806 protein-coding genes, 31 tRNA genes, 3 rRNA genes, 3 other RNA genes, 2 pseudogenes, 1 CRISPR repeat array, 1 riboswitch and 4 other annotated features (2 of these 851 cut by a window edge) are annotated in these 922,746 nt (G+C 40.9%); of the genes and pseudogenes, 330 read left to right on the top strand and 515 right to left on the bottom strand.

The window, feature by feature from the left end; translation table 11 throughout:
- The 3 genes from CJ190_RS06260 to deoC all read left to right on the top strand — a co-directional run.
- A protein-coding gene (locus CJ190_RS06260) for an ABC transporter ATP-binding protein (RefSeq protein ID WP_064292783.1) crosses the window boundary here: on the top strand, positions 1-509 show its end. The gene continues 1,228 nt to the left of window position 1, outside the view; only the last 509 of its 1,737 coding nucleotides appear in the window; its start codon lies beyond the left edge, outside the window; its stop codon occupies positions 507-509.
- A 79-nt stretch (positions 510-588) separates the two neighbouring features.
- Positions 589-1,287, top strand: coding sequence for a DUF3800 domain-containing protein (locus CJ190_RS06255; protein WP_064292782.1), 699 nt, complete (start codon positions 589-591; stop codon positions 1,285-1,287).
- Positions 1,288-1,321: 34 nt separating this feature from the next.
- Positions 1,322-1,999 carry a deoxyribose-phosphate aldolase gene (gene deoC / locus CJ190_RS06250; RefSeq protein WP_064292781.1) on the top strand — a complete coding sequence of 226 codons (678 nt, stop codon included), beginning with the start codon at positions 1,322-1,324 and terminating at the stop codon, positions 1,997-1,999.
- 87 nt (positions 2,000-2,086) lie between these two features.
- Here the strand turns inward: deoC and CJ190_RS06245 are convergent, their stop codons facing one another.
- Both CJ190_RS06245 and CJ190_RS06240 read right to left on the bottom strand, forming a co-directional pair.
- Complete coding sequence (locus CJ190_RS06245) at positions 2,087-3,130, bottom strand: anti-sigma factor domain-containing protein (protein ID WP_070597894.1); 1,044 nt, start codon at positions 3,128-3,130, stop codon at positions 2,087-2,089.
- Positions 3,131-3,134: 4 nt separating this feature from the next.
- Positions 3,135-3,764, bottom strand: a complete 630-nt coding sequence (locus CJ190_RS06240) for a sigma factor (RefSeq protein ID WP_064292779.1) — start codon at positions 3,762-3,764, stop codon at positions 3,135-3,137.
- Positions 3,765-4,111: 347 nt separating this feature from the next.
- Between CJ190_RS06240 and CJ190_RS06235 the strand changes: the two genes are divergently transcribed.
- Together CJ190_RS06235 and CJ190_RS06230 are read left to right on the top strand one after the other, a co-directional pair.
- The gene (locus tag CJ190_RS06235) at positions 4,112-5,434 is read left to right on the top strand and encodes a CAP domain-containing protein (protein WP_070597893.1); all 1,323 of its coding nucleotides are present in this window, start codon (positions 4,112-4,114) and stop codon (positions 5,432-5,434) included.
- A gap of 85 nt (positions 5,435-5,519) precedes the next feature.
- Positions 5,520-6,422 (top strand): LysM peptidoglycan-binding domain-containing protein, encoded by a 903-nt coding sequence (locus tag CJ190_RS06230; RefSeq protein ID WP_064292777.1) that lies wholly within the window; start codon positions 5,520-5,522, stop codon positions 6,420-6,422.
- A gap of 27 nt (positions 6,423-6,449) precedes the next feature.
- On the opposite strand, the gene CJ190_RS06225 is transcribed toward CJ190_RS06230, so the two are convergent.
- A complete protein-coding gene (locus tag CJ190_RS06225; RefSeq protein ID WP_064292776.1) occupies positions 6,450-6,992 on the bottom strand; it encodes a TetR/AcrR family transcriptional regulator in 543 nt (180 codons plus the stop codon).
- A 255-nt stretch (positions 6,993-7,247) separates the two neighbouring features.
- Positions 7,248-8,762 carry an FAD-dependent oxidoreductase gene (locus tag CJ190_RS06220; protein WP_082888638.1) on the bottom strand — a complete coding sequence of 505 codons (1,515 nt, stop codon included), beginning with the start codon at positions 8,760-8,762 and terminating at the stop codon, positions 7,248-7,250.
- Between the two features lie 211 nt (positions 8,763-8,973).
- On the opposite strand from CJ190_RS06220, the gene CJ190_RS06215 reads away from it, so the two are divergent.
- The 8 genes from CJ190_RS06215 (at position 8,974) to nrdE (ending at position 18,808) form a co-directional block, all read left to right on the top strand.
- Entirely contained in the window at positions 8,974-9,690 is a 717-nt protein-coding gene (locus CJ190_RS06215) for a tyrosine-protein phosphatase (RefSeq protein ID WP_064292775.1), read from the top strand.
- A gap of 203 nt (positions 9,691-9,893) precedes the next feature.
- The gene (locus tag CJ190_RS06210; RefSeq protein ID WP_064292774.1) at positions 9,894-10,742 is read left to right on the top strand and encodes a MurR/RpiR family transcriptional regulator; all 849 of its coding nucleotides are present in this window, start codon (positions 9,894-9,896) and stop codon (positions 10,740-10,742) included.
- A gap of 19 nt (positions 10,743-10,761) precedes the next feature.
- Positions 10,762-11,454 (top strand): N-acetylmannosamine-6-phosphate 2-epimerase, encoded by a 693-nt coding sequence (locus CJ190_RS06205; protein WP_064292773.1) that lies wholly within the window; start codon positions 10,762-10,764, stop codon positions 11,452-11,454.
- Between the two features lie 15 nt (positions 11,455-11,469).
- A complete protein-coding gene (locus CJ190_RS06200; RefSeq protein ID WP_064292772.1) occupies positions 11,470-13,449 on the top strand; it encodes a PTS transporter subunit IIABC in 1,980 nt (659 codons plus the stop codon).
- 70 nt (positions 13,450-13,519) lie between these two features.
- The gene (nagA, locus tag CJ190_RS06195) at positions 13,520-14,665 is read left to right on the top strand and encodes an N-acetylglucosamine-6-phosphate deacetylase (protein WP_064292786.1); all 1,146 of its coding nucleotides are present in this window, start codon (positions 13,520-13,522) and stop codon (positions 14,663-14,665) included.
- 452 nt (positions 14,666-15,117) lie between these two features.
- A complete protein-coding gene (nrdF, locus tag CJ190_RS06190; protein ID WP_064292785.1) occupies positions 15,118-16,131 on the top strand; it encodes a class 1b ribonucleoside-diphosphate reductase subunit beta in 1,014 nt (337 codons plus the stop codon).
- Positions 16,131-16,559, top strand: coding sequence for a class Ib ribonucleoside-diphosphate reductase assembly flavoprotein NrdI (gene nrdI / locus CJ190_RS06185; protein ID WP_064292771.1), 429 nt, complete (start codon positions 16,131-16,133; stop codon positions 16,557-16,559). The genes nrdF and nrdI overlap by 1 nt, the downstream gene beginning before the upstream one ends.
- Positions 16,560-16,609: 50 nt before the next feature.
- A complete protein-coding gene (gene nrdE / locus CJ190_RS06180) occupies positions 16,610-18,808 on the top strand; it encodes a class 1b ribonucleoside-diphosphate reductase subunit alpha (RefSeq protein ID WP_064292770.1) in 2,199 nt (732 codons plus the stop codon).
- A gap of 92 nt (positions 18,809-18,900) precedes the next feature.
- On the opposite strand, the gene gpmA is transcribed toward nrdE, so the two are convergent.
- Both gpmA and CJ190_RS06170 read right to left on the bottom strand, forming a co-directional pair.
- Entirely contained in the window at positions 18,901-19,581 is a 681-nt protein-coding gene (gene gpmA, locus CJ190_RS06175; protein WP_064292769.1) for a 2,3-diphosphoglycerate-dependent phosphoglycerate mutase, read from the bottom strand.
- A gap of 147 nt (positions 19,582-19,728) precedes the next feature.
- Entirely contained in the window at positions 19,729-20,397 is a 669-nt protein-coding gene (locus CJ190_RS06170) for a 2,3-bisphosphoglycerate-dependent phosphoglycerate mutase (RefSeq protein WP_064292768.1), read from the bottom strand.
- A 335-nt stretch (positions 20,398-20,732) separates the two neighbouring features.
- Here CJ190_RS06170 and CJ190_RS06165 point away from each other — a divergent pair, with 335 nt between their 5' ends.
- Positions 20,733-21,305 carry an NADPH-dependent FMN reductase gene (locus CJ190_RS06165; protein WP_064292767.1) on the top strand — a complete coding sequence of 191 codons (573 nt, stop codon included), beginning with the start codon at positions 20,733-20,735 and terminating at the stop codon, positions 21,303-21,305.
- A gap of 64 nt (positions 21,306-21,369) precedes the next feature.
- Here the strand turns inward: CJ190_RS06165 and CJ190_RS06160 are convergent, their stop codons facing one another.
- Entirely contained in the window at positions 21,370-21,927 is a 558-nt protein-coding gene (locus tag CJ190_RS06160; protein WP_064292766.1) for an ECF transporter S component, read from the bottom strand.
- 170 nt (positions 21,928-22,097) lie between these two features.
- Here CJ190_RS06160 and spxB point away from each other — a divergent pair, with 170 nt between their 5' ends.
- Positions 22,098-23,885: a pyruvate oxidase gene (spxB, locus tag CJ190_RS06155; RefSeq protein ID WP_070597892.1), complete on the top strand. Its 1,788-nt coding sequence runs from the start codon at positions 22,098-22,100 to the stop codon at positions 23,883-23,885.
- 158 nt (positions 23,886-24,043) lie between these two features.
- Here spxB and CJ190_RS06150 read toward each other — a convergent pair whose 3' ends face one another.
- Positions 24,044-24,613, bottom strand: a complete 570-nt coding sequence (locus tag CJ190_RS06150) for a nucleotidyltransferase family protein (protein ID WP_070597891.1) — start codon at positions 24,611-24,613, stop codon at positions 24,044-24,046.
- 249 nt (positions 24,614-24,862) lie between these two features.
- On the opposite strand from CJ190_RS06150, the gene gshAB reads away from it, so the two are divergent.
- From gshAB to CJ190_RS06115, 7 genes are all read left to right on the top strand, one after another.
- Complete coding sequence (gene gshAB / locus CJ190_RS06145) at positions 24,863-27,154, top strand: bifunctional glutamate--cysteine ligase GshA/glutathione synthetase GshB (protein WP_070597890.1); 2,292 nt, start codon at positions 24,863-24,865, stop codon at positions 27,152-27,154.
- A 492-nt stretch (positions 27,155-27,646) separates the two neighbouring features.
- The gene (locus tag CJ190_RS06140) at positions 27,647-28,732 is read left to right on the top strand and encodes an ABC transporter ATP-binding protein (protein WP_064292762.1); all 1,086 of its coding nucleotides are present in this window, start codon (positions 27,647-27,649) and stop codon (positions 28,730-28,732) included.
- Entirely contained in the window at positions 28,725-29,603 is an 879-nt protein-coding gene (locus CJ190_RS06135; protein ID WP_070597889.1) for a carbohydrate ABC transporter permease, read from the top strand. Before CJ190_RS06140 ends, CJ190_RS06135 begins: the two co-directional genes overlap by 8 nt.
- The gene (locus tag CJ190_RS06130) at positions 29,600-30,439 is read left to right on the top strand and encodes a carbohydrate ABC transporter permease (protein ID WP_064292760.1); all 840 of its coding nucleotides are present in this window, start codon (positions 29,600-29,602) and stop codon (positions 30,437-30,439) included. Before CJ190_RS06135 ends, CJ190_RS06130 begins: the two co-directional genes overlap by 4 nt.
- 5 nt (positions 30,440-30,444) lie before the next feature.
- Positions 30,445-31,770: an extracellular solute-binding protein gene (locus CJ190_RS06125; RefSeq protein ID WP_246818528.1), complete on the top strand. Its 1,326-nt coding sequence runs from the start codon at positions 30,445-30,447 to the stop codon at positions 31,768-31,770.
- A gap of 162 nt (positions 31,771-31,932) precedes the next feature.
- Positions 31,933-32,613, top strand: a complete 681-nt coding sequence (locus CJ190_RS06120) for an NAD(P)H-dependent oxidoreductase (protein WP_064292758.1) — start codon at positions 31,933-31,935, stop codon at positions 32,611-32,613.
- A gap of 9 nt (positions 32,614-32,622) precedes the next feature.
- Entirely contained in the window at positions 32,623-32,811 is a 189-nt protein-coding gene (locus CJ190_RS06115) for a hypothetical protein (RefSeq protein ID WP_064292757.1), read from the top strand.
- Between the two features lie 112 nt (positions 32,812-32,923).
- Here the strand turns inward: CJ190_RS06115 and CJ190_RS06110 are convergent, their stop codons facing one another.
- From CJ190_RS06110 to pdxR, 3 genes are all read right to left on the bottom strand, one after another.
- The gene (locus tag CJ190_RS06110; RefSeq protein ID WP_101602523.1) at positions 32,924-34,453 is read right to left on the bottom strand and encodes an IS1182 family transposase; all 1,530 of its coding nucleotides are present in this window, start codon (positions 34,451-34,453) and stop codon (positions 32,924-32,926) included.
- A gap of 150 nt (positions 34,454-34,603) precedes the next feature.
- A complete protein-coding gene (locus CJ190_RS06105) occupies positions 34,604-35,158 on the bottom strand; it encodes a GNAT family N-acetyltransferase (protein WP_064292756.1) in 555 nt (184 codons plus the stop codon).
- An 87-nt stretch (positions 35,159-35,245) separates the two neighbouring features.
- Positions 35,246-36,643, bottom strand: coding sequence for a MocR-like pyridoxine biosynthesis transcription factor PdxR (gene pdxR, locus CJ190_RS06100; RefSeq protein WP_064292755.1), 1,398 nt, complete (start codon positions 36,641-36,643; stop codon positions 35,246-35,248).
- Between the two features lie 118 nt (positions 36,644-36,761).
- Here pdxR and pdxS point away from each other — a divergent pair, with 118 nt between their 5' ends.
- The 3 genes from pdxS (at position 36,762) to CJ190_RS06085 (ending at position 39,905) form a co-directional block, all read left to right on the top strand.
- The gene (pdxS, locus tag CJ190_RS06095; RefSeq protein WP_064292754.1) at positions 36,762-37,637 is read left to right on the top strand and encodes a pyridoxal 5'-phosphate synthase lyase subunit PdxS; all 876 of its coding nucleotides are present in this window, start codon (positions 36,762-36,764) and stop codon (positions 37,635-37,637) included.
- 1 nt (position 37,638) lies between these two features.
- A complete protein-coding gene (pdxT, locus tag CJ190_RS06090) occupies positions 37,639-38,223 on the top strand; it encodes a pyridoxal 5'-phosphate synthase glutaminase subunit PdxT (RefSeq protein ID WP_064292753.1) in 585 nt (194 codons plus the stop codon).
- Between the two features lie 152 nt (positions 38,224-38,375).
- Positions 38,376-39,905: an IS1182 family transposase gene (locus tag CJ190_RS06085; protein WP_101602523.1), complete on the top strand. Its 1,530-nt coding sequence runs from the start codon at positions 38,376-38,378 to the stop codon at positions 39,903-39,905.
- 106 nt (positions 39,906-40,011) lie between these two features.
- Here CJ190_RS06085 and CJ190_RS06080 read toward each other — a convergent pair whose 3' ends face one another.
- The 4 genes from CJ190_RS06080 to CJ190_RS06065 all read right to left on the bottom strand — a co-directional run bounded on the left by CJ190_RS06080 (position 40,012) and on the right by CJ190_RS06065 (position 43,091).
- Positions 40,012-40,518, bottom strand: coding sequence for a threonine/serine exporter family protein (locus CJ190_RS06080; RefSeq protein ID WP_070597934.1), 507 nt, complete (start codon positions 40,516-40,518; stop codon positions 40,012-40,014).
- Between the two features lie 14 nt (positions 40,519-40,532).
- Positions 40,533-41,297, bottom strand: coding sequence for a threonine/serine exporter family protein (locus tag CJ190_RS06075; RefSeq protein WP_064292118.1), 765 nt, complete (start codon positions 41,295-41,297; stop codon positions 40,533-40,535).
- Between the two features lie 154 nt (positions 41,298-41,451).
- The gene (locus CJ190_RS06070; RefSeq protein ID WP_064292119.1) at positions 41,452-42,324 is read right to left on the bottom strand and encodes a DUF975 family protein; all 873 of its coding nucleotides are present in this window, start codon (positions 42,322-42,324) and stop codon (positions 41,452-41,454) included.
- Between the two features lie 215 nt (positions 42,325-42,539).
- Complete coding sequence (locus CJ190_RS06065; RefSeq protein ID WP_064292120.1) at positions 42,540-43,091, bottom strand: NADPH-dependent FMN reductase; 552 nt, start codon at positions 43,089-43,091, stop codon at positions 42,540-42,542.
- A gap of 225 nt (positions 43,092-43,316) precedes the next feature.
- On the opposite strand from CJ190_RS06065, the gene CJ190_RS06060 reads away from it, so the two are divergent.
- From CJ190_RS06060 to CJ190_RS05985, 16 genes are all read left to right on the top strand, one after another.
- Positions 43,317-44,606, top strand: a complete 1,290-nt coding sequence (locus CJ190_RS06060; RefSeq protein ID WP_082888578.1) for a Y-family DNA polymerase — start codon at positions 43,317-43,319, stop codon at positions 44,604-44,606.
- A 92-nt stretch (positions 44,607-44,698) separates the two neighbouring features.
- On the top strand, positions 44,699-44,941 hold the full coding sequence (locus CJ190_RS06055; RefSeq protein WP_064292121.1) for an LPXTG cell wall anchor domain-containing protein: 243 nt from the start codon (positions 44,699-44,701) through the stop codon (positions 44,939-44,941).
- 441 nt (positions 44,942-45,382) lie between these two features.
- A complete protein-coding gene (locus tag CJ190_RS06050) occupies positions 45,383-46,222 on the top strand; it encodes a MetQ/NlpA family ABC transporter substrate-binding protein (RefSeq protein WP_064292122.1) in 840 nt (279 codons plus the stop codon).
- A gap of 58 nt (positions 46,223-46,280) precedes the next feature.
- On the top strand, positions 46,281-47,495 hold the full coding sequence (locus CJ190_RS06045) for a M20 family metallopeptidase (protein WP_064292123.1): 1,215 nt from the start codon (positions 46,281-46,283) through the stop codon (positions 47,493-47,495).
- Positions 47,496-47,897: 402 nt separating this feature from the next.
- Complete coding sequence (locus CJ190_RS06040; RefSeq protein WP_070597935.1) at positions 47,898-51,689, top strand: accessory Sec-dependent serine-rich glycoprotein adhesin; 3,792 nt, start codon at positions 47,898-47,900, stop codon at positions 51,687-51,689.
- A gap of 81 nt (positions 51,690-51,770) precedes the next feature.
- On the top strand, positions 51,771-56,630 hold the full coding sequence (locus CJ190_RS06035) for a Rib/alpha-like domain-containing protein (RefSeq protein WP_101602527.1): 4,860 nt from the start codon (positions 51,771-51,773) through the stop codon (positions 56,628-56,630).
- Positions 56,631-56,767: 137 nt separating this feature from the next.
- Positions 56,768-58,282: an accessory Sec system glycosyltransferase GtfA gene (gene gtfA, locus CJ190_RS06030; protein WP_224783446.1), complete on the top strand. Its 1,515-nt coding sequence runs from the start codon at positions 56,768-56,770 to the stop codon at positions 58,280-58,282.
- Positions 58,279-59,595: an accessory Sec system glycosylation chaperone GtfB gene (gtfB, locus tag CJ190_RS06025; protein WP_064292125.1), complete on the top strand. Its 1,317-nt coding sequence runs from the start codon at positions 58,279-58,281 to the stop codon at positions 59,593-59,595. Before gtfA ends, gtfB begins: the two co-directional genes overlap by 4 nt.
- Positions 59,596-59,629: 34 nt before the next feature.
- Positions 59,630-61,084, top strand: coding sequence for a hypothetical protein (locus CJ190_RS06020; RefSeq protein ID WP_064292126.1), 1,455 nt, complete (start codon positions 59,630-59,632; stop codon positions 61,082-61,084).
- A gap of 98 nt (positions 61,085-61,182) precedes the next feature.
- Complete coding sequence (secY2, locus tag CJ190_RS06015) at positions 61,183-62,457, top strand: accessory Sec system protein translocase subunit SecY2 (RefSeq protein ID WP_064292127.1); 1,275 nt, start codon at positions 61,183-61,185, stop codon at positions 62,455-62,457.
- An 18-nt stretch (positions 62,458-62,475) separates the two neighbouring features.
- A complete protein-coding gene (gene asp1, locus CJ190_RS06010; RefSeq protein WP_064292128.1) occupies positions 62,476-64,026 on the top strand; it encodes an accessory Sec system protein Asp1 in 1,551 nt (516 codons plus the stop codon).
- Positions 64,019-65,569: an accessory Sec system protein Asp2 gene (asp2, locus tag CJ190_RS06005; RefSeq protein WP_070597978.1), complete on the top strand. Its 1,551-nt coding sequence runs from the start codon at positions 64,019-64,021 to the stop codon at positions 65,567-65,569. The genes asp1 and asp2 overlap by 8 nt, the downstream gene beginning before the upstream one ends.
- Positions 65,566-66,540, top strand: a complete 975-nt coding sequence (gene asp3 / locus CJ190_RS06000; RefSeq protein ID WP_070597979.1) for an accessory Sec system protein Asp3 — start codon at positions 65,566-65,568, stop codon at positions 66,538-66,540. The genes asp2 and asp3 overlap by 4 nt, the downstream gene beginning before the upstream one ends.
- Before the next feature lie 10 nt (positions 66,541-66,550).
- Positions 66,551-68,917 (top strand): accessory Sec system translocase SecA2, encoded by a 2,367-nt coding sequence (secA2, locus tag CJ190_RS05995; protein ID WP_064292131.1) that lies wholly within the window; start codon positions 66,551-66,553, stop codon positions 68,915-68,917.
- A gap of 27 nt (positions 68,918-68,944) precedes the next feature.
- Positions 68,945-69,136 (top strand): hypothetical protein, encoded by a 192-nt coding sequence (locus CJ190_RS05990; protein ID WP_064292132.1) that lies wholly within the window; start codon positions 68,945-68,947, stop codon positions 69,134-69,136.
- A 236-nt stretch (positions 69,137-69,372) separates the two neighbouring features.
- The gene (locus CJ190_RS05985; protein ID WP_064292133.1) at positions 69,373-70,266 is read left to right on the top strand and encodes a DMT family transporter; all 894 of its coding nucleotides are present in this window, start codon (positions 69,373-69,375) and stop codon (positions 70,264-70,266) included.
- Positions 70,267-70,360: 94 nt separating this feature from the next.
- Here CJ190_RS05985 and CJ190_RS05980 read toward each other — a convergent pair whose 3' ends face one another.
- The 7 genes and pseudogenes from CJ190_RS05980 to mvk all read right to left on the bottom strand — a co-directional run bounded on the left by CJ190_RS05980 (position 70,361) and on the right by mvk (position 77,671).
- A complete protein-coding gene (locus tag CJ190_RS05980; protein WP_064292134.1) occupies positions 70,361-71,203 on the bottom strand; it encodes a patatin-like phospholipase family protein in 843 nt (280 codons plus the stop codon).
- A gap of 187 nt (positions 71,204-71,390) precedes the next feature.
- A complete protein-coding gene (gene epsC / locus CJ190_RS05975; protein WP_064292198.1) occupies positions 71,391-71,951 on the bottom strand; it encodes a serine O-acetyltransferase EpsC in 561 nt (186 codons plus the stop codon).
- 115 nt (positions 71,952-72,066) lie between these two features.
- Positions 72,067-72,984, bottom strand: a complete 918-nt coding sequence (cysK, locus tag CJ190_RS05970; RefSeq protein ID WP_064292135.1) for a cysteine synthase A — start codon at positions 72,982-72,984, stop codon at positions 72,067-72,069.
- Positions 72,985-73,212: 228 nt separating this feature from the next.
- On the bottom strand, positions 73,213-74,262 hold the full coding sequence (fni, locus tag CJ190_RS05965) for a type 2 isopentenyl-diphosphate Delta-isomerase (RefSeq protein ID WP_064292136.1): 1,050 nt from the start codon (positions 74,260-74,262) through the stop codon (positions 73,213-73,215).
- A 64-nt stretch (positions 74,263-74,326) separates the two neighbouring features.
- Complete coding sequence (locus CJ190_RS05960; protein ID WP_064292137.1) at positions 74,327-75,448, bottom strand: phosphomevalonate kinase; 1,122 nt, start codon at positions 75,446-75,448, stop codon at positions 74,327-74,329.
- A gap of 273 nt (positions 75,449-75,721) precedes the next feature.
- Positions 75,722-76,693: pseudogene (mvaD, locus tag CJ190_RS05955) on the bottom strand (diphosphomevalonate decarboxylase); the annotation flags it as partial.
- Between the two features lie 3 nt (positions 76,694-76,696).
- Positions 76,697-77,671, bottom strand: a complete 975-nt coding sequence (gene mvk / locus CJ190_RS05950) for a mevalonate kinase (protein WP_070597980.1) — start codon at positions 77,669-77,671, stop codon at positions 76,697-76,699.
- 259 nt (positions 77,672-77,930) lie between these two features.
- Between mvk and guaA the strand changes: the two genes are divergently transcribed.
- Positions 77,931-79,481, top strand: coding sequence for a glutamine-hydrolyzing GMP synthase (guaA, locus tag CJ190_RS05945; RefSeq protein WP_064292140.1), 1,551 nt, complete (start codon positions 77,931-77,933; stop codon positions 79,479-79,481).
- 347 nt (positions 79,482-79,828) lie between these two features.
- On the opposite strand, the gene CJ190_RS05940 is transcribed toward guaA, so the two are convergent.
- From CJ190_RS05940 to CJ190_RS05915, 6 genes are all read right to left on the bottom strand, one after another.
- Positions 79,829-80,044, bottom strand: a complete 216-nt coding sequence (locus tag CJ190_RS05940) for a DUF4177 domain-containing protein (RefSeq protein WP_064292141.1) — start codon at positions 80,042-80,044, stop codon at positions 79,829-79,831.
- Positions 80,045-80,086: 42 nt separating this feature from the next.
- On the bottom strand, positions 80,087-81,244 hold the full coding sequence (locus CJ190_RS05935; RefSeq protein WP_168162769.1) for a DNA/RNA non-specific endonuclease: 1,158 nt from the start codon (positions 81,242-81,244) through the stop codon (positions 80,087-80,089).
- A 639-nt stretch (positions 81,245-81,883) separates the two neighbouring features.
- Positions 81,884-82,348, bottom strand: coding sequence for a GNAT family N-acetyltransferase (locus CJ190_RS05930; protein ID WP_082888581.1), 465 nt, complete (start codon positions 82,346-82,348; stop codon positions 81,884-81,886).
- A gap of 219 nt (positions 82,349-82,567) precedes the next feature.
- Positions 82,568-83,494 (bottom strand): YsnF/AvaK domain-containing protein, encoded by a 927-nt coding sequence (locus CJ190_RS05925; RefSeq protein ID WP_064292143.1) that lies wholly within the window; start codon positions 83,492-83,494, stop codon positions 82,568-82,570.
- A gap of 313 nt (positions 83,495-83,807) precedes the next feature.
- A complete protein-coding gene (locus tag CJ190_RS05920; RefSeq protein ID WP_064292144.1) occupies positions 83,808-84,893 on the bottom strand; it encodes a M42 family metallopeptidase in 1,086 nt (361 codons plus the stop codon).
- Positions 84,894-85,079: 186 nt separating this feature from the next.
- Positions 85,080-85,730, bottom strand: coding sequence for a hypothetical protein (locus tag CJ190_RS05915; RefSeq protein WP_064292145.1), 651 nt, complete (start codon positions 85,728-85,730; stop codon positions 85,080-85,082).
- A gap of 238 nt (positions 85,731-85,968) precedes the next feature.
- Here CJ190_RS05915 and CJ190_RS05910 point away from each other — a divergent pair, with 238 nt between their 5' ends.
- The 15 genes and pseudogenes from CJ190_RS05910 to CJ190_RS05845 all read left to right on the top strand — a co-directional run bounded on the left by CJ190_RS05910 (position 85,969) and on the right by CJ190_RS05845 (position 101,816).
- Positions 85,969-87,057: an alpha/beta fold hydrolase gene (locus tag CJ190_RS05910; protein WP_064292146.1), complete on the top strand. Its 1,089-nt coding sequence runs from the start codon at positions 85,969-85,971 to the stop codon at positions 87,055-87,057.
- A gap of 46 nt (positions 87,058-87,103) precedes the next feature.
- On the top strand, positions 87,104-87,790 hold the full coding sequence (gene tsaA / locus CJ190_RS05905) for a tRNA (N6-threonylcarbamoyladenosine(37)-N6)-methyltransferase TrmO (RefSeq protein WP_070597981.1): 687 nt from the start codon (positions 87,104-87,106) through the stop codon (positions 87,788-87,790).
- 92 nt (positions 87,791-87,882) lie between these two features.
- A complete protein-coding gene (locus CJ190_RS05900; protein WP_064292148.1) occupies positions 87,883-88,428 on the top strand; it encodes a LemA family protein in 546 nt (181 codons plus the stop codon).
- Positions 88,422-90,233 (top strand): DUF2207 family protein, encoded by a 1,812-nt coding sequence (locus CJ190_RS05895; RefSeq protein ID WP_064292149.1) that lies wholly within the window; start codon positions 88,422-88,424, stop codon positions 90,231-90,233. Before CJ190_RS05900 ends, CJ190_RS05895 begins: the two co-directional genes overlap by 7 nt.
- A 263-nt stretch (positions 90,234-90,496) precedes the next feature.
- Positions 90,497-90,625 (top strand): annotated as a pseudogene (locus CJ190_RS09275) (TetR/AcrR family transcriptional regulator); the annotation flags it as partial.
- A 33-nt stretch (positions 90,626-90,658) separates the two neighbouring features.
- Positions 90,659-91,066 (top strand): hypothetical protein, encoded by a 408-nt coding sequence (locus CJ190_RS05890; RefSeq protein ID WP_070597982.1) that lies wholly within the window; start codon positions 90,659-90,661, stop codon positions 91,064-91,066.
- Positions 91,067-91,236: 170 nt separating this feature from the next.
- Complete coding sequence (locus CJ190_RS05885; RefSeq protein WP_064292151.1) at positions 91,237-93,264, top strand: ABC transporter ATP-binding protein/permease; 2,028 nt, start codon at positions 91,237-91,239, stop codon at positions 93,262-93,264.
- A 119-nt stretch (positions 93,265-93,383) separates the two neighbouring features.
- On the top strand, positions 93,384-94,292 hold the full coding sequence (locus CJ190_RS05880) for a DUF368 domain-containing protein (RefSeq protein WP_180754102.1): 909 nt from the start codon (positions 93,384-93,386) through the stop codon (positions 94,290-94,292).
- A gap of 208 nt (positions 94,293-94,500) precedes the next feature.
- Complete coding sequence (locus tag CJ190_RS05875) at positions 94,501-95,394, top strand: DUF7916 family protein (RefSeq protein WP_064292152.1); 894 nt, start codon at positions 94,501-94,503, stop codon at positions 95,392-95,394.
- Between the two features lie 33 nt (positions 95,395-95,427).
- Positions 95,428-96,912 carry an N-acetylglucosamine-specific PTS transporter subunit IIBC gene (nagE, locus tag CJ190_RS05870; RefSeq protein ID WP_064292153.1) on the top strand — a complete coding sequence of 495 codons (1,485 nt, stop codon included), beginning with the start codon at positions 95,428-95,430 and terminating at the stop codon, positions 96,910-96,912.
- Between the two features lie 126 nt (positions 96,913-97,038).
- A complete protein-coding gene (locus tag CJ190_RS05865) occupies positions 97,039-97,617 on the top strand; it encodes a cell division protein ZapA (protein WP_064292154.1) in 579 nt (192 codons plus the stop codon).
- A gap of 15 nt (positions 97,618-97,632) precedes the next feature.
- Entirely contained in the window at positions 97,633-98,202 is a 570-nt protein-coding gene (locus CJ190_RS05860) for a CvpA family protein (protein WP_064292155.1), read from the top strand.
- A gap of 74 nt (positions 98,203-98,276) precedes the next feature.
- Positions 98,277-100,664 carry an endonuclease MutS2 gene (locus CJ190_RS05855; RefSeq protein ID WP_070597984.1) on the top strand — a complete coding sequence of 796 codons (2,388 nt, stop codon included), beginning with the start codon at positions 98,277-98,279 and terminating at the stop codon, positions 100,662-100,664.
- A 162-nt stretch (positions 100,665-100,826) separates the two neighbouring features.
- A complete protein-coding gene (trxA, locus tag CJ190_RS05850; protein ID WP_064292157.1) occupies positions 100,827-101,141 on the top strand; it encodes a thioredoxin in 315 nt (104 codons plus the stop codon).
- Positions 101,142-101,387: 246 nt separating this feature from the next.
- A complete protein-coding gene (locus tag CJ190_RS05845) occupies positions 101,388-101,816 on the top strand; it encodes a hypothetical protein (protein WP_064292158.1) in 429 nt (142 codons plus the stop codon).
- A gap of 67 nt (positions 101,817-101,883) precedes the next feature.
- Here the strand turns inward: CJ190_RS05845 and mgsA are convergent, their stop codons facing one another.
- A complete protein-coding gene (gene mgsA, locus CJ190_RS05840) occupies positions 101,884-102,351 on the bottom strand; it encodes a methylglyoxal synthase (RefSeq protein WP_064292159.1) in 468 nt (155 codons plus the stop codon).
- Between the two features lie 94 nt (positions 102,352-102,445).
- Positions 102,446-103,666, bottom strand: coding sequence for a sodium/glutamate symporter (locus CJ190_RS05835; RefSeq protein WP_082888583.1), 1,221 nt, complete (start codon positions 103,664-103,666; stop codon positions 102,446-102,448).
- A 355-nt stretch (positions 103,667-104,021) separates the two neighbouring features.
- On the opposite strand from CJ190_RS05835, the gene racE reads away from it, so the two are divergent.
- Genes racE through CJ190_RS05820 form a run of 3 tightly spaced genes read left to right on the top strand, consistent with a single transcriptional unit; the run spans position 104,022 to position 105,958 of the window.
- Complete coding sequence (gene racE, locus CJ190_RS05830) at positions 104,022-104,843, top strand: glutamate racemase (RefSeq protein ID WP_064292160.1); 822 nt, start codon at positions 104,022-104,024, stop codon at positions 104,841-104,843.
- 3 nt (positions 104,844-104,846) lie between these two features.
- On the top strand, positions 104,847-105,461 hold the full coding sequence (locus tag CJ190_RS05825; protein ID WP_064292161.1) for an XTP/dITP diphosphatase: 615 nt from the start codon (positions 104,847-104,849) through the stop codon (positions 105,459-105,461).
- Positions 105,458-105,958 carry a metallophosphoesterase gene (locus CJ190_RS05820; protein WP_064292162.1) on the top strand — a complete coding sequence of 167 codons (501 nt, stop codon included), beginning with the start codon at positions 105,458-105,460 and terminating at the stop codon, positions 105,956-105,958. The genes CJ190_RS05825 and CJ190_RS05820 overlap by 4 nt, the downstream gene beginning before the upstream one ends.
- Positions 105,959-106,241: 283 nt before the next feature.
- On the opposite strand, the gene CJ190_RS05815 is transcribed toward CJ190_RS05820, so the two are convergent.
- Positions 106,242-107,129, bottom strand: coding sequence for a mechanosensitive ion channel family protein (locus tag CJ190_RS05815; protein WP_064292163.1), 888 nt, complete (start codon positions 107,127-107,129; stop codon positions 106,242-106,244).
- Between the two features lie 167 nt (positions 107,130-107,296).
- Here CJ190_RS05815 and CJ190_RS05810 point away from each other — a divergent pair, with 167 nt between their 5' ends.
- Entirely contained in the window at positions 107,297-107,815 is a 519-nt protein-coding gene (locus CJ190_RS05810) for a DUF948 domain-containing protein (protein ID WP_013668516.1), read from the top strand.
- 43 nt (positions 107,816-107,858) lie between these two features.
- Positions 107,859-108,353 (top strand): YtxH domain-containing protein, encoded by a 495-nt coding sequence (locus CJ190_RS05805; RefSeq protein ID WP_013670128.1) that lies wholly within the window; start codon positions 107,859-107,861, stop codon positions 108,351-108,353.
- Positions 108,354-108,619: 266 nt separating this feature from the next.
- Here CJ190_RS05805 and CJ190_RS05800 read toward each other — a convergent pair whose 3' ends face one another.
- Genes CJ190_RS05800 through CJ190_RS05760 form a run of 9 tightly spaced genes read right to left on the bottom strand, consistent with a single transcriptional unit; the run spans position 108,620 to position 117,211 of the window.
- Positions 108,620-109,276, bottom strand: coding sequence for a V-type ATP synthase subunit D (locus tag CJ190_RS05800; RefSeq protein ID WP_064292164.1), 657 nt, complete (start codon positions 109,274-109,276; stop codon positions 108,620-108,622).
- On the bottom strand, positions 109,276-110,709 hold the full coding sequence (locus tag CJ190_RS05795) for a V-type ATP synthase subunit B (RefSeq protein WP_064292165.1): 1,434 nt from the start codon (positions 110,707-110,709) through the stop codon (positions 109,276-109,278). The genes CJ190_RS05800 and CJ190_RS05795 overlap by 1 nt, the downstream gene beginning before the upstream one ends.
- A 12-nt stretch (positions 110,710-110,721) precedes the next feature.
- On the bottom strand, positions 110,722-112,485 hold the full coding sequence (locus tag CJ190_RS05790; RefSeq protein ID WP_070597985.1) for a V-type ATP synthase subunit A: 1,764 nt from the start codon (positions 112,483-112,485) through the stop codon (positions 110,722-110,724).
- A 3-nt stretch (positions 112,486-112,488) separates the two neighbouring features.
- A complete protein-coding gene (locus tag CJ190_RS05785; RefSeq protein ID WP_064292167.1) occupies positions 112,489-113,067 on the bottom strand; it encodes a DNA recombination RmuC family protein in 579 nt (192 codons plus the stop codon).
- A gap of 14 nt (positions 113,068-113,081) precedes the next feature.
- Positions 113,082-113,390, bottom strand: a complete 309-nt coding sequence (locus CJ190_RS05780; protein WP_064292168.1) for a V-type ATP synthase subunit F — start codon at positions 113,388-113,390, stop codon at positions 113,082-113,084.
- On the bottom strand, positions 113,390-113,836 hold the full coding sequence (locus CJ190_RS05775) for an ATP synthase subunit C (RefSeq protein WP_082888584.1): 447 nt from the start codon (positions 113,834-113,836) through the stop codon (positions 113,390-113,392). The genes CJ190_RS05780 and CJ190_RS05775 overlap by 1 nt, the downstream gene beginning before the upstream one ends.
- Before the next feature lie 51 nt (positions 113,837-113,887).
- Positions 113,888-115,837, bottom strand: a complete 1,950-nt coding sequence (locus CJ190_RS05770) for a V-type ATP synthase subunit I (RefSeq protein ID WP_064292169.1) — start codon at positions 115,835-115,837, stop codon at positions 113,888-113,890.
- Between the two features lie 14 nt (positions 115,838-115,851).
- On the bottom strand, positions 115,852-116,889 hold the full coding sequence (locus tag CJ190_RS05765; RefSeq protein ID WP_064292170.1) for a V-type ATPase subunit: 1,038 nt from the start codon (positions 116,887-116,889) through the stop codon (positions 115,852-115,854).
- Entirely contained in the window at positions 116,882-117,211 is a 330-nt protein-coding gene (locus CJ190_RS05760) for a hypothetical protein (RefSeq protein ID WP_070597986.1), read from the bottom strand. Before CJ190_RS05760 ends, CJ190_RS05765 begins: the two co-directional genes overlap by 8 nt.
- Before the next feature lie 346 nt (positions 117,212-117,557).
- Between CJ190_RS05760 and comGA the strand changes: the two genes are divergently transcribed.
- The 20 genes from comGA (at position 117,558) to CJ190_RS05660 (ending at position 135,404) form a co-directional block, all read left to right on the top strand.
- Positions 117,558-118,562 carry a competence type IV pilus ATPase ComGA gene (gene comGA, locus CJ190_RS05755; RefSeq protein WP_070597987.1) on the top strand — a complete coding sequence of 335 codons (1,005 nt, stop codon included), beginning with the start codon at positions 117,558-117,560 and terminating at the stop codon, positions 118,560-118,562.
- Complete coding sequence (gene comGB, locus CJ190_RS05750; protein ID WP_064292173.1) at positions 118,507-119,592, top strand: competence type IV pilus assembly protein ComGB; 1,086 nt, start codon at positions 118,507-118,509, stop codon at positions 119,590-119,592. The genes comGA and comGB overlap by 56 nt, the downstream gene beginning before the upstream one ends.
- Entirely contained in the window at positions 119,589-119,912 is a 324-nt protein-coding gene (gene comGC, locus CJ190_RS05745; protein WP_224783449.1) for a competence type IV pilus major pilin ComGC, read from the top strand. Before comGB ends, comGC begins: the two co-directional genes overlap by 4 nt.
- A gap of 35 nt (positions 119,913-119,947) precedes the next feature.
- Positions 119,948-120,367, top strand: coding sequence for a hypothetical protein (locus CJ190_RS05740; protein ID WP_064292174.1), 420 nt, complete (start codon positions 119,948-119,950; stop codon positions 120,365-120,367).
- On the top strand, positions 120,342-120,644 hold the full coding sequence (locus tag CJ190_RS05735; protein ID WP_101562043.1) for a hypothetical protein: 303 nt from the start codon (positions 120,342-120,344) through the stop codon (positions 120,642-120,644). The genes CJ190_RS05740 and CJ190_RS05735 overlap by 26 nt, the downstream gene beginning before the upstream one ends.
- Positions 120,613-121,092 (top strand): competence type IV pilus minor pilin ComGF, encoded by a 480-nt coding sequence (gene comGF, locus CJ190_RS05730; RefSeq protein WP_064292176.1) that lies wholly within the window; start codon positions 120,613-120,615, stop codon positions 121,090-121,092. Before CJ190_RS05735 ends, comGF begins: the two co-directional genes overlap by 32 nt.
- 49 nt (positions 121,093-121,141) lie before the next feature.
- Entirely contained in the window at positions 121,142-122,026 is an 885-nt protein-coding gene (locus CJ190_RS05725; protein ID WP_143739142.1) for a hypothetical protein, read from the top strand.
- A 383-nt stretch (positions 122,027-122,409) separates the two neighbouring features.
- On the top strand, positions 122,410-123,489 hold the full coding sequence (locus CJ190_RS05720) for a M24 family metallopeptidase (protein WP_064292178.1): 1,080 nt from the start codon (positions 122,410-122,412) through the stop codon (positions 123,487-123,489).
- A 77-nt stretch (positions 123,490-123,566) separates the two neighbouring features.
- Entirely contained in the window at positions 123,567-124,124 is a 558-nt protein-coding gene (gene efp / locus CJ190_RS05715; protein ID WP_013668769.1) for an elongation factor P, read from the top strand.
- Positions 124,125-124,445: 321 nt separating this feature from the next.
- A complete protein-coding gene (locus tag CJ190_RS05710; protein ID WP_168162771.1) occupies positions 124,446-124,817 on the top strand; it encodes an Asp23/Gls24 family envelope stress response protein in 372 nt (123 codons plus the stop codon).
- Positions 124,818-124,830: 13 nt separating this feature from the next.
- Positions 124,831-125,415, top strand: a complete 585-nt coding sequence (gene nusB / locus CJ190_RS05705; RefSeq protein ID WP_064293577.1) for a transcription antitermination factor NusB — start codon at positions 124,831-124,833, stop codon at positions 125,413-125,415.
- Between the two features lie 212 nt (positions 125,416-125,627).
- Positions 125,628-126,479: a bifunctional 5,10-methylenetetrahydrofolate dehydrogenase/5,10-methenyltetrahydrofolate cyclohydrolase gene (locus tag CJ190_RS05700; protein WP_064293578.1), complete on the top strand. Its 852-nt coding sequence runs from the start codon at positions 125,628-125,630 to the stop codon at positions 126,477-126,479.
- Complete coding sequence (gene xseA / locus CJ190_RS05695; RefSeq protein WP_070597989.1) at positions 126,472-127,857, top strand: exodeoxyribonuclease VII large subunit; 1,386 nt, start codon at positions 126,472-126,474, stop codon at positions 127,855-127,857. The genes CJ190_RS05700 and xseA overlap by 8 nt, the downstream gene beginning before the upstream one ends.
- A complete protein-coding gene (locus CJ190_RS05690) occupies positions 127,850-128,095 on the top strand; it encodes an exodeoxyribonuclease VII small subunit (RefSeq protein WP_013669827.1) in 246 nt (81 codons plus the stop codon). Before xseA ends, CJ190_RS05690 begins: the two co-directional genes overlap by 8 nt.
- Positions 128,095-128,994 (top strand): polyprenyl synthetase family protein, encoded by a 900-nt coding sequence (locus tag CJ190_RS05685; RefSeq protein ID WP_064293580.1) that lies wholly within the window; start codon positions 128,095-128,097, stop codon positions 128,992-128,994. The genes CJ190_RS05690 and CJ190_RS05685 overlap by 1 nt, the downstream gene beginning before the upstream one ends.
- A gap of 2 nt (positions 128,995-128,996) precedes the next feature.
- Positions 128,997-129,815 carry a TlyA family RNA methyltransferase gene (locus tag CJ190_RS05680; protein ID WP_064293581.1) on the top strand — a complete coding sequence of 273 codons (819 nt, stop codon included), beginning with the start codon at positions 128,997-128,999 and terminating at the stop codon, positions 129,813-129,815.
- 15 nt (positions 129,816-129,830) lie between these two features.
- Positions 129,831-131,543, top strand: coding sequence for a DNA repair protein RecN (gene recN, locus CJ190_RS05675; protein ID WP_064293582.1), 1,713 nt, complete (start codon positions 129,831-129,833; stop codon positions 131,541-131,543).
- Positions 131,533-132,471: a tRNA (adenosine(37)-N6)-dimethylallyltransferase MiaA gene (miaA, locus tag CJ190_RS05670; protein ID WP_064293583.1), complete on the top strand. Its 939-nt coding sequence runs from the start codon at positions 131,533-131,535 to the stop codon at positions 132,469-132,471. Before recN ends, miaA begins: the two co-directional genes overlap by 11 nt.
- A 19-nt stretch (positions 132,472-132,490) precedes the next feature.
- Positions 132,491-133,723 carry a GTPase HflX gene (gene hflX / locus CJ190_RS05665; RefSeq protein WP_064293584.1) on the top strand — a complete coding sequence of 411 codons (1,233 nt, stop codon included), beginning with the start codon at positions 132,491-132,493 and terminating at the stop codon, positions 133,721-133,723.
- A 151-nt stretch (positions 133,724-133,874) separates the two neighbouring features.
- A complete protein-coding gene (locus tag CJ190_RS05660) occupies positions 133,875-135,404 on the top strand; it encodes an IS1182 family transposase (protein ID WP_064292116.1) in 1,530 nt (509 codons plus the stop codon).
- A gap of 115 nt (positions 135,405-135,519) precedes the next feature.
- Here CJ190_RS05660 and CJ190_RS05655 read toward each other — a convergent pair.
- Positions 135,520-135,593 (bottom strand) — tRNA-Arg (locus CJ190_RS05655).
- Positions 135,594-136,095: 502 nt separating this feature from the next.
- Here CJ190_RS05655 and CJ190_RS05650 point away from each other — a divergent pair.
- From CJ190_RS05650 to CJ190_RS05635, 4 genes are all read left to right on the top strand, one after another.
- Positions 136,096-136,401 carry a hypothetical protein gene (locus CJ190_RS05650; protein ID WP_064293486.1) on the top strand — a complete coding sequence of 102 codons (306 nt, stop codon included), beginning with the start codon at positions 136,096-136,098 and terminating at the stop codon, positions 136,399-136,401.
- Positions 136,398-136,790: a hypothetical protein gene (locus tag CJ190_RS05645; RefSeq protein WP_064293487.1), complete on the top strand. Its 393-nt coding sequence runs from the start codon at positions 136,398-136,400 to the stop codon at positions 136,788-136,790. Before CJ190_RS05650 ends, CJ190_RS05645 begins: the two co-directional genes overlap by 4 nt.
- Positions 136,769-136,987 carry a hypothetical protein gene (locus tag CJ190_RS05640; protein WP_070597896.1) on the top strand — a complete coding sequence of 73 codons (219 nt, stop codon included), beginning with the start codon at positions 136,769-136,771 and terminating at the stop codon, positions 136,985-136,987. Before CJ190_RS05645 ends, CJ190_RS05640 begins: the two co-directional genes overlap by 22 nt.
- A 392-nt stretch (positions 136,988-137,379) precedes the next feature.
- The gene (locus CJ190_RS05635; RefSeq protein ID WP_064293489.1) at positions 137,380-139,194 is read left to right on the top strand and encodes an FAD-binding protein; all 1,815 of its coding nucleotides are present in this window, start codon (positions 137,380-137,382) and stop codon (positions 139,192-139,194) included.
- 479 nt (positions 139,195-139,673) lie between these two features.
- On the opposite strand, the gene CJ190_RS05630 is transcribed toward CJ190_RS05635, so the two are convergent.
- The gene (locus CJ190_RS05630) at positions 139,674-140,744 is read right to left on the bottom strand and encodes an IS30 family transposase (protein WP_101562109.1); all 1,071 of its coding nucleotides are present in this window, start codon (positions 140,742-140,744) and stop codon (positions 139,674-139,676) included.
- Between the two features lie 122 nt (positions 140,745-140,866).
- Between CJ190_RS05630 and CJ190_RS05625 the strand changes: the two genes are divergently transcribed.
- The 19 genes from CJ190_RS05625 (at position 140,867) to CJ190_RS05535 (ending at position 161,548) form a co-directional block, all read left to right on the top strand.
- On the top strand, positions 140,867-141,868 hold the full coding sequence (locus CJ190_RS05625; RefSeq protein WP_224783448.1) for an LCP family glycopolymer transferase: 1,002 nt from the start codon (positions 140,867-140,869) through the stop codon (positions 141,866-141,868).
- 95 nt (positions 141,869-141,963) lie between these two features.
- A complete protein-coding gene (locus CJ190_RS05620) occupies positions 141,964-142,728 on the top strand; it encodes a YveK family protein (protein WP_064293490.1) in 765 nt (254 codons plus the stop codon).
- A gap of 11 nt (positions 142,729-142,739) precedes the next feature.
- Complete coding sequence (locus CJ190_RS05615; protein WP_064293491.1) at positions 142,740-143,447, top strand: CpsD/CapB family tyrosine-protein kinase; 708 nt, start codon at positions 142,740-142,742, stop codon at positions 143,445-143,447.
- A gap of 21 nt (positions 143,448-143,468) precedes the next feature.
- Entirely contained in the window at positions 143,469-144,236 is a 768-nt protein-coding gene (locus CJ190_RS05610; RefSeq protein WP_064293492.1) for a tyrosine-protein phosphatase, read from the top strand.
- Between the two features lie 48 nt (positions 144,237-144,284).
- Complete coding sequence (locus tag CJ190_RS05605) at positions 144,285-146,102, top strand: polysaccharide biosynthesis protein (RefSeq protein ID WP_064293493.1); 1,818 nt, start codon at positions 144,285-144,287, stop codon at positions 146,100-146,102.
- A 40-nt stretch (positions 146,103-146,142) separates the two neighbouring features.
- Positions 146,143-146,748, top strand: coding sequence for a sugar transferase (locus CJ190_RS05600; RefSeq protein ID WP_070597976.1), 606 nt, complete (start codon positions 146,143-146,145; stop codon positions 146,746-146,748).
- The gene (locus CJ190_RS05595) at positions 146,745-147,590 is read left to right on the top strand and encodes an NAD-dependent epimerase/dehydratase family protein (RefSeq protein ID WP_064293495.1); all 846 of its coding nucleotides are present in this window, start codon (positions 146,745-146,747) and stop codon (positions 147,588-147,590) included. The genes CJ190_RS05600 and CJ190_RS05595 overlap by 4 nt, the downstream gene beginning before the upstream one ends.
- 1 nt (position 147,591) lies before the next feature.
- Complete coding sequence (locus tag CJ190_RS05590; RefSeq protein ID WP_070597975.1) at positions 147,592-148,776, top strand: glycosyltransferase family 4 protein; 1,185 nt, start codon at positions 147,592-147,594, stop codon at positions 148,774-148,776.
- A 91-nt stretch (positions 148,777-148,867) separates the two neighbouring features.
- A complete protein-coding gene (locus tag CJ190_RS05585) occupies positions 148,868-149,938 on the top strand; it encodes an IS30 family transposase (RefSeq protein ID WP_101562109.1) in 1,071 nt (356 codons plus the stop codon).
- A gap of 281 nt (positions 149,939-150,219) precedes the next feature.
- Positions 150,220-151,269 (top strand): polysaccharide biosynthesis protein, encoded by a 1,050-nt coding sequence (locus CJ190_RS05580; RefSeq protein WP_064293497.1) that lies wholly within the window; start codon positions 150,220-150,222, stop codon positions 151,267-151,269.
- Between the two features lies 1 nt (position 151,270).
- Entirely contained in the window at positions 151,271-152,383 is a 1,113-nt protein-coding gene (locus CJ190_RS05575) for a polysaccharide biosynthesis C-terminal domain-containing protein (protein WP_064293498.1), read from the top strand.
- Positions 152,383-153,510 (top strand): non-hydrolyzing UDP-N-acetylglucosamine 2-epimerase, encoded by a 1,128-nt coding sequence (wecB, locus tag CJ190_RS05570; RefSeq protein WP_070598424.1) that lies wholly within the window; start codon positions 152,383-152,385, stop codon positions 153,508-153,510. The genes CJ190_RS05575 and wecB overlap by 1 nt, the downstream gene beginning before the upstream one ends.
- Positions 153,510-154,688: a glycosyltransferase gene (locus CJ190_RS05565; protein ID WP_064293499.1), complete on the top strand. Its 1,179-nt coding sequence runs from the start codon at positions 153,510-153,512 to the stop codon at positions 154,686-154,688. The genes wecB and CJ190_RS05565 overlap by 1 nt, the downstream gene beginning before the upstream one ends.
- A 29-nt stretch (positions 154,689-154,717) precedes the next feature.
- The gene (locus CJ190_RS05560; protein ID WP_083307119.1) at positions 154,718-156,010 is read left to right on the top strand and encodes an O-antigen polymerase; all 1,293 of its coding nucleotides are present in this window, start codon (positions 154,718-154,720) and stop codon (positions 156,008-156,010) included.
- A complete protein-coding gene (locus tag CJ190_RS05555; protein WP_070598426.1) occupies positions 156,007-157,185 on the top strand; it encodes a glycosyltransferase in 1,179 nt (392 codons plus the stop codon). The genes CJ190_RS05560 and CJ190_RS05555 overlap by 4 nt, the downstream gene beginning before the upstream one ends.
- Entirely contained in the window at positions 157,178-158,416 is a 1,239-nt protein-coding gene (locus CJ190_RS05550) for a lipopolysaccharide biosynthesis protein (protein ID WP_070598428.1), read from the top strand. Before CJ190_RS05555 ends, CJ190_RS05550 begins: the two co-directional genes overlap by 8 nt.
- Positions 158,417-158,512: 96 nt before the next feature.
- Positions 158,513-159,346: an RNA-directed DNA polymerase gene (locus tag CJ190_RS05545; protein WP_083307120.1), complete on the top strand. Its 834-nt coding sequence runs from the start codon at positions 158,513-158,515 to the stop codon at positions 159,344-159,346.
- 122 nt (positions 159,347-159,468) lie between these two features.
- Complete coding sequence (locus CJ190_RS05540; protein ID WP_143739149.1) at positions 159,469-160,317, top strand: hypothetical protein; 849 nt, start codon at positions 159,469-159,471, stop codon at positions 160,315-160,317.
- 64 nt (positions 160,318-160,381) lie between these two features.
- Positions 160,382-161,548 (top strand): nucleotide sugar dehydrogenase, encoded by a 1,167-nt coding sequence (locus CJ190_RS05535; protein ID WP_070598430.1) that lies wholly within the window; start codon positions 160,382-160,384, stop codon positions 161,546-161,548.
- A gap of 123 nt (positions 161,549-161,671) precedes the next feature.
- Here CJ190_RS05535 and CJ190_RS05530 read toward each other — a convergent pair whose 3' ends face one another.
- The 3 genes from CJ190_RS05530 to CJ190_RS05520 form a co-directional block, all read right to left on the bottom strand.
- Positions 161,672-162,004, bottom strand: a complete 333-nt coding sequence (locus tag CJ190_RS05530; RefSeq protein ID WP_064293476.1) for a type II toxin-antitoxin system PemK/MazF family toxin — start codon at positions 162,002-162,004, stop codon at positions 161,672-161,674.
- Positions 161,998-162,243: an AbrB/MazE/SpoVT family DNA-binding domain-containing protein gene (locus CJ190_RS05525; RefSeq protein WP_064293475.1), complete on the bottom strand. Its 246-nt coding sequence runs from the start codon at positions 162,241-162,243 to the stop codon at positions 161,998-162,000. Before CJ190_RS05525 ends, CJ190_RS05530 begins: the two co-directional genes overlap by 7 nt.
- Before the next feature lie 870 nt (positions 162,244-163,113).
- Positions 163,114-164,184: an IS30 family transposase gene (locus CJ190_RS05520; protein WP_082888722.1), complete on the bottom strand. Its 1,071-nt coding sequence runs from the start codon at positions 164,182-164,184 to the stop codon at positions 163,114-163,116.
- Positions 164,185-164,302: 118 nt separating this feature from the next.
- On the opposite strand from CJ190_RS05520, the gene CJ190_RS05515 reads away from it, so the two are divergent.
- From CJ190_RS05515 to CJ190_RS05505, 3 genes are all read left to right on the top strand, one after another.
- Positions 164,303-164,962 (top strand): hypothetical protein, encoded by a 660-nt coding sequence (locus CJ190_RS05515; RefSeq protein ID WP_101562114.1) that lies wholly within the window; start codon positions 164,303-164,305, stop codon positions 164,960-164,962.
- A gap of 222 nt (positions 164,963-165,184) precedes the next feature.
- A complete protein-coding gene (locus CJ190_RS05510) occupies positions 165,185-166,132 on the top strand; it encodes a HEPN domain-containing protein (protein WP_064293064.1) in 948 nt (315 codons plus the stop codon).
- A 425-nt stretch (positions 166,133-166,557) separates the two neighbouring features.
- Positions 166,558-166,770: a hypothetical protein gene (locus CJ190_RS05505; RefSeq protein ID WP_064293066.1), complete on the top strand. Its 213-nt coding sequence runs from the start codon at positions 166,558-166,560 to the stop codon at positions 166,768-166,770.
- Here CJ190_RS05505 and CJ190_RS05500 read toward each other — a convergent pair.
- Together CJ190_RS05500 and CJ190_RS05495 are read right to left on the bottom strand one after the other, a co-directional pair.
- Entirely contained in the window at positions 166,745-167,344 is a 600-nt protein-coding gene (locus CJ190_RS05500) for a TIR domain-containing protein (protein ID WP_064293063.1), read from the bottom strand. The two genes, CJ190_RS05505 and CJ190_RS05500, sit on opposite strands and share 26 nt — an antisense overlap.
- 4 nt (positions 167,345-167,348) lie before the next feature.
- Positions 167,349-167,777, bottom strand: coding sequence for a DUF4231 domain-containing protein (locus tag CJ190_RS05495; protein ID WP_064293062.1), 429 nt, complete (start codon positions 167,775-167,777; stop codon positions 167,349-167,351).
- Between the two features lie 299 nt (positions 167,778-168,076).
- Here CJ190_RS05495 and CJ190_RS05490 point away from each other — a divergent pair, with 299 nt between their 5' ends.
- The 12 genes from CJ190_RS05490 (at position 168,077) to CJ190_RS05435 (ending at position 181,531) form a co-directional block, all read left to right on the top strand.
- Complete coding sequence (locus CJ190_RS05490; protein ID WP_064293061.1) at positions 168,077-170,566, top strand: CRISPR-associated helicase/endonuclease Cas3; 2,490 nt, start codon at positions 168,077-168,079, stop codon at positions 170,564-170,566.
- A 36-nt stretch (positions 170,567-170,602) separates the two neighbouring features.
- A complete protein-coding gene (gene cas5c / locus CJ190_RS05485) occupies positions 170,603-171,385 on the top strand; it encodes a type I-C CRISPR-associated protein Cas5c (protein ID WP_064293060.1) in 783 nt (260 codons plus the stop codon).
- Complete coding sequence (gene cas8c / locus CJ190_RS05480; RefSeq protein WP_064293059.1) at positions 171,382-173,355, top strand: type I-C CRISPR-associated protein Cas8c/Csd1; 1,974 nt, start codon at positions 171,382-171,384, stop codon at positions 173,353-173,355. The genes cas5c and cas8c overlap by 4 nt, the downstream gene beginning before the upstream one ends.
- A 12-nt stretch (positions 173,356-173,367) precedes the next feature.
- A complete protein-coding gene (gene cas7c, locus CJ190_RS05475) occupies positions 173,368-174,231 on the top strand; it encodes a type I-C CRISPR-associated protein Cas7/Csd2 (RefSeq protein ID WP_064293058.1) in 864 nt (287 codons plus the stop codon).
- Positions 174,221-174,892, top strand: coding sequence for a CRISPR-associated protein Cas4 (cas4, locus tag CJ190_RS05470; protein ID WP_064293057.1), 672 nt, complete (start codon positions 174,221-174,223; stop codon positions 174,890-174,892). The genes cas7c and cas4 overlap by 11 nt, the downstream gene beginning before the upstream one ends.
- Positions 174,889-175,917: a type I-C CRISPR-associated endonuclease Cas1c gene (gene cas1c / locus CJ190_RS05465; RefSeq protein WP_064293056.1), complete on the top strand. Its 1,029-nt coding sequence runs from the start codon at positions 174,889-174,891 to the stop codon at positions 175,915-175,917. The genes cas4 and cas1c overlap by 4 nt, the downstream gene beginning before the upstream one ends.
- 12 nt (positions 175,918-175,929) lie before the next feature.
- Complete coding sequence (gene cas2 / locus CJ190_RS05460) at positions 175,930-176,223, top strand: CRISPR-associated endonuclease Cas2 (protein WP_064293055.1); 294 nt, start codon at positions 175,930-175,932, stop codon at positions 176,221-176,223.
- 135 nt (positions 176,224-176,358) lie between these two features.
- Positions 176,359-177,188: a CRISPR direct-repeat array (repeat unit 32 nt; unit sequence GTCGCAGGCTTCGCGCCTGCGTGGATTGAAAT).
- Between the two features lie 677 nt (positions 177,189-177,865).
- Positions 177,866-178,321 carry a PTS sugar transporter subunit IIA gene (locus CJ190_RS05455; RefSeq protein ID WP_064293054.1) on the top strand — a complete coding sequence of 152 codons (456 nt, stop codon included), beginning with the start codon at positions 177,866-177,868 and terminating at the stop codon, positions 178,319-178,321.
- Positions 178,318-178,602, top strand: coding sequence for a PTS sugar transporter subunit IIB (locus CJ190_RS05450; protein ID WP_064293053.1), 285 nt, complete (start codon positions 178,318-178,320; stop codon positions 178,600-178,602). The genes CJ190_RS05455 and CJ190_RS05450 overlap by 4 nt, the downstream gene beginning before the upstream one ends.
- Positions 178,599-179,873: a PTS ascorbate transporter subunit IIC gene (locus CJ190_RS05445; protein ID WP_064293052.1), complete on the top strand. Its 1,275-nt coding sequence runs from the start codon at positions 178,599-178,601 to the stop codon at positions 179,871-179,873. Before CJ190_RS05450 ends, CJ190_RS05445 begins: the two co-directional genes overlap by 4 nt.
- A 152-nt stretch (positions 179,874-180,025) precedes the next feature.
- Positions 180,026-180,547, top strand: coding sequence for a 3'-5' exonuclease (locus tag CJ190_RS05440; RefSeq protein WP_064293051.1), 522 nt, complete (start codon positions 180,026-180,028; stop codon positions 180,545-180,547).
- Positions 180,548-180,664: 117 nt separating this feature from the next.
- Positions 180,665-181,531, top strand: coding sequence for a PPK2 family polyphosphate kinase (locus tag CJ190_RS05435; RefSeq protein ID WP_070598434.1), 867 nt, complete (start codon positions 180,665-180,667; stop codon positions 181,529-181,531).
- A 44-nt stretch (positions 181,532-181,575) separates the two neighbouring features.
- Here the strand turns inward: CJ190_RS05435 and CJ190_RS05430 are convergent, their stop codons facing one another.
- Both CJ190_RS05430 and CJ190_RS05425 read right to left on the bottom strand, forming a co-directional pair.
- A complete protein-coding gene (locus tag CJ190_RS05430; protein ID WP_064293049.1) occupies positions 181,576-181,797 on the bottom strand; it encodes a helix-turn-helix transcriptional regulator in 222 nt (73 codons plus the stop codon).
- Positions 181,797-182,123: a DUF6442 family protein gene (locus tag CJ190_RS05425; protein ID WP_064293048.1), complete on the bottom strand. Its 327-nt coding sequence runs from the start codon at positions 182,121-182,123 to the stop codon at positions 181,797-181,799. Before CJ190_RS05425 ends, CJ190_RS05430 begins: the two co-directional genes overlap by 1 nt.
- A gap of 581 nt (positions 182,124-182,704) precedes the next feature.
- Between CJ190_RS05425 and ltrA (CJ190_RS05420) the strand changes: the two genes are divergently transcribed.
- Positions 182,705-184,039 (top strand): group II intron reverse transcriptase/maturase, encoded by a 1,335-nt coding sequence (gene ltrA, locus CJ190_RS05420; RefSeq protein WP_284614181.1) that lies wholly within the window; start codon positions 182,705-182,707, stop codon positions 184,037-184,039.
- Between the two features lie 162 nt (positions 184,040-184,201).
- Here the strand turns inward: ltrA (CJ190_RS05420) and CJ190_RS05415 are convergent, their stop codons facing one another.
- Positions 184,202-186,733: a M1 family metallopeptidase gene (locus tag CJ190_RS05415; protein ID WP_064292720.1), complete on the bottom strand. Its 2,532-nt coding sequence runs from the start codon at positions 186,731-186,733 to the stop codon at positions 184,202-184,204.
- Positions 186,734-186,935: 202 nt separating this feature from the next.
- On the opposite strand from CJ190_RS05415, the gene CJ190_RS05410 reads away from it, so the two are divergent.
- From CJ190_RS05410 to CJ190_RS05355, 12 genes are all read left to right on the top strand, one after another.
- Positions 186,936-187,007: transfer RNA gene (locus CJ190_RS05410), tRNA-Glu, on the top strand.
- Between the two features lie 253 nt (positions 187,008-187,260).
- Positions 187,261-188,037: a DeoR/GlpR family DNA-binding transcription regulator gene (locus CJ190_RS05405; protein ID WP_064292719.1), complete on the top strand. Its 777-nt coding sequence runs from the start codon at positions 187,261-187,263 to the stop codon at positions 188,035-188,037.
- The gene (locus CJ190_RS05400; protein WP_064292718.1) at positions 188,018-188,842 is read left to right on the top strand and encodes a Cof-type HAD-IIB family hydrolase; all 825 of its coding nucleotides are present in this window, start codon (positions 188,018-188,020) and stop codon (positions 188,840-188,842) included. The genes CJ190_RS05405 and CJ190_RS05400 overlap by 20 nt, the downstream gene beginning before the upstream one ends.
- A gap of 30 nt (positions 188,843-188,872) precedes the next feature.
- Positions 188,873-189,403: a VanZ family protein gene (locus tag CJ190_RS05395; protein WP_064292717.1), complete on the top strand. Its 531-nt coding sequence runs from the start codon at positions 188,873-188,875 to the stop codon at positions 189,401-189,403.
- Positions 189,404-189,563: 160 nt separating this feature from the next.
- Positions 189,564-190,466 (top strand): ribokinase, encoded by a 903-nt coding sequence (locus CJ190_RS05390; protein WP_064292716.1) that lies wholly within the window; start codon positions 189,564-189,566, stop codon positions 190,464-190,466.
- Between the two features lie 156 nt (positions 190,467-190,622).
- Positions 190,623-191,219 carry a hypothetical protein gene (locus tag CJ190_RS05385; protein ID WP_064292715.1) on the top strand — a complete coding sequence of 199 codons (597 nt, stop codon included), beginning with the start codon at positions 190,623-190,625 and terminating at the stop codon, positions 191,217-191,219.
- A gap of 371 nt (positions 191,220-191,590) precedes the next feature.
- A complete protein-coding gene (locus tag CJ190_RS05380) occupies positions 191,591-191,881 on the top strand; it encodes a hypothetical protein (RefSeq protein WP_064292714.1) in 291 nt (96 codons plus the stop codon).
- 103 nt (positions 191,882-191,984) lie between these two features.
- Positions 191,985-192,947, top strand: coding sequence for a YihY/virulence factor BrkB family protein (locus CJ190_RS05375; RefSeq protein ID WP_168162784.1), 963 nt, complete (start codon positions 191,985-191,987; stop codon positions 192,945-192,947).
- Positions 192,948-192,982: 35 nt separating this feature from the next.
- A complete protein-coding gene (locus CJ190_RS05370; RefSeq protein WP_064292712.1) occupies positions 192,983-194,269 on the top strand; it encodes an FtsW/RodA/SpoVE family cell cycle protein in 1,287 nt (428 codons plus the stop codon).
- Complete coding sequence (locus CJ190_RS05365) at positions 194,247-194,609, top strand: Spx/MgsR family RNA polymerase-binding regulatory protein (RefSeq protein WP_064292711.1); 363 nt, start codon at positions 194,247-194,249, stop codon at positions 194,607-194,609. Before CJ190_RS05370 ends, CJ190_RS05365 begins: the two co-directional genes overlap by 23 nt.
- Before the next feature lie 3 nt (positions 194,610-194,612).
- Positions 194,613-194,963, top strand: a complete 351-nt coding sequence (locus tag CJ190_RS05360) for a glycine cleavage system protein H (RefSeq protein ID WP_064292710.1) — start codon at positions 194,613-194,615, stop codon at positions 194,961-194,963.
- 47 nt (positions 194,964-195,010) lie between these two features.
- Positions 195,011-195,499 carry an LURP-one-related/scramblase family protein gene (locus CJ190_RS05355; RefSeq protein WP_064292709.1) on the top strand — a complete coding sequence of 163 codons (489 nt, stop codon included), beginning with the start codon at positions 195,011-195,013 and terminating at the stop codon, positions 195,497-195,499.
- A gap of 79 nt (positions 195,500-195,578) precedes the next feature.
- Here CJ190_RS05355 and CJ190_RS05350 read toward each other — a convergent pair whose 3' ends face one another.
- A complete protein-coding gene (locus tag CJ190_RS05350; protein WP_013669318.1) occupies positions 195,579-196,322 on the bottom strand; it encodes a gamma-glutamyl-gamma-aminobutyrate hydrolase family protein in 744 nt (247 codons plus the stop codon).
- A 99-nt stretch (positions 196,323-196,421) separates the two neighbouring features.
- Between CJ190_RS05350 and CJ190_RS05345 the strand changes: the two genes are divergently transcribed.
- From CJ190_RS05345 to CJ190_RS05305, 9 genes are all read left to right on the top strand, one after another.
- Positions 196,422-198,326: a M13 family metallopeptidase gene (locus CJ190_RS05345; RefSeq protein WP_064292708.1), complete on the top strand. Its 1,905-nt coding sequence runs from the start codon at positions 196,422-196,424 to the stop codon at positions 198,324-198,326.
- Positions 198,327-198,844: 518 nt separating this feature from the next.
- Entirely contained in the window at positions 198,845-200,491 is a 1,647-nt protein-coding gene (locus tag CJ190_RS05340; RefSeq protein WP_064293136.1) for a peptide ABC transporter substrate-binding protein, read from the top strand.
- Positions 200,492-200,560: 69 nt separating this feature from the next.
- On the top strand, positions 200,561-202,189 hold the full coding sequence (locus tag CJ190_RS05335; protein ID WP_064293137.1) for a peptide ABC transporter substrate-binding protein: 1,629 nt from the start codon (positions 200,561-200,563) through the stop codon (positions 202,187-202,189).
- 74 nt (positions 202,190-202,263) lie between these two features.
- The gene (gene pepT / locus CJ190_RS05330; RefSeq protein ID WP_064293138.1) at positions 202,264-203,514 is read left to right on the top strand and encodes a peptidase T; all 1,251 of its coding nucleotides are present in this window, start codon (positions 202,264-202,266) and stop codon (positions 203,512-203,514) included.
- A gap of 175 nt (positions 203,515-203,689) precedes the next feature.
- Positions 203,690-206,059, top strand: a complete 2,370-nt coding sequence (locus tag CJ190_RS05325; RefSeq protein WP_064293139.1) for a phosphoketolase family protein — start codon at positions 203,690-203,692, stop codon at positions 206,057-206,059.
- 171 nt (positions 206,060-206,230) lie between these two features.
- Complete coding sequence (gene argS / locus CJ190_RS05320) at positions 206,231-207,922, top strand: arginine--tRNA ligase (protein WP_064293140.1); 1,692 nt, start codon at positions 206,231-206,233, stop codon at positions 207,920-207,922.
- A gap of 422 nt (positions 207,923-208,344) precedes the next feature.
- Entirely contained in the window at positions 208,345-216,624 is an 8,280-nt protein-coding gene (locus CJ190_RS05315; protein WP_180754116.1) for a Rib/alpha-like domain-containing protein, read from the top strand.
- A 922-nt stretch (positions 216,625-217,546) separates the two neighbouring features.
- Positions 217,547-218,617, top strand: coding sequence for an IS30 family transposase (locus CJ190_RS05310; protein WP_101562109.1), 1,071 nt, complete (start codon positions 217,547-217,549; stop codon positions 218,615-218,617).
- A gap of 290 nt (positions 218,618-218,907) precedes the next feature.
- Positions 218,908-224,973 (top strand): Ig-like domain-containing protein, encoded by a 6,066-nt coding sequence (locus CJ190_RS05305; protein WP_101562038.1) that lies wholly within the window; start codon positions 218,908-218,910, stop codon positions 224,971-224,973.
- A gap of 128 nt (positions 224,974-225,101) precedes the next feature.
- On the opposite strand, the gene CJ190_RS05300 is transcribed toward CJ190_RS05305, so the two are convergent.
- A complete protein-coding gene (locus tag CJ190_RS05300; RefSeq protein ID WP_257993690.1) occupies positions 225,102-226,307 on the bottom strand; it encodes an O-antigen ligase family protein in 1,206 nt (401 codons plus the stop codon).
- A gap of 175 nt (positions 226,308-226,482) precedes the next feature.
- Here CJ190_RS05300 and CJ190_RS05295 point away from each other — a divergent pair, with 175 nt between their 5' ends.
- From CJ190_RS05295 to CJ190_RS05285, 3 genes are all read left to right on the top strand, one after another.
- Complete coding sequence (locus CJ190_RS05295) at positions 226,483-227,175, top strand: hypothetical protein (protein WP_064292789.1); 693 nt, start codon at positions 226,483-226,485, stop codon at positions 227,173-227,175.
- Positions 227,154-228,506 carry a glutathione-disulfide reductase gene (gorA, locus tag CJ190_RS05290; RefSeq protein WP_070597899.1) on the top strand — a complete coding sequence of 451 codons (1,353 nt, stop codon included), beginning with the start codon at positions 227,154-227,156 and terminating at the stop codon, positions 228,504-228,506. The genes CJ190_RS05295 and gorA overlap by 22 nt, the downstream gene beginning before the upstream one ends.
- A 274-nt stretch (positions 228,507-228,780) precedes the next feature.
- The gene (locus tag CJ190_RS05285) at positions 228,781-229,353 is read left to right on the top strand and encodes a TetR/AcrR family transcriptional regulator (RefSeq protein WP_064292791.1); all 573 of its coding nucleotides are present in this window, start codon (positions 228,781-228,783) and stop codon (positions 229,351-229,353) included.
- A 66-nt stretch (positions 229,354-229,419) separates the two neighbouring features.
- On the opposite strand, the gene CJ190_RS05280 is transcribed toward CJ190_RS05285, so the two are convergent.
- A complete protein-coding gene (locus CJ190_RS05280; protein WP_064292792.1) occupies positions 229,420-229,941 on the bottom strand; it encodes an HdeD family acid-resistance protein in 522 nt (173 codons plus the stop codon).
- 186 nt (positions 229,942-230,127) lie between these two features.
- Between CJ190_RS05280 and CJ190_RS05275 the strand changes: the two genes are divergently transcribed.
- Positions 230,128-230,988 (top strand): NAD(P)-dependent oxidoreductase, encoded by an 861-nt coding sequence (locus CJ190_RS05275; RefSeq protein ID WP_064292793.1) that lies wholly within the window; start codon positions 230,128-230,130, stop codon positions 230,986-230,988.
- A 69-nt stretch (positions 230,989-231,057) separates the two neighbouring features.
- Complete coding sequence (locus CJ190_RS05270) at positions 231,058-231,918, top strand: helix-turn-helix domain-containing protein (RefSeq protein ID WP_064292794.1); 861 nt, start codon at positions 231,058-231,060, stop codon at positions 231,916-231,918.
- Positions 231,919-231,932: 14 nt separating this feature from the next.
- Here CJ190_RS05270 and CJ190_RS05265 read toward each other — a convergent pair whose 3' ends face one another.
- The 6 genes from CJ190_RS05265 to CJ190_RS05245 all read right to left on the bottom strand — a co-directional run bounded on the left by CJ190_RS05265 (position 231,933) and on the right by CJ190_RS05245 (position 237,086).
- On the bottom strand, positions 231,933-233,153 hold the full coding sequence (locus CJ190_RS05265) for an MFS transporter (RefSeq protein ID WP_064292795.1): 1,221 nt from the start codon (positions 233,151-233,153) through the stop codon (positions 231,933-231,935).
- 173 nt (positions 233,154-233,326) lie between these two features.
- The gene (locus CJ190_RS09270) at positions 233,327-233,419 is read right to left on the bottom strand and encodes a hypothetical protein (protein ID WP_368732004.1); all 93 of its coding nucleotides are present in this window, start codon (positions 233,417-233,419) and stop codon (positions 233,327-233,329) included.
- Between the two features lie 381 nt (positions 233,420-233,800).
- On the bottom strand, positions 233,801-234,370 hold the full coding sequence (locus CJ190_RS05260; RefSeq protein ID WP_064292796.1) for an NADPH-dependent FMN reductase: 570 nt from the start codon (positions 234,368-234,370) through the stop codon (positions 233,801-233,803).
- A 44-nt stretch (positions 234,371-234,414) separates the two neighbouring features.
- Positions 234,415-235,491 (bottom strand): LLM class flavin-dependent oxidoreductase, encoded by a 1,077-nt coding sequence (locus tag CJ190_RS05255; protein WP_064292797.1) that lies wholly within the window; start codon positions 235,489-235,491, stop codon positions 234,415-234,417.
- Between the two features lie 36 nt (positions 235,492-235,527).
- Positions 235,528-236,595, bottom strand: a complete 1,068-nt coding sequence (locus CJ190_RS05250; protein ID WP_064292798.1) for an LLM class flavin-dependent oxidoreductase — start codon at positions 236,593-236,595, stop codon at positions 235,528-235,530.
- 38 nt (positions 236,596-236,633) lie between these two features.
- A complete protein-coding gene (locus CJ190_RS05245; RefSeq protein WP_064292799.1) occupies positions 236,634-237,086 on the bottom strand; it encodes a MarR family winged helix-turn-helix transcriptional regulator in 453 nt (150 codons plus the stop codon).
- Between the two features lie 386 nt (positions 237,087-237,472).
- Here CJ190_RS05245 and purE point away from each other — a divergent pair, with 386 nt between their 5' ends.
- The 12 genes from purE to purB are packed head-to-tail and all read left to right on the top strand — an operon-like array spanning position 237,473 to position 250,227.
- Positions 237,473-237,937 (top strand): 5-(carboxyamino)imidazole ribonucleotide mutase, encoded by a 465-nt coding sequence (gene purE / locus CJ190_RS05240; protein WP_064292847.1) that lies wholly within the window; start codon positions 237,473-237,475, stop codon positions 237,935-237,937.
- A complete protein-coding gene (gene purK / locus CJ190_RS05235) occupies positions 237,921-239,060 on the top strand; it encodes a 5-(carboxyamino)imidazole ribonucleotide synthase (protein WP_083307057.1) in 1,140 nt (379 codons plus the stop codon). Before purE ends, purK begins: the two co-directional genes overlap by 17 nt.
- Positions 239,060-239,779 (top strand): phosphoribosylaminoimidazolesuccinocarboxamide synthase, encoded by a 720-nt coding sequence (purC, locus tag CJ190_RS05230; protein WP_101562039.1) that lies wholly within the window; start codon positions 239,060-239,062, stop codon positions 239,777-239,779. The genes purK and purC overlap by 1 nt, the downstream gene beginning before the upstream one ends.
- Before the next feature lie 33 nt (positions 239,780-239,812).
- Complete coding sequence (gene purS, locus CJ190_RS05225) at positions 239,813-240,058, top strand: phosphoribosylformylglycinamidine synthase subunit PurS (RefSeq protein WP_064292802.1); 246 nt, start codon at positions 239,813-239,815, stop codon at positions 240,056-240,058.
- A gap of 5 nt (positions 240,059-240,063) precedes the next feature.
- Positions 240,064-240,747 (top strand): phosphoribosylformylglycinamidine synthase subunit PurQ, encoded by a 684-nt coding sequence (gene purQ / locus CJ190_RS05220; RefSeq protein WP_064292803.1) that lies wholly within the window; start codon positions 240,064-240,066, stop codon positions 240,745-240,747.
- Positions 240,744-242,978: a phosphoribosylformylglycinamidine synthase subunit PurL gene (gene purL, locus CJ190_RS05215; RefSeq protein ID WP_064292804.1), complete on the top strand. Its 2,235-nt coding sequence runs from the start codon at positions 240,744-240,746 to the stop codon at positions 242,976-242,978. Before purQ ends, purL begins: the two co-directional genes overlap by 4 nt.
- A 14-nt stretch (positions 242,979-242,992) precedes the next feature.
- On the top strand, positions 242,993-244,456 hold the full coding sequence (purF, locus tag CJ190_RS05210) for an amidophosphoribosyltransferase (RefSeq protein ID WP_082888649.1): 1,464 nt from the start codon (positions 242,993-242,995) through the stop codon (positions 244,454-244,456).
- Positions 244,449-245,501 (top strand): phosphoribosylformylglycinamidine cyclo-ligase, encoded by a 1,053-nt coding sequence (gene purM / locus CJ190_RS05205; protein ID WP_064292805.1) that lies wholly within the window; start codon positions 244,449-244,451, stop codon positions 245,499-245,501. Before purF ends, purM begins: the two co-directional genes overlap by 8 nt.
- The gene (gene purN / locus CJ190_RS05200) at positions 245,501-246,091 is read left to right on the top strand and encodes a phosphoribosylglycinamide formyltransferase (protein ID WP_064292806.1); all 591 of its coding nucleotides are present in this window, start codon (positions 245,501-245,503) and stop codon (positions 246,089-246,091) included. The genes purM and purN overlap by 1 nt, the downstream gene beginning before the upstream one ends.
- Positions 246,072-247,625 (top strand): bifunctional phosphoribosylaminoimidazolecarboxamide formyltransferase/IMP cyclohydrolase, encoded by a 1,554-nt coding sequence (gene purH, locus CJ190_RS05195; RefSeq protein WP_070597901.1) that lies wholly within the window; start codon positions 246,072-246,074, stop codon positions 247,623-247,625. Before purN ends, purH begins: the two co-directional genes overlap by 20 nt.
- 16 nt (positions 247,626-247,641) lie before the next feature.
- Complete coding sequence (purD, locus tag CJ190_RS05190) at positions 247,642-248,922, top strand: phosphoribosylamine--glycine ligase (RefSeq protein ID WP_064292808.1); 1,281 nt, start codon at positions 247,642-247,644, stop codon at positions 248,920-248,922.
- 3 nt (positions 248,923-248,925) lie between these two features.
- A complete protein-coding gene (purB, locus tag CJ190_RS05185) occupies positions 248,926-250,227 on the top strand; it encodes an adenylosuccinate lyase (RefSeq protein WP_064292809.1) in 1,302 nt (433 codons plus the stop codon).
- A 74-nt stretch (positions 250,228-250,301) separates the two neighbouring features.
- Here purB and CJ190_RS05180 read toward each other — a convergent pair whose 3' ends face one another.
- Positions 250,302-250,496, bottom strand: coding sequence for a hypothetical protein (locus CJ190_RS05180; protein ID WP_064292810.1), 195 nt, complete (start codon positions 250,494-250,496; stop codon positions 250,302-250,304).
- A gap of 153 nt (positions 250,497-250,649) precedes the next feature.
- On the opposite strand from CJ190_RS05180, the gene CJ190_RS05175 reads away from it, so the two are divergent.
- Positions 250,650-250,722 (top strand) — tRNA-Thr (locus CJ190_RS05175).
- A 435-nt stretch (positions 250,723-251,157) separates the two neighbouring features.
- The gene (gene ypfJ, locus CJ190_RS05170) at positions 251,158-252,081 is read left to right on the top strand and encodes a KPN_02809 family neutral zinc metallopeptidase (protein WP_064292811.1); all 924 of its coding nucleotides are present in this window, start codon (positions 251,158-251,160) and stop codon (positions 252,079-252,081) included.
- A gap of 161 nt (positions 252,082-252,242) precedes the next feature.
- On the opposite strand, the gene CJ190_RS05165 is transcribed toward ypfJ, so the two are convergent.
- Complete coding sequence (locus CJ190_RS05165) at positions 252,243-253,613, bottom strand: FAD-dependent oxidoreductase (protein WP_064292812.1); 1,371 nt, start codon at positions 253,611-253,613, stop codon at positions 252,243-252,245.
- Positions 253,614-253,922: 309 nt separating this feature from the next.
- Positions 253,923-256,652 (bottom strand): cation-translocating P-type ATPase, encoded by a 2,730-nt coding sequence (locus CJ190_RS05160; protein ID WP_064292813.1) that lies wholly within the window; start codon positions 256,650-256,652, stop codon positions 253,923-253,925.
- Positions 256,653-256,992: 340 nt separating this feature from the next.
- On the opposite strand from CJ190_RS05160, the gene CJ190_RS05155 reads away from it, so the two are divergent.
- A complete protein-coding gene (locus CJ190_RS05155) occupies positions 256,993-259,143 on the top strand; it encodes a Tex family protein (RefSeq protein ID WP_064292814.1) in 2,151 nt (716 codons plus the stop codon).
- An 88-nt stretch (positions 259,144-259,231) separates the two neighbouring features.
- A complete protein-coding gene (locus tag CJ190_RS05150) occupies positions 259,232-259,675 on the top strand; it encodes a SprT family protein (RefSeq protein ID WP_064292815.1) in 444 nt (147 codons plus the stop codon).
- Between the two features lie 50 nt (positions 259,676-259,725).
- On the opposite strand, the gene CJ190_RS05145 is transcribed toward CJ190_RS05150, so the two are convergent.
- The gene (locus CJ190_RS05145) at positions 259,726-260,694 is read right to left on the bottom strand and encodes an L-lactate dehydrogenase (RefSeq protein ID WP_082888642.1); all 969 of its coding nucleotides are present in this window, start codon (positions 260,692-260,694) and stop codon (positions 259,726-259,728) included.
- Between the two features lie 450 nt (positions 260,695-261,144).
- On the opposite strand from CJ190_RS05145, the gene CJ190_RS05140 reads away from it, so the two are divergent.
- The 4 genes from CJ190_RS05140 to CJ190_RS05125 all read left to right on the top strand — a co-directional run bounded on the left by CJ190_RS05140 (position 261,145) and on the right by CJ190_RS05125 (position 266,652).
- A complete protein-coding gene (locus CJ190_RS05140; RefSeq protein WP_070597902.1) occupies positions 261,145-262,335 on the top strand; it encodes an acetate/propionate family kinase in 1,191 nt (396 codons plus the stop codon).
- Between the two features lie 202 nt (positions 262,336-262,537).
- Positions 262,538-264,049 (top strand): glycerol kinase GlpK, encoded by a 1,512-nt coding sequence (gene glpK, locus CJ190_RS05135; protein ID WP_064292817.1) that lies wholly within the window; start codon positions 262,538-262,540, stop codon positions 264,047-264,049.
- 24 nt (positions 264,050-264,073) lie between these two features.
- Positions 264,074-265,912 (top strand): type 1 glycerol-3-phosphate oxidase, encoded by a 1,839-nt coding sequence (gene glpO, locus CJ190_RS05130; protein ID WP_064292818.1) that lies wholly within the window; start codon positions 264,074-264,076, stop codon positions 265,910-265,912.
- Between the two features lie 32 nt (positions 265,913-265,944).
- A complete protein-coding gene (locus tag CJ190_RS05125) occupies positions 265,945-266,652 on the top strand; it encodes an MIP/aquaporin family protein (RefSeq protein ID WP_064292819.1) in 708 nt (235 codons plus the stop codon).
- 103 nt (positions 266,653-266,755) lie between these two features.
- Here CJ190_RS05125 and CJ190_RS05120 read toward each other — a convergent pair whose 3' ends face one another.
- The 3 genes from CJ190_RS05120 to CJ190_RS05110 all read right to left on the bottom strand — a co-directional run bounded on the left by CJ190_RS05120 (position 266,756) and on the right by CJ190_RS05110 (position 268,923).
- Complete coding sequence (locus CJ190_RS05120; protein ID WP_013669804.1) at positions 266,756-267,232, bottom strand: universal stress protein; 477 nt, start codon at positions 267,230-267,232, stop codon at positions 266,756-266,758.
- A 139-nt stretch (positions 267,233-267,371) separates the two neighbouring features.
- A non-coding RNA gene (ssrS, locus tag CJ190_RS05115) (6S RNA) lies at positions 267,372-267,554 on the bottom strand.
- A 94-nt stretch (positions 267,555-267,648) separates the two neighbouring features.
- Entirely contained in the window at positions 267,649-268,923 is a 1,275-nt protein-coding gene (locus CJ190_RS05110; protein WP_082888643.1) for a replication-associated recombination protein A, read from the bottom strand.
- A gap of 140 nt (positions 268,924-269,063) precedes the next feature.
- Here CJ190_RS05110 and CJ190_RS05105 point away from each other — a divergent pair, with 140 nt between their 5' ends.
- The 27 genes from CJ190_RS05105 to CJ190_RS04975 all read left to right on the top strand — a co-directional run bounded on the left by CJ190_RS05105 (position 269,064) and on the right by CJ190_RS04975 (position 296,827).
- Positions 269,064-270,188, top strand: a complete 1,125-nt coding sequence (locus CJ190_RS05105) for a cysteine desulfurase family protein (protein ID WP_070597903.1) — start codon at positions 269,064-269,066, stop codon at positions 270,186-270,188.
- Positions 270,189-270,219: 31 nt separating this feature from the next.
- Positions 270,220-270,567, top strand: a complete 348-nt coding sequence (locus CJ190_RS05100; protein WP_064292821.1) for a hypothetical protein — start codon at positions 270,220-270,222, stop codon at positions 270,565-270,567.
- Positions 270,568-270,763: 196 nt separating this feature from the next.
- Positions 270,764-271,888, top strand: a complete 1,125-nt coding sequence (gene mnmA, locus CJ190_RS05095) for a tRNA 2-thiouridine(34) synthase MnmA (protein ID WP_082888644.1) — start codon at positions 270,764-270,766, stop codon at positions 271,886-271,888.
- A 280-nt stretch (positions 271,889-272,168) separates the two neighbouring features.
- Positions 272,169-274,634: an SF1B family DNA helicase RecD2 gene (gene recD2 / locus CJ190_RS05090; RefSeq protein WP_101562040.1), complete on the top strand. Its 2,466-nt coding sequence runs from the start codon at positions 272,169-272,171 to the stop codon at positions 274,632-274,634.
- A 239-nt stretch (positions 274,635-274,873) separates the two neighbouring features.
- Entirely contained in the window at positions 274,874-275,692 is an 819-nt protein-coding gene (locus tag CJ190_RS05085; protein ID WP_064292823.1) for a formate/nitrite transporter family protein, read from the top strand.
- Positions 275,693-276,009: 317 nt separating this feature from the next.
- Complete coding sequence (gene alaS, locus CJ190_RS05080) at positions 276,010-278,661, top strand: alanine--tRNA ligase (protein ID WP_064292824.1); 2,652 nt, start codon at positions 276,010-276,012, stop codon at positions 278,659-278,661.
- 62 nt (positions 278,662-278,723) lie between these two features.
- Complete coding sequence (locus CJ190_RS05075; protein WP_013669229.1) at positions 278,724-278,987, top strand: IreB family regulatory phosphoprotein; 264 nt, start codon at positions 278,724-278,726, stop codon at positions 278,985-278,987.
- A gap of 2 nt (positions 278,988-278,989) precedes the next feature.
- On the top strand, positions 278,990-279,412 hold the full coding sequence (gene ruvX, locus CJ190_RS05070) for a Holliday junction resolvase RuvX (protein ID WP_064292825.1): 423 nt from the start codon (positions 278,990-278,992) through the stop codon (positions 279,410-279,412).
- A gap of 1 nt (position 279,413) precedes the next feature.
- A complete protein-coding gene (locus tag CJ190_RS05065) occupies positions 279,414-279,710 on the top strand; it encodes a DUF1292 domain-containing protein (RefSeq protein ID WP_049776749.1) in 297 nt (98 codons plus the stop codon).
- 232 nt (positions 279,711-279,942) lie between these two features.
- Positions 279,943-281,085, top strand: coding sequence for an endolytic transglycosylase MltG (mltG, locus tag CJ190_RS05060; RefSeq protein ID WP_064292826.1), 1,143 nt, complete (start codon positions 279,943-279,945; stop codon positions 281,083-281,085).
- A gap of 82 nt (positions 281,086-281,167) precedes the next feature.
- Complete coding sequence (greA, locus tag CJ190_RS05055; protein WP_060778338.1) at positions 281,168-281,647, top strand: transcription elongation factor GreA; 480 nt, start codon at positions 281,168-281,170, stop codon at positions 281,645-281,647.
- Between the two features lie 813 nt (positions 281,648-282,460).
- Positions 282,461-283,786, top strand: coding sequence for a branched-chain amino acid transport system II carrier protein (locus CJ190_RS05050; protein ID WP_064292827.1), 1,326 nt, complete (start codon positions 282,461-282,463; stop codon positions 283,784-283,786).
- A gap of 205 nt (positions 283,787-283,991) precedes the next feature.
- Positions 283,992-285,044: a type III secretion system translocon subunit SctE gene (gene sctE / locus CJ190_RS05045; protein WP_064292828.1), complete on the top strand. Its 1,053-nt coding sequence runs from the start codon at positions 283,992-283,994 to the stop codon at positions 285,042-285,044.
- Between the two features lie 248 nt (positions 285,045-285,292).
- Positions 285,293-285,655, top strand: a complete 363-nt coding sequence (locus CJ190_RS05040) for a DUF2187 domain-containing protein (RefSeq protein WP_064292829.1) — start codon at positions 285,293-285,295, stop codon at positions 285,653-285,655.
- Between the two features lie 251 nt (positions 285,656-285,906).
- Positions 285,907-286,875, top strand: coding sequence for a beta-ketoacyl-ACP synthase III (locus CJ190_RS05035; RefSeq protein ID WP_064292852.1), 969 nt, complete (start codon positions 285,907-285,909; stop codon positions 286,873-286,875).
- Positions 286,876-286,929: 54 nt separating this feature from the next.
- Positions 286,930-287,157, top strand: coding sequence for an acyl carrier protein (locus CJ190_RS05030; RefSeq protein WP_013668481.1), 228 nt, complete (start codon positions 286,930-286,932; stop codon positions 287,155-287,157).
- Positions 287,158-287,219: 62 nt separating this feature from the next.
- Entirely contained in the window at positions 287,220-288,152 is a 933-nt protein-coding gene (gene fabK, locus CJ190_RS05025; protein ID WP_060778333.1) for an enoyl-[acyl-carrier-protein] reductase FabK, read from the top strand.
- A 105-nt stretch (positions 288,153-288,257) separates the two neighbouring features.
- Positions 288,258-289,202 (top strand): ACP S-malonyltransferase, encoded by a 945-nt coding sequence (gene fabD, locus CJ190_RS05020; RefSeq protein ID WP_064292830.1) that lies wholly within the window; start codon positions 288,258-288,260, stop codon positions 289,200-289,202.
- Between the two features lies 1 nt (position 289,203).
- Positions 289,204-289,935 (top strand): 3-oxoacyl-[acyl-carrier-protein] reductase, encoded by a 732-nt coding sequence (gene fabG, locus CJ190_RS05015; protein WP_064292831.1) that lies wholly within the window; start codon positions 289,204-289,206, stop codon positions 289,933-289,935.
- 33 nt (positions 289,936-289,968) lie between these two features.
- Positions 289,969-291,213 carry a beta-ketoacyl-ACP synthase II gene (gene fabF / locus CJ190_RS05010; RefSeq protein ID WP_064292832.1) on the top strand — a complete coding sequence of 415 codons (1,245 nt, stop codon included), beginning with the start codon at positions 289,969-289,971 and terminating at the stop codon, positions 291,211-291,213.
- Complete coding sequence (gene accB / locus CJ190_RS05005; protein WP_064292833.1) at positions 291,213-291,695, top strand: acetyl-CoA carboxylase biotin carboxyl carrier protein; 483 nt, start codon at positions 291,213-291,215, stop codon at positions 291,693-291,695. Before fabF ends, accB begins: the two co-directional genes overlap by 1 nt.
- 99 nt (positions 291,696-291,794) lie before the next feature.
- Positions 291,795-292,253 carry a 3-hydroxyacyl-ACP dehydratase FabZ gene (fabZ, locus tag CJ190_RS05000; protein WP_064292834.1) on the top strand — a complete coding sequence of 153 codons (459 nt, stop codon included), beginning with the start codon at positions 291,795-291,797 and terminating at the stop codon, positions 292,251-292,253.
- A gap of 12 nt (positions 292,254-292,265) precedes the next feature.
- Positions 292,266-293,669: an acetyl-CoA carboxylase biotin carboxylase subunit gene (gene accC, locus CJ190_RS04995; RefSeq protein ID WP_064292835.1), complete on the top strand. Its 1,404-nt coding sequence runs from the start codon at positions 292,266-292,268 to the stop codon at positions 293,667-293,669.
- 12 nt (positions 293,670-293,681) lie between these two features.
- A complete protein-coding gene (gene accD, locus CJ190_RS04990; protein WP_064292836.1) occupies positions 293,682-294,563 on the top strand; it encodes an acetyl-CoA carboxylase, carboxyltransferase subunit beta in 882 nt (293 codons plus the stop codon).
- Positions 294,553-295,362 carry an acetyl-CoA carboxylase carboxyltransferase subunit alpha gene (accA, locus tag CJ190_RS04985; RefSeq protein WP_064292837.1) on the top strand — a complete coding sequence of 270 codons (810 nt, stop codon included), beginning with the start codon at positions 294,553-294,555 and terminating at the stop codon, positions 295,360-295,362. The genes accD and accA overlap by 11 nt, the downstream gene beginning before the upstream one ends.
- A 129-nt stretch (positions 295,363-295,491) precedes the next feature.
- Complete coding sequence (locus CJ190_RS04980; RefSeq protein WP_064292838.1) at positions 295,492-296,439, top strand: hypothetical protein; 948 nt, start codon at positions 295,492-295,494, stop codon at positions 296,437-296,439.
- Complete coding sequence (locus CJ190_RS04975) at positions 296,420-296,827, top strand: ribonuclease HI family protein (RefSeq protein WP_064292839.1); 408 nt, start codon at positions 296,420-296,422, stop codon at positions 296,825-296,827. Before CJ190_RS04980 ends, CJ190_RS04975 begins: the two co-directional genes overlap by 20 nt.
- A 127-nt stretch (positions 296,828-296,954) precedes the next feature.
- Here CJ190_RS04975 and CJ190_RS04970 read toward each other — a convergent pair whose 3' ends face one another.
- Entirely contained in the window at positions 296,955-298,598 is a 1,644-nt protein-coding gene (locus CJ190_RS04970; protein ID WP_064292840.1) for an FMN-binding protein, read from the bottom strand.
- A 211-nt stretch (positions 298,599-298,809) separates the two neighbouring features.
- Between CJ190_RS04970 and CJ190_RS04965 the strand changes: the two genes are divergently transcribed.
- From CJ190_RS04965 to CJ190_RS04935, 7 genes are all read left to right on the top strand, one after another.
- Entirely contained in the window at positions 298,810-299,454 is a 645-nt protein-coding gene (locus tag CJ190_RS04965; protein WP_070597905.1) for a TetR/AcrR family transcriptional regulator C-terminal domain-containing protein, read from the top strand.
- 138 nt (positions 299,455-299,592) lie between these two features.
- Entirely contained in the window at positions 299,593-300,477 is an 885-nt protein-coding gene (locus CJ190_RS04960) for a mechanosensitive ion channel family protein (RefSeq protein ID WP_064292842.1), read from the top strand.
- Between the two features lie 112 nt (positions 300,478-300,589).
- Positions 300,590-302,407 (top strand): FAD-dependent oxidoreductase, encoded by a 1,818-nt coding sequence (locus CJ190_RS04955; RefSeq protein WP_064292843.1) that lies wholly within the window; start codon positions 300,590-300,592, stop codon positions 302,405-302,407.
- 189 nt (positions 302,408-302,596) lie between these two features.
- The gene (locus CJ190_RS04950) at positions 302,597-303,859 is read left to right on the top strand and encodes a YkvI family membrane protein (protein WP_082888646.1); all 1,263 of its coding nucleotides are present in this window, start codon (positions 302,597-302,599) and stop codon (positions 303,857-303,859) included.
- A 174-nt stretch (positions 303,860-304,033) separates the two neighbouring features.
- Positions 304,034-305,509, top strand: coding sequence for an alpha-amylase (locus CJ190_RS04945; protein WP_070597906.1), 1,476 nt, complete (start codon positions 304,034-304,036; stop codon positions 305,507-305,509).
- A gap of 25 nt (positions 305,510-305,534) precedes the next feature.
- Positions 305,535-306,329: an inositol monophosphatase family protein gene (locus CJ190_RS04940; RefSeq protein WP_064292845.1), complete on the top strand. Its 795-nt coding sequence runs from the start codon at positions 305,535-305,537 to the stop codon at positions 306,327-306,329.
- A 183-nt stretch (positions 306,330-306,512) separates the two neighbouring features.
- On the top strand, positions 306,513-307,037 hold the full coding sequence (locus CJ190_RS04935; RefSeq protein ID WP_060778315.1) for an AmiS/UreI family transporter: 525 nt from the start codon (positions 306,513-306,515) through the stop codon (positions 307,035-307,037).
- Positions 307,038-307,173: 136 nt separating this feature from the next.
- Here the strand turns inward: CJ190_RS04935 and CJ190_RS04930 are convergent, their stop codons facing one another.
- The 3 genes from CJ190_RS04930 to gpsB form a co-directional block, all read right to left on the bottom strand.
- Positions 307,174-308,316: a THUMP domain-containing class I SAM-dependent RNA methyltransferase gene (locus CJ190_RS04930; RefSeq protein WP_064292846.1), complete on the bottom strand. Its 1,143-nt coding sequence runs from the start codon at positions 308,314-308,316 to the stop codon at positions 307,174-307,176.
- Positions 308,317-308,419: 103 nt separating this feature from the next.
- Positions 308,420-308,775, bottom strand: an RNA gene (gene rnpB, locus CJ190_RS04925) — RNase P RNA component class B.
- A 65-nt stretch (positions 308,776-308,840) separates the two neighbouring features.
- Complete coding sequence (gpsB, locus tag CJ190_RS04920) at positions 308,841-309,206, bottom strand: cell division regulator GpsB (protein WP_070597907.1); 366 nt, start codon at positions 309,204-309,206, stop codon at positions 308,841-308,843.
- A 219-nt stretch (positions 309,207-309,425) separates the two neighbouring features.
- On the opposite strand from gpsB, the gene CJ190_RS04915 reads away from it, so the two are divergent.
- From CJ190_RS04915 to dtd, 4 genes are all read left to right on the top strand, one after another.
- Positions 309,426-309,923 (top strand): hypothetical protein, encoded by a 498-nt coding sequence (locus CJ190_RS04915; protein WP_064292504.1) that lies wholly within the window; start codon positions 309,426-309,428, stop codon positions 309,921-309,923.
- A 15-nt stretch (positions 309,924-309,938) separates the two neighbouring features.
- A complete protein-coding gene (gene prmA / locus CJ190_RS04910; protein WP_070597908.1) occupies positions 309,939-310,889 on the top strand; it encodes a 50S ribosomal protein L11 methyltransferase in 951 nt (316 codons plus the stop codon).
- Positions 310,890-310,983: 94 nt separating this feature from the next.
- Positions 310,984-313,230, top strand: a complete 2,247-nt coding sequence (locus CJ190_RS04905) for a RelA/SpoT family protein (RefSeq protein WP_070597909.1) — start codon at positions 310,984-310,986, stop codon at positions 313,228-313,230.
- Positions 313,231-313,309: 79 nt separating this feature from the next.
- Positions 313,310-313,756 (top strand): D-aminoacyl-tRNA deacylase, encoded by a 447-nt coding sequence (dtd, locus tag CJ190_RS04900; RefSeq protein ID WP_064292501.1) that lies wholly within the window; start codon positions 313,310-313,312, stop codon positions 313,754-313,756.
- A gap of 82 nt (positions 313,757-313,838) precedes the next feature.
- On the opposite strand, the gene CJ190_RS04895 is transcribed toward dtd, so the two are convergent.
- Positions 313,839-315,221, bottom strand: coding sequence for an N-acetylmuramoyl-L-alanine amidase (locus CJ190_RS04895; protein WP_224783418.1), 1,383 nt, complete (start codon positions 315,219-315,221; stop codon positions 313,839-313,841).
- Between the two features lie 441 nt (positions 315,222-315,662).
- Between CJ190_RS04895 and hisS the strand changes: the two genes are divergently transcribed.
- From hisS to CJ190_RS04875, 4 genes are all read left to right on the top strand, one after another.
- The gene (gene hisS / locus CJ190_RS04890; protein WP_064292500.1) at positions 315,663-316,961 is read left to right on the top strand and encodes a histidine--tRNA ligase; all 1,299 of its coding nucleotides are present in this window, start codon (positions 315,663-315,665) and stop codon (positions 316,959-316,961) included.
- Positions 316,961-318,730 (top strand): aspartate--tRNA ligase, encoded by a 1,770-nt coding sequence (aspS, locus tag CJ190_RS04885; protein WP_070597910.1) that lies wholly within the window; start codon positions 316,961-316,963, stop codon positions 318,728-318,730. The genes hisS and aspS overlap by 1 nt, the downstream gene beginning before the upstream one ends.
- Positions 318,731-318,805: 75 nt before the next feature.
- The gene (gene sppA / locus CJ190_RS04880; protein ID WP_064292498.1) at positions 318,806-319,831 is read left to right on the top strand and encodes a signal peptide peptidase SppA; all 1,026 of its coding nucleotides are present in this window, start codon (positions 318,806-318,808) and stop codon (positions 319,829-319,831) included.
- A 1-nt stretch (position 319,832) separates the two neighbouring features.
- Positions 319,833-320,447 (top strand): RDD family protein, encoded by a 615-nt coding sequence (locus CJ190_RS04875; protein ID WP_064292497.1) that lies wholly within the window; start codon positions 319,833-319,835, stop codon positions 320,445-320,447.
- A gap of 146 nt (positions 320,448-320,593) precedes the next feature.
- On the opposite strand, the gene CJ190_RS04870 is transcribed toward CJ190_RS04875, so the two are convergent.
- Positions 320,594-321,421, bottom strand: coding sequence for a pyruvate, water dikinase regulatory protein (locus CJ190_RS04870; RefSeq protein WP_064292496.1), 828 nt, complete (start codon positions 321,419-321,421; stop codon positions 320,594-320,596).
- A gap of 99 nt (positions 321,422-321,520) precedes the next feature.
- On the opposite strand from CJ190_RS04870, the gene CJ190_RS04865 reads away from it, so the two are divergent.
- On the top strand, positions 321,521-321,964 hold the full coding sequence (locus tag CJ190_RS04865; RefSeq protein ID WP_064292495.1) for a Fur family transcriptional regulator: 444 nt from the start codon (positions 321,521-321,523) through the stop codon (positions 321,962-321,964).
- Positions 321,965-322,083: 119 nt separating this feature from the next.
- On the opposite strand, the gene CJ190_RS04860 is transcribed toward CJ190_RS04865, so the two are convergent.
- Positions 322,084-323,031 carry a 2-keto-3-deoxygluconate permease gene (locus tag CJ190_RS04860; RefSeq protein ID WP_064292494.1) on the bottom strand — a complete coding sequence of 316 codons (948 nt, stop codon included), beginning with the start codon at positions 323,029-323,031 and terminating at the stop codon, positions 322,084-322,086.
- Positions 323,032-323,250: 219 nt separating this feature from the next.
- Between CJ190_RS04860 and CJ190_RS04855 the strand changes: the two genes are divergently transcribed.
- The 20 genes from CJ190_RS04855 to CJ190_RS04760 all read left to right on the top strand — a co-directional run bounded on the left by CJ190_RS04855 (position 323,251) and on the right by CJ190_RS04760 (position 344,141).
- On the top strand, positions 323,251-324,321 hold the full coding sequence (locus CJ190_RS04855) for an IS30 family transposase (RefSeq protein WP_101562109.1): 1,071 nt from the start codon (positions 323,251-323,253) through the stop codon (positions 324,319-324,321).
- Positions 324,322-324,697: 376 nt separating this feature from the next.
- On the top strand, positions 324,698-325,756 hold the full coding sequence (locus CJ190_RS04850; protein ID WP_064292493.1) for a BMP family lipoprotein: 1,059 nt from the start codon (positions 324,698-324,700) through the stop codon (positions 325,754-325,756).
- Positions 325,757-325,769: 13 nt separating this feature from the next.
- Positions 325,770-327,317, top strand: coding sequence for an ABC transporter ATP-binding protein (locus CJ190_RS04845; protein ID WP_064292492.1), 1,548 nt, complete (start codon positions 325,770-325,772; stop codon positions 327,315-327,317).
- Positions 327,310-328,377, top strand: coding sequence for an ABC transporter permease (locus CJ190_RS04840; protein WP_224783419.1), 1,068 nt, complete (start codon positions 327,310-327,312; stop codon positions 328,375-328,377). The genes CJ190_RS04845 and CJ190_RS04840 overlap by 8 nt, the downstream gene beginning before the upstream one ends.
- A gap of 3 nt (positions 328,378-328,380) precedes the next feature.
- Entirely contained in the window at positions 328,381-329,337 is a 957-nt protein-coding gene (locus CJ190_RS04835; protein ID WP_064292491.1) for an ABC transporter permease, read from the top strand.
- Positions 329,338-329,455: 118 nt separating this feature from the next.
- Positions 329,456-330,289 carry a nucleoside hydrolase gene (locus tag CJ190_RS04830; protein ID WP_432704933.1) on the top strand — a complete coding sequence of 278 codons (834 nt, stop codon included), beginning with the start codon at positions 329,456-329,458 and terminating at the stop codon, positions 330,287-330,289.
- A gap of 157 nt (positions 330,290-330,446) precedes the next feature.
- On the top strand, positions 330,447-330,620 hold the full coding sequence (gene rpsU, locus CJ190_RS04825) for a 30S ribosomal protein S21 (protein WP_060778297.1): 174 nt from the start codon (positions 330,447-330,449) through the stop codon (positions 330,618-330,620).
- A gap of 36 nt (positions 330,621-330,656) precedes the next feature.
- Positions 330,657-331,100, top strand: a complete 444-nt coding sequence (locus CJ190_RS04820) for a GatB/YqeY domain-containing protein (RefSeq protein ID WP_064292489.1) — start codon at positions 330,657-330,659, stop codon at positions 331,098-331,100.
- Positions 331,101-331,255: 155 nt separating this feature from the next.
- A complete protein-coding gene (locus CJ190_RS04815) occupies positions 331,256-332,245 on the top strand; it encodes a PhoH family protein (protein WP_143739139.1) in 990 nt (329 codons plus the stop codon).
- A gap of 2 nt (positions 332,246-332,247) precedes the next feature.
- The gene (gene ybeY, locus CJ190_RS04810; protein ID WP_064292488.1) at positions 332,248-332,724 is read left to right on the top strand and encodes an rRNA maturation RNase YbeY; all 477 of its coding nucleotides are present in this window, start codon (positions 332,248-332,250) and stop codon (positions 332,722-332,724) included.
- Positions 332,699-333,130: a diacylglycerol kinase family protein gene (locus tag CJ190_RS04805; RefSeq protein WP_064292487.1), complete on the top strand. Its 432-nt coding sequence runs from the start codon at positions 332,699-332,701 to the stop codon at positions 333,128-333,130. Before ybeY ends, CJ190_RS04805 begins: the two co-directional genes overlap by 26 nt.
- A gap of 12 nt (positions 333,131-333,142) precedes the next feature.
- Positions 333,143-334,054 carry a GTPase Era gene (era, locus tag CJ190_RS04800; RefSeq protein WP_064292486.1) on the top strand — a complete coding sequence of 304 codons (912 nt, stop codon included), beginning with the start codon at positions 333,143-333,145 and terminating at the stop codon, positions 334,052-334,054.
- Positions 334,055-334,087: 33 nt separating this feature from the next.
- The gene (recO, locus tag CJ190_RS04795; RefSeq protein WP_064292485.1) at positions 334,088-334,855 is read left to right on the top strand and encodes a DNA repair protein RecO; all 768 of its coding nucleotides are present in this window, start codon (positions 334,088-334,090) and stop codon (positions 334,853-334,855) included.
- Positions 334,856-335,158: 303 nt separating this feature from the next.
- Entirely contained in the window at positions 335,159-336,085 is a 927-nt protein-coding gene (gene glyQ, locus CJ190_RS04790; protein WP_064292484.1) for a glycine--tRNA ligase subunit alpha, read from the top strand.
- On the top strand, positions 336,078-338,171 hold the full coding sequence (glyS, locus tag CJ190_RS04785; RefSeq protein WP_070597911.1) for a glycine--tRNA ligase subunit beta: 2,094 nt from the start codon (positions 336,078-336,080) through the stop codon (positions 338,169-338,171). Before glyQ ends, glyS begins: the two co-directional genes overlap by 8 nt.
- 29 nt (positions 338,172-338,200) lie before the next feature.
- Positions 338,201-339,535 carry a GTPase ObgE gene (gene obgE / locus CJ190_RS04780; RefSeq protein WP_064292482.1) on the top strand — a complete coding sequence of 445 codons (1,335 nt, stop codon included), beginning with the start codon at positions 338,201-338,203 and terminating at the stop codon, positions 339,533-339,535.
- Positions 339,536-339,545: 10 nt separating this feature from the next.
- Positions 339,546-340,469: a ribonuclease Z gene (rnz, locus tag CJ190_RS04775; protein ID WP_064292481.1), complete on the top strand. Its 924-nt coding sequence runs from the start codon at positions 339,546-339,548 to the stop codon at positions 340,467-340,469.
- The gene (locus CJ190_RS04770; RefSeq protein WP_064292480.1) at positions 340,456-341,271 is read left to right on the top strand and encodes an SDR family NAD(P)-dependent oxidoreductase; all 816 of its coding nucleotides are present in this window, start codon (positions 340,456-340,458) and stop codon (positions 341,269-341,271) included. The genes rnz and CJ190_RS04770 overlap by 14 nt, the downstream gene beginning before the upstream one ends.
- A gap of 39 nt (positions 341,272-341,310) precedes the next feature.
- The gene (recJ, locus tag CJ190_RS04765) at positions 341,311-343,629 is read left to right on the top strand and encodes a single-stranded-DNA-specific exonuclease RecJ (RefSeq protein WP_064292479.1); all 2,319 of its coding nucleotides are present in this window, start codon (positions 341,311-341,313) and stop codon (positions 343,627-343,629) included.
- Complete coding sequence (locus tag CJ190_RS04760) at positions 343,626-344,141, top strand: adenine phosphoribosyltransferase (RefSeq protein ID WP_064292478.1); 516 nt, start codon at positions 343,626-343,628, stop codon at positions 344,139-344,141. The genes recJ and CJ190_RS04760 overlap by 4 nt, the downstream gene beginning before the upstream one ends.
- A gap of 84 nt (positions 344,142-344,225) precedes the next feature.
- Here CJ190_RS04760 and lexA read toward each other — a convergent pair whose 3' ends face one another.
- Together lexA and CJ190_RS04750 are read right to left on the bottom strand one after the other, a co-directional pair.
- The gene (gene lexA, locus CJ190_RS04755; protein ID WP_064292477.1) at positions 344,226-344,837 is read right to left on the bottom strand and encodes a transcriptional repressor LexA; all 612 of its coding nucleotides are present in this window, start codon (positions 344,835-344,837) and stop codon (positions 344,226-344,228) included.
- Between the two features lie 147 nt (positions 344,838-344,984).
- Complete coding sequence (locus CJ190_RS04750; protein WP_064292476.1) at positions 344,985-346,640, bottom strand: Rqc2 family fibronectin-binding protein; 1,656 nt, start codon at positions 346,638-346,640, stop codon at positions 344,985-344,987.
- A 140-nt stretch (positions 346,641-346,780) separates the two neighbouring features.
- On the opposite strand from CJ190_RS04750, the gene CJ190_RS04745 reads away from it, so the two are divergent.
- The 6 genes from CJ190_RS04745 (at position 346,781) to CJ190_RS04720 (ending at position 355,317) form a co-directional block, all read left to right on the top strand.
- Positions 346,781-347,203: a pyridoxamine 5'-phosphate oxidase family protein gene (locus CJ190_RS04745; protein ID WP_060778282.1), complete on the top strand. Its 423-nt coding sequence runs from the start codon at positions 346,781-346,783 to the stop codon at positions 347,201-347,203.
- A 634-nt stretch (positions 347,204-347,837) separates the two neighbouring features.
- Complete coding sequence (locus CJ190_RS04740; protein ID WP_101562014.1) at positions 347,838-351,689, top strand: MucBP domain-containing protein; 3,852 nt, start codon at positions 347,838-347,840, stop codon at positions 351,687-351,689.
- Positions 351,690-351,932: 243 nt separating this feature from the next.
- Positions 351,933-352,445 (top strand): ComE operon protein 2, encoded by a 513-nt coding sequence (locus CJ190_RS04735; protein WP_064292474.1) that lies wholly within the window; start codon positions 351,933-351,935, stop codon positions 352,443-352,445.
- A 119-nt stretch (positions 352,446-352,564) separates the two neighbouring features.
- Positions 352,565-353,911 (top strand): NADP-specific glutamate dehydrogenase, encoded by a 1,347-nt coding sequence (gdhA, locus tag CJ190_RS04730; protein WP_070597912.1) that lies wholly within the window; start codon positions 352,565-352,567, stop codon positions 353,909-353,911.
- Between the two features lie 97 nt (positions 353,912-354,008).
- Positions 354,009-354,866, top strand: coding sequence for an NAD(P)H-hydrate dehydratase (locus tag CJ190_RS04725; RefSeq protein ID WP_064292472.1), 858 nt, complete (start codon positions 354,009-354,011; stop codon positions 354,864-354,866).
- A complete protein-coding gene (locus CJ190_RS04720) occupies positions 354,859-355,317 on the top strand; it encodes an aminoacyl-tRNA deacylase (protein WP_210382894.1) in 459 nt (152 codons plus the stop codon). The genes CJ190_RS04725 and CJ190_RS04720 overlap by 8 nt, the downstream gene beginning before the upstream one ends.
- Here the strand turns inward: CJ190_RS04720 and CJ190_RS04715 are convergent.
- The 4 genes from CJ190_RS04715 to CJ190_RS04700 form a co-directional block, all read right to left on the bottom strand.
- Complete coding sequence (locus CJ190_RS04715) at positions 355,283-355,882, bottom strand: 5-formyltetrahydrofolate cyclo-ligase (RefSeq protein WP_064292471.1); 600 nt, start codon at positions 355,880-355,882, stop codon at positions 355,283-355,285. The genes CJ190_RS04720 and CJ190_RS04715 overlap by 35 nt on opposite strands.
- Entirely contained in the window at positions 355,875-356,522 is a 648-nt protein-coding gene (gene nth, locus CJ190_RS04710) for an endonuclease III (RefSeq protein WP_064292470.1), read from the bottom strand. Before nth ends, CJ190_RS04715 begins: the two co-directional genes overlap by 8 nt.
- An 87-nt stretch (positions 356,523-356,609) precedes the next feature.
- A complete protein-coding gene (locus CJ190_RS04705; protein ID WP_064292469.1) occupies positions 356,610-357,044 on the bottom strand; it encodes a universal stress protein in 435 nt (144 codons plus the stop codon).
- Between the two features lie 15 nt (positions 357,045-357,059).
- Positions 357,060-357,488, bottom strand: a complete 429-nt coding sequence (locus tag CJ190_RS04700; RefSeq protein WP_064292468.1) for a universal stress protein — start codon at positions 357,486-357,488, stop codon at positions 357,060-357,062.
- Positions 357,489-357,666: 178 nt separating this feature from the next.
- On the opposite strand from CJ190_RS04700, the gene pnuC reads away from it, so the two are divergent.
- From pnuC to pip, 6 genes are all read left to right on the top strand, one after another.
- Complete coding sequence (gene pnuC / locus CJ190_RS04695) at positions 357,667-358,293, top strand: nicotinamide riboside transporter PnuC (RefSeq protein WP_013669740.1); 627 nt, start codon at positions 357,667-357,669, stop codon at positions 358,291-358,293.
- Positions 358,294-358,378: 85 nt separating this feature from the next.
- Positions 358,379-359,284 carry a diacylglycerol/lipid kinase family protein gene (locus CJ190_RS04690; protein WP_064292512.1) on the top strand — a complete coding sequence of 302 codons (906 nt, stop codon included), beginning with the start codon at positions 358,379-358,381 and terminating at the stop codon, positions 359,282-359,284.
- Between the two features lie 121 nt (positions 359,285-359,405).
- Positions 359,406-361,889, top strand: a complete 2,484-nt coding sequence (gene mprF, locus CJ190_RS04685) for a bifunctional lysylphosphatidylglycerol flippase/synthetase MprF (RefSeq protein ID WP_101562015.1) — start codon at positions 359,406-359,408, stop codon at positions 361,887-361,889.
- Between the two features lie 65 nt (positions 361,890-361,954).
- Positions 361,955-362,398 carry a hypothetical protein gene (locus CJ190_RS04680; RefSeq protein ID WP_064292465.1) on the top strand — a complete coding sequence of 148 codons (444 nt, stop codon included), beginning with the start codon at positions 361,955-361,957 and terminating at the stop codon, positions 362,396-362,398.
- Positions 362,399-362,580: 182 nt separating this feature from the next.
- A complete protein-coding gene (locus CJ190_RS04675) occupies positions 362,581-364,728 on the top strand; it encodes a PTS transporter subunit IIABC (RefSeq protein WP_064292464.1) in 2,148 nt (715 codons plus the stop codon).
- Positions 364,729-364,946: 218 nt separating this feature from the next.
- Positions 364,947-365,885, top strand: a complete 939-nt coding sequence (gene pip / locus CJ190_RS04670; RefSeq protein ID WP_070597914.1) for a prolyl aminopeptidase — start codon at positions 364,947-364,949, stop codon at positions 365,883-365,885.
- A 63-nt stretch (positions 365,886-365,948) separates the two neighbouring features.
- Here pip and CJ190_RS04665 read toward each other — a convergent pair whose 3' ends face one another.
- Entirely contained in the window at positions 365,949-366,587 is a 639-nt protein-coding gene (locus tag CJ190_RS04665; protein ID WP_064292462.1) for an MBL fold metallo-hydrolase, read from the bottom strand.
- Positions 366,588-366,678: 91 nt separating this feature from the next.
- Positions 366,679-367,230, bottom strand: coding sequence for an NADPH-dependent FMN reductase (locus tag CJ190_RS04660; protein ID WP_060778268.1), 552 nt, complete (start codon positions 367,228-367,230; stop codon positions 366,679-366,681).
- A 230-nt stretch (positions 367,231-367,460) separates the two neighbouring features.
- Here CJ190_RS04660 and CJ190_RS04655 point away from each other — a divergent pair, with 230 nt between their 5' ends.
- Positions 367,461-367,823 carry a YbaN family protein gene (locus CJ190_RS04655; RefSeq protein ID WP_064292461.1) on the top strand — a complete coding sequence of 121 codons (363 nt, stop codon included), beginning with the start codon at positions 367,461-367,463 and terminating at the stop codon, positions 367,821-367,823.
- Between the two features lie 4 nt (positions 367,824-367,827).
- On the opposite strand, the gene CJ190_RS04650 is transcribed toward CJ190_RS04655, so the two are convergent.
- Positions 367,828-368,700 carry a fructosamine kinase family protein gene (locus CJ190_RS04650; RefSeq protein ID WP_064292460.1) on the bottom strand — a complete coding sequence of 291 codons (873 nt, stop codon included), beginning with the start codon at positions 368,698-368,700 and terminating at the stop codon, positions 367,828-367,830.
- 67 nt (positions 368,701-368,767) lie between these two features.
- On the bottom strand, positions 368,768-369,589 hold the full coding sequence (locus CJ190_RS04645) for an HAD family hydrolase (protein WP_064292459.1): 822 nt from the start codon (positions 369,587-369,589) through the stop codon (positions 368,768-368,770).
- Positions 369,590-369,766: 177 nt separating this feature from the next.
- On the opposite strand from CJ190_RS04645, the gene CJ190_RS04640 reads away from it, so the two are divergent.
- The 17 genes from CJ190_RS04640 to CJ190_RS04560 all read left to right on the top strand — a co-directional run bounded on the left by CJ190_RS04640 (position 369,767) and on the right by CJ190_RS04560 (position 384,961).
- Positions 369,767-370,975, top strand: coding sequence for an ATP-binding protein (locus tag CJ190_RS04640; protein WP_064292458.1), 1,209 nt, complete (start codon positions 369,767-369,769; stop codon positions 370,973-370,975).
- 40 nt (positions 370,976-371,015) lie between these two features.
- A complete protein-coding gene (locus CJ190_RS04635) occupies positions 371,016-372,569 on the top strand; it encodes a vWA domain-containing protein (RefSeq protein WP_064292511.1) in 1,554 nt (517 codons plus the stop codon).
- Between the two features lie 27 nt (positions 372,570-372,596).
- Positions 372,597-373,061 carry a hypothetical protein gene (locus CJ190_RS04630; RefSeq protein ID WP_064292457.1) on the top strand — a complete coding sequence of 155 codons (465 nt, stop codon included), beginning with the start codon at positions 372,597-372,599 and terminating at the stop codon, positions 373,059-373,061.
- A 75-nt stretch (positions 373,062-373,136) separates the two neighbouring features.
- Positions 373,137-373,607: a superoxide dismutase family protein gene (locus tag CJ190_RS04625; RefSeq protein ID WP_013669735.1), complete on the top strand. Its 471-nt coding sequence runs from the start codon at positions 373,137-373,139 to the stop codon at positions 373,605-373,607.
- A gap of 192 nt (positions 373,608-373,799) precedes the next feature.
- Positions 373,800-374,960 carry an ArgE/DapE family deacylase gene (locus CJ190_RS04620; RefSeq protein ID WP_064292456.1) on the top strand — a complete coding sequence of 387 codons (1,161 nt, stop codon included), beginning with the start codon at positions 373,800-373,802 and terminating at the stop codon, positions 374,958-374,960.
- Between the two features lie 35 nt (positions 374,961-374,995).
- On the top strand, positions 374,996-375,730 hold the full coding sequence (locus tag CJ190_RS04615) for a DUF5058 family protein (RefSeq protein WP_064292455.1): 735 nt from the start codon (positions 374,996-374,998) through the stop codon (positions 375,728-375,730).
- A gap of 12 nt (positions 375,731-375,742) precedes the next feature.
- Complete coding sequence (locus tag CJ190_RS04610; protein ID WP_064292454.1) at positions 375,743-376,429, top strand: hypothetical protein; 687 nt, start codon at positions 375,743-375,745, stop codon at positions 376,427-376,429.
- A gap of 239 nt (positions 376,430-376,668) precedes the next feature.
- Positions 376,669-376,899: a binding site (T-box leader), on the top strand.
- A 66-nt stretch (positions 376,900-376,965) separates the two neighbouring features.
- Positions 376,966-378,102 (top strand): 5-methyltetrahydropteroyltriglutamate--homocysteine S-methyltransferase, encoded by a 1,137-nt coding sequence (locus tag CJ190_RS04605; protein WP_101562016.1) that lies wholly within the window; start codon positions 376,966-376,968, stop codon positions 378,100-378,102.
- Between the two features lie 238 nt (positions 378,103-378,340).
- On the top strand, positions 378,341-379,516 hold the full coding sequence (locus CJ190_RS04600) for an ABC transporter ATP-binding protein (RefSeq protein ID WP_064292452.1): 1,176 nt from the start codon (positions 378,341-378,343) through the stop codon (positions 379,514-379,516).
- Between the two features lie 2 nt (positions 379,517-379,518).
- A complete protein-coding gene (locus CJ190_RS04595; RefSeq protein WP_064292451.1) occupies positions 379,519-380,160 on the top strand; it encodes an ABC transporter permease in 642 nt (213 codons plus the stop codon).
- A 2-nt stretch (positions 380,161-380,162) separates the two neighbouring features.
- Entirely contained in the window at positions 380,163-381,119 is a 957-nt protein-coding gene (locus CJ190_RS04590; RefSeq protein ID WP_064292450.1) for an osmoprotectant ABC transporter substrate-binding protein, read from the top strand.
- Between the two features lie 3 nt (positions 381,120-381,122).
- Positions 381,123-381,794 (top strand): ABC transporter permease, encoded by a 672-nt coding sequence (locus CJ190_RS04585; RefSeq protein ID WP_064292449.1) that lies wholly within the window; start codon positions 381,123-381,125, stop codon positions 381,792-381,794.
- A gap of 16 nt (positions 381,795-381,810) precedes the next feature.
- Positions 381,811-382,557, top strand: coding sequence for an alpha/beta fold hydrolase (locus CJ190_RS04580; RefSeq protein ID WP_064292448.1), 747 nt, complete (start codon positions 381,811-381,813; stop codon positions 382,555-382,557).
- 198 nt (positions 382,558-382,755) lie between these two features.
- Positions 382,756-383,109 (top strand): hypothetical protein, encoded by a 354-nt coding sequence (locus CJ190_RS04575; RefSeq protein WP_064292447.1) that lies wholly within the window; start codon positions 382,756-382,758, stop codon positions 383,107-383,109.
- A 2-nt stretch (positions 383,110-383,111) separates the two neighbouring features.
- Positions 383,112-383,315: a helix-turn-helix transcriptional regulator gene (locus tag CJ190_RS04570; protein WP_064292446.1), complete on the top strand. Its 204-nt coding sequence runs from the start codon at positions 383,112-383,114 to the stop codon at positions 383,313-383,315.
- On the top strand, positions 383,312-384,202 hold the full coding sequence (locus CJ190_RS04565) for an ABC transporter ATP-binding protein (RefSeq protein WP_064292445.1): 891 nt from the start codon (positions 383,312-383,314) through the stop codon (positions 384,200-384,202). The genes CJ190_RS04570 and CJ190_RS04565 overlap by 4 nt, the downstream gene beginning before the upstream one ends.
- 3 nt (positions 384,203-384,205) lie before the next feature.
- Positions 384,206-384,961: a hypothetical protein gene (locus CJ190_RS04560; RefSeq protein ID WP_064292444.1), complete on the top strand. Its 756-nt coding sequence runs from the start codon at positions 384,206-384,208 to the stop codon at positions 384,959-384,961.
- A 76-nt stretch (positions 384,962-385,037) separates the two neighbouring features.
- Here CJ190_RS04560 and CJ190_RS04555 read toward each other — a convergent pair whose 3' ends face one another.
- Complete coding sequence (locus CJ190_RS04555; RefSeq protein WP_064292443.1) at positions 385,038-385,577, bottom strand: DUF924 family protein; 540 nt, start codon at positions 385,575-385,577, stop codon at positions 385,038-385,040.
- Positions 385,578-385,903: 326 nt separating this feature from the next.
- Here CJ190_RS04555 and CJ190_RS04550 point away from each other — a divergent pair, with 326 nt between their 5' ends.
- The 3 genes from CJ190_RS04550 (at position 385,904) to CJ190_RS04540 (ending at position 389,189) form a co-directional block, all read left to right on the top strand.
- Positions 385,904-386,773: an LD-carboxypeptidase gene (locus CJ190_RS04550; RefSeq protein WP_070597916.1), complete on the top strand. Its 870-nt coding sequence runs from the start codon at positions 385,904-385,906 to the stop codon at positions 386,771-386,773.
- A 278-nt stretch (positions 386,774-387,051) separates the two neighbouring features.
- On the top strand, positions 387,052-388,641 hold the full coding sequence (locus CJ190_RS04545; RefSeq protein WP_064292441.1) for an ATP-binding cassette domain-containing protein: 1,590 nt from the start codon (positions 387,052-387,054) through the stop codon (positions 388,639-388,641).
- A 131-nt stretch (positions 388,642-388,772) separates the two neighbouring features.
- Complete coding sequence (locus CJ190_RS04540) at positions 388,773-389,189, top strand: hypothetical protein (RefSeq protein WP_064292440.1); 417 nt, start codon at positions 388,773-388,775, stop codon at positions 389,187-389,189.
- A 302-nt stretch (positions 389,190-389,491) separates the two neighbouring features.
- Here CJ190_RS04540 and folK read toward each other — a convergent pair whose 3' ends face one another.
- The 4 genes from folK to CJ190_RS04520 all read right to left on the bottom strand — a co-directional run bounded on the left by folK (position 389,492) and on the right by CJ190_RS04520 (position 394,287).
- Entirely contained in the window at positions 389,492-389,965 is a 474-nt protein-coding gene (gene folK / locus CJ190_RS04535; RefSeq protein ID WP_064292439.1) for a 2-amino-4-hydroxy-6-hydroxymethyldihydropteridine diphosphokinase, read from the bottom strand.
- Positions 389,962-390,795, bottom strand: a complete 834-nt coding sequence (gene folP, locus CJ190_RS04530) for a dihydropteroate synthase (RefSeq protein WP_064292438.1) — start codon at positions 390,793-390,795, stop codon at positions 389,962-389,964. Before folP ends, folK begins: the two co-directional genes overlap by 4 nt.
- A gap of 255 nt (positions 390,796-391,050) precedes the next feature.
- On the bottom strand, positions 391,051-392,385 hold the full coding sequence (locus CJ190_RS04525; protein WP_064292437.1) for a GntP family permease: 1,335 nt from the start codon (positions 392,383-392,385) through the stop codon (positions 391,051-391,053).
- Between the two features lie 30 nt (positions 392,386-392,415).
- Complete coding sequence (locus CJ190_RS04520; protein WP_070597917.1) at positions 392,416-394,287, bottom strand: flavocytochrome c; 1,872 nt, start codon at positions 394,285-394,287, stop codon at positions 392,416-392,418.
- Positions 394,288-394,505: 218 nt separating this feature from the next.
- Here CJ190_RS04520 and CJ190_RS04515 point away from each other — a divergent pair, with 218 nt between their 5' ends.
- Positions 394,506-395,195 carry a MurR/RpiR family transcriptional regulator gene (locus CJ190_RS04515; RefSeq protein ID WP_064292435.1) on the top strand — a complete coding sequence of 230 codons (690 nt, stop codon included), beginning with the start codon at positions 394,506-394,508 and terminating at the stop codon, positions 395,193-395,195.
- A 69-nt stretch (positions 395,196-395,264) separates the two neighbouring features.
- Here the strand turns inward: CJ190_RS04515 and CJ190_RS04510 are convergent, their stop codons facing one another.
- The 7 genes from CJ190_RS04510 to parE form a co-directional block, all read right to left on the bottom strand.
- Positions 395,265-396,074: an ABC transporter ATP-binding protein gene (locus CJ190_RS04510; protein WP_064292434.1), complete on the bottom strand. Its 810-nt coding sequence runs from the start codon at positions 396,072-396,074 to the stop codon at positions 395,265-395,267.
- 13 nt (positions 396,075-396,087) lie between these two features.
- The gene (locus tag CJ190_RS04505; protein WP_064292433.1) at positions 396,088-396,978 is read right to left on the bottom strand and encodes an ABC transporter permease; all 891 of its coding nucleotides are present in this window, start codon (positions 396,976-396,978) and stop codon (positions 396,088-396,090) included.
- A 4-nt stretch (positions 396,979-396,982) separates the two neighbouring features.
- The gene (locus CJ190_RS04500; RefSeq protein WP_168162764.1) at positions 396,983-397,123 is read right to left on the bottom strand and encodes a hypothetical protein; all 141 of its coding nucleotides are present in this window, start codon (positions 397,121-397,123) and stop codon (positions 396,983-396,985) included.
- A 9-nt stretch (positions 397,124-397,132) separates the two neighbouring features.
- A complete protein-coding gene (locus tag CJ190_RS04495) occupies positions 397,133-397,939 on the bottom strand; it encodes an ABC transporter substrate-binding protein (protein ID WP_083307059.1) in 807 nt (268 codons plus the stop codon).
- Positions 397,940-398,592: 653 nt separating this feature from the next.
- Positions 398,593-399,528: a manganese-dependent inorganic pyrophosphatase gene (locus CJ190_RS04490; protein ID WP_064292431.1), complete on the bottom strand. Its 936-nt coding sequence runs from the start codon at positions 399,526-399,528 to the stop codon at positions 398,593-398,595.
- A gap of 132 nt (positions 399,529-399,660) precedes the next feature.
- A complete protein-coding gene (parC, locus tag CJ190_RS04485; RefSeq protein ID WP_101562017.1) occupies positions 399,661-402,117 on the bottom strand; it encodes a DNA topoisomerase IV subunit A in 2,457 nt (818 codons plus the stop codon).
- A complete protein-coding gene (parE, locus tag CJ190_RS04480) occupies positions 402,107-404,182 on the bottom strand; it encodes a DNA topoisomerase IV subunit B (protein ID WP_070597919.1) in 2,076 nt (691 codons plus the stop codon). The genes parC and parE overlap by 11 nt, the downstream gene beginning before the upstream one ends.
- A gap of 159 nt (positions 404,183-404,341) precedes the next feature.
- Here parE and CJ190_RS04475 point away from each other — a divergent pair, with 159 nt between their 5' ends.
- Entirely contained in the window at positions 404,342-405,412 is a 1,071-nt protein-coding gene (locus CJ190_RS04475) for an IS30 family transposase (RefSeq protein WP_101562109.1), read from the top strand.
- 313 nt (positions 405,413-405,725) lie between these two features.
- On the top strand, positions 405,726-406,337 hold the full coding sequence (plsY, locus tag CJ190_RS04470; RefSeq protein WP_064292428.1) for a glycerol-3-phosphate 1-O-acyltransferase PlsY: 612 nt from the start codon (positions 405,726-405,728) through the stop codon (positions 406,335-406,337).
- Between the two features lie 32 nt (positions 406,338-406,369).
- Here plsY and CJ190_RS04465 read toward each other — a convergent pair whose 3' ends face one another.
- The 53 genes from CJ190_RS04465 to fabG (CJ190_RS04205) form a co-directional block, all read right to left on the bottom strand.
- Positions 406,370-407,191 carry a GTP-sensing pleiotropic transcriptional regulator CodY gene (locus CJ190_RS04465; RefSeq protein ID WP_064292427.1) on the bottom strand — a complete coding sequence of 274 codons (822 nt, stop codon included), beginning with the start codon at positions 407,189-407,191 and terminating at the stop codon, positions 406,370-406,372.
- Positions 407,188-408,117, bottom strand: coding sequence for a tyrosine recombinase XerC (locus CJ190_RS04460; protein WP_070597920.1), 930 nt, complete (start codon positions 408,115-408,117; stop codon positions 407,188-407,190). Before CJ190_RS04460 ends, CJ190_RS04465 begins: the two co-directional genes overlap by 4 nt.
- Before the next feature lie 164 nt (positions 408,118-408,281).
- Positions 408,282-410,372: a type I DNA topoisomerase gene (topA, locus tag CJ190_RS04455; protein WP_064292425.1), complete on the bottom strand. Its 2,091-nt coding sequence runs from the start codon at positions 410,370-410,372 to the stop codon at positions 408,282-408,284.
- A gap of 87 nt (positions 410,373-410,459) precedes the next feature.
- Complete coding sequence (gene dprA, locus CJ190_RS04450) at positions 410,460-411,278, bottom strand: DNA-processing protein DprA (RefSeq protein WP_168162766.1); 819 nt, start codon at positions 411,276-411,278, stop codon at positions 410,460-410,462.
- A 115-nt stretch (positions 411,279-411,393) separates the two neighbouring features.
- A complete protein-coding gene (locus CJ190_RS04445) occupies positions 411,394-412,170 on the bottom strand; it encodes a ribonuclease HII (protein WP_064292423.1) in 777 nt (258 codons plus the stop codon).
- Complete coding sequence (gene ylqF, locus CJ190_RS04440; protein ID WP_070597921.1) at positions 412,163-413,044, bottom strand: ribosome biogenesis GTPase YlqF; 882 nt, start codon at positions 413,042-413,044, stop codon at positions 412,163-412,165. Before ylqF ends, CJ190_RS04445 begins: the two co-directional genes overlap by 8 nt.
- A gap of 75 nt (positions 413,045-413,119) precedes the next feature.
- Entirely contained in the window at positions 413,120-413,647 is a 528-nt protein-coding gene (gene lepB, locus CJ190_RS04435; protein WP_064292421.1) for a signal peptidase I, read from the bottom strand.
- 17 nt (positions 413,648-413,664) lie between these two features.
- Positions 413,665-415,281, bottom strand: a complete 1,617-nt coding sequence (locus CJ190_RS04430) for a S41 family peptidase (RefSeq protein WP_224783434.1) — start codon at positions 415,279-415,281, stop codon at positions 413,665-413,667.
- 11 nt (positions 415,282-415,292) lie between these two features.
- A complete protein-coding gene (locus CJ190_RS04425; protein ID WP_064292420.1) occupies positions 415,293-415,514 on the bottom strand; it encodes a YozE family protein in 222 nt (73 codons plus the stop codon).
- 1 nt (position 415,515) lies between these two features.
- Complete coding sequence (locus CJ190_RS04420; RefSeq protein WP_064292419.1) at positions 415,516-416,148, bottom strand: YpmS family protein; 633 nt, start codon at positions 416,146-416,148, stop codon at positions 415,516-415,518.
- A gap of 18 nt (positions 416,149-416,166) precedes the next feature.
- Positions 416,167-416,667 carry a dihydrofolate reductase gene (locus CJ190_RS04415; RefSeq protein ID WP_082888615.1) on the bottom strand — a complete coding sequence of 167 codons (501 nt, stop codon included), beginning with the start codon at positions 416,665-416,667 and terminating at the stop codon, positions 416,167-416,169.
- 40 nt (positions 416,668-416,707) lie between these two features.
- Complete coding sequence (locus CJ190_RS04410; protein ID WP_101562020.1) at positions 416,708-417,649, bottom strand: thymidylate synthase; 942 nt, start codon at positions 417,647-417,649, stop codon at positions 416,708-416,710.
- A 74-nt stretch (positions 417,650-417,723) separates the two neighbouring features.
- Positions 417,724-419,640 (bottom strand): ABC-F family ATP-binding cassette domain-containing protein, encoded by a 1,917-nt coding sequence (locus CJ190_RS04405; protein WP_064292416.1) that lies wholly within the window; start codon positions 419,638-419,640, stop codon positions 417,724-417,726.
- A 72-nt stretch (positions 419,641-419,712) separates the two neighbouring features.
- Positions 419,713-421,395 carry a formate--tetrahydrofolate ligase gene (locus CJ190_RS04400; protein ID WP_064292415.1) on the bottom strand — a complete coding sequence of 561 codons (1,683 nt, stop codon included), beginning with the start codon at positions 421,393-421,395 and terminating at the stop codon, positions 419,713-419,715.
- Between the two features lie 248 nt (positions 421,396-421,643).
- Entirely contained in the window at positions 421,644-422,714 is a 1,071-nt protein-coding gene (locus CJ190_RS04395) for a baeRF3 domain-containing protein (protein ID WP_064292414.1), read from the bottom strand.
- Between the two features lie 101 nt (positions 422,715-422,815).
- Entirely contained in the window at positions 422,816-423,157 is a 342-nt protein-coding gene (locus CJ190_RS04390) for a type II toxin-antitoxin system PemK/MazF family toxin (protein ID WP_064292413.1), read from the bottom strand.
- Positions 423,157-423,378, bottom strand: coding sequence for a hypothetical protein (locus CJ190_RS04385; protein WP_064292412.1), 222 nt, complete (start codon positions 423,376-423,378; stop codon positions 423,157-423,159). Before CJ190_RS04385 ends, CJ190_RS04390 begins: the two co-directional genes overlap by 1 nt.
- A gap of 70 nt (positions 423,379-423,448) precedes the next feature.
- On the bottom strand, positions 423,449-425,275 hold the full coding sequence (lepA, locus tag CJ190_RS04380) for a translation elongation factor 4 (protein WP_064292509.1): 1,827 nt from the start codon (positions 425,273-425,275) through the stop codon (positions 423,449-423,451).
- Positions 425,276-425,488: 213 nt separating this feature from the next.
- Positions 425,489-426,649 (bottom strand): molecular chaperone DnaJ, encoded by a 1,161-nt coding sequence (gene dnaJ, locus CJ190_RS04375; RefSeq protein ID WP_064292411.1) that lies wholly within the window; start codon positions 426,647-426,649, stop codon positions 425,489-425,491.
- 71 nt (positions 426,650-426,720) lie between these two features.
- Positions 426,721-428,538 (bottom strand): molecular chaperone DnaK, encoded by a 1,818-nt coding sequence (gene dnaK, locus CJ190_RS04370; protein WP_064292410.1) that lies wholly within the window; start codon positions 428,536-428,538, stop codon positions 426,721-426,723.
- Between the two features lie 21 nt (positions 428,539-428,559).
- The gene (gene grpE, locus CJ190_RS04365; protein WP_082888614.1) at positions 428,560-429,222 is read right to left on the bottom strand and encodes a nucleotide exchange factor GrpE; all 663 of its coding nucleotides are present in this window, start codon (positions 429,220-429,222) and stop codon (positions 428,560-428,562) included.
- Positions 429,223-429,226: 4 nt separating this feature from the next.
- Entirely contained in the window at positions 429,227-430,297 is a 1,071-nt protein-coding gene (gene hrcA / locus CJ190_RS04360; protein ID WP_064292409.1) for a heat-inducible transcriptional repressor HrcA, read from the bottom strand.
- 308 nt (positions 430,298-430,605) lie between these two features.
- Positions 430,606-431,562: a riboflavin biosynthesis protein RibF gene (ribF, locus tag CJ190_RS04355; protein WP_064292408.1), complete on the bottom strand. Its 957-nt coding sequence runs from the start codon at positions 431,560-431,562 to the stop codon at positions 430,606-430,608.
- A 27-nt stretch (positions 431,563-431,589) separates the two neighbouring features.
- Positions 431,590-432,501 (bottom strand): tRNA pseudouridine(55) synthase TruB, encoded by a 912-nt coding sequence (gene truB, locus CJ190_RS04350; RefSeq protein ID WP_064292407.1) that lies wholly within the window; start codon positions 432,499-432,501, stop codon positions 431,590-431,592.
- Positions 432,502-432,515: 14 nt separating this feature from the next.
- Positions 432,516-434,306: a DNA helicase RecQ gene (recQ, locus tag CJ190_RS04345; RefSeq protein WP_064292406.1), complete on the bottom strand. Its 1,791-nt coding sequence runs from the start codon at positions 434,304-434,306 to the stop codon at positions 432,516-432,518.
- A 203-nt stretch (positions 434,307-434,509) separates the two neighbouring features.
- On the bottom strand, positions 434,510-435,991 hold the full coding sequence (locus tag CJ190_RS04340; RefSeq protein ID WP_101562021.1) for an aldehyde dehydrogenase family protein: 1,482 nt from the start codon (positions 435,989-435,991) through the stop codon (positions 434,510-434,512).
- Positions 435,992-436,079: 88 nt separating this feature from the next.
- On the bottom strand, positions 436,080-436,886 hold the full coding sequence (locus tag CJ190_RS04335) for an ABC transporter ATP-binding protein (protein ID WP_070597922.1): 807 nt from the start codon (positions 436,884-436,886) through the stop codon (positions 436,080-436,082).
- Between the two features lie 16 nt (positions 436,887-436,902).
- On the bottom strand, positions 436,903-437,787 hold the full coding sequence (locus CJ190_RS04330) for an ABC transporter permease (protein WP_064292403.1): 885 nt from the start codon (positions 437,785-437,787) through the stop codon (positions 436,903-436,905).
- 81 nt (positions 437,788-437,868) lie between these two features.
- Positions 437,869-438,837, bottom strand: coding sequence for an ABC transporter substrate-binding protein (locus CJ190_RS04325; RefSeq protein WP_180754093.1), 969 nt, complete (start codon positions 438,835-438,837; stop codon positions 437,869-437,871).
- 791 nt (positions 438,838-439,628) lie between these two features.
- Positions 439,629-439,982 (bottom strand): 30S ribosome-binding factor RbfA, encoded by a 354-nt coding sequence (rbfA, locus tag CJ190_RS04320; protein ID WP_013669767.1) that lies wholly within the window; start codon positions 439,980-439,982, stop codon positions 439,629-439,631.
- 21 nt (positions 439,983-440,003) lie between these two features.
- The gene (infB, locus tag CJ190_RS04315) at positions 440,004-442,271 is read right to left on the bottom strand and encodes a translation initiation factor IF-2 (protein ID WP_064292401.1); all 2,268 of its coding nucleotides are present in this window, start codon (positions 442,269-442,271) and stop codon (positions 440,004-440,006) included.
- Positions 442,272-442,327: 56 nt separating this feature from the next.
- Positions 442,328-442,624: a L7Ae/L30e/S12e/Gadd45 family ribosomal protein gene (locus CJ190_RS04310; protein ID WP_064292400.1), complete on the bottom strand. Its 297-nt coding sequence runs from the start codon at positions 442,622-442,624 to the stop codon at positions 442,328-442,330.
- Complete coding sequence (gene rnpM / locus CJ190_RS04305) at positions 442,617-442,913, bottom strand: RNase P modulator RnpM (RefSeq protein ID WP_064292399.1); 297 nt, start codon at positions 442,911-442,913, stop codon at positions 442,617-442,619. The genes CJ190_RS04310 and rnpM overlap by 8 nt, the downstream gene beginning before the upstream one ends.
- Before the next feature lie 11 nt (positions 442,914-442,924).
- On the bottom strand, positions 442,925-444,292 hold the full coding sequence (nusA, locus tag CJ190_RS04300) for a transcription termination factor NusA (protein WP_064292398.1): 1,368 nt from the start codon (positions 444,290-444,292) through the stop codon (positions 442,925-442,927).
- Positions 444,293-444,304: 12 nt separating this feature from the next.
- The gene (gene rimP, locus CJ190_RS04295; RefSeq protein WP_013668712.1) at positions 444,305-444,778 is read right to left on the bottom strand and encodes a ribosome maturation factor RimP; all 474 of its coding nucleotides are present in this window, start codon (positions 444,776-444,778) and stop codon (positions 444,305-444,307) included.
- Between the two features lie 107 nt (positions 444,779-444,885).
- Positions 444,886-445,545, bottom strand: a complete 660-nt coding sequence (locus CJ190_RS04290) for a P-II family nitrogen regulator (protein ID WP_246818535.1) — start codon at positions 445,543-445,545, stop codon at positions 444,886-444,888.
- Between the two features lie 32 nt (positions 445,546-445,577).
- Positions 445,578-447,038 (bottom strand): DUF1538 domain-containing protein, encoded by a 1,461-nt coding sequence (locus CJ190_RS04285; protein ID WP_064292397.1) that lies wholly within the window; start codon positions 447,036-447,038, stop codon positions 445,578-445,580.
- Between the two features lie 24 nt (positions 447,039-447,062).
- Positions 447,063-447,374, bottom strand: coding sequence for a P-II family nitrogen regulator (locus CJ190_RS04280; RefSeq protein ID WP_049776761.1), 312 nt, complete (start codon positions 447,372-447,374; stop codon positions 447,063-447,065).
- Between the two features lie 214 nt (positions 447,375-447,588).
- Positions 447,589-451,902, bottom strand: coding sequence for a PolC-type DNA polymerase III (locus CJ190_RS04275; RefSeq protein ID WP_101562023.1), 4,314 nt, complete (start codon positions 451,900-451,902; stop codon positions 447,589-447,591).
- 51 nt (positions 451,903-451,953) lie between these two features.
- A complete protein-coding gene (gene rseP, locus CJ190_RS04270; protein WP_064292395.1) occupies positions 451,954-453,216 on the bottom strand; it encodes an RIP metalloprotease RseP in 1,263 nt (420 codons plus the stop codon).
- Positions 453,217-453,228: 12 nt separating this feature from the next.
- Positions 453,229-454,020, bottom strand: a complete 792-nt coding sequence (locus CJ190_RS04265) for a phosphatidate cytidylyltransferase (RefSeq protein WP_064292394.1) — start codon at positions 454,018-454,020, stop codon at positions 453,229-453,231.
- Between the two features lie 15 nt (positions 454,021-454,035).
- Positions 454,036-454,776 carry an isoprenyl transferase gene (locus tag CJ190_RS04260; protein ID WP_064292393.1) on the bottom strand — a complete coding sequence of 247 codons (741 nt, stop codon included), beginning with the start codon at positions 454,774-454,776 and terminating at the stop codon, positions 454,036-454,038.
- Between the two features lie 253 nt (positions 454,777-455,029).
- On the bottom strand, positions 455,030-455,590 hold the full coding sequence (gene frr / locus CJ190_RS04255; RefSeq protein ID WP_013669985.1) for a ribosome recycling factor: 561 nt from the start codon (positions 455,588-455,590) through the stop codon (positions 455,030-455,032).
- Between the two features lie 4 nt (positions 455,591-455,594).
- On the bottom strand, positions 455,595-456,311 hold the full coding sequence (gene pyrH, locus CJ190_RS04250) for a UMP kinase (RefSeq protein WP_013669226.1): 717 nt from the start codon (positions 456,309-456,311) through the stop codon (positions 455,595-455,597).
- 82 nt (positions 456,312-456,393) lie between these two features.
- Positions 456,394-457,269: a translation elongation factor Ts gene (gene tsf / locus CJ190_RS04245; RefSeq protein ID WP_060778204.1), complete on the bottom strand. Its 876-nt coding sequence runs from the start codon at positions 457,267-457,269 to the stop codon at positions 456,394-456,396.
- Between the two features lie 147 nt (positions 457,270-457,416).
- On the bottom strand, positions 457,417-458,202 hold the full coding sequence (gene rpsB, locus CJ190_RS04240) for a 30S ribosomal protein S2 (protein WP_064292392.1): 786 nt from the start codon (positions 458,200-458,202) through the stop codon (positions 457,417-457,419).
- Between the two features lie 175 nt (positions 458,203-458,377).
- On the bottom strand, positions 458,378-458,956 hold the full coding sequence (locus tag CJ190_RS04235) for a sugar O-acetyltransferase (protein ID WP_064292506.1): 579 nt from the start codon (positions 458,954-458,956) through the stop codon (positions 458,378-458,380).
- Between the two features lie 13 nt (positions 458,957-458,969).
- Positions 458,970-460,184 carry a CapA family protein gene (locus CJ190_RS04230; RefSeq protein WP_064292391.1) on the bottom strand — a complete coding sequence of 405 codons (1,215 nt, stop codon included), beginning with the start codon at positions 460,182-460,184 and terminating at the stop codon, positions 458,970-458,972.
- A 28-nt stretch (positions 460,185-460,212) separates the two neighbouring features.
- On the bottom strand, positions 460,213-463,431 hold the full coding sequence (locus CJ190_RS04225) for a DEAD/DEAH box helicase (protein ID WP_101562024.1): 3,219 nt from the start codon (positions 463,429-463,431) through the stop codon (positions 460,213-460,215).
- A gap of 194 nt (positions 463,432-463,625) precedes the next feature.
- A complete protein-coding gene (locus tag CJ190_RS04220) occupies positions 463,626-464,873 on the bottom strand; it encodes a thiolase family protein (RefSeq protein ID WP_064292389.1) in 1,248 nt (415 codons plus the stop codon).
- Between the two features lie 50 nt (positions 464,874-464,923).
- Entirely contained in the window at positions 464,924-466,501 is a 1,578-nt protein-coding gene (locus CJ190_RS04215) for an acyl CoA:acetate/3-ketoacid CoA transferase (RefSeq protein WP_064292388.1), read from the bottom strand.
- A 37-nt stretch (positions 466,502-466,538) separates the two neighbouring features.
- A complete protein-coding gene (locus CJ190_RS04210) occupies positions 466,539-467,879 on the bottom strand; it encodes a GntP family permease (RefSeq protein ID WP_064292387.1) in 1,341 nt (446 codons plus the stop codon).
- Between the two features lie 78 nt (positions 467,880-467,957).
- Positions 467,958-468,695, bottom strand: a complete 738-nt coding sequence (gene fabG / locus CJ190_RS04205) for a 3-oxoacyl-ACP reductase FabG (RefSeq protein WP_070597939.1) — start codon at positions 468,693-468,695, stop codon at positions 467,958-467,960.
- Between the two features lie 220 nt (positions 468,696-468,915).
- Here fabG (CJ190_RS04205) and CJ190_RS04200 point away from each other — a divergent pair, with 220 nt between their 5' ends.
- Positions 468,916-469,863 (top strand): LysR family transcriptional regulator, encoded by a 948-nt coding sequence (locus tag CJ190_RS04200; protein WP_064292385.1) that lies wholly within the window; start codon positions 468,916-468,918, stop codon positions 469,861-469,863.
- A gap of 72 nt (positions 469,864-469,935) precedes the next feature.
- Here CJ190_RS04200 and CJ190_RS04195 read toward each other — a convergent pair whose 3' ends face one another.
- A complete protein-coding gene (locus CJ190_RS04195; protein ID WP_060778196.1) occupies positions 469,936-470,724 on the bottom strand; it encodes an enoyl-CoA hydratase/isomerase family protein in 789 nt (262 codons plus the stop codon).
- A 167-nt stretch (positions 470,725-470,891) separates the two neighbouring features.
- Here CJ190_RS04195 and CJ190_RS04190 point away from each other — a divergent pair, with 167 nt between their 5' ends.
- Positions 470,892-472,028, top strand: coding sequence for a pyridoxal-phosphate-dependent aminotransferase family protein (locus CJ190_RS04190; protein ID WP_064292384.1), 1,137 nt, complete (start codon positions 470,892-470,894; stop codon positions 472,026-472,028).
- An 83-nt stretch (positions 472,029-472,111) separates the two neighbouring features.
- Here the strand turns inward: CJ190_RS04190 and CJ190_RS04185 are convergent, their stop codons facing one another.
- The 17 genes from CJ190_RS04185 to CJ190_RS04105 all read right to left on the bottom strand — a co-directional run bounded on the left by CJ190_RS04185 (position 472,112) and on the right by CJ190_RS04105 (position 491,632).
- Positions 472,112-472,441 carry a branched-chain amino acid transporter permease gene (locus tag CJ190_RS04185; RefSeq protein ID WP_064293593.1) on the bottom strand — a complete coding sequence of 110 codons (330 nt, stop codon included), beginning with the start codon at positions 472,439-472,441 and terminating at the stop codon, positions 472,112-472,114.
- Positions 472,438-473,121, bottom strand: a complete 684-nt coding sequence (locus tag CJ190_RS04180; protein WP_064293592.1) for an AzlC family ABC transporter permease — start codon at positions 473,119-473,121, stop codon at positions 472,438-472,440. Before CJ190_RS04180 ends, CJ190_RS04185 begins: the two co-directional genes overlap by 4 nt.
- Positions 473,122-473,314: 193 nt before the next feature.
- Positions 473,315-473,851 carry a hypoxanthine phosphoribosyltransferase gene (gene hpt / locus CJ190_RS04175; RefSeq protein WP_060778192.1) on the bottom strand — a complete coding sequence of 179 codons (537 nt, stop codon included), beginning with the start codon at positions 473,849-473,851 and terminating at the stop codon, positions 473,315-473,317.
- A gap of 112 nt (positions 473,852-473,963) precedes the next feature.
- Entirely contained in the window at positions 473,964-474,503 is a 540-nt protein-coding gene (gene thiW, locus CJ190_RS04170) for an energy coupling factor transporter S component ThiW (protein ID WP_064293591.1), read from the bottom strand.
- A 261-nt stretch (positions 474,504-474,764) separates the two neighbouring features.
- Positions 474,765-475,814: a PTS transporter subunit IIC gene (locus tag CJ190_RS04165; RefSeq protein WP_064293590.1), complete on the bottom strand. Its 1,050-nt coding sequence runs from the start codon at positions 475,812-475,814 to the stop codon at positions 474,765-474,767.
- A gap of 676 nt (positions 475,815-476,490) precedes the next feature.
- Positions 476,491-477,456, bottom strand: a complete 966-nt coding sequence (locus CJ190_RS04160; RefSeq protein WP_101562025.1) for an ABC transporter substrate-binding protein — start codon at positions 477,454-477,456, stop codon at positions 476,491-476,493.
- 1,039 nt (positions 477,457-478,495) lie between these two features.
- Positions 478,496-479,152: a lysophospholipid acyltransferase family protein gene (locus tag CJ190_RS04155; protein WP_064293080.1), complete on the bottom strand. Its 657-nt coding sequence runs from the start codon at positions 479,150-479,152 to the stop codon at positions 478,496-478,498.
- Positions 479,153-479,249: 97 nt separating this feature from the next.
- Positions 479,250-479,468, bottom strand: a complete 219-nt coding sequence (locus tag CJ190_RS04150; RefSeq protein WP_013669734.1) for a YneF family protein — start codon at positions 479,466-479,468, stop codon at positions 479,250-479,252.
- A gap of 90 nt (positions 479,469-479,558) precedes the next feature.
- On the bottom strand, positions 479,559-480,506 hold the full coding sequence (locus CJ190_RS04145; RefSeq protein ID WP_064293081.1) for an RluA family pseudouridine synthase: 948 nt from the start codon (positions 480,504-480,506) through the stop codon (positions 479,559-479,561).
- 4 nt (positions 480,507-480,510) lie between these two features.
- Positions 480,511-480,960: a signal peptidase II gene (lspA, locus tag CJ190_RS04140; RefSeq protein ID WP_082888674.1), complete on the bottom strand. Its 450-nt coding sequence runs from the start codon at positions 480,958-480,960 to the stop codon at positions 480,511-480,513.
- A gap of 22 nt (positions 480,961-480,982) precedes the next feature.
- The gene (locus tag CJ190_RS04135) at positions 480,983-481,573 is read right to left on the bottom strand and encodes a ribonuclease H1 domain-containing protein (RefSeq protein ID WP_064293083.1); all 591 of its coding nucleotides are present in this window, start codon (positions 481,571-481,573) and stop codon (positions 480,983-480,985) included.
- A 75-nt stretch (positions 481,574-481,648) separates the two neighbouring features.
- Positions 481,649-481,719 (bottom strand) — tRNA-Gly (locus CJ190_RS04130).
- A gap of 74 nt (positions 481,720-481,793) precedes the next feature.
- Entirely contained in the window at positions 481,794-485,642 is a 3,849-nt protein-coding gene (gene addA / locus CJ190_RS04125) for a helicase-exonuclease AddAB subunit AddA (protein ID WP_168162767.1), read from the bottom strand.
- A 2-nt stretch (positions 485,643-485,644) separates the two neighbouring features.
- The gene (locus CJ190_RS04120; RefSeq protein ID WP_070597925.1) at positions 485,645-489,253 is read right to left on the bottom strand and encodes a PD-(D/E)XK nuclease family protein; all 3,609 of its coding nucleotides are present in this window, start codon (positions 489,251-489,253) and stop codon (positions 485,645-485,647) included.
- 24 nt (positions 489,254-489,277) lie between these two features.
- Positions 489,278-490,402 carry a Nif3-like dinuclear metal center hexameric protein gene (locus tag CJ190_RS04115; protein WP_064293086.1) on the bottom strand — a complete coding sequence of 375 codons (1,125 nt, stop codon included), beginning with the start codon at positions 490,400-490,402 and terminating at the stop codon, positions 489,278-489,280.
- Positions 490,392-491,102 (bottom strand): tRNA (adenine(22)-N(1))-methyltransferase, encoded by a 711-nt coding sequence (locus CJ190_RS04110; RefSeq protein ID WP_064293087.1) that lies wholly within the window; start codon positions 491,100-491,102, stop codon positions 490,392-490,394. The genes CJ190_RS04115 and CJ190_RS04110 overlap by 11 nt, the downstream gene beginning before the upstream one ends.
- Positions 491,099-491,632 (bottom strand): GDSL-type esterase/lipase family protein, encoded by a 534-nt coding sequence (locus CJ190_RS04105; RefSeq protein ID WP_064293088.1) that lies wholly within the window; start codon positions 491,630-491,632, stop codon positions 491,099-491,101. Before CJ190_RS04105 ends, CJ190_RS04110 begins: the two co-directional genes overlap by 4 nt.
- A 107-nt stretch (positions 491,633-491,739) precedes the next feature.
- Between CJ190_RS04105 and CJ190_RS04100 the strand changes: the two genes are divergently transcribed.
- Complete coding sequence (locus tag CJ190_RS04100; protein ID WP_064293089.1) at positions 491,740-492,051, top strand: hypothetical protein; 312 nt, start codon at positions 491,740-491,742, stop codon at positions 492,049-492,051.
- 63 nt (positions 492,052-492,114) lie between these two features.
- Here CJ190_RS04100 and glgA read toward each other — a convergent pair whose 3' ends face one another.
- From glgA to CJ190_RS04060, 8 genes are all read right to left on the bottom strand, one after another.
- Positions 492,115-493,557 (bottom strand): glycogen synthase GlgA, encoded by a 1,443-nt coding sequence (gene glgA / locus CJ190_RS04095; protein ID WP_064293090.1) that lies wholly within the window; start codon positions 493,555-493,557, stop codon positions 492,115-492,117.
- 43 nt (positions 493,558-493,600) lie between these two features.
- On the bottom strand, positions 493,601-494,755 hold the full coding sequence (gene glgD / locus CJ190_RS04090) for a glucose-1-phosphate adenylyltransferase subunit GlgD (RefSeq protein WP_070597926.1): 1,155 nt from the start codon (positions 494,753-494,755) through the stop codon (positions 493,601-493,603).
- Positions 494,742-495,881, bottom strand: a complete 1,140-nt coding sequence (locus CJ190_RS04085; protein WP_101562026.1) for a glucose-1-phosphate adenylyltransferase — start codon at positions 495,879-495,881, stop codon at positions 494,742-494,744. The genes glgD and CJ190_RS04085 overlap by 14 nt, the downstream gene beginning before the upstream one ends.
- Before the next feature lie 90 nt (positions 495,882-495,971).
- Positions 495,972-497,903 (bottom strand): 1,4-alpha-glucan branching protein GlgB, encoded by a 1,932-nt coding sequence (gene glgB, locus CJ190_RS04080; protein WP_070597927.1) that lies wholly within the window; start codon positions 497,901-497,903, stop codon positions 495,972-495,974.
- 293 nt (positions 497,904-498,196) lie between these two features.
- Positions 498,197-498,577: a lactoylglutathione lyase gene (gene gloA / locus CJ190_RS04075; protein ID WP_064293094.1), complete on the bottom strand. Its 381-nt coding sequence runs from the start codon at positions 498,575-498,577 to the stop codon at positions 498,197-498,199.
- A 431-nt stretch (positions 498,578-499,008) separates the two neighbouring features.
- Positions 499,009-499,093: transfer RNA gene (locus CJ190_RS04070), tRNA-Leu, on the bottom strand.
- A 184-nt stretch (positions 499,094-499,277) separates the two neighbouring features.
- On the bottom strand, positions 499,278-500,156 hold the full coding sequence (locus CJ190_RS04065; RefSeq protein ID WP_064293095.1) for a DegV family protein: 879 nt from the start codon (positions 500,154-500,156) through the stop codon (positions 499,278-499,280).
- Positions 500,157-500,334: 178 nt separating this feature from the next.
- Positions 500,335-501,075 carry an esterase family protein gene (locus tag CJ190_RS04060; RefSeq protein WP_064293096.1) on the bottom strand — a complete coding sequence of 247 codons (741 nt, stop codon included), beginning with the start codon at positions 501,073-501,075 and terminating at the stop codon, positions 500,335-500,337.
- Between the two features lie 341 nt (positions 501,076-501,416).
- Here CJ190_RS04060 and CJ190_RS04055 point away from each other — a divergent pair, with 341 nt between their 5' ends.
- The 4 genes from CJ190_RS04055 to CJ190_RS04040 all read left to right on the top strand — a co-directional run bounded on the left by CJ190_RS04055 (position 501,417) and on the right by CJ190_RS04040 (position 505,866).
- Positions 501,417-501,776: a YolD-like family protein gene (locus CJ190_RS04055; protein WP_064293097.1), complete on the top strand. Its 360-nt coding sequence runs from the start codon at positions 501,417-501,419 to the stop codon at positions 501,774-501,776.
- 117 nt (positions 501,777-501,893) lie between these two features.
- Positions 501,894-502,325: a MarR family winged helix-turn-helix transcriptional regulator gene (locus CJ190_RS04050; RefSeq protein ID WP_064293098.1), complete on the top strand. Its 432-nt coding sequence runs from the start codon at positions 501,894-501,896 to the stop codon at positions 502,323-502,325.
- 14 nt (positions 502,326-502,339) lie between these two features.
- Complete coding sequence (locus CJ190_RS04045) at positions 502,340-504,067, top strand: ABC transporter ATP-binding protein (protein ID WP_064293099.1); 1,728 nt, start codon at positions 502,340-502,342, stop codon at positions 504,065-504,067.
- The gene (locus CJ190_RS04040; protein WP_064293100.1) at positions 504,067-505,866 is read left to right on the top strand and encodes an ABC transporter ATP-binding protein; all 1,800 of its coding nucleotides are present in this window, start codon (positions 504,067-504,069) and stop codon (positions 505,864-505,866) included. The genes CJ190_RS04045 and CJ190_RS04040 overlap by 1 nt, the downstream gene beginning before the upstream one ends.
- A 67-nt stretch (positions 505,867-505,933) precedes the next feature.
- Here CJ190_RS04040 and CJ190_RS04035 read toward each other — a convergent pair whose 3' ends face one another.
- From CJ190_RS04035 to tig, 20 genes are all read right to left on the bottom strand, one after another.
- Positions 505,934-506,974, bottom strand: coding sequence for a class I SAM-dependent methyltransferase (locus CJ190_RS04035; RefSeq protein WP_064293101.1), 1,041 nt, complete (start codon positions 506,972-506,974; stop codon positions 505,934-505,936).
- Between the two features lie 73 nt (positions 506,975-507,047).
- Positions 507,048-507,329 carry a 50S ribosomal protein L27 gene (gene rpmA / locus CJ190_RS04030; RefSeq protein ID WP_013669098.1) on the bottom strand — a complete coding sequence of 94 codons (282 nt, stop codon included), beginning with the start codon at positions 507,327-507,329 and terminating at the stop codon, positions 507,048-507,050.
- A gap of 18 nt (positions 507,330-507,347) precedes the next feature.
- Positions 507,348-507,683: a ribosomal-processing cysteine protease Prp gene (locus tag CJ190_RS04025; RefSeq protein WP_064293102.1), complete on the bottom strand. Its 336-nt coding sequence runs from the start codon at positions 507,681-507,683 to the stop codon at positions 507,348-507,350.
- 2 nt (positions 507,684-507,685) lie between these two features.
- Positions 507,686-507,994: a 50S ribosomal protein L21 gene (gene rplU / locus CJ190_RS04020; protein ID WP_013668659.1), complete on the bottom strand. Its 309-nt coding sequence runs from the start codon at positions 507,992-507,994 to the stop codon at positions 507,686-507,688.
- 15 nt (positions 507,995-508,009) lie between these two features.
- Positions 508,010-508,089 (bottom strand) — a sequence feature (ribosomal protein L21 leader region).
- 87 nt (positions 508,090-508,176) lie between these two features.
- Positions 508,177-509,088, bottom strand: a complete 912-nt coding sequence (locus CJ190_RS04015) for a dihydroorotate dehydrogenase (protein ID WP_064293103.1) — start codon at positions 509,086-509,088, stop codon at positions 508,177-508,179.
- A complete protein-coding gene (locus tag CJ190_RS04010) occupies positions 509,081-510,379 on the bottom strand; it encodes a dihydroorotase (protein ID WP_064293104.1) in 1,299 nt (432 codons plus the stop codon). The genes CJ190_RS04015 and CJ190_RS04010 overlap by 8 nt, the downstream gene beginning before the upstream one ends.
- Positions 510,379-511,293: an aspartate carbamoyltransferase catalytic subunit gene (locus CJ190_RS04005; RefSeq protein WP_070597928.1), complete on the bottom strand. Its 915-nt coding sequence runs from the start codon at positions 511,291-511,293 to the stop codon at positions 510,379-510,381. Before CJ190_RS04005 ends, CJ190_RS04010 begins: the two co-directional genes overlap by 1 nt.
- 49 nt (positions 511,294-511,342) lie before the next feature.
- Complete coding sequence (carB, locus tag CJ190_RS04000) at positions 511,343-514,519, bottom strand: carbamoyl-phosphate synthase large subunit (protein WP_070597929.1); 3,177 nt, start codon at positions 514,517-514,519, stop codon at positions 511,343-511,345.
- A gap of 42 nt (positions 514,520-514,561) precedes the next feature.
- A complete protein-coding gene (locus tag CJ190_RS03995; RefSeq protein ID WP_064293107.1) occupies positions 514,562-515,641 on the bottom strand; it encodes a carbamoyl phosphate synthase small subunit in 1,080 nt (359 codons plus the stop codon).
- 287 nt (positions 515,642-515,928) lie between these two features.
- On the bottom strand, positions 515,929-516,600 hold the full coding sequence (locus CJ190_RS03990) for an amino acid ABC transporter ATP-binding protein (RefSeq protein WP_070597930.1): 672 nt from the start codon (positions 516,598-516,600) through the stop codon (positions 515,929-515,931).
- 27 nt (positions 516,601-516,627) lie between these two features.
- Positions 516,628-518,121: an ABC transporter permease subunit gene (locus tag CJ190_RS03985; RefSeq protein ID WP_082888675.1), complete on the bottom strand. Its 1,494-nt coding sequence runs from the start codon at positions 518,119-518,121 to the stop codon at positions 516,628-516,630.
- A 55-nt stretch (positions 518,122-518,176) separates the two neighbouring features.
- Positions 518,177-518,389: a binding site (T-box leader), on the bottom strand.
- Positions 518,390-518,461: 72 nt separating this feature from the next.
- The gene (gene mreD / locus CJ190_RS03980) at positions 518,462-518,983 is read right to left on the bottom strand and encodes a rod shape-determining protein MreD (RefSeq protein ID WP_064293109.1); all 522 of its coding nucleotides are present in this window, start codon (positions 518,981-518,983) and stop codon (positions 518,462-518,464) included.
- A 14-nt stretch (positions 518,984-518,997) separates the two neighbouring features.
- Positions 518,998-519,936, bottom strand: coding sequence for a rod shape-determining protein MreC (gene mreC, locus CJ190_RS03975; RefSeq protein WP_064293110.1), 939 nt, complete (start codon positions 519,934-519,936; stop codon positions 518,998-519,000).
- Positions 519,937-520,205: 269 nt separating this feature from the next.
- Positions 520,206-520,940 (bottom strand): amino acid ABC transporter ATP-binding protein, encoded by a 735-nt coding sequence (locus tag CJ190_RS03970; protein WP_101562027.1) that lies wholly within the window; start codon positions 520,938-520,940, stop codon positions 520,206-520,208.
- Positions 520,941-521,169: 229 nt separating this feature from the next.
- Positions 521,170-522,534 (bottom strand): aspartate kinase, encoded by a 1,365-nt coding sequence (locus CJ190_RS03965; RefSeq protein WP_064293112.1) that lies wholly within the window; start codon positions 522,532-522,534, stop codon positions 521,170-521,172.
- 183 nt (positions 522,535-522,717) lie between these two features.
- On the bottom strand, positions 522,718-523,923 hold the full coding sequence (gene rpoD / locus CJ190_RS03960; protein ID WP_064293113.1) for an RNA polymerase sigma factor RpoD: 1,206 nt from the start codon (positions 523,921-523,923) through the stop codon (positions 522,718-522,720).
- A complete protein-coding gene (gene dnaG, locus CJ190_RS03955) occupies positions 523,924-525,789 on the bottom strand; it encodes a DNA primase (protein ID WP_064293114.1) in 1,866 nt (621 codons plus the stop codon). It lies immediately after the preceding gene.
- Positions 525,790-525,901: 112 nt separating this feature from the next.
- Positions 525,902-526,504, bottom strand: a complete 603-nt coding sequence (yihA, locus tag CJ190_RS03950; protein ID WP_064293115.1) for a ribosome biogenesis GTP-binding protein YihA/YsxC — start codon at positions 526,502-526,504, stop codon at positions 525,902-525,904.
- A 166-nt stretch (positions 526,505-526,670) separates the two neighbouring features.
- Entirely contained in the window at positions 526,671-527,927 is a 1,257-nt protein-coding gene (gene clpX, locus CJ190_RS03945) for an ATP-dependent Clp protease ATP-binding subunit ClpX (RefSeq protein ID WP_064293116.1), read from the bottom strand.
- A 112-nt stretch (positions 527,928-528,039) separates the two neighbouring features.
- Positions 528,040-529,320, bottom strand: a complete 1,281-nt coding sequence (gene tig, locus CJ190_RS03940; RefSeq protein ID WP_064293117.1) for a trigger factor — start codon at positions 529,318-529,320, stop codon at positions 528,040-528,042.
- Positions 529,321-529,612: 292 nt separating this feature from the next.
- Between tig and recU the strand changes: the two genes are divergently transcribed.
- Positions 529,613-530,221, top strand: coding sequence for a Holliday junction resolvase RecU (gene recU, locus CJ190_RS03935; RefSeq protein WP_064293118.1), 609 nt, complete (start codon positions 529,613-529,615; stop codon positions 530,219-530,221).
- Positions 530,222-530,228: 7 nt separating this feature from the next.
- The gene (locus CJ190_RS03930; RefSeq protein ID WP_064293119.1) at positions 530,229-532,697 is read left to right on the top strand and encodes a transglycosylase domain-containing protein; all 2,469 of its coding nucleotides are present in this window, start codon (positions 530,229-530,231) and stop codon (positions 532,695-532,697) included.
- Between the two features lie 205 nt (positions 532,698-532,902).
- On the opposite strand, the gene CJ190_RS03925 is transcribed toward CJ190_RS03930, so the two are convergent.
- Positions 532,903-534,063 carry an ATP-grasp domain-containing protein gene (locus tag CJ190_RS03925; RefSeq protein WP_070597931.1) on the bottom strand — a complete coding sequence of 387 codons (1,161 nt, stop codon included), beginning with the start codon at positions 534,061-534,063 and terminating at the stop codon, positions 532,903-532,905.
- A 165-nt stretch (positions 534,064-534,228) separates the two neighbouring features.
- On the opposite strand from CJ190_RS03925, the gene CJ190_RS03920 reads away from it, so the two are divergent.
- Both CJ190_RS03920 and CJ190_RS03915 read left to right on the top strand, forming a co-directional pair.
- Entirely contained in the window at positions 534,229-535,197 is a 969-nt protein-coding gene (locus tag CJ190_RS03920) for an alpha/beta hydrolase (protein ID WP_064293121.1), read from the top strand.
- Between the two features lie 5 nt (positions 535,198-535,202).
- Positions 535,203-535,637: a BlaI/MecI/CopY family transcriptional regulator gene (locus tag CJ190_RS03915; RefSeq protein ID WP_064293122.1), complete on the top strand. Its 435-nt coding sequence runs from the start codon at positions 535,203-535,205 to the stop codon at positions 535,635-535,637.
- Positions 535,638-535,642: 5 nt separating this feature from the next.
- Here CJ190_RS03915 and CJ190_RS03910 read toward each other — a convergent pair whose 3' ends face one another.
- Positions 535,643-536,317, bottom strand: coding sequence for a uracil-DNA glycosylase (locus tag CJ190_RS03910; RefSeq protein ID WP_064293123.1), 675 nt, complete (start codon positions 536,315-536,317; stop codon positions 535,643-535,645).
- 107 nt (positions 536,318-536,424) lie between these two features.
- Between CJ190_RS03910 and CJ190_RS03905 the strand changes: the two genes are divergently transcribed.
- Positions 536,425-537,333: a Cof-type HAD-IIB family hydrolase gene (locus CJ190_RS03905; protein WP_064293124.1), complete on the top strand. Its 909-nt coding sequence runs from the start codon at positions 536,425-536,427 to the stop codon at positions 537,331-537,333.
- Positions 537,323-537,892: a low molecular weight protein-tyrosine-phosphatase gene (locus CJ190_RS03900; RefSeq protein WP_082888676.1), complete on the top strand. Its 570-nt coding sequence runs from the start codon at positions 537,323-537,325 to the stop codon at positions 537,890-537,892. The genes CJ190_RS03905 and CJ190_RS03900 overlap by 11 nt, the downstream gene beginning before the upstream one ends.
- A gap of 105 nt (positions 537,893-537,997) precedes the next feature.
- Here CJ190_RS03900 and CJ190_RS03895 read toward each other — a convergent pair whose 3' ends face one another.
- Positions 537,998-538,645, bottom strand: a complete 648-nt coding sequence (locus tag CJ190_RS03895) for an HAD family hydrolase (RefSeq protein ID WP_064293125.1) — start codon at positions 538,643-538,645, stop codon at positions 537,998-538,000.
- Positions 538,646-538,836: 191 nt separating this feature from the next.
- Between CJ190_RS03895 and CJ190_RS03890 the strand changes: the two genes are divergently transcribed.
- The gene (locus tag CJ190_RS03890; protein ID WP_064293126.1) at positions 538,837-540,468 is read left to right on the top strand and encodes an ABC-F family ATP-binding cassette domain-containing protein; all 1,632 of its coding nucleotides are present in this window, start codon (positions 538,837-538,839) and stop codon (positions 540,466-540,468) included.
- A 72-nt stretch (positions 540,469-540,540) separates the two neighbouring features.
- On the opposite strand, the gene CJ190_RS03885 is transcribed toward CJ190_RS03890, so the two are convergent.
- The 6 genes from CJ190_RS03885 to CJ190_RS03860 form a co-directional block, all read right to left on the bottom strand.
- A complete protein-coding gene (locus CJ190_RS03885; RefSeq protein WP_064293127.1) occupies positions 540,541-540,756 on the bottom strand; it encodes an ATP-binding cassette domain-containing protein in 216 nt (71 codons plus the stop codon).
- A gap of 134 nt (positions 540,757-540,890) precedes the next feature.
- The gene (locus CJ190_RS03880; RefSeq protein ID WP_064293128.1) at positions 540,891-541,628 is read right to left on the bottom strand and encodes an amino acid ABC transporter ATP-binding protein; all 738 of its coding nucleotides are present in this window, start codon (positions 541,626-541,628) and stop codon (positions 540,891-540,893) included.
- A gap of 12 nt (positions 541,629-541,640) precedes the next feature.
- A complete protein-coding gene (locus tag CJ190_RS03875; RefSeq protein ID WP_064293129.1) occupies positions 541,641-542,330 on the bottom strand; it encodes an amino acid ABC transporter permease in 690 nt (229 codons plus the stop codon).
- A gap of 4 nt (positions 542,331-542,334) precedes the next feature.
- A complete protein-coding gene (locus tag CJ190_RS03870) occupies positions 542,335-543,027 on the bottom strand; it encodes an amino acid ABC transporter permease (RefSeq protein ID WP_060778140.1) in 693 nt (230 codons plus the stop codon).
- 158 nt (positions 543,028-543,185) lie between these two features.
- Positions 543,186-544,040: a transporter substrate-binding domain-containing protein gene (locus CJ190_RS03865; RefSeq protein ID WP_064293130.1), complete on the bottom strand. Its 855-nt coding sequence runs from the start codon at positions 544,038-544,040 to the stop codon at positions 543,186-543,188.
- On the bottom strand, positions 544,030-545,037 hold the full coding sequence (locus CJ190_RS03860) for a uroporphyrinogen decarboxylase family protein (RefSeq protein ID WP_064293131.1): 1,008 nt from the start codon (positions 545,035-545,037) through the stop codon (positions 544,030-544,032). The genes CJ190_RS03865 and CJ190_RS03860 overlap by 11 nt, the downstream gene beginning before the upstream one ends.
- Positions 545,038-545,420: 383 nt before the next feature.
- Here CJ190_RS03860 and CJ190_RS03855 point away from each other — a divergent pair, with 383 nt between their 5' ends.
- Both CJ190_RS03855 and CJ190_RS03850 read left to right on the top strand, forming a co-directional pair.
- Complete coding sequence (locus CJ190_RS03855; RefSeq protein ID WP_064293132.1) at positions 545,421-547,157, top strand: ABC transporter ATP-binding protein; 1,737 nt, start codon at positions 545,421-545,423, stop codon at positions 547,155-547,157.
- Positions 547,147-548,946, top strand: coding sequence for an ABC transporter ATP-binding protein (locus CJ190_RS03850; RefSeq protein ID WP_064293133.1), 1,800 nt, complete (start codon positions 547,147-547,149; stop codon positions 548,944-548,946). Before CJ190_RS03855 ends, CJ190_RS03850 begins: the two co-directional genes overlap by 11 nt.
- A gap of 149 nt (positions 548,947-549,095) precedes the next feature.
- Here the strand turns inward: CJ190_RS03850 and ltrA (CJ190_RS03845) are convergent, their stop codons facing one another.
- The 4 genes from ltrA (CJ190_RS03845) to CJ190_RS03830 all read right to left on the bottom strand — a co-directional run bounded on the left by ltrA (CJ190_RS03845) (position 549,096) and on the right by CJ190_RS03830 (position 553,829).
- Positions 549,096-550,484, bottom strand: coding sequence for a group II intron reverse transcriptase/maturase (ltrA, locus tag CJ190_RS03845; RefSeq protein ID WP_257876541.1), 1,389 nt, complete (start codon positions 550,482-550,484; stop codon positions 549,096-549,098).
- A gap of 462 nt (positions 550,485-550,946) precedes the next feature.
- On the bottom strand, positions 550,947-552,113 hold the full coding sequence (locus CJ190_RS03840; protein ID WP_064292348.1) for an AI-2E family transporter: 1,167 nt from the start codon (positions 552,111-552,113) through the stop codon (positions 550,947-550,949).
- Positions 552,114-552,125: 12 nt separating this feature from the next.
- Complete coding sequence (coaA, locus tag CJ190_RS03835) at positions 552,126-553,058, bottom strand: type I pantothenate kinase (RefSeq protein WP_060778134.1); 933 nt, start codon at positions 553,056-553,058, stop codon at positions 552,126-552,128.
- Positions 553,059-553,073: 15 nt separating this feature from the next.
- Positions 553,074-553,829, bottom strand: coding sequence for an acyl-[acyl-carrier-protein] thioesterase (locus CJ190_RS03830; protein ID WP_064292349.1), 756 nt, complete (start codon positions 553,827-553,829; stop codon positions 553,074-553,076).
- A gap of 202 nt (positions 553,830-554,031) precedes the next feature.
- Between CJ190_RS03830 and CJ190_RS03825 the strand changes: the two genes are divergently transcribed.
- The 3 genes from CJ190_RS03825 (at position 554,032) to CJ190_RS03815 (ending at position 556,419) form a co-directional block, all read left to right on the top strand.
- Positions 554,032-554,325: a HesB/YadR/YfhF family protein gene (locus CJ190_RS03825; protein ID WP_064292350.1), complete on the top strand. Its 294-nt coding sequence runs from the start codon at positions 554,032-554,034 to the stop codon at positions 554,323-554,325.
- A 19-nt stretch (positions 554,326-554,344) separates the two neighbouring features.
- The gene (locus CJ190_RS03820) at positions 554,345-554,611 is read left to right on the top strand and encodes a hypothetical protein (RefSeq protein ID WP_064292351.1); all 267 of its coding nucleotides are present in this window, start codon (positions 554,345-554,347) and stop codon (positions 554,609-554,611) included.
- 212 nt (positions 554,612-554,823) lie between these two features.
- The gene (locus tag CJ190_RS03815) at positions 554,824-556,419 is read left to right on the top strand and encodes an ABC1 kinase family protein (protein ID WP_064292352.1); all 1,596 of its coding nucleotides are present in this window, start codon (positions 554,824-554,826) and stop codon (positions 556,417-556,419) included.
- Between the two features lie 432 nt (positions 556,420-556,851).
- On the opposite strand, the gene CJ190_RS03810 is transcribed toward CJ190_RS03815, so the two are convergent.
- Positions 556,852-558,009, bottom strand: a complete 1,158-nt coding sequence (locus CJ190_RS03810; protein WP_064293166.1) for a YcjF family protein — start codon at positions 558,007-558,009, stop codon at positions 556,852-556,854.
- Between the two features lie 174 nt (positions 558,010-558,183).
- Between CJ190_RS03810 and trhA the strand changes: the two genes are divergently transcribed.
- The 3 genes from trhA (at position 558,184) to rnjA (ending at position 560,886) form a co-directional block, all read left to right on the top strand.
- Positions 558,184-558,861 (top strand): PAQR family membrane homeostasis protein TrhA, encoded by a 678-nt coding sequence (trhA, locus tag CJ190_RS03805; RefSeq protein WP_082888680.1) that lies wholly within the window; start codon positions 558,184-558,186, stop codon positions 558,859-558,861.
- Between the two features lie 133 nt (positions 558,862-558,994).
- Complete coding sequence (locus tag CJ190_RS03800) at positions 558,995-559,213, top strand: DNA-dependent RNA polymerase subunit epsilon (protein WP_064293164.1); 219 nt, start codon at positions 558,995-558,997, stop codon at positions 559,211-559,213.
- Positions 559,213-560,886, top strand: a complete 1,674-nt coding sequence (gene rnjA / locus CJ190_RS03795; RefSeq protein WP_064293163.1) for a ribonuclease J1 — start codon at positions 559,213-559,215, stop codon at positions 560,884-560,886. Before CJ190_RS03800 ends, rnjA begins: the two co-directional genes overlap by 1 nt.
- A 72-nt stretch (positions 560,887-560,958) precedes the next feature.
- Here rnjA and CJ190_RS09265 read toward each other — a convergent pair whose 3' ends face one another.
- The 11 genes from CJ190_RS09265 to CJ190_RS03745 all read right to left on the bottom strand — a co-directional run bounded on the left by CJ190_RS09265 (position 560,959) and on the right by CJ190_RS03745 (position 571,633).
- On the bottom strand, positions 560,959-561,144 hold the full coding sequence (locus CJ190_RS09265; RefSeq protein WP_064293162.1) for a DNA-directed RNA polymerase subunit beta: 186 nt from the start codon (positions 561,142-561,144) through the stop codon (positions 560,959-560,961).
- Complete coding sequence (murA, locus tag CJ190_RS03790) at positions 561,141-562,454, bottom strand: UDP-N-acetylglucosamine 1-carboxyvinyltransferase (protein ID WP_064293161.1); 1,314 nt, start codon at positions 562,452-562,454, stop codon at positions 561,141-561,143. The genes CJ190_RS09265 and murA overlap by 4 nt, the downstream gene beginning before the upstream one ends.
- Before the next feature lie 53 nt (positions 562,455-562,507).
- Positions 562,508-563,149: a uracil phosphoribosyltransferase gene (upp, locus tag CJ190_RS03785; protein WP_060778123.1), complete on the bottom strand. Its 642-nt coding sequence runs from the start codon at positions 563,147-563,149 to the stop codon at positions 562,508-562,510.
- Between the two features lie 35 nt (positions 563,150-563,184).
- Positions 563,185-564,402, bottom strand: coding sequence for a serine hydroxymethyltransferase (gene glyA / locus CJ190_RS03780; RefSeq protein WP_064293160.1), 1,218 nt, complete (start codon positions 564,400-564,402; stop codon positions 563,185-563,187).
- Between the two features lie 77 nt (positions 564,403-564,479).
- Positions 564,480-565,511, bottom strand: a complete 1,032-nt coding sequence (locus CJ190_RS03775; RefSeq protein ID WP_064293159.1) for an L-threonylcarbamoyladenylate synthase — start codon at positions 565,509-565,511, stop codon at positions 564,480-564,482.
- A gap of 1 nt (position 565,512) precedes the next feature.
- The gene (gene prmC, locus CJ190_RS03770; protein ID WP_064293158.1) at positions 565,513-566,391 is read right to left on the bottom strand and encodes a peptide chain release factor N(5)-glutamine methyltransferase; all 879 of its coding nucleotides are present in this window, start codon (positions 566,389-566,391) and stop codon (positions 565,513-565,515) included.
- Positions 566,375-567,457, bottom strand: a complete 1,083-nt coding sequence (gene prfA, locus CJ190_RS03765; protein WP_064293157.1) for a peptide chain release factor 1 — start codon at positions 567,455-567,457, stop codon at positions 566,375-566,377. Before prfA ends, prmC begins: the two co-directional genes overlap by 17 nt.
- A 15-nt stretch (positions 567,458-567,472) precedes the next feature.
- Entirely contained in the window at positions 567,473-568,093 is a 621-nt protein-coding gene (locus CJ190_RS03760; RefSeq protein WP_064293156.1) for a thymidine kinase, read from the bottom strand.
- Between the two features lie 155 nt (positions 568,094-568,248).
- On the bottom strand, positions 568,249-568,896 hold the full coding sequence (locus tag CJ190_RS03755; RefSeq protein WP_064293155.1) for a type 1 glutamine amidotransferase: 648 nt from the start codon (positions 568,894-568,896) through the stop codon (positions 568,249-568,251).
- Positions 568,893-570,248, bottom strand: coding sequence for a Mur ligase family protein (locus tag CJ190_RS03750; protein WP_064293154.1), 1,356 nt, complete (start codon positions 570,246-570,248; stop codon positions 568,893-568,895). Before CJ190_RS03750 ends, CJ190_RS03755 begins: the two co-directional genes overlap by 4 nt.
- Positions 570,249-570,388: 140 nt before the next feature.
- Positions 570,389-571,633 (bottom strand): AI-2E family transporter, encoded by a 1,245-nt coding sequence (locus tag CJ190_RS03745; protein WP_082888679.1) that lies wholly within the window; start codon positions 571,631-571,633, stop codon positions 570,389-570,391.
- Positions 571,634-571,733: 100 nt separating this feature from the next.
- On the opposite strand from CJ190_RS03745, the gene CJ190_RS03740 reads away from it, so the two are divergent.
- A complete protein-coding gene (locus CJ190_RS03740) occupies positions 571,734-572,747 on the top strand; it encodes a lactonase family protein (protein ID WP_082888678.1) in 1,014 nt (337 codons plus the stop codon).
- 104 nt (positions 572,748-572,851) lie between these two features.
- On the top strand, positions 572,852-573,679 hold the full coding sequence (locus CJ190_RS03735; protein WP_064293152.1) for an undecaprenyl-diphosphate phosphatase: 828 nt from the start codon (positions 572,852-572,854) through the stop codon (positions 573,677-573,679).
- 69 nt (positions 573,680-573,748) lie between these two features.
- Here the strand turns inward: CJ190_RS03735 and ald are convergent, their stop codons facing one another.
- The 3 genes from ald to lysA all read right to left on the bottom strand — a co-directional run bounded on the left by ald (position 573,749) and on the right by lysA (position 577,295).
- Positions 573,749-574,852, bottom strand: coding sequence for an alanine dehydrogenase (ald, locus tag CJ190_RS03730; protein WP_064293151.1), 1,104 nt, complete (start codon positions 574,850-574,852; stop codon positions 573,749-573,751).
- Between the two features lie 125 nt (positions 574,853-574,977).
- Positions 574,978-575,949, bottom strand: coding sequence for a diaminopimelate dehydrogenase (locus CJ190_RS03725; protein ID WP_064293150.1), 972 nt, complete (start codon positions 575,947-575,949; stop codon positions 574,978-574,980).
- 29 nt (positions 575,950-575,978) lie between these two features.
- Complete coding sequence (gene lysA, locus CJ190_RS03720; protein WP_064293149.1) at positions 575,979-577,295, bottom strand: diaminopimelate decarboxylase; 1,317 nt, start codon at positions 577,293-577,295, stop codon at positions 575,979-575,981.
- A 351-nt stretch (positions 577,296-577,646) separates the two neighbouring features.
- Here lysA and phoU point away from each other — a divergent pair, with 351 nt between their 5' ends.
- Positions 577,647-578,318, top strand: coding sequence for a phosphate signaling complex protein PhoU (gene phoU / locus CJ190_RS03715; protein WP_064293148.1), 672 nt, complete (start codon positions 577,647-577,649; stop codon positions 578,316-578,318).
- A gap of 214 nt (positions 578,319-578,532) precedes the next feature.
- Here phoU and CJ190_RS03710 read toward each other — a convergent pair whose 3' ends face one another.
- The 3 genes from CJ190_RS03710 to pyrF form a co-directional block, all read right to left on the bottom strand.
- A complete protein-coding gene (locus CJ190_RS03710) occupies positions 578,533-579,744 on the bottom strand; it encodes an MFS transporter (protein ID WP_064293147.1) in 1,212 nt (403 codons plus the stop codon).
- Between the two features lie 70 nt (positions 579,745-579,814).
- The gene (gene pyrE / locus CJ190_RS03705) at positions 579,815-580,450 is read right to left on the bottom strand and encodes an orotate phosphoribosyltransferase (protein WP_064293146.1); all 636 of its coding nucleotides are present in this window, start codon (positions 580,448-580,450) and stop codon (positions 579,815-579,817) included.
- A complete protein-coding gene (gene pyrF / locus CJ190_RS03700; protein WP_070598101.1) occupies positions 580,451-581,146 on the bottom strand; it encodes an orotidine-5'-phosphate decarboxylase in 696 nt (231 codons plus the stop codon).
- Between the two features lie 620 nt (positions 581,147-581,766).
- Here pyrF and CJ190_RS03695 point away from each other — a divergent pair.
- Positions 581,767-582,339, top strand: a complete 573-nt coding sequence (locus CJ190_RS03695; protein WP_064293511.1) for a DUF4352 domain-containing protein — start codon at positions 581,767-581,769, stop codon at positions 582,337-582,339.
- Between the two features lie 102 nt (positions 582,340-582,441).
- Here the strand turns inward: CJ190_RS03695 and ssrA are convergent.
- Together ssrA and CJ190_RS03685 are read right to left on the bottom strand one after the other, a co-directional pair.
- Positions 582,442-582,803: a transfer-messenger RNA gene (ssrA, locus tag CJ190_RS03690) on the bottom strand.
- 129 nt (positions 582,804-582,932) lie between these two features.
- Positions 582,933-583,652 (bottom strand): histidine phosphatase family protein, encoded by a 720-nt coding sequence (locus tag CJ190_RS03685; RefSeq protein ID WP_064293512.1) that lies wholly within the window; start codon positions 583,650-583,652, stop codon positions 582,933-582,935.
- 171 nt (positions 583,653-583,823) lie between these two features.
- On the opposite strand from CJ190_RS03685, the gene CJ190_RS03680 reads away from it, so the two are divergent.
- Positions 583,824-584,696 (top strand): helix-turn-helix transcriptional regulator, encoded by an 873-nt coding sequence (locus CJ190_RS03680; protein ID WP_070598100.1) that lies wholly within the window; start codon positions 583,824-583,826, stop codon positions 584,694-584,696.
- A 197-nt stretch (positions 584,697-584,893) separates the two neighbouring features.
- Here the strand turns inward: CJ190_RS03680 and smpB are convergent, their stop codons facing one another.
- The 15 genes from smpB to clpP all read right to left on the bottom strand — a co-directional run bounded on the left by smpB (position 584,894) and on the right by clpP (position 599,771).
- On the bottom strand, positions 584,894-585,358 hold the full coding sequence (gene smpB / locus CJ190_RS03675) for an SsrA-binding protein SmpB (RefSeq protein WP_013669518.1): 465 nt from the start codon (positions 585,356-585,358) through the stop codon (positions 584,894-584,896).
- A gap of 21 nt (positions 585,359-585,379) precedes the next feature.
- Positions 585,380-587,704, bottom strand: coding sequence for a ribonuclease R (gene rnr / locus CJ190_RS03670; protein WP_064293514.1), 2,325 nt, complete (start codon positions 587,702-587,704; stop codon positions 585,380-585,382).
- 7 nt (positions 587,705-587,711) lie between these two features.
- A complete protein-coding gene (locus tag CJ190_RS03665; protein ID WP_064293515.1) occupies positions 587,712-588,461 on the bottom strand; it encodes an alpha/beta hydrolase in 750 nt (249 codons plus the stop codon).
- Positions 588,462-588,535: 74 nt separating this feature from the next.
- Positions 588,536-588,766 (bottom strand): preprotein translocase subunit SecG, encoded by a 231-nt coding sequence (gene secG, locus CJ190_RS03660; RefSeq protein WP_060778100.1) that lies wholly within the window; start codon positions 588,764-588,766, stop codon positions 588,536-588,538.
- Positions 588,767-588,868: 102 nt separating this feature from the next.
- Positions 588,869-590,053 (bottom strand): 3-phosphoglycerate dehydrogenase family protein, encoded by a 1,185-nt coding sequence (locus CJ190_RS03655; protein ID WP_064293516.1) that lies wholly within the window; start codon positions 590,051-590,053, stop codon positions 588,869-588,871.
- Positions 590,040-591,131, bottom strand: a complete 1,092-nt coding sequence (gene serC, locus CJ190_RS03650) for a 3-phosphoserine/phosphohydroxythreonine transaminase (RefSeq protein WP_064293517.1) — start codon at positions 591,129-591,131, stop codon at positions 590,040-590,042. The genes CJ190_RS03655 and serC overlap by 14 nt, the downstream gene beginning before the upstream one ends.
- Positions 591,132-591,249: 118 nt before the next feature.
- On the bottom strand, positions 591,250-591,879 hold the full coding sequence (locus CJ190_RS03645; RefSeq protein ID WP_064293518.1) for a TIGR01906 family membrane protein: 630 nt from the start codon (positions 591,877-591,879) through the stop codon (positions 591,250-591,252).
- A complete protein-coding gene (locus CJ190_RS03640; RefSeq protein ID WP_064293519.1) occupies positions 591,852-592,676 on the bottom strand; it encodes an HAD-IIA family hydrolase in 825 nt (274 codons plus the stop codon). The genes CJ190_RS03645 and CJ190_RS03640 overlap by 28 nt, the downstream gene beginning before the upstream one ends.
- Positions 592,676-593,278: a YutD family protein gene (locus tag CJ190_RS03635; RefSeq protein ID WP_064293520.1), complete on the bottom strand. Its 603-nt coding sequence runs from the start codon at positions 593,276-593,278 to the stop codon at positions 592,676-592,678. Before CJ190_RS03635 ends, CJ190_RS03640 begins: the two co-directional genes overlap by 1 nt.
- A 167-nt stretch (positions 593,279-593,445) precedes the next feature.
- Positions 593,446-594,744 carry a phosphopyruvate hydratase gene (gene eno / locus CJ190_RS03630; protein WP_064293521.1) on the bottom strand — a complete coding sequence of 433 codons (1,299 nt, stop codon included), beginning with the start codon at positions 594,742-594,744 and terminating at the stop codon, positions 593,446-593,448.
- A 48-nt stretch (positions 594,745-594,792) separates the two neighbouring features.
- Positions 594,793-595,548, bottom strand: coding sequence for a triose-phosphate isomerase (gene tpiA, locus CJ190_RS03625; RefSeq protein ID WP_064293565.1), 756 nt, complete (start codon positions 595,546-595,548; stop codon positions 594,793-594,795).
- 15 nt (positions 595,549-595,563) lie between these two features.
- Positions 595,564-596,760: a phosphoglycerate kinase gene (locus CJ190_RS03620; RefSeq protein ID WP_064293522.1), complete on the bottom strand. Its 1,197-nt coding sequence runs from the start codon at positions 596,758-596,760 to the stop codon at positions 595,564-595,566.
- A gap of 98 nt (positions 596,761-596,858) precedes the next feature.
- Positions 596,859-597,857 (bottom strand): type I glyceraldehyde-3-phosphate dehydrogenase, encoded by a 999-nt coding sequence (gap, locus tag CJ190_RS03615; protein ID WP_064293523.1) that lies wholly within the window; start codon positions 597,855-597,857, stop codon positions 596,859-596,861.
- Positions 597,858-597,893: 36 nt separating this feature from the next.
- Positions 597,894-598,934: a sugar-binding transcriptional regulator gene (locus tag CJ190_RS03610; protein ID WP_064293524.1), complete on the bottom strand. Its 1,041-nt coding sequence runs from the start codon at positions 598,932-598,934 to the stop codon at positions 597,894-597,896.
- A gap of 234 nt (positions 598,935-599,168) precedes the next feature.
- The gene (clpP, locus tag CJ190_RS03605) at positions 599,169-599,771 is read right to left on the bottom strand and encodes an ATP-dependent Clp endopeptidase proteolytic subunit ClpP (protein WP_064293525.1); all 603 of its coding nucleotides are present in this window, start codon (positions 599,769-599,771) and stop codon (positions 599,169-599,171) included.
- 265 nt (positions 599,772-600,036) lie between these two features.
- Between clpP and CJ190_RS03600 the strand changes: the two genes are divergently transcribed.
- Positions 600,037-600,108, top strand: a tRNA-Arg gene (locus CJ190_RS03600).
- 671 nt (positions 600,109-600,779) lie between these two features.
- Here the strand turns inward: CJ190_RS03600 and CJ190_RS03595 are convergent.
- From CJ190_RS03595 to CJ190_RS03540, 12 genes are all read right to left on the bottom strand, one after another.
- On the bottom strand, positions 600,780-601,454 hold the full coding sequence (locus tag CJ190_RS03595) for a hypothetical protein (RefSeq protein WP_070598099.1): 675 nt from the start codon (positions 601,452-601,454) through the stop codon (positions 600,780-600,782).
- A gap of 10 nt (positions 601,455-601,464) precedes the next feature.
- The gene (locus tag CJ190_RS03590) at positions 601,465-601,665 is read right to left on the bottom strand and encodes a hypothetical protein (RefSeq protein WP_070598098.1); all 201 of its coding nucleotides are present in this window, start codon (positions 601,663-601,665) and stop codon (positions 601,465-601,467) included.
- 40 nt (positions 601,666-601,705) lie between these two features.
- Positions 601,706-602,167 (bottom strand): ArpU family phage packaging/lysis transcriptional regulator, encoded by a 462-nt coding sequence (locus tag CJ190_RS03585; RefSeq protein ID WP_070598097.1) that lies wholly within the window; start codon positions 602,165-602,167, stop codon positions 601,706-601,708.
- A gap of 55 nt (positions 602,168-602,222) precedes the next feature.
- Positions 602,223-602,468 carry a hypothetical protein gene (locus tag CJ190_RS03580; RefSeq protein ID WP_070598096.1) on the bottom strand — a complete coding sequence of 82 codons (246 nt, stop codon included), beginning with the start codon at positions 602,466-602,468 and terminating at the stop codon, positions 602,223-602,225.
- 292 nt (positions 602,469-602,760) lie between these two features.
- Positions 602,761-604,251, bottom strand: coding sequence for a DNA primase family protein (locus tag CJ190_RS03575; protein ID WP_070598095.1), 1,491 nt, complete (start codon positions 604,249-604,251; stop codon positions 602,761-602,763).
- Entirely contained in the window at positions 604,244-605,176 is a 933-nt protein-coding gene (locus CJ190_RS03570; protein ID WP_070598094.1) for a primase alpha helix C-terminal domain-containing protein, read from the bottom strand. The genes CJ190_RS03575 and CJ190_RS03570 overlap by 8 nt, the downstream gene beginning before the upstream one ends.
- Complete coding sequence (locus CJ190_RS03565; RefSeq protein ID WP_070598093.1) at positions 605,160-605,495, bottom strand: hypothetical protein; 336 nt, start codon at positions 605,493-605,495, stop codon at positions 605,160-605,162. The genes CJ190_RS03570 and CJ190_RS03565 overlap by 17 nt, the downstream gene beginning before the upstream one ends.
- Positions 605,470-606,036, bottom strand: coding sequence for a hypothetical protein (locus tag CJ190_RS03560; protein ID WP_070598092.1), 567 nt, complete (start codon positions 606,034-606,036; stop codon positions 605,470-605,472). Before CJ190_RS03560 ends, CJ190_RS03565 begins: the two co-directional genes overlap by 26 nt.
- Positions 606,037-606,191: 155 nt before the next feature.
- Positions 606,192-606,485, bottom strand: coding sequence for a helix-turn-helix domain-containing protein (locus tag CJ190_RS03555; protein ID WP_070598091.1), 294 nt, complete (start codon positions 606,483-606,485; stop codon positions 606,192-606,194).
- Complete coding sequence (locus CJ190_RS03550) at positions 606,478-606,810, bottom strand: hypothetical protein (protein WP_070598090.1); 333 nt, start codon at positions 606,808-606,810, stop codon at positions 606,478-606,480. Before CJ190_RS03550 ends, CJ190_RS03555 begins: the two co-directional genes overlap by 8 nt.
- Positions 606,811-606,967: 157 nt before the next feature.
- Positions 606,968-607,276, bottom strand: a complete 309-nt coding sequence (locus tag CJ190_RS03545) for a hypothetical protein (RefSeq protein ID WP_070598089.1) — start codon at positions 607,274-607,276, stop codon at positions 606,968-606,970.
- Between the two features lie 62 nt (positions 607,277-607,338).
- A complete protein-coding gene (locus CJ190_RS03540; RefSeq protein WP_070598088.1) occupies positions 607,339-607,560 on the bottom strand; it encodes a helix-turn-helix transcriptional regulator in 222 nt (73 codons plus the stop codon).
- Positions 607,561-607,678: 118 nt separating this feature from the next.
- Here CJ190_RS03540 and CJ190_RS03535 point away from each other — a divergent pair, with 118 nt between their 5' ends.
- On the top strand, positions 607,679-608,413 hold the full coding sequence (locus tag CJ190_RS03535; protein ID WP_070598087.1) for a helix-turn-helix domain-containing protein: 735 nt from the start codon (positions 607,679-607,681) through the stop codon (positions 608,411-608,413).
- A 76-nt stretch (positions 608,414-608,489) separates the two neighbouring features.
- Complete coding sequence (locus tag CJ190_RS03530; RefSeq protein WP_070598086.1) at positions 608,490-609,659, top strand: tyrosine-type recombinase/integrase; 1,170 nt, start codon at positions 608,490-608,492, stop codon at positions 609,657-609,659.
- A gap of 393 nt (positions 609,660-610,052) precedes the next feature.
- On the opposite strand, the gene CJ190_RS03525 is transcribed toward CJ190_RS03530, so the two are convergent.
- From CJ190_RS03525 to CJ190_RS03370, 32 genes are all read right to left on the bottom strand, one after another.
- Positions 610,053-610,874, bottom strand: a complete 822-nt coding sequence (locus CJ190_RS03525) for a MetQ/NlpA family ABC transporter substrate-binding protein (protein WP_013668515.1) — start codon at positions 610,872-610,874, stop codon at positions 610,053-610,055.
- Between the two features lie 444 nt (positions 610,875-611,318).
- The gene (locus tag CJ190_RS03520; protein WP_102723068.1) at positions 611,319-612,848 is read right to left on the bottom strand and encodes an IS1182 family transposase; all 1,530 of its coding nucleotides are present in this window, start codon (positions 612,846-612,848) and stop codon (positions 611,319-611,321) included.
- A 55-nt stretch (positions 612,849-612,903) separates the two neighbouring features.
- Positions 612,904-614,934, bottom strand: a complete 2,031-nt coding sequence (locus CJ190_RS03515) for a PTS fructose transporter subunit IIABC (protein WP_257876540.1) — start codon at positions 614,932-614,934, stop codon at positions 612,904-612,906.
- Between the two features lie 18 nt (positions 614,935-614,952).
- Positions 614,953-615,873: a 1-phosphofructokinase gene (gene pfkB, locus CJ190_RS03510; RefSeq protein ID WP_064293527.1), complete on the bottom strand. Its 921-nt coding sequence runs from the start codon at positions 615,871-615,873 to the stop codon at positions 614,953-614,955.
- The gene (locus tag CJ190_RS03505; RefSeq protein ID WP_064293528.1) at positions 615,870-616,610 is read right to left on the bottom strand and encodes a DeoR/GlpR family DNA-binding transcription regulator; all 741 of its coding nucleotides are present in this window, start codon (positions 616,608-616,610) and stop codon (positions 615,870-615,872) included. Before CJ190_RS03505 ends, pfkB begins: the two co-directional genes overlap by 4 nt.
- Positions 616,611-616,838: 228 nt before the next feature.
- Positions 616,839-616,910: transfer RNA gene (locus CJ190_RS03500), tRNA-Glu, on the bottom strand.
- Positions 616,911-616,926: 16 nt separating this feature from the next.
- Positions 616,927-616,999, bottom strand: a tRNA-Phe gene (locus tag CJ190_RS03495).
- A gap of 10 nt (positions 617,000-617,009) precedes the next feature.
- A tRNA-Asp gene (locus CJ190_RS03490) sits at positions 617,010-617,082 on the bottom strand.
- A 22-nt stretch (positions 617,083-617,104) separates the two neighbouring features.
- Positions 617,105-617,177: transfer RNA gene (locus CJ190_RS03485), tRNA-Met, on the bottom strand.
- 41 nt (positions 617,178-617,218) lie between these two features.
- Positions 617,219-617,290, bottom strand: a tRNA-Glu gene (locus CJ190_RS03480).
- A 9-nt stretch (positions 617,291-617,299) separates the two neighbouring features.
- Positions 617,300-617,387: transfer RNA gene (locus CJ190_RS03475), tRNA-Ser, on the bottom strand.
- A 12-nt stretch (positions 617,388-617,399) separates the two neighbouring features.
- Positions 617,400-617,473 (bottom strand) — tRNA-Ile (locus CJ190_RS03470).
- A gap of 10 nt (positions 617,474-617,483) precedes the next feature.
- A tRNA-Gly gene (locus tag CJ190_RS03465) sits at positions 617,484-617,554 on the bottom strand.
- A gap of 3 nt (positions 617,555-617,557) precedes the next feature.
- Positions 617,558-617,630 (bottom strand) — tRNA-Asp (locus CJ190_RS03460).
- 17 nt (positions 617,631-617,647) lie between these two features.
- Positions 617,648-617,720: transfer RNA gene (locus CJ190_RS03455), tRNA-Met, on the bottom strand.
- Between the two features lie 11 nt (positions 617,721-617,731).
- A tRNA-Ser gene (locus CJ190_RS03450) sits at positions 617,732-617,821 on the bottom strand.
- 20 nt (positions 617,822-617,841) lie between these two features.
- Positions 617,842-617,915, bottom strand: a tRNA-Ile gene (locus CJ190_RS03445).
- A gap of 9 nt (positions 617,916-617,924) precedes the next feature.
- A tRNA-Met gene (locus tag CJ190_RS03440) sits at positions 617,925-617,998 on the bottom strand.
- Between the two features lie 14 nt (positions 617,999-618,012).
- A tRNA-Ala gene (locus CJ190_RS03435) sits at positions 618,013-618,085 on the bottom strand.
- 5 nt (positions 618,086-618,090) lie between these two features.
- Positions 618,091-618,164: transfer RNA gene (locus CJ190_RS03430), tRNA-Pro, on the bottom strand.
- Between the two features lie 4 nt (positions 618,165-618,168).
- Positions 618,169-618,242 (bottom strand) — tRNA-Arg (locus tag CJ190_RS03425).
- Between the two features lie 18 nt (positions 618,243-618,260).
- Positions 618,261-618,346: transfer RNA gene (locus tag CJ190_RS03420), tRNA-Leu, on the bottom strand.
- Between the two features lie 32 nt (positions 618,347-618,378).
- Positions 618,379-618,450 (bottom strand) — tRNA-Gly (locus tag CJ190_RS03415).
- Positions 618,451-618,461: 11 nt separating this feature from the next.
- Positions 618,462-618,534, bottom strand: a tRNA-Thr gene (locus CJ190_RS03410).
- Between the two features lie 11 nt (positions 618,535-618,545).
- Positions 618,546-618,627: transfer RNA gene (locus CJ190_RS03405), tRNA-Leu, on the bottom strand.
- Between the two features lie 7 nt (positions 618,628-618,634).
- Positions 618,635-618,707: transfer RNA gene (locus CJ190_RS03400), tRNA-Lys, on the bottom strand.
- Positions 618,708-618,711: 4 nt separating this feature from the next.
- A tRNA-Val gene (locus CJ190_RS03395) sits at positions 618,712-618,784 on the bottom strand.
- Positions 618,785-618,794: 10 nt separating this feature from the next.
- Positions 618,795-618,910: ribosomal RNA gene (gene rrf / locus CJ190_RS03390) — 5S ribosomal RNA — on the bottom strand.
- A 76-nt stretch (positions 618,911-618,986) separates the two neighbouring features.
- Positions 618,987-621,890, bottom strand: a 23S ribosomal RNA gene (locus CJ190_RS03385).
- A gap of 166 nt (positions 621,891-622,056) precedes the next feature.
- A tRNA-Ala gene (locus CJ190_RS03380) sits at positions 622,057-622,129 on the bottom strand.
- A 34-nt stretch (positions 622,130-622,163) separates the two neighbouring features.
- Positions 622,164-622,237 (bottom strand) — tRNA-Ile (locus CJ190_RS03375).
- Positions 622,238-622,319: 82 nt separating this feature from the next.
- Positions 622,320-623,867 (bottom strand): 16S ribosomal RNA (locus CJ190_RS03370).
- Together the 16S, 23S and 5S rRNA genes with 24 tRNA genes alongside form the textbook arrangement of a ribosomal RNA operon.
- A gap of 491 nt (positions 623,868-624,358) precedes the next feature.
- Between CJ190_RS03370 and CJ190_RS03365 the strand changes: the two genes are divergently transcribed.
- Entirely contained in the window at positions 624,359-625,429 is a 1,071-nt protein-coding gene (locus CJ190_RS03365; RefSeq protein ID WP_101562109.1) for an IS30 family transposase, read from the top strand.
- A gap of 323 nt (positions 625,430-625,752) precedes the next feature.
- On the opposite strand, the gene CJ190_RS03360 is transcribed toward CJ190_RS03365, so the two are convergent.
- The 3 genes from CJ190_RS03360 to CJ190_RS03350 are packed head-to-tail and all read right to left on the bottom strand — an operon-like array spanning position 625,753 to position 628,108.
- Positions 625,753-627,102, bottom strand: a complete 1,350-nt coding sequence (locus tag CJ190_RS03360; RefSeq protein WP_064293281.1) for a glucose-6-phosphate isomerase — start codon at positions 627,100-627,102, stop codon at positions 625,753-625,755.
- A gap of 2 nt (positions 627,103-627,104) precedes the next feature.
- Positions 627,105-627,515, bottom strand: coding sequence for a CvfD/Ygs/GSP13 family RNA-binding post-transcriptional regulator (locus CJ190_RS03355; RefSeq protein ID WP_064293280.1), 411 nt, complete (start codon positions 627,513-627,515; stop codon positions 627,105-627,107).
- Positions 627,515-628,108: a peptidylprolyl isomerase gene (locus tag CJ190_RS03350; RefSeq protein ID WP_064293279.1), complete on the bottom strand. Its 594-nt coding sequence runs from the start codon at positions 628,106-628,108 to the stop codon at positions 627,515-627,517. The genes CJ190_RS03355 and CJ190_RS03350 overlap by 1 nt, the downstream gene beginning before the upstream one ends.
- A 154-nt stretch (positions 628,109-628,262) precedes the next feature.
- On the opposite strand from CJ190_RS03350, the gene CJ190_RS03345 reads away from it, so the two are divergent.
- Both CJ190_RS03345 and CJ190_RS03340 read left to right on the top strand, forming a co-directional pair.
- Positions 628,263-628,766 (top strand): divergent PAP2 family protein, encoded by a 504-nt coding sequence (locus CJ190_RS03345; RefSeq protein ID WP_070597969.1) that lies wholly within the window; start codon positions 628,263-628,265, stop codon positions 628,764-628,766.
- Complete coding sequence (locus CJ190_RS03340) at positions 628,766-629,770, top strand: NAD(P)/FAD-dependent oxidoreductase (RefSeq protein WP_064293277.1); 1,005 nt, start codon at positions 628,766-628,768, stop codon at positions 629,768-629,770. The genes CJ190_RS03345 and CJ190_RS03340 overlap by 1 nt, the downstream gene beginning before the upstream one ends.
- A gap of 66 nt (positions 629,771-629,836) precedes the next feature.
- Here CJ190_RS03340 and CJ190_RS03335 read toward each other — a convergent pair whose 3' ends face one another.
- The 14 genes from CJ190_RS03335 to CJ190_RS03270 all read right to left on the bottom strand — a co-directional run bounded on the left by CJ190_RS03335 (position 629,837) and on the right by CJ190_RS03270 (position 645,632).
- Positions 629,837-630,508 (bottom strand): DnaD domain-containing protein, encoded by a 672-nt coding sequence (locus CJ190_RS03335; protein WP_064293276.1) that lies wholly within the window; start codon positions 630,506-630,508, stop codon positions 629,837-629,839.
- Between the two features lie 14 nt (positions 630,509-630,522).
- Positions 630,523-631,710, bottom strand: coding sequence for a pyridoxal phosphate-dependent aminotransferase (locus CJ190_RS03330; RefSeq protein ID WP_064293275.1), 1,188 nt, complete (start codon positions 631,708-631,710; stop codon positions 630,523-630,525).
- A gap of 13 nt (positions 631,711-631,723) precedes the next feature.
- Entirely contained in the window at positions 631,724-632,200 is a 477-nt protein-coding gene (locus CJ190_RS03325) for a cell wall elongation regulator TseB-like domain-containing protein (protein WP_064293274.1), read from the bottom strand.
- Positions 632,201-632,211: 11 nt separating this feature from the next.
- The gene (locus tag CJ190_RS03320; protein ID WP_070597970.1) at positions 632,212-634,884 is read right to left on the bottom strand and encodes an exonuclease domain-containing protein; all 2,673 of its coding nucleotides are present in this window, start codon (positions 634,882-634,884) and stop codon (positions 632,212-632,214) included.
- Positions 634,885-634,914: 30 nt separating this feature from the next.
- A complete protein-coding gene (locus tag CJ190_RS03315; protein ID WP_070597971.1) occupies positions 634,915-636,150 on the bottom strand; it encodes a CCA tRNA nucleotidyltransferase in 1,236 nt (411 codons plus the stop codon).
- Positions 636,147-636,935 carry a 4-hydroxy-tetrahydrodipicolinate reductase gene (gene dapB / locus CJ190_RS03310; protein ID WP_197482628.1) on the bottom strand — a complete coding sequence of 263 codons (789 nt, stop codon included), beginning with the start codon at positions 636,933-636,935 and terminating at the stop codon, positions 636,147-636,149. Before dapB ends, CJ190_RS03315 begins: the two co-directional genes overlap by 4 nt.
- Positions 636,936-636,981: 46 nt before the next feature.
- Complete coding sequence (locus CJ190_RS03305) at positions 636,982-638,271, bottom strand: tetratricopeptide repeat protein (RefSeq protein WP_070597972.1); 1,290 nt, start codon at positions 638,269-638,271, stop codon at positions 636,982-636,984.
- A 116-nt stretch (positions 638,272-638,387) separates the two neighbouring features.
- Positions 638,388-638,666, bottom strand: coding sequence for an HU family DNA-binding protein (locus CJ190_RS03300; protein WP_013669777.1), 279 nt, complete (start codon positions 638,664-638,666; stop codon positions 638,388-638,390).
- Between the two features lie 124 nt (positions 638,667-638,790).
- Positions 638,791-640,101 (bottom strand): ribosome biogenesis GTPase Der, encoded by a 1,311-nt coding sequence (gene der, locus CJ190_RS03295; protein ID WP_064293269.1) that lies wholly within the window; start codon positions 640,099-640,101, stop codon positions 638,791-638,793.
- A 90-nt stretch (positions 640,102-640,191) separates the two neighbouring features.
- Positions 640,192-641,514 carry a 30S ribosomal protein S1 gene (rpsA, locus tag CJ190_RS03290; RefSeq protein ID WP_070597973.1) on the bottom strand — a complete coding sequence of 441 codons (1,323 nt, stop codon included), beginning with the start codon at positions 641,512-641,514 and terminating at the stop codon, positions 640,192-640,194.
- 131 nt (positions 641,515-641,645) lie between these two features.
- Positions 641,646-642,320, bottom strand: coding sequence for a (d)CMP kinase (gene cmk, locus CJ190_RS03285; RefSeq protein ID WP_064293267.1), 675 nt, complete (start codon positions 642,318-642,320; stop codon positions 641,646-641,648).
- Between the two features lie 31 nt (positions 642,321-642,351).
- On the bottom strand, positions 642,352-643,077 hold the full coding sequence (locus CJ190_RS03280; RefSeq protein ID WP_064293266.1) for a LysM peptidoglycan-binding domain-containing protein: 726 nt from the start codon (positions 643,075-643,077) through the stop codon (positions 642,352-642,354).
- Positions 643,078-643,155: 78 nt separating this feature from the next.
- Complete coding sequence (locus CJ190_RS03275) at positions 643,156-644,634, bottom strand: RecQ family ATP-dependent DNA helicase (RefSeq protein WP_064293265.1); 1,479 nt, start codon at positions 644,632-644,634, stop codon at positions 643,156-643,158.
- Entirely contained in the window at positions 644,628-645,632 is a 1,005-nt protein-coding gene (locus tag CJ190_RS03270; protein WP_064293264.1) for a helix-turn-helix domain-containing protein, read from the bottom strand. Before CJ190_RS03270 ends, CJ190_RS03275 begins: the two co-directional genes overlap by 7 nt.
- 434 nt (positions 645,633-646,066) lie before the next feature.
- On the opposite strand from CJ190_RS03270, the gene CJ190_RS03265 reads away from it, so the two are divergent.
- Complete coding sequence (locus CJ190_RS03265) at positions 646,067-647,167, top strand: helix-turn-helix domain-containing protein (RefSeq protein WP_101562117.1); 1,101 nt, start codon at positions 646,067-646,069, stop codon at positions 647,165-647,167.
- A 150-nt stretch (positions 647,168-647,317) separates the two neighbouring features.
- Here CJ190_RS03265 and CJ190_RS03260 read toward each other — a convergent pair whose 3' ends face one another.
- Positions 647,318-648,388, bottom strand: a complete 1,071-nt coding sequence (locus CJ190_RS03260) for an IS30 family transposase (protein ID WP_101562109.1) — start codon at positions 648,386-648,388, stop codon at positions 647,318-647,320.
- Positions 648,389-648,520: 132 nt separating this feature from the next.
- Here CJ190_RS03260 and CJ190_RS03255 point away from each other — a divergent pair, with 132 nt between their 5' ends.
- Positions 648,521-649,036 (top strand): hypothetical protein, encoded by a 516-nt coding sequence (locus CJ190_RS03255; protein ID WP_143739140.1) that lies wholly within the window; start codon positions 648,521-648,523, stop codon positions 649,034-649,036.
- 113 nt (positions 649,037-649,149) lie between these two features.
- Here CJ190_RS03255 and CJ190_RS03250 read toward each other — a convergent pair whose 3' ends face one another.
- From CJ190_RS03250 to CJ190_RS03225, 6 genes are all read right to left on the bottom strand, one after another.
- The gene (locus CJ190_RS03250) at positions 649,150-649,740 is read right to left on the bottom strand and encodes an ECF transporter S component (RefSeq protein ID WP_064293262.1); all 591 of its coding nucleotides are present in this window, start codon (positions 649,738-649,740) and stop codon (positions 649,150-649,152) included.
- Positions 649,741-649,848: 108 nt separating this feature from the next.
- Positions 649,849-649,967, bottom strand: a riboswitch (FMN riboswitch).
- 55 nt (positions 649,968-650,022) lie between these two features.
- Positions 650,023-650,745: a pseudouridine synthase gene (locus CJ190_RS03245; protein WP_064293261.1), complete on the bottom strand. Its 723-nt coding sequence runs from the start codon at positions 650,743-650,745 to the stop codon at positions 650,023-650,025.
- Entirely contained in the window at positions 650,745-651,305 is a 561-nt protein-coding gene (gene scpB / locus CJ190_RS03240) for an SMC-Scp complex subunit ScpB (protein ID WP_064293260.1), read from the bottom strand. The genes CJ190_RS03245 and scpB overlap by 1 nt, the downstream gene beginning before the upstream one ends.
- Positions 651,302-652,072, bottom strand: coding sequence for a segregation and condensation protein A (locus CJ190_RS03235; protein ID WP_064293259.1), 771 nt, complete (start codon positions 652,070-652,072; stop codon positions 651,302-651,304). The genes scpB and CJ190_RS03235 overlap by 4 nt, the downstream gene beginning before the upstream one ends.
- Positions 652,069-652,473, bottom strand: coding sequence for a hypothetical protein (locus CJ190_RS03230; RefSeq protein WP_064293258.1), 405 nt, complete (start codon positions 652,471-652,473; stop codon positions 652,069-652,071). The genes CJ190_RS03235 and CJ190_RS03230 overlap by 4 nt, the downstream gene beginning before the upstream one ends.
- Positions 652,474-652,602: 129 nt before the next feature.
- The gene (locus tag CJ190_RS03225) at positions 652,603-653,334 is read right to left on the bottom strand and encodes an NAD-dependent protein deacylase (protein WP_064293257.1); all 732 of its coding nucleotides are present in this window, start codon (positions 653,332-653,334) and stop codon (positions 652,603-652,605) included.
- A 134-nt stretch (positions 653,335-653,468) separates the two neighbouring features.
- On the opposite strand from CJ190_RS03225, the gene CJ190_RS03220 reads away from it, so the two are divergent.
- Complete coding sequence (locus CJ190_RS03220; RefSeq protein ID WP_070598019.1) at positions 653,469-654,275, top strand: FxLYD domain-containing protein; 807 nt, start codon at positions 653,469-653,471, stop codon at positions 654,273-654,275.
- Positions 654,276-654,392: 117 nt separating this feature from the next.
- On the opposite strand, the gene xerD is transcribed toward CJ190_RS03220, so the two are convergent.
- The 11 genes from xerD to mutS all read right to left on the bottom strand — a co-directional run bounded on the left by xerD (position 654,393) and on the right by mutS (position 670,350).
- Positions 654,393-655,286 carry a site-specific tyrosine recombinase XerD gene (gene xerD / locus CJ190_RS03215; RefSeq protein WP_064293282.1) on the bottom strand — a complete coding sequence of 298 codons (894 nt, stop codon included), beginning with the start codon at positions 655,284-655,286 and terminating at the stop codon, positions 654,393-654,395.
- A 10-nt stretch (positions 655,287-655,296) separates the two neighbouring features.
- Entirely contained in the window at positions 655,297-656,166 is an 870-nt protein-coding gene (locus CJ190_RS03210) for a CvfB family protein (RefSeq protein ID WP_064293255.1), read from the bottom strand.
- 134 nt (positions 656,167-656,300) lie between these two features.
- A complete protein-coding gene (gene pyk, locus CJ190_RS03205; protein ID WP_064292347.1) occupies positions 656,301-658,067 on the bottom strand; it encodes a pyruvate kinase in 1,767 nt (588 codons plus the stop codon).
- 41 nt (positions 658,068-658,108) lie between these two features.
- Positions 658,109-659,095 carry a 6-phosphofructokinase gene (gene pfkA, locus CJ190_RS03200; protein ID WP_064292345.1) on the bottom strand — a complete coding sequence of 329 codons (987 nt, stop codon included), beginning with the start codon at positions 659,093-659,095 and terminating at the stop codon, positions 658,109-658,111.
- An 89-nt stretch (positions 659,096-659,184) separates the two neighbouring features.
- A complete protein-coding gene (locus tag CJ190_RS03195) occupies positions 659,185-662,559 on the bottom strand; it encodes a DNA polymerase III subunit alpha (RefSeq protein ID WP_064292344.1) in 3,375 nt (1,124 codons plus the stop codon).
- Between the two features lie 88 nt (positions 662,560-662,647).
- Complete coding sequence (queA, locus tag CJ190_RS03190; RefSeq protein WP_064292343.1) at positions 662,648-663,706, bottom strand: tRNA preQ1(34) S-adenosylmethionine ribosyltransferase-isomerase QueA; 1,059 nt, start codon at positions 663,704-663,706, stop codon at positions 662,648-662,650.
- Complete coding sequence (ruvB, locus tag CJ190_RS03185) at positions 663,681-664,718, bottom strand: Holliday junction branch migration DNA helicase RuvB (protein WP_064292342.1); 1,038 nt, start codon at positions 664,716-664,718, stop codon at positions 663,681-663,683. Before ruvB ends, queA begins: the two co-directional genes overlap by 26 nt.
- 19 nt (positions 664,719-664,737) lie before the next feature.
- The gene (gene ruvA / locus CJ190_RS03180; protein ID WP_064292341.1) at positions 664,738-665,346 is read right to left on the bottom strand and encodes a Holliday junction branch migration protein RuvA; all 609 of its coding nucleotides are present in this window, start codon (positions 665,344-665,346) and stop codon (positions 664,738-664,740) included.
- Between the two features lie 12 nt (positions 665,347-665,358).
- Positions 665,359-665,796: a peptide-methionine (R)-S-oxide reductase MsrB gene (gene msrB, locus CJ190_RS03175; RefSeq protein WP_064292340.1), complete on the bottom strand. Its 438-nt coding sequence runs from the start codon at positions 665,794-665,796 to the stop codon at positions 665,359-665,361.
- 62 nt (positions 665,797-665,858) lie between these two features.
- The gene (gene mutL, locus CJ190_RS03170) at positions 665,859-667,760 is read right to left on the bottom strand and encodes a DNA mismatch repair endonuclease MutL (RefSeq protein ID WP_064292339.1); all 1,902 of its coding nucleotides are present in this window, start codon (positions 667,758-667,760) and stop codon (positions 665,859-665,861) included.
- Between the two features lies 1 nt (position 667,761).
- Entirely contained in the window at positions 667,762-670,350 is a 2,589-nt protein-coding gene (gene mutS, locus CJ190_RS03165) for a DNA mismatch repair protein MutS (protein WP_070598018.1), read from the bottom strand.
- A 126-nt stretch (positions 670,351-670,476) separates the two neighbouring features.
- Between mutS and CJ190_RS03160 the strand changes: the two genes are divergently transcribed.
- Together CJ190_RS03160 and CJ190_RS03155 are read left to right on the top strand one after the other, a co-directional pair.
- Entirely contained in the window at positions 670,477-671,103 is a 627-nt protein-coding gene (locus CJ190_RS03160; RefSeq protein ID WP_064292337.1) for a histidine phosphatase family protein, read from the top strand.
- Positions 671,104-671,134: 31 nt separating this feature from the next.
- Positions 671,135-671,222 (top strand) — tRNA-Ser (locus CJ190_RS03155).
- 517 nt (positions 671,223-671,739) lie between these two features.
- On the opposite strand, the gene CJ190_RS03150 is transcribed toward CJ190_RS03155, so the two are convergent.
- The 6 genes from CJ190_RS03150 to CJ190_RS03125 all read right to left on the bottom strand — a co-directional run bounded on the left by CJ190_RS03150 (position 671,740) and on the right by CJ190_RS03125 (position 681,341).
- A complete protein-coding gene (locus tag CJ190_RS03150) occupies positions 671,740-673,383 on the bottom strand; it encodes a G5 domain-containing protein (RefSeq protein WP_064292336.1) in 1,644 nt (547 codons plus the stop codon).
- Positions 673,384-673,666: 283 nt separating this feature from the next.
- Positions 673,667-675,238, bottom strand: a complete 1,572-nt coding sequence (gene rny, locus CJ190_RS03145) for a ribonuclease Y (RefSeq protein ID WP_064292335.1) — start codon at positions 675,236-675,238, stop codon at positions 673,667-673,669.
- Between the two features lie 284 nt (positions 675,239-675,522).
- Complete coding sequence (recA, locus tag CJ190_RS03140; RefSeq protein ID WP_064292334.1) at positions 675,523-676,638, bottom strand: recombinase RecA; 1,116 nt, start codon at positions 676,636-676,638, stop codon at positions 675,523-675,525.
- 81 nt (positions 676,639-676,719) lie between these two features.
- Positions 676,720-677,958 (bottom strand): competence/damage-inducible protein A, encoded by a 1,239-nt coding sequence (locus CJ190_RS03135; protein WP_070598017.1) that lies wholly within the window; start codon positions 677,956-677,958, stop codon positions 676,720-676,722.
- A gap of 51 nt (positions 677,959-678,009) precedes the next feature.
- Positions 678,010-678,588: a CDP-diacylglycerol--glycerol-3-phosphate 3-phosphatidyltransferase gene (pgsA, locus tag CJ190_RS03130; RefSeq protein WP_064292332.1), complete on the bottom strand. Its 579-nt coding sequence runs from the start codon at positions 678,586-678,588 to the stop codon at positions 678,010-678,012.
- A gap of 398 nt (positions 678,589-678,986) precedes the next feature.
- Complete coding sequence (locus tag CJ190_RS03125) at positions 678,987-681,341, bottom strand: DNA translocase FtsK (protein ID WP_064292330.1); 2,355 nt, start codon at positions 681,339-681,341, stop codon at positions 678,987-678,989.
- Between the two features lie 153 nt (positions 681,342-681,494).
- Here CJ190_RS03125 and CJ190_RS03120 point away from each other — a divergent pair, with 153 nt between their 5' ends.
- Together CJ190_RS03120 and yidC are read left to right on the top strand one after the other, a co-directional pair.
- A complete protein-coding gene (locus CJ190_RS03120) occupies positions 681,495-681,773 on the top strand; it encodes an acylphosphatase (protein ID WP_064292329.1) in 279 nt (92 codons plus the stop codon).
- A 64-nt stretch (positions 681,774-681,837) separates the two neighbouring features.
- Positions 681,838-682,764, top strand: coding sequence for a membrane protein insertase YidC (yidC, locus tag CJ190_RS03115; protein ID WP_064292328.1), 927 nt, complete (start codon positions 681,838-681,840; stop codon positions 682,762-682,764).
- 89 nt (positions 682,765-682,853) lie between these two features.
- On the opposite strand, the gene CJ190_RS03110 is transcribed toward yidC, so the two are convergent.
- Together CJ190_RS03110 and gndA are read right to left on the bottom strand one after the other, a co-directional pair.
- Positions 682,854-683,561 (bottom strand): response regulator transcription factor, encoded by a 708-nt coding sequence (locus CJ190_RS03110; protein ID WP_013668854.1) that lies wholly within the window; start codon positions 683,559-683,561, stop codon positions 682,854-682,856.
- 26 nt (positions 683,562-683,587) lie between these two features.
- Positions 683,588-685,021: an NADP-dependent phosphogluconate dehydrogenase gene (gndA, locus tag CJ190_RS03105; protein WP_064292327.1), complete on the bottom strand. Its 1,434-nt coding sequence runs from the start codon at positions 685,019-685,021 to the stop codon at positions 683,588-683,590.
- Between the two features lie 230 nt (positions 685,022-685,251).
- On the opposite strand from gndA, the gene CJ190_RS03100 reads away from it, so the two are divergent.
- The gene (locus CJ190_RS03100; RefSeq protein WP_064292326.1) at positions 685,252-685,425 is read left to right on the top strand and encodes a hypothetical protein; all 174 of its coding nucleotides are present in this window, start codon (positions 685,252-685,254) and stop codon (positions 685,423-685,425) included.
- 87 nt (positions 685,426-685,512) lie between these two features.
- Here CJ190_RS03100 and thiI read toward each other — a convergent pair whose 3' ends face one another.
- The 7 genes from thiI to CJ190_RS03065 all read right to left on the bottom strand — a co-directional run bounded on the left by thiI (position 685,513) and on the right by CJ190_RS03065 (position 692,478).
- The gene (gene thiI, locus CJ190_RS03095) at positions 685,513-686,736 is read right to left on the bottom strand and encodes a tRNA uracil 4-sulfurtransferase ThiI (RefSeq protein ID WP_064292325.1); all 1,224 of its coding nucleotides are present in this window, start codon (positions 686,734-686,736) and stop codon (positions 685,513-685,515) included.
- Between the two features lie 8 nt (positions 686,737-686,744).
- Positions 686,745-687,890 carry a cysteine desulfurase family protein gene (locus tag CJ190_RS03090; protein WP_064292346.1) on the bottom strand — a complete coding sequence of 382 codons (1,146 nt, stop codon included), beginning with the start codon at positions 687,888-687,890 and terminating at the stop codon, positions 686,745-686,747.
- A gap of 155 nt (positions 687,891-688,045) precedes the next feature.
- Complete coding sequence (locus tag CJ190_RS03085; RefSeq protein ID WP_064292324.1) at positions 688,046-689,767, bottom strand: septation ring formation regulator EzrA; 1,722 nt, start codon at positions 689,765-689,767, stop codon at positions 688,046-688,048.
- A gap of 185 nt (positions 689,768-689,952) precedes the next feature.
- Positions 689,953-690,564 (bottom strand): 30S ribosomal protein S4, encoded by a 612-nt coding sequence (gene rpsD / locus CJ190_RS03080; protein ID WP_013669168.1) that lies wholly within the window; start codon positions 690,562-690,564, stop codon positions 689,953-689,955.
- A 253-nt stretch (positions 690,565-690,817) separates the two neighbouring features.
- On the bottom strand, positions 690,818-691,513 hold the full coding sequence (locus CJ190_RS03075) for a 5'-methylthioadenosine/adenosylhomocysteine nucleosidase (protein WP_064292323.1): 696 nt from the start codon (positions 691,511-691,513) through the stop codon (positions 690,818-690,820).
- Positions 691,514-691,522: 9 nt separating this feature from the next.
- Positions 691,523-691,921, bottom strand: a complete 399-nt coding sequence (locus CJ190_RS03070) for a hypothetical protein (protein WP_064292322.1) — start codon at positions 691,919-691,921, stop codon at positions 691,523-691,525.
- 5 nt (positions 691,922-691,926) lie between these two features.
- Positions 691,927-692,478: an NUDIX hydrolase gene (locus CJ190_RS03065; protein ID WP_064292321.1), complete on the bottom strand. Its 552-nt coding sequence runs from the start codon at positions 692,476-692,478 to the stop codon at positions 691,927-691,929.
- Positions 692,479-692,641: 163 nt separating this feature from the next.
- On the opposite strand from CJ190_RS03065, the gene CJ190_RS03060 reads away from it, so the two are divergent.
- Positions 692,642-692,887: a GlsB/YeaQ/YmgE family stress response membrane protein gene (locus CJ190_RS03060; RefSeq protein ID WP_013669621.1), complete on the top strand. Its 246-nt coding sequence runs from the start codon at positions 692,642-692,644 to the stop codon at positions 692,885-692,887.
- An 85-nt stretch (positions 692,888-692,972) separates the two neighbouring features.
- On the opposite strand, the gene nox is transcribed toward CJ190_RS03060, so the two are convergent.
- From nox to CJ190_RS02885, 35 genes are all read right to left on the bottom strand, one after another.
- Complete coding sequence (nox, locus tag CJ190_RS03055; protein ID WP_064292320.1) at positions 692,973-694,316, bottom strand: H2O-forming NADH oxidase; 1,344 nt, start codon at positions 694,314-694,316, stop codon at positions 692,973-692,975.
- Between the two features lie 275 nt (positions 694,317-694,591).
- The gene (locus CJ190_RS03050) at positions 694,592-694,795 is read right to left on the bottom strand and encodes a cold-shock protein (protein WP_064292319.1); all 204 of its coding nucleotides are present in this window, start codon (positions 694,793-694,795) and stop codon (positions 694,592-694,594) included.
- Between the two features lie 2 nt (positions 694,796-694,797).
- On the bottom strand, positions 694,798-697,581 hold the full coding sequence (gene ileS, locus CJ190_RS03045) for an isoleucine--tRNA ligase (protein WP_064292318.1): 2,784 nt from the start codon (positions 697,579-697,581) through the stop codon (positions 694,798-694,800).
- A gap of 318 nt (positions 697,582-697,899) precedes the next feature.
- Positions 697,900-698,592 carry a DivIVA domain-containing protein gene (locus tag CJ190_RS03040; protein WP_064292317.1) on the bottom strand — a complete coding sequence of 231 codons (693 nt, stop codon included), beginning with the start codon at positions 698,590-698,592 and terminating at the stop codon, positions 697,900-697,902.
- 13 nt (positions 698,593-698,605) lie between these two features.
- A complete protein-coding gene (locus CJ190_RS03035; protein WP_064292316.1) occupies positions 698,606-699,391 on the bottom strand; it encodes a YlmH family RNA-binding protein in 786 nt (261 codons plus the stop codon).
- 17 nt (positions 699,392-699,408) lie between these two features.
- Entirely contained in the window at positions 699,409-699,651 is a 243-nt protein-coding gene (locus CJ190_RS03030) for a YggT family protein (RefSeq protein ID WP_082888605.1), read from the bottom strand.
- Between the two features lie 20 nt (positions 699,652-699,671).
- Entirely contained in the window at positions 699,672-700,340 is a 669-nt protein-coding gene (locus tag CJ190_RS03025) for a YggS family pyridoxal phosphate-dependent enzyme (protein WP_064292314.1), read from the bottom strand.
- Positions 700,341-700,344: 4 nt separating this feature from the next.
- Complete coding sequence (gene ftsZ / locus CJ190_RS03020; RefSeq protein WP_064292313.1) at positions 700,345-701,634, bottom strand: cell division protein FtsZ; 1,290 nt, start codon at positions 701,632-701,634, stop codon at positions 700,345-700,347.
- 32 nt (positions 701,635-701,666) lie between these two features.
- Entirely contained in the window at positions 701,667-703,049 is a 1,383-nt protein-coding gene (gene ftsA, locus CJ190_RS03015) for a cell division protein FtsA (protein WP_064292312.1), read from the bottom strand.
- A gap of 208 nt (positions 703,050-703,257) precedes the next feature.
- The gene (locus CJ190_RS03010) at positions 703,258-704,526 is read right to left on the bottom strand and encodes a cell division protein FtsQ/DivIB (RefSeq protein WP_064292311.1); all 1,269 of its coding nucleotides are present in this window, start codon (positions 704,524-704,526) and stop codon (positions 703,258-703,260) included.
- Positions 704,527-704,537: 11 nt separating this feature from the next.
- Positions 704,538-705,632 carry an undecaprenyldiphospho-muramoylpentapeptide beta-N-acetylglucosaminyltransferase gene (gene murG / locus CJ190_RS03005; protein ID WP_064292310.1) on the bottom strand — a complete coding sequence of 365 codons (1,095 nt, stop codon included), beginning with the start codon at positions 705,630-705,632 and terminating at the stop codon, positions 704,538-704,540.
- 14 nt (positions 705,633-705,646) lie between these two features.
- Complete coding sequence (murD, locus tag CJ190_RS03000; RefSeq protein ID WP_064292309.1) at positions 705,647-707,035, bottom strand: UDP-N-acetylmuramoyl-L-alanine--D-glutamate ligase; 1,389 nt, start codon at positions 707,033-707,035, stop codon at positions 705,647-705,649.
- A gap of 9 nt (positions 707,036-707,044) precedes the next feature.
- On the bottom strand, positions 707,045-707,992 hold the full coding sequence (gene mraY / locus CJ190_RS02995) for a phospho-N-acetylmuramoyl-pentapeptide-transferase (protein ID WP_064292308.1): 948 nt from the start codon (positions 707,990-707,992) through the stop codon (positions 707,045-707,047).
- A gap of 20 nt (positions 707,993-708,012) precedes the next feature.
- Complete coding sequence (locus CJ190_RS02990) at positions 708,013-710,169, bottom strand: penicillin-binding protein (protein ID WP_082888604.1); 2,157 nt, start codon at positions 710,167-710,169, stop codon at positions 708,013-708,015.
- A complete protein-coding gene (gene ftsL, locus CJ190_RS02985) occupies positions 710,153-710,563 on the bottom strand; it encodes a cell division protein FtsL (protein WP_064292306.1) in 411 nt (136 codons plus the stop codon). The genes CJ190_RS02990 and ftsL overlap by 17 nt, the downstream gene beginning before the upstream one ends.
- Before the next feature lie 19 nt (positions 710,564-710,582).
- Positions 710,583-711,539, bottom strand: coding sequence for a 16S rRNA (cytosine(1402)-N(4))-methyltransferase RsmH (gene rsmH / locus CJ190_RS02980; protein WP_064292305.1), 957 nt, complete (start codon positions 711,537-711,539; stop codon positions 710,583-710,585).
- A gap of 15 nt (positions 711,540-711,554) precedes the next feature.
- Complete coding sequence (gene mraZ / locus CJ190_RS02975) at positions 711,555-711,986, bottom strand: division/cell wall cluster transcriptional repressor MraZ (RefSeq protein ID WP_064292304.1); 432 nt, start codon at positions 711,984-711,986, stop codon at positions 711,555-711,557.
- A gap of 214 nt (positions 711,987-712,200) precedes the next feature.
- Entirely contained in the window at positions 712,201-712,572 is a 372-nt protein-coding gene (locus CJ190_RS02970) for a DUF3397 domain-containing protein (protein ID WP_064292303.1), read from the bottom strand.
- 242 nt (positions 712,573-712,814) lie between these two features.
- On the bottom strand, positions 712,815-713,003 hold the full coding sequence (rpmF, locus tag CJ190_RS02965) for a 50S ribosomal protein L32 (protein ID WP_081456691.1): 189 nt from the start codon (positions 713,001-713,003) through the stop codon (positions 712,815-712,817).
- 29 nt (positions 713,004-713,032) lie between these two features.
- The gene (locus CJ190_RS02960) at positions 713,033-713,584 is read right to left on the bottom strand and encodes a YceD family protein (protein WP_064292302.1); all 552 of its coding nucleotides are present in this window, start codon (positions 713,582-713,584) and stop codon (positions 713,033-713,035) included.
- A 108-nt stretch (positions 713,585-713,692) separates the two neighbouring features.
- Positions 713,693-714,907: a tRNA(Met) cytidine acetate ligase gene (locus CJ190_RS02955; protein WP_064292301.1), complete on the bottom strand. Its 1,215-nt coding sequence runs from the start codon at positions 714,905-714,907 to the stop codon at positions 713,693-713,695.
- Positions 714,908-714,956: 49 nt separating this feature from the next.
- Positions 714,957-715,715 carry a class I SAM-dependent DNA methyltransferase gene (locus CJ190_RS02950; RefSeq protein WP_070598015.1) on the bottom strand — a complete coding sequence of 253 codons (759 nt, stop codon included), beginning with the start codon at positions 715,713-715,715 and terminating at the stop codon, positions 714,957-714,959.
- Entirely contained in the window at positions 715,705-716,082 is a 378-nt protein-coding gene (rsfS, locus tag CJ190_RS02945; protein WP_064292299.1) for a ribosome silencing factor, read from the bottom strand. The genes CJ190_RS02950 and rsfS overlap by 11 nt, the downstream gene beginning before the upstream one ends.
- The gene (yqeK, locus tag CJ190_RS02940; protein ID WP_064292298.1) at positions 716,079-716,690 is read right to left on the bottom strand and encodes a bis(5'-nucleosyl)-tetraphosphatase (symmetrical) YqeK; all 612 of its coding nucleotides are present in this window, start codon (positions 716,688-716,690) and stop codon (positions 716,079-716,081) included. The genes rsfS and yqeK overlap by 4 nt, the downstream gene beginning before the upstream one ends.
- Entirely contained in the window at positions 716,683-717,327 is a 645-nt protein-coding gene (locus CJ190_RS02935) for a nicotinate-nucleotide adenylyltransferase (protein ID WP_064292297.1), read from the bottom strand. The genes yqeK and CJ190_RS02935 overlap by 8 nt, the downstream gene beginning before the upstream one ends.
- A gap of 3 nt (positions 717,328-717,330) precedes the next feature.
- Positions 717,331-717,654 (bottom strand): ribosome assembly RNA-binding protein YhbY, encoded by a 324-nt coding sequence (yhbY, locus tag CJ190_RS02930; RefSeq protein WP_064292296.1) that lies wholly within the window; start codon positions 717,652-717,654, stop codon positions 717,331-717,333.
- Positions 717,655-717,662: 8 nt separating this feature from the next.
- Positions 717,663-718,775 (bottom strand): ribosome biogenesis GTPase YqeH, encoded by a 1,113-nt coding sequence (gene yqeH / locus CJ190_RS02925; protein ID WP_070598014.1) that lies wholly within the window; start codon positions 718,773-718,775, stop codon positions 717,663-717,665.
- Positions 718,768-719,298 carry a YqeG family HAD IIIA-type phosphatase gene (locus tag CJ190_RS02920; RefSeq protein WP_064292294.1) on the bottom strand — a complete coding sequence of 177 codons (531 nt, stop codon included), beginning with the start codon at positions 719,296-719,298 and terminating at the stop codon, positions 718,768-718,770. Before CJ190_RS02920 ends, yqeH begins: the two co-directional genes overlap by 8 nt.
- A gap of 125 nt (positions 719,299-719,423) precedes the next feature.
- Entirely contained in the window at positions 719,424-720,323 is a 900-nt protein-coding gene (gene thrB / locus CJ190_RS02915) for a homoserine kinase (RefSeq protein WP_064292293.1), read from the bottom strand.
- 3 nt (positions 720,324-720,326) lie between these two features.
- Positions 720,327-721,607, bottom strand: a complete 1,281-nt coding sequence (locus CJ190_RS02910) for a homoserine dehydrogenase (protein WP_064292292.1) — start codon at positions 721,605-721,607, stop codon at positions 720,327-720,329.
- A gap of 17 nt (positions 721,608-721,624) precedes the next feature.
- Complete coding sequence (locus CJ190_RS02905) at positions 721,625-723,139, bottom strand: Mur ligase family protein (RefSeq protein ID WP_082888602.1); 1,515 nt, start codon at positions 723,137-723,139, stop codon at positions 721,625-721,627.
- A 123-nt stretch (positions 723,140-723,262) separates the two neighbouring features.
- On the bottom strand, positions 723,263-723,490 hold the full coding sequence (locus tag CJ190_RS02900) for a YkuJ family protein (protein ID WP_013669196.1): 228 nt from the start codon (positions 723,488-723,490) through the stop codon (positions 723,263-723,265).
- Between the two features lie 64 nt (positions 723,491-723,554).
- Positions 723,555-724,763, bottom strand: coding sequence for a glycosyltransferase (locus CJ190_RS02895; RefSeq protein WP_064292290.1), 1,209 nt, complete (start codon positions 724,761-724,763; stop codon positions 723,555-723,557).
- 165 nt (positions 724,764-724,928) lie between these two features.
- Positions 724,929-726,653, bottom strand: coding sequence for a phosphoenolpyruvate--protein phosphotransferase (gene ptsP, locus CJ190_RS02890; protein ID WP_064292289.1), 1,725 nt, complete (start codon positions 726,651-726,653; stop codon positions 724,929-724,931).
- A gap of 1 nt (position 726,654) precedes the next feature.
- Positions 726,655-726,921 carry a phosphocarrier protein HPr gene (locus tag CJ190_RS02885; protein WP_013668503.1) on the bottom strand — a complete coding sequence of 89 codons (267 nt, stop codon included), beginning with the start codon at positions 726,919-726,921 and terminating at the stop codon, positions 726,655-726,657.
- Positions 726,922-727,210: 289 nt separating this feature from the next.
- On the opposite strand from CJ190_RS02885, the gene CJ190_RS02880 reads away from it, so the two are divergent.
- Entirely contained in the window at positions 727,211-729,400 is a 2,190-nt protein-coding gene (locus CJ190_RS02880; RefSeq protein ID WP_070598013.1) for an ATP-dependent Clp protease ATP-binding subunit, read from the top strand.
- Between the two features lie 107 nt (positions 729,401-729,507).
- On the opposite strand, the gene guaB is transcribed toward CJ190_RS02880, so the two are convergent.
- The 13 genes from guaB to CJ190_RS02815 form a co-directional block, all read right to left on the bottom strand.
- Complete coding sequence (guaB, locus tag CJ190_RS02875) at positions 729,508-730,989, bottom strand: IMP dehydrogenase (protein ID WP_064292287.1); 1,482 nt, start codon at positions 730,987-730,989, stop codon at positions 729,508-729,510.
- A gap of 278 nt (positions 730,990-731,267) precedes the next feature.
- On the bottom strand, positions 731,268-732,839 hold the full coding sequence (locus CJ190_RS02870; protein ID WP_101562034.1) for a peptide chain release factor 3: 1,572 nt from the start codon (positions 732,837-732,839) through the stop codon (positions 731,268-731,270).
- Between the two features lie 448 nt (positions 732,840-733,287).
- Positions 733,288-734,031, bottom strand: coding sequence for an amino acid ABC transporter ATP-binding protein (locus CJ190_RS02865; RefSeq protein WP_064292285.1), 744 nt, complete (start codon positions 734,029-734,031; stop codon positions 733,288-733,290).
- Entirely contained in the window at positions 734,021-735,667 is a 1,647-nt protein-coding gene (locus CJ190_RS02860) for an ABC transporter permease subunit (protein WP_101562033.1), read from the bottom strand. The genes CJ190_RS02865 and CJ190_RS02860 overlap by 11 nt, the downstream gene beginning before the upstream one ends.
- A gap of 201 nt (positions 735,668-735,868) precedes the next feature.
- Entirely contained in the window at positions 735,869-736,507 is a 639-nt protein-coding gene (locus CJ190_RS02855; protein ID WP_013669305.1) for a V-type ATP synthase subunit D, read from the bottom strand.
- 20 nt (positions 736,508-736,527) lie between these two features.
- On the bottom strand, positions 736,528-737,967 hold the full coding sequence (locus CJ190_RS02850) for a V-type ATP synthase subunit B (protein ID WP_064292283.1): 1,440 nt from the start codon (positions 737,965-737,967) through the stop codon (positions 736,528-736,530).
- The gene (locus tag CJ190_RS02845; RefSeq protein WP_064292282.1) at positions 737,967-739,748 is read right to left on the bottom strand and encodes a V-type ATP synthase subunit A; all 1,782 of its coding nucleotides are present in this window, start codon (positions 739,746-739,748) and stop codon (positions 737,967-737,969) included. Before CJ190_RS02845 ends, CJ190_RS02850 begins: the two co-directional genes overlap by 1 nt.
- Positions 739,749-739,766: 18 nt before the next feature.
- Entirely contained in the window at positions 739,767-740,078 is a 312-nt protein-coding gene (locus tag CJ190_RS02840) for a V-type ATP synthase subunit F (protein ID WP_060777970.1), read from the bottom strand.
- Positions 740,068-741,090, bottom strand: coding sequence for a V-type ATPase subunit (locus tag CJ190_RS02835; protein ID WP_064292281.1), 1,023 nt, complete (start codon positions 741,088-741,090; stop codon positions 740,068-740,070). Before CJ190_RS02835 ends, CJ190_RS02840 begins: the two co-directional genes overlap by 11 nt.
- A 16-nt stretch (positions 741,091-741,106) precedes the next feature.
- Positions 741,107-741,688 (bottom strand): V-type ATP synthase subunit E, encoded by a 582-nt coding sequence (locus tag CJ190_RS02830; RefSeq protein ID WP_064292280.1) that lies wholly within the window; start codon positions 741,686-741,688, stop codon positions 741,107-741,109.
- A 21-nt stretch (positions 741,689-741,709) separates the two neighbouring features.
- Entirely contained in the window at positions 741,710-742,189 is a 480-nt protein-coding gene (locus CJ190_RS02825) for a V-type ATP synthase subunit K (RefSeq protein WP_013668531.1), read from the bottom strand.
- 15 nt (positions 742,190-742,204) lie between these two features.
- Positions 742,205-744,178: a V-type ATP synthase subunit I gene (locus tag CJ190_RS02820; RefSeq protein WP_064292279.1), complete on the bottom strand. Its 1,974-nt coding sequence runs from the start codon at positions 744,176-744,178 to the stop codon at positions 742,205-742,207.
- Positions 744,165-744,491, bottom strand: a complete 327-nt coding sequence (locus CJ190_RS02815) for a DUF3450 domain-containing protein (RefSeq protein ID WP_064292278.1) — start codon at positions 744,489-744,491, stop codon at positions 744,165-744,167. The genes CJ190_RS02820 and CJ190_RS02815 overlap by 14 nt, the downstream gene beginning before the upstream one ends.
- A 302-nt stretch (positions 744,492-744,793) precedes the next feature.
- Here CJ190_RS02815 and CJ190_RS02810 point away from each other — a divergent pair, with 302 nt between their 5' ends.
- A complete protein-coding gene (locus CJ190_RS02810) occupies positions 744,794-745,231 on the top strand; it encodes a GNAT family N-acetyltransferase (protein ID WP_064292277.1) in 438 nt (145 codons plus the stop codon).
- A 4-nt stretch (positions 745,232-745,235) separates the two neighbouring features.
- Here CJ190_RS02810 and metA read toward each other — a convergent pair whose 3' ends face one another.
- The 4 genes from metA to CJ190_RS02790 form a co-directional block, all read right to left on the bottom strand.
- Complete coding sequence (gene metA, locus CJ190_RS02805; protein WP_064292276.1) at positions 745,236-746,162, bottom strand: homoserine O-acetyltransferase MetA; 927 nt, start codon at positions 746,160-746,162, stop codon at positions 745,236-745,238.
- A gap of 54 nt (positions 746,163-746,216) precedes the next feature.
- Positions 746,217-746,444: a binding site (T-box leader), on the bottom strand.
- 53 nt (positions 746,445-746,497) lie between these two features.
- Positions 746,498-747,907: a magnesium transporter gene (mgtE, locus tag CJ190_RS02800; RefSeq protein ID WP_064292275.1), complete on the bottom strand. Its 1,410-nt coding sequence runs from the start codon at positions 747,905-747,907 to the stop codon at positions 746,498-746,500.
- Between the two features lies 1 nt (position 747,908).
- Complete coding sequence (locus CJ190_RS02795) at positions 747,909-748,811, bottom strand: RluA family pseudouridine synthase (RefSeq protein ID WP_064292274.1); 903 nt, start codon at positions 748,809-748,811, stop codon at positions 747,909-747,911.
- Between the two features lie 10 nt (positions 748,812-748,821).
- The gene (locus CJ190_RS02790; RefSeq protein WP_064292273.1) at positions 748,822-749,640 is read right to left on the bottom strand and encodes an NAD kinase; all 819 of its coding nucleotides are present in this window, start codon (positions 749,638-749,640) and stop codon (positions 748,822-748,824) included.
- A gap of 228 nt (positions 749,641-749,868) precedes the next feature.
- Between CJ190_RS02790 and CJ190_RS02785 the strand changes: the two genes are divergently transcribed.
- Positions 749,869-750,465 (top strand): CYTH domain-containing protein, encoded by a 597-nt coding sequence (locus CJ190_RS02785; RefSeq protein WP_070598012.1) that lies wholly within the window; start codon positions 749,869-749,871, stop codon positions 750,463-750,465.
- Between the two features lie 39 nt (positions 750,466-750,504).
- Complete coding sequence (locus tag CJ190_RS02780) at positions 750,505-751,242, top strand: DsbA family protein (protein WP_064292271.1); 738 nt, start codon at positions 750,505-750,507, stop codon at positions 751,240-751,242.
- 60 nt (positions 751,243-751,302) lie between these two features.
- On the opposite strand, the gene CJ190_RS02775 is transcribed toward CJ190_RS02780, so the two are convergent.
- A complete protein-coding gene (locus CJ190_RS02775) occupies positions 751,303-752,349 on the bottom strand; it encodes a competence protein CoiA (RefSeq protein ID WP_064292270.1) in 1,047 nt (348 codons plus the stop codon).
- A gap of 73 nt (positions 752,350-752,422) precedes the next feature.
- Positions 752,423-753,412 carry a tryptophan--tRNA ligase gene (trpS, locus tag CJ190_RS02770; protein ID WP_064292269.1) on the bottom strand — a complete coding sequence of 330 codons (990 nt, stop codon included), beginning with the start codon at positions 753,410-753,412 and terminating at the stop codon, positions 752,423-752,425.
- 370 nt (positions 753,413-753,782) lie between these two features.
- Here trpS and spxA point away from each other — a divergent pair, with 370 nt between their 5' ends.
- Both spxA and CJ190_RS02760 read left to right on the top strand, forming a co-directional pair.
- A complete protein-coding gene (spxA, locus tag CJ190_RS02765) occupies positions 753,783-754,178 on the top strand; it encodes a transcriptional regulator SpxA (RefSeq protein WP_013669487.1) in 396 nt (131 codons plus the stop codon).
- Positions 754,179-754,339: 161 nt separating this feature from the next.
- Positions 754,340-754,987 carry an adaptor protein MecA gene (locus tag CJ190_RS02760; protein WP_064292268.1) on the top strand — a complete coding sequence of 216 codons (648 nt, stop codon included), beginning with the start codon at positions 754,340-754,342 and terminating at the stop codon, positions 754,985-754,987.
- A gap of 14 nt (positions 754,988-755,001) precedes the next feature.
- Here CJ190_RS02760 and CJ190_RS02755 read toward each other — a convergent pair whose 3' ends face one another.
- The 4 genes from CJ190_RS02755 to CJ190_RS02740 all read right to left on the bottom strand — a co-directional run bounded on the left by CJ190_RS02755 (position 755,002) and on the right by CJ190_RS02740 (position 758,332).
- Positions 755,002-755,526, bottom strand: coding sequence for a GNAT family N-acetyltransferase (locus CJ190_RS02755; RefSeq protein WP_064292267.1), 525 nt, complete (start codon positions 755,524-755,526; stop codon positions 755,002-755,004).
- Positions 755,527-755,696: 170 nt separating this feature from the next.
- Entirely contained in the window at positions 755,697-756,572 is an 876-nt protein-coding gene (locus tag CJ190_RS02750; protein WP_070598011.1) for a MetQ/NlpA family ABC transporter substrate-binding protein, read from the bottom strand.
- 24 nt (positions 756,573-756,596) lie between these two features.
- Positions 756,597-757,274 carry a methionine ABC transporter permease gene (locus tag CJ190_RS02745; protein WP_064292265.1) on the bottom strand — a complete coding sequence of 226 codons (678 nt, stop codon included), beginning with the start codon at positions 757,272-757,274 and terminating at the stop codon, positions 756,597-756,599.
- A 2-nt stretch (positions 757,275-757,276) separates the two neighbouring features.
- Positions 757,277-758,332 (bottom strand): methionine ABC transporter ATP-binding protein, encoded by a 1,056-nt coding sequence (locus tag CJ190_RS02740; RefSeq protein ID WP_064292264.1) that lies wholly within the window; start codon positions 758,330-758,332, stop codon positions 757,277-757,279.
- Between the two features lie 210 nt (positions 758,333-758,542).
- Here CJ190_RS02740 and CJ190_RS02735 point away from each other — a divergent pair, with 210 nt between their 5' ends.
- Positions 758,543-759,013, top strand: a complete 471-nt coding sequence (locus CJ190_RS02735; protein WP_013668903.1) for a Dps family protein — start codon at positions 758,543-758,545, stop codon at positions 759,011-759,013.
- Positions 759,014-759,070: 57 nt separating this feature from the next.
- Here the strand turns inward: CJ190_RS02735 and rplT are convergent, their stop codons facing one another.
- The 15 genes from rplT to CJ190_RS02660 all read right to left on the bottom strand — a co-directional run bounded on the left by rplT (position 759,071) and on the right by CJ190_RS02660 (position 774,627).
- Positions 759,071-759,430 carry a 50S ribosomal protein L20 gene (gene rplT, locus CJ190_RS02730; protein ID WP_013669362.1) on the bottom strand — a complete coding sequence of 120 codons (360 nt, stop codon included), beginning with the start codon at positions 759,428-759,430 and terminating at the stop codon, positions 759,071-759,073.
- A gap of 56 nt (positions 759,431-759,486) precedes the next feature.
- Positions 759,487-759,687: a 50S ribosomal protein L35 gene (gene rpmI, locus CJ190_RS02725; protein ID WP_041706153.1), complete on the bottom strand. Its 201-nt coding sequence runs from the start codon at positions 759,685-759,687 to the stop codon at positions 759,487-759,489.
- 17 nt (positions 759,688-759,704) lie between these two features.
- Positions 759,705-760,229, bottom strand: coding sequence for a translation initiation factor IF-3 (infC, locus tag CJ190_RS02720; RefSeq protein WP_060777952.1), 525 nt, complete (start codon positions 760,227-760,229; stop codon positions 759,705-759,707).
- Positions 760,230-760,461: 232 nt separating this feature from the next.
- The gene (locus tag CJ190_RS02715; protein WP_070598010.1) at positions 760,462-761,670 is read right to left on the bottom strand and encodes a M20 family metallopeptidase; all 1,209 of its coding nucleotides are present in this window, start codon (positions 761,668-761,670) and stop codon (positions 760,462-760,464) included.
- Between the two features lie 28 nt (positions 761,671-761,698).
- Entirely contained in the window at positions 761,699-762,163 is a 465-nt protein-coding gene (locus CJ190_RS02710) for an O-acetyl-ADP-ribose deacetylase (RefSeq protein WP_064292262.1), read from the bottom strand.
- 4 nt (positions 762,164-762,167) lie between these two features.
- Complete coding sequence (locus tag CJ190_RS02705; protein ID WP_064292261.1) at positions 762,168-762,545, bottom strand: GtrA family protein; 378 nt, start codon at positions 762,543-762,545, stop codon at positions 762,168-762,170.
- Between the two features lie 123 nt (positions 762,546-762,668).
- Positions 762,669-764,624, bottom strand: coding sequence for a threonine--tRNA ligase (gene thrS / locus CJ190_RS02700; protein ID WP_064292260.1), 1,956 nt, complete (start codon positions 764,622-764,624; stop codon positions 762,669-762,671).
- A 303-nt stretch (positions 764,625-764,927) separates the two neighbouring features.
- Complete coding sequence (gene dnaI, locus CJ190_RS02695) at positions 764,928-765,857, bottom strand: primosomal protein DnaI (protein ID WP_064292259.1); 930 nt, start codon at positions 765,855-765,857, stop codon at positions 764,928-764,930.
- Entirely contained in the window at positions 765,854-767,251 is a 1,398-nt protein-coding gene (locus tag CJ190_RS02690; protein WP_064292258.1) for a DnaD domain protein, read from the bottom strand. Before CJ190_RS02690 ends, dnaI begins: the two co-directional genes overlap by 4 nt.
- A complete protein-coding gene (nrdR, locus tag CJ190_RS02685) occupies positions 767,248-767,769 on the bottom strand; it encodes a transcriptional regulator NrdR (protein ID WP_064292257.1) in 522 nt (173 codons plus the stop codon). Before nrdR ends, CJ190_RS02690 begins: the two co-directional genes overlap by 4 nt.
- A gap of 91 nt (positions 767,770-767,860) precedes the next feature.
- The gene (gene coaE / locus CJ190_RS02680) at positions 767,861-768,469 is read right to left on the bottom strand and encodes a dephospho-CoA kinase (protein WP_064292256.1); all 609 of its coding nucleotides are present in this window, start codon (positions 768,467-768,469) and stop codon (positions 767,861-767,863) included.
- Between the two features lie 13 nt (positions 768,470-768,482).
- Complete coding sequence (mutM, locus tag CJ190_RS02675; protein ID WP_064292255.1) at positions 768,483-769,295, bottom strand: DNA-formamidopyrimidine glycosylase; 813 nt, start codon at positions 769,293-769,295, stop codon at positions 768,483-768,485.
- A gap of 320 nt (positions 769,296-769,615) precedes the next feature.
- Complete coding sequence (gene polA / locus CJ190_RS02670; RefSeq protein WP_070598009.1) at positions 769,616-772,282, bottom strand: DNA polymerase I; 2,667 nt, start codon at positions 772,280-772,282, stop codon at positions 769,616-769,618.
- 20 nt (positions 772,283-772,302) lie between these two features.
- Complete coding sequence (locus CJ190_RS02665; protein ID WP_064292218.1) at positions 772,303-772,719, bottom strand: hotdog family protein; 417 nt, start codon at positions 772,717-772,719, stop codon at positions 772,303-772,305.
- 180 nt (positions 772,720-772,899) lie between these two features.
- Positions 772,900-774,627: a LysM peptidoglycan-binding domain-containing protein gene (locus tag CJ190_RS02660; RefSeq protein ID WP_064292217.1), complete on the bottom strand. Its 1,728-nt coding sequence runs from the start codon at positions 774,625-774,627 to the stop codon at positions 772,900-772,902.
- A gap of 170 nt (positions 774,628-774,797) precedes the next feature.
- On the opposite strand from CJ190_RS02660, the gene CJ190_RS02655 reads away from it, so the two are divergent.
- Together CJ190_RS02655 and CJ190_RS02650 are read left to right on the top strand one after the other, a co-directional pair.
- Positions 774,798-775,364, top strand: coding sequence for a tRNA (mnm(5)s(2)U34)-methyltransferase (locus CJ190_RS02655; RefSeq protein ID WP_064292216.1), 567 nt, complete (start codon positions 774,798-774,800; stop codon positions 775,362-775,364).
- 1 nt (position 775,365) lies between these two features.
- Positions 775,366-776,064, top strand: a complete 699-nt coding sequence (locus CJ190_RS02650; protein WP_064292215.1) for a hypothetical protein — start codon at positions 775,366-775,368, stop codon at positions 776,062-776,064.
- A 66-nt stretch (positions 776,065-776,130) separates the two neighbouring features.
- On the opposite strand, the gene radC is transcribed toward CJ190_RS02650, so the two are convergent.
- The 10 genes from radC to CJ190_RS02600 form a co-directional block, all read right to left on the bottom strand.
- Entirely contained in the window at positions 776,131-776,826 is a 696-nt protein-coding gene (radC, locus tag CJ190_RS02645) for a RadC family protein (RefSeq protein WP_064292214.1), read from the bottom strand.
- A 148-nt stretch (positions 776,827-776,974) separates the two neighbouring features.
- Positions 776,975-778,363 carry a group II intron reverse transcriptase/maturase gene (ltrA, locus tag CJ190_RS02640; RefSeq protein ID WP_257876541.1) on the bottom strand — a complete coding sequence of 463 codons (1,389 nt, stop codon included), beginning with the start codon at positions 778,361-778,363 and terminating at the stop codon, positions 776,975-776,977.
- 485 nt (positions 778,364-778,848) lie between these two features.
- On the bottom strand, positions 778,849-780,657 hold the full coding sequence (gene glmS, locus CJ190_RS02635; RefSeq protein ID WP_070598037.1) for a glutamine--fructose-6-phosphate transaminase (isomerizing): 1,809 nt from the start codon (positions 780,655-780,657) through the stop codon (positions 778,849-778,851).
- 547 nt (positions 780,658-781,204) lie between these two features.
- Positions 781,205-783,835 (bottom strand): valine--tRNA ligase, encoded by a 2,631-nt coding sequence (locus CJ190_RS02630; RefSeq protein WP_064292224.1) that lies wholly within the window; start codon positions 783,833-783,835, stop codon positions 781,205-781,207.
- A gap of 319 nt (positions 783,836-784,154) precedes the next feature.
- Positions 784,155-784,781: a DNA-3-methyladenine glycosylase gene (locus tag CJ190_RS02625; RefSeq protein ID WP_064292212.1), complete on the bottom strand. Its 627-nt coding sequence runs from the start codon at positions 784,779-784,781 to the stop codon at positions 784,155-784,157.
- Positions 784,781-785,203 (bottom strand): rhodanese-like domain-containing protein, encoded by a 423-nt coding sequence (locus tag CJ190_RS02620; RefSeq protein WP_064292211.1) that lies wholly within the window; start codon positions 785,201-785,203, stop codon positions 784,781-784,783. The genes CJ190_RS02625 and CJ190_RS02620 overlap by 1 nt, the downstream gene beginning before the upstream one ends.
- Before the next feature lie 3 nt (positions 785,204-785,206).
- Positions 785,207-786,172, bottom strand: coding sequence for an ROK family glucokinase (locus tag CJ190_RS02615; RefSeq protein ID WP_064292210.1), 966 nt, complete (start codon positions 786,170-786,172; stop codon positions 785,207-785,209).
- Positions 786,173-786,181: 9 nt separating this feature from the next.
- The gene (locus CJ190_RS02610) at positions 786,182-786,847 is read right to left on the bottom strand and encodes a rhomboid family intramembrane serine protease (protein ID WP_064292209.1); all 666 of its coding nucleotides are present in this window, start codon (positions 786,845-786,847) and stop codon (positions 786,182-786,184) included.
- Positions 786,848-787,010: 163 nt separating this feature from the next.
- A complete protein-coding gene (gene rpmG / locus CJ190_RS02605) occupies positions 787,011-787,166 on the bottom strand; it encodes a 50S ribosomal protein L33 (protein WP_013670055.1) in 156 nt (51 codons plus the stop codon).
- A 108-nt stretch (positions 787,167-787,274) separates the two neighbouring features.
- Positions 787,275-789,395 (bottom strand): penicillin-binding transpeptidase domain-containing protein, encoded by a 2,121-nt coding sequence (locus tag CJ190_RS02600; RefSeq protein WP_101562111.1) that lies wholly within the window; start codon positions 789,393-789,395, stop codon positions 787,275-787,277.
- Positions 789,396-789,569: 174 nt separating this feature from the next.
- Here CJ190_RS02600 and CJ190_RS02595 point away from each other — a divergent pair, with 174 nt between their 5' ends.
- The gene (locus CJ190_RS02595; RefSeq protein ID WP_082888590.1) at positions 789,570-792,263 is read left to right on the top strand and encodes a YfhO family protein; all 2,694 of its coding nucleotides are present in this window, start codon (positions 789,570-789,572) and stop codon (positions 792,261-792,263) included.
- A 61-nt stretch (positions 792,264-792,324) separates the two neighbouring features.
- Here the strand turns inward: CJ190_RS02595 and CJ190_RS02590 are convergent, their stop codons facing one another.
- Entirely contained in the window at positions 792,325-793,008 is a 684-nt protein-coding gene (locus CJ190_RS02590) for a class I SAM-dependent methyltransferase (RefSeq protein WP_286048967.1), read from the bottom strand.
- A 178-nt stretch (positions 793,009-793,186) separates the two neighbouring features.
- On the opposite strand from CJ190_RS02590, the gene CJ190_RS02585 reads away from it, so the two are divergent.
- Positions 793,187-794,083 (top strand): DUF1189 family protein, encoded by an 897-nt coding sequence (locus CJ190_RS02585; protein ID WP_064292207.1) that lies wholly within the window; start codon positions 793,187-793,189, stop codon positions 794,081-794,083.
- Positions 794,084-794,110: 27 nt separating this feature from the next.
- On the opposite strand, the gene CJ190_RS02580 is transcribed toward CJ190_RS02585, so the two are convergent.
- On the bottom strand, positions 794,111-795,460 hold the full coding sequence (locus tag CJ190_RS02580; protein ID WP_064292206.1) for a DEAD/DEAH box helicase: 1,350 nt from the start codon (positions 795,458-795,460) through the stop codon (positions 794,111-794,113).
- A gap of 183 nt (positions 795,461-795,643) precedes the next feature.
- Between CJ190_RS02580 and zwf the strand changes: the two genes are divergently transcribed.
- A complete protein-coding gene (gene zwf, locus CJ190_RS02575; protein WP_070598038.1) occupies positions 795,644-797,101 on the top strand; it encodes a glucose-6-phosphate dehydrogenase in 1,458 nt (485 codons plus the stop codon).
- 458 nt (positions 797,102-797,559) lie between these two features.
- Here zwf and CJ190_RS02570 read toward each other — a convergent pair whose 3' ends face one another.
- The 16 genes from CJ190_RS02570 to CJ190_RS02495 form a co-directional block, all read right to left on the bottom strand.
- Complete coding sequence (locus tag CJ190_RS02570) at positions 797,560-798,525, bottom strand: DHH family phosphoesterase (RefSeq protein ID WP_064292517.1); 966 nt, start codon at positions 798,523-798,525, stop codon at positions 797,560-797,562.
- Positions 798,526-798,552: 27 nt separating this feature from the next.
- Positions 798,553-799,866, bottom strand: coding sequence for a DRTGG domain-containing protein (locus tag CJ190_RS02565; RefSeq protein WP_064292518.1), 1,314 nt, complete (start codon positions 799,864-799,866; stop codon positions 798,553-798,555).
- Between the two features lie 19 nt (positions 799,867-799,885).
- Entirely contained in the window at positions 799,886-801,004 is a 1,119-nt protein-coding gene (gene dinB, locus CJ190_RS02560) for a DNA polymerase IV (RefSeq protein WP_064292519.1), read from the bottom strand.
- Positions 801,005-801,124: 120 nt separating this feature from the next.
- Positions 801,125-801,418, bottom strand: coding sequence for a post-transcriptional regulator (locus CJ190_RS02555; protein ID WP_168162778.1), 294 nt, complete (start codon positions 801,416-801,418; stop codon positions 801,125-801,127).
- Positions 801,419-801,420: 2 nt separating this feature from the next.
- Entirely contained in the window at positions 801,421-801,804 is a 384-nt protein-coding gene (gene yajC / locus CJ190_RS02550; RefSeq protein ID WP_064292520.1) for a preprotein translocase subunit YajC, read from the bottom strand.
- A gap of 37 nt (positions 801,805-801,841) precedes the next feature.
- Entirely contained in the window at positions 801,842-802,981 is a 1,140-nt protein-coding gene (gene tgt / locus CJ190_RS02545; RefSeq protein WP_064292521.1) for a tRNA guanosine(34) transglycosylase Tgt, read from the bottom strand.
- A gap of 215 nt (positions 802,982-803,196) precedes the next feature.
- Positions 803,197-804,726 (bottom strand): IS1182 family transposase, encoded by a 1,530-nt coding sequence (locus tag CJ190_RS02540; RefSeq protein WP_101602523.1) that lies wholly within the window; start codon positions 804,724-804,726, stop codon positions 803,197-803,199.
- 184 nt (positions 804,727-804,910) lie between these two features.
- On the bottom strand, positions 804,911-807,529 hold the full coding sequence (clpB, locus tag CJ190_RS02535; protein ID WP_070598082.1) for an ATP-dependent chaperone ClpB: 2,619 nt from the start codon (positions 807,527-807,529) through the stop codon (positions 804,911-804,913).
- 175 nt (positions 807,530-807,704) lie between these two features.
- Positions 807,705-810,329 carry an ATP-dependent Clp protease ATP-binding subunit gene (locus CJ190_RS02530; RefSeq protein ID WP_064292114.1) on the bottom strand — a complete coding sequence of 875 codons (2,625 nt, stop codon included), beginning with the start codon at positions 810,327-810,329 and terminating at the stop codon, positions 807,705-807,707.
- A 98-nt stretch (positions 810,330-810,427) separates the two neighbouring features.
- Positions 810,428-811,645 carry a dihydrolipoamide acetyltransferase family protein gene (locus CJ190_RS02525; protein ID WP_070598083.1) on the bottom strand — a complete coding sequence of 406 codons (1,218 nt, stop codon included), beginning with the start codon at positions 811,643-811,645 and terminating at the stop codon, positions 810,428-810,430.
- A gap of 14 nt (positions 811,646-811,659) precedes the next feature.
- Positions 811,660-812,691, bottom strand: a complete 1,032-nt coding sequence (locus CJ190_RS02520; RefSeq protein ID WP_064292112.1) for an alpha-ketoacid dehydrogenase subunit beta — start codon at positions 812,689-812,691, stop codon at positions 811,660-811,662.
- 33 nt (positions 812,692-812,724) lie between these two features.
- Positions 812,725-813,729 (bottom strand): thiamine pyrophosphate-dependent dehydrogenase E1 component subunit alpha, encoded by a 1,005-nt coding sequence (locus tag CJ190_RS02515; protein ID WP_143739151.1) that lies wholly within the window; start codon positions 813,727-813,729, stop codon positions 812,725-812,727.
- A gap of 102 nt (positions 813,730-813,831) precedes the next feature.
- Positions 813,832-815,178, bottom strand: coding sequence for a dihydrolipoyl dehydrogenase family protein (locus CJ190_RS02510; RefSeq protein ID WP_064292110.1), 1,347 nt, complete (start codon positions 815,176-815,178; stop codon positions 813,832-813,834).
- Positions 815,179-815,454: 276 nt separating this feature from the next.
- Positions 815,455-816,675 (bottom strand): MFS transporter, encoded by a 1,221-nt coding sequence (locus CJ190_RS02505; RefSeq protein WP_070598085.1) that lies wholly within the window; start codon positions 816,673-816,675, stop codon positions 815,455-815,457.
- Positions 816,676-816,778: 103 nt separating this feature from the next.
- Positions 816,779-818,167: a group II intron reverse transcriptase/maturase gene (ltrA, locus tag CJ190_RS02500; protein ID WP_284614192.1), complete on the bottom strand. Its 1,389-nt coding sequence runs from the start codon at positions 818,165-818,167 to the stop codon at positions 816,779-816,781.
- A gap of 472 nt (positions 818,168-818,639) precedes the next feature.
- Positions 818,640-819,572 carry an NAD(P)H-dependent flavin oxidoreductase gene (locus CJ190_RS02495; RefSeq protein WP_064293183.1) on the bottom strand — a complete coding sequence of 311 codons (933 nt, stop codon included), beginning with the start codon at positions 819,570-819,572 and terminating at the stop codon, positions 818,640-818,642.
- A gap of 264 nt (positions 819,573-819,836) precedes the next feature.
- On the opposite strand from CJ190_RS02495, the gene CJ190_RS02490 reads away from it, so the two are divergent.
- From CJ190_RS02490 to CJ190_RS02480, 3 genes are all read left to right on the top strand, one after another.
- Positions 819,837-820,766 carry a LysR family transcriptional regulator gene (locus CJ190_RS02490; RefSeq protein WP_064293184.1) on the top strand — a complete coding sequence of 310 codons (930 nt, stop codon included), beginning with the start codon at positions 819,837-819,839 and terminating at the stop codon, positions 820,764-820,766.
- Positions 820,767-820,932: 166 nt separating this feature from the next.
- Positions 820,933-822,144 (top strand): CaiB/BaiF CoA transferase family protein, encoded by a 1,212-nt coding sequence (locus CJ190_RS02485; protein WP_070598022.1) that lies wholly within the window; start codon positions 820,933-820,935, stop codon positions 822,142-822,144.
- 33 nt (positions 822,145-822,177) lie between these two features.
- Positions 822,178-823,143: an enoyl-CoA hydratase/isomerase family protein gene (locus CJ190_RS02480; RefSeq protein ID WP_064293186.1), complete on the top strand. Its 966-nt coding sequence runs from the start codon at positions 822,178-822,180 to the stop codon at positions 823,141-823,143.
- 226 nt (positions 823,144-823,369) lie between these two features.
- On the opposite strand, the gene buk is transcribed toward CJ190_RS02480, so the two are convergent.
- From buk to rpmB, 34 genes are all read right to left on the bottom strand, one after another.
- Positions 823,370-824,437 carry a butyrate kinase gene (gene buk, locus CJ190_RS02475; protein ID WP_064293187.1) on the bottom strand — a complete coding sequence of 356 codons (1,068 nt, stop codon included), beginning with the start codon at positions 824,435-824,437 and terminating at the stop codon, positions 823,370-823,372.
- 3 nt (positions 824,438-824,440) lie between these two features.
- Positions 824,441-825,331, bottom strand: coding sequence for a phosphate acyltransferase (locus CJ190_RS02470; protein WP_070598023.1), 891 nt, complete (start codon positions 825,329-825,331; stop codon positions 824,441-824,443).
- A gap of 12 nt (positions 825,332-825,343) precedes the next feature.
- Positions 825,344-826,687, bottom strand: coding sequence for an aldehyde dehydrogenase family protein (locus tag CJ190_RS02465; RefSeq protein WP_064293189.1), 1,344 nt, complete (start codon positions 826,685-826,687; stop codon positions 825,344-825,346).
- Between the two features lie 23 nt (positions 826,688-826,710).
- Complete coding sequence (locus CJ190_RS02460) at positions 826,711-827,457, bottom strand: SDR family oxidoreductase (RefSeq protein ID WP_064293190.1); 747 nt, start codon at positions 827,455-827,457, stop codon at positions 826,711-826,713.
- 229 nt (positions 827,458-827,686) lie between these two features.
- Complete coding sequence (locus tag CJ190_RS02455) at positions 827,687-828,565, bottom strand: LysR family transcriptional regulator (protein WP_064293191.1); 879 nt, start codon at positions 828,563-828,565, stop codon at positions 827,687-827,689.
- Between the two features lie 209 nt (positions 828,566-828,774).
- Positions 828,775-831,084, bottom strand: coding sequence for a CAMP factor family pore-forming toxin (locus CJ190_RS02450; protein ID WP_064293192.1), 2,310 nt, complete (start codon positions 831,082-831,084; stop codon positions 828,775-828,777).
- Between the two features lie 417 nt (positions 831,085-831,501).
- Positions 831,502-832,035: a hypothetical protein gene (locus CJ190_RS02445; protein ID WP_064293193.1), complete on the bottom strand. Its 534-nt coding sequence runs from the start codon at positions 832,033-832,035 to the stop codon at positions 831,502-831,504.
- A 156-nt stretch (positions 832,036-832,191) separates the two neighbouring features.
- Positions 832,192-832,647 carry a MaoC family dehydratase gene (locus tag CJ190_RS02440; protein WP_064293194.1) on the bottom strand — a complete coding sequence of 152 codons (456 nt, stop codon included), beginning with the start codon at positions 832,645-832,647 and terminating at the stop codon, positions 832,192-832,194.
- Between the two features lie 72 nt (positions 832,648-832,719).
- Positions 832,720-833,082 carry a 50S ribosomal protein L19 gene (gene rplS, locus CJ190_RS02435; RefSeq protein WP_013669011.1) on the bottom strand — a complete coding sequence of 121 codons (363 nt, stop codon included), beginning with the start codon at positions 833,080-833,082 and terminating at the stop codon, positions 832,720-832,722.
- 118 nt (positions 833,083-833,200) lie between these two features.
- A complete protein-coding gene (gene trmD / locus CJ190_RS02430) occupies positions 833,201-833,959 on the bottom strand; it encodes a tRNA (guanosine(37)-N1)-methyltransferase TrmD (RefSeq protein ID WP_064293195.1) in 759 nt (252 codons plus the stop codon).
- On the bottom strand, positions 833,949-834,488 hold the full coding sequence (rimM, locus tag CJ190_RS02425) for a ribosome maturation factor RimM (RefSeq protein ID WP_064293196.1): 540 nt from the start codon (positions 834,486-834,488) through the stop codon (positions 833,949-833,951). The genes trmD and rimM overlap by 11 nt, the downstream gene beginning before the upstream one ends.
- Before the next feature lie 90 nt (positions 834,489-834,578).
- Complete coding sequence (locus CJ190_RS02420; protein WP_064293197.1) at positions 834,579-834,833, bottom strand: KH domain-containing protein; 255 nt, start codon at positions 834,831-834,833, stop codon at positions 834,579-834,581.
- Between the two features lie 15 nt (positions 834,834-834,848).
- The gene (gene rpsP, locus CJ190_RS02415; RefSeq protein WP_013668726.1) at positions 834,849-835,121 is read right to left on the bottom strand and encodes a 30S ribosomal protein S16; all 273 of its coding nucleotides are present in this window, start codon (positions 835,119-835,121) and stop codon (positions 834,849-834,851) included.
- A gap of 165 nt (positions 835,122-835,286) precedes the next feature.
- Positions 835,287-835,859 (bottom strand): hypothetical protein, encoded by a 573-nt coding sequence (locus tag CJ190_RS02410; protein WP_064293198.1) that lies wholly within the window; start codon positions 835,857-835,859, stop codon positions 835,287-835,289.
- Positions 835,859-836,842 (bottom strand): flotillin-like protein FloA, encoded by a 984-nt coding sequence (gene floA, locus CJ190_RS02405; protein WP_064293199.1) that lies wholly within the window; start codon positions 836,840-836,842, stop codon positions 835,859-835,861. The genes CJ190_RS02410 and floA overlap by 1 nt, the downstream gene beginning before the upstream one ends.
- A gap of 58 nt (positions 836,843-836,900) precedes the next feature.
- A complete protein-coding gene (locus CJ190_RS02400) occupies positions 836,901-837,503 on the bottom strand; it encodes an NfeD family protein (protein ID WP_064293200.1) in 603 nt (200 codons plus the stop codon).
- Between the two features lie 411 nt (positions 837,504-837,914).
- Positions 837,915-839,672, bottom strand: a complete 1,758-nt coding sequence (locus CJ190_RS02395) for an ABC transporter ATP-binding protein (protein WP_064292573.1) — start codon at positions 839,670-839,672, stop codon at positions 837,915-837,917.
- A complete protein-coding gene (locus tag CJ190_RS02390) occupies positions 839,665-841,380 on the bottom strand; it encodes an ABC transporter ATP-binding protein (protein ID WP_064292574.1) in 1,716 nt (571 codons plus the stop codon). Before CJ190_RS02390 ends, CJ190_RS02395 begins: the two co-directional genes overlap by 8 nt.
- Positions 841,381-841,619: 239 nt before the next feature.
- Positions 841,620-842,870 carry a peptidoglycan bridge formation glycyltransferase FemA/FemB family protein gene (locus tag CJ190_RS02385; RefSeq protein ID WP_064292575.1) on the bottom strand — a complete coding sequence of 417 codons (1,251 nt, stop codon included), beginning with the start codon at positions 842,868-842,870 and terminating at the stop codon, positions 841,620-841,622.
- A 24-nt stretch (positions 842,871-842,894) separates the two neighbouring features.
- Positions 842,895-844,370 carry a signal recognition particle protein gene (gene ffh / locus CJ190_RS02380; RefSeq protein WP_064292576.1) on the bottom strand — a complete coding sequence of 492 codons (1,476 nt, stop codon included), beginning with the start codon at positions 844,368-844,370 and terminating at the stop codon, positions 842,895-842,897.
- Positions 844,371-844,373: 3 nt separating this feature from the next.
- On the bottom strand, positions 844,374-844,721 hold the full coding sequence (locus CJ190_RS02375) for a putative DNA-binding protein (RefSeq protein ID WP_064292577.1): 348 nt from the start codon (positions 844,719-844,721) through the stop codon (positions 844,374-844,376).
- A gap of 147 nt (positions 844,722-844,868) precedes the next feature.
- Positions 844,869-845,894: a signal recognition particle-docking protein FtsY gene (gene ftsY, locus CJ190_RS02370; protein WP_070598024.1), complete on the bottom strand. Its 1,026-nt coding sequence runs from the start codon at positions 845,892-845,894 to the stop codon at positions 844,869-844,871.
- 14 nt (positions 845,895-845,908) lie between these two features.
- Positions 845,909-846,721 carry a Cof-type HAD-IIB family hydrolase gene (locus CJ190_RS02365; RefSeq protein ID WP_064292579.1) on the bottom strand — a complete coding sequence of 271 codons (813 nt, stop codon included), beginning with the start codon at positions 846,719-846,721 and terminating at the stop codon, positions 845,909-845,911.
- Positions 846,722-847,305: 584 nt separating this feature from the next.
- Complete coding sequence (locus CJ190_RS02360) at positions 847,306-848,835, bottom strand: IS1182 family transposase (RefSeq protein WP_284614191.1); 1,530 nt, start codon at positions 848,833-848,835, stop codon at positions 847,306-847,308.
- 285 nt (positions 848,836-849,120) lie between these two features.
- Complete coding sequence (locus CJ190_RS02355; protein WP_101562096.1) at positions 849,121-850,446, bottom strand: ISL3 family transposase; 1,326 nt, start codon at positions 850,444-850,446, stop codon at positions 849,121-849,123.
- A 332-nt stretch (positions 850,447-850,778) separates the two neighbouring features.
- Complete coding sequence (smc, locus tag CJ190_RS02350; RefSeq protein ID WP_101562124.1) at positions 850,779-854,339, bottom strand: chromosome segregation protein SMC; 3,561 nt, start codon at positions 854,337-854,339, stop codon at positions 850,779-850,781.
- Positions 854,340-854,353: 14 nt separating this feature from the next.
- Positions 854,354-855,052, bottom strand: coding sequence for a ribonuclease III (rnc, locus tag CJ190_RS02345; RefSeq protein ID WP_064293563.1), 699 nt, complete (start codon positions 855,050-855,052; stop codon positions 854,354-854,356).
- Positions 855,053-855,070: 18 nt separating this feature from the next.
- The gene (gene acpP, locus CJ190_RS02340) at positions 855,071-855,316 is read right to left on the bottom strand and encodes an acyl carrier protein (RefSeq protein ID WP_060777885.1); all 246 of its coding nucleotides are present in this window, start codon (positions 855,314-855,316) and stop codon (positions 855,071-855,073) included.
- 39 nt (positions 855,317-855,355) lie between these two features.
- Positions 855,356-856,375 carry a phosphate acyltransferase PlsX gene (gene plsX / locus CJ190_RS02335; RefSeq protein ID WP_064293562.1) on the bottom strand — a complete coding sequence of 340 codons (1,020 nt, stop codon included), beginning with the start codon at positions 856,373-856,375 and terminating at the stop codon, positions 855,356-855,358.
- Positions 856,376-856,398: 23 nt separating this feature from the next.
- Positions 856,399-858,438: an ATP-dependent DNA helicase RecG gene (recG, locus tag CJ190_RS02330; RefSeq protein WP_064293561.1), complete on the bottom strand. Its 2,040-nt coding sequence runs from the start codon at positions 858,436-858,438 to the stop codon at positions 856,399-856,401.
- Positions 858,439-858,465: 27 nt separating this feature from the next.
- Positions 858,466-859,479 (bottom strand): MsnO8 family LLM class oxidoreductase, encoded by a 1,014-nt coding sequence (locus CJ190_RS02325; protein WP_083307068.1) that lies wholly within the window; start codon positions 859,477-859,479, stop codon positions 858,466-858,468.
- 55 nt (positions 859,480-859,534) lie between these two features.
- A complete protein-coding gene (locus CJ190_RS02320) occupies positions 859,535-861,202 on the bottom strand; it encodes a DAK2 domain-containing protein (protein WP_064293560.1) in 1,668 nt (555 codons plus the stop codon).
- A 21-nt stretch (positions 861,203-861,223) separates the two neighbouring features.
- Positions 861,224-861,586: an Asp23/Gls24 family envelope stress response protein gene (locus CJ190_RS02315; protein ID WP_013668911.1), complete on the bottom strand. Its 363-nt coding sequence runs from the start codon at positions 861,584-861,586 to the stop codon at positions 861,224-861,226.
- A 205-nt stretch (positions 861,587-861,791) separates the two neighbouring features.
- Positions 861,792-861,980 carry a 50S ribosomal protein L28 gene (gene rpmB / locus CJ190_RS02310; RefSeq protein WP_041706165.1) on the bottom strand — a complete coding sequence of 63 codons (189 nt, stop codon included), beginning with the start codon at positions 861,978-861,980 and terminating at the stop codon, positions 861,792-861,794.
- Between the two features lie 190 nt (positions 861,981-862,170).
- Between rpmB and CJ190_RS02305 the strand changes: the two genes are divergently transcribed.
- On the top strand, positions 862,171-863,241 hold the full coding sequence (locus CJ190_RS02305) for an IS30 family transposase (protein ID WP_101562109.1): 1,071 nt from the start codon (positions 862,171-862,173) through the stop codon (positions 863,239-863,241).
- Between the two features lie 240 nt (positions 863,242-863,481).
- On the opposite strand, the gene CJ190_RS02300 is transcribed toward CJ190_RS02305, so the two are convergent.
- The 10 genes from CJ190_RS02300 to gmk form a co-directional block, all read right to left on the bottom strand.
- Entirely contained in the window at positions 863,482-864,153 is a 672-nt protein-coding gene (locus tag CJ190_RS02300) for a thiamine diphosphokinase (RefSeq protein ID WP_082888728.1), read from the bottom strand.
- A 15-nt stretch (positions 864,154-864,168) separates the two neighbouring features.
- Positions 864,169-864,816 (bottom strand): ribulose-phosphate 3-epimerase, encoded by a 648-nt coding sequence (gene rpe / locus CJ190_RS02295; protein ID WP_064293559.1) that lies wholly within the window; start codon positions 864,814-864,816, stop codon positions 864,169-864,171.
- The gene (gene rsgA, locus CJ190_RS02290) at positions 864,813-865,745 is read right to left on the bottom strand and encodes a ribosome small subunit-dependent GTPase A (protein ID WP_064293558.1); all 933 of its coding nucleotides are present in this window, start codon (positions 865,743-865,745) and stop codon (positions 864,813-864,815) included. Before rsgA ends, rpe begins: the two co-directional genes overlap by 4 nt.
- Positions 865,738-867,789 carry a Stk1 family PASTA domain-containing Ser/Thr kinase gene (gene pknB, locus CJ190_RS02285; RefSeq protein WP_064293557.1) on the bottom strand — a complete coding sequence of 684 codons (2,052 nt, stop codon included), beginning with the start codon at positions 867,787-867,789 and terminating at the stop codon, positions 865,738-865,740. The genes rsgA and pknB overlap by 8 nt, the downstream gene beginning before the upstream one ends.
- Positions 867,786-868,529 carry a Stp1/IreP family PP2C-type Ser/Thr phosphatase gene (locus CJ190_RS02280; protein WP_064293556.1) on the bottom strand — a complete coding sequence of 248 codons (744 nt, stop codon included), beginning with the start codon at positions 868,527-868,529 and terminating at the stop codon, positions 867,786-867,788. Before CJ190_RS02280 ends, pknB begins: the two co-directional genes overlap by 4 nt.
- An 11-nt stretch (positions 868,530-868,540) precedes the next feature.
- Positions 868,541-869,935 carry a 16S rRNA (cytosine(967)-C(5))-methyltransferase RsmB gene (rsmB, locus tag CJ190_RS02275; RefSeq protein WP_168162777.1) on the bottom strand — a complete coding sequence of 465 codons (1,395 nt, stop codon included), beginning with the start codon at positions 869,933-869,935 and terminating at the stop codon, positions 868,541-868,543.
- The gene (gene fmt, locus CJ190_RS02270; RefSeq protein ID WP_064293554.1) at positions 869,910-870,866 is read right to left on the bottom strand and encodes a methionyl-tRNA formyltransferase; all 957 of its coding nucleotides are present in this window, start codon (positions 870,864-870,866) and stop codon (positions 869,910-869,912) included. The genes rsmB and fmt overlap by 26 nt, the downstream gene beginning before the upstream one ends.
- A 44-nt stretch (positions 870,867-870,910) precedes the next feature.
- Entirely contained in the window at positions 870,911-873,343 is a 2,433-nt protein-coding gene (gene priA, locus CJ190_RS02265; protein WP_064293553.1) for a primosomal protein N', read from the bottom strand.
- Positions 873,344-873,467: 124 nt separating this feature from the next.
- Positions 873,468-873,692, bottom strand: coding sequence for a DNA-directed RNA polymerase subunit omega (gene rpoZ, locus CJ190_RS02260; RefSeq protein WP_013669681.1), 225 nt, complete (start codon positions 873,690-873,692; stop codon positions 873,468-873,470).
- A 2-nt stretch (positions 873,693-873,694) separates the two neighbouring features.
- Complete coding sequence (gmk, locus tag CJ190_RS02255; protein ID WP_064293552.1) at positions 873,695-874,321, bottom strand: guanylate kinase; 627 nt, start codon at positions 874,319-874,321, stop codon at positions 873,695-873,697.
- Between the two features lie 348 nt (positions 874,322-874,669).
- Between gmk and CJ190_RS02250 the strand changes: the two genes are divergently transcribed.
- Positions 874,670-875,050, top strand: coding sequence for a hypothetical protein (locus tag CJ190_RS02250; protein ID WP_064293551.1), 381 nt, complete (start codon positions 874,670-874,672; stop codon positions 875,048-875,050).
- A 405-nt stretch (positions 875,051-875,455) separates the two neighbouring features.
- Here the strand turns inward: CJ190_RS02250 and cls are convergent, their stop codons facing one another.
- The 6 genes from cls to rpsO form a co-directional block, all read right to left on the bottom strand.
- The gene (gene cls / locus CJ190_RS02245; RefSeq protein WP_064293550.1) at positions 875,456-876,916 is read right to left on the bottom strand and encodes a cardiolipin synthase; all 1,461 of its coding nucleotides are present in this window, start codon (positions 876,914-876,916) and stop codon (positions 875,456-875,458) included.
- Positions 876,917-877,055: 139 nt separating this feature from the next.
- Positions 877,056-877,661, bottom strand: a complete 606-nt coding sequence (locus tag CJ190_RS02240; RefSeq protein WP_070598032.1) for an energy-coupled thiamine transporter ThiT — start codon at positions 877,659-877,661, stop codon at positions 877,056-877,058.
- 19 nt (positions 877,662-877,680) lie between these two features.
- A complete protein-coding gene (locus CJ190_RS02235) occupies positions 877,681-879,501 on the bottom strand; it encodes a ribonuclease J (protein ID WP_064293548.1) in 1,821 nt (606 codons plus the stop codon).
- A 96-nt stretch (positions 879,502-879,597) separates the two neighbouring features.
- Entirely contained in the window at positions 879,598-880,641 is a 1,044-nt protein-coding gene (locus CJ190_RS02230) for an aspartate-semialdehyde dehydrogenase (protein WP_064293547.1), read from the bottom strand.
- A 265-nt stretch (positions 880,642-880,906) separates the two neighbouring features.
- Positions 880,907-883,027, bottom strand: coding sequence for a polyribonucleotide nucleotidyltransferase (pnp, locus tag CJ190_RS02225; protein ID WP_064293546.1), 2,121 nt, complete (start codon positions 883,025-883,027; stop codon positions 880,907-880,909).
- Positions 883,028-883,202: 175 nt separating this feature from the next.
- Positions 883,203-883,472 carry a 30S ribosomal protein S15 gene (gene rpsO, locus CJ190_RS02220; protein ID WP_013668480.1) on the bottom strand — a complete coding sequence of 90 codons (270 nt, stop codon included), beginning with the start codon at positions 883,470-883,472 and terminating at the stop codon, positions 883,203-883,205.
- A 224-nt stretch (positions 883,473-883,696) separates the two neighbouring features.
- Between rpsO and CJ190_RS02215 the strand changes: the two genes are divergently transcribed.
- A complete protein-coding gene (locus CJ190_RS02215) occupies positions 883,697-884,587 on the top strand; it encodes a phosphatase PAP2 family protein (RefSeq protein WP_064293545.1) in 891 nt (296 codons plus the stop codon).
- Between the two features lie 334 nt (positions 884,588-884,921).
- On the opposite strand, the gene uvrB is transcribed toward CJ190_RS02215, so the two are convergent.
- Positions 884,922-886,916, bottom strand: a complete 1,995-nt coding sequence (uvrB, locus tag CJ190_RS02210) for an excinuclease ABC subunit UvrB (protein WP_064293544.1) — start codon at positions 886,914-886,916, stop codon at positions 884,922-884,924.
- 181 nt (positions 886,917-887,097) lie between these two features.
- Between uvrB and rpsT the strand changes: the two genes are divergently transcribed.
- On the top strand, positions 887,098-887,352 hold the full coding sequence (gene rpsT, locus CJ190_RS02205) for a 30S ribosomal protein S20 (RefSeq protein WP_060777862.1): 255 nt from the start codon (positions 887,098-887,100) through the stop codon (positions 887,350-887,352).
- 77 nt (positions 887,353-887,429) lie between these two features.
- Here rpsT and holA read toward each other — a convergent pair whose 3' ends face one another.
- The 12 genes from holA to CJ190_RS02145 all read right to left on the bottom strand — a co-directional run bounded on the left by holA (position 887,430) and on the right by CJ190_RS02145 (position 904,200).
- Positions 887,430-888,449, bottom strand: coding sequence for a DNA polymerase III subunit delta (gene holA, locus CJ190_RS02200; RefSeq protein WP_064293543.1), 1,020 nt, complete (start codon positions 888,447-888,449; stop codon positions 887,430-887,432).
- A 61-nt stretch (positions 888,450-888,510) separates the two neighbouring features.
- A complete protein-coding gene (locus CJ190_RS02195; RefSeq protein WP_064293542.1) occupies positions 888,511-890,835 on the bottom strand; it encodes a DNA internalization-related competence protein ComEC/Rec2 in 2,325 nt (774 codons plus the stop codon).
- 1 nt (position 890,836) lies between these two features.
- On the bottom strand, positions 890,837-891,583 hold the full coding sequence (locus CJ190_RS02190; RefSeq protein ID WP_082888727.1) for a helix-hairpin-helix domain-containing protein: 747 nt from the start codon (positions 891,581-891,583) through the stop codon (positions 890,837-890,839).
- Positions 891,584-891,676: 93 nt separating this feature from the next.
- Complete coding sequence (rsmD, locus tag CJ190_RS02185; RefSeq protein ID WP_224783431.1) at positions 891,677-892,258, bottom strand: 16S rRNA (guanine(966)-N(2))-methyltransferase RsmD; 582 nt, start codon at positions 892,256-892,258, stop codon at positions 891,677-891,679.
- A gap of 183 nt (positions 892,259-892,441) precedes the next feature.
- Positions 892,442-893,308: an LPXTG cell wall anchor domain-containing protein gene (locus tag CJ190_RS02180; protein WP_070598031.1), complete on the bottom strand. Its 867-nt coding sequence runs from the start codon at positions 893,306-893,308 to the stop codon at positions 892,442-892,444.
- Between the two features lie 507 nt (positions 893,309-893,815).
- The gene (locus CJ190_RS02175; RefSeq protein WP_064293539.1) at positions 893,816-894,943 is read right to left on the bottom strand and encodes a DUF5633 domain-containing protein; all 1,128 of its coding nucleotides are present in this window, start codon (positions 894,941-894,943) and stop codon (positions 893,816-893,818) included.
- 452 nt (positions 894,944-895,395) lie between these two features.
- Positions 895,396-895,704: a YlbG family protein gene (locus CJ190_RS02170; protein WP_060777855.1), complete on the bottom strand. Its 309-nt coding sequence runs from the start codon at positions 895,702-895,704 to the stop codon at positions 895,396-895,398.
- Positions 895,705-895,739: 35 nt separating this feature from the next.
- Positions 895,740-899,174 carry a pyruvate carboxylase gene (locus CJ190_RS02165; RefSeq protein WP_180754108.1) on the bottom strand — a complete coding sequence of 1,145 codons (3,435 nt, stop codon included), beginning with the start codon at positions 899,172-899,174 and terminating at the stop codon, positions 895,740-895,742.
- A 76-nt stretch (positions 899,175-899,250) separates the two neighbouring features.
- Positions 899,251-900,531, bottom strand: a complete 1,281-nt coding sequence (locus CJ190_RS02160) for an FtsW/RodA/SpoVE family cell cycle protein (RefSeq protein ID WP_168162776.1) — start codon at positions 900,529-900,531, stop codon at positions 899,251-899,253.
- A gap of 478 nt (positions 900,532-901,009) precedes the next feature.
- Positions 901,010-902,848, bottom strand: a complete 1,839-nt coding sequence (gene typA / locus CJ190_RS02155; protein ID WP_064293538.1) for a translational GTPase TypA — start codon at positions 902,846-902,848, stop codon at positions 901,010-901,012.
- Positions 902,849-903,050: 202 nt separating this feature from the next.
- Positions 903,051-903,845 (bottom strand): inositol monophosphatase family protein, encoded by a 795-nt coding sequence (locus CJ190_RS02150; RefSeq protein ID WP_070598030.1) that lies wholly within the window; start codon positions 903,843-903,845, stop codon positions 903,051-903,053.
- An 82-nt stretch (positions 903,846-903,927) separates the two neighbouring features.
- Positions 903,928-904,200 (bottom strand): UPF0223 family protein, encoded by a 273-nt coding sequence (locus tag CJ190_RS02145; RefSeq protein WP_064293536.1) that lies wholly within the window; start codon positions 904,198-904,200, stop codon positions 903,928-903,930.
- A 283-nt stretch (positions 904,201-904,483) separates the two neighbouring features.
- On the opposite strand from CJ190_RS02145, the gene CJ190_RS02140 reads away from it, so the two are divergent.
- Positions 904,484-905,215: a pseudouridine synthase gene (locus tag CJ190_RS02140; protein WP_064292721.1), complete on the top strand. Its 732-nt coding sequence runs from the start codon at positions 904,484-904,486 to the stop codon at positions 905,213-905,215.
- Positions 905,216-905,314: 99 nt separating this feature from the next.
- On the opposite strand, the gene CJ190_RS02135 is transcribed toward CJ190_RS02140, so the two are convergent.
- The 9 genes from CJ190_RS02135 to pdhA form a co-directional block, all read right to left on the bottom strand.
- Positions 905,315-905,962, bottom strand: a complete 648-nt coding sequence (locus CJ190_RS02135; RefSeq protein ID WP_064292722.1) for an amino acid ABC transporter permease — start codon at positions 905,960-905,962, stop codon at positions 905,315-905,317.
- A gap of 11 nt (positions 905,963-905,973) precedes the next feature.
- On the bottom strand, positions 905,974-906,615 hold the full coding sequence (locus tag CJ190_RS02130; protein ID WP_064292723.1) for an amino acid ABC transporter permease: 642 nt from the start codon (positions 906,613-906,615) through the stop codon (positions 905,974-905,976).
- Position 906,616: 1 nt separating this feature from the next.
- Entirely contained in the window at positions 906,617-907,459 is an 843-nt protein-coding gene (locus CJ190_RS02125; RefSeq protein ID WP_064292724.1) for a glutamate ABC transporter substrate-binding protein, read from the bottom strand.
- A 14-nt stretch (positions 907,460-907,473) separates the two neighbouring features.
- Complete coding sequence (locus tag CJ190_RS02120) at positions 907,474-908,208, bottom strand: amino acid ABC transporter ATP-binding protein (protein ID WP_013669549.1); 735 nt, start codon at positions 908,206-908,208, stop codon at positions 907,474-907,476.
- A gap of 277 nt (positions 908,209-908,485) precedes the next feature.
- Complete coding sequence (locus CJ190_RS02115; RefSeq protein WP_064292725.1) at positions 908,486-908,911, bottom strand: hypothetical protein; 426 nt, start codon at positions 908,909-908,911, stop codon at positions 908,486-908,488.
- A 142-nt stretch (positions 908,912-909,053) separates the two neighbouring features.
- Complete coding sequence (gene lpdA, locus CJ190_RS02110) at positions 909,054-910,463, bottom strand: dihydrolipoyl dehydrogenase (protein WP_064292726.1); 1,410 nt, start codon at positions 910,461-910,463, stop codon at positions 909,054-909,056.
- A 15-nt stretch (positions 910,464-910,478) separates the two neighbouring features.
- On the bottom strand, positions 910,479-912,104 hold the full coding sequence (locus CJ190_RS02105) for a dihydrolipoyllysine-residue acetyltransferase (RefSeq protein WP_064292727.1): 1,626 nt from the start codon (positions 912,102-912,104) through the stop codon (positions 910,479-910,481).
- A gap of 52 nt (positions 912,105-912,156) precedes the next feature.
- Positions 912,157-913,143 (bottom strand): alpha-ketoacid dehydrogenase subunit beta, encoded by a 987-nt coding sequence (locus CJ190_RS02100; protein WP_064292728.1) that lies wholly within the window; start codon positions 913,141-913,143, stop codon positions 912,157-912,159.
- A 2-nt stretch (positions 913,144-913,145) separates the two neighbouring features.
- Complete coding sequence (gene pdhA / locus CJ190_RS02095) at positions 913,146-914,249, bottom strand: pyruvate dehydrogenase (acetyl-transferring) E1 component subunit alpha (RefSeq protein WP_064292729.1); 1,104 nt, start codon at positions 914,247-914,249, stop codon at positions 913,146-913,148.
- A 441-nt stretch (positions 914,250-914,690) separates the two neighbouring features.
- On the opposite strand from pdhA, the gene def reads away from it, so the two are divergent.
- Positions 914,691-915,269: a peptide deformylase gene (gene def / locus CJ190_RS02090; RefSeq protein WP_064292730.1), complete on the top strand. Its 579-nt coding sequence runs from the start codon at positions 914,691-914,693 to the stop codon at positions 915,267-915,269.
- A gap of 69 nt (positions 915,270-915,338) precedes the next feature.
- Here the strand turns inward: def and coaBC are convergent, their stop codons facing one another.
- Both coaBC and thrC read right to left on the bottom strand, forming a co-directional pair.
- On the bottom strand, positions 915,339-916,577 hold the full coding sequence (gene coaBC / locus CJ190_RS02085; RefSeq protein ID WP_064292731.1) for a bifunctional phosphopantothenoylcysteine decarboxylase/phosphopantothenate--cysteine ligase CoaBC: 1,239 nt from the start codon (positions 916,575-916,577) through the stop codon (positions 915,339-915,341).
- Between the two features lie 9 nt (positions 916,578-916,586).
- Positions 916,587-918,062, bottom strand: a complete 1,476-nt coding sequence (gene thrC, locus CJ190_RS02080; protein ID WP_064292732.1) for a threonine synthase — start codon at positions 918,060-918,062, stop codon at positions 916,587-916,589.
- A gap of 288 nt (positions 918,063-918,350) precedes the next feature.
- On the opposite strand from thrC, the gene CJ190_RS02075 reads away from it, so the two are divergent.
- On the top strand, positions 918,351-918,980 hold the full coding sequence (locus CJ190_RS02075) for a 50S ribosomal protein L25 (protein ID WP_064292733.1): 630 nt from the start codon (positions 918,351-918,353) through the stop codon (positions 918,978-918,980).
- A 61-nt stretch (positions 918,981-919,041) separates the two neighbouring features.
- Here CJ190_RS02075 and CJ190_RS02070 read toward each other — a convergent pair whose 3' ends face one another.
- The 4 genes from CJ190_RS02070 to CJ190_RS02055 form a co-directional block, all read right to left on the bottom strand.
- Positions 919,042-920,031, bottom strand: a complete 990-nt coding sequence (locus CJ190_RS02070; protein ID WP_013668763.1) for a YeiH family protein — start codon at positions 920,029-920,031, stop codon at positions 919,042-919,044.
- A gap of 138 nt (positions 920,032-920,169) precedes the next feature.
- The gene (locus CJ190_RS02065; protein ID WP_064292734.1) at positions 920,170-922,059 is read right to left on the bottom strand and encodes an aryl-sulfate sulfotransferase; all 1,890 of its coding nucleotides are present in this window, start codon (positions 922,057-922,059) and stop codon (positions 920,170-920,172) included.
- A gap of 2 nt (positions 922,060-922,061) precedes the next feature.
- The gene (locus CJ190_RS02060) at positions 922,062-922,370 is read right to left on the bottom strand and encodes a thioredoxin family protein (RefSeq protein WP_064292735.1); all 309 of its coding nucleotides are present in this window, start codon (positions 922,368-922,370) and stop codon (positions 922,062-922,064) included.
- Positions 922,371-922,483: 113 nt separating this feature from the next.
- Positions 922,484-922,746, bottom strand: the 3' end of a protein-coding gene (locus CJ190_RS02055; RefSeq protein ID WP_070598029.1) for a Crp/Fnr family transcriptional regulator. Its footprint extends 391 nt past the window's final position; only the last 263 of its 654 coding nucleotides appear in the window; its start codon lies off the right edge, out of view; its stop codon occupies positions 922,484-922,486.

Raw genomic sequence — 922,746 nt, 5'->3', positions numbered from 1 at the left:
TCCGTCAATTATTTGGGATGGTTCTTCAAGATGCCTGGATATTCCAAGGGACGGTGGCTGAAAATATTGCTTATGGTAAGGCAGAGGCTAGCCAAGAAGAAATTATCCATGCAGCCCAGGCGGCGAGTTTGCACCGCTTAATTGAACAGATGCCCGAGGGCTATGACACCATGCTTGAAGAAGGCGGGGCCAATATTTCTACCGGGCAAAAGCAGTTGATTTGTATTGCCCGGATCCTCCTGACTGATCCTGATATGTTGATTCTCGATGAAGCGACCAGTTCGATCGATACCGTAACGGAACAAGCCGTTCAAGCGGCCTTTGATAAACTGATGCAAGGACGGACTAGTTTTGTCGTCGCCCACCGGCTCTCAACCATTCAAGAAGCCGATACCATCTTAGTCCTTGACCAAGGCCAGGTGGTGGAACAAGGACGACACGAAGAATTACTGGCAAAACACGGCTTTTATTACAACTTGTATAATAGCCAATTTGATCGTCAGGCCTAGACTGGTCTGGCTTTGGCTTATTGACTAACCGTGTTACACTGGACCTAGATATTGGGGTTTAAGTGAAGGAGGAGAGACTGTGCAACTTTTTGTGGACGAATCCGGGATGATTACCACCGACCATAAGAAAAATTCGCGTTACTTTGTCATGGCCTTTGCGGAGACAGCGGACCAGAAACAGGTCCGTAGCGTTTTTCGCCAGGCTAAGAAGGAATACCTGGACCAGCATCCAGACAGCAATTTAGATATCCATCAGGAAATTAAAGGTTCAATGATGCCTAATGGTATGAAGGCGGCAGTATTTGATGCCTTGACTAAAGAAACTGATCTGACCTTCCATTATTTAGTCATTGATAATTTTCAACTTTATGATAATTTGCTGCGGATCCCCGCTTTAACTTTTAACTATTTTATTGGTTTAGCCGTAGGGGCCATTGTTCATTCCCACCAAGACCGCCAAGAAAAACTTTATCTGATGATTGATAACCGCAACCAAGCCATCCAATCATTGAATTCCTTAGAAGAATACTTGCAGATTAAATTCACCATTGAAAAGAGACGGTTAGCGGATGTTCAGGTGGAATACCAGGACTCTAAAGACCGGGATATGATCCAAGTGGCGGACATTTTTGCCAATACGGTCTTTCGCATTGCCCGTAATGAGGCTAATGGGGAAGTCGACCAAGTGAGTCTAGAGCTCTTGGATCATTGTCGAATTGGAGGGCGGCGCTTCTTTCCCTTGGGTAAAAATAACCTCAACTTTATGAGTGAAGACTAAGCTGTCAAGAATTATTCTTGAAAGGAAGGAAAGTATGAAGACCTTAGATGATTACGCACAAATGATTGACCATACCAATTTGCATGCTGATGCCTCTAGCCAGGCTATCCAGGAACTCTGCCAGGAGGCTATCGACTATCATTTTCGCATGGTAGCTATTAATCCCCTCCAGGTGGAGACCTGCCGTAAGTATTTAAAAGATAGGGATGTTCATATCGGCGCGGCCATTGCTTTTCCTTTAGGTCAACTAACAGTTGAAACCAAGCGCTTGGAAGCCCAAATCGCTATTGAAGCGGGGGCTGATGAGATTGACTATGTGGTGAATTTGACGGCAGTCAAGGATCAAGATTGGGAACTGGTTAAGTCAGAAATGATGACCATGGCAAACCTCTGTCGTGACCATGAAGTGATTTCCAAGGTTATTTTTGAAAATTGTTATTTGACTGCTGATGAGATTAGGCATTTGGCTCAAATTGCTAGAGAAGTAAAGATTGATTTTATTAAGACCTCAACCGGATTTGGCCCCTCAGGAGCCAAGCTGGCTGAAGTCCGTTTGATGAAAGAAATTGTTGGTGACCAAGTCAAGGTCAAAGCAGCCGGCGGGATCCGGACGGCTGAAGACTTCTTAGCCATGGTTGAGGCAGGCGCTGACCGCATTGGGACCAGTGCTGGAGTCGAAATTATTCAAGCCTTAAACGAAAAGATGAATTAGCAAATTAATAAAGCCCTTACGGCTAGGAAAATCTTCCTAACGGTAAGGGCTTTGTTTTGCTTTATGGTTAATATCAGTTAGACCGGCTTAATCATCATCCCAATCATCGTCATCATCACTTGGATAATAGCGAACTGGTGGACTTTGGGGTTGACTTGGCTGCGGAGCGGGTTGAGCTGGTACAGGTTGACTTGGCTGGGGTGCAGGACGGCTGGGCGCTTGACTAGGTGTGGAGTTTTCTGGCGCGGTTTGGGGTTGGCTTCCGGCTGGCGCACTTCGATCTTGCTGATTGTTTTGCTGATTTTGTGCTTTTGAGTCATTGGAAGATTCCTGATTTTTCTCTTTCTTTTCCTCCTCATCTTCCTTCTCGTCCTGTTCTTGATTTTCTATCGAACGGAAACTGCCGTGGCCACTCAGACGGCTAGCTTTTTCCTGGTCAGATAAGTCATCATTTTGGTCCTTCTTCCAAATGTCAAGCTGGTATTGGTCTACTAAGTAAGAGGTATAGGACCTGCCGGCTTCCTTAGCAGCGCTAAATTCACTCGCTTCACCTCTTAAGAAAATTAGGTCGCCGGAATAGCCACTATCTTGGAAGTATTTGCTAATGGCTGCTTCAATTTTGCGCATACTTTCTTCGTCTGTTTTAGTCATGGCGATTAAGATATTTTCATTTTCAGGATACTTGATACTTTCTAGTAGGTCATCGAGGACTTCCCCCAGCTCTTTGCCCTTGAGCTCACTGTCTGAATGAGGCTGGGCATTGGCGTCATAGACTCCGGTGACTTGTTGGTCACGATTAGTAGTGACTTGGACACTTGGATTTTGACCGATAGCTAGGGCATTTTCTCGTTGCAACCATTGGCTAGCCCAAGTTCCTGTCCCAATTAGGAGAAGGGCCATTGCCGCTAAAGCCAAAGCCTTCCACCAGGGCTTTGGCGACACTTTTCTTTTTGAACGCATGGGGACGACCTTATCTGTAGCTGCTGACTGGAAGAGGTCTTCCTGGGTCACATAAATGGTTGCTCCTACATGCATGACGCCCTTATTTTTGATACGGATGACCTGACCAGTCCGGGTCATGGCTAGACTATAATCATCCTTCACTTCGATAATAACGACTTCTTGGTACATATCTTCACCCCCTAATCCAGGCAATTAGCTGCTGGTATTCTTTAAAGAAAATAATAATGACCGAAATAATAAAGGTCTTACTTCCCTTAATTATTTTTTCAGTTACCGAGAACAAGCGGCTCATTTTACGAATGGGGAGTCGCTTCTTAGTAAAGAGGTGGTCAGTAATGGCCCTTTTCTTACTAGAGGCTTCAGAAATATTAATGGCCCGTTCTCTGGTGTCTTGATGTTTAGGGGCTTCGTCGGCTAATTTCTCCAGAGTGATGGAAAAGTCTGCCAAATCTTCCTTCCAAGATTCGATTTCTGCCTTCATATCAAAATTACTTTGCGCTCGATCATCCTTAGGGTCAAAGCCTTGTTCATGAAGATCATTTAGTGACTCATCTGCTTCTTGCTGGTTTTCTTGCTTTAAATGGGTTAACACCCGACTTTTTATCACTAATTTGCAAAAGGCGAGGAAGTGACCGCGGTCTTCATCATAGCGGTCAATGGCCTCATCAAAGGCTAAGAGGGCTACGGAGAAGGCATCGTCATTACCCACTTCCACGTAGCGTCCGGTCACTTCCGAAACAGTATTAATAATAAAACCGAAATGCTCCTTGATTAGGGCATCCCGCTGGTCTTTATCCACCATAATTTTTCTCTCCTTATTAGCCACTCATCTAAGGAGGGCTGCTCTACTAGATAATACAAAGCGATTATGGATTTTAGGGCCTATTTTATTAAAAATTGACTATATAACCTAAAAATTCCTTTATGAAAAAATAAATTCATTTTAACTATAGCAAAAACGCTGGGAAAAGTATGCTTTAACCCCTAGGGGAGGCGACTTTTCAAAATAAAAGGCCTTTTTTAAAAAATAAATCAAAAAAGGGCCCTAAAGATTTCTCCAGCCTTGTATTAAGTAGTGATAGCTGCAAAGGAATGAAAATCAGCTAATCACTATTTCAAAAATACGGAAGTGAGAAAGGAAGTATTAGAATGGAATTTAACAAGAAATTATTATTAGGATTAAGTGCGGTAGGTCTAGGGGTTTTTGGCCTGAGTGACCCAGTTAAGGCCGATGAATATGATGACTATGATGATATTTATGAAGACTATGATTATGACGATTATGATGATTACGATGACTTTGATGACTATGACGATGATGACTTCGACTACGATGATTATGATGATGACTGGGACGATGACTATGATGATATTTACTATCTTTCGCCAAGTCAGAATGCAACTCCAACTCCCGCTGCTTATCAGGAAAGTAATGCGGTAAGTCCCCAATACCAAGTAGAAGTTGATGATGATGACTATGAAGAAGTTAACCAGGAAAATTACCAAGCCCGAGCGACCGATGGATCTGCTGCTCTGGAAGCTTCCCTAGCTCATAGCGGTTTAGCAGAGGATCAAATTCAAGACTTAGAAATTGAAGTGGATGAAGAAAATGAGCGCTTAGTCTATGAAGTTGAATTTGAACATGGCGCTATTGAGTATGAATACTTGATCGACGGCTTAAATGCAGCGGTTTTAGACTATGAACATGACTATGATGATGATTACGACAACGACGATGATGATCATTTTGATGATGACCATGATGACAATGACGATCTAGATGATGATGGACAAGGTCATGATGACGACCTAGATGACCACTTTGATGAAGACTGGGATGACGATAACCATAAGGGCCAGGATAAAAAAGACCAGAATCACCCACAACCACAAGCTAATCAGCGACCCGAGAACCCTCAAAAAGACGCAAAGACTGACCAAAAGCAAGGCCCATCTAGTCAAAGTCAAACCGACCAGTTTACTTCTGAAAAGCCTAGCGACAATCAACCAGTCGCTGACCAGACTTCGACAAGTCAGCCAGAAGTTAACCAAGGAGTAAGCGTAGAAGAGGAAGTAGTAGCTCATTTTCATGATTTAGTTAATGCTGAACGGCAAAGTTTGGGCTTAACTAGTCTCTCTTATGGTAATGCTTATCAAGCGGCTTCCGATATCCGGACTAAGGAAATTATTGATGTCTTTTCCCATACCCGTCCCAATGGCCAAGCCTTTAATACTGCTAGCGGATTTGAGGGTGCTGGAAACTATGTTGGCGAAAATATTCAACAAAGTTATGCCAAGCCTGGAACGAGTCCCCAAGCCATTGCCCAGGATTTATTCGATAATTGGAAGGCTAGTCCAGGTCACTATGAAAATATGATTGATCCTGGATTCAATTCACAAGCTATTGGTCTAGAATTTGTGAAGGATGGCGACTATATCCTGGTTTATTCAGCCCAAATTCTGGGTCAATAGTAGCTGATAAGGCTTTTTCCAGTGAAAAAAGTAAATTTCTTATATAATAAGGTCGACATCAGCTAATCAAGGAGGCCTTATTATTATGACCCCAGCAGATAAGAAAAAGACTAGTAAAGGCAATAAAAAAGTTGGCAATAAGAAAAGCCATACAGAAAAGGTAGCCAAGGTTCAAGACCGAGCCATGGAAGCCATGTTAAAAGAGCCTTTTAAAGAAAAGACGGTGGCTGACATTCAAAAAGAAATGAAGCGCCAACAGCGTTACGGACTTAAGGTTTATGTCAGCCAGTGGGGCGACACCCTGTCCCAATTGGCTCAGGCGGCTAAGAAAGATGTCATGCAATTAATTGATGAGAATGATTTAGAATATGAGGACCGTCTAAATACGGGAACGATCTTGAAGAACTTATGGCCGGGCAAGGGCAGAACTGACCAAGAAAAAGTTGAAGATTCAAAAAGTAATGATGAAAAGGCTAGTTCAGACCAAGAGCCGGCTCCCGAGCCCCAGGTGCGTTTACTCGACCAAGGAGTCCAAGCCCGGCAGAATAGGCAGCAAGGTAGTCAGCCGGACGATGGGGAAAAACCAACAAGATCAGCTAAGCAGCCTAAGGAAAGCGAGAGTGTCATGAGCGATAAAGTGTTTTTAGACTTAGTCAACAGGGAACGTGATCACTACGGTCTCGCCAATTTAAAGGCCCTAGACCACAAGCATAGCTTTTTAATCCGGGCCTTGAGTGACCAATCCTTGATTTATAGCTACCAAGAGCCAGATGGACGAGTAGTAACTGAACTAGCGCTCCGTTTGAATGACCTGGCCCAGCCACTTGATGAAGCAGAAGTCTACCAGTTAATCTCGAGACATCCGCTTTTTTACCAGCAAATTCTTCAAGGACTTTACCGCTACCAGGCCTTTGACCTGATTTATGATGAGGGCAACCAGGCCTGCCAAGTTTATTATGCTTTGTTAACGGAGATTCAGACTAATTAAAAAGGCACAAGCAGCGATTTTTTACTATTAATCGCTGCTTGTTTTTTCGCTTGCTTTGAGAAAATCTGGCATGGAGAATTCAAACAAGTCAGCCATTTCTTTGGCTTCCAGGCGCTTTTGTGTATTTAAGCGGTATTGCCAGACGCTGGCTCCGCCCCGAGACCAAATGGCTAAAGCAAAGCGTTCTTTTACAGTACTGGAACGTTGAACATTTTTTTGATAGCGGTCCAGCCAGTAGTCATAAAAGATATCAGAGACGAAATCAAAGAAAGAGTTTTGTCCGCGTTCATTTAACATGACCTGCATAAAGGTAGCATCTTCTTGGCCCATGAATAGGGATAGGCCATAGAAAATGTACCAGGGGGAATCTTGACTAGTATCTTGGAAGACCTCTTCAGCCTTTTGCCGGTAGTACCAATTGGCCAGATCAAATTTGTCCTCAAAGTGACGGTAGAAGGTGGCTCGGGAAATATGAGCTGCTTGGGCAATTTCAATGACAGTGATTTTCTCAAATGGCTTGCTCTTTAATAACTTTTCTAAAGCTAAAAAGATAATAATTTTTGTATTCATCTAATTTATCCCCTTGCGACAAGAAAGGTGAAATATCTCATAATGAGACATTGGCAACTTTGTGATTATTTTATTATAGTCTATTTTAGCATATGAATAGGCTGTAAATAAAAGAAGCGCTTACATCACAAACAATAAAAGACCTCCGTCTAGTCTAGGCGGAGGTCTTTTGAATAGAAAAGTTTATCGAATTTTTAAATGCTGAAAATCAAGAATTCAGCAAATGCTGTAAAAATATTGCTTTAACAAAACAGCTTAGTCTTGTTGAGCGGCGTGTTTTCCAGCAAGTCTCCCAAAGGTTTGAGCTCGACTGGCAGCTAGTCCTGGTAATCTTTCACTATAGGATCCGCAGAAGAATCCACCAGAGTCATTACCAGCTGCATAGAGGCCAGGGATTGGATTGTAATTTTTATCAATAACCTGCATATTGGTGTCAATCCTTAAACCATCCAAGGTGCAAAGATTTCTACCAGCTAAATAAACGCCATAGTATGGTCCTTGTTTTACAGGGTGAAGTCTCATTTTTTCCTTGCCAAAATCTTCATCGACGCCTTTTTCGCAACATTCATTATAACGTTCAACGGTTTGGATCAGCCTATCTTTTGGCATTTGTAGTTTTTCAGCAAGTTCTTCTAAGCTATCTGCAACTTGAATAAATCCTTTATCGATATACTTTTCAGTGTTTTCGATTAAGGCTTCTTTGCTCTGCATATATCCTGGGAATCCAATACGTGCACAGCCCACCATATGATTTTCTAAAGCGTCATCTCCATAATTAGCGTCAAAGATCATTGCATAGGCATAGTCCGGTTCGTAGGCTGCAGCATTCAAGATATACTCATAAGGAGAGGATTCGTTAGCAAATCTTTCCCCATTTTTGTTTACCTTTAAGAAGGGTTGACTGCCCAGCCAGAGCCAATCTCCGAATTCTTCTGACTCTTTATAGATCTCAGTTGCATCTTCTCCAGGCTTATACATGCCTCTATCAAAGACCAGTTGAGCGGGTTCTTCATCCTTCCATCCACCAACTTTTATGGCTTCGACAATACCATCACCATTGGCCCTAGGGGAATCATTGGTAACATTTTTCTTGAGAGAGAGGGGATTCCATTTTTCCAAGAGTTCAGTATTAGCAGAATATCCTCCCGTACACAGGATGGTTCCTTTTTTAGCATTGATTTTGAGGTAAATCTCATTTTCAAGGTCGTAAGCGATGATTCCAGTAACTTTTCCATCTTCTTTATTGATAGATTTCATAGCTAACTTGAAATGAATATCAACACCGAGGTCTTTTAATTTTTCGATGAAAAATGGAGTATAGGGAGATAGTTTTCCCTTGTTATTATCAAGCTCTGGATCATTTTGAGTTGGCCAAGCTTGGTAGCGTAAATTTCTATTAAAAGCATCGGGTTCCGACCGCCAGCTCAGTCCATTGGGCTTTAAGACTTGTTCTTCTGTCCAGTCTACAGTTTCAGCAGAGTGGTTGGCCCAGGTATAAATGAGTTTTTGATCCACTCGACCTTGAGCAAAAGCAGTCATGTAATTGACTAAATCATGTTTGTCAATATAATTACCAGCTCTTTTTTGCGATTTGGAACCAACAGCCGCAACAGATAAGCGTAACATATTCTCATTTTCTTCTTTTTCAATCAGAATTGTTTTGCTACCAGATTCAGCTGCTGCAGCTGCTGCTTGCATACCTGCATTACCAGCTCCTACAACCAACACGTCACAATCTAACTCTTTAGCGATTTTCAAGTTAGTATCCATGTTAAATCCTCCCAATCTATTCGTATTTTTCATTATATTGTCTACAAAACTTATGATAATATAAAGTAAAATAAGGAAAAGATTCATAATTCTGAAAATGTCTAATCTTGAGACAAAAGCTGAATAATGTCTCATAGGGACTGTGTACTACTTCAGCCAGCATTTTTGTGCTATTTTAAAGGTAGAGAAATGATCTAATCGAGAGGAAAGGGTGGATATTTTGCGTTATCCCTTCAATGAAATTTGTAATTTTCGTGATATTGGTGGCTATTATAAAGAATCGGGCCAATGGCTTCCCCGGGGTAAGTTTTTCCGGTCTTCTATGCTCTTTGGTGTTGATGAGGCTGACTTCAATCGGCTAAAAGACTTAAATGTTCAAGCTATTATTGACTTACGGGCCCCCAAGGAAACCGAAAAACAGCCTAATCCCTATCGAAATCTTCTCAAGGCTTATCAAAATATTAACTTGAGTGGAAGCCAGGATGTCGGACGCTCAGCCCAACTGGCCAAAGAAAGTGATGATCCTTATTTTATGGCCATTCGCTATTTGGAATATTGTGATAGCTACTCGGCCATTAAAGCTGTTTTTGACCAGTTATTGAGCAATAAGGCCAAGAATTGGGGGACGGTCATCCATTGCAGTGCTGGGAAGGACCGGACTGGGGTGATTACTTATTTGATTTATAAGGCGGCTGGACTCCCTTTGGTAGATATTGTTGCCGATTACCAAGTCTCCTATGCCTATATCAAGCATGACCCTAGGATTATTAAGGAAGGTCACATACAAAATATTAACCAATCTTATCCAGAAATCATGGAAAATTTTGACCGTGATTTTATGGCTAAGTATACTTCAATTGAGAATTATTTCCGTCACCTAGGCTACCAAAACCAGGAAATTGAAGCCTTAAAGAATTTGCTGGATTGATTAAAAAATAAACCGGTCTGACTCTCATTTAGCCCTTGCTTTTTGGCGAGGGCTTTTTTACTAACTAATTTTACTTTCAAGTGGTCTAAAAGATTATACAAATACTTGAAAGAAGAACCACTTTTTAAATTGAATATTGAAAATGCATTCATAAAAGTCTATGATTATAGGTGAAAGCGATTACAGCTGGAAAGGAGGGCAAAATGAAAAAGTTTACTGATAGCATTATTCCTTTAATTGAAGCATCTTATGAATCCTTATCCCCTGGAGAGAAAATCATTGGCGATTATTTTATCCAGGCTAATCCAGGCGAGGGGGATTTAGCGGTAGACCAACTGGGGAAGAAACTCCATGTTTCGGATTCCACCTTTACCCGCTTTGCAAAGAAATTAGGTTTCAAGGGCTATCGGGAATTTTTGTTTGAATACCAGCAAATGCCTAGTCACCGGGGGATAGAGGCTTCCAACAAACATACCATGCGGGTGCTCTCGGACTACAATGCCATCATCAATAAAAGCTATAACCTGCTTGATGAAAATGATATCCATGACCTGGTTACAGCCTTAATTAGTCAAGACCAGATCTATATCTATGGTATCGGCAGTTCTGGATTGGCTGCCCGTGAGTTTAGTCAACGATTGATGCGACTAGGTTTTCCCTGCCAGGCCATTACTGACTACGACTTAATCCGCGTCCATAATGTGGTGGTTAACGCCAAATCTTGTGTGCTAGGTTTTTCAGTATCGGGTCATACAGAGGTCATAAACCAAGCTCTCTATGCAGCTAAGCAAAATCAGGCCTATACTGTTTTATTTACAGCCCATAGTAATGCCAATAAGAATCAGGAATTAGATAACCTGATTAAAATTGCCAGTGTAAAAAACCTTAATTTTGGTAATCGTATTTCTCCGCAATTGCCCCTTATTGTCATGTGTGACGTGATTTATGACTATTTAATGGAAGAAGACCGCTTCAAACGCCAAGAAAAATTCCAACAAAGTTTAAAATCCTTAAATGTAAATCCTGATCGCGATAATTTATATATTAAATAAAAAAGGAGATTGATAGCAAATGAATAAAGCAGAATTTATCGACCAAGTCTCTGGCGGCTTAATTGTTTCTTGTCAAGCCCTTCCAGGCGAACCGCTCTATACGGAAGAGGGAGGTATTATGCCCCTAATGGCCAAAGCTGCTCAGGAGGCTGGAGCAGTTGGCTTACGGGCTAATTCAGTCAGAGATATTAAGCAAATCCAGGAAGTTGTCGACCTTCCCATCATTGGGATTATTAAGAAAGATTACCCACCTGAAGAACCCTTCATCACCGCTACTATGGATGAAATTGACCAACTGGTTGAAACCGGTTGTGAAGTGATCGCCTTGGATTTGACTGACCGCAAACGCCATGACGGGCTAACGGTCAATGAATTTATCCACCAAATTAAGGAGAAATACCCTGACCAATTATTTATGGCCGATATTTCAACCTTTGAAGAGGGGCTCAATGCCCACCAAGAGGGGATTGACTTTGTCGGAACCACTTTAGCTGGCTATACCGACTATAGTGAAAATATTGATGGGCCCAATTATGACTTGATTAGCCAGCTGGTTGAAGCTGGGTGTGATGTGATTGCTGAAGGCAAGATTCACTATCCCAGTCAAGCTAAGAAGATCCAAGACCTGGGCGCTAAAGGCATTGTTGTCGGTGGGGCGATTACCCGGCCTAAGGAAATTGCCCAACGCTTTATCCAGGCTTTGGATGAATAATAAGGAGGAACAGCCATGTTTGAAAAATTCTCTAAGTTAGGTCAGGCTTTTATGCTGCCGATTGCTATCTTGCCGGTAGCGGGGCTCTTATTGGGCCTAGGGAGTGCTTTATCTAACGATGCCGCTCTGGCTCAATTTCCCTTTTTAGCCAATGATTTTATCCAAGCGGTCTTTACCGTGATGACCATGGCGGGGAATGCCGTCTTTGCTAACTTACCCCTTATCTTCTCCATTGGGATCGCGGTGGGGCTGTCAGAAGCTGACCACGGGACGGCTGGTTTATCCGCTGGGGTGGCCTTCCTCGTCTATACAGCTACCATCAGTGCCTGGTTGCAACTCTTCTCCGAACCTGATGCGACGATTGATACCGGGGTGCTGGGCGCCTTGTTAATTGGTTTAACCGTGACCTACTTACATAACCGTTATCGTAAGATTGAACTTCCGCAATTCTTAGGTTTCTTTGGGGGTAACCGTTTTATTCCCATTGTTTCAGCAATAGCAGCCATTTTTCTAGGGTCGATCATTTATGTGATCTGGCCACCGATTCAAGAAGCCATGGTGGGCTTAGGTGAACAGATCGCAGCCATGGGAAGTATTGGTTCCTTCTTCTATGGTTTCTTCCTCCGTCTAACCGGTGCGGTGGGTCTCCACCATACCATTTACCCACTTTTCTGGTATACCTCACTGGGTGGGGTAGAGACGGTGGCTGGTCAAACCATTGAAGGGGCCCAAAATATTTACTTTGCCCAATTAGCTGATCCTAACTTTACTGGTCTCTATACTTATGGAACCCGCTTCTTTGCAGGGCGTTTCGCGACCATGATGTTTGGTTTACCAGCAGCAACTCTAGCCATGTATCATTCTATCCCTAAGGAAAATCGTCCAGCCAATGCAGGTTTTTATTTCTCGAGTGGGCTGACTTCTTTCTTAACCGGGATTACTGAACCGATTGAGTTTTCTTTCCTCTTTGCGGCTCCCTGGTTATATGTGATTCACGCCTTCCTTGATGGGGTGTCCTTCTATATTGCCGATATCCTCCAAATTCGAATTGGTAATACTTTCTCAGGAGGACTGATTGACTTCCTGCTCTTTGGTCCCTTCCAAGGCAACAGCCAAACCAACTGGATCCGGGTTATTCCAATAGGGATCATCTGGGCAATTCTCTACTATATTGTCTTTAGATTCTGTATTAAGAAGTTCCATGTGACGATTCCTGGTATGGAAATGACCGCTGACCAGGCTAACAGTGGAAAGACTCGCTCGGGTCAATCTTCAGGCACTCTCCACGACAAGGCCTTGACCATTATTGAAGGCTTGGGTGGACCAGAAAATATTGACCATGTGACCGCATGTGCCACCCGCTTACGGGTATCGGTTAAAGAGAATGGAAAGGTCAATAAAGACACCCTCAAAAGTTTAGGGGCTACCGGGGTGCTTGATGTCAAGAACGGTATTCAAGCCATTTATGGGGGAAAATCGAATATTTATAGCGCTGAGATTAATGAAATTTTAGCTGATTCTGATTTTTCTCAAGCAACTGAAGCCATGAGTCTCTTTACACCTGTAGCGGGCTCCCTTTATAATTTAAGTGAAGTGAATGACCCAGTCTTTAGCCAAGGAACGATGGGACAAGGATTAGCCATTCGCCCTGAAAGTGACCAGGTGATTTCTCCTGTCAATGGGGTAGTGACCAGCCTATTTGAAACAGGCCATGCGATCGGTTTAACCAGTGAAGAGGGCATGGAAGTCCTCATTCATATTGGTTTAGATACCGTGGAATTAAAGGGCCAAGGCTTTACTCCAAGAGTTAAACAAGGCGACAAGGTAAGTATTGGTGACCTCCTGATTACTTTTGACCGCCAAGCCATTGAATCTGCCGCCTATGATGCCTCGGTAGTTCTTGTGGTAACCAATACCAGTGACTATGACCAAATCGAAACAGTAGCTAGTGGTGAAGTTGGTCCTGGAGACGAAATTATCCGCTTGCATAAGTAGTTAACTTCTTGGCATTAGTGTGAAGGATTAGGTTTCCATTTCAAAGGAAAAGCATATTGAAAGGGTGTTAGTGATGAAATATATCAAGGCAAAGGCCATCTTATTAGCTGACCACAAGGAAGAGGAGGCCTATTTAATCGTTAATGATGATGGGACTTTTGGTCAGGTGGTCAAGGCAGTTCCCGACCAGGCAGAAGTGATTGATTATAGTGATGGAATCCTGGCTCCCGGTTTAGTGGATACCCATATCCATGGTTTTCATGGTTACGATGTCATGGACAAAGACCCAGAAGGTATTGAGGCCATTTCTAAAGGGCTCTTGTCCTGTGGGGTGACCTCTTGGCTACCAACCACCTTAACCGATACCAGTGAGAACTTAACTACGGCTTGCCAAGTAGTGGCCCAAAGTAAGGACAAAGTATCAGGCGCTAAAATTCGGGGAATATTCTTTGAAGGGCCCTTCTTCACAGAAGAACATAAGGGCGCCCAAAATGAGAACTATATGTCTGACCCTGATATCGAAAAGGTCAAAACCTGGTTAGAGGCTTCAGAGGGACTCCTCAATAAAATAGCCTTAGCCCCAGAGAGGAAAGGTGTCGTTGATTTCATCCCTCAAGCTGAAGCCTTGGGAGTTCATATTTCTCTTGGACACTCCAATGCGACTTACGATCAAGCCAAAGCAGCTGTTGAAGCCGGTGCCCACTTAATTAACCATACCTATAATGGGATGAGTGGTCTCCACCACCGCGAACCTGGCTTGGTAGGAGCGGCTTTGACCTTGGATAATTTATACACTGAGTTAATCTGTGACGGTTTCCACGTTAAACCTGGTGCCATTAATGTGGTCTTAAAGGCTCGCAAGAAAGGCGAAGTGGTTTTGATCACAGACTGTATGCGGGCAGGCGGTATGCCAGAAGGCCCCTCAATGTTGGGTGAACTTGCGGTTATCGTTAAAGACGGGGCCGCTCGTTTAGTTAACGGTGGTAACTTAGCAGGATCTATTCTTACCCTGGCTAAGGCCGTAGAAAATTTGGTGGCCTGGAACTTGGTTTCCTTAGAAGAAGCCGTTCAAATGGCTTCCTATAATCCTGCCAAGTCAGTGGGGATTGAGGATCAATGTGGCCAAATTAAAGCCGGACTGGACGCGGATTTCATCGTTCTCAATGAACAAGGACAATTACAAGCCACTTATCTCAATGGGAAAAAAGTTTATTAATCATAGTGAATTAAAGAGGCTAAGGCGAAAGCTTTTAGCCTCTTTTTAATCGAATAAAATTTAGTGATGTGGATGATCCTTACATTCTTTTTCAAGCTAGACTTATCGTTTTTATAGATCTAGCCTTTTTTGAATCTAGCATTTAAAAGTTAAATGCACAAATAAGCAGGTCTTTGATTGCTTTTTACTAATTTCTATACAAAAATTGTATTGGAAATCGCCTTTTTCATGAAAATAATTTACCCCCTTGACAAAATTATCTCCCGTAAAAAAGCTTATCGAAATAGGCTTGGATTCTAGTGAAGTTTTTCGCTTATATCTTTGCATTTTTACATACACAATATAATGTGGATATTGACTTGTTAACCACTATATCTTGTGTTAATTTATTCTATGCCAGATCGCATGCATGTAGTCCTGGGAAAATTTAAGTGAAAAGTGGGATAGAAATCATGACAAAAAATTATTATGATCGGTCCGTGTCGCCGGTAGAATATGCCTATTTTGACCAAAGCCAAAATATGAGAGCTATCAATTGGAACAAAATCGTCGATGAAAAAGATTTAGAAGTTTGGAACCGGGTCACCCAAAACTTTTGGTTGCCTGAAAATATACCCGTTTCTAATGACCTCCCATCCTGGAATGAGCTCGATGACGATTGGCAACAATTAATTACCCGCACCTTTACAGGCCTAACCCTATTAGATACTGTTCAAGCCTCGATCGGGGATGTAGCTCAGATTAAGAATTCCCTTACTGAACAAGAACAAGTGATTTATGCTAATTTTGCCTTCATGGTTGGGGTTCACGCCCGTTCTTATGGAACCATTTTCTCTACCTTATGTACCAGTGAGCAAATTGAAGAAGCCCACGAATGGGTGGTAGATAATGAAGCGCTCCAAGCCCGTCCCAAGGCTCTGATTCCTTTCTACACCGCTGATGATCCCCTAAAATCTAAAATCGCTGCTGCCTTAATGCCAGGTTTCTTACTTTATGGGGGCTTTTACTTACCATTTTATCTGTCAGCCCGTGGCAAATTGCCGAACACCTCAGATATCATCCGTCTCATTTTACGGGATAAAGTGATTCATAATTTCTATAGTGGTTATAAATATCAATTAAAGGTTGTTAAATTAAGCCCAGAGAAACAAGCCGAAATGAAACAATTCGTTTTCGACCTTTTATATAAGATGATTGATTTAGAAAAAACTTATTTACGCCAACTCTATGACGGCTTTGGTTTAGCTGATGAAGCCATTCGCTTCTCCTTATATAATGCGGGTAAATTCTTACAAAACTTAGGCTATGAGTCACCATTTACCAAGGAAGAAACGCGGATTGCTCCAGAGGTCTTTGCACAATTATCTGCTCGTGCCGACGAAAACCATGACTTCTTCTCAGGAAGTGGGTCATCTTATATTATTGGAACAAGTGAAGAAACACTAGATGAGGACTGGGATTTCTAATGAAAGAATTAATTGTATATTTTTCTACGCAATCAAATAATACCCACCGTTTCGTTCAAAAATTGGATGCCGAATCCATCCGTATTCCCATTGATGAGGAAGAACGCATTAAGGTGGACGAAGACTATGTTTTAATCGTACCTACTTATTCAGGCGGCAAAGTCACAGATGCCGGTCAGGTTGATGCCCATGGCGCTGTGCCTAAGCAGGTTATTCATTTCTTGAATGATCCAGATAATCGCAAACACTGCCTCGGGGTGATTTCCTCTGGCAATACCAATTTTGGTGATTCCTTTGCCATTGCCGGGCCAGTGATTTCTTATAAATTGAAGGTCCCGCTCTTATATCAATTTGAATTGATTGGGACTAAAGAGGATGTCGAAGAAGTTAACCGCATAATTAGCGAAACCTTTAACGCTGACCAATAAGCAAGTGCAAGCCAAGCCCGAGTGGCGATTATTGAAAGGAGTATGTCTTAATGACATTCAAGCAAGAGGAAAACTACCTGTCACTGAATGCTTTAACCCGTTTTAAAGACCAAGCAGGCCACTATAATTTTCAAGCAGATAAAGAAGCCGTAGCTGTCTATATGAGAGACTATATCCAAGCCAAGACCAAGACTTTTGCTAACTTGGATAGTAAGTTGGACTATCTTTTTGAGAATAATTACTATGAAAAGGAAGTCTTTGACCAATATTCCAAAGATTTTATCCATGAAATCTACCAATGGGCGGATGACCAAGATTTTGCCTTTCCCAATTTAATTGGGGCCATGAAATTCTATTCCGCCTACGCCCTAAAGACGGATGATAAGGCTTATTATCTAGAAACTTATGAAGACCGGGTGATTGCTAATGCGCTCTTTTTAGCCAATGGCGACCAAGACTTGGCCAAGGCGCTGGCAGCTGATATTTTGGCTAATCGCTTTCAACCAGCTACGCCGACCTTCCTCAATGCGGCTAAGAAAAGACGGGGTGAATATATTTCCTGCTATCTCTTAAGGGTAGAGGATAATATGGAATCCATCGCGAGAAGTATTGCAACCAGTCTGCAATTGTCCAAACGAGGCGGAGGTGTGGCGCTCTGCTTGACCAATTTAAGAGAGACTACGGCTCCTATTAAAGGCATGGCCAACCAGGCATCTGGGGTGGTGCCGGTGATGAAGCTCTTGGAAGACTCATTTTCCTATGCTAACCAACTGGGCCAACGCCAAGGCGCAGGGGCGGTCTACCTCCATGCCCACCATCCCGATATCCTTAAATTCCTGGACACCAAACGTGAAAATGCTGATGAAAAGATTCGGATTAAATCCCTGTCCTTAGGTGTTGTGGTTCCAGATATCACCTTCCAACTCGCTAAGGAAAATAAGGACATGGCCCTCTTTTCACCTTACGACATTAAAAAAGTATACGGCAAGGCCATGTCGGATATTTCCATTACCGAAAAATATGACGAGTTATTGGCTAATCCAGCCATCCATAAGGACTTTATTTCGGCAAGAAAACTTTTCCAAGTCATTGCGGAACTGCATTTTGAATCAGGTTACCCTTATTTAATGTTTGAAGATACGGTAAACCGCCGCAATCCCCATAAGAAAAAAGGACGGATTGTGATGTCCAACTTATGTTCAGAAATTACCCAAGTATCTACTCCTTCCAGCTATAATGAAGACCTTTCTTTCCGCACTATCGGGGAAGACATTTGTTGTAACCTAGGTTCGCTCAATATCGCTAAAGCTATGGATCAAGCCCCAGACTTCGGCCACTTAGTCAACCATGCCATCCAAGCTCTGGACCGTATTTCGAGAAAGTCTGACCTAGAGTCTGCACCATCGATTAAGAAGGGCAACCAAGCCAACCATGCTGTTGGACTAGGGGCTATGAACTTACATGGTTTCTTAGCCACCAACCATATTTATTATGACTCAGAAGAGGCCGTAGACTTTACCGACATGTTCTTCTATGCACTGGCCTACCATGCCTTTAAAGCCTCACACGACTTAGTGAAACAACATGGGCCTTTTGCCGGCTTTGCTGAATCGGAATATGCGGATGGTTCTTACTTCAAGAAATATACTGAATCAAGGGTACAGCCTAAGACAGAAAGAGTCCGTCAATTACTCCAAGATTACGGTTTACAATTACCAAGTCAAGAGGACTGGCAAGCCCTCGCTAAGGCCATTCAAGAAGACGGTATCGCTAACGCCCACTTGCTAGCAGTTGCTCCAACGGGGTCGATTTCCTACCTGTCTTCATGTACACCGAGCTTGCAACCAGTAGTTTCACCAGTAGAAACCCGTAAAGAAGGCAAATTAGGTCGGGTTTATGTTCCTGCTTATCAAATTGATAATGACAACTATGCTTATTATCAACGGGGAGCCTATGAAGTCGGTCCTCAAGCCATCATCGATATTGTGGCCGCTGCCCAAAAGCATGTGGACCAAGCTATCTCCTTAACCCTCTTCATGTCTTCGGAAGCGACCACCCGCGATTTGAACCGGGCCTATATCTATGCCTATAGCAAGGGCTGTTCCACCATTTACTATGTTCGCGTCCGTCAAGATGTTTTAGAAGGTAGTGAACATTTAGAAAGTGATGAACTGCTCTCTCCAGGTCCAACGTCTCCCGACCGTCCCTCCTGCAATGGCGACTCGGAATGTGAATCCTGTATGATCTAGGCGAAAACCCCTAGTGAATGAACAATTATAAGCATGCAAAAAAGCAGCTCCTGTCTCGAAAAGGGAAAGGAGCTGCTTTGATTTATTTGAAATTATTTTTTGTGTAAGACAGTTTTGTTAACGACATTGAGGTTTTCGTCGATGTCATAAACGATTGGTTCGCCAGTAGCGATTTCAACGCCCATGATGTCATCGTCAGAAATGTTTTCAATGTGTTTGGTTAGGGAACGTAAGCTGTTACCATGAGCCACAACTAAAACGTTTTTACCGTCTTTAAGTTCTGGAGCAATGTGGTCTTCCCAGTAAGGAAGGGTACGGTCAAGGGTATCCTTTAGACATTCACCAGCAAGCATGTGGCGGGTGTCTAAGTGGTCATAACGATGGTCAAAGGCTTGTTCACCGCTAGCTTGTGGAGGACGTACATCGTAGGAACGACGCCAGATATGAACTTGTTCATCACCATATTTTTCAGCGGTTTCAGCTTTATTTAAACCTTGTAAACCACCGTAGTGACGTTCATTTAAACGCCAATTTTTTTCTACTGGTAAGTAGAGGCGGTCCATTTCTTCTAAAACAATGTTACAGGTTTGGATAGCACGGGTTAGTACGGAAGTATGTACAGAATCAAATTCAATACCTGTTTCTTTTAAATCTTGACCCGCTTTAGCCGCTTCTTTACGACCGTTTTCACTTAATTTTGGATCTAACCAACCGGTAAAGACATTGGCTAAGTTTAATTCACTTTCACCGTGACGAATGAATACTAATTTCATTTTTTTCCTCCTAAATAATTCTTGCAAAACACTGTGGCCTAAGCCATAATATCTCACTTTATTCTTATTTTACTTGAGAATAGCGCAGAGGGCAATAGCTTTTAAAAGAAAGTGATTATATTCACCAAGTGAAAACTTAGATTGTGATTAAGATAAGATCTCCTTACTTTGCAGATGGAGATCCTGGTTGAAATGGTAGACAATGGGGAGGGCATTGGCGATTTCAATCTGGCTGGCTTGGTTGGGTTCCAGGTCTTCGATCACCATTGTTAAGGCCCTAAGGAGGTTACCATGGGAGACGATGAGGACATTCTTCCCTTGCTTCAGTTGGGGGATGATCTGATCTTCTAAGTAGGGCAGTAAGCGGACTTGGGTATCCTTTAAACTTTCACTTTGCGGTAGGCTAGAGCTATCTAAGAAGGGATAGCGGTCGCTAAGTTGGTTATTTTTAGCGCGTGGCGGACGAACATCATAGGACCGACGCCAGGTGTGGACTTGGTCTTTACCAAACTTTTCCCGGGCTAAGTCTTTATTCATACCCTCCAAAGCCCCATAATTGCGGCCATTTAACCGCCAAGATTTATGTAAGGGCAGGTAAAGTTGATCCATAGCCTCCAGGACGACATTACTGGTTTGAATGGCCCGGCTTAAAAGCGAGGTGTGGATAGCATCAACTTGGTATCCGGCGGCTTTCAGACGGAGCCCCGCAGCATAGGCTTGGTCCTTTCCCTTTTGGGTCAGTTTGGCATCATACCAGCCAGTAAATAAGTTATTTAAATTGGAGCTACTTTGTCCATGACGCAGTAATATAAGCATGAGCTTACTCCTTCCATAGATTTTTTCTTCTCTATTTTAAATAAAAGCCGGCCTAAAGTAAATTCTTGCCTGAATCCTTATAGCTGAGAAATTTTGCTGCTGGATCAACGAACAATACCAAGAAGGAGTACCAAAAATTGTATTGATTTTTTGATCGAATTGAGGCCTCTACCAAGAGATTTCCCGTCTTTAACCCTTTACTATGAGGCTGCAAAAATTGGCTAAAAAGCTTATAAAAAAGATAGGCATCTTGCTTGCTTTTATAATTTAATGTTAATAAAGTTAATATAGTTTAATTTTAATAAACATTATTTTAATGGAGAAAGGAAATTATTATGGCAAAAAAAGTTGTAGTTTTAGTAGGTAGTTTACGTGAGGGATCCTATGCACGCAAGATTGCTCAAAATGCGATCGACATGTTTAGTGACGATTATGATGCTGAAATTGTCGAAATTCGTGACCTACCCCTATATGATGCTGACTACGATGACGCTGAAATGACTAATAAACCCTTACCAGAAAGCTATGTGAGCTTCCGTCAAGCAATTAGTGATGCCGCTGGGGTCTTATTTGTCACCCCTGAAAATAACCGGACTATCCCTGCCTGCTTAAAGAATGCAGTCGATGTGGCTTCAAAACCTAAGGGAGCAGTGGCTTGGACTAATACTCCTGCAGCAATTATCTCGCATTCGGTCGGTGCTATGGGGGGTTACAGTGCTAACAAGAACTTACGTCTAGCTTTGTCTTACTTCGTGATGCCAACTATCCAACAACCGGAAGTCTTTTTAGGTCATTCGGCTGATCTTTTAGATGAAAACGGCAAGTTCAAACAAGAATCAACCATCAATTTTGTTCAATCTTACATTGACCAATTCGAAGACCTAATGGCTAAAAATCCTAAAGCCTAAGACTTATAAGTAAAGGGACTGTGAATTCACTCACAGTCCCTTTTTATCATGGTTGTAGTAATTTTTAAGCAGCTAAGGCTGGGTAGCGGTCAATGACTTTCTTCATGGGATAATAGAGCAAGGTAACTAGGACAGCGGTTACGGCTGCTGTGAATAAACTAGCCGGCATACCAGTTGCGGCGATGGCCATGGCTGCTGCAAGAGAATTGCCTAGTAAGACTTGGCGGAAGGTATACTTGATGAAAATGACAATGACCTTGGTCACCCCAGCTACAACTCCAATGGTGGCTAAGCGTCCGATGGTCAATTGTGAATGGAAGACCTTGCGGAAGAGTAGACTTACGACGGCAATGACGACCAGGTTTTCTAAGACTGTGAAAATTGCCACCGAAGCATAACCATTGAGAACATCATAGAGAAATAGACCCGCTACAGCAGCTAAAGTGCCTCGCTTTTCTCCCATTAAGAGGACTCCGAGAACCACTAGAGCGTTGCCCGGGTGAACAAAGCTCTTGGAAATGGCGGAAGGCATGGGAATGTGAATAAAAGTAATGGATAAAATAATGAGAGCTGCATACATCCCCATGGCTACCCATTCAAAGAGAGAATTATTTTTATGCATAAGCTATCGCTCCTTTTAAATAAATTTGCTTTAAATTATAACCCATATTTTAACTGGTAAAAGAAAAAATTGAGCATATTATTCATATTTTTGCCTTGCTTTTGATAAAGTGAGGGTGGAAACGGTAAATTATTTAATTGAAAAGAAAAAGAAAGGAAAGGGACATTAGAATGGCGACTATCGATGCATGGGTGGCAGGACTGCGTGTATTGGAAGACTGGGGAATTAAGAATGTTTATGGCCTTCCAGCAGGTTCGCTCAACTCCTTAATGGATGCTTTTGAAAAGGAACAAGGTAAGATTAACTTTATTCAAGTGCGTCACGAAGAAACTGGAGCCTTAGCAGCTTCCATGAGTGCAAAATTCACAGGTAAGATTGCGGCTTGTATCGGGTCAGCAGGACCAGGGGCAACCCACCTCTACAATGGTCTCTATGATGCTAAGGAGGATAATGTACCGGTTTTAGCCATTATTGGCCAACGCCCAGAAGTGCAATCTAACTATGACATGTTCCAAGAGTTCAACCAAAACCCTTATTTTGCTGATGTGGCTGTTTATAACCGTCGGGTGGCTTATGCTGAGCAGCTCCCCAAGGTCTTAGACGAAGCCATCCGTACCGCCATTGCCAGAAAAGGCGTAGCTGCAGTTGAAGTACCAGTCAGCTTTGGTTGGGAACCGCTTGAAGAAGATTCCTGGTATTCCTCAGCTAAGAGTTACCGCGACTATCCGCTTATGACACCAGGGGCTGAGGATATTGACCAAGCGGTTAAAGTCTTAGCAGCTAGTGAACGGCCGCTTATCTATGCTGGTATTGGGACCCAAGGCAGTGGCCAAGATGTAGTCGAACTGTCTAAGAAAATCAAAGCCCCAGTGGTTGTCACCGGGATTAATTTTGATAATTTTGATTATGAATTTGATGCCCTATTAGGGTCTGCCTACCGGGTGGCTTGGAAGCCAGCTAATGAAGCCTTAGAAGAAGCGGACACCATTCTTTTTGCTGGTTCCAACTTTCCTTTTGCTGAAGTCGAAGGGACTTTTGACCATGTCAAACACTTTATCCAAATCGATATCGACCAACAAAAACTGGGTAAGCGTCATGACGCTGATGTCAGCATCTTAGGAGATGCCGGAGAAGCCATCCGCCAAATCACAGAAAAAATTGAAGAAAAAACCGATAATGGCTGGTACAAGGCCAATATTGACAATGCTAAAAACTGGAAAGATTATCTCCAAAGTCTAGAGCAAAGAGAGAGTGGAGATTTACAACTTTTCCAAGTCTACCATGCCATTAACCAAGTGGCTGATGAAGATGCTGTCTATTCGATTGATGTGGGTAATACCACCCAAACCTCTATCCGCCACCTTCATATGACGCCTAAGAATACCTGGCGGACCTCAAATATCTTCGCTACTATGGGGAATGGTCTTCCAGGTGCCATTGCAGCAAAACTAGAAATGCCAGGCCGTCAAGTATGGAACTTAGCCGGCGACGGAGGCTTCTCCATGGCTATGCAAGACATCGTCACGGCAGTCAAATACAAGCTCCCTATGATTAACGTGGTCTTCACCAATGAACGTTTCGGATTTATCCGTGACGAACAAGAAGATACCAACGATAACTTCTATGGAATTGACATCGCAGATGTTGACTTCGCCATGATTGGTAAGGCCCAAGGTGCTGTTGCTTACACCGTGACTGAAATTAGCCAATTGAAGGATGTCTTCACTCAAGCGGTCGCTGATGAAAAGGACGGTAAAGTGGTCGTGATTGACTGTAAGATTAGTCTTGACCGCCCAATTCCAGTGGAACATTTAGAGCTGGATCCTAAACTCCATTCAAAAGAAGCCATCGCTAAGTTTAAAGAACGTTATTACGCTGAAGAGCTTAAACCTTTAACGGATTATCTTCAAGCTGAGGATGTCGAAATTCGCCAATACCAATGGAAGGAAACCCTGTAAGCTAATAAGTTTAGTTTTGGAATCTGCTGAATAACCATGTTAGAAAAATAATAAACATAAAATTCCTATAATACTTGTGTGCCGTATACTTAATAAAGCAGCCAGTGCTTGAAAGCTCCTGTCTCTGTGACTAGGATTGCTCAATCGCTGGCTGCTTTTTAGTTTTGCTCTATGTTTTCAATAGAAAGTTGTGGCCAGTTTTTTTGCCAATTTTTCTTCTTAATACGTTCTTGGTAAACGTTTAGTCGGTCGCTATTCGCTAGGAAGTGAGGGGTGGGGGAGACTCTAAAGTGGATAATATCCTCATAACCATAAGGGGCATAACATTCGACCTGACCCTTTTCATCTAAGCGCGCCGCAATGGCCGTACACTTTTCCGGAAACTTGCTGACCGCATCTTTCGATGAAGTATATCTTTTACTATGGGGACTATGTTTGTGCATATAATATTGATTTCTGACCTCCCAATTATAGCGGGGGTATCTTTCTTTGATGCTTTTTTCGATATTTAGGGTTTCTTGGTAGGAGATGTTTTCGTCATAGAAGATGACATCAATATCTGAAAAATAAATACTCTCGCTAAGATCCTTTTGACTTAAATAGTTCCAAATATAATTACGTAAGCTGTCTGCGCAGAGCCAAGAATCCGGTAGATGAAATGATTGAATAATTTTAAGTAGCTCCATGAGTTCTGGGCTTGATTCAATGATATTTTTGATATCAATCATTTTAGAAGCGTCCTTTCTCCTTACTAATCAGTACAATCATTTTTCTTTACCTATAGATAATAATGTAATCAGTCCGGCAGTGCTAGTAAATAATAGCCAGATCAAGGTTAGGGTTCAAGCTTGATATCAAATTAGTAAGGAAAATTTAATAACAAAAAGTAAGCTAAACACTTTTTCCCATTATCTAATCGTGGTAAAGTTAAGGAAATAGTCTAAGTACCACAAGTACTATTAGGGAGAAAACAAGTTATGAATCAATTACAAGCCTATATCAAAAATGAAAACACCGCTGCCTTATTCGAAAATACCTCCATTGGTATTGAAAAAGAAGGCCACCGGGTAACGCCAGAAGGACAGATTGCCCAAACGCCCCATCCTCAAAGAGTGGATGGCTCGAGTGAAAACCAGTATATCCAGCGCGACTTTGCTGAATCACAAACAGAATTGGTCTCACCCCCTGTGATTGGCCGTGAAGAGGGTGTGCTCCAGTGGATGCACGCGATCTATGATGTCACCATTAGGCATCTAGATAATGAAGAGGCTATCTGGCCTTACAGTATGCCGCCACAATTACCTAGTGATGACCAAATTAAGGTAGCCCAATTGGATGACCCTGCCGCAGTGGATTACCGGGAATACCTAGTAGGAGCCTATGGGAAGAAATTGCAAATGATTTCTGGCCTCCACTATAACTTTGGTCTGGATCCTGACTTTATTAAGGGGTTTTACCAGGCTGGATATAGTGACTATGACAACCTATTTGATACCCAAAACGCCCTCTACTTAAAATTGGCCCGTAATTTTCTACGCTACCAATGGGTCATTGTCTACTTCTTGGGTGCTAGTCCCTATGCCCACGATTCTTTCTTTGAACCGGGAGTAGAACCTGTTGGCCATCCAGTGCGTAGTATCCGCAATTCTGAGCACGGCTATGTTAACCATGAAGATGTCCATGTTTCCTACCACGATTTGGAAACCTATATCACAACCCTAGAAAATAATGTCAAAACTGGTCATCTCATTGCTGAAAAGGAATTTTATTCCAATGTACGTTTACGGGGTGGGGCTAAGGTTCGAGACCTCCTCCATACTGGGATCAAGTACTTGGAAGTCCGCAATACTGATATCCAAGGCGATGCCCCTTATGGGATTCAATTAAGGGAGCTTGTCTTTATTAAATACTTCTTACTCTACCTGCTCTGGATCGATGAAATGGCGGATGACCCTGAAATTGAAGAGGGCGTTAAGATTAAAACTCAAGTGGCTAATGAAGATCCTTTCAGTCAAACGGTCTATTATGAAGAAGGCCAACGGATCGTAAAAGGCTTGCGTGAAATGCTAACAGACTTAGCAGTGAGCCAAGATAAAGTAGATTTAATCGAAGAAATTCTCCACCGCCTGGAGGCTCCAGAAGAAACCCCAGCAGCCCGAATTGTCACAGCCTATCCGACTGTGGAGGACTGGTTAGCGTCTGGCTTGGCAATTGCTAAAAAGAACCGTAAAAATGCTCTGAAGGCCCCTTATCAATTAGGTGGCTTTACCGATATGGAACTATCTACCCAGATCTTTATAGCTGATGCGATTCGATCAGGGATCCAAGTGGAAATATTAGACCGAACAGATAACTTACTCCGCCTTTCTGTTGGCGATCATATTGAATATGTTAAGAATGGTAATATCACCAGCAAGGATACTTATATTTCCCACTACCTCTTAGCTAATAAAGAGGTCACCAAACAAATTATTCAAGAGGCGGGTTTCCAAGCCCCTCAATCACGGACCTATTACAGTCTCAGTGAAGTTGAGGCGGCAGCTGGTTTCTATCTCGACCGTCCCTTAGTAGTCAAACCCAAATCGACTAATATGGGGATCGGCATTTCCATCTTTAAGCAAGGACCCAGTCGTGAAGAGCTCCTAGAGGCCTGTCGAATTGCCTTTGAAGCTGACGATAGTGTGCTCTTAGAAGACTATGTGCCAGGGGTAGAGTACCGCTTCTTTGTCCTGGATGGCAAGACCATTGCTGTTTTACTCAGAGTGCCTGCTAATGTGGTTGGCAATGGGAAGGCGACTATCGCTCAATTAGTCGCTGAGAAGAATAAAGACCCTAAACGAGGCTTAGACCACCGCACCCCATTGGAAAAAATTCAATTGGGAGATATTGAAGCTTTAAATCTTAAACAACAGGACTTAACCTTCGACAGTGTCTTAGAAGAAGGGCAAAAGGCCTACTTAAGAGAAAACTCCAATATTTCCACTGGAGGCGACTCGATCGATGTCACAGACCAAGTCCATCCGTCCTATCTTGACATCGCCAGTCAGATGGCTCAAGCCTTAGGCGTTAATATCACTGGGATTGATTTAATGATCCAAGACATTACCAAAGCTGCCCAAGTCAGCGAAAAAGGGGCCAATTATGGATTCATTGAGGCCAACTTCAACCCCATGATGATGATGCACGTCTATCCGGCTCAAGGCCAAGGGGTCCGGGTGACTGAAGCCTTACTCCATTATCTCTTCCCTGAAAAAGGCTTCTTGAAATAGAGTGCGACAAGCCCGTCAAAGAGCAAGACCGCTGGAACGGGTTTGAATAGAGTGTGACAAAATTAAAGTAAGGAAAAAAGGCTCAGTTTAGAAACTGGGCCTTTTCACATGATCAATTGTATCTACAAGCTAGTCACAAAACAGGGATTTTGTGCTTTGTAGCCATGCTTTCATAAGTAATGGATTATGAAAGCAATGAAAAAATTATTAGGAGTCTAGTTTACTGATTTTTAGCTTGCTTGTCAACGGTTTTATCGATCACTGTTGCATGCAAAATGCAATATTCCCCCTGTCAATTGCTAGCTAGTCAGGGCTAAATGAGTTTAGCATTCCTTTATTGGAGGAGTGTATTTAATGAAAATTTAAAAAATATATGTTAAAGTAGGATTGACGTACGTTTGTTCGATTGTAATTGAGAGATTAATCAGTAGCTTGGGTATTGCTTATTCCTTACTGATTAGTCCCTGTTTCTTTAAGATAGGGGGATAATTAATGTCAACAATTGAATTGAAAAATGTGAGTAAACGTTATCCGGGCAATAAAAATTACTCCGTCAGAAACTTTAATTTAGATGTTGGTGACGGTGAATTTATTGTCTTTGTCGGTCCATCGGGTTGTGGTAAATCAACTACCTTGCGGATGATTGCCGGCTTGGAAGAGATTAGCCAAGGTGACTTATTAATTGATGGTGAAGTGGTGAACAATAAAGATGCCAAGGACCGCAATATTGCCATGGTCTTTCAAAATTATGCACTCTTTCCACACTTATCGGTTGCCGACAATATTGGCTTTGGCTTAAAAATTAGAAAGGTCGACAAGACTACCCGTCAAAAAGCGGTCAAAGAGGCTGCTGAATTGGTGGGCTTAAGTGACTATTTAGATAAAAAACCAGGTGCCTTATCAGGCGGTCAGATGCAACGGGTTGCCCTTGCCAGAGCCATTGTTAAGTCAGCTGGTATTTTATTGATGGATGAACCTTTGAGTAACTTGGATGCTAAGCTTCGGGTGCAGATGCGGAGTGAGATTGTTAATTTACAAAAGCACCTCCATGCGACCACTGTTTACGTGACCCACGACCAAGCCGAAGCCATGACTATGGCTGACCGGATTGTGGTTATGAACCAGGGAGAAATCCAACAAATTGGGGCACCTTGGGAAGTCTACAACAATCCTAAGAACCTCTTTGTGGCAACCTTCTTAGGCACACCGCCAATGAACACCATCCAAGCCCACGTCAAAGAGGGCAAGATTTTATCCAAAACCGACCGGGTCTTAGTCGACCACTTACCAGGTGATTTTTCTGAAGGCCAAGATATTGTGGTCGGCTTTAGGCCAGAAAAAGCCCAAGTGACGGATAATTCTGACCAGGCCCACTTTACTGGGACTATCCAGATGGTAGAACTCCTAGGTGCTGACTACGATCTCCATATCAAGTTAGAAGTCTCCCAAGTGATCATTAAAGAATCGACCGATAAGCGCTATGAACCTGGTCAAGAAATTGCCTTTAATCTGGATAGTAAGGACCTCTACTACTTCGACAAGGAAAGTGGAGAAAGATTGGTGACTGAAAATGATTAAAGACATGACTAAAAAACAGTGGCTCATTTATATTCTAGTCCCACTCCTGCCTTTATTGATTTTCTGGTTCTTACCAATGTTTATTTCCCTTTTCATTTCTTTTACTAACTGGGACTATATTTCACCAACTTATGACGTTGTCGGGATTGAAAACTACACCGACCTCATCACTTCTGAAGAATTTGCCTCATCCTTATGGAATACGGTGGTATTTTCACTAGGGACAGTGATACCGACTTTAGTGATCGGCTTTTTATTAGCACTCTTATTAATTCGGCAAAAATTCATGCATAATTTCATCCAGGCCTGTCTCTTTGCCCCTTGGGTAACGCCTATGGTCGCGGTTTCCATTGTTTGGTCCTGGATGTACCAACCAGAAGGACTTATCAATAATCTCTTAGCCCATATCGGGGTCTCGGGACCGGATTGGTTGTCTTCGTCCACCTTTGCCATGGTTGCCGTGATCATTGTGACGGTTTGGAAGAATGCGGGCTGGGCCATGTTATTTTATTCCACGGCCATGTCCAGTATTTCACCAGCTTATGATGAAGTCTGTGACATTGCTGGGGCCAGTTACTGGCAAAGAATTCGGACGATTTACTTCCCCATGACCCTACCAACGACCCTCTTTTTATCGGTGATTACCTTAATTTCTTCTATCCAAGCATACGACCAAATTAACGTCTTAACCCAAGGTGGGCCAGCTGGGGCGACACGAACCTTGCTGTATATGTTCTATCAACTCGCCTTTGAAGAGTTTAACATGGGTAAGGCAACGGCCTTGTCAGTGATTATGTTAGTTATTACTGGTTTCTTAGCCTTTGCGATCTTTAGTTTACAAGGTCACTACCGTAAGGAGGGTATGGCATGAGAAATAAAAAATGGGATAGTAAGGGAATTATTCGTTCCATCTTACTCTTATTCTTCAGCTTTTTAATGGTTTATCCTTTATTATGGATGGCGTCAAATGCCTTTAAAGAGGCGGCCACCATCCTATCTAATCCGGCGTCCTTAGCCCCTGACTTTCTTTCCTTTAAGAACTTTGCGGGCGTCTTTGAATTAGGGCCCTTTGATCTTTATATCTTTAACAGTATTTTTACTGCCTTAGTCATTGTTATTGTGCAGCTAATCCTCAGTGCTTTAATGGCTTATGGTTTGGTATTCTTCCACTTTAAAGGCAAGAAATTCCTCTATACTTCGATCTTATTAACCTATATGTTACCGGTGGCTACTACCTATGTACCATCCTTTGTGATTCTAGCGCAGATGGGTCTCTTAGATACCTTAACCGGTCTGATTGTATCCAATATCGCTAGTGTCTTCTCAATTTTTTATCTGGTGCAGACCTTCCGTTCCGTGCCGATTGAATTAGTTGAAGCTGGCCAAGTAGAGGGGGCTAATTCTTGGCAAATCTTATGGCGGATTATCGTTCCCTATTCACGCTCAGCGATCTTAACCACCGCCTTGATTAACTTCGTAACCCACTACAATAACTACATGTGGCCATCCCTAATCATTTCTAGTGAGGCTAAGATGCTGGTATCCAATGGTTTGAACCAGCTCTTTACCACTCAAGGGAACTTTATCGATAACCTCCCACGGCTGATGGCAGCCAATACCTTGGTTGTGGTTCCCTTACTGATCCTCTTTATCCTCCTACAAAAATGGTTCGTACAAGGGATTTCTGGCTCAGGGACGAAAGGATGATCAAGATGAAGAAATTTGTAAAGATTTTACTGACCCTGTTTACCGTCTTGCTGTGTCTGGGAGGGTGTTCCCAGCAAGCTCAGGAAGCCTTAGCTGAATATGACCGCAAGCATAGTGACCAAACCAGTGGTGACCGGGTGGAAATAGAATTTTGGTATGGGCTGGGTTCCATTGCCGGGCAAACCATGGAGGAAATTATTGAGGACTTCAATAATAGTCAAGACCAAGTCCGCGTGATCGGTGTGGCTCAGGCCAATTATGATGAAACCTATCAGAAACTCCAAGCAGCTATTGCAGCTGATATTGCTCCGGCTGTGGTTTTATCGGATGACATCGTGGAACAATCGGACTCGCAAATTCTCAAACCTCTCAACGACTTCATGGGTTCTACCATGGATCCTGATGATTTCCTGCCGGTTTTTATGGACTTAGCCATTTCTGACGGTCAAGTTTACGGATTCCCAGCTTTTGGGACTACCCAGGTTATGTATTATCGTAAGGATATCTTAGAAGAGGCGGGAATTGATCCTGATGACATGTATGCTTCTTGGAAAAACGTGATGGCCTATTCTAAGCAACTCCAAGAAGATGGCTATGTCGAAAATGGTCACCAGTTAATGTGGGGGACCGATAATTTGATTGATATCGCCTATAGTTCTGGCGGGCAAATTATTTCTGATGATGGCACCCAGGTCCTCATTGACCAGGCCCCCTGGGTTGATTCCTGGAACTTTATCCGGGAAAATATCCATGACGGCACCAGTCCCATTGAATCTGGCGGTCAAGGTTGGGAATACTGGTATCGAACCATTGACAATGTGATGACTGGTAAATCCATCGGCTATACCGGGTCTTCTGGGGATAAGGCGGACCTTGACTTTGATATTATTGGGTCAGCAGAACAACCGGGCTATAATGGTCATGAGCCACGTCCCATGTCGGAAGGTTTATACTTAGCCGTCCCTGACCAAGCTTCTGACCAAGAAGCTCAGGCGGCTTTTGAATGGATCAAATATTTTACCAGTCCCCAAGTCCAAGCTGACTGGACCAAGGCGGTGGGTTATGTCCCGGTCCGTGTTGACGAAACCATGAATAAGGTGCCTGGCTTTAGTGAATTCTTAGCTGAAAACCCGGCCTATAAGACACCGATGGACCAATCCACCCATGCTTCTTATAGCTTCGCAGATCCAACCGGTGGTAAAATTTATCAAGCCCTTTCTGACGCTCGGGATAAGGTCGAACTGCAAAATATCCCAGCAGAAGAAGCCTTAGCTGAAGCCCAAGAAACCGCCCAAAAAGCCCTCGACCAAGTTAATGCTAGGGAAGATTAATAAAAAATTACAGGAAAAGCCAAGTTAGGAAAAACTGACTTGGCTTTTTTAATGATTAACTTTAACATGGCTTATAAAACTGTTTTCTGAGCTAGTTGGACTGCTAAGCTTTGAGTGATTTGTTACAATAGAAAGCGAACCAGGAAAAAGGAGATGGATAGAGTGACAGTAAGCATTTTTTGTGGACATCCTGACTTGGAAAATTCCAGCAGCCATCAATTTCTGAGGGCGGCCTGTCCCGAAGAAATTCATTTTATTCCTATCCCAACCGACTATGATGAGCACTTTATCCAAGAATCCCAAGAAATCTTGTTGAAGAGTGAACGGATTTATTTACAGTTCCCCCTCTATTGGTACCAAGCACCTGGGCACTTGGTGCAATGGTTACAGGACCTGCTAAGTGATGACTTTCTGGACCAGAACGGTAAGCGGCTCGTTGGGAAATCATTGGGCTTGATAGTGACTGTGGGGAGCCCCTTATCTTATTACCAGGCTGGCGGGAAGAACAATGTCAGCTTATCAACCCTCTTTAGCCCCTATCAAACCCTGTGTCAGACCTTAAAGTGGGAGTTTCTACCTGCCTTTATCCTCAGCCAGTACCACTATCTCAGTGAGGCTGACCAATTCAAACACTATGTCGCCTTTCAATACTATCTCTTGAATCCCAAGCGGGGCGGTTTTAGTCAAAGGAGCCGTTGGTTAATCGATCGTTTAAGAAGTCGCCAGGAAGACTTTTCTCCTGAACTTAGCAGCAAAGTCGACTTATTGATCGATGCCTGGGAAGGGCGATTGGATGAATTAGAAATGTTGGACGCTGAATTGCCAAAAACCACCCGACATTAGGAGGTTATTATGATTGAAAATGATCCGTTAGGCCCTTGGGCCAAAGAAGTTCTCGAGAAGTCCCAAAAGGAAAGTCAGGACTACGGCCAACGTGCCTATCTTGCAGCCTGCCAAGCGGCTATTGAAGCCCTGGACTTACGTTACCAGCAAGCAAGCGGGCAATTAGATGGCCTGTCTTGGGACAAGGAAAATTGGTAAAAATTTCTCCTTGAAAATCAATATAAGCATTGAAAAGAGTCTGGGACAAAAGTCTACGGACTATAAAAAAAAGAGAATCTACAAATTACTTAAGCGTGATTTGTAGATTCTCTTATTTTCTTGCTTTTATTTTGCTATATTTTTTCAAATTATTGGCCATGAAGGCCAATCCAACATCAGTTTTAACCTTTGTTTTCCCTCTGAGGTTAAATCGAGTGAACCCTAAAATAGCCTTTATCTGGCCAAAAACTGGTTCAACGTCAATTTTCCGTTTGGAAAAGAGCCTAGATCCTTCTTCAGATAAAAGCTTCTGTGTTTCTATATTCTTTAATTCCTGATAGTTTTTATTATAGTAAAGCGCCTTTTGCGGCGCATTTTCTGGATCCAAAGGCTTATAAACCTGAATTTCAGAAATATAACCACTCATTTTATTTTTTCGTTTTTGGAGATGACTAAAGAAATAAACCGTGCCATCAGGATGTGTGAAAGTATTACTTTGCTTATCGTAACTCCAATTATCCATATTTTTAGCTGATTTTTTATGTTTCTTTTTCTGCTCTTTATCAAACCGATTGTATTTAATCAAATGGTTAATTTTATGGTTATCTAAATAAGTAAGGTTTTCTTCGCTACCATAACCAGCATCAGCTACAATGCATTTCGGGGAATTAGGAAAACTTTCAACAAAGGGTTGTAAAGTCCGCGTATCCGTCGGATTGTGGAAAATATCATAATGAAGGACAAATTGGTTTTCAGTCGCTACTTGGATATTATATCCCGCTTTCAATTGCCCATTCATCATATGGTCATCTTTCATTCGCATGAACGTAGCATCAGGATCTGTTTTTGAATAGCTATTTCTTCCGTTAAATGTTTCAAACTGTTTGGCATACTTTTGTTTGCGAGGTAGAAAATCTTGACTCACTTTACGGTAATGTTTTTTCAAACGACGACGTTCTTGTTTACGTTGATCCGGCCCTTTTACAGGAGTTTCCTCAATATCTTCAGTGAGTTTATCGATTTCTTCCTTAAGCACTTTAGATATCTCTTGAAGCATCGTTTCTTCTAGATCTAAATTTTCATCATATTGGATGCCGGCATCAACCATCGGTTGAATTTCATTAAAGTAATATTCACGTGAGGTCACTTTTAATCGTTCTGCATATTTTTCAGTTGCCTTTTTCCAAACAAAAGAATATTTATTGGCATTCGCTTCAATTTTAGTTCCATCGATAAAGCAATTTTCTAAATGAATTAATTTCTCTAACTTTAACTGAGTGGTAAACTCAACGAATAGATTTTCTAATAAAGATCTGCAATTTTCTGAAGAACGGAAGCGATTAATCGTTCGATAGCTAATAACTTGTTGAGCGACTAGCCACTGCATGGGTAAATTTTCAACCATCAGTTCCTCTATTTTTCTTCCGCTAAATACGCCTTTACTATAAGCATATAGAAGTGCCATGATTAAAGGCTTTGGATGATAGGCAGGGCGGCCGTCCTGCGTACTGAAGCTTTCAAAGTATTTTTCATCCAGAGACTCAATAAAATTATAGATTGAAAATACAATATGATCTGGATCGATACATGCAGATAATTCTAGTGGAAGTGTTGTTTGATTCATGTTATATTGTATGTACATAAGAAGCACCCCTTAATCTTTAGTGTGGTTACTAATATTATAACAGGGTGCTTTTTTAATACCTAATTTTAAGTAAAAGGGTTAAGAAATTAGTGAAAACTAACTTCTTAACCCTTTTTGTTTTGAGACTTTTGTCCCAGCCTCTTTGTTTTACCGATAGTAATCTTCCCTCAAAAGACCGTAGTAAGCGGCATCGCAGAGGCCTTGGTTGTTACGGTCAGCTTGGCGGAGGGTCCCTTCATAAACTAAGCCGCAATGCTCCATGACCTTGCCAGATGCTGGATTCTTGGGGTCGTGCATGGATTCAATCCGGTTGACCCCAACTTCATCAAAGAAGAAAGGAATAATCCGCTCAAGGGCTTCGGTGGTTATCCCTAAACCCCACCATTTTCGGCCGATAGCATAGCCGATATGGACGGCAGAAATTTTTTCTTTGACATCAACGGCAGAAATGCTACCGATCACTTCATTGCTCGCCTTTAAAACAATGGCCCACTGGTAAAAGTTCGGCTGACTATAGTTAGCTACCCATTGAGAAATAACTTCTTTAGTGACATCTGGAGACTGGTGACTGGGCCAGGTTAAGTACTTGGTGACTTCCGGGTCACTGGTCCAGTGCTGGTAGGCCTGGTCGACATCAGTCATTGCAAAGGGGCGTAAGATGAGGCGTTGGCTTTCTAGTTGTTGGCTACCTAAATGATTCATAATAATTAACCTCCCCAAAAGTTAATTCATTATATATCATTCCCCTTCAAAAAACTAGCCAACTCGGCGTTGCTGGCTAGAAAGAGACTAGGAAAATAATTCTGTCTTAACGATGGCAAGGGCTTCCTGGAGTTTACTGAGGTCAACGGCAGCATCATTTAAGAGAAAGAGCTGGCGACTTTTCGCCACTGGCTCCATATCATAGTCGGAGACACTCTTAATCCCAATGCCCTGCTTAAGCAAACGGTCTTTTACTTCTCCATCAGACAAGGAAGTCTGCAATTTTAAGACCAGGTGGAGACCGGTTTCGCCTTCGATGATTTGGCATTGGTCAGTAGAAAAGTGTTCTTTGATCAATTGGGTGACTTTTTCTCTTTTCTTACTATAGTGGCGGCGCATGCGGTTAATGTGCTTTTCGAAGTAGCCTTCTTGGATAAACTGGGCGAGACTGTACTGCTCAAAGGTTGACACGGTGCAGGAGTAGAAAGAGAGGTCCCGATAGAATTGGTTAGCCAGTTGGGCAGGGAGCACCATATAGGAAATGCGAATGGTCGGAGCCAGGGACTTGGAGAAGGTGTTGAGATAGATTACTTTGGCGCTGGCATCAATGCTTTGCAGGGTGGGAAGGGGCTTACCGTGAAAGCGAAATTCACTATCATAGTCATCCTCAATAAGGTAACGGTCACTGGCTTCACTGGTCCAGGCTAGCAATTGGTAGCGGCGACTGACCGGCATGGTGGTCCCAGTAGGAAAGTGATGGGTGGGATTAAGGTGGGCAATTTGGGCCTGCTGCTTCTCGAGTGCTTCAACCCGTAATCCCTGGTCATCGATCCCGGCTAAGCGACAGTCTACCCCTTGCTTGGTGTAGATTTGCCGGAGCTTGGGGTAGCCGGGATTTTCAATGCAGTAGATCTTATCCCGTCCTAAGAGCTGGATCAGTAAGCCGTAGAGGTATTCCGTTCCCGCTCCGACAATAATCTGCTTGGGGTCGACAGCCATCCCGCGAAAAGAAGCCAAGTGACTAGCAATCGCCTCCCTTAAGGCAGCCACGCCACCACCCAGGGGCGGTTTGAGTAGGTCAGCTTGGTAGTTGGCGATAGTGTCATGCATCATCCGATTCATAATCGAAAAGGGAAAACTATCCAACTGACTTTGCTTTTCGGAAAAGTTGAAAGTAAAGTGCTCTTCTTCAGGTAGGCGGATATGGTGGTCAACTTTTTCGCGTTCTTTGAGACTGGGGAGGCCTTGCCAATCATTGACATAATAGCCGCGTTTTTCCTGGCTATAGACCAGGCCTTCGATAATCAACTGGTCATAAGCATTTTCAACTGTAATGGTACTAACGCCTAAATTTCTCGCCAAGCTGCGCTTAGAAGGTAATTTTTCTTTATTGACCAGCTTACCGGCAATGATATCGCTTTTAATGGCTTGGTATAGTTGCTGATAGAGGGGGTTAGGGCCTTTTTTTAGATGGTAGGTTAACATCTTCATTTACTCCTTACTGGCTTCTTTTTTATTGTGACTTTGACTATTTGTCTAAGACCACTTTTGAATTATGATATAGCTTAACAAGCGACAAGCAACAAATCAAGGAGGTCATTAGATGACAAAGACACAATATGAATTAAACCAAGCCCTGGCCCAGATGCTAAAGGGTGGGGTAATTATGGATGTTACCACACCAGAACAAGCCCGCATTGCCGAAGCCGCTGGCGCTGCAGCAGTCATGGCCTTAGAGCGGATCCCCGCTGATATTCGGGCGGCCGGTGGGGTTTCTAGGATGAGTGATCCCAAGATGATCAAAGGCATCCAAGAGGCGGTATCGATTCCAGTTATGGCCAAGGTGCGGATTGGTCACTTTGTTGAAGCCCAAATCCTAGAAGCCATTGAGATTGACTATATTGATGAATCAGAAGTTCTTTCGCCGGCTGATGATGTTTACCATATTGATAAGACCGCCTTCAAGGTGCCTTTTGTTTGTGGGGCTCGTGACCTAGGCGAAGCCTTACGCCGGATTGAAGAAGGAGCCTCCATGATTCGAACCAAGGGGGAACCAGGAACAGGCGACGTGGTCCAAGCGGTCCGTCACTTACGAAAGATCAATGCCCAAATCCGTCAAGTAGCTTCCTTATCGCCAGATGAACTCTATGAAGCCGCCAAACAACTGAAAGTCCCTTATCACTTAGTCCAATATGTTCACGAACATGGCAAACTGCCTGTGGTTAACTTCTCTGCCGGTGGGGTAGCAACACCAGCCGATGCTGCCTTGATGATGCAATTAGGGGCGGAAGGGGTCTTTGTCGGGTCAGGAATCTTCAAGTCAGGAGACCCAGCCAAGCGGGCTGCTGCCATCGTCCAAGCCGTGACCAACTATCAAGATGCCCAATTAATTGCCCACTTATCCGAGGACTTGGGAGAAGCCATGGTGGGGATCAACCCAAGTGAAATTCAAATCATTATGGAAGAGCGAGGTCAGTAAGATGACCATCGCTGTACTCGCCCTCCAAGGGGCCTTCATTGAGCATGAGAATATCCTCCGCCAGCTGGGAGCCCAAGTCAAAGAAATTCGTCAACTAAAAGATTTGGATGATATTGATGGCCTCGTCCTACCGGGAGGAGAAAGTACGGTTCAGGGGCAATTGCTGGAAAAGTTAGGTCTATTAGAACCCGTGCGCCAATTGATCCAAGCTGGCCTACCAACCCTAGCCACCTGTGCTGGTTTAATTCTCTTGGCCGACCACATAGCTAATGACCCTAATCGCTACCTAGGAACCCTCCCCGTGACGGTGAAGCGGAATGCCTATGGCCGTCAACTGGGCAGTTTTGCCACTCAAAGTCAAGTGGGTCCCCTTAGCGATTACCCGGCAGTCTTTATTCGGGCTCCTTATGTTGCTGACTATGGCCCAGAAGTTGAAGTCCTCTCACAAGTGGATGGTAAGGTAGTAGGAGTTGAATATGAAAATCAAATTGGCCTAGCCTTCCATCCCGAATTAACTCAGGATTACCGGATTCATCAGTACTTTCTTCAAAAAGTGGAAGCCTTTAAGCAGGCAGCCATAAAATAAGTAAAAAAGAGGCTGGGACAAAAGTCTCAAAACAAAAAGGGTTAAGAAGTTAGTTTTCACTAATTTCTTAACCCTTTTACTTAAAATTAGGTATTAAAAAAGCACCCTGTTATAATATTAGTAACCACACTAAAGATTAAGGGGTGCTTCTTATGTACATACAATATAACATGAATCAAACAACACTTCCACTAGAATTATCTGCATGTATCGATCCAGATCATATTGTATTTTCAATCTATAATTTTATTGAGTCTCTGGATGAAAAATACTTTGAAAGCTTCAGTACGCAGGACGGCCGCCCTGCCTATCATCCAAAGCCTTTAATCATGGCACTTCTATATGCTTATAGTAAAGGCGTATTTAGCGGAAGAAAAATAGAGGAACTGATGGTTGAAAATTTACCCATGCAGTGGCTAGTCGCTCAACAAGTTATTAGCTATCGAACGATTAATCGCTTCCGTTCTTCAGAAAATTGCAGATCTTTATTAGAAAATCTATTCGTTGAGTTTACCACTCAGTTAAAGTTAGAGAAATTAATTCATTTAGAAAATTGCTTTATCGATGGAACTAAAATTGAAGCGAATGCCAATAAATATTCTTTTGTTTGGAAAAAGGCAACTGAAAAATATGCAGAACGATTAAAAGTGACCTCACGTGAATATTACTTTAATGAAATTCAACCGATGGTTGATGCCGGCATCCAATATGATGAAAATTTAGATCTAGAAGAAACGATGCTTCAAGAGATATCTAAAGTGCTTAAGGAAGAAATCGATAAACTCACTGAAGATATTGAGGAAACTCCTGTAAAAGGGCCGGATCAACGTAAACAAGAACGTCGTCGTTTGAAAAAACATTACCGTAAAGTGAGTCAAGATTTTCTACCTCGCAAACAAAAGTATGCCAAACAGTTTGAAACATTTAACGGAAGAAATAGCTATTCAAAAACAGATCCTGATGCTACGTTCATGCGAATGAAAGATGACCATATGATGAATGGGCAATTGAAAGCGGGATATAATATCCAAGTAGCGACTGAAAACCAATTTGTCCTTCATTATGATATTTTCCACAATCCGACGGATACGCGGACTTTACAACCCTTTGTTGAAAGTTTTCCTAATTCCCCGAAATGCATTGTAGCTGATGCTGGTTATGGTAGCGAAGAAAACCTTACTTATTTAGATAACCATAAAATTAACCATTTGATTAAATACAATCGGTTTGATAAAGAGCAGAAAAAGAAACATAAAAAATCAGCTAAAAATATGGATAATTGGAGTTACGATAAGCAAAGTAATACTTTCACACATCCTGATGGCACGGTTTATTTCTTTAGTCATCTCCAAAAACGAAAAAATAAAATGAGTGGTTATATTTCTGAAATTCAGGTTTATAAGCCTTTGGATCCAGAAAATGCGCCGCAAAAGGCGCTTTACTATAATAAAAACTATCAGGAATTAAAGAATATAGAAACACAGAAGCTTTTATCTGAAGAAGGATCTAGGCTCTTTTCCAAACGGAAAATTGACGTTGAACCAGTTTTTGGCCAGATAAAGGCTATTTTAGGGTTCACTCGATTTAACCTCAGAGGGAAAACAAAGGTTAAAACTGATGTTGGATTGGCCTTCATGGCCAATAATTTGAAAAAATATAGCAAAATAAAAGCAAGAAAATAAGAGAATCTACAAATCACGCTTAAGTAATTTGTAGATTCTCTTTTTTTTATAGTCCGTAGACTTTTGTCCCAGACTCTTTTTGTTGATTAGCGGTTTAATCGAAGAACTAAGACTTAGCCATTTTCATTTTTTCGGCCTTTTCTTTGGCCGCTTTTTTCTTTAAACGCCGGCGAGCTCGTTCTTGGCGTTGGCGACGGATTTGTTGTTCAGCTAGGTTAACAAACATAAAACCAAAAACGATGGCTCCAGATACCTTGAAAACGTCCATCAGGTAGGAGACACTTAACTGATAATTGCCTTGCACCGCATAACGAATAAATAGATAGGCTGCATTACCAGGAACCAAGGGCAGAATAGCGGGAGTATTCAAAATAATCACCGGTAAGCGCAGTTTGCGCGAGAGGTAAATATAGATAATCCCGATAACGATAGCGGCCATGAAGTTAGCGACGATTAAGTCCCCAAACCAGGACATGAAAAAGTAGTAGGTCATCCAACCACTGGCTCCCGTTAAGCCACAATAAATCAAAGCTCGCTTAGGCACATTGATAATGGTGGAAAAGGCGACCGTCCCAAAAAAGGACAGGGCGAACTGTTCAATAATGGTAAACATGGCTGAACTCCTTTCTAACCTAACCATTGCAAGGTGAGGGCAATACCGACACCGAGCACGATGGCAATTAAGATGGCGTTAACCGCTTGAACCATACCTGAAATTAACTGCCGAGCAAAAAGATCACGTAGGGCGCCAGTGATGGCCAGTCCAGGGAGGAGGGGCATGATACAGCCCGTGATCAAGGAGTCCAGGTTATTGACCAGACCTAGGCGGTTTAGGGACAAGGCTAAAAAGCCGATGACGGTAGTCGCAAAAAAGTCACTGAGGAAGGTAATTTCAAATTCTACCTTGCAGTACTCGGAAATAGCAAAACCAATGATGGCAATAGCGAAGGCAAAACCAATATCCCAGTAGTTGGTTGAGTCAATCATTAGCATAAAGGCGGCACTGGCGGCTCCCGCAGCTAACAATTGCACACTAAAGGGGAAGGTTTTTTCTTGCTTATCAACAGCCTGGAGCGCCTGATAGAGTTCTTCCAGGTTGAGTTTTCCTTCGGCGTAAGAGCGGGAAAGTTGGTTGGTGTCATCAATTTTGGCTAAGTCGGTGGAGGTCTTTTTGACTAGGACCATTTGCATGTCGGAGTGCTTATTTAAGCTCATAAAGACGGCCGTGTTGGTGACATAGGAGGCGGTGTCAAAACGGTGGCTGTTTTGGGCGATCCGCTGCATAGTATCTTCGACCCGGTAGGATTCGGAACCTGATTCCATCATGATCTTCCCGGCTAGTAAACAGGTAGATAAGAGTAAGTGGTTTTGTTCTTCGCTGATGGCTGCCATAGTAATCTCCTTCCTGGATAATTTGTGCCAGTCATTCACTCTCATTCTAGCATAGAAAGACTTTTGCTGGCCCTATTTAAACAATAGCACCTATAAAAAAGTGACCCACTGATTAGTGAGTCACTCTTAATCATTTATTTTGAAGCTTTTAATCTTAGTTAAATTGGCCTTCGATAATACCGCGTTCTTGTTCGAGACGGGCTTGGTAGAAGACTGCAGCGGCTACTTTTGAACGCAGGCCATAGTAAACGGAAACGAACACGATGAAGAGGGAGACAGCAAAGAAGAGAACTACCCCTAAGAAATTGAGTCCTGAACCATAGCTGGTGTCGACAGAGACGATAACCCCAAAACTCACAACGAGGGAGATGAAAATGAGCAGGTAGGCGATCCACTTATAGCTAAGCATCAAGCAGAAATATCTCCAGCGGTTGCCTCTCATTAAGCCCCAACTGGTCTTGATGACTTGGAAAGCACCCATCTCAGGTTCTTCTTTCAACAAGATAGGGGTCATGGCTAAGCTAATATTGACCCAATAAGCAATTAAGCCAATCAAAAGTCCCCCACCCACTAGGACAACAATGAGCCAGGCATCGTCAGAGCCAAAGACTAGAGAGGCAAAAACGAGGAGGGCAAAGGCTGTTAGAAGAGACATTAGCCAAATCACAATAATATTGACGATTTGCGATAATAGGCTAGTCCAAGCATTATGCCAGAAATTCTTCTTAAAGGGTCGGAACACACTCAAAGCTTGGTAGGGCGCACGGTTTTTAGCGGCGTCGACCAAGCCCCAGGTCATGCCATAGCTCAGCAGGGCGAAAATCAGGGTAGAAATCAAGGTGTTGACCAAGTCAATGGAATTCTCAGAGAACTGAAAACGGGCAAAGGTAAAGTCAGTAATTGACGCAATGGCAGAACTAAGAATCACAATAATAGCAAAGTCAGCCAGTAAAAACTTGAGACTTTTTGGGGTAATTTCCTTTTCTTCTTGACGGATCGCCCGATTAGGAAGCGCTAATTTATCCATAATAAACTCCTTTCTTGAGTTTAAGTGACTAATAATTTTCTTAAGTCTAGGATAACACAGCAGACTTTATTTAAAAATGAAAAAAATGAAGTTCCTCAAGTCATTAAATAGAGAATCGCTTGACTATTTTATACAAAGTGAACCATTAAAAAGGGCCGTGATTTCACGAGAGTCACGGCCCGATGTCAGTATTTTATCTTGTTAAAATCTTAGGCTTAAACGAATTTTGCGGCAAATTCAGCGAAAGCTTTACCAGCGTTAGCTAAGAATTCTTGGGTATCTTCGGCAGTGATTTCGCCGTTTTCACCGATGAAGTTTGCGGAGTTACCAATGTAGAGTTCAGGTTGTTGCATCACTGGCATATCTAAGAAGACTAAGGATTGACGGAGAGTATGGTTAGCAATTGCCCCACCAATACCTGCTGGTGATTGAGAAGCAACAAGTGCTGGTTTACCTTCCCAAACGCTGGAACCATATGGACGAGAACCTAAGTCAATGGCGTTCTTCAAGCTAGCAGGAACGCTACGGTTGTGTTCTGGGGTGACGAAGATGATAGCGTCTTGGGCTTTCACTTCTTCACGGAAACGAGTATATTCTTTAGGTTGTTCTGGCGCTTCGTCATAGTCTTGGCTATAGAGGGGAAGGTCAGCAGTTTCAATGAAGGTAACTTCTGCATCTTCAGGTAAGCCTTTTACGATCCCTTTAGCAATCGCTTCTGAAAATGAGTTCTTACGGATTGAACCTAAAACAACACCATATTTAGTCATTATAATATCTCCTACTTTCATTTTTTATTTTTTTAATTTCTAACTACATTACCTAGTCTAACCACAATGAAGGCCAATGACAAATTTTATGCTCACAAAAAGTAAGTACTTTTAATAAGTCCTTAAAATCCAGCTTCAGGGAGTAACTTGACAAAAAGAACGTATGTTCGTAAAATAAAGAAAAGTTGTTCAAGCAATCACTGAATCAGTTAGAGGATAATGGTCATGAAACGCTACTATTATGATTTTGATTATAGTAAAGAACCCAAACACGATGTTCTATGCATCGATATGAAGTCTTTTTTCGCTAGTGTGGAATGCGTGGCCCGGCAACTGGACCCCTTGACAGCAGAATTGGTCGTCATGTCACGGGGAGAAGCCAATGGCGGCCTGGTCCTCGCTGCTACGCCAAGAGTCAAAGCCAAGTATGGCTTGAAAACTGGATCGCGGCTCTTCGAGTTTCCCGGCTACCACAATATTCAAATTGTCCCTCCCAATATGAGCCAATACATTGAGATTAATCTCGATATTAATGAGATTTTTTTGAACTATGTTGCCCCAGAAGACCTCCATATTTATAGTATTGATGAGAGTTTCTTGGATGTGTCTTACAGTCACAAGTTATTTGGCAGTAATGAAACCATTGCCCAAAAAATCCAAGCCGATGTCTACCAGGCCTTTGGGATTACTGCCACGGTAGGGATTGGTGATAACCCGCTCTTGGCTAAACTGTGTCTGGACAACTCGGCCAAGAAGACCCCGCCCTATATTGATTATTGGTCCTATGAATCGATCCCCGAGACGGTTTGGAAGATTGACCCGTTAAGGGATTTCTGGGGGATTGCCAAGGGCTTAGAGCGGCGGCTCAACCAATTAGGCATCTATACCGTGGAAGATTTAGCCCATGCCGATGTCTATCTCCTCCAAAAGCGGCTAGGAATTATTGGTGTGGAACTTTTTGAACATGCTAACGGGATTGATCACAGTATTATCCGTGACAAATATGTACCTTCCTCACGGTCTTTTGGTAAGAGTCAAATTCTCCAGCGTGATTATACTGACCCGGGCCAAGTGGCGATTATTATTCGCGAGATGGGCAATGATATCGCAGCCCGTTTACGCCAGCACCATTTACTCGCTGGTCAAGTCTCTCTGTCAGTCGGTTATTCCCATGAGGTGGTTGACCGCGGCTTCCGCCATCAAATCCCTATTGATCCTACCGACCGTCCTGAAGCCCTCAATGCCGCCTGGGTGGAACTCTTCCGTTTGTATTATGAGGATGGGCAGCCCATCCGCCAAATCGCCCTCAGTGCTAGTAAATTTCAAGAGAAGGTCGGTATCCAACTTAGTCTCTTTGAAGACCCGGACCGCACCTTGCAGAAAGAACGTCTCTATGACACCATGCAAAAAATTCATGACCACTATGGCCCTAGCTCGCTTTTTTACGCCAACAGTTTGGTGGAAGGAGCGACTGGTTTGGAGCGCAATAAGTTGATTGGCGGCCACCAGGCTTAAGTCGTGATAAAAAGTCAGCAGGATAGCTATGAATTTGGTGTAAGTCTCATTTTTGCTATAATGGGTTTAGAAAATGAGAGAGGAAGATTCTGATGAAAGATACAAAGGTCCTGTCAAAAATAAGTAACAATTTGCCGGCATACTTCTTAAGTCTTTTCAGTGCCTTAGTGGTATTCTTACTAGGTGATGGGACTAGTGTGGCTGCCGGAACCTATTACAGCCAAAGCCTGCCACAAACTGGGGCCCAAGTGACTCGAACAGCCCTAATTGTCGGTGTCGTCTTATTGATCGTGGGCGGATTTTTCTTCTTCCGTAACCGTAAAAATAAGAAATAGAGTCTTATTTAAGCGAGGTATCGGTAAAAACGAACACAAGTGATGATAAACCGGTATCAGGCGAACGCTTGCTAAGGACCGATGCCCGGTGATAGACTAAGTGCATAGTTAATTATCCATAAAATCATCCCTTGATAAGGAGAGTAAGTGTTAGCCACTTTGAAGAGAGGTTCCGTTTGGTGAGAGGAACTAGGTGAAAGGCGCTGAAGATGGCCTTTGAGGATATCTTGTCAATAAGTAGACAAGGTCGGCTGGGCTCGGTCGATAGCAGGAGCGCTAGTCTAGACATCTAAGGTCTCGGCTAGGTCGAGGGAGTTGCTACAATGATATTCATTAACAGTAGGACTCTGAACAAAAGGTGGTAACACGATACGTCGTCCTTTGCTATTCAAGTGAATAGTAAAGGACTTTTTTTATGGAAAATATTAGGAGGTCTTTATAATGAAGAAATGGCAAAAAGTATTAGTAACAAGTGCATTAAGTATTCTTGCTTTGGCAGGTTGTGGGTCTAATAGTGGTAGTGGCAGTGAAGGCAAGCAGGAAACCACAGTCAAACTCGGTGTAGTTGGAGATGATACTCGCGACTGGGATACTGTCCAAGAACGTCTCAAAGGTGAGGGAATTAACTTGGAATACGTCAAATTCTCTGACTACAACCAACCTAATAAGGCCTTGGAAGAGGGAGAAGTTGACCTCAATGCCTTCCAACACCAAGTCTTCTTAGATAAATTCAATGAACAATTCGGCACGGACTTAGTCTCCATTGGAAATACCGTAGTGGCACCATTAGGGATTTACTCCCATAAGATTAAGGACCTGTCAGAATTACAAGACGGGGCCACCGTGTCGATTCCTAACGACGTGACCAATGGTGGTCGGGCCATTATCCTCTTAGAGTCTGCTGGCCTCATTGAAGTGGATGACGCCGCTGGAATTACCCCAACAGTGGACGACATTACTTCAAATCCTAAAAAGCTAAAGATTGAAGAAATGGATGCTGCCCAAACCCCACGGACCTTAAATGATGTGGATATTGCTCTCATTAACAGTGGTTATGCTGTGGATGCCGGCTTAGCACCGCAAGACGCTATTTTCAAAGAACCGGTCGATGAACGGTCTAAACCTTATGTGAATATTGTGGTCGCTCGTCAAGAAGATAAGGATAACCCAACCTATAAGAAGGTAGTTGAAACCTACCAAACTGACGAAACCGAACAAGTCATTAAAGATAAATCCAACGGGGCCAATGTTGCTGCTTGGAAACTATTTGGCCGCAACTAGACTTTAACCACACGCTAGCAAAAAAACGAAACCATCACATGGAGAGGAAGTATGTCAAATGACCACTACCGATAAAAAAGCCCTACAAGAAACTATTAAGAACTATGTCAAAGACAATTTAGCCACTTACCAAGACAACGCCCTAAAAATCCACGCCAACCCGGAAACCAGTAACCATGAATACTATGCTCAAGAAGTCTTGACCGACCAGCTGGAAAAGGAAGGTTTTACGGTGAAAAAGGACGTCGCTGACCATCCTACGGGTTTTGATGCCCGTTATAGGAGTGAAAAGGAAGGGCCGACTCTGGTTTACTTGGCTGAATTCGATGCCTTACCTGATATTGGCCATGGCTGTGGCCATAATCTATTTGGTAATTATTCCAGCCTGGCCGCTGCGGCCTTGAAGCAAGTCGTTGACCAGGTCGGTGGCGAGATTCGAGTCTACGGGACTCCTGGTGAAGAAGGTGGGGAGAACGGTTCAGCCAAGGAAAGCTTTGTCCGCGAAGGTTTCTTGGATGATGTCGATGCGGCTCTCTGTGTGCATCCCGGTGGAGACACCAGTCCTAGTGGCCACTTATACGCTAATGATCCTGTCGATATTGAATTCTTTGGCAAGTCAGCTCACGCTACCGCTAACCCAGAGGACGGGATCTCAGCCTTGGAACCATTGATCCTTACCTTTAATGGGATCGATGCCTTACGCCTCCACCTCCACGATGATGTCAGCATCCACGGCGTGATCCTTGACGGCGGCAAGGCGGCTAATGTGATTCCGGATTACTGCCGGGGACGTTTCTATATTCGCGCTTATAACCGTCATACCCTGGACCAGGTCAGAGAGAGAGTCCAAAAAATTGCTGAAGGCGCCGCCCATGCGACCGGTGCCCAATTGAAGTTTGGCCTCTTCCAAAATAAGGTCGATGACATGATCATAACGCCTTCCTTTGATGAAATTTTCTTCAGTCATGCTGACGAAGTGGGCTTGGACTTGGATACGGTTAAGGAACCCGATAGCCAAGCCCATGGGTCATCCGATGTAGGCAATATTTCTTATGTAGTACCGACCATCCAACCCTTCCTAGCCATTTCTGAAGAGCCCGTACCGGGTCACTCAACAGAATTAGTGGCTGCAGCGAAGTCGGCCAAGGGGCTCGATTCCATCCGCATTGCTGCTACTTTACTGGCCTTAACTGGTTTAGATTTAATTCTTGACCCCGATAAATTAGCTCAAATAAAAGAAGACCACCAAGCAGCCCTAGCCAAGGGCAACTAGGCCGGTCAGACATTATAAATAGATTCAGTTAACACTAAATACAACAACCTCCTAAGCTCTTATCTTAGTTAATTGCTAAGCTAGGAGCTTTTTTCTTGGAAAAAGGTAAAAATTTTTGATTTAAAGTCGTAGTTAAACTCAGTTCTAAAAACCATTAATGACCATTTCAACCTGACCACAATTGGATAAATATAGAAATAAATACAATTTTCTAAAATAATGTTCTTTTTGCAGGAAAACAATATACTAAAGCGTATAAAATCTTAAATTTGCTTTATTTTTACAAAAAATATGAGATAATCCTAACTAAATAATGTACCTTGAGCCCTTATTGTCTCGGGTATTTTCTTATATTTTTAGTCTGAACTATGTCTTTCAATCGTTATTAAGAAGGAGTTGCATATGAGGAAATTTAGGCATGGGGATTATCTAGAAACTGAACGTAAAACACGAGTGAAGATGTATAAAGCCGGGAAGTCCTGGGTGAAATCATGTCTTTCACAATTTGGTTTACTGCGTTTCTTCGGAAAATCACCCGTAATTGAGCATATTGAGTCCTCCCAAGTTGAAGAAAATACTTCAACAGATAAAAAGGAGTACCTATTTAAAGGACTGACTGCCTTAGGTGCCTTAGCTGGTGGTGTAGCCTTAACCACACCCCAAGTGAATGCGGATGAACTACCTAAGGAAAAAGTTCTTGAAAAAGAAACCTTAGTTAATACCGATTCCGCCGCATTGAAAGCAGCGGAATCAACGACCGAAACGGTTCAAGCAAGTGAAGTCGCTGATGAAGCTTCAGAAAATACTGAAGCAAGCGAATCGGCTTCCATTAGCGCTAGTGAATCGGAATCACTCTCCATTAGTGAGTCTGAGTCGATCAGCGAATCCGAGTCATTATCAGTTTCTGAATCAGCCGCTGTGTCCAGTTCTGAATCCGCTACGATTAGCGCATCAGAATCGTCTGCCACTAGTGAAAGTGATAGTGAATCTGAATCCAATTCTAGTGCCAGTTCAGAAAGCTTAGCTGATGAGGAAGCTAGTGTCAGTGAGGAAGAATTTGCTTCACGTAGTCAAGAGGCTCCAGTAGCGGCTAATGAAAGAGAAGCTGCTGTTGAAGAACGCTCAGCAGTTCAAAAGGGTGCTGGCTTAAGAAGCGCTTCTACTCAAGAAAACTATTATGGGGTTAGCGGGGTAGAACTCCCTGATGTGCCAGTCAATCATTTTGTGGCACGAACAACTAGTGATGCTACGGACCTGGCTGGAGTAGCGAGCTTAAATAATGGTAAAACTAAAGCTGAAGCAGAGCGTCAAGCCAGTGATTTACAAACAGGTTTAGAGCGTTCAACCGCTCAGGAAGATGATCGCGGCCAAGCAGGTTACTATGCGGCGGTCAGCGATCTAGCAGGTAATAAGGCCCAAGTCAAGGAAGACTTAGAAAAAGCCTTAGCCGGTAATGCAGGAGCAAGCAGCAACTTAGCAGCTTATAAGGCACAAATCGATGCGGCCAATACCATTGAAGAAATTGGCGCGGTGATTAAAGAAGCCCAAGCCAAGTATCCTGCCGCTAATGTCGAGCCAGGAGAGGCAAGTCCTGAAGAAAAAGTGCAGCAAGAAGCGGAACTTAACCGCATTAAAGAGTCCGCTAAAGCGAGCGCCAAGACCATCCTCGACGCCCGGACCCAAGCCACAAATTCGCAAGCGACCAGCGCTGACCCAGCTCATGTGGCAGCCGTTCAAGCTAAGATCGACGCCGCTCAATCCACTGCAGAGGTCGATAAGATCATCTCTGACCTCAATGATTCAACCACAGCAGATACCATCTTGACACCTAAGACCGACCAAGATGGCCGCAAATACTTTGAAGATGTGGATACAGGTAAGAAGTATTATCTGGAACCTAACTGGGATGAGCAGTCTATTAAAGGACAAAACTCCACCCGTTGGGAATTGGAACCTGGTCAAGGCTTACGGACGATTAATAACCCATCCGAGCCTCTGAGCGTTCAGCAATTGAAATACAAGGGTTTTCACGAGACAGCTGATGGCGACCAAGTTATCGATATGATGTATACCCATACTCCGCGTTCGGCCTATGTTTGGCAACGTCTTAACTTAAGGATTTCGGATGACCTGCAGAAACGGATTGACTGGACTAAGTCTTACTATGAAGACCGAAATGGTGAAATTTATCGTTTCACCAATGGTAGCAAGGCTAACGATAAAATTATAGTTCTATCAAACCTTGAAACAGGAACGGAGACCAAACGCTCACCTATCCGTCTCTACTTGCGGGATAATGTGACCCGAGAAGAGTTAGATAATATCGATACGACTATCCAGGCTCGGCTTCTCGATGCCAATGGGAATGTCTACACTAAGTTTATGGGTGGTACAGATGATTCCAATATGAATTTAACCGGTTATGGATCCTACACCCAGTCCGTGACCATTCCTAAGACGACTTCAACTAACTTGAAGACAGGGCTCAACCCTTATCTCCAAGTCATGTCCTCAGTTGACCAAGCCCCAGATTTTGTTTCTAGCCAAAATACGGTTTCTTACAATCCTGCTGAAAACAAGCTCTATGTGGCTAGTCAATTCCACAAGAAGGATACTAATAACCGAAATGAAAACCTCAACGGCCAATCCATTGCTTATCGCTTAGCTTTCGACAAGGAACTCTTAGATGTCCTTAAGGAAGATGACTATGGTTATATCGGTTATGTTGAGCCTTCGATTACCTCAGGAATGAAGGGTGCCGTTAATCCAAATAGCGTCCGGACAGGCTTTACCCGACGCCAGGTTAATGTGGTCGGGGATATGGCCTATGTGATTTACGCACCTGAAGAATTTGAAACCAACGATGAAATCGGTCAGATTGTTTACACTAACAAGGGAACCCAAGGCTTTATCGATAATGTTTCGACTGAAATGTCAGGCCAACAATTTACCTTGACAACTTTGAATATCGACTCAGACAATCTGAAGAAACTTTATCCAACCATCAATAACCAACAGCCTGAAATGACTGCGATTTCAGTTCATACAGGCATGATCATTGAAAATGACCATGGCATTGACCGGGTCAAGATGACAACAGATCGGGACGTTTCGGCTAGACAAGGGGATAAAATTGAAATCCGCTTTGCTAGACCAACTAACCAGGGTGTCAAACGGTCAGACTTGGTCAATGGTGAGATCCTGTATTGGGCAGATTCTGCTTCTAAGTTAGCCATGAAAGCTGGCGAAGCGCCAATCATCGGTCACTTAGGGGTTTACCCAGCTTCCCGCGGTGCCAGAGGGTCCGATGCCCGCTATGACTTTGACGTTAATGCCAATAATACGGTTTATACTTATACCTTGCCTTATGATTTCAAGCTAGCTTCGGGTTCCGATATTAGACTTTATACCGGGGCCAACGGTAAGTTAGTTGATAACAGCGGTGAAGTTTATATCAATGGTGTAAAAGTTGCTGAATTTGGTCAAGGTCAGGCTGAAACATCCTACGCTCCACGCTTAATCATCGGGACAGAAGTGAACTCTTCAGCTTTACTCGATAGAACCCAATACATGCCTGTCGTTAAGGATATGTATGACTTCGATAAGGTGATTACAGGCTATACCTATGTGCCTAACCAATTAGTAGAAATCTCCTATATTGATGCTAATTCAGGTCAGACCCGCTATGTCCGGACCATGTCAGGAAACGCGGCAGAACCTGGTGCGACCTATACAGTTGAAGGCGACAAGACCTATCCAGAACCAGGTAAAGGACTGTACAAGTTCGAATACGCTATTCCAGATACTGATCGCGTTGTCAAGGATTCGCCAATTGTGGCAAGATCTTTCAATTACCATACCGCCAAGCAAGCTGAAGAAAGAGCGCTTTCTGAAGATGAGGAAGCTATCCAAACGTCTGTAGGTTCAGATGCGGTTATCGCTCGGGTCCTTATCCAAGTGACCTATGACCTCAACCATCCAAACGGGACCTCGGCTCGGCGTGTGATGACTTACGCTGCTCCTGCAGAAACGAATGATGCTGCAGGAAATACGACAGCTATTGAGAACTCCGATGTGCCTCGAAACGAAGACTTCTCCAACGAAGTGGGCTACACCAATAACGGTCTAGCAAGCAATATGGCCAATGACCCAACCTTGGAAGGTTATCGTTTCTTAGGGTGGAATACCGCCTAAGACGGTTCAGGGAACTACATTACGCCTGAAACTGCTTTCCAAAACTCAACCACTGTCTACGCCCAATGGCAAAAAGTTTCCATGGCCGAAGAATTCGAGCCAGGCTATGACAATGTTTCCGTTGAAGAAGGCCAAGCTGACACAGTTGCTGCACCAACCTTTATCAAGAACGGTCAAGTGGCGAACCCAGAAGTTCTTCAATTTACAACAAATCTAGAAGGCGTAACCGTCAATAATGATGGCTCAATCGTTGTTCCAGCAAGCATGACTGAAGGCAAGGCTGGCCAGACCATCCAAATCCCAGTCACGATCACTTATGGAGACAACACAACAGATACCGTTGATGTCTATGTTGAAGTCACCCGTAAGCCTGAGAATGAAGTCTATGAGCCAAGTGTGACTCCGATCGAGAAGGACTACGGTCAAGCACCAACTGAAGATGAAATCAATAATGCGGTAACGGTACCGGACTTTGAAGGAAATCCTGCATATCCAGGTCAAACGCCAACAGTGAAGGTTGACAATCCAAGTGCTTTACCAGACGGTAATACACCAGGTGAACACAAGGTACCTGTGACTGTGACTTATCCAGATGGAACTGAAGATAAGACTGAAGTTACGGTAACAGTTAAAGAACAACCAGAAAAAGATAAGTACCAACCTGAAGTACAACCAGTTGAGAAAGACTACGGACAAGCACCGACCGAAGAAGAAATCAAGAATGCGGTAACGGTACCGGGCTTTGAAGAAAATCCTGCATATCCAGGCCAAACCCCAACCGTAACGGTTGATGATCCAAGTGCTTTACCAGACGGCAATACGCCAGGCGAACACAAGGTCCCTGTGACTGTGACATATCCAGATGGAACTGAAGATAAGACCGAAGTTACGGTAACGGTTAAACCACAACCAGAAAAAGATAAGTACCAACCTGAAGTACAACCAGTTGAGAAAGACTACGGACAATCACCGACTGAAGATGAAATCAAGAATGCGGTAACGGTTCCAGGTTACGAGGAAAATCCAGCATATCCAGGTCAAAAGCCAACGGTCACAGTCGATGATCCAAATGCTTTACCAGATGGAAATACTCCAGGTGAACACAAGGTTCCAGTGACTGTAACTTATCCAGATGGAACAGAGGATAAGACCGAAGTTACGGTAACAGTTAAGGAACAACCAGAAAAAGATAAGTACCAACCTGAAGTAGCTCCAGTTGAGAAAGACTATGGTCAAACAACGACTGAAGATGAAATCAAGAAAGCCGTAACGGTTCCCGGTTATGAAGAAAACCCAGCCTATCCAGGCCAAACGCCAACGGTCACAGTGGATAATCCAAATGCGTTACCAGACGGAAATACACCAGGCGAACATAAGGTTCCAGTGACTGTAACTTATCCAGATGGAACAGAGGATAAGACCGAAGTTACGGTAACAGTTAAGGAACAACCAGAAAAAGATAAGTACCAACCTGAAGTAGCTCCAGTTGAGAAAGACTATGGTCAAACAACGACTGAAGATGAAATCAAGAAAGCCGTAACGGTTCCCGGTTATGAAGAAAACCCAGCTTATCCAGGTGAAACACCAACCGTAACGATTGATGATCCAGCGACCTTACCAGACGGCAATACGCCAGGAGAACATAAGGTACCTGTGACAGTGACTTACCCAGACGGGACGACAGATCCAGCGACTGTTACAGTAACAGTTAAGGAACAACCAGAAAAAGATAAGTACCAACCTGAAGTAAGACCAGTTGAGAAAGACTACGGTCAAGCGCCAACTGAAGATGAGATCGAGAATGCGGTAACGGTACCTGGTTACCAAGAAAATCCAGCTTATCCAGGCCAAAAGCCAACGGTAACAGTGGATGGTCCAAGTACTTTACCAGATGGAAATACGCCAGGCGAACACAAGGTCCCTGTGACTGTGACATATCCAGATGGAACTGAAGATAAGACCGAAGTTACGGTAACGGTTAAACCACAACCAGAAAAAGATAAGTACCAACCTGAAGTACAACCAGTTGAGAAAGACTACGGACAATCACCGACTGAAGAAGAAATCAAGGGTGCGGTAACTGTACCTGGTTACCAAGAAAATCCAGCATATCCAGGTCAAAAGCCAACGGTCACAGTCGATGATCCAAATGCTTTACCAGATGGAAATACTCCAGGTGAACACAAGGTTCCAGTGACTGTAACTTATCCAGATGGAACTGAAGATAAGACTGAAGTTACGGTAACAGTTAAGCCACAACCAGAAAAAGATAAGTATCAGCCTCAGGTAAATCCAATCGAGAAGGATTATGGCCAACCAACCACTGAAGAAGAAATCAAGAATTCAGTAACGGTACCAGGTTACGAAGAAAATCCTGCTTATCCAGGCGAAACGCCAACGGTAACGGTTGATGATCCAGAGACCTTACCAGATGGCAACACGCCAGGTAGTTATGAAGTTCCTGTAACTGTAACTTATCCAGATGGGACGACAGATCCAGAGACTGTTACGGTAACAGTTAAGCCACAACCTGAAAAAGATAAGTATCAACCTGAAGTAACACCAGTTGAGAAAGACTACGGTCAAGCACCAACTGAAGAAGAAATCAAGAATGCCGTAACAGTTCCAGGTTATGAAGAAAATCCAGCTTATCCAGGTGAAACACCAACCGTAACGGTTGATGATCCAGCGACCTTACCAGACGGCAATACGCCAGGAGAACATAAGGTACCTGTGACAGTGACTTACCCAGACGGAACTGAGGATAAGACTGAAGTTACTGCAACGGTGAAAGAACAACCGGAAAATGAGAAGTATGAACCAACTACAAAAACAATAAATAAAGATTACGGCCAGCCGACATCGGAGGATGAAGTTAAGGGTGCTGTAACGGTACCAGACTATGAGAAGAATTCTGATTATCCTGGTAAATCTCCAATTGTGACAGTTAATGATCCAAGCAAATTACCTGATGGCAAAACGTCAGGTGTACATAAAGTTCCAGTCATAGTGGAGTATCCAGATGGAACAAAAGATACAGCGATAGTTACTGTAACAGTAAAATCTCAGCCGGAAAATGAAATATATGAACCAAACACAAAAACGATAAATAAAGCTTACGGAGAATCAACAACTGAAGAAGAAATTAAGGAAGCAGTAACGATTCCAGGTTTTGAGGAAAATTCTGATTATCCGGGTAAAACTCCAACATTAATGCTATTTAATCCTAATGAAATTCCCAATGGAACCAATCCTGGAGTTTATGAAGTATTGGTAATGGTTACTTATCCAGATAATTCAGTAGAACCAACAACTGTAAAGGTGATTGTAGATAACCCTAATGATCAGACCTATGAACCTACATATCCTGTTGGTCAAACTGAATCCGGTGAAAATCCAACACCGACGACTGTAAATCCAAGCTTTAGTGGTGAAATTCCAAATGATCCAAACAATCCAACTGGTCCGAAGACCCATCAAGATAATGTGACACCACCTACTGGTACTAACTTTACTTTTGGTGATGGGACAACCAACTGGACAAATCCTAATACGGGAGATACAGCAACAATTGATCCGAATACTGGTCAAGTAACCTTTACTCCAGGTAAAGGACGGCCTGAAGATGGTACTGTAACGATTCCTGTTGTGGTCAATTATCCAGATGGTACTAAGGATAATACTAACGTTACTGTTAATGTGACGAAAGATAACAATAGTATTTCGGAAAGTGAATCGACTGTTCGATCTGAATCACAGAGTGCTTCAACCTCAGCGGTAGAAGAATCGCAATCTGTAAGTGCTTCTCAGTTTGAGTCTAGCTCAGTAAGTGCCTCACAAAGCGCTTCAACTTCAGCGGTAGAAGAATCGCAATCTGTAAGTGCTTCTCAGTCTGAATCTAGTTCAGTAAGCGCGTCACAGAGTGCTTCGACCTCAGCCGCGGAAGAATCACAGTCTGTAAGTGCGTCACAATCAGAATCAAGCTCAGTAAGTGCCTCACAAAGCGCTTCAACTTCAGCGGTAGAAGAATCACAATCCGTGAGCGCAAGCCAATCTGAGTCTAGTTCAGTAAGCGCGTCACAGAGTGCTTCAACCTCCGCGGTGGAAGCGTCACAATCTGTAAGTGCTTCACAATCTGAGTCTAGCTCAGTAAGTGCCTCACAAAGCGCTTCAACTTCAGCAGTAGAAGGATCGCAATCCGTGAGCGCAAGCCAATCTGAGTCTAGTTCAGTAAGCGCGTCACAGAGTGCTTCAACCTCAGCCGCGGAAGAATCACAGTCTGTAAGTGCGTCACAATCAGAATCAAGCTCAGCAAGTGCCTCACAAAGCGTTTCAACTTCAGCAGTAGAAGAGTCACAATCCGTGAGCGCAAGCCAATCTGAGTCTAGTTCAGTAAGCGCGTCACAGAGTGCTTCAACTTCAGCAGTAGAAGAGTCACAATCCGTGAGCGCAAGCCAATCTGAGTCTAGTTCAGTAAGCGCGTCACAGAGTGCTTCAACCTCCGCGGTGGAAGCGTCACAGTCTGTAAGTGCTTCACAATCTGAGTCTAGCTCAGTAAGCACGTCACAAAGTGTCTCAGCCTCTGAATCTGCAAGATCGAGCGCATCAGTCTCTGAGTCTACAAGTTCAAGTATCTCTGCATCAGAGTCAGCAAGTGCAGCGGCTCCAGCAGAAACTAGTCAATCTGATTTTGTAAGATCTGAATCTCTGAGTGAAAGTGATTCAACTTCAGAATCTCTTGATTCTACTGAATCATTATCAATATTAAGTTCTGAAAGTGCTTCAAATACTGTTCAAGAGTCTCAAGTTGAAATTAAGCAATCAGGATTCTTGCCTCAAACAGGAGCAGAAAATAACTCTATTCTTGGAGCAGGATTAGCTGCAATTCTTGCAGGTCTAAGTGCTTTAGGTTTCAAGAGAAAGAAAGATGAAGATGCGTAAAATTGCTGATTGATCTTAAACAAAGCAAAAGAGGGTAAGAAGTTATAATCTTACCCTCTAGCTTTGTTTTTAGGATGCTAGAGAATGGTTCTTTAGCATCCTAAAGATAAAGCTTTGACATAATACAAAGTAAGGAAGTGGTTACTCTGACTATCTATAACATTAACAAAGGAATAGGCTGGGCATCGAGTGGCGTAGAGTATGCACAGATTTATCGTTATCGTATTTTTAAAGAATTATCTTTAGATTGTAAATTTATCTTTACTGATTTGATTTTGAATGAAAATATTGCTCATTTTACTGAAAATATAGGCTTTTCGAATGAAGATGTTATTTGGATGTATTTATATTTTACCGATATTCCACTTAGCCAAACGACAGTCACACTTGACCAAATTAAGGAAAAAATATCTGATAGTCTTGAGGAAGAAAGGCTAGATAATCGCCGGGTAAAATTGACCTATGATCAAGGCAAGCAGTTTGCTATGTGTTATCTATCAAGAGAAGGAGAAGATCTTGTCAATCGAGTAGAATATACTGCTAACAACAAATTAATTCGGAAAGATTTCTTTAATCGTTTTAAGTTTTTAACCGAATACTATGCACCGAATAATAATAAAGCACTCCTCTATATGCGACGTTACTTTAATCAAGATGGCACCACCGCTTATGAAGAATTTATTAACCAAGACGATTCGACTTACCGATTAAAAGACCGTATTATCTATTCCAAGGAAGAATTAGTCGCTTACTTTATTGAAAAATTAGCTCTAACTGACAAAGACATTGTTTTACTAGATCGTTCAGATGGCATTGGTCAGGGGCTCTTAGACCATTTAAATGGAGCCAAGCTAGGGTCTGTGGTGCATGCTGAACATTATAATCAAACATTGACTAATGACCAGAATATCCTGTGGAATAACCACTATGAGTATCCTTTTACACATTACGGGCAATTTGATTTCTATATTACTTCAACTCAGGCTCAGACCCAGCGACTTTTGGAACAATTCAATCATTATTATGGTATTCAGCCGGTGGTTTATACAATTCCAGTGGGAAGTGTTGATCACTTAATGCAAGCTGACTCTAATATTAATCCTTATGCAATGATGACTGCTTCTCGTTTAGCTGGAGAAAAGAATATTGATTGGTTGATTGAAGCAGTAGTCCAGGTACACGATCAGTTGCCACAAGTCCAATTTGATATTTATGGGGAAGGTGGAAAAAGAAAGAGTCTTCAGGAGCAAATTAATCGACTCAATGCAGGAGATTATATTGAACTCAAGGGACACCATCACCTAGATGAAATTTATCCCAAATATCCTCTTTATCTCACTGCTTCTACCAGTGAAGGTTTTGGACTAACATTAGTTGAAGCTCTGAGTGCAGGTCAGGCGATGATTGGTTTAGATGTTCCTTATGGAAACCCCACCTTTATTGAAAATAAAAAAAATGGTTATCTCTTACCTTTTAACCGAGAGATGAAGCGAGAAGAGATTATCAATTCTTTTGCTCAAGCAATTCTTACTTATTTCCAAACTGCTGATCGCCAAGCTATGCGTGAACGGTCATACTCTATTGCTAAGCAATATTTACACAAGCATGTAGAAAATGCATGGAAGCAATTAGTGGAGGAGGTTCAAGCATGATTCAATTATTTGATAATTATGATGAAGCCACGCGGGATTTTCACCAATCGATGCTCCGTGCTGGATTTAATTTCCCAACCGTGATTTTAAATGAGGATGGATTTTTACCCCATGGTACGACATCTCCCTATCGCTTTTTTATGGGCGAAGAGCAAGGTAGCCCCTTGTATTTTAATGAAGTGCCAGTTCCTTTAAATTGGGAGATAAAAGCGACAAATACGTCAGCTAGTGTCTGGGATTATCACCATAAGCGTGCAGATATCCATTACTTTACCAATAGTGGACAGCGTTTAGTTCAGGCAGTAGATTGGTTGAATGATAAAGAGCAGATCATGTGGACTGATTGTTATAACCAGTTTGGGCGTCGCTATGCTCAAATCATTCGTCAAGGTCAAGATGCTCATATGAAAATCTATTTTGATACTTTAGGTCATGATGTTATTGTCGATAACTATGTGACTGGTAACGTCATTTTGGATTGGCAAGGAAAGAAGCGATTTTTTCATAATCAAAGGGATTTTTATCAGTTTTATCTATTAAGATCCGGTTTATCTATAGAACGAATGATTATTAACTCTTTGGCAACTCCTTTCTTAATTTCGCACTCTCTTCCACGGGAAGGAGAGGATATCTTAGTTTGGCATGAAGCTTTGACAGATGAGATTCCAAGTAATATGCAACTGATCCTTAAAGGGCAGACACCACGGTGTAATCAGGTCATTATTCCTGACCAGGCCACTTACCAACGTGCACTGGAATTGTGTGAATTAAATCAATTACCAAGTGAAGCGATTACACCCTTAGGCTATATTTATCCTATACTGCAGGACAAAGAGTTTGCTAAAGAAATTTTAATATTAACCAATTCTGATCAGATTGAACAATTAGATCTTTTGTTAGACAATTTGCCTGATTTTCAATTTAGAATTGGCGCCGTAACGGAAATGTCAGAGAAATTGATGGATTATGGGCAATATCCTAATGTCCAACTCTATCCGAATATATCTATGGATTTGATTCAAAAACTACTCAAACAGGCTTCTTTTTACTTGGATATCAATCATGGTAATGAGATCGTTGATGCGGTTCGTGCTGCCTTTGAGTTTCATTGTCTAAACATGGCATTTCAAGAAACTATGCATAAGAAGGCCTATATCGCCGATGAGTTTATATTCTCAAAAGAAGAAGCTGCTTCTTTGTCGAATACAATCAAGATTTTAGGAAATAATCAAAAGCAATGGCAGCAAGCAATTAATTCCCAAATTATCCATTCCAATCATGTTGGTAGAGAAGTGTACCAAGCTACATTTTAAAAATAAAGAAGTTGCTAGGAAGGCAGGATAATCGATGAGAAAGCATATTACCAATTTGCATGGTCACTCTGCTGTAAGTACAGCATTAATTTCTCAACAGATGACAACAACGATTGCTCAAAAATTGGATTTTAATGAATTAGCTATCTATGCATATGAAACTTCTTATGATTCTGATCAAGAATTAAGTAAGCGCTTAGATGGAATTCTAGCTGGCCTAAGTCAAGGAGATTTGGTGGTTGTTCAATTACCAACATGGAATGATAGACGTTTCGAAAGGGCTCTAATTGATAAAATTAAGTATACTTTTAAAGCACATTTAATAGTGTTTATTCATGATATACCACCAATCATGTTCCCTCAAAATTATTATTTGATGAGTTCTCTCATTGAAATTTACAATGAAGCTGAATTGGTAATTGTTCCTTCCCAAGAAATGTATCAACGTCTTTATTTAGAAGGTTTAAGGGTCGATAAGGTTTTAATCCAAGCTATGTGGGACCACCCGACGGAATTTCAACCTGGAAAAATTTCATTTCAAAAGAAGATTCACTTTGCAGGAGATATTAATAAGTTTGATTTTATAAAGCAATGGCCAATTTCATGTGCTGTTGATGTTTACTCAAACCATGGTCAAAATTTAGATTTGCCTAAGGAAGTGACAATTAAAGGGTGGTTACCTGATTATGAACTCTTAACCAATTTATCTAAGGGCGGTTTTGGGCTGGTCTGGACTGATCAAGATTATATTCAAGACTATTTCCAAATGTGTATTACCCATAAATTGAGTACATATTTAGCTGCAGGTATCCCGGTCTTTGTCCCTGAAAGCTTATCTAATAGAAAAATTATTGAAGACAATGGCCTAGGTTATGTCGTCAAGTCATTAGAAGAAGCAAATGAGATTATAGAAAATATGTCAGAAAGTACTTATCAGGAACTAATAGATAATGTTGCTAACTTTCGTCAGCTTATTATCCAAGGCTATTTTACCCAACGTCTCTTAACGGCAACAGTTTTTAAAATATTTAGTCAAGGACTTTCAGATTTTGAAGGGGACCTTAGCCATTGCCCGTTAATGCGGAAAGACCATAATATTTTTATCTTGACGGCACAAGATTATTTGCTGCATATTGATGAAATTATTCAAGGTTTACCCAATTATCAATTCCATATTGCAGCCCAAACTCAAATGTCAGATCGATTATTGGATTTAGAAAAATATCCTAATGTGTCTCTCTATCCAGCAGCAGGAAAAGACCAGATTAACAGTCTTTTATTAAAGGCTAATATTTACCTAGATATCAATTACGGGGTAGAAGTGGAAGATATAGTGACTAAAGCTAGCAATCTTGGTTTAACGGTATATTCATTTGAAGATTATTGTCATCAATTAGGTATATTAGATCCTAATAACATATTTGCACAAGATAACTATCAAGATCTAATTGATCAGATAAAAATGCAAGAGGATCGAGTTAAAAAATAGAATTAATACAAGTTATTCTTATGTCACAATAGAGGCAAAGGCAATCATTTCCTTGCCTCTAATTTACTATTTAAATGGTATGAAAGGTTGTTTAATCAGTGGCTATCCAAAATAAAGGAAACAGATTTCGTCTACCACTTCTTTATAAAAAGTTATTGTTCACTGCCATGATTCTAATTATTTATATTATGGGACGTTCCATTCCTTTACCCTTAGTTGATTGGCAGGCTATCCAACAGAGTCAGAGTTCATCAGGCAATGACTTCCTCTCATTAGCCCTTAGTGCAACTGGTGGTAGCTTTGACCAAGCTTCTTTATTAAGTTTAGGGCTAGGGCCATATATGTCGACAATGATCATTTGGCGTTTTGTCTCTATGTCTAAATGGTACAAAGCACTGAAAGTCCCTCCAAGACAGGATAATTATTATCGTAATCTGTTAACTTTAATTCTTGCCTTAGTTCAAGCAATTACTTTAGCAGTCACTTATCCGCTGATTTCCATACAAGATACCATATTGTCTAATCATTTTATGGCTTATGGAACGATTGTTTTAGCTTTGGTGGCTGGCACATTTTTTACTATTTGGCTAGGAGGCCGTAATCAAGAAGCTGGAATTGGTGGACAGACGATTATTATTTTAGCGAATATGCTACTAAGACTGCCCAATAATTTTAATGCACTACGGATATTTTTGATTTATCGAGCGTCATTTATTGAGCAAGTACTATTAATTAGTGTGTCGGTTTTTGCTTTAATGACAGCATTTACTACAATCGTAATGGATCGTGCTGAGTTACGGATCCCAATCAACCGGGTAATGATAAATAATAATTTTACTGAAAAATCCTACTTGCCGATTAAATTGAATCCTAGTGGGGGTATGGCTATCATGTACGCCATGACATTGGCACTCTTGCCGCGATATATTATTGACTTAATACTTATTTTCTTTCCCAATCTTCAATTTTTAAAAAATTTACAATTTCAGTTGAGTATGACCCAACTCTTAGGGGCCTTCTTGTATGTTTTATTAATTATTGTTCTAAGTCTTGGTTTTGCCTTTGTTAATGTGGATCCAGAAGATCTCAGTGAAAACTTGCAAAAAACTGGCGACTATATTGATGGCATCAATCCCGGTAAGCCTACTGAAAAATTTTTGAGAGAAAAAATATTAAATATGGCGATTATAGGAGCTGAATATATGACGGCTGTCGTTGGTTTTCCTATGTCTTTAGGGGTTTTATTTCCTGAGTACTCTCAATGGCTAAACTTGCCAGGGAGTATAGTTATTCTGGTTGCTCTATTTTTGAATATTATTGATGAAATACGGGCTCTAAGAATAAGAAATAAATATACGTCATTATTTGATTAGCTATTAGAAAGGAAAATTATGTATTATTTTATTCCCTCATGGTATGCAAATAATCAATGGGATTTTGTTGAGCCTTCCTATATGGACTTGTATTTTGATGATACGGTTAATCAATTGCGTTTATTTCAGCGTGCGGGTGAAGCTAATCAACTATTAATGCTCGATTATGCTCCGATGTTACGGTTGAACTTACATGATCAAAATATAGAAGAATATAATTATTGGTCGGTTTTTGACTTTATTCAAGGCATTAATTTACATAAAGTCAGACCAATTACTTTAGAAGACTTATCTTTTCCTAAGCAAGCAGAATTTGTTCCTACTCCGTTTCTAATGATGGTATTTGTGCATAATGAACATTATGCTGATATCCAATTTAAGTCTAATGGCTATATCGCCTTTATTGACTACTATCAAGATAAACAATTAACAAAACAGTACATTTTTGATGATCGGGCCTTTATTTCTAGCGTTATCTTTTATAATAATGGTCAGGCTAGCCACCAAGACTATTTAAATTTAGCCGGTCAGTGGGTAGTTCGTGAATTTTATGCTAAGGGAAGTATAGAGATCAACCAGGATCTCTTAGAAAAAGAGCGCTTTGATCATACTACTTACCAATCAAAGGAAACACTCATTGAAGAGATGACAAGCAAGTATCTAATTAAACATATGGGACAAGATGATAAGGTCGTTGTTGCTTATAGTGATAGACATAATCATTTATTTAATCAGTTAAGTCAGAAAAATAAGATTGATTTAATCTATTCTCTTTATAGTCAGCGCTCCTTTGAGAGCAATACAAAAGACTTTAAAACCTCTCTGAAAAGGGCGAAGTTACTGATTACTGATACTGATCAATTGAAAGACCAGCTAATTAACTATACGAAGAAGAGTTCACTTGATACATCCATTTATCGATTATCCCCTTTCGATACCAGACTCCAGCTAGGTATGAGTCAGCGGATTAAGAATTTAATTATTTATCTTGAAGTAAGTCAACTTAGCCTAGAAGAAATTAAAGAAGTCATGGATGTTATAAAAACTAAAATGGAAAAGGATGAACGTATTCGCTTGGTTTTAGGAGCCTTTCAAATTGATCAAGCTAAAATCGACCATTTAGAAAGTTTATCTGATCATTTAAATAAGTATTTTGATTCCCAATATGGCGAAGTTGTTGATTTTGCGGATAAAATGCCTGAAAAAGAAAAAAAACCAGTTTGTCAGGTGCAAATTAATCATAGTGAGCGCGACTTTATCCAAAGCTTGAAGTATGTGCGTTTGATGATTGATTGGACTTCTCATCCCTGGGTTTATGGCCAGATTGCTGGAATTAGTGCAGGAATTTCTCAGATTAACCGAGTGGAATCTGCCTATGTTGAGCATTTGAAAAATGGGCTAATTGCTAAGAATTTGGATCAATTAGCTCAAGGGATCGATTATTACTTCAAAGGGCTTAAACATTGGAATGAAGCCTTAGTATACTCTGTAGAAAAGATTAATAAGTACCATAGTGGGGAATTAGTGAGTCAATGGAAAGCATTGTTAGGAGAGAACGGCAATGACTAGAGTTTTACAAATCGGCTATAGCGATTGGTCACAGGGCGTAAAATTTAAGAATGAAGTTGATTGGACCTTTATACTAAATACTGAGCTTGCTGATTATTACCAAGAAGCTTTGGAAGAAAATACTCTGCCTCCAAGACCTTTTTCTCTGGTTATACTGACTGCTCCTATTGATAGATTACTAATAGATAAGCTGCTCCCCTTAATGGAAGCTTATACTGTATTAATTGATCAACAATTTGAATCTTATTACACGACTCCTGAGTTTGAACGTTTATTTTCCATGAAAAAGGCTCAATTCATTGAAGTGAAAAATATTGAAGAGACGGTTATTGAATTAGCAAAAGTATTCTTTGACGGCAATTATGGAGAGAGACGTGGCGTTCAGGATATTTCTGTTCAAGCTAATTTTTCTGGTAACTATCAATACCTTGGAAATAATTATATTCTGTTTCAAATTGAACAGACAGACCAAATGACTCCTTTGTTATATTGGCGACATCTTATTATATCTAATATAGATCGATATATAGATATATGGTTAGAATTTATAAAGGATGAGACCATTGATCTCAATATGACTATTACCTTTATTCGCATGGGAAGCTCTAATCAGGTGGTTGAGCGCATTTCCTATAATAATGAAGCAATAAAAAAGAGAATCTTATTAGATCCGCCTGAGAATTGTTATGCGAGCTTTTCCCTTTGTGTCAAAGGCTCTGGTCAACTAAGGATTGGCCCTTTACATGTTAGACATTCCCGAAGAAAGTGGGGAGACTATTTAGCTGGTGGACAAATTATAGCTGATAATCATCGTGAAGAGTTTGCTTTTTACTATAATCCTGGCAACTTAAAACCTCCTTTAAATGTTTATTTTTCTGGTTATAGGACAGCAGAAGGTTTTGAAGGCTTTCCTATGATGAAGAACTTAAAGCATCCCTTTATATTGATTAATGATTTACGTTTAGAAGGCGGTGCCTTCTATCGAGGGAGTGCCCAATTCGAGGCAGCGATTGTTGCTAAGATAGTGGAAGTATTAGATGAGTTAAATTTCACTAAGGATCAGTTAATCCTTTCAGGTATGTCTATGGGAACCTTTGGTGCTTTGTACTATGGAAGTTTTTTAGATCCTTATGCCATAATTATGGCGCGACCACTTGTTTATTTAGGAAATATTACTAGAAACCAGCGCTTAAGACGTCCTAATGATTCCTTTAAAACGGCAATGGATTTAACCTTGAAATTTGGTAACAATGATGATTTAGCAACTGATTTGGATATTTTAGACAGTATGTTAATGCCTAAATTAAAACAGACCCATTATAGTCAATCTACCTATGCGATGACTTACATGCTTAATGAAGATTACGATAATGAGGCGTATTATGGATTATTGAAAAATCTGAGTGATAAGCCAATTAAAATTATTAGTAAATCCGTGATGGGACGACATAATGATAATACACCTACGGTCGCAAGTTGGTTTATAAACCAATATAAGAGAATCCTATGGGAAGATTTTGAAAGTAAGGAGGGAACAGAGTGAAAGATTATTACATTGTCCGATGGGGATTGATGAACGATGAGATATTCAGCCATGGCTCTCAGATAGAGTGGCAGTCTCCGGATAGGGTATCTTTTAAAAACTCTATGGTCCATTCTGGTATAGTTATTAACCAATGGTCTTCTGAAAAATCTTATGGACTTTATTTTTCATCACCTAAACTCCCGCTATTAACAAGTCATAAGACCTACTTTCTTAAATTTATTGGTCAGGTCGAACCAAATAACTCCATAATGTTTACGGTGGAATTTTTTGATTATTACGGTGAATCCTTGCAGAAAGATTTTATCCGCAGCTGTGATGACTCATTTACTGTACCTGATAATTATGGAAATTACACCATATCTTTAGTTCACGCAGGCTGCCGTTCTATCACTTTTAAGCGCTTGATAATATCTGAAATACTTTTAGATAATGTTATGAGTAAAGATACACTACTAATTGAAAATAATCATGATTTCAATCACTTGCTTTTTGTTGAACCAGGAATAGGAAGTATCCAAGAAGAAGTGAATAAGTTACAGCAAATAGTCTTAGTTAAGTCTCATGCTAATTTGCTGGCCAGTGAATTATTAAACGCCCAGCTATATTTATCAAAGGAAGCTATGTCTGGTGTAGATAGCTTTGTTCAGTCTAGTCATAGTAAACCCTTTTATTTTATTGGCTATGGGCCGATTTCCAATTTAGCTGCTAAGTACTATGCTCAACGATATCCTAATTCCCAAGCCTTAGTCACTGACGATCATTTAGAGCTTTTTCAATATCAAAAAATTGCCCAGCAATCGAGTTTAGATGAAGGTATTATTCAATGGTTGCAAACAAGTGTTGGCGTCAGTCGACCTAATATAAAATGCTATTATAAAAATAAACAGTCTGATGATCGTTTTATCGGAGCTAAGTTATTAGATTATCACCGTAATCTTTTGAAGTTAGAAGGACAAGTAATTAGTTGAGGGGGTCACCATGTTTAAAGTCGATTTAGATAAAGGTCGGTTAAAGCGGCTGAACCGCATACTTCACCAAGTCAATGCCTATGCAGGTACTATGGCTCAATTATCGGATGGGGACCTCAAACAGAAAACTAATGAATTTAAAGAGCGTTATCAAGCAGGTGAAAGTTTAAATGATCTTCTTCCTGAAGCTTATGCAGCAGTTAGAGAGGCTGCTAAACGGGTGTTAGGGATGTACCCTTACGATGTCCAAGTAATTGGGGCCATTGTATTACATGAGGGAAATATTGCTGAAATGAAAACTGGTGAAGGTAAAACTCTAACAGCAACTATGCCTTTGTATCTCAATGCACTGACAGGAAAAGGGGTAATTTTAGTTACAGTTAACGATTATTTATCCCGCCGTGATGCTGAGGAAATGGGGCCCTTATATCGTTTTATGGGCTTAACGATTGCAATGGGAGCCCCCGAGGGTTCAGAAGATCTTACTGCTGATGATAAAAGACAGATTTATGCAGCTGACATCGTATACACTACCCATTCAGCCCTAGGTTTCGACTATTTAGGTGAAAATTTAGCTGCTGATAAAGAGGATCAATTTTTACGGAACTTTTACTATGTCATTATTGATGAAGTGGATGCAGTCTTGCTTGATGGCGCGACCAGTCCTCTGGTCATTTCAGGCTCTCCAAGAGTCCAGTCTAATTTTTACCAACTAGCTAATGATTTTGTTGAGAGTCTTGAAACAGGAATTGATTATGAAGTCACTGAGGAAAAAGATGCTGTTTGGTTGACTCAGGAGGGTATAGCAAATGCAGAAAAGTATTTTCGCTTAGATAAATTTTATGCGCGGTCAAATCGAGAACTCGTTCGTCATGTTAGCTTAGCCTTAAAAGCCCATGAATTATTCACTAATGAAAAAGATTATGTGGTTCGTGATGGAAAGGTCGAATTATTAGATAGTCGTGATGGTCGAGTCTTAAAAGGCACTCGTTTACAGGCAGGCCAACACCAAGCGATCGAAGCTAAAGAACATGTGGATTTAACGGATGAAAACCGATCGATGGCCTCCATAACATATCAAAATCTGTTCTTACTTTTTGAACGTATGGCTGGTATGACAGGGACAGGGAAACCAGCCGAAGATGAATTCATTGACACTTATAATATGGAAGTTATCTCGATCCCTACCAATCGTCCAGTCATTCGCAAAGATTATCCTGATGAAATATACCGCAGTTTTCCTGAAAAACTTGCTGCTTCGATTCAATTCATTGAAGAAAAGCATGCGACCGGGCAACCCTTATTAATTGCAACAGGCTCTGTTCAATTATCCATGCTATATTCTACGATTTTGCTTAATGATGGTATTCCCCATAACGTTTTAAATGCCTATAATGAAGCCAAAGAGGCAGAAATGATTAAAGAAGCAGGACAATATGGTGCAGTCACGGTCGCCACTGCGATGGCTGGTCGGGGGACAGACATTAAGTTAGGGCAAGGAGTTGCTGACTTAGGCGGTTTAGCTGTTATAGGAACTGAGCGTATGGTTAGCGAACGCGTTGATTTACAATTACGTGGTCGGGCGGGACGACAGGGCGATCCGGGAATGAGTAAGTTTTTTGTGTCTTTAGAAGACGAACTCATTCAAAAATGGGCTCCAGAGCACATTCGCTATCAATCTGATCCCAGTGAAGAAATAGATAAAATTAAACAATTATCTAATTTTCGCTATGAGAAATACTTTAACCAAGCTCAAGAGGCCAGTGATGCTAGTGGAGAAAGTGCTAGAAAGCAAATCATTCAAATGGATGAGGATATGAGTATTCAAAGAAAGCTTATTTATCAAACCCGTGATGAACTTCTAGAAGGCCAAGGGTTAGAAGAAATCGATCTAGACCAAGTTGCACAGCGCGTGATGGGATTGGCTGTAGATAACCTTGATCCTAATAGAAGTCGCAAAGTACAAATTGATCGTTGGATATTTGATAACCTAACCTATAATTATGAACCTAAAAGTATTGATCATTTATCCGATCAGTCTCTAATCGATTATTTATTGGAAATCTTTTTTACCATTTTAGAATCTAAGAAAGAACGTTTGAGCCTAGGAAACTATTTTGAAGACTTTGAACGTAAGTGTATTTTAAAAGCTATTGATGAAGTTTGGGTGGAACAAGTGGACTATCTAACCCAATTTAAACAGGTAGTTGTAAGCAGGGGAGCAGCTCAGCATAATCCAATTTATGAATACCAAAAGGAAGCACTTTGGTCTTATAATGAAATGAAAGATCGTATTTATCAAAGGATCGTTTATTATTTATCTTTAAGTCAAATTGTTACAGATAAAAGTGGTCAGCTAACTATTCAATTCGCATAAAGAATATAGCCATGTTGAGGTGAAATCATGAAAAATAATAAAGGAAATTACGTTGATCAAGAAATAAAAAAGATGGTCAAAGATCAAAGAACTGAAAAAGAACCCAAAAAAGAAAATGATGATAAGACGACGATGAGTAAGCTGCCTTATTTAATTGGTATATTTATGGTTATTTCTATTTTAGTATCTTTGTTATTGAGGTTGATCAGCATTTTTTAATCTGCCATTAATAAACTATTAAGCCTAATATTACTATTTAATCATTTTATCTTTTTTAGTCAAGCTTGATCGAAAATAGAAAACTGTTTTTAGAAAAACTGCCAAGTTCTCATTGAATTTACTTATAAGATAATTTATATTCTTAAGGGAGTAAAAAAATTAATATTAGTTAGGTATATTGATTATAGTTTTTATTACTATAAAATAACTTAATTAATAAAGATGAGAGGTTATTTATGCATATTAAAAGCGGGATTAGAAAACGAGCCATTATTACCACAATTTTAGCCTGTAGTTCCTGGGGTCTAGGGGGCGTTTTGAGTCAGCACCTGATGCAGACCTATAATATGATGCCTTTGCAGCTGACCATGTATCGGATGCTGACAGCAGGAATCTCGATTTTCCTATTCCTGGCATATAAGAAGAAGTTACCCATAGCAAAGTTAAAAGCAGATAAACGGTCGCTCTTACAAATGGCAATATTTGGGATATGTGGGATAGTCTTTAATCAATTTTCTTACTTAATGACGATTCATTATAGTAATTCCGGTATGGCGACTATCCTACAATTTATAGGGCCAATTTTTTTACTGGTTTATTATTGCTTAGTTGGTCGGCGTTGGCCCATTCGAAGAGAGATTGTTGCCCTCTTATTTACTATTATTGGGGTCTTTCTTTTAGTCACTCATGGTCAGTTAGGCCACTTTATTTTATCTAAAGAGGCCTTTTTCTGGGGATTGATGTCTGCATTAGGCCTAGCACTCCTCAATGTCCTTCCTTTAAAGGTTATTGACCACTATGGATCTTTACCGGTTACGGGAATTGGCATGCTATTTGGTGGAATTTTCTTGATATTTTTCAATTTTGAACACCTAGTCCCACCAGAACTTTCTCTTCACTTTTTAGCTTGGTTTACCTTAACCATTATTGTAGGGACCATTGTTCCTTATATTTTCTATCTTTCCAGCGTCACCTTTATCGGGCCCTTAGCGGCTTCTTTGATTGGGTCAGTAGAGCCCTTAACCGCAACCATTTTATCGGTTATACTTCTAGGCGAAAGTTTTGCCCTGATCGATTACTTAGGCATGGCCTTTATCTTGCTGACGGTCTTTCTAACCGCTCATGAATAAGGCAATCAATTTAGAAGAAAAATAACAAATAAAAAAGCATGGTCAAGCTTCATCTCAGCAATGACTGAGAAAGAATGCTAACCATGCTTTTTATTTAAGCTAAGTAATCTTTTAGAGCGGTTACTTGTTTTTTGGCGACTTCAACCCCGTGGTCGTAGGTGGCTTGTAAGCGGTCGGGATCACGTTCCAGACGTTTGACCTCTAGGGGGTGGGCAGGTTGTAGGACAAAGGCTTGATCGTTTTTAGCTAATGCCTCCACATCAGCGACCTGTTGATTGTACATGGAGGGTCTATCTTCAATGGCTTTGACTAAATGAGGGTATTCTTTGCCATAGACTTTTTTAGCAAGAAAAGTATTCTTGTCTTCCTTGCGGTAGCCATAAGGTTGGGTCAGAACAATGATCAGGCGGTCCACTCCTAGGGACTGCATGAAGCGATAGGGGATGGAATCAGCTAGGCCACCATCTAAATATTTATTGCCATTAATTTGAACGATTTTGGAAACGAAGGGCATCGACCCACTGGCCCGCAAGACATCAATTTGCTCTTTGGCATTGTCAATCAAGGGATACTCAGCCTGACCCGTTTCGACATTGGTAACCACCGCATAAAAATCGCTGGGACTGGCTTCATAGGTCTCCTCATCAAAGGGATCGAGTTCAAATGGCACTTGGTGGTAGGCAAAATCGGTCGACACCATATTGCCAGTCTTCACCCAGTTGTTTAGGCTGATATAGCGCTTATCTTTGATATATTTCTTGTTATAACGCAGGGCCCGACCATTTTGCTGGGAGGGATAGTTGACCCCATAGAGGGCGCCTGCGGACACCCCAACAATCTTGTCAACCTGGATCCCTTCCGCTAGAAAAACATCCAATACTCCAGCCGAAAACAAGGCCCGCATGCCGCCACCTTCAAGAACAAGTCCAACAGTCAAAATGCCCACATTCCTTTCCACAAATGATGTTAATTGTATCTATTTTAACATAAGAATTTTTCAACAGAGCTGATGAGCTCTCGCTTTTAAGTAAAAAATGAATAAAGAAAAACAGCTTATCAGCCATGAAATGATGTCTTAGTTAGGGGAGTGATTCATGACTAGATAAGCTGTTTGAATACTTTAATTAGATGACATAGTCACCAATTCGGTTCCAATTTTTATCATGGAGGATAATCCGAGCCGGCATGCCAACTGCCGTCGCATAGGGTGGCACGTCTTCTAGGACAACCGCATTAGCCCCAATTTTACTGTGGTGGCCAATGGTAATATTGCCTAATAGTTTGGCACCTGCCCCAATTTCAACATGGTCTTGGATAGTAGGGTGGCGTTTGCAGCCTTTTTCCCTACCGACACCGCCTAGGGTGACGCCGTGGAAGAGCTTGACGTTATCACTAATCACAGCGGTTTCACCAATGACCACGCCCATGCCATGGTCAATAAAGACCGTATCACTGAGTTGAGCTCCTGGATGAATTTCAATCCCGGTTTCCCGCCGAGATTCTTCAGCCAGTTGCCGGGCCAGATAGTAGTCCCCATTATTGTAATAATAGTGGGCTTGTTCATGGGCCCGGAGCGCCTTAATACTAGGGTAGAGGTCATAAACTTCTTGCCAGGAGTGGGCCGCTGGATCATTATCATAGATGATCTTGGCTAGGCGGATCCACTTGTCTTCGTTATCTTCCATCGATTCTAGGGTATCTCTTGTGAGTGAGGAGAGAGACATACCAGGAACAGTTCGTGACTGAATTTTGATGGTTTTTTTCTCCATGTCAGAGGGAAGCTGGTCTTGATCGCTTGCCTTATTCTCCGTCATTTGAGAATGCTCCGGTAGAGAGGTAACGTTCTCCTGTATCTGGAAGGACAGTTACGACATGTTTGCCAGGGCCAAGTTCTTTAGCGAGACGTTTAGCAGAAACATAGTTACCACCAGAAGAGAAACCAGCTAGGATACCATATTCATGGGCCAAATGAACTGCCCCTTGGATAGCATCTTCGTTGGAGATGATGTCAACTTTGTCGAGAACATTTTGGTCTAAGATCTTAGGAATGAAGTTTGCGCCAATCCCTTGAATCTTATGTGAGCCAGCTTTACCTTCATTTAATAGTGGGGAGCCTTCTGGTTCAACACCCCAAACTACGGTGTTTTTGTCATGGGCTTTTAAGGTTTTACCGACACCTGTTACGGTACCACCAGTACCAATACCAGCTACGAAGCCATCCACTTGGTCTAAGTCGGCTAAAATTTCTTTAGCGGTAGTTTCTTCGTGAGCTTGAACGTTTTCATGGCGAACAAATTGACCAAAGATTGGCGCGTTCTTTTCTTTAGCGATTTCTGCTGCCTTTTCGCCGGCACCTTTCATTCCTTCAGAGCCTGGGGTTAAGACCAGTTCAGCCCCATAAGCTTGGATCAAGTTACGACGTTCAACTGACATGGTTTCTGGCATCACGATAATCACATGAAGACCGAAAGCAGCACCTAACATGGAAAGGGCAACCCCGGTATTTCCTGAGGTAGATTCAACAATTGTTCCGCCTTTTTCTAATTCGCCACTGTCGAGTAAGCTTTTAAGAATATATTTAACGGGACGGTCTTTAACTGAGCCACCTGGGTTACGGGATTCTAACTTGACATAAATATCAGCAGAATCCTTGTCTTCGTGAGCTAATTTAATAATTGGTGTATTACCAATTGCTTCAGAAATATTGTTATAAACCATTTTAAAATTCCTCCTTAAGCTGTGGATAGAAAGCTAATTGTCACTTACTTTTTGTTAGCAAGTAGCTAATACTATTATAACGCATAATGCCTCTTCTGCAAAGATAACACCTTCAAAAGCTTCAAATAAATTACCAATCATTACTGATCGCTAGACTGGCTATTGAAAGCAAATAAGATAAAAAAAGCCCTAACCATTGGCTAGGGAAGCGAGTAGTTGATGAAAATACTAGTGTGAACGGTGGCTAAAGTCTTGGTAGGGGATCTGACGGGCTAGGCACCAATCTCTGACTGATCCGGAAATAATCAAATCGGTCTTTTCTAAGTCACTAAGGGTTTGACTATTAGTTAGGACCATGAGCATACGAACCTGGTCTTTGAATTCTTCTACCCAGTCAATCGTTTCTTGAACGCCGTGATTGAGAACTAAGTGGAGGAATTGCCCACTCATTCCCACTGCCTTAGCCCTTAAGGCTAAGGACAGGACCACATGGAGTGGCGTTTTGACGCCACCAGAAGCGATGACATCGACTTGTCCTTTTAGGCTTTGGGCTTCAAGTAAGGAGATTGCAGTACTTTGCCCCCATTGGGTCAGGTAGTCCATATCCTTAAGACTGCGGCGCTCGTTCTCGATAGCGATGAAGTTGGTTCCTCCTTGCCCACTGACGTCCACCGTCTTGACACCAATTGAGAGGAGTTCTTCAATGGTTTCACGACTCATCCCAAAGCCAACCTCCTTGACCATGACAGGGCGGTCAACCCCCTCAACAATGGCTTGGATATTATCCTTAACGGCTTTAAAATGACGGTCGCCTTCTGGCATGGCCAGCTCTTGAGGTGTATTTAAATGAATAGCGAGGGCGTTAGCCTCCGTAATTTCTAGAGCCTGTTTAGCTCCTGCTAGGCCGTGATTCATGCCAATGTTAGCGATAATGAAGCCCTTGGGATTGCTTTGGCGGACAATTTGGAAACTGTCGGCTGTGTCGGGGTCTTTTATGGCTTGGGAGACTGATCCCGTTGCCATCATCAGGCCAGTTTCACGGGCCACGGTGGCGAACTTTTCGTTAATGGCCTTGGTCCATTCACTGCCCCCAGTCATGGCGTTAATAAAGAAAGGAAAAGGGAATTCTTGGCCGAAGAGCTGGGTATTAAGTTGGACTTGGTCAGCATCAATATGGGGCAGGGAATGGTGGACAAAGCGGATGGCATCGAAATCGGTAGCGCTTTGAGCATACTGCCAATCGGCAAGCTTAATGTGGTCATCTTTACGATTCTTCATGGAATTCTCCTTTTAACTTAAGATTAAATGGGGCAATGGCACCTGTTTGTGAGAAGTGGTTGAATTATTGGATGAAACTAGGGCACAGTCCCAAGTCGAGTGAGTGGATACCGGCTTCATGCCAAGCTTGATCAATCTGTTCTCCAATAGCTGTTTCATCGCTAAAGGCAATGGCACAGTCCCCGCCACCTGCTCCGGAAACCTTACTTGTTCCTCCGGCAGCTCGGGCCAAATCAATAGCTGCCCTTAAATCGGTGGTTAAGTAAGGTTTTTGCCGGTGTTTGGTATAGTTATACAATAAATGACTGTTATAAGTTAAGGCTTTAGTAAAAACAAAGTAATCTTGGTCGATAATGGCTTGGCGGATTAGAATCACGCATTGTTGACTGGCGTAGCGGAAATGGCGTTCGCTAAGTGAAAACTCATGCTTGTCTGTTTTTCTTGTTGACTTTCCCACTAGCATGGCTTCGGTAGAACTCGGCTTTTCAGTCCAAGCCACATGGAGTTTCCAATCGGGAGATAGAGTCAGCGGTTCGATCATGAGACCATCCCAGTGCATCTGGATGAGGTCTAGGACTTTCATTGCTTCATGCTTGACTCTTTCCTTCAACCAAGTATGGTCAAAATTTTGATAGTAGATGCAGCCTCCAAAAGCTGAAGCAGCCAAGTCGCCAAAGGAGCCTTTAAGGTCGATTTTGATTTGGGCGATAGCCCCTAGTTGGTAGAGAAGATAGGCAAAGGACTTCTTGGAGTGGTCTTGGTCAACCTGGTAGAATTTAAGAATCGCTTCCAGGATAGCTATGCTGACTGCGGCACTAGATCCTAGGCCATATTTCTTCCCGTCAGGACTATCCAGGTCACTGGAGATTTTTAGGTCAATACTCTTAAAGGGATCCTCCACGCGACCGTTTTCCTTTAAATATTGGTAGGCTGTTTGGATCAAGGTCTTGACTAATAAGAATTGCTTAGGGATCCCACTGATCTCACCGTCATCACTAACCGTCCAGAAAAAAGTTTCTTGGGCCTGGTTAGTCGATAAGCGCGACTGAGTTTGATCAAGGGGGCGCAATTCGACGGTGACATAGGCGTCAACCGCTACTAATAAAGCCCCTTGAAAGGAATGGACAATGGCGTATTCACCAGCCAGATATAACTTTCCTGGGCGTTTACTAATAATGGTTTCCATTTACAATTCCTCCTGTGAATCATTGGGATCATGGGGGAGTGGATTCGATGGTCTAAAAAAGTTGTGAGGGGCCGAGTGGTTAAAAATTTCTTCTAACTCTTCTTGCAGGGTGAGCTTTTGCTTGGCTAAACGTTTCATAAATTCTTCTTGGCTGTCTAAGCCGTCTTCACCCAACTCTTCATTGAGCAGCTCTAGCTTGTCGTCTTCAGTGCTTTCCTCTTGGTTCAAGCTTTGTGAAGTTTTGTTGCTAGTTTTCTGTTCAGAAAAAGCTTCTAAATATTGAATACCTGGTCCCGGGCGGCTGGCAATTAGCCGGTCAGCACCAAATTCAGGCGCCAAGGCATCGATAATAGCTTGGGACTGGGAATAAGGACAGAGAATCTTCACGTTAGGACCGGCATCCATGGTGAAGTAGGCCTTATAGCCTTGTTGGCGGAGACCTTTGACCGCTTCAATAGCCTTGAGTGATTCTGCTTCTAAATAGGTAAAGGCGGGGTCGGCCGATAGGGTAGTGGCGTGCATTAACATGGCGTGGCTTTCAGCAGTTTCTCCCATCCAATCCAGGTCTCGAGCCTTAATAGCGGCTTTCATTTCTAGGAGTTTTTTCTCGCTAACCTGGGGCCATAATTGATAGAAGGGGGAGGTTGCAACCGTGTGCTTCATTCCTCGTCGGGAACTGATGGCCTTCTTTTTGGTATTTAAGGCCAGGACAACCATGCCCACATCCCAATTGGCATCATCGAAGGGGACAGCTTGGGAATCATGGTCGCCACTTCCCTTTTGCCATTCGACAAAGCCACCGAAAATGCTCCGAGTGGCTGAGCCTGATCCGCGTCGGGCTAAGCGGGACAGGGCAAGAGGGTCCAGGTCTAAGCGGAGGGCTTGATTGCAAGCACCGGCTAAGGCCGCAAAGGCAGAAGCTGATGAGGCCAAGCCTGCCGCAGTGGGCACATGGTTGTAGGAAATGACTTCACAAGCCAAGTCTACCTGGGCCAATTGACGGAAGAGGTCAACAAAACGGCTAATCTTCTCTACTTCACTATTGTCTTGCCACTCCCCATCAAGTTGGAAGCAGTCTTCCACGATATCCTTAGAGAAGCGGATTTGGGTTTCTGAATAAAAACGGTCCAAGGTTAAAGAAAGATTACTATTCATGGGTAGGATGAGTTCATCATCACGTTTTCCCCAATATTTAATTAGGGCGATATTGGTATGGGCTCGACAAATACCACGATATTTTTCCATAGTTTACTCCTTTTCACTTGCATTTGATTCACTTGAAAAAGGCATTAACCAGCTTTGACAGGCACTAGGACTATCCGCTAGGGCTTGAATGAGTTTTTCACCAGTTTGACGGTCAGGGACCAGAGCATAGTAACAGCCACCGCCTCCGCCACCGGTCAATTTGGCTGCCACGGCTCCGTGTTGGCGCATGTAATCAATCCCCCAGCTCAATTCTGGGCTGGAGACTTGGAGGGCAGCCAGGTCATGTTGGGCTGCATTAATTAAAGCAGCCAGTTTCTCTAAGGAAGGTTGTGGTGCTTTTAAGGCCTGGGTCAGATCGGTGGTTAAGACTCCCAGGTGTTTAATGGTTTTTTGAGTAGCGATTTGCCGGCTAGCAAAGGGGCTTTCATAGGCATCACGGACATTTTTCACGGTTTGCTTAGTATTTCCTGAAATCCCAGTATCAGCAATCACTAGCCAATAGGGGGTATGGAAATGGAAGGGTTGGGCTGTTTCCCCCTTTTTGAAGTAGAGGGGTTGGTTATAGGCCGTAACCCGAGCATCAAGGCCACTAGGGGTCCCGTGACTAATGGTTTCGGCAAAGTCAGCATAATCGAGTAAGACTTCATTGGGTAAATCTTTACCTAAGTAATTAAAAAAGGCACGGATAAAGGCTACTGATAAGGCCGCTGAGCTCCCTAAGCCACGTTCAACCGGAATATTACTATTCACCTTAATCAGGAAATGGTCATGACTGCTTAAGAAATCATGGCGGAGACGGTTAAAGAGACCCACCAAGGCGTCAAGTTTCTTGGGGGCTTCTTCAACGGGGCCCTCATAGATATCACTGAATAAGTAGGAATAATTGCCAGCCGGTTCCAGATTGACTTGAATGGTTACTGCTCGAAAGGGCAGGGCAATCGATGGCTGTCCATAGACCACACTGTGCTCCCCCATTAAAATTAATTTTCCATGTGATTTGCCGCAAATTTCGCGCATGATTTTCCCTCTTTTCCGCCATTTCTAATAGCTTTATCATACAATAAAAGCCCTAATTATAACAACTTTGAATTATCTCCCACAGTGTTTTAATAAATCCTTTATAAAAAGACAAACTCATTAAAGGTCTCCTTTTTGCATCGGTTAAATCGATAGAAATAGGAATAAATCCGAATTAAAGGAAAGGAATACTAGAATTATGTGCGCGTTTTTGATAAAATGAGAAAGAAATTATAAGGGAAGTGAGTGATAACTTAGGATGAAAGCCTTAAAGGACCTAGAAAAGATCATCGTTCTTGACTACGGCAGCCAGTACAACCAACTGATTACCCGCCGTATTCGTGAACTGGGGGTCTATTCTGAATTACAATCTCACCGGCAAACTGCTCAAGAAATTAAAGATCAGGGGCAGGTGAAGGGAATCATTCTTTCGGGAGGACCTAACTCAGTCTATGAAGAAGGCTCCTTCGATATTGACGAGGAAATTTTTAATTTAGGGATACCAGTTTTAGGAATTTGTTATGGGATGCAATTAATCACTAAGAAATTTGGTGGTGTGGTTGAAGCCTCTGACAAACGTGAATATGGTCAACAAGAAATGACCATTCAAAAGACCGATTCTAAAATCTTTAAAGATTTAGCTGAAAAAGAAACTGTCTTAATGAGTCACGGTGACCGTATTGCTGAAATTCCTGAAGGTTTTGAAATCACAGGTGTGGCTCCTCACAGCCCAGCTGCTGCTTTTGAAAACGAAGACGCCCAAGTTTATGGTTTCCAATACCATCCTGAAGTACGCTCATCCATCAATGGCCAACAAATGTTGAAAAACTTTGTCTATGAAATTTGTGGTTGCCAGGGAGACTGGACCATGGCTGACTTCATTGACATGCAAATTAAGAGCATTCGTGACCGCGTTGGCGATAAGAAAGTTCTACTCGGCCTTTCCGGTGGGGTAGACTCTTCCGTGGTTGGTGTCCTCTTACAAAAAGCTATCGGTGACCAATTGACCTGTATCTTTGTTGATCATGGTTTACTCCGTAAAGGCGAAGCTGACCAAGTCATGGAAACTCTAGGTGGCAAGTTTGGTTTAAACATTATTAAAGCCGATGCCCAAGAACGTTTCTTAGGTAAATTAGCTGGCGTATCTGATCCTGAAACCAAACGGAAGATTATTGGCCATGAATTTGTGGCTGTTTTCGATGACGAAGCCACCAAGTTAGATGGGATGGATTTCTTAGCCCAAGGAACCTTATATACAGACGTGATTGAATCAGGAACCGAAACCGCAGAAACCATCAAGTCTCACCACAATGTTGGGGGACTGCCTGAAGACATGCAATTCGAACTCATCGAGCCCCTTAACACCTTATTTAAGGATGAAGTACGCGCCGTAGGGACGGAATTAGGCATGCCAGATAACATTGTTTGGCGCCAACCTTTCCCAGGTCCTGGTTTAGCCATTCGTGTGATTGGTGAAGTCACCAAGGAAAAACTTCATATTGTCCGTGAATCAGACGCCATTCTCCGTGAAGAAATCGCCAATGCAGGCCTAGACCGCGACATTTGGCAATACTTCACCGTTCTCCCTGGCTTCAAGTCAGTTGGGGTTATGGGCGACAAACGGACCTATGAATACACCATTGCTATCCGTGCCATTACCTCAGTGGATGGGATGACTGCGGATTGGGCGCGGATTCCTTATGATGTCCTTGACCACATCAGCCGTCGCATTGTTAATGAAGTGGATGGCATTAACCGCGTGGTCTTAGATGTTACCTCTAAGCCGCCAGCCACCGTGGAATGGGAATAATACTAAAATCAAGATAAAAAGCCGCTACTAGCATTTCTAGTAGCGGCTTTGTTGGTATATAGCGGTTTTTAAAAGTAGTGTTTATGAATCTAAAATTAGAAATAGAAATTTTGGGCTTAAATTGGGCTTATTAGAAATTTTCAGTAGTTAATTCTCTATATTTTAGTATATTTAATTGCTGTTCTAGTGTTTTAAATTCTTTATTAATAAAAAGCACCTCCATTCAATATGAACAGAGGTGCTAGTCGTACTGGATACCAGCGCTTTCTCTATCTATATGGTATCAGATTCAAAGGAATATTAAAGTAAAATCTATTTGATTAAGTATTATAGGAATAGATTTCTTCTTAAATTATCTCTTCAAAAACCAAAGTAGCTTGGATACGATCTCCACCAAGTAATCCAGTACTATTGGCACTACTGGTGGCGATAGTGTGCAAACGATAACCTTTTTTGGCTTGCTGGTTGATCACAGCTTCTAATTTATCTAGATTTTTTGAACCTGTACCGATAAGCTTTTCTTTTAAGGAAACCTGTAAAACAACGTATTTAGGAATCTTCATTTGCTTTACCTCTGTAATTAATTTTTACTGATGACAATTTTTTTATTCTCCCACCATACCATCACCATCGCGATCGATCATGTAAGGGTATAACCAGTGATCGCTTCGAATAGGCATGGAAAATCCAGCAGCTCTAGCTTCTTTGATGGTGACAATACCATTGCCATCCGTATCGATACCGGCTAGGGAGTTTTGTGGAGCTTGGGCTTGTACGGGTGCTGGAGCAGGTGCAGGAGCGGGCGGTTGTACTGGTTCTGGGGCCGGAGCTGGATTAGGCGCTGACTCTTGAGCAGATGCTTGATCAGCGGGCTTGCTTTCTGCTTCTGGTTTACCGGTATCTTCAGCAGCAGGAGTCGGCTCTTTAGACTCAGCCTTGTTTTCAGTTTTAGCCTTGTTTTCTGACTGAGGCAGTTTTTCTAATTGGGTATCCTTAGAATATTCTTGTGGGCCAGCTGGGCCTTTACTACTTCCATCGGCATAGTTAATTTCAACATCTTTTTGCCGGTTAGGAATGTAAATATTAAAACAAAGTCCCTTTCCTTCATCTTCGAGGGAATAGCCTTCCATATAAATACCGCTAGCTAACAAATTCTTTCCTTCAAAAACTGGAGTCACCCGATATCTCACATGGTTGTTGGTCTTTTCTATGTAATGAGCAACAAAGTTTTCAAAAGGGAGCATGCCCTCATTATTAAACCAATGGGTACCGGTCATTAAATTTTTGGCATTGGCGTTCTCGCCAGTTAATTGATAGCCAATCAGGTGGCAACGATTATATAGCCAACCGCCAGGAATATTCACATAGCGGGCTTGCTTCCAGCCACTAGGTTTAACTTCAGAGATACTTTCTCTGACCTTATCAGGCATTAATTCTGTTCCTAATACGGCATTGGCTGCGGTAACCCGGCCGAGTTTATCTAGATCACCGTATTTTTCATAAGCTTCAGTGCTCTTTAAATCGTCATCAGTAAAGAAGGGTTTATTACCATTGACCTCAACATAGGCCTTATCCTGAGGGACCTCTCTGGTTTTGGATAATTCCTTTTCAGCATCGGATTGCGACTTTTTACTTTCCGACTCGCTCTTAGCTTTTTCTTTTTTGGATTCTGAAGTCTTTGAAGCACTTTGACTGACAGCAGCCTGGTTAGAAGTGTTTTCTTTGTGATTAAATAGGGTGGGGGTTACAAATAATGTTCCCAAAAGGCCGACTACTGCACAAAGTATGGCAATATTTCTATTTCTCTGATTGACTTTTCTCTTGGTAAAATAGAAGATAAAAAAGAGCGATAGGGCAAGTATAAATGGTGCCAGATAAGCAAAAAGCATAAAAATAAAGCCTATGAATAAGATGGAAAGTATTATTCCTAGGCAGCCAGGATATCCCAGTATGGATTTCTTCATAAAATCTCCCCTTTAAGTGATTTAATTAATGGATTAAAGGAAGATAATTGAAAGGGGACACTAGTAAGATCCAGCCTTAAATTGGATAGAAACATTTCATTTTCAGAACGAATATTCAAAAGCAGCCAGGCCAAGTCTTTTAAGCCTAGCCTGTATTTGATGACTAGTGTGGCCTTTCAAGTCTTTCTCTAATACAGAATATATATATATTGGGTTATTATACAAGAAAAGTAATCTGTGTAAATATAAAATAAAGTTTCAATTGTTAAATAAACTTTACAAGTGAGCAGATTTTTGCGATAAAAAAAGCCACTCCTAAACAATCTAGCAGTGGCTAATTTTGTAAAGAAAGGCGGGCTTAAGTTTTTTTATAACCATGATGCCAACTAAGGGGAGCCATTATGGTGTCTAGTGATAATCTTTAATAAAAATTACTAGCTATTTATCGATTGATAATTTTTTATCTAAAACGCGCACAGATCTTCCCATGTCATCAACTCCTTGGCAAAAGAAATGATAGTTCATCTTTTCATAGAGGCCGACATGTTGGGTAATCGTATATATCTTTGTATAGCCAATATTTTTCGCAAATAACTCGATTTCATTTACCAATTGGTAAGAAAAACCTTGCTTGCGGTAAGAGGGGTTAACGTAAACCGTGCTTAAAAATGGACCAAAATCAGCATTGGAAATAATATCTTCTAAAAGTAGAGCGGCAAAGCCGATTAATTGACCAGTGTGGTCCCTACAAAAATAAATCATTTCAGTATTTCTTAAGTGCTCATTTTTTAATTTATTGGCTAGGTAGTTAGCGGCTTTCCAGTCGACATCAGCTAATAAATGGAGTCCTTGCTGAATTTCACGGGCATTTGATTGATTAGTGATTTTTAAATCGGTATTCATTATAATTTCTTCCTCCTAATTTGCTGATTCAAGCTCAAGCGGATAAGATTGAGTCGTGTGGACAAAATTGACTATAGATTATTGGAAAAATTTTATTTTTTCCCGCTTATTCCTTTTTTCAATTCCCTATATAATAAATGGTAGACAAAAAAAGAAAATCCGCCATTAAAAGCTTCTAATGGCGGATCGTTTTGTAATGAAAGGCTGGCTTATAGGAAACTATTTCTTCGCATCGTCATCGATGACCTTACCCGTATCATCTTGAACATCCAGTTCTTCACGACGGGTGGTTTCAGAAACGGTTTCGGTATCTTGGTGAGTTTGTTTTTCAATTTCAACTTCACCAGTTACTACGGTATTCTTATTCACAGAAACTTCTTCTTCAGAGATTGGAACCACAAATTCTTCTTCTTCAAAGGCATTATCATCCACTTCGCCCTCACTAGGGGTTACTTTCTTAATATGAATTTCTTCCCGTTGAACGGGCACTTCTACTGTCTTGGTGTCTTCAACGACATTCTTAGACACTTGAACTTCACCGAGATCTTTTTTGTGTTTTTGAACGTCAACTTGTTCTTCGTGGAGACGGATTCTTTCGGCATCCTTATCAGCTGTTTTAGCAGCGCTTGGAGGAGTTTCTTGACGGGAGCTTGCCTCACTAACTGGTCTTTGGGTATCAGTATGGACAGCTTCTTTTTCGTATTCAGGTTCAACTGCACCAGCACTTGCGCCTGCCACTCCAGCGGCAGCATAGCCAGTAGCTTCTTCACTTGCTTCAGGGCCGGTGGTGTAAGGGGAACGTTCGAGGTTGCTTACTGCGCCTTCATATTCTTGGTCGATGAGGACTAAGATATCGCCACGGTTCAAGGAAGCTTCATAACCCTTGTAGTCGATATCGTCATTTCTTGTGTCTTCTTCGTCATCAGAGAAGAAACCTAAGACATTGTCCCACCAACTTCTTTCTTCTCCTTCAATTAATTCATCAGAAGTGACCACGTCAACCTCTGAACCATATTCTTGGTCAATTGGGGCATTGGATACTAAAACGACAGCAGAACGGGGAACACCCTTGCTGATCAAGTCGCTAATCGCAGCACGGGCTTGATCATTAGTAGAAAATACATCATAGACAAAACGCTTAGTCATTATGATACACCCTTTCTTAAGACATCCAATTACAGTGATATAATTCGCACAATTCATACTTTACTTATGCTTAATTATATTTTAAATAAAAATAAAAGCGTTTTCCAACTTAAAGACTTCTAAATGGCTAATTATTTCATTTTTAAAATATAAATAATACAATAATAAATATAATTTGTACATACAATTCAAGTGTAGGCAGGCTTAACGAAGGGCTTTTTGATTAGATAAAGGGTATCTTCCAAAATCACTACAAAAGGGCCTACGTTATTCAATACATAGGCCCTTTTCAAGAAAATTCGTTATTTGTTTTTTAATAGGTCTTCAGGTCAAATTGTTGGATGTCTTCGAGCGTAAGACGGCGGAGGAAAGTTTTAACCAGGTGGATCGTATTCAAAAAATCATCATAGGAACAGAAGCAGGCATTGGTATGGGCGTAACGACTGGGAATACCGATTGTAGCGCAAGGTGTTCCTAGATTACCCAGGTGAATAGGACCAGCATTGGTACCGCCACCTTCGCGGACAGCGTGTTGACTAGGGATATTCTCAGCTCTTGCAGCTTGCTTAAAGAGGTCGATTAATTGGGTGTTGGCTACATAGGAATTGTCACGGTGACGGATTTGTGGCCCTTGGCCGAGTTGCCCTTGTAAGAGCTCTTTTGCATTGGTAAAGTCATCGGCGGGAGTTCCTTCCAGAATAATCGCGATATGAGGTTGGACCCGTTTAACCGTTAGCGAAGCGCCTCGAGTGCCCACTTCTTCTTGGGCGGCAGGGGCGGCGACGAGGTTAAAAGGAAAATCGCCCACTTCATCCGCTAAATCGCGCATAATGGCGACAGCACAGGCGGTTCCAATCCGGTTATCGAAGGCCTTGGCCAAGATGGTTCGGGTGACTTCATTATAAGAGAACTTAGTGGCTGGTACGATCGGTTGACCAATTTCGATCCCTAAGTCATTGACGACTTGTTCTCTAGAAGTAGCGCCCATGTCGATCTTAATATCGCTAATGGCGATTTTTTTCTCCCGCTCTTCAGGGGTCATAAAGTGAATGGGCTTGGTGGCTGAAATCCCTTTGTAATATTTCCCATCACGATTACGGACATAAAAGACTTGGGCGGTTAAGTTAGAGGGAACCCAGCCGCCAATGGTTTGAATGAGGATGAGGCCATCCTTGTCAATGGCTTTCACCATGAGGCCGACTTCATCGAGGTGGGAATCTAGCATAACGGTAGGTTTAGCTGGATCGACCTGGTCCAAGTTGAGGTAGCAGTTCTTTAAATTATCCACTTGCAAGCTATAATTGCCCTTGTGTTTATTAATAACCTCGATGACCTCATCTTCAAAGCCGGACATCCCTTTAGCATTAGTTAAATCTTCAATTAATTGTAAATAATCCATCATCAAACGTCCTTTCTAAAGCAGAACTTTATCTATAATTAATCATAGCTTAGCACGTTTCAAGAGAGAAGACATAGGCTTTATGATAAAAGCTCGCATACATGACAAAAAGTGCACCAGACGACGCTGTTAAGGCTGTCTGATGCACTTTTGCTACTATTTAATCGTGAGTTGAACACTTAGCCATCAATCGTGGCTGACCTTGGCATGGATACGAGCGATGGGCTCTTGGGCATTAAGGCTGTGGAGGTCCATGGTAATTTGGTCAAAAGCTTGACTGGGGTCGTACTTGACAAAGAATTGCGAGCGAGCAATTTGGCCTTGGTCTACCGATTTATCTCCATCTACTCGGTCGATGGCTTCTAATTGATTACCATTTTGGTCCGTGATCGTGAAGTTTTCTGGTCCAATGGCCATGGCATCCTGAGAAGCGATATTCTTATATTCAATTTCAATTGTGGCTAGGGTCTTGTGGTCGTAGTTAGGATCTTCAACCATGTCTTGGGGCAGGGCGTTGACAGTATTTGACACTTGCGTTACTTTCAATTCGGCAATTAATTTTTCTGGATCGTCAGGGCAGAAGATTGGAATCGTTTGATTGACCTGGTAGTTGGCATCTTTGTCAATATTTTCTTGCTTGGTACTATCAGCGGGATTTTCCAGATTGTGCTGACTAGCTTCTTTATCGGCATCTTCTTTAATCGTATGGGCTTGAGACTGACTTTCGTTTTGAGCTTGAGCACTGGCTGCCTCGTTGGCTTGATTTTGACAAGAGCTGAGGAGGAGACCAGTAGTTAATAGAGATAGGCTTATCAGTGAGAACTTTTGTAATTTCATCAGAGGACTCCTTTCATAGCGCTTTTACGAATTGCATTAAGTATAGCAAATCCCAAAGACAAATAAAAAACTTTGGCTAATATTTAATCAAATAATAAGTTATCTGTAACCTCGCTGAAAAATAAATTTTCCCCTTAGAGCGCGCGTTATTTATCCAGTCAAAATCCATGCTGACGGGCAGGTTGGCCAATAAATCGTGTTATAATTGAACAAATAACAGAAGAGGAAACGAGCGACCATGAAACAGAATTTTAAAAGCTTCCTCAAGGCCAGTATTGGGCTTTTGGGACTGAGTAGTTTTGCTATTTTCTTGCAGAGGAAGAAGCATGCCCGTCAAAGCCGAATAAGATCTCCCTATGGAATCCAAGAAAATGTCATCATTCAAGCGGGTGGCATCCAACAGGCCTTGCAATTAAGAGGTAATCAAAGGACTAATCCAGTGGTTTTATGGATCCACGGAGGTCCAGGGATGGCTAATCCCTTCTTGACCTATGCCTATCAACCTGCCCTTGAAGCGGATTATACCTTTGCTTATTGGAGTCAGCGGGGAGCGGGACGGACTTATTACTTAAACCAAGGGCAAGTCTCAGGGATGACCCTGGCCCAAGTCATCGATGATATGGATGAGGTCGTGGATTATTTAAGGGCGCGTTTTAAGCAAGAAAAAATCTTTATTATCGGCCACTCTTGGGGAAGTCAAGTCAGTAGCCTCTATATTAAGACTTATCCCCATAAGGTTAGGGCCTATCTGGGAGTGAGTCAGATTATTGATATCATTGCTTCTCAGAGAAGCCTGCTCGACCAGGCGGAAAGTGCTGCTCAAACAGCAGGGGATAAGGATGGTCTACTGGAAATTCGCTCTTTAAAACGGGCCAGTGATGACCAGCTCAACCACCGTCTGATTCCCGCTCAAGACTACTTAACCATTGAACAGGTAGCGGGAAAATATTTACCAGGTAACCCTCTGACAGACGCCTTAAAAGGGACATGGCTTGCCTTGACTGCTCCTGATTTTTCTTGGCTGGATTTAAGGTGGTATGGTCTCTTTCTCTTTCAATTGTCGCATTATATTGCCATCCAAGCTCCCTTGATGATTGTTTCCAATCAATTTAAATTGGCCCAGGGGGATTCCTACCAAGTACCGGTTTATTTTATCTCTGGGGGAAGAGACTGGACCGCTCCTTTTAGTCAGGTCTTTAACTATTACCAGTCCCTAACCGCTCCGGATAAGGACTTTTACTTGCTGAAAGATTGCGGTCATAGCCCTTATCTTGATGATCCTGACCGCTTTGCTGAACGAGTCAGGGCCTGTTTTAATAAGTATTAAGAGAAATGTTAGTAAATAATAGGATAAGAAGGAGGCAAATCATCCGATGGAAATTCATCCCATAGCCCATATCCATACTCCCTTTAAGGAAAAGTTTGGCATTCCACGCCAAGGGGTTAAGGCCGAACATTCCTATGGGGAAATTATCTTTGAAAAAGAATATCGCCAGTTGGAAGCCTTTAAAGGGATTGAAGATTTTACCTATCTCTGGTTAATCTGGGGATTTTCTCAAGTCAAGGAGAGTGCTACTTTTAAAGCGACCGTCCGCCCGCCACGTTTAGGAGGCAATCAGCGAGTGGGGGTTTTTGCCTCACGCTCGCCATTTCGTCCTAATCGTATAGCTTTGTCGGCCGTGAAATTGGAAGGCTTAGAAAGTGATAGTCCTGAGGGCCCCAAGTTAATTGTGTCGGGGATCGACATGGTGGACGGGACACCAATTTATGATATTAAACCCTATTCTAGTGAATCAGATGCGCTAAATGACGGGCAATCTGGTTTTATTGACCAGGTGGCCTTTAATACCCTACAAGTCCACTGGCCTGAAGACTTGGCGGACCAAGTTTCTCAAGCGGAAAGAGAGGGGATTACTGAGGTTTTAGCTGCTGATCCCCGGCCTGCTTACCAAAGGCAGGAAGACCGCGAATATGGGATGCTTTATGGGGGCTATAATATCCGCTTTCAAGTGAAAGACCAGATTTGCTATCTTTTGTCTCTTGATCCAATTAGGAACTAGGATCTAGCTAGGATTCCTAGACCACTTAGGGTAAAATAAGGGCAGAATTAATTACTTTTTAGGCATATAGCTATTCAAAGGGAGGAAATCTAATGATTATCGCAATTGTATTTGTTGTTATTCTCGTTCTAATCGTCGTTTGGGGGATCGGTGCTTATAACCGCATGATCCAATCCAAGGAAATGATTGATAATTCCATGGGGCAAATTGCTGCTCAAGTTGAATCACGTTGGGACGCTTTGACGAATTTGATCCAAGCTACCAAGAACTACCAAAGCCATGAAGCGGATACCTTGATTAATGTGGTGAAAAACCGGCAAAAAATTAATCCCGATGCCACGGTTGAAGAAGTGGAACATGACCAAGACCTCTTCCAAAAGGCCATGCGGTCAATTGACGTCGTGGTCGAACAATATCCTGAATTGAAGGCTGCTTCTGTTTACCAAACCACTATGGATAGTGTGAATAACTATGAAAACAATGTCCGCCAAGCCCGGATGATTTTTAATGACACGGTCACTAAGTATAACCGCATCATTAAAACCTTCCCCAATTCCCTAGTTGCGGGGATGACCGGCTTCTATCCTGAAGAATACTTCCGTGGCAGTGAGGAAAAACAGGAGATGCCTCAATGGTAGTCAAACGCCTATTTTCTCCATTGCTAAAGCTTGTCCTCTTGCTGACTCTTATCTTTTCTTTTGATCTGATTCGTTCAGACCAGGAGCCTGTCTTAGCGGTCGACCAGGATATTCATTCCATCACGGTGGATACTGTCCTCCAGGAAGACGGGTCAGCCAAAATTACGGAACACTGGGACATTACTACCCACGAAGGAACTGAAATTTATAAGCCCTTGGTTTTGACAGATGCCCAAGAATTAACTGACTATCAGGTCAGCATGGATGGTCAGCCCTTTAGCCCTAAAAAGAATTGGGATGTGGATGCTTCTTTTGCTGCCAAGGCCTATCAATTTGGTCGCAATGAAAATAGTGAGCTCAACTGGGGGATTTCTGACTATGGCCGTCACACTTACCAGGTTTCCTACCGGATCTCTAACTTTGTGATGCAGACGGCTACTAATCAAATGATCTATTGGCGTTTTATTTCGGATAATTTGGCAGATAGCCCGGAAAATATTCGGATGACCATTGCTTCTGAAAAGGAAGATTTTAACCTGGAAAATAACCGGGTTTGGGGTTTTGGTTTTCGCGGTCAAGTCCATATTGAGGATGGTCAGGTTGTCGCTGAATCCAAGGAAAGCCTGCCTAGCTCAGGGAGTGGAATTCTCTTAGTCCGTATTCCTCAAGGAGCCTATCCGACCCAGTGGACTTCGGATAAGGCCTTTGATGATTATGTCAAGGAAGCCTTTGAAGGGTCCGACTATAATTGGAAAGACTATGATAGTAATGCTTCAGTTGAAGACATTACCTCCATGCCGGGTGAGCGGATGCCTAAGGCGGTCAAATGGGGCCTGGCAGGACTTGGCGGCCTTGGCCTAGTCGGTATTCTAGCCGGCGTGCGTCAGGCTATCAAGAGGAACCGAGCCCTGAAGAAATGGTATCCCTCTCTTGAACGGAGAAGTCAAGAATTGGACGGTCAGTATTACCGGGACCTGCCGGCTGACGATATTTATTCGGATTACTTCATTTTGGACCAACTGGCCATTGATGACCTCGATAGTAACTATTTAACTGGAACCATCCTTTACTTAGTTAAAGAGGGCGGTCTCAAGTTAGCGGGCGAAGCGGGTCTGTTGAAGGATAAGCATTACTTTATGGTAAATTCTTCTTATCAAGCCCCAGATCTGGATCCGATTAAGGACTGGTGGCGGATCTTTAATGAAGTTGCCGATGACAAGGGACAGTTTTCAGAAAAAGACTTCAAAAAATATTGTCAAAGCCGCACGGATAGACTAAAAGGCGTCTCCATATCTTACCGCTCTTATAGTAAAAACTACTTGCTGGCGGGGGACTTCATTCAAAATAAGACCTATGCCAAGGCTAAGGAAGACCAAGACCAGCGCTACTTAGCGGATAGCCAGGTGACTTATCCCTTTACCGATAAAGGTCATCAATTAAGAGATAATTGGGTCAAATTCTACAACTATCTTAAGGATTTCTCCTTATTAAATGAACGGGGTGCCCAAGAAGTGGCACTTTGGGACCGCTTATTAATTTATGCAGCGGTTTTAGGAATTGCTGAAGAAGTTGCCAAAGAATTTGCTAGCCTCTATCCTGATTTTGAAAGGCAATCGGTTTATAGCGGTGCTAATGATATTAATTTCTGGCAGTATTACTATATTGCTAATGCCATGAACCGTTCTTATAACCAATCCATATCTCCAGAAATGACCTCAGCCATGTCCAGTGGTGGCGGTGGCTTTTCGAGTTTTGGTGGTGGGGGCGGAGCCTTCGGTGGAGGCGGAGGTGGCGGAGCCCGCTAATATAAACAATACTCTAGAAGAGGTGGGACCAAGGTCTTGCCTCTTTTTTGTAGACTTGTTTAGTGATAAGGATAGAGGTTTTAATGTTGTTTATATTTAATTTAAAAACATTTTAATTTGTCAATTAAATAGTGAAGGTTTTGATATAATAAAAGCATTACTATAATTTTAAAAGATTGAGGACTTGTTGATGGATGCATATATAAAAAAACTTTGTAGGAAAATTTTCGCGTCAGGAAGCCTTAACGCCGCGCCAGCATGCTATCCTCCAAGCAAGTATTGATTTATTTGCCGATTATGGCTACAGCAATACTTCGACGAAAGAAATCGCTGGACGGGCTGGCGTAGGAGAAGGAACGCTTTTCAAACATTTTGGGAGCAAACAAAACTTACTCTTTGCTTGTATCTTACCCATCATTGCTGAAATGTCTAAGGAAAAATATGCTCAAGAATTTGACTTACAACGGATTAAAGGTGACCAGTGGACCTTCCAAGATTTTGTCCACCATATTCTAGCCAATTGTTTCCAAGAGAATTCTGACCACTACAAGGTAATGAAAATATTTGCTCAAGAGATGCTTTACCGGGAAAATTTCTTAAAGCACTTGGCTGAATTAATTCCCTTCCATTTGAAGGCGGGCTTTTTTAATATTCTAGAGTATTTTAAGGACAAGGGAGAACTGAATAACTGGCCCAATGCCCTGATTGTTCGGCTTATGATTTCACCGATTTTATCCTTCCAATGGGTTCAATTCGAGAGTGCGAGTCAGAAAGATTTTGCTCAAGCCTTGTCTTATATTGAAGCTTTTATTGTCAGGGGCTTGTGTTGCTAAAATCAATTATTACTATTAAGACCTGATTATTATCATATTGTTTGCTCTCTAGAGGACTTAGTGTTACTGTACTTGGGTTAAAAGTGAGTCCTCACTCAACCTAGTGGCTGGCTAAGTGACTGTCTTAACCAAGCCTTTTTTAAAAGCAAGTGAAAGTAAGGAGTAAGCATATGGCAATATTAAGCTTAAATGCCGTGAATAAATACTATTCCCTGGCTAATGGTGACCAATTCCATGCCTTAAAGGACATTAACTTGGATTTTGAAGCTGGAGAATTAGTCGCCATTGTTGGTGAATCAGGCAGCGGTAAATCCACCCTCATGAACTTAATTGGTGGTTTAGATACTGATTTTACTGGAGAAATCCTGATTGAAGGGGAGAACATCGCTGACTTCAAGGAGCGCGATTTAGTCAATTACCATAAGGATAAGATTGGCTTTGTTTTTCAAAATTTTAACTTAATTTCGCATCTTTCGGTCTTAGAAAATGTGGCCCTTGCGATGAATTTATCCAATATTCCTAAAAGCAAACGGGAAAAACAAGCCAAGACTGTTCTTGAGCAACTAGGCCTCGGTCAACAAATCCACAAGCGGCCCAACCAGTTATCGGGTGGGCAAAAGCAAAGGGTGGCTATTGCCCGGGCCCTAGTCAATAACCCTGAAATTATTATCGCTGATGAGCCGACTGGGGCCTTAGATTCACAGACAGCTGACGCCGTCTTAGATATCTTTAAGGCCATCGCTACTTCGGGAAAATTAGTTCTCATCGTCACCCATTCCCAAGCAGTGGCTGGGATTGCTAGCCGCTTGGTCAGAATTGGCGACGGCGAAATCATTGCCGATGAAAGGATTAGTGAAAACCAAGCGGCACTGGTCAACTACCAAGGCATGCGCCAGCTGCCCCAAGTGGAGAAAGCCCATTCCAATGCCTTTTCTTTCTGGTCAGCTATCCAACTGGCCTTAAAAAATATGCGGGCTAAGTGGTCGCGTAATCTCTTGATTGCCTTTGGTTTTTCAGTAGGAATTATGAGTATTATTTTGATGCTGGCTTTAGGGTCGGGGGTCAATAATTATTTGACGGATACCATGGAAAGCCAGGTCAATCCCCAGGTGACTGAAGTCCGCATGCCTATGAATAATCCAGAAATGCAAAGCATGGAAGAGCGCAGCGGGTCAAACGAGGGACAAAATCTTCCCCAAACCACTATCAGTCCCGATTTTCAAGATCCGGCCTTTGAGCAGGAAAATATTGAAGAGCTTGGTGCGATATCGGGAGTAGAAAACCTTGAAGTGGGATATACCAATTTCTCTTTAGGAACCGATTACCTCAAAAAAGAGGATCAGACCTACCCCTTCATGAACTTACAGACGATTTCGTCATTAATCACTCCCGCTAACCTGCCTGAAGGCCATTTACCCGAACAGGGAGAAATCTTAGTTAGTCGAGGGATTGCCGATAAGCTGGCTGAAGATACTGGTCAGTCAGCGATCGGTCAAAAGCTGACCCTCAAGTTGACTTTGAAACAAAAAGATCTCAAAGCAGATTTTACTATTTCTGGCGTTTACCAGGCTGACGAGACTATGGGATCAGCGGCAATCTTTGACACCGTCTACTTAAATTATGATGACTTGGAAACTTTAGCAGCTGACCAAGACATTGACCTTAAGCCCAATGTGGTGTATTTACTGGCTGAAGATGAGAGTCTGACCCCACAAATCAAGGAAACTATCGCGGATATGGGCTATCGGGGCTCGGCCACCGAAAGTTTGGTCAAAACCTTTACGGAAATGATTGATATCTTCACCTTTGTCCTTATCGGTGTGGCTGGTATTTCTTTATTAGTCTCTGCGATTATGATTTTAACCGTCCTTTATATTAGTGTCGTGGAACGGACCCAAGAAATTGGGGTCATTAAGGCCATTGGAGGACGGCGTAAGGATATTCGCCGTATCTTCATTTCTGAATCCTTTTTGATCGGTCTTTTCTCCGGACTTTTAGGGGGAGGTTTGGCCATTGCCTTCGCTGCTTTGGCCAACCAGGTCTTAAACCAGCTATTCCAAGTCTCCATGTTAGATATTACTTGGCAATTCCTACTTATCGGCTTGGCTATTGCCGTGGTGATTGCTACTATCTCTGGCCTCCTACCCGCCAACCGGGCTTCTAAACTTGACCCGGTCGAAGCCTTACGGGCAGAGTAAATCTTAGTTGGGCGAATCGGCCTACTCTTTAAAGAAAGTTTAATTTTACTCAAAAATAGCCTATACGGCTGAATTTCGGTTATAATAGTGAAATTAATGATTAATTTGGAGGCATTTTAATGACTGATTCACATAAGAATGATATTGAAAATGAAGACAAAGTCTTTTCAAAGGACTGGTGGTTACGCTTGGTCAAAGGGGCTTTTGTTGGTATTGGTGGGATACTACCGGGCTTATCCGGCGGGGTTTTGGCCGTAATTTTTGGTATTTATGATAAATTACTGAATTTCTTAGGAAATATTACCCATAAATTTTGGCAAAATGTTCGCTATTTTATCCCGGTAGGTATCGGTTTTGTCATCGGGATTATTCTCTTTTCCTTCTTCGTCATGAAGGCCTTTGGTTCTTATGAGGCCCTCTTTACCTGCCTCTTTATCGGTTTTGTGGTAGGAACCTTTCCTTCTCTCTTTAAACAGGCCGGTCAAGAAGGGCGAAGCACAGCCGATTACCTGGTCATGGGTCTGACTGCCTTGGCCTTATTTGCCTTAATGGTCTTTGGAGGCCAACATTTTTCTCACTTAACACCTAGTTTTGGGGTTTGGTTATTTTCTGGGGCCTTGATCGGTTTAGGCGTTATTGTTCCAGGCATGAGTCCAAGTAATTTCTTGATTTACTTTGGCTTATACGAAAAGATGTCAGCGGGAATTTCTCACTTAAACATGGGCGTCATTATTCCTCTAGGCCTCGGTGCTATTCTCTGTGTCCTGGCCTTAGCCAAAGTGGCCAACTGGCTCTTTGACCACTACTATGCCAAGATGTACCACTTTATTTTAGGAACTGTGATCGGTTCTTCTTTAGCCATCTTTCCAACCGTGGTCTTTCCAGCCTTTACCCCAGAAGGCTTAATGGAAACAGGCTTGAGTTTTATGACTACCTTAATTTTGGCCATAGTAATGTTTGTGGCGGGGGTTATCTTCTCTTATTGGTTTAGTGGTATTGAAGAGAAGTATTCACCCGATAATCGTTAAAATTTTTGAAAGGATGGATGAAACTTCCATTCTTTTTTATTTACACTCTAATCCAAATCTGTTCCGGTCATAGGAGACAAGGCCATAGTTGTGACTGTCACACGCTTTTTATTATTAACTAAAAAGATATTGAGATGCTTACTTTTTTCAATTATTATAAATGCTGCAGGTAATTCAGATTTTTCTTAGATAGGTGGGAAGTCGATTTATGAAACGTTTGATAAGTGCTTTTCCCAGTGAAGTTAAAAACTTCACTAAGGATGAGCTCAAAAAAAGTATTCAAGCCAGTGAAGGCCGGATTATTATGGCTGAAACGGTGGTAACCGCTGCTCCTTTAATTGAGGGGTTAACCAACGCCGAAGTGATGACGGCTTTTGGTGCCGACCTCATCTGTTTGAATGAATTGGATGTCTTTCACCCCCAAATCAAGGGATTTGAAAGCAAGAAACCTGTGATTGAAGTCATTAAAGAACTTACCGGGCGTCCCATTGGTATCAACTTGGAACCCGTATCTGCTGACAGTCAAGTCCTCGATGAAAAGGTTGAAATTAGCCCCGGAAGACGGGCGAGCTCAAAAGCTTTTGCCACGGCAGAAAAATTAGGCGTGGACTTTGTCATGGTAACCGCTAATCCCTCGACGGGTGTGACTAATGCCGATATCTTAGCTGCCCTAGCAGCGGGCCGGCAAGCCTATTCTGGTTTAATCTTAGCGGGGAAAATGCATGGTGCCGGTAAACGAGAAACTTTGATTGATGCTAGCTTATTTACTCAATTTATTGAAGCAGGTGCGGACGGGGTCTTGATGCCTAGTGTCGGTACAGTGCCTGGAGTATTACTAGAAGAAGCTCATCAAGCTTGCCAAGCAGTCCAAGACAAAGATGGCTTAGTGATGGCAACCATTGGCACCAGCCAAGAAAGTGCTAGCCCAGATACCATTCGCTCCTTTGCCTTAAATAATAAGCAGGTTGGGGCGGATATTCATCATATTGGTGATGGGAGCTATGGACGAATGCCAGACCCCGAAAATATTATGGCCTTAAGCATTGCTGTCCGTGGTAAGCGCCACACCTATTTCAAAATGGCTCAGTCCTTGAGACGTTAAATTATTGAATACTAGAGAGAAAAGAGATTTAATATGTTAGATTACTTACAAAAAATCGGTCGGTCCTTGATGCTGCCTGTTTCCGTATTGGTAGTGGCATCTTTATTTATGGGGACTGGCTATGCCATCGATGCTAATGCCTTACAAGGAAGTTCCAATGTTTTAGCGACTTTCCTAGTTCAAGCAGGTTTAGTCGTGATTAATAACTTGCCGCTACTTTTTGCTTTGGGAATCTCCATGGGGATTGCTGAAGATAATAACGGGGCAGCTGCCTTGAGTGGGGCAGTTTCTTTCTTAATGATCACGACCTTATTAAGTCCGGAAATTTTAAGTGGAATTACCGGCCAAGCGGTCGACCAAGTTAACCCAGCCTTTAAAGCCATTAATAATGTCTTCATCGGGATTATTTCCGGTGTTCTTGCTGGAGAAATGTATAACCGTTTCCACAATGTTAAGTTACCCCAATGGTTAGGTTTCTTCAGTGGGAAGCGGGCCGTTCCTATCGTAACGGCTGCCTTGTCAGCAATTTTAGCGGTTATCTTACTCTTCCTTTGGCCCACTGTCTATGGTGGTTTAGTCGCTTTTGGGACAGCGATCGCTAACTTAGGAGATATCGGAGCGGGTATTTACGGCATCACTAACAAACTGATGATTCCTTTTGGACTCCACCATGCCGTTAATAATGTCTTTTGGTTTGATACCATTGGGATTAATGACATTGGTAATTTCTGGTCTAGTCAGGGAGAACCTGGGGTGACAGGGCGCTACCTAGCCGGTTTCTTTCCCATTATGATGTTTGGTTTACCTGGAGCAGCCTTAGCCATGTATAAGAATGCCCGTCCAGAAAATCGGTCATCGGTTGCTTCCTTACTGATTGCTGGTTCAGTGGCAGCCTTTGTGACTGGGATTACCGAGCCACTGGAATTTTCCTTTATGTTTGCCGCACCAGCACTTTACGCAGTTCATGCTTGTTTAACAGGTTTGTCCTTATTTATTTGCTCAGCCTTACATGCAACCCTAGGATTTTCCTTCTCAGCAGGTTTGATAGATATGGTCTTGTCCTGGCGGATGCCCATGGCTAATAACCAATGGATGATCCTAGTTCTAGGCCTAGCCATGTTTGTTATTTATTTCTTCCTCTTTGACTTCTTAATCCGTCGCTTTGATTTTAAAACGCCTGGACGGGAAGTGGTTAGTGAAGAAGACCAAGCAGCAAGCAAGGCAACCGAGGCCTCTAGCCAAAGTGGAGATAAATACCAAGTCATGGCTCAAAGTATTTACCAAGGCCTTGGGGGCAAAGATAATCTTGAATTAGTAAGCAATTGTGCTACCCGACTACGTCTCCAATTGAAGGATACGGATGCTATTGATGAAGGCAAAATCAAGGCTACCGGTGTTCCTGGCTTAAGAAAAGTGAATGAACATAATTTACAAATCGTGGTCGGTACCAATGTTCAGTTTGTTGCTGATGAATTAAAAGAGATTTTACAAGCCGATAAAGGCCAAGATAAAGAATAATTTTATAAAAATGATTAAGGGGCTGGGATAACTTTCTCAGCTCTTTTTATTATTAGGGCAATGACTAGTCAAGCCCTCGTGTCAATGGTAGAATAAGGAGTAAATGTTCAGGAAAGGAGACTGTTCATGACTGAGTCGCAGCAAGAATATACCGCTCATTTTGGAAAACAAACTGTAAAAATTGTCGGCAATAAATCTGAAGAACATATTGAAGAAGTGGTTCGCCGGGTGAATATCGCCTTAAATGAAATTAAAAGCAAACCTTCAATTCTCTCTAATCAGAAAATGGCCCTCTTAGTCGCTGTCAATGCGACCTCCCATTGGCTGGAAAATGAAGCAGAAATCGCTAGCCAAAGAGAGCAAATAGAACGTTTGAGCCGGCAAAAAGCTCGCTTAGAGACTGAATTACAAACCCTAAAGCAAACGATTCAACAACCTAATTTAACCGCTTTCTCTGAAGGGGGCAAGCTGATCCAAGCTAAAAGTCAACCTTCCTATAGCCAAGCTAGTCAAAGCTTACTCAGTGAAAGTCAGAGACAGGTCAAGGCAGCTAAGGCGAGTGAAAATAAAGGACAAAGTAGTAAAAAGACTTCCCAGCAGGCTAAAGCTAGCCAAGACAAGCAAAAAGCGGACCCTTCTGTGGTTTACTATGATCCCTTTGCAGCTAAGAAAGCCCAAGGCCTCTCCAAGACGCCCCGTGATTAGAAAGGAGGGCTTGGCTTGTCTAATACCACCATTACCTTAATCTTAGTCCTGATATTTTTTGCCTTAACCATTATGGATTATAGTCGCCGGACTTTTGGTGTGCAGCTCCTGCAGGTCCTATCCTTAGGAGTCAGCTTCTTTGTGGCTAAGGAGTACTTTTTACCTTTAGCGGAGAAGTTAGAATTGATTATCCCTTTTCCTGGCTATTCCATGACCAGTGACTTCTCATACTATCCAGATGCTGTCCTAACCAATATGGATGTGATTTACTATCGGGCCATGGCCTTTGCCCTTATATTAGTGGGGGTCCAAGCAGTTAAGAGCTTTATTCTCTACCTCTTTTCACCGTCTAAGTATCGAAAAGGCCAAGGAAAGGTCCTGAGCCTGGGTGGCTTTATTACTGGTTTTATCACTGCCTGGTTCACCTTGTTTTTTGTCTTTGCCATCCTGTCTTTACTGGGACTGGAAGGTGTCCAAGGCTTCTTAAGTCATAATAGTGTGGCCGAGTTCTTTATCCGTCGCACCCCCTTCCTTACCCATGAAGTCTTTAACTTATGGTTTGCCGGTATAGCAATCGCCATATAGCCAGGGGCTCTGACCTAGGTCACAGCCTCTTTTTTTATTAGATGGTCAGTTGATCGTGAAAAAGGAGCATCTCTGTGAATAAAAAAATAGAAAAAATCTTAGAATTCGATAAAATTACCGGGGCCCTAGCCAAAGAAACGGTAACCGCCCTAGGAAAGAACCAAGCCTTACAGCTTAAACCCATGACCGAACCCGAAAAGATTGAGTCCGCTTTGACTGATATTGATGAAATGCAAAGCATTGATGAAGCTCAACGCAGTTTGCCACTGGGTCAATTAGTTGACGTGGGACCTTTGATGAAGCGCTTAGATATTGGCGGCATCTTGAATGGCCAAGAACTGGCCCATGTGGGTCGGGTCTTGAAAAGTGTCAGTGAAGTCAGTCATTTCTTTAAAGAGATTGAGGATTTAGACCTTGACGTAGAGCAAATGCAAGGCTATGTGAGTGACTTTGCTAACCATAAGGACCTGGCTAAAAAGATTAACCAGGCCATTGCTAGTGATGGCTCGGTCTATGATGAAGCCAGCAGTCACTTACACAGTATTCGCCAAAGTATCAAGGCAGAAGAAGCCCATATTCGGATGAGTTTGGATAATATAATTAAATCCAGCCAAGCCGATTATCTGAGTGACCAAATTGTGACCATTCGTAATGACCGCTATGTCTTACCGGTCAAGCAAGAATACCGTCGCAAGTTCGGCGGCGTGGTCCACGACCAAAGTGCCTCAGGGCAGACCCTCTATATTGAACCCCAAGTCGTGATGGAGTCCAATAACAAGGTGCATAGCCTGCGGATTGAAGAGCAGGCAGAAATTGAGCGGATTTTTGCGGAGTTATCAGCCGACCTAGCTCCCCATAGTCAAGAAATTAATCAAAATAATCAAATCTTGGGGCAACTTGATTTCATCCAAGCCAAGTGGCGCTATGCGAAAAAGCAGGACGCCCACCGGCCTCTCATTGCCCAAGATCACCAGTCTTTGAACCTAGAAGAAGCCGTCCACCCCTTATTAAATCCTAAGACAGCTGTTGCAAATACCATTAGCTTTGACGGTGACTACCGCATGTTAATTATTACCGGGCCCAATACCGGCGGGAAGACCATTACTTTAAAGACAACTGGCTTACTGCAGTTAATGGGGCAATCGGGTCTCTATATTACTGCCAAGGCTGATAGCCGCATTGGGGTTTTTGACCGTATCTTTGCTGATATTGGGGATGAACAATCGATTGAAGCTAACCTATCGACTTTTTCTGGTCATATGACTAATATTATCTCAATCCTAGAGGCGATTGATGACCAGTCCTTAGTCTTGATCGATGAATTAGGTTCGGGAACTGACCCTAAGGAAGGGGCAGCTTTAGCAATGGCGATTTTAAACCGGCTTGCTCAAGTGGGGTGTACGGTTCTAGCAACCACCCACTATCCCGAGCTCAAGGCCTATGCCTTTGAAGAGCCCAGTGCGATTAATGCCAGTGTTGAATTCGATGAGAAAACCCTGACACCAACTTACCGCCTATTAATCGGGCAACCGGGGCGGTCTAACGCTTTTGATATTTCTCAACGTTTGGGACTGGACCAAAGCATTGTGGATGAGGCCCGCTATTATGTCGGTGAAGAAAGTCAATCCTTAAATGAAATGATCGATGACTTGGATGAGAAGCGCCAAGCCTATGAAAGGGACAACCAAGCCCTAAGCCAAGATTTACAAGACGCTGACAAGTTACTCGCTGATTTGAAGAAGGACTACCGAGCCCTGGAAAATGACAAGATTACCTATTTAAACCGGGCTAAAAAAGAAGCTAATGACCTGGTGGCTAAGACCCAGGAAAAGGCTGATAAGCTCTTGGGTGATATTAGAGAATGGCAGAAGAATAACCCTCATGGTCAAAATGTTAAAGAACATGAAATGATTGACAAACAAAAGCAAATCGCTAACTTGACCCAAGAAGAGCAACAGTTGAAAAAGAACAAGGTCCTCAAACGTCAAAAACGCAAAAAAAATAAGGACTTGGAAGTTGGCGACGAAGTCAAGGTTATCCCATATAGTCAAATGGGGACCTTGGTGGAAAAACGTGAAGATAAACACTGGTTGGTTCAAATGGGCATGTTGAAGATGGAAATCTCTGAAAAAGACTTAGAGCTTCAGGAAAAGAGCCAGCCCAAGTCTAAGGGAAAAAAAGGTTCTAGCACCGTGAGAGCTAGTCAAAGTAAGAATATTAAGTCTGAACTTGACCTCCGGGGCATGCGCTATGAAGAGGCTATGACCGCCCTTGACCGCTATATCGACCAGGCTCTGCTGGCCAATTACCCCCAAGTCACCATTATCCATGGCTTTGGTACTGGAGTGATCCGGGACGGGGTACAGAAATATTTAAGAAATAATAAACGGGTTAAGTCCTTCTCCTACGCTCCCCATAATCTGGGTGGCCAAGGGGCAACTATTGTTAAATTTGGCGACTAGCGACCATTACTAAATAAAAGTAAGCAAAAATTTTTTGCTAAAGTAAAGAACATGCTATAATAAAGCCTGCAAGTGAGGGGGAAGGTCAGTAGCGAGACTCCCTGCCACTTTAAAGCATTGCTCATAGAGTGACTAATTGAAATAATTTAAGGAGGAAGTTAAATGGTACAAACATTAACCGATCAAAATTTTGTAGAAGAAACGAGTGAAGGCGTCGTTTTAATCGACTTCTGGGCAACTTGGTGTGGTCCTTGCCGGATGCAATCTCCAATTGTTGACCAACTCGATGAAGAAATGGGCGACCAAGTGAAATTTGCTAAGATGGATGTGGATGAAAATCCTGATACCCCACGTGAATTTGGCATTATGTCTATCCCAACCTTAATCGTTAAAAAAGACGGCCAAGTGGTTGAACAACTGGTTGGTTACACACCAAAAGAAAAATTGGAAAGTATTCTTGAAAATCATTTAGACTAAGCAAGAGTTAAAGGAGTGCTGCATTTAAGTGCGGCACTTTTTATTTTTCTGAGGATTTATTATTTAATTTTTAGGGTTAATCGCACTAGAGACTAGCGGATTTGTTCGCAAATTTAAACTTTTATCTTATAACTCACTGTGAGACTTATGATTTTACATCAATGGATTTTTATTTATACTAAAAATAGATGGGAAAGAAAACCTTCGTAAAGCTTTGAACAGCCTACCAATAAGGAGATGATCCAGATGGTTAAGTTACTTCGTTTTTTAAACACCATTCCCCTTATCTATATCCTGGTCTTTTTTGCCTTGTCAGGGCTGGCCTGGGTAATGTCTAGCCTTGAAATTTTAGAAGCCCTAGGAGGATTATTGCTGACCTTGGCAGTGATTTCCTACCCAGCTATCGGTCTATTTTCTATCCTCCTGCTGAGTTTAGGTCTTCTGGTTTACTTTAAGGAGAGCAACTGGCAAGCCAAGCATGCTATGAAGCGCCATGCTCTCTTCCTTATCCTAATGAATGCGATTTATTACTCAGTCTTTCCCATTGACGACTTTTTGATGGCAAGAACCCAGTTAAATACTGATTTTGTCGTTTATGCTTTATACCTTTCAGTGTTTGTCTTGTCAGCCCTATTATGGTGGAATAACCATAACTGGCGGCAAGTTAAGCACTAGAGAAAAAGAAAAGGTCAACTCGGATTTTCTCTTAATCGAGAAGTCTGAGTTGACCTTATTATTTTGCTTAATTTTCTTTAAGTGGACGGTTGACACTTCCATGACTGAGATTTTCGCGGATATCGCGGTTAACCTGCCCATCGGCATAGTCCTCTCGCCAATTGATTAAACCCGCGTCCAAGCCGCGGACTAGGACTTCTGCACTGCCAATATTGGTCGCCAAGGGAACATTGTAAACATCACAGAGACGAATCAGAGCATTCACATCTGGTTCATGGGGCATGGCTGTTAGGGGGTCTCTTAAGAAGATGACGCAATCGATCTGATTTTGTGAGACTTCAGCACCAATTTGCTGGTCACCGCCTAAGGGGCCAGATTGGTAGCAATGGACTTTAAGACCAGTCGCTTGATTAATGCGCTTGCCAGTGGTTCCGGTCGCCACTAAGTCATGCTGACTGAGAATATCCTGGTAGGCAGTGGTCAATTGGATCATTAATTCTTTCTTACTATCGTGGGCAATGAGTGCTATCCGCATGGAGGTCTTCCTTTCCTTTGTAATAGGGATTGTTCATTTCTATCATAAACAAATTCCTAGGGAAAAGAAAGTTAAGCGACTACTATTAGTTGTCCTAAGCAATCAGATGGATGAAGCCGTAGATAGCAAAGATATTAATAAAGTCAATAAAAAGTGCTCCCACGATAGAAACGGCTAGAAAGGCTAATGGGCTAGCTCCATATTCATGGGTGATTTGCCGCATGCAGGCCATGGCGTTGGAGGAAGACCCCATCCCGAAGCCAATAAATCCTGCGGTCATTACGGCCGAGTCGTAGTTTTTCCCCATAGTATAAAAGACAATATAACGAGCAAAAGCCAGAGTCACTACTGTTTCGGCCACAATAATTAAAAGCATGGGTAGGGCCATATCAATAATGGTCCATAATTCTAGCCCTACCATGGTCAAGGCCAGGAAGAGATTAAGAGAGATATCTGAAGTCACATCCAGAGCAGCATCATCAAGGATAGACCGTTCCTTGGCATCAGAGATATTACGAGCGGTGGCTGCCACAATCATCGGGCCAATATAAACGGGGAAGGTAATTCCTCCCACTAATTTACCCACGACGGTGTTAATAATTTCGGTGACAAAAGTCCCCACAAAAATCACTAGTAAGGTGCCATACAACATATAGCCTATCCGTTCAGCGGTTAAGCGTTGGTGTTGGGGATGGCGGTGGTAGCGGTTGCTGGTGTTTGCTGATGCATTGTCATCTTTAGCGGAAAGGGAGTATTTTTTTGCGATACCTGACGCAACTGGACCACCAGAAAGTGAGCCCATCACAATTCCTAGGGTAGCTGCAATAATTCCCACTGAGGTAGCGTTGTCGTACCCCAAGTTGACAATGGTTGGGGAGACAGCTGCCGCCGTTCCTGGACCGCCGACTAAGGCTGGAGAACCAAGCAAGAGGGCCAAGGGGCCGGGGATATCTAAGAATTTACCCAGAACCAGGGCCAGGATATTTTGGATAAAGATGGCTAAAATAGCAATAAAGAGGAATTTCATCACCACACCCTTAGCCCGTGATAAGGCTTGGATACTGGCAGAAAAACCAATGGTGGTAAAGTATACAACCATAAATAGGGTAGACAGCGAGGTGTCCAAGTTAAACGTGACCAGGTTAGTCAACCGTAAAAACATGTTGACTAAGGCAAAGGCTAAGCCACCTACTATAGCAGGGGGCAGGGAATATTCTTCGAGCACCGGAAAGACATTGGTCATCCACTTACCAAAAAATAAGGCAAGCACAGCGAGGCCGAGTGTCTGAACGATATCAAAATTAACTGTAATCATATAATCGCTCCTCAATATGATTGAACATTGTATTTAAATAAGTACTTATAATTATAATACCATGTCTTATAAATTAATGTCATTAATTATGTCATTTAATATATCATATTGACCCGCTGACTAAGAAAATCATTGCTAATTAAAAGCAAAGGAAAACCTATCAAATTAGGTCTTTATGGAAGATTTCAACTTTTAAGGTCTCAATAAATTGTAATAAAAAATAACATTAAAAATGACTTCTTTCTGTTAAAGCGCTTAGCCTCTATATTTTGAGCTAAGGGATTACTATAATTAGAAAAGCTCTTTTGCTATAATAGAAGTATTGATTTGACTTTTTATTGTTAGGAGTGTCACCATGAAGCGTCCCATTGGTTTTCTCGATTCAGGAGTGGGTGGCTTAACCGTTGTCAAAGAAGCCATGCGCCAGTTGCCCAATGAGTCGATAATTTATATCGGGGATAATGCCCGCTGTCCTTATGGGCCCCGGCCAGAGGCGGAGATTAACGAATTCACTCAAGAATTAGTTGATTTTCTCCTGGAGCAAAATATTAAAATGCTTGTGATTGCTTGCAATACCGCAACAGCAGTGTCACTGGAGCGGATCCGTGAACGGGTGAATATTCCGGTCATTGGTGTTATCCACCCCGGTGCTCGAGCAGCTAACCGTTATAGTGAAAACGGCCATATCGGGATTTTGGCTACAGAAGCCACTATCAACAGTCATTTCTACCAAAATGTTCTACTAGACCATAACAAGCATTTAACCCTCTATCCCTTGGTTTGTTCCAAATTCGTGCCCTTAGTAGAAAGTGGCCAATATTCCTCACCGATTGCTAAGAAAATTGTGGCTGAAAGCCTTTATGATTTGAAACAGACAGCTATTGATACCTTGATTCTGGGCTGCACCCATTATCCCTTATTAGCTCCCCTAATCCAAAAATTCATGGGGCCGGGGGTACGCCTGGTCAATTCTGGCGCTGAAACCGTGAGTGATGTTTCGGCAATCCTCGATCTCTATAATCTAGCGGAATCTTCATGGAACCCAGAAGCCGCGACTTATCAGTTTTATACTACCGGAGGGGTGGCCCTGTTCAAGGATATTGCCAAGACCTGGCTGCAAAAAGACATACCGGTCAATCGGATCCCCCTCAGTCAATTAGAAGCAAAAAAGGAGTAGACCATGGCTAATAATAATCTCTTAATCGCCACCAAAAATCCTGGTAAGGCCAGGGAATTCCAACAATTATTTGCCCCTCTAGGTTTTACCGTTAAAACTCTCTTAGACTATCCAGACATAGATGATATTCCAGAAACGGGATCCAGTTTTTTGGAAAATGCTAGTCAAAAGGCTAGCACAGCAGCAAAACTCCTACAGGTTCCTACTATCGCTGATGACTCTGGTTTGGAAATTGAAGCCCTCAACGGGGAACCCGGGATCTATTCGGCTCGTTATGCTGGTCTAGACAAGAATGACCAAGCTAACCGGCAAAAAGTCTTACTGACTATGGAAGATGTTCCAGATGGCAAGCGTCAGGCCCAATTTACCTGTGCCCTAGTCTTAAGCCATTCGGATGGCCAAGTCTATAAACACTATATTGGTCACTTGGCCGGAGAAATCCTAAGGGAAGAGCGGGGGAGTAACGGATTCGGTTATGATTCAATCTTTTACCTTCCAGACTACCAAAAAACGACAGCAGAAATTGATCCTGACTTAAAAAATAAGATCAGTCACCGCGGCCAAGCCATGGCCCAACTCAAAGCCGATATTGAAGCAGGAAAGGTGGAATTACAATGAAAATATTACTAATTTCAGATAGCCATGGGGATAGCCAAATCTTATCAGACTTGGTTGCACGCTACCAAGACCAAGTTGATCTCATGCTCCATTGCGGTGATTCTGAATTAGATCCTAGCGACAGTATTTGGAATGTGATCGAACCGGTAAAGGGCAATTGCGACTTTGGCCCTTACCAGCCTGAGCGGATTATAGATACACCAGAAGGCCGGTTGATCTATACCCATGGTCACCTCTATGGGGTCAAGGCGGGAGTAGAGAAATACGCTGAATATGCCAAGAAACAAGGCTGTCAAATTGCTGTCTATGGTCACACGCATATCATGGATGATCAGGTCCTTGATGGGGTGCATTTAATTAACCCAGGATCCGTACGTTTCCCCCGTGGTAACTATCTCATCCCCACCTATGCCATCTTAGACTGGCAAGCTGACCAAGAAAAAGTCACCTTCTACCAAAGAAACGGCGAAAAAGTCCCCGAAAAATTCCTGCCATAAAAGGCGAGAGTGTGACAAGCGCGCCAAAGAGCACGATCGCTGGAAGAAAAGGTCGTAAAAATTCTCAAGGAGAATTTGTCGCCATTTTCTGAAGCGGATGCTTGCTCTGCGCTTGGAACAGGTTTGGTTAGAGTGCGACAGTCACACCAAAAGGCAATATTACAGAAAAACCATTCAATTAAAACGTAATACATGAAAAAGGCTGGGAATTTCATCCCAGCCTTTAAGATCTTGTCTAACAAATATCTTACTGTAGAAAGCCAGAGATCCTTATCATGGCTTTTTATTTGTTTTCGTTTTTATTTTCGGCGTGTTTATAATCGACGCTGATATGAGAGACTGCTCTTTGGGAGTCAGGTTGTTCGATACCGGCTTCTCTTAAGGCATTGGTGAGTTCTTCATAGTACTTGCTTTGAACATCTTCCTGGCTGCCGTTGACACAGAAGAAGCGGATTCGATAAACAAGTTGGTGGTCAACATTTCGAGTTACGCCCAGTAATACCGGTGGCTTAGATAGGTTCTCGTCGGGGGCCAAATCGTCAAGACGTTTCTTAATGACAGCGACGAATTCATTAATATCGGTATCAGCAAAGTAAGATAAATCAACTTCACTACGGATAGGATTTCGTGAATTATTGACCACTACTTCAATTTGGCGGTTAGGAATAAAATTCATGGTCCCATCGAAACCGCGAATAACGGTAGTTTTAATCCCAATCTTTTCTACGATACCGCTGACTTGATCGATTACTACGGAATCACCAACGTCTAGCTGGTGTTCTAGCAGAATAAACATGCCGTTGACCATGTCGGTAACCAAGCCCTGGGCGCCAATACCTACTGCAATACTGGCTATCCCAGCACCAGCTAAGAGCGTGGCAACAGGGACGCCAAGAATGGCTAGGGTAGAGTAACCAAGCAGGAAGTAATACACGTACTGGGTAATATTGGTCAGCAGGGCTTTCATGGTTTTTGACCGGTAGTTATTATTGGAAAAACGGGCAGTTTTATCAAAGTAAGTATTAATCAAACGCACCGTAATCCGGCGAATAATGTATAGCAAGACCACCGTGAGGACTAATTGTAAGAGGGTGGTCAGTAACTGGGATAAGATATTTTCTAGATCGATATTACCCAGATAATTGGTGAACCATTGACTGATGAATTGCATTGAGACTTTCCTTTCTTGTTCATAGATATAGTTTATACGTTATTTCAATAAAGGTAAAGCCAAGCCACTGGAAGCGATTATATTTTGTATTATAGGTAAAAAATGGTATCATATAGGTATATTAAAAATAAGAAAGTCACTTAAAGATGTGAGGAGTGATGTATAGCATGACATGGAGTGAGATAGCGGCAATTATTGCTGCAGTATCCTTCGCTGTTTTAGTGGTTTTTCTTGTTTTATTTATCCGTCAATTGACACAAACGGTTAAAGAAGTTGTGAATACAGTTGATGAGGCCAATAAAACAATTGCCGTTCTCCGACGCGATGTCGACGGTATCTCAGTAGAAGCTCAAGGCCTACTTAATAAGACCAACCAATTATTGGAAGACGTTAACGGTAAGGTAGCTAAGGTTGATCCTTTATTCCAAGCAGTGGGAGATGTTGGAGTTTCCATTTCCGATGTGAATGATTCTACCCGCGATTTGGTATTGAATATCACCAATAAAGCGGATGAAAAAGTTGATCAAGCCAAAGCTGGTTACAAGAAAGTACGTCAAGCCAGTGAAAATAGCCAGGTTGATCCCAAGGTTTCTGGCTTTGAAAAGATTGGAAAATCAGCTAAATTACTTAAGAAAAAACGCGACATGCGTAAGGCTCAAGAACAATCTGAAACCAAGGCATTTTAGCCTAATATAGTGAATGTGTTAAAAAGGAAAGGAAGTATATCTTATGTCAAATAAAACAGGTGCATTTTTACTCGGAGCAATTATTGGTGGATCAGCAGCAGCTGTAACAGCTTTATTATTCGCACCAAAATCTGGTAAAGAATTACGTCAAGACATCAATGACCAAGCGAACAACTTAAAAGACACAGCGATGGACTATGCTGATCTTGCTATCGAAAAAGGAAACACTATCTACGAAGCCACTTCAGATGCAGCTAACGACATCCGCGTTAACCTACAAGAAAGTGCTGACACCCTTAAAGACTCCTTACAAGAAACTGGCCGTGTAGCCAACGAACAATACCACAAGGCTAAAGACGACGTTAAGGAAGCTTACGACTACACCAAGGAATATGTCGATGAAGCAGCTCAAGACGCTAAAGACGAAGCCAAAAAAGCTGGTAAAGAAGTCGAAGAAAAATCAAAAGATGTCGCAGACACCGCTAAAAAAGAAGCCAAAGACGGCAAGGAAGAAGCTAAAAGCCAAGCTAAAAAATAAGGCTTAAGATAAATGAAAAGGAAGCTGAATTAAATCAGCTTCCTTTTTTTATACCCTTTTTTAAATAAGACATTACTGAATAAGCTATTATGTATAAAAAAGAAGCCCAGGCAAATCCTAGACTTCTTTTTAGTTATTGTCACACTCTATGCAAACCTGCTCCGGGCGCAGATCGCTCTCCACTTCACTAAAGTGCAAGAAATCCTTTTCAAGAATTTTTGCTCTTTAGCTCCAGTGTTATCGATCTTTGATGCACCCGTCGCACTCTATGCTTCAGAGCGCATGCGTTCTTTTTGGGCTTCATCCTTGGCGGTTAAGATGCGTTTAACCACTTTAAGACGGGTGAATTCTTCTCTTTCCTTTTCTTCAAGGGCCGAGGAGATGTCTCTTTGGGCGTCTTGTAATTGCGGAATAGTGATATTCTTCAAGGCGTTAACCCGTTTTTGAGTTTTTTGGATATTTGAGGCAAGCCGGTAAGCGGCATTTTCCACTTGGGCCAGTTGCATCTCTAAGTCCTTGACTGTTTCAAAGGCAATCCGGGCTTCGTCCATTTTTGTGGTAGTTTGAGAGAAGGAATAGGCCGGTTGCATGGCTTCAGCTTGGTAGTCGACCTCAGGCACCTCACTGCCCATCACGCTGCGGACTTTGAGACTAAGGCTATCGGATTGGGGCACATCTTGGGCCCAGTCCGCAATGGTATGTAAACCAATCTCTCTTTGGGCTTCAAAGAGGCACTCATAGGCCTTTTTATAAGCTTCCTTTAATTGCTCTTGGACTTTCTTAGCCTTTTGCACCAAGGACATGATTTCATTCATTAAAATCATCCGTTTACGGTCCATTAATTCATGGCCGTTCTTGGATAAGCGCAAGGTTTTTTCAACCTGCATGAGATTCCCCTTGGTGGGGGTGTGGTTGACTTCCATTAGTCCTCACCGTCCTGCTTACTATCCTTATCTAGGGCATCTTTTTTGTAAGAATAAGTGGTGTCTTCATAATATTTGTCGAGTAATTGACTATCCATCCGGTTTAACTCGGTCCGTGGGAAGCTACGGAGTAGGTCCCAACCCAAGTTCAAGGTATCGGTAATAGTCCGGTTCTCATCTTGCTTTTGCCCAATAAATTCTTGTTCAAAGGCTTCTCCGAAGGCTAAGTATTTCTTATCCAAGTCAGAAAGTTCTTCTTCCCCGATAACCGATGCTAAGGAACGGGCATCAATAGCTTGGGAGTAAGCGGCGAAGAGTTGGTTAGATACCGCGTCATGGTCCTCACGGGTGTAGCCATCCCCAATCCCGTCCTTCATTAAACGGGACAAGGAAGGCAGGGGATTAATTGGTGGATAGATATTCTTCCCTTCAATACTCCGGTCCAAGACCACCTGACCTTCAGTAATATAACCGGTAAGGTCAGGAATCGGGTGGGTGATGTCATCGTTAGGCATGGTTAGAATTGGAATTTGGGTCACTGAACCTTGCCGTCCTTTAACAATACCTGCCCGTTCGTAGATAGTAGCTAACTCGGAATAGAGGTAGCCAGGATAACCTTTACGGGAAGGGATTTCTTGTTTAGCGTTAGAAACTTCACGCAAGGCTTCACAGAAGGAAGTCATATCGGTCAAAATAACCAGGACATGCTTGCCTAAGTCATAGGCCAGGTATTCGGCGGTAGTGAGGGCCATCCGTGGGGTAATCAAACGTTCCATCACGGGGTCGTCAGCAGTATTGACGAACATGGTCACGTGTTCCATAGCGCCACTTTCTTCAAAGGATCGCTTAAAGAAGTCGGCCACATCGTGTTTAACCCCCATGGCAGCAAAGACGACCGCAAATTCGCCGTCAACGCCGTCACCGAGTTTGGCTTGCTTAGCAATTTGAGCAGCCAGTTGGTTATGAGGCATCCCATCACCGGAGAAGATTGGTAACTTTTGCCCGCGAATCAGGGTCGTTAAGCCGTCAATAGCGGAAAAACCAGTTTCGATATAGTCACGGGGATAGATCCGTGAGACCGGGTTGAGGGGCGCTCCATTGACATCACGGCTGACCTCAGCGTGGATAGCGCCTAAGCCATCGATCGGTTGACCGATCCCGTTAAAGGTCCGTCCTAAGATATCAGGACCTAGGCCTAATTCCATCCCCTTACCGGTAAAGTGAGTATGGGTATTATCTAGGGACATCCCAGTAGTCGAGTCAAAAACCTGTATCAGGGCATGTTCGCCTTCAATTGTGATAATTTGACCCACTTTTTGGTCAGAACGGTTAGTTCGGAAGCGGACAATGTCACCATAGGCCGCCCCTCTAACACCGTCGACCACGACAAGAGGGCCTTCAATCGAACTTAATCCTAAATATTCAATTGCCATTTATTTTCCCCCTTATCCATTTTCTTGCATTGCTTTTTCATAGAAGCGATCGATATCTTCATAATAATGATCAAAGGCTTCTAAGTCATCATTTGGCACATCAAACTTCATGGTAATTAATTGGTTAAAGATATCAGCCTTAGCGATATAAGACATTGGCATCCCCCATTGGACCAATTGTTGGCAGCGGGAATGGAGATAGAGAATCACATCTAACATCTTGGCTTGCTTAGCAATCGGCACTGCTTGGTCGATTTCGTGGAAGGTGTTTTGTTGTAAGAAACCTAAACGAATAATTCGTGCGGTTTGAAGGGTTAATTTTTGCGAATCAGGTAAGATATCTGAACCAATTAACTTAACAATTTCATTTAATTCATCTTCTTCGTGGAGTAGGGCCATCATTTGTGAGCGGTTCTCCACGAATTCTTCGGAAACCTGTTTATTATACCAAGCCGTTAGGTCATCCACGTATTGAGAATAGGAATTCATCCAGTTAATGGCTGGGTAGTGACGGGCATGGGCCAGGTTGGCATCCAGTCCCCAGAAACAACGAACAAAACGCTTGGTGTTTTGGGTCACGGGTTCAGAGAAGTCCCCTCCTTGAGGGGAGACCGCCCCGATAATTGACACTGAACCATTGTCGTGGTTGAGGGTTTCCATATCGCCGGCTCTTTCATAGAAGGTTGCGATCCGGCTAGCCAGGTAGGCAGGATAACCTTCTTCAGCTGGCATTTCTTCCAAACGGCCCGATAATTCACGTAAGGCTTCCGCCCAACGGGAAGTGGAATCGGCCATAATGGCCACATCATAACCCATATCCCGATAATATTCAGCAATGGTTAAGCCAGTATAAATGGAAGCTTCCCGAGCGGCCACTGGCATATTGGAAGTGTTAGCGATTAAGACGGTCCGTTCCATTAATGGGGCGTTAGAACGCGGGTCAATCAGTTTAGAGAAATCTTCCAAGACTTCCGTCATTTCATTGCCACGTTCCCCGCAACCAATGTAGACAATGACATCGGCATCGGCAAATTTAGCGATTTGGTGTTGCATGGTGGTTTTCCCAGTACCGAAACCACCTGGAATGGCCGCTGTCCCGCCCTTAGCAATCGGGAAGACGGTATCAATAATCCGTTGTCCAGTAAGCAGTGGGGTAGTACTTTCTAACCGCTTAGCCACAGGTCGTGGGGTACGGATCGGCCATTTTTGATAGGCCTTGACTTGGTATTCCTCACCATTAAATTGGCGGATAGTAGCTAGGGTTTCTTCAATGGTATAAGAACCAGGAGCCACTACATTAACTACTTCACCGACCACAGAATTAGGGACCATGATTTTATGTTTAATGGCTTGGGTTTCTTGGACTTCAGCGATGACGTCCCCAGCTGATACTTGGTCACCGACTTGAACGGTTGGGGTAATTTGCCAAGCTTTTTGGCGGTCGAGCGAGTCGACATTGACGCCTCTTTTAATATAGAAGCCACTCGATTCAGCGATATCTTCTAGGGGCCGTTCAATCCCATCGTAGATATTATTCAAGAGGCCAGGACCCAGCTCAACCGTCATGGCTGAGCCACTCCCGTAAATGGGTTCGCCTGGTTTTAAGCCGGCGGTCTCTTCATAGACTTGGATGGTGGTTTTGGCTTGGTCGATACGAATCACTTCGCCAACTAAGCGACTCTTACCGACATGGACCAATTCTTGCATGGAAAAATCGGTATTGCCCTTGACGGTAACAATGGGGCCATTAATGGCATAAATTGTATTTTCTCCCATCGATTAATCAGCCTCCTTAATGACAAAGTTTTCTTTGAGACGGTCAAGAAAGGTTAAGAAGGAGTAGTCTACTAAGATTTGACGCTCTCTTAATACCGCCCGGATGCCGCCCATGAAGGGACGGTCAGAGATAATGATAGGGTGGGAAGCATAACTTTCTAATTGACTTCTTAAATGACTATCATTTTCATCGATGTAGAGGTCGTATTTTTCACGACCTGCGTAGGCTTGAATATTCTTCAGCATTTTTTTCAATTGTTCAATATAAGCTTCACTTTCTTGATAGCTTTCGATTTGCTTGGTGAAGGTTTGGAAGAGAGTCAGTTTCATGTTCTCTTCGGTTAAGAACAATTCCCGTTGTTGGTTGATTTGAATTTGAGAAATAGCCTTATTATTTTCCTTGCGTAAGGCTTCTTTTTCGTTAACTAAACGATGAGCAAAAGTTTCATCGGTTTGCTCTTGAAATTTTTGGTAATCGTCTTCTAGTGTTTGCCGATATTGGTTAATTTGTTGGTCAATTTCAGCTTGGCTTTGTTGGGTCACTTGATCCTTAAAATAAGCCATTTTTTCTTCAAGTTTCATACTAGGCTCCTCTCCTAAATGGATATCCCAATGGCACGCTGGATGGTGTCAGCGATTGAGGATTGTTCGGATGCATATTCATTGGGGCCTAACATCTCTACAATCAGAGGTGTTGAGCGGTTGAATCGCACCTCATCGACTAGGTCCTGGTGGTCAGCAATCAGCTGGGGCGAAATCATCAAGACACCAATATCATTTCTTTCCAAGACTGCTTGAAAAGCCTCTTCAAATGAATCTTGGTCCTTGATCAAGACGCCATCAACGCCCACCAGTTTCATCCCGGTTAAGGAATGCACATTATCGCTAATGAGATATTGTTTCATTAAAGTTGACCTAGGATAGAGAAGGAAACAATTAAACCGAAGAGGGAGATACCTTCAGCCAAACCAACAAAGATCAATGAACGACCAAAGATAGATGAGTCTTCACTAATGGCACCAAGAGCTGCAGAAGCAGAGTTAGATACGGCAATACCAGCACCCACACAGGATAGACCAGTGGAAAGGGCAGCACCGATAAAACCTAAGCCACGGGCTAAGCCGTCACTAGCAGCGCCACCTTCTTGACCAGCCGCAAAGGCTACTTCTGGATGGTAGGCAATAATTAAGGCAATAGCAATTCCTGAAACCAAGGCAAAGACATTCCAAGCCAAGGTTTTCTTATAACGTTCCCGACCGGCATGGCCTAAGAAGTAGTAAGCGCCTGGAAGGACAAAAGCAAGGATAAAGGTTAAGGCAATCGTTAATTTAAGCATAGTAGCAATAGACATTTTCATTCTCCTTTTTTTAAATTAAATTGAATTAAATCGACAACTTATGAATTATGACTTGGTTGATGACCAAACACTCTTGAACTCAATCCCGTCGCCCTTATAGAAGTGACTGAAGAGTTCATAGAATTCTAGCCGTAAGACTTGGATAAAGACAACCAAACCTTCGAATCCAGTGACGAAGAGGTTACCTAGGATAAAGACCAACCAGTTAGGGTTATTGCCTTCCAGATTGGCAAACATTAAAACAATCCCCATCATCACGCCGTGGCTGATGGCAAAGGCACCCACCCGGACAAAGGAAATGGTATTGGAAATAAAGGATAATAAGGTTTCAAAAGCTTCAAAGAAAACGGTGATTAATTGAATCACGATCCCGTCTTCATTGTCGGCTTTTTTCTTTTCAATAAAGTTAATGATTTGTTCCTTAAAGCCAATGCAGAGTAGGGAAATAACCATGATGGCAATAATAATGCCTAGGGCAGGTAAGGAATGACCAGTCATGTAGAGGACCAGGGTCAACACCATTAAGCCGTAGAAAATCAAGCCCATGAGGCCATTGCGGTCGAAAATGGCTTCTAATTTTTCGCCTTCTTTAAGCCGTAAGACAAAATTCATCAGCATGGTTAAGAGAATTAAGAACATCCCAAAGCAAACTGACACCACAAAGACCGTATTCAAAGTCCCAAAGAAGGGTACATTGGTCATAGCCTTACTTGGACTCAACCAGATGGGTTCAATAATCTTGTCTTCAATCCCAAACACGGAACCGTATAAGAAACCGAAAAGCATGGATGAAATACCCACTGGCAAGAACATCTTGGCCATGGCGACTTTAGGTAGATGGTAGGACACTAAGCCTAATAAAAAGAGTAAGAGCCCGTGGCCCACGTCCCCAAACATAGCCCCAAACATTAAGGAATAGGTTACTGCCACTAAGGGTGTAGGGTCCATCTCTTCATAATTGGGGGTCCCATACATCTTAGTGATCATGCGAAAGGGTTTGGTAAAGAAATTATTCTTCAATTTCGTGGGAGGTTCAATATTATCTTCATCACTATCGTCTTCAATATAGATGGTTACGTTAGGATCATCTTTGACGTCGTTGACTAAGGATTTGGCATCATCTTCATCCATCCAGCCGATTAAGAGATAGCGGGTCTCTTTCTTAGCAAATTCATTTCGGGTAATGGCTGCATAACGGCGGACCCCAAAGGCCTTGGATAACTTATGGAGGCGTTGTTTAGCTTCCAATAAATTGTCTCTAACAGGTAGGAGGAAGGCTTTTAGCTTGGTTTCTAAATCAGCTTGCATTTTCTTGAGTTTTTGAATTTCGCCTTGGTAGCGGCTAAGAATTTCTTTAAAAGTCCCGCTTTCTTCAGGCAGGTAAATTCTTTGCCATGCTAAGGAGAAATACAAAGCGTCTACCCGTTGCCGGGCTTCGGCAGGCACAAAGTAAAGGCCATAAACATAGCCGTCCTCGGTTTTAGAAGGAATGAAGATGGAAGGAATCATATTATCGATATATTTTTTAAACTTGCGATAGTTGGCTTCAGTAAAGCGACCAAAGCGAAACTTAATCTTTTCCATGGAAAGAATATCGGCTAAGTTATAATCGATTTCGGAAAAAGGCAGGTAGGTGTTGTAGTCAGCCTCTAACTTCTCCAGTGATTCATTGACTTCATTTAATTGCCCTTGGACATCGGAGCAATCTTTTTCGACCTCAGTCACCAGACGCTTGATATAGTCAAAGTCTAAGTCGCGACAATCGCCTTCTAATTCTTCTTCTTCATCACTCGTGATTTGTAATAAGTTATCAATCCGATCAGCCCAGGGTTGGTAGGGATCAGGACTGGTATAGGGTTTTAAAGTCTGAATTTCTGATAATTCCTTTAGAGTATTTTCTAAATGAATATCATAATGACTTAAGTATTGGTCAGCCATCCGGTCGATGTCATCACGGGGACCAGATATGTTGACCATACTCATCTTTGTAATCATCCAAGGAACTCCTTTCAATTATGGAATGGCATAGTAACAGGGGATTGGTAGGCAATCGCCTCTACCTTTTCTTTGAGTAGGTCAGCTTCTAATTCTTTGAGACTGAGATAGTCAAAGAGGGGCAAAACCGACTGCGGTAAACTCTTAGCAAAACGGTGCTCAATGGTCTTTAGCCAAGCCTTTTGTTGCTTCAAGCTCACCACTTTATTTTCTCCACTCTTGAATAAATCTTGGTAGCCCAAGTTGGTCAAGAGGTTGAAGAAAGTGTTCTTGTCTTGACTAGCCAGGAGGGCACTGATGTTAGCTTCATTGAGATAGCGACCTGGGCTAAAGAGTTGGGAGCGGATAAAGTTCTCATCCACCTTATAGTAGAATTTCAAACGAAAAATGGTCCGGATATTGGCTAAGTCCATCTCACTACCAAATAACTTCTTAAAGCGGGTCAAGGCCTTATCATTAAGTCCCCGACTGGCCTTCTTCCAAACCAAGACCGCACAGTATTGTTCAAAGACGGTACTGATAATGTAATGGTTGTAGTCGTGGTCATGGAAATAATCATGATAGTCTTCAAAGAATTGACCGTAATCGGTATCTCTAAAGGTATCAATGGCATCAAGGACCGATGTCTTGGTAATCAGTTCACCGATGTGAAAGTGGCGGTGCTTTTCCAAGTAGTCAGTAAATGGGTTGACGACAAAAGGGACCGATTCTTGGCGCTCCAAGCCTCTGAGCACCTTGGTGATAAATTCGCGTTCAAAACGAATCCCATAGACCGACAAGGCCGCCCGTTGTTCGAAACCAGAAAAGCGGTAGAGCTTGAGAAAGTCATAGCGCAAGCCCCGATCAATCAGTTCGATCAAATTTACCGCAGTGAGATCAAGCTTATTTTGTTCGCTGGGCATCACTTGATGGTAGGAGGGCAATTGGTCGAGGACCTGATAGAGGTCTGATAAGGTATAACCTGCTAAGCGGTCATCGATTTCTTCTGGAGTCAAGACCAGCTGACCTTTCATGGCCCGGACCTTGGTGTTGATTGCGGTATAGTTAGTCATCGCCTGTCACTCCGAGTGCCTGTAATTGATTGAAGAAATCCTTGAGGTAGCTGTCTTGATCATGATCAACGAGCTGTTTGATTTGCTCCATTTGTCGGTTGTAGCTTGTTTGCAAGTCTTGGGTTCGCTTCTCGCGTAAGTCTTGGTTACGAGCTTGGACCCTGGCTAACTCTTCGTCATATTTAGCTTGAGCTTGTTTCTTATAATCAGCTTTTTTTTGGTCATAGTCTTGACGCAAGGCTAATTTTTCTTCTTGAACACTCTCAAGATGACGATTGGCATCAACTTCCATATGGTGCAATTGCTCTATGATTTTATCCATCTATTCCACCATCCTTCTTTTTTATTTTATAAGCACAAAGCCAGTTTGAGCTCTGCAATTCATTATAGGACAGAAGGCAATTAAAGTCATTTTTACCCGGGATTAAATCTTGCAAAAACAGTAAAAAGTAGGCGCTCACTGACGATTTTTGCATAGATAAAAATGATAGCGTTTTAGCTGTTTGACATTTTTGACTTCAGACGGATGAGAGTTATTCGAACTGATTTTTTTAGCTTAAAAAGCTGAGAAAATTAAAAATAAAAAGTGAAGGATTTTGCGGACCAATAAGTAGGCGGTTAACGCCTAAGTCATTCATAGTATTTAATGAAGGAAAAGGAGGGATAACTTGCAGAAAGTCACTCAAGAAATACTCAGGGAAGCCTACCAAGCCCGGGTGGACGATATCCATCTTTTACCAGAAAGGGGGCTTTACCAAGTCTATTTCCGCCAAGAGGGCATCCTAAAGCCGGTGCGCCAGTTTGACTTAGACTTTGGTAGCCGCTGGATTCGCTATTTGAAGTATATTAGTCATTTAGATGTGGGCGAGCAACGTTTACCCCAAGAAGGGGCCTTGATCTATCAATTAGACCAGGGAGAAATTGAACTTAGGCTGTCCACCTTAGCCAACTATCTCATGCAGGAATCCTTGGTGATCCGTCTGCTCTATGACCAAAGTCAGTGGCAGTACAGCGACCGAGAAGCTGAAGACTTAGAGGAGATGAAGAAATATCTTTATCGAAAAAGTGGGCTCATGCTTTTCTCTGGCCCGGTGGCCTCGGGAAAGACGTCAACCATCTACCATCTCTTAAGAGAGGTCTACCAGGAGCGCGCCTGTCAGGTGATTACTATGGAGGATCCGGTGGAAATTAAGGAAGCTAATTTCTTACAGATCTCAGTCAACCGCAAGGCAGGCTTAACTTATGAACGCCTGATCAAGGCCAGCCTCCGCCACCATCCTGATATTCTCTTGATCGGTGAAATTCGTGATGAAGAAACCGCTCAAATGGTGATGCGGGCGGCCCTAACCGGGCACTTGGTGATTGCTACCATCCATGCCAAGAACTGTATCGGCGTCATTGGCCGATTGAAAGAGTTGGGCCTGAGCCAAGAACAATTGCTTCAAACGCTCTTGTTTGTCGCTTCTCAGCGCCTTATTCCCGTCACAGGAGAAGCGGACTCGCGGCAACTTTTTTGTGAATGGATGAATGCCCGGATGTTGGCCCAATACCTCACTAAGGGAGAAGTGGCCAGTGACTTTAAGTCCTTAAATAGTAAATTGCAGGAGGCCTATACCCATGGAAAAATCCAAGCCGAGCTTCTGGCAGCCTATCAATTGGAAGAAAATTGCTAATTATGAAATTACTTCCTCTTGGAATAAAGCCCTCCAAGCCGAAGTGCTTGCCTATATTGCTGACATGTTAATGGAAGGCTTTCAAATGATTGACATCTTTTCCTTCTTAGCGGCCCTCTATCCCAAGCAGGAAGAGACTTTTAAAGCCATGGAGGCCTTGTTAATTGAAGGGCATTTCTTCTATGAAACCACTGGAGAAATGAAACTGGCCAAGGATATTCAATTTCAAATCCAAGTTGCTGAACGCTGGGGTGACTTTGCCCCAGGGTTAAAGACGATCAGTGCCTATCTCAAGGAGAGAGCCCACCAGCAAGCCCTTATCAGGCAAAGCTTACGCTATCCAGTTTTTCTAGTGCTTTTACTCTTACTTATGCTACTGGGCATGCGGGGCTTTGTCTTACCACAATTTGACCGCCTACAAGCCAGTCCTGATTCAGGAGTCTTAGGCTTACTCTTTTGGTGCTTGGAAAATCTCCCCTTACTTTTAGGAATCTTTGTCACGGCGTTAGTGGTTTTCTATTTGCTTTTTCGACTTTGGAAGCAAAAAGTGGGTCCCTTAGTCCAAGCTCAGGCCTTGGTCAAAATTCCAATTTTAGGGAGACTCTTGCGGCTTTATTACACCTATTACTTCGCCTATGAATTTAGCCAGCTCTTCCAGGTGGGCTATTCCATTAAGCAAATTATTGATACTTTTAGCCAGCAAGAGGAGGTTCCTTTCCTCTATGATTTTGGCCACTATTTAGCCCATTCTTATGAAGAAGGCCAGGCTATTGTCAGCCAGTTACGGGAGGTCAATATTTTTACCCGGGAATTTCCCGCCATTGTCCACCAGGGGGAGCTACTGAGTCAATTGGCACTCAAGATGCGTCTTTACAGTCAGCGTTGTTTGAAGAATTACCAAGACCAGGTCAAGCTGCTCATGCGTTGGATTCAGAATGGCTTATTTATCGTGATTGCTCTATTTATCGTAACGATTTATCTGATGTTGATGCTACCCATGTTTAATATGATAGGAGAGATACCAGGATGATGAATGTCGTAAACCATAAAGCAAATCGAATGATGAAAAAATTAGGTGTCCATAAACAGGAGGGCTTCACTCTTTTAGAAATGATCGTTGTCCTCTTTATTTTAGGATTACTGATCTTACTCTTCTTACCTAATATCATGAACCAAAGAGACAGTGCCCAAGAAACTGGGGATGAAGCCTTAAGGCAAACCGTAGAAACCCAGCAGATCCTCTACAAAAATGACCATGATGGCCAAGAGGGGACGATTGATCAATTGGTGGCGGAAGAATATTTAAGCCAAGAACAGGCAGACCGCTTCAATGCCTTACCGGCTGAATAAGAATGAAGCTTAAAAATATTCAGGGGAGGGCAGGGATGACCCTTCTGTCCATGGTCTTAAGCTTATTTATTGTGGGGGTGATCTTTACGGTGACCATGATTCAAAGTCAAAAAGCCAGTCAAAATTTAGCTGTTGAAACCTGCCTCCAGGAAATCTTGCAGAGCTATGAAGCCTGTCAGAAGGAGGCTATTATCAAGGGTGAATACTACTATCTCTATTTTCTCTCTGACCAGGTGCGGATTATGCAGGCTAAGGAGGGGCAGGATCCTTATATTAAAGACATTATCCTCTTACCCAAAGGTACCCGAATCCAGTCCTACCAGAAGGTCAGCATCCAACCAGGGACCGGCTATATTCAGCCCCGAACGGTTACCCTACGCTATCCTCAAGGGCGTTACATGGTGAAATTTCAGTTAGGAGTGGGCAAGTATGTGGTGGAAAAACGTAAGGAATAAGGCAGGCTTTATGCTGGTCGAAGCCTTGGTTTCTTTATTTTTGATTGCTTCTTTTGTATCATTGTTTGTTACCATGATTCCCTTACAGTTAGGGCATTTCAACCGCCAGCAAGCTGCCCTTAACCAACAAGAAGCCTTGTACGCTGAAATTCTAGCTAGCGTAGGCCAAGAGAAAACTAGCCAAGTAGACTTTATCCAGGGAACCGCCTATGTTCCCGGTCAAGAAGAAGTGGAGGCAGTCAGCATTGAATTGGAAAGTGTGGAAGACTTGGAATAAGTCGGCCTTTACCTTAATTGAAGCAGTCCTGGCCTTAGCCTTATTCTTTATGATCCAATCACTCTTTATCCTGGTGGTCGAAGTGGAGATTAACCACTACCAAGCTGTCAAGGATATCCAGCAAGATGATTGGGGCGTTTTTCTGATGCAGCTGCAAAGAGAAGCCCGCCATAGCCGGCTCAATTGGGCGACAGGCACTCGCTTGAACTACCAACTGGCTAGTGGTCAACGGATTCAGATGGAGTATTACAGTAACCAGGAGTCTTCAATGATCCGCCGCCTGGTCTCTGGTCGCGGCCACCAACCTTATTTGATGGGGGTGGAGTTGGTAAAGTTCACCATGGTCAATTCCCACCAGGTGAAGGTAAATTGCCGCTTAGCCGATCAAAAGGAGTACCAGGCACTGATTTCCTTTAGAGAGGAGGCTAGGGAAACTGAAAGCGATTAAGGATAAGTCGGGCTCCATCCTCTTTTATTCCCTTTCTTTGCTCTTTATCTTGAGTTTGTTGTCGCTAGCCAGCCTCAAGCTCTACCAAGTTAATATCACCAATATGCGGACAGTAGCGGAAGGTTACCTGGCCCATAGCCTGGCAGAAATGGCCTACCAACATGAATACTTGAAAATTGAAGACCAGGTAGAAAGTGAAATGGAAGCCAAGTATGAAGACCGTCTCGCCAATGAAGAGAAAAGGATCGAAAAAGCAATCCAAGATAAGGAGGAAGCGGCCCAGCTAAAAGAGCGCGAAGAACAAGAAGCAAGTCGAAAGCGAGATAAGGAAAAACAGAATCAAGAACGAGACGCTTATGAACCAATTCCTTCATTAAATAAGGAGTATTTTGCAGCCATAATCGATCAAGGGCAATTGGATACATCTGATCCCGACCAAGTCTATCTTATCCAAGTCAATACCGATTCAGACTCAGAGGAGATCTTAGTGAATGGACCTGGTTTAGAGGAAATGCTGGAGCATGAGGATGAGGAGACAGAAATCATACTCGTTAATGTCTATCCAAACTATGATCAGGCTCAAGAAGACCTGTCCGCTAGAAAAGCAGCGGAAGATACTTCCAGGGAGGAAGCGGATTTAGAGGAAGAAAAGGCTGAGGAGCTTTCTGATGAAGAGGAAAAGGCTCAAGAAGAGACTAGACAAAAAAGAATGAATGAGGCTAAAGAAAAAGAACTCAAGCAAGTCAAAGCCAAACTGAAAGACAAACAGGAAAAGGAGACCAGTCAAAAGGTCAAAGACCAGCGGGCTAATTTAAAGCTCAATAAACGCTTTTACTTTAACCTCGGCCAAGTTGACTACTATACCCAAAATGACCAGCAACTATGTCGGGTAACCATCTATGCCAGTGATACTGTTTATGACTTAAAATTTTAAGAGAAGAGTGTGACAGTCACAAAAAAAGGACGAAATCATTGGAGAAAACTGCCATAAGCTCAGCTATTCTGAGCGTTGGAAGTTTTTGAAATGGACGTTCGTCCTGTGACTGGAGCAGGTTTGGGATAGGGTGTGACAGTCACATCAAAGGGCGAAATCGCTGGAGAGAATGTTAATTAGACTGTTTCTATTTTAATGAAGGTTGTGGTTCAAGCCACAGCCTTTTTTCTATTGAGATCATCAGACATAAACATTTCTGCCCAAATTATCAATCAATCTAAGAAAGAGGCATCAAATAAAGTTTATAAAATATTTTCCCCAACTTGTGGTAGAATGGAGTGTACGATTTACATTACTTACTCAGTAAATAAGGAGGAACTATTGTGAAAGAACGTATCAAAAAGCTCCAAGCGAGTTTGCAAGAAGAAAGTTTGGGCGCTTATTTAGTGACCGATTCCTATAATTTGCGCTACATGACTGGCTTTACTGGGACAAGTGGACTAGCCTTAGTAACAACCAAGAACGCTTACTTTATTACCGATTTTCGTTACACCGAGCAAGCGAAACTCCAGTGCCAAGGTTATGAGGTCATTGAAGCAGGTGGTTCTGCCTCACATTCTTCCCCCTTGCGTCTGATCCAAGAACTACTCCAAGAAAATGGGGTTAGCCAACTAGGTTATGAAGAACAACATGTGACAGTCGCGCAATTTGACGACTTTGAAAATGTTTTAGAAGTCCAATTGGTGCCTGCTTCCGGGATGATTGAAGTCCTCCGTCAAGTCAAAGACGCTGATGAAATTAACAAGATCAAAAAAGCCTGTGAAATTACTGATAAAGCCTTCGAGTATATCCTGGGCTACATTAAACCGGGGATCAGTGAAATTGATATTGCCAATACCCTGGACTTTAAGATGCGTGAATTCGGTGCTAGCGGGATTTCCTTCGACACCATCGTGGCTTCCGGTAAACGATCAGCCATGCCTCATGGAGTTGCTACGGACAAATTAATCGCCAACCATGAGTTAATTACCATTGACTTTGGTTGCTACTACCAAGGCTATTGTTCCGACATGACCCGGACTGTGGCAGTGGGACAAGTGGATTCCACTTTAGAGAAGATCTACCAAATTGTCTTTGATGCTAACCGCATGGTCCAAGAAGCCCTCAAACCTGGCATGACAGGTCAAGAATTGGACGCCATTGCCAGAGACTATATCGAAGGCCAAGGCTATGGTAAAAACTTTGGCCACTCACTAGGCCACAGTATTGGTCTAGAAGTTCACGAAGCCCCTATGGCTGGACCAAACAGTAAAAATGTCCTCAAGGCCGACCAATTTATTACTGATGAACCGGGAATCTACCTGGAAAACCTAGGTGGTGTCCGGATTGAAGATGACTTACTCATCCATGAAGACGGCAACGAATACATCACCAAATCCCCACGTGAATTGATTGTTTTGTAAAATATCAAGCAAGTTAGGGAAAAATTAGCGCGTCTATGCTAAAATAGAAATGATTTCAAGAAAAAAGGAGATAAAGAATGATAACAACAAATGACTTTAAAAATGGCTTAACCATCCAAGACGGCGGCAACTTATATCGGATTATTGAATTCCAACACGTTAAACCAGGTAAGGGCAGCGCCTTTGTTCGTTCTAAATTAAGAAACCTACGTTCAGGTGCTGTTACTGATAAGACCTGGCGCGCGGGCGAAAAAGTGGAAACTGCCCATATCGATTCCCAAGAAATGCAATACTTATATGCTGCGGGTGACTCCCATGTCTTCATGGATACCACTACCTTCGAACAAATCGAAATCCCAACTGAAAAAATTGAAAACGAATTAAAATACTTATTAGAAAACATGATCGTTTCAGTGGTTTCATTTGAAGGGGAAGTCATTGGTCTAGAAGTTCCTAACACCGTAGAACTTGAAGTAGCCGAAACCGAACCATCAATCAAAGGAAACACCGCATCAGGCGGTAGCAAACCAGCTACTATGGAAACCGGTTTAGTCGTTAACGTGCCATTCTTTGTTAACAAGGGTGATAAATTAGTCATCAACACCAACGACGGCGAATACATTTCCCGGGCTTAGTTCTAAATTAACAAGTTTCTTTAATTTATCCTGTTAATATAATATTACTTTTAAAAAATATTTCCAAGCAGCAGTGGCGCTTTGAAGTTGGTCATTAGCCATGACTAAGCAAGCGATGTGAATTATCGGATAGTAGGCGATTAGCCGTACTAGCCGTTTGAAGCTCGCTAGGTGAGGAACATTGGTCCGAACCGATGCCATGGCTTTTCAATGACCAAATTCAAAAGCAGAACGGATGCTTATAAACACTATTTATTAAAGAAAGTAGTAAATCCTTTTGTCTATCTCATAAAGAATGATGTCATGAAGAGAGGCGATAATATGACAACACCAACAGCAAACGATGTCCTGTCCCATGAAGTGGATGCTAAGGGAAGTATCAACATAGCTCCAGAAGTGATTGAAACCATAGCCCGCATTGCTTGTGAGCATATCGAAGGTGCGCTACCGATCAATGAATACCAAGGCTCATTTCAAGCTTTCTTTTCAAAAGCCAACAGTGTCAGACTCTATAATGATGAGTCTGGACAAGTAGTGGTTGAAATGGCAGTCGTCAGTGAGTATGGCCGCGACATTCCTAAAACCATGTTGGCTTTACAAAAACATGTCAAAGAAACGATCTATGAAATGACAGATATTCTGGTAGACCGGGTCAATGTTGTGGTTTGCGATCTCGCCATTTGGGAACAATAGTTAGGTGGCAATAATGAATTTAGGATTATCACAAATACGTGAACTAGCGGTACTCACCCTCTACCAAGAGGCTATGGTGCCAGAAAGCACTAAGGAAGAGAGCTTTGCTTACTTATTAGCTAATCTCAGCGATCTGGAAGATCAATTGAGCTATGAAGAAATTGACCAAGAGCAATTGGATCAGTTGAAGAAACAGGGGCTTCCTTTGGAGAAGAGCCAGGGACAAATGGAGACCAATAAGCGCTTCAAGCAAGCATCTGTCTCAGAAGACGAAGAGATCAGCTTACCGCCTTATTATCAAGAACTCTTAGACGGGGTCGCTTCTCGCCAAGAAAGTATTGACCAAGCCATTGAAGACCACATCCAAGGCAAGTGGTCGCTCAAACGCTTGGAGGCAATGAACCTGGCTATTTTAAGGGTCGGCGCCTATGAGATTCTTTATGGTGACCATGACCGGGTACCGGGAGTGGTGGCGGTTGACGAGGCTATTCACTTAGCCCGCCGCTATTCCGACGAAGCTTCCCGGCGCTTTATCAATGGGGTCCTTTCCAGTATTTTAGCGACAGCTGAAGACAAGCAGGCAGAAGAGAATCTCTGATGCTTGTAACAGACTTCCTTTTAAATAAATAAGTGCTTTAATAGTCAGCCCTGACCGCCACTTGGCGAACAGAAGCAGGTAGTTTTCACTATCAGTCCTTGTTCGCTTGAGTGGTTCAGGGCTTTTTTGACCTGTTTTCCTGACTTTTGTTTTAGGGAAAATTCTTATATACTTAGTGGTAAGAGAATTTGTAAAGTGAATGGAGCGATATCATGCAAGCATTGCAAGCGAAGACGATTATAGAGCCCCTGAAGGCTGAGTTAATCCAGCGGGTGGCTACCTTAAAAGACCAGGGCATTCAGCCACGGATGGTGACTTTCCTAGTGGAAAGTGATGATGCCAGCGCTGCCTATGCCAAGGTCAAAGGCCGTCTAGCGGAAAAACTAGGGGTGACCTATGATTTTATCTCCTTAGAAGCATCCACTTCGACTGCGGAATTGGTCCAAGTCATTAAGGACAAAAATGCTGATCCTAATATTCATGGCGTTATGGTGGAAATGCCCCTGCCCAAGCATATCGATGAACAAGCAGTGATTGAAGCTGTCGCACCAGAAAAAGACTTGGATGGGCTCCATCCCCTCAACCTGGGCTATTTATTAAAAGGAACCCCTAAGATGATTCCAAATACTGCGCTTTCTGCCTTGCGTCTAATCGAAGCTTCCGGAATTGAAATTGCGGGTAAGCAAGCCGTAGTTATCGGCCGCAGTAATATTGTTGGTAAGCCTTTGTCCCAATTACTCCTCTCTCGCCACGCTACTGTTACCGTCTGCCACTCCCACACCAAAGATTTAACAGCCATTACTCAAGCAGCCGATATCCTCTGTGTGGCTATCGGTAAGCCTCACTTTATTCAAGCGGATATGGTTAAGGAAGGCGCGGTAGTCATTGACATTGGAACCAACTATGATGAAAAGGGGAAAGTCAGCGGGGACGTTGATTTTGAGGCCTTAGAAAGTAAAGAAGGTTTCTTAACCCCGGTTCCAGGTGGGGTAGGCCCCTTAACCACGACCTTGATCTTTGACCAATTAATCCACGCCATAGAAACGAGGGTTAAGAATGAATGATGCCCAAGACCAGTATCTCTCGGTCTCGCAATTAACCAAATACATTAAGGCCAAATTTGACCGCGACCCTTACATGCAAAGCGTTCATTTGGTGGGCGAGGTATCAGGCTTCCGTAACCGGGGTAAGAATAAGCACCAGTATTTCGGTCTTAAGGATGATGACGCTTATATTTCCGCTATCATCTTTCGGGGGACTTTTTCTAAGCTCAATTTCGACTTGGAAGATGGGATGAAGGTTCAAGTCATCGGCAGACTGAGTCTCTATGAAAAAACCGGCCGCTATTCCATCATTATTGACCATATCCAGCCGGATGGGATCGGTCAATTTTATGTCCGCTTTGAACAATTAAAGAAAAAGTTAGGCGAAGAAGGCCTCTTTACTTTTGAAGCCAAGCCCATCCCCAAGTACCCTAAGCGGATTGCGGTTGTGACCTCACCATCGGGGGCAGTCATCCGGGATATTATTACTACTGCAAGACGTCGCTATCCCATTGTTCAGATTGTCCTCTATCCTACCGTGGTCCAAGGCCAACAAGCCGCCAAAAGTATTGTTAAGAACCTGCAAAGAGCTGACCAAAGTGGCGAATACGATACCATTATCATTGGCCGGGGTGGGGGTTCCATTGAAGACTTGTGGTGCTTTAATGAAGAGGAAGTTGTCCGGGCCATTGCGGCCTGTCAGACTCCAGTCATCTCTTCTATTGGTCACGAAACCGATACGACCTTGTCGGACTATGTCAGTGACCAGCGGGCGGCTACCCCAACAGCGGCGGCTGAACTGGCTACTCCAGTCCTCAATGACCTAATCTTTACCATTAACGACTATAAACAGCGCCTGGTCCAAATCCAACTCAACCGCTTGAACTATTTCAAACACCGCTTAGAGCAGGTCAAGTCATCCTATCTATTCAAGCAACCGGAAAAAATGTATGATGGCTACAGGCTCAAGTTGGCCGACTTAGATAACCGTTTGAATGACCTGGTGTCGAACAAGTTTTACCAAGAGGAACGGCGTCTGAGACAGGTCCAAGCGGAATTACAAGGCCTGAGTCCTAAGCTCTTAGTCCTAGAAAACAAGCATAAGCTAGCTAGTCTGGGCGAGTCATTACGCCAAGTTCAAAGGCAACTCTGGGAACGTAAGCAATACCAATTACAGCAAGTTGCTGGTAAGTTAGACCTCTTGTCTCCCCTCAAGCGTTTATCGGGCGGCTATGTCTACCTCAGTAAGGACCAAGTGCCGGTGGAGTCCGTCGACCAAGTGGCTATTGGCGATAATGTCCAGCTCAGACTAGCTGATGGTTACCTAAACAGTCAGGTTATTGGCTCCAAGAAAGAAGCCCTAAAGCCATTAGACAATAAGGAGAATGATAATGAATAGTAAGATAGAGGAATTAAGCTTTGAAGAAGCTTTAAAGGAATTAGAAGGCATTGTCGCCCAACTACAAAATGGCGACATCCCTCTGAAAGAATCCATGGATGCCTTCCAAAGGGGGGTCAAGCTCTCTAATTACTGTAGCCAAAGCTTAGAAAAAGCCGAAAAAACCATGGCTAAACTCATGAATGACCAGGATGAATTGGAAGAATTTGAAGTTGCCAAGGGAAATGAGGACCAATAATGGATTTAAAAAGCTTCCGCCAAAGCATTAACAGCGACTTAGAGGCGGCTTTAGTGAAGAATTTAGGTCAGGATAGCCAGGATAGTCTGCTGGCTTCCATGCGCTATTCCTTAGAAAATGGGGGCAAACGCCTCCGCCCTAGCCTCTTATTAGCCATGCTAGCGAGCTTTGGCTATGATTATCACTTAGGTCTGGCGCCAGCCTGTGCCCTGGAATATATCCATACCTATTCCTTGATCCATGACGATTTACCGGCCATGGATAATGATGACTATCGTCGCGGTCAACTCACCAACCATAAGAAGTTTGACGAAGCCACGGCTATCTTAGCAGGGGATGCCTTACTAACCCTAGCTTTTGAAGTCTTAAGCCAAGGTCAGGAAGACATTGATCCTAAGCTCAGCCTGCAACTGGTTCAGCTTTTAGCCCAAGCGGCTGGCAAGTCAGGCATGGTAGACGGGCAGATTATGGATATGGCCAGTGAAGAAAAACACTTAAAAATCGAAGAACTTAAGAACTTACATGCTAAGAAGACCGGAGCCCTGATTTACTTTGCTATTATGGCTCCTGCTTTAATCATGGGCCTTGACACGGCCGCTAAGGATTCGCTAGCCAGATATGCCAAACACTTCGGCATTGCCTATCAAATCCAAAACGACCTCCAAGAAGTCATGTGGACAGATGAAGAGCGGGGCAAGAAGTCGCATGGGGACTTAGACAGTGATAAGAACACCTATCCTAGCCTCCTCGGTACAGAAGGGGCGCTAGAGGCCTTGGATAAAGAACGGCAAGCCTGCCAAGCTGCCCTGGATGATTTAAGCCATCAATCAGCAAACTTCGATCCGCAATTATTAAGCGACTTCCTCAATTACCTCAGCATGGATTATGGAAAGGGATAGCCATGACAAAAGAACGTGCAGATATTATGGTGGTCCGCCAAGGGCTAGCTGATTCCAGAGAAAAGGCCAAGCGTTTAATTATGGCGGGCAAGATCTATAATGAAAAACAAGAACGGATTGACAAAGCCGGAGAAAAAATCCCCGTCGAATCAGTCTTAGAAAGAAAGGGCCATGAACTGCCCTATGTGTCTCGGGGTGGCTTTAAATTGGAAAAGGCCATCAAGAAATTTGGCTTAGATTTTACTGGTTTAAATGTCTTAGATATTGGTTCTTCTACTGGAGGTTTTACCGATGTGGCTCTGCAAAACGGAGCGGTCCATTCTTATGCCTTGGATGTGGGGACCAACCAACTGGATTGGAAGATCCGTAATGATGACCGGGTAACCGTGATGGAGCAGACTAATTTCCGTTACAGCCAACCGGAAGACTTTACTGAAGGCGTGCCTGATATTGCCGTGATTGATGTTTCCTTTATCTCCTTAAAACTCATCCTACCGCCACTTAAAGCCATCCTTAAAGACCAAGGCAAGGTGGTGGCCTTGATTAAGCCCCAATTTGAAGCGGGCAAGGATAAGGTAGGGAAGAAAGGCTTAGTCAGGGACGGAAAAATCCATGAAGAAGTCATTGATATGATCTTTCAAGCCGCGACTGAAATGGGCTATGATGTCTTAGACCTGACCTATTCCCCAATTACTGGCGGAACGGGAAATATCGAATTTCTAACCCTGCTCCAAAACCACCAAGAAGATCATCAGGGCGAAATTGCCGACCAAGTCAATAGCCAGGAAGTTGTCCAAGCTGCCCACCAACAATTTCATTAGAAAGGAAAAGGGGTCATGTTACAAAATATCGTCATTGAAAATTTTGCCATTATCGACCAAGTGACCATTGACTTTGATGAAGGCATGACGGTCCTTACCGGAGAAACGGGGGCAGGGAAGTCTATCATTATCGATGCTCTCGGGCTCTTAGCTGGTGGCCGGGGTTCAGTCGACTTTATCCGCTATGGGACAAAATCCTTAAAATTACGGGGGATTTTTTACTTACCTGATTTTTCCCAAGCAGGGCGGGATTTTCTCAAGGACCAAGAGATTCCCTTTGAAGATGATCAATTATTAATTACCCGGACCTTAGACCAAAAGGGGCGCAATACCATCAAGGTGAATGGCGTGCCCTTAACGGTCTCTCTGCTCAAGGAATTGGGCGATTATTTACTGGAAATCCATGGGCAAAACGAACACCAAAGCCTACTTGACCCTAAAAACCACCTGGACCTCTTAGACCAATATGCCGGTAAGCGGATTGTCCAAGAAAAGGAAGACTATGAAAAAGACTATCAAAACTACCGCCAGGCTAAAAAAGCTATCAAAGACTTTGCCTTAAATGAGCAAGAGGTGGCCCAACGTCTGGATTTATTGAAGTTTCAACTCAATGAAATTGAACTGGCCCAATTGGTCGAGGGTGAGGACGAAGAATTAACCGAAGAGCGGCAAAAGCTGCAAAGCTATCAAAATATTGTTGCTTCCCTAGGTCAAGCGCTCAATGCTTTGTCAGAAGGGGAAGGCAATGCGGTGGACTTACTGAGTGAGTCCAGCCAGGCTTTAGGACAAATTGAAGACTTGGATAGTGATTATAAGGCCTATTATGAACAAGCCCAATCCGCCTACTACAGTGTCCAGGAACTGGCTTACAGTATTCGCGATAACTTGGACGCTTTATCTTATGACCCTAGACGCTTGGACCAGATTGAAGAACGGTTAGCCACGATTGACCAATTGAAGCATAAGTATGGCAAGTCGATTGCTGAAATCTTAGCTTATTATCAAGAGGCCCAAAAGGACTATCAAGACTTACAAGACCGGGAAAACCACCAAGAAGAATTAGAGGCTGACTTTAAGCAGGCAAAGCAAGCCATTGCCAAGTCTGCCAAGGCCCTCCATCAAAAGCGCCTGACAGTGGCAGAAGAATTGGAAGCAGCCATTGAAGAACAGCTGGCCGACTTATATATGAAAAACACCCGCTTTGCGGTTGACTTTAAACAAAGAAAAAGCTTTGCCGCTTCTGGAGCGGATGAAGTGACCTTCTATATTCAAACCAACCCCGGCGAACCCTTACGCCCCCTACATAAAATTGCCAGTGGCGGAGAGCTTTCGCGGATTATCTTAGCTATTAAGGCCATTTTGCAGGCTAGTCGACCCACTTCCACGGTGGTCTTTGACGAAGTGGACACTGGGGTGAGTGGACGGGTGGCCCAAGCCATTGCTAACAAGATGTTTGAGATTGCCTTATCAGCCCAAGTCCTGTGTATTTCCCATCTTTCCCAAGTGGCTGCCATGGCTGACCAGCAATTACATATCGCTAAAGTCAGTGATAAAGACCAGACCCAAACTCAAGTGAGCCGCTTGAATGAAGAGGAACGAATTGGTGAGATTGGCCACATGACGACTGGTGAAATTATGACTGAAGCCAGTCGCCGAGCTGCCCAAGACCAGTTGAAACAGGCCCAAGACTATCGTCAACAAAGAAGGCAAGATATTCATGAAGACTAAGCTAATTTGTATTGGTGGTCCTACCGCCGTAGGTAAAACCGCCCTAAGTATTGAATTGGCCAAGCATTTCCAGGGTCAGGTCATTAATGGTGACGCCATGCAAGTTTACCAGGGCTTAGATATCGGTACCGCCAAGGCGACCCTAGATGAGCGACAAGGGATTCCCCATCATTTGCTCGATATCAGGTCAGTTGATCAGCCTTATACGGTGGCTGACTTTAAGCGGGATGCTGAATCGGCGGTTGGAGAAATCGAAGCTGACCAAGATTTGCCCATTTTAGTCGGGGGAACGGGGCTCTATCTGGAGTCCTTTCTCTTTGACCTTTCTTTAGGAGGCCAGGTTGAACCTCGGCCAGACTTTAGACAGCAAATGGAAAACTTTGCAGCCAGTCACGGTAACCAAGCCCTCCACCAAAAACTAGAGGATTTAGATCCCCAAGCCGCGGAAAAGATCCATCCTAATAATGTGAAGCGGGTGATCCGCGCCCTAGAGGTAGGGACCTTTTCTGATCAGCTCTTCTCCCAAGCCAAGGAAACTCATGATGACCATCACAGTCCCTATGACTATTACTTCATCGGCCTCCACTGTGACCGCCAGCGTTTGTATGAGCGCATTAACCACAGGGTAGATGTGATGGTCGACCAAGGTTTGCTCCAAGAAGCCCAGTGGCTCTTAGACCAAGACCTAGATCCTAAAAGCCAAAGCTTACAATCCATCGGCTACAAGGAAGTCTTTCCCTATTTAAGGGGGGAAGAGGACTTAGATACTAGCCTCAACCGTCTAAAACGAAATTCGAGACGCTATGCTAAACGGCAGTTAACCTGGCTGAAGAACCGCATGGACCTAGTTCACTGGTATAATCTAGTTGAAGAAGAGGATAGCTTAGCTACTGTGATTAGTGATGTGGCAGCTTTCCTAGAAGAATAGAGTCTGAAAGGAGGTTTCTATGCAAGAAAATGTATTAATAATCGGTTTACAACTCCCTCAAACCACAGACCTGCGTTTCACTATGCAAATGGATGAATTAGCAGCTTTAGTAGAAACAGCGGGTGGCCAAGTGGTCAGCCGGCAAAGTCAGAAACGCGACCAAGAAGATGCCCGTTACTTGATCGGGAGCGGTAAAGTTCGAGAAATTCATGATCTAAGCCAAGAGCTAGACATTGACTTGGTGATTTTTTACCAACAATTGTCCCCTTCACAAAACCGCAACCTACAAGAGGCTATTGATTGTCCCGTCATTGACCGGGTCCAATTAATCTTAGACATTTTTGCCAGCCGGGCAACGTCTAAGGAAGGAAAGTTGCAGGTAGCCTTGGCCCAGAATGAATACCTCTTACCCCGACTAGCTGGGATGGGGACGGTCTTATCTCGGCTGGGTGGTGGAATCGGTACCCGGGGACCAGGGGAGACCAAGTTGGAACAAGACCGCCGTGTTCTTCGTAATGAAATTCAAAAAATCCGCCATGAGTTAAAAGAAGTGGAGAAACAAAGAGAGTTAACCCGGGAACGTCGGCAGAAGTCAGGTCTATTTAAAATCGGCCTCTTAGGCTATACCAATGCCGGGAAGTCGACCTTGATCAATGCCTTAACTGACGCCCAAACCTACCAGGCTGACCAACTTTTCGCTACCTTAACCCCTTTAACGCGAAAATTTAGTCTGACCAACCATTTTGAAATTACCCTGACAGATACGGTTGGTTTTATCCAAGATCTGCCACCCATGATTATCGATGCCTTCCATTCAACCCTGGAAGAGAGTCGCAATGTGGACTTATTGATGATTGTTGTAGATGCCTCTTCAGCCTTTGCCTTAGAACAGGAAGCTGTGGTCAACCAATTATTGGAAGACTTGGATATGCAAGACCTGCCCAAGCTCTATATCTATAATAAGCGTGACCAGGTGGAGTCGGACCAAGAAGTTCTTACCCCGTCCAGCCCTCATCTCTTGATGTCGGCTCAGGATAGCCAAGATATTGAAGCCTTACGTCAGGCCATTATTGACCAGGTGAAGACGATCTATCAACCCTTTGCGGTTCAAGTCGCTCCTCAAGCAGCTAATGAATGGCTGGGTTATCAAAACCGTTTCTATATTGAAAAATTTGAATTCGATAAGGAAAGCGAATCTTATCAGATTATGGGTTATAAGCCTGACTACCTTCCGCTTCCTAAAACAGAGTAAAAGAAAAGAGTCTGGGACAAAAGCCTCAAAACAAAAAGGGTTAAGAAGTTAGTTTTCACTAATTTCTTAACCCTTTTACTTAAAATTAGGTATTAAAAAAGCACCCTGTTATAATATTAGTAACCACACTAAAGATTAAGGGGTGCTTCTTATGTACATACAATATAACATGAATCAAACAACACTTCCACTAGAATTATCTGCATGTATCGATCCAGATCATATTGTATTTTCAATCTATAATTTTATTGAATCTCTGGATGAAAAATACTTTGAAAGCTTCAGTACGCAGGACGGCCGTCCTGCCTATCATCCAAAGCCTTTAATCATGGCACTTCTATATGCTTATAGTAAAGGCGTATTTAGCGGAAGAAAAATAGAGGAACTGATGGTTGAAAATTTACCCATGCAGTGGCTAGTCGCTCAACAAGTTATTAGCTATCGAACGATTAATCGCTTCCGTTCTTCAGAAAATTGCAGATCTTTATTAGAAAATCTATTCGTTGAGTTTACCACTCAGTTAAAGTTAGAGAAATTAATTCATTTAGAAAATTGCTTTATCGATGGAACTAAAATTGAAGCGAATGCCAATAAATATTCTTTTGTTTGGAAAAAGGCAACTGAAAAATATGCAGAACGATTAAAAGTGACCTCACGTGAATATTACTTTAATGAAATTCAACCGATGGTTGATGCTGGCATCCAATATGATGAAAATTTAGATCTAGAAGAAACGATGCTTCAAGAGATATCTAAAGTGCTTAAGGAAGAAATCGATAAACTCACTGAAGATATTGAGGAAACTCCTGTAAAAGGGCCAGATCAACGTAAACAACAACGCCGTCGTTTGAAAAAACATTACCGTAAAGTGAGTCAAGATTTTCTACCTCGCAAACAAAAGTATGCCAAACAGTTTGAAACATTTAACGGAAGAAATAGCTATTCAAAAACAGATCCTGATGCTACGTTCATGCGAATGAAAGATGACCATATGATGAATGGGCAATTGAAAGCGGGATATAATATCCAAGTAGCGACTGAAAACCAATTTGTCCTTCATTATGATATTTTCCACAATCCGACGGATACGCGGACTTTACAACCCTTTGTTGAAAGTTTTCCTAATTCCCCGAAATGCATTGTAGCTGATGCTGGTTATGGTAGCGAAGAAAACCTTACTTATTTAGATAACCATAAAATTAACCATTTGATTAAATACAATCGGTTTGATAAAGAGCAGAAAAAGAAACATAAAAAATCAGCTAAAAATATGGATAATTGGAGTTACGATAAGCAAAGTAATACTTTCACACATCCTGATGGCACGGTTTATTTCTTTAGTCATCTCCAAAAACGAAAAAATAAAATGAGTGGTTATATTTCTGAAATTCAGGTTTATAAGCCTTTGGATCCAGAAAATGCGCCGCAAAAGGCGCTTTACTATAATAAAAACTATCAGGAATTAAAGAATATAGAAACACAGAAGCTTTTATCTGAAGAAGGATCTAGGCTCTTTTCCAAACGGAAAATTGACGTTGAACCAGTTTTTGGCCAGATAAAGGCTATTTTAGGGTTCACTCGATTTAACCTCAGAGGGAAAACAAAGGTTAAAACTGATGTTGGATTGGCCTTCATGGCCAATAATTTGAAAAAATATAGCAAAATAAAAGCAAGAAAATAAGAGAATCTACAAATCACGCTTAAGTAATTTGTAGATTCTCTTTTTTTATAGTCCGTAGACTTTTGTCCCAGACTCTTTTAACTTGCTTGAGTGTTCTATTATATGCACTCACTTATCTCGAGAGCGAGATTCGAACTCGCGACCCACGGTTTAGAAGACCGTTGCTCTATCCAGCTGAGCTACCCCGAGAAGTAACAACTCTTATATTCTACTCAATTCAAGCGGATTTTGTCAAGCTTTTATGCTAATATAGGTGTTTAAATGCTAAAACCGATCTAATTAAAGAGAAAAATTAATTTCATTGATATACTTATCCAAAATAATTATTAAATGATAAAAGGAATATTATATTATTAATTTATATTAGGAATTTAAGATTAATATATGAAATTTACTTCATAAATCTTGTATATTAACAATATCTTTGTCATACTAAATATATTTATGTTTAAAGGGAGACTTATATGAGAAAGGTAGAAGCTATTTATCCTATTGTTAAAACGTTTTTTAATGATGTAACTTTTAATGATAATGGATATATTTTTACTGTTGCCTACCCTAAATTACTAAAAAATAATAAATATTTTGAAGAAACTTTTTTCAAATTTATCGTAATGTTATGCTTCTCTTTATTAATGAGGGGTATCTTTTTATTAACAAGAATGATCCATTAGATAGAGATTGGAAAATTATGTTGCCAGATGCTGTTAGTGGGGAGTATAGGAAAGCAAAAATTATAAAGAAAATGATAAGTGTAAGACATGTGTATGAAATAAGAATGGATACGGCTTATCAACATTTAAGAGTTTTATTTTTCCCTTGTGATAATCAATCTTTAGAGAAAGATCCTAATTTAATATTTTGCTATTCCTATATCAAAGAAAAAGGGAGAAGTGATCCGACTCAGCCGTTAACTGAATATACTCAAAGGCTACGTGACCACGTGTATGATATTAATAATAATGAAATTATTATAGGAGAGGAGTTTACGATATGATAAATAATGGTATTTCAACTATTAAGAATAGTGAACAATATCCGCTATCGGAAAAAATACTAGATTTGAGATATTCCTATGGTTTAAGTTTAGATGAAATGAATCAAATTCTAGGTATGACTGATTCTGAATATGCTCAATTTGAATTTTGTAATACTTCTATTCCTGTATCGCGTTATGAAGAGGTAATTGACACTATTCAAGATTATATAGATAATCACTTAACTGAACAAAATAATATTGCCAATGATGAAATAGATATGAATTTTGTAATTAGTAATGAATCTTTTACTAATAATGTACAATATAACTTTACATTGAAAGGCAAGAATAATATAAACATTGATAAACTTCTTGGAGGAAAAGAATGTCTCAGTTTAGCCGTTTAAGAATTATAAACAATAGAGTGACTGAATTCACAATTAATAATTATTTTATAGAACCTAATACAGAGATTAATGTAGAAATGACTACAAAATTTTTGGGAAATGATGACCAATCCGATATCGTTACTTTAGAAATGGTTATCGTATTATCAGAAAAAGAATCCGATAATGAAAATGACTTATATCTTCATTTGCGTTAAGAAACGGATTTTGATTGTTCTTCATTAGAAGGCGATAAGGACCAAATTATTAATGAATATGGTATTAATAAGATTAGTATTGCCTTTCCTTATATTAGGTCTTATATAACATCTGTAACAGCTTTGGGTGGAGCAAATCCAGTAACCATTCCAATTATGAATATAATGAGTATTTTCAGTAATGAAGAATAAATTAAATAATACTTTTTACGAACGCTTGTTTAAAGCGTTTTTTATTTTGTTTGAAATTTTATTGATTAAAACATTCTTTTGAAAATAAATTACCAGCGAAATTCTGTTATTTTCTTCACAAGAATAGTATACTTAGGATGTAAATGTAAGCGTATTCTTACGCTGACCTATAAATAAGCGATAAAGGAAGGAGATAGAAAATGTTAGTGAATGAACAAACGACCTATGCAGCGGAATATGATGTGGTTGTCCTCGGCTTTGGTGGAGCAGGAGCAACAGCGGCGCGTTTTGCTAGTGATGCGGGAGCTAAGGTGCTCTTAGTCGATTCCGCTCCTAATGGCCATGAAGGGGGCAACACTCGCTATTGTGCCCAATTGATTGGTTCAGCTGATAATAGGGAAGCTATGCACAAATATTATGATGAACTGATGGCGGGTATGGATTTAGACGAAGAAGTTAAATCAACCTATATTGATGGCTTGGTTAATATGGAAGACTATGTCCGTGACTATTTAGAAGTCGAACCTTATAGTATTAAAGATCATTTTGATAAGTTCCCGCTTGAATCAGCGGTTTATGAATATCCCGAATTTGATGGCGTGGAAACCTATAACTTCCTTACAGTTCATGAGGGAATCTTTGACGCTGCCTTGTGGAAGGTTTTGCGGCAAAAGGTTGTGGATCGGGCGGATTCTATTGATGTTTGGTTCGAATCTCCCGCCAAACACCTCCTCCAAGATCCTGATACTCGGGCGATTCTTGGGGTACAAGTCGAACGCCAAGGCCAAACCGTTAATATTGCAGCTAAGAGCGGGGTTGTTTTAGCCCTTGGTGGTTTTGAAAATAATCCGCAAATGATTAAAGACTACCTCAACGAAAGTCGTCTGGCTCCCTTAGGTGGACTATATAACCAAGGTCATGGGGTAACTATGGCACTTGAAGTCGGAGCTGACCTCTGGCATATGGCTAACTATGAATCCTTGGGCATGTATCACGGGACTGCCTTTGATGTACCAGCTGGAGAAAGAGCTACTCTACACGCCTTTGGCACCCAACCCTTAACTCACGGCAGTATCCTAGTCATTGGGGACGATGGATCTCGTTACTTCAAAGAAGATGAGTCTAACCGCCACGGCCATATCTATAACCACGGGATTTGGCGGGTGCCTCAAGGACAAGAGAGACCTTATATTATTTTCGACCATAAGAAATATGAAGAACTCACCCGGGAAGATGGCCGTTTTGTCGACTATGCCAAAGCAGCAGGTAAGGCTGACAGCCTGGCTGAATTAGCTCAAGAGTTAGACCTTGATAGCCAAGTCTTAGAAGCTACAGTTGAAGACTTCAATCATTTTGCTGAGGTAGGGAAGGACTATGCCTATGGTCGAACAGCGGATGCTATGACCGCTTTTGATGAGGAAGGGCCATATTATGCTATCCCGATTGTCCAAACCATGTTAAATACTCAGGGGGGACCGCGCCGGAATGCCAAGGCGGAAATTTTAGATAGCCATGGTCAAGTCATTCCAAAACTTTATGGAGCCGGCGAACTCGGTGGGATTACTCCGGGCATGTACCAAGGCGGGATGAACATCGCTGAATGTCTGATCTTTGGTAAGATTGCAGGTGAAAACGCCGCTCAAGCAAAAGATGAAGCAAAAACTGAGTTAAAAGGAGCAGGAGAAACGCAGAGTGCTAACCTCCAAAGTGACTTAGAAAAGACACCTGCCACTAAAGACCTCCAATTAAAAGATAACCAATACCTGGGATCTAGCCATTCAGGGATGGGAGATGAACTAAATGTGCTGGTGTCCCTTGATGGGGATAAGTTAAGAGAGATTACTGTCCTAAATCACAATGAAAGTGAACAACAAGGCCACGAGGTCTTTTCAGAACTGCCTCAAGCCATGATTGCTGCTAATTCGACTGATGTCGATGGTATTTCTGGAGCTACCTTAAGTTCCAATGCCCTTAAAGAAGCGGTAGCAGATGCCATTGCTAAGAGTAAAGCATAAATCATTTAAGAATATTAATAATTAAATTTATATTGACAAAATAAAGGCCTGGTCTGACGCTGGGCCTTTATTTAATTTATTTGTCCAATAAGACTCTTTTATTTGGCTAAATGATAACGTTTTTATAATAATTTTATATGTTATTGCAAAAAAGTTGTGTTATTATGAAAATTGATAAATAGGCCTATTTTTCAGGCCTTATTTGGAATGTTCATATATCGTAATCAGTTAATAAAAAACTTTAAAAACAACTTTTAAGGAAAGAGGTAAATTGCAATATCAAGTGCATATTTATTTTAAAAAATCCCAGTGTCATGCCAAATAACTAAAAAGCTGATAAAGTCAATAATTCTTGGCCCGTTTTTCTCTAGCTTAAAGTGCTTGATTATCATTTAGAGATTCAGGGTGGGGCTGTCAAGGTGGAGAGCGAAGCGGACCTTGACTGGCCCACACTGAATCTCTATGCTTTGTTAAGCACTTTAGCCTGCTTCTTTAAGCGTTTCCTGAAGTTTCGCAACTTCTAGGTTATAACAGTCGTTAGGGGTTTGATAATCTAAGACCTTTCTAAAGCGATTATTTATTGTATTCGTATAGTGTGCGAGTTCCTGGTATGTCAGCTTTTTAAAGCTTGTCCCTTTGGGCAAGAATTCTCTTAACATGCGATTATGTCTCTCATTACTGCCTTTTTCCCAAGCTGAATAGGCATGGGCGAAAAAGACTTCCAAATCCTTCAGAGCATACTCAAGCTGAGATAGTTTAGAAAATTCACTGCCGTTATCGGTCGTTAAGGTTTTAAAACACGCTTGACCCTCTTTAAGAATCACCTTTTTAACCGATTTTACAATGGAATCTGCATCCCACTTCCAAGTCTTCTTGGTGAGGAATTTTCGCGTTTTCCGTTCAACTAGAGTAATAAGACATGGCTCTCCTTTAGTCTTCTTTCCTATCACGAGGTCAAGCTCCCAGTGACCAAATTCTTCTCTTGAAAGGACGTCTGGGCATCGCTGATCAATGCTTTTTCCAAATACCTTTTTATTCGTCCCACGCGGTTCACTAGGTTGTTTTCTTGGACGAATCCTTGTTTTCATAGGAAGATCAATATTCCTCACATTTAATAAACCAAGATTGATATATTTATACATGGTTTTGGTGCAAGGAACTCTTTCTAAAGGGTGTTTTCTGCGGTAATCATGAATAAACGTATCAACACTGAAAATACGGTCTTCTTTAGGTGTCAGTAAGGCTTCCTCAAAGGCTTTAATGAAGTTAGATTTTCCATACAAAGCGCCTCTGGCTTTAGAATTTGACCGATTATCTTTATAAACACGCGAGCCAGTTTCTGCAAGATAGACATCAACGTAGGTATGATCATAGTTCATTTGACGTGTTTTTCCACGTTTTAGTTCACGAGATATGGTGCATTGATTGACGCCAACGGCGTCAGCAATCTCTTTCTGTTTATGTCCTTCTTGGTGCATTGCTTGGATAATTCCGCGTTTTTCTGCAGAAAGGTGTGTATATGATCTAGGTTTCGTGTTAGAATGTTTCATAGCCAGTGAGTGCTCCTTTACTTGGGTTTAGACGCTTTTAAGTATAGAGCATCACTGGTTTTTTGTCGTCCTTTTCTCTATGCACTTCATTTTACAATTTACCTTTTAAGGAAAGAAAGTATATGACAGATAATTTTGATAATAATAGAAGATCTCATCGTGACCAACCGTCTACTCGTGAAGACTATCGGGCACAAGCTGACAGACCGAAGAGAAGACGGATTTGGCCCTGGGTTTTAGGTGTCCTAGTAATTCTTCTCTGCATCGGTGGCTGGATAGCTTTTAAAGCTTACAGTGATGTCAGAGAGACCTCGGAACAAATGTACCAAGCGGCCGATTATAAGTCCAAACGGAATGGCCAAGTCGACTTAAGCCAAGGCAATCAGGCCTTTTCGGTACTGTTAATGGGGATTGATACGGGTTCTCTGGGACGAACCGAACAAGGTCGGTCCGATACCATGATGGTGATGACGGTTAATCCCAAGACGGAACAGACCAGCTTGCTTTCCATTCCTCGGGATACCTATACCACCATCCTTCCTAATGGCAATAAAGACAAGATCAACCATGCCTATGCTTATGGAGGTCCAGCAGGGGCAGTGGAAACCGTGCAAAACCTGCTGGATATTCCGATTGACTATTATGTCTCTGTCAACATGCAGGGTTTGGAAGATATGATTAATGTCCTAGGCGGGGTGACGGTAACACCACCGATCAGTTTTAATGAAGACGGTCACCAATTTGTCCAAGGACAGGCGACCACTTTAAATGGTGAAGCCGCTCTAGCCTATGTCCGCAACCGCTATGATGATCCAGAAGGGGACTATGGTCGTCAAGCCCGCCAACGTCAAGTCATCCTGGCCTGTCTCAAGGAAGCAGCTTCTCTGTCCTCGCTGCCTAACTACCAAGAAATCTTAAACACTATTGGTAGTAGCGTTCAAACTAATATGGCCTTTTCTGATATGAAGGACCTCTTCACCAATTACCGGGGAGCAGCCAATACTATTAATCAGGCCCAATTGAAGGGCTCAGGACAAATGATTGATGGCGTCTACTATGAAATGATTCCGGAAGGAAATATCAATCAGGCTTCCCAAGCCTTAAAACAGGAACTCAATCTCTAACACTCTCATATGAAGTAACTAACAAAATAGCGCTCTAATCAAGCGCTATTTCCATGCATAAAGCAATAAATTAGGAAAGGTCGTGTTGATTAGCGATGGAAGAAGAAATTAGTTTATTAGATCTCTGGCAGATTATCAAAGAACACTTCTATGTAATTTTTATTAGTAGTTTGGTAGGACTGCTCCTAGCAGCGGCTTATGCCTTCATCTTAGCGACGCCTATCTATCAATCTTCTACCGAGATCTTAGTTAACCAAAGTGATAATAAGAGTCAAACCAATACCCTCAACCAGGACATTAACGCTTCCCTGCAATTAATTAATACTTATTCTGATGTTATTCGAAATGAAGTCGTTTTAAGTCCAGTGATTGACCAACTCAATCTACAAGAAAATCCCGACCAACTTCGGGAAAAAATTTCAGTGGAAAGTAAGAATAATTCCCAGGTCTTCTCCATTATTGTAAAGGATCCTAATCCCGAACAAGCGGCTACCATCGCTAACACCACGGCAGACATCTTCCAAAAGGCTATCCGTAAAATGATGAATATCGATAATGTCTCAATCATCTCTAAGGCTCAAGCCAGTCAGGCACCGGTTTCGCCACGTAAGGCTTTAGCTCTCTTAATTGGTCTAGTTCTAGGAATGGGCGTGGGTCTCGTGATTGCCTTCATTCATGAACTCACCGATAACACCGTCAAGGACGTGGACTTCTTGACTAAGGAAATTGGCTGGAACATGTTAGGCCGGGTCAGTGAATTGTCTGAAAATGACTTGAAAGTTACCCACCAGGCTAACGAATTACAACAAATTTACCACCCTGACCAAGACCGTGGTCAGCGGCAACGTGAACGTGTTTAAGGAGGTTAACCATGTTTGGTAGAAAGAAAAAAACAGAAATCAAGAAGCCAGCCGACCGTCCCGGTTTGGTGGTGGTTGATAATCCCACTTCAGCCATGGCCGAACAATTCCGGACTATCCGGACCAATATCCAGTTCTCCATGCTAGATAAGGAATTAAAGACCTTCAATATCACTTCACCAGGTCCCTCATCAGGGAAATCCTTCTTAGCTGCTAATATTGCGGCTGCCTTTGCTAGTGATGATAAACGGGTTCTCTTATTGGACGCTGATATGCGTAAACCGACTGTCCATAAGACCTTTGGCGTTCCTAACGATAGAGGGCTAACCAATCTCTTGACCGATAACCGCCTAGAGATCCACCAAGTGATTAAGAAGTCTTACGTGCCTAACTTGTTCTACTTAACTTGTGGAGCGATTCCGCCTAATCCGTCCGAACTCCTAGCTTCGAAACGGATGCAAGGCTTAATGGAACAATTGCGTAATATCTTTGAAATCATTGTCTTGGACTGCCCACCAGTTCTGGCAGCCACTGATGCACAAGTGGTATCAGCTCGGGTAGACGGCACGGTAGTGGTGGTGCCTTATGGTCAATGTACTAAGGATGAAGTTAAAGAAAGCCAAGCCCTCTTAGACAAGGTCAACACCAATGTCCTAGGTGTGATCATGAACCGAACTGAAAGAACCGAAGATTACTATTACTACTACGAGGAAGAATAAAGCAAGAAGGAGTCAAGCCCTGTGATTGATTTACACTGCCATATTCTAATGGGCATGGATGATGGCCCCAAGCGGATTGAAGATTCGCTGGCCTTGGCACGGCAAGCTGAAGACCAGGGGGTAACGCACATCGTCTGCACTCCCCATCACATGAATAGGTCCTGGATCAATCCCAGACTCCAGGTAGTTCAAGCAGTTGATAATTTTCAAAGTTGCTTAGACCAAGAGGGGATCAATATCACCCTCTTTCCTGGTCAAGAACTCCGCCTACATGGGGAAATCCTAGAAAACATTAAAAAGGGTGAGATTTGCTTCTACGATGAATTTGGCAAGTATCTTTTGATTGAGTTTCCTACTGGTGGGGTGCCTCAGTACACCGACCAGGTCTTCTATGAACTGGGAATTTATGGCATCCGGCCGGTAATCGCCCATCCGGAACGCAATAAGGCCATTCAAAAAAATCCCGAGATCCTAAAAGATTTGGTGGAAAAAGGAGCCTTAGGTCAAGTCACGGCAGCTTCTTTGAATGGCAAACTAGGCCGGCAAGTCAAGCGGCTATCTTTAGATTTAATTGAAGCTAATTTAATTCATGTGGTGGCATCAGATGCTCACCACCCTAAACGCCGTCCCTTTGACTTAGCCCAGGCATATGGTCAAGTGGAGAAGCACTTCGGTAAGGGAGTCAGCCAGCGCTTTGACCAGACTGCCCGTGACTTAGTTAATGGCGATCCTATTGATATTGGCGGGGTGAGTTCGGTGCGAAAGAAGAAGTTTTTGGGTTTGTTTTAAGTAAATGTCAGAATTTAAAGGATTGATAAAGATGGAAGGTTTTAGTGAATGAAATTAACCCGAAGAAGGAAGCAGGCAACGATCATCTTAAGTGATGCCCTTAGTGTTTTGCTAAGTGCGAGCTTGTCGGTCTATTTGATCCAGTTCTACGTCCATAATAATTTATTCCAATACGCGACCATAGCCAGCATCTACCTACTGGTCTATTTATTAGTCTCTTTCAAGCAGCATAGTTTCTCAGGAATTATCCGTTTCTTTAACTTCTCGGATGCTAGGCAGCTAGTTTTAGCTAATGTTATCGCCGGGGCGGTAGCTTTTATTACTGGCACCATGGTATTCAGCCGGGTAAGTAACCGTTACAGTTTCCTCTTATTATTCTTTGCGACTGCCTTTATGTTATTGGCACGGATGTTGTGGCGGACCTATGTCGACGAAAAGAACCACGTCAGAGCCAAAACCCAAAGTGATGCGCCACGTTTATTATTAGTTGGTGCTGGCGACGCTGGTAACTTATTCATTGAAAGTTTCGCCAAGGCCGGTGACCGCTTCTCCATTGTCGGGTTAGTCGATGATGACCCTAACAAGCAGGATGTTTACTTACGGGGTTATCCCGTCTTAGGGCAAATCGACCAAATTCCAGAGATAATCAAGGCTAAACGAGTGGATCAAATTACCATTACCGCGCCATCTCTTCCTTCTGAAAAGGTGGAAGAAGTAATCCGCTTGGCCAATGAGAAAGACGTTTCAGTCAAGCAAATGCCGGAAGTGGAAAAAGTCATGGCGGGTGACCTCCAAGTCGCTATGCGTGATATTGAAATCAACGACCTCTTAGGAAGAGAAGAAATTGAACTCGATGACCAAGCGGCCATTGATACCATCGGTGGGAAAACCATATTGGTGACTGGAGCAGGGGGCTCGATTGGTTCAGAAATCTGCCGGCAACTGCTTAAATTTGGCCCAGCTAAGTTACTCTTACTGGGACATGGCGAAAATTCGATCTACCTCATTGACCGAGAACTCAACCAATTGAACCAAAGTGGGGTTCAGATTGTCCCCATTATTGCCGATATCCAAGACCGCGAACATATTAATGACTTAATCAAATTTTACCAACCCAATATTATCTACCACGCCGCGGCTCATAAGCATGTGCCCTTGATGGAATATAATCCTACTGAAGCGGTGAAGAATAATATCTATGGAACCTATAATGTAGCTCGAGCAGCGGAAGATAATGGCGTGGAACGCTTTGTTATGATTTCCACCGACAAGGCCAATAATCCACCTAATGTCATGGGAGCGACCAAGCGGATTGCCGAAATGATCGTCACTGGTCTCAATGAAAACAGCCAATGTACCTTTTCTGCTGTGCGCTTTGGCAATGTCTTAGGTAGCCGGGGCTCTGTTATCCCGCTCTTCAAGAAGCAAATTGCCGCTGGTGGTCCCGTTACGGTGACCCATCCAGACATGCGACGTTACTTCATGACCATCCCAGAGGCTAGCCGTTTGGTTATTCAAGCCAGCGCTCTGGCTGAAGGTGGGGAATTATTTATCCTTAACATGGGGAAGGAAGTCTATATCAAAGACCTGGCTCGTAAGATGATTACCCTTAGTGGCTACAGTGAGGATGAAATTGAAATCCAATATGTCGGCATGCGTCCGGGTGAAAAACTCTATGAAACCCTGCTCTTGGATGATGAAACCACTGACCGTAAAGTCGATGACAAGATCTTTGTGGGCAAAGTCCATAACAAGAGCTTGAAGGAAATCAGAGACTTTGTGGAAGGTTTAGACCTTAGTGGTCATGATGACAAGTTAAGTGAAAAATTGACCACCTTTGTGCACCGTGATGTTGAAGAAGAGTAAACGATAAGGAGAAAGTAATTATTTAAAAGTAAAAAGAGTCATCGATTTTATATTAGCTCTCATCAGCCTAATCATACTTTCTCCTCTATTTTTATTAATAGCACTCTGGATAAAACTGGACTCAAAAGGCCCAGTTTTCTTTAAACAAAAGCGCATTGGTAAAAATAGAGATTTTTTTTATATTTACAAGTTTCGCTCTATGCTCTCGGAAACCCCAGCAGATATGCCAACTCACTTATTAAATAATCCAGTTGCCTTTATTACTAAGTCAGGAGCCTTCTTAAGAAAGACTAGTCTGGATGAACTGCCTCAGTTAATTAATATCCTAAAAGGAGAGATGGCCATTATTGGTCCTCGTCCCGCCCTCTGGAACCAAGATGATTTAGCAGATGAACGGGATAAATATGGGGCTAATGATGTTTTGCCCGGCTTAAGCGGTTGGGCGCAAATTAATGGTCGTGATGAACTCCCGATTGACGTCAAGGCCCGTCTCGATGGCCAATATGTTGAAAATATGGGACCAATGATGGATATAAAATGCTTCTTTGGGACTATTGTTAGTGTGATTCGTCATGAGGGAGTGGTTGAAGGTGGCACCGGAGCTATTGACAAAGCCAAGCAAGAGTTGGAGGAAGAAGATAAATGAAGAAAATCCTAGTGACGGGAAAACATTCTTATATCGGAAACCAATTTGAGCGATGGTTAAAACAATGGTCGGAAGACTATGAAGTCGTCAAAGGAAGTCTTCGAAATGGATCTTGGCGGCAAAGTGATTGGTCAATTTATGATGCGATCTTGCATGTGGCAGGAATTGCTCATAACTCCTCCGATCCAAAATTGGAAGACCTATACTATGAAGTCAATCGAGATCTCACCATTGAAGCAGCAAAGAAAGCAAAAGCAGAAGGCGTCGGTCAATTTATCTTTATGAGTTCCATTATAGTTTTTGGTTCTAAGGTAAGTAAGATTACAAAAGATACGCCAACCAATCCTGATAATTTCTATGGGGATAGTAAATTACAAGCAGAAGCAGGTTTGCGAGAATTAGGAGAGGATCAGTTTAAAGTAGCCATTGTTCGTCCACCCATGGTTTATGGACCCGGATCAAAGGGGAACTTTCCAAAACTTGTCAAGCTAGCTAAAATCACTCCTATTTTCCCTGATTATGATAATAAAAGAAGTATGATTTATGTTGATAACTTAATGGCAGAATTACAGGCTATTGTAGATAAGAAATTATCAGGTTATTTTCATCCGCAGAATAGGGAGTATACTTGCACTAGTCAAATGGTTTATCGAATCAGTAAACTGACAAATCATCGAATATTGAAACCACAATTTATGAATCCTTTAATTACTAAAATGATCAAACAAGAAACTTTAAATAAAGTATTTGGGGATCTTTATTATGATGAGATGATGAATAATCGCACTCAAAATGTAAGCTTGGAGATATCGATCAAATTGTCATTACGGGACAAGGAGTAATATGGTAAAAAAGATACTAATAATTAGTCAGTACTTTTATCCTGAAGATTTTAGAATTAATGATATTGCTATAGAGCTCGCTAACAGGGGATATGAAGTGAAGGTATTAACAGGGATTCCTAACTATCCCGAGGGGAGATTTTATGAAGGGTATAATTATCGATCGAAACGAATAGAGCATTACCGGGGGGTCGAAATCATAAGAATACCTTTAATTTCCCGTGGAAAATCCTCTGTAAGGCTAGCATTAAATTATATGTCCTTCATAGCATCAGGATATCACTTTGTTCGCACAACGAATCTTAAACCTGACGTAATTTTTACATACGAGGTCAGTCCTATGACTCAAGCACTTATCGGACCTTGGTTAGCTAAGCGATTACAGGTTAAATCTTTCTTATACGTATTAGACTTATGGCCTGAAAATTTAGAAGTGGCAGCAGGAATACGAAACCCTTCAATTATTAATGCTGTTAAAAAAATGGTGACTTATATTTATAGGAATACTGATGTAATCATGGCTTCATCAAAAAGCTTTGTAAAGTCTATTCAGAATGATTATGATATTGATTCAAATAAGGTTAGATATTGGCCTCAATACGCTGAAGAAATTTACTATGCCTTGGATAAACCTAAAGATAAGTATGAATGGGTTAAAAATAACAATAAATTTACCATAGGATTTGCAGGAAATATTGGCTATGCACAGGGACTTCAAATTCTACCAAAAGTAGCTAGTGAATTAAAAAAAGAAGAAGAACAAGTTCTTTTTGTCATAGTGGGAGATGGACGAGCTAAAGAAGATTTATTGAATAGTATTTCCAAGTTAGGTGTTGAAGAATATTTTCAATTTATAGATCGTCAACCTTCCAATATGATATCTGATATTTTAGCTGAGGTAGATATTGCCTTTCTAAGTTTCGATCAACATCCTATTTATAGCAAAACCATTCCAGCAAAACTGCAAACTTATATGGCTTGTGGTAAACCTCTATTAGTAAGTGCTAGTGGAGAGGTTGAAGAGATAGTTCAGGAAAGTCAGTCAGGGTTAACCTGTCAGGCAGGAGAGTATAAGAAACTCACCCTATTAATAAAAGAATTTATTAATATGGATAAAAAAGAATTAAAAGAGATGTCAATAAATTCACGCAAGTATTTTGAAAAATATTTTTCTGGTAAATTGTAAAATGAAGTGCATAGAGAAAAGGACGACAAAAAACCAGTGATGCTCTATACTTAAAAGCGTCTAAACCCAAGTAAAGGAGCACTCACTGGCTATGAAACATTCTAACACGAAACCTAGATCATATACACACCTTTCTGCAGAAAAACGCGGAATTATCCAAGCAATGCACCAAGAAGGACATAAACAGAAAGAGATTGCTGACGCCGTTGGCGTCAATCAATGCACCATATCTCGTGAACTAAAACGTGGAAAAACACGTCAAATGAACTATGATCATACCTACGTTGATGTCTATCTTGCAGAAACTGGCTCGCGTGTTTATAAAGATAATCGGTCAAATTCTAAAGCCAGAGGCGCTTTGTATGGAAAATCTAACTTCATTAAAGCCTTTGAGGAAGCCTTACTGACACCTAAAGAAGACCGTATTTTCAGTGTTGATACGTTTATTCATGATTACCGCAGAAAACACCCTTTAGAAAGAGTTCCTTGCACCAAAACCATGTATAAATATATCAATCTTGGTTTATTAAATGTGAGGAATATTGATCTTCCTATGAAAACAAGGATTCGTCCAAGAAAACAACCTAGTGAACCGCGTGGGACGAATAAAAAGGTATTTGGAAAAAGCATTGATCAGCGATGCCCAGACGTCCTTTCAAGAGAAGAATTTGGTCACTGGGAGCTTGACCTCGTGATAGGAAAGAAGACTAAAGGAGAGCCATGTCTTATTACTCTAGTTGAACGGAAAACGCGAAAATTCCTCACCAAGAAGACTTGGAAGTGGGATGCAGATTCCATTGTAAAATCGGTTAAAAAGGTGATTCTTAAAGAGGGTCAAGCGTGTTTTAAAACCTTAACGACCGATAACGGCAGTGAATTTTCTAAACTATCTCAGCTTGAGTATGCTCTGAAGGATTTGGAAGTCTTTTTCGCCCATGCCTATTCAGCTTGGGAAAAAGGCAGTAATGAGAGACATAATCGCATGTTAAGAGAATTCTTGCCCAAAGGGACAAGCTTTAAAAAGCTGACATACCAGGAACTCGCACACTATACGAATACAATAAATAATCGCTTTAGAAAGGTCTTAGATTATCAAACCCCTAACGACTGTTATAACCTAGAAGTTGCGAAACTTCAGGAAACGCTTAAAGAAGCAGGCTAAAGTGCTTAACAAAGCATAGAGATTCAGTGTGGGCCAGTCAAGGTCCGCTTCGCTCTCCACCTTGACAGCCCCACCCTGAATCTCTAAATGATAATCAAGCACTTTAAGCTAGAGAAAAACGGGCCAAGAATTATTGACTTTATCAGCTTTTTAGTTATTTGGCATGACACTGGGATTTTTTAAAATAAATATGCACTTGATATTGCAATTTACCAAAATATTTTTCTAAAGAATTGCTCATGGATCAATTCGAAAAATTAATTAATGAAAGGTAGAATAATATGTCAATATTTAAAGATAAAACCTTATTAATTACAGGTGGCACTGGCTCATTTGGTAATGCTGTTCTAGATCAATTTCTAAAGAGTGATTTAAAAGAAATCCGCATATTTTCCCGTGATGAGTTAAAGCAAGATAATATGCGCCACAAGTACCAACAAATTGCTCCTGAATTTAGTGATAAATTAAAATTTTATATTGGTGATGTGCGTGATATAAACAGTATTAGACCTGCCGTTAGAGATGTAGACTATATTTTCCATGCTGCGGCTCTAAAACAAGTTCCTTCATGTGAATTTTTCCCTATTGAAGCTGTTAAAACCAATATCTTAGGTACTGAAAATCTTTTAACGGCAGCGATTGATGCTGGGGTTAAGAAGGTTATTTGTTTATCAACTGATAAGGCTGCTTATCCTATTAATGCAATGGGAATGTCTAAATCATTGATGGAAAAGGTAATTGTCGCAAAATCTAAAACAGTAGATCCAGAAGACACTATGATTTGTTGTACACGCTATGGAAATGTCGTAGCTTCTCGTGGTTCTGTTGTTCCACTCTTTATTGACCAAATGAAAAAAGGAAAGACTTTAACTGTCACTGATCCACTAATGACACGTTTTATTATGACTTTAGAAGAAGCGGTAGAACTTGTTCTTTACGCTTTTGAAAACGCTGAATCTGGTGACATTATGGTTCAAAAGGCACCAGCATCAACGATCGGTGATTTAATGGAAGCGACTAGACAACTCTTTAATCCTGATGCTCCTAGCCAAATTATTGGTATTCGTCACGGTGAAAAAATGTATGAAACCCTCTTAACTAATGAAGAGTGCGCTCATGCTGTTGATATGGGGAATTTCTATCGGGTACCAGCCGATAAACGTGATTTAAACTATGATAAATACTTCAAAGAGGGCGATGAAGATCGTAACCTTTTAGAGGAGTTTAATTCAAATAACACTACTTTAATGACTGTCGATGAAGTGAAAGAAAAGCTACTAACCGTTCCACTTATCCAAGAGGAATTACGCAAATGGAAGGAAGAAAGATAGAATGAAAGTGTTAGTAACTGGTGCTAAGGGATTTATTGGGCGAAACTTAGTTGCTCGGCTCAACTATATGGACAATATAGAAATCCTAGAGTACGGTTCTGAGTCTTCTCTAAAAGATTTAGATTTTTATACTAAAGAAGCTGACTTTATTTTTCATTTAGCAGGCGTTAATCGCACAACAAATGAAGAAAATTTTAAAAGGGGAAATGCCGATCTGACTCAGACTTTACTAGACTTACTGGTTAAAAATGAGAATACAGTGCCTGTTTTAGTGACAAGCTCTATCCAGGCTGATAGAGATAATGCTTATGGACTTAGTAAGAAGCAAGCGGAGGACTATGTGTTTTCCTATGAAAAAAATACTAATACTAACGTTTTTGTTTACCGTCTTTCTAATGTTTTTGGAAAATGGTCACGCCCTAACTACAATACAGTGATTGCTACCTTTTGCCATAATATTGCTAGAGATTTGCCCATTCAAGTCAATGACCCAAATACGGTCCTTGATCTTATTTATATCGATGATCTTGTCGATGAGTTTATACGTGCTATGCATGGTAAGGGACATTCCGATGGAAAGTATTATAAAGTGCCGATTACTTATCCAAGAACTTTGGGCGAAATAGTAAAATTACTGGAAAATTTTAAAGACTACCGTGATAATCGCGTACTACCAAACTTAGCTGATGACTTTACTGATAAACTTTATGCTACGTATCTCAATTTCTTACCTGAAAGTGATTTTTCCTATCCATTGATTATGCATGAGGATCCCCGTGGCTCTTTTACGGAGTTTTTAAAGTCACCTTATGCGGGTCAAGTTTCTATCAATGTCTCTAAGCCAGGGATCACTAGAGGAGATCATTGGCACAATACTAAAAACGAAAAATTTCTAGTGGTCTCGGGAAAAGGTGTAGTAAAGTTTAGAAAATTAAATGATAGTGAAGTCATTGAATACCCTGTTTCTGGAGATAAATTAGAAGTCGTTGATATTCCTACAGGATATGCTCATTCTATTGTTAATACTGGAGAGACTGATCTGGTAACAGTTATGTGGGTAAATGAGATGTATGATCCATATAATCCAGATACTTATCCATTGGAGGTTGAATAATGCAAAAATTAAAAGTGATGACAGTAGTTGGAACACGTCCAGAAATTATTCGTTTATCTGCTGTAATTCAACAATTAGAAAACTCAGATGCAATCGAGCATGTTCTTGTCCATACAGGTCAAAATTATGATTATGAATTAAATGAAGTTTTCTTTGAAGACTTTGGCCTTAGAAAACCTGACTATTTCCTCAATGCAGCAGGTAGTTCACCAATGGCCACTGTGGGACAAATTCTAGCTAATATTGAGCCTATCCTGAATGATGAAGCACCTGATGCTTTCTTAGTTCTAGGGGATACTAACTCTTGTTTGTGTGCTATTGCAGCAAAACGCCACCATGTTCCTATTTTCCATATGGAAGCGGGTAACCGTTGCTTTGACCAACGTGTGCCAGAAGAAACTAATCGAAAAATTGTTGACCACATATCAGATATTAATCTAACCTATTCAGATATTGCTAGGGAATATCTCTTAGCAGAAGGTTTACATGCTGATCAAGTTATTAAGACAGGAAGCCCAATGTTTGAGGTGCTTCATAATAAGTTGGATGAGATTCAAAAATCCGAAAGTTACCAAAAATTGAACTTAGAAAAAGGAAAATATTTTGTGGTATCAGCCCATCGTGATGAAAATATTTCTTCAGAAAGAAACTTCTTAAATTTAGTTGATTCTCTCAACGCAGTGGCTGAGCACTATCAATTACCAGTTATTGTTTCAACTCACCCAAGAACACGAAAAATGATTGAAGAAAAAGGTGTTAAGTTTAACGACCTTATTCGTCTCATGAAGCCAATGGGATTTATTGATTATAATAATCTTCAATTAAATGCTAAAGCAGTTCTTAGCGACAGCGGAACAATCTCTGAAGAGTCTTCCATCTTAGGTTTCAGAGCTCTCAATCTACGTGAAGCTCACGAGAGACCAGAAGCAATGGAAGAAGCCGCAGTGATGATGGTTGGATTAAATAAGGAACGTATTCTACAAGGGCTAGCTATCTTAGAAACACAGGAGCAAGGCACCCTAAGACAGGTTGCTGATTATTCAATGCCAAATGTCTCAGATAAGGTATTGAGAATTATTGTTTCTTATACAGATTATGTAAATCGTGTGGTGTGGAGTAATTATTAATGCGAATTCTTCAAATAAATTCAGTATATAAATTTGGTTCTACTGGCAGAATTGTACATAATATTCATAAATATTTACTCGAAAAAGGTCACGAAAGTTATGTTATTTATGGTAGAGGAAAAAAATATAAAGACAAGAATGTTTTTAAAATAGGTTCAATAGCCTCTCAGTTTATCGACTTTCTTTTTACTAGAACAATGAATAAGCATGGAGAATTTAATATATTTTTTACAAAGCTAATTATTAAAAAAATTATTGAAATCAATCCTGATATTATTCATTTACATAATATACATGGATATTATGTAAATTATAAGATGCTTTTTACATTTTTAAAAAATAGTAAGATTCAAGTCGTATGGCTTTTTCATGATAAATGGGCTTTATCAGGGAGTTCTGCTATTTATGATGAGAAAAAAATAAATTGGGAACATCCTGATAAAAAACTATTAAAATTAATTAGTCATAACTATCCTAAATATATATATATTAATTCACATAGTGCGTTAGGAAATTATAAAAAGAAAAAGTATATATTTGATATACCAAATCTTACGATAGTTGTTCCTTCTAAGTGGCTATTAAATATCGTAAAAAATTCATTTTTATCAAATAAGAATATATTTTTAATTTACAATGGATTAGATCTCAGCCAATTCTATCCACGTAGTTACACTTTCTCCAAAAAATTTAAAATTATTGCGGTTTCAAATTATTGGAATGAAAGTAAGGGGCTGTTTTTTATAAATAAATTAGCAGATATTTTGGATAATATGTATTCGATTAAATTAATTGGAGATGCTGATAAAAATAAAATAAACCCTAATATAAAGTATTATGGAAGGGTGGAGAATGTGGATGAATTAGCAAAATTATATTCAGAAGCAGACATTTTAATAAACCCAACACTAGAAGATAATTTCCCTTCTGTAAATATAGAAGCTCAAGCGTGTGGAACACCAGTAATTACCTTCAATACTGGTGGAGCAGGCGAATCGATTATTAAAGGGACTGGCAAAGTAATTAAAAAAGGTAATTTTAATGAATTAATAAGAGCTATTTCTAGATGCCCTAAAAAAAATAAAAATATTATTTCTAAATGTAGAAATAATGCTTTAAATTATAGTGTAAAGCATATGGTAGAGACATATTTGGAGTTATATAACTCACTTACATAAAAATAGATTAGTTAGATTGGAGTATAAATATGTTTTTTAAACTAAGAAAACATTTTTCGTTATTACTGTATGCTATATTTATTTTGTATATGCTGATCTCTCCTTTAAACCCTTCATTTAATATAATTAATGCTTTTTTATCATTTTTTTTAAGTATATTATTTATTTTAAAATTTAAATCGGATAAATTATTATTTATAATGGGCATTTTCATTTCGTATTGCATTTATAGTATTTTCGTAGGAGAATTTCTATTTCCAGAATTATTAACTGTTCCAATGAATCAAGTAAAAACGGTTGAAATTTATGGTGCTACAATAAATACTCTTTTAATTTTTATTACAACTATTCTTATTTTTGTAAATAAAAATAAGAAGAAAGCCATTAATAATAAAAAAAATGAAACTGTCTATAATAGCCCTATAATACAGCTAATTTTTTTCATAGCACTAATGTTAATTGGAATATTTGGAGTGAACAGGACACGAGCTGATTTTTATAATGTTCAAATTTCGTCATTATATGAATATTCATATTTATTTTTTATAATTTTATATTTTTTTACAAACTCTAGGGTCATTCGTTATTTGATAAATTTTCTTTTGATTTTGTTTATATTGCAAGATTATTATTATGGGGGAAGAATTACTTCTTTACAACTTTTTATAGTTTTTTTCTATTTTAATATGATTCAAAAGATAAAAACTAAAAATATTTTTTCTTTTGCTATTTTAGGTATTTTTATAAATAGCTTGGTTGGTGCCTATAGAATTAATTATTCTTTGACCAGTGAGAGTATTATAAAAATATTTAAAAAGATGATAAATAATATGTTTGTGTTTGACACTTCTACTTATTCTTTTTATGCTTCTGCAACGCATGTAGCCGCGGTTAATTATGGAAATATAAATTTAGAATATCGTATAGATTCCTTATTTAAATTTATAAAATCTATATTTTTCGGAGGTTCAAACGATATAGGAAATGTAACAAGATTTGTATCTGACCATTATTTTCAGAATATTGGAGGGGGAATTTTTCCTAGCCATTTTTATTTTTGGCTAGGTATATTAGGAGTTGTTCTAGGTAGTTTTGTTGTTGTTTTAATGATGAATAAATTTAGAAGAAAAGATAATATATATTTTAACTTAGCTTATTTAGTACTAATTGTAAGTTCTCCAAGATGGTTTCTCTATAATCCATTAATCTTATTTAGAAGTCAATTTTTATTTTTTATCTTATTCTCATTTTCACTATTAATCAGAGGTTTATTTGTTAAAAGAATAAATAAAAAGCGATCAGGAAAGGAGGAGTTTAGTTGAAAATCGTTCATTTATGTTTGTGCGGTCCTATGACAGATGGTTTGACTTATCAAGAAAATTTACTAACAAAATTCCATAAAGAATTAGGACACGAAGTAAGTATAGTTGCTTCTCGATATATGTATGAGAAGGGGAAAGTTAGTATAGATAATAGGAATAGATACTACAATAGCGATGGTGTTAAAGTTATCAGATTGGATAATAAATTTAACACAAATATAAATTCGAAACTAAAAATATACAAAGGCTTATATAACTCTGTTGACCAAGAAAATCCAGATTTAATATTTGTTCATGGTGTCCAATTTTTAGATATTCTAACTATAAAAAGATATATAAAAAATAATCCTAGAGTAAAACTTATAATAGATAATCATGCTGATTTCTCGAATAGTGCTACAAATTTTATATCGAAGTTTATTTTGCATAAAATATTGTGGAAGTTTATGGCTAAATTAATTAGTCCTTATACAGTAAAATTTTTAGGAGTACTACCTGCTCGAGTAGAGTTTTTACAAAAATTATATTCTATTCCTGAAAATAAAACTGAATTACTTTTGATGGGAGCAGATGATAATTTAGTCATTAAATATAGTTCTTCGAAAGTAAGAGATAATATAAGAAAGAAATTAGGAATATCTCTAAACGACTTTGTAATTATCACTGGGGGGAAAATTGATAAAGCAAAACAACAAGTATTGACTTTAATGAAAGCAGTAAATGATCTTAATAATAAAGATGTAAAATTAATCATATTTGGATCAATTGATAGCGATATTGAAGATAAGTTTTTCAAATTGGCCAATAATGTATCAATTATAAACGTAGGTTGGGTTAATGAAGAAGATAGTTATCAATTATTCTCTATTTCAGATTTAGCTGTATTTCCAGGAAGACATTCTGTGTATTGGGAGCAGGTAGCTGGTATAGGAAAACCAATGATTGTTAAGTATTGGAAAGGAACAACGCACATTGATTTAGGTAGAAATGTACTTTACCTTAAAGATGATAGCCTTGTTGAGATGAAGAAGGTTTTAGCTAAGGTAATAAATAATGATGAAATCTACAGTGATATGTTAACTAGTGCAACGTCTAATGAGTCAAAAAAATTTTTGTATTCTAATATTGCTGTTCAGAGTTTAAAGTATTGTAAATCTGAGGTTAATAATGAATAATTTAATAAAAATAATTTATTATCGGTTAATGATATTATTTTCACAGTCAAAATTTTTTTTGGTTGATTCTAGTTTAAATATTCTTGCATCTCTACTCTTAACTGCAAGTACTCAATTATTTATTTACCCCTTACTTAGTAGATATTATGACGCGTATGAATATGGAACTATATTGACTTCAATGGGGCTAATAAACGCTATAGGTGTCACATTAGGTAGTACTATAAATAATACGCGTTTGTTGGCCCAAAAAAAATATGAAAAAAAACAACTGTTAGGTGATTTTAATAATATTTTTTATGCATCGTCATTATTAATTTTTCTTTTCTCATTTATTCTATATGTTTTTAATAAGAATTCAATATGGATAGGTATTTTAATATTTTTTACATCCTTTAGGTCTTACTTTACAGTTGAATATAGAATAATTATTAACTATAAAAAAACTTTAATAAACAATTTTGTGACTTGCATTGGATATTTGTTGGGAATAATTTGGCTTATATATTTGAAAAATTGGTATTTAATTTTTCTAACAGGAGAGATATTTTCTGCTGTTTATTTACTTTGTTCCACAAGCATTATACGAGATCCTTTAAGAAAAACTATTTATTTTAAAGATACAATTAAATCTTATTTATTTTATTTAACTGCAAATTCTTTAGCAAATTTCATGCTATATATGGATAGATTTTTAATTTTTCCAATCCTCGGTTCTCAAATAGTTTCTGTATATACGGCTGCCTCTTTCTTAGGAAAGACTGCTGGAATAGTAATGGGACCTATCAGTGGTGTATTGCTCTCATATTATTCCAAAGAAGATTATATTGATAAACGGGCTTTCTGGAAACGCCTAGTTATTTTTTCAATTATAGCCTTTGCTTTTTTTATAATGATTGTCACAATTGGTTATCCTGTAACATATATGTTGTATCCAACTCTTTTTGGTAAGGCTAAGCAATATTTTGTAATTGCGAATTTGGGCGTGATTATTCTTATTTTGGGTAATACTGTACAGCCAACTTTATTGAGGTTTTGTCATCCCCGGTGGTCTTTAGTAATTCAAGTTATATATTTAATTTTTTATTTGTTATTTGCTACATTACTATCGCAAAAGCATGGCCTTTTTGGATTTTGCTTGGGGGTCTTATTAGCAAATATACTTCGTTTGATTATTATGGTTCTTATAATAAATCATTCTATAAGTCAAACCAGAAGGGAAAACTACTAAATATATAGGTTAGTGTTTCTGAGCATTAAAATATCTTGTGCTTTTTTATAAAATTTTCTAATTGCTACTGTAATTAACATAGTTAGGTGATTCTTTATGTTGAATTATTCATACGAAAGAATATTAGATTTAGATTTCTTAGTTCGATATGGATATTATGACTTTGAAATAAAAAAAGAGACTGATGTAGATGATATTTTAGAATATGCGTATTCTCCTACTGTATATGAAAAAATATTTAATATGAATGATTTAGCTGAAATAATTAAAGAAGATAAAGAAGTAATAAAAAAGTTCTTAAAAATTAGTAATGTTCCTGTAACTGAACCAATTTATTTTTCAATTCCCAAAAATGAATCTAGTAGACGTTTGTATAAATTACCTAATATATATAACTATCTCATATTGGCTAATTACATAAATGATAATAAAAAAGTATTAATATTTACTTTCGAAAATAATCAATACTCTACTTCAAAATATTTTAATCAGTTTGATATTAAGTATAAAATTACTCAAAAAATCAAGAAAAATTTGCTCATGAATGGGAAAAAACGTTTTTATTTAGATTTAGCAAATTTTTATCATACTTTATATACTCACAGTATTCCTTGGGTAGTGAACGGTAAGGAAATAGCAAAACAAAATAAAAAGGGCGGATTTGCAAATAATATTGACTACCTTATTCAGCAAAGTCAATATGGAGATTCATATGGAATTCCAGTTGGAAATTTATTGAGTAGAATCATTACTGAATATTATATGTGCCATATTGATTCAATTTTGGAATCCAAGTATGTTTATGCCCGTTACGTTGATGATATTGTTTTTCCTTTTAACTATGAAGAAGAACGTTTAAAATTTTTTAGGGATTTTAGGGACTTATGTGATAAATTTAATTTACATATCAATGATAAAAAACTAAAATAAAAGAATTTCCATTTAGTAATGAAATGGACAAGCAAGCAATCTTTTCATATTTTGATTCGATATCAAAGCATAGTTATAATTCTACTTGGGTTGATAGAATTTCAAATTTTATAGATTTTTGTATGGATGAAGAATCAAAAGGAAATAAGGGAGCAATTAAGTGTATATATAGTACAGTAACTATTCAACTAAAAAAATTAAATGATAAAAAGATTACATTAATTCTAACTGAAAGAGATGAATTCTCAGAATTTTGTATATTTGAGGAGCTTTTAGACTTATCTTTTAATGATTCAAAATTAGTTAATAAATTTATTGAATTTACAGAAAACATCATATGCTTGGGAGTGTCTAAAATAAGGTTGGACGAAATAGTACACGGATACTTTCAAAAATATCATAAAAAAATTTATGAGCATATTAAGCATTATCATGAGCATCAGGAAAATCAAGAACTCTACCAATATTTATTGTATTGTGTTTTCTTTAATGAAGAATCTCTTTTTTCTTCAGAAATATTATTAAATTTAATAGATTGTAAGACTGATGATTTAACTTTGGTTTTAGTTTTTATTTTAATATATCGTCAGAATAATACTGACATACTTATTGATGCACTGAATTCAATAGATCAATTATTAAATAAAACTCATAATATTTATTTTGAAAGTAAAAATAAATATAAAAACCCAGATGAAGATAAAGAAGAAACAGTAAGATTTAATGAAAAATTTTGGTTTTTAAGATATTTTATCTATTCATTAATCGACTATGAAATCATTGATATTAATGACTATTATATTAAAAAAGATATAAAAAAAGATCATAAAAAGAGATATCAATCAGAATTAAACTGGATTTATATAAAGTCTAAAACTGCTAATGATAGAACAACAAGATTTTATGATTATTTACTTTCTAATGGGGTGAAATTTGTATCTTTTGGAGATGACCTCAAATTTAAATTCTAATCTAAAATATTTGTATAAGTCGGCTTTTAAAAAATAAATAGATATGTTTATAGAAAGGATCACTATGAAAGTTACAGTCACTGGTACAGGATACGTGGGATTGTCCAATGCAATTTTATTGGCACAGCATCATCAAGTTTCAGCTATTGATATTGTTCAAGATAAGGTGGACCTCATTAATGCAGGGAAGTCACCGATTGATGACAAGGAAATTATTGATTATTTAGCTAATGCCGACTTAAATTTAAGAGCGACAACTGAATATCAAGAAGCTTATCGTAAAGCGGACTTTTCCATTATTTCAACGCCAACTAATTACGACGATGCGACCAATCATTTTGATACCTCTGCGGTTGAATCAGTGATTGAGGATATTTTAGCCAGTGGTTCTGAGGCGACAATTGTTATTAAATCTACCATTCCAGTGGGTTACACTGAAGCCATTCGTAAGAAGTATCAAACTGATCGGATCATTTTTTCTCCGGAATTTTTACGAGAAGGACGAGCACTTTATGATAACTTACATCCCAGTCGGATTGTGGTTGGTTCTCATGGTGAAGCGGGGCAGAAATTTGCGGATTTATTAGTGGAAGGGGCATTGGATGAAGATATTCCGGTTTTATTAACCCATTCCACAGAAGCCGAAGCGATCAAATTGTTTGCGAACTCCTACTTAGCTATGCGGGTATCTTTCTTCAATGAGTTAGATTCCTATGCTGAGATCAAGGGATTGAATGCGGCAGAAATTATTGATGGGATCGGTTTGGATCCACGGATTGGCTCTCACTACAACAATCCTTCCTTTGGATATGGGGGCTATTGCCTACCTAAGGACACCAAGCAGTTGTTGGCCAACTATGAAGATGTGCCGCAAAATATCATTAGCGCAATTGTTCAAGCTAACCGGACGCGTAAGGATCATATTGCTAAGCAGGTCCTCAAGCGCCAACCGCAAGTGGTGGGGATTTACCGTTTGACCATGAAGGAAGCCTCGGATAACTTCCGTCAATCTGCCATTCAAGGCGTCATGAAGCGCATCATGGCAGAAGGCGTTCCTGTGATTATCTATGAACCTGTCGCAAAGGAAGATACTTTCTACAACTGTGAAATTTACCGTGATCTCGACCAATTTAAAGCTGATGCGGATGTTATTATCGCCAACCGCTGGGATAAGGACTTAGAAGATGTGAATGATAAGGTCTATACCCGGGATATATATCATGAGAATTAGGTGGGGTGTTTGGCTACATATCCTAATTGTGCGAAAGCGTTTTACATAACTTCTATTTACTAATCTTTATACAAAGAAAACAGTAAGAGCACGATGAACTCTTACTGTTTTAGTCTGGTTAATTTATTCTTTTTCAAATAGAACTTTTACCCTAGCTAATAAATCAATGAGTATATCATCTGGAACTTGTTCGATATACTTATAGTCTCTGGCATTAAAATCGATGGTAACTAATTGATCTAATAGCACTTTTCCAGTCGTTTTTGTTTGTTCTAACTCAACATAAAATGGATATTTTCTTTTTGTATGACTAATGGGTGCAAAAATTGCAATATTTGAGTACTTAGTAACAATACCATGGCTCAAACAAATGTAGGGCCGATAGCCTTTTTGTTCATGTCCCTGTTTCGGGTCTAAATTTATCTTGATAATCGATCCCTGCTTCACTTTTACCATTTTTCATTTCCTTTTTGTTCAAATAATTGCGGCTTTTCATTAACAGGATCTCCATCATAATTTTCAAACAAGTCTTTAACCGTAAGTTCAGGAACTTCGGTTATTTTTTTTATAATCAGCTGGCCATCTTTTACCTGATAATCTAGTTTGTCGCCTTGGGATAGATTGAGTTCTTCAAGTAATTGTTTTGGAAGTCGAATAGCAGAACTATTCCCCCATTTATTAATTGTTAAAGGCATAAGAATCTCCTTTCTTAGCTACAGTAAATATACCCCGTACGGTGTATAATTATGTATATACATTGTACGGGGGATATTATAATTATTCAAATATTTTAATTAATTCTATTTTCTGAGAAGCGATAGTAATGTTGATTGACTTAGGTAGTAAATATAGTTAAAAGCATATATTTAGAGACAATTTAAAGGTTAAATTAGGAGGACGATAAAGCAAATTAACGGTGGTGACGTGGTCTAGGGACAAGGAACGGTTCGCACTATTTTATTGCCCTTATCTGATGTTTTCATAGAAGATTGCTATGTTATAATAAAGAACATAAGTTCTCACTTATAGAAAATAGCTGGAGGAGTGTGTTTTATATCGATCAACGTGAACAAGTAAATTTAATATCTAAAATTTTAATTAGTTTTGATGGGCAAACCCTTTTGAGGCTGTTATTAACTACAAATGATGGAGTCTTTAATTTATTTATACATCTTATCTGGCTTTATATATACGTTCTTCAAGTGAATTTTTAGAATTAGAGATGAATAATGATGACTTCGTTAAAAAAGTAAAGGATATTAGGAACGGGCTGAAGTTTTTCTCGGATGGCCATTCTAAAACTCGTAGAAAAGTCAAGGAAGTAGATGAAACTCAAGATAATTTTTTTGTAATGTAAATTGCAATATCAAATGCATATTTAAATTCAAAAATCCCAGTTTCATGCAAAATAGCTAAAAAGCTGATAAAGTCAATAATTCTTGGCCCATTTTCTTAGGCTTAAAGTGCTTGATTATTATTTAGAGGTTCAGGCTGGGGCTGTCAAGGTAGAGAGCGTAGCGGACCTTGACTGGCCCAGCCTGAATCTCTATGCTTTATTAAGCATTTTAGCCTGCTTCTCTAAGGGTTTCCTGAAGTTTCGCAACTTCCATGTTATAACAATCATTGGGAGTTTGATAATCTAAGATCTTTCTAAAGCGATTGTTTATGGTATTCGTGTAGTGTGCTAATTCCTGGTACGTCAGCTTTTTAAAACTTGTCCCTTTGGGCAAGTATTCTCTTAACATGCGATTATGTCTCTCATTACTGCCTTTTTCCCAAGCAGAATAGGCATGAGCGAAAAAGACTTCCAAATTCTTCAGAGCATATTCAAGATGAGATAGTTTAGAAAATTCACTACCGTTATCGGTCGTTAAGGTTTTAAAACAGGCTTGCCCCTCTTTGAGAATCATCCTTTTAATCGATTTCACAATAGAGCCTGCATCCCACCTCCAGGTCTTCTTGGTGAGAAGTTTTCTCGTTTTCCTTTCAACTAGAGTAATAATACACGGCTCTCCCTTAGTCTTCTTTCCTATCACGAGGTCAAGCTCCCAATGGCCAAATTCCTCTCTAAAAAGAACGTCTGGACATCGTTGATCAATACTCTTTCCGAATAACTTTTTATTTATCCCACGTGGCTCACTTGATTGCTTTCTCGGGCGAATCCGTGTTTTCATAGGAAGATCAATATTTTTCACTCTTAATAAACCAAGGTTGATATATTTATACATGGTTTTGGTGCAAGGAACGATTTCTAAAGGATGCTCTCTACGATACTTATGAATGAACGTATCAACACTGAAAACACGATCTTTTTTAGGCGTAAGCAAGGCTTCTTCAAAGGCTTTTATAAAAGTAGACTTTCCGAACAAAGCGCCTCTGGCCTTTGAATTTAACCGATTTTCTTTATAAACACGCGAGCCAGTCTCTGCTAAATAGACATCAATATATTGATGATCGTAGATCATTTGACGCGTTTTTCCACGTTTTAATTCACGAGATATGGTGCTTTGATTAACGCCGATGGCGTTAGCAATCTCTTTCTGTTTATGTCCTTCATGGTGCATTGCTTGAATGATTCCGCGCTTTTCTGCAGAAAGGTGTGCATATGATCTTGATTTCGTGTTAGAATGTTTCATAGCCAGTGAGTGCTCCTTTACTTGGGTTTAGACGCTTTTAAGTATAGAGCCTCACTGGTTTTTTGTCGTCCTTTTTTATGCACTTCATTTTACAACTTACCATTTTTTTGTAAGTCTAATGCGTTTTCCCATACTCAAGCGATTTAAATGGCATTATAATATAGGGTTATTTTTCGATGAAAAAGGTAATTTTATAGGAGATACACAATACGCTTCATTGTGCTTAAATATAAAATATGATCCTAAAACTTTTCAGAAAGTCTGCATTGAAATAGGATCTGGACTGAGCTCTCAAATAGCATATATAGTAGAAAATAATAGATATTTTATAGACTTTTCAGAAGCGTCTTTATTTAATAATAAAAGACCTATTTTATTTTATAAAGATTATCATACCGATAAAATGGATAATATATTCCGAACAGATTTAAGTAAAGAGCAAAATTTATTGTTACTTCATTTAGCTAGTATACTAGGGTTCACAAATAATTATCTATTGAGATATCTTAATGTCGATAATAACTGGGTATTTCGTATTCTATATGTAAATGTTCATAATGTTTTTATCGCGTTAAATAGATTTGAAGGATATTTACAGCAAAACGATAAGGATAGAATAGACCTTTCTCAATTAAATTCATTGCTAAATTATGGAAAAAAGGAAATCATCTCAACCAAATTTAGAAATTGTATGATGCACTATGGATTAATTGATAAAAATTTCAATGTAGTGACATCAAAAAATAATTTTAGTCCAGAAAAATGTGGTTTGGACTGATTGAAGAGTGTTTTAATGGCAAAAGGTATGAGGAGTATCGTCATGATTTGATTCAATACTCAAAAGGACTTGAACGATGGCTAAATTCGTTCTTTAGTTTTGGCAAGGTATGGCTAAGAAGGCTTTGAAAATTTAGTTTCGCATTTAGCTGAATAAGAGTGATGTTTAGCAGATAAAAATTAATCAATCTTGCTTTTATTTTTTAACAATAGAAGGTGTCATATGGAAAGAATTATAAAAATGAAATTACTAGTCTCTGGCTTATATCCTATTGAAGGAATTGAAATTGCTGGTTTTAAATCACATTTCGAAGATGTAGATGCGAAAAAATTACCAAAAGATTTACAAAATAATTATCTTTACTCACCGGTAGCTGTAATAAAATTAGCTTTTCAAAAAAATGGACAAGCTAGTAAAATTTTGACCTTTAATAAGCAAATTAAGATAGATGAAGAAGAAATTCCTGAAAATCTTGCAGATTTTTTAGTCATAGAATCAGAAAAACTTGAAAAGACATTAAAACTTATGACCAATATTAATATATCATTCCCGGCTGCAACGATAAAAATTTTCGACAATAATAATGGTTTTATCGATTCTAGTGCTCAATCTAAAGATCTTTTTGTTCAAAATAATTTTAATGAATTTAGTAACAGTGATATTCAACAGTTGATTAGTCGATTAAATATGGTAATTAATATTGACTATATTGAGAATTTTGGAGAGAAGAATAATAGATTTAAAAGGGCAATAAATTTTTATTTTGATTCTTATAATTTAACGCAAATTGATAATAAATTTGTATTATTGTTTTCTTCACTTGAGTCTTTGTTTAATTTAGATAAATATAAAATAAAAGAAACAATATCTAGAAGAGCTTCAAATTTGATAACCTTTTTTAACGGCTCAAAATCTGAAAAAGAGAGTATTTATGCAAATATAAAGAATCTATATAATAAAAGATCACAATATATTCATGGTAGTGAGCCTGAAATAATTACTAAAAAAGATGAAAAACATTTAAGAGAAATAGTAAGAAAAGTTTTGCTTTATTACCAAAGAATTGCTTCAGAATACCAAATTACAAGCCCCCAAAAAATATGTAAATTAATTGATGAAAATGATATAGAAATATCGGATGAATCAAAATTATTTTTAAGTTTACTCTAAAATTGCGGCATTTTTAAATTATATAAAATAGTTAAATATTAATATTTAGTTCTTTAACAGATATCCAAATTATTAGTATAAATATTCAGGAAATACTTAAAAATGACTTTTTATCTTATACGTATTTTGTCAGTTTATAAAAATTAATAAATCTAAAATATACAAATATTACAAATTGCTATTGTGATTCGAAAATCATATTTTGTTATTTTTTTGAATAGTATAAAAGAAAAATATTTAGAAATTATGATAGTATTAAGAGAAATGAAACAAAGTTAATTTTTCGAATATTAAAAGAATTAACTATGCTAGTAGTTGCCGAAAAGGGCAAGAAGTATTCTAGGGTAATATTTAATATACATGATTTATATAAGTTAAATAATAAAGAGTTGGTTGACAAAATTAAAAGAAGCAGGAGGGCTAGAATGAAAGAACGAAAAGTTTACGCTGTAAAAAAGCCAGTAAAAGTAACCGCATATCAGACTACTCAAGATAAAGTAATTAATACATTAGAGGGTAAGTTGCTTGCAAAAAAGGGAGACTGGATAGTTACTGGTGTTAACGGAGAGCAATATCCAGTTAAATCAGAGATATTTGAAAAGACATACGAAATTATTTCTTTTTTGGACGAACTTTAGTTTTCTTTGCAATAGGTTCATCGCGCTTATCAAATGCTAAATCGATATAGAAATTTGGTTTCTCTATAAAATTATCCCATTTCACTAGAACACAGTATCTATCATCAAATGACCAATGGCATTTATTGTTTGGGATAAAGTAGTTATAACTAAATTCTGTAATAGTGGTATCATCGTTCAAATTTAACATACTAATTTTTTTCCCGCATTCAGAACAAGTACGTTCCCTTATGTAAATATCATCATACATTTCAGGTAAAACAATTCCTAAAATACCATTTTTACTAGAGAGGTCAGTATCAGATAATGATGCTTGAAGTTCTTTTTTTATATAATATTGATTTTCGAATATAGAATTTTCAGCACTATATTTACCAATTAAATGCAAGGTTACAGTAGAATCTTTTAGGTAGTCCCGTCTAATTATTCTCATGACATAATCGGGATCATCTGAATTGATAGGTTCGTCTAATGATTTATCAATCATATCGATTTTAATAGTGTCATCATTCTGAAGGCGTTCTTTATATTCTAAATCTTTATATTTGAATGAAATAAAGCATTTGTGTCTCATAGGTTTAATTCTCCTTTACTTTACGATCGGTTTCCATATTTGCCCAATTGATATTTTCACTAGAAATTATACTTTCTACACGTTCAACTAAGAGTTTAAATGGTATCTTTTCATTAGAATACACCCCGGTATTCGTAAGAAACATATATTTTTCATGCTGAAGCATTTCTGAAATTTTACGATATTCCACCCAGTTATCATGGTGGCTATATAAAGCTATAATGCCTTCTGAAAATAATATTAGACCTGAAAATATAACACTAACAACTTCAAAAAATGGGCATTTTAAGGTAGTGATTATAGGAATGCCAAAACCAGACACTAGTTCTACTATTTTAAAACATTTATACCATTTTTGATGATGCTGACTTTTAGAATCATACCAATTAATTTGATCATTTAATCTTTCTTGAAAGTAGTCTTTCTCGTTAATGTAATCATCTTCTTTCTACAATAGATCTACATAAAAAATTCTAAACGCATTAATTTTGTAACGATTATATGTGCATTATAAATTCATAGGCTGATAGTAAGAGGTCTTTACTTTAAATATTATTCATAAAATAGCTAGGTAGTGTCTAAAATGACCTTACCTAGCTAATTTTCACTAAAGTGAAAATAATACAATTTCAATCCGCAGTAAATCATCGGTTGATTTACTGACATAATTACTATAACATGGAATCAGTAAAAAGAAAACTTCTGTATAATTTTGAGGGAGGAGATGATAAATTGCTAATCGCTCATAAAAATGAAGACGGAGCAGTCCAAGAGCTAACAGATCACTTGGTCAATGTGGCCGACTATTGCTATGAAGCCGGAGTCAGACTGAATTTAGGCTGGACAGCTTTTCTAGCGGGAGTTCTTCATGACGTGGGAAAGGCCGATCAAAATTTTCAAGATTATATCCAAAAAGGCAAAAAGATAAGAGTCAACCACTCCTCTGCTGGGGGCAGGATAGTCGACTATTTAAATAAAAAAGTGATGCCCAAAAATCAAACTGGCTATATTTATAGCCAAGTCCTCCAATACGTGATTTATGCCCACCATGGTCTATTTGACGCTATAGATCTCGAGAATCCGTCTACCATTAACATGGAAAAACGTTTTAACTATGATGAAGATGGAAACTATCATTTTGACAGCCAGGTCATGCCTTATTGTGAAGAATTAAGCGAAGTGACTCGAGAAAAATATGGTTATTCCCTGGAAGAGATCTATCAAAAGGGTGTAGCTGAGTTTCAAGTGCTTTGGAATCGTTTCAGGAAAATGGCTCTATCGATGATTAAAGAAGACAGTGATCAAAACTATGCGGTGAATGCTTTGCATTTCTATCTCCATTGCTTAGTCCGACTTATCTTATCCATCCTTAAAGAAGGCGATATCTATGATTCAGCCAATTGGGATCAAATAGAACTTTCTGAATATCGCTGGGATAGGCAGGAAAGGGCGGGTATTTTTAACCAAGCAGCTGATTGTGTGGAAGACCAAGCTAACTATTATGGACAATTTGCTGGGGATTCAGCTATCAATTATTGGCGGACGAACTTTTCTAATCAGCTTAAGGATCGTGCTGGTGATCCAACTGATTCAGCCTTGCAATTATCTTTACCAACTGGATCGGGTAAGACCCAAGCAGTCCTTCGTTATGCGGTTAACCGAGCCAAGACTATGGAAAAAGACCATGTTTATTACGTGACTTCCTTTTTATCTGTTCTTGAGCAAAATGCAAAAGAAATTGAAAGCGTTTTAAGTAGGTTAGAGGATGCTATTCTTGAACACCATTCTAATATCGTGGAAGAGGACGGGCAGGAAGATCAGCAGAGTCAGAGATACCGTCAACAACAATACCTTATTGATTCTTGGCAGGCGCCTTTTGTTTTAACCACTATGGTTCAGTTCTTTCAGACCATGTTTAAGGGCAAGGCTAGTCAAATTAGACGCTTTCACCAGTTAGCCCAATCAGTCATTATTTTAGACGAAGTTCAAAGCTTACCTATTAAGGTCCTTTATCCTTTTAATTTAATGATGAATTTTCTAACTGAGGTAATGGGAACAACGGTGATCTTATGCACTGCGACCCAGCCGCTCCTGGCGGACAAGTCTTTAGATTATCCTTTACAGTTTCAAGATTCGTCTCCTAATCTGGTTCCCTTGCATCCTGAAGCGGAGGAATCATTTCAACGGATTGAAGCTCTTAATTATATTGATCAGACTAGTAAGCAGAGGCTTTCAACTGATCAATTAGTAGCCTTTATAAAAGAAGATGCTGAGGAATTCCAAAGTATTCTTCTTGTTTTAAATACCAAATCCGCGGTTAATACTTTGGTCCAAGCCCTAGAAGAGTATTTTGAGGCTGATTCACTTTATTATTTAACCACTAATATGTGTGCTAAGCACCGTTTAAATCAAATCGAAAAGATTAAAAAGCAGATGCAAACATCTCACGATCAACCCATCATTGTGGTCAGCACCCAACTGATCGAAGCAGGGGTAGACTTGGATTTCAATGTTGTTTATCGTTCCCTGGCAGGTATCGATTCCCTGGTCCAAGCGGCCGGGCGTTGCAATCGCAATGGTCATTTGGATAAGGGACTGTTTAAACTAATTGATTATGCCGAAGAAGATTTAACTTACTTAAAGGAAATAAAAGCCAGTCAGGAAGCTGCTGGAAAGGTTCTACGCCAAGAGGGGATTAACCAACTTGGGCAGAGTTTTTCCTTAGAGTCCTTGGTAGCATCTTATTATCGGAACTTATATAAAAATCCACCTGAAGATATGAATTATACTCTCGAGATGAAGTGGCCGCTTAAAGATCAAAACGTCATCGACTTATTAGCTTGGAACAACTATGTGCGCAAGAAAAGTAAAAAATCGGATAAATATATGATTGCCCAGGCTTTCAATACGGTCGCTAAAAAATTTAATCTTATTGAGCAAGAGACGATTTCAGTGATTGTTCCTTATCATAACCGCGACTTGCTGGATCAAATGCGGCAAGCCATTGACGATTATGACTTCAAGCATCTAAAGCGGCTACTAAAATGCCTCCAACCCTATACTATCCAAGTTCACTATTCAGGAAAGCTTCAAGGCAAGGTTGAGGAATATTTGGACGGCAAAATCCTAGTCCTATTAGAAGAATATTATGCTTCTGATGAGAGTGGTGATGCCTTAGAAATTGGTTTGAAGGATGAGGGAATGGAGAGTTTTATCTTATAAACTAATTAAGTATTTTATGTTTAGAAAGGAGCCCTTATGGGAGAGACTAATCATTTTCAGTCTAAACCCTTTTATTATCGCCTATATGGAGACTATGCGCTGTTTACAGATCCAGTCACTAAAGGCGGTGGGGAGAAGTTTACCTACCAAATTCCCACCTACCAAGCTATAAAAGGGATTACTGAACAAATTTATTGGAAACCCACGATTTATATTGTTATTGATGAATTAGTAGTCATGAACCGGATAGTGACCGAGACGATGGGTGCTCGCCCAATTATAACTACCGGAAAAAAGCCGGGTAATGATCTCAGCAATTATACCTATCTTAGCGATGTTGACTACTTAATTAAATTTCATTTTGAATGGAACCTTAATCGTCCTGATTTAGCTAAGGACCGCAATGAATTCAAGCACCAAGCGATTATTTTACGGTCCTTAGAGCGCGGAGGGCGACGCAGTATTTTCTTGGGAACGAGCGAATGTATGGGCTTTGTCGAGCGTTTATCCGAAAAAGACTACTATGAAACTGCTAGAGAATCTTATTATAGGGAGTCGAATGTCAGCTATGGGATTATGTTCCATAGCTTCACCTACCCAGATGAGCAGCTTGGCAACGAAGCAGAAGAAGACTTAAAACTATATAGTAATTACACTCCGATCCAAATGAAGAAAGGTAAGATAAGTTTCTGTCGGCCTGAGGATTGTCAAATGCAGCAAGTAGTCAATGATTATCATTTTAAGACCTTTAATGAAGGAAATATGACTCTAGTCGATGAGGAATATCAAGCCATGGGATTGGAGGGAACAGAACAATGAATGTCTTAACCAGTCTCTATCAGTCATACTTACAATGTGAAGAAAATGGTCTGGTGGATCAAACTGAAAATCTCAGCAAAGGGGATCCGGTTCTATTACCGATCTTTCATTCTAATCGCTCAGCAGGTAAAAAAGATACTATTGAAGTGGTTTTAGATGAGCAGGGGAAATTTCATAGTGCTGATTATTTAGAGGAAGGGGAGGCCCTTATTTTCCCGATTACCCATGAATCCATCGTGCGCTCGGGAAGTAAGACTGCTCCTCATGCATTAGCCGACCAATTATCCTATCTCTGTCCCGATTTTGATCAAGATAAGTTTGAAGCTTATTTGGACCAATTAAAAGATTGGTTTTCATACAGTCAAGGGAGTTCTGTTGAAGGGCACTTAAAGACTATTTTTGATTATTTGAAAAGTCAAAGTCTGACAGAAGACATTATCCATTCTTTATCTCCAGACGCTAAAAATGTGGTATTAAAAGATAAAAAGATCGAATTTGACTATCAAGACAAGAAAAATACTATCAATTCGACTATTTTTATTACTTTCCGTATCTTACAAATTGACGCTAAAGACTTTTCTGTTTCAAATAGTCAGGCTTTACACCAAAATTATATTGCCTTTGTCCAATCGCAATTGGATCAATTACCTCATCAAATTTGCCAAATTTCTGGTCAGGAGATGTTTTGTGCCAAAAATCACCGGGGTATTATCGGAAATGCCAAATTGATTTCGGTAAGTAACCATATTGAAACCTATAAAGGTAGAATTTCTGATAAGGATAAGGTAACTAGTATTGGTTATGAGACCTCTCAGAAAATTCATAATATGTTGAAGTACTTGATGGATAATCGGGAAACTGCCACCTATATGAAGGATGGTTGCGTATTGTTGACTTGGTCTAGTAAACATATTAAGGATAATCAGATTCCCTTGGTTGAAGGGCAAACCTTCTTTAGCGAGAATGAAGATGATAATAATACCTTTTCGGCTTCAGATGCATCGCTATTAGATATGGGGACTATGGAAACATTTGACTATAAACCTGATGAGCTGGATGCTAATGCCTTTCGACAAGCCTTCATTGGCAAAATGGAGGAAAAAGATCGCGATATCACCTTGGAAGATTTCTTTGTTTTACTTATTCAAAAGATTAGTAATGGCCGAGTCGCCATTAAATATTTCAGAGAGATAGCTTTAGACCAATATGTAGACCAACTCGCTGTCTGGTATGAATCGACCTATTGGACCTTCGGAGCTCCTGGTTATCGTCATGTGCAATCTCCTTCATTTTATAATATTGCTCGTTTTACTTATGGGATTAGTGAAGAAAAGCGCATTTTACCAGCTAAAGACAAGGTTCAAAACCTCGTCTATCAGAAGCTATTGCCATGTTTAGTGGATGGTCGGAAGTTTCCTTTGGATATTATTCAAAAAATGGCTCTCAATGTGTCACAAAGAAATCGCTATCGAAAAACCTGGCTGACTTTAGTGAATTATGCCTGCGCGATTATGAAAAAATACTATTGGGATTATGAAAAGAAAGAAGTGAGTGAAGCTGTGGATAGAGAGAACCAAAGTTTAAGTTATTTATACGGCCGTTTAGCTGCGGTTTACGAAGTCATGGAACTTACTGCTTCTCCGGTCAATGATTCAGAAGATAGTAAGAAGAAAATTAAAGTAACCAATGTTGAAAAGTACTGGAGTCAATTGATGAATTACCCCATGGATGCCTTCCAAGTGGTCAATGAACGAATTATGCCTTACCGAATTCGTTTGAAAAAGGATGGTAAATATTACCGTCGTTATGAACGCTTTGAGCGGGAAATCCTTAACCAAATTGATGACTTGGAGGTTGATGCAAAGCAGGGTAATCGCAAGGTAGGCTTTGACTTCATCTTAGGTTATCAAGCACAAAAACGTGAAATTTATAAGAAAAGCAGTAAAAATAATCCAGTAGAAGCGAAATAGGAGGAATTGATAATGAGTTTAGACCATAAGATTGATTTTATCGCAACGATTGAAGTAAAAAATGCTAATCCTAATGGGGATCCGCTAGCGGGAAATTATCCCCGCACTGATATTGGCGGTTATGGAATTATTACTGATGTTTGTTTGAAGCGTAAATTAAGAAACCGGATGCAGGACCAAGGCCACGAAATCTTTGTGAAGGCCAATGACCGGATCGATGATGGCTATCTCTCTCTGCAAAGTCGTTATGAAGCCGCTTTTGGAGAACCAAAAGACAGAAAAAAGATGCCAAATGAAGAAATGGCTAAAGTTTTCTGTGAAAATTGGGTGGATGTACGGTCATTTGGGCAAGTGGTGACTTATGATAGTAAATCAATTGGAATCCGTGGTCCGGTTTCAATTGCTATGGCCAAGAGCTTATCTCCCGTTGAGGTCGTTTCCATGCAGATTACACGGAGCACTAACGCTGCCGAAAAAGGTAATGATAGAGCCTCAGATACCATGGGTTCTAAGCAATATGTCGATTATGGTGTCTATGTCATTAAGGGCAGCATTAATCCTTATTTTGCTGAAAAGACTCAATTTTCTGAAGAAGATGCTGACTTAGTCAAGGAATGTCTGCGCACTTTATTTGTTAATGACGCTTCTGCAGCAAGACCTGAGGGCAGCATGGAAGTGGTTGATATTTATTGGTTCGACCATCCAAGTAAAATCGGAGTGGTATCAAGTGGTAAAGTCTTTAACCTCCTAAAATATGAGGAAGTGCCTACTTTAGATATTCATTCTTATGACGATTATGGCATTCATCTCGATGAGGATAAGTTGAAAAAATACCAAGAAGCAGGTCTGAAAGTAGAGCATTTCCATGGCCTATGATGAAGACGATTATTTGATGCTTTCAGGGATTCAGCACTTCTACTATTCTAAGCGCCAGTGGTGTTTGATTCATTTAGAACAGCAATGGGCTGATAATCAGTATACGATTGAAGGGCAATTGTTGCATGAAAAAGCAGATAATCCTTATCTAAAAGAAAAAAGAAAGAATCGCTTTATTTCACGAGCTCTTCCAGTTTCTTCCAATCAATTAGGCTTAACAGGTATTTTAGATGTGGTCGAATTCACAAAAGATGAAGAGCATGGGGTAGAATTAGCCAACCGCAAGGGAAAATGGCTTCCTCGGATAATTGAATTCAAACGGGGAAAACCGAAGCAGGATTTGCGCGATATTGTTCAATTAGTTGCTGAGGTGATCTGCTTAGAAGAGAACTTGAATACTACTATTGACGAATCTTATCTTTTTTATGGCAAAACCCAGCATCGAATGAAAGTAGAAATAAGTAAAGAATACCGCCAGCTAGTCCAAGAGCTCGCGGATGAAATGCATAAGACTTTCGCTAAGCAAGAAAATGTTGGTTTAAAAGAATCCCCCGATGATAAGGGTGATTCCTTGCGGGATATAAGTTTATCTTATGCTTTGCGTCCAGATTTCGACTATGAGGCCTATATGATTAAGACGATGGATGATGATCTAACATGAGAAAATTATTAAATACTTTATATATCACTAATGAAGATTATTATTTAGGCTGTCAAGGAGAAAACATTATTATCAAATTGGATGGGAAAATCATCAGACGATTTCCCATTCATATTTTAGAAGATATTGTTACTTTTAATTATGTGGGTGTTAGCCCGGCCTTAATTAAATTATGTAATGAGCATAAGATCTCCTTAACTTTTTTGACCCCAAGTGGTAATTTTTGTGGGAAGTTCATCGGTAAAACCAATGGTAATGTCCTATTGCGCAGAGAACAGTACCGGATAGCTGATGATGAACGAGCACTCCAATGCGCCAAGTGGATGATCGAAGCCAAGTTAATTAATAGTCGTAAAAACTATTTGCGGTTAATGAACGATCACAAGAAGCGTTTAGACTCATTAGAAGAAATTCAAATAGCTTGTGATAAAATAAAAGAAAATGTATTAAGTATTCCAGCAGTCACAACAAGTGATGAGTTGCGTGGGATTGAAGGTGATGGAGCTCGGACTTACTTTCAGTTATTTGATTCGCTTATCCTTCACCAGAAAGAGGATTTTAAATTTGTCTTTCGTTCGAGACGCCCCCCACTCAACCGAGTCAACGCAGCTCTGTCATTTTTGTATAGTTTGCTTACTCACGAAGTCCAATCGGCATTGGAAACAGTCGGATTAGATAGTTATGTTGGTTTCTTTCATACCGATCGACCAGGTCGGGCAGGCTTAGCCTTGGATATGATGGAAGAATTACGGGCCTATCTAGTGGATCGTCTGGTCGTTTCTTTGATTAATCGCAAGCAAATTAAAGCGGCTGACTTTGAAGTGAAGGAAAATTCTGCTGTTTTGTTAAATGATGATGGCAGAACTAAAGTGATCAATGCTTGGCAGAAAAGAAAGCAACAGGAAATTAAGCATCCTTATCTGAAAGAAAAGATTAGTATAGGCCTAATTCCCTATGTGCAAGCGCAGCTATTGGCAAGGTATATCCGTGGAGACATTGACTACTATCCGGCATTTATTAGTTAAAGGTGATTTAAGATGATGGTGTTAATTACTTATGATGTGAATACCGAAAGTAAGGCTGGCCAGAAACGCTTACGTAAGGTGGCTAAGGTCTGTGTTGATTATGGTCAACGCGTTCAAAATTCCGTTTTTGAATGTAGCTTAGATCCTGGGCAATTGGCACTCGTTAAATCGAAATTAGATGGTATCATAGATAGTGAAGTCGACTCGATTCGTTTCTATAATCTGGGTAAGAATTGGGATCATCGAGTACAAACCTTAGGACGGGACGATACCTATCACCCTGAAAAGGATGTCTTACTCTTATAACGAACCCCAAGCACACAGAATTGTATCGGTAGCTTCGTTTGTATTTTGGACTCAAAAATACAATATAAGTGATTATTTTGCTCTTTTTATAACACTTATATTATGAAAATATAGTGAAAACTTGTAAAAAGAGCTGTCGCAGGCTTCGCGCCTGCGTGGATTGAAATCTTTTGGTACCTCTGCGATCGCCTCATCATGGACGTCGCAGGCTTCGCGCCTGCGTGGATTGAAATAACGCTGATCCGTAGGTTAACCCCTCGTCTCTACGTCGCAGGCTTCGCGCCTGCGTGGATTGAAATAATAACAACTGGTTTCTTTCTGTATTTCATTAACGTCGCAGGCTTCGCGCCTGCGTGGATTGAAATATAATATGGGCTTAGATTTTAAAGAAGGTAGTGTGAGTGTCGCAGGCTTCGCGCCTGCGTGGATTGAAATCATTTTTCTGATCATGTCGTAGATCTCTTGTTTGCGTCGCAGGCTTCGCGCCTGCGTGGATTGAAATCGCAATATGCGAATGGTATTGGGTTTTCTACCGGGTCGCAGGCTACGCGCCTGCGTGGATTGAAATAAGTGGACTAACCGCCATCTTTCTTTAGGGCCGTGTCGCAGGCTACGCGCCTGCGTGGATTGAAATAGCTCCAATTTGTCGCCATGGACTAAATTGGCCGGGTCGCAGGCTACGCGCCTGCGTGGATTGAAATAGCTCCAATTTGTCGCCATGGACTAAATTGGCCGGGTCGCAGGCTACGCGCCTGCGTGGATTGAAATAGCTCCAATTTGTCGCCATGGACTAAATTGGCCGGTCGCAGGCTACGCGCCTGCGTGGATTGAAATCCTCCTACTTAAACTTCTGATCATCCATATATCGTCGCAGGCTACGCGCCTGCGTGGATTGAAATTAAGAATTGTTGAAACCATGAGTGAAATTCGCTTGTCGCAGACTTCACGCATGCACGGATTGAAATTGTAATTGCTGATAGTATCAACATTAGTAACGAGGGTTCAGACTTTTTGTCTGTATGGATTGAATTATCAGTTAACGAAAAAGCGATACGTTTTTCTTGTCGCAATTTATACACTTATGTAGGTAGAAATTAATATGCGGCTAAGTATTACAAATATGGTCCAAAGTTGTAGGCTTTCTTTCAGCAAAGATTGACTATTTATACCAAGCAATCAGCCCTTGCCAGCTCCTCCATCAGCGAGCTCAACAAGGGCTTTTTCTATTACATCGACTCATAAAAGCACTAAAAAAATTAACCCAATCCCAAAAATAAATCACAGCCCCACTAAAACCGATCATTCTTGATCCTTTTTCCTAAGTTGACAGTAGTCCTTGGACAGGCTAAACTATCAGTAAATCAAAACATTATTAAGGAGATTACATCATGACTTTAGTATTCATTTCTTGGCAAGGCTGGCGTAGAGTAAAGTGAGATAACTAAGAACGGTTAGACTCGCTTTATTTTGGTTACCCAATTGAAGAGGAGTCTATGCCGGATGTAATCGAAGAGAATGAAGCCGCATAGATGGCGGTTATGTTGAACTGTGAGTTTTTACACAAGTTCGCATAACCTTTCTATGCGGCTTTTTTCTGTTCTCATCCGGAAGTTTTCAGATCATTAGTAGAGGAGATTAGCACATGACAGACCTTATCCACCCCAATCGAATCACCTTGCAAGTCGAGCTCAATAGTCCAGAGGCAGCGATTCAGTTTGGCGGAAATTTGCTGGAAGCAGATGGCTTAATTAATCACTCTTATATCCAAGCCATGCTTGACCGTTACCGCGACCAAGGGCCTTACTTTGTGATTGCCCCGGGAATTGCCTTCCCCCACGCGCGACCGGAAGAGGGTGCTTTGAAAACGGGCTTTAGCCTGGTGACTTTTAAAAAGCCGATTGTCTTTTCTCATCCAAGTAATGATCCCGTTCAGTTAATGTTGTGCTTGAGTGCTACTGATAGTCAAAAACATTTGGCCGCTTTGATGCAACTGGCTCAGCTTTTGCAGTCAGAAACAACTAAAGAGAAGTGGCTTCAAGCTCGTAATAAAGAAGCCATTTTAGCAGATTTAAGACATTTAGGAGGAACTGACTTATGAAATTTGTAACAGTTTGTGGCGCTGGTGTAGGTTCCAGCGTGATGTTGAAAGTGTTTGCGCAAAATATTTTATCCGATGAAGGCATCGACGGTAGTGTGGAAGCTGCTGATATTTCCTCACTCAACCCTTATGACTATGATGTGATTATCACTTCCTCAGCCTTTGCTGAACGTTTAGAAGGACAGGTAAAACACTTAATTATCATGGACAACATGTTGGACCAAGAATATTTAAGAAGCCAAATCCTTAACCTAGTTAGCGAAGAGGAGGCTGTTCGATGAATCTTTTACTTTATTTTATTCAAACGATTTTTTCCCAGGCGGTCTTTATAATCGGTTTGGTCTGCTTAATTGGATTGCTGATTCAAAAGAAGTCCTTCGATAAGGTGATTTCTTCTGTGATTAAGGCCATGATTGGTTTCCTTCTCATTAATGAGGGTGGGAAATTCCTAGGGATGGCCTTGTTACCACTCCAACCCATGTTTATTAAGATCTTCAATCTCAACGTTAATGTTCCTAGTCTTGACCAAGCCATGGGTGGTCTCGAAGGTGTCGGCTTTGAAATGGCCTTGATCTTCGCCTTAGGTTTTGTGCTTAATATTTTAATTGCTCGTTTCACACCTTTAAAGTTCGTCCACCTCAGTGCCCATGTATCCTTCTTCTATGCAGGTTTAATTGCAGCGCTTTTAAAATTTAATACCAGTTTATCTACCGCAGCCATTGTTATTATTGGTGCTATTATTCTTGGCGTTTACTTAACGGTAACCTGTGCCTATGTTTATCCTTTTATGAAGAATATCAAAGGCGGTCAAGGCTTTACCCTAGCGCACTCTTCTTCAGTCGGGCTATTGATTGGCGCTTTGCTAGGTAAATTAGTGGGTAAGGGCAGTCATGACATTGAAGAAATCCAATTTCCTAAAGCCCTCGGTTTCTTACGGGAAATGACTATTGCCTTATCCTTAGTGATGATGGCCTTGTTCTTGGGACTTTCCCTCCTAGCTGGGCCAAGCTTTGTGGTTGACCAAGTATCTAAGGGGCAAGATATTTTCTCCTTTAGCTTAATTAATGGCCTTACTTTTGGGATGTGGATTACGGTGATTATTACTGGGGTCCGGATGCTTTTAGCGGAAATTGTTCCGGCCTTCCACGGTATTTCAGCCAAGTTAATTCCAAATGCTATCCCTGGGCTGGACGTACCTCTGCTATTTCCTAACCATCCCACCAGCGTGATTGTTGGATTCTTAATGAGTTTATTGGCAGGATTCTTGGGTGTCTTTGTTTTAGGGCTAATTGGCTACCCCATTCCAGTCTTTCCCGCTTTAATTCCGACCTTCTTTACCGGTGCCATCACGGCCATTTTCGGTAATAGTACTGGTGGACGACGTGGCGCGATTGCGGCTTCCTTCACCAATGGCTTAATCCTAATTTTTGGTCAAGCTCTCCTCTTACCTATGGTAGGGGACTACGCACAAATCATGCGGGTCTTAGCAGAAACCGACTATGCCTTCTACGGTCCCTTGTTAGGTTACCTCCTCAGACTGATAGGCATTTAATATGGACCACCTTTCTCTTGTTAAGGAGAAGGGTGGTTTTTCCTTTTCAAGGATAGAAAATTTTCATATGATAGACTTGCGATAAATGGCGGCTAAGTTTCAATCGATTAGTGGAGATTGATTTAGCCAAGAGAAAAGGAGACTTTTGATACATGACTTATAATATTTTTAGCCAAGTCCCTAGTGAATATGTTGCCTTTGACTTAGAGACGACAGGGCTAGGCTTTTCCAGTAAGATCATTCAGATTTCAGCCGTCTACTTTAAAGATGGTACAGAGATCGGCGCTTTTGACCAATTGATTAATCCTGAGCGTCCCATCCCAGCCAAGATTACCCAGTTGACGGGAATTTCTGATGCAGATGTTCTTTTTGCGCCCACCATGGACCAGGTGATTACTAATTTTATTCAATTTATCCAGGATCTGCCAATAGCTGGATATAATAGTAAGAAATTTGATATTCCTATGTTGAGAGCCAATACCGGCATTGACCTGAGTCCTTTACCGCACATAGATGTCTTAGAGATGGCGCGATTGAGTCCCATCCGCACGCCTAACTATAAATTAACTACGGTGAAAGCTTATTATGGGATTCAAAATCGCGCCCATGATAGTCTTAACGACTCAAGGGCCACAGCTTTAATTTTAGAAGAGTTTCGTAAGGGAAATTTTTAAAGGGTAACAGAACATTTTAAGGCTTGACTGAAGTCTTTTCTTTTTCTATAAAAACGTTTTCATGTTAAATTAAAATTAATTAATTTTCACGTTTTTGAAGAAAGGATTAGATCTGCTATGGAATTTAAAGATTTTAAAGTAACCGATGGCAATTTCAGCCTGGCTGATTTTCAAACAGCTTATTTAAGTGAGGCTGAAGACGAAAAATTGAAAGAAGAGATCTATGAAAGCTTGGTCCCTCAATTAGTGGATTGGCATGATCGTTTGACTGCGGAAGGAACCCACGGACTCTTAGTGGCTCTGCAAGCCTTGGATGCGGCGGGGAAGGACGAGTTGATCCGCTATATCTTCTCTACCTTACAGCCCCAGGCCCTCAAGGTGACTTCCTACCAGCAGCCTTCAGACGATGAAATTGCCCATGATTATCTCTGGCGCATGCATGAAGGGATGCCGGAAAGAGGGACGATTGCGATCTTAAACCGGTCTTACTATGAAGATATTATTGCACCCCAAGTTCACGATTCCCTGGATTCCGATGACCAACCCAGTGAAATTCGTGATGATCCCCAAGTAGTTGAAAAACGTTACCAGCAAATTCTGCAATTTGAAAAGTATCTGTGTGAGAATGGTTTTCCTGTGGTCAAATTCTTCTTCCATATGTCCAAAGATAAGCAACGGGAGCGACTCCTAGAGCGGATTGAAGAACGGGAGAAGAACCATGAATTTTCCTTCTCAGATATTGAGGACCGCAAGAAGTGGGACCTCTACCAAGAAGTCTTTGAGAAGATGCTGCAAAACACCGCTTGTGACTATGCGCCTTGGTATATCTTGCCCGCTGACAACCCTTGGCTAGCCCGGAAAATTGCCACCCAAGCTTTGATTGAAGTCATTGAAAAAATCGATCCTCATTATCCAACTTTCTCAGACGAAGAACAAGAAAAAGCCAGTCAAATTGTTGAGCAATTACGTAATAATGAGATTTAAGTTTAAGTAGAAAAACGTCTAGCCCTAAAACTAGACGTCTTTCTTTAAGACAGCTCATCTTTAAAATAAAACATGTCCTCAAATTGACAATCTAAAGCGATACAAAGAATGAGGGCTAATTTAGCGGTGGGGTTGAATTGCCCAGTTTCAATCGATGAAATCGAGTTCCGTGAGACGCCGATCATGTCGGCTAAGGCCTGCTGACTTAAGCCTCTTTCTTTACGGATTGCTTTGAGGTGGTTGTGTAAGATTAATTCTTTATCCATTAGGCTGCCCCAAAGCTAGAATTTATAAAGCGAATGAAAAAGGCAATATTCAATACCGAGGTAAAGATAAAAAGGATTAAGGCAGATTTTTCTTGACTGATTTTATAGCGTTTATAGAAATTCACGGATATAAAGGTAAATAACAGGACTTCAATATCAGCAATGCTCTGTCCATTTATGGCTTTGATGGCCATTAAAATAATGGCTACCACGCACATAGCGGCGAAACCATAGTCGTCGGCTTTCTTAATCAGGTGTTGCTGATATTCATCCTGATTGTTTGAGCGATATTTAGCTAGAATGCGTTCTTTTTCTTCTTCCTTCATATTTATTCCACCTTTCTTGCCAAGTATACTTGGCACACTCTTAGGATAACATGCCAAGTAAACTTGTCAAATTATTTGGTTAATATGCTATTTTTTGCCCCCTTTGAAAATTTTAATCAAGAAAAAAGCAGAAGCATTGAAAGGTGCTTCTGCTTTTTATTCGTGCGCCTGGCATGGGCGACAACTAGGTGGTGAAAGTCCACTACAGACCTTTGCAGTAGGAACTGTTAGCTAAAGACAAGGGTGTCCACCGTGAGGTGGAATCTGAAGGAAATTGGAGGCAAATACTTGCACTGACGTACAGAAACTTCATAAAGAAAGGCTGTCAAAAGATGGATGAGCTTGCGAAACAAAGTGAAGTCCAATACTGCACGAATCTGAGACAGTAGATGAAGCAGTGACATGAGTAGAAAGTTGTCGTTCTTACCCAGGGAGATCTCACAGACGGCGCAGGAGTCCCCTTATAAGAAGCCGGTCGAAAAAGGTTTACTGTGAGAAATCAGCCGAAGTCATAGTAGTTTTCTAAGGAAACGAAGGACTGAACAATATCAATGTTTGATTAGATGGGAGGTAGCTCAATTATGAGAAAAGCAGAAAAGTTGCGAAAGCAACGCAGCCTACAAAGGCATAAGGTGGAACCTGAAAAGTATGTAGGTGCGCTTAGTAATTCAGCTATTGAATATATGAAAAGACATGATGGGTCTCTAATGAGTCTCGTCGTCAGAGAAGAAAACCTCATGCGAGCGGCTCAAGCGGTTCGAAAGAACAAAGGAGCAGCTGGTATTGATGGGGTTTCCGCGAAATCTGCGGAAGCCGAAGTAAGGAAGTACCTCAAACCCTTACAACAGAAACTAATAAACGCGACATATAAACCTCAACCGGTGAAACGGGTAGAAATTCCCAAAGCCAATGGGGGAGTTCGTCAATTAGGCATTCCTGTTGTCAGGGATCGGATTGTTCAACAAGCCATTCGACAAATTATTGAACCAATCATTGATCCTCAACTATCATCAAATAGCCATGGCTTTCGTAAAGGTAAGAGTGCACATAGTGCACTGAAACAGTGTGTCGAATATTACGAAGCCGGCTATAAAATTGTCGTTGATTGTGATCTCAAGAACTGTTTTGATAATTTTAATCAAGATAAGATGATTAACTACTTAGAAGGAATGGTTAAAGATCCGGCAATATCACGTATCCTCAGACGTTTTATGAGTGCAGGCGTTATCGATATGTCTGGTCAATTCATTGATAGTTATACGGGCACCCCCCAAGGGGGTGTCATCTCACCGCTTCTATGTAATGTTTATTTGAATGAACTGGATAGAGAATTAGAACGCCGTGGGCATCGTTTTGTGCGCTATGCAGATGATTTTGCGATTTTCGTTAAATCAAAACGTGCAGGCGAACGGGTATTAAAGAGTATTACTACTTACATCGAGAAAGATCTTCGATTAACAGTTAACCATGAGAAGAGTCAAGTGGGTTCGCCAACCCGTTTAAAATTCTTGGGTTGCCTTATCATGCCTACCCGAAAGGGGTGTCGTTTTCGTCCGACGTATGAAGCAAAGAAGAAATTCAGAGCGAAGTTAAAACGTCTGACAAGTCGAAAGCGACCAGGCACCTTTAAAACCATTGTAAAAGAGATCAACCAAGTGACACAAGGTTGGATCAACTATTTTGGAATAGGTTATATTAAAACTTATATTGAAGAAATAGAACAATGGTTAAACCATCGCCTAAGGCAACTCATTTTGAAGCGATGGAAAAGCTGTCAAACGAAGATTGTACGCCTCATGCGGTTAGGATTAGATAGTGATAGTGCGAAACGTATTGCTTTCTCACGTAAGAAATATTGGCGTCTATCTAAAACACCGGAGGTGCACAACGCTCTGACAACAAAAAGACTCCGCTAGTGGGGATTAAAATCATTAACCCTCCTGGCGGAGTCTGCCTATTTAAGATATTGAACCGCCGTATACGGAACCGTACGTACGGTGGTGTGAGAGGTCCTCTGTCCGATTAACGGACAGAGTCCTACTCGATCTCAGTTTATGCTGGCTGGCATATTTCATTTTTTATTTATTGTTAGCGGTTTTGATAGAGCTTAGGACAGCATTCTTTTCTTTTTCGATAAAGTCGACCCGGCCTTCGATAACCTTGATGTCCATGCGGATTTCACGGCCTAGTCCAGGGACATCGACTTTTTCTTCAAAGAAGTCCTTAAATTCTTCAAGGCGTTCTTGGGTATTAAAGATAGCTGCAGTGACTGTGATATAAGTCGCAAATTCCATATCACCGCCGACTTTGGCTTCTAGCCAGTCCCAATTATTTCGTAGCCAGTTCCAAGCTTTTTCTTCCCCAACTGGGTTAGCGAGAACTCCACGGTACCAAGCCCGTAAGTCTTGAGGCTTGATCACATTAGCTTCTTGGAAGTGACCCACAATTTGGTCTAAGAAGGCTTCATCCTTAGAAGCGGTTAGGGCTTGACGGAGGTCAGCCTTGAGACTTGGGTTAGCTGATTTTTGGTAGGCAGTGAGGTAGTCTTGGTAAAGGTCATCACTACCATAGTTAACCACTTCATTCTTCAAGAGCAGGGCACGGCGGTCAGCGGGTAGGTTTTCCTTGTTTTCTCTACCACCAGAGTTTAAGTAAAGTTCATGGAGGCCCTCAATAACCATCTTGTCTTCAGCATAGAGAGAGGCAGACAAAATCGTTGGACGACTGAGTTCGGCTTCCAGACTTTCGCCTACCCAAGCTTCTACGCCTAGCTTTTCAACTTGGTCATGGTAGAGTGAGCGGATATATTCCTTAATAGCTGCTTCTTCGTCACTATTTGGACGGGCAAAGTCTTTCAATACCGATAAGATTGCGGCAATTTTTTCATGGACAATGGCTGATTCAGCTTTAGCTAATTTGTCCAGTAAAGGAATAAGCTTAGCGTAGGATAAACGACCACCTTTGGCTAATAGGTTCAAGTCTTGTAAGACTTGGAGTTGGTCGATAGCGGTTAATTGGTCCAATTCATCAATGATGTCATTTAAGAGTTCTTCATCGTAATCAACGATAAAGTGAGAGTTATTTCCGACATTGAGTCTTAAGGCTTGGTCGCCTTTTTGGAAGTTTGAAATCGTCACTTCTGACTCGGTCATGATTTCTGGCACTTGGTCGTTATTCGCTTGGAGTGGAATTTGCCAGAGGCGTCCTTGGTCTTCGCCTTGACCGATAAAGAATTGTTCTTGGCTTAAGACTAAATCGCCATCCACTAACTTAGCTGATACCACTGGATAGCCAGGTTGTTCTAACCAAGAATCCATGATGGCCCCAATATCTAAGCCGGAAGCTTGAGAAAGGGCGTCCCAGAGGTCTTGACCTTCAGCGTTGCCGTATTGGTGTTTTTCAAAGTAAGCTTTTAGCCCTTTACGGAGGTCGTCGTCACCTAATAAGGAACGCACCATCACTAAGAGACGGGCTCCTTTAGCGTAGACAATGGCAGAGTCGAAGATGGAGTCGATTTCTGCTGGGTCATTCACCATAACGTGGACTGATTGGACGCCATCCGTTGCATCACGTTCCAAAGCGGCTGGGACATCAGAGGTTTGGAAGAGTTCCCAGACCTTCCACTCTGGTTCAAGGGCATCGATAGCCACATATTCCATCATGTTGGCAAAGGATTCATTCAACCATAAGTCGTCCCACCAGTTCATGGTGACTAAGTTACCGAACCATTGGTGGGCGAGTTCGTGGGCGATCACGGTAGCCACCAATTGTTTGGTTGGTAGGGAGGCGTTATCTGGGTCGATCAATAGATAAGCTTCCCGGTAGGTTACTAGCCCCCAGTTTTCCATGGCTCCGGCAGAAAAGTCAGGAAGACCCACTTGGTAGGAATGTTCCAGCGGGTAGGGGGTGTCGTAGAATTCTTCGAAGAATTCGATCGAGCGTTTACTGATATCTAAGGCAAAGTCAAGTTCCTTAGCCGCGTGAGCCCTAGTCGCAAAGACGCCGATTTCAACCCCAGACTTGGTATGGGTGATCTTCTTTTGCAGGTCGCCGAAGACAAAGGCAATCAGGTAGCTAGACATGCGCACGGTTTCTTCGAAGTAGTGAACGCCGTCTTCGCATTTGACCTCAGGTTGGTTGGCGATAATGCTTTCGCCTTCTTGTTCGTCAAATTTAATAGCTAAGGTGAAAGTGGCCTTAGCAGCAGGTTCATCCACACAAGGAAAGGCTTGGCGGGCAAACGTAGTCTCAAACTGCGTGCCGACCAACTGCTTTTCTTCACCATCCACTTCATAATAAGAAGGGTAAATCCCCATCATGGAGTCGGTCAAGTTTGCATGGTAAGTCACTGCGACTTCCACTTGACCTTCCTTATCATTAGCAATGGTTAAGGTTTCCGCTTGGTCATCTTGTGAGAAAGAAGCTAATTCGCCATCCACAGTGACTTTTTCCGTGGTTAAATATTTTTGGTTTAAAACAATGTCTTGACCCAGAGCTTGGCCCTTGACGGTGGTAGTCCCAATAAAACGCTTATCTTGGCGACTAATGTCCAAGAAGATGTCATAATGGTCAGGCACAAACTGGTCGAGTAGACGTTGATTTTCTGTCATAGAAAAACCTCCCCTAAATTGGTTTCGTTAATTATACGGATTATTCATCCCTTATAGTAGTAATTATATGGGATTTAGGCAAATTTTTCAGCTTTCTTTTCATTATTGATTATATAAAACCACATTCATTAAAATTAAGTCTTTACAAATGAAAAGATCAGGCGTATTCTAGTTATTGTCGTCAGGAAATGACGCAAGACACTGCCCGGTGGTCAAGGGGTTAAGACGCCGCGTTCTCAGCGCGGAATCACGGGTTCGAATCCCGCCCGGGTGATAATGATTTCAATAGAGGACTCAAGAATGTTGAATTTAAAGCATTCTTGGGGCCTCTTTTTTATGCTCACTAAAAAAGTTAATAGAAATGTTAGTAGAAACGACTAGATTTCTAAATAGAACGAATGCTCATTAAGTTATCGGTACTTAAAAGCATCGATAAAAGCATACAATTACTTAAAATAACTTACAAATGCATAAAAACATGCTAAAATAAAATCAGCAAGTAAAAATATAGTAGAAAGGAGGCCACCATGTACCAAGAGGAACGTTTAAGACTAATCATGAAGGAATTAAAAGACAAGGGGCGTTTAACGGCTAAGGAAATGACGGCAGCTTTGGGTGTTTCAAGAGATACGGTCCGCCGGGATTTTAATTTACTGGAAGATCAAGGACTCGCCCACCGTACCCATGGGGGCTTAATATTGCCCAAGCAAGTGCCAGTCATTGCTCCTTACCAGAGTCGTTCTAAGCAATCGACCCAAGCTAAACGGGCCATTGCTCAAGTCGCACAAAAATTTCTCCAAAGGGGGGGCTTTTACTTTTTCGATGTCTCGACCGTGGTTAGCCAACTGGCCCAAATAAGTGAAGGACCTATAACGGTATATTCTCATTCTTTAGATAATGCCTTGATTTTTACTGAGAAGGAAAGGGTAGACTTTAACCTCTTAGGAGGAAAGTACTATCCAAAGAACCGTTTCTTTGCTAACTTAGATACCCTCAAGCAGCTTGACCAGCTTTATTTTGATGTAGCCTTTATCGGCGCTGCGGGTTTAAAGGATGGGAAAATCTCCTATGACGACCAGGCCGACAGCCAGCTTAAGGAAGTGGTAATCAAAAATTCGCAAACCATAGTTCTTTTAGCCGAAGCGGAGAAGTTCCAACAAAGCGGCCACTACCAAGCGGGGAGCCTGGAAGAAATTGATTATCTCATCACTAGCCAAGCCCCTGAAGTGATTAAAAAGATTGATGGATTGGAAGTTATTGAAACCGACAGAAAGGAAGAAGATCATGACACAAGCTCAGATTAAACTGGTAATCAGTGACATTGATGGAACCATTCTCGATTCTAACCACCAGGTCGATGACCAATTGAAGGACCAGATAAAAGCTCTCAAAAAACAGGGGATTACCTTTGTCCTAGCTTCTGCCCGCTCACCCCGGGGCATGTATGGCTTAGCCAGGGAATTAGAACTTGATCAGAACCCGATTGCTACCTATAATGGGGCCTTGATTGTACCTAGCGATCCGGAAAAACTTGACCAAGCCCTGGTTAACCATGTGATCGATCCCAATGAAGCCGGAAAACTGATTGACATCCTCCAAAACCAATTTCCTACGGTTTCTATCAACCCTTATGCCGGAGCAGACTGGTACGCTAATGCTAAGAGCCCTTGGACGGATGAAGAAGTCGCCATTACCCAGGATAGCCCGATTATTAAAGACCCTCAGGCTTTACTTGAAGAGGGGATTGGAATTAATAAATTTCTCCTCATTGATCAACCCAACCAAATCAGTCGCTTAGAAACTTATCTTAAATCACTGAACTTTCAGTATTGTGACTTCTACCTCTCTAAGGACAATTACTTAGAAGTGACCGCTAAGGGTGTTTCCAAGGAAAATGCCTTAGGCGAAATCGCTGAACTCTATCAAGTGCCCATGGAAAACTGTCTAGCTATAGGAGATAATTTTAATGATATCCCTATGCTTAAGTTAGCAGGGCTGGGAATAGCTATGGCTAACGCGCCTGAGGAAGTTCAAGCGGCGGCCGATGAAATCACTAGTTCAAACGATGACCATGGAGTGAGCCAAGCCCTCAGTCAATGGGTACTATAGATATATATATTAACTTCAAAGGAGCTTATTGTGACCTTAAAACAAATTCGAAACCTTGCCTTTATTGCTTTAATTCTCTTACTCGTCTTGACCTTTCCCAGTTCATCTACCTCTTACCAAGACCAGAGTCTGATCCCGCTTTTGAATTCGGTCCTAGCCAATCACCCAGCTGAAAGCTTATTCCGGGGGCTTTCTTTTACCTATGCCGGAGAGGAAATTTCTATCCAAGCCCGGGGCTATTTCGCTTTCATTGAGTTCTTTATCCGCAAGGGGGCTCATTTTGTCCTCTTTGGTAGTTTGGCTAGTCTCGCCTACCTCTCTTTATTAATTGATGTTAAAAGCTTGCCAGTCCGCGCTACTTTAGCGACCTTATTAACTTTTGGCTATGCGGCTTTTGACGAATTACGGCAGATATTTACCCCCAATCGTACCGGACTCCTGGCTGATGTTTACTTGGATACTTGTGGAGCGCTTTGTTTTATTTTGCTGACCATCTTGGTCTTTGGGTGGCTGAGAAAAAGGGGTTGGATAAAAGGAAATCCATTTCCTAAGTCGACCTGATCAATGTCTTTCTAGGCCTTGATAGCTAGCTTGTTAGCGGCTAGAAAAGATGATAAACTTAAGGTGATCTTACTGAAAGCGATTGCGCTATAGTTAAGAAAAGACTGTATCGTTTTTCATTAATAAAGTCGCGTGAAGAATAGAAAGATAGGGAGCAAAAATGAGTAAAGTAATTGTTGTTGGTAGCATTAATATCGATATGACCATGGTCACTGATCGCTTGCCTCGGATTGGTGAAACCATTCTTGGTGATACCGTGAATTATTTCATGGGCGGCAAGGGAGCTAATCAAGCGGTTGCGGCTGCTCGTTTAAATAGTGATGTGCGGATGGTGGGTAGCGTTGGTGACGACTCTTTTGGAGACAAAGCCCTCAAACACCTCAAAAAGGAAGGAGTAGTCACTGACCATATTAAAGTAGAGAAAAATATTTTTACTGGGATGGCGGCTATTTTTTCAGTTCAAGCCGACAATTCCATTGTGGTTTTGCCAGGAGCGAATGGCTTAGTTGAAGTTGGCGAAGACTTTGCTGATTTGGTTGAGGAAGGCGACATTGTCCTGGCCCAATTAGAAGTTCCCCTAGCTACGGTAAAGCAAGCCTTCTCAATGGCACGAGAAAAAGGGGCAAAGACTATCTTAAACCCAGCACCTTTTGACCCAGGGATTAATGAGTTTATTGACCTGGCTGATATTGTCACTCCAAACGAAACTGAATTTGCCGGAATGTTGGGCCGTGACATTGAAGACTCGGAAATCGAGGCAGCTATGTTAGAGTGGAGCCAAGCCCACGATGCCTTGTTGATTGTTACTCGGGGTTCGCAAGGAATTTCCTATGTCCATGAGGGCCAAGTGCTTTCGATCCCAACGATTGAAGCGGATGTCAAAGATACGACTGGGGCAGGGGACACCATGAATGGCGCCTTCGCTGCTTTAATGGCTCAAGGTACTTCTCTGGAAGAGGCCCTGCGTCTGTCTTCGATTGCTGCAACCCTATCTACCACCAAGGTTGGTGCTCAAACCGCCATGCCTTATCCAAAAGACCTAGAGAACTACCGTAAGCCCTAAGTTTTCTTTTCCAGGGCCAAAAATTAGGAAAACGTAAAGATTATGGGCTGATCATTTTTGGATTAAAAGCTGTGGTAAAATAATAAGTGAAGAAAAGTCGATGTGAATACACTCGATTAGAAAATGATTTATTTAAAAATAAATGAGGGATTTATTATGAATAAAAATTTAAAAGGCTTTATCGCGGTTACACTTAGCGCCGTCCTGCTAGCGGCTTGTTCCGAACAGGGCGTGTCTTTTGGCGATAAGAAGCAGTCATCAGATGTCAAGACCGAGCAAACTTCCAGCAGTCAAGCTAAGGAAAGCAGCCAAAAAGTGGACACTGACAAGAAGCAAGATACTGACCAAGAAAAAGCTAGTCAGTCAGATAAGGCAAGTAGCCAAGTCAAGGGTAAAAGTGTTAAAGCAAATAATGAAAGCGGTCAAGCGGGACCAGGTCAATCAGCAAGCAAGAGCCAAGCAGAAGCTGCTGAGAAACCTGCCAGCTCAGTGACACCGTCCAATAATTCTAATGACATTATTGCTAAAGTGGTGCCTATGATCCATCAAGTCACTGATAATATCTACCGGAGCGAAGATTATAGTTTCATGCCTTCTAAGGTAGATGATAATCTTGTTCAAGTGGAAATCCGTCGCCAATCACCTAATAACCAAATTCATACTAATCTCGTCGCCATCTACCGTTATAATAACCAAACCGGTGAATTAACCAGCATGGACCTGGTGTCCGGTCAATGGCAAAAGGTCAACTAATTCCTTAAATCCTCATTTATCACGTAATTAACCAGGGCCAGGTGCTCTGGTTTTTTGCTCCTCAATTTATCTCATCAATGACTTGTTATCGAATATTTTGGTAGATAGCTTTGAGCAGTAGTGGAGCTTTGAATTTAGTCGTTAGCCATGAACGAGCAAGCGATGTGAAATACGGATAGTAGGCTTTAGCCATACTAGCCGTTTGAAGCTCGCTAGGTGAGAGACTAGGGCTCGAACCGATGCCATGGCTTTTTAACGACCAAATTCAAAAGCGAAACGAATGCTCACCAGTTTATCTTTTGAAAATCGTTTTTCTTATTTTCACTTGCAAGCAGAACACATGTTCGATAAAATAAAATTAGGTGATTATTATGCAAGTGATCTATAAAGAAAACCATTGTCGCAAAAATATTCGTTCCTGGTTAGAAGGCAAAGGCTACCGTTACCAGCGCGACTTTAACAAAGGGGCAATTATTCAAACCAATAAGGGCTACTACCAATTGTGGGACCTGCATATTAAGGATGTCGACCAGGGAACCTACCGCAATTACTTTTTTGCCGAAGGGATATCGGGAGACTTTGACCTTTATGTTTTTACAGTGAGAGAGACGCTTTTCTCGAGTCAGACTGCCAAGGCTTTTATTAATTCTCTTTCGATTTAAATCGGTAAATTTAAAAAGCTAGCGTCGCCCCAGCTTGTTTGACACACTTAGGCGGATCTATTGTATAATGGGTAAGACATCTATCAAGATAGGAGCGAGCCCCGTGAAGAAAATCAAAGAAGTCTTAGTGCCGATCGCCAGTCAGAGCGTCCATGATGCCAGTATTGGTAGTTCAGCAGCCGAACTGGCTTATTATGCCTTGTTGGCAATTTTTCCTATGCTACTCTTAGTGGCCAATATTATTCCTTTACTCCCCTTTGATTCAGCCCAGGCAGTAGAGTGGATTACTGCCATTCTCCCTAATGAAATTGAGCCTCTGTTGATTCCTACTTTGGAATCGTATTTAGATTCCACTAGTGCCGGGAGTCTTTCAATTAATACCATCTTAGTAATTTGGTCATCCTCGGCTGGTTTCTCCGCCTTACAGCGGGTCTTAAACCGGGTCTACGGCAATCCGGACCACAAGAATGCGGTAATTACTCGGATCGCTTCTTTCTTGATTGCCTTTCTCTTAGTCCTTAGTGTAGGCGTATTCTCGCTCTTTTTTGTCTTTGGTGAGACCCTTCTGCGGGTGATTAATAATTTTGTTCCTTTGCCTCTAGGTTTCGTGGAGTTATTACTGGGCTTAAAATGGCCTGTCCTTTTGATTTCGGTCTTTATCTTAATGTTATTTATCTATATCGTCGTTCCTAACCAACCGATGACCTTGAAATATGCCTTACCCGGTTCGGTGACCGCTGCTGTAATGGTTCTCTTAATTTCCAGCTTGTTTGGCGTCTATGTCCAGTTTGCCGGAGGTTCCTCGGTTCAAAATGGGACCATTGGCGTTTTCATTGCCTTAATGCTTTATTTATATTTAAATGGGATGGCCCTCATTGTGGGAGCCTTGGTCAATACCATTTATTATCGCTATAAACATGCGGATACCTATCTTGATCAACGCATTAAGTATGAGGTCAACCTATCTCCAGATTTCCCCCATTTAAATGATAAAGAAATCGCCTATAGTCCCTTAAAACGGGCCTCCAAGGCAATCCAAGCGGAAGCTTTACAGAAGAATGACTAAGCGTATTGTTAGCTGTTAAACTAAGGAGTGTAAGTATGGCACGTTCAAGAAGCCAACGTTTAAAAAAAGTTAGCCAAGCAAAATCCATTAATCCCACCATTATCGCGCTTTTATTAGCACTGATGGCCATGAGTGTCGCGGTGATTTTCGCTACCACTTATTTACAATTTGGGGGCGGCTCATTAAAGCCCACTCTGATGCAAATCTTTTGGTATGTGGTCAGTTTTATTGCCATTGTCTTTGTCATGCAGATTGACAAGAAGACCTTTTATCGATTTGTTCCTGTCCTGTATGGTTTTGGGATCTTTCTCTTGATTTTGGTCCTGTTTTTCTATGACCGCCAACAATATACCTTGTTTGGGGCTAAATCCTGGTTCACCATCGGGACCTTGTCCTTCCAACCGTCGGAAATTATGAAGTTCTTTTATATCTTAATGATGTCCCGTTTGGTCAGTGAATATAATCAAAGAACCGAAGCTTTGAATTATGACGCTCTGCCGGTGTCTAAACAGTTGAAATGGGACTTTAAATTTATTGGCCGCATGATTTTATGGACTGCGGTGCCGGTGGTATTGATTCTCTTACAGAATGACTTTGGAACGACCCTGGTATTTATGATGATCTTTTCGGGTATGATTTTTGCTTCGGGGGTTAACTGGCGAATTATTCTGACCATTGCTTTAATTATTGGTGCCATCTTTGCTGGCTTACTCTTTTTGGTGATTTACAACCGTGACTTACTTTATCACTTAGGTTTTCAAGATTATCAATTTGCCCGGATTGATTCCTGGTTGGCTCCCTTTGAAAATACGCGGCGGGAGTCCTACCAACTGAGTCAAAGTATCAAGGCCATTGGTTCCGGTCAATGGCTGGGTAAGGGCTTTGGTAATTTCGAAGTATATGTCCCTGTCAGAGAGTCGGACATGATTTTTTCTACGATAGGTGAAAATTTTGGCTTTATTGGCAGCAGTCTTTTGATCCTGCTTTATTTCTTATTGATCTTAACCATGATTGCCATTGCCTATGAATCCTACGATTCCTTCTATATCGCAGGTACTGCCGGGATTGTTTCTATGATCCTCTTCCATATTGTAGAAAACATTGGCATGTCCATTGGTCTCTTACCTTTGACAGGGATTCCCTTACCCTTTATTTCGCAGGGGGGATCGGCCTTATTAACTAATATGCTCTGTATGGGCTTTGTCTTGTCCATCCAGTACAATCAAAACCGTAGTGAAGCAGAAATTCAACAACATTGGCTCAATCGCCTATTGCGCAAATTAAGTGGAGGTGACCGTCTTGATCAGTTTATATGGCCTTAAGCAGTGTTCTACCTCACGGCGAGTGGAAAAAGCCTTTAACGAGGCTGGGGTTGACTATCAGTTTTACGATATCCGCGAACAAGTGCCTAGTAAGGAAGATATAAAACGGGCCCTAGAGAGCAGTGATCGACCCAAGCAAGTCTTTAACACGTCGGGCTCGGCTTACCGAGAAAAGAACTTAAAGGATAAAATTGATGATTTATCCCAAGAAGAAATTGTTGATCTATTAGCTAGTGATGGGATGTTAATTAAACGTCCCTTAGTGACAGACAAGGAAGTAGCCACTACAGGGGCTAAAGAAGATACTGTGGCTTACTGGATAGAAAAAGAAGGGAAGTAAACAATGGAAAAAGTATTTACTGATAACGGTTTATGGTTAACTCAAACAGCAGATAAGCAAGTCATCATTGGCCTTTCTAAGGCTGGCCAAGAAGAATTTGGTGATATTTCCTTTATTAATTATTTAGTCGACCAAGACTTGGTGGCTGGGGAAGCCTTTGTCTCTATTGAAGCGGAAAAGGCGGTAACCGATATCTTAGCGCCTTTGTCTGGTAAAGTCGTCGGAAAAAATGAAAAAGCTGAAGGGACTCCTACTGATTTAAATTCAGATAAAGATAATTTAAACTGGTTAATGGCTGTAGAACCTAGTTCAACCTTTGATCCGACTGCCTTTAAGTCAGAAGAGACCAAGTAATTTTTTCGATAACTGCTGGGACTAAGGAAAGGGGTTTGTGTCAGACGATGCGCCGTTTATATATTAAACAGAGGATTTTTAAAATTACGGACCACTATAATATCAAAGACGATCAGGGCCAGGTCTGCTACCGGGTGGACGAAGACTTTAAGTTCTTTGGTCATAAAGTCAAAGTGTCTGATCCACAAGGCCAGCCGCTTTTTGAGATTAACCGGAAACTTTTCAAAATCTTTTCAGAATACCAGATTAAATTTGTTGATGGCAGTCAAGTGACCATTAAAGACCGGCTAAGTTTCTTTAGAAGAAAGGTAAAAATTTCTAGTCCTGACTATAATTTGGACTTGAAGGGGAATTTCCTAGATAACAATTTTGCGCTTACCCTTGATGGTGAGAAGATTGGTTCAATTAACCATAAGATTTTTGCTATTCGGGATACCTTTGTTCTTGATGTCTATGATGAAGATTATGAAGCGGTGATGGTGGGACTAGCTATTGCCCTTGACAATATGATGGATAACGAAGAAGCTGCTGATTAAAAAAGAAAACGAGACTTCACCGAGTGCTAGAGGTAGACGTTTGTCGCCTAGTCTTACTCGATTGAGTCTCGTTTTTTCTTTAGAAGTATGAGAACCATTCAAAGATGGGCATCATTTCTTCGTTATTTTGGATCATTATTTCTGGATGCCATTGAACACCTAAGAGAGGGTGCTTTTCATTGTCATCACCAAATTGATAAGATTCAATGACCCCATCGGCGGCCCAGGCAGTCGCTTCAAGTTTAGGGGCGAGGTCACGGATGGCCTGGTGGTGGTAGGAATTCACTTGGGCTTTGTCTTTGTTACCTAGGAGCCGGTACATTTCACTGCCTTCCTTAATGGTGACTGAATGGTGGGGGTAAATCATCCGGCTATGTTTTTGCACGTGCTGGATGGCTGGGCGGTCTTTAACAGGATAGTAGGAGAGGTCTTGGTAAACGGTTCCCCCTAGTAAAATGTTAATCAGTTGGAAGCCCCGACAAACGGCAAGGATAGGGACTTGGTACTTAAGGGCAGCTTCAAAAAGGGCTCTTTCCCAGTAGTCTCTTTTCGGGTAGATATCATTTAAGCGGGGAGCGGGGTCTTCACCATACATCAAGGGGTGAACATCCTGACCTCCGGTAAATATCAAGCCGTCAATTCGCTGGATATAGTCTTCAGCGCGTCTTAGGTCGCTATGGATAGGAATGATGATGGGAAGGTTTCCTGACCGACTGACCCCGTCGACGTAACCGTGGGGGGTATAGTCCCGGGAAAATTCATCCCATTCCCGGTCATTGAGGGTGTCATTCCCTGTGATTCCGATCACTTTATCAATGCGCATGGCTAAACTCCTTCCTTGTCTTTTATGCAGTCAATGCATGTAATCCGTTCTATGATATAATAACACTAAGTTTTTTTCAATTTTGAAAGGAGTTCATTTATGACAGTAGATATGTCCCAAGCAAAAGAAGACCTTTATATGGCCGTGAACGGGGAGTGGATTGAACAAGCCGAGATCCCGGAAGACAAGTCCTCAACAGGTGGTTTCATGGCCTTACGAGATGGGATTGAAGAATTATCCATGGCAGACATTGAGAAAATGGCTGATGGAGAAATCAAGCTAGATAATCCCGAAATGGAAGAAATGATCGCCCTCTATCAATTAGCTATGGACTTTGATCGTTTGGACCAAGAGGGAGCAAATCCCATCCAAGCTGACCTGGAAAATGTGGGCGAATTGACTGACTTTGACCAAATTCAAGCTTTTTCTAAGCAATGGTTACTGGCTGGCCATGATTTCGTCTTCAACCTGGGTAACGAAGCCGACATGAAAAATACGGTGAACTATGCCCTCTATCTCAGCCGCCCTAACACCATTTTGCCTGACAAGGGCTACTATGAAGAGGATAACGGAACGGGTAAGCAATTATTAGAAATTTGGCGTCGGTCGACCGTTGATCTTTTAAAGGCTATGGGCTTTAGTGATGAACTGAGTCAACGCCATACCGACCAAGCTATCGCCTTTGATGCGCTATTTGTTCCTTATGTGAAGTCCCAGGAAGAATTAGCGGATTATACCAAGTCCTATAATCCTAAGGACATTAATGAAGTGGAAAGTTACTCATCTCACTATTCGCTTAAGGCGATTATCAAGGAATTAATCGGACAAGAGCCAGAAACCGTCATTGTAACGGAACCGCGGTATTTTGAAGCCTTAAATGAATTCTTCAGCCCTGATCACTTTGAAGAATTGAAGTCTTGGATGATTGTTAATGTGGCTCGTGATGGGGCTCAGGCCTTGTCAGAAGACTTGCGTCAAATTGCTAGCCAGTATAGCCTGGCTCTATCCGGTAACCCCAAGACTATGAGCCGGGAAAAACACGCCTTCTATCTGACCGTCAATACTTTTGACCAAGTCTTTGGTTGTTATTATGGTAAGAAGTACTTTGGCCCAGAAGCCCGGGCCGACGTGACTGCCATGATCGAAGAAATGATTGCGGTTTATAAGGACCGGCTCAAACATAATACCTGGTTATCCCAACAAACTATTAAGAAGGCCATCGTTAAACTCGATGCTATCACGATTATGGCGGGCTATCCTGATAGCTACCCAGAAATTTATCAGCGCTTCAAGGTGGATAGTAACTTACCGCTCTACCAAAATCTCAAAGCCTTTACCGCTGAACGGGTTAAGGACAATCTCGCTAAGTGGGGGAAAGAAGTTGACCATAGTCGCTGGCATATGTCTGCCGAAACAGTTAACGCCTACTACGATCCTTCAGCCAATAATATTTGCTTCCCAGCAGGTATCTTGCAAGCACCTTTCTATGACTTGAAGCAAAGCCGCAGTGAAAACTACGGTGGGATTGGCGGGGTAATTGCCCACGAAATTTCCCATGCCTTTGATAACAATGGGGCTCAATTTGATGAGAAAGGGAATTTAAATAACTGGTGGCTGGATGAGGACTATGAAGTCTTTACCCACAAGGCCCAAGCCATGATTGACCAGTTCGATGGTTTACCCTTAGGAGACGGCGAGGTTAATGGGACCTTAACGGTGTCAGAAAATATTGCTGACGCTGGCGGCTTGCAAGCGGCTTACCAAGCCATGACCCATGAGGAGGACTACGACCCCATTGCCTTCTTCAATAATTGGGCTCGAATCTGGTGTATGAAGGCCCGCCCTCAATACCAAAACCTATTATTATCCATTGACGTCCATGCTCCTAACTATTGGCGGGCTAACCAACAAGTCAAGAACTTGGATGCCTTCCATGTGGCCTACCAAACCTCTTCAGAAAATAAAATGTACCTAGACCCAGAAGACCGCGTCGTTATCTGGTAAGAATCAGAGTGCGACGGATGCACCAAAGATCGATAGAGCTACGCATACTATATCTGTAACTCGCTCTTCGCTTCGAACAGCTATAGCAACTGGAGCTAAAGAGCAAAAATTCTTGAAAAGAATTTCTTGCACTTTAGTGAAGTGGAGATCGATCTGCACCAGGAGCAGGTTTAGAGAGTGTGACAGTCACAACAAAGACTATGCCATTGTTCCACTAGATACTGTAAAAAAGCCTATCGGGAGACTGATTCCCTTTAGGCTTTTTTACTGCCTCATTTTGCCTCTAATGAGGAAACCCCGATAATTTTTCTGCTATCGAAAATTCAGATCAATCATGCTGGGAAAATACTAACTAAATGTAAGTCGTTTAAGTTTACTTTCCACCCTGGATTGGAGTAATATAAGATCATGATGATTTACTTATTAAAAGTAAGTATGCTATGGGAAGCTTTTAAAAAGAGTATCTCTTTGCAGATTTACCGATAAGTAAAAATAAATGAGAAAAAGAGGTGGAAGAAATGAAGCGTTGGTATAAGCTAATCAGCTTGCTATTCATTGGAGTCTTGGTGATGGCAGGCTGTAGTAGCAGCGGAGGCGGGACCAATAGCCAGGCCGGCCAGGAAATCGCCGTCACTTCAGAAGGTGAACTGGCATCGCTAGATACGATTAAGTCTTCCGATTCACCGAGCTTGAACGTGGCTTCAAACACCATTGAAGGTCTATACCGTCCTGCTCCTCAAGATAGTGATAAACTTAAGGAACTAGGGATGGCTGCTGAAGAACCTGAAATCAGTGAAGACGGCAAGACCTATACCTATAAAATCCGTGAAGATGCTAAGTGGTCAACCGGTGAACCTGTGACCGCCCATGACTTTGTCTATACCTACCGTAAGGCGGTGACTCCACCGGAACTCTCCCAAAACGTTAACCGTTTCTTCCCGATTAACAAGGCCAAAGAAATTTCAGAAGGGAAGGAAAGCCCAGAAAATTTAGGAGTTAAAGCGCTGGATGATAAGACCCTAGAATTTACCCTAACTTCGCCTACGGCTTACTTTGAAGACTTGTTGGGAACCCCAGCCTTTCTTCCTCAAAGTCAAAAGCTGGCTGAAGAAGTCGGTGATGACTACGGGTCATCTGCAAAAAAGACAGCCTTTAACGGGCCTTTCTTGGTTGAAGGCTGGACCGGGACGGAAAACAGCTTTGACTTAGTCAAGAATCCGGATTACTGGGATGCTGAAAATGTACAATTGAACCGCATTAACTGGGAAGTATCTAAAGAATTACAAACCAACTATAATCTCTTCAATTCAGGTGATGTCCAATATACGCAAACCGGTAACCCTTATGTGGAACAATTAGCCGGAGAACCCATTCTTCAAACCAGCCTGAATGGTAAGGTTGGTTACTTACAATTTAACTTCGACAAACCTATCCTGAAAAACAAGCACGTCCGTCAAGCCTTACGTTCTGGTTTTGACAAGGAGGCCTTTACCCAAGCTGTCCTTAAAGATGGCTCTCAAAGCCTTGATGGCTGGGTACCAGCTGACCATGTCTCTGATCCAGCTAGCGGTCAAGACTTCCGGGCCATGAATGGACATTTAGGGGCCTATGACTTGGACTTTGCTCAATCCGAATGGAAACTCGCCAAGCAAGAACTCGGTCTTGACCATATTGAATTAGAATTATTGACCTCAGATACGGATACTTCTAAAGCCACGTCGGAATTCTTACAAGGTGAATGGCAAAATAATCTGCCTGGTTTGACTGTAACAATCCGCAATGTGCCTTTGAAGAGTCGCCAACAAATTACTAACACTGGTGAATATGACATGGTTTATGGGACCTACCATCCAAGTTATGTGGATCCCACTGCTTACCTGGATTACTTCCATAGCCAAAGTGCCTTAAACAATGCTAATTTTGATTCAGAAAACTATGACTCACTCTTAGCGACAGCGCAAAATGAGTTGGGTGACCAACCCGAGGCCCGCTTCCAAAAGCTTTTAGAAGCAGAACGTTATTTGATGGAAGATGAAGCTGCGCTGGGGACCATCTACCAAGGGGCCTATGCCTTCTTAGTGGATCCAAAACTCACTGGCGTTATTAACCAAACTAATGGTGTCACCAATTACTTTAGGGCGGCAACTTATCAAACAGAAAACTAATTTAGGAACAATGAGGCTGTGAGTTTCGTCACAGTCTCTTCATAAAATAAAACAGAAAGAAGCGATCTTATGAAGTTAGGTGTTAAAGGCTTAGGCTTATTATTTAGTGTTCTAGTGGCTTTAGCAGGATGTTCAGGAGGGAGTGGGAGTGAGTCTTCCCGGCAGACAGAAATTACCGCGACTGCCGATGGGGAGCTAGCTTCCTTGAACAGTATTGCCTCTTCCGATATTCCTACCCAAAATGTCTTAGCCAATGTCACTGAAGGCCTTTACCGTCCTTCTATTGATGGCGGCAATGAGCTAGGGATAGCGGCTGAAGAACCTGAGGTATCTGAGGATGGCTTAACTTACACCTTCAAGATTCGAGACAATGCTAATTGGTCAACTGGAGAGCCAGTGACCGCCCAAGACTTTGTCTTTTCCTATCGTAAAGCGGTCGACCCTAATGCGATCTCAGAAAATGTCAACAAGTTCTTTGTGATTAAGAATGCTCGGCCCATTTCAGATGGTGAGCTGCCAACCGACCAATTAGGGGTTAAGGCCATCGATGATAAGACCCTAGAGTTTACCTTAGAAGCGCCTACGCCTTATTTCAAAGGCTTACTAGGGACTCCAGCTTACTTGCCTCAAAGTGAGAAGCTGGCCAAGGAGGTTGGCGATAACTATGGCTCCTCCCAAGATAACACAGCCTTCAATGGCCCCTTTGTGGTTGATGGCTGGACAGGTAATGAACAAAGCTTCCAATTAAAGAAAAATGACCAATATTGGGATAAGGACAATGTCCACCTGGATACCATTAATTGGCAAGTATCTAAAGAAATGTCGACTAACTTTAATCTCTTTGAAAATGGGAAGGTTCAATATACCAAAGTTGGAAATCCTTATGTGGAACAAGAACAAAATAACGAAGCCTTAACTGTCGACCCCTCTGGTCTAGTGGGCTATCTGCAATTTAACTTTACCCGTGAACCGACAAATAATGTTCACTTACGCAAGGCCTTAGCTTCATCATTCGATAAAGAAGCCTTTGTCCAAAACGTGCTCAAAGACGGGTCAACCCCAATTGATGGCTGGATACCTAAAAAACATGACCAAGACCCAGAAACCGGTGAAGACTTCCGGGCCCAAAACGGTTCGCTATCCTCCTATGATGTCGATAAGGCCAAAGAGGAATTTGAAAAGGCTAAGGCGGACTTAGGACGAGATAAGATTAGTATTGAGCTCTTAACCTCAGATACAGATGTCTCCAAATCAACCTCCGAATTCCTACAAGGGGAATGGCAAAAGAACCTACCTGGCATTGAAGTCACTATCCGTAACGTGCCCCTCAAGAGCCGTCAAAGTATTGCCGCAAGCAAGGATTACGATATTATGTTAGGAACCTTTATTCCTTCCTATGTCGATCCAATCGCTTACTTAGAATACTTTGAATCTCATTCGACCTTGAATACTGGTTTCTATAATTCTGAAGTCTTCGATGGGCAATTAAACCAAGCCCGGACAACTTTAGCTAACCAACCCAAAGAACGTTGGGATACTTTGTTAGCTGCTGAGCGGACACTGGTTCAAGATGACCAAGCTTTGGCACCAATTTACCAAGGTGCTTTCGCTAATATGATTGATCCTAAGCTCAAAGGGGTTATTAACCAAACCAATGGGGCCCAATCCTATTTCCGTGCCGCAAGATACGAAGAATAAAAGTTCATAAAATATTACCGATAATGGGATCAGAGCATTTCTTTGATCCCATTTTTACTAGAAAGAGGAAAATCATGAATACACAACAACAGCAAATTCTGGACCGCTTTATCAAATACGCTAAAGTCAACACTCGCAGTGATGAAAGTTCGCTTACTATTCCTTCGACGCCCAGCCAGGAAGAATTTACCCTTAAATTAAAGGATGAAATCGAGGCCTTGGGCTTTGAAGACTGCTTCTATAATCCCAAGGATGCCTACCTGACGGCCACGATTCCCAGCACTCTTCCTGATGAAAATATCCCTACTGTGGGTTTCATTGTCCATGTGGACACCGCCGATTACAACGCCGAAAACATTCAACCCCAAGTGATTGAAAATTATGATGGGGGAGACATTGTCCTTAATGAGGAAGAGAATATGGTGCTTTCTCCCAAGGACTTTCCCCGCTTAAAACATGTGGTTGGTCATACCCTAGTAACCACTGACGGGCGAACCTTACTGGGAGCTGATGACAAGGCAGGGATTACTTCTATTGTTACTTTTGGAGAATATTTAATTAACCATCCCGAAATTCCCCATGGCAAGATTCGGGTCGCTTTTGGACCAGACGAAGAAATTGGCACCCGAGGAGCGAAATACTTTGATATCGACCAGTTTGGGGCGGACTTTGCCTATACCATCGATGGTGGCCGGTACGGCACCCTGACTTACGAGAATTTCTATGCTAAGCAAGCCAACGTCACTATTTCCGGACGGAGTGTCCATCCCGGGGCGGCTAAGGATTCCATGATTAATGCCCTCTTATGGGGTGCCCGTTTAGCTACCAGTCTCCCCGCTGACCAAGTGCCCGAAAAGACCAGTGGTCGGGAAGGCTTCTATTTCTTGATCCGTCAAGAAGGAACGATTGACCATCTCAACCAGTTTTATTACTTAAGGGACCATGATAAGAAAAAAATGCAAGAGAAATTGGCTTACTTTGAAGAACAAGTCGCGCGTTTAAACCAAGAAATCGGTGAAGAGCGAATTACTTATCGGATTGTTGACCAATATGACAATATGTACGAAGTGCTAAAAGATTACCCCTGGGTAATTGATCTAGCTAGGGATGCTTATTTGAAAAATAAGGTGGAAGCTTTTGAAGCACCTATGCGCGGCGGAACGGACGGAGCTATTCTCTCACATAAGGGCCTGCCAACCCCAAATCTCTTCTCAGGAGCTGAAAATACCCATGGCCCTTACGAATTTGTGACAATTGAAACAATTGAACAATCGATCGCAGTCCTGATCGACATTGCCAAGAACGTCCGTCATTATAGCGCTTAACTAGTGATCATATTAACGTTTCTTCCTTTGATTGTATTTTAAGAAAATAAACAAAAAATCTTGCTCTTAAGCTATTCTCAAAAGATTGTGACTATGTTATCATGTGGTCATGGGTAAGCGATAAGTTATTATTAATAGAAATAAGAGCGACTCGCTCAAAGGAGGAAATCAAAAAATGACTGATTTTGATTCAAAAGCGTATTTAGATAAAGTGGATGCCTGGTGGCGTGCCGCTAACTATTTATCTGTCGGACAAATGTACTTACGGGATAATCCTTTATTAGACCGTGAAGTAACGGCAGATGACGTTAAGATCACCCCAATCGGACACTGGGGAACCATTGCCGGGCAAAACTTTGTTTACGCTCATTTGAACCGTGTCATCAATAAATATGACCTAAACATGTTCTATATCGAAGGACCAGGACATGGTGGCCAAGTGATGCAAGCCAATGCTTATTTAGATGGGACCTGGAGTGAACATTATCCAGAATACCCACAAAACAAGGAAGGAATGCAAAAATTCTTCAAATACTTCTCCTTCCCAGGAGGAACCGGCTCACACGCGACCGCTGAAATTCCTGGATCTATCCATGAAGGTGGGGAACTTGGTTATTCCTTATCCCACGCTACCGGGGCCATCCTTGATAATCCTGACGTGATTGCAGCTACTGTGATTGGTGACGGGGAATCTGAAACTGGTCCTTTAGCAGCCAGCTGGTTATCTAATAGCTTTATTAACCCAGTGACTGATGGTGCCGTCTTACCAATCCTTTACTTAAACGGGGGTAAAATTGCTAACCCAACTATTTTAGAACGTAAATCTAATGAAGACTTAATTAAGTACTTCCAAGGCTTAGGTTGGGATCCAATGGTGGTTGAAGGCAACGATCCTGAAAAGGTTCACCCACTCATGGCTAAAACCTTAGACCAAGCTATTGAAAAGATTAAATCCATACAAGGCGAAGCGCGTAAAGGTTCAGCTGAAGAAGCTACTATGGGTAACTGGCCAATGATTCTTTACCGGACACCTAAGGGCTGGACTGGTCCTAAGGCATGGGAAGGTAACGACATTGAAGGTTCCTTCAGAGCCCACCAAGTGCCAATTCCAGTGAACGCTGAGAATATGGAACATGTAGATGCTTTAGTTGATTGGTTGAAATCCTACCGTCCAGAAGAACTCTTTACTGAAGATGGTCAATTACGTCCAGAAATTGCTGAAATTGCGCCTAAGGGTGACCAACGGATGGCTTCCAACCCAATTACTGACGGAGGCATCGATCCTAAACCTTTAGACTTACCAGACTGGCGTGACTATGCCCTTGACTTCGATACACCTGGTGAACGCGACGCCCAAGATATGATTGAAATGGGTGGCTATGCTGCTGGCGTTATCGAAAAGAACCCAGACAACTTCCGTATCTTTGGGCCAGACGAAACTAAGTCTAACCGCTTGAACAAGGTCTTTGATGTTACCAAACGTCAATGGCTAGAACCAATTAAGGATAACTACGATGAATGGATGTCACCATCTGGTCGTGTGATTGACTCACAATTATCCGAACACCAAATGGAAGGTTTCTTAGAAGCTTATACCTTAACCGGTCGTCATGGTTTCTTTGCTAGTTATGAAGCCTTCTTACGGACAGTTGACTCCATGATCACCCAACATTTCAAATGGATGCGTGAAGCTAGCGAGTACAAATGGCATAAACCTTATCAATCATTGAACTTGATTTCCTCTTCTACCGCTTTCCAACAAGACCATAACGGTTATACTCACCAAGACCCAGGTTTATTAACCCACTTGGCAGAGAAGAAGGGTGAATTTGTCCGGGCTTACCTCCCTGCAGATACCAACTCCCTCTTAGCCGTAATGGATAAGGCTTTAAGTTCTGAAAACGTGATTAACTACATCGTGACTTCTAAACACCCACGTCCACAATTCTTCTCAGTTGAAGAAGCTGAAGAATTTGTTGACAAGGGCTACAAGGTCATTGACTGGGCTTCTACCGTTGAAGAAGGGGAAGAACCTGACGTAGTGATCGCTGCCTCTGGTACTGAACCAACTGTAGAAACCATTGCAACCATTTCATACCTACACGAAGCCTTCCCAGAATTGAAGATTCGTTACGTGAATGTGGTTGACCTCTACCGACTCCGTCATCCAAATATTGACCCACGTGGTTTATCTGACGAAGAATTTGATGCTGTCTTTACTAAAGACAAACCAGTCTTCTTTGGCTTCCACAGCTTCGAAGGCTTACTCAAAGATATCTTCTTCGACCGTCACAACCATAACCTCTACCCACATGGTTACCGTGAAGAAGGGGCTATTACCACACCATTCGACATGCGTGTCTTAAACGAACTCGACCGCTTCCATTTTGCCGCTCATGTTGCTGAAGTGGTATACGGCGACAAAGCCCAAGACTTCATTGACCAAATGAATGCTAAGGTGGAAGAACACCGTGCCTACATTGTAGAATACGGTACTGACATGCCAGAAGTTAAAGAATGGAAATGGCAACCACTTGAAAAATAATTAAATTAATAGAAGAAAACGGCAGGCTAAGTCCTGTCGTTTTTTATTTGGTTTCTGTCTGCTTTGGCTTTTTTTCCTTTCAATCTTTAAAATGAACAAATTTATGCTAAAATAGACAGGACGCACCTTGCTAAGCCAAGGTGGAAGACTCATTAACAAAGGAGTTAAAGCATGAACATTAAACAACATATTGCAAAAATTATTCAAGCAGAAGTTAGTGATTATTTAAGTCTAGACCAAGTGGAAGATGTCTTAGAAGTGCCAAAACATGAAGGCCAAGGCGACCTGGCTTTTCCAGCTTTTATCCTAGCTAAATCACTTCGCCAAGCCCCTCAAAAGATTGCCAGTGAATTAGCCGGCAAACTCAGTGATGACTTAGTTGACCATGTTGAAGCAGTGGGACCATATATTAACTTCTTCTTAAAGGCCGATAAGATCTCTGCCGCTGTCTTAGCTAATATCTTAGATAAGGAATCGGCTTATGGCCAATTAGCTATTGGTGACGGGGAAAATATTTGTATTGATATGTCGAGCCCAAATATTGCTAAACCTATGTCAATGGGCCACCTCCGTTCCACCGTTATTGGGAACGCTATCGGTAATATTGTTGAAAAGGTAGGCTTCCAACCGGTCCGCATTAACCATTTAGGGGACTGGGGAACGCAATTTGGTAAACTGATCGTTGCTTACCGTAAATGGGGTGACGAAGCAACCGTTCGACAAAATCCGATTAAGGAATTAAACCGCTTGTATGTCTACTTCCACCAAATGGCTGATGAAGATGATTCTTTAAATGATGAAGCGCGCCAAGCCTTTAAAGAATTAGAAGGTGGCAACCCAGAAGAATTGGAATTATGGCAATGGATGCGGGAGAAATCCCTAGAAGAATTTCAAAGTATCTATGATTTACTAGGTATCGATTTTGATTCCATGAATGGGGAAGCCTTCTATAATGACAAGATGGATGCAGTGATTGACGAGTTAGAAGAAAAAAAACTGCTCAAAGTGGACCAAGGAGCTACCCTAGTTGATTTGGAAGCCTATGACTTGATTCCAGCCTTAGTGAAGAAGTCTGATGGGGCGACCCTTTATATGACTCGTGACCTGGCAGCTGTCTTCTACCGTAAGCGGACCTATGACTTTGACCAATGTCTCTATGTGGTTGGAAATGAACAGTCTGTCCACTTCAAACAATTAAAGGCTGTCATTAAAGAAATGGGTTATGACTGGTATGAAGATATTCACCATATTCCCTTCGGTTTAATTACTCAAGGGGGCAAGAAACTCTCTACCCGGAAAGGAAAAGTGGTTCTCTTAGAATCGGTCCTTAAAGAAGCCATTCGTTTAGCTCAAGAACAAATCAACAGTAAAAATCCTGACCTCTCTGATAAAGACCAAGTGGCCGAAGCTGTTGGGGTAGGTGCAGTGGTATTCCATGACCTCAAGAATGACCGCTTGAACAACTTTGACTTCCAATTAGAAGAAGTGGTCCAATTTGAAGGAGAAACCGGTCCCTATGTCCAATACGCCAATGCCCGGGCCCAATCGATCTTGCGTAAGGCCAATGCCGGTAAACCTAGTCTAGACGATCTACAACTGGCTGATGATGAGTCTTATGCGGTAGTCAAACAATTAAACCGTTTCCCAGAAATTATTGCTAAGGCCTATGAAAGTTATGAACCTAGCGTAATTGCTAAGTATACCCTTCAATTAGCCCAACGCTTTAATAAATATTATGCCCACACTCGGGTCCTTGAAGAAGATGACCAATTAAATGCACGCTTAGCCTTGGTTTATGCGGTGTCAGTGGTCTTGACTGAAGGCTTGAGACTCTTAGGTGTTCAAGCACCTAAAGAAATGTAAGCGATCTGTCACTAATTATTTAAGCCAATCAATCCTCTTAAAGCACTTTCAAGTTTAGAAAGTGGCTTTAAGGGGATTTTTTTCTTGGGCATTATTATTTAATGAAGTTTTCGATCCAAAAAACGAGCAGTCTTTGACCTCGGTATATTTAGCAATAAAAAACAAAAAATGTATAAAAGTATGAATTATTTTTAATAAATATAAACTCATTCATCTTGTTTTTAACTATGAAAACAGTCAGAAAGCCTTGATTAGCAATGTGTGTATATTTTAATAAAATAAATAAAGTTAATGATAAAATAAAATTAATGTTAACAAAACTTTATAATCGTTGAATTTGTACTTAACTTTGGAGTACCATAACCCTATCAAGTCCTTGTTTTGTAATGAAACGTATTTGTATAAGTATGAGGAGGAAGAATATGGTTGGTAAGAATAACCTTAAGGTGAAAAAGGAAAAGCAAAGCAACAAATTCTACCGCTACTCGATTAGACGCCTAAGTGTTGGCGTTGCATCAGTTGCAATAGCGGCAGGTTTGCTCTTTGCTTCCGATTCTGCTGTTGCTCAAGCGGCCACCAACGAAGTCAAAGCTTCAGCAGTGGAAGCGCCAAGTGCACCAGCTCCTGTAGCGGACCCTAAGCCGAGTGAGGCAGTGAATGCTTCAGTGGCAAGTCCAGCTGAGGATAAAGCAGTTCCTACACCTGTAGTAGAAGAAACCAAGATTACTGAAGAAAAAGCAGAAGCTAAACCGGCTCAACCTGAAGCAGATAAGAAGTCTGAAGAAAAAACTCTAGCCGAAAAAGTTAAAGCTGATGGGGAAGCTGAAAAGGCTGAAGCTAAGAAAGCCGAAGAACAAGCTAAGGTTGAAAAAGCAGCTAAGGTTGAAGAACAACCTAAAGCCGAAACCGTTAAAGCTGAAGAAAAGCCAAAAGCTAACAAAGAAGTTAAGCCTGAAGAAAAAGTTAAAGCAAAAAAAGCTACAAGTCGTGCAGCCTACTATGCAGCAGATAAAAAGGAATCTGAGGATAAAGTTAAGTCTGATGAGCTAAAGAGCGAAGTCAAGAATGAAGGCCTGTCATTCTATGCTAATGTAGATACAACAAACTCTGATAAGACCTTGGTTGGCGAATCTGAATTACTTAAAAAATTACAAGATTCCGCTATTGATGCGACTGGTAAACAAGGTGATAAGCGGTCTTATTCAGGGACTGTTTTCGTATACAGACATGGCAATAGTAACGAAGTGACTAAGGAAACTTTAGCTGGCGTCCCTGTTTATTTGCAATGGGCCTACAAAGATGGCTATGTTTCGCCAGTATATAAAACCGTTTCAAGGGCGGATGGAAAATTCACTTTTACCTTTGACAAACCAGTTATCGATAAATTTGGTAATGTTCATAAATGGAAATTATCTGATGGTGACCAAGAAGCCTTTGCGGTTAGAACCTGGGCAGAAAATCCTGATCCAGCTCACTTAGCTTTGATCAAGGGTGGGGATCAAATCACTGGCTTCCACAAACGGTTAACCCGTACCAATGAATCTTGGGACTTCACAGTAGGTATTGACCGCATTGTGAATGGTCAAGTGGTTTTCCAAGAAAAATTATTGAATAATGATTGGCTAGTTGGCCCTAAGGATACCTGGCGAGTATCACCAGATCCTTCCGGTGAGTGGAAACCAGCTGGAGACTACGGTAAAGTTTCTGGTAAGGTTTGGTTTGATGGGGGAGACCCTGCCGGATCAGACGCCCGTATGTGGAAGAAAGATTCATGGGACCTTCCAGCAGCTAAAACAAAAGTAGTTGCCTCTTATGTAAATGATGAGGTTGCTCGTCTATTCGATAAATGGAAGAAAGATAATAATTATACTGGTTCTGCTGGACAAGATAACCCAAGAATTTTAGAGTTTAGAGATGCCCAAGCCCAAATCATTGCCGACTATGAAGCTAAAAACGGTAAAGGGTCTCATATTGCCGAAACTGTTGTAGGTACCGTTGATTCTGAAGGCAATTACTATATTCCATTTAGAGGACTTTATGGTGTGTCAAGAAATGAAGCGAATAGCGGATTATCCATTTCCCATACCATTAAACCTGAACAATATGGTAAATTAGTTGAAGTCCAAGATGAAGACCATAAAAACTTAATGGCTTGGAATGGAACAATCGGACAAAAACACCGTCACATCAACCAAGATTATATGTATGCGGCTTCTTTGATCGATAATTACAATATTTGGTCAAATACATCACAAAACAACATGTTTGCTCTTCTTGATGGGGCTGCTAAACCAGTTGGTCCATCAAACTTGGCTTCAGGGAATATCTCAGACGTAAACTTTGCTGCCATCGTAGCCAAACCAGCCCACGCGATTAAAACATACGATGCACAATCAAACTTTGCTCCAGCCGGCGCAAAAGTAGAAAATGCGTCTGAAGGTCTATTACCAAGTACGACTTATGTCCAAAGATGGTTCAAAGATGGTAAGCCATATGGAGAAGCTACTGAATTTGTAACGACTCCAGATGGTAAAGCACCAGCATCTATTCCGGTAAATGTCGATAAGCAACTGGGCGCACCAGCTAAATTTACTTCTGCTATCTTCTTAAACGACGGAAGCAAGCATGATGACCTGACCAACGCTCTTGCTGCAGATGCCTTTATCGCAGCGCCTAAGGTTGAATATGATCCAATTGAAAAGAAAGCGGGTCAAGAAGCTAAAACAGCCACTCCAAAATATAAGAATACCGCTGGAGAAGAATATACTCCAAATCCAAATGATGGCAAGCCAACCTTCTCCTATGAAGAAAGAAAAGAAACCGTTGATAAAAACGGCGAAACTAAGATTTCTTACGAGCCACTTAAGACCGTCAACGTTGCTGGCAAGGACATCCCTGTAAGCGTAGATCCTAAGACTGGTGAAGTCACCATCAAAGCTGCTGATACAGCGAAAATTCCAGGTGAAACAGTAACTGTTCCTGTAACTCTTACCTATCCAAATGGGATGAAGATCCAAAGTAACGCTGTCATTAAAGTACTACCTAAAGAAGAAGAAAAAGACTTAGTTGATCCTAAATACACCCCAGTCTATAGTAATGTCGGTGAAGAAGTCACCTCAACGCCTACATTCATTGACCAAGCTGACAAGGATACTGTCAAACCAGAAGGCGCTAAGTTCGCTTTAGGCGAAAACGCTCCAGAGGGTGCTAAAGTTGATCCTAACACAGGTGTTGTCACCTACACAGCTAAGGCTGCTGATGCTGGGACCATGGTTAGCGTGCCAGTGGTTGTGACCTACAAGGATGGTTCACAAGATACCACCAATGCACCCGTTATTGTGGCTGAACAAGACAAGATTAAAGATGTTACCGATCCAAACGCTCCTGTACCTGAAGGCTATGTGCGCCTGAAATTCAATGCGGATACTAAGGACGGTTCAGTAACTGGTAAATTTGCGGACAATTCTAAGGTGAAAGCCTTCGACGTTCTTAAAGGAACTAAGTTTAACGACCCAGAAATTCAAACTAAATTTGATCAAGTTGTACCTACAAACCCAGTAGCGGACAACCCAGCTAAGAAATGGTCATCATGGGAACCAATCTTTGACAATGAATTAGCCAAGGATACCCCAATCGAAGAAGGGCTTAAGGGCGACACTCGCGAATACTACTCTGTTTACGAAGATAAAGGCTTCAACGAAGACAATGTCGGTATCGCTAAGGTTGAAATCGTTCAAGACCCAACCAAGAAAGAATATACCGAAGGCAAGGAAGGCGACAACAAACTTGACCCAGCCGGCACTAAGGTGAAATTAACCGATGCCAATGGCGTGGAAAAAGTGGTTGAACCGAAAGACTTTGACAAGTATGGCATTAAAGTGGGCCTCAAAGACGTGCCTAACTACACCCCTGAAACACCTCTAACCAAGAAAGACCATGACGGTAAGAAGGTTGAAGTCACTGTTCCAGGTAAGACCGGTGAACTCAAGGCTGAATCCAAAGCCCCAATCAAGGTTAAACAACAAGATAAGGATGCCTTGGAACCCAGCTATGAACCAACTGAGGCCAAGGTTGGACAACCAGCAAAATCGAAAGCCCCAAGCTTCAAAGATAGCGCTAATAAGCCAGCGAACACACCAGCCGGCGCAACTTTTGCTCTAGGTGAAGGTGCTCCTAAGGGCGCTACCATCGATCCTAAGACAGGGGAAGTTAGCTACACACCTGGAGCTGCTGACGAAGGTAAGGATGTCAAAGTTCCAGTCGTGGTAACTTACGGGGACAAGACTACCGACACAGCTGAAGCTACCTTCAATGTGGCTATACGGCCTGACGTTTATAAACCAACTGATCCAAATGCTCCAGTTCCAGAAGGCTACCATAAGGTAACGCTCAAAGCTGGTGAAGGTACTCAAGTTTCAGAAAAAGTTCTTCACGTAAGAGATGGTAAAGGTATTTCAGCTGATTCGTATCCAGAGGCAACTATTGATCCAGCTAAAGCTAAGGACTACAAAGAACCAATCACTTGGTCAATAGCTCCTGAAACACCAGTGACTAAAGACGAAGTCATTGTAGCTAACGCAACTAAGAAGACAGATGCTGAAAAGAACGATCCACAAGCTAAGGACCAAACTGTTAAGGTTGGAGAAACACCTAAGGCTGAAGATTCTATCGCAAACTTAACTGACTTACCTAAGGGCACTAAAGTTGCTTACAAGGAACCAGTTGATACCAAGACCCCAGGTGAAAAACAAGCAACAGTTGTAGTAACCTACCCAGATGGTTCAAGCGAAGAAGTTCCTGCCAAAGTCCAAGTCAAAGACTTAACCGACGCAGAAAAGAATGAACCGAAAGCTAAGGACCAAACCGTCAAAGTCGGTGACACTCCTAAGGCTGAAGATTCAATCGCAAACTTAACTGACTTACCTAAGGACACTAAAGTTGCCTACAAGGAACCAGTTGATACGAAGACCCCAGGTGACAAACCAGCGACAGTCGTTGTAACTTACCCAGACGGTTCAACGGATGAAGTTCCTGTAACTGTTAAGGTCAATGACTTAACCGACGCAGAAAAGAACGATCCACAAGGTCAAGACATCAACACTAAAGTTGGTCAAACACCAAATGCTAAAGATGGTATCAAGGATACCGACAAGTTACCTCAAGGCACGAAGTTTGAATTTGAAACACCTGTTGATACTAAGACTCCTGGTGACAAACCAGCTAAGGTTGTCGTGACTTACCTAGATGGTACTAAGGATGAAGTGCCAGTAACTGTTAAGGTAACTGAAAACCCAACCCAAGCTGAAACAACTAACCCAACCGTTCCAGCTAAGACCGAAGTCGAAGACAAGACCAATTTAACCCCTGAAGAAAAATCTGAAGTTAAGAAGAAAGTCGAAGACGCTAACAAGGACAAGTTCCCTACTCCTACAGAAGGTCAAAAGCCAACAGCTGTAACAGTTGATGACAAGGGTAACGCAACTATTACATACCCAGACGGTTCTAAGGACACCATTCCAGGTACTGACTTAGTCGTTGAACGGCCTAAGACTACGGTTGAAGGCACGCCTCAAACTGTTAAGCCAACCAACGACCCTCAAGACACTGGCCTTGTTGTGAAGAACCAAGACGACAAGACCCCAACCAAGGTAACCGCTAAGGATGAAGATGGTAAAGACGTTCCGGTAACTGTTGACCCAGAAACTGGCAAAGTTTCCGTAACGCCAGGTACCAATGTTGATGGTCCAATCACCGTGACTGTTGAAGACAAAGACTTACCAGACGGTAAACAAAGCTTCGAAGTGCCAGTTGAAGGCCACGAAAAGGGTCGCGATGACAACCATTCAGGTAAGACTCAAGCTGATCTAACAGATCCAACTGTCCCAGCTAAGACTGAAGTTGAAGACAAGACCAACTTAACTCCTGAAGAAAAAGCTGAAGTTAAGAAGAAAGTCGAAGACACTAATAAGGGTAAATTCCTTGAAGCTAAACCAGGTCAAAATCCAACAACTGTTGAAGTTGGCCCAGACGGTACTGCAACCATTACCTACCCAGATGGCTCAAAAGACACCATCCCAGGTAAAGATCTGGTTGTTGAAAGACCTAAGACCACGGTTGAAGGTACGCCTAAGACAGTTAAACCAACTAACGATCCTCAAGACACCGGACTTGTTGTGAAGAATAAAGATGACAAGACCCCAACTAAGGTAACCGCTAAAGATGAAGACGGCCAAGATGTTCCGGTAACTGTTGACCCAGAAACTGGAAAAGTTTCTGTAACGCCTGGTACCAAGGTAGACGGTCCAATCACCGTCACTGTTGAAGATAAAGACTTACCAGACGGTAAACAAACATTCGAAGTGCCAGTTGAAGGTCACGAAAAGGGTCGCGATGACAATCATTCAGGTAAGACTCAAGCTGATCTAACAGATCCAACTGTTCCAGCTGAGAAGACTCCAGTCGCTGACAAGAACCACTTAACAGAAGATGAAAAGAATACTGTTAAGAAGGCTATCGAAGATGCTAACAAGGACAAATTCCCAGCGCCTAAGGAAGGTCAAAAACCAACAACCGTAACCGTTGATGATAAGGGTAACGCAACCATCACTTACCCAGATGGGTCTAAAGACACCATTCCTGGTGACCAATTAGTCCGTGAAAAGACTAATGTTGATGATACTGCAGTTAAACCTGTTAACCCAACCGATGAAAAACAAGGTACTGGCGTTAAAGTCAACAACCCTGACAAAGACACCAAGGTAACCGCCAAGGATGAAGATGGCAAGGACATTCCTGTAGTCATCAATCCAGAAACCGGTGAAGTGGAAGTCACCCCGGGTAAGAACGTTGACGGCCCGATTACCGTTACTGTAACTGATTCAGATCTACCAGGCGGTAAGAAAGAAGTCACTGTTCCTGTTAATGGTCATAAAGCTGGTCGTGATGACAACGGTTCAGATAAGACTCAAGCAGACTTAACTGACCCAACCGTTCCAGCGAAGACTGAAGTCGAAGACAAGACCAAGTTAGCTGATGACGAAAAAGCAAAAGTTAAGAAAGCCATTGAAGATGCCAACAAGGACAAGTTCCCAGCGCCTAAGGAAGGGCAAAACCCAACTAAGGTTGAAATCGGCAATGACGGTACTGCAACCATTACTTACCCAGATGGATCAAAAGACACCATCCCAGGGACTGACTTAGTCGTCGAAAGACCTAAGACAAGTGTTGAAGGAACTCCTAAGACAGTTAAACCAACCAATGATCCTCAAGACACCGGACTTGTTGTGAAGAATAAAGACGACAAGACCCCAACCAAGGTGACTGCTAAGGATGAAGATGGTCAAGACGTTCCGGTGACCGTTGACCCAGAAACTGGTAAGGTTTCCGTAACTCCTGGCACCAAGGTAGACGGCCCAATCACTGTCACCGTTGAAGATAAAGACTTACCAAATGGTAAACAAACATTTGAAGTCCCAGTCGAAGGTCACGAAAAAGGCCGTGATGATAATGGTTCAGACAAGACCCAAGCCGACTTAACGGATCCAGTCGTTCCAGCTGAGAAGACTCCAGTGGCTGACAAAAACCACTTAACTGACGATGAAAAATCCCAAGTTAAGAAGGCCATCGAAGACGCCAACAAGGACAAATTCCCAGCAGCTAAAGAAGGCCAAGACCCAACTAAGGTTGAAGTTGGTGACGATGGCACCGCTACAATCACCTACCCAGATGGCTCGAAAGACACCATCCCAGGTAGAGGCTTAGTTCGTGAAAAGACTAATGTTGATGACTCTGCGGTTAAACCTGTTAACCCAACCGACGAAAAACAAGGTACTGGCGTTAAAGTCAACAACCCTGATAGAGACACCAAGGTAACCGCTAAAGATGAAGACGGTAAGGATGTTCCTGTAGTCATCAATCCGGAAACCGGTGAAGTGGAAGTGACGCCAGGTGCCAACGTAGACGGCCCAATCACTGTGACCGTTGAAGATCCAGACCTGCCAGGTGGCAAGCAAGAAGTTACCGTTCCAGTTAAGGGCCACGAAGCAGGACGCGATGATAACGGTTCTGATGAGCCTAATACACCAAGTGAAACAGTTGAAAAGACCACAGTAGATGATTCACAAGTCAAAGAAGTCAATCCAACTGATGACCAACAAGGGACTGGCATCAAGGTGAATAACCCTGATAAAGATACTAAGGTAACCGCTAAGGATGAAGACGGCAAGAACATTACTGTAGTCATCAACCCAACAACCGGTGAAGTGGAAGTGACACCAGGCACCGATGTAGACGGCCCAATCACTGTAACTATCACCGACCCAGATTTACCAGGTGGTAAGAAGGTAGTCGTGGTTCCAGTCAAAGGCCATAAAGCTGGTCGCGATAACAATGGTTCTGACACAGTCCTAGCACCTAGTGACACTGTCCAACCTAGTCAACCAGCAGCTCCTCAAGCAAATACGGTAAAACCAGGACACTCAGGTGATGGCAATCAAGTTGCTCAATCAGTTCATACAAACACTGCAGTTCATGCAGCAACGACAAAAGCAAATCAACCATCAGCTAATAAATCAAGCTCTACTAAAGTACAAAGTCAACTCCCTCAAACAGGAGCAGTTGCTGGTTTAGCAAGCTCATTAGCCCTAGCTCTTATCGGAGCCGGTAGTATTCTTGCTCTTGGTAAAAGAAGAAAAAAAGACTAAATTATTGGTTTGACTTCATAGTCTAAAAAGCTCTCATACATAAGTATGGGAGTTTTTTTGTAGGGATTGATTCTATTTTTTGGATTAAAGTAATCTTATAGCGAAAGTAAAGCAGGCTATGCCGATAATAACAAGGATAAATGGCAAATTTTATAGATAAAGAAATTTAAAACAGTAGCAATTCGCGAATAAATTTTAACTAGTGATGAATGGAAGAATAGGGAAGCGAAATACATTAATATAAGGGTCAAATGTTTATCTATTTAATATAAATCTTAGTTATCACATTAAATATTTTTTACAAAGTGTTCTATTGAGAAACAAAAATTCCAAAGTATATTTTAAAATATAATGTACAAACTCTCATACATAATTGTGTGGGAGTTTTTATCTTACTAATATACTGAACGAATTAGGTAAGCATGTAGCTTTTTAAAAATGTAAAATAAGAACTATATAATATACAATATTGGTCTTATTGAGAACAATATTATGTTCTTTTGTTTAAATAACTTAATAAATTTAAATGGCCAGAAATACCTTCGTGACACGACTTAGAAGCTTATTTATAGATTATATATTTAATTAAAAGACAAAGTAAGATTTGTTATTTTAAATTTAATTATTATACTGTAAATATAAGGGGGATAACTCAAATAGTGTTTTAAATAATTAATAAATGCATTAATGTGTTTAAAATATAAATAAGACCTATAAAGAGTATCTATAAAGATAGGTTATGGATATATAAATAGATAAAATAATAAATTATCTCTTTAAAAAATTTATATACATTGTATTTTTTTTTTTTTTTAGGTAGGTAAATTGTAAAATGAAGTGCATAGAGAAAAGGACGACAAAAAACCAGTGATGCTCTATACTTAAAAGCGTCTAAACCCAAGTAAAGGAGCACTCACTGGCTATGAAACATTCTAACACGAAACCTAGATCATATACACACCTTTCTGCAGAAAAACGCGGAATTATCCAAGCAATGCACCAAGAAGGACATAAACAGAAAGAGATTGCTGACGCCGTTGGCGTCAATCAATGCACCATATCTCGTGAACTAAAACGTGGAAAAACACGTCAAATGAACTATGATCATACCTACGTTGATGTCTATCTTGCAGAAACTGGCTCGCGTGTTTATAAAGATAATCGGTCAAATTCTAAAGCCAGAGGCGCTTTGTATGGAAAATCTAACTTCATTAAAGCCTTTGAGGAAGCCTTACTGACACCTAAAGAAGACCGTATTTTCAGTGTTGATACGTTTATTCATGATTACCGCAGAAAACACCCTTTAGAAAGAGTTCCTTGCACCAAAACCATGTATAAATATATCAATCTTGGTTTATTAAATGTGAGGAATATTGATCTTCCTATGAAAACAAGGATTCGTCCAAGAAAACAACCTAGTGAACCGCGTGGGACGAATAAAAAGGTATTTGGAAAAAGCATTGATCAGCGATGCCCAGACGTCCTTTCAAGAGAAGAATTTGGTCACTGGGAGCTTGACCTCGTGATAGGAAAGAAGACTAAAGGAGAGCCATGTCTTATTACTCTAGTTGAACGGAAAACGCGAAAATTCCTCACCAAGAAGACTTGGAAGTGGGATGCAGATTCCATTGTAAAATCGGTTAAAAAGGTGATTCTTAAAGAGGGTCAAGCGTGTTTTAAAACCTTAACGACCGATAACGGCAGTGAATTTTCTAAACTATCTCAGCTTGAGTATGCTCTGAAGGATTTGGAAGTCTTTTTCGCCCATGCCTATTCAGCTTGGGAAAAAGGCAGTAATGAGAGACATAATCGCATGTTAAGAGAATTCTTGCCCAAAGGGACAAGCTTTAAAAAGCTGACATACCAGGAACTCGCACACTATACGAATACAATAAATAATCGCTTTAGAAAGGTCTTAGATTATCAAACCCCTAACGACTGTTATAACCTAGAAGTTGCGAAACTTCAGGAAACGCTTAAAGAAGCAGGCTAAAGTGCTTAACAAAGCATAGAGATTCAGTGTGGGCCAGTCAAGGTCCGCTTCGCTCTCCACCTTGACAGCCCCACCCTGAATCTCTAAATGATAATCAAGCACTTTAAGCTAGAGAAAAACGGGCCAAGAATTATTGACTTTATCAGCTTTTTAGTTATTTGGCATGACACTGGGATTTTTTAAAATAAATATGCACTTGATATTGCAATTTACCTTTTTTTTAGGTACTATATCTTTACGAAGTTCTTATTTATAAAAAACAAATATGTACGAGTATAAGGAGGACACATATGGTTGGAAAAAATAACTACCAAGTGAAAAAGAAGAAGCAGGGCAATAAGTTCTATCGCTACTCCATTAAACGTTTAAGTGTAGGCGCGGCCTCCGTTGCTGTGGCAGCAGGCCTCTTGTTCGCGGGTGATGCAGCAGTTGTTCAAGCAGCAACTGAAGAAGTAAATACAAGTGAAGAAGTATCAACACCAGTGGAAGAGGGGAAAGGTTCTGAAGGGGAAGCAGCTCCCGTAACAGAAGGTGCGCCTGCCGTTGAAGAGCCAGCTTCCACAGAAGCGACAGCTGCAGCAGAGGAAGCTCCGGCTGAAACACCAGCAGAATCAGAAGAAGCCCCTGTAGTTTCAGAAGAAACACCTGCAGAAAATGCACCTGCAGAAGAAACTGTCGATCAACCGGCTGATGCTGATAAGGAAGAAGAAAAAGTTTCTCCTGTAACTTATGCTGCTGAGGGAAGCGATACAGAAGCACCAGCTGAAAACCAGCCGGGCGAAGATCGTGCTAATAATCAAAAGAAAGTCGATGCCATTGATGCGGACGCTATCGCTAACGGTTACATCAAATCCGCGACCGATATGTCTAATGCTGCCAATACCCTATCAGGGCGTGCTTGGATTGCCGACAAAGGGGTGCCATCGACCATGGCCAATGGGTTGACCGAAGTCGCTGAAGGTACAGATGTCTACATGCAGTGGATCGATACCGATGGTGCGGTTTCCCCACTTTATCGGGCACAAACGACTAATCAATTATCACAAGTTGATGGGAGTCAGGCAGGGCCAGGGGCTTATGCTTTTGACTTAAGAGAGGGTTGGATTGACGCCAATGGAGTGGAACATAAGTATTCCGCTAAGGGTGACCAATACTACCGCCTATGGATTCCAGATTACTTTGATCCAGATACCGGCAACCGGGTGACCATGTTCCGTCAAGCAGGGGGCTTCTTCCCCGGATCATTTGTGGGTTCAGCGACTAATAAAAACTTAGGGCAATTCCCACTACTCGGCACCAACATGCAACGGACTGGGATCTTTATGATCGAACAAGGTGGGGCTTACATGCACCGACCTGAGAGTGAATGGGTAGAAGATCCAGAAGGCCCAATCAATAACCCAGCTGTTCTCCGTCGCAGCGACAATAGTGTGTCTGGTCGGGTTTGGCTAGAAACGGGTGCGGGCGACTATGCCAATAGTGCGACCGGCCCGAATAACAATAGCCGGGATGTTGAAGCAGCTGGTTACAAGGTGGTCGCTTCCTACTTGTCTAAGGAAGGCTCTGCCGCTTATGAATCTGCTGTTAACTCCTTACCTCAAAGCCAACGCGCTAAAGCAGCCAAAGACTTCTTGTTAAATAATCCTGATGCCATTCAAGAAACCAAGTATTCTTATACCAATGAAGAGGGCCGTTATTCCATCCGTTTTGACAATAAAAACATGGATGAAAATAATACCGAATACATGTATATGCAGATCTTTGACCGGGATGGCAACTTAGTGAATGCCTATAATGGGTTCACAACGCCAGTCTTCAGAAGTCCAGCTGGGAACCAAAGCTTTGTCCCTCAAGCTGTTCCAGGTTCTGAAACAGCAGGTTATGTCCGTGGCCCATATGGTTGGTACAATGTCAACCATGCAGTGGTACCCAATGTCGTGATCGACCTCGAAATCACCAACTTCAACGATACCGATAAACCAGCCGGCTTGAATGATACCGCTCAGGCTGACTTGCGTGGGGCCCAATTACCACCAGCTGGCTTCAACAACAAGATTGTTTGGTATAACGAAGAAGGGGACGTCCTCAAAGAAACACCTGTCACCCAATTAGTGGCTGGCACCGACGATACCTACGACTTGCCTAAGACCATCGAAGAAGCTCAACAGCTGAAATTACGAGATGGGGAAATCATCCGGGCAGTTTTCGAGTCAGGTGGCAACCAATTAGCTGCGGATTCCTTTATTGTGAAATACAAGGACGCCAACTTGCACCAACCAAGCTATAAAGAAACACCAGTTGAGTTTGGCCACGAAGCTAAGGTTGATGCACCAAACTTTGTGAAATTGGCTGATGATGGTACTGAAGCGCCAGTGGAAACTAGCGAGGTTCCTCTATCCAAAGACCCAGCTAATCCTGCCTTTACCATCACTACACCAACACGTGGTGCATCCATCGATCCAAATACCGGTGCCATCACTATCCCAGCTTCTGAAACTTCTAAGACACCAGGGGAAACCATTGAAGTCCCTGTCACCGTGACTTATGAAGATGGCTCACAAGACCAAGTCACAGCTCCTGTTAAGGTGTCAGCACCAGATGTGATCGACCGGACAGGTAAGGAAGATGAGGCAACCCCTGATGGCTACCACCGGGTGACTTTAACCCCAGCTGAGGGTGTGGTTGACTTTGGCAAGAAAGCTTACGATGTCAAAGACCAAGCCAAGCTTTCGCCAGACCATATTCCAAGCCTAAGCGCAGAGGAAAATTATGAAAACCCTCAATGGAATGAAGACCCAAGCCAAGTCATTACTGGTCCTAAGGATTTTGTCGCCAGTGCAACACCAGTCACGCCAGCCGACACTACCGCTCCAACCATCACCGTTTCCGCTAAGGATATCCAAGCGACGGAAGGGCAGCCAATCGACCCAGTCACTGTGACAACCGATGATCCGGAAGCAACTGTGACGGTTGACGGCCTACCTGAGGGCTTGACTTACAATCCTGAGACCAAGCAGATCGAAGGGACGGTTCCAGCGGGTACGGTGCAATGGGCGGATGACCAAGATGAGTCCCGCGACTTCCCAGCGACCGTTAAGGCGGTGGACCCTGCCGGCAATGAAGCGACTGAACCAATCAATGTGACAGTACTTCGTGACACAGACGGCGATGGTCAAGCCGACCAAAACGATGAAGATGATGATAACGACGGCATTCCAGATAAGGACGATGACGCGTCTAAGGTATGGGACGGCCTCGATGCGCAAACGACAGATGTGACGGCAACTAACGGTCAAGAAGTGCCTGCCAATACTAAGGTGGTAACACCAAATAAACCTGGCGCTAAGGTGACCACACCAGCACCAGTCGACGGCCTCACTGTTGATGAAGATGGTAATTTAGTTGGTACACCAAACGTAGACTTCCAACCAGGTGAAACCGAAAAAGTCGTTGAAATTCCTGTTGAAATCACCTCAACTGGCACCGGCCAAAAGGATAGCCAAGGTCAACCAACCGACGAAGCCATTCAACGGACCGTTAAAGTGACTGTAACGAATCCAAATCCGGCTGAAAGGCCAGCGGAATCCAGCGTTGAAGTGACCCCTAAATCACAAAACGCTCTGGAAGGTAAGGATATTACCCCAGTTACCCCACAAGCGGACAATGTGCCAGAAGGCGGCAGCGTCAAAGTGACCATCGATGGCCGAGACACTTATCCAGGTCTGACTGTGGATCCAGAAACTGGCCAAGTGACCGGCCAACCGGAAATTACCGACTGGGCTCCTGAAGAAGAAACCCGGACCATTACTGTAACCGCTGAAGTTCAAGACAAGGATGGCCAAGCAGTTCGTGGTGGAGATGGTAACCCAGTGACCGCAGAATCAACTATCACTATTTACCGCGATACCGACAAGGACGGCCAACCTGACAAGGATTCCGGCATGCCAGAGGATCTAAATAATCCAAATGTCCCAGGCATCGACCAAGGTGACAAGGACGATGACAACGACGGTTGGACCGACCAAGATGAAAAAGATCGCGGCACCGATCCGAAAGACCAAAACGACTTCCCACAAGTGACCGAACCCGGCGCTGAAAACGAACCAGGTAAGGACACGACAACAGTTACCGGCAAGACCACGCCAAACACCGATGTGGAAGTTAAGGACAAGGATGGAAACACCATCGGTACCGGCACTTCCGATGAAAACGGTAAGGTGACTATCGATGTGCCTAAGCAAAATCCTGGCAACAAGGTAAGCATCATCCCAGGTAAGAAGGACGGCCAAGGCAACTTTACACCAATTAAAGATGACCAAGGTAAGCCTCGCGGTGGCGCTGAAACCGTGGTTAAGGAGACCCCACAAATCACTAATCCAGGGGCCAAGAACGAGCCCGGTTCAGACCAAACTAAGGTGACCGGTAAGACAACCGTTCCAAATTCAACCGCTGAAGTGAAGGACAAAGATGGCAATACTATCGGCACCGGTACTTCTGACGAAAATGGCGACTTCACTATCGAAGTGCCTCGTCAAAACCCAGGCGACAAGGTTTCTGTCATCCCATCTAAGGACTACACCAACCCAGACGGCTCAACAGAAACCCGGACCGGCGATCCTGTGGAAACGACGGTTACTGAAGACGCTCCAGCTGTAGTCAGTGTCAAAGTCACACCAAAATCACAAAACGCTCTGGAAGGTAAAGACATTACCCCAGTTACCCCACAAGCGGACAATGTTCCAGAAGGTGGAAGCGTCAAAGTGACCATCAATGGCCAAGACACTTATCCAGGTCTGACTGTGGATCCAGAAACTGGCCAAGTGACCGGCCAACCGGAAATTACCGACTGGGCTCCTGAAGAAGAAACCCGGACCATTACTGTTGAAGTTTCTGTCCTAGACAAAGACGGCAAGCCTGTCAACGATGCAGACGGTAACCCAGTGACCGCTGAATCGACCATCACTGTTTACCGCAATACCGATAAGGACGGCCAACCTGACAAGGATTCCGGCATGCCTGAAGATCCAAACAATCCAAATGTTCCAGGTATCGACCAAGGCGACAAGGACGATGACAACGACGGCTGGACTGACCAAGAGGAAAAAGATCGCGGCACCGATCCGAAGAATGAAGACAGCTTCCCACGTGTTACCGAACCAGGTGCTGAAAACCAACCTGGCCAAGACACCACTACAGTGACTGGCAAGACAACACCAAACACTGATGTGGAAGTCAAGGATAAGGATGGTAACACCATCGGCACCGGGACTTCTGACGACCAAGGTAATCTTAAGATCGATGTACCAAAACAAAATCCTGGTGACAAGATTAGTATTGTCCCTGGTAAGAAGGATGATCAAGGCAACTTCAAGCCTGTCACTGACGACCAAGGCAATCCTCAAGGTGGGGCTGAAACCGTGGTTAAGGAAACCCCACAAATTACCAATCCAGGGGCCAAGAACGAACCCGGTTCAGACAAAACCACTGTCACCGGTAAGACCACCGTTCCAAATACGACCATTGAAGTCAAAGACAAGGACGGTAAGACCATTGGCACCGGCACTTCTGACGATAATGGCGACTTCACCATCGAAGTTCCTCGTCAAGGAAGTGGTGACACGCTCACAATCATCCCATCTAAGGACTATACCAATCCAGATGGCTCTGTCGAAACTCGGACCGGCGACCCTGTGAAGACCACAGTGACGACGACCGGTCGTCCAAGTGTCAAACAAGACAAGGATATCTACGAGCCTGAATATAAACCAGGTTCCGGTCAACCCGGCGACAAGGTTGAAATCGGTGAACCTATCTTTAGAGACGAAGATGGCAAAGTGGTCAACCCACCAGCTGGCACCAGCTTCAAACCCGGCGCTGGCGAAACTGGCATCACGGTTGACCCAGAAACTGGCGCAGTCGTTGTCGAAGTTCCAGCGGACGCCAAACCAGGCGACAAGATTGAAAAATCTGTCACCGTCACCTATCCTGATGGTTCAAGTGAAACGGTAACAGTTACGGTTACGGTAGAGAAAAAAGACGGAAGTGGTGTGACACCAGTTCCAACACCTCAACCTGAACCACAGCCCGAAGAAAAACCTGAAGTTGAAGATGAAGTAAGACCTGATCCAGAGCCAGAAAGCAATGACGATCCTGTTAAAACAGACGATAAGACAGTTTCCGTCAAGACTCAAACTCCTGCTACAAAAGATAAGAGCAAGCCTCAAGCAGCGCCTACTCAAGTCCATACCCAACTGCCTCAAACCGGCGCAGTTGAAGGTATAGCTAGCTCATTAGCTTTAGCTCTGATCGGAACTGGTTCCATCCTTGCTTTAGGTAAAAAGAAAAAAGAAGACTAATCATCACTGATTAGCTTCTCTTCCAGCACCTCGCTTAGCGGGGTGCTTTTTTATTAATAAAAGGCAATAAAAAAGGAGCTCAATCTACTGTCAGTAAATTGAGCTCCTTATATTGTTGAAGTGATTTTCTATTCTTCTAAGTGATTTGTTTTTTCCTTGGCTGTCTTAAGGAGGTTAGGACCGACTAATACAATGGCCATCAGTAAGCCAGCGGTTTGGATCCAAAAGATCGTCACATCCGTTAGCCCATGGATTAATACCACACTGAGCAAACTACAGATTAAGGCGAGTTCGGGACGGATACTTGAATATCGCCGCATCTCATTGAGCATCTTTCCTAGTCGGTATAGGGGATAGACCAGGAGGCTCGACCCGATGATACCATAGGATAAGAGCGTATCTAGGAAGATATTATGGGCATGCTGGGTATACTTGGTGGTGTATTCACTGTAAACATGCATATAGGTCAAGGGACCTTGGCCAAACCATACGTTATCCTTAAAGGCCTGCCAGCCAGTTTGCCAGATGTCGAAGCGGTCGGAAAAGGCATAGGCCAAGTCGTCAAAGCGGGGCATAAGGCCCATCCCCCAAGCAATCAGTCCTAAGATACTCAGGCCCAGTAGGGAATAAATAGCGGTTTTCTTATAGCCAATCACATAAAAGAAGACATAAGAGGCGCCAATAATCACGATGGCACTGGTCCGGCAGCCTGTATAAACAATGGCCAGTAAATTACAAGCAATTAAAAAGAGACAGGTTAATTTTTTAGCCAGATGCTTGGTAGTTTTCATTCGATACATAGCGATAACGATGAAGAATTCCAGCATCATAGCGAAATAATTCGGGTTAAAAAATGTGGCCTCTACCCGGTCAGGATGCACCTTATTCATAGCCGGAGAAATAAAGGTATAATCCCATTCCGAGATAATATTAAAGTGCTCTAAGAGGGTAAAGATAAAAATGATAATACTTGCAATTAAAGTAATGTTTACGATTTCGGACAGATATTCAGGTCGAACCTGCTTCGTATAATAAATCGAATAAATAAGGGCAATTAATAAACCAACTGAGATCAGTCCACCCACCCAATTTTCATGCACAATGGAGATTAAAAAGGCATAAAAAGGGAAGGAAAATAAACTTGTGATTAAAGGGTCATCTGGCCAGTGTTTGGCCGATAGCATTCCTGTTGCCAACAACAAGATAAAAACAACCCCAAAAACAACAATGGTTATATAAAATGGAAAGAACAGGCTGACCAATAAGATGGTCATCAGTATGGATTGAATTGCTCCTGGTAAGAAGGCTTTGCCATCTTCTAGCAAGTAAGTCACCTACTTTCAGAAAGAGTATCAATCCTTTAAACTTTAGCCTAAATCAGCTTAAATTACAATCATTTTAAGCATCTTTAGCTAATTTTTTAAAATTATTTATAAGTGATTGAGCGCTTTCGTTTTAGATCGACAATAAACATGCTAGAATAAACTTATATAGAAAGAGGCGAGTAGAATGACAGATTGGAAAGGCTTGGATCCCAAGGCGTTTAACCGCTATCGCTCCTGGAAGAACTCTAGCAATCCAGGAATTTGTGGGTCCTACTGCTGTAGTGTCCTGGTACATTATCATACCCTCAAAGACACCGGGGTTGACTTAGATAAGGACACTTTAGTAGCAGGTTTTAAAGAAATTGTTGATGATAAGCGACCTTATCGCGGAAGTTTTATTTGGGATATCGCCTTAGCTTTATCCATGTTCTGTGAAAATATGCCTTATCAAGTCAAGGCGGGCTTACTGACTGAGATTAATTTGCCAGATTTGATCGACCAGGGTTATGGGCCATTTATTGTGGGTCTTCAAAAACCGCTAAAAAGTAGCTATGGCAACCATTGGATTGTGGTATATGCCTACAAATATAACCCAGCTGGCCAACTCATCTACCTAGCCTATGATAACCAAGGGCGTAGTCAGGTTGAAGTGCCTGCCAGTCAAAGCTTGACCTACTGTTATTTAACAGCTAAGGAGGAAGTGACGGCTGATGTCTATATTAGTGATGCAGAAAAAATAAATCAGCTGCAAAGAAAACAAGGCATTGATTTTATTCCAAGTCGGGCCTATCAAGCCCATGAAGCCGTTAAAGAAGCTCAAGAGAAACGTCGTTTTCTAGGAAAGGATTTTAACGAATGGAAAGATTTGATTATATAGTTATTGGTGGAGGTAGTGCCGGGATTGCTTCTGCTAACCGGGCAGCCGAATATGGAGCTAAGACGCTCATCATTGAAAAAGATGAAGTGGGCGGTACCTGTGTCAACCGAGGCTGTGTCCCTAAAAAAGGCATGTGGTACGGGGCTCATATTCTGGAATTACTAAGAGACTATGCTCCTGATTACGGCATTGATGCGCCCTTGAAGAACTTTGATTTTCAAACTTTGAAAAAACACCGGGATGAATATATTGACCGGGTCCACAATTCTTACTTCAAAGGCTTTGAAAGTCGGGGCACCCACTACAAAAAGGGTTATGCTAAATTTGTTGAAGATCATATTGTCGAAGTCGATGGCGAACAAATTTACGGCGAACATATTAGTGTCCTCACTGGTGGCCGTCCTGCCTTACCTGAAGGTATTCCTGGCATTGACTTAGTGGATGTGAGTGATGATGTCTTTAACTGGGATGACTTACCAGAATCCTTACTGATTGTAGGCGCAGGTTATATTGCTGTAGAAATGGCCGGTATGTTGCAAGAATTTGGGGTTGATGTGACGCTAGCCGTTCGTCATGAAACGCCTCTCCGTCAATATGAGCCTAAAATCACAGAATCCCTAATGGAAAATATGAAAAAACAGGGCATTACCGTGCTCAGCAACCATAATGTGACCAAAATTGAGAAAACCGCAGACGGTGCCTTTAAAACTACTTTTAAAGAAGATGATGAAGTCCTTAGTGACCGAGTACTTTATGCCATTGGTCGTCAACCGAACACGGAAAATCTTGGCTTAGAAAACACCTCTATCGAGTTAACCGATAAGGGTTACATCAAGGTCGATGACTACCATAATACGACCGCGGACAAGGTCTATGCCTTTGGTGATGTGATTGGCAAGGTGGAATTAACTCCTGTAGCTATTAAGGTAGGACGGACACTATCAGATCATCTATTTAATGGTCAAGAAGCCTTCTATTTAGACTATAATATGGTTCCTTCCATTGTTTTTGCTCACCCACCAATTATTACCATGGGCTACACCGAGGAATCGGCTAAGCAAGCCTTTGAAGGACAAAAGATTACCACTTATGACACCAACTTTACCTCAATGATCTCAGGAATGACCTCTAACCGGGAAAATATCTATATGAAGTTGGTCTGTCTAGGGGATGAGGAAAAAATTATTGGTCTTCATGGAATTGGTTTTGGTGCTGATGAAATGTTACAAGGCTTTGCAGTGGCTATCTCAATGGGGGCGACGAAGAAGCAATTCGATCAAACCATTGCCCTCCATCCAACTGGAGCGGAAGAATTTGTTACTATGCGTTAAGTTTGCTTAATGTTTTAAATCTAGCTGGGAAAAAATCCCAGTTTTTTTTATGTATATTACGTTTCTAATTATATATTGGGGTTGCGTGTTCCAGTCACAGGACGAACGTCCATTTCAAAAACTGTCAAGGCTCAGACAAGCTGTGCTTATGAAAGTTTTCTCCAATGGTTTCGTCCTTTGATGTGACAATCACACTATTTTTGTTTTTGAGTCAGGTGAATTTAGATGGTAAAATAAAGAAGTTATGAGAAGTGGTTTGGGAAGGGGGCATTCTGTGGTTAATCGCAAAGTCAGTTCAAGTCAAGAAATTTTAAAAGTTGCCTTACAATTGGTCCAAGAAGAGGGGATCCAAGCAGTCAATATGCGCCGTTTAGCCAAGCGCTGTCAAATATCCTTAGGGGTCTTATATAACTACTTTGAAGATAAGAATGACTTATTGTTGCAAACTGTGGCAGCAGTCTGGCGGGATATTTTAATTCCTGATCAAGCTGGTCACCTCAATCGGTCCAGCCAGCCCCTATCCCAAGCCTTTATGACCCTTTACCAGTTATTGGCTGAGGGTGCTAAGAAGTATCCCCATTTCTTCTCCCAACATACCTTGGTCTTTTCTCAATCGCAAAAAAGCCAAGCCAATGAGCAAATGGATCGCTACATTAACCATTTAAAAGGCTATCTCCTCCAGTGCTTAGAAGACGATCCGGACATTCGCAACCAGGCCTTTGAAAAACACTCAGCTGACCAAGTCGTTGATTTCCTTTTTGCCATCTTTATTAATCAAGTGATGCAGGGAAAGCTGGATATCGGGCTATTCATTGACTTTATTGATCGTTATCTTTATGACCATTAAAAAGCGAACTCTACGTTTGAAATCGTAAAGTTCGCTTTTATTCTCATCAAATTTTGTGATCAAATATTATAGGGCCCGGATAATGTGGGCAATACCGGAGAATAAGAAGTAAGCCCCAATCAAGAAGACTACTGTAAAGTAGGCAGATAGGGGATTAAAGAAGATCGAAATAGCAACGATAATCCCAACAATACCTAGGAAAATGGAGAGGCCTCGACCAACTGGACTCACAAAACCAACTAGGGAGCTGGAAGTTAGAAGTCCGATTCCTTCAGAAATAAACCAAATGGCTACTAGGAAAGGAATAGTTAGGAAACCGATTTCCACATTGAAAAATAAAATTACCCCGATAATTAAATTCAAAATGCCCACAATTAACATGACCGTATAATTTTGATCACTAACTTGGCGTAATTGATGGCGGGTATAGAGGTTCACGATCCCAGAAACAATCGCTCCGGCTGCATAAAAGTAAATTAAGCTTACTAAACTCACTGTCGGATTTCTAAAACTGATAATGGCAAGGATAATAAAAATAATTCCTACAATGAGTTCGCCCCATTTTACGCCTTGTTGATTTTCATTCATTCTATCGTCTCCTTTGTCGAAATATTTTGTCAATTTATTTTTGAATATATTAACCTTATCAAAAATAAACAATAAGATCAAAAGATTGGCTCATTGCTTATAATTAGGGACGGTAAGAGCTAAAATATCAAGTCAATGGTAAAATATTAATAGAAAGATCTTTGATTGGAGAAAGGGTGTTGTTAGATGAAAATCGGTTTTATCGGCTTAGGTGTTATGGGAAAATCCATGGCCAGGCATTTAATTCAGGCAGGGTATGATCTTAATGTTTATAACCGAACCAAGAAAAAAGCCCAGCCCTTAATTGAGCTGGGAGCGCAATGGCTTGATTCTCCCAGTCAGATCGCTGAACAATCTGATATAGTGTTCACTATTTTAGGCTATCCCCACGATGTCGAGGAAGTTTACCTAGGAAAGGCAGGGCTCTTTTCAGCTTGCCGGTCCGGGCAAATCTTTGTCGAAATGACTACTTCTAGTCCAAGTCTAGCGGTTAAACTTTACCGAGAAGGTCAAGCACTTGGCGTGAGCGTTTTAGATGCGCCGGTAACGGGAGGAGACATTGGTGCCAAAGAAGGGCACTTAACGACTTTAGTTGGCGGAGATGAAGAAATTTTAGCTCAAATCAAACCCGTTTTAGCAACTTTTTGCCAACAGATAGAGTACTTTGGACCTGCCGGTAAGGGACAAGATGCTAAGATGGCTAATCAAATCATGATTGCTGGCACCATGACCGGGATGTGTGAGGCACTTGCCTATGCGAAGAATAATGACTTAAACTTAAACCAAGTGATTCAAACCTTGAACAGTGGAGCAGCTGCGAATTTCTCCCTGGCCCAATATGGCCCCCGTATTCTTAAAAATGACTATAGTCCAGGCTTCTTCGTTAAACACTTTATCAAGGACCTAAGAATTGCCCTTGAAGTCGCTGAAAAAGAAGAGCTCAAACTTCCCGGAACCCAACTGGCCTATGACCTCTATCAAAAATTGACCCATCAATTTAGTGAAGATGATGGGATCCAAGCCTTGATTAAATTGTGGTGGGGCTAGTACAAATACAGTTATTTTAAAACTTTATTAATTATATTGATAGGGTGAGTTAGAAAGGAGAACGCTTATTTGACAAAATTAGATTCACATCATTTGGGGGAACTGTTTAGAGAATTACGATTAGCTAGAGGACTAAAAATGAGAGATGTGACAAGTAGTCAGCTATCACAAGCACAGTTATCCAAGTTTGAAAACGGCCAAACTATGTTGTCAGCTGATAAGTTAATATCTGCAATTTCTGCTATTCATATGAGTTTAGCAGAATTTGAGCACGCTTATTATCAATACGAGCCGAGTGCCTTTTTTCAGCAAGCTAAGCTAATCTCTCATTACCATTCAAGTAAAGATATTGAAGGACTTGAAAGGATGCTCATTAATTTTGAAAAAAATTCTGAAAATAATGAAAACTATAATCGACTAAATAGACTTGTTATTGAATGTGCTATTCATGATTTAAAAGTAGAGTATAAGATAAAGAAAGATGATAAAGAATTTATAGCAAGCTATTTATATAGCATCGAAGAATGGACAGAATATGAATTATATATTTTTGGTAATACACTGCATGTATTGTCAAACAGTGATCTCATATTTCTTGGAAAGGGTTTTTGCAAAAGGAATTCTCTATATATGAAAATTCCAGAAAATAAGCATCGAACTCATCTAATAATTTTAAATATTATTTTTGAATTATTGGAAAGAGGAAAATATGATGATTCTTTTTATTTTATGAATCACTTAGATAATATTTTAGGTTACCAAGACATGTTTTCACTAACTGTTCTAAATTGCTTAAAAATGATTTTGGATTATCAAGAAAATAGAAACAATGATTTACAACTTGTTAAAAAGTATATTAGTGATGTTAACAATATGGGTTATGAAGAAGTTGCTAATTTTTTACGTGATAATATTATTGGTTTATTGTAGTGTAAATCATCTAACTATTTCGCCATTTTATTTATTAAAACACTAATTATTATTAAAATTAAAGCATAAGCAATGAAACAAATATAAGCGAGTTTCAAGTTAATAGTCGATATCATAGGAAAAATAACGCTAGTTAACGGTGGTATTATTACTAAAAAGGCATTAATAACTGTGATAACCCCACCGAGTCTATCGACAGGATATTGATTGATTACATTAGCAGAAAATCTAGGAGAAACAATTCCAAGTAAAAATGCTAGACAAGAATTTCCGACCAGGATACCCCATATATTATTATATAAATAGGTCATAGCTATGATGACTATAAAGCAGTCTGATAAGATATTTATATGAAAAATGGATTGTTTCTTTAAAATATAAGTAGTTAAACTACTCCCAAGTATCATTGATAAGGTTATGATACCTGATAGGAGCGCAATTTTAAATGGATTAGAGAGAATGTTTAATTGGTTGTTTTCTTCTATAAAGAGTGCAAATAAAGGTGTTTGGCCACCAAAAAAGCCATTGAGCATAGCTAATTGAATAAGATTAATTAACAAGCTATGATTTGATATAAAGGATGTTAAGTTTTCTTTTACAATTGAAAGCGTCTTTGTATTCGTAAAACTTTTTATTTTAAAACCTTGGGCTTTTAAAGATGGCTTTAGCAAATAATATAAAAAAGCTATTAATAGAAATATTGATGCATTTATTATAGCTAGCATACTCTTGCTATAGATAGTCAGTAATAAAGACCCAATAAAGGTTGCGAATACGGCGACTAATTGTGTTCCTACGCTAACAAAACCTTGTGCCGTTTCCATGTCTTGAGGGGCAATCATTGCTTTAGTAAAAGGTGAAAATAATGCAGTTGCGTAATTTCCGCTAATATCTGATAAAAGGTTCATAAATGATGCTAACAGAAGCAAAAGTAAACTTTGAGGATATCTAAAAATTATACCTATGCATATATACATAAGCGACCTAAAAAGTGAACTCCCTATTAATTGATTTATTTTTCCTTTTTGTTTATCAGCTATTACACCAAAAAATATGCTGATTAAAATTGGGAGGCTTTCAGAAATAGATACAATTAGAACAGCTAATTTACTATTGGGTAATAAAATCGCTGCTGATAACATCGCAGTGTAGAACAAATTATCACCAATTTTTGATAAGAAGTTTATCCCAGTCATCCGGACAAAAAGTTTATTATTTTTAATGAAATTAATCATTTTTGCTCTCTTTCTAATGAATGATTTACTAAAAAAGCAGAAATGAATAAAGTTACTTTATCCAGTTCTGCTGTTTGCTTATCGGGTAGCTATCCAATTGAACTCTCCATGCTATAGATAAAATCATATTTTTCTATAGGCTTAAAATATTGAACATCAGCTAAATAAATTTTTCATAACTCTGTACTTTTGTTAGCAATAACGACAGCATCAGGATTAATATCAACACCGTCAATGAGATAACCCTTACGATTTAATTTTCTGATATGACGTCCAGTGCCACAGCATAAATCTAAGGTAATTTTTTTAGGTGACTGATTTAAATAATTTTTTCTAAGAATTCGGATTGCAAATCGAGTTCAATATTTAATAATTTTGAATATATTTTATAATAAGAATAATCAAAAAAATTATTTATAGGATCTGTATTGTTTTTTTTAACTTCCCTTATTTGTTCCAATTTCATTTTTTCACCTCAAGTTCTTAGTGAATACATTAACATCAAAAATGTCTCAATAATTAATTATTCATATGTGAATATTTATTATTAGTAATGGGAAAAGTTAAAAAAATGATTAGCTAAAAAACACCTCTTCAAATGGCTTGCCTTTCCATTTTGAAGAGGTGTTTTGCTATATATTATGGATTTAAAACCCTAACTTTTCATCTTCAATGCGTTGAATTTCTTGGTAGGTTTTTGCTAGGGTGAGGGTTTCATCGACTAATTGTTCTAAACGTAAGAGCACATCATCGGAAGTAATTTCATTAAGGGTAAAGTCTCTGGCGCTCAGGTAGACATAGCGCGGTGTAACATTAGCCTTCATATAGTTCAGGATGGGTTTTAATTGCAATTCAGGAATCAAGTAATGACGGTTAGACCCTGATGAGGCAAAGATACCCACGGTTTTATATTCCAGGGCTTTCTCTGGTAAGAGGTCAAAGACATTTTTCAAAGAGGCTGGAATAGAGGCTTGGAAGATAGGGGTTCCTATAAAGAGGACATCAGCATCCATGACGGCTTGAGCGACTTCCAAGGTATCGCCCTTATAATCGAGGAAGTTTCTTCCATCGGCAAAATCCATTTCCTTATCTAAGAGGTTAATAAATTGGACTTGGTGGTCACTGTATTGGTCTTTGGCTAAGATATCCAGGATAGCTTTGGCAGCCACTTCGGTTTTATGGCCCACATTGGAGCCGGATAAGACGAGTATTTTCATGATCATTTTCCTTTCTCTATGAATTAGTGAATGTTTGCTGAAACTTATTGGTCTGACTTGGTATATTTTTTCACTGCGGGAATGATGGTCTCACCTAGGATGTCAATCATGTGGAGAATATCCTTAAATGGAATACCTCCAAAGTCAATCTGAGCGGTGTAGCGTTGGTTATTGTAGAGTTCGTGTTGGTAAAGAATCTTATCAATGATTAATTGAGGATCGCCAACTGTCAGAGCGTCACGGTAGTCTTTTCCTTGGGAAAAGAGACGCTTGTTAAAGCCAGTCCCATTGACCCGCCTCATTCCTGTGTCTAAGTGGGGATAGAATTCTTTAAAGGCGGTATCCTGATCTTCATTGACATAGAGGAAACCCGAAGTAGTGACTGGCATGGACTCCACATCGTAGCCTTTTTCGCTAAGAATGGACCGGTAGATGTCAATGGATTGTTTAAAGTATTCTGCTGAACCGCCTAGGGTAGTGATATACATAGGAACGCCCTTGAGCGCAGCTTTGATAGCGGAGTCCGGTGGTCCGCCGACAGCCCGCCAAATGGGGAGTCCATTTTTAGCCCGTGGGATTACCTCAGCGTCGTGGAGGGGAGCACGAAATTCGCCTTCCCAGTTGACTACTTCATTTTCGTTAATTTGAAGAAGGAGGTCAAATTTTTCTTCATAGAGGGCTTCATAGTCCTTCACATCGTAGCCTAAGAGTTCAAAAATACCTAAACGGGACGCCCGTCCGGCAACAACTTCCATGCGTCCATCAGAAATCAAGTCAATGGTGGCAGCATTTTCATAGACTCTCACTGGGTCCGAGGTGGAGATGATGGTGGCCGAACTTCCTATTTTAATTTTTGATGTAGCTTGGGCAATGGCGGATAGTATCACCATATGGGCTTGGGAAACAAAATATTTTTGGTGGGATTCCCCCAGGTGGAAGATATCCACTCCGGCTTGTTCAGCGAGTTGGGCCATCTTGATAAATTGCTGGATCCGCTCTTGGGCTGAAATTTCTTCACCGGTTTGAGGATTTGGCATATGGTCACCTAAACTATAAAGACCAAATTCAATCCCTTGGCTAGTGTCAATTTGGGGAATAATATGTGGGTTTTCAATTGTCATAGATAGTCTCCTTTTCTTTAAAAGTCATGCTTTGCATTATGCTTGGGTATATTTCTTCACTGTGGGAATGACCTTTTCTGCGAAGAGGTCGAGAGTCCGTCGAATCTCGTCAAAGGGCTGGCCGCCAAAATCAATTTCACCATTAAAGCGTTGGTGACCAAATAATTCATACTGCATCAGTAGTTTATCAATGATTAATTGGGGGTCACCAACCATGGTGGCTGATTTAACATTTTGCCCTTGGGCGAAGGCGCGCTTAGGGAAGGGTTGACCGTTGACTAAAGGAAAGCCTGCTTCCACGTAGGGCCAAAATTCTTGATAGGCCTGCTGGGTATTTTCTCTGACATAGAGGAAGCTACCAGTTTGGACAGGAATGTCATTAGGATCATAGCCAGCTTCTTGGGCAGCCTCACGAAAGACCTTAATGCGATGGGCAAAGGTTTGATTGGCTCCTGAGAGATGAGCTTGGTAGATGGGCATGCCCAATAAACCGGCCCGTCGCGCGGAATCGTTGGAATTACCGATTCCCCGCCAAATGGGGAGCTTGCCAGAAGGACGTTCACTACGCGGTTGAACCTTGACTCCATCCAGGTCAGGGCGAAATTGCCCTTGCCAGTTGACGGTTTCATTGTCATTGATTTCTTTTAGGAGGGCAATTTTCTCTTCGAAGAGTTCTTCGTAGTCCTTATAGTCATAACCAAATAATTCAAAGGCCCCTAGGCGGGAAGCCCGTCCAGCGACAATTTCCATCCGCCCCTGAGATAGGAGATCGATGGTGACCGCATCTTCATAGACCCGGACAGGATCTAACACAGACAGGGTAGTGACGGCTGAACCGAGTTTAATGGTTTTGGTTTCCCGGGCAATGGCTGAAAGAATGATCAAGTTGGACTGGGAGATAAAATAGTCCTGGTGGGATTCTCCCACTTGAAAGGCATCAAAGCCAGCTTCTTCAGCTAATTTCCCTAGTTGGATAATTTCTTCAATTCGTTCTGAGGCAGATAGCTGTTTGCCAGTATGGGGGTTAGGAAGGTTATCACCTAAACTGTACAAACCAAACTCTAGCCCCTTAGCCTGCTTTTGTGCTGGATTTGCTTTGGTCATTTGTTTCTTCCTTTCTTTTGTATGCATTGTCCTATCGATTACTTATTCAGATGGTCCTGGCAGACCTTAGCCAAAAGTTGGTCAAGTGTGGCTAATTCCTCATTGTCAAGAGCATTAAAAAAGCTTCGCTGGAAGTTACTTAAGTCATAGGCGATTTCTTGGTAAAGTTCTTCGCCCTTACTGGTGGGAAAGAGCAGGTGGCTTCTACCTTGGACTTCTTTTTTGATGTAGCCATTTTCCTCTAGTTTGTGGAGTAATTGGCTAACATTCCCCTTAGTTACGCAGAGTTGGATAGCGATCTTTTGTTGGTTGGTTGCCGGATGCTCACAGATATAGGAGAGTAAGTCAAATTGGGGCACATTAATCTGACAAGAGAAATTTGCTAGGGCTTGACTGGTATCTTGTAGGTTTCTCCGGTAAAGCCTTACCAGGGATTGATAAATATTGAGGGCGTGGTTAAAATTCTCACAGCCCGATTCACGTGATGTCATCGTTCTCACCTCGTTATAAGCACATGGTTTAGTTATAAACAGTTTACCACTAAACATATACTAACAGGACTTATGCCAGGCGGCAAATCATCTGCTTAGGCTATAAATATATTTTTTAGACTGGCTTCATTCGAAGGCAGTCTTTTTGAAGATTGTTCGACAATAGGGACTAATTTAGTGGGAAATTGGACTTAAAAATAATATCAGGGCAATAATGCGTATTATGAAAACGATTTTATTAAATAATATACGTAATTAAATTGAAATTTTAAAATTATATGGTATATTTTTACATGTAAACAAGTAAATCACGAATATTAAATATTTATTCTATACAAATGTTTGTTATTTAAGGAGGCCGTCAAGTGATAAAAGTAGGGGTAGTGATGGGATCTCAATCGGATTGGCAAACCATGAGTCAAGCCTGTCAGATTTTAGACCAATTTGAAGTGCCATATGAAAAACGTGTGATTTCTGCACACCGGATGCCAGATGAGATGTTTGCTTATGCCAAAAGCGCTCGTGAGCGTGGCCTAGCGGTAATTATTGCCGGAGCAGGAGGGGCAGCCCACTTGCCAGGCATGTTAGCTGCTAAAACCACCTTACCGGTCATTGGGGTTCCGGTTCAATCACACGCCCTAAGTGGCTTGGATTCACTCCTATCTATCGTTCAGATGCCAGCCGGTGTTCCCGTCGCTACGACAGCGATCGGACATTCAGGAGCAAAAAACGCTGCCTTGCTGGCGATTCAGATTCTAAGTATTCAGGATGCAAGGCTTAGCCAAGCCTTAGAAGATTATCGAAAAAATATGCGTCAAGCAGCCATAGAAAGTAGTGATCAACTTGAATAAGACTATTTTACCTGGGGCAACCATCGGTATTATCGGTGGAGGGCAATTAGGACAAATGTTGGCCCAATCTGCTAAAGAAATGGGCTATCGGGTAGGGATATTAGATCCCGGACGTAATTGTTCAGCCGCTCAAGTCGCCGATTTTCATTTTGAGAAGGCCTATGATGACCGCCAAGCTCTAGCAGACTTTGCTTCTCAATGCGATGTATTAACTTTTGAATTTGAAAATATCGATACTGAAGCCTTACAAGTTCTCGGTGATCGTGCCTATCTCACTCAGGGGGTAGATCTCCTTCATTCTAGCCAAGACCGCCTCCACGAAAAACAGTTCCTAGAAGCTGCAGGTGCCCATGTCGCTCCTTATCGATCGGTCAAGACCATGGAAGAGTTAGAGCAAGCAGTCAGAGAGTTAGGCTATCCGGCTGTTTTAAAGACGCGGCGTTTTGGTTATGACGGCAAGGGCCAACGGGTTCTTCATAGCCAAAATGATCTGCCTGAATGCGTTGACTTACTCAATGAACAAGCTTGTGTGCTGGAGCAATGGCTGCCTTTTGCTAAAGAAATTTCAGTCATGGCTATCGGCGAACAAAATGGTCATGTGGTGACTTTCCCAGTATCGGAAAACATCCACGTCCATAACATCCTCCATGAATCCATTGTTCCCGCTAGAATTTCCGCTGAAGCCAGTCAAGCCGCCCAAGACCTGGCCAATAAGATCGCTAAGGCAGGCAACTTAGTCGGTGCCCTAGGAATTGAAATGTTCCTAATGGAGGATGGAAAAATATTAATTAATGAACTGGCCCCTCGGCCCCATAATAGTGGGCATTACACCATTGAAGCCTGTGATTTCTCACAATTTGACCTACATATTCGCGCTGTCTGTGGCTTGCCGCTGGCTGAACCCCAATTATTAAGTCCGGCCCTCATGGTGAACGTCTTAGGACAACATTTAGATAAGGTCTTAGAAGCTGCTCCCAAGCATAGCGATTGGCACTTGCATATTTACGGCAAAGACCAAGCCAAAGTCAACCGTAAAATGGGGCATGTTACCTTGTTGCCAGAAGATATGGAAGCTAGTCTTGAAAAGATTGATGACAGTGAAATTTGGAAAAGGAGTAAATAATGACAGAAGAAAAGTTAATTTATAGCGGTAAGGCTAAAGATTTATACCAAACCGATGATGATAAGTATTTAAGAGTTTTTTATAAGGACCAAGCCACTGCTGGCAATGGGGCTAAAAAGGAAAATTTACCCGGCAAGGGACGGATTAACCAAGCCATTACCCAGCTGATCTTCACTTATCTAGCTGACCATGGTATCGCTACCCATTTGGTCAAAGTGCTTAATGAACGAGAAGAAATTATTGAAAAGGCGGAAATGTTTCCCTTAGAAGTGGTTTACCGCAATTATGCTGCTGGCTCCTTTGTCAAACGCTTAGGGATTGAACGGGGCTTAGCTATTGAAGGCGGTATCCTGGAATTTTTCTATAAGGATGACGACTTGAATGACCCACTATTGAATGATGACCACGTTCTCTTTCTCAAAGCGGCTAATCCTGAAGAAATTGCAGCGATTAAAGCGTTGACTAAGGAAATTAATGATTTATTAGTGAAGCTTTTTGACCAAGCAGGACTCATCCTGGTCGATTTCAAATTAGAGTTCGGTAAGAATGCTGACGGAGAAATTATTCTGGCTGATGAAATTTCACCAGATAATGCCAGACTCTGGGATAAGGAAAGCGGAGAATCCTTTGATAAGGACATCTTCCGCAATGATCAAGGCGATATGATCCCTTACTATCAAGCTGTCTATCAACGTTTACAAGAAGTTATTAAAGATTAAGGACTATCAATTAGAAAAAACAGGGAGGTCACTATGTATACAGTTGAAGTATTTGTCACCTATAAGGAATCCATTCTCGACCCTCAAGGTCAAGCCATTATGCAAGGCGTCCATCAAATGGGCTATGAGGCAGTTAAAAATATTCGTCAAGGAAAGTATTTTCAAATGGAAATTGCCAAAGAGGTTGGCGATGTTGACAAAGCGGTTGCTGATATTTGTGACCGCCTCCTAGCTAATGTCAATATGGAAACTTACCGCTATACCATTAAGGAGGTTTAGCCGTCATGAAATTTGCTGTGATTCAATTCCCTGGATCCAATTGTGATATGGATATGTTGACTGCTATCCGTGATGTCTTGGGCCAAGAAGCTGACTATGTTCCTGCTAGTGCAACTTCCTTAGCAGGTTATGATGCCATCATGTTGCCTGGCGGCTTCTCCTTTGGGGATTATTTACGGACCGGTGCTATTGCCCGTTTTACCCCGATTATGGAAGAAGTGAAGCGTTTAGCTCAAAGCGGCAAGTTGGTCTTAGGTACCTGCAATGGCTTTCAAATTCTTTGCGAAAGTGGTCTTTTACCAGGGTCTTTTCTCCCAAACCGTGATTTAGCCTTCATCTGTAAAAAACAAGATCTCGTGGTTGAAAACAACCAAAGTCCCTTTTCCAGTCTCTACCAAGAAAAAGAGAGAATTACTTTACCCATTGCTCATGGCGAAGGTAATTATTACTGCGATGAGGCAACCCTAGCTGACTTAAAGGCTAACGGCCAAATTATCTTCACCTATGCCGGGGAAAATCCCAATGGTTCAACAGGAAATATCGCCGGAATCACCAATAAGGCAGGGAATGTGATTGGTTTAATGCCCCATCCCGAACGGGCGGTTGAAGAAATTATTGCCGGTCAAGATGGGCTTAAAGTCTTCCAGTCCATGGTCAAGTATTTTGAAACAGAGGGAAAGAGAGCGTGAATAGAGTGACCCAAGAACTAAGTCCTCAAGCAATTAAAGAAACTAAAATTTACCGGGAATGGAGCATGACGGATAAGGAATATGACATGGTGGTCGATATCCTAGGACGCTTACCCAATTACACCGAAACTGGTCTTTTCGCTGTTATGTGGAGCGAACACTGTTCCTATAAGAATACTAAGCCTGTTCTTAGAAAGTTTCCTTCCCAAGGGCCTCAAGTCTTACAGGGACCAGGAGAAGGAGCTGGAATCATCGATATTGGTGATGGCCAGGCAGTGGTTTTTAAGGCAGAAAGCCATAACCACCCCTCAGCTGTGGAACCCTATGAAGGGGCTGCTACTGGTGTAGGTGGGATTATCCGGGACATCTTCTCCATGGGGGCTCGTCCTATTGCCTTACTGGATTCTTTACGCTTCGGCCCACTTAGCCATCAACGGACCAAATATCTCTTCCATGAAATTATCAAGGGGATCGCTGGTTATGGAAACTGTATTGGCATTCCTACTGTTGGTGGGGAAATTGCTTTTGATGATTGCTACCAAGGCAATCCTCTGGTTAACGTAATGTGTGTCGGTCTCATGGATCAAAAGGATATCCAAAAAGGCCAAGCAGCCGGGGTTGGCAATACCATTATCTATGTGGGCGCTAAGACCGGTCGGGATGGCATTCATGGGGCGACCTTTGCCTCAGCTGAATTTAATGATGAAGAAGAAAGCCAACGGTCTGCTGTCCAAGTGGGTGACCCCTTTATGGAGAAACTCTTATTGGAAGCCTGCTTAGAGGTTATCCAAAACTGCCCAGATGAATTGGTGGGGATTCAAGACATGGGAGCTGCTGGTTTAGTCTCTTCATCCTCGGAAATGGCCTCCAAAGCCGGGACCGGATTAGTGCTAGACCTCGACCAAGTGCCTCAAAGAGAAACAGATATGACCCCTTATGAAATGATGCTATCAGAATCACAAGAACGCATGCTTCTCTGTGTTAAAGCCGGCCAAGAGGAAAAAATTAAGACGATTTTTGACAAATATCAACTTGAAGCGGTAGTGATTGGCCGCGTGACTGATGATGGACGTTACCGGCTCTTCCATAAGGGCGAGCTGGTGGCGGATGTCCCCGTTAATGCCTTGGCTGAAGATGCCCCTGAATATGAACATGCCGTGGTTGAACCCGCTTATTACCAAGTCCAAGAACAAGACCAATACCATTCACAAGAACAGGATGCTAGTCGGATCCTACTAGGTTTACTCCAACAAGCGACCATTGCTTCAAAGGCTAAAGTCTATCAAACTTATGATTCCATGGTGAGAACCTCAACCGTGCTTGGACCCGGTTCAGATGCAGCGGTTGTCCGCATTCGTGGGACGCAAAAAGCTTTGGCCATGACTACTGACTGTAATGCCCGTTATTTGCGCTTAAATCCTGAACGTGGTGGTCAACTGGCTGTAGCTGAAGCGGCGCGAAACATTGTTGCCAGTGGGGGACAACCCTTAGCCATTACCGACTGCTTAAACTTTGGTAATCCTGATGACCCTGATATTTTCTATGAAATTGCCACCGCGGCTCAAGGTATTTCTGAAGCCTGCCGCCTCTTGAATACCCCAGTTATCTCAGGTAATGTCTCCTTAAATAATGAAAGTAATGGCCAGGCGATTTATCCGACACCTGTTATTGGCATGGTAGGACTGATCAAGGATTTAAATCATGTCACCAGCCAAGACTTTAAGCATGCTGGCGACCTTGTTTATCTTCTAGGAGAGATTCGCCCTGATTTTAATGGGTCTGAATTACAAGTGATGGAAACTGGCCAAGTTTCTGGTGCCTTACTGGATTTTGATCTGGACCAAGAAAAGGCTAACCAAGCAGCGGTTCTCGAAGCCATTCAAGCAGGATATATCGCTTCAGCACATGATATTAGTGAAGGTGGTTTGGGCGTGGCCCTCGCTGAATCCTGCTTCGGAAAAAATCTGGGAATCAAGGCTAAGTGGGATAGAGCAGCTGTTGATTTATTTGCTGAAAGTCCTTCCTGCTTTGTCCTATCCGTCAAGGCGGAAAAGCAAGCTGACTTTGAAGCTTTTTGCCAGGCTAAGCTGACCTTATTGGGGCAGGTGACGGCTGAAGATCAATTTTATTTTGAAGCCAAGGACCAAAGCATTGATCTAAGTGTGAGTGAATTGAAGGAGTTATGGGAAGGAGCCTTAGCGTGTCAGTTAGAAGAACAAGCCCATTCATAAAAGACTCAGACTATGTGACTACCTATATTGACCAGGAAAGCTATGACCTTCCCCATGAAGAATGTGGTCTGATTGGTATCTGGAACCATCCTGATGCTGCTCGGCTTAGTTTTTATGGCTTGATGGCCCTTCAACACCGGGGTCAAGAAGGCGCTGGAATTACTAGTCTCAAAGACACAGGTCGGATGCAAGAATATCGAGGTTTAGGTCTAGTCAGCGAGGTCTTTTCTAATCCAAACCAGTTTCACGACCTAGATGGGCGGGCTGCCTTAGGTCATGTCCGTTATGCGACGGCTGGCGACCACTCCCTGAATAATATTCAACCCTTCCTATTCCACTTTTCGGATCGTGATCTGGCGCTAGCTCATAACGGTAACCTGGTCAACGGTCAGTCTTTGAAGGAAGAACTAGAAGCACAGGGCGCTATTTTTCGTTCTACCTCAGACAGCGAGGTCCTTATGCACCTAATTCGCCGCAGCAAGGCTGATAATTTTAAAGACCAACTTAAAGAGGCCTTAGGTCAGATAAAGGGTGGCTTTACCTATATCTTGTTAACCAATAAGGGACTGGTAGGAGCTTGCGATCCCAATGGTTTTCGACCTTTAGTCGTTGGCCAGTTAGACAATGGGGCCTATGTGATGGCTTCAGAATCATGCGCCTTGGACCAAATCGGAGCCAAGACCCTCTTTGACGTCGAAGCCGGACAAGTGGTTTATATCACCAATGAGGGCATTGAGCGCGAATTCTACACCGAAAACCGCCACCAAGCCATTTGTTCCATGGAATATATTTACTTCGCCCGTCCTGATTCCAATATTCAACATGTTAATGTCCATACCGCCCGTAAACGCTGTGGGGAAATCTTAGCCCAGGAAAGTCCTGCTGAAGGAGCCGATATGGTGGTTGGAGTCCCTAATTCTTCTCTGTCAGCAGCAATGGGTTATGCCGAGGCTGCTGGCTTAGCCAATGAAATGGGTCTGGTAAAGAACCAGTATGTTGGTCGTACCTTTATCCAACCCAGTCAGGCGGAAAGAGAGCAGGGCGTTCGAATGAAGTTGTCGGCTGTCCGTAAGGTTGTGTCTGGCAAGAGTGTGGTTATGATTGATGATTCCATTGTCCGGGGAACGACTTCTAAGCGGATTGTGGCCCTCTTACGTGAAGCAGGTGCCCGGGAGGTCCATGTCCGCATTGCCTGTCCACCTTTGAAGTATCCGTGCTTTTACGGTATTGATATTTCTAATACTAGAGAATTAATTGCTGCACAAAATTCGGTTGAAGAAATTTGCCAATTGATTGGGGCGGATTCTCTGGCCTTTCTCAGTCAAGAAGGTCTGATTAAAGGCATCGATTTACAAGGGCCTGGCAAGTATCAAGGTCTATGTATGGCTTATTTCAATGGCGATTATCCCACTGAATTGTACGATTATGAAAAAGAATACCTAGAATCTTTGCAGGAAGAGGAGGTTAACCATGACTAATGCCTACCAAAATGCTGGAGTGGATGTGGAAGCCGGTTACCAAGCAGTAGAAAGAATTAAAAAGCAAGTCGCAAAAACTTGGCGCCCCGAAGTAATGGGAGCGATTGGCAGTTTTGCTGGCGCCTTTTCTTTAGCCGGATTTGATTATGAAGAGCCTTGCTTATTAGCTGGCACGGATGGTGTCGGCACTAAATTAATGCTAGCTATCCAGTCTCAGCGCTATGACAGTATCGGTATCGACTGTGTAGCTATGTGTGTCAACGATATTCTTGCTCAAGGTGCCCAACCTTTGTTTTTCTTAGACTACATCGCGGTGGGCAAGAACCAGCCCGCTGTTATTGAGCGTATCGTCAAAGGGGTAGCTGAAGGCTGTAAACAGGCTGGCGCTGCCTTGATTGGTGGAGAAACGGCTGAAATGCCCGGTATGTATGCCACACAGGATTTTGACCTAGCTGGTTTTGCGGTCGGTATTGCTGAAAAGAAACGGCTCATTACCCCCAAGAAGGTTAAAGAAGGGGATATTCTCCTGGGCCTAGCCTCATCCGGCTTACATTCTAATGGCTATTCTTTAGTGCGCAAGGTCTTTTTTAAGGATAATGATTTTGCCTTAGATAGCCACTTAGAAGAACTGGGCTTCGACCGTAGTCTAATTGATGAATTACTTATTCCTACCCGGATCTATGTGAAGACTTTGCAAAGCTTAATTGAGCGGTCATTGATCCATGGCATGGCCCATATCACTGGTGGGGGATTTATTGAAAATATTCCTCGCATTCTACCAGAAGGCTATAAAGCGCAAATTCAATTAGGATCTTGGCCAGTCTTGCCAATTTTTAAAGCTTTAGAAAAATATGGTCAGCTCGATTCGATGGAAATGCTGAATATTTTTAATATGGGGATTGGCATGGTCTTAGCCATCGATTCTTCTCATATTGATGAAGTTGAAGCTATTTTACATGACCAAGGGGAGTCAACTTACCGGATTGGCCAGGTTAAAAAAGCTAGTGATGTAAAAGAAAAAATTATATTTGAGGGGACATTATGATGCGATGTGCAATATTTGCTTCAGGTCAGGGCAGTAATTTTCAAGCTTTAGTTGAAGCTTTTCAGGGCCTAAAATCTGAAATTGAGATTGCCTTTCTCTTTTGTGACCAAGCTGGAGCTTACGTCTTAAAACGCGCTCAAAATTTACAAATTCCCGCCTTTCAATTTAGTCCCACTGATTTTCCCAGTCGCCAAGACTATGAAGAAGCTCTTGTGAAGCTCTGTCAGAGACATCATTTGGATTACATTTTATTGGCAGGTTATATGCGGCTGATCCACCAGCCATTACTTCAGTCCTATCCTAACCGAATTATTAATATTCATCCCTCCCTCTTGCCTAAGTTTCCAGGCCGTCATGGGATTAGGGATGCTTATCAGTCGGGAGTATCTGAAACTGGAGTAACGGTCCATATCATCGATGAAAATATCGACCAAGGGAAAATTCTCGCCCAAGAAACTGTAACTATTGATCCAGCATGGCAGTTGGAGGACCTGGAGACAGCTATTCATTCGATTGAACATCAATTATATCCTCAAGTAATTATAGATTTAGTCAGAAAGGAATTGAATCATGGCAAGAGCATTAATTAGTGTATCTAATAAGGAAGGTTTAGTAGAACTCGCCCAAGCCTTTAAGGAGGCTGGGATAGAAATCATTTCTACCGGGGGGAGTAAAAAACACATGGAAGCAGCTGGTATTGAGGTCATTTCTGTCGAAGAAGTGACTGGTTTTAAGGAAATGTTAGATGGGCGAGTAAAAACCTTGCATCCTAATATCCATGCTGGAATCCTCTACCAAAGAGACCACGCTGACCATGTAAAAACCATGGCTGACAACCACTTACAAGCCATTGATTATGTGGTGGTGAACTTCTATCCTTTTAAAGAAACCATTAGTCACAGCCATGTTCCTCTAGCTGAAGCGGTGGAAAATATTGATATTGGTGGTCCTTCCATGGTGCGTGCGGGGGCTAAAAATTATCGTGATGTCACCGTGCTTACTGATCCTAAGGACTATGCTAGAGTCATCGATTCCCTTAAAGAAAAACAGGCAACGACTCTTGAAGAGCGCCAACGTTTAGCAGCCAAGGCCTTCCGTTTGACGGCTGCCTATGATGCTTTAATTGCTCAGTATCTCACCGATCGTTTTGAAACAGAAAAACCTGAACGCTTAACCTTAACCTATGAATTAAAAGAAGCTTTACGTTACGGGGAAAACAGCCAACAAGAAGCTGAATTCTATCAAGCTCCTTTGGCGGATGACTATAGCATTAGTCAAGCTAAACAATTAAATACTAAGGCCTTATCCTATAACAATATCAAAGACGCTAATGCGGCTCTAGCGCTAATTGCTGAATTTGACCAACCCTGTGCCGTAGCCCTCAAACATATGAATCCTTGCGGGGTAGGAATTGGAGAAAGTATTGAAGAGGCCTTTGAACGCTGCTATCAAGCCGATTCCATGTCCATTTATGGGGGCATTGTAGCGGTTAATCAAGAAGTCTCTAAGGACTTAGCCGAAAGACTTCATAAGATTTTTCTAGAAATCGTGATTGCACCAGCCTTTAGTGAAGATGCCTTAGCAGTGCTCAAAACGAAAAAGAACTTACGCCTGTTAGAAGTAAAGGGCTTTGATCACAAGCTCTCTGCTGCTAAGGAATATGTTTCCGTAATGGGCGGTCTCTTAGTTCAAGACCAAGATATCCCTGCTTATGAGAATCAAGAACAGTGGCAAAAAATGGGTCAATATGATGTCGATCCCCAAGATCTCCCGGCTTTAGAATTAGCCTGGAAGGTCGTTAAACACGTTAAATCCAATGCCATAGTGGTTGCTAACAGCCATCAAACGCTAGGAATTGGAGCAGGGCAAATGAACCGAGTTGGCTCAGCCCAATTAGCCATTGATGAAGCCTTGGCTAATACCTTTGATGTCGACCGTGACCGTTTAGTTTTAGCTAGTGATGCCTACCTACCAATGGCTGATACCGCAGAATTAGCTGCAAAACATGGCATTAAAGCTATTGTTCAACCGGGTGGCTCTATCCATGACGATGATTCCATTGCCGTGGCTGACCAAGCCCAAATTCCTATGTTAAAAACTGGCATGCGGCATTTTAGACATTAAATTCAGGAGGAAAACTATGAAAATATTGGTCATTGGTTCTGGTGGACGGGAACATGCCCTAGCGCTTAAATTTAAGCAAGATGCAAAGGTCTCTGAAGTTTACTGTGCTCCAGGAAATCCGCTAATGGCTAAGGATGGCATCCACTGTCTTGACATTAGTATGGATGATTTTTCAACTTTAATTGACTTTGCTAAAGAAAATGCTATTTCTTGGACCTTTGTAGGCCCTGAAATTCCATTATTTAATGGGATTGTTGATGCCTTTCAAGCGGCTGGATTACAAATCTTTGGCCCCAGTCAATCAGCTAGTCGGCTGGAGTCATCCAAGCACTTTGCTAAAGAAGTGATGGAGGCTCAAGGTGTACCAACTGCTGCTTATGCAGCCTACAATAATTTGGACCAAGCCCGGGCGGCAGTAAAAGCAGCGGACTTTCCTCTGGTGATTAAGGCAGATGGCCCTGCTGCAGGCAAGGGGGTTAAAATTGTCCAAGACTTGGCTAGTGGTCTAGAATTCTTGGAAGAAATATTTAGTGATAATCGTTATGGCAGTCAAAGTGAGGTAGTTATTGAAGAATATCTGGAGGGAGTAGAATTTTCCTGTTTCTCCTTAGTTGGAAAAGGGCAAGTCCTCCACTTACCTCTGGCTCAAGACCATAAACGGGCCTATGACCATGACCTAGGCCCTAACACGGGAGGTATGGGGGCTTACAGTCCCGTTCCCTTTGTCAGTCAATCCGTCTTTAATGAAGTTGTTAACCAGATTGTTGAGCCGGTCTTAAAGGAGATGGCTGCCAGAAATTGCCCTTATTATGGAGTCTTGTATACGGGCTTAATTTTAACCCAAGCGGGTCCCAAGGTGATTGAGTTTAATACCCGCTTTGGGGACCCAGAAACTCAAGTGGTCTTGCCACTTTTAGGGGATAATTTTGCTGAGGTCATTGACGACTTGTTACATGGTAGACCGAGTCAGCTCACTTGGGAAGGAGACCAAGTGAGTCTGGGAGTGGTTCTTGCAGCTGAAGGTTACCCAGGCACTTATCAAAAAGGCATGGTGCTGGATGAATTGATTACTAAGCTCCTTGATGAACTACAAGTCTATGGAGCTGGCGTTGAACTTAGAGAAGGGCGCTATGAAGCTATGGGTGGTAGAATTCTAATGCTGGTAGCTAAAGGGCCGTCATATGAAATTTGCCGTGAGCAAGTTTATCAATATTTAGGGCAACACCCGATTGCAGGTACTTTTTACCGCAAAGATATTGGTCATTGGGTATTAGATAAGAGAGAGGGAGTCGGATAATTCATGTTAGAACGTTATACCTTGCCAGAAATGGGTGCCATTTGGTCCCTTGAAAATCATTACCAAGCTTGGTTAGAAGTAGAAATTTTAGCTGTTGAAGCCTGGAGTGAATTAGGTGTGATTCCTAAGGCAGATGCCCAAGCCATTCGTCAAAGTGCCCGATTCGATGTGGACCGCATCAGCGAAATTGAAGCACAAACCCGCCATGATGTGGTTGCTTTTACCCGCTGTGTTTCTGAATCCCTTGGAGCGGAGAAAAAATGGGTGCATTATGGATTAACCTCGACTGATGTGGTAGATACTGCCCAAGCCTATCAATTAAAACAAGCTAACCGGCTGATTGAAAAGGACTTAGACCAGCTTTTAGATATTTTAAAAGAAAAAGCCTTACTTTATAAGGACACCGTATGTATGGGGAGAACCCATGGAGTCCACGCCGAACCGACGACATTTGGTTTGAAAATGGCGCGTTTCTACGCAGAAATTAAGCGGAATATTGAACGCTTTAATCATGCAGCTCGGGGTGTAGAAGCGGGGAAAATTTCTGGGGCAGTGGGAACCTATGCCAATGTCCCTACTGACATTGAAGCCTATGTTTGTGACCATTTAGGGATCCGTCAGCAGTATATCTCTACCCAAGTCCTCCCCCGAGACCTACACGCAGAATACATTGCCAGCTTAGCTTTGATTGCAACCAGTGTTGAAAACATGGCAACTGAAATTCGGCACCTGCAAAAATCAGAAGTGCATGAAGTAGAAGAGTCCTTTGCTCAAGGGCAAAAGGGGTCGAGTGCTATGCCTCATAAGCGTAATCCTATTTCTAGTGAAAATGTTACTGGTCTAGCTCGGGTTTGCCGCGGCCATGTGGTGACTGCTTATGAAAATGTCTCCCTCTGGCATGAACGTGATATTTCTCATTCTAGTGCAGAGCGCATTATCCTAGCTGATACCACGATTCTAGTTGACTATATTTTAAACCGCTTCAGCAAGGTCTTGAAAAATCTAAAAGTCTTTCCAGACAAAATGCTGGCTAATATGCAAGCGACTCATGGCCTAATCTATAGCCAACGCTTATTATTAAAATTGGTTGATGCCGGTCTGTCACGGGAAGCAGCTTATGATCTGGTTCAACCATTAACGGCTAAGTCCTGGGACCAAGGCAAAGATTTTAGAAGATTAGTTGAATCTTGTCCAGAAATTACTGATCGTCTAAATCCAGAAGCGATTGCTGATGCCTTTGATTACCACTACCATTTGCGCCGAGTCGATGAAATCTATAAGAGACTGGGTTTAATATCCGCTTAGTAGAGGCGGACTAATTAAAACGGTTAAAATAAGAAAATATATACATAAGAAAAAGGAGCCCTTATACTCCTTTTTTATTTCATTATTTGCTTTGCATAGTTATATAATTTAAAAGCTATACCTAAACGCATGTTTTCTAATTTACTGTCATATTTGCGATAATTATCCGGCGATTGTGTGGCAATACCAGTGGTCTTTGATATTTGATAGCTAGTAATATCGCTTTTTAGCAGTTCTTCTATTTTGTTAATGTCTATAATCCTAATCATCTCTTCCTTCTATATAAATGTAAACAAGACAAGCAAACAACATAATATAAATAAAATAAATTTATTCTCTCCTACTTACTCTGTTTTTTAAAACAGACTTGCTTTTTAGACCAGGCTAATGCTATACTAATGGAGTTGACTCCTAAGTCACAAGCCGAAATAGCTCAGTCGGTAGAGCAGTGCATTCGTAATGCAAAGGTCGTAGGTTCGATTCCTATTTTCGGCATTTTGAGAAAATCAGAGAATATTAAAGAAAATCTAAACGCTGATATATCAGCGTTTTTAATTTTGGAAATATTAAGAAAACAATAGAATCTGAAATAATTTTGCACTCTGGAGGGGTCCAAAAGTGAGAGTGCAAATTTAAGTTTAACATTTTTATAAATATAACAGCTAGATTATTTTGTATAATGAGGAAATTAAAGCACCACATCAGGTGCTTTTTTATTATTTAGTTTGGACCATTTGTTGAATTTACACAGATTTTTACAGCTTAATGAATATAGAAGATAACCCTCTACTTTTTTATCCGTATCTTATTATAGAAAGAAATTATTGTATTTATCATTCGTTAAAGGAAGGGCTTACATGGTATAATGGATTTAGCAATAAGTTATAAGACACTTCAAACGGTAAATAAAAGAAAAAGCAGGTGTATAGTATGAAATGGGAGGATTTACGTCGCAGTCGAAATGTCGAAGATCGCAGGGGACAGTCGACCGGTCCCAGACGGTCGAGTGGCGGCTTAGGAAACTTACTGAGTCTCTTATTCTTAACCCGAGGTGCCCCGCGTTGGCTAATTATCTTGATTTTGGCCTTTACTATTTTTGGCGGTGGCTCCCTCTTAGGTGGGGGCTTAGGTAATAGTGGCAGTTCCACCGGTTCAGCCCCCCAAACAGAAGAGGTTAGTCAGGATGGAAGTCAGCAGGCTAGTGACCAGGAAAAGGACTTTATGTCTGCGGTTTTAGGCAGTACCGAGGATTTTTGGAATCAGAAATTTGCTGACTATGGCAAAGACTATGAGCCAGCGCGTTTGGTACTCTATACTGACCAGGTCCAAACAGGGGGCTGTGGCTTTGGTAGTGCCCAGGCTGGACCCTTTTATTGTTCAGGAGATAAAACCGTTTATATCGATTTGTCCTTCTACCGGGAATTAAAGAATCGCTACCATGCTCCAGGTGACTTTGCCATGGCTTACGTCTTAGCCCATGAAGTTGGCCACCACATCCAAACCGAACTAGGGACCATGGCAAAATATCAATCTGCCATCCGCCGAGCCAGTGAAGAAGAGAAGAATGCTTTATCGGTCCGTTTAGAACTTCAAGCAGATTATTATGCTGGCGTTTGGGCTCATTATGCTGAAGACCAAGGCTTACTTGAAGCGGGAGATATCGATGAGGCCATGCAAGCGGCCAATGCGGTAGGGGATGATACCCTACAAAAAGAAGCTTACGGTCGAGTAGTTCCAGATAGTTTCACCCACGGATCAGCTGCTCAACGGCAAGCTTGGTTCCAAAGAGGTTATCAATACGGAGACTTAGAACACGGCGATACATTTAATACACGATTAGATATCGAGAAATAATAAAGAGTGACAAGCACCTAAAAGAGCAAAACCGCTGGAAGAAAAAAGGCGTCTAAATTCTTGAATAGAATTTAGCGCCTTTTTTTGGAGCGAACGCTTGGAACACATAAGAAGGCAGGGCCTTGAAACCCTGCCTTTCAATTTAATTAGAACTACTTAAATTACATAAATAACATTTTATCGGATCCGTAGGTACGTCCTAAAGCTTGCATAGCTAAGACGTTAATTGGATGCCATGGGCCATCAAATTCTGGTTGGAAGAAGAAGTCTTGTGCTTGAAGATCTTCTAAAGTCATCTTGTGGTCAATGGCAACTGACATAATGTTACCTAATTCGCCCACACTGCCTTTTGACATGAATTGGGCACCAAGCACAACATGAGAGTCTTTGTCAAAGTTGATTTGCATGTAGACGGTGTTATTGTCGTCATTTAATTCGGTAAAGAAGGTTGGGCGTAAGCGGGCGGTGACATACTTACTGTCCACTTCACCATCATACCAGTCAGCATTAGAATCTTTGATTCCTGAAGTAGAGAATTCATAGTCAAATAAGTGAAGACCAGAAGTCCCTGATACTGGACGAATCGTTGCTTCTTCACCTAAGGCATTTTTAGCTGCGACAATGCCTTGGCGACGAGCGGTAGAAGCTAAAGCGTAAGATACCTTTTTGCCTGTTGGGCTAAATGGTACTAGGGTAGCATCTCCTGCAGCGTAAACATCTTTTACTGAAGTTTCATGTTTTTCATTAACTTCGATAAAGCCTTTTTGGTCCATATCAACTAGACCTTCTAACCATTTGGTGTTTGGTTTGATACCGATAGAAACAATCACGGTGTCTGCTTCATAAGTATTCTTATCAGTAACGACAGCGCTGACTTTGCCATCTTTAGTTTCGAAGGATTGAACTCCTTCACCACCATGGAAAGTTAAACCGTGAGATTCTGCATTCTTAGTTAAGATATCGGTAAATTCTTCATCTAAGTAGGTGGGTAAGATACGGTCTTGGAAGTCAATGACTGTGGTGTCAATTCCTGCTAGGGCATAAGCTTCAGCCGCTTCAATCCCAATGTAACCACCACCGACAACGACGACTTTCTTAGCGTCTTTCATACGGTCATGAACTTTTTGTGCCCAGTCACGACCACGGAGATAGAAGACATTTTCAGCGTCAACGCCGTCAACAGGTAGAGGTGTTGGAATGGCACCAGGAGAGAGGATTAACTTGTCATAGTCATCTGTCCGTTCACCTTCTGGGGTTTTAACGGTAACCGTCTTAGCGTCGCCGTCAAAGGAAACGACTTCGGTATTAACCATAATATTTATGCCTTGTTCCTTGTATGAAGCTTCATTAGCGTAATGTAAGTCATCTAATGATTCAGATTCACCTTCTAAGTAGGATTGAATCCCACAAGATAGGAAGGAAGCGGTTGAACCTGCTTCATATAAATTAATTTCTGCATCTGGTTGCGCTTCAAGAATCGTTTGAGCGGCTTCATAACCAGCATGCGATGTACCAACAATAGCGTATTTCATTGATATACCTCCATTTTTTATCAGCGATTAACAGCTGATTAACTTTTTAAGTAAAACAAACTTACACTGACGTAAAAATTTTACCTACAAGTTCAGTCTATACCTAATTATTCCATGGGCTAAATGAAATGCTCATGATTCTGTTAAAAACCCAAAGTCAGCTATCATAGAGGCTGAAATAATACAAAAAATGTATTTAATCGATAAATTATAGTTCGAAACATTTGCTTATTATTAAGAGTTAAAGAAAAAACGAGGCTTGCGATTGTTTAAAATCATAGCCTCGTTTTTATTAGTCACTTGTAATAGTTAGTTTATTGTTTTTTTATTCTCTTCCCAATTCTCTGCTAGTCCAGTGGAACGTAGAATGAATTTCACAATTTCTACGTAAACAATAATGGAAAGTGAAGCGAGAATGACTACTGTCCACATCATTGGCGCATTAGGGTCACCAACCAAATGCACGGTTCCGAAGGCGTCATTTAAGCCAGGAACAAAGACAGTAATCAGTAGGAGGGCAGCCGATGCAATCGTCGCAATGTTTAACCACTTATTAGCAAAAGGATTGCTTTGGAATAGTGATTTGTGAACGGAACGACTGTTATAGGCATGGGCTAATTGGATGAATGATAGGGTTAAGAATGCCATAGCTTCTGCGTCGGCTAATTCAAAGCCCAGACGATAGTTAGCTAGCCAGAAGACAAAGAGGGTAATCCCACCTTCGTAAATCCCTTGGTAGATAATAGCCGGTAAGACACCACCAGATAAGAGGTTAGTCTTACGTCCTCTTGGCTTATGTTCCATGACGTCAGCTTCTGGTCCTTCAAGACCTAGGGCAATGGCTGGGAAGGTATCAGTCACTAGGTTAATCCATAAGATGTGGATTGGTTCTAGAATTTGCCAGCCTAGGATAGTAGCGATGAAGAGAGTCATCACTTCTCCTAAGTTGGCTGATAAGAGGAATTGAACCGCTTTTTGAATATTAGCAAAGACCTTACGTCCTTCTTCAACAGCGGTAACAATGGTAGCAAAGTTATCATCAGCAAGGACCATGTCCGAAGCCCCTTTAGACACTTCAGTCCCTGTAATCCCCATACCAATACCGATATCGGCTTGTTTTAAGGATGGCGCATCGTTAACCCCGTCACCGGTCATGGCAACGACTTTATTATGGGTTTTTGATTGCCAGGCTTTAACAATACGTACCTTATGTTCAGGAGCTACCCGGGCGTAAACAGAGAATTGTTCGACCTTATCGGCTAACTCTTCATCAGAGATGGTATCTAAGTAAGCTCCGGTAGTTACAGCACTCTCATCATTGCTGTCGTCAATAATTCCTAAACGTTCGGCAATGGCTGCAGCTGTAATTTGGTGGTCACCGGTAATCATTACGGTCCGGATACCTGCATCCTTAGCAGTAGCGATTGAAGCTTTGGCTTCTGGACGTTCAGGGTCAATTTCTCCGACCATACCAGCATAAATCAAGCCACGTTCATGCTCTTCGCTAGTATATTTATCAGCTTCTTGGTCTAAGAACTTAAAGGCCATGGCTAAAACCCGTAGTGCTTGACGAGCCATACCGTCATTAGCGTCTAAGAGTTTTTGACGGTAGTCTTCCGTCATTTCTTTAATTTCGCCATTGTCATAGTAATAATCACAGTTAGCAATCAAGACATCAGGAGCTCCTTTTGTCATCACTGTAAATTGACCTCTATCTTGGTGGTCAGGTGCAGTTGGATGTACGGTAGTTGACATTTTCCGTTCTGAATCGAATGGAATTTCACCAACCCGGGGTTGTTCATTTAGTAATGCTTTGACATCAAAATCTTTATCGAGGGCAAATTGAATCATAGCGGTTTCGGTTGGGTCACCAGAAAGATCGCCATTGTTGGTTAGGGTGGAGTCATTATCCATGACCATCACCTTAAAGACTGGTTCCTTGAAATCAATTTGGTCAGAAGCATCATGGAGTTCACCATTATAGTATACTTTTTCGATGGTCATCTTGTTTTGGGTTAAGGTACCGGTTTTATCGGAACAGATAACTTCGGTTCCCCCTAAGGTTTCCACTGCTGGAAGTTTTCTTACTAGGGCATTGCGGTCAGCCATTTTTTGGGTACCTAAGGCTAAAATAATGGTTGATATTGCTGGCAAGCCTTCAGGTAGGGCAGCAACAGCAATGGAGATTGAAACCAGTAGCATTTCAACCCAGTCATAAGTTTCCATGAAGAGGCCAATCACGAAAATTAAGACAGCGATAATAACAATGGCCCAAGTTAAGAACTTGGTCAGGTCATTCATATCTTCTTTAAGTGGAGTTAATTTTTCGTCAGATTCTTCAATCATGGTTGCGATATGGCCCACTTCGGTATCCATAGCAGTCGCCACCACAATCCCTTGACCACGACCATAGGTTACATTCGTTGATGAGAAAGCCATGTTCAACCGGTCACCTAAAGCAGCATCTTCCGGAACGGTTTCTAGGGATTTAGTTACCGGTACTGATTCACCAGTTAGGGCAGCTTCTTCAATTTGTAAGGAATTGACTTCAGTTAAGCGCAGGTCTGCAGGAACGACATCGCCAGCTTCTAAGACGACAATATCACCTACAACGATTTCGCGTGAGTCAATCTTGATCGAGTCGCCATCACGAATAACATGGGCTTGGGGGGATGACATATCCTTTAAGGAAGCAATTGCATCTTCCGCCTTATTTTCTTGGATAACTCCCAAGACGGCGTTGATCAATACCACTGCTAAAATAATAACAGCGTCCACCATGCCTTCAACACCTTCAAGCACAACAGATAGGGCTGCTGCAATTAAAAGGATAATAATCATGGCATCTTTGAATTGATCAAAGAATTTTTGTAGGGTGGTCCGGTTTTCCCCTTCCTGAATCTCATTAGGACCATTTTTTTCTAAGCGGGATTTTGCTTCTGATGAGCTCAGCCCACTTTGCCGTGAGGTTTGTAGAGTATTTTCTACTTGGTCAACTTCTTGAACAAAGAAATTACTCTTATCACGAGTTTCTACCATTAAATTCACTCCTCCAATATAATATTTATCATAGTAGTAAAAAAGACTTATACTACATTTCTGTAGCATAAGTCTCACCATTTAAGATAGCACCAGCAGGGCCTCTGCTTGATTACTGTTGTTGATACTATCGCAGCGAACTGCTGGTTACTCCCTTATGTGCTTTTACACTAAGCTATGCAATTATTATAAGCTAAAGGAGCCTTTATTTCAATTGCCAGCTCTAGGGAAAGTTTTGAATGATTGGACCTGATCGCTCAGTGATCGTTAGAGCTGATAAAAGCCATGGACAAGAAGGGCAAGTCAAGTTATAGTAAATAGGTTGAAAAGGGGGAGCATAATGACTAATCAATTAATCGAAAACTTGCAGCAAGAACTGCCTGATTATAAAAGCTATCAAATTGAAAATGTAATTACGATGCTTAATGAGGGAAATACGGTACCCTTTATTGCCCGTTACCGTAAAGAAAGAACTGGCTCCTTAGATGAAGTAGCCATTCAATCGATTCAGGAGGCCTATGAATACCAAGAACATTTAGAGGAACGTAAAGAGACTATTATTAAAGCCATCGATGACCAGGGCAAATTAACTGATGCTTTAAGGAAAGAGATTCTTGAAGCCGACCAATTGCAGGCCTTGGAAGACTTATATGCCCCTTATAAGAAGAAACGGCGGACTAAGGCGACTAAGGCAAAAGAGCAGGGTTTAGAGCCCCTAGCGGACTGGTTGAGGACAAACCCACTTTCTGGATCAATTGAAGAAGAAGCTGAAAAATATATCAATGATCAGGTAGAATCTGGTCAAGCAGCCCTAGCCGGAGCCCACGAAATCTTGTGTGAATGGATTAGTGAAGTGGCTAAGTATCGTTCCCATAGCCGGCAATATGTCTGGGAAAAAGGCTATTTAGCTAGTAAAAAGCGGTCCCAAGCTGAAGATGAAAAAGAAACCTACGCGATTTATTATGACTTTGCTGCCCCGCTAAGTGAGCTCAAATCCTACCAGGTCCTAGCCATTAACCGGGCCGAAAAAGAAAAGGTGGTCAGCGTTTCTTTAGATATTAAGACCGAGCCTTTGATACAAGCATTCAGTGCTGATTTAATTGTTAAAGATTCGATCGCTGCCCCGCTGCTAGAAAAGGCTATCGAAGATAGTTTGGATCGTTTTCTTTTGCCACAAGCCTTTCGGGCCATTCGGACTCAAGTCACAGAAGCAGCGGAAGACCATGCCATTGATAATTTTAGTGAAAACTTGAAAAACCTATTGATGCAACAGCCTTTAAAGGGGCAAGTAGTCCTGGGATGGGACCCAGCCTATCGTACGGGCTGCAAGCTAGCCGTCTTAGATGAAACTGGTCAGGTTTTAGACAAAACCGTGGTTTATCCTACTCCGCCTCATAATAAAAAAGAGGCTGCTGCAAAGACGGTCACAGACTTGATTGAAAAATATCAAATTGGTATTATTGCGATTGGTAATGGGACAGCCAGCCGGGAATCGGAAGAATTTGTCGCCCAAATGATCCAAGATAAGCAGTTAAGTTGTCGCTATACCATAGTTAGCGAAAGTGGTGCCTCAGTCTACTCAGCTAGTGAAATTGCCCGTAAAGAATTTCCTGATTATCAAGTAGAAGAACGCTCAGCAGTAAGTATTGGTCGTCGTTTGCAGGATCCTCTGGCAGAATTGGTAAAAATTGACCCTAAAGCAATCGGTGTGGGTCAGTACCAACATGACGTGAACCAGACAAAATTAAATGACCAATTAGATTTTACCGTTGAATTAGTGGTAAACCGGGTTGGTGTGGAGCTAAATACCGCTTCAGCCTCACTCTTAAGTCATGTGGCTGGTCTCACCAAGACAGTTGCTAAGAATATCGTGACTTTTCGGAATGAAAATGGGAAATTTGAATCCCGTAAGGACCTACATGATGTTCCGCGTTTGGGACCAAAAGCCTTTGAACAAGCGGCGGGCTTTTTACGTATTGCAGACGGAAAGAATATCCTCGATAATACCGGGATCCACCCTGAGTCTTACCCCGTAACTGAAGCCATCTTAGCTGCTGATAACATTGATCCGAATACTATTAGAGATGATGACATCCACTTAAAAATTAAAAATTGGAATATTAACCGTCTCTGTCAACAATATGACATTGGCCGAGAAACCCTAAAAGACATCCAAAAAGCGCTCTTAGTCCCAGGGCGTGACCCCCGTAGTCAAGTGGCGGGCCCAGTGCTGCGCCAGGATGTCGTCCAACTGGAAGATCTCAAGCCAGGCATGGCCTTACAAGGGACGGTTCGCAATGTCGTCGATTTTGGTGCCTTTGTTGATATAGGGGTTAAGCAAGATGGCTTGGTCCATATTTCAAAAATGAGTCATCATTTTGTCAAAGACCCTCAGTCAGTCGTTTCGGTTGGAGATATCGTTGACGTCTGGGTGGATTCTGTAGACGTTCAAAAAGGGCGCATTGGCTTAACAATGTTAGCTCCTCAATAAGGTGTTGAGGGTTTGAGATATTTCTTTCTAGAATGAGAGGCATCAAGAAATTTCTTTTAAGTCGAGGGCCTTTAGAAAGGAAAGTAAAATGAAAGAGCAAGACTTAGAACACTTAGTTAGAGAAATTGCGGCCCAAAATTTTGCTTTTTCCTTTCAGGGACAGGTGACTTGGAATCCGCGCTTGCGCACGACAGGAGGACGGTTCATTCCCCGTCAAGATCGTTTAGAATTCAATCCCAAAGTCTTAGAAATTTTAGGAAAAGATACTTTAATAGGAATCATTAAGCATGAGCTTTGTCATTACTATTTATTTCATAGGGGACAGCCTTACCAGCATAAAGATAAGGCCTTTAAAGACTTACTTAAATCAGTTGATGGCTTACGCTTTACGCCAGCTTTAGGGGATAGTATTCCCAGATATATTTATGGTTGTAAGCGCTGCGGTCAAAAATATTATCGTCAGCGAAGGATGAATATAAAAAAATACGCTTGTGGGAAATGTCGAGGGCCCATAAGTCTCATCGATCGCTAAAAAAGAGCGTTGGGAAAACCCAGCGCTCTTTTTAACTGCTTTGTGAGTCACTACTTATCTTCTAATTTTGCAAAGGAATCTTCGATAATCTTACGCATCGCGTTGGCTGAATTATCCATAAAACCTTGTTCACGTTCGGTTAATTCTAATTCAATCACTTGTTCAATCCCTTGACTACCTATAATCGCAGGCGTACCAATATAGATGTCGTCTTGTTGGTAGTTATCTTCAAGCAGGGCTGAAACGGGTAGGGTAGCTCGTTCATTATTCAAAATAGCCCGACAGATACGGTTGATACAACTACCAATCCCATAATAGGTAGCTCCTTTACCGTTAATAATGTCATAGGCCTTATTTCTTACATAGTCGGTGATTTCATCTTGTCGGGCTTGTTGGTCAAGGCGGTTATCGCTGGTAGCAAATTTCTCAATGGGTTGGCCACCAACAAGAACGTGAGACCAAGCACCAAATTCTGTATCCCCATGCTCACCGAGGATATAAGCAGTCACATCACGAGGATCGACATCTAGGGCCTTGGCAATTTCAACTCTAAAGCGGGCACTATCGAGTGAGGTGCCAGTCCCGATTACTTTTTCACTTGGGAAACCAGAGAATTTCCAAGTGGCATAAGTTAAGATATCAACTGGATTGGAAGCAACTACAAAAATGCCATCAAAACCAGAGTCAACCACTTGACCGACCATGTCTTTAAAGATAGGTAAGTTCTTGTCAACTAAGTCAAGACGGGTTTCTCCACCAGGTTTTTGAGGAATACCAGCAGTAAAGACAACAATATCGGCGTCCTTACAGTCTTCGTAAGTCGCTTGGAAGATGTGTTTACGCGGAGAGAAAGGTGTAGCGTCTTCCAAATCAAGAACATCACCATAGACCTTGTCCTGATTGATATCGATGATACCTAGTTCACGGCCAACACCAGTAATGACATTGTGGTAAGCAAAAGCTGAGCCGACAGAACCATCACCGATTAGAATAATTTTAGCATCATGAATTTCTGACATACAATTCCTCCTATCATGAATTTGTGAATAATATAGCTATATATTATCTAAAATGGTTAACCTACACTTATAATGTAACCGTTTGCAGAAGTTTTTACAAGTTTATTTAAATTTTTTATTATTATTTTCTCAGAATAATGACAAAATACTTTAGCAAGAGCTTGCTCACTTAAGCTATAGAGGCTGCCTGCTTGCTAGAGATTGAGCGATTACCATCTAGGCAAAATTTCCTTTATTTTCAGGCGGACTTATTTGCCAATTTCAGGCCTAATCGTTATAGTAAACGTGTAGGAAAGCTATTTTTCCTATAATTTAGGCTAATCTGCTATAAGTGATTAGCTATTGTTCTAGGAGATATTTACTAGGGCAATTCCTGTATTTATAGCAATGTAAGCGCCTATTTTATGATAAAATAAGCTTGTGTAAAATATCTAAAAAAGGAGTTCATATATGTCTAAAGTATTTGCTTTAAATGCTGGATCATCCAGTTTAAAATTCTCAATTTATGAAATACCTAGTGAAGAAGTTGTTGCTTCTGGTGTGATTGACCGTATTGGTCTAGGTGATTCTAACATTACCATTAAATATAATGGTGAAAAACATCAAGACGTTAAAGACGTGATGGATCATGACCAAGCAACTAAAACTTTATTAGATAAGTTAGAAAGCTTGAATATCATTGAAGATTACGATGAGATTGCTGGTACCGGTCACCGTGTTGTAGCCGGTGGTGAAAGATTCAAGGAATCAGCACTGATTGATGAAGAAGGCCTTAAAACGATCGAAGACCTTAGTGAATATGCCCCCTTGCATAATCCCGCTGAAGCGCAAGTCATTCGTGCCTTCCAAGAATTACTTCCTGGCAAACCGGCTGTGGCTGCCTTTGATACTTCATTCCATACAACTATGCCTGAAAAAGCATATCTTTATGGAACTCCTTATGAATACTATGAAAAATATGGCGCTCGCCGTTACGGGGCTCACGGAACCTCACATAAATACGTTTCCCAACGTGCTGCAGAATTAATGAACAAATCCGTTGAAGAAGTTAACATCATTACCTGCCACATTGGTAATGGAGCTTCAATTACCGCTGTTCAAGGCGGCAAGTCTATAGACACCTCCATGGGCTTCACTCCAGTAGCAGGGGTTGTTATGGGAACCCGTTCAGGTGATGTAGACCCTTCTTTACTGGAATTTGTTATGCGTAAAGAAAATTTAAGCATGGAAGAAATGCTTGCCGTTCTTAATAATAAATCTGGTTTATTAGGCATATCAGGGGTATCTTCTGACATGCGCGACGTTGAAGCAGCTGCTGACCAAGGTAATGAACGGGCAAAAATTGCCTTAGAGGTTTATGTCAATGCAGTTAAACGTTACATCGGTTCCTACTTATTCGAATTAAATGGAGCGGATGCCATTGTCTTTACAGCTGGTGTGGGGGAAAATTCTCCAGAATTCCGTCAAGCAGTCCTAGAAAATACTGATAGACTAGGTATTGAATTAGACAAGGAACGTAACGAATCGGTTGAAGAAGGCTTAATTTCAACCGATGATTCTAAAGTAAAAGTCTTTGTCATTCCAACAGATGAAGAATTAATGATCGTTCGTGATACGGTGCGTTTAGGAAATATTAAATAAGCAAAATGACTTCAAGCAAGTGGCTAGGGCTGCTTGCTTTTTTAATGTCTCCTGAACAAAAAACATTATTGTTTTTAAAATTTGCCTTTATTGAGCTTTCATAAGAAAAATTCCAGTGATAAAAACAATTTACTGTACAAAATGTAATCGCTTTCACTATAATGACCTTAGTTGGTGTTTTCAGCTAAAAGGAGGCTGTGAAATGGAAGAATACATTTTAGCAATAGACCAGGGAACAACAAGTACTCGAGCCGTGATTTATAATCACCAAGGGGAAAGTGTTGGGTCCTATCAAAAGGAATTTGACCAAATCTTTCCTAAGCCTGGTTGGGTAGAACACAATGCCAATCAAATTTGGAACTCTGTCCAGTCAGTCATTGCCGGTGCCTTTATTGAGACGGGAATTAAGCCGCGTCAAATCAAAGGGATTGGGATAACCAATCAACGGGAAACGACGGTGATTTGGGACAAGGAAACTGGGCGTCCTATTTACAACGCCATTGTCTGGCAATCGCGTCAAACCAGTAGTATAGCTGACCAACTCATAGCTGATGGCCATAAAGACATGATTCAAGAGAAAACAGGTTTGGTGGTTGACCCATATTTTTCAGCGACTAAAATTCGTTGGATCTTAGACCAAGTCGATGGCGCTCAAGAGCGAGCAGAAAATGGAGAATTACTCTTTGGAACCATTGACACTTGGATTGTTTGGAAGTTAACTGATGGTGCCGTCCATGTGACAGACTATTCTAATGCCAGTCGGACCATGTTATTTAACGTGAAGGATTTAGAATGGGACCAGGAAATCTTAGACTTATTAAATATTCCGATTGAACTCCTGCCTGAAGTCAAATCCAATTCAGAAGTTTACGGCAAAACCATCCCTTTTCACTTTTATGGTGCGGAGGTTCCGATTTCTGGAATGGCAGGGGACCAACAGGCTGCCTTGTTTGGCCAACTTGCCTTAGAGCCAGGTATGGTGAAAAACACCTACGGCACTGGCGCCTTTATCATCATGAATATGGGGACTGATTTTCAAGTCTCAGAGAACAATCTTTTGACTACTATTGCCTACGGGTTGAATGGAGAAGTCACTTATGCCCTAGAAGGGTCGATTTTTGTGGCCGGGTCAGCGATCCAATGGCTCAGAGACCAGATGGGTTTGATTGAGGACTCTCCTCAGTCAGAAGATCTGGCTAAACAATCTAAAGATGATGATGAGGTTTATGTGGTTCCTGCCTTTACAGGACTCGGAGCCCCTCACTGGGATTCCAGGGCACGGGGAGCTGTATTTGGCCTTACCCGGGGAACGAACCGCAATGACTTTGTTAAGGCGACTTTGCAGTCTTTAGCCTATCAGACTCGGGATATTATCGATACCATGGAACTAGATACAGGCATTGATATTAACCTATTAAAGGTCGATGGCGGAGCTGCTATGAACGATTATCTCATGCAATTCCAAGCGGATATTCTAGGTATTGAAATTGCTCGGGCCAAAAACCTAGAAACTACTGCCTTAGGTGCTGCATATTTAGCTGGCTTAGCAGTAGACTTTTGGAAAGATACTGATGAATTGAAGAGTTTACAAAGTACTGGACAAAACTTTACCCCTTCAATGAATAATGCCCATAAAGAACAACTTTATCGTGGTTGGAAACAGGCAGTGAAAGCCACCCGCGTCTTTACAGCAGATGAAGAAGAAAGAGAATAAAGCTTATGATGGAGGTATTATCAGATGACATTTTCTGTTAAAAATAGACAACAAGCTCTGACCAAATTACAAGAACGTACCCTAGACTTATTGGTCATTGGCGGCGGAATTACTGGAGCAGGGGTAGCCTTGCAAGCAGCAGCGAGTGGTTTAGAAACCGGTTTAATCGAAATGCAAGATTTTGCGGAAGGCACCAGTAGTCGGTCCACCAAGCTAGTCCACGGTGGTATCCGCTATTTAAAAAACTTTGATGTGGAAGTGGTTGCCGATACGGTTAGTGAACGGGCAGTCGTTCAACAAATTGCCCCTCACATTCCTAAACCTGACCCGATGGTTATTCCCATCTATGATGAAGAGGGCGCTACTTTTACGATGTTTCGCTTGAAAGTAGCTATGGACCTATATGATTCCTTAGCTGGGGTGAGCGATTCTAGCTATGCCAATACCGTTCTATCCAAAGAAGAAGTTCTCCAACATGTGCCAGGTTTAAAAGAAGAAGGCTTACAAGGTGGAGGCCAATATCTAGACTTTAACAATAGCGATATCCGTTTAGTGATTGAAAATATCAAAAGAGCCCACCAAGATGGTGCCCTGGTTGCTAGTCGAGTAGAAGCGATCGGCTATCTCTATGATCAAGAGGGCAAGATCAATGGCGTAAAGGCACTGGATCACTTAAGTAATGAAAGCTTTGATATCCACGCCCGCTATGTCATCAATACGACCGGACCATGGAGTGATGAAACCCGCAATCTCGATGAAGAAGATAACCGTATCGAAATGATGCGTCCTACTAAAGGGATTCACCTGGTTATTGATGCCAGCCGTCTAAAGGTCAGTCAGCCAGTTTATTTTGATTCGGGTTATGATGACGGACGGATGATCTTTGTCATCCCACGGGAAGATAAGACCTATTTTGGGACCACTGATACTGACTACACAGGCGATTACAAACATCCTCAAGTAGAAGAAGAAGATGTTAACTATCTCATTGGTGCTGTCAACAACCGCTTTCCTGAGGCTAAGATAAGTATCGATGATATTGAGTCATCCTGGGCCGGTTTAAGACCCCTAATCGCTGGAAACAGTGCTTCTGACTATAATGGTGGAGACTCAGGTAAAATTAATGACCAAAGCTTTGAGGATTTAATTGCTGTGGTTAAGGGGTACTTAAATGAAGAAAAAACCCGAGGCCAAGTGGAACGTACTGTAGCTAACCTGGAAGGTTCCTTATCGGAAGAAACTCTAGACCCTTCTCAAGTCTCACGGGGATCAAGTCTAGAACGTGATGATAACGGACTGATTACCTTGGCCGGTGGAAAAATTACCGATTACCGGAAGATGGCTGCCGGGGCTATGGAAAAAATTATTAAGCTCCTCAAAGAAGAATATGATAAATCCTTCCGTTTAATCAATTCAAAAACCTACCCGGTTTCTGGTGGAGAAATTAATCCGGCTAATATCGAAGGCGAGTTCTCCTCCTATGCTCAAATGGGGGTAAAAAGAGGTTTATCTAAGGAAGAAGCTTATTATCTAGCTGCTTTTTACGGATCTAATGTGCCTAAGGTATATGCCTTAATTGATCAAGTACCAGAGATTGAAGGCTTGTCTTTAGCGGAAACCATCATGCTCTACTATGCCCTAGAAGAGGAAATGGTTCTTACCCCCGTTGATTACTTTTTACGTCGGACCAACTACATGCTTTTCATGCGTGACCGCTTAGACCACTTACTTGAACCAGTCGTTCAAGCCATGAGTGATTACTTTGACTGGGATGATCAAAGTCGTCAAGCTTATCAAAAGGAATTAGAAGAAGTGCTAGCCAAAAATGATCTCGTTGACTTAAAAAAGAAGGCTAATGGTTAATAAGATAACTATTTGATAGAGGAGGAAGTAGGATGGCGACAGAAGTAATCGGTGAGTTCTTAGGGACACTCATTCTGGTCCTTTTAGGGGATGGGGTTTGTGCTAATGTCAATTTAGCACGGACCAAGGGTCATAATGCTGGCTGGTTAACCATAACAATTGGCTGGGGCTTGGCGGTTATGGTGGCTGCCTATGCTTCAGGTTATTTAAGCCCAGCCCATCTGAATCCAGCAGTGACTATTGCCTTTGCGATTGAAGGTTCAACACCATGGTCCTCAGTGCCTGCCTATATTATTGGGCAAATGCTAGGTGCTTTTTTAGGTGCAGTTATTTTATGGCTTCATTACCGGGATCATTTCAATGTTACTGAAGATCCTGACATGATATTAGGAAGTTTTGCCACTGCTCCAGAGATTCATGCACCAGCTAACAATTTAATCAGTGAGGCGATTGGGACCTTTATTTTAACTTTTGGAATCATGTCCTTTGCTCAAAATGACTTAGCTCCTGGTTTGTCTACTGCCTTAGTGGGAGGATTGATTGTCAGTATCGGGGCTTCCTTAGGAGGACCAACGGGTTATGCGATTAATCCAGCCCGTGATTTAGGACCTCGAATTGCCCATGCGATTTTACCAATCCCCCACAAGGGAGATTCGGATTGGGCATATGCTTGGATACCCGTTGTGGGACCCATCATTGGTGGTGTGCTAGCTGCCATTGTCTTTCAATGGATACCTTAATGATTAGTAATAAGTAGTAATATTTATAAGAAAAGATTTTATAGACAATTAAAAAAGCCTCACTTTAAGGAGTGAGGCCTTTTATATACTGCTAGTCTTAGTTTTATGCTTTTTTGCCTTTTTCATGTTTAACATTGTCTAAGTCGGTTCTTACCACTAAGACATCACAATTAGCATTACGGATGACGTATTCTGAAACAGAACCGATGAAGAGACGTTCCACGGCGTTAAGTCCAGTAGCACCAATCATTATTAAATCAGCATGGTATTCTTTAGAAAGTTCTTTAGCAATTTGAACCTTTGGTGAACCATAATCAATGACGGTTTGGATTTCTTTTACGCCTTTTTCCGATGCATACTTCTTGTAGTCATTAAGTAACTCTTTAGCTTGTTTGACTAATTCATCGGATAGGGTGCCCTCGTAACCAGTAGTTGTTTGAATCGAGCGTGTATCAACGATATGAGTAATGATTAATTCTGCGTCATTACGTAAGGCAACTTCTACCGCTTTTTTGAAGGCTAATTCAGCTTCATCAGAACCGTCCACAGGTGTCAATATATGTTCGTAATTCTTATACATAAGGATCCCTCACTTTCTTTTTCTCTCTATAGATATTATAGCATGAAAGCGGATAAAAAAATTAACTTTAAATAATATTCCTATTGAAAAAACCTAGGCTTTCACACCTAGGCTAAAAAATAATTCGATTATTTTTATGTAAGCCTCCAATGATACCGTGGAAATTCTATCTGTCTGAACCCGCGATATAGCAGGTGGGTTCCGGTATCCAACTTCAGTTGTCCACGTAATAGAGGCGTAACATCCATTGGAGCTCGCAGATCCCTAGATAGTAGTTGTTCGGTCAGCACATTTAAAAGATGCACGCATATCTTAGAGAACTTACATTACTATTAATTTAGCATGTCTAGGCCTTTTTGGCAAGCAGGAAAGCTTAAAGTGACAACATCTTATATTAGATTTATCGCTTATAAAAATCATTTTTGTCTTTCTCGCATTTGCCGCATTTGCTCTAATGCTTGTTCGTATTTGCCTGTTTGGCAGGCTTGGTAGTATTGCCTATCCGACAAGGTTTCTGGTAAGTAATCTTGAGCGACCCAGTGGTTGGGGTAATCATGGGGGAACTTGTAAGCAGTCCCTCTCCCCAATTCCTTGGCACCACTGTAGTGAGCATCGCGGAGGTGTTTGGGGATGAGGCCAGCTTTTCCTGAACGAATATCCGCTAGGGCTTGGTCAATGGCTTGAATAGCTGAATTGGATTTAGGGGATAGGGACAGGTCAATAATGGCGTGAGCTAAAGGAATCTTGGCTTCCGGCAGTCCAATTTTCTGGGCGGCTTGGCAGGCAGTGACCGCCCGCTGACAGGCCTCTGGGTTAGCCAAGCCAATATCTTCATAGGCGCATACCATTAAGCGCCGGCAGAGGCTGTTCAAATCACCAGCCTCAATTAAACGGGCGGCGTAATGAAGGGCAGCGTTGACATCACTGCCACGAATGCTTTTTTGAAAGGCAGACACCACATCATAGTGCATGTCCCCATCTTCATCATGGTCAAAGGCCTTCTTTTGTAAACATTCCTCGGCAACGCTTAGGTCGATAAGAATTTGCCCATCAGCATTTTTCTCTGTTGATAAAGCCGCTAGTTCTAATGCATTGAGAGCTGACCGTAAATCGCCATTGGAGTAATTGGCTAAGTAGTCCCTGGCCTCATTACTTAATTGAATAGGGTACTTGCCAAGGCCCCGCTCTTCATTTTCGAGGGCATGGTCAATAGCTACTTTGATTTGATCAGCTTCTAAAGGGTGAAGCTCAAAAATCTGTGTTCGCGATCGGATAGCAGGATTGATATTGATATAAGGATTTTCGGTGGTTGCCCCGATTAGAATCAGTAGGCCGCTTTCTAAATGAGGCAGGAGAAAATCTTGTTTTGTTTTATCCAGGCGGTGAATTTCATCTAACATTAAAATAAGACCGCCAGAAAACTTTGCTTCGGCCACGACTTCTTGTAGGGCCTTTTTATTATCTGTCGCCGCATTCAATTGCCGAAAACTTAACTTAGTGGAACCGGCGATGGCACTAGCGATTGAGGTTTTACCGATACCGGGAGGTCCATATAAAATCATCGACCTTAACTGTTTCGCTTTAACCATTCGCCAGATTATCTTACCAGAGCCAACCAGGTGTTCTTGACCAACAACTTCTTCTAGGGTCTTCGGCCGCATTCTGTAGGCTAGGGGGGCTTGTTTATTCACACTGGAACTCCTTTCTAAGTGCTTATTAACGTCAATCAGTATAACACATCCGTTTTTAAAAAGAGCGCTTTTGGCTTTTCCCCTGTTGTCTAGGACCAGATAGTGATACAATAGTGAAAAACAAGGGGGTAAGCGAACAAATGATCTATCTTGATTATGCAGCAACCACACCGATGACCCAAGCAGTTATTGAGGCCATGAACCAGGCCATGCGTGAAAACTATGGCAATGCATCAAGTACCTACCGGATTGGTCGCCAATCACATGAACAATTGACTCGAGTAAGAGAGAATATAGCGGAGACGATTAATGCTCAGGCCGATGATATTATTTTTACCAGCGGAGCAACAGAATCTACTAATAGTGCCCTGATACAAACCGCAAAACGTTTAGCAAAACAAGGCCGTCATATTATTACCACCGAAGCTGAACACCCTTCAAGTTATAAGACGGCAAAATATCTGGAAAAACAGGGCTTTGAAGTGACTTTCTTGCCTTTTGATGAATATGGTCATATCTCAATTGAAGCCTTAAAGGATGCCATTAAAGATGATACCATTATGGTTTCAATTATTGCAGGGAATAACGAAGTCGGCTCCGTCGAAGATATCCAAGCCATTGGAGAGATTTGCCATGATCACCACTTATTTTTCTATACGGATGTGGTTCAAGCCTATCTCAACATTCCTATTGATGTTGAAGCTATGCATATCGATGGCCTATGCGTATCTGCCCATAAATTCCATGGACCCAAGGGAGTCGGCTTTCTTTATTATCGTAATGCAGTGAGTGATTTTACCCCTTACCTAAGAGGTGGAGGCCAAGAACATGGTCACCGAGCAGGTACTGAAAATGTGCCTGGAATTGTGGCCATGGGTAAGGCCATTGAAATCGCCTATCAGTCTAGGGATGACCATCATCAAAAGCTGCTGGATTTAAGGAATTATTTTCTTAAAGAAGCTAGAGAACGCGGTCTAGATTTCGAAATTAATGGTCCTAAGGAAGCTGAACTAGCCCATATTTTAAATGTCTACTGGCCTAATCATCCTAGTGATCAAGTTCTGATTAAATTAGATTTAAAAGACGTTTATGTATCGGCTGGGTCAGCCTGCTCAGCTGGGTCGCTAGAACCGAGTCGGATTTTAGTGTCGATGTTTGGTGAAGAAAGCCCCCGGATCAGTCAAAGTATTCGTATATCATTCGGTCAGTTAACCACAATTGAAGAAATCGATGAATTTTTAGACATTTTATTAAGCATTGCTTAGTTGTCGTGTAAACAGATTAAGGAGGAATGAAATGGCTTTTAAAGAAAAAGAACATTTAAAAGGAAGTCAACAGACCTATCAAGTCCATCCTAACTGCAAGGCATATACTTTGCGGGACTATGGATTTACTTCCACTAAGGCAGGTAATTATCAAATTGAAATTCCTATTCGTCCAGAATTTCAAGCGACTAACTATCTCCTATTAAAAGTTCAAATTGATAAATCGGTAGATAAATTGCAAATGAACGTTACTAATAAAACGGGGCTGAAGGCGGTTAATGTTTACCAAAATTCCGATATGGCAGATTTAGCCAAACGCTTAGAGGAAATTTTAGCTGACTTAGTTGACAAGCAAGTCTTAGCAATCAGTGATAAATAACATAAGACATATAATTAGTTAGAAAACTCAAGGACATTTGAAGATTTAATAAAAATTCAATCAAATGACTTGAGTTTTTTAGGTAAATTGTTATGATTACTACCTGGATAAGGCGATTGAGGCCTATCTAAGATTATCAACACAACAAAACGTGCGACCTTCAATCGTAAATTTTGTTAAGAAAGATGGTGATGTTGTGAGTGATAAGAAAAATAAAAAAGTTGTTTTAGGCATGAGTGGGGGAGTTGATTCCAGTGTTTCCGCGCTCTTGCTGAAAGAACAGGGATATGACGTCATTGGTATTTTCATGAAGAATTGGGATGACACTGATGAAAATGGCGTTTGTACAGCAACCGAAGATTACCGGGATGTCCAAGCAGTAGCTAGTCAGATAGGTATTCCTTATTATTCAGTCAACTTTGAAAAAGAATATTGGGATCGCGTCTTCGAATACTTTCTCGATGAATATCGTCATGATCGTACCCCTAATCCTGACGTCATGTGTAATAAAGAAATCAAATTCAAGGCTTTCCTAGACTATGCTTTAGACTTAGGGGCAGACTATGTGGCTATGGGCCACTATGCTCGGGTGAGAACAAATGACCAAGGCGAAGTAGACTTGCTCCGTGGGGTTGATAGTAATAAGGATCAAACCTACTTCTTAAACCAACTGTCACAAGAGCAATTACAACACGCGCTCTTTCCGATTGGCGAATTAGAGAAGTCGGAAGTGCGAAAAATTGCCGAAGATCATAATCTAAAGACGGCCCATAAAAAGGACTCCACCGGGGTCTGTTTTATTGGTGAGCGTGACTTTAATGCCTTCCTTTCCAATTACTTACCAGCTAAACCTGGTCTAATGAAAACCTTAGACGGCCAAGTGATGGCTGAGCACCATGGACTGATGTATTATACCATCGGTCAACGGAAAGGGTTGGGAATTGGAGGAACCAAGGTTGGTAATAATGAACCTTGGTTTGTTATCGGAAAAAACCAGGCTAAAAATGAACTCTATGTCGGCCAAGGTTACCATCATCCCTTGCTTTATGCTGACTACTTATTAGCCAGTGAAGTTTCCTTTACCAGTGACCATTTCCCACGTGAAGACTTTACCTGCACCGCTAAGTTCCGTTACCGGCAAAAAGATATCCCAGTGAAAGTCAGCTTCTTGTCTGATGATCAGTTAAGGGTAGATTTTGAAGAGCCAGTTCGGGCTATTACGCCAGGACAGTCGGTAGTCTTCTACCAAGATGAAGTCTGTTTAGGGGGAGCAACCATTGACGCTGCCTATAAAGACGGGAAAAAGTTACAATACCAATAATTAATATAGCAATCATCTCTAAGTGTACGCTATAATTCAGGATGATTTTCAATAGCCGCTGTAACTAGTTTCTGGCTTGTCTAAGGAGGATATTATCTAACTTGGAAGCTAGAGCTAAGTTACAGCTTTTTTCTTTACTAAGATCATGAGAGGGCGAAAATACTATTGTGAGACATTTTATATAGTAGAAAAGCGATCTCAGTATAGACTGGGTGGAAGATAACCCCACTGCTATTCTGTGATATAATAGCCAAAGATTATGACTAGGAGGGATAAGGGTATGGCAGCAACGGAAGATTATTTCATCGGCGAGGTTGAAGCTACCTTTTTTTCTAATCCAGATAATTATTATCGGGTGATGCGGATTACGGTTGATGATACCAACACCCTTTACTCCGAGAAAAATATTGTGGTGACAGGAAATTTTGGGACTATCCAGGACGGAACCACTTACCAATTCTTCGGTAACTTGGTTGACCATCCTAAGTACGGGGTACAATTCAAGGTTTCCCATTATGAAGGGATAAAAATTACCAGTAAAGATGGTCTAATTAAATATTTATCCAGCGATGAATTTCCTGGAATTGGGAAAATACTGGCTGAACGTGTGGTCAATACCTTAGGTGAGAAGACCATTGACTTAATTGTAAATCAACCCGAACGTTTGAAAGAAGTTAAGGGCCTGACGAAAAATAAACAGCAAATGCTACATGAGAAAGTAAAGGCTAATCGTGGCAATGAGGATACCTTTATTCAATTATCAGAGATGGGCTTTTCCAACCACTTGGCAGGCAAGATCTATGCTAAATACCAAGATGAAGCGGTTGAATTGATTAAAGAAAATCCCTATTTCTTGGTTAAAAATATTCAAGGTTTTGGTTTTCAAAAGGCTGATTTACTGGCTCAACGGTTAGACTTTGCCTATGACTCGCCTTTACGCATCCAAGGGGCGATTACTTTTTCTTTGGAAACGATTTGTTATAGCAATGGGGACACTTATGTTAAGAAGGAAGAACTATTTCAGCAGGTTCTCAATCTATTAAATAAAAGCCAAGTGAATCTGCAAATGGTTGACATGAAGCAAGTGGCTGATAGCTTGAGCGACTTGGTAGATACCAATGAAGTGATTGCGACTGAAGAGGGTTATTTCCTTCCTAGCCTCTATTATGCAGAGAAGGGGATTGTTAAACGTTTAAAACGTATCAAGAATGAACGAACTCAGCCTAAATATGAGAATGATAATTTGGCTAATGAAATAGAGAAAACCGAAGCAAAATTAGGCATTCAATATGGACCCGCTCAAAGGAAGGCAATTATCGAAGCCCTAGAAGAGAAATTATTTATTCTAACTGGGGGACCGGGTACGGGAAAAACTACGGTTCTAGAAGGAATCATCGATATTTATTGCCGGTTAAATAATATCCGCCTAGGGGATTATGACCCGAGTGATTTCCCTATTCGTTTGGCAGCTCCAACTGGACGTGCTGCCAAGCGGATGAGTGAAACTACTGGCCTAGTGGCAACTACTATTCACCGTTTAATTGGTCTCACCGGTGAAGAAGATGAAAATAGTATCATAACTTCTGATAAGGAAACGATTGAAGGGGACTTACTGATTATTGATGAAATGTCCATGGTAGATACCTGGTTATTCTTTCAGTTATTAGAAGCGGTTCCTGATGATATGCAAATTATCTTGGTAGGGGATAAAGATCAACTGCCCTCAGTCGGTCCAGGACAAGTGCTTTCTGACCTCTTGAGAAGTCAGACAATCACCTGGCGTGAGCTCGACGAAATATTTCGTCAAGATGCCAATTCAACTATCACTTTATTGGCTCATGATATAAAAAATGGGGAAATGCCTGTCGATCTTACCCAAAATAAGGCTGACCGGTCATTTTTCCGGGTAGATTATTTCCACTTAGCTGATTTTATCGCAGCGGTGGCTAAACGAGCTCTCGATAAAGACTACGATGTTAAAGATATTCAAGTTTTGGCCCCCATGTATAAGGGTCAGGCCGGAATCGATCAGATTAACCAGAAATTGCAGGAAAGTTTAAATCCGAATAGTGATGGGAATAAGCGCCAACTTAGCCACTTTAACCGTCTCTTTCGCTTAGGGGATAAGGTCTTGCAGTTGCAAAATCATGCTGAAATGAATGTTTTTAACGGGGATATGGGAGAAATCGTGGCGATATTCTATGCCAAGGAAACGACCAGCCAAAGTGATGAAATTGTGGTTGACTTCGACGGCAATGAGGTCACATATAACCGGTCAGATTTTAACCAGTTAACCTTGGCGTATTGCGTCTCAATTCATAAATCGCAGGGAAGCGAATTTCCTATCGTTATCCTCCCCTTAATCAGCCAATATCAACGCATGCTGCAACGCAATTTGCTCTATACAGCGATCACCAGGGCTAAGCAATCCTTAATTCTCTGTGGTGAAGTCCAAGCCTTCCAATCTGCCATTCAAACCCAGGCCAGCCAACGCCATACTAACCTTTACCGCTCCCTACTTGAAGAAGACGAATTACTTCCTAAACTGAACTCGCAGCCAAGTGAAGCAAGTCCTAGTCAGGATCAAAGTACCAGGTCTCAAGGAGATGAGTCAGGGAACCAGCAAGAGGGTACTGGAAACTCAGGAATGGATGTGAAAGTCGATTGGTTAACCCCTGCCTTACTTGAAAGTGGTCAGATTGATCCTTTAATTGGTATGGATGGCATCAGCCCCTATGATTTTTAAGCAATGAAATCAGTCGTTTACTTTTTCTCCTTTACTGCTCACGCGAGAAAAGTACACAGAAAAAGCTTAGTTAAAGCAGATAGAGGCTAAATTTGCTGATCCTGAGTTTATAAAAATTAATAAATTCATTCAAATATTGCAAAAATCTTGTTTATTTCTTAAAATATCGATAAAATGTGAGTATTGGATTTATTTAATTAGGCTAGAAATTTAGCTCATTTTAGAAAGGACTGACGGCAATGGCTTATATTAATGGCAAGCACCCTGAGAAAGGAATTCTAGGCCCTTTAACTTTTGATAATGTGGAGAAGAAGACAGAACTTTTTGATAAAAGTTTTTGGCGATACGCGCTAAGGAGTATTTACGCCACTTTATTCTTAACTTTTGGGACAGCAATCGCTATGATGACCGCCCAACAAGCCAACCTAGTAGCTCCAGGCTTAGGTAAATTTACTTTTGCCTTCTTTTTTGCATGGTCATTGGTACTTATTATATATATGAATGGTGAATTAGCGACTGCTAATATGAACTTTTTGGTAGTTGGAGCACGAAAAAAATACATTAGCTGGCAAAAGGCTTTTACGATTTTAATGGTTTGTGTTTTATTCAACTTTATTGGTGGCCTTGTTTGTGCCTATATTTTCTCAAGAACCACGATTTTCCAAGATTTACCTGCTGATCATTATTTATTTACAGCAGTTTCAGGAAAATTTGTTAAATCAGCGCTTACAATTTTTATTGAGGGGATTTTAGCTAATATTATCGTTAATAGTGCCGTGGTTGCTAGCAATCGGATGGTCAACGCTGATGGCCGGGTTTATGCGATTATCTTTATTATTTTTATTTTTGCCTTCTTAGGTTACGAACACGTGATTGCTAACTTTGTTTCCTTCCCATTAGCTTTCTTCTCCAATGGAGGCCCTGTTGACGGGATGACCTTGGCTAATGTACTTAAAAACTTTGTCTTTACTTTCTTAGGTAACCTTGTTGGTGGTGGCTTTGTCATTGGCTATGTTTATTCCTGGTTAGGAGATAAAGAAACTTCCTATGTCGACTAGTTTTCTTATTCGCTAGGAATCATTAATAGTTGACAAATGAAAATTAAAAAGCGTATAATAAGTCCGCTTAAATGATTGAAAAGGCCATGTTTCTATTTAGTTGATAGAGAGAGTGCAGCTGTGGTGAAAGCACTCAGTAATAGAAATGCTCCCTTTTGACAATGCAAATGAAAATTTGCCGCTACTCGCGTTATCCAGTATTTAATGAAGACATAATATCGCACGTTGATGTTATAAATGAGGTGGTACCGTGCTACGGCGCCCTCATCTAATAACATCAAGGTGCTTTTTTATTTTATAGGAGGTTTTAACACATTATGAAGAAATTAACGGGTGAAGAAGTACGTCAAATGTGGATGGATTTTTGGAAGGGTAAGGGACACGATATCTACCCTAGTGCTTCCCTAGTTCCAGACAATGATCCCACTTTACTTTGGATGAACTCTGGGGTTGCTGCCCTAAAACATTACTTAGATGGGTCAGAAGTGCCGGAAAATCCAAGAATTGCTAATGCGCAAAAATGTATTCGGACAAACGATATTGAAAATGTTGGAGTGACCGCTCGCCACCAAACCTTCTTTGAAATGCTTGGTAACTGGTCAGTAGGGGATTACTTTAAGGAAGAAGTTATTCCTTGGGCTTGGGAATTCTTAACTGATGAAAAATGGCTAGGACTGGATCCTGAGCTGCTTTATATGACTTACTATCCTGATGACGATGTCTCTCATGGATTGTGGCAAAAGGTGACAGGTTTATCAGAAGATCACTTTGTTTCTTTAGAAGATAACTTTTGGGATTTAGGTGCCGGTCCTTGTGGTCCTGACACGGAAATTTTCTTTGACCGGGGGAAAGCTTATCAAGATCTTGACGATGATGATCCAGAAATGTTTCCTGGGGGAGAAAATGAACGTTATCTAGAAATTTGGAACATTGTTTTCTCTGAATTTAATCACATGCCTGATGGTAGCTATGAAAAATTAAAACAACATAACGTGGATACTGGGATGGGACTGGAACGAATTGCCTCTGTCCTACAAGAAACCCCAACAAACTTCGAAACCGACCTCTTATTCCCACTGATTAAAGAAGTTGAAAAATTATCTGATGGTAAAAAATATGGGGAAAGCAAGGAAACTGATACCGCAATGAAGGTTATTGCTGACCATATCCGCGCCGTTAGTTTTGCAGTGGGTGACAATGCCTTACCATCAAATGAAGGCCGGGGCTACATTTTACGTCGTTTGATCCGTCGTAGCGTGATGTACGGACGTCGTTTAGGCATCCAAGGGAGTTTCTTAGCTAAATTGGTTCCAATTGTGGCTGACAAGATGGAAAAACATTATCCAGAATTAAAAGAAAAGGAAGCCATTATTCAAGAAGTTGTTGATCGTGAGGAAAAACGCTTCCAAGAAACTATCGCTGACGGTGAAAATATTATTAAAAACAAAATCGCTGAATTGGAAGAATCTGGTGAAAATTCACTCGACGGCCAATCCGCCTTCAAATTATACGATACTTATGGTTTCCCATTAGAACTGACTGAGGAATACCTGGCTGAAAAAGGTTTTTCTGTTGATATTGATGGCTTTAATCAGGCCATGGAAGAACAAAAAGAACGGGCACGTGCGGCTAGAAAAGACCAAGGTGGACTTGCGGTTCAATCAACAGTACTCGGTGAAATTGATGTACCTTCTCACTTTACCGGTTATGAAGAAGATGTTACAGAAACTAAGATCAATGCCATTGTTTACCAAGATGAAATCAGTCAAGAGGCACCAGCGAATAGCAAGGCCTATTTCATTGCTGAAAAAACCCCATTCTACGGTGAACGTGGTGGACAAGTTGGTGACTCAGGTAAGCTTTACAATTTGGATGGCGAATTATTAGGTTATATCCGTGATACTAAACACGCTCCTAATGACCAAAACTTACATTATATTGACACCGTTCAACCGATTAGTGTGGGTCAAGAAGTTCGCTTAGAAGTGGACAGCGCTCGTCGTCGCTTAATCCGTAATAATCACACCGCTACTCACTTATTACACCGGGTCTTAAAAGATGTTTTAGGTGAACAAGTTAACCAAGCGGGCTCCTTACTTGATGACCATTATCTCCGTTTTGACTTCACTTATTTTGGACAAGTAAGTCCAGAACAACTTGAAGAAGTTGAAAGACGAGTTAATGAAAAAATTTGGGAACAAATCCCGGTTGAAACTATCTTTACCACGGTTAAAGCGGCTAAGGAACATGGGGCTATCGCGCTCTTCGGCGAAAAATACCTTAAATTACATGATGAAATCCGCGTGATCAATATTGACGACTGGTCTATGGAACTTTGTGGTGGGACTCACGTTAAGAATACCGGGTTCATTGGTCTCTTTAAGATTATTTCCGAATCAGGGATTGGTTCTGGAGTACGTCGGATTGAAGCCTTGACTTCAAAAGCTGCTTATGAATACTATGAAGCTAAGTTAGGTCTCTTAAACCAAGTTCGCGATGATTTGAAGGTTAAAAAAGCGGAAGATGTACCACACCGTCTCCAACAATTGGAAGGTGAACGTAAGAGCCTAGAATCTGAAGTAGAATCACTCCATGCCAAGGCTAACCAAATGGCTGCTAGTCAAATCTTTGATGCCGTTAAAGAAAGTAATGGGGTTCGTTACATTGCTGAGGAACTCGAACATAAAACCATGGATGACTTGCGGGCAATTAGTGATGAATGGAAACAAAATAACTATTCAGATGTCCTCGTTCTTGCTACAGCTAATGGAGATAAAGCCAATATGTTAGTTGCTGTTTCGGCTGATAAGGTTAAAGAAGGGCTTAAAGCTGGTGACATTATTAAGGGACTCGCTCCTTATATTAATGGTGGCGGGGGTGGCCGTCCTGAACTTGCTCAAGCAGGTGGTAAGAACCCAGCCGGTATTCCTGATGCACTTAAGGCTTTAGAGGAAGTCTTGAATAAATAAAGTGCTTGTTAGTCGCTAGATTTTTCGTTACAATAGATTCAAAATGATGTGGAGGTGTCTAAATGAGTGGAAAAGATGAAACAGTACTCTTTCGCTTCGATGAAAGTAAAGAAAAAGATGTAAAAGAGACACTTGAAATAGTTTATGACGCCCTAGTAAGCAAGGGCTACAATCCAATCAATCAAATTGTAGGATATCTATTATCTGGCGATCCTGCGTATATCCCACGTCACAATCAAGCTAGAAATCTTATTCGTTACCATGAACGCGATGAGTTATTAGAAGAACTTGTTAAAAGCTATATGAAGCAAAGTGGTCGAGAATAAGTATGCGCATTATGGGGTTGGATGTGGGTTCTAAAACGGTTGGCGTAGCCATAAGTGACCCTTTTGGCTGGACTGCCCAAGGAATCGAAACCATTAAAATTGACGAAGAGGCAGGGGAGTTCGGGTTTTCACGCTTAAGGCAATTAATTGAAGATTATCAAGTGGAAAAGCTCGTTATTGGATTGCCTAAAAATATGAATAACACTGAAGGCCCTAGAGCTGAGGCATCGCGTCATTATGGCGATATGGCTATTGAATTATTCGACTTACCAGTTTTTTATCAGGATGAACGGTTAACCACCCAGCAATCGGAACGCTTTCTGATTGAGGCGGCAGATGTGAGCCGGAAGAAACGTAAAAAGGTAATCGATAAGTTAGCTGCTGTTCTCATTTTACAGAACTATTTAGATAGTCATTCACATTAGTATGAAGGAGCATTGTATGGCTGAAGATTTAGATAATTTAATTACTTTATATGATGAAGAAGGTAATGAGCGTTTATATAAAATTCTCTTTAGTTTCGACTCGAAAGATTTGAATAAATCTTACGTCTTAGTGTACCCAGCCGAAGAGGAGGGCGAAGAATTAAATATTGAAGCCTATGCCTATGAAGAGGGCGAAGACGGAGAAGGTAGCTTATTGCCAATTGAAAGTGAAGAAGAATGGGATATGGTAGAGGAAGTGTTTAACACTTTCGTTCAAGACCCAAACTTAAATCAATAAGCCAAGTAAAGAGAATATGATATGAGGTCATATTCTCTTTTATTTTTAATGGCGGTTGACCTATGGGGCTGTGACTTTGGTCACCGCCTCTTTTTATGTGATGATAAGATAAATGTTTCATTCTGGTTAAATTTTTGGCTCTAAGTTTACAAATAGCATCTTTATCAGTAAAATGCATAATAGCTTATTTTGTTCAAAGCAGAGTCTTTTTATTATGAAATGAGGAAGCACGATGTTTAATGATGAAGAAAAGAAAAAAAGAGTAAAGCGAGACCAGGCTGGGGTCAATGCTTTAGAAAAACAAGAAAATGTTCAGGCTAATCGGATTATCCGCTGGATTATTATTACCTTGCTCCTTATCTGTATTGTCTTTGCGCTATTAATGGGAACTTTAGTAGCTACTGGTGGCTTTGGAGAGGAAAAAGAAACCCAGGTGACCATTCCTCAGGGAGCAAGTACTAGTCAAATTGCCCATATTCTTAGCGAAAATGATGTCATTTTTAATGAAAGTCTCTTCAAGATCTACCTCCGCCTATCCAATCATGATCCAATTCAGGCAGGAAGCTATCAATTGAAAACTTCGTCTGGCTTTGGCGAAGTCATGAATCAACTTTCACATGCCCAAGGTCCGGCTACTCAAGCGGTCTTAGTCAAAGAGGGTATGAATGTCGAAGAAATTGCTCAAGTGATGGCAGATTATTTTGGAATTACTCAGGAAGAAGCCTTGAAGCGGATTAATTCAGAGGACTTATTGGCAGAAGAAGCGGCCAAGTATCCAGAATTACTCAAAGCTGTGGTGAATAATGACCAATTACGCTATCCCTTGGAAGGTTACCTTTTCCCGGCTACCTATGAATTAACTCAATCTGATACCGTAGAAAGTTTTGTTGATAAAATGCTGGCAGCTAGTGAGACTATTAGACAAAAGTATAGTGATGCCTTAAAACAACAGAGTCTTTCCTGGCATGAAATCTTAACCCTAGCTTCAATTATTGAGAAAGAAGCTTCTACTGACGAAGATCGTAAGATGGTATCAGGGGTCTTCTATAACCGTTTAGCCGAGAATATGCCCCTACAATCGGATATTACCTTGAATTACGCCCATAATGAGCATTCTACCTATGTGACTATCGAAGATACCATGATTGATTCGCCATATAATCTCTACCAAAATACTGGTTTAGGACCTGGTCCCTTTAATAATCCAAGTGAGAGTGCTATCCAAGCGGCCTTAAACCCAACCCCTAATGATTATATGTATTTTGTAGCTGATTTAAGTACTGGGAAGGTTTATTTCTCAAAAACTTACGAAGAACATGATCAATTAGTTCAAGAATACGTTAGTCCAGAGGATGCCAAGCTGCAAGAACAATAAAAAACCATATTTACATTGCTAAAAAGTTAGTAATATGGTATTATTTTGTATATTTTAATCGTATGTGTTAGGAGAATGTTAGATGTCAGAACAAACTTTCCCAATGACCGTAGAAGGTAAGGAACGTTTAGAAGCGGAATTAGAAGATTTAAAATTAAATAAGCGCCCTGAAGTGATTAGCCGAATCAAGGTTGCTCGTTCATTTGGGGACTTATCAGAAAATTCAGAATATGAATCCGCTAAAAATGAACAATCCATTTTGGAAAGTCAAATTGCTAAAATCGAAAATATGATCCGTTATGCTGAAATTGTTGACCCTGATGCCTTGGGTAAGGATACGGTAAGCATTGGTAAACGGGTTAAATTTCAAGAACTTCCTGATGGTGAAGAGGAAGAATACGAAATTGTCGGTAAAGCTGAAGCAGATCCCCTTGGTGGTAAAATTTCAAATGAGTCACCAATTGCTAATGCCTTAATTGGTAAAAAGGTTGGCGATGAAGTTGAAATTGAAACTCCTGGCGGGGCTTTCAGTGTTAGAATCCTCGCAGTAGAAACTGCTTAATAAAGTTAATTGAAGGAGGCTGGACAAGAGGTCTAGCCTCTTTTTATTGGTTGCATTCAAAGTAAAGCCTGTTAATGAATTGCTCTGAAATATTCTTAAACGGTTGTTTTTTTACTATAGCTGTTCAAATCGTTCATCAGATAGGAAATAGCCGGCCTTGTCATTCAAGTCGTTAGCGGCGTCCTCACATCCTTATAGTTGAGTTGGAAGGGGGAAGGGATGTCCTTTCAGAAAAGTTGAACGATCAGCAAGCCGATCTTTACATCTTTTTTCAAGGAATTGCGCTCCCTGATCCTTCCTCACCTCCTTGTTTTATTGTATATAAAATAATTAAATAAAAATATTTTGCTACTTAGCAAAAATGGTATAATAATAGAATAAGTTGTTGAAGGCGACTTCTTTATAAGAAGAAGTCGCTTTTCCTATTGGTAAATTGGAGATTTAGCCTAATTAATTTATGTGAAAACAACTTTTAAATGTAAATATTTAATTGGTGAATAACGATTTTATGGGCGCTGAGATGTGGACTTCATGATAGATAATATCTGCGTATAAAAAGCGCAAAGCTTTATTACTTCACACTAAATAGCGTATTATCAATTTCACATGAAATAAAAATACTAATAGATATAGGGAACTTTTAAAGCGACCTAGGGCAAATTGATATGTTAAATCCTGTCCTTAAATCAGCCTTTAGTAGGTGAATAATGCTTTTAATCGTTCTTCTTTTAACAGCTTTATATGAGTTGACGATCAGCCCTATACTTATACTGAAAGGTTCAGCCCTATACTTATACTGAAAGGTTTGGTTTTATGAAAAATAGGCGCTTTATTGTAGATACGATCGTGGTAGGTTTTACCTTGTTTGCTACTTTTTTTGGAGCAGGTAATTTGGTTTTTCCTCCTTATATGGGAATTATTGTAGGAGAAAATTGGTCTGCCAGTGTTATTGGTTTGGCTTTAACCGCGATATTAGTGCCGGTCTTATCGATGGTAGCTATTGTTAAAGGTGGGGGATCGGTAAAAGCAGTTTCTGAACCAATTGCTCCCTGGTTTTATAAGGTCTTTAACTGCATTACCATGTATTTAATTGCCTTATTTATTTTAATCCCACGTACTGGTGCAACGACTTATGAGGTAGGTTTTCGTTCCTTGTTCCCTTGGTTACCTAACTATGTCGTTTTAATTGTTTTCTTTACTGTTGTTTACTTCCTCACTGTTGATCAATTGGGCGTAGTTGATAAGATTGGACGCTATCTTACGCCTGCTTTGATTGCAATGGTCATTGGAATTATTATTTTTGGTATGATTAACCCAGTCAGCCCCAATATGGGGGCTGCCCAAGTCGATAATAGCTTCGGTTGGGCTTTTACCGAAGGTTATCAAATGGGGGATTTAATCACTGGCTTACTCTTTTCTAGTGTCATGATTATGACAATTAGACATAAAAAATATAACCGCCAAGCAGGGATGCGGATGACTATCTGGGCATCTGTTATAGCTAGCGCCTTATTATTGTTCATTTATGGTAGCTTGTTATGGCTAGGGGCTACAGCTTCAACGATTTATAGCCCTGATATTGAAAGAACCCAGTTATTAATTGCCATCGTTGAGCAAACTATTGGTGGCGCTGGAAAAATTATTCTTTCCTTCGCTATAACCTTAGCTTGCTTAACAACTGCTACGGGATTGTTAGCTTCAGTGGCAAACTTTACCCAAGAGCTTACTCGTCAGAAATATCCCTATACTTTTATCGTTTTTGTCTTTTGTATTTTTTGTGTGGTACAAGGGACTGTCGGGGTAGAAAAAATTGTTGGATTGAGTGAGCCCTTGTTTGCAGTTGCTTACCCATTGGGAATCATTGTTACTTTAATCGGTTTATTTAGAAAATATATTCCTAATGACGGAACGACTAAGGGAGCAGTCTTATTAACCACTATCTATACGGTGATTGAAGCGCTTGTTCAATTAGATTTTGCTCCTAAAATCTTCGAGAATATTGTTCGAGTAGTTCCCTTTGGCCCCCAAGGTTTTGGTTGGGTGACCATGGCTCTTTTGGGAGCAGGTATAGGTACTATAGTGTGGAAAATTCAGCATGGTAGTTACCGAGGGAAGATCATTAAGGGTTATGCAGAATAAGCGAGAAGGCTGGATTTTTATCTGGCCTTTTTTCTTTGTAGGTAATTATTAAAATTATTCGCTTACTAGTTTTTAAACTGTTTATAGATATTTAGAAATAATAATACAATATTTTTAACTGATTGTATGAATATTAGTTATTTCAAGGGCTTTCGCTTGCTTTGTTTAATACAATATTATATATTATTTTAAAAGGAGTGATTTTATGAGAAATCGTTTTAGAACCTATCTAGGTGCTAACGATGCAGAAGCCGGGTATAACTTATCCTGGGGAGCTGTATTTGCTGGCCTAGTAACTTTTATTGCTTTATTAATTACTTTTTCCTTAATTGGAAATGCCATTGGATTTGGTATGATCCAACCAAGTGCACAAAATCCACTTGATGGTGTCGGTACCGGTGTCATGGTCTGGTCAGTTATTTCATTAGCACTATCATTTTTAGGATCAGGCTTTGTTGCTGGGGTAACTGCACGTCGAGTAGGCGCGGTCCATGGCTTTTTATCATGGGCAATTTCCCTAGTGGTAACTGTTGTATTACTAGGACAAATTGTTGCTTCTGTTCTAGGTTTTGCTGGTAATGTTATTGGTCAAACTGCTAGTGTTGCTGGTGACGCTGTCACAAGTGTTGCTTCAAATGCTGGAGATGCTGTAAGTGAAGGCGTAAATGCTTTAGCAAACAATATTGATGTGAATGATCAAGATATTCAAAATCTTAACCAAGACGTTCAAGAAGTCTTAAGAGATACTGATATTCGCGAATTACAACCAGAATATTTATCCGACCAATTAAACGGCGCGGTAAATGATATTGCTAACGCAGCTCGTGAAGTTGTCGTAAATCCACAAAATTCTGAACAAGTATTTAACGACTTGGCTGATTCATTAACTAGCCGTGTTGACAATATTTCAGAAAATGTAGACCAAGAGGCTGTTTCTAACGCCATTGCTTCTAACACTGATTTAACTCAACAAGAAGCTGAAGAAACTACTCAAAATATTATTGATGGTTATAACCAAGCTGCTAATGAAGCACGTAACCAAATTGAAAATGCTAATAATGCCATTCAAAGCACCCAACAACAACTTGACAGTAATATTCAACAATTACGTCAAGATGCTGATGATGTTTCAGATGGTATCTCACAAGGCTCAATCTGGGCATTTGTTGGTGTCTTATTAGGCTGTGTCCTATCATGCCTTGGTGGTTTATTAGGTACTAAATCAGTTACTGGTAAGGTTGATGAAACTAATATGTAGTTTGATCTAAAGATATCATGTCCTTAGAATAAAATTATATTAACAACTAACAGATCACTACTCCTTATTATTAGAGGAATGGTGATCTGTTTTAAATAGTAAGCATTTAAGCTGGTTTTGTAATAAATATGGCTTATGCTTAATGAATTAACAGCTATAAATTGTGCCGCAATCGATAGTATGTTAATATTATTCATATATTTAATTTCATAGCCAGCCAGCTTGTATTAGATGGGAGAGACGAGCGTATGGGTCGTAAACCAAAAATAACGGCGGAAATGCAGTCACTAGTGGAAACTGAACTTCGGCGAGGAACCAGTAATTCACGGATAGCTAATTTATTAGATATGCCTTATGAACAGGCAAATGAAATCATTGATACTATTAAGGAATCTATTCGGCCTAATATAGGTGATGTTGTCAAGTTTCAATTCAGAACCTATACAATTATTGGAGAAATCGAAAAGCTTCTTACTAACTCTGCCATTTTAAAAATTGATTGGAGTCAGTCAAGTCGTCCAGCTAGAGATATCCTTGAAGAAAGAACTGTAGTCAATTTTAAAGATATTGAAGAATATGTGTCGATAGCTTCTAGTGACGATGACAAATAACAGATAACAAATAACAATAAAAGCTATTTTTTTGAGAAATCAACTTGATTTCTCTTTTTTTATTTTTACAGAAAATTATTTTAAAATAAGGTTTATTACATACAAAAATAAATGATAAACACTAACAAAATAAATAGTATTGCTGATAAAATAGCGAAAAAGGTTTGACAATTAAATTTGTATAGCTTATTATCAATACATGTTGATCTTTGATTAACTTAAATTTAAAAATTAAGAATGATGTGATTGCTATGAAAATAGTTGAAACGGCATCCGCCTTACCGCGGAAAGTTATCTCGAACGAGGACTTGGAGCAGTTCGTAGATACTAGTGACGAGTGGATAAGCAAAAGGACGGGGATTAAGCAACGTTATGTTGCCCTTGAGGAATCTTGCATTTCTTTGGCCCAAGCAGCTGCCCAAAATTTAGTCAATAAAGCTAATATTTCTCCTAATGAAATTGGCTTAATCATTGTTGCTAGTATGTCACAAGAGCATTCTTCACCAAGTGTAGCTAGTCAAGTTCAAGCTAAAATAGGAGCTACTAAGGCGGTCTGTTTTGACATTTCAGCTGCCTGTAGTGGATTTGTCCAAGCATTCTCCTTAGCTGATAAATTAGAGGCTTATTACCAAAATGGTTATGCCATTGTTATTGGCGCGGAGAAAATGACCAATCTCATGAATTGGAAAGATCGCTCAACTTGTGTTTTGTTTGGCGATGCTGCCGGAGCTATTTTGGTTCAAGCTAATGGCCATTCAGCTATTATCCAAGAATCACTCGCTTGTGATGGCAGTCAAGGAGCGGCGATTATTGCTGGAGGCACTAGCCTAGCCCAATTTGTCAGTCCTGATTCTTATTATCAAGACCCTAGTTTAAAGATGAAGGGCAGGCAAGTTTATGACTTTGCTACCCGGCAAGTGCCAAAGCAAATAGAAGCGGTTTTGAAATCTGCCAATCTGACTATTAATGATATTGACTATTTTGTCTTACATCAGGCAAATGCAAGAATATTAAAAGTTTGCCAGCGCAAGCTTAAAATACCAGAGGAGCGCATGGTCCAAAACATTCAAAATTATGGGAATACTTCCGCTGCATCGGTAGCCCTTGTTTTGAATGATTTACGGAAATCAGGAGCGCTTAAATTGGATGGCAGTCAGAAGGTCCTATTATCAGCTTTTGGCGGGGGCCTGACTTGGGGGACTTGTATTGTCAATTGTTGAGCGACAATGTTAGTATTGAGAAAGACACTATAAAAATAAATGGAGGAAATTATAATGAGTACATTTGAAAAAATTCAAGAATTAATTTGTGACCAGCTTGATTTAGATAAGGAAGAAGTTACTCCTGAAACTAAATTTCAATCGGATTTAGATGCTGATAGCTTAGATTTATTCCAAATTATCAATGATATTGAGGACGAATTTGATGTCACTATCGATGAAGATGAATTGAATATGGAAACAGTCCAAGACCTAGTTGACTTTGTTGACAACAATAAATAATCCTTACTAATGTATAGGGATAATGAAGGAAGTGAATAGCTTTGAACAATCTATGGAAGCAAATGGGAGTTAAATATCCTATTATTCAAGGAGCCATGGCTTGGGTAGCAGATCCAGATCTGGCATCTGCCGTTTCAAATGCTGGTGGTTTAGGAGTTGTAGGGACGGGGAATGATCCTGTTGAAGTGGTGCGAGAAAAAGTTGAAACCATGAAAGCAAAAACAGATAAACCTTTTGCAATTAATGTGATGTTACTCAATCCACATGTTGAAGAAGTTGTTGACTACCTATGTCAATCGGGTATTTCAACAGTCACTACTGGAGCAGGATCACCTGGGCGCTTTATGAAGCAATTTCGTGAAGCAAATATTAAGGTTATCCCAGTTGTTGCTTCCGTAGCACTTGCTCGACGTATGGAAAAAGAAGGCGTTGATGCAGTGGTTGTCGAAGGGACGGAATCTGGTGGACATGTGGGTAAAACCACGACCATGGCCTTACTTCCCCAAGTAGTCGATGCGGTTAATATTCCCGTAATCGCTGCTGGAGGAATCGGTGATGGCCGGGGGATGGCAGCAGCATTGATGCTTGGAGCCTGTGGGATTCAAGTGGGTACACGCTTTGTTTGTGCCAAGGAATCCAATGCCCACCCTAACTTTAAGGAAAAGATTATTAAAGCTAAGGATATTGATACCGTCACAACAGGAGAAGCTACAGGTCATCCAGTTCGAGTTTTGCGCAATCGTTTGACCAAAGAGTATTTACGAGTTGAGCGAATTGAAGCGGGTAAAGAAAACCCTGACTGGGAGCGCTTAGAAGCTTTGGGAAGAGGGGCTTTACGGCGAGCAGTTGTAGAAGGGGATACCCAAAATAGTTCCCTGATGGCTGGTCAGATTGCTGGCTTAATTAATAAAGAAGAGAGCTGTCAGGAAATACTCCAATCCTATATGGATGTATGCCAGGCAACAATTCGAGAAAAAGCTAGCGAATGGCTATAATTAAATAAGATGCAGTGAAGAAAAATATTTTTTCACTGCTTTTTTTTACCTCAATTACTTTATTTAATGATAAAAATTAAAACCTTATTAAGGAAAGGGCAAAGAATGAAAAAAATTGCTTATCTTTTTTCTGGCCAAGGGGCACAATACCCTGGTATGGGCAAAGATTTATTCGAACATCATGCTGAAGTCATGGAACCATATTTTGAAACGGCTGAGAAAGTTCTTGGCTACGATTTAAAGGCCATGTGCTTTGAAGAAAATGACCTGCTTAATCAAACAGAATATACACAAGCTGCCATTTATACAGTTTCTTTAGCTATTTTAGCTGTCTGGAAAAAATTATTTTCTAAGACCCCTGCCTACTTAGCTGGATTAAGCTTAGGTGAATACACTGCCTTAGCTTATAGTGGTGTCTTTTCCTTTGTTGACGGATTAAAACTACTAAGAAAACGTGGCTTATATATGAGCCAGGCAGTTGCTCCAGGTGAGGGAAAGATGCTAGCAGTAATGAAAACCGACCGCAAGTTGATTGAGAGGGTCTGTGAAAATATTATGGACCATCATCCTGGCTATGTCTATCCGACGAATTATAACTCTCCCAAGCAAATTGTTATTGGCGGAGATAGTGACTTAGTCGACCTAGCTGCAGATGAATTGAAGGAAGCGGGCGTTAAACGCTTAATTCCTCTAAAGGTTTCCGGGCCCTTTCACACCCAGCTGATGCATCCTGCCTCTCTACAATTAGCCCAAGTCCTTAAAGATGTTGAGTTTTCCCCTCAGAAAATTCCAGTTATTGCTAATACTAGTGGACAAGTTCATGAAGATGGAGAGATTAAGCAAGATTTACTTCAACAAATCAAATCCCCAGTCAAATGGGCGGATTCGATTGAATATCTCATTCAAGCGGGCGTGGATACCTTAATAGAGATTGGCCCTGGGAAAACACTGACTAGCTTCACCCGGCAGATCGATAAGTCAGTCACCGCCATGAATATTGAAGATGAAGCGACTTTAAATAAAGCATTGACTATTTTACAAGGAGATTAAGATGACAGAAAAACCTACTGCTATCATTACCGGTGGTAACCGTGGAATCGGTGCTGCTATTGCTAGAGAATTTGCTGATAAGGGTTACAATTTGGCCCTGGTAAGCCGCTCAGGTTCCAGCCAAGACCACATTAATGACCTAAGTGAAAGAGGCGCCACAGTGCTTGACTTAAAAGCGGAAGTTCAAGATTTTGACCAAGCTCAAGCAATCATCGAGCGTTGTAAGGAAGAGTATTCTCACATTGATGTATTAGTTAATAATGCTGGAATCACCCGTGATACACTTCTCATGCGGATGAAAGAAGCTGATTTTGATGCCGTGATTGATGTTAATTTAAAAGGTTGCTTTAACCTCATCCGTCATGTGTCAAAAGTGATGCTAAAACAAAAACGCGGCAATATTATTAACATTGCTTCCTTATCTGGACAAATAGGTAATGCTGGTCAAATTAACTATGCTGCTGCTAAGGCAGGTGTGATAGCTATGACTAAGACGGCTGCACGCGAATTAGCTAGTCGTGGAATTCGGGTCAATGCTGTTGCCCCTGGTTTTATCGCCAGTGATATGACAGATAAATTATCAGATAAGGTAAAAGAGCAGATGATTGCGCAAATTCCTTTAGGGGACTTTGGGCGAGTAGAAGATATTGCTGATGCCGTTTACTTCTTAGTCAAAAACCCATACATCACTGGAACCACTTTAAATGTTAATGGTGGTTTATATATGGAATAAATGAAAGATAGAGAAGGGTGAAGGAGGAACTTAATGAATACTAGAAGGGTAGTTGTTACGGGCTTAGGAGCAGTAACACCAATTGGAAATAATGTCAGTGATTTTTGGGGAAATTTAAAGGCAGGCAAACATGGCTTTGCTCCAATCACACAATTTGATGCCAGCGCTACAGGAGTGACCTTGGCGGCTGAGGTTAAAAACTTCGATCCCAAAGATTACCTTGATCGTAAATCGGTTAAAAGAATGGATCCCTATGCTCATTATGGGGTGGTCGCTTCTATGGAAGCAGTAAAGGATGCTGGTTTAGATACTCATAACATGGACACAAACCGCTTTGGGGTATATTTTGGTACCGGTATTGGTGGAGTCCAAGAAATTGAAAGAGGGGTAAAAAAATCAGTTGAAAGTGGTCCTAAACGGGTTAATCCTTTATTTGTTCCTATGGCTATTTCCAATATGGGGGCAGCAAACATTTCCATGCAATTAGGGCTTCACGGGCCAGCCTTGACCATGGTTACTGCTTGTGCATCAGCAAACAATGCTATCGGAGAGGCCTTCCGCTATATAAAACATGGTTATGCTGACTATATGCTTGCTGGTGGGGGTGAATCCGCTATTTGTGAGATCGCCATCGCTGGATTTGCTAATTTAACGGCCTTATCCCTTTCGACAGATCCTGACCGTGCCTCCATTCCTTTTGACAAGGAACGCAATGGTTTTGTTATGGGAGAAGGCGCTGGCATGTTAGTGTTAGAAAGTTTAGAAAGTGCTCAAAAACGGGGAGCAAAAATTTATGCTGAGATTGTCGGCTATGGTCAAAGTTCTGATGCCTATCATCTCACTGCGCCTACCCCAGAAGGACTAGGAGCTAAAGCTGCTATTGAACAAGCCTTAGCTGAAGCAGCTTTATCTGTGAACGATGTGGACTATATTAATGCCCATGGGACTTCAACCCCAGCTAATGATCGAGCTGAGACTATGGCAATTAAGTTAGCCTTTGGGGAAGAATTGGCCCATAAGATTCCGGTATCCTCAACGAAATCAGCAGTAGGACACTTATTAGGTGCAGCTGGAGCAGTTGAAGCCATTGCCTGCTTGAAGGGCATGGAAGACGCCTATATTCCTGCAACCTTAAATTATCAAGTCAGTGATCCTGATTGTGATCTGGATTATGTAGCTAATGAAGGACGTTCACAAGCAATCAATGTAGCGATTAGCAACACGCTCGGCTTTGGTGGCCACAACACAGTTTTATGTATGAAAAAGGTGAGTGACTAATGACCCCTGAAGAAATTAAAGAACTTATCCATTTAATTGACCAATCAAGCCTAAGAGAATTTGAATTTGTTGATGACGACTTCAAGCTTCACCTGTCTAAAAATGAGCAAGCACCACAAGTGTTTACTAATGAAGCTCAGCCCGCTATCACAAAAGCAGAAAAACCTGCTCCTACTGATCAAGCTCAAGAATCTACCGAAGCTTCTGACCAAGCTAATAAGCAAGTCAGCCAAACTGATGAAGTTCAGGGGGAAATCGTAGAAAGTCCTCTGGTCGGGGTTGCTTATTTAGCACCAGCTCCAGATAAAGACAACTTTGTTAAAATTGGCGACCATGTCGAAAAAGGCCAAAGTTTATGCATCATTGAAGCTATGAAAATAATGAATGAAATTCACGCCACCACTTCAGGAGAAATTACTAATATTTTTGTCAATGATGGTGATGTGGTTGAATACGGCCAAAAGCTTTTTGAAATTAGCTAAAGGCTGTCCCTGTCTTAGAATATAGGCGTGATAAAGGATTTAAGGAGAGATTCGTTTCTTCCTAGCTGATGACAACTACTAGTGTAAAAGGAGAAAAAAATGGAAAATCAAGAACCAATTTTAAGCGCCCAAGAGGTTATGGATATTATTCCTAACCGCTACCCCATGTTTTTAGTGGATGCGGTTTACGAACTTGAGGTCGGCAAGCGAATCGTTGCTCGTAAAAATGTGACAATTAACGAACCTTTCTTTGTAGGGCATTTTCCAGGAGAACCGGTAATGCCAGGAGTCCTTCAAGTTGAATTAATGGCCCAGGTCGGTTCGATTGCCTTACTTAAGGGCTTAAATACTGAGGACAAGAAAATGACCGGTTATCTAGCGGCTGTAGACAAGGTAAAGTTCCGTCAAAAAGTCGTCCCAGGTGACGTTTTGACTGTTGAAGTCAATATTTTAAAGATGAAAAAATCGATAGGGACAGCAAAAGCTGAAATCCGTCGCGAAGATGGTAAGGTGGTTTCTTCCTGTTTAATGACTTTTGCTGTTGGAGAAGCGAAATAAAGCTGGTGACTTATGTTTTCAAAAATTTTAATTGCTAACCGGGGTGAGATAGCGGTTAGGGTGATTAGAACCTGTAAAGAAATGGGCATTGATACCGTGGCAGTTTATTCAACCGCTGATAAAGATGCCTTACATGTGCAATTAGCAGATGAATCAGTTTGCATAGGAGGGCCTCAATCCAAGGATTCCTACCTAGATATGCAAGCCATTTTATCTGCAGCTTATGTGACTAATGCTGAAGCCATTCATCCAGGTTTTGGTTTTCTCTCAGAAAATAGTAAATTTGCTAGACTCTGTCAAGAAATGAATATCACTTTTATCGGACCTAGTGCTGAAGTCATTGACAAAATGGGTGACAAACAACACGCCAGACAAACGATGATGGCAGCTAATGTCCCGGTTATTCCTGGCTCAAAGGATTTCATCCACAGTGCTAGTGAAGGTTTGGCTGAAGCTGAGCGAGTAGGATATCCAGTTTTACTGAAAGCCACTTCAGGTGGTGGTGGTAAGGGGATGCGCCAGGTTGATTGCCCCGAAGACTTACAAAAACAATTTGATGAAGCTAGTCGTGAGGCCCAACAAGGTTTTAACGATGCCAGGTTGTACTTAGAAAAAGTGATCCATCCAGCCCACCATATTGAGGTCCAGATCCTGGCCGATCAAAATGGCCATGTTATCCATTTGGGAGAACGTGAATGTTCCTTGCAAAGAAACCACCAAAAAGTTCTCGAAGAAACCCCAAGTCCCTTTATCAGTGATAAAACCCGCCAAGACATTTGTCAAGCAGCTGTCCGTGCTGGAGAAAATGTTCAATATACAGGAGCGGGAACCATTGAATTTTTAGTCGATGACGATGAAAATTTTTATTTTATGGAAATGAATACTAGGATTCAAGTGGAACATCCTATTACTGAATTAGTTACCGGTATTGATATCGTAGCTGAGCAAATTCGAGTGGCTTATGGTTACGACTTGTCTTATCAGCAAAGCGATGTTCATTTTTCGGGTCACGCCATTGAGTGTCGTATTAATGCCGAACAACCTGAAAAGAACTTCCTCCCTTCGATGGGGAGATTTGATTTTATCCATTGGCCGCTCGGGGGGTTAGGTTTAAGGGTCGACTCAGCCATCCTATCTGGCAGCGCTTTGCCGGCCTTTTACGATAGTATGATTGCTAAGGTTATTGCCTATGGTGATGACCGTGAATCAGCCTTATTAAGAATGAAGCGGGCTTTAGAAGAGTTATGCATCGAGGGTGTCAATACTAACCAGCAATTTCTCTATGATTTGCTAGCTGCTCCAGCCTTTCAGCTAGGGAATTATAATAATGAGTACCTGGAAAGTCAATTTCTTCCTCAATGGTTGGCCGAAGTTCAAGCGGAGGCTAGTGAAGAAAATAGGCAAGGAAAAGTCTAGGAGGTGAGCCTTGTGCGGCTGTTAAGACGAAGAAAATATTTAAGTGTACCTGAAAAAGAAAGCAAAAATGAAAATGATCAGAGTCATAAACCCCATATTCCTGATGGGATGTGGCAAAAATGTCCTGATTGCAAGCAGACCGTTTTAAGTGCTGATTTGGCTGAGACTAAGATTTGCCCACAATGCTCTTACCATTTTCGGATTTCTCCTAAGCAACGCATTCAATTAATTTGTGACCACGGTAAGCTAGAAGAAGAACTTTTTTACCAAGATGAAATGACTAATCCAATTGATTTTCCTGACTATGAAGCTAAAAAGCGCTCCAATCAAGAACGAACGGGTTATGACGAAGCGGTCACTTGTGGACTTGCAAAAATTAAAGGTCAACCACTTGCTTTAGGAATTATGAATCCTTTCTTTATGATGGGGTCAATGGGAAGTATAGTTGGGGAAAAAATTACGCGTTTGTTTGAGTATGCCAAAGACCACGCTTTACCCGTCTTGCTTTTTACGGCCAGTGGTGGAGCCCGGATGCAGGAGGGGATTATTTCTCTGATGCAAATGACTAAAATATCCATTGCCGTCGAAGAGCATAGTCAGGCGGGTTTATTCTACTTAACCGTATTAACCGATCCGACCACAGGTGGTGTTACGGCTAGTTTTGCCATGCAAGGCGATATCATTTTAGCAGAACCTGGAGCGACTATAGGATTTGCGGGCAAACGTGTTATTGAGCAGACTATCCATCAAAAGATTGAAGAAGGCTTTCAAACGGCAGAGCATCAGTTGGAACATGGTTTTGTCGACCGAATTGTCCCCCGTCAGCAATTACGTGATGAAATAGCTGATCTACTCTTACTTCATAGCCGGGAGGGTGATATTCATGACTATTAGTATTAAAAGAAATTTCTTAGCTAAAGAAATTTTAACTGAAGCACGTTCATCCGACCGTCCCACGGCTAGGGAAATGTTTACTGCCTTGGCCGATGATCATAAATTTTATGAACTTCATGGTGACCGCAAATATGGAGACGATGGGGCGATATGTGGTGGCATTGGTCAGATTAATGGTCAAGCAGTTAGCTTTGTCGGCACCCAAAAGGGGCATGATGTTGAGGAAAATATTACGGCTAATTTTGGTTCTCCTCATGCTGAAGGTTATCGTAAGGCTGTGCGTTTGTTTAAACAGGCTGAAAAGTTCAACCGACCTATCATTACTCTTATTAATACTGCAGGAGCCTTCTGCGATATTGAAGCTGAAGACCGGGGTATTGGTGAATCCATTGCCAAATCCATTCAAACTTTGGCAAGCCTTAAAGTCCCAAGTATCGCTATCTTAATGGGAGAGGGCGGTTCTGGTGGGGCTCTTGCTTTAGCTTCAACCAACCAGGTCTGGATGTTAGAAGATGCCATGTATTCAATCCTAAGTCCGGAAGGCTTTGCCTCGATACTCTGGCGTGATGCTAGCCGTCGTGATGAGGCCTGCGAGGTAATGAAGATGACTGCTTACGACTTATTGGAATATGAAGTAATCGATAAGATGATTCCTGTCATTCAAGGAGAGGAACACCTATCTTGGCAGGACATTATTCAAAACATCCGCCTAGAATTAGAAAAACAATTAAGCGCATGGCAAGGTATTGATAGACAAGTACTGATCCAAGAACGTTATGACCGCTTTAGAAAATTTTAAATATAAACATTTAAACTAAGAAAACAGGCGAATTTTCGTCTGTTTTTTACTTTTAGAATTTGTTACAATGATGAATGAGCTTTAGGACTGTATATAGTCTATTTTTTAGTCTCGGAAAGAGGTAATCGTATGGGGGAATCCCTATCATTTCCTAAACAAGAACAACGGTATTTACGCTTAGCTGTAGATGCTTATCTCGACGACCGCAATAACGATGCGGTCGATCTATTTTACCAAGCGCGACAAATTGCTAATACATTGATTGACCTGCAAGAATCAGCTTTAGAAGTTTTTTGTGAAAAAGCCTGTTACCAGGAAGCTATCGATCTTTTTGATGAGATAATTATTAAGCAAGATTGTATCAATGCAACCAATAATTGGATTCAATATTTTGAGGACCTGGCAGATAGCTATAGTGGGTTAGAAGAGGCTTATAACAATGAAAAGTCTAGTAAAATTCCTTATGAATTTTTAGATCTTTTGACATCCGCTGATTTTTCTCCTCTAGCTGATGACTTACCTATTTCCCCTGAGGAATTTGCTGAGAAAATAATGAGTACTGACTTATTAAACGCTAAAGAACAGACTTTGATCCATCAAAACTTACAGAGCCTACCTTTTGATGAAGCCAAAGAGTTGATTTATATTCTCCTCCAATCCAAACGAATTCATCTTATTTTTCAAACGGACTTAATTCATCTTCTGGTAGAAAACCAAGAGAAGGGGTCTTATTATTTAAGAGACTGGCAAGGAGAGAAACGGCTAGTTGATTTTGCTGATTTGAAATTAGCTACTGATGAGCCGGCTTTTAAGGCAGGGGTTGGTTATATTGATAGCGTTTATCAAGATGATCCTTTTTTGATGGAAATTATGCACCAAGAGTGGCTACTCTTTTATTGTGCGGTTTATCCCTTTTTTGATACTCTAAACATGGAAGTAAAGGAAGTTATCAAGGGATTAACCGAGATCATGGGTCATGTTAAAGCAGTAAATGATATGAAATATCAAAAAATTCGAACTATTCGAAACTTAATTTATGATGGCATTGGAGGTCAAAATGATCCGCTTAACCATTGATGCATCTGTTGATGTGGAAACGGGACATGCAGGTATAGGTTGTGTATGGCTCGAAAATGGTGAGCAATACCAATTAAAACATAGCTTGACGGAGAGAATGGATAATCATTTGGCTGAGTTTTACGCCTTACACTATGCCCTTAATGCTCTTCTCGAAAAGGGGAGAGAGGCAGAGTGGATTCTTTGTCAAAGTGATAGCCGTATTGTGGTAGATTCGGTGAATAAACAATATCACAAGCGTGATCCCTACAAGACTTTGTTAAAAGTTTGCTTAAAGCAAATAGATAAATTTGCGAATTTTAATTTAGTCTGGGTGCCTGAAAGCCAAACCAAGGGAGCCGATCGCTTGGCCCGACAAGCTATGCGCCAGTCTAGAGATCATAAATAGCAAATTAATTACCTTGCAGTAAAATAATAACACTTGACACAATCTCTAAAACTTAAACAAATAAAAAGGCGGCCAGGAATAGATTTCCCGGTCACCTTTTCATATATTCTACTCGCGTAGAATGATTTTAATAAAGGGTTGATGGCGAGGAATTAGCATCTGTCTGCTTATCGCCGTTTTCCTTATTTTTGCTTTGACTTTCTTCAATTTCAGCTTTTCCCACTTGGACTTGGTCTGCTTTTAAGGAGGCACTAGATATAGTGTCTTCATTAGGACTGGCCTTAGCTTCCTCATCCTTGCCACTTTTCTTGACGGTTGGGCTTGACATGCTATCAAGATTTTCGCCGTCCATAGCCGCCACCCGATCTAAGCGTTTTAATTCTCTTACCGTATAGTCGCGGCCAGGGTCATTTTCTACCTTAGTTGCATAGTATTCTTCTAATTCTTCTTCGGTTTCATTTAATAATTTGTTTGGAATATTTGGATCGCCAAAGGAACCACGACGAATAGGTTCATCGATCGTATCAAGAATACCTTGTCCGTTATAGGTCCAACCTAATAAGCCAATGTATTTTCCTTGGCTATCAAACAAGGCCTGGTAGGTAATAAATAGTTTATCGCCATTGCCGTCGATATACCAGAAGGAATAGCTTTTTCTTTGTCTGGTTGCTAATTCATAGGCTAATTTTCTGGAAACACCACGAGCTTGCGGTGGGTGGCAGTCAGTATAAAGTTCGCCTAGGTGAGAAGTTGAATAGGTATATGTCTTGGCGTCTTCATTAAAATATTGGAAACGTAAGTCTGGTCCAACAAAGATCAATTCTTCTCCAATGGCATTAAGGATAGCGTTGATTTGTTCGAGGGTCAAACTACCATTTTTAAAGTTAACCCGCATTTCATCTTTGATAGGGGATTCCGATAGCCGGTCTTCATAAGTGATATCAGAAGCATCGGTTAAGATATGCATGGTATTTTGACGCATTTGTTGGCTAGATTGACTAGCTCCTGAAATCGAGTCAAATTCAAACTGTTGTAGATCGAGAATTTGTTGGCGCATTTTATCAATAGCAGGTTTTTGGTCCACCAATTTATCGCTAGTTAAGTCATACTGTAGGTCCTCAATGGCGTTTTTCGAGAAAGTCATGGTCACTCGCATGTCATCACTTTCAGAGGAGTACTTGCCAGCCTTGTATTTAGCTAAGGGTTCACGTTGGCCGCTAGCGACTTCTAAGGCAAAGTTAACAGCGTTTTTAATCCCGTTTGAGGAGAGGGAAGCCCCAGAAACACCATCAACTTCGGTTGAATTCGCAGCAAGAATCCGTTTAATGACTATTGGCATAGCTCTCCCACCAATTTCAGCCGTGTCATATTGTTGGGTAACTTCAATATCTTCAATTTTATCTTTTGAAACAGTGACATTGACTTGAATGTGGGCTGAGAACCCCTTGGCTTCACCGGCATAGGTTCCTGGGGTATAGGTGATTTCTTTTTCTTCAATGCCTTGCGCCCGGTTTAGGGCCTTACCCACCGCCTTCTTAAAGGCCTTAGTTGTTCCTGAAGCCCCGGAAACCCCATCAATATCTACAGAATTTTTTTCTAGGGCCCGCTCGATAAGAATAGGAAGTGCTTTGCCGCCGACATTAGGGGTTTCTTTTTGAATAATGACATCAATTTTTTCAATAGCCTCTTCACTAACTGTAACATTAACCTTTAGTGGCCCAGCAAAGCCCTGGGCATCGCCAGAATAAACTCCTGCTTTATATTTAGCCATAATCGATTCTCCTTTTCTTAAATTATGATCTTAGTCATGAAAATCACTACTTATCTATTTTTTCACAATATCTATGATTCTTTGCCCCCTAATTCTTTAGTTTACTTATAATTTATCATAAAGCTATGACTTCTTAGCGATACAAAATATTTCCTTTGTTTTTATGAGAGCTTACTTATAAAATGAAGTCTAGTGAGGGGAGAGTCCGTCAATGAAAATTAAGAATCGAATTACCAATGCTTTTCGTTATTTAATGGTTGAAAAGGGGTTTGATCATATTGTTGTGGAAGATATATTAAAGGAAGCCGGCGTTGCCCGGTCGACTTTTTACCGCCGTTTTCATGATAAGTATGATGTGATGAATTATTATTTTGTCAGAGAATTGGCTGAGAATAGTTCACCCTATGAGAAGAGTTTAGAGTTCTATGCTAGGTCAGTAGCGGAATATTATTATATTGTTGCTAAGGATCCTCTTTATTACCAGGAAGCCTTCAAAACAGTAGGGCAAAATTCCTTTTCACATTTCATTTTTGATAACTTTTATCAATGGCTAATTAAAATGAAACAAGCAGCCAGTGGCAGTGACTATGTGTCCACTGAAGACCTCTATGCTTTTTCTTTTGCTTCAGCGGGATGTTTGGAGATGATCAGTCGTTGGGTAAAGGAAAAGATGCGGATTCCAATGATTGAGATTACCCAGTGGGAACTCAGGAATGCGCCTGGGGCAGTTTTGGAAATGTTTCAAGATTCTGATATGGCCAGTCGTCAATATATCACTAAAGAAAAAATTCAAAAGATTTTAAACGATGTTCAGCTAGAAGTCTCTGAACGACCGAACTACCTCAAAAACAAGTAAATATTATAGTCCGGTCTTTTCTTCGCTTGGAAAACAGATAAAATAGGCCTGCTAGATTGGACGATACAAATCTATAAATACATGCTAAACTAAGCATAAGTAGTGTGACTAATTTTCTGTTGTTTAAAGGGTGAGGGCATGCATCAATTCTTAGATTATTTAAACAGTGACCAATCTGATTCCGATTTATTTGTCAAAAATGTCTTGATTTCTTTAGGACTTATTTTAATCGGGTTTTTATTTATGAAAGCCTTGGGTTGGTTTTTACCCCGCTTATTTAAACGCGACAGTACAGCTCAGACCTTTATCCGGGTCACCCGTTTAATTTTGATTCTCTTAATTAGCTTTTTTATTTTAAGTATTTGGTTTACCCGAGTGGAATTATTCGGTGTCATGATCATTATTGTGGTTGGTTTTGCGGCTTTAGCGTCTAAGGACATTATCGTTGACTTGGTTGCTTATATTTATATCTATGTTCGCTCGCCCCTGAGAATAGGTAGTGCAATTGATATTAATGGGGTTTCCGGTGAAGTGGTTGATTTTGATTTTTTACAAATTAACTTGGCTGAGATCGGCAAGTTAACTGAAAAACGCTCCTATACCGGACGCTATGTTTCGGTACCAAACCGTTGGATATTTGACCACGCCGTATATAATTACAATCATGATAGTCCCTTTGTTGTGGTTGATGTCATGGTACCAGTTGATTTCAGAGAAGATACCGAAGAAGTCATGAAGATTACCGCACGGGTAGCTTATGAACAATACAGTAAGTTTATGGATAAATGCGACGATGAATCCTTAGAAATCTTTGAACGGAAAATGGAAAGTTTAGGGGCCGATAAAAAGCCTAAGATTCGTATCGAGGTAGGAAATAGCGCCTATAAGGTTTTTGTTGAATTCTTTACCAGTTATGATGCTATTGGGCAAAATAAGATGTTGATGCAGAACGCTCTTTATCAAACCTTTATGAATAAAGGCATTGAGGTGCCAATTATTCCAGTAGTTAAGGTCGAAAATTAGACTTGGACTAGTTTTTTCTTATGCCGTTCTTAGTTTGTTTTAGTAGGAAAGTGCTTTCATGTTACACTAGCAATAAGAAGATCTTCCTATAAAAAGAAAGGGTTATGTGATTATGAGTAATAAGTTTAAAGCAGTGGTGGAGGGCTTCCATGGCCCAATTCAAGTAGAAGTAGGCATTGATCCAAATCTTGGAAAAATCGATTCACTTGATGTGGATTATAGTGATCAGGCCCTGGTGGGTGGCTTAGGAATTGAACAAATGAAGAAAAATATCCTAGCCAAGGGATCGAGTAGTGTTGACGCTATAACGGGTGCCAGTTTTTCAACTCGGGCTTTACGTTCGGCTGTCGAAAAAGCGGTTGCTCTCGGTCAAGGAAAAATATCTAATGCCGATGCCTTGGACCCTAGTATTTTTGCAAAGGTTGAGGATGGAGTAGATGCGACTGCTTCGGCTAGCCAAAAATCAACATCCGGGCCTAAGAATACTTCGCCAGTGGAGGCTGCTATTCCATACCGTGATGACCTTGATTCAGCTGAAACTTATGATGTCATTGTGGTTGGTGCTGGAGGAGCTGGGCTAGCGGCGGCTGCTGAAGCCAGTCAAGCGGGTCTCAAGGTTTTAATTTGTGAAAAAGCAGGCATAGCCGGCGGAACTACTAATTATTCAGGCGGTGTAGTACAGGCTGCTGGTACTGACCAACAAAAAGAATTTACCGAATTTACTGATGACGGCCCAGAAAAACATTATCAGTTATGGTTAAAGGCTGGAGAAGAGAGTGTTGACCCTGAACTGATTAAAGATTTAGCCCAAGGCGCTCCAGACAATATCAAGTGGTTAGAGAGTTTAGGCATTCACTGGACTTCTGTCTATGGGCATAACCATATTCCCTATATTGAAGAAGACCTCCATGCGGATCGGATTCATGTCTATGAAGGGGGCGGCGCCGGAGGACAAGGAGTAGTCTTAACTCAACATCTCCTCCAAGCGGCCTTAGCAGCGGGAGCTGAGATTAAGTATAATACCACGGCAGTTTCCCTCGTTCATCAAGGGAAAAAGGTGGTCGGACTGCTTGTTAAATCGGCAGGAGAAAGACAGTTTTACCTGGCTAATAAGGGGATTATCTTAGCAACGGCTTCCATTGACCATAATCCAGCCTTAGCCCGTGACTTAAGCCCTCAACACTATCATGATTTAAAATATAATACCTGTCTTTCAACAGCAACCAATACGGGGGATGGAATTCTCTTAGGCCAGTCTGTAGGGGCGGCTATTGGTGGATTTGGAGGATGTATTGATTTTTGTGGAAAAACTGGTAACGCTACTGATAACCGGGTGCCCACTATGCCAATGATCATTGTGAATGGACAAGGCGACCGTTTCGTTTGTGAAGATGCAACTTATGCTTATCACTACCGGGCAATTTTCCAAGAAGAGAAAAAATTATTCAAGCCAACCTATATGATTTTTGACCAAGGTGCCTTAGGCGCTCCAGGAAGTCCTTGGACTGAAGAAAATATCCAGGCAGATATTGAATCGGGTCTGGTGATTAGTGGAGATAGCCTAGAAGACTTGGCCCAAAAGCTTGAGATTCCTTATGAGAACTTACTTACTACGATTGAAGAGTGGAACCGTTCTGCTCAGGACGGCTTAGACCCCTTATATGGAAGAAGAACTGGCGTTCAAGCCCTTGATCAAGCGCCTTATTATGCTTATCAAAATTCAGCAAGTAACCTGGGCGCGCTTGGGGGACTTAGGATTAATACCGATGGCCAAGTACTGGATATTTTCGGTCAAGTGATTCCCGGTTTATATGCAGCGGGGCTTAATGCCGGTGAATGGATTGGTCCTTATTATCCTGGCTCTGGTACGGCAATTTCAGGGATTATTCACCAAGGGCGTAAAGCAGCACAGGCTATGGCTAAGGCTTAATGAGGTCAATTGATAGATTTTATGGGCAGAAGTGATGGTTACTTTCTGATAGCCATTAAGACTAAGGAAAGGAACGATTACTTCTGCCCTTTATTTTCTAAAATTAGAAGGGATTGGTTAACAAAATAGCGACCAAGAAATCATCAAGTAAATGAAAGAAAGCAAGCAAAAAGAAGAAAGGATTAAGCAATGCAAAATCAGAAAATTAAAAATATGGTCCATATTGGGCTTGCTTATTTAGGAGTAATTATCGGTGCCGGTTTTGCTTCTGGAAAGGAAATGTTACAGTATTTTGTTTCTTTTGGTAAGTGGGGAATTGTTGGTCTCTGCCTTTCAGCACTTTTATTTATTGTGGGTGGCGTGATTCTCCTTCAATTTGGGTCCTATTATAAAGCTCAAGAACACAGTGAAGTCTTCAATCATATTTCTTCTCCCTTTGTTTCTAAAGTAATTGACTTTATTATTAACTTTAATCTCTTTTGTACTGGATTTGTGATGATTGCTGGGGCAGGGACTAACCTCAACCAACAGTTTGATTGGCCAATTTGGATCGGAGCCCTAGTCTTATCTATTTTGGTAATCGCAACAGCTTATTTGGATGTCGATAAGGTGACCACCTTGATTGGTGCCATAACGCCCTTTGTCATTATTTTTCTAATCGCACTACTCATTTATACCCTTGTTCAACAACCACTTGGCTTTGATGAAGCGATGACTATCTCTGCAGCCCAAGAAACAACCTTACCCAATTGGTTTATTTCTACTATTAATTATTCCTGTTTAGCCCTCATGCTAGCCATGTCTATGGCTATGGTGATTGGAGGTGAGCAATATAGTCCTAAACAAGCTGGGGTTGGCGGATTCTTTGGGGGAGCCTTGGTTACCTTATTACTCTTTGCTTCCTTCTTTTCTATCAGTTTAAATATTAATAGCGTCGCAAGCAGTTCTATGCCTTTATTGGAACTATATAACAAGGTTCATCCAATTTTGGGAATGATTATGGCCTTGATCATTTTCGGTATGATTTATAACACAGCTATAGGGACCTATTATGCTCTTGCTAAAAGGGTGGTCCGTACTAAGCCACAATATTTTTCAAAAGCAATGATTATCTTAGTAGTCCTTGGCTTTGCTCTTTCATTTATCGGCTTTGAAACCTTGGTGGCCTATCTCTTCCCCTTAATTGGTTATTTAGGTATTTTTGTGATGGCGCTATTAATTATTCAATGGCTATTACGTTACCGTAAAATTCATCGCGAAAATAAAATTAGAGATCGATTGATAAAACATGAAATTGATCGTATTGATGAGGAATATGACTTTGATACTCGTGATAAGAAACATATGGAGCGCTTGTATGATGAATCTAATGTTGAAAACAAGCAATTGAAGGCAGAAGTTCAAGAACTGGGTAAAACTATCTACGAAGAAGAAAATAATACTGAAGAATAAGTCATAAAAATTACAAAACGCTGACTTTGTTTTTAAGCGTTTGCTTGAAAAGCTAGGGCGAAGAACCTGGCTTTTCGTTTTTACAGGGGTTTTTATCCTAAGATTTTAAAAAGATTAAGTATAATTGAGGTGAATATATTGTAATTAAGCTTATTAAGGAAATGAGGATAGAACATGAATGGAACCATGATGCAGTATTTTGAATGGGAGCTTCCCGATGATGGTAAACATTGGCAGCGCCTAGCCAGTGATGCTAGTCATTTGGCTAAAAAAGGCTTTAGCCATGTGTGGATGCCACCGGCTTGTAAGGGGACTGGGACCAGTGATGTGGGCTATGGCATCTATGACTTATATGATTTGGGGGAGTTCGATCAAAAGGGGAGCTTGCGGACAAAATACGGCAGTAAAGGCGATTATTTAGCCGCCATTCAAGCCTTGAAAGACCAACAAATTAATCCTTTAGCTGATGTAGTTTTAAATCATAAAGCTGGCGCTGATCAGACAGAAAGCTTCCAAGCCTATGAAGTAGATCCTAATAATCGACAAAGAAAAATCAGTCAGGCTCATGAAATTGAAGGCTGGACTAAGTTTACATTTCTGGGTCGAAAGGGAAGATACAGTGATTTTACGTGGAATTGGACCCACTTTTCCGGGGTAGACTATGACCAAGCTAAGGATCAAAAGGGAATGTTTATGATTAAGGGTCTAAACAAAGGCTGGTCTGATAATAAAGACGTCGATAACGAAAATGGTAATTATGACTACTTAATGTATGCGGATATTGATTATGATAATCCTGAAGTGAGAGCAGAAGTTCTGGACTGGGCCTTGTGGTTTATCAAGAAAACTGGAGTTAGTGGCTTTCGTTTGGATGCCTTAAAGCATATTGATGATGATTTTATTGATAATCTATGTGACAAAATACTTAGTGAGTTTCCTGATTTTTACTTTATTGGTGAATATTGGAAGGGCGACTATCAAAGTTTAGAAAATTATTTAAAAGAAACGGAACTCAATATCGATCTCTTCGATGTTAAGCTCCATCAGAACTTTTATGCAGCATCAACTTCTTGGGATCGCTTTGATATGTCGACTATTTTGGAAGATACTTTATTAGAAAATAATCCCACCCTGGCGATCTCTTTTGTCGATAACCATGATTCTCAACCGGGACAGTCCCTTGAATCCTGGGTGGAAGATTGGTTTAAGCCCATAGCCTACGCCCTCATTCTCTTACATGAGAATGGCTTACCTTGTGTTTTCTACGGCGATTATTATGGCATTCAAGGGGACCAGCCAATTCCTAATAAGCAAGCCATGTTAGACACCTTGTTAGACTTACGTCGGGATAAAGCCTATGGGAAACAAAGTGACTATTTTGACCATCCTAATTGTGTTGGCTTTACCAGACAGGGAGACCAAGACCACCCTAGTGGTTTAGCTGTATTAATGTCTAACGGAGACGCTGGTTATAAGGAGATGTATGTAGGGGAAGAGCACGCCCAGGAACAGTGGAGACTAGTCTTTTCATCAAAAGATATGGATCAGTCGTTAGTTACCATTTCTGAAAAAGGCCTGGCTTGCTTTTCCTGTCCCGCTGGAGGAGTAGCTGTTTGGAGCAAATATGAAGAAGACGAAGCTAGCGAATGATCATCAAAATGAAGGAGTTATTACTATGAATATTGACCAATTAGATCAAGAAGTAAAGTCTTGGTTTCCTGAAATCAAAGACCTCATTCAAGAAAATACCAACTACAAAACCAAAGAAAAACGTGATTTTCGTGATTTAGCCACTGAAATCGACATCGCTGTTCAAGAATTGATTGAGGACCATATTAAACAACTTCCCGGTAAGCAGGTCATTATTGGTGAAGAGACATATGGTCAGACAGAGGTTGATCCTGAGGCTAGCCATCTATGGATCGTTGACCCGATTGATGGCACAGCAAACTTTGTTAAGCAAAAAGAAAATTACGCCACCATGATTACATATTTTTCTCATGGGCAGGCAAAATTAGCTTATATTTATGATGTTTTTCGAGATGAATTATACTCTGCCAGCTTAGGGGGCGGGGTGTATTGTAATGGCATGCGCCTAGATCCTATCCCTGACCTCAACCTAAGGGAATCCTTAATTGGAATTTCTCCCCAACATAATATCAAACGCGACTATTTCTATTATATTGCTGAAAATGCCTTCGATATCCGCAATTATGGCTGCTCTTCACTAGATGGGATTAGTGTTATCAAGGGACAATATGGTGCCTTTGTCAACCCTGGAGGGGGACCCTGGGATTATGCGCCTTTCATTTTGATGGCCCAGGAGATGGGACTCCATTTTTCCAATTTTTCTAATCAAATGCCCGATTACACTAAGCCCTCTAATTTTATCATCGCTAGTCCAGCTTGTTTTAGTGAACTTGAATCTCACATCAAATCTTATACAGATACGGGAAACTACAGTATTTAAAATCATCCCTAACAGGATCTGCTCCAATAATTAATTAATAAGTAAATAAAATATACTATAAATAAAGATTAAATAGATACAATATCATCAGAGTGTTCGTCCCTGGCAAATTATCAATTGAAAGTTATCGGCAAATTGCTATAGTTAAGTTAAATACATTAACAAGCAAAGGAGAATGTCCAAATGTCAGGGATAACATTAATGTTTTCTGGAATTGTTCTGATTTCTAATGGGTTAAACTATCTTGATAAGGTTGAAGATAATTCCAACGCACTGATTAATATTTTTACAGGTCTCTTGTATATCTTTCTAAATGTCATGATTTGTGTTCATGGGATTTTTGCTGAAAAAGACTCGACCTATTATTATACAGCGATTTCAGGTCTTTTATTTGGTTACACCTACTTATCCTACGGTGTTAATCGGATAAAACAGTGGGACAACAAAAATCTGGGCTACTTTTCCATATTTGTTACCTTTAACTCGATTTTCTTTGCTGTATGGATCCTAATGGGAAATGGTGGCAATTATTGGGATGTCTTTAACTGGATCATGTGGGGGTACCTATGGGCAACCAACTACTTTAGTCACAACCTAGGGCGTAAATACGGCGATTGGCTATATTATTTAACCATTTTTGCCGGGGTAGTGACCTGCTGGATTCCAGCCTTACTTATTCTTACCGGAAACTGGCCAAGTACTTTATAGTTTTAGGATAAAGAGTCATGGCCTGACTTTAAAAGAAAAAATCAAGAGCATATAAAAAGACTGTCATTTGCAATCTTATTCACCAAGTCAATCTTACTAAGTGAAAGAGAAAGCGGTAATGACAGTCTTTTTCTTTTTAGGCTTTATTGCGAGGACGCTTTTCGCCCCAATATTGATAATAGTCTACCTTAAGAGCCCCATTATAGAGCTTACGCTTTTTAGTAGCCTTTTGACCATAATAACTTTCAAAATTTTCATCACTGGTTAAAATATACTTACTCCAGGTTTTGAGAGGGCGGTAAATTTCTCCCATCTTTTCATAAAGTGCATGGACATATTCCTCATCATTAAGACGTTCACCGTAGGGTGGGTTGGAGATAATAATGCCATAGCTTTTTTGGGTGGTAAAATCAGCTAATTGCATTTGTTTAAAGTGAATCTGGTGACTAACACCTGCTGCTTCAGCATTTTTTTGAGCAATTTCAATCATGCGATGGTCAATATCACAAGCGAGAATATCTAATTGAATGTCATGGTCTATAGCAGCACGGGCCTGGTCCCTGACCTGGTCAAAGATTTCTTGAGGAAAAATATCCCAGTCCTCACACACAAAATCCCGCTTAAGCCCAGGTGCAATATTCATCCCTTTCATAGCCGCTTCAATGGCGATGGTTCCAGAGCCAGTAGTCGGATCATAAAGAGGGCGGTCCGGAAACCAAGTGGTTAAATCAACCAGGGCTGCAGCTAAAGTCTCTTTTAAGGGAGCGCCACCCTTTTCTTGTCGGTAACCGCGCTTAAAGAGACTAGTCCCTGAAGTATCCAAGGTCAAGAGGGCCTTATCTTTGTGAATACTGATCTCAATGGGGTAGCGAGCTCCGGTCTCTGGTAAATGACCACGACGATGGTAGACCTCACTCAAGCGGTCAACGATAGCCTTTTTAACCATACTTTGGCAAGTCGGTACATGGTGGAGTTTGGATTTTACTGATTTTCCTGAAACAGGAAATTCAGCGTCGAGAGGGAGGATATCCTCCCAGGCAATGGCTTTGGTTTGTTCGTAAAGTTGGTCAAAAGTAGTCGCTTTAAATTCTCCCATAACTATTTTTATCCGGTCAGCAGTTCTTAACCAAATATTAGTCTTAGCAATATCACTAAGGTCACCTTGAAAGCGAACTCTACCATTTTCATTTTCCCTTGAGTAACCCAGATCTTTTAATTCTTTGGATACTAAGGCCTCAATCCCGCTAGCGCAGGTGGCAATTAAGGAATATTGTTTCATAATGGTCTCCTTTATTAGTTAGTCTGTTACATCTTACCATGAAAATCGCTATGATAAAAAGGCTGGAACATTGTTCCAGCCTCTTATGTTGCCTGATGTAAATTTCTATAAGCCATGTTCTGTTCACAAGTAGGTCAGGAAGCTACTTGATTGGTAATCATCTATCTGCATTACTGCCCCGACGAATTCGTTCGTTTCCGATTCGTCAAGTGCCCCTACCAATGTTTGGGTTGCTCGCTCGAGGGGTTTACCGCGTTCCACTTGAAGGGTTTCCCATTCAACTTCGTCACTGTGGCACTTTTCAGGATGACTCAAGCCTAGACTAAGTCCTTAGCTTTTTTGTCCGCCGTCTGAGCCTTAGCTTATGGTTTCGCTAAGCACGATCACTACAAGCCTCTCAGCTTGTGCGAGCATGGACTTTCCTCAGATACCTCTGGGTACCCGCGATTACCCGAAATTTACAATGTTCAACTCTAAAATTCTACCGTAAATACGATTAAATTGCTAGTGTTTTCTGTTGACTTTTATTCGCTACGGTAAATACGTGTTTCTTCAACAGGATCTTCTTGATAGTTCTCATTTTGTTTGCGAATGCTTTGTCCGTAGACCGTTTTTTCCAGTTTAGAAAGGCGCTTGAGTATATCGTAGTTAGTCGTTGCCACTTGACTAGAACTTCTACTAGTGTTGTTCGTCTGTTTGCTTTCACTTTCGATATTTTGTTTTAAGCGATTATTTTCTTGGCGTAAAAAGGCTAGTTCCTTTTCATAGGATTCATAGTCACGAATAATTAAATCTAAAAACGCGTCAACTTCTTCGGTATTAAAGCCACGCAAGGCAGGTTTAAATTCTTTTTGTAGTATATCTTTGGTTGTTAAGTTACGAGCAGACATTCCAGACACCTCAAATTAGTAATAATTGTAATAAAACCATTATAGCATAAAAGAAGATCTATTAAGACTGGGTCTCTTGGGTTTAAGAAAATTATTAAGAAATTTTTTTGATTGACCAATAACTGTTATAATAAATTTAATTATAAAAATTCGCTTTCCTAATCAATAGGCATTTTATTTTAAATAGGAGAGCAAGGGATAGTTAAAAAGGAGATTGACATGCCAAATACACGTTTTTATTCCTTAGCAAAGTACCTTCAAGAACAACTAGAAAAAGAACCCAGCGCTTTTCCTTGGCGCCTAATTGAAGATGGCCAGCGAGGAGAACTACTATTACAATTTTTTATTGCTAACCCAGCTGGTGAATACCGTACTGCTCCAGTGACTTTTGAGGATCACTTTGGCCAATACTATAATGACCTTGATTATTATGCCTTGAACTTTTCATTTTCCAAACATGCTAGAAGAAATGATAGTCAAAGTAACCACATTGTCATTCCCGCTAATCAAGCGCCTAATGCTTTTGAAAAGTCATATATTGACGCTTGCTTACAACTTATTCATCAACTTGTTAACGAAACTGCTCACCAACTACGGGGCCTAGAAGCTAATGTACGCCAGCAAATGACAATTCATTGGTCCAATAAAGCCTTAGTAACCATTATTGATAACTTGAAGGTAGCCAATCGTTATGATGCTTCCTTACTTTGTTTCTAGATGGGAAGTGAGAGTATGGACTGGTTAGAAATAATTATACATTGTCAAAATATTCCCTCTGATTTGGTGTCGGATTGTTTAATGGCGCTCGGTTCTAATGGGGTTGCTATCCAAGATATTGAAGATTATTTAAAGCTTCCCTCTGCATTTGGTGTCTTTAAAAGCGATGATGTCTTAGAAAAATATGGGGACTCCCCTATTGTAAAAGGCTATTTTTCAGCAGAAACGAACCAAGCTGCCCTAAAAGAATCGGTTGTCGAAAAATTACAGGCACTTGATCCTGCTTGGTCCTCACAAGGACTAAGCATTAACCGCCTGGAAGACCAATCTTGGGCGTCGAACTGGCAAGACTATTATCAACCGATTCAAGTTAATCATTGGTTATCAATTATTCCGGTTTGGGAAAAAGACAGTCAAGAGGCTGATTCCAATGCTATTTATTTGGATCCGGGCATGGCTTTCGGCACCGGAGACCATCCCACGACCCAGCTAGCCATTCATCTAATGGGTCTGGTCTTACAAAAGGGCGACCGGGTGATTGATGTGGGGACCGGATCAGGTATTTTAGCGATTACGGCAAAACGCTTAGGGGCTCAAAGTGTCGCTGCCTATGACTATGATGAAAGCATTATCGAAACTGCTAAGGCTAATATCAACCTCAATGCAGGCATGGATCAGGTGACTGTTCAGTCTAACGATAAGCTCAACGGTATCCATGACCAGGTAGATGTAATCACTGCCAATATTTTAGCGGATATCCTCCTGCCGCTCGTCCCTCAAGCCTATGACAACTTAAAAGACAATGGATCCTTTATCTTATCCGGCATCTACTATACTGAAGTTGACAAGCTAAAGGATGCATTAATCGCTAATGATTTTTATTTACCTTGGATTATGCGAGCTGGGGATTGGTTTGGAATCTTAGCCAAGAAGGGTAGAGAGCATCGAGATAAAAATAGTTTGTAGGTAAGTAATTGCCTGCACTCATTCAGACGCGTTATAATAGCTTTAATATACTTAGATGTTTGTCTAAAAGATCTTGTAGAATGGAGGGCTTCTTATGTCAGAAATTAAAAACAAAAGTAAAGAAGAAGTCATCGCTTCCTGTGAACAATATATGCCTGAAGATAAAGTAGCTATGATAAAAAAAGCCTGTGCTTTTGCGGAGAGGGCGCATGAAGGACAAAAACGTAAATCGGGCGAACCCTTTTTTATTCATCCCACCCAAGTGGCCAGTATTCTAGCTGATTTACAAATGGACCCGGATACTGTAGCCACTGGTTTCTTGCACGATGTTGTTGAAGATACTGGCATTACTTTAGATGATATAGAATACTTTTTCTCTAAAACCATTGCCACTTTGGTTGATGGGGTGACGAAGTTAGGGAAGGTGAAGTATCGTTCGAAAGAGGAACAGCTAGCTGAAAACCACCAAAAGCTTCTCTTAGCCATGGCCAATGATTTGCGGGTAATTGTGGTCAAACTGGCTGACCGTTTACATAACATGCGTACCTTAAAATGGCACCGTCCTGAAAAGCAAGTCAGCATTTCCGAAGAAACCCTTGATATCTATGCGCCCTTAGCCGACCGCCTAGGGATGAGTCAAATCAAATGGGAACTAGAGGACACCTGTTTGCGCTATATTAATCCGGAGGCTTATTACCAGATCGTTCACCTGATGAACTCGAAAAGAGAAGAACGAGAAGCTTATATTGATGCGACGATTGATGTTTTAAATAAGTATGTCAAGCCCATCATTGATGGCGAATACGATATCTATGGTCGTCCTAAGCATATCTATTCCATCTATAAAAAGATGCACCAGCAAAAGAAAACCTTTGACGAAATTTATGACCTCCTAGCTATCCGTGTCTTGGTTCCTAGCGTAAAGGATTGCTATGCAGTCTTAGGTATTGTCCATACCAGCTGGAAGCCTCTACCTGGACGTTTCAAGGACTATATCGCTATGCCTAAGGCCAATGGCTACCAATCTCTTCATACCACGGTCTTAGGTGAACATGGCCAACCTGTTGAAATTCAAATTAGAACCTTTGATATGCATGAGGTGGCTGAGTATGGGGTAGCAGCTCACTGGGCTTACAAAAAAGGGGTTACCGACAAGGTAGAAACTGACGATTTAGATAAACAATTAGAGTGGTTCCATCAAATTGAGGATTTACAAGACGATTCGGATGATGCCACTCAGTTTGTGGAAAGCGTTAAAGAGGATATCTTTAAGGACAAGGTCTATGTCTTTACCCCTAAAGGTGATGTGAGCGAATTACCCTCAGGCGCCAGCCCACTGGATTTTGCTTATCAAATCCATACCGAAGTCGGGCATAGTACAGTAGGGGCCAAAGTAAACGGAAAGATTGTTCCTTTGAACTATGGCTTACATACCGGTGATATTGTTGAAATCCTAACCTCTAAGAATTCTGCTGGTCCTAGTCGGGACTGGGTGAACTTCGTGGTGACTAATCGGGCTAAAAATAAGATTAAACGGCATTTTAAATTATTAGATCGTGATGAAAATATTGAACGTGGCCGGGAAGCCGTGATTAAAACCGTTAAAGAGATGGACTTTTCCTTTAATGAATTATTCAACAAGGATATGCAGGCTAAATGTTTGGAACGCTTTAATTTTTCAAGTATCGACGACTTATTTGCAGCAGTGGGCTTTGGTGAACTATCTGCTTCCGCTGTCGCCAATAAGATCACTGAAAATGAACGGAAACGTCGTGATAAAGAAGAGCACCAGTCGAAACTGGAAGATTTCCTCCAAGAAGAAGAGGAGCGTAAAAATAACGGTCAATCCAACCGGGGGGGCAAGTCCGAGCGGATGGCCGTTCGCCACAATGATGGAATTGTGGTGGAAGGTGAAGATAATGTTCTCTTTCGCCTAGCGCATTGCTGTAACCCCATACCAGGTGATGACATTATTGGCTTTATCACTATGGGGCGGGGAGTAACCATTCACCGCCAAGACTGTCAAAATATCCAAAATATGAATGAGGTTCAATCTCAACGATTGATTGAAGTCTATTGGGAAGATGCGGCTACTCACAATAATTCCTATGCCGTAGAAATTATGATCGATGGATTTGACCGTAACGGTTTTCTTAATGATATCTTGCAGGTTATTACGCCTTTGGTAACCAATATTTCTAACGTTAACGGAAATGTTGATCATAAGACCAATAACTTGAAGGTACGCATTAGAATTGTTATTCAAAGTTTAGACCAGCTAGAAAAGATTATTGACCGCATTAAAAATGTTCCCGATGTTTATGATGTTGAACGGGTTTAGTGAATGTCTTTAAAATGTCAGTGATCGATGAGAGAATAGTTGAGTGAATAAAAATTTATTGAATAGAAAGGGAGATTTTTTGCGAATTGTTATCCAACGGGCTAAAGAGGCTAGTGTAAGTATTGATGGCGAAACAGTCGGTCACATTGACCATGGCTTTGTGCTCCTCGTGGGTGTCCATGATAGTGATACTGAAGAGACCGTTAAATATATGGCTAAAAAGATTGCCAAAATGCGAATTTTTGCTGATGAAAACGATAAATTGAACTTGGATATTAAGCAAGTTGGCGGGAAGATCTTATCGATTTCTCAATTTACCCTCTATGCGAGAACCAAGAAGGGCAACCGACCAAGCTTTATTGATGCGGCTAAAGCAGACCATGGAGATGCCATCTATCAAAAGCTGAATGAAGAACTTCGCAAGAGCTATGGTTTAGAAGTTGAAACTGGCAAGTTTGGAGCAGATATGCAGGTTCAATTAACTAATGACGGTCCGATAACGATTATCTTAGATTCAGATGAATAACTTGCACGATTTTATTCGATAAAATGAAAACTCACTCAAGAATTTTAAATCCTGAGTGAGTTTTTTTCTGTCATTATTTACTCTATTCTTGGTAATTAATAATTAAGGCATTGAGAATGCTTTGGGCAACTTTTTGGTAATATTCATCTTGGCTAAAGGCCTTGACATCATTTGGATTACTCATGTAGCCCAATTCAATCAGAATAGCAGGGGGTCTTGAATCACGAATGACTTGGAAATTACCGAAACGAGTGCCATTACTTGCCAGGGGCATTTTTTCCATTAATTGAGCTTGAACATTTTCACTTAAAGGAATTGAAGCGTCATCATAGTAGTAGACGGTGGTTCCCGATACTGTCGTTTCTTCAGCAGCGTCATAGTGAAGACTAATAAAGGCATCCGCTTGGGCTTGATTATAGATATCTGCACGCGGCGCTAGGTCAACAAAAGTATCATCTTCCCGAGTCATTAAGACATTAACTCCATAATCTTCGAGCAGCCCTTTAACAACTTGGGCGGTTTTTAGGGTGACATTTTTTTCTTGTTTATCACCGCGTATGGCTCCTGGATCACTCCCCCCGTGACCAGGGTCTAAGACAATGGTTTTTCCTTTAATGGTTGAGGTATTGGCTAAGGATTTTGCCTTGTCTTCCATAGCGGTTGAATCCGATTCTGCCAACCAATTGGCTAGGTAACCTTCCGTACCGTCTTGGGCTTTGACATGGTAATAGGCACCTTCTTGGCCAAGATAGGCAAATTTTTCATGGATTTGACCCTTATAGATAATTTCTGAGTCATTACTTGCCTGGCTGCGGATATGGACACCGGCAGCGGTAGCGGTCACTGAGGCGTCATAATTAGCTAAGAAAGCGTCTGTTGCTGCTTTTTCTTCTTTAGTCTGTTGGCGTCCTGGGGCTTGGGTAATGACTCCCGGAGTGATTTCAATTTGATTTTGGGGAATCCAGCCAATGTCGTCCTTGTATTGGATATTGATCATATCACCCGACTGGTAGAGGATATTATATTTTTCATTATCCTGAGCTTGACCAATTACTTGAGAATTGGTGGAATCATCTTGATAAACATTAACCTGGTCAGATAAGACCGTGGCAATAAATCCTGTTCCCGCCTTCGCTTCTTCTTCATTATTAGCTAAGCTGTCATTAGCTAACCAATTGGGAATCCAGCCGCTTTGGCCATTATCAAGAATGATATGCTTCCAGTCGTGCTTTTCCTCAACCACCTGGTATTGACTTCCTTGATCGATTTGCTGGGAGATATCATAAGTGATTCCAGGACCATTTCGCATATTAATGACACCAGTGGTCACTTCTTTAGTCGACTTAACTTTAACGTGATAAATCAGGGCAAAAGCAATAATAAATAAGGTCAGAATAATAATAGAGAAAACTAAATAAGTATTTTTTTTCTTGTTTTTTGCTTGTGAAGAAGAATTTTTGGACAAGAGTTGACCCCCTTAGAACTTTCTTTTAAGTCTAGCCTTTTTAATGAGATGATAGATTTAGGAATCCTATAATAATTATTTGGAAGAATACATATGACTCATTATAATAAAAAATCCTAATAAAAACAGCAGAAACTTGTGAAATTAGTTGACATTTTAAAGACAATTAGGTAATCTAACTAAGGAATACCTGTGACGGGGATGCATTGAGAGCATAAGATAAGTGTGGTTTAGAGAAAGTGATATTTGCTGGAAGTCACTTCGTACACTTTTAGACAACCCCTGAGGTGGATAGTGCAAAGCTATTCCGTTATCGCGCGTTAGTCGACAAGGGTAGTAAGACTACTAAACTAAGGTGGTACCACGATTGTCATCGTCCTTATTTCTTAACAGAAATAGGGGCGTTTTTTATTACCACTAATTATTAAAAGGAGGCAGGAAATGATTCAAAAACCTAAAGGTACTGTGGATATTTTACCGGGTCAAGTTGAAATTTGGCAGGCGATTGAAAAAACGGCCCGAGATATTATGGCCAAATATCGCTTTAATGAAATTCGCACGCCCATGTTTGAATCTTATGATCTTTTTGCTCGTGGTGTAGGAGAAACAACTGACGTTGTCACTAAAGAAATGTATGATTTCTATGATAAGGGTGACCGTCATATTGCTTTGAAGCCTGAAGGAACGGCACCGATTGTGCGGGCTTTTATTGAAAATAAACTATATGGACCAGAACACATAAAGCCCTATAAGGTCTATTACATTAGTCCCATGTTTCGTTATGAACGTCCCCAAGGTGGCCGACAACGTCAATTTCATCAGCTAGGGGTTGAGGTTTTTGATGGAAAAACTGCCCTCAGTGATGTGGAAACAATTGCTTTAGCTTGGGAAATCCTTGAAACTCTCGGGGTTAAAGACTTGAAATTAGTCATTAATTCCTTAGGCGATAATGAAGCCCGCTTGAACTACCGTGAAGCCTTAATTAATTATTTAAAACCTTTTGAAGAGGAACTGAGCGAAGATTCTAGGACTCGTCTTTATCAAAATCCTTTGCGTGTACTTGATAGTAAGGACCCCAAGGATAAGGAAATTGTTAAAGATGCGCCCAACATTCTTGATTATTTATCAGAAGCCTCTAAAGAGCGTTTTGAACAAGTTCAAAGCTTATTAGCAGCCCTAAATATTCCTTATCAAATTGACTCTAATATGGTTCGCGGTCTCGACTACTACCAAGATACTATTTTTGAAATTATGACTAATAATGAAGTCTTTGGTGCGGAAACCACCATTTGTGGTGGAGGTTCATATTCTGGACTAGTGAAAGAACTTTCCGAAGGTCGCGAAGATGTGCCGGGCTTTGGTTTTGCGATTGGGATGGAACGTTTGATTTTATTACTTGAAGCACAAAAATCAGATTTAGCGGTTGAAAATCCTCTCGATATCTATTTGGTAACCATTGGGCAAAGTGTGTTGAGTGAAGCTTTACAAATTGTTCAGGCCTTAAGACGGCAAGGATTAAATGTTGAATTTGACCTCAACCAACGGAAGCCTAAGAAGCAATTCCGTGATGCAGACCGCCACGGTGCCGCCTATACCTTAACTTTAGGTGAAAGTGAGCTAGTAGATAAAAATATTAATGTGAAGAATATGACTTCTGGCCAAGAGCGCCATTTTGCTATTGATGATGTGATTGAACACTTTGACCAAGTAAAAGAAGCAATGAAAGAAGGAAATGATTAATGAAAAGAACAAGTTATTGTGGCCTCGTTTCTAATGAAATGATCGGCCAAGAAGTGACCTTAAAAGGTTGGGTACAACGTCGCCGTGACTTAGGTGGGGTTATCTTTGTTGATATGCGTGACCGCGAAGGCTTTGTTCAAGTGGTATTTAATGAAGCTAACCTAGGTGACCATTTTAACCGGGCAGAAAAACTACGTTCTGAATACGTTATTGAAGTTCAAGGACAAGTTGTCGCTCGTGCAGAAGGGGAAATTAACCCTAAAATTAAAAATGGGGATATCGAAGTGATGGCCAGTGATTTGATTATTCTCAATCGCGCTAAAACACCACCATTCCCTGTAGAAGATACTATCGATATTAATGAAGATAAACGGATGAAATTTCGTTATATCGACCTACGCCGTCAAAGAATGCAAGATAATATCCGCTTGCGGTCTCAAGTGACCCACGCCATTCGTTCATTCTTAGACCAAGATGGCTTTTTAGATATTGAAACTCCTTACTTATCAAAATCAACTCCAGAAGGGGCGCGTGACTATTTAGTTCCTTCCCGGGTTCATCCAGGTGAATTCTATGCCTTACCTCAATCACCACAATTATTAAAACAACTTTTAATGGCCAGTGGCTTTGACCGCTATTATCAAATTGTGCGTTGCTTTAGAGATGAGGACCTGCGTGGGGACCGTCAACCTGAATTTACCCAAGTTGACTTGGAAACCAGCTTCCTCAGTCAAGAAGAAATTCGTGATATCGTCGAAAACATGTTAAAAGCAGTCATGAAAAAAGTTAAAGGACTCGACATGACAGAAGCTTTCCCAGTGATTTCTTATGATGAAGCCATGAGCCGCTATGGTTCTGATAAACCTGATACCCGCTTTGGCTTAGAATTGGTTGATTTATCAGATATCGTTGACCAATATGATTTTAAGGTCTTCAATATGGCCATTGAAAATGGGGAAATTGTTAAAGGGATTAACATTAAAGGAGCTGCTGATCAATACTCAAGAAAAGATCTTGATAGCTTGACTCCTTACACTAAACCATTTGGCTCTAAAGGGATCGCTTGGATTAAAGTGACAGAAGATGGGCTAACTGGACCAATTGGTAAATTCTTTAAAGAAAACCCACAACCATTAATGGAACGGATGAAGGCTGAAGCAGGTGACATTTTAGTCTTCTCTGCTGACCAAGCTTCGGTAGTTAACGCTTCATTAGGGGAAGTCCGGTTAAAATTTGGTCGTGAATTAGACTTGATGGACAAAAATCAATTTAACTTCTTATGGGTAGTTGACTGGCCTTTGTTAGAATACAATGCTGATGAAAAGCGCTATACAGCCATGCACCACCCCTTCACTATGCCGAACGAAGAAGACCTTGATCGTTTAGAAAGTGAACCTGAATCCGTCTACTCCCAAGCTTATGATATTGTCCTGAATGGTTATGAAATTGGTGGGGGGTCTATCCGTATTCACCAAAAAGAGGTTCAATTATCCATGCTAAAAGCTTTAGGATTCTCTGAAAAAAAGGCCTACCAACAATTTGGTTTCTTATTAGATGCTTTGGATTACGGTTTCCCTCCTCATGGTGGTTTAGCGATTGGATTAGACCGCTTAGTGATGCTCTTAGCTGGAGAAGACAATATTCGTGAAGTGATGGCCTTTCCTAAGAATGGTCGTGCGGTGGATGTGCTCACCGATGCTCCAAGCCCTGTTTCCGACAAGCAATTAGATGAACTTAATTTAGAAGTAACTAAAATTGACCTTGACTAATCCCTGCTTGACTTCAAAATCCTGATTAAGTAAGAAATAAATGTAACTTTTAGTCAGAGAGAAAAGGTGAGGAAAATGAATAAAAAAAGCTGGATCGTTGTCATTGTGGCTGCACTAATCCTATTCTTTGGTGTTCAAAGTGCAGCTGTGCGTGAAAAAGAAGCCGATTTGGATGATGCGATCTCAAATAAGTTCTTTGCTAGTGATAAAACCATCGAAGAGGGCGACAGCAATTCTCAAATTGCTGTCCTCCAGGTCAATGGAACGATCGCTGATACGGGAGAGCAGAACTCCTTATTTTCAGCTAATCAAAGCTATGATCACCAAGGGACCTTGTCTGCCATTAAAAAAATAAAAGAGGATAATAAAGTTAAAGCTTTGCTTCTAGAAGTTGATTCCCCAGGTGGAGCTGTTTACGAGAGTGTTGAGCTCTACCGAGCTTTAAAGGACTTGAAGGAAAGTCGCCAAATTCCTATTTACGTCAGCATGAAGTCCATGGCAGCTAGCGGGGGCTATATGATTTCAATGGCTGCTGACAAGATCTTTGCTGATACTGAAACGACTACTGGGTCAATTGGTGTCATTCTTTCCACTTTTAATATCAGTAAGTTATTAGAGGAACATGGCATTAAACCAGAAGTCTTTAAATCGGGTGATCATAAGGACCTGCTATCGATGTATAGAGATCCTAGCGATGAAGATCGAGAAATTATCAATAGTATTTTAAAAGAATCCTATGATCGTTTTGTGAAAATTGTGGCAGAAGGTCGCGGAATGAATGAAGATGAAGTCCGTAAATTAGCTGATGGGCGTATTTATTCAGGACAACAAGCCTTAGATAAACATTTGATTGATGCAATTGGTTACCGTCAAGATGCACTGAACGCCCTAAAGGCTGACCACGATTTAGAAGGTGGCCGGGTTTACTTAGTAAGTACTGATGAAGACAAACAACAATTTAGCAGTTTAATTCGTCGCTTTAGCCAAGCTATTCCTTTGAGTAAGTTATGGAAAGCAGATACACCAGCTAATGAAATTGAAGCGGTTAAGGAATTAACAGACCAAGCTCCACGCCCATATTATCTCTACGGAGGTGAATAATATGTTTGGTAAAAAGAAAAAAACAGATGATAATCAAAATATTGATATTTCTGCTTTAAATGATGAACTTTACCAAGGTAGCTTAGAAAATAAATCAGCTCCAGGAGAGGGCTATAAGACTACTTGTTTTCCTAGTTATTCTGAAATAGTTGACCAATTGCCCCGTCAGGTTTATGGAGGTTTTTGGCAACGTTTATTGGCCTATTGCTTAGATTATCTTTTTATTAAAGCCTTAGTAAGTATCCTTTTAGCACTCGCCAGTCTATTTTTAAGTAGAGACTTACTTGAACAAGGCGATTTAGTGAATTTTCTAGCGGTTAATTTTATCTGGGTTTTATACTTTACCTTGTCGACTTATCTCCTTAATGGACAAAGTTTGGGCAAATTTTTCTGTCGCTTAAGAGTTGTTAAGGCTGATGAAAGTCGCTTATCATTAGGAACCTGCCTGATACGTGAAGGTTTAGGGAAAATCATCCTGCGCCAGTTTCCAATTTTAGCCCTAGTTATTGTTTTCACACCTAAACGCGAAAACTTTATCGACTTTTTTACCGACACACGGGTGCTTTCTCTCAGCCAAATGGACTTAATTAATTATCCTAGTCCATCCAAAAGTTAAGTTATAGGAAGTATGCCAATCGGAGTGATTAGAGAGTGTGTCACAATTTAACTCCTTTTGCGGTAATATAAAAGAGGTTGCGATTTATCAGTCGCAACCTCTTTTCAATCTTTATCAAAGTATATTTGCCTAGAAACTTTGTCACTTTACTTTTGTTGGGGTTTGAAGTTCATGAACATAAGAATGAGGGTAGCCGTTTCTTCAATGCTACGGTCAGCGACATTGATAATGGGACATTGCAGACGCTCATAAACTTCATTGGCATAGGCTAATTCTTTTTCAATGCGGTCATCGGCACTATAAAGCCCTGATTCATCCACCCCATAGCTACGCATACGTTCACGACGAAATTTATTTAGTACATTAATATCATTGGTGAGGCCGATGATTTTATTGGATTCAATTTTAAAAATCTCTTCAGGTAATTGTGCTTCTGGGACTAAAGGTAAATTAGCCACTTTATAACCTTGGAAGGCCAGATAGATACTGAGGGGAGTCTTACTGGTACGCGAAATGCCTAATAGAACGATATCCGCTTCCTCAAAGCGGTTAGGGTAACGCCCATCATCATTTTGAACAGCAAATTCAAGGGCTTGAATACGTTTATAGTATTGGTCGTTTAATTTGTGCCGCTGTCCGGGCTTTTGGGTAGAAGGAGTGCCAGATTCTTCACCAATCAGTTCAATAATGGGATGAAGGACGTTATAATAAAAAAGTCCATGATCTTGACAAAAGCGGGCAGCGGTTTGGTGAAGGTCTTCCTTAACAAAGCTCACTACGACATGGGCTTGATTGTCTCTAGCCGCTTCCAGAACAGGGATTAGCGAGTCCTCATGAAGAATGAATGGAAAACTCTTTATATTGATTTCAACATCAGGAAACTGTACCATTACACTATCTAGGAGATCTGTTGTTAATTGGCCGACTGCATCAGATAGTAAATAAAAATCTTTAATTTGTTTTTCTTCAGTCATTATTACACATCCTATTTCATCCATTATGTTTTAAAACAAATTATAACATGGCCATAAAGCAAATGCATGCTATAATAAATTAAATTGGGAGGGGTCTCTATGTCTGAATTTGTAAAAAATGCTATGAATCAATTAAATGATTTAGGTTATAAGTATACGCAAAGACGGGCGGATATGTTAGCGGTTTTTGACCAAGATATTAATCATTTTAAATCAGCCAAGGATGTCCAACAAGCCATGAAAAAAGACCATCCTAATATAAGTTTTGATACGATTTACCGGAATTTGCGCTTATTTACTGATTATGATTTATTAGAAGAAAATGAAATTGATGGGGAGATGGTATTCCGTCAACATTGTGATCCCATCTTAGGCCACCACCATCACTTCGTATGTAACCAATGCGGGAAAACCGTTCCTGTTCGTTTAGGTGATTTATCCTATTATAGCCAACAGCTTCCCGGCTATGAAATTAACGGTCATAGTTTTCAACTTTTTGGGCTCTGCCCAAACTGCCTAGCTGAAAGCGAAAAGCAATCTTAATAAAGCATAAGAAAAACTCAGTCTCCTTATCAAACTCTCTGCCAGTCAAGGCAGAAAGGATTAGACAGGAGACTGAGTTTTTTAGTTAATTCTAGTAGTGATATTTTTCTTAGGAGACTTTAGATTAAGGTTGTTTGATCTGTTTCTTTAGGACGATAAAGTTTGCGGGCAATAACTGGAGTAATAATCGAGCTGATAACTACCCCAAAAGCAATTTGAGCAGTAGCCGGAGCGACAAATTCTTGATAGCTAGGAATCACTGCACCAATAATAGCAGGAACTGAAACAGACATCCCAGCAATTGAAGACATTGCTAAGGAGGTAACCCCATCTTCTTTTAAGAGGTAACGTTCAACTAAGACCATGATAAGAACCATAGGGATATAAAAGAGAATGGTTAAGAGCACGCCTTGTGGTCCCGCTTTGATGGCGTCGATTAAATTAATGTTAGCCCCAAAAGCAAAGCCCATGAAGGGGAGGGTAATTGCTGCTCCAGGTGCTAGATAATCCCGCATCTTAGGGTCTAAATTGCCTAGTATTGCTCCAACGATGACAGGGATAATGGTTGAGATAATTGGTGTCCAATTAATGGCAGTGGTTTGAGAAATACTAAAAACTAACATAGGGTAAGCTGGGGTGCATAACAAGCCAACTAAACCAAAGGCACTGATGTCATCCTTAGTTCCATAGTCACTTTCCAAGGCTAAGAATAAAGAGGGATTGGTGGAGGCGATCGCAGCGATATAAGCAATGGCTGATATTCCCCAAATCCCATCCATGTCAAAGAATTGAATAAACAAAAGGCCTAAAACAATATTAATAATGACCTTCACTAGGATAAGGACGCCTTCTTTTCTTAAGACCACACTTAAATGGGAGAGATCTATAGAAGCTCCCGAACAAAGGCAAGCAAATCCGATAATGTAATTCAAACCATCGGCAGTAAAGATAGCTTGCGTAGCCCCACCGATTTCAAAAACACCGGGGGCAAAGGTGCAAAATAATGCTGATATAAGCATAGGGACCAGTAAGAGTCCACCGGGAACTTTCTTCATAAAATCGTACATTGAATAACTCCTTATAGTTAGTAATAAATAGGTTTAATTGCGCATTAAAGTCAATTATAGGCCTATTTTTTTTAATTACAAGATAATAAAAATGAAATTTACAATTAAATAATATAGGTAAATTGTAAAATGAAGTGCATAGAGAAAAGGACGACAAAAAACCAGTGATGCTCTATACTTAAAAGCGTCTAAACCCAAGTAAAGGAGCACTCACTGGCTATGAAACATTCTAACACGAAACCTAGATCATATACACACCTTTCTGCAGAAAAACGCGGAATTATCCAAGCAATGCACCAAGAAGGACATAAACAGAAAGAGATTGCTGACGCCGTTGGCGTCAATCAATGCACCATATCTCGTGAACTAAAACGTGGAAAAACACGTCAAATGAACTATGATCATACCTACGTTGATGTCTATCTTGCAGAAACTGGCTCGCGTGTTTATAAAGATAATCGGTCAAATTCTAAAGCCAGAGGCGCTTTGTATGGAAAATCTAACTTCATTAAAGCCTTTGAGGAAGCCTTACTGACACCTAAAGAAGACCGTATTTTCAGTGTTGATACGTTTATTCATGATTACCGCAGAAAACACCCTTTAGAAAGAGTTCCTTGCACCAAAACCATGTATAAATATATCAATCTTGGTTTATTAAATGTGAGGAATATTGATCTTCCTATGAAAACAAGGATTCGTCCAAGAAAACAACCTAGTGAACCGCGTGGGACGAATAAAAAGGTATTTGGAAAAAGCATTGATCAGCGATGCCCAGACGTCCTTTCAAGAGAAGAATTTGGTCACTGGGAGCTTGACCTCGTGATAGGAAAGAAGACTAAAGGAGAGCCATGTCTTATTACTCTAGTTGAACGGAAAACGCGAAAATTCCTCACCAAGAAGACTTGGAAGTGGGATGCAGATTCCATTGTAAAATCGGTTAAAAAGGTGATTCTTAAAGAGGGTCAAGCGTGTTTTAAAACCTTAACGACCGATAACGGCAGTGAATTTTCTAAACTATCTCAGCTTGAGTATGCTCTGAAGGATTTGGAAGTCTTTTTCGCCCATGCCTATTCAGCTTGGGAAAAAGGCAGTAATGAGAGACATAATCGCATGTTAAGAGAATTCTTGCCCAAAGGGACAAGCTTTAAAAAGCTGACATACCAGGAACTCGCACACTATACGAATACAATAAATAATCGCTTTAGAAAGGTCTTAGATTATCAAACCCCTAACGACTGTTATAACCTAGAAGTTGCGAAACTTCAGGAAACGCTTAAAGAAGCAGGCTAAAGTGCTTAACAAAGCATAGAGATTCAGTGTGGGCCAGTCAAGGTCCGCTTCGCTCTCCACCTTGACAGCCCCACCCTGAATCTCTAAATGATAATCAAGCACTTTAAGCTAGAGAAAAACGGGCCAAGAATTATTGACTTTATCAGCTTTTTAGTTATTTGGCATGACACTGGGATTTTTTAAAATAAATATGCACTTGATATTGCAATTTACCATTAAATAATATAAAAGAGCGTATTAATATTTATATTATGTAAAAAGCGAACTATATTAAACGTTTTTATAAATTCGTCCGTAAAAATATTGTTTTATGCTATAATCTGAGTTATACTTGTCTTGTAGTTAAAACGAACTTTTTATATTAGAGAGGTGCAAAATGTTCGGAAAGAATCTTAAAACTTTAGTTATTAGTGCTTTAGCAGGGTTAGCGCTTGCTGGTTGTCAAGGTCAAAATGCCGGTACTAGCGGAGCTTCTACTAGCGGCCAATCAACTAGTGATGAATACCGTATTGCCATGGTTACTGATGGGAATGGGATAGATGACCGTTCCTTCAACCAGTCAGCTTGGGAAGGAATGGAAAAATGGGCCAAGGACCACGGCTTTTCTGAAAATGCGCGTTCATTTTATCAATCACATTCAGAAGCAGATTTCATTCCTAACTTATCGACTGCAACAGCTGATAATTACAATATCGTATTTGGTATTGGATCTTTTATGGTTGAGCCTATTCAAAAAATTGCAGAAAACAATCCTGACCAACATTACGGTTTAGTCGATGGACAAGTTGATCTGCCTAATGTGGTTTCCCTATCCTTTAAAGATAACGAATCGGCTTATTTAGCTGGTGTAGCTGCTGCAAAATCGACTAAGAAAGATAAAGTTGGATTTATTGGCGGTATGAAAATTCCAGGTATTGAACGTTTTGAAGCTGGTTTTAAACAAGGGGTAAAGGATACTAAGCCTGAAGTTGAGGTAGATGTTCAATATGCGGATTCTTTTGGTGATGCTGCCCGTGGTCAACAAATTTCATCTTCAATGTATCAAAACGGGATTGATATTATCTTTACAGCCGCAGGGCAAACTGGGAATGGTGCCTTTACTGAAACCCGCAACCGCTTGGAAAATGGGGAAAAGGGCCTTTGGATTATTGGTTGTGACCGTGACCAATCCAGTGAAGGAGAATGGTCTCAAGGTAACTTTACCCTTGCTTCTACCTTAAAACTAATCGGCACGACAATCGCAAAAGTTACTGATCAATCCATGTCAGGAGATTTCCCTGGTGGACAAAGTCAATATAATGGTGTTAAAGAAGGTGCAGTTGATTTAGTGGATACTAACTTAGATGATGATGCTAAGGCAGCCGTTAATGAAGCGCGTGAAGGCATCAAGAACGATAAAATTACCGTACCTGAAAAACTTGCTGATTTAAAATAGAAGGATGAATATCGTGTCAAAACAGAATTTAGCATTAGAAATTAAAGATATCAGTAAAAAATTTGGTGATTTTACTGCAAATGATCATATTTCCTTTAATGTTAAGCAAGGTGAAATTCATGCTTTATTGGGCGAAAATGGGGCAGGAAAATCAACCTTGATGAATATTTTGACAGGTTTATTAACCCCAACTAGTGGTGAGATTTTTATCAACCAGAAAAAGGTAGATATTAGCTCACCAGCTGTTGCCTATGAAAAAGGTATTGGTATGGTTCACCAACACTTCATGCTTATTGATGATTTTACTGTGACTGAAAATATTATGCTGGGTGCTGAAATCACCCAGCATGGCTTTTTAAAGAAAGATGATAGTGAAAAAGTTGTCAGTGAGCTCAGTGAGAAGTTTGATTTAAAAGTTGACCCAAAAGCGAAAATTAAAGACATCTCTGTAGGCATGCAACAAAGAGTTGAAATATTAAAATTACTCTATCGGGATGTTGATATTCTGATATTAGATGAACCAACTGGTGTCTTAACCCCGCAAGAAATCACTGAATTGATAAAAACTTTACGGCATTTAGCGGCTAAAGGAAAAGCAATTATTCTTATTTCTCATAAGTTAAGTGAAATCAAGGCTGCAGCAGACCGTTGTACCATTATTCGTCGTGGTAAAAAAATTGCCACCGTTGATGTGGACGAGGTCAGTGAACAAGAACTCGCTGATATGATGGTAGGTCGTAAGGTGAAAATTCACGTAAATAAAGAAGCACCCCAACTAGGTGATGAAGTTTTAAGGATAAAGGATCTTGTTCTGGAAAAGCATCACCAACCAATCCTAAGAGGGATTAATTTAAACTTGTATGCGGGGGAAATACTGGGAATCGCTGGTATTGATGGTAATGGTCAAAGCGAATTGATCGATGTTTTAACCGGGTTAAGTGAAGCGACTTTGGGACATATTTATTTAGATGAAAAAGAAATTACCCATGATAATACTCGCCAGATCGCTGAAAAGGGGATGGGACATATTCCTGAAGACCGCCATAAACGCGGCTTAATCTTAGCAATGCCTATTTCTGATAACTTTATTTTACGTAATTACTATCAAAAACCCTTTAGTAAAAATTTGTTAATGCACTCTGATGTGATTGAAAATAACGCTAAAGACTTAGTCAATAAGTACCATATTGCTATCCCTAACATTTCAGCAAAGGCTAGTCAGTTATCTGGAGGAAACCAACAAAAAATTGTTATTGCCCGTGAACTGGAGAACCACCCCAAAGTCTTGATTGCTGCTCAGCCTACTCGAGGATTAGATATTGGCGCAGTTGAAGAGGTTCATGAAAGGTTATTGGAAGAGAGACGTAAAGGGAAGGCTATTCTCTTAGTCAGCCAAGAATTGGATGAGTTGATGTCTTTGTCTGATCGTATCGCTGTTATTCACCAAGGACAAATTACTGGTATTGTGGACAGCCAAGAGACTAATGAAACCGAATTAGGATTATTGATGGCTGGAGAATCAATTGGCAAATTAGAAAAAGTAGGTGATACGGGTGAATAATAGTAAAAAAATGTCCTATGCCTTAATTATTTCCTTGTTATCAATCGTCCTAGGATTTTTTGTTGGGGCCTTAATTATGCTGTTCTTCGGTTACAATCCAATCCTTGCCTACCAAGCCATGATTGGAAAAGTAATCACTGGTCCCTATTTTTTAGGCGAAGCCTTTCGTGAAGCGACCGTTTTAACCTTTACTGGTTTATCATTTGCTCTGGCTGCTAAGGCTAATTTTTTTAATATTGGTATTCCAGGTCAATACTTATTAGGTTGGATTACTTCCGTTTGGTTTGCCTTAGCCAATCCCGATTTACCGCGAATGGTCTTAGTCCCACTATGCTTTCTAGTAGGCGCTTTAGCTGGAGGCTTTTGGGGATGTCTAGTAGGTATTTTCAAAGCTTGGCGTGGCAGTAATGAAGTGATTACTACCATTATGCTGAATTATATTGCTCTTTATCTTACCAACTGGATTATCAGAGGGCCTTTAGGAAGCCAATTAAAAACTCCAGAAATGACTGAAAATGCGAGCTTATCTTTAAAATGGCTCAGTGAATTAAGTAACGGTTCACGGTTAAATTTGGGAATATTTATTGCCTTCATTTTCATGGCTTTATATCATTTATATATAAATAAAACTATCAAAGGGTTTGAAACCCGTTCGATTGGTTTGAATCCGGAAGCCAGCCGTTACGCTGGAATGTCGATTAAAGAAAATATTATCTTAACCATGACCTTGTCTGGCTTATGTGCAGGTGTTGGTGGCGTGATTACTGGCTTAGGAACCTTTCAAGGAATAACAATTCAAGGAACACTACCTAGCGAAGGCTTTAACGGTATTGCCGTTGCTCTGTTAGGAATGAATCATCCACTAGGCATTTTCCTTTCAGCTTTACTCTTTGGTGTTTTAAATGTGGGATCGCGTTTTATGCCGAATAGTGCAGGGGTTCCTGATGAAATGGCCCAAGTGGTCATCGCTTGTATAATCTTTTTTGTCGGGACAGCCTACATTGTTGATTGGGCAAAAAATAAGTTGCAAGTTCTTAAACAGACCAAGGGAAAGGAGTAGAAAATGTCATTAATCGATATGCTACAATTACTGGTTTCTAATGCTTTATTATATGCTGCCCCTTTAATCTTGACGGCCATTGGTGGAACTTTTTCTGAGAGATCCGGTGTAGTAAACATTGGTTTAGAGGGGATTATGGTCATTGGTGCTTTTTCAGGGGCCTTATCGAATTTCTTCCTAGCTCCTCAATTTGGCTCTTGGTCCCCATGGATTTCCTTAATCATTGCCGGATTATTTGGCTTGATTTATTCTGCTCTCCATGCAGTAGCGACTATTCATTTGCGCGCTGACCATACCATATCAGGAACGGTATTAAATTTAGCTGCTCCAGCCTTAACGGTCTTTTTATGCCGGGCGCTTACTGGGTCAGCACAAACCGGACCTTTGGCTGTTCCATTTATTAATCGTACTCTTACATTACTCAGTAAAATCCCCTTAATCGGACCTATTCTTTTTGTTAATACTCCACCAGTTGCCTGGTTTAGTTTTTTTCTCGCGCTTATCGCATGGCTACTCTTGTTTAAGACTCGCTTCGGCTTACGTTTACGTTCAGTAGGGGAGTCTCCTCTAACCGCTGAGAGCTTAGGGATAAATGTTTACGCTATGAAGTATGCTGGAGTATTGATTTCAGGCTTTCTGGGAGGCATCGGTGGTGCCATCCAGTCTCAGGCAATTGCTAATGAGTTTGCTGTGACGACGATTTCTGGTCAAGGTTATATGGCTTTAGCAGCCATGATTTTTGGACATTGGCATCCAATTGGTGCGACTCTCTCAGCGGTATTTTTTGGACTTGCCCAAGCTCTAGGCTATGCAAGTAACTATATTCCGGGACTATCAGGAATCCCAGACCTTTGGTTACAAATATTACCTTATTTAATTACCCTAGTGACGGTTGTTTTCTTTATCGGCAAATCAGTTGGTCCTAAAGCCAATGGAGTAACCTATGTAAAGAGTAAATAAATGAAAAGGAGGATATTAATGCGACAAATATATTTTAATCACGACGGTGCAGTTGATGATTTAGTAGCATTATTTTTTATTAAGTCAGGCTAAAGATATTGAAATCCTTGGCGTGGGTGTGGTTCCAGGTGATTGTTATTTAGAACCTGCTTTATCTGCTTCTGAAAAGATCCTGAACCGTTTTGCGCCAGGTAAAGCAATCAAAATCGCTCCCTCAGTGGCTCGACCTAAGAATCCTTTTCCTAAGGAATGGCGCGAACATGCCTTTACTGTGGATGCCTTACCCGTTTTAAATGAATATGAAATCAGTCAAAAATTAATAGTTGATCAAGCAGCCCACCTGCAACTGGTTGATATTCTTAAATCAGCTGACCAAGCCATTGATCTTGTCTTTACAGGTCCTTTGTCTGACTTAGCTCTAGCACTAGATACTGATTCAACTATCGCAAGAAAAATTAATAAATTATATTGGATGGGCGGCGCCTTTCAAGCAAAAGGTAATGTCCTCGAACCTGAACATGATGGTTCAGCAGAATGGAATTCTTTTTGGGATCTAGAAGCAGTCGACCGGGTATTTCAAGAAGAATTTCCTATTGATATCGTTGCCTTAGAAAGTACTGAAAAGGTGCCTTTAACGATATCGATACGTCAGGCTTGGGCTAAAGAGCGGAAAAATTTAGGGATTGATTTTCTGGGTAACTGCTATGCCTTAGTGCCGCCATTAGTTCACCAAGTCTCAAATTCGACTTATTACCTTTGGGATGTGCTGACAGCCATTTCCTATATTGATCCTTCATTGACGAAGAAGCATGCTTTAAAGGCCAAGGTTGCTACCAAGGGGATTAATCAAGGGCAGACCTATGAGGACGAAAATGGTCGTTTAGTCGATGTGGTTTATGATGTCAAACATGCAGAATTTTTCCAAACAATTTTTAATTTAGCTTGGCAATAATTAAAAAAAATTATTCTTTATGCCAATAACTTAGCTTTTAACCCTTACTTTAATTAAAGTTAAGATTGACTGACTTTCGATTATTCGTTATAATCAACTTTGTACATTTCCTAAAGTGGAGGAAATGGTAAGGATGAAACGAGGGGAGGTATATACCATGTCAAAGACTGTAGTTCGTAAAAACGAATCTATTGATGACGCTCTTCGTCGCTTTAAACGCTCGGTTTCAAAATCCGGCACCTTACGTGAAGCACGCAAACGTGAATATTATGAAAAACCATCAGTTCGCCGTAAGAAAAAATCGGAAGCTGCTCGTAAACGTAAATTCTAATCGTGCATAACCTAAAGGACAGATTGGAGGCGCCTCATGGCAAAAATTGATCAATTAAATCAAGATATGAAAGAAGCCATGAAAGCTAAAGATAAATTCCGTTTATCCGTTATTCGCATGTTAAAAGGCGCTTTACAAAAAGCCGAAATTGACAAAGAAGAAGCGTTAACGGATGATGAAGAACTAAGCATCTTATCTAGGGAATTGAAACAAAGAAAAGATTCTGTGAATGAATTTCATGAAGCTGGAAGAGATGACTTAGCTGACCAAACCGCAAAAGAAATAGAAATCGTTGAAAACTACCTACCAAAACAACTTTCTGAAGAAGAAATTACCCAAGCGGTTAAGGAAGTTATTGATCAAGTAGGTGCCAGTTCGATGAAAGACTTCGGAAAAGTTATGGGAACAGCAGTAGCTAAACTGAAGGGTCAAGCGGATGGTAATCAAATTCAAAAAGTAGCAAAATCCTTGCTATCATAGAAATATAGGGGAGTTGGAGCATTGATCCAACTCCTTTTTATATGGTCAAAGTGCTTTTTATTCTTCTACTAAATGAAAGGCGAAAGTTTTGTTTCATTATTCGATTTTTTAAACGCCTTTTGCTATACTAATCTTATCAATTAAAAGGGGGCAGATTGCTTTTGACACAGTCACTGACTACTAAGACTATTCAATTAAAGGATCCAGCCATAGCTCTAACTTTATATGGAATTCATGACCGGCATTTGCGTTTGATCGAAGAATCCTATACTTTACAAATCAATGCTCGTGGTGATAAATTAGAACTCATTGGCGCTAGCGATACGGTTGAAACAGTAGCAGAAATTATTCAATCTCTTGAAGTATTGATAAATAAGGGCAAAACGATTGGAGAACGTGATATTATTACAGCCATTAAAATGGCTAATAATGATCAACTCGATACTTTTATAGACTTATATGACCAGGCAATCGGAAAAAGCTATGATGGCAAGATTATCCAACCTAAAACTTTTGGGCAAAAACAATATATTGATGCCATTAAGGCTAACCCACTGACATTTGGTATCGGACCTGCCGGAACGGGGAAAACCTTTTTAGCAGTAGTTATGGCCGTTTCAGCCTTAAAAAAGGGTCAGGTCAAACGAATTATACTCACCCGTCCTGCGGTTGAAGCTGGCGAGAGTTTGGGTTTTCTACCAGGGGATTTAAAAGAAAAAGTTGATCCTTACCTTAGACCTATCTATGATGCCCTATATACTATCTATGGCGCCGACCATACTGAACGATTGTTGGAGCGAGGGGTCATTGAAATTGCTCCTTTAGCCTACATGCGCGGTAGGACCTTGGATGATGCTTTTGTGATTTTAGACGAAGCCCAAAATACGACTAAGGCGCAAATGAAAATGTTTTTGACCCGCTTAGGTTTCGGGTCAAAAATGATTGTCAACGGCGATAAAACTCAAATCGATCTCCCTAGGGGAATAAAGTCAGGACTGACTGATGCTGAAAACATTATCAAGGGTGTTGATAACATCCGCTTTGTTTATTTTGATACCGATGATGTCGTTAGACACCCAGTGGTATCAGCAATTATTAAAGCCTATGACAAAGAAGCTGAGCAAAGGAAACATGGAGGTGAATAGGCATGTTATCTGTCTTATTCAAGGATAAAACAGGAGAACTAAGCGAAAATCAAGTCAATATTATATTAGGGGTCTTAGATGCAGCAGCAAAACGACTTGAGCTGAATCGAGAAACGGAAATGTCCGCGACCATTGTCCACGATGATGAAATCCACGCTATTAACCGGGATTACCGGGGTAAAGACCGGCCAACGGACGTGATTAGTTTTGCCATCAATGATGAGAGTGAAGGCGATAGTCCTATTGCTGAGTGGCCTGAAGATTTGCCTTATGAATTAGGAGATTTGATTATTTCTTTAGACACGGCTAAACGTCAGGCTGAGGAATATAACCATTCATTAGAACGGGAGCTAGGTTTTCTAGCTTGTCATGGTTTTTTGCACTTAAACGGTTATGACCATATTGAGCCCGAAGATGAAAAAGTAATGTTTGGCCTACAAAGAGAGATTTTGGATGCCTATGGACTTAAAAGAGAATAAAGACCTCAAGGAAGACTACAAGAATAAGCGCTTCAAAAACCGGTCTTTTATTCGGTCACTCGGTTTTGCTAGTGAAGGAATTTTATTCACTTTTAAACATGAACGTAATTTTCGTTTTCAAACCGCCTCATTGTTTTTAGTGGTTTGTTTAGCACTCTTGCTCAAAATTAAGCGCTTAGAATTTATCATTTTGCTTTTTTGTTGTCTTATGGTTATGGCTTGTGAAATGATTAATACATGTTTTGAATGGATGGTTGATTTAACGACCAACTACCAATATCATCCGATTGCAAAGCATATTAAGGATGTGGCAGCTGGCTTAGTCTTGCTCACATCTATTTTTTCGGTAGTAATTGGTATAATTATTTTCACGCCTTATCTATTAGCACTTCTCTTTAAAATTTAGAAAGGACTACTTGTGTTCAATCAAAATAATTATCATTCCGGCTTTGTAGCCATTGTAGGACGTCCCAATGTGGGTAAATCGACCCTACTTAACCATATTATTGGCCAAAAAGTGGCCATTATGAGTGACAAGGCCCAGACTACCCGCAACAAAATCCATGCCATTTATACCACCGATGAGGTTCAAATTATCTTTATCGATACCCCAGGAATTCACAAACCTAAGCATGAATTAGGGCAGTACATGGTTAAAAGTGCCTATTCAGCATTGGATGAAGTTGAAGTCATTTTAATGCTGGTTAATTCCACTGAAAAAATTGGCCCAGGTGACCGTTTTATTATGGAAAAAATTGCTGCTTATGATACACCAAAGATCTTAGCAGTGAATAAAACCGACCAATTAGACAAGGAAGACATGGCGGCTTATTTAGAAAGTATCCCAAATAAGGAAATCTTTGATCAAATTATTCCCTTATCGGCTTTAACTGGGGATAATGTCGATCAATTGCTCAAGGAGTTAACCAAGGAAATGCCACTTGGTCCACAATATTACCCTGAAGATCAAATCACTGACCACCCTGAATATTTTGTTGTCAGTGAAATGATTCGGGAACAAATTTTACAATTAACCCGTGAAGAAATCCCCCACTCGGTGGCTGTAACCGTAGACAAGATGCAAAAAGATGAGTATGACAAGGTCCATGTCTATGCCAATATTATTGTTGAGCGCAAGAGCCAAAAGGGCATCATTATCGGAAAAAAAGGTTCAATGATTAAGAAAATTGGCTCCAATGCCCGTCGTGAGATAGAAACCTTGCTCGGTTCTAAGGCCTTTCTGGAATTATGGGTTAAGGTCCAACCCCATTGGCGGGATAAGCGTAATTTACTCAATGACTTTGGCTACCGGGCAAAGACCGATTACTAACACACTTTATGAGTAGCTAGAAAGAGTGAGAATATGACCATAAATCAAGCGACTTTTCCAGGGATTGTTCTCTATCAAAGGCCCTATAAGGAAAAAGATTTGCTGGTTAAGATTTTTACTCAACCCTATGGCAAGCGGATGTTTTTTGTGCGTAATATTCATAAACCTAACAATGTCTTAAAACAACCGAGCTTTGCCTTTGTCAGGGCAGAATATATTGGCACAATTAATGACCAAGGCTTTTCTTTTCTTAAAGAAGTCAAGTCGATGATTTTCCCTAAGCATACCATGAGTGATTTAGAAGCGATGGCTTATGCCAGTTATCTCTGCCATTTAGTGGATGCCTCTATGCCGGATAGAGAAGTCGACAAGGGACTTTTTACTCAACTTGAACAGGCCTTAGATAAGATTGAAACAGGCTTTAATCCCGCCATTATTTCTAATATATTAGAAGTTCAGCTCCTGGCAAAATTTGGGGTCATGCCCCAACTGCATGCTTGTCAAATTTGCCAAGAGGATCAGGGAATATTTGATTTTTCCGTTGCTTTTGATGGGCTATTGTGCCAAAAACATTTCGATAGGGATCCTAGAAGACTCCATTGGCCGGCTAGGGCGGCACATTTTGTCAAGCTGTTCAGCCAGGTCAACTTTGCTAACCTACAAAGTATTCAGTTAAATAGTCAAAGCCAAGCCATGATTCGAAGAGCAATCGATGATTTATATGATGAATATGTGGGTTTGCACTTGAAAAGCAAAAGCTTTATCGATAAGTTGGCGAATTTTTCTAATCCGCTTGACTAGCTTAGAAGTCGTGAAGTATTATAAGTATGATAATATACTAATGTGATAACTAGTAAGGAGTACAAGTCTTCTATCTGCAAAGTGAGCCTTGATAGTGAGAAAAGGCCAGATAAAACTTGGAAGGGCGTACTAGAGCATTATTAAAAAGAGCTAGCCTGAGCTAGAAGTAGGGTGGAACCGCGAAACCATCGTCCCTATGTATACCTTTTTGTATACATAGGGTTTTTCTTTGCTAGCAAAGATCCAGCGCTTAGTCTATTGTCAATTTCAGATTTGAAATAAAAATGAGAGTGAGGAAGTCAGATGACAACTACTGCCAAAACCGTTCAGGAAATGATTCTTGCCTTGCATCAATTCTGGTCTAATCAAGGGTGTTTAGTGTTAAATGCCTATGATACTGAAAAGGGTGCAGGGACCATGAGTCCATATACCTTCTTAAGAGCTATTGGACCGGAACCTTGGAATGCCTGTTATGTAGAACCTTCACGTCGCCCCGACGACGGACGTTACGGCCAAAACCCTAACCGCCTTTACCAACACCACCAATATCAAGTGGTTATGAAACCAAATCCGGACAATATTCAAGAACTCTATATCGAAAGTCTCAAGAGCTTAGGGATCGATCCTTTGCAGCATGATATTCGTTTTGTTGAAGATAACTGGGAAAACCCATCGATGGGATGTGCCGGTTTAGGTTGGGAAGTTTGGTTAGATGGGATGGAAATCACTCAATTTACCTATTTCCAACAAGTGGGTGGTTTAGATTGCTATCCGACTACTTCTGAGCTTACTTATGGGATTGAAAGGCTTGCCTCCTACCTTCAAGGAGTAGATTCTGTCTATGATTTGGAATGGTCTCGGGGAGTAAAATACGGAGAAATTTTTAAACAACCTGAATTTGAACATTCGACTTATTCCTTTGAAAAAGCGGATACACAGATGTTATTTAATAACTTTGACGCCTATGAAAAAGAAGCCAACCAACAAATCGATAACGGTCTAGTTCATCCAGCCTATGACTATATTCTCAAATGTTCACACACCTTTAATTTACTGGATGCCCGTGGCGTTGTCTCAGTAACTGACCGTGCGGCCTACTTGGCCCGGGTTCGCCACATGGCAAGACGGGTAGCACGTCTAATGGTTGAAAAACGTAAAGAACTAGGTTTCCCCTTATTATCACGCGAAGAGGCGCAAAGCTATTTGAAGGAGGACGGTAAGCATGAATAATCACAGCTATTTAATTGAAATTGGCTTAGAAGAAATGCCAGCCCAATATGTTCGTAGCATCAGTGATCAATTCCAAGAACGGGTTGAAAACTTTCTTGATGAAAATCGCTTAACTTATGGATCGATTGAAACTTTTGCTACACCAAGACGTTTTGCGGTTTTAGTAAAAGAATTGGCCGACCGCCAAAGCACCTTTGAAGAAGAAGCTAAGGGTCCAGCCAAAAGAATCGCCCAAGATGAAGCTGGGAACTGGACCAAGGCGGCCATGGGTTTTGCTCGTGGCAAGGGGCTTACTGTTGACGATATCTATTTTAAAGAATTGAAAGGCGAGGACTATGCCTACCTTACCGTACGTTCTGAAGGGCTCAATGTCGAAGAGGTATTGCCAGAAATAAAAACTTGTGTCAGTGAGATGAATTTCCCTGTTTCTATGCATTGGGATTCTCATGAATTTCGCTATATCCGTCCGGTTCACTGGATTGTCTCCCTATTAGATAAAGAAATTATTCCTTTCAATGTCTTAGCGGTTGAAGCTGGCAATCTTTCTCGCGGTCATCGTTTTCTCCATAATGAAAACGTTGCAATCAGCCATGCGAGTCTTTATGAAGAAAGCCTAGAAGAGGCAGCTGTTATTGTTAATCAAGATAAGAGAAAACAAATGATTAAGGAACAAATTGAAGGCCTGGCTAAAGAGAATAATTATCAGGTGCCGCTTGACCAAGACCTCCTTGAAGAAGTGACTCAAATTGTTGAGTATCCAACTGCTTTTGTAGGGGATTTTGATGAAAAATACTTATCACTACCAGCCCCTGTCTTGATTACAAGTATGCGGGAACACCAACGCTATTTTGCGGTAGAAGACTCAGAAGGTAAGTTGTTGCCCCATTTCATTGCCTTAAGAAACGGTAACCGTGACCATATCAAAACCGTTAAAAAAGGCAACGAAAAGGTTTTGGTGGCTCGTTTAGAAGATGCCATGTTCTTTGTAGAAGAAGACCAAAAGCATGCTATCGATGATTTTGCTCAAAAATTAACTGATGTGACTTTCCACGCTGAAATTGGTTCTATGAAACAAAAAATGGAAAGAACTGGAAAAATCGCTCATTATCTCTATGAAAACTGGGCCATGCACGAAGTTTTTGCTGGGCAATTAGCTACTGATTTCACCCAAGAAATTGATCGTACCGCAGCAATCTATAAATTTGACCTGGTGACTCAAATCGTGGATGAATTTAGCGAATTGCAAGGAATTATCGGAGAAATTTATGCTAAAAAAGCCGGCGAAGACCCACAAGTAGCCACAGCTATCCGTGAACACTATTTACCAAGCGGCAATGCGAGTGATCTTCCTCAAAGCCCTCTAGGTCTGCTCTTTGCTATTAGTGATAAATTAGAATCAATTATTTCTTTCTTTGCTATCGGAAAAATTCCTTCTGGGTCAAACGACCCCTTTGCCTTAAGACGGCAAATGATAGGTATTTTAGCTATTTTAGAAGCTGAACATTTACCTTTAGAGTGGCATCAAGCCTTGCAGGATATCTTTGCCAAAGTTTATGACTTTGACCAAGATAAGCAAAACGAATTGAGTCAGGCGATTATTCAATTCTTATCCGACCGGCTTAAAAATAACCTGGCAGATAAGGAGATTCGCTATGATATTTCCCAAGCCGCTAGAGAAGCCAAATATATTGATGTATTAACCATCATCCAAGCCGCTGAATTATTAAACGCTCACAAAGAGGATGAAAACTATAAAGATAATGTCGAAGCTTGGCAACGGATTAATAATATTATCCTTAAAGTTAACCAAGAAGAGATTGAATTGCCTTTAGTCAATGAAGATTTATTTGAAAATGATTCGGAATGGGATCTCTACCAAGCAGTTTCGAATTTAAGATTGGATGAAGGGGTAGAAGAAGCTTATGAGGAAATCACTGCTTTAACGCCGCTAATTACTCAATTCTTCGAAGATAACATGGTCTTTACGGATAACCAAGATGTCCGCAACAACCGCTTAGCACTGCTAACTCTAATTGACCAAGCGATCACTAAGCACTATAATGTTCAAGCCTTACAAGCTAAATAATAATTTAAATAATCGAAAGGAGGGGGACCATGTCAACATTTTATGATTATGCCAAAATATGGGTTCAAGCCGGCAAGGGAGGCGATGGTTTAGTTGCCTTTCTCCGTGAAAAATACCGTCCTGATGGAGGCCCCGCTGGTGGTGATGGTGGTCGTGGCGGTGATGTGATTTTCAAGGTGGATGAGGGCTTAAGAACCCTGATTGATTTCCGCTACAATCGTCACTTTAAGGCCAAGCCAGGAGAAAATGGAATGACCAAGGGCCGATATGGACGTGGAGCCGATGACTTAGTCGTCCCAGTGCCTCCTGGAACAACGGTGCGAGACTTTGATACGGGGGACTTGATTGGAGACTTAGTCGATGAGGGTCAGGAGCTCATAGTCGCTAAGGGTGGCCGCGGTGGACGTGGCAATATCAAATTTGCCACTCATAATAATCCTGCCCCAGAAATCGCTGAAAATGGAGAGCCTGGCCAAGAGAGAACCTTGCAGCTGGAATTAAAACTTCTAGCCGATGCGGGTTTAGTAGGTTTTCCTTCAGTTGGAAAGTCGACACTGCTGTCTGTTGTCAGCGCAGCAAAACCCAAGGTAGGAGACTACCACTTCACTACCATTAATCCTAATTTAGGTGTGGTAACGACAAGAAACCATGAGGAATTTGTTTTAGCTGACCTCCCCGGCCTAATTGAAGGTGCCTCGGAAGGAATTGGCCTAGGTATGCGATTTTTGCGTCATATTGAACGAACAAAAGTGATCTTACACGTGGTTGATATGGGCGCTTATGAAAACCGAGATCCTTTTGAAGATTATGTCAAAATTAATAAGGAACTCAGCAACTACGATGAGGACTTGATCGCTAGACCGACGATTATTGTTGCTAATAAGATGGACATTCCAGAAGCAGTCTTATACTTAGAAGAATTTAAAGAGAAGTTAAGCACTTACTTTGCAGACAATTATCCTGACTTAAGTGTCCCTGAAATTTATCCAATTTCTGCTTTCACCCATGCCGGGATTAACGATTTAATGGACCATACCGCCCATTTGATCGATGAAGAAACCGAACGAAGAGAAGCCCTTGAAGCAGAAAAGGCAGCAGAAGATCAAGCGGAAGCTGTCAATTACCAAATTGAAGAAGAGGAACCTTATTTCTATCTTAATCGGGATAGTGATGGCACCTTTATCCTCTCTGGAAGACGCATAGAAAAAGATTTCAAGATGGCCAATTTAGAATATGATGAAAGTGCCATGCGTTTTGCTCGTCGCTTGAAAAAACAAGGTGTCGATGAAGCTTTACGGGAAAAGGGAGCCAAATCTGGCGATATTGTGCGCTTGTTAGACTATGAATTTGAATTTTTAGATTAGGTGAATATTTATGGAGTTAACTTTTTTAGGTACTGGTGCAGGGGTACCCAGCAAGGCCCGTAATGTGTCTTGTACCCTGTTAAAATTATTAGATGAATGTAATGAAATGTGGATGTTTGATTGTGGGGAAGGCAGTCAACAACAGTTCCTTAAAACAACTTTGAAACCCAGAAAAGTAACTAAAATATTTATCTCCCATGTCCACGGTGACCACATGTATGGTTTACCAGGATTCTTAAGTAGTCGCAGCTTCCAAGGTGGAGAAAATGTTCCCTTAACCATTTATGGCCCTAAAGGTGTGAAAAAATATGTTCAAACCAGTCTAGGAATATCCAAAACTCGCCTAACCTATCCAATTTATTACAAAGAATTAGACCAATCTGGCATTGCCTTTAAAGACCAGCAATTTACGGTTAAATATGCAACTTTAGACCATATTGTTCCTAGTTATGGTTTTAGGGTGGAAGAAGCCGATTCACCAGGTGAATTATTAATCGATAAGGCTCGGGAAGCAGGAGTACCAAATGGCCCGCTCCTAGGTCAATTAAAGGCAGGATTGACCATTCATTTGGAAGATGGCAGGGAACTTCAAGGAAAAGACTTTCTTGGGCCAGATAAGCGCGGGAAAATTGTCAGTATCTATGGCGACACCCGCTACTGCCAGGCTGGGATTGATTTAGCTAAGAATGCTGATGTCTTGGTCCATGAAGCGACATTTGAGGCTGGTGAAGAAAAAATGGCCCATGATTACTACCATTCCACTGCAAGCCAAGCCGCCATGGTAGCTAAAAAAGCTGGGGCTAAGCAGCTCTACCTGACCCATATTTCGGCACGCTATGTTGGGGCAATGGCTAAAGAATTGCAACAAGGTGCCGAAAAAATATTTCCTGCCAGCCAAGTGGTGAAGGATTTCGATAGCTATGCCATTAAGTGATAGGTTTAGACAAGAGCAATGGGCCTTGGTTACCGGAGCATCTAGTGGTATTGGCCGGGCTACCGCGATTGCTCTCGCCAAAGCAGGCTACTCACTCTTACTAACCGCTAGGCACCAGGAACGCTTGGAAGAAAGTAAGCAGCTATGCTTAGAGGCTGGTGCTAAAGCTGTAGATATTTTTCCAGCTGACTTAACTGATATAGAGGCGATAGACAGTCTTGTTCGCTATGCTTTTGAGCGTTATTCCATAAGGATTGTCGTCCATAGTGCTGGTTTAGGCTATTTTGAACGGGTTATTCAGCAAAGTGATGCCCACGCTCTGGAACAGATCAATACCAATTTGATAAGTGCCATCTATCTTTGCCAACGCGTTGCCATTGCCATGCTAGACCAAGGCTTAAGTAAAACCTATTTGGTGATTTTGGCATCAATTGCTGGTCGCATTCAAACCGCTGGCAATGCTTGCTATGCAGCAAGTAAGGCTGGTTTGTTAGCCTTTGCTAATGGATTAAGACAAGAGCTATGGTCAACGCCTATCCAGGTGATGACTGTATTACCCGGGCCAGTAAAGACCGCCTTTTTTGACCAGGCAGATCCGAGTGGACAATTTATTCAGGCAGTTGATAGCTTCACGGTTGAAGCAGAAGAAGTAGCCCAAGCGATTTGCCAGGGGATAGAAAGAAACAAGATGGAAGTCGTTGTCCCTAATTACTATGCCTACTTAAACAAGGTCTTGTCGCTTTCGATTCCTTTAGGCTACCGTTTGATCCATTGGACCATGGCTCGGATAAAATCGCGTTAAGGGCAAGAGACATCAAGATGCTAAAGAAAGGGGTTAGCTATGCTAAAGGCAAATTATGATTGGCAATTAAGGCCAACTTCTGATCAATCTGACCTAGAAAAAGAGCAAGTGATTAAGGAAACTCAATTATCGCCTCTCCTTGTCGATTTACTTTTTCAGAGAGGAAAACAAAACACTCAAGAAATTAATGAGTTTTTGAGTGAAAAACCTCATTTTCACGATCCCTTTCTACTCCATGATATGCAAAAAGCCATTGATCGTTTAGAAGAAGCGGTTAGAAATAATGAGCTCATATTAATCTATGGCGACTATGATGCCGATGGAATTACAGCAACCACGATTCTCTATGAACTTTTAGAATCCATAGGGGCTAACGTAACGTATTACTTACCAGACCGGTTTGTAGATGGTTATGGCCCTAATAAGGAGGTTTATGCTTACTACATTAAGCAAGGGGTCCAATTAATTCTAACCTGTGATAATGGTGTCGCCGGTCATGAAGCAGTGAAGTATGCCGAAGATGCTGGGGTCAATGTTATTATTACTGACCACCACGAAATTGGAAATACTTTACCAGAAGCCTATGCTATTGTTCATCCCAGACATCCTGAGGGAAATTATCCTTTTGATGATTTATGTGGGGCAGGGGTTGCCTTTAAGTTAGCCCAAGCCATGACTGGTAGTTTACCAATGGAATATTTGGATGTCTGTGCGATTGGGACGATCGCTGATTTGGTCCGCTTAGAGGATGAAAATCGCAGCATTGTTCAGCAAGGCTTAAAGATTATGGCACATAGTGAAAGAATCGGTTTAATAACTTTAATGAAGAGTCAAAATATTGATTTAAACCAAATCGATGAAGAGACTATCGCCTTTAACATTGCTCCACGACTCAATGCCTTAGGTCGCTTAGGCTCAGCAAAACCAGGAGTTGAATTACTAACGAGTTTCGATCTGGATTATTGCCAAGAATTAGTCAATACTATTGAAGCGACTAATCAAAAGCGCCGGGCAATTGTTGACCAGGTTAGTCAGCAAGCTATTCAAGCAGTCGAAGAGTGGGAAGAATTACCAGAAATTATTATTCTAGCTCATTCCAATTGGCATGAGGGAGTCCTAGGTATTGTGGCCAGTCGACTGGTGGAGCACTATCAGCGGCCTAGTATCATTTTAAATTATAATGCTGAGAAGTCAGAATATAAGGGGTCAGGTCGTTCGGTTGAAGGAATCAACCTCTTCAAGCTCCTCCAAGCTGCAAAAGAATATGCTCCTAAGAGTGGGGGACATGCCATGGCGGCTGGGATGACCATTGCTGAAGACCAATTTGAAGCTTGGAAAGCAGCAATCTATCAGGCGATTGAGCCTTTCAAGGAACAATTACAAGGGAAGATCCCCTTAACAATTGACGCCAAGATTACTGCCGATCAATTGACCTTAGAAAATATTCAGGAGCTGAATCGCTTAAAACCATTTGGTTCGGCTAATCCCAAACCTATATTTTTAATTGAAAATGAATCGATCTCTGCGCCTAAGCAATTAGGAAAAGATAAGAACACCTTAAAATTTTCTTTGACTAAGGAAAATCAACAGCTAGAAGTTATCGGTTTTCATAAGGGGATTTTGGCAAATTATTTACAGGCAGGCCAAAATGTTGACCTGGTTGTCGAAGCATCAATTAATACCTGGCAGGGAAAGAGTCGGCCACAAGCCATTTTACTCGATATGGCTAGCGATCAAAAAATAATCGTTGACTGGCGGAGAGAAAAAAATCCTGACCTTATTTTTTCTCTTTCCCAAAGTTACTATTATTTTGAAAGCAAGCACTTAATCGCTCAATATAAAGAGCAGATTCCTAGCCACTCTTGTTTAATAAGGGAAGAAGACTTGGAACAGAGCAGGGAACATTATAGACAATTAGTTATTTTTGAACTACCGAAAAATTTGCAAAAGCTAAGAGACTTCGTTCATAATGAGAATATAGAAACGATCTATCTATTTTCATTTAGTCCGATATCGGCAAGAAAAATTGGTATGCCCAATCGCGATCAATTTGTTTTGCTTTATCGTTACTTCATTTTCTATAAAGAACTTGATCTGACCGAAAAAAAGGCAGACTTGGCTCAGTATTTAAAGATACCGCTCCCTCTCCTTAACTTATTGCTAAAAGTTTTAGTTGAAGCAGGGCTTTTAGACCAAAGCGGCCAGATTTATCGTATTCGTCCAGGCCAGAATAAGATTGATTTAAAGGAGTCGACTAGTCTTAAAAATTGGGCAAAGCAAATTGAAAAAGAAAACTTTCTTTTAACAGAAACCATTGATAATTTAACACGGTATTTTTTCCAGGAGGATAATTTATGAACTTAAAAGACTACATTAAGGATATACCTAATTTCCCTGAGGAAGGCATTATATTTAGAGATATTACGCCCTTACTCCAGGACCCTCAGGCTTTTCAATATGCAGTTGATAAAATTGCAGATTTTGGCCGTGAAAAATCAGTAGATGTGATCATTGGTCCAGAGGCTAGAGGTTTTATCGTTGGCTGTCCAGTAGCTTATGCTTTAAACAAGGGCTTCGTTCCTGCCCGCAAAAAGAATAAATTACCTCGTGAAAAAGTCAGCATTGAATATGATTTAGAATATGGAAGCAATACTATTGAAATTCATAAAGATGCTATTCAACCTGGGCAAAAAGTCCTCATTGTTGATGATCTCTTGGCCACTGGTGGGACGATTCGTGGCACTAAAAAATTAGTTGAAGAACTTGGCGGGGAGGTCGTTGGTGCTGCCTTTATTATTGAATTAGAAAGTCTAAAAGGCCGTCAACTAATCAATGACTTAGATATTCTGTCACTGATTAATTATGAATAATGGCATCATGATACTATCAAGCTTATAATCTAAATAAAAACCGCTCTCAAAGCCAGTGTGAATGGCTTAAAGAGCGGTTTTTCTTTAAAAAGTATGTTCTCGGTAGAGGCTAACAACCTTACCTAATATGGTGACGTCATCTAGAATTATAGGATCTAAGCTAGCATTCTCAGGTTGGAGGCGGAAGTGACCGTTTTCTTTGAAGAAACGTTTACAGGTTGCTTCATCATCATCTGTCATAGCAATCACAATATCGCCGTTAGATGCTGAACTTTGTTGGCGAACAATGACATAGTCACCATCAAGAATACCGGTTTCGATCATACTTTCTCCGCGAATTTGCAACATGAAATATTCACCATCTTGACTATTAAGACTTGGTGGGGTGGGGAAATAGCCATCGACATCTTCATAGGCATCGATAGGCTGTCCTGCGGTAACTGTACCGATAATAGGAATACCGGGTTGGTCCACGCCTAACATCTTTAAACCTTTATGGGTAATTTCCAAGGCCCTGGGTTTAGTAGAATCTTTGAATAAATAACCGCCTGCTTCCAAACGATTAAGATGGCCGTGAACGGTTGAGGTCGATGCTAGTCCTACCTGGTCACATATTTCTCTAACCGTAGGGGGATAGCCTTGATTTTTTACACTATCATAAATGCATTGTAAGACTTGTAAGGGTCTTTCTTTCATATTGTTTCACCGAAACTTTCCATATATATTATCCGAGTCATTTCATTTTTATCTACTATAAAAATGGTTCAAGCGATTCTAATTGGTGCTTTTATTGTAGCATAGCTCGAAATTTTGTGCAAACGTGCGTTCGTTTCTCATGCTTGATTAAGCTTGTAAATGGGCATCGGGACTTACGAAGACTGTTTTTTGCTCAAAATAATTAACAAAGCCTGGTTTAGCTCCATTAGGTTTTTTAACATGTTTGACCTGTGTATAGTCCACGGGGACATTGTTGGCCTGACGGTATTTAGAAAAATAGGCGGCATAAGTTGCTGCTTCAACGATTTCCTCATCACTAGGCTGGTCAGTTTCTAATATCACATGGCTGCCTGGAATATCTTTAACGTGAAACCAGTAGTGGTTTTTATTAGCCCGTCTCGTGGTGAGTTCATCATTTTGCGTATTATTACGACCAACAAGGATAGTGTTTCCTAAACTTGTTTGATACTGTCTCGGTTTTAAAGGTTTCTTGCGCTTATGGTGATTATGTTTTTGTTGTTTAATATAGCCTTCACGGATAAGTTCTTGACGAATATCTTCTAACTCATTGGGTTCAGCAATTTCAATTTGATCTTGAACGCTTTCTAAATAATCTAATTCTGCTTGGGCGATTTGACTTTGTTTTTTTATATGTTGTTTTGCCGTATTTAATTTGCGATAGCGTTGGAAGTATTTTTGAGCATTTTGCGAAGGCTCTAGTAGGGGGTCGAGGGCGATATCGATGAGATTATTATTAGCATAATAATTAGGTAATTGAACACTAGTCATTCCCTTTTCTACTTGAAAGAGGTAGGTGGTCAAAAGCTCACCTTTCAGTTGAAATTCTTCAGCCTGTTTACTTTTTTCCATATCTTGCTTGAGATTTGCTAATTTACGTTGATTATGCTTAATCCGTTGAGCAACAACCTGACTAATTTGTTCACTGACCTGGTTGACCCGAGAAAAGAGGGCTTTCTTTTCATAGTAATCATCGAGGAGTTGGGTAAAAGTTTCGTAACTGGTTTGCATTCCGCCTAAAGTTTGATAGGGGAAAGCCGTCGCAGTGACCTGACCGTCATTTTGGCTCAGGGTTGGTTGGGATTGGTTAAAAGCATTGAGAAAGGCAGTAAAGGTCGCACTTTTATCTTGGGATTCAGTCAGTCTCTGGGCTAATTCTACCGCGCTATCTTTGCCAAATCCCATAAAGGTTTTCTGTATCTCTTTAGCGTCAGCTATTAGGTCATATTCATCGGGGTTGATACTGAAAGGATTGACCTTATCCCCTTGCGGAGGCAGGTGGTAAATAGCTCCTGGTAGGAGGGTACGGAAACGGTTTTGGCTAATATCTATTTTTGTGATGAGGTCGGCAATTTTACCATCTTGATTAAGAACTAGGATATTACTGCGTCTACCCATGACTTCAATAATGAGTTTATAGGGTTCACTAATCCCCAATTCATTTTTGCTTTCAATACTGATAATAATTATGCGGTCGTTTTCGTATTGACTGAAATTGATGATTTTTCCCCCATCAATATGCTTACGTAAAAACATACAAAAATTGGGTGGGGTATCTGGCACACTATATTGGTGATTAGTAAGCTGAACGCGGGGGGCTTGTGGCGTCGCTGCAAGTAGTAATTTATAATTTTTGCGATTTGACCGAACGGTAAGAAGAATTTCTTGATCGTAGGGTTGTTGCACCTTGGAAATTCTTCCCCCGGCCAAGCAAGCGTTTAATTCTTGTATAAGTCCATGAATAAATAGTCCATCATAAGACATGGAATCACCTACTTTCCTAGCTTATTATTATAACAAAGAAGCCCAGGAATTACTATGAACCTTGATTGTAAGCCTTATCTTTTTGTTTATAACTTAATTATGCTATAATGATGATAAAGTAATGAGAAAGGAATGATTATATGGAATTAAAAGATTATATGAATGTTCTTGAAAATATTGGGGCTTGTGTTTTCTCAACAGTTAATGAAGACGGAGAAGCAGATGCACGTTACGCTAATGTTGGTGTAGCGAATGAACACGGGGTATTCTTCATGACTGCTCCTACCACTAACTTCTATAAACAATTAACCAATAATCCTAAAATTGCGATTACTGGTATGTTAAAAGAAGACGGCATTGAAGTGATTCGTTTACAAGGTACTGTTCGTGAAATTGGTAAAGAACATCTTGAAGCAATCTTGAAAGATAACCCATTTGTACAAGATGTTTATCCTGATGAAGAAGAACGTGCAACCGTTCAAGCCTTCCAATTATATGAAGGAGAAGGTTCATACCAACACCTTCAAAACCACGTTAAAGAAGAATTTTCTTTTGGTGAATAATTAAGAACGTTCGAAAAGGCTGTGACCTATCACAGTCTTTTTTATTGGCTATTATTTTGATAAAAAGAACGTGAAAAATTTATACTAAATTAGATATATAATATAAATTATATTTTACGCTATAAGCTTTCACTAGGCTCTAGCGTTTTCTTTTTTATCACAGTGAATAGATACTAAAAAAATTGATAGATAATATCTTCCAGTTTATCTTTATAAGCCACCGCTGCTTTCATAATTGAGTCTTTAGTGACCCTTTATAGTAAAAATGATGCCAAGCAGGGCTTTGGTATCAGCTTGCCAAGCTTTCAGCTGAAATAAGAATACTTCTTCTTCATTTATTCCTTTCCGTGTACGAAAGGATTTTTTAATTCTATTACTATTGTAAGAATTAGGACTACTCCCTGTATTTATACCAGGTGAAAAGTCACAATTTATAAACTTGGGAATAGTATTAGCTGAATTAGAATGTAAGTGCTTATAAATTGTACGAAATCACATAGAAGGGATACGCTCCTTACGGTGTATTATTTTTTTAATTTTAACATCAAAGTCTTATAAAACCGCTTTTAAAAACACCCTAATTGTGTATAATATAATCATAATTTATAAATATGATAAGGAGAATAAAACATATATGAAGAATTATGAAAAAAGACAGCGATTTTCTATCAGAAAATTATCTGTGGGTGTTGGTTCTGTACTAATTGCTACTCTTTTGTTTGCTCAAGGAGGGCCTGTTTATGCGGACGAAATTTCTAATACTGACAATACACTTAGCCACGCTAGAGAGGAAGAAGCTCCGTCTTTAACTGGTGAAAAAAATGAGAACTTACCTGATAAAGTGAGTTTTTATAATGCTGGTGGGGCGCCAGAAAGTAGAGACACTAATAAAAATTCTCTAAACAAAGCTGAAAAATCTCAAGAAGTTAAAACAGTAGCGCCTACAAACGCTAAAGATCCTATGCCAACCGCAAGTGATTCCAATTTAAAAGTCACTCACTTTGTAAGGGATCCTGAAGTAGAAGGCACAGAACTTAAGTATGATGACGATCCTATAAAATATAACAAAGTAAGCCCCGCAAAATTACCTGAAAGGGTCGGTTTTGTAAAATCAGATGATGCAGATAAACGTGTCACTAACGTTTTCGCCCTGTCAGATCAATCGGGAAATAATGATGCTTATTTCATTGCTGTGAACACTAATTTAAAGACAAATGCATATGAAGGAAGTGTTTATGACAAGAATAAGAAGCTGATTAATACTTATAAATTAGATAAGAATGGTGAGATACCTCTTCCTCTCTTTGGTCAGGATGTAAACTTCTCTAAGGCCAACCTACCTAAAGTAAAATTCAAAGTAGATGAAAACGGAGAATATTTAGTATTTGACCGTGCCAAAGATTGGAAGCGAACAAATAAATATTCTGCGAAGAGTTTGTATGCAGCGGCAGTTAAGACTGTTATTCCTGATAAATATGAATACCATAATGGAGCCCATGACGAATACAACCAATCATTGCCACATAAGACAAAGGTTCTGGTCAATTATTTAGAAGTTGGAACAAAAAAACAATTAGCTCCTTCCCAAGAATTCCCTGCTTTCGTAGGAGATAGCTATATTACCAATAGTTCCAAAGATCGTTTTTATAAAGAGTTTAATAAAGACGATTATCGTTTGGTCAAAGCATCGAACTATCCTGAAGGTAAAATCAATGGTACTTATTGGGCTGGTAAGGGCTTTTCAATAGTCAATACGATTGTTAATAACGCAGCTAGCGTTTCTAGAACCTTTGTTGTTCGTCGTACAGTGGTTAATGATAATGGTGATATTGTCATTGAAATGTGGGATAAGGCTACAGGGGTTAAACTTCCAGTCAGAAACTATAAGACTGTTGTTGGAAAAGTCGTTGAACTAGTAAACAAAGAAAAAGTTAAAGAAGAAGATTATCAAGTATATGTTTCAGAACCAATCGCTTCATCAGTGGCAGGTGTGAAGTCAGATGCTAAGTACATCGGTGTCAATTTCTTATGGAAAGATGACAAAGGAATTTTATCATTTTCTAATGATGGAAAAACTCGTTATAAATTTAATGATATGCCAAAAGGGCAAAGATTATCTTACTGGACCAGCGGATGGCAACCTGCGGGGAAAGAGATCACTTATTGGTATGAACCAATCAATAAACCCAAAGGCTCTTTCCAAGAACACCATATCTACAGAACCGTTGATAAGAACGGAAATGTGATCTCTGAAGATTCAAAAGAAGACAGTAAGACCACTGAAGGAAAATCTTCTGATCAATACACCACTTCTAAGAAAGACAAAGCTGGTTATAAACTCGTTAAGGTAGAAGCTAAAAATGGTGGTCAGTTCGATAAAAATGGTGCTGAAACCAAAGCTAACTACGTTGACAATACCAAGCAAGAAGTCACCTACATTTATGAAAAAGTTCAAGAAGAAAAAGGCTCTTTCCAAGAACACCATATCTACAGAACCGTTGATAAGAACGGAAATATCCTTTCAACCGATGAAGTCACCGATGGTGAAACTTCTGAAGGAAAATCGAACGAAACTTACACCACCGCTAAGAAAGATAAGCCTGGATACAAATTGGTTAAGATTGAAGGTAAAAATGGTGGGAAGTTCGCTAAGGACGGCACCCAAACCAAGGCTAACTATGTTGACAATACCAAGCAAGAAGTCACCTACATTTATGAAAAAGTTCAAGAAGAAAAAGGTTCCTTCCAAGAACACCATATCTATAGAACCGTTGATAAGAACGGAAACATCCTATCAACTGATGAAGTCAGCGATGGTGAAACTTCTGAAGGAAAATCTTCTGATCAATACACTACCTCTAAGAAGGACAAGCCTGGCTACAAACTCGTTAAGGTAGAAGCTAAGAATGGCGGTCAATTCGATAAGAACGGTGCTGAAACCAAAGCTAACTATGTTGACAACACCAAGCAAGAAGTCACCTACATCTACGAAAAAGTTCAAGAAGAAGCACCAGTTGAGAAGAAAGGTTCCTTCCAAGAACACCACATTTACCGCACTGTAGATGAAGAAGGTAATGTGATTTCGACTGAGGAAAGAAAAGATAATGAAGTGACAACTGGTAAATCTGACCAAAGCTATACTACCTCAAAACAAGAAAAGGACGGCTATAAGTTAGTGTCAGTTACTCCAAGCACTGAAGAATCCAAGAAATCTGGGGTAAAGTTCTCCAAAGATGGTCAAGAAACTAAAGGTAACTATATTTCCGACAAGAAATTAGAAGTCACCTATGTTTATGAACGGGTTCAAAAAACCAAAGGTAGCTTCCAAGAACACCATATCTATCGTACAGTGGATGAAGACGGCAACGTCCTCTCAACCGATGAAACCAAGGATAATGAGGTAAGCAGCGGTAAAACAGATCAAAAATACACCACCTCTAAACAAGACAAGGGTGGTTACAAACTAGTTTCCGTTACTCCAAGTAACGAAGACTCTAAGAAGTTCGGTGTGAAGTTCTCTAAAGAAGGCCAAGAAACTAAAGGTAACTTTGTTTCCAACAAGAAATTAGAAGTCACCTATATTTATGAACGGGTACAAAAGACCAAGGGGAGTTTCCAAGAACACCACATTTACAGAACCGTTGATAAGAACGGGAATGTTCTTTCAACCGATGAAGTCACCGATGGAGTAATCAGTGAAGGAAAATCTTCGGACCAATATACTACCTCTAAGAAAGATAAGTCTGACTACACACTGGTTAAGATCGAAACGAAAAATGGTGGCCAATTCGACAAGAATGGTGCTGAAACCAGAGCCAACTATGTTGAAAATACTAAACAAGAAGTGACCTATATCTATGAAAAAGTCCAAGAAGAGCCACCAGTAGAAGAACAAGGCACATTCCAAGAACACCATATCTATCAAACAGTTGATGAAGAAGGAAAAGTTGTTTCAGTTGATGAGCTAGTAAATATTCCTGAAACTAGTGGAAAATCGACTGACCAATACATCACTTCTAAAAAAGATAGGCCAGGTTACCGCTTAGTGAAAGTGGAAGCTAAGAACGGGGCGCACTTTGATAAGGCAGGCAAGAGTACGCAAGGCCAATACATCGAAAATATCAAGCAAGAAGTCACCTATATCTATGTGAAGTTACAGGATATTAAAAAATCTGTTCAAGAACATAATAGCCGCCAAACGAATGATAAGGTTAAGAAAGTAGATTCAGTTGACAAGGTAGTAGAAGTGCTGCCAGAAACCAGCAAGAAAATTTCTACTCAGTACACTCCAGCTAAGGGGAGTGAAAAAGATGGAGACGCTTCTTTTGATAATCCAAGTGAATATACTAAACTAGCTACTACACCAACGAATGCTTCCTCTAGTCTACCTAAGACTGGGTCTATCGGCTCATCTTCACTGACATCAGTTTTTGGGCTAGCTCTTACTCTAGTAGGTGTTAGAGTCTTTAAGAAAAGAAAGATTTAATTTTTACAGGAACTTCACTTTATGACTACTTATAGTGAGTAATTCGTTTTAAACTAAGTGTTAAATAAAAATATGGTTATGTAAAGCAACCCCTCCAAACTATACTTCGAGTAGCTAGGAGGGGTTTTGTTGACTTATTATAGTAATTTTACAAGTAGGATAATTTCATATTTAACCTTTACATTTCTTTTCAAGGCTCTAAGCTTTGGTATAATGAGAGTATCAAGAAATAGGGGGATAGTCATGAAGCGTATACCTTGGGATCAGTATTTTTTATCACAAGCCTTGGTTTTGTCGATGCGGAGCACTTGTGACCGTTTGATGGTGGGTGCTGTGATCGTTAGAGATAATCGTGTTATCGCTGGAGGCTATAATGGTTCTGTCAGTGGAGAAACCCATTGCAGTGAAGGGGGATGTTACTTGGAAGATGGGCATTGTGTGCGTACGATTCATGCTGAAATGAATGCGATTATTCAGTGCGCTAAATTTGGTGTTTCTACTGAGGGCGCTGAAATTTATGTGACGCATTTCCCTTGCTTGCCTTGTACTAAACAAATTATTCAAGCGGGAATAAAAAAAGTTTCTTATCTCTATGATTACCACAATCATCCTTACGCCCTGGAACTCTACCAAAAAACCGGGGTAACGGTCTGGAAGAGACAGTTAGAAGATGACTTCTTCCATCAACTTCACCAACAAAATTTACGCAATTGTGAGAAGGAAAAACAGAGCAAAGAAAAGAATTCGCTTTCATAATCAGAATTGTCTGACATCTAATTCATTATCTGCTATAATCTTCATATGATTTAATCGTTCTCCATAGGAAAAGGTTTTATCAGTTTATATCTATACTCAATAGAAAGTGTGAATGTAATATGAACGCAAAAGAATATCTTCAAGAAACACGTCAATTGTGGGATAAGAAGTATGAACAGGAACCAGAATTTTTACAAGTTCTTCATGAATTTGTAGATAGTGTTGAACCTGTTTTTGAAGAACATCCCGAATATATTGAGGCTAACCTATTACAAATTTTAGCTATTCCAGAACGTATCATTGAGTTTAGAGTGCCTTGGATGGATGATCAAGGCAAGGCTCGAGTTAACACCGCTTTTCGGGTTCAATTTAATTCAGCAATTGGTCCCTACAAAGGTGGCCTACGTTTCCATCCAACCGTTAATAAGAGTATTTTAAAATTCTTAGGTTTTGAACAAATCTTTAAAAACAGCCTAACCGGCTTACCTATTGGCGGAGGTAAGGGTGGTTCTGACTTTGATCCTAAGGGGAAATCTGACCAAGAGATTATGCGCTTTTGTCAAAGCTTTATGACCGAATTACAAAAATATATCGGTCCTGATATGGACGTTCCAGCAGGGGACATTGGTGTGGGTGCCCGTGAAGTTGGCTACTTATACGGCCAATATAAACGCCTAAATGGTTTCCAAAATGGTGTGATTACTGGAAAACCTTTAACTTATGGAGGTTCACTCGCTCGTACCCAAGCCACTGGCTATGGGGCAGTTTATTTCTTGAATAATATGTTAGCTGCCAAGGGAGAAGCCATTGAAGGCAAACGGATTATGATCTCTGGGGCTGGTAATGTGGCTATTTATGCTGCTGAAAAGGCTCAAGAACTTGGCGCTACTGTCCTTACAGTCTCTGACTCCAATGGTTACGTCGTTGATGAAGAAGGCATCGATATTGATTTACTAAAAGACGTCAAGGAAAATAGACGTGAACGGATCAAAGTGTATGCTGAAGAACGACCAAGTGCTAGTTATTATGAAGGTGTTGTTTGGAAACACGCTATTGATGTTGATGTGGCTATGCCTTGCGCTACTCAAAATGAAGTGAAAAAACCGGGTGCTGAACAAGCCGTAAAGAATGGGGTTAAATATGTTTCTGAAGGTGCCAATATGCCTTTAGATAAAGCTGCAACAGATACCCTTCTTGAAGCCGGTGTATTTGTTGGCCCAGCTAAAGCAGCTAATGCAGGTGGGGTGGCCGTATCAGCCCTAGAAATGTCTCAAAATAGTCAAAGATTATCTTGGACCTTTGAAGAAGTCGACCAAAAATTAAAAGATATCATGGACAATATCTATCAACAAGCGACTTCAGCCGCTGAAAAATACACCAATGATCCTTATAACTTAATTGCAGGAGCAAACATTGCTGGTTTTAGTAAAGTTGCTCAAGCGATGTTATCTCAAGGACTTGTTTAATCCTTTTAAAAAGAGTATATTGTTGAAAAAGAGCGATGATTAAAATCGCTCTTTTTCGTAATCAAATTATACTGGGCAAAGAGAAAGGGATGAGCAAATGGAGAAAGTTGAAATTGAGAAATCTGAAATTATTCAACATTTTCCCAAGCGCCAAGCCAATTCATATAAGGGCGACTACGGCAATATTGTTTTGATCGGAGGCAATCAGTCCATGGGTGGTGCAATTCAGATGGCTGCCATGGCTTGTGTCAATAGTGGGGCAGGACTGACGACTGTCTTTACCGATCCAGTGAACCGGCCTGCCATCCATAGCGTTTTACCTGAAGTGATGGTTAGTGATTGGCGTCGGCAAGATAGCTTGAAAAAGGCCATTGAAAAGGCTGATGTGATTGGCATCGGGCCAGGCTTTGGTCGCGACCATTCACGCTTTAACCAGATTATGTTGCTCATTAAACAAGTTATTACTGATAAAATATTGGTTATTGATGCCGATGCGATTTCTATTCTCAGTCAAAAAGATCAAGGCTTAGACCAATTATCCCAGGCAAAATATCTCGTTTTGACTCCACATTATGGGGAGTGGGAACGCTTATCGCATGGTGAAATTTCCTATCACGATAATGAAAGAATTCAATCATTCGTTAACCAATATCAGCTGAATTTGGTCCTTAAAGGAGCACCTAGCCGTTTATATTTTGCTGACCATTCTAAATTTTATCAATTAGCTATCGGCAATCCTGGTATGGCAACTGGTGGAATGGGTGATACTTTGACTGGGATGGTTTGTGGCTTTATGGGCCAATATACAGATCATGAAGCCGCTTTGAAAGCAGCGACTTTTCTCCATAGTTATATTGCAGACCGCATTTACCAAGATCAATATATTGTTCGCCCTAGTCAAATCGCTGATCTCTTACCCAGAGTTATGAAAGAGATGGAGGCAGAACGTGAGTAAAAAACATAAAAAGACCAATGCTATGCGCCTCTTAGACCAGGCAAAGATCTCTTATGAAGAAGCCATCATTCCATATAGAGATGGTAGTTTTCAACCGCAAGAAGGGAAATCGTCCTACAAGACCTTGGTGGCCAGGACCCATGACCATGAAATCGTTGTATTTGTGATACCGCTTGACCAAGAGTTTGACCTTAAGCAATGTGCCCGCGTTATTAATAGTAAGCGAGTTGAATTAGTCCATGTTAAGGAACTATTGGACCTCACCGGCTATGTGAGAGGCGGTTGTTCGCCTTTAGGTATGAAGAAAAAATATCGTACTTGGTACAATGACTCTTGTCTTAAGGAAGAGGAAATATTTGTCAGTGCTGGTGAACGGGGCAAACAAATCGGTCTGGATCCTAAGGCTCTAATAGAAGTTACTCAAGGAAAGGTCGGTCACTTGATTCGTTAGTCGAAAAGATACCACTTTCACTTATAATGTAATCTGCTTTTATGTCATAGTCATTACAAGGAATATCTGAGGTCATTAGTTTATCGAAGTAAGGAATTATGGTTATTCCTTTAAAATCAACCAAGAGGCGGTCATAATAGCCTCCACCGTAACCTAAACGTTGTCCATGGCGGTTACAACTTAAGCAGGGTAAAATAATGAGATCTAGCATACTAATGCCAGCTTGGGGACTATTAGCCTGAGGCTCTAAAATGTCATATTTACTTTTTTGATAAGTGCTTGATTCATTCACGTAGTGCAAACCAAGTGATTTTCCCTCAACTCGGGGCAGAAGAACTTGAATTTCTTGCTTAAAACAAAAATTAATCAGTTCTTGGGTATTAAATTCATAGGGCAGACTGGAAAAAAGTAATATACGCTTAGCTTGGTTAAAAATCGAAAAGTTGACTAATTTATGGCTAATGATTTCATTTGCCCACTGATAATACGATTGAGGGAGGGTTTGACGCTTGCTTTTTATTTTTTGACGTAGACTAGCTTTTGCTTTATCGATTTCATCAGTCATTTCGCTTTATCTCCTTATCTTGGTGGGGATTTAATTGCGGGTAACGATAACATTGAGGGCTACGGGCAGTACAAATCGTCCTGCCAAAGGCAATTAAAGCATGGTGGGCATCCTTCCACTCACTAGCAGGCAGGACCCTAGTAATTCGTTTCTCCACTTCTCTTACCGTAGCATTTGGATCAACAAAGCGATGATTTTTTGCTATGCGAGTGATGTGGGTATCGACAGCAAAGGCTGGCTGGTCAAAGCCTAGGCTGAGAACGACACTGGCTGTTTTCCTCCCCACACCACTAAGACTTTCTAAATCCCTGCGTTGATTGGGAACTTGTCCACCATACTTGTCGATTAATTGTTGACCCATTGCATGCAGATAACGTGCCTTGCTATGATAGAGGCCTAGCTGGTTGATATAGGGCTCAATGACCTGAGGGCTAGCCTCTGCTAAGTGTTTGGGTGTGGGAAAAGCTTTAAAAAGGTCAGGGGTCACTTCATTGACCTTTTTATCAGTGGATTGAGCACTGAGCATCACAGCGATGAGTAATTGGTAAACAGAATTAAAGTTTAAGCTAGGGCCAGCGTCGGGAAAGAGGGCCATAATTTCTTTCAGAACGGATAAAGTTTCTGAATCAGTTAAAAGCAATAAAAACACCTTTTCTATTAAATATAAGTAAATTTTACAAAAAAAGAAGTTGGCAGGGTGGCCAGCTTCTTTTTTATTAAGCAGGAACTATTTAGCAATGAAAACATCACAGGCCGCATGGATCATAATATACTCAGAAACAGACCCAATGAGTAAGCGATCAAGTACGCCTTTACCGGTTGAACCCATCATAATTAAATCAATTTCATGTTCTTCGGCAAAGTCAAGAATTTCTTTCCTAGGATCACCGGGGCGAGCTTCAATGGCTATATCCTTAATTCCGGATTCTTGAGCTTCTTTTTGATAATTCTTTAATAATTCTTGGTAGGCGCATAATTCATGGTCATGGGCTTTTAAATTAAAATCATCAAAATCATAGCGTAAGAAATCTGCAGCTACACTAAAAATATAGAGTTTAGCTTGATAAATATGAGCATATTCAAGGGCTTGTTTAAAGGCAGCCTTGGCTGGCTCTGAACCATCAATAGGTACCATTATTTTTTGAATACTTTTTTCTGGCATAATTAACCTTCCTTACTAGCGTACAATGAGCACCGAAACAGGAGAGTGACGGACAACGAATTGAGAAACGGAGCCCATAAAGAGACGTTCTCTAGCGTTTTTCCCAGTTGCTCCAACAACAATCAATTCAAAGGCAGGATCTTCCTTTAAAAGGTGAATGATTTGTCGCTTAGGCTCGCCCACAAAGACCTCAACATTAACTTGGTCAAAGCCAAATTGATCCTTAGCAAGTTGGCGGTAATTATTAAGTAATTCTTGCCGTTGGCCGACGAGGCTGTGAGAATAATCACTCTCTTCACGGTTAGATAAGATATCTTCATCGATAACAGATACCAGGTACAAGTTGGCTTCTTTAGCCTTAGCGACAGTGACCGCTTCAACAAAAGCATCACGAGCTTGGTCGGAGTCATCAACAGCAACTAAAATTTTTCTTTTTATTGACATAAATATTCCTCCCTTATATAAACGTTTTCTTTATTATTATTTTAGCAATCTAAACACTTATAATCAATAATAGCCTGAGGCTCTAACTTTGACTAGTAGGAGTAAATTTTCCATGGTAAGATATTTAACAGGTTTATCTATCATTCAATAAAAATACATATATAGGAGGATCAATTGAGTGAAAAAAGAATATCGTCAAAGTCTTAATTTAATCACTGATATTTTACTAGTTGCCATCACAGCCTGGGGGTCTTTTCAAAATGGTTGGTTTAATTTACCCAACTTGGTTTCCTGGATGGGGCTAATTGGAGTTATTGGTTTGGCTAAGAAGTGGCAAGGTAATTTCATTTTTAACGCGATTCAAAATATCTCTGCTGCTATAGTAGCTGGCCGTAATCGGATCTTTGGTGACATGTTTACCAGCATTTATTATTTATTTACCCAAATTTTTGGTTTTCAACAATGGCAACACCATAAAGATGAATCTGGGGAGCTTATTGTAGACGAAAAAACGAATTGGCGTTTAGTAGGTTTCGCTGTTTTAGTGGGGTTCTTTGGATTGGGGACCGTTTCTTATTTTCTCGGTGGCGTATTTATCTTCTGGGATGCATTTAATAATGCGACAGCTATCATTGCTCAATACATGCAATTGGTGCAAAGAAAGCGGGCCAGCTGGATTTTATGGTTAATCACTAATCTTATCTCCCTTTATATTTTCCTCATGCAGGGGGTACCACAAATGGCCATCATGTATTTCGTTTTTTCACTCAATGCCTGCCGCGGTTTTATTAACTGGAAAAATTAGGCCAGCATAACAGGTGATTAGACTGTTAAATAGGCAAAATAATCTGTACAATTAGATTACAATAGTTAAAAAGAGGGGGATAATGATGACTAAGGTTATGATAATTGTCAATCCAGGATCTGGAGATAATCAAGGCGAGGAATACGGAAAACGGCTAGCTGATTTTCTTAATGGTAAGTTTGACCAAGTCGATATAAAAAAGACTGAAGGGGACAATGACGCATTGAAGTTTGCACAGGAAGCCTGTCAAGACCATTATGATTCTTTATTTACTGTTGGTGGCGATGGAACTATTAATGAAGCGGTCAATGGACTCGCTGGCCAAGATTTCCGACCCACTTTAGGTTTCTTTCCAGCGGGAACCAACAATACTTTTGCCCAATTATTTAATATTTCTGAAGATATTGATCAGTATATCGAGGACTTAGATTTAGAAGAAAGCCATAGCTTAGATATTGGTCGCTGTAATGATCAATATTTCAATTACTATGTGTGTTTCGGTAAGTTAATTGAAGCCACCACCGGAACCAGTTCCGAGGAGAAATCTCAATTTGGTTCCTTTGCTTACCTAAAGAATATTTTATCGGCCCTACCTAAGGATGATACCCATCCTATTAAAATAGAATCCGATACTGAAAGTTTTGAAGGTCAAGCCAGTCATGTATTTGTCCTATTAACTAACCAGGTGGGAAACCTGGTCTTCTCAAATGAACAAAGTAATTTGCAAGATGGACAATTTCAAGTCTATATCCTGACCGATGAATCGACTGGATCAAAATTATCTGCCCTTAAGGATATTCTTTTTGGTCAATTAGAAGATAATGACTCGATCAAAAGTTTTGCCTGTTCCAAGTTAACCATCACTAATTCTGATGATAATGAAACCCAGGTCGATATTGATGGTAACGATGGGCCTTATCTCCCATGCGAAATTGAATTATTGCCTAAGCACATTAATTTCTATGTCCCTAAGACCCAGGCAGTTCAATAAAGTCTAATTTAAATAAATTTAAGACAATTTAATAAGGCTTTAGTGTATACTAAGGAAAAGTAATAGGAGTCTAGTATGACTCCTATTTTAATTATAAAAAAATAAAGGAACATCCTATATTATGAAAGATATTTATAATCGCTATCATAAAATGTTTAAAATAGTATTTTATATTTTACTGATCTTATTTTTCGGCTATCTCATTCAAAATGAATTACGGTCGATTAATTGGTCCTTGTTTTTTGATTCCTTAGCTGATCTACCTGCCTTTACACGCCTGGCCTTAGTAATCTTTGGATTATTAGGCTTTAGCTTTAACGGTTGGTATGACTATGTCGCTACCCGTAACTACACGGTGACTGCCCATAGCTATAAAATTTTACAAATGGGCTGGATAAGCCAAGCATTTAATGAATTCATCGGCTTAAGTGGCTTTACAGGTGCTGCTCTCAGAAATAATTTTTATCAAAAGCATGGTTTGAAACCTAAGCAAGCCATACAAATTTCCTTAGAAACCTGGTTTGCCAGTTTTCTGGGCTTAGGCGTCTTATTATTAATCGTCTTGCTATCAGGAAAAATTGACGGTTATTCACTCTTACTTCCGTTGATTTATTTACTCTACCTGCCTTTGTATTTTTTCTATGATAAGTTGCCCATAGCTAGAAAATTGGGTGAAAAATTTGGTCTAGAAGCTATCACTTGGAAGAAGAAATTTGCTTACCTATCCGCTTCGCTGTGTGACTGGGTAGCTTCTTTTACCTATTTTTACATTGTGATGTTAATTTTTATGCCGCATTTATCACCTATATTCGCCATGATGGTCTATAGTTTCGCTAACGTCGTAGGGATTTTAAGTTTTATTCCAGGAGGTTTGGGGACCTTTGACCTGACAGTATTATTAATGATGCAAAATGCCGGTTATAATCCCGATCAAGTTTTGGCAGCGATTGTTATCCTCCGGGTATGTTACTACGTTATTCCCTGGTTATTAGCTTGTTTCTACGTTTTCCATAACTGGTTTACCAGTAAACTATTCGAAGAGGATATGAAGATAAAGGCTTGGGGAAAGTGGATTGTGCGTTTTGTTTCCTTCCTCCTCTTAGTTAATGGTTTGGTTTTAATTTCTTCAGTGATTTCACCAGCCGTTCCTGAACGGATTCATTTGCTTAAATACTTAATTCCCAGATCTTTACAGAGTGTCTCCATTCTTTTGGTTCTTTTAATTGGGTGTACTGCCTTTATTTTATCCTTTGGCTTATTTAAGCGGATCAGAAGGGCATTATGGCTAACACTTATTCTCTTACCCCTAGGAGCCGTTGCTTGTATGATCAAGGGCTTAGACTATGAAGAAGCGATCTTCTTACTCATATCGACTTATTTACTCTACCAGTCCCGATTTCTCTTTACTCGCAATCATTTGGCATTAAACCGTAAGAATATTTTACTCAGCTTTTTCGCCTGTGCGGGCCTCTTATTAATCATCTTTTTAATCACCGGGCACTTTAGACATATGCCTTTTACCCGCCATGTCTATTTATTAAACCCTTTACACATTTTTTTCTACCTGGTAATTGCCAGTTTGTTGACTATTTTAGTGTTATTTAGCCGCAGTGAACGTCTGGATTTCCTGCCACCATCATTGGATGAAATTAAGCTTTACGAACAACTTATTGCTGAATATGGGGGAAGCGAATATAGCCACTTGGTCTATTTGAAAGATAAGATGATCTTTTTTAATAGCCAACAAACTGTTGCAATCTTATACCGCCCCTCATCGGATAATTTAATCGCCCTGGGCGACCCTATCGGTAACAGTCAGGATTTCCCTAGTGCCTTAGAAGAATTCTTGGAATATGCTGAACACATGGATATGGCGGTCGGCTTTTATGAAGTCACTCCTCATTACCTGGATGCCTTTTGTAGTTTAGGCTACGCAACCTTGAAAATAGGGGAGTCGGCGATAATTGATTTAGATGAATTTACTTTTGAAGGTAAGAAAAATAAAAACCGGCGTTCCGTTCGCAATGACATGACCCGGGCCGGGCTTTATTTTGAAGTTTACCAACCACCTTATGATGATGAATTTATCCATGACTTGCGGCAAATTTCTGATCAATGGCTTAATAAGCGGGAAGAGATGAGCTTTTCCATGGGGGCTTTCTATGAAGATTACCTAGACAGAGAGCGAATTGCGGTCTTAAGAGATGAGGAAGCGATCTATGCCTTTGCAAGTATTATGCCGATATCGGAAGACATGATTTCAATAGATTTAATGCGTTATATCAGTCATGATGCGGGCGATGTCATGCAAATGCTGATCTTGCAGTTATTGCAATGGGCCAAAGATCTAGGCTACCACCGCTTTGTTTTAGGGATGGCTCCCTTGGCTAATGTAGGGACAAAATCTTATGCTAGCCCTCGGGATAAGACATTACATCTGGTATATGATTTTGGTAATCGTTTTTACGGTTTTAAAGGATTACGTGCCTACAAATCTAAATTCCGTCCTGAGTGGGAAAACCGCTATATTATTTATCCAAATCAAACCACTTTAATCAAGATTTTAATTAGTTTATTAGATATTACCCACAAGACAAGGGATTAATGTTTATTTTTTAAGGAATTTCGATTACACTAAATAGAAACGACGATAGGAAAGGAAGCGATATCATGTCACAAACCGTTTATACCGTATACTGGGAAAATAAACGTGATGGTGTCCGCAAAGAGCACGGGACCTTTGCGAGTGAAGAAGAGGCTTTAGCAGGGATCAAAGCTTGGTGGGAGTTACAAAAGGACAAATATGACAATGTCCAAACTGTTCGCACTAATACCGGAGCCTTAGAAATCCAATACGAAGATGATAATTATGTCTATCGGATTGAGGAGGAACAATTAGATGGCCAGCTGCCAAAAAAATCCTATACTTTAAGGAAATCTGGTCAAATTGAGGCGGAAAGAAACAAATATGATGTCGATGACGATTATTATCTTTTCGATGAATTAGCCGAACCTTATCGTGACCGTCTGATTGTAGCTATGAATGACAGCCAAAAGGCCCGCCAATATATCTATAACGAACGCGGCCAACTCATCAAAAAATTAGGCCAATAAAATTTCAGTTAAAAGCACAAGAGAGTCAATTTTCCTTTAAAAGGAACTTGGCTCTCTTTTTTTGACCAGATAAGGGTATTGGAAACGCTTTATAACAAAAGGGGTATTGAAAAAGCTTAATTTTATGATTAAACTAGTTAGGGTGTTCTTAATTGTCAATTGATAGAAGGAGGAAAAAAACAATGAAAGAGAAACTTTTTGAAAGTTTGCAACGTTTAGGGAAAACCTTTATGTTACCAATTTCAATTCTACCCTTAGCTGGTTTATTTCTAGGGATATCAGCTTCTTTTACAGGTGAAACATTTGTGAAAATGTATCACTTAGAAAATATTCTTTCACCAGGAATGCCGCTCCATAGTATTTTAAGTGTTTTAGGAGACTGCGGTGCCGTTGTCTTTGATAACCTAGGTTTATTGTTTGCTATATCCATTGCCTTAGGTTTGGCTAGAAGCGAGAAAGGGGTGGCAGCCTTATCAGCTGTGGTGGGCTACTTTATGATGTACGCTTCACTATCTAGTTCCATCATCCACCTCCGTGGATTAGAAGAATTGGAAAAAATACCAGGATTGATTATTTCATTACTGGGCTTTGAGCATACTATGAACCTCGGTGTTTTCGGTGGGATTATTATTGGCTGTCTAGTGGCTTGGCTACATAATCGTTATTATAAGATCGAACTCCCTGATGCCTTGTCATTTTTTGCCGGAACTCATTTTGTACCAATAGTTTCAGCAGTTGCAGGGGTTCTTAGTGGACTTATTTTATCTTTTATCTGGCCGTATTTCGCTGCTGGGATTGCTAATCTCGGTCAGCTTATCGCCAATACTGGCCACTTAGGGACCTTCCTTTACGGTTATATTTATCGTGCCTTAATCCCATTTGGATTGCATCATATTTTTTATTTACCATTTTGGCAAACTGCTGTAGGTGGAACTGCTGTCGTTGATGGAACCACTGTTGTGGGCGCTCAAAATATTATTTTTGCCCAATTAAAGGCTGGTGAAGCTATTTCACCCGATGCAGCTAGATTCTTTGCCTTCCAATTTCCAGAGATGATTTTTGCCTTACCAGCTGCGGCCTACGCCATGTACTGGGCCGCTAGATCAGATAAGAAGACCATGGTCAAGGGGCTATTATTTTCTGCATCCCTAACCTCAATTGTAACTGGGATTACGGAGCCGATTGAATTTACTATTTTATTTGCGTCTCCCTTACTTTATTTTGGGGTGCATTGTGTGCTCTTTGCCTTATCTACTGTCTTAGTCCATATTGCCGGAGTAGGGGTTGGACTAACTTTCTCAGGAGGCTTAATTGACTTTATTCTTTACGGCGTCTTGCCAGGCAATGCAAGAACGCATTGGGTTCCAGTAGTTATTATCGGTATTATTTACGCTATTGTCTATTTCTTCCTCTTCCATTGGATTATTAAGAAATTTGACTTGGATACTCCAGGAAGAAAGGCAGATACTTCATTACATACTAAAGAAGAATTTCGAAACAAAAATGCGCTTAATGGCTTGAGTGAGAATGACCAAAGAGCTTATCAAATTGTTAGCGGATTAGGTGGTACCGATAACCTCGTTGATGTTGATAATTGTGCCACTCGTCTACGGGTAACGGTCAAAACTGGTGATGAGGTTAATAAGGAAGCCCTACAAGCCACTGGAGCAGCCGGCGTTGTGGTACGTGGTAATAGTGTTCAAGTCATCTATGGGACCACGGTATCAACCATAAAGACCCAAGTCACTGAATTCATCGAGAGTGGTCAAGCCCCCAAAACAGCGGCAACAGTCGTGAATGAAAAGCAAGAAGAAGATCTCAAGGAATCAGCTCAAGTCGTTAATGATCAAGCAATTTTAACTGGTATCCCAGTAGAACTTTATGCGGTTGCAGATGGTAAAGTCATTAGCATTGATAAGGTGGAAGATGAGGTCTTCTCTCAAAAGATGATGGGAGACGGCTATGCTATCCAACCTAGTCATGGCCAAGTGGTCGCGCCAGTAAGTGGGAAAATCTTAAACATCTTTCCAACTAAGCATGCCCTTGGTATCCAAAGTGATGAAGGACTTGAAATCCTCGTTCACATGGGTTTAGACACCGTTGAACTCAAGGGAGAAGGCTTTGCTATTCAGGTTGAAGAAGGACAAAGTGTTCAAGCTGGGGATCCGCTAGCTCAAATGGACCTAGCAAGTATCGAAGCCAGAGGTAAAGCTTGTGACATTATGGTTGTCTTAACCAATAGTGATAAGGTTAATAGACTCGATGTTCTTGATCAAAAACAAGTCACAGCTGGCGAAAAGGTCGGCGAAGCCTTATTAAATAAGGAATAGAGTGTTAATTAGTATTACTTAACTACAGGTCCTAGTGGTGGAACAAATCGTCTACTGCTAGGCCTTTTTATATAGTAATAGTTCGGCAGAATTTCGCTTAAAAGTTCTAAATCATTACTTACTTTATGAATTTACTTAATTATTTTAATAGACGAAACAAGCTTTAGGGTATACTATAAAGAGAAAGTTAGTGCAGTTATTAAGAAAGGGGTTAGACAATGGAAGCAGGTTATCAAAATACAGAAGTTAATCAAAGCTTTTACTTACAAGTGGACGATCAGCATAAATTGTATGTCGAAGACTGTGGAAACACAAAAGGGCAGCCAGTTATTTTTCTACATGGAGGTCCTGGGAGCGAGATTACTCCAAGTTGTCGCTTATTTTTCGACCCTGAAAAATATCATATTATTTTATTTGACCAACGAGGGACAGGGAAGAGTAAGCCTTTTTTGAGTACCAAGAATAATACTCCTTTTGATAGCGTTCGCGATATGGAACTGATCCGTGAATACTATGGCTATGACAACTGGTTTGTTTTTGGGGGCTCCTACGGGTCGACCTTGGCTTTAGTCTACGCCATTTTGCATCCTGAGCGGGTGGAACAATTGATATTAAGAGGGATCTTTCTTGGGCGTCAAGAAGAGATTGAATGGTTGTATGAAGGTGGGGCAGCTAAATTTTATCCCGAAGCTTACGAAAAATACCTATCGCTCTTGAGTGATGAGGAGCAAAAAAATTGCGTCCATGCTTATTATCAAAAAATCCATCAGGGAGATAAAGAAGCCCATCAAGCAGCATGTAGGTATTGGACCAAGTGGGAATCTTCCTTACTGACCTTACTGCCTCATTTTCCCGAAGAAGACCAACTGAGTCCAAGTGAAGAAGCGACAGCCGTTTTAGAATCGCATTACTTTGAAAATCATATGTTTTTTGAAGAAGATAATTATATTTTAAATAATGTTCACCGCTTTAATGATATCCCGATGGAAATTGTCCAAGGACGGTATGATGTCATTTGCCCACCAAATTCAGCCTACCAACTCCACCAAGCTTGTCCAAAATCAAATTTACATCTGGTAGAAGCCAGTGGTCATAGCCCTTACGATCCTGAAATGTTAAAAATAATAGTAGCTATTATGGACCAATTAACCGAATAAAAGAAAAAGCACGCCTCAAGATGACTTAGAATGATAAGTGATCGTTGAAGCGTGCTTTTCTATTTAATTAAAAAAGGGGTTAGATATCTTTTCCTCAGCAATCGTAGAAGACCCATAATGACCTGGATAAACCAGGGTGTTCTCGGGTAGACTAAACAATTTTTGTGAAATACTTTGCATAATCGCTTGACTATCTCCACCCGGGAAGTCGGTTCGACCAATAGTGCCTTTAAAGAGGGTATCCCCAGTCATCATAAAGGGCTGGCCGCTATTATTAAAGAATAAACAAGTACTTCCCTGAGTATGGCCTGGTGTATGGATAGGGGTAAAGTCAATACTTCCTATACTTTGGTCTTGGTCATCTTGGTAGTAATCATCGGCCGCTTGAAAAGTCAAGTGACCTAAACCAATAAAGGGACTCATGTTATACATAGGATCACTTAACCAGGGCGCCTCAGCTTGATTAATATAGACCGGAATTTGGTAATATTGACGGATATCATCTAAGGCACCGATATGGTCACAATGGCCATGAGTAATTAAGACTGCTAGGGGTTTTAGCTGTAAATTTTGAATTTCAGAACGAATTTTGTCCGCTGAAGAACCGGGATCAATAATTAAGGCTTCTTTATTTTGCTCGTTATAGACGAGATAGGTATTCGCCTCTAACACCTCAGTAACGACTCGGGATACTTTGAGCATAAGTTGACCTCCTAAATATAAACTAAAGATAAAAATAAAGCCATAGTTGCTGGGAGTCCAACAGCTATGGCATACAGAAGTGAATAATTAATTAGTCTTCTTGTTGTTCTTTAACGAAATCAAGGAATTGATGGAAGAGCATATCTAAGAATTTATCTGTCCCTTCATCAGTCATGCGACCGGTTTCGTCAAATTTGTTAGCAGCTTGTCCCATTAAAAATTCTGCGCCTGGGAAAACTCTTGCATATAGACCTGGAGAAGTGAAAATGTTACGTAAATTATCTTGGGCACGAACAGAGCCTAGGGTCCCTAATGAAGCTCCCACAATCATCACTGGTTTGTTTTGGAAGGGCTTACGAACACTTGATAACCATTCGATAACACTTTTTAGGGCTGCGGTAATAGCGTGGTCATATTCAGCTGTTGAAATGACAACGCCGTCAGCAGCTTCAATTTTGTCTGCTAATTCATTGACCACGTCAGGTACATCTTGCCCCATGTAGTCTGCGTTAAATAGAGGGATTTCATTAATTTCAGCAACTTCAAATTCAACTTCGTCACCGAATTTATTGGCCATGTGTTCAATTAAAAGACGGTTATGAGACTTAGAAGCATTGTTACCTATAATACCGACAATTTTCAATTAAAAAACTCCTTTCGCTAAGCCAGGGATTTCCTGTTTAACAATTTGATTATTTGATATTTAGCGTGATTAAAAATTAAACGCTTTCTTAATTATTGTAAAATGAATTTGATAAAATGTCTACACTATTGAGAAAATAAATAGAATATAATAGTTATGGATTATTTCTTATCTTCAGTCATTTTTACTGTTATTATATATATAACCTCTATTTTAAAGGAGCTATTTAAATGCGTTATTTTTATCTCATATTAGGATGGGTTGCCTTTGTGCTCGGAGCACTAGGAACCTTCATCCCTGTCCTACCAACAACTCCCTTTATGTTATTAGCCGCTTGGGCCTTTGCGCGTAGTTCTGAGCGCTTTAATGAGTGGCTGAAAAGTACAAAAATCTACCAGTATTATGGGGCAGATTTCGAGAATGGTGGTGGGATTCCTTTAAAAAAGAAAGTACAGATTATACTCATTACCTATACCGTGATGGCTATATCCATTTATTTTGTCCCACTTAAGCCGGTAAGATTACTAATTGTTGTCATTGGTATAATATTTGGGTTATGGTTATTTCTTAAAATGCCCACAAAGAAAGAGTAAAGGCCTATTTAGCCTTTACTCTTATTCTTTTCATGATGGCTTCAACACTGTCATAATACACTCTGCCAAACTTAGCCAGGTGAAGCATGAGTAAATATAACTGATAAAAATCTAAGCGAAATTCATAGCCTGCTTCCATGGGGTAGAGGGCTTGATAGGATTGATAAAAATTCTGGTTAAAGCCGCCAAAAACTATGGAGACCCCGATATCAAACTCTCGATCACCGTAAAAAGGGGCAGGATCAAAGATAGCCGGTCGACCATCGCTTAAAAACATAAAATTACCTGACCATAAGTCGCCATGAAGGAGGGAAGGTTGACTCTTATGCTGGCTCAAGCTATCTATAATAATGGCGCGAATTTCTTGGTAGGCATCACTTTCGGCCTTTTGCCATAGTTGGTGGTCAATCAAATAGTCATGGAGGGGGTCTAGCCTTTGTTTAATGAAAAAGTCAGACCAAGAGGCATTCCAAGCATTTGAGAAGGTTAAGCTGGCCCCTTGATAATCCAGGTCAAAGCCAAATTGACCATTGTCGTTGTGGACATGGTGTAACTTACTGATTAGTTCTCCCAATCGCTTTTGGTCTCCTAAAAAGCCTTCGTCGAGATAAGTCAAGAGGAGATAGGCATCACCATTAATTTCTCCTTGGTTAATCACTTTTGGTGCAGTAATATCTGCTTTTTCAAAGGCTTTAAGTCCAGCAACCTCACTGTCATAAAAGGAAGCCTGTGTATTTTTTTGGACCAGAAGGAAGTAAGGGCCATCCTTACTATCTAAACGATAGGCATCGTTAACGTCTCCACCTGAAACTGGATGAATTTTTTGAATATTCTTAATTGGTAATTGACTAATCCATTGGCGGTTGATTTTCGTCATTAATGGGACTCCTTTCGCTTTACTTTATTCATAAATTAATTGATACTCTATAAAATATTTAGGGGTACTACTTGCTTTCTTTCTTAGCAGCTAGTAACTTTTTATAGACTTCAAGAACACCTTCATCATTGTTGCTTTGGCAGGTTGTATAGTTAGCGTAAGATTTGACCTGGTCACTTGCGTTCTTCATGGCAAAGGAATTAGAGGTTAAAGAGAGCATTTCGGTATCGTTCCCACTATCACCAATAACGACTAATTCACGCGGAGAATAATTAAGTTTTTTCAGTAATTTTTCCAAGCCATGACCCTTTGATTGGCCTTCCATAGTGATATCAATCCACTTTGCGCCACTAGGCATCACGGTGTAAGAACCGGAAATTTGCTCTTGATACTCTTGGAGGTAGTCTTTATTGTCATAGTCAGGGAAATAGGCAGTTACTTTATTCACTTCAGCTTCTACTTGACCTAAGTCATCAACAAATTCAATCTTTACATAGTCGCTAAAGTCATTGTAGTAGGGTTTTGCTTGGCTATCAAAATAAGCCTTATCATTAGCTATTAGAGCAGGAATTCCTTTGGAAGCCCCTTTAATTAAGCAAACGAGGTCGCTATAGTCTGACTGGCTAATGGTTGAATTATAAACGGTCTCTTCCTGATAGCTAACGAAGGTCCCTCCAGAGCATACTAAGGCCATTTCTTTTATTCGGTTTTTAAAGACTGCTTCTAAAGCATAATAGGGTTTCCCCGAAGCAATTCCAAAAATAACTCCTTGGGCCTGTAAGTCGTCTATATAGGAGCCAAGTTGCTTAGGTAATTCACCTTGGTCATTTAAGAGGGTTCCATCCATATCACTAGCAATTAATTTGATTTTTTTAAAGTTTTCAGTCATAGTTTTTCCTTTCTTTTACTGTAACTTAGATTCTTATTTATCTTAACTCTAGCACACAATGTCCCTAAAAAATATGTTTAGTCACTTTAAGTTAACTTCGCTAAACACATCAATAGGAATACGCTGGTCTTTTAGCTATAATATCCCTTAGAGATTAATGAAGAAAGAGGTTTTGAAATGGCCGATCGTACACCAGGACTAACTTATCAAGCCGTTTATAAAGGAATGAAATTACTATTAAAAGCTGAATCAGATATTGTAGTAGATATTGTTGGACACGGCGGGATCGGTAAGACGCAACTGGTACAAAATTTAGCCCGAGACTTGGGCTATGGGTTCTATGAAATGACCTGTTCCTTACTGCAACCTGGGGACTTAACCATGCCCATCCCCAAAGAGGACCGCATTGAATATTATCTCAACCCCCAAATTCAAGGGGCAGTGGATGAAGCCAAAGCAAACCCTGACCATAAGGTGATCCTATTTTTAGATGAATTTAACCGTCCCATCGCCATGGTTCAAAGCGAACTCATGAATTTGGTATTACAACGTCATCTAATGGGAATTCACTTACCCGATAATGTCATTATTATTACCGCAGAGAACCCATCCAGTGATACAGAGGGCTTTGAAGGGAACGCTTATGCCACCAGTGCGCGTGATTTAGCGATTAATGACCGAACCATGCGCATTCGGATGGGAGCTAATTTAGACCATTGGATTGAGAGCTTTGCTGACCAGGAGAATGAGTCGGGTCAGACTAACATTCATCCGCTAGTCAAGGACTATCTTCAAGCAGAAGGGCGCCAATATTTCATTGTTATTGATGAAACCCGTGATAAAAACCCAACTCCTCGTGCTTATGAACGTTTATCCCACTTGCTCTATGATTATGAAGCCATGGGGATTGATCCGACACAAATCAAAGACGATGACTTACTGGCTTTCTTAGTTGAAGGGATCGACGGTTGTATTGGTGAAGAGGCCGGACAGGTCTTCTTGTCTTATCTAGAAAATCACCAAGGGGACTACATTAGTCCTAAAGAAATTATTGATTTAGATCGTGAGGACTTACCTGAATCAATCAAAGAACGATTTTTAAAGATGCCTGCGATTAGGAAGAAAAGAATTATTCAAGATTTAACGCAATCACTCTTGGACCATAAGGAGATTATCAAGGATCAGGATCTGCTTAGCCGCTATGTTGATTTATTTTTACTCGCTGACCCTGACTTAATCTATTCCTTAGTTACTCGCCTCATGCAAGCTGAAGCAGGGAGTGCTTTAGAAGAATTAAGAGCAGGACTAAGTGAAGATGACCGCTTTATTGATAAGGCCTATGCTATTACCATGGCTAGTGGATCAGACTTAGAAGACGATGACTAATCTTTCTGACGCGAAGGCAAGAATGAAAGAGGTGGAAGCAGTGAATAAAACGCAAAACGAAGCTACTCAGGAAGAAAAGGAAAATAAAATCCATAAGTCAGATCTTCTTTATGATGATGTTAATCAGCTCTTCCGCGAACTGAATTATGCCTTCATCACCTATATGAATTTTGGTTGGTCGGAGGACTATGATAAATTTTCTCAATTAATGGATGAATTTATTGGCCTCCTATGCGCTAAACTCATGGCAAATCGTTCTTACCAAGGAGCTGGAGACGTTCTTTTTGCTGGGGTTTTATACCAGATGGACCGCAGGATGTCTGAAGACCTGGCAAAGCCTCTGAATGTCAGTGTTGAGGGAACTAGCTTAACCCTATCAGTCAACCCGGTCTTGTTTTTCATGTACTATCGGGGCCCAAAGCAAATGTTAGCTGGCATCCGTCAAATTTGTTACCATATAATTTTTAACCATTTGACTGACTATGACTGGGCCTTTCTCAATGAAGAGGATGGCAAAATGATGAGCGTGGCCATGGATACTGAGGTCAATCAATACATCGATAACCTCCCAGACCACGCCGCCAGCCTTGACAGTATGAAGCAATTGTTGTCTAAAAATTTCCTTAACGAGAAACAGGGTTCATTATATTATTATCAAGAGCTAAAATCTGCTGACGATGACCCCAAGCACCATAGCCATAACCGAGTATGGTCAACCTTTGAGAAGATGAAGGGCAGTGGGGATATGAATGATACCTATAGTCAACTCAGTAAAAATTTTGACCCTGAAAAGGCTCGGGAATTGCGGATAGAATCGGCTGAACAATTAAATGATGAAATGAAGAAAAATCATTCCATGCAGCCTGTAATTCCTCAAAGTAAGAATAATGACTTACACCGAAAAATTATCAACGGTATTGTTCGTAAGGCTTATGAAAATATGGATGAAGAAATGCGTCAACACCTCAGTGGTAATATTAAAGAAAAAGTCCAAGTTCTCTTTAAGCAACGTTCTCTGAATTGGAAGGACATTATTATGCGCGGCTTGGGTCAAGCGCCAATTCCCTATCGCTATTCCAAGAACCGGGTTAATCGCCGCCAGCCTTATCGAATCGACCTACCAGGAAGGACTCTAGACACTGCCGCCCAATTAGTGGCCTTTATTGATACCAGTGCCTCGCAAAATGCTGAGGCCTTAGCATACAGCTTAGCAGAGCTTGCTAATATTAATAAAACTTTAGGGACTGATATTTGGGTGGTTCAAGTAGATACCCAGGTGGTCGGTGTTAATAAACTGGATCAAAGTAATGTCGACCAGTTTCAATTTGAGGGGCGGGGAGGAACCAGTTTTGCACCAGCCTTTGAATGGTTACACGACAATGGTTTTAATGATAGAAATTCAGTGTCTGTCTATTTTACTGATGGTTACGGCGATGATGGCTTTGAGCGTTACGGTTATCAAAACATGTACTGGGTGCTGACAACAGCTGACCCTAAGGAGCCTTCGCCACTATCTACCGATAGCGGAGGAAAATTATTATACTTACGCCAAGATGAAAAATATAATCACCGGATAATTAAGCAAAGGCATTAACGCTAGGCATAAAGGAGAGAGGGAACTTTGACATTAGGGTCAAGTAAAAAAAAGCAAGTCATCTTAAAAAGTCAATTCGGTCAATATCTGGAACTTGTAAAAACTATTAATTATGATGAGCTAGCGCAGGCGGGGATTAGTATCGCTTTCAATTTTAAAGGGATTAATGATGAAATTGCCTTCTATATGGTCATTCATGGCTATTTAACTGCATTTGATAGTGACCGACAAAAGGAAACCTTGATACGTCAAGCCAACAATTATCGCCTAAATAATGATGTTACTGTAGAAGACCTGGACCAATTCCTCGAAGTGGTGTGGGATGACTACCAAGTTCGTATGGAAGCAAGTAGGAATAGTGAAAATAAATCAGATAACAATATCATTGCCCGGCACGGTAACAACCAAAAACTTTGGAATCACTTTATGGCAGAAAATATCCCTGAACTGGAAAATAAACGCCAACGCTATCTTTCCAGTCAAGAGTGGTAATGAAGCATATTATTTGTTCTTTATCAAATAAAAATGATATGATGGGAGTAGTTAAAGAGGAAAGGAGTTTTGCATATGTCAGATGAAAAAGTTGTTGTTAACATGCTTAATCAAAAAGGTGAAGATTCAGGTACCGCTACCTTTGAAGAAGGCGACGGTAAGGTAAAAGTCACTGTAGATTTTCACGGTTTACCAGAAGGTGAATTTGCAATGCACATTCACGAATATGGTGCTGCATCTCCAGAAGAAGAATTTGCTGATGCAAAAAGTCACTTCAACCCAACAGGTGTTGACCATGGTAAAAAATCAGAAAATGGTCCTCACTTAGGTGACTTACCAAACATTGAAGTTCCAGCTAGTGGTGACTTTAAAGGGGTCTACGAAATTGAAGGTCTTTCTCTAAAGGAAGACGCTAAATATTCCCTTCATAATGAAGGCAACGGGACAGCCCTCATTGTTCACACTGGTGCAGATGACTATATTTCCCAACCTACAGGGGATGCTGGTGGTCGTCAATTAGGTGGCGTAATCTTCCCAGCTAAATAAGCGATTAAGTAGGTTATAGACACTGTGAGCTCATGGTTAGACCATGGGCTCTTTTTTATTTTTAACTAGCTTTTATTCATTTTAAACTATTTTTATGTAAGAATATCTAACCAATTTTTTCTTTTTATGGTATTATTAAAAAAATAAACGATTTTGAATAAGAATTTGTAACATAATAAAGGAGGCATTCTTATGCTGTTTACGGATGAGGAAAAATTACAAATTTTACGCGACGTATTAGCAATTGAAAGTGAGAATGATCAGGAGGCAGAAGTCGCTGAATATTTTAGCCGCTTACTGGCTAAGTATGGTATTGAGAGCGAAATTATTGAATACCAAGCTGGGCGTTCTTCACTTATTGCCAATATCTATGGTAGTGAAGGTAGAGAAGGAAAGGTCTTGGTCTATTCAGGGCATTTTGATGTCGTATCTGCAGGCGACCATAGTGACTGGACCTATCCGCCTTTTGCTGGAGAGATTCATGATGGAAAAATCTATGGCCGGGGGACTTCAGATATGAAGTCTGGTTTGGTGGACTTGGTTTTAGCTGCCATTGAATTAAAGGAAGCTGGCGCCAATTTTAAAGGTTGCCTACGCTTAGCCCTAACGGTTGGTGAAGAAATTGGCATGTATGGGTCGAAACAATTAGTCGAAGCAGGTTATTTAGATGATGCAGATGGCTTTTTAATTGCAGAACCATCAGGGAGTGAATCAGTGATATATGCCCATAAGGGATCTATCCAATATGAAATTATTGCCCATGGTAAAACTGTTCACTCTTCCATGCCAGAAGTGGGCATTGATGCCTTGCAGTTAATGGTAGATTACATTAACTTAAGTAATCAACGTTTTGACGAAAGCTTTAATACAGAATCCGCTTATAATGCTGACCTAGGGAAGACCCTAAATGTCAATACAGTGATCGAGGGCGGAACTCAGATCAATAGTGTGGCTGGTTTAGTAAAAATGAAAGCCAATACCCGGACAGTTCCTGAAGCGGGCAATGATTTAGTTTTATCGATAATTAATGACTGTATCGAAGAGTTAAATGCTAAAAGTGAGGGATATTTAGAATTAAATCTTCTTCAAAACAATCCACCAGCAACCTCAACAGAAGATAATGATTTAATAAAAGCCATTCAATCCTGTGTCAGTCATGAATTAGAGCTGACCGTTACCGGAGGAGCAACAGATGCTTCTAACTTTGGTAAAATTGGCGAAGACTATGATTTAGCGGTTTATGGGCCCGGAGAACCCTCAGTCGCTCACCAAGAAAATGAATATGTCTCCTTAGATAAATTTTTAGCTTTCGTTGATATCTATAAAGAAATAGCTCTAAACTACTTTAAATAAAATACCTATCCTAGCGAAATGAAAGAGGACTGCCTATGAATGAAGAAGTTCACTACTTAGAAATTGCTAACAGCCCGATCGTTTTCATCCTGTGCGCCATAGTCATTTTAATTGTTAGCGTTCAAGCAATCTTGTTTATCAAGAAAGCCTATAATCGAGGTCTGGAATTAGGAATGACCAAGAAAACTTTAAAAAGAGCGATGACCAATAGTGCCATGCTATCTGTAGTTCCTTCCCTGCCTATTATCGTGATGATGCTAGCCTTATCTGTGCCTTTAGGAAAATACTTTCCTTGGCTTCGTCTATCGATTGTTGGTTCAGCCGGCTATGAGGGGATGGCGGCTAATATTGCTGCCCAAAGTCAAGGACTTACCGACATTTCAGACCCTAACTTAACAGCAGAAGTCTTCATCATTATCATGTTTGTGATGACTATTGGGATCATATGGGGGATACTATTTAACATCCTCTTTATGGGTAAGCTAGACCAAGTCTCCCAAAAAGCTAAGGAAGAAAGCCATAATACGAATATAGTCGCTTTAGTATCGGGCGCTTTATTTACGGCAATGTTGATTACTTTATCGACACCTTATGTATTTAATACGGAAAATATCTCATCCCTTGTGGCTTTTTTGGCCGCCGGACTGACGACTTTAATCATCGATTTCTTAGCAAAGCGCTTTGGCTGGACTAGCCTAAAAGATTATTCCCTACCCGTTGCTTTAATAGTAGGGATGGGAGCTGTCATCCTACAAGCACAAATATTTTAAGGAGTTTAGCCTATGAATGATAAAAAAACACGCACTTCAAAAGAATTTTCTCAAGAAATCAATCGACTTGGTAAAATCACTAGTATAATCGCCTTAATGGCCATGTTTATGGTACCGATAGGAACAGCTTATTGGTATGGAGTCGGTTTATCCTTTACTAAGGCTTTAGCAGCCGGGAGTAGTTTAATCGCTATTTTTCTACCCATGGCTGTGGTAGAGAACTTGTCCTTTTATCCCATTTTTGGTTCTGGAGCTATGTATTTGAGTTCAATTACCGGAAACATTACTAACATGAAGATGCCAGTTACGGTAGCCGGGCAAAAAATTGCCGGGGTCAGTCCAGGGAGCGAGAAGGGGGATGTGATTGCCATCATTTGTGTGGGGATCTCCTCACTGGTGACTATCGTAGTTTTAGCCGCAGGGGTGTTTTTAATTGGATCCTGGCTAGTGCCTATCTTAAACCATCCTGTCCTAAAACCGGGTTTTGACCATATTACGCCAGCTCTTTTTGGTGCTATAACCGTCCCTCAGTTACTGAATAATAAGAAGATTGCCATTGCCCCTTTAATTTTTACGGCCACTTTATTCTTATTTTTAGGTCCTGCAGCCTATAGTCAATACCAATCTTATATCTTAATTTCTGCGATGGTAATTTCATTCGTGGTTGCTTACTTTTTAGATAAGAATAAGCAATCATAAGCTAATTTATATTTTAAAGAGGATATATTTTAAGGCTAGCTGTAGTATTAAGATATCAAATACTTATCTGTTAAGATAGAGAAAGACGATCAATAAATGATTTTTTAAGCTATGAAGTGCTGAATAATCAAGCTTTTAGCCAATCAAGGATGATCTGTTAAGCAATTGCTTATCCTAAAGGAGTGACAAGGCCGTTTGCCTTTAGAACAAAGACTTGCTATGCTATAAAACAAGTAAATAAATTAACTGTGATGAGAAGAGTAACTTATTTCAAAAGTTTACAGAAAATTAGTAGTGATGAGAGCTAATAACGATTGAATAAGTGAAGATGAACTCGGAGGTTTTAGAAGGTGTTGGCTTTCTAAACGGTAGCAACCGTTACTTTGCAGCAATTGATAAAGATTGTATAAGTGACTCCTCTAGTAATAAAGGAGTAATCAGGGTGGTACCACGGTTATCCCGTCCCTTGGAAACGTTACTGTTCCAGGGATGGGATTTTTTTATGACATCAATTAAAAATATAAGGAGTGCTAATTATGACAGAATTTACTCAATTAAAACAATCACCATTTCGTTATGACCATGTGGGATCTTTTCTGCGTCCCCAAGAGCTGATTGAAGCCAGAGCGAAATTTGAAAACGGAGAAATTGAATATTCAGAACTTAAAACTTTAGAAGACCAAGCGATTATTGACCTGATCAAAAAGGAAGAAGCCGCTGGTTTAAAGACCATCACGGATGGTGAATTCCGCCGCAAAAGTTGGCATTTTGACTTCTTCTGGGGACTCAATGGCGTTGATCGTGTTAAAGTAGAAGCCGGTACTCAATTCTCAGGAGAGCAAGTTTTTGCTGTAACCAGTCGTATTGTCGACAAAATTACTGGTGATAACCATCCCTTTGTTGAGCATTTCAAATTTACCCAATCTCATGCTTCTGACCATGTGGATGTAAAACAAACTATTCCCGCACCAGCTCAATTTTTGCAAGAAGTTTTACGTGACTTTAATAAGGAATATACCCAGGCTATCTATAGCCAATTAGACGATTTATTAGCAGATATTGCCCATGCCTATAGCCAAGTCATTGATGATCTCTATCAAGCAGGCTGTCGGACGGTTCAATTTGATGATTGTACTTGGGGACGCTTAGCTGGGGGCAAGGATTATGATGGAAGTGAATACAGCCCAGAAAAAATCGAAGAACTAAAAGCCCTTTATGTCCGCGTCAATAATGCGGTAATCGCAAATAAACCTTCCGATTTACGAATCAATACCCATGTCTGTCGGGGGAATTTCCGTTCTACCTGGTTTGCTTCAGGGGGTTATGATACCGTACAAAGTCCCTTGTTTGACCAAGAAAATGTCCATGCCTACTTCCTAGAGTATGACTCTGACCGGGCGGGGACTTTTGAGCCTCTTAAGAGTGTATCTGATGACAAGCATGTAGTTTTAGGTTTGGTGACAACAAAGACAGCTGAGTTAGAAAGCAAAGACGACTTAATTGCTCGGATTAAAGAAGCCAGTCATTATGTTCCCTTAGATCGTTTAAGTATTAGCCCTCAATGCGGATTTTCTTCCAATGAAATTGGCAATAAGATCAGTGAAGAAGACCAATGGAAGAAAATAAAATTATTAATCCAAGTGGCTCAAGAAGTATGGGGCGAAGAGGCCTAAGGAGCTGCTTACAAAAAAATTACTAAGCCTTAGCAATTACAATGATGCCTAATAAGCTGAAGTTGATTGAAAAGTTGAAGGGGTAAATGACTTACCACAGAAGAACTTTTTAGTCAATTTCAGCTTTTTGGATTATATGGGTAATTATCCGATAGAATTGTATTCTTTTTATTTTATTGATATATTAAAACTATGAAAAATATTCACAGGAATAATAATTCAAAAAGAAGGAGATTCTATGATTGAATTTGATCAGGTTGAGAAAATTTATCCTGGCAATGTCCAGGCCTTAAAGAAATCGTCCCTAACGATTAATGATGGTGAGTTTGTTTGTTTTATCGGACGATCGGGTAGTGGGAAAACTACCGCACTCCGTATGATTAATCGGATGCATGACCCCAGTTCTGGGGCCATATTAATTAATGGACAAAAGACCACCGACCTTAATCCCGTTGATTTAAGGCGTAAAATTGGTTATGTCATCCAACAAATTGGACTCATGCCCCACATGACCATTTACGATAACATTGTTACCGTACCACGCTTGCTCAAAGTTGACGAAGAAGAATGCAAAAGAATTGCCCATCGCTTATTAAAGCGGGTGGAATTACCGGAAGATTACCTTGACCGCTATCCTTCAGAACTATCAGGAGGTCAGCAACAGCGGGTTGGGGTTATCCGTGCTTTAGCCGCTAATCCAGAAATTGTTTTAATGGATGAACCCTTTGGAGCTTTGGACCCCATCACCAGGGATTCCTTACAAGAACTCGTCAAAGATCTACAAAGAGAATATGGGTCAACCTTCGTTTTTGTGACTCATGATATGGATGAGGCACTCGCATTGGCTGACCGAATTGCTATTTGGCGGGATGGCGATCTGGTTCAATACGATACTCCAGATAATATTATTCAAAATCCTGCAGACGACTATGTCCGCGATTTCTTAGGAGAAGACCGCCTCATGCAGGCTCGGGCCAATATCATCACTGTTAAGGAAATTATGAACACCAATCCCTTAACGATTAGTTTGGGCAAATCGATTAGCGATGCTATTCGAGTTATGCGCAATAACCGTGTTGATTCTCTATTTGTGATTGATGATTATCGTCATCTAATGGGAAGAATTAGCCTGGAAACCATTACTCATGAACAATCCCGTGATGCTTCTGTCAGTGCGGTAATGGACCAAAGGACCTATCCAGTCCAAGAGGATGACTTGGTCCAAGATACCATGCAACGGATCCTAAAAGGGGCTTTGCCTAATATTCCAGTCGTCAATAGTGACCGGCAATTAACCGGCATTGTCACCCGCAGTGCCTTAGTTAACTTCGTTTACGATAGTGTCTGGGGCGATGATAGTGAAGAAGATAATTCAGAAGAAGCAGTCACCAGTCAAGAAGAGGGGACTGAATAAGTATGATAGAGTTTTTACAACAAGAAGGCGATGAAATTTTAAGACTTTTAGGCCAGCACATTAGTATTTCCCTCATTTCCTTAGGATTAGGAATCATCGTTGCTATTCCTTTGGGAATCTTTCTATCTCAACATCAAAAATATGCTGGTGGTATTATTAGTTTAGTCAGTATCTTACAAACTATTCCCACTATGGCACTTTTAGCCTTAATGATTCCTTTCTTTGGTGTGGGAAGGACACCATCGATTATTGCCTTATTTCTCTATTCCTTACTGCCCATTCTTAGAAATACTTATTTAGGAATGACTTCGGTAAGTGCTGATCTCTTAGATGCAGGTAAGGGAATGGGTTTGACCCCTTGGCAATTAATTTGGAAGGTGCAACTTCCCTTAGCGACGCCCGTGATTATGGCTGGGGTGCGTTTATCAGCGGTCTATGTGATTGCATGGACCACTTTAGCTGCCTATATCGGCGGAGGCGGCTTAGGAGAAATGATCTTTAATGGTCTCAACCTCTTTAGAGCAGATCTAATCTTTGGAGGAACCATCCCAGTAACCATACTCGCCTTAGTGGTTGATTACATCATGGGCAAGATTGAACAATGGTCCTCACCACAAATGTCATCAAAAGAGGAGGCGGCTTAAGCATGAAACGTATCATTAAAAGTATACTCGCTCTCTTTAGTGTCGTCTTATTGTCTAGTTGTTCCTTACCTGGTCTATCTAATGCTGCTGATGCCGATACCATAACTATTGCCAGTTTAGGAAGTACAGAAGCTGAAATTATGGGCTTCATCGTAGAAGGTATGGTAGAACACTATATCCCTATAGATGCCAATCGGATTACTAACCTCGGTTCCTCATCGATGAACCACGCCGCCCTTGAAACCGGAGATGCGAACGTGGCCTCAGTCCGTTATACAGGAACCAGCTTGACAGGTGAATTAGGTCAGGAACCGATCACCGATCCCCAACTGGCCCTTGAGAAAGTTGTTAAAGGCTTTGAAGAGGAATTTGCCCAAACCTGGTATCCTACTTATGGTTTCGCCAACACCTATGCCTTTATGGTAAGGCGAGAGGATGCGGAAGAATTGGGACTTGAAAAGGTCAGCGATTTAGAGCAATATGCGGATAGCTTTAAGGTAGGAGTTGATAACTCCTGGCTCGAACGCGAAGGGGATGGCTATGATGGCTTTATCCAAACTTACGGTTTTGACTTTGATAATCTTTACCCCATGGCCATCGGTTTGGTTTACACAGCCATAGCTAATGGAGAAATTGATGTTGCCTTAGGCTATTCAACCGATGGAAGAATCATCTCTGAAGATCTTAAAGTCTTAGAAGATGACAGACACCTATTTCCTCCATATGACGCTAGTCCTGTCGCTACTAATGAGATTCGTGCAAGATATCCAGATCTTGATAAGGTCATGGCCAAACTCGCTGGAACGATAAGTAATGAAGAGATGCAACGACTAAACTTTACCGCTGATAATTACTTATTAGAACCAAGTACAGTCGCTAAGGAATGGTTACTACGTAATAATTATTTTGAAGACAAAGAACCTTACTTAGAACCAGTCAGAAAAAAGGAGGTTGAATAGGATATGGCTGATATTACGGATTTAAGCGTATGGCAACAATTACTCTATTATTATTCAGAAAACAGTTCTTATGTCATAAGCCAATTCTTTCAACAGATGCTAATGGCCTTATACGGCACTATATTTGCCTGCTTATTAGCTATCCCACTAGGTTTTTATATTGCTAGACGGGAAAAACTGGCCAATGTCGTGATTAGTATCGCTAATATTATTCAAACCGTTCCTGCCCTGGCTCTATTGTCTGTATTGATGCTTTACTTAGGACTAGGGTCGAATCTGGTGGTTTTAACCGTCTTCCTCTATTCCTTATTGCCTATTTTGCGCAATACCTATACAGGAGTTAGAAATATCGATGCCGGCATCATTGATGTTGGTAAGGGCATGGGGATGACAAAGATGCAAGTGGTTCTGAAAGTTGAATTTCCCTTAGCCTTTCCAGTCATTTTAGGGGGCATTCGCAATGCCTTCATTACTGCCATTGGGATTGCTACCATTGGTACCTTTGTAGGGGCAGGGGGCTTAGGTTCCATTTTAACCCGAGGTGTTAATGCTTCAGAAGGAACCAGTATTATCTTAGCTGGAGTAATCCCGATTGCCTTAATGTCTATCGTGGCTGATTATCTGATGGAATTGCTTGAAAGACGGCTCAGTCCTAATGCAAGTAAGAATAAATAAGTGAAAGGAGAATTGCATGACGGCTACAAATTATACTGTCCGTTATAATGTCTTTTCTGATATTCCTGTCTTAGAGGTATTTATGGAAGGGCAGGGTAATAAATTAAAGGACTTTATTATCGGCTATCACGGCTGGACTAATGTCAAAGAATCGATACTAACCCAAGCCATCGCTTTTGCTAAGGCAGGCTTTCATGTGGTTATTCCTGATGCCTACCTCCATGGACAACGACGACCCAATAATTACCAATACCAAATGGCAAATGACCTGGCATCTGTTTTAAAGCATAATGTAGATGAATTTCCACGCTTAGTTCAGGCAATAAGAGAGGCTTATAGTGTGAACCACCTGGCTATTTTTGGGACTTCAATGGGAGGATTGACAACAGGTTTAATCATTGCTAAGTATGGTCAAAAATTAGATGGGGCAGTCCAATACATTGCTGCCATTGATGCAGTTGAGCAATTAGGTCAGCTATATAGCCAAGATCAAGACAGTCACGGTGTAAATGAAGACTTAGCCTTTATCCGTAGCTGGAACCTAGCCGACCATCTCGATCAGCTAGAGGGTCTGCCTTTCTTTGTTTACAATGGGGGCAAGGATAACTGGATAAATACAGATATTAATCGCCAGCTTATCCCAAAAATACAAGCGAATAATGAGAAAGTTAATATCGCTTATCAGATTTATGAGGAAGAAGACCACTGGGTTCCTTATGATATTATTGAAAAATCGGTCGATTTTATCCAAAATAATATATAGTAAGATCGAATAGAATACGAAAAAAGACTTCATTTCAACGGGGTGAAGTCTTTTTTCTTGTCTGTTTTTGCTTATCGACTATTTATTATAAGTTTTATCAAATAATCTCTAAAGTTAATGTCAAGAGTATTTGACATTTTTAAAATTATTCGTTAGGATAATGTCAAGGGCTCTTGACATTAAATTAGGAGGTAAAAAATGAAAAATATTGTATTAACGATAATTATTAATTTGGTTCTTTTAGTCATTTTTACGGTTTATATCATATATGTGATGAAATTAGCAGGAAAGAACCATAAAGATGAAATGTTTAAGCACTTCAGACAACAAATCTTCAAGAATATCGGCATTGCTGTGACAATATTTTCCGGAATTTCTCTGTTTTTAAATGTCTTTCTATTGCTAACTTACTCGGGAAATATTAGTATCGATGAACTTCAAATCAGAATTAGCAATGACTTAAAATATTTTATTTTGGCTAGTGTTGTATATATTATTAATCTCATCCGTCTTCGTTTCCTTATTCACCGTCAAGAAGGAAATGAAGAATAGTCATGAAAAATAAATTAAAAAGTATAAGAAAAGAACATAAGATGACCCAACAAGACTTGGCTGATTTAGTAGGGGTTTCCCGTCAAACCATCAATATGGTTGAAAATAATAAATATGATCCCTCCCTTCACTTAGCCATGACAATAGCCAGGTACTTGAATCTACATGTTGAAGATATCTTTCTTTTAGAAGAGGACGATTCATGATGGAAAATATACTAACTATTCAGGATATTGAAAAGAGATTCGGTCAGGAAAAAATTTTAAAGAATATATCACTAGAAATATATGAAGCTGAAATAGTAGGACTAATTGGTAAAAATGGTTCAGGTAAAACAACTTTATTTAATATTATCCTAGATTACCTCAAAGCCAGTGCCGGAAGTTATCGTTGGGGGAATCAGCTTAAGCCATCTGAGCTTTCTAATATGATTAGTCGACCAAAGTTTTTTGACTATTTAAGCGCATATGAAAACTTATATTATTTTTCTAGGATAAGAGCGATTGATCCCAATCGTATTAGTGAAGTGCTGGAGTTGGTTAAACTCGATGGAGATGAGAATAAACAGTTTCGTGCTTTTTCTTTAGGTATGAAGCAGCGTCTTGGAATTGCACTATGCTTACTTAACCAGCCCAAAGTTCTGGTTCTCGACGAACCTTTTAATGGTATTGATCCAGAAGGTATTTATGATCTTTCTAATTTACTATTAGAACTTAACCAAAGAAAAAATCTCTCAATATTTATAAGTAGCCATGTTTTAGAAGACTTATATAATATGTGTAGCCGCTTTATATTTATTGATGAGGGTAGGGTCATTAAGGATATCAGCAAGGCTGATTTGGACCACGCCTTAACTAGAAAAATTTTCATACGTTTTGATAAAGTCGACCAAAGCCTTAGAAATGCATTTCTTGATAAATTTGGAAAACAGCGGATTGACTTTAACGGTAATGTAATTATTATTCATAGCAATGACATTAACGAGTATGAAATACATATGTGGCTTAATAAGAATGATATTAATTACAAGGAAATTAATAAAAATAAACAGACCATGAATGAATTTTTTATTAAAACAATTAGAGGAGGATAGATAATGACATTCATAAAAGCTGAATGGTTTAGACATAGTAAAATAAGGGCTTATCCTTTCTTTATGCTTGCTTTAATTATGATTAGCTTAGCAATAAATCTCTATTTAAGACTAATAACCCCTTACCATGATTTTGACATTAATTTATTAAATGGCACAAAAATAATCATTAGTTTATTTTTAATGGGATTAACAATAGCCTTTCCTATCATTACTTCCGCCTTTTCCAACAAAAGTCGTTTCATCAAAGAACAATTAGTCACTTCCCAGATCAATTTTAAGCAAGCTTATCTGTGTGATTTAATCATAGCCAGCATCTATAGCATGGTTGCCTTTGTTCTTTTCATCGGTTTCTCCTTTATTTTTGGGCGTACACTTTTGGGCCCATCACTTAGCCCTTTAACCTTTGGCCCTGAAAATATAAGTGTATGGCAAGTATATCTTGCTATCTTAGTCGCTATAGTTACTCTGCTTGTCCAAGCGATAAGCATTCATAAAATCATTAAGAATTCTATTCTATCAACTGGTTTATTCATAGGTATTTCTTATGTCTTAGCGATTATATTGTTACAGACCCGATTTTTTAGTCAAACGGCTGCCTACCTCTCTTTGCTTTTCCCAATGTGCAACATGAACTATTGGGTAGGAGGACATATTAGTTTTCTATCTTTCATTAGTCTTAACTTTGTGCTCATACTTGCCCATGTTGGTATCGTTCTTACTTATAATAAATTCAAAACTGGATTAACTAGTCATTAACTTAAGTCCTATAAAAAGAAGCCCTGATTTTTGTCAGGGCTTTTGATTATATCTTGAATTTATTCAGCTCATGGCTTTAAAAGCCATCATTATGTTTTAAGTATTCCTCTTCCTCAGGAGTATTTTCACGACCTAAATATTCATTGCGATAGGGATAACGGCCATATTCTTTAATGATATCATAATGCATTTTTTCGTATTTTAAGCGATGGCTTAGACCGGGCTCAGAAGCAAAAAGTTCGAGAGCTTGTTCATGAATTTTAAGCGATTCCGAATGCATAAAGGGCATATAGAAGAAACCACGTTCTTCAACTGTTAGCCCACTTAAATCAGCATGCCTTATTCCTTCTTGAGCTAAAGCAAGGGCCATATTGTCGTAAGCGTAGGCTTGGCCACTATTCCGGTAAATATTACGGGAGAACTGGTCTAAGACAATAATTTCAGCCAGTCTACCTTCAACCTCTTGACGCCAATCTGCGTGTTCACCAGCAGCAACTTGTCCATGTAGCTTAGAAAAATTATCTATAATTAATTGATCAACTTGGTCGCCACCGTTAAACCATTGTTTGGGATCAAGTTCCTTAAACCAAAAATCGAGTACATCATTATAATCCATTTTTTCACCTCTCAGATAACTAATCTTTTATTAAACTTATCATAGAAAGCTTTATTAAGCGAATAAATCGACAAATATTGGTAAGTTGGCGAAAAAATATAATCCTAGGTATAATTAAATTAGTATTTCATGGCTGTAAGTACTTAATGTTATTAGAAAGGATGAAAAAGATTGAAAGATTTTTTATAGCTCTAATTTTGATATTATAGGGAATGTTAATATCACGAGTGCCAAATAATCGTTTTATGGTCTTATATTTAATCCTTTCAATAATCATTTGTTTAAGCTATACATATCATCATAAGAAAAAGAAATAGGTGAGTATTATGCAAGAAATTGCCTTAGTTGCCTTATCCAATGGGCTGAGTATCAAACAGAAAGAATCGTTAGAAAACTTAATCAAACTGTTAGAAAATCTTTCTCTCAAGGTTCACTACCAAGAGGATGCCTTATTCAGTGACTCTAAAGTTGGAGCAGTTAATGCTAAACAACGCGCTGAAATTGTTAACCAATATTTTAAAAATCCCGCAATTGATTATATCTTTGACTTATCTGGCGGGGATATTGCTAATGAAACAATTTGCTATTTGGATTATAAAGCAATTAAAAATTCGTCATGCAAATTATTTGGCTATTCCGATTTAACTACCGTCATTAACGCCATTTATAGTCAAACAGGTAAAAGTTCTGTACTTTTTCAGGTACGCCATTTAGTTGACAAAAGTAGTAATAAGCAATTTGAGGCTTTTACCAGCCTTTTAAAGAATACTAAGACAAATAAGCTAGTAAACAAATATATCCAAAAAAATTCTGAATTTATTCAGGGAAGTTCCATGAAGGGGCTAGTATTAGGTGGTAATATACGCTGTTTCTTAAAGTTAGCCGGTACTCCATATTGGCCAGATTTAAAGGGGAATATTTTATTTTTAGAAAGTTTTTCTGGCTTGGAAGGTCGTATAAGAACTTATTTAGCTCAATTGCAACAATTAGCTGTTTTTGAAGAAATTAGCGGCTTAATATTAGGGTCCTTTACCGAATTCGATAGTAAAATAGGTAGAGATTATCTATTAGATATTGTTAAAGAGTATGTCAATCCCGAACTTCCATTAGTATCGACGGAATCTATTGGCCATCAAAAAGATTCTTTGCCCCTAATTATTGGTCAAGAGCTATCCTTAAAGACCCAATTGGATTAATTACTGGTTAAATCGTCTGTATTTTGCAATGGCATAAAAACAAAACAGCAGGGACACTAGCACAGTAGATACATTCTATTGTGCTTTTTTACTTTAATATATGACCATAAATAATTATAAAAAGGGCAAGATGTGACTTAAAACCGGGCTAAGTTAAGCATTTTTCTAGTTATATAATTTACTTTCCTTGATAATTAATTTGATTAAAAAGTTATATTTTTATTGACAAGGCGATTTTACAGCGCCAAAATAAATCAATCAAATTAAAGGAGAGCTTAATGAAATCTATTTACGGAAAATTAAGAAAAGATATTTTTATCTATGCCTTTCTCACATGTTTATTATCTGTAGCCATGGTCAGTGAAGCTTATTTGATGCAATTTATTATTGATGCTATAAACTTAGGTGAAAGTAGATATATTATCGTATCTCTTTTGACCATTGCTTTTATATTAGTTCAAACACTGATCTATTATTTCCAGCAATTATTAACGGCCATATTAAGTAAAAAGTCAGCCTATGTTTTTCGCAAACAGATTTTTGCAAACATTCAAAAAGTACCGCTTGATTTACTAACTGGAGAAAAGAATGATAAACTTTTAGCTTCTTTAACCACACAAATTGATCAAGTCGAAGCCAATTATTTTTACTCGATTTATTGGGGCGGCTATCTCATTTGCCAGCTACTTGTAGCGATTATTGTTTCTTTTTACTTTAATCCTATACTGTCTATCTTATCGATTTTTCTAAGTCTTCCTAATTTATTGGTGGCCTTTTTATTTAAAAATAGCTTAGAAGAAAAGCAAGAGGAACTTATAGAAGAAACTAACTCATCAGTAGCTACTATTCAAGATTTAATTGAAGGAACTACTGACTGGCGTGTAGCTAATAAAGAATTAAATATTTTTAAGCTTTTCGAAAGCAAAACCTTAAAGCTTTTAAAGAAACAGGTGCAAGTTGAACAATCACAATATACGGTTATCAGCTTGAATCAATTGTTTTCAAATCTTCTCTATTTTGGATCTTGGATCATCGGTGGTCTATTGATTATCCATGGAGAACTCACACTAGGGGGAATGATAGCATTCTCTCAATTGCTAGCGAGAATTGCCTTTCCTATATATACTTCCTCTGATTTACTAGCAAAATATATTAGTGGTAAAAAGGTTTTAGAGACACTTTCCCAAGAATTTATCGAAGTCGATCAAGCAAGTCATACAGTGAAAGACTTTAATGTCATTTCCCTTGATCAATTTTCCTTAAAAAATAGAAAGGGCAGTAAGGCGCTTAATGTTTCCTTTGAGAAAAATAAAAAGTATTTACTAAAAGGGAAGAGCGGTATTGGCAAGACAACAATCCTGAGGGCTATTTTAAGAGAGCGAAATGACTATAAGGGCAGCGTTAAAATAGACGGCCTTGATGTTAGAACTATTAGGGAAAGTAATATTTTTGAACATATCGGCTATGTCCCACAACAGCCCCATGTATTTAGTGCTAGTTTGAAGGATAATCTGACCCTATTTTCAAATAATTATACTAATGACGAGTTATATGAAGTTTTAAATTTTGTTGAATTAAAGCAATGGTCTAATGAAGAAAGTTTAAACATGTTGCTTTCTAGTGAAGCTGTAAAACTTTCTGGTGGAGAGGCTAAAAGAGTCTGCCTGGCCCGCGCCTTACTGATGAAGAAGGAAATTCTATTATTAGATGAATTCTCTGCTGGTATCGATTATGAAACCTTATTAAAAATAGAAAACAAACTAATCCATTTAGATAAAACCCTTATTTATGTAACCCATGTCGATATTTATCGATCGGGTAAACAATTTGATGAAGTGATTGATTTAAATCAGTATTTTGCTAGCTGATAATTAAGGGAGTAAATCTTTGGATGATTCGATATACTTTGCTTATATTGTGTTTATTTATGTAATAAAATAGGTTAGGGTGGAGGAAGCTATTCTAAAACTATAGTGCATTTAAGGTGGTAATTAGCATAATGAAATATCTTAGTGGTCAGTTTGCTTTAAATATTCCCTGCAAACTAGAGACATATGGTGACTGGCATATTTTGGCCTTAGATTGGTCTAAACCTGACTTTAAAGAATCAGATAATAGTGTTTTTGGGGATTACGGCATTGAAGATAATAAAAAATTACCTTATCATACAGGCACTTATTTTGTAGCAAACCATTTAAGAGCTATATTAGATTTGTTAGATGATGGCTACGTAAAATATTTAGTAGGTATGAAGAATGACTTTATTGGTACAGACCAATATAATGACGAATTTTTTGGTCAAGTGTATTTACTTAAAAACAATAAGCACTGGCAAGAGATTTATACCTTATTGCTGAGAGAATTTGGTCTAGAATGGTATGCCTATGTTTATGTGAAGGAAAGTTTAAATAATTAAGTTAATTTATACGATGACACAGTCTAGATGCTTTTTTAAGTACATAGAATTATACATAAGAAAATTCACTAAATATCATTATTTTCTGCATAAGATTGAATAAACTTATCCTTTTTTACTTTTTATCTTTTCTAGTTAACATAATATATATTATCGTGAGTAACAAGTCTAAATAAATCAGGTCCCTCTTTTGTTCAAATCTTCTAATAATAAACGCTAAGTTTTTTCGTAATTCAAGCGCAATAAATAGCGTCTATTAACTTGCTTTACAATTCTAGCTAATAAACGCTACTTATAATATATTATTGATTACGATCAATTAAGTCTTGGTACAATTCGCTTACCGTCTTTTTGTAGATAGGATGCTTTTTATTAGGAGCGATTTCTTTTAAAGGTCCTAAGACAAAGTCACGATTGACCATGTCGATATGTGGAATCGTCAATTCTTGGCTATCCAAGACTATATCTCCGTAAAAGATAATATCGATATCTATCAGACGTGGACCCCATCGATAGGTCTCTGTACGCCCCATTTCTTTTTCAATCTTCTTTATAGCTTTTAATAAATCCAAGGGAGCTAAATTCGTTATGATTTCGATAACTCCATTGAGAAAATCATCCTGATCAGTAACCCCGTAAGCGGCATTAGATAAATTGGCTGATCTTTTAGTGACTTTTGTGCCTTCCAAGGCATCAACGGCTTGCACAGCTTGATCTAGATTCTTGCTGAGCTCTCCTAAATTAGAACCAATAGCTAAATATACTGTTGTTTTCATTTAAATAACTCCATCACCCGAATCGCACGTAAATTTTCTTTAACATCGTGAACCCGCACCATTTCTATTCCTTTCATGGCTGCAAAACAGGAAACAGCAATTGTCCCTTCTAGACGCTCACTAGGCTCTAAGCCTCCCAAACGTTGACCGATAAAGGTTTTCCTGGATACTGCCAAAAGAATAGGAAGCTGATATTTTTTCATAAAGTCAATATTCTTAATTAAACTAACATTGTGCTCATAGTTTTTACCAAAGCCAATACCAGGGTCTAGGATAATCTTATCTCTTTGAATGCCGTGATCAAGGGCTAATTGAATTTGCTGGTCGAAAAATTCTTCTACTTCAGTAATTAAGTCATCGTAATGCGGATCATTTTGCATGTCTTTAGGTTTGCCTTTTATATGCATAATAATTATGGGCACTTGATATTTAGCAACTACATCAGCCATTCTTTCATCAAAAGTGAGTCCAGAGATATCATTAATAATATCCGCACCAGCTAATATAGCTGCTTCCGCCGTTGTGGCCCGATAAGTGTCAATAGACAATAAGATGTTAGGGTATTTTTCTCTAATCATACTTACAGCTCTTTGGATATTTTGGATTTCAGTCTGCTCATCAACTGGATCAATGCCGGGACGTGTTGATTCTGCTCCAATATCTAAAATAAAGGCACCTTCTTGAATAAACTGATCTACCCTCTGCATTAAATTTTCTTCTGAAACACGAGATTCTTTGTAAAATGAATTTTTAGTAATATTAATAATTCCCATAATTTCAGTTTGCTGAAAATCAATTTTTCTACCATCTCTTAAAACAAAACTATGCATAATTTTCCTCTCTTAACTAGCATATTCACCATTAACCCAGTATTTCTTTTTGAATAACTACTGACTTCTAGGTATTATAAAATAATAGCATATAAAGCATATCGTTTGGAATACTTTTATAGTGTGATCGAAAAGCTAGAATTTCATTTCCGAGTTTTTCCCACTGCCAGGGACATCAAAGAAAAAGAAAAAGAAAAAGAACAGGACCTTCTAATCCTGTTCTTTAATTGGGGGCTATTTAAAGCTTGTTAAATCTTACAAGTAGAAGATTTGTGCCACAATGACAGTAACGATTAAGGATAATAAGAAGCCACCGTTACTTACAATAAATGCTTCTTTAAAACCATGTTTGAAGTCTAAACCACTAATATTGTTAAAGGTTAAGACAACTCCTGATTGAGGAACAACTGTAATTACTCCACCACCAATAACAACGATACGGTGGATAATTTCAGCTGGAATCCCCATTGATAAGTAAGTTGGTGCTAATTGGGTAATAACTGTCCCAATGGCACCTGAAGCAGCCATTACCCCTGAAAGAATAGCAGTTGCAACCGCTAAACTAACTAATGGTGGTCCAGGAATATTAAGGATGGCTTGTTTAATCGCGTCAAAGGTTGGTGCACTGGTTAATACCGCCCCAAAGGCCACAGCACTTGCTGCCCCAAAGGAAGAGCCAACTGAGCCGGTTGCCCCAGCATTTAAGACTTCTGTTTGCTTAGGTAAATAGGACTTGAATAAGAATGCTGATAGCACAATGCTCATGGTTAAGGCAATTAAGATAATATTATCAACATTTGAAAATATCATAATAGTTGCAATTAGAATTACCAAAGGAATAATACTGGTCACAAAGGATGGTAAGTCATTATCAGAATGTTCAACGACATCCTCTTCGATATGACTTGTATCTCCTTCAAGATATGAATAGAAACCTTCCCCTTTTGCTTGACTCTTGTCGAGTTCGTATTTCATATACCATAGACCAAAGCCCAGCATGACAACAGTAGAAATAATCCCAAGCACTGGAGCAGCCGTTAAGCTCGTGCCAAGTGTCGTTGTAGGAATAGCATTTTGTACGGATGGAGTCCCCGGAATCATGGACATGGTAAAGGTCCCGGCTCCTAAATATAACGGAATAGATAATAATTTCCAGTTAATGTCTAATTTCTTAAAAATCGGTCTGGCAAGAGGAATTAAAGTAAAGAAAACCACAAAAATACTAATACCACCAAAGGTTAATAAGGCCCCGATAAAGGTTAAGGCTACCAGCACTTTATAGGCACTTTCAGTTCCGACTTTATCTAAGATAAAGTTAGCGATAGAAACAGTTGCTCCACTTTTATCCATGTATTGGCCTAAAATAGCACCCAGGATGAAAATCCCGAAGTTCTTAATTAAAAAGCCAGCCAATCCGGCCATATAGGAATTTTCTGGACCAATTAATGACCCAAAGATATCCATTTGGTTACATAAGATAATAATTAAAGCAGATAGTGGCGCTGCCACTACCATGCTTAAACCTTTAAATGAAAGGTAAATGACGCTAATTATGGCTACAATTAGCCCAATGATACCAATAACTTCCATAAGTTAATACACCTTTCCTCGTTCTAAAGACTATCGATTGCTTGCAGCGTTTTCGCCAGCAATTCTTCCGTAAGTAAAGATGTCAATTAAGGCGTTTCCACCGAGACGGTTCCCTGCGTGAATACCACCTGCAACTTCACCTGCTGCAAATAAGCCATCAATAGCTTCGCCATCTTCATTGATCACTTGGGCATTCACATTGATTTTCAAACCACCCATGGTATGATGGGTTGCAGGACTTCTTGGAGTCGCGTAGAATGGAGGAACCTCTACTTTATAGTTGAATGAACCCTTATTAAATTCAGGATCGTGTCCATCCTCAACATATTGGTTATATTTCTCAATGGTATCAACCAGTACTTCAGGATCAATATTGATTTGTTCAGCAAGTTCTTCCAAGGTATCTGCTCTAAAGCAAGCATCATTTTTAATATCATTTTCAAGTTGTTCATCAGTAGAATTGAAACGAGTTGCCGCAATATTTTTGTCAGAAATATTGTAAATCAAGCCGCCTTGGTCAAAGATTGCTTGGCAAAGTTGGTCACGAGTCCCATATTCATTAACAAAACGTTTACCTTCTAAGTTAACAAAGACGAAATCAGAAGGTGGACAGTCAATCCCACTGAAGATATTACCTGTAATAGGGTCGGCACTAGGCATCAATTGAGCAAAGCCCATATCTACTAGAGCTGCATTAACTGATAGCCCCATTGCAATACCATCACCGGTTAAGGCTGGTGAATTGGTTGTTGGAATCGTTTCAGGAAGATTACCCCAGTAATTATCATATTTTTTGACCATTTCATAATTAGCTGAATAGCCACCAGTAGCCATAACTACCCCACTCTTAGCGTGAACAGTTAAGTCATTACCGTTACTGTATTGAGCTTTGACACCAACAATTTTACCGTCTTCTACCAGTAATTCTTTAGCTTGGCAGTCGGTAATAATTTCTCCGCCTTGTTGGGTAAAGTATTTTTGCAAGGGGTCAATAAAGCCGTAGCCCCCAGTAGGAATTGGTTCACGGGCACGACGCCAGGAAGCTCCCACAGGTTCAGTAACATGCTCTTCATCAAATTCAACACCCTTGGTTTTCATCCATTCAATGGTTTGACGACCTTTGTGGGTTAAATTAGATACTAAGTCATAATTACCATAGGTAACATGACCATCTAAGTCTTTCCGGGTTCCTCCTAATAAGGTTTGGATACAGAAGAGGTTTTCTGAATCGAAGAGGTAATTTTCCCCGTTTTCCATATCAGCAAAGTATTTTTCTAGCTCGTCTTTTAACTCACGGAATTGTGGGCGATAGGCTTCTGGGAAGTCCGCTTCGTCCATTTGATAAATCCCTTTTAAGTTATTAACTTCTCCTGGGAAAGCATCAAAGCCTTTTTGCCATTCAGGGTCAGCAGAGTTAATTTGTCCCCCAGTCCGAGTAGTATTTCCGCCGAGTGAAGGGAATTTTTCAAGAAGAATGACCTTAGCTCCCTTATCAACGGCACCGATAGCTGCTGATAAACCGGCTCCACCTGAACCTAATACAACCACATCAGCAGTTTTTTCACCAGGACTTTCAGCTTGGTCAGCTTGGTATTTAGGGCGATTACGGAATTCTTCAGGATTCCCACCCGCTGCTTCAATAGCGTCAGCAACACCTGCCAAAATCCCCTTACTAGTTACTGTCGCTCCACTGACGGTATCAACATTGAGGGTTTGGCCTTCAATAATTGCTTTAGGAATTCTTTCAAAGACTGGTGAAGTGATTCCCTTACTTTCACCACTGGTATCAATCTCAATACTCTTAATGCGATCGTCAGTCAGAGTAACTTCCATAGGTAAAGACCCATTGTGTCCTGCTGCTCTAACAGAATAACTACCTGGTTCAAAAAGACCTTTTGTCATCTTTATACCTCCTAAAAATAAATAGATAACCTGTGTTCATGATAAGGATAACATATTAAGAATAGCTGTTACTATACTTTAGGAGTTAATATAAACATGTTCAATTTCAAACTAAACAAAATAGGAAATAACCCATTAGTGATTAAAGTAATCGCTATCATGGATTCTTGTAAAAATGTTATAATGTAATTTATTAATAAATATAATGAGGTAATTAAATGAAATTAGACCGTATTATCAGTAAATATCATTTAACGGACACTGAAGTTGATATTTTAAAACATTTAATCCAATCTGATGCCAAGTTAACAATCCGCGAGCTAGCAGAAAAAGCCTATGTTTCCCCGGCAACCATTATTCATTTAGCCAAAAAAATGAACTTCTCCGGTTATAGTGAATTATTATTTCAATTTAACCAAGAACGTGAAAAAGAAATGCACGTCAGCCAACAATCAATTATCGATTGCTATGGTGATGATTTTTATCAAATGATTGAAAAATACCAGGATAAATTATTTATTTTTATGGGGCTAGGCTTTTCCTTACACTTAGCTAATTATATGTCTGACCTCCTAAATACTTTTGGCTTTCGCTCCATAAGTAATACTTATGAGGAATTCATCAATAAAGAATTTGCTAATGAAGCTGTCATTATTTTTATTAGTCACTCCGGTGAGACTGAATATCTTCTGCGTTTAGCTCAGCTTGCCCATAAAAACGGGGTGGAATATATGGTTTTTACCGGTAACCCGAGTGGTCAACTGCAAGAAAATGCGCAATTAACTATTGACACCAAGTCTTTTTCTATTTTTCGTTATAAGGAATACAAGCCCCAGGTCTTTTTTGGTCTGACACTCATTTATTTTGAGGAATTAATCGCTGATTCCCTGAAAAGATTAGACAGATAGCATATATTAATCACTTAAAAACCCAGTGGATTATTAGACAATTCACTGGGCTGATTGTATGGTTTCATTTTACTTAACATTGAGTAATAATTCATCACTGACTAGTTGATTACCGACACTCTTTTTAAAGAGTTCCATAAGATCTTCAACTGACAATTTGCTTTTATCATATCCACTCACATCAACCACAATTCGCCCTTCATGGAGCATAATTAAACGGTTCCCATAGCTTAAAGCGTCGTTCATATCATGGGTAATCATTAAGCTAGTTAATTGATGCTCCGAAATTAATTGGTCTGTTAAGTCCATAACCATAGCACTGGTCCGGGGATCAAGAGCTGCAATATGTTCATCCAGGAGTAAAAGTTCTGGCTTCTCCAAAATAGCCATCAAGAGCGTTAACACCTGGCGTTGCCCGCCTGATAAATTTGCAGCTGGTGTGGTTAAACGTTGATCCAGTCCCAAATTCAGTCGGCTTAATTCCCTATGAAAAACTTGCCGCATGTCTTCAGTGACCGCCAGATTAAAAGACCGCTTTTTTCCTCTTTTATAAGCAATAGCCAGGTTTTCTTCAATGGTTAAGTTACGTGCAGTTCCCATTTGTGGGTCTTGAAAAACCCGACTAACCTGTCCAGCACGTTTAAAGGCAGGATCTTGAGTAATTTCTTTTCCCTTTAAAAAGATCTGCCCAGAAGTCACAGGATGGGTTCCAGCAATTAAGTTTAAAAGGGTTGATTTTCCCGCGCCATTGGATCCAATCACACAAACAAACTCCCCTTCGTGAATGGTCAAATTAAAGTCTTTGATCACATAATTTTCATTAGCACTATTCCTATTGAAGACTTTGTTAACCTGCTTTAATTTCAATAATTCTGACATAGTGACCACCTTTCTACTGCTTTTGTTTTCTCTTGTGTTCGATTTGACTCTTGGCATAAGGAGCAAAGAGGATAATCGCTAGGGCAAGGGAAGATAAAATTTTTATATCACTTGGTAAGACCGGAATGACTTGCTGTTGCATGATAAGGTCAATAATTAAGCGATAAATTACTGCCCCTAAAGCGATCGTTACTAGGCGTTTACCAAAGCTCAAATTTCGACAAATAACCTCACCTATAATAACTGCTGCTAAGCCAATAACAATGGTTCCTGTCCCCATGGCAATATCGGCATAACCATTATTTTGACAGATAATCGCACCGGACAAAGCGATCAAACCATTTGAAATCATCAGGCCAACTAATTTCATTTGATCAGTTCGAATACCATTGGCCTCCGCCATGAGGGGATTATCCCCGGTCGCTCTCAGACTCAAACCATACTCTGTATTCATAAATAGGACCAAAACAAAGATCACTAAAATGACGAAAATCAGGCTAACAATCAGAGAAGCAGCAGTTAAATTAAAGCCCAGATTGTAGAGGCTATCCATTAGGCTAGCTTCACCTAATAAGGGAATATTGGCTTGCCCCATGATGCGAATATTTACCGAATAGAGTCCGGTCATGGTTAGAATCCCTGATAATAGGGCTGGAATATGCATCTTATTAATCATAAAACCGTTAACTGCTCCTGCCAGCATACCAGCAAGGAAAGCAATCAATGTAGCTAATAAGGGGTGCCAACCTGAAACAATTAGCTTGGCACATACCGCTGCCCCGAGAGGAAAACTTCCTTCAGCAGACATATCAGCAATATCTAAAATGCGAAAGCTTAAATAAACCCCAAAGGCTAAAATTGCCCACATCAGGCCCTGAGAAATACTAGAAATAATGATGGCCATTGCTCTATTCTCCCTTCTTCAACTTTTCGGTATCGATTCCAAGTGCGCTTGCCATTTCTTCATTCACTTGTAATTCGAATTCATTAGCTTTTTCTACTGGCATTTCACTAATGTCAGTACCCTCTTTTAAAATTTTAAGGGCCATTTCAGCAGTTTAACGGCCTAGGAGTTTGAAATTAACTCCGTAGGTTGCTAGACAACCCTCAATATGAGCACTTTCTGCGCCAATTGTCGGAACTTTTTCTTCTTTTACTACCTTGCCGATAGTAGGAATGGTTTGGGCAATGGTATTATCAGTCGGTAAGCAAATACCATCTACCTTTTTAGCTAAAGCAGTGATTGCAGATTGCACTTCATTAGTTGTGGTTACCGTTTGAGCTTCGACCTTTAGGCCTTTACTTTCAGCGTATTCTTTAAAGGCAGTAAATTGAATTTCTGAATTGACCTCGCTTGAATTGTATGGCATGCCAACTGTCTTAATTTCTGGGTTGATCTTTAAGAGCAAGTCGACCGCTTTTTCAACGGGAGCTCTGTCACTAGTCCCACTAGCATTGGTCCCTGGATGATCGTTTGATTTAACCAAATTGGCCGCTTCAGGATCGGTGACTGCGGTAAATAAAGTTGGCGTTTCCTTATCAGCATTGAGTGCTGCTTGAGCAGCGGGCGTAGCTATTGTAAAGACGAGATCTTTTTGCCCTTTCATCCCCTGAGCTATGCTATTGAGATTGGATTGGTCCGCTTGGGCATTTTGGTAGTCGATTTTAACCTTTTCACCATCTCTTAAGCCGCCTTCAGCTAATCCTTCTAGAAAACCTTCACGGGAATCATTAAGTGCTTGATGTTCTGCGTATTGAATGATGCCAATCGCTTTTTGATCGTTCTCTTTCCCTTGGCCACAGCCTATTAGACCAAGAGCTAAGGCTCCTAAGCTCATTATTTTAATCACTTGTTTTTTCATCATAATCTCCTCTTTCTAATATCTAAAACCACTATTTTATTTATTTTTAACAACAAAGTCTTAATAAAAAATAAAAAAGGTTCAATTAGTTTTGATAAAAACTAATTGAACCTTTTGCGAGTGTATTCCAAAAGAATTCGCCTCAAGCCATTAGAATTTATCATTCCAGATGGCTTGAACACATAAAAACTGTAGCCATCATAGATACAAAAACTTGCGTTTGTTTGTACCTATGATAGTGTCACAGCTACAAACATTATCTAAAATAGCTATAGTAATATGTATTAGTGGTGATATCTAAAGATAAAACCATATGCGAATTGAATTGGATTTTTAACATTTCTCTTACGTCCTTTTTATTAAGATATATCCATCTTAAGCAGGAATTTGATAAATGTCAACGCTTTTCTTGTTTTAATATTCAAACAATTTGAAATTTATTGAGACAAAACCGGCTTCGTGTCAGAAAAATGATCTCCACACGAAGTCAAGAAGGCCTCAAATCATCGGCTTAAGCATTAATAAAAGTTTTAAATTTTAAAGGGATAAATTTTTCAAAAAGTGAGTCCTAAAAATAGTTAATCAAAAAAGCTGGACCCTAAGTCCAGCTTCGATCTACTTCTATTAAGTTGACTCTTTAAATTAAAAATAAGCAATTAGCCTTCAAAGGAATCTGTTAATGGAGGGACAATTTGTTTCTTACGCGAAACAATGCCCTTTAAAGCTAATTGATGGTCTGTAACATCTACATCAAAGGCTTTTTCAAAGTTTTTCGTTAAGGAATCATCGCCAACTAATAGACCTTCTGAGTCATTGGTTAAGATGTTGGTTATCACCAATAAGAAAGCATCGTAATTATTATTAATTAGTAGTTCTTTCATGGCTTTAAGGATTTCATCCTTACGTTTGATGACATCATTAGCATCAACCACATTCACTTGGCCAATGCGGACTTCTTTGCCACCCATATTAAAGGATTTCGCGTCTCCATCAGCGATTTCTACAGCTGATTTATCATCAACATTAGCACCAGCCTTAAGCATTTCGGTTCCGTAGCTTTCATCGTCCACTCCAGCAATTTCAGCTAGTTTTTTAGCGATTTCCTTGTCTTTTTCGGTACAGGTTGGAGAAGAATAGAGTAAGGTGTCAGAGATAATCCCTGATAACATTAAGCCGGCAATTTGTTGAGGGATTTCAACGCCCTTTTCTTGGTAAAGGTCATAAATCACACTTTGGGTACATCCTAAAGGTTTAGCAATGTAATAAAGTGGTGCAGAGGTTTCGAAGTTTCCTACCCGGTGGTGGTCGACCACGGCAAAGACATTAAGGTCTTTTATATCTGCAACAGATTGTTGGAACTCGTTATGGTCCACTAAAGCTACGGTATCAGTTTCATCACCGGCTTTTTCAATCACACGAAGGCCTTCATGATTAAAATGGTCTAGGGCATATTTAGTTTCGTCATTAGCCTCTCCTAAGGCAACGGGTTCGGTATCATAACCTAGGGTATTTAATAAATAGCTAAAGGAAATAGCACTGGTAATCGCATCCATATCAGGATTTTGGTGGCCAAAAATTAAAATTTTACTCATAATAACTCCTATCTTTTACTCTGAATAGTATAAATAAAGTATTCAAAAGAATTATTTCAAATTTATATTTAGTGTAACAAAAGCAGGCCCAATTGTTAATAGAATAAATCGTAAATCCAGTTATTAGGTCACTTATTTTTCTGGATCTTTTCTGTAGAGGGGAATGACATTAAGCAATTCACCAAAACGGCCTTCATCAACAATTTGTGAGCCATTACTATAGCGTTCATGTAGAGGAACATCGACAGCCTTGATCTGGCTTAGTTCCCCATTACTGGTATATAATTCATAGACTTCTTGGGTTGATTCAACCTCTAGAGCTTGAACTAAGCGGTGGGGTTTTGATTTAACCTCACGCAGTACCATCAGCCCTCGCTTAGCCCGCGTCATGGTTTGAATATCCCGCCAACGTATCCGTTTCATATAACCTCGCTGTGTGGCAAGGAGGATTTGCTGGTCCTCATCCACCTGGTCTTGGTAGACAAAATTAACCACTTGGTCTTGGTCTTTAAGGTTGATGGAAATAACCCCCTTAGCCCGTAAACCCACTGTATTAATTTCACTGATTTGGTAACGCAGGCTAAAACCTAAGGCGGTAAATAAGATCACTTCGCCACTTTGCTTATCGTTTTGCTTATTGACTAAATAGCAATTAACCACCTCATCAAGAGGATTAGCTAAAGGCATAATTTGAGACGCTTTATTCTTATGCCCCCGGATTTTCTTTAATTCACTGAGCTTACTTTGTTTAATCATCCCTTCTCGAGTAGCAAGGACAATCGTATCCTGACTGTCCTTATCGTAAGGATAGACTTGGATAATCTTCTCATCGGAAGCAATAGGGATGCGTTGGGAAAGGTGTTCACCAAGGTCCTTCCAACGAAGTTCTTGCATCTCATAAACCGGTTGAAAAATATAATTGCCCTTATTAGTAATAAAAACTAAATTATCTAAAGTTGAATGCGAAGCTAAGTATAAGACATGATCACCATCTCTTAGGCCTAAGTCAGAGAAATTAGAGGATTGGTAGCTTCTTAAGCTAGATCGCTTAATATAGCCACCCCGGGTTACTACAGTAACAACCTCTTCATCAGGAATTAAAAATTCCTTTTTAATTTTTATCTCTTCTACCTCAGCTTCAATCTTAGTCAAGCGGTCAGTAGCATAAGCCTTTTTGATGGCCTTTAATTCTGATTGAATTAACTTCATTAAGATCGCTTCATCACTTAAAATGGCTTGGTACTGGTTAATGGCTTCATTTAGAGATAGCTTTTCTTCTTGTAAAGCCGTAATATCCGTATTGGTTAAGCGATAAAGTTGTAAGGTGACGATAGCTTCTGCCTGTGCCTGGGAAAATTGATATTCACTGATCAGGTTATTTTTGGCATCCTTTTTATCAGAACTGTTGCGAATAATAGCAATCACTTGGTCAAGAATGGATATGGCCTTAATCAAACCATCGACAATATGGCGCCGGCTTTGGGCCTTGTTCAAGTCATATTGGGTTCTGCGGCTCACCACATCTTTGCGGTGGTCGATATAGGCTTGAATAATCGCAATTAAACCGACCTGTTCCGGACGTTGCTTATTGATGGCCACCATATTGAAATTATAGTTAATTTGCAAATTAGTATGTTTAAAGTAATACTGTAAAATCTGATCGGCATCAGCATCTTTCTTCAGTTCAACAATAATACGTAAGCCAGATCGGTCAGATTCATCACGGACTTCCAGTACCCCATCAATACTTCGGTTGAGACGTAATTCGTCCATTTTACGGACCAAATCAGCCTTATTGACCTCAAAGGGGAGCTCAGTAATCACGATCTGTTTTCGGCCTGCCTTAAGCGACTCCACTTCCGTTTGTGCCCGAACTACTACCTTGCCTCGTCCCGTTTTATAAGCTTTAATCAGCTGGTCTTTTCCTTGAATAATGCCCCCAGTGGGAAAATCAGGCCCAGGAAGATACTTCATCAAGGTCTCTACCTTAGCCTTGGGGTGATCAATATAGTAATTGACTGCATCAATGACTTCCCCTAGATTGTGGGTGGGAATTTCAGTAGCATAACCTGCTGATATTCCTTGTGAGCCATTGACTAATAAATTGGGAAAGCCAGCAGGTAAAACAACAGGTTCTTCCTCAGTATCATCAAAGTTCAAGATGGTATCGACAGTATCTTTATTTAAGTCCTTGAGCAGTTCATCGGCCAGCTTAGATAAGCGCGCTTCAGTATAACGCATGGCTGCCGCAGGGTCGCCGTCCATGGACCCATTGTTCCCATGCATGTCAATTAGGGGCATGCGGTTCTTCCAGTCTTGACTCATTCTCACCATGGCTTTATAAACCGAGCTATCTCCATGGGGGTGGTAATTACCAATCACATTCCCGACAGTTTTAGCAGACTTCCTAAAAGCATGGTCTGAAGTATTCCCATCATGGTACATGGCATATAAAATACGCCGTTGGACGGGTTTGAGTCCATCCCTGATATCAGGCAAAGCGCGATCTTGAATAATATATTTGGAATAACGACCAAAACGATCGCCCATCACTTCATCAAGGCTTAATTCTTGAATGTCAATCGCCATTCACTTCAGCTCCTTCATCAAATAAATCCATTTGCCCTTCCTGATCACTCATACTTGTGACTTGGTCCGATTGAGCGATTAATTCACTAGCTTCGATCGTATCGTTCTCTTCATGATTGGCATGTTCCAATAACTTATCCTCTTCATCCATGGTAAATTGAACATTATCTTCGATCCAATCTCGCCGTGGCTCGACTTTATTTCCCATCAGGACGGATACCCTTTTTTCAGCTTGCGATAAGTCATCGAGGGTGACACGGATTAGGGTCCGACTTTCAGGATTCATGGTGGTATCCCATAATTGGTCAGCATTCATTTCTCCCAAACCTTTATAACGCTGGAGGGTATAGCCCTTACCAATTTTTTTAGTCTCTTGAGCAAGTTCTTCATCCGTCCAGGCATAAGCAATCTTTTCATTCTTGCCCTTGCCTCGGGAAAGTTTATACAAAGGCGGCATAGCAATATAAACCTTGCCCGCTTCAATTAAGGGGCGCATATAGCGGTAAAAGAAAGTTAATAGTAAGACTTGGATATGGGCCCCATCAGTATCCGCATCGGTCATGATGATCACTTTATCATAGTTAGAGTCATGGATATCAAACTCTGGCCCCACGCCTGCACCTACCGTATGGATAATCGTGTTTAGTTCTTCATTTTTTAAGATATCAGTTAGGCTCGCCTTTTCCGTATTCAAAACCTTCCCTCTTAAGGGAAGGATAGCTTGGAATTTACGGTCTCGCCCTAGCTTGGCGGAACCTCCCGCAGAATCTCCTTCGACCAAGAAGAGCTCATTTTTCTTGGTATTTTTACTCTGAGCGGGAGTGAGCTTACCGGAAAGTAAGGTTTCTTTGCTCTTACCTTTTTTGCCATGGCGACTTTCCTCCCTAGCCTTACGAGCTGCTTCTCGGGCCTGGCGCGCTTTTAGGGCCTTACGAACTAGCATTTGGGCAATTTCGCCGTTCTCTAATAAATAGATCGATAAATGGGTGTTGACCATATTTTCTACGGCTAAGCGCGCTTGCGGAGTTCCTAATTTTCCCTTGGTTTGTCCTTCAAACTGTAAAATTTCTTCAGGAATCCTAACAGAGATGACCGCTGTAAAGCCCTCACGAACATCTGACCCTTCTAGATTTTTCTCCTTTGGCTTTATCAGATTAACCTTTCTGGCATACTCATTGAAGGCCTTAGTCATCCCGGTTTTTAAAGCCGTTTCATGGGTCCCGCCATCTGGCGTACGAACATTGTTAACAAAGGATAAGATGGTCTCAGAATAGCCATCATTGTATTGAAAGGCTAATTCCATTTCGATATTAGAACTTTTATCCTTGTCTTCTATATAAGTGACCTCTTGGAGTACTTCTTTATTTTCATTTAAATAATGAATAAATTCGACCAGACCATCTTCATAGTGAAAGCTTTCCTGGCTAGCATTTTTTTCATCAGTAAAATGAATCGCTAAGCTTTTAGTTAAAAAGGCCTTTTCCCTTAATTGTTCTTTAATGGTGTCACTATTAAATTCCGTTGCACCAAAGATCTTAGGATCGGGGTGAAAGTGAATACTGGTTCCAGTCTGCTTACTTTTGTGACTGGTTAACTTAGGTTTATGCGGCTTACCGCCCTGACTAAAGCTTTGATAATACTTTTTATTATCCCGGTAAACCGTAACCTCTAAGGAATCAGATAAGGCATTAACTACACTAGATCCTACTCCGTGGAGCCCTCCAGAGGTCTTATAAGCACTTTCGCTAAATTTTCCCCCCGCGTGAAGGACGGTCAGGATCACTTCAACAGTTGGTTTGCCACTACTATGTTTGCCAATCGGCATTCCCCGTCCATTATCAGTTACCGTAACGCTATTATCTTCATGAATGGTCACAGAAATTTCATCACAGTAGCCGGCTAAAGCTTCATCAATGGAATTGTCTACAATTTCATAGACCAAGTGATGTAAGCCGCGATTATCGGTTGACCCGATATACATTCCTGGTCGCTTACGAACCGCTTCTAAGCCTTCTAATATTTGAATGGATGACTCATCATAAGTTGCCTTAGAATTTTTTGCCATGCAGTGCATCTCCTCTAACCTATTTATATGCATATTTACCATAATACTTTAATTTCGGTAAATTGTAAAATGAAGTGCATAGAGAAAAGGACGACAAAAAACCAGTGATGCTCTATACTTAAAAGCGTCTAAACCCAAGTAAAGGAGCACTCACTGGCTATGAAACATTCTAACACGAAACCTAGATCATATACACACCTTTCTGCAGAAAAACGCGGAATTATCCAAGCAATGCACCAAGAAGGACATAAACAGAAAGAGATTGCTGACGCCGTTGGCGTCAATCAATGCACCATATCTCGTGAACTAAAACGTGGAAAAACACGTCAAATGAACTATGATCATACCTACGTTGATGTCTATCTTGCAGAAACTGGCTCGCGTGTTTATAAAGATAATCGGTCAAATTCTAAAGCCAGAGGCGCTTTGTATGGAAAATCTAACTTCATTAAAGCCTTTGAGGAAGCCTTACTGACACCTAAAGAAGACCGTATTTTCAGTGTTGATACGTTTATTCATGATTACCGCAGAAAACACCCTTTAGAAAGAGTTCCTTGCACCAAAACCATGTATAAATATATCAATCTTGGTTTATTAAATGTGAGGAATATTGATCTTCCTATGAAAACAAGGATTCGTCCAAGAAAACAACCTAGTGAACCGCGTGGGACGAATAAAAAGGTATTTGGAAAAAGCATTGATCAGCGATGCCCAGACGTCCTTTCAAGAGAAGAATTTGGTCACTGGGAGCTTGACCTCGTGATAGGAAAGAAGACTAAAGGAGAGCCATGTCTTATTACTCTAGTTGAACGGAAAACGCGAAAATTCCTCACCAAGAAGACTTGGAAGTGGGATGCAGATTCCATTGTAAAATCGGTTAAAAAGGTGATTCTTAAAGAGGGTCAAGCGTGTTTTAAAACCTTAACGACCGATAACGGCAGTGAATTTTCTAAACTATCTCAGCTTGAGTATGCTCTGAAGGATTTGGAAGTCTTTTTCGCCCATGCCTATTCAGCTTGGGAAAAAGGCAGTAATGAGAGACATAATCGCATGTTAAGAGAATTCTTGCCCAAAGGGACAAGCTTTAAAAAGCTGACATACCAGGAACTCGCACACTATACGAATACAATAAATAATCGCTTTAGAAAGGTCTTAGATTATCAAACCCCTAACGACTGTTATAACCTAGAAGTTGCGAAACTTCAGGAAACGCTTAAAGAAGCAGGCTAAAGTGCTTAACAAAGCATAGAGATTCAGTGTGGGCCAGTCAAGGTCCGCTTCGCTCTCCACCTTGACAGCCCCACCCTGAATCTCTAAATGATAATCAAGCACTTTAAGCTAGAGAAAAACGGGCCAAGAATTATTGACTTTATCAGCTTTTTAGTTATTTGGCATGACACTGGGATTTTTTAAAATAAATATGCACTTGATATTGCAATTTACCATACTTTAATTTCATTAAATTGCAAAATTTTTTTCTAGTTCAAACGCTCCCTTTGACTTATGCTATAATACCAATAACTGAATAGAAAGGAATCAGCTAATGATAATTAATCTTATCTTCCTATTTATTTCATATCTACTAGGCTCAATTCCATTCGGTGTAGTGATCGGTAAGTATCTTTACCACAAAGACATTCGGGGTGTGGGCTCAGGAAATATAGGTACGACCAACGCCTTTCGTGCCTTTGGTCCCAAGGGAGGCTTATTGGTATTCCTGTGTGATATGGTAAAGGGAATGCTACCGGTTCTTATTGCTAATTACAGTTCTCACTTTACTGATATTGATAGCGTGCTTTTTGGTTTAGCGGCTATCTTAGGCCATACCTTTTCACTTTTTCTCCACTTCAAAGGTGGAAAAGCCGTAGCAACCAGTTTTGGCGTAGGCTTAGCTCTGGCCCCCCTGGCTTCCTTAGGAGGGATTGCTGTATTTTTCATTGTTCTCTATCTTTTTAGAATGGTTAGTTTAGCTAGCATCATAGCCATGGTGGCAGCTTCTATTATTTCTTTTCATTATGCTATTCCGATTAGGGTTTTGATCTTATTCATTACCCTTCTAATCATTTTCCGCCACAAAGATAATATTAGACGCATTCTAGCTGGTAAAGAAGCTAAAGTGCCATTTGGCCTGGGATACAAGAAAAATAAACAATAAAAAATCGCGTCATCTGGCGCGATTTTTTTGCATTAAACTTCTTCCGCTAAACGCTTTTTCAAATACTCGAGGTTTTCTTTGCTCTGAGTATCAATATGGGTCCCTTTCATCCCTAAAGAGCGGGAAGTGAATACCCCAGCAGATTCCATTTTTCGTAGGGCATTCACAATCACAGAGCGGGTAATATTCTCTTCTTTAGCAATTTTAGAGGCTGTAATGCGGGTACGTGGCTCTTCTAGGTCTTTAAAAATAACATATAAGGCATTTAATTCCGAATAAGAAAGCGAGCGAATTGCTGAATCCACCACTTGTTTTTTCTGTTCTTTTTCTTCTTGACGACGGCGTTTAATAAACACCATCTCCATAGCTAGAACCGTCCCCACATATTCACCAAGAATCAGGTCATAGCAGTTAAAGTCTTCGTAGGGACGAGCTAGGATTAAATAACCTAATTTGGTGGTATTACCATAGATAGGGATAATGGTGGTCATGCCTTTGTTGAATTTATCACGAAATTCCAAGGCCAAGATCGTCCGGTCATCTGAAGTTGGAATGTTTGACTTGGTTTCTTGGATCGGTGAGATAATCTCTAAATAATTGGGATCTAACTGGTGGGCTTCCATCATCGCTTCGGTCCGCTCACTATTGATTTCCTCATAAATGGCAAAATACCCCAATAATTCTCCTTCAACAGAAACTAAATAAGCGTTGGCCTTTAAATTTTCCGCTAAATAACGGACTAACTTTTGAAAGGGAAAATCTGCCATCTCATCATCATAAATATTCCCTTCACGGATAACCTTATTAATGTCTCTAATTTTTTCTAAAACGCCCTCTACCGATTCAGCTATCATTCTTTGTCCTCCTTATGTACATCACTATGCTTAGCTCTTGGAAAGTATTTTAAATAATTATTTCTTAAAGATTCTTTTGACATATGGGTATAAATTTGCGTACTAGATAAACTTGAGTGCCCTAATAATTCTTGTACTGTCCTTATATCAGCTCCATGATTAAGGAGATGGGTAGCAAAAGAATGGCGTAATTTATGGGGATGAATATCCAGGTTACTGGCGCTTTTTTTGACTAAATCATTCAAAATATAAGTCACACCTGATGGAGTCAAGGCTTCTCCCCGATTATTAACGAAGACATAGTCATGATTATAGCCCTTTAAGAGATCAGGTCGGCCAGCTTCCAAGTATTCCTCCAGCGCCTTTTTACAATAGGAACCAAAAGGAACATAGCGATCTTTGCTCCCCTTGCCATGCAGTAAGACAATGGAATTTTTTAGATCCACTTGCTTTATGGTCAAATTCGTACATTCACTCACCCGAGCACCAGTCGCATATAAGAATTCTAACAGCGCTATATTTCGCTTATCCAGGGCTCGCGGCCCCTTAGCCGCCTCAAACAAGGGATCTAACTCAGCTTCATAAAAAAAATCGGGTAATTTTAGTCCCGTTTTAGCCGCTTGAACATAGGTAAAAGGATTGTCATCAACCAGGCCTTGGTCAAGAAAACGATTAAAAGCAGTTCTCAAGCTACTTAAATGCCGAGCTAAACTTTTACGACTCAGGCCCTTTCTTTGCAGATGACTTAAATAGAGGCGAATATCTCGGTAACTTAACTGCTTGAAATCGCTTATTAATAGTTCATCACTAATAAAAGAGATAAACTCATCAAAATCACTTAAATAGGCCTTTAAGGTCTGATCACTGTAATGTTTCTCATCTTTTATATATTCTTTTAACCTTTTTCGATAACTTTCAAAAGTCATAAAATCCCTCTTAGCTCATATAATCTACCATATTAAGGCGCCCTTTTCAAGTAATTGTCGGAATTTTCAAAACATTTATAAAGTTAATTTACCTTTTACTTGATGAAAATAAAAAACCTGTAATCCTCTTCGATTATCAGGTTTCTGTTCTGTCAGCAAAAGCTCTAATCATCGCCTTTTTGGACATCTTCTTTATAGTCACAATTACTACAAATCACTTGTTTAGAGCCGCGTTTTTTCTTTTCAACCAAGTAATGGTCACATTTAGGACAGGAACGGCCCACAGGTTTATCCCAGGAGACAAAATCACAATCAGGATAGCGGGAACAACCGTAAAAGATCCGTTTTTTCTTCGATTTCCGTTCGACAACTTGTCCTTCCTTACAGGTTGGGCAATTCACGCCAATTTCTTTAACAATGGCTTTAGTATTACGGCAATCAGGGAAATTACTACATGCATAAAACTTCCCATAACGTCCTAATTTGATAACCATTGGATGACCACAGACGTCACAATCAAACCCTGCTGGTTCGTCTTTAATTTCGATTTTTTCCATTTCTTGGTCAGCTTTTTCAATATCCTTGCTAAAAGGTTGATAGAAAGCATCAACGACGTCTATCCAATTCTTATTACCATCTTCCACATGGTCTAATTCATCTTCCAAGTTAGCGGTAAATTGAGGATCAACGATATCAGGGAAAAATTCAGAAATTAAACTATTAACAATCTCACCTAATTCAGTGGGTTCGAAGCGTCTAGCTTCTAATTTAACATAGTAGCGCTTAATCAGGGTTTCTAAAGTTGGTGAGTAAGTAGAAGGACGGCCAACCCCTAATTCTTCTAAAGTCTTAATTAAGCTCGCTTCAGTATAGCGAGCTGGTGGTTGGGTGAAATGTTGGTTAGGAGTTAATTCTTTACTCTTTACCTTTTCACCGTTTTCTAGTTCTGGCAAGAGATTATCCTTTTCATTATTATCGGGATAAACTCTGAGGTAACCAGTAAATTTAATTTTTGATCCGTTCGCCCGAAAGCTCACATCATTTTGAACCAGATCACAGGCTACTGTATCATAGACGGCTGGCGCCATTTCACTAGCCATAAAACGAGACCAAATAAGGCTATACAGCTTGAACTGATCTTTACTGAGATAAGCTTCAACGCTATCGGGATGACGAAAGGCAGATGTCGGTCTAATCGCCTCATGGGCATCTTGGGCACCTTGTCCACTAGCACCACTGGTCCCCTTACCGATATATTCCTTACCGTATTTGTCTTGGATAAATTGGCCGGCTTCTTGTTTAGCACCATCAGAGATCCGGGTGGAGTCTGTACGCATGTAGGTAATTAAACCCACTGTCCCTTCACTGCCTAATTTAATCCCTTCATATAACTGTTGGGCAACCATCATCGTCTTTCGTGTTCTAAAGCGTAAACGTTTGGAAGCTTCTTGTTGGAGGGAAGAAGTCGTAAAAGGTTTTTGGGGATTACGTTTTCTTTGTTTTTTGGTCAAGTTTTGAACTTCAAATTGATCACTGCTGATATTAGCCATTAAGGCTTTAACATCATCTTCATTTTTTAAATCAATTTTTTTACCCTTAAATTTGGAAGCATTTGCCTTGAAAGTTTCTTTTCCTTTTTGAAATACCCCTTCAATGCTCCAATATTCTTCAGGCACAAAGTTACGGATTTCCTCTTCGCGGTCAACGACCATTTTCAAGGCAACAGATTGTACCCGCCCAGCGGATAAACCCTTCTTGACCTTAGCCCATAGAATGGGGGACAAATTATAGCCCACCAAGCGGTCTAAGATCCGTCTAGCCTGCTGAGCGTCCACCAAGTCCTTATCGATGGCTCGTGGATTGTTGATTGCTTCTTTAACCGTATCCTTGGTGATTTCATTATAAGTGACCCGGATATCTTCTTCGGGATCTAATTTTAAAATATGGGCTAAGTGCCAAGCAATCGCTTCTCCTTCCCGGTCCGGGTCAGAAGCTAAGTAGATATTATTTGCTTTTTTAGCCTCTTTTTTTAGATCTTTGATCGTATCTCCCTTACCACGAATCGTAATATAATGGGGATCATAATTATTTTCAATATCGATGCCCATTTTACTTTTAGGAAGATCACGTAAGTGGCCCTTACTTGCCACCACTTTATATTTACGTCCTAAGTATTTCTCAATCGTTTTTGCTTTAGTTGGTGATTCGACAATCACTAAATCTTTTTTAGGTGTTTTCTTTCTTTTTGTAGCCAATAATATGCTCCTCTCTTCTTGGGAGATTTAAACGCTTCATATCATAGGCGAATTTTTTAACCTTGTCAAATATAAGATTTTTAGCTGTTAAATAAAAGAAGGATAACGATAAGTCTCTAAAATATCATCCGCTTCGCTAATCAGCTTGGCCCCTGCCTGAATTAAAGCATTAGTGCCTTGGGAACGAACACTAAATATATTACCTGGAATAGCTAAAACCTCGCGATTGGCCTGCAAGGCATAGTTAGCAGTAATTAAACTGCCTGATTTTTCCCTAGCCTCAACAACAAGGGTTGCCCTAGAAAGCCCCGCAATGACTTCATTACGATAAGGGAAATGCCATTTCTTTACCCCGGCAAAGCTAGGCAGTGGCGAGATTAGCAAGTGATTTTTAGCAATAAAATCTTGTAAAGCACGGTGTTCTTTAGGGTAAACATTTGCTAGACCGGTCCCTATCACAGCGATCGTTCTTCCTGAATTTTGAATACTGGTGCGGTGGGCAAGACTGTCAACGCCACGGGCCAAACCGCTCACAATAACTAAAGAGTTAACAAGATTTGACATCAGTTTATCAATAACCTTTTTGGCATAGTTACTACAATCTCTAGCCCCAACTATAGACAAACAGTCATCTTTTAACCAGGCAATATTGCCCTGACAAAATAAAACCAAAGGCGGCTTATAACTTTCTTTTAAAAGGTCTGGGTATTGAGGATCAAAGTAAGTGATGGGGAAAATTTTCTCTTTCTCATAATAGTTTTGATAAAAAGACCAAGGGCTATGGCTCAAAAAGCGAAGAAGTTTGGGAAAATATTTTCTTCCTTTTAAATAATGGCTCAGCACACCTTGGTAATCTGGGCTCTCTAATAGGCCTTTAAACACCTGTAGCCGATCTTCATAGCCCACTAAAGCTGACTCTGTTAAATGAACGAGCGCTTGCTTGGCGCCTTGATAATTTCTTTCATCATACATATAACCACCCTTTCATAGTCTATTCAGCCGTAAAAGGGTGACAATTTCATTAGAAATAATTCTTAATTGGTGCAAAGCTTCTCCGGTGGATGGGACAGGGACCATAAGTCTCTATTGCTTTAAGATGTTCCTTGGTTCCATAACCAACATTACTGTCGAAAGCATAAGCTGGATATTGCTTAGCATAATCACGCATGATTCGGTCACGATATTCTTTAGCGATAATGCTAGCAGCAGCGATTGCGCTTACCCGGTCATCCCCCTTAATGAGACTACTATGAGGGATATCTAAAGAAAGATCGACAGCATCAATTAAAACATATTCTGCTTGGGGGCTTAATTTTTTTATACTATTCATCATTGAACGTTTAGTGGCATTTAAAATATTATAACGATCAATAGCCTCATTATCTTGGACATCAATAGCTATAGCGACACTGTTCTCTTTAATCAGAGGAATTAAATTTTGCCGCTGGACTTGACTAAGTTGTTTAGAATCACGCAAATCAAACAGGGGCCTCTCGGGCTTTAAAATAACTGCCGCTGTGACCACTGGCCCTGCTAAGGGACCACGCCCGACCTCATCTATACCGGCAATATATTGAAAGCCCTTAGCATGTAGGTCAGCTTCAATTTGGTTCATATAACGTATATGTTCTCGACGCTCTAACTCCTTAGTCAAACGACGATCATACTGGTTTAAAGCCTTTATAACGCCCTGTCGCTGGTCTAATCGCCAGCTAGCCACTAAGTCGGTATCGATGGCTGATATGTCCTGTTTCAGGTAGTCTTTTATCGCTTGTACGGTTAGCTTATCTTTAGTCATCAGCTGATCCTTCCCCAACTTGATCCAGTCGATAATCTTCATAACGATCAAGGGTCATTGGCGCAATTTTCCCACTACGAAATTCACGAATTAGCCAGTCGCTAAAGCGCTCGTAGTCATCTTTCATTCCCATTTTATTTGTCAATGTCATCATTAATTCAGGATAAGGGGGTTGGGCTTCTTCTTCTGATAAATTAAAGAACTGACAAAAGTCTTCCATATAATAATCCATCATAAATTGCATGGCATAAAGGGCAATATCATCGCTATAGTAATGGGTGTCTTTAATAGCTCCTGTCAGAGCGAGATTCATCCCCACAATTGGGTCTTCAAATTTAGGCCAGAGGATGCCAGGAGTGTCCAATAAAGAAAAGTCTTTATCAATTTGTACCCACTGCTGTCCTTTGGTAACACCAGGTCGATTCCCTACTTTAGCTGATTTCTTATGGGTCAGTTGATTGATCAGGGTCGACTTACCCACGTTAGGAATTCCTAGTACCATTAAGCGTATCGTTTTTTGTTTCATGCCTTTGTCTAGCCATTTTTGACGCTCGCTATCAGTTACTTCCAAGAGGTAGTGACGTAACTTCTTAATTTCTTTATTATTTTTACTGTCGATAGCAATGGCATCGGTATCTTTGTTTCTTAAGTGATCTAGCCACAGTTTATTTTGAATAGGGTCAGCTAAATCAGCTTTATTTAAGACAATTAAACGCTTTTTTTGTTGAATAATTTGATCAATTAAAGGGTTTTTACTAGCAATGGGAATACGGGCATCACGAATTTCAACTACCCAATCCACACTCTTTAATTGTTCTTGAACTTGTCTTTTAGCCTTGGCCATGTGACCAGGAAACCACTGTATTGTGCTCATGTTATCCACCTTTCTTCTCATAAGAAAAGGCAGCTATCTCTTCGAAACTGCCTTCTCATCCATTCAATTATTCTATTACTCAATTCGACCGGCTTCATCAAAAGGCCAAATTCGCCAATTAACTTCTCCGTAAATGAGATCACCGTCTACTGGCCCGAATGCACGGCTGTCTTTTGAAACGGGTCGATTATCTCCCATAACAAAATAGGAATTCTCAGGAACTTTTTCAATGGTAAAATTCTCAGTCACTAATTTGCCGGGATTTTCGGCTTTTAATTCATTGAGATAAGGCTCATCATAGGCTTGGTCATTAATATATAATTGATTATCACGGTATTCCACCTTATCTCCTGGCATACCTATAACTCTTTTGATATATTTATCCCCGCTATTATCTGGAGCATCTAATACAACGATATCAAAACGATCCACATCGCCTAGGCGGCTAACAATAAGATGTTGGCCATCCTCTGTTGTAGGATTCATTGAGGCCCCTCTAACGGTAAATTGAAAACCGATAAAATGGCGAATCCCTAGATAAAGTAGGAGGGCAACCGCTACAATTATAATGATTTCTCCAATACCACTAAGAAATTTTTTCATTAATCTAAAACCTTCTTCTATTGTGCATGGTCAAGTAAATAGTCAACAGCTTTATCTTTTTGGGTATCGTGAGCTAAAATATAGTCTCTTAACGCACGAGTTAAGGCTTGCGCAGTTTCATCATTCACTTGACCAGTTTTTTCAAGCTCATGATCTGCTTGGAAAGCCCCCAGGGCTGTCTGAGTCTGTTCATCAAATTTCCCTTGTACTTGATCAGATTCCAGATAGCCTAATAAGGCAAGTTGCGCTTGGATATTTTTTATTTTATCAGATTCTTCCCCTAATTGGTAATTTTGACTGCCATCCACTAAAGAAAGTTCTGAGTAATCAGGGAGTTGGGCTTCGATATCTGGACTAATGCCTTGCTTATGGATCCAAGACCCATCAGGAGTTAACCAATGGGCATAAGTTATTTTTAATTGGTCCTTATCATCCAATTTGACTACGGTTTGTACGGTACCTTTACCAAAGCTTTGACTTCCAATGACTGGTATATGAGCAGATTGCTGTAGGGCACCTGCTAGAATCTCAGAGGCACTCGCGCTTCCCTTATCAATCAAAATGACACTAGGTTCATCAATCTTAAAGTCCCCCATCTTGCTTTTATCGGCTTGAATCTTCTTGCGGTTGCCCTGGCTATCTTCAATTTGGACAATGGTATCTCCATCGGCTAAGAAATAATTTGAAATTTGAATCGCTGAACTGAGTAAGCCCCCAGGATTGCCACGGACATCGAAGATAAAGGATTTAACTCCCTTGTCACGCATACTCTTGACCGTTTCCTGGACATCCTTAGCGGTAGGCTCTGAGAAGGAAGAAATTTGAATGAGACCAATTTCTGGGTGGCCTTCAATCTGATGACTATAGACCGTCTGCAGAGGAATCTCTGCTCGAGTTAAGCTTAGCTCTTGTTGGTCATCTCCGCGTTCAATCACTAGTTGAACTTGGCTACCCGCTTCTCCTCGGATCATATTAGCCGCTTCTTGGGCATTTTTTCCTTCCAAAGATTCACCATTAACACTTTTAATGATGTCGTCGGTTTGTATGCCCGCCTTTTCAGCTGGGCTCCCCTTAATGGGGCTTATGACCACAATTTGATTATCCCTTACTGTAATTTGCGCGCCAATGCCTTCAAAATTAGCCTCGATGGTTTGATCTAATTGCGAAGACTCATCGCCATGTAAGTAAGTGGTATAAGGGTCATCAACGGCTTCCGTCATTCCTTTTAAGGCACCATCGATTAATTTTTCCCGGTCCACATCACCAATATAGCCATCCGTAATTAATGAAAATGTTTTTTGTAGCTTACTAATTTCCTGAGTAGACATGGCATTTTGGGCGTGAATTTGCCAGGGAAAGCGTCCTGTAGTTAGATAATTAGTGGCAAAAAAGGTCAGTAAGGCTGTTAGAGCAATAACTAATAAGCTTGGTAAGAATCGCTTCCAAGATGGTTTAGTGCTAAATTGACCCTTGGCCTTTGCCCCATCAGTGTTTTCTTCCTGCTCTAGCAAAATTTCCTCTTTTATTTCAGGGTCTTCTTGAGTTTTTGAAGCATGGTAGGCTTGACCATCTTCTGCTTTATTTATTTCATTATTGTCTTGATTATCTGCTGGTATTTTATTTTCATCCGTCATATTTTCACTTCCTAGTCATTGTTGAGATAAGCTTGCCACAATTCATCAAATTGAGAAACCCACTGTGAGTAACGACTATTTAACTCAATATAATCACTAATACTAGCAAAATCTGTAGCAGTTTTAGGGAAATCGCCATCAAGATAGATTAATTCAGCCAATTGGCTCTTGGGATCTTGACTGGCCCTGCTGCTATTACGATGTTTTTGAATATATTGATAAAATGGCTTCACTTTAATTTCTCTCTCCCAACTGGTCTAAGATTTGGCTAATTTTCTGTTCAGAAACACCTAATTGTAAAACAATTTGATCATTAGTCAAATCGATTGCTTCAACCTCAAAAGCAATGCCTTCCTTAGCTAGTAATTCTTTTATTGAAATAATGATCGATTCTGATTCAGTATCAATCGCTAAAGGCAGGTCACTAGGAATAATCTGAGAAAGAATGGGTAAAAAGATATTTAAAGGAAGATCTAAGGATAGTATTGAGAAATTAACTACTTTCAAACTAAGATTGCCACTGGCGTGAACCTCAGGGCGAGTAGTTAAGGTGTAAGCAAGCGATTGGTTTAAAAGCTGAATTTTTCCTTTAATAACGATCGCATCCTGGTTATTTTCCAAAAGAAAAGGTAAGTCTTCTTGGTTAAGAAGATGAACCAAGTGGTCAACAGTCATCGCTATTTTTACTGGAACCATTGCCTGGTCAGAAGTCTTGGGCTGATTCACCTGGACCTGATCCTGGTAAGTGTTTGCTTGAGTATTTTGATGAATATAAAAATAAGCAGAAGCAAATAAGATCGCCAAAAAGCTGACTAAGCTTAGAAATGCAATTTTCCATGGATTTCTTTGCTTCTTTTTATTCTCCACCGTAGAACCTCCCTAGTTTCATTTTTTTCTTTCCCAGAATTCGAACTGGTAATGATAATTCGATTCGCTATTAAGATCTTGGTCAACAACCGCATAGCGCCTAAATTGACTCAGATCGGGATTAAAGCTAGTATCCCCTTCAACATTTTCAGCGATATTAGTAATCCGAAGCTCGTCCAAATAAGGCCAGAACAAGCGGTAAATTTCTGCACCTCCGATAACCATAACATCTTCTGCTTTAGCTAGCTCGATAATCTCATCCATCTGGTTAATGATTTGAACCTGATTCTCATTATCAGGGGTAACCCCCGGCAAACTTTTCTTACGGGTCAGAATGTAATTTTTGCGTTCTTTTAATGGGCGGTTTCCCATCGACTCGAAGGTTTTTCGGCCCATGACTACAGTCTTATGTAAGGTTTCTTGCTTAAAAAATTTCATATCTTCGCTAATATGCCAAGGAAGTTGATTATTTTTTCCTATAATACCGTTAGCCGCATGAGCCCATATAGCTATTAACATGATAGCCTCCTTTTATCCATTCATTTCAATCAGATTAAATCTATACGGCCACTGGAGCCTTTATCGGTGGCTGAGGATGATAATTATTCAATACGATATCATCCTTTTCAAGATCAAACATGGATTTGTCACTTTTCATTTCAAGCTGAGGTAATTGACCAGGTTGACGACTTAATTGTTCTTTTACCTGGTCGAAATGATTATTATAGATATGAACATCACCAAAAGTATGAACAAAGTCTCCGACTTCCAGGCCAACTTCACGGGCAATTAAATGGGTCAATAAAGCATAGGAAGCAATATTAAAAGGAACCCCTAAAAAGACATCACCACTTCTTTGGTAGAGTTGGCAAGATAGCTTGCCGTCATTAACGTAAAATTGACTTAAGGTATGACAGGGAGGCAAGGCCATATTAGGGACATCTTCTGGATTCCAGGCGGATAAGATGATCCGGCGAGAATCAGGGTTATTTCTAAGCTGCTCTAGAATATTCGCAATTTGATCGATAGATCCCCCATCACGAGTTTCCCAATCCCGCCACTGTTTACCATAGACATTACCTAATTCACCGTATTTTTTTGCAAAGTCTTCATCATTAAGGATCTTTTGACAAAAGTCTGATTTAACTTTTAAATATTCGGCTTTAAATTCTGGGTCCTTTTCTGCCCGCAAACCAAAATCAGTCATATCAGGCCCCTGATAGTCCTCACTGTTCACCCAGTTTTCAAAGGCCCACTCATCCCAAATATGGTTATTATTTTCTAATAAATAACGAATATTAGTGTCTCCTCTTAAAAACCATAGAAGTTCACTCTTTATCAGTCCAAAGGCCACCTTCTTAGTCGTCAAAATCGGAAAACCTTCTCTTAGATCAAAACGCATCTGATAACCAAAAATTGAACGCGTCCCAACACCAGTACGGTCGGACTTGTCATGGCCCTTTTCTAAAATGGTCTGTAACAAGTCTAAATATTGCTTCACTACTTTTCCCTCCAATAGTCATACTAAGGCTTCATAGTACCATAGAGTCTCCCTCAAAACTCTCCTATCTTAGCTTAAGGTTTCAATTCACTCAGATAATCCCAATATTCCATTTTTTCTAGCAAGTCATTTTCTTTGCTTTCTTTTTCTTTTTGCAATTCAGATAGCTTTCCGTAGTCAGATCCGTTTGCTAGCATATCATTCTCTATTCTTTGAATATCATTCTCTAACTGGTCAATTTGACTCTCAATAACTTGCCAATCTTGCTTTTCTTTATAGGTCATTCTTTTCTTACTATTTTGACTAGTGTCAGAGGCATTACTTTTATGTGGATCATCACTTTTTTGGCCTTGACTTTGTTTTGGAGAATGGCCACTTTTGGCTTTTTCTTTATACTCCCTTTCATAGTCAGTGAAATTTCCAAAAAATAGTTGGCAAGATTTGTCCTTATGAACAATTAATAATTTATCAACCGTTTTATCCAAAAAGTAGCGGTCATGGCTAACCGTCAACATCGCTCCCGGAAATTGAGCCAAGTAATCCTCTAAGACTGTTAAAGTGTCAATATCTAAGTCATTGGTAGGTTCGTCTAGGAATAAGACATTAGGCCGTTCCATTAATAATCGCAAGAGATACAAACGTTTCTTTTCCCCACCGGATAATTTAGCAATTAATTGACCGTGGCTTTCCCGGTTAAATAAAAAGGTTTCTAACATTTGCGATGCTGACAGTTTACGTCCATCATCATAGACAATTTCATCAGCAACTTCACTAATATAGTTAATTAGGCGCTTATCCTCTGGTAAATCAGTGGGCACTTGTTGAAAATAAGCAATCTTAACAGTAGGTCCAATGTCAATCTGCCCGCTTAAAGGAGGGATTATTCCCGCAATGGTATTTAGTAAGCTGGTCTTACCGACACCATTTTCTCCAATAATACCGATGCGGTCGCGATTCTGGATTAGTAAATTAATATCTTCAAGTAAAGGCTGGCGACTATCATAACCCACACTAACGTCTTCTAGAGAAATAACTTTTTTCCCTAGTCGTTCTTGATCAAAGTCTAGTTGAACAGAACCTTGAAGAGACCGGTGCTGATTTAAGCCCTCTTTAAGATCATTAAAACGATTTATACGGGCCTGTTGTTTGGTAGACCTGGCCTTAGCCCCCTGACGCATCCAGGCCAGTTCCTGCTTATACAATTTCTTTTGCTTGGCTTGATTAGCGGCTTCGACATCTAACTCAACGGCACGTTTGTTCAAGTAATCCTGATAATTCCCCTGGTATTCAGTTAGTTTTCCTCTATCTAAGGCAAAAACCCGTTGGGCTACCGTATCCAGGAAATAACGGTCATGAGTCACAATAACCACTGATTTTTTATAATTATTAATATAATTTTCCAGCCACTTGACCATTTCAAAATCCATGTGGTTAGTCGGTTCATCCAACAATAAAAGATCAGGTTCATCGATTAATACTTTAGCCAATCCCAACCTGCGTTTTTGGCCCCCGCTTAAATGCCCTACCTTTTGGTAGAGATCATTAAGTTCCAACTTAGTAAGGATGGTTTGAATATTAGTATCTAACTGCCAAGCATCTAAACGATTCATTTCGCTTTCCCAATATGAAAATTCCTTTTGTTTCTTTTCAACATTAGGATCTTGAGACAGAGCCTGTGTCGCTTGTTCATAAGCTTTAACAGTTTTGACCAAGGGGCTATCTCCAGAATATACTGCTTCAAAGAGGCTTTGCTTATCATCTAAATCTGGGTTTTGACTAACTAAACCGATGGAATAATCGTTACTATGTTCAATCGTTCCACTATCCAGATGATCCTTACCTGCTAAAATTTTTAATAAGGTTGACTTTCCTGATCCATTAGGACCGATCAAGGCAATATGATCGCCTTCACGAATTAAAAAAGATACATCATCAAGTAATTGCTTGATGCCATATGTTTTACTCCAATTTTTAGCTAAGTAATCTTGCAAAATAATCGCTCCTCTTTTAACTTCTGTTTCATTCTAGCACAACTCATTGACTTGGGCATAGTCAGCGAATTGCTAGAAGAGTCCACTAATCTTTCCTTGATTATCAATAGACATCTTGAGAGCGGCTGGTTGCTTAGGTAAACCTGGCATGGTTAAAACATTACCCGTCAAAGCAACAACGAAGCCTGCTCCTAGTTTAGGAACTAACTCGCGAATATGTAGGGTGAAATTCTCTGGAGCACCTAGCAATTTAGGATCATCACTCAGGGAATATTGGGTTTTTGCCATACATATCGGTAAGTGATCCCAGCCGTTTTTCTTAATAGCCACTAATTGTTTCTTAGCCTCAGTTGAATATTCAACACTTCTACCGCCATATATTTTTTGATTAATCACTTGAATTTTCTCTTCAATATTCATTTGGTCGGCTTGATAAAGCGTTTGGAAAGTAGTGTTTTCTTCGCCATCAACACTGTCGATCACGGCTTGACCAAGGTCAAGCGCCCCTTGGCCTCCTTTTTCCCAGACATCTGCTAAGTAAGACGGCGTCTCCTCTTTGTGGCAGAGCTCTTTTATCAGTTCAATCTCTTCATCTCTGTCGTCCTTAAAGTGATTAATAGCTACTAAAACAGGGACTTGATAGGATTTCATAATTTGAATATGTCGACCTAAGTTAGCAAAGCCTTTTCTAACTGCCTCGAGTCTTTCCTCTAAAGCTGCATTTTTATCCAAGTCAGGATTGCCGTGATGTTTTAGGGCCCTTACAGTAGCCACGATAACTACGGCATCAGGAGATTTTTCTAAGATAGGAACCTTGATATCCATAAATTTTTCGGCCCCTAAGTCAGCTCCAAAGCCAGCTTCAGTTATCACATAATCTGCTAAACGAAGAGCTGTATCGGTTGCAATCACTGAATTACAGCCATGGGCAATATTAGCAAAAGGTCCTCCATGGATCAATGCTGGCGTATGTTCTAGGGTTTGCACTAAATTAGGTAAAATAGCATCCTTCATTAATAAGGCCATGGCACCAGAACAGCCTAAATCTTTTACTGTAATCGCTTCTTGGTCTCGAGTATAGCCAATCACAATTTTATCGAAGCGTTGACGTAATTCATCAAGGTTTCTAGAAAGGCAAAGGATTGCCATAATCTCTGAGGCAACGGTAATATCAAAACCGTCTTCGCGTACATAGCCATTACCAGGACTCCCCAGGCCGACCACAATATGGCGTAATACGCGGTCATTCATGTCCATCACCCGCTTCCAAGTAATGCGTCGGCTATCAATGCCTAATTGGTTGCCTTGTTGAATGTGGTTATCAATAATCGCCGATAAGAGGTTATTAGCTTGGGTTATGGCATGAAGGTCACCGGTAAAATGTAAGTTTATATCCTCCATTGGCACAACTTGAGCGTAGCCTCCCCCAGCTGCTCCGCCCTTTAGTCCCATTGTCGGTCCCAATGAGGGTTCTCTTAGGGCGATCATAGTTTTTTTATCTAAGCGTCTTAGGGCATCACCTAAGCCAATGGTCAAGGTAGATTTTCCTTCGCCTGCAGGGGTAGGATTAATCGATGTTACTAAAATTAGCCTACCTTTTTTATTATTTTTTAATTTTTCAAGGGCTTGATGGTTAATTTTAGCCTTATCATGGCCATAAGGAATCAAATCCTCTTCGCTTAAATTGACTTCTTTAGCAATCTCTTTAATAGGTAAAGACTTATTAGCTTGTGCAATTTCGATATCCGTTAACATGTTATAACCTCATTTCACTGCTTAGTAGTTAAATTATACTATAGGAATTTAACTTGAGCCTTAAGAAAATAATTTTCTATTTTAAAATTAAAAATTTAAGCTTTGACTATTTCTATCAGGGAATGGACTACCTATTTTAGCTAGCGTATTAACCAAGAAAAATGGTGTCGACGAGGAGCTTAAGTCCTCAATCAACACCAGAATTTCATATTCAGTTAAACTTAGCCCATATTTATATACTCATTCTCCTAATAACGTAATAAGGCATAAATAGACATTTCTGAAACAGAGCCAGCAGGAATAACTGAAATCTCTCCACCATTTATAATAATTTGATGAATTAATTCATCAATCAAACTAGCATAAGTCGACGACTCTGCATAGAAAATTACTAACTCAGCAATCCGCCCTTCTTTAGCGGCTAGCTGAATATCCTCAACTTCTTCCATAAGAAGAGAAGCTCCCCTGGCTTCTTCGATATTACCTTCTATGGCTTTAAGATTTTCTCTAGCTAGTGGTGATAGTGTCTCAGCCAAAAGCTCTTTAATTCTTTGGTGGTTTTCCCCGCTAATTGGCTGCTCAATTGCCGTATCCAAGTAAACGTTGGATGAGGATTGCTTTTTAAAGGCAGCAATATTCTCCTTGGTACCAGCTAATAATATTTTTCTTTCCACTTCCTTAGCCAGTTTGTCGAATTCTTGATCGAGGTAGCTGAAATATTTATCACGATCTCTTTCAACTTGGGCGGATTTGCTTTGATTGGAATGGATAGACCCTTGGCCTCTAGAGGTCGTTTGCTTGTTTTCAGAATCATTATCATCATAGATATCATAAAATGAACTTTTGATTTCATCAATTTCAGTAGGTTCAAAGGAATACTGGTCAGCTAAATATAATTGGACTTGGTCTTTAGCAATATCAGCCAAAATCACATTAAAAGATTCCTCATAATAAGCTAATAAGGGAACCAAATGGAAATAATCTCCTACATAAGCGATTTCCTCTTGCTCTTGACGTAATCTAAAGATCTCAATCAACTGATCACTAGCTAATATCACCAAACCCTCTTTATTTTTTTGCCAAAAATCGACTTTTTCATCAATTAATTTAGACAAGTGATCAAAAGGCTTTTGCCAATCACTATCGGGATAATTAGTCTCTAATTGAGTCTTGACTTCATTGAGTAAATTTTCATAGCGGATAGGGTCTTGCTGATTTTCCGGAGCAGCTCGATGAGTTGGCATATAGATGGAAATTTTTGGGCTAGTTCTTTCTTCATTTGCTTTTACTAGACGAGATAAGCGTTTGTCAACAGTCATAGTAATCTCCTTTCCCTTAAGCGCTTCAGCTTCTATATCTACTATAAAATAAATATTGGCTTTTTACTAACGGAAAGGTTTACTCTAAACTAACCAAGTGGTTAAAAACCAAAATTATATTGAATCAGTTGTTTAATAAGGTGGAAATCTTTTTTAGACAATCTTTCAATATATTGAATTTCTCTTCCACCAGCTTCAGTCACATCTAAAGAATACATTTGCTGGGTCATCACTTGACCTGTAGTTTGGTAGCCCTTAAGTCTTAAATGGGTTTTAAGTTTCCTTTTTGTATTGGTTATCGGGCAGACAATGACAAAATGAGTGGCATGGTTGTAGTCATCGGAGGAAACGATTAAAGCTGGCCGGCGTTTTTGAATTTCGTGACCCTTAGAAGGATTAAAATTAATCCAGACAATGTCTTTTTGCCGTGGTTGGTAGGCCATCACTCCACCTCCTTATGATCATAATCATCCCAAGCTTCTCCTAAGTAAAATTCACCCTCACAGGCGTGGCGATAAGGGTTATCTACCCGGGGGAGTAGAATAAAGCTATCCTCTTGGTCGTCACTATCTTTTAAAATCCATTGGTCATATTCTTCAAATATTTTTTTGTCGGGCAGCAGTAGAGCCGGCCCCTCTTCAGTATAAATAATTTTTAAATCCAAGACTTAGCCTCCTCAAGTTTGATTCTTCATGTGAAAAAAGACCGCCTAAGCAGTCTTTTTTTCTTTAACACTATTTATCATCATCCATATCCAAGATGGCCAGGAAGGCTTCCTGAGGCACTTCAACAGATCCTACTGCCTTCATGCGCTTCTTGCCTTCTTTTTGTTTCTTCAACAGCTTCTGTCTTCTGGTGACGTCACCACCGTATAACTTGGCGGTAACATCTTTTCGATAAGCCTTGATCGTGGTGCGGGCAATAATTTTATTACCAATGGCTGCTTGAACAGGCACTTCAAACATTTGCCGAGGAATCACTTCTTTTAATTTTTCGGCTAGTTTACGTCCGCGATCATAGGCAAAATCACGGTGAACAATAGTACTCAAGGCATCGACAGGTTCTCCGCTTAGTAAGATATCGAGTTTGACTAAATTGCTCTTTTGATAACCAATCAATTGATAGTCAAGCGAAGCGTAGCCCTTGGTGCCGGATTTTAGACGGTCAAAGAAGTCAAAAATCACTTCATTCAGGGGCATTTCATAAATAATATTCACCCGAATATCATCCAGATATTCCATATTGACAAAATTTCCCCGCTTTTGTTGGGCGAGCTCCATGACATTTCCAACAAAATCCTTAGGCACCATAATTTCAGCACGGACATAGGGCTCTTCGATCCAATCAATTTGGGTATTATCTGGCATTTCAGAAGGGTTGGATACCTCTACCATTTCCCCATCGGTTTTATAAACATGGTAAATAACCGATGGTGCGGTCATGATTAAATCAAGGTTGAAATCACGCTCTAATCGTTCTTGAGTAACATCCATATGGAGCATACCTAAGAAGCCACACCGATAGCCAAAACCTAAAGCTTGAGAAGATTCCGGCTCAAAGGTTAGAGAGGCGTCGTTTAATTGCAGCTTTTCTAAGGCTTCTCTAAGGGCAACGTAGTCAGCTGAATCCACTGGATACAAACCACTATATACCATAGGCATCATAGGACGATAGCCAGGTAGGGCTTCTGCTGCCGGACGATCTGCTAAAGTCACAGTATCGCCCACTTTAGTATCTTGAATAGTCTTAATACTTGCAGTAATATAGCCTACATCGCCAGCCATTAAATAATCCCGACTAATAGGGTGAGGCGACATAATTCCTAGATCAGTGACATCAAACTGTTTACCATTACTCATTAATTCGATAGTATCGCCAGGTTTTACGATGCCGTTTTCAATCCGCACACTCAAAACGACTCCCCGATAAGAGTCATAGACGGAGTCAAAAATTAAAGCTTGGAGAGGGGCTTCGATGTCTCCCTGGGGTGCAGGTATTTTAGTCACAATTTGTTCCAGGATTTCCTCAATACCAATCCCCGTCTTAGCACTACACAAGACCGCCTCGCTGGCATCAATACCGATAATATCCTCAATTTCAGTTCTAACATATTCAGGATTAGCTGCAGGTAGATCAATCTTATTGATGACTGGCACTAACTCAAGATCATTATCCACTGCTAAATAAGCATTTGCCAAAGTTTGTGCTTCAATTCCCTGAGCTGCATCTACCACCAAAAGCGCCCCCTCACAGGCTTGCAGACTCCGTGATACTTCATAGGCAAAGTCGACGTGTCCAGGAGTATCGATCAAATGGAAGATATATTCTTGGCCATCTTCTGCTTGGTACTCTAATTCGACGGCATTTAATTTAATGGTGATGCCACGTTCTTGCTCTAAATCCATGGAATCAAGTAGTTGATCATGCATTTCCCGGTCAGAAACCGTCCCAGTCTTTTGCAAAATACGGTCAGCTAAAGTTGACTTACCATGGTCAATATGGGCCACAATAGAAAAATTTCTTATGCGTTTTTGTCTTTCTTTTAATTCATTAATATCAATTGCTTTTGTCACTCGTTTGCTCACTTCCTTATCTAATCTATAAAGAGTTCACCCTTCATTATAACATATAGCAATCCAGAGATCAGATGATATCTAAAACAAAGCATTAAAAAAGTTCTGATAAAGCTAAAGTAAAAACCGTAACCTTCCTAGGCAGAAGATCACGGTTTTTAGATGGTTAGAATCAGTTAAAAAAATTCAACCTTATTTTGCTTATGAAAAGGCATCCTTAATTTTATCAAAGAAATTCTTCTCTTCTTCAGTGACATTATTTCCTGACGCCTTTGCATAGTCTCGAAGAGCGGCCTTTTGTTTGTCATTGAGATGTTTAGGTGTAATGATCTTAATATTGACCAATTGGTCCCCGTTGCGGTCACGGTTTAATACTGGGGCGCCTTTGCCACGTAAACGAATAGTATCACCACTTTGTGTACCAGCAGGAATTTTGAGGTTTACTTTACCGTGAACGGTTGGAACCTCAACTTCATCTCCCAGAGCGGCTTGGGCAAAGTTTAGAGGCAAGTCAATACTGATTTGCGACCCTTTCCGTTGGAAAATATTGCTTTTAGCTACCCGAAAGACCACATAGAGGTCACCGGCAGGGCCTTTGTTATAGCCAGCTGAACCTTGGCCGGAAAGACGAATTGATTGACCATCTTCGACACCGGCTGGAACTTTCACTTTAACCGTATGGGTCTTATCTTCTCGACCACTTCCTTGGCAATTAGTACATGGGTCTTCGATAATCTTACCTTCACCTTGACATTGGCTACAGGTAGTTTGGCTAGCCATTTGTCCAAATGGCGTATTTCTTACTTGTTGAACTACCCCTTGGCCATTACAGGTTGGACAAGTTTTCTTCGATGTTCCCGGTTTAGCGCCAGAGCCTTCACAAACCTGGCAGGCTTCTTCGCGTTTATAGGAAATCGTTTCTTCTTTACCAAAGATAGCTTCTTCAAAGCTTAAATCCATGGTGTATTGTAAGTCATCCCCACGGCGAGGTGCAGTCCTAGACCGTTGACTAGTAGACGAACCAAAGCCACCGAAGCCGCCTTGACCACCAAAGAATTGATCGAAGATATCTTCAAAGCCAGAGAAACCTTGACCTGAATAGGATTGATAGCTTCCATTGCCAAAGCCACCAAAACCGCCATTCGCACCAGCATGACCAAACTGATCGTATTGTTTCCGTTTGTTTTCATCACTTAAAACTTCATAAGCTTCCGTCACTTCTTTATATTTTTCTTCAGCACCGGGATCATGGTTTAAGTCAGGATGGTATTTTTTTGCTAGTTTACGGTAAGCACGCTTGATATCTTTCTGGCTGGCGTCTTTACTGACACCTAAAATGTCATAGTAATCTCCTTTAGCCATATTTTACCCCCTTATCCTCGATACAATAGTTTGTCCCTGCCTTAAGACAGGGACAAGACTACTATAGTCGATTATTTATCATCATTTACTTCTTCGAAGTCACCTTCAACGGTACCATCATCATTATTATCTTGATTTTCACTTTGGCCTTCTGCTTGGTTAGCTTCGTAAAGTTTCACTGTTAATTGTTGCAGGACTTCCATTAATTCGTCCTTCTTAGCCTTCATTTCATCAGTATTTCCAGCTTCTTGAGCAGCCTTTAGTTCATCTTTTAATTGGTTGGCTTTATCAATATCTGCTTGATCGGCTTTACCTTCAACATCCTTAGTAGTTTTTTCGGTTTGATGGATGATTTGTTCAACTTCATTCTTCAATTCTGCTTCTTCTTTACGCTTGTTATCTTCTTCAGCGTTAGCTTCAGCATCTTTCATCATGCGGTCAATTTCTTCATCGGTTAAACCAGAATTTGATTGAATGGTAATTGCTTGTTCTTTACCGGTGCCTTTGTCTGTCGCTGAAACATTAACGATCCCGTTTTTATCAATATCAAATTTCACTTCGATTTGAGGAACACCACGAGGAGCTGGATTAATATCGGTTAATTGGAAACGACCTAAAGTCTTGTTGTCAGCAGCCATTGGACGTTCACCTTGTAAGACATGGATATCTACAGCGGGTTGGTTATCTGCAGCTGTTGAAAAGACTTGGGATTTAGAGGTTGGGATAGTCGTGTTCCGATCAATTAATTTGGTGAAGACCCCTCCCATGGTTTCAATACCTAAGGATAATGGCGTAACATCGAGTAAGACAACGTCTTTAACGTCACCAGTAATCACACCACCTTGAATAGCAGCACCCATAGCAACCACTTCATCCGGGTTAACACCACGGTGTGGGTCTTGGCCAGTTAATTCTTTAACATGGTCAACCACTGCCGGAATACGGGTAGAACCACCAACTAAAATCACTTGGTCAATATCTGACTTGGATAAATCAGCGTCAGCTAAGGCTTGTTGAACGGGTTTAGTGGTCCGGTCAACTAAGTCATCAGTAAGTTCATTGAATTTTGCCCGAGTTAAGGTTAATTCTAAGTGTAATGGGCCACTTTCACCAGCAGAAATGAATGGTAAGCTGATTTGTGTAGAGGTAACTCCGGATAAATCCTTTTTCGCTTTTTCGGCAGCATCTTTTAGACGTTGCATAGCCATTTTATCATTGGAAAGATCGATCCCATTATCCTTCTTAAATTCTTCAACTAAGTAATCCACAATGCGTTGGTCAAAGTCATCCCCACCTAATTTATTATCACCGGCAGTAGATAAAACTTCAAAGACACCGTCACCGAGTTCTAAGACAGAAACGTCAAAGGTCCCCCCACCTAGGTCAAAGACTAGGATTTGTTCGTCTTTATCATCTTTGTCTAAACCATAAGCTAAAGCAGCTGCAGTAGGTTCGTTAACAATCCGTTCAACTTCTAAGCCGGCAATTTTACCAGCATCTTTGGTTGCTTGACGTTGGGCGTCGTTAAAGTAAGCTGGCACAGTAATAACAGCCTTACTTACACTTTCTCCTAAGTAATCTTCAGCGTAGCCTTTTAGGTATTGTAAGATCATAGCAGAAATTTCTTCTGGTGTGTAATCCTTGTCATTAACATGAACCTTGTAACCGGATTCTCCCATATGACGTTTAATAGAAGCAACTGTATTTGGATTTGTCACCATTTGACGTTTAGCGACTTCCCCTACTTGAATTTCGCCATCTTTAAAAGCTACTACAGAAGGTGAAGTACGGTTACCTTCTGGGTTAGTAATAATTACTGGTTCTCCACCTTCTAATACTGAAACGGCAGAGTTTGTAGTTCCTAAGTCAATTCCTATAATTTTACTCATTATTTATTATCTCCTTTTTTATTATTGTGCAACGACTACCATAGCTGGTCTTAAGACACGGTCCTTGATGACATAGCCTTTTTGATAAACTTCAACTATAGTATCTGATTCTTGACCGTCATTAGCAGGAACAGATGAAACGGATTGGTGGAAGTTAGGATCAAATTTTTCGCCTTTAGGATCAATCGTTTTAATTTCTTCATCATTAAAGGCACTTTGAATACTTTCCAATACCATTTCAATGCCGCGTTTCATACTGCGACTTGCTTCATCATCTGCTTCAATAGTCAAGGCCCGTTCTAAGTTATCAACTGCACCTAAGAGTTTTTCAGCTAAATGTTGGGAACGGTACTTAGCAGCATCTTGTCTTTCCTTATTATTTCTTCTTTGAATATTCTTAATTTCCGCAGATAAACGAAGAATTTGATCATTTTTTTCTTCAAGTTCTTTCTTTATACTTTGAAGTTCACTATCTTTTTCATTCTCATGGACTTCTTTATCTTCTTCTGCGGTTTTATTTTTCTCATCATCAGCCAGGTTTTCTAACTCATTATCCTTATCAGCTTTATTATTTTGATTTTGTTCCAAATCTTGAGCCTTGTCTTTATCCTGGACTGACTTTTCATCTTCGTGTATATTTTCTGGGTCAACATCCTGATTGTTCTTATCATGAACTTTGCTCATCTGTTTACCCCTCCTCTTTATCATTTTTATAATATGAATCGATATAGTGATTGAGTTGTAGTCTCACACCTTGAAATAGTTGAGCCATGCGCAGGTAAGACATATTTTCTGGGCCGAGAATAGCCACAGAAATCGTTTGTTGATCATTATTACCGCCAACAAAATTGGTAGCCATAATAGATAAATGATTGAGGCCATCAGCCTGCATGTCCTTACCTACCTTCACTTGAATCCCTTGATCACCCGGATCAATGAGTGTATCTAATAAGTTAGGATTAGCAAATAGGCGATTTAAATTCTCTACCTGTTGATAAGCATCACTTTGATAGAGATGGTTATAAAGATTTGCCTTACCTTTAACAAAGACGCGTGAAGCATCCATTTTTTTTAGTAAATCTTCTATCATACTTCCTTCATAAAGTAAGCGTCGAATTGATTCATCGAAATAGGACATATAGTTACTTTTAAGGCGTACAAGGACGCTAGGAAGACTTAAACCTATTAAATCACGGTTAATAATATTTGCCATATCCTCTAAAGCTTCCATAGATACACTGTCTGGCAAACGATAGATTTGCGTTTCCACTGTTCCTTCTTCTGTCACTAAGACAAGCATCACTTGCCGACTAGTTACCGGTACAAAGCGAAATCCTGCTAAGTGATAATGGTAAGCGTCAGGTCCTAAGGAAATCGCCACATAGTTAGTTAGCTCAGCTAAAAGTTCAGTTGAGCGATTGACAATTTCATCTAAAGCCAAGTAAGGTGATTGAAATATTTCACTCACCTTTTCATTTTCCGCTTCACTTAATCCACTATCGATAATTCCACCGTTCTTGGGAAGAATATAATTAATGTAGAAACGATAGCCGGCTTCAGTGGGCACTCTTCCGGAAGAAGAGTGCATCTTTTTAATCAAATCAAGTTTTTCAAGTTTTGCCATATCATTTCTAATAGTTGCAGAACTTGCCTCAAGGCCAGTCAGTTTTAGAATCGATTTAGAGCCAATCGGTTCTTCACTTTGACTATAGGCGTCAATAATCGCTTTTAAAACAATAATTTGTCTTTTACTTAACATCTTATCACCTCTTTTAGCACTTGACAGCTCCTTCTGCTAACATATCTATATACTAACATGGTTCAGTGCATATGTCAATAAAAGTCAAACTATTTTTCAAAGAAATTCCTAGTCATTCCAATTCCTATTTTGACCTTTAGCAAAACGATTTCGTAGATATAGTTAAGAGATAACCCTTAGCTAGTAATAACAGCTGGCAGTAATGACTTACTAGCGACTCAAAGTTTAGCTTGGATCGTTCCCTAGTCTCATACAAAAAAATGGCAAAATAAAAAAGTTGGCAAATCGACACCAACTTTTTAGAGAATTTAATTTTGATAATTTTCATATTTTTGAAGGCGACTTAAACAGTCACTTTTATCTTGATTCAACTGTTCCACCATAGCCTCTACACTAGAGAATTTCTTTTCCCCCCGTAAATATTCGTACCAAAATACCAGCATTTCTTCACCATAAATTTCTGACTCAAAATCAAACAAGTTAATTTCAATGGTTTTGTCATTATCATCGCCAAAAGTGACATTATATCCAATGGAAGCCATTCCCCAGAATAGCTGATGGTTGATCTGACATTGAACCAAATAAACACCAACTTTGGGAATTAAAGTGCTGGCCTGGGTATAGATATTAGCCGTTGGAAAGCCTAGGGTACGACCACGTTTAAAGCCATTAATAACTAAACCACGGAAGAAATAAGGGTAGCCCAGAGCCTGGTTAGCTTCTTCCAGCGATCCCTCGGTCAGTTCCTTGCGAATCTGTTTGGAAGCAATTTTATTATTATTTTCATTCAATACTGGAACTTCAATAATTTTGAAGCGATCTTCGGCATAGTCTGGCAAGTTTTTCATATTGGCTATGGCTTTAGCCCCATAGGTATAGTCAAAGCCCGCAACAACTACCTTAGCATTTAAACCAACCAGATAATTATCAACGAAAGCTTTGGGACTTTGATTAGAAAAGGCACTGGTATAATCAACTAAGTAAACCCGATCTACCCCAAATGACTCAAGTAAAAGCATCTTTTCTTGATTTTGCGTCAGGTATTTCATTTGATTAGGGTGAAGGTCTTGATTAACAATTAAAGGTGAAATATTAAATGTCATTACCGCTAATGGAAGCTTGCGTTTGAAAGCTTCCTTCCTTGCAGCTTTAATCACTGCTTGATGGCCACGATGGACACCATCAAAAAAACCCAAAGCTAAAACGATACCCTCATTATTTTTAAGATTCTGGTCTATGGGATGATGAATGGTTATTACTTGCATAAGACACCTCATTGTTAAAGTCATCAGTTATATCAGCATTTTTAACGGTTTCATTTGTTCTTCATCACTGGGATGTTGTCCATAAATAGCCATAAGTCCTTGCTGGCCATAAAAAGCTACCGGCAATTGGTCTCGATATTCTTCGGCCAAATTATTTTTATTTAAAACCGCCCCGTTGCTGACGAGTTTTTCTAATTTGCCACTAATCTCAATATGAGCTAAGTCTTGGATCAAAAAATCGATAGGAAAAATAAAATCTTTTTTTCCTTGACTAATTTGTTCTTCAATTTCAGATAAAGTAAAGCATTGTGATTGGGTAAAGGGGCTTGAGGCTATCCGACTAAGGTCGGTCATAGTCGCAGCATAGCCTAGTGCCTCTCCTAAGTCCGAAGCAAGGGTCCTCACATAGGTTCCCTTGCCACAACGAACACGGAAATTAAAACTTTGCACTTGCTGGTCTTGATCGTATCGGCAGGGCTTTAGAAGGTCAAATTCATAGACATTAACCTGCCTTTTCGGGCGGTCCACCTTCTCACCATGGCGGGCATAGTCATATAACTTTCGGCCGTTAACCTTAACAGCAGAATACATGGGTGGAACCTGAGTAATTGTACCTATCATGCTATTCATAGCTTTTTGAATAAGCTGACCATCGACAGCTTCTTTCACAGGCGTTTGGCGAACAATTTTTCCGTCCAAATCTTCTGTTTCTGTTTGAAAGCCTAGGGTAATTTCTCCTTGATAGACCTTTTGCTTATCAGTGATCCAATTAGCCATTTTTGTCGCCTTATTCACACAAATTGGCAATACGCCACTCACATTGGGATCCAAGGTACCGGTGTGGCCCACCCGTCTTGTTTTTAACAATTTACGTAAGGCATTGACACAATCGTGACTAGTCATCCCTCTTTCCTTCCATAAAGGAATTATGCCATCCATGGCTTCACCTCCTATTATTTAATACTTACAAAATCTTCGATTAACTGACAGAAGTCATCTGCATATTTATCTGCCTTTACTGGACCTACTCCGCTAACATCAAGAAATTCATGATAATTCTTAGGTTTTATTTCCACCATATCAAGGAGACTCTGGTTATTAAAAATAATATAGGCAGGAACATTTTCTTCACTAGCTAAACTATAGCGTAATTCACGAAGTGCTTCAAATAATTCTTCATCTTCTGGCGATAAATGATCAGTCAGTGATTGAGCTTCCTGACTAGTCTTCGTTTTGTTTTCTGATCGAATATAGGCAGATTCTTTAATATAAAGGGACTTATTTCCTTTAAGAATTGGGAGCGCCTTTTCTGTAAGGCTAAGTCCCTTATATTCATTAACCGCCAAGGCCCCTTCAGAAATTAATTGAGAAATAATATTCTTAATCGTTTGCTCATTCATATCTTTTAACAAAGCATAGGTTGATAATTGGTCAAAATGTTTCTCTTTAATTTTTTGGAGTTTTTTACCTTTTAAGACATCTGTGACGAGGGTCATGCCATAAGGATAGGCCATTCTAACAATACAAGAGAGGATCATTTGTCCTTCTCGGCTGACATCAACCTTTTTGACTTGCTGTAAACAATTGGAGCAATTTTGACAATGGTCAGGAGCTTCCTGGCCGAAGTAGGCTAAAATGTGTTGTCTCAAGCAGGAAGAGGTCGTTGCATAATTAATCATATCATTTAAGCGACCTTCACTAGTGGGATCATTGCTTTGACTAATTAAAAATTTTGCGGTCAAGATATCCTTGGGGCTGTAGAGAAGAATGGCTCTAGCCGGTAAGCCGTCTCTGCCTGCCCGACCTGCTTCTTGGTAGTAACTCTCTAAATTAGTGGGCAAGTTATAATGGATCACCCGCCGAACATCAGGTTTATCAATTCCCATCCCAAAAGCATTGGTTGCTACAATGATATTAGTACGCTCATAGATAAAGTCATTTTGCGAAGCCATACGGTCTGCTGAGCTCATTCCCGCATGATAAGCGCTAACCGGCAGGCCTTGGCCACTTAACCATTCACTCAAGCGATCGACAGTTTTTCGGGAAGAAGCATAAATGATAGCTGCTTCCTCTTTATCTATTAAGTCAATTAAAGCCTTCTTCTTTGATTCTGGTTCCATTACTTCAAAACTAAGATTAGGTCGGTCAAAGGAATTAATGAGGACATAGGGGTTTTCAAGAGACAATTGATGAATAATATCCTCTTGAACCCGATTGGTAGCTGTCGCTGTAAAGGCAGAAACGACCGGCCGCTCACTTAATTGATCAATAAAGTGAGCAATCTCTCGGTAAGAGGCTCTAAAGTCGTGTCCCCATTGGGAAACACAGTGGGCTTCATCAATGGCTATTTGATCTAAGGGTAAGTCATTCACTAATTGTAGAAAAGACTCGCTCTTTAACCTTTCTGGTGATACATAAATCAGCTTGACTTGTCCAGAATTAATCCTATCCAAGACAGCAAAATAATCTTCACTGGATAGACTGGAGTTGAGATAGGCACTATGAATTCCATGTTCATTAAGACTATCTACTTGGTCCTTCATTAATGAGATTAAAGGTGAGATTACTAAAGTTATACCAGGTAAAATTAAAGCAGGTAATTGATAGCAAATTGATTTGCCTCCGCCGGTGGGTAAAATTCCCAAACAATCGCGACCAGCTAGAATACTCTCAATGAGTTCCTTTTGTCCGGGGCGAAACGTTTTATAGCCAAAATATTTTTCCAAAGCATGCTCAATTAGCATAGAAACCTCCCTCTCCATCACGTCTTTTTATTATATCAAATTTTCTAGAGGCTTAGGGACATTTCACCTTTAAGATGCAAAGAAAAAAGACTAGAAATGCTAGGCCTTGTCTCTTTAAGCAAGTGAAGTAGCATTTTCTAGTCTTTATTGGTTTACTCTTTAATTAGCTTTACTAGCTCTACATAGGTCTACTGAGCCAATGATTAATACATTCCCGATCTGCCATCAGTTAAATTAATATAGATATTTTTCGCTTGGGTATAGGCATTGAGAATCATTTTATGGGTTTCTCGGCCTATCCCTGAATCTTTATAGCCGCCAAATGGTGCCCCAGCTTCAAAGCTATTGTAGGTATTAATCCAAATTCGTCCTGTTCTTACTCCGCGAGCTACCTTAAAGGCTGTATCTAAGTTTTTAGTGAAAACACCGCCTGCTAAGCCATAGTCACTATCATTAGCAATACGGATAGCATCTTCGACATCTTTAAACTTAATCACAGTAGCAACGGGCCCAAAAATTTCTTCTTGAGCCACCCGCATACTATTGTCTGCTAGAAGTAAGGTCGGTTCAAAGTAATAGCCCTTTTCAAGGTCTCCTTCTGAAGCTGAATGACCACCAGTTATAATTTCAGCTCCTTCATCTAAAGCCACTTGGATATATTCGCTCACCTTTTGATGTTGAGCTTGACTAGCTTGGGCACCAAGTTGGGTGTCTTTTTCCCAAGGCAAACCAACTTTCACCTTTTTAAATTCTTCTTTTAGGCGACCGATAAATTCATCATAGATCGATTCTTGTACTAGAATACGCGACCCCGCTGAGCATACTTCCCCTTGATTGAATAAGATACCCAAATGAGCTCCTTCTAAGGCTTGTTCCATATCCATATCTTCAAAGAAAATATTGGCTGATTTTCCACCTAATTCCAGGGTAGCTGGGATGAGATTTTCAGCTGCTGAAATCCCTACTTGGCGACCAACAGAGGTTGACCCAGTGAAGGCAATTTTATCAATATCTGGATGGTGTTGGAGGTATTCCCCACTCTTTGAACCACTCCCAGTAACAATATTTAAAACACCCTTGGGTAAGAAATCATTGATTAATTTAGCTAACTCTAAAACACTAAGAGAAGTGGAAGAGGAGGGTTTTAATACAATAGTATCTCCTGCTGCTAAGGCGGGCGCTATTTTCCAGGCCGCCATTAAAAAGGGAAAGTTCCAAGGAATAATCTGGCCGACAACACCAATCGGTTCCCGTAAAACCATGGATAAGGTATTGTCGTCAAGCATTTTAAAACTATCTTCCTCGCTACGGATAACACTAGCAAAGTAACGAAAATGATCAGCTGCTAAAGGAATATCAGCTCCTTGGGTTTCTCGAATCGGCTTACCATTATCCATGGTTTCAATCAAAGCCAAACGCTCTTGGTTATCTTCGATAAGATCAGCAATTTGATTAAGAATTTTGGCTCTTTCTTTGACAGCCGTTCTTCCCCATTTAGGAAAGGCTTGGCGGGCAGCTGCAACAGCTTGATTAACATCATCCTCAGTGGCATCAGTAATTTCAGCTAATTTTTCACCATTTGCCGGGCTATAATCTTCAATCGTCTCTTGACCACTGCCATTAGTCCACTCACCATTGATTAACAATTGATAATGCTTTTCAAGTTTAAGGTCTTTAATATCCATTGTTATCTCCCTTTCATCTTAGAATACAGTTAAAAACGTAACCTAAGTATACCTAAAAAGCGCTTTCATTAAAAGAATTTGCTTTTACTTAGTTAGCTAATAATAACTCATCATTATTAAGGCTTTCACCTACATTATGATGGAAAAGTTGTAGTAAGTCGTCAATGCTACAGTTTTCTTTCTCTTCTCCAGAGATATCAACGACTACTTGGCCGTCATGAAGCATGATTAAACGATTGCCATAAGATAGCGCATCATTCATATCATGAGTGATCATTAGTGTAGTCAGTTGATATTGGCTGACCAAGTCTTGGGTTAAAGACATTACCATTGCACTCGTGCGAGGATCTAAGGCAGCCGTATGTTCGTCAAGTAGTAATAGTTTTGGAGTTTGTAAGACAGCCATAAGTAAAGTTAAGACTTGACGTTGGCCCCCTGATAAGGAGCTAACCCGCTCTTGCATGCGGTTTTCTAAGCCCATGCCTAAGGTGCTTAAACGAGAACGGAATTCTTCACGCATATCTTTTGTAATAGATGTTTGAAAGCTGCGCTTGTGTCCTCGCTTATAAGCAATGGCTAAGTTTTCTTCCACGCTTAAGGACTTGGCTGTGCCCATTTGTGGGTCTTGGAAGACCCGGCTAATCATTTTTGCCCGTTTATAAGCTGGTAAGCTCGAAATTTCACGGTCATCTAAATAAATCTGCCCCGAGCTTAAGGGAATCGTTCCGGCAATAAGATTCATCATGGTTGATTTTCCTGCGCCGTTGCTGCCAATAACACTGATAAAATCATTATCCTTAATCGAAAGATTTAAATCTTTAATGACTTGATGAGCTTTACTCGATTGTGTTTGAAATACCTTATTTAAATTCTTTAATTGAACTAATTCATTCATAATCATTTTCCTTTCTTTAATCATTTAAGCGAGCGCTTTTCTTAGTCTTCCACTCTACTTGTGGGCCCCATAGGATAATTGCTAAGACTATGGCGGATAGTATCTTGATATCACTTGGTAAAATCGGAATATATTTCATGATTAAGTCGATAATTACTCGGTAGATAATCGCTCCCAAAATAATTGACAATAAACGACTCGGTAATTTTACTTGGCTTAATAAGACTTCGCCAATCACAATGGCAGCTAGACCAATGACGATGGTTCCGGTTCCCATTGATAAGTCAGCATAGCCGTTATACTGAGCGATTAAAGCCCCTGATAGAGCAATTAAGGCATTAGAAATCATGTAGCCTACTAATTGCACGTGGTCCGTCCGAATCCCGTTAGCTTCTGCCATTAAGGCATTATCACCAGTTGCAATTAAACCCAATCCGTACTCAGTTCCCATAAAAATCACAAGTCCTAAAACAATAACCATGACGGTTAATAAGCCTAGTAAAAATGGTGACCATGTTGTCGATAAGCCTAAGTTCTCTATTGAAGTTAACAAGGTTTTTTCTCCTAGTAGAGGGGTATTGGCTTGCCCCATAACTCTTAAGTTAACAGAATAAAGACCGGTCATGGTTAAGATACCTGCTAAGAGGGCCGGTATTTTCATTTTTGTGGTCATGAAGCCGGTTAGAAAGCCAGCCAGAGCGCCTGCTAGAAGGGCTGCTAGAACCGCTAATAAGGGGGGGACCTGATTGACTAATAATTTAGCACAGACAGCCGCACCCAAGGGAAAACTTCCCTCTGCCGATAAGTCGGCTAAGCCTAAGATTCTAAAAGTAATATATACCCCTATGGCCAAAATTGACCACATCATTCCTTGCGAAACACTAGATATCAATAAATCCATTCTTCTTGCACCTCTTCTAATATGCCAGCTCTGGCTATTTATCTTTTATTTTTTATTTAACTTAATGAATAACTTTTTCAACTATTCTTTTAATCGCGCCTTTAATTCTTCACTATCCATTCCCAGGGCAGCAGCCATTTCATCATTTACCTTAACGACTAGGTCCTTAGACATTTCTACTGGGGTTTCTTCAGGCTTTTTATCGCCCTTGAGAATATCTACTGCTATATTCCCGGTTTGTTGTCCCAATTTATAGTAGTCTACCCCATAGGCACATAGGGAACCTTCGATAGCAGCATCGAAAGCGGCTACTGATGGTGTCTTAGTTTCCATTAAGACTTTACCGATCGTTTGAATGGTATTAGCAATCGTGTTATCTGTTGGAAGGTAAATTCCATCTACTTTTTCTGCTAAGATTTTAGTCGCTTGTTGCACATCATTAGTTGATGTCACCGTCATACTTTCAACCTTTAAGCCCTTGGATTCAATATATTCCTTGGCTTGTTCATATTGAACTTCTGAATTTACTTCACTTGAATTATATAAAATCCCGATGGTTTTGATGGATGGATCAGCCTTTAATAATAAATCAACAACATCACCGACAGGAGCCATATCACTAGTACCGGTCATATTTTTACCCGGTTTTTCCATACTTTCAACTAATTTAGCGCCGACCGGATCAGTCACTGCCGTAAATAATTGCGGGGTCTCCTTGTCAGTGTTCAGCATGGCTTGTGCAGCTGGAGTAGCAATACTTAAAATCAGGTCCTTTTTCCCTTTTAATTGTTGGGTAATGCTTTGCAAGTTAGACTGGTCACCTTGGGAGTTATGGAATTCAATTTCTAAATTCTTGCCTTCTTCATAACCAGCCTCTTTCAAGCTATCTTGGAAACCTTCTTTTGCTCTTTGTAAGGAATCGTGCTCCATGTATTGGATAATCCCCACATCAACCTTTTCAGAGCTGCTTTCATTGCCTTGATTAGAACAGGCGGCTAATGTACAGGTTAATAAACCTGCTGCTAGATAACGTAAATATTTTTTCATCATTTTTCCTCCATCATTCGATATAAAACGGTTAACTATCTATTTTTTCTGACTGCTAAACGGACCTTCCATACTATCACTCCCCCAAAAGGTATAAAAAAAGCCCACCTAGTTTGGAAAAAACTAAATGGGCTGAATAATAGCATATATTAATAGTGGTATAGCCCATTTAGAATTTATCCATTCTATGAGGGCTAGACACGCTTAAGATCCTTAGCCATCATAGATACAAACTTGAGTTTGACGTTTGTATCTATGATGTTTCATAGTACAAACGCTATCTAAAATAGCTAAAGTAAAATCGTACATTTTGATAAGTAGAGCATGCGCTCTGGTTGATAAGGTATTTAACTAACATGATCACATGCTCCTTTCTTAAGCTGTTGAAGTAATGTTAAACAATTTTTTAGGCAAAGTCAACTCTTAATTTTAAACATAAGTTTATATTTTCTAAATTTAAAATTTGATTTTATAAATAATAGAGAGAAAAGACTTATTTCAGGGGATTCTTGGAGAATATTTTTTAAAATCGATCTATTATTTTGATCGATCTTGATCATTATTTCAAAATAAGCTCTATTTCTTAATCCACTCGGCTAGTCTTTTATTAAAATTTCATTTCTAAATTTCAGTTTAAAAGAAAAAAAGAGGCCGTACAAATACACAGCCTCTTTTCAAAATGTGTTTCAAGCTCTGGGCAAGCGTCCACTTCAGAAAATGGTGGTAAAATTTTGACACATTTTCTTCCAGCGATCTTACTCTTTAACGAGCTTGTCACACTCGCTTCTGAAATATTAATCTTCTTTATTTAACTGAGCCAATAACTGGTCAATACGTTGACCATATTCAATCGATTCATCACGCTTAAAGACAACTTCTGGTGTCTTATAAATACGTAAGCGTTGACCTAACAACGAACGTACTAAGCCACTGACCTTATCAAGTCCCTTTTGCACTTTTTCATGTTCACTTTGTGAATCGGATAAGGTGGAATAATAGATGGTAGCGTTTTGTAAATCACCAGTTAAATCAACATCAGTAATGGTAATATTTTTGACACGAGGATCTTTAACTTCTTTACGCAGAATCGAGTTAACTTCGCGTAAGATTTCTTGACTAACTCGTTCTACGCGACGATTCGTAGACATAAAACCTCTCCTTGTTAAATATTAACGCTTCACTTCTACCATATGGTAGGCTTCGATTTGATCGTCCACTTTTATATCGTTATAGTCTTCAATCATCAGCCCACATTCATAACCTTTGTTCACTTGTTTAACATCGTCTTGAAAACGACGTAAGGAAGATAATTGGCCTTCGTAGATAACAATATTATCGCGAATTAAACGGATCTTACTGTTTCTTTCGATATAACCATCCGTGACATAACCTCCACCGATAGTTCCTAACTTAGAAACATGGTAGGTTTCCCGAATTGTTACATAACCCGTAATTTCTTCTTTATATTCTGGATCTAACTGACCTTTCATTGCATCTTCAACTTCTTGAAGCGCGTTGTAGATCACGTTATGAAGACGAATTTCGACTTCTTCTTCTTGGGCTTGGGTTTTAGCTGTCGGCGTTGGTCTGACATTGAAACCAATAATAACTGCATTGGAAGCTGCCGCTAAGGATACATCACTCTCGTTAATGGCACCGACAGCACCATGAATAATATCAACCTTAACGCCCTCAACATCAATTTTTTTCATACTGGAGGCAATCGCTTCTACTGACCCTTGGACATCGGCCTTAATAATAATATTAACCGTCTTCATTTCGCCTTCTTTAATCGTATCAAACAGATTATCGAGGGTCACCTTATGAGTTTGATGGCGGCGTAATTCTTGAGCTTGTTGGGCACGACGTTCACCAATATTTCTAGCAGTCTTTTCATCATCGAAGACCACAAAACGGTCGCCTGCTTGAGGAGCTTCTTGTAGACCAGTAATTTCAATTGGCGTTGAAGGCCCAGCTGACTTAATCCGACGACCTTGATCGTTAGTCATGGTACGAACCCGTCCATAAGTGTCTCCTACAACAATAGCATCTCCTTGGTGTAAAGTCCCTTCTTGAACCAAAATAGTCGCTACGGCACCGCGATGGGCATCTAATTCCGCTTCAATCACAGAACCAAGGGCGTTGCGGTTAGGGTTGGCTTTAAGTTCTTCCACTTCAGCCACTAAGAGAATCATTTCAAGTAATTCATCAATATTTTCACCAAACTTGGCTGAAATATTAACAAATATGGTATCGCCACCCCATTCTTCTGGAATCAACTCATATTCGGTTAATTCTTGTTTAACGCGGTCAGGGTTAGCCTGTGGTTTATCAATTTTATTGACTGCCACAATAATAGGTACTTCAGCGGCCTTGGCGTGGTTAATGGCTTCAACAGTTTGTGGCATAACACCATCATCAGCTGCTACAACAATGACAACAATATCGGTAACGTCAGCTCCACGTGAACGCATGGTAGTGAAGGCCGCGTGCCCCGGTGTATCTAAGAAGGTAATTTCTTTGTCATTAGCATGGACTTGGTAGGCACCAATATGTTGGGTAATGCCACCAGCTTCCCCCTCAACCACGTTGGCGTGTCTTAAGTAATCTAGTAAGGTAGTCTTCCCATGGTCAACGTGACCCATAATGGTTACAACGGCTGGACGTTCTTCTAAATTATCCGCTTTTTCTTCTTTAGCTTCTTCGAAATAGTGGTCGAAGTCAGTAGGATCAATAATAACCTTTTCTTCAGCTTCAATCCCATATTCAGCTAAAATTAATTGAATAGTATCTGAATCCAAAGCTTGGTTTTGGTTGGCCATGACACCTAGCATCATCAAACTCTTAATAATATCTGCTGGAGACCGTTTGATTTTTTTGGCTAACTCAGCGACGGTCATGCCGTCAGTAAATTCAATTTTTTCTGGACTTTCTTTTTTCTTGCGGCTGGGAGCTGAAGAATTATTATGTTGCACTTTTTTACGTTGATTATGTTTTAAATGCTTGTCCTCATATTTTGATTGCTTGTTATTTTTACGGCGATTCTTTTTATTGTTTTTCTTATTGACCTTTTTATTAGCATTTGTTTGGCTATTCTTGCCGGATTGACCGTCTTTCTTTTTATGGTCTTGGCCTTTTTCTGCTTGCTTATTAGCAGGTTTTTTCTCGCCTTGGTTATGATTACTATGCTTTTCTTGTTTTTTACCAGCTTTTTCAGACTGAGATTGCTTATTGCCTTGTTTTTCTTGGCTAGGTTCTTTTTGCTTAGGCTGACTTTTTTCCTTTGCAAAATACTTTTCCATGGTTTGGATATCTTCATCAGTCATCGAAGACATATGGCTAGTGTAGGATAATCCAGCCTTTTTAGCACTAGCTAATAACTCCTTACTAGAAATATTTTTTTCTTTTGCATATTCATAGACACGTTTTTTTGACATGTCATCACCTTCCTTAATCTTATCGCTTCATGATTTGTTCTCTCCTATAAGAAATATCACTTGAAACACAATCTATTAAATTTTTTAGCAAAGCCTTGGTTGGTAAAAGCGCAAATTGACCGCTTCTTACCGAGGGCTTGACTTATCTCTGTTTGGGTAAATTCTAAACTCAAGGGAACTTGGTAAAAATCACATTTGTTTTTAATGGTTTTTAATGAACGCTCACTTAAATCTGTCGCTGCGATGACGTAAAGTGCCTTACCGTTTTGAACGGCTTCAATAACACTGCTTTCTCCACTGATCAAGCCGCCTGCAACCTGGGCAAGTCCTAAAAGATTTAAGCGCTTATTCATTGCCATATAGCTCTTTTCTAGCTTTCATATGGTCGGCGTAATCCTTTAATTCACTATAAAAAGCGTCATCAATGCTAACTTCCAAGTGCTTGTCTAAAATGTGCTTATCCCATGCCTTTTGAACTAAGTCAGGGTCAGTAGCTACATAGGCACCTCGTCCATTCATTTTCCCACTCGGGTCAATAGCGACTTCGCCCTCTGGTGTACGGACAACCCGAATTAACTCTTTTTTTGGAAATTGCTGATTAGACACAACACACCGACGCATCGGTATTTTGCGCTTTTTCATAAATATCCCCTCTATTCTTTTTCGAGATCTTGACTTTCATCCAACAATTCATCGTAAGTCACTTCATCGGATTCTTCAACATCTGAAACAATTTCTTCCATATCATCAGGATGGATATTTTCTTCATCATAATTTTCGAAACCAGCTTGGTCATCTGCAGAGACTTCTGATAATAAAGGATCAGTTTCCTCGCTAACAAGAGATTCAGTAGCTAGAGCAGCCGGATCACTCATAACTTCTTCCTCTGCATTGACATCATTTAAGAGGCTTTCGACTTCTTCATTCTCAGTTTCAAGATTTTGATCTTGTAAAAATTTTTCTTGGTATTCTTCAGAATTTTGATAGTCTTCATATTCTGTTTCAGACTTAATATCAATCTTATAACCCGTTAACTTCGCTGCTAGTCGTGCGTTTTGCCCTCGCTTACCGATGGCTAAAGACAAATGATTATCTGGAACAACGACTACACAAGCCTGTTCATTAGGCACAAAGTGAACAGCGAGAACATCAGCTGGATTTAAAGCATTGGCAATAAGAACCGCAGGATCCTCATTCCATTCGATAATATCCATATTTTCACCCTTTAGTTCATTAACCACTGTTTGCACCCGGCTACCTCTAGGCCCCACACAGGTCCCCACTGAATCCACATTAGGGTCATTGGAATAGACAGCTAACTTGGACCGATCGCCAGCTTCTCTAGCTATTGCGCGAATTTCAACGGTCCCATCATAGATTTCAGGAACTTCCTGTTCAAATAAGCGTTTTAGCATATTAGGATGGGTACGACTCACGTAAATTTGAGGACCTTTTGTGGTGTTTTCAACTCTTTCCACATAAACTTGGATACGGTCATGAGGTTGGAAATATTCTCCAGGGATTTGTCCCTCAGGGGTTAAAACTGCCTCAATTTTACCTAAATTCACATAGATATAGCGTCGATCTTGTCTTTCCACTGTTCCAGTTAACAAGTCATCTTCATAATCGATAAATTCTTCATAAATGATTGCACGTTCTGCTTCACGTAAACGTTGGGTGATGACCTGCTTAGCAGTTTGTGCTGCGATACGCCCAAAGTCTTCTGGTGTGACTTCAAAGCGAATTTTATCGCCAATTTCGTAACCACGATTGATTTCCAAAGCATCCTCTAGGGATACTTCTAAATTAGAGTCCATCACGGTTTCCACCACTTCTTTTACAGAATAAACGTGGAAACTCCCTTTTTTATCATCAAAAACAACTTCGACATTTTGTGCCTGGTCAAAATTTCGCTTGTAGGCAAAGACCAATGCTGATTGCACAGCATCTATAATGGTATCCTTTGATATACCTTTTTCTTGTTCTAACATTTCAAAGGCTTGAATTAGTTGTTTACTCATTTCTATCCCTCTTTAAAATTCTATTGCCAAACGAATTAAAGACACGCTTTTACGCGGAAAGTCTTGAACTAAACGTCGGGTCTTATCTTTTACTTCTAAAGTAAAGTATTGTTCACTAGCTTCTAAAAGGCGTCCTTCAACAAATTTGCTACCATCAATTTCATGATAGAAATTTAAATGAACCCATTTACCAATTGCTTGTTGGATGGCATTATCATTATTTAAAGGACGTTCCGCTCCAGGAGAAGACACTTCTAGGTAGTAAGCTTGGGGAATAGGGTCATCTTCGACATTGTCTAAGATTTCAGAAATCTTTTCACTTGCTTTTACACAATCAGCGATCGTTATACCGTCATTATTATCTATATAGATGCGTAAATACCAATCCTTACCCTCTTTGGAAAAAGTAATATCAAATAATTGATATCCCATTTCATTAATATCAGCTTCAATTAATGCTTTCACTTGGTCAGTAACTTTAGCCATACTTCCCTCACTTTCTACTCATGAAAAAGAGTGAGCGCTAGCGCTCACTCCTTCCTTTCCTATAACAACAACATTATATTAGCATATTTTTCATTAACTAGCAATAGCTAGGCTTTTTTACCCTGACCTATCAAGCCGCTGACACTTGAGATCGGCAAGGAAAAAATTAGACCATGGCCCGGCTCCGTAATTTTCATTGTCTTTGAAATGTTATCTGTCACCTGTTTCATTTTATTGGCGGGAAGAACCATCCAAACAATTTCTTTTTCGGGTTCAATTTGAATGGAAAAAATGGTGGATTTTTCATGGGCGCCACTTCCACGACCATGTAAAATCGTCGCTCCCTTAGCCCCTTCGTCACGGGCAGCATCAACCACTTGATCAGCTAAATCTCTTTGTACTATGGTTACCAGGAGCTGGTCTTTGTTTTTTTGGTCTGCCTCATTAAAGAGGTAGCTATGATTTTGATTGCCTAAATACGAAGACACATCAAAAGAAAATAGGACCCCTGTCCCTTTTTTCTTTAATTTTAAGACATCTTCTAAATGGGCATGAATATCCGCTCCTTTTTCTTTTGGAACAATGGTTAAAAAGATTTCACGTTCAGTTCCTTGTAAACCCAAGGACCGCAATAAGTTGCTTTGAACAGTCCCATAGGCTCTAATAATCGTTCCACCTGATGCACCAGCTTGTTTGGCACGCTTCAATAAACGGCTAGCCATACCTTCTTTAACAATAGCTAAAAATAAAACCGGTTCTTTATTCACTTTTATTCCCCTTTCTCCATCAGCGCTTATACTTAATCACTTGTCTTTGTTTGAATCTTAAATATTAATCCGAGTAATTCTACCATGATCACTGGAATCATAGCAACAAAAGCAATCACACCAAAAGCATCTAAGGCATTTGCATTGGGGAGATAGTCAGCTGCTCCTTGGGCAAAGGCTAAAATAAAAGTAGCTGTCATCGGACCAGAGGCTACCCCACCAGCATCAAAGGCAATCCCAGTAAATAGATTAGGGACTTGGTAAGACAAGAGAATTGCCAAGGCAAAACCAGGTAAGAGGAAATGCCAGACCATTAACTGGTCACTGGAAATCCGTAACATGGACAAACCAACTGCTAGAGCCACCCCTATAGATAGTGCAATCATAAGGATTTTATTAGGAATATATCCACCCGTAACATCCTCGACTTGGTCTCCCAAGACATGGACAGCTGGCTCAGCGAGAACGACAACTAAGCCGAGAATAAATCCAGTAATAATTAACCAAAGATTTCCTCTTTCAGCCATGGCTTGGCCAAGAAATTTCCCCATATCCATGAAACCTTCATGGACACCAACTAGGAAAATAGTTAAACCAATCACCGTATAAATAATTCCTTTAAAAATATCCATCAACTCTTCTTTATCAAGTTGGAAATGTTTCCAGTTCATATAGATAAACAAGAGAACAATCGGGATAAGGGCAACAATCGATTCAACTAGAGTCGGTAGAAAACTAGATACAATGGCATAAAACACATTTTGTGTCGGTTCAACCACCGATTCAGCCGGCTGAATATTACTTTGCGATAATAGAATCAGTAAAAGTGTCGCTAAGATCGGTCCAGTACTCATGGCTCCGACTAGACCAAAGGCATTATCTTCGGCATCTTTCCCACCCATTCTTTGGGCAAGGGAACCTGACAAGGCTAAAATAAAGGGAGTGGTTAATGCTCCTGTTGTTGCCCCAGAAGCATCAAATCCCATGGCAATGTTAGAGTCTTCAGAAAAAATAGCTAATATTAGTATAACCCCGTAAACAAGTGCAAAGAAATGCTTTAAAGCAATTCGTTTCAAGAGTCGAAATACTCCAAATGCAATCATGATCCCCACACCGATAGAGACTGATAAGACGACTAATTGCTGGCTCAAGGCTCCTGAGGTCGCCTCTTGAATTTGTAGCCCCAGTATCAATAAGTCTGGTTCAGCAATAGTCACTGCAAAACCAATAATAAAACTAATCACTGCAATAACCTTCACCGAACCATTCCCGGCAACATAGTGACCTAAGTGATTGCCAATTGGGGTCATCCCCACATCAATACCAGTTAAAAAAATCGTCAGCCCTAACATGAGTAAAATCGCCCCGATAATAAAAGCGAGCAACATATTAGCTGGCACATCAACCACAAAAAATGATAGCACTAATACTATAGCCACCACAGGTAATACCGAGTAAGCTGTTTCTTTAAAACTATCAATTAAAACATCCATAGACGCTCTCCTTTCTTTCAGATTTTATTCAATTTCACGCAGTAAACCGGTCGTATTATTGACAGGTAGGGAAAAGGTAATTCCCGAATTTGGTGATCTCAGGTTCATTTTTTCAACAATAGCCTGAGAAATGGCACTTACCTTTTCACTATCTACTACCATTAAGACAATATCTTTCTCTTCTTCGATAGTGACATCAAAAGCGGCTTCATAATCTTTGTAACCCGCTCCACGTCCTTTAACGACAGTAGCGCCAACAGCTCCCGCTTCTCGAGCAGTTTTGATCACATCGCGACCATATTTATGGTCAACAATGGTAATAATCATTTCTTGCATCATAACAGCTCCTCTCTTCAAAAAATTCAGTCACTTTAAAACTGAATATGCACAAATAAAAATAAGTTTACTTTGATCGTAACATAGCAATCTAGCGATTAGCTAGTAAAAGGCTCCCTACTAGAAAAGATAGAATATAGGCCATAATAGTAAAACAAGGCTGTCGAAAATAACAGCCTTGTTAAATATTGGGAATTTCAGTTGCTTGTCTCTTTTAAAAATCAAACAGTGATAATTGATTTTCTTCCGGTAAGCCGTTCAATGCATTGCACTCATCTAAATGATCGATAACTGATTGGCTGACCTTACCACGGATCTTCAGATCTTCTTTTGATAAGAATGGAGACTCTTCTCTAGCTTTAACGACTTGCTGAGCCACGCTAACACCTAGTCCCGAAACGGCACGGAATGGCGCAATTAAGGTATCATCTCCTTCGATAACGAAGTCTTTGGCATCCGATTTCTCTAAATCAACCATCTTAAATTTCAAACCACGCTCCCACATTTCATTGACTAATTCTAGCACAATTTGTAGGGCCTTTTCTTTGGCACTGGCATCATTACCCTTAGCCTTTATCTCTTTAAGACGGTCCTTGTTCGATTCTAACCCTCCTGCCATGGCTTTCAAATCAAAATCTTCAGCTCTGACACTGAGATAGGCACAATAGTACCAGATAGGATGGTGTACTTTGAACCAAGCTACTCGCAAGGCGTTAATCACATAAGCAGCCGCATGGGCTTTAGGGAACATATACTTAATTTTTTGGCAGGAATCCATGTACCACTCTGGCACTTCATGCTCTTTCATGATCGCTTGATGTTCAGGAGATAGACCTTTCCCTTTTCTTACCTTTTCCATAATTTGGAAGGAATCGCTCTTAGGAACCCCCATATGAATCAAATCCATCATAATGTCGTCCCGACAACCAATAACATCCTTTAATTCCATGCCCTTCTCACTAACCAAGGTTTCTGCATTACCCAACCAAACATCAGTACCATGAGATAGACCTGAAATTTGTAGTAATTCGGCAAAAGTGCTGGGGTGAGTTGCTTCTAGCATCTGTCTAACGAAAGGCGTTCCAAATTCAGGAATACCCAGGGTCCCGGTTTTGGAAAAGATTTGATCTGGAGATACCCCAAGGGAGTCAGTTCCATTAAATAGTTTATAGACTTCGGGATCGTCCATTGGTATATCTGTCGGCTCAATCCCCGAGAGATCTTGTAATTTACGAATAACCGTAGGATCATCATGACCCAGACAGTCTAATTTCAAAACATTGTCATGGATGGAATGAAAATCAAAGTGGGTGGTCCGCCAATCAGCAGTTTGCTCATCAGCAGGATATTGGATCGGGGTAAAATCATAAACATCCATGTTTTCTGGAATAACGATAATCCCCCCGGGGTGTTGCCCAGTTGTCCGTTTTACCCCGGTAGCCCCTTTGGCGAGAAAATCCTTTTCCGTTTGCCTTAAGTTTAAATTATGGTCTCGGTCATAACCTAAAACATAACCAAAAGCGGTCTTATCCGCAACAGTAGAGATGGTTCCCGCTTTATAAACGTGGTCCTCCCCAAAAAGAACCTTAGTATAGTTGTGGGCTTGAGCTTGATATTCTCCGGAGAAGTTAAGGTCGATATCAGGTACCTTGTCTCCATTAAAACCTAAGAAAGTTTCAAAAGGAATATCATGCCCATCCTTAGATAAGGGCTGGCCACATTCGGGACAATCCTTATCTTCTAAGTCAAAACCAGATCCAATTTCGCCATGGGTATAGAAATGGCTGTAATGGCAGTTCAGACATACATAGTGTGGTGGGAGGGGATTAACTTCAGTGATACCTAACATGGTAGCTGCAAAAGAAGAGCCCACTGAGCCCCGAGACCCAACAATATAGCCATCCTCATTCGACTTCCACACTAATTTTTGGGCAATGTAATAGATCACCGCAAAGCCATTACCAATAATACTGTCCAATTCCCGTTCTAATCTTTCTTCAATCAGTTCAGGCAAGTTATCCCCATAAATTTCATGAGCCTTAGTAAAAGCATCATTACGAATGGACTCTTCAGCACCATCGATATGGGGAGTATACAACTTATCGTGAATAGGTTCTACAAATTCAATGGAATCAGCTATGGCATTAGAATTAGTGACTACTAATTCTAAGGCTTTCTCTTCACCCAAAAAGGCAAAATCATCCAGCATTTCTTTGGTCGTCCTAAAATGGGCTCTAGGAAAATATTTAGAGCGGTTAGATTTTATCGAATTGATCAAAATTTCCCGGTAAATCTTATCTTCGGGGTTAAGATAATGCGCATCTCCTGTCGCTACCACTGGAATACCAAGTTCATCACCAATATCCACTAAATCGTTAATGATAATTTCTAAAGCCTCATTATTGATAATATCTTGATTACGTAAGAGAGGTTCATAAGAAGCTTTGGGTTGAATTTCGAGGTAATCGTAAAACTCAGCAAATTTCTTAGCGGTTTCCTTACCTTTTTGCATGGCAGCGGTAAAGACTTCTCCTTCTGAACAAGCGGAACCAATCAATAGATGCTCACGGTGTTCCTTTAAGAGCGAGCGAGGAATTCGCGGCACCCGATGAAAATACTCAACATTGGATGCACTCACTAATTTAAATAAGTCCTTAAGTCCCTTTTGATTTTTGGCTAAGATGGTCGCATGGAAAGGACGTCCCTTTTTATAGGCGTCTCCTTGACCTATATCACGGTTCAACTGATCATGGTAAACCATATCATGAGATTCTTTGGCTTCTTTAACAAAAATCCACGCCAAAGCACCCGTTGAAGTCGCGTCGTAAATCGCTCGGTGGTGGTGCTCTAGAGAGACGTTAAAATGCTTGGACAAGGTGTTTAAACGAAAGGATTTCAAATGTGGATAAAGGTAGCGAGCTAATTCCAAGGTATCAATCACTGGGTTTTCTATGGTAGGTAAGCCGTTTCTTTGATAGGCTGCATCAATAAAGCCAACGTCAAAGCTGGCATTATGAGCGACTAAAATCGTTCCTTGACAGAAATCCAAGAAATCCTGCATCACTTCGGGTTCAGGACGAGCATTAGCTACCATACTGTCGGTAATGCCTGTCAATTCGGTGGTAAAACTAGATAAGTGATGGCCTGGATTTAAGAACTCAGAAAATTCTCCGACCACATTTCCTTTATGCATTTTTACCGCACCAATTTCAATGATCGTGTTATAAACTGCCGATAAACCGGTGGTCTCCACGTCAAAAATCACATAAGTCGCATTTTCTAAGTCAACGTGACCTGGATTATAGGCAATGGGAACTCCATCATCAACGACATAGGCTTCCATACCATAAATCAGCTTGAGCCCGGTGTCTTTAGCTGCTTGACTAGCTTCAGGGAAAGCCTGAACATTACCGTGATCAGTAACAGCGATGGCTTTATGCCCCCATGCGGCCGCCTGTTTGACAAAGTCAGTCACAGAATTCGTGGCATCCAAGGCACTCATATTCGTGTGTAGATGAAGCTCTACCCGTTTTTGATCTTCCGGCATGGTATCTTGACGTGGTTCTTTTTCAATGGCTTCCAGGTCACGTGCGTTAACGACAAGGTCTCTAGCAAAGCGGTCATCCATTTGGATATCCCCACGAACACGTAGCCACATACCTGTTTTGATACTGTTAAAGATGGCAATATCAGCGTCACTGTTAGAGAATTTTTGTACAATAAAGGCCGAGGTATAATCTGACATTTTTAAGACAAGGATGCAGCGCCCGGTTCTTAACTCCCGTATCTCAACATCAAAAACGACTCCCTCCATTACCGCACGACGCTGCTCTTCAGTATAGCTTTTCATCATTTGAACTTGGTCACTAGGAATAGACCGACCGATTCGAATTTGATCTGGAGATTTAACTTGCTTAATATTAGAAGGGACTTGCTCACTACGCTCCTGGACAAGCTTGGCTTTTTCTTGTTCTTCCTTCTCTAGCACTTGACGTCTAGACTGGTATTGCTCTTGCCGCTCATTCGCCTTGTCTTGGTCAACAATAACCTTAAGACTTAACTTATCAAAACCGTGGCGCTGATAGCAGTCCAGGATCGCCTGAACGTAGTTAGTTTCAACATATTCGCGAATGGGGTCATTTTCTACATAAAGGAACATCTTCCCCTGGTTAATTTTAGGAGGATTAGCATATAAAACTTGTTGAGCCATGCCATCTGACAAATTCAAGCATTCCAAAATCACTGGCCAATAAGCACTCACTTCTTGGTCACTAGCTGTACTTACTTGACTAATAATAACTTTCAATTTTACTTTAGCTATGGCTTGAAAAGTATTGGTCAGTTGGGCATAAAAAAGTTGATAAGTAGAAAAAGGTAAGCGTTCTGGGAAACGAATATTGAATTGATAACAGCGAGAGACTTGGTGGACAATCACCTCTTCAATAGACCCCTGCTTAATATTTTCATCATCACTCTGCCAATGCATTTGCCTAAGTAAAGTTTGAAACATCTCTTCGTTAGAAAGCATTTCATTCTCCCTTCAAAATAAAGAAACCCTCAAAAGGGCTTCTCTTCTTATTTAAAATAATCGTAAGATATCATTCCAGGTCACGGCTATCATTAAGACCATTAATAAGACAAAACCAATTAAATTAATAATCCCCTCTGTCCGAACACTTAAAGCTTTCCCACGTATGGCTTCAATAATATTGAGGAAGGCCTTCCCCCCATCAAGGGCTGGGAAAGGCAGGAGGTTGACTATGCCTAAATTCACAGTCAGATAAGCCATTAATTGTAGAACAGCAATAAAACCGACTTCTACAGTTTGAGAGGTCGCTTGGTACATATAAACCGGACCGCCAAAGTTATTAATATCGAAACCATTAACGACCATGGAAGCTATAGCACTAATAATCCCAACAACAATAGCCCAAGTGGCTTTAAATCCATGAGCGATCTTAGCCCCAAAGGACTTATTTTGAGGTGCACGTACTCCGATTTGCCCGATTTTTTGACCTTTATCCGTTTCGACTGCTCCCACTTGAACAGCGATGGATTTTTGCTCTTGGTCACGTTCAACGGTAAAATTGACTTCTTGATCAGGGTGTTGACTGACAATTTTTTGCATATCGGTAAAGCTATCAATCTTCTCATCATTAATATTGATGACCCGGTCTCCACTTTCTAATCCCGCTTCTTGAGCAGCTGAGTCCTCAACCATTTCCCCTAAGACTGGAGCATTGGTATAAACACCACCTTGAAGAAAGGCGATAAGGATAAAGGCTAAGATACCTAAAATAAAATTATTGATTGGCCCCATGATATTAGTTAACAGACGGTTAATTAAAGGGGCTGATTGGAACTGTTTGTCGAGCGGAGCGATTTTCACTAGGCTACCATTTTCTTCCAAAATATAGGCTTCTGGGCTAACAGAATATCTTTTGGATTCAGTTTCACCAAATGGGACCCCATGAATATACATAGCCTCAGACAAGTCACTATCCATCACTTCCAATGGGAGAGCCTCAATATCTTCCTCGTTACTGTCTAAGCAAATTAAATCAATCACTTGATCATCATTAAAGCCAACTTTAATTTGTCGTCCAGGTTCAATGACTTCATCCATATCTTCAAGACCAGCCATCCGCACATAGCCACCAATTGGTAAAAGACGTAGGGTATAAGTGGTTTCTTCTCCTTCATAATGAAAAATACGAGGTCCCATACCAATAGCAAACTCACGAACCATAATCCCTGACCGTTTAGCCATGATAAAGTGGCCAAATTCATGGAATATCACGATAACGCTGAAAATAATAATAAAAACGATAATTGCTTTCATAGAAACTCCTTACTACAAAAATGCCACTAAATAATGAAACATCGGTAGGACAATCAAGAGACTATCAAAGCGGTCCAATAAACCGCCGTGGCCGGGAAGAATTTTCCCACTATCTTTCACTTTAAAGTAGCGTTTAATGGCTGATTCAATAAGGTCGCCAAATTGCCCCAAGAGGCAAAGACAAGTCGCCAAGATAATCACTGAAAGGAGCGGTAAGTTTAAACTACCGTCAAAAAAATTGAGGCACAGGCTATAGATGATCCCTGCCATTATCCCACCTATTGAACCCTCAATAGTTTTATTAGGTGATATCTTAGGCGCTAACTTATGGCGGCCAAAATGAACGCCCGCTAGATAAGCAAAACTGTCATTAAACCATATAATACCAAAAGCAAAAATGACAGCAAATAGTCCTAAGCGTCGTGTCATAATCATATAATGATAACCGATTCCTACATAAACGGCTGAAACAGCTAAAGCACATAGGCGCTTAAAATCCATCTGTTCAGGAAAATAAACCATGGCTATAAACAGAAAAATAATTCCAGCATAGAAGAGATCCATTACAGTTAGAGAATGGGGAATAAAAGATATGACCCGATCAGGGAGTAAGACGACCAACATCATCAACTGGGTAACCAGCCCCTCAAAAGAAAAAAGCGGGACATTCATCATTTTTAGTAATTCACTCAAACTAACGATTCCTAACAAAACAACTAAAGCTTCAAAATACCCTCCCCCTATAAGTAAGAAAGGGATGAAAATTACTAAAGCAATAATTGCAGTAATCGTACGCGTCTTCATAGTCATACATCCATTCTATTTTAGGCCCCCATAGCGTCTTTGACGGCTTTGGTATTCGCCAATACAAGATAAAAAGATTGTTTGGTTGAAATCAGGCCACTTAGTATCAATAAAGTACATTTCACTATAGGCCAATTGCCAAAGTAGATAATTACTTAACCGGACTTCCCCACTCGATCGAATTAAAAAATCAGGGTCATTGTAGGGAGCGAGTTGTTGAGTCATGAGATGACGGCTGATCGTTTCTTCATCTATCGAGTCAAGATCTAAATCCCCAGATTTAACTTCCCCGGCGATTTCCTTTACCGCTTCAACTATCTCAGTTCTACTTCCATAATTAAAGGCAATATTGAGGATTAAACCAGTGTTATCCTTAGTCTTATCTATGGCATTTTCAATTGATTGAATAGTATATTTAGGCACTGAGTCTTTATTCCCCATAATTTTAACCTGAACATTATTCTCAATCAATTCAGGCAAGAGTTCTTTTTCCATTAAATTAGGCAACTTCATGAGATAAGACACTTCACTACGGGGGCGTTTCCAATTTTCGGTAGAAAAGGCATATACAGTTAATATCTTAACACCAATTTGACTGGCCGCTACAGCGACGCGACGAATGGCTTTTAAGCCCTCATGGTGTCCATCAGTACGCTTTAAGCCACGTTCCTTCGCCCAACGACCGTTACCATCCATGATAATTGCAACATGCTGGGGAATTTCTAAATTAGGGTCAAAAGGATGTCTTTCGTTCATTATGTTTCCACCTCAAATATAAATACTAGTTATATTGTACCGATCAGTCAGGAATTTTGTAAATCTCATTTCTCAAATTAATACCTATTTTAACATGTAAGAAGAAAAAAGCGGGGAAGAATTACTTAAGACTGTCTAGCTGGATTCTAATCGCTAACAATAGGACTTAATAAAAGAAAAAGTGACTTAATATTCGCCTCTTTAAAATATAAAGAAGGAATAAAAAGTCACTAATTCAAGCAATAAAGAAGGATTAACTATTTAAAATTTCATCTTCCTTATCGCTAGCAATTTTTTCCAAACGTTCAGTTACTTCGTCAGTAATTTTTTGGACTTCTTTTTCATTACGACGAGCATCGTCTTCAGTGATTTCTCCGTCTTTTTCTGCTTTCTTAATAGTATCATTAGCATCACGACGAATGTTTCGAATTGCAATTTTGGCGTCTTCTAAATCACGACCAACTAACTTAGACAATTCTTGACGACGTTCCTGAGTTAGAGCAGGAATGACTAAACGAATTTTTTCCCCATCATTAGTAGGAGCTATACCAATATCTGACATTTGAATGGCACGATCAATATTGTCTAAGGCACTCCGGTCATATGGTGTCACCATTAACATTCTTGGCTCTGGAATAGTAATTGATGCGATTTGATTTAAGGGTGTATCAACCCCATAATATTCGACGTAGATACCATTCAATAAACTGGCATTGGCTACACCAGCACGAATTTTACCGAGTTCATTCTGCAATGATTGCTCACTCTTCTTCATACGGTTTTTTGTTTCCGTAAACAAGTTATTAATATCCATTATCCTAACCCCTTACCGTTGTTCCGATTTCTTCACCTTCAACAACACGGCGAATATTTCCGCGTTCGTTAAGGTTAAAGACGACAATCGGAATATCATTATCCATACTCAAAGAACTTGCTGTTGCATCCATGACCTGTAAGCCCTTGGTAATTACTTCCGTGTGAGAAAGTTCTGAAAATTTCTCTGCATTTTGATCGACTTTTGGATCAGCCGTATACACACCGTCTACTCCATTTTTAGCCATTAAAATAACGTCCGCTTCAATTTCTGCAGCACGTAAGGCAGCAGCTGTGTCTGTAGAAAAATATGGGTTCCCTGTTCCACCAGCAAAGATGACTACCCGATCTTTTTCTAAATGGCGCACGGCTTTGCGACGAATATAAGGTTCAGCAATTTGGCGCATCTCGATCGAAGTTTGAACCCGGGTAGGCACTTCTAGGTTTTCCAAGGCATCTTGCAAGCCTAGGGCATTCATTATCGTAGCTAGCATCCCCATATAATCTGCTTGGGCCCGTTCCATACCAATTTCTTCGCCCGTTTTTCCACGCCAAATATTTCCGCCACCACAGACAATAGCTATTTCAACCCCTAATTGGTAGACATCCTTGAGTTCTTGGGCAATTTTTTTCATTGTTTTAGGATCAATCCCAAAATTGTTATCGCCTGCTAGGGCTTCCCCACTCAATTTTAAAACGATACGTTTATATTTTGTAGACATGATTCGCTCCTTAACCTTCTAATAAAAAGGCTGGGCTTAACCCAACCTATTAGTATTTTCCAACAAAATATTTGCTGGATGATTAACGCATTTGACTTTGAACTTCAGCTGCGAAATCTTCTTCTTTTCTTTCAATTCCTTCACCTACAGCGTAGCGACGGAAATCTTCTACAGAAGCATCTTCTTTGTCTAATAATTCTTTAACAGTCATGCTGTCATCGAGTAAGTAGTCTTGGTCATTTAAGCAAACTTCAGCATAGAATTTATGCATACGACCTTCAACCATTTTTTCAATAATCTTTTCAGGCTTACCTTCATTTTTAGCTTGTTCAGTCAAGACTTCACGTTCATGATCACGTTCTTCTTGGGGAATTTGCTCTTCACTAACATATTTAGGTGCAATCCCACTAACATGTAAGGCAAGATTTAAAGCTAATTGGTCATCAGAACTATTTACTAAAACAAGTGTAGCAATTTTCCCACCCATGTGGACATATTGTCCGAACACTTGGTCATCAGTTTTTTCAAAAACAGTGAAACGACGGAAGTTAATTCGTTCACCAATAATCGCAGTCTTTTGAGTGAGGTAGTCTTCTAAGGATTCGCCGTTAATTTCAACTTTTTCCTTAGCTTCTTCCATATCTTGTGGCTTATATTGTACTAAGGCATGTCCAATTTCATCGATAATTTCAGTGAACTTATCATTTTTTGCAGCAAAATCAGTTTCAGTATTTACTTCTAAAATAGCTGCGGTATTGCCTTCAATATAAATCTTTGCTAAACCTTCAGCAGCAACACGATCCGCCTTCTTAGCAGCTTTCATTTGACCAGATTCACGTAAGTAGTCGACAGCCTTATCGATGTCCCCATCAGTTTCTTGAAGAGCCTTCTTAGCGTCCATCATACCCACGCCAGTTTGATCACGTAATTGTTTAACTAACTTTGCACTAATTGCCATATTTTATTTTCCTCCTAGAGTGAATTCATTTCAAAAAAATAGCTATCTCATAAGTAAAAGCTACTTGAAGCTTGAGTTACCTAAGAAGATAGCTATCTACTCTTTTATATCTTACTATTTTTAGCGTTTTACTGCAACCGATTTAGATTATTCTTGGTCTTCTGCTTCTTCGTTTTCACTAGCAAATTGAGCAGCAACTTTTTCTAAATCTTCATCTGTTGCTAATTCTTCGCTTGCGTCTTCGTCATCTTCACCTTGGTTACCTTCAAGGACAGCATCTGCTAAAGTACTTGCAATTAAGCGAATAGCACGAATTGCATCATCGTTTGAAGGAATGACATAGTCAATATCATCTGGGTCACAGTTAGTGTCGACCATAGCAATGATTGGAATGTTTAATTTCTTAGCTTCGTTAACTGCAATTTCTTCCTTACGTGGGTCTACCACGAAAATTGCATCTGGTAAGCTAGGCATATCAGCCATCCCACCAAGGTTGTTTTCTAATTTTTCACGTTCTTTATTTAATTCGGAAACTTCTTTTTTAGGGAGAACATCAAAAGTACCGTCTTCTTCCATACGATCAATATCACGCATGCGTTGGATACTCTTTTGGATAGTGTCCCAGTTAGTTAGCAAACCACCTAACCAACGATGGTTAACGTAGTATTGACCACAACGTAAAGCTTCTTCTTCAATAGCTTGTTGGGCTTGTTTCTTAGTCCCAACAAATAAGATGTTACCACCGTTAGCAGCAATATCACGAACCACGTTGTAAGCCTTGTCTAATAATTTGACAGTTTGTTGTAAGTCAATAATATAAATGCCATTACGTTCGGTAAAAATGTAACGGTCCATTTTAGGATTCCAACGACGGGTTTGGTGACCGAAGTGAACCCCTGCTTCTAATAATTGTTTCATAGTCACTTGTGACATATCTATTACCTCCATTTGGTTATTTTTTCCGCCTACGCTTCCAAGAAACGCTACTCATGCTCGAGCACCTGGCATTTCAATCCACGCAGTGTGAAATAAGTATATGTTAAACACATACTGGCCTATTATATATCATTATCAAATAGAATACAAGACCTATAAAGCTATTTTCTATTTAATCGGCTAAATCCTCATCTTGATCAATATAGCGAACAACCTTTGCTGGCACCCCGACTGCCAAGGCGTTGTTCGGAATATCCTTGGTTACCACACTACCAGCACCAATCACTGCACCAGAACCAATACTTACGCCGGGCATCACCGAAACATTGGCTCCGAGCCAACAGTTTGCCCCAACTGTAATTGGTAGAGCCCGCTCTAGGCCCTGGTTACGCTTTTTAATTTGTAGGTGGTGCTGTGCCGTATAGAAGCCACAAAAAGGGCCAATAAAACAGTGGTCTCCTATGCTAATAGGTGCCCCGTCCATAAAGTAGGCAGAATAATTGATAAAACAATCATCACCGATACTGACATTAAAACCATAGTCAACATAAAAAGGTGCCAGTAATTGAGAATTATTCCCAAAGTAACCAAATATTTGGCGTAAGAAAGCTTCCTTTTGCTGAGGATCTTCTAATAGACAATCATTATATTCCTTAGCTAAGCCTTGGGCCTTTTGTCGCATGGCTAGTAATTCCTCATCGTAATTAGCATCATACCATTGACCAGTTTCCATTTTTTCGCGTTCAGACATTTTATCTTCCTTTTCATTCTTTAGGCCATTGTAAATTGACATGGTCAAGCGTTTCTTGGTAAGCGCGATCAACTCTGGCTTGAGTCGCATGATCTAATTGACCATAATACTTCCCGCCTTGAACCCAATCTTCTAAGACATAAACCGTGTAATCATATAGATCGAAGCCGTGGCCTCTTTTACCATTGGGAGTTCGATTAACCCAGGTAGGATGAGCTTGGATGGTGTCGATCTTGGTGGTGTCTCCATGCTTAGTCAGGCTAACATCCATCAGTACACCTCTTTCAGTCCAAGGGTTGTCAACGGTTTCGATCCGTTGATTAGATAAGAAATTCCCCATGGAATAAATAATAAACTTATTTTCACCATTGTGGTTAACAACTTCGCTCGGTTGAATGACATGGGGATGACCACCAAAGACCAGGTCTGCTCCCCAATCAATCATCTTATGATAGAGAGCTTTTTGTTCTTCATTAGGCTGTAATTGATACTCAATACCCATATGTGGCATAACAATGGTTATATCCGCATTTTCCTCAGCAAAGTTAATCTCTTCCTTCATTTTTTCTTCATCAAGGTCACTCATGGAAGCCTCATATTCTTTTTGGGACAGATTTTGTTCCATACCGTTGTAGCCATAAGCATAATTCAGTATGGCCACTTTAATGCCATTGACCTCTTTAATTAAGAGTTGCTCAGTAGAACGTGGCGCTTTGGTATAAACTCCGATAGTATCGATACCTAAATCATTAAAAGCTTTTTGCGTAGAAGCAACGCCTTCTAATCCCATATCCAAGATATGGTTGTTAGCTAAGGCCATCACATCATAACCAGCATTCTTTATAGCTGAAGCAACTTCCACAGGGGCGTTAAACATGGGATAACCAGTTAGCTCACGCCCTGGTGTGATCGTTCCTTCATAATCACCGATCACCAAGTCGCCCTGGTTCAACCAATCTTTAACATAGCGGAAGTTATTGTTGAAATCATAGCTCCCATCTCCCTGCTCAGCCGACCAATACACAATATCATGGTAGAGTAAGTCACCATTACAAAAAATTCGAGCAGTACTGGTTTTGGAGAAATTATCCTTAGGGTTTAAGCTGAACTCCCAACTTTGGCCATCCTTAGAGTGCTTTAATTCTTGATAGAGAAATGCTCCTGAAATAACAATTAACAGGGCAAAGAAAACACCTAAAAGCGCTTTTAACAATCCTTTGATATTCATCGTCTACCTCCTTTATGCTTACTCACTTTTAACTAGCTGGCATATCTAAAATAAAGCGTAAGTCATCCATAGTTAAGTGAGAACTTTCTCCCATTTCTTCATCTTGGAAGAGTTCATCAAAAAGATGACGTTTTTCTTCTTGTAATTCAGCAATGCGCTCTTCGATAGTTCCTTCGGTAATAAAACGGTAAACCTCAACATCTTTGGTTTGTCCGATTCGATGCGCCCTGCCGATTGCTTGTTCTTCAACAGAAGGATTCCACCACAAGTCATAAAGAAAGACAGTATCAGCGCCAGTCAGATTAATTCCGACCCCACCAGCTCTTAGAGAGATTAAAAAGACGGATCCTTCCCCTTGGTTGAAGCGATTGACTTGATCTTGGCGTTTTTCTTTATTGGTTTTACCTTCAATAATAAAATATTTAATTTTCTCTTGGTCCAAGTAATCCTGCATGATGGCTAACATCGATGTAAATTGTGAAAAGACCAATATTCGTCGGTTATTGCTTAGAGCTCGTTCTAACATTCGTTTGAAATATTCAAATTTTCCACTCGTTCCTTGGTAGTCAGAATTAACTAGGGCTGGATGGCAGCAAATTTGTCTTAAACGGGTAATTGCAGCAAGCATTTCCATGTGTTTGTGGGAACCATTGACATCATTATCTTTTAGGCGATCGCGGATATCTTCTAAATAAGCAAGATAAACAGCCTTTTGATTAGATTCTAGACTAGCATAGCGATTATGGACGGACTTATCAGGTAATTCCAATTGAACTTCTTGTTTGGTACGCCGTAGGACGAAGGGGCTAACCAATTTACGAATGCTTTCAATGGACATGGCTTGAAATTCTTTCTTCTGTGGCAATAGGCCTGGTAAGATCATTTGCATCAAAGCCCAAAATTCATTTAAATTATTCTCTAAAGGAGTCCCCGATAAGCCGATCCGCATACCACTATCTTGGTTAACGACTGATTGGTATAAGACTGTGCGTTCATTCTTGAGTGCTTGGGCTTCATCTAGAATCAAGATATCAAAATATTCTTGGTGGTAGGCTTCCTGGTCATTACGATAGGAATGATAGGAGCAAATCCATATAGCCTTGGGATTTTCCTGACGGAGTTTTTCCCTTTCTTCTGCACTACCATCTAAAACCACAACCTTCACCTCTGGAGCAAAGCGTTGGATTTCATATTTCCAATTATAGATAACAGAAGCTGGCGCTAAAATGAGCACATTGGCTTGAGGCAGTTTATCAAAGTAATCCAACAGAAAAGCTACTGTTTGAACCGTTTTTCCTAGTCCCATTTCATCAGCTAATAGTCCACCTAGGTTATATTTAGCCAATTGACTTAGCCACTGGACAGCATATTTTTGATAAGGAGCTAATTCAGTTTTTAAGCCTGGGTTGCTTTGGTAATCCGAACGAGCTGGGTGGATGATATCTTGGTAGAATTGTTCAAAATCCACTGCCTGGCCTAAGGCATCTGCATATTTTAGACTTTGGTAGGCAGGAACTTGCCCTCCATTTTCCCAATGCGTATTGCCAGAACGCAGCTGTTTTAACATCTTATTCTGTTGAGGAGTAATGATTTTCTTCAAATCAATAATTTTTCCACTATCTAACTGCAGGTATTGGTCGTTTTGCTCGATAGCCTTTAAAATTTCATTGACTTCATCGTCATCAACATCATCCAGGGTGAAATTAATCGTTAAGAAGCGATTCTCTTCATTTTTACCAGTTTCTACTTTTAATTGCTTATCGTTATTTTGCCATTCCTCTAATTGTTGGCTATAAGTCACCGTCCATTCATCAGGGAAGAATTTCTGACAATCGTTTAATGCTTCCATGGTTTGGTTAAAGTTATCAAATTGATTGATAAATTGATTATCTGATTTTTCAAAGGCTAATCTAATAAGTTGTTGCTCGGATTGGATTTCGCCCTTAATATCTCGTAAGATAATCCCCTTTTCTGGCAAACGATTTTCTCCTGGAGTATCAGATAACTGGTACTGGCCATAATGATAGATTAAATCAGCTTTTAAGAGACGATCACTAACATCTAGGGCAATTTCCACTTTCAATGGCCCCATTCCTGAGGCAAAACTTAATAATACAATATTATTGATCAGCCCATGGGCAAGAATTTGGTAACCGAAACAAGAAATAAACTCTTCAACCTCATCCTCACTAAGCTGCCACTGGTAGGAATGATCAGCAAATGTCCCTTGCAACAATTCTAAATCATCAAAATAACTTTGGTCAGCTTCGATTTTATAGAGATTGTAGCCATCGAAGATCATTTGGTAGAACTTATATAAGCGCATCCTAGGATTCATGATCACTAGGTAATTTTCATCCTTGTGCTGGAGTTCAAGTAAGACTGGCCGTTTGTCTTGATAAAAGTTAAGCTCAACTAATTCATCATCGAGATAAAATTGGATGTTGTCGCCATCTTGATTTGATTCACTGTGCTCTTGATAAAAATCTATCAACATGGACAATTGTTTCTGAGACAAGAAATCTCGTTGAGGGCTTTGGTGAGATGTAGAAATATTTAATCCTGCTTCTAGGCGGTGATTGTTATTTTCCTTAATCAAGGCTAATTGATAAAGCAAGTCATAAGTATCAGCATTAAAGGCTTCTTTCATGAGCCAGACTGCCTTATCGTGGCGGTTGGAGAGCCGATATGAGCCCGCATTTAAAAGTTGTCGATAAAAATCCGTAAAATCTTGAACATAGTAAAGTTGATCATAGCCGACTTTTAGCCTTAAATAAAAGAGTCTTTCACTCGATAATTGATATTGGAGTCCAGTCATATCGTAAATTTCAAATTGAACCTTTAAACGATAGGTCTTGACTTGATCCTTGTCACTGAGCTGGTAATCCATTCTTTCACGGTAGGAAGTGAGTAATTTATCGATTGATGGATGCTGGTCCATCACATTTTCTGGATAATGAAATAGAGGTCGCTTGGAATATGCCATGGCACGCACCACCTCATGGTCACGTAAAAACAATTCCACTGCAACGGTGTGTGGGCAGTAAGATTTTTGTTGCCAGGTGATACAACGACAAATATCTTCTTCTTTACCAGTTCCATCTAAAATAACGATGTATTTTTCATCATCAAGAACTTCTGCGCGCCAAATAGCCTCATTTTCATTAGGAATCACTTTTAGCACACGGTCCTGGTTAACTAGCTGCCTACCTTCCTCAATCATTTTTGTTGGTATACTCCAACGCATAAATTCACCCACTTTTTATAAATAATTAACTCTTTGAATTAATTTATTATAACATACCCATGTAAAAGTGAATAGAATATCCAGCTTTAACGCTTATGTAGAAGTCTGTCATTACTAGTATTTAAATTTTACAAAAAAACAAAAAACCCCTAGGAGAAGTACCTAGGAGTTATATTTTAAGCTAATGATTTAAATTAACCTTGGTAGTACCCATTTTCAAGTAAGAGAGCAATACCTTGTCCACCACCGATACATGCTGAAGCAATCGCGTAACGGTATTCTGGATGGTTCTTGAATTCATACAATAGGGATGTAATGATACGTGCGCCAGACATGCCTAATGGGTGACCTAAAGCAACTGCACCACCATGTGGGTTGAAATGATTCTTGTAGAAATCAGTATCTTCTTCAATACCAAGTTCAATCAAGCAACCAATAGTTTGAGCTGCAAAGGCTTCGTTAATTTCTAAGATATCAATGTCTTCTTTAAGGTCCATTTCTTGACGCGCAAGAATGTCTTTAATGGCTTGAACCGGTCCTAAGCCCATGTAAGCAGGGTCACAACCAGCAATTTGGTAGTCAACGACGCGAGCCATAATTTCTAAGCCACGTTCTTCAGCAACTGATTTGGTGGTCATAATTTCAAAAGCACCACCATCATTTAATCCAGAAGCATTACCTGCAGTAACAATACCATCTTTTTCAAAAGCTGGGCGTAATTTAGCTAATGATTCCATCGATGTTCCTGGACGCGGATGGCCGTCTTTTTCTACGACGTTAACTTTCCCCTTACGTCCTTTAACTTCTACCGGAATGATTTCTTGAGCAAAACGTCCGTTTTCCATAGCTTCTGCAGCTTTACGTTGGGATTCTACCGCAAATTGGTCAGCGCGTTCACGAGTAATTCCGTATTTACGAGCAACATTTTCTGCAGTATTCCCCATATGGTTAACACCAGAATCTTTACCAGAAGCAGAGCTATGACCAGCTAAGTTAGCATCAATTAAAGGTTTGTTGCCTCCCTTTAACCCCTCATAACGAGCGGATTCTGGTAGATAGAAAGGTGCACGAGATAAAGATTCTACCCCACCAGCGGCAATGATACTTTTGTTGGAAAATAGTAATTCCTGTGCGGCTGATACAGCGGATTGAATACCTGATCCACAGATACGGTTAATGGTCATACCTGTTGCAGTATTTTTTACTCCTGCATCAATTCCGATAATGTTACCTAAATTATTGGTTGTTTGTGAGCCAGTGACATGACCCACAATAACTTCTTCAATGTCTTCAACGGCAACACCAGCACGTTTAGCAGCTTCTGTAAGAGAAATCACCCCTAATTCGTCAACTGGTACAGTCTTTAAGTCGCCTAGGTAAGCACCAACAGGAGTCCGTGCGGCACCGACAAAAACAACTTCTTCATTTTTAGCTTTTAACATTCACTAAATCCTCCTTTAATTTCAAGGCCTTTATTATACAACATATCTAATTATTTTTTAGATTTTGCATCAATAATTTCTTTAAGGCCGCCCCATTCTTCTTTAAAGATATCAGGATTCATTTCTTTCAAGTCTTCGACAATTTCAGGTTCAAATTCCATTTGATCAAGAACATCTTTTTGGAGGTCAATTCCTGGTGCAATTTCAATTAAACGAACTTTACCTTCATGTAAGTCAAAGACAGCACGTTCAGTGACGTATAAGATATTTTGGTCGTTTTCTTGAGCATATTTACCAGAGAAACTTACTTGTTCTACTTCTTTTAAGAATTTAGGTCCACGACCTTGTTCATCAATGACTAATTTGCCGTCTTCGATGTGTGATTTACCACCAACAGTTAAAGTACCTACAAAGACAAGGTTCTTAGTGTTTTGAGAAATATTGATGAATCCACCTGGGCCAGGAACTTTAGGACCAAATTTTGTAACATTATTGTTACCATATTGGTCAATTTGTCCAATCCCTAATACAGAAAGGTCTAAACCGTTACCATCGTAGAAGTCAAATTGGTTAGCCATAGCAATAGATGCGTCAGCATTACGTGAAGCACCAAAGTCTAAGCCACCAGCAGCACTACCACCCCAGATACCCATCTCTAGAGTTGTCACGTATTCGTCAGCAACGCCTTCTTCTTGGGCAACAGAGGCCACCATGTCAGGCGTACCAATACCTAAGTTAATCACAGAATCAGGTTGTAATTCCATAGCTGCACGACGACCAATGACCTTACGTGAGGAAAGTGGTGCAGGTTTAACGCTGTCTACTGGAACATTGATTTTTCCAGCTAGCTCTGGGCTGTAGTAGGTACCCATGGTTTGGTAGTGATATTCTGGGTCAGCTACCACAATATAGTCAATTAAACCACCTGGTACCACAATGCTCTTAGGATCTAGAGAGTTGTTTTCAACAATTTGTTTTACTTGAGCAATAACGGTACCGCCTTTTTTCTTGGTTGCCATTGCTAATTCAAGTTGTTCAAGAATACAGGTCTCATCTTCAACATTCATGTTCCCTTTTTCATCAGCAAATGATCCACGGATGAAGGCAACATCAATATCAAAATCTGGATATTTTAACCATTCTTCGCCACCAAATTCCGCTAATTCAATCAGTTCTTCAGTGGTTTTTTCAGTCGCTTTAGCCCCTTCTAAACGAGGGTCAACATAAGTTTGTAAACCAACTTTGGTTAAGAAAGGTTTGTTACCAGCAATTGCACGATAAAGTTGAGTAAATACACCTTGTGGTAATAAGTAGGCTTCAACTTCGTTATTAACAACCTTGTCAACCATACCAGGTGAAGAACCAACGTGACCAGCAATGATACGTTTTACCAAACCATCTGCTAATAAGTGGTCAGCGCCACGGCCAGGTTTGTTGTTACCAATACCACAAGACCACATGAAAGTGATATCTTTAGGATGTTGTTCTTCTTCGTAACGTTCTTTAACCCCTACTAGTAAGTCTTCAGGCAAGCCCCCTAAACCAAAAGTACAAGTAGCTAATAGATCGTTATCTTTAATTAAATCAGCTGCTTCACGACTTGAAATAACTGGTTTCTTTTTACCCATTTATCTCTCTCCTTTTCTATAAATACATTTCTTTATCTTAATATAAAATTGTTGAAGCAATTAACATAGCGATTAAGGCAAGCAAGTGACCACCGTTAACCATTATAAATTGATGCATGAAAGCATTTTTTAAACTTAAGCCAGTCAAGTTGTTAAAGGTGATTGTCACTCCCGAATGAGGAACCACTGTAATCACAGCTGATGCAACAACTGCAATACGGTGAATCAATTCAGGTGCAATTCCCATCTCTAAATAAGTTGGTGCAAAGTTTTGCATGACGATACCCAGAGCCCCTGAACTAGAACCTGTAATCCCGCCAAGTAAAGCAGTTGCTACAGATAGTCCAATTAATGGGTTACCCGGGATAGACATAATCGCATCTTGAACCACACTGAATCCAGGAGCACTGGTTAATACTGATCCAAAAGCTACTGAGCTTGAGGTAGCAAAGGCTGATGGTACAGCACTATTAGCTCCATCATTCAATAATGAAGTTTGTTTTGGTAAATATTTCCGATATAAGAAGGCACTTAATAAGATACCCACAGTTAAAGCAATCAAAATAATATTTGGCACATCACTGAAGATTAAAATAATCGCAACTAAAGTAACCAAAGGTAAAATGGCTAATAAAATTGGAGGAATATTTTCTTCATCTGTTTCAGCGTCAAGATCAGCTTCTTCTCCAACTGATTCACCTTCACCAAGATAAGAATAGAAAGTTTCTCCTTTAGCTAGACTACGATTTAATTGAAACTTTAAGTAGGTCAGTCCAAAAGCAACCACAGTAATAACACCAATCATACTCAACACAGGAGCTGCTGTTAAAGTAGTCCCTAAGTAAGTCGTTGGTACCGCATTTTGAACTGAAGGTGTCCCTGGCAACATAGACATGGTTACGGTTGCCATTCCCAAGAATAAGGGAATAGGTAATAAGGACCAATTCACATTTAATTTTTTAAAGATCGGTCGAGCTAATGGAACTAAGGCAAACATAACCACAAATAAACTAATCCCACCGTAAGTTAATATTGCTGCAATACCAGCGAAAGCTACTAGCACAATAAAGGGATTATCTAAACCAACTTTGGCCAAAACCCAGTTAGCGATAGAAACAGTTGCATTACTTTTTTCCATATACTGAGCCAGAACTGCACCTAATAGGAAAATCGCAAAGTTTTTAATTAAGAAACCTGCAAGACCGGTCATATAAGAAGGTGCATCACCAATTAATGACCCAAAGATGTCCATTTGGTTAGTTAGAATAACAATTAATGTGGCTAGAGGAGCAGCTATAACAATGTTTAATCCTCTAACTGATAAATAAATAATTGCGATAATCGCAAGAAATATACCGATTACGCCAATAATTTCCATATATTTTCTCCTTGCTGTAAAAAAACATTATTAAAGGAACGGTTAACCGTTCCTTTAATTTTTATGCAGCGAGCGACATTACATGTTCATACCACCGTTAACTTGTAGTAATTGACCAGTGATATAACCTGAATCTGGTGAAGCTAAGAATTTCATTGCATTGGCAATGTCTTTTGGATAACCAATACGTTTTACCGGAATACCATCAATCATATTTTGTTTGATCTCTTCTGGAATAGCATCGGTCATTGGAGTTTCAATGAAACCAGGTGCAACGGCATTAACGGTAACACCTTTTGCAGCACCTTCACGGGCGATTGTCTTAGTCATACCGATAATACCTGCTTTTGAAGCGGAGTAGTTGGTTTGACCGAAGTTACCTTCAACCCCTGCTAAGGAAGAAGCGTTAACAATACGACCATACCCTGCGGCAGTCATGCGAATAAATGCTGCTTTAGAATAGTTAAATACACCTGTTAGGTTAGTTGCAATAACTTGATCCCATTGTTCTTTAGTCATTTTCTTCAATGAAGCATCACGGGTAATACCAGCATTGTTGATTAAAACATCAACTTTTCCGTATTTTTCAACAACATCGGCAATGATTTCCTCAGCACGGTCGAAATCAGATACATCTGCTTGATAAGCAACTGCTTTACCATTGCTTTCATTAATGGCTTCTGCTGTCTTTTGTGCAGTTTCTTCATTGAAATCAACAATGACTACTTGAGCACCATCTTGAGCGAATTCTTTAGCGATTTCAGCACCAATACCTTGGCCTGCGCCAGTAACTACAACAACTTGATCGTTAAACATTCGATCTTCCTCCTTTGAAATACCTAATGTATCAATTTATAGTTATAACGAGCTAAGTAACTACAAACCATTTCTTTTACATGCTTATTATATCGGAAAAGAAAGGAAAATAGAAATAATATATGAAAGCGCTATCAATAACTATATTGTTATAGCTAGCAAATTATGCTATACTATACACACCGTTAAGCATGCACTGACTATTTGGAGGTTTCTAAAAATGTCTAACATAACACCCTTAGTACTCATGGAAACAATTGTAGCCGAAGGTAATATTACTGCTGCTGCAGAAAAGCTCTATGTCTCTCAACCCTATTTAAGTAAAATGTTAAGCCGTTTAGAAGGTGAATATGGATTAGAATTTTTCACCCGTTTACCGCGTTCGGTTCAAATCACTTATGCCGGTGAACGTTATTTAGACCATTTGCGCAGAAAGCATGAAATCGACCTCGATATGCTAAGTGAATTTGATATGATCTCAAAAAACAAAAAAGGGAAAATTAAACTAGGAATTAATCCGGCCCTAGGTAGTAGTATCTTGCCTTTAATTATTCCACCCTTTCTTGATAAAAATCCCGAAATTAAATTTGAATTTTATGAAGAGGATGCCGATACCATTGATTCTTTAATCGAAAATCACATGATTGATATCGCTTTTGAAATGGCTCCTATGGAAAACAATGCTTTTCAACATCACTATGTCTATAGCGACCAGATGTATTTGATTGTCCCTAAAAATAACCCACTCTACCAAGAAAAATATGGAAGCGAGATCACCCATTTCCCCTACGATATTGAAAAATTAGATAATCTCCCCCTCGTCTTACTTCCCCATAATTTTGGCTTAAGACGCTTAGTGGATTTATTTTATAATCGTAAAAGGCTAAAACAAAATGTCATTTTGGAAACTTCCACTGTCTATTCGGCAGTCGGTTTAACAAGAAAAGGAGTAGGGGCTACCTTTGTACCAGTTACAGGGATGTCTTGGCCAACTTTTAATGACTGTAACGTCTTTGTTTTTGATAGTGATATTTTTAAGTGTGACTATGTATTCTCTCATCGTCAAGATCGTTCCCTAGCACCAACCATCGTTGAATTTATTCGATCATCAACGGATATTCTTCGCGAACTCAGTCCAAAATTTACCTTCTCCACCAATAAAGATTAATAAAAAGCTCCCCGACTTATACAAAGTTTGGGGAGCTTTTCGCTTGTAAGCTACGCCTTAATTTCTAAATGACTAACGATTTTTGTAGTTAGGTTCCCGTTTTTCTTTGAAAGCTTTAATCCCTTCAGCAGCATCTTCAGTTTTGAAGTTATCAATAAAGACTTCGGTTTCAAAGGCTAAAGCTTCATCGATAGGTAGGTGAGCCCCATCATTAATGGCACGTTTAGCTGCTTGTAAACCTTGTGGGGAGTTCTTAGCCATTTTTTCAGCAATCTTAGTTGCTTCTTCTTGCAGGCTGTCAGATGGAAAGACATTTTGAACTAAGCCAACTTCTTTAGCTTCTTCAGCTTTCAATGGTCTACCGGTATAAATTAATGATTTCGCATTAGCAACACCAATTAAACGTTGAAGTGTTTGGGTACCGCCCCCACCAGGGATAATACCGATGCCAATTTCTGGTAAGGCAATATTTAATTTTTCACCAGCAATCCGATAGTCAGCAAAGAGTGACATTTCACAACCACCACCGCGAACAATGCCATCATAAACATAGATTACGGGTTTTTTAGCATAGTAGAAGCAGGAGTAGTTACGTTTAGACACCTTACAGTAATTTTCAATTCCGTTTTCTTCCTCTTGAGTTGCTAGCATTTCATCGAGATCCATCCCAGCAGAGAAGATTTTTCCTTCTTTTTGCATAACCATTGTGAAGTAAATAACACTTACTTCATCGTTGTTATCCATTTCATGAACAGCGTCTTCAATCAATTGTAAGTGTTCCATTTCCAAGATGTTTAACGGGTCATTTCTTAGAATAATTTTCCCCACTTTATTCTCAACTTTAGTCTCAACAACTGACATTTGAGTCACTCCTTCTAAAAATATTGTGTTTGTTTTCACAACTACATTATCTCACGCAGAAAGCCCTTTCACAAATTCCTTTTCTTTAGTATAGCGATAACTATTTCTTTATGTCAAATGTTTGCTATACTTGAGATAATGATTACTCACTAGAAAGGTATGATCGTATGTTAAACTTGTGTCCCGGACCCACTCATATCTCCCAAGCCGTTCTTAAAGCCTATGGTCAAGCAAAAACTAATCCTGATATTGACCACAAGTACACCCAATATCAACGTCAGGTTGAAAACCAGATATCACAGTTATTACATACCAAAGCTGTCTCTTTTTTTATGGTGGGTGAAGCCCTATTGGCTCTAGAAGCTGCTGTCAATTCTATCATCCAACCAGGAGACCGGGTTTTGGTGATTAGTAACGGGGTTTATGGCCAAGGTTTTCAAGACTTCGTCAACTTTGTTAAGGCAGAGGTAGTGCTCTATGAAAGTGACTGGCGCCGTGGGATTAATTTGAATGACTTAAAAGCCTTTCTAGAAAACGACCACGATTTTCAGGTGGCAACTTTCGTCCATTGTGAAACCCCCACCGGCATCACTAATGATATTCATGGCATCGGTCAAATCTTAAATAGCTATAATATTCTTTCTATAGTCGATTCAGTTTCCGCAATTGGCGGAGAATATATTAACTTTGACCAAGCTAAAGTGGATGTCTTACTAGGTGGTAGTCAAAAATGCTTTTCCGCTCCTGTAGGCCTGGCTAGTGTCACCCTTTCCAAACGTGCCATAGAGCATATGGAAAATCGTCATTCCCCTATCCCTAGCTTTTACGCCAATTTCCAATCTTATCTCAGCTTTGACGATCCGCATTTCGACTTTCCTTATACAATGAATGACCAGGCCATTTATGCCATGGATGTAGCTATTAAACAAGCAATTGACAGTGATTTTGCCAACAAGCATCAAAAATGGGCTGAAGCTACCCGACAATTATTTAAAGAAGCCGGTTTTGAACTATATGCTAAAGACCATGCCTCAAATACATTAACCAGTGTTTTACTCCCTGAATCAGTTTCAAGCCTGGATGTGATGAAATTAGTAAAGGACGAAGGTATTTTAATTACTAAAGGCGATGGTCCCCAAGGCGAAAGGCTGCTGCGAATTGCCCATATGGGAAGTAATATGGAAGTCAAATATTTTCAAAAAATGTACCACGCCCTAGACAAATCCTTTCATCATTTAGGTATAAAATACCAAGGCGAGCTAGAAGAAAAGTTTATGTTAAGTGACATTGCTAAAAACTATTAAAAAAACGGAGATTCATAAAAAGTGAATCTCCATTTTTTATTACATTATGTTATTAACTCTTCCCTAGCTTAATTTTTAAAGAATTACGGGAAAACCACTTGAACTAAGAACATATAAGATAGGGTTCCGCCAGCAATACTCAGTAAAGAGCGGTGGGTCTTAGCCTGAAGCAAAATTGTCACTAGGATAGCAATCAGTTCAGGTAAGGCATAGGGATAAGCCAAGGGGGTACTTGATTGTAGGGAATAAACCACTAAGAGGCTAATGGCAGCGGCAGGAAGAACCTTACCTAAATAAGTGACAAAACGAGGAGGTACTTGATTTTTCGAAAAAACCACAAAGACAATAAAACGGGTTAAGGCTGTTCCCAAGGCCAAGAGAATGACCGTTATTAACTGTTGGTTAAAGCTCATCTTTCTTCCTCCTCACGTATAAAAACAAAAAAGAATATGGCAATAATAATTAACATTGCTGGAATCAAGAAGCTATTGGGGCCAAAAATAAATAAACAAATTAATCCAGTGGCTAAAGCAATGATTTGTGGCCTATGATTAGCGCTTCCTTGCCATTGGTCGACAAAAATACTTACAAACAAGGCTGTTAAAATAAATTCAATTCCTCTTAGGCTAAAGCTGATAAAATTTCCTAAGAAAATCCCTAGAACTGTTCCAATAATCCAGTAAAGCTGGTCTAATAAACTGATCAAAAAGTAGACCCAAGACTTATCAATATGGTCGGGAACTTTAACCGAAGCTGTCAGCGAAAAGGTTTCATCAGACAAAGCAAAAATGCTATAGTATTTTTTCCAACCTAGGGACTGATAACTTTCTAACATGGTAATGCCGTAAAACATGTGTCTCGCATTCACCATAACAGCCAGCATAAAAGCGGCAAAGGGATCATAGGCTCCCAATAATACATTGATGCCGGCAAATTGAATCGAGCCCCCATAAACAATTAGGCTCATTAAAATAGTTAACAGGGGGTGAATCCCTGAACTTGTTGCTAATAAACCAAAGGATAATGACAAAAATAAATAACCCATCATAATCGGGATGGTTTTGGGAAAGGCAAATTTAAGCGCTTCTTTCATTTTCAAACCTCTTTTCTACGTTAAATGGTTCTATCATACAGGATAATATAGTTATAAAGGAAAATAAATCACAGAAAGATCATCCAGTTATGATCTTTTCCAATCAGTCCTGATAGTCTTAGCTAACTTAGCCAATAATAAGAAAAAAAACTGGGACATATGCCCAGTTTCTTTTATAAGTAAGAATTTGTGGTTAAGAATAGACTTCTTCTTTTAAAACAGCAATATTAGGATAGTTTCTCAATTGGCCCTTATAATCTAGCCCGTAACCGACTACAAACTTATCAGGAATTTCAAAGCCGATCCAGTCCGCTTGAAAATCTTTTTTGCGTCGACTGGGTTTATCCAACAAAGAAACGGTTTTTATGGAAGCTGCTTGGCGGGATTTTAAAACCTTATACAGATAGCTTAAAGTTCTCCCAGTATCAACAATATCTTCAACAAACAGGATATGACGCCCTTTTGCAGGGACCGATAAATCTTTTATTATTTTCACTTCGCCACTAGATTCAAAGGCATCACCGTAACTAGAAACATCCATAAAGTCAATTTCAAGAAGGATATCCATTTGTTTCATTAAATCAGCCATAAAGGGCATGCCCCCCTTTAAGACACAGACAAGTAAAGGATTCTTATCCTGATACTCTTGGGCAATATCTTTAGCTAATTCTTCAATACGTTTCAATAATTCCGCTTGGGGAATAAGTATTTCTTCCATTAAATTATCCATTAAAAAAGCTCCTAATTCTCTAATCTCTTATTCACTCTTGTGATCCTATAATAACAGATAAAAGATAAAGGCGCAGAAAAAGTTGAGAACTTTAGCTTTAACTGTGACTAATTTAAGCCTTTTTCTTAGAAGAATCATAAACATTGATCCCTAGGCGTTTTTGCATTTTATAAAGCAAACCGGTTTGCCGTAAGGTGACTAAGAAGAAATAGGCTAAGACACCACCAATAATTGTTGCAATTAAAAAACTTGGCACATAAAACAACCAGGTAATCCCTGTTTTTCCTAATAAAAGCGCCATTACTGGATAAGAAGCAATGGCCCCGATAATCCCTGTGCCGATAACTTCACCAATCACACAGGCAAGGATAGAGCCATCAAAGAGACGATATAGTATTCCCGAAAGCACAGCACCAAAAACTTGGCCAGTAAGCGCTAATGGAGGCACCGAAAAAAGACTCATCCGGATAATTGCAGTCAGAATTGCATTTAACAAACTATACCAAGGTCCCAATAAGACCGAACAAACCACATTAACAAAGTGGGCAGTTGGGGCAAAACCCTCCACGCGAAAAATCGGTGAAATAACTAACCCAATGGCCACAAACATCGCTACCGTTACTAGAATCAATGGACTTGATTTTTTACTCATAAAATCCCTCCTAAAAGATAAAGGAGAGCACAAAAAAAAGACTACCTACGCAAGCATTACCTTGATCAGGTTACAGGGTCGATATACATCCTCTCAGCCGTGGCTCCCCTAATTAATAGTATTTTACCTACTCATCATATGTCATAAATAAAAATTAAACAAGCCTTTTTACCTATCTTTTAAAGACCTAACTAAACAAAAAGCCCTTAGCTTTTATGCTAAGGGTCATCCCAAAAAGTGTTAACTTCTTTCTATTCGTTCTTAGTGTTCTGGCGCATGGTAAACATAAATGTTCTCATCATAAATCCCCATACGGGTAAAAGTCTGATGGGTAATAATAGAAATCGCCAAAGGCACTACCACATAGGTTAGGCAGAGGACCAAAATATTAACCAAGGTATTACCATCCATAAAGTAATAGGCGTTGATTGGTCCAGATAAACCCGTGATACCAAAACCAGCTGATTCTGTAGTCCCTTGAATATTAAATAAATAACCAAAGAGCCCTACTACCCCTGCATTAATCACAATAGGTAGAGTCATTTTTAGGTTTTGTAAGTAATTGGCCATAAATAATTTTGGCCCAGCAAATAATAAAGAAAAAGTAATCCCATTACTGTTAACCCGTGAAGAAGCATAGAGAAAAGTAAATACAACCGCTACAATCCCTAAGTTAGCTGCCCCAGCCGCTAGACCACTAATGGACACCCCGTAAGCAATCGCAACACTGGATAGAGGCGTAACGATGATAATGGCAAAGGCAATAGCGATTAAAATAGCCATAATTAATGGTTGGATCTCTGTGAGATGAGCAATCCCCTGCCCTAAAAGTAAAGTCAGTTGACTAACCAAGGGTAGGATTAAACGACCAATAAAACCTGGTAAAATTCCGCCCAGTAAAGGAAGAACCACAATATTGAGACTCTGCCAGCGATTATTATAAAGTTTAATAAAAATAGCAGCAATAAAGACGGTGATAATGGTATTAATTAAGTCTCCCGTTCCCTTAAGTGCCCAAGCCCCATCGACTAAACGAGCTGCTCCACTCCCTAGAAAAGCAGCTCCTGCTAATGCAGCCGTTTCCATACCTTTCATGTTTAACTGTAGGGCCGCAAAAAGACCAACTAAAAAGGGTACGGCAAATTGAAAGGCTTGAATAGAGCCAGCAAAGTCAGCCAAAACCCCCGGCGTACCGAGCCAAGACCGAGTCAAAGCACCTAATATGGCACTAGGAATCAAACCGATAACAATACCTGTCGATGCCCCATTTAAAACTTGGTTAAAGATATCCTTAATTTTTAATTTCTGCATAAATTAACCTTCCTTCTTTAAAGTATTTTTAATATCTTATCATGAAAACATGATAAAATCTTAAAGTTTTCACCAAAGCATGAAATAAATAAAAAGATTATTTACTTTTATATTATATATTAATACTAAAAAAGGGCAGCATTTGGCTGCCCTAATTTACATGATCCAATGATTATAGATATACGCCAATACTTCTTGCATAACAAAGCAATATACCTTGTCCCCTGAATGATCTCTTTTGTAATAGTTTTTAAGATACATGGTCGTTTACCCAGGTCAGACATTTTCACTTCACTTTGAATTTCTTCTTTGCTTCATTTGTTGAATGAAACTAGAACACTTTTAGCTAGGGGTCATAAGGAAAGACCAGAATTTTAAACGAGTTTGTTAAACCACTTGATCTCTCTTAATTAACTGTTAATTGAAACTCTTTTTTAAATGAAAATGAATTTAATTAGCTAATAATATAAGAGAGACAGCCACCCTAGTGAGAAGTTTTCTCTGCCAATAAGACGGCTTAACCTATGATTTTAAAAGTAATCTATCCCCCAATTGCTAAGGTAGATTACATACTATTTGCAAAACTCTAGATATCATTAAGCCCATTCTTCTTGACCTCTTCAAAATACATCTTGTCTGGCTATTTATCTTTCATTTTCCTGAATAATTTTATTCCCTATCCATTTAAACGAACCTTCAAATCCTCACTGTCCATTCCCAGGGCAGCAGCCATTTCATCATTTACCTTAATGACCATGTCCTTAGAAGATTCCACTGGAATGTCTTCTGGTTTTTTATTCCCTTTCAGAATATCTACTGCCATATTTCCAGTTTGTTGGCCTAATTTATAGTAGTCTACCCCATAGGCACATAGGGAACCTTCGATAGCGGCATCGAAAGCAGCAACTGATGGTGTCTTGGTTTCCATTAGGACCTTACCAATGGTTTGAATGGTATTAGCAATAGTATTATCGGTTGGTAGATAGATGCCATCTACTTTTTCCGCCAAGATTTTAGTCGCTTGTTGCACATCATTGGTTGACGTTACCGTCATACTTTCGACCTTTAGGCCCTTGGATTCGATATATTCCTTGGCTTGTTCATATTGAACTTGCGCGTTCATTTCACTTGAGTTATACAAGATACCAATCGTTTTTATGCTTGGATCAGCCTTTAATAATAAATTAACAACATCGGCAACAGGGGTCATGTTACTAGTGCCGGTCATATTTTTACCGGGTTTTTCCTTACTTTCAACTAATTTAGCACCGACCGGATCAGTCACTGCGGTAAATAATTGCGGGGTTTTCTTGTCAGTGTTCAGCATGGCTTGTGCAGCTGGAGTAGCAATACTTAAAATCAGGTCCTTTTTCCCCTTTAATTGTTGGGTAATGCTTTGCAAGTTAGACTGGTCACCTTGGGAGTTATGGAATTCAATTTCTAAATTCTTGCCTTCTTCATAACCAGCCTCTTTCAAGCTATCTTGGAAACCTTCCTTAGCTTTTTGTAGGGAATCGTGTTCCATGTATTGAATGATACCCACATCGACTTTATCTTTACTACCTTCCTTGCCTTGGTTTGAACAAGCGGCTAATGTACAGGTTAATAGACCTGCTGCTAGATAACATAAATATTTTTTCATGATTTTTCCTCCATTATTCGATATAAAACGGTTAACTTTCTATTTTTTCTGATTGTTAAACAGACCTTCCATACTATCACTCCCCTAAAAGGTATAAAAAAAGCCCACCTAGTTTGGAAAAAACTAAATGGGCTGAATAATAGCATATATTAATAGTGGTATAGCCCATTTAGAATTTATCCATTCTATGAGGGCTAGACACGCTTAAGATCCTTAGCCATCATAGATACAAACTTGAGTTTGACGTTTGTATCTATGATGTTTCATAGTACAAACGCTATCTAAAATAGCTAAAGTAAAATCGTACATTTTGATAAGAAGAGCATGCGCTCTGGTTGATAAGGTATTTAACTAACATGATTACATGCTCCTTTCTTAAGCTGTTGAAGTAATATTAAACAATTTTTAAGATAAAGTCAACTTATAATTTAAAATATAAGATTTTATTTGCTAAAAGTAAGCTGTAATATGAGGTGCATAAAGATGGGTAAGTCAAATAAACAGTGATTCTCTATACTTAAAAGTATCAAAAATCAAGAAATGGTAAGCAATAGAGTAACTATTACCACTGTCGTTTTGAAATCTGCTTTAAATTTATGAGGCTTAGGGCATTACAATTTCCCCTCCTTAAATTATTTATAAAATAACCAAACTCCATTGCTATCCCAATAGACTGGTTTAATGCTATCATTTGGAGCTCTACAAAATAAAATATGAAAACTGACCGGATTAATTTTTAACGCTTTTAAACAATAGTTTTTGTGAATCAATTCTTTTCTTCAAACCATTTTTTACCTAGGTGATATAAAATATGTTTAAAAATAATCGATATTAATAATCTTAATAAAAAAAGCCATAACTATTTTGTGCTATGACTTTAACTATAAAAATTTTCATCAATACTATTTGACAAAGAAAGTTATTCTCTCGCTTTAAATTGCAGACTAAGCAATACAAGATTTTTTTAGTACGTAAACTTATCATTCTCGCTTTTAAATTTTACCTAGGCACAACTCTAACCTAGCCACAATAGGATTTTTTATTTACGGTCTCGCTCTCGAATAGCTTTTTCAAGGTCATAATGATAATTAGGATCAATTTCCCGATCGATTTCTTGAAAAGCTTGCCCAATTTGCTGGTCAATTTCCTTGAGTTCTTCTTTTGATAACTTTTTACCAGCAGGCAAATAGATAGGTTTTCCCACTCTGAACTTTACCCGATTTTTTGCCTTTCTTGAAAAGAGTCCAGAAATATGAATCGGGCCTTGATAGGCAACAGGTAAGATATTAACCTTGCCCATCTTTGCTAAGACAGCTGCTCCATCCTTAATTTCTGTCGAATAACGGGATCCAGTAGGGAAAAGTCCAACGTTGTCCTCACCCTTTTTAAGTTCGGTTACCGCCGATTTTAAGGAAACCATGCTAGGATTTTCCCGATCGACTGGCATAACGCCTAAGTGGTCTAAGCACCAATTCACCAAGGAAGATGAAAATAGTTCCTGTTTGGCTAAGAAATGAACCGGTTTAGGTAAGGTATGGATACCGATAATTACCGGATCAAGTACACTACGATGGGGAGCAACAATTAAATATTGTTGGTCAGGATCATAGTCTTCATGATAGGAAAGCTCCGGTTTCCCATTAACAATTCGAATTAAGCCTTTAACCAAGTAAGCCATAAAGTTATAAAACCACATGATTGTCACCTCGCTAGGATTTTCAAGCATCAACTAAGCTAGCCATTTAAAATAGATAAAAGAAATAGAGGCTGGAATTCCTCCAACCTCCTAGAGATTATTTTTTCGTTTTTTTCATGGAATTAATAATTTGTTGGACACGTTTTTCGGAAGGTTTTTGCCCCATTTGTGCCATCATCGTCCGAATCATATCAGCTGAAATTGGTGGGTTATCTTGGAAATAGTTCATCATATAACGACGAGCAATAAAGAAACCTAAGATCATACCGATAATCAAAGTAATAATGATAATAATAATCCAAGCAAAATTTGACATGAATGATTTCCCCCTCTATATAAACATCTTTTTAATTGTACTAAAAATTATCTAACTTGCCAAGTTTAAGAAAATTATAGCCCCCAGGCTTTACTCCTCCAACTGTAAAACATAGTTGGGTAAGACCTTATTTAATATAGTCATAAAGCTCTTAGGCGGCTTAACCTGAAAGCGAAGTTTTTCTTTGGTGATTGGGTGATTGAATGATAATTCATAGGCATGGAGACACTGTCCCTGCTGACTAAAAAATCGCTGCTGATAAGCTTTGGCATAGAGTGGGTCATCGACAACAGGATGGTCCAAGTAAGCTAAGTGGGCCCTGATCTGGTGGGTACGGCCAGTTTCCAAGCTTAAGCGCAACAAGGCATAATCTTCTGTTCGAGCGATTTGCTTGAAATGGGTCACTGCTTCTTTACCTAATGGGTCGCCTACATAGCGCATCCGGTCTTTGGGATGACGACGCAAGGGGATATCAATCGCCCCCTGCTTATCCGGCAAATAACCATAAATCAGGGCGAGGTATTTTCTATCCACTTGGTGATTAGCCAAGTCTTCCAGCAAAGCTTGATAAGCTTGGTCTGATTTAGCGACTACCATTAGACCACTGGTATCTTTATCCAGCCGATGAACAATTCCTGGTCGATAATAATCGCCTAAGTCACTCAGGGTAAAATGATTTTTTTGGGCATAGGCTAATAAGGCATTGACCAAGGTTCCGCTTAAATGGCCCTTGGAGGGATGAACGACCATTCCTTTGGCTTTATTAATCACTAGCAGGTCTTTATCTTCATAAACGATGTCTAGGTCAAGCGACTCTCCCACTATCGGAAGCTTTTGTTCTTCCTCAATCGCTAAGGAGATCTTATCCATAGGGTTTAAACGGTAACTGGGCTTAACTACTTGCTTATTCACTTTTACTTGACCCGTTTTAATCCATTGGGCGATCTCACTACGGCTATAACTATCTAAACGCTGACTCAAATAACGATCCAAACGAAGACTCTTATCATCATGATATTCATAACTTTTCTCAAGCATGAAATCACTCCTCTTTTGATTCAAAGAATAATAAATAAATGATAAAGAAAATAACTCCCAAACTCAAACAAGTATCCGCAAAATTAAATACAGGAAAATCCATAAAGTCTAGTTTAAACATATCCACGACATAGCCCAAGCGAACGCGGTCAATAAAATTCCCAATAGCCCCTGCAAGCAAAAAAGATAAACTTGTCACATATAAAGGATGACGGACATTGTCATGGTGATAATAATAAATGATTAGGCCACTAACAAGTAAAGTAATGGGAATAAATAACCACATATGACCAGCAAGCATTCCCCAGGCTGCCCCACGGTTTTGTAAATAATGTAAGGATAAAAGATTGGGAATAAAAGGAATCGTTTCATTTAAGGCGATATGATTCACCGTCCACGCTTTTATCATTTGATCAATAATGACTAAGATAACGCTTAAGAGATAAAAAAACATGATTGAACTCCTTTAACTTATTTTAGTTAAGTGCACCCTTCTTAGCAAGCTGGTCAGCTATATCGTTATAATGATCGTTTGAGTGAGCCTTGACCTTAACAAAATGAATCTTAATTTCTTTTTCTTTATCTAACATGAATTGGCGGTATGACTGAGTAAATTCATTTTTAGCCTGCCATTCGCCAGTGACCCATTTTTCAATTCCTTGATAATCAAAATGAATAAGGACTTCTTTAGCTTCTAATTTAATTGACGCTTTCACAGCCCGCATACTGGCCATCATTTCCCCAGCGACATTACGCATTTTAACTAATTCTGGATCATCGCCACCGCCAAAGAAGGTATATTCTTCGCCTTGGTAAAGGAGAATCCCACCAAAACCATAACGATTATTGGCAGTCATGAAACTACCATCAACATAAGCTAGAACTTGGTCATTAGAATCGACCTTGACAGGTTGACTACCTTGATCACTTAAAAAGTTTTCCGCTTCTGCTTGACTGCTAAAGGATTTATAGACGGCATTGGGGTACTTATCAATGGCTTTTTTACATGTTGGCCAATCAGTGAAAATTCCAGTTTTCCGCCCTTTTTTTACCGCATAGTATTTCACATTATCTCTCCTTTTAACCTTTTAAATACAAATAAAAAGTGAGACAAGCTAGTCTCACTTTAGTAGTCAATATAAAGCGGGTGACGAGAATCGAACTCGCGACGACAGCTTGGGAAGCTGCAGTTTTACCACTAAACTACACCCGCAGAACAAACATGCTCTTTTCAACAAAAGTTATTATAGCATGTTTATCCCCTTTAAAGCAAGATTTATTTAATTTTTATTCCACCGGGAAAGTTTCTAAAGAATCAAGGGCTATCAAGACCGCATAATCCACCGGTCTTTCTAAAATTGAAGTTAAAGCTTTTTTATAAAGCGACATTTGAACTCGGTAGCGTTTCAACAGAACTTGCCTTTGTTCTTTAGCGGGTAAGTAGCCGATATGATCAGTTTTATAGTCAAACAGCCATACCTGGTTATTTTCATCAATAAGGAAGCCATCGATAATTCCGTGAATAAGGACCTTATCATTAGGGGCTAGTCCTGTAGAGGACTTGAGTTGGCGATAAGGTAGTAAATAGGAAAAAGGTTGTTCACGGTAAACTTGGCTCTTAGGATGAATGATCCTTTTACCCATAGTGGTTTCAAAGAAAGCCAGCAACTGCTGTAAATCAGCATCGCTTAAACTACTTTCTTCGAGCAGACCCTTATCAACTAAGCCCTTATAGCTTGCAACTAGTGAATCGAAGCTTGGCATGACCTTTAAGTCAATCGCTTGTAAGAGTAAATGTATGGCTGAGCCATGCTCACTAGGACTATGCTCCGCTTGACTCTGAATAAATTCTGGAGCGGGATAGTGACTAGGAGTAAATCGCAAACCTTGGACTGCTTCACTTTGACTCTTTGAATAGCTCCACTGCACTTGACGCTCGTCTTCTGGTTCTTCAAAGAGTCGCTTTAATTCCGATACAGATTGATAACTACTGGTCTGACTAGCCTCCCGATAAGGATAGTCATAATCTAAAGGCGATGAAATGATCTCGGTTTGAGGATCCTCTTCCTTAACGCTTACTTTTTCGGGCGCAAGTTGAATATTTTGAAAGGCTGTCTGGGTCAAGAGTTCTTCCTCATTCACCACATGGATATGAAAATCCGTAGTCACGCTTTGATAGCTGGATTGGGCCGCCTGGTCATAATGACTTTTATTTCTAAAATCAGGATGGCGGACAATTGTTGTACCAATCCACTTTTGGATATTATCACTTTGACTAGAAATAGCGCACAGACTCTCATCGATGACCTGATTTTTTTGACTCAAGTCGGCCCATTTAATCCATTGATCAAAAGTTTTATCTTGGTCTTCTGTCGCACCTACTAAATAAAGTTTTTGTTCAGCCCGGGTTAAGGCCACATATAATTTACGCTGTTCTTCTGCACTAAGTTCAAGACGCTCATAGTGTTCAGCTAATAAACGAATCGGGTTGCTATAGCTGATGCCATTGAAACGGTCTTTGACTTTAACCCCAATACCGATTTGGTCATTAATCAAAAGTTCATTCTTCAAATCGTCGACGTTGAATCCCTTAGCCATATTGAAATAAAATACCACAGGGAATTCTAGTCCTTTACTAGCATGAACGGTCATTAACTGGACTGCATTTTGATTGAGATCAATGGTTTGCGGACTTTCTAAGTCCTTCTCACGTTCCTGCATCTTTTCAATGAAACGTATAAATTGAAAAAGACCTTTAAATTGGTTTTCCTCAAAATCATAGGCTCTTTTATATAAGCCATGTAAATTACTTTCTCGTTGTAAACCATTGGTCATCCCACTCACATAGTCTAAATAGCCTGTGTCTTGGTAGATTTGCCAAATTAATTGGGCTATCGAGTGTTCTTTAGTGAAACTACGCCAAAACTGGAGCCAATCGAGCAGTTGTTGGAGTTTATTAAATAGGTCATTGTCCTTTTCATTTTGATGAGATTCAATATAAGATTGGACCGCTTCAAAATAAGTCCCCTCCCGCTCAGCCATGCGTATCTGGGCCATTTCTGGTTCAGTCAAGCCGATAATGGGTGACCGTAATACAGCTGCCAAGGGAATATCTTGGTAAGGATTATCAATTAATTTCAACAGCTCTACCATGGTCATAATTTCAGTCCGTTGGAAATAATTTTGCTTTTTGTCTTGCATAATCGGTATATCGTATTGAGAGAAAATATTTTCTAAACCCTGATAGAAAGTACGATTACTTCCTAAAATAACAATATCACTATAGCGTAGCGGGCGCATCTTATCTTCACTAATTGCATCCTTATCATAGATCTTAAAGCCCTTTTGCATGAGTGAAGTTATTTTTTGGGCAATCACTTCTGCTTGGAGTTCGGTTCGAGACAGTTCTTGATTACTATCTAAGCTTTGACGGTAATCTTCATTTTCTTCTACTAACAAGACTTCCGTTTCATAGCCTTCGAGGTCTGGGTACCAAGTGGCTCCCACACTTAACTGCCCTTCCGAAAGATAATCGACTCCACCGATTTTTTCATCCATTAATTGAGAAAACACAAAGTTGACAAAGCTTAAAATCTCAGGGCGACTACGGAAATTTTCCGCTAGATTGATTCGATAAGAAGGCTCCTCAAAAGGCGGCGTTTGATCATCAAAGTTAGCATAACGCTGGTATTTATCCATAAATAATTTAGGATCAGCATATCGGAAGCGGTAGATGCTTTGCTTCACATCCCCTACCATAAAACGATTATGGGAACGATCTTCTTGACTAACCGCTTGAATAATCGCCTCTTGCAGGCCATTGACATCCTGATACTCATCAACCATAACCTCTTTAAAGCGAGACTGATAATAAAGCAGGGCTTCATTCTTGTCAGGATCAGTCGGACTTAAAATTTGATAGGTATATAATTCAATAGCTTGAAAGTCTAGTTGCTTTTCTTCAAGCATTTTTGCTTGCATGCGATCAATGAATAATTGACAAAGATGAACAATGGCTGAAGCTAAGTCATAGCTCTTTTCCAGCATTTTATTTGTGGTCTCTTCATCAAAGGCCAAGAACTTATAGAGGTCAGTCTGGTTGATTTTAGCATTTAATTGTAAGTCCTTTAGCAGTTGACTATAAGCAGATCTTAGAGCCTTTTTTTGATCCATAGCTGGAGACTTGGCCTTAACCTTGTAGTTAATGAAAGCGAATTTGGGCCGGTTGTTAAAATGCTTATAGGCTGCTTGATAGTCCTTGTTTTCTAGGAGGTCTTTTAAATGGATAAAAAACTGCTTTTGTTCTTGAATACCGGCTATCAATTTCTGAATGCCTTCGCCTCTTTCATCTCCTTCTAGGCCTTGATTGGGAATACTTTCTTCATAGGCAGTAAAGGCTTTGATATAGCGATTTTCTAGTAGCTGGGATAAATAAGGGACCAGCTCCTGGCGGTAAAAATTGCTTTGGGAGTAAGTTTTGTCAGCTTGATAATACTTTAAGGAGTCTTGTAGCCATCCTATGGGGTTGGCGTGAGAACGTGCCTTATTATACAAATCAAAAATTAACTGGCTAAGCTTATCATCACTCGCTTGCCGGCCATCTGAATAATTATTGCTGAGAATAATAAAATCATCATGGTATTGGCTATATATATCACTTTCACTATCTAAAAGGTCTTCTTTTAACTTTTTCCAAACTTTCTCATAAAAGAGTAACCATTCCGTCTCATCGGTCACTAGGCGAAATTTGGGATCCAGATCAATTAGATAATAGTAGCGATTGATCACTTGCCGACAAAAGGCATCAATGGTCGATATATTGGCTTGAGGCAGGGCTTGAACTTCCCTTTGGAGATGGAGTCTTTTTTGGGTATCTAGCTCACGGTTAATTTCATCTTTTAAGCTTTTCTCAATCCGCTCTTTCATTTCCTTAGCCGCTAATTCGGTAAAAGTAACTACTAAGAGTTCGGATAGCTTACGCCCACTTTTCACCTGATTAATAATTCTCTCAACCAAGACCCGGGTTTTTCCTGAGCCCGCTGAGGCCGAAAGTAATAAATTATGCTGGTTTAAATGAATAGCAGACCATTGTTGGTCCGTATAAGTTGCATTTTGCGGTTTAATTGGTATTGTCACCCTTATTCTTCCTCCTCACTGGTCTCATTTAATTCATTTGCGGACATTTGGAAAAAGGTCTCTTTAGAAAGCTTTAATCTGTCACGATAGTGTTTGCCTGGCTCGGTTAAATCAAATTGAGCAATACTTTTATAGGCTGTCGTCGAGGGAAGGTATTTTTCATCTTCCAGGGGGCGTAATTGAATATCACCACTCATAATATTTTCTGAACTGTTATAAATAATTTCTTTTATATAGTCTAATAAGGCTTGGAATTCTTTTAAGGTCAGTATTTTCCGCGACCTATTCTTATCAAAATCTCCGTCCTTTTTCAGTCCATAAGCATACAGCTCTTCCCCATCGTAGCCCGCTTTCATAATGTCTTCGAGTAGTTGTTGGCTAGCTAGGAAATATTCATTACTTTTTAATTCTTGGCTTAAATCAACCGTACCGCTAGCATTTTTCGCCATCATCTCAGCATATTCGCTTTGGTTTTCGACCTTTTTCAAAGGGGCACTCACTTTTTGGTAAAAGGCTCCAAAGGGAATGATCCTTTTATCGGGATACTGGGCTTGAAATTTTTCCAAACAGACCAATAAATAAGTATAGAGCTGGATATTAGTCCCTTGGAATATATCGCCAAGATTGATTGCCCTTGCCCCTGATTTATAATCAGTGACCTGGCTAACGAGATAATCTTGCCCCTTAAACTGCCAATTAAAGGTATCGATGCGGTCAATAATTCCTCGCAAGTGAACCCTAGTCTGATCAGACAATGTAAAGGAATAGGAGTGGTCCGCCTTCATCCCAAAACTTGCTTCATTAGCATGGTTATGCCACTTAGTCTTATTCATCTTTATATCAAATTGTTTGATAAAACGATTAAGGTTAAAGTTTAATTGTTTTAATTGGTAATTATAGAACTGGTTGGCCGAAAAAATATCATAGGCCGGATCCTTTAATGCAGTATTAAGCGATTGAGTAAATAATTCATCAAATGAATCATCCGACTGTTTCTTTAGGTCATAATATTCTTGCAGCACTCGGTGGAAATAACTTCCTGTCAGGCGCTCATCAATTTTAAAGATAGGCCGCTCTCTTAACTTTAAGCCATACTGTAAAAAGTAAGAAAAAGGATCCTTATTATACAACTCTAAGCTTGACACAGATACCGCCAATTGTGATCCGTATAAGGCCTTAGCTTCCTCTGAACTTAAATTGACCACTTTATTTTGGTGGTTTAGTCCCTGAAGTGCTCTTAGGCTATATTCTCGACTCTTTGTCTCCTGGCTAAGGACTTCTTTGAGCGCCTTCCATCGATCTGAAATCGCCAAGTGCTTACTTTTATTGCCTTGATAAACTTGGATCAAATAATGCAATTGGCTACGCCAATTTCCAAAGACTAGAGAGTCTTTCTCAGACACTGGCAAGGCTAGTGATTTTTTATCCCAAACTTCGAGGTCAAAACGATCAATTAAGTAAGTTAAATAAGGAGAGATATCTGTCGTCTTATCTCCTAGTTGATTATAGGGAAAGGATAAATATAAGCGTTCACTAGCAGATAAAAAGAGTTTATAGGCAATAAATTTTTCGTTATTCGTCTTGACTTGGCTACTTAGATTCAAGCCTTCATTGACGTTAAAATAGTGATTTAAAACCTCCCGATCTTCATCCGTCAGTAAGGTGTGATTTTGATAAGCCTTAGGTAAATTAGACTTGGTCAAAGCCATAACAAAAGTTACCTTTTTATGTTCTGAACGTTGACTGTCAATTCCCCGAATCGTTACCGGATCCAAGGTTGGGGGGACCATATTATATTTTGTCTGGTTAAAGGCACTGGCCAAAACTTCTTGAAAATCTTGAATTTTAAAGCTTTGGTTCTTAAATAAGCGGTCATATTGGTCAAGCACTTTGATAAAGGCTTGCCAAGCTTGTTCGTGGTGGCGTCCCTCATCCAAGCGGTTATTGAGGGCATTGTTTTGAGCCCAAAGCATTAATTGTTCAGGAATCTGATAGTGGACTAAAAATTGATAGAGGGCCAGCAAAGCGTCATGGTTATTACTTGCTTGATCAAAAGCTGTAAAAAGGCCATCCAAGGCTTCAGCAAGAAAGGCTTTGACTTGATTAGCGATTTCCTGAGTTTTTTGATCTGATTCACTGGCAACCACTTGTCCGTAATCATCCACCCTTAAATAAGACCAAGTAACCCCTTTCTGCCACCATGATTTGCCCTCATAGCCATTTTGTAGCACAACGTTTTCTGTGAGATCGACCTCGCGTCGGAAGCTTTCAACTTCAGACCAAGGATCCTCAGAATCATGCAAGGGCAATAACAGTTCAGTCCGTAAAAGATTAAAGATGTCCTCATAACGCCAATCGTAACGATAAATGCGAATAAGCGCATCAATGAACAAGAACAAGGGATGGTCTGCCATGGATTCACTGTCGTCAAGGAAATAGGGAATATTATTCATCTTTAAATAAGGCAAAAGCTGTTCTCTTACCTGGTCAAAGTCTCTAGTCAAAATTTGGATATCCTGATAACGATAAGCTTGACAACTGACTAAATGATAAATTTGGTTAGCAACTTGCTCTGCTTCAATATATGGGGTTTGACAGGACCACACTTGGATCAAATTTTTAACTTGATCTTGCTCTTCTTTGGAAATAGCAGCGTAAGCCGCCTTTTCATTCGACCAATCCTTGACTAGGGTCTGGTCGAGTAAGTAAAAGCCAGGAGCAAAATGAGCATTGCTTTTCCCCACTCGGTCAAGCATCAAAGGACAATCGATAGCTTTGGTTAATTGAACTAACTTATTATAGCTTTGCCGGCTCAAACTAAATAAATCTTGCCCTTGAAACTCACTCTTCAGCGTCTTCTGACTATCCAGGGTTAATATCACTTCTACCTGGTCACAAGCCGCCAATAAATCGCCAAGAATATCAAATTCATTAGCAGTAAAACGATAGAAACCATCAACCACCACCCTAACCTGTGATAAATCGGTCGTCGCCAGGTAGTGCTTTAATTGTTGGTAGAGAGCCTGTTCAGTGAGAATTTGATCAGATAACTTGCTTTCAAAGCTTTGATAGATAAGTATAAGTTCTCTTAATTTGTTTAATTGGTTATCTAATAGGGGATCTTGACCGTCCGCTTCTACTTCTACGGTATGGTAGATTTCAATTAACCGTTGACTACTGATATTTCCCTGGTCAAATTCCTTAAATAATTGGGTTAATTGTTCTTGAAAACCAATATAGCCACTTTCGCGGCGAAAGATAAGCAAGTCTTCCTGCAAGTCATTTAATATTTGCTTGATCAACATCATTAGGCCAATATCATCTAATCCTGATTGAATGGGCTCTTGATTTTGTTCTAAAAAATACCAGGCAAGCCGTTTAAAGGAAAAAACCTGTAAGCGCATCATGGCAACCCCGTCACCACTATCAGGCTTACTTTTATACGCTTGAATATTATCAAGAATAATTTTTTCCATATCAAACTTCATATGCTCGGGGACTAGATAAAAGACTCGGTGACTTGAATCAGCTGCTAAGAAGCTTGCCATGTCTCTCAATGTGTCCTCACGATTATCCTTAGTTTCTAAAATACGTGTGATTTGTAAACGCATGCTAACCTTCCTTTAAAAAGACTCCTATAAGAAATGAAAAGGATCAGTATTGACCTCTGAAGGGAAGACAGCCAGCTCCAAATGATTAGCTTGGCTCCACTGGGTCAACTCTTCTAGGACATAGGGAATACAAATGGCTTCCATATGGTGACCGGGATCAATTAGACAAAGGCCACTTTCATAGATATCATGGGCAGTATGGTAATCCGCGTCAGCCGTAATAAAAACATCAGCCCCGGCTGCCTTGGCTGCTTGATAATAGGATGAACCTGCCCCACCTAATACGGCTACCCGGTGAACAATAGCCTTGTTATCCCTAGTCACAAAGCGAATGCCTTCTAGCTTAGAAAGATCCTTAATCTTTTCTACATAATCTTTAAAGGGGATTTTCTCTTTTAATTCCCCGATTCTACCCATACCAATACTTTGATAATCATTTTCCTTCTCATAGACTTCAATAACCGGTTCTTCATAGGGATGGTATTTTTTAACTAGATCACAGACTTGCTCTTTTTCCCTTTCCTTGACAGTAAAGGACAAGGCAACTTCCTCAAGCTCAGTGACTTGGTTGACCTCACCAATTCTTGGTTGGGCCCCTTCTACAGGAATAAAATTCCCTTGACCAGTCCATTGAAAGAAACAATGTTGGTAATTTCCAATAACAGAAAGAGGATAGTCACTAAGCGCTTCTTTGAAATCAGGCAAGTTCTCTTGGGGTAAAAAAGTGACCAGGCGATAATTTTTTTCATGGTAATGAGCTGCAAAAACCTCGGCATTTTCTATCCCATAACGTTTAGCCAACCAATCATTCATTCCTGGTTGACTACTATCAAGATTAGTATGAGCACTGTAAACGGCAATTTGATGCCTAATCAGCTTGGCATACATGGCTCGTTGGGGATCATCTTCGCTGAGGCGCTTTGCCGGTCTAAATATTACCGGATGGTGGGAAAAAATAAAGTCAACTTGTTTCTCTATGGCCTCCTCAACCACTTCCGGACGGACATCTAAAGTCACCAAAACCCGCTTGACTTCTTGACCTAAGGATCCAAAATGTAAGCCAATCGGGTCGCCTTCTAGCGCATAGGTAGTGGGAAAACGTTTTTCAAAATACTGGACAAGGTCGCTAACGGTTACTTTATTGGTCATCACTATCACCCTCCAAAGCTTGTTTGATCATTGCTAACTGTTTACTAAATTGCTGACGTCGTTGGCTAAGTGCCTCCCCTTTCATTTGTTGAAGAATACTCTCTATCTTATGCTGACGCCGGCTCCATTTTTTCCTAAAAATAGCTGGATTACTATCCTTAGTATAAACACCGAGGTAAATCTGGCTATCACTGAGACCAAGAGACTTTCCGACATATTCGGCAGCAATAATTTCATATATTTTTCCTGCGTCTTCTAAAATTTCTTCTCCTAGAATTTGGTATCCCTTATCCAACAGCCATTGACGCAAAAGGTATTCATCAATATTTGCCTGTAAAATTAACTTGGGATAGTTTAATTGCGACAAAATATCCTCACCAGCGAGCAAAATTTCATGAATGAGCTTGCCCCCCATCCCTGCGATAATAAGCGTATCGACTGGGTCTTCTTTTTTTAAGGTAGCTAAACCATTGCCCAAGCGGCAAGATACTAGGTCCTCATAGTGATTATCAAGTACAGCTTGACACATCCGCTCATAAGGTCCCTGAGCCACTTCACTACAAATAGCCCCCTTAATCAGTCCTTGGTCTAGTAAATAAATCGGAATATGGGCGTGGTCTGAACCAATATCTGCTACAAAACTTCCCTTTTCAACATAATTTGCGATTCCCTTAAGACGTTTGGAGAGTGTTTTGGTCATTGCTTAGCTCCTCTTCTAATGATTTTATCGATGCCTTCTGCCATCAATTGATAGCCAGCTTGAGTCAGGTGGACCCCCTCGATGGTTAGCTCAGGTCGGCAATAATTATTAGCGTCGTAAAATCCTTGCCATTCCCAATAGGTTAATGAATATTTCGAGTCAAGTTGTCTTAAATTATTGTTTAAACGATCAATGAGCACATTGGAGACCGAGGGATCTTCACTAAGATTTCGCATCACTAGGGATAAGATCAGCTGAGACTTAGGATAATGCTGGCTAAAAAATTCGACATTCTTTTCAATCCAGTAGGTCGGATTATCGATACCTAAGCCCTGCCATAATTCATTAATCCCGTACATTAATAAAATGGTATCATAATCCTCACTTAAATCATTATTTTTAATGAGCTTATCGTAGCCTTCTTGAGCAATGCTGCCGCTAACCGCCCGATTATCAATTTTTATATCTCCAAGCTGGGCGAAGGGAAATTTTGCTAGAACTGAGTGGCCATAAAATAAGAGTCTAGTCATCTGCTTTGTCAACCTTTCATCATAATTTCTCTATTTATCTTAGCAAACTTTGCGTATAATGATAATGATCTAAAAATTACTTTATTCTTAAGGAGGTAAGGAATACAATGGGATTTCGCTTTAAAAAAGAGGAAATGGAAAGTATTGACGACTTATTTGACCGTTTAATCCAACCAGCTAACCCGCGTCAGGAGGACCAAACCGAAGACCAAGCTGAGGAGAAAGCAAGTATTTATTTAAGCCAAGATTTTATTAGAAAGTATACCTCTTTTGATAGCTTTGAAGAGTTTTCATTGCAGGCGCCACTTCCTCTACAAGCAGCTGATCAATTAAACGAGGGAGATTCTTATTTAATGAACCAATTCGTCCGCCTACATAGTGATTTTGAAAGCTGGCAAGAACTCCTTAATCATAGATAAGAAAAAGGCCAATTCGAGTGAACATCTTGAATTTGGCCTTTTTGTTTTGTATTGCTTTTCTCGTTATTCATTAAGGAGTTGCTGATAAATCCTTAAATAGTCCTTAGCTGGTTTTTCCCAGCGGAAATCGCGAGTCATCGCATGTTGAATCAGATAATACCAAGCTTCTTTTTGGTTGTAGTAAACCCCAAGCGCATAGTGGACCATGTTGGAAAAATCTCCCGTATCAAAGCGCTTAAAACTAAAACCATTGCCTTCCCCAGTAAACTGATTATAAGGAATAACCGTATCCTTTAAGCCACCAGTTTCATGAACCAGGGGTAAAGTGCCATAACGCATTGAAATCATTTGCGAAAGCCCACAAGGTTCAAAGGCACTTGGCATCAGGAAGAGATCGCTACCGGCGTAAATTTGCTGAGCTAATTGGGTATCAAAGTCAATATAGGCACAAAATCGTCCCTTATATTGGTCTTCAAAGTAACGGAAAGAATGCTCGAAACGCTGGTCACCTGTCCCTAAAATGAGGAATTGGGCTGAGGTGGTGTGCAATAATTCTTCAGCTTTAGCTTCTAGTAACTGCATACCCTTTTGATCGGTTAAGCGACTCACCACGGCAAGAAGCGGTCGGTCAGGATCAACTTCTAAGCCTACCCGTTCCTGTAAGGAGGCCTTATTGGTTGCCTTCCCATCACGCACTGTATCCATGCTATAGTTTGTAACTAAGGCAGGGTCTGTTTGCGGATTATTCAAATCGTAATCAATGCCATTGATTATCCCGCGAATTTTAAAGGCGTTAGCCCTAAGCGTACCATCTAAAGCTTCTCCAAATTCTGGCGTTTGGATCTCCCGAGCATAGCTAGGGCTCACAGTGGTGACAATATCACTAAAGTTGATCCCCCCCTTTAGATAATTGACCCGGTTATTTTGTTTCACACCATTATCATGGAAGAGGCTATTAGTGGTATTGAAAAAATTTTTTAAATTTTCTTGGTCCGTCCAGCCTTGAAAACGCAAGTTATGAATAGTCAAGACCTTACGAATGTTCTTATAGGCCTCTACCCAATGGTAGCGGTCAACTAAGAGGGCTGGAATCATGGCGCTCTGCCAGTCATTGACATGAATGACGTTTGGAACGAAATCAATTTTTTCCATCATTTCAATAACTGCTAGGGAGAAAAAGGCAAAACGTTCCTCATCATCCCCATAACCATAAAGAGAATCACGATCAAAATAGTCTAAATTATCGACAAAATAATAGCTTAGCCCTTCTAATTGTAAATATTTAATTCCAACATAAGCTCTCTTCTTCCCCATATCGAGGGTGAAACACAACAAATCTTTGACGTCTTTCTTATATTTCTCAGGCATAAGTGTGTAGTAAGGGAGGACGACACGAATATCTACCCCCTGGCGCTGTAATTCCTTAGGTAGGGCATAGGAAACATCTCCTAGCCCTCCTGATTTAAAAAAAGGAGCCGCTTCTGCAGAAACAAATAAAACTTTCATCATGTCCTCATTTCTAAATCTTCAAACTAGTTGGCTAAAAAGCTTAGAAGTCAGATTTCTTGATGACTTCATGCTTACCAATAACAATTAAGTCGTCAGGTTTTCCTTCAATAACCGCTCCTGGTTCCACGGTCACATTCTTATCCAAAATGGCATAGGAAACCTTAGCCCCTTTACCAATTTTACAACCTTGCAGGATGATGGAGTGACTGACTTCAGCTTCAGCCTCCACAACGACTTTCCGGAATAGTTGAGAATGGAATACCTTCCCAAAAATTTCACATCCTGTGGCTAATTGGGAATGCTTAACGTCAGCTCCCTTAGCATAAAATGTTGGAACGCCATTGTGTCCCTTGGTATAGATACTTTGTTTATTTTGGAAGAGCTCGGTATATGCTTCTGGCTCTAGCATATCCATACTTGCTTGGTAGTAAGCATTAATCGAATCAATATTAGCGATATAGCCATGGTGTTCAACCCCCACCGTCTTATAATCTGTAAGGAATTGAATCAAAATGTCATCAAGGTTTTGGTTGATGTCTTGGCTTTCAGCCTTTTCAATAATTTCTAACATGATTTTAGTTGGTACGATGGACATGTTCATATCATATAGAACGGTATCGCTTTCAATTGGGGTAATTCCCTCAACTAATAATTCATTAATATAGCCCGCTTCATCCAAGCTAACTATCCGCTCATTGGGGTGATATTCTATCATTTGACGAGGAACACGGGTGTATAGACGGGCAATATCAGCGTCAGAATCATCTAGGGCTTCAATTAAATCACTAATAACCACATTAGCTAAAACACGAGATCCGGCAACATAAACATAATCCGCATGGGAGCGATTAATAAAAGTCTCATGGTCATCATAAAAATCACCACGGCGACTAGCTGCTTCATAAAGCGCTTGTTTATGCTCCATTTGTGAGAAAGTAAATATGCCACCCCGATAAGTGTCTAAGTCCCAAGGCTTACCGCTACGGATATGGTCATAGACAGAGCGACCTGACCGACCGATAAAGAGGGCTGCCGAACGCATATTAGCATAAGTGATACTAGACAAAGCAAAGTCTAATAAGCGGTAACGGCAAGCAAAAGGTAACATGGCAATAGGACGTTGCTTAGTCAATGGGTAAAGATCGTTATCATTTTCAGTTAAGTTTAATATTGCACAAACTTTATTTTGAACCATGCTCACTACCCCCTATTATTTCTTCATATCCAGCCACCTGAATATCATGTACTTCACCAACAAAGCGTGTATTATCCATCACTTCAGCATTTTCACCCAGAATCGCATACTTAATTTCTACATTTTGGCCAATTTTTGCTCCTGACATAATCACACTATTTTCAATCAGACTTCCCTTGCCAATTGTGACATTTTGCGAAATGACTGAATTTTTAATGCTTCCACGATTAAGCGTTCCATCACAAATCATTGAATCTTCGACATGACTTTCTTCTGACATGAATTGTGGAGGGGCAACTGCAACTTTCGAAAAGATTGGCCAGGTATCTTCACGAATATTCAGCGGATGGTTAGGCTCTAAGAATTCCATATTAGCTTCCCAAAGACTATCGATGGTTCCAACATCCTTCCAGTAACCATGGAAAGAATAGGCGTAGAGTCTTTCTTGGTTTTCAAGATAAGCAGGAATAACATCATGACCAAAGTCTTCCATTTTCTCAGGGTCATTGACCAAATATTGGCGTAATAATTCCCAATTAAAAATATAAATCCCCATGGAAGCTAAATTGCTCTTAGGCTCAGCCGGTTTCTCTTCAAATTCAACAATGCGCCCTGCCTCATCCGTATTCATAATGCCAAAACGGGAAGCTTCTTCCATTGGAACGGGGATAACTCCTACCGTACAATCAGCTTCATTCTTTATGTGCTCTTGAAGCATGGCTTCATAATTCATTTTATAAATATGGTCACCAGACAGGATGCGGACATATTTAGGTTGGTGAGAATCAACGAAGGCTATATTTTGATAAATCGCATTAGCTGTCCCCTTAAACCATTTTTCCCCTTCACTACTTGAGTAAGGTTGTAAAACAGCTGCCCCGCCATCGCTAACGTCCAGCCCCCAAGGTGCCCCATTGCCAATATGGTCATTTAAAACGAGCGGTTCATACTGAGTCATGACCTCTACTGTCGTAATACCTGAATTTGCACAATTACTTAAGGGAAAATCAATGATGCGGTATTTTCCCCCAAAAGGGACAGCGGGTTTAGCGATATCTTGGGTGAGTTTTCCTAAACGAGTTCCTTTACCACCAGCTAAAATCATAGCTAACATTTCACTTTTCATAGATTACGAGATTACTCTCGTCCCCCCTCTCTGAAATAAAAATTATTCTCCATACTCCTGTACACAGGCAGGCTTAGAAATTGAATTGACTTATTTGATTGTTCGATGCTTATGCTTACTGCTCTTAGCAACTTTCACTTGCGATTTGGCCAAGCTTTCTTCATCAATAGTGTCAGGTACTAGTAATAAAAGCGATAGACTTGGCAGAACAAGTTCAATTGAGTAGTCTTGTTTTTGGTGTGCTTTGTCTTCGGTCTGGAAAATCTCTTTCTGATAGAGCCAGTTACCGCCAAATTTCTTCATTTCACTATTTAATAGAACCCGATAACTACCTGGCAAAGGCACACCCAGTCGATAATTGTGGCGCTCAACTGGGGTAAAATTAAATATACAGATGACACAATCACTTAATTCTTCCCCCTTGCGGATGAAAGCCACAATGGTTTCATCAGGATTATCTGCCTCAAGAAAAATGGTTCCTTTAGCTGATAAATCATAGTGATGAAGCGCTTTCTTACTTAAGTATAACTGATTTAATGTGGAAATGTAATCTTGAAATTCTGAATTATATTCCCTGGACAAGGTCTCCCATTCTAGGCCCTCATAGAAACGCCACTCTAAAAATTGGCCAATTTCATTGCCCATAAAGGCTAACTTTTTGCCGGGATACACCATCCGATAGCCTTCCATTAACCGCAAATTAGCAAACTGACGGTAACGGTTATCCCCTGGCATCTTTCCTAGTAAGGATTCTTTTCCATGGACGACCTCATCATGGGAAAAAGGCAGAATAAAGTTTTCATCAAACATATACATGAAGGTAAAGGTAATTAAACGGTAATTATAGGAGCGCGAGAGTGGGTCAAGCTTAAAGAATTTTAGAGTATCATTCATCCAGCCCATATTCCACTTAAAATTAAAGCCAAGGCCGCCTTGATCAATAGACTGGGTGACTCCTGGCCAAGCAGTACTTTCCTCAGCAATCATTAAATAAGAGGGGTCACGCAGAAAAATTTCTTTATTCAAGCGACGTATAAAATCGACCCCTTCTAAATTGACATTATTACCATAAATATTAGGTGTCCAGTCCCCTTCATCGTAGTCAAGATAAAGCATGTTAAAAACCGCGTCCACCCGCAAGCCATCAAAATGAAACTCTTCTAGCCAATAAACAGCATTGGATATGAGAAAACTTTGGACTTGATTTTTTCCTAAGTCAAAATTCAGGGTTCCCCAACGAATGTTCTTAGCTCGCCTGGGATCACTATATTCAAAAGTCGGCCCACCATCAAAGTTAGCCATGGCATCATCATTAATCACAAAATGACCAGGCACCCAATCCATGATGACTCCAATTCCTGCTTGATGAGCTGCATCCACAAAACGTTTTAGTGGATCAAAGTCATGCCCATAACGGCCAGCAATGGAGTAATAACCACTAACTTGGTAACCCCATGAGGCTTCAAGTGGATGTTCGGTCAGAGGCATAAATTCAATATGGGTATAGCCCATTTTCTTAACGTAAGGAATTAACTCCTCGCGTAAATCATCAAAACTATAGGCCCTACCATCCGAGTGGCGGCGCCAAGAAGACTGATGGACTTCATAGATATTAATCGGGCTTTGGTAAATATTTTTTTGCCGCCTAGTCTGGAGCCATTTTTCATCATTCCAACTATAATTAGTGGGATCCTGGATGACTGAGGCAGTTTTAGGTGGGACTTCACTAGCAAAGGCAAAAGGGTCTTGTTTTTCTTTAATTAAACCATTTTTTCCTTCAATAACAAATTTGTATAAATCCCATTCAGAAGCTTCCTTAATAACTGTTGTCCATGCCCCAGTTTCTCCGACTCGTTCTAGCGGTTGCGGCTGCCAATGGTTAAAATCGCCTTCAATCGCCACCGATTTGGCCTGGGGAGCCCAAGTGGTAAAGCGATAGCCATCTTGAGGAGATGAAGCCATTTTATGGGCTCCTAAGAAGCGATAAGCATGATAATGTTTTCCTTTATTAAAGAAATACATATTGTCTTCAATATTTTTTTAAACTTAATCCTTGATTAGACATCTATCTCACCCCTATCTTTCTATACAAAAAAGGCGAGGAGAAATCTCCTCGCCTTCCCTAGACTAAGGGTTAATCAGTGTTCACATCACTCATTAACCAAGTACCTACTTCCTGTAGTGGTTTAAACAATAAACCGTGTACTCTCTATAACACTACATGGACTTATCTTATGCCATGTTGATGTCGATTCATCGCATGAAATAAGTCTATCATAGAGTATCCTATTAAACAAGGAATTTATTTAAATCGTCTATAAGACTCCATCCTGAATCACTTCAATTTTATACCCATCAGGATCAGTCACAAAATAGTAGAAAGGATCCATTCCAGGTAAGCCAGAAATATCAGTCAATTCGTAACCTTTTTCTTCATGTTGGTCATGAATAGCTTTGACATCTTCAACTAATAAGCCAATATGTCCATAGCCGTTTCCAAGATCATAGCCATCACTGTCATAGTTATAGGTTAATTCTAAACGCCAGCTGGAGCCTGGTAAGGCCATATAACATAAGGTAAATTCATTATCCGGAAAATCCTTTTTATCAACCACTTCAAATCCGAAAGCTTCTTGATAAAAAGCAATTGAGGCTTCTAAATCCTTCACCCGCACACAAGTATGATCAACTTTCATTGCTTACATCCCTTCTATATTTGCTAGATCTATATATGCTTTAATCTTACCCTATTTCACTAAGATTTTCAAAGTAAAGCTGCTATTCAAACACTTTTACTAGGTTAAACTTAGTTTCATTGACTCACTTATTATATTCTCTTTCCAAGTATTTAAAAAGCGCATAATCTAACATAAAAGCTACTAGTAGGTGTGTTCGGAAGCTAAATACGTTAAATAGGTTTTAAAGCGGAATAGAAAGCAATAAAAAAAGCGGTTCTAATGACCGCTCATTCATTCTTTTCTATAAACCCCTTGGCGAGGGAGTAAAACTTGTACGTTATTTGTACGATTTATTTTTAATTTAACTGTTTTTAAGCAGTTTCAAATTGATTGAGAATGCTATTGTATCAACACTTTTTAATCTGTTTGACATGTTTTTAAATATTCTATGCGGCCAAGAGGACTTGAACCTCCACGGGAATTACTCCCACTACCCCCTCAAGGTAGCGCGTCTGCCGATTCCGCCATGACCGCTAAATTTGACTACCCATATATCATAACTTAATTGACACTCTTCTGTCAAGAACTTTTTCTCCTTTTCTGTAAAAGGAGAAAGCCTATTAACATGGACTATTACATAGTCTTAATAAATGTAAATATTTATTGGTCTCATTATATAAAAAAAGAGCCCAGATTATAAACTCAGGCTCTCTATTCCTTATTCTCCTTGTGGGCGACGACACGCTAGCGTTCCCATGCCGATGCATCCTTGGCCTCCATGAGTCCCTAAAACGGGGGTCAAATAAGTCGTCATATAATCTAATTCAGGAAATTCAGCTAAAATTGCTTGTTCAAATTTTTTGACTTCCTCAGGGGCATTACCATGAGCAAAGGCTAATTTTATCCCTGCAGGGTAGCGATCTTTTGCCTCTTGAACGAGTTCAATATAGCGCTTGATCACCTTGCGTTTGGTTCTAACCTTATCAAATAAAACCACTTCACCTGCTTCATTGAAATATAGAATAACAAATACTCGCAGCATGGTAGACAAGGCTGCTTGGAAAGAAGTCGCTCGTCCGCCTTTAACAATATTTTTCAAGTCTTTTAACATGACATAGACACGGGAGTTATCAGCAATCCATTGCATTTCTTCCGCTATGGCTTCAGGCTGCCGCCCTTCTTCTATCATTGCCATTCCCTCTTCTAAGATGTGAAGCATTTGGATAGAAGTTCCCTTAGAATCAATAATATAAGCGTTAAAGTGTTCAGCATACTCCTCTAAAATCATATGGGCAGTCTGTAAGGTCCCACTTATTTTAGACGAGAGGAAAATACCAAAAACAGTATCATAGCCTTCTTCCACTAACTGGTCACACACCTGGTAAAATTCTACAGGTTGAGGTTGTGATGAAGTTGGGAGTTCCTCACTGGTTTCCAATTTATCGTAAAAGCGCTTGCTTTCCGCAGTATCTGTCGTGTCACCAAAGATCTCCCCATCAGGAAAACGTACTGATAATTCCACTTCCATGACATTGGCCAAATTCTTCATATTATCGGGAAGTGATGCCGTACTATCAATGATAAAAGCAGCCTTCATAATTTACTCAATTTCCTCCTTATATAAAATGGGTATTTAATTATCTTATACTAGCACAAAAAAACAATTTCGATAAGTAAAGACCATTGTCTATAAGAGACTAGTAAGCCAATTATTATTGATAGCTTTTAACGTCCGTTCTAAATGCCGTTTGTTTCTCCACAATTAAGTGCCTTTATCATAGAGGATACAAAACTTGTAGAAAATATGGCATTTGTTTGCGCCACCATGGCCAATCATGGGCCACATCTTCTCCCCAAGTATCAAACCAAGCAGGGATTTGTTTAAATTCAAAGGCCTCTTTTAAGCTATAAAAGCTTGGTAGACCATCTTCCTCCCAGGGGCCGAGTCCTGTACATACAATAACATCGCCCTGGCGATAATGGTCAATAAACCAAGGATCATTTTGTCCCCAAAGAAAATCGACCGGGGAGTTATGATAAATTTCAAAATCGTCCTGGTAGCCTTTCATAAAATAACGAACATCATATACTCCACTTAGAGCAATCACAGTATCAATAACATCTGGGTGGTTTAGAAAAGTATTAATGGCATGGTAAGCTCCCATACTGCAACCGGTTGCGCCCATGGGGTCCATCCAATTCGAAACATGTTTAATTAAAGGCAGGGCTTCTTCAATAAAATAACGATCATAAGCCTGTTGGGCTAAGGCCATATCATGACCAGATTTATTGGATAACCAGCTCTGGTCATCATAGGAGGACAAGGTAAAGAATTGCACCTTACCATTGTCAATCCAGGTTTGGCAGGCCTCAATCATACCAAAATCAGCATATTCATTATGAGAACCACCTGAAGAGGGAAAAACTAAAAAAGGCTTTCCAGCGTGTCCATAACGATTAATTGACATATTCCGTCCAATATTGTGCCCATAGTGGGTATAGCTTTCAAAATTCATAACTGTCTCCTTAATATTCACCTAAGTATCAAATTAGTAGAGCGAAAATCAAGTGATTTTGACTTGCCTTTAATCATCGCTTCACTCATTAACAAAATTGCCAGCATTGCTAGGGGTAGACTTATCTGCTAAGCTAGAAGATCAGTCATTTTTTATCAGCTGGATATTTTTCTTCATAGTATAGCACATTTTAAATCGAGATTATTAGGATTAGACAATATTTGGCAAGCAATCAATCAGTCCCTGCTCATTGGTTGAAACAGTTGACAAGCAGAACGTATGTTCCTATATTAAGAGATAGTACCCCTGATTACTACTATTTGTTATAAGGAAATGATTCTATGCCCGAGCAAACAAAGCACAAAAAATTCCCCCATGCCTATCGATCAATGATCAAATGGCAGAGCATGTTCTTATCTGAACACCGAGAAGCCTTAAGATCAAGGAAAAAAAATTACGGCAGAGTCCATCCCCAGGCCTTGACTAGCCAGCAAATGACTTTGACCGAACTCCGCCAGAAACTTTTTCTGGCCTTGAATAGTCAACTCCCCTGCACCATTGTTTTGAATGAAGTCGACTCAGACGGCCACTATCGATTACTGCATGGTTATATACACAGCCTGGATCACGAGTATTTTCTGATGAGCCAAGAAACGATTCCTTTATCTCTCCTTAAATCTTGCCAGATCATTCTAGATTAACCGGCTTATTTTATCGAATTCTAAAAGCCTAAGCGCTTTACTTGTAAATACAAGTAAAAATGATTATCATGGATAAATGGACATTTTCAAAAATAAAATGCTTAGAAAGGAGTTACTATGGAGTTTGCCAAAGGCCAGCTAAGTACACTACTCTTTCAGGTAGCGACTTTAGAAAAAAGCTATATCGACAAACAGGTTAAAAAAGCTAATCTAAATATCATTCAAGCCAAGAGTCTTTACTATATCCATCTCCATCCCCAGCTCATCCAAAAAGAGCTCGCAGAATATTTGGATAAACCCCATGCTACGACCAGTAATATTGTGACTAGTCTGGAAAGTAAGGGTTATCTTTATCGCAAACAAATTTCCGGGAATGAACAAAAGAAATACCTGTTCTTAACGCCGCAGGGAGAAAAACTGGCTAAAGAAATCAAATTCATTTTTGATCAACTTGAAGAAATTGTGACTAACAATTTGTCCTTAAATGATAAAAAAGGAATCCAAGAGTTACTCAAACGTATTCACAATAATTTACAAGAACAAAAATAAGAAAGGAGTCGCCTATGTTAAAAATATTAAAACGCATCCCCATACACTTAATCTTACTTAGTATCTTCTTTGCATTTGCCCAAGGGCTTGCTGAATTAATCCTACCAACTTTCACCGCTGGTTTAGTTAACCAAGGGATTGTCCCTGGGGATTTTTCAGCCATTACCCAAATCGCTATCCAAATGCTAGGTGTCACCCTAATTATTGTTGGTTCTGCCCTAGCAAATATCTGGTTTGCTTCACAAGCCTCACAAGGACTGGGAAAAGATTTACGAGATACCATCTACGCTAAGGTACAACGCTTATCGAAAGACACTTACGATCATTTTGGTGGTGCCTCTCTGATAACTCGGAGCTCAAGTGACATTATGCAAATTGAATTGACCACAATGATGGTCTTACGAATGTTTCTATTGGCCCCGGCTATGCTTATTGCTAGCTTAGTGATGGCCTACCGAGCAAGTGCCTTACTTAGTCAGACCTATTTGGTCACTATTCCCTTAGTTATTATCTCTTTAGCTTTAGTCCTTTATTTTGCCTCCCCCTTATTCCGTGCCATGCAGGCCAAGGTGGATAATATGAACCTTATCTTTAGAGAGGGACTAACTGGTATTCGCGTCATTCGCGCCTTCAATAAGAGTGACTATGAATCCAAACGCTTTGCCAAGGCCAATGAAGACTATCGGCAAACGGCTGTCGGCGCGCAAATTCGCTTAGCTTTCCTACTCCCTGCCCTACTCTTAATTTTGAACCTAACCACGATTTATATTAACTGGTTCGGGGGACATTTAGTCGCCAACCAACAACTCAGTATTGGGGTTATTCTTTCCTTTGTTTCCTATACATCCATTATGGGAATATCCTTTGCCTTTATCGGCATGATGTTTGTTCTCATTCCAAGAGCCCAAGTTTCAGCTGAACGGATTAATCAAGTCCTCGATGCTCCTGAAAAAATTCATTCACCTGCTGATGGTGGCAAGGCTTTTGACCCTAAACGACAAGCCAGACTAGATTTTGACCATGTCAATTACAGCTATCAAGGCGCAGAATCTAATGTTTTAACCGATATCAATTTCTCTATCAAAGCCGGGGAAACCTTAGGAATCATTGGCGGTACAGGGTCAGGAAAATCAACCATCGCTAACCTCATCCTGCGCTTCTATGAACGTTCAAGTGGCGACATCAAGATTAATGGTGAAAAAATTGAAAGCTATAACCTTGGTGCCCTACGTGACTATATCGCCTACGTTCCTCAAAAGGCCAACCTTTTCAAAGGAAATATTCGCTCTAACTTAGAATTTGGTAAGGAACAGGCTAGTGATGAAGAAATTTGGCAAAATTTAAAGATTGCTCAAGCTGCTGACTTTGTATCAAACTTATCCGATGGCATTGACCACCGGGTCGAACAACGCGGTTCAAATTTCTCAGGAGGGCAAAAACAACGTCTCTGCATCGCCAGAGCCCTAATGAAGGATGCTGCTATTTTAATCTTTGATGACTCTTTTTCTGCCTTAGATGCTAAAACAGACGTCAACCTAAGACAGGCACTGAGTCAATATGCCAAGGATAAAATTACCCTCATTATTTCGCAAAAGGTCTCTACAATTAGGGATTCTGATAAAATTTTAGTCTTAGAAGACAATGGGAGTGTGGCTGGCTTAGGTAACCATGATACTTTAATGGAAACTTCGCCATTATATGCTTCTATTGTGTCATCACAACTCAAGGAGGTGAGTGAATAATGGGAAGACGTACACCAAAATCAACTAGCAAAGCCCTTAAACGTCTGTTTAAATTTTTCGGTCACTATCAAAAATCATTTATTGCGGTTGTGATCCTTTCGGTAGCAGCAACGATAGCCGAAACCGTTGCACCTAAAATTTTAGGACAAGCAACGACCTTGATTGCTGAAGGGGTCAGCCAAGGCCTACAAGAAATTAATGGACAAATGGGCTATAAGATTGACTTTACTGGAATTTTCCGTGTGCTTCTAATGGTCGCTGCCTTATATATTGCTACTAGTATTGGCCGTTACTTCCAGAATTATTTACTGTCACATGCCGTACAGGGAACAATTGCTAATCTCCGCCAAGCCATGAGAGATAAACTGAACAAGCTTCCAATTAGTACCATTGATCATTTATCGACCGGTGAAATTTTGAGCCGGGCTATCAATGATATTGAAAATATTGCCCGTACCCTGCAACAAAATATTGCTCAAACCATTATGAGCATCACCCAGTTAATTGGTGTGGTAACGATGATCCTCATGATCAGTCCCAAAATTGGGGGGCTAATGATATTAACTGTTCTATTTGCTGTTTTCCTTGTTAGCCGCATCACACCAATAACTCAAAGACTCTTTGCTGACCGGCAAAGAATTCAAGGAAGCATTAACGACCATATCGAGGAAGACTATAATGGTCAAATTGAAATTCGTGCATTCAACCAACAAGGTCATAAACGCGATTTATTTGAAGAAGAAACCGATGCTTATTATAAAACCTCACAACGGGCAGAGTTCTTTTCTGGCTTCCTCTATCCCATGGTTAACTTTATCCGTAACCTAGATTACGTCCTCATTGCTTTTGTCGGAGGTATAGACATTTTACAAGGCCGTCTACCCCTTGGGGACGTCCAAGCCCTCTTGCAATACAACCCACAACTTTACCAGCCCATTTCCAACCTTGCCACTATTGTTAACCAAATTCAAAGTACCCTAGCTTCTGCAGAACGGGTATTTGAATTCCTCGATCTGGAAGAAATGGAAGTGACCCATAGCGACTACCCCGTTATTGACACTGACAAAAAAGTAATCTTTGAGGATGTCTATTTTGGTTACGATGATGACCATTACACCTTAAAAGATTATAATTTAGATGTTAATGAGGGTGAAACTGTTGCTATCGTTGGCCCTACTGGTGCTGGTAAAACGACTCTAATTAACTTATTAGAACGCTTCTATGATGTCGATAAAGGTAGTATTAAAATTGATGGTAAAGATATTCGTGATTATTCCCGCGGGGATGTTCGCAAACAAATGGGAATGGTCCTACAAGATACCTGGCTATTTAATGGAAGTATTTATGATAATATCGCATATGGTGATCATAACCAGTCTGTTTCCGAAGACGAAGTTTATGCAGCAGCTAAAACAGCCCATGTCGATGACTTTGTTCGAAAATTGCCTGATGGCTATGACACCATCATTAATGAAGATGCTTCAAATATTTCTCAGGGTCAAAGACAGCTCATTACTATTGCCCGTGCCCTAGTGGCCACACCAGATATCTTAATCTTAGATGAGGCGACCTCAAGTATCGACACGCGCACTGAAGAATTAATTCAGAAAGCAACCGAAAAATTACTCAAGGGACGAACTAGTTTCGTCATTGCTCACCGTTTAAGTACGATTCAGGATGCTGACCAAATTATTGTTATGGACCAAGGAAGAATTATTGAAAAAGGAAACCATGAAAGCCTAATGGAAAAACGGGGCTTCTATTACGGCTTGTATAGTGCCCAATTCCAAGAAGATTAACATTAGCAAAAAGCTCAGTCTCTTTTACTACGACATAGTAAAAGGTTGACTGAGCTTTTTCTATATATTACTCTCCATCAACGATATGTTTATCTAACCAATCATTAAATTGTGCGGTAAATTTTTTCATGTCATCGACGGCTTTAAAATCAGGAATGTTACCAATAAGGACCTGGTCACTTTGCTTGGCCCGGTCTCCTTGTTTTTGGACAATCAGGATACTTTTTTGCGAAAACTCATTTTGAAAAAGGCTTTGGGGTAAATTAATAAAGGCTTGTAAATAAGCTGTTTCACTTATCCCTTGCATCAATTGCGGGAGAGTTGGGTCAGTTAAAGTAGCTTTTGGCACTAAGAATAGCCCCCAAGCATTGTCCTCTAGATAATGAATTCCCTGTTCAATTAACAAATAATGGGCATAGGCATGAGAGCCTTCTTTAACAAATTGTTCCCCACTCTTAAAGGTCTGAGCCACTTGGTCTTGTGGATAATAGCCTATCGGTAAATCAGCAACAATGACCTGGCAAGGATCAACCAACAAGTCTCCCAAAGCATCAGCAAGGGTGAGTTTAGGACTTAAGCCAAGTAAGGCCATGGCCTTTTCACCAATGGACAACATCAAATCATCATTATCAACTCCAGCCCCAAGGACTTGATAGTCTTGGTCCGTAAAGGTCTTAGCCACCAGTGACCATAAATTCCCTGTGCCAAAGCAGGGGTCAAAAAGATTGATGGACTTTTCTGAAGAATTTTGATTCGATTCAACTAAACGAAGGGCCAAATACCCGATAATTAAGGCAATGGCATCGGGGGTGGCTTGATAGTTAGCTTGTATTTCTTGTTTCTTTATCCCTTCAATCAATAGCCATTGGATGATACTATGCTTGGCTTCCTGGTTCAAATCCTGCCACTGACTTTTTTGATAGAGAGTATTTAATGCCTTAATCACTTGATCGTCAGGTGCTCCGTTGATTTGCTGGGCTGATCCTAGTAATAGATTCTGTAAAGTTTCATGAATAGCCTCAACATAGGTCATCTCTAAAGCCTGAGCACTTTTTTCAGTCGCTTCATGCAAATATGTAAAGGCTGATTTAATTCCTTCGGTATCCATAAGCTACTCCTTTTAATTGTCTATATAATAAAAAAGGGCTGTGACAACTGTCTCAGCCTCTTAAGTCGTCTGCTTAAGCTTCTTGGTATACAGAAACTTGTTTGCTGTTACGACCTTTACGTTCAAATTTAACCACACCATCACATAGTGCGAATAAAGTATCGTCTCCACCGCGTCCAACGTTTACTCCTGGATGGATATGGGTACCACGTTGACGATAAAGAATTGATCCACCTGTTACAAATTGGCCATCTGCCCGTTTAGCCCCTAAACGTTTAGCTTGTGAATCACGGCCATTAGCTGTGGAACCGCCCCCCTTTTTGTGGGCGAAAAATTGTAAATCTAATTTTAACATGTTAGGTTCCTCCTTTGTTTACTTATTTAAAGATACCTGAAGATAGTCAGGTTGACTGGCACTAACATCATCTTTTAAGGCATAATAGCAACTTTTAAATAAGATTTCGGCAAATTGGGCTTGCTTATCATCCAAGTCAGCGGGAATTTCACAATGAAGATAACCCCCTTCTGGATCTAAGTCAACAATTGGAGCAACTTGTGTCAAACGCTCCAAATTATTCACCAGGGAAAAAGTTAAAGTTGACACCGCAGCACACACTAAATCATGGCCATATTCCCCTGATAAAGCGTGTCCTTGCACTGTCATACTTACAAAGCTTCCATCTTTACATTTAAACTTTGCTTGAATCATACTTAAGCCTTAATTGAATCAATTGTTACTTTAGTATAAGGTTGACGATGGCCTTGTTTAGAACGAGAGTCTTTTTTAGGACGGTATTTGAAGGTAGTCACTTTCTTTTCGCGACCTTGTTTTTCAACAGTTCCTTCAACTGAGGCACCTTCTACTAATGGTGTACCAATTTTAGTACTTTCACCACCAACAAAGACTACTTCGTCAAAGGTTACCTTGTCTCCTGCTTCAGCATCTAACTTTTCAACAAAGATTACTGAACCTTCCTCAACTTTAATTTGCTTTCCACCTGTTTTAATAACAGCGTACATGCAATGCACCTCCTTGTAATTACTTAGACTCGCCAAGATAAGTGATCAAATAATACTTGATACTTCAACTTATCGATGCGCGGTTGCAGTTCTGGTGCTTACAGAAATACAACAAGAGTAGTTTAGCAAAATTAAGTCCTAAGGTCAAGGATAAATCCTTAGCTTTTGCGAGTATTTTTGCTTTAAATTACTTGGATATCTGTTAAACTCGAAATACCTAACTCTGCTAAACGTGCGGGTAATGCTTTAGCTAAATCAATACAAATTCCTGGATTTTTAAAGTGTTGGTAACCTACTTGGACTGCATTGGCTCCTGCCATAAACATTTCAACCACATCATCTACCGTGCATACTCCGCCAACCCCAATAATGGGCAGTTGGGTTTGTTGACGGACTTGGTGAATCATCCTTAAGGCTAGTGGTTTTAGGAGGGGCCCTGAGATTCCACCATAACCATTACCTAAAACAGGCCTTTTTTCTTTAATATCAATACCCATTCCTAGCAAAGTATTGATCATGGTAAGACCATCTGCACCTGCTTCTTCCAAGGCTTGGGCCATAGCCACCACGTCATCGACATTGGGAGACAATTTAACGTATACTGGTAGTTCAACTAAGGACTTAATTTTTTCAGTTAATTGTTTAGCAAATTGAGGATCCTTACCAAAAGCTAGGCCGCCCTTTTTAACATTAGGACAGGAGATATTAATTTCAAGAGCATTAACTAGGCCGGATTGATCAAATAATTGTGCAACTTGGCAATAATCCTCAACCGTATTTCCTCCAACACTAGCAATGATGGGCAAGCTGGGATATTTTTCTTTGAGCTGAGGAAGTTTTTCCTTGATAACCACCTCAATCCCTGGATTTTTTAAGCCTACTGCATTAAGACTGTATTCATCATTCCACCACATCTTAGGATCAGGATTGCCTTCGCGAGCTTCCAATGTGGTGGTTTTTATCACTAAGGCGCCTAATTGACTTAAATCAAGGTCTTGGCAATTAGAGAAGTCACCATAACCAAAACTCCCACTAGCGGGCATTAAAGGGTTAGATAAGGATAAACCAGGTAATTCCACTTGAATATTATTCATTGCTATTTCCTCCCTCAGCTTGATAAACAATTTCTCCATTAACTAAACAATATTCGGTTTGTCCGTATAGACTGGTGTTATTTAGGGGGCTATTACTACTCTTTGAGGCATAGTCACTAGCCTTGACTTGATAAGGACGGTCGAGATTAAAAATACTAATATCAGCAGCTTGCCCTGGCCAGATTGTTCCTGCTGTCTCTAAATGGAATAATTGACGCGGTTGGTCGCTCATTAGGGCAATAAGCCTTTCTAAACTGAGTTTTCCTCGCTTAACCAATAAGGTATATAAACTCATAAAGGCTGTTTCACTACCAACAATTCCAAAGGGGGACTTCAAGAAACCTTGACTCTTTTCTTCTTCGGTATGGGGAGCATGGTCTGTAGCGATCAAATCAATGGTCCCATCATTTAAAGCTTGGACTAAGGCTTCTTGGTCTGATGAATTTCTCAATGGGGGATTCATTTTATAATTTGCATCATCTTTTAAGATATTGCCGTCATGGAAGAGAAGGTGGTGGGGAGCAACCTCACAAGTAATATTCACCCCATCCAATTTGGCTTGACGAATCAAGTTTAAACTGGCCGCCGTAGACACATGGCAGACATGGTAGTGAACCCCTGTGGCCCGCGCTAATTCAATATCTCTAGCCAATTGACTGCTTTCAGCCACTGCTAAGATTCCAGGAAGTTCCAATCGCTCTGCAGCCTTACCTGCATTGATCACACCATTATTAAATAAGGAACGGTCTTCTAGGTGGGCACAAATGGCTAGGCCTTGCTCTTTGGCTGCAATCATCGCTTGATACATGGTTGCAGCAGATTGGACGCCCTGCCCATCGTTACTCAAGGCAAAGGCACCCGCCTCCTTCATCGCAGGAATATCGACAACTTGATCACTGGTTAAATCTTTAGTAATAGGAGCGTATTGATGGATCTTCACTTTACCATCACTTTGATTCTTTTGAATTAACTGACTGAGTTTTTCAGGGGTATCAGGAACAGGATTGGTGTTAGCCATGGTACATACGCTAGTAAAACCGCCGCGAGCTGCTGCCCGGCTACCACTAGCAATCGTTTCTTTGTCTTCAAAACCTGGTTCCCGGTAATGCACATGGATATCAACAAGGCCTGGAGTCACCAAACGACCTGAAGCATCAATCACTTGATCAATTTCATCTTGGTCGACCAAGTGTTGACCCAATGCTTGGATCTTCCCTCCCTCAATAAGTATATCCATAGTCGTCAAAGAGTCCTGACTATAAACCTTACCTGCTTGAATTAGGACTTTCATTATTTCTCACCCTCAATCACACTCTTTAAGATAGCCATTCTCATATATACACCATTTTCCATTTGTTGCACAAAACGACTCTTTTCTGATTCTACTAGCTCACTAGCCAGTTCAACGTCACGATTAATAGGACCTGGATGCATTAATATGGCATGGTCTTGTAGCTTTTGATAACGGTCTAAATTAATTCCATATTTCTCATGATAAAGCTTAGGGTCAAAGCTCTTTTCCAATGGGTCATCAGAATGTCTTTCGTGTTGGACCCGTAAAAGCATCACCACATCCATTTGGTCAATTAATTGGTCAATGTCTTGGTAGCTGCCATATTGGTCCATTTGAGGATCATACCAGGCTTTTGGACCGGAAAAGAAAACTTGGCTACCTAATTGGTTGAGTAATTGGGCATTGCTACGAGCTACCCGTGAATTTTTAATGTCACCAATAATAGCCACCTTCAAACCATCAAAGTGCTTAAACTCCTCATAGATAGTCATCATATCTAGCAAACATTGGCTCGGATGTTGGCCACTACCATCACCACCATTAATAAGGTGGATTTTGTGGTGGTGTTTATTAAGCTCTTTTAATAGATCAAGATAGTACTCATTTTGGGAATGGCGAATAACTAATGCATTAGCTCCAATGGCTTCTAAAGTAATGACAGTATCATAGAGACTTTCGCCTTTATTGACCGAACTCTGACTCACTTCAAAGGGTAAAACTTGATAACCCAGCCGCCGTTCTGCCTGCTCAAAACTCATATGTGTTCTAGTTGAATTTTCATAAAACAAATTAGCCATAGTAATGGATTGGGCATGAACCGCTACTGGACTATTTTTAAAAGCTTCCCCTTGTCTAATAAGCTCCATTACTTCTTCATTGCTTAAATCTTGTACACTGGTTAAATGTTCCATTCTTATCCCCCTAAAATTTTTTCTAAAGTTTAACGATTTCTTGTCTATCTTATAATGCTTGAGTTGAAATACTGCGACTTTGAAGTACCTTCAGCATGGCTAAAGCGGTATCTAAGGTGGTAAACAGTGGAATATTATGTTCAATAGCTAATTGACGGATAATTTGGCCATCCTCACCAGCTTCTTTTTGTCCACCGACAGTATTAATAATGGCTTGAATCTTGCCCTTTTCAATTAAATTAGGAATACTATTTGCCTCATCACTGTTAATTTTGGCCACAGCTTTTACTTTTAGACCGTTATTGCTAAAGTATTGACCAGTACCAGTAGTCGTTAAAATTTCATACCCTAAGCACTTAAAGCCATTAGCCAGAGTCAGGGCTTCTTCTTTCGAAAGATCATCAATGGTGAAGAGAATGTTTCCAAACTGTGGCAGGTGTAAGCCACTAGCCTCAAAGGCCTTGTAGAGAGCTTCTTCTAAACTACGCCCACATCCAATGACTTCACCCGTCGATTTCATCTCAGGTCCTAGTAAACTATCCACTTTAGCCAATTTATTAAAGGAGAAGACCGGTGCCTTGATATAAACGCCATCTGCTTCTTTTGGCGAACTAAGATCGATCAAATCGCCAAGTTTTTTACCAAGAATTAATTGGGTAGCGACTTGAGCCATGGAAATATTGGTTACCTTAGAGAGGAATGGCACCGTCCGACTGGCTCTTGGATTGACTTCGATCACATAGACTTTCTCGCCTTGGACGATAAATTGAATGTTCATTAAGCCCACACAGTGCAAGGATTTTGCTAATTCCTGACTGTATTGAATGATGGTTTCTTGCACCGATGCACTTAGGTTTTGAGGTGGATAGGCAGCGATGGAGTCTCCCGAGTGCACTCCGGCGCGTTCAATATGTTCCATAATTCCTGGAACATAAGCATCCTCACCATCCGAAATCACATCAACTTCACACTCTATACCGAGGAGGTAATCGTCAATTAAGACAGGATGATCTTCACTAACTTCAACAGCGCTTTGGATATATTTATGTAATTCAGCTTCACTATAGACAATTTCCATAGCCCGACCGCCAATGACATAGGAAGGACGTACTAAAACAGGATAACCAATTTCTTTGGCTGCCTTGACCGCTTCACTTTCATTCATTACTGTTTTCCCATTAGGCTGAGGAATATTTAAAGAATGAATCAATTGTTCAAAAAGATCACGATCTTCTGCACGATCGATATCTTCTACTTGGGTTCCCAATAATTTCACTCCAGCTCTAGCCAGTGGCCAAGCCAGATTAATCGCTGTTTGTCCACCAAACTGAACGATAACCCCTTTAGGTTGCTCTAAGTCAATAACATTCATCACATCTTCAAAACTTAAAGGTTCAAAATATAATTTGTCCGATATCGAAAAGTCAGTGGAGACCGTTTCTGGATTACTATTAATAACTATAGCCTCATAGCCTGCTTGTTTTAACGCTTCAACACAGTGGACCGTGGCATAGTCAAATTCGACCCCTTGGCCAATACGAATAGGACCCGACCCTAAGACAATGACTTTTTCACGGTCAGAAACTTGTGATTCGTTGGCTTCAGCATAGGTGGAATAGAAGTATGGGGTTTGCGATTCAAACTCCCCTGCACAGGTATCTACCATTTTATAACTTGGCAGAATGCCAGCCTCAAGGCGGTATTTTCTTACTTCTTCTGGAGTCCAATCCCATAGTTCAGCAATTTTCACATCGGAAAATCCTTTTACCTTGGCCTTGCGCAAGCTGTACTGATCCCCTACATTTTGGCTTAATTCTTCTTCCAATTCCGCAATAACTAAGAGCTTATCAAGGAAGAAAGGATTGATTCCAGTCCATTGATTTAACAAATCAATATCTATCCCACGGCGGACCGCTTCAGATAAATAAAAGAAACGATCATCTTGGGGATGCTTGATTTTTTCTTCTAAAGTATCCATATCTAGATCAGCAAAGTCACTAATTTCATTATGGATCACGCCTATTTCTAATGACCGGCAAGCCTTGAGCAGGCTTTCTTCGATATTTCTACCGATCGCCATCACTTCCCCAGTTGCCTTCATTTGGGTGCCCAGATGACGATCAGCATGTTCAAACTTGTCAAAAGGAAAGCGCGGCATCTTACATACCACATAGTCTAAAGCAGGTTCAAACATGGAATAGGAAGAACCAGTGACTGGATTGATCATTTCATCGAGGGTTAAACCAACAGCTATCTTAGCGGCTAGTTTAGCAATAGGATAACCAGTAGCCTTAGAAGCCAAGGCTGAAGACCGTGACACCCGAGGGTTAACTTCAATCACATAATAATTAGCTGAGTGCGGATCTAAGGCTAATTGAACATTACAGCCACCTTCAATCCCCAGGGCACGAATAATTTTTAAGCTCACATCTCTGAGCATTTGGCTATCCTCGTCGGAAAGGGTTTGCGAAGGTGCAAAAACAATGGAATCTCCAGTATGGATGCCCACCGGGTCAAAATTTTCCATATTACATACTACCAAGGCATTGTCTTGGCTGTCCCGCATAACTTCGTATTCAATTTCTTTGTAGCCGGTAATCGAACGTTCAATCAAACATTGGTGAACTGGAGATAAGGATAAGCCATGTTCAGCAATTTCCGCTAATTCTTCCTCATTGTCACAGAGCCCCCCACCAGTTCCTCCTAGGGTAAAAGCGGGACGAACAATTATCGGATAGCCAATTTCATTAGCAAAGGCGATAGCTTCATCAACATGGTGGACGATTTTGGATTCAGGAATCGGTTCACCTAAGCTTTCCATCAATTCTTTAAATTGTTCCCGGTCTTCAGCTTGGTTGATGGCTTTTAAGTCCGTTCCTAAGAGTTCGATTTCTAAGTCTTCTAAAACACCGGCTTGGGAAAGTTCAATGGCCATATTCAAGGCTGTTTGTCCCCCTAAGGTAGGTAGGAGGGCATCAGGATGTTCTTGGTGCAGAATTTGAGTTAAAAATTCCAATGTCAAAGGTTCCATATAAACCTTATCAGCTACTTCTCGGTCAGTCATAATAGTCGCTGGATTAGAGTTTACTAAAACCACTTCATAGCCTTCTTCGCGTAAGGCTAAACAAGCTTGAGTCCCTGCATAATCAAACTCTGCTGCCTGACCAATCACAATAGGGCCAGAACCAATAACCATTATTTTTTTAATATCATTACGTTTTGTCATATTTCCTCCTATTTTCTAACTCACTGATTAGATTTAAATAGATTATTTTGTTTGTTTACTTTCTTCGATTAACTTTAAGAAGCTGTCAAATAGATAGTCAGCATCATGAGGTCCAGGGCAAGCATCGGGATGGTATTGCACCGAAAAGGCGGGGTACTTTTTGTGACGAAGCCCTTCGACAGTATGGTCATTAATCTCTTCATGGGTGATTTCTAGGTCTGCTGGCAAATCTTCTCGACTGACAGCATAACCATGGTTTTGACTAGTAAAATGAATTTGACCAGTCGCAAGTTCCCTAACGGCATGGTTAAAACCACGGTGACCAAATTTCATCTTATAAGTTTTGGCTCCATTAGCCTTTGAAAACAGTTGATGGCCCATGCAAATTCCAAATAAGGGATAACGCTTCTCTAATTCGCGGATAGTATCTAATGCTTCAGGAAGATCATCAGGGTCACCAGGTCCATTAGATAAGACAATCCCATCTGGAGCTAAGGCGGTAATTTCCTCTAAGTTGGTATCATATGGAACCACTGTCACCTGACAATTGCGCTTGGATAATTCAGCTAAGATCGAGTGTTTTAAGCCAAAGTCCATCACGATTACCCGGTACCCTTGACCAGGAATAGGATAAGCTGCTTGGGTAGAGACTTTTTGAATCAATTTTTGATCAAGCTCTGTATTTCTTAGGACTGCTAATAAATCACTTAAGGGTTCATCTCTACTGGTTAAGTAAGCCTTCATCACCCCATGCTTGCGAATTTTCTTGGTCAATAAACGAGTATCTATCCCAGCTAGTCCAGGAATTTTTTTCTGTTTTAAGAAAGTATCAAGGTTCATTTGAGACTTCCAATGACTGGGGCGTCTAGCCCACTCATGAACAATGACACCAACACATGAAGGATTTAAGGATTCATAGTTATCATAATTAATCCCATAATTACCGATTAGGGGATAAGTAAAGGTCAATAATTGACCAGCGTAAGATTGGTCAGTGATGGATTCTTGATAGCCGGACATCCCCGTATTAAAGACTAGCTCACCAATCACCTCTTTATCGTAACCAAAGCCTTCCCCTTCAAAGACACTACCATCTTCTAAAATTAATCTCTTTTTTGTCATTTCTTATCCTTTCGTTAGCCCTCACAGGAGCCTTTTAACGCCTATTTTTAGTCGCTAGGAACTGAATAAGCCCTTTTTATCCACTTTTTTCCATTAAAAAAGCCTCCTATGCAAGGAGGCTCGACGAAAAGACTAGTCATGTATAGACTAATCCCTTTTTTATATAAGTCTCCTTGCCTGCCTCACGGGACAGGTTTAAAGGCAAATTCAATTTTTTATACTATAGCACAATCTTTGATTACTTGGCAATCCTTTTCCAAAAAATAACAATAAGTAATTAAGATTGCTTATTTAAATTCTTCAGAAGAAACAATCCGGGTACCAAAATCTTCACCAAATTGAGTATCGTGAGTAACCACTAAAATGCCCTTCCCTTGTTTAGCGATAGCTTGAACTAGCTTTCCTACCTGATTAGCGGACTCGCGGTCAAGGGCTGAAGTCGGTTCGTCGAAGCAAATGATCTCCGGTGATAACATCATGGCTCTAGCAATAGCAACCCTTTGCTTTTGCCCTCCTGACAAGGTCGACGGATAGGCATCGGCCTTATCTTTTAGGCCTACGCTATCTAGTAAAAACATGGCCTGATCGAGCAGTTCTGACTTGGGCGCTAACTTTTGAGCGATAGGTGCTTCTAAGACATTGTCTAAGACGGTAAAATTAGGGAACAATTGGTAATTTTGAAAGACCATGCCAATCGCATTTTGATAGCGGTGTTGACTGGTCTTATCACTGTATTGAACTCCTTGGGAAGTCTCCTGGCAGAGAACCCGGTCCCCAATAGCAATATTACCCTGGTCACATTTTTCTAAGTTATTGATCAAGCGCATAAAGGTCGTTTTCCCGGTTCCAGATGGGCCCAGTAAAATAACAATTTCTCCTGGATCAATCCGGCAGTTAAATTGATCAATCACCATATTACCGTTGTAAGCTTTTTTTAAATTAGAAACTATTAAGGCCATTAAAATCCCTCCTCTTTCATCACTGGACTACCAGCTCACCCGATACTCAATCTTACGCAAGGCAAGGGTCACAAAGGCGGTGAAGATTAAATAGAACACCCCACAGACCAGATAAGGAATAATGGTTGCATAGGTGTTAGCAGCAATCGAGCCAGCCCGCAACAATTCACCAAGGCCAATCACATAGACTAATGAAGTATCCTTGACTAAGGCAATCACTTCATTGCCGACAGATGGTAGGGTTATTTTCATCACTTGGGGTAAAATGATGCGACGAAAGCCCCTTTGCCAACCAATTCCTAAGACTTTGATACTTTCGTATTGGCCTTTGGGTACTGAAGTAATCCCACCCCGGAAAATTTCCGCAAAATAAGCGGCGTAATTAATCACAAAAGCAATAAGGGCAGCGGTAAAGCGATCTAAATTAATTCCTAAATAAGGTAAGCCGAAGAAGACCATCATCAGTTGTAACATGAGCGGGCTACCTCGCATAATGAAAACATAACCTTCAATTAACCATTGAATCAGTTTAGGGCTAAAGACGCGCATAATGGCGATAAGAAAACCTAATGGGAGACTAAGTGCCAGCACCAAGACAAACAAGACAAGAGTTAATTTAAAACCACTCCATAGAGAGGGAAGTATTTTTTGAATAATATTCTCCTGACTAGCCACTTGACGGTTTTCTCCAAACCATTTGGCGACAATTTCATCATATTTCCCGTTAGCCTTTACTTGGTCAAGCCCTTGGTCGATCATTGTCTTAAGACCGTTAGCAGATTTTCGCATCGCGACTGCCATTTGCTCAGGCTCCTTACTGGGGTCCACAAAGGAATCATATTTTTCTTCCCCACGAACCTCCATAATATAGTGACCATAAGTATAATCAGTGACCACAGCATCAACACGACCGGAATCTAAATCAGCAAAAACCTCGTTATAAGAGGAATAGAGAACCGGTTTTTGCGCCAGTTTTTGGTAGAGTTGATTGGGCCAATCCTTAATGTCTTCAGCTGTCGTCGAGCCCGACTGGGTCGATATCGTTTTTCCAGCTAAATCGGAAAGTCCCTCGATTGGGCTTTCCTTTTTAGTAATCACGATATTAGGACTTTCCAAATAAGGCTGTGAAAAGAGCATCTGTTCTTCTCTTTCAGGGGTAATTCCGACACCATTCCAAAGTAAGTCAATATTACCACTATTCAATTCGGTTTCTTTCATTGCCCAGTCAATCGGCTGAAAGTCGAGCTCCCAGCCGTAAATCTCAGCAATAGCTTGGGCTAAGTCAATGTCAAAACCAACAATTTCATTTTGCCCATTACGGAATCCCATAGGTGCAAAGGTATCATCTAGGCCAATGACGACCTTATCGCCTCTTTTTGGCCCCTCTTCAACAGCTTCCATCCGTTCTTGAGGAGCTGTCTCTTCAGCTTCAACATGGTGGTTTGCCACCAACCCCAAAATAGTAACTAAAGCAATAACCATAACCATCCAAGACTTTTTCAAGTCGAATCCTGCTATCATGACAAACTCCTCCTTTTCTTTTAATAAAAAATAAAACGCCCTCTTCGTTCAAAACGAAAAGGACGCTTTCGTGGTTCCACCTTTTTTCGCAACTATCTCACAATAATTGCCTCATGATGTTAGTAACATCGCGATGTAACGCTCGCTAGGCGAATAGCCTTTTAAACTATTAACTCCTGGGTGTGTAGCTAAAGTTTCTTTGTCTGTTTCCACCAGCCAGACTCTCTTTAAAAGAAAGGTTTTAGCCTCTTCCATTCACTGTCATTATGATATTAATTTTCATTATACTGATATTATTTGTATTTAGCAAGATTTATTTATTTTTAAAACCCAATAAGGATCAGCCCTTGACCCAATTTACTAAGCGAAAAATAATCAGGTTAAGCAGGAAAATCACTAAACTATTAAATAATAGGGAGGGACCTAAAAAGCTAGCTAAGAACTTAAGATAAGTGTCCCCATGAATACGTAAGATTCGATAGAGCCAATAAATCACATTATGATATAAAAGATACATGATCACAGCCCATACCCAGATGCTATAAAAATTCAAGGGAAAGCGATTTTTTACCTGGTAGGATAAGTAAACGACTGCTGGGAACAGAAATAAATTAATCCCTAGAATTCCGTTATAGTATGAATCATATAGAAAACCAATAATAAAAGCCATCAAGTAAATCGTTCTTGGCTGGTTATAATATAAGGGAATCAGGGTTAAGCTAATCAGTAAAAGACTGGGAATAATTTGATAAGCATAGGTATCCACACTGGCTAGTAAGACATTGACTAAAGCGCCATCCAGTAAGAAAACAAAAATTAAGAAAATGGGAAGGGTTAAATGATAGCGTATATAATCAAACATATCACTCTCTCCTCCTAATTTGCATGATTACTTGCCCCAGCTTGGCTGGCTTGAGCTTGGTGGTTGGCCCCTGGAATTTCTTCAGACGCATTAGGGTTTTCTGTATCTGGTTCACTTCTTTGAGACATAATCACAAAGACATGACGGATATCATTGAAATTAGCTGCTGGCTCGACATAAACACGTTTAGCTAAGGCGAATTCATCATCTTCCATTTTAGCCACTTTTCCAATGATCAAACCTTCTGGAGAAACGCCTCCCAGACCACTTGTGGTTACCAGATTTCCCTCTTTTATTTTAGCTTCCTTAGGAATTTGATTGACAATTAAGCGGTTATGACTTGAATCGTATTGGTCAATCACCCCATAAAATATCCCATCATCCGATTGGACACCAGCAGCAATTTCCACCGCATCTTCTTGGTCTGAAGTGACTAAGCTCACTTTTGCACTTGTGGGACCAACTTCGGAAACCCGGCCAATGAGGCCGGAGTCAGTCATGACCGACATATTCTCCTTCACCCCGTTGTTAGAACCTACATCAATAGTCAACTTATCTAACCAATTCTCAGGAGCTCTAGATATGACTGAAGCTGCAATTACTGTCTTCCCAACCAGGGTCGGTTTCAATTTTAAAAGATTGGTCATTTGCTTATTTTCTTCTTTTAAAATCGTATTTTGAGCTTCTAAGCTCTGTAAAGTGGACAGTTGTTTTTTTAATTGCTGATTTTCCTGATAGGTGTTCTGTAAATTTGTCACAGAATCGCCAAATTGCATGATGGAATTTGTTGGGGTCGATATCAGGCGAGCTACCATTGCAGTAAAGTCATTCACCCAGGTCATGGGTTGGGGTAAACTTTCCTGTCCAAAGGTGGAAAAAGCAATCAGGCTAAGCGAGCTAATAACACTCAATAGCACAACCACAAGTTTTTTATTTTCAAAAAATTGGCGCAATTTGCTCCATCCTTTCCAAGTCGTAAATCAATAGTAGTAATATTGTACCATTCATTAATCAGAATTATAATCTTTTCCTGTTTAATTATAATTTTTTTACCATCTCTTGAAAAGCAGGAATTACTAGCCTCATCCGTAAAATAAAAGAGAGGCCGGAGTAATGACTCAGCCTCTCTTCTGAATAAAAATCTTCTTGTCTAAGTGACTCCAATAGTTCATGCTAACCTCAGGGTCAGTTGTTTTTTGACTTCTATCCTATATTTTAATAATTAAAGTACTTTCTGTAAGAAATCTTGGGTCCGTTGATGTTTGGGATGATTGAATAGGTCTTCTGGTTTACCTGACTCGACAATGTAACCGCCATCCATAAACAAGGTACGGTCAGAAACTTCTTTAGCAAAGCCCATTTCATGGGTCACAATCACCATGGTCATCCCTTGTCTAGCAAGATCTTTCATAACTTCTAGCACATCGCCAACCATTTCTGGGTCCAAGGCTGATGTCGGTTCGTCAAATAACATTAAGTCAGGGCCCATAGCCAAAGCCCGAGCAATGGCTACCCGTTGTTTTTGACCACCAGATAAGGAATTAGGATAGGCGTCTGCCTTTTCTTTGAGGCCGACACTATCTAATAATTCAAGGGCTTTTTTGTCAGCTTCTTCTTGACTTAATTTATTTAATTGGAGGGGCGCTAAAGTAATATTTTCTTTAACAGTCATATGTGGAAATAGGTTAAATTGTTGGAAAACCATTCCGATATTTTCACGCGCCTTGTCGATATCGATACTTTCATCAGACATATCAATACCATCGACTACCACACTACCCCCATCAATCGTCTCTAGACGATTAATGCATCGCAATAAAGTAGATTTCCCTGAACCCGAAGGACCGATGATGCAGACCACTTCACCTTCGCTGATTTCTAAGTTGATATCTTTGAGAACTTCATTATCATCAAAACTCTTCTTTAAGTTTTGAATCACTACTTTTGCTTGAGCCATGTGAGTAACCCCTTTCATAAGTTAGGCCAATAAAAAAGACTAAAGAATTTCTAATCTTTTTTATCAAAGTATTAGTAACATTTATTGTTACTTACTTTAGCCTATTCCTTCTAAGATAGCAAGCTTTTTTTAAAATAAGTGATAAATCAATCCATAAAATTATTTTTAGTCAAAAGAAATTCGACTTCTTTAGTGGCTTCTCTGTTTATTTTTAAACCTAACAAGTGGATTAATCTTTTGCATCAAAAAACTCATCATAAATTGCCCGTACAGCTTCTGCTTCTTTATTTTCCTTGATACCAAACATCACACTATTTTCGCTAGACCCCTGGTTAATCATTTCTAAATTAATGTTGGCTTGACTGAGAGCCTTAGTCGCCCGGGCGGTAATCCCAATACTTGATTGCATTGCCTCACCAACGATCATCAACAGGCAAAGATTTTCTCTTTTTTCGACCTTGTCAGCGGCTGTGCGTGTTTGAATCGCTAAAAGCAGTTCATCTAATTCTTTTGCGGAAAGTTGATCTTCTTTAAAGATAACATCAATATCATCGATCCCTGATACCACATGCTCTACACTACATTCGTATTCTTCAAAGACGCTCAACACGCGACGCATGAATCCTACTTCTCGATTCATCATATATTTTGTAATATAAACAGAAGCAAATCCACCATGGCTAGCGATACCAGCAATTGGCCATTTATTTTCAGTCATCTTCTTCTCCGTAATCATTGTCCCAGGGGCTTCAGGATTATTGGTATTTTTGACTACGACGGGAATGTTTTCTGCAAAAGCAGGATACAAAGCCTCGTCATGGACCACAGTAAAGCCTGCGTAGGAAAGTTCACGCATTTCTCGATAGGTTAAATTACTGATTCCAACAGGATTGTGAACATGGGCGGGACTAGCCACAAAGATGCTATCAACATCGGTAAAATTCTCATACATAGATGCCCCTACCCCATTGGCAACGATAGCTCCGGTAATGTCGCTACCACCACGTGAAAAAGTGACTAACTTGCCATCTTTGGTATAACCAAAAAAGCCAGGAAAAACTAAGATTTCATCACGTTCTTTTAATTTTGCTAAATTGAGATAGGATTCAGCTAATACCTTAGCATTGCCGGGTTCATCACTAAGAATCAAACCTGCTTCACCAGGATTAATGTAACTCGCCTTCAAGCCACAAGTTCTGAAATAGGCCGCAATTAATTTAGCGTTATTATCTTCTCCACTTGCTTTGAGGGCATCGATAAAGTAATCCGGTTGTCTTTTATCCATATTGAGGATGTCATTTAAAGATTTTTTGATTTCATCAATGACTGGTTCTTGTATTTCTAAGGCTTCTGCCATATCGCGATACCTTTCAACGATCTCCTTATAGGTTTGGGAGGTATCCACGCTGCCATTTAGTGTCTGTGAGGCTAACTCAATTAATAAATCGGTAACTTTTATATCCCCATCAAAACGCTTTCCAGGTGCAGAAACAATAATGATTTTACGGTCCTTATCACTGGCAATGATATTCTTCACTTTTTTTATTTGCGTATCATTAGCTAGGGAGCTACCACCAAATTTTACTACTTTCACTAAGACATCTCTTCCTTCTAGAATGAACTAATTGATCTAAAGATAGCATGATTAATAATGGGATTCAACAGTGATCATTTTTCTTTCAATAGTGATCTATAAAAACGAAGGGTAAAATAAAGGCATTCAAGCATTGGCGATCGATCCAACGTTTGAATGCCGTTACTGTTATCTGAGATGAGTTTAGTCTTCTAGAAAATCTTTTAATTGCTTGAGACGGCTGGGGTGGCGTAGTTTACGTAGAGCCTTGGCTTCAATTTGCCGTATTCTTTCACGAGTCACCCCAAATTGTTGTCCAACTTGCTCTAAAGTTTTGGTTTGACCATCTTCTAAACCGAAACGGAGACGTAAAACATTTTCTTCCCGATCAGTTAAAGTATCCAAGACTTCATTGAGCTGTTCTTTTAACAATTCTTGATTGGTATATTCATCTGGCTGCATGGCATCATTGTCTTCAATAAAATCGCCAAGATGGGAATCATCTTCTTCACCAATAGGGGTTTCCAAGGAAACTGGTTCTTGTGAGATTTTCATAATATTTCTCACTTTTTCAGTAGGTAGGTCCATTTCCGCACCAATTTCTTCTGGCGTGGGTTCGCGACCAAGCTCTTGGAGTAATTGCCGTTGGATGCGGACTAATTTATTAATAGTCTCCACCATATGTACCGGTATACGAATGGTACGGGCTTGGTCAGCGATCGAACGGGTAATCGCTTGACGAATCCACCAAGTGGCATAAGTAGAAAATTTGAAGCCCTTGGTATAATCAAATTTTTCCACTGCTTTCATTAAGCCCATATTTCCTTCTTGGATCAGGTCTAAAAATGACATTCCTCTACCGACATAGCGTTTAGCAATCGACACGACTAAACGGAGATTGGCTTCGGCCAGCTCTTGCTTGGCTACTGGATCTCCGGCCTCAATTCTTTTGGCAAGGGCAACCTCTTCATCAGCTGTCAGTAAGTCTACTCGTCCAATTTCTTTAAGATACATACGTACAGGATCGTTAGTTTTTACCTTTGAACTCGTTGAAGAAGTCGACTTATTAGTGTCTTTTTTGTCTTTTTTATCTTTCTTCTTATTTTTTTCTTCTTCATCTAAGATTTGATCAATATCTTTTTCAGATTCTTCATCGTCTTCTTGCATCTTAAGCGCTTCATTTTGTAGCTGACGATTGGTTGGGCCTCCATCTTCATCAACAACGGCTACGCCACCGTCTTCAAATTTTTCAATGAGCTGATCCATTTGTTCATCATTCAAAGAATAGGGTTGAGCAATTTTATCACTTAACTCAGTATATAAAATAGAGCCCAATATTTTCTTCTCATTAAGTAATTCTTGACTGGCTTGTTTTAAAGTTTTTTCCTGCTTGTCGGTCGTTTTGCTCAATTAAATCTCTCCTGACTTCTTTTTTGACAGTTTCATTTGTCGCAATATGTGTATTCTTTGTTGGTTTAAATCACTGATTTTAGCATAATCATTAATTTGCTTGGCATCCGCTATATCCTGGTTGATCTGCCTAATTTGATCCTGATAGTGACTCTTATCTTTTATTTGATAAATTAAATCGCTAATTTCCTGGCCAGTACACTCAGGAGGAAGATTCATTGCCTGAGCGTCAATAACGATCCGCCTATCAGCATCAGAGCGAAGGGACTGATAAAAATTTCCAATATCAATGCTTTCTCCTTCTCTTTGCCGGTAGGCCCATAGTAAAAGATAGACACTTTCAAAACTACTACTTTCAAAATGAAAATTTTCATCAATATTTTTGATTAAATACCAAGCATTCTCAGAAGTTAGTAGGCGGTTAAGTAATTGTAACTCAAAGCGCTGTAAACTGGAATATTTTTTTAAAGGGAATTTATCCAGTTGGACTTCTGCTTTCTCGCGGCTAACTTCAGAAAACTGCTCCTCTTGTTGACCTGTTTCCTGCTCAAAGTGAAGTTGGGCTTGAAGCGAACGTTTATCTACCCCAGTGTCTTCACTCAATTCCTGTAAGTAGACATCTTGCTCAATAGTGGAAGATAAGCGGCTAATAACAGCTAGCATGGCCTTGATGTATTGGATCTTACCCTGGTCCGTAGCTAAAGAAAATTCTTGCTGATAATAATGCCGATAGAAGGCAATCGGTGTCATTCTTTGCTCTTGGATAAATTGCTGGTAGCGCTGTTCACCATAGCGACCAATAAATTCATCAGGATCCATCCCACTTGGAAACATAAGCAAGTTAACTCGCATACTAGGACTTTGCTGGGCTAAGTGTTCAAGTGCCCGCTTGCTAGCCTTTAAACCAGGTTTGTCACCATCATAGGCAAGCAAAAGTTGTCGTGAGCTGCGGTAGAGGACTTGAATCTGACGATCAGTTAAACTGGTTCCTAAAGAAGCGACGCCATGTTTGACCCCGGCCTGGTAGGAATGAATGACATCCATAAAGCCTTCAAAAAGAATAATTTCCTTTTCCTTGCGAATGCTGTCTTGGGCTAAATCAAGGTTAAATAGAAAATTATTTTTTTGAAAAATCGCTGTTTCTGGACTGTTTAGGTATTTAGCCTGCGAATTTGCACTATCGGCTTCAAGAATTCTTCCTGAGAAGCCCAAAACATGACCGAATTTATCACGTAAGGGAAATACAATACGTCCTTTAAAGCGATCGATTTTTTCCGGACCCTCACCCACAAAAATGCCACTAGCTACAATTGCTTCACTGTCATAGCCCTTGTTTTTTACATGGTTGAAAGTTAACTGGCCATCGTAGGGAGACCAACCAATGTGATATTGGACTAGAGTTTCCGATTTTAAGCCTCGGTCTTCTAAATAGGCCAAAGCTTGGTGCCCAGCTTTGGTATTCATTAATAAATAATGGTATAAATTTGCCAGCTCTTCGTGGATATCGATAAGCGTTTGCTCTTCTTCATTATACTGACGGACACTGTTTCCTTGGTCTAGCTGGTCAAAATTAAAGTCCAACTTAAGATTAGCTAATTGAGCCACTTCTTTTACAGCTTGAGGAAAGCTATACCCTTCTAAATCCATTAGAAAATTAAAGACATTGCCACCTTTACCACAGGAGAAACACTTATAAAATTGCTTATTAGCTTCTACTGTAAATGAGGGCGTGTTTTCATCGTGAAAGGGGCACTTGCCAAAGTAATTTTTTCCTCGCTTTTGAAGATCAACAAACTGACCAATAATATCTAAAATGTCAACATTTTGGCGGACCTGATCAATAACTTCCTCCGGTATATAGGCCATTATATCCCCCCACTTTCTCCACTGGCTATATCAGAGTAAATTATAGTGAAGATAATTTTTGAATGCAAGATAAGAGCGGAAATATTGTTAGATATTTCATTTCAAAGGATAGCTATTCGTCATAGTCTCCAGCCAATAAGGCATTGATGACTTCCCATGCCTCATCACGACCCTCACGGTTGGCAGATGAATAAGGTAAAATTTGATCTTCAGTTACCAAGTCTAAATCTTCTTTTATAGAACGTAGGTGGTTTTGCCATTGGTTTTTCTTCACTTTATCCGCCTTAGTCGCAATAATAAAATACGGTACCTGACACTGGTCAAGAAAATCTTTCATATTGATATCATCTTTACTGGGGCGGTGTCTAAAATCTACCAAAAGAAAGACAGCTTCTAAATTTTCTCGTTGGATAAAATAATCTGCCAGTTGCTTTTGCCAGCGGCTTCGCTCCGTTTTACTTACTTTTGCGTATCCATAGCCAGGAACATCAACTAAGTAAAGACTATTATCAAGATTATAATAATTTAACTGTTGGGTCTTCCCAGGCTTACTGGAAATACGAGCAATCTTTTTATGGTTAGTCATGGTATTAATGAAACTGCTCTTTCCCACATTGGACCGGCCAGCTAAAGCAATTTCTGGGCGGTCAGGGACTGGGTATTGTTTAGGACTGGCGGCGCTTAGCATAAATTCAATATTCTGTGCTTGTATCATGAGGTGCTCCTTACGTAATAAAACAGACTTAGGTGAGCTTAATATTTTTAAAAGTAAATTTTCCTAAATATATTACAAATTTAGGTGTCTTATGACTTGCTTAAATAAGGGACTGCATTGAGAAAGAGGCTGTGACTCTTGTCACAGCCCCTCTTCAATTAATTCATTAGGCAATTAACTGACCATCTTGGTCATAGAGTTCGGGACTTGCATGATCTTTAACGACATCTTCAGTAATGATAACCTTTGAAACATCTTCACGACTAGGAATATCATACATCACTTCTAACATCGATTCTTCAATAATGGACCTTAATCCCCGCGCCCCAGTTTTACGGTCAATAGCTTTTTGAGCAATCGCCCGTAAGGAATCATCAGTAAAGTCTAACTGAACATTATCCATGGCTAATAACTGCTTATATTGCTTAATCAAAGCATTCTTAGGTTCTGTCAGGATACGTTCCAAGTCTTCCTCATTCAACTCATCTAAACTAGCAATAATAGGTAAGCGCCCAATAAATTCCGGAATCAAGCCATATTTTTGTAAGTCTTCAGGAATCACCTGTGTCATGAGGTCATGCTTTTCAGCTTTTGTCGTCTTAGTTGCTTGAAAACCAATTACTTTATGGCCAGTACGTTCCTTAATGATATTCTCAATGCCATCGAAAGCCCCACCTACAATAAATAGGATATTAGTAGTATCGATTTGAATGAACTCTTGATGAGGATGTTTACGTCCACCTTGAGGAGGAACATTAGCAACCGTTCCTTCTAAAATTTTCAGGAGGGCCTGTTGAACCCCTTCACCACTCACATCGCGGGTAATAGAAACATTTTCCGCTTTAGTTGCTATCTTATCAATTTCATCAATATAAATAATACCTTGTTGAGCTTTATCCACATCAAAATCAGCTGCTTGTAGCAGTTTTAAGAGAATATTCTCAACGTCCTCTCCAACATAACCTGCTTCAGTTAAACTCGTGGCATCCGCGATAGCAAAGGGTACTTTCAATATGCGGGCTAGAGTTTGAGCTAAATAAGTTTTCCCTGAACCAGTTGGACCAACTAATAAGATATTACTTTTTTGTAATTCTACATTATCTTCGTCTTGATTCTTAATTTGGTTGCTGTTAATACGTTTATAGTGATTATAAACGGCCACAGATAAAGCCTTTTTGGCATCTGTTTGTCCAATCACGTAATCATCCAAAATCTGACGGATTTCAGTTGGCTTAGGAGGGTTCACGATAAACTCTTGGTTATCTGATTGAACGTTTAAGTCATCTTCAATAATTTCTTGACAGAGTTTCACACATTCATCACAGATATAAACATCCGGTCCTGCAATTAACTTGGTCACTTGGTCTTGTGACTTTCCACAAAAGGAACAATGGATATTGCTATCGTTATCGTCATTAAACATTCTACGCATTCCTCCTTCTCTATCTAATGTATTGTGACAAAAAACGAGTGTGAAGTCAATTAATGCGACCTCCCACTCGATTTCTGACCTATTTTTTAAATAGCTGTTCAGATTATTTTTCTTTAGCTGTCGAAGTAATTAAGTTCATGGCTTGTTTTAATTCAATGTCATGTTTGAGCATATCTTCAGTGACCACGTTCTTAACGGCTTCAACTTCCATATTATAGGTTTCTGCTAGGTTTTCAATTTCCTTAGCAATATCCTCTTCACTCACTTCAATGTTTTCTTCAGCAATGATTTGTTCTAATAATAAATTGGTTTTCACCCGAGTATCGGCATCTTCAGCAAATTGTTGACGTAAGTCTTCTTCAGAAGTACCAGTTAATTGATAGAACATTTCAGGGCTAATCCCTTGACGTTGCATTTCATTCAAGTAGTGGTCTAGTTGACGGTTAACTTCTTCATCGATCATTGCTTGAGGAACAGAAGAAAATTCAGCGTTGTCGACAGCTTGACGAATTGCTTGGTCTTCCACTTGTTCATCAGCTTGTTGGTCTTTAGCTGCTTGAAGTTGTTCACGATACTTAGCCTTCAATTCGTCTAGGCTTTCAACCTCGTCATCCACATCTTTAGCAAACTCATCATCGAGTTCTGGAACTGATTTTTCTTTTACTTCATGAACTTTCACTTTAAAAATAGCGTCTTGACCAGCTAGATCTTCAGCGTGGTATTCTTCTGGGAAAGTGACTTTTACTTCTACTTCATCTCCAGATTTTGAACCCACTAATTGGTCTTCAAAGCCAGGAATAAAGGAATTTGATCCTAATTCCAGGGAGTGATTTTCTGCGCTACCCCCGGCAAAGTTTTCCCCATCGACAGAACCTTCATAGTCAATCACTACGGTGTCGCCTTCTTGAGCTTCTCCTTCTTTAATGGAAAGTTCTGCTAAGTTTTCTTGGGCTTGTTTCAAGCGGTTATCTACATCTTCATCAGTAACTTCACGGTCTTGTTTATCAACAGTTAAGTCCTTGTAATCGCCTAAAGAAACTGATGGCTTGGTTGCTACTTCAGCTTTTAATTCCCAAGAACCACCCTTGTGCATTTTTTCTACATCAAATTTAGGTTGGCCTACAACATCCAAATCAGCTTCTTTTACGGCATTAGCGTAAGCTTGTGGTAAGGCATAGTTTAAAGCATCTTCATATAATGCTTCTTCACCAATCATTTTAACAAAAACTGGGTAAGACACTTTCCCCTTACGGAAACCAGGAATATTAACTTTTCCTTTAACCCGGTTATATGCTTGTTTTAAAGCTTTTTGAGCATCTTCTTTAGAAACGGTAAAGTGTAAAACACCTTCATTTGTCGCTGTTTCTTCAAATTTTACTGACATGCGGTCATTCCCCTAACTATAAATAAATTTCTAAATCAAGAATTAATCCTTAAGATTAATCTACACGTTCAGATATATTACACTAATTCCGGGGCTTTGTCCAATTTATCGCAAAATAATTCTTATCCATTGCAATTTTACAAGCTAGTCTTTAATATCTTTAGATGCATATCAATACTGTGCTTTGATAAAAAGATTGCCTATATTATAATTATATTAAATAGAGGATGTATTTCTCTTAATAATGCCAATTTTTGCTATAATAAATTAATGGTTTGAGAGGAGGTAGGTCATGTATTATCCCAATGGGAAGAAATACCATAAAGCTCTCTCGCTGAATAAGCATTCAAGACGTCAGTCAAAGACAATTTATGCTAAAAGGGGCATGTTGCTGGAGGACATGTTAAATGACTCCAATGCCTGGTATTTATCTCATGACTTGGCAGTTATTCATAAAAAGCCAACGCCTATTCAAGTGGTCCATGTCGATTACCCTAATCGCCAACATGCTAAAATTACGGAGGCCTACTACCGCCAAGCCTCAACCACTGATTATAATGGGGTCTACCAAGGCAGGTATATTGATTTTGAAGCCAAGCAAACGAAAACAAAAACCCGTTTTCCCCTCAATAACTTCCATGACCATCAGATTAAACACATGGAAAAATGTAGTCAGCAAGGAGGTATAAGTTTTGTTATCTTACATTTCACCACCTTGTCACAAAGCTATCTATACCCGCTTAGTGCTTTATTAGAGGACTGGCAAGCCTTTAAAGAGGGGCAAAAAGCTTCAATTAGTCTTAAACGCATCGAAAGCCATGGTTATTTGATTAAAATCGGCTACCAGCCTCCCCTCGATTATTTAGCTGCTCTGGATAAGTATTTACAAAATAACAAATAAAAAGGAAGTGACTCTTTTGTCTACTCATTATCCCCATAATAGAAGGCGCACCTCTGGCTTAAATAAAGAGGAAAAGACACGACAAAGAAAAAATAATAATTTTAACAATAGGCCCTTGTGGCAGAAAATATTACTGGTTGGCCTTGGCGCTGTGGGCAGTCTCTTTATTATTTTAGCTATTATTGCCCTGGTCTGGATTGCCCAAGCACCAAAAATTAGTGAAGGCGATTTACAAGGCTCTGTGGCCTCTGTAGTATACGATAACCAAGGAAACGAAGTTTTTGAAACCAGTCAAAATGAGCGGATTATCGTAGAAGGCGATGAAATCTCTCAAGAAACCTTTGACGCAGTGACTTCAATAGAAGATCGCCGCTTTCTTAAACACCGCGGTGTCGACCCTATCCGTATTATGGGTTCTTTATTCGCAAACCTAAGAGCAGGTGGGATTGCCCAAGGGGGTTCTACCCTTACCCAACAATTAGTGAAACTATCGGTTTTCTCTACAAATGAATCGGATCGAACCTATAAGAGAAAGGTTCAAGAGTTATGGTTAGCTTTACAATTAGAATCACAATTTTCTAAACAGGAAATTTTTGAATACTACATTAATAAGGTTTATATGGCAAATGGTGTCTACGGTATTGGTACCGCTGCAAATATCTATTATGGCAAACCTTTAACTGAGCTAACCCTAGATCAAACCGCGCTTTTAGCCGGGATGCCGCAAGCGCCAAATGAATACGATCCTTACCATAATCCCGATAAGGCCAAAGAACGTCGCGATACCGTGCTCTACACCATGTTAGATAATGACACCATTACTCAAGAAGAGTACCAAGAGGCGATTAGCCAGCCGATCGATCACGGTTTACTCCCCCTTAACGAACAGATTGATACCAATAATCAACAGAAATTGATGCTCGACTCCTACATTCAACAAGTCGCTGCCGACGTTAAGGCGGCAGGTTACGACCTTTACTCCGATGGTTTAAAAGTCTATACTCACCTAGATATGCAAGCACAAACTTTCCTACATCAAACTGCTGAAGATACAAATGGTTTACTTTTCGATAATGATAATATTCAAACAGCCGTATCCGTTCTAGATACCAGCAATAGTCATATCATTGCCCTATTTGGTGGTCGCCATTTAGAAAATCAATTGGGCCTTAACCGGGCTACTCAGTTAAATCGTAGTGTCGGTTCATCCATAAAACCCTTATCTGCCTATGGGCCTGCCTTTGAATATTTAAATTATTCACCAGGTCAAACTGAAAAAGATGAACCTTATCAGTACTCAAGTGGAACCAAGGTTTATAACTGGGACCGCCAATATCAAGGAACTATGACCTTAAGAACAGCCCTGAAGAACTCAAGAAATATCCCTGCTATTAAAGTCTTCCAAGATGTTGGTCCAGAACGTGCCGACGAATTTCTAAAGAAATTAGGAATTACTTTGAATGATGGCAAAGGTCTGGTTGAATCCAATGCTATCGGTGGGGAAATGACTCCCTTACAACTAAGCGTTGCCTATGCTGCAATGGGGAATAATGGTCAATATAATGAAGCTAAAGCCGTTGATTACTTCATTACTACAGACGGAGAAAAAGTTGATGTTCAAGGTGAATCGCATGAAGCGATGAAAGATTCCACGGCCTACATGCTAACCTCTGTCTTAAAAGATACCTTTAAATCAGGTTTATCTTCCTGGATTCATAATCCTAATATTCATGAGGCTGGTAAAACCGGGACGACCAATTACACGGATGACCAAGTTCGCCAATTGAATATTCCAGCCGGAGCTGTCCCCGATCACTGGGCCAGCGGTTATACCAAAAACCATACAGTGACAGTATGGACTGGGCATGATGAGCCTTACCAGGAAAATGGTTACTTAACAAGAGCTCAACAACAAATTGCGGATCGCCTATACCGGCAAGTAATGGACCACTTAGAAAGTAGAAATCCAAGTAGCGATTGGACCCAACCTGACTCCGTCCACACAGTTGATTTAATATTTGGATCAAAACCACTCCGCTTAGCTAATCCAGGCGCTGGTCATAGTGTACGAGACTTAGTCAATAATGAATTGTATCAAGAACTTAAGCAAAATTATGGCAGACAAACCACCATCGATATTGACTCCAATTCCTACTCTGAAAGTAGCGAAGAAGTCGAAACTTATATTTCAAGAGAGAGTGAAAGTCAAGTCGAAGAAAGTAGTCATTCTAGAGTGGAAGAAAGTCACTCAGATAGTGAATTATCTGAGATTGAAGATTCGACCTCACCCTATCCAAAAGAGGATGCACCTAACACAGATCGAGGCAATGAATCTGGTTTACAAAACCCAGCTAGAGAAACACCTAGCTCTCAAAGAGAACCTAGTGTAAGTCCAGGAAATAGCCAAGGAGAAGGTTATAGTCGACGGACCATTTACAGGTCGGGAGGCGATAGTGGACTGCCTAATGCCAGTTAAGGTCTAGAAACTCTAATAACGATAAAAGCCCCCAAGCTTACTTTGGGGGTTTTTCTGACTTTTAATAGTAAAGAGAATTCATTAAAAAAGAGCTGGTGTTCTACGGTGGCTCCATTAAGTCGGACTAAGTATCTAACTTTTGAAGGCATTGCATTTGAAACCAGCTCTTATATTTTCTTTTCTAGTTAGGAAGAATAAGCTGAGGCTAGGCGCGAATGTAATCCGTAATTGCTTGACGCTCATTCTCATTGTCACATAGAATAGCAAATAACTGACTACCTAACAAATCATGGTAAACCTTGGGTAGGTCTTTAACTGCTTTAACATCATTAGCATAGCGTTCCTTAATGTCAGCAACTGAATGTTGGTAATTTTTACCTGCCTGTCTAAATGTCACCACACAATAGCGCGAATTATTGGGGTTAGCAGGAATTTCTTTGCCTAAAACAACCTTGGCATACATATCATATAAGTCGATACTATGGGCGTAGTCATAGGCATCATGACCAAAGCCACCAACAGCACGGTTATTATATTCAATACCCAGATAAGAATTATCCGGCATCCGGAAGAATTCGATATGGAAGAAACGCTCCTTAATTCCAAAGGCTTTAACGACATTTTCGCCAATTCCTTTGAGTTTTGGATCTACTTCTTTTTCAATCCAGTAGACCCCATCGCGGTCACCATTGACCCAATCCAAGGTTGGTTCTTCATAGGTTAGACTTCCATACCAAACAATATTTCCTTCTTGGTCCAATAATCCATCAAAAGTACACAACTGCCCACCTTCAATAAACTCTTCCATAAAATAAGGCGTCGTATGGTCCCATTGGGCTTCAAATTTTTCCAGGTCATTATCATTATCAATCCGGTAAGTATTACCAGCACCTACCCCAACATCTGGTTTTAAGACAACTGGATAACCTAAGGCCTTAGCTGCCCGCTTCAGGCTAACTTTGGTTCTGACTAACCGCCCTTTGGCTACTGGGCACTTAGCCTTCTTAAAGTATTTTTTCATTTCTGATTTGTGTTTTATTTTTTTCAGTTCCTTAGGTTTCATCCCAACAATATTGAATTGCTCACGTAATTGTGCATCTAGTTCTAACCAATATTCTTCTTGGGATTCTATCCGGTCAATTGGACCATATTTATGGAAGAAAAAGGCCACTGCTTTCTTAACAGCTAAAGTATCTTCTAAATTGTCCACCCGGTAATATTCCGTCAGAGCTTCTTTAAGGGAGGCCGGTAGAATGTCATAGGCCTCACTCCCAATGCCTAATACTGTTGCACCATTTTGATGAAGTTTAACTGCGAATTCTTGGAAATTTTGAGGAAAATATGGGGAAATATATATAAAATTCATAATTATCAAACTCCTTTTAAAATGAAGATTACTACAAGTTGGCTTATTAATAGTTAAATTTACCACGAACGCCAATAATAGGCAAGGTAATTGTCTGACTAGCCTAACTTTTATTTTCTAAAAATTTTCCTATATAATAGTACCCACAAGAGAAAGGATTCGACCATGTATCAAGAACATCACAATTTAAAGTCTTGCCATCCCGATAAACACCCCTTAGATTACTACAGCTGGGCAGCAGACCATCCCGAGGCCATCGTCCACTATGTACACGGTATGTCTGAAAGTGCCCTCCGCTATCAGCCCATGGGAGAATGGTTTCAGTCGCAAGGAATCACATTCATTGCCCATGATCAAGTTGGCCATGGTCCTTATGCCCAAACCCATGACTCCCTGGGCTATTTTGGGCCCTATAATATGAAGTTAATTCTGGTAGAAGACCTCTACCGCGTGATTTGCGATGTCAAAGCAGTGAATCCCAATGTTCCTTATTTTCTGATTGGACATTCCATGGGGTCTTTTATCAGTCGGCTTTTCCTACAAAAATACAGTTACATGGTCTCCGGAGCCATTCTCTCCGGTAGCGCCGATCATTCTTGTGTAATCGATTTGGGAAAATTATTGAGCCCAGTATTGACCAAGCTTAACCGTCCCCAAGCGACCAATTTCTTTTTGCACCGTTTCTTATTTGGTGGTCTTTTTACCCAATTTAAACGCCAGCCTAATGAGCGAGATTTGCGGATCTTGAAATACTGGTACCCCCACCAAGAAAAAGTAGACTATCCCCTGGATGGTTTTCCTTTTACTAATGATGGCTTTTGGCATTTAATTAGGTTAGTTGACACCGCTACCAAAAAAGGTTGGGCCAAGACAATTGATCCCCATCTCCCCCTGTATTTTATGAATGGGGCCAATGATTTTTTGCTTGGCCCCCAAAAAAAGCTTTCTGGCGCCTACCAGGAATTGAAGCAAGCTCATTTTCAAGATGTCATTTTTCAAATTTATGAAAAACGCGGTCACGAGCTTTTTCTTTATGACAATGAAGAAGTCGTTTACCGTGATATTCTGACTTGGATAAGTCAACATAGTCAACCCAAACAAGCAAACTCAAGTAATTATTCTCTAAGGAAGTGAAACATATGACTAAGAAAAACTCCATAACCGACAGTGAGCACCAAGTTCTCCGAGTGATTTGGGCTCAAGGAGCAACCACCAGTCGTTTTGTAATCGATAGCCTCAGCGAAAAGACGGGTTGGAAACCCACAACCATCAAAACCCTCTTACATCGTTTAGTCAATAAAGGCTATCTAGCAACTGAAAAAAAAGGAGGACAGTATCTCTACCATCCTCTAATTTCTGAAGCAAGTAGCCAAGTAGCTGATATTAATAATTTACTCAAGCAACATTGTCGCACCCACGCCGATCAATTAATCATTGACATGATCCAACAAAGTGACCTGGACCAAAGCATGCAAGACAATATTTCCCAAGCCCTAAAGGATAAAGAACTTGTCACAACTGTCACTTGCCATTGCATCCCTGGCCAATGCGAGTGTCACAAAGATATTGAGTAATTTTTTTATTCAGTAAGTTGCCAATTAATTGGACTTTGCCCACTCTCAATTAAGAGTTGGTTAGCCTTCGAAAAGGGTCGGGACCCAAAGAACCCTCGGTAAGCTGATAAGGGACTAGGATGGACAGAAGTTAGAACGGCATGCTTATTTTCATCGATAAATCGTCTCTTCGACTTAGCTGCATTTCCCCATAAGATAAAGACAACCCGTTGATTACGCTTATTTAATTGTTGGATAGCAAAGTCGGTGACTCCTTCCCAACCCCGTCCGCGATGTGAATGGGCCTTGCCTTGGCGTACTGTTAAAACAGAGTTTAATAATAAGACCCCTTGCTCGGCCCACTCAGTCAAATTGCCATGGTGAACAGGTTGAAAACCAACATCAGTGCTTAGCTCTTGGTAGATATTATTTAAAGAAGGCGGAATCGCCACACCTTTCTGTACCGAAAAGCTTAGTCCATGGGCTTGATGGGGTTCATGGTAAGGGTCTTGTCCCAAAATAACGACTTTTACCTGGTCAAAAGGGGTTAACTTAAAGGCCTCATAGATATGCCACATATCTGGATAGATCACCTGATTACGATATTCATCTTTTAGAAACTCTCTTAATTTTTGGTAAGCAGGACTTTCAAAAACTGGATCTAAGGCCTCTTGCCATTGGTTGTTAATAATTGTATGCACGCTTGATTTCCCCTTTCCTTTATCGCTTAACTTATACCTAGTCTACCATTTTTTAAAATGTTACAATAGCCATAGTTATAACGGATTTTATAAAAAAGGAGATTTTTATGCTGGAATTAATTGTTTCTGACATGGACGGAACATTATTGGACGGGACCATGCACATCCACCCACGCAATCGTGAGGCCATCATGCATACCTACCAATTAGGTATCCCATTTATCGTTGCTACCGGAAGAAACTTCCACGAAGCCAAGGTACTATTAGACGAAGCCGGTATTCGTTGCCCGATTATCGGTTTAAATGGTGCCATTCTTTTTGACCGAGAAGGTGAGGTAGAGTATGAAATTGACTTAGATGACCAAGTCGCTAAAGAGATTATTCACTATGGACTCGAACATGGCTATTACATGGAAGCCATGACCTCAAAGAACGTCTACTCCAATTCAAAGCACCAACGCCTTCATTATATTGCAGATATGATTCAAAGAATGTCCCCTGAATTGAGCTTTGAAGAAACCCTTAGTCGGGCCAGCCAATCGAATGAGGTTAACTCGATTGAATATATTGATGATTTAACTGCCCTCATTGAAGAAGAAGGCCAGCACATCCTCAAATTAGTCTTTATTCATGAAAAGGGACCTCAAGTTCTCCACCCGATTCAGCAGGAATTAAGTCAGCGTTATGATAACATTTATATCACCTCTTCCTTTAAGTCAAACTTGGAAATTTCTGCTAAGACAGCCAATAAAGGTGGGGCTGTCGCCAAGTACTGCCAAGCCCATGGTTATAATCCTAAAAATATCATGGCTATTGGGGATAATTTGAATGATCTAAAAATGCTGGAAATGGCTGGCTATAGCTTCGCCATGGCTAATGCTGATCCCGCCGTTAAAGAAATCGCTGACTATGTCACCGGTTCTCATAACGAAGGCGGGGTCGCTGATGCTATCTATAAAAGCCTGGATTTGAGTCAGACTAATACGCAATGGGAAAAAGCACCCTATGGCGACTAAGTCCCCTAACTGGCAGAAGCTTAAAGAGCGGCTAAAGTCTAGCTGGCAAAAAATAATTGCCCCAAAAGGCAAAAGCATACTTTTTGTATGTCTGGCTAATATTTGTCGTTCCCCATTAGCAGAAGCCCTGCTACGTGAAAAAATTAAGCAAGCTCACTTCTCTCAATCCATAAAAGTTGACTCAGCTTCCATTGAAAATTGGCGCAATGGTGATAAGGCGGATTCTCGTGTAATACAGCTGCTCAAGGAACATCAAATACCCTATCAAGGACTAAAGAGTCGCCTACTCAAGCCCATGGATGCTAAGCGTTTCGACTTGATTATCTGTATGGACACTACCATCTATGATGCCACTAGAGAGCGTCTGGGAGAAAGTTATTTTTCTAAAATCGTGCCCTTCTCTAATTTCCTTGAAGACCAGGCTGACGTTGATGATCCGATGTTAACCAAAGACTTTCAAACCACTTACCAACAAATTGACCAAGGAACTGATAAAATTATTCACTACCTCCAAAATAATACAATGAATCAATCAGCCAGTGATAGTAAAATTCAATAAACACAAAAGCGACAGGAATTAGAACCCTGTCGCTTTTGCATAAAATAGACTAAAATTATTCAATTTACTGATATTTCACACTGCTAGCAAAGTGCTTTGATCAGCTTATTTAACATAGGTAAGGATATCATCTAAGCGGTCAACAATGGCAAGCGCCTGAGCCTTATTCTTCTCACTAGCTGCGACTAAGTCAGGAACCATGATGGTATCAATCCCTGATCGATAGCCAGCCTCAACCCCCGCTACAGAGTCTTCAATAATTAAAGCGTCGTCCTTACTTTGACCTGTCTTTTCTAAGGCCTTTAAAAAGATTTCAGGATGAGGCTTAGAATGTGTAACTTCATCACCAGAAGTAAAACCATCGATGTAGGAACTAATTCCAGCTCCTTTTAACCTGGAAATCACTTCTGAATGATTACTGGAAGAAGCCACATGGATGGTAACTTCCATGTCTTTAAGAGCCTCGAGAGTCTCTAGTAAACCGGCTTTATTGTCGATACCAGATTCAGCCTCAATTTCAACAAATCTTTGCTCAGCTTCATCGAAAAGCGTTTTGGCTAAATCTTGGCTGCCCGTTTTTTCCACTAGGGCCTGTAGGCAGGCTGCTGCTGTTCGACCGGCATGCTGGTCGATATATTCCTGATCGGTAAATTCTATTCCTCGCGCTTGAAAAACCTCTTGATAGGCCTTAAGGTAAACAGATTCTGTATCAATTAGGGTTCCATCCATATCAAAGATAACAACTGATTTCACTGGGTCACTTCCTTCATTTCATATATTTATATAAATCGCTTACATTTTTTATCATATCACACTGCCCTTATGAGAACAAATTAGAGCTTCATCTTCTCATTTACTGTTTGCAATCAAAGTTTTAATTCGTTATGATTAGTCAGTATGAGTGACTGAAGCTACTCGATCATCAAAAAAAGTGAGGAATCATCATGTTACAAGTTTCAAATGTTAGCCTACATTTTTCTGACCGCAAACTTTATGACAATGTCAATTTAAAATTTAATCCCGGAAATTGCTATGGCATTATCGGTGCCAATGGAGCAGGGAAATCTACCTTCCTTAAAATCTTGTCTGGGGAAATTGCCCCTTCTACTGGTGAAGTCAGTAAAGAAGCCAACGAACGCATTTCGGTTTTAAACCAAGACCACTTTGCCTTTGAAGAATACACCCCAATTGATACAGTTATTATGGGGAATAAAGAACTTTACCAAATTAGAGAAGAAAAAGATGCCATTTATGCAAAAAGTGACTTCAGCGAAGAGGATGGTATTCGTGCCGGTGAACTTGAAGCCCAATTTGCGGAAATGAACGGTTGGGAGGCTGAATCTGAAGCTTCTCAATTACTCCAAGGTTTAGGAATTGCAGAAGACAAACACTATCAACTGATGAGTGAACTCGAAGAACGCGATAAAGTTAAGGTACTCTTAGCTCAAGCCCTCTTTGGAAATCCTGATATTCTCTTACTCGATGAACCAACCAATGGTTTAGATGCGGATTCTATCGAATGGCTAGCTGAATATATTATTAACTTTCCTAATGCAGTTATCGTGGTTTCCCATGACCGCTATTTCTTAAACCAAGTATGTACCCATATCTGTGATGTTGACTTTGGTAAAATTAAACTTTACGTGGGGAACTACGACTTTTGGAAACAATCCAGTGAGTTAGCAGCAAAATTACAAGCTGATGCCAATGCCAAAAAAGAAGAAAAAGTTAAAGAATTAAAGGCCTTTATCGCCCGTTTCTCAGCCAATGCTTCCAAATCCAAGCAAGCAACTTCTCGTAAGAAAATGTTGGATAAGATCGAGCTCGATGATATTCAACCATCTAGCCGTAAGTATCCCTATGTTGGCTTTGAACCAGAACGCGAAATTGGTAATGATGTCTTGACCGTGGAAGGCCTCTCTAAAACAATTGATGGCGTCAAAGTACTAGATAATATTACCTTCCACCTGAAAAATGATGATAAGGTAGCCTTTGTCAGTCGCAATGATGTCGCTGTCACTACCCTTTTCCAAATTTTAATGGGTGAAATGGAGCCGGATTCTGGTAGCTTCAAGTGGGGGGTTACCACCAGTCAAAGTTACCTGCCGCGTGACACCTCAAAAGAGTTTGAAAATAGTGACCAATCAATATTACAATGGCTCTTCCAATACGCTAAGACGCCTGAGGAACAAGACAATACCTTCTTGAGAAGTTTCTTAGGACGGATGCTCTTCTCCGGTGATGACGTGAATAAACACGTTAATGTGCTATCTGGGGGCGAAAAAGTCCGCTGTATGCTCTCTAAAATGATGCTGTCTAAGGCTAACGTCCTAGTAATGGATAATCCGACTAACCACCTTGACCTGGAATCGATTTCCAGCTTGAATGATGGCTTAATCCGCTTTAAAGGCGTCCTATTATTCTCATCCCACGATAGAGAATTTCTTTCAACCATTGCTAACCGGGTGATTCATGTCAGTCCTAACGGCTTAGTTGACCGGATTGACACCGGCTATGAAGAATATCTCAATAACGAAGATACCCAAGCCAGAGTTAATGCCTTATACCAAGATTAACAAGTGAATAATGACATTCAAAAAGCCCAAAAGGACCTTACAAGCTTTTGGGCTTTTTGAGTGTCTTCTCATTTAATAGCTAGCTATTGCCTCAAGAAAATGTTGGGTTCTTTCTCTTTGGGGTTGCCGGAAGAAAGTTAGGGGATCATTTTCTTCGATAATTTTTCCTTGGGCCATGAAGACAATATGGTCAGCAACATGACGAGCAAAGGACATCTCGTGCGTAACTACTACCATAGTCGTGCCTTTGTCAGCCAGTTTGGTAATCCAGTTTAAAACATCATCCACATAGTCGTATAGTCACCACATTAATCAAAGAGATCTATGACAAAATAGACGTTTTATAAACAGAATAGTTTTATCTAAAAAGCCGCAATAGCTAATCTCGTAAGCTATTGCGGTCTTCTGATAAACTCATTATCTTAAAAGCGATCTAAGACATTGAGAAACTTATGAACTCTCTGATTTTTCTGAGCATTAAAGAAAGTATAAGGATCGCCCTCTTCAATCACTTCTCCCTGCTCCATAAATATAATATGATCAGCAACATTCTTAGCAAAGGACATTTCATGGGTCACAACGACCATGGTAGTTCCCTTTTTAGCAAGTTCAGTCATGATATTTAAAACCCCATCGACTAATTCCGGGTCTAAAGCTGAAGTCGGTTCATCGAACAGAATGAGATCAGGACTAGGTGCAATTGCTCTAGCGATCCCCACTCTTTGTTGTTGACCACCAGAGAGTTGATTAGGATAGCGATCCTTGAGTTTAGCCATCCCTACCCAGTCAAGGATTTCTTCACTTCGAGCCACTGCTTCATCCTTTGCCCAGCCTCGCGCTGTGACCAGGGGTTCTAGCAGGTTTTCTAAAACCGTTTTATTATTAAACAAATTATAATTTTGAAAAACAAAACCAATATGTTGTCTGATTTTCAAAATTTCTTTTCGAGTAATTTTGCTTAAGTCATAATGCTCTCCTAAGAGGCCAAATTCACCATGATCTGCCTTTTCTAAGAAGTTTAAACACCGTAAAAGGGTGGTCTTTCCTGACCCACTAGGGCCCAAAATAGCAATCACATCTCCGGAATCAACCGTTAAATCGATTCCTTTCAATATTTTTTGACCAAGAAAGGATTTGTGGATATTTTTAACATTCAACATCATTAATCACTCCTAGGCATGAGATAGATAATACTTATTAATGACCTGTCCAAGGTATTGAATTAAGCCACAAAGTATTAAATAAATAACAAAGATAACAATATAAGCGCTGGTAAAATTATAGGAATAGGCTGCTGCAGTCTTGGCAATAGCTGTGATATCTTGCACCGTCATCACAAAAACTAAAGAAGTTCCCTTAACCAGTTCAATAATTAAATTAATAAATGAAGGTAAAGCAACCTTAAGCAATTGGGGAAAAATAATTCTTTCAAAACTTTTCCAGGGGCTTAAACCGGCACTTAGGGCTGCTTCCCACTGACCATAATCAACGGCCATTAAGGCAGACCGGAAGATCTCGGTTAAGGAAGCGAGCGCAATTAAGGAGAAGATAATATAGGCATAGATAATCGGATTAAAATTAAAGACATCCACCTTAACATGAATTAAATTGGTGAACTGATTTAAAAGGCTAGGCAGTAAACTGTAAAAGAAAAGAATAAGAACAATTAAGGGAGTAGCACGTATGATCGCTAAGTAAACTTGAATAAACTTACTGATAACAGGCAGCTCCTTCTGTAATGCTAAGGCAAACAATAAAGCAGGAGCGATAGAAAATATTACCGCTACAAGCATAATACTAAGGGTCACAGGAATTCCTTTTAAGGAAGCAAAAAAAGTATCAATAATAAAATCCCAATTCATCGCCCTAGACCTCCCCTTTAGAAATTTCTTTTTCTAATAGATGAATAGAAACCATAATTAATCCAGCAATAATCCAATAAATAATGGCTACTGCCAAATCTGTTTCTAAGGAAAAATTACCCATATTTCGATTAATAAATAATTGCCCTGCCCCCATGACATCAATTAATCCAATGGTATAAGCTAGGGCAGTGTTTTTTAATAAAGAAACCGTCGAGTTACCAATATTTGGTAGGGCAATCCTTAAGGCTTGAGGCAGTATGATTCTAAAGAAAGTCCTAGCTTCTGACAGGCCCAAGGCTAGGCCAGCTTCTCTTTGTCCCTTATTGACCGCATCATAACTTGCTTTGAACACAACAGAAATATTGGCTCCATATAACAAAGTTAAGGCAATAATGACAAAGACTGCTTGAGAGAAATCATGAATGTTAATCTTAAGCCACCACTTCAATAGCTGGGGTAAACCATAAAACACTAAAAATATCATCACTATCGGTGGCGTACAGCGCATAATAAATATATAAGTCTTCGTTATTTGCTGATACCATCTTTGCTTTGCCTCTAAGCCATAAGCTAGAATAACTCCTAGTAAATTGCCAAGGGTAAAGGAAATAATTAATATAAATAATGATACTGGTATAAATGGTATCAATTCCTTAAATAAAGGGAATATGGATTTCACATCAAAATTAACCATATTATCTCCTTTCTACACTAGTCAGTGAATGGCAATAGCCCTGCTAACTTAGATTGAACTGACTGCTTACTCTGAAAATTATTATTCAGAAGACTTCATTTCATCTAGACTTAATCAGGGCTAAGTAACACATCCTCGTCTTACATCAGATTGCCATTTTAATCTTTAATATAATCAAATACATTTTTATTTAAGTATTGTTGGGATAATTTTTCTAATGTACCATCTTCACGGAGTTCTTTAATTGCTTGATCATAATCTTTGACTAATTGTTCGTTTTCATCAGTCCGTTCAAATAAAGGATAGATTGGAATCCCTTTATAAGTGACATAAGTTAATTGATCAGCTTTATCATGGTAAGGACCATCTTCATCTTCTACAGACTTCTTATAGGATAGATCAATAGAGAAGTAAGCATCATAACGTCCTTCAAGCACCCAACCATAGGCATCAGATAAGTCAAACTGATCAGCAGGCACCAAATCAATAGGATGATCAGGATTCTTTTTATTATAATCTTGAATCACATCATATTGACCGTTTTGTGGCGAAATAGGAACTAATCTCCCCTTAGCCTTAGCGAAATCATCGATGTTTTTATATTTATCCTTATCTTCGGAACGAATGGTCAAGCCAATCACACTCGCCCCATGATAGTTTTTAGGGATAATAAATTTCTTAGCCCGCTCATCGGTATACCAGCATCCCTTAATCCCTGCGTCATACTTACCTGACTCTAATCCAATGAGTAAGTCTTCATTAGAGGTGGGGACAAAGTCAAAGTGGTACTGAGGCAACTTCTTTTCAACTTCTCTAAAAACGGCAACCTCATATCCATCAGCCTCACCCTTATCATTCACGAAATTATAGGGATAATAATTCTGCCAAAAAGCTACCTTCACATTACGTGCATTTTCTTTACTTGGTTCATTACTCCGGTTTCTGATTAAGAAGCTAGCTAATACAACGACTACTGCCACTAAAATACCGATGAATAATTTTTTATTTTTCATTTTCAGCTGCCTCCTCTATACTTGCTTGGCGAACCCATTCAAAATGTTCTTTTGGTGTATCTGCTGGAATGGTACAATCTGCTCCGATCACGTAAGGCGTATCTCCAGCTTCTTTAATGAGCTCCTTGGTATAAGCTTTTATTTCTGACTCTGTTCCCTTGTAAATGAGGTCGTCTGCAGTATTTTGGAAACCACCCACAACCACCTTGTCTTTAAAAATCTTCTTGCCGTCTTCTATTGATAATTTTTCCGGCCCAGTTGCCCAATTAACCGCACTGGCTGGGTAGTCAGCAAATTTTTCTAATCGGTTATGGGCGCCTAAGTAACCACAAACATGGAGGATATGGTGAGGTTTAAGTTCTTTAGCACGATTTAATAAAGCAGTATCCAATGGCTTAACCAGTTCAATGAAGTCTTGGTCAGTGAAATCACTGGTTTGTAAATCTTGGGTAGAGTAATAGATTCCGTCAACGGTAGTCTCTGATAAGATTCCTTCAATGACCTTTTGAATATCTCCCGCAATGACTTTTAAAATTTTTGCGAAAAGTTCAGGATCTTCCTGATAGAACCGGCTGACACGTTCATCTTGGTCATCATATAAAATTTTGAAGGTTGTTAATGGGCCAAAAATATTATAAAAACTATACAATTGGTTATTATGTAGGGCTTCGACCTCCTTGGCAAACTGAATTTGTTCTTGAATCCAAGGATCATCATTTGCTAGCGGTTCAATTTCTCCAACTTCCGATAAATGATCAGCTTTTTGTAACTTTTCATTAGGATATTGAAAATAACCATCAGTCATTATTTTTATATAGTCAGGCTCAATGTCCTTAAGAAATTGTTGGTGGCCAGCCAAATTAGCTGGTTTGATTTGATCATCTTTCAACGCATTAGCATGGTAAACATCTTCTACGAAGTGGTGCCAGAAACCAACCGGTGTTCGCTCAGCTTGATGGCCATCAAAGACTGTTTTTACTAATTCCTTCTTACTCATTTTGTTTTCCTCCTTACTAGTAAAACTCCAATTCTTCAAATAGATAAAACTGAAGTTTAACTAATTTTTTGTAAGTTATATTTTTTATTGACTTAATATTAGTTAGGGGCGACCTAAAAATCAATAGTTTTAAGTTAAAAATGATAATCTATCTTTCGATCAAATCTGATACACTCCCGCTCGATCAAATATGTTCGCCGGCTCCTTGAGTTGATTACAATAAAAAAGGCCTCCAAGTTAGGCATAATCCTAGACTGGGAAGCAGATAAATGGGGCTATCAATGTTTCTTTTTTTATTATATATTTAGTGTGAAAACAATTATTGTCTAATTTTTCTACCGTCTTTTAGATGGTAAATGGTTTATCTATTGAGGGGAGTTTTTATGAAATATATTTGGTCTTATATCAAACCCTTTAAGAAAGAGTTAGTATTTATCTTCCTGGGTATGTTGATGTTTTCAGTGGTTAACCTGGGTTTACCGACCATGTTAGCAATGATTATTGATAACGCATTAATACCAGGTGATTTATCCAACCTATACTTTTTCCTAGCAATTATGCTCTTTATTTCTTGTTTAGGGATTGCTGGACAGATTTTTGGCTCTTATTTTATTAGTAAGTTGTCAACGATGATGACAATGAATTTGCGTAATGATTTATTTAAAAAGATGCTTAAGCTTTCTCATCACGAGTTTCAAGATTACGGGGTGCCCTCTTTAACCAACCGGATGACTTCCGATGCCTTTATCCTCATGCAATTTACTCAAATGACTCTTAGGACCTTGGCAACTGCACCAGTGATGATCATTATCAGTATTTATATGATTACACGGACTTCACCCGAATTAGGTTTGTATGTTTTTCCTGTGGCACCTATGATAGTGGCCATGATTATTATTATTGCCTGGCTAACCTTACCGATTTCCCGTGCCCAACAAAAAACTTTAGATAGTATTAACCGAATTCTAAGAGAAAATATTACTGGTACTCGAGTCGTACGTGCCTTTAACCGGGAACAATTTTTCGAAGAACGTTTTGAAGAAGTCAACCATACTTACCGGCAATATTCTAGCCGTCTGTTTAAAACCATGGCCATTACGCCCTCTCTCTTTTCTTTAATCATGAATATTACCATCATATTAATCGTCTGGTTTGGTGCCGGTTTTGCCGCTAGGGGGAGTGTTCAGGTAGGGACCTTAGTCGCCTTTATTGAGTACGTATGGCTAGCCCTCTTCTCCTTAACCATTTTTGCTAATATTTTTATGATGTATCCACGAGCAGTTGTTTCGGCTGGGCGCCTCAATGAAGTCATGCATACACCAATAACCGTCCCTCACCCTAAAAATCCGATTATGGAGACTGATGGTAGTGGACGCTTAGAATTTAACCATGTCGATTTTGCCTATCCTGATGCAGACGAACCAGTTCTAAGAGATATTAGTTTCTCTTCAAAAGCAGGTGAAACCATCGCGTTTATCGGTTCTACGGGTTCAGGAAAATCAACCATTGTGAAGTTAATCCCCCGTTTCTACGATGTCTCCAGTGGTGAAATTAAGCTCGATGGTATCGACATCCGCGACTTAGACTTGCAAGTTTTACGTTCTAAAATTGGTTATACACCTCAAAAGGCCAATCTCTTCTCTGGTCAAATTGCCACCAACCTCCGCTATGGGAAGTTTGATGCTGACGAGAAGGACATGGACCATGCGACTTCGATCGCACAAGCTAGTGAATTTATCAATCGGCTGGCAACTCGTTATCATACCGAACTGACCGAAGGCGGCACTAATTTATCAGGTGGCCAGCGCCAACGCCTATCCATTGCCCGTTCAATTATTGGGGACCGGGAAATATATATATTTGATGATAGTTTTTCCGCTTTGGATTATAAAACCGACGCTGCTGTACGCCAAGCGCTTAAGGAAGAAACTAAGGACGCTACTACGATTATTATTGCTCAACGAGTCGGCACCATCATTAATGCTGATCAAATAATCGTTTTAGACCATGGTCAAATAGCCGCGAAAGGCACCCACAAAGACCTATTAAAGTCTTCTCCGCTGTATTACGAAATTGCTTCATCACAACTTACTAAGGAGGAATTAGAATATGGAGAATAATCGTCAATTAATGAAGAGTCTCTGGCACTTTATTTCTCCCTACCGCTTTAAGTTCAGTTTAAGTGTTATTTTTACAATCGTTCTATGTCTATCAAATGTCCTTGAACCGATTGTTCTAGGTTTAGCTATTACTGAAATCTCTAAAAATATATTAGCTATCATGAACAATGTGCCAGGAGCTGGGATTAACTATGACTACTTATTAAAGATCATGGCCCTTTACTTTCTACGGGGAATCTTCTACCATGGTTCTTTTTACCTCAGTCAATACTGGTTAACTGATGTCGTGCAGCATTCGATTTATGATTTGCGTAATGCCATTAGTCATAAAGCAAATCGTCTACCAGTTTCCTATTTCGATAAAAATCAAACGGGCGATATTCTTAGCCGAATGACTAACGATGTGGATACCTTATCCAACGCCCTCCAGCAATCAGTTCTTCCCCTATTAACCGGCGTTTTACAAATTAGCTTTGCCTTAATCAGTATGTTTATTTTGCATTGGAAGCTGGCCTTGGTTAGTGTCGTCTCTATGCCTATTACATACTTGAGTGCAAAATCTATTTTGAATTACTCTCAGCCAATCTTTAAAAAACAAGCAGATGCATTGGGACACCTCTTTGGCTATACTCAAGAACAATTATCCGGCTACACCGAAATAAAGGTCTATAACAAAGAAACCGAGTCGGTTGATGAATTTGAAAAGCGTAATCAAAATCTGCAAGAAGTTGGCTTTAAAGCCGCATTCCTAGCTGAAATCCTCCAACCCATCTTAAGCTTTATTTCTAATTTAGCTTATATTGTAATCACTGGCCTCGGTGCTTACTTTGTCTTTATCCAACAATTAACCATTGGTAACTTACAAGCCTTTGTCCAATATGTATGGCAAATTAACCAACCCATCCAAACCATCACCCAACTCATCGGAGTGATTCAAAGTGCCGTAGCGGCCAGTCAGCGGATCTTCACCTTCCTTGATGAAGAAGAGGTTTACCAAAAGCCAGTCACTGAACATCTTCCTCTAACAATTAAAGGACAAGTTAGCTTTGACCATGTGAAATTTGCCTATGATGAGGATAATATCTTAATGCACGATGTATCCTTTACCGTAGAACCCGGTCAAACAGTTGCCATTGTTGGCCCAACTGGAGCAGGTAAGACCACCCTGATTAACCTGCTCATGCGCTTCTACGATGTCCTGGACGGGTCAATTAATATTGATGGCATTAATATCAAAGACATCAGCCGACATGATTTGAGAAGCCATATTGGGATGGTCTTACAAGATGCTTGGCTTTATACAGATACTATCCGTGAAAATATTCGCCTTGGTGATCTAGAAGCTAGTGATTATGAAGTGATTGATGCTGCTAAGATAGCCAATGTCGATCACTTTATTCGGACCTTACCTGGGGGCTATGATATGGAAATTAACGAAGAAGGAAGTAATGTTTCCCTAGGTCAAAAGCAACTCATGACCATCGCCCGGGCGATCGTATCTGATCCTGATATTCTTATTCTCGATGAGGCAACTTCCTCGGTTGATACTCGCTTGGAACAATTAATTCAATCTGCAATGGACCGCATCATGGAAAACCGGACCAGCTTCGTCATTGCCCACCGTCTATCAACCATCCGTAATGCTGATATCATACTAGTTATGAAAAATGGTGATATTATCGAACACGGTAACCATGATAGTCTCATGGCCAAAGACGGTTTCTATGCTGATCTTTACAATAGTCAGTTTAACCAAGAAAGTGCCGCAGAAATTCACATGGGCTATTAGTGAAATCATTTTTTAATAACGATGACTATAAGTTTTTCTGCTGCAAGCTTCACTAAAAAACATTAAAATATTGATCGAGTAGGACTCTGTCCGTTAATCGGACAGAGGACCTCTCACACCACCGTACGTACGGTTCCGTATACGGCGGTTCAATATCTTAAATAGGCAGACTCCGCCAGGAGGGTTAATGATTTTAATCCCCACTGGCGGAGTCTTTTTGTTGTCAGAGCGTTGTGCACCTCCGGTGTTTTAGATAGACGCCAATATTTCTTACGTGAGAAAGCAATACGTTTCGCACTATTACTATCTAATCCTAACCGCATGAGGCGTACAATCTTCGTTTGACAGCTTTTCCATCGCTTCAAAATGAGTTGCCTTAGGCGATGGTTTAACCATTGTTCTATTTCTTCAATATAAGTTTTAATATAACCTATTCCAAAATAGTTGATCCAACCTTGTGTCACTTGGTTGATCTCTTTTACAATGGTTTTAAAGGTGCCTGGTCGCTTTCGACTTGTCAGACGTTTTAACTTTGCTCTGAATTTCTTCTTTGCTTCATACGTCGGACGAAAACGACAACCCTTTCGGGTAGGCATGATAAGGCAACCCAAGAATTTTAAACGGGTTGGCGAACCCACTTGACTCTTCTCATGGTTAACTGTTAATCGAAGATCTTTCTCGATGTAAGTAGTAATACTCTTTAATACCCGTTCGCCTGCACGTTTTGATTTAACGAAAATCGCAAAATCATCTGCATAGCGCACAAAACGATGCCCACGACGTTCTAATTCTCTATCCAGTTCATTCAAATAAACATTACATAGAAGCGGTGAGATGACACCCCCTTGGGGGGTGCCCGTATGACTATCAATGAATTGACCAGACATATCAATAACACCTGCACTCATAAAACGTCTGAGAATACGTGATATTGCCGGATCTTTAACCATTCCTTCTAAGTAGTTAATCATCTTATCTTGATTAAAATTATCAAAACAGTTCTTGAGATCACAATCAACGACAATTTTATAGCCGGCTTCGTAATATTCGACACACTGTTTCAGTGCACTATGTGCACTCTTACCTTTACGAAAGCCATGGCTATTTGATGATAGTTGAGGATCAATGATTGGTTCAATAATTTGTCGAATGGCTTGTTGAACAATCCGATCCCTGACAACAGGAATGCCTAATTGACGAACTCCCCCATTGGCTTTGGGAATTTCTACCCGTTTCACCGGTTGAGGTTTATATGTCGCGTTTATTAGTTTCTGTTGTAAGGGTTTGAGGTACTTCCTTACTTCGGCTTCCGCAGATTTCGCGGAAACCCCATCAATACCAGCTGCTCCTTTGTTCTTTCGAACCGCTTGAGCCGCTCGCATGAGGTTTTCTTCTCTGACGACGAGACTCATTAGAGACCCATCATGTCTTTTCATATATTCAATAGCTGAATTACTAAGCGCACCTACATACTTTTCAGGTTCCACCTTATGCCTTTGTAGGCTGCGTTGCTTTCGCAACTTTTCTGCTTTTCCCATAATTGAGCTACCTCCCATCTAATCAAACATTGATATTGTTCAGTCCTTCGTTTCCTTAGGAAACTACTATGACTTCGGCTGACTTCTCACAGTAAACCTTTTTCGACCGGCTTCTTATAAGGGGACTCCTGCGCCGTCTGTGAGATCTCCCTGGGTAAGAACGACAACTTTCTACTCATGTCACTGCTTCATCTACTGTCTCAGATTCGTGCAGTATTGGACTTCACTTTGTTTGGCAAGCTCATCCATCTTTTGACAGCCTTTCTTTATGAAGTTTCTGTACGTCAGTGCAAGTATTTGCCTCCAACTTCCTTCAGATTCCACCTCACGGTGGACACCCTTGTCTTTAGCTAACAGTTCCTACTGCAAAGGTCTGTAGTGGACTTTCACCACCTAGTTGTCGCCCATGCCAGGCGCACCACCATAAGAAAAAGGCTGGAATTTTGTTCCAGCCTTTTTCTCTTATTTAGGATCGATTTCTGCGCTCCAAGTTTCGATATCTAATTCTTTCAGATCCAGTCGATGGTTAATGGTGGCTGCTGTTAGTTGGTATATTACCGATACCGTAGGGACACTGAGTAACATTCCTGGTAAACCAAAGAAAGCACCGCCCACAGTCACAGCGACCAGGGTCCATAAGCCAGGTAAGCCAACGCTCCCCCCAACAACACGAGGATAAATAATATTTCCTTCCAGTTGTTGCACAACTGTAATAAAGATGATAAATAAAATCGCTTTGGTTGGACTAGTCACAACGATTAGCAAGGCCCCAGCAACTGCTCCGAAGATCGCTCCAAAAATCGGAATCAAACCCGAAGCTCCCATTATCACTGAAATAGTTAAAGCATAAGGAAAATTACAAATTAACATGCCAATATAAACCATAATTCCGAGTATAAAAGCTTCAAGTACCTGGCCACTAACAAAATTAGTGAAAACATCATTGGCTAACTTGCCCACATTGACTAAGTAATTTGCCCAAGGTAAATTACAAATAGCATAAATAACTTTCTTTACTTGCCTAGTTAAAGTTTCCTTGGCCGAAACCACAGTAATTCCAAAAACCAAAGAAATAAATAAGTTAAACAGGCTATTCACCAGGCCAATACCGATAGTAAAGGTTTGTGAAAGTAAATTGGTAGCTAAGGATTGCACGAAGGCGATAGCTCTTTGGGCTAAATTATTTAAATTGATATCCAATTGTTGGATATAAGTCACTAATTCAGGATGACGGTCAATAAAACGCATGACCTTAGAGATGACTTGACTGATAGTTGTAGGCACGATAGAAATGAATGAAGTAATCGTATCCTCAAAATCAGGTAGGACTAAGAAAATTAAAAAGTATATCAATAAGACGATAAGAATTAAGGAAAGGACAATGGCTAAGCCGCGTAAAGTTTTTCGGTGTGTCTTAAAATAATTGATTTTTTTTAAGTATTTTTCAATATAATTTACCGGAATCGATAGAATAAAGGCAATTGCTGCCCCAACTAAAAATGGACTAATTACATTTTGAATCTGGCCCATAAAATTACTGATAATATTTAGATTATTCATTATCCAAAGGACCGCCAAGAGAATGGCTATTCCACTAAAAACTTTTATCCAATTCTTTTCAAAATTCATTTTTCATTTCTCCTAATAGCGTCGCATTCTAATTGAATCAATATAGTGATTTTCAATTTTATGAATAACTATGTCTGCCCGATCTCGAGTGGGTAAAATATAGTCTTCCAAGTTAACTAAATTAATGTTTTCCCAAGTCCGTTTAGCTGAACGTAAAGCGTCGTCTAATGACATCTTACTATAACGTTGGTTGTAGTGAGCGGGATCTCTCTGGGCATTTTCACGAAGTAAAATAAAACGCTCCATATACCATTTTTCAATTAATTCAGTATCAGCATCCACATAAATGGACAGATCAGCATATTCACCAATGAAAAACTGATCTGATCCGACAAATTGTAAGACATTGATTCCTTCAACAATTAAAATATGGGGGGACTTAATTTCCCGGTAGGCATTAATCCGGTCATAACTCTCATGAGAGTACAAAGGCACTTTGAGCCGCTGCTTGTTACTCTTGACAGCCATGAAAAACTTCTTTAATTCATGCATATCATAGCTTTCCGGGAAGCCCTTACGGTGCATTAAATCCCAATGCTCTAATTGCTCATTAGGATATAAAAAACCATCGGTAGTAATTAATTCAACATCTAAATAGGGAAAAAATTGCGATAAAAAGAGTTGCAATAGACGCGCTGTAGTACTTTTACCAACGGCAACACTTCCCGATATGCCAATAATAAAAGGTGGTATTTTATCATTGATTCCTAAAAATTGATTGCGTTCACTAATCAACCTTTGATAGTTTTTAAAGTATATACTAATTAATTGTGTGAGAGGCTGATAAATATCATTAGCATCTTCTAAAGTCAGATGATCATTAAAAGCAAGCAAGGCCTCTAATTGCTTTTCGGTTAATTTCACATTAATATCAGATGTAATTTCGTCACGATAAGCATGCCAATCGTCACGATCAATAATATGATACATATTATTGAAAGCCATTTCCTAAACCCCTTACTAGTCTTTTCTATTCCAACATATTTCAACACTTGCATGAATATTGTCATCAAAGGATACTATTTTATGCTTGGTCAATAGCTGCTTATCGCCTGCTTGATTGATTTCTGATTTTAACCAGCCGCGATCCCCCTCATAGAGCTCGTGCTTATAGATGATGGTCAAATCCTTCACCTGCCAGCTCTCTATAAATTCTTGACCTACTTGCCTAAATATCCAATCCAGATAGACTAAATTGTTAACATGCTTGTTCTGGTCAATCGCCTGGTGATCAACCAAGAATTCACTTAGCAAATCGGCATCCCCTGTTGGTGAAAATTTAATTTTATTCAAACGGATGCGCTTGCTAACATCAATCCCTAACTTGGCATCTAAGGAGTCCGTATCAACCCGTTCAATTTGACGACTGACAAAATCAATCAAAGTATATACCATGGTACACTTGGCTAAAAGGTCTTTTTCTTGATCAACTAAGCTAAAGCTTCTTTTTACAAAGAAAGCGTTAGCCCCTGCCAACTCTGTGGTCACAGTGACTGATTGGTTACATTCTGCTAGACGGTTAATGCTTAACTGATTTTCAACAATTACCCAGATATAACGCGAGTCCAGCGACCAAAGTCCGGCCTGCTTTAGGTCTTGATCGTGGTCAGCAGAGAGGGCTAAAAAGAGAGCAATGAGGCTCTTAATCTGAATACGACCTTCTTGATCACATTGATCCTGACTGATAATAATATCTTTTTGATAAGACGCTAGCATTGAACCCCTTCTTCACAAAATTGTACTTGAACATTTAGAATATATCGACTTTCATTATAGCATTTAACTGTCCTATAAATAAATAAGAAAATAGGAAAAGCTCTAATAAACTCAGGCATTTTGAAGTCCAAGCCTATGACTAGTCAAGTATTCTCTTTTCATCTATAATGGAGCTAGTTTAAAGATACAGGGGAGTGAAAATATGCAAATTCGAATTAGTGATCAGGCATTAAATTTTTTCAAAGAAGATATGGATTTAGGTTCCGGGGATGCTGTCCGCTTCACCAGTAAAGTCTATGGGAAAACCAACATTCATGAAGGTGTATCGGTTATGGTTCAAGTCAGTCAACCGCAAAAAATCCTGGTAAGTGAAACAATCGATGGCATCACCTTCTTTGCTGAAGAAGATGATGCTTGGTTCTACAATGATCACTCTCTAGAAGTTGACTACGATGAAGAAGAAGAAAAATTATTATTTACTTTTGTTGATGACTAATTAAAAGGGGCAATCAATTATGGATAATCTAAAGAAATTATTTTTAGCTGCTGTCGGTGGAACCAGCCTAACCTTGGAGAAGGCTCAAGAAATGATCAAACAGGCCATTGATAAGGGGCAGATAACCGTCCAAGAAGGTAAAGAACTGACTGAAGACTTAAAACGTAGCTTTACCGACCGAGCTCATAAACAATCCCTCTCAGAACAAATCGAATCCTTGCAAGTACAAGTGGATAATTTATCTGACCAAGTGAACCAGTTATCAGAAAAATTAAATGAGATCTAAAATAACGTTTTCTGAACGCTTATCTACTAGGTAAGCGTTTTTTCATAAGGCTGGCTCGCCACAGAAAATAACTGATTAATCAGAATTCAAGGATAAATATTTGGCTTAGGCGTCACTCAAGAGTAAATAACTCATTGAGGATTTTTTTCTTTTACTAGAACAAGACTGGGCCGAGTAATTATTGATACCCATCTTTTTTAGGAAGTGATCGCATGGCAAGTAGAACACATCGCTTAAGTGAAATCATTCAAGTTTTAGCTAACTTTGGTTTTGGGGAAGTTTACCAGCGTAGTTTTAAAAAACTGGATGTCCAGGAAAGTGCTAAAAATTTAAGACAGGCTTTTGAAGCCTTGGGGCCTTCCTTTATTAAAATCGGCCAAATACTCTCCACTCGAAATGACCTCCTCTCTGAGCCCTACATCTTGGAATTGCAAAAGCTCCAGCACTCTGCCCCTCCCTTTCCTTATCAAGAGGCCGAGCAAATTATTAGAGAAGAATTGGGAGAAGATCCTGAACAATGCTTCGCTGCTTTTGATAAAAAAGCCCTGGCTACTGGATCTATTGCCCAAATCCACCGTGCCCAATTACAATGTGGACAAGAAGTCGTGGTTAAAATCCAACGCCCCCAGATTAAAGAGCAATTAATCTCTGATATTGATCTATTTATTCATGTCATCAATAAAATTCCTACCATTTTCACCAATATTATCTCTGACCCCGTAGCTATTCTCCAGGAAATTCGTCAGCAAAGTCTCTTAGAAATGGATTTCTTAAATGAAGCGAATAACATGCGCCGTTTTCAAAGCAATCATGAAAAGCGTTCCCTAATCTGCGTGCCTACTTATTATGAGGAGTTAACCACTCATAAAGTATTAGTAATGGATTATATTGAGGGTGATTCTATTGGCAATGTCGCAAAACTAAAACAATTGGGCTATGACTTGAATAATATCGCCGAAAAGCTGGTTTATTCTTTCCTTTACCAAGTATTTGAGGATGGTTTTTACCATGCTGACCCCCATCCTGGAAACATCCTCATTAGCCAAGAAAAAATATATTTTATTGATCTAGGCATGATGGGATCACTCTCCTCTTCTGATCAAAAATTATTAATTAATTTATTAGAGGCCCTGGCTTTTAAGGATATTGATGAATTAGTCCGCCTCCTCCAAATCATTTGTAAAGGGCCGCGGATTACTGACCAATATAGCCTGTATAAGGATGTTCAGTGGTTATTTGATCGCTACCTTACCACCGGTTTGGAGGCTATCGATATCGGCGAAATCTTCCAAGAAGTCATGAAAACAGCTTTGAAATATAAGCTAACCTTTCCCACCAAATTCGTCCAGTTAAGTAAAACCGTGATTATCCTTGAAGGCATCTGCGAATCTTTGAATCCTGAATTTGACTTTATGTCCATTTTTATGGATTTTACCTTCCACCACTCCTTATTAGAACAGAGTCGTTTACTAAACAAGGATCACTTGCTCCGCGAATCCACTCGTTTATTGCGGTCGGGTATTTCTCTCCCCCAGCAAGCTAACCAGGCCCTCTCTGAATTCATTAAAGGCCGTACGACAATAAATATTTCAATGCGAGAAATTAAAGAGTTAACTAAAGAACTTAATCAGATCATTAATCGGATTGTTACAGCCCTCATTCTGTCAGCGATAATCATCTCATCTGGCTTTATCGTTTCCCAAAACAATAGCCGCTATGCCGGCAATATTGCCCTACTATTCTTCGTCATGGGAGTAGTCCTGGGGCTCTATCTACTCTATTCCTTTGTACGTTCACGAAAAAAATAATAGTTAATATTAAGAGAGTGTGACAAAAGTCAAAAGAGCCCTGAAAAGCTACGCATACTATATCTGTAACTCGCTTGCGCTTCGAACAGCTATAGCAACTGGAACAAACTATGGAAAATAGGCGAAGCTTATTGCACATAGTTCGTAGTTGGGATCGACTTGGCAGACTTGGAGTGATTTCACAAGTCAGAAACAAGCGAATGCTTCGCTTTTATTCTGACTTGCTCCAATCATCCAAGTCTAAATGCCAAGTCTCACACCCTGTATGAAGTGGACGTCAGGGCTGACTTTTGGAACACGTTTTTAGTTAGATAGTTCGTATTTTAAAAAGAGGCCAGGGATTTTGGCTCAGCCTCCTGGTTTTCCCCTCTTAACCATTTAACATGCCTAGTCAATCGATAAAAAGCTAATCTCACGCTCTTCACATGACGATTAATCTTTCATATCTTCGACATCTTGAAAGTCTTTATCCTTCTTTCCGCGTCTTAGGCGTTTTCTAAAGTGTGTTTTCATTAATTTATTAAGACTTTCAAGTGAAATTTCTTCGCCCTTAGCCTCCGATTCAGCAATAATAGTTAATACTTCAATATAGGACATAGCTAAGGCAGTTGTTACCATAGCAGCAGTCGAGCCCGAGATAAGCCCTCCTAAGGCAGATCCTAAACCTGGAATAAACTTCACCAAGTTTGAGGCAATGGTTCGACCAATATAAGTCGCTCCACCAGTCCCTATCACTGCCCCTAAGATACTTATAACTTGCTTACTTTGCATAGAGATGCCGAAAATAGCCGTTATCCTAGCTAGCATAGTAATTTGGATTGGCACGAGCAAAGTGGCATCAGAGAAAGGAATCGGGGAAAAACCGACTCCAAAAGTCATGGCTACTGACTTTTTTGCCCAACGGCGAGCAGCCTTGGCCTTCCGTTTAATATCAATCCGTTGAGCATTGGTAAAAGCGGGATGAACATTTTCTGGAATGACTAGGAAAGTTAAATTAAGTAAGTCTTCCAAGCCAAAAGCTTCAATAGTAACTTGATCATTAATTCTGTAATCGGCTGCCATGACTGGGATGACGCCCTGAATGGGTAAATGAAGACTTTCAATATAAGCCTTCATGGTATCACCCGCTTCACCAATTGACTGGGTCAAAACGACAATAACTGGCATATGGTCAGCGAGCTGCTCAATCAAGTCAATTTCCATTTCTTCGATCCGTTGAGAATTCGCATTGATACAGTAATAAGCTGCGTGCAAATGGCTGCCCTCTTTAGTGAGATCAGCTTGTAAAGCATTAATTTCTTCTTTAATTTGCTTTTGCACTTCTTTTGAAAGCTCTAGGCCCCGACTATCATATAAATTGATGGGCATGTCTTCTTTACTAAGCTTTTGAATATGTTGGGTGATGGGTTTTCCTACGCCCGTTTTAGCTAGTTCTTCTCGAAAGATATTATTAATTAACGTACTTTTACCTACACCAGTTTTTCCAACGACGAGAATTTCAATTTTTTCCATTTCATTAATAGTATCACCGGCCTGGTTAAGTAAATCATCAGCGAGTGAAAAATCAAAGTTTTTAGGATTAAAAGCCATTCTGCTACCTCCTCAGTTCCCTACAATTATAGCAGAAGACGCCATTAAAGATAAATTAGGACGACTTTAACTACAGCTTGTAACAAAAACGCCACCCTTGCTTCATCCGACACCGATTAAGGACTTGTGTTATTATATAATTATAAAGTGAGCTTAATGGAAAGTAGGATGATCATGGAAAAGCAACCAAACCTCTTGTTTTCAAATCCCCAGATATTGAATTCGCGATCCTATCAAGTAACAAGTCAAATTTTTAGTGCGATTAGCCATGGCATCGGCTTACTGTTAGCCTTAATTGGTACGGGACTTTTAATTAACAAAGCTTTCCAATTTCAAGAACTTAACCGGCTAATAGCCTACACCATTTACGGCTTGTCGATGATTAACTTATATTTCTTCTCAACCATGTACCATGCCCTATATTTCACCAAGGTAGCCCCAGTCTTCCGCTTTTTTGATCATTGTAGTATTTATTTTCTTATTGCTGGCTCTTATAGCCCTTTCTGTTTAATTGCTTTGAACAACTCCCTGGGATGGCTAATTTTCTTCATCGAGTGGTTGATTGTGGCTTTAGGTCTTTATTGTGAAATCTACAAACGGCAATGGTTGAAAAAATACTCAACCTACATTTACTTAAGTATGGGATGGCTTGCTGTCTTTATTGTTTACCCAATCATCCAGTCTGTATCTATTGCTGGCCTTCTATGGCTTTTAGCCGGAGGACTTTTTTATTCGCTAGGAACTTCCTTCTATCGTTTCGATCATAAATATGTCTATTTCCATACAATTTGGCACCTATTTGTTCTATTAGGGACAGCCTGTCAATTTATCTCGATTTATTTTTATGTTTAAGACGCCTAATGAAGCAGGAGCTTACTGGAACAACTTTATTTAGGCAAAACTCTGTCATTATGCTAAAATAGAACAAGCGATATTGATTCAATTCCAATAAACAAGCTAATTTATACTAGAAAAGGAGAATTTTATGATATTTAAGGTGACTTATCAAGAAAAAGCTAACGAAGCACCTATTCGTGAAAAAACTCAAGCACTCTATATCGAGTCCGATAGCATTATCGATGTACGCCAACAATTACGAGAAAATACCCCTTATCTCGTTGAACACATCCAAGCATTAGATGAAGCCCATCTGGCCTATGAACAAAAAAGCCCAGATTTCCATCTTACGGAGTTTGATAAATAATGAGTTTTGAAGTAAAAGATAATGAAGTTTATGTCTTTGCCATAGGTGGTCTTGGCGAAATTGGAAAGAACATGTACGTGGTCCAATACCAAGACGAAATCATTATTATGGATAATGGGGTTAAATTTCCTGATGATGAATTACTTGGCATTGATTATGTTATTTCAGATTATAGCTATCTGATTGAGAATAAAGATAAGGTAAAAGGAATCTTTGTTTCTCATGGTCACGAAGACCATATTGGTGGGATTCCTTGGTTATTAAAACAAGTGAATTTTCCTATTTATGCCGATCAATTAGCTCTGGCTTTAATTCGCGGCAAATTAGAAGAACACGGTTTATTAGGTGATGCGATTTTACATGAAATCGATGATGAATCTGTGATTAATTTTGATAAAACTTCCGTTTCATTCTTCACAGTAAACCACTCAATTCCTGGTGCCAAGGGAATTTTAGTAAAGACTCCCGTTGGATCAGTTGCTTTCACAGGAGACTATAAATTCGACTTTACTCCAATTGGTAAGCATGCAGACTTGCACAAAATGGCTCGTATCGGTGATGAAGGGCTCTTACTCTTATTAGCTGATTCAACCAACTCCGAAGTTCCTGGTTGGACCATGTCTGAACACTATGTGTCCAATTCATTGAAAGATATTATGACACCAATCGAAGGCAGAATCATTTTTGCTTCCTTCGCTTCTAATATCTCCAGGTTAAGTGAAGCTATAGAAATAGCGGTCAACACTGGCAGAAAAATCGCTGTTTTTGGACGCTCAATGGAGAACGCCTTCCGCAATGCCCAAGAAATTGGCTATTTTAATATTCCAGAAGGCACCTTCATTGAATCAAAAGAAATTAATGACTATCCGGATAACGAAATTATGATTATGTGTACAGGGTCTCAGGGGGAACCACTAGCTGCCCTAAGTCGGATTGCTAATGGAACCCACCGGCAAGTGACCTTGCACCCAACGGATACCGTCGTATTTTCTTCTTCCCCAATACCTGGTAACTTATCCAGTGTCAATAACCTGATTAATAAGTTACTAGAATCTGGAGCTGAGGTTGTTCACGGTAAAATTAATAACGTCCACACCTCTGGACACGCTAGTCAAGAACAACAAAAGTTATTACTTCGCTTGATGAAGCCGAAATTCTTTATGCCTGTTCATGGAGAGTACCGCATGTTATGCGTCCATGGCGAAACCGCCCAAGCTGTTGGGGTTCCTGAAGAAAACGTTATTATCCATGATAATGGCCAAGTTGCTGCCCTAACCCAAGACTCCTGGCGAGAGGCTGGTAAGGTGCCTGCTGATGCTGTCTATGTTGATGGTAAGGGAATCGGTGATATCGGTAATATTGTTCTGCGCGACCGTCATAATCTTTCCGAGGATGGTATTGTCATCGTCGTGGTTACGGTTAACTTTGAAAACAACGAATTAGTCGCTGGACCTGATATTGTCTCACGTGGATTTATTTATATGCGTGAATCTGGTGACTTGATTAAAGATGCTCAAAAAGTTGTTCAAACCACGGTTATCGGTCATCTCAACTCCGGAAAGGAAGTCAATGAGAAGATACTCCGTGATAGTATTCAAAACGCTCTCTATCCTTTCCTACACAAGCGTACCAAACGTAATCCAATGATTTTACCAGTTATCATGCCGGTTTAAGCCAATGAGCAAGTAAAAAGGAGCGACTCCAGTGAATAATCTTTCACTGAAGTCGCTCCTTTTCTTTTGCTTTTATTGAAAGAAAGCGTATAAATGGTTCCAAACATCTTGGTTAAAGACATTAAATAGATGATGGTCACTACTAATACCATAGCCCAGTAATAATCCGATTAAAAATAAAAGGGTCATTCCTAAAAGGCAAATAAACACCCACTTAAAAAGGTTTTTAAATCGACTAACTAAAAGCTCCTTATTCATGATCCAACCTCTTCTAAGCGGCTTTCAATTTCTTCCTGACTATATTTATCAACATCAAGGCGAATAACCTTTGCCCCCAAAGCTTGCAATTTTTTGTCAAAATTGGCGTAGCCACGGTCGAGATATTCTAATTTACTTACTTTAGTAATGCCTTCAGCCACTAGACCAGCAATAATAAGAGCTGCTGCTGCACGTAAATCAGTTGCCACAACTGCCGCCCCCTGTAAGTGGTTAGGCCCATCAATCGTCGCGGTATCGCTGGTAATATTAAAAGAAACATTCATCCGTCTTAATTCTTCTAAATGCATAAAACGATTTTCAAAAACGGTCTCTTCTAATTTTGAGCTTCCATGGGCAATGGCTTGGGCAATGCTAAATTGAGCCTGCATATCTGTAGGAAAACCGGGATAAGGCATGGTTTTTATATTTGTGGCCTTTAATTCTTTCGGGCCGATAACCCGGATCCCTTCCATTTCTTCTTCAATTTGAACCCCCATTTCCTTTAATTTAGAGATTAAAGGAAGATTATGTTCTGCTACCGCGTCTTTAACCAGGACATTGCCTCCAGTGACTGCTGCAGCCACCATAAACGTCCCCGCTTCGATGCGGTCGTGGATAACGGCATGCTGGGTACCATGTAGGGACTCAACACCACGAATTCGGATAATATCGGTTCCTGCCCCAGAGATCCTTGCCCCCATACGGTTAAGGAAATTAGCCAAGTCAACTATTTCAGGTTCCTTAGCGACATTTTCTAAAATGGTGTCCCCTTTAGCTAAAGTTGCCGCCATCATAATATTTTCGGTTGCTCCTACACTAGGGAAGTCCAGATAAATATCGGTCCCGACTAATTCATCACAACGCGCTTCAATATAACCGTTTTCGGTCGTCACTTTAGCTCCCAGGGCCTCAAAGCCCTTAATGTGTAAGTCGATGGGCCGTGAGCCAATAGCACAACCACCTGGCATGGCCACTTTAACACAGCCTAAGCGAGCTAATAAAGGGCCCATAACGACGACACTAGCGCGCATCTTACTGACAAATTCAAAGGGTGCTTCACTTTGGATAGCGCCACTAGCATCCACTGTTATCACTCCGGCTGCTTCATCAAAGTCCACTTGCGCATCAAGGTAATCTAAAACCTTATTCATCAAATAAACATCTGAAAATAAAGGGCAATTTTCAATGACACTTTTCCCTTCTTCGGCTAATAATGTTGCAGCCAAAATAGGAAGCACCGTATTTTTGGCTCCATCGACTTGTACAGTTCCTTCTAAGCGCTGACCGCCTTTAACGACCATCGTTTCCATTTATTTAGACACCATCCAATTTCTATGCTTCTAGCCAAACTCCATTCCTTCAATTAAAGGGTACCAAACAAGCGGTCGCCAGCATCCCCTAAACCAGGAACAATATATCCATCTTCATTAAGCTTTTCGTCAAGAGCTGCTGTATAAATTTCCACTTCAGGATGAGCTGCTTGTAAAGCTTCTACCCCTTCAGGAGCAGCAACCATACATAAGAACTTAATATCGGCAGGAGAAACATTGCGTTTCATCAAGGCCTCAATGGCTAGAATAGCTGATCCACCCGTTGCTAACATGGGGTCTACAACAAGTACTTGACGTTCTTCAATGTCACTAGGCATTTTAAAGAAATACTCGTGTGGTTCTAGAGTTTCCTCATCACGATACATGCCAATATGGCCTACTTTAGCAGCTGGTGACAAAGATAGGATTCCGTCAACCATACCTAATCCAGCCCGTAAAATAGGAACAATGGCCATCTTTTTACCAGTAATCATTTTTTGAGTCGTTTTTGTAATTGGGGTTTCGACTTCAACTTCTTTTAATGGCAAATCACGTGTCGCTTCATAACCAACAAAAACCGTGATTTCATCAACCAGTTCACGAAAGTCTTTACTACCTAAGTCTTTATCGCGTAAAATCGCTAATTTATGTTGTACTAAGGGGTGGTTAACAATATGTAATCCTTCTTTGTTCATAAGAAACTCCTTCTTTTTAAATCTATTTCCCTACTTTATTCACTGAGTGGATATTTTTGGGTCAATTGCTTAACTTGTTCCTTAACCTTGGTAATGACTTGATCATCATCAAAATGTTTGACAACTTGAACAATCAATTGTGCTAGCAAGCGACAATCATCTGCTGTAAAGCCACGTGTCGTTATCGCTGGTGTCCCGATGCGGATGCCACTGCATTGGGTTGGCGGCAAAGTTTCACCTGGAATGGTGTTTTTATTAACCGTGATATGAACTTGACCAAGCTTCTCTTCAACTGCTTTACCAGTTAAGTCAAAGTCACTGACCCTAAAAGCGATTAAGTGGTTATCCGTCCCACCAGAGACCACATGAATACCAGCTTTACTAAATTCGCTAGCCATGGCCTGGGCATTGATCACTACATTTTTCATATAATCTTTAAAGTCACTATTTAAAGCCTCTTGGAAGGCGACCGCCTTAGCTGCAATGACATGGAGTAAGGGACCACCTTGGTTACCAGGAAAGATTCGGCTATTAATTTTTTTAGCGTAGTCAGGATTATTGGTTAAAATAATCGCTCCCCGAGGACCTCTAAGGGTCTTATGAGTAGTTGAAGTCACTACATCAGCATAGTTAACTGGATTTTTATGGATTCCAGCTGCTACCAAACCAGCAAAGTGAGCCATATCGACCATTAAAAGGGCTCCGACTTCATCAGCTATTTGACGAAAGGCTTTAAAATCTAACTTTCTAGAGTAAGCGGAATATCCTGCCACAATCATTTTCGGCTTTGCTTCCAAGGCAGCTTGACGAATAGCTGAATAATCTAGTTGTTCGCTTTCAGGATCGACACCGTAGGAAACAAAATGATAGCGACGTCCAGAGAAATTAACTGGAGAACCATGGGTCAAATGTCCTCCATCGGTTAGATTCATTCCTAAAACAGTATCCCCTGCTTGTAGGAGAGCATCATAAACGGCCATATTAGCTCCCGAACCGGAATAGGGCTGGACATTCACAAAGTCTGCGCTAAATAATTCCTTAGCGCGGTCAATGGCTAATTGTTCAATCTTATCAACAACTTCACATCCGCCATAGTATCTTTTTCCTGGATAACCTTCCGCATATTTATTGGTTAAAATACTACCTTGTGCGGCTAAAACATCCTTTGATACCCAGTTTTCACTAGCAATTAACTCGATACCATTTTCTTGGCGCTGTCTTTCTTGATCAATTAAGGTAAAAACTTCATCCATTATCTCACTTCTTTTCTTTCAATACAGATCGTATCTGTTGATACTAAGTCGATTTTACCATAGATCGTGATAGATGTTTACGATTCTATCTTTTTACTTGCAGCTTTTAGTAAGCGATTACGGTAGGCGGTATTAACCTCTGTATCAGCCAATAATTCAACGTAGAGTCTTTTAATTTGATCATTATCATCAAAGGCCCGTAAACCCGCGAATAAAAGATGGGTGGCTGTTGCTTCATTAGCCCCTAAACTAAAAGTAAGCTGGTCATCATCTAAGTGACTTAAAATTTCATCACTGGCGATTACTGCACTCTCAGGAGATAATCCCTGCTTAGAATCAATAAGTTCAAGGAGCTTGGTATGGCTGATGGCAATAACCTCTTGATGGGGACTATAGTGACGATATTTCATTCCAGGTGCCTTGGGATGTTCCTTAGAATCTTCATCAATTTGCTGGGTAGCATCGATAATTTTTTGGCCCGGTAAGGCATTTCGTAAGTCTTTTAAGGTAATCGCACCTGGTCTTAAAATAGCCAATTCTTCAGGATTACTAATGTCTAGCACCGTCGATTCCACGCCAATATGGGTCGGTTGACTGTCTAATACCCCCGCGATTTTACCATCAAAATCATGTAAAACATGGTCAACCGTCGTTGGACTCGGTTTGCCTGATAAATTAGCAGATGGCCCCACAATCGGAAAACCTGTTTCTCTAATGACTGCTAAGGTAAAGTCGTGGTCGGGCATCCGAATGCCCACTGTATTTAATCCCCCAGTAACGGTTGGGCCAAAAACTCCAGCCTTAGTCGGAACAATCAAGGTCAAGGGTCCTGGCCAGAAGTGATCAGTCAGTTTTTTAGCAATTGCAGCTTGCGCTTCATTGGCTATATTAGAATAACGAAATAAGTCTTCCTTACGGCATACATGAACAATAAGGGGATTATCACTAGGACGCCCCTTAGCCTGATAAACAGAAGCAACTGCCCTTTCATTATTCGCAATCGCCCCTAAACCAAAGACTGTTTCCGTAGGGAAGGCAACCAATTGGCCCTGTTTTAAATATTCTGCTGCCTGAGCAGTCTGCCCAAATGTAAAGCGCTTGGTAATCATTTTATTTATCCTTCTTCCATTGCACATAGATTATTCGATCAATACCATTATAGTCTTTAATAGATTTCACTTCAGCTTTAGGATTTGACTTTTTAAAGAGACTAATAATCTTAGCTGCTTGGTGACTTCCACATTCCATTAATAGGATACCTTCAGCCTTTATAAAGGACTGGATGTTTCGGGCGAATTGCTTATAGTAATAATAACCATCGTCTTTTGCAAAGAGAGCTAGCTTAGGCTCATACTTTAAGACGTCCTCCCCCATTTCATCAATTTCATTTTCACTGATATAGGGCGGATTAGAAATAATCAGATCAAATTTCCGCTGGGGGACCGCCTTCAACATATCCCCCTTGATCCACTCAATAGTGACTTGGTGAAAATAGGCATTTTTCTTAGCGATCGCTAGGGCATCTGAAGAGATATCAACAGCTGTTAAATTCAAGTCGGGCAATTCTTTAGCTAAAGTCACTGCAATTGCCCCTGATCCTGTTCCTAAATCTAAGACATCAGCCCCTTTGACCAGCTGGGCATTTTTTCTTAAGGAATGAACACAATCAATCAACCGTTCCGTATCAAAACGTGGAATCAAAGTAGCCTCATTCACACGAAAGCGATAACCATAAAACCATGCCTCCCCTAGTAAATATTGGTAAGGCATATCCTCATCGACTATTTTTCCCAGCATCTCCTGGTAGCCTTTCAAAGTCTCTGGATCCATTTGATCTTGTTGTTTACGGTACCAAGTCGTTACATCCCAGTCCATCATGCCTAATAAAAGATGGTAGGCGATGGCTGGGTCCTTATCGTTTAATTCCAAAAAAGAAGAAGCCCATTGCTGAGCTTCTATAAATCGTAGCTGATTAGATGGTACTTTCATTGAGTTCCTCTAATTTTTGCGCTTGATCAGCAAGAATTAGGGCGTCAATAATTTCATCCAATTCTCCGCCCATAATGCGATCTAATTTTTGTAAAGTTAAGTTAATCCGATGGTCGGTTACCCGGTTTTGCGGATAATTATAGGTCCGAATTCTCTCAGACCGGTCCCCAGTTCCCACTAAATTCTTTCTTTTTTCGTCATATTCATCTTGCTCTTGTGATTGATAGTAGTCATAAACCCGTGACCGCAAGATAAGCATAGCTTTTTCTCGGTTTTGTTGTTGGGAACGTTGGTCCTGCATAGCTACTTGAATCCCAGTAGGAATATGAGTCATCCGTACCGCTGAACTGGTCTTGTTAACGTGTTGTCCACCAGCACCGGAAGCCCGGTAGATATCCGTTCTGATATCCTTCTCATCAATTTCAAAGTCTAAGTCTTCCAATTCAGGCATGACACCAACCGTAGCGGTTGAGGTATGGACCCGACCTTGGGATTCCGTTTTAGGCACCCGTTGTACCCGGTGAGCGCCACTTTCATATTTTAATTTTGAATAGACTTTGTCCCCTGAAATTTGAAGAATGATTTCTTTAAAGCCCCCTAAATCATTGGATGAGGCGTCAGCGACTTCAACATGCCAGCCTTGGGATTCTGCATAGCGCGAATACATTTCAAAGAGGTCAGCTGCGAATAATTGGGCCTCATCCCCACCAGCAGCCCCACGAATTTCCATAATAATGTTCTTGTCATCATTAGGATCACTAGGCAACATTAAAACCTTAATTTCTTCTTCTAAATCATCACGCTCAGCTTTTAATTGATCGAGTTCACTCTTAGCCAGTTCTAGCATGTCCTCTTCAGAAGTTTCTTTAATCAATTCTTCAGTGTCTTCGATGCCTGAAACCACTTCCTTATAGTGCTTAAAGGTATCTACCTTAGGGCGTAGATCAGCTTCTTCTTTAGCTAAATCTCGAAAGCGTTTATGGTCATTAATCACATCTGGATCACTTAAAAGCTCAGCAAGCTCTTGATAACGAGCGATAAAAGTATCTAATTGCTCTTCTAACATTTAATCAACCTTCCCTTATTGGCATAGTGATGCACGGTGAACTGCGATTTTCCCATCTTTTAGTGGGGGGTGGCTATAATGTTTACGACATACTGGATAATAAGATTCATTACCACCAATTTGAATTTGTTCACCAGTATATACCGGTTTATCATTGTGAATCCGTAAGTTCATCGTGGCTTTTTTAGCGCAGAACCAACAAATTGTTTTTACTTCTTCTATTTTATCAGCCAAAATTAACAGATAATGGGAGCCTTCAAAAAGTTCATTTTGAAAATCATTTTTTAGGCCAAATGCCATCACCGGTATGTTTAACTGGTCGACCACTTTAGCCAAATCAAAAATATTCTGCTTACTTAGAAATTGTGCTTCGTCAACTAAGACACAGTAGATTTTTTCCTTTTCATTTTCAGATTCAATATAGGAAAAAATATCGGTATCAGGATCGATACTATAGGCCTCACGGTCTTCTCCTATCCGACTGGAAATAACGCCGATGGTTCCTGAGCGGTCATCAATCGCGCTAGTCATCACTTTAACAGGCTTACCTTGTTCTTCATAATTATGGGCAACTTTTAAAATTTCAAAAGATTTTCCACTATTCATTGCTCCGTATCGATAAAATAACTGTGCCATGGATTTTATACCTCACTATTCTCAATTATTTATAATAACTTTTGTCAAGTCAATAGTCAATAAACAGCTAAAGTTTAAAAGCTAAAACTAGTGGCCACTAAAGCTATTTTTACTCATAAAAAAACTGGCAGATTCATTCATCCACCAGTATCCACCTAATGCGCTTTTTGATCAATGGCCAGATCAATCAATCTTTCAGCCAAATGGGGGTTATTAACTAATAGAGGCCCATGAAAATAAGAGCCAAAGGTATTCTTATAAATAACGCCTTCCACTTGGTCTTCATCATTATTCCCATAGCCTTCAATCATCCGCCCCAAAGGCTCTAGTCCAGAAGCGAGATAGGTTCGGCCGGCATGGTTTTCATAACCTACGTAGTCCTCATCAAAACGGTCACAATGCATTTTTGTGGTTCCAATCAGACGTTCTGGATAGCTCTTAGTATAGAAATCAATGGCTCCAATACCAGGGTACTCTTCTCCATTAATAGTCTTATAATAATTTCCCAAGAGTTGGTAACCCCCACAAATTCCTAACAGCACCTTATTGGCTTCGATGTAATCCAGCAAGGCTGCTTTCTTATTTTGCAAATCACGGCTCACTACCGACTGCTCATAGTCTTGTCCGCCGCCAAAGAAGATAAAATCATAGCGATCACTATCCAAGGAGTCATCAATAGAAATAATCTCTTTTTCTACCTGGAGTCCCTTTTCCTTGGCAAGGTACTGGAGCATAAGCAGGTTACCATTATCTCCATAGGTATTCATTAAATTGCCATAGAGATGGCCAATTCTAAAGATCATGATTTCATCCGCTCCTTCACAATATGTTGGTCAGCTAATTCTCGTCTAAAATCGAGCATAGCAGTATAGGTGGCTAAGACATAAACTTTTTGGCTGGGGACAGATGCAATCCATTGAAGGGCTTCCTGTGAATTAGAAAGTTCTTCCAAGTGATCTTCATCAAAACCAGCCACTTGCATCCGAACTTTAAGATCTTTTACCCGTATGCCCCCTACCGCCGTAGCTTTTATATTAGATAATTGGGCGATATTTTCAAACATGGCGTCCCAAATCCAGGAAATATCCTGACCATCGGCAGGATTATCATTGAGGAGAACCACTAAAGAAAAGTCTTCTTGGTCTAATTCCAGTAAAGAAACAATTTGATTAAAACCAACCGGGTTCTTAATGAGATTAATACGTGTGTCCTTGCCATAAATGTTTAAGGCCTCTTGACGACCAAACATCCGCTTAGCCCCCTGCAAGCCCTCATGAATAGCTGTTTGACTTAGTCCTAAATAACGGGCAATTGAATAAGCGGCTAAAGCATTATAAATATTATAAATACCAGCGACTGGTATGGTAAAGGATTGGCCCTCAATAGTAAATGTTGAAGCTTCTGGAGTTAACTTATCTATCTGATCCACTGAATAAGTTAATCCTGGCCGGTGGAACTGACAATTAGGGCAGAAATAATCCCCTAAATTACTATAAGTAATCATATGATAATGCAAGATGTGCTCACAACGGGGGCATAGGACCCCATCGGTATTATAGTGGGCCATCTTATCAGCCGTTTTATCCGAATTACTAAAACCAAAATAAGCCACATCATGATGAAAGTCCCGTGATGCAAAAATTGGCGCGTCACCATTCATCAAAAGCAAGCTTTTGGGACTCTTATTAGCCCCCTCTAAAATGTAATCGAAGGTCGTATAAATCTCCCCAAAGCGGTCCAACTGATCTCTAAATAGATTAGTTACTAAGATCACTTCCGGTTTAATGTATTCGGTAATGTGGCGAACGCTAGCCTCATCAACCTCAAGAACAGCTATTTTATCCCCCTGCCCTTTGGAATTAGCATTCAAGAAGGTGGATATAATTCCTTGTTCCAGGTTTGAGCCAGTATCATTGGTTAAGACTTCATCAAATTTTTGCCGCAAAATATTAACGGTAAGAGCCGTGGTAACCGATTTACCATTGGTTCCAGTAATGATAACTACCCGGTAATTTTTGCCCAGTTCAGCTAAAATAGCCGGATCCAATTTTTTAGCAATTTTTCCTGGCAGACTGGATCCGCCTTTGGTTAATTTTTTAAGTAAAATTTGTACCAAGCGGGCGCTATGCTTGGCAAGTTGTGAACGCAATGTCATTAAAAGCTACTCTCCTCTTTTTACTTACTTACATCTTCAAATTCAATTTCCTGTAGCTATCGAGTTAGATCGCTTAGTTAGAAAATTTACTTAACTTTTCCTCCGTCAATGAAGGATCTTGACCAGGACCATTAAGTTTTTTATTTATGCTCTTGGTCGACTAGGGGCTCCTTTAATTCCCGTTCTTGGATCAAATCTTCTTCATATAGGCCGGAAACTTCCCGATACCATTCAAAGATATAGGTGAAAATCACCTTTAAAACGGCATACACCGGAATAATAATGATAATTCCCACCACTCCAAAGAGGTCCCCACCAGCAATCAGTAGCAGCATAATTGTAATAGGATGAATATTCAAATTACTGCCTAAAATGAGTGGGGAAATAATCCGGCTTTCAATGGTTTGTTCAATAGCAAACACGATCAATACCTTGATAACCATAAAGGGATCTTGAACTAAACCAACGATCAAAGACGGAAGAATACCAAAGAAAGACCCTACATAGGGGATAACATTCAAAGCCCCTGCAACAACCGCTAAGATGGTCCCGTAATTTAAACCGATAATGGCATAACCAATTGCAAACATCACTGCTACCGCGATCGCTACAAAGATTTGCCCTCTGACATAGGCTGAAATTTGCTGGTTCATATCCGCCAATAGCCGCATGGTCTTATTACGAATTTTTACCGGAATAAAGGAAGCAAAATTATCCCTGAATTTTTCACCATCAGCAATCAAATAAAACAAGATAATAGGTGCTGTCACTAAGGCAATAATCACCCGGGTAATCACACCGAAAACAGAACCAATACTGGACAAGGTTGTATTCATAAGTTCGCGCCAATTAAAGTTAAATTGATTTAGATTAAAATTATTTAAGTATTCTGCTAAGGTCTCCTGACTTCTCTCGAACCAGCGACCAAAGATAATGTTTTCAATTTCCGACTGGTACTGGGTCCAAATATTTGACCAATTGCCAATTAAGTGTTTGGCTTCATCTATTAAATTGGGAATAAAGGAAATTAACCATAGGATGATTAAAACCAATACTAAGAGCACAATCCCAGCTATCCAATAAGAATTCAAGCCCCTTTTTCTTAGAAAATTAATTAGGGGTGAAGACAAGTAGTAAAAGACCCCAGCAAAGATAATGGGCAAGATTATTGTTTGAATAAATTCAATAATTGGGGTAAAAACAAAAGCGATTTGGGTTAATAATAAGATAAATAAAGCGAACAAGATTAAAATGACTAATAGCGATACATAGCGATTGTCTAATACACGACTAACGATATCGGGCATTTTTAGCCAGGAGAAGCCTTGCTTATTTTGCTTCTTATCCTTATTTTTTATTTCTGTATTCTGCTTGTTTTGAGACATATAAACACCTACTTTTCCAAATGATTTTACCATACTTGTTCGCTAAATAAATTAACATAGTGTAAAATTTAATATATCAGAGATTGTAAAGGAGATTATTATGGAAAAGATATTTTTAGCTGGCTATACACGTCAAGACAACCAAGGCATCCATCTATTGGAATGGGATAGCCACAATGAAGAAATTAAGGGGCAGCAATTAATAATTTCTGAATCAAATCCAACTTACCTGGTTCTTTCTTCTAATGGCAAGGAACTCTATACGCTCACTGACCATCCTAGCCCTGGAGTCAGCCATTATCGAAAAGAAGGCCAAGATTTCGTTTTTGTTGATCACTGTGCCTTCTTGGAACATAACGGCTGTTACCTAGCTCTAGATGAAGAACGCCAATTATTACTCAATGCCAATTACCATGAAGGGACATTGGCGCTTATAAAAATACACAGTGATGGTCAATTACAGCTCCAACAAATAATCAGCCGGACTGGCCAAGGGCCTCACCCTAACCAAGAAAGCTCTCACTGCCATTATTTTAACACCAGTCCAGATAGCAAATACTACCTAGCCTGTGACTTAGGAACAGATAGTGTGATTAGCTATCAATTTGACCAAGAGGGCCAATTACAGGAAAAAGCCTCCTATCAATGTCAAGCAGGGACTGGCCCCCGGCATTTAGTTTTCCACCCTAAAGAAGACATTCTTTATGTGATTGGTGAGCTTTCACACACCATCGATATTTTGACATATGATGACGGTCACTTTTCCTTTGTCGACCGGGTGAATTGTTTACCAGAGACCTATAGTGGTGAAAATAGTAGTGCTGCTATTCGTATCTCAACAGATGGAAACTTCTTATATGTCTCCAATCGAGGTTACAACAGCCTAGAAGTATTTGAAGTTTCTAAAGATGGGTCTCAATTAAGTCATATTCAGTCCATTCCTTCTGGGGGAGACTTTCCACGTGATTTTAACTTTGACGCTAACCAAAGTCATGTCATTGTGGGCCATCAAAAAGAGAAGAAAGTGACCTTCTTTAAACGTGACCAAAATACCGGACAGTTAAGCCCACTCAATATCAGTTGTCCCCTCAATGAAATTGTTTGCGTCCAATAGGCTTAAGCAAATTAAAAAAAGCTAAAAATTACGCCTAGGCCTAGTCAAGACCTCGTATTTTAGCTATACTACAAAAATGCTAGTGAAAGGATGCGTTTATTTTAATGTTAGATATTATCAAAGTTTTCATCATGGGGATTGTCGAAGGAATTACTGAATGGTTGCCAATTAGTAGTACTGGTCACTTAATTTTGGTAGAAGAATTTATTTCCATGGACTTTAGACCGGAATTTTGGAATATTTTCGTATACGTTATCCAATTAGGGGCGATCTTAGCCGTTGTTTGGATCTATTTTGACCGCTTAAATCCTTTTTCAAGTCAAAAAAGTGCTGAAGAGAAAAAACAGACTTGGGAGACTTGGTTTAAGGTGGTAGTTGGCTGTATTCCCGCAGGTGTTATTGGTCTTTTATTTAACGACTTCGCTGAAGAACACTTCCAAAACTGGGTGGTAGTATCTGCTGCACTGATTATTTACGGGGTTGCCTTTATCGTAGTCGAAAACAGAAATAAAAACCGCCAAGTAACCGTCCATTCCACCCAAGATTTATCTTACAAAAAAGCCTTTCAAATTGGACTCTTCCAGGCCCTATCAGTCATTCCTGGGACCTCAAGATCCGGTTCATCCATTCTAGGGGCAACGATTTTAGGGACCTCTCGTCCCACTGCAGCTGACTTCTCATTTTTTATGAGTATTCCAATTATGTTTGGAATGACTTTCTTAAAACTGACTAAGGGCTTCCTCGATGGTTTTCGTTTTTCAACCGAGGAAGGCTTCCTACTAATCTTAGGAATGGTTGTGGCCTATATTGTTTCGATTTTAACGATTCGCTTCTTACTACACTATGTCCAAAAGAATGATTTTAAAGCCTTTGGTTGGTATCGGATTGCTTTAGGAATTATAGTAATTATCTTCTTTGCTATTTTTCAATAATCACTAAAATGGCTAAACGAAAAGAGAGACTGTTTTCACAGCCTCTCTTTTTACTTTACCTAAAGACTATTAGAATTTTAACTCTTTGTAGTCATGCTTACTGGTTTCAGCTACATCAGCACTAGTTAATTCACCCTTGTAGGTGTTTACCCCAGTAAATACTGTATGGTTAGCTTTAGCAGCTTCTTCAATACCTAAATTAGCAATTTGTTGAACATAAGTCATGGTAGCGTTGGTTAATGCTTCTGTGGCTGTCTTTGGTACAGCTCCTGGAATATTTGCAACGGTATAATGAACAATACCATGTTTAGTATATACAGGATCATCATGGTTCGTTGCATGGTCAGAAGTTTCAAAGTTACCACCTTGGTCAATAGCCACGTCAATTAAAACAGAACCTTCTTCCATGGTCTTCACCATATCTTCTGTTACTAAAATTGGTGCCTTACGTCCAGGAATAAGAACGGAACCAATGACTACATCAGCATCCTTAACTTCATTAGCAATGTTATAAGCATTGGACATTAATGTATTAACCCGACCTTGGAAGAGGTCATCTAATTCACCTAAACGTGCTGGATTCAAGTCAAGGATAGTTACATTAGCGCCTAAGCCAACAGCCATCCGAGCGGCATTATAACCAACATTACCGCCGCCGATAATAACCACTTTTCCAGCTTGAGTTCCTGGCACACCACCTAAGAGCTTCCCTTTACCACCATTAGTTTTTTCAAGATAGTGAGCACCGACTTGAATAGCAGTCCGTCCAGCCACTTCACTCATTGGGTTAAGTAAAGGCAATTTCCCATTTAACTCCATGGTTTCATAGGCTACACCTGTGGTTTTATTTTCAATTAAAGCATCCACCAAAGGCTCATTATCCGCTAAGTGCAGATAGGTCATCACAATTAAGTCTTCGCGGAGATATTGGTATTCAGATTCAAGGGGTTCTTTAACCTTAACCACCATATCAACGTCCCACGCTTCTTTAGCAGAGCTTACGATCTTAGCCCCTACTTCTTCATATTCACTATCTTCATATGAAGAACCTACACCAGCTGAGCTTTCGATAAATACTTCATGTCCAGCTTGGACAAGGTTAAAGGCGTTGGCCGGTGTCATTGCCACCCGATCTTCATGATTCTTGATTTCTTTAGGTACACCAATTCTCATTATACAAAGCCTCCATTCACATATTTGACTTATAACAGTTAGAGGATCAGAGTTGATCCTCCCAATTTCCAACTGACTTCAGTATATCAAATATGTCATGTAAATGCTTTCTTTATGCTCAAGACCTAGAGCAAGTCATGGCGGAGTTGTGCACCAGATTTTGCAGATAGATAAGCGGGAGCGATATCAAAGACGGTTTTAGCTCCAAATTGTTCTTCCTTAGCTAAGCGGTATGCAGCCCGCGCATAGCAAGTATTCACTGCACCGGTAAACTCAGGGTTGCTACCTAATTGCAAGGCAAAATTGTAAACTGCATGGTGGTCAGCGCTGGTTTGTCCTTGGCGCACCACTTCACCCCCATGAGGGATCCCTTGATGGTTTTGATCTAATTCTTCTTGAGAAATAAAATGCACATCGACTTGGTCATAAGGGGCAAAATAATCAGGCATGGTCTTGATCGCTTCGGCAACTTGATCTGGATCAGCGCCCTCTTCTAGGACTGCATAGACTTCACGACTATGGGCAGTCGCTTGTTGGTAATCAATAGGGTCGCCAGCCTTTGCTGCCTCTAGCATGGCTTGATTAGGCACGGTATATTGAATAGCTGCCTTGACGCCATCTACCCGGCGTACTGCATCAGAATGCCCTTGGCTAACCCCTCTGCCCCAGAAAGTATAGGTTTGTCCTTGCGGTAAGATGGTTTCAGCTAATAAGCGGTTAAGTGAGAACAGACCTGGATCCCAACCCGTAGCAATCACAGAGACATGGCTATTTTCTTTAGCAAGTTGATCCATTTGATCGAAGTATTCTGGAATCTTATCGTGGTTATCGTAGGCATCCACTGTATTAAAGTTTTCCGCTAAACGAGGAGCTTGAACAGGAATATCCGATTGAGAACCACCACATAAAATTAAGACATCAATTTTGTCTTTAAAGTCAAGAATATCATCGATTTGATAGGCTGGGCTCTTTGTATCTAATTGATCAGGCTGCCGTCTAGTAAAAATTCCTAGCAATTCCATATCTTCCGCTGCATTAACTGCAATTTCCACACCTTTACCTAAATTACCATAGCCAACAATACCAACTTTTATCATTTTTGTTTCCTCCTTTAAATTCTAAAAAACTAGTCTTCTTTATTCTTATACTTACAATCGTTTCTGAGCATATCTTGGTAACTTTCTCGTTTGACGGCCAAATAGGATTGTCCATTCTCGACAAAAACCAGGGCTGGGCGGCCTAGACGATTATAATTCGAACTCATGGTATAAGTATAAGCTCCTACTCGAGGAATCACCAAGAGATCCCCGATCCGAGCTTCTGGCAAGGGAGCATCTTGGACCAACTGGTCACCGGTTTCACACAATTTTCCTGCCACGCGGTACTCCCCTTCGACTTCATCATTCATTCGATTAGCTAAGGCCGCTTCATATTGGGCTTGATAAAGGGCTGGACGAATATTATCTGACATCCCACCATCGACAAAGACAAAGGGTTTACCAGCCAGGGTATGTTTAACCCCCCCGACACTATAAAGAGCTGTTCCAAAATCATTAATTAAAGCCCGTCCCGGCTCAATGCTTACGGTATCGATATGCTCTAAGCCATATTGATCAATTGCTGCTTCAATAACCTTGATGTAGCCTTGTAAAAATTTCTCATAATCAAAGGGGTGATCTGCTTGGCTATAGTACACACCAAAACCGCCACCCAGGTTAATCTCTCTTACCTGGCAACCGGCCTCTTCTTCCATTTGCCGGCAAAAAGCTAACATTAAGTCAGCTTCTTCAAAGAAGAATCTTTCTTCTAATATTTGTGAACCGATGTGGCAATGGAAACCGGCAAAGTCAAGCCAATCGCTCTTAACCATCTCTTTAACCAAAGCCACCGTATCCTCATCATGGCTACTCATACCAAATTTAGAATCATCGAGGCTGGTTTGGATATATTTATGGGTGCTTGCTTCAATCCCTGGATTAATTCTTAAGAGGACTTTTGCCTCTTTATTGAGAGACTTAGCGATTTTTTCTACTTTATAAAAATCAGCCTGGCTATCAATAACAAAGTTTCCAATCGCATTTTCAAGCGCTAGAGTGATCTCTGACTCGGTTTTATTATTGCCATGGAAATATATTTTTTCTCCTGGAACACCAGCTGCCAAAAGTGTATATATTTCACCCCCACTGACAGCATCAAGATAACAGCCCTGTTCATTGATTAGTTGAGCGATATAAAGGTTTAAAAAGGCCTTGGAGGCATAGATAATATGAGTAGTAAACTTTTTAGAATGGAAGCCATTGATAAAAGTTTTCGCTTGATCTTTAATTCCTTTTTGATCATAAATATAAAGCGGAGTTCCATACTCTTCCTTTAAACGAGAAACAGGAATATCGGCAATGTTTAATTCATTATTAACCACTTGCATGTGTTGCGTCAGTTTCATATTTTGCCTCCTAGATATTTTTCATGATACTAACTATTTTACCCTAAAAACTGCTTTTAGTGATCAAATTGTCAGTCTACTCATTAAATTTATTGAAAGATTAGCAATATATAAGATAAAAGTCAACAAATAATATATTACAGCAATAAAGCTAATATCAAAAACAATTTTTAACTTTTATTAAAAAGCTATCACTTTTAAAGGATAATTATTCAGAACATTCATGTTAAAATAGAGATACGAAAATTAGTATTCCAGTATTCAATAGTATTGTAAGGGCTTCCTTTTACTTTATGAGTGGATTATGGTAAAATACTATTTCTATATAAGATATCGGGGAGTGAGTTTTTAATGAAAAAGACGCAACTAAGAAAGGCCTTTGTCGAAGAATTAAAGACCTTAGATGGTCAATTTACACGTATGGGAATCGATACTACTAAAGCCATTGAAGAAGCCGTTGATGCGCTTCTCAACCATGATAATGAAGCCGCAGAAAAAGTGATTAAAAATGATGAAAAGATTAATGCTTATGAAGTGGCCATTGATAAGGAATGTTTCCGGTTAATTTCCCTACAAAGCCCTATCGGTGATGAATTACGCTTTATTATTTCCATCATTAAGGCCAGTGCTGACCTTGAAAGAATGGGCGACCATGCCGTCTCTATTGCAAAAGGAGCTCTACGGATCGCAGATGAACCCCGTTTAGAAAACATTGAATCTGACCTAGAAATAATGACTGATACAGTCATTGAAATGGCCGAGCTGGCTGTTAACGCCTTTGTTACCCGTAATGACCAACAAGCTAAGGCAGCAGCGGAAATGGACGCCAAAGTTGACCACTACTTTGATAAACTAATCCCACAAGTCGTGTCAGATATGAAGAAGAATAACAGCTTAGTGGTAACTGGTGCTTCATATATTTCCATGATTTCTAACCTAGAACGCATGGGTGACTACGTGACCAACCTCTGCGAACGTATTATCTATTTAGATGAAGGTAAGGTTGTCGATCTTAACGGCTAATTAAGAAAATATAATTTTCACTTTATTAGGTGCTGATGAACATTATGATTTATCAGCACCTTTTATATATTTTTTACTGTTGACGCGCATAAGAATTAGTGAAAAAACAAAAAAAGCTGTGAAAATCACAGCCTTTGTCTTAGCCACACCGATTTCGATACGGTTTGATTATTTATCATTGACTTGGTAAGCCTCTAATAGCCTATACTCCTAATTATTGGGCAAAAACCTTTTTAAAAGATTTTTGCTTGATCCCAGGAATGGTTAACATGACCACAAAAGAGAAGATATAAAGACATGATAGGAAGAGCATAACCATGGTCACATTACCATGTTCCATAATGATCCCAATAATCATTGAAGAGAATCCACCTACTGCTCGTCCAACGTTTAAGATTAAGTTATTGGCCATACTTTGAACGGACTTAGGATATAGGTAAGAAACCGTTGCTCCGTAGCCGGGGAACATTCCATTAACAAAGAATCCCATCATGGCTCCGCCAAATAGCATTCCAATGGGTGAGGTAATTTGGCTAAATAAGTAGACACCAAGAGCAGATGCAAGTAAGAATGCAGCAAACATTAGCCGAGGGCCAAATTGGTCAAATAGTCGACCAAAGACAACCATCCCTAAGGACATCCCTACAATAGTACTAATCATCCATAATGATGAACCTTGGACACTGAGACCTGCTTGTTCTTGCATAATGGTTGGCAACCAATTCATCATACCAAAGTATCCAGCAATTTGAACCGTGCACATTAACATCAGAGCAGTGGTTTGGTAACTGGTCCGCAAGTCTTTAAATAAAACAGCAAAATTAATTTTTTCGCTTTTATCGAGAGCTGAATCATTTTTTACCGGATAAAATTCTTTTTCATCTTTAATAGCTACTTGCATGTATAAAACGAGGAGCAAAGGAGCGAGACCAAATAAGAACAATCCGCGCCAGCCTAGGTGACTCAAGAATAAACCTGCTAGAGCAGCGGAAGTAATCGAGCCAACTTGCCCAGCTACCCCATTCAAAGCAGAAATCCGTCCCATTTTATGAACAGGGACAATTTGCGCCATAATTCCTAAAGCAATTCCATACTCACCACCGACACCAATACCGGCAATGAAGCGTAAGATATAAAGAATAGTAATCGAAGGTGCAAAAGCAATTGCCCCAGAGGCTAGAGAAAAGATAAGCAAGGTTATCTTTAAGATGTTTAGCTTATGGTAACGGTCACCAAGATATCCAAAAATTAATCCGCCTAATAACATCCCTAAGTTAGTTACCGTAGCGATAGCACCCGCTTGGGCACCTGATAGTGAAAACTCACTGATAATGCTTGCCATTGAAAAGGATAGAAACATCACGTTGAGGTCATCAGTACCTGAAGCGATGATACTTGAAATAACAGCTTTCTTCTTATTTTCCATTTTTACACTCCTTAAACAAATACTCACAGGTATTTATTATTTAACTCTTTTGACTGTCTAGCAGTCATTTTTAATTATTGGAAGACTGGTTCAGTTGACGGTGCCAATCCAAGATATTTTCCATGTCTGCTTGGCTAAAGTCATGTTTTTCTTTGGCGACTTCTAATAAACTATGAAAATCACTCAGTACGGCTAGAGGAATATCAGCAGCTTGGAAGTTTTTCTTGGCGCGATCTAATTCATAAGTGAAAATCGCAGCGACGCCAATCACTGAACACTCTTTGGCAACCGGTTGACAAGCTTCCAAGACGCTACCACCTGTTGAAATGAGGTCATCAATCAATACCACTTGGTCATCAGCTTCTAGGTGACCTTCAATTTGCGATTGTCTACCGTGGTCTTTGGCTTTAGAGCGAACATATACCATAGGCAGGCCTAAAATTTCACTCACCCAAGCAGCATGTGGGATTCCGGCTGTCGCTGTCCCAGCAATACAGGTAACATTTGGGTATTTTTCTTTGATCATATCTGCTAAGGCATGTGCGACTAACTTACGAGCTTTTGGATAACTCATTAATTGACGGTTATCACAGTAAATTGGGCTCTTGATCCCACTGGCCCAGGTAAACCAGTCTTCGTTACGGATAATCACGGCTTCATGATCTAATAATGCTTCGGCAACTTCACGTTTAATATTTTGGCTCATCTATTTACCCTCCCAATGTTCTTTCATTTCTTCATAGGCTCTCACGGGATCGTCAGCTTGAATAATCGGACGTCCCACTACAATGTAATCAGCACCGTTGGCACGGGCTTCTTCGGGACTAGCAATTCTTTCTTGGTCATCGTGAGTATTCTTATTCAAACGAATCCCTGGTGTTAAACTAAGTAATTGCCCCTTGGAAACTTCCTTAATCATCTTACTTTCTTGTACAGAAGAAACTAGGCCATCCACACCACTGTCTAAGGCTAAGCGGGTCAAATGTTCCACCGATTCAGCGACTGTACCAGGAATTTGTAATTGATTATTTAACATTTCCTGATTAGTTGAGGTCAGCTGGGTGATTGCAAGAACTTTTGGTTGATGTTTGCCTTCTTGAACCCCTTTAACCGCAGCTCGCATCATTTCTTTACCACCCATGGCATGAATGGTCACGAGTTCAATCGGTAATTGACTAAGCTGTAACATCGCTAGGTAGACTGTATTAGGAATATCATGGCACTTCAAATCAAGAAAGACTTCATGTCCCATATCACATAAGCGTTCAATGATACTTGGTCCTGACATGTAAAATTGCGACATACCTACTTTGACCCCAATTTGGCGGCCTTCAAATAATTTTAGAAAATCAAAAGTTTCTGCTTCTGTTTTAAAATCCAACGCCACATATAATGTTTCCATTTTTTTCACCTCTTTAACGAAAAAAGACCTAGACAATTCTGTCTAGGCCTTTAAGTCATCATAATTAGCTATAAGTATGCACACTTATAGGTATTCTTATCATCACTTTTCATGCCTCTCTGGACAGAATTAAAGTATAGAGTCTCGCTCTAAATCACAAGTATTGTAGCAAGGACACTCGCTGATGTCAACTCAAAAAGTAAAAATATTTCATATGAAAGCAAAAAGTTAAAATGGCATGATTTCATGCAAACTTGAATAGAAAAGAAAGAAATCTCAATCCATACTCCTAATTTATTTACCTATATACCTATTGCCTAACTAATAAATCTAACAAGGAAATACTATATTAAATAATCTAGAAAAAAACTATTTAAAACTACTAGTGAATAGCAGAAAAAACTATGTTGTTAAAACTTTATTCATTTATTATAATCATCTTATAGGTTAATATATTAATAATGTTTATTTAATAAATATATAATTTACTATTATTAAAAATAATATCAAATCTATATTCTGATTTTTTGGTATTGAAATTGAGAAAAAGTAAATAAAAAGCGCTTCTCTAGGAGAGCGCTCAATTAGACAAAAACATTATACCATAGGAGGAGAAAAATATGGCCAAGAAATTATATGACGAAAATGGGAACGAAGTGAAACGTGGTGGATGCTTGAAGTGGATTGGAATTGGAATAATTGCCCTCATCGCTCTATTCATTATTGGGTCACTTTTTAGTGGTGATAAAAAATCTGTAAACACTGAATCTAGTAAAAGCCAAACCAGCGAGAGTCAATCTTCAAGTAAGAAAGAAAATAAGAAATTAGCAGTCGGTGATGCTGCTGAAATTGATGGCATAAAATTTAAAGTAAATAATGTTGAATTTACTGATGAAAGAAATCAATTCGCAGAATCAAATCCTGAACGCGTCATTAAGATTAGCTATACTTTAGAGAACGGTCAAGATAAAGACTACGCTTTCGGTGCCGATACTCAGCTTTATGTAGATGGTAAGAAAGCTAAGACCTATCCTTTAAGCGGTTCTGATGGTGATATTGGTTTTGGTTCAGTATCAGCAGGTAGAACTGTTGATAGTACCGTTTATTACGGTGTAGACGGAAAAGATATTGAGCTAGAATGGCAACCACTATTTAGTGTTGGTGAAAAAGCAATCTGGAAACTAAGTAAATAATCTATTATTGGTGTTGATAAGGAATAAATTTTCTTTATCAACACCTTTTTAACTCATATAAAAACAAAAAAGCGGCCACTAACGACCGCTTACGCTTACTATTTATGGAGGTGAGGGGAGTCGAACCCCTGTCCAGACACCCCGCTAATACAGCTTTTACACTCATAGTTTATTGTTGATTAAGCGCACTAGAGGTCAATAAACAAACCTGCTAGCTTGCGTACCTGATTATTCTCTTTCTATTGCTCCAGGCGGAAGCGCAAGACGTATCCCACTTCAATGAGACCTGTAACTAATACATGGGTGATACTAGGCAGATCTTAGCATGCTGCTAGGCAGCGAATGCTAAAGATTGACTTTCGTTTTTGTCAATTAAATTTAAGTTAACGTTTGTGACGGAGACGTAACCTCCGAAATGTAGCTGTACCCCGGTCTGATGCCTGTCGAATCCAAAAAACACCCCCAAAGGGATACCTTTTTAATATAACAAACATCCTACCGAAAAGTCAAGATTTACACATCATTCAAGACTTTAACTCAATTGTTTTTATGGCTAACTCGATCTCCAGAATTTATAAAAGACTTGCTGAGACTTATTGTTTTCTTTCCTGGTTCTTATTCACATCATCAACTTTTTCCTCTAAAGCAAAATGATCGGTTTGATTATAGGCTTCCAAATGGTAAAAACCATCTTGATACCTAACAATAGATACACTAGCATTATCTAAGGGTTCACCTAAAGAAAATTCTGGAATTAATTCATGGATCATATTGCGAATCGTCATGCCATGACTCACAATCAGAATATTTTGATCAGTTTCACGATGGGCGGTAATCACATCGATCAAGCCTAATTCAACCCGTAGCCAGAATGTCATAAAATCTTCGGCATCATGGGTGGGATCTAATTCATGGAAAGTATCCATTTCTACCTTCACACGGTCATTTGTAGTTAGCAAGTCTTGCTTTTCATTCTCAATATAGTCAGAGACTTTTCCCCAGATCCGTTCAACTTCAAGCCCTTCAAAGCTCCCAAAGAACTGTTCCCGAAAGGCTTTACGTTTATTAATTGGAAGGTTGGAACCAGCATGGTAATTATATTTTAAAATAATCTCCGCTGTGGCTACAGTCCGTTGCAAATCACTGGTATAGACAGCCGAGAAATTAACATCACGTAAACCACTGGCGCTCCTTTGGGCATCGCGTTTACCCTTCTCTGTTAAAGGCGCATCCGCCCACCCCTGGATCCGATGATAGTGGTTGAGGTAGGTTTGGCCATGACGCATAAAATAAATTGTTACACCTTTACTCATTTCTTTCAACCTCGCATTCATACTGATAAACCTGAAACTATCATAACAAAAATTGCCCATTTTAGCGAAACATATCAAATTATAAAACGTTTACTAAAGCTTTTCTGATATAATTTATTTAGATATTAAAAGATATTTCTATTCTTAAGTCTAGAAAGAGGAAGATTTCCTATGGAACGTGAGCAACTCGTTAGAAACCGTCTTCTTCAACTTGAACTTCATTTTAAAAGTATACGCTACTTTGACCGCAGGAAGGTTAAGCAATTAGAAGCGTCCCTCCTCTTTAGTGATCAAAGACCTAATGAATTAATCATTATTTACTGCAAAGAAGGCTTTCTAACTATAAATTCTGATGATAAAAATTATATTATGAATAATAACAGCTATTGTATTATTAACAACAGGGCCCATTTAAAAGCCCAAGATATCGATGCGGAAGCTTTAGAAAAATGGTATGAATTATCAATTATCAGTTTAGTCGGTCGTAATCAAAGTTTTAAACTATCGCATGAAAACATTGCTTGTTGTCAAGACACTCATAAAGAAATTGAAAATTATTTACAATTAATTGACTATGAAGATAAAAAAGGTGAGCTTGCAGAGGACGAAAAAGAAACCATCTTACAAATGCTGATCCAAATGTTATTTACTCGGATATATTTCCAGCAAAAAAATTTATTCGCCTTAAAAAGTGAATTTACCAATGAGGAAAAAATTCACTGGCTGAAAAAGTATATTGATAATTATTATACCAAGGATATTAGTTTGGACCATCTCAGTAATTTAATCAGTATGAATAAATACTATATGATTCGTCTATTTTCAGAGGCCTTTTCCGCGTCTCCGATCGATTATTTAATCAAAGTAAGGATAGATAAAACCAAACAACTATTGAAGGCTACCAATTTTAGTATTAGTCATGTCGGTAAATTAGTAGGCTTTGGCTCAGCTTCATACTTCTCAAAAATGTTTAAAAGACTCAATGGCATGTCACCCAGTCAATATTGGAAAGAACATAGCCAAGAGAATAAAGAAAACAATTAATCACTCACAGCAGCGAAAAAACTGATTTTCTATATCTTGTTTCGACCGACCTAACACGGATTTTAAATGATTAAAAGGACTACGACCTGTTGTCCCCCTCAAAAGTTGGACATTATTCCAACTCTTTTGGGGGCACTCTTACTTGTCATAGTCCTTTTTATGAATCCATGTTCTTTTATTACACAGCCAATAAGCTTTTAATATTTTTCTTTCATTGCCCGTTTAATGTCACGCTTCATATCTTTTTCTTTTAAGGCTTGGCGCTTATCGTATTTTTTCTTCCCTTTACCAATGCCGATAAGTAATTTGGCAAAGCCTCTTTTGATATACATCCGTAGTGGGATAATCGCATAACCTTCTTGGCTAACATGCTTAGCTAAGCGATTGATTTCACGTTTTTTTAATAATAATTTTCTTGGCCGCATAGGATCCGGGTTAAAACGGTTGCCTTGCTCAAAAGGACTCACATGCATCCCATAGACCCATACCTGGCCATTTTCTACCCGGGCAAAGGAATCCTTTAAGTTGACCTTCCCCTTACGAATCGATTTAATTTCTGTTCCAGTTAAGACAAGACCAGCTTCAATAGTATCTTCGATGATATAATCATGATTCGCTTTACGATTTGTCGCTACCACATTGTCTTGCTTCTTCTTTGTCACACAGTTTCTCCCCTTTTGTTATCATTTAGCCTTTCGAATAACAAAATTCTTCTTATTTTTCTGCTTCTTATGCTTTTTCTTATGTTTATTCTTTTTAGCTTTTTTAGAATGCTTCTTGTGTCCTTGAGTATTTTTTCCTTTAAGGTCTGTTTTCTTAGGCTTGGAATTATTTTTCTTAGTTTTTTTCTCTGGATTAATGATCTCAAAATCAATCTGTCTAGAGTCTGTATCAGCTTTAACCAATTTCACCCGAACTTGGTCTCCTATGCGATAAATATTTCCAGTATGTTCCCCGACTAGGATCATATGTTTATCCACATAGTTATAATAATCATCATCCAAATTAGAGATATGGACCAATCCTTCAACCGTATTAGCGAGTTGAACGAAGATACCGAACTTGGTCACGGATGAAATAATACCATCAAATTCTTCGCCTACCTTATCAAGCATAAATTCAGTTTTCTTAAGGCTCTCGGTTTCTCTTTCGGCATCCACACTACGCCGCTCTGTTTTTGAAGCTTGGTCGGCAGTTTTTTCAATGCTCTGACTGAGCTCATCCTTCTTGGCAGGATTGGGCTTGTGGGTGAGATAATAGCGAATAAGACGATGAGCTAAGAGGTCAGGATATCGACGAATTGGTGAAGTAAAATGGGTATAGTCCTTGGCTGCTAAACCATAGTGACCAATTGGCTGAAGGTCGTACTTAGCCTGTTGCATACTCCGTAAAGCCATCACTTGGACCACGGGAGCATAGCTTTCACCAGCTGCTTCTTCCAGGGTGTTTTGCAAATCTTTAGGACTTACTTTACCGTCTGTTTTCTTCACGTGAACCCCTAATGTTTGAGCAAATTCAATAAAGGTTTTCATCCGTTCATCATCAGGCGATTCATGGATCCGGTAAATAAAAGGCAGGTGGCGCTTAGTAAATTCATGAGCCACGGTTTCATTAGCAGCTAGCATAAATGATTCAATCATCCGCTCAGCAGTTCCACGTTCCCTAACCACAATATCAATAGGATGGCCTTCTTTATCAACGATAATTTCAGCTTCAGGCGTATCGAAATCAATCGCCCCTCTGTGATGACGTTTATCCCTTAAAGACTGGTGGAGTGCAGCCATATCATTAAGCATGGGGATAAGTTCAGCGTATTTTTCAGCTAATTGTTTATCTTTACCCTCTAATAGTTTATTAACATCATCATAAACCATCCGATAGTCCGATTGGATAATGCTGGGGCCGATATGATATTTTACCACCTTGGCTGATTGAGGATCAATTTCCATCAAACATGACATAGTCAAACGGTCCTGGTTAGCCTGTAAGGAACAAATTCCATTGGATAGGCGTTGGGGTAACATAGGAACCACACGATCAGTTAAGTAGACACTGGTCCCACGTTTCCAGGCTTCCTTATCAATTGCGCTTCCTGCGGTGACATAATAGGAAACATCGGCAATATGAACGCCTAACTCAAGATGACCATTGCCAAGTTTTCTTAAGGAAATAGCATCATCCAAGTCTTTTGCATCAGCCCCATCGATGGTAATCGTAAGTAAGGAACGATAGTCGTCACGTTTCTTTGTCTCTTCTGGGTCAATTTGCTCAGGAACTTCCTCTGCTTCATCAAGAACTTCCTCAGGAAACTCATGAGGAATATCGAACATATTTAGAATAGCAAGAATGTCGACTCCAGGAGCATCCTTATGACCAATGGTTTGAATGACGCGGCCAGTCATCTGTAAAGGCTGATCGAGGGAAGGATATTCTGCGATTTCTGCGATAACAATTTCCCCCTCCACTGGGTGAAGTCCATCACTCAAGACAAAGCAAGTCATCATTTCTTCGCCTTTATTTTGAATTCTTATCCCACCAATATAACCGGATTCGGCTTTTAACTTGTCATTATAAGGAACAAATTCACCGGTCACTCGACTCAAAGCTCTTTCTAGTACCTCTGTAATCGTTCCTTCATCTTTTTGTTCTCCCCGGTTACGTTTAGTCAATTGAACCGCCACTTGGTCGCCATTCATTGCGCCACCAGTTTCACCACGGGGGATAAAAATATCATCATCAAAACCTTCAATGGAAACAAAACCAAAACCTTTTTGGTTTAAAGAGAAGCTTCCTTGATAACGTTTGTCTGATTTTTTAGAAACTAAGCCCCCGTTATCAAGAATTTCGATGTCGCCATTCCTTTGTAACTGGGCAACTAATTTTATAAATTCAGGATAGTCATCACTGCTATCGCAATTAAACCTCTGACTCCATTCTTGTATCGTTAAGGGGGTCGCTTCTTTTTTCACTGCAGCGACCAATTGCTGACTGACTTGGTCTATATTCATATATTTTTTACACCACCTGGTTGAGAAATTCGATTAGTGCTTGTTCAAATGCTTGATGGGCCTTGCCAACAGTAATCACATGGCCACTATCTTCAAAATGAGCTAGGGTCACCTGAGCATTAGGCATAGCTTCTTTCAATAGACGACCGCTGCTATCGCCAACGAGTTCATCTTGACCGGCTTCGGCGATGAAGTAAGGTTTAGTGATTGTCCCTAGTTGGCTATGCATAGAATTGTTAAAACGATTGATCTTCTCTAGGGAAAGAGATAAGTCCGATTCAATGCCCCTCAATTCCGCTTTCAGAGATTCTCCACTAAAACCTTCCTTTACTTTGACATTTCTAGCCATGGCCATAAACGCCTTTCCTACATTGGTTTCTTCAATGTTTGTGGTCATAATCGGCGTACAGAAAGAGCCGGCTGCTATAAATTGACTCTCTTCTTCAATAAATAACTTGGTGGCAATAGAACCACCCAAAGACAAACCAAAGACCGCTAGCTTCTCATAGCCTTGGCTTTTGATAAAGGCTAAAGCTTGGCGGGCATCCGCGATCCAATCACTTGGTTCTGCTGCTAAAATATCTTCTACGCGCCCAGTGCCATGACCGGTTAAATTATGACAATAGACAGTATAGCCTTCACGATTCAATGCACGACCCGTCATTCTTACATCAGCTGTGGTTCCTGTATAAGCATGAAATAAGAGGACAGCTACTTCATTATCGCCGGTAAAATAAAATGATTCTTGCTTTTGCATAGAGGTCCCTGATCTTTCTAAGATTGACATTTTTCTATAAAAAAAGCTGGGATAAGCCCAGCACTTTCCTAAAATTAGGAAGATAATTTTGCTAAAACGACAGCAATTATCATAAAGGCAAATCCTAGGATGCTAATGATGCGATCCATTGCCGCGTCAAAACCGCGGGCCTTTTTACCATTCATTCCTTGGTCCATCGCCCCTGTAATATTGGCACTGGAACTTGTTTTGGCTGGGGAAATAATCACTGCTAATATCAATAAAATACTAATTACGATTATTGAAATAAGTAAAATATTTTTCAAAAGTTTCCCTCGTCTCTTCTACTAGGTTTCTTAGCAATAGTAACATAATAATCATAGGGACTCAAGGAAAAAACTATTTCGCCTCAGCAGGACAGCTAGTCATTATTTAGTATAAGGATTTTGAATCATACGAATCTTTTTAATCCCTTTAACGCTCATCACATCTTCCATAAAGGTATTGACCTTGCTTAAGAGATCATCCCCACTCACATCGACTAAGGTATAAGCATAATTCCCTCGACTCTTATTGATAATTTTTTCGATATTAATATCTTCATCTGCTAGGTAACGAGATATCCCAGCCACCATATTAGGAATGTTTTCATTAATAATAGACAGACGTAATGGCGCATTAAAGGTCATTTCCACATTGGGGAAGTTGACAGAATTCTTGATTTCGCCACTTTCCAGGTAATTATTTACTTCTTGGGCAACCATCAGGGCACATTTCTCTTCAGATTGTTCGGTACTTGCCCCTAAGTGAGGAGTCATAATAAAGTCGTCCCGACCGGCTAATTCTTCAAAATAGAAATCACTAGCAAAGTATTTCACCATGCCATTTTCTAAGAAGGTAAGCATGGCCTCAGGGTCAACCGTTTCTTGGCGTGAATAGTTAAGGATAATCGCCCCTGTTTTTACTAGAGAAAGATTTTCAAAGCCAATTAAATGGTGGGTTTCTTCGGTATAGGGGGTGTGGATGGTGATGTAGTCGGATTGTTGGAAAATATCTTTCACATCATCACAATAAGACACTTTTTGGTTAATTTGCCAAGCATTTTTCACTGAAATATAGTTATCGTAGCCAATGACATCCATACCTAGTTCAATACCCGCATTAGCAACCCGGGCACCGACATTACCTAGGCCAATAACTCCTAAGGTCTTGCCCATTAGCTCTTGGCCACGGAACATCTTCTTTCCGGCTTCAACTTGCTTGTGGACATCTTCCCCATCTAAACGGTTGATCCAGTGTTCTGCTTGAAAGACATTGCGAGAGAGATTAATCATCATAGCAATAACCAGTTCCTTAACCGAATTGGCGTTGGCCCCCGGTGCATTAAAAACCACAATCCCCTTCTCACTACAATCATCAACAGGAATATTATTTACCCCCACGCCTGAGCGCCCGATCGCTTTTAGTTGAGAAGAAAAGTCGTAGTTATGAATATCACTACTGCGTAAGATAAGAGCGTCCGGCTCTTGGTCATTATTAATTAAGTAGCCTTGTTTACGTAAATAATTAAGCCCTGTTTCAGCGATATTGTCTAAAGTATTAATTTTTTTCATGTTTAACCTCACTTTCAAAATCCTTCATGAATTTCACTAAGGCATCCACCCCCGCTTCAGGGAAAGCATTATAGATGCTGGCCCGCATCCCACCTACAGAGCGGTGCCCCTTCAAATTAATAAAACCTTTCTCCTTGGCTGCTTGGATAAATTCTTGGTCGATGTCAGCATCTTGGCTGGTAAAAGGAATATTCATGAGTGAGCGATCAGTTGGAAGGACCTGGTTAACAAAGATTTCTGATTGATCAATGGCTTGGTAGAGTTTTGCGGCTTTTCTTTGATTAATTTGGTCAATAGCGGCTAATCCTCCCTGGTTTTTAATCCATTCCAGAACTAAACGCATTACATAAATAGAGAAAGTTGGTGGAGTATTGTATAAAGAATGCTTGCTGGCATGGGTTTTATAGTCTAAATAAGTTGGAATTACCTTCCCAGTATCCTCTAACAAATCATCACGGATAATCACTACACTGACACCAGCTGGTCCCACATTCTTTTGCGCTCCCGCATAAATCAAAGCAAATTGAGAAACATCCACAGGGTGGCTAAGAAAGTCCGATGACATATCAGCAACTAAGTTTGAACTTTTAGCATCAGGATAGTTGCGGTATTGGGTCCCTTCAATGGTATTGTTACTGGTGATATGAATATAATCATAGTCATTTGAGTTAAAATCAGTTAAGACCGGTAATTTTTGATAATGATCTTCCTTTGAAGAAGCTAGAACGGTGGCCTTTCCGGTTAATTTTTCAGCCTCTTTATAGGCTTTTTCACCCCAGCTGCCGCCAATAAGGTAGCCAGCTTTACCGCTTTTTAATAAGTTTAACGAAAGTGCTGAAAATTGTAAGGTCGCGCCACCTTGCATGAATAATACTTGATAATTGGAGGGAACATCTAAAAGCTCTCGTATTAAGTCTTCCGCCCCTTCAATAATCTCTTGAAAAGAGTCTGATCGGTGACTCATTTCTAAAACGGATAAACCTTGACCATGATAATCAACTAAATTCTCCTGAACATTTTCCAATACTTCTAAGGGTAAAGTTGCCGGTCCGGCAGAGAAATTCCACACACGAGTCATTTTCAACACGCCTTCCTATATAAACTCTATGATTGTTTCAAGATTTTTCTTACCAATAAGTATAGCAAAGACCAGAAAAAAAGCCTATTTAATATTTAAAGTAAAAATAAAAACCAGCCTACTTTTCGAGACTAGTTTTTCCGAGGCGATAAAAATAATAAAAAGCTCCTTCAACCAGAACCACCACCAAAATAAAGCACGCCAAAAAGAAAGTCTCTGGTAAGATTTCAATCACTGGGTCGAGCTTGGGATCAAAGAGCCAAGCATCATTATTGAATAAGAGCTGATGAAATAGAACAAAAACCTGGTCAAAAAATAAGAGAAAGAGCGGTATTAATAGAAAAGGTAAGACCATTAACCCCTTCATGGGCCGATATAAATAGAAGTAAGCCTGGTTATTTTTTAATTTTTTTAGGAAGCGAGCGGATAACAGACCACTGGTTAGTAATAAGATATATAGGATTTGAAATAGCCGCTTCACTTCATAGAAATGAAAGATCCCTTTTGGACTCATGGGGAAATGCTGTAAGGACAAATGTTCAATCCAAGGAAAATTGAGATAAGCAATAATACGATGGTAGTCCTGGAAAATCTGTTGCCATGTTAAGTCAACGACTTGATTGACCTGTTCAAGATATGCACTCAGATAATAGAGTGGGGTAAACCAAATCGTGAAGGTAATCGCTCCACACAATATAAAAAGCACCAGACTGCTAAGTCCTAAGTAAAATCGGATATTTCTTGCCATAATTTTCCTAATTCCTCATAATCTTTAACGATATAGTCAGGTTGACCCGAAAAATGTTCCAAATCTTCTTTATGATGGACACCGGTCTCAATTAATATCGCCGGCATATCCATACGATTTGCCGCTAAGATATCAGTGGTTAAGTTATCACCCAGCATGGCCACTTCATCGGCTTGAAGACCTAGCTTGGCTAAGGCACCGGACATAATCAATTTTTCCGGTTTACCACAAACAACCGGACGCGTCCGACTCACCTCACTGATCATGCGCCCTAATGAGCCAGCACCGGGCACAAATCCTCGTTCATCAGGAAATTGAATATCCGGGTTAGTTAAGTAAAAGTCCGCCCCTCTTTGGACTGCAATAGCTGCTTGAGCGAGCTGGTCATAATAAACACTTTGATTCAAGCCTACGACTACTAGGTCAATCTGCCGGTTAATACTTGTCAAAATCTCAAAGCCTAAGTCATTGACGCTCTTTTTAAGAATTTCACTACCAATAATATAAGCGGCCTGTTGGTGATCGACCTGGTGGTAAGCATCTTTCAGGGCATAAACTAAGGCGTCCACACTACTATAAACCCTTTCTGGATCAACCAAGATTTGATGTTCCTTTTCTAGGAAAGCTTGGACTTCTTGGTGGGACCTCATGGAATTATTAGTTAAAAATAGAAAGGGCGTTTGACTAGTAATGAGTTTTTCAATAAATGCTTTAGCTCCCTTAATGGGACTTTTCCCGCGATAAACCGTTCCATCCAAATCAATCAATAAGCCTTTTATCTTCTTAGCTTTTGTCATCACTTTTTCCTTATTTTAAATGTTTTTTTATCAGTTACTTTAACAGCATTGGCTTTACGACTGGAATTTTTCTTTTTCACAGAGAAGCGCTTACCCACTGTCTTCGTTTGTTTTTTAGAAGCTTTTTTATGATTATTTCCTTGATTATTATGACGACTATTCCTTCTCTTCTTACGCTTAGAATTTTGATTATTCCTTTTACTCTTCAATTGGCGGTTACGTTCATTGATTTCTTCTTCACTACGCAGGTGCTTTAAAACAAAATAATCGCAACCAAAACTACAATATTCATATAAATAATCATCGAGAAAAGAAATTTGCTGGTCAATGCTGGTGTGGGGTAATTTATCTTCATAAAAGCCCTTCAAACGCAATTGTTGGAAACTCCAATCGCCCACCACATAGTCATAGCTATCCAAAATATCCATATAGCGGTTAGCTAATTCCTGCTTATCGATGCCCGCTTCAGCATCCTTAACCACTTGAAAAGCTTGGCCATTGATTAAATAGCGATCATCAGCCTGTTGGATGACGTCAGCAAAAATATAATTGTCGCTCTTACGTTGTTCTATCCAAGCTTGGCGGTCTTCTGTTTGAGACATTTAATCCCTCCTTATCCCTTGGAATCATTAATTTCTATCTTAGCACACTTTATTTAACACGAAAAGTCTCTTAGTTTTCAAGAAGTCTTTCCCCATTAGAGTAAAAATAAAAAGGTGGGAGCGACCCACCTTATTAATTAAAAACGTTTTTAAATTTACTTATTGGATTATTTGCTTAAGTTGTAGAATGCATGGATTCCTTGGTATTCAGCAGTTTCACCAAGTTGGTCTTCAATACGTAGTAATTGGTTATATTTAGCCATCCGGTCTGTACGTGATAAGGAACCAGTCTTAATTTGACCAGCGTTGGTTGCTACAGCAATATCAGCGATGGTAGCATCTTCAGTTTCACCAGAGCGGTGGGAAACAACAGCAGTATAGTTAGCACGTTTAGCCATTTCGATAGCGTTGAAGGTTTCTGTTAAGGTACCAATTTGGTTAACCTTAATTAAGATTGAGTTTGCAATACCTTCTTCAATACCACGTTTCAAGTAGTCGGTATTGGTTACATAAAGGTCATCACCAACTAATTGTACTTTATCACCAATACGTTCGGTTAATAATTTGAAACCTTCCCAGTCATTTTCATCCATACCATCTTCAACAGAGATGATTGGGTATTTGTTAACTAATTCTTCGATGTATTCAACTTGTTCAGCAGCAGAGCGAACAGCAGCGCCTTCACCTTCGAATTTAGTGTAGTCATATTTTCCATCAATGTAGAATTCAGAAGAAGCACAGTCTAAAGCGATAAAGATGTCTTCACCAGCTTTACGTCCAGCAGCTTCGATCGCATCAATGATAGTTTGTAAAGCGTCTTCAGTACCTTCAAAGCGAGGAGCAAAACCACCTTCGTCACCAACGGAAGTTTCTAAACCGCGGCCTTTAAGAATACCTTTCAAAGCGTGGAAAGTTTCAGCACCCCAACGTAAAGCTTCTCTAAATGAAGGAGCCCCTGCAGGAACAATCATAAATTCTTGGAAAGCAATTGGTGCGTCAGAGTGAGAACCACCGTTAACAATATTCATCATTGGAGTAGGTAAAACATGGGCATTGAATCCACCTAAGTAGTTATACAATGGCACGTCTAATTCATCAGCAGCAGCATGAGCAGCAGCAAGAGAAACCCCTAAGATGGCATTAGCCCCTAATTTACCTTTGTTCTTGGTACCGTCTAAAGCGATCATTGCTTCATCAATACCTACTTGGTCAGTAACTTCCATACCAACAATGGCTTCAGCAATCACTGTATTAACATTTTCAACAGCTTTTAGGACACCCTTACCTTCATAACGGTCTTTGTCGCCATCACGAAGTTCAACCGCTTCATGTTCACCAGTAGAAGCACCAGAAGGTACTAAACCACGGCCAAATGCGCCTAATTCAGTATATAATTCCACTTCAACGGTTGGGTTACCACGGGAGTCCAAAATTTCACGGGCATGGATGTTAGTAATTAATGACATAGATTTTATCTCCTTTTATCTAATTAATTTTATAATCTATTTGATGAATTATTCTGCAGCATTAACTAAAGCAAGAAAATCGTCGACTTGAAGACTAGCTCCCCCGACTAGGGCGCCATCAATATTTTCTTGGGCTAAAATATCTTTTACATTAGCTGGTTTCACTGAGCCACCGTAAAGGATACGGACAGCATCGCTAGCTTCTTGGCCAGCAACTTCAAAAACAACGTCACGAATGTGACCACAAATTTCTTCAGCGTCTTCTGGAGAGGCTGTTTTACCGGTACCAATTGCCCAGATAGGTTCATAAGCAATGACACTTTTAGCAATTTCTTCTTGGCTAAGTTCTTTTAAAGCTGCCTTGATTTGTCCAGTGATCCATTCTTTAGCAATGCCTTCTTCACGTTGGTCTAAGGTTTCACCACAGCAAATAATTGGGGTCATGCCATTATCGAAGATTGCTTTGGCTTTCTTAGCAACATCTTCATCGCTTTCATTAAATAATTCACGACGTTCAGAGTGGCCGATAACCACATAGCTTGCTCCTAGATCAGCTAAGGCTAAAGGTGAAATTTCTCCAGTGAAAGCCCCACTATTTTCATAGTAGCAGTTTTGAGCACCGACTTTAATGTTAGTGCCTTGACTTTCAGAGAGTAAGCTTTGCACGTATAAAGCTGGTGGGCAAACCAAAACTTCAGCTTTTTCACTACCACTTAATTTAGCTTTCAGGTCTTCAATAAAAGCTTTTGCTTCACTAGCGGTTTTATTTAATTTCCAGTTCCCGGCAATTAAAACTTGTCTCACTTTGTTCATCCTTCCTTATTTTTCACTTAACGCTTCAACACCTGGTAGAGGATTACCTTCTAAGAATTGTAAAGAAGCTCCCCCACCGGTAGAAATGTGTGAGAATTTTTCAGCAAATCCTGAATTCTTAGCAGCTGATGCAGAATCCCCACCACCAACAATAGTAATGGCATCGTCAAGGTCAGCAACCGCTTTACATACGGCATTGGTACCAATAGCAAATTTTTCCATTTCAAAGACACCCATTGGGCCATTCCATACAACCGTTTTGGCATCTTCTAATTGTTTAGCAAATAATTCATTGGTCTTAGGACCGGAATCCAAGCCTTCCCAACCTTCAGGAATGGCATCAGCAGCTACTACTTGCGTATTAGCGTCATTTGAGAAGTCATCAGCAACGACAACATCCACTGGAAGGTAAAGTTTGTCGCCAGCTTTTTCCATGATTTCTTTGGCTAATGAAACGCGGTCTTCTTCTAACAAGGAGTTACCCACTTCATAACCCTTTGCTTTTAAGAATGTATAAGCCATACCCCCACCAATAAGCACTTTGTCGGCCTTATTAAGTAAGGATTCGATCACGGCAATTTTATCGGAAACTTTAGCCCCACCTAAGATAGCAACAAAAGGTCGCTTAGGATTATTGACTGCATCCCCTAAGAAGTTTAATTCCTTTTCCATCAAGAAGCCAGCTACGGCATGGTCAACATTGGCAGAAATACCAACATTCGATGCATGGGCACGGTGGGCAGTCCCAAAGGCGTCGTTAACAAAAATACCGTCGCCTAATGAAGCCCAATATTTACCTAATTCAGGATCGTTACCTGATTCTTTCTTGCCATCAACATCTTCAAAGCGGGTGTTTTCAAAAAGTAAAACTTCCCCATCATTTAATTGGTCAATGGCTTCTTCTAACTCTTGTCCACGAGTAGCAGGAACAAAGACCACTTTTTGCCCTAAGAGTTCTTCTAAGTGTTTAGCCACTGGAGCAAGGGACTTGTCTTTTTTATCTTCTTCACTTTTCACTTTGCCTAAGTGAGAAAATAAGATCAATTTTCCGCCTTGTTCAATCACATACTTAATTGTTGGTAGGGCTTGAACCATCCGATTATCATCGGTAATTTCTCCATCCTTCATAGGAACATTGAAGTCAACCCGCATTAAAATCTTTTTGCCTTGGACATTAACATCTTTTACAGTTTCTTTTGCCATATTCATTTCTCCTTTTTCTATCACTTAGAAAAAAGGCAGGGAGCGTCTGACTCCCCGCCTTTACATGGATAGACGCTTTTATTAAACGTTAGCGTTTATTATAACTTAGCGAAGTATTCTAAGGTACGTACTAATTGTGAAGTATATGACATTTCGTTGTCATACCATGCAGCAGTCTTCACTAATTGCTTACCGTCAACGTCCATAACTTTAGTTAAGGTTGCGTCGAATAAGGAACCATAAGTCATACCTACAATATCTGAAGAAACGATTTCGTCTTCGTTGTAACCGAAGGATTCATTTGAAGCAGCCTTCATAGCAGCGTTAACTTCTTCAACGGTAACATTCTTTTCAAGAACGGTGAAGAATTCAGTAATAGAACCAGATTTAACAGGTACACGTTGTGCGGAACCATCTAATTTACCATTTAATTCTGGTAAAACTTGTCCAACAGCTTTTGCAGCACCGGTAGTGTTAGGAATAATGTTTTCTGCAGCGGCACGTGCACGACGGAAGTCTCCCTTACGGTGTGGAGCATCCAAGGTGTTTTGGTCCCCTGTATAAGCATGGATAGTAGACATTAAACCTTCAACAATACCAAAGCTCTTGTTTAAAGCATCTGCTAAAGGTGCTAAACAGTTAGTGGTACATGAAGCACCAGAAATAACAGTTTCATCCCCTGTTAAGATTTCATGGTTGGTGTTGTAAACGATAGTTGGAATATCTGCTCCACCTGGTGCAGTAATAACAACTTTCTTAGCTCCACCTTTTAAGTGTAGTTCAGCTTTTTCTTTTGATGCAAAGAAACCAGTAGCTTCAAGAACAACTTCTACACCTAAGTCACCCCAAGGAATTTCAGCTGGGTCTGGATGAGACATAACTTTAACTTCTTTACCGTTTACTTTGAAGGCGTCATCTAAAACTTCAATTTCACCATTGAAACGACCATGAGTGGTGTCATATTTCAATAAGTGAGCTAACATTTTTGAGTCAGTTAAGTCATTGATTGCAACTACTTCTAAACCTTCAACATCTTGGATACGACGGAAAGCTAAACGTCCGATACGTCCAAAACCATTAATACCTACTTTTACCATATTAATAATTTTCCTCCTTCGGAAATAAAAATATTTTTAATGAGTTTCCTCATTTAAAACCTGATTACTTACCCCTAAATCTGTCACTAGGACAAAGTTAAAGGGTGCGAGTTTTGCAAAAGCTTGAATGGCTTTTGCTTTAGCACGACCGCCAGCAATTAGAATGGGATATTGAATATCCTTTATTTGATCTAATTGTAAACCAATACGGGGCATTTGATAAACTATTTCCCCCTCCTTGGTGTAAAAACACCCGAATGCTTCACCAATGGCTCCCTTAGCAAGGATTTTATCAATTAATTCTGATGAAAACCCCCGTCTTTGGGCCATGATTCTAGCATCGCCAACACTAAATAATAAAGCATCGGTCCGCTTTAAAATATTTAATGTTGCTTGAATGGAGGGCTCTTTCACTAATAAGTCTCTGGTTTCTTCAGTCAGAACATCAGGAACGTAGAGAGAATTAGTAGTCCCATTTAAGCGGTGTGCGAGTTGGTCACTAATTGTATTTGCCTGAATCGCCACCGAATCGCCCATGCCACCACGGACAGGAACAATCGTAAAATGCCGATTCTTAGTTAGAACTTTACGGTTTAAGCTCTTAGCAACCTCGAGTATTGTCGAGCCGCCTGAAACAGCCACCGTAATGTATCCTTCTGGCAAAGTATTGGCTAAATAGTTAGATAAGAATACTCCTATTTGTGCCAAGGTACTATTTTCTTCATCAAGATTACTCTCAATAATATGTACCTCATCGATACCTAGTTGCTTTTCTAAGCGTTGTTCCTTAGCAAATAAACTAGAATCTTCATGGAGCATTTCGCGAGCAAAAGCTAAAGCTTCCTCACCCTTAGCGGTGATAACCATTCCATTTCTAGTGGAATCTAATAACCCTTCTTTTTTAAGGATATTCGTTTCACGACGGAGTGGTCGCTCAGTCATGTCTAACTTCTTTGCCAAAATTTGGCGACCAATAGGTTGAAAGCGTAAGACCATTTGTAAAATTTGCATCCTTTTTTTAAAGAGGTCTTCCAATTCAGGAACCACTTTAAGGATTCTACTGTAAACGGCTTTCATGACATTCAACTTTCTATTGCATGGACTTTTATTGTCCGTCATGCCTTTTTTTGACCAACATAGTGCAAAAAAATTTGAGCAGTTCTATCTGCTATTCATTTTTCTACACTAGTAGTATAACAAGAATATCATGCAGTCGCAAGCATTTTGCAGTGGAAATCTAAATTTTATAAAAACCGAGTGTACTTACTTAAGCTACACTCGGTAATTATTTTGTATTTGTCTTTTATGATACTATTCTTGACCTTTAAGGCCTTGGTTAGAAGCCATGATTTCATCAATGATGCCATATTCCTTAGCTTCTTTGGCAGTCATCCAGTAGTCACGGTCCATATCTTTTTCCACTTTGTCGATATCTTGACCAGAACGTTCAGCAATAATTTCTTTTAAGGTTTGCTTAGTTTGTAAGATATGACGAGCTGATATTTCAATTTCAGTAGCCTGACCTTGAACGCCACCTAGAGGTTGGTGAATAAGCACTTCAGAATGAGGCAAAGCATAACGTTTTCCTTTTGTACCACCAATCAATAAGATAGAGCCCATAGAAGCTGCTAAACCAGTGACTATGGTCACAACATCAGCATTAACAAATTGCATGGTGTCGTAAATGGCCATCCCTGCAGTTACTGATCCTCCTGGACTGTTAATGTATATATAAATATCTTTATCGTTATCTTGAGCATCTAAGAAAAGTAATTGGGCAATAACGCTGTTTGCCATATCATCATTAACTTCTCCACTGAGCATGATAATACGGTCCTTCAGTAAGCGCGAATAAATATCATAAGCACGTTCACCACGAGGTGATTGTTCAATCACTGTCGGTACTAAATTCATTTAATTTCCTCCTTTTTCGACTTCCTAATCATTATAACCTTAATAGTCAATATAGGTCAATAGATAAACTTATGGCACTTTTACGGGGAAATATTTATGCCAACTTGCCATTAATGCCCTTCAAAGCAGAAGTAAGCTAGCTTCTTTATTTGTTGATTTTGCGGGTGAAGCTATTATAGTAAGAAATCATCGATAACAACAATACTTTTTTCAAAAAAGTTCTTAACAAAAGTATGCTATTTGTGCTATAATGTATTTATTGCTTGCACCCATAGTGTAATGGATATCACGTAAGATTCCGGTTCTTGAGATGGGGGTTCGATTCCCTCTGGGTGCGTATTTAAATTTTAAGGCTTTCAAATATGCCTTAGAAATGTTGATTTAACAGCATTTACAACTTAATTGTTAATAATAGTTAAGCTCTAATTTTGCACCTCATGGGGCAAGATATGGGGCAAGATCTTTCTACCCCCATCGCTGAGTTAGTAAATTTAAATTTAGTATTATTTAGTAATGTAGTAAATTGTAGTAATTGCCCCGTGCGGGCTTTTTTTATTGGCAATTTACTTAACAGGTTTTAACAGGTTATTTAATATCGCTACCTATGGAAAATCTTAGGAGTCTTATGGGTAATAAATATGTTAAGTTTTGTCAGGTTTTAAAAAATGCAAGGTTTTGCAAGGTTTCCCTTTTTTAGGCCTCAGCTATCTCAGGTTTTTAATGACGGAATATAAATTTAACGGGGTAATTTGGGAGTAGTTTTTTTAGTTAGCTAATAACCTTATGAAATCTTAGTAATTATCATCACTAGCACCAAGCCCATAAAGCGCCCTATTTGCCCTGTGTGGCGTTGTTTGATTTCGTGATGAATCCCATCACTAATACATTTAAACTGTGATAAGGCTGGTTATTTTCGCTCTACCTTGTCAAAACCTTGCCATCGTCTTTCAGGGCAATGAAAAAGGTGAACCATCACTGATTCACCTAATTAACGCTGTTATTCTCTTTTTAGTTTAGTCTGGCAGTGCTGTCTGGTATTACCGTTTCACGTTCATTAACTTGTGACCCATCAAGCTTGGCCATGCGGTTTAGTAACATTCCATTCCGTATATTCGCTTCCCTAGCGCCCTCAGGCGTTTCGCTGGTATTACCATACAAATCATCGTCAAAATTGGTGGAAAGGTTCTCTAAATCACTATAGAACGGATTCTTTACCTCGTATTTACCATTGGCATTAATAACGTCCATCACGGCTGAATTATAGTCATATTTTTCAGCAAGATAATTCAGTGTCTTTTCGCTCTTGTCCATCATTAACACAGTTTGCAAGTAACTAAAATCAATTGGCGTGAGATCATAAAGGCCTCTTTCTTCAAAGCCGATTTCTTTGAACTTTTGTTTACCCTTATTGAATAACTCAATGTTTTCACGTCTTAAGCTAAGGTAGATTCTGCGTTGCTCCTTAAGAAATTTCTCAGTCGCTTCACGTTCTTCTTCATAAGCTTCTTTTTTACCGTCCTGTGAATACTTCGAGTTAGTTCGTATCTCATCAACTTTTTGATTAAACTGATTCAAAGCTTCTAGCCCTTTAGTGTTTAACTCGTCCATTTTATTAATGTTACGCTCGTAAGTAAATTCTTCACTAGGTTGAAGACTTATAATAATTTCTTTAAGTAAATCCATAATATCCCCCTTAATCCCAATTTGATTTTATTTTACGAAAACGTTCATCGCGTTCATTTTGGATTCTGGCAAACTCATTAATACTGTTGTTGAGGTGCGTTTCAGTAAAGTGTTTTTGATACTCTTTTTCCGCCTTGTCTTTGTCGTATTCTTTCACATAGTCTACTTCTTCTTGGTTTTCTGCTTGATTATTAAATTCTTCTTTATTCATTTCAATTTTCCTTTCTTACTGTGTCTAACCTTTTATAACCCTAAACAAAGCATAAAAGCTCCCCTGCTTTGTAAGCCTCAGTAAATTGAAGCTTTGCCTTGCGTAACTTCTGATAATACCCACTACTAGATATACTGAGTGATGAATAAATATCAAAATCTAGTCGCTTACTAAAATACTTGGCTTTTAATATTTGCCGATACTCTGGTTCAACTAATTCAATAGCATTATCTATTTCATTTATAATCTCCCTCCCTCGCTCCCTGCGCTCAATTACCTTGCCCACTCCCCCATCACTAGTGGATTGGGTTTTCTTCTCGAGAGAATACCGGTAATTTGCTGTTAAATGGCCGTCATACAGGCTCATACGCTTCAAGCGGTCATAGTTGCCTAACAGATCGTTCACCTTAGCAATCGTCTTATTCTCATCAACTTCCGGAAATATGTTTACCCCCTCCTCGTGTGCTATAATAAAGCTAGCTAATTCAGTGGGGGTTAACACTCACGGGCATGACTTCGGTCGTGTCCTTTTTTATTGCCCAAATAGAGGGCTTGCTTCACAAAATGCCAAGCTCTTCCATAAGGTCAAAGGCGTCTTGTGGCATACCTGCCATATATGTGACTTCCTCAAGCTCTTCAATGGCAAATTCATCATTCAAATACCCGATTACCGCTAATACTAGCGTCAGCATGGTTATTTCTTGCCCTGCCATCACTTTAGCAATAGACGGCTTAGGGTAAAGCTGAATGATTTTATTGGTACGTTCTTCAATGTACTGACTAACTAGGTCTGTATCTATCATGTTTTATCGCTCCTTATATATTTATAATTTTAAATAGATACTTGTCCCCTTTGTTGTCCCATTTGTTTTTTAGAAAAAAAGTGCTGAAAGCCCTTGATATAAAGGGCTTTATAGCTATTTCAAAAAATGTCCCACTTCTCTATGCAAACCTTTATATATTTTTTACTATTATATATTTTTACTTTTTATTACTAAATAAGTGGGACAAGCGGGACAAATATAGATAAAAGCTGGTATATCAGCGTTTTAACTGTCCCACTTCATACGGGACAAAGTGGGACAAAGCGGGACATTAGCTAATTTTCTGAATAATTCTTATCGGGTTACTCCCTTTAGCGTATGGCTGGATTTCTTCTGGCATGCTTTCCGATTCGCTAACGTTAATCCGTTGTTTTGCCTGCCTGTATTTATTTTCTGTGAGGCGTTCTAAAATATCTATGAATTTAGTCATAAATCCATAAGGTAATGCGCTTCTATTTCCTAAATCATATTTATATTCTTTAATACCATGTTTTATAAAGTTACTTGGCGCTTTTTCCAACTCATGGTAGCCATTGGCAATATATTCATCGTTAATGTATCCCTCTATGTAGTCATTGGCTCTGCGATACTTAGCGATTTCTTTCTTAACTACTTCCGGCTCAATAAATTGAGTGAAATCCATCTCGATAGCTTTTTTTAAGACGTATTCTAGAATCCTTTTATCTTTCAAATAAATCTCTTTAATTTTTGGGTCATTCTTCTGACCGTTAAAGTCAGCATTAAAAGGAATCAGTAATAGACGCCTATACCAGCCTAAGGATTTATTCCGCACGTTGGGCATATCATTGCCACTAAACAAGCAGAATAGCTTAAGGGTGGCGCTGTAAATCGGCTGATATTTCTCTTCAACCGTTATAGGGTCACCGGTAGCAATGCTCATAAGGTCGCTTATTTCATCGATATAAGCGTTAGAAATATCGTCCCCTATATTGCATACCTTGCCAATTAAATTGGCCTTGTCATACTGATTACTAAATTGTGGTGGTTTCAGCGTGCTGACGTTTTGCTTTCCTATAAGATTTATTAGAAGTTGCTGAAACGTCCCTTTACCGCTGTTCCCACTACCGATAAGGAACCCTATTTTATTCCGTGTATGGTTAGGGTTCAAAGCTTCATTGATAACCTGCCATAGTAAAGTAACAATTTCATCATCACCACAAGCAATAGACTTCAACCACTCGTCAAAGTTAAATCCATCAATAATTGGGTTAGTGGCATTGGCGTTATAGTTTGTCGCTATTTTGCTAGTGATGGCATAGTCAGGGCTAAAAGGTAATAACTTATGCTCCTTGACTGAATAAATGCCATTGTTAACGGGGATCAGGTCAGCGCTTGAAAAAGGCGCTTTGAGTGGCACTCTTACCCTTAATTGCTGAATGACTTCTTTCCATTGCCTAGACCGGTAACGGCTATCAATACCGCTCATTAATCGCATAAAATTAGTTTCTCCTGTGATATAAATCCCCTGATCAGGATCATAGAAAGCTAGCATGGCAGTTTCTCTATTGTCGCCAATTAGATAGCAATGCACGGTCGTTCTAAGAATGGTTGAAGCGATCCCCTCATGCATTTTAGGAAATTTTTTGGTTTTGGGATCTTTATGCTTTATTTTCCAATCCTGCCCTTTTTGAGATAAAGCGTTTCTAATTTCTCGCATAGTCTGGGGTTTTTCATTTGACTGAACTTCTGTTTCTTTTAATTGATTTGCTCGGTTTAATATTTCTTTAAATTCATCACTCATTCATTACTACGCCTCGCTTCCTCTCTTCTCGTGTTAAAACGCTATCCATCACGCTGGCCAATTCTTTATCAGATAACGGCAGTTGTGTGAAACGTTCGTTCCAATCCTGACAAATCATTATGCAATACTCGGGATCAACCTTAGCGGTTAACAATGTTCCAAAGGCCTTAGTGAAGAAATTGTTACGTTTACCTTGGCCAATTCCGGAATAAACTTCCTGTAATAGCCTTGGCACTTTACCAATATAGCCACTTCCACCTAATTGGCTATAATCAACCGTGAATGTCGTTTTCTCTTGTTGCTGAGGACGAATTACAGGCACTTTCGCACCATCACGGTTAACAATGACCTTATAGTTGTCGTGTAGGCCGTTATCTACCGGCATGCCCATCAGCCGGCTAAAGTTCCCACTACTTGGGTCAATGGGAATATATTTAAAGTGGTCAATAAGTCTCTGAGTAATGGTAGTGGTTTCCTCTTTAGTCATACTGTGTTCAGGCTCTAAAATTACCCGTATTCTGGCATGATTAGGCTGGCTATTAATTGTTGGATAGATAATATATTTAAACCCCTTTAGCTCCTGTTTTAGCTGTTTGATTGTCTCCTCAAAGTTAAGATAATCGTAAACAATGGGGCTGTCTTGGCTGATAATTGCTCGGGGTTCAATATCCAAAGTGATGAGTGACTTGTTAATTGTTTCGCTGTCAGACCGCTTATTTCCCTTGATTTTGCCACTAAAGAAATAGATACAATCGTTTAGCTTGATCTCATCAGGAACGGGCTTATCCCCGTTATTTTGTGCCTGAACGCCCTCTAAATGCTGAATGTTATTCTTGCAAAGATAGGCCAGCGTCTCAAAGTCACTTCCGTTAGAGTGGCACTCAGTAAGCTGGTTATTTTTAACCCCTTTAGTCGTGTAAATCATCACTATCACCCCAATTCTTAAAATAGCCAATATTATATTTCTTCATCAGTTTGACCGCCTCGCTATCAAGGTCTAGGTTATAGCAAAAGAGGGTTAAACGTCCCCGGCCGGTCTTTCCGTCTAAAAATTGATTAACTTCATCAGCTAACCTCATAAGCCCCAATTCATAGTAGGCAATAGAATGTTCGAAAAAATCTGATTTACTGATCGCATAATCTTTATAGGTTTCTTCAAAATTCTTGATCTGCTTCATACGCTCTTTTAAATAAGCTTTTTCATTTTCCGTATTATCTTTATTTATCTGAATTATTTTTGTCATCGCTGTCCGCCTCGACTTTCTTAACAAAGAGTTTTCTTAGTGATTCCAATTGGTCAGTATTAATACATACATCATCATCGCCTAAGCTAAACCCTGTTACTCTATAAATAATAGAATCGAGGCTTAACAAGCGTTTTATATAACTGTAAACGTCATTCTCATTAGCTTCTTTACCTGTTCTTTTTTCAATGAGTTCAATGAGATAATTCACAAGATCGCCACCGGCAAACATTTCCTTGTCGGGGTATCTATCTTTTGATAGATTGTAATAGCTGAATGAATCTATATCGATCTTAATAGCCAATTTCCTAAATTGACGCTTTTCGTATTCGTGTTGTTCACTTAAGGCGTTTTCATAGGTTTGTCTTAGGTCTTCAAAAGCGGCTGATTGATCGTTGAAATCCCATTGAATATCATGAATATAGTCTTTGATTGCTTTGTCGTGGGTCATACCGTCAACGGCTGATAAGATAAAATTCAGCCGTTCAACTAAATCATCATTTCTTCTTACTAATGTTTCTAAGCTTTTTTGGTAGGTCATGGGTCAATATCCTTTCTAAAATTGCCCATCACTAAAATAATTGATATAATAGACGTATAGAAAAGGCTGTTCCAGCAACCTTTTCAAGCCTTATTTAGTGATGGGGCTTACTACTGTACATAAAGACTTATGACATTTTTGTTGTAAGTCTTTTTTTATTGGTAAGGGTGCGATCTGATAAAGTCATTCAGTACTTTCCGTTCTACATAAATCTTGTTACCTAGCTTATTAAGCGGTAACCCTAGTTCTTTATGCCAATTTTCCGTGATGGTGTTCCGGCTAGTTTTATACATTTTGCATACCTCTTCCACCGTCAGCATTTCCCTAGTGATGGCGCAATCCCGTCTAGCTTCTTCCATGGCTTCACGGTATAAATAAACTAATGATTCTTTAAACTGATCCTGAAAATCCTCGGGGATCTCTAATTGAAAGACGTTGTTGTTACTCATTTTCTTCTTGCTCCTCTACTTCATAATCAAGATATGGCTCTTCTGATTCGCTATATAATGATTCTTCAAGGCTGTTTAATAAAAAGTTCACTTCAATAATTAAATCTTTTAAAATTTCTGCAAAATACTTTAAACGTTTTATTTCCTCAGAACATTCGAAAGCATATTCAATCAAGTCGTTTTTATCCCAAGTCACCATTTCATCGGGGTCTTTTTCTTGTGAAAAGAGTCTACTTTCTAAAACTCCCATGAGAATCTTAGCTTCATCGTTTTTTAAACTCGCTGTTGAAAGAATCGCTTTGTTTTCTATTTCTTTTGAATACATAATTAAACCTCACTTTTTTTAATTATTTTTGTCCATTATCGTTAATTAATCGCTTCAATCGCTGGTTTTCTTCCACAACCTTTTCATGTTCCATTCCTACATGAATCAGTCCTGCCATTAAAATGATCAATAGTATAAACATATCCTCACCGCCTTTCTATAAACTCGCCTGCTTCATGATCCTTAATGTGATTAATTCTTGTTTAACCTGCGCTTCATAGCTTGCTAAGAAGTGCTGTTTCTCCTCTTCATCACTAACTAGGTAATACCCTTTAGGATCGGTTCGACTTGCACCAATGAGTAACCCCTTTTTGCGTAAAGATTCAACTAAACCATAGAAAACTCGCAATGAAAGCCGACTACTAAACAGCTTAGTTAATTCTCTGGCGGTACGTGCATTGTCTTTCCCTCTAGGTAATATGTCTAAAAGCTCTTGCTCTAGTGATGTTAATTCTTCTTGCTTCATGTCCTCACCACCTTTCTATTACTTCAAGATAACCACTTACTAATTCAGCCGTGGGGACAGCTTTAAACTTTTGACACTTTCTGATTAAAAAAAATATCATCGATTGTTGCGCTTGGAAATGATTTATTAAATATCTTTTTAAGGATAACTTTTTCATCATCGGTAAAAGGAGTAATTCCCTTTTCCTTTTTCCAATAAGATTGAAGTGAAATATCTAAAACATTCGCTAAATCGCTCTGAGTCATTCCCATATAAGAACGCATTTGTTTTACTCTGGTCATCATCTCACCCACTTTCTACTTTTGACACTTAAAGACTAACACGCTAGTTAAATAATTGCAAGCATGATATTCAACTTTTGAAACTTTTGTGATAGTATAGCTTTAACTAGGAGGTGAAATAATGGAAATAGATAAAAAACAATTAGGAAATAGAATCAAAGAAATAAGAGTAAACTTGAAACTTACTCTCGCTCAATTTGCTGATGAGATAAGAAATAAAACTGACGGAATATCTAAAACAGGAAAAAGTAATGTGTCTAAATGGGAACGTGGGGAAAATGTCCCAAATGGCATTACCCTTAAGGCCATAGCAGAGTTAGGCGGTATGTCGGTAGATGAGTTGCTACATGGCGCTTCTGGCTATGTTGAATACAACAATAATAAAATCACGTTATTCAATATCATCACTAATCAAATAAGCGTTATGAACAGTATGATTAAAAAAATAGATTCAAATACTAATTTAGCTTTAGAGCTGAAAGATCTGGTCAAAAATTACGAATATTATATATATTTAATAAAAAATCCTGAATATAAATTTTATATTTATAGGGATAGAGTTTATTTAATGGCGGAAATTACTGAATTAGTTGCTAGTGATTATTCCCTTGATATCAAAACTTATGACCAAATTCATGTAAGCAAACTAAATGCTAAAAATCTTAAAATGGAAAATCTCCTTAACGAGAAAATTCGTTCAAAAACTCAAATTATTGGAATTATAAAAAAATACTTTGATAATAACACTGAAATTTATTTTTCTTATTCTGATAAAAATAATTTTGAAAGTGAAAAAAGCACTCAAATTCTTGTAAATAACAACATTGAACATGAAAATGATTTTCGTACCTTATAATTTCTTATTTTCCCAAACTAACATAACCACTTACTAATTCAGCCGTGGGGGTAGGATTAGGGAGGAACATGTTAGAATGGCAACATACAATAAATATAGCAATTCTCAAGGTGAGTTCTGGCAAGTTCGGGGCTACCTTGGGGTTAATGAAGAAACCGGCGAAAAAGTTGAATGTCGCAAAAGAGGATTTCAGACTAAAAAAAAAGCGACCGCCTACTATAAAGAAGAACAAAAGAAGTTCCTTGTAGGTGATCGCTTCAAACAAAACAAACGATATACTTTTAAAGAATTATATCATGAATGGGCAAGTATTTATAAAAATGACGTTGAAATAAGCACCTTTGAAAGAAACAAAGATTATTTTAATCTTCATATTCTTCCGGCTTTTGGTAATATCTATATCGATAAATTAAGCCCAAAAAGAATACAAGCTCAAGTTAATGATTGGTATCCTCAATTTGCTCAATACAGAAGACTATTTAATAATACAAAACGGGTACTTAAATATGCTGTTGATCAAGGCTATATTAGAGAGAATCCTTGTGACAAAGTACATATTCCGAAAAAGAAATTATCATACGATACTATTGACGAGAACAAGAAAAAATTTTATTCTCGTGATGAATTAGAAGACGTTTTAAAATCTCTAAGCCAAATGAAAACAAAACGCTGGTACGCTTTCTACCGTCTATTAGCCTTTTCAGGTATGAGAAGTGAAGAAATTCGTGCGTTGACTTGGCATGATATCGATTATAAAGCGAAAACAATAAATATCGACAAAGCCATAGCCCGTGGCAAGAAGGTTAATAAAAAACGTACGCAATACCTCAAAGGTACAAAAAATGACCAAAGCACTCGAGTGATTAGTATTGACGATAAAACACTAAATATTCTAAAGTCTTGGAAAAGTGAACAATCTAAGACATTAACTAAATTAGGCTTTAATATTTTCAATAAAAATCAACTTGTATTTTCTCAATACAAAGACAATAGTTATATGAACCATAGTGAGCCTAGGAACGCTTTATCAAAAGTATGTAAAAAGTACGGCCTACCAATGTTAAATATGCACGGTTTTAGACATACTCATGCCACTTTGCTGGCTGACGCTGGCATTCCGCTTAAAAACGCTATGGAACGATTAGGTCATAAGGATTTAGAAATGACTCTGAACGTCTATACTCACGTCTCAAAAGATAGCCGTGATAAGTCTGCTCAAATCTTTGCAAACTATGCCAATTTTTAAGAAAACCTAGGGTATGGGGCAAGATATGGGGCAAAATTTCATAAATACCTGTTTTAAACGGCTAGAAACGTTGATATGACGGCGTTTTATAAGCTAAGGGGTTCGATTCCCTCTGGGTGCGTAATAAGGGGTTCCCCCCTTATAAAGCTTAATTTATAATAGTAATTAAAAGAGCAAGGCAAGCAAGGGTCTTGCTCTTTTAATTTGTAAGACACCTACTAAGATGCAAGATATATGAAGGACTAATTTTTCACTTAGAAGCAGTTTAATTGATTTCCCCTAAATATCTCCCCAGCAATGAATTTGCCTAGCAACTTGATCATTTAAGCAATAGTAAAAAAAGACCTATCATCCATCTGAGCAGATTCTCAGATAGTGATAGGTCTTTTTTAATTATTTTTGGCTTTCCCAAATTGGAATACTTGAGCCATTACTTTTTTCATCGATAATTTTAGCAACTTCAGGGGTTTGATAGTACTTCACAATCTTCTTGTAAGTCTCATTATCCTTATTCTTTTCATCAACGGCAATGACATTCCAATAAGGTTTAGAACTATCGGTCGCCTTTTCTAAATAAATGGAATCTTTAGTTGGCACAAAGCCTGCGTCAGCAGCCATGTCGTTATTGATGCAAGAAATCGTCACGTCGTTTAAGGCACTGGCTGTTTGGTTAGAATCCAAGGTAATGAATTCCAAATTCTTTGGATTTTCAGTGATATCTTCAACCGTTGGCATGAGCCCTTTATCTGGGTTTAATTTGATTAACCCTGCTTCTTGAAGCAGTAAGAGTGCCCGACTTTCATTTGAGACATCATTAGGTACTGCTACCTTGTCCCCCTCTTTTACCTGATCGATTTTTTCAATCTTATTGGAGAAGACCCCCATTGGGTTAAGAGTGGTATAACCGATCGTGGTGTTGTGATAGCCAGATTCTTCATTCATATTATCCATATAAATTTCAGTTAAGGCACTATGCATATCGATTTCATGGTGCTCCAAGGCTTCAATTGGCATCCGGTAATCAGTAAATTTGACCAATTCAATGTCAATGCCTTCCTTTTCCTTCAATTCATCCTTTAAATAATCCCATTCGTCATTTTTTTCACCAACTACCCCTACTTTTACCGTTTTATCACTATCAGTATTGCCTGATTGACAAGCCACTAGGGTAAAAGCAGCTAATAGGGCCATTAGGCGTAAAATCCATTTCTTCATTGCAATTCCTCCTACTATTTTACTCGTAATGAGCTGACCCTTATATTCTACTAATTAAAGCTTGATATGACAATGTTCCTGCCCTTAGTAAAAAGTATTCATCACTGATCTATAATGACTATCATAAAGCAATAAAAAAGCTGCACATTCCGTGCAGCGACTTAAAGATTCTTAAATATAACTGAGTTGAGTTGTGTAAAAAAGTTATTAAGAAGGTAAGAATCTTCAATAGATAAAAGTATATCATAGATGAAAACTAGCGCCAACCAGTCTTTTAGTAAATTAATCATTTCATAAAAAAGTCCCTGTGCAAAACACAAGGACTTATTTACATTATTCAGCTTTTTGCGCTTGTTCGCTAGTTTTGGCGAGTCTGGGACAAAAGTCTACGGACTATAAAAAAAGAGAATCTACAAATTACTTAAGCGTGATTTGTAGATTCTCTTATTTTCTTGCTTTTATTTTGCTATATTTTTTCAAATTATTGGCCATGAAGGCCAATCCAACATCAGTTTTAACCTTTGTTTTCCCTCTGAGGTTAAATCGAGTGAACCCTAAAATAGCCTTTATCTGGCCAAAAACTGGTTCAACGTCAATTTTCCGTTTGAAAAAGAGCCTAGATCCTTCTTCAGATAAAAGCTTCTGTGTTTCTATATTCTTTAATTCCTGATAGTTTTTATTATAGTAAAGCGCCTTTTGCGGCGCATTTTCTGGATCCAAAGGCTTATAAACCTGAATTTCAGAAATATAACCACTCATTTTATTTTTTCGTTTTTGGAGATGACTAAAGAAATAAACCGTGCCATCAGGATGTGTAAAAGTATTACTTTGCTTATCGTAACTCCAATTATCCATATTTTTAGCTGATTTTTTATGTTTCTTTTTCTGCTCTTTATCAAACCGATTATATTTAATCAAGTGGTTAATTTTATGGTTATCTAAATAAGTAAGGTTTTCTTCGCTACCATAACCAGCATCAGCTACAATGCATTTCGGGGAATTAGGAAAACTTTCAACAAAGGGTTGTAAAGTCCGCGTATCCGTCGGATTGTGGAAAATATCATAATGAAGGACAAATTGGTTTTCAGTCGCTACTTGGATATTATATCCCGCTTTCAATTGCCCATTCATCATATGGTCATCTTTCATTCGCATGAACGTAGCATCAGGATCTGTTTTTGAATAGCTATTTCTTCCGTTAAATGTTTCAAACTGTTTGGCATACTTTTGTTTGCGAGGTAGAAAATCTTGACTCACTTTACGGTAATGTTTTTTCAAACGACGACGTTCTTGTTTACGTTGATCTGGCCCTTTTACAGGAGTTTCCTCAATATCTTCAGTGAGTTTATCGATTTCTTCCTTAAGCACTTTAGATATCTCTTGAAGCATCGTTTCTTCTAGATCTAAATTTTCATCATATTGGATGCCAGCATCAACCATCGGTTGAATTTCATTAAAGTAATATTCACGTGAGGTCACTTTTAATCGCTCTGCATATTTTTCAGTTGCCTTTTTCCAAACAAAAGAATATTTATTGGCATTCGCTTCAATTTTAGTTCCATCTATAAAGCAATTTTCTAAATGAATTAATTTCTCTAACTTTAACTGAGTGGTAAACTCAACGAATAGATTTTCTAATAAAGATCTGCAATTTTCTGAAGAACGGAAGCGATTAATCGTTCGATAGCTAATAACTTGTTGAGCGACTAGCCACTGCATGGGTAAATTTTCAACCATCAGTTCCTCTATTTTTCTTCCGCTAAATACGCCTTTACTATAAGCGTATAGAAGTGCCATGATTAAAGGTTTTGGATGATAGGCAGGACGACCGTCCTGCGTACTGAAGCTTTCAAAGTATTTTTCATCCAGAGATTCAATAAAATTATAGATTGAAAATACAATATGATCTGGATCGATACATGCAGATAATTCTAGTGGAAGTGTTGTTTGATTCATGTTATATTGTATGTACATAAGAAGCACCCCTTAATCTTTAGTGTGGTTACTAATATTATAACAGGGTGCTTTTTTAATACCTAATTTTAAGTAAAAGGGTTAAGAAATTAGTGAAAACTAACTTCTTAACCCTTTTTGTTTTGAGGCTTTTGTCCCAGACTCTTAGTAGGATTCCGGCAATTGCCCCACCGATTAACCATGAGAGCAAGAACATTAGGCCATTGGTTACCCCACCGGCTAAAACTGCAAATACACCGCCGTGAGGAACATAAGAAACACAGCCAAAGAACATGCTTAAGGCTCCGGCAATTCCTGAACCAAGGGCTAGTGGTGGAATCACGTGTAGTGGGTCTTTAGCAGCGAAAGGAATGGCTCCTTCAGTAATGAAAGCAGCCCCCATCACATAGTTGACATAGGCACTATTACGTTCATCTTCAGACCATAAACTCTTTTGAAGGGTAGCAGAGATACCGATGGCTAATGGTGGAACCATACCCCCACACATAACCGCTGCCATCACGTTTGATCCTGCTCCAGCGGATGCGGTGACTAAGGCAGTACCAGTAACATAGGCGGCTTTGTTAATCGGACCACCCATATCGATAGACATCATCGCTCCAACCACAAAACCTAAAATAATGGTCATAGAAGGTGGGATACTATTGATAAGGCTCATTAAGCCGTTCATCACTGCACCCATCGGTCCATTGATCACAAAGAGCATCAAGAAGCCCATAATCAGTACCCCAAGCACTGGGTATAGGAAGATCGATTTCATCCCGTTTAAGGATTTAGGTAGCCAGGCAAATAATTTTTCTAATAGCCAAACAATACCGCCGGCTAAGAAACCAGCAACCAAGGCGCCAAGGAAACCAGAAGAAACTGAATTTTCAAAAATTCCAACCCCAGTAAAGGCAGCAAATTTACTTGGTTCCGCACAGATACCACCGATAACCCCGATAACTAAACCGATACGGTCTGCCATGGAATGGCCGATAAAACCAGCCAACATAGGTAGCATCATGGCAAAGGATAAGTTACCTACTGTATTTAAGGCTTGCGCAATTTGGTTATAGTCATCAGCAGCTGGATCAGCAGAAGTAATGCCCCAGAAGAAGGACAAGGCAATTAAGATACCACCAGCAACAACGAATGGTAACATATGAGAAACACCATTCATTAAGTGCTTATAAGCTAAACGGCCTAATGTTTCGCCATCTGAACTCTCTTCTTCTTCAGTATTTTGACCTTTCTTAGCATGATAGATTGGTAGCTTGTCATTGGCTGCCCGTTCCACTAACTGGTCAGCCTTATTAACACCATCACCAACCGGTACAATAATGATTGGTTTGCCATCGAAACGAGCCATTTCAACTTGTTTGTCAGCAGCAACAATAACCGCTGTCGCTTCTTCGATATCTTTTTTGGTTAAGCGGTTTTCTACCCCACTTTGACCATTGGTTTCAACCTTAATCCGGTAACCAGCGGCTTGTCCAGCTTTTTTCAAACGTTCTTCTGCCATATAGGTGTGGGCAATTCCGGTTGGACAAGCGGTCACGGCAACGATATATACATCATTATCAGTATCAGCCTCATCCGCTTCAACTGGTGCAGCTTTGGCTTCACTATTTTCTTCCGTTGCTTCTTCGCTTTCATCATGAGCCTTGATAATTTCTAGGACTTCATCAGGACTTTGAGCTTTTAATAAAGCATCTTTGACTCCGTCTTTTAATAAGACTTTAGACAATTGCGCTAAGGCCTTCAGGTGTTCCCCACCGCCCCCTTCTGGAGCAGCAATCATAAAGATTAATTTAGCCGGTTGACCATCAAATGATTCCCATTCAATTCCTTCAGCGCTCCGAGCAAAAATAATAGCAGCTTCTTTGACTGATTCATGTTGGGCATGGGGAATGGCAATTTCATCACCAACGCCAGTAGTGGATTGAGCTTCTCTAGCTTCTAATTTTTCCACGTAAGCCTCAGCATCACTGACGCCTCCACAATCTGAGAAACGCTTAGCTAGATGGACTAAGGTATCTTTTTTACTTTCAGTTTGTAAGTTGAGATCCATAGCCTCTTTGACAAATAAATCAGATAATTTCATTGCTTTGAATCCTCCTTTTTAATTTTCTTTCTTAACGACAATTTGATCAACTAATTCTTCAACTAAGTCCTTCGTCGTAATGCCAACGGAAAAGGCTGTTCCTGACCCAGTAGCTGCAGCGATTTTTAATGATTCGGCATAGTCCTTACTTTCAACATAAGCACTAATAAAACCAGACAACATGGAATCGCCAGCTCCTACAGAATTAATCACTTTTCCTGTAGGCACATTGGCCCGGTAGATATCCCCTCTTTCAGTAAGCAATAAACTTCCGTCGCCACCCAGAGATACCAAAACATTTAAAGCCCCAGCTTCTTGTAAAGCCTTAGCATATTTTATTAAATCAGCGTCTGATTCAATCTGGGTTTCGAATAATTCACCAAGTTCTTCACGGTTAGGTTTAATAATAAAAGGTTTATATTCTAAACATGCTTTTAATAATTGCTTATTAGAATCTAAAACAAAGTTAGCGTTTTTCTCGAGGCATAATTTTGCAATACTGATATAAGCTTTCTCATCCAATCCAGGTGCGGCATTTCCTGCTAGAAAGACAGTATCAGTATCTGTTAGTTCTTCATTCAAGTAAGTCATTAATTCCTGGAATTTATCAGCATCGACTCTTGGCCCTTGGGCATTAATTTCGGTTTCTTGTGGGCCTTTGAGCTTCACATTAATCCGAGTAGGCTGGTCGAGTTCAATAAAATGGGTATTAACCCCTTCGGCTTCTAATTCATCAATAATAAATTGACCAGAAAATCCACCGATAAAACCCGTGGCAATATTTTTCTTACCTAAACGCTGGAAGACGACTGATGCATTAATCCCTTTACCACCTGCCACATAGTGGTCTTCATGGGAGCGGTTTAGGTCACCTAATTTTATATCATCAACTTGCATTAATAAATCCACAGCAGGATTAAAGGTAATGGTATAAATCATTGAGATACCTCCATAATTTTCATATAGTTTTCATATTTTGAATTGCTCTCATTAGTCAATAAAATAGCTTGATCTAAGTCACAGACGTGGCAGAAAGTACTTTGGTCAAATTTACTTGCATCAGCCAAGATATAACGGTAACGACTATGGTCAATTGCCGCCTTCTTAATTTGTGCTTCCTCTATGTCTGGTGTGGTATATCCTGTATCAAGATCAATACCATTCATTCCTATAAAAGCTTTATCAAAGTTAAAAGATTGAACTTGAGATAAGGCTATGCCACCGATTAAGGTTCCCGTACTTTCTTTAATTTCACCGCCCACAACAATGGTGTGGATCTGTGATTGATAGAGAGCTTGGGCAACTTCCAGGCCATTAGTCACAACAATAATTTCCTTATTAATAATCCAGGGAATCATTTCAATCGTCGTGGTACCAGAATCAAGGTAAATCGTATCATGGTCAGCAACCATTTCTCCGGCTAATTTTCCAATGAGTTGTTTTTCTAAAACATTCACTTGGCTTTTCTCGGATAAGGAAGCTTCCACATTACGCTGTTGAACTCTTTTGGCTCCACCATGAATGCGTTCTAATTTCCCCGCCTTTTCCAAACTATCAAAATCTCTTCTAATGGTTGATTCAGAAACAGACAACTGCTTGGAGACATCTTGAAGATTTAAGATAGGTACTTTGGTTAAGGCTTCCATAATATACTTTTGCCTTTCTTCGGTTAGCATAATCTACCTCCTTTCATGAATTGAAATCGTTTTCTCTTTTAACATAAGATATTATAAAGGAAATATAAAGGTTAATCAATCATTTTCTTTCATTTTCTATCAAAAAGGGCCAATTTTTGATAGATTTTGCAGAGTAAAGTGTATCTAACTTTTTAATCAAGCAATAGCAGTCAATATACGCTATATTTGGGCATAAAAAAAGCAACCCTTTATAGAGTTGCTTAAATATGACCCGTACGGGAATCGAACCCGTGTTACCGCCGTGAAAGGGCGGTGTCTTAACCGCTTGACCAACGGGCCAAAATATATCTTTTTATGGTCCGAGACAGAATCGAACTGCCGACACCTTGAGCTTCAATCAAGTGCTCTACCAACTGAGCTATCGGACCTTGAAAAAAACGGTCCGGACGGGATTTGAACCCGCGATCTCCTCCGTGACAGGGAGGCATGTTAACCCCTACACCACCGGACCTGATAATTTAGGTAAAATAAAATTGCGGAGACAGGATTCGAACCTGTGACCTCCGGGTTATGAGCCCGACGAGCTGCCAGCTGCTCTACTCCGCGATGTCAATATCTCCAGTATAAATTAGGATAATACCTAAATATGACCCGTACGGGAATCGAACCCGTGTTACCGCCGTGAAAGGGCGGTGTCTTAACCGCTTGACCAACGGGCCATTGGATAACGGAGGATAAGGGATTCGAACCCTTGCGTCAGTTTCCCGACCTAACGATTTAGCAAACCGTCCTCTTCGGCCTCTTGAGTAATCCTCCACAAAATATTAATGGGCCTGAATGGACTCGAACCATCGACCTCACCCTTATCAGGGGTGCGCTCTAACCAGCTGAGCTACAGGCCCATATTATATAAGCGGGTGACGAGAATCGAACTCGCGACAACAGCTTGGAAGGCTGTGGTTTTACCACTAAACTACACCCGCATACGGTCCGGACGGGATTTGAACCCGCGATCTCCTCCGTGACAGGGAGGCATGTTAACCCCTACACCACCGGACCTATTCAATTTTGAATAATTGCGGAGGCAGGATTCGAACCTGCGACCTCCGGGTTATGAGCCCGACGAGCTGCCAGCTGCTCTACTCCGCGATAATAAGTAAAGGAGGATAAGGGATTCGAACCCTTGCGCGGTTTGACCCGCCTGACGGTTTTCAAGACCGTTCCCTTCAGCCAGACTTGGGTAATCCTCCATAATATATAATTAACAAGATGGACCTTGTAGGACTCGAACCTACGGCCGGACGGTTATGAGCCGTCTGCTCTAACCAACTGAGCTAAAGGTCCGAACATTAATAGCGGCGGAGGGGATCGAACCCCCGACCTCCCGGGTATGAACCGGACGCTCTAGCCAGCTGAGCTACACCGCCAAATTATAATGTAATGGAGGATAGCGGGATCGAACCGCTGACCTCCTGCTTGCAAAGCAGGCGCTCTCCCAGCTGAGCTAATCCCCCCAAAGTCGGGAAAACAGGATTCGAACCTGCGACCCCTTGGTCCCAAACCAAGTGCTCTACCAAGCTGAGCTATTTCCCGATAATGCACCCAGCAGGATTCGAACCTGCAACCGCCTGATTCGTAGTCAGGTACTCTATCCAGTTGAGCCATGGGTGCGTATTTATAAAAAGTTTATGCCGAGGACCGGAATCGAACCGGTACGGTGTTTAACCACCGCGGGATTTTAAGTCCCGTGCGTCTGCCTGTTCCGCCACCCCGGCATAATAATATTTAATTTTAAGCCATTTGGCTAAGCGGAAGACGGGATTCGAACCCGCGACCCCCACCTTGGCAAGGTGATGTTCTACCACTGAACTACTTCCGCATGAGATATAATGCCGGCTAAAGGACTTGAACCCTCGACCCCCTGATTACAAATCAGATGCTCTACCAACTGAGCTAAGCCGGCTTTTATATTAGTGCGGGTGAAGGGACTTGAACCCCCACGCCTCTCGGCGCCAGATCCTAAATCTGGTGCGTCTGCCAATTCCGCCACACCCGCATGTAAATGATCCGTGGGAGGCTCGAACTCCCGACCCTCTGATTAAAAGTCAGATGCTCTACCAACTGAGCTAACGAATCATAATGGAGAATGAGGGGCTCGAACCCCCGACATTCTGCTTGTAAGGCAGACGCTCTCCCAGCTGAGCTAATTCTCCATAAAATATTGCACGGCAACGTCCTAGTCTCACAGGGGGCAACCCCCAACTACATTCGGCGCTAAGAAGCTTAACTGCTGTGTTCGGGATGGATACAGGTGGGTCCTTCTTGCCATCGTCACCGTACAATTTATTTTTTTGAGCTTGTTCGCTCAAAACTGAATCTATCATGTCTTCCTTAAACCTCATACAACCTTATCCTTTGGATAAGTCCTCGACCGATTAGTATTTGTCCGCTCCACTTATTGCTAAGCTTCCACTCCAAACCTATCAACCTGATCGTCTTTCAGGGGTCTTACTACTTTCAAAGTATGGGAAATCTCATCTTGAGGGGGGCTTCACGCTTAGATGCTTTCAGCGCTTATCCCGTCCACACATAGCTACCCAGCCATGCTCCTGGTGGAACAACTGGTACACCAGCGGTGTGTCCATCCCGGTCCTCTCGTACTAAGGACAGCTCCTCTCAAATTTCCAACGCCCGCGACGGATAGGGACCGAACTGTCTCACGACGTTCTGAACCCAGCTCGCGTACCGCTTTAATGGGCGAACAGCCCAACCCTTGGGACCGACTTCAGCCCCAGGATGCGATGAGCCGACATCGAGGTGCCAAACCTCCCCGTCGATGTGAACTCTTGGGGGAGATAAGCCTGTTATCCCCAGGGTAGCTTTTATCCGTTGAGCGATGGCCCTTCCATGCGGAACCACCGGATCACTAAGCCCGACTTTCGTCCCTGCTCGACTTGTAGGTCTCGCAGTCAAGCTCCCTTCTGCCTTTACACTCTGCGAATGATTTCCAACCATTCTGAGGGAACCTTTGGGCGCCTCCGTTACACTTTAGGAGGCGACCGCCCCAGTCAAACTGCCTGACTGACACTGTCTCCCGACCAGCTAATGGTCGCGGGTTAGAATGGTCATCCCACAAGGGTAGTATCCCACCAGTGCCTCCATCGAGACTAGCGTCCCGACTTCGATGGCTCCTACCTATCCTGTACATGTGGCACAAACATTCAATATCAACCTACAGTAAAGCTCCATGGGGTCTTTCCGTCCTGTCGCGGGTAACCAGCATCTTCACTGGTACTACAATTTCACCGAGCCTCTCGTTGAGACAGTGCCCAAATCGTTACGCCTTTCGTGCGGGTCAGAACTTACCTGACAAGGAATTTCGCTACCTTAGGACCGTTATAGTTACGGCCGCCGTTTACTGGGGCTTCAATTCAGAGCTTCGCATACGCTAACCCTTCCTCTTAACCTTCCAGCACCGGGCAGGCGTCAGCCTCTATACATCATCTTTCGATTTGGCAGAGACCTATGTTTTTGATAAACAGTCGCTTGGGCCTATTCACTGCGGCTGACCTTGCGGTCAGCACCCCTTCTCCCGAAGTTACGGGGTCATTTTGCCGAGTTCCTTAACGAGAGTTCGCTCGCTCACCTTAGTGTTCTCCACTCGACTACCTGTGTCGGTTTGCGGTACGGGTTGTTTGATTCTCACTAGAAACTTTTCTTGACAGCGTGACGTCGGCGGCTTCGGTACTAAACTTCCCTCCCCGTCACAACTCATGAAGTCTGAGGCAAGCCTTTCACTCACCTTCTCACTCATTGCTTGGACGCGTTTTTCCATCTCCGCGCTCCGCTTAGCCTTCTGTGTCCTTCCATCGCTCAAACAAATCAAACAAGTACAGGAATCTCAACCTGTTGTCCATCGCCTATCCCTTTCGGTCTCGGCTTAGGTCCCGACTAACCCTGGGAGGACGAGCCTTCCCCAGGAAACCTTAGTCATTCGGTGGACGGGATTCTCACCCGTCTTTCGCTACTCATACCGGCATTCTCACTTCTATACGCTCCACATGTCCTCACGATCATGCTTCTCTGCCTATAGAACGCTCTCCTACCATCCTACGGATCCACAGCTTCGGTGTTCAGTTTAGCCCCGGTACATTTTCGGCGCAGGGTCACTCGACTAGTGAGCTATTACGCACTCTTTCAATGATGGCTGCTTCTAAGCCAACATCCTAGTTGTCTAAGCAACCCCACATCCTTTTCCACTTAACTGAAACTTTGGGACCTTAGCTGGTGGTCTGGGCTCTTTCCCTTTCGACTACGGATCTTATCACTCGCAGTCTGACTCCCGGACTAAACTATTTGGCATTCGGAGTTTATCAGATGTCGGTAATCCAGGATGGACCCCTCGATCAAACAGTGCTCTACCTCCAATAGTCATCATCCGAGGCTAGCCCTAAAGCTATTTCGGAGAGAACCAGCTATCTCCAAGTTCGATTGGAATTTCACCGCTACCCACACCTCATCCCCGCCTTTTTCAACAGACGTGGGTTCGGCCCTCCAGTGTGTTTTACCACACCTTCAGCCTGGACATGAGTAGATCACTTGGTTTCGGGTCGACGACAACAAACTCAACGCCCTCTTCAGACTCGCTTTCGCTGTGGCTCCGCTTCTTCAGCTTAACCTTGCTTGCTATCGTCACTCGCCGGTCCGTTCTACAAAAAGTACGCCATCACCCCTTAACGGGCTCTGACTGCTTGTAGGCATACGGTTTCAGGTACTCTTTCACTCCCCTTCCGGGGTGCTTTTCACCTTTCCCTCACGGTACTGGTTCACTATCGGTCACTAGGGAGTATTTAGGCTTGCCAGATGGTCCTGGCGGATTCCGACGGAATTTCACGTGTACCGCCGTACTCAGGATACTGAATGAGGTGGCTGAGCTTTCGCCTACGGGATTGTCACCCTCTCTGATCGCCCTTTCCATGGCGTTCGACTAGCTCATTCACTCCCGACCATCAGTCCTACAACCCCAGCATGCAAGCACGCTGGTTTGGCCTCTTTCCGTTTCGCTCGCCGCTACTCGGGAAATCGATTTTTCTTTCTCTTCCTGTGGCTACTGAGATGTTTCAGTTCACCACGTCTACCTTCCACTCAGCTATGTGTTCACTGAGTGGACCATTGTCGATAAAAACAATGAGGTTCCCCCATTCGGAAATCTCCGGATCAAAGCTTACTTACAGCTCCCCGAAGCATATCGGTGTTCGTCCCGTCCTTCATCGGCTCCTAGTGCCAAGGCATTCACCGTACGCCCTTATTCACTTAACCACCGGTTAAGTTGTATGATGCGAAAAGTTTTAAAACTCTTTCTTTTTCGGTTTTTACGCTTGGTAAAATTGGTTTATTGACATTTCTATCTCGCAAAAAATAGAAATGCGGAATGTTATGATAGTATTCAGTTTTCAAAGAACAATCTGCAACGTTTCCGTTGCAATGGAGGATAGCGGGATCGAACCGCTGACCTCCTGCTTGCAAAGCAGGCGCTCTCCCAGCTGAGCTAATCCCCCGGGTATGAGTTATGGTCATATAATAAACATGTAATGGGCCTGAATGGACTCGAACCATCGACCTCACCCTTATCAGGGGTGCGCTCTAACCAGCTGAGCTACAGGCCCGGTTAAATCCATCAACCATGTGGATAGACCTCTCAAAACTAAACAAAGAAGACTCAAATATGCATTCCGAATATATCCTTAGAAAGGAGGTGATCCAGCCGCAGGTTCACCTACGGCTACCTTGTTACGACTTCACCCCAATCATCTGTCCCACCTTAGGCGGCTGGCTCCAAAGGTTACCTCACCGACTTCAGGTGTTACAAACTCTCGTGGTGTGACGGGCGGTGTGTACAAGACCCGGGAACGTATTCACCGCGGCGTGCTGATCCGCGATTACTAGCGATTCCGGCTTCATGTAGTCGAGTTGCAGACTACAATCCGAACTGAGAATGGCTTTAAGAGATTCGCTTGCTTTCACAAGGTCGCTGCTCGTTGTACCATCCATTGTAGCACGTGTGTAGCCCAAGTCATAAGGGGCATGATGATTTGACGTCATCCCCGCCTTCCTCCGGTTTGTCACCGGCAGTCTCGCTAGAGTGCCCAACTGAATGCTGGCAACTAACAATAAGGGTTGCGCTCGTTGCGGGACTTAACCCAACATCTCACGACACGAGCTGACGACAACCATGCACCACCTGTCACTTTGTCCCCGAAGGGAAAGCTCTATCTCTAGAGTGGTCAAAGGATGTCAAGACTTGGTAAGGTTCTTCGCGTTGCTTCGAATTAAACCACATGCTCCACCGCTTGTGCGGGTCCCCGTCAATTCCTTTGAGTTTCAGCCTTGCGGCCGTACTCCCCAGGCGGAGTGCTTAATGCGTTAACTCCGGCACTGAAGGGTGGAAACCCTCCAACACCTAGCACTCATCGTTTACGGCGTGGACTACCAGGGTATCTAATCCTGTTTGCTACCCACGCTTTCGGGCCTCAGCGTCAGTGACAGACCAGAAAGTCGCCTTCGCCACTGGTGTTCTTCCATATATCTACGCATTCCACCGCTACACATGGAGTTCCACTTTCCTCTTCTGTACTCAAGTTCCCCAGTTTCCAATGCACTTCCACGGTTAAGCCGTGGGCTTTCACATCAGACTTAAGAAACCGCCTGCGCCCCCTTTACGCCCAATAAATCCGGACAACGCTTGCCACCTACGTATTACCGCGGCTGCTGGCACGTAGTTAGCCGTGGCTTTCTGGTAAGATACCGTCAAGACTGGAGCAGTTACTCTCCAATTTGTTCTTCTCTTACAACAGAGCTTTACGATCCGAAAACCTTCTTCACTCACGCGGCGTTGCTCCGTCAGGCTTGCGCCCATTGCGGAAGATTCCCTACTGCTGCCTCCCGTAGGAGTTTGGGCCGTGTCTCAGTCCCAATGTGGCCGATTACCCTCTCAGGTCGGCTATGCATCATTGCCTTGGTAGGCCGTTACCCCACCAACGAGCTAATGCACCGCAAGGCCATCGATAAGTGACAGCAAAGCCGTCTTTCCAAAGGCCACCATGTGGTGACCTTTCCTATGCGGTATTAGCACCCGTTTCCGGATGTTGTCCCCCGCTTATCGGTAGGTTCCTTACGTGTTACTCACCCGTCCGCCGCTAACGTCAGAAGTGCAAGCACTTCGTCGGTTCGCTCGACTTGCATGTATTAGGCACGCCGCCAGCGTTCGTCCTGAGCCAGGATCAAACTCTCATGAAAGAATCATGAGCGTTGATAGCTCATTTGTTTGCTGACTAGTTATAGTCTGGTCTAGACTTATTGTTTGAATTGTTGGTTCATCAACAAAATGTTGATGCCCTACACATTTGGTTCGTCTTCTTTGTTCAGTTTTCAAAGGTCTATATCGCTTGTTGCGACTTTATTATTATACCGCAACCACTATCTCTTTGTCAAGAACTTTTTTAAATTTATTTTTTATTGTTGAATTTCTATCAATATAAAGAAATAAACTTCATAAGTTCTCTGAGATCGAGCAAGGATTTAATAGTTTTGTTTTCCTCCGCTCATCAGCGACAAGAAATATAATATAATGTTTTGCTATCAAAGTCAATAGATTTTTCCAAAAAAGTTTGAAATAAATAAAAAAGGTAAATTGTAAAATGAAGTGCATAGAGAAAAGGACGACAAAAAACCAGTGATGCTCTATACTTAAAAGCGTCTAAACCCAAGTAAAGGAGCACTCACTGGCTATGAAACATTCTAACACGAAACCTAGATCATATACACACCTTTCTGCAGAAAAACGCGGAATTATCCAAGCAATGCACCAAGAAGGACATAAACAGAAAGAGATTGCTGACGCCGTTGGCGTCAATCAATGCACCATATCTCGTGAACTAAAACGTGGAAAAACACGTCAAATGAACTATGATCATACCTACGTTGATGTCTATCTTGCAGAAACTGGCTCGCGTGTTTATAAAGATAATCGGTCAAATTCTAAAGCCAGAGGCGCTTTGTATGGAAAATCTAACTTCATTAAAGCCTTTGAGGAAGCCTTACTGACACCTAAAGAAGACCGTATTTTCAGTGTTGATACGTTTATTCATGATTACCGCAGAAAACACCCTTTAGAAAGAGTTCCTTGCACCAAAACCATGTATAAATATATCAATCTTGGTTTATTAAATGTGAGGAATATTGATCTTCCTATGAAAACAAGGATTCGTCCAAGAAAACAACCTAGTGAACCGCGTGGGACGAATAAAAAGGTATTTGGAAAAAGCATTGATCAGCGATGCCCAGACGTCCTTTCAAGAGAAGAATTTGGTCACTGGGAGCTTGACCTCGTGATAGGAAAGAAGACTAAAGGAGAGCCATGTCTTATTACTCTAGTTGAACGGAAAACGCGAAAATTCCTCACCAAGAAGACTTGGAAGTGGGATGCAGATTCCATTGTAAAATCGGTTAAAAAGGTGATTCTTAAAGAGGGTCAAGCGTGTTTTAAAACCTTAACGACCGATAACGGCAGTGAATTTTCTAAACTATCTCAGCTTGAGTATGCTCTGAAGGATTTGGAAGTCTTTTTCGCCCATGCCTATTCAGCTTGGGAAAAAGGCAGTAATGAGAGACATAATCGCATGTTAAGAGAATTCTTGCCCAAAGGGACAAGCTTTAAAAAGCTGACATACCAGGAACTCGCACACTATACGAATACAATAAATAATCGCTTTAGAAAGGTCTTAGATTATCAAACCCCTAACGACTGTTATAACCTAGAAGTTGCGAAACTTCAGGAAACGCTTAAAGAAGCAGGCTAAAGTGCTTAACAAAGCATAGAGATTCAGTGTGGGCCAGTCAAGGTCCGCTTCGCTCTCCACCTTGACAGCCCCACCCTGAATCTCTAAATGATAATCAAGCACTTTAAGCTAGAGAAAAACGGGCCAAGAATTATTGACTTTATCAGCTTTTTAGTTATTTGGCATGACACTGGGATTTTTTAAAATAAATATGCACTTGATATTGCAATTTACCAATAAATAAAAAAGAGAAGCTTCTTGGTGAAACTTCTCTTCTAAAAGCCTGATTTTTCAGCTTTTATAGCCTATTAGTTTAATTAATAAAAGTGATTATTAATTTTAAATTAATCTAAGCGTTGGTTAAGTTCATCCGCTAAATCTTCGAATCCTGGTTTTCCGAGTAAAGCAAACATATTTTTCTTATATGCTTCTACGCCAGGTTGGTTAAATGGATTAACGCCGTTGAGATAACCACTCATCCCTACTGCCAATTCAAAGAAGTAAATCATATAACCTAAATGATAAGCATCCATTTTTTCAAGGTGAATCACAAAGTTAGGAACGCGACCGTCCGTATGAGCTAACAAGGTTCCTTGAAATGCCTTGGTATTTACATAGTCCAAGTCCTTGCCTTCTAAGTAAGAAAGGCCATCTAAGTCACTTTCTAATCGTGGAATGTCAATATTTCTTTCAGGTGTATCGACTTTGATAACTGTTTCCATTAAGTTCCGTTTTCCGTCTTGGATAGATTGGCCAATCGAATGCAAATCAGTAGAGAAGTTAGCAGAAGATGGATAAATTCCTTTTTGATCTTTTCCTTCAGATTCACCGAATAATTGTTTCCACCATTCTGCAAAGTATTGCATCTTTGGTTCATAGTTAACTAAGATTTCTGTGTCATAGCCTTTACGGTGAAGGATATTTCTTAGGCCTGCATATTGGTAGGCACTATTTTTCTTTAAATCTGCGTCTGATAGATCTTCCATGGCTTGTTTAGCCCCTTCTAGGAGAGCATCTGTGTCAGCACCGCTCACCGCAATGGGCAAAAGTCCCACTGGTGTTAAAACGGTAAAACGTCCCCCGACCCCATCAGGTATAATAAAGGTCTCATAACCTTCTTTATCTGCTTCTTCTCGCAAAGCGCCTTTAGCTTTATCAGTCGTTGCATAAATCCGTTGTTTAGCTGCTTCTTTGCCATATTTATCTTCTAGTAATTGTTTGAAGATTCTAAAAGCAATGGCGGTTTCAGTGGTAGTCCCTGATTTACTAATGACGTTAACTGAAAAATCACGGTCACCAATCACTTCAATCAATTCACTGAGATAAGTGGAGCTTAAACTGTTCCCGGCAAATAAAATTTGGGGATAGTCTCTTTTATCAGCTGGGAAATAGTTAATGAATTGATGACTTAAAAAGTCAATGGCTGCTTTGGCTCCCAAATAGGACCCCCCAATACCAAGAACCACTAAAACATCAGAGTCAGCTTGAATGCGTTTAGCAGCTGCTTTTAGGCGGGCGTATTCTTCTTTGTCATAGTCGGCTGGAAGAGTTACCCAATCCGTAAAATCAGCACCCTGTCCTGTCTTTTCACGTAGCATCTTGTCTGCTGCGTTCACAAAGGGTTGTAAATAATCTAATTCATGATCTTGAATAAAGTGTTCTGTTTTTGAATAATCAAAAGTTAATGTAGACAATGTTATTCCTCCAATCGATAATCTTTAATCTTTCCTGAATGGATATCTGCTAATGAGTTTTCAATCCACTCAGGCATTTTTTTATTGATTGTTTTAAAACCTATTTGTGGTGTATGACGCCGCTTGGGTTTCTTTATCCGCGCTGGAAAATTTGGGGTGTTGGTTGCTTTAAGAGCCCGAATCGATAGACTGATTTTCTTGGTGTATTCATCAATATCGATGATTTTTACTTTGACCTTATCACCAATCGAAAAGCGTTCTTCGAGATTTGTGACATATCCATGGTCGACTTCAGAAATATGGACCAGACCATGACAATGGGAGTCCAATTTGATGAATAAACCATAGGATTGAATGCCAGTCACTGTGCCATTAAGAACATCGCCAATTCGATAGTTTTCTGAACGCTCCATTACTGATCAAGGCCTTCAATGTCAATCGTAACAATTGAGACATCTTCTAAGGGTTTATCATGGCTATCTCGATCGACTGCTTCTATCTGATAGACAACATCCATCCCATCGACTACTTGACCAAATACCGTATGTTTATGATCGAGCCAAGGGATCCCTCCCTTTTGAGCATAATGCTCAATCACTTCTTCGGGCCAGGATAGTGCCTTCATCTGGTCTAACATAGCTTGGGGAACTTCTTGAGCAGAGACGATAAAGAATTGCGAACCATTGGTATTTGGCCCAGCATTAGCCATGGAAAGAGCACCGTTAAAGTTGAAAACTTGATTAGAAAATTCATCTTCAAATGCACTCCCATAGATACTTTCTCCCCCTCTACCCGTTCCGGTGGGGTCGCCACCCTGAATCATAAAGTTTGGAATGACCCGGTGGAAAATAACACCATCATAATATCCAGATTGGCTCAGCTCAATAAAATTTTTGACTGTCTTAGGCGCTACTTCAGGATATAAAGTGAGGACAATATCCCCTAAAGTAGTTTTAATTGTTGCGGTAGGATTCTGATCATTGCTTTCCAGTTGTAGATAGTTCATTATTTACCTCCTTAGCTTAATTGTACCAAGATCGCAAATTTTTGTATAGAAGACTTTCAATAGCAGCAAACTTTCTCAGGGTCCTAAAAAACTTTTCTAGCCTCCTAATTCATGATAAGATTACACTAGTTAATATTAGAGAGGAAACATTCCAGTGAAAAATTTCCCCTTAACTGCCACGATTGTAGCAATTATTTTCACCCAAATAATTAAATATCCGATTGCCTATCTCTTTATGGGAAAAAAGGAAACCAAACTTTCTATAATCCATACGACTGGTGGCATGCCAAGTTCACATACTGCCGCGGTAACCGCCTTAATTACTTCCCTTATTCTCCAGGAAGGCTTTTTATCTCCTTATGTTGCCATAGCGACTGCCTATGGGCTAATCGTTATGTTCGACGCCATGGGGGTAAGAAGACAAAGTGGTGAACAAGGCATTCTGATTAGAGAGTTATTGGCCATCTTACGTGAACACCATGATAGTGAAGAGGATGGTCAAATTAATGAGAAGTTAGATCAGATTGATGACCAAAATATGGTTATCGATGATTACCTTGGGCATAAACCTTCGGAAGTCTTTGGGGGCTTTGTCGCTGGTGTTGGTGTTGCCTTCTTTATTCGCTTTATCTTTTTTTATTTTGATTGGATGATTTAATGACAGAAAAAAAAATCAAAGATTTAACTATTATCGGCGCTGGACCTAGTGGTTTATTCGCCGCCTTTTATGCAGGAATGCGCCAGCTTTCTGTACAAATTATTGACAGTCTTGCTCAAGTTGGCGGACAACCCCACGCCTTGTATCCTGACAAGGCGATTTTTGATATTGGAGCCCTTCCGCAAATTACCGGTAAGGAATTAAGTCAGGCCCTTATGGAACAAGTAAAGCCCTTTGCTTCGACCACTAGCTTTCACTTTAACCATGACATCACTGAAATCAATGATGCAGGTAATTATTTTTCCTTAAGAAGTCAAAAGGCTCATTTTTATAGCCGAGCTGTCTTGATTGCTGCCGGGGGTGGCGCTTTTAGACCACGTTCTGCCAATATCAAAAATGAAGCGGAATTTGAAGGGGATAAGTTATTTTATACTGTCAATCAGGCTCAAGACTTTCAGGATAAAGAGGTCGCTATTTTAGGGGGAGGCGACACAGCTTTAGATAACGCCCTATTAGTCAGTCAGTACGCCAAGAAGCTTTATCTGGTTCACAGACGTGACAAATTCCGCGGCCATGAGTTTAGCCAAGCCCAATTGAAAGCTAAAAGCAATGTCGAAATCATCACCCCCTATCAAGCAAAGGCCATTCGTCCCCTCCAAGGGTCCCAGCAGGTAGAACTCTTATTGGCCAAAAGCCGCAGTCAAGAAAGCAGGGCCCTCCAGCTAGACAGTATTATTTCTTCTTATGGTTTTCAGGCAAATATCAATGCCTTTAAGTCATGGCCTATCGAGTCTATCGGCCAACGTATTCCTGTTAATGAACACATGCAAACGAGTCTGGCAGGGGTCTACGCCATCGGTGATATTTGTACTTATACAGGTAAAACCCAGTTAATCGCTAGTGGCTTCGGTGAGGCTCCAACAGCTATCAACGCCATCACTCACTACCTTTATCCCGAGGAAAAACTAGCCCCGCTTCACAGCACCACTTACTTTAAAAAATAAGTTAAATAATCAAAAACCGCAGGTAGTCATTGCCTGCGGTTTTCTTATGCTAGAATTTTTATTTTCTCACTCATCATCAGGTGTATTGATAACCTTAGTCATAGGGACAGGAGGAAGGTCATTATTTTGCTGACGAATTTTGGCATTACGGTAATTTGGGCTAGTCTGAACGTTACCTTTTTTATTTTGCTTTTGCCAATTGATTAGAATACGGTCAATGTAGCGCAAATTTAATACGCCATTCAAAACTGCTTCTTTAATGGCTGCCTTCACCGTTACCACATCATAGTGGTCTTCGCTAAACCAAGCCGCAACTTGCTGGTATTCGATCGGTGATAAGGGACGACCAAATTCTTGTTCAATTATTTGAAAGATCGACCCTTCAGCCTTCTCTTCCGCTTGTTTTTCTTTTTTGGCATGGTTTTCTTCAAATAAACGCTCTAATTTTTGATAAAGCAAGTCTAAGCTATAGTATTCAATCTGCTGGCCCTGGTTACTTTCTTCGCTCTCAATCGATAAGAATTTTTTATCAATCAAATTCTGAATCATATCATAAGTTTCACCCTGGCTATAGCCCATACGCTTTTGTAAGGCTTGAATCGGTGGAAAATCGTCTTGCATTTGCTGAAAGCTGACAATATGAATGAGAAACATCACTTCCTCATTGCTCAAAGAGAGCGCTTGATAGTTTTCTAATAAGCTGGTCTGTAAAACCGTATATTGTTTTCTTTCAACCACTAAAGTCCACCCTCTTAATTCATTTTTTCTTGCATAAAGCTACTAATCCGCTCAATCGCTTCTAAGAATAAGTTCTCATCAGTAGCATAAGATAAACGTACATGTTCTGGCATGCCAAAGGCAGATCCCGCTACCAAGGCAACGTGGGCTTCTTCCAGGATTGCCATGACAAAATCATCAACACTATCATAGCCACACTTTAAAGCAGCTTGCTGGCATTTTGGAAACAGGTAAAATGCCCCTTGGGGTTTATTAGCCAGTTCAAAGCCTGGTAAATTGATTACGGCCTCATAGCCCTTATTAAGACGCTCTTCATAGGTTGAACGCATGGATTCAACCAATTCCGGACCGCTCTTGAAGGCCCCTAAAGCCGCGTATTGGCTAACACCAGCCGCATTACCACTAATTTGCCCCGCCAGCTTGTTAAGCATTTTTATAATTTTTTGATCAGCCAAACAATAACCTAAGCGCCAACCAGTCATTGCATAACTCTTTGACATACCATTAACTACAATGGTATTGGCGCGAACCTCTGGGTTTAAAGCGGCCATGGAATAAAATTGGTTGCCATTATAGACTAATTGGCTATAAATTTCATCAACAATCATCAATAGATTATTTTTCAAACAGTAATCAGCAATGGCCACTAACTCTTCCTTACTTAAAACGGTTCCGGTCGGATTAGCCGGTGAATTAATCAGTAAGATCTTGGTTTTGGAAGTGAGATATTGGTCAATAATTTTTGGCGTTAAGCGGAAATCATTATCAGGATCAGTTTGAGCTAAAACTGCCTTGGCCCCGGTTAAGCGTATTTGTTCTTCATAACTCACCCAATAAGGACTTGGTACAATCACTTCATCGCCTGGGTTTAATAGAATTTGAAACAAATCATAAAGTACTAACTTGCTGCCGTTAGCAATAAAGACTTGATCAGCTGTATAAGGCACCCCATCTTTCTCTTGATGGAATTTAGCAATAGCTTCTCTAACTTCTAAAAGGCCTCCAGCTGGCGTATAATGGTGGCCTTTTCCTTGGTCTAATGCTGCTTTAGCATAATCAACAATTGGACTAGGCGTAGAAAAATCTGGTTCTCCTAAGGTTAAACTAATAATATCCTTGCCTTGAGCTTTTAATTGTTTGGCTCGATCACTGGCTTTAAGGGTACTTGATTCTTTTAATTCTAAAGCGCGTTGCGAAAACATGCTAGCTTTCCTCCTATAATTTATCTATGGTTTCATACCAATGACCACTAGCTGCATTAATATAATGATAGCCTAAGTGTCCATCTTGGTTAATAAAGGAAACTTCCCATACCAATTGGTCATCTTCAATTCCAATCCGGGCTTCTTTGACCTCTTGGGTATTCACATTATTTAAGGTCAATGACTTAGCTTCTTGTTCATTGACTAATTCGTTCACCTTGCCGGTTATTTTTTTATTGGTTTCCGGTTGATAGGCATAATAAATGAGCTCACCTTGGTCATTCTCTCCCTGGATAGTATAAGTCGTATGATCCTTATTTAAAACATAAAATTTCCCCATATTTTTTAAACCAATATCATCCCGGGCCATAGTCATTAACTGTTTTTCCTCTTGAATAATTGGTTTTTGTGAATTGAAGAAAATCGTAAATAAGCCAAAATTAATAATAATTAAACACACAAGAAATGCATTTGCTAATCTTCTTGTCATAGGTCTCTCCTTTAGTCAGACTTGAGAATAGCGTCTAAACTGACTTCTTCTACTCTTAGTTCATCCCCAATTACCTTATCAATCGCATCCTTATAAGAGCTGTAAAAGAGCCGCTTATCTAAAACAATAAAGGCGGCCGGCGCTTGATCACTCAGCATACGTCCTAAACTCTGCTTGAAACGTAAGAGCATTTGGGGTAAGGATTCTTGGTAGAAATAACTCTGATTACGCTCCTTCCAGTAGTCACGACGAGCTTGCTCCCTCACTTCATCTGGCGAGCGAAAAGGTAATCTCGCTAGTAGGTAATAGTCACTATGAGAAGGTAAATGTAGGCCCTCAGTCAAGGCTTGCAATCCGATCAGGAGGCCATGGTGACTATCATTATAGCGACTTATGGCATCCTGGTGACCATATTTTTCCCCCTGAATAAAAGTGACAGCGATGAGTTCATCCGGCCAAAATTCTTGAATATAATGATTTAAGGCAGTCAGTAGCTGTTTGGAATTGAGCATGAGATAAATTTTCTTATTCTCATTAATCAATAGCACCTGTAAAATTTCTGCTAAATAGTGGATCGATTCCGTCTCCGATAAATCATGGAGGGAGGGATAATCGCTAAGAATATACAGCCTTTTATTGGCATAAAGCGCCTTGTTGATTGGATAAGTATAGAGATGATATTTTTTTACCCCATACATGCTTTCCAGGCTCTCTCGATTATCCGGCAGGTTAGCTGTAGCTGATAGAAAAAGCACCTGACTCGGGCACTTTTCCCACATTTCACTCATAAAGTCTGCTACCGCCTTAGGATAAGCGCTAAGTCGGGGATAATTCTCTGGATAGCTAATTATATAATAACAATTATTCTTATTGGCAAACAGTTTCTGAATATTTTCGATAATTTTATGACCTAGTCCCAAGCCTTGCAACCATTTTTGCATTTGATTTTGCTTTAATAATTTTTCTTTTTGCGCCATCGCTAAACTAGAGCCATAGACTCTTTGAACCCCTTTGAGATCTTCCCATAATTGGGCAAAAAGTAAATAAGTATTATATAAACGGGGATCAGTCCCAGAAAAATAAACGGCTTCATGACTATCATGATTCAATAATGCATCCAAGACATGGTCAAAAGTTTTAAGCGCATTTTTCAGCTGGTCTTGCCATGTGTATAGGACTTGTTCAATTGCTCGATTACTGGTATCAAGATAATACTTGTCCATTAACTGACCAAAAAAATGCTCTTGTTGGTTTAAGTAATCATTGATGTCTGCCAAATTCTGATGAACAGCGAGATCTTTTTCGATAATTTTTGGGAGATGATGGCACTCATCAATAATCAGGTCGCTTGCCTTAGTCCATAATCCCTTAGCGACTAGGTCCTCTTTATGGCGAACTAAGTAGGCGTGGTTAGTCCAAATAATATCAGCCTTTTTAGCTAAATGTAATTGGTGTTGGTAAAAATTCCACTGCATAGTCACTTGGTCACTGTGATAACGATTCTGATAAAGCGCCAGATTATCCCACTGTTCCCATAGGGGAGATTGTCGCAAGCCATGGTTTAATTCCGCTAAATCTCCTGTTTGCGTCTCACTCACCCAAAGCAATAAGGACAAGGTAAACATACTTTCATTTTTAGAAACATGATTTTCCTTAGCCTTCAGGTAATTAATATAAGCTTGGAAGGTGTTTAAATCTAGATAATGATCCCTACTTTTTAAGACCGCCACTTGTATCTTTCCCCCCAATTGATTCACCAATTCTTGCAGGTGGTTATCTTGCCACTGTCTGATCATGACATTATTAGGAAAAGATACGATTAAATGTTTTCCAGTCTTAGAAGCAACTTGCAATTGACCTAAGATACTATTAAAGGTTTTTCCTTGGCCTGAATTGGCTTTCAAGAAAGCAAATTGATCACTATCTTGTTCAAAGAAATTCATTACATCCTCTTGGATACTCAGATGACCACTATCTTGGTCTTCTTCTGTACCAGCTAACGGCCGGTATAGGCCCTCATTAATTTCGGGATTAAGGGTAAAAGATCCACGGATCAATCCCTTATTTCTTTGGCAATGACCATGATTATACCAATAACTAAAATATTTTCCGGTTTGGCGTATGAAAAATTTTAACCAGGGCTGCATTGCTTTATATAAAGATTCCGGAAGGCTGGCCACTTTATCCATGACTTGGACTAGTAATTGAGCAGTGGCTCGGGCATCTTCAATGGCTGTGTGGGCATTCACTAAGTTAATGCCATGGTCAATAGAAAATTCTCCTAGCTTATAGCTGGCTGCCTGGGGATACAAGACGCGGATTAATTCCACGGTATCAATTCCCTCTAAATCAAGTGCAGATAAGCCCGCACCTTCAAAGGAAGCACTAAGGAATTTATAATCAAAATTAATATTATGGGCCACAAAGACACAATCTTGTAGTTGTTGAAAGAGTTCTGGAGCAATTTCTTCAAATAAAGGGGCATCACGCAGATCTTCAGTCTGGATGCCAGTTAAATCGCTGATATTTTTAGGGACAGGGATGAGTGGCTGGATATTGCTTTTAAATTCACCAATCTTTTTCTGTCCTTCTAAAAAAACAACCCCAATTTGAATAATGCGGTCGCCACGGTTATATTTGGTACCGGTAGTTTCTAAATCAACCACGGCATATTTGACAGGCATCTACCGTACACTCCTTCTATTTTGAGTTCATTACTTGGCTTTCAAATAGGCTAGTAAGTCCGCCTTGCTATTAGGACATTGTCCATTAACCACAGCTGCTTCAGCCTGATTGAGATACTGGCCAATAAGGCGTTTATCATCAGGGGCTAAAGCGGCTATAATATCGCGGCCATTAAGGGCTAAGTCTTTGCGGCTATGGATAGGCAGCGCTTGCCAAATGGCTTCAACTTCCCCGGCTTCACTCTTAGGGAAATGGCGAGCAAATTCACTCATAGCCTGGCCTTCTCCTTGAATAAAAGCTTCCACTGTTTGAGCTGTCTTTAAGCCGAAACGATAGAGTAATTGCGCTGTCCAAGCGGACTGACTATCTTGACGGGCAGTTAATGCTAGGAAATATTCTTTAATTAAGCGGTTCTGCTTATTCGACATTTTCCAAGCCCGGCTAAAGTCATCAATAAATTGCAAGTCACACTTAGCCAGAAAAAAATAAACTGCCCAAGCGAAAGCATCACTAGAAAAAGCCTGCTGAGGACTCAAGATATCCAACATCTTTTGGAAACTGGACTTGCCTTTTTCGGTTAATGGGCAGTAACGATAGAGCTCTAAATCAATAAAATAGCTGAGTCCGGCTTGCCAGTGTTGGCCTTGCCATAATTTAGCCATCTCTGTCTCAATCCGTTCCACAGCAATTTTTTCAAGTAGGGGCGCTGATTCCTTGATGGCTTGGGCAGTATCAGTCTCAAGCTCAAAGCCTAATTGACTGGCGAAGCGCACTGCCCGCATCATCCTAAGAGCATCCTCTTGAAAGCGGTCATGGGCCTTACCAACCGCTCGTAACCGTCCTGCTTTTAAATCTTCTTGACCCTGAAAATAATCAATTAACTGCCCTTCAGTATCCATGGCCATTGCGTTGATAGTAAAATCACGGCGAAGAAGGTCTTCCTCTAGGGAGCGAACGAAAGTTACCTCTTTAGGTCGGCGGTAATCTTCATATTCTGACTCCGTTCTAAAGGTAGTGATTTCATAGGTGTCCCCATTGAAATAAGCCATAACCGTTCCATGTTCTAAACCTACATCAAAATGTTTGGGAAAGATTGCCTGAATTTCTTCGGGGAAAGCACTGGTGGCGATGTCAACATCATGACTAGTCAATCCCAATAAAGCATCACGGATACAACCTCCCACGAAATAGGCTTGATAACCGAAACTCTCTATTTTCTTTAAAACCGGTAAGGCCTTTTGGAATTCTTTATTGTCAATAATCATAAAATGTGTTCCAATCCGTAGACAAATTCCTCTAATTGGTCACTAGCCTTTAGGGCAAGGGCAACACCATGCATATAGGACTCACGGTTATAAGAGTCTTGGCGGATGGTCAAACCTTCTCCTGGCGCACCAAATTGGACAATTTGATGAGAATTTAAGCCAGGCAAGCGGACACTATGGATAGGAATTCCTTTATAATCAGCCCCACGAGCCCCAGCTATCGATTCATTACGGTTAACGACAATGTCTTCTTTTTGTTTTTGACTTTCATGGATTAGATCCGCTGTCTTAATGGCGGTACCGCTAGGCGCATCCGCTTTTTGCGCATGATGCATTTCAATAATTTCGACATGGTCCAAATATTTGGCTGCTTCTTGACTAAATAGTTGCATGAGAACGGATGAAATCGCAAAGTTAGGTGCGATCACTCCACCTAGTTTCTTTTCACTAGCTAAGGCTTGTAAGTGGCTAATTTCATCACTTTCTAAACCTGAAGTTCCAATGATAGGATGAATATTATGTTCAATATAAATCTTACAATGATCAAAAACCACACTTGGCTGGGTAAAATCAACTACAGCGTCGACTTCAACCTCCCCTAAGGCTTCTTCCACACTAGAATAAATTGGCGCCAAGCCTTTAAAAGTTTCCAAGTCGTCTTGATGTTGGTCTAAATGATGGTTAACTAGGGCTGCTAGCGTAAAGTCGTCACTTTCATTAATCATATTGACAGTCGTCTGTCCCATTTTCCCTAAAAAACCAGTAACCATTACCTTCATCTTGATCGCTTCCTTTCACTATCTATCTTCATATGCCCCATTATAGCATGACTTAAAGCTCCTGTTCCCAGTCTTTTACTTGGTCGATAACTGAGCTAAGTGCTGGGGAATGCTTGAGTTCTGGTCGCATGGCTAAAAGATTGATTATTTTACTAAATTGGCCTTCTTCCCTTAAGAAATAGATATAATCCACTAAGAAGTCATCGTCATCTTTTAAATCACGGCTAGCTAAATTATAATATTTTCGGGCTTGATCATAATTTTCCGTTTGATTATAGAACTGGGCCATTAACCAGTGACTATTTCCATCACTGATCCCCTTAGCCTTCATTGACTCAATGAGTTCTTGAGCCCTATCCTCATTATCAGAGTCTAATGCCAAACGTAATAATTGTTGATAAGCTCTAATATTATCCTCATCAGCTTCTAGGACCTTCTCATAGTCTGCTTGGGCCCGCTTAAATTTCTTAAGATAAAAATAGAAATTTGCTCTTTCCATGTATAAGACACTGGCATAAGGGTCCTTACTAATGGCTTCATTAATGACCCTTAGAGCCTGATCGCTTTCGTGAAGTTCCCATTTACACTTGGCTAAAAGCAGGTAATAGGAAGGATCCAGCAAATTGTTTTCATAGAGAGGGCTTAGTAATTGGTCACAATAGCTATAATCCTCATCCTGGTAAGCGAGAAAGGCTAATTGTTCCTTCTCAGCCTGGCTGAGTGCGCTGTTTTCTTTATTAGAAAGTAACTGAGCCGCCTCATCATATTGACCGGTAGCCACTAGGGCATACTGATAATTATCCGTCACTTCTTCTTTAATTTCAGGGCTCAGGTCCTCCTTTTGGCTTAAATCATGGTAAAGTTTAAGGGCTTCTTTGAAATCGCCCATAGTAAAGACTAATTGAGCCATACCAAATTCAATCGCCTCTTGACCAGGGGCCAGTTGATTGGCTTCCTTCAATTTTGTCAGACTGACTTCAGGTAGACTGAGCATTTGATAAGCATCAGCTTCCAATAGCAAGGCTTCAAGATATAAATCATCTTTAGGGTCGATGCTAAGTAGGTAGTCCAAGCCCTCTTCATAGCGGCCATCGTCCATAGCTAATTCGCCCAATAACAAAGACCAGGTGGCTTCATCGGGATAGCACTTAGCGGCTTCCTGATAAATCGCTTTGGCATAGGGAATAAAGCCAAGTTGTTGAAAATTATAGCCCAGCTGAGCAAAATCTTCCCTACTTCCCCTTTTAATCAGTTGGTTAAGCAAGTCCGCTAATTTTTCTTGGGCTTGATCATATTTTTCTTGAACAATCAGTTCGGTGATTTCTTCATATAATTCCTTCATGCTAACCTCCATATTTATTTATTTTAGCATAGATATAAAGCTTAGCCCTACCGATAAGTAATAAATAAAAACTGCCAAGTCCTTCTAAGAACTTGGCAGTTTCAAGTTAAGGAAGATTAGCCCTTAACAACGTCTTTTAAACCTTTACCTGCTTTAAATGCAGGTACTTTACTTGCTGGAATTTGAATTTCTTCACCTGTTTGTGGGTTACGTCCCTTACGAGCGGCACGTTCACGTACTTCAAAATTACCAAAACCGATAATTTGAACATTTTCTCCATCAGCTAAAAAGTTTTCAATTGAAGAAAATACTGCATCAACGACTGGTTGAACATTTTTCTTAGATTCACCAGTTGATTCAGCTACTTTTTGTACTAAGTCAGCTTTATTAGCCATTTTTACACCTCCAAAAATATTTCCATTCTTCTCGTGAATGGAGAATTATCATCAATGACAATTCTCTATAAATATACCACAGAAAGCACGTCATAACAACATTTATACCTTATATTTCAATGTTTTACCGCCGATTTCTGCTAATAATATGCAGGGGCGTTCCGCTAAAATCAAAGGCTTGCCGAATTTGATTAGCCAGGAAACGCTCATAGGAAAAATGCATAAGATCTGTGTCGTTGACCATCACGACAAAGGTCGGTGGCCCTACGCTCACCTGAGTCATATAGTAAACCCGTAACTTTTTCCCTTTATCTGAAGGCGCTGGATTAATTCGGATAGCATCCGCCAAAACTTGATTAAGTAGGGAGGATTGAATCCGACGGTTAAAGTTTTCATGAACCTGGATAATAAGATCTGGAATCTTATCTAAACGCTGCTTACTTTTCGCAGAGACAAAAAGGATAGGTGCATAGGATAGGAACTGGAATTGAGCGCGGATATTATCTTCAAATTCCTTCATGGTGTGGCTGTCTTTTTTTAGGGCATCCCATTTGTTAACTAGGATAATAATTCCCTTCCCTGCCTCATGAGCGTAGCCAGCTACGGTCTTATCTTGATCACGGATCCCTTCTTCGGCATTGAGGACGAGCAAGACAACAGAGGCCTGTTCAATCGCAGACATCGACCGCATGACGCTATATTTCTCAGTTGATTCAGACACTCGCCCCTTTCGGCGAATCCCTGCAGTGTCAATAATTTTAAAACTGCGCTCATTATAAGAAAAGTAAGTATCCACTGCATCCCGGGTGGTGCCAGCAATATCAGAAACAATCACACGGTTCTCACCCAAAATCGCATTAACCAAGGAGGATTTCCCCACGTTCGGCCGTCCGATTAAGGCAAAAGAAATCGTTTCCTCATCTTCGCTATCCTCATCTTCTAAAGGAAAAAGACGGTAGATTTCTGCCAAGAGATCTCCGATTCCTAGGCCGTGTGCACCTGAAATAGGATAGGGATCATTAAGACCTAGTCGGTAAAAATCGTAAATTTCTGCTTGTAATTCAGGGTTATCCACCTTATTTACCGCTAAGAGGACAGGTTTATCCGACTTTTGTAGTAGACGGGCGATCATTTCATCGGTTTCTGTAACCCCATCAACTACACTAGTCATCATAATAATTAGATCGGCCTCTTCCACTGCAATTTCTGCTTGCAGACGGATTTGTTCGACAAAGGGTTCATCGTTAAATTCAATCCCCCCAGTGTCAATTAAACGTAGCTTCCGGCCCAGCCATTCTCCTTGGGCATAGACACGGTCACGGGTTACTCCAGGAACATCTTCAACGATGCTGATTCTTTGCCCGGCGATCCGGTTAAAAATTGTCGATTTACCCACATTGGGGCGTCCGACAATGGCAATATTTAAGGTTTTCATCCATGCTCCCCTCCTTCTAGACGAATAAATATTCCAATCGGATTAAACAAAAATAGGGCCGGGATAGTTCCCAGCCCTTATTAATCTTTACTAATCTTCTGAAGAATCGTCAAGATTTAAGTCTTTTAGTTGGTCACCTAAAAGATCAGCGAATGAGAAGCCTGTGTCTTCGTCATTGCTACTTTGAGATGCTTGTGAACGTTTTGCTTGTGCCGGTTTGTTACGACGATTATTTGATTGGCTCTTACGTTCGCGACGTGGAGCTCTTTGTTCGTCTTTGTCAGCTTCAGAACGTTCTGGAGCTTCTTCAAGCGCTTTGATTGATAAAGATAGACGGTGTTCTTCTGGATTAACATCAAGAACTTTGACTTTAATATCTTGGCCTTCTTCAAGTTTATCAGAAGGATGGTTGACATGTTCATGAGAAATTTGTGAAATGTGAACTAAACCTTCAACACCAGGGAAGACTTCAACGAAAGCACCAAAGTCTACGATACGGCGTACTACACCATCAAGTTCAGCGCCTTTAGGAGCTTTTTCTTCAATATCTTCCCAAGGACTTGGGGTAGCTGCCTTAGTAGATAAGGAGATACGATCACGGTCTTCATCGATTGATAAGATCTTCACCTTAACAGTTTGGCCAACTTCTAATTCATCAGAAGGATGGTTAACATGGTGGTGAGCAATTTGTGAGATGTGAACTAAACCATCGATACCACCTAAGTCAACAAAAGCACCAAAGTTAGCTAAGCGAGCAACAGTTCCTTCAACAACTTCGCCTTCTTCAAATTGTGCTAATTTTTCGGCACGTTCAGCTTCAGCTTGTTCACGAGCAATTTCTTTATGAGAAAGAATCAAACGGTTTTCTTGAGGATTAATTTCCACAATTTTCACTTCTAATTCTTTGCCTTTATATGGTGTGAAGTCACGTACAAAGTGGTCTTCAACCATAGAAGCTGGGATGAAACCACGAACGCCAGCATCAACCACTAAACCGCCCTTAACAACTTTTGTTACTGGAACAGTAATGGTTTCTTCATTTTCAGCTTTTTCTTCTAATTCTTTCCAAACTTTCTTTTGTTCCAAACGGCGACGAGAAAGTAAGAAAGTTCCGTTTTCTTTATCTTTAATATGTTTTACAACCACTAATTCGAGAGTATCTCCAACATTAGCGATTTCAGTGACATCGTCAACATGGGAAGATGACAATTCACGGAAAGGTACGACCCCTTCAACACCAGCGCCTTCAATACCAACAATTAATTGATTGTTTTCATCAATGGTTAATACTTCTCCTGTTACCGTATCACCAATTTTCACTTCTTTTGTTTCTGCAAGCATATCCTCCATAGAAGGCATTTCTTCATTTGCCTCTACTTCGTTATTTGCTTGTTGTTCAAACTCATTTGTCATAAACTTATATCCTCTCCTGTAAATAAAAGTACTAACCATCGACACTTGGTCAATGAATACCCTTCGATTATAACATGTTAATTTAAATAAGACAAATTTCTTAAAGCTTTTTTTAGATTTATCTTATTTATTTATTCTTTTTCCTCAATTAGACTCACTATCTTTTCTTCAACCTGGTCTAAATTCAAATCAGAACTATCAATAACAATGGCATCCCCAGCTGCTTTTAAGGGGCTATTTTCACGATGGGCATCGTAGTAATCACGAGCTTCGATTGCCTTAGTTAATTCTTCAATTGTTTGTTCAGATAGTCCTTTAGCCTGATTTTCTAAGAATCGTCTCTTCGCTCTAACAGCTGCTGAAGCGGTGAGAAAAATCTTAAGATCGGCATCAGGCAATACCACGGTTCCAATATCACGACCATCCATCACTAAGCCGGTATGGTTTCTAGCCCAACTTTGTTGTCGTTCAACCATAGCCTGACGAACTCGGTCGATCGCAGAATAGGCAGAAACCGCTTGGGTAACATGGTCTTGACGGATAGCCTTAGTCACATCCCGGCCATTAAGGAGGATTTTTTGACCTTCAGAGTCCGTCTCAAATTGAATATCGATGCTTGCTAATAGCTCATTAAGTGCTGGTGAATTTTCAGCTTCAACCTGACCTTTTAAAGCCAGGAGAGTTACACAGCGGTACATGGCACCCGTATCCAAGTAAACATAATTTAAACGTTCAGCCAATCGTTTAGCGATGGTACTCTTTCCCGAAGAAGCGGGACCGTCAATAGCAATGTTAATTTTTTTCATTTTCTACTCCTCAATTACTCAACCCTCGCGCCTATTGGTAGACCCGAAGCACCGTCCCCGGTGCGATCGGTGAATTAGCATGTAAGCCATTTAATTCCAGTAATTGATTTAGAGTCATTCCATGATTAACCGCTATCCGATAAAGGTTATCCCCAGCAGAAACTTGATAGCTTCCTACATTTTGATTTTGATTGGTATTTTGTTGATTTTGATTTCGACTCGCTTGTTGACGAGATTGCTCTTGGGCAGCTACTTGTTGTTGGGATTGTTGAACAGCTTGGGATTGTTCAGCTGCTTGACGGGCTTCCTGGGCAGCTTGTTGAGAAGCTTGAGCCGCTTGTTGACTTTCTTCTTGTTTTTTACTTTCTTCTGCTTGTTTAGATTCCTCCGCCTTCTTGCTTTCCTCTTCAGCTTGTTTTTGGGAATCATTTTCAGACTTAGACACCATCACTTGGTCCACATTCATGCTTTCAGGTTGTTTTTGTTGGTTGCCGTAAATAATGTAGGCTGCATAAGGGATCAAAATAAACAAGAGCCCTAGAGCAATCAAGACCTTGACCGTTGGGGATACCCCCTTTTCCTTTTTATTTCTGGAAGATCGTGAATATTGACGGTTTTTCAGGTTTTCGTACTCATCAGCCGAGCTAGCTTCTGCTTTTTCCTCAAATTCTTCTACATCAGAATTTTCTTCCTTAACCGCTGGATCTTCTTTTTTCCATTTATTTTTAAACTGATTCCAATTGTCCTTGAATGCCATGATTATTCCTCCTTTATTACTAGAAAATTGTAGCATTTATTAGGCAAAATGTCAGTATTTTCCTCAGCCAATCCATACTTAACTAGGAAATAGTACTTTAAGTCGCGCCCGCCAATCCTTCAACACTTTTTCTTTAGGATTCACTAAGCGATTAGGGGCCAAGGTCAGATATTCCTTAAAAGTTGCCGTATCTTCAAAGTCAGCCTGACAATGCGAGCAACAAAAGTGATTAGTATTTATCCTTTCCTTGGAAAAATGGCTTAGTAAGTAACGGCGATAACAGCTATTTAAGTTGAGGTATTGTATCATCTGTTCGATTTCATTTTTCTTTATCCTTTGATAGCTTTGAAAGTCCCTCTGAATCTGTTCCTTATCCTTGGGCGAATAATTATAGTAAAAATAAGTGATTAAATTTTGGATTTGCTCCTCAAGTGCTAAGAAAGACTGACTTTGCAAAAAATCCCCCCGCTGATAAGCCTGATTTAACCCTTGATAAAAAGGCATAGCTTGAGCGTCAATTTGCTCTTTAAAATAATTTAAACGGCTAATTTCTTGGGGATTAGAATAAAGTAATACCAAAGCTTTTTGACCGTCACGACCACAACGTCCACTCTCTTGCAGATAGTCAGCTAATGATTGCGGGGCATGATAGTGAATAACAAAGCGTACATTGGCCTGGTTAATCCCCATGCCAAAAGCAGATGTAGCTAAAATCGCGTCAAGATGTCCCTTTTGAAATTGCTCTTGGACTTGCAAGCGCTCCTCACTAGTCTTATCAGCGTGGTAGCTAGCGAGCTTTAACTGACTGCTCGCTTTTAAATCTTGGTAAAGTTCTTCCAATTCCATTTTATTGTGGACATAAATGATTCCCGGCTTCGGTAAGGTCTCAAGCAAGGAATTAAGGTGGTGAAATTTGTCCTTTTCTTTAAGCTTCAATTGCCCATAAAACAAATTAGGCCGGTCTAAGGGGCATTGGACTTGCTGATAGCCTTCACAATCATCAAACAAATGCTGGGCAATCTCTGCTAGTGTATTTTGACTAGCACTTCCGCTCAAGGCTAGGGTTAAAGGATGATTTAAGGCTTGGCGAAATTGTTTGAGGGCACTGTACTCCGGGCGAAAATCATAGCCCCATTGCGAAATACAGTGTGCTTCATCAATGACCATCAGTTTAATAGCAATTTGCCTTAAGCGACGTAAGACAGCGGGTTGAGAGAGCATTTCCGGTGACATAATAATAAATTGAAAGTCATGGAGATGATTAAGTAACCAGTTTTTTTCTTGTTTACTTAATTGACTAGTTATTGCCACACTTGCTTTAAAACCAAGTGCCTGCAGCTGACTGACTTGGTCTTCCATCAATGCCAACAAAGGGGAAATAAGCAAAATTGGTCCGGGATTTAAATACTGGTAGATCTGATAAATCAATGACTTGCCGCCAGCAGTAGGTAAAATACCAATCGTATTTTCTCGCTTCTGTAAGTGGAGTAAAATTTCTTTTTGCCCAGGGCGAAAAGACTGGTAACCAAAGTGAGTCGCTAAGAGATCTTCTAACATCTTGCTTGCTCCTTTCCGGCCTCTTTCACTTGTATCACTTGATAATAACGGTAAAGCCAATAAGGCGCCTTAGGAAAAGCTTTCTGAAAACTTTCAAAGTGATCATAAGCAAGCGACCAATCAATCTTCTTTAAATCTGCGCCGAACAAGTCACTAGCTTCCTGGGCTAAAACTTCTGGACGAGAAAGCATAATGTCCACATAATGATCAGCTATGGTAGAGACTTTTAAATGGCGATTCTTAGCAATTTCTTCTAATGAATAGCCCTGTTTAATATAGTGATAGCTCACATTAGCAGAATCTGACCAAGGAGGATAGGGAGCAATAAAGCTTTCAAAAAAGCTCTTTAAGAGGGGGGAAGTATCCGCTGATAGAACTGTGACCATGAGGCGATCAATTAAACTACTATAGTACAAATGGCATTGGTCTAAAGTAAAATGATAACGACTTGCTAATTCTTCATAAGTCAGCGCTGGCAGGTCAACATAACCGATCCGTGCCAATAACATATCGGCTTGCTCCAGTGGCCAAGTGGCTAAAATTGCTTCTAATTCTTGTCCTAGTATAGTCGCTAACTCCTTTTTACGATACTTTTTTTGCGTCCAAGCAAAGAAGCGCTTGACCTGGTATTGAATTTGAGCACTTTGTGTAAGAGGTTGGTAGCTTTTTTCCCCATGACTAGCATTAGCTAGAGCTTGAAAGAATAAGAGTAGACTAGTCTGTATAGCCTGGTGGTTAGCCTTTGGAAATAGTCCCTGCCGGTATTTTAGACCAGCCAGTAAAGTTTGCATATCAGTCTCTGGCTCATGATCAACTTGGCCTAACTTTTTCCAGCTTAACTTGGATAATTGAGGACATAAGTTAAATAAGAATAAGAGCTGGTGACTATAGGCGTAGAACAAGCTAGAGGGTGTGCGTTTACCAATCAGAATCTGATAAAGTGTATTTTGATTCAAGTCTGCTGTGCCTTTCTTGACTTCAGCTAAGAGTTCTAACATCTTTTCCCCCCTCATTATCTAATCTCACTTTCATTATAGCGAAGACCTTCGGAAAAGGAAAAAGAAGAAGCAGACAACATGCTAAATGAAATAAAGCCTATTAATTTTTATCTATTTAACTCACCTTTACTGATCAATAATACTTTATAATTTTTACTAAGTCCGGTCTCAATAATTTAGCCTTTATTTAATTTTTGGCATAGTTATCCCAAGGATTGTATATTAAAATTCAAATTCTTATGTTTTAATGTAATAAGACTATTTGTTTTTACGCATCAAGACTGCATGTGTATCATAACTGTTTTTCTAAAAAGCAAGCCCACTATTTAAAAAGACATTTACTATCAACATGATTGAGATTAAAAACAAAAAGGACGACTGGATAAATTCCAAGTCGTCTTTAATTTTTCTTACAGAAGGGAGTAATATTTAACATGGATACATCAACAGGTCAAACAATGGCCAAGCTACTGGGTAAATTAGACCAGCGGCGCTTAAATATTATTAAATATCTCATTACCAGTGACCAAGAAATGGTGGCCATCAAAGAATTAAAAACACATTTTAATTGTTCATCACAGACAATAATTTCTGACTTAAAGCAGCTCATTCTAATTTTTCCTGACAAACTACAGTTTGAAATGAAATATAAATACATCAAATTAGTAGCTTCTACCCCGCCTCAGATCAATGAGTTTTATCCTTACTTTTTTAGCAATAGTATTTATTTCATTTTAATACGGACCATTTTCAGTCAAAAAATCTACTATATTTCTTATATGTGCGAAAAGTTATTTGTTAGTCGGTCCACTCTTTATCGTATCATTGATTCCATTAATCAGTTTTTTACCAGTTATTATCCAAGTCTTAGTCTCACCATGAACCCCTTTAATATTGAAGGCCCCGAACGTGAAGTAAGGAAATTTTATTATGATTTTTTTGAATTTGGCTACCAATTAACCCAATGGCCTTTTAATGAGGTGAGTCATCAGGACATCAACAAAATTTCCCTCTACTTAAGACACTCCATTCCTAGCCTAGGACTTTATAGTAGTCACCCCATGTTTCCCATTATTCTTGCCATCAATTTAATTCGTTATAAGCATAAAAACTTGGTCCAAGACAGTTACTTACCTAGGGACCTATCGAGCTTACAAGAATCCTTAACCGCCACAAAAGCTCAATTTACTATCTTTGATATCGAATATCGTCTAAAAGTGTCCATCAACTCTGAAGCCGTCCGCCAACTCTTAGTCGGACTAGCACCACACACCACCTACTTATCTATCCAAGCCTTACAAGAAGAAATCCGTTCTTCAAATGATCATTCTCAAGCCGTTTCTAACTTCTTTGAAGAATTGGATCAACTAACGACCAGCCAGCGATTAAGTCCTTTAGACCAAGATAAGAAGGATTTATTGCTTTTATTACTCTATAATTGCTGTCAGAATAATCTCGATTTAAATGAAAAGGTAAATTGCAATATCAAGTGCATATTTATTTTAAAAAATCCCAGTGTCATGCCAAATAACTAAAAAGCTGATAAAGTCAATAATTCTTGGCCCGTTTTTCTCTAGCTTAAAGTGCTTGATTATCATTTAGAGATTCAGGGTGGGGCTGTCAAGGTGGAGAGCGAAGCGGACCTTGACTGGCCCACACTGAATCTCTATGCTTTGTTAAGCACTTTAGCCTGCTTCTTTAAGCGTTTCCTGAAGTTTCGCAACTTCTAGGTTATAACAGTCGTTAGGGGTTTGATAATCTAAGACCTTTCTAAAGCGATTATTTATTGTATTCGTATAGTGTGCGAGTTCCTGGTATGTCAGCTTTTTAAAGCTTGTCCCTTTGGGCAAGAATTCTCTTAACATGCGATTATGTCTCTCATTACTGCCTTTTTCCCAAGCTGAATAGGCATGGGCGAAAAAGACTTCCAAATCCTTCAGAGCATACTCAAGCTGAGATAGTTTAGAAAATTCACTGCCGTTATCGGTCGTTAAGGTTTTAAAACACGCTTGACCCTCTTTAAGAATCACCTTTTTAACCGATTTTACAATGGAATCTGCATCCCACTTCCAAGTCTTCTTGGTGAGGAATTTTCGCGTTTTCCGTTCAACTAGAGTAATAAGACATGGCTCTCCTTTAGTCTTCTTTCCTATCACGAGGTCAAGCTCCCAGTGACCAAATTCTTCTCTTGAAAGGACGTCTGGGCATCGCTGATCAATGCTTTTTCCAAATACCTTTTTATTCGTCCCACGCGGTTCACTAGGTTGTTTTCTTGGACGAATCCTTGTTTTCATAGGAAGATCAATATTCCTCACATTTAATAAACCAAGATTGATATATTTATACATGGTTTTGGTGCAAGGAACTCTTTCTAAAGGGTGTTTTCTGCGGTAATCATGAATAAACGTATCAACACTGAAAATACGGTCTTCTTTAGGTGTCAGTAAGGCTTCCTCAAAGGCTTTAATGAAGTTAGATTTTCCATACAAAGCGCCTCTGGCTTTAGAATTTGACCGATTATCTTTATAAACACGCGAGCCAGTTTCTGCAAGATAGACATCAACGTAGGTATGATCATAGTTCATTTGACGTGTTTTTCCACGTTTTAGTTCACGAGATATGGTGCATTGATTGACGCCAACGGCGTCAGCAATCTCTTTCTGTTTATGTCCTTCTTGGTGCATTGCTTGGATAATTCCGCGTTTTTCTGCAGAAAGGTGTGTATATGATCTAGGTTTCGTGTTAGAATGTTTCATAGCCAGTGAGTGCTCCTTTACTTGGGTTTAGACGCTTTTAAGTATAGAGCATCACTGGTTTTTTGTCGTCCTTTTCTCTATGCACTTCATTTTACAATTTACCATTTAAATGAAAATGAAAATTACTCTAAGATGCAATTGACTGCTTTAGAAATCGATAATCTAAAAGAAAAATGGGAACTCTTTCTTCCTGGCTTTAACGCCCGTTTACAGCCAATTCTAGAAAGTTTTCAATCCTATTTCAGTAAAGAGCTAATTGCCAAACGTACGGCTATTATGTTTTCTTATGTCTATTCATTTTATCCCTTAACTATCAATCATTTTTACAAGGACTATAAACGCCTAAATATCGCGGTTTATACCAGTCGTTCTTACAGTACTAAGGAAATCTGTGGCAAACTCCATCTGTTTTTTGGCTCATTAATTGAGGTCACCCCCATTATAGATACTTACTTTATGGAAGACCTAGATAGTTCAAGGATTGATATTTTATTAACCACCTACCCCTTGTTCAATCTTAAAGGCATAACTATCCATACAATCAAAGATGATCTAACTACTGAAGATTTAGGTTGGATTTACCAAATGATTAACCAACTCAAATTTTCTCAAGACCAGGAAGAAGAATGCCCTCTCCACAAAAAATAAGCAAATAAAAACACCAGCTTAAGGAGCCAAGTAAGTATTAGCTTCTCATTAAGCTGGTGTCTTTTTTATTTCAATGGCAAGGGATTTATCTAGCTAATAATAAGAGCCCTGGACTAAACTAAACGTCGCTTAGCTACAGGTAAGGCAGCCGATAGAACAATAAAGTTAGCTACCGAAATAATCAGACCCTTGAGTAAATTAAAGGGTACTATGCCATAAAGAATATATTCTTGCATATTAGGAATTTCAAAATTCATCACGGCCATATAGAAAGGAGTAATGACATAGTAGTTAGCCAAGGAAAGGACAAACGTCATTAATACGCTACCAATTGCAAAAGCAAAGCAGACTTTGACATAGTACTTAGCCGTTTCAACTTCTTTGCTCAAACGAAGATCATAATTACGTAAAATATAGTAAATTGGCAAGCAATAAGAAAGAGTGGCTATGAAAGAAGCCATATCTCCGATTGGGTAACCCGCATTGCCACCTGTTTGAATATAGTGCAAAAAGTTCCGTACAAAAGCAGCCCCTGCACCACTCCATGGACCAAACAAAAAGGTGGTGAATAGGATCGGTACATCAGAAAAATCGACCTTTAAGAAAGGTATAGCAGGCAATATCGGAAAAGAAAACATCATAAGGATAAAGGCAATAGCCCCCATCACTGCGGTAACAATTAACTGACGTGTACTTGTTTTCATAACAATTTCCCCTTTCTTCTTCTCAGTCAGGGTTAATTGTTATTTCTTTAAAATAAAAAATTCCTTTCACCGCAAGTCTTCAATGAAAAGAATTAATTAGTAAGTATTTACTATCTTCTCCCATTCTGACTTTACAGTCGGTACTAGAATTTCACTAGTTCTATCAGCTCACTGATTCGCGGACTATCACCGCCGATCGGGAATCTAACCCTGCCCCGAAGATTTCATTTATTTAATTTTACAAATAAAATATAACCCCATTATAGGAGAAATGCAAGCGTTTTATTTTTGTAAGGCATATTGTTTTAAACGCTCAACTTCAGCTTTTAATAATGGCCGATATTCACCCACTCCTAGACCTTCAGTCGTTAAAAAGCCATAGCGTTCGCGGTTCAAACGTTTTACGGGATGACCAATTGCTTCAAGCATCTTACGGACTTGACGATTACGTCCTTCATGAATTGTCAACTCAACGGTTGCATTTTCCTTAGCAGCCTTATTTTTCCGAATTCTTGCCCTAGCCTTAGCGGTTTTCTGCCCGTCTATCACTAGACCTTCTTCTAAGCGCTTAAGAGCATCGGGACTAGGATAACCCTTTACCTTAGCCACGTAGACCTTATCAATTTCGTAACGAGGATGCATTAATAAATTAGCAAACTCCCCATCATTGGTTAAAAGTAAGACTCCAGTCGTATGATAATCTAAACGCCCGATAGGATAAATACGTTGGGGAATCTCTTTAAAATAATCAACGACTACTTTTCTCCCTTTGTCATCAGCAACAGAAGAAATGACCCCATCCGGCTTATTGAATAAGTAGTAAACAGGTTCTTCTTTATATATAGGCACCTGGTCAACTTCAACGAGGTCTTTCTTTGTCACCTTCGTGCCGAGTTCAGTAACCACCTGGCCATTGACCTGCACCCGACCTGCAAGGATTAATTTTTCAGCATCACGTCTAGAAGCCACACCAGCATGGGCAATAACCTTTTGTAATCTTTCCATTATTTATCTCCTTCTTCATCAAATAAGCCCTTATCTTCCTCTTCTTCAGGTAAAAGGGATGATATGTCAGGGAGGTCGGCTATTGAATTCAATCCAAAATATTGATAAAAATAATTAGTTACTTGGTAAAGAATCGGACGTCCAGGTCCCTCTTTTCGCCCTGCTTCTTCAATCAAATCATGCAATAAGAGCCGTTTGATCATGGCTTGCGATTGAACCCCCCTGATTTCATCAATTTCTAATCGGGTAATTGGGCCTTGGTAGGCAATCACTGCCAAGGTTTCCAAGGCTTGTTGGGACAGCTTCAAAGCAAAAGGACTGACGGCATATTTTTGGATCAAGTCAGCATAGGTCTTTTGGGTCAGTAATTGATAGCGACCTCCTAGGCATACTAATTCAAGCCCCCGCTGGCTATCAGTTTTTAATTTCTTGTCTAAGTTCCACAAACGATACTGGACCTTTTCTTTAGAAAGATCTAAAAGATTAGCTAGTTCCTCTAGGCTAAGGCCTTCCTCACCAGCAACAAATAACAAACTTTCGCAAGCTCCCTCAATGGTCAATCCCCATCATCCTTCTTTTGTATGCTTATATCTGCAGCAATCTGATCTTGCTGGATAAGTAATTTTCCTTGTTTAACTAATTGTAACAAAGCCAGAAAATAAGTCACAACTTTTTCTTTATTGGGTTGATTCGAACTCAGCAAAGAAAAAAAGGACAAGTGGTCTGGCTCTTGGTCCAAGGCTTCTTCGATACTCGTAATCGCCTCATCAATAGTAAAAGTTTCCCCTTTTACAGTTCTTTCAAGTGGTTGTTCTTGCTTCAAGCGTAAAAACATTTTTTTTAAGGCCGATAAGAGGTCTTCACTGCTTACTTCGTTTTCAGGCAAAGGCACAACGGCTTGTAAATCAGAGAGGTCACTGGCCTCTTTAGAGTAACTCAAAGACCGGTCAGCTTGTTTTTCTTCTAAGATAGCTGAGACAGCCTTATATTGCTTATAAGTTAGTAATTGTTGGACTAAATCGGCACGTGGATCGTCTTCCTCTTCTTTTTCCATGGCTTTTTTGGGTAAGAGTAATTTAGTCTTAATTTCAATTAAACTGGCCGCCATAATCAAATAGTCACTAGCTAGTTCCAAGTCCCTTTTTTGGTGGCGGTGAATCGTTTCTAGATATTGGTTGGTGATATCAACAATGGGAATATCAAAAATATCAACTTCCATCTGCTTAATTAAGTGCAAAAGCAAATCTAGCGGCCCCTCAAAAGCCGCTAGATCGATGTGTAATTCATCATTAGAAGTTTCAGTGTTTTCTTGCTTAGTTTTATTCATAAACCTTCCCCATCGTGATGAATGATATGTGGCATGGTACGTTGCTCATGTAAGGCCCATCCTTTTAAGATATCAGACATAGCTAGTGAGCCGCTAATGGTATACATAGGAAATTCCTGGGTTAAAGCAGTCAGCATGGCATAGGTAATCTCATTTTGGTCGAAAGAAGGATTAACTGAGCTATATCGTACTAATAGTAATTCTTTTTCCTCATCTTGGTCAAAACCAATAATACCGACAATATTATCGGTTTCTTCATCACGCCATAAGTAAAGTTGACGCTTACCTGTTTTTATACGCTTCATTTCTGCCATCAAGTCATCCATAGACTTATAGGCATCTAGATAAGATAACAAACCCATAACTACTTTCTCATAATTTGAAATGTATGGAATTAGCATAACTCACCTAACCTCTCTTAAAGATTCTATGGTTCATAGACTATCATAAACGCCCCAAAAAGAAAATACTCACTTTTCTAAGCAAATATCCAATACCATAAAAATAGAAACCTTTTTGAAATAACATTCTTAAATATCTAAAGCCTTAAAGACATTAGTTAAGGAATCCTCAAAGACCAGCGTATCTTTTCTATCCACTTGAATCTTTGTTTTATTAATGACTGCTAAATAAGAGCCATTAAAATAATCAATTAAACCAGCGGCAGGATAGACTCTTAAAGAAGTCCCAGCAACGATCATCAAGTCCGCTTGCTCAATGGCTCTAACCGCCCCTAATATCTCTTTTTGATCGAGTGCCTCTTCGTAAAGAACGACATTAGGGCGTACGATGGCCTGGTCAAAGCTGCATCGTGGGATCCCTTGCTCATCTTTTTCTAAGTCTTCTGTCCGATAGTGTCGTTTACATTTTAGACAGTAATTATCCCAGACATTGCCATGTAATTCATAGACTTTTTGACTTCCCGCCTCTTGATGAAGACCATCGATATTTTGAGTGACAATGGCAACTTCTTTCCCCTTAGCTTCTAAATCAGCTAAATAGCGGTGACAGGCATTGGGTTTAGCATCTGGATAAACTAAATGATCAAAGTAATAGTCAAAGAATATTTGGGGATATTTCTCAAAGAAAGAATGTGAAATAATTTCTTCTGCACTGACCTGATATCCAGAATCTTGCATAAATAAACCATCCGCAGAACGAAAATCAGGAATGCCACTTGCTGTGGATACTCCTGCTCCTCCAAAGAAGACGATCCGATCACTTTCATAAATCATATTTTTTAAAGTTTCGATCTTATTCATTACCAGCCCTCCTATAGTTCTATTGTATCAAAGTTTAGCATGATCTTCGAATGGCTTTTCCTTTCAATTCTTTTCTATGCCTATTAAAGTAATGATATAATAATATCAACTTAAATGTAGAAAGGACCTATTTAATGAAGCCATTCAAGAAAATCATTGCCTTGGCCTGCCTCTGTGCGACCTTATTCTTTCTAAGTGCTTGCTCTTCGCAAAACAAAACCGATGACCTATTTTTTAGTGATCTCTTTACCACCTGGCAAAAGAAACAGGAAGCAGCTAGCCAAGTCGATAAAAATAGTGACAATGCAGGTAGTCAAGCCCTCATTAATTCCTTCAATACTGAGTGGGAGGAAATGAAAAAGTATCAAGACCAAAGCTTTAAAGATAAAGATTTAGAAAATAAGGTGAAGGACTACTTAAATGAATTAAAAGCTTGTGTGGATGCTTTGAACCAAGAGCCGGCTACCTTCGATAGTCAGACTGCCTTTAATGATCATTACCGGAAGCGAATTGATATCCTGAAAGACTTATCCCAAGATTCACGCTTTATCATTCAAGCAGAAGCTTTGGAAGAAATTGACGCAGATAAAAATTCCAAAGCCCTTGAAGAGGCTAAAGAAAATCTTGACTTCCGTAAAGCAGCCTATTCTCAACTTGAAGAGGATTTAAATAATTTACAATTCACTGTTGACCAAGCGGCAAGTACTGACCAAAGCATTGTCATGACGGGGACATTAACTAACCACTCCAAAGCTGATTTGGTGAATTTGGGAATAACCTTTAAATTTGTCGATGCTGACCAAAAAGAGTTGGCTTCTGATACTTGGAAGACTGACCGACTCAAACAAGGTGAAAGCCAAACTGTAACCATTAAGAATACTGCTCCTCAAGCAGCTCACATTCAAATCGAATTGAATGATGACCTATCGATTGAAAAGTAATTTCAATCTAAGAGGATAAGTGAATGTTTATAGGGTCTGTTTCGGATACTTAGCGTAGACATCTTACAAGAGTCGTCAATAGAGAAAGAGGTTGGGAAAAATTTCCAACCTCTTTTTCTATGCCCTTGGAAATGTCTTTTTATAAATTTCGCGCATATGTTGCGAATGGATGTGGGTATAAATTTGCGTGGTAGAAATATCAGCATGGCCCAAAAGTTCTTGAACCACTCTTAAGTCTGCCCCATTTTCCAATAAATGCGTGGCAAATGAGTGACGCAAGGTATGGGGGCTGACTTCTTTTGTTATCCCAGCAGCTTGGATATATTGCTTGAGCTTCTTCCAAACGCCTTGCCGACTAAGGGGGCGTCCATGATGGTTCAAATAAATCATTCCTTGAGATTGATCATTTTCCTTCAAGAGTTTGGGACGACTTTCTTTGAGATAAATCTGTAGCCAATCTTTGGCCACTTCTCCTAGAGGAATAATGCGCTCCTTGTTACCCTTACCAATCGTTTGGAGAAAGCCTAGGTCTTCGTGAAAGTCACTCATTTTTAAGTGAACCAATTCACTCACCCGCAGTCCACTTGCATAAAGTAACTCTAATAAGCTCCGGTCTCGCAAGCCAAGGGTCGTATTGACATCCGGAATTTCTAACAAACGATCAACTTCTTCAATACTTAGCACTTGAGGGAGCTGCTGTTTCTTCTTAGGCAAGGAGATATTTTCTACCGGATTTTCTTCAATCACTGAGTCTAAAATCAAATATTTAAAGAAATGGCGTAGGGTCGATAAATATTGACTCATGGTTGAGACTGCTCGACCCTTTTGGTTTAACTTTTCCAGCTGTTGGATAACATCTTGGCGTTTAACGGCTTGAATATCCTCAATTCCCACTTCAGACAAAGCCAATTGAAATTGATTTAAGACATTGTGGTAGGTTTTAATGGTATTTTCCGAAAGCCCTTGCTCTACCCGTAAAGCAATTAAAAAATCCTCAATCAAATCACTGATAGTCAAAAAATCACTTATCCTTTAAAGTTATCCCATTTTCATTTTGTTCAATGCGCTGATTTTTCATCAGGTGTCCTAGTGCACGTTTAAACTGAGCCTTGGAAATATTAAAGGCTGACCTGATATCATTAGGATCACTCTTATCGTTATAAGGCAAAAAGCCCTCAGGGGTACGTTTTAAGACTTGATAAATCATTTCGGCATCATCATTGATCACTTCGAAAGCACGCGGCTTGAGGGATAAGTTAAGATTAGCATTTTGACCGATACCAATAACCCGAGCTTCTACTTCTTCTCCTAAGCGAGGTTCTACTTCCCATTCACTAGGGTGGATAAAAGCCAAGTAATAATCCTCTGTGATCAAGTGGCTCCCATTTAATTTACACTGGTAGACCCGGGCTTTTTTGACTTGATTGACCCAACGCTTTTCATTTCCCTTAACTTTACTAGTTAAGGACTGGACAACCACAGAATCGGCTAGGTTAGCCCATTGCCGGTCCTTGCGATCTACGGATAATTTCACATAAAGCTTATCGCCTTTTTTAGGCCAAAGCCCTGTTTCACTAGGTAACTCATCCATAGACAAGACCATATCCTTATCTGGAAGGCCAATGTCTAAAAAGACACCTAGATCATGGCGGACTTGGGTAACCTCAGCCCAACCATAGGTATTTTGTCGACTCTTGGGAAAATCTAGAGTCGCTTTGGCTTGATTTTTTTGATTAGTATAGATAAACACTGGGATTTCTTGTCCAATATTCAGTGATTTTATCTTATCGCTGGGATTTAGTTCAAAGGTCTTCCCCTCGAACTGGACATAATAATTCTTTGCATTATAGTCACTCACTCTAGCAGAGACTACACTAGCTAGTTCTTTCATTTACTGGTCTCCTTCATATCGATTTCTTTAAGTATAGCATAGACATGGCCTTCCCAAAATGAATTGCCAGAATGCTGATAAGGAAAAATAAAAAAGCCAGTACCTAATAGGCACTGACTTCGTCTCGTTCAAGCTTAGATAGTGGTTGTGGCACCATCATAAACCATACCGCGACGTGCATCCAAGGTAATCAATTGGCCTTCTTCAAGAATGTTCGTCGCATCTTTAGCATTAACGATAACTGGTGTTCCAGTATTGACACTCATTACAGCAGCATGGCTAGTTAGGGTTGCATTTTCTACAATAACAGCCCCTGCCTTCTTAATGGCTTCATTATAACGTTCATCAGTTGTGGATACCACTAAGATGTTGTCATGGTTAGCTTTTTCAATGGCTTCTTCTGGGCTTTGAGCTTTAACCACGTGTCCAATGACTGATTGATTTCCTAGCCCTTGAGCTTCAATTAAACGTTCACCGATCATTTGAATCTTCATTAAGTTGGTAGTCCCTGTTTCACCAACCGGTACCCCAGCTGTAATAAGGATAAGGTCGCCATCTTTAGCGTAGTCTTCTTCTTTGGCAATTTGGGTGGCAAGTAAGGTCATTTCATCGGTAGATGCTGGTTTTTCAATGACCATTGGTACCACGCCACGGCTAAGTAATAACTTATGCGCACGACTTTCAGAGAAGGTAAGCGCTAAGATCATGGCATTAGGACGGTACTTAGAAATTAAACGGGCAGTATGACCTGAATTTGTTGCAGCAACGATGGTTTGAATATTCAAATTGCGAGCTGTATGGGCAACAGATTGGGCAATGGCTTCAGAAACATCACTGTTTTGATATTCTTTAAGGGCTTGTTGAGCTTGACCGCGTAATTCACTTTCACGTTCAGTAGTCATAGCGATACGAGTCATGGTCTTAACGGCTTCAAGTGGATAGTCACCAGCAGCTGTTTCACCGGATAACATAATCGCATCGGTACCGTCTAGAATGGCATTAGCAACGTCAGAAGCTTCAGCCCGAGTTGGCCGTGGGTTGCGTTGCATAGAATCTAACATTTGGGTAGCAGTAATAACTGGTTTACCAGCCGCATTACACTTGCGGATTAATTCTTTTTGAACAACTGGCACCATTTCAGTTGGAATTTCTACCCCTAAGTCACCACGAGCAACCATTAAACCATCAGAAACTTGCAAAATCCCGTCAATATTGTCTACCCCTTCTTGGGTTTCAATTTTAGGGATAATTTGAACGGTTTCATTACCCGTTTCTTCTAAAATTTCGCGAATTTCTAAAACATCTTCTGGCTTACGAACAAAGGAAGCAGCGATAATGTCAATTCCATTTTCTAGACCAAAACGAATGTCGGCTTCATCTTTTTCAGTGATACCAGGTAGGGATACGGAAACGCCAGGGATATTAACCCCCTTCTTGTCTTTGATTAAACCACTATTTTCCACAACAGTGGTAACAATTCCCTTATCAAAGTCAATGTCAGTAACACGTAAATCAACTAAACCATCATCAATGAGAATATGAGAATCAACATGAACATCATTAATTAATTGAGGATAAGTGACTGAAATCATGTCTTGGGTTCCTTCAACTTCAGTCATAGAAATTTTAACGGTTTTACCCTTTTCTAAGAAAACCGGAGCATGGTCCTTCATGTTATGGGTACGAATTTCAGGGCCCTTGGTATCTAGCATAACCGCAATCCGTTTTCCAGCTTCACGTTCCACTTGACGAATCGCTTTGATGCGGGCTAAGTGTTCATCGTGGTCACCGTGAGAAAAGTTCATCCGGGCAACGTCCATACCTGCTTTAGCCAGTTCGACTAGGGTTTCTGGATCTTCTGAAGCAGGTCCAATCGTACATACAACTTTGGTTTTCTTCAATAATTTCATATCAAATGGCATTTCATTTTCTCCTTTTATTTTTAAGACCAAACTGAGGTTTCTTGGTTAAGATCATAGAGATATTTATTGAGCGTATTACGTTTTTGACGGTCGTCTTTTTTCTCTAGGGCATTCTCAATATCGGTATAGACAATTTTGTTATCTACAATGCCCATACATACTCCAGATTGCCCCTTGCTTAAAGCTTCAACCGCTGCATGTCCTAAAGAAGTTGCTAACATACGGTCTTTAGCACTTGGTGATCCTCCACGTTGAACGTGACCTAATACTGTGGTCCGAATGTGGTAATTTCCATATTCATCCAGTAAATCAGCAAATTTATAGCCTGGCATAACGCCTTCAGCTAAAACAATGAGGGTATGCTTCTTACCCTTTTCACGTCCTTGATTAATTTGGTCAACGACCTCTTGGATATCAAAATTAATTTCTGGAATAATCACTTGGTCAGCACCACATCCAATTCCAGACCATAAAGCAATATCTCCGGCATGCCGCCCCATGACTTCAACCACAAAAGTCCGCATGTGGCTTTTGGCGGTATCTCTTAACTTATCCAAAGCTTCTAGGGCAGTGTTACATGCCGTATCAAAACCGATGGTAAAGTCAGTACCAGGAATATCATTATCGATTGTTCCAGGAATACCAACCGTTGGGAAGCCACGTCGTGACAGGGCTAAAGCCCCTTGGTAGGATCCGTCTCCGCCAATGACAACCAATCCGTCAATTTCATGACGTTTTAATTGTTCTAAGGCTTTGAGTTGCCCTTCTTCCTCTGCAAATTCAGGGTAGCGGGCTGTAAACAGAATCGTTCCGCCACGCGAAGATAGGGTGGAAACATCAGCAGCAGTCATTTGGAAAATATCTCCATCTGCTAAGCCACGGAATCCATAACGTACCCCATAAGCTTCGTTACCATCAAAAATGATCTTACGTACGATTGCGCGGATCGCAGCATTCATGCCGGGAGCATCGCCACCGCTTGTTAAGACCGCAATTTTTTTTGCCATATAAATCTTATCCTTTCTTTTCCCTTCACGTCATATAATATCATGTTTCTAAGCTGATTACTAAGGGTTTTCCTATTAAAACGATTTCATTAATAAAGAACATTCTCAGAGCCGTAAATTTTTCTTAATTCCTGAATGACTTCGGGGCGGGCTTGAACAGCAAAGCGCTCACCCAATTGATATTTTTTCTGTTCTTTGGTCATGGCGAAAGTTAATTTAACTCTGCCATGATACTGGTTGATAAGAGCAAGGAGGTCTGCTTTTTTCTCACTAGCCAGCTGACTACTTGCCACGCGAATAGTTATTGATTGAATCGAGTTCAGCCGTTTCCTTTCCAATTCAGTGAGCAATTGATTATTTAAGGGTTGACACTGGTCTAAAACCACTTGCAAGCCCTGTTTCCTAGTCTGAGTCTTGCCTTGGACAAGGACTTGCTGACCTTCCCTTATGTAGGCAGCAAAATCAATATAAGCTTTAGGAAAAGCAATCACCTCGACTTCACTATGCTCATCACGCAAAGTTAAGAAAGCCATGGGCTGGTTCTTCTTAGTTTGAATTCTTTTCACCTTGACAATTTCTCCAATAATCGTCACCTGACTTTTATCGCTTAGCTTATTGATGGGGTGAATCTGACCACTTTGGTAGTAAGGACGATAGTCACTGTATAATTCAACGCTAATGGACTGACCTAGGGTTTCTTGCTCCCCTTCCAAAAGAAGGCGTTCATCATATTCATTCAATTGCTTAATTTCAGGAGCATAAAGCTCGCGATTCTCCTGATTGAACAAGGAAAGTTGCTGGTTATTGCTTCCGCCAAATAAGTTCACCGCTTCTTGTAACTTTGGCAGAGCCTCTTCTACTAAGGTGCGGCGGTTATAGCCAAAACTGTCCAAGGCTCCCGCAAACGCCAATTTTTCCAGATTTTCTACCTTTAAATAGTTTTTTGGAAGGCGTTGGATAAAGTCTCCCAATGAGCGATACTGCCCCCCATTGAGGCGTTCCTGGACAATGGCTGTGGTAAAGTTCCGCATCAAGCCACGAATATCAGTTAGGCCGAGTAAAATATGCTGGTCATCAACTACCTGCATGGTTGTAAAGGATCGGTTTACATCGGGGAGTTGGAGCTTAACCTGACAAAGACCAGCCTCATAAGTTAATTGCTGACCCTTAGTCTCATAAATCTTATGTTGCAAGAGATTTCCATAGTAAAAAGCCGCCGGATAATGAACCTTTAGCCAGGCCATCTCATAAGCTAAATAGGAATAAGCATAAGCATGTGACTTGTTAAATCCATAATCAGCAAAAGCTTCAATGTAGGAGTAAATCTTTTGGGCAACGCTTTGGCTGTAGCCCTTAGCGACTGCTTGGCGGATAAATTTCGCCTGTAAGCGGTCCATGGTTGCCTTATCTTTCTTACTGATCGTCCGCCGTAAGATATCAGCTTCTCCCAAAGAAAATCCAGCAATTTTTTGGGCAACTTGCATGACTTGTTCCTGGTAGACAATGATGCCATAAGTTTCCTTCAAGATACCTTCTAAGTCTGGATGGGGGTAAGTAATCGGCTCCTTACCATGTTTACGATTGACAAAGTGATTAATTTGTTGCATGGGCCCTGGCCGGTAGAGTGCATTTACTGCTGCTAGGTCCGCCATTGAACTGGGTTTAACCCGCCTCAAGACACGACGAATACCATTAGACTCAAATTGAAAGACTCCTAGCGTATTGGCTTGACTAAAGACACGATAGACCGATTGATCATTACGAGGAAAGTCTATAGGGCGTAGGCGTCTTTTGCTGATTTTTTCCGCTGCTCTGACACTATTGGCTAAAATCGTTAAGTTACTTAAACTCAAAAAGTCAATTTTTAATAAACCAATCCGTTCAATTTCATGCATGGTGTATTGGGACTGGTGAATGGAATGATTAAGGGCAGCCTGTAAGGGGATAAAATCGGTCAAGTCTTGGTCACTGAGAATAACCCCTGCCGCATGGGTAGAGACGTGGCGAGGCAAGCCTTCAATCTTTTTAGCGGTCTGAAACCAGAGCTGGCCATCCTCCTCTTCTGCTATATAGTGTTGGAGTTGGCTGGAACTTTGATAAGCTTCTTCAAGAGTCTGATTTTGCGAGCTGATGGTATTGGCCCAACGACTCATAGTCGCTTGACTCTTATTAAAAGCATTACCGACGTCCCTGATGGCCTTGCGGGCAGCAAAGGTACCAAAGGTAGAAATTTGAGCTACGTGGTCACTACCATATTTGTTATAGACATAATTCAAAATATCCTGGCGCTTATCATCAGGAAAGTCCAAATCAATATCCGGCATCGACTGGCGTTCAGGATTAAGAAAACGCTCAAAAAGTAAATGATTCCTTATAGGATCAACATCGGTAATAAAAAGACAATAAGCCACCAAGGAACCCGCAGCAGATCCCCGGCCTGGTCCGGTCATAATATGTTTCTTATGGGCATAATCCATCACATCCCAAACAATGAGAAAGTAATCATTGAAGCCCATTTGATCAATAATGGAAAGTTCGTAATCTAAGCGCTCCCGGTAGCTTTGCTCATTACCCACCCGCTTAGACAGGCCCTGATAGGCGATATCTTTGAGAAATTCCTTACTACTTTTTCCCGATTCAATAGGATACTTGGGCAAAAGCGCTTGGTCAAACTGAATGTCTAAATGAACCCCATCAAAAGCCTCTGAAACTTGGGCAAAAGCCTTAGCTAGTCCCTTGTTTTGGTAGGATTCTTGGTAAGAAGCTAGACTCCTTAAATAAAACTGTCCTTCTGCCCCAGCTTTTTCACGGTAATTATCTAGGGGTTGATTGGCTTCAATAGCAGCTAATACTTCCTGGGTAAAGACATCATTTGTTGACAAATAAGCCAACTTTGACTGGGCAATCAAGGGGATCTGACTTTTCTTAGCAAGATCTTCTAAAGCTTCTTGATGGTAGAGATAAGATTCATCAATACCCATATATAAGTCAGAATCCCTGAAGATTTCCCGTAATTTATCTAAGGAGGCGGCTGCCTCTTCTTGGCGCTGTTGCTTGAGAAAATGCATATGCAGGCCATTATTAGCTTCTAAAATAGTAATCCAATCTTGGTGGTTGTTAAAAATAAAGTCTCTAACCGCCTGATAATCAACTAGCTCTTGGCTTTTAATTAAAGAACTTAAGCGCATAAGAGAGCGGTAACCTTGATCATTTTTCGCATAAATCAGCCACTCTTCTTGGTCATGCTGGTCAGGATGTTGAATTGAAACGGTCATTCCAATTAAGGGATTGATGTCATAATGCCTACAATAATTATAAAAATCAATTACCCCATACATCACATTGATATCACTAATCGCTAAGTTTTGATAACCTAAGGCTTTGGCCGCTTCGACGTAATCCTTTACCGACATGGGACTCTTTAAAAGCGTATAGGATGTATTCACATTTAAGGGCGTAAACACGATAGACCAACTCCTTTTAACAAGATAAAAACCATCAGTTTGGCCAGATTATTTACATATAGTCACCGCTTACTGATGGTAAAGACACTTATTTTTCTATGTATTGGGGGCCACGGACGAACATAGCATCACCAAAAGAAAAGAATTGATACTTCTCCTCGACCGCATGGTGATAGGCTTTAAGCACATGGTCTCTTCCGGCAAAAGCAGCCACCAACATCACTAGGGTTGACTTAGGTAAATGGAAGTTGGTAATGAAATGGTCCACCACAGTAAATTTAAAACCTGGATAAATGAAAATATCAGTCCAGCCAGAATCTGCTTTTACTTGGCCATCAAATTTTTGACCAATCGTTTCTAAGGTACGAATACAGGTTGTTCCGCAGGCAATGACATGGTGACCATTAGCTTGGGCTTGACTAATTATTTCTGCATTTTCTGGATCTAAGCGATAAAACTCTGAATGCATTTGGTGGTCACTAAGATCTTCTTCATTCACTGGTCGAAAAGTTCCCAAACCGACATGGAGGGTCAGATAAGCAATCTTAACCCCTTTTTCCTGTAATCTCTTTAGATAGTCCTCAGTAAAGTGTAAACCCGCTGTCGGGGCTGCTGCCGAACCATTCACCTTGGCATAGACCGTTTGATAGCGGTCCGGATCAGTTAATTTGTTCTTAATGTAAGGTGGCAGGGGCATCTCTCCTAGACTCTCTAAAATTTCTAAGAAAATCCCGTCATAATAAAATTCCAGCAGGCGACCACCACCATAGTCAAGCGTTTCTTTGATTTCAGCCTTGAGACGCCCATCTCCAAAACTAATCATAGTCCCTGCTTTCAAGCGTCGTCCTGGTTTTACCAGGGTCTCCCAAAGGTCACCTTCCACATTGTTTAAGAGTAATACTTCAACGTGGCCACCGGTCGCTTCTTTTTCGCCGTAGAGACGGGCTGGTAAGACCCGAGTATTATTTAACACTAAGACATCCCCTGCTTCAAACTCCTCTTCAATAGCTGAAAACATCTTGTCCTGGTAGCGACCATCCCTGGCATTCAAACATAAAAGTCGACAGTTTAAGCGATCCTTAGTGGGACTTTGGGCAATGAGTTCTTCTGGTAAATCATAATCAAAATCTGTCGTTTTTAAGGTCATCCTTGTTCTCCTCTTTATCAATTCCTAAATGTTGATAAGCCTTAGCCGTGGCCATACGCCCTCTGGGGGTGCGTTGTAAAAAGCCCATTTGGATTAAATAAGGTTCATACATATCTTCAATGGTTTCTTTTTCTTCTGATAAATTAGCCGCAATAGTGGATAAGCCTACCGGGCCACCTTGATAGTAGAAAATAATAGTCTCTAAGATGCGCCGGTCAAGATCATCTAATCCAGCCTTATCAATTTTTAAAATGCTTAAGGCTCTTTCGGTAATTGCTAAATCAATGATTGCATTAGTATTGTATATTTGAGCAAAGTCTCTGACTCGCTTTAATAAGCGGTTGGCAATCCGAGGCGTCCCACGCGACCGTAGAGCAATTTCATAACTTGCTTCATCTTCAATGGTTACCTCAAAGATTTGACTACTCCGCTTGACGATTTCTTGTAATTCATCCACCTTATAGTAGCGCATATGCTGAATGATACCGAAGCGGTCCCTTAAAGGGGCAGACAAGCTCCCAGCTCTGGTCGTAGCTCCTACCAAGGTAAATGGAGGCAGATCAAATTGAACCGCGTGGGCTGAACTCTCTTGGCCAACAATAATATCAACACGAAAGTCCTCCATGGCGCTGTAGAGCATTTCTTCGACATTACGGGGCAGGCGGTGGATTTCATCGATAAATAAGACATCTCCAGGGGCCAGTTCGTTGAGTAAGATTAAAAGATCACCGGTTTTTTCAATGGCTGGACCGCTACTGGTCTGCATATTGACCTGCATTTCATTACTAATGACATTGGCCAGAGTAGTTTTTCCTAATCCCGGTGGCCCGTATAATAAGACATGGTCTAAGGATTCTGTCCTCTGTCTAGCAGCATGGATATAAACCGATAGTTCGTGCTTGGTTTCTTCCTGACCAATGTAGTCTTTGAGAAGTTGCGGCCTTAAGCTAGCTTCCATGTCTTCTTCTTCAAAAAATTCTTCACCACTTTGAAGCCTTTTTTCACTAGACATACTTATAACTCCTCACTACTTATTTTAAGGTTATGTATCTTAAGGCGACCCGGATAGCATCGGCAGTATTATCGACCTCTGAAAAATCGCCTTTTTTGATCACTTGATCAATCTCCCGCTTAGCGTAACCTAGACTGTTTAGGGCTGCTTCTAATTCAATCATCATCTGACTTGACTCTGATTGATCAGAAATGACTTCTTGTTCCGCTGGAAGGGCTTCGGATTTAAGGCGACTGAGCTTACTTTGTAAGTCTAAGATAATCTGTTGGGCAGTTTTTTTACCAACGCCAGGAAACTTGGTTAAGAATTTGACATTTTCCGATTCAATCGCCGCAATAAAGCCGGCTTGGTCCCCATAAGCTAAAATTGATAAAGCACTCTTAGGACCGATTCCCGAAACACTTATTAATTGTAAAAAGAGTTGTTTCTCGGCCTGATCAAAAAAGCCATACAGGCGTATGGCATCCTGGCTAACCGCTTGATAGAGCCAGACCTGCACCTGCTGGCCTTTTTGATCACTTAAGCGATAGGGGTTAGGAAAATAAATATAATAAGCAATCCCAGCCGCTTCCACAACTACCGCTTCACTGGTTAAATCAACAAGTAATCCCTTGATATATTGGTACATCACTCAACCTCATTACTCCACATATTTTTTGTAGTCACTATAGCCAGCTTGGTCCATTTCTTCATAGGGAATAAATTTTAAAGCAGCAGAATTAATACAATATCTTAACCCGCCTGCTTCACTTGGCCCATCAGTAAAGACATGTCCCAAATGAGAGTCTGCTGCTTGACTTCGCACTTCAGTACGTACCATGCCATGTGAAGTATCTTGGTGCTCGTTAACGACATCCTCTTCGATAGGTTGGGTAAAAGCCGGCCAACCACAACCAGAATTGTATTTTTTACTAGAAGAGAATAAAGGCTTTCCATCCACAATATCGACGTAAATTCCCTTTTCAAAAAATTCATCATAGTCACCTGAAAAAGGACGTTCAGTGGCTTGATTTTGAGTCACTTCATAAGCTAAGTCACTAAGTTCTTTTAAACGAGCGTTTTTTTCTTCTTGATTCATAGCAGTCTCTCCTCTTTCTTTAATTTGTTTTATTTTATCATAACTAGCGAATAATCCCTATATTATTGATTCTTAGGACTTTCATGGGCGTCTTGAATCCGTTTAAAGCTGCGTTCAATTTCATAATTGGAATAATGGATTAAAACTGGACGCCCGTGGGGGCAATTATAAGGATTCTCACAGTAAGTCAGGTCATCTAACAATTGCCGGGCCTGACGATCATCTAAATAATGATTAGCCTTTATCGAAAGCCGACACGACATCATAATAGCGGTTTTTTCTCGGTAGGTATTGACCGAAAAATCTTTATTTTCAATGGCTAGTTGGATCATAGAATCAATGTGCTCATTGACCTGATCACTTCCCATCCAAGCGGGATGGTAGTTGACTAAAAATTGATTGGGGCCAAATTCTTCAATGCCAATCCCCATGGCCCGTATCCGGTCTAAGACCTGTCTGACATCATGACTTTCTGATGAAGGATAGTCTAAGACTAAGGGTACCAATAATTCCTGGCTGGCTGTATCCATATCGCCGATGGCTTCGCGGAAGTATTCATATTTAATCCGTTCTTGGGCAGCATGCTGGTCAACTAAATACATTCCGGTTTCATCGGAACAGACCAAATAAGAAGCCTGTAATTGGCCCACATAGTCCAGTTGTGGAAAACTTGAGTTTCTCTGCTTTTCCCCTTTATCCGCCTGCTGCTTAGGACTAGATGCTGGCTTAAAATCACCCGGATGACTTTCTTTCTTTAAGGGACTCTCATTGGGAGCATACGCCTCCTGGTCAGCATGCTTTCTTTCATCTTGCCATTGATTACCATAGTCAGCTTCCTTAACGAGGAAAGACTCTTTACCGGCAGGGTCTTTTGGACTCTTGAAGTCAAAATGCAGTTGCTGGCTATCCTCTTGACTTTTTAAGTCAATGGTGGCTTGATAATTAGCTGTCTCAGTAATATTTTTTTTGCCTACATCAGGGATCCTTCTTAGGGGAGATAGTCTTTCCTGAACACTGCTTTGGATGAGGTCGTAAAGTTCTTCTTCTTTACTGATGCGAATCTCTTGTTTGGTTGGATGGACATTAACATCAAGTAATTGGGCATCAGTAGAAATATTAAGGACAGCTATGGGGTAACGACCAATCATTAACTTAGAAGCATAGCCCTTGATAATCGCCTGACTGAGGACATAATTTTTGATATAGCGACCGTTAACAAATAGGGACATGTAATTGCGCGAGGCCCGGGTAAGTTCTGGTTTAGAGATATAACCGCTGATTTGAAAATCATGGTCCTCATTCTCAATCACTAACATGTCTTGGGCCTGTTTAAATCCATAAACAGCAGCGATAACTTCTTGGAGCCGACCCTTGCCATTGGTTCGTAATAGCTCTCTGCCATCGTGAGTATAAGTAAACCGTATATCAGGATGGGCCATGGCTAAACGGTTCACGACATCCGTAATATGAGAAAGTTCTGTGCTTAATTGTTTAATATGCTTTAAGCGAGCTGGCGTATTGTAGAATAAATTTTCCACTTGGATAGTCGTTCCTTGCCGTAAATGCGAAGGGCGGTATTCTACTTCATCGCCCCCTATTAAACTGATAGAGGAGCCCTCTTTCCCATCACTGGTTTCCAGCGAGACTTCAGCGACTGAGGCGATCGAAGGCAGAGCTTCACCACGAAAGCCCAAGGTTTTGATCCGAAAGAGGTCTCGTGAATGATAGATTTTACTAGTAGCATGGCGTTTAAAGGCCAGCTTCACATCGTCGCCACTCATCCCTAAACCGTTATCAATCACTTGAATGGCCTTTAAACCAGCCTCTTCTATCTTGATATCAATACTGGTCGCCTGGGCATCAATCGCATTTTCTAAGAGCTCTTTTACCACAGAAGCCGGCCGTTCAACCACTTCACCAGCGGCAATCTGATTAGCAACTTGTTCAGGAAGTTCGTGGATCATTCTAGTCCTCCTCACTTAGTTTCTTTTGTAATTGGTTCAATAATTCTAAAGCTTCAATGGGTGATAAATGATTAATATCAACAGCATCTAGCTGGTCTAAGACATAATCTTCACTCGCTGTTTTTTGATTGAGATTTTCTTGGTCAGCAAAGAGATTAAGCTGCTTAGGCTCGGCCCCTTTAGACGCTGCACTCTCCAAGTCAGATAAAATCTCAGCTGCATTGCTTAACAAGCTCTTAGGTAAGCCAGCCAGTTTAGCAACATGAATTCCATAGCTCTTATCTGCCGGGCCATCATAAACCTTATGAAGGAAGACCACTTCGCCATCTTTTTCAATGGCGCCAACATGAATATTCTTAAGGGCTGGCAGGTGATTATCCAGGTCAGTCAGTTCATGGTAATGGGTTGAAAAGAGCACTTTCGCCTTAAGATGGTCGTGTAAATACTCCAAAATAGCCTGGGCTAAGGCAATTCCATCATAAGTCGAAGTCCCCCGCCCAATTTCATCAAAGAGTAACAAGGACCGGTCAGTCGCATGTTGAATGGCCTGATTAGCTTCCATCATTTCGACCATAAAGGTGCTCTGTCCCGCTTGCAAGTCATCGGTTGCCCCAATCCGGGTAAAGATCTGGTCAAAAATCGGCAAGGTCGCTTGGCTAGCGGGTACAAAACTTCCCATTTGCGCCATAATCACGGTAAGCCCTAGTTGACGCATGTAAGTGGATTTTCCTGACATATTAGGTCCGGTAATTAATAGAATGGAAGTGTCCTTATCCATGATGATATCATTAGGGACAAAATCATCTCGGCCTAAGGTTTCTTCAACCACTGGGTGACGGGAATCTTTAATCAGTAAGGCCCGGTCTTCTCCACTAAAATGAGGACGCACATACTGATTTTGTTCGCTAATTTCCGCAAGGGACTGGATCACGTCCACCTGGGCAGTAGCCTGGGCGATAGCTTGCAAGTCTTTTTGGTAGACTTTAACCTTTTCCCTAACCTCAAGGAAAAGCTCGTACTCCAGGTCTACGGATTTTTCCTGAGCTTCCAGGATCCGGTATTCCATTTCTTTTAGTTCTGGGGTAATAAAACGCTCAGCATTGGTTAGGGTTTGCTTTCTCTCATAACGCCCTTCTGGTAAAAGATGAAGGTTGGCCTTGGTTACCTCGATATAATAACCAAAAACCTTATTATAGCCAATTTTTAAAGATTTAATCCCGGTCACTTGGCGTTCCTTGGCTTGCAGGTTAGCAATCCATTCTGATCCGTGGCGAATCGCCTGACGGTAGTCATCCAGCTGGTCACTAAAGCCATCCCTAATAATGCCACCTTCAGTAATTGATATATTAGCTTCCGGATCAATGGCGCTTTCGATAGTTTCAACCACTTCTGGTAGGGCTGCCAGGCTGTTAAGGAGCTTGGTCCAGACGTCGGTTCCTTGTCTATCACTTTGATTATCTTGGATGACTTGCAAATTTCCAGAGACTTGAGGAACCTTTTTCAAGGAATTCATCAATTGCAGGAGCTCGCGGGCATTGACCTGCCCCATAGAGATCTTAGCAACTAAACGCTCTAAGTCGTAAACTCCAGAGAGATTTTCCTGGATATTCCGCCGTTCAAAGAAGGCATCGATCAAGGATTCCACTTGGTCTAAGCGCTCTTCAATCGTTGCTTGGATAATAAGAGGACGGTCCAGCCATTGTCTTAACAAACGCCCTCCCATGGCGGTTTTAGTCTCATCGAGAAAATGCAGCAAACTTCCCGAACGTTTCTGCGTCCGAATCGATTCGGTTAATTCTAAATTGCGTTTAGCAAAATAGTCCATATGTAGGTAATAGTCTAACTCATAGGATTCCGCTTGCCGCCAATGGTTAACCATTCGAAACTGGGTGCTATAAACATAAGCCATCAATACACGCAGAGCCTTAAGCTCAATACCATGCTTAATATTTTGAGTAATTTTTTCAAAGGCGGTTTCTGGTAACTGATCGAGGGTTTTCTGATTAATAGAGGAACTGGTAAAAGGAAAAAGCTGTTCGAGTTGGGCCAAGTCTTCTTCACGCAGTTCATGATAAAAGACGACTTCCTTGGCTTGAATTTGTGAGAATTCTGTTAACAGCATTTCAAAAGCAGTCATATGGGTCACTTTCAGCTCGCCTGTTGAAATATCAGTGTAAGCTAAGGCGTAGGTTTCCCCTTGATGTATAATCGCACAAATAAAGACATTTTCCTTATCACTCGAATTGTAATAAGTTCCCGGAGTAATCACCTTGATCACCTGGCGGTCCACCATGCCCTTGGCTTGTTTAGGGTCTTCCATTTGTTCAGCGATAGCGACCTTATAACCTTGGTTGACTAGGGTTTTCACATATTCGTCCGCTGAATGATAGGGAACACCACACATGGGAATGGGATCATCCGCATTCCGATTTCGGCTCGTTAAGGTAATTTCTAAAATCTGCGCCGCTTTTTTGGCGTCATCATCAAACATTTCATAAAAATCACCCAGCCTAAAAAATAGAAAGGCATCGGGATATTGATCTTTGATCTGATAGTATTGCTCCATCATTGGTGTTTTTTTCTTCGCCATTGTTTACATCCTTTAATCTTAACTTTTTACAATCTTATCTATTTTAACACAGAAAAGCGAAGGGTGAAATTCACAGCCTTAATAATTCGTGATAGAATAAAAACTAAACTAGGAAAGGATTTAATCATGTTAAAGCACTTATATCTCATGCGCCACGGCGAAACAGAATTCAATTTGGAAAACCGGGTACAGGGCTGGTGTGATTCCCCTTTAACTGAAAAAGGTATTCGACAAGCCGAGCTGGCTAGGAATATGCTAAAGGAACGGGAAATCACTTTTACCCATGGCTACTGCTCACCACTTGACCGGGCCAGAGAAACTCTAAAATATAGCAGTCCCAATCCCATGCCCACAGAAACAGTCACTGGGTTAAAAGAATGGGGCTTTGGTTCACTAGAGGGGAAATCCCGCGATCTCATGCCTAAGCCCCTGTCAGCCCCCAAAACGGATGATTACTATTGCCAATATGGTGGTGAAAGAGCCAGCGAAGTTTGTCAACGGATTAATCAGAGTCTTCAAACCATTATGACTAAAGAGGATAGCCAGCAAGTCTTAGCCGTCGCCCACGGAGCAGTCATCTACCAATTTATAAAAGACTACCTCCCTGACCCAGTTGCAGGCATCGGAAACTGCGAAATTTTTCACTTTGTTTACGATTTCAACACCTTCACCTTTATAGAAAATATGAAACCTTATCGGGAGATGTCAGTGTCTGGTGAAAATTTATTTGCAAAATCGGACAAAACGTTATAAGATATACTTTGTTGCTAACTTAGTTTAGCCGGGAGAAGTAGCGAAGAGGCCGTAACGCGCTTGACTCGAAATCAAGTTGTCGGGAAACCGGCACGTGGGTTCGAATCCCACCTTCTCCGTAGTCAAATTTCCAACAATACCCAATAACCCCTAATCGTTGTTAAATCAGCGTTTCTAAGATTTTCGATTTCCTAACAATTTCCAATAATCGCCAACTTTTACCCAAAAATATATAACTTTTCTATAACTTTTTTATTTCACAAATTCGCACCACATCAGCATTTTAGCACCTTAAGAGGTGCTTTTTTCTATAACTTTTTTGCCCTTCTTGTCCTATATTGAAAAACACTTTTAAAATAAGTAGTGACTACTTAAAAACAGTTAATTCCAAAATAAATCGTACAAATCTCGTACAAGTTTTTTCTCCCCCCACTATCGGGTTTATAGAAGAGAATGAAAGAGCGGTCATTAAAACCGCTTTTTTTATTGCGCTTATTTAAGACTCTGGTCTGCTCTCCTTCATATAGAGGCTCAAAATCTTAGTTTTTACATTAGAATATTCTAAGTTAGTATGCATAATAAAAAGCCCAAGCTCTACTTGAACTTGGACTGTAGCTCTGTAGCAATGCATGCTATTTATTTGCGACGCTTCAAAACAGTTGCTCCAGCTGCAACTAAGGCAAGGCCAAAGCCTGTAAAAGATGCAGCAACTACACCAGTTTTAGGTAAAACAGAATGAGTAGCCGGTGCAGAGGTCGCTTTAGCAGTCGAAAATTTTTCTTCCTTAGGAGCTAAGGCTAGGACTTTATTTGTCTTGATATCTTTATTTTGATTTTCAGTCACTGGATCATTTGTACCAGAAGCAGTCACTGAAGTTGGATCTTGTGAACCTTCTTCTGCAGTCACTGACTTATCACTATCGCTAGTTGGAGCAACAGCTGTAGGAGTTGCTAGTGTAGGTTCTACAGCAGTGCTAGCTTGGCTAGTTGGACTAACAAGCGGAGTACTTGGTACGGTTAGAGTTGGTTTTGTCGGTTGAGCAATAGGTTTTGGTGTTGGGACTGGGTCCGGCGTCAGTTCTGGTTCAGTAATGTTGGTTGGTTGAACTGGCTTAGGATCCTGTACTGGAACTGGATCTAGTTCTGGTTTTGTTGGATTTGGATTCGCTGGTTCTGGTTGCGGTTTTGGGGTTGGCTTTTCTTCCGGTTTTGGTTGAACCGGTTCTGGTTCTGGTTGTGGGTCCGGTGTAACTGGTGTCGTTGGTTTTTCATCCAATGTTGGATCTGGGTTTGGCTTGGTTGGTTCCGGATTTGTAGACTCTGTTTTTTCAGCTTCCTTTGTACCGACTAAAATAATTTTATTTTTTGGTTGACGAATAACAACACCCTTCGAATCTCTTAAACCATCCTCACCTTCTTGTTTAACAATGGTTTTACCCTTTTCAAGTGTTGAATCTTCAATTCTTTCCACTTCAAAAGGAATAGGTTCATTTTTTTGATCTTCTGGTGTTGGTATCGTTTCAGTAATCTTTCCAGCTGGATAATCAGTATCTCCAACTTGACGAGATATGGTCAAGTTGCCAATAGGATCTATGGCGTTTTTAAACTTAGAAGAATCTACGCCAGGGGCAAATTTTGAAAATCTTCCGTAACCAAAGGAAATATTATTAGGATTTAAAATCTGATAAAGGTGACCGTTATTAGCAGTAAATTTTCCATTGGCTTCTTTCAAGGCAGGTAATTCATCACTCGTCCATGCCTTCATATCAGCTTCGACATTGGGGCGACCCCAGCTCAAGTTTTCCAGTGTAGCATTACTATTTTTATATTGTGGTTTACTTACCCCATCGGGTCCCTTATGGTCAATTTTTCCATGGATAGCTGTTTCTTCCGCCCGGATGTAGGCATCCTTTTCATTCATGCGATCATAGCGGACATCATTGACATACTGCTCCTTGGTCAAACCTTTTTGGGTCACATAGTTTTTAAGTGGGATCCCTTCAAAAGGCACGGTTTCATCATCATAATAAGTATTACGGGTATTGCGGATTATTTCCAAAGCTTTTTCAGCTTGCTGTGGGTCTTGGATTTCATAACTATCATTTGCAAGTTCATTGGTTGGAGTGGCTGAAGCATATGTTGTAATCAAAGATACATTAGTAGTTCCATTTTCTTGGGCATGGACCTCTTGAGGATTGGCTGCTAAGAAAGCGGCGACAGCAACAGAGGCAAGGCCAAGGTTTAATTTACGAAATGAAAGTGTCTTTTCTTTATTCTGCATGGATTCTCCTCCTTATTCATCTCATGTCCTAAGTATACTATATTTTTACAAAATATTTATAAAAATAAAATAATTTCTTGAAATATTATTAACTTTACTAAGATGAACATATGCAAAAAAGAAATAGGATCATTAAAAACTGACATTCCACAGCAAATCACAAAAAATAAGCGAACCGACCTTTCCAATAGGAAATTATCGATTCGCTTATTATTTCATTCTGGAATCTACTACTCCAGATTTCTTTATTTTTAATCAAAGCTTATTGTATAGCTTAGGTAATTTATCTTGCATAATCCACAGAACGGGATTCACGTATTACCGTCACCTTAATTTGGCCTGGGTAATCCAGTTCGTCTTCAATACGTTTAGAAATATCATGTGACATCTTAACGACACTTAAGTCATCCACCTTTTCGGGGTTAACAATCACACGAATTTCGCGACCTGCTTGAATAGCGTATGTCTTCTTCACACCACTAAATTCATTGGCTAGGGCTTCTAAACTTCTTAAACGTTGAATATAATTCTCTAATGATTCACTGCGAGCACCGGGACGAGCAGCTGACAAGGCATCAGCGACTTGAACAATAATGGCAATGGCAGAAGCAGATTCGATATCTCCATGGTGGGCCGCAATGGCATTAATAACGATATCATTTTCATTATATTTACGAGCGAGTTCAGTACCAATTTCAACATGGGTACCTTCCACCTCGTGGTCCACAGCTTTGCCAATATCATGTAATAATCCACTTCGTTTAGCCAGTTGTTCATCTTCGCCGAGTTCACTAGCAATAATTCCAGCGAGTTTTGCTACTTCGACGCTATGGTTCAAGACATTTTGTCCATAGCTGGTGCGGTAGTTTAAACGTCCGACTAACTTGACTAAGTCTGGATGCATGTCATGAATACCTAGGTCAAAGGTTGTCTCTTCCCCAGTATCACGAATTTTTGTATCCATTGATTTTCTAGCACGTTCAACCGCTTCTTCAATTTTTGCTGGATGAATACGTCCATCCTTAATTAGATTTTCTAAAGCAATACGAGCAATTTCCCGACGAATCGGGTCAAAACCACTAAGTACCACCGTTTCTGGGGTGTCGTCGATAATTAAATCGATCCCAGTCAAGGCTTCAATGGTTTTGATATTCCGCCCATCTTTACCAATGATACGACCTTTCATATCATCGTTTGGTAAATCGATACGGGTTACCGATGTATCGGCGACTGTATCCGCAGCAGATGTTTCGATTGCTTGTAAGATAATTGAAGTAGCGAGCTTATGTGCTTGCTCTTTATAGTTTTCTTCTGCATTTCGAATTCGTAAAGCAATTTCATTAGATAAGTTTGCTTCTGTCTCTTTCAAAATCAAAGCCTTGGCATCTTCAGTAGTCATCATAGAAATCCGCTCGATTTCATCTTGGCGTTCCTGAACCATTGCTTGGGCTTCTTCTTCTTTTTGAGAAACATTTTTTAAGCGATCTTGAATCGATTGCTCTTTAGAAAGCTGATCATTTTCCTTATTGGTAAGAACATTTTCACGCCGATCAAGATTTTCTTCTCTTTGGAAGAGTCTTTGCTCTTTTTGAGTAATTTCTTGACGACGGTCACTTAATTCGCTTTCTACTTGATTGCGATAATCCTGAGCTTTCTCTTTTGCATCTAAAAGAATTTCTTTTCTTTTAGCTTCAGCATCTTTATTAGCTTGAGCTAAAATTCCTTTTGCAGTATTTTGCGCCTCATTACGTTCTTCTTCTTCAACATTTTGACGTCTTTTGTAACCAATTACTAATCCGACTAAAAGGCCAACAATTAAAGTAACGATAACGAAGGCAATAGTTAAACCATCCATAGTTTCACCTCCGTGTCTATTTAATTGTTTGCTTTTTTAAATAAAAAAATCATAAAATTTCAAATGCAAAGCATTTATTTAAATTTTATATTTTTTTCACATTATTGTCAATTATTCTAGAAGCGCTACCAAAAAAATCTCCTTCAACTCAAAAAGCAAATATAAAGAAGTATTGATAGGATGAGCCTTTTATAGGCAATAGATACAGGTCATAAGCTCACTATTTATAAGACTTTTCTAAAGAAAAAACTTGGCTATCAACACCAAGTTTTTGGAAAAATATTTTATTCTTCATCATCATTAAATAAATCTAGGGTTTCATTTTCTTCATCACTTGCTGAATCATTTTTGGTCTCTTCATCGGCGGCTTCATCTTCTAAATCATCATCTTCAACAGCTGGTCCAAAGCCATACTCTGCCCGAACCTTACTATCAATTTCCTTAAATATGTCAGGATTTTCGGTGAGATATAGTTTGGCATTCTCGCGTCCTTGGCCAATCCGGTCATCCCCGTAAGAATACCAAGAACCACTCTTCTTAATGATATCCATGTCAGCAGCTAAATCGACTAATTCACCTGCTTGAGAAATTCCTTGGCCATACATAATGTCCACTTCAGCAACCTTAAATGGCGGAGCTACCTTATTTTTTACCACTTTAATCTTGGTGCGGTTACCAATAATATCCTGACCGGATTTGATCCGTTCACCGCGTCTCACTTCTAGACGGATAGTGGAATAAAATTTTAGGGCCCGTCCCCCTGGGGTGGTTTCTGGGTTACCAAACATGACACCGACTTTTTCACGGATCTGGTTAATAAACATGGCAATGGTTTTCGTCTTATTAATGGAGCCCGATAACTTCCGTAGGGCTTGAGACATCAAACGGGCTTGAAGGCCCACGTGGGAGTCCCCCATCTCACCTTCAATTTCAGCCCGTGGAACTAAGGCAGCAACAGAATCGACAACGACAATATCAATCGCACCAGAAGACACTAAGGCATCTGCAATTTCTAGCCCTTGTTCACCAGTATCCGGTTGGGAGAGTAATAGCTCATCAATGTCAACCCCCAAAGCTCTAGCGTATTCAGGGTCTAAGGCGTTCTCAGCATCAATAAAGGCAGCGATACCACCTTGTTTTTGAACCTCGGCAACAGCATGTAAAGCAACAGTAGTTTTCCCGGAAGATTCTGGGCCGTAGACTTCAATAATTCGTCCACGCGGATAACCTCCGACTCCTAGAGCGATATCTAAGGATAAGGAGCCTGACGGAACAGTCGACACCTGTGTATCCGTTGATTCTCCCATCTTCATTATAGCTCCCTTGCCGAAGTTTTTTTCAATTTGTTTAAGGGCCTGATCTAAAGCCTTTTGGCGGTTTGCATCATGTGATGTACTCATTCAATATCCTCCTCGTTTATCTTTCACTCTTAGTCTAACGGCATTAAGTCAAAAAATCAAGCAAAAACAGAACAAATGTTCTTAGGACTTTTCTTGGATAAAATCTAATACTGCTTGGTAGATAACCTTTAAACGAATGGCTGAACGGTTGCCATTAATGTGATAACGTTTGACCTGGGTAGACTGCCCTTGGCTAGCAAAACCACAATAGACGGTTCCAACTTCTTGACCTTCCATCTTATCAGGGCCAGCAACTCCGGTGAAGCTAATGGCATAATCAGCCCCATAGTCCGAGCAGGTTAATTCAGCCATTTGCCGGGCACAAGACTCGCTAACCATGCCCTCTTGGTCGAGAGTTGCTTGACTTACGCCAATGACATGAGCCTTGGCATATTCACTATAGGAAACTGTTGAGCCTTTAAAAATTTTTGAAGAGCCTTCATGGTTGACCAATAAATGCGCCGCTAGACCACCCGTTAGGCTTTCAGCAAAGGCAATCGTTTTTCCTCCTTGGTTCAAATAATCGAACAAGGCATCCATAGGGAGGTAATTATAACCACTTCCGTAATAATATTCGCCAACAAGGTCAAGGATTTCTTCCTGGGCTTGGTCAAGTAGTTTATCTGTAACTGCGTGATTCTCCCCTTGGGCCGTGAGTCTTAAGGTGACTACTGATTTAGATGCATAAGGAGCGATCGTTGGATTACTTTGTTTAGAGATCAGGTTTTCTAGACGACTAGTTAAGGCCGCTTCTCCAATACCAAAGAAATTTAAAAAGCGAGAAGCCAATACCTGTTTATTGGACAAATGTTCAAAGAGATAAGGCTTGACCTCATTAATAAACATAGGTTCCAATTCATCTGGAAAACCAGGCAGGAAAACATAGAGACAGCCCTTTTTATAAATTAGACTACCACAGGCTTGACCCGTTTCATTCTTTAGCGATTGTCCATTTTTATAAGTCAGAGCCATCTGTAGGTTGTTGGAGGACATGCTTTGATGGCGGTCCTGGTAGTACTGTTTTATCTGCTCTAAACACTCTTGGTCGTAAATAAGCTCTTCATTTAAGTACTCGGCAATGGCTTGCTTGGTCAAATCATCCTGGGTCGGCCCAATTCCCCCAGAGTAAATGATCATATCGCTACGTGACTCGGCAATCTGAGTTAATTCAACTAAGCGCTCAGGATTGTCACCCACCACCGTCTCATAGTAGTGTTCAATCCCTAGTTCATTCAGTTGTCTAGCGATAAATGGAGCATTGGTATTGACAATTTGTCCCATAAGCATTTCTGTTCCTACCGCGATTATTTCTGCCTTCATGATTTCCTCCACTCTATTATTCCGTACTTTCAACAATTTTTATTGTCTTCTTTAAAAACTATCACTAAAAACTTGCCAATTCTTTTTAAAATAATCATAACCTGAATAGATGGTTGCTAGTAAAGCCAGGTAGAGGCAAAACTGTCCGAGTGAAAATGGCAAGACTTGGAAAGGAAAATCGTTCATTAATAATAAAATGATCGCCAACATCTGGGTACAGGTCTTGATTTTTCCTGGCCACTTAGCTGCCAAAACTTCCCCTTCAGTCACGATCAAAAGCCTTAAGCCCGTAACGGCCAACTCACGCATGACAATAATGGCAACAATCCAAGCTGGCGCCTTGCCTAGAGCAATGAGCTCGATTAAGGCGGTAATGACCAACATTTTATCCGCTAGGGGGTCGGCAAACTTACCAAAGTTGGTCACCAGGTTATCACGACGAGCAATATAGCCATCCAGCCAATCGGTTAAACTCGCTATGGCAAAAATAAGAGCTGCTACAGCGAATTGTATACTCACGCTTTGACTGCCAATGGCCCATGTTCCCCAATTAAAAGGAATTTCTATTAATAAAATAAATAAAGGAATCATCAAAATCCTTAGCATAGTCAGTCGATTAGGTAAATTCATTATGACAATGTCCTCCTTTAGGAAAATATCTCTTACATTATATCACGTTTTAAATGATCAAAAAGCAATCCAGCCCAGTAAAAAAGTCAAAGAGCGAGCCACTACTAAAGTTTCCCTTCTCTTTGACTTATTTATAATGAGAGTGCGACAGTCACACCAAAGGACGAAACCACTGAAAAAAACTGTCATAAGCTCAACTAAAAGGATGTGAGGACACCGCTAAAGACTTGAATTGCTGGAGGGATATACCATAAGCACAGCAGGGCTGTGTGTTGGTATTTTCTGAAGCAACTTCAAGGCTGGCGTCCGAGCTCAACTAAAAGGATGCGAGGAAGGATCAGGGAGGGAGATTCCTTGGAAGAAAAGCTGAAAAAAGATGGAGCTTTTATCCAGGCCTCTTAGTCTTCCTGATCTTCTTGTTTTTCAGAAATATTAACCGTGCGAGGCTTGCTTCCGTTTTGTTCTGAGACAATGCCGCGTGCCTCCATGTCATCAACTAAACGGGCAGCACGGTTGTAACCAATGCGAAATTGGCGTTGCAACATGGAAATCGAAACCGTTTCGCGACCCTTGACAAAATCAATAACCTCATCCCACATTTCATCAAGGTCGTCAGCCGCGCTATTCTCATTCACTTCGCTAGGCATCATGGCCTCACTATAATTGGCCTCTTGCTGGTCTTTAACAAAGTCAACTACGCTTTCAACCTCTTCATCAGTAATGAAAGCCCCTTGTACTCTTAAAGGTTTACCCTCTCCCATGGGCATAAAGAGCATATCACCGCGACCGAGGAGTTTTTCCGCGCCATTTTGATCGATAATTGTCCGTGAATCAGTCCCACTAGAAACGGCAAAGGCAATCCGGGAAGGCACGTTAGCTTTAATGATCCCCGTAATAACATCAACTGACGGCCGTTGGGTAGCTAAAATCATGTGAATACCAGCTGCCCGCGCCATTTGAGCTAAACGGGTGATGGCAGCCTCAACTTCTTTGGAAGCCACCATCATCAAGTCAGCTAATTCATCGACAATAACCACAATATAAGGCAGCAAGGCCTGTTTATCATCACTGTTCTCATTATATTCACTCACATGATGGTTATAGCCATCGATATTTCGCTGACCCGTTGCGGCAAATAATTCATAACGCCGCTCCATTTCTTCAACTACCTTATTCAAGGCTTGGGCTGCTTTGCGTGGATTAGTTACCACAGGAGTAAGCAGGTGTGGAATCCCATTATAGACGTTTAGCTCAACCTTTTTGGGGTCAATCATCATTAATTTCACTTCATTAGGCTTAGCCTTTAATAAAATGGAGACAATCATGCCATTGATGCAGACGGATTTACCAGAACCAGTAGATCCCGCAATTAAGAGATGGGGCATTTTCGTTAAGTCTGCCACCCGGGTGTCCCCATAAATTGACCGTCCCAAGGGAACTTCTAATAACTTCGTATTGGCTGGCTGGTTTTCAAAACTGTCTCTAAAGGAAACCACAGACACCTTTTGGTTAGGAACCTCAATACCAATCACTGATTTTCCTGGAATTGGTGCTTCGATCCGGATATCCTTAGCTGCTAGGGCCAAGGCGATGTCGTCAGCTAAGTTGGTAATTTTAGATACCTTGGTACCGACTGCCGGTTCAATTTCATACTTGGTAACTGCCGGACCTAAATTCGCCTTAGTCACCTTGGCATCCACATTAAAGCTGGCTAAGGTCTTTTCCAAAGTTTTGATGTTTTCTTTAATAATGTGGTACTCACTACTTTGATCCGTGTGGTGAATCGGATTTAAGAGGCTGACTGGAGGGAGTTTATAATCGGGATTTTCTTCCTCGGCCTCGATAGTTAAATCAGATAAATCTTCTCCATCATCCTCTTCGTCGATATCCAGGCTTAATTGGCTGGCTTGGTCTTGGCTGTGACTTGTCTTTCCCTGGTCAAGAGTTGATTCTTCTTTTGATCCCACTAAGTTTTGGTAGTTGGGGCCCACAATTTCCACAGCGGATTCTTGGTTTTTGTCGTCGTCAAACCTGACTTCACCAGCTTCATCTTCTCCTTCAGCCAGCTTAGAGGAATAATCTTTCACTGGGATTTCTGGCTGATTTTTCTTAACCTTATTCGCCTTGGTTTCTTTACGCTTAGCAGATTTCTCCTTAGTAGCATTTATAAAGCCTTGTAGCCACTGCACCACCATTTGAAAAAGATTTTGGACACTGGAAATCATTTCTTGACCGGATATATTTAGGCAGTAAGCCAACCAAGCTAAAGCAGCTAGCAAAATAAGTAGGTAGGTTCCCCATTGGCTGAGGATAAAGTAACTCACTTGATAAAGGCCAGCACCCATGATACCGCCACCGACTTCTGGCTGAAAATTCCCTTTAAAACCTGCCAAAAAGTGATTTAAACTGACGGCAAATAGAGATTCCCCCTTGGCCATGACTTCTTTAAACTGGATCGCATGGCAGAGTAAAGCCAAAATGGGGACGGCTAATAACAGAGAACTGTACGGGCGTTTGCGCCAATTTGGCCCCTGATTGGTTAACAAATAGGCAAGGGCGGTAATGGCCACCAGGAAAAATCCCAATAGATAGAGCTCACCCACCATAAAGCGCATGCTGGCTTTGACAATTCGACCTAAAAAGCCCAGTTGAAAGCTTCCTAGCCCGGTTAAAATTAAAATAAAAAAAGCGATAATCGCTTGTTGGTAAGTATTATTTGTTTTTTTCTTTGAACGTGTTTTTCTTTTTGCCATAGTTCCTCCCGACTCATCTCTTATTAAGTCAATCAGTCTTCATTATATAATATCCCTCCCATTTTTTAAAGCTGGGCCTTGTTAAGGGCACCCATAGAATCAATCAATTTATTAGAGGGATTATGTTAAAATAAAGCAATAGGAGATGATCATATGCTAACCAGTAAAATCCAAGTTCAAGGACGGGTACAAGGCGTCGGCTTTCGTTTTCACGTTACCCGCCTAGCCAACAAACTGCAACTGACCGGTACGGTAAAAAATGAGTCCGATGGTAGTGTGACTATCCAATTACAGGCAGATGAAGGCCAAAGAGAACATTTTATCACAGAGCTCCAGGATCCTAAAAATATCCCTTACGCTAGAATCGACCAGCTTAGTGTCACGGAAGAAAAAGGTCTTCCAGCTATGCATGATTTTCACCCCATATATTGAAAAAAACAATATTTTTCGCTAAAATTAGGGGCGTTCGACAAATCTATAATTAAGGAGTGCTATTTTGAAAACAAGTCTCAAATCAAAACACCTACAGCTGCTCAGTCTATTGGCTGCCTCTTCCTTATTCTTAGGAGGCTGTGTGAGCCGTAACCAAGACAGCTGGACTTTTCGTTTAATTGCCAGTCCAATTAACCAATTAATTGAATGGTTGGCCCAATTTTTCAATGGTAACTACGGCTTTGCTATTATTGGCCTAGTGATCATTATCCGCCTACTACTTATTCCGCTCACCTACAAGCAACAAACCAGTTCCATTCTGGGGACAGAGAAACGCCGTTATTACCAACCTTACTTGATGAAATTCCAAGAGTTAATTCAAGGCGCCGAAACTCCAGAAGAACAAATGGAATATACCCGTCAACAGCAAGCCTTTATGAAGGATAATAATATTTCCTTATTTGGGAATATGGGCTGTTTACCCCTATTAATTCAGTTACCTATCCTTTCCGGTATGTATGTGGCGATCTATAATAACCAAAATATTGCCAACTACAATTTCTTCGGTTTCTCTTTAGGAGAACCCAACCTAGTTTTAACAATTATTTTTATTCTTTTATCTTTCTTACAAACCCGGATCAGCATGCAAACCATGCCTGCAGAAGTCCGCGAGCAACAAGGTAAATCCATGTTATTTATGCCTCTCATGCTCGGTTTTGTTGTCTTCAACGTCCCTGCTGCCATTGGTTTATACTTAGTAACAACCACCATTTGGGGGATGCTCCAACAATTGGCTATTAATACCTTTGTTCATCCTCGTATTAAAGCCAAAGTGGAAGATGAAATGAAGGGTAATCCCATCCGCTTTGACCAACATTATAAACCCAATAATTCAGTAAAAGACGTCACCCATACAGCAAATTCCTCAACTTCAGCAACTAAGCCCCATAAATCTAACCGGAATGCGGGAAAACAAAACAGAAAGAAATAAAGTTTTAAGTAAGTATTCAAACTAAAATACCCCCTAGCTGCTAGCTCATTAAGCGAACAGTTAGGGGGTATTTTGATGTCTTTATTATGCTAAGAGTTATCTTCATCGCGCATGACATAACCAGCACCGCGGATGGTTTGGATATACTTTTGATTTCTATTGGGATCAATTTTATTGCGTAGGTAACGTATATAAACGTCCACGACATTGGTTTCAACCACACTTTGAAAGCCCCAGACATCTTTAAGTAATTTTTCCCGGCTCAACACCTTATTGATATTCTCCATAAAAATTACTAATAGGTCATACTCGCGTTTGGTCAAGTCTAAGACCTCTTCGCCACGATAGGCAAGATGATTTTCTTTTTCAACTAGTAAATCGCGAAATACCAAGCGGGTCTGTCTAATGTGGTTTTCATTGGCTTCAATGGTCATACGCCTTAAAATTGAGCGTATGTGTGCTAAAAAAACTTCAATTGGAAGCGGCTTAATTAAATAACCATCAGCTCCTTGGTCCAAGGCGGACACTTGGTCAATGACCGATGAACGCTGGGTCATCACTAGAATTGGGACCGTCATCTCTTGCCGCAAGCGGCGCATGACCTCTAGGCCATTTAACAAAGGCAAATCTAAATCAAGTAAAATCAAATCCCATTGGTGTTGATGAGCCAGTTCTAAGCCCATTGGGCCATCATGAGCGATTGTGGCAAAATAATTTTCACTATTTAACTCATCACCAAGGTAATGCACCCATTCTTCTTCAGCATCGATTAAAAGAATTTGCTTTTTTGCTTCCAAACCCTAACACAACTCCTTAATGCGGATTACTGCTTAACTTCCTTTTCTTCATCCCATAAGAAATGATAAGTTCCTTCTTGGTCCACTCTTTGGTAGGTATGGGCCCCAAAATAATCTCTTTGTGCTTGGATCATATTAGCAGGTAGTGTGGCTGAACGATAGCTGTCATAATATGAAATCGCACTAGTAAATCCAGATACCGGAATACCCGCTTGAACTGCTGCACTCACCACATCTCGGGTAGCTTGTTGGTATTTAGCGGCTATTTCCTTAAAGTAATCATCTAAAAGAATATTTTCTAATTCTGGATTATTCTCATAAGCAGCCATAATTGTTTCAAGGAATTGTGCCCGAATAATACATCCCCCTCTAAAAATACTTGCAATGGCCTTATAATCTAAGTCCCAATTGTAAGTCTTACTTGCTTCACGGTATTCCACAAAACCTTGGGCGTAGCTCATTAGTTTAGAGAAATAGAGGGCTTGACGGATTTTTTCAATAAAGGCTTCCTTATCCTCAACACCTTTCACTTGGCTTGGTCCTTCTAAGACTTGGCTAGCACGGACACGTTCATCCTTTAAAGCAGAAATATAACGCGCATATACTGAATCCGTAATAGTTGGTAGCGGCACTCCTAAGTCTAAGGCCTCTTGAGATGTCCATTTTCCGGTTCCCTTATTACCCGCAGCATCAAGAATAACGTCAATCATTGGCGCTTGGGTTTGGGGGTCCTTCTTGGTCAAGATATCAGCGGTAATTTCAATCAAATAGCTGTCTAATTCGCCTTGGTTCCATTGCTTGAAGTATTGAGCACATTCTTCCACGCTTAAATCTAAATAATGACGCAATAAATCATAGGATTCACTAATTAATTCCATGTCCCCATATTCGATACCGTTGTGGACCATTTTAACAAAGTGACCAGCCCCATTTTCGCCAATATAGGTCACGCAGGGTTTCCCATCACTTGGTGCCTTAGCCGCCATGGCTTCAAGAATATCTTTCATTTCTAGATAAGCTTCTTTTTGACCACCTGGCATTAATGCAGGCCCCTTCAGGGCACCCTCTTCACCACCAGAAACTCCCATGCCGATAAAGTGGATCCCGGATTGAGCTAATTTTTCTGAACGCCGCATGGTATCTTTGAAGTAGGTATTTCCGCCGTCAATGAGGATATCGCCTTCTTCTAAAAGGGGTAAAATTTGATCAATGAAATGATCAGTAGCTGCCCCAGCTTTTACCATAAGTAAAATACGACGGGGACGTTCAAGATGTTCAACAAATTCTTCTAGCGAACGGGTAGGGACTAAGTTCTTGTCCTTGTTTTCTTCATAAACGGCTTCCATCCGTGAGGTAGTCCGATTATAAATAGCGACCGTATAGCCACGGCTTTCAATATTTAGGGCTAAGTTTTTCCCCATTACCGCCATTCCGATTACACCAATTTGTGCTTGAGTCATAGTAGTTCCTCCTACATTCTAATAACATTCGATGAGATTGCGTCATTAGGCTTCTCATTTCAATGATAATATTATCAAAGTCTTTAGCAAAAATAAAGACGTAGCCAGGCACTTGTTTTCATCCTTTGCTTAAGTGAAGGCTTAAAGAAATCTTTCTAAGTCCACGTTAAATGTCTTTAGCCTTTATGCTATAATAGCAAGGAGATTATTGTAAGGAGCGTTATAAGGATATGTCAAATTCAACGAATTGGAAAGACCAACGAGAAAAAGCCTATGAAAAATCAGCACGAAAAAAAAGACGTAAGAAAAGATGGGGCAAATTATTCACCTGGGCTATGTTACTTGCCCTCGTTTCAGGTGTAGTGATTAGTCTAGGTGTTGCCGTTTACGGTTATTTTTTCTAAATAAGCACTAAAAAGCTTGCCAATCGAGAGAGGCAAGCTTTTTTTCTATTATTCTTTTTTATGATCTTGATCGTGTCATTGATATTTTTAAAGTAAGTCATCCATGGCTTCTTCTTGGGCAGTGCTTTCCTCCAAGGAATGATGGTCAATTCGCTCAAAGTTAAGCTTAGCTAGGCAATTGTCCACTAGGCTGTCAATATCAAGACGGGATTCATAATATTCACAGCGGTCCACTTTCGGCTTAGTACTTGGTGAAGCCGGTGCAAAAACAGTACAGCAGTCTTCAAAAGGTTGAATAGACAAATCAAAAGTGTCAATCGCCTGGGCAATATCAATAATTTCTAATTTATCCATGGTAACAACAGGACGAATAATCGGTGTTGTAGTCACGGCATTAATGGCATACATGGATTCAGCAGTCTGTGAAGCCACTTGTCCCAGGGACTCTCCATTAATAATGGATAAGGCATGGTACTGTTCACGAATGCGGTCAGCCACTCTTAGCATCATCCGTCGGGTAATAGTCATTAAATATTCACTGGGAATATGCTCCTTAATCGCTTCTTGAATTTCTGTAAAAGGCACTTCAATAAAATCGATCCAAGAGCCAAATTTAGTCAACTTTCCCGCTAATTGTTTCGCCTTTTCTAAGGCTTGGGGACTGGTATAGGGTGGTGAAGCAAAGTGGATGGCAATAGGTCTCACTCCACGTTTCATGGCTAAATATCCCGCTACCGGAGAATCAATTCCCCCAGATAACATGAGGATCCCACGAGAACTGGTTCCCACCGGTAAACCGCCGATCCCTTTAATCCAGTCAGAAGACACAACAAAGTCCTTAAAGCGCACCTTGACCCGGACGGTGAGGTCGGGCTTTTTCATTTTAACTTCTAAATTGGGGAATTCTTCCATCAGATAAGCCCCTAATTCTCGGTTAATAGCATTGGTATCCATATGATAATTGTGGTCGGATCGGGAAGTAGCAACCTTGAAGCTATGAATTTCCCTTTCATCTAACTTTTCTTTCACCACTTGTTTGGCCACTTCTTTTAACAGGCCAAAGTCACGGTCAATTTCGTAGACAGGACTATAACTTTGGATACCGAAAATATATTGCAAGCGATCAATGACGATTTCCTTATCGACGCCATTAAGCTCAATAAACATGAAATCGAACTGTTCACTCACCTTAACCTGTGGATAGTCAGAAAAGATTTGGCGGATATTTTCAGCTAAACGGTTAATAAAACGGCGTTTATTTTTTCCTTTAACTGATAATTCGCCATAACGGATCATGATTTTAGTTTCCATAAGACCTCCTATTGGATAACAGTAAATTTTTGACGTAATTCTTCAAAAGTGTCAATAAAATGTTGGGCTTCTTCTTCTGTATTTTCAAAGCCAAAGCTTAGACGAATAGCCGAATGAGCCCAAGACCCATCGACTCCCATGGCTAGTAAGGTCGATGAAGAATGACCGGTTTGACGGCTAGAACAGGCGCTAGTAGTGGACACATAGATACCCTTTTCTTCCAAAGCGTGGACCATCACTTCTCCACGGACAGCCTTTAAGGCAAAGCAGAGTACATGGGGAGAAGCGCCTGATTCAGGAGAAAAAATCCGGATAGTATCTGGGTATTGTTTGAGGTAATCTCTGATTAAAGCTTGGATGGCTTCTTGGCGCTGATTTTCTTCTTGAGCCCGCTCTAAACTTAAGCGGAAGGCCTTAGCTGTTGCCACAATTCCGGGTAAGTTCTCGGTACCACTCCGTAGATTTGCTTCTTGGCCGCCACCTTCTACTAAATTCTTCAAAGTCCGGTTTTTCTTTTTGTAGAGAATTCCCACTCCCCGAGGCCCATTGAATTTATGCGATGAAAAGGAATAAAGGTCGACACGAGAATGGATGAGCGGATCCTTAAAACGACCCAAGCTTTGGACGCCATCAACATGGAAGTGGATGGTGGGAAAATCGGTTAAAATTTCAGCAATCTCCTTGATCGGTTGGATGGTCCCAATTTCATTATTTACAGCCATGATTGAAACCAGAATCGTATCCGGTCGTATTGCGGCCTGAAGATCCTTGGGGTTTACCCGTCCTTCCTTATCAACGGGTAAGTAAGTCACTTCAAAGCCTTCTTGTTCTAGCTCTTTTAAAGTATGACTGACTGAGGGATGTTCAACACTAGAAGTAATAATATGTTTACCCCGGCCCGCCTTTTCATAGGCCGTTCCTTTGAGAGCCCAGTTATTGGATTCAGTTCCCCCACTAGTAAAAAAGATTTCCTCTGCCTGACAACCACAGAGTTCTGCAATTTGCTGGCGGGCCTTATTGAGCAAGGCTTTGGCTTGGTTACCTAAGTCATGCAAGCTGGAAGGGTTACCGTAATAATTCTCCATGGTCATCACCAGGGACTTTAAAGCGGCAGGGTCAATTTTAGTCGTTGCACTATTATCAAAATAAATGATTTCTGACATAATTACTCCTTTATTAACGATCAAATTAATGACTGCTAGTCATTCAATCAATGGATAAAAAGCAAAAGTGCATCAAATCAATAGCTATCCAATTGATTGAAGCACTTTTCTTGTTTAGAAACTGGTTAATGAGTCTCTATTAATATTTAATACAAACGCTCTTCTTTCTCTTGTCGATATTGGTTCTCCACTTTATTGGATGCCCCTGACTCTAATTGGTCAACAGCCTGACTAATGGTCTGATGGGCCTTTTTATAATCGAAAGTTTGATTAAAGTAGTAAGAAGATTTTTCGATGGCTTGATTTAGTTCGGGATGGTTGGCCCGGTAGCGGTTAGCATATTGAACGGTTTGTTCAGTCAATAAGGCCTGGTCAATCATGTTTTCAGTTTCTAAATCCAGACGCTCAATCGCCTCGGAAACTTCATTGACGAGCTGGTCAATTTCATCCATATCCAGTTTGACCCGATTCATTTTGCGCTCGAGTTCTTCAACTTTATCTTCAGTAGCAAAATAACGATCTAGATAAGCATCAGGAAGTCCCGGTAAATGATACTGATTAACCCGGCGTTTCATGTTACGCATATCTAAGTCGAAAGTGTAAAGCATGTCACGGGCATCGCGTTCTTTTTGCCGGAGATTAGCTAAGGACCCCACAATATGAGATTGGGCCTTATCAATTTCATTAAGCTGTTCATATTTATCTTTATAAACGCTCTGCATGTCGGTATAGGCAATGACGTGGGCTCCGAGTCGTTGGTTAACGGTATCCACATCTTCGTGGATGCGGTCAATTTGATCAGCGTAGTCTTGTAACTTGCCCAGTTCATTATCATGGAGCAGATAATTTTGGGACACCCGGTCAATTTCTAGTGATCCATAGCGATTACTTTGGCGGACTTGGTTAATTCTTTGTTCAAGGTTACCTTGGTTTTTCTCAATATATTCCTTAGCCCGTAATTCAACTTCCATTAATTCATAGCTGCGGTCAATTTGAGCTTCAGTTGCGCTCATTAAGGAAGATGTTTCACTTAAATCGCATTCAGCTAAGGCTGCATAGCACTGCTCGATGCCCTTTTCTACCTGTTGAATTTCTTCATCAACCCGTACACCAGAAGGAAATTGGAAGTCCATATCTAGCATTTGTGAATAGCCTGATTTAAGGTCTTCAAGTTGTTCTTCATATTCATTATCAATCTTATCCAATAGCTTAGGAATTTCTTCCATCATCGCTTCTAAGGCTTCGATATCTTCCTTAGTTTGGTCTAAAACATCATGAGCTGCTAGGTAGTCGGCATCACTCATTAAGGTATTGTATTTGGTAAAGTCCAATTCAATATAAGAAAGATGTTTTTCCAAAGTTTCTTGTGAATCCCCATAGGCATAACCATGAGCAAGGAGTTGTTTTCTTATTTTGGCATAGCGGTCATTAACCTCTTGAAAATAAGCTTCATTTTTTGACTCGCTAGCTAAGAGTTCTTCTAAGGATTGATTGATATTTTGAACATCTTGTAAAGTATCATAAATCAACTTTTCAGTTTCTTCGGCCGTTTTTCGAGACTTAATGAGTGAAAATTTATCAGCATCTGCCTGGGCCTGCACCAGTGCAGCTTCAATTTCAGGTAACTTATACTGTTTAATGGTTTGCCACTTGGCTTGTTCAGCCTCAAATAGCCGGCGTGTATTACCACTCACATTTTTATTACGGATAGTGTAGAGTTTATCTGCAACAGGAATGGCCATGATCTCCTGTTTCTTCTCATCAAGTTCTAGGTTGGTTTTGCTTTGCTTGCGACCTAAGTAGTAGAGTAGGCCATAGCCAATCAAAATAATCACAATGATGATGATTAGAGCAATTATAAATCCCACTGTCTTCCCCCCTCTATTGCTAAAAAGACGCTTTTATACCTAATAATAAACATTATACGCTAAAGTTAGGACTTAGTCCACACTAGCCTCAGGGCAATAGCCAAACTATTCATCAAAAAAGCTCCACTACCAATAAACAATAAAAGTCTGTTACAAAAACTGTAACAGACTTTTCTAAGAACGGATTAAACTTGGTTGTAGTATTCAACAACGAGTGATTCGTCAATTTCTTGGTTCATTTCATCGCGTTCTGGTAAGCGTGATAATGAGCCTTCTAGTTTATCAGCATCAAATTCAACATAAGGAACGTGACCGTATAAACCTTCAACAGAATCTTTAATCACTTGTAGGTTTTTAGATTTTTCACGGACGCCGATAACTTGTCCTACTTCAACAATGTAAGAAGGAATATCAACACGTTTACCATCAACAGTGATATGTCCATGGGAAACTAATTGACGTGCTTGGCGACGGGTAGAAGCTAAACCTAAACGGTAAACCATATTATCTAAACGTTGTTCTAAAAGGGTCATAAAGTTGGTACCCACAGTACCTTCTTTAATCTTTTCAGCACGGTTATATAGATTATGGAATTGTTTTTCAGTTAAACCATAGATAAAACGTAATTTTTGTTTTTCTTGTAATTGAAGACCGTATTCAGATAAGCTCTTACGACGTTGGTTAGGTCCATGTTGACCAGGAGCGTAAGGGCGACGAGCTAATTCTTTACCAGTTCCGGATAATGAAATCCCATAACGACGTGATTTCTTCCAGCTTGGTCCTGTATAACGTGACATAAATTGTTTCCTCCATTTTTTAAAATAATTAGTATTGGAGTAAAATAATTATGGAATTGATCGCATTCGTGTAGTTCATCCAAGGCTTTCCCCTATGCAGCCGCAGGTACTCACTACACCATTCGTGGGCGAACTATTGACGAGCTTGCTTCAACTCTGCTGCATTATTTTACACAACCAATAGTGTACTAAATATCTACCTTGCTGTCAATTTATTTACCGATATTTTTCTGATACTTCGTCCTTAGCATACTTATTGAAGTTTTGCGATAAAGTCCAGGGTAGCTTGGGCACTTTGCCGCCCCACTTTTTCAATAAACTCTTCAAAAGTTACATTGGCATCATGGTTAGCGGTATCTGAGATGGCCCGGATAATGACAAAAGGAATCTTAAAACGATAAGCCACTTGGCCAATCGCCGTGCCTTCCATCTCAGTACACATGGCTCCGGGGAAGTGCTCTTGAATCCAAGCCACCTTGTCTTGGCTAGCAATAAAGGAATCTCCAGAAACAATCGGGCCAATTTTAATGTTAGCTTGGCTAGCATGTTCCGAGTAATACTGGTAAAAAGCTGAACGCCATTGAGGGTCGGTTGGATAGTTAACCGGCATCCCGTCCACTTGGCCTAAGACATTATCAAATGCAGTCGCATCGACATCGTTATAGATGGCATATTCCGCCAAGACAATGTCTCCAATCTTTAAACTAGGATCAATAGCTCCAGCTGAACCGGTATTAATAATCACATCTGGATCTTCCAGAGCAACGACAGTCGTCGCCAAGGCCGCATTGACTTTGCCGACCCCAGATTGGGCGATCACCAAGTCCTTGCCTTGGTAGCTACCTAGCCAATAGGCCATATCGGCGATTGTCTTTTCTTCTAAATGGTCAATAGTTTCAATATAATAATTCACTTCCCGACTCAAGGCCGCGATAATAGCAATTTTCATTCTTCTCTCCTATACAAAAAATGCGATAGCGGTAACGATAATGATGGCTAAAATTAAAATAACGATACCCCAATTAAGGAAGCGATCAATCGAAGGCCGCTGATTAGCTTTTCTTACGCCTTCACTTTGATCCATTTCATCAAGGTCTGCTGATTGGCTCGCTGCTTTAGTCGCTTCCAGGTCTGCGTCGTTCTCTTGGCTGGCTGCAGAAACTTCCTCATTCTCATGATCACTGGCTGCTTCAGATTGATTGGCTGAGGAAGTTGGGCGAGATTCATTATCCACATCATCCTGATCATCAAACTCGTCCTCTTGTTTGAAGAGGCGCCGCCAGATATTCTTGCGGTTGTTCTTTTCCCGGGCCTTCCGATAAGAGCGTCGGGTAATTAAAGGATCCTTTTGCTTCATAATGATTACTTCGTTTCACCTCGTAATTTGATAATCTCCCATTGTTTGACAGCATAAATGGTCTTCATGTCACAGATATCTCCTTTTTCAATAGCCGCTTGTACTTCTTCGAAACTCAATTGAAAAACTTCAATGTGTTCATCCGCGTCTTGGGCTTTAGGATGAGCGACCTTAGCCAAGCTAGAGGCTTGATAAATTTGAAGATATTCATCTAAGTAACCCGGTGAGACATAAAATTTATCTAAGGCTTGCCAATTTTCAGCTTGAAAGGCGGTCTCCTCTTCGAGTTCACGCTTGGCAGCAGTTAAAAGGTCTTCTCCGGGATCGACTAAGCCAGCTGGAATTTCTAAAATAGCCTTTTCGATAGCTTTACGGTATTGCTTGACCAGTAATAATTTATCATTGTTGAGGGCTAAAATTGCCACTGCGGGGGCATGGTGGATGATTTCGCGATTGGCTTTTTCTTTATTTTGTAGTTCCACCACATGCTTTTCAACTTCAATCAAACTTCCTTGGTAAATGGTTTCTTTATTGAGTGTTTTTTCACCGAATTCCATGAGGCTACCCCTTTTCTTTGAAATTAAATTCTTTTTTATTGTAACAAAAATCTCTTAGAATAGGTCAAGCTCTCTTATTCTTAAGCAGAACTTACATATTATTTGTTAAAAGCGTCTTTTTCAACTAGAATATAAACAGACAAAAATAAAGGAGGTAATCACTATGGGTTGGATTTGGTCCCTCATCGTTGGTGGTGTACTTGGTGCAATCGCTGGTGCCATCATTGGTAGAGACGTACCCGGTGGTGTAATTGGAAATGTAATCGCAGGTATTCTCGGTTCCTGGCTAGGTGGAAAATTAATGTCTGGCTTCGGTCCAGAAATCGGTGGTTTTTACATTATCCCTACCCTACTAGGTGCTATTATTATTTTGCTCATCTATTACTGGCTGGCTAAGAAGCTAGGCTAATTAATTATCAATTAAAAAAGGCCCTGACTCACTTGATTTGGAAGAATCAGCGAGTCAGGGCCTTTCTCTATTTTCTTAATGGCTACTATTTATCAGCGCTTAAAGCCGCCATAGTGACATAGTTATAAGGTTGGTTATAGTGAGGTAAGAAGAAGATATCCAGGAGTTGTAATTTATCCATGGTTAATTCTTCTTGGATGGCTAAGGAGAACATGTGGATTAATTGGTGCATATCGTAATGAGAAGCTAATTGGGCACCTACGATCCGGTTGCCTTCTTCAGTATAGACAATCCGAATTTTTACCTTTTCATTCTTTTCTTCTGGCATAAAGCCTGGTAATTGTAAGTCTTCATAGTCAACATATTTCACTGGAATATCGGCTTTTTTTGCAGCCTTAACGCTTAAACCGGTGGAAACTAATTTCAAGTCAAAGATTTCAATACCGTTAGAGCCTTGAACACCAGCGCCGTCAATGGCAGTCCCTGCGGCATTGTGGGCACCAACGATCCCGGCACGAACCGCATTACTTGCTAAAGCAATATAGGTGGTATCTTGCAAAGCATTGGAATAGTTAGTGGCACAGTCGCCCACAGCATAAACATCAGGATCCGAGGTTTGGAAACCACGGTTAACTAAATAAGCGCCATTGCCGAAACGTTCCAAGTGGTCTTCACCAAGGTTTGAATTAGGTCTAAAGCCGATACAGTTAATCACAGCATCCACTTCATATTGGCCTTTGTCGGTTTTTAGTCCAGTGACCCGTCCATTTTCACCTAAATACTCTTGGGCGAATTCACCGTAATGGGTCTCAATCCCGTTTTCTTTTAGGTTCTCATCCATTAATTGGGAGAACTCTTTGTCATAGTAGGAAGCCAAACAGGTATCTTCAGCATCGAATAATAATACATTCTTTCCACGACGTCTTGCTGCTTCGGCAATTTCTACCCCAATATAACCGGCACCAATAACGGCTACGGTATCTACGCCGTCCTTGCTGAGTTCTTGGTCAACCGCTTGTCCTTCTTGGAAGAGTTTTAAGAAGTGGATCCCGTCTAAGTCTTTACCTGGCAAGTTAGGAGCAATTGGCGCAGAGCCTTCCGCAAGAATTAACTTGTCATAAGATTCTTCAATTTCTTGCCCGTCTTTTGTTTTGGCATAAACGACTTTCTTATCAAAATCAACCTTTTCCACATTGGTTTCCAAAGAAATTTTAGCACCTTTGGCTTCAAAATCTTCTGGTTTAGTATAGAACAGTCCTTCATAGCCATCGATTTGACGACCTACCCATAGAGCAGTCCCACAACCTAAGTAACTTAAGTTTGAGTTACGGTCAAGCATGACTAATTCATTGCCTTCTCCATAATTGTCTAAGATCGTATTTGCCGCTGCAATCCCAGCATGGTTTGTACCAACAATTACAAATTTCATTTCGCTACCTCCTAAATTTTGTACTATTTTTTACATGTTTATTATATCACGAAGTCATGTAAGCGCTATTTATATTGGTGAATTAGCGTAAAATCAGGGCAAAAAGACACAATTTGTATTTATTTTCACTAACTAGATACAATTATTGTTTATTTTATAACTAAATTAGCTTTTCACTTTCCTTTTTTGTTTTTATTTAGCCTTGTTTTATAAATTAGCCAAACAAAAAAGCTACCCCAATCAGGATAGTAATCTGATTGAAATAGCTTATTCGTTTATTGAACATTCACGGCTTGAGGGCCTCTTTGTCCCCAAGCAATTTCAAAAGCTAGAAGATCATTGACCAGCACTTTGTCATAGTCAGCTGCCTGTAAGGCGGTTCGATGAATAAAAACATCTTTTTCAAAATAAGGATGGAGGACTTGGATAAAACCATAGCCACGTTTTTCATCGTATGATTTTAGAATTCCTTGGTACATGACTAATCTTCCTCTTTGACTAGTGCTTCAGGGAAGTAATTAAGAACGATATCAGCACAACGTTGGCAAAGATTCTCTGCACCTTCAACACTACCTACTGAAGGATAGACGCCCCGGCAACGGTCACATACCTTACCCTCAGCCGGAACAATGGCAATGGCATAGTCCTCGTAATCCGCGGCTTGGTCATCTGCTTCTTGATAGTCTTTAATTTCTAACTGGGAAACAATCAGATAAGTTTTTAGGTCATCCCCAATGCTTTCCAAGAATTGGCGACTATCTTCCTTAGCATAAACAATGACCTTGGCTTCTAAAGACTTACCGATCACTTTTTCGTTACGGGCGCTTTCTAGGCTATGGTTAACATCATCTCTAAAGTTAAAGAATTTTTCCCATTTTGCCTTTAAATCTTCAGCATTACTATAGTCTTCCACTTGAGGGAAGTCTGCTAATTGGACATAGTCCTCAGCTTCATCCATGTAGGACCAAATTTCTTCCGTGGTGTGAGGAATAATTGGTGTCAGTAAAATAGTCATTTTCTTCAATACTTCGTACATTACCGTTTGCATGTTGCGACGTTTAGGATCATCGGCCAAGAGAATATAAGTAACATCCTTGGAATAATCCAAATAGAAACTAGACATGACTTGAGTAAGGAAATTAATGATTTCTTGATAAATACTGTTGAAATCATAGTGATTGTAGTAGTCAATGACATGGTCGACTAATTCATTAAGTAGGACCAAGATATATTGGTCAATACTATCAAGATCGTCGAAAGCGACATAATTTTCTTTGGCATCGAAATCAAAGAGATTGCCTAGGGTAAAGCGCAAGGTATTCCGAATCTTCCGGTAGGACTCAGCCACTTGACCCAGAATATCATCAGAAATGCGGACATCATAGCGGGAATCTACTGAAGCCACCCAGAGGCGCAAAATATCTGCCCCACGTTGGTCACAGACATCATTAGGCGACACGGTGTTTCCTAATGACTTACTCATTTTTCGTCCTTCCCCATCGTTAACAAAACCTTGGGAAACAACTTCCTTATAAGGGGCATGATCATTAACGGCAACAGAGGTTAAGAGACTAGAGTTAAACCAACCACGGTATTGGTCAGACCCTTCCAGATACATGTCTGCTGGATAGGAAAGTTCATCTCGAGTTTGTAAAACCCCAGCCCATGATGAGCCTGAGTCAAACCAAACGTCCATAATGTCATTTTCCTTGGTGAATTCCCCATTTGGTGAGTGTTCATTTTGGTAGCCTTCAGGAAGTAAGTCTTTTGCTTCTTTTTCAAACCAAATATTTGACCCATGTTCTTCGAAGAGTTTGGCCACATGGTCAATGGTTTCTTCGCTAATGATTGGTGTGCCGTCTTCTGCATAGAAAATGGGTAGCGGAACGCCCCAGACTCTTTGTCTAGAAATGACCCAGTCACCCCGGTCGCGAATCATGTTATAGATCCGGTGTTGACCAGAAGGATGCCACCAAGTCACTTCATTATTGATAACATCTAAGGTTTTTTCGCGGATTTTGTCTACTGAACAGAACCATTGAGGGAGGGCTCTAAAAATAACTGGTTTCTTGGTCCGCCAGTCATGGGGATAACTATGGACAAAGTATTCTACCTTTAATAAAGTGCCATTCTTAGTCATTTTATCAATGACTAAGTCATTCCCTTCTTCGTAGAAGATCCCCTCTAAGCCTTCTGCTTCTTCAGTAAAGCAGCCTTGGTCATCCACAGGGGATAAGACATCTAAGCCATATTTAACCCCGACATAGTAGTCATCCTCCCCATGTCCAGGTGCCGTATGAACTAAACCAGTACCTGATTCAGTGGTCACATGGTCTCCCAGGATGAGTAGTAATTCACGGTCATAGAAGGGATGGTTGGCCTTCATCAATTCCAGGTCTTGGCCTAAGACTCTATCTTCCACTTGATAATCGGTCCATTCGAATTTTTCTGCTAAACTTTCTAGTAGTTCGCTAGCAACGACATAGTGATGACCGTTGACCGCCACTAAACTGTATTCGATTTGTGGGTGAACTGCAATAGCTTCACTAGCAGGCAGGGTCCATGGTGTGGTGGTCCAGATAATAAATTCAGTATCCTCTGGTAATTTGCCCTTAGTATCCTTGGCCTTGAAGGCAGCATAGATACTTGGGGTTTCCACGTCCTTATATTCAATTTCTGCCTCAGCTAAGGTCGATTCACTTGAAGGTGACCAATAGACCGGTTTATTTCCCCGATAAATTAAGCCCTTCTTAGCCATTTCACCAAAAACACGAATTTCTTGGGCTTCAAACTTTTTAGTATAGGTAATATATGGATCTTCCCAATCACCTTGTCCCCCTAGTCGTTTAAAGTCTTGGCGTTGACTATCGATTTGTTGGCTCGCGTAATCTTGACAGATCTGACGAAATTCAGCTGTCGACAATGACTTACGGTCTACCCCTGAATTAGTCACTGCTTGTTCAATCGGTAGACCATGGGTATCCCAACCCGGCACATAGGGGCTGTAGTAGCCCTGCATGCTTTTAGAACGGATAATGATGTCCTTGGTAATCTTATTTAAAGCATGACCAATATGAATATTCCCATTAGCATAGGGAGGGCCATCATGGAGAACAAAGGGTTGATTGTTCTTATTTTGAGTCAAACGTCTTTCATAAACCTGATTTTCTTCCCATTCTTTCTGACGTTCTGGTTCTTTTTTGGGTAAATTTCCTCGCATAGGGAATTTAGTTTTCCCTAAGTTTAAAGTATCTTTCATTTTCATATATCAATTGCTTCCTCTCATTAAAATAAAAAACACACCGTCCAAAGGGACGATGTGTGCTCGTGGTACCACCCAATTTTACAGATAAAGTTCTGCCTTAAAGTCTTAACGCAACTAACGGCCCAGCTTACTTTACATGTTCAGCTAAACAGGTCAACAGATGATAATCTAAGGCTTTAATCATCTATCTCACACCCCACATAGACTCGCTCACACTAAAGTACCTTAAACCGTGTTCTGTTGTAAATCTTATTGCAATCAATTATACGCAAGAAAAGCTAAATTTTCAACTTCAAAATAACGCCCATTTGCTCAGTTCTAATTATCGCTATCCAGCTTCTCTGCTTCTTCATCAAATAGTTTTTGTGCCTCCTCAGGCATTTGGGCAGGTTGGTCTCCAGAAGCTTGGTCAAAAAATTCTTTTTGCGCTTGTTTATGCTTAGCCTCATCCAAAGCTTCTTGGTAGAGTTGGTCAGCTTCCTGGTTGCGTACCTGGAAGTTCTCCCCAGCTAGGACTTCATCCAATACCGGTGTCTCAACTTTTTCTTCTTCTTGATCTGCAAAGAGTTCCTGCCATTGCGGATCATCTAAAACTTCTTTTGCATTATTAATCAAGCCTTGCATTTGGAAGATGTAGTAGCGCGACATTTCCCTGAGCCGTGATTTCTCTTTAACAATGGTATTGGCTTTATCCGCTGCCGTTTGTAGGAGTTTTTGGGCTTCCGATTCAGCTTTTTGAATAATAAGATCAGCCTCATTCAAACTATCCGCGCGCACCCGATCAGCGGCTTGTTGGGCAACTACTATAGACCGATTCACTGAGGCTTCTCGTTCACGATATTCATCGAGTTGGTTATTGACATCGTATAATTCTTGTTGCAAATATTGGTTATTGGTCTCCAGATTATCCATGACCATGGAAAGCTCTTTGAGATAAGCGTCGACCTCTTTTTTATCATAACCCCGCATTTTGCTATTAAATGTTTTTTCTTTAACTTGTTTAGCTTGCATCGAAAGTAACCTCCTAGCGATTTTCTAAACGACTTAATTGTACTCGATACTTGCCCTTTTTGCTGACCTTAAGCACCTTGTCTAGGCGCAGCCGCCCATGATGCCTAAGCGATAAAACATCTCCTTCAGACACTGTTTGAGCACTATTGGTTAAGGGCATCCAATTGTATTTCACTAAGCCTGCTTCAATGGCTGATTTTACCTTTGATCGCGATAAGTTAAAGCTCTCGCTTAAAACCAAGTCCATGCGAAAGGAGGCTAGTGATCTTTCCAAAGGCTGCCAAGGGTCTTCCACTTGGATCCGATCAGCAAAATCGATGGCTTCTAATTTAACACTGACTTTTCCAACACGTTGAATCTGACTGTTTACAAAGTCAGTGAGAGAAGCGTCAATAAAAAATTGCCAGTCCAGGTCAGAGTGAATGATATCGCCAATTCGATTTCTTTGTAAACCTTCTCCCAGCAAAGTTCCTAAGACTTGGCGATGTTCAATATGGTTGAACTTGGCGGCATAATTAATCTGAATCAAGCTAATGTTAAAATCACTGTCATTGACCTCCTCATAGCGAGGGGCAATGATCATCCGACGCATTTCAGCTTGAGGATAACCGCCAAAATCTTTAACCTGTAGGTCTTCATCCTTACCAATGATGGAATAGACAATGGCCTGCTCTCTAGGATCTAAAAAGTGGCTTAAAAAAGGTTGAAAAGATACAGACACCCGGTTTTTCCAATTAATCACCTGGTCAACAAAATCCGCCTCACTCGGCAAGAAATGCATCAAAGTTGAATCGGTCATCTCAAATAACAGTCCTTCTAGCGTAAAACATTTAAACCACTAATGGCTAGTTCTAAGACTAAGATGGCTACAATAGGGCTAAAACTAATGCCGCCGATCGGTGGGATTATCCGTTCGAACCAGTCAATATAGGGTCTGACGATCCGATCCAATAATTGGCCCAAACGACTCTGTCTAGCACCGGGCAACCAGGATAAAAGTGCCCAAACGATGATAACAGAAATATAAATTTGTAATATATTTTGAATAAAACTAATCATTAACATTCCTACCTTTTTGGCTAGTCTTTGAAGAAATCTGACCCTACTCGAATAAAGCTGGCCCCTTCTTTAATGGCAAGTGGATAGTCTTGACTCATTCCCATGCTAAGCTCGGTGCAAGGAGCGTGAATCCATTGTTGGTCAGCAACTTGGTCACGCAAGCTTGCCAATTGTCTAAAAATTTCTTGAACTTCTGAGTCACTGGCAGCACTCGGAGCCATGGTCATCAGACCCACTACCCTGATTTTCTTAAATTCAGCTAATTGTTCGATGAAGGGAAGAGTTTCTTCCTTGGTTAGACCATGTTTGGAAGTCTCTCCGGAGATATTCACTTCAACAAAACATTTAATCTCTTTAGTCGCCCGCTTATCAATCTCTTTAGCTATCTTTATACGGTCTAAGGCATGGTAATAGTCGATTTCATTAATAACCTCTTTGACCTTCCGTGACTGCAAGGGACCGATTAAATGCCAAATCACATCATCTGGCATAGCTGCTTTTTTAGCTAATAAGCCTTGGACATAATTTTCTGCAAAGTGGCGGATGCCACAGTGGTATACTGCCATGGCCTCTTCAGAACTATGATATTTAGAAACGCAAATCAGCGTGACCTTGTTTGAAGAACACGCTGATTGCTTAGTATCCTCTATGATACCTTCAATTTGTTTAACATTCGCTTGAATCGTCATGATCTTAACGACGACGCTTTCTAAAGAATGGTGGTGTATCTAACTCATCATCTTCACTAACGTTATCAGTAAAGCGGTTGTCTTGTTGGTAGCGTGGGTCTTGGCCACCATAATTACGTCCTGAATCATTCCAAGGCTCTTGGCTTACTTGCCCTTGGCGGTTTTGGAAGGCTTGATTATTTGGAACTTGTTTTTCTTCAAAGTATTCGGGACGATTACCTAAATTTCTGGCTTGTCCTTGATTTTGAAAGGCTTGGTCTTGATAGTTTGGTGTTGCTTGGCTAACGGGACGTTGCTTTTTTGCCTTACGTTGTTTTTCTTGGCGACGTTCAGGATCAATCCCGGTAGCAATAACGGTTACCACCACTTCGTCATCTAAACGATCATTGATAGTGGTACCAAAAATGATGTTCACTTCGCTAGAAGAAGCCGCACCAACGATTTCAGCAGCGTCTTGGGCTTCAAATAAGGTTAGGTCTTCCCCACCGGAAATATTCAAGAGAATTTGTTCAGCCCCATCAATGGATACTTCCAATAATGGTGAAGAAATGGCCTTCTTGGTTGCTTCAGCCGTACGGTTTTCCCCGCTTGCTGTACCAATACCCATTAAGGCTGTTCCTTGGTCTTGCATCACGGTACGCACGTCAGCAAAGTCCAAGTTCACATAGCCGGGTGAGGTAATCAAGTCAGAAATTCCTTGAACCCCTTGGCGTAAGACATTGTCCGCTTCACCAAAGGCTTCCCGCATTGGGGTTTTCTTATCAACAATTTCTAATAAACGGTTGTTAGAAATGGTCACTAAGGTATCCACATATTCCTTCATGTTGGCAATACCTTCTGCTGCTGCACGACCACGTTTAGGGCCTTCAAAAGTGAATGGGCGGGTAACTACCCCAACGGTTAAGGCACCTAAGTCTTCCTTAGCAATACGAGCAACAATTGGAGCAGCACCGGTACCAGTACCACCACCCATACCAGCGGTAATAAAGATTAAATCAGCGCCTTCTAGTGCTTCGCGAATTTGGTCTTCACTTTCTTCAGCGGCTTTTTGCCCTACTTCTGGTTGGGCCCCAGCACCAAGACCACGGGTCACTTTAGGACCTAAGTGAATCTTTGCATCTGCTTTAGAGTTAGCCAAGGCTTGGGTATCAGTATTAGCAACAATAAATTCAACACCCTTAACACCTTCATCGATCATGCGGTTAACAGCATTGTTACCCCCACCACCAACACCAATGACCTTGATGTTAGCATTATTGTTGTATTCTGCAGTATTATCAAATTCTAAATCCATAGTTAATCCTCCTATTTATAAGCAATTCCCTCTTAACTAAACATATCATCAAAAACTTGACGTATTTTTTGTAAGAACCCTTCATCTTCTTGGTTGTCATCTTGATACTCTTGACCAGCATCTTCAGCTGTTGCATAAACATCACGCTCATCATTCGTTACAGAATCCTTATAAGTTGGTTCATCCACAACTGCCTCTTGATGAAGGGCTTGATTGGAAGCTTGATAACTTGGTTTACTTTGATTACTGTTTACAGAATGGGTCTTTCCTTGAGCAACATGATAAATATCTGGTAGCTTAGCTGCGTAAGCCACAACGCCATATGCTGTTGTAAAGCTTGGATTTCTTAGGCCAACTTGTTCAGGAATATAGAACCTAACATCCGTCCCAAACATTTCCTCAGCCAAATCAACTAAACCTGGTAAGGAAGCGGCTCCTCCGGTAATCACAACTCCTCCAGGAAGTTCAAAGGCTTCCACTTGGTCTAGGGCTTTCTTTAGCGTTTCAAATATTTGTTGTAAACGTGCTTCAATAATTTCTGCAAGATACTGTTCATCAATACGAACAGGGTCTTTTTTCCCGATCGTTTCAACTGGGAAATATTCATCAGGACTGGTAACGTCTGATTTTGCGTAGCCATATTCTAATTTAATACGTTCAGCATTTTCTAAAGTCGTATTGAGTATGGTGGAAATATCTTTTGAAACATATTCTCCACCTTCTTGATCAACATAAGAGAATTTTAATTGACCTTCATGAATCACACTGGCTGTAGATTGCCCGCCACCCATGTCGATGATAATGGTTCCAAAATCGCGTTCATCTTCAGATAAAGCCACTTGACCATTGGCCAAGGGTTGAACAACTAGGTCATCAACAATAAGACCAGCTTTATCGACACAACGTTTAATATTGTGAATGATGGTTTTGGGACCGGTAATCATGCTGGCGTATAATTCTAAACGTACGCCAATCATACCACGTGGGTCGCGAATGCCATCAAAACCATCAACGATAAATTCTTCTGGCACAACTGAAATAATTTCTCTCTCTGGGGGTACAGCTCTTACTTTAGCTGCTGATAAGACATTGTAGACGTCCTTGTCGGTGATTTCTCGATTTTCTCCTGAAACGGCAATCATTCCGTAACAAGGTTCAATATTAATTTGATTACTTGGAACGCCGACAACCACTCGATCAATTTGTATGTTAGCTTTCTGTTCGGCTTGGTTTACTGCACTTCTAATCGCTTCGACGGTTTTATCAATATCAACAATCACTCCTCGGCTTAGGCCTTCAGAGCGTTGACTACCAACACCGATAATATTTAAACGTTGATTAACATTTTCGGCAACAACGACTTTGACGGAAGTGGTTCCAATGTCTAATCCTACATATGTTTTGGGTTGAACCATATGATTGAAACCTCCTATTTAATTCTATAAGTATTAGATATGACTATATCGCAATTAATTTTAACATAAATCCTATTAAGACGAAACGAATTTGTTAGTAATCGCCTTTTTACTTCTACCACTTGGACAATAAATAGGACTATTAATTGTTTTTAATCATTGTATAAGAGACAAGTCCTTTTTTTCAATCCAATTTAATAGATAAATTCTAAGAATTGCTTGCCCTAGCCTGAGTCACTGTTGATGACTGCTGGCTCGAATTAGTGCCGGGTCCAGGGTTGGAGTGACTACTCGTTTGCCTTTGTGAAGAAGTCCCTTCCTGACTTGCTCCGCTTTGCTCTCCTCTTGACTTAGGTTTATCTCCTGGCTTAGACTCGCTGCTATACTTATCAGCCTTTGCCTTCTTTTCTTTAGACTTTTCCTTTGCCTGGTCCACTTTTTCTTGGTAGGAAGCCTTTTCCTCCGGACTCACAAAAGGATCGTTCAGAGGATTTTTTTCTTGGAAATAGCTCCCTACTTCCATGTTAATTACCCCGGTTTTTCCTTCTAATTCACTAACGATTTGGTCATAGTACTGCATCCGGTCAGCAATACTATCGATAAAACCTACCACTATATTGCCATCTTCCATTTTTAAAGCGATGTGGTTAGGGTAATTATCATCGCTAATATTCACAACCTCATTAATCTTAGCCAGTAAGTCATCAGACAATTTGGAAAGTTGGTTGGCCAAGTGAAGAAGTTCTTGGTCTTCAAAACCAGTAAAGAGGGGAATATCCTGATCAAGATAAGGAATAGCCCCATCAAGAATAATATGATTTTCCAAAACGGGATAATAAAAATCTTGTTTTTTCACATAGCCAATGGCACGGAATTCTTGGACATTAACTTCGACCGTTCGATTTCCCTTAGCATTCAGCTGAACACTGCGGACACTGGGAAATAAATGTTTTAAGCGGTTATCAACAATCCCAGTCTTAGATTCAATTCCTAGATAGGTCATATTTTCCCGCAAGCCCGATCCATAGAGAATTTGCTCTTGGGGGACAATATTATTTCCACTTACTTCAATTGCAGCGATACGGTTAAGTGGTGAAAGCCAAAAAATACTAAAACTAATCATAAAAAGGAAAGCAGCAGCTAAAATCAATCGTGACCATGAGACTGATTTTAACTGCACTTTTTTGTTCTTTGACCGGGATAAATAGGTCCAATTGATATACTTTCTATGATTAAAAATCTTTTTCTGCTTTTGCTCTTGATCCTTAGCGGAATCATCGCTCTTTGGCTCTTCTTCATTTGTCAGGCCTTGTTGCTTATCTTTTTGTCTTAAGCTTTCTTGTGGATGCGCTTGACTTAGTCCAGGGTCATCACTGGATTCATCGGCTTGCCCTTCACTTAAAGCAAATTCTTCCTGCTTCTCGGCCTCTTGACGCCTTTGACGAAAGCGTCGGGCTTCCTTATCCCAATCAACCATAATAACCTCCTTTAAAGCAGATCTTTAATGACTTGAATAATCCGATCACTAGCATCCGGTACGCCTAAGTTTTTCGCTTGGTGACTCATTTGGATGCGCTTTCCTGGATTGGTCATTAGTTCATCAATGGTTTGCAGTAAACGTTTAGGGCTGAGGTCTTTTTCTAGGATCATTTTGGCAGCTTGATTGTTGACCAAGCTTTCAGCGTTATGCTGTTGGTGGTTATTGGTTACATTAGGACTAGGGATCAAGATACTTGGTGTACCGACTGCCGTCAATTCGGTGAGCGTCGTTGCTCCACTCCGACAAACAACTAAGTCTACCTTACGCATAAGTTCAGGCATATTATTGATATACGGCAGGATTCTAACATTGGAAAAGTTCTCCATATTAGGAAAACGAGCCTGCCAATCCTCATAATAAATATCTCCTGTAGCAATGATACTTTGATAGGAACGGTGCTGTAGTTCACCCACCATGTCCAAAACAACTTCATTGATCCGTTGTGCTCCTCGGCTTCCTCCAAAGATTAGTACTGTAGGCAGGTCATTATCTAATTGAAAGCTTCCTAAATCAACTTGCGAACTATCTCCAGCTAATTCTTGGGCCCTAGGGTTTCCCGTAAAGACTACCTTATTTTTGTGATGTTTAAAATCTTGCTTGACCTCAGAATAGCAAATACAAATTTTATCAACATAGCGACTGAGAAACTTATTGGTAACCCCAGCCACACTATTTTGTTCATGAATAATCGTTGGAATTTTCATTTTAGCGGCTTGGTAAAGGACTGGAGCACAAACATAGCCCCCGGTTCCAATCACCACATCTGGTTGGAAAGCTTTTAAATATTTTTTACATTGATGAATACTTTTGACCATGTATGCTAGGGTGCGCACATTGTCAAAGGAAAGTGAGCGTTTTAGCCCTTGGATTCTAATCGTCTGAAATTCAATGCCCAAATCAGGAACAATTCTCCCCTCAAGACCCTTTTCCGTTCCAATATAGAGGAATTCTGCTTGGGGATATTGCTTTAGAATTTCTTTCCTCAGTGCTAGGGCTGGATAAATATGTCCGCCTGTACCACCACCAGATAAAACGATTCGCATAGTAAAACTCCTTTTTAGCTTTCCTGTTTCTTTAATTCTGCTACTGCATCGATAAAGCGTTGACCACGCACTTCAAAATTAGGGTATTGGTCCCAAGAAGCACAGGCAGGAGATAAAAGAATCACGTCTCCTGGCTGACTTAAACGATAAGCGGCTTGGGTCGCTTCTTCAATATTTCTAGCGACACTCATTTGAGAAATTCCTGCCTTATTAGCGAGATCGATAAATTTTTCCTGGGTTTCTCCCATAGCTACTAGGGCATGCACCTGACCCAGTTCTTTTAATAGCTCGTCTACACCATTTCCCCTATCCAAGCCACCTGCTATCCATACTAAGGGCTCTTTAAAACTGCGTAAGGCTGTGATGCTAGCTTCATTGTTGGTCGCCTTGGAATCATTATAAAAGCGCCGTCCATTGATTTGATCAACAAATTGAATCCGGTGCTTGACCCCATGGAATTGTGAACAAGCTGCTTGGATACTTCCATTGCTTACGCCTAATAATTTAGCGATGGCCAGAGCGACTAAGGCATTCTGAACGTTATGTTTACCAGGTAAGAAAAGATCTTCTCGTTTTAAGACCATCTCATTCCCCCACATAAGGGTGCCTTCTTTTTCATTATACCATGCCCCTTTTTCCAACTCACTTTCTATAGAAATCGGAATCACTTGGGCAGCACTTTCCTTAGCCTTTTGCCAAAGGATTTCTTGGTCATAGTTTAATAGTAAGTAATCGTCTGGCCCTTGGTTCTTAGTAATCCGCCATTTGGCAGCGAGGTAATTCTCAATGCTTCCATGATAGTCTAAGTGGGTGGGGTAAAGGTCAATAATGGCTGCAATATGGGGACGAAATGTTTCAATTCCCATTAATTGGAAACTGGACAATTCCAACACTAAACGATCTTGACTGCTTAAAGCTTGGCTGGCGGTTAGGGCCGGAATTCCTATATTACCGGCGACTTCGGTTTTTCCGGTTAATTCCTTAGCGCCTTGTAAGATCTCTCCCAATAAAGAGGTGGTGGTTGTTTTACCATTTGACCCGGTAATGCCAATGACCTCAGCTTGGTTAAACCAGGCTAGAAGTTCGATATCGGTATAAATCGGTAAATTTAAATCCTGAGCTCTTTGAACCATGGGATTGCTATAAGGAATGCCAGGATTTTTGACCATAAAAGCAAAGTCCTCGTCTAGCAGTTCAATCGGATGATAGCCAGAAATAATACGAACATTGTGCTCAATAAGATCTTGGGCGGCTTTATTTTCATCTAGGGGCTGCTTATCATTGACAGTCACAATAGCGCCCTCGGCAGCGAGTTTCTTAACCACGCTTAGACCTGTTTTGGCCAAACCAAGGACCAAAACCTTTTTATTCTTTACTGTTTGCTTACTAGATGTTTGCTCCATAATATACTCCTAAAAAATAAAAATTCCGATAACACTTAAAGCCGCAGCTATCCCCCATAAAACAAAGTCAATTTTCCATTCGCTCCAGCCTTCCATTTCAAAATGATGGTGGATGGGGGTCATTTTGAAAATGCGCTTACCAGTCTTTTTGAAATAAGTGACTTGAATCATGACACTAGCCGTTTCTACAACGTAAATAAAGCCGAAGACCAATAAGCTCCAAGGATTTCCAGTCATTAAGCTAATCACGGCAAGGCTAGCGCCAATTGCCAATGAGCCAGCGTCGCCCATAAAGACTTTAGCGGTTTTCATGTTAAAGATTAGAAAGCCAAACAAAGAAGCAATCAAGGCAACATTAAAAAGTGCTAGATCCATCTGTCCTTGTTTTAAAAATATAATGAGATAGGCAGTTAAGCTAATAATCCCATTACCACTAGCTAAACCATCGATCCCATCAGTGAGATTAAAGGCATTAGAAAAGCCAGTAATCCAAAAAACTGCAAAAATAAAGACCACTAAAAAAGATGATGTACTAAAGCCAAAAGGAAGCGGTAAGGAAAAGTTTAACCCCGAAAAATACATGGCCAGAATCAGAACGGCCGATGCCATAAGCTGGGATAGAAATTTTTGCTTCGATGTGAGACCTTCATTTTGTTTTTTGAAAATTTTCAAAAAATCATCCACAAAACCGATTCCCGCAAAGAGTATCAAGGAAAGCATTAGAATAACTAAGGGAAGAGAAAAATAAGAATTCCAAAGTTTGTGGATCGTCAAGGCCAGTAAACTAGCAAAGAGAAAAACTAAGCCTCCCATAGTGGGGGTGCCACTTTTTTGCTTGTGCCAGCTGGGACCAATAGCTAAAATTTCCTGACCAAATTGTTTAGCATGCATCCATTGGATAAAGATCGGCATTAAGATAACCGTTATTAAAAAACTCAATATAAAGGTAAATAGCATAAATGATTCTCCCGTTCTCATTATTGTAATTCTACAGTAAGCCCCTGGCCATCAGAAATTGGCCGGCCAGGCTCAATATTTTGACTGATCACTTTACCTTCACCATTCACTTTGAGATTAATTCCTAACAAACGTGCTAAGGTAATAGCTTCCGTCTTTTCTAAGCCAAGGAAGTTTGGGCATTCCACTTGCCCATTAGTTAAGAGATAAACACGATTATCTAAAGACCGTCTGGTACCCGCTTGTGGAAATTGTTCAATCACCTTATCCCCGTCACCAATGACCTCAACGTTGACAAAGCCATTTCCCTGCATGGTTTGCTGGCCACTTTGGATACTGCTGTTCACCACATTAGGTACTGCTGTTAAATGGGCTTGGTCAGATTGGTCCAACTTCCCATATTCCAGCGCCCGTTTCATAAAAGGAACAAAGATTTCTGAAAGTTGTACCTGAGCCAACTTTCCTGCTGAAGGAGATGGTTTCTTTAGGGTTAAGTATAAAATATATTGGGGATGATCGGAAGGTGCAAAACCAACAACAGAATGTAAATAATTTGATTCACCGGATAAGTAACGGCCTGCTTTTTCATCAAAAATTTCTGCTGTACCAGTCTTAACCGCCAGACGGGTACCTTCAACATCATAGATTTTACCAGTACCAGTTGGGGCATAGACGATAGACTCCAAGGCCTTTAGGGTTTTTTGAGCGGTTTCTTCAGAAATCGGTGAGGAAATCACTTCTGGTTTGACAACTTCAATACTGCCATCTTCTTTTTCAAGGCGGTCAATCACATGTAATTTCATCATCTTGCCACCGTTACCTACTGCGGTATAGGCTTGCATTAAGGCCCAAGGCGTCACTTGAATCCCTTGTCCAAAAGCGGTATTGGCCTTTTGGAGTTCTTCATCATAATTCATCGATCCCGCTATTTCATCAGAAAAACCTGAATTTGGTTTCTGAGTTAAGCCAAATTCTACCATATACTTATGCCAAGTATCATAACCCATGGCTTGAACCAATTTTACCACAAGCACGTTGGATGATTGGGATAATCCTTCTAACTGGGTAATAGTTCCCCAACCGACCTTATTCCAGTCACTAATTCTAATCCCATCAACAATAATACTCCCTGATTGGTAGGTAGCATCAGGATCAAAAACGCCTTCTTCGATAGCAGCAGCAATGGTCAAGACCTTAATAACTGACCCAGGTTCAAAAGCTTCACCAACCAAAAGATTGGTCCACATGTCTTCAATGCCTTTGCGGGTTTGCATGTTAAAAGTAGGTCGTTGGCTAGCTGCCAGAACATTCCCAGTGGAGGGCTCAACCAACATGGCTGTCATCGATTCGGGATGGTAATTGTCATAGATGTTAGACATCAAACCCTCTAGGTAGGTTTGCAAACGGGTATCGATTGTCGTATAGACATCTAAGCCATCTTTAGCTTCACCGTTAGCCGTTTCATTATCATCACTATTGGCATCATTGACAGCAACTTGGTCATGGCCAGCCTGGTAGTCTTTGATAGCATTCTTTCCTGCCAGATGGGAGTCTAAGCTCTTCTCTAAGCCTAATTGCCCCACGAGGCGACTATCTAGAGGATTTTCTGCTTCTTGAAATTGAGCATAACCAATCACATGAGAGGCAAAGATCCCCGAGGGATATAGGCGGGAAGGTTGGGGATCAAAGTGGATTCCTTGCAGGTTTTCATTTTGAATTTCTTGCATTTTTGCATAGGAAAGATTTTTCCCAGCTTGGCCAAATTCAATTTGAGTGGCATTTTCTGTGTTTAATTGTTTAAGGATATCTTCTTTTGACATATCGATATGTTTACTTAAAACTTCTGCAGTGTGCTCTTTTTGATCATCAGGAACATGAATGGGTTCGGCGCCTTCATCGGCCCAAGCAGAAGTTAAAACAGCGTATAAATTATAAGAAGTAGCATCCGTAGCTATCGCGTTACCACCAACATCATAGATGGTTCCACGTTTAGCCAATTGAATACTACTTCTTCCATATTGTTGCTGTGCACTTGCTCTTAAGTCCACCCCATCAACTTCTCCACCCAGCATGATATAAGCCAGTCTCCCCACAAAGAGGACAAAAATGAAACTAACCAAGAGCATCATGATATGCAGAAATTGTAAACGGTTTTGCTTGCTATTTTGATGTTTCATTGGTGACATTCCTTATATTTTCTTCTTCTAGCTTCAAGCCGTTGTCCTTAGCATACTGCATAACTCTTTCATAACTAGATAGTTCATTAACTTCTTGTTGGAGATTACCTTTTTCCGTTTTTAAGGCCTGGGTTTCTCTTTGCACATTTTGTAATTCTTGTCTTTTAGCATCCACTGATGAACGTGCATTAATCAGCCAAAAAATCGCCACCATTAAAAAGAGAATCATTCCTGCTGAAAGCAAAAAATCTTTTCCCGTAAAAAAAGTAGAGGTCTCCACATGGTAGCGACCATTTAAAGATTTTGCTGAATGACTATACCTGTGATCAATTTCCTCTTTAGGCAGGGCATATTGAAGTTTAGCTTTCTCTCTTTCAAGTGCTGGTGATGACACATTAACGACTCCTCTCAAATTACTCCGATACCCGTTCAATGGCACGTAACTTGGCGCTTTGTGCTCGTGAATTCTTATCTAATTCTTCCTGGCTGGGATAAATCGGTTTTTTATTTACTAGACGAAACTTAGCTTGGGGTAATTGGCTTTCCAATAAGGGTAACTGGCTAGGAAGATTATCCACAGTGCTGGCCTCTTTAAACATGACCTTAACAATTCGGTCTTCCAAGGACTGAAAGCTAATGGCAGCAATCCGCCCTTCAACCTTTATCAATTGCAAAGCCTGACTTAAGGAACTTTCAATGGCTCCCAATTCGTCATTGACTGCAATACGGATGGCTTGAAAACTGCGTTTAGCTGGGTGACCGCCCTTGCGGCGGGCTGGAGCGGGAATGGCTTCTTTGATAATTTCCACTAATTCAGCTGTCCGAGTAATAAGTGCTTTTTGGCGGTGGTTTTCAATGTTACGCGCAATGGCCTTGGCAAACTTTTCCTCACCATAGCGTTTGAGGATGCGAACTAAATCGGCGTAAGACCATTCATTAACCACTTCTTTAGCAGTCAGCGATTGACTTTGATCCATCCGCATATCTAAAGGAGCGTCCTGCTTATAGGAAAAGCCCCGCTCTCTATCATCTAATTGCGGGGAAGACACGCCTAAGTCATAAAGAATACCGTCAACTTGCTTAACCCCTCTTTGGGCAAGCTGTTCTTCTAACTGAGCAAAATTAGCATGGATCAAAGTCAGTTGCCCAGCATCAATCGCATCAGCGAAGCGGTCCTTAGCATGGTTGATGGCCTGGATATCTTGGTCAAAAGCATAAAGGCGACCCTTGGCTGATAGTTTACTTAAGAGATAGCTGGTATGACCGCCGCCTCCCAGGGTGCAATCGACATAAGAACCATCTTCTTTAACATTTAAGGCATCAACCGTTTCTTTTAAAAGAACCGTAATATGATGAAATGTTTCTGACATAGGGGCCTCCTTCTCCTAAAGACCAAAATCAAACAGGTTTTCTGCAATATCTTCAAAATTATCTGAAAGCGACTCAGCTTCTGCTATCCAGCGACCTTCATCCCAGATTTCTATCCGTTCACTGACACCAATCACGCGACAGGCCTTTTCTAAATGGGCAAAATCGATCAAGGTTTGGGGAATATTAATCCGCCCTTGCTTATCCAGTTCTACCTCTTGGGCAGCCGAGTAAAAAAAACGGGTAAAGGCCCGGGCATCCTTCTTAGCTAAGGGAAGTTGTTTTAACTTTTCCTGGACCAGGTCCCAGGTAGCTTTCGGATAACCAAAAATACAGCCATCCAAGCCCCGAGTAATTACAAAACGCTCCCCTAAATCATCGCGCAATTTAGCGGGCATAATCAGGCGACCCTTACTGTCGATATTATGTTTATATTCTCCCATTAACATAATTTTTCGCCTTTCTGTGTCCCTGGTCCGCCTAGCTTACTAAGATAATATTAGTTTACCACAATCCTCCACAATCCTCCATTATTCCCCAAATATTTTTGATTTTTTACCACATCCCCCACTTTTCTAAAAAAAGGCAGCAAAAAAGCTCAAGCAAGAAAGCAGAATTTACTTTCTAACTTGAGCTATTCACTCTAGTATTTACAAAAAAGACCTACTTGATGATAACTTGGATAAAACGGACAATTAGCATAAGCAAGTAAGAAATAGAAGTCAAAACAAAGAGACGTTTGGAAAGTTTCCTAAAGAAGCGAGCCCAGCGAAAAGTTTCCTCCTGCTTTTCCTCTTGGTACAGGCCCCAAAGACCCAGGATGCCTAAAATAATAAAATAAAGAGGAAGTAAGGAAAAATAAAAAATGGTCTCGGTTAAATAATGGAAACACAACCATAAAATAGGATGCATGACATCGATGGGCAACAAGTGAATATGACGACCATCATTTAAATACTGACGAAAATAAAGAGCTAAAAATAAAGTTAAAAATGGCATAAGATAAATAATAATTTCTGTCCATGAAAACGACATTGGCTGACCTCCTTAATGAGTAAAGTTAATAATAGTATCTCAAGCGGATTGATTGAATAAGCTGACTGGTGTCATCTCTCTCAAAATGACATCTATATACTAACCTAAAGTCAAAAAAAGCAAAAGCCCTTTCATTAAGCAGACATAATAATTAAGCTACTTGGGACTTAGCTAAGAGAAAAATAAAGTGAAAATAAAAAAAGAGATCAGAACTTATGTCCCAACCTCTCACAACAGAATCATTATTCTGCATCTTCATTATTAGACATCACGTCTTGGCCATCGTAGTATCCACAACTTGGGCAGACATGATGTGACTTACGGTATTCACCACAATTTGGACAAGTAACCATTCCTGGAACTTCCAACTTGTAATGAGTACGGCGTTTGCGTTTTCTTTGTTTTGATGTTTTACGTTTTGGTACTGCCATCTCCATTACACCTCCTAATTAGTTTAAGTTTATGATTCAGAAGTATCATCGCTCAATAGATCCTTCAACTTGGCAAAGCGAGGATCGATTTGATCCGATTCTTTTTCATTATTTTGAAATGAAGCTTCTGTCATTAAATTCCAATCGTCGCCAGATGGTAAATCTGTTGCTTCCAACTCATCAGGCGTCAATCGTTTAAGAGGGATATGTGTGATGATATTATCAACAATGGCCCTCCCCAAATCCACTGTATTATCCTCAAGTTCAATCACTAAGTTGTCCTCGTCCTGGACAAGTTCACTTTGCCAACCTGATTCAATATAGCGTTCTCGAATTGGAAACTGCATTGCCACATCTACCGGTTCAAGAGACCGTGAAGATGGGAGCGTTATAGTTAAAGCTATTTCTAATTGAGCCAATACTGTATGATCGTCGTATATCAAATACCCTTGAACCTTTACTGGTGATAAGTCGAGGACTTCTTGATTTTTATTCATTAAATCAGATTTAAGGTCCAACGTTTGATCAACCTTTAAGGGATCTTGGGCTTTTATACGGAGTTCTTGAAAAGACCATTTCATCATTGACCACCATTAAGCAACAAGAAAAATTATACCGATTTTCAATCGCTTTGTCAATGTTATTTCCTTGACAATCTTTTTCTCTACTTGCTCCCTTTCCACTATTTTTTATAACATGATCGGAGGATGAGCGAAAAGCTGACTTTCTTTACTTTTCATAACTACTTGCTGATAGATTTCATCCACACGAATCCATAAAGGCCAGGCCTTACTTTCATCCTTGCCTACACGGTTTATCATAGCATAAGAAGATGGATCTGTAATTTCTAAGCCTTTTAAATATTTTCTTCCCCTAGCATTGGCCCCTAAAAGATAGAGAGGTTGACGTTTTTTTAAATGATCCTGCATTTCCTGGTCAGAAACACCTAAGAAAATCATCAAAAGCGCCCGTTGGATCCGGTATTTAGACCATTTTTTATTGCTAACCCGATTGAGAAAATCGGCATAGTTAGTCTCCTGCCGGGCTGCCGCAATAAAGTTTTTTTCAATACCTTCGTAAACTTGATAGTAGTCGGCTAGCTTTTGGCGAGATTCAGATAAAATTTTGTAACGCAATAAGGGGTACAAAGTTGACCAGGAACTGTCATAATTGACTAGCTCAAGCTTTTCCACCATTGCCTTAGGCATCAGCCGGTCGAGCTGACGGGAATCTATCTGATCCCCCAGTATAGCCTTCCTAATACTGCTACTGGAAGCAAAATTAGCCCCTGGATTCAAATCTTGGTCTCGGTGCTGACTTCCTTGTCGCTTAATTGCAGTTAGGGACATGGGTGCTTGATACTTAGCGTTGGCCTTGGCGTAAGAATAGGCTAATAAGACATTACTGTTATCAGTAAAATCAATCTTCAAATGCCTCAATTCAGGAACTTCCGCCACTAAATCAGCTAAGAGACTAATCGAGCTCTTCCCATAATTATTGGCATGAAAGGCTCCATTTTGCTGTTTCAAAGCCACAATCTCTTCATGGTCACTCACCCATTGGGCTAATTCTTGGTAAGGTGTAAAATCCTCTAACTCACTACCAAAAGCTAATTGTTGGCAGCCTAGAGCATGTAGGCAGCCCACCGCCCCTTTTGCAAAAAGGTCAGCCGGTTGGACAGCATACCAAAAGGGAAGTTCAACCACCAAGTCGCAGCCATTTTTCAAAGCGACTTCTGCTCGTTGCCACTTAGAAAGCAAAGCTGCTTGGCCCCTTTGCACATAATTGCCACTCATTATGGCAATGATAACTGTATTAGGTTGACGGCCCTTAAGCTGTTGAATCAGATAGGCATGACCATTATGAAAAGGATTCCATTCTACAACCATTCCACAGACAGACATGTTAGGTTAACCTCCTTAACTCATTCAGTCTTCCCCTGGAAATATCTACTTACTTTTTACAGGAAAAGAAGAGCCGACGACTCTTTTCGCTAGGTTTATCTTGGCTAAAGTCTGCAGTGATTTGAATATCAGTAAAACCTGAGCTGAGTAAGGCATCTTGGTAGTTTCTTAGGGGCCAAATTTGTTCCTGATGCACTTCTTCAAAACGCTGGTAAAGTTGACTAGCCTCATCCTTAACAAAGATATTTAACAAATGATCGATGGTATTAGGCCCCCTCAACTGGTCACTTTGCCAGGTGAAAACAGCATCATCCCAGCTATCTACCCATTGAAAGTCAGGGTAAATGCAATTCATCTGGTAGGAACTATGGATATCAAAGAGCAGGAGGCCTCCCTTTTCTAAGGCCTCATAGCAGGCCTTAAAGGTAGCCTCTAAGTCAGCTAGACTGTCTAAGTAACAGATGCTGTCACAAAAGATGGAAATCAGGTCATAGCTTGTCTCAGTTTTGAAGCTACGCATATCTGCTTGAAAGTAAGGAATATAGATTCCTGCCTCCTGCATCTCTGCTTGAGCAATCGCTAACATCTCTTCAGAAAGATCCATCCCGGTCACATCATAGCCCGCCTTGGCCAGTTCCAAGGTTAGTCGACCATCTCCACAAGCCATATCCAAAATTTTTAGTCCCTCTTGATGAGTCAAGCGCGTCTCAACCTGATCTTCTAAATAATTCTGCCAGGCCTGGTAGAGGGATTGGTCAAAAATTTGGTGGTAGACTTCACTAAACAAGGCATATTGGTTAGTCTTCATCTTCAGTTTCCAATAAAGCCGTTAAATTGACCAATGGCGCATCATTCCACAATTTTTCAATATTATAATGACTACGCACCTCTTTATTAAAGACGTGGACAATGACATCCACACAGTCAATTAATACCCAAGCATGGCCGTCTTTCCCTTCAATGCCTTTAACCTTATAGTCTGCTGCTTCAACAGCTTCCGCAATACTATCCACAATGGCATTGACTTGTCGGTCATTTTTAGCGCTAACAATAACGAAATAGTCAGCCAGTGGGGTTAATTGGTTAACTTCTAGAGCGACAATATCTTGCCCTAAGCGATCGTCAGCTGCCTTTACAATAAGCTCCATTAACGGACGATTTAATTGATTAGTCATTCACTCTTTCCTTTCTTATTAATCCAAGCGTTATACACCGCTAAACTTTCAGGATAAATACTTTGTCCCTTGTCAATCAGATGTTTTAGATTTTGCTTAATTTTATAATCCACTGCCAAATCAAGGGATTGCTCAGTTAAGGCCCGAGCTTGATCCACACCAGGGAAGTCACGACCCGGCTCCATATAGTCTGCTAAAAAGACTAACTTAGCTGTATTGGTCCAGTCAATACTTCCAGTGGTGTGCTTATAAATGGCATAATAAATTTCTAGATCGTGGAGGCCAAATTCATCCACAGCCTTCATGGCTGCTAGGGGGCCATGCCAGATCGCATTACCATAGTTCACCCACTCTTCATCGAAACCGGGGAAATGGGCATAGGTCTTTAAAGTTTCCAGACTATCTTCTTTAGCATAGTCATGGAGCAAGCCAGCTATCCCCGCCCGCTCCCAGTTCAACTGATATTTTTGGGCGAGCTCGATAGCGGTAGACTCCACCCGTAAACAGTGCTCGAAGCGATCCTTTGATAAATTATTTTTTAATGCCTTAATTAAGTCTTCACGACTAGCCACAATGTATTTGTGGGAATAACTTATTTCTTTAGTCACGATATAACCCTTCCTTATCAATATAGTCTCTGACCGCTTCAGGCAATAAGTAGCGGATGCTGGATCCCTTATTGACGCTTTGCCGTATATAGCTTGAAGAAATATCAATTTGAGGACTATCGACATAGATAATATTATAGTCACTCGGCATATCATAGCCAGGTCTTTGGACCCCGACAAAATGACAAAGCTGCATTAATTCTTCAACCCGGTACCACTTAGGGAGGTTTTCCACCATGTCACCGCCAATAATAAAATAATACTCATTATCAGGGTGGAGGGTAGTCAAGATATCCATAGTATCGTATGTATAGGATTTACCGGGACGATCCAGCTCAATTTTTTCTATTGCAAAGTGATCATTTGCTTGAATGGCAAGGTTTAGCATGGCCAAACGTTTGTCGGCAGCAATGGTCTCCTTATGCTCGACATGAGGCGGAAGATTGCTAGGCATAAAGTCCACCCGGTCCAGGCATAACTTTTCATAGACCTGTTCAGCCACCATCAAATGCCCCTGGTGAATGGGATTGAAGGTTCCCCCTAAAAGGCCAATTCTTTTTTTAGGCGAACTGCTTTCCTGGGCTTCTTCAAGGACTTGGCAGCTGTAATTTCCTTGTCTTTGCCTGTTTTCAGCCATTCATTACACTCCTTTATTTTTTAAGGCGCGAATTTCTTTCGATAGCTTTTGGTTCTTTTCCTCTGAGGAAGTCCGGTAAAGGATGATGGTGTGTCCGATACTATAAGCGAATTGAGGCGCTAGGGCCTGGTCAATTGCTTCAAGAGCTTGGTCAGTTTCAATCCCGGCATTTTGTAGGACTGAGACTTTAACTAACTCTCTCTTCTCTAGGGCTTGGTCAATTTGTTCTATTAACTCATCCTTTAAGCCATTTTTACCAATTTGCAAAATAGCTTTCTCATGATGAGCTGCTTTTTTGATTGCCTTTTTTTGTTTATTAATTAGCATATTTCCTCCTAAATAAGTGGTTTTCTTTGAAAAATATCGACTGCTTTAGGTGCATAAATAGCTACTTTTCCTGGCTTTTTGATACTTAACCAGCCTAAGCCAGCAATAACCAGGTCACATGGCTCCTTGATGGTATAGGCCTGACTAACAAGATCGGGAAATTGCTCGACTTCACTGGCACTTGGTGGGGCGAGTAAGTCTCCTTGGTGTTTGGCTAAGAATTCATCAGATCCTTCAGTTTTTCGGCGATGGATGTCCACTTGATTACTTAAGTGAACCGTTACCCCTTGTTTGTCCCCTGCTAGATAGTCGAACCGAGCCATTCCGCCGAAGAATAAACTCTGTCCTGGATTCAATTGGAAAGTTCTCGGCTTTATCCGCTTTTGCGGTAGGATCTGCTCAATACTTTTATAATCCAACAAACTGGTCATTTGACTGTCCTTAAGAATACCTGGTGTATCAATTAAGTCACTCGCTTCATCAAAAGGAATTTTTATCAAATTTAAAGTGGTTCCTGGAAATTGACTAGTAGTAATGACACTATCGCTAAAACCTTGGGCCCTAAGCATACTGTTAATTAGAGTCGATTTCCCCACATTACTTACGCCGACAATGTAAACATTGCGGCCCTTGCGGTGTTGGTCAATAAAGGCAAAGAGTTCATCAATGGCCTTATTTTTGACAGCAGAGGTAAGAAAAACATTTCTGGCTTTAAAGCCTTGGTCTTTTAAATATTTCTTCAGCCAGGCTTCAATTTTACTACTTTTGACATCACTAGGAAGTAGGTCAACTTTATTCGCTACAAATACAATATCATTATTTCCCACTAAACGTTCTAGGGACGGAATAATGGTGGACTGTACGTCAAAAATATCAATGACATTGACGACTAAAGCATCGTCCTCACTGATCTCATGTAAAATATGCCTAAATTCTGCTGGGGTCATTTGGACTTTTTCTAATTGGTTATAGTGGCGCAATTTAAAACAGCGCTGGCAATAGAGCTCGCCACTTTCTACCCCCTTGTCATAGGCGCTTTTGGGGGTGTAACCTCGCTCCTTGGGCTGGTCTGTTTGCAAACCCGCTCCACAACCAATACAATAAAGGACTTCCTCAGTCAATCCGATCCCTCCACTTTAATTCTGAATAGCGTCTCTTTAGTCCATTAAAGACAAAGCTTTCGATACGACGGTTTATCCGCGTGACTACACTATCACTGTTGGTCACCGGTCGGACCAAGACACTGCGCAAGCCTTGCCGGTTGGCCACAAAAATATCAGTCAATAACTGGTCGCCAATAATAATAACTTCTTCTTCTTTTAAGCCGGAAATTTTTAATAAATGTCTTATTCCCTTGCGAAAAGGTTTAAAAGCTGCTGAATAGTATGGAACTTGCAATTGATCTGCGACATGTTTTACCCGCTGTTCATTGTTATTCGATAAAATCATGACCTCAATGCCATTATCTTGCATCTCTTTGACCCATTCAATCAATTCCTGGGTAGCATCTGGAAAATCCCAGGCAATTAAGGTGTTGTCTAAATCAGTTATTATCCCTTTCACACTCAAGCTCTTGAGGGCTTGGGGAGAAATGGAATAAATTGTATCTACCAACCAGGTCGGTAGGAAGTAGTCTGTGAGCATATCCCTCTCCTCTCTACATTTCTTACATTATAGCATAATCATGGGCATTGATAATTGATAGGGTCTTTTAAATAGAGGAAAACACGACTCCTAAAACTAGTGGCTAGAAGTCGTGTTTAAACATATTATTCAAACTCATCCAGGGTTTTCACTTCTTCAAAGCGACTCCCCTTATCATCAATAGCAAGGTCATAGAGACTGACCTCTTCAAGGCTAGCCTCCAGCAGGTCCTTAATTTCTTGACTATGGGAAGCCTGGACCATGGTCATTACAGTAGGTCCAGCTCCACTAAGATAAGTGCCATAGACTCCAGGAACACCTTTTAAAAGTTGACGCACTTGTTCTAATTCAGGCACTAAGCTCTTACGATAAGGCTCATGGAAATAATCCTGTTCCATTAACCGCCCCGCATCATCCAGATTGCCTTCCATTAACTTGGAAACTAAAACATTCCCCATCCCATTGGCCCGGACAGCATCAGCATATGAGAGCTGATCAGGAAGAACTTCGCGAGCTTTTTTAGTCGATAATTGATAATGAGGCACGGTAGCGATTAAGCGGGTATTAGGAAAGACCTCCTTAGACCAAATCACTTCTTCAGACCCGATGGCCACTCCAATCACTAGTCCGCCTGCTAAACAAGGAGCAATGTTATCAGGATGTCCTTCGATTTTATTGGCTAAATTGATTTTGTGGCTAAGTGACCATTGGAATTGATTGAGATAATCAACAATTTCAATAGCAGCAACAATGGCACTGGAACTGCTCCCTAGGCCACGTGTGACGGGAATCTGACTGTGCATATATAATTGTTGGGGCGGCGTTTGGGGAGCAAGATCGAGAATAGTTTTTATCAATAGGTTATTCTCATCAGTCGGGACATCATTCCCCAGGTTATGTCTAATCTCCCATTCTTGACTCGGGCCGATAATATCTACTCTTAAATACAGGTCGACAGCCACCCCGACCGAGTCAAAACCTGGGCCTAAATTGGCTGAAGTGGCGGGAACTATAACACGCTGCATGCTTTAGTCCTCCTTCTCTTCTTTAAAAATAGGATAGGAAGCCAATAACTCCACTCCTTGAGCGCTTTCAAGCTGCTTGGCAATGGCTTGATGGGAAGAATAGCTACCTGGACTGGTTAAGATATACAGCATTCCCTCTTGGTAATTACCCAAGTGGTTAATAGAGATCCCTTCTTGGTTGAGGAGATCGAGCAGGGTCTTTAGACCTTGACTCTGGTCCTGGATGGCTAAACGATAATAATACGGATAGTTGGCTTGGACAGACAAGTGAACCTTCTCATCTAAACGATAATTGGCAAAGACTTGGTAGTCATCATTTTCCTGGTTCTTAGCGACTTGGATGATATCACTCACAACAGCAACCCCTGTTGGCAACTCGCCGGCTCCGGGACCGTAAAACATCATTTCTCCGCCAGCCTTGCTCTTGGTATAAACAGCATTCATCTCTTGCTTAACCATGGCTAATGGATGTGACTTTTCAAGTAAAAAGCTTTGCACTTCACAGGCAAAATTTTCTCCTTGACGGTCAAGGACTGCCAAGGATTTAATCACGTAACCTAAATTCTTAGCAATCTCAATATCTACCGCATTCAAGTCACTAATCCCTTTAATCATCACGTCATCTAAATTAAGACTAATACCAAAGCCCATCTTGGCGAGGATAACCGCCTTACGACCAGCGTCAAGGCCATCAACATCGGCACTAGGATCAGCTTCGGCGAAACCGAGTTTCTGAGCTTTAGCTAAGGCTTCTTGGTAGCTAGAACCATTTTCGGTCATTTCGCTAATAATAAAGTTAGATGTCCCGTTTAGAATCCCTAATATTTCAGTGACTTCATCGCCGGCGAAACTATTTCGTAGGGTGTTTAAGATAGGAATACCACCAGCGACCGCCGCCTCGAAGCGTAAGTCAAGTCCTTTATCTTCAGCGAGTTGACTTAAGGCAGCTCCATGTTCACAAATAAGGTCCTTATTGGCAGTAACCACCGCTTTGCCGGCTTGAAGAGCGCCTTCAATACATTGCTTGGCAAAATCTATGCCTCCCATGACTTCAACCACAATATCAATGTCAGGATCAGCAATAATTTCTTGATAATCAGTAACAATTTCAGCCTGATTAGAAAATTCTTCGGTAACTTTTTCGGGACTTCTGACAAAGATCTTTTTTACTTCAAGGGCATGGTGGAGTTGGCTGGTAATTTTGCCCTGATGATCGCGCAAAACGCGGAATACGCCCTGACCAACTGTTCCTAAACCTAAAATAGCTATCTTCTTACTTACCATACTTGCCTCCTTCTTATCTATTGCTTGGATATTTCTTCTAAAGCCTGCTTCACATAATAGCGATCAGTTGGGTAAGCTTGGTCGACACCATTAATTTTCATGGTATCTTCATCCCCCTTACCAGCAATCAAGACCACGACCTCCCCATCATAGGCAGAAGCCTGTTGAAAAGCATAGGCAATAGCTTGGGGACGATTAGGGATAATTTCTGCCTGACGCTTAGCCGCTTGAATGGGGCGGTTGATTTCTTGGCATATTTTTCCCACTGATTCAGTCCCAGGGTCATCCATGGTGAGGATAATTTCATCCGCATATTGGGCGGCCACTTCTCCTAAATCCTTTCGCCTCGAAATGGCCTTATCCCCTGCAGAGCCAAAGACGACAATACTATGGGCCTTGGGGTACATTTGCTGACTCGCTTCAAAAAGTTTTTCTAGGCTCAATTTATTGTGGGCAAAGTCAACGATAGCATGGATACGTTTATCCGTAGAATGATAGACTTCCATCCGCCCTTCAGTTTGTGCTTCTTGTAAGGCTTTTTTTATGATGTCATAGGGGACCTGATAATAGCGGGCAATCGCAATGGCGACTAGGGCATTTTCTACATTGAAGCGCCCCAGCATCTTCATCCGGATTTCCCCTTCAAAGTCAGGAGCATGTAAGACAAAGTGTTGTTGATCAGCCCCAGACACAATATTTTTAGCTAGATAATCGGCCTTTTCATCCTTAGTCGAAACCGTCACAATTTCCTTGACCGTTTTCGAATTGCTTGCTCTTTGATAAATTCGATCGATATGGTCAGCGTCTAAGTTAATCACCGCCAAGCGACTTTGGTCAAAGAGCTTTAACTTACTCATGAAATAATCTTCGAAATTGGGATGCTCGCTTGGCGAAATATGGTCCGTGGAAATATTTAGAAAAGCTCCGACTTCAAAGGGAACTTCTGCTACACGGTGATACTTGAGAGCCTGACTGGAAACCTCCATGGTCATAAAGTCGATTGCTGACTGGCGGACATGGTTAAAGCGATAGAAAAGTTCAAGGGATTCGGGCGTGGTTAAGTGGGATTCCCCTTGGTCAACACCATCATAGTAGTGCGAGGAAGACAGATAAGCTGTTGGGCCCTTTCCTAAGCTTTCCTGGTACAAATCAAGAATCTTAGTTAAATAAAAAGTGGTTGTCGTTTTTCCTTTAGTCCCCGTAATCCCAGTTAGGTGAAAGGCTTGGTAAGGAGCTTGGTAAAAGAAATCCGCAATAATAGGCATGGCTAAGCGAATATCTTCCACTTGAATGAGGGGTAAATCCAGCTCATAGTCCTGCTCACTCACATAAGCAACTGCTCCTAAAGCTTGGGCTTGTTCTAAATAAGCCGGTTTAAAATGGGCGCCCTTACAAAAGAATAATGTTCCTTCAGAAACCGTCTTGGAATTGTAACTTAAGTTTTGGACCGGCGCCTGACTCCTTAGTAGTGGACTCTTTAATTGCCCCCGTTCATCAAGTAGGCGACATATCTCCCTTAATGTCTTGTTCATAATTGCCTCACTTTCTCTTCTGAATTCCCATTATACACTAAGTCAACTTTGATTAACAAGATCAGCCCAATTGTCTATTTACAGAAAAAGCCTGGACAATTTCCAGGCTGTTGGTTGGTAAAATTATTGAATGAGGTCGTAAATCTCCATAGCGGCGAGATCGATGTCATCAAACTGAAAGGTTTGATCTACCCCATGCTCAATTAATAGAAAGCTTTCACTTTCACGATCATAGCGCACCATGCATCGTTCCTCGCCTTCTTTTTCAAATCGTCTCACTTCAATATCTGATCCCTCTTCAAGCATGGCCTCAAGTCGAGAAATAATCGCTTTTAGTTGTGAAGCTTGCATTTTTTGTCCCCTTTCATTACTCTTGTTTCATTTTAACAAAAAGTCATGAAATGAAAAGTAAAAATTATTGAAAGGGCCAGATATTTTCAGAAATTTTCTCGAAAAAGCTAGTATCGGCATCTTCCATCTGACTTTCTTGCTTCCTTATTAAAGAAGTATACAAGGCATAGACCCGTTCATAGAAAGTCTGGGCGGAAATTTCCTGTTCTAAGTGCTTAAAAGCTTGACAATTTTCTGATCTTGACTCTGCTAAGGTAAGCACTGCCTGACTGAACTGGTCAACCTGGTCAAGTAATTTACCAATCGGTGCTGTCCGATTTAAGTTAAGTAAATAGTCATTCTTCATTGCCACGATAGGCAGATGGTTACCAATGGCCTCGATAAAGGTAATTCCCTGGGTCTCAGTCACGGATAAATTCACATAAATATCTGCGATTTGATAATAACCATTAATTTCTTCATGGGGAACCATCCCAGTAAAAATAACTGCATGATTTATCTTGAGTTCTTGGCAAAGGGCCATTAAGTGGTCTTTTTCCGGCCCATCACCAACTATCAGGAGCCTAGCCTGGGGGATAAGTTCCAGAAGTTGAGCCATCTGCCGAATTAAGCTATCTAAATTCTTCTCTTGGGCAATCCGGTTAACCGTAATAAGAACCAGCTGATCGTCCTCAAACCCCAGTTCACGCTTTAATTTTTGGAGATCTGCCTCTGCTAGCTGCTGTGAAAAATGAACCCCGGTCGGTATTACTTCAATCGGACGTTCAACACCGTAGTCTAGTAGAACTTGGCGGATCATTTGACTAGGGGCAATGACCGTATTAGCTAATTGACAAAAATAACGAGTATAGGACTTAACCGCCGCCTTAGGAACTAAGTGACCATTTAAGATATAATGCAGGTAATTTTCATACCAGGTGTGATAAGTATGGACAATCGGTAGGCGCAAACGGTGGGCCACCATGACACCAAAAATTCCCATGGTAAATTCGGTATGGGTATGGATGATATCTAAGTCTAGTTCTTTGGCCTTTTTATAAATCGGTCGTAAAGTCGTCACTGCCACCCGACGTTCTTTAAAAAAGAGAAAGGGGATGGATTCGTACCTAAATATTCCTTCTTCTGCTTGATCCTCTTTCACCTTAGGATCTGTCGTGGTAAAAATATAAACTTGGTGGCCGGCCTTGGTCAATTCTTCTTTTAAGGTCTGAATTGAGCTAGCCACCCCACTAGTTTGTGGAAAATAAGTATCCGTAAAAAAGCCGATCTTCATTTTCCTCTCCCCTCATGATTATCTACTATTAAACTGTACAAAGTACTTTTATTTTAGCACAGGTCAGAGTGAATACCAATCCAAGAAAAAAGTGCTGGTATGATTGAATCACTCTCCTTCACTGAAGGCAGTATTCATTACCAGCACTTGATCAGTTTATTCTTTTTAGTCTAACTTAGACACATAGTCATGAACCATTTCGGCCACTTCTTCTGAACTGGTCTTTTCATTCATGGCTTTGTGAGCTAATTCTTCACATTCCTTAGAATCTAAGCGAGCCATTAAGGAACGCGATTTAAGAATTGAAGTTGCACTCATAGAGAATTCGTCTAAGCCCATACCAACAAGTAGTGGGATAGCGGTTTGGTCACCAGCTACTTCTCCACACATACCAGTCCATTTACCTTCTTTGTGACTAGCTTGAATCACATAGTTAATCAGACGTAGAACGGCTGGGTTATAAGGTTGGTAGAGGTAAGAGATATTATTATTCATTCGGTCAGCAGCCATGGTGTATTGGATCAAGTCGTTGGTTCCAATACTGAAGAAGTCAACTTCCTTGGCAAATTGATCAGCTAAAACAGCTGCTGCTGGGATTTCAATCATAATCCCCACTTGAATATTGTCAGCAACTTCAACGCCTTCGTCAATTAATTTTTGTCGTTCTTCCTCGTATAAAGCTTTAGCTTGACGCCATTCCTCTAAAGTAGCTACCATTGGGAACATAATACTTAATTTCCCATAAGCGGAGGCACGTAAGAGAGCCCGTAATTGGGTACGGAACATATCCGTTTCTCTTAAGCAAATCCGAATCGCACGGTAACCCAAGAAAGGATTCAACTCTTCTGGTAAGGCTAAATAAGGGAGTTTCTTATCCCCACCAATATCCATGGTCCGGATAACCACATTTTTACCGTTGAGAGATTCTAAAACTTCTTTATAAGCTTCAAATTGCTCTTCTTCAGTTGGGAAGTGGTCTGAATCCATATAGAGGAACTCTGTCCGATAAAGCCCTACACCTTCGGCCCCGTTTTCATGAACACCGGGTAAGTCCTTAGGTGAACCAATATTAGCAACAATTTCAAATTGTTTGCCATCTTTAGTTAGGGAATCGGCATCTTTAAGGCTTTCCCATTCAAGTTTTTGTTTTTGATAGGCCTTAGCTTTGTCCTTATAGCTATCAACAGTGGCTTGGTCTGGGTTAATTAAAACTTCCCCTTCAAAACCGTCGACAATGACTAAGTCCCCATCACTAACCGCTTCAGAAGCAGAAGTTGTTCCAACAACAGCAGCAACTTCTAAGCTACGAGCCATAATTGCTGAGTGGGATGTCCGTCCCCCAATATCAGTAACAAAACCTTTAACATATTTGTTTAACTGTGCTGTATCACTCGGAGTTAAATCAGGAGCAATAACAATTGCATCCTCATCAATTAAACTCAAGTTAGGGATTTTTGCGCCGATTAAATGCGCGATGAGGCGGTCGGTAACATCTTTAATATCCGCTGCACGTTCTTGCATATAAGGATTATCTTCCATGGCTTTAAAGATAGCAATGAAGCCATCAGCAGTTTGGCGCACAGCAGTTTGAGCGTCAAGATTTTCATCTTTGATTTTTTGTTGGTATGTCGCGATCATCTCTGGGTCATCTAGCATTTGTAAATGAGCATCAAAAACGCCTGCTTCTTCTTCAGATAGACGTTCTTGAGCAATCACTTTAATCTTAGCGATCTCAATGCGACTATCATCAATAGCCTTGGTTAAGCGGTCAATTTCCGCATCAGCATCTTCTACTTTTCCTTCTTCAAAGGATAAGTCAGGTTGTTCCAAAAGAAAGGCCTTAGCAATGGCGTAACCATCACTAGCCCCAATTCCTTTCAACTTTTCCATGTTATTCTGACAACCCTTCACTTTTCATGGTTTCTTGAATAGCTGCCATTGCTTCTTCTTCATCTTCACCTTCAACAGAGATGGTTACATCTGCACCTTGGCCTACTCCTAAGGACATTACACCCATGATAGATTTCAAGTTAACAGATTTACCTTTATATTCTAAGTTAATATCAGATTTAAATTTGCTTGCAGTTTGCACAAGTAAGGTTGCTGGACGAGCATGGATACCAGTTTCTGCAGTAATATTAAAGTCTTGAGTTTTCATTATTATAATCTCCTTTTTTTAAATCTACATAATTTGACGACTTTCCCAACTATCGCTTAAAGAAAAGAAAACCGTTACATTAATAATGTACCATTTTTTAAGCATGGTGACAACTACTTAATTAAATTCTCCTTGGCTTTAGCATGGGAAAACAAGCTTTATGACTTGAATGTCAAACATGGTCAATGTATAATGACTATTGAAGGTCAATGTTTATCAAAAAGGTATTTTTACAATATATGTATATTAAAAATATTGGCCAATTTCTTAAGAAAGGAGCGTGGCACTATTGAAATGCCAACGTTGTAACCAACGCGAAGCTGCCATTCACATGTATGCGAATATTAATGGTCAAAGACAGGCAATTAACCTTTGCCAGCCTTGTTATGCAGAGATAATTCGCAACCAATCTCAAGCTGGAAAAAGCAATAATGATAATACTTCATGGGGAAACCTCTATGAGCTACTCAGACAAATGCAAGATAAAGGGACCCATAATTCTAACGGCCAAGAGCCTCCACACCATCCTAATGATGGCCAAGGAAATAGCCTATTGGCTAATTATGGGACCAACATGACCGAATTGGCTCGACAAGGCAAGTACGACCCGGTCATTGGCCGTGACCAAGAAATAAATCGGGTGATCGAAATTCTCAACCGTCGAACCAAAAACAATCCTGTCCTCATTGGTGAAGCCGGTGTTGGTAAGACGGCAGTTGTGGAAGGTTTAGCTCAAAAAATAGTGGCTAAAGAAGTTCCTGAAAAGCTACAAAACAAAGAAGTTATTAGTTTAGATGTGGCTTCTTTAGTCCAAGGCACTGGGGTTCGGGGCCAATTTGAAGAAAAAATGCAAGCCCTAATCAAAGAAGTCAGCTCAAATCAATCAATCATTCTATTCATTGATGAAATCCATGAAATCGTGGGAGCAGGAACAGCCGATAATTCATCAATGGATGCTGGCAACATCTTAAAACCTGCTCTGGCTCGGGGTGAAATGCAATTAGTCGGAGCAACAACCTTAAATGAATTCCGTCGTATCGAAAAAGATGGCGCTCTGGCTCGCCGCTTACAACCTGTTCAAGTGGATGAACCCTCGGTGGAAGAAGCCATCACTATTATCAAGGGCCTAGCCGACCAATACCAAAAATTCCACCATGTTCACTTTACTGACCAGGCCTTAGAAGCAACGGTTATCCTGTCTAATCGTTATATCCAAGACCGGCAATTACCTGATAAGGCCATCGACCTTCTCGACGAAGCGGGATCCAAGAAAAATTTAACCATTCCCTTCTTGGATAAAGAGGCCTTAGAAAATCAGATTAAAGAATTAGAAAAATTAAAGGAAATGGCTACCGATGCTGAAGATTATGAGAAGGCAGCCTATTACCGCGACCAATTAAAGAAATATAAGGATATGGCCGCTAATAATGAAGCTGTTGTTGAACAAGTCCCAACGATCACCGTCGAAGACATCGAAGAATTAGTGGAAGCCAAAACTGGTATCCCCGTCGGCCAGTTACAAGACCAAGAACAAAGCAATTTATTGCAACTTGAGGATGAACTCAAGGAGACAATTATCGGCCAAGATCCCGCTGTCGAAAAAGTATCAGCAGCAATCCGCCGTAACCGTGTGGGCTTCCACCCAGGCAATAAACCCATTGCTTCCTTCCTATTTGTGGGACCAACAGGTGTTGGTAAGACCGAATTAGCCCGTCAGCTGGCTAAGCAACTCTTTGGTAGTGAAGAAGCAATGATCCGCTTTGACATGTCTGAATACATGGAAAAACACAGTGTCTCTAAGATGATCGGTTCACCACCCGGTTATGTCGGCTATGACGAAGCCGGCCAATTAACCGAGCAAGTCAGACGGCAACCTTATTCCCTCATTCTCTTAGATGAAGTGGAAAAAGCTCACCCTGATGTACTCAACCTCTTCCTACAAATCATGGAAGACGGCCGACTAACTGATGCACAAGGTCGGACGGTTTCCTTTAAAGATACCCTTATCATCATGACCTCCAATGCCGGGACGGGCAATGTTGAAGCTAGCGTTGGTTTTGCCGCTAGTCAACAAGGAAAAAACCAATCCGTCTTGGACCAATTGGATAATTACTTTAAGCCTGAATTCATGAACCGCTTTGACGGTATCATTGAATTCCAACCACTGACTAAGGAAGAATTAATTCAAATTGTGTACCACATGCTCACCAGCATGAACAAATTACTCAAGGGCCAAAAAATCAGCATTGCCATTGACGACCGAGTGAAAGAAGCTATTGTTGAACTGGGCTATGACCCCAAACTGGGTGCCCGCCCATTAAGACGGGTTATCCAAGAACAGATCGAAAACCAAGTCGCGGACCTATACTTAAAGGACCCAAGTATTTCCTATGTCCACTTTACCGTGGATGATTCTGGCGACATTGTTATTAATGAGAGTGAAAATAGTCAGGCCATTGAAGAAAGCGAAGCCGATTAATCAAATAAGTCGTTTGAAAAGGAGTTGGGATTTGTCCCAACTCCTTTTTGTCTGCCTAATTAATAGAATATTTACTAAAACGCAAATCAATCAAAGCTTTAGCCGATTTAACCCCGTGAATAATTTGGAGCTTCTTTAGTGATTTGAACATCATGAGGATGCGATTCCACCAAGCCGGCCGAACTGATGCGGACAAATTGACCATTTTGGCGTAAGTCTTCTACATTGTGGGCACCGCAATAGCCCATTCCTGACCGTAAGCCTCCCACCATTTGATAGACAATGGCGCTAACTGGCCCCTTATAGGAAACCCGGCCCTCGATACCTTCGGGCACCAATTTATTGGCTTCATTCACTTCACCTTGGAAGTAACGGTCGGCCGACCCTTTTTTCATGGCAGCCATACTCCCCATTCCGCGGTATGTCTTGAAGCGTCTGCCTTGATAAATTTCCATTTCACCTGGAGCTTCATCAGTACCCGCTAGCATGGAACCTAGCATCACTGCGTGACCACCAGCTGCCAGGGCTTTCACGATGTCCCCAGAATACTTGATACCTCCATCGGCGATAATGGTTTTACCAAATTCATTAGCTACTTGGGCCGCATCATAAATGGCGGTTAGTTGAGGCATTCCTACCCCAGCGACCACCCGGGTAGTACAAATGGAACCAGGTCCAATCCCTACTTTAACCACGTCCACACCTGCTTCAAAAAGCGCTCTCGTCCCCTCAGCAGTCGCCACATTACCAGCAATAATAGTGAGATGAGGATAGGATTGACGGACTTCTTTAATCTTATTCAAGACACCTTGAGAGTGACCATGAGCCGTATCAATCACAATAGCATCAACCTCTGCTTCAGCTAAAGCTTGAACCCGACGGAAGGTATCAGAAGTCACTCCCACAGCCGCAGCACACAGTAAACGGCCACTGTCATCCTTAGCCGCATCGGGGTAATTTCTTACATTAGCTAAATCCTTAAAAGTAATTAAACCAGACAGATTTCCCGCTTCATCGACTAGGGGTAGCTTTTCAATCCGGTGACTTTGTAAAATTTCTTCAGCTGCTTCTAAACTGGTACCGACAGGAGCAGTCACTAAATTATCCTTAGTCATATAGTCAGAAATTTTTCTCGAGCTATCCGTAACAAAACGTTTATCGCGGTTAGTAATAATTCCCACTAGCTTATGAGAGCTTTGGCTTTCCACAATGGGAACACCAGAAATGTGGTAAAGGCTCATTAATTCTTCCGCTTCTCTAACGGTACTATCAGGATAAAGATAAAAGGGATTAGTAATCACACCACTTTCTGAGCGTTTAACCTTTCTAACCTCACCCGCCTGGTCATCAATGGTCATATTTTTATGGATGACTCCCATACCGCCTGAACGTGCCAAGGCGATGGCCATTTCTGACTCAGTCACAGTATCCATACTTGCCGAGAGTATAGGAACGTTTAAGCGAATATTATCAGCTAATTGAACACTGACATTGACCTGGTCAGGAACAATATCACTCGCTTGGGGTATCAATAATACGTCATCAAATGTTAGTCCTTCTTTAACAAATTTATTTTCCCATTGATTCATGAAGCCAAAACTCCTTTTTTGATATTTTATATTGATCCCTAATATAGCACAAGTAAATGCAAAAATACATACATTTTTAGTAAATTACGATTAAAATATACGCTTTATAAGCAATTTAGCAGATAATAAACCCCCTTTCTACCAAAATACAGTGTTTTTGGTGAAAAGGGGGTCATTAGCGAACTAACTAGCTATAAATGTTCAGCTGATCAAAAACTGACAGGACTTATCGGTAGCCTATTAGGGCTACATTTGCTTTTTGCACACTTATTCGATTCCTATAACAAGGATTCTAATTGTACATCAGGATATTTTTGTTGGAACCAATTTTCAGCAAATTGATTTTCAAAGAGAAAGACAGGTTGGTCGAAGCGGTCTTTGCAGAGCAAGTTACGGCTCGATGACATGGAAGGATCCAATTGATCTTTGGAAATCCAACGAGCGATTTTATTCCCCAGGGGTGTCATTTCCACTTCCGAATTGTATTCATTTAACAAACGGTACTGGAAGACTTCGAACTGGAGTTGCCCTACTGCCCCTAAGATATACTCTTCGGTGTGCCAAGTTTTATAAAGTTGGATAGCCCCTTCTTCAACAAGTTGTTTAATCCCCTTATGGAAGGATTTTTGCTTCATGACATTCTTAGGACTCACCTTCATAAATAATTCTGGAGTAAATTGTGGGAGAGGTTTAAAGTTTACCTTGTGCTTACCTGAATAAATGGAGTCTCCAATTTGAAAGTTTCCGGTATCATACAGACCAATAATATCTCCCGCCACTGCTAAACTAGCATGTTCACGAGTATCGGCCATAAAACGCGTAGTATTATTCAACTTTAACTTCTTATCCGTTCTTGCTACAGTGACATCCATGCCTTCATGAAACTCGCCCGAGCAAATCCGCACAAAGGCAATCCGGTCACGGTGTCGGGGATCCATGTTAGCTTGAATCTTAAAGATAAAGCCGGTTAATTGCTCATCAAGAGGGTCGACTAAGTCCCCTTCCACTGTTTCGACCGCTTGGGGAGCGGGAGCAAAATCGACAAAGGCATCTAAGAAAGTTTGAACGCCAAAACCAGTTAAGGCAGAACCAAAGAAGACTGGCGTTAACTTGCCTGCTTGGATGGCCTCAGAGTCGAAAGGATTTCCAGCCTCATTTAAGAGCTGAGCATTCTCCACGGCTTCCTCATACCAAGGAGAATTTTTCACTTCATAATCCCCTTCAAGTTCACCAGCTTCATTTAAAGGTAAGAAATCATTACCGTCATTAGCTTCTGGGTGAGTCAATTCTAAGCGATTGTTAAAGAGATCGTAGTTGCCTTGGTAGGTCTTTCCCATGCCCATGGGCCAGTTCATGGCATAAGCATCGATGCCTAGGACTTCCTCTAGTTCACTAATCAGTTCCATGGGTTCACGGCCATCACGGTCTAATTTATTCATAAAGGTGAAAATCGGAATGCCCCGATGACTAGCCACTTCAAACAATCTCTTGGTTTGGGCCTCAATCCCCTTACCAGAGTCTACCACCATAACTGCAGCATCCACGGCCATAAGAGTTCGATAGGTATCCTCGGAAAAGTCCTCGTGGCCCGGGGTATCCACAATATTAATTTGATAACCGTCGTAGTCCACTTGCATGACCGAACTAGTCACTGAAATCCCACGCTGTTGTTCAATCTTCATCCAGTCGGACTTGGCAAAGTGACCACTTTTCTTGCCTTTAACCGTCCCCGCCTGGCGAATAGCTCCTGAATATAGGAGTAATTGTTCAGTAATGGTGGTTTTTCCGGCATCAGGGTGGGAAATAATGGCAAAGGTCCTTCTTTTTTTTACTTCTTCTGCTCTATTCATGCATGACATCCTTTTTATAACTTCTTTTTTCTATGGTTCAGTAAAAAACTTGCTTATTTATCATATCATAACCCCATAAAACTAAGAAAGTTTTCTTTTAAAAAAGAGTGCGAGCTGACAACAAAAAAGTGAAAGTCTGGAAGAAGGAGAAGTCAGAAACGAGCGAATACTTGACTCTTATTCTGACTCACTCCAATCATCCAAAAGTCTAAAGGCCTCGTCTCACATCCTCTATGAAGTGGACGTCAGGGCTGACTTTTGGAACACGTTTTATGAGAGTGTGACAGTCACACAAAGGACGAAATCGCTGGAGAAAATTGAGATAAGCTCAGTGAAACTGAGCGTTATCAGTTTTTGAAGCGGACGTTCGTCCTGTGACTGGAACACATTTTGATTAGATAGTTCGTATTAAAAAAGCTGGGAATTTTATCCCAGCTCTTGATAAATCTTATTTTTCTGCTAAATAGCGTGACAAGAAGGACTTGGTCCGTTCATGTTGAGGATGGTTAATCACTTGGTCAGGTTCGCCGTCTTCAACAATGACCCCTTGGTCCATAAAGCAAATCCGCGAAGAAACATCGCGAGCAAAGGCCATTTCATGAGTTACGACAATCATAGTTAGGCCTTCTTTAGCTAATTCAGTCATAGTTCCTAGAACCTCACCGACCATCTCCGGATCTAGAGCTGATGTCGGTTCATCAAAGAGTAAGATTTCCGGGTCCATAGATAGAGCCCGAGCGATAGCTACCCGTTGTTGTTGCCCACCTGATAGTTGATCAGGACGGGCATCACGGTAAGGAGCCATACCTACTTTTTCTAGGTTTTTCAAAGCGGTTTTTTCAGCTTCATTTTTATTTCTTTTCAGAATTTTTTCTTGGCCGATAACACAATTTTCCAGCACATTCATATTCTTAAATAAGTTGAACTGTTGGAAAACCATACCTACCTTGGCTCGATATTTATTCTTATCAAAATTTTTAGCTAGGATAGACTGGTCATGATAGATAATATCACCAGAAGTGGGCTGTTCCAGCAAATTCATACAGCGTAATAAGGTTGACTTCCCTGATCCTGATGAACCAATAATAGAGATAACATCGCCAGGGCTAACCGCAAAGTCAATATCCTTTAAAACCAAATTATCGCCAAATTTCTTCTCTAAGTGAGAAATTGTTAAAATCTCATTTTTCATGAATATTCACCTCACTAGTCGATGATTGATAGACAGTATAAGTATCGCTTCCCGACATCTTCTTTTCCACCAAACGCAATAAGCGGGTCGTGGTAAAGGTCAGTACGAAGTAAATAATCGCTGTGATAAAGAAAGTTTGGAAGGTGAGATAGGTAGTCCCTGCTGCCGATTTAGAAACAAAGAATAGTTCAGTAACAGCAATAACGTTTAAGACTGAGGTGTCCTTGATATTAATCACAAACTCATTACCCAAAGCAGGTAATATACTACGGATAGCTTGGGGTAATACCACGTAGGTCATGGTTTGGAAGTGATTCATACCAATTGCTTTAGCCGCTTCTGATTGGCCATCATCGACACCGATAATCCCACCCCGGATAACTTCAGCGAGGTAAGCACCGGTATTCACTGAAACAATAAGCAAGGCGGCAAACATGGAACTCATATCAATCCCTAGGAATAATTTTGATCCATAGAAAATCATCATGGCTTGGACCATCATTGGGGTTCCCCGGAAGACTTCAATATAAGCCGTAATCAAGAATTCAACAACCTTGTATAAAATAGATACAATACCGCTACTTTCACCAATTGGCATCGACCGATAAATGGCAATCAATAAACCAATTAAAAAGCCGACAATGGTAGATATTAGGGCAATATACATGGTGGTCGCAGCACCTTTAAGCAATTGGCCCTTGTATGTGGACCAGATGCTGGCCACTTCACCCCAAAAGCCAATATCTTCGCCGCGATTATTTAAATCAACCATTTCTTGCATCAGGTTTTCCCGATCTTTATCTGGAATGGTCGCTAAGGCTTGGTTAATCGGTTCCATTAAGGGCGAATCCTTGCGGAGCCCAACGGATGACCAGTTAGCAATATCCCCCGTATCAAAGCCTTTCCCTTCTTCAAAGGAAACAATCTTTAAATCTGGATTAGCAGCGACAGCAGAGAGGGCACCAGGCCGGTCTGAAATATAGGCATCAATCTTATTACTTAGCAAGGAAGAGATCATAGTTGGGAAAGAATCCATTGGGGTCTGTTTGTCAATTCCTTGCATTTGATCGAGTAAATCAACGTGGAAGGTATTTAATTGTGCGGTTACCTTGGCCCCATCAAAGTCATTAATGGATTGGGCATTGGCATAAGGGCCATCCTTTAGGGTCACTACAACCATGTCTGAGCCGTAATATTCATCGGTAAAATCGATTTGTTTTTCCCGTTCAGGTGTTGGTGACATCCCCGCTACAATAGCATCAATTTTTGCTGATTGTAAGGCAGGTGGCAAACCGTCCCATTCCATCTTTACGATTTCTAGCTTTAGCCCTAGAGCATCAGCAATTTGCTTGGCTATTTGCACATCGTAACCATTAGCATATTCTCCGCTAGCGTTACTAATTTCGATGGCGCCATTAGCGTCTGTCGTCTGACTCCAATTATAGGGAGCATAATTTGCTTCCATCCCTACTCTTAATACACCAGGTGTCTCTAATCCCTGATTAAGAGCTTCTTGATCAACCTCAATTCTTGGCTGATTTTCAGCAGCATCTACCCTTAGTGGACTAGCTAAACCAGCCAAAAGGGATAAGGTTAACAAGAGAAAAGAAAGCGCTGCTCCAAATCTCTTTGACATATATCTTCGCTCCAATCTTCTATTTGAGTGGTTCTAAAATAAGAAATAAAAGTTATATTCACAAAGTTCTCTACTCCCTTATTGATAGAACATTTCTCTATTATAGACCAAAGGAAGTCCATAGTTCAAGAATAGCAAAAAATATCCAAATAAAAAGCCCTGCTAGGTCTAACTAGACCAAAAGCAGGGACTTCATCACTATTACCCGTTCATGTCTTTAATTTTGATCATCCGGGTCTTAGTCGACCGCTCATTCTCCTCTAATTTACTTTGAATATAAGCGATCGTTTCCTTGGTATCAGGAATAACCCGATATTCCAAGGCATTCACCCGTCGTCTGGTTGATTCAATATCATCAGCCATTAACTGACAGGTCTTTTCAATTTCACTGAGTTCTAATAACTTAGGCATGACTTGATTTAAGGTTGCAATCGCGTCATCTAACTCACTAGCAGTATTTAAGAAACTATAAGTGTTACGGTCCTTACCTTCTTGGTATTCATCTGAATAGTGAAAATTCATCTTAGGAACATCGACACTCATAATATTTTCATGACGAATTTCAAGTTCCACACTCTGACTAGGTATGGCCACTAATTCATCAATGTAAGCCTCGTTAACCAGGGCAGATGCAAGCACAAAATTTTCCAGAGCTAATGATAGGTCCGCCTCGACCTCTTGACGAAGCTCATTATTTTTTCGAATGAGGTCAATAAACTGACGCATTAGCTCATCTTGCTTATCTTTTAACAATTTATGGCCGCGAGTTGCTATGGAAAGATTGCCTTGGAGTTTTTGCAATTCCATCCGAGTAGGCTTAACATTTAAAGCATTTGCCATAAAATATCACCCCTTCTTCACTAGGCCTCTTCATGACTTTCTTGATCAGCTTGCTTATTGTCTGATTCTTGGTCTTCCGCTCCCTGATCAGATTTCGGATAGTATTTTTCAATATACTTATCATTAATCCGGGTTAGTTCTGATTTCGGTAGGATGGTTAATAATTGCCAAGCCAGGTCTAAGGTTTCATAGATCGTTCGGTTGGTATCGAAACCTTGGTTGACATATTCTTTTTCAAAACGCTCAGCAAATTTTAAGTAAAGTTTATCCGTATCAGAAAGAGCTGATTCACCTAAGACAACCGCTAATTCACGCGCTTCTTTCCCCTTGGCATAGGCTGCAAAGAGTTGGTTCATGGTATCGGCATGGTCTTCGCGGGTCTTCCCTTCACCGGTCCCATCATCTTTTAGCCGTGACAAGGAAGGTAAAACATCAATCGGAGGAGTAATCCCTTGGTGGTTCAATTCCTTATCCAAAATAATTTGTCCTTCAGTAATATAACCGGTTAAGTCAGGAATTGGGTGGGTAATATCATCTTCAGGCATGGTTAAAATTGGGATTTGAGTCACTGAACCCTTAGCGTCCTTAATCCGACCGGCACGTTCATAGATTCCGGCCAAGTCGGTATAGAGGTAACCAGGATAGCCGCGCCGCCCCGGCACTTCCCGCCGAGCAGCAGACACTTCCCGCAAGGCTTCACAATAGTTAGTCATGTCCGTCATGATCACTAAGACGTGCATGTCCTTCTCATATGCCAGGTATTCAGCTGCCGTCAAGGCCACCTTAGGGGTAGCTAAACGTTCAATGGAAGGGTCATCGGCCAAGTTGATAAACATCACTGACCGATCAATGGCCCCAGTTTCTTTAAAACTATCAATGAAGAATTGGGCATCCTCGAAGGTAACCCCCATAGCTGCAAAAACAACCGCAAAGTTTTCATCATCGTTTAAAACAGTCGCTTGGCGGGCAATTTGGGCAGCCAATTCCTTATGGGGTAGACCTGATCCAGAGAAAATAGGTAATTTTTGTCCCCGAACTAAGGAGTTCATATGGTCAATAGTTGAAATCCCGGTTTGGATAAATTCATCCGGGTATTCTCGGGCCATGGGGTTGATCACCTGACCATTAACATCACGGGATTGCTCTGGAATCGGTGTTGGGCCACCATCAACCACATTTCCTAAGCCATCAAAGGTTCGACCAATAATGTCCTCTGACACTCCGAATTCCAAAGGATGGCCTTGGAAACGCACCCGGGAGTCACGGATATTAATCCCTGAGCCACCACCATAAATTTGGACAATGGCCTTGTCTTCTTGAACTTCAAGAACTTCACCAATACGAGACTCGCCGTTTTGCATCTTAATTTCAACAAGTTCGTTATAGCCAACACCTGATACATCATCGACAACCATTAACGGGCCCGAAATATCAACAATGGATTTATATTCTCTTTGCACTATTTCACGCCTCCTTTTTGAACAACTTCCTGCATAGTCGGTTTGATTGAATTGTTTAAGTCATCCAACTTGGAAATTTCAGCTTCTGGAACATATTTCATCCGGGCGATTTGCTCACGAATGGTTGAAGTTCCTTCCACAATCTCATCATAATAAGCCCCTAATTCCATGGCTTTACGCGCTTCACTGTTGAAAGCTAGAATATTCCTTAACATTTTAAACTGTTTTTCTGAGGAAGTCTTGGTGTCCACTTCATCATAAGAGTTTTGTTGTAAATAATCTTCTCTCAACATACGAGCGATAACCAGAGTCAGGCGGTCTTCTTGAGACAGGGCATCCACACCAACTAAGCGGACAATTTCTTGGAGGCTATCCTCTTCTTGTAGAATCGACATAGACTTAGTGACCATACCCGTCCAATCAACATCGAGTTCTTTTGAAATTCCCTCAGTCACTTCTTTTTGGTAGAGAGAATAAGAATCCAGCCAGTTAACCGCTGGGAAGTGTCTTTGTTGGGAGAGATTGGCATCCAAGCCCCAATAAACCTTAATCACCCGCATGGTATTTTGAGTAACTGGTTCTGAGGTATCTCCCCCTGGAGGTGAAACCGCACCCACTGCGGTAACCGCCCCACGGCGTTCATCAGAGCCCAGAGTCTCAACCATTCCGGCACGTTCATAGTATTCAGCCAAACGACTACCCAAATAAGCTGGATAACCTTCGTCCCCTGGCATTTCTTCCAAACGACCTGACATTTCCCGCAAGGCTTCAGCCCAACGAGAAGTCGAGTCAGCCATGATAGCGACAGAATATCCCATGTCACGGAAATATTCAGCAATGGTTATCCCTGTATAGATAGAGGCTTCCCGGGCTGCCACTGGCATGTTAGAGGTATTCGCAATCAAGACGGTCCGTTCCATGATCGATTCCCCTGTTTTAGGGTCAATCAATTTAGGAAATTCGTCAATAACCTCGGTCATCTCGTTACCACGTTCACCACAACCAACGTAAACCACAATATCAGCGTCAGCGTACTTGGCAATTTGGTGTTGCAAGACGGTTTTTCCAGCTCCGAAAGGCCCAGGGATGGCTGCTGCCCCGCCCTTAGTGATTGGGAAGAAGGTATCAATTACCCGTTGCCCTGTCGTCATAATTTCATGCGGTAAGAATTTTTGCTTAAAGGGTCTTCCGACACGTACAGGCCAACGTTGAGACATTCCGAAGGATTTTACTTGGTCACTGTCTTTTAAGCGAATCGAATAGACATCGTCATCGAGGGTGTAGTCGCCCGATTCAATACTTTCAATGGTCCCACTCACCCCGTTGGGAACGAGGATGCGGTGTTCAATCACCGATCCTTCTTGAACGGTACCTACAACATCACCACTAACAACCTCATCACCTACTGATTTAGTGGCTTGGAAAGTCCACACCGCTTGGTGGTCTAGGGAGTCGACTTCTGATCCTCTAACCAGGTAATTCGACTCAGTGACTTGCATAAATTCATCTAAGGGACGTTGGATCCCATCAAACATTTTGGTTAACAATCCAGGCCCCAACTCTACGGAGAGTGGAGATCCCGTTGGGTGAACGGGTTCACCTGGTTTAATTCCTGAGGTTTCTTCATAAACCTGAATATAAGCCACGTCTTGGTGCATTTCAATAATTTCACCGATTAAGTTTAAATTTCCTACCCGGCAAACTTCTTGAACAGCTGCATCGTCCATATCTTTGGCTTTTACTAAAGGACCAGAAACTTCAATAATTTTTCCTGATTTCAACTAGTTTCCTCCTTCATCCTATAAAATATTTTGTCCAACAGCTTTTTCGACATTATCATTCACACGTTTCTTACCAATTCCCAAGCTGCCATTATTTGTTGGAATAAGAATAATTGCTGGAGTGACTTGGGAATCGTAAAAAGAAATGGTTTCTGGGATTTCTTTGGCAAGGGTTTCTGTCAAATAAATAATCCCATAATTGTTTTCAGCTAAATGATGAATGGTGCGGCGAGCTTCATCGCCACTAACCACAGGATAAGCGTCAAAACCAATGAGTTGAAAAGCAGTGACAACTTGTTTTTCACCAACTACTCCTATTTTACTCGTCATATATCGGCCGCATCCTTTCTTTTAGCTTATTTTCATCAATTTGGTTACTCTTACCAACGAGTATCAAGCGCAAATTGGTCACTTCGTTATTTAAAAAGTAGAGATACGCCAAGACTGGTAGGGGACCAAAGGCTTGTAAACGCGCCTCACGCAAGTGGTCACTAATGACGCCTTCAATAGCCGCATCTAAACCATCTAGGGAAATTCTATCTTGATTGGATAGTTCACTTTCCGTTTCCGATAAGACTTGGCTAAAATGTTCCCCATAATCCTTCACTTCATAGGCCTTAAAAATACTGGAATAATCCTTATTCTCAGCCCATTCTAAGAGAGAAGAGAGCGGAATAGAGCCGTGTTCATTGAGTAATGAACGAATGAAGGAACTCGACCGCTTCTGTTGCATGGCACGTAGTAAAAGAGATAAATTCTCTAAATCAATCCGTAAAGCCACCCATTCAGTCACTTGATCATCATCAATGGCTAAAGCCAAATAGTGAATGTGGGACAAATAGGCGTCATCGAGCATTACCGAAATGTCATTAATTTGTTCGGTGTCCTCAACATAGTCCCTCACCGTATTAATGGTTTCAAGCATGCGCTGATCAATGACCGATGACTTGCCAGTTTTTATCGCCTGCCGCAGACTATCGATCTGATAGGGACCAGCTGGCAAATACATATGATGAAAGTCTTGGTCACTAAATAACTCTTTAAAAATAACCTTGGCGTTATGATAGCTATACCGCAGACCTAAAAGATCGACTACCTTTTGGTCAGGAATGTTTTGATAAACTTCCTGCATAGCCTGCATGAGCCGGTCGATTAAGAAACCATCAAAATCACGACTTGATAGAATGTCATCAGGAATCCGATAAGCACTATGCTGTAATTGAGCGATAGCGTCTTCCAAGTTTTTGGCGCTTAGTAAGGCTTGATAGTCGCTCTTATCCAAGAATTCTTCTTCATGGATACGTACAGTGACATTTAAACTCGCATAACTTGTTTTAGTCACAGCTATCTTCTCCCTTCTAATCATTCAATTGTTTAGCAACGTAGACAGATAGATGATCTTCTTGTTCACGAATCAATTGGTCAAAAGTCAGATCATAGTTCATGGTTTCTTGTTCGATAACTACCCCACCATGTCCTTTAAGCAAGTCTTGGCTAAAGCCAATGTGGGGATATTTTTCTTGCAGGCTTAGCTTAGCTTCTTGGTCTAATTGATTTTGACTCAGTTCTCCAATAACAATTTGGGTATTTTCCGCTTGTGGAATTGCTGAAAGCGCCTGGTCCAGCATGCTGACAAAGTCCGCTTGACTGAGTTGGCTTAAGGCCAGCTGAGCTTCTTTAAAAGCCTGCTGAATTAATTCTTGCTTCTTAGCTAAGAGGTCTTGATTTAATTGATTACTATAACTTTGCTTTTGTCTTTCTAGATTATCATGATAGTCACGTTCAGCTTTTTCTTTTTGCTTTTGCCATTTGGCCTGGCTTTTCTCCTTGGCATCACTTATGTCTTTTTCTAATGTTGCTTTGGCATGATCCAGCTTGGCTTCATTTTCTGAACGGACTTCTTTATACACTTCTTCAGTTAGTTGCTTAATTGTAGCCATATCCGTCCTCCTTTATCATGCTTAGCTAATTGAAAAGACCATCATTACTGAAATAACCAAGGCTAAAATAGCATAGGTTTCAACCATGATCGCTAGGATGATCCCGTTAACATTGTTTTCAGGGCGTTTTGCCAGAATTTGTAGGGAAGAAGTTGCCACTTGACCTTGATATTTAGCAGACACTAAACCGACAAAGGCTACTGGTAGGCTAGCTAAGAAATATTGGAAGCCTTGACTTAAACTCATTCCTGCGCTGGCTTGAATGAAGATCAAAATCCCCACCACGAAGCCATATAAACCTTGGGTACCTGGCAGTAATTGTAAGATTAAGGCTTGCACAAATTTTTCGGGTTGGTCTTTAATTAAAGCTGCAGCTGCTTCCCCTGTTTCACCAACACCACGGGCAGAACCCATACCTGCTAAAATAACCGCTAAGGCTGCACCTAAATAGGTAAATAAAATTCCGCCGTTTTCAGTTAAAAATCCTAACCAATTTTCCATTAATGTATACCTCCATTATTTATTTTCTACATTTTCATTAACGTCCGATAAATGAATATACTTTTGTAAGGTGTCAATCGGCTTAAAGCGACGTCCCCCACCTTCAACAAACTTACCAAAGAATTCCACGAAAGTAAGTCTTAGTCCGTGCACATAAGCACTTAAGAGTGAAAGGAACATGTTAAAGCCGTGCAGGGCAATAATCAATACGATCCCCACTGTAAAACGAAGTGGAACGGGTAACAAGCCTACAATCATATTGAAGGCCATGGCGATACTCCCCCCAGATAGCCCTAAGGCCATCAGTCTTGAGTAGGAAACAAAGTCACCTAAATAAGAACTCACGCCATATAAGTTATATAACCCACTGGCAAAACCAACAATTTTCTTATCAGCATAAACCATGGGAACAATAATCATACCGATAGCTGCTATAATCGCAATCACACCCGCTACCGTCATCAACATGGGGTAATTGAAAACATAACCAGCAATGACTAAAGCTAAACTCAAGAACATCAGTAGCCAGCCACCGCTTTCGCTATACATTTCCTGGAAGTCGCCACGGCGCCATTCCGTCACTGCCTTAATAATTAAAGCGACCATCATGTGAACAAAACCAAAAGCAATCGAAATAATCAATAATTGCATGGCTTGGTTCAAGGGGTCAATTAATTTAAAAGGTAGTGAAGCCCCAAAGAATGATCCGTAAGCAAGCCCCACCAACATAGTCGTATAACTTAGTAAATGGCCCATTTTCATGGTACTACGCATGGAGTCTTTCATATCCACAAACCTTAGAGCCAGGAAGGTAACAATCCACATCACTAAGCCATAACCTAAATCTCCCATCATCATACCGAAAAACAGCATATAGAATGGGGTGAGATAGGGCGTCGGGTCCGTCTCACGATAATTAGGTGTAGCATACATTAAAGTGATGGCTTCAAAAGGTTCCACTAAGGCATTATTCTCTAACTTAATCGGAACTTGGTCATCGTCAATTTCTTTTTGACTAATTTCCTCTTTAATCAGCGCATATTGATTGTCATCCAAATCAAGAGCAAGTTGCTGCTCCAATTTTTCCAAGTCATGAACACTCACCCAACCCTTAATATAGGTGAGATAGTTGGTATCATGCGCTAAATCTTCAACCAAAGCCCGCTGACTACGATTATAGAAGGTCTCCGAAGCAAGCTGTAAATTAAAGATCTGCGCTTCCAAGCTCCTAAAGTTTTCCACTAACTCTTGTTCAGTGCTATTAAGCCATAAGCGGTGGTCTTCTAAGGCATCATACACTTTGTCGGGGGCTTCATGGTAAGGGTAGTCCCACAGCTCAAAGTGACTATTATTTAGAAGTTCACTATAGGAATTGTCGTCCCTTTCATCTTGAAGCAGGACCACTCCAATATGTTCTTGGGTAGAAAAAACTTCCTCAATCGCTAAGCCATCAGCTGCTTTAATCTTATTAAAATAGGACCGATCCTCATCATTAGGCAAGTAACCTAAAGAAGCTTTAAAGTGTTTGCTTGCCAATAAGTCGCTAGGATTTATTGACAAAGACCGCCAGTTACTAATGGTATTTTGAGCTTGTTCAACTTTTTTCCTTTGATCAATGAGCTCTTGGCGGTCCTTAGATAATTGTTCAACCTCTCGAATAAGGGATTGAGCTTGATCAACGTCAACTGCTTTAATTAATTCACTCATGGTATATGTGGGACGCTTGGTCGTCAATCGACTTAAAAGGGGTTGAATGGTTAGGTAGCGTGACAAGGTCGTTAAAGCTTGCTCAGAACGCCGATACCAACTTTGATAATAGTCATATTGGCGGTTGTTTTTCTTGGCAAGTTCTTGACTTGAGAGCTCCTGGTCTTCACTACTTAAGTCACTAATTTCCACATTTTGTACACCTTGCAGGGATTGAATTAATTGTTCTTTATCTGTAGGCTTGGTGATCAATGAAATTTTTTGCATTTTAGCAATTGACATATACCTTTTTCACCTCCTCTACAATATAGTCAACAATACTTGCTTCTTGGGCTTGATAATCCTCAACCAGCTTAGCGATTTTTTTCTGATTCTTCTCATCACCTTGGCGCTTATAGCTTTCCAGCGCTTCTTGATTAGAACTAGCTAAAGATTCGACATATTGGCGATATTCCGCTTTTGCTTCTTGCTCAAATTGCTCAATTTGGCTGTCTTTTTCGTCTTTTAGCTCTTGAATTTTTGCTTGGGTTGCTTCACTTAATTGATTGGCTTCCTCATCAACAGCTAAGACTTGCGCCAATGTCTGATTTTCCATACTTTCACCCCCCTCACATACCTAGCCTATCTAGCAAAATCTTTGAAAAAAGGGAAGTTCGACGTGACCAAACTTCCCACAACTATTTTTTATATATTTTTGACCAAGACAGACTTTGGCGTATATAACTAATGGACTACAATAAAAAGATACCACATTTGTTAACAAAGGGTCAATCGATACCCTTTATGTATACATTATAAGCTCCTTTTTATGGAACAGCAATAAAAAGATAAGGATTCTTTTCAGACTGAACGATTTTACCTATAATAAAATCATTACAAATAAAGGAGCCCTTCACCATGACCACTATTCATATGAGTCAAGCACTCAATTCTAAGCTATACCATGACGCTCTTACCATTAGAAAGCAAGTCTTTATTGAGGAGCAAGGTGTCGACCCCAAAATTGAAATTGATGACTTTGAATCACTTTGCTTCCATTTCTGCCTCTATCAAAATAACCAAGCGCTTGCGACTTGTCGACTCTATCCTTTGAACCAGGAAGAAATAAAAATACAACGGGTTGCTGTCACTAAAAACGCCCGCCATTTAGGCTACGGGCAAGCTTTAATGGAAGCCTGCCTAAAATTTGCTAAAGACCGTCATTACTCAAACTGCATCCTTGATGCCCAAGAAATAGCCATTCCCTTCTATTTAAAACTCGGTTTTAAAATTGAAAGCGACATCTTTTTAGAAGCAGGGATTAAGCACCGTAAAATGGCTTATACCTTAAGATAAAAAATTATTTTTCTTTATCAATACGTTCAATAACAAAGGGCGTTTCTTGGTAAACATAATAGTTTAACCAATTGGTAAATAACATATTTGAGGTTGACCGCCATCTCAATAAAGGTTTTTTATTGGGATTATCCTCGGGATAATAATTCAATGGCACCTTGATTTCTATCCCTTCATTGATATCTCGCTTATATTCCCGGTCTAGCGTATCAGCGTCATATTCCACATGGCCAAAGATAAAGACAAAACGTTGGTCCTTGCTATGGACAGCGGTTATTCCCGTTTCTGGTGAGGAAATAAGCACTTCCAGATCGGGATTGGCCTCGATATCCTCCCTACGAACTTCAGTATAGCGGGAATGAGGAATATAGAAGACATCATCTAAGCCCCGTAGTAAGGAAATTTCCGGATGGTCCATGTATTGGGGATAAACGCCAAAAAGCTTATGGTCCAAGGAATATTTCTTGATGCCAAAGTGATGGTATAGACCGGCCTGGGCTCCCCAACAAATATGGAGGGTAGAGAAGACATGGTTAGAGCTCCACTCCATAATTTCAACCAATTCATCCCAATAATTAACTTCTTCAAAATCCAATTGCTCTACTGGCGCACCGGTGATAATCATGCCGTCAAAGTAACGATCTTTAATATCGGCAAAGGTCCGATAAAAAGTATCCAGGTGTTTAGCTGAGGTATTTTTTGCCTTATGGGACTGCATGTGAATGAAGGTGACATTAACCTGTAGGGCAGAATTACTTAACAGCCGCAACAATTGCTCTTCAGTGGCCTCTTTGGTCGGCATTAAATTGACAATAATGACTTCCAGCGAACGAAAGTCTTGCATGGCTGCGCGACGCTCATCCATGACAAAGATATTCTCACTAGCCAATTTCTTTAAAGCAGGTAAATTTTCTTGTACTTTTATGGGCATGATCCCCATTCCTCCATTCCATAAAAAAAGTCCCTACAGCATGAATACTCATACTATAAGGACGCTTCACCGTGTTACCACCCTACTTCGTAATCGATTGATTACCTCTCCATCTACACTATCATGTAGTGGTAAGTTATCGATTACCAAGCGCTAAGTGCTCACTATTGCTCACAATTAGTTGCTCATAGACCATCTTCAGTCAGCGCCTCATACTCTCTTTCACCAAACAGAGTTCGCTTAAATGATTAACTGACTTACTTATCTATTCAAAGCTTACTTTTTATATTATTGATCTCATTTTATCGGTTGTAACTATCTTTGTCAAGATAGGACTAAGATAAATAAAGCAGAAACTGAGAAGCAATTGAAAAATAGATTAATACACTGGTCAAGTCACTTAAGGTCGTAATAAAGGGACCAGAAGCCACTGCCGGGTCAAAGCCAAGTCGGTCCATAAGGAGGGGAATGATACTTCCCGCTAAATTAGCCACTGTAATCGCGCATAGCATAGCTACCCCTACGACCAAACCCAAGACCATATTCTTTTGCCAGAGGGTGATAATTAGGAAAATTGTTCCTCCGGTGATCAGTCCACAAATTAAACCAGTAAACAATTCGCGAAAAATCAATTGAAGAAAGGTAGACTCTTCATTATCTGGATTAGCAATTTTTCTCACAGCAACCGCTAAGGACTGGGTCCCTGCATTACCTGAGGTTCCGGTAATTAAGGTAATAAATAAAGATAAAGTAGCCACTTCAGAAATCATATCCTCGAAATGACCAATCAAGGTAGAAGTTCCCATTCCCAAAAACAAAAGAGTAATTAACCAGGGCAAACGTGACTGGGCCGATTTAACGGGTGTTTGGTAAGGTTCATCAACCGACACCCCAGCCAAACCGGAGTAGTCGGCCACAGCTTCTTCATCCATAACATCCAAGATATCATCAACCGTAATAATCCCAAGTAACTCTCCGGTCGCTTCAATGACAGGAATGGCTAGGAAGTCATAGTCTTGAATGGTTCTGGCAACGTCTTGTTGGTTATCATCAACCGAAACCGTTACGACCCGTGGCGACATGGCCTCAGAAACTAGCCGGTTAGCGTCAGAAGTGATTAAATCTCTCAGAGTGAGAACCCCGACTAAACGGGAATCATCATCCACGACATAGAGGTAATAAATGGTTTCAGCATTCTCAGCCTTGGCCCTCACTAGAGTCATAGCCGATTTGATGGTTTGATTGGCCTTAATCTGAACGAATTCAGTCGTCATAATCGCCCCAGCAGTTTCATCTTCATAATCCATTAAGGTCTTAATCTTTTCCGCTTGTTCGATGGGGATTAATCGCATATAATGGACAATTTTATTAGGAGAAAACTTTTTCAGGATATCAGCTGCATTATCCCGGTACATTTCTCCGAGCATATTGGCCGCATATTGGTCATCCATGGCCTCTAGATAATCAATAATATCTTCTTGCTCATCCTCATCCAAAACGTCATAAACATCGGCTAATTCCTTAGCTGAGATATATTGATAAAGCAGACGACGTTCTTCATCACTTAGTTTGATATAAATTTTGGCTTGATCATAAGGATGATTTTTAAAGAATTCATAACGCAAAGCCGATTGATCATGTTTAGCTAAGGCTTCTTTAACCCGGTCAACAATTTCTTCAGGAGTCAATTCCTCTTCTTGTTCTGGCTTAGAACTGCTAGGTCTGTTTTGTTTTTGATCCTTCATTTTAGGCGTCCCCCTTTTGATAACTAGCTAGCCAAGTTTTAAAGTCTTGGGATAAAGGTGCTTCAATCACTAAGTCTTCCTGGGTTAAAGGCTGCTTGAAGGCCAGACGCTGACAGTGTAGAGCCTGACCAGCCAGCCCTGCTTCCTGACTACCACCGTAGAGATCATCCCCACAAAGAGGGGCGCCCAGATAGGCAAAGTGGACTCTAATTTGATGGGTACGTCCGGTATGGAGTTGAACTCGATAGCGGTAGAGTCCAGCCTGGCTATCCTCCAACCAGTACTCTGTTTTAGCGTATTGGCCATCCGCTCTGACACAGCGTTCGATAATTGAGCCCTCCTTGCGACCAATCGGCGCTTCAATTAGGCCATGCGAGTCTGATCCGATAGAAGAATGGGTGAAGGCTAAATACTGCTTACTGATACCGCCAGATTGCATTAATTGGTCGATTTGTGAATGGGCATACTTGTGTTTAGCAAAGATCATTGCTCCACTGGTAAAGCGGTCGAGCCGGGTCACGACATGAATGACTTGGTTTTCATATTTTTTTCTAACAAAGTAGCCTTTAACAAAATTAGCCATGGAGTATTCATCCTTAAATTGCGAAGGAATAGAGGTGTAGCCGGCCGGTTTATTAACAATTAAATAATCGCGGTCTTCATAAAGAATATCCAAGGGAAAATCAACCGCCCTAATTTGATCTTGGCTGCCCTCAGCGGGGTAGATGATGGTCACTTGGTCTCCCAAAGAAAGGAAGTATTTACTCCCAACTCGCTTATTATTAACTAAAATAGTCCCCCCATGGTATTTGATTTTAGCCAGTTGACGGCGAGAAACACCTTTTTGCCTAAGAAAAGTCTTCACATATACTTCCTGGTCACAAGTCCACGAGAAAAATAACATAAGTCGTCAATTATCCTTTCTTATCGCGGTCGCCTAGGCCAATAAAGGCATTTTCCACTCGGTCCCAGAAATGCATATGGCGGTACCTGGCAAAGTGAACCCGTGATTTAGCAATACGGAACTCAATATTTTTCACTCCTTTAAGGGAAAAAGATAAATGATCCAGGGTCATAAAGACGCCAGCTAAAAATTCATCATCCAATTTTACCCGGATCCACTCATCTCCAGCAATCAAGATAGGACTAGAGATGGTGCGGTAGACCCGGTTATTTAAAGAAGCAATCTCTGTGACTTGCAGGGTATCCAAGCGGGGATGAACCACCGCACCTCCTAGAGACTTGTTCAAACCTGTTGACCCAGTCGGTGTCGATACACATAAGCCGTCCCCTTTAAAGAGTTCAAATTTTTCTTCTTTTATAAAGACTTCCCCAGTCATCGTCCCTTCAAAACGGCGCAAGGTCGCTTCATTAAGAGCAATCAGGTGATTTTTTTCGCCATCCACCTTTTCTAAAGCCACTTCTAAGAGCGGGTAAGAGACGCTCTCACCCGAATCATTGAGGAGAAAATCAATAAACTGGTCCAATTCATCAACTGTCCAGTCGGTATAAAAACCTAAATGCCCAGTATGAACGCCGACAAAGCGGGCGTGGTCGAGCTGTTTTTCATAGTGGTGGAAGGCTTCCAATAAGGTGCCGTCTCCACCAATGGATACCACAATATCTGGATGGTCTTGGTCAATGCTGAAATCAGCCTGTTTACACGCAGAAAGCAGCCTCGCTTGGACATCCTTAGATGATTCATTATCGTTACTTACTATTGCGATACGCATTGGTTGATTCTCCTTTTACATCCATATTATGATAAAATTTTAACTTGAAAAAATAATTCTTTTGGCCTATTTTATTAAGTAATTATATTAACTTAACTATAATCCTTACCCTACTATTAAAACATATTTTTCTTGCTTTAGGCAGCGATTACTGACTTTAAAGGCAAGTTTTTTGGCAAGGCTTTGAATGCTTGTTATAATACTTGGAGAAAAGAGGAGAGTGAATTTATGCACAAGGACATAGAAACAGAATATAAAAATATTCTCAGTCCAGAAGAATATCGAAAGCTCTTATCTTTATTTGATCTTCATTTAAATGAGGCCAAGCACCAACACAATATGTACTTTGATACCGAATCTCTTCGCTTGAAAGCAAACCACAGTGCCTTAAGGATTCGGCTAAGCGATACTTATGCCCATCTCACCTATAAGCAGTCACTGACTAACGCCAAATCATTGGAAGTCACAGATAAGGTCAGCCAAGCAAGTGCACAAGCCATGATGGAAACAGGTCAATTTCAGCCTGGGGCTAACTTAAGCGCCTTATTTCAAGAAATTGGTTTAGACGCTAGCGAATTAAGAACTATTGGTCAATTTAAAACCACTCGCTTGGAAAAAAATTGGAAAAAGCAAAAGCTTGTATTAGACGCTTGCTCTTTTTACACTTACAATGATTATGAATTAGAATTAGAAGTTGAGCCTGGAGAGGACGATCCCAAGCGTTATTTTAATGAATTTTTATCTAGCTATCATATTACTCGTCGGCCTTCCAAGCCCAAAATTGCCCGGATGCAATTAGATAAACCATTATATCCATTCGAATAATTTATACAGTTTGATCATCATTAATTGGGGGAGAATACAATGAAATCGGACTATAATTGTCATAGCATGGCAAAAAAACATCATAATAATCATATCTTTGAAATTTTTTTATTTGTTAATCCCATTGACCCGCTTTGTTTAGAATTAGAGGAAGAGTTATTGCGTTTTGTTGCCAACAGTGATAAAAAAATCTACTTCCGCCTCGTTTCCTGTGTGGACCACCACTTCTTTTGGAACTATTTCAAGACTCTAGCCAAAAACAAGCAAAGCTTAGAAGAAAGAAATGAACTTTACCAATGCATGTATAAGGTATCTTTAGGATATAAGGCCGCTCTCTGCCAAGGCAAGAAGCGAGGACGCACTTTCCTAATGACCATGCAAGAAGTCTTTGGCTGTCAAAAGAAATCCTACAGCTTAAAGCGTATGGAGAAATATGCTAAAAAGATTGGCCTTGACTTTGATATGTGGATGGAAGATCTCTATTCTAAACAAACCCGCGAAGATGTTCTAGAAGATTTACAACTAGCCCATCAAATGGAAATTGTGAACTACCCTTCCTTAGTTATCTTTGATAACTTAAACTACCAATACGGTCTTCGAATCGAAGATGCCTTTACAGCCCAAGATCTGGAAGAATTAACCACTCAAATGTTACCCCAAGCAGAAAAAAAAATTAGCGAGTCTACTCATTTAGAGAGAGAAAACAAGAAGCAGTCAAAGAAAAAATCACAATACCGCTCCTTAGATAAGGAAAATCTCAAATTAATCCGCCATTGAAGTCAGTTTTTAACCATCTTTGCCCATATAAAAAGCGATCCGCAGAAACGGATCGCTTTTTTATAGCACTTTTTCAATGGCTTGACTAACCTCTTGCAACCAAGCTTCATAAGCAAAGCTCAATTGTGGCCTAAATGGGCGTGGACTGAGATAGTTCAGTAAAAAGGTATAGATCTCTGAATCAAGTAAATTTTCTTCTTTAAGTAGAAAAACATAGGCCGCTAATAACCAAAGTTTTTCTTTTATATAGATAGACTCTCCCCTAAAGAAAAAACAAGTATCCGGTAAGTCGTCTAAGGACAATTTCCGAAAATAGAGCTGCTCTAGGAGCCTTTTCTCAGCCTTAAGCGGACGTTGACGAATTTTGCGCCTAAAAGACCGGGTATCCCTTGCTTTCAGCAACTGACTAATCCCTGGTCCGCTAGCCCCCTTTTGATTGGGTAAATCAATTGGCTTAGGGTAAGAAAATAAATAGAGATAGTCGTCAATGCTTAAGTGATAACGACATAAGAGATGACCGTAGTCGTTAAAACTTTGAATTTCAACTAAGCGAGTCTCCTCCACCCAATAAGGCAAATAAATGCCAAAGCAGGGCAAATACTGAAAAAACGGGGCTAGACGATTTAAATTGTTAGGCGTTAAACGTAAGTCCCTTTGTTTGGGATTGAGTAGCCATAAAACCTGTACTTTTGCTCGATGATAATCTTGCTCGCGACTAATCACGGCTTCTTTGGTCAGTAGGCTGGCCTGTAGTTCAATACTTACCACCACATCTCCAGCTTGAAAGAGGATATCTGAGCGGTGGTCAGGTGTGTAGCTAGCAACCTCAACCTGGGCCTGATAGCCCTTAGCTACTAAGATTTGCCTGATCTGCTCTTTATTATTCAAGTGCCACTGGGATTCCCGGCGCCAATATTTGAGACTTAACTGATTATTTTGATGGGCAAAATGTGGCTTCTTCCTTGAATGACAACGATAAACTAATTCTTGCCCACAATTTGGGCAGTAAAAGCTCTGCTGGTTAAGGGCCAATATTTTTCTTTGAATACGGTCATCGACCTCATAAGAACTAATCAACTGACCATTAGCTAATTTTGCATAATACATGATTATTCCCCCTCATAGGAATATATCCGTAATCAGGGTTAAAATTAGCTAATTAATGCAGAATCAATTCTTTTTATCTAAAGCCGATCGCTTTTTCAATGCGTGCTAGGGTTTGGTTAGCGACTTCATTGGCTTGTTTAGCCCCGGCTGCTAAGACATCATCAAGTTCACTGCTTGCTAAGAGACGTTGATAGTCTTTTTGCATGGGTTCTAAAACGGCAATTAGCGCTTGGCTGAGGTCCGTTTTCAGTTGGCCATAACCCGAATTGGCATAGGTCTTTTCTAGCTGACTAATGCTTTGGTCAGAAAAGGCTGAGAAAATATCTAATAGGTTAGAAACGCCTGGTTTATTTTCAGGATCATAGGAAATTTCTCCGCTCGAATCTGTTACCGCACTTTTAATTTTCTTTTCAATCGTTTTCGGATCATCCAGTAAGGAAATAAAGCCTTTTTTATTGTCGTCTGATTTACTCATTTTCTTGCTTGGATCTTGTAAACTCATAATCCGCCCACCTGCCTTCGGTGTATAGATATCTGGTTTAATCAATAGCTTCTCTTCCTTAGTGCCGAAGCGGTTATTGAAGCGGTCGACAAAATTACGGGTCAATTCCATATGTTGCTTTTGGTCTTCACCCACTGGTACCAAGTCAGCATCATAAAGCACAATGTCAGCCACCATCAAAGCGGGATAGCCTAACAGGCCGGCAAAAATATTGTCTTGCTTTTGCGCCTTGTCCTTAAACTGAGTCATTCTTTCCAATTCCCCTAGTGGAGTCAGACATTGGACAATCCAAGCCGCTTGAGCGTGGGCTGGAACCTGACTTTGGATAAAAATAGCGGATTTGTTAGGATCAACCCCTAAGGCTAGGTATAAGGCCGCCAAAGACCTGGTATTCTTTCTTAAAGTCTCTGGATCTTGGGGGACGGTAATGGCATGTTCATTGACCACACAATAATAAGTGTCAAATTGATCCTGTAAATCAACAAATTGCTTTAAGGCACCTACGTAATTACCAATGGTTGGCGTGCCGCTTGGTTGTACCCCGGAAAAAATTCGTTTCATGAAAAGAAAACCTCCTCTAATTTTCCCTATTATATCACGAACCTGATCGGATAGACGGTATAAGTAATAAATTCACGAAGTCTTTTTTTAATCCAGCTGATGAATTTTTCGCTTATAAATAGTAAAAATAGCTTTCTCAAACACTGGTCTACACTGTATTATATTTTATAAGTTAAAAAATCAGAAATTGATCAAACAAAGGTCAAATAGCGACTATATTGAAATATCTAGTTCCATATTGCTTATTTTATCACAAGCTTTGCTGAGCTTTGCTCATTTATTTTTAAAAAAGAACTAGTATACGGTTCACTTTTATGATATACTGTGTATGTATACGGAACACAAGTCAAACCTTAAAGGAGAAATTGACATGGTTAAATTATATACTTCCCCTAGTTGTACTTCTTGCCGCAAAGCTCGGGCTTGGCTAGAAGAACACAACATTGCCTATGTGGAACGTAATATATTCCAAGAACCTCTAAGCCGCGATGAGATTAAAGAAATCTTAAGAATGACAGAAGATGGTACTGAAGAGATTATTTCTACGCGTTCAAAAGCCTTTCAAGAATTACATATTGATTTAAATGAAATCAGTTTAAATGAATTATTCGATCTTATCCAAGAAAACCCAGGACTATTGCGTCGACCAATCATCATGGACGAAAAACGTCTGCAAGTAGGCTATAATGAAGATGAAATTCGTCGTTTCTTACCAAGAGAAGTAAGAACAATCGAACTTCACGAAGCTTTAAGAAAAATGGGATAAGATCCCTTACTTTTTAAATCGATGGCATGTTCATCCTCTCGCTTTTTGAATGGAGGTGAAGATGCCTTTTTTCATTTTAGCTGATTTATGGTAAAATAATCGTTGAAACAAAAATATGCTTAAAGAAATGATAATCACTAAATATTCGGAGGTGATTTGTGATGGAAATGGAGTATCTTAATGATAATACCATGCGCGTATTCATTGCCAAGGATGATCTCGAATCGCGCGGAATTACCCTCTTAGACCTCATGAAAGATCAAAGCCAAGTTGAAAACTTCTTTATGAGTATCTTAGAAGAAGCAGATGTTTCAAAACGCTTTCAAGATTCAGAAGCTTTAACTTTCCAAGTCCTTCCTAAAAACGGCGGTATCGACCTCTATATTAGTAAAGCCACAGCAGATGGCCAATATATGGACAAGGATGGCCTGGAAAATTTACTTGAAAATATTACCCAAAATATGAGTACCGAGGAGGAAAAGGCCTCTACAAGCGCTAGTGAAACGGACGTAAAGGAGCGTCGTCCTGAACTTGCTTTAGCCTTTAAGTCCTGGGATCAAGTCCTGACTTTTCTGAAATCCTACCAAGTGGATGAGGCCAGCCTAGAAGTCTATGTCTACCAAGACCTTTTTCAAGTGATTATACGATTTGAAAAAGAAAACTTAACCCAAGCTAGACAAGCAGATCTGACTAGCTATGCCTTAGAGTTTGGTCAGCTGAGTCCCTTTGCTCCTGCCCTGCTTCGCGAGCATGGTCAATTATTAATTCATCCAGAATCAATTAACCAGGTTGCTCAATTATTCCAATAAAAAAATCCAGCACATCAGCTGGATTTTTTTGTTGGAATAATTTTTTCGTAAGCATAGCGTCGGCCACTTCCCGCTAATTCAATCTCTCCTAAGTACTGATAACCGGCTTTTAAGATGATATTCTGCATGCCATGATTATCGGGATGGGTATCAATCCTTAAGTCATTAACATTTAAATGATAGGCTAGGTCTTCAAAGGCTTGAAATAAGGACCGACTAAGTCCCTGACCGCGGTACTTAGTCGCCAAGGCTACCCGGTGAAAAGCTAGATAGTCTCCCTGCCCCTGCCAAATTGAATAGTTTTCATAATCTCTGTCCATAGGCCGGGCAATAAAAAAGCCCGCCACATCCTCTTCGATTAAGCCTAAATACGCGTTTTTTCCTTCAATATCTTTTAATAGGCTGTCCGCTTGGTAGACTGTTGGATCCTGCCATTGATCAATTTTTTGTTGGCGTAAGTAAGCCGCCCCCGCCTTAATGATCGCCTGGATCGCTGGCAAATCTTCGGGCTTTGCTAGGCGAATTTGCATTTTTTCCATCCTAATTCCTCCCGGTAAAAAGTTCATTACCACTTTACCATAAAGTCCATTAGCATGAGTAATGAAAATTCTTAAGGACAAAATAAAAAACTTCCATCCACAGAAATTTCTAAAATCTCATGTGGATAGAAGCTTTTAATGCTTAGCAGCTAATCGTTTAGAAATTAGGACTATTTTTGCCCTTCTTCTTGAAGTTTATGGAAATCTTCTTCTGGTTGATCATTGTCGGTCCAGGCTTTTTGGTCAGCGTTACCAGAGATTTCTTTAATTTTCTTCTCAACATCTTCACTTTGGTAAGCTTTCACAATCTTCTTATAAACTTCATTGTCTTTATTTTCAGATTTCACTGCAATAATATTCTTATATTGGGTTCCTAAATTATCAAGGTCATCGGTATCAGAGAAAATACCATCATTAGGATCAAAACCTGCAGAAACTGCGTAGTTGGTGTTAGCAACAATAGCATCAGAGTCTTTCAAGGCACGTGGCACTTGGGCAGCATCCATTTCAACCAGCTCAATGTTTTTAGGATTTGAGGTAATGTCATCAACGGTAGGGGTAATCCCTGCATTATCGTCGATTTCTAAGACACCAGCTTGTTCTAATAAGAGTAAGGCCCGCCCCCCATTGGTAGCATCATTAGGGATGGCTACTTTAGCATTTTGAGGAAGGTCTTTAAGGTCTTTAACTGTATCAGAGTAGACCACCATAGCTGAAATATAAGTATAACCAATCGGCACTAAATCAGCATTATTGTTCTTATTATAGTCCAATAAATAAGCCACATGTTGCATAGCATTCATGTCAATTTCGCCTTCTTGAACGGCCCGATTAGGTTGCACATAGTCTGAGAATAGTTGAACCTTTAAGTTAATATTTTCATCTTTTAATTTGTCAGAGACTTCTGTCCAAATTTTTTCTTCATTTTCACCAGCAACCCCAACAGTGACAGTACCGCCCTCTTCTGGCGCTTTGGCTTCTTTTGAACAGCCTCCCAATAATAATAAGGATAAGGCTGAGGCTAAAACAACATTCCATTTCTTCATAAGATTTCTCCCCTTTTAATTTATTTAATGTTCGAAATGTTTAACTAAACGGTCAGCAACAGCTTGGCTGATGAAGACCATGATTAAAATCAATAAGGTAGCAACTAGGATCACATCATTTTGGTAACGTTGATAACCCCGGTTAATGGCTAAGTCACCAAGACCACCACCACCAACAACACCTGCCATAGCGGTTAAACCAATCACGTTAATGACGGTGAGAGCAGATACCCGAATCAAACCTGGGATAGCTTCTTTCAAGTAAACCCGGCTAACAATTTCAGTTGTGGTAGAGCCCATGGCTAGGGCTGCTTCGATAACACCCGGATCAATTTCCAATAAGGCGTTTTGGACTTGGCGGGCATAGAAAGGAATCGTCCCCACAATTAAGGGAACCAAGGCTCCTGCGGTCCCAATGGCTGTCCCCATAATTAGACGGGTAAAGCCCCCTAAAAGCGCTATTAAAATAACAAAGGGAATCGACCGGCCAATGTTAACGACCTTATCTAGGACATTATAAACGGCCTTATTTTCCTTAAGCCCTCCTGGCATATAGAGAACTAGGAAGACGCCGACCACCAAACCAATCGCAAAGGCAAAGAGGCAGGTAATGATCGTCATAAATAAGGTTTCCCAGGTGGCTTCAAGGAATTGATCGGAAATGGCCACCACATTTGGCATGATTTTTTCTAAGAATTCCATGCTTATTTATCCCCCTTCTCTATATGATCGAATGTATACTCCTTAGTATGGACTCCACTGCTGTGAACGAAGTCAATGGCTTCTTGCACCCGACTAGACTCTCCATTTAAGGAAATAAGGAGAGTGCCTACGGGCGTTCCTTGAAGAATTTCGATATTGGCGTAAAGGATATTAGCTAATAAATCATACTTCTTCGTTAAGGAAGCCAGCAGGGGTTCCCCAGTAGAAGCTCCGGTAAAATCGATCCTTAGCAAGCGGTCACCCGGCTCAATATTTAATAGATCAGGATTGGCCAAGATGGTTTCAATGCCTTTTTCTGTCGGACTAGCTGAACTAATGAAGTCTTGGGTTAATTCCTCATGCGGATTTGAGAAGATATTTAAAATGCTATCCTGTTCAACCACTGAGCCAGCTTCCATAACCGCCACCCGGTCACAAATTTGTTTGATAACGGCCATTTCATGAGTAATAATAACTATAGTAATTCCCAATTCACGGTTAACTTGCTTGAGCAAGTCTAGGATTTGACTAGTAGTTTTAGGGTCTAAAGCACTGGTTGCTTCGTCGCAGAGGAGGACATGGGGATCATTAGCCAAAGCCCGCGCGATAGCGACCCTTTGCTTTTGACCACCGGATAATTGACTAGGATAAGAATCGCCCCGGTTACCCAAGCCTACCAGGTCCAGTAAGTGTTGGACTTTCTTTTGGCTTTCTTCTTTAGATAAACCGGACCCCTTTAAGGGATAGGCAACATTTTCGGCAACAGTACGGGATTTCATTAAGTTAAAATGTTGGAAAATCATTCCAATTTTTTTACGGGCTAGACGTAGATCTTTTTCAGATAGAGCTGTAATTTCTTGATCATTAACAAAAACCTGTCCACTACTTGGTCTTTGCAGGCAATTAATGGTTCTGACTAAGGTACTTTTCCCAGCTCCAGAGTAGCCAATCACACCAAAGATTTCTCCTGATTGGATGGATAAGGACACATCTTTAACGGCATGAACGGCTTTATCATCACTCTCAAAAGTAACGGATACATTTTTCAATTCAATCAAAACGACCGCCTACCTTTCTATCACTTTCATAAACACTATTCTAACATTTTTTTGTCTTTTCAGCATGGCTACTATTATATTACACTTGATCGCTTTTATCGATAGCAAAGTTGAATTGCCTCCTCGGGTCTCTTGCTTTACTTTTAAAAACATTAATTTTATAATTATTCTAAAGTAGAAAGTAATGCTAGAGAAAGGATATGATACATAATGGCATACACAGAAACAAAAAAAGCACTTAATCAATTAGTTGCTGACCTAGTTCAAGCCCACACCGTTATCCATCAAATTCACTGGTATATGCGGGGGGAAGGTTTCCTTTTCTATCATCCAAAACTCGACAGCTTTATGGATGATATTCTTGAACAGCTCGATGTTGTTTCTGAACGTATAATTACTATCGATGGTTCTCCCTTCTCAACCCTTAAAGAATTTTCTGACCATACCCGTATACCCGACCATAAGGGCGAGTGGAATACCAGTATCCAAGAAGATATGCATCGGGTGGCTGATGTTATCCGCATCTTAGCAGATGATTATCAATTAGGGGTCGACGCAGCAAGTAAAGAAGGCGACGTCGCTAGTGAGGACATCTGTACTGGCTACCTCCGTGACGCTCAAAAAACCCTATGGATGGTTGAAGCGGAACTGGGGCAAGCGCCTAATATTGACAAAGACTAAGGCCAATAAACATATTCATAAACATAAAAAGGACCGCTATGGGTCCTTTTTTAATGCTTATTTTTCAAGTGCAGCCTTAGCTTGGTCACAGATTGCAGTGAAAGCTTCAGCATCGTTAACAGCGATATCTGCTAACATTTTACGGTTGATATCCACGTTAGCTTGGTGTAAACCGTTCATTAAACGACTATAGCTTAGGCCATTTAAACGTGCAGCGGCGTTAATCCGGGTAATCCATAAACGACGGAAGTCACGTTTTCTTTGACGACGGTCACGGTAAGCGTATGAATAGGATTTCATAACCGCTTGTTTAGCTACTTTATAGTTGGTTGATTTGCTACCAAAGTAACCTTTTGCTAATTTTAAATATTTTTTACGACGACGGCGTGTAACCGTTCCACCTTTAACACGTGCCATGTTATTCCTCCTTGATTATACTTAGTTCTCTATCTATGCGTCTTGCTTAACTTATCTTACTTGTAAGTGTCAAGCATTTGTTTAATACGTCTTTGGTCGGAAACATGCACCATTGCTGGTTGTTTGTGTTGACGACGTTGTTTCTTGGTTTTACCGTGAAAACGGTGTGAACGTTCTGAATGGCTACGTTTTAATTTCCCTGAAGCAGTACGTTTAAAACGTTTAGCTGACGCACGATGTGTTTTTTGTTTTGGCATAATATATCCTCCTGAAATTAATCTTCTTTTGGTGCTAATTGTAGTTGCATAGAGCGTCCTTCCATTTTAGGCTTTTGCTCTACAGTAGCTACATCAGCAAGTTCGCTGGCAAAGCGTTCCAAAACCTCGCGACCTAAATCTTTATGGGTAATGGCGCGACCTCTAAAGCGAATAGACACCTTCACCTTGTCCCCTTTATCAATGAATTTCTTTCCTTGACGTACTTTAGTTTGAAAGTCGTTTTCATCAATCGTTGGGCTTAGACGGATCTCTTTCACTTGAATCGTCTTTTGATTTTTACGTTGTTCACGCGCTTTACGTTGCTGTTGATAACGATATTTACCATAATCCATGATCCGAGCAACAGGTGGTTTAGCATTTGGTGAAACCAGTACTAAATCAAGTCCTGCTTCCTCTGCCCGGTCTAAGGCATCTCTTTTTGAAATAACCCCTAGCTGTTCTCCTTCTGGATCGATAACGCGTAATTCTTTTGCACGAATATCTTCATTAGTAAATAATTCGTTAAATTTATTCTTAGCGATATACCTTCACCTCCGAATGTTAAAGTGACAACAATAAATGAGATTTCGGCATAGAAAAACGGCGAATATAAAACACTATACCCGCCGTACTTGCACAATAGTCCCTAGGGACCATGTGTCACTGTATCTATCGGCCCGAGGACGTCCTTGTCAACTCAGGCGAGAAACGGGTGTTTCTGCTTCTTTTCTCAACTTTTATAGATTACTATAAAGCTTTCACCTTGTCAAGACATTATTCTTTAATTTGTGCTTTAAAGGCTTCTTTCACTTCTAAGAGCAAGTCAGGATCTTGATCAAGTTCAATAGCTAAAGCGACAAAGGCTTCCACAGCCCGCTTAAGCTGCTGGTGGGCTTCCGGACTATCAGCAACTTGGAGGAAGCCTTCTTCATGGACGAAAACCTTGCCCTGACCAACGCCCACATTGCCATAAAAAGTTGGGCAAGCATAGCTCACATTGCCAATATCAGTAGAGCCAGGTTTTTCCTCTTCATCGCTAATATCGTCAAATCCACTCAGGCGCATGTGGTCTTCCATGCGGTCGGCCAGTACCGGATTAACTAAGAGGTCATAGAATTCATTTTCTGGATAGGAGATTTCCAATTGACATCCTGTCATCAAGGCGGCACCGCGGGCACAATTAATGACCCGATCCAAAGCATGACGATAAGTAGCTAATTTAGGTGCCCGCACATAGAAGAAAGCCGTAGCCGATTCAGGAATAACATTGGCAGCCTGGCCCCCTTCTTTAATAATGCCATGGATGCGGACGTCACTAGGTAGTTGCTGTCTGAGGTAGGAGACCCCGGTAAAGGTCAAGTTGACGGCATCCAAGGCGTTGATTCCCAGTTCAGGACTCATGGCTGCATGAGCAGCCCGACCGATAAAGTGAAAGTTGACGGCATTCATGGCTAGGGCACTGGCCTTGAGGTTGGTACTTTCATAGAGGTGCATCTGCATACAGGTATCAATATCATCAAAGGCTCCAGCCCGGGCTAAATCGACCTTACGGCCAAAATTTTCTTCCGCTGGCGTCCCAATCACGACCACCGTTCCTTGGAAGAACTCCTTCATCTGACTTAAGACAATCCCTGCGCCTACAGTCGAAGCTGAAATCCAATTGTGGCCACAAGCGTGACCTGGTTTTTTATCAGGTCCGAAACCCGGTAAGGCATCGTATTCAGCTAAAAAGGCAATCTTAGGTCCATCTCCCAAGCGATATTCTGCCCGAAAGGCGGTTTCAATCCCCTGATAAGCTCTTTCCACCTGAAAACCAGCATCTTGGAGGAGATTGGCCAGGTAGTCCGAAGAGACGTATTCCTGGTCACCTAATTCTGGATGTTGGAAAATGAACTGGCTGATATCAAGAATTTGCGGAAAATTCGCTTTAACTTTTTGCCGCACATGATCATGCAGGGCGGTGATTTTTTGCTCATCTTTCATTAATGCTTTACCTTCTCTCTGTTAGTTATTAGGGATAGAGGACCAGAAAGACATCGAGGTCTTTGGGATAAGTGGCTAAAAAGCCTTGAATGGTATTTTTTGCCACTGACAAGGCTTGGTCCTTGGGATAGCCATATACTCCAGCAGATATTAGTGGAAAGGCCAGCGACTTTACCGGGATACTAGCAGCTAGCTGGAGAGACTCTAGGTAGCAAGAAGTTAATAGCGCTTCTTCTTCCTGGTCGCCTCCCTGCCAAACTGGCCCTACCGTGTGAATAACATAGTCAGCGGGTAATTGGTAGCCGCGGGTTAATTTTGCCTGACCAGTTGGACATCCGCCTAATTGCTTGCATTCGGCCAATAGTTCAGGGCCCGCCGCCCGGTGAATGGCCCCATCGACACCTCCACCTCCTAGCAGGGAGGAGTTGGCTGCATTGACAATGGCTTCTACTTCCACTTGGGTGATATCCCCATGAATGATTTGAAATGTCATATCACTACTCGCTTTCTAATAATCCTTTTCGACTAAGAAAGTTATAAACCATGACCACAAGAATACCCGCTAACTTAGCCAGGTGGGGGTCTAGGCTCAGCTGCTCTATCAGTAGGTATAAGATCAGTTCTTGAATCAGCAAGCCTGAAAGAGCTAAGACTGAAAACAGGAGAAATTCCTGCCAGCGCTCCTCCTTAGAAAAGCTAGACCTAAAAACAAAGTGCATACTGGCCCAATAGTTAAAGGCTAGAGAAAGTATAAAGGCACACAAATTAGCCCCTAAGTAATGGACTCTCCAGCTGATTAATAAGCTAAAGACAATAAAATCAAGAAGTGTGCTTAGCCCACCTACCAGGATAAAGCGCATAATTTGCCTGATCATCTTTTCCCACCCACTTTTCTTTTTTTGAAGTCACTTACTTTTAGCTGATAAAAAACGTGCCAGCTTTTAGCTAATTGGTCACTAGATCATTAGCTTAAAAGCCTAAGCACGTTGTCAAGTTAACTAGTCTTTTACCCCATAACTTTCAATTTCTGCATGGATCATCTTGATGAATTCATCTAAATCCACAGTTTCTGTTTTCTTAGATCCATAACGACGAACAGTTACCGTGCCATTTTCAATTTCATTGTCACCAAAGACTAATTGATAAGGCACTTTGCGGGTTTGGGCTTCACGAATCTTGTAACCCATTTTTTCATTACGGTCATCGACTTCAATCCGAAGTCCTTCACTGCGCATGCGGTTAGCCACTTGGTAGACATAATCCGCATGTTGGTTTTCATTCACTGGGATTAAAATAGCTTGTTGTGGAGCTAACCAAGTTGGGAAAGCACCCTTATACTCTTCAATTAAGTAAGCTACAAAACGTTCCATAGTGGAAACAATTCCCCGGTGGATCATCACAGGACGGTGGGTGTTTTGACCATCTTCACCGACATAGGTCACATCGAATTTTTCCGGTAGGAGGAAGTCTAATTGGATGGTTGAAAGGGTTTCTTCATTGCCAAGGGCGGTTTTCACTTGGACGTCTAACTTAGGCCCGTAGAAAGCGGCTTCCCCTTCGGCTTCAAAGTAGTCCAAGCCTAATTCATCCATAGCTTCCTTTAACATGGATTGGGCTTTTTCCCACATTTCATCATCATCAAAGTATTTCTTGGTATCTTTAGGGTCGCGGTAACTTAAACGATAACGGTAGTCAGTAATATTGAAGTCATGGTAGGCATCTTGCATGAAACGTAAAATGCTCTTGAATTCGTCCTTAATTTGGTCTAAACGCACAAAGATATGGGAGTCATTCAGGGTCATTTCTCTTACCCGTTGTAAACCGGATAGGGCCCCTGATTTTTCATAACGGTGCATCATGCCTAGTTCCGCAATACGGATAGGTAATTCCCGGTAAGAATGTACCTTATTTTGGTAAACCCGAATGTGGTGTGGGCAGTTCATTGGGCGTAAGACAAAGCTTTCGCCATCTTCAAAATCCATGGTTGGAAACATGTCATCACTATAGTGATCCCAGTGACCAGACGTCTTGTATAAGTCTACATCAGCCATGATTGGGGTATAGACGTGTTGGTAACCGGCTTGAACTTCCTTGTCGACAATATAGCGTTCAACTTGACGGCGAATGGTTGCTCCGTTTGGTAACCAGAATGGCAGACCTTGTCCAGTTTTAGGATCAATCATAAAGAGATCTAATTCTTTACCAATTTTACGGTGGTCACGTTCCTTAGCTTCTTCGCGACGTTTAAGATCCTCTTTAAGGTCTTTTTCATTGAAGTAACTCGTCCCATAAACTCTTTGCATCATGGCGTTGTCAGAGTTTCCTCGCCAGTAAGCCCCTGCTAAGGAGAGTAATTTAAAGTGTTTAATATAGCCTGTTGAAGGAACATGTCCACCCCGGCAGAGGTCAGTAAATTCTCCTTGGCTATAGGTGGTGAGGGTGGCACCTTCAGGTAAATCAGCAATAATCTCTAGCTTATAAGGATCGTTTTTAAAGATTTCCTTGGCTTCTTCACGGCTAACTTCCTTACCTACCACTGGGTAGTCTTCTTTAACAATCTTTTCCATCTCAGCTTCAACCCGTGGCAAGTCTTCCTCACTCACTTGTTGGCCTTGACCATTATCGGTGTCATAGTAGAAACCATTTTCGATGGCTGGTCCTACCCCAAATTTAATGTCAGGATAGAGACGGCGTAAGGCTTGAGCCAATAAGTGGGCGCTGGAATGGCGGAGAATATCTAAGGCTTCTTGTTCAGTTTCTTTATTCTTAGGGTCGATTAAACGAATGCTGCCATCACTTTCAATGGCTTCATCTAAGCCTTTTAATTCATCATTTAAGGTGTAAGCAACTACCCGTTTGGCTAAAGAATTGCTAATAGATTTAGCCACATCGCGGCCACTCACACCGGCTTCAAATTCCTTTACACTTTGATCAGGAAAAGTTAACTGTATCATTTTATCAAATTCCTCCTATAAAAAAATCCCTTCTGAGCATGCTCAGAAGGGACGATTACTAATTCATATCGTGGTTCCACCCTAGTTTACACCTATTGTGTCTCTAGTACGCTGATAACGTTGCGCTAACGTCATAATAGAAAGTCTAAGAAGTGGTATCCTATAAAACCTGTCAGGCATTTGCACCATCTAGCCTGTCTCTTATACAAGTTGATTATATTCAGTCTTCTATCACTGACTTGCTTTAATTAAAGCACTTTTTATGAAACAATTCAAGCTTTTATTTAGGAAAGTGAACGGACTCTATTCCGAATAGCGACGGTTGCGCCCGGACATGGTTACTTCTTCGCTCAAATAGCGTACCCTTTCCATAATCCGCTGCGCCTTGACCGTTTCCGAATCCCCTTGATTGGTATGGGCCAAATGATTTTCTAATTCCTTCATGGAAAAATTAGAAGTGAAAAATGTAGCCTGGCCTTGACTCATACGATTCTGCAAGAGAACCCCTAGGACTTCATCACGGACCCAGGCCGAATTACTTTCAGCACCAATATCATCAATCATCAATACTTGGGCTTCTTGGAGGCTCTTGAGTCGCTGGTTAACACGATTATCTTTAATAGCACTCTTGATTTCACTAATAAAAGTAGGATAGTGGAACAAGGTGGTCGTGAAACCATGGTCAGCCAAGTGGTTAGCCACAGCTGCCGCTAAGTAGGACTTACCCACACCAAAGGGACCATGTAAGTAAAGTCCTTGGTGAAATTGCTTGGGCTTAGACCGCATGGCTTCGACGAAATCAATGGCTTTCTCCAAGGCAGCTTGCCGCTTGGGATCGGTAAGATCAAAGTTTTCAAAGGAAGCTTGCTTTAAATCTTTAGGCATTTCTAGTAAGGTGACCCTTTGTTTCTTCTCCCGTTCCTTTTGGGCGGCGAGAAATTCATCAGTCGCCTGATATTCAATATCTATATAATTAAAATTCATAATGAGCTTGGGATAGAAATTAGGAAATTTGGGTTTCTTTCCTGCCCTGATCCGTTCTTTTTCTTGAACAAATTCATAGAGTTTAGATATCGAACGGTCAATCGTTTCTTGGTCTAGGTCTTCTTTATGCTTATCAATAAATTGTCTAACATCCGAATCAGTCAAGACTTGGGCCTTGGTTTGGTCTAAGCGTTGGCGAAAGTTGCCTTTATTGAGCTCATGGCTGATATCTTCCCCAATATTTCTCATTCGTCTCCCTCCTCACTATTCAATGCCCTAATCCGATCGGCTAAGGCTTGGACACTTTCATGGTCCATTTTTTCCTCTTTATCTGCCGTCTCTTGTTTTTGATTAAACCAAGCGGGCTGTAATTCTTGATAGGTCTTATGTTTTTTATTTTGCCGCTTATTTTTGCTTTGTCTTTGTTTTTGAATCCGTTTAGTCCGTTTGTTGAGATAGGTGAGTGCCTGTTCGGGGCTTTGAATATTTTTTTGGCTCCAATCATCCACTGTCCGCTCAAAGGTCGACCGGACGATACTTGAACTTTCTTGGCTGATCAAATAATAGTGAATCATAATATTCAAGGTTGGTCCATCGATAAGGCCCTTATTCATGACCATCTCTAAGGTTTTTATCTCGTTAGTGGTTAGATAGCCGTTTTTTTGTTCTTTGATAGTCTTAGCAAAGGTCAGTGGCGGATAAGCCTTAGCTGCCTTGATCAAGGCTAGGCTAGCTTCATCCTGATTTTCTTTGGGTAAATCCTGACTCTCGGTCTGCTGCTTGGCTTGGTCCATTTGATAATCAGGTCGTTTTTTTACCGGTTGGTCCGCCATGGCCTTGATCACTAGGCCTTGGTAATAATTAATGTCCACTTGGTTGGTTCTCACATTACTTGCCTTAATGGCAAACTGGGACAAGGCTACTTCATCCAAGCCATAGAGGGCATGAAGAGTCTGGGTCATCTCCTTCACATCTTGACTAACTGCCCTCTCACTAAGAAAAGACCTTTGAACCAACTCGGTAAAATAAGCCATATCAAAATCACTGACCAGACTAGTTTTTAAAGAGGTTTTACTTGGCTTCTTTAACAAGCTTTGCTTTTCGCTTTCACTCAACTGGCGACTGCTTTGTGAGAGGTGAAAAACATCCTGAAAAGTCGCTGTGACCTCCTGCCAGTCATTTTCCTGACTATCAGCAATCTTTTCAAAGCTAAAGCGGTCTAATAAACGATTAAAACGCTCTTCCCCCACATGGTCTAAAAGTAAGCTAGTCATTAAGCTATCCTTAAAAAACTGCTCAGAAGAAACCGGTGCTAACAACTGATAGAGGGCCTGGACTGGGGCTTGACCACTTTGCTGGGTGTAGCTACGTAAGAGGCCAATAGCCTCTAAACGGCGCCTACTTCTGACATAGCGCTCCTTTGAAAAAACCAATTGGTCCATAATTTCCCCATGATTAATTACTTCTGACTGATAAGTCGAACGGTCGATATAGGCATAGAGGGTCATATAGAGAGCAAAGGCTTCGGCCCCAATAATTGGTTGGTAGAGATAGGTTAAGACTTCCAGATCGGCATTAGAAACAATTTGGGTGAGGATAATTTTTAGAGGTTCACGTGGATTTAACTTTTCCCAGGGATTCAAGACCGATCTTCCTCCGTGTCATTGGCTTCTAAGTCTAAATTCGTTTGCCCCTCCGCGTTAGTTTTTTGCATTTGCTTCAACTGCTCAATTTCTTGCAAAAAGACGGTGGGGTCTTCGAAGTGACGGTAAACACTAGCATAGCGAATATAGGCGACTTCATCAATCTTGGGTAAAATATCCATGACCATTTCCCCTATTAGGGTCGAAGGAACCTCGTTTTGCCCCTTTTGGCGAATATCCGATTCGATTTTCTTAACCACATCTTCTAAGGTTTCTAGGGCGATTGGCCGTTTTTCACAGGATCTTACTAAGCCCCGTAAGAGTTTTTCCTTGGAAAATTCTTCCCGGGTACCGTCTCGTTTGATAACTAGTAAAGGCATCTTCTCTACCCGTTCAAAGGTCGTGAAGCGAAAATCACATTGCGTACATAGGCGTCGCCTTCTTATCGATGTATTTTCCTCCACAGGCCGACTATCGATTACTTTCGTATTATTATCTTGACATCTGGGGCAGCGCACAATATTCACCTTCCTTGGACATTTTCTAAAATATTTCTTTTATTAATTATAGCACAGTTTAAAGCTGGAAGGATAAGGGGCAAAAACCAGCTTATTTTTTGGCTTGAAAGCCTTGGATACTCAACCAGGCCTCGACTTGCTGTTCAGTTTGCTGGATGCTGCCCTGGTTATCAATCACAATATCTGCCCAGCGAAGTTTCTGTTCAATATTATATTGAGACAGCATGCGGTCAAAAGCCTCGTCTTCACTTAAATTATCTCGGTCCATCAGTCGTTGCAATTGAATGCTTTCAGGAACATAAACCAACATCACCGCATCACAAGCGTCCTGGTACTTGGTCTCGTAGAGTAAAGGAATATCCAAAACAATCAATTGATGGCCCTGGTCTTGGTAAGATTGGGCTTGATCGTTGACCCAGTCATAGATATAAGGCAAGAGCAGTTGATTAAGCGCTTTGAGTTGGTCCTTATCTGTAAAGACCACATTCCCTAATTTCTTCCGGTTAAGGGTGCCATTAGGGAAGAGAAAATCCTCACCAAAATGCTCTTTTATAGCTTGTAAGCCCTGTGTTCCCGGCTCAACCACAGCTCGGGCCCCAAGATCTGCATCCACTACCGGGAAACCAGCTTTTTTAAAATAATTAGAAACGGTTGATTTTCCCGTAGCAATTGACCCTGTTAATCCTAAGCGAAAACTCATTCATACACTCCCTTTATTTCTGACAGTTAGGACAAAAATGGGTCCCCCGCTGTCCTAATTTAATCTTTTCAATGGTCGTTCCACAGTTTAAACAGGCTTGGCCTTGGCGCTGGTAAACCTTGAGATAATTTTGATATTGGCCGTCCTCCCCTAAGGTGTTCTGATAGGTCCGCACACTAGAGCCGCCTAAGTCCACCGCTCGACTGAGGATATCTCGCATGGCTTCTAATAGGAGTAGGGTCTCTTGGTCAGTCAACGAATTGGCTGGCCGACCTGGATAAATTCCCGCTTGAAATAAGGACTCATCAGCATAAATATTGCCAATTCCAGCAATTTTTTGCTGGTCCAGTATTAATGATTTAATAGGCCGCTTGGAAGCCGCTAATATTTTTTGAAATTGTTTTAAACTGATATCCCAGGGTTCTGGGCCGAGCTTTAAATTTTCAATAGCCTGGGGCATATCTTGGCGAGAAAATAAGGATATCCGACCAAATTTACGCACATCATAATAGCGTAAGTCCCTGCCATCACCCAAATGACAGATGAGGTGACTATGCTTTAGAACCGGCGTCTGCCTATCACAGACAAAGTACTTGCCTTCCATCCGCAGATGGCTAATCCAGGCGTAATCGCTCCAATAAAAAAACAGGTATTTCCCATAACGGTCGACCCGTTCAAAGGTCTCCCCTACCATGGCCTCACGAAAGACTTGAGGGGGACAATTAATAATCTTTGCCCACTTCACTTCCACATCCTCTATTTGGGCATGAGGAAGAACTTTATTAAGCCCCCGTCTCACATTTTCTACTTCTGGTAACTCTGGCATTAACTAGCCTCCTTCATCCCGCTAAAACACTGTTAGCAGTCTAACCTATTCTAATCAAACAATAACCATAAATAAAGTAAAGAGTGCAACGGTCATAACAAAGGACGAAACCGCTACGCATACTATATCTGTAACTCGCTTCGATTCGAACGGCTATAGCAATAAAAAACGAAGGGAGAACCCTATTCAATAGTCTCCCTTCGTTTACGAAATAGCCAGCAAGGCTAAGCTTTAGATTAGATCTTACTTCACTTTATATGATAGGCTTAGAACCCTTGTCCCAACCTATCTTATCATAAGAAAACTTTTCTTAGTTTTTCCTACTTGGCATCATACCAAGTGGCCCCATAGTTACTATCAACAATTAAGGGGACGTCTAAAGAAACGGCATTTTCCATGACGTCTTTAACTAGGGCAGCTAAGTCTTCTAAGTCCTCCTTGGCGACTTCAAAAATTAACTCATCGTGGACTTGGAGGAGGAGATTTGCCTGAAGTTGATGTTCCTCTAGGGCTTGATCCATCTCAACCATGGCTACCTTAATAATATCGGCTGCCGTTCCTTGAATTGGCGAATTCATTGCGGTTCTTTCGGCAAAGGATCTAACATTATAATTTTTAGCCTTTAAGTCAGGGAGGTAGCGACGGCGGTTAAAGAGAGTCTTAGCGTAACCAGCCTCACGCGCAATTTCCACACTCTTATCCATATATTCAGCCACTTTAGGATAAATTTCAAAATATTTATCAATAAAGGCCTTGGCCTCTTGACGAGAAATCGAAAGATTTTGACTGAGGCCATAGTCACTTATCCCGTAAACAATCCCAAAATTGACTGCCTTGGCTTGACGTCTCTCATCCTTACTAATGTCCTTTTCATCTTTATGGAAAACTTTAGCCGCAGTAGCAGTGTGGATATCCTTATTTTCTTTAAAGGCTTCTTGAAGATGAGGGTCACCAGAAACATGGGCAAGGACACGTAATTCAATTTGCGAATAGTCCGACGAGAAAATGACCCAGTCCGGATGAGAAGGAACAAAAGCTTGGCGAATTTTTCGTCCCTCTTCGGTACGGATAGGAATATTTTGTAAGTTAGGATCAGCTGAACTTAAGCGCCCGGTAGTGGTTAAGGTTTGAATGAAACGACTGTGAACCTTGCCATCTTGGTGGATGAAATCGAGTATTCCTTGAACATATGTGGATTGGAGCTTAGCTAATTGCCGATAGGCTAGGATCAGATCAATGATAGGAACCCCTTGTAATTTTTCCAATTCCGATTGGGCCGTTGAATAGTTACCGGACTTGGTTTTCTTGCCACCCTTTAAGCCCATATCTTCAAAGAGGATCTTGCTCAACTGTTGGGTGGAATTAATATTAAATTCGACCCCGGCTTCCCGATAGATTTCTTCTTGCAGTTGGTCAAGTTGCTCTTCATAGGACTGAGACAAGTCTTCCAGTCTGCTGCGGTCAACGGAAATTCCCATAATTTCCATTTTAGCTAGGACCTGAGCTAGGGGAAGTTCGATTTGGCGATATAAGTCGACCATTTCATCCGCTTCTAAGCGGTCTTTAATAATAGGTAGTAGGTCATTAATAACAGATACCTTAGCTACCAGATGGTCATAAAGACGGGTTTTATCTTCAGGAACCGCCACTTTCTTGCCTTTCCCATAAACTTCATTATCATAGGCTAGATAATCCAAATTGAATTCTCGGGCCACATTGGCCACATCGCCACTTAAATCACGGGCATGGATAAGATAGGAAGCGATAAGAACGTCATCACTGACCCCCTCTAAGTCCATCCCCAAACGTTTTAAGATCACTTGGCTGCGCTTGGCATCATAGAGGACCTTTTTAGCATGGGGATTTTCTATCCAATTTTTAAAAGCTTGGCTTTCCTTCACCAGATCTGGAGAGGCCAGGTAGATATGATCCTTATTTCCCCAAACAACATAGATTAACTCCCCTTCATGGTAATTATTTTCAAACATTTCTAGGTAGAGGGCTGTTTGGTCTTGGGTGAAGTGCTTAGCTTCAAGTTGATCAAGGACTTGATAATCAGGGACTTCCCAGCTGGAATCCTCTAATTCAAAGTCAGCGTCAGCCCCAGAGTTAGCTAAGAATTTTTCCATGAATTGCTTGAAGTTCATCTCACGATAAAAGTTAACCAAGTCTTGAGCTTGAATGCCTTGGCATTTTAAGTCTGCCAGGGATTTTTCAACTGGAGCATCAAGAATAATTCGGGCTAATTTCTTTGATAGGAAGGCCTGGTCCTTATCCTTGACTAAGTTTTCCTTACGTTTTTTCCCGGAGACTTGATCGATATTAGCATAGACCTCTTCCATGGAACCAAATTCCTGAATTAATTTCAAGGCAGTCTTCTCTCCAATTCCAGTCACACCAGGATAATTATCGGAATTATCGCCCATCAACCCCTTAACATCAATGAGTTGTTCAGGGCTAATCCCTTGGTCTGCTTGAATGGATTGGGGAGTATAGGAATCAATATTGGTCACTCCCTTACGGTTAATATCTACCCTAACCTGGTCCCTGGCCAATTGAATCAGGTCCTTATCGCCAGAGATAATCACCACATCCATACCAGCTTGAGCCCCTTTTTGGGACAGGGTACCAATGATATCATCCGCTTCATAATTTGCTAATTCATAGTGGGCAATACCAAAAGCATCCAGCAATTTATTAAAATAAGGCATCTGTTCCACAAATTCTTGCGGCGTTTTATCCCGGCCACCCTTATATTCAGGATAATATGCCGTCCGAAAGGTGGTCTTACCAGCATCCCAAGCCACCAGGGCATGGCTAGGCTTTTCTTTTTCTAAGACGTGGGTCAACATCAAGTGAAAGGCATACAGGGCATTGGTATGTAGGCCCTTATTATTTTTAAAACGATTTAAATCATGCATGGCAAAGAAAGCCCGAAAGGCTAATGATGAGCCATCGAATAGCAATAATTTTTCTTGCTTGGACAAGTTGATTCTCCTTTACAATCTTAATGGTCCATATATTGGGGAAGAACGGTTAACATGGCATCCATCACATTTTTTTCTCCCGTGGTTTCATTATTAGTAATGACATGAATAGTGAGGTAACCCTTTAATTCATCCACTCTTAAAATTTCAAAATGAAAGGTCAGGGTCACATGATGATAGATGGGGTTATTAATCGTAAAATTCAATTCCACCAGGTCTGAATGGGGGCCAGGGAATTGACCTGAAACTGTTCGTGTTACGGCTCCAATTAGAGCAATGGGCGGAATCTGGGCGCCCTCCTTACCAGGTAGATAAAGGGGATTATGATCATCTGTTACTCCCATGTAGAGCATAATATCGCGTTCACGAAAAGATTCCGTTGTGGAAAAAGTATCGCCCACTTGAAACCTTCTTTTCTGATTTTGCTTTTCTTCCATTAGCCACCACTCTTCTCCCTTATATTTTAAGTATTTCTTTTATTTTAGCAAAAGCAAGCCCAGTTGACAAAAAGCCTAGCCAGGCAAAATAAAAGCCAATGATAAAAAAAGCCTGACCAGACTGGCTAGGTCAGCGATGACTTAGAGACAGTGGTCAGACTTTTCAAGTGTCTTTATATTTTATTGTGGAATAACCAATTGTTGGCCAGGTAAAATCAATGAGTTGGCCTTTAATTGATTGGCTGCCAGTAATTGGTTTAAGGAAACCCCATGGTTAAGTGCAATCCGATATAAGTTATCGCCAGCCTTAATTTGATAAGTATTGGCCGCTTGAACTTGACTGACTGGCTTAGGACTTGTCTGCTTTTGACTAGGGGTTGGTGCAGTATTTTCTTGACTAGCACTTACTCCTGTCTTAGCTGCGGGTTGATAAGCCGCTTTAGCCGCTAAATTGAGTCTTTGCCCCACGTAAATCGCATTAGAAGTTAAACCGTTAATTTGTTTTAACTGGCTCACTGTCATGCCTTGGTTACGGGCAATGCGGTAGAGGGTATCCCCAGCTTGGACTTGATAGACCCCAGCCTGACTAGTATTTTGACTTGGTGCTGGAGTGTTGGCAGCTGGCTTAGTGTTGGATGGCTTATAGCTACTTTGGCTAGTTTGGTTAGTAAAGACTTGGCCTGGATAAATAAAATTAGAAGTTAAGCCATACTTAGCCTTTAAAGTATCAACTGTCATGCCCAAGTGCCGTGCCACTGTCCACAAGCCGTCCCCAGCTTGGACCGTGTAAGACTTGTAACCTGCATGGCTTTGACCTTGGGACTGCTGATTGCTTGTTGTGCTTGTGCCTGCTGGGCTGGATGCGCTTTGTGTTTGGCCAGGGGCATAGAGAACCTGACCAGGGTAGATAAAGTTAGAAGTCAAGCCATTAGCAGCTTTAACTGCTTCAATGGTCGTTCCCAAGTTCTTAGCAACCGTCCATAAACCATCTCCAGCTTGGACCCTATAGGACTGTTTGACAGACTGAGCGGGCTTTGCAGCAGGGCTAGAAGGTCTTACTGGTGAGCTCGTGTTTGTTTTGGCTGGACTGGATGAGCTTGCCCCGGCGTAAAGGACTTGCCCAGGGTAAATCAGGTTGGAACTAAGGCCGTTAGCTTGTTTGACTGCCTCAACACTGGTTCCCAATTGGCGAGCCACTGTCCATAGGCCGTCACCAGGTTTCACCACATAGGACCGTCCGCCTGGTTGAGCTGTAGGCGTGCTTACTTGGTTGGAATTTTTTAGATTGTTACTAATTGTTTTTCCTGGCGTATCGTATTGGCTTAAATTATTCTTAGCGATAATGCTATTTAATTTACTGCCATAGGAAGTATCAGTTGCATAGCGACCGGTTAACCAAGCTGTGGCATCCTTATAGGAATTGGTGTTGCTCTTCCAGGCCCCACTATAGAAATTAGGGTTCCAAGAAGTCCCATTTTTTAGGACGCCAACATAATCGATGAGGGATTCCCGGTAAGATGGATACATCCGAAAGCCATCATTAATTTGATAATAATTTCCACGGCCATCATCCTCTAGGGTGTTAAAATTAGCCGTTTTCCCTTTATAATTCCCCTTGATACCAAAGAGATTATTATAGGGTGCTTGCGATAATCGGCTAGATCCCCAGCCTGATTCTAAGGCTGCTTGGGCCATCATCACAGAAGCATAAAGGTCATTTTGATTGGCTAAGTCATAGGCGTAAGGTAAAATTTTATTAAGAAAATTATTGCTAGTAGGTGCTAAGGTCGTTGCTTGAACTGGTGTATAGTTAGCCAATGCATCTGCCCCAGCAATGGCAACTACGGAGCTCAATAAAACCGCACTGGTCTTAATAAGTTTCTTGGACTTTTCTTGATGACCTGTCATAATATTAGAAATCCCCTCTCATTATCTAGAATTACTCATTAATAATTATAGTATAAATCGTGAGGAAAAAAATGCCTTTTAACAAAAGAGGGGATTCTTAATATTCGTAATAATTTTGTAACATTGCTAGCGTATAATAGAAGCAATTCGATAGAATGCGAGGAAAATTTATGTTAAAAAATGTGATCGAAGTCAGCCATCACATTATCAAAGAACATTTACAAACCGGCATGACCGCCTTAGATGCCACTATCGGCAATGGCCATGACACCTTACTCTTAGCTCAAAGGGTCGGTCAGTCAGGCCAGGTTTATGGCTTTGACCTCCAAGAACAAGCCATTAACGCCACTCAAACCCTATTAGAAAAACACCACTGTCAAGAGCAAGTAAGACTTTTCCATGACTCTCACGCTAAGATTACTAAGTATCTTAAGGCTGATGAGAGCATAGATTTGGTCATTTTTAATTTGGGCTACCTACCTAAGGGAGATAAAAGCATTATTACCAAGCCTGAGTCGACACTCCCAGCTATCGAAGCTAGTCTTTCTCGGTTAAAGCCCGAGGGAATACTCTTAGTAGCGGCCTACTTGGGCCATCCTGGAGGAAGAGAAGAAGCTCAGGCCATTCAGGACTACCTCAGTCAAATCAACCAGGATAAGTATAGCGCTAGTCACTTTGAATTTCTTAACCAAAAGCACCTCCCCCCAAAACTATTTCTTGTCGAGAGGAGATCCTAGTATGAATAAAGTGAAATCCCTGTTAAAAAGCTTGCAGCAGTCCTTTTCTTGGCCGAATTTTTGTTTTCAATTTGCTTTGCTTTTATTAGCCTTCCTTCCTGGATTAAAAGCCATTTGGTCAACTGGCATCATTAATTTTTACGGCCTAGGTCTGGCTTTTATCTTCCAATGGCTTAACCAGGAACTCTTTTTACTCTTTAGCTTTGGGGAAAAGCATTCCCTGATCGGCCAAACTAAAGCCTTACTTCTCATCGAATGTCTTTGCTTTATAGTTATTTTTTTATTGGCCTTTTCTTTCGGCTGGCTGGCTTTAGCCCTAGGCATTCTTATCTGGCTTTTAACTCATAGCCATATGATCAGCCAGCAATGGAGCCCTTACCTAGCCATCATTATCTATTCCGGGCAATTATTGCTGATGAATAACCTGTTAGAATATTTAAATTTTTCGACTTTCCTAACTGCTTTCAGCCTGAGCTATTGGCTGATTTACTTAGGGTTTCTGGCTTGTTTGACCCAATTAATCACAAAAGCTAAGAAAAGCTTGGTCCTTTGGGGAGGCTTGCTCCTTATTGCGGCGTTCCCAGCCGCCATTTTCTTCAGACAAGATCAAATTTCACTAGTGGTCGGACTGATTCTCTTAAGTATTGTCTGTCTCATCAGTAAACACTACCAAGAAAAAAATAACCCCCATGAAAACTAACCCTCTTTGCTCCCGGCAAGAGGGTTTTTAGCATCTTAAGATTTCTCCCCCTGAAAGCTGCCTGTTTTACAGCAAACCTTGTTCTCTTAAGCTGATAAAAGAGCTATGCCCCACCACTAAATGGTCCAACAATTCAATCCCGATAATTTTTCCTGCTTCTTTTAAGCGTTTGGTGAATTCAATATCTTCTGGGGAGGGTTCCGGATTCCCTGAAGGATGGTTGTGACCCACCATGATTCGGGCAGCCGATACCCTAACCGCTTCTTTATAGATTTCCCGGGGATGGGCTACCGACATATTTAAACCACCGATAAAGATAATCTGTTTTTTGATCACTTCATTTTTAGTGTTTAAGTAAAAGACCAAGACCTTCTCCTGATGACTATCCGCTAATTCACTGAGATAATAATCCCCCGCTTCCTGACTGGAATGAATAGTCCCCAGTTTCATTAACCGGGCTTGGTGTAAACGCTTGGAGAACTCAAAAATAGCCTGGAGTTCCACTGCCTTAGCCTGACCAATGCCTTCAATGGCCAATAATTCTTCCGTGGCAGCCATTTTCAATTGATATAAGTCTTCAAAATGATTCAAGAGTTTATGGGCTAACTGGATGGCTGACCCATATTTACCCCCTGATCGTAAAATAATAGCCAGCAATTCATAGGTGGGCAAACTATTGGCCCCATATTCTATTAAACGCTCCCGTGGTCTCGCCGATTCGGGCAAGGTTTTAATAGGAATACATGCTTTTTTACTATCCATATCTAAGCCACCTCCACCCTATATAGCCGCGAAGCCCCCTTGAATTCGTCAAATAGCGAAGAGTTAAAAACAATCGAGTAGGACTCTGTCCGTTAATCGGACAGAGGACCTCTCACACCACCGTACGTACGGTTCCGTATACGGCGGTTCAATATCTTAAATAGGCAGACTCCGCCAGGAGGGTTAATGATTTTAATCCCCACTGGCGGAGTCTTTTTGTTGTCAGAGCGTTGTGCACCTCCGGTGTTTTAGATAGACGCCAATATTTCTTACGTGAGAAAGCAATACGTTTCGCACTATTACTATCTAATCCTAACCGCATGAGGCGTACAATCTTCGTTTGACAGCTTTTCCATCGCTTCAAAATGAGTTGCCTTAGGCGATGGTTTAACCATTGTTCTATTTCTTCAATATAAGTTTTAATATAACCTATTCCAAAATAGTTGATCCAACCTTGTGTCACTTGGTTGATCTCTTTTACAATGGTTTTAAAGGTGCCTGGTCGCTTTCGACTTGTCAGACGTTTTAACTTTGCTCTGAATTTCTTCTTTGCTTCATACGTCGGACGAAAACGACAACCCTTTCGGGTAGGCATGATAAGGCAACCCAAGAATTTTAAACGGGTTGGCGAACCCACTTGACTCTTCTCATGGTTAACTGTTAATCGAAGATCTTTCTCGATGTAAGTAGTAATACTCTTTAATACCCGTTCGCCTGCACGTTTTGATTTAACGAAAATCGCAAAATCATCTGCATAGCGCACAAAACGATGCCCACGACGTTCTAATTCTCTATCCAGTTCATTCAAATAAACATTACATAGAAGCGGTGAGATGACACCCCCTTGGGGGGTGCCCGTATGACTATCAATGAATTGACCAGACATATCAATAACACCTGCACTCATAAAACGTCTGAGAATACGTGATATTGCCGGATCTTTAACCATTCCTTCTAAGTAGTTAATCATCTTATCTTGATTAAAATTATCAAAACAGTTCTTGAGATCACAATCAACGACAATTTTATAGCCGGCTTCGTAATATTCGACACACTGTTTCAGTGCACTATGTGCACTCTTACCTTTACGAAAGCCATGGCTATTTGATGATAGTTGAGGATCAATGATTGGTTCAATAATTTGTCGAATGGCTTGTTGAACAATCCGATCCCTGACAACAGGAATGCCTAATTGACGAACTCCCCCATTGGCTTTGGGAATTTCTACCCGTTTCACCGGTTGAGGTTTATATGTCGCGTTTATTAGTTTCTGTTGTAAGGGTTTGAGGTACTTCCTTACTTCGGCTTCCGCAGATTTCGCGGAAACCCCATCAATACCAGCTGCTCCTTTGTTCTTTCGAACCGCTTGAGCCGCTCGCATGAGGTTTTCTTCTCTGACGACGAGACTCATTAGAGACCCATCATGTCTTTTCATATATTCAATAGCTGAATTACTAAGCGCACCTACATACTTTTCAGGTTCCACCTTATGCCTTTGTAGGCTGCGTTGCTTTCGCAACTTTTCTGCTTTTCCCATAATTGAGCTACCTCCCATCTAATCAAACATTGATATTGTTCAGTCCTTCGTTTCCTTAGGAAACTACTATGACTTCGGCTGACTTCTCACAGTAAACCTTTTTCGACCGGCTTCTTATAAGGGGACTCCTGCGCCGTCTGTGAGATCTCCCTGGGTAAGAACGACAACTTTCTACTCATGTCACTGCTTCATCTACTGTCTCAGATTCGTGCAGTATTGGACTTCACTTTGTTTGGCAAGCTCATCCATCTTTTGACAGCCTTTCTTTATGAAGTTTCTGTACGTCAGTGCAAGTATTTGCCTCCAACTTCCTTCAGATTCCACCTCACGGTGGACACCCTTGTCTTTAGCTAACAGTTCCTACTGCAAAGGTCTGTAGTGGACTTTCACCACCTAGTTGTCGCCCATGCCAGGCGCACCAAAAAAAGATCAGAATCCTTAAAATCCTGATCTTCTTTTTATAACTACTTATAAGAAAGGTGTGTCTATTCTACTGTTACCGATTTAGCCAGATTTCTGGGTTTATCGACATCTAAGCCGCGGTCAATGGTCGCATAGTAGGCGAGGAGTTGAGCGGGGATCACTGTAATCAATGGTGTTAATAAATCATGCACATGGGGGAGGACAATTTGGTCCCCTTCTTGGTCTAGTCCCTCCATAGCAATAATTAAATTATGGGCGCCACGTGAGCGAGTTTCTTCCACATTACCACGAGTTAACAAGGCGGTGTTGGCTTGGCTAATGATCGCCACAACAGGGACGCCATCTTCGATCAATGAAATGGTACCATGTTTTAATTCTCCGGAGGCAAAACCTTCTGTTTGAATATAAGAGACTTCTTTTAATTTCAATGCTGCTTCAACAGAAACTGCATAATCTAGGCCACGACCAATATAAAAGGCTGATCTTTGGTCTTTAAAGTAGTCAGTGGCTAGTTGATGGAAATAATCCGCTTGGCCAACCACTTCATCCATGGCTTGGGCAACGATGGATAATTCATGTTTTAAGTCAAAGGGAAGCTTCAAGCCCTTCTTACGGGCAATTTGATCAGCAATAATTGCTAAAACTGTTATTTGTCCAGTATAGGCCTTGGTAGAAGCCACCGCAATTTCAGGGCCAACATGTAAGAGTAAAGTATAGTCAGCCTCCCGAGATAAGGTAGACCCTGGCACATTGGTAATGGTTAAGGAAGGATAGCCTTGGGCATTGGTTTGGACGAGGACTTGGCGACTATCAGCTGTTTCCCCTGATTGGGTTAAGTAAATAAAGAAAGGCTTCTCAGGTAAAAGTGGCGAATTATAAGAGAATTCCGAAGCCACATGGACCTCTGTAGGAACTTTAGCAATTCTTTCCAGGAGCACTTTCCCAACCAAACCAGCATGCATACTGGTCCCAGCGGCTACAATAAAGATACGGTCACTATCAGCAATAGCTTCAACCAGGTCATGGTCGATATTTAATTGACCCTTGTCATCTTCATAGGCTTGAATAATTTTACGGATGGCTGCTGGTTGTTCTACGATTTCTTTTTCCATGTAGTAATCATAGGTACCTTTTTCTAAATCGTCAGCGTCCAAACTAGCGGTATAAGGCTCTCTGCTTACGACTTCACCCGCTAAATTCTCAATTTCAACTTGGTCTTTACTTAGGGTGACTAATTCACCATCATGGATTTCAATATATTGGTCAGTATAGGCGATCGAAGCCATAGCGTCAGAAGCGATGGTATTAAAACCTTGTCCTTTGCCGATTAAGAGCGGGCTCTTATTCTTGGCTGCATAAAGGTGGTCAGGATCTTCAGTATCAATCAAACCTAAAGCATAGGACCCTTCCAAGAGACCTACTGTTTTTCTTAGAGCGCTTAACGCATCGAGATTTTCTTCGCGACTAAATTTAGCAAGCAATTCCACCACAACTTCGGTATCGGTATCCGAATAAAAATCAACATCGGCTAAATAGTCATTTTTTAGGGCTTGGTAGTTTTCAATTACTCCATTATGAACCAAGGCAAAGCGGCCGTCATGGGATAAATGAGGATGGGCGTTAGGAACTGATGGTACCCCATGGGTAGCCCAACGTGTATGACCAATCCCTAAATGAGCAGGGATAGACAGGTCGACTTCTTCGCGTAATTGAGCAATCCGCCCTTTGACTTTAAAGAGGTGTCCTTGGTCTTCTTCATCGACCACATAAATTCCCGCTGAGTCATAGCCCCGGTATTCTAGGCGTTCTAGCCCCTTTAAAAGCACCTCTTGAGCCGCATTTTCGCCAATAAATCCTACAATTCCACACATAAATAGTTTCCTCCTAAAAATACCCATCACTTAATGGGCACACTGATATTAACTACTTAAGCACGAGAAAAGGATTTTGTTTCATTTGCTAAAAATGATTTTTGTGCTTTTCTATGGATTGTGCAACCCCTAGGCCACCCGCCGAATCTTCGATAAACCTAGTCCTCGTCACTGAAAAAATTTTTTTAATCAGTCAGGCGCTATCTGTCTATGACAGATTTTATTAATAACATTTAAGTAGTAATTACATCCTAGGCTATTGTTAAAAGCTTGTCAATATAGGCAGAGGCACAGTTAACAAAATTAAGTAAAATTTATAAAAAAGATGAAAAAAGAATAGTGTGTGGCTGGTGCGTTAAAAGGCAAGATCACTGGAGCTAAAGGACAAGCGAATTTTCAAAGAGAATTCGCTTGTCCTTTAGTGAAGTGGATGCTTGCCTTGCACCAGGAACACGTTTGAACAGAGTGTGAGCTGACGACAAAAATAAAAAAAGACTAGGACTTTAATCCTAGCCTCTTTTAATCAATTAGAAAAGTTTGTCAACCACTAATTTGTAGCTTTTAAATCAGCTAAGCGTTCTTTAGTGGCTTGATATTTTTGTTGGTAATCTTGGCCCTTTTGACGCTCTTTCTCTACCAGGTCAGCGGGAGCATTATTAACAAAGCCATGGTTGGCTAATTTCTTATCTACCCGTTCAACTTCACTGGCCCATTTAGCAAGTTCCGATTCTAAGCGTTGAATTTCTTCATCGATGTCAATAAAGCCTGCTAAAGGTAGGTAAATTTCACCATCACTAAAGAATAGGGTCATGGCTTGGTCAGGAATTTCTGTATCTAAGGCCATTTTTAATTCACTTGGGTTAGCAAAGCGGTTGATGTATTCTTTGTTTTCCTCCAGCATGGTCAAAATTTCTTGGGAATTGGCTTTGACATGAATAGCAATCGGCTTAGAAGGTGCTACATTGTTTTCATTCCGCGCTGTACGGATCGAGCGAATAAAGGAAATCAAAGCCTCCATATGGCGGGCAGCTTCTTGGTGTATCTGACTTTCATCGACTTCAGGATACTTAGCCGTCACAATAGAAGTGCCTTGGTGGGGAATATGTTGCCAGATTTCTTCGGTAACAAAAGGCATAATTGGGTGGAGTAAGGCTAACATTTGTTCCAAGACATAGCTGAGGACGCTTCTCGTCGTATGTTTAGCATCTTCATCATCGCCTTGTAAAACTTCTTTACTCATTTCAATATACCAGTCACAAAAGTCATTCCAAATAAAGTGATAGAGGGCCCGGCCAGCTTCACCAAATTCAAAGGCATCAAAGCGGTCAGTCACCTTGGCAATGGTTTCATTCAAGCGGGTCAAAATCCATTGGTCAACAATAGAAGTCACCCCACTGAGGTCAATTTCATCATAGGTCATACCATCCAAGTTCATCAAGGCATAGCGGGAAGCATTCCAAATTTTATTGATAAAGTTCCATGCCGCTTCCAATTTTTCTGGATAGTAACGGATATCTTGGCCTGGTGTTGAACCGGTGGCTAAGAACCAGCGTAGGGCGTCAGCCCCATATTGGTCAACAACATCCATAGGGTCTACCCCATTCCCTAGCGATTTAGACATTTTTCGCCCTTGAGAGTCGCGAATCAAACCGTGGATGAGGACGTTTTTAAAAGGACGTTCTCCGGTAAATTCTAATGATTGGAAGATCATCCGACTGACCCAGAAGAAAATAATGTCATAGCCAGTGACTAAGGTATCTGTTGGGAAGTAACGCTTATAGTCGCTAGCCTCTTCATCTGGCCAGCCCATGGTAGAGAATGGCCAGAGAGCACTTGAAAACCAGGTATCTAAGACATCAGGATCTTGCACCCAATTTTCTTCATCCTCAGGAGCTTCCATCCCGACATAGACTTCCCCGCTCTCCTTATGGTACCAAGCAGGAATTTGGTGCCCCCACCAGAGTTGGCGGGAAATAACCCAGTCATGAACATTTTCCATCCAGGAAACAAAGGTTTGTTCGAAACGTGGTGGGTAGAAGTCAACACGGTTTTCAGTTTTTTGATTGTCGAGGGCTTGCTTAGCCAAAGGTGCCATCTTAACAAACCATTGGGTCGATAGCCGGGGTTCCACTACAGCATCAGAGCGTTCGGAGTGACCCACACTGTGGACAATCTCTTCAATGTCTACCAGGCTACCCTCAGCTTTTAAGTCTTCCACAATGGCTTGGCGGCATTCATCCCGGGTCATGCCTTGGTACTTGCCGGCATTTTCGTTCATTGTACCGTCATCATTCATGACGTTAATCCGCTCTAAATTGTGGCGGTTGCCTACCGCAAAGTCGTTAGGATCATGGGCTGGGGTGATTTTAACCACACCGGTACCAAAGTCGCGATCGACGTAGTCATCACTAATCACAGGGATTTCTCTGCCCACAATCGGTAAGATAACGGTCTTGCCGATGTAGTCTTGGTAGCGTTCATCATCAGGGTGGACCGCAACGGCGGTGTCCCCTAACAGGGTTTCTGGACGGGTGGTGGCTAGACGCAAGGAACCTGATCCATCAGCTAGAGGATATTCCAAATGATAGAAAGCGCCCTTATCATCTTTATAGACCACTTCAATATCTGATAAGGCGGTTTGGAAGACGGGGTCCCAATTAATAATGTATTCGCCCCGGTAAATAAGCCCCTTTTCATACAAGGTCACAAAGACTTTACGTACTGCTTCTGATAAGCCCTCATCCAGGGTAAAACGTTCCCGGTTATAGTCCACAGAAATCCCCATTTTTGCCCATTGGTTACGAATAGTTTGGGCATATTCTTCTTTCCATTCCCAGGTTTTGTCAATAAATTTCTCCCGGCCTAAGTCATAACGGGAGAGATTCTCCTCTTTACGCAATTTTTCTTCGACTTTGGCCTGGGTAGCAATCCCCGCATGGTCCATCCCAGGTAACCACAAGGTATCGTAGCCTTGCATGCGTTTTTGGCGGACGATCATGTCTTGAAGGGTCACATCCCAGGCATGGCCGAGGTGGAGTTTACCAGTAACATTGGGAGGAGGAATCACCACGGAATAGGCTTCAACTGAAGCATCCCCATTGGGTTCAAAGACTTTTTCATCAAGCCATTGGTCATAACGGCCTGCTTCTACCTCATTAGGGTTATATTTTTTTGGCATATCAATTTCTTGCACTAAAAAGCACCTCTCTTTATGGAATGATTTCTTGAGTTGATTTGAAATAAGTAAAAAAGCCCTAGCTTCCTGTTTAAGGAAGATAGGGCGCTAAGTGCACGGTGCCACCTATATTTATGACTGGATGATAACGGCATCGACCGGACAGTTCAGTTTGTAAGCAACCATGCTTTTTTCTCTTGGTGGCCTCTCACCAAACGCCACTCGCTTCACCGATTCAAAAGCAACCTCTTACGCATTACCTTTACTTATTTTCCATCTAGTTTAACAAGAAAGCTAGGAAAAAGCAATTTAATTTCAAGGTCTAGGCTAACCAACCATGGTCGGCCTGAGTCCTCCCCTTGGGCGAGGAAACATAGGGATTGCCTTTAACATAAAAGCGTAGCGGTTTATGGGTCCACTCGCCCTTATTAGGAATACCGATACGGGGACCTTGAGCAATCTCTGCTACGGGTTTAGGCTCACGGAAGTCAATGGTCAAGGGGTCCTGTAAAACCGAACTTCCATAGTCGACTTCCTTATCAACCCCAAAAGCTTGGGATAATTTGCCCGGCCCATTCGTTAAGAGCCTGCGCTGGTCTTGTTTGCGCCGACTTTTCATTAGGTCAATACCTTCCACAGGTTCCAGGGCTCGGATCAATACCCCTTGGGGCTCGTCTTTACTTTGGGTAATCATATTCACACACCAATGGCCGTGAATATTATAGATATAAAAAATCCCCGCTTCCTGGTAAAAGGCTTCTAAACTGGCTGTCCGCTTACCACCATACACATGGGCCGCTTGGTCACTTTCCCCCAGATAGGCTTCCGTTTCAACAATAATCCCAGTGGTTACTCCCTCTGAGGATTCCCGTCTCAAGCGGCAACCTAATAATTTTTGGGCAATTTCTGGAGTAGATAAATCAGGATCTTTAAAGAAAAGTTCAGCCATTAGTCAGCCGTTCCTTTAGTTTTACCTTCCCATTCATTGAAACCACCCTTTAAGATATAAATATCTTCATAGCCTTCCTGCTTTAGGACTGCAGCCATCCGCGTGGCAATATTCACCCCATTGTCATAGAGGTAAATCTTTTGGGACCGATTGAGACCAGGGGCTTTTTTCAATTGACGGACCTCACTATAAGGAATATTACGGGCACCAAGGATATGCGAGGAACGAAATTCTTGGGCTTCCCGAACATCAATAATTTGAGCTTGATGCATGGTGGCTTGAAAATCTGCTTGGTCAATCATACTTGCTGATTGCTTTCTTTTGATCCAAAAATAAGCTTGATAAATCAAGAAAGCTAATAAAGCCACGACTAATAATAGATAAATTAAAGTAAAACCACCAATTGTTTGTGCTAATAACATAAATTACTCCTTACTTTTCTGTCTAACTAAATTGGCCGCCCCAATCACTCCCGCATCATTACCCAATTGGGCTAAAGAAATTTTGACTTGCCGGAGATTAGGGCGGTAAGTATATTCCTTAAGAATAGGTGTCATTTTGTCAATCAGATACTGGCCGGCATTAGCTACTCCCCCACCCAAAACAATTTGTTCGGGGTTAAAGATGCAGGTTAACTGGCTCAAACAAAGCGCCAAGGCTTTCAAGGACCGTTCCATCACCTTTTCAGCTAATAAATCGCCCGCCTTAGCCGCATCAACAATGCTTTTGACGTCCACCTCTTGGCCTCCACGAAGCTGCTTGGCTAAGGGAGTATCAAAACGAGAGTCTTGGGCATAGTCCTTGCTGAGGCGGAGAATGCCTGTCGCTGAAGCCAGGGTTTCCACACAGCCTCTGGATCCGCAAGTGCATAAGTAGCCATCGACTTCGCTAGTCATATGGCCAATTTCCCCTGCAGAACCTTGACCTAGCAAGAGCTCGCCCTGGCAGATAATGCCGCCGCCCACGCCCGTTCCCAGGGTAACCAAGATCATATTTTGACTCTTACTTCCTGCCCCTTTGGCGAGTTCACCCAGAGCAGCCACGTTGGCATCATTTTCAATATAAACGGGAAGCTGGCCTAAGCGGCTTTGAAACTGGTCGACGACAGTAATCTCATTCTCCCAACCCAGGTTATAGGCCCCAGTAACCGTGCCCCGCTCGCGGTTTATAGCGCCAGGAGACCCCATACCGATCCCCATACAGTCCTTTAGTTCTAAGTGGGCTGCCTCAACATGGTCTTGGATAGTTTTGGCCAGGTTAGAAATAATATTTGCCCCATGGTCAGAAGTATCCGTGGGGATTTGCCACTGATCGATTTTTTCAAGATCTGGAGTAAACAAAGCCAGCTTGGCAGTTGTTCCTCCTAAATCAATACCAACTATAAATGCCATACTTGCCTCCTAATGTATAAATAGGGTATTAAAAGCCCCATGATTTGCAATAATTATACCAGCAATCACTGAATAAACAAGAATTGATAAGAGGATACTGGATAGACGGTGTTTAGGATTATTGGTGATAATGAGGGTGGCTAAGAAACCACCGACAATGCCCCCAATATGCCCTGACATATCCACATTGGCCATGAACAAATTCATAACAATATTCAAGATAATTAGGGTCTGGTATTGGTAGCCCATGGCCTGAAAATAGCGGTCATGAGGGTTGAGATAGCGCATGGCTAAGAAGAAAGCAAACAAGCCAAACAGCGCCGTACTAGCTCCTGCTGAAACGCTCGTTGAGAATTGGTAACTAAATAAGTTCCCCATAATGCCGGAATAAAGATAGATAAACAAAAAGCGCCAGGAACCAATAATTCCCTCCACTTCACTCCCTAGATACCAGAGGGTAATGGAATTGAATAAGAGATGAGAAAAGCCGATATGAACAAAAATTGGCGTAATTAAGCGCCAGTATTGCCCATAGATAGCAATTAAAGCATTCTCCTTAGCACCAAAATGCAGGAGGGTTGAGATACTGAGACTCGATCCCGTGACTTCCATCAAGAGATAAATAATAATTTGAATAGCTAATAAAGCATAGGTGACATAGGGTTTTCCTCTCATTTGTACCACCTTCTAAGTCTACTTAAGTGAACACATACCATAACTTTACCATATTTTGACCTTTAAGAAAAAAGCAAGTTATCTTGTTCTTTATAGATAAGGGTTTTAAAAAAAGAGGCAGCGATCACAATCACTACCTCCTTTAACAGCCTTAAGTGGCTTATTATTTTTTAACTTCTCTAAATAAGCATACCTTACGTAATTTTGGACTATATTTTTTTAATTCAATACGGTCAGGGTTGTTACGACGATTTTTTTCTGTTAAGTAAATGCGTTCGCCCTTAAGTTCCGTATTTTCTAAAAGAATGTTAATACGCATTATTTTCCCTCCATCAGATCAATAATTTATCATAGATTTTTAAACATACCTTATAAGTCTACCATAGTTCTCAGTGCTTTTCAAACTTTTTATAAAAATGTCCTTTAATTATTTTTTGTGGTAATAAGCATCCAAGACCTTGTGTCCAACAACTTCTGCTGTCTTATCATAAGCCGAGGCACTGATTTCAGGAATGACTACCGATAAGGCAATCTTAGGTTGTTCGTAAGGTGCGTAAGAAACAAAGGTCGAGTTAATTATCCCTTCGGTCCCTGTTTCTGCCGTACCAGTTTTAGCAGCAATAGTCACCGGGAAGCCTCTAAATTCATTATATGAGAGGCCTTGCGGATGGTTAGCTGCTGACCAGAAACCTTGTTGAATTCGTCCCAGTTCTTCTGGACTTAATTGTACGGCATTCAACAATTTAGGTTGGTTTTGATAAACCACTTGAGGGGTGTCAGACTCATGCTCACCATTTTCTCTAAGCACTTGTTTAAGCACATGGCTGGCATAGCGTTTACCACCGTTAGCAATAGTTGCGACATATTGGTTCAATTGCATGGGCGTATAAGTATCATATTGACCAAAAGCCAAGTCAATATAATTACCAGGGTTACCCCCTTCACCTTCTAGACCAGTCACTTCATTTTGTAAGTCAATGCCGGTCGAGCTTCCTAAACCAAATTGATGATAAAAATTACGCAACTTGTTACCCGTTTCTGGATCTAAACCAGCCAAGGACATCCCTGCTTCATAGTTGGGTAAGTCCCCGATCGCCATGGCAGTCCGGATCATATACACATTCGATGACCTTGCCAAAGCCATGACATCATTAATTGGCACCGGGCTAGTATTATGGGCTGCCCACCAGGAAGCCTTCCTTGGTGTCCCAGTAAAGTAAAGCGGTTGGTCAATAAAGATATTTTCTTGACCCGGTTTTAAGACGCCATAATGGTAACCGGCCCCAACTGTGGCCCCTTTGACTGTAGATCCCATGGTAAAGGATGAATTAATGGTTCCCAGGGCATCGTCAATGATTTCGCCATGTTCATTGCGGTATTTACCAGCCATGGCCAGGATCTCCCCATTATTAGGGTCACTGGCTACCACATAGATGGAATTATTTTTACCGGTACTCGACCCGTGCAGGTAGCCTTCCAAAATTTCTTCAATTTTCTTTTGGAAATCTGTATCAATAGTTAATTGAACAGTGTTTCCCATGGAGCCAGGATAAGCCTTGTCGGTTCTAACGACCTCGCCTCTTTGGTTAATTTCAGTTTCGTACTTGGTCTTGGCGCCGTGCAAGGTATCTTCATGCATGGCTTCCAGGTAAGACTTACCGACCCGGTCATTGCGGGCATAACCTTGGGCCAGGTAGTATTCAGCCTTATCACTCGGCAGTCCTTCTTCTTCAGAAGTCACGCTACCGATTACTGAACGGAGTAAATCTTTTTGTGGGTATTCTCTGCGCCAATCCATGGTGGTATTGACCCCAGGCATTTCATTACTATGCTCACTGACCAGGGCAATTTCTTCATTGCTGACATCCTTGTTTTTTATCAAGGTTGGTGTGAGGGCGTAGGCCCCATTCATACGCTTATAAATCAGAACCGCTTCAAGATCATCCCCAGAAAAATTGATATCCTCTTCAGAGACGTAGGATAATTGCTTCTCATAAAGTTCACTATCCCTTAACCGCAAGTCTTCTTCTGACATCCGCTCATTTAAGCGATCTTGATTGCTGGCAATCCAATAATCCTTACGGTCTCGTTCTGTGACTTCCCCAGTATCCAAATGAATAAAACTGGCTAATTTCCGGGCAGTCTTGGCCATGTCTTCCCCCGTGACATTGGGGCCTCGGGTATAATTAATGGCTTGGAGTCCCTCGTTATCCACCAACATCTTATGGTTACGGTCCACAATATAACCTCTAGGAACACTTTCTTCAGACATATTCTTTTCAGTCATATGGACCAGTTCTTGGAAGGCTTGACCATTAACAACCTGTAAGTAGCCTAAGCGGAAGATAAGCAGAGCAAATAAAATAAATACAATATAAAGTAAAATGTTTAGCCGATTCAGGTAATTGTGCCAATGGGGCGATTTCCGCCGTAAAGTCTTGGAATTAACCTGGGCTTGTCTTTCTCTCCCCTTGCGCTTAGCTGACTTATCAAAGTCATGCGACATGCCTTCACCTACTTTCTTTTTCTTATCATCATTAAGTGCCAACACTCACTTTCTAAAAAGCAAGTCACCTATCATTATAATCGATTTCTATGATTTTGTCTGACTGAAAGTAGACTTTTATAAATTCTTTGAAAGATCTCTTGGCCTTGCCGTGTTCTGATAAATTAATTTGTGCTAAGCTAGGGTGAAATAAAGCATCTTTAAGGAGTTAGCACGTTGTCTTTGATAAAGTATTTTTCTCAAATGAATGCAGTTAAGCGATCGCTCTTATTAGCGGCCGGCCTCCCAGTTTTAATCCTGGTTTTTATTTACCTGTTTCAAGGCCTTTTTCCCTTTGGCAATCAGACGATTTTAACTGTGGACTTAGGCCAGCAATATATTGATTTCTTTCAATACTATCGGGAAACCCTGCTAGGCAATTGGCAGCAAATCTTCTACTCTTTCCAAAAGGGAATGGGAGGAGAGATGGTAGGAACCTGGACCTATTATTTAATGAGTCCCTTTAACCTCCTGCTCCTCCTCTTCCCCCAAAAGGCCCTTCCCTTAGCCTGTGCCTGCCTAGTCCTAGCCAAGAGCGCTGCTGCTAGTGCCAGTTTTCTCTGGCTACTTTACAAAAATTATGGCGATCACGGCCCTTTGACCATCAGCTTTGCCTGTCTCTATAGTTTAATGGGCTATTTTTCCGCTAACCAACTTAATATCATGTGGTTAGATGGTCTGATCTTTTTGCCATTAATTATCCTAGGCATCCAAGACCTCATTCACCACAAAAGGAGCACTTATTATATCATTAGCCTGGCTCTCTTATTGATAGCCAATTATTATATAGGCTATATGGTTTGTCTTTTTGCTGTGCTCTTCTTTCTTTATGAACTCTTTGGCGCCCAATTTACCAAGAAAGCTAAACAAGCAGGATTCTCATTCAAGCAATATTTTACTAGAGGCCTGCGCTTTATTTTGTCTTCTTTGGCAGCAGCTGGACTAGCGGCTTTCACCCTTATTCCGACCTACTTTGCCCTGATCCAAAGTAAAGGCAGCTATCAAGACCTTCATTTTGACTGGTCCTTTGCCTATCCACTCTGGCAAGTCATCAGCAAATTAGTCGTCGGTCCCTTTAACTTTGACCAAATGCCGGAGGGTTTACCTAATATCTTTGTCCCGTCCCTAGCCATTTTAGCGGGCCTGGTGTTTTTCCTGCAAAAGCGATTCAGCTGGCAGGAAAAACTGATGAGCTTTTTCGTTTTAACTTTTCTCCTGCTATCCATGAATGTTAAAGCCTTAAATTTAATCTGGCATGGTTTTCAATATCCTATCTGGTACCCCTACCGTTTTTCCTTTGTCTTTTCCTTTTTTCTCCTTTACCTAGCTTATCGGACTTTAAGGCAAGTAGAGCCTCTAGGCAATAAGCCAGCTATTGTGACCCTGTGCCTGGTTGGATTATCCACCCTGACCTTAGCCTTACACTACCAGGATTTTTCTTATATTAGTCCTAATACCCTACTTTTCTCCACAATAGCTTTTGTGTTTAGTTTTTTTGGCCTCTACTATCTCAGTCACTCCAGTAAGAAAACTGCTCCCTTGCTACTTTTGTCTGCCTTGGCTTTGATTGAAAACATGACCAATACTGCTTTAACCTTAAACTCTATTTCTTACCTTAACTATGATAGCTATGCCCAGTATTTAACCGTCAGCCAGCCGCTTTTAGGCCACTTTCAGGATGATTCCGGCGAGGACTTCTACCGCATTGCCAAGACCTTTCAACGGACTAAAAATGATCCTATGCAATTGTCCTACTATGGATTAGACCATTTTAATTCAACCATTGAACGATCGACCACCGAGCTTTTTAAAGCTTTGGGCCAACCGACAACTACTGGTTCAGTCAATTACTCTAATGGCAGCCTGGTAACGGATAGCCTCTTTAATGTCAGATATCTGATTAATAGTCAAGTCCAAAGTCAAAAAGAGGTCGAAGATAAGGCCTATGAGCGCCGCCTAGTTAGCTACCGTCCCGATTTTAACCATTATCCTTTAGTTGACCAGGTCCAAGGTTTTTCTGTTTTTAAGAACCCCCATGCCCTGTCGCTCGGCTTTCTAGTCAATGAAGCCATCGGTCAGATGGACTTGAGTCCTGACCAACCCATCTCTAATCAAGATCAACTCTTAGCCTATCTCAATAATCAAACCGCTGAGTCAACCAAGGATAGCTACCTGGATTTCTTCCAGGTCAGAGACTTTAAGCGAATGGACTTAACTAACCTAGAAAGTGATGACCCCAGTCGGATTAATACCAACTACCATAAGACGGACCTAGAAAGTAAAAGTTTTATCGATTTTACCCTAAAGATTGATAGTAACCAAGCCTACTACTTGACTGTACCAGGGGATTTATCGGAGGACGAGGTGACATATTACTTGGATGGCAAAAAGCTAAACTATGATAAAAGTTACAATTCCACCCAAGTTTTTAATATCGCCAACCAATCCACTCCAGGAGAAAGAATTTTTACCATTGAGGTAAAGGCGGATAGTATCAACCTTTCCCAGCTCAACCTCTATTCCTTAGCTAACAAAACTTTCGATCAAGTGATGAATAACGTGGCGGGTCAAAAACTACATATTGACCGCTTCGCCGATAACCACATTAAAGGAAGCTTTGAAGGCAAAGCGAATGACCAAGCCCTCCTCCTCACCATCCCTTATAATGAAGGCTGGCGGGCCCAGATCAATGGAAAAAAAGTCAATTTGGAACCGGTGTTAGACCGGAGTATGATGGTCATTAAAGAAATCCCTCAAGGAGAAAATCAACTAGAACTCCGTTTTCATCCCCAGGGGCTAACCCTAGGTATAGTTATTTCCTTAGCCCATGTCCTTGTTCTGTGCTTGCTTTACCGAATCAAACGGAAATAGAACAATTAGAAAATGCATCCAATCCTCGTTTTGAAGGGATGCATTTTTTGATTGATGAGTATTATTTTTCTCCAGCTTTTTGCCAGAGCACACAGGTGAAACTTGGGCTAGCGGATTTTGCATACTTGGCTTCCTGACTAGCTAAATCAAGGTCAAGATCAGGGTGAATAGGGAGATATAGCCCTTCGCGGTAGCCAAGAACCTGCTTAGGGTAATGTTTTATAAAGTCTTGGCTATCTCGGAAATGGGCATAATTATAAATGGAGTCTTTTTTCCCTTGATAGTATTGACCCCAGTCTCCCGACTCAGTAATGGATCCGATTAAGAGATAACCGCCCGGCTTTAATAAGTCAAAGCATGAAGCAATAAAGGCTTCTAAATCCGCAATAAATTCAATAGCGGTCATAGAAAAAACCAGGTCAAAGGTCTCCCTGGGGAAATCTAAATGATTCATATCCATTTTTTGAAAGGCAATGGGCAGGTCCAGTGCCTCCGCTTTCCTTTTTGCTTCTTTTAACATTTGGCTGGAGATATCGATCGCTTGCACTTGGGCACCCGCTTTGGCCAGGCGGACGCTATAATTGCCTGTGCCGCAACCGGCATCTAAGACCGACATGCCTGCCTGAACATCAACTAAGGAAAAAGCCAGGTCCGCTTCGATCTGATCGACAAAAGTACCGATTTCTCCCTGGTACCAGCTATCATAATCTCCTGCTAGATCATCAAATAAAGCCATTGACTTCACCTCCTTTACTCAATATAGTTTATTTTATCCTATTTATTGATAAAATGGTGCTTGTAAGAACTTTTTAACCAGGCTAGAGTCTTTAAATATTAGTAAAAGAAGGGATTTTCTAAGCGGACTCGCTTAATTTTTTGCTATACTGAACTGAATACAAAGACTGTTATTGAGGAGGAAAATTTTGAAAACCTTACGTTTATTCTTTGATAGTATCTTTCGCTTTAAAGATACGCTTGTGGCTTTTTATATGACTTTGAAGCATAAATTAGTCTACATTTTCTTATTGAGCCTAGTGATGACCCTACCGGCTATACAACCCAGCTACCAGCTACTTCATACGGTGAGAGGCAATGGAGCTAGCATCATTCAATCCATCCCCGATTTTACGATTGAAAATAACCAACTAGTCAGTGAAAAGGACCAGGCCTTTATCAATAAGACTGATTTCTTAAACTATGTCTATAATCCCAAAGACCAGATCAGTCAAGAAGACCTTAAAAAAATCGATTCATCAGCCCTAACCATTTATACAAATCCGCAAAATATCACATTCTCCTTTATGGGTCAGCAACAAAGCTTCCCTTATGCTGATTTTAGCACGGACTTGGATAGCCAAGGGCAAAAGCAAATCATCCAAAGCCTGACACAATTCCAACCTTGGGTCTATCTCTTAATCTTTTTAGGGATTTTCCTATTTAATAGCTTACAGGTAAGTCTATTGGCACTAGTGATTGCCTTGTTTATGGCACCCATGGCCATTACCCGTAAATTGCAATTAACCTTAGGCAAGCGCTATAATTTTGCCTTAACGGCTATGACCTTCCCGCTAGTTCTTATCCAATTGGTTCATCTCTTTGGCTACCAGGTAAGCTTTTCCTTTTACATCATCCTCTTTACTGCTTTAATCCGTATCTGGGCCTTTACCAAACAAATTAAAGTGGTAAAGATTGACCCTAAGCAATGGGAAGCCAACAAAGATCAAGTGAAAAACGATAAGAACTTGGTAAACTTAGATAAACAAGATGAAGAGACTAACCGAGAAGATGACCCTGACCATTCCAATAAAAATGATGACTAAAAAATGCGCTCCAGTGAGCGCATTTTTTTAACGGTTGTTTTCTTTATTTTGCTTGCGTTTTTGCCGAGCAGCTTGTCTTTGTTTTTTATTATATTTGTCTCGTTTATATGCTTTAATTTGCCGGTCGAGTTTTTTCTTATAACCGGGTTTAACCTTTCTTTTCTTATTACGGTTAATCATACCCTTAACAACGTGGTCCGTTTCCTCTTGGTGGCGGTCTTTTCTTAACTGCCGTTCCTTATGATCTTTAACCTCGACCCATTGACCATTTTTAATGTCTTTAACCTCAAAGTGGATTCCACGATCTTCTAACCAGCGAATCGCCTTTTCTTGGTCAGGATGGTAGAAGGTTAAGGCAACGCCCTTCATTCCTTGCCGCCCTGTACGACCTACCCGATGGATAAAGAATTCTAACTCTTTAGGAATATCATAGTTGACCACATGGGAGACCCCTTCAATATCAATCCCGCGAGCAGCTAGATCGGTAGCCACCACATATTGATAATCAAGGTGTTGGATTTGGCGCATGACCCGCCGCCGTTCACGACTGTCGAGATCACCGTGCAACTTAGCTACCGATAGCCCCCATTGCTTGAGTTTTAAATAAAGTTGATCCACTTCCTCAATAGTATTTGCAAAAATAAGGACCAAATAGGGTTCGCCCATGGTTAAGGCTTGCTTGAGCAGGTCATCTTTGGACCGCCCTCTTAAGGGGAGTAAGATATTGGTAATGGTTGGGGAGATCAGCTTTTCGTTGACTACCTGGATCCATTCTGGATGTTCCAAATATTTTCTAAGGAAGGGACGTAATTTCTCTGGGATCGTGGCGGAAAAGACGTAAATCTTCAAATCATCAGGCATTCGACTGGCAATTTGGTCAACCGTATGCAAAAAGCCCATATCCAAGGTCATATCCGCTTCATCCACCACAAAGTGTTCTACTTTATGGACATTGATCGACCCTTCAGTCACTAAGTCCAATAAGCGACCCGGAGTCCCAATCACCACTTGTGGGTCCTGATTTTCTAGGCGTTCTTTTTGCCGCTTGGTATCAGTCCCTCCATAGGCTCTTTCAATATGAAAATCAAAGTCGCTAGCCCCCACAAGCTGTTGGGCGGTTTGGTATAACTGGTCGGCTAATTCCCGGCTCGGTGCCGTGATAACTAATTGGGTATAATTAGCCGGTTTTAATTGGTCGATTAAGGGAAGCAAGAAGGCATGGGACTTGCCTGATCCAGTTTGACTTTGAGCAACTAAGCTTTTTCCGGCTTGAATAACGGGAATAACTTTCTTTTGAATCGGGGTAGGTTCTTTAAAGGCTAATTTCTCTAAGGCCGCCTCAATAAAAGGCTGGAACTGGTATTCTTTAAATGACATAAAATTCTCCTTTAGCTTTTAAGACTTAAGCGATGATTGTTAGATTAAAATACAGCTTGCCAAGCCAGCGACTAGTGGTTATAATTTAGGGTTTATAAAGACCTGCTAGCCAGATTGCATTCAGCTGATAGACATTCTATAATAAAACCACTCTGTAAATGAAAAATGAAAGGACTTATCACAATGGACCAACAAGTTTCGGGAATCATTGTCCTCTTCGGGGCATCCGGTGACCTCGCCCAACGGAAATTATATCCCTCTTTATTTCACCTCTACCAACAAGGCTGGCTAAGCCAGCGTTTTGCCTTGATCGGCACTTCTCGTCGCCCTTGGACAGATGCACATTATCATGAGATCATCGTTGAATCAATTATTAACTACACCAAGGACGATAGTTTGAGAGCAGTGGCTAGTGAATTTGCCAAGCATTTTTATTATATCTCAAATGATGCTTCACAAACAGAGGATTATATCCTACTCAAGGACAAAATGCTAGACCTGCAAAAGCAATATCAAACTGATAAGAACTTTCTCTATTACTTATCCATTGCCCCTAGTCTCTTTGAGATCACTTCACACCACTTAAAGAAAACCGGAATTATCGATATTCCTGGTAACCATCGGGTGATTTTAGAAAAGCCCTTTGGCGTTGACCTGGTTTCTGCCCAGTCACTCAATCAGGCCCTTAATATCTCCTTTGCAGAAAGTGATATTTACCGGATTGACCACTATGTTGGCAAGGAAAGTGTCCTAAATATTTGGGCAACCCGCCAATATAATCCCTTTTTCGAAGCCATCTGGAACCACAACTACATTGACCACTTCCAAGTCACCCTGTCAGAAGATTTACCAGTTGGTAGTCGGGGGGGGTATTATGACCAAACTGGAGCCCTCTTAGATATGTTCCAAAACCATATCCTACAAGTGATCTCCTTTGTAGGCATGGACTTACCCAGCTCTCAAGACGACCTCCATCCTAAGAAAGAAGCCTTTTTAAGAGAAATTCCTTCTTTTGACCTCGAAAGCGTCCAAACTAATATTGTCCGGGGACAATATGGCCAAGCAGAAGATGGCAGTGAACTGGCCTATCGCGACCTGGAAGGCGTTAGTGAAGACAGTAGTACCGAAACCTTTGTCGCTGGTAAGTTCCGTATCAACAATGACCGCTGGCAGGGAACCCCCTTTTATTTCCGAACGGGTAAGGCACTCAGCAGTGGGAAATATACCACAGTTGAAGCGGTCCTCAAGGATAACTTGTCAACCTGCGATTCGCCTAACCGGATGACCTTTGTGATTACCCCTGAATACGGCTTAGAGGTCTCCATGAATCAAAAAGCCTTTAAAGGCGGCTTTAAACCGCAAACTATGCGCATGCTCCCCGATAAGGAAATCCTCGAATCTCGGGTAGCCAGTGAATCCTACGAAATTCTTATCTACTACGCCTTCCTTGGTAATCAAATGCTATTTACGACCTGGGAGGAGCTCAAAGAACAATGGCGGATCGCCGACTCCATTAAGGATGCCTGGTCACAACTTGATCCCCCAGCCTTCCCTAACTACCCAGCCATGACCAAAGGCCCCGAAGCTGCCAAAGACCTCATCGAAAGCGACGGCCGCCGCTGGATCAACCCACAATACTAAGAAAGTGCGACAGTCACAATAAAGGACGAAAACGCTACGCATACTATATCTGTAACTCGCTTTGCTTCGAACAGCTATAGCAACTGGAGAAAACTGGGATAAGCTCAGTGAAGCTGAGCGTTTCCAGTTTTTGAAGTGGACGTTCGTCCTGTGACTGGAGCACGTTTAAAGAGTGTGCCAAGCGCGTCAAAAAGGCAAGACCACTGGAGCGAAAAGTCGAAAGAATTCACGCAAAGAATTCGTCGACATTTCGTGAAGTGGACGCTTGCCTTGCGCTTGGAACAAGTTTGGCGTCCGAACTCAACTAAAGAGTGCGACAGTCACAACAAAGGACGAAAACACTTCACATACATGTCTAAAAAGAGGCTGCAAACTAATCTTGCAGCCTCTTTTAAAATATTTATCTTTAGAAAGATTAGTCTCAAGGAATAGAAACCCTTCCTTAACCGAGTCTAAAACTATTCCTCATTGCCCTTCTCTTTTAAATAATTTCTTGCAGCTTCATTCAATTCTGCCACAATTGCTTGGCACTCTTCCTTGGAATAGGCATTGGCACCTGATGCCTTGGCATGGCCGCCCCCTTCATGGGCTTGGGCAATCTGATTGATAGCTGGGCCCTTACTACGAATGCGGCAACGCATGGATCCATCAGCTTTTTCAACAAAGATTACCCAGGCCAGCACCCCTTGGACCGATCCCGGTGTTTGCACAATATTATGGGATTCTGCCTCGGTCACGCCCAAGTCTTTTAGGACTTTTTGGCTGATGAAGACCGCATTGACCAAACCATCTTCGCTAAGTTTAAAGTTTTCCAAGACATAGCCTTTCAAACGCGCTTGGCCCATAGTTTCAGTTAAGGACGCCTGCATCCGTTCGCTAGCTGGGAAATCGTATTTACGTAATTCGGTAGCAATGGCCATGGTTTTTACTGAGGTGTTGTCGTATAAGAAACGCCCAGTATCACCTACGATGCCCAAGAATAAATATTCCGCTCCCTGGTCAGTCATAGTAAAAGTCTCCGGATGACTCAAAAGAATATCCGCCCAAATTTCACTGGCCGCACTAGCCTCTGGCAGGACATAGTTGATGTCCCCATAACTATCATGGTTAGGATGGTGGTCCACTTTAATCACCATTTTTGCTCCTTGATAGCGTTGGTCATCAATACGTTCGGTGTTGGCCGTATCATTGATAATGACTAAGGCCTCTGAGTAAAGTTCATCTGGGATATCATCCATTTGGCCAAAGTTGGCTAGAGAAGGTTCATTTTCTCCAGCTACATAGATCTTTTTCTCAGGAAAAGTCGCCTCTAAGACGGATTTCAATCCCATCTGCGACCCCAAGGCATCTGGGTCTGGATTAACATGGCGGTGGATAATTATCGTTTCATAGTCTTTAATGGCTTGAATGATATCACTAATCATAAGTTTTCACTCTTTCTATATGGCTTCTTACTGTCTAAATAGGTTGACGGATATAATAGCTTGGGCAATATTTAATTGTTGGTAGTAGACTTTAATACTTATCTTACAATTTTGTCTACTATGATAAAGCATTTCAGGATAGATTTGAATGGATTTGTCGCAGTCAACAGCGGCAAAGTAATAGTAATTCATCGATTCAATAATGGCTAACTCCCCGATAGCGTCTTTCACATAGCGACAAGTGGCCACATTGATCAGGGTGGCTAGAAGACTCTCCGATAGGGTCCCCAGGTGGTTAGCAAAAGACCCATCACTTTGGAAGGTATAAAATAATTCCGACCGGTCACTAGCCGCACGTTTGAGCTTATCGTTTAATAGAATCTCTAAGCGGTAATCTTTGTAGGCAGCGTTTTCGTTAAACTGCATGGTATAAAGGACATCTTGCCGGGACATAATTCCCACTAACTTACCCTGGTCATCTACCACGGGAGCCATTTCTAAATTATCCCACAGCATAAGCTGGGTGATACTGGCCACACTCATTTTTAATTTAGCTACCAAGGGCGAAGGGGTCATGACTTCAACAATGGGCGTATCCGCATTGGCATCGAGAATATCCTTAGCTGCAATGACCCCCACCACCTCATAGTTATGGTTGAGGACAGGAAAACGGGTATGGTTAGACTCTTCATTCAACTGCCGGTAGCGGCTCACCTTGTCGTCTTGGAAGAGGAACTTGACCCGGTCTAAGGGGACATAAATATCTTCGACCAGGACAATATTTTGTTGAATCGCCCGCTCCACCAGGACCTTGTTAATTATCTTAACCGTCGAATAGGAGTCGAAGCTCACGCCAAGCAGAGGGATCTGACGTTGGTTAGCCAAGTCGACCATCCTTTGACTCGGGCTGAAGCCCCCAGAAATAATGACAGGGACATCATGGGATAAGGCCAGTTCTTGGACATTATCCCGGTTTCCCGTAATCATCAAGAGGTTCGGTTTCAAATAGCTAGCAATCGATGAGACCTTCATAGCCCCAATAATAAAGTCTCGGATCATATAGTCCAAACCTTCTGCCCCACCAAAGACCTTAGCATTGGTCAAGGAAACCACTTCTTTTACTGACATAGCTTGGTATTTAGGACTTTCCGCCTCTTCAACCCGGACTGTCCCTACCCGGTCTATGGTTTGAACTAGGCCGCGGTTTTCCGCCTCCTTAATTCCCCGGTAGGCTGTTCCTTGGGACACGTCCAGGTTGCGTGCCAGGCTCCTGACCGAAATACTGTGGTCGATGGGGAGGTCTTTAATATATTGAATTACTTGTTCATGCTTGGTTGTCATTTTTCTTCCTCTTCGTTCACTAATACAAGGGTAGCCGGATATTTTCAAAATCCACGGTTAATAAATCACTCAAGGTTATACCTAGTAATCGAACCCCTTGGCTAACATCACCATATTGTTCCCACAAGTCTTGGGCATGAAAATAAATATCATCATAAGAATTAATCGGATCCTTCAAGGCCCGCTGGCGGGTGGTGGTTTCAAAATTGCCATAGCGGAATTTCAAAGTCACTGTTTGCCCTTGGATATTTTTGTCTTGCAGGCTATTAGCTACCTTCTGGGCAAGATGTCTTAAGACTTCATTAACTTGGTCATCATGGTAAAGAAAGGGATATAGGGTCGTTTCCGTGCCATTGGACTTACGATTGGTCCGTGCTTTAACGGGACGGTCATCCACTCCCCTAACCCGCTCGTATAGGACAATGCCCGCCTTACCGAAATATTTAATACAATCCTCTTGGGACAATTGCTTGAGATCTTTTCCCTTATAAATATTTAACTCATGCATTTTTTCACTGGTGCGCTTACCAATACCGTAAAACTTTTCAATGGGAAGTTCTTCTAAAAAAGCAAGCGCCCGTTTTGGCGTAATGATGGTCATGCCATGCGGTTTATGAAAATCAGAGGCTAATTTTGCGATAAATTTATTATAGGATACCCCAATACTACAGGTGATGCCCAGTTTATGATAGATATCCTTTTGAATCCGCTCTGCCACATCCATGGCATAGAGGAGTTGGTAATGGTTATTAGTCACATCCAGAAAAGCTTCATCGATAGAAAGAGGTTCAATAATATCAGTATATTCTCGAAAAATATCACGGACATCTTCACCGACTTTGCGGTAATAATCTTTATTGCCCTTCACAAAGTAAGCTTGGGGACATAGGCGGTAGGCTTCACTAGCACTCATAGCAGAATGCACGCCAAATTTTCGCGCTTCATAGCTCGCCGTGGCCACTACACCCTTGCCACTGTTTTCTTTAGGATGCTGGGCTATGATGACCGGTTTACCCCGAAGATGGGGATGATCACGTTGTTCAATTGAAGCATAGAAGGCATCCATATCCACGTGAAGAATTTTTCTTGACGGATCGATTTTAGGCTCCCTAAATTCTAAAACACCAATACGACGCATAAGTCACCTCCTCGTCTCCTTAATAAAATTATCATAGCATAAATTTAGCCCCTGCTTTCATGATGGCACTTTTGCAAACCAAAATAAAAAGGCTGAGCTCTCACCCAACCTAATTAAGCATTACAATAGACTTTGGATATCGATGTGGTCTAATGAAGGGACATCATAGACCGTTGCCTCCAATTGCAAGTAATCAAAATATTGATTAATCGTCAGTTGCTTAATGGCTTGCTTACGTTCCTGGTAAGAAGCCGGCAATTGGTGTTTCCAAGCAAAGTCAGTAAAATATTTTTCGACATCTTGACGGCTGATTTTCGGATAACCCGCTCGTTTAAACTCGCGCGCCTTCTTTTGACAAAGCGGCTGAATTAATAAACTTTGCCATTTGGACAAGCTATTGTTCGTCTTCTTCACAATTATTGCTCATCCTCATCCTTGATTAGGATCGTATCTTCATCAGTAGTCACCACATCAACCGTTTCATCGTCATTACTGTCCGCTTGAACATCTTCTTCTTGGGTCGGAGTTTGGCCAGTACCCGCTTGATGGTTTTTAATTTGAGCCACACTAGCGCGTTCAAAAACTAAGAAAACGCCCTCAACGTCTAGAGTTACTGTATTATTAGCTTCATCAATTTCAGAGACTACCCCGTGCAAACCTGAAATCATCACCACTTCATCACCAACAGTTAAACTATCCATCATTTGTTTCTTTTGTTCTTGTTGCTTCTTGGCAGGACGAATCATTAAGAAATACATCATCGCACCAATAATCACAATATATAATAAAATACTTACCATAAGTTATAACCTCCATCTATTTATTAACTCAATTATACTAAAAATTCTTAGGGTTTTTCTTGTTTAAGCCATAGCGTTCAAAGAAATCTGCCTTGAAATCAAGCAAGTTATCATCACGAATGGCTTGACGGACATTGGCCATGAGATCGGTCAAGAAGTGCAAGTTATGAATACTGGTCAACCGCGCTCCTAAGATCTCATTAGTGTGGATCAAGTGTCTGATATAGGCCCGACTATAATTTTGACAGGTATAGCAGGAACAAGCTTCATCCAAAGGTCTGAAATCACGTTTGAAGGTGGCATTCTTAACCACTAAGCGTCCCCGACTGGTCATGCAGGTCCCATTGCGAGCGATCCGGGTCGCAAGGACACAGTCAAACATATCTATCCCGCGAATGGCTCCCTCAATCAATGCATCTGGACTGCCCACTCCCATCAGGTAACGGGGTTTATGACTAGGCATAACTGGTGTCAGGTAGTCAAGGACTTCGTACATTTCCTCCTTAGACTCACCTACTGATAGTCCCCCAATTGAATAACCCGGAAAATCGAGATTAATTAAATCCTGGGCATGCTGTAGTCTTAAGTCCTTATAGCCGCCCCCCTGGATAATTCCAAACAGGGCTTGGTCTTCCGGACGCTGGTGGGCCGCTAAGCCCCGCTCAGCCCAACGGGTCGTACGATTAATACTATTCTTCATATAATCATAAGAAGCATCAAATGGCGGACATTCGTCCAGACTCATAATGATGTCTGCGCCTAAGTTATTTTCAATAGAAATCGCTTTTTCTGGGCTTAAGAAAAGCCGGTGCCCGTTCAGGTGGCTTCTAAAATAGACCCCTTCCTCTTCCAAGCGGCGGATCTTAGTTAGTGAGAAGACCTGAAAGCCGCCAGAATCAGTTAAGATAGGCCGGTTCCAATTCATAAATTGGTGTAGACCGCCAGCTTCTTTTACGATATCATCTCCCGGACGCAACCACAAATGGTAGGTGTTAGAAAGAATGATTTCTGCTCCTAGGTCTTTCAGCTCTTCAGGAGACAGCCCCTTGACTGTGGCTAGGGTTCCGACTGGCATGAAAATAGGTGTTTCAAATGACCCATGCGGCGTGGTCACCCGCCCTAAGCGAGCACCGGTGTGTTTTTCCGTTTTGATTAATTCATAAGTAAGTGCTGGCATTTCCTACACCTTTCTAACTAAGAAAAAATAATGAACAAGACTATTTTAGCAAAGATTTCAGCATTTAACTAGGACTAGGCCATTGAAAAAGGAAATTGTCTTTACTAGTTTTTCCTCAAAGCTAGTAATTAATAAAAAAGAGTCTGGGACAAAAGTCTACGGACTATAAAAAAAAGAGAATCTACAAATTACTTAAGCGTGATTTGTAGATTCTCTTATTTTCTTGCTTTTATTTTGCTATATTTTTTCAAATTATTGGCCATGAAGGCCAATCCAACATCAGTTTTAACCTTTGTTTTCCCTCTGAGGTTAAATCGAGTGAACCCTAAAATAGCCTTTATCTGGCCAAAAACTGGTTCAACGTCAATTTTCCGTTTGGAAAAGAGCCTAGATCCTTCTTCAGATAAAAGCTTCTGTGTTTCTATATTCTTTAATTCCTGATAGTTTTTATTATAGTAAAGCGCCTTTTGCGGCGCATTTTCTGGATCCAAAGGCTTATAAACCTGAATTTCAGAAATATAACCACTCATTTTATTTTTTCGTTTTTGGAGATGACTAAAGAAATAAACCGTGCCATCAGGATGTGTGAAAGTATTACTTTGCTTATCGTAACTCCAATTATCCATATTTTTAGCTGATTTTTTATGTTTCTTTTTCTGCTCTTTATCAAACCGATTGTATTTAATCAAATGGTTAATTTTATGGTTATCTAAATAAGTAAGGTTTTCTTCGCTACCATAACCAGCATCAGCTACAATGCATTTCGGGGAATTAGGAAAACTTTCAACAAAGGGTTGTAAAGTCCGCGTATCCGTCGGATTGTGGAAAATATCATAATGAAGGACAAATTGGTTTTCAGTCGCTACTTGGATATTATATCCCGCTTTCAATTGCCCATTCATCATATGGTCATCTTTCATTCGCATGAACGTAGCATCAGGATCTGTTTTTGAATAGCTATTTCTTCCGTTAAATGTTTCAAACTGTTTGGCATACTTTTGTTTGCGAGGTAGAAAATCTTGACTCACTTTACGGTAATGTTTTTTCAAACGACGACGTTCTTGTTTACGTTGATCCGGCCCTTTTACAGGAGTTTCCTCAATATCTTCAGTGAGTTTATCGATTTCTTCCTTAAGCACTTTAGATATCTCTTGAAGCATCGTTTCTTCTAGATCTAAATTTTCATCATATTGGATGCCGGCATCAACCATCGGTTGAATTTCATTAAAGTAATATTCACGTGAGGTCACTTTTAATCGTTCTGCATATTTTTCAGTTGCCTTTTTCCAAACAAAAGAATATTTATTGGCATTCGCTTCAATTTTAGTTCCATCGATAAAGCAATTTTCTAAATGAATTAATTTCTCTAACTTTAACTGAGTGGTAAACTCAACGAATAGATTTTCTAATAAAGATCTGCAATTTTCTGAAGAACGGAAGCGATTAATCGTTCGATAGCTAATAACTTGTTGAGCGACTAGCCACTGCATGGGTAAATTTTCAACCATCAGTTCCTCTATTTTTCTTCCGCTAAATACGCCTTTACTATAAGCATATAGAAGTGCCATGATTAAAGGCTTTGGATGATAGGCAGGGCGGCCGTCCTGCGTACTGAAGCTTTCAAAGTATTTTTCATCCAGAGACTCAATAAAATTATAGATTGAAAATACAATATGATCTGGATCGATACATGCAGATAATTCTAGTGGAAGTGTTGTTTGATTCATGTTATATTGTATGTACATAAGAAGCACCCCTTAATCTTTAGTGTGGTTACTAATATTATAACAGGGTGCTTTTTTAATACCTAATTTTAAGTAAAAGGGTTAAGAAATTAGTGAAAACTAACTTCTTAACCCTTTTTGTTTTGAGACTTTTGTCCCAGCCTCCTTTCATCATTATTTCTTCTATTAATCGCTATTCATTCGCTTAGGCATCTTTGATTTTTTCAAAGCTGGCCCGGTCTTGGTCCTTGTCATAGTGGACTTCAACCTCTTGGCCAGCGGCGACATCTCCGGCGATTATAGCGCGAGCCAACGGCGTTTCCACTTCATTGGTGATAAAGCGACGGAGTGGACGGGCACCAAATTCAGGTTCATAGGCGGTCTCAGCAATCCAATCAATTAAATCATCACTAAATTGCAATTGAATGTGTTGATCTTTGAGACGTTTATTGAGCCCTGCCAGCATCTTGGCAACAATACCATGCATATTGTCTTGTGACAATGGCGTAAAGAGGATAATATCATCAATCCGGTTAAGAAATTCAGGTTTGAAATAGCTATAAAGGCGTTCTTTGACTTTGTCTCGAGCCTCGGTAGATATTTCTGAAGTATTTCCATCTTTAGCGTCTTCTAAGAGTAAGTCAGATCCGATATTACTGGTCATGATAATAATGGTGTTCTTAAAGTCCACTGTCCGGCCTTGACCATCTGTCAAACGACCATCATCAAGGATTTGGAGGAGGATGTTATAAACATCACTATGGGCTTTTTCAATTTCATCCAAGAGGACAACAGAATAAGGATGACGGCGGACTGCTTCAGTTAATTGTCCCCCTTCTTCATAACCGATGTAGCCAGGTGAAGCCCCGACTAAACGAGACACATTGGCTTTCTCCATGTATTCACTCATATCGATACGGATCATGTTATCTTCAGAGTCAAAGACTTGCTCAGCCAAAGCCTTAGCCAGTTCCGTCTTACCTACCCCGGTTGGTCCTAAGAAGAGGAAGGAACCTAAAGGCCGGTTAGGGTCTTGAATACCTGCCCGAGAACGGAGCACCGTATCAGTCACACTATTAACGGCTTGGTCTTGGCCGATTACCCGTACATGTAAACGGTCAGCCAGGTCAAGTAATTTTTCCCGTTCATTTTGGGCTAACTTAGTCACTGGGATACCGGTTTGACGAGAAACCACTTCTTCAATTTGGTCCTCGGTTACCGATTCTTGGACCAGGCTGGGTTTACCGCTGGCTTCAGCTTCGTATTTTTCTTCCATGTCTTCTAATTCTTTAGCCAATTTAGGTAGGGTCCCATGTTGTAATTGAGCGGCTTTTTCTAAGTCATAATTATTTTGAGCAATTTCTAATTGCCGTTTAGCATCGTCAATTTCTTGGCGTTTGTCTTGGATATGACTGAGAGAAGCCTTTTCATCTTCCCATTCCAAGGTCAGTTGGTTAGTCTTTTCACGGACTTCAGCTAGTTCTTTTTGCAATTCTTCTAAACGTTCCTTAGAAGCAGGATCATCTTCCTCTTTTAAGGCCTCTTCTTCAATTTCTAATTGCAATTGACGGCGCCGTTGTTGGTCAAGTTCTGTCGGCATAGAATTCATTTCTACACGAATTTCAGCACTGGCTTCATCGACTAGGTCAATAGCCTTATCAGGAAGGTAGCGGTCAGTAATGTAACGATCAGATAATTCAGCCGCCGTTACCAAGGCTTGGTCATGAATTTTAACATGGTGGTGGTTTTCAAAACTTTCTCTCAAACCACGTAAGATGGAGATGGTATCTTCGACAGTCGGCTCATTGACGAGGACCTTTTGGAAACGACGCTCTAAGGCCTTATCGGTTTCCATGTATTCCCGGTATTCATCTAGGGTAGTGGCCCCAATACAGTGCAACTCACCCCGGGCTAACATCGGTTTTAAGAGGTTACCAGCATCCATAGCCCCTTCTGCCTTACCCGCACCCACAATGGTGTGGATTTCGTCAATAAAGAGGATAATTTCTCCATCTGACTTCTTAATTTCATTCAGAACTGCTTTCAAGCGTTCTTCAAATTCACCCCGATACTTGGCTCCGGCTAATAAGGAACCCATGTCTAGGGAAAAGATGGTCTTATCACGTAAGTTACTTGGCACGTCACCTTTGACGATTCTTTGAGCCAAGCCTTCTACAACCGCGGTCTTACCAACACCCGGTTCCCCAATCAGGACAGGGTTATTCTTGGTTTTTCTAGAGAGAATCCGGATAACGTCACGAATTTCATCGTCACGGCCGATAATAGGATCCATTTTCCCTTCTCTAGCAATCGCGGTTAAGTCGCTCCCATATTTTTCCAGGGAATCATAATTTTCTTCAGCGTTTTGTGAGGTCACGCGATCACCCTTTCTCAAGTCTTTGATCTTATCCTTCACTTGGTCATAACTTATATAAGTAGACAACCATTTAGTCAGGTCGAGATAGTTCAATTTAAAAAGACTTAGTAATAGAATTTCAGTAGACAAGTATTCATCTTGGAATCCTTGGGCCTCTTCTTGGGCGGTTTGCAATAATTCTGCTAGGGAACGCGAAATACTTTGTCCGTATTGCACATTGCTGCCATTCACTACAGCAATACTATCCAATTCACGGTCAAGTTCCTTATCGAGTTCGTCCATTGGAATATTCATTTGATGATAAAAATTATAAGCAAATTGTCCAGATTGTACTAATGCTTTGAAGAGATGCGGAATCGAGATTTCTTGATGATGTCTTGTCATCGCAATTTGTTGCGCATTTGCAAGAGCTTCTTGTAAACTCCTTGTCATTTCCATATTATTCATTCTCTTCGCTCCTTTGATTCATTCATTTTAAAGGTATCTTTTAACCTTTACACTAACTATTATAACATATTGGTCAGTATTGATCAACTTATTTAGTCAAACTTAGTCAAATATTTTATTTATCTTCCTAGAAGACAAAAAGGAGCTGTGCTATCTGCGTCACAGCTCCTTGCTTTTATTTTTCTTTGACTTTAAAAGTCACTTGTTCAGAGTCCTTATCATAAGAAAGATTGACTTGGTCTTGTGCTTTTATTTGCCCACTAATGATGCGTTCGGCTAGAGGTGTTTCCAAGTGTTTGCGAATGAAACGCTTTAAGGGCCGGGCCCCAAATTCAGGTTCATAAGCAGAGTCAGCTAAGCAATCCTTTAAGCCCTCTTGATAAGTCAGGATGATATCTTGCTGACTTAAGCGGACTTTCAACTGGTCTAGGAGTTTTTCAACAATTGCCTCCATATTCTCTTTAGATAAGGCAGAGAAAAGAATCGTATCATCAATCCGGTTTAAAAATTCAGGTCGGAAATGTTCTTGAAGTTTCTTACTTACTGCTTGACGAGCTTCAAGCGATATCTCACTGTTTTTATGTTGAAGCATATCTGCAAGCAGAATATCCGAACCTAAATTACTGGTCATAATCAAAATAGTATTTTTGAAATCAATCACTTGGCCTTGGTTATCTGTTAGCCGGCCATCATCTAGAATTTGTAATAAAAGGTTAAAGACATCACGGTGGGCCTTTTCAATTTCATCTAAAAGAATAACCGCATAGGGCTGTCTACGAACTGCTTCTGTCAATTGTCCCCCTTCTTCATAACCAACATAGCCAGGAGGCGCCCCAACTAAGCGGGCAACACTGTGCTTTTCCATATATTCACTCATGTCTAAACGGATGATTTTTTCTTCATCATTAAATAACTGATCGGCTAAGGCCTTAGCTAATTCCGTCTTACCTACCCCAGTAGGCCCAAGGAACAAGAAAGAACCAATAGGTCGGTTAGGGTCTTGGACATCGGCACGAGACCGTATAACTGCCTGACTAACGGCTTGAACAGCTGGATCTTGACCAACAATACGCTGGTGTAAGCGGCTAGCTAAATGCATTAATTTTTCCCGTTCATGTTCGGCCACTTGGGCCACTGGGATGCCGGTTTGTCTGGCAATCACCTTGGCCACATCATTCTTCCTTACCCAAGGATCTAATAAGGGGCCATCACTTCCATCTAAAATGGTCTGATAGTCTGCCTGAACTCGCTTTATTTTATCTTCTAACTGAGGAATCTTTTCCTCTTGTAAAACTTTGACTGCCTGGCTATCAAAGTCTTTTTGGGCTTGCCTCAAGTCTAAGCGCGTCTGCAATAAATTTTGCCGGTAGTCTTGCCAGTCTTTAAGCAAAGCTTTTTCTGCTTGCCATTGCTCTTCTAGACTAGCTTCCTCATTTTGAGCGCTAGACAGAGCCTGTTGAAGTTTATCCGTTTCATCAGCTTGACTGTCTGAAGCGGTTTGCGTCTTGGCTAAGGTTAACTCCAAATGATAGCGCCGTTCTTTGGCTGCTAGTAAGCTAACAGGCGCTTCTTTAAGAGTCATACTTACTTCCGCACAAGCAATATCTAAGACATCGATGGCCTTATCTGGTAAGTAGCGATCAGTCATGTAGCGATTACTTAAAGTCACACTAGCTTCGATGGCTTGGTCTTCTATAAAAACCTGGTGGTAGCTTTCATGTTGGGCCTGTAAACCTTTAAGAATTGCCTGACTCTCCACTAGAGTCGGTTGGTCAACAAGTATTCGTTGAAAACGACGATCCAGGGCACGGTCCTTTTCAAAATATTGGTGGTACTCCTGGTGGGTAGTCGCCCCTATACAATGAATTTCACCCCGAGCTAACATAGGCTTGAGTAAGTTACCGGCATCCATGGCACCTTCTGTCTTTCCGGCTCCCACAATCGTATGGATTTCATCAATAAAGAGAATAATTTTCCCTTGGGAACTTCTCACTTCATCAAGCACGGCTTTTAGGCGTTCTTCAAAATCACCACGATACTTTGCTCCTGCTATCAAAGCTCCAATATCTAAAGCCATAACAATAGTGCCCTTTAAGCTGGAAGGCAGCTTATCTTCCTCAATACGCTGGACTAAGCCTTCAACTAAGGCAGTTTTACCGACGCCAGCTTCTCCAATGAGGAGAGGGTTGTTTTTTGACCGCCGCGATAGGATGAGTACCATATCAGCCAGTTCTTTTTCTCGACCAATAATGGGATCCATTTCACCCGCACGGTAACTGGCATTTAAATTTCGGGCATACTTGGATAAGGCCGGAAAGGATAAGCTCACATCATCTCTGTCAACCGTCCGTCTCTCCTGATAATCAGCTAATTTTTTATGAGCACTGGCTCGGTTAACATAATTATTTAACCAATGGGTCAGTTCATTGTTTTTCAGATCAAATAGGGCCATTAAGAGGTCTTGACTAGCGATTTCGTTAGCTTGTCGCTTTTCTTGGTAGTCTTCTGCTCCTTGAAGCAGGTCGCCGAGATGTTTAGAAAATTGCTGACCGTAGTTAAGATTTTTGCCATAGTCACTACCTATACGTGCCAACTCGCGATTAATTTCCGCCTGCATGGCCTTCATTGGCACATTTAAAGACTTTAAGAAACGATAGATAAAACCATTTTGATCTTCGATTAAATAGTTAAAGAGATGGGCAATAGCAATATTTTTATGTTTTTTATCAATGGCCAACTTTTCTGCTTGTTTTAAAGCCGCTTCTATATTTTCGGCCAAGCGTTTTTGACTATTAACCATTTTTTCCCTCCTTTACCTGCCTATAAATAACAAGAAGGCTGCGACTTTTGTCCCAGCCCTCTCCTGCTATCACTGTTCAACTTATAATCATTAAGCTTTTATAGCAATAAGCTATAAGGATTTTCTAGATAAGAAACAATTAGGTCTAAGAAAGCACCAGCTGGATCACCATCCAATAATTGGTGGTCAAAGGTTAAACTTAATGGGAATTTACTTAACTCAACCACTTGGCCATTATCATCAAAGGCTAATTCCTTTTGAATTGCTCCCAGACCCAGAATACCAGCTTCTGGTGGGTTGATTACCGGAGTGAAGTATTCAATTCCTCGTCCTCCCATATTAGTAATAGAGAAGGTAGAACCGGAATAGAGATCTGCTGGTAGTTGGCCAGCCTTAGCTTGGCTAGTTACTTCGTTAATCTTTTCGCCTAATTTGCTTAGACTGAGGCCTTGAGCATCTCTAATGACAGGGACCACTAAACCATCAGCAACTGCCGTTGCCATGCCAATGTGAACCGCTTCATGTTGTTCCCAGTGTCCATCCTGATACCAGCTATTCATTTCTGGCGTTTCTTCTAAAGCCTTCACAGCTGCTCGGGTGATTAAGGTGGTCCAACCTAATGCTGCACCATCATTGGCTTTCGATTTAATTTCTTGACGCAGTTTGCTTAATTGAGTCACATCTGCCTTGCGATGTAAGGACAGCTGGGCTGTGGTTTGTAAGCTTTGAACCATTCGTTTAGCAATAGTCTTACGCATACCAGGTAAACCTTCACCAGCTTGACTAGTTACTACTTGGCTAGGCTTAGCTTCAGGTTGATAGCGTTCAACATCACGGCGGGTAATCCGGCCATTACCACCTGTTCCCGGAATATCCTCTATATTATAACCTTTTTCTTCAGCTAATTTACGGGCTACAGGAGTGATAAAGATACGCCCACCCTTAACGGCTCCTTGACGTGCTTTGATATCTGTTTTATCCTTGTTGATTTCTTTTGAACTTTCTTTTTCACTGGAACTGGATTCTGCTTCAGTTTCACTAGCTATCTCTCCATTAGATTCAACTTCCACTTCTTCACCGGCTTCTCCAATATAAGCCATAGCGGCCTTACATTTTAGGGTGTCGCCTTCATCAGCTACAATTTTAATCACAATTCCTGCTTCTGGTGCTTCAACATCTCCAGACAATTTTTCTGAACTAATCGTTGCTAGAACGTCACCTGAAGAAACTTCATCGCCTTCTTTAACATACCATTGTTCGATGGTCCCTTCTGTCATGGTGAGTCCTAATGTTGGCATTACTACTTCTGTCGCCATAGATTTCCGCCTCCTTATGCTCTTAAGTCGTCAATAAGTTCAGCAGCTTCTTCGATTACCTTATCTGCATCTGGTAAATATAATTGTTCCAGGTTCACCGCAAACGGTACCGGTACATTAGGTGCACAGATACACTTAATGGGACCATCAAGGTAATCGAAGGCCTTGTCACTCACCACTGAGGCAATATCGGTTGCTGTATTATTGTGAGGATTGGATTCATCAATAACAATCAAACGCCCGGTTTTCTTGACCGATTCGATCACGGTTTCTTGGTCCCAAGGGGCAACCGTTCTTAAATCAATGACTTCTACAGAAATACCGTCCTTGGCCAAACGTTCGGCCACTTCTTCAGCAACAAAGAGCATTTTACCGATAGTCACAATGGTTAAGTCATCCCCTTGGCGATATACATTCGCCTTACCAATTGGAATAGTATAGTACTCTTCTGGAACTTCGCCCTTTTGACCGTAGATGGTCTTGTCTTCAGAAAAGACAACAATATTATTATCTTCAATCGAAGCCAGGAGTAAACCCTTAGCATCATAAGGAGTCGCAGGAACAACCACTTTAATCCCTGGAATCGAGCCAAAAATTCCGTAATAAGAACCCGAGTGTTGGGCTGCCGCACTCGCTCCAGCTCCATGCATGGTCCTAACAACCATAGGAATCTGAGCCTTACCACCAAACATATAACGCATTTTTGAGCCTTGGCCCAGTAAGGAGTCTAAACAGAAACCAATAAAGTCGTTAAACATTAATTCAGGAACCGGACGTAAACCAGTGACAGCCATCCCCACTGCTGCAGCCATATATCCCATTTCTGATAAGGGGGTGTCAATGACACGATCTAGACCGTACTTAGGACCCAAACCCTTGGTAACCCCCATAACGCCACCCCAGGCGTCTTCGTTTTCTTCAGCTAAATGGTCAACTTCACGACCACCCGCAATATCCTCTCCTAAGAGGACAACGCGGTCATCTTTTTCCATGGCTTGGTCTAAAGCTTCATTAATTGCGGTCATAAAGGCAATTTCTCTACTCATATTAAAGTCTCCTCTCTCAGCTAAATCCTCAGATTAGTCAGCGAAAACATCGGTTAATAGGTTTTCAGCAGCAGGAATTGGACTCTCTTTAGCATATTCCACTGCATCTTCTACATCTTGTTTGGCTTGGGCTTCGATTTCTTCTAATTCTTCTTGACTGGCTAAACCGTGTTCAATGGCATAGTCTTTAAAGACTTGAATAGCGTCACGGTCTGCCCATTCTTTTTCTGGACCTGAGAGAGCTTTATATTTTTGTTCATCTCCCTCGAAGTGACCATAGTTACGGTAGGCCACACATTCAATTAACGTTGGTCCTCCGCCCTGACGAGCCCGGTCAATTGCCTCACCAGCTGCTTCATAAACAGCCATCAAATCCTTCCCATCGACACGGACACCTGGCATATTGTAGGCTGCCGCCCGTTCAGCGATAGTTTCCGAACCAGATGAATACCATTGTGGGGTCGATTCCGCAAAGAAATTGTTTTCATTAACGAAAATAACGGGCAACTGCCAAATGCTTGCCATATTTAAGCATTCATGGAACAGCCCTTCATTGGAAGCTCCGTCTCCGAAGAAACAAACAGCTACTGAGTCAGTTTTGAGGTATTTATTACGCATGGCAGCGCCAACAGCTAATCCGAAACCGCCACCAACCATACCGTTAGCCCCTAGGATTCCCTTATCGAGGTCAGCAATATGCATGGAGCCGCCCTTACCTTTACCGAGGCCGGTTTCTTTACCAAAGATCTCAGCCATCATGCCTTTAAGGTCGCCCCCCTTTGCCACACAGTGCCCATGCCCCCGGTGAGTAGAGGTAATATAATCATCATCAGTTAAGTGGGCGCAGACACCACTCGCAATGGCTTCTGCACCCGCATATAAGTGAACAAAACCAGGAATTTCTCCTTGGGCAAAGAAGCGGTGTACGGTATCCTCAAAGTCCCTAATTTCGTTCATTGTCTTATAGATCGCTTTTGCCTTATCCGGACTCATGGCTTTGACTTCAACATCAGAAGCTGTTTTAATATCGGTTGCCATCCGTTCTTTAAACTGAGCTTGTCCGGAGCCTTTTCTTTGCTCTTGTTGTTGTTCTTGTGTTTTCACCATAATGAATTCCTCCTATTGACTCTGTTTAACTCATTAATATTTTCTTACCAATGCTTTAGCGACATCTCCAATAGTTTCCGATAAGGTAGGGTGAGCAAAGACCATTTGGGCGAGTTCATCAATAGTGCCTTCACATTGGTAGACAGCTAAGAGAATATGCATGATTTCACTGGCACCATGGCCAACTACCAGACCACCTAAGATCTGCCCATATTGTCTTTCACTAATGATATTGACAAATCCTTCACTCTCCTCCAAGGCAGCCGCTGCCCCATTCATCATGAAAGGAATCTGATGACTCATCACATCATAGCCGGCCTCTTTAGCTTGATCTTCATGCAAGCCAAAGCTTTCCACATCAACGTCGACCGCCATCTTACGGGGCACGGCATTAAAGTCAAGTGGGTATTCAGCTTGACCTAAGATCGCCTTTACTGCCTTAATGCCTTCATGACTAGCAGCATGGGCAAAGGGCCAGCCACCGATCAAATCACCAACACCATAAATTCCAGGAGAACTGCTTTGATAGTTTTCATCAACTGCTAAATAAGTGCCTTTTTTATCCAATTCAAGTCCCATAGTCTTTACCATGGTCAAATCTGGACGCCGGCTAAGCATTAAGAGAAGCTGGTCAAAGCCAATCTCTTGACCATCACTCAGATGGACCTGGTCAGAACTAAGATGGTCAATGGCAACGCCTTCAATCACTTCTACAGAAAGTTTTTTGAATAGCTGTTTGACATAGTCTTGGACCTCTTTGACTTGGTTTGGAATAATGGTTGCCTTTTCCTCGATCAGACTTACCTTCACACCCAAAGCAGCCATAGCAAAGGCAAATTCCACCCCATGCTCACTGGCTCCAACAATCACTAAGTGCTCAGGTAAATCTTCCATGTGGAAAAAACTCTCATGGGTCAAATAATCTACCTCTTCAATTCCCGGAATTGTTGGTTCTAAAACCCGGCTACCGGTTGCCAATAAAATATTTTTGGCACTAAGAGTCTGATCATTGACCTTAAAGGTCTTGTCTTTAACAAAGACAGCTTCACCTTCAATAAAATCAATCCCATTGCTTTTAAAAATTTGCAAGATCCCTTGCTGGTTTTGTTGGACGACTTGATCTTTCCGCGCTTTTAGCGCTTTAAAATCAATGTCATCACTAGCTTGGGCCAATCCATATTTAGCCAATTGCTTACTTTGCAAGGCCCAACGACCATTTTGAACATAGCTTTGAATGGGGATACAACCTGAATTTAAACAGGTTCCTCCTACCGGACCTTTGTCAACGACAGCCGTTTTCAAACCTGACTTTGCTGCTTCTTCCGCAGCAATATAGCCTCCCGGGCCTGAACCAATGACTAATAAATCATAATCTGCCAAGAAAATCACTCCTTCCAACCATAAATGTAATCGCTTTCATTAATAATAACACATTCTTTTTTTATTGCCAGAAAATTCATACAACATTTTGGGTTTTATTGTAAAATTTATCCAATATATATTATTATTAGAAAAATTTCATACAGATCATTATTAGCTCTTACACCGATCACGTAAAAAGAGCTGGCTCCTCGGCCAGCTCACGTGTAAAAGTTTTAATTTCTAATAAAGTCTTGGTCTTTACTCTAGCTGTCAATAATTAGCATAACCTTTACTTTATGCCTTGATTCGGCCAGACTTCATGCGGTCAGCCAGAAAGAGACAGAGGAAGGAAACGACAGCCAAAATGATTGATAAGATAATCGCTAAGCGGTAAGAGCCGCTGAAATCATAGAGATAACCATACATAGAAACAGCCACGGCCGCTCCCGCATTGGCAATAAAGTTCACGGAAGGATAAACCCTATCAAATAACTTTAATGAGAAAATATGCTTGGTCACCAAGGCCAAGCCTACTGCTGAAATGGAATAGACAGCCCCATAAAGGAAGCTCCCCAATAATGATATTTCTGCCACTCTAAAGGTCATAATGACGATAAGGCCGAGAACCATGGTTGCTAGCATAGTATAGACAGACACCATCGCTCCCTTGGCATCGGAAATAAAACCAATAATAATTTTAAAAATAATATTCCCTAACATCCCTGCAGATACCATTAATGCTGCCATGGTTGGCAAGTAGCCGTACTCTTCACCAATAGCAGGGAAGTGTTGGGCTAAACCAGTTAAAGCCGTGATTAATAAGCTAGCTACAATCAACAAGAGAAAAGTTGGTTGGGTATAGGAGAAGACCTCTTCCCCACTATCGACTGCTGCTTCATCCGCATCAGCGTCCTCTTCCTGGTAACCATAAGGTAATTTATTTTCATCACGAGGATCAAAAGCAAAGGGATAGATAATCGCTGGCAGGGCTAAGAGAACAAATAAAAGTGCTTGAACCAGATAGGTTTGTCGCCAGCCAATACTTTGGATCAATTGGGTTAACATGGGGGCAAAAATCGCTCCAGCTACACCTGAAAAAGCAAAAACCACACTCGAAACCGTCCCATGCTTAGCCTTATACCAATTATTAATCAATAATTGTAAGGGAACAATCCCGTAAACGGCAGCAAAAACACCACGGGTAAAGGCTAGAATATAGAATTGCCACATGGCATTAGAAAAGCCCATAGCCATGGTGGACAAGGCTGTCACTAAAGTAGACACAATCAAGACTTTCTTAAAGGAAAAGCGCTTCAAAACTCCAGGCACTGCAAAGGCTGCAAAGGCTGTTCCAAAACTAATCAGGGTGGCGTGAATAGCAAAGGTTCCCGTCATGACATTTAAATCTTTGGAAACCGGTCCTAAAAAGACACCCACCGAATTGATATTTAAGCCAACCGATCCAGCAACTGTAAAGGCCATAATAATTGTTAAAATAAGATATTTACCTTTCATACCATCTCCTCTTTCTATCATTAAATAATCGAGTAGGACTCTGTCCGTTAATCGGACAGAGGACCTCTCACACCACCGTACGTACGGTTCCGTATACGGCGGTTCAATATCTTAAATAGGCAGACTCCGCTAGGAGGGTTAATGATTTTAATCCCCACTGGCGGAGTCTTTTTGTTGTCAGAGCGTTGTGCACCTCCGGTGTTTTAGATAGACGCCAATATTTCTTACGTGAGAAGGCAATACGTTTCGCACTATTACTATCTAATCCTAACCGCATGAGGCGTACAATCTTCGTTTGACAGCTTTTCCATCGCTTCAAAATGAGTTGCCTTAGGCGATGGTTTAACCATTGTTCTATTTCTTCAATATAAGTTTTAATATAACCTATTCCAAAATAGTTGATCCAACCTTGTGTCACTTGGTTGATTTCTTTTACAATGGTTTTAAAGGTGCCTGGTCGCTTTCGACTTGTCAGACGTTTTAACTTTGCTCTGAATTTCTTCTTTGCTTCATACGTCGGACGAAAACGACAACCCTTTCGGGTAGGCATGATAAGGCAACCCAAGAATTTTAAACGGGTTGGCGAACCCACTTGACTCTTCTCATGGTTAACTGTTAATCGAAGATCTTTCTCGATGTAAGTAGTAATACTCTTTAATACCCGTTCGCCTGCACGTTTTGATTTAACGAAAATCGCAAAATCATCTGCATAGCGCACAAAACGATGCCCACGACGTTCTAATTCTCTATCCAGTTCATTCAAATAAACATTACATAGAAGCGGTGAGATGACACCCCCTTGGGGGGTGCCCGTATGACTATCAATGAATTGACCAGACATATCAATAACACCTGCACTCATAAAACGTCTGAGAATACGTGATATTGCCGGATCTTTAACCATTCCTTCTAAGTAGTTAATCATCTTATCTTGATTAAAATTATCAAAACAGTTCTTGAGATCACAATCAACGACAATTTTATAGCCGGCTTCGTAATATTCGACACACTGTTTCAGTGCACTATGTGCACTCTTACCTTTACGAAAGCCATGGCTATTTGATGATAGTTGAGGATCAATGATTGGTTCAATAATTTGTCGAATGGCTTGTTGAACAATCCGATCCCTGACAACAGGAATGCCTAATTGACGAACTCCCCCATTGGCTTTGGGAATTTCTACCCGTTTCACCGGTTGAGGTTTATATGTCGCGTTTATTAGTTTCTGTTGTAAGGGTTTGAGGTACTTCCTTACTTCGGCTTCCGCAGATTTCGCGGAAACCCCATCAATACCAGCTGCTCCTTTGTTCTTTCGAACCGCTTGAGCCGCTCGCATGAGGTTTTCTTCTCTGACGACGAGACTCATTAGAGACCCATCATGTCTTTTCATATATTCAATAGCTGAATTACTAAGCGCACCTACATACTTTTCAGATTCCACCTTATGCCTTTGTAGGCTGCGTTGCTTTCGCAACTTTTCTGCTTTTCCCATAATTGAGCTACCTCCCATCTAATCAAACATTGAAATTGTTCAGTCCTTCGTTTCCTTAGGAAACTACTATGACTTCGGCTGACTTCTCACAGTAAACCTTTTTCGACCGGCTTCTTATAAGGGGACTCCTGCGCCGTCTGTGAGATCTCCCTGGGTAAGAACGACAACTTTCTACTCATGTCACTGCTTCATCTACTGTCTCAGATTCGTGCAGTATTGGACTTCACTTTGTTTGGCAAGCTCATCCATCTTTTGACAGCCTTTCTTTATGAAGTTTCTGTACGTCAGTGCAAGTATTTGCCTCCGACTTCCTTCAGATTCCACCTCACGGTGGACACCCTTGTCTTTAGCTAACAGTTCCTACTGCAAAGGTCTGTAGTGGACTTTCACCACCTAGTTGTCGCCCATGCCAGGCGCACGAAAGAAAAGCTGGAGCAATTCGATACTCCAGCTTTAATCACTTCATAAGCTATTAAAGAATGCTTAGTGATGAAATTACTTGGTCAGCTTCTTCAACCATGCTGTCAAGAATTTCTTTTACTGGGCGAACTTCTTCAACGACACCAGCAATCTGTCCAATGGTTACCGTACCATTTTCGGTGTCCCCTTTGGCCCCTTTCACTAAAAGCTCTAAGCTGACTGGTTCAAAGTCTTCGCGCCCGCCACCATTATCAATAATTTCTTGTAAGTGGTCAGAGCCTTTGGTTTGTAGTAAACGAATTGGAGACCCAATTTCACGAGCCATTTCAAAGGTGGAATTTTCTTTGGCAGACACAGTAGCTTCCTTATAGCTGTCAGCAATCGGAGCTTCTTCACTAGCTACTAGAACCGTACCTAATTGCGCTCCAGAGGCCCCTAAGGCAAAGGCAGCCGCTAAGCCGTGACCATCAGCCACACCACCAGCAGTCACCACAGGGATCTTAACTGCTTTAGAGACAGCGCGGGTTAAAGTCATGGTTGCCACTGTCCCGATATGTCCACCGGCTTCGTTTCCTTCACAGACCACGGCATCGACACCAGCTGCTTCCATTTTAGCCGCTTGTCTGGCTGTCGCCACTACTGGAATTACCTTACAGCCTGCTTGGTGTAAGGGTTCAATCACTGGCTTAGGATTTCCTGCACCCGTTGTTACTACCGGAACTTTTTCTTCGGCAATAACTTCGATCATATCAGCAATATTTGGTGACATTAACATCAAGTTAACCCCGAATGGTTTATCAGTCAGTTCCCGAGTTTTTCGAATTTCTTCATGGAGGGTTTCTTTATCCATACCCGCTGAAGCAATAATCCCTAAACCACCTGCTTCTGAAACAGCGGCTACCAATTGGTGATAAGCCACGCCCCCCATAGCACCTTGGAGGATAGGATATTTGGTTCCGATAACTTCTAATAATGGATTTGACATAGTAAAGATCTCCTTTGCATAATAATTTTTTGTTAAAATGAAAGCAATAACAAGTCTTAACAGAATTCTAACCATATGGGCAATGGTCTATAATAGAAAAGTTAGCGGCAGCTTGTCTTATTGGGCTTTTTTCGTAAAATATAAGAAAGCGCTTTAACTTTTGCTACACCTTCATCCTACTGTATTGCTCACTTTTTCACCAGTCGATAAAATGCAAAACAGTCTTGCAAAAAATACAAAGCCAATCCAAAGGAGTATAGAATCATGAAAATGTCATCCATCAACCTTCAGCACCTCTACTATTTTATCGTTGCTGCTAGACATCAAAATTATAGTTTAGCCGCCGAAAAACTCTTTATCACCACCTCGACACTCAGTCGAGCTATCCAAGGTCTAGAAGAAACGACCGGTGTCCCTTTATTTATTAACAATAAAGGCCGGGTCCGTTTAACTGACTACGGGACGGTTTTTTATCGCTACGCCTACCAAAGCATTCGTACCATTGAAGAAGGAATTTTCGATCTCCAATCCATGGCCGATATTCGCCACGACACCATCCATATTTCTTGTGACAGTCTCTTTTCCATTGCTAATAACATGATTCCTTCCCTATTAGCCTACTGCCAAAAGGCGGATAGCAATCTCAAGATTAACTTTGAACAACTCCCTACTAGTCAAATGATCAAAGACCTACTCGATGAAAAATTAGATGTTGTTTTTGCTAGTGACTTTGGTTTTGACAACTACAACACGCAAATTGAGACGGAACTTCTCTTTGAAGAACGGCTAGCCTTAGCTGTACCGGATGCTCATCCCTTAGCTAAGAAGGACCAAGTCACCCTACAAGAAACGGTCGACCTCACCTTTATTCGTACCAGTGATAACGAAAATTTCAAAAAATTAATCACAAACTTACAATTAGCTTCAATTTCTAAGAAGACCTATCCCATCCATACCATCCACCGAGTGGTCGATGACAATACACTAATGGCTATGGTGAGAAATAATATTGGAGTTGCCCTGGTCTCAGAAAACACCATTGCTGGGACAGTCGGTGTTAAAATTCTCCCCATTGTCGACTTACCTATTAAACGGCCTATCTATATGATAAAAAAGAAAGAAAACCTCCCTTCCTATAGTGTGGACGTCTTCACCCAATATGTGCGTCAATTTATCGCTGAGGAATATAAATAATTTAGTCTTTTACTGCTTCAATAGGCCTCTTGCATTGCCTGCAAGGGGTCTTTGTATTTTTTGAAATACAATTTCGTGATTTTCTTCACTATAATAGAAATTGAAAGCAAAACAAGTCTTTTCACTTCCACTAATGGGCAAAACGGAAGAGAAAGGATACTGTCTAATGAACATTCAATTACTTGATGGCGTAAAAGTTATTGATTTTTCTACCATGGTAGCCGCTCCTACCACAGCTCGAGTAATGGCTGACTGGGGAGCAGATGTTCTCAAGGTGGAAGCCCCCTCTGGAGACCAATTAAGAGGGACCGGTGCCACCATGAACGTTACCGCTACTGAGGATGAAAACCCCATTTTTGAAACCGATAACCTCAATAAAAAAGGGATTACCCTTAACCTAAAAAGCGAAGAAGGTTATCAAATTATGATGCAATTACTTGAAGAAGCCGATGTTTTTATTTCTAATATTCGCATTCATTCCTTAGAAAAATTAGGCTTAGGCTATGAAACCCTGAAGGCCAAATTCCCTCATTTAATTTGGGGCCATTTTTCAGGTTACGGCACCAAGGGCGAAGAAGCTCACCGTCCAGGTTATGATGTCGTCGGTTACTGGGCCCGCGGTGGCTTTATGGCTAGTTTAGCCCCAGTGAACCATCCCCCAATTTCTGCTCCTTCAGGGGTGGGTGATAGTGTGGCTGGTCTTTCCCTCTTAAGTGGGATATTAGCCGCTTTACTCAAGCAAAGAGAAACCGGTCAAGGTGAAGAAGTCCGTGTATCACTTTTAGGTTCTGCCATTTTCTGTAATAAGATGATGATCGTTTCTTCCCAATACGAAGACCATTACCCTAAAGACCGTATGCATCCCAATAACCCCTTCCTACAATCCTATCAAACCAAGGACGGCGAATGGATCGTGCTCTGTCTAGTGCGTTATGAAAGTGAATTCCCTCGCTTCATGAAGATTATCGGTCTAGAGGAATATATTGATGATGAAAGCGTCAATACCTTGGATGCCTTCCAAAAGAATCCAAAGCAATCAGAATTTGTCAAACAAGTTGAAGCAGCCATTGGCAATATGGAAAGCCAAGACTTAATTGATAAAATGCTGGCTGAAGACTTTACCTTTGAACGGGCGCAAACCTTTGATGAAATTCCAAATGATAAACAAGCCTGGGCCAATAACTACCTGGAAAATATGGAATTTGGTAAGGAGGGCAAACGTGTGGCCATGCCTGCTTCGCCAGTCCAATTCTCAGATGATAAAAAAATTCCATTTAACCATGCGCCCCGCTTAGGAGAACACAATCAGGAAATTCTAGCCGGCCTGGGTTACAGTGAAGAAGACATCCAGTCGCTAAAAGAAAAAGGCGTTATTTAGTTCAAAGCATATAAAATAGAAAGGGTAATGATTATGTCTGACTATGTAGTAACTTCAATTAAAGATGGTATTATGACAATTTTGGTCAATCGTCCCGAAGTCCTCAATGCGATTGATACCCAAGTGGTGAAGATGATCGGGGACGCCATCACAAGTGGTGAAGAAAATGATGAAGTAGAAGGCATGCTCCTAAGAGGTGCCGGTGATAAGGCCTTTATCGCTGGAGGAGACATCGCTTGGTTCTTAGACAATATTCGTGCGAAAAACTGGTCCGCCTTTGAAGAAAATATGAAAGGCCACAAAGTAATCCGTGGCAAAATGGAACAATGTAAGAAACCATTAATCGCAGTAGTTGACGGCTGGGCCCTGGGCGGCGGTTGTGAACTGGCCTTAGCTAGTCGGGCCATGATTGTCACTGACAAAGCTAAATTTGGCCTTCCTGAAGCTACTTTAGGAATTATCCCAGGCTACGGTGGCATGCTGCGCTTAAACCACCAATTAGGTAAGGAAATGGCTAAATTCTTCGCTATGACTGGGACCATCTTCGGACCTGATGACACCGAAAAATTAGGTTTATCTCATGCCCGAGCTAATACAGAAGAAGAAATTAATGCGGCAGCTAAAGAATTAATTAATAATATGCCTGACAAATACCGGGAACGTGAAATTCCTGAAGACTATCATGACCAATTAGTGGCCTTCAGTGATGAAAACATTATGAAGACCATTTACGGGGAACCAGTAGAAGGTATCGATAACTCTAAGTTCGTTGAAAAGATCCACGAACGCTCGCCTTCATCCATTTTCACTGCCAACCGGGTTGTCGATGAACAAAGCGGTAAAAGCATTGATGAAGGGATTCAAATTGAAATTGATGCCATCTTGAAACTCTTCCAATCCGAACAAGCTGAATATGGTATAGCAGCCTTCGTTAATAAAGAAAAAACCGACTACTATAACGATTATTGGAAGGAAATCCTTGAAAAAGGACGCCAATAAAAAGATTAGTATATAAACTAGCCTTCATAAAATAGATATACCTAGTTAAAAAGCTTTCTACCACAGGGTAGAGAGCTTTTTCTTTGCCTACTTTTAAGTTCTACATCTTTAGTAAGGAAGGCAGGTGAGCTTAGAAACGGTATAATCCCTCTATGCATTCTTAGCCTCACTAAGCAATAAAATAAGGCCGGGGTTTCTTCCCCCAGCCTAGCGAGTAGATATAAAACTAATTAAGAGTAAACTCTTGCAAGTCTTCTTGCCCCAAGAGTACCCGTTCTGCCCCTTGTGATAGGGCTAACATCTCATGTTCTCCCGCTTCAACAATGACCGGCGCGATAAAGGCTACCCGGTCGCTAATAGCCTGGGTAATCTTTTGAGAATGAGCGACTCCACCAGTAAGAATGATCCGATCGACCTCGCCCTTGAGTACTGTGGCTAGCGAGCCAATGGCTTTAGCAATTTGATAGACAAAGGCATCAATGACCAGCTGATAATGATCATTCCCCTTATCAGCTTCGGCTTGCACTTGACGCATATCAGTCAAGCCTGTGTAAGATTTAATACCGCCCTCTTGCTTGTTCAATCGAACCATTTCTTCATAGGAATAGCCCTCAATCACCTTAAACAGGGCTAATAAAGGGAGTTCACCGGTGCGATCCATCCCCATGGGCCCCTCATCATCAGAAATATTATCAACCATCCTGCCCTTCAAGTGAGCGCTGGTTGAAATACCACCACCCATATGGCAAACAATCAAATTGCTTGCTTGGTAGCTAGTCCCCAGGTCTTGACAGACCTTCATGGCCACAGCTCGGGTATTGAGGGCATGGCTGCCACTCACCCGGTCTGCCCCCTTTAAACCCGACAGTCGAGCAACTGGGGTAAACTGGTCAACCGCTACTGAATCATAAATCATAATGGGTAAGTTCGTCTGATCATACTCTATCTTTAATTCATAGGCGATAATAGCCGCCAGACTGGAAGCATGTGGATTTCTGGTCTTATGAGTGAGATAGTCAACCATCTGTTCATTGATCCGATAAGCCCCCGCATTAACAGCAGGCAAAGTCCCTCCCCGGGCTGAAATGGCATCAAGATCATCCAAGGTCAAATCCTGTTTTTCTATAAACTTGACCACACATCGTTTCCGTAAGTCCTTTTGTTTAATGACAGACCCTAAATGGGCTAAATCCTTGGGACTATGCTGGTAATTTTCTACGGCTTGGATCTTACCATCACTATAGAGTGACACTTTAGTCGAAGTAGATCCTGGATTAATGGCTAAAATTTTCATAGGCTACCTCCAGGAAAAAAGTGCTAACAGTAAGGCGAAAACTTTTTCATCACTGCTTGACCCCCGGGAATTCATCACAATAGGAACCTGGGCCCCTTTAACAATGGTGGCTAAACGTCCCTTACCCAGTATGGTCAAGGCCTTGCTTAAAATATTTCCCGTGGTCATATCAGGAGAGACTAAAATATCTGCCTGTCCCGCCACCTCTGAGTGATACTCCTTAAGCTGGCTAGCCGCTTGACTGAGGGCCAGGTCTAAGGAGATCGGGCCGGCAATACTGCCTTTAAAATCAGGATCCTGACTAAAGTCCTTCATTAAGTCATATGCATCCTTAGACGATTGAATCTTATCATTGACTTCCTCAGTAGCTCCCAATACAGCAATTTTAGGGGCTTGTATGCCAATATCATTCATGACTTCAACAGCATGTCGAATGATTATCTTTTTCTGCTCAAAATTGGGATTTAAATTCATTCCCCCATCAGTATTTACCAACAACTTAGGATATTGGGGGATATCCAGTAAGGTTACTGTTGAAAGTAAGTCGCTACAAACAATGCCACTTTCCTTATTGACGATAGGACGGAGAAAATGACTTGAAGGGAGTTTGCCCTTACAGAGCAGCTGGATTTCTCCTTGGTGGACCTTTTCCACGGCTAACTTAGCGGCAGAAAGATCATCTTTGGCATCAAGCACTTGATAATGACTCAGCGGGTAATCCTTAACTAAGGACTCAATCTTAGCCTTATCCCCTAGAAAAACGGGTTCAATATAATCTTTTATCCGGGGGTCACTGGCGGTTTCAATACTGGAATGGTCCAGGGCATTGACAAAGCCCACTTTGACTTTGCCTTGGGGTTGAAAGATAGTTAAAAGTTCTTCAAATGATTTCATGGCAGAGCTCCTTTACCAGCCATGGTCAATTTCTCCCAGATCAATTGGGTCAGAAATACGGGAAACATTGAGCAGGTGACGGTAGGTCAAGTTTTCTGAAATAACGTTATTCCCCCAGGTTCCACAACCTAAAGACACGGAAGTATTCAAACCGTTAGTGGCACCACCCATGGCATTTACAACTTGGTTAACCATTAAGCGTGAAATCGGTAAATGGAGGCCAACATATTCTTCCCGTTGGCGGCTATTGGTAAAGACGACAGAAGAATGCCCTGCCCCTCCCTGGATGACCAGGTTTCTCTTGGCTAAGTCAACGGCTGCTTCGAAGTCATCATAGGCAGCCATAGTCATTAAAGGAAATAATTTTTCTTTGGTGAGAGGTTCCTCTTGGTCGTTTTTGCTGATTTTAGCCACAACAATCTCAGCCTCTTCTGGAATAGCTACTCCTGCTACCTGGCCAATAAAGTGAGGACTCTTACCAATCAGATCAGCTTTAAATTTCCCTGATTCATCAATTAAATTCTCCCTGAGCTGGTCAACCGTTGCTGAATCGGTGATCACGTAGGCCTGATATTTTTCCAAGGCTTGAACTAAGTCGGCTTCTTTATGTCTAGGATAGAATAAAATCTGCTGGCTAGTACATGGGAGCCCATTATCAAAAGCCCGAGCTGCCACGCTTAGTTCGGCGGCTTTATCAACATCAAAGTCGTCATCCAAAATCCCCTGGGAGTTTCCTGCACCAACTCCATAAGCTGGTGTCCCGCTAGAATAGGCGGCATGGACCAATCCTGGTCCCCCGGTGGCTACAATCAAATCAGTATTGGCCATTAAGTCCTGGGTGGCCTCATTGGATGGTGATTCGTAGTAAACCAATAGGTCCTTAGGCGCCCCTACTTCTTCTAAAGCATCCCGCATCACTTCAATGGTCTTAGCGGTACTTTTAATAGCACTTGGATGGGGTGAGAAAACCAGAGCATTCCGGCCTTTGAGTGCCATCATCCCATTGCCTAAAGGGGTAATCGTCGGTTGGGTAACTGGTGTAACCGAACCGATCACCCCAGCCGGATGGGCAAGCTCAGTGATGCCTGTTTCTTTGTCATAATGAATTACTCCGACTGACTTTTCATCCTTGATATCTTCCCAGACATTTTTAGCAATATTCTGCACCTTTTCAGTACCAGAATCTAATCTTCCCATACCAGTTTCCTCAATGGCAAAGGCTGCTAACTCTCCGGCTTTTTGGTAAACTCGTTTGGCTACATTTTCTACCATAGCATCCACTTCGGCTTGACTATAGTCCTGGATAGCTTCCATGGCTTTTCTAGCGCGTTCAATTAAGTCCTTAACTTCTGACATCGTTCTTCCTCCTTATAAATTCTCTAGATAACTTGCTTGGTTGGAAATATAGTGATCTCACTGACATTAGCATCGGCTGGTGCTCCAATGGCAAAAGCAATGGCTTGAGCAACTCGGTCGGCTGGAATAGCCACTTCTTCATAGACCTTCTCTAAGCCGGCCTTAATGGCTGCATCCGTAGTATGGGCAGTGAGGTTAGTGTCAATATCCCCGGGATAAAGGGTAGTTGTCCTGATATTAGTCCCTTCGTCAGCTGATTCACGACGGATCACTTCCATAAAGACTCTCACACCCCATTTACTTGCACAATAAGCCCCCGTATCAATAAAAGGATGGAGACCGGCAATGGAGGAAACCGTAAGAAGATGTCCCGCCTTTTGCTCTTTAAAGACAGGCATGGCTGCAGCGATCCCATACATAACTCCCTTTAAATTAATATCGATCTGCCGATCCCATTCATCGACCTTAATATCTGATAGACGCGACAGTTGCATAATTCCGGCACAAAGGAAACTAGCATCTAAACGGCCATATTTTTCAATACTGAAATCAACTAATTTTTGATTAGCTTCATAGGAAGTTACATCGATTTGAAAATATTGACTATCTCCCCCTTTGGCATTAATAGCTTGAGAGACTTCCTGAGCGCGGTTGTCATCTAAATCTGCCACAATAACCTTTGCTCCTTTTTCTGCCAGCAAATAGGCAGTGGCTTGCCCAATTCCGCTAGCCGCACCCGTAACAATAACTACCTTGCCTTGAATATCCATAGTATTCTCCTATCTTATATTGTTAGCGCTTTCATTTCCTTAGCTAAAGGACTCGTCATAAAGATATCTTTACTGCAGTTTACCAAGAAAGATCGATAAATAATAATACCTATTTTGCATTTATCGATAACTTTAATTTATATAAAGAGGAGATTAATTTAAATCAGTAAAAAATCCCCCAAGTCTATAAGTATGACTTGGAGGACATATTCGAGTGCTCTATATTCTATTAGGCAAAGTCACGAAGGTAGTCTTTAGAAAAATCGAAAAAGGCTTTAGCCGCTTGGGAGAAATAATGGTCTTTCTTATAGACCAGACTGATCGTCCGCTGGATGGAATAATCGGCGATCCTTAGAGGGATAATCTTTTCTTGACTAGATAAGAGGGAAATTTTTGGGGTAAAGGAAATTCCATAACCAGCTTCAACTAATTTATGGATAGCGGCAGCATCCTCTAACTCGATCTGATAATCAGGCGTAAAGCCGGCCTGTTGACAGAAGCCATCCGTTAACTCCCGAAAACTATAGCCCTGGCTAGAACCGACAAACTTTTCCCCCTTTAAATCACTTAAGGCAACCTGCTTAGCCTGGGCCAAGGGGTGTTGACGGCTCACTGTGACAAAGATTTCTTCACTAATTATCGGCAGAGTCTCGACTTGGTCATGGTTAATCTCATGGGTAGCTATCCAAAAGTCCAGTTGATCTCTTAATAATTTCTCTAGCATCAAGCCACTTGCTGCTTCATACTGTTTGATCCGAACATGTGGATAATCCCGGAGAAAGTTACTCAATAAGTTAGGGAAGACATGAGGAAGGGTCACGCCAATGGTAATTTCACCATTTTCTAAACCGGAAATCTCCCTAACCACCCGCTTGCCTTCACTTAAGGCACTAAAAGAATAGTCCAAGTAAGTTAAAAAAGTCTCCCCATAGTGATTTAAATGAATACTACGGCCTTGACGAACAAATAAATCGACCCCTAAGTCTTCTTCTAACTGCTTAATGGCACGGCTAATAGCTGGTTGGGACACCTTTAATTCTTCCGCAGCGCTGGTCATATTACCTATCTCAGCCACCGCTTTAAAATATTTCAAAGCATAGTAGTTCATTTTTCCACCTCTTCATTGATTGTCCTTATTATTTCAATTCCGCATCCAATTTTCAAGGGCTAGTCAGCAAGCTTTCTTGATTAAACTATCCGTACAAAAAAATGCCATACCATTTTGCGGTATGACATTGTTAATTAAAATTCACAACAATACAATTAAGCCTAAAAGCAAATCGCTTGGCACAAAATCCCTCACCATAAGCTTAGAAACTAAACCAATTCAGCTCGGGCTGCAGCGAGGGCTTGACGTAGAGTGTTAGCCGCTTCATCAACTTCTGCATTGCTTGCTTTCAAGTTGAGGCGGGTTCCTACAGCCTTGGTGATCACTTGATTTAAATGATTGTAGGCATCGAAAGAAACCTTGCCCAGCAATTCGCTATCGCGGATGCTTCGAACTTCACCGATCAGGTCACGAAGTTCAAGTTTTCTTTCTTTAGAAGCACGGGCATTCAAGATTGCTTGTGCAGTTTCACGAGCTTCACCTAATTGAGCCTTAATTTCTTCCATTGCGGCTTTTACATCGACTGTTTTAGCGTGAAGGTCTAATTGTAGGCCAACAGCCTTAGTTAATGTGGCATTGAGTGCCGTGTAAACTTCAGTTGGCACATTACCTAAGATTGACCCATCACGTTCAAAGCGGGTGTTCCAAATAAGGTCTTTCAATTCACGTTTGAGGGCATTTGGAGCGATTTGTTGGTCAGCTGGAATGCTTTCTAAGTAAGCAAGAGCATCCCCGTAAGCTGCCTCGAGTTCAGCAACCGCATCGTCAATTTGGTAAACGCGAGTTTCTGAGTATAATTGAACGCCAACCGCACGGGTAATGGCCTTGTTTAGCTTGTGGTAAACGTCAAAAGGAACTTTAGAAAGAATGTATTCATCGCGTTTGAAACGGGTGTCCCAGATAGCCTTGTCCAATTTTTCCTTAATATAAGTTGTGGCAATGTCTTTAGGAGTGATATTCCGGTAAGCATTACCGAAGACTTCTAAGGCTTCTAATTCATTCAACCGTTTAGTCAAACGTTCTGCCGTTGAGAAAGGATCGACAACAGACATAAAGGCGTGGGTAATTTCTAGACCAGCTTTAGAGTGAACAATTTGTGGTTTCATCCGCCATTCACTGGTTGCTGTTTTAATTAATTCGGCACCCTTGCGTAAGACTTGAGCACGTAAACGGAGGGTATTTGGGTTGTAGAAGCTGCCTGGGTGGTAGCTAACAACCATACCATCTGCAACGCTACGTCCGATATCCATAGCCATTTGCCCTAATTTGTCTAAAACATAGTTCACAGGTGTCCCATTGAAGGTCACTTCAGAAGGAATTAATTCAGCAATGGCACCGACGACTTCTGTTGAGAGATAGACATCTTGACGAACCGCTTCGGCTTTAAGTTCGGCGATACGTTGGATTAATTCACCAATCTTAGTGAAGTTTAAGTTAACGGGGAGAATCGAATCCATGATCGCTCCGATACCAGCAGCAGGCCGTTCCCCTTTTTGTAAGTTTTCTAATAGGCTAAGGACGCTATCCGTTGTTCCTGTTACTTTAGCCACTAATTTTTCAAAGTCTTCAAAGCTAACAGCAGGTTTGTCTTCACCAGCTGCATAGAAGGAGAAGCCAGATGCCCGGCTAACACTTGGTTGGCCTTCAACGATGTGGTGAGTTTCGCTTTCATCTGGTCCTAATTCGCCGTAACGGATCACAAATTTAGACAGTTCGACTAATAATTCATGGTTTAATTCGTTATCAACAAGAACTTCCCCTAAGGTCTTTAAAACCTCTTCGCTAGTCGCACGGTCCTCGTCTTGAACCGATACTGCAATAGCAACCGAGAGAACTTTATTGAAGCCTGCGGGATTTTCCTTAGCAAAGTTTTCTAAAGCAGCAAAGTCAATCGCTTCTTCTTCACTAGCACGGCCTTTTTCTTGATTGACTTGTTTATAATCATCGTCAACTTTTTCGACCTTTACTGCTTGCTTGTCTTTTCCAGTAGCCTCTCCATCGACTGCTTCGGTTTCTTCTTTTTCATCTTTTTCTGCTTTCTCAGATGTTTTATCAAGATCTTTTTCGCTATCTTCTACTGGAGAAGTCTCTTCCTTATTAGTATTAGTTGACCTTTCTGGACTAAGCTCTTTTGGCTCACTAACTTCTTCATGCTGACCAAGTTCTTCACTTTCCACAGGAGAAGCTTCTTGTTGGTATTCTTGAGGAGCTTCAGCTGCTTTTTCAGCAAGTTCTTCCTCAAGATCTTTAATCTCTGCTTCTGGCAGAGCCGTTTCAGTTTCTGCTTCACTCTCAATGGTTTGCGATTCTTCTAATACAGCATCATGGTCTTGGCCTTGCTGATCAGGGATAACTAATGACTGTTCAGCTGCTTGATTGCTTTCAACTTGATCAATTTCAGCTGCCAGTACAGCTTCTTGAGAAGCAAAAAGCATAGTCATCCCAAAAGCTAAAGAAAGTGCGCCTTTGCTAACTTTGCGACTTAATAAAATGTGTAATTGAGTGGTCGATTGACTCATCTTCATTCCTCCTGTATTCACATGAAAACCAGTGATAACATCAGCAACATCTTAAGCGCTTACAAAGATGGCAAAAAGAAACAATTTATTGTTCCGTTTCACATTCCTACTTTAAAACTTTGACCCTAATTTGTCACCCTTATCAAGGAAATTAATTAAAAGAAGTTTAAAAAAGACTGTTAAATCAAGGATGAATTTTTCAACAAAAAACAAAATAGTATTTTATGGTGAACTGATAGAGGACTGTCCTTTAATTGAACAAAAGATTGCTTCATGGTGCTCCCTTGTCATCGTAGACATTAACCGAAGTGGTGTCCCCCTGCTACCTGGCACACGACAAAAAAGAACTGGGAAGCTTATCCCAGTTCTTACTTGGATTTCATATTTTAGGAGAAGGAAATCTTTAGCTTGTTAACTTTATTTGTCTTGCTTTTCTTCTTGATCTTCACCATCGGCTTGATAGTCCTTATCATCCTTGCCGGATTTCTTCCCATCTTCTAGGAAGGGGGTATCGAAATCAAGGAAATGACCTGGTCTAAAGTCGGTAAAGAAACGACTGAATTCATCATTGAGGCGTTGGTGCATTTGGTTAAAGTGATCCATTAATTGGTCATATTGGGCTTGATTTTCATCAGTGACATCCACCCAGCCGGTGTCTTGACCATTAATGTTCATCCGCATTTTGCGGCTAACTTGAGGTTTTGAACTTTTAGCTTGAGCTGGATGGCTAGCGCTTGCTGATTCTTCAACCTTATAAGAAACCACATCATCATCTTCCAATTCATTGACATCGACTTGGAATTGAGCGCCCTTATCCTTTAAGAAGGCTAATTTATCTTGGTCTGAAAGGTTAGCATATTTGATGAAATCTTGTTCATTAAGTTCTGCAACTAGGGTACCTTTACCATATTTATCACTGTTAACTTCTGCAGTTACTGTATACATTTTCATAAATGATCACCTTTCTTAGTTATTTTGATTATCTTACTATTAGGATCTCTTTCATCCTACATCCATAGTATAAGCCTTTAATCAAACTTAGTCAAGTTATATATCTGACTTTTCTTGACATTAAACAATAAAAAAAGAGAGTGAACTCCACTCTCACTATTTAGTAAAATCTTTATCCTTAGAAAAAACAACCACCTTCGATTCATTTTCTAAGACAACATCATCTTCTTGGTTGATGACTTTTACAGATACATAGGCAATGCCACGATCTGGCTTACTCTTAGAAGGCTTGAAATCAGTAATTTCCCCTTCAATATGCAGGTCGTCTCCGGGATAAACAGGTTTAGTCCAATTGAGGGTCACTCCGGCACCAATATCCCCATGTTTAAAAGGAATACTTTCAACCATTAATTTCATCATAATGGCAGTCACCAACCATCCGCTAGCACAAAGTTGCTTAAAGAAGCTGTCTTCAGCAGCCTGCTTATCTAAGTGGAAGGGTTGAGGATCATATTTTTCTGCAAAACTGATAGCTTCTTCTTCAGACAGATGATAGCTACGGCTTTTGAATGTTAGACCTACCTGACAGTTTTCTAAATAGATAGCTTCCACGGTCTATTCCTCCTTTTTCCTAATTATCAGACAATTAAAAAAACTGTGCCAAAGACACAGTTTTTAAATCGCTTATTTTTTGCGACGACGTTCAGCAATACGCGCTGCTTTTCCGTGACGGTCACGTAAGTAGTAAAGTTTCGCACGACGTACTTTACCTTGACGGATCACTTCAATTTTAGCTACTCGAGGAGTATGTACTGGCCAGATACGTTCAACGCCAACACCGTTTGATACTTTACGAACGGTGAAGGTTTCGCTGATACCTTGACCTTTACGTGCTAAAACAACGCCTTCAAAAATTTGGATACGTTCACGTTCACCTTCAACAACACGTGCGTGTACACGAACGGTGTCTCCGGGACGGAAATCTGGAATATCGCTGCGTAATTGTTCGGAAACAATTTCATCGATTAACTTTGGGTTATGACTCATGATAATTCTCCTTTTCCAACAGATATTCATGTTCCATAGCGACAGCGGAATATTGTTTAAATTTGTGAAATAACCTCACTCGTAAAATGATACCAAAATTCAAGTCTTGTGTAAAGGCTTATTTTGGATTTTCTGCCTGGATTTCTAGCAGCCACTGCTTTTCTTGGTCAGATAGCTCAGCTCGGTCTAAGAGATCAGGCCGTCTGAGATAGGTACGACGGATGGCTTCCTTACCCTTCCAATCGGCTATTTTTTGGTGGTCGCCACTGACAAGAACGTCCGGAACATTCATGCCCATAAAGGACCGCGGCCGGGTATATTGGGGGTATTCCAATAGGCCAGTCGAAAAAGATTCCACTTCCACTGACTCATTATTACCTACCGCCTCATCCAAAAGGCGCACCGTGGCATCAATCACTGTCATGGCACCGAGCTCGCCACCGGTTAGGACAAAGTCACCTATGGAAATTTCATCGGTCACATAGTTTCTAATCCGCTCATCATAGCCTTCATAATGACCACAAATGAAGATTAACTGGTCTTCCTGGGCCAGTTCTTCCGCCTTGGCTTGGGTGAATCGTTGGCCAGCAGGATCCATTAAAATTACCCGGCTAGCTGGACGCTTGGATAAATCTTCGCTCACTAGAAGCGGATCAATGGCCTCCAGGGCCCGATAGATTGGCCCCACTTGCAGCAGCATGCCCGCTCCCCCGCCAAAGGGATAGTCATCGACATGGCCATGCTTATTATTGGCAAATTGGCGAAAGTCAGTGACTTCAATATCAATCAGACCCTTCTCCTGGGCCTTACCAATAATGGACTGGTTCATAGGTCCAGTAAACATATCTGGAAATAGACTTAAAATATTAACCTTCATCGTCAATCAATCCTTCAAGTACATCGATTACTATTTTCTTCTCATCTAAATCGATCGCTTTGACCACGTCATCGATATAGGGAATCAGAACATCCTTCTTGCCCGGCTGACTGCGTTGGATAGTCCAGACATCATTAGGCCCTAATTGAGTGATGGCCTTGACCTTGCCTAGCAGCTTACCCGCTAGGTCATAGACCGCTAAGCCGATGATTTGATCATAGAAGAACTCGCCTTCAGCTAAATCATCACTTTGCCGGTTTTCAGCTGCAACCATCACTTCCATTCCCTTAAAGCCTTCTACATCATTAATTGATGGCATGCCTTTAAAACTAAGAATATGAAAATTTTTATGCTGGCGGTGACTATTAACTTCGACTTCAGCTTCTTTATTCTTATGGTCAAAGATGACTAGTTGGCTTCCTGGTTGAAAACGTTTGTCGGGAAAATCAGTGGTGGCAATCACCCGGACCTCTCCCTTTAGGCCTTGGGTATTGACAATCTTTCCCACACGGTAAAATTCTTGACTCATCGTATCTCCTTATCAAGTCTGCTTAATGCCTAAGAAAAAAACTAGGATATAATCCTAGTTTAACTGATAATCTTACTAATACCAATCATCTTATTGGTCTTCATCGATACGGTCGATCGTTAATCGAACCCGACGATGACCCTTTACGCGTACACTATATAAAATGGTGCGAATAGCATTCGCTACGCGTCCGCGCTTACCAATGACACGTCCAACGTCATCGGGATGTACCATTAAATGGTATTCTAAGAATTCATCCCCATCACTCACTTCGAGTTGAATGTCTTCAGGATAACTCACTAAAGGTTGAATAATAGTCATTAGTAAATTTTCAATGTCCGGCATGCAATTCACCTATCTTTATTTATTATGCTTAGCTTCGTGATGTTTTTGCATAATTCCTTGACGAGAAAGAATGTTACGAACAGTATCAGTAGGTTGAGCACCATTTCCTAACCATTTTAAAGCAAGTTCTTCATCTAAAACAACTTCTTCTGGTTGGGTAGTTGGGTTATAGGTACCAATCTTTTCGATGATACGTCCGTCACGTGGTGAACGCGCATCTGCTGCAACGATACGGTAAAATGGGTTACGTTTTGATCCCATACGTTTTAAGCGTAATTTAACTGCCATGAATAAAATTCCTCCTTGTGTTTTTATTTTTTCAATCTTTTATTCACATTGCTATACTATAGCAAATTCTAAGGAGTCTGTAAAGTATTTTTTCTTTACAGCTGAAATTTATTCCTAGCAGCGGCTAGTTTTGTGACTCAAGCTAGCACTAAATGGCCCAAATTCCTACCAGCCCTTGGGCCAGTCAAGAATTTCTTTATAGCGAATGGCTTGACCTAAATTCTCTTTAGAAAGGCGAGGCTTAGCCGTGTTCAGAGCAGTAGCCTGTTTATCTGCTGCTAGGGGAAGATCTTGGAAATCATCAAGATCCGCATAAGTTTCCCGTAGCTCGCGGTCTAAATAGTCCTTGAAAGCCTGTTCGTCTTTGGCAATCAGATCAAAGTCAATGGCATGGGGGTGATTGGGCTCTGCTAGCTCTTTATCCGAAGCTAAGTCCTCAGCCTCATCAGCTAGCTTGAGGATTTTATCCTTCATGTCCTGCTTGCCTCTTGCTAAGGCCGTGCTTTCACGATTAGACTTAGCCAAGTGAGTCAGACGCAAAGAATCTTGCTGGCTTTTGGGAGAGGTCTTCTCCCTCGATTCATCCTCACTTAAAAGCTCTTGGCCATTTTCATCCTGCTGAACATCTTCCTGGAGCGTTGTATCTCCTTGGTCATCAGAGTGAGTTAATTCATCTTTGATGAGCGACCAGACCAATTTCACTTCTTTAAACAGCTGCCTCCACTCTGCCTTATCCATTACTTATCACCTGACTTATCCTCATGGGCTAAAGATTGACGCATATCAGTATCCGCTTGTACATTTTGCATCCGGTAATAGTCCATAACTCCCAAATGGCCTGATTCTAAGGCACTAGCCATCGCTAGGGGAACCTTAGACTGGGCTTCAACCACCTTAGCGCGCATCTCCTGGGTCTTGGCTACATTTTCTTGTTCCTCAGCGACCGCTAAGGCCCGGCGTTCTTCTGCCTTAGCTTGGGCAATTCGTTTATCAGCCTCCGCCTGTTCAGCCTGTAATTTCGCTCCGATATTTCTTCCGACATCGACATCAGCAATATCAATTGACAAGATCTCATAAGCAGTCCCTGAGTCCAGTCCCTTGCGGAGGATGGTTTGGGAAATGGAATCTGGATTCTCCAAGACCTCTGAGTGATTTTGCGAGCTCCCCACTGTGGTGACAATACCTTCACCAACCCGGGCAATAATGGTTTCTTCTCCTGCCCCACCAACCAAGCGTTCAATGTTAGCGCGGACAGTAACCTTGGCCTTGGCCTTGACCTCAATCCCGTTACGGGCTACCCCAGCAATAATTGGGGTTTCAATGACCTTAGGGGTAACTGAGACTTGAACAGCTTCAAAAACATCACGACCTGCCAAATCGATAGCGGCCGCTTGCTTAAATTCCAAGTCAATATTGGCTCTTTGGGCCGCAATCAAAGCGTCAACCACCGAGTTCACATCGCCACCTGCTAGATAGTGCGCTTCGAGTTCATTAATATCAATAGCTAAACCAGCCTTAGTGGCTTTGATCATTGGTTTAATGATGCGGGAAGGATTCACCCGGCGCAAACGCATACCAATCAGATTTCCAATCCCTACCTTAACTCCGGAAAAATAGGCCGTGATCCATAAACCAATAGGGACAAAAACAAAAAAGAGAACAATTAATGTCAGCAGTAAAACCATCATGATTAAAAAGGTTCCAGCTTGTAGGTTAGTCATGAGCTACCATCCTTTCTGTATTACTTTTCCCAACTTAAACAAATTTTGCCTGATAGGCTTATTTTATTTCAGCAACCAGCAAGCGATCATTCTTCACCTTAACGACTGTGACTTCGCTTCCTTTCTCTATATAGTGGTACTGACTAAGGACCTCGAGAATTTTCCCATTAGAGAAGCGAGCTTTGCCCACTGGACGGCAATCAGTCACTGCGACCGCCCTTTGGTTGAGATATTTAGATGAGTCAGCTAAGGACTGGAAGCCCTCCGCTTCAGTCAGTGAAGTGTCTAAAATTATTTTCTTAGTAAAAGGCAATTGAAAACCCAAGCGGGTAAAGATTAAAACCGTGACTATGGCAATTGCTAAGCCTAGCGTACCGTCTATTAAGGCCCTTAACCAATTTCCCTGCAATAGCCATAAGGACAGGTAAATCACCCCTAGGCCCATCACGCCTAAGAGGCCCATTGTGGGTAAAATAAATTCAAAAGCCAAAAGAGAAAAACCTAAAACCAATAAAATTATAGCCAACCAAGAAGCGCTGGCAAAGAAATAAAAGTATAGAGCGAATAGAATCAGGCTTATTAAGCCCATAAAGAGGTACTCTCTAGTCATTAAAGCTACCATTAAAGCCAGGACCCCTAATAGAAAGAGCAGACTTTCCATCCTACCAACAACCCCCTTCTTTTCTCGCTTTAATAATAGCACAGCCCCCAAAAATACAGAAATAGAAAGATAAGAAAAACGTCTCAAAGGTTAGCCCTATCCTAGAGCAAAACCGACTTTTGAAAGGTATTTTTTACCAAGCTTGGTACACAAAAAAAGCTGGGCTTATTTCCCAGCAATTTTGTTATTTAGCGTGACTGTCGCACTCTGTAGTTGAGTTCGAACGCCAGCCTTGAAGTTGCTTCAGAAAATTCAAGTCTTTGACGGCGTTCTCACATCCTTCTCAAACCTGCTCCGGGTGCAAGGCAAGCGTCCACTTCACTAAAGGACGGCGAAGTCTCTTTGAGACTTCTTTCGCCCTTTAGCTCCAGAGGTCATGCCTTTTGGCGCACCCGTCGCACTCTCTATTCATTAGTCATTAAATTGGCTTTGGTAGAGTTGGGCGTATTTGCCCTTTTTAGCCAGTAATTCTTCATGACTTCCTTGTTCAACAATATCCCCCTGGTCTAAGACCAGAATTTTATCGGCTTCCACGATGGTGGATAAACGGTGGGCAATGACAAAGTTGGTCCGCCCTTGCATGAGCTTAGCCATGGCTGACTGGATAAGTTGTTCAGTACGGGTGTCCACTGACGAGGTGGCTTCATCAAGGATCATAACCTCAGGGTTAGAGATAAAGGCTCGAGCAATGGTAATTAATTGCTTTTGCCCTTGAGAAATATTATTGGCTTCTTCATTTAAGAGGGTATTGAAGCCATCGGGCAAGCTTTGAATAAAGTGATAGCAGTGGGCATCCTTGGCCGCTTGAACCACTTCTTCATTGCTAGCTCCCTCGGCCCCATAACGGATATTATCCGCAATAGTCCCCTGCTGGAGCCAGGTATCTTGAAGTACCATGCCAAAAAATTGGCGCAAGTTTTCCCGGCTGACTTGGCGGATATCAATACCGTTGACCCGAATAGCCCCGCGGTTAACGTCATAAAAACGCAGCAGCAAAGAAATCAGGGTCGATTTTCCTGCCCCGGTTGGCCCCACGATGGCTATGGTCTGACCTTTTTCAACCTGGAGATTTAAATCTTTAATCACCATTTCATCTTCATAGGCAAAGCCAACATGGTCAAAGACAATACTTTCAATTGGCGGCTCTATTTCATAAGTGCTATCCTCAACCACTTCGGGAGCATCTAATAATTCAAAGATCCGGTCGGCCGATGCCAGGGTTTCTTGGAGAAGAGTAGCCATTTCGGCAATAGTATTAATGGGTCGGGTAATTTTTTGACTATATTGGATAAAAGCCAAAACATCCCCAATTAAAATTCGCTGTCCTAGGACAAGTAAGCCCCCCACAATGGCAATAGCCACGTAGCCGATATTACTAATAAAGGTCATCACTGGCAGTAAGATTCCCGCCATAAAACTGGCATGGTAGGAAACTTCATAGAGATGGTTATTATAGCGTTGGAATTCTTGGTCAGCCCGGTCTTGATAATTATAGGCTTTAATCAGGTCGGTACCGGTGAAACTTTCCTCAATGTAGCCCACAATATCTCCCAGGCCCTTAGCCTTGGCCCGAAAATATTTCTGCGACCGTGAGGTGATGAAGCGGGTTGCAAAAAAGGATAGCGGAATGGTAATAAAGAAAATCCCCGTCATGGTGACTGAAATTCTCAGCATCATAACCAAAATACCGACTAAGAGAATGGCCCCGTAAAAGACCTGGTCAATACTTTGCTGAATATTACGTCCCAAGCTTTCAATGTCGTTGGTCATCCGACTTAATAAGTCTCCTGTCAACTGTTGGTCGAAAAAAGACAGGGGAATTTTCCTAATTTTTTCTGAGACGGCTTGACGTAATTCCTTGATAAAGGATTGGGCCAGGTAGGTCAGCAAACGCCCTTGAAAGTAGCGGAAAAGACCCAAAACCAGGTAGATGGCAATGAGATAGAGACAGAAGACCTTGATCTGGTCGAAATTAATGGCCTGACCCTGGCTGATGTCGGCCGCAATGCCATTGGTTAAATCTCCCATAATCCGAGGAGCGATAATATCACAGGCTGCAATCACAATAGTCGCTAACAAGCTAAAAATTAATAGCCAATGGTACTTGCCTAAATGATTGATTAAACGAAGCAAATTAGCTTGGCTACTTTGGTGTTTCTTCCTAGCCATGGATGTCATCCTCCTCCCCTTGACTAATAACAATTTCACGATAGAGTTCGGAATGCTTCATAAGCTCTTCGTGGCTGCCATATGCACTGACCTTGCCCTCATCTAAGACCAGGATCTTATCAGCATGGCGGATGGTGGCCACTCTTTGCGCCACTATGATTAACATAGCATCGCCCAGGTTATCTTTTAGGGCTTGGCGCAATTGATAATCCGTTTGATAGTCTAAGGCTGAAAAAGAATCATCAAATAAGTAGAGAGGGACCCGACGACTTAGGGCCCGGGCAATGGCCAAGCGCTGACGTTGCCCGCCGGAAAAATTGACCCCACCTCGAACCATGCGGTCAGCTAAGGGACGATCAGATAAAAAGTCCCTGGCCTGGGCGATGTCTAGGTTGTTCTCCATGGCAACATCGCTAACAGATTCATCCGCATAAGATAAGTTTTCCCCGACAGTCTTAGTAAAGAAGAAGTTCTGTTGGGGAATATAAGAAATGTACTGGCGAACCGATCCTGGTGCTAAACTTTCAATGGCGTGCCCATTGATTAAGAGCTCGCCCTCACTGGGTGGATAAAACTGTAAGAGGAGTTTTAGGAGGGTGGATTTCCCTGACCCGGTTCCACCAATGATCCCTAGGCTTTCCCCTTTGCTTAGGGAGAAATTAATCTTATCTAGGGCCGGTAGAGCCGCTCCCGGATAGTAAAAAGTCAAATCCTTAGCCTCTACCCGACTGATGGGTTCGCTAAGTAGCTTATCGCCAATCATTTCTGCTTGAGGATAAGCCAAGACTTCACTGATTCTTTCCGTTGAAGTCACGGTCCGAGGCAGCATGGTGAGTAGATTACAAATCATGATTAAGGCCGTTAGCACCTGGGTAATATACTGAAGATAGGCCATTAGACCACCAATCTCTAAGCTTCCCTGGCTAATTAAATGAGCCCCAAAATAGGCAATGGCAACAATTCCTAAGTTCAAAACCGTGGAAAGAATCGGCATCACCGTAATCATTAAATTGTTGACCTTTAAGGCAATTTGATAATATTCATCATTGGCCTGACTAAAGACTTCTTCTTCATAGTCATTCTTATTAAAGGCCCGAATCACCTTTAAACCGGTCAAACGCTGGCGAAAGAGCAGGTTGATCCGGTCTAACTTCCCTTGTAAACGGGGAAAATAAGGGAGGGCCTTCTTGATAATGACCCACATCCCTAAAAATAAAAAGGGAATACTCAATAAAATAATGACGGATAACTGCATATTGGTTAAGATAGCCATAATCAGGCCACCAATGAACATGAGCGGGCCACGCACCCAAGGCCTTAGTCCCATAAGAGCCATTTGTTCTACCTGGCTAACATCGTCTGTCGTTCGCGTAATTAAGGATGAAATGCCAAAATGTTCGGTATCATCAAAGGTCATATGGTTGACCTTAGTATAAATAGCATGTCTGACATCACGAGAGAAACCCATGGCGACCTTGGCAGAATGAAAGGCCGCCGACCCCCGACAAATCACTGTCAACAGCACGACCACCAACATCCAGCTCCCAATTTTTAAAATAAACTGCGTATTTCCTTGGGCCACCCCTTGGTCAACCACTTCAGCCATTAAGCGCGGTAAAAATAATTCCCCTAGGGCGTTACCAAAAGTCAAAGCGATCACCAGCAAAATCCGCCAACGATAACTCTTTAAATAGGAAAACACTTGCATAAAATTTACCAACCTCCCCCTGAAATCGATTACTGACTAACTACTAAAATACCCTATCTAAAAAAACATAGCAAATCATTTACATCTCCACTAAAAAAGCCTCGCAAGAAGCGAAGCTTGTTAATAGGTAATTTGAATAAAGTCTCCCAAACTTAATCAATCTTTAATTTAGTTATTTGGGTTATTGTCCCACTGGAATTCTTAAGAACAATTGTTTGATTAAGTCAAGGCCTAACCGCTTAATTGTAGCGGCCAAGGAGACGTTTGACCTTCTCATAGAGGGCGAGGAAGTGGGGATGTGGTGACCAGGTAAAGGTCCCAATATTTCTTTCCGCATAGCCATTAAAGGATTGCTTGAAATGAAGCAAGCCGTTATTTTCATCAAAGGGCTCACTGATGCCCAAGAAATTATAGACCGGAATATCATGGTCTATAGCTAGCTTGATGGATTGGTCTTGGATGAGATAAGGGGCATTGATGATGGAATATTCCTCATCTGAGCCCGAATAGAGATAGGTCATCTCATAAGAACTCTCAATAAAGAGAGCAACTGCTAAAACGGTTTGTTCTTCTTTGGCTTGGTCCACCCAGACCTGGGCATCGGCAATCTTTTTCACTTGGGCGTCATATTGGGATTGGTATTCCCGTCTTTGGTTGTTCTTTTTGCGGCTATTGGGATTCTTAGCCAGGTCTTCATCTAAGTCCGCTAAGATTCCTTCTAATTCCTCTTGACGTTCAACTAAACTCGCTTGGTAGTCTTTGAAATTAATTTCCGCAATGACAAAGCGGGCCGCACTGCCAATGTTTTGATAAACTTCTTCAAAGTATGGGTATTCCTTAGGCGCAATCCCCAATCGCTGACAAGTCTCCTCATAGCAGGCATAGAAGCGCGGCATTTCTTCAATTCCAGTAATCTCTCGGACCACGGTACTATATTTATGGGCTTGTTTGAGGGATTGTTGGGCGCCATGGAGGTAGGATTTTTCTACCTTATTGGGGTCAACTGTAGTCAAATCCTTCTTATAATTCCAGTCAAAGCCCGCAAATTCTGGTCTTTTGTCTTGGTAATGGTAAGTGAAGCCTGCTGCTTCAATCCAGGATACCAGGTCTTCATTAATCTTTTTGGGGTTTTGTGCCTTTTCATCAGTAACAATAATCCCAACATCTGGCTTCACGAGTAAGGAGATTCCTTTATGGGCCTTGACAAAATCCTTAACCCCGTTCAAGAAAGTAATGATTTGGTCGCGATTGCTTAAATCTCCAGGCAGCCAACCTTCTAATTCAAAGGCCCCACCCACATGGGTAGGTAAGCTGGCCAAAATGCAGGCTTCTAGAATCTGATCTTGGTCATCTGCTAAGGCTAAATAATGAATTTCTCGGCCCCGGGCAGCTTTTAAGCGCGCCATGTCGAGCGATTGTAGGTGGTTGCTGCGGCCTAATTGTTTGATCCACTTGTCAAAATCATCTGCTGCTATTTCAACGAATTTCATTTATCCCACTAGTCTCCTTCACATTTACCCTTTTTTGCCACGTTTTTTACGTTGCTTATTTAATTTTTTCTTCATGTGTTTTGCTGCTAGTTCTTGAGCCCGCTGTTTCTTGCGGCGGCCACCATCCATACCTTGCATATTGGGCATATTACCCATTCCATTAGGCATGCCACCCATTAAGGAAGATAAGGAACTCATATCCCCATTGGTCATGGCTGACATCATAGTCCGACTTTGGTTAAATTGTTTAATCAGTTGGTTGACTTGATTGACCGTAGTCGCTGATCCCTTAGCAATCCGCCGGCGCCGGCTTTGGTTAATTTCGTCTGGATGGGTGCGCTCATAATCAGTCATGGACTGGATAATGGCCTTGGTACGGACCATGTCTTTAGGGTCGATATTTAACTTATCAACAGGTAAGATTTTATTTAAGCCCGGAATCATCTTAATAATACTTTCAAAAGAACCCATCTTGTTCATTTGATCCATCTGCTTGACGAAGTCATTAAAGTCGTAGGTATTGGCTTGCATCTTAGCCGCCATCTCTTCGGCTTCTTTTTCATCAAATTCTTTTTGGGCCTTTTCAATCAGGGTCATCATGTCCCCCATACCCAAGATCCGGTTAGACATCCGGTCAGGATAGAAGGTTTCAATGTCTTCTAATTTTTCCCCGACCCCAGTAAATTTAATCGGTTTACCAGTGATAGAGGCAATCGACAAGGCCGCCCCCCCACGGGTATCCCCGTCTAACTTAGTCAGGACTACCCCGGTGAGTGCTAATTCTTCATCAAAAGTCTTAGCCACATTAGCAGCTTCTTGACCACTCATGGCATCGACGGTCAAGAGAATTTCATCGGGATGAACGGCTGCTTGGATGTTCTTTAATTCATCCATCAAAGTTTGGTCAATTTGTAAGCGCCCGGCAGTATCGATAAAGATAGTGTCGTAATTATTTTCTTTGGCATAAATAACTGCCTTTTGGGCGATCTCAACAGGGCTGACTTGGTTACCTAGTTGGAAGACAGGGAGGTCCAACTGACGACCAATGGTTTCTAGCTGGTCAATAGCAGCAGGACGGTAGACGTCAGCAGCCACTAAGAGAGGCTTGCGATGGTCTTCCTCCCGTAAGTGATTAGCTAATTTACCCACCGTAGTGGTTTTACCAGCCCCTTGTAAACCGGCCATCATGATAATTGTTGGCCCATCTTCATTATAGTTAATGCCGACTTGCTCGCCACCCAATAATTCAGTCAATTCTTCATCAACGATTTTGACAATTTGTTGGGTTGGACTCAGTGATTCTAAGACATCACTATTTAAGGCCTTATCTTGGACCTTGCGGACAAAGTTTTTTACCACTCTAAAGTTAACGTCAGCCTCTAGTAAGGCCAAACGCACTTCCCGCATCATTTCTCGCAAGTCGCCTTCCGAGATTTTTCCCTTTTTACCGACTTTTTCTACCGCTCCTTGCAGGCGGTCCGATAAACTTTCAAAAGCCATTCCTTACACCTCTTTATCATCCATTATTAGTAACTTATCTACTTTTTGTTTGAGTTTGTCATCTTGAGCATAATTCTTTGTGACATAGTCCCTGAGCTCCTTGATCGCCCCTTGCCGCTTACGGTAGTCAGAGGCTAAGTGTAAGCGGGATTCATAATTTTCCAGGGTTTTCTCCGTTCTACGAATGTTATCATAAACGGCCTGCCGACTGACATCGAAGTAGGCCGCAATTTCACCGAGGGAGTAGTCATCTTGGTAGTAAAGACTAATATAATCTTGTTGTTTTTTGGTTAATAACTGGTAATAGAAGTCCAGTAAGCGGTTAATTTCATTAGTCTTTTGAATTTCCATATCTGCCTCCATCGCTAGATTACTTCTAGCTTACAATCTTTAAGAATACCGAAGTCCTTAGGGAAAGTCAATGCAGAGGCCAGTAAAATCCCCTTAAGATTAGGCAAGAGAAAAAGGCTGGGATCCATTTCCCCAGCCTCCTGATTTTTAGACTTCAACAACGTCTTTAACTAATTGATAGATAAATTTCTCTCCGTCAAATGGTTGTAAATCATCCATGCCTTCGCCTAGTCCTATCAGCTTCACTGGTAAGTCTAGCTCATAACGAATGGCAAAGATAACTCCCCCACGAGCGGTACCATCTAATTTAGTTAAGACTAAGCCGGTAATGTCAACGGTTTTATTAAATTCCTTGGCCTGTACCAGGGAATTTTGTCCCGTGGTGGCATCTAAAACTAATAAGGTTTCATGGGGGGCATCAGGAATTTCCCGCTTAATGACCCGGTTCATCTTATCCAATTCATTCATCAAGTTCTTCTTATTTTGTAAGCGACCAGCTGTATCAATTAATAGGTAGTCATAGCCTTCACTGACCGCCTTATGAACAGCGTCATAAACCACAGCAGAAGGGTCACCATTGGCCTTGCCACTAACCACCGGCGCTCCAACCCGTTGGCCCCAGGTATTTAATTGTTCTACTGCTCCGGCCCGGAAGGTATCTCCAGCAGCTAGGAGGACTTTCTTGCCCTGGCTGATGTAGTGGTGGGCGACCTTGGCAATAGTAGTGGTTTTTCCAACCCCATTAACCCCGACAAAGAGCATCACAGTTGGCCCATCGGGATTTTCCTTTAAGGAAACTGAGCCGTCCTGCCCTTTTTCATAGATCTTGACCATTTCCTCAATAACAGTATTTTTGACATCTTCTCCCTTAGTCACATTCCGTCTTTGCACTTCTTCACGAACGGCATCCGATAGGGCTAGAGTCATGTCAAAACCAACATCACTAGTAATCAAAGCTTCTTCTAAATCATCAAAGAATTCTTCATCGACCTCACGAAAACCAGCAAAGAGGTCATTCATGCGCTCGGAAAAACTTTTCCGCGTCTTCTCGACACCCTTGTCATACTTTTCAAAGACAATCTTCTCTTCTTCTTCCTCCCGGTTCTTAGCCTGTTCAGCGACTAGTGGATCTTCACCGGTAAAGGCTTGTTTAATACGGTCAAATAAACCCAAATTGATTCACTCCCTTAAGACTTCAATACCAATTCTTCAATGGCATGGGCAACCCCATCGTCCATATTGGATTTAGTAATATAGTCAGCATATTTTTTTATTGCTTCATTGCCATTAGCCATGACAACAGCTGTTCCTGCCCATTGTAACATAGCCTTATCGTTCTCTTCGTCGCCAATGGCCATGACTTCACTAACATCAATCTTTAAATATTTAGCTAAAGCGGCCAAGCCCTGCCCCTTGTCTACGCCCTTTGGCATCACTTCTAACTGATGGCCGTGAGAGCGCATAACGGAATAGTCTTGGTAGAGCCAGTCCGGCAAGTCCGATAACTGGTCTTCAATGTGCTCCTTAGGGGTATTGGTCACGGTTTTATAAAAATGATGGTCCATCCCCACAGCATCCAAGTCAAAAGGAACAAAGGGAAGGAAAGGCATTTGTTGGTCATAGTGGCCCGGCCAGTCCTTGGGGTAGTTGAGGCGATGGACGGTATCGATATCAACCGCATCAATGGGTAAATCGAGCCCATACATCATGTCATAAATGCGAAGCACATCAGCCGTCGTCATAATGGTTTCAGAAATAATCTCACGGGAATCATTGTGTAAGACTAAGCCACCATTATAAGTGATGGAAAAGTGTTTAGCGGTGTTCATGTTAAAGCGATCCAAGGCAAATTGAATGCCTTCAATGGGACGACCGGTACAAATCACCACTTCAATCCCCGCTTCCACCGCTTTTCTTATGGTAGAAGCATTGGCTTCACTAATGGTCTTATCATCGCGTAATAAGGTTCCATCTAAGTCAATAGCAATAAGTTTAATCATGCAATCTATCCTTTATAAATCCTTAGCGCATGCCGAAGCAAACTTTACAAAATTTCTAACTCATTATATCACAGATCAAGAAAATAACCCATTTGGAAAGGATGTGAGGACGCCGTCAAAGACTTGAATCATTGGAGGAAAATACCATAAGCTCAGCAAGTCTGTGCGATGGAATTTTCTGAAATGACTTCAAGTCTGGCGTCCGAACTCAACTAGAGAGTGTGACAGTCACAACAAAGGACGAAATCGCTGGAGAAAACTGGGAAAAGCTCAACAAAGCTGAGCGTTACCAGTTTTTGAAGCGGACGTTCGTCCTGTGACTGGAACAGGTTTGGAAAGGATGTGAGGACGCCGCTAAGGACTTGAATCGGTGGAGGAAAATACCATAAACACAGCAGGTCAGTGTGTTGGTATTTTCTGAAGCGACTTCAAGTCTGGCGTCCGAGCTCAACTATAAGGATGTGAGGAAGGAGCAGGGAGGGAGATTCCTTGGAAGAAAAGATGAAAAGAGTCTGGGACAAAAGTCTACGGACTATAAAAAAAAGAGAATCTACAAATTACTTAAGCGTGATTTGTAGATTCTCTTATTTTCTTGCTTTTATTTTGCTATATTTTTTCAAATTATTGGCCATGAAGGCCAATCCAACATCAGTTTTAACCTTTGTTTTCCCTCTGAGGTTAAATCGAGTGAACCCTAAAATAGCCTTTATCTGGCCAAAAACTGGTTCAACGTCAATTTTCCGTTTGGAAAAGAGCCTAGATCCTTCTTCAGATAAAAGCTTCTGTGTTTCTATATTCTTTAATTCCTGATAGTTTTTATTATAGTAAAGCGCCTTTTGCGGCGCATTTTCTGGATCCAAAGGCTTATAAACCTGAATTTCAGAAATATAACCACTCATTTTATTTTTTCGTTTTTGGAGATGACTAAAGAAATAAACCGTGCCATCAGGATGTGTGAAAGTATTACTTTGCTTATCGTAACTCCAATTATCCATATTTTTAGCTGATTTTTTATGTTTCTTTTTCTGCTCTTTATCAAACCGATTATATTTAATCAAGTGGTTAATTTTATGGTTATCTAAATAAGTAAGGTTTTCTTCGCTACCATAACCAGCATCAGCTACAATGCATTTCGGGGAATTAGGAAAACTTTCAACAAAGGGTTGTAAAGTCCGCGTATCCGTCGGATTGTGGAAAATATCATAATGAAGGACAAATTGGTTTTCAGTCGCTACTTGGATATTATATCCCGCTTTCAATTGCCCATTCATCATATGGTCATCTTTCATTCGCATGAACGTCGCATCAGGATCTGTTTTTGAATAGCTATTTCTTCCGTTAAATGTTTCAAACTGTTTGGCATACTTTTGTTTGCGAGGTAGAAAATCTTGACTCACTTTACGGTAATGTTTTTTCAAACGACGACGTTCTTGTTTACGTTGATCTGGCCCTTTTACAGGAGTTCCCTCAATATCTTCAGTGAGTTTATCGATTTCTTCCTTAAGCACTTTAGATATCTCTTGAAGCATCGTTTCTTCTAGATCTAAATTTTCATCATATTGGATGCCAGCATCAACCATCGGTTGAATTTCATTAAAGTAATATTCACGTGAGGTCACTTTTAATCGCTCTGCATATTTTTCAGTTGCCTTTTTCCAAACAAAAGAATATTTATTGGCATTCGCTTCAATTTTAGTTCCATCTATAAAGCAATTTTCTAAATGAATTAATTTCTCTAACTTTAACTGAGTGGTAAACTCAACGAATAGATTTTCTAATAAAGATCTGCAATTTTCTGAAGAACGGAAGCGATTAATCGTTCGATAGCTAATAACTTGTTGAGCGACTAGCCACTGCATGGGTAAATTTTCAACCATCAGTTCCTCTATTTTTCTTCCGCTAAATACGCCTTTACTATAAGCATATAGAAGTGCCATGATTAAAGGTTTTGGATGATAGGCAGGACGACCGTCCTGCGTACTGAAGCTTTCAAAGTATTTTTCATCCAGAGATTCAATAAAATTATAGATTGAAAATACAATATGATCTGGATCGATACATGCAGATAATTCTAGTGGAAGTGTTGTTTGATTCATGTTATATTGTATGTACATAAGAAGCACCCCTTAATCTTTAGTGTGGTTACTAATATTATAACAGGGTGCTTTTTTAATACCTAATTTTAAGTAAAAGGGTTAAGAAAGGTTCTTTGTCAAATAGTGTTGATGAGAATATTTATAATTAATGTCATATCAGAAATGGTATGACATTTTTTTATATTTGCCGATCAAAGAAAAATGGGTATGATTAAAAGACCTCTTATTTCTTATTTTTTCGCCATAGGCGAAAATAAAGAGTAAGAAAGCAATATCATAAATAATGAATAAGTATCACAAAGACTATGCTGCTTCTGAAAAAGTGAGAGGCCGAGGTTGAAAATCATTACATACCAATCGAGAGGCCATTATTATACGTATTCTTAAATGATCAAAACGACGATACCCATATCCTGTGCGCTTAATCAGTTTCGTTTTATTGTTCATTCCTTCTATTGGACCGTTAGATAAAGTATACGTTAAAGCTGTACAAATACCTTCTTGATATCTTTCTAACGTTTGAAAAATGGTTCGTACTCTACGTGGAAATGTGTATTTCTTGACTTCAATAAGCAAGTCTCTAAAGGACTGAATATCATGGGTATAAATACTATATTTTAGGCGATTAACGTAAGTATAGGTGCGCGATAATTCGGGAGATAAATTGGTGAGGTAATCAACAATCATCTGTTCTGAAACGAGACCGTCAAAAAGTCGATGAGTATATAAGTTTTTAAAGTCAAGTTCCCATTCATTTTTTAAAGGCAACTTCCATAGCTGCTTTAATTTGCGATAATCACGTGGTGATTGATAGCGAATCTGATTCATTAGCTGAATACGTACGGAATTGATGGCCAAATTGAGATGTTGAATGACATGAAAACGGTCAAATAGAATTTTTGCATTGGGAAAACAAGCGCGGATGACTTCGATATACGGGCTATACATATCAATTGTAACGATTTTGACGGCTTGACGACTTTGGTAAGAAAAACGCATAAAGTAGTGGATTAATTCGCTCTTTTGTCGATTTTCAACAATATCAATTAACCGATGGTTCACTGGATCAATAAAAATAAAGCTCATCGCACCACTGACATTTTTCACTGATTTAAATTCATCAAAAGAAAGGTACTGGGGCAAATAATTAAATTTAGGAAGTAATGCTTTTCCTCTTTCTTCTAGAAGTCGAATCACCGTCGATACGGAAACATTGTGTTGTTTACCAATAAGAGTCATCGCTATCGTCTCACTGAGAGCAAAAGTGATTGCATTTTTTAGCGTGTTAGAAATATAACAATTAGCAGTGACTATGGGAGTTTTAGCATTAAAAGTCCTTTGGCAGTGTTTACAAAAGAAACGTTGCTTTTTAAGACGCAAAGTAACGGGTTGCCCATCATTAATGGTTGTTAGTAAGATATCGCTTGAATAAGAACCATTTTTAACGATATCAGCTTGTGATTCGTTGATATGGCCGCAATGGGAACAGTGAGAAGGTTGGTTAGTTAAGTTCCCAAAAATAACCTTATGAACGATATTGCCTTTCTTTTCCTCCACTACTTTATCTTCAATTTCAATATTTTCATCTTTTATATTAAAGAGATTTTGTATACAATGGGATTGAGTCATGGAATCCGCCTTTCTGTGTGTTTGTTTGTATTTTCAGTATAGGCTTTCCATGACTTTTTGTGTATAAAAAAATGGTGCCAATGAAGAGCCGTTGGCTCCCATCAACACCAAATATTATAGAACCTTAAGAAATTAGTGAAAACTAACTTCTTAACCCTTTTTGTTTTGAGGCTTTTGTCCCAGACTCGTTCAACTTTTCTGAAAGGACATCCCCTCACCCTTCCGAGCTCAACTAGAGTGTGATTGGAACAGATTTTGACTAGAGAAATTGTATTAAAAAAGGACTGGGGAGAAATTTCCCAGTCCCAATTACGCTTTACAGACATTATCTCCTAGTCCAACTGGTCATCAACGTCCTCTAAACGAACCGAAGCCAGTTGAGAAATTCCCTCCTGCTGCATGGTCACCCCATAAAGAATATTAGCGGCTTCCATGGTTCCCTTACGGTGGGAAATGACAATAAATTGCGTTTTTTGAGCAAATTTTTGCAAATAGCGCCCATAGCGGGCCACATTGGCATCATCTAAAGCCGCTTCAACTTCATCCAAAATGGAGAAAGGCACCGTTTTGACATCCAAAATGGCAAAGAGCAGGGCAATAGCGGTAAGGGCCCGCTCACCACCCGATAACAAGCTCAAGAGCTGGAGTTTCTTCCCTGGCGGTTGGGCCATGATTTCTACCCCAGTATTTAGTAAGTCATTGGGATCGGTGAGCTTGAGGGTCGCCTTTCCTCCACCAAAGAGAGCCGGGAAAATATTTTCAAAGGCGTCGCGGATAGCTTCAAAGGTCGTCTTAAAGCGGGTAGAGACTTCACTATCCATTTCAGCAATGGTTTGATAGAGATTTTCACGAGCATCGATAGCATCTTGGCGCTGTTTATCGATGAAGCAAAAACGCTCATACACCTCATCATATTCCTCAATGGCCTGCATATTCACTGGTCCCAGGTGGTCAATCGCCTGCTTTAATTGCTTGACCCGGTTGGAGGCTTGGTCAATCGACATGGTTAACTGACTTTCTGCCCGCGCCCGTTCATAGGTCAAACCGTATGATTCACTCAACTGTTCCAGGTGATTATCGATTGAGACCTCATAGCGACTGGCACTGGCCTCTAACTTAGCAATCCTTTGTAAGTTGCTTTGAATTTCTGAGTTCAGTTGACTAATCATTTGATTGGCAGCCTCAACCTTTTGACTAGCTACCTGGCGTTCTTCTTTGGCTGTTTTTAACTGAGACTGGATATCTTTACTTTGCTTTTGGAAGCTTTGTAATTGAGTCTCTAAATGCTTTTTCTTCTCCTCCTGGTCGCTATCATTGGTCAGAGCTTGGCTTAATAAGTTAGCAAGGTCTTGATAGGATTTTTCCTGGTCAGCGAGCTCTGCGGATAAGCTAGTTTTTCGGTCCTTAGCCTGCTTAACTTGCTCCTTGGTGACCGCAAAGTCAGTCGCAATCTCTTGAAACTCGTCTTGCAATTGGGCTTTTTGTTGGCCTTTTTCTTCATCAGAAAGTAAACGGGCATCGATCTTAGCCTTGGCTGCTTGAATTTTTTCTTGTAGGTGGGTCAGTTTTTCCTGGCTGGCTGCCAAGTCTTCCTGACTCTGCTTAACATCCTCTTGGCTGAGATTTTTCTCATAGTCTTGGCCTTGAACTTCCTTAGCCAATTTTTCCAGCTCCTGAGTCAAGCGCTCCCTTTCGGCCTGGCTAGAGCACAGGTCATAGCGGGCTTCACTGCCCTTTTCTTTCAAGTTTTCTAAAACCTGGGTCAGCTGATCTTGGCCTTCTTGCTGGGTTGCTATCCGGCTAGCCGCTTCTTGGTAAGCGGCTTCCATGGATTCAATAGCTTGGCTTAAGCTTTGGATGTCATTTTTACGACTAAGAAGGGAGGTCTGGGTCCGCTTATTAGCGCCCCCGGTTAAGGATCCTCCCGCATTAACGAGGTCTCCGGTCAGAGTGACGATCCGGTAACGAGCATTAAGAGCCTGGGATAGGCGACGAGCCCCAGTTAAGTCCTCAGCTAGAATGATATTTCCCATCACATTTTCCATGACGGACTGAAATTGGTCGTCAAAGTCTACCAGGTCAACCAACAAACCAATGTAAGCGGGCTCTGATTGGACTCGGCTGACTTGCTGGTCACTGATCCGCCGACTTTTCATGGTATCCAGGGGTAAGAAAGTGGCCCGTCCAGCTTTCTTGGCCTTCAAGTAGGCAATCACTTCTTGGGCCACTTGACCATCATGGGTGACGATATTTTGCATGCTGCCCCCTAAGGCCGTTTCTACCGCCAGGGTATAGTCCTCAGGGACATCGATCAATTCCGCAATGGCTCCAAAAATCCCTCTTTTTTGACTCTTTAACTTCAGGGCGTTTTTGACCCCGTAGTAAAAGCCTTCGTGATTATCCTCTAAATTCTTTAAGGAATCTAATTGAGCTTGCTTTCTCAAAAGCTTTTGATAAAGGGTCTGGTTAGACTTGGTCGCCGCTTGGACTTGTGTTTGGGACTGCTTCAGTGACTGGGCTTGGTCTTGATAGTCTTGAAGTAAGTCTTTTAAAGTTTGCTCTTTTTGACTAATTTCTTGGGCCAATTTTTCCCGCTGGCCTTCCAGCTTAGCCTGCTCTTTTTGACTAGCTCGGATTCTCTCAGCATATTTTTCTTGGTTCTTTTGCCCTTGTTGGATATCCTTCTCAGTTTGCTGGATCTGATTAGATAAATGGCTCTCTTCCTGTAAATAAGCGATGTATTGGTTACGCAAGTCTTCCAAATCTTCTTCGCTGTAGTCACTCAAAGCGGCTAACTGCTCCTTGAGGGATTGATAGGAATCGGCTTGGCTTTGATAAGTTTCTTGGTACTCATCGAGCTGGGCCTGGTTATTTTTTAGGTCCGCTTGTAGTTTTTCAATTTTTGCTTGTAAATTTGCCTGTTCTTTTTCTTGGTTTTGGCGGTTAGACTGGATAAAACGCTGCTCCTGCTCCATCATTTGCAGTTGGCTACGTAATTTCTCCCCAGCCTGGAGCTTAACCACGTAGCTGTCATTGAGTTCATTGACGCGGTCATCAAACTGTTCTTCCGTGGCCTTGGCTTGGGCCAGAGCTGTTTCTTCCTGGTTAAGTTGATCCTTCTTTGCATCATTAGTTGCTTGAATGTTTTCCAAATCTTTCTTAGCCAGTTGCCATTGTTCATTGAGGGTTTCAATTTGAACAGCAGTCAGGGCAATTTCAATTTGACTGAGCTCTTGCTTCTTATCCCGGTAAGAAACAGCCGCCTCTTTTTGCTCCTTGAGTGGCTCCAAGCGGCCTTCAATTTCTGACAAGATATCTTCAATTCGATTTAAATTTTCTTGAGACCGGTCCAGCTTGCGTTCAGCTTCTTGTTTCTTACTCTTATACTTCATGACCCCAGCAGCTTCTTCAAAGATAGCGCGCCGCTCTTCAGCCCGCTGGGTAAAGATCTCTTCTACCTTACCTTGGGAAATAATGGAAAAGGATTCCTTTCCCACTCCCGTATCCATCATTAACTGGGTAATATCCTTTAAGCGGCAATTTTGGCCATTAATTTTATAGATACTGTCGCCCGAACGGGTATAGCGTCTCAATACCGAGACCTCATCACTATCCATATCAAGAACCCGGTCACTATTGTCAAAGGTTAAAGCAACCTGGGCGTACTGGGATTGCCGCCGACTTTGTGAACCTGAGAAAATCACGTCATCCATTCTTTTTCCCCGCAGTGATTTCGCGGATTGTTCACCGAGCACCCATTTCACTGCTTCAGTGATATTCGATTTACCACTACCGTTTGGTCCAACTATGGCTGTAAAACCCCGGTCGAGTTCGACCCGGGTTTTCTCTGCAAAGCTCTTAAAACCGACCATTTCAATTGTTTTTAAATACACACACTTGCCGTCCTTTATTTATCTTTTTGTATATCCTCGAGGGCCTGTTTGGCTGCCGCCTGTTCAGCATGCTTCTTAGAAGTCCCCTGGCCTTGACCGATGATTTCACCATCCAAACAGACCGCCACTTCAAAGCGTTTATTATGGGAGGGGCCAGATTCCTTCAATAAACGATAGGATAGGTTAATCTGACCATCTTTTTGTAGTTCTTCTTGGAGGGCGGTTTTATTGTCTCGGTGGTCCTTAAATTCACCGCTCTCGATCTTAGGATAAATGGTTTGCTCTAAAAACTTCTCAATAGCATCTAACCCAAGATCAAGATATAAGGCTCCCACAACGGCTTCAAATAAATCACAAAGTAAGGAAGAACGTTCTCGACCACCATTGGCTTCTTCACCGTGCCCTAGACGGACGTATTGGTCAAAGCCACATTCCTTACAGCGTTTACTCAAACTTTCCTCACAGACAATCAAGGCCCGAATCCGAGATAGATCGCCTTCTGGTAATTGGGGAAAGTAATGGTAGAGAAAATTAGAGACTGTTAACTCCAAAACCGCATCCCCTAAAAATTCAATCCGTTCATTGTCCTCTAAATTTTCTTTGCGTTTTTCATTCACATAGGACGAATGCGTAAAGGCAATTTGATAATGACGTTTTTCATGAATGTCCAAATCAAATTGCTCTTTAAAAAGCTGCTTAATCGCTTGAAACATGGTTTTCCTCCTTAATAATTAACTCTTTTTCGCCAAACTAATGGCATCAACTAATTCTTCTAAGGTTTCAATATGGTCTGCAGTTGAATCGGGAATGGAAACCTTGAAATAATCTTCTAAGGTCATGACCAGCTCCACTATATCTAAGGAATCCGCCCCCAGGTCCTTAGATAAGTGGGTAGTTTTATCGATCTTCTCATCTTCCAAACCAAATCGTTCGCTGATCATTTCCCGAATGATATCAAAAATTTTTCTCTCTTCCATAGCTGGTCTTCCTTCCCAAAACATTTTCTTTTCAAAGACCTAGTCTTCTGCTTGACTTTCCTGATTAGCGATTTGTTGTGCCAGACTGTCATAGGTCCCTGACTTGACAATTTGCCGGGCCTGGCCGATGGTTGCAGCAACAGTCTTGGCACTGGCATTCCCGTGACACTTAATCACTGGGGCTTTAACTCCAAACAGGGTTGCTCCACCAACACTTTCAATATCAAATTGCCCTAGAGTTTCCTTTAATGAATTTTTTATCAGTAAGGCCCCTAGTTTTGTTTGGAGGTTCCCTGATTTGAGGCTGTGACTGACTAATGTAAGAATCTCTTTAGCCGTCCCCTCAATGGCCTTTAAAACGGCATTACCGGTAAAACCATCACTAACCACCACATCACAGACCCCAGCTAAGATGTCGCGGGATTCTACATTACCGATGAAGTGGATCTGTTCTTCTTGGCTCAGTAATTCAAAGGCTTCTTTAGTGACTTTGTTGCCCTTGCTATCCTCAGAACCATTATTCAAGAGTCCCACCCGTGGCTGGCTCTTACCTAAGACATCCTTGGCATATTGGTTACCCATCAGGGCATTCTCCCAAAGTTGCTTGGCTTTGGCATCGGCATTAGCGCCCATATCTACCAAGACAAAGGATTCCCCTGATTCTCTTAAATTAGGTAGGGTTCCCAATAAGGCCGGGCGATCAATCCCTTTAATGCGCCCGACTAACAAGGTTCCTGCTGCTAAGAGAGCCCCAGTGTTACCGGCTGAGACCAAGGCATCTGCCTGTCCTTTTCTTACCGCCTTAGCGGCAACCACCATAGAGGAATCCTTCTTGCGGCGGATGGCCCGGACAGGTTCATCATCACCAGCAATTTTTTCGGAACAATGGACAATCTCAATAGGATAATCGCCCTCAGGAAGCAGGGCTTGGATTTTGTCTTGGTCCCCATAGAGCAGGATCTGAATATCGGAATAGGCCTGGACTGCTGCCAGGGCCCCTTCCACGATAGCTTGAGGGGCGTGGTCACCACCCATAGCATCTACTGCAATTTTAATCATGAGCTTCACTCCTTTAGCCTAGATCAGGCTTGACGTTCTTCTTCCACTTGATTCAACCAGGACCCTAGTAAGGGATAGTCCTGGACATTTTCCATGAGATAAGGGGCAAATTGAATGGCGTCCTGACGGCTATATTCTAGAATCTCGCCATCTTCGACCGGATCGGCTAAGTGGAATTCAGGTAAGCCACTCTGCTTGGTGCCAAAATAGTCGCCTGCTCCCCGTAATTCTAAGTCTTGCTGGCTCAAATAAAAGCCATCATTAGACTCAGTCATGATTCGCATCCGTTCTTTACCGTTTTCCGTATGGGGGTCAGCCAACAAGAGACAGAAAGAGGCTGCCTGGCCCCGGCCAACCCGACCCCGTAATTGATGAAGTTGAGCTAGACCGAAGTGGTCGGCATCCAAAATAACCATTAAGCTGGCATTGGGGACATTGACTCCCACCTCAACCACAGTGGTGGCCACCAGAAGCTGGATGGTATTGTCACTATAGGCCTGCATGACGGCTTCTTTTTCTTCATTAGATAACTGCCCATGAAGGAGGCCGACCTGGTAGTGGTCCCCAAAACGGGCCTGGTAATCAACATAAATTTTTTCGGCGTTTTGGGCCTCGACTTTTTCTGACTCTCCTACCAGGGGACAAATAATATAAGCTTGCCGCCCCTTAGCTAGTTCCTGCTTTAAGAGATAGTCGACCTGGCTAGCCTCCTGGGGCCTTATCCAGAGGGTTTTAACCGGCTGACGACCAGCGGGGAGTTCCTTTAACTTGGAAACTTCCATATCGCCCATCAAGGTAATTTCTAGGGTCCGAGGAATGGGGGTAGCGGTCATATAGAGAACATTAGGATGGCGGTCTGCATTCTTATCGATTAGTTGCCGACGCTGCTTAACCCCAAAGCGATGCTGCTCATCGATAATGACCAGCCCCAGGTCCTTAAAGTGAACATCTTCCTGGAAGAGGGCATGGGTGCCGATCATTAGGTCAAGGTCCCCCTGAGCCAACTGGGCAAGGATTTGCTTGCGCTCTTTGCCCTTGGTAGACCCGGTTAACAAGGCACAGCGCAGCCCAGTCGCTTGGTAGATACTTTGGGCCTCTTTAAAATGCTGTTCAGCTAAAATTTCGGTAGGCACCATTAAGGCTCCTTGAAAGCCAGCCGATACAGCAGCTGCTAGGGCGATCAAAGCCACAATGGTCTTTCCGCTCCCCACGTCCCCTTGCAAGAGCCGGTTCATCGGATAGGGTTGTAGGAGGTCCCGGCAAATTTGATTAGTGACTTCTTTTTGTCCTTGGGTCAATTCAAAGGGAATTGAGCGGATAAATTCTTTTAATTGGTCATTGTCATAGTGGATTTGTACCCCCGCTTCTTGGTAGCGCTGGTTGAGCTTGCGCCATTGGATACGGAGACTATAGAGGAAGAGTTCTTGGTACTTAATCTGGCGCCGGGCTTGCTGGCTATCAGACTCAGTATTGGGAAAATGCATCAAGCGGATAGCCTGGCGATGAGAAATTAACTGATAGCGCTTTGACAATTCTTCGGGGATAAGCTCAGGAATCTGATCTTCATACTGGTCAAGAGCCGTCTTAATTAACTGCCTTAAAGCGGACTGTGAGAGCCCCTTAGTCGTATGGTAGACAGAGGCGGTCTCATTATCCTCACTAGAAAAATTGATAAGTTTAATCCCCAGTAATTGCTGGCGCTTGGCTTCATAAGTTCCATAAATCAAGATTTCCTCTTGGCTATGAATTTGCTTTTTGAGATAGGCTTGGTTGAAGAAATTAACATTGATAATTTCATGATCCACTTGCAAACGAAAATGCAGGCGGTTGCCCTTGCGTCCCCGAAAATAATTTACCACCGGTTCAGTAACCACCCGGCCCTTTAGGGTTGCTTTTTGATTATCGACCAATTCCTGAATACTTTTAACCGATAAATCTTCATAGCGAAAAGGAAATTGACAAAGTAAGTCATAAACGCTTTCAATTTTCAAACGCTTCAACAGGGCTGCTTTTTTAGGGCCTACTCCAGTTAAGACGCTGACTGGATCAGTAATACTCGTCATTAGCTTACTCCTTCCCGCTATAGGCTACTAAAGATCGGTGTCCGCTAAGATATTAATTAAGTCACGGCGATAATTATAACCAGATAATTGGTTAACCACCAGGAATTCATCACAGTCTAATTCTTTCATCAAATGGCTAAATTTAGCCTGAATCTCTTTAGGGCTAGCGATTAATTTAGCCTCTTGGTAGTGGTCAATGGTTTCCTTCTCCTCATCAGAAAAAGGATAGAATTCCGCTTCCTCCACACTCAAAAGTTGGTACAAGGCCCGCTTGTTACTCCTAAAGGTCAGTATCCAAGCATCAACCGCCTTCTCTAAGCCTTCTAAGACATTCTCATCATAGGCCGAAATGACATAGAGCGACACCATGACATGGGGGGTATTACTAATCCCATTAGGTTTAAAATACTTGCGATAAATGCGGATAGCTTCTTTACATTCTTCATAAGAAGGATTAAGGAAGAGCCCAAAAAGCATGCCCCAGCCTTGTTCAGCAATATAACGAACATGGCGGGTGGAGGTTACCATGACATAATAAGGAATCTCATGGTCAAATAAGACTGGCATGGCCCGGGCTTTACCCTCTTGGTGGACTGACCGTTGATCATGCATATAGTCATAAAGGGCGACTAATTCATCCTTATAGGGTTTGGGATTCTTAAAGTCAAAGCCCCCCATTTCCTTTTGGTCAGCCTGTTCCTTAGGATTAGAATAACCTACCCCCGCTTCAATTCGGTGGGGGGCTAAGCATTCCAAAACTTTAAAGTTTTCAGCCAGTTGGTAGGCGCTTAAATTATCCAGCATCACCCCACCTGTGCCCAGGCGGATATGCTCGGTAATCGCCGCTGCATAGCCTAATGTGACTTGGGGGCTTGACCCTAAGAGTGCCGGAGTGCTGTGGTGTTCAGCAAACCAGTAACGAGCCAGGCCCTTTTCATCTGCCAATTGTAATAAATTCATGGCACTTTTAAAGGATTCGATCGCAGTCATTTCACGATCGCGAGGGATAAAATCCAAAATACCTATTTTCATATGACTCATTTTCTTTCACCCTTCTAAATATAGAAAACAGACTGCAAGACAGCCTGTTTCTTAACTATTCAACAGAAATTAAATAACTATAGACAGGCTGGTCCCCTTTATAGACTTCAACTTCTAATTGATCATTATCTTCAGTGATAAGGTCTGCTAACTGGCTGGCCTCTTCTTCACTGATATCTTCACCATAGATTAAAGTCACTAATTCACTTTCTTCATCGGTTAAGGCCTGGACCGTTTTACGGGCAGCCTGAGTCTTATCAGTATCACAAACTTGAATATCGCCTTCAACCAGGCCCATATAGTCACCCTTGTGGATGGTCAACCCAGAGATCGAGGTGTCCCGAATCGCATGGGTCACTTGCCCACTCTTGACTTCATGGAAGGCTTCCTTCATGGAGCTTTCGTTATTTGCTAAGTCATCATTGAGGTTAAAGCCGAGTAAGGCCGCTAGCCCTTGGGTAATCGACTCGGTTTCCAGGACCACGGTAGGCACTTCGCTGACATCAGCCGCTTGTTTAGCCGCCATGAAGATATTCTTATTGTTAGGCAAGAGGATGATATTTTCAGCATTAACTGCTTCAATAGCCTTAACAAAGTCTTCTGTTGACGGATTCATGGTCTGACCACCGGAAATGATGTAGCTAGCCCCCGCCTCTTTAAAGAGTTCACTCACGCCTTCACCGGCACAAACAGCAATAATACTGTAGGCTTGCTTTTCCTTAGGGGCTGCCTTGGCCTTATTGGTCAAGATATCCTCATGTTGCTGGCGCATATTGTCCACTTTCACCTTGATTAAGGTCCCAAATTTTTGCCCATAATTGAGGACATCACCAGGACGTTCGGTGTGGACATGAACTTTGACCACTTCATCATCATTAACCACTAATAAGGAATCCCCGCGTTCACTCAGGTAATTTCGGAAAGTCTCGTAGTCAAAGTCTTCACAGTCTTCTGATCCTTGCCCTAAGGCCACCATAATTTCGGTACAGAAACCGAATTTGATATCTTCCGAAGACACGGAATGGGAAGTATTATAGTAATTTTCTTCATGAGCTAATTCAGTGAGGTCAGTGTTTTCAACATTAGTATGGAAACTAGCAACCGCTTCACCTGTCAAGGCCTCTAAAAAGCCAGCATAGATCAAGCACAGTCCTTGACCGCCAGAGTCAACCACGCCAACCTCTTTTAATACAGGAAGCAGGTTAGGGGTATTCTCTAAAGCTAAGTTAGCGCCTTCAGAAACAGCGCGCATGACCTCAATGACATCATCACTCTTTTCAGCTTGGACGAGACCGGCTTCCGCTCCCTCACGGACTACGGTCAAGATCGTCCCTTCCACTGGCTTCATGACTGCCTTATAGGCCGACTTAACCGCCTGGTCAAAGCTATTGGCTAGGGCCTTAGCATCTAACTTTTCCAGACCCTTACAGCCCTTAGCAAAGCCTCTAAAGATTTGGGATAGGATTACGCCGGAATTTCCCCGTGCTCCCATTAACAAACCCTTAGCTAGGGCATCGGCAACTTCTTCAACACTTTGCCCATTGTTCTTCTCGACTCCTCCTAATCCCGCTGAAAAGGATAGATTCATATTTGTCCCTGTATCCCCATCAGGTACCGGAAAGACATTTAAAGAATCGACATAATCTGCTCCTTGCTTTAACTTGTCGCAACCTACGGCAACCATGTTTCTTAAATCTGATGCATCAATGACTAACTGACTCATGCAGCGTCTTCCTCCCTTCGCTTATTGGTCCTCTGTATATATGCCTTGGACAAAGACGTTCACTACATTAGCAGTGATGCCTAGTTGCCGTCCTAAATCATATTTTACAGAGCGTTGCACGTTACGACAAATTTCTGAGATCTTGGTACCGTAGTTTACCATAATATAAACATCAACGATCACCAGATCAGCCTCGCTACGAACAACGACTCCCTTGGTATAATTTTCAATTTTTAAGATTTCAGAAATGCCATCACGGATTTGGTTCTTGCTGGCCATGCCGACCACACCATAATTTTGTGTGGTAGCCATTCCCACAACCTTAGCAATCACGTCATTAGTAATTTCAATTTCGCCATATTCAGAATCCATTTTTACAGGCATTGTTTTTCCTCCTTGTTAATAAGAGTCATTTTTTCGATGAATACGCTTGAAGATTCTTATATCATAATCCTTTTCCCATTGTACCAATTTTTGGCGGATATTGCACTCTCTGGCCTAAATTAAAAGCTAATAATAAAAAAACACATTAGCGGTAGAATGATTAACACTCTATGGCTAATGTGATTTTCTATCGTTAGTTTGTTGACTAAACACGTTGAACTTTTCCTGATTTAAGGGCACGAGCTGAAACCCAAACACGTTTAGGTTTTCCATCAACTAACACACGAACTTTTTGCAAGTTTGGTTTAAAGGTACGTTTTGAGCTGTTTAAAGCGTGTGAACGGTTGTTTCCAGATTTTGCTTTACGACCTGTGAAATAACATTGTTTTGCCATGTTGAATAACTCCCTTCTTACAGTTTTTTGAACATACTAGAATATTTTATCATAGGGGTTACCGTGTTGCAAGTTCTTTTAGAAAATGGTAAATTGTAAAATGAAGTGCATAGAGAAAAGGACGACAAAAAACCAGTGATGCTCTATACTTAAAAGCGTCTAAACCCAAGTAAAGGAGCACTCACTGGCTATGAAACATTCTAACACGAAACCTAGATCATATACACACCTTTCTGCAGAAAAACGCGGAATTATCCAAGCAATGCACCAAGAAGGACATAAACAGAAAGAGATTGCTGACGCCGTTGGCGTCAATCAATGCACCATATCTCGTGAACTAAAACGTGGAAAAACACGTCAAATGAACTATGATCATACCTACGTTGATGTCTATCTTGCAGAAACTGGCTCGCGTGTTTATAAAGATAATCGGTCAAATTCTAAAGCCAGAGGCGCTTTGTATGGAAAATCTAACTTCATTAAAGCCTTTGAGGAAGCCTTACTGACACCTAAAGAAGACCGTATTTTCAGTGTTGATACGTTTATTCATGATTACCGCAGAAAACACCCTTTAGAAAGAGTTCCTTGCACCAAAACCATGTATAAATATATCAATCTTGGTTTATTAAATGTGAGGAATATTGATCTTCCTATGAAAACAAGGATTCGTCCAAGAAAACAACCTAGTGAACCGCGTGGGACGAATAAAAAGGTATTTGGAAAAAGCATTGATCAGCGATGCCCAGACGTCCTTTCAAGAGAAGAATTTGGTCACTGGGAGCTTGACCTCGTGATAGGAAAGAAGACTAAAGGAGAGCCATGTCTTATTACTCTAGTTGAACGGAAAACGCGAAAATTCCTCACCAAGAAGACTTGGAAGTGGGATGCAGATTCCATTGTAAAATCGGTTAAAAAGGTGATTCTTAAAGAGGGTCAAGCGTGTTTTAAAACCTTAACGACCGATAACGGCAGTGAATTTTCTAAACTATCTCAGCTTGAGTATGCTCTGAAGGATTTGGAAGTCTTTTTCGCCCATGCCTATTCAGCTTGGGAAAAAGGCAGTAATGAGAGACATAATCGCATGTTAAGAGAATTCTTGCCCAAAGGGACAAGCTTTAAAAAGCTGACATACCAGGAACTCGCACACTATACGAATACAATAAATAATCGCTTTAGAAAGGTCTTAGATTATCAAACCCCTAACGACTGTTATAACCTAGAAGTTGCGAAACTTCAGGAAACGCTTAAAGAAGCAGGCTAAAGTGCTTAACAAAGCATAGAGATTCAGTGTGGGCCAGTCAAGGTCCGCTTCGCTCTCCACCTTGACAGCCCCACCCTGAATCTCTAAATGATAATCAAGCACTTTAAGCTAGAGAAAAACGGGCCAAGAATTATTGACTTTATCAGCTTTTTAGTTATTTGGCATGACACTGGGATTTTTTAAAATAAATATGCACTTGATATTGCAATTTACCTCTTTTAGAAAATACTTAGCAAATAACTAGTGAGCATCCCTGGTTTGTAAGACCATCAAGAGCCCAGAAGTAAAGCTTAAGGACATGGGCCGTCCATCAGGAAGAAATTCATTAGAAATAAAGGACCGCGGCTTATCAGAGGCAAAGTCCTCTAAGCAGTATTTAACGTCTTTTAAGGTCAACCCGCTCACGGGGCCCATAGAAATCAAGGAAAGATAAGTCATGCCTTCATAGGGACAAACGGTATGGTCACCAGGCTCCAAAAAGCGAACTGTATTGGTATCGGAAATAAATTCTAAGCGAGAGATGACCGGTTGAAAACGGTCTTGGTAAACCATCCATAGGTTATTAAGGGTATGGTCGAGTCGGCCACCCAGCATGCCATAAAAAATAATATGTTCAGACTGGGGCCATTTTTTCATCATTTCCATGAGAGCGGCTTCAGTATCAGTATCATTCTTCTCACTGGGTAAAATAATACATTCTTGGGCCGCTTCTTGGATGGCTTGTCTTTCCTCCGCGGTCACCGAATCAAAGTCCCCCACAGCTAGATTGAGGGGTAAGCCGACGCGGAGCAATTCTCTTGCCCCCCGATCAATTCCCACCCAGGCTACTTGGGGGTCATTTTTGTAACTAGCAATAATGGGATTATCCAAATGGGCAATGGCGCTTCCCACAGCAATAATACGTTGAATCATTTTCCTCACTCACTTTTAGCAGCAAGCATCCCGCAAGGAAGCGATGGCTTGGTTAGAATCCCCTTTGTAGACATAAGAGCCGGAAACAAAGACATCCACCCCTTGGTCGTAGCACTGACGAATGGTGGTGTTATCGATCCCTCCATCGACTTGGATTTGATAATGGTAGCCTTTTTCCTGACGGATTTGGTCCAGTTCAGTCATTTTTTCTACCATATCTGGAATGAAGGCTTGGCCACCAAAACCCGGGTTAACCGTCATGACTAAGACCATATCAACCATATTCAAGATCGGTGTGATGGCTGATACTGGAGTTGCTGGGTTAAGCGCTACCGCAGCTTTCATGCCTTGGGATTGAATATTTTGAATGGTTCGGTGTAAGTGGGTGACCGCTTCAAAATGCACCGTCATGCTATCTGCTCCCGCTTGGGCTAAGGATTCGATATAGTCATCTGGATTATCTACCATCATATGGCAATCAATGAAGAGTTTGGTGTGAGGACGTAGGGCTTCCACCATGGGCGCACCAAATGTGAGGTTTGGGACAAAATGGCCATCCATAATATCCACATGGACCCAGTCTGCTCCAGCCTCTTCAATTCGGGCAACTTCTTCACGCATACGACCGGTATCAGCATTTAAAATACTTGGGGCAATTTTCATTTCTTCTTCCTCCTATTTTTCTGTTGGTAATCGGGTTTTTTATTAATAATTTCCTGCAAAAATTCCACATAATGGTCATAACGACTTTGACTAATCTCGCCTGCCGCTAGGGCTGCTTTAATCGCACATTGGGGCTCGTGGGTGTGGGAGCATTCCCGAAACTTACAGGAGTCACTCCGATCTCTCATTTCAGGGAAGTAGTTTCCTAGGTCTTCCTTTTCAATGCTATCTAAGCTTAAACTGGAAAAGCCAGGCGTGTCGACTAGCTTCCCCCCATAGACATCATGTAATTCAACATGGCGGGTAGTGTGCTTGCCCCGACCCATTCCCTTAGAAATTGCAGCCGTTTCCTTATGGAGGTCAGGCAATAGATGGTTTAACAAGGTGGTCTTGCCAACACCCGACTGCCCCATAGCGGCGATGGTTTTCCCTTGAAAGAGTTCAGTAAGCAAATCATCGTTAGCTTGAGCCATGGCTAAATTGGTTAAGACCTGGTAACCCAGGGACTGGTAATTAGCCAAGAGCGGCTGCAATTCCTCACGTTCTGCTTCATCGAGTAAATCTAACTTAGAAAAGTAAAGCGCTGGTTGGATCCTTTGGCTTTCACTATAGACCAACATGCGGTCAATCAACTTGCTAGGGATTTGTGGTTGGGTCACGGAAGCAACGACAAAGGCTAAGTCAATATTGGCCACAGGTGGCCGGTCAAGCTCATTTTTACGCTCTTTGACGGCAGTTAAGACTCCTTCATGGGGATTATCTGCTTGAAAGCTGACATAGTCACCCACTAAGGGGGTCAGCTGTTCCTTACGAAAGAGACCGCGCGCCCGGGTTTGGTAGATCTCCCGACTATCTTGGTCTTCAATATAGTAAAAGCCACTCAAAACCTTAACGATCTGGCCCTGTTTTTCTATTTGTCTATTAGTCATCGCCTGGTTTCACTCGATTCTCTAAAATCGTCTTGCCGTCACGAACCACCTTAAAACGAGCGGTTTTATTAGGCTCAGTTTCAAAACTCAAAGTATAAGACTTATCGTCAGTGATGGTAAAGCGATCAGCCACTTCATTGTAAGAATGGTTTAAATCATCAATGTAAATTTCAATCTCATTGGCTGCCTGCCGTTGGGAATTAGATTCGCCATCAGAATCTCCACGAGATCTTTTTCCCTTGTAAGGAATAGTGATGGTGTGACGGAAGCTGTGGGTTGGCTCCTCCTCAGGTCCTAAAGAAAGGGTCACCGTCAAATTCGCCCCGCGGTTAAAGTTGGCTCCAGGCGCAATACTTTGGGAGACTACTAATCCCTTAGGCACCGAATCCGAATTAGCTTCATTAAAGCTGACATTCAAGCCCACACTTTGGGCATATTGTTGGACGCCCGCTTGGTTTAAGCCTTGGAGGTTGGCCATCGTTAAGGGTTCCTTACCCAGACTCACGACCAAGTGCAGGTTGGTTTCACTAGCCACTACACTAGCCCCCGGAGCTGGATTTTGGGAAATCACTTTACCCTTTTCCACCTCTTCACTATAGACTTCTTCACTACTTACGGAAAAACCTTTCTTCTCGGCATCTTTTTTAGCCTGTTCTAGGGTCTGGCCTTGGTAGTTAGGAATTTCAATGGGTTCCTTACCCTGGCTAATATAGAGGTCAATGGGCTGGTCAGCCTTGACTTTTCTCCCACTGCTAGGATCGGTCCGGATCACTCGTCCGCTTTCCACCTGGTCGCTATATTCTTGATGACTCTCACCCAGGCTAAAGCCATTATTGACCAGGCTATTACGGGCCTGGTCTTCGGTCATATTGGTCAGATCAGGAACCGGTTGACTTTGCCCCTGGCCAAAGACAAAGACGCCAAGAAGCAATAAGATGGCCAAGAGACCCCCAATGAACCAAGGCCATCTCCGCTTGGGCCGACTGGATGTTTTTGGCGGAGCTGCTTTTATTTTTGGCTCGGTTTTCGCTTCTGCCTTTTGACTCGCTAAGCCGGCACCGAGCGGCATGGCCTTGGTCGCTTGAGCCGTTTCTTTGGGCTCTGGCTGAGCTTCTGTGGAGACCTTTCTTTCGTCAGTAATTTGTTTTTCGATCGCGTCCTTAGCCATAACGATAGTCTCGTTCTTCATCAATGAAGGCGTAAATGGTGCCTCATTGGCCCGGCTGGGATCCAGACAGGTCGCTAAATCTTGTCGCATCTGTTCGCAAGTCTGATAGCGCTCATTAGCTTCCTTGGCCGTCGCCTTCATGATAACATTTTGCATGGCTTGGGGGATATCGGAACGGAACTGATTAATATCCGGTAAGGATTCTTGGAAGTGTTGAATGGCTATGCTAACGGCGGATTCCCCGTCGAAGGGGACCTGGCCAGTGAGCATTTCAAAGGAAACAATTCCCAAACTATAAATATCCGATTGGTAACTAGCCATCGATCCCCGCGCTTGTTCAGGGGATAAATAATGGACCGAACCAATAATGGTATTGGTCTGGGTAATTGAAGTCTCAGTAGAGACCAAGGCAATCCCAAAGTCCATGATTTTTACCTGGCCATCGGGTTTAATCATGATATTTTGCGGTTTTAAGTCCCGGTGGATAATCCCTTTTCGGTGGGCACATTCGACCCCAGCCAGGATTTGCATCATGATTCCTTGATAAGTTTCTTTACTGATGGGATGGTTTTTGCGAATAAATTGTTTAAGGTCAATTCCCTCAATGTATTCCATCACGATATAGTGGCCATCATCATCGTCACCGACATCGTAAATATTAACAATATTGGGGTGGTTCACTTCTGAAATCGACATGGCTTCCCGTTTGAAGCGCCGAGTCGCGTCATCCATATCCGAAGTCCCAATGCGGAGGAATTTAATGGCGACCTCCCGTTCCAAAATCGGATCATAAGCTAAATAGACGGTTGCCATCCCTCCAGAGCCAAGGTGGCGGATAATTTCATAACGATTACCAATCACTTGACCTTGTTTCATGACACATCCCCTCCCTCAATCCTGGCCAGGACCACCGAAATATTATCTCGGCCCCCGGCTTGGTTGGCCGCAGCGATTAAGGCCTGAGCCGCCTGATTAACATCTTCATCGCTAGCGATAATCTGACTGATATCATCATCAGTCAGCATATCGGTTAAACCATCTGAACAGAGTAAGAGCATGGTCTGAGCCTCTAAGGCAAACACCGAAATATCCACCTTAATATCTTCGCTTACCCCCACCGTCTGAGTCACAATATTCTTTTGCGGGTGGTTTTGGGCTTCAGATGGGGTAATCATCTTCATATCCAGGAGTTCTTGGACAAAGGAATGGTCGCGGGTCAAAGGCTTTAAGGCCTCCCCATCATAGCAATAAGCCCGACTATCACCCACATGGGCGACAATCCCCTTTCCTTCAATAATCGCAATCCCCACAATAGTGGTCCCCATGCCTGACAAATCATTATATTTTTTAGAAGCTTGTAAAACCCGGTCATTAGCAGAAACAATATTATCCTCCAACCAAGTTTGAACCGCTTCAGTATCGGTCTTAGGAGATTCCTCCCAGGCATGGCCGACTGCATAAAGGGCCATTTCACTGGCTACATCCCCAGCATTATGGCCGCCCATGCCATCACAGAGCAGGAGTAGGGCCTGCTCGGCTTGATTATAAAAAACCCCTACTTGGTCTTGATTTGAGCTTCTAATTTGACCAGTATCGGTCAACTGACTAACTTCCATAGTAATTGCTCCTAACTTTGTTTTTCTAATAAGGCGACAAAAAATCCATCGCTATTAAAATGATGCGGTAAGATTTCCAGGCAAGCGGCATTGATCAATGATGGCTTTAAAACTTCCTGCCACTCGGCCCCAATGGCTTTGAGGGCGAAGTCTGGGTGGGTTGTTAAAAATTTTTCGACCACTTGCCAATTCTCTTCTGCTGTTATTGTACAGGTACTATAGACCAAGCGGCCAGCCTTTTTTAGTAAGGGAGAGACATTATTTAAGATTTCTAATTGAATTTTTTGCAAATTCTTTAGATCTTGAAAATCCTTGTTTAACTTGGTATCCGGTTTACGCCGGAAGAGGCCCACGCCTGAACAAGGAGCGTCAACTAAAATCCCATCAAAGCTTTCCGCTGGAAATTTTCTCCCGAGTTGACTGGCATCCCCTTGTTGGATACTTACCTGTTGGTCGACATGCATGCGTTTAACATTATCAGCAATTAAGGCTAATTTATTCTCTGCAATATCAAAGGCCAAGACCTGGCCCGTTTTGCCCACATATTCTCCTAATTGAACCGTCTTTCCACCGGGTGCCGCACAGGCATCTAGGACCCAGTCGCCAGCTTTGGGGTTCAAGATATCGACAGCTAAGCTGGCAGCCTCATCTTGAATGGTAATAATTCCCTTCTTAAAGAGTTCAGATTGAGCCGGATTGCCAGCCTTAACCTTAAGCTGATGAGGGGCTAAGTCACTGCTTTGATTAGGGAAACCTTGATCGGCTAAAATCTGGCTAATTTTATCCTGGTTCTGCCAATAGTCCCGACTAATCCGCACATTAACCTGGGCTGGTTCTGCCATGGCTTGAGCGATCTGCTGGGTAGTTTCAAAGCCAAAACGTTGAGTAAAATATTTCACCCAGTCTAAGGGCAAGCTAGTCTCTAAGGAAAGAACATAGGCCTGGTCGCTTGCCTGCTGGCTAATAAAGTCTTCAATCGTCGGATAGGTCCGGAAAAGGTTACGCAGGGTCCCATTGGTAAAACGTCCCAGGGTCTGGTTGCCGCGCTTCTTAGCGATGCGTACGGCTTCGTCCACAATGGCGTGGTCAGGAATGGCATCGAGGTAATAATGCTGGTAGGCTGATGATTCTAATAGGGCTAGCAGCCACTTCTTGGTCCGCTTATAGCGTTTCAATACCTGTTTTAAAAGTTCTTGGAGGGTCCAATGAAATTGCAGGCTACCGTAAACTAAGCGGGTATAGAGGTCACGGTCCGAGTCAACTACCCAACTATGGCTGAGCACTTGGTTGACTTCTTGATTAACAAAGGCCTCGCCCTTATAGACCAGGTTCAGGGTTTCCATGGCTTGGTAGCGGGCGCTAGCTTTGAGGCCTGAGGGTTTATTGGAATGTGTCGCCGACTTCAATTTGACCCGCTCCTCCATTAATAAAACTCGTAATATCCATGGCCTTCTTCCCTGCTGGTTGGATTTCAGTAATAGCTAAGACGGTTCCCTCTCCGCAAGCCACTAGGAAACGGGCCGGTTTCTTGTCAATAGCAATCACTGTTCCTGGGACTTGGTCAGTTTCTTCGTCTTCAAGCACTTCACTTGCCCAGATCTTCCAGCGTTTATCATCAAAGAAAGTGTGAGCCACCGGCCAGCTATTAAAGGCCCGAACTTGGTTATGGATTTCTTGGGCAGTATTGTCCCAGTTGATTCGTTCCTCTTCCCGGGTGATATTAGGTGAAAAAGTCGCTTCCGATTCATTTTGAGGAGTCTCAGTCACTGTTCCATCAAAGAGAGCGGGTAAGGTTTCTAGCAATACTTGACTCCCCAGTTCACTCAAGCGGTCAAACATTTCAGCGACAGTGACTTGGTCATCAATAGGGATAGCGGCTTGCTTTAGGATTGCTCCAGCGTCCATTTTCTTAACCATACGAATAATACTTATCCCAGTCTCTTTTTCCCCCTTCCAGATGGCGTAGTGGACAGGTGCCCCGCCCCGGTACTTGGGTAGGAGGCTGGCATGAACATTAATGGCTCCGTATTTAGGATAATTCAATAAACGCTCGGGTAAAAATTGCCCGTAAGCAGCCGTCACAATTAAATCGATATCCCCCTGGCTGAGCAGCTGGTCGAGGTCTTGGTCTTGACTAATTTTTTCGGGTTGGTAAACGGGAATATCAGCTGCTTGGGCGGCTTCTTTAACCGCTGAAGCTTGGAGGCGGTGTTTCCGTCCCACGGGTCGGTCAGGCTGGGTAACCACGGCGCTCACTTCATAGTCCGGGTGGTCAATTAAGGCCTGCAGACTCCTTACCGAAAATTCTGGCGTCCCCATAAATACAATTTTTTTCATAATGAATAACTTCCTCCTCAGTGCAATTCCTGTCCCCTGTTTTCCTACAAGAAAGATAAAGGCTCGACATCAATAGAGACATAGAGTTTCTTTTTACTCCAGTCTTGAGCCAAGTCACGGATTTCTTGGAATAAGGGCTGAATGTGTGCTTGATTGCGGTACTGGTACAAAATTTGATAATAATAACGGTTTTTAATCCGAGAAATGGCATTTTGACTCGGTCCAATGACATAGTCTTTACTGCCCTGACTACGTTCACGTAGTAAAGTAGCTAAGGTTAAGGCCGCTTTTAGGGCATCTTTTTCATTAAAGTGTGAGATAGACAACCTGATGGTATAGAAATAAGGGGAATAATGGTTGAGTTTGCGGTAGGTCATTTCCTTTTGGTAGAAGCGGTCATAGTCGTGGTGTTTAGCAAGTTGTAGGGCATAGTGGTCGGGATTAAAGGTTTGAATCATGACCCGCCCTTCCAAGTCACCCCGGCCTGCCCTTCCACTCACCTGGGTTAAGAGCTGAAAGGTCCGCTCTGAAGCCCGGAAATCAGGCAGGTAGAGGGAGGTATCCGCATTGATCACTCCCACTAGGGTAATATTAGGAAAATCTAGCCCCTTAGCAATCATTTGCGTTCCCAGTAAGATATCCGCCTCGCCACTAGCCACTTTGGCTAACAAACGCTCATGGGCGCCCTTTTTCCGGGTGGTATCATTGTCCATCCTGACCAAGTTCTTGCCCGGAAAAAGTTGGTAGATTTCTTCTTCAACCTTTTCCGTGCCGCTGCCAAAGGGGCGTAAGTGCTGTCCCTGGCAGAGAGGACAAACTTGGGGGTAAGGCCGGCTATAGCCACAATAATGGCACTGCAAACTGCGGTCACTGTAATGATAGGTTAGGGAAACATCACAATTTTGACATTGAAAAACATAACCACAATCCCGACACATGACATAATTGGCATAGCCCCGCCGGTTAAGCATGAGAGCCACTTGTTGGCCTTGGCTTAAAGTCTGATCGATGGCTTCTTTGAGTGAACGGGAGAATTGATAGTAATTTTTATGCTTAAATTCTTCCCGCATATCGATCAAGTCGACTGCCGGCAAGGCCTTGCCGTTAATCCGTCCAGGCAGACTAAGCAAGTGGTAGACCCCATTTTGGGCCCGGGCTCGGCTTTCTAGAGCAGGGGTTGCTGACCCTAAGACTAAGGGACAGGAATGATAAGAGGCCCGCCACTTGGCCACATCCCGGGCATGGTAGCGGGGGGCTTCCTCTTGTTTATAGGTGGTTTCATGTTCCTCATCAATAATAATGATGCCAATATTATCAATCGGGGCAAAAATCGATGACCGAGCTCCGACGACTACCCGGGCATCCCCCCGGCGCATCTTCCGCCATTCATCAAAATGCTCGCCAACACTTAATTGACTGTGAAGAACAGCGACCAAGTCCCCAAAGCGCCCCTTCAACTGGGCCACCATTTGTGGGGTCAAGGCAATTTCTGGCACCAATAAAATCGCAGTTTGCCCTTGGTCGAGGGCTTGGCGGATTAATTGCAGGTAAACTTCTGTCTTCCCACTACCCGTCACCCCTTGCAAGAGGTAGGTATCATTGACTTGATCACTGATCGCCTGTTTAACTTCTTGGTAAACCTGACTTTGGTCATCGGTGAGGGGCTTATCTTGGGTTCTTTCTTGATAGCGGTCAGCATAAGGGTCACGGTCAACTTCAACCTCAAACAACTTTAACCAGCCGAAATCTTGGCCACGGCGGATAGTTTGTAAGGAGAGGTCATAATTCTCCCGCAACCATTTGACGCTCACCCGCCGCCCTTCAAGTTCCATGAGCACTTCACAGAGTAAGATTTGCTTTTTAGCAGTCTTTCTAAGTTGGTCGCGCTCCTGTTCTAATTGTTCTGCATCCAGGAGTGGTTGGATCCATTTTTCAGTTTTATAATGTTTGCGGTCGGCAACCCGGTAGTCAACACTCACCTCGCCTGTCTCTTTTAAGACCAAAAGGTTTTTTAACTGTTCGGCTTCTTCTGCCGCCTCCCAGGACACTTCTTCCTGGTCTTTAAAGTAGCTTTTTCGGTGTTGATAAGTCAATGTCTCACTAGGAACGAAGTACTTATGGTAGTCCACCTTTAACAAGCGGGGCAGCATGGTTTGGTAACAAGTCACCACATAAGAAAACAAATGCTCGGCCATATCCCGGCCTAAACTTAACATTTCAGGAGTTAAAACCGCTTGGTCATCAAGCAGGCTAGTAATCTCTTTGAGTTCACCCTCAAATTCACTAGTTGCGGTTAATTCCACCACATAGGCCAGTACCTGGCGGACACCAAAGGGAACTTGGACGCGCATGCCCACCTGAATCAAGTCCTGATAGCGGTCGGGAATATAATAATCATAGGGATGGTCAGTCTGCATGGTGGGAACATCAACAATGACCCGGGCAAAACGGGGGGCTCTTGTCTTTTCTAAGACCATATCCATTCTCCTTTCCGCTATTTCTCTATCTATTGTACTAAAACTTAAATCAGCTTCCAACTATCTCTAGTTTTTCAAAGCACGAAAAAAAGACCGGCTAACCGATCTTTGTTCGTGCTTATTATTAGTTAAGGCTTTCGTCCTTAGCTAGAGAATCTGGATCAATACCTAAGTCACCGGAATTAATCTCTTCTAAGGCTTGACCAACATACTTAGGCGAATGATAGTCTGTTAACATCGGATTTTGGTTTTCTTGAAGTTCGTGGGCCCGTTTAGCGGCAATGGTACACAGAGAATATTTAGAATTTACTTGCTTTAACAAAGAATCAATCGATGGATAAATAATCATAATTAATCTCCCTCTCCTAGATAATTCTCAACAATATCGTCAATAAAACGGTCAACTTTCAAATGTTCTGCCTTAATGATAGTTTGAATCCGCTTTACCGCTAGATCCACATCATCGTTTTCCACCACATAGTCATATTGGGTCATTAATTGCAACTCGGTGCGAGCTTTGTCCATCCGTTCCGCAATCACTTCTGGACTGTCCGTTCCCCGGTTAACAATGCGTGATTCCAATTCTCTTAAGTTGGGTGGCGCCAGAAAAATGAAAACCCCATCAGGCATCCGCCGTTTTACCTGCAAGGCACCCTGTACTTCAATTTCTAAGAAGACATCCTTTCCTGCATTAGTCATTTTATCAATGTAATCCAGGGGTGTCCCGTAAAAATTTCCTACATATTCCGCATATTCTAACAACTTTTCATCTTCGATCATTTTCTCGAATTCTTCTCGCGATACGAAAAAATAATCCTTTCCGTCTACTTCCCCTTCACGTGGTTGACGTGTAGTTGCTGAAACGGAATAGAAAAATTGATTTTTTTCTTGATCAGTCTCAAATAATGCTTTACGGACCGTCCCTTTACCTACCCCAGAGGGTCCTGAAAGCACAACCAATAATCCTTTCGATTTCATAGAACACCTTTCATCCTTTAAAAGTTTATAAAGTGTATCATACCACAAATTAAAAGACTTGTCGTAAATTATTTAAATAAAGTAAATAATTAAAAAGTCCTTATTCTTTTCATGACTAAGTGTCGCATGGCATAAACAGGCAGCCACACAATCTTTATTAGAGTTAAGTTCATTTTAGCATAGATTTATCCCTTTGAAGCGATTTTACTTCACTTAAAAGCTTTCTCACCTATAAAAAACATCTGTTCGAATTCCACTTGACACTAGAACGAACGTTCGCTATACTATAAATCAGTTAGAACAAACGTTCTGAAATTGTTTATTTTTATTATTTAAGGAGGGTCTAAGATGCAAAATCCAAGTCAATCGTTCTCATGGAATAGCTTAATTCATAACATTATCCCGATAAGTTCACAGACAAACGTCGCTAGACCGTTACAGTCCATTAATAAAAACCCCGCTGAAAAGCTTGCAGACCTAGCGCCTAGTTCAGAAAATGACGCCCTATCCAGTCAGATCAAGGATTACCAAAAACAACAGCTCCCCGTCTACATTACCGTGAGACGCAATATGGGCAATATGTATACCAAGGATACCCTCTTTGGCTATTTTCAAAAATATTCTTCCCATCCCCAAAGTCAAATGGTTATCTTTGAAGATATCGATAGCGAGGTAAACTTTATGATCCCTAAGCAAGAAATCTTAGCTATTTGGGAACCCAATGCCTAGAGCCAGCACTAATTCATCCTGATTCAATCACTTTACTAAATAAAAACCTCTACCATCACCAAAATAATTTCTCAATCATCGTTTAACTAAGAAAAAGCCAGTTTACTCACTTTCTTGATGTCCTTCCTAAGCGAAGCACTAAGAAATCCCCCAGAGAGTAAACTGGTTTTTATTTATCCGGCAATTGTTATTTATTAAAAGAATTATTTCATCGAGTAACTTAGAGCAGGAGTGGCGCTTTGAATATAGTCGTTAGCCATGAAGAAGCAAGCGATGTGAAATAGGGCTCGTAGGCTTTAGCCTTACGATCCCTTTGAAGCTCGCTAGGTGAGGGACCTTGGCCCCAACCGATGCCATGGCTTCTAAACGACTAAATTTCAAAAGCAGAACGAATGCTCTTAAGTTTTATAAAATCGGTGCTAAGAGACGGGAGCCTTTTTGCTTGAACTTCTTCCAGCCGGATTGATTGTCGAAGTATTCTTGGGTTAAAACTGTAGAATCCTCTAAGTCACGTTCATATTGGGCAATCAATTCAGCTACTACCGCCTTATCATAGATAAAGGCGTTCACTTCAAAATTCAAGCGGAAGGATCGAATATCGAAGTTGGCGGTCCCCACACTGGCAATCCGGTCATCCACAATCATCATCTTAGAATGCAAGAAACCCTTGTCATAACGGTGAACATGGACGCCAGAGGCTAAGACTTCCTTACTATAGTATTCAGTGGCCCGATAAACAAAGGGGTGGTCCGGCTTACATGGGATCATGATATGGACTTCAATACCAGACAGGGCAGCAAGTTCCAAGGCCTCCAAAATCGGTGAATCAGGAATAAAGTAAGGTGTATGCAAGTAAATCCGGGACCTGGCCATGGTAATCATCTTCAAATACCCCATCTTAATTTGGTCGGTTTCATCTTCTGGACCCGAGGAAACAATTTGCATAGGCACTTTATCCTCAACCGGGAATAAGGGGAAATAGTCATGGGCCAATTCAGGTTCAGCCAGCAAGAGACTAGTATCCTCGTCCGTTGAGGCATACCAGTCAACCACAAACCGACTTTGCAGGGCTTGGACCGCCTCGCCAACTACCCGTAAATGGGTATCGCGCCAGTAACCCAAAGGCCCCTTACCGATATATTCCTTAGCGATATTAAAGCCGCCGATATAGCCAACCCGCCCGTCAATGACAACAATCTTGCGGTGGTTACGGAAGTTCAAGCGGAAATTTTGAATCCAGGTCGAGTAACCAAAGAAGGCCGAAGCCACTCCCCCTGCTGCTCGCAGCGGTTCTAAATCCTTATCCTTTAACTTACGACTTCCCAAGGCATCATAGAGGAGCCTGACTTCAACCCCCTCTTGGGCTTTTTTAGTCAAGGCGTCTAAGACCCGGTTACCGACCTCATCAGGAGTAAGGATATAGTATTGGATATGGATATGATGCTTGGCTGCCGCGATATCCTTTAAGAGGGCTTCAATTTTTTCCTTTCCTTCATCAAAAATTTCAACCTCATTATTAGCGGTTAAAATGGAAAAATTAGAGCGGTAAAGCAAGATAATTAATTCTTGCAGTTCAGGATCATAGTCAGAGATAAAACGTTGTTTGCCTGAGTCATCAATGTTTTTGTTGACTAGGGTGGTCATCCCCATGGCTTCCTTCTCATTCAATTGAAAGATCTGCTTATCAGAAATCTTCCTCCCCAAGAAAAAGTAAATCACAAAACCTAGCCCCGGCAGTAAGATTAGGACAAGTAACCAAGCCCAAATCGTCGCTACTGGTCGCTCTTGGCGAAAAACCGTGTAAATCGCCGACACCGTATTAATTAAAATAATGGCAATAATTAAAATATTTACCCAATTGGTCATAAATCCTAACCTCTCTCTCAAACTAAATAAGATTATAGCAAATTTCACAATAAATAAAAATAAAAACTAAAAGACATGTTTTCCCTAATAAGCAAAAGAGCTGGAGCCAGTGCTCCAGCTTCCTTGGGCTGTCTTTGCTTTAATCATCATTCAGTAAGCGAGAACGTTCACGCCTTGATATATAAGGCGTATTTTTAGGGATAAAGTTCTTAGCCGAAACATTCATAATCACAATCAAGATAATCAGGCTAAGGACAATATTCGCCAAGGCTGACAGGGCATTTTGTTGGAAGTTAACCTGGGTCGTTAGGCTAAGGTCACTGACTAGATATTCATAAGTCAGGAAACGCACTAAGAAATAGGCTAGCCATGCCAGGATAGTACCGGTTACCAAGTTAAGATAGGCCGACCCCATCCGACGGTTATGCAAGGTCCGTTGTAAATTACGAGCAAAGAGACCCGCAATGCCTAAACAACCACTAGCGATAATCATACCAATAATTTGACCGATATGGTCAGCCGGGTTATCCAGTCCAATGCAGGAAACAGCTCCTAACAAGAGGCCAGCGAAACTTCCGGCAAAATTTCCGCGCCTGAAAGCATAGTAAATCAGCAAGGTATAGCCAATCCTTAAAGCAATTCCCCACTCGGAAATAACCGCTGGGAAAATTAACTGAATAAGAAAAGCTAAGGCTAGGTAAAGTAAGCCTTCAACGATAATCACTAAACGTTGGGAAGATTTCATAACTTAGTCCTTTCTAATGCTAGGATTTTGCGTCTTGTTTCTGCTTGTGATTTTTATTGTGCTTGTTTTTTTGATTCGATTTATTATTTTTCTTGGCGTTATTCTTTTGGTTGGAATTGTTCTTTTGGTTGGAACTATTCTTTTGGTTTTCTTTCTTAAAGTTACGCTTACCACGACGGTGAGATGATTCCATGATCACCGGTAAAACCATGGGCCGGCGGTTGGTTTCCTTATAGAGGTATTTAGCCACCACTTCGCGAATTTTACCCTTTAAGTCGGCCCAGTCAAAGTTTTTAGGATCAGCTAGGGCTTTCTCAACCTCTTCACGCACCAGTTCTTTGCTGGCGTTGAGGAGATCAGTACTTTCCTTCATAAAGACAAAGCCCCGAGAAATGATTTCAGGTTGGGAAAGAATCTTACCTTGGCTTCTCGAAATGGTCAAGACAATCACAAAAATCCCATCTTCTGAGAGGATACGGCGGTCACGTAAGACAATATTACCAATATCGCCAACCCCACTCCCATCAACCAAGACGTTCTCAGAAGGAACTGAGCTGGCTAGGCGAAGTTTGCCCTTCTCGTATTTAAGGACGTCACCCTTTTCAAGTAGGAAGATATGGTCATCATCATAACCTAGGCTTTGAGCAATTTTACCATGAGCGTGTAAGAGACGGTATTCTCCTGACACGGGCACCACATAGTCTGGATTGAAGAGACCTATCAAGACTTCCAAGTCCTTGGGGGAAGCGTGACCACTGGATTTATAGGCTGATAAGACTTGTAAGGCATGGCCACCAGCCCGATAGATTTCATCTTCGGTATCCGCCATCACGGTTTCTAAGCCCACGGATGGACTCGAAGTAATCAAGACCAAATCGCCCTTTTGAATTTTAATATTCTTGTGTGACCCCTTGGACATGGCTTGTAAATTGGTTAAGATTTCCCCGTATTCGCCAGTCTCCAAGATAATAATTTCATCATCAGCAAAGTTCTTTAAATTGTCATTGGGCTGAATCAGGTTCTTAGAAGGAATGGTGAGCTTGTTCAAGCGGATGGCCACATCGATAATTTCTTCAATTTGGTCGCCTGATAAGAAGACATGGCGGTTAGTTGCCCGCGCCACATTTAAGACTTGTTGGATCCGTAATATATTACTATCCACCGTGGCTAAGACGACCCGACCACTGGCCTTGTCCACTTCTTTTAAAATGGCCTGTTCCAGTTTTTCTTCCGAGGTGTTCTCAAAATAGGAATCCGCATGTTGGGAATCACTCAAGAGGGCAATTACCCCAGATGAGGCAATTTCGCCAATGCGGTTAAAGCTGGTCTTATAACCATCACCAACCGTCAAATCAAATTTGAAGTCCCCAGTATAAACAATGCTACCTTCTTCAGTTTGGACTGCAATCCCTAGGGATTCTGGGACCGTGTGGGTCGTACTGAAGAACTTAACAACGGCATCGTCAAAATCAATCTCGTTAGAATCATCGATCACGTAGAAGTCTTTGAAGTTCTTAACCCCACGCTTCTTACAATTGATCTTAGCTAATTCAATGGTCAATTCCGTCCCAAAGACGGGAACATTAACCTCTTTTAAGAGATAAGGCAGGGCTCCAATCGCATCGGCATGGCCGTGGCTCAAAAAGACCCCAGCTACCTTATCCTTGTGTTCAATGATATAGGTAAAATCAGGGATCATGATATCGACCCCTAACATTTCATCAGGTGGGAAGATTAGGCCACAGTCCAAGATAAAGATCTTATCGTTGACTTCGACCAGGTACATGTTCTTACCATCTTCACGAACACCACCCAATGGAATAATACTTATTCCACTCATTACAACTCCTCTTTCTTCTTACAAAAATTCTTTATAAAGGAAAGAAGCATCTTTATAACCTATTGGTAAAGATGCTCACTTCATCTTTTATTGCTTTTAGATCAAATCCCGAGCAATTAAGGTTTCGGCAATCTCGATGGAATTATAAGCCGCACCCTTCCATAAATTATCGGAAACGATCCATAGATGGAAGCCATTCTTCACATCCAGGTCTTGACGAATCCGTCCCACAAAGGTCTCAGGACGGTTAACTGCCTTAACGGGTTGCGGATAGACTTGTTGCTTTACGTCATCTTCCACAATCACATTATCGGCTTGGTCTAAAACAGCCATCAAGTCCTCAATGGTCACATCATCACGGTCAATTTCGATATAAACGGATTCGGCGTGACCCTTAACGACCGGTACTCGAACGCAGGTTGCTGAAACCGGTAAATCAGGACGACCTAAGATTTTCTTAGTTTCATTGGTCATTTTCATTTCTTCAAAGGTATAGTGGTTGTCTTGGAACTTATCAATTTGCGCTAGGACATTGAAGGCCATTTGATAATGTTTTTCATCACCAGCGACCGGTAAAATTTTAGGTTCATCAATTTCATCACCGGATAAGATATCACGGAATTGATTTTCCATTTCTAGAACAGCCCGAGTCCCTGCACCAGAAACCGCTTGATAGGTTGACACAATGACCCGCTTTAAGCCAAAAGCCTTTTCGATTGGTCTTAAGGCCATCACCATTTGAATGGTTGAACAGTTCGGATTGGCGATGAGACCGTGGTGGTTATCCATGGCTTCTTGGTTAACCTCTGGGACAATCAAAGGAGTGTCTTCATCCATCCGGTAGGCGCTGGTGTTATCCACCACAACTGCTCCAGCTTCAACCGCCTTAGGAGCAAATTCTTTAGACCGATCGCCACCAGCTGAGAAAAAGGCAATATCGATACCCTCAAAAGAATCAGCAGTTAATTCTTCTACAGTATATTTTTCATCGCCCACGCTTAATTCTTTTCCAGCAGAACGGCTAGAAGCCAGTAAACGCACCTTGTCATAAGGGATCTTGGATTGCGCTAATAAGTAACGGAGTTGTTCGCCCACAGCTCCGGTCGCACCCACAATAGCGATATTATATTTCTTTGTCATGTTTACACTTCCTCTATTTTCATGTTCGATCAAGCTTATAACTCATTTTACCAAATTATCAAGGCTTTCACAAATTAACTTCATTGTAAAGTATCAGTAGGCAAAAAAAGAGTGCGACAAGTGCGTCAAAGAACCAGATGGCTGAAAGAAAATACCATAATCTGAAGCAGACGCTTGTTTTTCGCTTGAAGCAGGTTTTGATGAGATCCTTCCTACTAAAAAAGGCTGGAACTTTTGTCCCAGCCTTGCTTTAAAAAAAATAAACTTATTCAGCATCTTTGTCGGTCAGAGCTTTCATAGAGAGGTTGATCCGACCGCGGTTATCGACTTCAATGACTTTGACTTGGACTTGGTCGCCAATTTGGACCACATCTTCAACCTTATTGGTGCGTTTGTGCTGGAGTTCCGAAATATGAACCATCCCGTTTTGCTTAGGGGTTAATTGGACAAAAGCGCCAAATTTCTCAATCCGAGTAACAGTCCCAGTGAAGACTTGGCCAACTTCAATTTCCAAGGTAAGTTCTTCAATGATTTCGATAGCCTTATCAATCATAGCCTCATCACTAGACGAAATACTTACTTGGCCATCGTCATCGATATCAATCTTGACTCCGGTAGCTTCGATAATCTTATCGATGGTTTCGCCGCCCTTACCGATGACTTCACCGATCTTTTCAGGTTTAATTTGGATCATCTTAATCTTCGGTGCATAAGGGCTGAGATGGTCGCGTGGCGCATCCAAGGTGCCTTGAAGATGGTCCAATAGCTGCATCCGAGCCACTTTAGCTTGGGCTAGGGATTCCCGGAGGATATCTTCTGTGATCCCTTTGATCTTAATATCCATTTGCAAGGCGGTAATTCCTTCACGGGTACCAGCTACCTTAAAGTCCATATCACCTAAGTGATCTTCAAGGCCTTGAATATCGGTTAGAATAGTATATTTGTCGTTATCTTCTTGGTCCATAATCAAGCCCATGGCAATCCCCGCTACAGGTGCTTTGATCGGCACACCTGCATCCATCAAGGCCAGCGTCCCGGCACAGATAGAGGCTTGGGAAGAAGACCCATTAGATTCTAAGACTTCAGCCACTAAGCGAATGGTATAAGGAAATTCCTCTTGGGAAGGAATCACTCTTTGCAGGGCCCGATGACCTAATTCCCCGTGACCAATTTCCCGACGGCCGGGTGAACCGTAACGTCCGGTTGATCCCACTGAATATTGAGGGAAGTTGTAGTGGTGGATGAAGTGCCGTTCGGTTTCAGGGCTAATCCCATCCAAGGGTTGGTATTCAGATAGAGGGGCTAGGGTACATGCAGAGAGGACTTGGGTTTGTCCCCGGGTAAATAAACCGGACCCATGAACCCGTGGCAAGAGGCCTACTTCTGAAGAAAGGGGACGAATTTCGTCAATCTTACGCCCATCAGGACGGACCTTGTCTTCGGTAATCAGACGGCGAACTTCATCATATTCTAACTTATCAGCTAGAGCCACAATTTGATTATGTTTAGCGACAAAGTCTTCGTCATCTAAGAATTGGCTATCGTAAAACTCAATCATTTCGTCCTTGACCGCTTGAACGCCCTCTTCACGTTCCAACTTGTCAAAGATTTGGATAGCGTCAACCATTTTTTGATGGTAGCGGGTATAAACTTCCGCTTCATTTTCTGGAGCAAAAGCTTCCGCTTCAAAAGGCATTTTTTCTTGACCAACTGCTTGGCGGATCTCTTCTTGGAAGTAGCAAAGTTCCTTAATGTTAGCATGACCAAACATCAAGGCTTCTAACATTTCTTCTTCACTTAATTCTTGAGCAGAGGATTCCACCATATTAATAGCAGTTTGAGTCCCAGCAACGGTCAGTTCCAAGTCAGATTGGGCTTGTTGGTCTAGAGTCGGATTAATCACTAGGTTACCATCGACGCGACCAACATTGACTCCCGCAATGGGACCATCAAAAGGAATATCCGAAATGGTTAAGGCCACAGAGGACCCTAACATTGCAGCCATTTCTGGGCTACAGTCGTTATCCACTGACATGACGGTGTTAATCACTTGGACTTCATTTTTAAAACCTTCTGGGAACATTGGCCGGATAGGGCGGTCAATCAAACGGGCAGTTAAAGTGGCATGTTCAGTTGGTCGGCCTTCTCTTTTAATGAAGCCGCCTGGAATTTTACCGGCAGCGTATTGTTTTTCTTCATAATTCACTGTAAGAGGGAAGAAATCTTGCCCTTCTTTGGCTTCCTTAGCCCCAACAACAGCGGTTAAGACGACAGTATCTCCGTAGCGGACTAGTGCCGCAGCATTAGCCTGTTTAGCCAGTTGCCCGACTTCGATTTGGAGCGGACGGCCCGCCCAATTCATTTTAAATACTTGTTTTTCAGACATATTTACTCCTTTTCTACCCCAACCACCTACTAAGCAAGGTTATATGTTTTTCCTAAAGCACATAACTTTGATTAGTAAGAGGTCAATATAGGGTGCTTTAGCTAGATTTTACTTTAAAAAAAGCGAGACTCCAAAGAATCTCGCTTTTTGTGGGCTTGGAACCCTTTCGCTTCAATTAACGACGTAAACCTAAACTCTTAATTAAGTTACGGTAACGAGTAACGTCTTTGTTACGTAAGTAAGCTAGTAAGTTACGACGGTGACCGATTTTCTTCATTAAACCACGATATGAGTGGTGGTCTTTCTTATGAGTTTTAGCGTGTTCGTTAAGGTTGTTGATATCTGCAGTTAATAAAGCAATTTGTACTTCAGCAGAACCAGTATCCCCTTCATGTGTTGCGTATTTTTCGATAATAGCGTCTTTTTCTTCTTTAGTTAATGCCATTATATTCACCTTTCTTTCTCTTGTATTTTTCCATAGTCTGAGTAAGCCGTTGGTGATTCGGCTGACCAAGAAAATGGTTGTGCTATAGCACAGCAGTCATTATACGAGAAATCGGCTAAACTTGCAAGAAATATCCCTAATTTTACTCGATTTCGCCAGCATTTTTTGGCCTTTTTCCAGTTTTTCACTTAAAATAAAGATAATTATAATAAAGGAGAAGACTTATGAAACATTTAGATCGAACATTCTTCCCCCATTTACTCGGCTCGCTACTTGCCTTGATCCCCTTCGCCTTAATTTGTTTAACGGCAGCCATCCACCCTGCCTTTATCCAAGGGGCTGATCAAGCGATTGGTGGGGCCCTGTTTGCTTGGGGGCCCCAGTGGTGGCAGACCTTTGTCACTTACTTCACTGAAATTGGGACGACAATTTATATTATTATCGCCGCCCTGATTATTAGTGCCATCCTCTATTTCTTCAAGTGCCGCTTCCTAGGGGTCTGGTTTTCTAGCCAACTTATTCTCGGTATCCTGCTCGGTAACCAAAGTATTAAGTATATTGTTAAACGCCCCCGGCCTAGCTTTATCCAACCCCTTATTGAACAAGGGGGCTATTCCTTTCCTAGTGCCCATTCTATGGGCAGCGTCTTAATGTACGGGGGCTTGTGCTTAATTGCTTTTTACTTTATCCGTTCTTACAAGAAGCGCCAAATCTTAGGGATTGCTACGGGCGTCCTCTGCCTGGCCATTGCCCTCAGCCGGGTCTACCTTGGTGTTCATTATTTTTCCGACATTATCGCCGGTCTATCCTTAGGGGTGGCCTGGTTAAGCTTATCCAGCACCCTCTTACCTGCTTTTCCAAGGGCTATTAGAGATGAGTCAACTGATCAAGAAGAAAAGCAAGCTGAAGACTGGGAAGATGAACCCGAAAGTGCGGACCCAGCTGAGCAGACAGAATCCACGCCTCAGCTCCACGTGATCCACAGTAAGAGTGAAGATCCAGACAAACAGGACCGCTTCATCACTAGCTTAGACACTGCTGAAGGCCAAGACTTAGCTGACGACTTAGAAAAATTGGAAGCAGAGCCTGACCCTAGTGATGACAATGAGAACTAGTTAAAAAAGGAAAAATAAGTCTAAAGAGCAATAGCTCCTCTTTGCTGAAATCAGCAAAGGGGAGCTATTCTTTTATTGTTATTTACTTTTTACTATATAATGGCCAATATTAAATGAAACAAACTATTAAGAAAATTTGAGCAGTAGTGGAGCTTTGAATTTAGTCGTTAGCCATGAACAAGCAAGCGATGTGAATTACGGATAGTCGGCGTCAGCCGTTACTAGCCGTTTAAAGCTCGCTAGGTGAGAGACCTTGCGCTCGAACCGGTGCCATGGCTCTTCAACGACTAAATTCAAAAGCAGAACAAATGCTCATCACTATTAATTACTAGCATCATTTAATCTTATATTCTGCCTTAAGTTCTAAGATGATATCCCGCAATTCAGCCGCTTTTTCGAAGTTCAGGTCTTTAGCCGCTTGACGCATTTCTAATTCCACATTGTGGACAGCTTCTTCTTTTTCATTGCGGTTCATGCCCCGGATGGTATCCATGAGCGATTCATTTTCTTCTGCATTATTCACTGCGGTAGTAATGCGGATGGAATCACGAATTTCTTTTTGGATGGTTTTCGGGGTGATGTTATGCTCTTCGTTATAAGCTTCTTGGATGGCCCGCCGTCTAGCGGTTTCATCAATGGCAGCCTGCATGGACCCGGTCACGGTATCAGCATACATAATCACATGGCCATTTTCATTACGAGCAGCCCGGCCAATGGTTTGGATCAACGACCGCTCATTACGGAGGAAGCCTTCCTTATCCGCGTCTAAGATAATCACCAGAGACACTTCTGGCACATCGATCCCTTCCCGCAGGAGGTTTATCCCCACCAGGACATCGAAGACGCCCAGACGGAGGTCACGGATAATTTCGGTCCGCTCTAGGGTTTTAATATCCGAGTGTAGGTATTTCACCTTAATGCCGACCTCTTCTAAGTAATCAGTCAGGTCTTCTGACATTTTCTTGGTCAAGGTGGTGACAAAGACCCGGTCGCCTCTATCTACCCGCTCATTAATTTCACTAATCAAGTCATCAATTTGCCCCTTAATGGGGCGAACTTCCACTTTGGGGTCTAAGAGACCGGTTGGCCGGATAATTTGTTCTACGACTTCGCCATTAGCCTTCTCAATTTCATAGTCTCCAGGGGTAGCGGAAACATAGATGGCTTGGTTAACCCGTTCTTCAAATTCAGCTAATTTCAAAGGCCGGTTGTCTAAGGCAGAAGGCAGGCGGAAACCATAATCGACTAGCTGTTCCTTCCTAGCCTTGTCACCGTTGTACATGCCGCGTACTTGGGGCATGGTCATGTGGGATTCGTCAACCATGAGCAGGTAATCATCAGGGAAGAAATCCAGTAAGGTATATGGGGGTTGACCCGGAGCCCGACCGTCCATATGACGGGAATAGTTCTCAATCCCATTACAATAGCCCATTTCTAATAGCATCTCAATATCGTAGCGGGTTCTTTGCTCCAGACGTTGGGCCTCTAAGAGTTTGCCTTGGTCATTAAACTTCTTCAATTGGACCTCTAATTCGGCCTCAATGGAGTCAACCGCTCTTTGCATCTTATTATAATCAACCACAAAGTGAGTGGCTGGATAGATGGGATAGTGTTTGACGTCATTTTTGACTTCACCGGTCAAAACATCGACTTGACGAATTCGATCAATCTCATCGCCAAAGAACTCAACTCGGATGGCTTCACTATCTCTAGAAGGCAGAAAGACTTCCACCACATCCCCGCGCACCCGGAAGGTCCCGCGGCGGAACTCAATATCATTACGCTCATACTGCATATCCACCAAACGCCGCATAAAGTCGTTACGGTCAACTTCTTGGCCTTGGCGGATGGAGAGCACATGGTTCTTATACTCCATTGGGTCGACTAAACCGTAGATACAGGACACCGAGGCCACAATGATGGTATCCCGGCGTTCCAGGATCGATGAGGTGGCTGAGTGGCGGAGCTTATCAATCTCATCATTGACTGAGGCCGATTTTTCAATATAGGAATCGCTGGAAGGCACATAGGCTTCCGGTTGGTAGTAATCATAGTAAGAGACAAAGTATTCGACTGCATTATGCGGAAAGAATTCCTTGAGCTCAGAATACAACTGCCCGGCTAGAGTTTTATTATGGGCTAAGACCAGGGTCGGCCGGTTGGTCTCCGCAATGACATTAGCCATGGTAAAGGTCTTCCCGGTTCCGGTACCTCCCAAAAGAACCTGGGCCTTATCGTTATTCTCCACCCCTTCAACCAGTTTTTTGATGGCTTGGGGTTGGTCCCCACTGGGTTGGTAGGATGATACTAATTCAAACTTGCCGTCCACTTTACTTCACTCCATTTTTTCTTTTCTCTTATCTAGTTTATCACGACTAGGGCCTAAACCCTATTTTAAGCTTCCAAGGACTAAATAAAATTTCTCTTGCCAGCCTGGTCAAATTTCTGTATAATATTCATGTTAGTGACCTGTTCACTTGAAAAAGCGAAAAAAGAAAGAGGTGGACTCCATGGCAAACATTGCATCAGCTATTAAACGCGTACGTCAAAACGAAAAGAACGCTGCAGTAAACTCTGCAAAAGTCAGCGAAATGCGTACCGCTATTAAACGTTTCGAAACTGCTGTCCAAGAAGGCGCAGATAACGTCGAAGAATTACACCAACATGCTCAAAAATTAGTGGACCAAGCAGTTTCTAAGAACTTAATCCACGCTAATAAAGCAAGCCGTATTAATTCACGTATGGCTCAAAAATTAAACAAGTAATTAAAAAAGCCACCGCTTCTCTTAACTGTGCTAAGCCGTTGAAGAAGCGGTGTTTTTTTGTGCATTTTTATAACTAACTAAGCAGCAAAACGCAAGATAAACCATTCAATGCCTAAGTTAGGGTCTACCTGGCCTGACTTAATCTCATAATCCAACTCCACCAAGTCCTGGTAGGCCGCCAATAATTGCTGGCCGTCGTAGGAGCGCATTTGTTTCATACTCATCTTGACCCGGTAAGGATGGGCACCGAGGCTCTTAGCAATAGCTCCTTGGTCATAACCCGTGCGCGCTAAAAGAGCAATTTGACTAAAAAGGCGGAAGTTCGCCTCTAAGAGGGCCAAAATCGCAATGGGCTGGTGTTTTTCCTGGATCAGGGTCCGATACAAGTCCAAGGCCGCTTCCAGGCGGTGGGCCATGACATAGTCGGTCAAATGGAAGATATTATTATCCAAGGAAGGCGACACCACGGTCTCCACATCGTGCTTGCTAATTCGGTCTTCCTGACCCACAAAGAGAAAAAGCTTCTCCAATTCATTCATAGCATTGGATAATTGATAGTTGGTTCTCTCCAAAAAGAGCTGTAAGACTGAGCGATCCATCAAGTAGCCCGCATTTCTGACATAGTCCTTAATATAGTTAGTCGTAGTCGACTCATCAGCCAGGGAGACATCGACCAGATTGGCAGCTTTTTTTAACTGCTTCACCACCTTCTTGCGCCCGTCTAATTTCTCAAAGTCACAGACAAAGACTAAGGTTACGTCAGGAGCCGGTTCAGCCAGATAGTCCAATAGGGCTTGGGTGTTTTCCTCCTTCTTCCCCTTCTCTGTACTTAAAAAGATCGGCTTAGTTAACCAGATAATCTTAGGCTCAGAAAAAAAGGAAATGGTATTGGCCTCTACCAGGGCCTCTTCTAAGGAATGTTCTTCTAAATCTAAGCGGACAAAGTTAAAATCACTGACCGCTTTTTGGTCCCCAATGACCGCTCGGCTTAACTGATTTTCAAATTCTTGGATCAAAAACTTCTCCTCCCCTAGTAAGAGGTAGATGGGATCCACTTGTCCTGCTTTTATTTTCTGTATGGTGCTTTGAAAAGTCATGACGCCCCTCCTCACATCCCATCTATTTTAACTGACAAGGCCGACTTTGTCATTAAACAAGTCAATCTCCAATAGAATCTTCTTTTCCCGCTGCTTTTACTGTCTTAAAACGATAGTATCTTCCCAGGTAAAAATAATGGATAGCCCCATCCTGGTCAGTCCGAAAAGTCGTCGCCTTAACTGCGGCTAGATCATCGACTACCCGGTCACTAGGATGGCCGTAGCGGTTATTCTCTCCCACTGAAATCAAAGCATAGTGGGGTTGCCATTGGGCGATTAGATCACTAGGGCTGGAATGGTCAGAGCCGTGGTGGGCTACCTTCAAGACATCGATCGGGTCTTTTATCTTTTCTGCCATTTGTGCCTCAGCCTCCCCATCAATATCCCCTGTAAAGAGAAAAGTCAAAGGACCCATATCTCCTAACATAGCTAAGGAATTTTCATTCTCCCCTGCTCCTGGATCTTCTGGCATCAGAACCTCCAAGGTCATGGACCGACTGAGAGTCAGACTTTGACCAGCTTGGAGCCAGACGACTTGGATATGGGGATTTCTACTGGCTTTAAGCGCCTGATCCAAGACGGTTAGAACTTCATGGTCTTCCTGCATGCCAATAGGTAAATAGAGCGTATCCACCGAGATTTGACTAATGATTTCAGGTGCTGACCCATAGTGGTCAAAGTCCCCATGGGTTAGAAAAAGCCCCGCTAGTGAGCGAACTCCCTGGGCAGCTAAGGCAGGCTGGATCTGGCTTTCAAACAAGGTTCGCCTGGGACGCTCTTGCCAGCCTTCTTTTGGAAAACTGGGTCTGCCAGCCGCATCAATCAGGTAGGCCGAGGCAGAAAACGGCGGTTTGATGAGGATACAATCCCCTTGACCGATATCTAAGACCGCCACCTGCCCTAAGGGAGATAAATAAGGGAAAAGATATAAGGCTAAGAGAGCCGAAGCCAAGGCCAGCCAGCCCCGTCCTTTCCTCTTAGCTAAGACTTGCCGGTCTAGCCAATAAGCGAGCACTAAGCAATAAAACAGGATAAAGACAAAGGGCATGTGGCCGGTTAACCAGTAAAATCCCGGAAGGTCACTAAAAAAGACCGACACTTTCTCTAGATGAATAATCACCCAGGTTAGGGGCCAGGTCACTAGGGGCACTAGGAAGCCTAAGCCAACTATCCCTAAGCCCACTACCAGGAGAAGGCCTGGAAAGAGGCAAACGGAAAACAGCCAGGAATAGAAGTAATTCACCCACAGGGCCAACCAAGAGAAACCTGCTTGACTGAGAATCAGAAAAGGAATGGTGACCAAGGTACAGGCCAGGGAGAAGATGAACTCTTCCTGCCAGGCATGCTTAAAGGGTGGCGCCTGTTTTATGACTAATAAGGTGGCAGTTAGGGCATAGGACAACTGAAAGCCTAAGGAAAAGATGGCCTGAGGATGGATTAGAAGGATAAACAATACCGACCAGGCGAGGCCAGCCCAGGAATCGACAGGATGATTAGCTCTTCTTTGGATAAAGGCATAAAGATAAGAACCAATGGCCCGAATCATCCCATAGGGCAAGCCTAATAAACAGCCATAAAGCAGTAAAACCACTAAGGCGATCCATTGATAGTATTCCACCAAGACCCCTAGCCGCAAGAGGGATCGCTTCAACAAGGCTAATAAATAGTTGACATGAAAACCAGATAGAGAAAATAAATGAATAATCCCAATTTCCTGGTAGGCAGCCATGGCGGATGGGTCAATGCCTGACTTATCATTCAGAAACAGGGCCTGGAAGTAATCCGCCAAGATCCCTAAGTCCAATCCCTGTAAATAGGAATAGATGCTCTGGCGCAGGTTGGGCCAAAAATAAGACCAATAGGGTAAATCAGCCAGCCCTTGTGCCCTCTCCACCTCAAAGACCCAATAAATATTCTGCCGGCTCAAATAGGCTTGGTAGTCAAAACCATGAAAATTACGCTGGCCACCTGGAGAAGTTAATTGACCCAGGAGACTAACCTGAAAGGATCGTCCTTGATCTAACCAAGCCGCCTGCTCAGCCTCAGATTTCAAGTAATAAAAGGCTTGAAAATTCTCCCCGGTGGTCAATTCTTGGCCCGTAAATTGGACTAAGTCTCCCTCCACCTTCAAGCTATCGATAGCCACTTCTAAAGTTAAAGCAGCCTCCCCAGCGGTAAAGTGGGAGGCTCTTTGACTAAGGAGATAAAGATAAAGGCCCATAAATAGCTGACTAACAAGCAACCATTTAATTAGTCCCTTCTCCTTTAAGGCAATCACCCGGCCCCAGTACCAGAGATAGAAAATAAGGGTCCAGACAGATGGCGCTAGGGCAAGGGCTGTTAGTAACAGAACGCCTAAAACTAACCAAAAAACTTTCGTCTTCATCTTAATTCACAGTAATTTGTTCTTTGATCTTCTCAAAAGTCTTGTCCCCAATACCAGAAACTTCGGTAATCTCCTCAATCTTTTGAAAAGACCCCTTACTTTCCCGGTATTGAATAATATCAGCCGCCTTCTTCTCCCCAATGCCTGATATTTCTTGGAGTTGGCTGGCGTCAGCAGTATTGATATTGATCTTCTGACTATCTTCCTGGCTACTTCCTGCAGTTGGGCTATCCCCGGGCACAATAGGAGTTATAGCCACCAAGTCTTCCGCTCCCACTTCTTCATCCAAGGCCGGCACATAGACCACCATCTGGTCCTGGAGGCGCTGGGAGAGATTAATCCGCTTAGAATCGGCTTGGGCATTGAGTCCACCAGCTAAATCTATGGCATCAAGGACGCGGTCACCCGCCTGAACTTGGTAAAGGCCAGGGGACTTGACTGCCCCCTTAACATCCACATAGATTAGATCGTCTCCCTGGTCCTGTGAATTCCCAACTTCGCTATCTTCTGCTTGGTCTGTCTCGGACGACTCCGACTGGCTATTGTCCTCTAGATCAACTGAATCCACCAAGGCGGTTGCACTTACTGGAGGTTGACCCGCTGGATCAAGCACCCGGTCAAAAACAAAATAAAACAAAGCAGCTACCAATAAAATCCCAGCGACCAAGGCTTCAACCAATAATTTGCCATAATTTTCAATAATTTCTGCAAAAGATAAGTTCTTTAAATCTTCCCACCATGCTTGCATAGCGACACCTCTTTCTCTACTTATTTATCCGTAAAGAAAGCATCAGTTAACGAAAAAAGCTGACTTCAATTTCATGAAATCAGCTTGAATTTCCTATGCAGCAAAACGATAGCAAACTACACGAGTATGGCCATAGGTTGCGTTTTTAAAGGCATGTAAATTTCCCACGGTGTCAGGCAGGTTATCTTGACTATCCAGCTCACAAACTACCGTGACTTGGTCACTGAGCCAGCCCTCTTCCTGGAACTGAATAAGCAAGTCTTCTAAATGTTGGCCCTTATAAGGTGGATCTAAGAAAACCCAGTCAAATTGTAAGTTAGGAGCCTTCTTCCGCAAAGACTTCAACTGCTTTTGGTTGTCACCCTTCAATAAGTGGTAACGCTCTTCAATATGGGCCTTAGCCACATTCTTAGCGATCGTTTCTTGAGCCTTACGGAAGCGTTCAAAGGCATAGACCTCATCCGCTCCCCGCGAGAGCGCTTCTAACCCCAGAGCACCTGACCCCGCATAAAAGTCAAGGACAATTCCGCCATCTAGGTATTGGCCAATAATGTTAAACATGGATTCCTTGATCTTATCTGTCGTGGGCCGGGTATTCGATCCTGGCACTGCTTGTAGGGGGATCCCCCCAAATTCACCGGCAATAATCCGCATCTTGCCACATCCCTTCTCAATTCGCTATTCATTATAGCACAGTCATTTGCTAAGAGAGGACCGATTCATAGCCCTTTTCCCGCTATAAACAAAGAAAGACCTTGGCACTAAAGCACCAAGGTCCGCTAGAGGGAGAGTAAGATATTCTTGCACCTTTATTTAAGCAATTTAGATACTATTAACTATCGCTTAAGGTCTAGTTAATTATTTACGACGACGGAAAGATAGAGCTGAACCAGCAGCAACTAAGGCAACACCTAAGCCAGCAACGGAACCAGCAACTACACCAGTAGCTGGTAATTTAGCGTTAGCTTTTTGAGCTTTAGCGTCTTTCTTAGCTTTATTATCTTTCTTAGCTTTTTCGTTAGCTACGACAACTTTAGAATCTTTGTCAGATTTCTTCTTGTCATCTTTCTTAGATTCGTTTTTCTTAGCTTTGTTGTCTTTGTTATCTTTGCTGTCTTTCTTGTCTGAATCTTTCTTAGATTCGTCTTTCTTGGTGTCGTCTTTTTTCTTGTCGTCTTTCTTAACTTCGTCTTTTTTATCTTCTTTAGCAGGAGTTTCTGCTTTTTCAACGTAGCTGAAAGTTGGGGTCCATTTACCTGAAGCAGTTTGAACAGCATCAACATGGTTGTTTACTTGTGCTAATGCAGTACCTTCTAATTGAGAACGTTTAAGCATTGCTTCACCAATTTCGATAGCAGCTTTTTTGGTTTCTGCTTCGTATTCGTATGGTGAGTGGTTTGGATCTTCAACTGTTTTTTCTTCTGGTTGTGCTACAGCAGGGTTACCAGAAACGTTTGAAGGTACACCATCTTTGTCTAAACCTGGTTTAAATAAGTTTGATGAGTTATTTTCTTCAACAGGTTTTACTTCTGGTTTTGCAGGTGTAACTTCTGGTTTTACGTTTACAGCTGGTTTACCAGAAATACTTGTAGGCACGCCATCTGCGTCTACTGGTGTTACAAATGCGTCTGCTGCGTGAGCTACAGAAGCATCAGCTGCGAATAATACACCTGCGGCTGCAGTTGTAGCAGCTGCGCCTAATAATAATTTTTTCAAGTCTTTCATAATAATGACCTCCCATTACAAAATCTTATGTTTCTTTGCCAGTGCACTAGTAAAGAATGTCAGCTTATTTTTCGCTGAACTTTCGTGCAAGTAAATTTTTTATCTCCCTCTATAAATTAATTTTAGTACATATTCAATTATATTCAAGTTATACTTCGTAAAATCTTCACACTTTTAGCATTTTCCGGATAATATTTCATATTTTTGACACAATAAAGCTAGTATTAATAAGGATTCTAATCTATATTTACAAAATTTACAATTTAATTACAAAAATGTTAATTTAACAAAGTTATTCTTTATTTCTATTTCTTTTTATGATTTTTAAAATTTTAAGCAAAAAGTGTTGATAAAGAACTTTTAATTCTCATCAACACCTAGGTACTATAGAATATACAAAAAACCTTGGCGCCGAAGCACCAAGGTTCAGTAGAGGGAGAGTATGATATTTTGCACGCTTTTTAAGCAATTAAGATATTATTAACTACTCTCTAAAGAGCTAGTTAATTATTTACGACGACGGAAAGATAGAGCTGAACCAGCTGCAATTAAAGCAACACCTAAGCCAGCAACAGAACCAGCAACTACACCAGTAGCTGGTAATTTAGCATTAGCTTTTTCAGCTTTAGCTTCTTTATCAGCTTTTTGGTCTTTTTCGTTAGCTACTACAACCTTAGGATCTTCTTTCTTAGCATCTTTTTCAGCTTTTTCGTCTTTGTCTTCTTTATCTTCTTTTTCAAGTTTGCTGAAGTCAAAGAGATCTTCTAATTCAGTATTAGCTTCTACTTGTAATTGGATGTAGTATTTGCCATCTGCACCTACTTGAATGTCGTAGCCTTCGTTTACTGGATCATTCTTGATTGCAGTTTCTGCAGCTACGAAAGCGTCTGCTAAGGTGTCATATGCTTTATCTGGATCGAATTCAAATTCTGGATCTTCTTCTACTAAACCACTAAAGTCAAAGAGATCTTCTAATGATTTTTCAGTATCTTCAGCAGGTTTTTCGGTATCTTCTGCTGGAGTTTCTTCAGCAGGTTTTTCATTTTCTTCTGCTAAACCGCTAAAGTCAAAGAGATCTTCTAAGGTTTTTTCGGTTTCTTCTGCTGGTTTTTCATTTTCTTCAGCAGGAGTTTCTTCTTTTTCTACATAGCTGAATTGTGGAGTCCATTTACCTGAAGCAGTTTGAACAGCATCAACATGGTTATTAACTTCTGCTAAAGCAGTTCCTTCTAATTCAGAACGTTTAAGCATAGCTTCACCAATTTCGATAGCAGCTTCTTTAGTTTCTGCTTCATATTCATATGGTGAGTGGTATGGATCTTCTTCTACAACTTCTTCTGGTTGTTCAACAGCTGGTTTTTCAGAAAGATTTGCTGGTACGCCATCTTCGTCTAAAGCTGGTTTAAACAAGTTTGAAGAATTGTCTTCTTCAACAGGTTTTACATCTGGAGTTTCAGTTGTATTTTCGTTTGTATTTTCTTCAGTAGGTTGAGTAACGGTAGTAGGTACTCCGTTTTCATCAAATTCATTTACAAACATTTCAGCTTTAGCAACTGCAGCATCAGATGCGAAGAACACACCAGCTGCTGCGGTTGTAGCCGCTGCGCCTAATAATAATTTTTTCAAGTCTTTCATAATATTGACCTCCCATTACAAAATTGAGTGATAGATACACTACGATATGTAATTGTTATATTTAATATTTATCTTTCTTTGCCAGTGCACTAGTAAAGAATTTCAGCTTTCTTTTAAGCTGTGATTACCGTGCAAAATTTTATCACCGCTCTCCCTCATATATCTTATTTTAACAGATATTTTTATTTTTTGTATGAATAAAGCACATAAAATTCACAATTTAATCATATTTTATAAAATTACTAAAATATGACACGACAAAAACCATTCATAGCAAGCATTTTGTATGTTTCTAGATAAATTATTAAACAAATTACATTTTTATGACAATTGTCATCATTGGGTCAACATCACTGACATTGTAGGTTTTCTTTTAACTTTATTTAGCTTTCCGCTAACTTTTATTTCTAAGCAAATAAAAAACGCAGCAGGTTTTCTGCTACGTTGGTTGTTTATTTCGGTGGATAGATAAAGTCCTCGAATTCCTTGATGACTTTGGCACGGTCTTCTTCACCGTCTAAGGCCACTGTAAAATCCATGTTAATGGTCGCTTTGGGAGAAACAGTGACTTTGATGACTTGGCGGACTTTCTTGAGTCCCTCGACGGCTTCCTCTACCTGGTCCTTATCGACATAAAGAATGGCGTATTTACGTTCCTTATTCAGGTAGTGAAGGTAGCCATAGCGTTTCAATTGCCGGGTTTTTTGGGTGGAATTCAACCAGACGACGAGTTCTTGCCGTTGGGTATGAGAATTGGTCATGGCACCAGGCTCCTTTCTTTGAAGTAATTATTTTCTTATTCAGTTTCTAATTCAATTAAGAGATCTCCGATTTCAACTTGTTCGCCCGCTTGGACAGTGACTTGGCGGACCTTGCCGGCTTTCGGTGCCTTGATCGTGGTTTCCATCTTCATGGCTTCAGTCACTAAGACCACTTGGCCAGCACTGACATGGTCGCCTTCACTGATTTCCACCTTGAGAATCGAACCGGGCATGGTTGCCGCAATGTGGTTGGGGTTATTGGTATCTGCCTTGGGACGACTAGCCACCACATTGGTGTAATGGGCATCTTGGACAGCAATTTCCCGCCGTTGACCATTCAAGTCGAAGTAGATAATCCGTTGACCAGAGTGGTCGGCTTCCCCAATTTCAATCAGGCGAATAAGGAGGACCTTGCCTTTTTCAATTTCAACGGTAATGGTCTCCCCTTGCCGCATGCCATTGAAGAAGGTTGGGGTATCGACATTAGAAATATCACTGTAACGGGCGAGCTTGTCGCGGTAGTCGGTGAAGACTTTGGGGTACATGAGATAGCCGAGCACGTCTTTCTTGTCGACTTCATCGCCCAATTTTTCGCTTAAGTCTTCCTTGACTTGGTCAAAATCAACCGGTTCTAAGAGATCACCAGGACGTTCTTCAGTATAGTCAGCCCCCTTGAGGATGATATCCCGGACATCCGCTGGGAAGCCACCTGCGGGTTGACCTAATTTACCTTGGAAGAATTCAATCACGGAATCAGGGAAATCGATGGTCTTGCCCTTTTCATAGAAGTCTTCAATGGATAGGTCATTTTGAACCATGAAGAGGGCCATATCACCGACCACCTTAGAAGATGGGGTCACCTTAACGATATCGCCAAAGAGTAAGTTGACATCGTGGTACATGACCTTGACTTCTTCCCAACGGTCCCCTAAGCCTACGGAAGCGGCTTGTTGTTGGAGGTTGGTATACTGGCCTCCTGGCATTTCGGTCCGGTAAATTTCGGTTTCTGGGGTTTTTAATCCAGAGGCGAAATCTTCATAATAGGTTCGCACACCTGACCAGTATTGGTTCATGGCTTGGGCGTTCTTCACGTTAATCGTTGGCTTACGGTCATTGTGTTCCAAGGCATAGTAGAAACTGGTCATACTTGGTTGGCTGGTAGTTGAGGAGAAGGCTGACGTGGCCACGTCCACAATATCAATGCCAGCGCGAACTGCTTCGGAATACATCATAATCCCATTACCCGAGGTGTCATGGGTGTGGAGATGGATCGGTACATCGATTTTGTCTTTTAATTCAGAAATCAGGACATAGGCTGCTTGCGGTTTCAAGAGCCCCGCCATATCCTTAACAGCGATAATGTCGGCGCCCATGGTTTGGAGTTCCTTGGCTAAGTTGACATAGTAGTTAAGGTCATACTTGCTTCTGTTAGGGTCTAGGATATCTCCGGTGTAACACATGGCGGCTTCGGCAATTTTCCCAGTTTCCTTGACGAATTCCAGGGGGCGTTCAATTTGCTTGGACCAGTTCAAACTGTCAAAGATTCGAAAGACATCGATCCCCGTTTCAGCCGCTTGTTTAATAAATGCTCGGAGGACATTGTCTGGATAAGCGGTATAACCCACGGCATTAGATCCTCTAAAGAGCATTTGCAGGAGGGTATTGGGCATAGCCCGACGGAGTTTCTCTAAACGAACCCAAGGGTCTTCCGTTAAGAAGCGGTAGGCCGTGTCAAAGGTCGCCCCACCCCAGACTTCTTGGGAGAAGATGGCTGGGTTAGCCGCTTCCATTTGTTTAGCCGCTTTGAGCATATCGCGAGTCCGCATCCGGGTCGCGATCAAGCTTTGGTGGGCATCCCGCATGGTGGTCTCAGTTAAGAGAACTTCCTTACTGTCATGGATATAACTTTGCACTCCTGAAACGCCCTCTTGGTCAAGAACCTGTTTGGCACTTGGTCGGTCTAAGGCGACTGCTTCTAAGTCAGGAATGTGGGCCGGACGATAATGGGGCTTGTCTTTTTGTTGTAAACCTGGGAAACCATTGACGGTCGTGTCCCCAATATATTGGAGGATCTTATTGCCCCGGTCGCGGTTACGCTCCTTAGGAAAGTCGAAAAGTTCGGGGGTATTGTCAATAAAGGTTGTGGTGGCTTGGCCACTGGTAAAGGTCGGATGGGTGAGCACATTCATTAAGAATGGAATATTATTGTGGACACCCCGGATCGGGTATTCCCGTAGCCCCCGGACCATCTTGCGCACGGCATCTTCAAAGGTCATGGAATGGGAAACCAGCTTGGTTAAGAGAGAATCATAGTAAGGCGAAACCTCGGTATTGGTATAACCATTCCCAGCATCTAACCGTAGACCAAATCCCCCCGGTGACCGGTAGGTGTTAATTTTCCCGGTATCAGGGAAGAAATGGTTGGCAGGGTCTTCCGTCGTGATCCGGCATTGGATGGAATAGCCAATCAGGGGCATGTCTTCCTGCTTAGGAATTTCTATCTCTGCTAAAGTCTTACCCGCTGCGATTTGGATCTGGGCTTGGACAATGTCGATCCCGGTAATTTCTTCACTGACCGTATGTTCCACTTGGACCCGGGGATTGACTTCAATAAAGTAAAAGTCATCACCAGAAACCAGAAATTCAACGGTCCCCGCATTAACATAATTCACATTTTCCATCAATTGCCGCGCGGCTTCACAGATCCGTAGTCTTAAGTCATGGTCTAAGGAAACGGATGGCGCCATTTCCACCACTTTTTGGTGGCGACGCTGGATCGAACAGTCCCGTTCCCATAGATGGACCACATTGCCGGCCTGGTCGCCTAAGATTTGGACTTCAATATGCTTAGGATTTTCAATGTATTTTTCTGCATAAATTTCGTCGGAACCAAAGGCAGTCTTAGCTTCACTTTTAGCGGTATGATAGGCTTCTTCCACTTCATCGTCAGAGCGGACTACCCGCATCCCCCGGCCACCGCCACCTAGGGCAGCTTTGACCATAATCGGATAGCCAGCCTCCTTAGCAAAGGCCTTGACCTCTTCAACTGATTCCACATCCCCTTCAGTCCCGGGAACTTCTTGGATGCCCGCCTGATGAGCAGCAGCCTTGGCCTTAATCTTGTCCCCAAACATGTCTAGGGTATCGGTATTTGGTCCAATGAAGATAATCCCCTCTTCCCGACAGCGACTAGCAAATTCTTGGTTTTCAGAGAGAAAACCATAGCCGGGATGGATGGCATCAGCCTGGGTTTCCTTAGCGATGCGGATAATATCTTCAATGTCTAAATAGGCATCAACAGGTTTCTTGCCGGCGCCAACCAGGTAGGATTCATCAGCCTTAAAACGGTGGACACTGGTTTCATCTTCACGGGCGAAGATAGCCACAGTTTCAATGCCTAATTCATAGCAGGCCCGAAAGACCCGAATCGCAATCTCGCCACGGTTGGCGACTAAGACTTTTTTAATCATAATATTCCCTCCGTTAATGCTTGAATCAGCTTTGCCTATGAAAGCGGTTATAATAGCCTCATTATAACACAAGAAATTAAGAAAGCTGTTGAGCAAGCACCATGCGGCGGTTACGGTAGTCAATGGCTAGGGCCAAACCTACCATAATTCCAGTTGTCATGATTGAGGAACCCCCGTAGGAAATAAAGGGGAAGGTAACCCCGGTAATGGGGATAAGACCAGTGATCCCGCCCAGGTTGACAATGGCCTGGCTGAGGAAATAGAAACCCACGCCAATCATGACCAATTGGTAGAAGTTATTTTGAATTTTCTTGGCCCGGTAAAAGATATAAAAGGTGAGATAGAAATAAAGGGCCAAGATTACAAAGAGCCCAATAAAGCCGTACTCCTCTCCGATGATCGCCATGATAAAGTCGGTATGGGCTTCAGGCAGGTAGCCGGTCTTTTGGATACTGTTGCCTGGCCCTTGCCCCAGTAAGCCCCCCATGGCTAAGGCATAGAAGGAATTGACTAGTTGCAGCCCCGAGCTCTTGGCGACTTTGAAGGGGTCAGTAAAGGAAATAAAGCGTTGGATCCGGTAGTTGACGTCCCCTGAGCCCGAAAAATCGAAGAGGTTCAAAAGCCCGATCACGAGGACATAGGCTAAGGCGCCTAGTCCCAAGGCTCTGAGGGTATACTTACTGGAAATTCCTGAAGCTAAGGTCATGCCTCCTAAGATTAAGCCTAATAAGAGGACTCCCCCCGTATCTGGGAAAGTGAGAACCAGCCCCAGCCAGAAAAATAAGGCCAAAGGAAGGACCAGGTTAGCCTTCACTGTCTTAAGGAAGCCCTTATTCAAGATTGCCAGGCGATGACGGTCTAGGTAGTCGGCCCAGAGCAGAATCATCACGGGCTTAAGAAATTCGACCGGTTGAATCGATATCGGCCCCAAGATAATCCAGCCCTTGGCCCCATTAATGGCTGGCATCAGGAAACGCACCACCAGGAGAAGAACCGTCATCACTAAGAGTAAGCCACTTCTGAACTTGGGTTTTCTGAAATAATCGGGCTTAAAGCGATAAGTCACCAAACCAACAACTGTCCCAATGACAGCAAAAACAAGCTGGCGGACAATATAAGTGGTGGCCGATTCATAGCCAGTTTCCTGGAGGGACCGGTAGCTGGAAGCCGAAAAGACTCCAATCAAACCGAGCACCAGCAAGAGAAAACTAGGAATCAGGATATGCTGGTTTAAACCCCAGGAAAAGTTTTGAAAAATCGGATGGGAAAACTTGGCTTTTTTTCTAGCCTTTTTACTTTTTTTATTGGATTTTTTTGGGCTAGTCTTGTCTTGACTAGCTGAATGAATCAATCGCATCAAAACGCTCCTCATTGATTAACAATTTTACGGTTTTTATTTTGTATTAGTGAATAAGTATTATGAAAAATTAGTTTTAGTAAATTGTTTTGAGCAGTAGTGGCGCTTTGAAAGTTGGGCCTTAGCCATGAACAAGCAAGCAATGTGAATTATGGATAGTAGGCGCCAGCCGTACTAGCCATTTGAAGCTTGCTAGGTGAGGGAAGATAAAAGTAGCTAGCTTGTCTATGCAAGCTTGAAATATATCTCTAAGTTGCTTTGCTTCAAGAGCTATAGCTGCCCGAGCCGATGCCATGGCTCTTCAAGTCCTAAATTTCAAAAGCAGAACGAATGCTTGTCAACTCTATTTACTAAAGATTACATGCTGACCTATTTTTCAATTATAGCATAGCTAACATGAAAAATAATGAGACCAAAAGAAAAAGGCCAAGACAAAAGTCTCAACCTTTATTCGACTAGCCCGCTTCAATCAGTAAACTTAGTCGTTTTTCTTTTTACGCTTGTTGTAACGGGCCCGTTCGCTCTTGTTCAAGATTTGTTTACGGAGACGAACATTTTCTGGAGTCACTTCACAGTATTCATCGTCATCCATAAATTCAAGGGATTGTTCCAAGTTTAGGATCCGTGGTGCCTTGATGGTAGCAGTTTGGTCCTTAGTTGCGGAACGGACGTTAGTTAAGTTCTTAGAGCGAACAATATTCACGTCAATATCCGCTTCACGGGCATTTTCTCCGACAATCATGCCTTCATAGACCTCGGTCCCCGGTTCAACAAAGATAGTTCCGCGGTCTTCAACTTGCATGATCCCGTAAGTAGTTGCCTTACCAGTTTCGGTAGATACTAAGGCCCCATTACGACGACCACCAATTTCTTCCTTAATCACGGCTTGATATTGCTCAAAGGTATGGTTTAAGATCCCGTAACCATGGGTCATTTGTACAAATTCAGTAGAGTAACCAATCATCCCCCGGGAAGGTACTAAGTATTCTAAACGAGCGGTTCCCCGGCCGGTGTTTTCCATATTACGCATGGTCCCATGACGTTCATTTAAAGATTGAATCACGGCACCTTGGTATTCTTCCGGTGTATCGATTTGCACCGCTTCAAATGGTTCACATTCTACTCCGTCAATAACCTTGCGGATAACTTTTGGCCGTGACACTTGAAGTTCAAAGCCTTCACGACGCATGTTTTCAATCAAGATGGAAAGGTGGAGTTCCCCACGACCAGAAACCACCCATTGGTCTGGTTGGTCGGTATCTTCAACCCGTAAGGAAACGTCGGTGTGAAGTTCATATTTCAACCGTTCTTCAATCTTACGTGCGGTCACCTTATCCCCTTCCCGACCCGCAAATGGTGAGTCGTTGGTTAAGAAGGTCATTTGTAGGGTTGGTTCATCAATGTGTAAAGGTGGAAGTTTTTCTTGGACTTCGGTATCGGTCACGGTTTCACCCACATAGATATCTTCCATCCCGGAAACGGCAATAATGTCCCCGGCCTTAGCTTCATCGATTTCAATCCGGTCTAAACCGAGATAACCGAATAATTTAGTGACCCGGAAGTTCTTTTGACTACCGTCTAACTTGTTTAAGGTCACGGTATCGCCCACTCGGATGGTTCCCCGGAAGACCCGGCCCACTCCGATACGTCCGACATAGTCATTATAGTCGAGCATGCAGACTTGGAATTGGAGGGGTTCATCTTCATTATCTTCTGGAGCAGGAATGTTTTCCAGAATACTATCAAAGAGCGGATCCATGGTTTTTTCTTGTTTTTGGGGGTCAGGAGCTAAGCTTGAAGTCCCGTTCACCGCTGAAGCATAAACCACTGGGAATTCAATTTGGCTCTCATCGGCACCCAGTTCAATGAAGAGGTCTAAGACTTCGTCAACCACTTCTAGGGGACGTGCAGCGGGTTTATCGATTTTATTAACCACAACCACAGCTGGCTTACCCGCTTCAAAGGCCTTTTGTAGGACGAAGCGGGTTTGAGGCATGGTCCCTTCAAAGGCATCTACCACTAAAACCACGCCATCCACCATGGTCATAATCCGTTCCACTTCCCCACCAAAGTCGGCGTGGCCTGGGGTGTCCATGATGTTAATCCGGGTGCCTTTATAGTTCACGGCGGTGTTCTTAGCTAGGATAGTAATTCCGCGTTCACGTTCAATCGCATTGGAATCCATGGCACGGTCAGCCAGCTGGGTACGCTCATCCAGTGTATCTGATTCTTCTAAGAGTTGGTTCACCAACGTTGTCTTCCCGTGGTCAACGTGAGCAATAATTGCGACGTTACGAATATCATTGCGATTTCCCATTATTTTAATTCCTCCAAACAAAATAATAATGAACTTGTTTTGATTTTCTGTTAATGCTTTTGGTTTTTACAGACGATTCATTGTAACACTCATCTGTCTAAAATCCTAGTTTTTTTATCAGTTGGGAAAAAACTAGGATCTATCCGTTCGACTGCATTCAAGCAAAAGCAAATTTTACAGCTGATGGACAAGAGCGACTCCCCTAGTCATCTTCCTGTACTGAGCGTTCATAGAGGTCGCGGAAGGTCTGATAGGCGCTAGGATAGGCAATCACAGAAGCATTGGCCTGCATAAGATTAAGGGCTTGGCCATCGAGCTGGGTCAGTTTTAAAGGACTTTCATTGACCAAGGCCACTCCTGCCGCTAAGTCCCAAGGCTTAAGGGCTAAGGCAGCATACAGGGACAGTTCCCCTTTTAAGACATTGAGGATTTCCAAACCCGCACTGCCGTTGTAGCGAATCCCTAGGGACTGACTGACCAGGTCTTTAGCGTGGTAGCGGTCATCGAGTAAGATTTGCCGGTTAAGAGCGATTAGACTCTCAGAAATGGCTAAGTCGTCATAAGGGACTTGATAGGGTTGTCCATTACGTTGGATTCCTTGGCCCTTGACAGCTGAAAAATAGTCGTCATTCATCACGTCATAGATGGCGCCAAGTTGGACATCCCCGTCCAGGGCAAAGGCCACCATAATAGCAAAGTGATTATGCTGGCAGACAAAATTTGTGGTCCCATCAATGGGGTCAATGATCCAGACTGGCCCATTCAAGTTATCAATCTGGCCTTGCCCACCCTCTTCACCTAAGATCTTATCTTTAGGAAAGTGATCCTTAATCTGACTACGGATAAATTTTTCGGTCGATTGATCGAGATTAGTCACTAAGTCTTTAGGATTGGACTTGGTTTGAACGATCAAGGGATTCTTCAAACCTTCAAGAATCTGATCAGCAGCTTGGTAAATCCACTGTCTCACCAATTGGGCACGTTTATTTAAATCCAAAAGATTACCTCCTTTAATATAGATAGTTTCCATTTAATCCTGCCCTAGGCTCTTTATGCTAGACTTAAAAGAGTGTATAGCTTTAGGGCATTTTTATTGTTTTACTGGATTCTTGCTGGGCTTTCTTCACAGTAGGATAAAGCTCATAGCCAGACGCTTGGGCAAATTCCTTAGCTAATTGTTTTTCTTCCATCTTACTTGGTATAATTTTCTTAAAGCCCTTGTACTTGTCGAGAAACTCCTGACGGTCAATACCGCCTTCATAAGCCGCCTCCAAAGCAACCCATAAAGCAATCACATCAGCAATCTCTTGACTAGAACATTCAAAGGGAAAGGGATAAGAATAAGCTTTCATGTTTATTTCCTCTCTTAATATTAACTATATTTATTATAGCAAACAAAAACAGCTAATAAAAAAATAGAGTGCGACAAGCGCACCAAAAGGCAAGACCACTGGAAGAAAATGGCGTAAGAATTCTCAAAGAGAATTTGTCGTCATTTTCTGAAGTGGACGCTTGCCTTGCGCTTGGAGCAGGTTTGAATAGAGTGTGACAGTTACAACAAAGAACAATCATTACTATTAAAGAAATCTGGAACTTTAATCCCATCCATAAAGTCATTAATAAAGGAGCATTACTATGCGATTAGACAAATTTATTTCTAATTTTACCCTCTATAGTCGTAAAGAAGTCAAAAAGTTAATCAAGGCCAAACGGATTACAGTCAACGATTCCATTGCCAGCCGGCCTGAAATGCAGGTTGATGAAGAGACTGATACCATTAGCTTGGACGGTCAGTGGATCGGATATGAACCCTACATTTATTACCTGCTTAATAAACCGCAAAATTGTTTGTCTACTACCCGTCCCGGTCCCACAGCGATTGTGACGGATTTCCTGCCAGCTAACGAAGTTGAGATTTACCAACCCTTTCCCGTAGGACGCTTAGATAAGGATACCGAAGGCCTCCTCCTTCTGACTAATGACGGGGACTTCGCCCATGACCTTCTCTCACCAAAAAAATTAGTCAGCAAGGAATACTATGCTGAGATTGAAGGCATTGTGACTGAAGAGGATGTCGAAGCTTTCGCTAAAGGCTTAACTATCGACCAAGGTGACCACTGTGCCCCTAGTCAGCTAGATATCTTGGCTACTGATCCAGCCAAGAACCGATCGGAAATCACCGTGACCTTGACAGAGGGCAAGTATCACCAAGTCAAGCGCATGTTTCAAGCGGTTGGAAAAGAGGTTATCTACTTACAACGCTTTCGAATTGGCTCGCTCTACCTGCCTGAAGAACTTGAGCTCGGTCAGGCCTTTAAACTCCTTCCTGAGGAAGCCCAATTAGCTTTAAAAAACGAGACGGACTAGAAGTCCCATCCATATCAAATAAAAAAACTCCTCATTTCTGCTCTGACTCTAAATCAACAGAGTCCTATAGCAAGCATTGAGGAGTTTTTATCTGTCATTTTATCCGGCAAATTTCAACCGCTTAGCTAGGCGTGACAGGAGGAAGCAGGTGATCCAATAGAGGAAGGTCATCGCCACAAAAATTGGAATCACATAAGAGGTTTCCTGACCATAGATAATCCGGGCATTATGGGTCAGCTCTGGTAAAGAAATCACCGTCGCTAAGCTAGTGTCTTTAATGAGAGCGATCAACTGACTGACAATGGACGGTAGCATGGATCGGATCGCTTGGGGCAGGATAATTAAAATAATCACCTGACCACGGGTGAAGCCGGTTGAAAGTCCCGCCTCCATTTGCCCCTTAGGTACGGCGTTCATCCCGCCACGAATGATTTCTGAAATCATACATGACTCAAAGATGGTCATCGCTGCCACTGCTGCCCAAAAGATATTCAAGCGTAGGCCGATTTGTGGTAAAGCAAAGTAAGTAAAAAATATAATTAATAGTAAGGGTAAATTACGGATGGTATCAACAACTAGGCCTACTCCCCTAGCTACAACAGGGAGCTTGAGGTAGCGGATTACCCCTAAGAGCGTCCCTAAGAGTAAACTCAAAAGGATGGTTATCCCGGTGACCTTTAAAGTCACCCATAAACCTTCTAAGAGAAAGGAAATATTTACCCAAGAAAAAGCATCGGAAAAATTCATGATCATCCCTCCTAGTTACTCAAGCGCCGTTCTAGATACTGCATCAAGGCAGTCAGTGGTATGGTTAACACTAAGTAGAACAAAGCCACTAAGATATAAGAATCAAAGGTATTAAAGGTTTCACTAGCAATCAAGTCCCCAAAATACATCAAGTCTAAGCCAGCAACCATAGCCAAGATACTCGAGTTCTTCACCAGGTTAATAAACTGGTTGCCTAATGGTGGGATCACAATACGAACGGCTTGGGGAAAGATAATGTAGACCATGGTCTCAGTCGCGGTGAAACCTTGGGATAGTCCCGCCTCCATTTGTCCGTGGGGAACGGCTTCTATCCCCGACCTCACCACGTCAGCAATAAAGGCCGAAGTATAGATAGTGAGACCGATTAAGCCAGCGGTAAAGCCATTTAATTTCACCCAGTATAAGGGCACCACTACGTAGAAGAACATCACAATAATTAACAAGGGAATATTGCGGAAAAATTCCACATAGATGTCACCCAGCATCCGTAGGCCCTTATGATGGCTGGTTTGCATAATCCCCACCAAGCTCCCAATGACCAGGGAGAAGACTAGGGCTAAGACACTGACCATAATGGTGTTCTTAAAACCTAGGAACAATTCACTGGAATAGTTATTCAATAATTGAAACATTTTACTCCCCCTCCTTAAGGTCATTAGCAATAGATGCTTCTTGGGCCTGGTCACCAAACCACTTCTTGAAAATGGCTTGATAGCTGCCGTCAGCAACCATGTCTTTTAAGCCCTGGTTGATGGCTTGACGGAAGTCGTCTTGACCTTTATTGACCGCAATCCCATAAGGCTCCCGGGTAAAGGTAGATCCGGCAATATGGTAGTCGGGATTTTCCTTACTGATCCCCAAAAGAATGGCATTATCAGTCGTCATGGCTTGGCCTTGACCAGATTTCAGAGCAGTGAAGGCTTCCGAGTAATTTTCCAATTCCAAGACCTTGGCTTCTGGGGCGTGTTCCTTAATTCTTTGTGCTGAAGTAGACCCCTTCACCGCAAGAACCGTATGGTCAGGCCCCAGGTCCTCTACCCCCTTAAGCTTGACACCTGGTCCTACTAAGAGGGCTTGACCAGCATTAAAATAAATATCAGAAAAATCAACCTGTTTTTTCCGCTCTTCAGAAATGGTCATAGTGGCAATAATGGCGTCGATATTGGCATTTTTGAGTAAAGGAATCCGGGTTTTGGAGGTCACTTCTACAAATTCTGCCTGAGCACTGGGGCCGGCGATCCGCTTAGTCAGTTCCTTAGCGATATCAATATCAAAACCTTCAACTTCCCCTTTTTCAATGTTGTAAAAGCCGAATAAATTGGTATCCACCTTGACTCCCCAACGAATCTTAGGGGCTTGGTCAGTTTGCAAACGGTCCATAATATTTTTCTCACTCACCGACTTCCCACAGGCACTGAGCAAACACAAGAGGCCTGTCAGGACGACGAGTAAGAGCTTTTTACATGGATTTTTCATGGTAAGCCCTCCTTTTATAAGCCTTCAAGGGAGGAGATAAAGTCACGCGCCCGTCTTGATTTTGGTTGACTGAAGAATTCCTCACTCGGACGATCTTCAACAATTTCCCCCGCCTCCATAAAGATGGTCCGGGTTGAGACATGACGGGCAAAGCGCATTTCGTGGGTAACCACCACCATGGTCATTTGATCACGTTGGGCAATGCCTTGCATAACTTCTAAGACTTCACCGACCATTTCTGGGTCCAGGGCTGAAGTAGGTTCATCGAAAAGCAAAACCTTAGGCTTCATAGCCAAGCCTCGGGCAATAGCCACCCTTTGCTTTTGACCACCAGAGAGTTGGCTTGGATAAGAATCTCGCTTATCCCACATGTTCACGCGCTTGAGTAGACGCTCTGCACGCTCATAGGCTTCTTCTTTGGTCTTCCCAATCACCTTAATCGGTGCCAAAGTCACATTCTCCATGACGGTCATATGCGGATATAATTCAAAGTGTTGAAAGACCATGCCAAAGTCACGACGAATTTGGCGGATGTTGGTTTTAGGATCAGCAATATCCTCGCCATCACAATAGAGATGACCACTAGAAATTTCTTCCAGTCCATTAATACAACGCAAGAGGGTCGACTTTCCCGAACCAGATGGCCCAATCAAGGTGACCACCTCTCCCTCAGCAATGCCAAGGTTAATATCTTTTAGGGCATGAAAATCACCGTAATACTTTTCCACATCTTTAAATTCAATGATCATGTTTCTCACTCCAATCCTGCGATAATCAAATATGTTATATTTTCTAACATATTTGTTATAGTTGTTTATATTTTACGTATTTACTTCTGAATTGTCAAACTATTTTACATAGAAATTTAAGGCTTCTTTATTATTTATTAATAAAATAAGTTATTCGCTCTTTATTTCGTGAAAATACGGTTTATATGTGTTACTTTTTTTAACAATTTTCAGCTAAAAAAGCGCATAAAAAAAGACCGCATGTTAGCTTGCGGTCTTCTCTATGAAATTCAATCATTTAATTTTTAAACAGCTTTGATTCTTTGACTAAGATCCTTAAGACCTGTTGACCGGCCATGATAATCTCGTAGAGGGGGCGTACATCTTCCGATACCCGGCCTAAAGTTCTTAAATAAATTTCACCATCACCCGCTAAACATAGGTGGAAATAGCCGGTGTGGATCCGGTTAAGCCGGTTAATTTCATCTAGTGCCTCAGCCCGTTGGTTATAGTCCTTCACATAGGCCAGCTTGCTATAGGTAATTTGATAATCTACCGCCGGATCCTCCTTACCATCGATAATGATGGCTACAGGGATAACCTCCCTATCCGGCAGCTGCATTCCCATCCGAAAGAGTTTTTGACCACCTTCCAAGTTAGATTCTTCAACCGGGACGCCTCCTTTTAAGGCATAGTCCTTAAATTTGTCAGTAATTTTACTCATAGCGACACTCCATCCTAGTCTTTTTCCTTAGTATGGCTAAGAAATCCCTAAAGTGCAAGTCATAGATCATTGATTAGTCAGATATTAACGAATAAAAAAGCCCTTGCCGGAGCAAGAGCTTCTTCTTGAATTATGTTAATTCTTACATATGGATTGGCATACCAAGAACGCCTTCTGCTGTATCCATTAAGCTTTCCCCGAGGGATGGGTGGCCATGGATAGTGAGGGCAATATCTTCAGCATTCATGCCTGCTTCAATAGCTAGACCTGCTTCAGCCATCACGTCTGAAGCCCCAACACCGACCATTTGAGCACCAACGATCACCTTGTCATCCTTAGTAGCAACTAAGCGTACGAAACCTTCCTTTTGGTTTAATGACAAAGCCCGACCATTCCCAGCTAATGGGAACTTGGTTGCTTTCACGTCAAGACCTTGGTCCTTAGCTTCTTTTTCGGTTAGACCATAAGAAGCAATTTCAGGGTCAGTGAAGGCCACAGAAGGCATTACCTTGTAGTCGACTGCAGCGGCTTTACCAGAAATAGCTTCCGCAGCAATTTTACCTTCGTAGGAGGCTTTGTGGGCTAAAGCAGCACCAGGAACCACGTCACCAATCGCGAAGATATTCTTCACGCTGGTGCGGCCTTGGTTATCGACTTCAATTAGGCCACGGTCATTGGTCTTAACACCTAAGGCTTCTAAGCCAAGATCTTCAGTGTTAGGACGACGACCAACAGAAACTAAGACATAGTCCGCTTCAATTTCGTTAGCCTTGCCGTCAATTTCATATTTAACGGTGACAGAGTCCCCGTTGTCGACAGCTTCCTTAGCCATAGCGTTAACATGGATATCCATGCCTTTGGCTTTCATGCCTTTTTCGACAACCTTAACCATATCTTTTTCAAAGTTAGGTAAGATTTGAGGAGAACCTTCTAAGATGGTGACTTGGCTACCGAGGTTAGCATAAGCTGAACCCAGTTCGGCACCGATGACCCCACCACCGATAACAACAAGTTTCTTAGGCACTTCTTTTAAGTTTAAGGCACCTGTGGAGTCAATGACACGGCCACCAAACTTAAAGCCTTTGATTTCAATTGGATGAGAACCTGTCGCAATGATTGCGTGTTTGTAGCTATAGAGTTGGTGTTCATCACCTTCACCCATAACGGTTAATTCACGTTCATTATTGAAGAAAGCTTCCCCGCGGATAATTTCCACTTTATTTTTCTTCAATAGCATTTCTACCCCACTGGTTAGGGTTTTAACCACGCTATTGTCTTTCCATTCTTGTGTTTTGGTGAAATCTAAGCTAGCTTTTGAATCCACACCAAAGACTTCTAAACCGCCATTGGCTTCGTGGTAAGCATGTCCAGCTTGGATTAAAGCCTTGGAAGGAATACAGCCAACGTTTAAGCAGACACCACCAATATATTCACGTTCAATAATGGCTACTTTTTGTCCCATTTGGGCTGCGCGGATCGCTGCAACGTATCCGCCAGGTCCAGCCCCAACAACGACTGTATCCAGTTCAATTGCCATTGCACCTACAACCATTTACTAACTACCTCCTTAAGATTCCATTAATAACAATTCAGGATCGCTAAGCAGACGACCAACTTCGTTCAAGGCTTTTTGTCCTGTTGCGCCGTCGACGATACGGTGGTCGAAGGTTAATGAAAGTTTCAATACTCGACCAACTGCTAATTCACCATTGTCGTCAACTACAGGTTGTTGCACAATTGCACCAAAGCCTAAAATGGCAACTTCTGGGTAGTTAAGAATTGGGGTGAAGTATTCCCCGCCAACTGAACCAATGTTAGAAATTGAAACAGTGCCGTCTGACATATCAGCAGCCTTCAATTTACCTTCATGGGCCTTGGCAGCTTTGTCATTAATTTCATCAGCAATATCAAACATGGATTTGCGGTCTGCATTATGAACCACAGGAACGTATAATCCTTGATCAGTATCAGTAGCAATACCAATGTTGTAATATTTCTTCAATAAGAATTCTTGGGCGTCATCATCAACTGAAGCATTAAGCATTGGGTATTTCTTAACTGCAGCGATTAAAGCTTTCACTGCGTATGGTAAGAAGGTTAACTTGGTATCACGTTCAGCAGCAATACCCTTGAATTTCTTACGGTGATCCCATAGCTTGGATACTTCCACATCCTTGAACAAGGTCACTTGAGGAGCAGTGTATTTAGAGGTTTCCATGGATTTAGCGATAGCTTTACGCATTGGAGTCATCTTAACGTGTTCTACATCGCCGTCTTCATGACTTTCCTTCTTAGGCGCAGCTTTCTTAGCAGGTTCTTCGCTCGCTTTAGCACTTGTGGTTTCAGCAGCTGGAGCACTTGCGCTTGCAGCTTGTCCGTCAAAGTTATCAATATCTTCTCTTAGGACACGGCCATTCTTACCGGAACCTGCGACTTGAGAGATGTCAACACCTTTTTCACGGGCATATTGACGCACGGAAGGCATTGCTAATACACGTTTGTTTGGATCAGCTGTTTGTGGAACACCACCGTTGCCATTAGCTGCACCGGTTGCTCCTTCATTGCCTTCGTCAGCTTTTTCAAGTTGAGCTGGGGAAGCTGGAGTTGAAGATGGTGCTGAGCCTTCGCTGTTGTGTTCTGGTGAGTCGATTTCAGCAAGGACATCACCGACATTAGCTACTTCACCGGCAGGCACAATGATGTTCTTAATGGTACCAGCAACTGGAGCGTAAACTTCTTCAACGGATTTGTCATTTTGAATTTCAACAACCGCAGTATCTTCAGTGACTTCGTCGCCTTCACTGACTAGCCATTCAGCGATTTCACCTTCGGCCATTCCTTCACCAACGTCTGGTAGACGGAATTGATAATATCCAGTGCTTGCGTTAGCTGAAGGAGCTGAGTCTTCTTCACTAGCTGGTGCTTCAGAAGCTGCATTATCACTTTCTGGTAAACCTTCCCCTGAGAAATCAATCAAAGGTTCACCAACGATAGCTACGTCACCTTCTTCAACGTATAGTTTTTCAATTTTACCGCTTACAGGTGAAGCGATTTCTTCAACAGATTTATCATTTTGGATTTCAACAAGAACATCTTCTTCTTGGACGGAGTCTCCGACAGCAACGTGCCAGCTAACAACTTCGCCTTCGCTCATGCCTTCACCGACGTCTGGCATATTAAAAGTATATGTCATCTTTTTTCATCATCCCTTCTTAGCTTAAGTGATTCAATAGGATTACTTATTTCTAGAAATTAACTGTGTTCTTAACTGCTTCTTTGATGTCATCAGCATTTGGCAACCAGTCATTTTCTGCTAAACCAAATGGGTAAACTGTATCAGGAGCTGATACGAATTCAATTGGTGATTCTAGAGAAAGAATGAAACGTTGAGAAATTTCAGCGATCACATTGTTACCTGCACCAGCTTCACGTTGAGCTTCTTGGACCATGACAACACGGCCGGTTTTTTCAACAGATTTACCAATGGTTTCATAGTCAACTGGTGAAATCGTCCGTAAGTCAATGACTTCAGCAGAAATATTTTCTTTTTCTAATTCTTCCGCAGCCTTAAGTGCTTCACGCACCATGTAACCATAAGCGATCACAGTAACGTCAGAGCCTTCACGAGCCACATTGGCTACACCTAGAGGAATGGTGTATTCTTCTTCAGGAACTTCTTCACGGAATGAACGGTATAACTTCATGTGTTCAAGGAATAAGACTGGGTCATTGTCACGAATTGCTGAAGCAAGTAAACCTTTAGCTTCATAAGGACTTGATGGGACAACCACTTTCATCCCTGGGGTTTGGACAAAGAGACCTTCTACTGAGTCCGCGTGCATTTCAGGTGTGTGAACCCCACCACCAAATGGTGAACGCACGGTAATTGGGAAGTTACGGGTTGCCCCATAACGGAAGCGGTAACGTGACATTTGTCCTGCTAAGGAGTCCATTACTTCAAATACGAAAGCGAAGAATTGGATTTCCATGATAGGACGGAAACCTTGGAGACAAAGTCCGATTGCCATACCACCAATACCAGATTCAGATAGAGGCGTATCACTTACACGGTCTTCACCATATTTATCATATAAACCTTTAGAAGCACGGAACACACCACCGTTTTTACCTACGTCTTCACCGAAAAGTAAAATTTTATCGTCACGAGCCATTTCTTGGTCTAACGTTGCAGTGATGGCTTCTACCATTGTTTTTCCAGTTCTCTTGGCCATCCTTATTCACTCTCCTTCGCTTCATATTTTTCAATTTGTTCTTTAATGTTTTGCCCTGGTTCTTCAAACATGTTCTTCAAGAAGTCAGAAACTTTTTGTTTAGGTGCAGCTTCAGCTTTCTTGATGGCTGCTTGAACTTCTTCTTTAACGCTTTCGACATAGTCGCTTTCAGTTTGTTCGTCCCAGAGACCTTTTTCTTCTAGGTATGCACGGAAACGAATAAGTGGTTCACGACTGGTCCAGCTTTGAATATCTTCATCGGTACGATAAATCTTAGGATCGTCACCGGAAGTGGAGTGAGCGCCGAGGCGGTTGGTAATGGTTTCAATTAAGACTGGTCCGTTACCTGCTGCAGCCCATTCACGTGCTTGTTTAGCCACCGCATAAACTGCTAAGGCATCGTTACCATCCACTTGAACACCTGGCATACCAGCTGCAACGGCTTTTTGTGCTAAGGATTTAGCCGCTGATTGTTTTTGACGTGGGGTGGAAATCGCAAAACCATTGTTTTGAATGAAGAAAACAATTGGTGCTTTATAGCGACCAGCATAGTTCCAAGCTTCATATGAGTCCCCTTGACTTGAACCACCGTCACCAGTGTAGGTGTAAGTGACATTCTTAGAACCATTTAATTTTTGACCAACAGCATTACCCATACCTTGGATAAGTTGGGCCCCAATAATAATTTGTGGAGGCATTGCATGGAAGTCTTCTGGATAATCATTTCCTTCGACGTGTCCACGAGACCAATGGAAGGCCTTATCTACTGGTAATCCCTTAGCCACTAATTGTGGAATGTCACGGTAACCTGGGAATAGCCAGTCATCTTGTTCAAAGGCATAAGAGCTAGCCATTTGTGAAGCTTCTTGTCCATAAGTTGGCGCATAGAAACCTAAACGTCCTTGGCGAGCTAATGCCATTGAGCGTTCATGTAAGGTTCTTGAAAAGACCATCCGTTTCATTATTTCTACAAGTTGGTCGTCAGTTAAATCTGGCATAATGTCAGGGTTAACGACTTTCCCTTCCTCGTCTAGTATACGAACCATTTGGAACTGTTCGTCAATACCAGCAAGTTGTGCTTGATAATCTACTGGTTGTTTTGCCATCTGTACACATTCCTTTCTGTAAAGAAAATATTTTGCCATGCCTTGGCATTGGCTTATTCACCCTTCACTTCACTAATTTATCATGGAAAGGAAGCGAATTCAAACAATTGAGGTCCAAATCCTAACTTTCTATATTAGAACAGTTGCTTTATTTGTGTAAACGTTAACATGCGCGTTGTGATTGATTTCCTAAAAGTCTGGCTAAAGTACTTATATAAAGCCATTTTTCAAAATAATACAGGTGTTTGCAACTGTTATAATACTGTTACAATTCAACTGAGAAAACGCTTACCTTGTGAAAATTTTAATATTTGCTGGATACATTTATTGTTCTAATTCGATTATTTATAGCCTTAAAAAACGGCGAGATCCTTTTGACTTATTTGCTGTAATTTGAGAAAATGAATTAAAATATAAGATAGTTAATGGAGGATAAGCTGTATGTACTTAATGGATGACATAACCCGTGATGGCAATCCGGTTTTACACCGTGAAGCAGATACCATCACTTTTCCCTTAAATGAAGCGCAAAAACAAGCGGCTCACGATATGATGGAATATCTGTATAATAGTCAAGATGAAGAAAAGGGCCCTGAACTTGGTCTCCGCGCCGGTGTTGGTCTCGCCGCCCCTCAAGTAGGCATTGGCGAAAAGATGATCGCCCTTTTGGTTCCTAATATCGAAGATCCTGATTCCGATGAAGAGATTATTTTAGAAGGGGTTATGGTCAATCCAAAGATCATTAGTCATTCCGTAGAAAAAGTTTGCCTCAGAGAGGGCGAAGGCTGCCTCTCAGTCGATGATGATGTGTCCGGCTATGTGCCCCGCTACGCTCGCATCACCATCACTTACGATGACCTCGAAGGCAATCATTTTAAGAAACGTTTCAAGGGCTATCCTGCCATCGTCTTGCAACATGAAATCGACCACCTTGATGGTCACCTCTACTACGAGCGAATTAATAAAAACGATCCATATTCCTTGGGCGAACATACCTATCTATTAGGTGACGAGTTTTAATCCTTGCCCAAGTCAAAAAGGACTTAGCTAATCCAGCCATTAAATTGGCCGGGAGCTAAGTCCTTTTTCTTATGGATTCATTTCTTGAGCAATTTGGGCAAAGATTCCTCCAGCAATCATCATTTTATCGGCTTGAGGCAAGGTCTTTGCCCCCTTTTGACTGATGATGGTAACGGCATTGTCTTCACTAGAGAAACCGATGGCTTGTTGACTCACGTCATTAGCCACAATCATATCGATGCCCTTGGCGGCTAATTTCTTCTTGGCATAGTCGAGCACATGGTTGGTTTCCGCTGCAAAGCCAACCAGGAAAGTTCCTTCCTGGGAAAGGCTCTTGAGAATATCGGGATTCTCTACCAGGTTAATTTGTAAGTGGTCCTGGTCAGTTTCCTTATTCTTCTTGATCTTCTCGGTGCTAGGCGTCTCCACCCGGTAGTCAGAAACGGCCGCTGCCATGATAATGACATCACTGGCCTCGTTCAATTCATGCATGACTTGGTAGAGTTGGCGGGCGTCTTTCACTTGACGGGTCTTAATGGCAGGTAAATGGGGCAAGTCTTGGGCCGTTGGAGTCATCACTAAGGTCACCTCAGCCCCTAAGAGGTCCGCCACATGGGCCAAGGCCAGGCCCATCTTCCCTGAGGAATGGTTACCGATAAAACGGACGGGATCAATAGCTTCTTGAGTGCCTCCAGCGGATACGACAATCTTCTTCCCTTTAAAGAAGCTATTCTTAAGGACATTCTTTGCTTGATCGGCAAAGGCCATCTCCACAGCGACCAAAGCCTTCACTGCTTGCAAGACCTCAATAGGTTCAGGCATCCGCCCCTTACCTTCATAACCTTCTGCCAAAAAGCCAGAGGCCGGTTCGATAACAATATCTCCCCGTTTTCTTAGGCTGTTAACATTATTAACCGTAGCCGGATTTTCCCACATCTTATTATTCATAGCTGGAACAAAAATCCGCGGACAATTCATTGCTAATAAGGTAGCAGTCGCTTCATTATCCCCCAAACCCAAGCTCGCCTTAGCTAGGGTATTGGCGGTAGCTGGGAGGACAACCACCAGGTCAGCCCAATCAGCTAAATGAATGTGACCGATACTATCCGGATAGGCCCCCTGTTCAGTTAAGACGGGATACTTGGTTAAGACCTCAAAAGTAAAGGGGCGGACAAATTGTTCAGCTGCTTCCGTCATCACTACCCTGACTTCTGCTCCTGACTTAATCAAGAGGCGCACAAAATCGGGCGCCTTATAAGCAGCAATTCCACCAGTCACGATCACAACGATTTGTTTATTTTCTAACACCTTAATCTCCTATCCTTTGGCAATCTCTCTTACCACTGTTTCCATTTCCTCCACTTCAATCACCCGTTCAGGCCGGCTGTCCGCTTCAAGGATGGCTTGGATCGCTTGGGGATAGTCCAAGCCATTGGCCACTTGTACTGCCTCTAAGAGCTCTAAGTCACTCAAATGGCTATCGCCCTTATCGATCGATTCCAAAACGGCAGCAGGGAACTTGAAGGGGCTGGCGGTTGATACCACGATGCTTGCTCCCGCTAACTGGTTCTTTACCTTGCTTAGGCAGGCAGAAGCCACGGCCGTATGAGGGTCCATGAGGTAACGGTCCTCTTGGTAAACGCGCTCAATTTCTGCTCTGGTTTCAGCTTCATCACTATAAGCGCCAATAAAGCTATCAAAGGCCGCTTGCACTTCTTGACCTAATTGGTAGTGACCTTCGTCCTGTAATGCAACCATCAAGTCTTTGACCGCTTGACTATCCTGACCCACAGCGTAATACAAGAGTCGTTCCAGGTTACTGGAGACCAAAATATCCATTGATGGAGAGATGGTCAACTTAAAGGGGCGACGGCGGTCATAAGTCCCGCTATTGAAGAAGTCATAGAGGACGGTATTGTCGTTAGAGGCACAGACTAAGCGATCAATCGGTAGGCCCATTTGCTTAGCATAGTAGCCAGCCAATATATTTCCAAAATTCCCGGTCGGCACCGTAAAGTTGACCAAGTCCCCTGCTTGAATGGCACCCTGTTTCAGTAATTGCCCATAGGCATAGAAATAGTAAACCACTTGAGGGAACAAGCGTCCGATATTCATGGAATTGGCAGAAGAAAATTGACTGTGGTTAGCCTTGAGTTCAGCTGCCAAGTCCTTGTCATTGAAGAGCTCCTTGACCTTACTTTGAGCGTCATCAAAGTTCCCTTTAACCCCGAAGACAAACGTGTTGTCTCCTTTTTGGGTCAGCATTTGTTTCTCCTGAATGCTGGAAACCCCTCCCTTAGGATAGAAGACAATAATCTTGGTACCAGACACATCTTCAAAGCCAGCCATAGCGGCCTTACCGGTGTCTCCTGAAGTTGCGGTTAAAATGATAATTTCCTCATCACGCCCCAAGACTTTTTGGGCAGCCTTCATTAAATGAGGCAGTAAGGATAAGGCCATGTCCTTAAAGGCAATCGTTGGCCCATGGAAAAGTTCCAAGAGATAGTGGCCCGATAAGCCCACAATCGGTGCAATGCGGTCATCATCAAATTTATCATCATAGGCAGCTTGGATACAGGATTGTAAAATATCCTCAGGAAAATCATCAAAATAGAGGCTTAAAATTTGAAAAGCTAGTTCCTGGTAGGACAACTTACTCATCGTCTCCCAATCGCCTTGGTAATGAGGAATCGATTCAGGAACATAAAGCCCCCCATCAGGTGCTAAGCCTTGTAAAACCGCCTCCGTTGACCGAACAGAAAGCTGATTATTTCTCGTACTGGTGTATAACATGGATAACCTCCTAGGTAAGCAGATATTATTGCCGTTATTTTACCATACTTAAGCCCTAAGTTGGTCCACTAGGAATTAAAAACTAGAGGTCCCTATCATTCTCTGGACAGGCGAAAAAGGAAATTACAGGAAATATTTCCCAAAAAGACTACAACTCTTGGCCTTTTTATGGTTAAATAGAAATTGAAAAACTATGGATTCTTGATCTATGATGGCTCTTTGTGCTATAATTGAGTAGTTTTTAGGAATTCAAAGAATTCATAAAAGTAATAATCAGGAGGTAGAATGATGAAATTTGTAGCAAAAACGCGTGATGCTGCAGGAACATCCGCTTCAAAGGCTTTACGCCGTGAAGACCTAGTTCCAGGTGTCGTGTATGCTAGTGACCTAGACCCTATCAAAATTTCAATGGAACGCCCAGACGTGGAAAAAATTGAACGTGATTTAGGGACTAACTCAGTTTTCGAATTAGAAATTGAAGGACAAGGAAGCCGTACTGTTTTCCTACGTGAAATTTCTCGCGCAGCGATTAAACCAATCGTTTATAACATTAGCTTACAAGCGATCAAGAAAGGTGAAAAACTTGAGGTTAACGTTCCTGTATCTATCGTTGGCGAAGACAAGCTAGCTAACCCTGCTGGTGTGGCAGCCATCAACGTCTACGAAGTTACCTTACGTATTGACCCTGCTAAAGCGCCAGAATACTTCACTGTGGATGTTAGCGGCTTAGACATTAATGACAGCGTTACTGCCGGCGAAGTTAAATTCGAAGGTATGGAAGAAGCTGAATTAATTACCGACCCAGAAGAAGTTATCGTATCAGTCAGCGCTCCAGATGACGAACCTGAAGAAGATGCAGAACCAGCTGTAGCAGCTGAACCTGAAGTTATCGGCGAAAAAGATTCTGACGAAGAATAATCACTTCATACAAAAAACGCAAGCCCAAATGGACTTGCGTTTTTTCTTTTGCCTTAATTGATTAAAAGAACATTTTAGCTGCAACAAAGACCAGGGCAAAGAGGGCTACTGAGCCAGCGAAGCAAACCGCAAAGACTTTTTGACCCTTTTCAAAGACAACTTTAAAGTTCACATTTACCCCTAAAGCAGCCATGGCCATCCCTAAAAGGATATAGGCCAGGTCAACTAAGTGACCTACAATGGCTTCGGATAAACCGGCATAGGTCCCAATCGCTGAAGAAATGATGAAACCTAACATGAACCATGGCCATTGAATCTTGGCATGGCTATTGCCATCACTACGGCGACTAGCAATATAAGAGAAAATCAAGGATACGGGTGCTAACATTAATACCCGTGATAACTTAACAATCACGGCAATATTTTCTGAAGCCGCTCCCCCTGCAGCCCCGGCAGCGACTGCATGGGCAATCTCATGTAAGGAGCCACCAGCTAGGACCCCAAACTGAACATCGGTTAAGCCCATGACTGGACGTAAGAGCACCATAATCAAGGTGAAAATGGTCCCCAGAATAGCGACTACGGCAACAGAAATCACCTCATCGTCCTCATCCGTTTCAATAATGGGCGATAAACCAAGAACTGCGGCTGCCCCACAGATCCCACAACCAGAAGCGGATAAGAGGGATAATTTGCGTTCAATCCCTGCAGCCTTAGCTAGGCTATAAATCAAGCCAATTGTAAAGGCAATTACCACAATAGCCAGGGTAATAGTCTTGACCCCGTGTTGAGCCAGCACTTCCAGGTTGAGACGAAAACCCATCAAGATAATCCCCAAGCGTAAGAACTTGTTAGAGATAAAGCCTGAGCCTCCTTTGGCGATTCCCTTTAATTGACCGGATGCTTGTAAAACCATCCCAATAATTAAAGCAATCACTAAGTGACCAATTAAGGATAATCCAGGGAAGCCTGATAGCCATTTAGCAAATAATGATACTAATAATAACAGAATAAATGAGAGCCAGAAGCTCTTCTTTTTCAAAATGTCCATATCTTCCTCCTTAAAATAATAAAAGCACCTCAGAAGTCGCTTCTTATAACGGAAAAGGCTTCCGAGGTAGCTATTTTATTAGACCATAGTTTGGTTAATTTGTCCAAATTTTTTTAAAGAAATTTAAAATGTCTTGCTTTAACCCTTAATGGTTAGGCCAGTATCATATTTCTTGTCATCGATGATCAATTTGACCTTGTACTCTCCCTTATCAAAACCGTATTTGGTGACCACAGTCCGAGTTTCCCGGTCATCCTTAGGTAGGAAGGTCCCGGCACACATAGCTCCACGGTGCCCCTTAGCAGTTGAGATGAAGTAACGACGGGTATCTTCTTCGCCTTCAAGAACTAACATGACCAATTGACCTTTTTCAAACATGGCTTCAAAGGTAAACATATCTTCTTCATCAGTTAGACGAACATCGACCTTTTCTGGGACTGGTTCATTGACTTCTTCAGCTGGAATGTCATAGTCCATTTGCGCGGTTTCACCTAAGTAACCGAGGACACGACCAGCGCCTAATTGTAGGTCATATTCGCCACCCTTCTTAGAATATAGTGGGAATTTCTCAGCCCGGTAGTAGTTAGAACGCACGCTTAATTCATATTCCTTAACGCCATGGTTCCATTCAACGGTAATGGATTCTAATTTAGCATCAGGATCTTCTTGCATAGCAAATGGCCCTAATTCTTTGGATGGGTTGCCTTGGCCGTCATAAGCAATACCGCCGGAATGAATGAGGTAGTGGTCTTCATTATAGTAAACCACGTTACAGATATATGGTGAGAAGAATTCATAACCACGTTCTTTACCATATTGCCAGACTTGTTCAATTTCCATGGTTTCGGTATCAATCTTGTAACGGACCCCACGTGAATAGGATTCTTCTGGTGTTAAGTACTTGTCTGGGTCTTGAGCCCCGTAATGGTGGTTGTCAAAGCACATAACGTCACCATCAGGAGTAATTAAGTTGGCATGTTGTTCATATTGCCAGTCAAATTCACCGTCGCCCACTGGAGTGAAGAGATACTTGTGGTATTCTTCTGGCCAGCCATCGGGATCAGAAATAATCCAGTTAATTTCTTCAGTATCGAAGTCAATGTTAACCATGGCATTAACGTGACGACCAGATAAGGTTAGGGAATTGGTGTGTTCGTCATACCAGACAGCATTGTTGTGGAACCAGTCTTCTTCTGACCAGGAGCCTGATTTTTGGGCACCAGGTTTTAAGAAATCAATATAGTTAATGGTCCGTTTTACCACACCGGTATCTTTATCCACTACCACTAGTTGGTCTTCCACGGTACTGTTTTCATGGTTACAGGTTAAAGCGATGATGTCTCCGTTAGGTAAGACACAGCAGTCGTGGTGGAAGCCGGTAGGTACCCGGTATTCGGTATAAATCTTACCTACGGCTGAAAATTCATACATCCCACTCATGAAGTATGGCATAGAGGTCAAGCGGTCACTGGACATGAGTAAGTGACCATTTTCTAGCACCTTAACATCCCAGACCATCGGTACATCTAATTTCAAGCGCACGTCACCCGCATAGTCAACCGCGATGGCTAAGGCATAGTTAGCCGGACAGAGGAACATGATATTGTCCTGCATGTATTCTGGAGTGGTTTCAATCGAATTCACCAGGTCGGTACCTTCCACTTCGCCCACTGGAATGGTCACTGTATGTTTTTTGGAAGGGGTTTGGTAAGGATAAATTTCCACCTTGTTTTCATATTCAGGGTAGAGTCCCACAATAGGTAGCACATGTTCAGTCCCTACTGGGAAGGTTTGGAAGATATCTGCTTCTTCAGTTTTACCTAAGACACGGACAGTAATCGCGGTAGGTTCTTCGGTCTTGAAGAGAACCACTGCAGATAAGGGGTTAATGAGATAGGCATTGTATTTCACTAAGGGATTATCTAGGGTATAGTCACCCAAGTGAAACTCTTCTAACATAGCCTCTTCGGCTTTTCTTTGTTTTTCAATCAGGTGTTCTTTATAGGTATAGGTTGCTGTTTCTGTCATGGTTATTCCTCCTCTAACATTTTTTCAATCACTGGTTTTTGTTGTAAGCCCGCTTTACGGGTGATTTCATTACCGTCTTTAAAATAAACTAAGGTTGGATAGCCTTCGACGCTATATTCTTCTACGATGTCAGTATTTTCTTCAAAACTCACTTTAAGAATAGTCAGGTCATCCCCATGGCTTTTATTAATATCCTCTAGGATAAAACTTAACATTTTACAAGGGCCACAGGTCTTCGAATAGAAATCGACCAAAACATTGCCCTCAGCAATTTCAGCTTTAAAATCACCTTGTTGGTATTCTTTTATCATCTCAACACTCCTTTATTCAGTATTTGATAGCTATTTGATGGTGGAGACGTTAAAGACCTCTATAAGTCCTAACGTGATCGCATGAGTTATGAATATCTTTGACATCAACTCCTTTACAGGTTATCCCAAATTTTCTCTTGATTAATATGGGTCAGGGCTTTCCGCGTCATTTTAAAGAAGCCCTCTTCTTCCATAAGGTGTAATTCTTGGTTTAAACTGGACCGGCTGACCTTGATTAACTTGGCAAAAATTTCTTGGGTGAAGGGTAATTCCATATCGGGTTTTATATCGCTCCGCCCAATTTCTAGAGAATTCTTGGAGGCAATCCAGTAACAAATCCGTTCACGAATAGTAGGATAGTTCAAGCAGGAAATAA

It is taken from the genome of Aerococcus loyolae (assembly GCF_002871915.2).
Lineage (GTDB): Bacteria > Bacillota > Bacilli > Lactobacillales > Aerococcaceae > Aerococcus > Aerococcus loyolae.
Note: the sequence above shows the minus strand (reverse complement) of the source record. Positions and strands in the feature narration are given on the sequence as shown.

Excerpts from the sequence above, each read along its gene's own strand:
- CJ190_RS05565 (WP_064293499.1), top strand. The coding sequence starts at position 153,510 with ATGCGAATTCTTCAAATAAATTCAGTATATAAATTTGGTTCTACTGGC.
- asp2 (WP_070597978.1), top strand. The coding sequence starts at position 64,019 with ATGACTAGAGTTTTACAAATCGGCTATAGCGATTGGTCACAGGGCGTA.
- CJ190_RS04105 (WP_064293088.1), bottom strand. The coding sequence starts at position 491,632 with ATGACTAGACTCTTATTTTATGGCCACTCAGTTCTAGCAAAATTTCCC.
- CJ190_RS05770 (WP_064292169.1), bottom strand. The coding sequence starts at position 115,837 with ATGATTACAAAGATGAGTATGGTCAACATATCTGGTCCCCGTGATGAC.
- CJ190_RS04220 (WP_064292389.1), bottom strand. The coding sequence starts at position 464,873 with ATGTTAAAAGCTAAAAATGAAGAAGTTGTTTTTGTCGGTGCCGCACGG.
- mprF (WP_101562015.1), top strand. The coding sequence starts at position 359,406 with ATGAAAGATATTTATAATCGCTATCATAAAATGTTTAAAATAGTATTT.
- CJ190_RS03040 (WP_064292317.1), bottom strand. The coding sequence starts at position 698,592 with ATGCAAGCTAAACAAGTTAAAGAAAAAACATTTAATAGCAAAATGCGG.
- CJ190_RS02620 (WP_064292211.1), bottom strand. The coding sequence starts at position 785,203 with ATGTTATTAGCACAAACAATTGGTGGTTTTACTTTAATTTATCTATTA.
- CJ190_RS02485 (WP_070598022.1), top strand. The coding sequence starts at position 820,933 with ATGAACATTCAATTACTTGATGGCGTAAAAGTTATTGATTTTTCTACC.
- infB (WP_064292401.1), bottom strand. The coding sequence starts at position 442,271 with ATGTCAAAAAAACGTGTCTATGAATATGCAAAAGAAAAAAATATTTCT.
- lexA (WP_064292477.1), bottom strand. The coding sequence starts at position 344,837 with ATGAAAGAAAGACCCTTACAAGTCTTACAATGCATTTATGATAGTGTA.
- hflX (WP_064293584.1), top strand. The coding sequence starts at position 132,491 with ATGCAAGAAAATGTATTAATAATCGGTTTACAACTCCCTCAAACCACA.
- CJ190_RS05845 (WP_064292158.1), top strand. The coding sequence starts at position 101,388 with ATGGTTAAGTTACTTCGTTTTTTAAACACCATTCCCCTTATCTATATC.
- CJ190_RS05120 (WP_013669804.1), bottom strand. The coding sequence starts at position 267,232 with ATGTATAAGAATTACGAACATATATTGACACCTGTGGACGGTTCTGAT.
- CJ190_RS05790 (WP_070597985.1), bottom strand. The coding sequence starts at position 112,485 with ATGGGAGAAAATACAATTTATGCCATTAATGGCCCCATTGTTACCGTC.
- CJ190_RS02570 (WP_064292517.1), bottom strand. The coding sequence starts at position 798,525 with ATGATTAGTGATATCATTCAAGCCATTAAAGACTATGAAACGATAATT.
- CJ190_RS04060 (WP_064293096.1), bottom strand. The coding sequence starts at position 501,075 with ATGAATTTTGAAAGCTATACCCACTATGGGCACAATATTGGACGGAAT.
- fabZ (WP_064292834.1), top strand. The coding sequence starts at position 291,795 with ATGGAAAATCAAGAACCAATTTTAAGCGCCCAAGAGGTTATGGATATT.
- CJ190_RS05085 (WP_064292823.1), top strand. The coding sequence starts at position 274,874 with ATGGCTTATATTAATGGCAAGCACCCTGAGAAAGGAATTCTAGGCCCT.
- CJ190_RS02230 (WP_064293547.1), bottom strand. The coding sequence starts at position 880,641 with ATGACAAAGAAATATAATATCGCTATTGTGGGTGCGACCGGAGCTGTG.
- CJ190_RS04045 (WP_064293099.1), top strand. The coding sequence starts at position 502,340 with ATGTTAAAAATATTAAAACGCATCCCCATACACTTAATCTTACTTAGT.
- purQ (WP_064292803.1), top strand. The coding sequence starts at position 240,064 with ATGAAATTTGCTGTGATTCAATTCCCTGGATCCAATTGTGATATGGAT.
- CJ190_RS02070 (WP_013668763.1), bottom strand. The coding sequence starts at position 920,031 with ATGGACATTTTGAAAAAGAAGAGCTTCTGGCTCTCATTTATTCTGTTA.
- pepT (WP_064293138.1), top strand. The coding sequence starts at position 202,264 with ATGAATACACAACAACAGCAAATTCTGGACCGCTTTATCAAATACGCT.
- CJ190_RS02735 (WP_013668903.1), top strand. The coding sequence starts at position 758,543 with ATGGCATACACAGAAACAAAAAAAGCACTTAATCAATTAGTTGCTGAC.
- guaA (WP_064292140.1), top strand. The coding sequence starts at position 77,931 with ATGAAAGCCTTAAAGGACCTAGAAAAGATCATCGTTCTTGACTACGGC.
- CJ190_RS02450 (WP_064293192.1), bottom strand. The coding sequence starts at position 831,084 with ATGAGTCAATCGACCACTCAATTACACATTTTATTAAGTCGCAAAGTT.
- der (WP_064293269.1), bottom strand. The coding sequence starts at position 640,101 with ATGAAAACCTTAAATATTGCCATTGTCGGACGCCCCAATGTGGGTAAA.
- CJ190_RS03300 (WP_013669777.1), bottom strand. The coding sequence starts at position 638,666 with ATGGCTAATAAAGCTGACTTAGTACAAAAAGTAGCTGAATCAACTGGT.
- CJ190_RS03665 (WP_064293515.1), bottom strand. The coding sequence starts at position 588,461 with ATGCAAAAGCAAGAATCATTTTATTTTACCGGCGATAATGAAGTAGCT.
- CJ190_RS03695 (WP_064293511.1), top strand. The coding sequence starts at position 581,767 with ATGGCCAAGAAATTATATGACGAAAATGGGAACGAAGTGAAACGTGGT.
- CJ190_RS05250 (WP_064292798.1), bottom strand. The coding sequence starts at position 236,595 with ATGACCAAAGCAAATCCAGCACAAAAGCAGGCTAAGGGGCTAGAGTTT.
- CJ190_RS04935 (WP_060778315.1), top strand. The coding sequence starts at position 306,513 with ATGTCAGGGATAACATTAATGTTTTCTGGAATTGTTCTGATTTCTAAT.
- CJ190_RS05125 (WP_064292819.1), top strand. The coding sequence starts at position 265,945 with ATGGCGACAGAAGTAATCGGTGAGTTCTTAGGGACACTCATTCTGGTC.
- CJ190_RS03995 (WP_064293107.1), bottom strand. The coding sequence starts at position 515,641 with ATGACAAAAAAGAGATTAATTTTAGAAGATGGTAGTGTCTTTGAAGGG.
- rpsU (WP_060778297.1), top strand. The coding sequence starts at position 330,447 with ATGTCAAAGACTGTAGTTCGTAAAAACGAATCTATTGATGACGCTCTT.
- CJ190_RS03260 (WP_101562109.1), bottom strand. The coding sequence starts at position 648,388 with ATGAAACATTCTAACACGAAACCTAGATCATATACACACCTTTCTGCA.
- CJ190_RS04120 (WP_070597925.1), bottom strand. The coding sequence starts at position 489,253 with ATGCGTTTACAAATCACACGTATTTTAGAAACTAAGGATAATCGTGAG.
- CJ190_RS05825 (WP_064292161.1), top strand. The coding sequence starts at position 104,847 with ATGGCTAATAATAATCTCTTAATCGCCACCAAAAATCCTGGTAAGGCC.
- nusA (WP_064292398.1), bottom strand. The coding sequence starts at position 444,292 with ATGAGTAAACAACTAATTCAAGCCTTTGAAATGTTAGAACAAGAAAAA.
- CJ190_RS05310 (WP_101562109.1), top strand. The coding sequence starts at position 217,547 with ATGAAACATTCTAACACGAAACCTAGATCATATACACACCTTTCTGCA.
- CJ190_RS04185 (WP_064293593.1), bottom strand. The coding sequence starts at position 472,441 with ATGAGCTTTAACCAACAGTTAATAACGGTCATTCTCTTGGCCTTGGGA.
- CJ190_RS06165 (WP_064292767.1), top strand. The coding sequence starts at position 20,733 with ATGGCAAAAAAAGTTGTAGTTTTAGTAGGTAGTTTACGTGAGGGATCC.
- CJ190_RS02715 (WP_070598010.1), bottom strand. The coding sequence starts at position 761,670 with ATGAAAGATGAGCAAAAAATCACCGCCCTGCATGATCATGTGCGGCAA.
- CJ190_RS04460 (WP_070597920.1), bottom strand. The coding sequence starts at position 408,117 with ATGACTTTTGAAAGTTATCGAAAAAGGTTAAAAGAATATATAAAAGAT.
- CJ190_RS05960 (WP_064292137.1), bottom strand. The coding sequence starts at position 75,448 with ATGGAAACCATTATTAGTAAACGCCCAGGAAAGTTATATCTGGCTGGT.
- CJ190_RS02120 (WP_013669549.1), bottom strand. The coding sequence starts at position 908,208 with ATGATCATTGAATTTAAAGATGTGGAAAAGTATTACGGTGATTTTCAT.
- thiW (WP_064293591.1), bottom strand. The coding sequence starts at position 474,503 with ATGAGTAAAAAATCAAGTCCATTGATTCTAGTAACGGTAGCGATGTTT.
- CJ190_RS04195 (WP_060778196.1), bottom strand. The coding sequence starts at position 470,724 with ATGTCAGTTGTTGAGACTAAAGTTGAGAATAAAGTGGGGAAAATTATT.
- CJ190_RS04595 (WP_064292451.1), top strand. The coding sequence starts at position 379,519 with ATGATAGAGTTTTTACAACAAGAAGGCGATGAAATTTTAAGACTTTTA.
- CJ190_RS05805 (WP_013670128.1), top strand. The coding sequence starts at position 107,859 with ATGTCAAATAAAACAGGTGCATTTTTACTCGGAGCAATTATTGGTGGA.
- metA (WP_064292276.1), bottom strand. The coding sequence starts at position 746,162 with ATGCCCATAAAAGTACAAGAAAATTTACCTGCTTTAAAGAAATTGGCT.
- CJ190_RS05550 (WP_070598428.1), top strand. The coding sequence starts at position 157,178 with ATGAATAATTTAATAAAAATAATTTATTATCGGTTAATGATATTATTT.
- cas5c (WP_064293060.1), top strand. The coding sequence starts at position 170,603 with ATGGGAGAGACTAATCATTTTCAGTCTAAACCCTTTTATTATCGCCTA.
- recG (WP_064293561.1), bottom strand. The coding sequence starts at position 858,438 with ATGACGAGTATTACTGATCCAGTCAGCGTCTTAACTGGAGTAGGCCCT.
- accB (WP_064292833.1), top strand. The coding sequence starts at position 291,213 with ATGACCCCTGAAGAAATTAAAGAACTTATCCATTTAATTGACCAATCA.
- CJ190_RS05515 (WP_101562114.1), top strand. The coding sequence starts at position 164,303 with ATGCGTTTTCCCATACTCAAGCGATTTAAATGGCATTATAATATAGGG.
- CJ190_RS05690 (WP_013669827.1), top strand. The coding sequence starts at position 127,850 with ATGAATAGTAAGATAGAGGAATTAAGCTTTGAAGAAGCTTTAAAGGAA.
- purC (WP_101562039.1), top strand. The coding sequence starts at position 239,060 with ATGACAGAAGAAAAGTTAATTTATAGCGGTAAGGCTAAAGATTTATAC.
- CJ190_RS05405 (WP_064292719.1), top strand. The coding sequence starts at position 187,261 with ATGTACCAAGAGGAACGTTTAAGACTAATCATGAAGGAATTAAAAGAC.
- CJ190_RS05560 (WP_083307119.1), top strand. The coding sequence starts at position 154,718 with ATGTTTTTTAAACTAAGAAAACATTTTTCGTTATTACTGTATGCTATA.
- yajC (WP_064292520.1), bottom strand. The coding sequence starts at position 801,804 with ATGGTAAGTATTTTATTATATATTGTGATTATTGGTGCGATGATGTAT.
- CJ190_RS03915 (WP_064293122.1), top strand. The coding sequence starts at position 535,203 with ATGACTAAGAAAAACTCCATAACCGACAGTGAGCACCAAGTTCTCCGA.
- CJ190_RS05520 (WP_082888722.1), bottom strand. The coding sequence starts at position 164,184 with ATGAAACATTCTAACACGAAATCAAGATCATATGCACACCTTTCTGCA.
- CJ190_RS02140 (WP_064292721.1), top strand. The coding sequence starts at position 904,484 with ATGCGATTAGACAAATTTATTTCTAATTTTACCCTCTATAGTCGTAAA.
- CJ190_RS02820 (WP_064292279.1), bottom strand. The coding sequence starts at position 744,178 with ATGTCAATTGCTAAAATGCAAAAAATTTCATTGATCACCAAGCCTACA.
- ftsZ (WP_064292313.1), bottom strand. The coding sequence starts at position 701,634 with ATGGATTTAGAATTTGATAATACTGCAGAATACAACAATAATGCTAAC.
- CJ190_RS06225 (WP_064292776.1), bottom strand. The coding sequence starts at position 6,992 with ATGAATACAAAAATTATTATCTTTTTAGCTTTAGAAAAGTTATTAAAG.
- CJ190_RS02175 (WP_064293539.1), bottom strand. The coding sequence starts at position 894,943 with ATGAAAGACTTGAAAAAATTATTATTAGGCGCAGCGGCTACAACCGCA.
- CJ190_RS04260 (WP_064292393.1), bottom strand. The coding sequence starts at position 454,776 with ATGAACGAAAGACATCCTTTTGACCCTAATTTAGAAATTCCCCAGCAT.
- CJ190_RS04870 (WP_064292496.1), bottom strand. The coding sequence starts at position 321,421 with ATGACTGAAGAAAAACAAATTAAAGATTTTTATTTACTATCTGATGCA.
- CJ190_RS02250 (WP_064293551.1), top strand. The coding sequence starts at position 874,670 with ATGCAAAATCCAAGTCAATCGTTCTCATGGAATAGCTTAATTCATAAC.
- CJ190_RS04690 (WP_064292512.1), top strand. The coding sequence starts at position 358,379 with ATGACTAAGGTTATGATAATTGTCAATCCAGGATCTGGAGATAATCAA.
- trpS (WP_064292269.1), bottom strand. The coding sequence starts at position 753,412 with ATGAAACGAATTTTTTCCGGGGTACAACCAAGCGGCACGCCAACCATT.
- CJ190_RS06150 (WP_070597891.1), bottom strand. The coding sequence starts at position 24,613 with ATGATTGATATCAAAAATATCATTGAATCAAGCCCAGAACTCATGGAG.
- CJ190_RS03255 (WP_143739140.1), top strand. The coding sequence starts at position 648,521 with ATGCAATTGACTGCTTTAGAAATCGATAATCTAAAAGAAAAATGGGAA.
- CJ190_RS05415 (WP_064292720.1), bottom strand. The coding sequence starts at position 186,733 with ATGACAGAAAATCAACGTCTACTCGACCAGTTTGTGCCTGACCATTAT.
- purH (WP_070597901.1), top strand. The coding sequence starts at position 246,072 with ATGGCAAGAGCATTAATTAGTGTATCTAATAAGGAAGGTTTAGTAGAA.
- CJ190_RS04565 (WP_064292445.1), top strand. The coding sequence starts at position 383,312 with ATGATGGAAAATATACTAACTATTCAGGATATTGAAAAGAGATTCGGT.
- rpsP (WP_013668726.1), bottom strand. The coding sequence starts at position 835,121 with ATGGCAGTTAAATTACGCTTAAAACGTATGGGATCAAAACGTAACCCA.
- CJ190_RS02885 (WP_013668503.1), bottom strand. The coding sequence starts at position 726,921 with ATGAAAACTCAAGACTTTAATATTACTGCAGAAACTGGTATCCATGCT.
- CJ190_RS03545 (WP_070598089.1), bottom strand. The coding sequence starts at position 607,276 with ATGAAGCAAGAAGAATTAACATCACTAGAGCAAGAGCTTTTAGACATA.
- CJ190_RS06110 (WP_101602523.1), bottom strand. The coding sequence starts at position 34,453 with ATGTACATACAATATAACATGAATCAAACAACACTTCCACTAGAATTA.
- fabG (WP_070597939.1), bottom strand. The coding sequence starts at position 468,695 with ATGTTTAACGATCAAGTTGTTGTAGTTACTGGCGCAGGCCAAGGTATT.
- CJ190_RS04155 (WP_064293080.1), bottom strand. The coding sequence starts at position 479,152 with ATGTGGTTTTATAACTTTATGGCTTACTTGGTTAAAGGCTTAATTCGA.
- fabF (WP_064292832.1), top strand. The coding sequence starts at position 289,969 with ATGAATACTAGAAGGGTAGTTGTTACGGGCTTAGGAGCAGTAACACCA.
- CJ190_RS02215 (WP_064293545.1), top strand. The coding sequence starts at position 883,697 with ATGAAACATTTAGATCGAACATTCTTCCCCCATTTACTCGGCTCGCTA.
- CJ190_RS05760 (WP_070597986.1), bottom strand. The coding sequence starts at position 117,211 with ATGGATAAAATCATAGAGCAATTGCACCATATGGAAGTTGATGCCAAT.
- CJ190_RS04650 (WP_064292460.1), bottom strand. The coding sequence starts at position 368,700 with ATGACGAAAATCAACCGCCAATGGATTAGTCAATTACCAATTAAGAAT.
- CJ190_RS03850 (WP_064293133.1), top strand. The coding sequence starts at position 547,147 with ATGGAGAATAATCGTCAATTAATGAAGAGTCTCTGGCACTTTATTTCT.
- dinB (WP_064292519.1), bottom strand. The coding sequence starts at position 801,004 with ATGCGTCGTATTGGTGTTTTAGAATTTAGGGAGCCTAAAATCGATCCG.
- CJ190_RS03970 (WP_101562027.1), bottom strand. The coding sequence starts at position 520,940 with ATGGCTCAAGCAAAAGTAGTGATTCAAAACTTAAAGAAGAGTTTTGAT.
- lepB (WP_064292421.1), bottom strand. The coding sequence starts at position 413,647 with ATGAAAAAATTTCTTAGTGGTATTGGAGAAATCATTATAATTGTAGCG.
- dnaK (WP_064292410.1), bottom strand. The coding sequence starts at position 428,538 with ATGAGTAAAATTATAGGAATTGACTTAGGAACTACAAACTCTGCCGTT.
- aspS (WP_070597910.1), top strand. The coding sequence starts at position 316,961 with ATGAAAAGAACAAGTTATTGTGGCCTCGTTTCTAATGAAATGATCGGC.
- CJ190_RS03515 (WP_257876540.1), bottom strand. The coding sequence starts at position 614,934 with ATGAAATTATCTGATTTATTTGTCAAAGAGGCTATGGATCTCAACTTA.
- CJ190_RS04065 (WP_064293095.1), bottom strand. The coding sequence starts at position 500,156 with ATGAAGGCTGCTTTTATCATTGATAGTACGGCATCACTTCCCGATAAT.
- CJ190_RS03100 (WP_064292326.1), top strand. The coding sequence starts at position 685,252 with ATGTCAAATTCAACGAATTGGAAAGACCAACGAGAAAAAGCCTATGAA.
- CJ190_RS03520 (WP_102723068.1), bottom strand. The coding sequence starts at position 612,848 with ATGTACATACAATATAACATGAATCAAACAACACTTCCACTAGAATTA.
- CJ190_RS03150 (WP_064292336.1), bottom strand. The coding sequence starts at position 673,383 with ATGCAGAATAAAGAAAAGACACTTTCATTTCGTAAATTAAACCTTGGC.
- ptsP (WP_064292289.1), bottom strand. The coding sequence starts at position 726,653 with ATGGAAAAGTTGAAAGGAATTGGGGCTAGTGATGGTTACGCCATTGCT.
- CJ190_RS03220 (WP_070598019.1), top strand. The coding sequence starts at position 653,469 with ATGAAGCCATTCAAGAAAATCATTGCCTTGGCCTGCCTCTGTGCGACC.
- CJ190_RS04545 (WP_064292441.1), top strand. The coding sequence starts at position 387,052 with ATGAAATCTATTTACGGAAAATTAAGAAAAGATATTTTTATCTATGCC.
- prmA (WP_070597908.1), top strand. The coding sequence starts at position 309,939 with ATGGACTGGTTAGAAATAATTATACATTGTCAAAATATTCCCTCTGAT.
- CJ190_RS04585 (WP_064292449.1), top strand. The coding sequence starts at position 381,123 with ATGGCTGATATTACGGATTTAAGCGTATGGCAACAATTACTCTATTAT.
- CJ190_RS05280 (WP_064292792.1), bottom strand. The coding sequence starts at position 229,941 with ATGAATGAAAATCAACAAGGCGTAAAATGGGGCGAACTCATTGTAGGA.
- CJ190_RS03010 (WP_064292311.1), bottom strand. The coding sequence starts at position 704,526 with ATGGTTGATTGGGATAAGGAAGCCCGACGCTTTCGTCAAAGGCGTCAA.
- CJ190_RS02950 (WP_070598015.1), bottom strand. The coding sequence starts at position 715,715 with ATGAAGACTAACCAATATGCCTTGTTTAGTGAAGTCTACCACCAAATT.
- argS (WP_064293140.1), top strand. The coding sequence starts at position 206,231 with ATGAACATTAAACAACATATTGCAAAAATTATTCAAGCAGAAGTTAGT.
- holA (WP_064293543.1), bottom strand. The coding sequence starts at position 888,449 with ATGACTTTTCAAAGCACCATACAGAAAATAAAAGCAGGACAAGTGGAT.
- floA (WP_064293199.1), bottom strand. The coding sequence starts at position 836,842 with ATGACTAACCTACAAGCTGGAACCTTTTTAATCATGATGGTTTTACTG.
- CJ190_RS02235 (WP_064293548.1), bottom strand. The coding sequence starts at position 879,501 with ATGAGTGGAATAAGTATTATTCCATTGGGTGGTGTTCGTGAAGATGGT.
- CJ190_RS03120 (WP_064292329.1), top strand. The coding sequence starts at position 681,495 with ATGCTAACCAGTAAAATCCAAGTTCAAGGACGGGTACAAGGCGTCGGC.
- CJ190_RS03565 (WP_070598093.1), bottom strand. The coding sequence starts at position 605,495 with ATGACAAAAATAATTCAGATAAATAAAGATAATACGGAAAATGAAAAA.
- CJ190_RS05700 (WP_064293578.1), top strand. The coding sequence starts at position 125,628 with ATGCAAGCATTGCAAGCGAAGACGATTATAGAGCCCCTGAAGGCTGAG.
- rnz (WP_064292481.1), top strand. The coding sequence starts at position 339,546 with ATGGAGTTAACTTTTTTAGGTACTGGTGCAGGGGTACCCAGCAAGGCC.
- CJ190_RS04265 (WP_064292394.1), bottom strand. The coding sequence starts at position 454,020 with ATGAAGACGCGTACGATTACTGCAATTATTGCTTTAGTAATTTTCATC.
- CJ190_RS02865 (WP_064292285.1), bottom strand. The coding sequence starts at position 734,031 with ATGAAAAATGAGATTTTAACAATTTCTCACTTAGAGAAGAAATTTGGC.
- CJ190_RS03640 (WP_064293519.1), bottom strand. The coding sequence starts at position 592,676 with ATGACAAAAGCTAAGAAGATAAAAGGCTTATTGATTGATTTGGATGGA.
- CJ190_RS04430 (WP_224783434.1), bottom strand. The coding sequence starts at position 415,281 with ATGACGGATGAAAATAAAATACCAGCAGATAATCAAGACAATAATGAA.
- CJ190_RS05990 (WP_064292132.1), top strand. The coding sequence starts at position 68,945 with ATGAAAAATAATAAAGGAAATTACGTTGATCAAGAAATAAAAAAGATG.
- CJ190_RS05155 (WP_064292814.1), top strand. The coding sequence starts at position 256,993 with ATGACTAATCAATTAATCGAAAACTTGCAGCAAGAACTGCCTGATTAT.
- CJ190_RS04580 (WP_064292448.1), top strand. The coding sequence starts at position 381,811 with ATGACGGCTACAAATTATACTGTCCGTTATAATGTCTTTTCTGATATT.
- thrS (WP_064292260.1), bottom strand. The coding sequence starts at position 764,624 with ATGATACAGTTAACTTTTCCTGATCAAAGTGTAAAGGAATTTGAAGCC.
- pip (WP_070597914.1), top strand. The coding sequence starts at position 364,947 with ATGGAAGCAGGTTATCAAAATACAGAAGTTAATCAAAGCTTTTACTTA.
- CJ190_RS02145 (WP_064293536.1), bottom strand. The coding sequence starts at position 904,200 with ATGAAAGCTTATTCTTATCCCTTTCCCTTTGAATGTTCTAGTCAAGAG.
- CJ190_RS02905 (WP_082888602.1), bottom strand. The coding sequence starts at position 723,139 with ATGAACAAGACATTAAGGGAGATATGTCGCCTACTTGATGAACGGGGG.
- CJ190_RS04390 (WP_064292413.1), bottom strand. The coding sequence starts at position 423,157 with ATGGCCTACCAACCACGGCAAAAAGACATTGTCTGGATTAATTTTAAT.
- thrB (WP_064292293.1), bottom strand. The coding sequence starts at position 720,323 with ATGCAGCGTGTTATAGTTCCCGCCACTTCAGCCAATTTAGGCCCAGGT.
- CJ190_RS02400 (WP_064293200.1), bottom strand. The coding sequence starts at position 837,503 with ATGGAAAGTCTGCTCTTTCTATTAGGGGTCCTGGCTTTAATGGTAGCT.
- CJ190_RS05985 (WP_064292133.1), top strand. The coding sequence starts at position 69,373 with ATGCATATTAAAAGCGGGATTAGAAAACGAGCCATTATTACCACAATT.
- CJ190_RS03230 (WP_064293258.1), bottom strand. The coding sequence starts at position 652,473 with ATGCTAATTCCATACATTTCAAATTATGAGAAAGTAGTTATGGGTTTG.
- rpsT (WP_060777862.1), top strand. The coding sequence starts at position 887,098 with ATGGCAAACATTGCATCAGCTATTAAACGCGTACGTCAAAACGAAAAG.
- CJ190_RS04110 (WP_064293087.1), bottom strand. The coding sequence starts at position 491,102 with ATGACCAAAACACTCTCCAAACGTCTTAAGGGAATCGCAAATTATGTT.
- comGB (WP_064292173.1), top strand. The coding sequence starts at position 118,507 with ATGGAAAAATCCAAGCCGAGCTTCTGGCAGCCTATCAATTGGAAGAAA.
- accA (WP_064292837.1), top strand. The coding sequence starts at position 294,553 with ATGACTATTAGTATTAAAAGAAATTTCTTAGCTAAAGAAATTTTAACT.
- CJ190_RS04280 (WP_049776761.1), bottom strand. The coding sequence starts at position 447,374 with ATGCAAGAAATGATTATTACCATTGTTGACCATAAATATGGTCGCGAT.
- CJ190_RS03725 (WP_064293150.1), bottom strand. The coding sequence starts at position 575,949 with ATGATAAAAGTTGGTATTGTTGGCTATGGTAATTTAGGTAAAGGTGTG.
- CJ190_RS02075 (WP_064292733.1), top strand. The coding sequence starts at position 918,351 with ATGAAATTTGTAGCAAAAACGCGTGATGCTGCAGGAACATCCGCTTCA.
- CJ190_RS02385 (WP_064292575.1), bottom strand. The coding sequence starts at position 842,870 with ATGAAATTCGTTGAAATAGCAGCAGATGATTTTGACAAGTGGATCAAA.
- CJ190_RS06245 (WP_070597894.1), bottom strand. The coding sequence starts at position 3,130 with ATGTACCAAGAAGTCGTTATTATCGAAGTGAAGGATGATTATAGTCTA.
- dnaI (WP_064292259.1), bottom strand. The coding sequence starts at position 765,857 with ATGAGAAATATTGGGGAAGATATCAGCCATGAGCTCAATAAAGGCAAC.
- pyrH (WP_013669226.1), bottom strand. The coding sequence starts at position 456,311 with ATGTCTACAAAATATAAACGTATCGTTTTAAAATTGAGTGGGGAAGCC.
- CJ190_RS02420 (WP_064293197.1), bottom strand. The coding sequence starts at position 834,833 with ATGCCGGACATTGAAAATTTACTAATGACTATTATTCAACCTTTAGTG.
- CJ190_RS05030 (WP_013668481.1), top strand. The coding sequence starts at position 286,930 with ATGAGTACATTTGAAAAAATTCAAGAATTAATTTGTGACCAGCTTGAT.
- CJ190_RS04625 (WP_013669735.1), top strand. The coding sequence starts at position 373,137 with ATGTCAGATGAAAAAGTTGTTGTTAACATGCTTAATCAAAAAGGTGAA.
- tig (WP_064293117.1), bottom strand. The coding sequence starts at position 529,320 with ATGTCAGTAAAATTTGAAGAAACAGCGACAAATGAAGGTGTTTTACAC.
- CJ190_RS04235 (WP_064292506.1), bottom strand. The coding sequence starts at position 458,956 with ATGTCTGAACGCGAAAAAATGGAAACTGGTCAATGGTATGATGCTAAT.
- rplS (WP_013669011.1), bottom strand. The coding sequence starts at position 833,082 with ATGAGTCATAACCCAAAGTTAATCGATGAAATTGTTTCCGAACAATTA.
- CJ190_RS02480 (WP_064293186.1), top strand. The coding sequence starts at position 822,178 with ATGTCTGACTATGTAGTAACTTCAATTAAAGATGGTATTATGACAATT.
- CJ190_RS04860 (WP_064292494.1), bottom strand. The coding sequence starts at position 323,031 with ATGTACGATTTTATGAAGAAAGTTCCCGGTGGACTCTTACTGGTCCCT.
- mreD (WP_064293109.1), bottom strand. The coding sequence starts at position 518,983 with ATGTTTGATTATATACGCTATCATTTAACCCTTCCCATTTTCTTAATT.
- CJ190_RS03840 (WP_064292348.1), bottom strand. The coding sequence starts at position 552,113 with ATGAATTTTGAAAAGAATTGGATAAAAGTTTTTAGTGGAATAGCCATT.
- CJ190_RS03855 (WP_064293132.1), top strand. The coding sequence starts at position 545,421 with ATGAAATATATTTGGTCTTATATCAAACCCTTTAAGAAAGAGTTAGTA.
- CJ190_RS04225 (WP_101562024.1), bottom strand. The coding sequence starts at position 463,431 with ATGCGTTGGAGTATACCAACAAAAATGATTGAGGAAGGTAGGCAGCTA.
- pdxR (WP_064292755.1), bottom strand. The coding sequence starts at position 36,643 with ATGTTAACCTACCATCTAAAAAAAGGCCCTAACCCCCTCTATCAGCAA.
- CJ190_RS05275 (WP_064292793.1), top strand. The coding sequence starts at position 230,128 with ATGAAAATCGGTTTTATCGGCTTAGGTGTTATGGGAAAATCCATGGCC.
- CJ190_RS02195 (WP_064293542.1), bottom strand. The coding sequence starts at position 890,835 with ATGAAGACGAAAGTTTTTTGGTTAGTTTTAGGCGTTCTGTTACTAACA.
- CJ190_RS02315 (WP_013668911.1), bottom strand. The coding sequence starts at position 861,586 with ATGCCTGTAAAAATGGATTCTGAATATGGCGAAATTGAAATTACTAAT.
- CJ190_RS04445 (WP_064292423.1), bottom strand. The coding sequence starts at position 412,170 with ATGACTAAAGATAAGCTAACCGTACAAGCGATAAAAGACTACCTGAAA.
- nrdI (WP_064292771.1), top strand. The coding sequence starts at position 16,131 with ATGAAAGAATTAATTGTATATTTTTCTACGCAATCAAATAATACCCAC.
- CJ190_RS05930 (WP_082888581.1), bottom strand. The coding sequence starts at position 82,348 with ATGAATACCGATTTAAAAATCACTAATCAATCAAATGCCCGTGAAATT.
- purE (WP_064292847.1), top strand. The coding sequence starts at position 237,473 with ATGGGATCTCAATCGGATTGGCAAACCATGAGTCAAGCCTGTCAGATT.
- CJ190_RS05575 (WP_064293498.1), top strand. The coding sequence starts at position 151,271 with ATGAAAGTGTTAGTAACTGGTGCTAAGGGATTTATTGGGCGAAACTTA.
- CJ190_RS03275 (WP_064293265.1), bottom strand. The coding sequence starts at position 644,634 with ATGTTAGAAGATCTCTTAGCGACTCACTTTGGTTACCAGTCTTTTCGC.
- CJ190_RS05510 (WP_064293064.1), top strand. The coding sequence starts at position 165,185 with ATGGAAAGAATTATAAAAATGAAATTACTAGTCTCTGGCTTATATCCT.
- lspA (WP_082888674.1), bottom strand. The coding sequence starts at position 480,960 with ATGTTTTTTTATCTCTTAAGCGTTATCTTAGTCATTATTGATCAAATG.
- lysA (WP_064293149.1), bottom strand. The coding sequence starts at position 577,295 with ATGAAACTGACGCAACACATGCAAGTGGTTAATAATGAATTAAACATT.
- CJ190_RS03595 (WP_070598099.1), bottom strand. The coding sequence starts at position 601,454 with ATGGATTTACTTAAAGAAATTATTATAAGTCTTCAACCTAGTGAAGAA.
- CJ190_RS04340 (WP_101562021.1), bottom strand. The coding sequence starts at position 435,991 with ATGGATATTAAAGACCTTAAACTTGAAAAGCATTATCAATTGTTAATC.
- CJ190_RS04605 (WP_101562016.1), top strand. The coding sequence starts at position 376,966 with ATGACAGAATTTACTCAATTAAAACAATCACCATTTCGTTATGACCAT.
- CJ190_RS04865 (WP_064292495.1), top strand. The coding sequence starts at position 321,521 with ATGTCTGAATTTGTAAAAAATGCTATGAATCAATTAAATGATTTAGGT.
- CJ190_RS05635 (WP_064293489.1), top strand. The coding sequence starts at position 137,380 with ATGTTAGTGAATGAACAAACGACCTATGCAGCGGAATATGATGTGGTT.
- recJ (WP_064292479.1), top strand. The coding sequence starts at position 341,311 with ATGCTAAAGGCAAATTATGATTGGCAATTAAGGCCAACTTCTGATCAA.
- frr (WP_013669985.1), bottom strand. The coding sequence starts at position 455,590 with ATGGATATTAATAACTTGTTTACGGAAACAAAAAACCGTATGAAGAAG.
- CJ190_RS04520 (WP_070597917.1), bottom strand. The coding sequence starts at position 394,287 with ATGACAAAAGGTCTTTTTGAACCAGGTAGTTATTCTGTTAGAGCAGCA.
- rsgA (WP_064293558.1), bottom strand. The coding sequence starts at position 865,745 with ATGACTAATAGACAAATAGAAAAACAGGGCCAGATCGTTAAGGTTTTG.
- parC (WP_101562017.1), bottom strand. The coding sequence starts at position 402,117 with ATGGCGATTGACATTCAAGAATTAAGCCTTGATGAAGTGATGGGCGAT.
- CJ190_RS05780 (WP_064292168.1), bottom strand. The coding sequence starts at position 113,390 with ATGAAACAATATCTCATTAGCGATAATGTGCATTCCTTAACCGGGATG.
- CJ190_RS04705 (WP_064292469.1), bottom strand. The coding sequence starts at position 357,044 with ATGCCAGAAAAAAGTATTCAAAAAATAATGGTACCTATTGATGGTTCA.
- gtfB (WP_064292125.1), top strand. The coding sequence starts at position 58,279 with ATGATTCAATTATTTGATAATTATGATGAAGCCACGCGGGATTTTCAC.
- cysK (WP_064292135.1), bottom strand. The coding sequence starts at position 72,984 with ATGGTTTATAACAATATTTCTGAAGCAATTGGTAATACACCAATTATT.
- CJ190_RS06125 (WP_246818528.1), top strand. The coding sequence starts at position 30,445 with ATGAAGAAATTTGTAAAGATTTTACTGACCCTGTTTACCGTCTTGCTG.
- CJ190_RS03870 (WP_060778140.1), bottom strand. The coding sequence starts at position 543,027 with ATGGTTAATTTTGATGTGAAATCCATATTCCCTTTATTTAAGGAATTG.
- glmS (WP_070598037.1), bottom strand. The coding sequence starts at position 780,657 with ATGTGTGGAATTGTAGGATTTATTGGCGAAAATGCGGCTCAAGAGGTG.
- CJ190_RS03655 (WP_064293516.1), bottom strand. The coding sequence starts at position 590,053 with ATGAAAAAAATTAATACTTTAGACAATATCGCTGAAACAGGGCTTAAT.
- CJ190_RS06160 (WP_064292766.1), bottom strand. The coding sequence starts at position 21,927 with ATGCATAAAAATAATTCTCTCTTTGAATGGGTAGCCATGGGGATGTAT.
- CJ190_RS03920 (WP_064293121.1), top strand. The coding sequence starts at position 534,229 with ATGTATCAAGAACATCACAATTTAAAGTCTTGCCATCCCGATAAACAC.
- CJ190_RS02320 (WP_064293560.1), bottom strand. The coding sequence starts at position 861,202 with ATGAGTCAGTTAGTCATTGATGCATCAGATTTAAGAAACATGGTTGCC.
- cas8c (WP_064293059.1), top strand. The coding sequence starts at position 171,382 with ATGAATGTCTTAACCAGTCTCTATCAGTCATACTTACAATGTGAAGAA.
- msrB (WP_064292340.1), bottom strand. The coding sequence starts at position 665,796 with ATGAATCAAGAAGAAAAAAACGCTCGTTTAAAAGAACTTAGTGACTTA.
- fmt (WP_064293554.1), bottom strand. The coding sequence starts at position 870,866 with ATGAAAAAAATTGTATTTATGGGGACGCCAGAATTTTCGGTAAGGAGT.
- CJ190_RS03710 (WP_064293147.1), bottom strand. The coding sequence starts at position 579,744 with ATGGAAAATAAGAAGAAAGCTGTTATTTCAAGTATCATCGCTTCAGGT.
- CJ190_RS06070 (WP_064292119.1), bottom strand. The coding sequence starts at position 42,324 with ATGGATAAATTAGCGCTTCCTAATCGGGCGATCCGTCAAGAAGAAAAG.
- recQ (WP_064292406.1), bottom strand. The coding sequence starts at position 434,306 with ATGCTAATTGAGCATGCTTTGGAAAAATATTTTGGCTATAAAACGTTT.
- CJ190_RS04160 (WP_101562025.1), bottom strand. The coding sequence starts at position 477,456 with ATGAAAAAATATTTATGTTATCTAGCAGCAGGTCTATTAACCTGTACA.
- CJ190_RS05890 (WP_070597982.1), top strand. The coding sequence starts at position 90,659 with ATGTCTAAGGAAAAATATGCTCAAGAATTTGACTTACAACGGATTAAA.
- CJ190_RS06080 (WP_070597934.1), bottom strand. The coding sequence starts at position 40,518 with ATGTTTACCATTATTGAACAGTTCGCCCTGTCCTTTTTTGGGACGGTC.
- CJ190_RS05540 (WP_143739149.1), top strand. The coding sequence starts at position 159,469 with ATGGATGAAGAATCAAAAGGAAATAAGGGAGCAATTAAGTGTATATAT.
- CJ190_RS05305 (WP_101562038.1), top strand. The coding sequence starts at position 218,908 with ATGGTTGGAAAAAATAACTACCAAGTGAAAAAGAAGAAGCAGGGCAAT.
- CJ190_RS05785 (WP_064292167.1), bottom strand. The coding sequence starts at position 113,067 with ATGAAACTTGAAGAAAAAATGGCTTATTTTAAGGATCAAGTGACCCAA.
- CJ190_RS02855 (WP_013669305.1), bottom strand. The coding sequence starts at position 736,507 with ATGGCAAATGCTTTAAATGTTAAGCCTACTCGGATGGAATTGCAAAAA.
- CJ190_RS06045 (WP_064292123.1), top strand. The coding sequence starts at position 46,281 with ATGACCACTACCGATAAAAAAGCCCTACAAGAAACTATTAAGAACTAT.
- CJ190_RS03350 (WP_064293279.1), bottom strand. The coding sequence starts at position 628,108 with ATGAACTATCTACAACTGGAAAGCAATGATCAGAATCCTACCGCAACA.
- CJ190_RS04915 (WP_064292504.1), top strand. The coding sequence starts at position 309,426 with ATGCCAAATACACGTTTTTATTCCTTAGCAAAGTACCTTCAAGAACAA.
- CJ190_RS04200 (WP_064292385.1), top strand. The coding sequence starts at position 468,916 with ATGTCTAACATAACACCCTTAGTACTCATGGAAACAATTGTAGCCGAA.
- CJ190_RS02115 (WP_064292725.1), bottom strand. The coding sequence starts at position 908,911 with ATGAGTAAAATTACTGACAAATTTAAGGACTATGCCTTAAAAGGAGGC.
- CJ190_RS04005 (WP_070597928.1), bottom strand. The coding sequence starts at position 511,293 with ATGGAACATTTAACCAGTGTACAAGATTTAAGCAATGAAGAAGTAATG.
- CJ190_RS05140 (WP_070597902.1), top strand. The coding sequence starts at position 261,145 with ATGTCTAAAGTATTTGCTTTAAATGCTGGATCATCCAGTTTAAAATTC.
- CJ190_RS03985 (WP_082888675.1), bottom strand. The coding sequence starts at position 518,121 with ATGATAGCAGGATTCGACTTGAAAAAGTCTTGGATGGTTATGGTTATT.
- CJ190_RS04475 (WP_101562109.1), top strand. The coding sequence starts at position 404,342 with ATGAAACATTCTAACACGAAACCTAGATCATATACACACCTTTCTGCA.
- rpsA (WP_070597973.1), bottom strand. The coding sequence starts at position 641,514 with ATGACAAATGAGTTTGAACAACAAGCAAATAACGAAGTAGAGGCAAAT.
- CJ190_RS05625 (WP_224783448.1), top strand. The coding sequence starts at position 140,867 with ATGACAGATAATTTTGATAATAATAGAAGATCTCATCGTGACCAACCG.
- CJ190_RS03680 (WP_070598100.1), top strand. The coding sequence starts at position 583,824 with ATGGAACGTGAGCAACTCGTTAGAAACCGTCTTCTTCAACTTGAACTT.
- ruvX (WP_064292825.1), top strand. The coding sequence starts at position 278,990 with ATGCGCATTATGGGGTTGGATGTGGGTTCTAAAACGGTTGGCGTAGCC.
- CJ190_RS03270 (WP_064293264.1), bottom strand. The coding sequence starts at position 645,632 with ATGTTAGAACTCTTAGCTGAAGTCAAGAAAGGCACAGCAGACTTGAAT.
- coaA (WP_060778134.1), bottom strand. The coding sequence starts at position 553,058 with ATGGCTTTCAATAATATGTATCATATTATTGATCGTGACGATTGGCAT.
- CJ190_RS02795 (WP_064292274.1), bottom strand. The coding sequence starts at position 748,811 with ATGTTATTTTTCTCGTGGACTTGTGACCAGGAAGTATATGTGAAGACT.
- CJ190_RS05535 (WP_070598430.1), top strand. The coding sequence starts at position 160,382 with ATGAAAGTTACAGTCACTGGTACAGGATACGTGGGATTGTCCAATGCA.
- recU (WP_064293118.1), top strand. The coding sequence starts at position 529,613 with ATGTATTATCCCAATGGGAAGAAATACCATAAAGCTCTCTCGCTGAAT.
- CJ190_RS06135 (WP_070597889.1), top strand. The coding sequence starts at position 28,725 with ATGATTAAAGACATGACTAAAAAACAGTGGCTCATTTATATTCTAGTC.
- CJ190_RS05585 (WP_101562109.1), top strand. The coding sequence starts at position 148,868 with ATGAAACATTCTAACACGAAACCTAGATCATATACACACCTTTCTGCA.
- upp (WP_060778123.1), bottom strand. The coding sequence starts at position 563,149 with ATGAACAAAGAAGGATTACATATTGTTAACCACCCCTTAGTACAACAT.
- CJ190_RS05380 (WP_064292714.1), top strand. The coding sequence starts at position 191,591 with ATGCAAGTGATCTATAAAGAAAACCATTGTCGCAAAAATATTCGTTCC.
- CJ190_RS04055 (WP_064293097.1), top strand. The coding sequence starts at position 501,417 with ATGCCCGAGCAAACAAAGCACAAAAAATTCCCCCATGCCTATCGATCA.
- ald (WP_064293151.1), bottom strand. The coding sequence starts at position 574,852 with ATGAGAATTGGTGTACCTAAAGAAATCAAGAATCATGAAGATCGGGTG.
- CJ190_RS04165 (WP_064293590.1), bottom strand. The coding sequence starts at position 475,814 with ATGCAGAAATTAAAAATTAAGGATATCTTTAACCAAGTTTTAAATGGG.
- CJ190_RS05765 (WP_064292170.1), bottom strand. The coding sequence starts at position 116,889 with ATGACTAACTATACCGCAATCAACACCAAGGTCCGGGCCATGAAAGGT.
- CJ190_RS04745 (WP_060778282.1), top strand. The coding sequence starts at position 346,781 with ATGGAATTAAAAGATTATATGAATGTTCTTGAAAATATTGGGGCTTGT.
- tsaA (WP_070597981.1), top strand. The coding sequence starts at position 87,104 with ATGGAAATTCATCCCATAGCCCATATCCATACTCCCTTTAAGGAAAAG.
- purS (WP_064292802.1), top strand. The coding sequence starts at position 239,813 with ATGTATACAGTTGAAGTATTTGTCACCTATAAGGAATCCATTCTCGAC.
- CJ190_RS04010 (WP_064293104.1), bottom strand. The coding sequence starts at position 510,379 with ATGAAAGTCCTAATTCAAGCAGGTAAGGTTTATAGTCAGGACTCTTTG.
- CJ190_RS02065 (WP_064292734.1), bottom strand. The coding sequence starts at position 922,059 with ATGACAGAAACAGCAACCTATACCTATAAAGAACACCTGATTGAAAAA.
- CJ190_RS03235 (WP_064293259.1), bottom strand. The coding sequence starts at position 652,072 with ATGAATAAAACTAAGCAAGAAAACACTGAAACTTCTAATGATGAATTA.
- rsmH (WP_064292305.1), bottom strand. The coding sequence starts at position 711,539 with ATGTCAGAAACATTTCATCATATTACGGTTCTTTTAAAAGAAACGGTT.
- CJ190_RS04490 (WP_064292431.1), bottom strand. The coding sequence starts at position 399,528 with ATGAGTAAAATTTTAATTTTTGGCCACCAAAATCCTGATATGGATGCG.
- CJ190_RS02325 (WP_083307068.1), bottom strand. The coding sequence starts at position 859,479 with ATGAGTCATATGAAAATAGGTATTTTGGATTTTATCCCTCGCGATCGT.
- CJ190_RS05590 (WP_070597975.1), top strand. The coding sequence starts at position 147,592 with ATGGTAAAAAAGATACTAATAATTAGTCAGTACTTTTATCCTGAAGAT.
- nagE (WP_064292153.1), top strand. The coding sequence starts at position 95,428 with ATGTTAGATTACTTACAAAAAATCGGTCGGTCCTTGATGCTGCCTGTT.
- CJ190_RS04700 (WP_064292468.1), bottom strand. The coding sequence starts at position 357,488 with ATGTCAATAAAAAGAAAAATTTTAGTTGCTGTTGATGACTCCGACCAA.
- rny (WP_064292335.1), bottom strand. The coding sequence starts at position 675,238 with ATGGATGGTTTAACTATTGCCTTCGTTATCGTTACTTTAATTGTTGGC.
- CJ190_RS03925 (WP_070597931.1), bottom strand. The coding sequence starts at position 534,063 with ATGAATTTTATATATATTTCCCCATATTTTCCTCAAAATTTCCAAGAA.
- CJ190_RS05180 (WP_064292810.1), bottom strand. The coding sequence starts at position 250,496 with ATGATTAGGATTATAGACATTAACAAAATAGAAGAACTGCTAAAAAGC.
- CJ190_RS04680 (WP_064292465.1), top strand. The coding sequence starts at position 361,955 with ATGTCACAAACCGTTTATACCGTATACTGGGAAAATAAACGTGATGGT.
- CJ190_RS04905 (WP_070597909.1), top strand. The coding sequence starts at position 310,984 with ATGTCAGAAATTAAAAACAAAAGTAAAGAAGAAGTCATCGCTTCCTGT.
- typA (WP_064293538.1), bottom strand. The coding sequence starts at position 902,848 with ATGGGAAATCGCAATGATATTCGTAACGTCGCAATTATTGCTCACGTT.
- truB (WP_064292407.1), bottom strand. The coding sequence starts at position 432,501 with ATGGATGGCATAATTCCTTTATGGAAGGAAAGAGGGATGACTAGTCAC.
- glyA (WP_064293160.1), bottom strand. The coding sequence starts at position 564,402 with ATGGATGAAGTTTTTACCTTAATTGATCAAGAAAGACAGCGCCAAGAA.
- CJ190_RS05680 (WP_064293581.1), top strand. The coding sequence starts at position 128,997 with ATGACAAAAGAACGTGCAGATATTATGGTGGTCCGCCAAGGGCTAGCT.
- CJ190_RS04950 (WP_082888646.1), top strand. The coding sequence starts at position 302,597 with ATGCAAAATCAGAAAATTAAAAATATGGTCCATATTGGGCTTGCTTAT.
- CJ190_RS04760 (WP_064292478.1), top strand. The coding sequence starts at position 343,626 with ATGAACTTAAAAGACTACATTAAGGATATACCTAATTTCCCTGAGGAA.
- ftsA (WP_064292312.1), bottom strand. The coding sequence starts at position 703,049 with ATGGTTCAACCCAAAACATATGTAGGATTAGACATTGGAACCACTTCC.
- clpB (WP_070598082.1), bottom strand. The coding sequence starts at position 807,529 with ATGAATAATATGGAAATGACAAGGAGTTTACAAGAAGCTCTTGCAAAT.
- CJ190_RS03075 (WP_064292323.1), bottom strand. The coding sequence starts at position 691,513 with ATGAAAATTGCTATTATCGCGGCCTTGAGTCGGGAAGTGAATTATTAT.
- CJ190_RS03365 (WP_101562109.1), top strand. The coding sequence starts at position 624,359 with ATGAAACATTCTAACACGAAACCTAGATCATATACACACCTTTCTGCA.
- CJ190_RS05900 (WP_064292148.1), top strand. The coding sequence starts at position 87,883 with ATGATTATCGCAATTGTATTTGTTGTTATTCTCGTTCTAATCGTCGTT.
- CJ190_RS05940 (WP_064292141.1), bottom strand. The coding sequence starts at position 80,044 with ATGAAGATTCCTAAATACGTTGTTTTACAGGTTTCCTTAAAAGAAAAG.
- CJ190_RS04715 (WP_064292471.1), bottom strand. The coding sequence starts at position 355,882 with ATGACTGATGAAATCGATAAAGCAAAAGCTAGTCTACGTCAAAAAATA.
- CJ190_RS04850 (WP_064292493.1), top strand. The coding sequence starts at position 324,698 with ATGTTCGGAAAGAATCTTAAAACTTTAGTTATTAGTGCTTTAGCAGGG.
- nox (WP_064292320.1), bottom strand. The coding sequence starts at position 694,316 with ATGAAATTTGTAATTGTTGGTACAAACCATGCTGGGATTGCAGCGGCA.
- CJ190_RS02515 (WP_143739151.1), bottom strand. The coding sequence starts at position 813,729 with ATGGCAACCGATATTAAAACAGCTTCTGATGTTGAAGTCAAAGCCATG.
- CJ190_RS04620 (WP_064292456.1), top strand. The coding sequence starts at position 373,800 with ATGCTGTTTACGGATGAGGAAAAATTACAAATTTTACGCGACGTATTA.
- pyrE (WP_064293146.1), bottom strand. The coding sequence starts at position 580,450 with ATGAGCCAAAATATTAAACGTGAAGTTGCCGAAGCATTATTAGATCAT.
- CJ190_RS04855 (WP_101562109.1), top strand. The coding sequence starts at position 323,251 with ATGAAACATTCTAACACGAAACCTAGATCATATACACACCTTTCTGCA.
- rimP (WP_013668712.1), bottom strand. The coding sequence starts at position 444,778 with ATGGCTAAAGTTACTGACCAAGTGAAAGCATTAATTGAAGCTGATATT.
- CJ190_RS04325 (WP_180754093.1), bottom strand. The coding sequence starts at position 438,837 with ATGATGAAAAAATATTTACGTTATCTAGCAGCAGGTTTATTAACCTGT.
- CJ190_RS04465 (WP_064292427.1), bottom strand. The coding sequence starts at position 407,191 with ATGATAGCTGAATCGGTAGAGGGCGTTTTAGAAAAAATTAGAGACATT.
- CJ190_RS05165 (WP_064292812.1), bottom strand. The coding sequence starts at position 253,613 with ATGAAATACGCTATTGTTGGTACATCGCATGCTGGTTATGAAGCCGCT.
- CJ190_RS05915 (WP_064292145.1), bottom strand. The coding sequence starts at position 85,730 with ATGAAATTACAAAAGTTCTCACTGATAAGCCTATCTCTATTAACTACT.
- purM (WP_064292805.1), top strand. The coding sequence starts at position 244,449 with ATGACTAATGCCTACCAAAATGCTGGAGTGGATGTGGAAGCCGGTTAC.
- asp1 (WP_064292128.1), top strand. The coding sequence starts at position 62,476 with ATGTATTATTTTATTCCCTCATGGTATGCAAATAATCAATGGGATTTT.
- ruvA (WP_064292341.1), bottom strand. The coding sequence starts at position 665,346 with ATGTACCAATATATCAAGGGATTACTTGTTGATTTAACCAGTGAAGCG.
- CJ190_RS03560 (WP_070598092.1), bottom strand. The coding sequence starts at position 606,036 with ATGACCTACCAAAAAAGCTTAGAAACATTAGTAAGAAGAAATGATGAT.
- CJ190_RS06065 (WP_064292120.1), bottom strand. The coding sequence starts at position 43,091 with ATGACTAAATATGGTGTTGTTTTAGGTTCAATCCGTAAGAACTCATTT.
- CJ190_RS04740 (WP_101562014.1), top strand. The coding sequence starts at position 347,838 with ATGAAGAATTATGAAAAAAGACAGCGATTTTCTATCAGAAAATTATCT.
- CJ190_RS03905 (WP_064293124.1), top strand. The coding sequence starts at position 536,425 with ATGCTGGAATTAATTGTTTCTGACATGGACGGAACATTATTGGACGGG.
- gpsB (WP_070597907.1), bottom strand. The coding sequence starts at position 309,206 with ATGTCTGCTCGTAACTTAACAACCAAAGATATACTACAAAAAGAATTT.
- CJ190_RS04725 (WP_064292472.1), top strand. The coding sequence starts at position 354,009 with ATGGAGAAAGTTGAAATTGAGAAATCTGAAATTATTCAACATTTTCCC.
- CJ190_RS04965 (WP_070597905.1), top strand. The coding sequence starts at position 298,810 with ATGAAAATTAAGAATCGAATTACCAATGCTTTTCGTTATTTAATGGTT.
- CJ190_RS04525 (WP_064292437.1), bottom strand. The coding sequence starts at position 392,385 with ATGGAAGTTATTGGTATCATTGGGCTAATTGTAGCCATAATTAGCGTC.
- CJ190_RS04770 (WP_064292480.1), top strand. The coding sequence starts at position 340,456 with ATGCCATTAAGTGATAGGTTTAGACAAGAGCAATGGGCCTTGGTTACC.
- rpsO (WP_013668480.1), bottom strand. The coding sequence starts at position 883,472 with ATGGCATTAACTAAAGAAGAAAAAGACGCTATTATCGAAAAATACGCA.
- spxA (WP_013669487.1), top strand. The coding sequence starts at position 753,783 with ATGGTTAAATTATATACTTCCCCTAGTTGTACTTCTTGCCGCAAAGCT.
- greA (WP_060778338.1), top strand. The coding sequence starts at position 281,168 with ATGTCAGAACAAACTTTCCCAATGACCGTAGAAGGTAAGGAACGTTTA.
- CJ190_RS02710 (WP_064292262.1), bottom strand. The coding sequence starts at position 762,163 with ATGACATTTCAAATCATTCATGGGGATATCACCCAAGTGGAAGTAGAA.
- CJ190_RS04115 (WP_064293086.1), bottom strand. The coding sequence starts at position 490,402 with ATGACCAATAAAGTAACCGTTAGCGACCTTGTCCAGTATTTTGAAAAA.
- CJ190_RS05355 (WP_064292709.1), top strand. The coding sequence starts at position 195,011 with ATGCGCCGTTTATATATTAAACAGAGGATTTTTAAAATTACGGACCAC.
- CJ190_RS03750 (WP_064293154.1), bottom strand. The coding sequence starts at position 570,248 with ATGACATTGCGTTCACAACTTGCCAAGCATAGCGCCCGCTTGGTACAA.
- CJ190_RS04555 (WP_064292443.1), bottom strand. The coding sequence starts at position 385,577 with ATGGATTATAATGATGTACTCGATTTTTGGTTTAAGGAACTTGATCCC.
- mraZ (WP_064292304.1), bottom strand. The coding sequence starts at position 711,986 with ATGTTAATGGGAGAATATAAACATAATATCGACAGTAAGGGTCGCCTG.
- buk (WP_064293187.1), bottom strand. The coding sequence starts at position 824,437 with ATGAAAATTTTAGCCATTAATCCAGGATCTACTTCGACTAAAGTGTCA.
- CJ190_RS02825 (WP_013668531.1), bottom strand. The coding sequence starts at position 742,189 with ATGGAAAATTGGTTAGGATTTTTAACTGAAAACGGCGGAATTTTATTT.
- glpK (WP_064292817.1), top strand. The coding sequence starts at position 262,538 with ATGGAAGAATACATTTTAGCAATAGACCAGGGAACAACAAGTACTCGA.
- CJ190_RS02190 (WP_082888727.1), bottom strand. The coding sequence starts at position 891,583 with ATGCAAGCATGGTGGGAAGATTTAAAGAACTTATCTTTTGCAGAAATT.
- fabG (WP_064292831.1), top strand. The coding sequence starts at position 289,204 with ATGACAGAAAAACCTACTGCTATCATTACCGGTGGTAACCGTGGAATC.
- CJ190_RS03775 (WP_064293159.1), bottom strand. The coding sequence starts at position 565,511 with ATGATTACCAAGCGCTTTACATTTGGGCAGACTGCTCAGGCAGCAGAA.
- CJ190_RS03900 (WP_082888676.1), top strand. The coding sequence starts at position 537,323 with ATGGCGACTAAGTCCCCTAACTGGCAGAAGCTTAAAGAGCGGCTAAAG.
- CJ190_RS04510 (WP_064292434.1), bottom strand. The coding sequence starts at position 396,074 with ATGTCAGAATTATTGAAATTAAAGCAGGTTAACAAAGTCTTCAATAGG.
- CJ190_RS04575 (WP_064292447.1), top strand. The coding sequence starts at position 382,756 with ATGAAAAATATTGTATTAACGATAATTATTAATTTGGTTCTTTTAGTC.
- murD (WP_064292309.1), bottom strand. The coding sequence starts at position 707,035 with ATGGAGCAAACATCTAGTAAGCAAACAGTAAAGAATAAAAAGGTTTTG.
- CJ190_RS05065 (WP_049776749.1), top strand. The coding sequence starts at position 279,414 with ATGAAGGAGCATTGTATGGCTGAAGATTTAGATAATTTAATTACTTTA.
- CJ190_RS04210 (WP_064292387.1), bottom strand. The coding sequence starts at position 467,879 with ATGGAAATTATTGGCGTAATCGGTATATTTCTTGCGATTATCGCAATT.
- CJ190_RS02810 (WP_064292277.1), top strand. The coding sequence starts at position 744,794 with ATGACCACTATTCATATGAGTCAAGCACTCAATTCTAAGCTATACCAT.
- CJ190_RS02280 (WP_064293556.1), bottom strand. The coding sequence starts at position 868,529 with ATGGAAGTTAGTCAGTTGACCGATACTGGTCAAATTAGAAGCTCAAAT.
- CJ190_RS03305 (WP_070597972.1), bottom strand. The coding sequence starts at position 638,271 with ATGAAGGAATTATATGAAGAAATCACCGAACTGATTGTTCAAGAAAAA.
- recA (WP_064292334.1), bottom strand. The coding sequence starts at position 676,638 with ATGAGTACATCACATGATGCAAACCGCCAAAAGGCTTTAGATCAGGCC.
- cas7c (WP_064293058.1), top strand. The coding sequence starts at position 173,368 with ATGAGTTTAGACCATAAGATTGATTTTATCGCAACGATTGAAGTAAAA.
- CJ190_RS05605 (WP_064293493.1), top strand. The coding sequence starts at position 144,285 with ATGAAATTAACCCGAAGAAGGAAGCAGGCAACGATCATCTTAAGTGAT.
- cas4 (WP_064293057.1), top strand. The coding sequence starts at position 174,221 with ATGGCCTATGATGAAGACGATTATTTGATGCTTTCAGGGATTCAGCAC.
- CJ190_RS05440 (WP_064293051.1), top strand. The coding sequence starts at position 180,026 with ATGACTTATAATATTTTTAGCCAAGTCCCTAGTGAATATGTTGCCTTT.
- CJ190_RS04180 (WP_064293592.1), bottom strand. The coding sequence starts at position 473,121 with ATGAAAGAAGCGCTTAAATTTGCCTTTCCCAAAACCATCCCGATTATG.
- CJ190_RS02470 (WP_070598023.1), bottom strand. The coding sequence starts at position 825,331 with ATGAAATCATTTGAAGAACTTTTAACTATCTTTCAACCCCAAGGCAAA.
- accC (WP_064292835.1), top strand. The coding sequence starts at position 292,266 with ATGTTTTCAAAAATTTTAATTGCTAACCGGGGTGAGATAGCGGTTAGG.
- trmD (WP_064293195.1), bottom strand. The coding sequence starts at position 833,959 with ATGAAGGTTAATATTTTAAGTCTATTTCCAGATATGTTTACTGGACCT.
- mgsA (WP_064292159.1), bottom strand. The coding sequence starts at position 102,351 with ATGCGGATAGCACTCATTGCCCACGATAGTAAGAAAGAATTAATGATC.
- CJ190_RS03530 (WP_070598086.1), top strand. The coding sequence starts at position 608,490 with ATGGCAACATACAATAAATATAGCAATTCTCAAGGTGAGTTCTGGCAA.
- CJ190_RS05075 (WP_013669229.1), top strand. The coding sequence starts at position 278,724 with ATGAGTGGAAAAGATGAAACAGTACTCTTTCGCTTCGATGAAAGTAAA.
- CJ190_RS04025 (WP_064293102.1), bottom strand. The coding sequence starts at position 507,683 with ATGATTCAAGCAAAGTTTAAATGTAAAGATGGAAGCTTTGTAAGTATG.
- CJ190_RS04050 (WP_064293098.1), top strand. The coding sequence starts at position 501,894 with ATGGAGTTTGCCAAAGGCCAGCTAAGTACACTACTCTTTCAGGTAGCG.
- CJ190_RS03745 (WP_082888679.1), bottom strand. The coding sequence starts at position 571,633 with ATGTCTCAAAACAAGCAGAATACAGAAATAAAAAATAAGGATAAGAAG.
- sctE (WP_064292828.1), top strand. The coding sequence starts at position 283,992 with ATGAGAAATCGTTTTAGAACCTATCTAGGTGCTAACGATGCAGAAGCC.
- CJ190_RS03505 (WP_064293528.1), bottom strand. The coding sequence starts at position 616,610 with ATGCTAACCGAAGAAAGGCAAAAGTATATTATGGAAGCCTTAACCAAA.
- CJ190_RS05660 (WP_064292116.1), top strand. The coding sequence starts at position 133,875 with ATGTACATACAATATAACATGAATCAAACAACACTTCCACTAGAATTA.
- glpO (WP_064292818.1), top strand. The coding sequence starts at position 264,074 with ATGACATTTTCTGTTAAAAATAGACAACAAGCTCTGACCAAATTACAA.
- CJ190_RS06230 (WP_064292777.1), top strand. The coding sequence starts at position 5,520 with ATGACCCCAGCAGATAAGAAAAAGACTAGTAAAGGCAATAAAAAAGTT.
- CJ190_RS03050 (WP_064292319.1), bottom strand. The coding sequence starts at position 694,795 with ATGTACCAAGGAATTCTAAAATCATACGATGAAAAACGTGGCTATGGT.
- folP (WP_064292438.1), bottom strand. The coding sequence starts at position 390,795 with ATGCATAGTTTTGTTTTAAGAGATGGTAGAAAAATTGATTTTCAGCAA.
- CJ190_RS02300 (WP_082888728.1), bottom strand. The coding sequence starts at position 864,153 with ATGATTCAACGTATTATTGCTGTGGGAAGCGCCATTGCCCATTTGGAT.
- CJ190_RS03070 (WP_064292322.1), bottom strand. The coding sequence starts at position 691,921 with ATGAAGCAAAAGGATCCTTTAATTACCCGACGCTCTTATCGGAAGGCC.
- yihA (WP_064293115.1), bottom strand. The coding sequence starts at position 526,504 with ATGATACAAGCACAGAATATTGAATTTATGCTAAGCGCCGCCAGTCCT.
- mltG (WP_064292826.1), top strand. The coding sequence starts at position 279,943 with ATGTTTAATGATGAAGAAAAGAAAAAAAGAGTAAAGCGAGACCAGGCT.
- prmC (WP_064293158.1), bottom strand. The coding sequence starts at position 566,391 with ATGAAAGTACCATCTAATCAGCTACGATTTATAGAAGCTCAGCAATGG.
- ltrA (WP_257876541.1), bottom strand. The coding sequence starts at position 778,363 with ATGGGAAAAGCAGAAAAGTTGCGAAAGCAACGCAGCCTACAAAGGCAT.
- CJ190_RS04230 (WP_064292391.1), bottom strand. The coding sequence starts at position 460,184 with ATGAATATCAAAGGATTGTTAAAAGCGCTTTTAGGTGTTTTCTTTGCC.
- CJ190_RS03610 (WP_064293524.1), bottom strand. The coding sequence starts at position 598,934 with ATGAAAGCCGTTTACAGTAGAATCCTTAAAGTGGTTCCTGAATTGGAA.
- CJ190_RS05035 (WP_064292852.1), top strand. The coding sequence starts at position 285,907 with ATGAAAATAGTTGAAACGGCATCCGCCTTACCGCGGAAAGTTATCTCG.
- cas2 (WP_064293055.1), top strand. The coding sequence starts at position 175,930 with ATGATGGTGTTAATTACTTATGATGTGAATACCGAAAGTAAGGCTGGC.
- ltrA (WP_284614181.1), top strand. The coding sequence starts at position 182,705 with ATGAGAAAAGCAGAAAAGTTGCGAAAGCAACGCAGCCTACAAAGGCAT.
- CJ190_RS02775 (WP_064292270.1), bottom strand. The coding sequence starts at position 752,349 with ATGTATTATGCAAAATTAGCTAATGGTCAGTTGATTAGTTCTTATGAG.
- yhbY (WP_064292296.1), bottom strand. The coding sequence starts at position 717,654 with ATGCTAATTAATAAACAAAAAAAGGCAATCAAAAAAGCAGCTCATCAT.
- CJ190_RS02665 (WP_064292218.1), bottom strand. The coding sequence starts at position 772,719 with ATGGAAGAAAAGCAAAATCAGAAAAGAAGGTTTCAAGTGGGCGATACT.
- CJ190_RS04505 (WP_064292433.1), bottom strand. The coding sequence starts at position 396,978 with ATGGCCATCATTATTTCTAGTATTTCTCAGGGCCTGATGTGGGCAATT.
- CJ190_RS04395 (WP_064292414.1), bottom strand. The coding sequence starts at position 422,714 with ATGACTGTTGACAAACGCTTATCTCGTCTAGTAAAAGCAAATGAAGAA.
- CJ190_RS04590 (WP_064292450.1), top strand. The coding sequence starts at position 380,163 with ATGAAACGTATCATTAAAAGTATACTCGCTCTCTTTAGTGTCGTCTTA.
- CJ190_RS02240 (WP_070598032.1), bottom strand. The coding sequence starts at position 877,661 with ATGAAATCTTCCCAACGTTTAGTGATTATCGTTGAAGGCTTACTTTAC.
- gloA (WP_064293094.1), bottom strand. The coding sequence starts at position 498,577 with ATGAAAGTTGATCATACTTGTGTGCGGGTGAAGGATTTAGAAGCCTCA.
- CJ190_RS03550 (WP_070598090.1), bottom strand. The coding sequence starts at position 606,810 with ATGTATTCAAAAGAAATAGAAAACAAAGCGATTCTTTCAACAGCGAGT.
- pdhA (WP_064292729.1), bottom strand. The coding sequence starts at position 914,249 with ATGGCAAAACAACCAGTAGATTATCAAGCACAACTTGCTGGTATTGAC.
- CJ190_RS03575 (WP_070598095.1), bottom strand. The coding sequence starts at position 604,251 with ATGAGTGATGAATTTAAAGAAATATTAAACCGAGCAAATCAATTAAAA.
- pdxT (WP_064292753.1), top strand. The coding sequence starts at position 37,639 with ATGACCATCGCTGTACTCGCCCTCCAAGGGGCCTTCATTGAGCATGAG.
- CJ190_RS03800 (WP_064293164.1), top strand. The coding sequence starts at position 558,995 with ATGATATTTAAGGTGACTTATCAAGAAAAAGCTAACGAAGCACCTATT.
- CJ190_RS06050 (WP_064292122.1), top strand. The coding sequence starts at position 45,383 with ATGAAGAAATGGCAAAAAGTATTAGTAACAAGTGCATTAAGTATTCTT.
- CJ190_RS02525 (WP_070598083.1), bottom strand. The coding sequence starts at position 811,645 with ATGGCGACAGAAGTAGTAATGCCAACATTAGGACTCACCATGACAGAA.
- CJ190_RS03860 (WP_064293131.1), bottom strand. The coding sequence starts at position 545,037 with ATGAGTAAGAAGGAATTAGTAAAAACAGTCTTTGATGGCCATCAAGCT.
- CJ190_RS04500 (WP_168162764.1), bottom strand. The coding sequence starts at position 397,123 with ATGGCCCTTAAAATTTTAAAAGAGGGTACTGACATTAGTGAAATGCCA.
- def (WP_064292730.1), top strand. The coding sequence starts at position 914,691 with ATGTACTTAATGGATGACATAACCCGTGATGGCAATCCGGTTTTACAC.
- CJ190_RS05160 (WP_064292813.1), bottom strand. The coding sequence starts at position 256,652 with ATGGTAGAAACTCGTGATAAGAGTAATTTCTTTGTTCAAGAAGTTGAC.
- CJ190_RS04285 (WP_064292397.1), bottom strand. The coding sequence starts at position 447,038 with ATGGATGTTTTAATTGATAGTTTTAAAGAAACAGCTTACTCGGTATTA.
- CJ190_RS02130 (WP_064292723.1), bottom strand. The coding sequence starts at position 906,615 with ATGTTTCAATTATTGAATAACTATTCCAGTGAATTGTTCCTAGGTTTT.
- CJ190_RS06170 (WP_064292768.1), bottom strand. The coding sequence starts at position 20,397 with ATGCTTATATTACTGCGTCATGGACAAAGTAGCTCCAATTTAAATAAC.
- CJ190_RS03325 (WP_064293274.1), bottom strand. The coding sequence starts at position 632,200 with ATGACAAGAAGATTAGCAAATGCATTTCTTGTGTGTTTAATTATTATT.
- CJ190_RS05775 (WP_082888584.1), bottom strand. The coding sequence starts at position 113,836 with ATGTCTATTGCTACTATGCTTAAATTAACGATTGCCTTAACCTTTATC.
- CJ190_RS02990 (WP_082888604.1), bottom strand. The coding sequence starts at position 710,169 with ATGAAACATCAAAATAGCAAGCAAAACCGTTTACAATTTCTGCATATC.
- glgA (WP_064293090.1), bottom strand. The coding sequence starts at position 493,557 with ATGAAAGTTTTATTTGTTTCTGCAGAAGCGGCTCCTTTTTTTAAATCA.
- CJ190_RS06140 (WP_064292762.1), top strand. The coding sequence starts at position 27,647 with ATGTCAACAATTGAATTGAAAAATGTGAGTAAACGTTATCCGGGCAAT.
- CJ190_RS05370 (WP_064292712.1), top strand. The coding sequence starts at position 192,983 with ATGGCACGTTCAAGAAGCCAACGTTTAAAAAAAGTTAGCCAAGCAAAA.
- CJ190_RS02630 (WP_064292224.1), bottom strand. The coding sequence starts at position 783,835 with ATGCCAAAAAAATATAACCCTAATGAGGTAGAAGCAGGCCGTTATGAC.
- CJ190_RS04145 (WP_064293081.1), bottom strand. The coding sequence starts at position 480,506 with ATGCTTGAGAAAAGTTATGAATATCATGATGATAAGAGTCTTCGTTTG.
- CJ190_RS02565 (WP_064292518.1), bottom strand. The coding sequence starts at position 799,866 with ATGACAACCAAGCATGAACAAGTAATTCAATATATTAAAGACCTCCCC.
- sppA (WP_064292498.1), top strand. The coding sequence starts at position 318,806 with ATGAATAAAAAAAGCTGGATCGTTGTCATTGTGGCTGCACTAATCCTA.
- CJ190_RS02755 (WP_064292267.1), bottom strand. The coding sequence starts at position 755,526 with ATGGAAAAAATGCAAATTCGCCTAGCAAAGCCCGAAGATTTGCCAGCG.
- rnr (WP_064293514.1), bottom strand. The coding sequence starts at position 587,704 with ATGAATATAGACCAAGTCAGTCAGCAATTGGTCGCTGCAGTGAAAAAA.
- CJ190_RS04540 (WP_064292440.1), top strand. The coding sequence starts at position 388,773 with ATGAAATATCTTAGTGGTCAGTTTGCTTTAAATATTCCCTGCAAACTA.
- CJ190_RS05345 (WP_064292708.1), top strand. The coding sequence starts at position 196,422 with ATGACAGTAGATATGTCCCAAGCAAAAGAAGACCTTTATATGGCCGTG.
- CJ190_RS02105 (WP_064292727.1), bottom strand. The coding sequence starts at position 912,104 with ATGACATATACTTTTAATATGCCAGACGTCGGTGAAGGCATGAGCGAA.
- CJ190_RS03635 (WP_064293520.1), bottom strand. The coding sequence starts at position 593,278 with ATGTCTCAAACAGAAGACCGCCAAGCTTGGATAGAACAACGTAAGAGC.
- CJ190_RS02935 (WP_064292297.1), bottom strand. The coding sequence starts at position 717,327 with ATGGCTGAAAACAGGCAAAGACAAGGAAATTACAGCTGCCAAGTCCTT.
- CJ190_RS02920 (WP_064292294.1), bottom strand. The coding sequence starts at position 719,298 with ATGCTCACAGACTACTTCCTACCGACCTGGTTGGTAGATACAATTTAT.
- xseA (WP_070597989.1), top strand. The coding sequence starts at position 126,472 with ATGAATGATGCCCAAGACCAGTATCTCTCGGTCTCGCAATTAACCAAA.
- CJ190_RS05685 (WP_064293580.1), top strand. The coding sequence starts at position 128,095 with ATGGATTTAAAAAGCTTCCGCCAAAGCATTAACAGCGACTTAGAGGCG.
- CJ190_RS03225 (WP_064293257.1), bottom strand. The coding sequence starts at position 653,334 with ATGAATAAGATCGAAACTTTAAAAAATATGATTTATGAAAGTGATCGG.
- CJ190_RS05435 (WP_070598434.1), top strand. The coding sequence starts at position 180,665 with ATGGAATTTAAAGATTTTAAAGTAACCGATGGCAATTTCAGCCTGGCT.
- CJ190_RS05450 (WP_064293053.1), top strand. The coding sequence starts at position 178,318 with ATGAAATTTGTAACAGTTTGTGGCGCTGGTGTAGGTTCCAGCGTGATG.
- CJ190_RS02860 (WP_101562033.1), bottom strand. The coding sequence starts at position 735,667 with ATGTCAAAGAGATTTGGAGCAGCGCTTTCTTTTCTCTTGTTAACCTTA.
- CJ190_RS04600 (WP_064292452.1), top strand. The coding sequence starts at position 378,341 with ATGATTGAATTTGATCAGGTTGAGAAAATTTATCCTGGCAATGTCCAG.
- CJ190_RS04750 (WP_064292476.1), bottom strand. The coding sequence starts at position 346,640 with ATGTCTTATGATGGACTATTTATTCATGGACTTATACAAGAATTAAAC.
- pgsA (WP_064292332.1), bottom strand. The coding sequence starts at position 678,588 with ATGAATTTACCTAATCGACTGACTATGCTAAGGATTTTGATGATTCCT.
- CJ190_RS04640 (WP_064292458.1), top strand. The coding sequence starts at position 369,767 with ATGGCCGATCGTACACCAGGACTAACTTATCAAGCCGTTTATAAAGGA.
- trhA (WP_082888680.1), top strand. The coding sequence starts at position 558,184 with ATGGAAAAGCAACCAAACCTCTTGTTTTCAAATCCCCAGATATTGAAT.
- CJ190_RS04820 (WP_064292489.1), top strand. The coding sequence starts at position 330,657 with ATGGCAAAAATTGATCAATTAAATCAAGATATGAAAGAAGCCATGAAA.
- purB (WP_064292809.1), top strand. The coding sequence starts at position 248,926 with ATGTTAGAACGTTATACCTTGCCAGAAATGGGTGCCATTTGGTCCCTT.
- gorA (WP_070597899.1), top strand. The coding sequence starts at position 227,154 with ATGGAAAGATTTGATTATATAGTTATTGGTGGAGGTAGTGCCGGGATT.
- CJ190_RS02660 (WP_064292217.1), bottom strand. The coding sequence starts at position 774,627 with ATGACAGGTCATCAAGAAAAGTCCAAGAAACTTATTAAGACCAGTGCG.
- CJ190_RS03125 (WP_064292330.1), bottom strand. The coding sequence starts at position 681,341 with ATGGCAAAAAGAAAAACACGTTCAAAGAAAAAAACAAATAATACTTAC.
- CJ190_RS06205 (WP_064292773.1), top strand. The coding sequence starts at position 10,762 with ATGAATAAAGCAGAATTTATCGACCAAGTCTCTGGCGGCTTAATTGTT.
- folK (WP_064292439.1), bottom strand. The coding sequence starts at position 389,965 with ATGAAAACAACAGTATATTTAGCTATTGGTTCTAATTTAGGAGAGCTC.
- recO (WP_064292485.1), top strand. The coding sequence starts at position 334,088 with ATGACCATAAATCAAGCGACTTTTCCAGGGATTGTTCTCTATCAAAGG.
- CJ190_RS05385 (WP_064292715.1), top strand. The coding sequence starts at position 190,623 with ATGAATAAAAATTTAAAAGGCTTTATCGCGGTTACACTTAGCGCCGTC.
- CJ190_RS05800 (WP_064292164.1), bottom strand. The coding sequence starts at position 109,276 with ATGGAAGTCAACCACACCCCCACCAAGGGGAATCTCATGCAGGTTGAA.
- CJ190_RS06210 (WP_064292774.1), top strand. The coding sequence starts at position 9,894 with ATGAAAAAGTTTACTGATAGCATTATTCCTTTAATTGAAGCATCTTAT.
- nrdE (WP_064292770.1), top strand. The coding sequence starts at position 16,610 with ATGACATTCAAGCAAGAGGAAAACTACCTGTCACTGAATGCTTTAACC.
- CJ190_RS02460 (WP_064293190.1), bottom strand. The coding sequence starts at position 827,457 with ATGGATATTCAAGGCAAGGTAGTTATTGTTACGGGTGCGGCTAGCGGA.
- CJ190_RS02520 (WP_064292112.1), bottom strand. The coding sequence starts at position 812,691 with ATGAGTAGAGAAATTGCCTTTATGACCGCAATTAATGAAGCTTTAGAC.
- rnpM (WP_064292399.1), bottom strand. The coding sequence starts at position 442,913 with ATGAAAAAGCGCAAAATACCGATGCGTCGGTGTGTTGTGTCTAATCAG.
- ileS (WP_064292318.1), bottom strand. The coding sequence starts at position 697,581 with ATGAAAATGAAAGATACTTTAAACTTAGGGAAAACTAAATTCCCTATG.
- CJ190_RS04675 (WP_064292464.1), top strand. The coding sequence starts at position 362,581 with ATGAAAGAGAAACTTTTTGAAAGTTTGCAACGTTTAGGGAAAACCTTT.
- CJ190_RS04040 (WP_064293100.1), top strand. The coding sequence starts at position 504,067 with ATGGGAAGACGTACACCAAAATCAACTAGCAAAGCCCTTAAACGTCTG.
- CJ190_RS02910 (WP_064292292.1), bottom strand. The coding sequence starts at position 721,607 with ATGGTAAGTAAGAAGATAGCTATTTTAGGTTTAGGAACAGTTGGTCAG.
- CJ190_RS05650 (WP_064293486.1), top strand. The coding sequence starts at position 136,096 with ATGTTGCCAGATGCTGTTAGTGGGGAGTATAGGAAAGCAAAAATTATA.
- rpoZ (WP_013669681.1), bottom strand. The coding sequence starts at position 873,692 with ATGATTATTTATCCATCGATTGATTCTTTGTTAAAGCAAGTAAATTCT.
- CJ190_RS05505 (WP_064293066.1), top strand. The coding sequence starts at position 166,558 with ATGAAAGAACGAAAAGTTTACGCTGTAAAAAAGCCAGTAAAAGTAACC.
- CJ190_RS02170 (WP_060777855.1), bottom strand. The coding sequence starts at position 895,704 with ATGACCAATTCTCATACCCAACGGCAAGAACTCGTCGTCTGGTTGAAT.
- CJ190_RS03735 (WP_064293152.1), top strand. The coding sequence starts at position 572,852 with ATGTTAGATATTATCAAAGTTTTCATCATGGGGATTGTCGAAGGAATT.
- priA (WP_064293553.1), bottom strand. The coding sequence starts at position 873,343 with ATGGTCTTAGAAAAGACAAGAGCCCCCCGTTTTGCCCGGGTCATTGTT.
- CJ190_RS06060 (WP_082888578.1), top strand. The coding sequence starts at position 43,317 with ATGAAACGCTACTATTATGATTTTGATTATAGTAAAGAACCCAAACAC.
- gdhA (WP_070597912.1), top strand. The coding sequence starts at position 352,565 with ATGAACGCAAAAGAATATCTTCAAGAAACACGTCAATTGTGGGATAAG.
- CJ190_RS04835 (WP_064292491.1), top strand. The coding sequence starts at position 328,381 with ATGTCATTAATCGATATGCTACAATTACTGGTTTCTAATGCTTTATTA.
- CJ190_RS04335 (WP_070597922.1), bottom strand. The coding sequence starts at position 436,886 with ATGAATGAATTAGTTCAATTAAAGAATTTAAATAAGGTATTTCAAACA.
- obgE (WP_064292482.1), top strand. The coding sequence starts at position 338,201 with ATGTCAACATTTTATGATTATGCCAAAATATGGGTTCAAGCCGGCAAG.
- CJ190_RS06200 (WP_064292772.1), top strand. The coding sequence starts at position 11,470 with ATGTTTGAAAAATTCTCTAAGTTAGGTCAGGCTTTTATGCTGCCGATT.
- rpmB (WP_041706165.1), bottom strand. The coding sequence starts at position 861,980 with ATGGCAAAACAATGTTATTTCACAGGTCGTAAAGCAAAATCTGGAAAC.
- CJ190_RS03890 (WP_064293126.1), top strand. The coding sequence starts at position 538,837 with ATGTTACAAGTTTCAAATGTTAGCCTACATTTTTCTGACCGCAAACTT.
- CJ190_RS02540 (WP_101602523.1), bottom strand. The coding sequence starts at position 804,726 with ATGTACATACAATATAACATGAATCAAACAACACTTCCACTAGAATTA.
- CJ190_RS04980 (WP_064292838.1), top strand. The coding sequence starts at position 295,492 with ATGGGGGAATCCCTATCATTTCCTAAACAAGAACAACGGTATTTACGC.
- ylqF (WP_070597921.1), bottom strand. The coding sequence starts at position 413,044 with ATGAGCACAATACAGTGGTTTCCTGGTCACATGGCCAAGGCTAAAAGA.
- rplU (WP_013668659.1), bottom strand. The coding sequence starts at position 507,994 with ATGTACGCTGTTATTAAAACAGGTGGAAAGCAAATTAAAGTTGAGGAA.
- CJ190_RS05105 (WP_070597903.1), top strand. The coding sequence starts at position 269,064 with ATGATCTATCTTGATTATGCAGCAACCACACCGATGACCCAAGCAGTT.
- CJ190_RS02900 (WP_013669196.1), bottom strand. The coding sequence starts at position 723,490 with ATGCAAGCTTCACAACTAAAAGCGATTATTTCTCGACTTGAGGCCATG.
- CJ190_RS06035 (WP_101602527.1), top strand. The coding sequence starts at position 51,771 with ATGGCCGAAGAATTCGAGCCAGGCTATGACAATGTTTCCGTTGAAGAA.
- CJ190_RS03525 (WP_013668515.1), bottom strand. The coding sequence starts at position 610,874 with ATGAAGAAATGGATTTTACGCCTAATGGCCCTATTAGCTGCTTTTACC.
- CJ190_RS03535 (WP_070598087.1), top strand. The coding sequence starts at position 607,679 with ATGGAAATAGATAAAAAACAATTAGGAAATAGAATCAAAGAAATAAGA.
- CJ190_RS05295 (WP_064292789.1), top strand. The coding sequence starts at position 226,483 with ATGACAGATTGGAAAGGCTTGGATCCCAAGGCGTTTAACCGCTATCGC.
- CJ190_RS04610 (WP_064292454.1), top strand. The coding sequence starts at position 375,743 with ATGAATGATAAAAAAACACGCACTTCAAAAGAATTTTCTCAAGAAATC.
- CJ190_RS03570 (WP_070598094.1), bottom strand. The coding sequence starts at position 605,176 with ATGATTTACACGACTAAAGGGGTTAAAAATAACCAGCTTACTGAGTGC.
- CJ190_RS02840 (WP_060777970.1), bottom strand. The coding sequence starts at position 740,078 with ATGACGAGTAAAATAGGAGTAGTTGGTGAAAAACAAGTTGTCACTGCT.
- cmk (WP_064293267.1), bottom strand. The coding sequence starts at position 642,320 with ATGAAAAAAATTAACATTGCTATTGACGGTCCCGCTTCTTCGGGAAAG.
- CJ190_RS03555 (WP_070598091.1), bottom strand. The coding sequence starts at position 606,485 with ATGAGTAACAACAACGTCTTTCAATTAGAGATCCCCGAGGATTTTCAG.
- CJ190_RS05315 (WP_180754116.1), top strand. The coding sequence starts at position 208,345 with ATGGTTGGTAAGAATAACCTTAAGGTGAAAAAGGAAAAGCAAAGCAAC.
- CJ190_RS05835 (WP_082888583.1), bottom strand. The coding sequence starts at position 103,666 with ATGATTACAGTTAATTTTGATATCGTTCAGACACTCGGCCTCGCTGTG.
- rpsB (WP_064292392.1), bottom strand. The coding sequence starts at position 458,202 with ATGTCACAAGTGACTATGAAACAATTATTAGAAGCAGGGGTTCACTTC.
- CJ190_RS04015 (WP_064293103.1), bottom strand. The coding sequence starts at position 509,088 with ATGAATAATATTCAAGTGGAATTACCTGGTTTATCCTTATCTAACCCT.
- rimM (WP_064293196.1), bottom strand. The coding sequence starts at position 834,488 with ATGAGTCAAGAATTTTACCGTGTGGGAAAGATTGTCAATACCCAAGGC.
- CJ190_RS02960 (WP_064292302.1), bottom strand. The coding sequence starts at position 713,584 with ATGAAATGGTCTTTTCAAGAACTCCGTATAAAAGCCCAAGATCCCTTA.
- CJ190_RS05530 (WP_064293476.1), bottom strand. The coding sequence starts at position 162,004 with ATGGTAAAAGTGAAGCAGGGATCGATTATCAAGATAAATTTAGACCCG.
- CJ190_RS02610 (WP_064292209.1), bottom strand. The coding sequence starts at position 786,847 with ATGAGAGGAAAACCCTATGTCACCTATGCTTTATTAGCTATTCAAATT.
- CJ190_RS05265 (WP_064292795.1), bottom strand. The coding sequence starts at position 233,153 with ATGATTAATTTCATTAAAAATAATAAACTTTTTGTCCGGATGACTGGG.
- cls (WP_064293550.1), bottom strand. The coding sequence starts at position 876,916 with ATGACCAATTGGGTAAATATTTTAATTATTGCCATTATTTTAATTAAT.
- comGC (WP_224783449.1), top strand. The coding sequence starts at position 119,589 with ATGATGAATGTCGTAAACCATAAAGCAAATCGAATGATGAAAAAATTA.
- recD2 (WP_101562040.1), top strand. The coding sequence starts at position 272,169 with ATGGCAGCAACGGAAGATTATTTCATCGGCGAGGTTGAAGCTACCTTT.
- CJ190_RS05595 (WP_064293495.1), top strand. The coding sequence starts at position 146,745 with ATGAAGAAAATCCTAGTGACGGGAAAACATTCTTATATCGGAAACCAA.
- CJ190_RS05630 (WP_101562109.1), bottom strand. The coding sequence starts at position 140,744 with ATGAAACATTCTAACACGAAACCTAGATCATATACACACCTTTCTGCA.
- CJ190_RS03685 (WP_064293512.1), bottom strand. The coding sequence starts at position 583,652 with ATGAGTAAAGGTGTAACAATTTATTTTATGCGTCATGGCCAAACCTAC.
- CJ190_RS04400 (WP_064292415.1), bottom strand. The coding sequence starts at position 421,395 with ATGTTAACGGATATCGAAATTGCACAAGCTAATAAGTCTTTACCTATT.
- CJ190_RS02625 (WP_064292212.1), bottom strand. The coding sequence starts at position 784,781 with ATGGCTGAACTTTTCTTTAAAGATCCTGATTTATCTACTCCAGAAATT.
- alaS (WP_064292824.1), top strand. The coding sequence starts at position 276,010 with ATGAAGAAATTAACGGGTGAAGAAGTACGTCAAATGTGGATGGATTTT.
- CJ190_RS03025 (WP_064292314.1), bottom strand. The coding sequence starts at position 700,340 with ATGACGATTCAAGCGAATGTTAAACAAATTGAAGGTATCATAGAGGAT.
- rnjA (WP_064293163.1), top strand. The coding sequence starts at position 559,213 with ATGAGTTTTGAAGTAAAAGATAATGAAGTTTATGTCTTTGCCATAGGT.
- ruvB (WP_064292342.1), bottom strand. The coding sequence starts at position 664,718 with ATGTCTAGTGAAAAAAGGCTTCAAAGTGGTGAAGAATTTTTTGAAGAA.
- eno (WP_064293521.1), bottom strand. The coding sequence starts at position 594,744 with ATGTCATTAATTACTAACATCCATGCCCGTGAAATTTTGGACTCCCGT.
- epsC (WP_064292198.1), bottom strand. The coding sequence starts at position 71,951 with ATGGAAGATAACGAAGACAAGTGGATCCGCCTAGCCAAGATCATCTAT.
- CJ190_RS03865 (WP_064293130.1), bottom strand. The coding sequence starts at position 544,040 with ATGAAAAATAAAAAATTATTCATCGGTATTTTAGTGGCAGTAGTCGTT.
- phoU (WP_064293148.1), top strand. The coding sequence starts at position 577,647 with ATGAAAAAGACGCAACTAAGAAAGGCCTTTGTCGAAGAATTAAAGACC.
- CJ190_RS06235 (WP_070597893.1), top strand. The coding sequence starts at position 4,112 with ATGGAATTTAACAAGAAATTATTATTAGGATTAAGTGCGGTAGGTCTA.
- carB (WP_070597929.1), bottom strand. The coding sequence starts at position 514,519 with ATGACAAAACGTAATGATATTAAAAAAATAATGGTTATTGGTTCTGGC.
- gpmA (WP_064292769.1), bottom strand. The coding sequence starts at position 19,581 with ATGAAATTAGTATTCATTCGTCACGGTGAAAGTGAATTAAACTTAGCC.
- CJ190_RS05910 (WP_064292146.1), top strand. The coding sequence starts at position 85,969 with ATGAAACAGAATTTTAAAAGCTTCCTCAAGGCCAGTATTGGGCTTTTG.
- CJ190_RS06085 (WP_101602523.1), top strand. The coding sequence starts at position 38,376 with ATGTACATACAATATAACATGAATCAAACAACACTTCCACTAGAATTA.
- gshAB (WP_070597890.1), top strand. The coding sequence starts at position 24,863 with ATGAATCAATTACAAGCCTATATCAAAAATGAAAACACCGCTGCCTTA.
- CJ190_RS05875 (WP_064292152.1), top strand. The coding sequence starts at position 94,501 with ATGAAACGTTTGATAAGTGCTTTTCCCAGTGAAGTTAAAAACTTCACT.
- gndA (WP_064292327.1), bottom strand. The coding sequence starts at position 685,021 with ATGACTCAAGCACAAATTGGTGTAATCGGAATGGCGGTAATGGGGAAA.
- CJ190_RS03340 (WP_064293277.1), top strand. The coding sequence starts at position 628,766 with ATGACAGAAAAAAAAATCAAAGATTTAACTATTATCGGCGCTGGACCT.
- fabK (WP_060778333.1), top strand. The coding sequence starts at position 287,220 with ATGGGAGTTAAATATCCTATTATTCAAGGAGCCATGGCTTGGGTAGCA.
- nusB (WP_064293577.1), top strand. The coding sequence starts at position 124,831 with ATGAATTTAGGATTATCACAAATACGTGAACTAGCGGTACTCACCCTC.
- CJ190_RS03875 (WP_064293129.1), bottom strand. The coding sequence starts at position 542,330 with ATGAATTGGGATTTTATTATTGATACTTTTTTTGCTTCCTTAAAAGGA.
- CJ190_RS03760 (WP_064293156.1), bottom strand. The coding sequence starts at position 568,093 with ATGGCACAGTTATTTTATCGATACGGAGCAATGAATAGTGGAAAATCT.
- lpdA (WP_064292726.1), bottom strand. The coding sequence starts at position 910,463 with ATGGTTGTAGGTGCAATGGCAATTGAACTGGATACAGTCGTTGTTGGG.
- CJ190_RS03035 (WP_064292316.1), bottom strand. The coding sequence starts at position 699,391 with ATGACCGATTCAACTTTGATGCATTTCTTGCCGAGTGAGGCGGATTTT.
- CJ190_RS02455 (WP_064293191.1), bottom strand. The coding sequence starts at position 828,565 with ATGAACTACTATGCTTTGAAATATTTTAAAGCGGTGGCTGAGATAGGT.
- CJ190_RS05580 (WP_064293497.1), top strand. The coding sequence starts at position 150,220 with ATGTCAATATTTAAAGATAAAACCTTATTAATTACAGGTGGCACTGGC.
- zwf (WP_070598038.1), top strand. The coding sequence starts at position 795,644 with ATGGACCAACAAGTTTCGGGAATCATTGTCCTCTTCGGGGCATCCGGT.
- rnc (WP_064293563.1), bottom strand. The coding sequence starts at position 855,052 with ATGTTTCAAGCGATTAAGCAGCTTTTTAAAGAGCAATTTGATTTGGAC.
- CJ190_RS04415 (WP_082888615.1), bottom strand. The coding sequence starts at position 416,667 with ATGTTAATAGCTATATGGGCTCATGCGGCTAACGGTATTATAGGAAAA.
- CJ190_RS02760 (WP_064292268.1), top strand. The coding sequence starts at position 754,340 with ATGGAAATGGAGTATCTTAATGATAATACCATGCGCGTATTCATTGCC.
- CJ190_RS04615 (WP_064292455.1), top strand. The coding sequence starts at position 374,996 with ATGAATGAAGAAGTTCACTACTTAGAAATTGCTAACAGCCCGATCGTT.
- thiI (WP_064292325.1), bottom strand. The coding sequence starts at position 686,736 with ATGGAAACTAAAATCATGATCCGTTATGGCGAATTATCAGTTAAAGGA.
- CJ190_RS05500 (WP_064293063.1), bottom strand. The coding sequence starts at position 167,344 with ATGAGACACAAATGCTTTATTTCATTCAAATATAAAGATTTAGAATAT.
- CJ190_RS02445 (WP_064293193.1), bottom strand. The coding sequence starts at position 832,035 with ATGAAAATGTATACAGTAACTGCAGAAGTTAACAGTGATAAATATGGT.
- CJ190_RS04735 (WP_064292474.1), top strand. The coding sequence starts at position 351,933 with ATGAAGCGTATACCTTGGGATCAGTATTTTTTATCACAAGCCTTGGTT.
- wecB (WP_070598424.1), top strand. The coding sequence starts at position 152,383 with ATGCAAAAATTAAAAGTGATGACAGTAGTTGGAACACGTCCAGAAATT.
- CJ190_RS02465 (WP_064293189.1), bottom strand. The coding sequence starts at position 826,687 with ATGTCAGAAGTTAAGGACTTAATTGAACGCGCTAGAAAAGCCATGGAA.
- CJ190_RS04930 (WP_064292846.1), bottom strand. The coding sequence starts at position 308,316 with ATGAAACAATATTCCTTAATTGCCACCTGCGCTAGCGGGATTGAGGCC.
- CJ190_RS06240 (WP_064292779.1), bottom strand. The coding sequence starts at position 3,764 with ATGGTGGATAAAGACCAGCGGGATGCCCTAATCAAGGAGCATTTCGGT.
- CJ190_RS02785 (WP_070598012.1), top strand. The coding sequence starts at position 749,869 with ATGCACAAGGACATAGAAACAGAATATAAAAATATTCTCAGTCCAGAA.
- CJ190_RS02305 (WP_101562109.1), top strand. The coding sequence starts at position 862,171 with ATGAAACATTCTAACACGAAACCTAGATCATATACACACCTTTCTGCA.
- CJ190_RS05040 (WP_064292829.1), top strand. The coding sequence starts at position 285,293 with ATGGGTCGTAAACCAAAAATAACGGCGGAAATGCAGTCACTAGTGGAA.
- CJ190_RS03060 (WP_013669621.1), top strand. The coding sequence starts at position 692,642 with ATGGGTTGGATTTGGTCCCTCATCGTTGGTGGTGTACTTGGTGCAATC.
- CJ190_RS05865 (WP_064292154.1), top strand. The coding sequence starts at position 97,039 with ATGACTGAGTCGCAGCAAGAATATACCGCTCATTTTGGAAAACAAACT.
- CJ190_RS03540 (WP_070598088.1), bottom strand. The coding sequence starts at position 607,560 with ATGATGACCAGAGTAAAACAAATGCGTTCTTATATGGGAATGACTCAG.
- CJ190_RS03030 (WP_082888605.1), bottom strand. The coding sequence starts at position 699,651 with ATGATTAGTTTTATTCAAAATATATTACAAATTTATATTTCTGTTATC.
- CJ190_RS05820 (WP_064292162.1), top strand. The coding sequence starts at position 105,458 with ATGAAAATATTACTAATTTCAGATAGCCATGGGGATAGCCAAATCTTA.
- rpmI (WP_041706153.1), bottom strand. The coding sequence starts at position 759,687 with ATGCCAAAACAAAAAACACATCGTGCGTCAGCTAAACGTTTTAAACGT.
- nrdF (WP_064292785.1), top strand. The coding sequence starts at position 15,118 with ATGACAAAAAATTATTATGATCGGTCCGTGTCGCCGGTAGAATATGCC.
- murA (WP_064293161.1), bottom strand. The coding sequence starts at position 562,454 with ATGGAAACGATGGTCGTTAAAGGCGGTCAGCGCTTAGAAGGAACTGTA.
- CJ190_RS05735 (WP_101562043.1), top strand. The coding sequence starts at position 120,342 with ATGTGGTGGAAAAACGTAAGGAATAAGGCAGGCTTTATGCTGGTCGAA.
- CJ190_RS04275 (WP_101562023.1), bottom strand. The coding sequence starts at position 451,902 with ATGCTTTCTAACGAAGAGATGTTTCAAACTTTACTTAGGCAAATGCAT.
- mutM (WP_064292255.1), bottom strand. The coding sequence starts at position 769,295 with ATGCCAGAGTTACCAGAAGTAGAAAATGTGAGACGGGGGCTTAATAAA.
- dnaG (WP_064293114.1), bottom strand. The coding sequence starts at position 525,789 with ATGGCCTATATACCGGAGGAAGTTATTGATCAGGTCCGCCAAAATGTT.
- acpP (WP_060777885.1), bottom strand. The coding sequence starts at position 855,316 with ATGGAAGAGAGAAAAATTTTTGATATCATTCGGGAAATGATCAGCGAA.
- CJ190_RS05350 (WP_013669318.1), bottom strand. The coding sequence starts at position 196,322 with ATGCGCATTGATAAAGTGATCGGAATCACAGGGAATGACACCCTCAAT.
- CJ190_RS02060 (WP_064292735.1), bottom strand. The coding sequence starts at position 922,370 with ATGATAAAAGAATACCAACAAGGTGATTTTAAAGCTGAAATTGCTGAG.
- CJ190_RS03820 (WP_064292351.1), top strand. The coding sequence starts at position 554,345 with ATGGATAATCTAAAGAAATTATTTTTAGCTGCTGTCGGTGGAACCAGC.
- hrcA (WP_064292409.1), bottom strand. The coding sequence starts at position 430,297 with ATGTTAAGTAAAAGACAAATTATTGTTTTAAAAGCGATTATTGACGCC.
- fabD (WP_064292830.1), top strand. The coding sequence starts at position 288,258 with ATGAAAAAAATTGCTTATCTTTTTTCTGGCCAAGGGGCACAATACCCT.
- CJ190_RS06075 (WP_064292118.1), bottom strand. The coding sequence starts at position 41,297 with ATGGCAGCCATCAGCGAAGAACAAAACCACTTACTCTTATCTACCTGT.
- glyS (WP_070597911.1), top strand. The coding sequence starts at position 336,078 with ATGAATAATCACAGCTATTTAATTGAAATTGGCTTAGAAGAAATGCCA.
- rpmA (WP_013669098.1), bottom strand. The coding sequence starts at position 507,329 with ATGTTAAAATTAGATTTACAATTTTTCGCCCACAAAAAGGGGGGCGGT.
- CJ190_RS05880 (WP_180754102.1), top strand. The coding sequence starts at position 93,384 with ATGACTGATTCACATAAGAATGATATTGAAAATGAAGACAAAGTCTTT.
- CJ190_RS05545 (WP_083307120.1), top strand. The coding sequence starts at position 158,513 with ATGTTGAATTATTCATACGAAAGAATATTAGATTTAGATTTCTTAGTT.
- plsX (WP_064293562.1), bottom strand. The coding sequence starts at position 856,375 with ATGATTAAAATTGCAGTAGATGCTATGGGTGGTGACCACGCCCCTCAA.
- CJ190_RS02655 (WP_064292216.1), top strand. The coding sequence starts at position 774,798 with ATGTTAAAAAATGTGATCGAAGTCAGCCATCACATTATCAAAGAACAT.
- CJ190_RS03620 (WP_064293522.1), bottom strand. The coding sequence starts at position 596,760 with ATGGCAAAAGAAACTGTAAAAGATGTTAATGTCCAAGGCAAAAAGATT.
- CJ190_RS05100 (WP_064292821.1), top strand. The coding sequence starts at position 270,220 with ATGGCTTTTAAAGAAAAAGAACATTTAAAAGGAAGTCAACAGACCTAT.
- CJ190_RS02830 (WP_064292280.1), bottom strand. The coding sequence starts at position 741,688 with ATGGCTACAATTAAGCAACTAACTGAAGAAGTGTATAAAGAAGTCCGT.
- tgt (WP_064292521.1), bottom strand. The coding sequence starts at position 802,981 with ATGCCAGCACTTACTTATGAATTAATCAAAACGGAAAAACACACCGGT.
- pdxS (WP_064292754.1), top strand. The coding sequence starts at position 36,762 with ATGACAAAGACACAATATGAATTAAACCAAGCCCTGGCCCAGATGCTA.
- CJ190_RS02615 (WP_064292210.1), bottom strand. The coding sequence starts at position 786,172 with ATGGCATTTATAGTTGGTATTGATTTAGGAGGAACAACTGCCAAGCTG.
- CJ190_RS02505 (WP_070598085.1), bottom strand. The coding sequence starts at position 816,675 with ATGAAAGGTAAATATCTTATTTTAACAATTATTATGGCCTTTACAGTT.
- ltrA (WP_257876541.1), bottom strand. The coding sequence starts at position 550,484 with ATGGGAAAAGCAGAAAAGTTGCGAAAGCAACGCAGCCTACAAAGGCAT.
- CJ190_RS05150 (WP_064292815.1), top strand. The coding sequence starts at position 259,232 with ATGAAAGAGCAAGACTTAGAACACTTAGTTAGAGAAATTGCGGCCCAA.
- CJ190_RS02165 (WP_180754108.1), bottom strand. The coding sequence starts at position 899,174 with ATGATTAAAAAAGTCTTAGTCGCCAACCGTGGCGAGATTGCGATTCGG.
- mutL (WP_064292339.1), bottom strand. The coding sequence starts at position 667,760 with ATGATCCACGAACTTCCTGAACAAGTTGCTAATCAGATTGCCGCTGGT.
- CJ190_RS06055 (WP_064292121.1), top strand. The coding sequence starts at position 44,699 with ATGAAAGATACAAAGGTCCTGTCAAAAATAAGTAACAATTTGCCGGCA.
- CJ190_RS03320 (WP_070597970.1), bottom strand. The coding sequence starts at position 634,884 with ATGCCTGTCAAATATGCCGTGGTTGATTTAGAAACTACCGGTACCAAA.
- CJ190_RS02180 (WP_070598031.1), bottom strand. The coding sequence starts at position 893,308 with ATGAAAGACTTGAAAAAATTATTATTAGGCGCAGCTGCTACAACTGCA.
- CJ190_RS02870 (WP_101562034.1), bottom strand. The coding sequence starts at position 732,839 with ATGAATAGAGCAGAAGAAGTAAAAAAAAGAAGGACCTTTGCCATTATT.
- rsfS (WP_064292299.1), bottom strand. The coding sequence starts at position 716,082 with ATGACTAATCAATTAAATCGTCCGTTAATGGAGCTTATTGTAAAGGCA.
- CJ190_RS02580 (WP_064292206.1), bottom strand. The coding sequence starts at position 795,460 with ATGTCATTTAAAGAATACCAGTTCCAGCCTTTTATTGAGGCGGCCTTA.
- CJ190_RS05260 (WP_064292796.1), bottom strand. The coding sequence starts at position 234,370 with ATGAAAATACTCGTCTTATCCGGCTCCAATGTGGGCCATAAAACCGAA.
- CJ190_RS02745 (WP_064292265.1), bottom strand. The coding sequence starts at position 757,274 with ATGGAATTCTTAGAAAAAATCATGCCAAATGTGGTGGCCATTTCCGAT.
- CJ190_RS04960 (WP_064292842.1), top strand. The coding sequence starts at position 299,593 with ATGCATCAATTCTTAGATTATTTAAACAGTGACCAATCTGATTCCGAT.
- CJ190_RS04560 (WP_064292444.1), top strand. The coding sequence starts at position 384,206 with ATGACATTCATAAAAGCTGAATGGTTTAGACATAGTAAAATAAGGGCT.
- CJ190_RS04655 (WP_064292461.1), top strand. The coding sequence starts at position 367,461 with ATGCGTTATTTTTATCTCATATTAGGATGGGTTGCCTTTGTGCTCGGA.
- CJ190_RS02410 (WP_064293198.1), bottom strand. The coding sequence starts at position 835,859 with ATGGATAAGGCAGAGTGGAGGCAGCTGTTTAAAGAAGTGAAATTGGTC.
- CJ190_RS02360 (WP_284614191.1), bottom strand. The coding sequence starts at position 848,835 with ATGTACATACAATATAACATGAATCAAACAACACTTCCACTAGAATTA.
- racE (WP_064292160.1), top strand. The coding sequence starts at position 104,022 with ATGAAGCGTCCCATTGGTTTTCTCGATTCAGGAGTGGGTGGCTTAACC.
- CJ190_RS04100 (WP_064293089.1), top strand. The coding sequence starts at position 491,740 with ATGGGATTTCGCTTTAAAAAAGAGGAAATGGAAAGTATTGACGACTTA.
- ypfJ (WP_064292811.1), top strand. The coding sequence starts at position 251,158 with ATGAAATGGGAGGATTTACGTCGCAGTCGAAATGTCGAAGATCGCAGG.
- radC (WP_064292214.1), bottom strand. The coding sequence starts at position 776,826 with ATGGATAGTAAAAAAGCATGTATTCCTATTAAAACCTTGCCCGAATCG.
- CJ190_RS03245 (WP_064293261.1), bottom strand. The coding sequence starts at position 650,745 with ATGGAAAGATTACAAAAGGTTATTGCCCATGCTGGTGTGGCTTCTAGA.
- CJ190_RS04875 (WP_064292497.1), top strand. The coding sequence starts at position 319,833 with ATGTTTGGTAAAAAGAAAAAAACAGATGATAATCAAAATATTGATATT.
- CJ190_RS02530 (WP_064292114.1), bottom strand. The coding sequence starts at position 810,329 with ATGGTTAATAGTCAAAAACGCTTGGCCGAAAATATAGAAGCGGCTTTA.
- CJ190_RS05815 (WP_064292163.1), bottom strand. The coding sequence starts at position 107,129 with ATGCAATTCATCAGTCAATGGTTCACCAATTATCTGGGTAATATCGAT.
- CJ190_RS06130 (WP_064292760.1), top strand. The coding sequence starts at position 29,600 with ATGAGAAATAAAAAATGGGATAGTAAGGGAATTATTCGTTCCATCTTA.
- CJ190_RS05740 (WP_064292174.1), top strand. The coding sequence starts at position 119,948 with ATGACCCTTCTGTCCATGGTCTTAAGCTTATTTATTGTGGGGGTGATC.
- CJ190_RS05430 (WP_064293049.1), bottom strand. The coding sequence starts at position 181,797 with ATGGATAAAGAATTAATCTTACACAACCACCTCAAAGCAATCCGTAAA.
- CJ190_RS05145 (WP_082888642.1), bottom strand. The coding sequence starts at position 260,694 with ATGTCAGAAATTCATGATGCTAAAATTATTCTAATCGGTGATGGTTCT.
- CJ190_RS03315 (WP_070597971.1), bottom strand. The coding sequence starts at position 636,150 with ATGATTATTGACAATAAAGAATTCCAAAAGGCCTTACCGGTTTTAAAG.
- ffh (WP_064292576.1), bottom strand. The coding sequence starts at position 844,370 with ATGGCTTTTGAAAGTTTATCGGACCGCCTGCAAGGAGCGGTAGAAAAA.
- serC (WP_064293517.1), bottom strand. The coding sequence starts at position 591,131 with ATGACTCGTGTGTGGAATTTCTCTGCCGGACCGGCAACTTTACCCTTA.
- hpt (WP_060778192.1), bottom strand. The coding sequence starts at position 473,851 with ATGGATAATTTAATGGAAGAAATACTTATTCCCCAAGCGGAATTATTG.
- miaA (WP_064293583.1), top strand. The coding sequence starts at position 131,533 with ATGAAGACTAAGCTAATTTGTATTGGTGGTCCTACCGCCGTAGGTAAA.
- mraY (WP_064292308.1), bottom strand. The coding sequence starts at position 707,992 with ATGCTATTTACCTTTATATTGAGTTTTTTAATAACGGTTATCTTAATG.
- CJ190_RS03160 (WP_064292337.1), top strand. The coding sequence starts at position 670,477 with ATGTTAAAGCACTTATATCTCATGCGCCACGGCGAAACAGAATTCAAT.
- CJ190_RS05335 (WP_064293137.1), top strand. The coding sequence starts at position 200,561 with ATGAAGTTAGGTGTTAAAGGCTTAGGCTTATTATTTAGTGTTCTAGTG.
- CJ190_RS03355 (WP_064293280.1), bottom strand. The coding sequence starts at position 627,515 with ATGGAGCGTTCAGAAAACTATCGAATTGGCGATGTTCTTAATGGCACA.
- CJ190_RS02135 (WP_064292722.1), bottom strand. The coding sequence starts at position 905,962 with ATGAATTTTTCCGATGCTTTTTCTTGGGTAAATATTTCCTTTCTCTTA.
- CJ190_RS02365 (WP_064292579.1), bottom strand. The coding sequence starts at position 846,721 with ATGATTAAACTTATTGCTATTGACTTAGATGGAACCTTATTACGCGAT.
- CJ190_RS05640 (WP_070597896.1), top strand. The coding sequence starts at position 136,769 with ATGTCTCAGTTTAGCCGTTTAAGAATTATAAACAATAGAGTGACTGAA.
- rseP (WP_064292395.1), bottom strand. The coding sequence starts at position 453,216 with ATGAAAGCAATTATCGTTTTTATTATTATTTTCAGCGTTATCGTGATA.
- CJ190_RS06105 (WP_064292756.1), bottom strand. The coding sequence starts at position 35,158 with ATGAATCATTTAGGTAGCCAACAACTAGAAAGCCAACGCCTCATCTTA.
- mutS (WP_070598018.1), bottom strand. The coding sequence starts at position 670,350 with ATGGCGAAGAAAAAAACACCAATGATGGAGCAATACTATCAGATCAAA.
- rpmG (WP_013670055.1), bottom strand. The coding sequence starts at position 787,166 with ATGCGTATTAACATTCTTTTAGAAAATACGGAACTTAAGGGCGAACGC.
- guaB (WP_064292287.1), bottom strand. The coding sequence starts at position 730,989 with ATGAATCAATGGGAAAATAAATTTGTTAAAGAAGGACTAACATTTGAT.
- hisS (WP_064292500.1), top strand. The coding sequence starts at position 315,663 with ATGATTCAAAAACCTAAAGGTACTGTGGATATTTTACCGGGTCAAGTT.
- CJ190_RS05360 (WP_064292710.1), top strand. The coding sequence starts at position 194,613 with ATGGAAAAAGTATTTACTGATAACGGTTTATGGTTAACTCAAACAGCA.
- CJ190_RS02750 (WP_070598011.1), bottom strand. The coding sequence starts at position 756,572 with ATGAAGAAATGGAATGTTGTTTTAGCCTCAGCCTTATCCTTATTATTA.
- mvk (WP_070597980.1), bottom strand. The coding sequence starts at position 77,671 with ATGCGCGAAATTTGCGGCAAATCACATGGAAAATTAATTTTAATGGGG.
- CJ190_RS04665 (WP_064292462.1), bottom strand. The coding sequence starts at position 366,587 with ATGCTCAAAGTATCCCGAGTCGTTACTGAGGTGTTAGAGGCGAATACC.
- CJ190_RS02355 (WP_101562096.1), bottom strand. The coding sequence starts at position 850,446 with ATGACTCAATCCCATTGTATACAAAATCTCTTTAATATAAAAGATGAA.
- CJ190_RS02650 (WP_064292215.1), top strand. The coding sequence starts at position 775,366 with ATGAATAAAGTGAAATCCCTGTTAAAAAGCTTGCAGCAGTCCTTTTCT.
- CJ190_RS02815 (WP_064292278.1), bottom strand. The coding sequence starts at position 744,491 with ATGGAAAATCAGACATTGGCGCAAGTCTTAGCTGTTGATGAGGAAGCC.
- rpmF (WP_081456691.1), bottom strand. The coding sequence starts at position 713,003 with ATGGCAGTACCAAAACGTAAAACATCAAAACAAAGAAAACGCAAACGC.
- CJ190_RS03740 (WP_082888678.1), top strand. The coding sequence starts at position 571,734 with ATGGAAAAGATATTTTTAGCTGGCTATACACGTCAAGACAACCAAGGC.
- CJ190_RS05425 (WP_064293048.1), bottom strand. The coding sequence starts at position 182,123 with ATGAAGGAAGAAGAAAAAGAACGCATTCTAGCTAAATATCGCTCAAAC.
- efp (WP_013668769.1), top strand. The coding sequence starts at position 123,567 with ATGATAACAACAAATGACTTTAAAAATGGCTTAACCATCCAAGACGGC.
- CJ190_RS04515 (WP_064292435.1), top strand. The coding sequence starts at position 394,506 with ATGAAATTAGACCGTATTATCAGTAAATATCATTTAACGGACACTGAA.
- CJ190_RS04150 (WP_013669734.1), bottom strand. The coding sequence starts at position 479,468 with ATGTCAAATTTTGCTTGGATTATTATTATCATTATTACTTTGATTATC.
- deoC (WP_064292781.1), top strand. The coding sequence starts at position 1,322 with ATGAAGACCTTAGATGATTACGCACAAATGATTGACCATACCAATTTG.
- CJ190_RS04955 (WP_064292843.1), top strand. The coding sequence starts at position 300,590 with ATGAGTAATAAGTTTAAAGCAGTGGTGGAGGGCTTCCATGGCCCAATT.
- CJ190_RS05455 (WP_064293054.1), top strand. The coding sequence starts at position 177,866 with ATGACAGACCTTATCCACCCCAATCGAATCACCTTGCAAGTCGAGCTC.
- CJ190_RS03210 (WP_064293255.1), bottom strand. The coding sequence starts at position 656,166 with ATGAAAGAACTAGCTAGTGTAGTCTCTGCTAGAGTGAGTGACTATAAT.
- CJ190_RS05795 (WP_064292165.1), bottom strand. The coding sequence starts at position 110,709 with ATGGCAATTGAATATTTAGGATTAAGTTCGATTGAAGGCCCTCTTGTC.
- pknB (WP_064293557.1), bottom strand. The coding sequence starts at position 867,789 with ATGAAACAAGGTCAAGTGATTGGTAATCGTTATGAAATTATCCGCCAC.
- gmk (WP_064293552.1), bottom strand. The coding sequence starts at position 874,321 with ATGAAATCGAAAGGATTATTGGTTGTGCTTTCAGGACCCTCTGGGGTA.
- CJ190_RS06115 (WP_064292757.1), top strand. The coding sequence starts at position 32,623 with ATGATTGAAAATGATCCGTTAGGCCCTTGGGCCAAAGAAGTTCTCGAG.
- coaE (WP_064292256.1), bottom strand. The coding sequence starts at position 768,469 with ATGAGTTTTCGCTTAGGATTAACAGGGTCAATTGCTACGGGAAAATCA.
- grpE (WP_082888614.1), bottom strand. The coding sequence starts at position 429,222 with ATGAGCAAAGTTCATGATAAGAACAATCAGGATGTTGACCCAGAAAAT.
- CJ190_RS04190 (WP_064292384.1), top strand. The coding sequence starts at position 470,892 with ATGTTAAACTTGTGTCCCGGACCCACTCATATCTCCCAAGCCGTTCTT.
- CJ190_RS05245 (WP_064292799.1), bottom strand. The coding sequence starts at position 237,086 with ATGACATCACGTGAATCGGGCTGTGAGAATTTTAACCACGCCCTCAAT.
- rbfA (WP_013669767.1), bottom strand. The coding sequence starts at position 439,982 with ATGTCTACGAATCGTCGCGTAGAACGAGTTAGTCAAGAAATCTTACGC.
- CJ190_RS04975 (WP_064292839.1), top strand. The coding sequence starts at position 296,420 with ATGATCCGCTTAACCATTGATGCATCTGTTGATGTGGAAACGGGACAT.
- rpe (WP_064293559.1), bottom strand. The coding sequence starts at position 864,816 with ATGAAAATTGCCCCAAGTATTTTAAATGCTGATACCGGTCGTATGCGT.
- gap (WP_064293523.1), bottom strand. The coding sequence starts at position 597,857 with ATGGTAAAAGTAGGTATTAATGGTTTTGGACGTATCGGACGTTTAGCT.
- CJ190_RS03250 (WP_064293262.1), bottom strand. The coding sequence starts at position 649,740 with ATGAAAACAAGTACACGTCAGTTAATTGTTACCGCAGTGATGGGGGCT.
- CJ190_RS05340 (WP_064293136.1), top strand. The coding sequence starts at position 198,845 with ATGAAGCGTTGGTATAAGCTAATCAGCTTGCTATTCATTGGAGTCTTG.
- glgD (WP_070597926.1), bottom strand. The coding sequence starts at position 494,755 with ATGGTTCAAAATAAAGTTTGTGCAATATTAAACTTAACTGAAAATGAT.
- CJ190_RS02895 (WP_064292290.1), bottom strand. The coding sequence starts at position 724,763 with ATGAAGATCGGCTTTTTTACGGATACTTATTTTCCACAAACTAGTGGG.
- CJ190_RS02100 (WP_064292728.1), bottom strand. The coding sequence starts at position 913,143 with ATGGCCAAGAGAACTGGAAAAACAATGGTAGAAGCCATCACTGCAACG.
- CJ190_RS05400 (WP_064292718.1), top strand. The coding sequence starts at position 188,018 with ATGACACAAGCTCAGATTAAACTGGTAATCAGTGACATTGATGGAACC.
- CJ190_RS02125 (WP_064292724.1), bottom strand. The coding sequence starts at position 907,459 with ATGAAAAATCCATGTAAAAAGCTCTTACTCGTCGTCCTGACAGGCCTC.
- plsY (WP_064292428.1), top strand. The coding sequence starts at position 405,726 with ATGATAATTAATCTTATCTTCCTATTTATTTCATATCTACTAGGCTCA.
- murG (WP_064292310.1), bottom strand. The coding sequence starts at position 705,632 with ATGCGAATCGTTTTATCTGGTGGTGGTACAGGCGGACATATTTATCCA.
- CJ190_RS02160 (WP_168162776.1), bottom strand. The coding sequence starts at position 900,531 with ATGCGATTGATTCATTCAGCTAGTCAAGACAAGACTAGCCCAAAAAAA.
- CJ190_RS06040 (WP_070597935.1), top strand. The coding sequence starts at position 47,898 with ATGAGGAAATTTAGGCATGGGGATTATCTAGAAACTGAACGTAAAACA.
- CJ190_RS05615 (WP_064293491.1), top strand. The coding sequence starts at position 142,740 with ATGTTTGGTAGAAAGAAAAAAACAGAAATCAAGAAGCCAGCCGACCGT.
- CJ190_RS04310 (WP_064292400.1), bottom strand. The coding sequence starts at position 442,624 with ATGAATAAGCGCTTAAATCTTTTAGGACTTGCCCAGGTTGCAGGCGGC.
- CJ190_RS02970 (WP_064292303.1), bottom strand. The coding sequence starts at position 712,572 with ATGTCGTTTTCATGGACAGAAATTATTATTTATCTTATGCCATTTTTA.
- thrC (WP_064292732.1), bottom strand. The coding sequence starts at position 918,062 with ATGTTATACACCAGTACGAGAAATAATCAGCTTTCTGTTCGGTCAACG.
- CJ190_RS02790 (WP_064292273.1), bottom strand. The coding sequence starts at position 749,640 with ATGCGTATCGCAATAGTAAGTAACGATAATGAATCATCTAAGGATGTC.
- CJ190_RS03990 (WP_070597930.1), bottom strand. The coding sequence starts at position 516,600 with ATGGCCTTAATAGTTTCTAATTTAAAAAAAGCTTACAACGGTAATATG.
- spxB (WP_070597892.1), top strand. The coding sequence starts at position 22,098 with ATGGCGACTATCGATGCATGGGTGGCAGGACTGCGTGTATTGGAAGAC.
- CJ190_RS03065 (WP_064292321.1), bottom strand. The coding sequence starts at position 692,478 with ATGGAATTCGGTGAAAAAACACTCAATAAAGAAACCATTTACCAAGGA.
- CJ190_RS06020 (WP_064292126.1), top strand. The coding sequence starts at position 59,630 with ATGAGAAAGCATATTACCAATTTGCATGGTCACTCTGCTGTAAGTACA.
- CJ190_RS06220 (WP_082888638.1), bottom strand. The coding sequence starts at position 8,762 with ATGGATACTAACTTGAAAATCGCTAAAGAGTTAGATTGTGACGTGTTG.
- CJ190_RS05390 (WP_064292716.1), top strand. The coding sequence starts at position 189,564 with ATGAGTAAAGTAATTGTTGTTGGTAGCATTAATATCGATATGACCATG.
- CJ190_RS04970 (WP_064292840.1), bottom strand. The coding sequence starts at position 298,598 with ATGGCTAAATATAAAGCAGGAGTTTATTCTGGCGATGCCCAGGGCTTT.
- trxA (WP_064292157.1), top strand. The coding sequence starts at position 100,827 with ATGGTACAAACATTAACCGATCAAAATTTTGTAGAAGAAACGAGTGAA.
- CJ190_RS05325 (WP_064293139.1), top strand. The coding sequence starts at position 203,690 with ATGACTGATTTTGATTCAAAAGCGTATTTAGATAAAGTGGATGCCTGG.
- cas1c (WP_064293056.1), top strand. The coding sequence starts at position 174,889 with ATGAGAAAATTATTAAATACTTTATATATCACTAATGAAGATTATTAT.
- CJ190_RS03280 (WP_064293266.1), bottom strand. The coding sequence starts at position 643,077 with ATGGCATTCAAGGACAATTGGAATCAGTTTAAAAATAAATGGAAAAAA.
- CJ190_RS03825 (WP_064292350.1), top strand. The coding sequence starts at position 554,032 with ATGCAAATTCGAATTAGTGATCAGGCATTAAATTTTTTCAAAGAAGAT.
- CJ190_RS05445 (WP_064293052.1), top strand. The coding sequence starts at position 178,599 with ATGAATCTTTTACTTTATTTTATTCAAACGATTTTTTCCCAGGCGGTC.
- recN (WP_064293582.1), top strand. The coding sequence starts at position 129,831 with ATGTTACAAAATATCGTCATTGAAAATTTTGCCATTATCGACCAAGTG.
- pyrF (WP_070598101.1), bottom strand. The coding sequence starts at position 581,146 with ATGGAAACATTATATGTGGCGTTGGATTTTAAAACAGAAGCAGAAACT.
- ribF (WP_064292408.1), bottom strand. The coding sequence starts at position 431,562 with ATGCAAGTAATAACCATTCATCATCCCATAGACCAGAATCTTAAAAAT.
- CJ190_RS03265 (WP_101562117.1), top strand. The coding sequence starts at position 646,067 with ATGGATACATCAACAGGTCAAACAATGGCCAAGCTACTGGGTAAATTA.
- CJ190_RS05710 (WP_168162771.1), top strand. The coding sequence starts at position 124,446 with ATGACAACACCAACAGCAAACGATGTCCTGTCCCATGAAGTGGATGCT.
- CJ190_RS04940 (WP_064292845.1), top strand. The coding sequence starts at position 305,535 with ATGAATATTGACCAATTAGATCAAGAAGTAAAGTCTTGGTTTCCTGAA.
- CJ190_RS03590 (WP_070598098.1), bottom strand. The coding sequence starts at position 601,665 with ATGAATAAAGAAGAATTTAATAATCAAGCAGAAAACCAAGAAGAAGTA.
- clpP (WP_064293525.1), bottom strand. The coding sequence starts at position 599,771 with ATGAATTTAGTACCGACAGTGATTGAACAATCACCTCGTGGTGAACGT.
- CJ190_RS03815 (WP_064292352.1), top strand. The coding sequence starts at position 554,824 with ATGGCAAGTAGAACACATCGCTTAAGTGAAATCATTCAAGTTTTAGCT.
- CJ190_RS05620 (WP_064293490.1), top strand. The coding sequence starts at position 141,964 with ATGGAAGAAGAAATTAGTTTATTAGATCTCTGGCAGATTATCAAAGAA.
- CJ190_RS03830 (WP_064292349.1), bottom strand. The coding sequence starts at position 553,829 with ATGCTAGCGTCTTATCAAAAAGATATTATTATCAGTCAGGATCAATGT.
- purD (WP_064292808.1), top strand. The coding sequence starts at position 247,642 with ATGAAAATATTGGTCATTGGTTCTGGTGGACGGGAACATGCCCTAGCG.
- CJ190_RS05885 (WP_064292151.1), top strand. The coding sequence starts at position 91,237 with ATGGCAATATTAAGCTTAAATGCCGTGAATAAATACTATTCCCTGGCT.
- CJ190_RS02955 (WP_064292301.1), bottom strand. The coding sequence starts at position 714,907 with ATGTCTGTCTGTGGAATGGTTGTAGAATGGAATCCTTTTCATAATGGT.
- queA (WP_064292343.1), bottom strand. The coding sequence starts at position 663,706 with ATGACCTTAAAAACGACAGATTTTGATTATGATTTACCAGAAGAACTC.
- pnp (WP_064293546.1), bottom strand. The coding sequence starts at position 883,027 with ATGTCTGAAAAACAAGTATTTAAAATGAATTGGGCGGGCCGTCCGCTC.
- CJ190_RS02390 (WP_064292574.1), bottom strand. The coding sequence starts at position 841,380 with ATGCAAGTGTTTTCCTATTTAAAGAGTTATCGTTGGCGGATTTTGCTG.
- CJ190_RS05050 (WP_064292827.1), top strand. The coding sequence starts at position 282,461 with ATGAAAAATAGGCGCTTTATTGTAGATACGATCGTGGTAGGTTTTACC.
- CJ190_RS05255 (WP_064292797.1), bottom strand. The coding sequence starts at position 235,491 with ATGACAATTGAAAACCCACATATTATTCCCCAAATTGACACTAGCCAA.
- CJ190_RS05525 (WP_064293475.1), bottom strand. The coding sequence starts at position 162,243 with ATGCCTTTAACAATTAATAAATGGGGGAATAGTTCTGCTATTCGACTT.
- CJ190_RS02495 (WP_064293183.1), bottom strand. The coding sequence starts at position 819,572 with ATGTCAAATCCATTATTAGAAGTTATCGGAACCAAATATCCTATCCTC.
- CJ190_RS02490 (WP_064293184.1), top strand. The coding sequence starts at position 819,837 with ATGAAAATGTCATCCATCAACCTTCAGCACCTCTACTATTTTATCGTT.
- CJ190_RS04550 (WP_070597916.1), top strand. The coding sequence starts at position 385,904 with ATGCAAGAAATTGCCTTAGTTGCCTTATCCAATGGGCTGAGTATCAAA.
- clpX (WP_064293116.1), bottom strand. The coding sequence starts at position 527,927 with ATGTTTAATGACGATAACGATAGCAATATCCATTGTTCCTTTTGTGGA.
- glgB (WP_070597927.1), bottom strand. The coding sequence starts at position 497,903 with ATGTATTTCTTTAATAAAGGAAAACATTATCATGCTTATCGCTTCTTA.
- CJ190_RS04570 (WP_064292446.1), top strand. The coding sequence starts at position 383,112 with ATGAAAAATAAATTAAAAAGTATAAGAAAAGAACATAAGATGACCCAA.
- CJ190_RS03135 (WP_070598017.1), bottom strand. The coding sequence starts at position 677,958 with ATGAAGGCAGAAATAATCGCGGTAGGAACAGAAATGCTTATGGGACAA.
- purN (WP_064292806.1), top strand. The coding sequence starts at position 245,501 with ATGCGATGTGCAATATTTGCTTCAGGTCAGGGCAGTAATTTTCAAGCT.
- prfA (WP_064293157.1), bottom strand. The coding sequence starts at position 567,457 with ATGTTAGAAGAGCAATTAGATACTTTTATCGCTCGTTATCAAGAGCTT.
- CJ190_RS03330 (WP_064293275.1), bottom strand. The coding sequence starts at position 631,710 with ATGTTTTCGCAACGCGCTTTAGAATTAAAAGAATCAAGTACCCTTAAA.
- CJ190_RS03755 (WP_064293155.1), bottom strand. The coding sequence starts at position 568,896 with ATGATCTTTAGAATTGGCCATCTCTATGGCAATTTAATGAATACCTAT.
- CJ190_RS04330 (WP_064292403.1), bottom strand. The coding sequence starts at position 437,787 with ATGGATTTATTGATATCTAGTGTTTCGCAAGGAATGATGTGGTCAATT.
- CJ190_RS09265 (WP_064293162.1), bottom strand. The coding sequence starts at position 561,144 with ATGAATAAGGAGCTTTTAGTTAGTCGATTTAAAAACCTTTTTAAGTGG.
- CJ190_RS04645 (WP_064292459.1), bottom strand. The coding sequence starts at position 369,589 with ATGACTGAAAACTTTAAAAAAATCAAATTAATTGCTAGTGATATGGAT.
- secA2 (WP_064292131.1), top strand. The coding sequence starts at position 66,551 with ATGTTTAAAGTCGATTTAGATAAAGGTCGGTTAAAGCGGCTGAACCGC.
- CJ190_RS03810 (WP_064293166.1), bottom strand. The coding sequence starts at position 558,009 with ATGGCTTTTAATCCTAAAAACTTTGATTTTTCACTCGCTGATGATTTA.
- CJ190_RS02705 (WP_064292261.1), bottom strand. The coding sequence starts at position 762,545 with ATGATCAGGCAAATTATGCGCTTTATCCTGGTAGGTGGGCTAAGCACA.
- CJ190_RS04495 (WP_083307059.1), bottom strand. The coding sequence starts at position 397,939 with ATGATGAAAAAACAAGTGATTAAAATAATGAGCTTAGGAGCCTTAGCT.
- ltrA (WP_284614192.1), bottom strand. The coding sequence starts at position 818,167 with ATGGGAAAAGCAGAAAAGTTGCGAAAGCAACGCAGCCTACAAAGGCAT.
- CJ190_RS02375 (WP_064292577.1), bottom strand. The coding sequence starts at position 844,721 with ATGGAAATTCAAAAGACTAATGAAATTAACCGCTTACTGGACTTCTAT.
- CJ190_RS04805 (WP_064292487.1), top strand. The coding sequence starts at position 332,699 with ATGCCTATGGACTTAAAAGAGAATAAAGACCTCAAGGAAGACTACAAG.
- rpsD (WP_013669168.1), bottom strand. The coding sequence starts at position 690,564 with ATGTCACGTTATACAGGACCAAGCTGGAAGAAATCACGTCGTTATGGG.
- dnaJ (WP_064292411.1), bottom strand. The coding sequence starts at position 426,649 with ATGGCTAAAGGAGATTACTATGACATTTTAGGTGTCAGTAAAGACGCC.
- CJ190_RS04945 (WP_070597906.1), top strand. The coding sequence starts at position 304,034 with ATGAATGGAACCATGATGCAGTATTTTGAATGGGAGCTTCCCGATGAT.
- CJ190_RS05895 (WP_064292149.1), top strand. The coding sequence starts at position 88,422 with ATGGTAGTCAAACGCCTATTTTCTCCATTGCTAAAGCTTGTCCTCTTG.
- ybeY (WP_064292488.1), top strand. The coding sequence starts at position 332,248 with ATGTTATCTGTCTTATTCAAGGATAAAACAGGAGAACTAAGCGAAAAT.
- CJ190_RS02395 (WP_064292573.1), bottom strand. The coding sequence starts at position 839,672 with ATGGCTAGGAAGAAACACCAAAGTAGCCAAGCTAATTTGCTTCGTTTA.
- CJ190_RS04085 (WP_101562026.1), bottom strand. The coding sequence starts at position 495,881 with ATGAAAAGTGAAATGTTAGCTATGATTTTAGCTGGTGGTAAAGGAACT.
- parE (WP_070597919.1), bottom strand. The coding sequence starts at position 404,182 with ATGGCAAAAAATTCTAAGGCAACTTATGATGAGTCATCCATTCAAATA.
- CJ190_RS03580 (WP_070598096.1), bottom strand. The coding sequence starts at position 602,468 with ATGATAGATACAGACCTAGTTAGTCAGTACATTGAAGAACGTACCAAT.
- CJ190_RS04035 (WP_064293101.1), bottom strand. The coding sequence starts at position 506,974 with ATGGATACCGAAGGAATTAAATCAGCCTTTACATATTTGCATGAAGCG.
- CJ190_RS04215 (WP_064292388.1), bottom strand. The coding sequence starts at position 466,501 with ATGGGTAAAAAGAAACCAGTTATTTCAAGTCGTGAAGCAGCTGATTTA.
- CJ190_RS05645 (WP_064293487.1), top strand. The coding sequence starts at position 136,398 with ATGATAAATAATGGTATTTCAACTATTAAGAATAGTGAACAATATCCG.
- CJ190_RS05920 (WP_064292144.1), bottom strand. The coding sequence starts at position 84,893 with ATGGATTATTTACAATTAATTGAAGATTTAACTAATGCTAAAGGGATG.
- pfkB (WP_064293527.1), bottom strand. The coding sequence starts at position 615,873 with ATGATTTATACCATTACCTTTAATCCTGCTGTGGATTTATTAATGCAA.
- fni (WP_064292136.1), bottom strand. The coding sequence starts at position 74,262 with ATGAAGAATCGTAAAGATGACCACATTAAGCTTGCCGATTGGCAGTAT.
- mgtE (WP_064292275.1), bottom strand. The coding sequence starts at position 747,907 with ATGAAGGATCAAAAACAAAACAGACCTAGCAGTTCTAAGCCAGAACAA.
- CJ190_RS03880 (WP_064293128.1), bottom strand. The coding sequence starts at position 541,628 with ATGTTGAATGTTAAAAATATCCACAAATCCTTTCTTGGTCAAAAAATA.
- CJ190_RS02780 (WP_064292271.1), top strand. The coding sequence starts at position 750,505 with ATGAAATCGGACTATAATTGTCATAGCATGGCAAAAAAACATCATAAT.
- CJ190_RS05810 (WP_013668516.1), top strand. The coding sequence starts at position 107,297 with ATGACATGGAGTGAGATAGCGGCAATTATTGCTGCAGTATCCTTCGCT.
- tsf (WP_060778204.1), bottom strand. The coding sequence starts at position 457,269 with ATGGCAATTAGTGCAAAGTTAGTTAAACAATTACGTGATCAAACTGGC.
- rplT (WP_013669362.1), bottom strand. The coding sequence starts at position 759,430 with ATGGCACGTGTTAAAGGTGGAACGGTTACACGCCGTCGTCGTAAAAAA.
- pfkA (WP_064292345.1), bottom strand. The coding sequence starts at position 659,095 with ATGGCAAAAAAAATTGCGGTCTTAACAAGCGGTGGCGATGCTCCCGGC.
- glyQ (WP_064292484.1), top strand. The coding sequence starts at position 335,159 with ATGACAACTACTGCCAAAACCGTTCAGGAAATGATTCTTGCCTTGCAT.
- CJ190_RS03645 (WP_064293518.1), bottom strand. The coding sequence starts at position 591,879 with ATGGCAAGAAATATCCGATTTTACTTAGGACTTAGCAGTCTGGTGCTT.
- CJ190_RS05925 (WP_064292143.1), bottom strand. The coding sequence starts at position 83,494 with ATGACTAAGCGTTTTGTCTATGATGTATTTTCTACTAATGATCAAGCC.